Source organism: Arthrobacter sp. PGP41 (assembly GCF_002953935.1).
GTDB lineage: Bacteria > Actinomycetota > Actinomycetes > Actinomycetales > Micrococcaceae > Arthrobacter.
Genome location: NZ_CP026514.1, coordinates 1,937,515 through 2,860,260 on the forward strand (window position 1 = coordinate 1,937,515; position 922,746 = coordinate 2,860,260).

General features: G+C 64.7%; 833 protein-coding genes, 13 tRNA genes, 2 other RNA genes, 8 pseudogenes and 4 riboswitches (2 of these 860 cut by a window edge). Of the genes and pseudogenes, 355 read left to right on the forward strand and 501 right to left on the reverse strand.

Going from position 1 to position 922,746, the window contains the following annotated elements:
- The 5 genes from C3B78_RS08770 to trpB all read left to right on the forward strand — a co-directional run.
- Positions 1-687, forward strand: partial view of a hydantoinase B/oxoprolinase family protein gene (locus C3B78_RS08770; protein ID WP_104997728.1) — the final stretch only. The gene continues 1,074 nt to the left of window position 1, outside the view; 687 of the gene's 1,761 nt are visible here — the last part of the coding sequence; the start codon falls outside the window, past its left edge; it ends in the stop codon at positions 685-687.
- Positions 688-768: 81 nt separating this feature from the next.
- Positions 769-1,902 (forward strand): Gfo/Idh/MocA family protein, encoded by a 1,134-nt coding sequence (locus tag C3B78_RS08775; RefSeq protein WP_199775366.1) that lies wholly within the window; start codon positions 769-771, stop codon positions 1,900-1,902.
- 185 nt (positions 1,903-2,087) lie between these two features.
- Positions 2,088-4,037 carry a 3D-(3,5/4)-trihydroxycyclohexane-1,2-dione acylhydrolase (decyclizing) gene (gene iolD, locus C3B78_RS08780; protein WP_104997730.1) on the forward strand — a complete coding sequence of 650 codons (1,950 nt, stop codon included), beginning with the start codon at positions 2,088-2,090 and terminating at the stop codon, positions 4,035-4,037.
- A 94-nt stretch (positions 4,038-4,131) separates the two neighbouring features.
- Positions 4,132-5,487 (forward strand): aldehyde dehydrogenase family protein, encoded by a 1,356-nt coding sequence (locus tag C3B78_RS08785; RefSeq protein WP_104997731.1) that lies wholly within the window; start codon positions 4,132-4,134, stop codon positions 5,485-5,487.
- Positions 5,488-5,623: 136 nt separating this feature from the next.
- A complete protein-coding gene (gene trpB, locus C3B78_RS08790) occupies positions 5,624-6,904 on the forward strand; it encodes a tryptophan synthase subunit beta (protein WP_104997732.1) in 1,281 nt (426 codons plus the stop codon).
- Between the two features lie 91 nt (positions 6,905-6,995).
- Here the strand turns inward: trpB and C3B78_RS08795 are convergent, their stop codons facing one another.
- Together C3B78_RS08795 and C3B78_RS08800 are read right to left on the reverse strand one after the other, a co-directional pair.
- Positions 6,996-8,789: a flavin-containing monooxygenase gene (locus C3B78_RS08795; protein ID WP_158677223.1), complete on the reverse strand. Its 1,794-nt coding sequence runs from the start codon at positions 8,787-8,789 to the stop codon at positions 6,996-6,998.
- A gap of 70 nt (positions 8,790-8,859) precedes the next feature.
- Positions 8,860-9,648: an SDR family NAD(P)-dependent oxidoreductase gene (locus C3B78_RS08800; RefSeq protein ID WP_234005557.1), complete on the reverse strand. Its 789-nt coding sequence runs from the start codon at positions 9,646-9,648 to the stop codon at positions 8,860-8,862.
- Positions 9,649-9,774: 126 nt separating this feature from the next.
- Here C3B78_RS08800 and C3B78_RS08805 point away from each other — a divergent pair, with 126 nt between their 5' ends.
- The 4 genes from C3B78_RS08805 to C3B78_RS08820 all read left to right on the forward strand — a co-directional run bounded on the left by C3B78_RS08805 (position 9,775) and on the right by C3B78_RS08820 (position 15,688).
- Complete coding sequence (locus tag C3B78_RS08805) at positions 9,775-10,521, forward strand: SDR family NAD(P)-dependent oxidoreductase (protein ID WP_104997735.1); 747 nt, start codon at positions 9,775-9,777, stop codon at positions 10,519-10,521.
- A 106-nt stretch (positions 10,522-10,627) separates the two neighbouring features.
- On the forward strand, positions 10,628-12,157 hold the full coding sequence (locus C3B78_RS08810; protein WP_104997736.1) for an aldehyde dehydrogenase family protein: 1,530 nt from the start codon (positions 10,628-10,630) through the stop codon (positions 12,155-12,157).
- 38 nt (positions 12,158-12,195) lie between these two features.
- Entirely contained in the window at positions 12,196-14,028 is a 1,833-nt protein-coding gene (locus C3B78_RS08815; RefSeq protein ID WP_104997737.1) for a sigma-54-dependent Fis family transcriptional regulator, read from the forward strand.
- A 187-nt stretch (positions 14,029-14,215) separates the two neighbouring features.
- Complete coding sequence (locus C3B78_RS08820) at positions 14,216-15,688, forward strand: APC family permease (protein WP_104997738.1); 1,473 nt, start codon at positions 14,216-14,218, stop codon at positions 15,686-15,688.
- A 107-nt stretch (positions 15,689-15,795) separates the two neighbouring features.
- On the opposite strand, the gene C3B78_RS08825 is transcribed toward C3B78_RS08820, so the two are convergent.
- Positions 15,796-16,980 (reverse strand): Gfo/Idh/MocA family protein, encoded by a 1,185-nt coding sequence (locus tag C3B78_RS08825; protein WP_104997739.1) that lies wholly within the window; start codon positions 16,978-16,980, stop codon positions 15,796-15,798.
- Between the two features lie 184 nt (positions 16,981-17,164).
- Here C3B78_RS08825 and C3B78_RS08830 point away from each other — a divergent pair, with 184 nt between their 5' ends.
- The 13 genes from C3B78_RS08830 to C3B78_RS08895 all read left to right on the forward strand — a co-directional run bounded on the left by C3B78_RS08830 (position 17,165) and on the right by C3B78_RS08895 (position 34,464).
- Positions 17,165-17,929 (forward strand): SDR family NAD(P)-dependent oxidoreductase, encoded by a 765-nt coding sequence (locus C3B78_RS08830; RefSeq protein WP_104997740.1) that lies wholly within the window; start codon positions 17,165-17,167, stop codon positions 17,927-17,929.
- Positions 17,930-17,983: 54 nt separating this feature from the next.
- A complete protein-coding gene (locus tag C3B78_RS08835; protein ID WP_104997741.1) occupies positions 17,984-19,744 on the forward strand; it encodes an IlvD/Edd family dehydratase in 1,761 nt (586 codons plus the stop codon).
- Between the two features lie 63 nt (positions 19,745-19,807).
- A complete protein-coding gene (locus tag C3B78_RS08840; protein ID WP_234005558.1) occupies positions 19,808-20,791 on the forward strand; it encodes a D-2-hydroxyacid dehydrogenase in 984 nt (327 codons plus the stop codon).
- A gap of 145 nt (positions 20,792-20,936) precedes the next feature.
- On the forward strand, positions 20,937-22,400 hold the full coding sequence (locus tag C3B78_RS08845) for an APC family permease (RefSeq protein WP_104997743.1): 1,464 nt from the start codon (positions 20,937-20,939) through the stop codon (positions 22,398-22,400).
- Between the two features lie 37 nt (positions 22,401-22,437).
- The gene (gene iolG, locus C3B78_RS08850; RefSeq protein WP_104997744.1) at positions 22,438-23,445 is read left to right on the forward strand and encodes an inositol 2-dehydrogenase; all 1,008 of its coding nucleotides are present in this window, start codon (positions 22,438-22,440) and stop codon (positions 23,443-23,445) included.
- 641 nt (positions 23,446-24,086) lie between these two features.
- Entirely contained in the window at positions 24,087-24,974 is an 888-nt protein-coding gene (locus C3B78_RS08855; protein ID WP_234005559.1) for an ATP-binding cassette domain-containing protein, read from the forward strand.
- The gene (locus C3B78_RS08860) at positions 24,971-25,969 is read left to right on the forward strand and encodes an ABC transporter permease (RefSeq protein ID WP_234005560.1); all 999 of its coding nucleotides are present in this window, start codon (positions 24,971-24,973) and stop codon (positions 25,967-25,969) included. Before C3B78_RS08855 ends, C3B78_RS08860 begins: the two co-directional genes overlap by 4 nt.
- Positions 25,970-26,034: 65 nt before the next feature.
- Positions 26,035-27,003, forward strand: coding sequence for a sugar ABC transporter substrate-binding protein (locus C3B78_RS08865; protein WP_104997746.1), 969 nt, complete (start codon positions 26,035-26,037; stop codon positions 27,001-27,003).
- A 125-nt stretch (positions 27,004-27,128) separates the two neighbouring features.
- Positions 27,129-30,062, forward strand: coding sequence for an FAD-binding and (Fe-S)-binding domain-containing protein (locus C3B78_RS08870; protein WP_234005561.1), 2,934 nt, complete (start codon positions 27,129-27,131; stop codon positions 30,060-30,062).
- 480 nt (positions 30,063-30,542) lie between these two features.
- A complete protein-coding gene (locus C3B78_RS08880; RefSeq protein WP_104997749.1) occupies positions 30,543-31,208 on the forward strand; it encodes a TetR/AcrR family transcriptional regulator in 666 nt (221 codons plus the stop codon).
- Between the two features lie 209 nt (positions 31,209-31,417).
- Positions 31,418-32,902 carry an APC family permease gene (locus C3B78_RS08885; RefSeq protein WP_104997750.1) on the forward strand — a complete coding sequence of 495 codons (1,485 nt, stop codon included), beginning with the start codon at positions 31,418-31,420 and terminating at the stop codon, positions 32,900-32,902.
- 20 nt (positions 32,903-32,922) lie between these two features.
- Complete coding sequence (locus tag C3B78_RS08890; protein ID WP_234005563.1) at positions 32,923-33,693, forward strand: SDR family NAD(P)-dependent oxidoreductase; 771 nt, start codon at positions 32,923-32,925, stop codon at positions 33,691-33,693.
- Positions 33,694-33,720: 27 nt separating this feature from the next.
- Complete coding sequence (locus tag C3B78_RS08895) at positions 33,721-34,464, forward strand: SDR family oxidoreductase (protein WP_104997751.1); 744 nt, start codon at positions 33,721-33,723, stop codon at positions 34,462-34,464.
- Between the two features lie 264 nt (positions 34,465-34,728).
- On the opposite strand, the gene C3B78_RS08900 is transcribed toward C3B78_RS08895, so the two are convergent.
- The 18 genes from C3B78_RS08900 to C3B78_RS08985 all read right to left on the reverse strand — a co-directional run bounded on the left by C3B78_RS08900 (position 34,729) and on the right by C3B78_RS08985 (position 56,373).
- Positions 34,729-35,763 (reverse strand): DUF4192 domain-containing protein, encoded by a 1,035-nt coding sequence (locus C3B78_RS08900; RefSeq protein WP_104999711.1) that lies wholly within the window; start codon positions 35,761-35,763, stop codon positions 34,729-34,731.
- A gap of 1,385 nt (positions 35,764-37,148) precedes the next feature.
- Positions 37,149-37,394, reverse strand: coding sequence for a hypothetical protein (locus C3B78_RS19675; RefSeq protein ID WP_158677224.1), 246 nt, complete (start codon positions 37,392-37,394; stop codon positions 37,149-37,151).
- 85 nt (positions 37,395-37,479) lie between these two features.
- On the reverse strand, positions 37,480-38,982 hold the full coding sequence (locus tag C3B78_RS08910) for an NAD-dependent succinate-semialdehyde dehydrogenase (RefSeq protein ID WP_104997752.1): 1,503 nt from the start codon (positions 38,980-38,982) through the stop codon (positions 37,480-37,482).
- Positions 38,983-39,071: 89 nt separating this feature from the next.
- Positions 39,072-40,757: a thiamine pyrophosphate-dependent enzyme gene (locus tag C3B78_RS08915; RefSeq protein WP_104997753.1), complete on the reverse strand. Its 1,686-nt coding sequence runs from the start codon at positions 40,755-40,757 to the stop codon at positions 39,072-39,074.
- A gap of 127 nt (positions 40,758-40,884) precedes the next feature.
- Positions 40,885-41,844, reverse strand: a complete 960-nt coding sequence (gene lipA / locus C3B78_RS08920) for a lipoyl synthase (protein ID WP_104997754.1) — start codon at positions 41,842-41,844, stop codon at positions 40,885-40,887.
- Positions 41,845-41,896: 52 nt separating this feature from the next.
- A complete protein-coding gene (locus tag C3B78_RS08925) occupies positions 41,897-42,793 on the reverse strand; it encodes a serine hydrolase domain-containing protein (protein ID WP_104997755.1) in 897 nt (298 codons plus the stop codon).
- A gap of 106 nt (positions 42,794-42,899) precedes the next feature.
- Positions 42,900-43,196 (reverse strand): hypothetical protein, encoded by a 297-nt coding sequence (locus C3B78_RS08930; protein WP_104997756.1) that lies wholly within the window; start codon positions 43,194-43,196, stop codon positions 42,900-42,902.
- 144 nt (positions 43,197-43,340) lie between these two features.
- Positions 43,341-44,159, reverse strand: coding sequence for a pyruvate, water dikinase regulatory protein (locus C3B78_RS08935; protein WP_234005564.1), 819 nt, complete (start codon positions 44,157-44,159; stop codon positions 43,341-43,343).
- Between the two features lie 48 nt (positions 44,160-44,207).
- Positions 44,208-46,619, reverse strand: a complete 2,412-nt coding sequence (ppsA, locus tag C3B78_RS08940) for a phosphoenolpyruvate synthase (protein WP_104997758.1) — start codon at positions 46,617-46,619, stop codon at positions 44,208-44,210.
- Between the two features lie 226 nt (positions 46,620-46,845).
- Positions 46,846-48,111: a dihydrolipoamide acetyltransferase family protein gene (locus tag C3B78_RS08945; RefSeq protein ID WP_104997759.1), complete on the reverse strand. Its 1,266-nt coding sequence runs from the start codon at positions 48,109-48,111 to the stop codon at positions 46,846-46,848.
- Position 48,112: 1 nt separating this feature from the next.
- Entirely contained in the window at positions 48,113-49,132 is a 1,020-nt protein-coding gene (locus C3B78_RS08950) for an alpha-ketoacid dehydrogenase subunit beta (protein ID WP_199775367.1), read from the reverse strand.
- Between the two features lie 19 nt (positions 49,133-49,151).
- The gene (locus tag C3B78_RS08955) at positions 49,152-50,123 is read right to left on the reverse strand and encodes a thiamine pyrophosphate-dependent dehydrogenase E1 component subunit alpha (RefSeq protein WP_104997761.1); all 972 of its coding nucleotides are present in this window, start codon (positions 50,121-50,123) and stop codon (positions 49,152-49,154) included.
- Between the two features lie 49 nt (positions 50,124-50,172).
- Complete coding sequence (locus tag C3B78_RS08960) at positions 50,173-51,489, reverse strand: NAD(P)H-dependent oxidoreductase (protein WP_104999712.1); 1,317 nt, start codon at positions 51,487-51,489, stop codon at positions 50,173-50,175.
- A gap of 88 nt (positions 51,490-51,577) precedes the next feature.
- Positions 51,578-51,973, reverse strand: coding sequence for a transcriptional regulator GutM (locus tag C3B78_RS20385; protein ID WP_104997762.1), 396 nt, complete (start codon positions 51,971-51,973; stop codon positions 51,578-51,580).
- Entirely contained in the window at positions 51,970-52,380 is a 411-nt protein-coding gene (locus C3B78_RS08970) for a PTS glucitol/sorbitol transporter subunit IIA (protein WP_158677225.1), read from the reverse strand. The genes C3B78_RS20385 and C3B78_RS08970 overlap by 4 nt, the downstream gene beginning before the upstream one ends.
- 23 nt (positions 52,381-52,403) lie before the next feature.
- Positions 52,404-53,492 carry a PTS glucitol/sorbitol transporter subunit IIB gene (srlE, locus tag C3B78_RS08975; protein ID WP_104997764.1) on the reverse strand — a complete coding sequence of 363 codons (1,089 nt, stop codon included), beginning with the start codon at positions 53,490-53,492 and terminating at the stop codon, positions 52,404-52,406.
- 2 nt (positions 53,493-53,494) lie between these two features.
- The gene (gene srlA, locus C3B78_RS08980; RefSeq protein ID WP_234005566.1) at positions 53,495-54,295 is read right to left on the reverse strand and encodes a PTS glucitol/sorbitol transporter subunit IIC; all 801 of its coding nucleotides are present in this window, start codon (positions 54,293-54,295) and stop codon (positions 53,495-53,497) included.
- A 1,094-nt stretch (positions 54,296-55,389) separates the two neighbouring features.
- Positions 55,390-56,373, reverse strand: coding sequence for a sugar-binding transcriptional regulator (locus tag C3B78_RS08985; protein WP_104997765.1), 984 nt, complete (start codon positions 56,371-56,373; stop codon positions 55,390-55,392).
- Positions 56,374-56,652: 279 nt separating this feature from the next.
- Here C3B78_RS08985 and C3B78_RS08990 point away from each other — a divergent pair, with 279 nt between their 5' ends.
- The 5 genes from C3B78_RS08990 (at position 56,653) to C3B78_RS09015 (ending at position 62,066) form a co-directional block, all read left to right on the forward strand.
- Entirely contained in the window at positions 56,653-57,606 is a 954-nt protein-coding gene (locus C3B78_RS08990) for a metallophosphoesterase family protein (protein WP_104997766.1), read from the forward strand.
- Positions 57,603-58,397 (forward strand): HAD family hydrolase, encoded by a 795-nt coding sequence (locus C3B78_RS08995; protein ID WP_158677226.1) that lies wholly within the window; start codon positions 57,603-57,605, stop codon positions 58,395-58,397. The genes C3B78_RS08990 and C3B78_RS08995 overlap by 4 nt, the downstream gene beginning before the upstream one ends.
- Positions 58,398-58,593: 196 nt before the next feature.
- Complete coding sequence (locus C3B78_RS09000; protein ID WP_104997768.1) at positions 58,594-58,869, forward strand: HPr family phosphocarrier protein; 276 nt, start codon at positions 58,594-58,596, stop codon at positions 58,867-58,869.
- 972 nt (positions 58,870-59,841) lie between these two features.
- Complete coding sequence (locus C3B78_RS09005) at positions 59,842-60,288, forward strand: hypothetical protein (protein WP_104997769.1); 447 nt, start codon at positions 59,842-59,844, stop codon at positions 60,286-60,288.
- A gap of 1,466 nt (positions 60,289-61,754) precedes the next feature.
- Entirely contained in the window at positions 61,755-62,066 is a 312-nt protein-coding gene (locus tag C3B78_RS09015; protein ID WP_104997771.1) for a thioredoxin family protein, read from the forward strand.
- Between the two features lie 562 nt (positions 62,067-62,628).
- On the opposite strand, the gene C3B78_RS09025 is transcribed toward C3B78_RS09015, so the two are convergent.
- The 6 genes from C3B78_RS09025 to C3B78_RS09050 all read right to left on the reverse strand — a co-directional run bounded on the left by C3B78_RS09025 (position 62,629) and on the right by C3B78_RS09050 (position 68,095).
- Entirely contained in the window at positions 62,629-62,832 is a 204-nt protein-coding gene (locus C3B78_RS09025; protein ID WP_104997773.1) for a hypothetical protein, read from the reverse strand.
- A 239-nt stretch (positions 62,833-63,071) separates the two neighbouring features.
- Entirely contained in the window at positions 63,072-64,043 is a 972-nt protein-coding gene (locus C3B78_RS09030) for a glycoside hydrolase family 43 protein (protein WP_104997774.1), read from the reverse strand.
- Positions 64,040-64,858: a carbohydrate ABC transporter permease gene (locus C3B78_RS09035; protein ID WP_104997775.1), complete on the reverse strand. Its 819-nt coding sequence runs from the start codon at positions 64,856-64,858 to the stop codon at positions 64,040-64,042. The genes C3B78_RS09030 and C3B78_RS09035 overlap by 4 nt, the downstream gene beginning before the upstream one ends.
- A complete protein-coding gene (locus tag C3B78_RS09040) occupies positions 64,855-65,811 on the reverse strand; it encodes a carbohydrate ABC transporter permease (RefSeq protein WP_104997776.1) in 957 nt (318 codons plus the stop codon). Before C3B78_RS09040 ends, C3B78_RS09035 begins: the two co-directional genes overlap by 4 nt.
- Before the next feature lie 66 nt (positions 65,812-65,877).
- Positions 65,878-67,149, reverse strand: a complete 1,272-nt coding sequence (locus C3B78_RS09045) for an ABC transporter substrate-binding protein (protein WP_104997777.1) — start codon at positions 67,147-67,149, stop codon at positions 65,878-65,880.
- A 19-nt stretch (positions 67,150-67,168) separates the two neighbouring features.
- Positions 67,169-68,095 (reverse strand): family 43 glycosylhydrolase, encoded by a 927-nt coding sequence (locus C3B78_RS09050; RefSeq protein WP_104997778.1) that lies wholly within the window; start codon positions 68,093-68,095, stop codon positions 67,169-67,171.
- A 108-nt stretch (positions 68,096-68,203) separates the two neighbouring features.
- On the opposite strand from C3B78_RS09050, the gene C3B78_RS09055 reads away from it, so the two are divergent.
- Positions 68,204-69,214: a LacI family DNA-binding transcriptional regulator gene (locus C3B78_RS09055; RefSeq protein ID WP_104997779.1), complete on the forward strand. Its 1,011-nt coding sequence runs from the start codon at positions 68,204-68,206 to the stop codon at positions 69,212-69,214.
- Between the two features lie 1,003 nt (positions 69,215-70,217).
- Here C3B78_RS09055 and C3B78_RS09060 read toward each other — a convergent pair.
- The 7 genes and pseudogenes from C3B78_RS09060 to C3B78_RS09090 all read right to left on the reverse strand — a co-directional run.
- Positions 70,218-71,195 (reverse strand): carbohydrate kinase family protein, encoded by a 978-nt coding sequence (locus tag C3B78_RS09060; protein WP_104997780.1) that lies wholly within the window; start codon positions 71,193-71,195, stop codon positions 70,218-70,220.
- A 27-nt stretch (positions 71,196-71,222) separates the two neighbouring features.
- A complete protein-coding gene (locus tag C3B78_RS09065; protein ID WP_104997781.1) occupies positions 71,223-72,728 on the reverse strand; it encodes a glycoside hydrolase family 32 protein in 1,506 nt (501 codons plus the stop codon).
- A gap of 129 nt (positions 72,729-72,857) precedes the next feature.
- Positions 72,858-74,465 carry an ABC transporter substrate-binding protein gene (locus C3B78_RS09070; RefSeq protein WP_104999714.1) on the reverse strand — a complete coding sequence of 536 codons (1,608 nt, stop codon included), beginning with the start codon at positions 74,463-74,465 and terminating at the stop codon, positions 72,858-72,860.
- A gap of 74 nt (positions 74,466-74,539) precedes the next feature.
- On the reverse strand, positions 74,540-75,499 hold the full coding sequence (locus tag C3B78_RS09075; RefSeq protein ID WP_104997782.1) for a carbohydrate ABC transporter permease: 960 nt from the start codon (positions 75,497-75,499) through the stop codon (positions 74,540-74,542).
- Between the two features lie 7 nt (positions 75,500-75,506).
- Positions 75,507-76,481: an ABC transporter permease gene (locus C3B78_RS09080; protein WP_197432369.1), complete on the reverse strand. Its 975-nt coding sequence runs from the start codon at positions 76,479-76,481 to the stop codon at positions 75,507-75,509.
- Positions 76,478-77,521 (reverse strand): LacI family DNA-binding transcriptional regulator, encoded by a 1,044-nt coding sequence (locus tag C3B78_RS09085; RefSeq protein ID WP_234005567.1) that lies wholly within the window; start codon positions 77,519-77,521, stop codon positions 76,478-76,480. Before C3B78_RS09085 ends, C3B78_RS09080 begins: the two co-directional genes overlap by 4 nt.
- A gap of 224 nt (positions 77,522-77,745) precedes the next feature.
- Positions 77,746-77,922, reverse strand: a pseudogene (locus C3B78_RS09090) (IS3 family transposase); the annotation flags it as partial.
- Between the two features lie 177 nt (positions 77,923-78,099).
- Between C3B78_RS09090 and C3B78_RS09095 the strand changes: the two are divergent.
- The 3 genes from C3B78_RS09095 to C3B78_RS20225 all read left to right on the forward strand — a co-directional run bounded on the left by C3B78_RS09095 (position 78,100) and on the right by C3B78_RS20225 (position 80,285).
- A complete protein-coding gene (locus tag C3B78_RS09095) occupies positions 78,100-78,306 on the forward strand; it encodes a ribbon-helix-helix protein, CopG family (protein WP_229666519.1) in 207 nt (68 codons plus the stop codon).
- Complete coding sequence (locus C3B78_RS09100) at positions 78,303-78,671, forward strand: type II toxin-antitoxin system death-on-curing family toxin (RefSeq protein ID WP_104997784.1); 369 nt, start codon at positions 78,303-78,305, stop codon at positions 78,669-78,671. The genes C3B78_RS09095 and C3B78_RS09100 overlap by 4 nt, the downstream gene beginning before the upstream one ends.
- Before the next feature lie 972 nt (positions 78,672-79,643).
- Positions 79,644-80,285 (forward strand): GntR family transcriptional regulator, encoded by a 642-nt coding sequence (locus C3B78_RS20225; protein ID WP_104997786.1) that lies wholly within the window; start codon positions 79,644-79,646, stop codon positions 80,283-80,285.
- Between the two features lie 195 nt (positions 80,286-80,480).
- Here C3B78_RS20225 and C3B78_RS09115 read toward each other — a convergent pair whose 3' ends face one another.
- From C3B78_RS09115 to C3B78_RS09145, 7 genes are all read right to left on the reverse strand, one after another.
- Positions 80,481-81,005 (reverse strand): flavin reductase family protein, encoded by a 525-nt coding sequence (locus C3B78_RS09115; RefSeq protein WP_199775368.1) that lies wholly within the window; start codon positions 81,003-81,005, stop codon positions 80,481-80,483.
- Entirely contained in the window at positions 81,005-81,361 is a 357-nt protein-coding gene (locus C3B78_RS09120; RefSeq protein WP_104997787.1) for a cupin domain-containing protein, read from the reverse strand. Before C3B78_RS09120 ends, C3B78_RS09115 begins: the two co-directional genes overlap by 1 nt.
- 2 nt (positions 81,362-81,363) lie before the next feature.
- Positions 81,364-82,830 carry a 4-hydroxyphenylacetate 3-hydroxylase family protein gene (locus tag C3B78_RS09125; RefSeq protein WP_104997788.1) on the reverse strand — a complete coding sequence of 489 codons (1,467 nt, stop codon included), beginning with the start codon at positions 82,828-82,830 and terminating at the stop codon, positions 81,364-81,366.
- On the reverse strand, positions 82,827-83,510 hold the full coding sequence (locus C3B78_RS09130; protein WP_104997789.1) for a DUF2848 family protein: 684 nt from the start codon (positions 83,508-83,510) through the stop codon (positions 82,827-82,829). The genes C3B78_RS09125 and C3B78_RS09130 overlap by 4 nt, the downstream gene beginning before the upstream one ends.
- A 17-nt stretch (positions 83,511-83,527) precedes the next feature.
- A complete protein-coding gene (locus C3B78_RS09135; protein ID WP_104997790.1) occupies positions 83,528-84,322 on the reverse strand; it encodes a carbon-nitrogen family hydrolase in 795 nt (264 codons plus the stop codon).
- Between the two features lie 40 nt (positions 84,323-84,362).
- On the reverse strand, positions 84,363-85,022 hold the full coding sequence (locus tag C3B78_RS09140; RefSeq protein WP_104997791.1) for a GntR family transcriptional regulator: 660 nt from the start codon (positions 85,020-85,022) through the stop codon (positions 84,363-84,365).
- Positions 85,023-85,100: 78 nt separating this feature from the next.
- A complete protein-coding gene (locus C3B78_RS09145) occupies positions 85,101-86,465 on the reverse strand; it encodes an MFS transporter (protein ID WP_104997792.1) in 1,365 nt (454 codons plus the stop codon).
- 195 nt (positions 86,466-86,660) lie between these two features.
- On the opposite strand from C3B78_RS09145, the gene C3B78_RS09150 reads away from it, so the two are divergent.
- From C3B78_RS09150 to C3B78_RS09170, 5 genes are all read left to right on the forward strand, one after another.
- Complete coding sequence (locus C3B78_RS09150) at positions 86,661-88,133, forward strand: APC family permease (RefSeq protein ID WP_158677227.1); 1,473 nt, start codon at positions 86,661-86,663, stop codon at positions 88,131-88,133.
- 23 nt (positions 88,134-88,156) lie between these two features.
- The gene (locus C3B78_RS09155; RefSeq protein WP_104997794.1) at positions 88,157-88,798 is read left to right on the forward strand and encodes a TetR/AcrR family transcriptional regulator; all 642 of its coding nucleotides are present in this window, start codon (positions 88,157-88,159) and stop codon (positions 88,796-88,798) included.
- Positions 88,799-88,847: 49 nt separating this feature from the next.
- Positions 88,848-90,497 carry an amidohydrolase gene (locus tag C3B78_RS09160; RefSeq protein ID WP_104997795.1) on the forward strand — a complete coding sequence of 550 codons (1,650 nt, stop codon included), beginning with the start codon at positions 88,848-88,850 and terminating at the stop codon, positions 90,495-90,497.
- A 195-nt stretch (positions 90,498-90,692) separates the two neighbouring features.
- Positions 90,693-90,923, forward strand: a complete 231-nt coding sequence (locus C3B78_RS09165) for a hypothetical protein (RefSeq protein ID WP_158677228.1) — start codon at positions 90,693-90,695, stop codon at positions 90,921-90,923.
- A gap of 435 nt (positions 90,924-91,358) precedes the next feature.
- Positions 91,359-91,583, forward strand: coding sequence for a hypothetical protein (locus C3B78_RS09170; protein ID WP_158677229.1), 225 nt, complete (start codon positions 91,359-91,361; stop codon positions 91,581-91,583).
- A gap of 1,135 nt (positions 91,584-92,718) precedes the next feature.
- Here the strand turns inward: C3B78_RS09170 and C3B78_RS09175 are convergent.
- The 3 genes from C3B78_RS09175 to C3B78_RS09185 form a co-directional block, all read right to left on the reverse strand.
- Positions 92,719-94,140 (reverse strand): MFS transporter, encoded by a 1,422-nt coding sequence (locus C3B78_RS09175; RefSeq protein WP_104997798.1) that lies wholly within the window; start codon positions 94,138-94,140, stop codon positions 92,719-92,721.
- Positions 94,141-94,489: 349 nt separating this feature from the next.
- Complete coding sequence (locus tag C3B78_RS09180) at positions 94,490-95,035, reverse strand: AAA family ATPase (RefSeq protein WP_104997799.1); 546 nt, start codon at positions 95,033-95,035, stop codon at positions 94,490-94,492.
- Positions 95,032-95,679: a bifunctional 4-hydroxy-2-oxoglutarate aldolase/2-dehydro-3-deoxy-phosphogluconate aldolase gene (locus C3B78_RS09185; protein WP_104997800.1), complete on the reverse strand. Its 648-nt coding sequence runs from the start codon at positions 95,677-95,679 to the stop codon at positions 95,032-95,034. Before C3B78_RS09185 ends, C3B78_RS09180 begins: the two co-directional genes overlap by 4 nt.
- A 143-nt stretch (positions 95,680-95,822) precedes the next feature.
- On the opposite strand from C3B78_RS09185, the gene C3B78_RS09190 reads away from it, so the two are divergent.
- The 6 genes from C3B78_RS09190 (at position 95,823) to C3B78_RS09215 (ending at position 101,232) form a co-directional block, all read left to right on the forward strand.
- Positions 95,823-96,803 (forward strand): Gfo/Idh/MocA family protein, encoded by a 981-nt coding sequence (locus tag C3B78_RS09190; protein ID WP_104997801.1) that lies wholly within the window; start codon positions 95,823-95,825, stop codon positions 96,801-96,803.
- On the forward strand, positions 96,796-97,791 hold the full coding sequence (locus C3B78_RS09195; RefSeq protein ID WP_104997802.1) for a LacI family DNA-binding transcriptional regulator: 996 nt from the start codon (positions 96,796-96,798) through the stop codon (positions 97,789-97,791). The genes C3B78_RS09190 and C3B78_RS09195 overlap by 8 nt, the downstream gene beginning before the upstream one ends.
- Positions 97,788-98,372 carry a VOC family protein gene (locus tag C3B78_RS09200; protein ID WP_234005568.1) on the forward strand — a complete coding sequence of 195 codons (585 nt, stop codon included), beginning with the start codon at positions 97,788-97,790 and terminating at the stop codon, positions 98,370-98,372. Before C3B78_RS09195 ends, C3B78_RS09200 begins: the two co-directional genes overlap by 4 nt.
- Entirely contained in the window at positions 98,369-99,274 is a 906-nt protein-coding gene (locus C3B78_RS09205) for a sugar phosphate isomerase/epimerase family protein (RefSeq protein WP_234005569.1), read from the forward strand. Before C3B78_RS09200 ends, C3B78_RS09205 begins: the two co-directional genes overlap by 4 nt.
- Entirely contained in the window at positions 99,271-100,266 is a 996-nt protein-coding gene (locus tag C3B78_RS09210) for a Gfo/Idh/MocA family protein (protein WP_104997803.1), read from the forward strand. The genes C3B78_RS09205 and C3B78_RS09210 overlap by 4 nt, the downstream gene beginning before the upstream one ends.
- A gap of 216 nt (positions 100,267-100,482) precedes the next feature.
- Positions 100,483-101,232: an SDR family NAD(P)-dependent oxidoreductase gene (locus C3B78_RS09215; RefSeq protein WP_104997804.1), complete on the forward strand. Its 750-nt coding sequence runs from the start codon at positions 100,483-100,485 to the stop codon at positions 101,230-101,232.
- Between the two features lie 85 nt (positions 101,233-101,317).
- Here C3B78_RS09215 and C3B78_RS09220 read toward each other — a convergent pair whose 3' ends face one another.
- The 3 genes from C3B78_RS09220 to C3B78_RS09230 form a co-directional block, all read right to left on the reverse strand.
- A complete protein-coding gene (locus C3B78_RS09220; RefSeq protein WP_104997805.1) occupies positions 101,318-101,920 on the reverse strand; it encodes a TetR/AcrR family transcriptional regulator in 603 nt (200 codons plus the stop codon).
- 168 nt (positions 101,921-102,088) lie between these two features.
- Positions 102,089-102,955: an alpha/beta fold hydrolase gene (locus C3B78_RS09225; protein ID WP_104997806.1), complete on the reverse strand. Its 867-nt coding sequence runs from the start codon at positions 102,953-102,955 to the stop codon at positions 102,089-102,091.
- 45 nt (positions 102,956-103,000) lie between these two features.
- Positions 103,001-103,999 (reverse strand): NADP-dependent oxidoreductase, encoded by a 999-nt coding sequence (locus C3B78_RS09230; protein ID WP_104997807.1) that lies wholly within the window; start codon positions 103,997-103,999, stop codon positions 103,001-103,003.
- A gap of 5 nt (positions 104,000-104,004) precedes the next feature.
- Here C3B78_RS09230 and C3B78_RS20230 point away from each other — a divergent pair, with 5 nt between their 5' ends.
- From C3B78_RS20230 to C3B78_RS20030, 3 genes and pseudogenes are all read left to right on the forward strand, one after another.
- The gene (locus tag C3B78_RS20230; protein ID WP_267895224.1) at positions 104,005-104,133 is read left to right on the forward strand and encodes a hypothetical protein; all 129 of its coding nucleotides are present in this window, start codon (positions 104,005-104,007) and stop codon (positions 104,131-104,133) included.
- Between the two features lie 190 nt (positions 104,134-104,323).
- Positions 104,324-104,868, forward strand: a pseudogene (locus C3B78_RS09235) (IS256 family transposase); the annotation flags it as partial.
- A 1-nt stretch (position 104,869) separates the two neighbouring features.
- Positions 104,870-105,087: pseudogene (locus tag C3B78_RS20030) on the forward strand (nucleoside monophosphate kinase); the annotation flags it as partial.
- Positions 105,088-105,130: 43 nt separating this feature from the next.
- On the opposite strand, the gene C3B78_RS09245 reads toward C3B78_RS20030, so the two are convergent.
- Positions 105,131-105,781 (reverse strand): GntR family transcriptional regulator, encoded by a 651-nt coding sequence (locus tag C3B78_RS09245; protein WP_104997808.1) that lies wholly within the window; start codon positions 105,779-105,781, stop codon positions 105,131-105,133.
- Between the two features lie 47 nt (positions 105,782-105,828).
- Positions 105,829-106,020: a hypothetical protein gene (locus C3B78_RS20035; RefSeq protein ID WP_234005585.1), complete on the reverse strand. Its 192-nt coding sequence runs from the start codon at positions 106,018-106,020 to the stop codon at positions 105,829-105,831.
- Between the two features lie 619 nt (positions 106,021-106,639).
- Here C3B78_RS20035 and C3B78_RS20040 point away from each other — a divergent pair.
- Positions 106,640-106,963 carry an aminotransferase class III-fold pyridoxal phosphate-dependent enzyme gene (locus C3B78_RS20040; RefSeq protein ID WP_234005586.1) on the forward strand — a complete coding sequence of 108 codons (324 nt, stop codon included), beginning with the start codon at positions 106,640-106,642 and terminating at the stop codon, positions 106,961-106,963.
- A 235-nt stretch (positions 106,964-107,198) separates the two neighbouring features.
- Here the strand turns inward: C3B78_RS20040 and C3B78_RS09255 are convergent, their stop codons facing one another.
- From C3B78_RS09255 to C3B78_RS09290, 8 genes are all read right to left on the reverse strand, one after another.
- A complete protein-coding gene (locus tag C3B78_RS09255) occupies positions 107,199-108,332 on the reverse strand; it encodes an FAD-dependent oxidoreductase (RefSeq protein ID WP_104997809.1) in 1,134 nt (377 codons plus the stop codon).
- Positions 108,333-108,357: 25 nt separating this feature from the next.
- Positions 108,358-109,764, reverse strand: a complete 1,407-nt coding sequence (locus C3B78_RS09260; protein WP_234005570.1) for an NAD(P)/FAD-dependent oxidoreductase — start codon at positions 109,762-109,764, stop codon at positions 108,358-108,360.
- A gap of 13 nt (positions 109,765-109,777) precedes the next feature.
- Positions 109,778-110,512, reverse strand: coding sequence for an SDR family NAD(P)-dependent oxidoreductase (locus C3B78_RS09265; protein ID WP_104997810.1), 735 nt, complete (start codon positions 110,510-110,512; stop codon positions 109,778-109,780).
- Positions 110,513-110,569: 57 nt separating this feature from the next.
- On the reverse strand, positions 110,570-111,676 hold the full coding sequence (locus C3B78_RS09270) for an alanine racemase (RefSeq protein ID WP_104997811.1): 1,107 nt from the start codon (positions 111,674-111,676) through the stop codon (positions 110,570-110,572).
- 10 nt (positions 111,677-111,686) lie between these two features.
- A complete protein-coding gene (locus tag C3B78_RS09275) occupies positions 111,687-112,157 on the reverse strand; it encodes a RidA family protein (RefSeq protein ID WP_104997812.1) in 471 nt (156 codons plus the stop codon).
- 13 nt (positions 112,158-112,170) lie between these two features.
- Complete coding sequence (locus C3B78_RS09280; RefSeq protein WP_104997813.1) at positions 112,171-112,860, reverse strand: haloacid dehalogenase type II; 690 nt, start codon at positions 112,858-112,860, stop codon at positions 112,171-112,173.
- A 470-nt stretch (positions 112,861-113,330) separates the two neighbouring features.
- The gene (locus C3B78_RS09285; protein ID WP_104997814.1) at positions 113,331-115,484 is read right to left on the reverse strand and encodes an amylo-alpha-1,6-glucosidase; all 2,154 of its coding nucleotides are present in this window, start codon (positions 115,482-115,484) and stop codon (positions 113,331-113,333) included.
- 72 nt (positions 115,485-115,556) lie between these two features.
- A complete protein-coding gene (locus C3B78_RS09290) occupies positions 115,557-115,868 on the reverse strand; it encodes a hypothetical protein (RefSeq protein WP_199775369.1) in 312 nt (103 codons plus the stop codon).
- A gap of 167 nt (positions 115,869-116,035) precedes the next feature.
- On the opposite strand from C3B78_RS09290, the gene C3B78_RS09295 reads away from it, so the two are divergent.
- On the forward strand, positions 116,036-116,392 hold the full coding sequence (locus C3B78_RS09295; RefSeq protein WP_104997815.1) for a cupin domain-containing protein: 357 nt from the start codon (positions 116,036-116,038) through the stop codon (positions 116,390-116,392).
- Positions 116,393-116,458: 66 nt separating this feature from the next.
- Here the strand turns inward: C3B78_RS09295 and C3B78_RS09300 are convergent, their stop codons facing one another.
- The 7 genes from C3B78_RS09300 to C3B78_RS09330 all read right to left on the reverse strand — a co-directional run bounded on the left by C3B78_RS09300 (position 116,459) and on the right by C3B78_RS09330 (position 123,777).
- Complete coding sequence (locus tag C3B78_RS09300; protein WP_104999721.1) at positions 116,459-117,151, reverse strand: GntR family transcriptional regulator; 693 nt, start codon at positions 117,149-117,151, stop codon at positions 116,459-116,461.
- 40 nt (positions 117,152-117,191) lie between these two features.
- Positions 117,192-118,646: an NAD-dependent succinate-semialdehyde dehydrogenase gene (locus tag C3B78_RS09305; RefSeq protein WP_104997816.1), complete on the reverse strand. Its 1,455-nt coding sequence runs from the start codon at positions 118,644-118,646 to the stop codon at positions 117,192-117,194.
- Between the two features lie 24 nt (positions 118,647-118,670).
- Complete coding sequence (locus C3B78_RS09310; RefSeq protein ID WP_104997817.1) at positions 118,671-119,924, reverse strand: aspartate aminotransferase family protein; 1,254 nt, start codon at positions 119,922-119,924, stop codon at positions 118,671-118,673.
- Positions 119,925-120,001: 77 nt separating this feature from the next.
- Positions 120,002-121,135, reverse strand: a complete 1,134-nt coding sequence (gene solA, locus C3B78_RS09315) for an N-methyl-L-tryptophan oxidase (protein ID WP_104997818.1) — start codon at positions 121,133-121,135, stop codon at positions 120,002-120,004.
- Between the two features lie 3 nt (positions 121,136-121,138).
- Positions 121,139-121,906 (reverse strand): amino acid ABC transporter ATP-binding protein, encoded by a 768-nt coding sequence (locus C3B78_RS09320; protein ID WP_104997819.1) that lies wholly within the window; start codon positions 121,904-121,906, stop codon positions 121,139-121,141.
- Positions 121,903-122,799, reverse strand: coding sequence for an amino acid ABC transporter permease (locus C3B78_RS09325; protein ID WP_104997820.1), 897 nt, complete (start codon positions 122,797-122,799; stop codon positions 121,903-121,905). Before C3B78_RS09325 ends, C3B78_RS09320 begins: the two co-directional genes overlap by 4 nt.
- A gap of 48 nt (positions 122,800-122,847) precedes the next feature.
- The gene (locus C3B78_RS09330) at positions 122,848-123,777 is read right to left on the reverse strand and encodes an ABC transporter substrate-binding protein (RefSeq protein ID WP_104997821.1); all 930 of its coding nucleotides are present in this window, start codon (positions 123,775-123,777) and stop codon (positions 122,848-122,850) included.
- A gap of 409 nt (positions 123,778-124,186) precedes the next feature.
- On the opposite strand from C3B78_RS09330, the gene C3B78_RS09335 reads away from it, so the two are divergent.
- The 6 genes from C3B78_RS09335 (at position 124,187) to aspA (ending at position 131,357) form a co-directional block, all read left to right on the forward strand.
- Positions 124,187-124,861, forward strand: coding sequence for a haloacid dehalogenase type II (locus tag C3B78_RS09335; RefSeq protein ID WP_104997822.1), 675 nt, complete (start codon positions 124,187-124,189; stop codon positions 124,859-124,861).
- Positions 124,862-124,887: 26 nt separating this feature from the next.
- The gene (locus C3B78_RS09340) at positions 124,888-126,165 is read left to right on the forward strand and encodes an NAD(P)/FAD-dependent oxidoreductase (protein ID WP_104997823.1); all 1,278 of its coding nucleotides are present in this window, start codon (positions 124,888-124,890) and stop codon (positions 126,163-126,165) included.
- Between the two features lie 37 nt (positions 126,166-126,202).
- Positions 126,203-127,753 (forward strand): aldehyde dehydrogenase family protein, encoded by a 1,551-nt coding sequence (locus C3B78_RS09345; RefSeq protein WP_104997824.1) that lies wholly within the window; start codon positions 126,203-126,205, stop codon positions 127,751-127,753.
- Positions 127,750-128,859 (forward strand): tartrate dehydrogenase, encoded by a 1,110-nt coding sequence (locus tag C3B78_RS09350; protein WP_104997825.1) that lies wholly within the window; start codon positions 127,750-127,752, stop codon positions 128,857-128,859. Before C3B78_RS09345 ends, C3B78_RS09350 begins: the two co-directional genes overlap by 4 nt.
- Positions 128,856-129,848, forward strand: a complete 993-nt coding sequence (locus C3B78_RS09355) for a D-2-hydroxyacid dehydrogenase (RefSeq protein WP_104997826.1) — start codon at positions 128,856-128,858, stop codon at positions 129,846-129,848. The genes C3B78_RS09350 and C3B78_RS09355 overlap by 4 nt, the downstream gene beginning before the upstream one ends.
- 66 nt (positions 129,849-129,914) lie before the next feature.
- On the forward strand, positions 129,915-131,357 hold the full coding sequence (gene aspA / locus C3B78_RS09360) for an aspartate ammonia-lyase (protein WP_104997827.1): 1,443 nt from the start codon (positions 129,915-129,917) through the stop codon (positions 131,355-131,357).
- A gap of 167 nt (positions 131,358-131,524) precedes the next feature.
- Here aspA and C3B78_RS09365 read toward each other — a convergent pair whose 3' ends face one another.
- From C3B78_RS09365 to C3B78_RS09390, 6 genes are all read right to left on the reverse strand, one after another.
- The gene (locus C3B78_RS09365) at positions 131,525-133,186 is read right to left on the reverse strand and encodes an ATP-binding cassette domain-containing protein (protein WP_104997828.1); all 1,662 of its coding nucleotides are present in this window, start codon (positions 133,184-133,186) and stop codon (positions 131,525-131,527) included.
- A complete protein-coding gene (locus C3B78_RS09370) occupies positions 133,183-134,013 on the reverse strand; it encodes an ABC transporter permease (protein WP_104997829.1) in 831 nt (276 codons plus the stop codon). The genes C3B78_RS09365 and C3B78_RS09370 overlap by 4 nt, the downstream gene beginning before the upstream one ends.
- Positions 134,006-134,947, reverse strand: coding sequence for an ABC transporter permease (locus C3B78_RS09375; RefSeq protein WP_104997830.1), 942 nt, complete (start codon positions 134,945-134,947; stop codon positions 134,006-134,008). The genes C3B78_RS09370 and C3B78_RS09375 overlap by 8 nt, the downstream gene beginning before the upstream one ends.
- 25 nt (positions 134,948-134,972) lie before the next feature.
- Positions 134,973-136,532 (reverse strand): ABC transporter substrate-binding protein, encoded by a 1,560-nt coding sequence (locus tag C3B78_RS09380; RefSeq protein ID WP_104997831.1) that lies wholly within the window; start codon positions 136,530-136,532, stop codon positions 134,973-134,975.
- 411 nt (positions 136,533-136,943) lie between these two features.
- Complete coding sequence (locus tag C3B78_RS09385; protein WP_104997832.1) at positions 136,944-137,243, reverse strand: hypothetical protein; 300 nt, start codon at positions 137,241-137,243, stop codon at positions 136,944-136,946.
- Between the two features lie 22 nt (positions 137,244-137,265).
- A complete protein-coding gene (locus C3B78_RS09390; protein WP_104997833.1) occupies positions 137,266-137,574 on the reverse strand; it encodes an ArsR/SmtB family transcription factor in 309 nt (102 codons plus the stop codon).
- 110 nt (positions 137,575-137,684) lie between these two features.
- Between C3B78_RS09390 and C3B78_RS09395 the strand changes: the two genes are divergently transcribed.
- Both C3B78_RS09395 and ykgO read left to right on the forward strand, forming a co-directional pair.
- Positions 137,685-138,812, forward strand: coding sequence for a GTP-binding protein (locus C3B78_RS09395; RefSeq protein ID WP_104997834.1), 1,128 nt, complete (start codon positions 137,685-137,687; stop codon positions 138,810-138,812).
- Positions 138,809-138,931 (forward strand): type B 50S ribosomal protein L36, encoded by a 123-nt coding sequence (gene ykgO / locus C3B78_RS09400; RefSeq protein WP_011693081.1) that lies wholly within the window; start codon positions 138,809-138,811, stop codon positions 138,929-138,931. Before C3B78_RS09395 ends, ykgO begins: the two co-directional genes overlap by 4 nt.
- 85 nt (positions 138,932-139,016) lie before the next feature.
- Here the strand turns inward: ykgO and C3B78_RS20045 are convergent.
- The 7 genes and pseudogenes from C3B78_RS20045 to C3B78_RS20390 form a co-directional block, all read right to left on the reverse strand.
- Positions 139,017-139,485: pseudogene (locus C3B78_RS20045) on the reverse strand (hypothetical protein); the annotation flags it as partial.
- Between the two features lie 336 nt (positions 139,486-139,821).
- A complete protein-coding gene (locus C3B78_RS09410) occupies positions 139,822-141,261 on the reverse strand; it encodes an ABC transporter ATP-binding protein (protein ID WP_104997835.1) in 1,440 nt (479 codons plus the stop codon).
- A complete protein-coding gene (locus C3B78_RS09415; RefSeq protein WP_199775371.1) occupies positions 141,258-142,130 on the reverse strand; it encodes an ABC transporter permease in 873 nt (290 codons plus the stop codon). Before C3B78_RS09415 ends, C3B78_RS09410 begins: the two co-directional genes overlap by 4 nt.
- A complete protein-coding gene (locus tag C3B78_RS09420) occupies positions 142,127-143,116 on the reverse strand; it encodes an ABC transporter permease (protein ID WP_104997836.1) in 990 nt (329 codons plus the stop codon). Before C3B78_RS09420 ends, C3B78_RS09415 begins: the two co-directional genes overlap by 4 nt.
- Before the next feature lie 18 nt (positions 143,117-143,134).
- Complete coding sequence (locus C3B78_RS09425; RefSeq protein WP_199775372.1) at positions 143,135-144,667, reverse strand: ABC transporter substrate-binding protein; 1,533 nt, start codon at positions 144,665-144,667, stop codon at positions 143,135-143,137.
- Positions 144,668-145,242: 575 nt separating this feature from the next.
- The gene (locus C3B78_RS09430; protein WP_199775373.1) at positions 145,243-145,929 is read right to left on the reverse strand and encodes a Gfo/Idh/MocA family protein; all 687 of its coding nucleotides are present in this window, start codon (positions 145,927-145,929) and stop codon (positions 145,243-145,245) included.
- 9 nt (positions 145,930-145,938) lie between these two features.
- Positions 145,939-146,223 (reverse strand): Gfo/Idh/MocA family protein, encoded by a 285-nt coding sequence (locus C3B78_RS20390; RefSeq protein ID WP_442778266.1) that lies wholly within the window; start codon positions 146,221-146,223, stop codon positions 145,939-145,941.
- Positions 146,224-146,648: 425 nt separating this feature from the next.
- Between C3B78_RS20390 and C3B78_RS09435 the strand changes: the two genes are divergently transcribed.
- Together C3B78_RS09435 and C3B78_RS09440 are read left to right on the forward strand one after the other, a co-directional pair.
- Positions 146,649-147,533 (forward strand): NAD-dependent epimerase/dehydratase family protein, encoded by an 885-nt coding sequence (locus tag C3B78_RS09435; RefSeq protein WP_104997838.1) that lies wholly within the window; start codon positions 146,649-146,651, stop codon positions 147,531-147,533.
- A gap of 150 nt (positions 147,534-147,683) precedes the next feature.
- On the forward strand, positions 147,684-147,902 hold the full coding sequence (locus C3B78_RS09440) for a hypothetical protein (protein WP_158677230.1): 219 nt from the start codon (positions 147,684-147,686) through the stop codon (positions 147,900-147,902).
- A gap of 129 nt (positions 147,903-148,031) precedes the next feature.
- On the opposite strand, the gene C3B78_RS09445 is transcribed toward C3B78_RS09440, so the two are convergent.
- From C3B78_RS09445 to C3B78_RS09460, 4 genes are all read right to left on the reverse strand, one after another.
- The gene (locus C3B78_RS09445) at positions 148,032-148,487 is read right to left on the reverse strand and encodes a response regulator (RefSeq protein WP_158677231.1); all 456 of its coding nucleotides are present in this window, start codon (positions 148,485-148,487) and stop codon (positions 148,032-148,034) included.
- Between the two features lie 135 nt (positions 148,488-148,622).
- Positions 148,623-149,840, reverse strand: coding sequence for a beta-propeller fold lactonase family protein (locus C3B78_RS09450; protein ID WP_104997841.1), 1,218 nt, complete (start codon positions 149,838-149,840; stop codon positions 148,623-148,625).
- Between the two features lie 1,463 nt (positions 149,841-151,303).
- Entirely contained in the window at positions 151,304-152,404 is a 1,101-nt protein-coding gene (locus C3B78_RS09455; RefSeq protein ID WP_104997842.1) for a Gfo/Idh/MocA family oxidoreductase, read from the reverse strand.
- Between the two features lie 143 nt (positions 152,405-152,547).
- Entirely contained in the window at positions 152,548-153,366 is an 819-nt protein-coding gene (locus C3B78_RS09460) for a TIM barrel protein (RefSeq protein WP_104997843.1), read from the reverse strand.
- A 136-nt stretch (positions 153,367-153,502) separates the two neighbouring features.
- Between C3B78_RS09460 and C3B78_RS09465 the strand changes: the two genes are divergently transcribed.
- Both C3B78_RS09465 and C3B78_RS09470 read left to right on the forward strand, forming a co-directional pair.
- A complete protein-coding gene (locus tag C3B78_RS09465; RefSeq protein ID WP_324778436.1) occupies positions 153,503-154,966 on the forward strand; it encodes a sugar porter family MFS transporter in 1,464 nt (487 codons plus the stop codon).
- Positions 154,967-154,997: 31 nt separating this feature from the next.
- Positions 154,998-155,918, forward strand: coding sequence for a sugar phosphate isomerase/epimerase family protein (locus tag C3B78_RS09470; protein ID WP_104997844.1), 921 nt, complete (start codon positions 154,998-155,000; stop codon positions 155,916-155,918).
- Between the two features lie 162 nt (positions 155,919-156,080).
- Here C3B78_RS09470 and C3B78_RS09475 read toward each other — a convergent pair whose 3' ends face one another.
- Complete coding sequence (locus C3B78_RS09475) at positions 156,081-157,142, reverse strand: LacI family DNA-binding transcriptional regulator (RefSeq protein WP_104997845.1); 1,062 nt, start codon at positions 157,140-157,142, stop codon at positions 156,081-156,083.
- An 815-nt stretch (positions 157,143-157,957) separates the two neighbouring features.
- On the opposite strand from C3B78_RS09475, the gene C3B78_RS20395 reads away from it, so the two are divergent.
- Positions 157,958-158,221: a hypothetical protein gene (locus C3B78_RS20395; RefSeq protein WP_442778272.1), complete on the forward strand. Its 264-nt coding sequence runs from the start codon at positions 157,958-157,960 to the stop codon at positions 158,219-158,221.
- 121 nt (positions 158,222-158,342) lie between these two features.
- On the opposite strand, the gene C3B78_RS09490 is transcribed toward C3B78_RS20395, so the two are convergent.
- The 5 genes from C3B78_RS09490 to C3B78_RS09510 all read right to left on the reverse strand — a co-directional run bounded on the left by C3B78_RS09490 (position 158,343) and on the right by C3B78_RS09510 (position 163,632).
- Complete coding sequence (locus C3B78_RS09490) at positions 158,343-158,600, reverse strand: hypothetical protein (protein ID WP_104997847.1); 258 nt, start codon at positions 158,598-158,600, stop codon at positions 158,343-158,345.
- Positions 158,601-158,804: 204 nt separating this feature from the next.
- Entirely contained in the window at positions 158,805-159,185 is a 381-nt protein-coding gene (locus C3B78_RS09495) for a universal stress protein (protein WP_104997848.1), read from the reverse strand.
- 38 nt (positions 159,186-159,223) lie between these two features.
- Positions 159,224-161,251 carry a tripartite tricarboxylate transporter permease gene (locus C3B78_RS09500; protein ID WP_104997849.1) on the reverse strand — a complete coding sequence of 676 codons (2,028 nt, stop codon included), beginning with the start codon at positions 161,249-161,251 and terminating at the stop codon, positions 159,224-159,226.
- A gap of 8 nt (positions 161,252-161,259) precedes the next feature.
- The gene (locus tag C3B78_RS09505) at positions 161,260-162,471 is read right to left on the reverse strand and encodes a Bug family tripartite tricarboxylate transporter substrate binding protein (protein WP_104997850.1); all 1,212 of its coding nucleotides are present in this window, start codon (positions 162,469-162,471) and stop codon (positions 161,260-161,262) included.
- Positions 162,472-162,552: 81 nt separating this feature from the next.
- The gene (locus tag C3B78_RS09510; RefSeq protein ID WP_104997851.1) at positions 162,553-163,632 is read right to left on the reverse strand and encodes a PrpF domain-containing protein; all 1,080 of its coding nucleotides are present in this window, start codon (positions 163,630-163,632) and stop codon (positions 162,553-162,555) included.
- A 276-nt stretch (positions 163,633-163,908) separates the two neighbouring features.
- Here C3B78_RS09510 and C3B78_RS09515 point away from each other — a divergent pair, with 276 nt between their 5' ends.
- Complete coding sequence (locus C3B78_RS09515; RefSeq protein WP_104997852.1) at positions 163,909-164,823, forward strand: LysR family transcriptional regulator; 915 nt, start codon at positions 163,909-163,911, stop codon at positions 164,821-164,823.
- Between the two features lie 130 nt (positions 164,824-164,953).
- Positions 164,954-166,153 (forward strand): MFS transporter, encoded by a 1,200-nt coding sequence (locus tag C3B78_RS09520; RefSeq protein ID WP_104997853.1) that lies wholly within the window; start codon positions 164,954-164,956, stop codon positions 166,151-166,153.
- A 166-nt stretch (positions 166,154-166,319) separates the two neighbouring features.
- Here C3B78_RS09520 and C3B78_RS09525 read toward each other — a convergent pair whose 3' ends face one another.
- Positions 166,320-166,691 (reverse strand): hypothetical protein, encoded by a 372-nt coding sequence (locus tag C3B78_RS09525; RefSeq protein WP_104997854.1) that lies wholly within the window; start codon positions 166,689-166,691, stop codon positions 166,320-166,322.
- A gap of 147 nt (positions 166,692-166,838) precedes the next feature.
- On the opposite strand from C3B78_RS09525, the gene C3B78_RS09530 reads away from it, so the two are divergent.
- Both C3B78_RS09530 and C3B78_RS09535 read left to right on the forward strand, forming a co-directional pair.
- Positions 166,839-167,090 carry a hypothetical protein gene (locus tag C3B78_RS09530; RefSeq protein ID WP_104997855.1) on the forward strand — a complete coding sequence of 84 codons (252 nt, stop codon included), beginning with the start codon at positions 166,839-166,841 and terminating at the stop codon, positions 167,088-167,090.
- Between the two features lie 381 nt (positions 167,091-167,471).
- Positions 167,472-168,125: a hypothetical protein gene (locus C3B78_RS09535; protein WP_158677232.1), complete on the forward strand. Its 654-nt coding sequence runs from the start codon at positions 167,472-167,474 to the stop codon at positions 168,123-168,125.
- Between the two features lie 16 nt (positions 168,126-168,141).
- On the opposite strand, the gene C3B78_RS09540 is transcribed toward C3B78_RS09535, so the two are convergent.
- Positions 168,142-168,375 carry a hypothetical protein gene (locus C3B78_RS09540; RefSeq protein ID WP_234005571.1) on the reverse strand — a complete coding sequence of 78 codons (234 nt, stop codon included), beginning with the start codon at positions 168,373-168,375 and terminating at the stop codon, positions 168,142-168,144.
- A gap of 363 nt (positions 168,376-168,738) precedes the next feature.
- Here C3B78_RS09540 and C3B78_RS09545 point away from each other — a divergent pair, with 363 nt between their 5' ends.
- The 12 genes and pseudogenes from C3B78_RS09545 to C3B78_RS09600 all read left to right on the forward strand — a co-directional run bounded on the left by C3B78_RS09545 (position 168,739) and on the right by C3B78_RS09600 (position 180,841).
- The gene (locus C3B78_RS09545) at positions 168,739-169,614 is read left to right on the forward strand and encodes a MurR/RpiR family transcriptional regulator (protein WP_104997857.1); all 876 of its coding nucleotides are present in this window, start codon (positions 168,739-168,741) and stop codon (positions 169,612-169,614) included.
- A 39-nt stretch (positions 169,615-169,653) separates the two neighbouring features.
- Positions 169,654-171,807, forward strand: a complete 2,154-nt coding sequence (locus tag C3B78_RS09550; protein ID WP_104997858.1) for an outer membrane protein assembly factor BamB family protein — start codon at positions 169,654-169,656, stop codon at positions 171,805-171,807.
- Positions 171,804-172,754, forward strand: a complete 951-nt coding sequence (locus C3B78_RS09555) for a carbohydrate ABC transporter permease (protein WP_104997859.1) — start codon at positions 171,804-171,806, stop codon at positions 172,752-172,754. The genes C3B78_RS09550 and C3B78_RS09555 overlap by 4 nt, the downstream gene beginning before the upstream one ends.
- Positions 172,751-173,581, forward strand: coding sequence for a carbohydrate ABC transporter permease (locus C3B78_RS09560; RefSeq protein WP_104997860.1), 831 nt, complete (start codon positions 172,751-172,753; stop codon positions 173,579-173,581). The genes C3B78_RS09555 and C3B78_RS09560 overlap by 4 nt, the downstream gene beginning before the upstream one ends.
- Before the next feature lie 55 nt (positions 173,582-173,636).
- Positions 173,637-174,932, forward strand: a complete 1,296-nt coding sequence (locus C3B78_RS09565; RefSeq protein WP_158677233.1) for an extracellular solute-binding protein — start codon at positions 173,637-173,639, stop codon at positions 174,930-174,932.
- Between the two features lie 2 nt (positions 174,933-174,934).
- On the forward strand, positions 174,935-176,056 hold the full coding sequence (locus C3B78_RS09570) for an ABC transporter ATP-binding protein (protein WP_158677234.1): 1,122 nt from the start codon (positions 174,935-174,937) through the stop codon (positions 176,054-176,056).
- Positions 176,053-176,667, forward strand: a complete 615-nt coding sequence (locus C3B78_RS09575; protein ID WP_104997863.1) for an HAD family hydrolase — start codon at positions 176,053-176,055, stop codon at positions 176,665-176,667. The genes C3B78_RS09570 and C3B78_RS09575 overlap by 4 nt, the downstream gene beginning before the upstream one ends.
- Positions 176,668-176,802: 135 nt before the next feature.
- Positions 176,803-177,432 (forward strand): GNAT family N-acetyltransferase, encoded by a 630-nt coding sequence (locus C3B78_RS09580; protein WP_104997864.1) that lies wholly within the window; start codon positions 176,803-176,805, stop codon positions 177,430-177,432.
- A 126-nt stretch (positions 177,433-177,558) separates the two neighbouring features.
- Positions 177,559-178,012, forward strand: a pseudogene (locus tag C3B78_RS09585) (MmyB family transcriptional regulator); the annotation flags it as partial.
- A 171-nt stretch (positions 178,013-178,183) separates the two neighbouring features.
- Positions 178,184-178,561, forward strand: a complete 378-nt coding sequence (locus tag C3B78_RS09590; RefSeq protein WP_104999726.1) for a hypothetical protein — start codon at positions 178,184-178,186, stop codon at positions 178,559-178,561.
- Positions 178,562-178,901: 340 nt separating this feature from the next.
- Entirely contained in the window at positions 178,902-179,795 is an 894-nt protein-coding gene (locus tag C3B78_RS09595; RefSeq protein WP_104999727.1) for an SMP-30/gluconolactonase/LRE family protein, read from the forward strand.
- Between the two features lie 14 nt (positions 179,796-179,809).
- A complete protein-coding gene (locus C3B78_RS09600; protein WP_104997865.1) occupies positions 179,810-180,841 on the forward strand; it encodes an aldo/keto reductase in 1,032 nt (343 codons plus the stop codon).
- A 3-nt stretch (positions 180,842-180,844) separates the two neighbouring features.
- On the opposite strand, the gene C3B78_RS09605 is transcribed toward C3B78_RS09600, so the two are convergent.
- Both C3B78_RS09605 and C3B78_RS09610 read right to left on the reverse strand, forming a co-directional pair.
- Positions 180,845-181,441 (reverse strand): dihydrofolate reductase family protein, encoded by a 597-nt coding sequence (locus C3B78_RS09605; RefSeq protein WP_104997866.1) that lies wholly within the window; start codon positions 181,439-181,441, stop codon positions 180,845-180,847.
- Positions 181,442-181,473: 32 nt separating this feature from the next.
- Positions 181,474-181,875, reverse strand: a complete 402-nt coding sequence (locus C3B78_RS09610) for a RidA family protein (RefSeq protein ID WP_104997867.1) — start codon at positions 181,873-181,875, stop codon at positions 181,474-181,476.
- Positions 181,876-182,028: 153 nt separating this feature from the next.
- Here C3B78_RS09610 and C3B78_RS09615 point away from each other — a divergent pair, with 153 nt between their 5' ends.
- The 9 genes from C3B78_RS09615 to C3B78_RS19855 all read left to right on the forward strand — a co-directional run bounded on the left by C3B78_RS09615 (position 182,029) and on the right by C3B78_RS19855 (position 192,421).
- The gene (locus C3B78_RS09615) at positions 182,029-182,649 is read left to right on the forward strand and encodes a dihydrofolate reductase family protein (protein ID WP_104997868.1); all 621 of its coding nucleotides are present in this window, start codon (positions 182,029-182,031) and stop codon (positions 182,647-182,649) included.
- Positions 182,650-182,701: 52 nt separating this feature from the next.
- Complete coding sequence (locus C3B78_RS09620) at positions 182,702-183,361, forward strand: cyclodeaminase/cyclohydrolase family protein (protein ID WP_104997869.1); 660 nt, start codon at positions 182,702-182,704, stop codon at positions 183,359-183,361.
- A gap of 447 nt (positions 183,362-183,808) precedes the next feature.
- Entirely contained in the window at positions 183,809-185,197 is a 1,389-nt protein-coding gene (locus C3B78_RS09630; protein WP_104997870.1) for a sigma 54-interacting transcriptional regulator, read from the forward strand.
- 6 nt (positions 185,198-185,203) lie between these two features.
- Positions 185,204-187,210: a vWA domain-containing protein gene (locus C3B78_RS09635; protein ID WP_104997871.1), complete on the forward strand. Its 2,007-nt coding sequence runs from the start codon at positions 185,204-185,206 to the stop codon at positions 187,208-187,210.
- A gap of 105 nt (positions 187,211-187,315) precedes the next feature.
- Complete coding sequence (locus tag C3B78_RS09640; protein WP_104997872.1) at positions 187,316-188,254, forward strand: 5'-3' exonuclease; 939 nt, start codon at positions 187,316-187,318, stop codon at positions 188,252-188,254.
- A 205-nt stretch (positions 188,255-188,459) separates the two neighbouring features.
- Positions 188,460-188,822, forward strand: coding sequence for a hypothetical protein (locus C3B78_RS09645; RefSeq protein ID WP_104997873.1), 363 nt, complete (start codon positions 188,460-188,462; stop codon positions 188,820-188,822).
- A 166-nt stretch (positions 188,823-188,988) separates the two neighbouring features.
- Positions 188,989-189,393: a hypothetical protein gene (locus C3B78_RS09650; RefSeq protein WP_104997874.1), complete on the forward strand. Its 405-nt coding sequence runs from the start codon at positions 188,989-188,991 to the stop codon at positions 189,391-189,393.
- A gap of 60 nt (positions 189,394-189,453) precedes the next feature.
- Complete coding sequence (gene hrpB, locus C3B78_RS09655; protein WP_104997875.1) at positions 189,454-192,114, forward strand: ATP-dependent helicase HrpB; 2,661 nt, start codon at positions 189,454-189,456, stop codon at positions 192,112-192,114.
- Positions 192,115-192,268: 154 nt separating this feature from the next.
- On the forward strand, positions 192,269-192,421 hold the full coding sequence (locus tag C3B78_RS19855; protein ID WP_199775375.1) for a hypothetical protein: 153 nt from the start codon (positions 192,269-192,271) through the stop codon (positions 192,419-192,421).
- 61 nt (positions 192,422-192,482) lie between these two features.
- On the opposite strand, the gene C3B78_RS09660 is transcribed toward C3B78_RS19855, so the two are convergent.
- Entirely contained in the window at positions 192,483-193,160 is a 678-nt protein-coding gene (locus C3B78_RS09660) for an alpha/beta hydrolase family protein (protein WP_104997876.1), read from the reverse strand.
- Between the two features lie 68 nt (positions 193,161-193,228).
- Here C3B78_RS09660 and ligD point away from each other — a divergent pair, with 68 nt between their 5' ends.
- Positions 193,229-194,251: a non-homologous end-joining DNA ligase gene (ligD, locus tag C3B78_RS09665; protein ID WP_104999728.1), complete on the forward strand. Its 1,023-nt coding sequence runs from the start codon at positions 193,229-193,231 to the stop codon at positions 194,249-194,251.
- A gap of 63 nt (positions 194,252-194,314) precedes the next feature.
- Here the strand turns inward: ligD and C3B78_RS09670 are convergent, their stop codons facing one another.
- The gene (locus C3B78_RS09670; RefSeq protein WP_104997877.1) at positions 194,315-194,935 is read right to left on the reverse strand and encodes an L-threonylcarbamoyladenylate synthase; all 621 of its coding nucleotides are present in this window, start codon (positions 194,933-194,935) and stop codon (positions 194,315-194,317) included.
- Positions 194,936-195,063: 128 nt separating this feature from the next.
- Here C3B78_RS09670 and C3B78_RS09675 point away from each other — a divergent pair, with 128 nt between their 5' ends.
- From C3B78_RS09675 to C3B78_RS09695, 5 genes are all read left to right on the forward strand, one after another.
- Positions 195,064-195,498 carry a VOC family protein gene (locus C3B78_RS09675; protein WP_104997878.1) on the forward strand — a complete coding sequence of 145 codons (435 nt, stop codon included), beginning with the start codon at positions 195,064-195,066 and terminating at the stop codon, positions 195,496-195,498.
- 197 nt (positions 195,499-195,695) lie between these two features.
- The gene (locus C3B78_RS09680) at positions 195,696-196,208 is read left to right on the forward strand and encodes an HAD domain-containing protein (RefSeq protein WP_104997879.1); all 513 of its coding nucleotides are present in this window, start codon (positions 195,696-195,698) and stop codon (positions 196,206-196,208) included.
- A gap of 146 nt (positions 196,209-196,354) precedes the next feature.
- Entirely contained in the window at positions 196,355-197,674 is a 1,320-nt protein-coding gene (locus C3B78_RS09685) for an inorganic phosphate transporter (RefSeq protein ID WP_104997880.1), read from the forward strand.
- Complete coding sequence (locus C3B78_RS09690; RefSeq protein ID WP_104997881.1) at positions 197,671-197,892, forward strand: hypothetical protein; 222 nt, start codon at positions 197,671-197,673, stop codon at positions 197,890-197,892. The genes C3B78_RS09685 and C3B78_RS09690 overlap by 4 nt, the downstream gene beginning before the upstream one ends.
- Before the next feature lie 44 nt (positions 197,893-197,936).
- Positions 197,937-198,491, forward strand: a complete 555-nt coding sequence (locus tag C3B78_RS09695; RefSeq protein WP_104997882.1) for a dihydrofolate reductase family protein — start codon at positions 197,937-197,939, stop codon at positions 198,489-198,491.
- A gap of 19 nt (positions 198,492-198,510) precedes the next feature.
- Here the strand turns inward: C3B78_RS09695 and C3B78_RS09700 are convergent, their stop codons facing one another.
- Positions 198,511-199,983 (reverse strand): HNH endonuclease signature motif containing protein, encoded by a 1,473-nt coding sequence (locus tag C3B78_RS09700; RefSeq protein WP_104997883.1) that lies wholly within the window; start codon positions 199,981-199,983, stop codon positions 198,511-198,513.
- A 95-nt stretch (positions 199,984-200,078) separates the two neighbouring features.
- Positions 200,079-200,555 carry a PaaI family thioesterase gene (locus tag C3B78_RS09705; RefSeq protein WP_104997884.1) on the reverse strand — a complete coding sequence of 159 codons (477 nt, stop codon included), beginning with the start codon at positions 200,553-200,555 and terminating at the stop codon, positions 200,079-200,081.
- A 193-nt stretch (positions 200,556-200,748) separates the two neighbouring features.
- Here C3B78_RS09705 and polA point away from each other — a divergent pair, with 193 nt between their 5' ends.
- The 3 genes from polA (at position 200,749) to rpsA (ending at position 206,528) form a co-directional block, all read left to right on the forward strand.
- Positions 200,749-203,433, forward strand: a complete 2,685-nt coding sequence (polA, locus tag C3B78_RS09710; protein ID WP_104999729.1) for a DNA polymerase I — start codon at positions 200,749-200,751, stop codon at positions 203,431-203,433.
- 50 nt (positions 203,434-203,483) lie between these two features.
- A complete protein-coding gene (locus tag C3B78_RS09715; RefSeq protein ID WP_104997885.1) occupies positions 203,484-204,782 on the forward strand; it encodes a GNAT family N-acetyltransferase in 1,299 nt (432 codons plus the stop codon).
- 267 nt (positions 204,783-205,049) lie between these two features.
- Positions 205,050-206,528 (forward strand): 30S ribosomal protein S1, encoded by a 1,479-nt coding sequence (gene rpsA / locus C3B78_RS09720; RefSeq protein WP_104997886.1) that lies wholly within the window; start codon positions 205,050-205,052, stop codon positions 206,526-206,528.
- A 128-nt stretch (positions 206,529-206,656) separates the two neighbouring features.
- Here rpsA and C3B78_RS09725 read toward each other — a convergent pair whose 3' ends face one another.
- Positions 206,657-207,169, reverse strand: a complete 513-nt coding sequence (locus C3B78_RS09725) for a GNAT family N-acetyltransferase (protein ID WP_104997887.1) — start codon at positions 207,167-207,169, stop codon at positions 206,657-206,659.
- Complete coding sequence (locus C3B78_RS09730; protein ID WP_104997888.1) at positions 207,153-207,842, reverse strand: IMPACT family protein; 690 nt, start codon at positions 207,840-207,842, stop codon at positions 207,153-207,155. Before C3B78_RS09730 ends, C3B78_RS09725 begins: the two co-directional genes overlap by 17 nt.
- A 157-nt stretch (positions 207,843-207,999) precedes the next feature.
- Between C3B78_RS09730 and C3B78_RS19690 the strand changes: the two genes are divergently transcribed.
- The 5 genes from C3B78_RS19690 to C3B78_RS09750 all read left to right on the forward strand — a co-directional run bounded on the left by C3B78_RS19690 (position 208,000) and on the right by C3B78_RS09750 (position 214,531).
- On the forward strand, positions 208,000-208,266 hold the full coding sequence (locus tag C3B78_RS19690) for a hypothetical protein (RefSeq protein ID WP_158677235.1): 267 nt from the start codon (positions 208,000-208,002) through the stop codon (positions 208,264-208,266).
- Positions 208,267-208,412: 146 nt separating this feature from the next.
- The gene (coaE, locus tag C3B78_RS09735) at positions 208,413-209,627 is read left to right on the forward strand and encodes a dephospho-CoA kinase (protein ID WP_104997889.1); all 1,215 of its coding nucleotides are present in this window, start codon (positions 208,413-208,415) and stop codon (positions 209,625-209,627) included.
- Between the two features lie 78 nt (positions 209,628-209,705).
- Complete coding sequence (gene uvrB / locus C3B78_RS09740) at positions 209,706-211,802, forward strand: excinuclease ABC subunit UvrB (RefSeq protein ID WP_104997890.1); 2,097 nt, start codon at positions 209,706-209,708, stop codon at positions 211,800-211,802.
- A 203-nt stretch (positions 211,803-212,005) separates the two neighbouring features.
- Positions 212,006-213,034 carry a TerC family protein gene (locus C3B78_RS09745; RefSeq protein ID WP_104997891.1) on the forward strand — a complete coding sequence of 343 codons (1,029 nt, stop codon included), beginning with the start codon at positions 212,006-212,008 and terminating at the stop codon, positions 213,032-213,034.
- Between the two features lie 108 nt (positions 213,035-213,142).
- Positions 213,143-214,531, forward strand: a complete 1,389-nt coding sequence (locus C3B78_RS09750) for an MFS transporter (protein WP_104997892.1) — start codon at positions 213,143-213,145, stop codon at positions 214,529-214,531.
- Here C3B78_RS09750 and C3B78_RS09755 read toward each other — a convergent pair.
- The 3 genes from C3B78_RS09755 to C3B78_RS09765 all read right to left on the reverse strand — a co-directional run bounded on the left by C3B78_RS09755 (position 214,517) and on the right by C3B78_RS09765 (position 218,945).
- On the reverse strand, positions 214,517-215,782 hold the full coding sequence (locus C3B78_RS09755) for an alpha/beta fold hydrolase (RefSeq protein ID WP_104997893.1): 1,266 nt from the start codon (positions 215,780-215,782) through the stop codon (positions 214,517-214,519). The genes C3B78_RS09750 and C3B78_RS09755 overlap by 15 nt on opposite strands.
- 76 nt (positions 215,783-215,858) lie before the next feature.
- Positions 215,859-216,359: a GNAT family N-acetyltransferase gene (locus tag C3B78_RS09760; protein ID WP_104997894.1), complete on the reverse strand. Its 501-nt coding sequence runs from the start codon at positions 216,357-216,359 to the stop codon at positions 215,859-215,861.
- 42 nt (positions 216,360-216,401) lie between these two features.
- Positions 216,402-218,945: a DEAD/DEAH box helicase gene (locus C3B78_RS09765; RefSeq protein WP_104997895.1), complete on the reverse strand. Its 2,544-nt coding sequence runs from the start codon at positions 218,943-218,945 to the stop codon at positions 216,402-216,404.
- A gap of 96 nt (positions 218,946-219,041) precedes the next feature.
- Here C3B78_RS09765 and C3B78_RS09770 point away from each other — a divergent pair, with 96 nt between their 5' ends.
- The 16 genes and pseudogenes from C3B78_RS09770 (at position 219,042) to C3B78_RS09845 (ending at position 235,059) form a co-directional block, all read left to right on the forward strand.
- Positions 219,042-219,821 carry a trans-aconitate 2-methyltransferase gene (locus C3B78_RS09770; RefSeq protein WP_104999730.1) on the forward strand — a complete coding sequence of 260 codons (780 nt, stop codon included), beginning with the start codon at positions 219,042-219,044 and terminating at the stop codon, positions 219,819-219,821.
- A 137-nt stretch (positions 219,822-219,958) separates the two neighbouring features.
- Positions 219,959-220,159 (forward strand): annotated as a pseudogene (locus C3B78_RS20060) (ABC transporter ATP-binding protein); the annotation flags it as partial.
- Positions 220,159-220,536 carry a GntR family transcriptional regulator gene (locus C3B78_RS09780; protein ID WP_104997896.1) on the forward strand — a complete coding sequence of 126 codons (378 nt, stop codon included), beginning with the start codon at positions 220,159-220,161 and terminating at the stop codon, positions 220,534-220,536. The pseudogene C3B78_RS20060 and the gene C3B78_RS09780, both read left to right, overlap by 1 nt.
- A gap of 46 nt (positions 220,537-220,582) precedes the next feature.
- Positions 220,583-223,504: an excinuclease ABC subunit UvrA gene (uvrA, locus tag C3B78_RS09785; protein WP_104997897.1), complete on the forward strand. Its 2,922-nt coding sequence runs from the start codon at positions 220,583-220,585 to the stop codon at positions 223,502-223,504.
- Positions 223,505-223,596: 92 nt separating this feature from the next.
- Positions 223,597-224,313 (forward strand): HAD hydrolase-like protein, encoded by a 717-nt coding sequence (locus C3B78_RS09790; protein ID WP_104997898.1) that lies wholly within the window; start codon positions 223,597-223,599, stop codon positions 224,311-224,313.
- Complete coding sequence (locus tag C3B78_RS09795) at positions 224,300-224,968, forward strand: lysophospholipid acyltransferase family protein (protein ID WP_104997899.1); 669 nt, start codon at positions 224,300-224,302, stop codon at positions 224,966-224,968. The genes C3B78_RS09790 and C3B78_RS09795 overlap by 14 nt, the downstream gene beginning before the upstream one ends.
- Before the next feature lie 80 nt (positions 224,969-225,048).
- On the forward strand, positions 225,049-227,073 hold the full coding sequence (gene uvrC, locus C3B78_RS09800) for an excinuclease ABC subunit UvrC (protein WP_104997900.1): 2,025 nt from the start codon (positions 225,049-225,051) through the stop codon (positions 227,071-227,073).
- Between the two features lie 90 nt (positions 227,074-227,163).
- Positions 227,164-228,087 (forward strand): RNase adapter RapZ, encoded by a 924-nt coding sequence (gene rapZ, locus C3B78_RS09805; RefSeq protein WP_104997901.1) that lies wholly within the window; start codon positions 227,164-227,166, stop codon positions 228,085-228,087.
- On the forward strand, positions 228,087-229,103 hold the full coding sequence (locus C3B78_RS09810; protein WP_104997902.1) for a gluconeogenesis factor YvcK family protein: 1,017 nt from the start codon (positions 228,087-228,089) through the stop codon (positions 229,101-229,103). Before rapZ ends, C3B78_RS09810 begins: the two co-directional genes overlap by 1 nt.
- Positions 229,104-229,112: 9 nt before the next feature.
- The gene (gene whiA, locus C3B78_RS09815; RefSeq protein ID WP_050055346.1) at positions 229,113-230,093 is read left to right on the forward strand and encodes a DNA-binding protein WhiA; all 981 of its coding nucleotides are present in this window, start codon (positions 229,113-229,115) and stop codon (positions 230,091-230,093) included.
- Between the two features lie 100 nt (positions 230,094-230,193).
- Entirely contained in the window at positions 230,194-230,820 is a 627-nt protein-coding gene (locus C3B78_RS09820; RefSeq protein WP_104999731.1) for a superoxide dismutase, read from the forward strand.
- Between the two features lie 260 nt (positions 230,821-231,080).
- Entirely contained in the window at positions 231,081-232,091 is a 1,011-nt protein-coding gene (gene gap / locus C3B78_RS09825) for a type I glyceraldehyde-3-phosphate dehydrogenase (RefSeq protein ID WP_104997903.1), read from the forward strand.
- Positions 232,092-232,101: 10 nt separating this feature from the next.
- Positions 232,102-233,328, forward strand: coding sequence for a phosphoglycerate kinase (locus tag C3B78_RS09830; protein WP_104997904.1), 1,227 nt, complete (start codon positions 232,102-232,104; stop codon positions 233,326-233,328).
- Between the two features lie 106 nt (positions 233,329-233,434).
- Positions 233,435-234,250, forward strand: coding sequence for a triose-phosphate isomerase (gene tpiA / locus C3B78_RS09835; protein ID WP_104997905.1), 816 nt, complete (start codon positions 233,435-233,437; stop codon positions 234,248-234,250).
- A 46-nt stretch (positions 234,251-234,296) separates the two neighbouring features.
- Positions 234,297-234,554, forward strand: coding sequence for a preprotein translocase subunit SecG (gene secG, locus C3B78_RS09840; RefSeq protein ID WP_104997906.1), 258 nt, complete (start codon positions 234,297-234,299; stop codon positions 234,552-234,554).
- A gap of 115 nt (positions 234,555-234,669) precedes the next feature.
- Positions 234,670-235,059, forward strand: coding sequence for an RNA polymerase-binding protein RbpA (locus C3B78_RS09845; RefSeq protein WP_104997907.1), 390 nt, complete (start codon positions 234,670-234,672; stop codon positions 235,057-235,059).
- On the opposite strand, the gene pgl is transcribed toward C3B78_RS09845, so the two are convergent.
- From pgl to tkt, 6 genes are read right to left on the reverse strand one after another with little or no spacing between them, the layout of a single operon-like run.
- Positions 235,012-235,830: a 6-phosphogluconolactonase gene (gene pgl, locus C3B78_RS09850; protein ID WP_104997908.1), complete on the reverse strand. Its 819-nt coding sequence runs from the start codon at positions 235,828-235,830 to the stop codon at positions 235,012-235,014. The two genes, C3B78_RS09845 and pgl, sit on opposite strands and share 48 nt — an antisense overlap.
- Positions 235,820-236,761, reverse strand: a complete 942-nt coding sequence (locus C3B78_RS09855) for a glucose-6-phosphate dehydrogenase assembly protein OpcA (protein ID WP_104997909.1) — start codon at positions 236,759-236,761, stop codon at positions 235,820-235,822. The genes pgl and C3B78_RS09855 overlap by 11 nt, the downstream gene beginning before the upstream one ends.
- Positions 236,758-238,329 (reverse strand): glucose-6-phosphate dehydrogenase, encoded by a 1,572-nt coding sequence (gene zwf, locus C3B78_RS09860; RefSeq protein ID WP_104997910.1) that lies wholly within the window; start codon positions 238,327-238,329, stop codon positions 236,758-236,760. Before zwf ends, C3B78_RS09855 begins: the two co-directional genes overlap by 4 nt.
- Positions 238,330-238,343: 14 nt before the next feature.
- Positions 238,344-239,978: a glucose-6-phosphate isomerase gene (locus C3B78_RS09865; RefSeq protein ID WP_104997911.1), complete on the reverse strand. Its 1,635-nt coding sequence runs from the start codon at positions 239,976-239,978 to the stop codon at positions 238,344-238,346.
- A gap of 6 nt (positions 239,979-239,984) precedes the next feature.
- Complete coding sequence (gene tal, locus C3B78_RS09870; protein ID WP_104997912.1) at positions 239,985-241,100, reverse strand: transaldolase; 1,116 nt, start codon at positions 241,098-241,100, stop codon at positions 239,985-239,987.
- Positions 241,101-241,126: 26 nt separating this feature from the next.
- Complete coding sequence (tkt, locus tag C3B78_RS09875; RefSeq protein ID WP_104999732.1) at positions 241,127-243,244, reverse strand: transketolase; 2,118 nt, start codon at positions 243,242-243,244, stop codon at positions 241,127-241,129.
- 507 nt (positions 243,245-243,751) lie between these two features.
- Between tkt and C3B78_RS09880 the strand changes: the two genes are divergently transcribed.
- Entirely contained in the window at positions 243,752-244,711 is a 960-nt protein-coding gene (locus tag C3B78_RS09880) for a heme o synthase (RefSeq protein ID WP_104997913.1), read from the forward strand.
- A gap of 292 nt (positions 244,712-245,003) precedes the next feature.
- Here the strand turns inward: C3B78_RS09880 and C3B78_RS09885 are convergent, their stop codons facing one another.
- The 3 genes from C3B78_RS09885 to C3B78_RS09895 are packed head-to-tail and all read right to left on the reverse strand — an operon-like array spanning position 245,004 to position 247,727.
- Complete coding sequence (locus C3B78_RS09885) at positions 245,004-245,948, reverse strand: COX15/CtaA family protein (protein WP_104997914.1); 945 nt, start codon at positions 245,946-245,948, stop codon at positions 245,004-245,006.
- Between the two features lie 7 nt (positions 245,949-245,955).
- Positions 245,956-246,762, reverse strand: a complete 807-nt coding sequence (locus tag C3B78_RS09890; RefSeq protein ID WP_234005369.1) for an ABC transporter permease — start codon at positions 246,760-246,762, stop codon at positions 245,956-245,958.
- Positions 246,759-247,727, reverse strand: coding sequence for an ABC transporter ATP-binding protein (locus C3B78_RS09895; protein WP_104997915.1), 969 nt, complete (start codon positions 247,725-247,727; stop codon positions 246,759-246,761). Before C3B78_RS09895 ends, C3B78_RS09890 begins: the two co-directional genes overlap by 4 nt.
- A 103-nt stretch (positions 247,728-247,830) precedes the next feature.
- Between C3B78_RS09895 and C3B78_RS09900 the strand changes: the two genes are divergently transcribed.
- The 6 genes from C3B78_RS09900 to C3B78_RS09925 all read left to right on the forward strand — a co-directional run bounded on the left by C3B78_RS09900 (position 247,831) and on the right by C3B78_RS09925 (position 253,027).
- Positions 247,831-248,673, forward strand: coding sequence for a helix-turn-helix transcriptional regulator (locus tag C3B78_RS09900; RefSeq protein WP_396136717.1), 843 nt, complete (start codon positions 247,831-247,833; stop codon positions 248,671-248,673).
- A complete protein-coding gene (gene sufB / locus C3B78_RS09905; RefSeq protein ID WP_104997916.1) occupies positions 248,673-250,136 on the forward strand; it encodes a Fe-S cluster assembly protein SufB in 1,464 nt (487 codons plus the stop codon). The genes C3B78_RS09900 and sufB overlap by 1 nt, the downstream gene beginning before the upstream one ends.
- 2 nt (positions 250,137-250,138) lie before the next feature.
- Positions 250,139-251,422, forward strand: coding sequence for a Fe-S cluster assembly protein SufD (gene sufD / locus C3B78_RS09910; RefSeq protein WP_104997917.1), 1,284 nt, complete (start codon positions 250,139-250,141; stop codon positions 251,420-251,422).
- A gap of 23 nt (positions 251,423-251,445) precedes the next feature.
- Positions 251,446-251,805 carry a non-heme iron oxygenase ferredoxin subunit gene (locus C3B78_RS09915; RefSeq protein ID WP_104997918.1) on the forward strand — a complete coding sequence of 120 codons (360 nt, stop codon included), beginning with the start codon at positions 251,446-251,448 and terminating at the stop codon, positions 251,803-251,805.
- A 79-nt stretch (positions 251,806-251,884) separates the two neighbouring features.
- Positions 251,885-252,679, forward strand: coding sequence for a Fe-S cluster assembly ATPase SufC (gene sufC / locus C3B78_RS09920; RefSeq protein WP_104997919.1), 795 nt, complete (start codon positions 251,885-251,887; stop codon positions 252,677-252,679).
- Positions 252,680-252,694: 15 nt separating this feature from the next.
- On the forward strand, positions 252,695-253,027 hold the full coding sequence (locus C3B78_RS09925) for a metal-sulfur cluster assembly factor (protein ID WP_104997920.1): 333 nt from the start codon (positions 252,695-252,697) through the stop codon (positions 253,025-253,027).
- A gap of 139 nt (positions 253,028-253,166) precedes the next feature.
- On the opposite strand, the gene ypfJ is transcribed toward C3B78_RS09925, so the two are convergent.
- On the reverse strand, positions 253,167-254,045 hold the full coding sequence (gene ypfJ / locus C3B78_RS09930) for a KPN_02809 family neutral zinc metallopeptidase (RefSeq protein ID WP_104997921.1): 879 nt from the start codon (positions 254,043-254,045) through the stop codon (positions 253,167-253,169).
- Between the two features lie 59 nt (positions 254,046-254,104).
- Between ypfJ and C3B78_RS09935 the strand changes: the two genes are divergently transcribed.
- Both C3B78_RS09935 and C3B78_RS09940 read left to right on the forward strand, forming a co-directional pair.
- The gene (locus C3B78_RS09935; RefSeq protein WP_104997922.1) at positions 254,105-255,511 is read left to right on the forward strand and encodes a class I adenylate-forming enzyme family protein; all 1,407 of its coding nucleotides are present in this window, start codon (positions 254,105-254,107) and stop codon (positions 255,509-255,511) included.
- A complete protein-coding gene (locus C3B78_RS09940; protein ID WP_104997923.1) occupies positions 255,501-256,679 on the forward strand; it encodes a thiolase family protein in 1,179 nt (392 codons plus the stop codon). Before C3B78_RS09935 ends, C3B78_RS09940 begins: the two co-directional genes overlap by 11 nt.
- A 14-nt stretch (positions 256,680-256,693) precedes the next feature.
- On the opposite strand, the gene C3B78_RS09945 is transcribed toward C3B78_RS09940, so the two are convergent.
- The 4 genes from C3B78_RS09945 to C3B78_RS09960 all read right to left on the reverse strand — a co-directional run bounded on the left by C3B78_RS09945 (position 256,694) and on the right by C3B78_RS09960 (position 261,680).
- Positions 256,694-257,317 carry an energy-coupling factor transporter transmembrane component T family protein gene (locus C3B78_RS09945; protein ID WP_104997924.1) on the reverse strand — a complete coding sequence of 208 codons (624 nt, stop codon included), beginning with the start codon at positions 257,315-257,317 and terminating at the stop codon, positions 256,694-256,696.
- Complete coding sequence (locus C3B78_RS09950; protein ID WP_104997925.1) at positions 257,314-258,045, reverse strand: energy-coupling factor ABC transporter ATP-binding protein; 732 nt, start codon at positions 258,043-258,045, stop codon at positions 257,314-257,316. Before C3B78_RS09950 ends, C3B78_RS09945 begins: the two co-directional genes overlap by 4 nt.
- Positions 258,046-258,056: 11 nt before the next feature.
- Positions 258,057-258,701, reverse strand: coding sequence for a biotin transporter BioY (locus C3B78_RS09955; RefSeq protein WP_104997926.1), 645 nt, complete (start codon positions 258,699-258,701; stop codon positions 258,057-258,059).
- Between the two features lie 201 nt (positions 258,702-258,902).
- Positions 258,903-261,680: a phytase gene (locus tag C3B78_RS09960; RefSeq protein WP_104997927.1), complete on the reverse strand. Its 2,778-nt coding sequence runs from the start codon at positions 261,678-261,680 to the stop codon at positions 258,903-258,905.
- A 465-nt stretch (positions 261,681-262,145) separates the two neighbouring features.
- Here C3B78_RS09960 and C3B78_RS09965 point away from each other — a divergent pair, with 465 nt between their 5' ends.
- Together C3B78_RS09965 and C3B78_RS09970 are read left to right on the forward strand one after the other, a co-directional pair.
- Positions 262,146-263,315, forward strand: a complete 1,170-nt coding sequence (locus C3B78_RS09965; RefSeq protein WP_442778240.1) for a CBM96 family carbohydrate-binding protein — start codon at positions 262,146-262,148, stop codon at positions 263,313-263,315.
- Between the two features lie 239 nt (positions 263,316-263,554).
- On the forward strand, positions 263,555-265,153 hold the full coding sequence (locus C3B78_RS09970; protein ID WP_104997928.1) for an ABC-F family ATP-binding cassette domain-containing protein: 1,599 nt from the start codon (positions 263,555-263,557) through the stop codon (positions 265,151-265,153).
- Here C3B78_RS09970 and C3B78_RS20400 read toward each other — a convergent pair.
- From C3B78_RS20400 to C3B78_RS09995, 5 genes are read right to left on the reverse strand one after another with little or no spacing between them, the layout of a single operon-like run.
- The gene (locus C3B78_RS20400) at positions 265,150-265,245 is read right to left on the reverse strand and encodes a hypothetical protein (protein WP_396136716.1); all 96 of its coding nucleotides are present in this window, start codon (positions 265,243-265,245) and stop codon (positions 265,150-265,152) included. The two genes, C3B78_RS09970 and C3B78_RS20400, sit on opposite strands and share 4 nt — an antisense overlap.
- 35 nt (positions 265,246-265,280) lie before the next feature.
- Complete coding sequence (locus C3B78_RS09980) at positions 265,281-265,757, reverse strand: YbaK/EbsC family protein (protein ID WP_104997930.1); 477 nt, start codon at positions 265,755-265,757, stop codon at positions 265,281-265,283.
- Between the two features lie 3 nt (positions 265,758-265,760).
- A complete protein-coding gene (locus C3B78_RS09985; protein WP_104997931.1) occupies positions 265,761-266,636 on the reverse strand; it encodes an SURF1 family cytochrome oxidase biogenesis protein in 876 nt (291 codons plus the stop codon).
- Positions 266,637-266,900, reverse strand: a complete 264-nt coding sequence (locus tag C3B78_RS09990) for a hypothetical protein (protein WP_104997932.1) — start codon at positions 266,898-266,900, stop codon at positions 266,637-266,639.
- The gene (locus tag C3B78_RS09995) at positions 266,897-267,334 is read right to left on the reverse strand and encodes a DUF3099 domain-containing protein (protein WP_104997933.1); all 438 of its coding nucleotides are present in this window, start codon (positions 267,332-267,334) and stop codon (positions 266,897-266,899) included. Before C3B78_RS09995 ends, C3B78_RS09990 begins: the two co-directional genes overlap by 4 nt.
- A gap of 153 nt (positions 267,335-267,487) precedes the next feature.
- On the opposite strand from C3B78_RS09995, the gene C3B78_RS10000 reads away from it, so the two are divergent.
- Both C3B78_RS10000 and C3B78_RS10005 read left to right on the forward strand, forming a co-directional pair.
- On the forward strand, positions 267,488-268,213 hold the full coding sequence (locus C3B78_RS10000; RefSeq protein ID WP_104997934.1) for a beta-ketoacyl-ACP reductase: 726 nt from the start codon (positions 267,488-267,490) through the stop codon (positions 268,211-268,213).
- Positions 268,214-268,340: 127 nt separating this feature from the next.
- Positions 268,341-269,105, forward strand: a complete 765-nt coding sequence (locus C3B78_RS10005; protein WP_104997935.1) for an SDR family oxidoreductase — start codon at positions 268,341-268,343, stop codon at positions 269,103-269,105.
- A gap of 91 nt (positions 269,106-269,196) precedes the next feature.
- Here C3B78_RS10005 and serB read toward each other — a convergent pair whose 3' ends face one another.
- A complete protein-coding gene (gene serB / locus C3B78_RS10010) occupies positions 269,197-270,090 on the reverse strand; it encodes a phosphoserine phosphatase SerB (protein WP_104997936.1) in 894 nt (297 codons plus the stop codon).
- A 214-nt stretch (positions 270,091-270,304) separates the two neighbouring features.
- Here serB and C3B78_RS10015 point away from each other — a divergent pair, with 214 nt between their 5' ends.
- The 5 genes from C3B78_RS10015 to C3B78_RS10035 all read left to right on the forward strand — a co-directional run bounded on the left by C3B78_RS10015 (position 270,305) and on the right by C3B78_RS10035 (position 274,310).
- Positions 270,305-271,090, forward strand: coding sequence for an ABC transporter ATP-binding protein (locus tag C3B78_RS10015; protein ID WP_104997937.1), 786 nt, complete (start codon positions 270,305-270,307; stop codon positions 271,088-271,090).
- 17 nt (positions 271,091-271,107) lie between these two features.
- The gene (locus tag C3B78_RS10020) at positions 271,108-271,893 is read left to right on the forward strand and encodes a sulfite exporter TauE/SafE family protein (protein WP_104997938.1); all 786 of its coding nucleotides are present in this window, start codon (positions 271,108-271,110) and stop codon (positions 271,891-271,893) included.
- A 7-nt stretch (positions 271,894-271,900) separates the two neighbouring features.
- On the forward strand, positions 271,901-272,752 hold the full coding sequence (locus tag C3B78_RS10025; RefSeq protein WP_104997939.1) for a TrmH family RNA methyltransferase: 852 nt from the start codon (positions 271,901-271,903) through the stop codon (positions 272,750-272,752).
- 99 nt (positions 272,753-272,851) lie between these two features.
- A complete protein-coding gene (locus C3B78_RS10030; protein ID WP_066275740.1) occupies positions 272,852-273,109 on the forward strand; it encodes a type B 50S ribosomal protein L31 in 258 nt (85 codons plus the stop codon).
- 109 nt (positions 273,110-273,218) lie between these two features.
- Positions 273,219-274,310, forward strand: coding sequence for a lipoate--protein ligase family protein (locus C3B78_RS10035; protein WP_104997940.1), 1,092 nt, complete (start codon positions 273,219-273,221; stop codon positions 274,308-274,310).
- 47 nt (positions 274,311-274,357) lie between these two features.
- Here the strand turns inward: C3B78_RS10035 and pepN (C3B78_RS10040) are convergent, their stop codons facing one another.
- Together pepN (C3B78_RS10040) and C3B78_RS10045 are read right to left on the reverse strand one after the other, a co-directional pair.
- On the reverse strand, positions 274,358-277,051 hold the full coding sequence (gene pepN, locus C3B78_RS10040; RefSeq protein ID WP_104997941.1) for an aminopeptidase N: 2,694 nt from the start codon (positions 277,049-277,051) through the stop codon (positions 274,358-274,360).
- Positions 277,052-277,084: 33 nt separating this feature from the next.
- Positions 277,085-278,140, reverse strand: a complete 1,056-nt coding sequence (locus C3B78_RS10045) for a YeiH family protein (protein ID WP_104997942.1) — start codon at positions 278,138-278,140, stop codon at positions 277,085-277,087.
- Between the two features lie 113 nt (positions 278,141-278,253).
- Between C3B78_RS10045 and C3B78_RS10050 the strand changes: the two genes are divergently transcribed.
- Genes C3B78_RS10050 through C3B78_RS10060 form a run of 3 tightly spaced genes read left to right on the forward strand, consistent with a single transcriptional unit; the run spans position 278,254 to position 281,645 of the window.
- Positions 278,254-279,810, forward strand: a complete 1,557-nt coding sequence (locus tag C3B78_RS10050; protein ID WP_104997943.1) for a circularly permuted type 2 ATP-grasp protein — start codon at positions 278,254-278,256, stop codon at positions 279,808-279,810.
- Between the two features lie 60 nt (positions 279,811-279,870).
- Positions 279,871-280,797 carry an alpha-E domain-containing protein gene (locus C3B78_RS10055; protein WP_013600945.1) on the forward strand — a complete coding sequence of 309 codons (927 nt, stop codon included), beginning with the start codon at positions 279,871-279,873 and terminating at the stop codon, positions 280,795-280,797.
- A complete protein-coding gene (locus tag C3B78_RS10060) occupies positions 280,794-281,645 on the forward strand; it encodes a transglutaminase family protein (RefSeq protein WP_104997944.1) in 852 nt (283 codons plus the stop codon). The genes C3B78_RS10055 and C3B78_RS10060 overlap by 4 nt, the downstream gene beginning before the upstream one ends.
- Before the next feature lie 13 nt (positions 281,646-281,658).
- Here C3B78_RS10060 and C3B78_RS10065 read toward each other — a convergent pair whose 3' ends face one another.
- The 3 genes from C3B78_RS10065 to glgC form a co-directional block, all read right to left on the reverse strand.
- The gene (locus C3B78_RS10065) at positions 281,659-282,126 is read right to left on the reverse strand and encodes a pyridoxamine 5'-phosphate oxidase family protein (RefSeq protein ID WP_104997945.1); all 468 of its coding nucleotides are present in this window, start codon (positions 282,124-282,126) and stop codon (positions 281,659-281,661) included.
- A 15-nt stretch (positions 282,127-282,141) separates the two neighbouring features.
- The gene (locus C3B78_RS10070; RefSeq protein ID WP_104999736.1) at positions 282,142-283,593 is read right to left on the reverse strand and encodes an SDR family NAD(P)-dependent oxidoreductase; all 1,452 of its coding nucleotides are present in this window, start codon (positions 283,591-283,593) and stop codon (positions 282,142-282,144) included.
- Positions 283,594-283,664: 71 nt separating this feature from the next.
- Complete coding sequence (glgC, locus tag C3B78_RS10075; protein ID WP_104997946.1) at positions 283,665-285,074, reverse strand: glucose-1-phosphate adenylyltransferase; 1,410 nt, start codon at positions 285,072-285,074, stop codon at positions 283,665-283,667.
- Positions 285,075-285,177: 103 nt separating this feature from the next.
- Here glgC and glgA point away from each other — a divergent pair, with 103 nt between their 5' ends.
- Positions 285,178-286,383, forward strand: coding sequence for a glycogen synthase (glgA, locus tag C3B78_RS10080; protein ID WP_104997947.1), 1,206 nt, complete (start codon positions 285,178-285,180; stop codon positions 286,381-286,383).
- A 78-nt stretch (positions 286,384-286,461) separates the two neighbouring features.
- On the opposite strand, the gene C3B78_RS10085 is transcribed toward glgA, so the two are convergent.
- Positions 286,462-288,579 carry an acyl-CoA dehydrogenase family protein gene (locus tag C3B78_RS10085; protein ID WP_104997948.1) on the reverse strand — a complete coding sequence of 706 codons (2,118 nt, stop codon included), beginning with the start codon at positions 288,577-288,579 and terminating at the stop codon, positions 286,462-286,464.
- A 54-nt stretch (positions 288,580-288,633) separates the two neighbouring features.
- The gene (locus C3B78_RS10090; RefSeq protein ID WP_442778273.1) at positions 288,634-289,383 is read right to left on the reverse strand and encodes a TetR/AcrR family transcriptional regulator; all 750 of its coding nucleotides are present in this window, start codon (positions 289,381-289,383) and stop codon (positions 288,634-288,636) included.
- On the opposite strand from C3B78_RS10090, the gene C3B78_RS10095 reads away from it, so the two are divergent.
- The 3 genes from C3B78_RS10095 to C3B78_RS10105 are packed head-to-tail and all read left to right on the forward strand — an operon-like array spanning position 289,382 to position 293,001.
- Positions 289,382-290,743 carry an acetyl-CoA C-acetyltransferase gene (locus tag C3B78_RS10095; protein WP_199775229.1) on the forward strand — a complete coding sequence of 454 codons (1,362 nt, stop codon included), beginning with the start codon at positions 289,382-289,384 and terminating at the stop codon, positions 290,741-290,743. The two genes, C3B78_RS10090 and C3B78_RS10095, sit on opposite strands and share 2 nt — an antisense overlap.
- Before the next feature lie 9 nt (positions 290,744-290,752).
- Positions 290,753-292,093: a 3-oxoacyl-ACP reductase gene (locus C3B78_RS10100; protein ID WP_104997949.1), complete on the forward strand. Its 1,341-nt coding sequence runs from the start codon at positions 290,753-290,755 to the stop codon at positions 292,091-292,093.
- Entirely contained in the window at positions 292,090-293,001 is a 912-nt protein-coding gene (locus C3B78_RS10105) for a MaoC/PaaZ C-terminal domain-containing protein (RefSeq protein WP_104997950.1), read from the forward strand. Before C3B78_RS10100 ends, C3B78_RS10105 begins: the two co-directional genes overlap by 4 nt.
- On the opposite strand, the gene C3B78_RS10110 is transcribed toward C3B78_RS10105, so the two are convergent.
- From C3B78_RS10110 to C3B78_RS10130, 5 genes are all read right to left on the reverse strand, one after another.
- Complete coding sequence (locus C3B78_RS10110) at positions 292,998-294,116, reverse strand: FUSC family protein (RefSeq protein WP_234005370.1); 1,119 nt, start codon at positions 294,114-294,116, stop codon at positions 292,998-293,000. The genes C3B78_RS10105 and C3B78_RS10110 overlap by 4 nt on opposite strands.
- A gap of 78 nt (positions 294,117-294,194) precedes the next feature.
- Positions 294,195-295,304 carry a serine hydrolase domain-containing protein gene (locus C3B78_RS10115; RefSeq protein WP_104997951.1) on the reverse strand — a complete coding sequence of 370 codons (1,110 nt, stop codon included), beginning with the start codon at positions 295,302-295,304 and terminating at the stop codon, positions 294,195-294,197.
- A gap of 25 nt (positions 295,305-295,329) precedes the next feature.
- Entirely contained in the window at positions 295,330-296,442 is a 1,113-nt protein-coding gene (locus C3B78_RS10120) for a glutathione S-transferase family protein (RefSeq protein WP_104997952.1), read from the reverse strand.
- Positions 296,443-296,451: 9 nt separating this feature from the next.
- A complete protein-coding gene (locus tag C3B78_RS10125; RefSeq protein ID WP_104997953.1) occupies positions 296,452-297,192 on the reverse strand; it encodes a M50 family metallopeptidase in 741 nt (246 codons plus the stop codon).
- Between the two features lie 159 nt (positions 297,193-297,351).
- Positions 297,352-297,654, reverse strand: coding sequence for a DUF4193 domain-containing protein (locus C3B78_RS10130; protein WP_066275770.1), 303 nt, complete (start codon positions 297,652-297,654; stop codon positions 297,352-297,354).
- 206 nt (positions 297,655-297,860) lie between these two features.
- Between C3B78_RS10130 and C3B78_RS10135 the strand changes: the two genes are divergently transcribed.
- Complete coding sequence (locus tag C3B78_RS10135) at positions 297,861-299,003, forward strand: glycosyltransferase family 9 protein (protein ID WP_104999740.1); 1,143 nt, start codon at positions 297,861-297,863, stop codon at positions 299,001-299,003.
- Positions 299,000-299,971, forward strand: coding sequence for a glycosyltransferase family 9 protein (locus C3B78_RS10140; RefSeq protein WP_104997954.1), 972 nt, complete (start codon positions 299,000-299,002; stop codon positions 299,969-299,971). The genes C3B78_RS10135 and C3B78_RS10140 overlap by 4 nt, the downstream gene beginning before the upstream one ends.
- 337 nt (positions 299,972-300,308) lie before the next feature.
- On the opposite strand, the gene C3B78_RS10150 is transcribed toward C3B78_RS10140, so the two are convergent.
- Positions 300,309-300,965: an SGNH/GDSL hydrolase family protein gene (locus C3B78_RS10150; RefSeq protein ID WP_104997956.1), complete on the reverse strand. Its 657-nt coding sequence runs from the start codon at positions 300,963-300,965 to the stop codon at positions 300,309-300,311.
- Positions 300,966-301,144: 179 nt separating this feature from the next.
- On the opposite strand from C3B78_RS10150, the gene C3B78_RS10155 reads away from it, so the two are divergent.
- Entirely contained in the window at positions 301,145-301,840 is a 696-nt protein-coding gene (locus tag C3B78_RS10155; RefSeq protein ID WP_199775230.1) for an HNH endonuclease family protein, read from the forward strand.
- 418 nt (positions 301,841-302,258) lie between these two features.
- Here the strand turns inward: C3B78_RS10155 and C3B78_RS10160 are convergent.
- A tRNA-Leu gene (locus C3B78_RS10160) sits at positions 302,259-302,341 on the reverse strand.
- A gap of 170 nt (positions 302,342-302,511) precedes the next feature.
- Between C3B78_RS10160 and C3B78_RS10165 the strand changes: the two genes are divergently transcribed.
- Entirely contained in the window at positions 302,512-303,816 is a 1,305-nt protein-coding gene (locus tag C3B78_RS10165; RefSeq protein ID WP_104997957.1) for a M20/M25/M40 family metallo-hydrolase, read from the forward strand.
- Positions 303,817-303,827: 11 nt separating this feature from the next.
- Positions 303,828-304,988 (forward strand): acyl-CoA dehydrogenase family protein, encoded by a 1,161-nt coding sequence (locus C3B78_RS10170; RefSeq protein ID WP_104997958.1) that lies wholly within the window; start codon positions 303,828-303,830, stop codon positions 304,986-304,988.
- 1 nt (position 304,989) lies between these two features.
- Here C3B78_RS10170 and C3B78_RS10175 read toward each other — a convergent pair whose 3' ends face one another.
- Positions 304,990-305,223, reverse strand: coding sequence for a DUF5703 family protein (locus C3B78_RS10175; RefSeq protein ID WP_104997959.1), 234 nt, complete (start codon positions 305,221-305,223; stop codon positions 304,990-304,992).
- Positions 305,224-305,263: 40 nt separating this feature from the next.
- Here C3B78_RS10175 and C3B78_RS10180 point away from each other — a divergent pair, with 40 nt between their 5' ends.
- Positions 305,264-305,530, forward strand: coding sequence for a hypothetical protein (locus C3B78_RS10180; protein WP_104997960.1), 267 nt, complete (start codon positions 305,264-305,266; stop codon positions 305,528-305,530).
- Positions 305,531-305,540: 10 nt separating this feature from the next.
- On the opposite strand, the gene C3B78_RS10185 is transcribed toward C3B78_RS10180, so the two are convergent.
- Positions 305,541-306,476 (reverse strand): aldo/keto reductase, encoded by a 936-nt coding sequence (locus tag C3B78_RS10185; protein ID WP_104997961.1) that lies wholly within the window; start codon positions 306,474-306,476, stop codon positions 305,541-305,543.
- 52 nt (positions 306,477-306,528) lie between these two features.
- Between C3B78_RS10185 and C3B78_RS10190 the strand changes: the two genes are divergently transcribed.
- Both C3B78_RS10190 and mshC read left to right on the forward strand, forming a co-directional pair.
- On the forward strand, positions 306,529-307,362 hold the full coding sequence (locus tag C3B78_RS10190) for an undecaprenyl-diphosphate phosphatase (protein ID WP_104997962.1): 834 nt from the start codon (positions 306,529-306,531) through the stop codon (positions 307,360-307,362).
- 15 nt (positions 307,363-307,377) lie between these two features.
- Positions 307,378-308,655 (forward strand): cysteine--1-D-myo-inosityl 2-amino-2-deoxy-alpha-D-glucopyranoside ligase, encoded by a 1,278-nt coding sequence (gene mshC / locus C3B78_RS10195; RefSeq protein ID WP_104997963.1) that lies wholly within the window; start codon positions 307,378-307,380, stop codon positions 308,653-308,655.
- A 9-nt stretch (positions 308,656-308,664) separates the two neighbouring features.
- On the opposite strand, the gene C3B78_RS10200 is transcribed toward mshC, so the two are convergent.
- Positions 308,665-309,570, reverse strand: a complete 906-nt coding sequence (locus C3B78_RS10200) for a PAC2 family protein (protein ID WP_104997964.1) — start codon at positions 309,568-309,570, stop codon at positions 308,665-308,667.
- A 151-nt stretch (positions 309,571-309,721) separates the two neighbouring features.
- On the opposite strand from C3B78_RS10200, the gene C3B78_RS10205 reads away from it, so the two are divergent.
- The 18 genes from C3B78_RS10205 (at position 309,722) to C3B78_RS10290 (ending at position 330,218) form a co-directional block, all read left to right on the forward strand.
- Positions 309,722-310,465 carry an HAD family hydrolase gene (locus C3B78_RS10205; protein WP_104997965.1) on the forward strand — a complete coding sequence of 248 codons (744 nt, stop codon included), beginning with the start codon at positions 309,722-309,724 and terminating at the stop codon, positions 310,463-310,465.
- Positions 310,458-311,624, forward strand: coding sequence for a site-2 protease family protein (locus C3B78_RS10210; RefSeq protein WP_234005371.1), 1,167 nt, complete (start codon positions 310,458-310,460; stop codon positions 311,622-311,624). The genes C3B78_RS10205 and C3B78_RS10210 overlap by 8 nt, the downstream gene beginning before the upstream one ends.
- Before the next feature lie 92 nt (positions 311,625-311,716).
- Positions 311,717-312,784: a tRNA (adenine-N1)-methyltransferase gene (locus C3B78_RS10215; protein WP_104997966.1), complete on the forward strand. Its 1,068-nt coding sequence runs from the start codon at positions 311,717-311,719 to the stop codon at positions 312,782-312,784.
- An 82-nt stretch (positions 312,785-312,866) separates the two neighbouring features.
- Positions 312,867-314,618 (forward strand): proteasome ATPase, encoded by a 1,752-nt coding sequence (gene arc, locus C3B78_RS10220; RefSeq protein ID WP_104997967.1) that lies wholly within the window; start codon positions 312,867-312,869, stop codon positions 314,616-314,618.
- Positions 314,615-316,285 carry a depupylase/deamidase Dop gene (gene dop / locus C3B78_RS10225; protein ID WP_104997968.1) on the forward strand — a complete coding sequence of 557 codons (1,671 nt, stop codon included), beginning with the start codon at positions 314,615-314,617 and terminating at the stop codon, positions 316,283-316,285. The genes arc and dop overlap by 4 nt, the downstream gene beginning before the upstream one ends.
- Positions 316,286-316,370: 85 nt before the next feature.
- Positions 316,371-316,574, forward strand: a complete 204-nt coding sequence (locus tag C3B78_RS10230) for a ubiquitin-like protein Pup (protein ID WP_104997969.1) — start codon at positions 316,371-316,373, stop codon at positions 316,572-316,574.
- An 82-nt stretch (positions 316,575-316,656) separates the two neighbouring features.
- Complete coding sequence (prcB, locus tag C3B78_RS10235; RefSeq protein WP_104997970.1) at positions 316,657-317,475, forward strand: proteasome subunit beta; 819 nt, start codon at positions 316,657-316,659, stop codon at positions 317,473-317,475.
- Between the two features lies 1 nt (position 317,476).
- The gene (prcA, locus tag C3B78_RS10240; protein WP_104997971.1) at positions 317,477-318,187 is read left to right on the forward strand and encodes a proteasome subunit alpha; all 711 of its coding nucleotides are present in this window, start codon (positions 317,477-317,479) and stop codon (positions 318,185-318,187) included.
- Positions 318,188-318,200: 13 nt separating this feature from the next.
- Positions 318,201-319,565 (forward strand): Pup--protein ligase, encoded by a 1,365-nt coding sequence (gene pafA / locus C3B78_RS10245; RefSeq protein WP_104997972.1) that lies wholly within the window; start codon positions 318,201-318,203, stop codon positions 319,563-319,565.
- Between the two features lie 113 nt (positions 319,566-319,678).
- Positions 319,679-320,605, forward strand: coding sequence for an FKBP-type peptidyl-prolyl cis-trans isomerase (locus C3B78_RS10250; protein ID WP_104997973.1), 927 nt, complete (start codon positions 319,679-319,681; stop codon positions 320,603-320,605).
- A 106-nt stretch (positions 320,606-320,711) separates the two neighbouring features.
- On the forward strand, positions 320,712-321,107 hold the full coding sequence (locus tag C3B78_RS10255) for an FKBP-type peptidyl-prolyl cis-trans isomerase (RefSeq protein WP_104997974.1): 396 nt from the start codon (positions 320,712-320,714) through the stop codon (positions 321,105-321,107).
- 120 nt (positions 321,108-321,227) lie between these two features.
- The gene (locus C3B78_RS10260; RefSeq protein WP_104997975.1) at positions 321,228-323,207 is read left to right on the forward strand and encodes a helix-turn-helix transcriptional regulator; all 1,980 of its coding nucleotides are present in this window, start codon (positions 321,228-321,230) and stop codon (positions 323,205-323,207) included.
- Positions 323,208-323,217: 10 nt separating this feature from the next.
- Entirely contained in the window at positions 323,218-323,571 is a 354-nt protein-coding gene (locus tag C3B78_RS10265; RefSeq protein ID WP_104997976.1) for a hypothetical protein, read from the forward strand.
- Positions 323,572-323,598: 27 nt separating this feature from the next.
- A complete protein-coding gene (gene tatA, locus C3B78_RS10270; RefSeq protein WP_104997977.1) occupies positions 323,599-323,871 on the forward strand; it encodes a Sec-independent protein translocase subunit TatA in 273 nt (90 codons plus the stop codon).
- Between the two features lie 48 nt (positions 323,872-323,919).
- Positions 323,920-324,714 carry a twin-arginine translocase subunit TatC gene (gene tatC, locus C3B78_RS10275; RefSeq protein ID WP_104997978.1) on the forward strand — a complete coding sequence of 265 codons (795 nt, stop codon included), beginning with the start codon at positions 323,920-323,922 and terminating at the stop codon, positions 324,712-324,714.
- A 19-nt stretch (positions 324,715-324,733) separates the two neighbouring features.
- Positions 324,734-327,667, forward strand: coding sequence for a DEAD/DEAH box helicase (locus C3B78_RS10280; protein ID WP_104997979.1), 2,934 nt, complete (start codon positions 324,734-324,736; stop codon positions 327,665-327,667).
- 54 nt (positions 327,668-327,721) lie between these two features.
- A complete protein-coding gene (locus C3B78_RS10285) occupies positions 327,722-329,377 on the forward strand; it encodes an amidohydrolase (protein ID WP_104997980.1) in 1,656 nt (551 codons plus the stop codon).
- A 94-nt stretch (positions 329,378-329,471) separates the two neighbouring features.
- A complete protein-coding gene (locus C3B78_RS10290) occupies positions 329,472-330,218 on the forward strand; it encodes a polyprenol monophosphomannose synthase (RefSeq protein ID WP_104997981.1) in 747 nt (248 codons plus the stop codon).
- A 107-nt stretch (positions 330,219-330,325) separates the two neighbouring features.
- Here C3B78_RS10290 and C3B78_RS10295 read toward each other — a convergent pair whose 3' ends face one another.
- From C3B78_RS10295 to C3B78_RS10315, 5 genes are all read right to left on the reverse strand, one after another.
- Complete coding sequence (locus tag C3B78_RS10295; protein WP_013600997.1) at positions 330,326-330,673, reverse strand: RNA polymerase-binding protein RbpA; 348 nt, start codon at positions 330,671-330,673, stop codon at positions 330,326-330,328.
- A 265-nt stretch (positions 330,674-330,938) separates the two neighbouring features.
- On the reverse strand, positions 330,939-331,880 hold the full coding sequence (locus C3B78_RS10300) for an SPFH domain-containing protein (protein WP_104997982.1): 942 nt from the start codon (positions 331,878-331,880) through the stop codon (positions 330,939-330,941).
- 33 nt (positions 331,881-331,913) lie between these two features.
- Entirely contained in the window at positions 331,914-332,378 is a 465-nt protein-coding gene (locus C3B78_RS10305; RefSeq protein ID WP_104997983.1) for an NfeD family protein, read from the reverse strand.
- Positions 332,379-332,503: 125 nt separating this feature from the next.
- Positions 332,504-333,385, reverse strand: coding sequence for a putative RNA methyltransferase (locus tag C3B78_RS10310; RefSeq protein ID WP_104997984.1), 882 nt, complete (start codon positions 333,383-333,385; stop codon positions 332,504-332,506).
- A 94-nt stretch (positions 333,386-333,479) separates the two neighbouring features.
- Positions 333,480-334,160 (reverse strand): peptide deformylase, encoded by a 681-nt coding sequence (locus C3B78_RS10315; protein ID WP_104997985.1) that lies wholly within the window; start codon positions 334,158-334,160, stop codon positions 333,480-333,482.
- Positions 334,161-334,218: 58 nt separating this feature from the next.
- Between C3B78_RS10315 and C3B78_RS10320 the strand changes: the two genes are divergently transcribed.
- A complete protein-coding gene (locus C3B78_RS10320) occupies positions 334,219-334,632 on the forward strand; it encodes a nuclear transport factor 2 family protein (protein WP_104997986.1) in 414 nt (137 codons plus the stop codon).
- 35 nt (positions 334,633-334,667) lie between these two features.
- On the opposite strand, the gene C3B78_RS10325 is transcribed toward C3B78_RS10320, so the two are convergent.
- The 3 genes from C3B78_RS10325 to C3B78_RS10335 are packed head-to-tail and all read right to left on the reverse strand — an operon-like array spanning position 334,668 to position 337,730.
- Positions 334,668-335,816, reverse strand: coding sequence for an FAD-dependent oxidoreductase (locus tag C3B78_RS10325; protein ID WP_104997987.1), 1,149 nt, complete (start codon positions 335,814-335,816; stop codon positions 334,668-334,670).
- 1 nt (position 335,817) lies between these two features.
- A complete protein-coding gene (locus C3B78_RS10330) occupies positions 335,818-336,513 on the reverse strand; it encodes a class I SAM-dependent methyltransferase (protein ID WP_104997988.1) in 696 nt (231 codons plus the stop codon).
- A gap of 5 nt (positions 336,514-336,518) precedes the next feature.
- Positions 336,519-337,730, reverse strand: a complete 1,212-nt coding sequence (locus C3B78_RS10335; protein ID WP_104997989.1) for a type III polyketide synthase — start codon at positions 337,728-337,730, stop codon at positions 336,519-336,521.
- A 188-nt stretch (positions 337,731-337,918) separates the two neighbouring features.
- Between C3B78_RS10335 and C3B78_RS10340 the strand changes: the two genes are divergently transcribed.
- On the forward strand, positions 337,919-338,332 hold the full coding sequence (locus tag C3B78_RS10340) for a hypothetical protein (protein ID WP_199775231.1): 414 nt from the start codon (positions 337,919-337,921) through the stop codon (positions 338,330-338,332).
- Positions 338,333-338,514: 182 nt separating this feature from the next.
- Positions 338,515-338,928 (forward strand): hypothetical protein, encoded by a 414-nt coding sequence (locus C3B78_RS10345; protein WP_234005372.1) that lies wholly within the window; start codon positions 338,515-338,517, stop codon positions 338,926-338,928.
- A 638-nt stretch (positions 338,929-339,566) separates the two neighbouring features.
- Here the strand turns inward: C3B78_RS10345 and C3B78_RS10350 are convergent.
- Both C3B78_RS10350 and C3B78_RS10355 read right to left on the reverse strand, forming a co-directional pair.
- Positions 339,567-340,379, reverse strand: a complete 813-nt coding sequence (locus C3B78_RS10350; RefSeq protein ID WP_234005373.1) for an AfsR/SARP family transcriptional regulator — start codon at positions 340,377-340,379, stop codon at positions 339,567-339,569.
- 342 nt (positions 340,380-340,721) lie between these two features.
- The gene (locus tag C3B78_RS10355; protein WP_104997992.1) at positions 340,722-341,195 is read right to left on the reverse strand and encodes a VOC family protein; all 474 of its coding nucleotides are present in this window, start codon (positions 341,193-341,195) and stop codon (positions 340,722-340,724) included.
- 72 nt (positions 341,196-341,267) lie between these two features.
- On the opposite strand from C3B78_RS10355, the gene C3B78_RS10360 reads away from it, so the two are divergent.
- Positions 341,268-341,660, forward strand: a complete 393-nt coding sequence (locus C3B78_RS10360; RefSeq protein WP_104997993.1) for a DUF3054 domain-containing protein — start codon at positions 341,268-341,270, stop codon at positions 341,658-341,660.
- A gap of 103 nt (positions 341,661-341,763) precedes the next feature.
- Complete coding sequence (locus tag C3B78_RS10365) at positions 341,764-342,045, forward strand: Lrp/AsnC family transcriptional regulator (protein ID WP_013601017.1); 282 nt, start codon at positions 341,764-341,766, stop codon at positions 342,043-342,045.
- Positions 342,046-342,059: 14 nt separating this feature from the next.
- On the opposite strand, the gene trpD is transcribed toward C3B78_RS10365, so the two are convergent.
- Complete coding sequence (gene trpD / locus C3B78_RS10370) at positions 342,060-343,115, reverse strand: anthranilate phosphoribosyltransferase (RefSeq protein ID WP_104997994.1); 1,056 nt, start codon at positions 343,113-343,115, stop codon at positions 342,060-342,062.
- Between the two features lie 147 nt (positions 343,116-343,262).
- Here trpD and ctaE point away from each other — a divergent pair, with 147 nt between their 5' ends.
- The 4 genes from ctaE (at position 343,263) to qcrB (ending at position 347,596) form a co-directional block, all read left to right on the forward strand.
- Positions 343,263-343,901, forward strand: a complete 639-nt coding sequence (gene ctaE, locus C3B78_RS10375; protein WP_199775232.1) for an aa3-type cytochrome oxidase subunit III — start codon at positions 343,263-343,265, stop codon at positions 343,899-343,901.
- Positions 343,902-343,987: 86 nt separating this feature from the next.
- Positions 343,988-344,776 (forward strand): cytochrome bc1 complex diheme cytochrome c subunit, encoded by a 789-nt coding sequence (gene qcrC, locus C3B78_RS10380; protein WP_104997996.1) that lies wholly within the window; start codon positions 343,988-343,990, stop codon positions 344,774-344,776.
- Positions 344,777-344,874: 98 nt separating this feature from the next.
- A complete protein-coding gene (gene qcrA / locus C3B78_RS10385; protein WP_104997997.1) occupies positions 344,875-345,948 on the forward strand; it encodes a cytochrome bc1 complex Rieske iron-sulfur subunit in 1,074 nt (357 codons plus the stop codon).
- Positions 345,926-347,596: a cytochrome bc1 complex cytochrome b subunit gene (gene qcrB, locus C3B78_RS10390; RefSeq protein WP_104997998.1), complete on the forward strand. Its 1,671-nt coding sequence runs from the start codon at positions 345,926-345,928 to the stop codon at positions 347,594-347,596. The genes qcrA and qcrB overlap by 23 nt, the downstream gene beginning before the upstream one ends.
- A gap of 123 nt (positions 347,597-347,719) precedes the next feature.
- Here qcrB and C3B78_RS10395 read toward each other — a convergent pair whose 3' ends face one another.
- Positions 347,720-348,490: a GntR family transcriptional regulator gene (locus tag C3B78_RS10395; RefSeq protein WP_104997999.1), complete on the reverse strand. Its 771-nt coding sequence runs from the start codon at positions 348,488-348,490 to the stop codon at positions 347,720-347,722.
- Positions 348,491-348,654: 164 nt separating this feature from the next.
- On the opposite strand from C3B78_RS10395, the gene C3B78_RS10400 reads away from it, so the two are divergent.
- Positions 348,655-348,948 (forward strand): HPr family phosphocarrier protein, encoded by a 294-nt coding sequence (locus tag C3B78_RS10400; protein ID WP_104998000.1) that lies wholly within the window; start codon positions 348,655-348,657, stop codon positions 348,946-348,948.
- Positions 348,949-349,025: 77 nt separating this feature from the next.
- Here the strand turns inward: C3B78_RS10400 and C3B78_RS10405 are convergent, their stop codons facing one another.
- From C3B78_RS10405 to C3B78_RS10425, 5 genes are all read right to left on the reverse strand, one after another.
- Entirely contained in the window at positions 349,026-349,427 is a 402-nt protein-coding gene (locus C3B78_RS10405) for a cytochrome c oxidase subunit 4 (RefSeq protein WP_013601026.1), read from the reverse strand.
- Positions 349,428-349,429: 2 nt separating this feature from the next.
- On the reverse strand, positions 349,430-351,151 hold the full coding sequence (gene ctaD / locus C3B78_RS10410; RefSeq protein WP_104998001.1) for an aa3-type cytochrome oxidase subunit I: 1,722 nt from the start codon (positions 351,149-351,151) through the stop codon (positions 349,430-349,432).
- Between the two features lie 10 nt (positions 351,152-351,161).
- Positions 351,162-352,034 (reverse strand): aa3-type cytochrome oxidase subunit II, encoded by an 873-nt coding sequence (gene ctaC / locus C3B78_RS10415; RefSeq protein ID WP_104998002.1) that lies wholly within the window; start codon positions 352,032-352,034, stop codon positions 351,162-351,164.
- A gap of 186 nt (positions 352,035-352,220) precedes the next feature.
- Positions 352,221-352,610, reverse strand: coding sequence for a HesB/IscA family protein (locus C3B78_RS10420; protein ID WP_066275924.1), 390 nt, complete (start codon positions 352,608-352,610; stop codon positions 352,221-352,223).
- A 174-nt stretch (positions 352,611-352,784) separates the two neighbouring features.
- Positions 352,785-354,257: a dipeptidase gene (locus tag C3B78_RS10425; protein ID WP_104998003.1), complete on the reverse strand. Its 1,473-nt coding sequence runs from the start codon at positions 354,255-354,257 to the stop codon at positions 352,785-352,787.
- A 91-nt stretch (positions 354,258-354,348) separates the two neighbouring features.
- Between C3B78_RS10425 and C3B78_RS10430 the strand changes: the two genes are divergently transcribed.
- Complete coding sequence (locus tag C3B78_RS10430) at positions 354,349-354,948, forward strand: DUF3043 domain-containing protein (RefSeq protein ID WP_104998004.1); 600 nt, start codon at positions 354,349-354,351, stop codon at positions 354,946-354,948.
- A 76-nt stretch (positions 354,949-355,024) separates the two neighbouring features.
- On the opposite strand, the gene C3B78_RS10435 is transcribed toward C3B78_RS10430, so the two are convergent.
- On the reverse strand, positions 355,025-356,095 hold the full coding sequence (locus C3B78_RS10435; protein ID WP_104998005.1) for a quinone-dependent dihydroorotate dehydrogenase: 1,071 nt from the start codon (positions 356,093-356,095) through the stop codon (positions 355,025-355,027).
- A gap of 74 nt (positions 356,096-356,169) precedes the next feature.
- Between C3B78_RS10435 and C3B78_RS10440 the strand changes: the two genes are divergently transcribed.
- Entirely contained in the window at positions 356,170-357,171 is a 1,002-nt protein-coding gene (locus C3B78_RS10440) for an alpha/beta hydrolase (protein WP_104998006.1), read from the forward strand.
- An 85-nt stretch (positions 357,172-357,256) separates the two neighbouring features.
- On the opposite strand, the gene C3B78_RS10445 is transcribed toward C3B78_RS10440, so the two are convergent.
- The 3 genes from C3B78_RS10445 to leuA all read right to left on the reverse strand — a co-directional run bounded on the left by C3B78_RS10445 (position 357,257) and on the right by leuA (position 360,680).
- A complete protein-coding gene (locus tag C3B78_RS10445) occupies positions 357,257-358,084 on the reverse strand; it encodes an isoprenyl transferase (RefSeq protein ID WP_104998007.1) in 828 nt (275 codons plus the stop codon).
- Between the two features lie 2 nt (positions 358,085-358,086).
- On the reverse strand, positions 358,087-358,839 hold the full coding sequence (gene recO, locus C3B78_RS10450) for a DNA repair protein RecO (RefSeq protein ID WP_104998008.1): 753 nt from the start codon (positions 358,837-358,839) through the stop codon (positions 358,087-358,089).
- Between the two features lie 101 nt (positions 358,840-358,940).
- Positions 358,941-360,680: a 2-isopropylmalate synthase gene (gene leuA / locus C3B78_RS10455; RefSeq protein ID WP_104998009.1), complete on the reverse strand. Its 1,740-nt coding sequence runs from the start codon at positions 360,678-360,680 to the stop codon at positions 358,941-358,943.
- 252 nt (positions 360,681-360,932) lie between these two features.
- On the opposite strand from leuA, the gene C3B78_RS10460 reads away from it, so the two are divergent.
- A complete protein-coding gene (locus C3B78_RS10460) occupies positions 360,933-362,885 on the forward strand; it encodes a M13 family metallopeptidase (protein WP_104998010.1) in 1,953 nt (650 codons plus the stop codon).
- Between the two features lie 87 nt (positions 362,886-362,972).
- On the opposite strand, the gene C3B78_RS10465 is transcribed toward C3B78_RS10460, so the two are convergent.
- From C3B78_RS10465 to C3B78_RS10485, 5 genes are all read right to left on the reverse strand, one after another.
- Positions 362,973-364,421 (reverse strand): LCP family protein, encoded by a 1,449-nt coding sequence (locus C3B78_RS10465; protein WP_104998011.1) that lies wholly within the window; start codon positions 364,419-364,421, stop codon positions 362,973-362,975.
- A gap of 218 nt (positions 364,422-364,639) precedes the next feature.
- A complete protein-coding gene (gene era / locus C3B78_RS10470) occupies positions 364,640-365,599 on the reverse strand; it encodes a GTPase Era (RefSeq protein ID WP_104998012.1) in 960 nt (319 codons plus the stop codon).
- Entirely contained in the window at positions 365,583-366,914 is a 1,332-nt protein-coding gene (locus tag C3B78_RS10475) for a hemolysin family protein (protein ID WP_104998013.1), read from the reverse strand. Before C3B78_RS10475 ends, era begins: the two co-directional genes overlap by 17 nt.
- Positions 366,911-367,384, reverse strand: coding sequence for an rRNA maturation RNase YbeY (gene ybeY, locus C3B78_RS10480; protein WP_104998014.1), 474 nt, complete (start codon positions 367,382-367,384; stop codon positions 366,911-366,913). Before ybeY ends, C3B78_RS10475 begins: the two co-directional genes overlap by 4 nt.
- Positions 367,381-368,469, reverse strand: a complete 1,089-nt coding sequence (locus C3B78_RS10485; RefSeq protein ID WP_104999743.1) for a PhoH family protein — start codon at positions 368,467-368,469, stop codon at positions 367,381-367,383. Before C3B78_RS10485 ends, ybeY begins: the two co-directional genes overlap by 4 nt.
- A gap of 357 nt (positions 368,470-368,826) precedes the next feature.
- On the opposite strand from C3B78_RS10485, the gene C3B78_RS10490 reads away from it, so the two are divergent.
- Positions 368,827-369,774, forward strand: coding sequence for a GerMN domain-containing protein (locus C3B78_RS10490; protein WP_104999744.1), 948 nt, complete (start codon positions 368,827-368,829; stop codon positions 369,772-369,774).
- Between the two features lie 28 nt (positions 369,775-369,802).
- On the opposite strand, the gene C3B78_RS10495 is transcribed toward C3B78_RS10490, so the two are convergent.
- The 3 genes from C3B78_RS10495 to hrcA form a co-directional block, all read right to left on the reverse strand.
- Complete coding sequence (locus tag C3B78_RS10495) at positions 369,803-370,597, reverse strand: 16S rRNA (uracil(1498)-N(3))-methyltransferase (RefSeq protein ID WP_104998015.1); 795 nt, start codon at positions 370,595-370,597, stop codon at positions 369,803-369,805.
- Positions 370,598-370,599: 2 nt separating this feature from the next.
- Positions 370,600-371,727, reverse strand: coding sequence for a molecular chaperone DnaJ (gene dnaJ / locus C3B78_RS10500; protein WP_104998016.1), 1,128 nt, complete (start codon positions 371,725-371,727; stop codon positions 370,600-370,602).
- Positions 371,728-371,805: 78 nt separating this feature from the next.
- Positions 371,806-372,819: a heat-inducible transcriptional repressor HrcA gene (gene hrcA / locus C3B78_RS10505; RefSeq protein WP_104998017.1), complete on the reverse strand. Its 1,014-nt coding sequence runs from the start codon at positions 372,817-372,819 to the stop codon at positions 371,806-371,808.
- Positions 372,820-372,995: 176 nt separating this feature from the next.
- Here hrcA and C3B78_RS10510 point away from each other — a divergent pair, with 176 nt between their 5' ends.
- Together C3B78_RS10510 and C3B78_RS10515 are read left to right on the forward strand one after the other, a co-directional pair.
- Positions 372,996-373,850, forward strand: a complete 855-nt coding sequence (locus C3B78_RS10510) for a DUF3097 domain-containing protein (protein ID WP_104998018.1) — start codon at positions 372,996-372,998, stop codon at positions 373,848-373,850.
- Positions 373,851-374,000: 150 nt separating this feature from the next.
- On the forward strand, positions 374,001-374,423 hold the full coding sequence (locus C3B78_RS10515) for a DUF4870 domain-containing protein (RefSeq protein ID WP_104998019.1): 423 nt from the start codon (positions 374,001-374,003) through the stop codon (positions 374,421-374,423).
- 83 nt (positions 374,424-374,506) lie between these two features.
- On the opposite strand, the gene hemW is transcribed toward C3B78_RS10515, so the two are convergent.
- Positions 374,507-375,736: a radical SAM family heme chaperone HemW gene (gene hemW / locus C3B78_RS10520; protein ID WP_104998020.1), complete on the reverse strand. Its 1,230-nt coding sequence runs from the start codon at positions 375,734-375,736 to the stop codon at positions 374,507-374,509.
- Between the two features lie 36 nt (positions 375,737-375,772).
- Entirely contained in the window at positions 375,773-377,626 is a 1,854-nt protein-coding gene (gene lepA, locus C3B78_RS10525) for a translation elongation factor 4 (protein WP_199775233.1), read from the reverse strand.
- Between the two features lie 187 nt (positions 377,627-377,813).
- Here lepA and C3B78_RS10530 point away from each other — a divergent pair, with 187 nt between their 5' ends.
- Positions 377,814-378,344, forward strand: coding sequence for a type II toxin-antitoxin system PemK/MazF family toxin (locus tag C3B78_RS10530; RefSeq protein ID WP_104998022.1), 531 nt, complete (start codon positions 377,814-377,816; stop codon positions 378,342-378,344).
- A 169-nt stretch (positions 378,345-378,513) separates the two neighbouring features.
- Positions 378,514-378,774, forward strand: a complete 261-nt coding sequence (gene rpsT / locus C3B78_RS10535) for a 30S ribosomal protein S20 (protein WP_056739236.1) — start codon at positions 378,514-378,516, stop codon at positions 378,772-378,774.
- A 124-nt stretch (positions 378,775-378,898) separates the two neighbouring features.
- On the opposite strand, the gene holA is transcribed toward rpsT, so the two are convergent.
- From holA to leuS, 5 genes are all read right to left on the reverse strand, one after another.
- The gene (gene holA / locus C3B78_RS10540) at positions 378,899-379,915 is read right to left on the reverse strand and encodes a DNA polymerase III subunit delta (RefSeq protein ID WP_104998023.1); all 1,017 of its coding nucleotides are present in this window, start codon (positions 379,913-379,915) and stop codon (positions 378,899-378,901) included.
- Complete coding sequence (locus tag C3B78_RS10545; RefSeq protein ID WP_234005374.1) at positions 379,849-381,756, reverse strand: ComEC/Rec2 family competence protein; 1,908 nt, start codon at positions 381,754-381,756, stop codon at positions 379,849-379,851. The genes holA and C3B78_RS10545 overlap by 67 nt, the downstream gene beginning before the upstream one ends.
- Positions 381,757-381,974: 218 nt before the next feature.
- The gene (locus C3B78_RS10550; RefSeq protein ID WP_104998025.1) at positions 381,975-382,874 is read right to left on the reverse strand and encodes a ComEA family DNA-binding protein; all 900 of its coding nucleotides are present in this window, start codon (positions 382,872-382,874) and stop codon (positions 381,975-381,977) included.
- A 49-nt stretch (positions 382,875-382,923) separates the two neighbouring features.
- Complete coding sequence (locus C3B78_RS10555; protein WP_104998026.1) at positions 382,924-383,922, reverse strand: DegV family protein; 999 nt, start codon at positions 383,920-383,922, stop codon at positions 382,924-382,926.
- A 56-nt stretch (positions 383,923-383,978) separates the two neighbouring features.
- Positions 383,979-386,513, reverse strand: a complete 2,535-nt coding sequence (leuS, locus tag C3B78_RS10560) for a leucine--tRNA ligase (protein ID WP_104998027.1) — start codon at positions 386,511-386,513, stop codon at positions 383,979-383,981.
- A gap of 567 nt (positions 386,514-387,080) precedes the next feature.
- On the opposite strand from leuS, the gene C3B78_RS10565 reads away from it, so the two are divergent.
- The 4 genes from C3B78_RS10565 to C3B78_RS10580 are packed head-to-tail and all read left to right on the forward strand — an operon-like array spanning position 387,081 to position 394,746.
- Positions 387,081-390,224, forward strand: a complete 3,144-nt coding sequence (locus C3B78_RS10565) for an efflux RND transporter permease subunit (protein ID WP_234005375.1) — start codon at positions 387,081-387,083, stop codon at positions 390,222-390,224.
- Positions 390,221-390,676, forward strand: coding sequence for a hypothetical protein (locus tag C3B78_RS10570; protein WP_104998029.1), 456 nt, complete (start codon positions 390,221-390,223; stop codon positions 390,674-390,676). Before C3B78_RS10565 ends, C3B78_RS10570 begins: the two co-directional genes overlap by 4 nt.
- Position 390,677: 1 nt before the next feature.
- Positions 390,678-393,818 (forward strand): efflux RND transporter permease subunit, encoded by a 3,141-nt coding sequence (locus C3B78_RS10575; RefSeq protein ID WP_104998030.1) that lies wholly within the window; start codon positions 390,678-390,680, stop codon positions 393,816-393,818.
- A 31-nt stretch (positions 393,819-393,849) separates the two neighbouring features.
- Positions 393,850-394,746 carry a hypothetical protein gene (locus tag C3B78_RS10580; protein ID WP_104998031.1) on the forward strand — a complete coding sequence of 299 codons (897 nt, stop codon included), beginning with the start codon at positions 393,850-393,852 and terminating at the stop codon, positions 394,744-394,746.
- Positions 394,747-394,849: 103 nt separating this feature from the next.
- Here C3B78_RS10580 and glpK read toward each other — a convergent pair whose 3' ends face one another.
- The 3 genes from glpK to C3B78_RS10595 all read right to left on the reverse strand — a co-directional run bounded on the left by glpK (position 394,850) and on the right by C3B78_RS10595 (position 399,119).
- Positions 394,850-396,364: a glycerol kinase GlpK gene (gene glpK / locus C3B78_RS10585; protein WP_104998032.1), complete on the reverse strand. Its 1,515-nt coding sequence runs from the start codon at positions 396,362-396,364 to the stop codon at positions 394,850-394,852.
- Between the two features lie 49 nt (positions 396,365-396,413).
- The gene (locus C3B78_RS10590) at positions 396,414-397,163 is read right to left on the reverse strand and encodes an MIP/aquaporin family protein (protein ID WP_104998033.1); all 750 of its coding nucleotides are present in this window, start codon (positions 397,161-397,163) and stop codon (positions 396,414-396,416) included.
- A gap of 90 nt (positions 397,164-397,253) precedes the next feature.
- On the reverse strand, positions 397,254-399,119 hold the full coding sequence (locus tag C3B78_RS10595; protein ID WP_234005376.1) for a glycerol-3-phosphate dehydrogenase/oxidase: 1,866 nt from the start codon (positions 399,117-399,119) through the stop codon (positions 397,254-397,256).
- A gap of 86 nt (positions 399,120-399,205) precedes the next feature.
- Between C3B78_RS10595 and C3B78_RS10600 the strand changes: the two genes are divergently transcribed.
- Genes C3B78_RS10600 through C3B78_RS10615 form a run of 4 tightly spaced genes read left to right on the forward strand, consistent with a single transcriptional unit; the run spans position 399,206 to position 403,076 of the window.
- The gene (locus tag C3B78_RS10600) at positions 399,206-400,180 is read left to right on the forward strand and encodes a sugar-binding transcriptional regulator (protein WP_234005377.1); all 975 of its coding nucleotides are present in this window, start codon (positions 399,206-399,208) and stop codon (positions 400,178-400,180) included.
- 10 nt (positions 400,181-400,190) lie between these two features.
- The gene (locus C3B78_RS10605; RefSeq protein ID WP_104998035.1) at positions 400,191-401,060 is read left to right on the forward strand and encodes an aldo/keto reductase; all 870 of its coding nucleotides are present in this window, start codon (positions 400,191-400,193) and stop codon (positions 401,058-401,060) included.
- A 10-nt stretch (positions 401,061-401,070) separates the two neighbouring features.
- Positions 401,071-401,997: an alpha/beta fold hydrolase gene (locus C3B78_RS10610; RefSeq protein WP_104998036.1), complete on the forward strand. Its 927-nt coding sequence runs from the start codon at positions 401,071-401,073 to the stop codon at positions 401,995-401,997.
- A complete protein-coding gene (locus C3B78_RS10615) occupies positions 401,994-403,076 on the forward strand; it encodes a glycosyltransferase family 4 protein (RefSeq protein WP_104998037.1) in 1,083 nt (360 codons plus the stop codon). Before C3B78_RS10610 ends, C3B78_RS10615 begins: the two co-directional genes overlap by 4 nt.
- Before the next feature lie 11 nt (positions 403,077-403,087).
- On the opposite strand, the gene C3B78_RS10620 is transcribed toward C3B78_RS10615, so the two are convergent.
- From C3B78_RS10620 to pyrR, 13 genes are all read right to left on the reverse strand, one after another.
- Positions 403,088-405,151, reverse strand: a complete 2,064-nt coding sequence (locus C3B78_RS10620) for a primosomal protein N' (protein ID WP_234005378.1) — start codon at positions 405,149-405,151, stop codon at positions 403,088-403,090.
- A 230-nt stretch (positions 405,152-405,381) separates the two neighbouring features.
- Positions 405,382-406,617, reverse strand: a complete 1,236-nt coding sequence (gene metK / locus C3B78_RS10625) for a methionine adenosyltransferase (protein WP_104998039.1) — start codon at positions 406,615-406,617, stop codon at positions 405,382-405,384.
- An 86-nt stretch (positions 406,618-406,703) separates the two neighbouring features.
- Complete coding sequence (coaBC, locus tag C3B78_RS10630) at positions 406,704-407,945, reverse strand: bifunctional phosphopantothenoylcysteine decarboxylase/phosphopantothenate--cysteine ligase CoaBC (RefSeq protein ID WP_104998040.1); 1,242 nt, start codon at positions 407,943-407,945, stop codon at positions 406,704-406,706.
- Between the two features lie 34 nt (positions 407,946-407,979).
- Positions 407,980-408,240 carry a DNA-directed RNA polymerase subunit omega gene (rpoZ, locus tag C3B78_RS10635; protein WP_104998041.1) on the reverse strand — a complete coding sequence of 87 codons (261 nt, stop codon included), beginning with the start codon at positions 408,238-408,240 and terminating at the stop codon, positions 407,980-407,982.
- 15 nt (positions 408,241-408,255) lie between these two features.
- Complete coding sequence (gene gmk / locus C3B78_RS10640; RefSeq protein ID WP_104998042.1) at positions 408,256-408,852, reverse strand: guanylate kinase; 597 nt, start codon at positions 408,850-408,852, stop codon at positions 408,256-408,258.
- A 46-nt stretch (positions 408,853-408,898) separates the two neighbouring features.
- Positions 408,899-409,216, reverse strand: a complete 318-nt coding sequence (mihF, locus tag C3B78_RS10645; protein ID WP_104998043.1) for an integration host factor, actinobacterial type — start codon at positions 409,214-409,216, stop codon at positions 408,899-408,901.
- A 111-nt stretch (positions 409,217-409,327) separates the two neighbouring features.
- Positions 409,328-410,200: an orotidine-5'-phosphate decarboxylase gene (pyrF, locus tag C3B78_RS10650; protein ID WP_104998044.1), complete on the reverse strand. Its 873-nt coding sequence runs from the start codon at positions 410,198-410,200 to the stop codon at positions 409,328-409,330.
- Positions 410,193-413,507 (reverse strand): carbamoyl-phosphate synthase large subunit, encoded by a 3,315-nt coding sequence (carB, locus tag C3B78_RS10655; RefSeq protein WP_104998045.1) that lies wholly within the window; start codon positions 413,505-413,507, stop codon positions 410,193-410,195. The genes pyrF and carB overlap by 8 nt, the downstream gene beginning before the upstream one ends.
- Positions 413,507-414,814 carry a glutamine-hydrolyzing carbamoyl-phosphate synthase small subunit gene (gene carA / locus C3B78_RS10660; protein WP_104998046.1) on the reverse strand — a complete coding sequence of 436 codons (1,308 nt, stop codon included), beginning with the start codon at positions 414,812-414,814 and terminating at the stop codon, positions 413,507-413,509. Before carA ends, carB begins: the two co-directional genes overlap by 1 nt.
- Positions 414,795-415,316 carry a PH-like domain-containing protein gene (locus C3B78_RS10665; protein WP_104998047.1) on the reverse strand — a complete coding sequence of 174 codons (522 nt, stop codon included), beginning with the start codon at positions 415,314-415,316 and terminating at the stop codon, positions 414,795-414,797. The genes carA and C3B78_RS10665 overlap by 20 nt, the downstream gene beginning before the upstream one ends.
- Positions 415,316-416,668 carry a dihydroorotase gene (locus tag C3B78_RS10670; protein ID WP_104998048.1) on the reverse strand — a complete coding sequence of 451 codons (1,353 nt, stop codon included), beginning with the start codon at positions 416,666-416,668 and terminating at the stop codon, positions 415,316-415,318. The genes C3B78_RS10665 and C3B78_RS10670 overlap by 1 nt, the downstream gene beginning before the upstream one ends.
- Positions 416,668-417,693 carry an aspartate carbamoyltransferase catalytic subunit gene (locus C3B78_RS10675; protein WP_104998049.1) on the reverse strand — a complete coding sequence of 342 codons (1,026 nt, stop codon included), beginning with the start codon at positions 417,691-417,693 and terminating at the stop codon, positions 416,668-416,670. The genes C3B78_RS10670 and C3B78_RS10675 overlap by 1 nt, the downstream gene beginning before the upstream one ends.
- Positions 417,690-418,277, reverse strand: coding sequence for a bifunctional pyr operon transcriptional regulator/uracil phosphoribosyltransferase PyrR (gene pyrR / locus C3B78_RS10680; RefSeq protein ID WP_104998050.1), 588 nt, complete (start codon positions 418,275-418,277; stop codon positions 417,690-417,692). Before pyrR ends, C3B78_RS10675 begins: the two co-directional genes overlap by 4 nt.
- A gap of 189 nt (positions 418,278-418,466) precedes the next feature.
- On the opposite strand from pyrR, the gene C3B78_RS10685 reads away from it, so the two are divergent.
- Positions 418,467-419,744, forward strand: a complete 1,278-nt coding sequence (locus C3B78_RS10685) for a PrsW family intramembrane metalloprotease (protein WP_104998051.1) — start codon at positions 418,467-418,469, stop codon at positions 419,742-419,744.
- A 12-nt stretch (positions 419,745-419,756) separates the two neighbouring features.
- On the opposite strand, the gene C3B78_RS10690 is transcribed toward C3B78_RS10685, so the two are convergent.
- From C3B78_RS10690 to C3B78_RS10795, 22 genes are all read right to left on the reverse strand, one after another.
- The gene (locus C3B78_RS10690) at positions 419,757-420,593 is read right to left on the reverse strand and encodes a triose-phosphate isomerase family protein (RefSeq protein ID WP_104998052.1); all 837 of its coding nucleotides are present in this window, start codon (positions 420,591-420,593) and stop codon (positions 419,757-419,759) included.
- Positions 420,594-420,602: 9 nt separating this feature from the next.
- Positions 420,603-421,955: an MFS transporter gene (locus C3B78_RS10695; protein WP_104998053.1), complete on the reverse strand. Its 1,353-nt coding sequence runs from the start codon at positions 421,953-421,955 to the stop codon at positions 420,603-420,605.
- A gap of 156 nt (positions 421,956-422,111) precedes the next feature.
- Positions 422,112-422,879, reverse strand: coding sequence for an SDR family NAD(P)-dependent oxidoreductase (locus tag C3B78_RS10700; protein WP_104998054.1), 768 nt, complete (start codon positions 422,877-422,879; stop codon positions 422,112-422,114).
- A gap of 28 nt (positions 422,880-422,907) precedes the next feature.
- Positions 422,908-423,900 carry a 3-hydroxyacyl-CoA dehydrogenase family protein gene (locus C3B78_RS10705; RefSeq protein WP_104998055.1) on the reverse strand — a complete coding sequence of 331 codons (993 nt, stop codon included), beginning with the start codon at positions 423,898-423,900 and terminating at the stop codon, positions 422,908-422,910.
- A 2-nt stretch (positions 423,901-423,902) separates the two neighbouring features.
- On the reverse strand, positions 423,903-424,421 hold the full coding sequence (locus tag C3B78_RS10710; RefSeq protein ID WP_104998056.1) for a ribose-5-phosphate isomerase: 519 nt from the start codon (positions 424,419-424,421) through the stop codon (positions 423,903-423,905).
- Complete coding sequence (dhaL, locus tag C3B78_RS10715; protein ID WP_104998057.1) at positions 424,418-426,193, reverse strand: dihydroxyacetone kinase subunit DhaL; 1,776 nt, start codon at positions 426,191-426,193, stop codon at positions 424,418-424,420. Before dhaL ends, C3B78_RS10710 begins: the two co-directional genes overlap by 4 nt.
- Before the next feature lie 58 nt (positions 426,194-426,251).
- Positions 426,252-427,256: a sugar phosphate isomerase/epimerase family protein gene (locus C3B78_RS10720; RefSeq protein ID WP_104998058.1), complete on the reverse strand. Its 1,005-nt coding sequence runs from the start codon at positions 427,254-427,256 to the stop codon at positions 426,252-426,254.
- Between the two features lie 163 nt (positions 427,257-427,419).
- Positions 427,420-428,106: a GntR family transcriptional regulator gene (locus tag C3B78_RS10725; protein ID WP_104999746.1), complete on the reverse strand. Its 687-nt coding sequence runs from the start codon at positions 428,104-428,106 to the stop codon at positions 427,420-427,422.
- 158 nt (positions 428,107-428,264) lie between these two features.
- Positions 428,265-428,675: a transcription antitermination factor NusB gene (gene nusB / locus C3B78_RS10730; protein WP_104998059.1), complete on the reverse strand. Its 411-nt coding sequence runs from the start codon at positions 428,673-428,675 to the stop codon at positions 428,265-428,267.
- Positions 428,675-429,238 (reverse strand): elongation factor P, encoded by a 564-nt coding sequence (efp, locus tag C3B78_RS10735; protein ID WP_050054941.1) that lies wholly within the window; start codon positions 429,236-429,238, stop codon positions 428,675-428,677. The genes nusB and efp overlap by 1 nt, the downstream gene beginning before the upstream one ends.
- A gap of 202 nt (positions 429,239-429,440) precedes the next feature.
- Positions 429,441-429,959, reverse strand: a complete 519-nt coding sequence (locus C3B78_RS10740) for a tetratricopeptide repeat protein (RefSeq protein ID WP_104998060.1) — start codon at positions 429,957-429,959, stop codon at positions 429,441-429,443.
- Complete coding sequence (gene aroB, locus C3B78_RS10745) at positions 429,959-431,050, reverse strand: 3-dehydroquinate synthase (RefSeq protein WP_104998061.1); 1,092 nt, start codon at positions 431,048-431,050, stop codon at positions 429,959-429,961. The genes C3B78_RS10740 and aroB overlap by 1 nt, the downstream gene beginning before the upstream one ends.
- Entirely contained in the window at positions 431,047-431,613 is a 567-nt protein-coding gene (locus tag C3B78_RS10750) for a shikimate kinase (RefSeq protein ID WP_104998062.1), read from the reverse strand. The genes aroB and C3B78_RS10750 overlap by 4 nt, the downstream gene beginning before the upstream one ends.
- Positions 431,614-432,813, reverse strand: a complete 1,200-nt coding sequence (gene aroC, locus C3B78_RS10755; RefSeq protein WP_104998063.1) for a chorismate synthase — start codon at positions 432,811-432,813, stop codon at positions 431,614-431,616.
- A gap of 26 nt (positions 432,814-432,839) precedes the next feature.
- Complete coding sequence (locus C3B78_RS10760) at positions 432,840-433,700, reverse strand: shikimate dehydrogenase (protein WP_104999747.1); 861 nt, start codon at positions 433,698-433,700, stop codon at positions 432,840-432,842.
- Positions 433,697-435,415, reverse strand: coding sequence for an endolytic transglycosylase MltG (mltG, locus tag C3B78_RS10765; RefSeq protein ID WP_104998064.1), 1,719 nt, complete (start codon positions 435,413-435,415; stop codon positions 433,697-433,699). The genes C3B78_RS10760 and mltG overlap by 4 nt, the downstream gene beginning before the upstream one ends.
- Positions 435,412-436,011 carry a Holliday junction resolvase RuvX gene (ruvX, locus tag C3B78_RS10770; RefSeq protein ID WP_104998065.1) on the reverse strand — a complete coding sequence of 200 codons (600 nt, stop codon included), beginning with the start codon at positions 436,009-436,011 and terminating at the stop codon, positions 435,412-435,414. Before ruvX ends, mltG begins: the two co-directional genes overlap by 4 nt.
- A 7-nt stretch (positions 436,012-436,018) precedes the next feature.
- A complete protein-coding gene (gene alaS / locus C3B78_RS10775; RefSeq protein WP_104998066.1) occupies positions 436,019-438,697 on the reverse strand; it encodes an alanine--tRNA ligase in 2,679 nt (892 codons plus the stop codon).
- 170 nt (positions 438,698-438,867) lie between these two features.
- A complete protein-coding gene (locus tag C3B78_RS10780) occupies positions 438,868-439,110 on the reverse strand; it encodes a hypothetical protein (RefSeq protein ID WP_199775235.1) in 243 nt (80 codons plus the stop codon).
- Positions 439,111-439,127: 17 nt separating this feature from the next.
- The gene (locus C3B78_RS10785) at positions 439,128-439,502 is read right to left on the reverse strand and encodes a DUF948 domain-containing protein (RefSeq protein ID WP_104998067.1); all 375 of its coding nucleotides are present in this window, start codon (positions 439,500-439,502) and stop codon (positions 439,128-439,130) included.
- Between the two features lie 147 nt (positions 439,503-439,649).
- Positions 439,650-440,276, reverse strand: a complete 627-nt coding sequence (rpsD, locus tag C3B78_RS10790; protein WP_104185938.1) for a 30S ribosomal protein S4 — start codon at positions 440,274-440,276, stop codon at positions 439,650-439,652.
- 170 nt (positions 440,277-440,446) lie between these two features.
- Positions 440,447-441,868 (reverse strand): replication-associated recombination protein A, encoded by a 1,422-nt coding sequence (locus C3B78_RS10795; RefSeq protein ID WP_104998068.1) that lies wholly within the window; start codon positions 441,866-441,868, stop codon positions 440,447-440,449.
- Between the two features lie 69 nt (positions 441,869-441,937).
- On the opposite strand from C3B78_RS10795, the gene C3B78_RS10800 reads away from it, so the two are divergent.
- A complete protein-coding gene (locus C3B78_RS10800) occupies positions 441,938-442,606 on the forward strand; it encodes an acVLRF1 family peptidyl-tRNA hydrolase (protein ID WP_104998069.1) in 669 nt (222 codons plus the stop codon).
- Between the two features lies 1 nt (position 442,607).
- On the opposite strand, the gene C3B78_RS10805 is transcribed toward C3B78_RS10800, so the two are convergent.
- A complete protein-coding gene (locus C3B78_RS10805) occupies positions 442,608-443,348 on the reverse strand; it encodes a GNAT family N-acetyltransferase (protein WP_104999749.1) in 741 nt (246 codons plus the stop codon).
- A gap of 115 nt (positions 443,349-443,463) precedes the next feature.
- The gene (gene aspS / locus C3B78_RS10810) at positions 443,464-445,242 is read right to left on the reverse strand and encodes an aspartate--tRNA ligase (protein WP_104998070.1); all 1,779 of its coding nucleotides are present in this window, start codon (positions 445,240-445,242) and stop codon (positions 443,464-443,466) included.
- Positions 445,243-445,351: 109 nt separating this feature from the next.
- Between aspS and C3B78_RS10815 the strand changes: the two genes are divergently transcribed.
- Complete coding sequence (locus tag C3B78_RS10815) at positions 445,352-446,596, forward strand: APC family permease (RefSeq protein ID WP_104998071.1); 1,245 nt, start codon at positions 445,352-445,354, stop codon at positions 446,594-446,596.
- On the opposite strand, the gene hisS is transcribed toward C3B78_RS10815, so the two are convergent.
- Entirely contained in the window at positions 446,593-447,963 is a 1,371-nt protein-coding gene (hisS, locus tag C3B78_RS10820; protein ID WP_104998072.1) for a histidine--tRNA ligase, read from the reverse strand. The genes C3B78_RS10815 and hisS overlap by 4 nt on opposite strands.
- A gap of 233 nt (positions 447,964-448,196) precedes the next feature.
- Here hisS and C3B78_RS10825 point away from each other — a divergent pair, with 233 nt between their 5' ends.
- From C3B78_RS10825 to C3B78_RS10835, 3 genes are all read left to right on the forward strand, one after another.
- On the forward strand, positions 448,197-449,003 hold the full coding sequence (locus tag C3B78_RS10825; RefSeq protein WP_104998073.1) for a peptidylprolyl isomerase: 807 nt from the start codon (positions 448,197-448,199) through the stop codon (positions 449,001-449,003).
- A 67-nt stretch (positions 449,004-449,070) separates the two neighbouring features.
- Positions 449,071-450,618, forward strand: coding sequence for a DUF349 domain-containing protein (locus tag C3B78_RS10830; protein WP_104998074.1), 1,548 nt, complete (start codon positions 449,071-449,073; stop codon positions 450,616-450,618).
- A 95-nt stretch (positions 450,619-450,713) separates the two neighbouring features.
- On the forward strand, positions 450,714-451,442 hold the full coding sequence (locus C3B78_RS10835; protein ID WP_234005379.1) for a type IV toxin-antitoxin system AbiEi family antitoxin: 729 nt from the start codon (positions 450,714-450,716) through the stop codon (positions 451,440-451,442).
- On the opposite strand, the gene C3B78_RS10840 is transcribed toward C3B78_RS10835, so the two are convergent.
- From C3B78_RS10840 to pdxT, 9 genes are all read right to left on the reverse strand, one after another.
- Complete coding sequence (locus tag C3B78_RS10840) at positions 451,323-453,716, reverse strand: RelA/SpoT family protein (RefSeq protein ID WP_104998075.1); 2,394 nt, start codon at positions 453,714-453,716, stop codon at positions 451,323-451,325. The genes C3B78_RS10835 and C3B78_RS10840 overlap by 120 nt on opposite strands.
- 133 nt (positions 453,717-453,849) lie before the next feature.
- The gene (gene secF / locus C3B78_RS10845) at positions 453,850-454,863 is read right to left on the reverse strand and encodes a protein translocase subunit SecF (RefSeq protein ID WP_104998076.1); all 1,014 of its coding nucleotides are present in this window, start codon (positions 454,861-454,863) and stop codon (positions 453,850-453,852) included.
- The gene (secD, locus tag C3B78_RS10850) at positions 454,863-456,620 is read right to left on the reverse strand and encodes a protein translocase subunit SecD (RefSeq protein ID WP_104998077.1); all 1,758 of its coding nucleotides are present in this window, start codon (positions 456,618-456,620) and stop codon (positions 454,863-454,865) included. Before secD ends, secF begins: the two co-directional genes overlap by 1 nt.
- A gap of 99 nt (positions 456,621-456,719) precedes the next feature.
- Positions 456,720-457,121: a preprotein translocase subunit YajC gene (yajC, locus tag C3B78_RS10855; protein WP_104998078.1), complete on the reverse strand. Its 402-nt coding sequence runs from the start codon at positions 457,119-457,121 to the stop codon at positions 456,720-456,722.
- A 214-nt stretch (positions 457,122-457,335) separates the two neighbouring features.
- Positions 457,336-458,418, reverse strand: coding sequence for a Holliday junction branch migration DNA helicase RuvB (gene ruvB, locus C3B78_RS10860; protein WP_104998079.1), 1,083 nt, complete (start codon positions 458,416-458,418; stop codon positions 457,336-457,338).
- Entirely contained in the window at positions 458,411-459,055 is a 645-nt protein-coding gene (gene ruvA / locus C3B78_RS10865) for a Holliday junction branch migration protein RuvA (protein WP_104998080.1), read from the reverse strand. The genes ruvB and ruvA overlap by 8 nt, the downstream gene beginning before the upstream one ends.
- 90 nt (positions 459,056-459,145) lie before the next feature.
- Complete coding sequence (gene ruvC, locus C3B78_RS10870) at positions 459,146-459,724, reverse strand: crossover junction endodeoxyribonuclease RuvC (protein WP_104998081.1); 579 nt, start codon at positions 459,722-459,724, stop codon at positions 459,146-459,148.
- A gap of 31 nt (positions 459,725-459,755) precedes the next feature.
- Complete coding sequence (locus C3B78_RS10875; protein WP_104998082.1) at positions 459,756-460,511, reverse strand: YebC/PmpR family DNA-binding transcriptional regulator; 756 nt, start codon at positions 460,509-460,511, stop codon at positions 459,756-459,758.
- Positions 460,512-460,514: 3 nt separating this feature from the next.
- Positions 460,515-461,225: a pyridoxal 5'-phosphate synthase glutaminase subunit PdxT gene (gene pdxT / locus C3B78_RS10880; protein ID WP_104998083.1), complete on the reverse strand. Its 711-nt coding sequence runs from the start codon at positions 461,223-461,225 to the stop codon at positions 460,515-460,517.
- A gap of 89 nt (positions 461,226-461,314) precedes the next feature.
- Here pdxT and C3B78_RS10885 point away from each other — a divergent pair, with 89 nt between their 5' ends.
- Both C3B78_RS10885 and C3B78_RS10890 read left to right on the forward strand, forming a co-directional pair.
- Positions 461,315-462,607 (forward strand): Mur ligase family protein, encoded by a 1,293-nt coding sequence (locus C3B78_RS10885; RefSeq protein WP_199775236.1) that lies wholly within the window; start codon positions 461,315-461,317, stop codon positions 462,605-462,607.
- On the forward strand, positions 462,604-463,365 hold the full coding sequence (locus C3B78_RS10890; protein WP_104998085.1) for a type 1 glutamine amidotransferase: 762 nt from the start codon (positions 462,604-462,606) through the stop codon (positions 463,363-463,365). Before C3B78_RS10885 ends, C3B78_RS10890 begins: the two co-directional genes overlap by 4 nt.
- A gap of 151 nt (positions 463,366-463,516) precedes the next feature.
- On the opposite strand, the gene C3B78_RS10895 is transcribed toward C3B78_RS10890, so the two are convergent.
- Positions 463,517-463,759, reverse strand: a complete 243-nt coding sequence (locus C3B78_RS10895; protein WP_104998086.1) for a hypothetical protein — start codon at positions 463,757-463,759, stop codon at positions 463,517-463,519.
- Between the two features lie 37 nt (positions 463,760-463,796).
- Here C3B78_RS10895 and C3B78_RS10900 point away from each other — a divergent pair, with 37 nt between their 5' ends.
- Positions 463,797-465,809, forward strand: coding sequence for a M3 family metallopeptidase (locus C3B78_RS10900; RefSeq protein WP_104998087.1), 2,013 nt, complete (start codon positions 463,797-463,799; stop codon positions 465,807-465,809).
- Positions 465,810-465,948: 139 nt separating this feature from the next.
- Here the strand turns inward: C3B78_RS10900 and pdxS are convergent, their stop codons facing one another.
- The 6 genes from pdxS to C3B78_RS10930 form a co-directional block, all read right to left on the reverse strand.
- Positions 465,949-466,875 carry a pyridoxal 5'-phosphate synthase lyase subunit PdxS gene (gene pdxS / locus C3B78_RS10905; protein WP_104999750.1) on the reverse strand — a complete coding sequence of 309 codons (927 nt, stop codon included), beginning with the start codon at positions 466,873-466,875 and terminating at the stop codon, positions 465,949-465,951.
- 143 nt (positions 466,876-467,018) lie between these two features.
- Positions 467,019-467,642 (reverse strand): phosphatidylinositol phosphate synthase, encoded by a 624-nt coding sequence (gene pgsA, locus C3B78_RS10910; protein ID WP_104998088.1) that lies wholly within the window; start codon positions 467,640-467,642, stop codon positions 467,019-467,021.
- Entirely contained in the window at positions 467,632-468,219 is a 588-nt protein-coding gene (locus C3B78_RS10915; RefSeq protein ID WP_104998089.1) for an HIT family protein, read from the reverse strand. The genes pgsA and C3B78_RS10915 overlap by 11 nt, the downstream gene beginning before the upstream one ends.
- Before the next feature lie 18 nt (positions 468,220-468,237).
- Positions 468,238-470,247 carry a threonine--tRNA ligase gene (gene thrS / locus C3B78_RS10920; RefSeq protein WP_104998090.1) on the reverse strand — a complete coding sequence of 670 codons (2,010 nt, stop codon included), beginning with the start codon at positions 470,245-470,247 and terminating at the stop codon, positions 468,238-468,240.
- 116 nt (positions 470,248-470,363) lie between these two features.
- Positions 470,364-473,852: a DNA polymerase III subunit alpha gene (locus C3B78_RS10925; protein ID WP_104998091.1), complete on the reverse strand. Its 3,489-nt coding sequence runs from the start codon at positions 473,850-473,852 to the stop codon at positions 470,364-470,366.
- Positions 473,849-474,184, reverse strand: a complete 336-nt coding sequence (locus C3B78_RS10930) for a DUF6504 family protein (protein WP_104998092.1) — start codon at positions 474,182-474,184, stop codon at positions 473,849-473,851. Before C3B78_RS10930 ends, C3B78_RS10925 begins: the two co-directional genes overlap by 4 nt.
- A gap of 156 nt (positions 474,185-474,340) precedes the next feature.
- Here C3B78_RS10930 and C3B78_RS10935 point away from each other — a divergent pair, with 156 nt between their 5' ends.
- Complete coding sequence (locus C3B78_RS10935) at positions 474,341-474,730, forward strand: hypothetical protein (RefSeq protein WP_104998093.1); 390 nt, start codon at positions 474,341-474,343, stop codon at positions 474,728-474,730.
- A 19-nt stretch (positions 474,731-474,749) separates the two neighbouring features.
- On the opposite strand, the gene C3B78_RS10940 is transcribed toward C3B78_RS10935, so the two are convergent.
- A complete protein-coding gene (locus tag C3B78_RS10940) occupies positions 474,750-475,070 on the reverse strand; it encodes a chorismate mutase (RefSeq protein WP_104998094.1) in 321 nt (106 codons plus the stop codon).
- Positions 475,071-475,089: 19 nt separating this feature from the next.
- Here C3B78_RS10940 and C3B78_RS10945 point away from each other — a divergent pair, with 19 nt between their 5' ends.
- Positions 475,090-475,512 (forward strand): VOC family protein, encoded by a 423-nt coding sequence (locus tag C3B78_RS10945; protein WP_104998095.1) that lies wholly within the window; start codon positions 475,090-475,092, stop codon positions 475,510-475,512.
- A gap of 27 nt (positions 475,513-475,539) precedes the next feature.
- Here the strand turns inward: C3B78_RS10945 and C3B78_RS10950 are convergent, their stop codons facing one another.
- The gene (locus C3B78_RS10950; protein WP_104998096.1) at positions 475,540-476,301 is read right to left on the reverse strand and encodes an SOS response-associated peptidase; all 762 of its coding nucleotides are present in this window, start codon (positions 476,299-476,301) and stop codon (positions 475,540-475,542) included.
- Between the two features lie 266 nt (positions 476,302-476,567).
- Here C3B78_RS10950 and C3B78_RS10955 point away from each other — a divergent pair, with 266 nt between their 5' ends.
- The 4 genes from C3B78_RS10955 to C3B78_RS10970 all read left to right on the forward strand — a co-directional run bounded on the left by C3B78_RS10955 (position 476,568) and on the right by C3B78_RS10970 (position 478,918).
- Positions 476,568-477,191, forward strand: a complete 624-nt coding sequence (locus C3B78_RS10955) for a hypothetical protein (RefSeq protein WP_104998097.1) — start codon at positions 476,568-476,570, stop codon at positions 477,189-477,191.
- A 68-nt stretch (positions 477,192-477,259) separates the two neighbouring features.
- Complete coding sequence (locus C3B78_RS10960) at positions 477,260-477,928, forward strand: signal peptidase I (protein WP_104998098.1); 669 nt, start codon at positions 477,260-477,262, stop codon at positions 477,926-477,928.
- A 159-nt stretch (positions 477,929-478,087) separates the two neighbouring features.
- A complete protein-coding gene (locus C3B78_RS10965) occupies positions 478,088-478,549 on the forward strand; it encodes a hypothetical protein (protein ID WP_104998099.1) in 462 nt (153 codons plus the stop codon).
- 111 nt (positions 478,550-478,660) lie between these two features.
- Positions 478,661-478,918, forward strand: coding sequence for a mycoredoxin (locus C3B78_RS10970; protein ID WP_104998100.1), 258 nt, complete (start codon positions 478,661-478,663; stop codon positions 478,916-478,918).
- A 21-nt stretch (positions 478,919-478,939) separates the two neighbouring features.
- Here C3B78_RS10970 and C3B78_RS10975 read toward each other — a convergent pair whose 3' ends face one another.
- A complete protein-coding gene (locus C3B78_RS10975; RefSeq protein ID WP_442778241.1) occupies positions 478,940-479,713 on the reverse strand; it encodes a lipoate--protein ligase family protein in 774 nt (257 codons plus the stop codon).
- On the opposite strand from C3B78_RS10975, the gene C3B78_RS10980 reads away from it, so the two are divergent.
- Complete coding sequence (locus C3B78_RS10980) at positions 479,706-480,098, forward strand: DUF2177 family protein (protein WP_104998102.1); 393 nt, start codon at positions 479,706-479,708, stop codon at positions 480,096-480,098. The two genes, C3B78_RS10975 and C3B78_RS10980, sit on opposite strands and share 8 nt — an antisense overlap.
- Before the next feature lie 5 nt (positions 480,099-480,103).
- Here C3B78_RS10980 and C3B78_RS10985 read toward each other — a convergent pair whose 3' ends face one another.
- The 3 genes from C3B78_RS10985 to C3B78_RS10995 form a co-directional block, all read right to left on the reverse strand.
- Positions 480,104-481,816 carry an ABC1 kinase family protein gene (locus C3B78_RS10985; RefSeq protein ID WP_104998103.1) on the reverse strand — a complete coding sequence of 571 codons (1,713 nt, stop codon included), beginning with the start codon at positions 481,814-481,816 and terminating at the stop codon, positions 480,104-480,106.
- Positions 481,817-481,821: 5 nt separating this feature from the next.
- Positions 481,822-482,364: a PadR family transcriptional regulator gene (locus C3B78_RS10990; RefSeq protein WP_104998104.1), complete on the reverse strand. Its 543-nt coding sequence runs from the start codon at positions 482,362-482,364 to the stop codon at positions 481,822-481,824.
- A 127-nt stretch (positions 482,365-482,491) separates the two neighbouring features.
- Positions 482,492-483,295, reverse strand: a complete 804-nt coding sequence (locus C3B78_RS10995) for a thioesterase family protein (RefSeq protein WP_104998105.1) — start codon at positions 483,293-483,295, stop codon at positions 482,492-482,494.
- Positions 483,296-483,480: 185 nt separating this feature from the next.
- Between C3B78_RS10995 and C3B78_RS11000 the strand changes: the two genes are divergently transcribed.
- Complete coding sequence (locus C3B78_RS11000) at positions 483,481-484,158, forward strand: endonuclease/exonuclease/phosphatase family protein (protein WP_104998106.1); 678 nt, start codon at positions 483,481-483,483, stop codon at positions 484,156-484,158.
- Here C3B78_RS11000 and C3B78_RS11005 read toward each other — a convergent pair.
- Positions 484,130-484,657 carry an NUDIX domain-containing protein gene (locus C3B78_RS11005; RefSeq protein ID WP_104998107.1) on the reverse strand — a complete coding sequence of 176 codons (528 nt, stop codon included), beginning with the start codon at positions 484,655-484,657 and terminating at the stop codon, positions 484,130-484,132. The genes C3B78_RS11000 and C3B78_RS11005 overlap by 29 nt on opposite strands.
- Positions 484,658-484,712: 55 nt before the next feature.
- Positions 484,713-484,910 carry a DUF1918 domain-containing protein gene (locus C3B78_RS11010; RefSeq protein ID WP_104999751.1) on the reverse strand — a complete coding sequence of 66 codons (198 nt, stop codon included), beginning with the start codon at positions 484,908-484,910 and terminating at the stop codon, positions 484,713-484,715.
- Positions 484,911-485,040: 130 nt separating this feature from the next.
- On the opposite strand from C3B78_RS11010, the gene C3B78_RS11015 reads away from it, so the two are divergent.
- Positions 485,041-485,547 carry a metallophosphoesterase family protein gene (locus C3B78_RS11015; RefSeq protein WP_104998108.1) on the forward strand — a complete coding sequence of 169 codons (507 nt, stop codon included), beginning with the start codon at positions 485,041-485,043 and terminating at the stop codon, positions 485,545-485,547.
- Between the two features lie 75 nt (positions 485,548-485,622).
- Here the strand turns inward: C3B78_RS11015 and C3B78_RS11020 are convergent, their stop codons facing one another.
- Genes C3B78_RS11020 through C3B78_RS11035 form a run of 4 tightly spaced genes read right to left on the reverse strand, consistent with a single transcriptional unit; the run spans position 485,623 to position 488,348 of the window.
- Positions 485,623-486,078 (reverse strand): DUF1810 domain-containing protein, encoded by a 456-nt coding sequence (locus C3B78_RS11020; RefSeq protein ID WP_104998109.1) that lies wholly within the window; start codon positions 486,076-486,078, stop codon positions 485,623-485,625.
- Positions 486,062-486,631 carry a DNA alkylation repair protein gene (locus tag C3B78_RS11025; protein ID WP_104998110.1) on the reverse strand — a complete coding sequence of 190 codons (570 nt, stop codon included), beginning with the start codon at positions 486,629-486,631 and terminating at the stop codon, positions 486,062-486,064. Before C3B78_RS11025 ends, C3B78_RS11020 begins: the two co-directional genes overlap by 17 nt.
- Complete coding sequence (locus C3B78_RS11030) at positions 486,628-486,987, reverse strand: TraR/DksA family transcriptional regulator (protein ID WP_104998111.1); 360 nt, start codon at positions 486,985-486,987, stop codon at positions 486,628-486,630. The genes C3B78_RS11025 and C3B78_RS11030 overlap by 4 nt, the downstream gene beginning before the upstream one ends.
- A 20-nt stretch (positions 486,988-487,007) precedes the next feature.
- Positions 487,008-488,348, reverse strand: a complete 1,341-nt coding sequence (locus tag C3B78_RS11035; RefSeq protein ID WP_104998112.1) for a transglycosylase — start codon at positions 488,346-488,348, stop codon at positions 487,008-487,010.
- Between the two features lie 380 nt (positions 488,349-488,728).
- A riboswitch (cyclic di-AMP (ydaO/yuaA leader) is annotated at positions 488,729-488,899 on the forward strand.
- Positions 488,900-488,902: 3 nt separating this feature from the next.
- Here C3B78_RS11035 and C3B78_RS11040 point away from each other — a divergent pair.
- Complete coding sequence (locus C3B78_RS11040; protein WP_104998113.1) at positions 488,903-489,736, forward strand: C40 family peptidase; 834 nt, start codon at positions 488,903-488,905, stop codon at positions 489,734-489,736.
- Positions 489,737-489,880: 144 nt separating this feature from the next.
- Here C3B78_RS11040 and C3B78_RS11045 read toward each other — a convergent pair whose 3' ends face one another.
- The 6 genes from C3B78_RS11045 to C3B78_RS11065 all read right to left on the reverse strand — a co-directional run bounded on the left by C3B78_RS11045 (position 489,881) and on the right by C3B78_RS11065 (position 495,047).
- Positions 489,881-491,344, reverse strand: coding sequence for a protein adenylyltransferase SelO (locus C3B78_RS11045; RefSeq protein ID WP_104998114.1), 1,464 nt, complete (start codon positions 491,342-491,344; stop codon positions 489,881-489,883).
- Positions 491,341-492,372 (reverse strand): ribonuclease Z, encoded by a 1,032-nt coding sequence (locus C3B78_RS11050; RefSeq protein WP_104998115.1) that lies wholly within the window; start codon positions 492,370-492,372, stop codon positions 491,341-491,343. Before C3B78_RS11050 ends, C3B78_RS11045 begins: the two co-directional genes overlap by 4 nt.
- 67 nt (positions 492,373-492,439) lie before the next feature.
- Positions 492,440-492,622 carry a hypothetical protein gene (locus C3B78_RS19860; RefSeq protein ID WP_199775237.1) on the reverse strand — a complete coding sequence of 61 codons (183 nt, stop codon included), beginning with the start codon at positions 492,620-492,622 and terminating at the stop codon, positions 492,440-492,442.
- A 222-nt stretch (positions 492,623-492,844) separates the two neighbouring features.
- Positions 492,845-494,200: a phenylacetate--CoA ligase family protein gene (locus C3B78_RS11055; protein WP_104998116.1), complete on the reverse strand. Its 1,356-nt coding sequence runs from the start codon at positions 494,198-494,200 to the stop codon at positions 492,845-492,847.
- A 36-nt stretch (positions 494,201-494,236) separates the two neighbouring features.
- Entirely contained in the window at positions 494,237-494,494 is a 258-nt protein-coding gene (locus C3B78_RS11060) for an SHOCT domain-containing protein (RefSeq protein WP_104998117.1), read from the reverse strand.
- Between the two features lie 124 nt (positions 494,495-494,618).
- Positions 494,619-495,047 (reverse strand): hypothetical protein, encoded by a 429-nt coding sequence (locus tag C3B78_RS11065; RefSeq protein WP_104998118.1) that lies wholly within the window; start codon positions 495,045-495,047, stop codon positions 494,619-494,621.
- Between the two features lie 194 nt (positions 495,048-495,241).
- Between C3B78_RS11065 and C3B78_RS11070 the strand changes: the two genes are divergently transcribed.
- The 7 genes from C3B78_RS11070 (at position 495,242) to C3B78_RS11100 (ending at position 503,330) form a co-directional block, all read left to right on the forward strand.
- Positions 495,242-496,108: a universal stress protein gene (locus C3B78_RS11070; protein ID WP_104998119.1), complete on the forward strand. Its 867-nt coding sequence runs from the start codon at positions 495,242-495,244 to the stop codon at positions 496,106-496,108.
- A 63-nt stretch (positions 496,109-496,171) separates the two neighbouring features.
- On the forward strand, positions 496,172-497,755 hold the full coding sequence (locus C3B78_RS11075; RefSeq protein ID WP_104998120.1) for a DUF4389 domain-containing protein: 1,584 nt from the start codon (positions 496,172-496,174) through the stop codon (positions 497,753-497,755).
- Positions 497,756-497,866: 111 nt separating this feature from the next.
- A complete protein-coding gene (locus tag C3B78_RS11080) occupies positions 497,867-498,205 on the forward strand; it encodes a hypothetical protein (protein ID WP_104998121.1) in 339 nt (112 codons plus the stop codon).
- Positions 498,206-498,322: 117 nt separating this feature from the next.
- Positions 498,323-498,781, forward strand: a complete 459-nt coding sequence (locus C3B78_RS11085) for a universal stress protein (RefSeq protein ID WP_104998122.1) — start codon at positions 498,323-498,325, stop codon at positions 498,779-498,781.
- 48 nt (positions 498,782-498,829) lie between these two features.
- Positions 498,830-499,819: a polysaccharide deacetylase family protein gene (locus C3B78_RS11090; protein WP_234005595.1), complete on the forward strand. Its 990-nt coding sequence runs from the start codon at positions 498,830-498,832 to the stop codon at positions 499,817-499,819.
- 18 nt (positions 499,820-499,837) lie between these two features.
- On the forward strand, positions 499,838-502,630 hold the full coding sequence (locus C3B78_RS11095) for an HAD-IC family P-type ATPase (RefSeq protein ID WP_104998124.1): 2,793 nt from the start codon (positions 499,838-499,840) through the stop codon (positions 502,628-502,630).
- Positions 502,631-502,892: 262 nt separating this feature from the next.
- Complete coding sequence (locus C3B78_RS11100; protein ID WP_104998125.1) at positions 502,893-503,330, forward strand: VOC family protein; 438 nt, start codon at positions 502,893-502,895, stop codon at positions 503,328-503,330.
- 90 nt (positions 503,331-503,420) lie between these two features.
- Here C3B78_RS11100 and C3B78_RS11105 read toward each other — a convergent pair whose 3' ends face one another.
- Positions 503,421-503,903 carry a universal stress protein gene (locus C3B78_RS11105; RefSeq protein ID WP_104998126.1) on the reverse strand — a complete coding sequence of 161 codons (483 nt, stop codon included), beginning with the start codon at positions 503,901-503,903 and terminating at the stop codon, positions 503,421-503,423.
- 282 nt (positions 503,904-504,185) lie between these two features.
- Here C3B78_RS11105 and C3B78_RS11110 point away from each other — a divergent pair, with 282 nt between their 5' ends.
- Positions 504,186-504,860 carry a response regulator gene (locus C3B78_RS11110; RefSeq protein WP_104998127.1) on the forward strand — a complete coding sequence of 225 codons (675 nt, stop codon included), beginning with the start codon at positions 504,186-504,188 and terminating at the stop codon, positions 504,858-504,860.
- A 17-nt stretch (positions 504,861-504,877) separates the two neighbouring features.
- On the opposite strand, the gene C3B78_RS11115 is transcribed toward C3B78_RS11110, so the two are convergent.
- Complete coding sequence (locus C3B78_RS11115; RefSeq protein WP_199775408.1) at positions 504,878-506,533, reverse strand: GAF domain-containing sensor histidine kinase; 1,656 nt, start codon at positions 506,531-506,533, stop codon at positions 504,878-504,880.
- Positions 506,534-506,810: 277 nt separating this feature from the next.
- On the opposite strand from C3B78_RS11115, the gene C3B78_RS11120 reads away from it, so the two are divergent.
- The 4 genes from C3B78_RS11120 (at position 506,811) to C3B78_RS11135 (ending at position 509,806) form a co-directional block, all read left to right on the forward strand.
- Complete coding sequence (locus C3B78_RS11120; RefSeq protein WP_104998129.1) at positions 506,811-507,272, forward strand: pyridoxamine 5'-phosphate oxidase family protein; 462 nt, start codon at positions 506,811-506,813, stop codon at positions 507,270-507,272.
- Between the two features lie 45 nt (positions 507,273-507,317).
- On the forward strand, positions 507,318-508,190 hold the full coding sequence (locus C3B78_RS11125; RefSeq protein ID WP_104998130.1) for a universal stress protein: 873 nt from the start codon (positions 507,318-507,320) through the stop codon (positions 508,188-508,190).
- Between the two features lie 76 nt (positions 508,191-508,266).
- Positions 508,267-509,322 (forward strand): zinc-dependent alcohol dehydrogenase family protein, encoded by a 1,056-nt coding sequence (locus C3B78_RS11130; RefSeq protein WP_104998131.1) that lies wholly within the window; start codon positions 508,267-508,269, stop codon positions 509,320-509,322.
- A gap of 61 nt (positions 509,323-509,383) precedes the next feature.
- Positions 509,384-509,806, forward strand: a complete 423-nt coding sequence (locus C3B78_RS11135; RefSeq protein ID WP_104998132.1) for an Hsp20/alpha crystallin family protein — start codon at positions 509,384-509,386, stop codon at positions 509,804-509,806.
- Positions 509,807-509,876: 70 nt separating this feature from the next.
- On the opposite strand, the gene C3B78_RS11140 is transcribed toward C3B78_RS11135, so the two are convergent.
- From C3B78_RS11140 to C3B78_RS11170, 7 genes are all read right to left on the reverse strand, one after another.
- On the reverse strand, positions 509,877-510,902 hold the full coding sequence (locus C3B78_RS11140; RefSeq protein ID WP_104998133.1) for a 6-phosphofructokinase: 1,026 nt from the start codon (positions 510,900-510,902) through the stop codon (positions 509,877-509,879).
- On the reverse strand, positions 510,899-514,084 hold the full coding sequence (locus C3B78_RS11145) for an HAD-IA family hydrolase (RefSeq protein WP_104998134.1): 3,186 nt from the start codon (positions 514,082-514,084) through the stop codon (positions 510,899-510,901). Before C3B78_RS11145 ends, C3B78_RS11140 begins: the two co-directional genes overlap by 4 nt.
- A 42-nt stretch (positions 514,085-514,126) precedes the next feature.
- Positions 514,127-516,541: a phosphoenolpyruvate synthase gene (gene ppsA / locus C3B78_RS11150; protein ID WP_104998135.1), complete on the reverse strand. Its 2,415-nt coding sequence runs from the start codon at positions 516,539-516,541 to the stop codon at positions 514,127-514,129.
- A 108-nt stretch (positions 516,542-516,649) separates the two neighbouring features.
- Positions 516,650-519,205: a cation-translocating P-type ATPase gene (locus C3B78_RS11155; protein ID WP_104998136.1), complete on the reverse strand. Its 2,556-nt coding sequence runs from the start codon at positions 519,203-519,205 to the stop codon at positions 516,650-516,652.
- On the reverse strand, positions 519,205-519,666 hold the full coding sequence (locus tag C3B78_RS11160; RefSeq protein ID WP_104998137.1) for a universal stress protein: 462 nt from the start codon (positions 519,664-519,666) through the stop codon (positions 519,205-519,207). The genes C3B78_RS11155 and C3B78_RS11160 overlap by 1 nt, the downstream gene beginning before the upstream one ends.
- A gap of 46 nt (positions 519,667-519,712) precedes the next feature.
- Entirely contained in the window at positions 519,713-521,710 is a 1,998-nt protein-coding gene (locus C3B78_RS11165; protein ID WP_104998138.1) for a heavy metal translocating P-type ATPase, read from the reverse strand.
- Positions 521,682-522,158, reverse strand: a complete 477-nt coding sequence (locus C3B78_RS11170) for a pyridoxamine 5'-phosphate oxidase family protein (protein WP_104998139.1) — start codon at positions 522,156-522,158, stop codon at positions 521,682-521,684. The genes C3B78_RS11165 and C3B78_RS11170 overlap by 29 nt, the downstream gene beginning before the upstream one ends.
- 141 nt (positions 522,159-522,299) lie before the next feature.
- Here C3B78_RS11170 and C3B78_RS11175 point away from each other — a divergent pair, with 141 nt between their 5' ends.
- The 6 genes and pseudogenes from C3B78_RS11175 to C3B78_RS20070 all read left to right on the forward strand — a co-directional run bounded on the left by C3B78_RS11175 (position 522,300) and on the right by C3B78_RS20070 (position 524,831).
- Positions 522,300-522,764: a flavodoxin family protein gene (locus C3B78_RS11175; protein ID WP_104998140.1), complete on the forward strand. Its 465-nt coding sequence runs from the start codon at positions 522,300-522,302 to the stop codon at positions 522,762-522,764.
- Positions 522,765-522,831: 67 nt separating this feature from the next.
- Entirely contained in the window at positions 522,832-523,302 is a 471-nt protein-coding gene (locus C3B78_RS11180; RefSeq protein ID WP_104998141.1) for a pyridoxamine 5'-phosphate oxidase family protein, read from the forward strand.
- Positions 523,303-523,358: 56 nt separating this feature from the next.
- A pseudogene (locus C3B78_RS11185) lies at positions 523,359-523,688 on the forward strand (DUF5655 domain-containing protein); the annotation flags it as partial.
- Between the two features lie 74 nt (positions 523,689-523,762).
- Positions 523,763-524,233, forward strand: a complete 471-nt coding sequence (locus tag C3B78_RS11190; protein WP_104998143.1) for a GyrI-like domain-containing protein — start codon at positions 523,763-523,765, stop codon at positions 524,231-524,233.
- 33 nt (positions 524,234-524,266) lie between these two features.
- Complete coding sequence (locus tag C3B78_RS20065; RefSeq protein WP_234005380.1) at positions 524,267-524,548, forward strand: flavodoxin domain-containing protein; 282 nt, start codon at positions 524,267-524,269, stop codon at positions 524,546-524,548.
- A 19-nt stretch (positions 524,549-524,567) separates the two neighbouring features.
- A complete protein-coding gene (locus C3B78_RS20070) occupies positions 524,568-524,831 on the forward strand; it encodes a hypothetical protein (protein ID WP_234005381.1) in 264 nt (87 codons plus the stop codon).
- A gap of 49 nt (positions 524,832-524,880) precedes the next feature.
- Here C3B78_RS20070 and C3B78_RS11200 read toward each other — a convergent pair whose 3' ends face one another.
- Positions 524,881-525,390, reverse strand: a complete 510-nt coding sequence (locus C3B78_RS11200) for a DUF1003 domain-containing protein (protein ID WP_104998144.1) — start codon at positions 525,388-525,390, stop codon at positions 524,881-524,883.
- A 30-nt stretch (positions 525,391-525,420) separates the two neighbouring features.
- On the reverse strand, positions 525,421-526,191 hold the full coding sequence (locus C3B78_RS11205) for an SDR family NAD(P)-dependent oxidoreductase (protein ID WP_104998145.1): 771 nt from the start codon (positions 526,189-526,191) through the stop codon (positions 525,421-525,423).
- Between the two features lie 158 nt (positions 526,192-526,349).
- Here C3B78_RS11205 and C3B78_RS11210 point away from each other — a divergent pair, with 158 nt between their 5' ends.
- The 11 genes from C3B78_RS11210 to C3B78_RS11260 all read left to right on the forward strand — a co-directional run bounded on the left by C3B78_RS11210 (position 526,350) and on the right by C3B78_RS11260 (position 538,673).
- Complete coding sequence (locus C3B78_RS11210) at positions 526,350-527,213, forward strand: universal stress protein (RefSeq protein ID WP_104998146.1); 864 nt, start codon at positions 526,350-526,352, stop codon at positions 527,211-527,213.
- Between the two features lie 91 nt (positions 527,214-527,304).
- Positions 527,305-527,835, forward strand: coding sequence for a hypothetical protein (locus C3B78_RS11215; protein WP_104998147.1), 531 nt, complete (start codon positions 527,305-527,307; stop codon positions 527,833-527,835).
- Positions 527,832-528,026, forward strand: coding sequence for a hypothetical protein (locus C3B78_RS11220; RefSeq protein WP_104998148.1), 195 nt, complete (start codon positions 527,832-527,834; stop codon positions 528,024-528,026). Before C3B78_RS11215 ends, C3B78_RS11220 begins: the two co-directional genes overlap by 4 nt.
- 62 nt (positions 528,027-528,088) lie before the next feature.
- Positions 528,089-528,961, forward strand: coding sequence for an HNH endonuclease (locus C3B78_RS11225; protein WP_104998149.1), 873 nt, complete (start codon positions 528,089-528,091; stop codon positions 528,959-528,961).
- Positions 528,962-529,455: 494 nt separating this feature from the next.
- Entirely contained in the window at positions 529,456-530,478 is a 1,023-nt protein-coding gene (locus C3B78_RS11230; RefSeq protein ID WP_104998150.1) for a LacI family DNA-binding transcriptional regulator, read from the forward strand.
- A 143-nt stretch (positions 530,479-530,621) separates the two neighbouring features.
- The gene (locus tag C3B78_RS11235) at positions 530,622-531,914 is read left to right on the forward strand and encodes an ABC transporter substrate-binding protein (protein WP_104998151.1); all 1,293 of its coding nucleotides are present in this window, start codon (positions 530,622-530,624) and stop codon (positions 531,912-531,914) included.
- 71 nt (positions 531,915-531,985) lie between these two features.
- Positions 531,986-532,954, forward strand: a complete 969-nt coding sequence (locus tag C3B78_RS11240; protein ID WP_104998152.1) for a carbohydrate ABC transporter permease — start codon at positions 531,986-531,988, stop codon at positions 532,952-532,954.
- 1 nt (position 532,955) lies between these two features.
- Positions 532,956-533,834, forward strand: a complete 879-nt coding sequence (locus tag C3B78_RS11245; RefSeq protein WP_104998153.1) for a carbohydrate ABC transporter permease — start codon at positions 532,956-532,958, stop codon at positions 533,832-533,834.
- A gap of 2 nt (positions 533,835-533,836) precedes the next feature.
- Entirely contained in the window at positions 533,837-535,354 is a 1,518-nt protein-coding gene (locus C3B78_RS11250; protein ID WP_104998154.1) for a glycoside hydrolase family 32 protein, read from the forward strand.
- 135 nt (positions 535,355-535,489) lie between these two features.
- A complete protein-coding gene (locus tag C3B78_RS11255) occupies positions 535,490-536,569 on the forward strand; it encodes a glycerophosphodiester phosphodiesterase (RefSeq protein WP_104998155.1) in 1,080 nt (359 codons plus the stop codon).
- 235 nt (positions 536,570-536,804) lie between these two features.
- Positions 536,805-538,673: a vWA domain-containing protein gene (locus C3B78_RS11260; protein WP_104998156.1), complete on the forward strand. Its 1,869-nt coding sequence runs from the start codon at positions 536,805-536,807 to the stop codon at positions 538,671-538,673.
- Positions 538,674-538,763: 90 nt separating this feature from the next.
- Here the strand turns inward: C3B78_RS11260 and C3B78_RS11265 are convergent, their stop codons facing one another.
- The gene (locus tag C3B78_RS11265; protein ID WP_104998157.1) at positions 538,764-539,726 is read right to left on the reverse strand and encodes a metallophosphoesterase; all 963 of its coding nucleotides are present in this window, start codon (positions 539,724-539,726) and stop codon (positions 538,764-538,766) included.
- 362 nt (positions 539,727-540,088) lie between these two features.
- On the opposite strand from C3B78_RS11265, the gene C3B78_RS11270 reads away from it, so the two are divergent.
- From C3B78_RS11270 to C3B78_RS11285, 4 genes are all read left to right on the forward strand, one after another.
- Positions 540,089-540,781, forward strand: coding sequence for a histidine phosphatase family protein (locus tag C3B78_RS11270; RefSeq protein WP_104998158.1), 693 nt, complete (start codon positions 540,089-540,091; stop codon positions 540,779-540,781).
- A gap of 24 nt (positions 540,782-540,805) precedes the next feature.
- A complete protein-coding gene (locus C3B78_RS11275; RefSeq protein WP_104998159.1) occupies positions 540,806-541,360 on the forward strand; it encodes a DUF3090 domain-containing protein in 555 nt (184 codons plus the stop codon).
- Positions 541,360-542,127, forward strand: a complete 768-nt coding sequence (locus C3B78_RS11280; protein ID WP_104998160.1) for an SCO1664 family protein — start codon at positions 541,360-541,362, stop codon at positions 542,125-542,127. The genes C3B78_RS11275 and C3B78_RS11280 overlap by 1 nt, the downstream gene beginning before the upstream one ends.
- Positions 542,128-542,198: 71 nt before the next feature.
- A complete protein-coding gene (locus tag C3B78_RS11285; protein WP_104998161.1) occupies positions 542,199-543,737 on the forward strand; it encodes an HNH endonuclease signature motif containing protein in 1,539 nt (512 codons plus the stop codon).
- 59 nt (positions 543,738-543,796) lie between these two features.
- Here C3B78_RS11285 and C3B78_RS11290 read toward each other — a convergent pair whose 3' ends face one another.
- From C3B78_RS11290 to C3B78_RS11305, 4 genes are all read right to left on the reverse strand, one after another.
- Entirely contained in the window at positions 543,797-544,108 is a 312-nt protein-coding gene (locus tag C3B78_RS11290) for a hypothetical protein (RefSeq protein WP_104998162.1), read from the reverse strand.
- Positions 544,105-545,382 carry a hypothetical protein gene (locus C3B78_RS11295; protein ID WP_104998163.1) on the reverse strand — a complete coding sequence of 426 codons (1,278 nt, stop codon included), beginning with the start codon at positions 545,380-545,382 and terminating at the stop codon, positions 544,105-544,107. Before C3B78_RS11295 ends, C3B78_RS11290 begins: the two co-directional genes overlap by 4 nt.
- Before the next feature lie 188 nt (positions 545,383-545,570).
- Positions 545,571-546,242, reverse strand: a complete 672-nt coding sequence (locus C3B78_RS11300) for a DUF4352 domain-containing protein (protein ID WP_104998164.1) — start codon at positions 546,240-546,242, stop codon at positions 545,571-545,573.
- A gap of 42 nt (positions 546,243-546,284) precedes the next feature.
- The gene (locus C3B78_RS11305; protein ID WP_104998165.1) at positions 546,285-546,947 is read right to left on the reverse strand and encodes a hypothetical protein; all 663 of its coding nucleotides are present in this window, start codon (positions 546,945-546,947) and stop codon (positions 546,285-546,287) included.
- A 240-nt stretch (positions 546,948-547,187) separates the two neighbouring features.
- Between C3B78_RS11305 and C3B78_RS11310 the strand changes: the two genes are divergently transcribed.
- From C3B78_RS11310 to C3B78_RS11330, 5 genes are all read left to right on the forward strand, one after another.
- Positions 547,188-549,251, forward strand: a complete 2,064-nt coding sequence (locus C3B78_RS11310) for a hypothetical protein (RefSeq protein ID WP_199775238.1) — start codon at positions 547,188-547,190, stop codon at positions 549,249-549,251.
- Positions 549,251-550,879 (forward strand): class I SAM-dependent DNA methyltransferase, encoded by a 1,629-nt coding sequence (locus C3B78_RS11315; protein ID WP_104998166.1) that lies wholly within the window; start codon positions 549,251-549,253, stop codon positions 550,877-550,879. Before C3B78_RS11310 ends, C3B78_RS11315 begins: the two co-directional genes overlap by 1 nt.
- The gene (locus C3B78_RS11320) at positions 550,876-552,024 is read left to right on the forward strand and encodes a restriction endonuclease subunit S (RefSeq protein WP_158677236.1); all 1,149 of its coding nucleotides are present in this window, start codon (positions 550,876-550,878) and stop codon (positions 552,022-552,024) included. Before C3B78_RS11315 ends, C3B78_RS11320 begins: the two co-directional genes overlap by 4 nt.
- An 86-nt stretch (positions 552,025-552,110) precedes the next feature.
- Complete coding sequence (locus C3B78_RS11325; RefSeq protein ID WP_104998168.1) at positions 552,111-555,299, forward strand: type I restriction endonuclease subunit R; 3,189 nt, start codon at positions 552,111-552,113, stop codon at positions 555,297-555,299.
- Positions 555,300-555,352: 53 nt separating this feature from the next.
- Positions 555,353-555,826, forward strand: coding sequence for a hypothetical protein (locus tag C3B78_RS11330; protein WP_104998169.1), 474 nt, complete (start codon positions 555,353-555,355; stop codon positions 555,824-555,826).
- 24 nt (positions 555,827-555,850) lie between these two features.
- On the opposite strand, the gene C3B78_RS11335 is transcribed toward C3B78_RS11330, so the two are convergent.
- The 6 genes from C3B78_RS11335 to C3B78_RS20405 all read right to left on the reverse strand — a co-directional run bounded on the left by C3B78_RS11335 (position 555,851) and on the right by C3B78_RS20405 (position 561,711).
- Positions 555,851-556,111: a type II toxin-antitoxin system RelE family toxin gene (locus tag C3B78_RS11335; RefSeq protein ID WP_104998170.1), complete on the reverse strand. Its 261-nt coding sequence runs from the start codon at positions 556,109-556,111 to the stop codon at positions 555,851-555,853.
- The gene (locus tag C3B78_RS11340; RefSeq protein ID WP_104999753.1) at positions 556,108-556,356 is read right to left on the reverse strand and encodes a type II toxin-antitoxin system Phd/YefM family antitoxin; all 249 of its coding nucleotides are present in this window, start codon (positions 556,354-556,356) and stop codon (positions 556,108-556,110) included. The genes C3B78_RS11335 and C3B78_RS11340 overlap by 4 nt, the downstream gene beginning before the upstream one ends.
- Before the next feature lie 280 nt (positions 556,357-556,636).
- Positions 556,637-558,616 (reverse strand): DUF262 domain-containing protein, encoded by a 1,980-nt coding sequence (locus C3B78_RS11345; protein ID WP_104998171.1) that lies wholly within the window; start codon positions 558,614-558,616, stop codon positions 556,637-556,639.
- Complete coding sequence (locus C3B78_RS11350; protein ID WP_104998172.1) at positions 558,616-559,995, reverse strand: DUF262 domain-containing protein; 1,380 nt, start codon at positions 559,993-559,995, stop codon at positions 558,616-558,618. Before C3B78_RS11350 ends, C3B78_RS11345 begins: the two co-directional genes overlap by 1 nt.
- Positions 559,996-560,709: 714 nt before the next feature.
- On the reverse strand, positions 560,710-561,483 hold the full coding sequence (locus C3B78_RS19695) for a hypothetical protein (RefSeq protein WP_158677238.1): 774 nt from the start codon (positions 561,481-561,483) through the stop codon (positions 560,710-560,712).
- Between the two features lie 102 nt (positions 561,484-561,585).
- Positions 561,586-561,711, reverse strand: a complete 126-nt coding sequence (locus tag C3B78_RS20405; protein ID WP_158677239.1) for a nucleotide-binding domain-containing protein — start codon at positions 561,709-561,711, stop codon at positions 561,586-561,588.
- Between the two features lie 378 nt (positions 561,712-562,089).
- Here C3B78_RS20405 and C3B78_RS11365 point away from each other — a divergent pair, with 378 nt between their 5' ends.
- Entirely contained in the window at positions 562,090-562,512 is a 423-nt protein-coding gene (locus C3B78_RS11365; protein ID WP_104998175.1) for a GNAT family N-acetyltransferase, read from the forward strand.
- A 991-nt stretch (positions 562,513-563,503) separates the two neighbouring features.
- On the opposite strand, the gene C3B78_RS11370 is transcribed toward C3B78_RS11365, so the two are convergent.
- From C3B78_RS11370 to C3B78_RS20245, 8 genes and pseudogenes are all read right to left on the reverse strand, one after another.
- The gene (locus tag C3B78_RS11370; protein ID WP_234005382.1) at positions 563,504-564,415 is read right to left on the reverse strand and encodes an IS110 family transposase; all 912 of its coding nucleotides are present in this window, start codon (positions 564,413-564,415) and stop codon (positions 563,504-563,506) included.
- Between the two features lie 608 nt (positions 564,416-565,023).
- Positions 565,024-565,752, reverse strand: a complete 729-nt coding sequence (locus C3B78_RS11375; protein ID WP_158677240.1) for a hypothetical protein — start codon at positions 565,750-565,752, stop codon at positions 565,024-565,026.
- 75 nt (positions 565,753-565,827) lie between these two features.
- Positions 565,828-566,370: a hypothetical protein gene (locus C3B78_RS11380; protein WP_104998177.1), complete on the reverse strand. Its 543-nt coding sequence runs from the start codon at positions 566,368-566,370 to the stop codon at positions 565,828-565,830.
- 432 nt (positions 566,371-566,802) lie between these two features.
- Positions 566,803-567,078, reverse strand: coding sequence for a hypothetical protein (locus C3B78_RS20075; RefSeq protein WP_104998178.1), 276 nt, complete (start codon positions 567,076-567,078; stop codon positions 566,803-566,805).
- 19 nt (positions 567,079-567,097) lie between these two features.
- A complete protein-coding gene (locus tag C3B78_RS11390; RefSeq protein WP_104998179.1) occupies positions 567,098-567,430 on the reverse strand; it encodes a hypothetical protein in 333 nt (110 codons plus the stop codon).
- A 328-nt stretch (positions 567,431-567,758) separates the two neighbouring features.
- On the reverse strand, positions 567,759-567,974 hold the full coding sequence (locus C3B78_RS20235) for an N-6 DNA methylase (protein WP_324778102.1): 216 nt from the start codon (positions 567,972-567,974) through the stop codon (positions 567,759-567,761).
- 94 nt (positions 567,975-568,068) lie between these two features.
- A pseudogene (locus C3B78_RS20240) lies at positions 568,069-568,758 on the reverse strand (N-6 DNA methylase); the annotation flags it as partial.
- The gene (locus tag C3B78_RS20245; protein ID WP_267895211.1) at positions 568,710-568,901 is read right to left on the reverse strand and encodes a type I restriction-modification system subunit M N-terminal domain-containing protein; all 192 of its coding nucleotides are present in this window, start codon (positions 568,899-568,901) and stop codon (positions 568,710-568,712) included. The pseudogene C3B78_RS20240 and the gene C3B78_RS20245, both read right to left, overlap by 49 nt.
- A gap of 892 nt (positions 568,902-569,793) precedes the next feature.
- Between C3B78_RS20245 and C3B78_RS11400 the strand changes: the two genes are divergently transcribed.
- Both C3B78_RS11400 and C3B78_RS11405 read left to right on the forward strand, forming a co-directional pair.
- A complete protein-coding gene (locus C3B78_RS11400; protein ID WP_234005596.1) occupies positions 569,794-571,098 on the forward strand; it encodes a competence protein CoiA family protein in 1,305 nt (434 codons plus the stop codon).
- A 477-nt stretch (positions 571,099-571,575) separates the two neighbouring features.
- Complete coding sequence (locus C3B78_RS11405; protein WP_104998181.1) at positions 571,576-572,007, forward strand: helix-turn-helix domain-containing protein; 432 nt, start codon at positions 571,576-571,578, stop codon at positions 572,005-572,007.
- 101 nt (positions 572,008-572,108) lie between these two features.
- On the opposite strand, the gene C3B78_RS11410 is transcribed toward C3B78_RS11405, so the two are convergent.
- The 8 genes from C3B78_RS11410 to C3B78_RS11445 form a co-directional block, all read right to left on the reverse strand.
- A complete protein-coding gene (locus tag C3B78_RS11410) occupies positions 572,109-573,215 on the reverse strand; it encodes a DUF3039 domain-containing protein (protein WP_158677242.1) in 1,107 nt (368 codons plus the stop codon).
- A gap of 184 nt (positions 573,216-573,399) precedes the next feature.
- Complete coding sequence (gene nrdF / locus C3B78_RS11415) at positions 573,400-574,374, reverse strand: class 1b ribonucleoside-diphosphate reductase subunit beta (RefSeq protein WP_056079660.1); 975 nt, start codon at positions 574,372-574,374, stop codon at positions 573,400-573,402.
- Between the two features lie 92 nt (positions 574,375-574,466).
- Positions 574,467-576,587, reverse strand: coding sequence for a class 1b ribonucleoside-diphosphate reductase subunit alpha (gene nrdE / locus C3B78_RS11420; protein ID WP_104998183.1), 2,121 nt, complete (start codon positions 576,585-576,587; stop codon positions 574,467-574,469).
- Positions 576,588-576,607: 20 nt separating this feature from the next.
- On the reverse strand, positions 576,608-577,060 hold the full coding sequence (gene nrdI / locus C3B78_RS11425) for a class Ib ribonucleoside-diphosphate reductase assembly flavoprotein NrdI (protein WP_104998184.1): 453 nt from the start codon (positions 577,058-577,060) through the stop codon (positions 576,608-576,610).
- Between the two features lie 87 nt (positions 577,061-577,147).
- Complete coding sequence (nrdH, locus tag C3B78_RS11430) at positions 577,148-577,393, reverse strand: glutaredoxin-like protein NrdH (RefSeq protein WP_013601222.1); 246 nt, start codon at positions 577,391-577,393, stop codon at positions 577,148-577,150.
- 384 nt (positions 577,394-577,777) lie between these two features.
- A complete protein-coding gene (locus tag C3B78_RS11435; protein WP_199775239.1) occupies positions 577,778-579,202 on the reverse strand; it encodes a class I SAM-dependent methyltransferase in 1,425 nt (474 codons plus the stop codon).
- A complete protein-coding gene (locus C3B78_RS11440) occupies positions 579,199-579,930 on the reverse strand; it encodes a DUF1365 domain-containing protein (RefSeq protein ID WP_104998185.1) in 732 nt (243 codons plus the stop codon). The genes C3B78_RS11435 and C3B78_RS11440 overlap by 4 nt, the downstream gene beginning before the upstream one ends.
- Positions 579,927-581,324 carry an NAD(P)/FAD-dependent oxidoreductase gene (locus C3B78_RS11445; protein ID WP_104998186.1) on the reverse strand — a complete coding sequence of 466 codons (1,398 nt, stop codon included), beginning with the start codon at positions 581,322-581,324 and terminating at the stop codon, positions 579,927-579,929. Before C3B78_RS11445 ends, C3B78_RS11440 begins: the two co-directional genes overlap by 4 nt.
- Positions 581,325-581,454: 130 nt before the next feature.
- Here C3B78_RS11445 and C3B78_RS11450 point away from each other — a divergent pair, with 130 nt between their 5' ends.
- Together C3B78_RS11450 and C3B78_RS11455 are read left to right on the forward strand one after the other, a co-directional pair.
- A complete protein-coding gene (locus C3B78_RS11450; protein WP_104998187.1) occupies positions 581,455-582,372 on the forward strand; it encodes a LysR family transcriptional regulator in 918 nt (305 codons plus the stop codon).
- A gap of 45 nt (positions 582,373-582,417) precedes the next feature.
- The gene (locus C3B78_RS11455; RefSeq protein ID WP_104998188.1) at positions 582,418-582,924 is read left to right on the forward strand and encodes a DUF2004 domain-containing protein; all 507 of its coding nucleotides are present in this window, start codon (positions 582,418-582,420) and stop codon (positions 582,922-582,924) included.
- 83 nt (positions 582,925-583,007) lie between these two features.
- On the opposite strand, the gene metE is transcribed toward C3B78_RS11455, so the two are convergent.
- The 8 genes from metE to C3B78_RS11495 all read right to left on the reverse strand — a co-directional run bounded on the left by metE (position 583,008) and on the right by C3B78_RS11495 (position 592,037).
- A complete protein-coding gene (gene metE, locus C3B78_RS11460; RefSeq protein WP_104998189.1) occupies positions 583,008-585,347 on the reverse strand; it encodes a 5-methyltetrahydropteroyltriglutamate--homocysteine S-methyltransferase in 2,340 nt (779 codons plus the stop codon).
- A 111-nt stretch (positions 585,348-585,458) separates the two neighbouring features.
- A complete protein-coding gene (locus C3B78_RS11465; RefSeq protein WP_104998190.1) occupies positions 585,459-586,418 on the reverse strand; it encodes a methylenetetrahydrofolate reductase in 960 nt (319 codons plus the stop codon).
- 326 nt (positions 586,419-586,744) lie between these two features.
- On the reverse strand, positions 586,745-587,500 hold the full coding sequence (locus C3B78_RS11470) for a hypothetical protein (RefSeq protein ID WP_104998191.1): 756 nt from the start codon (positions 587,498-587,500) through the stop codon (positions 586,745-586,747).
- Positions 587,497-588,642 (reverse strand): vWA domain-containing protein, encoded by a 1,146-nt coding sequence (locus C3B78_RS11475; protein ID WP_104998192.1) that lies wholly within the window; start codon positions 588,640-588,642, stop codon positions 587,497-587,499. The genes C3B78_RS11470 and C3B78_RS11475 overlap by 4 nt, the downstream gene beginning before the upstream one ends.
- Positions 588,639-589,670, reverse strand: a complete 1,032-nt coding sequence (locus C3B78_RS11480) for a VWA domain-containing protein (protein WP_104998193.1) — start codon at positions 589,668-589,670, stop codon at positions 588,639-588,641. The genes C3B78_RS11475 and C3B78_RS11480 overlap by 4 nt, the downstream gene beginning before the upstream one ends.
- Positions 589,661-590,131, reverse strand: coding sequence for a hypothetical protein (locus C3B78_RS11485; RefSeq protein WP_104998194.1), 471 nt, complete (start codon positions 590,129-590,131; stop codon positions 589,661-589,663). Before C3B78_RS11485 ends, C3B78_RS11480 begins: the two co-directional genes overlap by 10 nt.
- Positions 590,121-591,023, reverse strand: a complete 903-nt coding sequence (locus C3B78_RS11490) for a DUF58 domain-containing protein (protein WP_104998195.1) — start codon at positions 591,021-591,023, stop codon at positions 590,121-590,123. Before C3B78_RS11490 ends, C3B78_RS11485 begins: the two co-directional genes overlap by 11 nt.
- 6 nt (positions 591,024-591,029) lie before the next feature.
- On the reverse strand, positions 591,030-592,037 hold the full coding sequence (locus tag C3B78_RS11495; protein ID WP_104998196.1) for an AAA family ATPase: 1,008 nt from the start codon (positions 592,035-592,037) through the stop codon (positions 591,030-591,032).
- A 140-nt stretch (positions 592,038-592,177) separates the two neighbouring features.
- Here C3B78_RS11495 and C3B78_RS11500 point away from each other — a divergent pair, with 140 nt between their 5' ends.
- A complete protein-coding gene (locus tag C3B78_RS11500) occupies positions 592,178-592,381 on the forward strand; it encodes a hypothetical protein (protein WP_104999755.1) in 204 nt (67 codons plus the stop codon).
- A gap of 106 nt (positions 592,382-592,487) precedes the next feature.
- On the opposite strand, the gene C3B78_RS11505 is transcribed toward C3B78_RS11500, so the two are convergent.
- The 5 genes from C3B78_RS11505 to C3B78_RS11525 all read right to left on the reverse strand — a co-directional run bounded on the left by C3B78_RS11505 (position 592,488) and on the right by C3B78_RS11525 (position 598,314).
- Positions 592,488-593,363, reverse strand: coding sequence for a carbohydrate ABC transporter permease (locus C3B78_RS11505; RefSeq protein WP_104998197.1), 876 nt, complete (start codon positions 593,361-593,363; stop codon positions 592,488-592,490).
- Positions 593,360-594,241, reverse strand: a complete 882-nt coding sequence (locus C3B78_RS11510) for a carbohydrate ABC transporter permease (RefSeq protein WP_104998198.1) — start codon at positions 594,239-594,241, stop codon at positions 593,360-593,362. The genes C3B78_RS11505 and C3B78_RS11510 overlap by 4 nt, the downstream gene beginning before the upstream one ends.
- Before the next feature lie 4 nt (positions 594,242-594,245).
- Complete coding sequence (locus C3B78_RS11515) at positions 594,246-595,598, reverse strand: extracellular solute-binding protein (protein WP_104998199.1); 1,353 nt, start codon at positions 595,596-595,598, stop codon at positions 594,246-594,248.
- Positions 595,599-595,716: 118 nt separating this feature from the next.
- Positions 595,717-596,919 carry an ROK family protein gene (locus C3B78_RS11520; protein ID WP_104998200.1) on the reverse strand — a complete coding sequence of 401 codons (1,203 nt, stop codon included), beginning with the start codon at positions 596,917-596,919 and terminating at the stop codon, positions 595,717-595,719.
- A gap of 201 nt (positions 596,920-597,120) precedes the next feature.
- Entirely contained in the window at positions 597,121-598,314 is a 1,194-nt protein-coding gene (locus C3B78_RS11525) for a class I SAM-dependent methyltransferase (protein ID WP_199775240.1), read from the reverse strand.
- Between the two features lie 294 nt (positions 598,315-598,608).
- Between C3B78_RS11525 and C3B78_RS11530 the strand changes: the two genes are divergently transcribed.
- Positions 598,609-599,931, forward strand: coding sequence for a class I SAM-dependent methyltransferase (locus C3B78_RS11530; protein ID WP_104998202.1), 1,323 nt, complete (start codon positions 598,609-598,611; stop codon positions 599,929-599,931).
- An 89-nt stretch (positions 599,932-600,020) separates the two neighbouring features.
- Here C3B78_RS11530 and C3B78_RS11535 read toward each other — a convergent pair.
- From C3B78_RS11535 to C3B78_RS11595, 13 genes are all read right to left on the reverse strand, one after another.
- Positions 600,021-600,093 (reverse strand) — tRNA-Ala (locus C3B78_RS11535).
- Between the two features lie 173 nt (positions 600,094-600,266).
- A tRNA-Ala gene (locus C3B78_RS11540) sits at positions 600,267-600,339 on the reverse strand.
- Positions 600,340-600,451: 112 nt separating this feature from the next.
- Entirely contained in the window at positions 600,452-600,853 is a 402-nt protein-coding gene (gene rsfS, locus C3B78_RS11545) for a ribosome silencing factor (protein ID WP_104998203.1), read from the reverse strand.
- A gap of 43 nt (positions 600,854-600,896) precedes the next feature.
- Positions 600,897-602,132 (reverse strand): hypothetical protein, encoded by a 1,236-nt coding sequence (locus C3B78_RS11550; protein ID WP_104998204.1) that lies wholly within the window; start codon positions 602,130-602,132, stop codon positions 600,897-600,899.
- Positions 602,133-602,139: 7 nt separating this feature from the next.
- Positions 602,140-602,754, reverse strand: coding sequence for a nicotinate-nucleotide adenylyltransferase (gene nadD, locus C3B78_RS11555; RefSeq protein ID WP_104998205.1), 615 nt, complete (start codon positions 602,752-602,754; stop codon positions 602,140-602,142).
- A 55-nt stretch (positions 602,755-602,809) separates the two neighbouring features.
- Positions 602,810-603,040, reverse strand: a complete 231-nt coding sequence (locus C3B78_RS11560; protein WP_104998206.1) for a hypothetical protein — start codon at positions 603,038-603,040, stop codon at positions 602,810-602,812.
- Between the two features lie 77 nt (positions 603,041-603,117).
- On the reverse strand, positions 603,118-604,497 hold the full coding sequence (locus C3B78_RS11565) for a glutamate-5-semialdehyde dehydrogenase (RefSeq protein WP_104998207.1): 1,380 nt from the start codon (positions 604,495-604,497) through the stop codon (positions 603,118-603,120).
- A 26-nt stretch (positions 604,498-604,523) separates the two neighbouring features.
- Positions 604,524-605,675: a glutamate 5-kinase gene (gene proB, locus C3B78_RS11570; protein WP_104998208.1), complete on the reverse strand. Its 1,152-nt coding sequence runs from the start codon at positions 605,673-605,675 to the stop codon at positions 604,524-604,526.
- Positions 605,665-607,254 (reverse strand): GTPase ObgE, encoded by a 1,590-nt coding sequence (obgE, locus tag C3B78_RS11575; RefSeq protein WP_104998209.1) that lies wholly within the window; start codon positions 607,252-607,254, stop codon positions 605,665-605,667. The genes proB and obgE overlap by 11 nt, the downstream gene beginning before the upstream one ends.
- Before the next feature lie 115 nt (positions 607,255-607,369).
- A complete protein-coding gene (gene rpmA / locus C3B78_RS11580) occupies positions 607,370-607,633 on the reverse strand; it encodes a 50S ribosomal protein L27 (protein WP_009372867.1) in 264 nt (87 codons plus the stop codon).
- Positions 607,634-607,694: 61 nt separating this feature from the next.
- Positions 607,695-608,003, reverse strand: coding sequence for a 50S ribosomal protein L21 (rplU, locus tag C3B78_RS11585; RefSeq protein WP_066276623.1), 309 nt, complete (start codon positions 608,001-608,003; stop codon positions 607,695-607,697).
- Positions 608,004-608,267: 264 nt separating this feature from the next.
- Positions 608,268-609,797 (reverse strand): bifunctional hydroxymethylpyrimidine kinase/phosphomethylpyrimidine kinase, encoded by a 1,530-nt coding sequence (gene thiD / locus C3B78_RS11590; RefSeq protein WP_104998210.1) that lies wholly within the window; start codon positions 609,795-609,797, stop codon positions 608,268-608,270.
- 7 nt (positions 609,798-609,804) lie between these two features.
- Positions 609,805-609,902, reverse strand: a riboswitch (TPP riboswitch).
- 130 nt (positions 609,903-610,032) lie between these two features.
- Positions 610,033-613,443, reverse strand: coding sequence for an Rne/Rng family ribonuclease (locus C3B78_RS11595; protein ID WP_104998211.1), 3,411 nt, complete (start codon positions 613,441-613,443; stop codon positions 610,033-610,035).
- A gap of 441 nt (positions 613,444-613,884) precedes the next feature.
- Here C3B78_RS11595 and C3B78_RS11600 point away from each other — a divergent pair, with 441 nt between their 5' ends.
- Together C3B78_RS11600 and C3B78_RS11605 are read left to right on the forward strand one after the other, a co-directional pair.
- Positions 613,885-614,556, forward strand: a complete 672-nt coding sequence (locus C3B78_RS11600) for a vitamin K epoxide reductase family protein (RefSeq protein WP_104998212.1) — start codon at positions 613,885-613,887, stop codon at positions 614,554-614,556.
- 141 nt (positions 614,557-614,697) lie between these two features.
- Positions 614,698-614,973, forward strand: a complete 276-nt coding sequence (locus tag C3B78_RS11605) for a hypothetical protein (protein ID WP_104998213.1) — start codon at positions 614,698-614,700, stop codon at positions 614,971-614,973.
- A 130-nt stretch (positions 614,974-615,103) separates the two neighbouring features.
- Here C3B78_RS11605 and ndk read toward each other — a convergent pair whose 3' ends face one another.
- The 4 genes from ndk to ileS all read right to left on the reverse strand — a co-directional run bounded on the left by ndk (position 615,104) and on the right by ileS (position 620,753).
- Positions 615,104-615,523 (reverse strand): nucleoside-diphosphate kinase, encoded by a 420-nt coding sequence (gene ndk / locus C3B78_RS11610; protein WP_104998214.1) that lies wholly within the window; start codon positions 615,521-615,523, stop codon positions 615,104-615,106.
- Between the two features lie 67 nt (positions 615,524-615,590).
- The gene (locus C3B78_RS11615) at positions 615,591-616,058 is read right to left on the reverse strand and encodes a DUF4233 domain-containing protein (protein ID WP_104998215.1); all 468 of its coding nucleotides are present in this window, start codon (positions 616,056-616,058) and stop codon (positions 615,591-615,593) included.
- Entirely contained in the window at positions 616,059-617,417 is a 1,359-nt protein-coding gene (locus C3B78_RS11620; RefSeq protein ID WP_104998216.1) for a bifunctional folylpolyglutamate synthase/dihydrofolate synthase, read from the reverse strand.
- 3 nt (positions 617,418-617,420) lie between these two features.
- Positions 617,421-620,753 carry an isoleucine--tRNA ligase gene (ileS, locus tag C3B78_RS11625; protein WP_104998217.1) on the reverse strand — a complete coding sequence of 1,111 codons (3,333 nt, stop codon included), beginning with the start codon at positions 620,751-620,753 and terminating at the stop codon, positions 617,421-617,423.
- Between the two features lie 378 nt (positions 620,754-621,131).
- Here ileS and C3B78_RS11630 point away from each other — a divergent pair, with 378 nt between their 5' ends.
- Positions 621,132-622,136, forward strand: a complete 1,005-nt coding sequence (locus C3B78_RS11630; protein ID WP_104998218.1) for an endonuclease/exonuclease/phosphatase family protein — start codon at positions 621,132-621,134, stop codon at positions 622,134-622,136.
- 46 nt (positions 622,137-622,182) lie between these two features.
- Here the strand turns inward: C3B78_RS11630 and C3B78_RS11635 are convergent, their stop codons facing one another.
- Positions 622,183-622,941 (reverse strand): SDR family oxidoreductase, encoded by a 759-nt coding sequence (locus C3B78_RS11635; RefSeq protein WP_104998219.1) that lies wholly within the window; start codon positions 622,939-622,941, stop codon positions 622,183-622,185.
- A gap of 126 nt (positions 622,942-623,067) precedes the next feature.
- Between C3B78_RS11635 and valS the strand changes: the two genes are divergently transcribed.
- Positions 623,068-625,689 carry a valine--tRNA ligase gene (gene valS, locus C3B78_RS11640; RefSeq protein ID WP_104998220.1) on the forward strand — a complete coding sequence of 874 codons (2,622 nt, stop codon included), beginning with the start codon at positions 623,068-623,070 and terminating at the stop codon, positions 625,687-625,689.
- Between the two features lie 346 nt (positions 625,690-626,035).
- Here the strand turns inward: valS and C3B78_RS11645 are convergent, their stop codons facing one another.
- The 6 genes from C3B78_RS11645 to C3B78_RS11670 form a co-directional block, all read right to left on the reverse strand.
- Positions 626,036-626,650: a mycothiol-dependent nitroreductase Rv2466c family protein gene (locus C3B78_RS11645; RefSeq protein ID WP_104998221.1), complete on the reverse strand. Its 615-nt coding sequence runs from the start codon at positions 626,648-626,650 to the stop codon at positions 626,036-626,038.
- Positions 626,651-626,733: 83 nt separating this feature from the next.
- Positions 626,734-628,014 carry an ATP-dependent Clp protease ATP-binding subunit ClpX gene (clpX, locus tag C3B78_RS11650; protein ID WP_104998222.1) on the reverse strand — a complete coding sequence of 427 codons (1,281 nt, stop codon included), beginning with the start codon at positions 628,012-628,014 and terminating at the stop codon, positions 626,734-626,736.
- A gap of 175 nt (positions 628,015-628,189) precedes the next feature.
- On the reverse strand, positions 628,190-628,849 hold the full coding sequence (locus C3B78_RS11655; RefSeq protein ID WP_104998223.1) for an ATP-dependent Clp protease proteolytic subunit: 660 nt from the start codon (positions 628,847-628,849) through the stop codon (positions 628,190-628,192).
- Between the two features lie 36 nt (positions 628,850-628,885).
- Complete coding sequence (locus C3B78_RS11660) at positions 628,886-629,509, reverse strand: ATP-dependent Clp protease proteolytic subunit (protein WP_104998224.1); 624 nt, start codon at positions 629,507-629,509, stop codon at positions 628,886-628,888.
- A 232-nt stretch (positions 629,510-629,741) separates the two neighbouring features.
- A complete protein-coding gene (tig, locus tag C3B78_RS11665) occupies positions 629,742-631,127 on the reverse strand; it encodes a trigger factor (protein ID WP_104998225.1) in 1,386 nt (461 codons plus the stop codon).
- A gap of 81 nt (positions 631,128-631,208) precedes the next feature.
- A tRNA-Pro gene (locus C3B78_RS11670) sits at positions 631,209-631,283 on the reverse strand.
- Between the two features lie 141 nt (positions 631,284-631,424).
- On the opposite strand from C3B78_RS11670, the gene C3B78_RS11675 reads away from it, so the two are divergent.
- A tRNA-Gly gene (locus C3B78_RS11675) sits at positions 631,425-631,498 on the forward strand.
- A 51-nt stretch (positions 631,499-631,549) separates the two neighbouring features.
- On the opposite strand, the gene C3B78_RS11680 is transcribed toward C3B78_RS11675, so the two are convergent.
- From C3B78_RS11680 to C3B78_RS11690, 3 genes are all read right to left on the reverse strand, one after another.
- A complete protein-coding gene (locus C3B78_RS11680; RefSeq protein WP_104998226.1) occupies positions 631,550-632,497 on the reverse strand; it encodes an Fpg/Nei family DNA glycosylase in 948 nt (315 codons plus the stop codon).
- The gene (locus C3B78_RS11685; RefSeq protein WP_104998227.1) at positions 632,497-632,991 is read right to left on the reverse strand and encodes a ribose-5-phosphate isomerase; all 495 of its coding nucleotides are present in this window, start codon (positions 632,989-632,991) and stop codon (positions 632,497-632,499) included. Before C3B78_RS11685 ends, C3B78_RS11680 begins: the two co-directional genes overlap by 1 nt.
- A gap of 81 nt (positions 632,992-633,072) precedes the next feature.
- Entirely contained in the window at positions 633,073-634,092 is a 1,020-nt protein-coding gene (locus C3B78_RS11690) for a hypothetical protein (protein WP_104998228.1), read from the reverse strand.
- Positions 634,093-634,256: 164 nt separating this feature from the next.
- Between C3B78_RS11690 and pepN (C3B78_RS11695) the strand changes: the two genes are divergently transcribed.
- Positions 634,257-636,836, forward strand: coding sequence for an aminopeptidase N (pepN, locus tag C3B78_RS11695; protein WP_104998229.1), 2,580 nt, complete (start codon positions 634,257-634,259; stop codon positions 636,834-636,836).
- Entirely contained in the window at positions 636,833-637,306 is a 474-nt protein-coding gene (locus tag C3B78_RS11700) for an OsmC family protein (protein WP_104998230.1), read from the forward strand. The genes pepN (C3B78_RS11695) and C3B78_RS11700 overlap by 4 nt, the downstream gene beginning before the upstream one ends.
- 78 nt (positions 637,307-637,384) lie before the next feature.
- Here C3B78_RS11700 and C3B78_RS11705 read toward each other — a convergent pair whose 3' ends face one another.
- On the reverse strand, positions 637,385-638,365 hold the full coding sequence (locus tag C3B78_RS11705; RefSeq protein WP_104998231.1) for an NAD-dependent epimerase/dehydratase family protein: 981 nt from the start codon (positions 638,363-638,365) through the stop codon (positions 637,385-637,387).
- A 117-nt stretch (positions 638,366-638,482) separates the two neighbouring features.
- Between C3B78_RS11705 and C3B78_RS11710 the strand changes: the two genes are divergently transcribed.
- The gene (locus C3B78_RS11710; protein WP_104998232.1) at positions 638,483-639,166 is read left to right on the forward strand and encodes a mechanosensitive ion channel family protein; all 684 of its coding nucleotides are present in this window, start codon (positions 638,483-638,485) and stop codon (positions 639,164-639,166) included.
- 2 nt (positions 639,167-639,168) lie between these two features.
- Positions 639,169-639,612, forward strand: a complete 444-nt coding sequence (locus C3B78_RS11715) for a globin (protein WP_104998233.1) — start codon at positions 639,169-639,171, stop codon at positions 639,610-639,612.
- 17 nt (positions 639,613-639,629) lie between these two features.
- Here C3B78_RS11715 and C3B78_RS11720 read toward each other — a convergent pair whose 3' ends face one another.
- Positions 639,630-640,289: a hypothetical protein gene (locus C3B78_RS11720; protein ID WP_104998234.1), complete on the reverse strand. Its 660-nt coding sequence runs from the start codon at positions 640,287-640,289 to the stop codon at positions 639,630-639,632.
- 63 nt (positions 640,290-640,352) lie between these two features.
- Here C3B78_RS11720 and C3B78_RS11725 point away from each other — a divergent pair, with 63 nt between their 5' ends.
- Positions 640,353-641,333 (forward strand): acyl-CoA thioesterase, encoded by a 981-nt coding sequence (locus C3B78_RS11725; protein ID WP_104998235.1) that lies wholly within the window; start codon positions 640,353-640,355, stop codon positions 641,331-641,333.
- An 86-nt stretch (positions 641,334-641,419) separates the two neighbouring features.
- On the opposite strand, the gene ettA is transcribed toward C3B78_RS11725, so the two are convergent.
- The 3 genes from ettA to C3B78_RS11740 form a co-directional block, all read right to left on the reverse strand.
- Entirely contained in the window at positions 641,420-643,102 is a 1,683-nt protein-coding gene (gene ettA, locus C3B78_RS11730) for an energy-dependent translational throttle protein EttA (RefSeq protein WP_104998236.1), read from the reverse strand.
- A 52-nt stretch (positions 643,103-643,154) separates the two neighbouring features.
- Positions 643,155-643,760, reverse strand: a complete 606-nt coding sequence (locus tag C3B78_RS11735) for a DUF6993 domain-containing protein (protein ID WP_104999756.1) — start codon at positions 643,758-643,760, stop codon at positions 643,155-643,157.
- A gap of 130 nt (positions 643,761-643,890) precedes the next feature.
- Complete coding sequence (locus tag C3B78_RS11740) at positions 643,891-644,451, reverse strand: single-stranded DNA-binding protein (RefSeq protein ID WP_104998237.1); 561 nt, start codon at positions 644,449-644,451, stop codon at positions 643,891-643,893.
- 214 nt (positions 644,452-644,665) lie between these two features.
- Between C3B78_RS11740 and C3B78_RS11745 the strand changes: the two genes are divergently transcribed.
- Positions 644,666-644,738, forward strand: a tRNA-Arg gene (locus C3B78_RS11745).
- Positions 644,739-644,829: 91 nt separating this feature from the next.
- Here the strand turns inward: C3B78_RS11745 and C3B78_RS11750 are convergent.
- Entirely contained in the window at positions 644,830-646,056 is a 1,227-nt protein-coding gene (locus C3B78_RS11750) for an ROK family protein (RefSeq protein WP_104998238.1), read from the reverse strand.
- A gap of 139 nt (positions 646,057-646,195) precedes the next feature.
- Here C3B78_RS11750 and xylA point away from each other — a divergent pair, with 139 nt between their 5' ends.
- Both xylA and xylB read left to right on the forward strand, forming a co-directional pair.
- The gene (xylA, locus tag C3B78_RS11755; protein ID WP_104998239.1) at positions 646,196-647,383 is read left to right on the forward strand and encodes a xylose isomerase; all 1,188 of its coding nucleotides are present in this window, start codon (positions 646,196-646,198) and stop codon (positions 647,381-647,383) included.
- Between the two features lie 3 nt (positions 647,384-647,386).
- Positions 647,387-648,805 carry a xylulokinase gene (xylB, locus tag C3B78_RS11760; RefSeq protein ID WP_104998240.1) on the forward strand — a complete coding sequence of 473 codons (1,419 nt, stop codon included), beginning with the start codon at positions 647,387-647,389 and terminating at the stop codon, positions 648,803-648,805.
- Between the two features lie 132 nt (positions 648,806-648,937).
- On the opposite strand, the gene C3B78_RS11765 is transcribed toward xylB, so the two are convergent.
- The 3 genes from C3B78_RS11765 to C3B78_RS11775 are packed head-to-tail and all read right to left on the reverse strand — an operon-like array spanning position 648,938 to position 652,175.
- Positions 648,938-649,795: a sugar phosphate isomerase/epimerase family protein gene (locus tag C3B78_RS11765; protein WP_104998241.1), complete on the reverse strand. Its 858-nt coding sequence runs from the start codon at positions 649,793-649,795 to the stop codon at positions 648,938-648,940.
- The gene (locus C3B78_RS11770; RefSeq protein ID WP_104998242.1) at positions 649,792-651,006 is read right to left on the reverse strand and encodes a dihydrodipicolinate synthase family protein; all 1,215 of its coding nucleotides are present in this window, start codon (positions 651,004-651,006) and stop codon (positions 649,792-649,794) included. Before C3B78_RS11770 ends, C3B78_RS11765 begins: the two co-directional genes overlap by 4 nt.
- A complete protein-coding gene (locus C3B78_RS11775; RefSeq protein WP_104998243.1) occupies positions 651,006-652,175 on the reverse strand; it encodes a Gfo/Idh/MocA family protein in 1,170 nt (389 codons plus the stop codon). Before C3B78_RS11775 ends, C3B78_RS11770 begins: the two co-directional genes overlap by 1 nt.
- Positions 652,176-652,364: 189 nt before the next feature.
- Here C3B78_RS11775 and C3B78_RS11780 point away from each other — a divergent pair, with 189 nt between their 5' ends.
- Together C3B78_RS11780 and C3B78_RS11785 are read left to right on the forward strand one after the other, a co-directional pair.
- Positions 652,365-653,456, forward strand: a complete 1,092-nt coding sequence (locus C3B78_RS11780; RefSeq protein ID WP_104998244.1) for a LacI family DNA-binding transcriptional regulator — start codon at positions 652,365-652,367, stop codon at positions 653,454-653,456.
- Between the two features lie 5 nt (positions 653,457-653,461).
- Positions 653,462-654,232, forward strand: coding sequence for an alpha/beta hydrolase (locus tag C3B78_RS11785; protein WP_442778242.1), 771 nt, complete (start codon positions 653,462-653,464; stop codon positions 654,230-654,232).
- Positions 654,233-654,234: 2 nt separating this feature from the next.
- On the opposite strand, the gene C3B78_RS11790 is transcribed toward C3B78_RS11785, so the two are convergent.
- Positions 654,235-655,137 (reverse strand): aldose 1-epimerase family protein, encoded by a 903-nt coding sequence (locus C3B78_RS11790; protein ID WP_104998246.1) that lies wholly within the window; start codon positions 655,135-655,137, stop codon positions 654,235-654,237.
- Positions 655,138-655,239: 102 nt separating this feature from the next.
- On the opposite strand from C3B78_RS11790, the gene C3B78_RS11795 reads away from it, so the two are divergent.
- Positions 655,240-655,953, forward strand: coding sequence for a DNA alkylation repair protein (locus C3B78_RS11795; protein ID WP_104998247.1), 714 nt, complete (start codon positions 655,240-655,242; stop codon positions 655,951-655,953).
- Positions 655,954-656,082: 129 nt separating this feature from the next.
- Here the strand turns inward: C3B78_RS11795 and mptB are convergent, their stop codons facing one another.
- Complete coding sequence (gene mptB, locus C3B78_RS11800; RefSeq protein ID WP_199775241.1) at positions 656,083-657,639, reverse strand: polyprenol phosphomannose-dependent alpha 1,6 mannosyltransferase MptB; 1,557 nt, start codon at positions 657,637-657,639, stop codon at positions 656,083-656,085.
- Between the two features lie 151 nt (positions 657,640-657,790).
- Here mptB and orn point away from each other — a divergent pair, with 151 nt between their 5' ends.
- From orn to def, 3 genes are all read left to right on the forward strand, one after another.
- Positions 657,791-658,420 (forward strand): oligoribonuclease, encoded by a 630-nt coding sequence (orn, locus tag C3B78_RS11805; RefSeq protein WP_104998249.1) that lies wholly within the window; start codon positions 657,791-657,793, stop codon positions 658,418-658,420.
- Between the two features lie 128 nt (positions 658,421-658,548).
- Positions 658,549-658,621 (forward strand) — tRNA-His (locus C3B78_RS11810).
- Between the two features lie 127 nt (positions 658,622-658,748).
- Positions 658,749-659,321 (forward strand): peptide deformylase, encoded by a 573-nt coding sequence (gene def, locus C3B78_RS11815; protein ID WP_158677243.1) that lies wholly within the window; start codon positions 658,749-658,751, stop codon positions 659,319-659,321.
- A gap of 10 nt (positions 659,322-659,331) precedes the next feature.
- Here the strand turns inward: def and C3B78_RS11820 are convergent, their stop codons facing one another.
- The 5 genes from C3B78_RS11820 to rnpB form a co-directional block, all read right to left on the reverse strand.
- The gene (locus tag C3B78_RS11820) at positions 659,332-660,129 is read right to left on the reverse strand and encodes an HNH endonuclease family protein (protein ID WP_104998251.1); all 798 of its coding nucleotides are present in this window, start codon (positions 660,127-660,129) and stop codon (positions 659,332-659,334) included.
- A 125-nt stretch (positions 660,130-660,254) separates the two neighbouring features.
- The gene (locus C3B78_RS11825) at positions 660,255-660,464 is read right to left on the reverse strand and encodes a hypothetical protein (protein WP_104998252.1); all 210 of its coding nucleotides are present in this window, start codon (positions 660,462-660,464) and stop codon (positions 660,255-660,257) included.
- Positions 660,465-660,539: 75 nt separating this feature from the next.
- Positions 660,540-662,018 (reverse strand): glyceraldehyde-3-phosphate dehydrogenase, encoded by a 1,479-nt coding sequence (locus tag C3B78_RS11830; RefSeq protein WP_104998253.1) that lies wholly within the window; start codon positions 662,016-662,018, stop codon positions 660,540-660,542.
- Positions 662,019-662,276: 258 nt separating this feature from the next.
- Complete coding sequence (locus tag C3B78_RS11835; RefSeq protein WP_104998254.1) at positions 662,277-662,819, reverse strand: TspO/MBR family protein; 543 nt, start codon at positions 662,817-662,819, stop codon at positions 662,277-662,279.
- A gap of 45 nt (positions 662,820-662,864) precedes the next feature.
- An RNA gene (gene rnpB / locus C3B78_RS11840) (RNase P RNA component class A) lies at positions 662,865-663,256 on the reverse strand.
- 56 nt (positions 663,257-663,312) lie between these two features.
- Between rnpB and C3B78_RS11845 the strand changes: the two genes are divergently transcribed.
- Positions 663,313-664,077 carry a YaaA family protein gene (locus C3B78_RS11845; protein ID WP_104998255.1) on the forward strand — a complete coding sequence of 255 codons (765 nt, stop codon included), beginning with the start codon at positions 663,313-663,315 and terminating at the stop codon, positions 664,075-664,077.
- A gap of 81 nt (positions 664,078-664,158) precedes the next feature.
- Here C3B78_RS11845 and C3B78_RS11850 read toward each other — a convergent pair whose 3' ends face one another.
- Both C3B78_RS11850 and C3B78_RS11855 read right to left on the reverse strand, forming a co-directional pair.
- Positions 664,159-664,896, reverse strand: coding sequence for a zinc ribbon domain-containing protein (locus C3B78_RS11850; protein WP_104998256.1), 738 nt, complete (start codon positions 664,894-664,896; stop codon positions 664,159-664,161).
- 120 nt (positions 664,897-665,016) lie between these two features.
- Positions 665,017-666,018 (reverse strand): Nif3-like dinuclear metal center hexameric protein, encoded by a 1,002-nt coding sequence (locus tag C3B78_RS11855; RefSeq protein ID WP_104998257.1) that lies wholly within the window; start codon positions 666,016-666,018, stop codon positions 665,017-665,019.
- Between the two features lie 102 nt (positions 666,019-666,120).
- On the opposite strand from C3B78_RS11855, the gene msrA reads away from it, so the two are divergent.
- The 3 genes from msrA (at position 666,121) to epsC (ending at position 668,269) form a co-directional block, all read left to right on the forward strand.
- Entirely contained in the window at positions 666,121-666,645 is a 525-nt protein-coding gene (msrA, locus tag C3B78_RS11860; RefSeq protein WP_104998258.1) for a peptide-methionine (S)-S-oxide reductase MsrA, read from the forward strand.
- 64 nt (positions 666,646-666,709) lie between these two features.
- Entirely contained in the window at positions 666,710-667,645 is a 936-nt protein-coding gene (gene cysK, locus C3B78_RS11865) for a cysteine synthase A (protein WP_104999757.1), read from the forward strand.
- 39 nt (positions 667,646-667,684) lie between these two features.
- Complete coding sequence (gene epsC / locus C3B78_RS11870) at positions 667,685-668,269, forward strand: serine O-acetyltransferase EpsC (RefSeq protein ID WP_104186112.1); 585 nt, start codon at positions 667,685-667,687, stop codon at positions 668,267-668,269.
- Positions 668,270-668,384: 115 nt separating this feature from the next.
- Here the strand turns inward: epsC and gndA are convergent, their stop codons facing one another.
- Entirely contained in the window at positions 668,385-669,821 is a 1,437-nt protein-coding gene (gndA, locus tag C3B78_RS11875) for an NADP-dependent phosphogluconate dehydrogenase (protein WP_104998259.1), read from the reverse strand.
- 200 nt (positions 669,822-670,021) lie between these two features.
- Between gndA and C3B78_RS11880 the strand changes: the two genes are divergently transcribed.
- Positions 670,022-670,747, forward strand: coding sequence for a FadR/GntR family transcriptional regulator (locus C3B78_RS11880; RefSeq protein ID WP_104998260.1), 726 nt, complete (start codon positions 670,022-670,024; stop codon positions 670,745-670,747).
- Positions 670,748-670,881: 134 nt separating this feature from the next.
- On the opposite strand, the gene C3B78_RS11885 is transcribed toward C3B78_RS11880, so the two are convergent.
- The 5 genes from C3B78_RS11885 to C3B78_RS11905 form a co-directional block, all read right to left on the reverse strand.
- Positions 670,882-671,172: a hypothetical protein gene (locus tag C3B78_RS11885; RefSeq protein ID WP_104998261.1), complete on the reverse strand. Its 291-nt coding sequence runs from the start codon at positions 671,170-671,172 to the stop codon at positions 670,882-670,884.
- A 117-nt stretch (positions 671,173-671,289) separates the two neighbouring features.
- Positions 671,290-671,362 (reverse strand) — tRNA-Val (locus C3B78_RS11890).
- 49 nt (positions 671,363-671,411) lie between these two features.
- Complete coding sequence (locus tag C3B78_RS11895) at positions 671,412-672,392, reverse strand: NAD-dependent protein deacetylase (RefSeq protein ID WP_104998262.1); 981 nt, start codon at positions 672,390-672,392, stop codon at positions 671,412-671,414.
- A 6-nt stretch (positions 672,393-672,398) separates the two neighbouring features.
- Positions 672,399-672,893 (reverse strand): peroxiredoxin, encoded by a 495-nt coding sequence (locus C3B78_RS11900; protein WP_104998263.1) that lies wholly within the window; start codon positions 672,891-672,893, stop codon positions 672,399-672,401.
- On the reverse strand, positions 672,890-673,309 hold the full coding sequence (locus C3B78_RS11905) for a DUF3052 domain-containing protein (protein ID WP_104998264.1): 420 nt from the start codon (positions 673,307-673,309) through the stop codon (positions 672,890-672,892). The genes C3B78_RS11900 and C3B78_RS11905 overlap by 4 nt, the downstream gene beginning before the upstream one ends.
- Before the next feature lie 426 nt (positions 673,310-673,735).
- Here C3B78_RS11905 and aceE point away from each other — a divergent pair, with 426 nt between their 5' ends.
- The 6 genes from aceE to fabF all read left to right on the forward strand — a co-directional run bounded on the left by aceE (position 673,736) and on the right by fabF (position 681,683).
- Positions 673,736-676,477 carry a pyruvate dehydrogenase (acetyl-transferring), homodimeric type gene (aceE, locus tag C3B78_RS11910; protein ID WP_104998265.1) on the forward strand — a complete coding sequence of 914 codons (2,742 nt, stop codon included), beginning with the start codon at positions 673,736-673,738 and terminating at the stop codon, positions 676,475-676,477.
- A 161-nt stretch (positions 676,478-676,638) separates the two neighbouring features.
- A complete protein-coding gene (locus C3B78_RS11915; RefSeq protein ID WP_104998266.1) occupies positions 676,639-677,883 on the forward strand; it encodes a PucR family transcriptional regulator in 1,245 nt (414 codons plus the stop codon).
- A gap of 88 nt (positions 677,884-677,971) precedes the next feature.
- Positions 677,972-678,901, forward strand: coding sequence for an ACP S-malonyltransferase (locus tag C3B78_RS11920; RefSeq protein ID WP_199775242.1), 930 nt, complete (start codon positions 677,972-677,974; stop codon positions 678,899-678,901).
- Positions 678,898-679,959, forward strand: coding sequence for a beta-ketoacyl-ACP synthase III (locus C3B78_RS11925; protein ID WP_104998268.1), 1,062 nt, complete (start codon positions 678,898-678,900; stop codon positions 679,957-679,959). The genes C3B78_RS11920 and C3B78_RS11925 overlap by 4 nt, the downstream gene beginning before the upstream one ends.
- A gap of 80 nt (positions 679,960-680,039) precedes the next feature.
- Positions 680,040-680,285, forward strand: coding sequence for an acyl carrier protein (locus tag C3B78_RS11930; protein WP_009359314.1), 246 nt, complete (start codon positions 680,040-680,042; stop codon positions 680,283-680,285).
- A 162-nt stretch (positions 680,286-680,447) separates the two neighbouring features.
- Positions 680,448-681,683 carry a beta-ketoacyl-ACP synthase II gene (gene fabF / locus C3B78_RS11935; RefSeq protein WP_104998269.1) on the forward strand — a complete coding sequence of 412 codons (1,236 nt, stop codon included), beginning with the start codon at positions 680,448-680,450 and terminating at the stop codon, positions 681,681-681,683.
- Positions 681,684-681,772: 89 nt separating this feature from the next.
- Here the strand turns inward: fabF and C3B78_RS11940 are convergent, their stop codons facing one another.
- From C3B78_RS11940 to C3B78_RS12020, 17 genes are all read right to left on the reverse strand, one after another.
- Positions 681,773-682,276, reverse strand: coding sequence for a DUF3145 domain-containing protein (locus tag C3B78_RS11940; RefSeq protein ID WP_041652118.1), 504 nt, complete (start codon positions 682,274-682,276; stop codon positions 681,773-681,775).
- 241 nt (positions 682,277-682,517) lie between these two features.
- The gene (locus C3B78_RS11945; RefSeq protein WP_104998270.1) at positions 682,518-683,444 is read right to left on the reverse strand and encodes a tyrosine recombinase XerC; all 927 of its coding nucleotides are present in this window, start codon (positions 683,442-683,444) and stop codon (positions 682,518-682,520) included.
- Positions 683,445-683,533: 89 nt separating this feature from the next.
- Positions 683,534-684,733 (reverse strand): DNA-processing protein DprA, encoded by a 1,200-nt coding sequence (gene dprA / locus C3B78_RS11950; RefSeq protein ID WP_104998271.1) that lies wholly within the window; start codon positions 684,731-684,733, stop codon positions 683,534-683,536.
- Entirely contained in the window at positions 684,730-686,274 is a 1,545-nt protein-coding gene (locus C3B78_RS11955) for a YifB family Mg chelatase-like AAA ATPase (RefSeq protein WP_104998272.1), read from the reverse strand. The genes dprA and C3B78_RS11955 overlap by 4 nt, the downstream gene beginning before the upstream one ends.
- Complete coding sequence (locus tag C3B78_RS11960; protein WP_104998273.1) at positions 686,275-686,631, reverse strand: YraN family protein; 357 nt, start codon at positions 686,629-686,631, stop codon at positions 686,275-686,277.
- Between the two features lie 137 nt (positions 686,632-686,768).
- On the reverse strand, positions 686,769-687,095 hold the full coding sequence (locus C3B78_RS11965) for a DUF2469 domain-containing protein (RefSeq protein WP_056335405.1): 327 nt from the start codon (positions 687,093-687,095) through the stop codon (positions 686,769-686,771).
- A 51-nt stretch (positions 687,096-687,146) separates the two neighbouring features.
- Positions 687,147-687,932 carry a ribonuclease HII gene (locus C3B78_RS11970; protein ID WP_104998274.1) on the reverse strand — a complete coding sequence of 262 codons (786 nt, stop codon included), beginning with the start codon at positions 687,930-687,932 and terminating at the stop codon, positions 687,147-687,149.
- Positions 687,933-687,934: 2 nt separating this feature from the next.
- Positions 687,935-688,762 (reverse strand): signal peptidase I, encoded by an 828-nt coding sequence (gene lepB, locus C3B78_RS11975; protein ID WP_104998275.1) that lies wholly within the window; start codon positions 688,760-688,762, stop codon positions 687,935-687,937.
- A complete protein-coding gene (lepB, locus tag C3B78_RS11980) occupies positions 688,763-689,440 on the reverse strand; it encodes a signal peptidase I (RefSeq protein ID WP_104998276.1) in 678 nt (225 codons plus the stop codon). It lies immediately after the preceding gene.
- Positions 689,441-689,525: 85 nt separating this feature from the next.
- Entirely contained in the window at positions 689,526-689,885 is a 360-nt protein-coding gene (rplS, locus tag C3B78_RS11985; protein WP_050054723.1) for a 50S ribosomal protein L19, read from the reverse strand.
- A 271-nt stretch (positions 689,886-690,156) separates the two neighbouring features.
- Complete coding sequence (gene trmD, locus C3B78_RS11990) at positions 690,157-690,981, reverse strand: tRNA (guanosine(37)-N1)-methyltransferase TrmD (protein ID WP_104998277.1); 825 nt, start codon at positions 690,979-690,981, stop codon at positions 690,157-690,159.
- The gene (rimM, locus tag C3B78_RS11995; RefSeq protein WP_104998278.1) at positions 690,982-691,530 is read right to left on the reverse strand and encodes a ribosome maturation factor RimM; all 549 of its coding nucleotides are present in this window, start codon (positions 691,528-691,530) and stop codon (positions 690,982-690,984) included.
- A gap of 110 nt (positions 691,531-691,640) precedes the next feature.
- Positions 691,641-691,883 (reverse strand): RNA-binding protein, encoded by a 243-nt coding sequence (locus C3B78_RS12000; RefSeq protein ID WP_018759999.1) that lies wholly within the window; start codon positions 691,881-691,883, stop codon positions 691,641-691,643.
- A 1-nt stretch (position 691,884) separates the two neighbouring features.
- Positions 691,885-692,307, reverse strand: coding sequence for a 30S ribosomal protein S16 (gene rpsP, locus C3B78_RS12005; protein WP_104998279.1), 423 nt, complete (start codon positions 692,305-692,307; stop codon positions 691,885-691,887).
- Positions 692,308-692,527: 220 nt separating this feature from the next.
- Positions 692,528-692,968 (reverse strand): hypothetical protein, encoded by a 441-nt coding sequence (locus C3B78_RS12010; protein ID WP_199775413.1) that lies wholly within the window; start codon positions 692,966-692,968, stop codon positions 692,528-692,530.
- A gap of 165 nt (positions 692,969-693,133) precedes the next feature.
- Positions 693,134-694,009: a VOC family protein gene (locus tag C3B78_RS12015; RefSeq protein ID WP_104998281.1), complete on the reverse strand. Its 876-nt coding sequence runs from the start codon at positions 694,007-694,009 to the stop codon at positions 693,134-693,136.
- A 113-nt stretch (positions 694,010-694,122) separates the two neighbouring features.
- Entirely contained in the window at positions 694,123-695,205 is a 1,083-nt protein-coding gene (locus C3B78_RS12020; RefSeq protein WP_104998282.1) for an amidohydrolase family protein, read from the reverse strand.
- A 77-nt stretch (positions 695,206-695,282) separates the two neighbouring features.
- Positions 695,283-695,390: riboswitch (TPP riboswitch) on the forward strand.
- On the opposite strand from C3B78_RS12020, the gene thiC reads away from it, so the two are divergent.
- On the forward strand, positions 695,385-697,208 hold the full coding sequence (gene thiC / locus C3B78_RS12025) for a phosphomethylpyrimidine synthase ThiC (protein ID WP_104999758.1): 1,824 nt from the start codon (positions 695,385-695,387) through the stop codon (positions 697,206-697,208). (Overlaps the previous riboswitch by 6 nt.)
- A gap of 4 nt (positions 697,209-697,212) precedes the next feature.
- Here thiC and C3B78_RS12030 read toward each other — a convergent pair whose 3' ends face one another.
- Together C3B78_RS12030 and ffh are read right to left on the reverse strand one after the other, a co-directional pair.
- On the reverse strand, positions 697,213-697,944 hold the full coding sequence (locus C3B78_RS12030) for an alpha/beta fold hydrolase (RefSeq protein ID WP_104998283.1): 732 nt from the start codon (positions 697,942-697,944) through the stop codon (positions 697,213-697,215).
- A gap of 107 nt (positions 697,945-698,051) precedes the next feature.
- Positions 698,052-699,635: a signal recognition particle protein gene (gene ffh, locus C3B78_RS12035; RefSeq protein WP_104998284.1), complete on the reverse strand. Its 1,584-nt coding sequence runs from the start codon at positions 699,633-699,635 to the stop codon at positions 698,052-698,054.
- 84 nt (positions 699,636-699,719) lie between these two features.
- On the opposite strand from ffh, the gene C3B78_RS12040 reads away from it, so the two are divergent.
- Positions 699,720-701,123, forward strand: a complete 1,404-nt coding sequence (locus C3B78_RS12040) for a glucose-6-phosphate dehydrogenase (protein ID WP_104998285.1) — start codon at positions 699,720-699,722, stop codon at positions 701,121-701,123.
- Between the two features lie 138 nt (positions 701,124-701,261).
- Here the strand turns inward: C3B78_RS12040 and C3B78_RS12045 are convergent, their stop codons facing one another.
- Positions 701,262-701,600, reverse strand: a complete 339-nt coding sequence (locus C3B78_RS12045) for a P-II family nitrogen regulator (RefSeq protein ID WP_013601408.1) — start codon at positions 701,598-701,600, stop codon at positions 701,262-701,264.
- Positions 701,597-702,946, reverse strand: a complete 1,350-nt coding sequence (locus tag C3B78_RS12050; protein WP_104998286.1) for an ammonium transporter — start codon at positions 702,944-702,946, stop codon at positions 701,597-701,599. Before C3B78_RS12050 ends, C3B78_RS12045 begins: the two co-directional genes overlap by 4 nt.
- A 233-nt stretch (positions 702,947-703,179) precedes the next feature.
- On the opposite strand from C3B78_RS12050, the gene C3B78_RS12055 reads away from it, so the two are divergent.
- On the forward strand, positions 703,180-704,421 hold the full coding sequence (locus tag C3B78_RS12055; RefSeq protein ID WP_104998287.1) for an MFS transporter: 1,242 nt from the start codon (positions 703,180-703,182) through the stop codon (positions 704,419-704,421).
- A gap of 9 nt (positions 704,422-704,430) precedes the next feature.
- On the opposite strand, the gene ftsY is transcribed toward C3B78_RS12055, so the two are convergent.
- The 7 genes from ftsY to coaD all read right to left on the reverse strand — a co-directional run bounded on the left by ftsY (position 704,431) and on the right by coaD (position 712,512).
- Positions 704,431-705,639 (reverse strand): signal recognition particle-docking protein FtsY, encoded by a 1,209-nt coding sequence (gene ftsY, locus C3B78_RS12060; protein ID WP_104998288.1) that lies wholly within the window; start codon positions 705,637-705,639, stop codon positions 704,431-704,433.
- Between the two features lie 76 nt (positions 705,640-705,715).
- Entirely contained in the window at positions 705,716-709,303 is a 3,588-nt protein-coding gene (gene smc, locus C3B78_RS12065; RefSeq protein ID WP_199775243.1) for a chromosome segregation protein SMC, read from the reverse strand.
- Between the two features lie 94 nt (positions 709,304-709,397).
- The gene (mutM, locus tag C3B78_RS12070) at positions 709,398-710,378 is read right to left on the reverse strand and encodes a bifunctional DNA-formamidopyrimidine glycosylase/DNA-(apurinic or apyrimidinic site) lyase (RefSeq protein ID WP_104998289.1); all 981 of its coding nucleotides are present in this window, start codon (positions 710,376-710,378) and stop codon (positions 709,398-709,400) included.
- 4 nt (positions 710,379-710,382) lie between these two features.
- Positions 710,383-711,102: a ribonuclease III gene (gene rnc, locus C3B78_RS12075; RefSeq protein ID WP_104998290.1), complete on the reverse strand. Its 720-nt coding sequence runs from the start codon at positions 711,100-711,102 to the stop codon at positions 710,383-710,385.
- Positions 711,103-711,123: 21 nt separating this feature from the next.
- Positions 711,124-711,327 carry a 50S ribosomal protein L32 gene (gene rpmF / locus C3B78_RS12080; RefSeq protein ID WP_009356569.1) on the reverse strand — a complete coding sequence of 68 codons (204 nt, stop codon included), beginning with the start codon at positions 711,325-711,327 and terminating at the stop codon, positions 711,124-711,126.
- A 36-nt stretch (positions 711,328-711,363) separates the two neighbouring features.
- On the reverse strand, positions 711,364-711,888 hold the full coding sequence (locus C3B78_RS12085; protein ID WP_104998291.1) for a YceD family protein: 525 nt from the start codon (positions 711,886-711,888) through the stop codon (positions 711,364-711,366).
- Positions 711,889-712,011: 123 nt separating this feature from the next.
- Positions 712,012-712,512, reverse strand: coding sequence for a pantetheine-phosphate adenylyltransferase (gene coaD / locus C3B78_RS12090; RefSeq protein ID WP_104998292.1), 501 nt, complete (start codon positions 712,510-712,512; stop codon positions 712,012-712,014).
- A gap of 43 nt (positions 712,513-712,555) precedes the next feature.
- Between coaD and C3B78_RS12095 the strand changes: the two genes are divergently transcribed.
- On the forward strand, positions 712,556-713,785 hold the full coding sequence (locus C3B78_RS12095) for an aminotransferase class I/II-fold pyridoxal phosphate-dependent enzyme (protein ID WP_199775244.1): 1,230 nt from the start codon (positions 712,556-712,558) through the stop codon (positions 713,783-713,785).
- A complete protein-coding gene (locus tag C3B78_RS12100) occupies positions 713,785-714,573 on the forward strand; it encodes a spermidine synthase (RefSeq protein ID WP_104998294.1) in 789 nt (262 codons plus the stop codon). Before C3B78_RS12095 ends, C3B78_RS12100 begins: the two co-directional genes overlap by 1 nt.
- A 30-nt stretch (positions 714,574-714,603) precedes the next feature.
- On the opposite strand, the gene rsmD is transcribed toward C3B78_RS12100, so the two are convergent.
- The 4 genes from rsmD to thiL are packed head-to-tail and all read right to left on the reverse strand — an operon-like array spanning position 714,604 to position 719,489.
- On the reverse strand, positions 714,604-715,227 hold the full coding sequence (rsmD, locus tag C3B78_RS12105; protein ID WP_104998295.1) for a 16S rRNA (guanine(966)-N(2))-methyltransferase RsmD: 624 nt from the start codon (positions 715,225-715,227) through the stop codon (positions 714,604-714,606).
- Between the two features lie 45 nt (positions 715,228-715,272).
- A complete protein-coding gene (locus C3B78_RS12110; RefSeq protein ID WP_104998296.1) occupies positions 715,273-717,540 on the reverse strand; it encodes an ATP-dependent DNA helicase RecG in 2,268 nt (755 codons plus the stop codon).
- Positions 717,530-718,516 carry a DAK2 domain-containing protein gene (locus C3B78_RS12115; protein ID WP_104998297.1) on the reverse strand — a complete coding sequence of 329 codons (987 nt, stop codon included), beginning with the start codon at positions 718,514-718,516 and terminating at the stop codon, positions 717,530-717,532. The genes C3B78_RS12110 and C3B78_RS12115 overlap by 11 nt, the downstream gene beginning before the upstream one ends.
- Before the next feature lie 22 nt (positions 718,517-718,538).
- On the reverse strand, positions 718,539-719,489 hold the full coding sequence (thiL, locus tag C3B78_RS12120) for a thiamine-phosphate kinase (protein WP_234005599.1): 951 nt from the start codon (positions 719,487-719,489) through the stop codon (positions 718,539-718,541).
- 230 nt (positions 719,490-719,719) lie between these two features.
- On the opposite strand from thiL, the gene C3B78_RS12125 reads away from it, so the two are divergent.
- Positions 719,720-720,223, forward strand: coding sequence for a DUF3515 family protein (locus tag C3B78_RS12125; RefSeq protein ID WP_104998298.1), 504 nt, complete (start codon positions 719,720-719,722; stop codon positions 720,221-720,223).
- A gap of 17 nt (positions 720,224-720,240) precedes the next feature.
- Here the strand turns inward: C3B78_RS12125 and C3B78_RS12130 are convergent, their stop codons facing one another.
- The 6 genes from C3B78_RS12130 to leuC form a co-directional block, all read right to left on the reverse strand.
- Positions 720,241-721,389 carry a D-alanine--D-alanine ligase family protein gene (locus tag C3B78_RS12130; RefSeq protein ID WP_104998299.1) on the reverse strand — a complete coding sequence of 383 codons (1,149 nt, stop codon included), beginning with the start codon at positions 721,387-721,389 and terminating at the stop codon, positions 720,241-720,243.
- A gap of 2 nt (positions 721,390-721,391) precedes the next feature.
- Positions 721,392-722,444, reverse strand: coding sequence for an NAD(P)H-dependent glycerol-3-phosphate dehydrogenase (locus C3B78_RS12135; RefSeq protein ID WP_104998300.1), 1,053 nt, complete (start codon positions 722,442-722,444; stop codon positions 721,392-721,394).
- Positions 722,441-723,214, reverse strand: a complete 774-nt coding sequence (locus C3B78_RS12140) for a lysophospholipid acyltransferase family protein (protein ID WP_104998301.1) — start codon at positions 723,212-723,214, stop codon at positions 722,441-722,443. The genes C3B78_RS12135 and C3B78_RS12140 overlap by 4 nt, the downstream gene beginning before the upstream one ends.
- Before the next feature lie 9 nt (positions 723,215-723,223).
- Positions 723,224-724,549, reverse strand: coding sequence for a UDP-N-acetylglucosamine 1-carboxyvinyltransferase (gene murA / locus C3B78_RS12145; RefSeq protein ID WP_104998302.1), 1,326 nt, complete (start codon positions 724,547-724,549; stop codon positions 723,224-723,226).
- A gap of 150 nt (positions 724,550-724,699) precedes the next feature.
- Positions 724,700-725,302 carry a 3-isopropylmalate dehydratase small subunit gene (gene leuD / locus C3B78_RS12150; RefSeq protein ID WP_104998303.1) on the reverse strand — a complete coding sequence of 201 codons (603 nt, stop codon included), beginning with the start codon at positions 725,300-725,302 and terminating at the stop codon, positions 724,700-724,702.
- A gap of 8 nt (positions 725,303-725,310) precedes the next feature.
- Positions 725,311-726,765, reverse strand: coding sequence for a 3-isopropylmalate dehydratase large subunit (gene leuC, locus C3B78_RS12155; RefSeq protein WP_104999761.1), 1,455 nt, complete (start codon positions 726,763-726,765; stop codon positions 725,311-725,313).
- Positions 726,766-726,878: 113 nt separating this feature from the next.
- Between leuC and C3B78_RS12160 the strand changes: the two genes are divergently transcribed.
- Together C3B78_RS12160 and C3B78_RS12165 are read left to right on the forward strand one after the other, a co-directional pair.
- Positions 726,879-727,598 carry an IclR family transcriptional regulator gene (locus C3B78_RS12160; RefSeq protein ID WP_009356552.1) on the forward strand — a complete coding sequence of 240 codons (720 nt, stop codon included), beginning with the start codon at positions 726,879-726,881 and terminating at the stop codon, positions 727,596-727,598.
- A 54-nt stretch (positions 727,599-727,652) separates the two neighbouring features.
- Positions 727,653-728,204, forward strand: a complete 552-nt coding sequence (locus tag C3B78_RS12165) for a DUF1697 domain-containing protein (protein ID WP_104998304.1) — start codon at positions 727,653-727,655, stop codon at positions 728,202-728,204.
- Between the two features lie 22 nt (positions 728,205-728,226).
- On the opposite strand, the gene C3B78_RS12170 is transcribed toward C3B78_RS12165, so the two are convergent.
- The 15 genes from C3B78_RS12170 to C3B78_RS12240 all read right to left on the reverse strand — a co-directional run bounded on the left by C3B78_RS12170 (position 728,227) and on the right by C3B78_RS12240 (position 745,728).
- Positions 728,227-729,843, reverse strand: a complete 1,617-nt coding sequence (locus C3B78_RS12170) for a GTPase (protein WP_104998305.1) — start codon at positions 729,841-729,843, stop codon at positions 728,227-728,229.
- The gene (locus tag C3B78_RS12175) at positions 729,840-731,564 is read right to left on the reverse strand and encodes a dynamin family protein (protein WP_234005600.1); all 1,725 of its coding nucleotides are present in this window, start codon (positions 731,562-731,564) and stop codon (positions 729,840-729,842) included. The genes C3B78_RS12170 and C3B78_RS12175 overlap by 4 nt, the downstream gene beginning before the upstream one ends.
- A gap of 225 nt (positions 731,565-731,789) precedes the next feature.
- Positions 731,790-731,865: transfer RNA gene (locus tag C3B78_RS12180), tRNA-Glu, on the reverse strand.
- 137 nt (positions 731,866-732,002) lie between these two features.
- Positions 732,003-732,074 (reverse strand) — tRNA-Gln (locus C3B78_RS12185).
- A 191-nt stretch (positions 732,075-732,265) separates the two neighbouring features.
- On the reverse strand, positions 732,266-733,003 hold the full coding sequence (locus C3B78_RS12190; RefSeq protein WP_104998306.1) for an HAD family hydrolase: 738 nt from the start codon (positions 733,001-733,003) through the stop codon (positions 732,266-732,268).
- On the reverse strand, positions 733,003-734,517 hold the full coding sequence (gltX, locus tag C3B78_RS12195) for a glutamate--tRNA ligase (protein ID WP_104998307.1): 1,515 nt from the start codon (positions 734,515-734,517) through the stop codon (positions 733,003-733,005). Before gltX ends, C3B78_RS12190 begins: the two co-directional genes overlap by 1 nt.
- Positions 734,518-734,566: 49 nt before the next feature.
- Entirely contained in the window at positions 734,567-735,343 is a 777-nt protein-coding gene (locus C3B78_RS12200) for a fumarylacetoacetate hydrolase family protein (protein WP_104998308.1), read from the reverse strand.
- Positions 735,344-735,385: 42 nt separating this feature from the next.
- On the reverse strand, positions 735,386-736,186 hold the full coding sequence (locus tag C3B78_RS12205) for an MBL fold metallo-hydrolase (protein WP_104998309.1): 801 nt from the start codon (positions 736,184-736,186) through the stop codon (positions 735,386-735,388).
- A gap of 80 nt (positions 736,187-736,266) precedes the next feature.
- Positions 736,267-737,379 carry a branched-chain amino acid aminotransferase gene (locus C3B78_RS12210; RefSeq protein WP_104998310.1) on the reverse strand — a complete coding sequence of 371 codons (1,113 nt, stop codon included), beginning with the start codon at positions 737,377-737,379 and terminating at the stop codon, positions 736,267-736,269.
- A 104-nt stretch (positions 737,380-737,483) separates the two neighbouring features.
- Complete coding sequence (locus tag C3B78_RS12215; RefSeq protein ID WP_104998311.1) at positions 737,484-738,536, reverse strand: 3-isopropylmalate dehydrogenase; 1,053 nt, start codon at positions 738,534-738,536, stop codon at positions 737,484-737,486.
- A gap of 104 nt (positions 738,537-738,640) precedes the next feature.
- On the reverse strand, positions 738,641-739,384 hold the full coding sequence (locus tag C3B78_RS12220) for a class F sortase (RefSeq protein WP_104998312.1): 744 nt from the start codon (positions 739,382-739,384) through the stop codon (positions 738,641-738,643).
- 132 nt (positions 739,385-739,516) lie between these two features.
- Positions 739,517-740,362: a hypothetical protein gene (locus C3B78_RS12225; protein ID WP_104998313.1), complete on the reverse strand. Its 846-nt coding sequence runs from the start codon at positions 740,360-740,362 to the stop codon at positions 739,517-739,519.
- Positions 740,363-740,583: 221 nt separating this feature from the next.
- Positions 740,584-742,146: a methionine--tRNA ligase gene (gene metG / locus C3B78_RS12230; protein WP_104998314.1), complete on the reverse strand. Its 1,563-nt coding sequence runs from the start codon at positions 742,144-742,146 to the stop codon at positions 740,584-740,586.
- 34 nt (positions 742,147-742,180) lie between these two features.
- Positions 742,181-742,936, reverse strand: a complete 756-nt coding sequence (locus C3B78_RS12235; RefSeq protein ID WP_104998315.1) for an ABC transporter ATP-binding protein — start codon at positions 742,934-742,936, stop codon at positions 742,181-742,183.
- Positions 742,933-745,728 carry an ABC transporter permease gene (locus C3B78_RS12240; RefSeq protein WP_104998316.1) on the reverse strand — a complete coding sequence of 932 codons (2,796 nt, stop codon included), beginning with the start codon at positions 745,726-745,728 and terminating at the stop codon, positions 742,933-742,935. Before C3B78_RS12240 ends, C3B78_RS12235 begins: the two co-directional genes overlap by 4 nt.
- Between C3B78_RS12240 and C3B78_RS19865 the strand changes: the two genes are divergently transcribed.
- Positions 745,658-745,816 (forward strand): hypothetical protein, encoded by a 159-nt coding sequence (locus tag C3B78_RS19865; RefSeq protein ID WP_199775432.1) that lies wholly within the window; start codon positions 745,658-745,660, stop codon positions 745,814-745,816. The genes C3B78_RS12240 and C3B78_RS19865 overlap by 71 nt on opposite strands.
- A 128-nt stretch (positions 745,817-745,944) precedes the next feature.
- On the opposite strand, the gene serA is transcribed toward C3B78_RS19865, so the two are convergent.
- The 5 genes from serA to ilvD form a co-directional block, all read right to left on the reverse strand.
- On the reverse strand, positions 745,945-747,534 hold the full coding sequence (serA, locus tag C3B78_RS12245) for a phosphoglycerate dehydrogenase (protein ID WP_104998317.1): 1,590 nt from the start codon (positions 747,532-747,534) through the stop codon (positions 745,945-745,947).
- 126 nt (positions 747,535-747,660) lie between these two features.
- Positions 747,661-748,686, reverse strand: a complete 1,026-nt coding sequence (ilvC, locus tag C3B78_RS12250) for a ketol-acid reductoisomerase (protein ID WP_104998318.1) — start codon at positions 748,684-748,686, stop codon at positions 747,661-747,663.
- Positions 748,687-748,773: 87 nt separating this feature from the next.
- Positions 748,774-749,286 (reverse strand): acetolactate synthase small subunit, encoded by a 513-nt coding sequence (gene ilvN, locus C3B78_RS12255; protein ID WP_009356538.1) that lies wholly within the window; start codon positions 749,284-749,286, stop codon positions 748,774-748,776.
- A 2-nt stretch (positions 749,287-749,288) separates the two neighbouring features.
- Positions 749,289-751,196, reverse strand: coding sequence for an acetolactate synthase large subunit (locus C3B78_RS12260; protein ID WP_104998319.1), 1,908 nt, complete (start codon positions 751,194-751,196; stop codon positions 749,289-749,291).
- A gap of 360 nt (positions 751,197-751,556) precedes the next feature.
- Positions 751,557-753,275, reverse strand: a complete 1,719-nt coding sequence (gene ilvD, locus C3B78_RS12265) for a dihydroxy-acid dehydratase (RefSeq protein WP_104998320.1) — start codon at positions 753,273-753,275, stop codon at positions 751,557-751,559.
- A gap of 265 nt (positions 753,276-753,540) precedes the next feature.
- Here ilvD and C3B78_RS12270 point away from each other — a divergent pair, with 265 nt between their 5' ends.
- Positions 753,541-754,632 carry a sunset domain-containing protein gene (locus C3B78_RS12270; RefSeq protein ID WP_104998321.1) on the forward strand — a complete coding sequence of 364 codons (1,092 nt, stop codon included), beginning with the start codon at positions 753,541-753,543 and terminating at the stop codon, positions 754,630-754,632.
- A 287-nt stretch (positions 754,633-754,919) separates the two neighbouring features.
- A tRNA-Lys gene (locus tag C3B78_RS12275) sits at positions 754,920-754,992 on the forward strand.
- A gap of 171 nt (positions 754,993-755,163) precedes the next feature.
- Here C3B78_RS12275 and C3B78_RS12280 read toward each other — a convergent pair.
- Entirely contained in the window at positions 755,164-755,622 is a 459-nt protein-coding gene (locus C3B78_RS12280; protein WP_104999763.1) for a MarR family winged helix-turn-helix transcriptional regulator, read from the reverse strand.
- 95 nt (positions 755,623-755,717) lie between these two features.
- Between C3B78_RS12280 and bcp the strand changes: the two genes are divergently transcribed.
- From bcp to C3B78_RS12320, 8 genes are all read left to right on the forward strand, one after another.
- Positions 755,718-756,191, forward strand: coding sequence for a thioredoxin-dependent thiol peroxidase (gene bcp / locus C3B78_RS12285; RefSeq protein WP_104998322.1), 474 nt, complete (start codon positions 755,718-755,720; stop codon positions 756,189-756,191).
- 101 nt (positions 756,192-756,292) lie between these two features.
- Positions 756,293-756,374, forward strand: a tRNA-Leu gene (locus C3B78_RS12290).
- A gap of 232 nt (positions 756,375-756,606) precedes the next feature.
- The gene (locus tag C3B78_RS12295) at positions 756,607-757,281 is read left to right on the forward strand and encodes a fasciclin domain-containing protein (RefSeq protein WP_104998323.1); all 675 of its coding nucleotides are present in this window, start codon (positions 756,607-756,609) and stop codon (positions 757,279-757,281) included.
- 213 nt (positions 757,282-757,494) lie between these two features.
- Positions 757,495-759,165, forward strand: a complete 1,671-nt coding sequence (locus tag C3B78_RS12300; RefSeq protein WP_199775245.1) for an ABC transporter substrate-binding protein — start codon at positions 757,495-757,497, stop codon at positions 759,163-759,165.
- 79 nt (positions 759,166-759,244) lie between these two features.
- Positions 759,245-760,747, forward strand: a complete 1,503-nt coding sequence (locus C3B78_RS12305) for a malate:quinone oxidoreductase (protein ID WP_104998324.1) — start codon at positions 759,245-759,247, stop codon at positions 760,745-760,747.
- A gap of 68 nt (positions 760,748-760,815) precedes the next feature.
- Positions 760,816-764,049, forward strand: a complete 3,234-nt coding sequence (locus C3B78_RS12310; RefSeq protein WP_104998325.1) for an efflux RND transporter permease subunit — start codon at positions 760,816-760,818, stop codon at positions 764,047-764,049.
- Positions 764,050-764,175: 126 nt separating this feature from the next.
- Complete coding sequence (locus tag C3B78_RS12315) at positions 764,176-765,285, forward strand: LLM class flavin-dependent oxidoreductase (protein ID WP_104998326.1); 1,110 nt, start codon at positions 764,176-764,178, stop codon at positions 765,283-765,285.
- Positions 765,285-765,767, forward strand: coding sequence for a MarR family winged helix-turn-helix transcriptional regulator (locus C3B78_RS12320; RefSeq protein ID WP_104998327.1), 483 nt, complete (start codon positions 765,285-765,287; stop codon positions 765,765-765,767). The genes C3B78_RS12315 and C3B78_RS12320 overlap by 1 nt, the downstream gene beginning before the upstream one ends.
- Here C3B78_RS12320 and C3B78_RS12325 read toward each other — a convergent pair.
- Together C3B78_RS12325 and C3B78_RS12330 are read right to left on the reverse strand one after the other, a co-directional pair.
- A complete protein-coding gene (locus C3B78_RS12325; RefSeq protein WP_104998328.1) occupies positions 765,764-766,570 on the reverse strand; it encodes a transglutaminase-like domain-containing protein in 807 nt (268 codons plus the stop codon). The two genes, C3B78_RS12320 and C3B78_RS12325, sit on opposite strands and share 4 nt — an antisense overlap.
- Before the next feature lie 73 nt (positions 766,571-766,643).
- The gene (locus C3B78_RS12330; RefSeq protein WP_396136684.1) at positions 766,644-767,444 is read right to left on the reverse strand and encodes a hypothetical protein; all 801 of its coding nucleotides are present in this window, start codon (positions 767,442-767,444) and stop codon (positions 766,644-766,646) included.
- 144 nt (positions 767,445-767,588) lie between these two features.
- On the opposite strand from C3B78_RS12330, the gene C3B78_RS12335 reads away from it, so the two are divergent.
- Positions 767,589-768,248, forward strand: coding sequence for a DUF1684 domain-containing protein (locus tag C3B78_RS12335; protein ID WP_104998329.1), 660 nt, complete (start codon positions 767,589-767,591; stop codon positions 768,246-768,248).
- Positions 768,249-768,276: 28 nt separating this feature from the next.
- On the opposite strand, the gene C3B78_RS12340 is transcribed toward C3B78_RS12335, so the two are convergent.
- Genes C3B78_RS12340 through C3B78_RS12360 form a run of 5 tightly spaced genes read right to left on the reverse strand, consistent with a single transcriptional unit; the run spans position 768,277 to position 774,153 of the window.
- The gene (locus C3B78_RS12340) at positions 768,277-769,431 is read right to left on the reverse strand and encodes a cysteine desulfurase family protein (RefSeq protein WP_104998330.1); all 1,155 of its coding nucleotides are present in this window, start codon (positions 769,429-769,431) and stop codon (positions 768,277-768,279) included.
- Between the two features lie 7 nt (positions 769,432-769,438).
- Complete coding sequence (nadC, locus tag C3B78_RS12345; RefSeq protein ID WP_104998331.1) at positions 769,439-770,326, reverse strand: carboxylating nicotinate-nucleotide diphosphorylase; 888 nt, start codon at positions 770,324-770,326, stop codon at positions 769,439-769,441.
- On the reverse strand, positions 770,319-772,142 hold the full coding sequence (nadB, locus tag C3B78_RS12350) for an L-aspartate oxidase (protein ID WP_104998332.1): 1,824 nt from the start codon (positions 772,140-772,142) through the stop codon (positions 770,319-770,321). The genes nadC and nadB overlap by 8 nt, the downstream gene beginning before the upstream one ends.
- Entirely contained in the window at positions 772,142-773,446 is a 1,305-nt protein-coding gene (gene nadA, locus C3B78_RS12355; protein WP_104998333.1) for a quinolinate synthase NadA, read from the reverse strand. Before nadA ends, nadB begins: the two co-directional genes overlap by 1 nt.
- Positions 773,443-774,153, reverse strand: a complete 711-nt coding sequence (locus tag C3B78_RS12360) for an NUDIX hydrolase (RefSeq protein WP_104998334.1) — start codon at positions 774,151-774,153, stop codon at positions 773,443-773,445. The genes nadA and C3B78_RS12360 overlap by 4 nt, the downstream gene beginning before the upstream one ends.
- 243 nt (positions 774,154-774,396) lie before the next feature.
- On the opposite strand from C3B78_RS12360, the gene C3B78_RS12365 reads away from it, so the two are divergent.
- The 3 genes from C3B78_RS12365 to C3B78_RS12375 all read left to right on the forward strand — a co-directional run bounded on the left by C3B78_RS12365 (position 774,397) and on the right by C3B78_RS12375 (position 777,458).
- On the forward strand, positions 774,397-775,815 hold the full coding sequence (locus C3B78_RS12365) for an amino acid permease (protein WP_104998335.1): 1,419 nt from the start codon (positions 774,397-774,399) through the stop codon (positions 775,813-775,815).
- A 147-nt stretch (positions 775,816-775,962) separates the two neighbouring features.
- Positions 775,963-776,790, forward strand: a complete 828-nt coding sequence (locus C3B78_RS12370) for an alpha/beta fold hydrolase (RefSeq protein WP_104998336.1) — start codon at positions 775,963-775,965, stop codon at positions 776,788-776,790.
- 20 nt (positions 776,791-776,810) lie between these two features.
- A complete protein-coding gene (locus tag C3B78_RS12375; protein ID WP_104998337.1) occupies positions 776,811-777,458 on the forward strand; it encodes a phosphoribosyltransferase in 648 nt (215 codons plus the stop codon).
- A 96-nt stretch (positions 777,459-777,554) separates the two neighbouring features.
- On the opposite strand, the gene C3B78_RS12380 is transcribed toward C3B78_RS12375, so the two are convergent.
- On the reverse strand, positions 777,555-778,886 hold the full coding sequence (locus C3B78_RS12380) for an MFS transporter (protein ID WP_104998338.1): 1,332 nt from the start codon (positions 778,884-778,886) through the stop codon (positions 777,555-777,557).
- 291 nt (positions 778,887-779,177) lie between these two features.
- On the opposite strand from C3B78_RS12380, the gene C3B78_RS12385 reads away from it, so the two are divergent.
- Positions 779,178-779,912, forward strand: a complete 735-nt coding sequence (locus tag C3B78_RS12385) for an IclR family transcriptional regulator (protein WP_104998339.1) — start codon at positions 779,178-779,180, stop codon at positions 779,910-779,912.
- Here C3B78_RS12385 and C3B78_RS12390 read toward each other — a convergent pair.
- The 4 genes from C3B78_RS12390 to C3B78_RS12405 form a co-directional block, all read right to left on the reverse strand.
- Positions 779,909-781,336, reverse strand: a complete 1,428-nt coding sequence (locus C3B78_RS12390; protein ID WP_104998340.1) for an MFS transporter — start codon at positions 781,334-781,336, stop codon at positions 779,909-779,911. The genes C3B78_RS12385 and C3B78_RS12390 overlap by 4 nt on opposite strands.
- A gap of 98 nt (positions 781,337-781,434) precedes the next feature.
- Positions 781,435-784,503, reverse strand: coding sequence for an AAA family ATPase (locus tag C3B78_RS12395; protein ID WP_104998341.1), 3,069 nt, complete (start codon positions 784,501-784,503; stop codon positions 781,435-781,437).
- Positions 784,500-785,684: an exonuclease SbcCD subunit D gene (locus tag C3B78_RS12400; RefSeq protein ID WP_104998342.1), complete on the reverse strand. Its 1,185-nt coding sequence runs from the start codon at positions 785,682-785,684 to the stop codon at positions 784,500-784,502. Before C3B78_RS12400 ends, C3B78_RS12395 begins: the two co-directional genes overlap by 4 nt.
- Before the next feature lie 56 nt (positions 785,685-785,740).
- Positions 785,741-786,679, reverse strand: coding sequence for an aquaporin (locus tag C3B78_RS12405; protein ID WP_104998343.1), 939 nt, complete (start codon positions 786,677-786,679; stop codon positions 785,741-785,743).
- Between the two features lie 159 nt (positions 786,680-786,838).
- On the opposite strand from C3B78_RS12405, the gene C3B78_RS12410 reads away from it, so the two are divergent.
- Entirely contained in the window at positions 786,839-787,960 is a 1,122-nt protein-coding gene (locus C3B78_RS12410) for an ADP-ribosylglycohydrolase family protein (protein ID WP_104998344.1), read from the forward strand.
- Here C3B78_RS12410 and C3B78_RS12415 read toward each other — a convergent pair.
- Positions 787,941-788,420 carry a DUF4395 domain-containing protein gene (locus C3B78_RS12415; RefSeq protein ID WP_104998345.1) on the reverse strand — a complete coding sequence of 160 codons (480 nt, stop codon included), beginning with the start codon at positions 788,418-788,420 and terminating at the stop codon, positions 787,941-787,943. The two genes, C3B78_RS12410 and C3B78_RS12415, sit on opposite strands and share 20 nt — an antisense overlap.
- Before the next feature lie 67 nt (positions 788,421-788,487).
- Complete coding sequence (locus tag C3B78_RS12420; RefSeq protein ID WP_104999766.1) at positions 788,488-789,498, reverse strand: exonuclease domain-containing protein; 1,011 nt, start codon at positions 789,496-789,498, stop codon at positions 788,488-788,490.
- A gap of 68 nt (positions 789,499-789,566) precedes the next feature.
- Here C3B78_RS12420 and C3B78_RS12425 point away from each other — a divergent pair, with 68 nt between their 5' ends.
- Complete coding sequence (locus tag C3B78_RS12425; RefSeq protein WP_104999767.1) at positions 789,567-790,343, forward strand: VTT domain-containing protein; 777 nt, start codon at positions 789,567-789,569, stop codon at positions 790,341-790,343.
- Between the two features lie 94 nt (positions 790,344-790,437).
- Here the strand turns inward: C3B78_RS12425 and rdgB are convergent, their stop codons facing one another.
- The 6 genes from rdgB to clpS all read right to left on the reverse strand — a co-directional run bounded on the left by rdgB (position 790,438) and on the right by clpS (position 794,777).
- Positions 790,438-791,109 carry an RdgB/HAM1 family non-canonical purine NTP pyrophosphatase gene (gene rdgB, locus C3B78_RS12430; protein WP_234005384.1) on the reverse strand — a complete coding sequence of 224 codons (672 nt, stop codon included), beginning with the start codon at positions 791,107-791,109 and terminating at the stop codon, positions 790,438-790,440.
- Entirely contained in the window at positions 791,106-791,864 is a 759-nt protein-coding gene (rph, locus tag C3B78_RS12435) for a ribonuclease PH (RefSeq protein ID WP_104998346.1), read from the reverse strand. Before rph ends, rdgB begins: the two co-directional genes overlap by 4 nt.
- A 54-nt stretch (positions 791,865-791,918) precedes the next feature.
- Positions 791,919-792,716: an MBL fold metallo-hydrolase gene (locus C3B78_RS12440; protein WP_104998347.1), complete on the reverse strand. Its 798-nt coding sequence runs from the start codon at positions 792,714-792,716 to the stop codon at positions 791,919-791,921.
- Positions 792,713-793,711 (reverse strand): glutamate racemase, encoded by a 999-nt coding sequence (gene murI / locus C3B78_RS12445; protein ID WP_104998348.1) that lies wholly within the window; start codon positions 793,709-793,711, stop codon positions 792,713-792,715. The genes C3B78_RS12440 and murI overlap by 4 nt, the downstream gene beginning before the upstream one ends.
- Before the next feature lie 123 nt (positions 793,712-793,834).
- Complete coding sequence (locus C3B78_RS12450; protein WP_104998349.1) at positions 793,835-794,401, reverse strand: DUF2017 domain-containing protein; 567 nt, start codon at positions 794,399-794,401, stop codon at positions 793,835-793,837.
- A complete protein-coding gene (gene clpS / locus C3B78_RS12455; RefSeq protein WP_104998350.1) occupies positions 794,394-794,777 on the reverse strand; it encodes an ATP-dependent Clp protease adapter ClpS in 384 nt (127 codons plus the stop codon). The genes C3B78_RS12450 and clpS overlap by 8 nt, the downstream gene beginning before the upstream one ends.
- Positions 794,778-795,109: 332 nt before the next feature.
- Between clpS and C3B78_RS12460 the strand changes: the two genes are divergently transcribed.
- Entirely contained in the window at positions 795,110-796,438 is a 1,329-nt protein-coding gene (locus C3B78_RS12460) for a nicotinate phosphoribosyltransferase (RefSeq protein ID WP_104999769.1), read from the forward strand.
- Between the two features lie 9 nt (positions 796,439-796,447).
- A complete protein-coding gene (locus C3B78_RS12465; RefSeq protein ID WP_104998351.1) occupies positions 796,448-797,086 on the forward strand; it encodes an isochorismatase family protein in 639 nt (212 codons plus the stop codon).
- 20 nt (positions 797,087-797,106) lie between these two features.
- On the opposite strand, the gene C3B78_RS12470 is transcribed toward C3B78_RS12465, so the two are convergent.
- The 8 genes from C3B78_RS12470 to C3B78_RS12505 all read right to left on the reverse strand — a co-directional run bounded on the left by C3B78_RS12470 (position 797,107) and on the right by C3B78_RS12505 (position 806,502).
- Complete coding sequence (locus C3B78_RS12470) at positions 797,107-798,888, reverse strand: DEAD/DEAH box helicase (RefSeq protein WP_104998352.1); 1,782 nt, start codon at positions 798,886-798,888, stop codon at positions 797,107-797,109.
- Positions 798,888-799,220 (reverse strand): DUF3039 domain-containing protein, encoded by a 333-nt coding sequence (locus tag C3B78_RS12475; protein ID WP_373461535.1) that lies wholly within the window; start codon positions 799,218-799,220, stop codon positions 798,888-798,890. The genes C3B78_RS12470 and C3B78_RS12475 overlap by 1 nt, the downstream gene beginning before the upstream one ends.
- Before the next feature lie 140 nt (positions 799,221-799,360).
- Complete coding sequence (nagB, locus tag C3B78_RS12480) at positions 799,361-800,143, reverse strand: glucosamine-6-phosphate deaminase (RefSeq protein WP_104998354.1); 783 nt, start codon at positions 800,141-800,143, stop codon at positions 799,361-799,363.
- Positions 800,144-800,164: 21 nt separating this feature from the next.
- Positions 800,165-801,736 carry a transporter gene (locus C3B78_RS12485; RefSeq protein ID WP_104998355.1) on the reverse strand — a complete coding sequence of 524 codons (1,572 nt, stop codon included), beginning with the start codon at positions 801,734-801,736 and terminating at the stop codon, positions 800,165-800,167.
- A complete protein-coding gene (locus C3B78_RS12490) occupies positions 801,718-802,539 on the reverse strand; it encodes an ABC transporter ATP-binding protein (RefSeq protein ID WP_104998356.1) in 822 nt (273 codons plus the stop codon). The genes C3B78_RS12485 and C3B78_RS12490 overlap by 19 nt, the downstream gene beginning before the upstream one ends.
- Positions 802,540-802,661: 122 nt before the next feature.
- A complete protein-coding gene (locus C3B78_RS12495; RefSeq protein WP_104998357.1) occupies positions 802,662-803,759 on the reverse strand; it encodes an NADH:flavin oxidoreductase/NADH oxidase in 1,098 nt (365 codons plus the stop codon).
- Entirely contained in the window at positions 803,759-804,760 is a 1,002-nt protein-coding gene (locus C3B78_RS12500) for a tetratricopeptide repeat protein (protein ID WP_104998358.1), read from the reverse strand. Before C3B78_RS12500 ends, C3B78_RS12495 begins: the two co-directional genes overlap by 1 nt.
- Positions 804,761-804,813: 53 nt before the next feature.
- Positions 804,814-806,502 carry a hypothetical protein gene (locus C3B78_RS12505; protein WP_199775246.1) on the reverse strand — a complete coding sequence of 563 codons (1,689 nt, stop codon included), beginning with the start codon at positions 806,500-806,502 and terminating at the stop codon, positions 804,814-804,816.
- A 191-nt stretch (positions 806,503-806,693) separates the two neighbouring features.
- On the opposite strand from C3B78_RS12505, the gene C3B78_RS12510 reads away from it, so the two are divergent.
- Complete coding sequence (locus C3B78_RS12510; RefSeq protein WP_104998359.1) at positions 806,694-808,004, forward strand: AI-2E family transporter; 1,311 nt, start codon at positions 806,694-806,696, stop codon at positions 808,002-808,004.
- Positions 808,005-808,036: 32 nt separating this feature from the next.
- Here C3B78_RS12510 and C3B78_RS12515 read toward each other — a convergent pair whose 3' ends face one another.
- Positions 808,037-808,837, reverse strand: coding sequence for an alpha/beta hydrolase (locus C3B78_RS12515; protein ID WP_104998360.1), 801 nt, complete (start codon positions 808,835-808,837; stop codon positions 808,037-808,039).
- A gap of 44 nt (positions 808,838-808,881) precedes the next feature.
- Positions 808,882-809,238: an ATP/GTP-binding protein gene (locus C3B78_RS12520; protein ID WP_104998361.1), complete on the reverse strand. Its 357-nt coding sequence runs from the start codon at positions 809,236-809,238 to the stop codon at positions 808,882-808,884.
- Positions 809,239-809,354: 116 nt separating this feature from the next.
- On the opposite strand from C3B78_RS12520, the gene nucS reads away from it, so the two are divergent.
- Both nucS and C3B78_RS12530 read left to right on the forward strand, forming a co-directional pair.
- Positions 809,355-810,050 carry an endonuclease NucS gene (gene nucS / locus C3B78_RS12525; protein ID WP_104998362.1) on the forward strand — a complete coding sequence of 232 codons (696 nt, stop codon included), beginning with the start codon at positions 809,355-809,357 and terminating at the stop codon, positions 810,048-810,050.
- Positions 810,051-810,350: 300 nt separating this feature from the next.
- A complete protein-coding gene (locus C3B78_RS12530; protein WP_011692441.1) occupies positions 810,351-810,554 on the forward strand; it encodes a cold-shock protein in 204 nt (67 codons plus the stop codon).
- A gap of 86 nt (positions 810,555-810,640) precedes the next feature.
- Here C3B78_RS12530 and C3B78_RS12535 read toward each other — a convergent pair whose 3' ends face one another.
- The 14 genes from C3B78_RS12535 to C3B78_RS12600 form a co-directional block, all read right to left on the reverse strand.
- Entirely contained in the window at positions 810,641-813,223 is a 2,583-nt protein-coding gene (locus C3B78_RS12535; protein WP_199775247.1) for a bifunctional lysylphosphatidylglycerol flippase/synthetase MprF, read from the reverse strand.
- A complete protein-coding gene (locus C3B78_RS12540) occupies positions 813,220-814,530 on the reverse strand; it encodes an alpha/beta hydrolase (RefSeq protein WP_104999772.1) in 1,311 nt (436 codons plus the stop codon). The genes C3B78_RS12535 and C3B78_RS12540 overlap by 4 nt, the downstream gene beginning before the upstream one ends.
- A 5-nt stretch (positions 814,531-814,535) precedes the next feature.
- A complete protein-coding gene (locus C3B78_RS12545; protein WP_104998363.1) occupies positions 814,536-814,964 on the reverse strand; it encodes a DUF2550 domain-containing protein in 429 nt (142 codons plus the stop codon).
- A gap of 10 nt (positions 814,965-814,974) precedes the next feature.
- Positions 814,975-815,259: a F0F1 ATP synthase subunit epsilon gene (locus tag C3B78_RS12550; RefSeq protein ID WP_104998364.1), complete on the reverse strand. Its 285-nt coding sequence runs from the start codon at positions 815,257-815,259 to the stop codon at positions 814,975-814,977.
- Position 815,260: 1 nt separating this feature from the next.
- Positions 815,261-816,715, reverse strand: coding sequence for a F0F1 ATP synthase subunit beta (atpD, locus tag C3B78_RS12555; RefSeq protein WP_104998365.1), 1,455 nt, complete (start codon positions 816,713-816,715; stop codon positions 815,261-815,263).
- Between the two features lie 83 nt (positions 816,716-816,798).
- The gene (locus C3B78_RS12560; RefSeq protein WP_104998366.1) at positions 816,799-817,689 is read right to left on the reverse strand and encodes a F0F1 ATP synthase subunit gamma; all 891 of its coding nucleotides are present in this window, start codon (positions 817,687-817,689) and stop codon (positions 816,799-816,801) included.
- Positions 817,690-817,761: 72 nt separating this feature from the next.
- Positions 817,762-819,399: a F0F1 ATP synthase subunit alpha gene (gene atpA, locus C3B78_RS12565; RefSeq protein ID WP_104998367.1), complete on the reverse strand. Its 1,638-nt coding sequence runs from the start codon at positions 819,397-819,399 to the stop codon at positions 817,762-817,764.
- A 79-nt stretch (positions 819,400-819,478) separates the two neighbouring features.
- A complete protein-coding gene (locus tag C3B78_RS12570; RefSeq protein ID WP_104998368.1) occupies positions 819,479-820,306 on the reverse strand; it encodes a F0F1 ATP synthase subunit delta in 828 nt (275 codons plus the stop codon).
- Positions 820,306-820,857 carry a F0F1 ATP synthase subunit B gene (locus C3B78_RS12575; protein WP_104998369.1) on the reverse strand — a complete coding sequence of 184 codons (552 nt, stop codon included), beginning with the start codon at positions 820,855-820,857 and terminating at the stop codon, positions 820,306-820,308. The genes C3B78_RS12570 and C3B78_RS12575 overlap by 1 nt, the downstream gene beginning before the upstream one ends.
- A 52-nt stretch (positions 820,858-820,909) precedes the next feature.
- Entirely contained in the window at positions 820,910-821,113 is a 204-nt protein-coding gene (gene atpE, locus C3B78_RS12580) for an ATP synthase F0 subunit C (protein ID WP_009356484.1), read from the reverse strand.
- 107 nt (positions 821,114-821,220) lie between these two features.
- A complete protein-coding gene (gene atpB, locus C3B78_RS12585; protein WP_104998370.1) occupies positions 821,221-822,021 on the reverse strand; it encodes a F0F1 ATP synthase subunit A in 801 nt (266 codons plus the stop codon).
- Between the two features lie 81 nt (positions 822,022-822,102).
- A complete protein-coding gene (locus C3B78_RS12590) occupies positions 822,103-822,441 on the reverse strand; it encodes an AtpZ/AtpI family protein (protein ID WP_104998371.1) in 339 nt (112 codons plus the stop codon).
- Entirely contained in the window at positions 822,434-822,916 is a 483-nt protein-coding gene (locus C3B78_RS12595; RefSeq protein WP_104998372.1) for a hypothetical protein, read from the reverse strand. The genes C3B78_RS12590 and C3B78_RS12595 overlap by 8 nt, the downstream gene beginning before the upstream one ends.
- Positions 822,917-823,025: 109 nt before the next feature.
- Positions 823,026-824,138, reverse strand: a complete 1,113-nt coding sequence (locus C3B78_RS12600; protein WP_104998373.1) for an MraY family glycosyltransferase — start codon at positions 824,136-824,138, stop codon at positions 823,026-823,028.
- Between the two features lie 285 nt (positions 824,139-824,423).
- Between C3B78_RS12600 and C3B78_RS12605 the strand changes: the two genes are divergently transcribed.
- Positions 824,424-825,320: a glycosyltransferase gene (locus C3B78_RS12605; RefSeq protein WP_104998374.1), complete on the forward strand. Its 897-nt coding sequence runs from the start codon at positions 824,424-824,426 to the stop codon at positions 825,318-825,320.
- A 10-nt stretch (positions 825,321-825,330) separates the two neighbouring features.
- On the opposite strand, the gene C3B78_RS12610 is transcribed toward C3B78_RS12605, so the two are convergent.
- The 10 genes from C3B78_RS12610 to argS form a co-directional block, all read right to left on the reverse strand.
- Positions 825,331-826,101 (reverse strand): WecB/TagA/CpsF family glycosyltransferase, encoded by a 771-nt coding sequence (locus C3B78_RS12610; protein WP_104998375.1) that lies wholly within the window; start codon positions 826,099-826,101, stop codon positions 825,331-825,333.
- On the reverse strand, positions 826,101-826,940 hold the full coding sequence (locus C3B78_RS12615) for an L-threonylcarbamoyladenylate synthase (RefSeq protein WP_104998376.1): 840 nt from the start codon (positions 826,938-826,940) through the stop codon (positions 826,101-826,103). Before C3B78_RS12615 ends, C3B78_RS12610 begins: the two co-directional genes overlap by 1 nt.
- 12 nt (positions 826,941-826,952) lie before the next feature.
- On the reverse strand, positions 826,953-827,825 hold the full coding sequence (gene prmC / locus C3B78_RS12620) for a peptide chain release factor N(5)-glutamine methyltransferase (protein ID WP_104998377.1): 873 nt from the start codon (positions 827,823-827,825) through the stop codon (positions 826,953-826,955).
- Between the two features lie 21 nt (positions 827,826-827,846).
- On the reverse strand, positions 827,847-828,920 hold the full coding sequence (gene prfA, locus C3B78_RS12625) for a peptide chain release factor 1 (RefSeq protein WP_104998378.1): 1,074 nt from the start codon (positions 828,918-828,920) through the stop codon (positions 827,847-827,849).
- Between the two features lie 263 nt (positions 828,921-829,183).
- Positions 829,184-831,370: a transcription termination factor Rho gene (rho, locus tag C3B78_RS12630; RefSeq protein WP_104998379.1), complete on the reverse strand. Its 2,187-nt coding sequence runs from the start codon at positions 831,368-831,370 to the stop codon at positions 829,184-829,186.
- 295 nt (positions 831,371-831,665) lie between these two features.
- Positions 831,666-832,652, reverse strand: coding sequence for a homoserine kinase (gene thrB, locus C3B78_RS12635; protein ID WP_199775248.1), 987 nt, complete (start codon positions 832,650-832,652; stop codon positions 831,666-831,668).
- A gap of 2 nt (positions 832,653-832,654) precedes the next feature.
- A complete protein-coding gene (thrC, locus tag C3B78_RS12640; RefSeq protein WP_104998380.1) occupies positions 832,655-833,761 on the reverse strand; it encodes a threonine synthase in 1,107 nt (368 codons plus the stop codon).
- On the reverse strand, positions 833,762-835,078 hold the full coding sequence (locus tag C3B78_RS12645) for a homoserine dehydrogenase (protein ID WP_104998381.1): 1,317 nt from the start codon (positions 835,076-835,078) through the stop codon (positions 833,762-833,764).
- Positions 835,079-836,554, reverse strand: a complete 1,476-nt coding sequence (gene lysA / locus C3B78_RS12650) for a diaminopimelate decarboxylase (protein WP_104998382.1) — start codon at positions 836,552-836,554, stop codon at positions 835,079-835,081. It abuts the gene before it with no gap.
- 4 nt (positions 836,555-836,558) lie between these two features.
- Positions 836,559-838,223 carry an arginine--tRNA ligase gene (gene argS / locus C3B78_RS12655; RefSeq protein WP_104998383.1) on the reverse strand — a complete coding sequence of 555 codons (1,665 nt, stop codon included), beginning with the start codon at positions 838,221-838,223 and terminating at the stop codon, positions 836,559-836,561.
- Between the two features lie 184 nt (positions 838,224-838,407).
- On the opposite strand from argS, the gene C3B78_RS12660 reads away from it, so the two are divergent.
- From C3B78_RS12660 to C3B78_RS12685, 6 genes are all read left to right on the forward strand, one after another.
- Positions 838,408-838,851 carry an FMN-binding protein gene (locus C3B78_RS12660; protein ID WP_104998384.1) on the forward strand — a complete coding sequence of 148 codons (444 nt, stop codon included), beginning with the start codon at positions 838,408-838,410 and terminating at the stop codon, positions 838,849-838,851.
- A gap of 3 nt (positions 838,852-838,854) precedes the next feature.
- Positions 838,855-839,727, forward strand: coding sequence for an FAD:protein FMN transferase (locus C3B78_RS12665; protein WP_104998385.1), 873 nt, complete (start codon positions 838,855-838,857; stop codon positions 839,725-839,727).
- Positions 839,724-841,265 (forward strand): ferredoxin--NADP reductase, encoded by a 1,542-nt coding sequence (locus C3B78_RS12670; protein WP_104998386.1) that lies wholly within the window; start codon positions 839,724-839,726, stop codon positions 841,263-841,265. The genes C3B78_RS12665 and C3B78_RS12670 overlap by 4 nt, the downstream gene beginning before the upstream one ends.
- A gap of 115 nt (positions 841,266-841,380) precedes the next feature.
- A tRNA-Arg gene (locus C3B78_RS12675) sits at positions 841,381-841,453 on the forward strand.
- A gap of 146 nt (positions 841,454-841,599) precedes the next feature.
- Positions 841,600-842,652 (forward strand): M4 family metallopeptidase, encoded by a 1,053-nt coding sequence (locus C3B78_RS12680; protein WP_104998387.1) that lies wholly within the window; start codon positions 841,600-841,602, stop codon positions 842,650-842,652.
- Positions 842,653-842,717: 65 nt separating this feature from the next.
- Positions 842,718-843,050: a protealysin inhibitor emfourin gene (locus C3B78_RS12685; RefSeq protein WP_104998388.1), complete on the forward strand. Its 333-nt coding sequence runs from the start codon at positions 842,718-842,720 to the stop codon at positions 843,048-843,050.
- Positions 843,051-843,063: 13 nt separating this feature from the next.
- On the opposite strand, the gene C3B78_RS12690 is transcribed toward C3B78_RS12685, so the two are convergent.
- Entirely contained in the window at positions 843,064-844,032 is a 969-nt protein-coding gene (locus C3B78_RS12690; protein ID WP_104998389.1) for a GlxA family transcriptional regulator, read from the reverse strand.
- Between the two features lie 81 nt (positions 844,033-844,113).
- Here C3B78_RS12690 and C3B78_RS19870 point away from each other — a divergent pair, with 81 nt between their 5' ends.
- The gene (locus C3B78_RS19870; RefSeq protein ID WP_197432488.1) at positions 844,114-844,281 is read left to right on the forward strand and encodes a hypothetical protein; all 168 of its coding nucleotides are present in this window, start codon (positions 844,114-844,116) and stop codon (positions 844,279-844,281) included.
- Between the two features lie 64 nt (positions 844,282-844,345).
- Positions 844,346-848,329, forward strand: a complete 3,984-nt coding sequence (gene hrpA / locus C3B78_RS12695; RefSeq protein ID WP_104998390.1) for an ATP-dependent RNA helicase HrpA — start codon at positions 844,346-844,348, stop codon at positions 848,327-848,329.
- 34 nt (positions 848,330-848,363) lie between these two features.
- Here the strand turns inward: hrpA and C3B78_RS12700 are convergent, their stop codons facing one another.
- Genes C3B78_RS12700 through C3B78_RS12715 form a run of 4 tightly spaced genes read right to left on the reverse strand, consistent with a single transcriptional unit; the run spans position 848,364 to position 851,495 of the window.
- The gene (locus tag C3B78_RS12700; RefSeq protein ID WP_104998391.1) at positions 848,364-848,789 is read right to left on the reverse strand and encodes an HIT family protein; all 426 of its coding nucleotides are present in this window, start codon (positions 848,787-848,789) and stop codon (positions 848,364-848,366) included.
- Positions 848,786-849,949, reverse strand: a complete 1,164-nt coding sequence (locus C3B78_RS12705; RefSeq protein WP_104998392.1) for an NAD(P)-dependent alcohol dehydrogenase — start codon at positions 849,947-849,949, stop codon at positions 848,786-848,788. Before C3B78_RS12705 ends, C3B78_RS12700 begins: the two co-directional genes overlap by 4 nt.
- A complete protein-coding gene (locus C3B78_RS12710) occupies positions 849,946-850,842 on the reverse strand; it encodes a sulfurtransferase (protein WP_104998393.1) in 897 nt (298 codons plus the stop codon). The genes C3B78_RS12705 and C3B78_RS12710 overlap by 4 nt, the downstream gene beginning before the upstream one ends.
- Entirely contained in the window at positions 850,839-851,495 is a 657-nt protein-coding gene (locus tag C3B78_RS12715) for an MBL fold metallo-hydrolase (protein ID WP_104998394.1), read from the reverse strand. The genes C3B78_RS12710 and C3B78_RS12715 overlap by 4 nt, the downstream gene beginning before the upstream one ends.
- 94 nt (positions 851,496-851,589) lie before the next feature.
- Between C3B78_RS12715 and C3B78_RS12720 the strand changes: the two genes are divergently transcribed.
- Positions 851,590-852,054 (forward strand): Fur family transcriptional regulator, encoded by a 465-nt coding sequence (locus C3B78_RS12720; protein ID WP_104998395.1) that lies wholly within the window; start codon positions 851,590-851,592, stop codon positions 852,052-852,054.
- Between the two features lie 50 nt (positions 852,055-852,104).
- On the opposite strand, the gene C3B78_RS12725 is transcribed toward C3B78_RS12720, so the two are convergent.
- The 5 genes from C3B78_RS12725 to C3B78_RS12745 form a co-directional block, all read right to left on the reverse strand.
- On the reverse strand, positions 852,105-852,980 hold the full coding sequence (locus C3B78_RS12725; protein WP_104998396.1) for a metal ABC transporter permease: 876 nt from the start codon (positions 852,978-852,980) through the stop codon (positions 852,105-852,107).
- The gene (locus C3B78_RS12730) at positions 852,980-853,792 is read right to left on the reverse strand and encodes a metal ABC transporter ATP-binding protein (RefSeq protein ID WP_104998397.1); all 813 of its coding nucleotides are present in this window, start codon (positions 853,790-853,792) and stop codon (positions 852,980-852,982) included. The genes C3B78_RS12725 and C3B78_RS12730 overlap by 1 nt, the downstream gene beginning before the upstream one ends.
- The gene (locus C3B78_RS12735; protein WP_199775417.1) at positions 853,789-854,778 is read right to left on the reverse strand and encodes a metal ABC transporter solute-binding protein, Zn/Mn family; all 990 of its coding nucleotides are present in this window, start codon (positions 854,776-854,778) and stop codon (positions 853,789-853,791) included. The genes C3B78_RS12730 and C3B78_RS12735 overlap by 4 nt, the downstream gene beginning before the upstream one ends.
- Before the next feature lie 126 nt (positions 854,779-854,904).
- On the reverse strand, positions 854,905-855,975 hold the full coding sequence (locus tag C3B78_RS12740; protein WP_104998399.1) for a hemolysin family protein: 1,071 nt from the start codon (positions 855,973-855,975) through the stop codon (positions 854,905-854,907).
- A complete protein-coding gene (locus C3B78_RS12745; RefSeq protein WP_104998400.1) occupies positions 855,972-857,342 on the reverse strand; it encodes a hemolysin family protein in 1,371 nt (456 codons plus the stop codon). The genes C3B78_RS12740 and C3B78_RS12745 overlap by 4 nt, the downstream gene beginning before the upstream one ends.
- Positions 857,343-857,888: 546 nt before the next feature.
- On the opposite strand from C3B78_RS12745, the gene C3B78_RS12750 reads away from it, so the two are divergent.
- From C3B78_RS12750 to C3B78_RS20410, 5 genes are all read left to right on the forward strand, one after another.
- The gene (locus C3B78_RS12750) at positions 857,889-861,689 is read left to right on the forward strand and encodes a multifunctional oxoglutarate decarboxylase/oxoglutarate dehydrogenase thiamine pyrophosphate-binding subunit/dihydrolipoyllysine-residue succinyltransferase subunit (RefSeq protein ID WP_104998401.1); all 3,801 of its coding nucleotides are present in this window, start codon (positions 857,889-857,891) and stop codon (positions 861,687-861,689) included.
- Between the two features lie 190 nt (positions 861,690-861,879).
- On the forward strand, positions 861,880-862,479 hold the full coding sequence (locus tag C3B78_RS12755; protein ID WP_104998402.1) for a GDSL-type esterase/lipase family protein: 600 nt from the start codon (positions 861,880-861,882) through the stop codon (positions 862,477-862,479).
- A gap of 87 nt (positions 862,480-862,566) precedes the next feature.
- Positions 862,567-863,394: a DUF4097 family beta strand repeat-containing protein gene (locus C3B78_RS12760; RefSeq protein WP_104998403.1), complete on the forward strand. Its 828-nt coding sequence runs from the start codon at positions 862,567-862,569 to the stop codon at positions 863,392-863,394.
- Positions 863,394-864,005 carry a PadR family transcriptional regulator gene (locus tag C3B78_RS12765; RefSeq protein WP_104998404.1) on the forward strand — a complete coding sequence of 204 codons (612 nt, stop codon included), beginning with the start codon at positions 863,394-863,396 and terminating at the stop codon, positions 864,003-864,005. Before C3B78_RS12760 ends, C3B78_RS12765 begins: the two co-directional genes overlap by 1 nt.
- Before the next feature lie 126 nt (positions 864,006-864,131).
- On the forward strand, positions 864,132-864,206 hold the full coding sequence (locus C3B78_RS20410; RefSeq protein ID WP_369299106.1) for a 50S ribosomal protein bL37: 75 nt from the start codon (positions 864,132-864,134) through the stop codon (positions 864,204-864,206).
- Between the two features lie 98 nt (positions 864,207-864,304).
- Here the strand turns inward: C3B78_RS20410 and rsrA are convergent, their stop codons facing one another.
- Together rsrA and C3B78_RS12775 are read right to left on the reverse strand one after the other, a co-directional pair.
- Positions 864,305-864,565: a mycothiol system anti-sigma-R factor gene (rsrA, locus tag C3B78_RS12770; protein ID WP_104998405.1), complete on the reverse strand. Its 261-nt coding sequence runs from the start codon at positions 864,563-864,565 to the stop codon at positions 864,305-864,307.
- Positions 864,562-865,335 carry a sigma-70 family RNA polymerase sigma factor gene (locus C3B78_RS12775; protein WP_234005385.1) on the reverse strand — a complete coding sequence of 258 codons (774 nt, stop codon included), beginning with the start codon at positions 865,333-865,335 and terminating at the stop codon, positions 864,562-864,564. Before C3B78_RS12775 ends, rsrA begins: the two co-directional genes overlap by 4 nt.
- Positions 865,336-865,671: 336 nt before the next feature.
- Here C3B78_RS12775 and C3B78_RS12780 point away from each other — a divergent pair, with 336 nt between their 5' ends.
- The 11 genes from C3B78_RS12780 (at position 865,672) to C3B78_RS20250 (ending at position 874,454) form a co-directional block, all read left to right on the forward strand.
- Positions 865,672-866,220 carry a DoxX family protein gene (locus C3B78_RS12780; RefSeq protein WP_104998406.1) on the forward strand — a complete coding sequence of 183 codons (549 nt, stop codon included), beginning with the start codon at positions 865,672-865,674 and terminating at the stop codon, positions 866,218-866,220.
- 6 nt (positions 866,221-866,226) lie between these two features.
- A complete protein-coding gene (gene aroA / locus C3B78_RS12785) occupies positions 866,227-867,615 on the forward strand; it encodes a 3-phosphoshikimate 1-carboxyvinyltransferase (protein WP_104998407.1) in 1,389 nt (462 codons plus the stop codon).
- Positions 867,599-868,714, forward strand: a complete 1,116-nt coding sequence (rsgA, locus tag C3B78_RS12790) for a ribosome small subunit-dependent GTPase A (protein ID WP_104998408.1) — start codon at positions 867,599-867,601, stop codon at positions 868,712-868,714. The genes aroA and rsgA overlap by 17 nt, the downstream gene beginning before the upstream one ends.
- 48 nt (positions 868,715-868,762) lie before the next feature.
- Complete coding sequence (gene hisN, locus C3B78_RS12795) at positions 868,763-869,575, forward strand: histidinol-phosphatase (protein WP_104998409.1); 813 nt, start codon at positions 868,763-868,765, stop codon at positions 869,573-869,575.
- A 159-nt stretch (positions 869,576-869,734) separates the two neighbouring features.
- A riboswitch (SAM riboswitch) is annotated at positions 869,735-869,848 on the forward strand.
- 35 nt (positions 869,849-869,883) lie between these two features.
- Positions 869,884-871,326 (forward strand): aminotransferase class V-fold PLP-dependent enzyme, encoded by a 1,443-nt coding sequence (locus tag C3B78_RS12800; RefSeq protein WP_104998410.1) that lies wholly within the window; start codon positions 869,884-869,886, stop codon positions 871,324-871,326.
- Between the two features lie 93 nt (positions 871,327-871,419).
- Complete coding sequence (locus C3B78_RS12805) at positions 871,420-872,178, forward strand: class I SAM-dependent methyltransferase (RefSeq protein WP_104998411.1); 759 nt, start codon at positions 871,420-871,422, stop codon at positions 872,176-872,178.
- Positions 872,179-872,242: 64 nt separating this feature from the next.
- Positions 872,243-872,971: a metal-dependent transcriptional regulator gene (locus C3B78_RS12810; RefSeq protein WP_104998412.1), complete on the forward strand. Its 729-nt coding sequence runs from the start codon at positions 872,243-872,245 to the stop codon at positions 872,969-872,971.
- A complete protein-coding gene (locus C3B78_RS12815; RefSeq protein WP_234005386.1) occupies positions 872,968-873,393 on the forward strand; it encodes a fluoride efflux transporter FluC in 426 nt (141 codons plus the stop codon). The genes C3B78_RS12810 and C3B78_RS12815 overlap by 4 nt, the downstream gene beginning before the upstream one ends.
- On the forward strand, positions 873,390-873,791 hold the full coding sequence (locus C3B78_RS12820; RefSeq protein WP_104998413.1) for a fluoride efflux transporter FluC: 402 nt from the start codon (positions 873,390-873,392) through the stop codon (positions 873,789-873,791). Before C3B78_RS12815 ends, C3B78_RS12820 begins: the two co-directional genes overlap by 4 nt.
- A 67-nt stretch (positions 873,792-873,858) precedes the next feature.
- Entirely contained in the window at positions 873,859-874,227 is a 369-nt protein-coding gene (locus C3B78_RS12825) for a hypothetical protein (RefSeq protein ID WP_104998414.1), read from the forward strand.
- 92 nt (positions 874,228-874,319) lie between these two features.
- Positions 874,320-874,454 (forward strand): hypothetical protein, encoded by a 135-nt coding sequence (locus tag C3B78_RS20250; RefSeq protein WP_255428760.1) that lies wholly within the window; start codon positions 874,320-874,322, stop codon positions 874,452-874,454.
- A 2-nt stretch (positions 874,455-874,456) separates the two neighbouring features.
- Here the strand turns inward: C3B78_RS20250 and C3B78_RS12830 are convergent, their stop codons facing one another.
- The 14 genes from C3B78_RS12830 to C3B78_RS12895 form a co-directional block, all read right to left on the reverse strand.
- Complete coding sequence (locus C3B78_RS12830) at positions 874,457-875,440, reverse strand: S1C family serine protease (RefSeq protein ID WP_104998415.1); 984 nt, start codon at positions 875,438-875,440, stop codon at positions 874,457-874,459.
- A gap of 206 nt (positions 875,441-875,646) precedes the next feature.
- Positions 875,647-876,015: a transfer-messenger RNA gene (ssrA, locus tag C3B78_RS12835) on the reverse strand.
- Positions 876,016-876,102: 87 nt separating this feature from the next.
- Positions 876,103-876,576, reverse strand: a complete 474-nt coding sequence (gene smpB / locus C3B78_RS12840) for an SsrA-binding protein SmpB (protein WP_009356865.1) — start codon at positions 876,574-876,576, stop codon at positions 876,103-876,105.
- 86 nt (positions 876,577-876,662) lie between these two features.
- Positions 876,663-878,087 carry a M23 family metallopeptidase gene (locus C3B78_RS12845; protein WP_104998416.1) on the reverse strand — a complete coding sequence of 475 codons (1,425 nt, stop codon included), beginning with the start codon at positions 878,085-878,087 and terminating at the stop codon, positions 876,663-876,665.
- Positions 878,088-878,113: 26 nt separating this feature from the next.
- On the reverse strand, positions 878,114-879,028 hold the full coding sequence (gene ftsX, locus C3B78_RS12850; RefSeq protein WP_104998417.1) for a permease-like cell division protein FtsX: 915 nt from the start codon (positions 879,026-879,028) through the stop codon (positions 878,114-878,116).
- Positions 879,025-879,804 carry a cell division ATP-binding protein FtsE gene (gene ftsE, locus C3B78_RS12855; protein WP_104998418.1) on the reverse strand — a complete coding sequence of 260 codons (780 nt, stop codon included), beginning with the start codon at positions 879,802-879,804 and terminating at the stop codon, positions 879,025-879,027. Before ftsE ends, ftsX begins: the two co-directional genes overlap by 4 nt.
- A gap of 185 nt (positions 879,805-879,989) precedes the next feature.
- Entirely contained in the window at positions 879,990-881,105 is a 1,116-nt protein-coding gene (gene prfB, locus C3B78_RS12860) for a peptide chain release factor 2 (RefSeq protein WP_104998419.1), read from the reverse strand.
- 88 nt (positions 881,106-881,193) lie between these two features.
- On the reverse strand, positions 881,194-881,607 hold the full coding sequence (locus C3B78_RS12865; RefSeq protein ID WP_104999776.1) for a pilus assembly protein TadG-related protein: 414 nt from the start codon (positions 881,605-881,607) through the stop codon (positions 881,194-881,196).
- Positions 881,608-881,684: 77 nt separating this feature from the next.
- Positions 881,685-882,077: a hypothetical protein gene (locus C3B78_RS12870; RefSeq protein ID WP_311217579.1), complete on the reverse strand. Its 393-nt coding sequence runs from the start codon at positions 882,075-882,077 to the stop codon at positions 881,685-881,687.
- Positions 882,078-882,186: 109 nt separating this feature from the next.
- Positions 882,187-882,564 carry a TadE family protein gene (locus tag C3B78_RS12875; protein ID WP_267895232.1) on the reverse strand — a complete coding sequence of 126 codons (378 nt, stop codon included), beginning with the start codon at positions 882,562-882,564 and terminating at the stop codon, positions 882,187-882,189.
- A 51-nt stretch (positions 882,565-882,615) separates the two neighbouring features.
- Entirely contained in the window at positions 882,616-882,846 is a 231-nt protein-coding gene (locus C3B78_RS12880; protein ID WP_104998422.1) for a hypothetical protein, read from the reverse strand.
- Positions 882,847-882,905: 59 nt separating this feature from the next.
- Positions 882,906-883,847 (reverse strand): type II secretion system F family protein, encoded by a 942-nt coding sequence (locus C3B78_RS12885; protein WP_104998423.1) that lies wholly within the window; start codon positions 883,845-883,847, stop codon positions 882,906-882,908.
- A complete protein-coding gene (locus C3B78_RS12890; protein WP_104998424.1) occupies positions 883,844-884,701 on the reverse strand; it encodes a type II secretion system F family protein in 858 nt (285 codons plus the stop codon). The genes C3B78_RS12885 and C3B78_RS12890 overlap by 4 nt, the downstream gene beginning before the upstream one ends.
- Positions 884,698-885,921: a CpaF family protein gene (locus C3B78_RS12895; protein WP_104998425.1), complete on the reverse strand. Its 1,224-nt coding sequence runs from the start codon at positions 885,919-885,921 to the stop codon at positions 884,698-884,700. Before C3B78_RS12895 ends, C3B78_RS12890 begins: the two co-directional genes overlap by 4 nt.
- A 667-nt stretch (positions 885,922-886,588) precedes the next feature.
- Between C3B78_RS12895 and C3B78_RS12900 the strand changes: the two genes are divergently transcribed.
- Positions 886,589-888,796, forward strand: coding sequence for a GH25 family lysozyme (locus C3B78_RS12900; RefSeq protein WP_442778274.1), 2,208 nt, complete (start codon positions 886,589-886,591; stop codon positions 888,794-888,796).
- A gap of 868 nt (positions 888,797-889,664) precedes the next feature.
- On the opposite strand, the gene C3B78_RS12905 is transcribed toward C3B78_RS12900, so the two are convergent.
- A complete protein-coding gene (locus C3B78_RS12905) occupies positions 889,665-890,111 on the reverse strand; it encodes a GtrA family protein (RefSeq protein WP_234005387.1) in 447 nt (148 codons plus the stop codon).
- 256 nt (positions 890,112-890,367) lie between these two features.
- Between C3B78_RS12905 and C3B78_RS19705 the strand changes: the two genes are divergently transcribed.
- The 3 genes from C3B78_RS19705 to C3B78_RS12915 all read left to right on the forward strand — a co-directional run bounded on the left by C3B78_RS19705 (position 890,368) and on the right by C3B78_RS12915 (position 895,882).
- Complete coding sequence (locus C3B78_RS19705) at positions 890,368-892,332, forward strand: DUF7657 domain-containing protein (protein WP_158677244.1); 1,965 nt, start codon at positions 890,368-890,370, stop codon at positions 892,330-892,332.
- Between the two features lie 72 nt (positions 892,333-892,404).
- Positions 892,405-894,429 carry a DUF7657 domain-containing protein gene (locus C3B78_RS12910; RefSeq protein WP_442778243.1) on the forward strand — a complete coding sequence of 675 codons (2,025 nt, stop codon included), beginning with the start codon at positions 892,405-892,407 and terminating at the stop codon, positions 894,427-894,429.
- A gap of 193 nt (positions 894,430-894,622) precedes the next feature.
- On the forward strand, positions 894,623-895,882 hold the full coding sequence (locus C3B78_RS12915; protein WP_158677246.1) for a lipopolysaccharide biosynthesis protein: 1,260 nt from the start codon (positions 894,623-894,625) through the stop codon (positions 895,880-895,882).
- A gap of 40 nt (positions 895,883-895,922) precedes the next feature.
- Here the strand turns inward: C3B78_RS12915 and C3B78_RS12920 are convergent, their stop codons facing one another.
- The 4 genes from C3B78_RS12920 to C3B78_RS12935 are packed head-to-tail and all read right to left on the reverse strand — an operon-like array spanning position 895,923 to position 900,153.
- The gene (locus C3B78_RS12920; protein WP_104998429.1) at positions 895,923-896,915 is read right to left on the reverse strand and encodes a glycosyltransferase; all 993 of its coding nucleotides are present in this window, start codon (positions 896,913-896,915) and stop codon (positions 895,923-895,925) included.
- A gap of 7 nt (positions 896,916-896,922) precedes the next feature.
- Complete coding sequence (locus tag C3B78_RS12925) at positions 896,923-898,347, reverse strand: sugar nucleotide-binding protein (RefSeq protein WP_104998430.1); 1,425 nt, start codon at positions 898,345-898,347, stop codon at positions 896,923-896,925.
- Positions 898,348-898,350: 3 nt separating this feature from the next.
- Complete coding sequence (rfbB, locus tag C3B78_RS12930) at positions 898,351-899,349, reverse strand: dTDP-glucose 4,6-dehydratase (protein WP_104998431.1); 999 nt, start codon at positions 899,347-899,349, stop codon at positions 898,351-898,353.
- Between the two features lie 33 nt (positions 899,350-899,382).
- Positions 899,383-900,153, reverse strand: a complete 771-nt coding sequence (locus C3B78_RS12935; RefSeq protein ID WP_104998432.1) for a glycosyltransferase — start codon at positions 900,151-900,153, stop codon at positions 899,383-899,385.
- Between the two features lie 246 nt (positions 900,154-900,399).
- Here C3B78_RS12935 and C3B78_RS12940 point away from each other — a divergent pair, with 246 nt between their 5' ends.
- The 6 genes from C3B78_RS12940 (at position 900,400) to C3B78_RS12965 (ending at position 906,335) form a co-directional block, all read left to right on the forward strand.
- Complete coding sequence (locus C3B78_RS12940) at positions 900,400-901,158, forward strand: glycosyltransferase family 2 protein (RefSeq protein ID WP_199775250.1); 759 nt, start codon at positions 900,400-900,402, stop codon at positions 901,156-901,158.
- Complete coding sequence (locus C3B78_RS12945) at positions 901,152-901,535, forward strand: DUF2304 domain-containing protein (RefSeq protein WP_104998433.1); 384 nt, start codon at positions 901,152-901,154, stop codon at positions 901,533-901,535. Before C3B78_RS12940 ends, C3B78_RS12945 begins: the two co-directional genes overlap by 7 nt.
- Before the next feature lie 14 nt (positions 901,536-901,549).
- Positions 901,550-902,437, forward strand: a complete 888-nt coding sequence (locus C3B78_RS12950; protein WP_104998434.1) for a glycosyltransferase — start codon at positions 901,550-901,552, stop codon at positions 902,435-902,437.
- Between the two features lie 37 nt (positions 902,438-902,474).
- Positions 902,475-903,362, forward strand: coding sequence for a glycosyltransferase (locus C3B78_RS12955; RefSeq protein ID WP_158677247.1), 888 nt, complete (start codon positions 902,475-902,477; stop codon positions 903,360-903,362).
- A 70-nt stretch (positions 903,363-903,432) separates the two neighbouring features.
- Positions 903,433-904,296, forward strand: coding sequence for a glucose-1-phosphate thymidylyltransferase RfbA (rfbA, locus tag C3B78_RS12960; RefSeq protein ID WP_104998436.1), 864 nt, complete (start codon positions 903,433-903,435; stop codon positions 904,294-904,296).
- Positions 904,297-904,352: 56 nt separating this feature from the next.
- Positions 904,353-906,335, forward strand: coding sequence for a DUF6541 family protein (locus C3B78_RS12965; RefSeq protein WP_104998437.1), 1,983 nt, complete (start codon positions 904,353-904,355; stop codon positions 906,333-906,335).
- A 513-nt stretch (positions 906,336-906,848) separates the two neighbouring features.
- Here the strand turns inward: C3B78_RS12965 and C3B78_RS12970 are convergent.
- Genes C3B78_RS12970 through glf form a run of 4 tightly spaced genes read right to left on the reverse strand, consistent with a single transcriptional unit; the run spans position 906,849 to position 911,661 of the window.
- Entirely contained in the window at positions 906,849-907,574 is a 726-nt protein-coding gene (locus tag C3B78_RS12970) for an ABC transporter ATP-binding protein (RefSeq protein WP_104998438.1), read from the reverse strand.
- Positions 907,575-908,456 (reverse strand): ABC transporter permease, encoded by an 882-nt coding sequence (locus tag C3B78_RS12975; protein WP_104998439.1) that lies wholly within the window; start codon positions 908,454-908,456, stop codon positions 907,575-907,577. It lies immediately after the preceding gene.
- Positions 908,453-910,477: a glycosyltransferase gene (locus C3B78_RS12980; protein WP_104998440.1), complete on the reverse strand. Its 2,025-nt coding sequence runs from the start codon at positions 910,475-910,477 to the stop codon at positions 908,453-908,455. Before C3B78_RS12980 ends, C3B78_RS12975 begins: the two co-directional genes overlap by 4 nt.
- Complete coding sequence (glf, locus tag C3B78_RS12985) at positions 910,474-911,661, reverse strand: UDP-galactopyranose mutase (RefSeq protein ID WP_104998441.1); 1,188 nt, start codon at positions 911,659-911,661, stop codon at positions 910,474-910,476. Before glf ends, C3B78_RS12980 begins: the two co-directional genes overlap by 4 nt.
- Before the next feature lie 188 nt (positions 911,662-911,849).
- On the opposite strand from glf, the gene C3B78_RS12990 reads away from it, so the two are divergent.
- Positions 911,850-915,911 (forward strand): FtsK/SpoIIIE domain-containing protein, encoded by a 4,062-nt coding sequence (locus C3B78_RS12990; RefSeq protein WP_104998442.1) that lies wholly within the window; start codon positions 911,850-911,852, stop codon positions 915,909-915,911.
- Between the two features lie 21 nt (positions 915,912-915,932).
- Here C3B78_RS12990 and C3B78_RS12995 read toward each other — a convergent pair whose 3' ends face one another.
- Positions 915,933-916,310: a hypothetical protein gene (locus C3B78_RS12995; RefSeq protein ID WP_396136724.1), complete on the reverse strand. Its 378-nt coding sequence runs from the start codon at positions 916,308-916,310 to the stop codon at positions 915,933-915,935.
- 341 nt (positions 916,311-916,651) lie between these two features.
- Between C3B78_RS12995 and C3B78_RS13000 the strand changes: the two genes are divergently transcribed.
- Positions 916,652-916,900: a WhiB family transcriptional regulator gene (locus C3B78_RS13000; RefSeq protein WP_015937605.1), complete on the forward strand. Its 249-nt coding sequence runs from the start codon at positions 916,652-916,654 to the stop codon at positions 916,898-916,900.
- Positions 916,901-917,023: 123 nt separating this feature from the next.
- On the opposite strand, the gene C3B78_RS13005 is transcribed toward C3B78_RS13000, so the two are convergent.
- Positions 917,024-918,490, reverse strand: a complete 1,467-nt coding sequence (locus C3B78_RS13005; protein ID WP_104998443.1) for a sensor histidine kinase — start codon at positions 918,488-918,490, stop codon at positions 917,024-917,026.
- Positions 918,491-918,517: 27 nt separating this feature from the next.
- Positions 918,518-922,746 carry the 3' portion of an NAD-glutamate dehydrogenase gene (locus C3B78_RS13010; RefSeq protein ID WP_104998444.1) on the reverse strand. 625 nt of this gene lie beyond the right edge of the window, so 4,229 of the gene's 4,854 nt are visible here — the last part of the coding sequence; its start codon lies off the right edge, out of view; it ends in the stop codon at positions 918,518-918,520.

Below are 922,746 nucleotides of genomic sequence, written 5' to 3' on the forward strand. Positions count from 1 at the left end.
GATGACGGATACGGAACCGCTGAGGGTGCAGCCGGGCAGGCGCCCGCCAAGTCGGTTATCTCCGGCATCGACGAACGCAACGGCAACGCCTACGTGAACCAAATCCTGGTGGGCGGCGTCGGCGGTCCTGCCACCCCGTATGTTGATGGGTGGCCCACCTATCAGCGTCCGGTGTGCGGCGCCCTCCTCTACCACGACAGCGTGGAAGTGGACGAGCAGCGCTATCCCATCCTGGTCCACGAACGTACCCTGGTCGCCGACTCCGGCGGAGCAGGCCGCCAACGCGGCGGACTCGCCACACGCGTCACCATGGAACCCCGGGCAGAGAGCGTCACCCTCACCTACGGTATCGAGGGCAAGATCAACCCGCCGAAGGGTGTCCGGGGCGGTCACGATGGCGCCGAGCCTTCCACCTGGGTAGAAGACCTCACCACCGGTGAACGCCGCGAAATCCCCGTGGTGGGCCGATACGACCTGCAGGCGGGCGAGAAAGTCGTGTCCATCACCCCGGGAGGAGGCGGATACGGCGATCCACTGGAACGCGACGTGCTTGCCGTGCTCGACGACTACCGCGAGTCCCGGGTCACGCTGGAAGCGGCGGCTGCCCACTATGGCGTGATCATCGCCGACGGCACCGTAGACGAGCAGGCTACGGCCAAGGCTCGCCACGACCGCCTGGCCATTTAGCGCCAGCTATCGCAACTGCTTCCGGGGCGGGGTATATTTCCTCGCCCCGGAAGGTTTCACCAACTAATGACGGAGATTCACATGGAACCCATTCGAGTCGGCATCATCGGCGTCGGAAACGTTCTCAACCAATACCTGGACAAGATCGGCGTCCACCCGGATGTAGAGATCGTGGCGCTCGCCGACGTTAACCCTGAAGCGGTGAAAGCGCGGGCCGCGGAGTACTCGGTCCCTAAAGCACTCACACCGGACGAGCTGCTGGCCGATAACGAGGTAGAGCTGGTTCTCAACCTCACCCCGCCAAAGCTCCATGCGCCGGTGACCCTCCAAGCCATCGCCGCAGGTAAGCACGTCCTTTCGGAAAAGCCGTTTGCCACTTCCCTGGATGAAGCACGCCAGATCCTGGACGCCGCCCGCGAGGCTGGGGTGAAAGTGGGCTCAGCACCCACCACCTTCCTCGGCTCCGGCATGCAAACCAGCCGAAAGCTCATCGATGACGGTTGGATCGGGGAACCCGTGGCCGCCTTCGCGTCCTTCGCTTGCCGCGGCTATGAGCACTGGCACCCGAACGTCGACCCCTTCTACAGTCCGGGAGCCGGTCCCATGCTGGACATCGGGCCGTACCTGATCACCAACCTTGTGAACTTCTTCGGCCCGGTCAAGCGGGTCTCTGCAACAACACCACGCTCATCGGAGACCCGGCCCCGTCCCGGCAAGGAGGGCGGAGTCATTCAGATCAAGACCCCGACGCACGTCACGGGCACCATTGATTTCGAGTCGGGTGCGTCAGCAACGGTGATCGTCAGCTGGGACATTTGGAACCACAACCTGCCGCATTTGGAGATCTACGGAACAGGTGGCTCGCTGGCGGCGCCAAACCCTGACCACTTCTCCGGGGCACCTGTGCTGCGCCGAGGCGAGCCCGGTGACCTGGCGCTGGATATGACCCCTCCAGGCGGTGGTGACTGGCGGGAAACTCCAATCACACACCGCGACGATGCCTACCGGGGCATCGGCCTGGCCGAGTTCGGCTTCGCCATCCGCAAGGGCCTGGAGCCCCGCACCGGCGGCGACTTTGCCTACCACGTGTTGGAGGTCCTCCTCGCCTTTGAAGCATCCTCGGAGCAGGGCCGTCACATCGAGATTGAAAGCACCTGCGAGCGGCCTCGACCGCTGCCTTCGGTGGGACCGCAGGAGCCCTACCGTTTCGACTAGGGGAACGTAGGCAACAACAGCAGCCGACGGCGGTACTTGCGTGCCGCCGTCGGCTGCTGTTTTTCGTACCCCATAGCAAGCGTGCGTATCAAACTGGGACACAACATTGCTTCCCCACAGTGAAAACCTGAAGTTCGGGCGAATCGGTTGCAAATGCCGACGCACCTACGAATTTAGGAGATCGCATGACTAGCACAGCCGCTGCTGACATCGGCACAGAGGTCGACGTCAAGGCCGTCCGTCGCCGCACTGTCGCACAAGCAATCGTTGAATACCTTCAGGTCCAGTACAGCGAATTAGACGGTGAACGGAGGCGCTTGGTTGCCGGAATGTACGGCATCTTCGGACACGGCAACTCCGTTGGACTGGCGCAGGGAATCGACGAGTATGGCGTGGACTTCCCGCACTACCAGGGCAAGAACGAGCAATCGATGGTCCACGCCGCCATTGGCTTCGCGAAAGCCTCAAACCGCGCCGCGACCCTCGCCTGTACCGCCTCCGCCGGCCCGGGATCGACGAACATGGTCTCAGGTGCCGCCACGGCAACTACCAACCGCCTTCCGGTGCTTCTGTTTCCCGCGGACATCATCAATAACCGTTTTGGTGACCCCGTGCTGCAGCAGATCGAGCACCCGGTAGAACGGGATGTATCCGCCAACGACTGCTTCCGCCCTGTCAGCCGCTACTTCGACCGGATCACCCACCCGGCCCAGCTGCTGTCCACACTCCCTGAAGCGATGCGGGTCCTCACCGATCCCGTCGAAACCGGCGCCGTAGTAGTTTGCCTTCCCCAGGACATTCAGGGCGCGGAATTCGACTTCCCGGAATCCTTCTTCACACCGCGTGTGTGGCACATCCGTCGTCGTCCTGCTGTGGAGGACGAGTATCGCGATGCTGCTGCAATCATTGCGAACGCCGAACGCCCCCTGCTGATTGCAGGTGGTGGCGTCCGTTACTCGAAGGCACAGGAGGAACTGGCACGCTTCAGCGCCGAGTTCGGCATTCCGGTGGCCGAGACGTATGCCGGCAAGGGAAGCGGCCCCATCAGTGAACTTAATCTGGGCGCCCTCGGCGTGACCGGCACTGTGGGGGCAAACGAAATCGCCGACGCCGCGGATGTTGTCATTACTGTAGGCTCACGCCTCCAGGACTTCATCACTGCATCACACTCACTGTTCCAGAACCCCAACGTGAAGTTCGTGAACCTCAACGTTGGCTCATTCGACGCCCACAAGATGGGCTCATTCCCCGTCATTGGCGATGCCAAACTGTCCCTTGCCGCGCTGCGTGAACGCCTCGGAGCCCGTCAGTACGGCACATCCGAGGACTTCCGCAGCGACATCGCGGACGCCCGGAAGGCCACCTTCGAGGTACGCAAGCACGACCTCCAGGCATTCCCCGGTGAGAACATGAGCCAGGCCCAGGTAATTGACGTGCTGAATCGCACGGCCACCAGCCAGGACGCCCTGATCCTGGGATCCGGCGGGGTGGTTGAAGGCATCCACAAGGCCTGGGATCCGTCCAACGGCACCGAGATCCACTTCGAGTACGCCAACTCCTGCATGGGCCATGAAATCCCGGCAGGCCTGGGCTATCGGATCGCCCGCGGGGACGCCCCCGGCGAGGTGTACGTGCTGATCGGTGACGGCACCTACTTCATGCAGCCCACCGAGCTGGTCACTGCGGTGCAGGAACACAAGAAGATCATCACCATCGTGATCGACAACCGCGGGCACCAGTGCATCTGGCCGCTTCAGGTGTCGAAGGGCGGCCCTGGCCGCGAGTTTGGTACCCAGTACCGGGAACGCAGCAATGAGTCCGGTCGCCTCGACGGAGCAATCCTGGACTTCGACATTGCGGCCAACGCTGCCAGCATGGGCTGTGCAGCCTGGTCCACGACCACCATCGAGGAATTCGAGGCGGCGCTCACCGAGGCCAGGGAAGTGAACGGCCCCGCAGTGATTGTGGCCCGTGTGGAGCGCGCGCGCTACCTGTCCGGCAACGGTGCTTTCTGGGATGTCGGAGTTCCCATGACGTCGGAGCGCCCGGGCAGCCAGGAAGGGACTGCGAAGCACTTGGAGGGCCGTGCCCGCCAGCGCTTCTACGCAGCCACCACCGCACCTGACGCCCGTTAAACGCGCCGGGCGGGACCGCGCTGCAGCGCGGTCCCGCCCGGCGTTTTACGGGGCAACCCCGTTCTTTCAATTTTCTGACAAAGGAGCATCCACCATGAGTGCATTCGCTGTTGTAGATCCGGCCACAGGAACCACCCACGCGCAATACCCTGCGGCTACCGACGCAGAGGTCGAGGCAGGCCTCAGCGCAGCGCAGAGCACCTACCAGGACTGGTCACGCACCACTACCGTGGCTGAGCGGGCAGCGTTGGCAAAGCGGCTGGCCGACCTGTTCGTAGAACGCAAGGACAAGCTCGCGGCCATCATCAACCGGGAGATGGGCAAGCCCCTTCCGCAGGCGGTGGGGGAAGCAGAGTTCTCCGGCGCCATCGCCGCAGCATTTGCCGAACACGCGGAAGAGTGGCTCGCAGATGAAGAACTTGACGTTGCCGACGGCTTGCGGACCTTCTTCCGCTACCAAGGCCTGGGCGTGGTCCTCGGCATCATGCCGTGGAACTACCCCTACTACCAGGTGGCACGCTTCGCGATTCCCAACATCATCCTGGGCAACACCGTGATTGTCCGCCATGCGAGCCAGTGCCCTGAGTCGGCCCTGGCCCTTGAGGAACTCTTCCGCGACGCCGGTTTCCCCGAGGGTGCCTACGTCAACCTCTTTGCCACGCACCAGCAGATCTCGGACATCATCGCCGACGACCGCCTTCAGGGAGTATCACTCACAGGTTCGGAGCAGGTAGGTGCGATTGTGGCAGAACAGGCCGGGCGTGCCCTGAAGAAGTGTGTGCTGGAACTCGGCGGCGCCGATGTCTTCATTGTGCTCGACACCGACGACGTTGACCTCGCAGTGAAGAAGGCTGTGATGGGCCGTATGGGCAACACCGGCCAGTCCTGCAACGGCTCCAAGAGGATCGTCGTGCTGGACAAGTACTTCGACGAGTTTTCGAAGAAGTTCAAAGCTGCCATTGCCGGGCAGTCTTACGAGAGGGGCGATTTCGGTCCACTCTCCTCAGCCTCCGCAACCAAGTTCCTGAAGGAGCAGGTGCAGGGCGCCCTCGATCAGGGCGCCGAAATCCTGGTGGGCAACAACCAGCCTCAGGGCAACGTGTTCACACCAACGGTAATTACAAACATCTCTCCCTCCATGGACGTCTACAGGGAGGAACTCTTCGGCCCCGTGGCGCAGCTTTACAAGGTCAGCAGCGACGAAGAAGCAATCAAGCTTGCGAACTCCTCGCCTTACGGCCTTGGTTCCGTGGTAATTTGCGACGACCTTGAGCGGGCTGAGCGCATCGGCAACCAGCTCGACGTCGGCATGGTCTTCATAGGCGCCTATGACCTCAGCGGTGCCGATGTTCCCTTCGGCGGCGTCAAGAAATCAGGCTACGGACGCGAACTTGGCAAAGTTGGAATGCTGGAGTTCGCGAACAAGAAGCTATTCCGCTTCGCAAAGTAGCGCACCCGCGCATTATGCAAGGGGAGGTCCCGTCGGACGGACCTCCCCTTGACCTTTTGCTAGGCACAGAATGGCCGGATGCCGCACGGACAGATCGTGCCAGATATCAACTGGAAGGATCAGGATGGTAGGACTTATGACTGAACCAGCAGCCGGCTCCGGCGAGGGTTCGGTGGATGAAGGAGGCTCGCTCCGCTACGCCCCGGGACCCTACTTCGGCACCTACGGTGGCCGCTGGATGCCTGAGGCGCTGATCCCCGCCCTTGACGAGCTGGAGGCGACCTTCGAAAAGGCCAAGGCCGATCCTGAGTTCCGCGCCCAGATAGATAACCTGAACAAGAACTATTCAGGCCGGCCCTCGCTGCTGACCGAAGCCAAGCGGTTTTCTGTACACGCCGGGGGCGTGCGGGTGTTCCTCAAACGCGAGGACCTCAACCACACCGGCTCGCATAAGATCAATAACGTGCTGGGCCAGGCGCTTCTTGCCAAACGCATGGGCAAGACACGTGTTATCGCTGAGACTGGCGCAGGGCAACACGGTGTGGCGAGTGCAACGGCGGCGGCCCTGCTAGGCCTCGAATGCGTCGTCTATATGGGTGCCGAGGACTGCCGCCGTCAGGCGTTGAATGTGGCCAGGATGGAACTCCTGGGAGCGACTGTCGTCCCGGTCGCAACGGGTTCCCAGACGCTTAAAGACGCCATCAACGAAGCCCTCCGGGATTGGGTGGCCAACACAGATAACACTCATTACGTGTTGGGCACGGCAGCGGGTGCCCACCCGTTTCCGGCTATGGTCCGGTATTTTCACGAGGTTATCGGTGACGAAGCCCGCAGACAGATATTGGAGCGGACCGGCCGCCTGCCCGACGCGGTTTGCGCCTGCATTGGCGGCGGGTCAAACGCCATCGGCCTCTTCCATGCCTTCCTGGACGACCCTTCCGTGAAGATTTACGGATTTGAGGCCGGCGGAGCCGGCATAGAGAGCGGGCGCCACGCGGCGCCGATCACGCTCGGCCTGCCGGGCGTACTGCACGGTGCCCGGTCCTACCTGATGCAGGACGACGACGGACAGACCATCGAATCGCATTCAATTTCCGCAGGGCTGGATTACCCCAGTGTCGGGCCGGAGCACTCGCACCTCGCTGACATCGGGCGGGTCAGCTACGAAGCGATCACCGACACCGAGGCCATGGAAGCCTTTCGGCTGCTATGCCGCACTGAGGGCATTATTCCTGCTATCGAGTCGGCACATGCACTTGCCGGTGCCATAAAAGTGGGCCATCGGCTGTCCGCCGGAACCGGCGCCACGAGTGATGCCGCCGACAAAGTGGTGATAGTAAACCTGTCCGGCAGGGGCGACAAGGATGTGGGAACTGCCGCCGAGTGGTTCGACCTCCTGCAACAGGGGCCTCGCTGAGGCGGCCCTGCCATGGAAGGCCGATGGCTGTGAAGGTAGGCCGGTCCGGGCGATCCGGCCTACCTTTGCCTATGTTTTCTACGAGACAGGCTCAGCCATTCGGCTCGGCGACCGGCATTATGCCGGCCTCCATGGCGGCCAGCTGCAGCGCGAGCAGTTTTGAGTAAAACCTGCCATCACCGATGCCGAGTGAAACCATGAACCACAGCTGGTCCACTCCGGTGCGTCGCCACAGGCGGCCGTATTCACGGTCTGGCCCCACCATGGCGAATTCACCCACTCGATCTGCGATGTCATCACCGAGGACCTCACGGACCACCGACGGCGCACCCTGGTAGCCAGTGGCGAATACAACGAGGTCAGCATTCAGGGAGCGGGCCCCATCCAGCATGACTCCGCTGGGGCTGAGGCCCTCCACACTGCCATGGAGCAGCTTGATGGTTCCATCGATAATTAGTTCGGAAGCACCAGCATTGTAGTAATAGCCGGTCCCGTTGAGGCCAAAAATCAGCCCGAGAACGCCTTGGCCATCCGGGCCGTCGCTCAGCTCGAAACCTGCCTCGACCAAACCTTCCAACAGTTCCCGGTCCATCGCCTTGACCAACTCCACATGTTTCGGGCCGTGGGCAGGAAGTGCACCAAAGGGAGTTGAAGCGTTGACCAGGTCGGCTTCCTCGATGCTGTATCTCCCGCTGACGTGGTTGGCGTGCATCACTTTATGGAAGGTGGAGGTGTTCATGACAAACGTTCCGGACCGCTGGATCATCGTGACGTCGACGCCATGCTCGGCCAGGTCCTGCGCAATGTCGTGCCCACTGACGCCGGAGCCCACAACCACCGCACGCTTACCACGCCATTCTGCGTGGCCCTTGTAATCCACGGCATGCATGACGGTTCCTGGGAAGACCGACCGTCCGGGTACATCCGGGATGTTCGGTGCAGCGTTCATTCCGGTGGCAAAGATCAGATGTTTCGGGTTGATCCTGCGATGTTGTCCCTGCCGGCTGACATCGACGGTCCACCGTCGGGACGGTTGGTCGAAGTCCGCGGCAATTACTGTCGTTCCGGTCCATACGGCCAGATCCAGGAGTGTCGCGTAGCTCTCGAGGAAATCGCCCAACTTGTCCTTGGGAGTGAAACGAGGCCACGTTGATGGGAACGGAAGATAAGGCAAGTGATCGGACGCAAGTGGGGTGTGGAGTGCCAGCGAACTGTACCGCTTGCGCCAGTTATCGCCAACGCGCTCGTTGCGTTCTAGGACAAGGGCAGGAATGCCCAGGGCACGAAGGCGGGCAGCGAGCATGAGTCCGTTGTGTCCGGCACCGAGGATGACAACGTCCGGCTCCTGCTGCGTGAACTCGGGATCGAGTCCCTCTTGCCAACCAAGACGGTTCCGCACCGGGCCGTGGGTCTTTCCACTCGGGCGGCCGTCGAGATGGCGCTCTGGGTGGCTGTCCACGGCGTCGAGGGCCAGGACCAGGCTCTCTGCCAGCCAGGTTCCGTCGCCTTCCTGCACTAAGCGGACGTGGCCAAGACCCCTTCCCGTGCTGTTCCTGAACTGAAGGAAAGCGGAGACGGTACCGGGAGTTCCGTCTTCGACGATGATGGACTGACTGCCGGGCTTTACATCGATCGACATGAGCCGGTGCGCCGGCGGAATCGCGAACAGCTCGAAGATCTCCTCGTATCCGATCGCGTTGCGGAAATCCCAAGACAGCGCCAGAAGGTCGCGGACAACGCCATCCGGTCGGAAAAGGCCAGCAGCGGCGACCGCGTCCGTGGAGGCCAGGGCCCTGGCCAACCGTCGTGCCCACTCATGCACGACCAATCCGTACGTGTCGATCGAATCCGGCTTCACTGCCGGGGGTACGGCTACATCAGTCATGTGCACCGGTTCCTTTGTGTGTGTCATGTGTGTGGTTTCCTTCGTTCTTGAGTCGGCTGGCTGTCCACCCTTATTGCGCGGTGTATCCGCCGTCGATCAGGAGGTCCGCGCCGGTGACGTAGCTAGCTTCGTCACTGGCCAGGTACAGGACGCCGTAGCTCACTTCGATGGGCTGGGCCGCGCGTTTCATGGGCGTTGCATTGCTGAACTCGCGGTTGGACTTTTCGCCCTCTTCCACTGCCATCGGAGTCATGACCAATCCCGGGGAAACGGAGTTGACCCTCACGCTACGGTCTGCATATTCCATCGCCGCGGCGCGCGTCATCATCTTTACGGCCCCTTTCGAAGCCTGGTAGGAGAAGCCGCCGGGGTTGCCGACGGTGCCGTTGATGGAGCACGTGTTGACGATTGCGCCGCCGCCGCTTCGCTCGATCGCGGGTGCACCATGCTTGAGGCCAAGAAAGACGCCTTGCTGGTTGATGGCGGTGGTGAGGGACCAACCCTCAAGGCCCTCTTCTTCAACGGGCTTCATTGTGCCGACGATTCCCGCGTTGTTGACTAGGATGTCGATGCGCCCCCAGCGTTCTTCTGCCGCTGCGATGACGGTTTTCCATTCGTCTTCGGAGGCAACGTTCAGATGCATGTAGTGCACATCGTGCCCGGAATCCCTGAGTTCGCTGGCAACTGCCTCGCCGGTTTCATCCAACATGTCGGTGACAAGCACCGATGCACCCTCTTGCGCGAAAAGGCGCGCGTGGGATTCGCCCTGCCCTCTAGCGCCGCCGGTGATGATGGTTACTTTGCCTTGAACACGGCCCATGAGTGTCTCCTTCGTGATGGATGGGGTGAAGTGCTTCACGCTGTGGAAGACGCTACTGCCGCCTCTTGACGGGATTTGTGTCAGAAAGAGACATTTTTCGACTCATGGTCGGGGCAAACATTAGTCAGGAGCGCGGCACCTGCCACGCCGGATTAGGGGTCAACAGTGGGTGTGCGACTCGAAGGCAAGACGGCAGTTGTGACCGGTGCAGCTTCTGGGCAGGGTTTAGCGACCGTACGGGCGCTGGTAGGGGAAGGGGCCAGTGTCATCGCGGCGGACATTGATGAAGCCGCGCTGGAGCGGCTCTCAACCGAGAGCGGGCAGATTACGATACGACGCTGTGACGTGAGCAAGGCAGCAGAGGTGGAACGGCTGGTTGCCACGGCCGAACAGACCTACGGGGCCCTCCATGCCCTGCTGAACTGCGCCGGATATTTGCGAGCGGCATCCGTGCTTGAGACCGATGACGATGTGCTCGACCGGATCATCGATATCAACCTGAAGGGCGTGTTTTACGGCTGCAAATATGCCATCCCCGCCCTGCAGCGGGCCGGCGGCGGATCAATCGTCAATTGGGGCTCGGTCAACTCGTTGGTGGCTGAACCGGATATCGCGGCTTATTCCGCCTCAAAAGGAGCGGTCCTGATGCTCACCAAATCCGTGGCCGTCGAATATGCCAAGGACAATAACAGGGCCAACTGCCTGTGCCCAGGCGGTGTCCTTACGCCGATGGTGGCCGGCTTTTTCGATGAGGGGTTTCTCACGGATGAACAAGCCCAGCGGGCATACCAGCCGCTCGGCCTGATCAGCCCGGAGGAAGTAGCTGACGTTGCGGTGTTCCTGGTTTCGGACGAATCACGAAAGGTGACCGGTTCCGCCGTAATGGTCGATGCGGGATACACGGCGGTTTGAACAGATGTCCCACCTTGGGACAGTAGTCCCCTTCCCTGCTGCGTAATCTCGACAGAACCATCGCGCCACCTCCGGCGCAAACAATTCACAGAGGAGTTACTTGGCGATGACCATTGACGAACAGCAGGCCTTCGCAGCCCGGGTGGCGGAACAACGGCGCACCCGCCATACAACTGTTCCCCACGTCATCGCGGGCCAGGAATATTTCGAAGGCGCGCTCCTGCAACGGGAAGACCCCAGCAATCCCAGTGCGGTGGTCAGTGCCTGTCACGACGCGCCCGCTGAACTCGTGGAGCGGGCCGTCCAGGCGAGCCGTGCGGCCCAGCGTGACTGGTCCCGGTTTCCACCTTCGGAGCGCATTGAACGGGTGCGCCGGGCAATTCCCTTCATTGAGGAGCGTCTCGAGGAGTGGGCGGTCCGTGTGGCCCTCGAGATAGGCAAACCCTATGCCGGTGCCCGGGCTGAAGGGGCGGAAGTTCTTGAAATTGTCCGCCAGTACACCGAATACGCGTCGGCTCCAGGAGCTTTTGAGGATCAACGAACGGACGACCCGACGGGTCTATCGAATGATTCCGTGCTTCGGCCCTACGGTGTTTTCGGCGTGATCACACCGTTCAACTACCCGATTGTCCAGGCCGCAGGTCCTGCCATCGCCGCACTCATCGCGGGCAACGGAGTGGTCGTCAAGACATCGCATGATGGTCCATGGTCCGGGCATGCCGTTTATGAACTCTGCGAGGCAATGGGGCTTCCGGAGGGACTGGTGAACGTGGTCCACGGAGGCGACGGTCCAGGCCGGGTTTTGGTCGCCTCGGACATCGATGGCATCTGCTTCACTGGTTCCGTCGCTGTGGGCAGGTCCATCCTGGGCGATTTCGCTTCCGGGCCGTATCCCCGCCCGGTAATCGCTGAAATGGGCGGCAAGAATCCGGTGATCGTCACTGATACGGCTGATCTCGAACAGGCAGCCGACGGCATTGTCTTCTCGGCCTTTGACCTCAGTGGACAAAAGTGCAGCGCATTGTCCCGGGTGTTGGTTACGCCCGCCGCCCACGACAGGCTGGCGAAACTCGTCGCGGAGAGGGTCAGGGACCTGAAGGCCGGGGACCCCATTGACGCAGATGTATTCGCGGGTCCCGTTGTTTCTGCCGAAGCAGTGGAACGGTATGACGAACTGCTGACATCCGCCCGCAGAGAGGAGTTCCATATAGAAACCGGCAAGGCCCACGACGGTGGCTACTTTGTTCCGGCCACCGTGGTCTCCGGAGTGCCGGCCACACACCGGTTAGCCACTGTGGAGCATTTTCTGCCCTTCCTGACCATCAGCAAGCTGCCAACTTTCGAAGCGGCCCTGACTGCCGCTAATGACACAGAGATGGGTCTGACCGCCGGGCTCTATACCGGGGACGAGAGCGAAGCAAGGGAGTTTCTTGACCGTATCGAGGCTGGCTGCGTGGACGTGAACGTCCCTGGCCACGCCACCACCGGGTGGTGGCCGGGACCACAGACCTTTGGCGGATGGAAGGCGAGCGGTACGACCGGTAAACAAACCCTCGGGAAGTGGTACTTCCAGCTGTTCGGACGCCAGCAAGCGCGGAAACTTCCGGCGCACCTGGAGCACCTACTGCGGCACTGACATCAGTCCAGTACACCATTGAGAAAGCAGGCACTGGCATGGCTTCTAAAGACGTTTCATGGCTCCATGCGACTTCTTCATTGCGCGTGGGCTGGAGCTCCAATGCGGAGATCCAGTCGCTCAGGGATCGCTTCCTGGCCGCGCCCGAGGCTACGGACCTGAGCAGTCTGCGACCCGTTATTGCCCGATCATGGCAGCGGAGCCTGGCCTGCAATGTGACCGCCGCCTCACCCTTTCTGCAGACGGCGACCCACCAGGCTGACGAGCAGCTGCTCGCTGCCGCGGAACCCGTCTTGACCGAACTCGAACGTCTGTGCAGCGACTCCGGGGGACTGGTAGTGCTCACTGACGCCGAAGGCACATTGGCTGTCTTCCGCGGCGATGCCACCGAACGTCGGAAAGCGGAGCGGTTGTTCCCGAGCCTGGGAGCGCGGATGGCGGAGGACCTGGTTGGAACCAACTCCGACGGAACTGCTCTTGAGGAGGGCGAAGCAGTACAGGTCTGGGGCGCCGAACACTTCCATGAGGCGCTCCAGAACAGTTACTGCACGTCCGCTCCAATCCGTGACCCGATACGTCGATCCGTTCGGGGTGTCCTGGGCCTGATGTTGCCCGAGAATCTGGCCCGCAGCACGGATCCCGGTTCCGTTCTGTTGACCGTCCACGGAGCGGCCGCAGACATCACCAGGAGGTTGGCAGAAAGGCTGGCGGCACGGGAGCAGGCGCTGATGTCCGAATACCTCAAGGAGATCCGGAAGCGAGGGGCCGATGCGGTGGTAGCCATGGACGAGCGCACCACGATCGCCAGTAGGAGTGCCCTAAGCATGCTGGACCCAAGCGATTTCGCTGTACTCGCGTCCCTGGCACGGGAAGCAGAGCAGCGGAACGGCCTATCACAGCATCGCTTGAATGTCAGCACTGGCAGCGAGGTGCAGCTTCACATCCGTCCCATGGAATTCCGCGAGCCAGGTTCCGGCGGAGCGTCCGTAGTGCGTGTCCAGCTGCCCTCCGCCAACCCGAGTACGCGGGCGGCGTCAGCTGTACGTGAACCCCAAGCACAGTTTGACGGGATGATTGGAACCAGCCGTGCATTCAAGAGGTCCCTTGGCGCCGCGGCCGCAGCCGTGAGCCGGCGGATGCCTGCCTACATAATCGGCGAGCAAGGCAGCGGCAAGCGCACGTTGGCGGAAGCCATGGCCAAGCGCCTGTCACGGGAGACCCGCCTATTCGACTTCGCTCAGCGGCAGCGCGGGGCGGTCACCATTGACGACGTCGATTCGGCCTTGGAACAGGGGGCGGCGGTCATCCTCCACCGCGTGGACAAGTGTCCCTTGCATGTTCTGGAGGACGTGGCCGCCTTGCTCAAGGTCCTGGAGCAACCTCAACTTATCTTGACCGCCGGCGCCGTCAGCGATGATCTCTTGCCGTTACTTTCTGCGCTTAGGGGCATTGAGGTAGGTATGCCACCTCTTCGTGACAGGCGCGAGGACGTCGTAGGTCTGGCGTCGCACTTGCTCAGGAAGGCACTGGGAAGGGAAGTCCGGATGTCACCGAAGCTGCGGGATGCGCTGGTAGCCGCGGACTGGCCGGGCAACGTGCGGCAGCTCCGCGACCTGGTTGAATCTGCTGCCACGCGTTCCCTGCGCGGCGAACTGCACCTGTCGGATCTCAACGCGGTTCAGCTGCGCGGACTGGGCACCGTGCCGCTCACCCGCTTGGAAGAGGCGGAACTCCAGCAGATCAGGGCCGCACTCGCTGAGGCTTCCGGTAACCGGGTGCGGGCCGCTGTGCTGCTGGGGATCGGCAGATCCACGCTTTACCGCAAGATCGAAGCATACGAAGCCAAAGGGTTCGATCTGGCGCTCGGCTGAGGTTTTGTCTGCCCAGGATGCATCATCCTGACACAGTTCAGGTGGAGTTCGTCGATCAGAATCTAGAAACTGACGGGGAACCCGCTTGACGCCACCCGCCAGTTCACAACAGCAGGACCAGCCGGCTGGCCTTTCACCCGACACAGTGCGAGTCAACGACGACTCCACTCCTCCGAGGAGAACACACGTGAAACAAGAACTCCCCGTCCAACGCGCAGCAGCGGACAATTCAGAAGACCATGAAACCCGATCGTCCATGTACCAACTGAGGGGCCGGATGGGAACCACCGGGCTGCTCTTCACGGTGCTGGCCTTCACGGCTCCCTTGGGCGTCGTCTTCGGCTTTGTCTCAGTTAATATCTCCTTCGGGATAGGGGTGCCGGTCGCTTTCGTCGCGGTTGCTGTCCTGATGGCACTCTTTGCCATGGGGTTCACGGGAATGACCAAGGCCATACCGCGGCCAGGTGCGTTCTACACCTACATCCGTGAGGGTTTGGGCCGTCCCCTCGGCCTGGGCGGATCCTTCCTTGCGTTGGCTACTTACGGATTCAATGTGACCTCCTGCATTGTCGTTTCAGGCATCGCAGTGAACAACCTGCTCGGCGCTTTCATGGATGTTGTGACCACACCCTGGTGGTTATGGAGCATGGTGATGTTCGGCATTGCGTGGGTGCTGAGCTACTTCAACGTGGAGCTCTCCGCCAAGGTCCTCTCCGTCATCCTGGCAGTCGAGGTCCTTTCGGTAGCGATTTTTGACGCGGTCATCATCGCCAACGGAGGCCCGGAGGGTCCGTCCTTCGAGCCTTGGGATCCGACCAACCTGTTCACCCCGACCATCGGTGTCCTCCTGTTGTTCAGCATCGGAGTGTTCAACGGATTTGAAGCGACGGCCATCTACAGGGACGAGGTCAAGGAACCGGCCATCACTATTCCCCGGGCCACCTTCCTGGCGGTTGCGTTCCTGGGCATTTTCTACGCCATCTCGGCGTTTGCCCTGATCCTGTCAACGGGAACATCACAGGCAGTGGCCGCAGCCCAGACGGACCCTACGGCGATGATGCCTGACGCGCTGCTGCGCTACTTTGGAGCCTTCGCGAACCAGGTCATCGGCATCCTGCTGGTCACAAGCTTTTTTGCCTCAGGTCTGTCCCTGCAGAACATCCTGTCCCGCTACACTCATTCCCTCGCCGTTGATGGCATTTTTCCGCAGTCGATCGCGGCGGTCCACCCCAAACATGGCTCTCCCCACCGCGCCGCAGTGTCAGTTGGTGCCGTTCTCCTGCTTGTCCTGCTTGTCCTGGTACTGTCGGGCGGCGATGAGAACTCCCTGTACGCGGCGGCCGCAGGCGTTGCTTTTTATGGAATGCTGCTCCTGCTCTGCCTGACTGCCGTTGCCGTCATTGTTTATTTCCGCAGGAACAGGTCGTCGATGTCGTTCTGGCGGACGCTGATCGCTCCGATCGTCGCCCTAGTAGGGATTGGGTTCGCTTTGTTGACAGCGTCCTTCAACATGGAGCTGCTGGTGGCAGGAGATCCACTCCTGCTGACAGTCTCGCTTCTAATTCCATACGTGTCGATCGCGGTCGGCGTCTTCGTGGCGCTGGCCCTCCGAAGCCGGAAGCCGGACACCTACATTCGGATCGGACGCGCCCTGGACTAGGACAGGATGCGGAGCAGCACCCATAGTGTGCAAGCACGACAAAAGGAGGCCGGATCGTGGTGATCCGGCCTCCTTTCATCGTCCGAAGCCATCAGGAGCCCGGAAACTCAGGCCCCGTACGTCGTGTGCCCTGAAACTTCGGGAATTTCCACCCAGTTTCCGGAACTGGCGCTGCGCAAGGAAGCATCCACCAGTTCGGAAGCTGACCAGCCGTCAGCTAGCGAGGGGCCGAGTTGCTTGCCTTCGGCCACCGACCGCAGGAACAGTGCAGCCTCGATTGTCTTCAGGTCGTTGAATCCGATTCCCGGGCCCGGGCCGGGCTGGAAGCGACCAAACTCTCCAAAGGAAGGCGGGGTCATGATCGTGCGGTAGCCGCTGCGGTCAGTCGCCAGCTCCAACTGGTTCATCCGTTCGAAATTCCAGCGCAGGGATCCTTCCGTGCCGTACACCTCGATGGTGTATTCGGCGTGCGGACCGATCGCGACGCGGGTGGATTCGAACATGCCGATCGCGCCGCCATCGAAGCGGGCAAGCATGGCGGTGTAGTCCTCGTTCTCAACCTCGCGGGTGACGTCCGAGGCCTGGCCCATGTCGAAGGAATTGGAGGAGTTGCCGGCAGGCAGCGGCCGGTCCTTGATGAACGTCTCGGTGACGGCATTCAGCGACGTTATGCGGCCCACCAGGAACTGGGCGAGGTCGAATCCGTGGCTGAGGACATCGCCCAGCACACCGGATCCCGCACGAGCCTGCTCGTACCGCCAGGTGAACACCTGGGTGGGATCCGAGGCGTAGCCGGTGAGGAGGCGGATCTGCACGTTGGTGATGCGGCCCAGCGCGCCGGACCGGATGAGGCGCCTGGCTTCCGCCACGGCGGGTGCATGCCGATAGTTGAAGCCTACGGACGTGATGAGGCCGGCCGCCTCAGCTCCCTGGGCTATCTCGCGGGATTCCTGCGCGCTGCGCCCCATGGGCTTCTCGATCCAGAAGTGCTTGCCGGCCTCGATGGTGGCCAGTGCGATTTCATGGTGGAGAAAGTTCGGGGAGCAAATGGACACAACGTCCACGTCCGGGTTCTCGAGTACCTTGCGGTAATCCGTGGCCGTTTCCCTGTAACCAAGCGCGTCCTCGGCATGATGGCGGCCCGCATCATCGGGGTCCGCTGCGATCACCAACTCGGGATGCCGGGGCAGTTCCGGAAAGAACTGTTTGGTGGCCAGGTACGCGCGCGAATGCAACCTACCCATCCATCCGACCGAAATCAGGCCAACCCCAATGCGGTTCTGCTGTTCCAAAAGGACTCCTTAGTTTGTCGCTCTCGGCGGTGCTGTGCCGCAGATTGACGGCGGCATCTGATGATCAGCCTAGGAACGTTGGCGGTGTGTGCTGTGTCTCAATCTGAGACACCCGGAGGCAGGGGAGCGCTGTTTTAGTGGAACGTACTAGTCCGCTACTGCCAAGCAAGAGGAGCCGTCGCCGATGGACCGAGATCAACAACTTCGAACGGAATCCCTTCGGGTCCTCATCACCGGTGCCACGTCGGGTGTTGGGGAAGCGACCGCAAAGCTTTTCGCGAAACGGGGAGCCCGGGTGGCGCTGCTGGGCCGGCGTTCTACGGAACTGCAGCGCGTGGCTGAGGAGATCGACTTCGGTGCACACACCGTCGTTGCCGATGTCTCCGATGCCGCCGCAGTCAAGAACGCCGTCCGGGGTGCGATCTACGCGTTGGGCGGCTTGGACGTCGTGATCAATGCTGCGGGTGTGGCCGGGCACGTTGCTCTGGAAGACCTCAACGACGAGCGCTGGCACGAAGTGCTGGAGACAAACTTGTCCGGCACTTTCTTCGTTGCGCGGGAAGCCGCGCTCCACATGCGGCGGTCAGGAGGAGGCTCGATCGTCAACGTGGCATCCGACCTCGCTGCCATGGGCATGCCGGGGCTTGTTCATTACTGCGCGGCCAAAGCTGGTGTTGTGGGACTGACTCGCGCCCTGGCGCTGGAACTCGCACCCCTTGTCCGCGTGAACGCCGTTTGTCCAGGGCCGATTGATACACCCATGGTGCGTGAGGGCCTGGCAGCGGCGCCGAACCCAACGGAAGCCCGGAGCTTGAAAGAAAGCACGGTGCCGCTAAACCGGCTCGCGGATCCGGACGAGGTGGCAGCGGCTATCTATTTCCTGGCTGTGGAAGGAACTTTTGCTACCGGAACCAGCATGGCGTTCGACGGCGGCACAACAGCTGCGTAGGAACGCCCCAATTTACCTGTCAAGAGCGAACAAGCCCAAGGAGTTTTAAAAGACATGGAAGAGTCGAACTACAAGGACCTCCGGAGCGCGCGATGGTTCGCACCGCACGACCTCACCGGATTCGTTCACCGAACAGCGATCCAGGCAGAGGGCTTCTCGCGCTTTGCCCTCAAGGACAAGCCCGTCATCGGCATCGCCAACTCCTGGTCGGAGCTGGTCAACTGCAACATCCATTTCAAGCTGCTGGCAGACGCCGTCAAGCGCGGCGTTCTCATGGCCGGTGGTCTACCGCTGGAGTTCCCCACCATTTCCTTGGGTGAAAGTCTCATGAAGCCGTCGGCCATGCAGTTCCGAAACCTCATGGCCATGGACGTTGAAGAGTCCATCCGCGCCTACCCGCTGGACGCCATCGTCCTCCTGGGCGGTTGCGACAAGACAGTCCCGGCTCAGCTCATGGGGGCCGCCAGTGCAGATGTTCCAACCATCATGCTGACCGGCGGGCCCCAAGAGCCCGCACACTTCCGGGGGAAGCAACTTGGCGTCGGCACGGACACCTGGAAATACGCAGATGAGCTCCGCGCGGGGAAGATCACCGAGGCGGACTTCGACGAGCTTGAATCGGCTGCGAAACCTTCTGCCGGACACTGCAGCGAGATGGGCACAGCCTCCACCATGACGTCCCTCGTCGAAGCGCTCGGCATGTGTTTGCCGGGCACTGCGTCGATCCCTGCGGTAGATGCGCGTCGCGCCCAAGCAGCGGAAGCCACCGGCCGCCGGGCAGTGGAAATGGCCCTGTCACAGGGGCCAAAGCCCACCGAAATATTGACAAAAGAGGCCTTCGATAACGCAATCACCCTCCTGATGGCTGTGGGTGGTTCCACCAACGCCGTGGTGCACCTTCTGGCACTCGCAAGGCGCGTCGGCTATGAGCTGCCATTGGACCGCTTCCATGAAATCTCCCAGCGGACCCCTCGCATTGTTAACGTCCGTCCGTCCGGCGAGTACTTGGTGCAGCAACTGTTCCAGGTTGGCGGCATCTCCACCGTACTCAAGGAACTGGCGCCTCTGCTGAACAGGGACGCACTCACGGTCACCGGGGAGTCCCTTGAGAAAGGCTACAGTTCGGCCCCCGAACCTGACGGAGTCGTGGTCAGTACTCTCGAGGCCCCCTTCGATGCCTCCGGAGGCATCGCCGTCGTCCGTGGCTCTCTGGCACCCAACGGAGCGGTCATCAAAAGGAGTGCTGCGTCCAAGGATCTGCTGCAGCACAAGGGCTCAGCCGTGGTCTTCGAGGACATTTACGACCTGGGACGCAGGATTGACGATCCAGACTTGGACATTACCGAAGAATCCGTTTTGGTCCTGCGCAACAGCGGGCCTGTAGGAGCTCCCGGCATGCCCGAATGGGGCATGCTTCCCATTCCCGAGAGGCTTCTGCGCCGCGGGATCCGCGACATCGTCCGCATATCCGACGCCCGGATGAGCGGCACCGCCTTTGGCACCACCGTGCTGCACGTGTCTCCGGAGGCCGCCGTAGGGGGACCGCTGGCGATTGTTCGGGACGGGGACCCCATCGTGCTCGATGTTGAGAACCAGCGGCTGGACTTGGACATCCCTGCAGAAGAGATCGAGAGCCGGCTGGCAGAACTCAAGCTTCCGGAACCGAAGTACCGGCGCGGCTACGGACGGCTCTTCATCGATCACGTGAACCAGGCCGACGAAGGTTGCGACTTCGACTTCCTCAAGGGCCTGCCGGACGAGGAGCCACAACGCTTGCCATACGGCCTGATGAGCGGTTGGCAGGGCGGCTGGTAAACGGCTGCAAACACAAGAACAAGCAGGGGCTGCTCCTAGGCGCGGACCCGGGAAGGGGAAAGTGTGTCAAGACCAAAAGTGATGGTAATTGTCCAGGAGGGCCGCCCCCGCCCTCCTGTTGAACGGTTGGAAGCCGAGGCAGACGTCGTGGTGGTGCGCACCGCGGACGAGTTCCGGGCCGCCCAGCCCGGCGCCGAGATCCTGTTCCTGAACGACTTCAGGACCAATCTCCTGCGTGAGGTGGGGCCGGGGGAGCTGCGGTGGATCCACACGTCAAGCATCGGCGTTGACAGCCTCATGACCGATGAAATCATCAACAGCAACATCGTTGTCAGCAACTCCCGCGGCGTGTGCGAGCGGCCCATCGCAGAGTGGGTCCTGGGCGTCCTGCTGATGTTCACCAAAGACCTGCGCCGCACCATAGAGCTGCAGCAGGCGCGCACCTGGCAGCACCGCGAAACCGAGCCTCTGCTGGGACGTAAAGTCGTGGTGGTGGGGCCGGGACCGGTTGGCCGCGAAACCGTCCTCCTCCTGCGAGCTGCAGGAATGGACGTTAGCGTTGTGGGACGGTCTGCCAGGAATGATCCGCAGCTGGGGTCCATCTCCGGCTTTGATGAGCTTGACCAGCTTCTTGGTCAGGCCGATGATGTAGTGCTGACCCTGCCGCTCACATCAGAAACCCGTGGGCTGTTCAACTCGTCGCGGTTCCGCAAGATGCGGCCCGGGGCGCGCCTGGTCAACGTAGGCCGCGGGGCGGTGGTGGTGGAGCAGGACCTCCTTGACGCCCTTGACGCCAAGCACCTGGGCGGGGCGGCACTGGATGTGTTTGAACATGAGCCCTTGGATGCGGGGAATCCGCTGTGGAGCCGTCGGAACATCCTCGTCTCCCCGCATGCCTCCGGCGACCTGATTGGCTGGCGCGGAAGAGTAGTGGATTGTTTTGCACGTAATCTCAGACTGTGGAAGGCCCATGAGCCCCTGCAGGACGTGGTGGACCTGAAGAAACTTGGTCCGACTACTCCTGCTTTGGCGTCTGACGCGCCCTAAATGAAGGCATTCCATGGGGTATTCCGAAGTTCTGGAAACAGGACCGGAATGCCCCATGGGATCGCGTGTCCCAAGCTGGTACAGTGCTCCCACGATCCGCGTCGGTAGTGTGATTCAGCACTCAAAATTTCGTGACGAGGATTACATGTCAAGCACAACAAGAGGTACGACGAAAACGCCGACCCAGACCCAGGACCACAAGCTCAGCGGCAACATGGGCGTGGGTGAGCTCGTGATGAACGTGCTCGCCTTTTCCTCTCCGCTGACAACAGTTGCAGGCACCTTGCCTGTGATGCTTCTTTTCAGCGGGCACACGGCACCGGGCATCTACCTGCTAGTGACGCTCATGCTGCTGATCTTCTCTGTGGGCTTCGTGAAAATGAGCCGCAGCGTTGACGCGCCGGGCGGCTTCTACTCGTTTGTCACGGCCGGTCTGGGTAAGCCGGCAGGTCTTGGAGGTGCGCTGCTGGCCCTCTTCGGATACGTTTTCATTGGTTTCTTTGCACCCTCGCTTTTTGCTTTGACTCTCCAAAGCTTCGTGGTGAACACGTTGAACGGGCCCGATATTCCTTGGTACTGGTATGGGCTTGGCATCATCGGTATCACCACACTCCTGGCTTATCACCGCATTGATCTCTCCGCGAAGGTCCTCACGGTCGTCATGCTGCTGGAATCGGCAGTTGTGGTCATCTTCGACGTCGCCGCTTTCGCCGCAGGATCCGGAGAGGTGGTACAGGGCATCGGCTTCTCTATGCCGTGGATTACGGATGCCGGGTTGGGGCTGGCACTGCTGTTCGCCGTCGGAAACTTCTTCGGGTTTGAAGCGACAGTGATCTACCGGGACGAAGTCAAGAATCCGGACCGCACCATCCCCCGGGCCACCTACATTGCGGTAGTGGGAATCGGGCTGTTCTACGCCGTGGCGGCCTGGGCCTACACCACATTCATTGGGGCAGAGAAAGTTCAGGGTGAAGCTGCCGCCAACACCGTGAACCTCTTCAATGACGGCGCCACGGTCCTCGTGGGCAAGATCTTCGCGGACATTGCAGTGGTCCTTCTCATCACCTCGATCCTGGCTTCGATGCTTTCGATCCAGAACATCGCCGCCCGGTACAGCTTCTCGCTGGCGGCCGATGGGGCGCTGCCCTCCGCGCTCGGCCGGGTCCACCCCCGCCATAAGTCGCCCTACGTTTCGGCAGCGGCAGTTGGCATCCTGTGGGCCGCGGCTACACTGATTTTCACCGTGGTGGGAGTTGCTCCCGAGATGCTGTATCCCATTGCCAGCGGCAGTGGAACCTTTGCAGTGCTGCTCTTGATGTTCATCACGAGCTTTGCTGTTCTCGTCTACTTCGTCCGCCGTCGCAGCTTCGCTCCAGAGCCGGTCTGGAAGACCATAGTTGCTCCCATGATCAGCGTGGTGTTCCTGGGCCTGATCACCTACCTGGCAATCACCAATTATCCCGAGCTCATCGGTGGCTCGGCCATCATGACCGCGATCTTTATGACATTCACCTTTGCCCTGTTCTTTGGCGGCATTGTTTATGCATTCCTGCTGCGGTCCAAGCGCCCGGACATTTATGCCCGCCTGGGCCGCCAAAAGACTGATTGAAATTCCCTTTCAAGATACACACGTTCGGAGATCTGCAATGACGCAACAGCTCAGAATTGGCTTGTTCGGGACCGGACGCATCGGTCAGGTCCACGCGCTGAGTTTGGCCAGCTTGGAGGAAGCAACACTCGCCTGGGTCTGTGACCCGTTCGTAGAGGGCGCCAAAAAGACAGCCGCCGAATTCGGTGGTCGCGTAAGCGATGACCCGGAGGAAGTCTTTGCCTCAGGAGAAGTCGATGCCGTCATTGTTGCCTCACCAACAGCGACCCACGTGGACCTGGTGGAGAGAGCCATTGATGCCGGTGTGCCCGTGTTGTGCGAGAAACCCATCGACCTGGAAATTTCCCGCGTTGACGCGATCCGGGCTAAGGCTGCTGCCGCGGATGTCCCCATTGCCTTGGGTTTCAACAAGCGCTTCGACAGGCACTTCGTGGAACTGAAGCGCCGTGTGGGAGCTGGCGAGATCGGTGCGCTGGAACAGCTTGTCATCACCAGCCGAGATCCGGGAGAACCGCCGGCAGCCTATGTCAGGCAGTCGGGCGGCATTTTTCGGGACATGACCATCCACGACCTGGACATGGCGCGGTACTTCATACCCGACATTGTCGAGGTGTCGGCGCGCGGCGCGAACGCCTTCAGCGAGGACATTCGCAATGCTGGCGACTTCGACTCGGCAGTGGTTACCCTACGCGGGTCTAAGGAAGAGCTCGTGACCATCGTGAACTCACGCCACGCAGCCTACGGCTACGATCAGCGCATTGAGGCCTTCGGTCCAGCGGGCTTGCTCCAGGTGGGCAATAAGAATGACGCTCTCGTTCGGCACTGGGGAGCCAGAGCGGTCGAAGCGATCGGCCCTTACCAAAACTTTTTTCTCGAGCGGTACGCGGAAGCCTACCGCCTGGAGGTGGCCGAATTCCTGCGGGCGGTACGCGGTCTGCCTTCGCGGAGCCCCGGCTTCGAGGACGGCCGCGCAGCGCTGATCCTGGCCGACGCTGCAGAGAAATCCGCCCGGACTGGGGTCGCGATAGAAGTGGTCCTTACCTAGAGGAGCCAACAATGCCGCTTGCCCTGGGCCGCGGTGTTTCGCAACAGCATCTCCGGCCCAGGGCAAGCTCTTCCCCGCTGATCACCCAGAACCAACCGAATCAGCGGCGGGGCGGTGAGCCGGTGTCGGCACGGCTCTGGAGACCTGGGCGTTACGGCTGAATGCACGTCGACGATACGGTTGTCAGAAGGCAGGGACAAGGGCCGCGGTCTGCTCGCGAAAGCCGGGCGGGGTACCGCTCGTCGGACACGTAGAGGACAGGTCCCAGGGACGTCATGTGGATTGTCCCGGGGGTGTGCGTCGACTCCTCCACACGAGCTCGGCTACAGCCTGAAATAGGAAGTGTGCCGGCGTCCCCGCCGAATCCCGGGTCAGCGTGGCTGCTTGAAACCGCTCTGAATTGAAACGATCCACGCTGATTCTCCGGCGCTTCATTTCGCTGTTCCAAATTGGCACACATGCCGCATTCTTGAATCCGTCAAAGTTCAAGTAAGTGAAACAGTGTGGTGGGGGTCACGCAATAAAGGGATTCTTTTCAACTACCCCTGAACTGCAGGATCAAACTAAGACAATTTGATCGACCGCCGCCGCTTAAGTTGTTTCACCGGTTCATTTGCATAGCCCAATCGAACGAGGATGAGATGACCGACGCACCACCGGCGACCCCTCCACTGGTCGCCCTTAAGGACATACATAAGACATTCGGGGCGGTGTCCGCTTTGCGCGGCGTCAGCATCGATGTCCAGCCCGGCGAAACTTTCGCGTTGCTTGGCGACAACGCTGCCGGCAAATCAACGCTTATGAAGGTACTCACGGGCGTTTACCAACCCGATCGGGGTTCCATCGAGCTCGACGGAAAAAAGACGGAGTTTCCCACCCCCTCAGCTTCCCGTGACCAGGGGGTCGAGATGGTGTACCAAGACTTTGCCTTGGCAGACAACCTGGATGTCCGTACCAACATCTTCTTGGGACGGGAACCGCAAAAGAACATCCTCGGTCCCTTCCTGCGGATCATCGACCGCAAGAAAATGGAAGTCGAGACCAAACGGGTGCTTGAACGCCTGGACATCCCCATCAACCCCCGGCTCAAGGTCAAGCGGCTCTCCGGGGGCCAGCGACAAGCGGTCGCGATCGGGCGGGCACTGGCCTTCGATGCCCGGCTGATCATCATGGATGAGCCCACCGCCAACCTTTCAGTCGCGAAAGTGGACAAGCTCATCGAGGTGACCCAGCGCCTCAAAGACCTGGGAATAGCCGTCATCATCATCACGCACCGGCTGGACGAAGCCTTTGCCGTGGCCGACCGGTTCGCCGTCATGCGCCAGGGGCAAGTGGTGGGCCGCTTCCGGGTGGGAGACGTCACCGAGTCCCAGGTGGCACACCTCATTTCCCACGGCACGTTGGACGACTACGTTGACGACGGTGGCGGCATACCCGAGGAGCGACGCAAGATTGGCTCCACCTCATCCCTGCCCGTTGTCAACGCAATGGCAGCACCCGGAACGACGATCAACGGGAGCGACTCGTGACCCTGACATTGGATAACCTCAAGACAAAGCTGGGGCCCGCGGACCTGAAGAGCGGGTCGACCGCCACCAAGGTCAAGCGCTTCGTCGGGGACTACGGCATCCTCGTGTTCTTCGTACTGATTATTGCCTTCCTGACTTTTGCTGCTCCCAACTTCCTCACCCTGAACAACGTGGTCAACGTGGTCAGGCAGTCGTCCATCATTGGACTGATCGCCTTGGGAATGACGTTCATCATGATTACCGCGGGCATCGACCTCTCAGTCGGCTCCATCGTGGGCCTGGCGGGCATGACGTTTGCGTTGCTCGCCCCCGCCAGCGGTGGGGCGTTCTGGTTGCCGTTGATAGCGGGTCTGGGCGTTGGCCTGCTCGTGGGATTCCTGAGCGCGGCGATGGTGGTGTGGGGCGCCATCTTGCCCTTCCTGGCAACGCTTGCCACGATGGCCATAGCCCGCACAGCGGCCCTGGTCATCACGGATGGTCAAGTGGTTTCCGGCCTGAGCGGCCCTGCGGAATGGCTGGGGTCTGGCTTCGTCGGTCCCATTCCCGTCCCGGTGATCATCTTTCTGCTGGCCGCAATGATCTGTGAGTTTGTTCTGAGCCGTACCAAGTTCGGTTCACACGTCTATGCAGTCGGGGGAAACGAAGAGTCGGCCAAGAAAGTGGGAATCTCCACCAGCCGAGTACTTTTCACTGTTTATCTCATCGGCGGTGTCACCGCCGCACTGGGTGGCCTTGTCCTGACTGCCCGTCTGGATGGTGCAGCGCCGGTGGCCGGTACCGGCTACGAGCTTCAGGTGATCGCCGCCGTCGTGATCGGTGGGACGAGCCTCTTCGGCGGCGTCGGCACCATCCGTGGAACCGTCATCGGGGTCCTCCTGTTGGGCGTCGTGATGAACGGCATGAACCTGCTGGGCGTCTCCTCCTACTACCAGCAAGGCGTGCAGGGCATCATTTTGGTGCTCGCAGTCCTCCTGAACCGGTGGAAGTCGGACTGACCGAACCACCCCAAAACAAGGAAAAAACTCCTTGCGTACAGTCAAAACCCCCGAAAGGAACAACCATGCGAATGGAACGTAAAATCGCCGCAGCGCTAGCCATGATGGCAGCAGGTGCCCTCACCCTGACAGGATGTGCCGGCAGCAGCAATGCAGGCAACAGCAGCGGGACGGACAAGACCTACAACATTGGCGTTGTAGTGCTTGACCTGCAGGACCCGGACCTGGCCCACATGACCGACGCGATGAAGAAGACGGCCGACGGAAAGGGCGTCAAGCTGAACATCACCGACTCCAAGAAAGATGTCGGAAGTGAACTAAACCAGGTAGAGGACCTCCTCACCCGCCAGGTCGACGCCATCATCATGCAGCCCCTGGACGGCGAAGCCAGCCAAAATGCGGCAAAGCGGGTCCTCGCCGCCGACATCCCGCTGTTCATCCTGTCCACAGAATTCGCAGAGGGTGCGGACGTTGGATACAAGAGCTACATCGGTGTAGATGACACCGTGGCCGGTGAAATGCAGGCCGAGTACTTGAACAAGACGCTTCCTGAAGGCGGCAACATTGTGTTCGCCGCCGGAATTTACGGTGCGTCGTGGACGGATCGCCGCAAGAGTGGCTTTGACAGCAAGATCAACGACAACTTCAAAGTGGTTGCGGAGTTCCAGGCCAAGGGCAGCCGCGACGACGCCAAGCGGAACATGGAGGATACTCTTCAGCGCTTTGGTGCCGGCCAAATCGATGCCGTGGTTGCCAACAACGACGAGATGGCCATTGGCGCGGCCTCGGCCATTGCTGACGCTGGCCGCACTGCCGAGTTCAAGGCGGTAGTTGGTGTCGACGGCACGGAACCGGCACTGCAGGAAATCAAGGCAGGAACTATGTCGGCAACGGTCCGCCAAGACTCTGCTGGCCAGGGTGCCAAGGCAGTTGAGGTTGTCACTGACTTCCTTAATGGCGGAAACGTGGAGAACCGATACACGCTGCCGTTCACGCTCATCTCCAAGGACAACCTTTCCGAGTTCTTGAAGTAGGCAGTTCCATCAATCCAACGGGCACAGCGGATGCATCCGCTGTGCCCGTTCTGTTTTGGCACACCCCCGATTACGCCGCACCTGCCTACACTTCCTGCGGACCACTACGAATGGAGAATTCGACCATGCCCAACGACGACGGTGACACGAAACTGAGGCAGCTGCTCGCCAGGTTGAAGGATCACGGCATCGAAGTGGACGACTCTTCCCGAAGGCGCTCTGAGTACTCCTATGACGCATCGAACTACCGCGTACGGCCAGCCGCCGTCGCCTTCCCAAAGAACGTCGACGACGTGCGAAACGTTTTGCGGGCATGCTCGGCCGCAGGTGTACCGACCACCGCTCGTGGCGGGGGAACCTCGATGGCGGGAAACGCAGTAGGCGACGGTTTGGTGATCGACCTTTCCCGCCACATGACCACTGTGGAAACCCTCGATGCCAGCCAGGCGACGGTCTGGACAGACGCGGGGGTTGTCCTTGGTGAGCTGCGCGCGCAGGTTGAAAAGACCACCATAGGCAAGCTGACATTTGCCCCGGACCCTTCTTCTCTGACGCGCGCCACGGTAGGGGGCTCCATCGGTAACGACGCCTGCGGAAACCACTCAGTAGCATATGGCCGCATGACCCATCACGTGCAGGAGGTGGAGCTGGTCACGGCCGACGGCGCGTATCTCAGGGCAGGGCGGGATTTCCTTCGCGCCGTCGACGAAAACGACGTCCATTCTGTTGCCCGGGCGAAGGAACTGCTGGAAGGCCTCCAAGCGCTGGCGAAAGCACATCTGGCGGTCCTCCGGAAGGAGCTGCAAACCATTCCCCGGCAGGTCTCCGGGTACCATGTGGGCCACCTGCTGCCGGAACAGGGTTTCAACGTGGCCAGTGCACTGGCAGGCAGCGAAGGTACGTGCGCCATCGTTGTGCGGGCCAAGTTGGGCCTTGTGCAAACGCCCTTGGCCACCGCGCTGCTGTGCCTTGGCTACGCGAACACTATCGATTCCGCGCGTGACGTGATGACCATCCTGGCCGCAAAGCCGAGTGCGATCGAGGGCCTTGACGTATCGATCGTGGACATCATGCGGCACCGCAGGGGAGCGGCCAGCGTGGAGTCATTGCCGGACGGCAAGGCCTTTCTCCTGGTCGAGTTTTCGGATGACACCCTTCAACAGGCGGCCGCCTCCTGTGAAGACCTGGTTGATAAGCTCAGCGTCGACGGCCGGGTGATTGACCATTCGATCGTCACGGAACCCCTGGAGCGGGCCGCGCTGTGGAGGGTGCGCGAAGACGGCGCAGGGCTCTCGTCGAGACGGATCGATGGAGTGCAAACGTGGCCCGGCTGGGAAGATTCTGCGGTTGCACCGGAGCGGCTTGCTGACTACTTGGCTGACTTGCTCCCACTGGTAAAGAAGTACGGCTATACGGCCTTTATGTACGGCCACTTTGGTGCAGGGTGCGTCCATATGCGGTTGGATTACGATCTGCGCAGTGACTCCGGGCGCAGGGTATTCAACGACTTCACCCGCGAAGCGGCCAAGCTGGTTGTGGCCCATGGCGGCTCGCTGTCCGGGGAACACGGTGACGGTCGCGCGCGTAGCGAATTACTTGAGGTGATGTACTCCCAGGAAATGATGGGCATCTTCAAGGCCTTCAAACGCCTCTGGGATCCGGCAGGGGTCCTCAACCCCGGAATCATCGTCGACCCGGAACCTTTCTCCGCCTCGCTGGCCTTGGAAGGAGTAGTTGCACCCGGCCCCACCCACGATCAGCTGACCGTAACCCCGGCTGCCGCTACTGTCACCTCCGGAGACCGTACTCTCCTCCCGGTGGCGAGTCCGTTCGTCGGGAACACCCACGCATGCATCGGTGTAGGACGGTGCCGGTCCGCCACTGGCGGCTTCATGTGTCCCAGTTACCGGGCCACGAAGGATGAAAAGGATTCAACCCGCGGCCGGGCCCGGGTGTTGCAGGAACTGACCCGGACCCAAGGCAGCAGCCAGGACGGCTGGTCAAGCCCGGAAGTTCGGGAAGCACTTGACCTCTGCCTTTCCTGCAAAGCCTGTTCCGCCGACTGCCCCACCGGCGTGGACATCGCCGAGGCCAAGTCGGAACTGATCGATGAGCATTACCGCGGGCGCATCCGGCCCTTCACTCACTACTCCATCGGCTGGCTGCCGCAGTGGCTCCCGCTGCTGACCTGGGTGGCACCCCTGGCCAACGCGGGGACAGCATTTCGCCCCTTCCGGCTTGCGGGGGAATGGTTGGGCATCAGTGCGCGACGGCGGCTTCCGGCTTTTGCAACGACCGGCAGAATCCGGCGACAGGTGCGGGAAGCCGGGTTCACGGCCAACGCCGACGTCCTTCTGTTCATCGACAGTTTTACGCGCGCCTTCCGGCCCGAGGTCGTCCCGGCTGCAGCCCGGGTGCTCCGCGACGTCGGCAACTCCGTTGGGTGTACTCCCGATGCTTGCTGCGGGCTAACGTGGATCTCCACCGGGCAACGCGATGGCGCCCGAAAGCGGCTGACCAGGCTGATAGGCAAATTCGACGACGGCACGGACCGGGATATCGTTGTCCTCGAGCCCAGCTGCGCCGCGACCATCCGTGATGAAGGTCCAAAGCTGGTAGGCGGCGCGGCCGCCGCCAGGGTCGCGGCAAGAGTCCGCTCGTTCTCCGTCGCTGTTGACGAAGCCGTCGAACACGGGTGGAAGCCCACGGCGCTGGCCCCCGAGACAGCTGTGCTGCAAACCCACTGCCACGAGCACGCCGTATTCGGTTCAGGTGCCCAAAAACGCGTCCTGAAAGCCTGGGGAGTTCCGAACCTCGTGGAATCCTCCTCTTGCTGCGGCGTCGCCGGCAACTTTGGCTTCGAGGCGGAGCACTTTGACATGTCCATGAAAGTCGCCGAGCACTCCGTCATCTCGGCTCTCGCAAAAGGCGACTCTGATGCCCTTGTACTCACCGACGGCTTCAGTTGCGCCATGCAGGTCTCGCAGATAGACCCCGGGCGCTCGAGCCAGCACCTCGCCGTGGCATTGGACCCTGACAATGCCAGCGGGGGACAGTAGGTGGAATACTTCGGAATTTTCCTCATTTTGGTAGCGGCCGGGTTGGGCTTGATTGGCCCACACTTGAGCAGGCCCGCCCGTCGACCGCAAAACTTGGCCAACATCCGGGGCATCCTTTTTGTGCCGTCGGGCCCAGCAGCCTTTCTAATCGCCGTGTCCGGGTTCTTTATCTTCGTCATGAACATCGGCTCACGATGAGCCGGCCTCATAAGCAGGACGTGTGGGCATGCCAAAAACCGAAACGATTGATTGAGCGCCGAGACGGATGCTCGCGGAGTACCCATAGCGCGATATTTGAAAGTGATCCGACATCGGGGGATTCCTCTCTGGTCAAGATTCCTTGTGCCGCGCATAGCGGCGCCTTCTTAACACCCGCCGAGATTTCGATTGGGCAGTAGGTGTGCCTGCGCCCGGGGGAGTACTGCCGACCTAACTATCGTTAGTTATGATGGAGGCATCAACCAGCCCTGTGAGGATGAAGTGAACAATTCGCCCCGCGAGCAGGCCAACGCTGCTGTCAGAGATTTCCTGTCCAGCCGCGATTGGTCATCTCAGACACCCGCCCGGCAACGGATCCTTGGGGCGTTCCTCCGCCTCGCTACTGCCAATGGCTTCAATTCAGTGACCATGAGGACGTTGGGCCGGGAACTCGATATGAAGGCGCCCAGCCTGTACTCAAGCTTCCCGCACGGCAAGGACGAAATTGTTGCCGAGTCGCTCCGTTGGTTTACCCACCGGTTCGCCCGCGACCTCCTGATAGCAGTCGAAGCCACCACGACGCCGGAGGAGTACTGGGCGGCCCTTGTCCGTTTCCACCTCGCCCAGCAGTTGCAACGGCCCGAGGCGGATCTCTGGGACCTCCTGGTTGCAACTGACCGGGTGGCCCGCTTCCTCAGCGACGAGGTGTGCGAGGAAGTGGCGTCTTGGATGACGCTGCACGAGGACATGTATGCGGCTGCCGCCGGTGAGATGGGCTTCCCGCTCTCCAGGCAGACCACCCGGGTGATTTTTACACTCCTTGACGGTGCAGGACGCTGGGCTGCATGGAGCGGCAGCGACGCGGAACTTGAAATCCTCCTGCAGCACGCCGTGGCCCTGAGCCGCTCCATTCTTGAAGTTGGCACCAGAACCCAAGCCTTGACCTAACCGTTAGGCCCACACAATTGCGCTCTGTGCAGGAGCGCCGCTTTGGCGTGCCCCGGAATCAGCGAGGGGCTGCTGGAGCCGCTAAATATTGTGAAAATCTCTTGCCTAACTAACGCTCGTTAGCCTACAGTCATCGCAAGGTCCGAAGATGTACCTGCAGGAGTCTCGACCTCACGATTACCTGAAGTAATTCGACAAGGGGATCCACTATGAGTAATTTCACCAGTGCCGAACGCGACGAGTCGGCCCTGCGCAATACTACTGAACCTTCAAGCCAGCTTCGCGGCCATCTTGGCGTTGGAAGCATCCTGTTCTCCGTCGTAGCATGGGCCGCGCCGCTGTTGGTGGTTGTGGGACTGATGCCGTCCATGATTGCCTTCGGGGGCAACGGGATTATCGCTGCACTGGCGGTCGCCACAGTCATCCTGCTCTTGTTCTCCGTGGGATATACGGCTGTCACCAGATATGTGGAACGCCCAGGCGCTTTCTACGCCTACATCACTGCCGGCTTGGGCAGAGAGACCGGGCTGGGTGGCGCCTTCCTCGCCATGTCGGGCTACCTGGTCCTCCTTCTCTCCACGTGGGCCGCGTTTGGCGTGTACGGACGCGCGCTGGTAGTGGATACATTCCATGGGCCCGATCTGCCGTGGTACCTCTACGGGTTGCTCGGCGCCCTCCTGGCGGGAGTAGCTGCGTACCGCAAAATCGAGCTCTCGGCCAAGACACTTGGCGTGGCCCTGATCCTGGAAGTCGTCCTCGTCCTGGTGTTCAATCTGCGGGTATTTTTCGACGGAGGCCCTGCTGGTCCACCGCTGGGTGCCTTGACATGGGACGGTGCCAGCACTGGCAACTTTGGTCTTGTGCTGTTGTTCGCGATGCTGTGCTTTGGGGGTTTTGAGTCCTCGGCGATCTACCGTGAGGAAGCTAAAGACCCCAACAAGACAATTCCCAGGGCGACCTACATTGCCGTCATCCTTATCGGGCTGTTCTACCTCGTGGCGGCTTGGGTAATGCTGACTGCCTTGGGGCCGCAAGGGGTGGCTGATGCCCGGGCGGGCGGAGCAGTTGCCTCCATGTTCGGCGACCTCGCCGCTTCTTACGTGGGCAGTGTGGTGCCTGGCATCATCAACGTCCTAGTGGTTTCCTCGACGTTTGCCTGCCTCCTGGCCCAACACAACGCTGTAGCCCGGTACGCCTACTCTCTTGGCAAAGACGGCGTCCTACCACGGACGCTGGGCGTGGCACACGCCCGGCATCATTCCCCATTTGTAGCCTCGCTTATTGTCACCGCGCTCGAAGTCGCGGCAGTTGTAGCCATCGCCGCCGGCACTGCCTTCGACCCCGCCGGCACGGAGGCCTTCACGGTCTACATCCGCCTGAACGGCCTGGGTGCGATCGTCGTCGTCGCGCTCCTGGTCCTGGTCTCCGGAGCAGTCCTCGTTTACTTCCATCAGCACAAGGTGCCAGGTCGCGGGGTATGGAAGACGACGATTGCCCCGGCCTTGGCCTTGGGCAGCCTCGCCATCGTGCTGGTGCTCAGCTTCCTCAACGTTGATTCGCTAATCGGGGCGGGACCCATCGCTTCCTTGGCCTTCACCATCCTTATTCCCTTGGTGTGGGTGGGCGGCATTGTGTACTGCCGCTGGTTGCAGAAGGCCAAGCCTGCTGTCTACCAAAAAATCGGCCGCCAGTAGGCGGTCACCGGCTTACGGACATGACTACCAAGAAGGACACCACCATGACACAACGTCTCACCGGCAAGATCGCTGTCATCAGCGGAGGAGCCAGCGGCATGGGCGTCAGCCACACCCGCAGGATGATCCAGGAGGGGGCGAAGGTCATCTCTTTCGACCTGCATGAGGGCGCGGGACCCCTACTCGTGCATGAATTTGGCGAAGACAAACTGATCTTCCTCCGAGGAGACGTTAGGGATGCCCAGGACTGGGCCAGGGTGGTATCGGCAGGGCGGCAGCATTTTGGCACGCCGAATGTACTGGTCAACAATGCAGGTATCTCTCCACTGCAAACACTGGAAAAGGTATCCGAGGAAGACTACCGCCGCGTGATCGATATCAACCAGGTTGGCACCTTCCTGGGAATGCAGGCCTTGATTCCATCGCTGCAGGAAGGCGGCGGATCCATTATCAACATCGCATCCACCGCAGCGCTCGTCGGGTTTGCCGATTTATTCCCCTACGTCGCATCAAAGTGGGCGGTGCGCGGAATGACAAAAGCGGCAGCACTGGAACTGGCGAGAGCTGGCATCAGGGTTAATGCCGTATGTCCGGGAGACACGGACACCCCGATGATTCGCGCCATAGCTGACACCCCCTCAGGAGCGCTTCCGCCAGCTACTGACCTGCCATTCAAAAGGTGGGCGCAACCTGAAGAAATCAGCGCCGCCGTCGCCTTCCTCGCCTCGGACGACTCGTCATACATGAGCGGAAGCGAACTTGTCATCGACGGCGCCTTCACCGCGCAGTAGCACCCAGCAAACAGAAAGAGAAGAACATTGGACCGAGTCAAGGGCAAGATCGCGATCGTGAGCGGAGCAGCCAGCGGCATGGGCGTGGAACATGTCCGCGCCCTGGTACGGGAGGGAGCAAAGGTGGTGGGTTTTGACCTTGTTGAGGGGGAGGGGCGTGTGCTCGTGAACGAGCTGGGCTCCGACAATTTCCACTTCCTGCCCAACCACAGCGTTACCTCTGCGTCCGATTGGGCAGAGGTTGTCCGGCACTGCGAAATCAATTTCGGAGCGCCGACAGTCATGGTGAATAACGCAGGAGTTTTCCGATCGACGCGAGTCGAAAGCGTTACGGAGCAAACATACCGGTCCGTTATCGATGTGAACCAAATCGGCTCGTTCCTTGGCATGCAAAGTGTTATTGCAGCAATGCGATACGCCGGAGGCGGGTCAATAGTGAATATCTGTTCCACCTCCGGCCTGGTGGCCTTCGAAGACAATTTTGCCTACGTGGCGTCCAAGTGGGCAGTCCGAGGGATGACAAAAGCCGCAGCCCTTGAGCTGGCCGCAGACGGCATTCGCGTAAATGCTGTCTGTCCCGGAGAGACGGAGACACCCATGCTGCTCAACAGCACGGAACCCGGCACCTCCTTGCCGCCGGAGAGCTTTCCATTCGGCCGGTGGGCCAGGCCTGACGAGATTGCCTCAGCCGTGCTGTTCCTCGCCTCAGACGAATCGTCGTACATGAGCGGCAGCGAAGTTGTCGTGGACGGGGCGTATACGGCGGGCTAAACGTGCTCGGGGGGGTAGCTGCAATGGCAATGACCGTTCGGCACTTTCGTGGATTTATTGGTCAGTTATCGCGGTAAACAGAGCCAAGGCCGTTGGTCGCAACAAGGGCGCCTTCCTGGCGGAGCCTTGAGGCATTACGCGCCAGCTCTCTGACTGGGAAAGCCCGGACATCGTGGAAACGAGAGCTCTCACGCCCACGTCCGCTAGCCGGGTAGAGAGCAGATAATGGATATTCCGTCACCTCCTGGCTTCGATACATGTGCTTCACGGCAGGCCGTAGGGCAGTGCCTTGTAGGCGGTGTCTTTGTTCATGTTCCAGCCGGCGACGATGCCGGAGCCGATCATTTGGTCGCTGAGGCGCGCGAGGCGGTAGGCGGGGTCGCTGTCGAGGGCGAGTTGGAGGAATTGGTGTGCTTTGCTGCCTCTGCCTTCCCACCAGTTGATGTAGCCGATGGCCGTAAGGACCGGTGCTGCGTGTTCTGCGCTGGTGAGGGTGTAGGCGTGCAGGAGCAGTTGTTGTGCCCATTCGATGCGTGACCACTTCGGGGCCTGGTCGGTTTGGGCGAACAGGATCTGCTGCATCGGTTCGTCCACGCCGGGAATGTCTGCGATGAGCCGATCGCGGATCGCAGGGAACTGCAGGTTGGCGACCAGGGCGTGGCAGTCGTCGTCGCTGGGGAAGGTTTTGGAGTCGAGCATGTCGGCCCAGAGTTTCCGGCCTTGCTGGAGCGCGGTGTCAGTTGGTTGAGAGGCGATGGTGTTCATGTGGTGTTCGACGGCGGCCGCTTTGGCTGCTTCCTGGCTGGTGGGTGGGAGGGTGATGCGGTTGGTGGGTTCGATGTAGCTGCCGCGGTAGATGAATTCGGCGTTGATTGCGCTGGTCTGGGTGGAGTTGACGGGCAGGGCGAGTCTGGTGCCGGGTTCGCCGTCGTAGGGGGAGAAGGTTTTGTCTCCGACGAAGAGCCCGTCGCGGATGGTGATGCCCTGTTCGGCGAGGACCCCGGTGAGCGCGGCGATCGTGCCGGCATACGGCCTGGCCTGTCCGTGCTGGGCTGTTTCGGTGGTGTAGACGGCGAAGAGGATCGACGTGGCGGTGGTGTCGCTGGTCAGGTAGTGCGCGACGGTGCGTGCATAGGGGAGTTCCTGGCCGGGTTCGCGGGGGAGGTCGATGCGCAGGGTAGCGCCGATGCTGTTGTCATTCAGAGTGATGCAGACCAGGCTTTCCTGCGGCCAGAAGCCCAGGGTGTGCCCGATGAAGCTGAGGACATCCGATGGTGTTGTGATCGTGAGTTTTTCCATGATCTGTTTGGTTCCCTTCACCCTTTGTGATGCCGTGGTTTCTGCGGTTGTTTCTTGTGGGCGTCGTTCTGGTAGGGGACCAGCCGCTGGGTTGAGGGGCCGGAGTGCAACTTGGGGGACCGGCGCCGGGGCGAAAACTTCATCCGCGGGGACTGCTTCCAGGATGTGCGTGGAGAAGTTTTCGTTTCGGGGTCGGCGCGGTAGCGCCCTGGTTGCGCGGAGGACCTGCCCAGCGATCATGGGTCATATCAGAATGACAAGCACCGGTTACAGCTTTTACTTGTTCATCGGGTTATCGGGATCAGGCAGCATGACTTCTGCGGTGGGATGAGCTACTCGGCCATAAGGAGTCGGTGCCGCGATTCACGGCGTAGGAGGGGAATCGGCGCCGGGCTCAGCCCCTGTCAACGGTGGGGCTTTGGGGTGGTTTGATTAGTCGGTGCTCGGTGAAGTTCCGTAATGAGCGGCCTTGAAAATCATGACCACGCGCTTGTTTGTCAACCTCGCTTGATGAGGACCTTAGTCTCAGACGCCTCGTGGTCTTTGTCCTGTTGGCGGTTTGTGTCTCCACTGCTTCCTTGGGCGCTTGGGCAACCCGGCGTCGATGCCCGGCGCGCCTTTTCTTCACCGCCGCGAGCGGAGGCTGAGCTCGAAATGCTGTCTAGTCGCCATGACCACAGCCGTGAACGTCTCCATGTGCCCGGATTCCGATTGGGTTATCCGGGCTGCAGGGCAGACCGGAATTCCTGAACGCGCGCTGCGGGCGTATGTTGCCGCGGCAGCGACCGTGAATGCTACTGCCCCGACGTGTGGGATTGGTTGGAACACGGTGGCTGTCGTTGGTTTCGTCGAAACTGCGCGCGGGACGTACGGCGGCGGCAGCCTCACGGCGGAGGGGCAGGTGGGCCACCGCATTGTGGACCCGGTGCTTGACAGGCTCCTTCCGCCGTTTATTCCGATCCACCCCCGCGGTGCGGGTTCTCAGGGCGAGGGGAGTTCCATAGACAGGACCAGCCGGCAGTCGGCCAGACTGGAGCGTCACATTCTTGGAACACCAAACGCTTGGTGTGGCGTGCGACCGGTCAGCTTGCAAACGGGGGAGCGGAGGGCATAGCGGTGACTCCAGGATAGTTGAGCAAAGAATTAACGCCCAGCCGGGCCTTGGCAGCCCGATGGAATTCGATGTGCCTTGACCTTGCGGGCAAACCCGCCCATAAGGGCCAGCCCGGGCGACGATCTGTTAGTTGGGATCTAAGTGCAGAAACGCCTTCTGGACTCTACTCTGACGGCATTTGAGCGAAAGCCTGACGTCAGACTGGCGCGTGGCCCAACCAAACTCATCGCAGAAGTGAAAACTGCTTCATCAACAAAAGCCCGCGACACGATCAGCAGCTGGCCTTATAGGCGGCCTGACATCTTGCGATTTGTCTGCTCTCCCAGGCGTTGAAGGTCAAGTTCGACTGCGAGCCGGGACTCAATTCTGCCTTCACGAGTGCCGAAGCTTGTTCGTCGTCGGTTATTGGAAGAGCTGGCACCTGCAGGAACTGCAGTTCGACTCTGGTTGGAGGTTTTTTCGGCCAGTGGGTCATGAAATAGGGATGACAGATCCAGAGCAGCGCCGGGGCGATCAATCATGGCTGCCTCCTTTATTGGCCTTGTATCTCGGTGCCGCGGGCGCTAGCTGGCGGGAGACATGTCCGCAGTAGGCAAGCATTCTTAGCCGCCGTAGGGGTCTGCGATGCCGATGTATTGGGTGGTGGTGTACTCGGCGATGCCTTCTGATCCGCCTTCGCGGCCCAGGCCGGATTGTTTGACCCCGCCGAAGGGTGCTGCGGCGTTGGAGATGACGCCGGCGTTAAAGCCGACCATGCCGAACTCTATCTGCTCGGCCACCCGCAGCAGCTTGTTGAAATCCTTGCTGTAGAGGTAGGACGCGAGTCCGTACTCGGATGCGTTCGCCAGCCGGATGGCTTCTTCCTCGGTGCTGAAGGTAGTGACTGGGGCAACGGGGCCGAAGATTTCCTGGCCCAGGATCGCTGCGTTGTTGGGCACGTTGGCGAGGACGGTGGGCTGGTAGAAGTAGCCGGGCCCGTCCAACGGTGCGCCGCCGGTTACGGCTACTGCTCCGGCGTCGACGGCGGCACTGACCAGGGCGTGCACGTCGTCGCGTGCCCCGGCGTCGATGAGTGGGCCGACTTTGGTGGTGGGGTCGGTGCCGCGGCCGGTGGCAAGGGCGCCCATCGCTTTGGCGAACTTGGCGGTGAACTCGGCGGCTATGGTTTCGTGAACGAGGAAGCGGTTGGCGGCGGTGCAGGCTTCGCCCATGTTCCGCATCTTCGCTGCCATCGCGCCTTCGACGGCGGCGTCGAGATCGGCGTCCTCGAATACGATGAACGGCGCGTTCCCGCCCAGCTCCATGGAAGTCCGGAGCACGTTTTGTGCGGCGTCGGCCATGAGTCGTTTGCCGACCGGGGTGGAGCCGGTGAAGCTCACCTTCCGGAGGCGGGAGTCCTTCAGCAGCGGGCCGGAGATCCCGGATGCGGAGGAGGAGGCGACGACGTTGAGGACGCCGGCGGGCAGGCCGGCGTCGAGCATGGTCTGGGCGAAGTACTGGGCGGTCAGCGGGGTGAGTTTGGCGGGTTTGAGGACCATGGTGCAGCCGGCGGCGATGGCGGGGGCGACTTTGCGGGTGGCCATCGCGAGGGGGAAGTTCCAGGGGGTGATGAGCAGGCAGGGGCCGACTGGTTTGTGCTGGACGAGGATCTTGTTTTTGCCCTCGGGGGTGGTGAGGTAGCGCCCGTAGTCGCGGACGGTTTCTTCGGAGAACCAGCGCAGGAACTCGGCGCCGTAGGTGACTTCGCCGCGGGCTTCGGCCAGGGGCTTGCCCATTTCCAGGGTCATCAGCAACGCGAAGTCCTCGGCCCGTTCGGTCACGAGGTCGAAGGCCCGGCGGAGGGTTTCGGCACGGGTCCGGGGTGCGGTGCGGGCCCAGGACGCTTGGGCGGCGTCAGCGGCGTCAAGCGCGGCGATCGCATCCTCGCTCGTGGCTGAGGCGAGGGTGGCGAGGACCTGCCCGGTGGCGGGGTCGTGCACGTCGAACGTGCCGCCGTCGGACGCGTCCCGCCACTCCCCGTTGATGAGCAGGCCCGTGGGCACCGAGGCGAGCAGGGACGCCTCACGCGCCTGGGTGATGGCAGCGGAGATCTCGGAGACAGTCATGGAAAAATCCTTCGGAGGTGTCAGTTGCTTGCATGGCGTGCGGGTAAACCGCGGTGTTTAGGCGCTGGCGCTGCACTTGAGGGGTGCGCCTAGTAGGCTCTGACCCTCTGCTCGACCACGAGGTGGACAAGTGCGAACACTTTGTCATGGTCGATTGCCTGAAGTGCAGCGTCTATAGCAGCGGGAATCTCGGAATCATGTTCGACTTTTATGCCAAAACCTCCGAAGGCCTGGGCCATGAGCGCAAATTCAGGGTTTTTGAGCTGGGTGCCTGAGACCCGGTGCGGGTAGTGCTTTTCCTGGTGGCTGCGGATGGTTCCGTATTCTTGGTTGTCCATCACAATCACGAGCGGTGTTGCCCCATATTGGGCAGCTGTGGCAAGTTCTTGTCCATTCATGAGGAACTCGCCGTCTCCAGCGATGGTGACGACCCGTCTGCCGGGGTATTCCAGGGAGGCTGCGATCGCGGAGGGAACGGAATACCCCATGGAGCCGTTCCGGGCGCTGATCATGGACGCGTAGCGCTGCGTGGGAAAGTAGCGGTGTGCCCAGTTGGTGTGCTCGCCCGCCCCTAACGTGATCATGGCGTCCCGAGGCAGCGTGGGCACAAGGTTCGCCATTAATGTATCCATCCGTGCCTGGCCGGAAGAGGGTGTGGCCGGGGGCAGCGCTGCGAAGGATTCCTGTTCAGCGCGCATTTTGGCCGTCCACTTCGTCCATTCGTCTCTGACGGGAAGGTTGATCTTGGCCAAGTCCCGGATGAAGACCTCCGGTTTGGCGACGATTTGGTAGGAAACTGGACCGGAACGGCCGCGGAGCGAGGGGTCGATGGTGACGAGGAAGTTCTTCTTGTTCCAATCCTGCCGACAGACGAAGCCGTCCGTTATAACGTCCCCGGGGACCGTGCCCACAAAAACCAGCAAGTCCGTTTCTTCGAGTAGGTCATATGTGGGGCGGGGCCGCCCGTAACCTATGGGCCCAACGTAGGACGGTGAGTCGAACGGGACCGTGCCCTCGGTGCGCCACTCAGCTGCCGCGGGAATGTGGTGCTTTTCCAGCCACCCTGTGAGGCGGTCGGCGCATTCCTGGGTCCAGTCGTTCCCGCCTGTGACGAAGAGCGGCTTTTTGGACGCTGCAAGGGCGTCAGACAGTGCAGCCGCGTCCGTTGTTGTCATCCCCCCAGCAGCTACCGGAATGGGAGGGTGCAGTTCGGAGGAGATCTGCTCACGGATGACGTCTTCGGGGAGACCGACCACCACTGGACCTGGCCGACCGCTCATGGCCGCGAAGATGGCTTCAGCGACGATTTCAGAGGCACGTTCTGCGTGGTCAAGGACCATGACGCGCTTGGCGCCGCTATCGAACCACGCCTTGATGTCGAACTCTTGGAAGGCTTCGCGGTCTCGGTGTGCGAATGGGATTAGACCCACGAAAAGCACCATTGGGGTGGAATCCTGCCAAGACGTATGCAAGCCCACGTGTGCATTTGCTGCCCCCGGCCCACGGGTAACCATAGCGATGCCCGGAAGTTGGTGCATCTTGCCGTCGGCTTCCGCCATGTAGCTTGCCCCGCCTTCGTGACGGCAAACAACCGTCTCGATTTCAGAGTCGTAAAGCCCATCGAGGACATCAAGGAAACTTTCGCCGGGCACCACATGGGCACGTTTGACTCCATGGGCGACCAGCGTGTCCACGATAACGTGCCCTGCCGATTTCAGGGTCGGCGCCTGTTCATGGGTTGTGAGCGCGGTTTGGTCCGCTGTGGTCTGCGTCATTGCTAAGTGCCTTTTTGTGGTTGATTTCGGATGAAGGTGGCGTGGGACCCTCCGGAGTCATTCGGCGTGGGGGAGACGACTCTGTTCCGGAAGGCGGCGACAATACCAAGCGGTCGGTGCGCCGGTGTTATCCCTGGAGATTTGCAGGTTGGTTAGGAAGTTTGTGGCCTTTTTTGCTCGAGGCTTCTGCCCACAACCGACCGGCCCGGTATGAGGAACGAACTAAGGGTCCGCTCATGACCCCTAGGAATCCGATTTCCTCTGCCTCTCTACGAAGGTCGACGAATTCCTCGGGTTTGACCCAGCGGGCAACAGGATGGTGCCTGGGGCTTGGGCGGAGGTACTGATTTATGGTGATCAGATCGCATCCCGCCTCATGCAGTTCCTGTAGCGTCTCGGATATCTCCTGACGCGTCTCGCCCATGCCGAGTATGAGGTTGGACTTTGTGACCATGTTGTTCTCTTGGCCTTGCCGGATGACATCCAGGGATCGCTCATAGCGGAAGGCGGGACGAATCGACTTGAAAATCCGTGGGACTGTCTCCACGTTGTGAGCGAAAACTTCGGGGCGGGCGTCGATGACCTGTTGGATGAGCGGGCGGTGCCCGGTGAAGTCAGGAATGAGTATTTCCACACCGGTTCCCGGGTTTAGAGAATGGATCTGGCGGATGGTTTCGGCGTATAGCCAGGCTCCCTCGTCGGCCTGATCGTCCCGGGCGACTCCAGTGACTGTGGCGTATTTTAGGCCCATGGTCCGCACGGACTCCGCGACTTTAACCGGTTCCGTCAGATCAAGCGGGTCCGGCTTTCCCGTATCGATTTGGCAGAAGTCGCAGCGTCTCGTGCATTGCGAGCCGCCGATCAGGAACGTTGCTTCTTTGTCTTCCCAGCACTCGAAAATGTTGGGGCACCCCGCCTCCTCGCAAACCGTGTGGAGGCCTTCCCGCTGCACCAGTTTCTTTAGTCCAACGAAACTCGGCCCGGTCTTGACCCTACTTCTCATCCACTCGGGTTTGCGTTCGAGAGGTGTAGCGGCGTTGCGCGCTTCCACGCGCAGCAAACGCCGGCCTTCTGGCACCACACTCACGTTCGTACTCCTTATTGCTTCTTTGGTTTATGCCTGGCCGTCATTGCGGCGATCAAGTCGTGGGCTGAGGCATGCCTGCAGATACAGCTGCCGGAATCCTACGTTTCGGGAGGGCGTACGAGCGCAGTACGGCCGTCGAGGTCTCAGGCCATGAGCGGGCTGCCCAAGTATCAAAATCCACAGTCGAGAGTGCAGCGCAAGCCAGTCCTGCATCGCGGTCCACCCACAGGAAGCTGCCGCTGACGCCGAAATGTCCGAAGGCTGTGGGCGAGTTATCCGGGCTGGTCCAGTGGGGAGACTTGGTCCCTCGGATTTCAGCTCCTGCACCCCAGTCATTGTCGGCATGGTGTCCAAAGCCTGGAAGGAAGCCGGACAAGCCAGGGAAGGCGAGGGATGAGAGCCTCTCTACAGAGCCAGGAAACAACATCGGCTGCAGCAGCTCCTGAGCCAGCAGCGCCACATCAGCAATTGTCCCTTCAGCGCCTTTGGACGGTGCGCCGCGCAGTGTGGTGTGCCGCATGCCCAAAGGCTCCAGTACTCGGTCCCACATTTCGTCCTTGAAATCTTTGCCGCTCGTGGCAGTAAGGTGCTCCGCGGCAATGTCGATCCCTGCATTGGAGTAGATTCTTCGGGATCCGGCGGGAGCTTTAACCCTGCCGTCTTCAAAGTTCACACCTGAGGCGTGTGCCAACAGATGCAGAACAGTGGAACCTTTAGGTCCGGCTGGATCAGTGAGCGCGATGACACCGCTCTCTGCCGCGTCGAGCACGGTCAGAGCAGTTAGTAGCTTCGTGACAGACGCGAACCGATAAACTCGGCCGGAATCGTGACCACCGAGAATCCCATTCTCTCCGACTACGGCCAGAGAAGGATCTCCGGGCCAGTTTTGCAGTTGTTTCAGGACTGTGCCCGCCAGGGGAGGACAGTCATTGGCGTTTAGTGCGGTCATTGGGTACCTTTCCGATGTTGGCTGCGGATGTGAAATGGGTTGTGAGCAGGAAGCCCGCCAGGCCGCGCCCGCTGGATCTCGCATCCCTTACGCTGACGACTCGTCGTCAAGGTTTAGGGAACGGAAGGCCGCTACACGGCTTCCCTTGCAGCCGGACCGCTGTGATGCCGTCCACCTTGAGGAAGAACCTGCGTTCGCCGTCATCCTTTTGGATCAGCCAGAGCCCGCTGCCGTCCGGCATCACGTCATCAACCCAGCCAGATGCTATTCGTTGGCAATCCTGGATGAGAGCGATCTGCGTTCCCCTTTGAATCCTTCCCCAATTCATGACGGATTGCTTTTCATGAAAGCTACCGCCGGACCGCCGTGTTGTTATCGGCGACATCGGCCTGTCGATATCCATGTCTTCTTCCTTCGGGAACGTCAGGTGGCTAGTGCCGCCTCTGTGATGCTGGGGCTTGAAAGGGGTAATGCATACGGAATGTGTTGCCTTGCTTTGCGCCCCAGTGGACCTTGGCCGCCGACAAGCGTGTGCAGGAGATTGCGATCAATGATGAAGGTGCATTCGCTGGAGGATGGTGGCCGCAATTTCCTCCACCGACATGCTTGCTGAGTTGACGTAGGGGATATTCTTCGCAAGATACATTTCCTCCGCCTCGCGCACTTCGTATCGGCACTGCCGCAAGGAGGCATACTTTGATTCGCGGCGGCGTTCGCTGCGGATTTGGCTCAGGCGTACCGGGTCAGAAGTTAGCCCAAAGCACTTGCTGAGATGTGGAAGCAACAGGGGTGGAAGCATGCCCCTTTCGAAGTCTTCTTCTACGAGCGGGAAGTTGGCCGCGAGGAGGCCATGCTGCAGCGCGAGATACATGGTGGTAGGAGTTTTCCCGCAGCGGGACGGTGCGAGAAGAATTAATTCAGCGTGCTCCAGCGCGCGGATCGACTGACCGTCATCGTGCTCGAGAGCATATTCGACCGCAGCCATCCTGGATTGGTATCTAGCGACATTCCCAAGACCATGTGCTTGCCCGGGTTCACCGCTAGCGGGGCTGTTTAGGGTTGCTTCAAGTCCTCCGATGTGGGTCCCGAAGAAATCGATAAGCAGCCCCCCGCTGCGGCTGAGGATTGCCCGTATTTCGCTGTTGACGGCTGTGGAGAAGATGATTGGGCGGGGCCCGGTGTCAGCCAGGCGGTCAATCATGGCAACCGCTTCAATTGCTTGTTCCTGTGAGGTGACGAAGGGAATGGTGTCCCTGTCAAATCGTTCCTGAGGGAATTGGGTGAGAAGCGTGTTGCCGAGGGTCTCCGCAGTGATCCCCGTACTGTCCGAGAGAAAGAACACTGGTCGTGCGAGTGGATGGTTCACATGGTTTCCTTGGGGAGGAGGAGCCCAACTCAGCGGACGGGCAATCAGCTAGACAGTTGTGAGTGGTTTGATCTTGATGGCAGCAATCCGCGCCCTCGTTTCCACAACGCTGTCAGGGTTCAGGGAGAGAGAATCTATCCCCTGGGCCACGAGCCATTCAGCGAAGTCGGGGTGATCGCTGGGCCCTTGGCCGCATATCCCGACGTATTTGCCCTGGGCTTTGCAACTTTGGATGGCAAGGCTGATCAAGTGTTTTACGGCCTGGTTTCTTTCGTCGAAGCTTTCGGCAACCAGCGCTGAATCCCGGTCGAGTCCAAGCGTGAGCTGGGTCAGGTCGTTGGATCCGATGGAGAATCCGTCGAAGTGTTCGAGGAATTCGTCGGCCATCAATGCGTTGACCGGGAGCTCGCACATCATGATCACTTCCAGGCCGTTTGCCCCACGGTTCAGCCCGTTGGCCGCAAGCAAGTCAACAACGGCGCGCGCCTCAGGCACCGTGCGGACGAAGGGGACCATGAGTTTGATGTTGGTTAGCCCCATGATGTCGCGCACGTACTTCACTGCCTCGCATTCAAGCTCGAAGGCGGCCTGGAAGTCGGAAGAGACATAGCGCGCGGCTCCACGGAATCCGATCATCGGGTTTTCCTCTTCGGGCTCGTACTGATTCCCGCCCAGAAGGTTCGCATATTCGTTGGACTTGAAATCTGAGAGCCGGATGATCACCGGGTGTGGGGCGAATGCTGCCCCGAGTGTGGCGATGCCCTCGGCCAAGCGCTGAATGTAGTAGTCGCGTGGGCCAGCGTAGGCTGCCATCCTGCGTCGGATTTCGGCCATGGCGGTTTCCGGAATGCCCGGCTGTTGCCCCGGGCCGCTTTCTTCCATCGCAAGCAATACCTTGGGATGGATGCCGATTTGGCGATTGATGATGAATTCCAGCCGTGCCAGCCCTACACCGGCGTGGGGTAACCGGGCGAAGCTGAATGCCTGCTCGGGGGTGCCGACGTTCATCATGATCTTTGTGGGCAGCTCGCCAGTTTCTTCTGCGGTATTTTCTTCGATCTCGAAGTCGAGCTTTCCTTCAAAAACGAGTCCCGTTTCTCCACTGGCGCAGGAGACTGTCACTTCCGTGCCCTCGGAGAGTGCAGTGGTGGCGTTGCCGGTGCCTACGATTGCAGGGATGCCCAGTTCACGGGCGATGATTGCCGCATGGCAGGTGCGCCCGCCCCTGTTGGTGACGATGGCTGACGCCCGCTTCATGATCGGTTCCCAGTCAGGGTCGGTCATGTCGGCGACAAGGACCTCTCCTGGCTGAAACTGGGACATGTTCTCCAGCGAGCCAAGGACTCGGACTGTTCCGGCGCCGATGCGCTGTCCGATCGCGCGTCCTTCCAGGAGCACTTCACCCTGTTCCAACAGGCGGTACCTTGTCAGCAGTCCTGCCGGTTGCCGGGACTGGACCGTTTCAGGGCGTGCCTGGAGGATGTAAAGGCGTCCATCGGATCCATCCTTGCCCCATTCGATGTCCATGGGGCGTCCGTAGTGCTGTTCGATTTTGAGCGCTTGCCGGGCGAGTTCATGGATTTCGTCATCGCTGATGCTGAACTGGTCACGGAGTTCGGCTGGGACGTCCTTGAATTCGACGTTACGCCCCGATTCCGCTTCGGCGTAAACCATCTGCACAGCTTTCCCGCCGAGGCCTCGCTTCAGGATGGCGGGCCGGCCTTCCCGGAGGCCGGGTTTGTATATGTAAAACTCGTCAGGATTCACCGCACCCTGAACCACTGCTTCGCCCAGTCCATACGACGAGGTGATGAAGACGGCTTCCTGGAATCCCGTCTCGGTGTCCATGGTGAACATGACACCCGATGCCGCGAGATCTGAGCGCACCATGCGCTGCACACCAGCTGAAATGGCTACATCCGCGTGTGTGAAGCCGTGGTGGACACGGTAGGCGATGGCGCGATCGTTATAGAGGGAAGCAAAAACTTCCTTGACGGAAACCAGGATGTTGTCGATACCGGAAACGTTGAGAAACGTTTCTTGCTGCCCAGCGAACGAGGCATCAGGAAGGTCTTCGGCGGTCGCGCTCGAGCGTACGGCCCAGGAGACCTGGTTCTCCGAAGCTGCAGCTACAAGAGTCTGATACGCGTCCCTGATTTCTTTTTCAAAGGATTCGGGGAAGGGTGCTGCGACGATCGCGGCCCTTATGCGGGCGCCAGTTACAGCCAAGGCCTCAACGTCAGTAACGTCCAAATCCGTGAGCTCTCGCTCGATCAGGTCCGTCAGACCCGCGGAGGCAAGGAAATGCCGGAAGGCATCCGCCGAGGTTGCAAACCCGGGAGGTATGTTGACGCCGGCGGCGGTCAGGTTCTGGATCATCTCGCCAAGCGAGGCATTCTTGCCTCCGACGCGATGAACGTCGTCCATGCCTACTTCCGAAAACCACAAAATATTTCCCACTGAGTTCCCTTGCCGGTTGCGTGTCTGAGCCCGGCATGCCCCCACTGGGGTGCCGGAGCAGTTCGTTGTGTTTGTTTTGGAAGATGGTGTTCCTGTCGCGCCTGGACACGGAACACCATCTTCCTTTCCTCGGGGGACCGCCAGGAGGTCGTGGCGGGGCTCGGCCACTCAGAAGACAGCTGAGTGGAACGGGCTACCCGGGGGATCGGGGTCCTGAAGCTCGCCCCTACTTGATTGCGCCCAGTCGGGTTGGATCGGAAAGGATCTCCCTCAGGGTGTTGAGGTAACGTGCGGCGTCCGCCCCGTCGGCGATCCGGTGATCCACGGTCAGACCGACTGTGCAGCCTGTCCGCACCCCAAAAGTGTCCTCGCCCGTGGCCATGACTTTCGGACCGACGGCTCCGCACGAAATGGCCGTGGACTGACGGGGGGTCAGCAAGGCGTTGAAAGAATCGACGCCGTAGGATCCGAGGTTCGAAAACACCGCGGTCCCTCCCGACAGGGCTGCCAAGCTGGTTTTTCCCTCGCGCACTGCCTGGGCGGTTGAACGTACTTGCTCGTTCAACTCCAGGAGCGGGACCAGGTCCGGGTTGTGGAGCACTGGCGCCAAAAGGCCCCTTTCCGAATCAACGGCCAACCCGATGCCGATATGGGGATTCCGAACTACGTTCGAGTCCTCCCAGTAGTCATTCAGATGATGGTGCGTGCGCAGGGCGAGTGCCTGGGCCTTGATGAGAATGGTCGTCCAACTTGCCCCTCCAAGGAGAGTCTTGCGGACCTTGGCCAGTCTGCTGAGGTCCACATCCGCGTATGCGGTGAACTGGGGGATGATCGCGGACGCCGACATGACCTTCGCCACCTGGGTACGCATCCTCAGCCAGCCTTGGTCGACTCCTGTAACCGTCGCCGTCTGGGATGCCGGAACAACCTCCTGTGCTGGGCGCGCCGGCGTGGTGGGCTGGACCTGCTTGGGATGTACGGAGTTAGCAGAGAGTTGTTCGATGTCCTGGACGCGGACCGCGCCCCACGGACCGGTGCCTTTAACAGTTGCGAGATCGAGGTGGTCCTGCTCGGCCAGCCGGCGGGCGAGGGGGACGGCAGTTGGGCGGGAGACGGACGCCGGGGCGCTGTCCTGTGCGGGTTGAGCGGCCGGTGCCTCTGCGTTCTCGGGAACGGCCCCTCCGTCGGTTGCCTCAAGGGACGCCGTCGGTTCTGGCTGTCCGCCCAGGAGATCTCCAAACAGGTCTTCGGCCTCGGTGTTGATGAAAGCGATGGGGTCGCCGACTTTGATGACATCTTCGGGGGAGGCGACGATCCGGCTTAAGGTTCCGTCAACCGGGCTTTCAACCTCCATCTCCACCTTGTCCGTGGTGACCTCGCATACGGGCTCTCCGGCAGCGACGGCATCTCCGGCACCTTTGAACCAAGCGACCATGATGCCTTCTTCCATGGTCATGGACATCTTCGGCATGGTCAGTGGCATCTCGGCCATGTCACCACTCCTTTACCATCTGGAGCGCCGCCTTGACGATGTCGTCGGTTTGGGGCACCGACGCCTTCTCGAGTTGAGGGGCGTAAGGGATGGGGATGTCCAGTCCTGCGAGCCTCTTGATGGGCGCCCGCAGGTGAACGAACGCTTCCGACTCGGAGATGATGGCAGCGACTTCGGACATGAAACCCAGCGTCCGTACTGCTTCCTGAACCAGGAGGACACGTCCGGTCTCCATCACCGACTTCAGAATGGTCTCTTCATCCAGGGGTTTCAGGGTTCTGGGATCGATGACGGTTGCTTCGATGCCGGCGGCCGCCAGCTCTTCGGCTGCTTCAAGAGCGCGTGATACTTCGATGCCGGTTGCGAGGATTGTGATGTCCGACCCATGACGGCGTACCTTGGCGACGCCCAGGGGCGTGCGTTCGGCCGCTACCGGCACCGGGCCGCTGGTGCGGTACAGCAGTTTGTGCTCGATTACGATGACCGGGTTGGGGTCGTCAATGGCTGACAGGAGTAGGCCCTTCGCCTCAGCCGGTGTCGACGGCATGACGACTTTCAGGCCTGGGATGTGAGCAAACCACGCTTCAAGGCTCTGTGAGTGCTGTGCCGCAGCCCCCGTGCCCGATCCGCCCGGTGCCCGGATAACCAGGGGTACGTTGACCGCGCCGCCGAGCATGAAATGGATCTTGGCGGCCTGGTTGGCAATCTGGTCCATAGCCTGGGCCGTGAAATCAGAAAACTGGATTTCGACGATTGGTTTCATGCCGGTCATGGCAGCACCGACACCGGCGCCGACAGTGCCGAGTTCGCTGATGGTGGTGTCTCTCAGGCGCTCTTTGCCAACTTTCTTGATGAGCTCTCCAGTAACACCGAACGCACCGCCGTACACTCCAATGTCTTCACCCATCATGAAGACAGTGGGGTCTTCGTCCATGGCCTGTCCGAGCGCACTGCGGATTGCTTCGGAGTAGGTCATCGTCTGGACTTGTTGGTTGTGTTGTTCTACTGCTTCATTAGCCACTGCTATTCCATACTTTCTGTCAGCTCGCGTATACGGCGGAAAGGAGCTCGTCGGCGGATGCGTCCGGTGCTGCGTTTGCTTTTTGCACGGCGTCACGGAGTTCGTCGCGGGCTTCGTTGCGGACCTGCTCTATGTCCTGGCTGGTTAGGCTGCCGGCTGCCAGAGCTTTCTGCTCGAACGCCAGGATCGGGTCCCGTTCGCGCCATTCGGCGATTTCCTCCCGTGTGCGGTACAGGTTTTTGTCGCTTTTTGAGTGACCCTTCCAGCGGTAGGTCTTGGCTTCGATGAACGTGGGGCCGTTCCCGGCGCGGGCCCTCGTGACAGCTTCGTTCACGACTTCAAATACGGCCTGTACGTCGTTGCCGTCAACGGTGTAGCCGGGGATGCCGTAGCCCTTGGCCCGGTCTGAGAGCTGTTCGAGCCGGAAGGCCTCTTCTGAATTCATCGACATGCCGTACTTGTTGTTTTCACAGATGAAAATGACGGGGAGATCCCACATCGCGGCAAGAATGACGCCTTCATGCCATGCGCCTTCGCCCATGGCGCCGTCCCCGTGGAAGCAGACGGCCACCTGGGACGTGCCCCGCATCTGTGCTGAAAGTGCTGCACCTGCTGCGATGGGCACGCCTCCGGCGACGATGCCGTTCGCCCCGAGGTTGCCGGTTGTGGTGTCTGCGATATGCATTGATCCGCCACGTCCCCGGCAGTATCCGGTTTCCTTGGCCAAAAGCTCAGCCATCATCTTTTCCAGGTCTGCACCCTTGGCGATGCAGTGGCCGTGACCCCGGTGGGTGGAGGTGATGTAGTCGTCACGGTTAAGGGCAAGGCAGGCTGCTGTGGCCACGGCCTCCTGGCCTATGGACAGGTGCATCGTTCCGTGCATCAGTCCGCGGCCGAAAAGATCGTCCACGCCCTCCTCGAATTTGCGGATCTTCCACATCGTGCTGAGCACCTCGCGCGCCTGGGTGGGGTCGCTCGCTATTTCAGTCATTTTCCCTCATCTGGTGAAACGGTTAGCTGGGGTTGGCAGGCTGTGGTCATCACAGGGTTGCGAGGATCTCGCCGGCCAGGGTTCCTTCTGTGAGCAGGACATCCTGCATGCGGCGCAGGGCGACGATGGTTTTGCGCTCGTCCAGGACAACGTCTTCGTAGGTCAGGGCCGCACCCTTGGGAACGTCCCGGCGGAGCACTGCCCCGTACGCCAGCCCGATAGGCAATTCGCCATTCTTGGCAGCTGTATCAGCTGCCACCGCATCGCCGTAAACCGTGAAACCGCCGATGCCATCGATGGTTTCTCCGGCTTTCAGATCCTTCTTTGCCGTTGCCACGACGTCTGACTCCCAACAGACGGGAGCCAGCGAGGGCGTCCGGTCGATCACGGCCTCGCCGATGGACAATACAGCCTCGATGCTTGCCAGGTGGTACGGGCGGTAGAAGGAGTAGTAGGGTCCTTCACCGAACTTGAGGTACTCGAGTTCTTCCCTAACAACCGGGTCGTCGGTCTTTCCAACAACGAACACGCCGGGGGCGACAGGGCCGGTCGCGTAGTCAACGACGCCTTCCTTGGGCAGAACGCCACCTGCAGACTCGGGGCGGAAGGTGTCATGCAGTTCAGGAACCGTGCTCGGCGCGCCGATCATGGACCGCTGCGACAGCGGCAACCCGGTGGCATTAGACAATGCTGCCATCTCGATCATGGTCTTTGTCCCGTCCACAAAGCTGCAGAGCATGCGGGGGTTCATTCCCTTGGATGCGGCCTCTTCGGTCAGGGTATCCGGGGTGGCGTCGTGGTTCAGGGGGTTGTTCTTGCCCTTGCCCGCGCAGACTACCTCCAGTCCGATGTCCTGGACATATTCGACAAGCTTGAGGCATTCGACGGGCTCATCGCCGCGGCAGACCGTGTAGATTCGACCTGTCTGGGCGGCGATTTTGGCGAGAAGCAGGCCGACAGTGACGTCCGCTTCAACAGTCATCAGTGCCACGTCCTTTCCGCCGAGCAGCGACGCCAACGCGACCTTTGCCGCGACCTCCGGAACACCCGAACATTCGATAACCAGGTCGATCGGCAATTTCGGCAGGATGAGTGCGTCGTTCACGGCTGCACGCCCACCGGAATTGATGACAGCTGCAAGCTTGGCCACGTCGTCTGCCTGGCTTACCTCTTCGATGCCGGCATTCTTGAATGCCTTCACGGCCCGCTCAAGCTGGACGTCAGCAATGACGGTGATATCGACGCCCTTCTGACGGGCGATCTGGGCCACGAAGCCGGTTCCCATTTGTCCTGCACCCACCAAACCGACACGAACAGGCCGCCCTGCCGTGAGTTCGCGGTCCTGCAGTTTCTTGACGTATCCCATCTGGAACACCAACCTTTCAATGATTTTCTTCGATCCAATGGTATGCACCTTGGTGCAAACATGAATCACATTTGTGTTTAAGTATCGCCTAAGCCGTCTTTTGTGACAAGGGCTTTGAGCTGAGCTGTTTGTATTGCTTCTGCGCTTCCTGCAATGCCTTGTTCATCAGGGCAGAGTGGGCACGGGCAGTTGCGCTTGAGAGGGGGCCCAAAAGGTCGGCGTGAGGCCGGAACCGGGCAAAGACGGTTGAACCCTTCATGGCCTGGGCTGCCACGACGCGCCTGGATCGTTCATCAACGGCGAGTACAACAATGGCGCCCCGAACGAAGCCCTTGCCTCGGCCTGATACGAGGGCAACTGGCTGTCCACTGTATTGGTCAGCCATCCGACGAACTGTCCTTGCATATGCGCGTTGCTGTGCCCAGCTCAACAGCGCTCCCAGCACCAAGGCTCCACCGAGAAGGAGTGCGAATTCGGTGTTCACCGTGAACCGCCATCAGCGGCGCGGAGTAGTTCGATGACGTCGCCGGGGGCGGGGGCCGTCAAAGCTGCTGCCACATGGAGGGCGCCAGGCAGGATCTTGTCGCCGGGAGCCTTATTGAAGTAGACAACGACGTGACCGAGTTCTTTGAGATTGTTGCCGGCGATTTCTCCAACAGAGATGAGTTCGGCCGATTCGGCCCCGACCTTCAGTACGTCGCCTACCTGCGGCGTCTGCTCAAGTGGTTGAAGGGGTTCGTGGAGAACGCTGATGTCCCCCAGCGCAGGGGGGCATGGGGGCGAGAAGAGGATCATCACGCCACCTTCAATCATGTCCCTGGCTTCGTCGGCCACGGCAGTGACCTGAGTGCGGAAATAGGACTGGGTCTGGGTATTCAACGTTGAAGTCACCTTTTGTAGTTCTTTCTGTCAGATCAAACGAGGAGGAAGCTGGCCAACCAGGCAATTACCACTGCCAAGGGCGAGGTGATGAGTCTCGAGAAGAGGACCGCCGGAGTTCCAACGGCGACCGTTTCCGGTTTTGCCTCTCCCAGCGAGAGCCCGACGGGAATGAAGTCGCAGCCCACCTGACCGTCGATAGCGAAGAGCGTGGGAAGTGCGTACTGGACGGGCAAGGCACCGGTAGCGATTTGGGTTCCCATGAGCACCCCTACAACCTGGGCGATTGCGGCCCCTGGCCCGAGTATCGGCGAAAGGACGGGTATGCCCGTGATGACTCCCAGCAGGATCAGCCCGAGCGGGTTTGAGGCAAGCGGCTGGACACCGGCTGCGATCCACTCAGAGATGCCGGTGTAAGTCACGAAACCAACCAAGAGGCTGACGTAGGCCATGAACGGCAGGATGGTCGAGATGGTCAGGTTGACGGCCTGGCGGCCGGACGACAAAAGGGTAGATATCAGATGCCCGATGATGGTCCCGAATTTGACCACGAAGTTAGAGAATGCACCGAGGATGCCCGTCCGGCGCTCTTTGTTAGCACCCTCCTCCGCTGCAGTAGCCGAGCTCGACCCCGACAGGGGCCTGTCCTGATTCCGGGATTCGCGGGTGTCTGCGGCACCCGCTGTTGTTGTCGCTCCAGCCGCCCCTTCTGCAGCGGCGGAGCCGGCTTGCACCGATGCTGCCTCACCAACAAGTTCTATGTTTCGCACACCCACGGCAGAAACGAAGAGGTCTTCCGTGATGAATTGCGCCAGCGGCCCCCCGGGCTCCCCTGGAAAAACATCGACAGTACTGATCTTCTTGCGCGGATAGACTCCGATGCGGGCGGTCCCGCCGCAGTTGATAACGGCCGCAAGAACACGGCTGTCATCCATATGGTTCACGAATCCGTCTACCGCTTCTCCCCCTGTAAGCTCTGCAATCCGTGCAGCCACAGGATGGATTCCGCCACCCGTCACCGAGAGGACGACATTTTTCTCTTCAGTAGGAGTGAGCACGAAGCCCGGGCCCCATCCTCCGTTGCCTGCGCTGACACGTACGGCGTTGTATTGTTTCTCGCTCATGGTTATGCGACACCTCCTGCAACAGCTTTGCCTGCCTTGTGCCGGCGAGTTCCGGCTTCCTTGAACGCCCTGTCGTACTCGTTAAAGACAGCGTCCTGACCGGTGCGCTTGATCATGATGTTCGTGATCCATTCGGTCGTGATACCGCGCAGGAAGATCACGACGATCCCGACTAGGAAGTAGAGGAGCGCCAAGAGCGCGTACTTCTCCGGAGCTGCTTTCAGAACACCTGCCGATACACCCATCCAGACGAAGAGTTCGCCCGCATTTGCTTGCGGAAAAAATGAGGTGACGGGGTGCACGAACGATACTGCGGAGTCGTAAAAGGCTGGTTTTTGGCGCTCGGGGAGGAACTTTCCAAACGAATAACACATGGGATTGGTCAGCATGATCACTGCCAACACAGGCATGAGGGTGTACCGGGTAATCGCGTATCTTCCGGACCATTGGACTGCACGGGTAACGCGCTCTTCACCGATCCAGGTAGTGATCGCGTACATGGCGGTCAGGAGGACGATCAGTGTCGGGAGAATTCCGGTGACGAGGCCGCTGAAGTTCTTGCCGGCCTCCTCGAAGAATCCGATGAAGCCTGAAGCGGCCCACTCAAGTCCTTGAACGACAGGGCTGTCTGAGGCCGGCGGCGGAGGTGTTGGCTCATTGGCTAATTGGAGCGCCAGTAGTTGAATCCCCACAATGTTCCTTTCGTAAGTGACGTCTTCGTCTACAGATGGAGGTTCAGGCAGCGGGTCGATCATCAAGATCCGCCCACCGACGGTCTGCACAAATGTGAAAACCGAAATCACAAAATCTGCATGTGATTCATATAACACCAAAAAGTCCCTCCCTTCAAGTGATACTCAGCGTCAGTTCTCACTGTTGCCCTGCGCGCGGAGTGCCCGAAGGGCGAATTCGTCTCCGGTCGGTAACCATGGCGATCTTTTCCATTGGGCGTGCCGCCCGACGCACCCTCAATTTCGAGGCTGACCGTCGCGATCCGCGTAGATGGCAGTCGATGAATGAGCCGCGTGACGGTTGTAAATAGAGCCGCCATCCTGACACGATGCCGTGTGACCAGCGGGCCGCTGTGGGTGCTTATTCCGCGGTTGCACTTCGCGGCGGGTGATCCGATCTCGGACAGGCGGTGGCGGCGCTGGGTGTCTCCGGGCACCTTGTTGCGAACTTGCACGGCTGATGACGCGGCCGTGCACGCGCCGCAGGACGGGACTCCTCGATGAAGACCGCGAGCCAGCAACTCGGCAAGTTGCTGAAGGAGAGGACTGGGGTGTTTGGGCTGGGGTGGTTGGGCGGGCGACCTGGTGGAAGTCCCGGCTTGGCCCCCAGAAGGAGGTTCCAGCAAAAAGTTGGTAGGGAGGGCAGACGCCAGCTTATTTCACGGAGCGAATTAGTCAGGATCCTGACAGTGAGGCGCATGCGGTCCGCAGTTGCCCCACGTGCAAGGACGGGAAGGTGGGCTCGAGTCGTCGCCACAGCAAGGAGCGGCGGGTCTCGTCCAGACGCCAAGGTCATCGCACTCGCTACAGTAACCGCCTCAAACACGATTCACGTCGGCTCTCGACAAGGCGCGGCGTTACAGCAGAATAGCCAGCGACAAAGCGGCTAACTGTTTCTGGACAGGTGATGGCTCACATTTGACCCATCGCCGAGAATCTGAGCCGCAATCAGCGCTGCTGGCCGCGGAGGAAAGTCGGAGCCGAGTTAGGACAACAATTGCCGAGAAGCGGGTTCGATTTAGGCACCCAAATATGTCGGGCTTAAGCGAACGTGCCGGAGGCGTGTGGCGGCCGAAGCTGCACGAAGGACCTACCACCCGCCGGCTTGTGCAGGGTGTGGGACAGGGGTGATATGAGAATTCGCTGTTGCAGCTAGCTGCTCGCGGTCACTCAGCTCTTGACGGGACCGGGAGGGACCCCTGCCCAGACGACAGGAGGGCCGTTGCAAGGGCAGTGTCGGTGATGAGCACGTCGATATAGCCTCCCAACAATGCCCCCCGCACCCCTTTGGCCTTGTTCGCCCCGGTTGCGACGCCGACAACTTTCTTGATTCTGCGCAATGCATCCAGATCTATACTGACGACCCGGCCATCGGCCGGAGAATCGACGGGCCTGCCCCTTTCATCGAAAAACCGCGTGCAACAGTCGCCCACAGCCCCTGATTGCTGGAACTGCCGTAGTTCATCGGGGGTAAATTGCATCGCTTCGATGATGGCCGCGGACGCGCCGCTTCCCACCCCACCAATGCCCACGAGGGCGAATTCGGCGGCTCCGGCGGCGTCAAGGACGCTGCTGATGGAGGGCTCCCGCAGAAAAGTATCCCGGCTCTCCTGGGAGCCGACAACGGCGGGGGCGTTCAGGCGTGCTTCACGGGCGCCAAGCTTCAGCGCGAGCGAACGTACCAGGACGTTACCGTCAGCGGCGGCGTTGACTATTGAGAGGCCACCAATCAGCGGCAGGACTTGCAGGCCTGTGTGAATTGGCTCCGCCTCAAAGGCGTCAACAACAGCCTGAACCGTAGATCCCCATGACACCGCAATGGCCCCCGTGTCGGGCAAGTTCTCCTTCACCCAGGCGGCACCCAGGCCGCCGATTTGCAGTAGCGGCGACTGGAAGTCGTTCCGTGAAGCGACGCGGCATTCACTTAGGCCATAGGCCCTCTGCAGTTGCTGTTCGAGAGGAAGATCCCTTTCGAAAGAGTCGTTAATGCGGATTTCTACTATCCCCTGCTCGCGGGCGGCGGCAAGAACGCGGGAAACGTTGGAGCGGGAAACGCCGATGGCGGCCGCAACTTCAGCCTGGGATCGGCCCTCGACGTAGTAGAGGCGTGCGGCGCGGGCAAGGAGGGCGGGTTCGCGGGCAGAGGGCATTAGAGCATCCTAAGCAGTCGTGCGTCCATCTTTGACGTCGCCGCGGCCAAGAGTGCTGGAGCAGGCGTGCGATCAGTAGACAGATCCATCGTTTCCCTCTGTTCGCGAACTTCCTGACTTCAGCCACAATATCAATCCCAAGGGGTTGTGTATGTGGTCGGCGTCAGCTTCAATTAGTTTACACGTGTTTGATCATGGTTTGCACAAATATGCATACGCCAAAGGTTCGTGGAACCGCTCCAGTGTATGCCCGGTATGACGGATGAGGGATGATGCTGCATGGGCGATAGGGTCCGTTTCCTTCAAATCACCGACCTTCACACGATGAACCGAAGCGCGCTTCTGCACAAGACGGGAGACATCAGTCTCCGTCTGGCGACCGTTATGGACATGATGATGACCGTGGACCCGGCGCCGGACATCGTTCTTCTGACTGGAGATTTAGTGGACAGGTCCTCCGGGTGGGACTACGACGAGGTCTTGCAGTTTAGTGAGCTGCTTGAAGGTGCACTGCGCCGCCCCGTAGTCGCCCTGATGGGTAATCATGACAACCGGGAAAAATTCGATGCACTGTTTGGAGTCATCCCTTCAGACGCTGTTCGGCGCCCGGGGGACAGCCACGACCATATGAGAATGGTTGGGGGTGTCAGACTCCTGGCAGTCGATTCTTCCGTCCCAGGACGTTCCTACGGGGAGCTCAGCGATGAACAGCTTGAATGGATTGAGGCAATGGCGCAAGAGCCAGCGCCATTAGGAACATTGCTTAGCATGCATCATCCACCGATTTCCTCGCCCATGCCGCAGCTGCGCTTCGCCGGTCTTCGTAACTCCGCCGATCTATCAACGGCTCTGAAAGGCAGCGACGTAAAGGGCATCGTGACAGGTCACTATCACCACCCCTGCTCGGCGATGTGGCATGGAATGCTGGTTTGGTGCGGCCCTGCCCTCGCATACAGTCAGGATGTCCTAGCTGAAAATTCACACATCCGCGGCTGGAACCACGGGGCCTTCTCCCTAATTGATGTCAGTTCCGGGGAAATAACGGCATCCGTGGTGGACATCCCAGGGGAGTTGGAGTCCCCGCTCCTTGACTACGAGCTGGACGTGGGGGCAAAGGAACTTCAATGGCGAGAAGGTGTGCACAAGAAGCGTCGTACTCCATGCCTGGAGGTCGCTGCTGAGGAACGGACGCAGAGCCCTGGCAGGAGGAGCCCGTGGGGAGAGGCAGGATGACGGCGATAGCGACAGTTATTTTTGATTACGGAGGAGTTCTGGCAGATGTACAGAAACCTGCCCACGGGTTTGAGGCCATGGGTCATTTCGTTCATAGGCTTATTCCACACTCTCGGTTGAGCCCCGCCATTATCAGCGAAGATATCGAAGGTGCGTGGGGTGCGTACGACGGATGGAAGCGCCTGCAAAACCGTCGGAGGATTCCGTTGGAGATGTCACAAGACACATTCTGGGATCTCGTCACGTACGGCTGGCAGGACGTGGAAAGGGACGTGATCCTTGCCAATACCGCTCGCCTCACGCAGGAACTTGAGCTGCAAGTGATCTCCAGACCCGCAAACCCCGGCGTGGCACAAGTCTTGAAGACTCTCCGGCATGGCGGGAAGAAACTTGTGTTGGCAAGTAATTGTCTTTCTGGTGCAGCAGCACGGGTGCAGCTGCGCCATGACGGTCTGCTGGAGCTGTTTGACGCCACCTTGTTCTCTGACGAAGTTGGGTACAGGAAGCCCGGGCCCCAACTCCTGGAAGAGGCGCTTGCCGCAGTCCAGACACCGGCCCACGAAGCATGCTTCGTGGGGGACCGGTTAGATCGCGATATTCTCGCAGGTCGCAGAGCTGGTCTTGCCTTGTGCATATTGAGGCAAGCCCCGTCGGGTCCAGGTCGCCCGGTCCGGGGAGTCGAACCGGATCACAGGATCAAAGATCTGGAGGAACTCCTGCTGCTACCCGAATTGGGCCGCGTTGGGACGCCCACCCCTGACTCACCTCTTGACCGTAGCGCCTTCAATTAGTGGTCTGCCGACCTCCGGATTGCTTCGAGATGGACTGCGCTTACGAAGCACTCGCGCCCGCCACCCCTGTACGGCTGAAGAACGATTGGGCGAAGAAAATTGCTTCGCCGCAGCCAGGCCGGTCCCTATGCCCTCTTTTTTACTAACCCAAACAACTTGGCCCCTACCCGGGCCAGAACAGAAGGAGAAAGAAACAATGACTGAACGAACCGCCACCATAGCCAGCCGTGTCGGCCTCCACGCGCGACCGGCTGCCATCTTCGCCGCAGCTGTATCGGAACTGGACTTGGACGTAACGATTGGGCGTGACGGGGAGCCGGCCAGCGACGCAATGGATGCTGCCAGCATCCTTTCTCTCATGAGCCTTGGCGCCTCACACGGCGATGTGGTGGTACTGCGCGCTGAGGGCGATGGAGCAGGGGAAGCGCTTGACGGACTCGTGCGGATCCTGGAGACAAACCACGACGAATAGGGCTTGCCCGTTCTGTGACAGGCGGAACGCCGAAAGGCGGGGCTCGGTGGGAAGGGCTTTCGCAACTCCCACCGACCTAGTCTTCCTGTTTGGGTACCCGGCAAGCCCCCGCTGGACTTCTCCACGTCGTAGGCCTCTTGTCCGGTCTAAATGGGGCGGGCAGGCAAACCGCAAGGTTTACAGGCCTTCGGACTCGCGATGCTGCGTCCGCGGGAGTAGCATTCCGCATAACAAAACTATGCTCAGTAGGGCTGTGAGTTGACATGACTTACATTGCAGAAACTTCCACACCTGAAGAAGCAGCAGCGCTCCTGGTGGCACTGATAGATACCGCCTTGATGAATGGAGAGATCACCCAGGGTCCCGAACGCAATTTGGCTCTTCAGTGCCTTGAGGAGCTGAGAAGTGTCGACGCGTCGACAGCTTTGGAAAGCAGATCTGCCATTGTGAGCAAGCTACGTACTTTATGCTTTCACCTGGCCGTCCGAACGGAAGACACCGCTTTTCAGACCCTCTCTCCCCACCGAATGGCGGCCCTTACCGCTCTCCTAGTTTCCTGAACAGTCGAACCTTAGCTGGCAAGGACGCTGCCTGGAGCCCGAACGCGTAGTCGACCTCGGTGGCGCCTACTGAATGGAATGCTCCGGCCGCCGTTAGGCGAAGAGCAACAGGCAGTTACCCTCCGCCGCATGGCCCGGCCGAGAACCACAATTTTCGAAGCATGCACGGGAACGAAACCCTGCCGCGGCGTGCTTGGACTCCCTGCGCTTGGGCGCGAGAACGGTGCGGCGTACCCACAGTCAGCCCGAATCCTTAGACGCGCCACCAGCCAAGTCTTGACTCTCAAAAAGGGTGGGGGTAAAACCAAAAGTCCACGCAGGTGTGGACTGATTTATCGCCGCCCTAGCCGGTCCGGGAGAGCGCAAGAGAGAGGCCTTCAAGGCTCCAAGTCAGCCAAAGGATGGAACGAAAATGCGATTTGCTGATATGGGCACTTCCCACACAGCGCTTCAGATGAAACGCCGCGTCAGGACCGTTACGCAGAATTGTGCCGGCTGGATCAACAAAGGGACTTTTCGCTTATCAGAACCCCCCCAGTCGAAGCTTGCAGTAATCAATCAATCAGCAGAGACATCCACTCCCGGCGAAGCCGCCGCCCTCCTGGCCGCGCTCATCCGCATCGCCTTGATAAACGGTGAGATAACAGAGGCGGACGAACGCCGCTTAGCTTTCCACTGCCACAACGAACTCCTAAAGGTGGTGCAGGGGACGACGGACCTGGTAACCAGACAGGCGATCCTTAGCAAGTTGAGCGAGCTCATCCTGCAGTTGACGATCCGAACCGAAGACACAGTGTTTCAAACCCTTTCACCGCGAAGGCTGGTAGCACTCAGGGCCGTCTTAGTGTCTGAAGTATGACTGTTTTCAATGGCTAGACACGCCCCCGATGAGTGAATCTGTCCCTGATTCGGCACGCCGCGGAGGGGCCTGCGATCGCTGGCCAGTGGCTTGTTCATCGACGGTCATGTTGAGTTCCGAGATCGGCTGCCGCCGACTCAAGGTTTCTGCCGCGGACGCCGACCTTTGGGCAAAGTCGCAGCCTGCCCGACCACATGACCGGTCCTAAATGTTGTGTGCTGGAGCGGGAATGGCCGTGGAAGCGGAGCTGTGCCCACTCGGTGGGTGAAAATTTCGGGGGTCGTGATTTTTCGGTTGTTGGTTGCGGGCATCGTTCTAGCAAGGGTCCATTTGCTGGGGTTGAGGGTTGGGGACTGGCGCCGGGCGCGAACTTCGGTGTGGAGAGTTGGGTCCTCGTTCTGGAAAGTTTTCGTTTCCCGGGCCGGCGGCAGCGCCCTGGCTGCGCGGAGGACCCGCCCAGCGACCATGAAGACATACCAGATTGACGTGCAGAGTTCATGCTTCTGCTTGTCTATCGGCGACATGGAATGCAACAGCATGGGGGGAAGATCTGCGGTTGCGGAGTACTTGGGGCGATAGCGGCTCGGCGTGCGCATCGTGGAGTATATGGATCGCTGACCGTGGCCGGTCTTGGTTCCGGACCGGCGTTCCAATTGTAAGGGAGAGGAACGCCGCCCGGGGTGAGCGCTGAATGTGTTAGGACAAACAAGAACCGCCCACTGTCGTTGAGGTGTGCGGTCGTGGGTTTGAGCTCTTTGAGGGGCCGAAATTGGGGTGTGCACATTGTCCACACTTTCCGGCCCGGATCGGGTGGTACAGGGTGCGGACCGCCTCCAATTCCGCATGTTCTCGCGGGTTCCCAGCGTTTGCAGGGGCTGGAATACAGTTCGAGTCCCACCTCGGGCACGACGTTTTCCCTCGTCAGAGGCGATTTTGCTTTGACGTGTGTACAAAGCTTGTGGTCGCGTCGCTCTGACGGCTGGTTCGCGGGCTGTGGCCTGGCTGCCGCGGTGGCCTATTCAGGTGTGTGGGGTGGCGGGTTCAAGGCCCTGGCTGGTGGGCCTTCCGCCCGCTGTGGCTGCGGTTATGCGGTACCTCGTCCTGGTTGTCTCGGGTTGGTCGTGGGTGGCCAACACCTGTTCATGGTCCAGGGCTGCTGGCACAACATGACGTGACCGACTTTGGTATGAAATTCTTCATCAGGGGCTTCTCAGAGACCTCATGGAGTCTCGGTGTGGATCGGTTTGTCCTACCAAAGGGGGTGTGGACAGTGTCCACACTTATGTCTGCTTTATACGGGGGCTGGGTTCGTAGGTGGTGCACCCGAGCGCTCCTGAGCTGCATGTGGCAACGAATCTCCTTGCTCCTGCAGACTTTGAGCCCCCGGCCGCAGCAGCTCGCGGTCGAGGAGCACACTTCAACTGACCGGAGCCGGGGACGTCGTGGTGACGGTTCACAATGGATGTATGAGGATAGAACTGCTGCACATCGACCAGTGCCCCAATACCGTTAGAGCTTTGGAACGTCTTGAGTCCGCCTTGGCTGTGCTGGGACGCAGTTACATTGCCGTGCGGCTGCGACAGCTGAGCACGGCCTCGGACATCCCGGACACGGGATTCGCGGGTTCCCCGACCATCACTGTCGATGGCTCCGACATTTTCCCGACCGGCGCACCAGCTGACGATCTGGCCTGCAGGTTATACGCCACTCCTGATGGGTTTGCGGGCTTGCCGACCCTCAACCAAATAGTCCAGGCCCTTGTAAACCGCGGATTCTGACACGAAGCCATGTGGCCGTAGGCGCCGGGCGCCTCGGAAACGGCGGCGGTCGCTAAGCACGGGATCACTGCCCGACTGCGGCACTTTGAGGACATTTTGAAGGAAGAGAAAGGTTTTAGGGAAGCAGCGCTAACGGCTACTCGGACACGGGCTGCGATCCTTGGATCTTCCAGCCTTCGGTACGCGTGTAAATGGCGAGGGCCTGCCCTTCACCGGAGGTTGGACGTGGGCGTGCGGTGTGGCGCAGGGCGGCACGAGTGCAATCCAAACCCTGCAGGGCTGCCCGGGCCTTTGTGAGCGCGTCACAAAGATTTGTGCCTTCAACCGCGAAGCGGCCGACTCCCTGGTCGGTTGCGTATTCAAGGAAGTACCGCATGGGCGGAAGTTTGCCAGAGCGGGCAAGGTCCGGGCAGGGCCGATGGGCCCGTCTGTGGAATGTTTCTCCGCGTTTCCCGCGGGGCGGTTTTGGGGCAGGCAGTTGCTGGGCGCCGGCAGGGGTAGGGCTTTGCGGGCAGGCGGCTGTAGGGGCGGGCAGCCCAAGGTTCGATCGGCCCTCGGAACCTCACTCGGTCGATAGTTCCTTTAGGGCGAGGGTTAGAAGTTCAACTTCCAGGCCCCTGAGGAGGGGAATGCCGTGGATGAATGCATCCAGTTCCATGACGTCGGCCGTCCCTCCCAGTGCCCAGTATTTAAGCCAGATTTGCGGAATGGTTGGGCCGCCTGATTCGATGAAGGCGCGGGCAGCCAGGCGAGGATCATCACTCATCGTGGCCTCCGGGTGCGGTGGGGCGTGCTGGTCCTCGGTTCGCCAGCCAGAACAGTTAATGTGCTCATTTTCTCATGCTGTTATCCCCGCCGTCAGCAAGCTTCTCCCGATAACGTCCGGGGTCACCGCAGCCTGAAGATGAAGATGAATTGCTGTTCAGGGCTTGACCGTGATGCTTGTGCAGGGACCCTGAGGTTGTGCATGTCCAGCACGGGTGGCCAACCAGACGTTGCTGTCCTTTAGTTGTCTGCGAGGTGTTCGAGTTGCGTGTATTCCTCGGCGGTGAGGGCGAGGATTGAGCCGTGGCTGGCTCCTTGCGGCATGGCGGCCGTTATCGGGGTCCAAGTGTTCGATGCGAGCGAGTCGCTGGTGAAGGCGGTGTATCGGCGGTGGCCGAATTCGTCGATGAAGAGGAACCATGAGCCGGGTCCTGGCCCCCGGACGATGATGGGGCCCTCGCCGTGCACGAGTTCGTTCTTGCCGATGCCGGTTGCGATGACGGTGTAGTGCTCGCTGTCCAGGGTGTCGGAGCGTTCGGCGGTTATGAATTTGGCGTCGGGTGATGACGAATCAGCGGAAAGTTCGTCCTTGCTGAATCGGTAGAAGAATCCGTGAGCTTCGACGACGGTGGCGTCGATGACTGACCATCCGCGATCGATCCAGACGCGTGCGGGGGTGAATGTCCTGAAGTCGGTGGTGTTGGCGCAGAGCATCCGGTGGTAGGGGACGCGGGTCGGATCATTCGTGGGGGAGTGGAGCGTGGAGGCCCAGTAGACCAGGTAAGTCCCGCTTGCCTTGTCGAAGATTGCTTCCGGGGCCCAGGCGTTGCCGGCATTTGGCGGGGCGACTTCTACGAGACGCGGGTGAGTCCATGACATTAGGTCGTCGCTTTCCCAGACCACGATTGAGCGGCTTCCTGTTCTGACTGAGTCCTCCCAGGCGGTTGCCGGGTCCCTCCTGGCGATACAGAGGTCGGTGGCCAGGAGGTAGTAGCTGGCGCTCTCGCCTGGCAGGCCGGCCGCACGGAGCACGAAGGGGTCCCTTGCGCCCTGCTCACCGACCGTGGAGTCGAGGATCGGGCTGCCGTCATTGAGGATCGTCCAGTTGAGGGGGCTGGAGCCGGTGCTCAGTGCGAAACGTACTTGTTCCCCGTCGGCCTCGGTAGCGGAGGTGAAGTAGGCGAAGAGGTAGCCGGCCGGGTGTTCGGTCATCCCTTGACGCTTCCGCTGACGAGTCCACTGACGATGTGCCGCTGCATGAAGATAAAGAACACCACCATTGGGATCAGGACGATGACGGTCAGGGTCATGAAGGACGGCCAGTCGGTGGTGAACTGCCCCACAGCGGAGTAGACCTGCAGGACCAGGGTTTGTTTGTCTTCCGAACTGATGAACACGTTCGGGGTGATGAAGTCATTCCAGACCCACATGGTCTGGAACACCCCGACGGTGACCAGGATGGGCCGGATGAGGGGCAGGACAATCATCCAGTAGATGCGGAAGGGCCCGGCCCCGTCAATTCTGGCGGCCTCGAGGACCTCTGCCGGGATGGTCCGCATGTAACCGAGGATGAGGTAGTAGCAGAAAATGGACCCGCAGGTGTAGATCACGATCAGCCCTTCGAGGGAGTCCACCAGGCGTACCCCGACGAGCATCCGGTACAGCGGGACAAGGGTGGCCTGTCCAGGGATGATGAACGCGGCGATGAGGACTGCCCCGATGATTTGGGAGACGCGGCTCCGGCCGGTGATTTGGCCGAATGCGGCGAGTGACCCGATCGCGAGCATCAGGAAGATGGAGATGGCCGTGACATACACCGTGTTCATCAGGCTTTGGAGGATCTGGGTGCCTTCGAAGACCTTGATGTAGTTGTCCAGGACCCAGATTGTGGGAAGCGCGAGCGGGCTGTTGGTGGTTTCCTGCTGGGTTTTGAACGTGTTGACGACGATGTAGTAGAAGGGGACGCTCATGAGGCCGGCGAGCATGATCATGAGGACGGACGTCAGGGCGTGCCGGGTCTTGGTCATGAGTATTTCCTTTGAAGTGCGTTCGAGAGGGCCATCTGGCCCAGCACGACGAGGCCGACGACGATAAGGAAGAGGACGGCGAGGGCTGAGGCAGCCCCGACGCGTGACTGGGCGATGCCGTCCTCGATGAGGGACTGGGTGAGGGTTCTGGTGGAGAAGCCGGGGCCGCCACGGGTGAGGGTGAACGGCAGGTCGAAGACTTTGAGGCCATTGGTCATTAGCAGCAGCTGGCTGACCGCCATGGCCGGGATCAGCAGGGGAAGGGTGATGTAGCGGAAGCTCTGCCAGCTGCTCGCGCCGTCGATCTTGGAGACTTCGTAGTAGTCTGCGGGGATTGCCTGCAGGTAGGCGAGGTACAGCACCGCGTGCCAGCCCGTGAGCGCCCAGATGGTGACGGCCACCGTGGAGAGCTGGGCGAGCGTGCTGTCGGAGAGCCACGGGATGGGACCGAGTCCGGTGAGCGAGTGGATGATGCTGTTCAGGACGCCGGAGCCGAGGGGGTTGAGGATGAAGCCCCACACCAGGCCCAGGATGGCCACGCTGGGAACTGCCGGGAAGAAGAATGCCGAGCGGACGAGGTTGCGGCCGAAGAATTTCCGGTTCAGTGTCAGCGCCAGGGGGATGGCGGTCACCGTGACCAGGATGGTGGTGGAGACCGCGTAGAAGATGGTGTAGCCGAGCGCCGAGAGCATCGACGGGTCCTTGAAGAGCTCCGCATAGTTGTCGAAGCCGATGAATTTGGGGTTGCTGGTGTATCCGTTGAAGTCGGTGAAGCTGTAGTAGAGCGACTGGGACATCGGGATGACGTAGAGCACGACGAATACCACGGCGATGGGGGCCATGAAGACCCAGGATGTGACGGAGAGCCGGTGCGGCCGTTTCCTCGGCAGCGTCTTATTGCTGCTCTTTTGCGTCTGCAGTGGCTGCAGTTCGGGGGTTGTGGAGAGTGCCAAGGTGAAGCTGCCTTTCTGGGGGAGCGGGGCCGGCGGCGCTGCTGTCGCCGCCGGCCCTTCGGAGTGCTACTTGCCTTGGAGCGCCGCCAGCTTCGCGTCAAGTGCCGATGCGACCTTCTCAGGAGTGGTCTGGCCCTGGATGAGCTGCTGCAGCAGGGAGACGGTCTCACTGTTCAGGGCTGCAGAGTTCGTGGGCCAGGTGACCTGGGGAAGGTAGAAATTGCCTTCGCGCACTGCCGGGACCATGGCATCCAAGGCAGGATCGAGCTGCGGAGTGAAGTCCTTGGTCGTCGTGATGGCGGCATTCTGCTTCTGATAGATCTCTACTGCGGTCTTGCTCTGGAGGAACTCCACGAGCTTTTCGGCCCCGGTCGGGTTCTTAGCCTTGGCATTGATCGCGTATCCGGGTGAGACGGCCCCAGCCCAGTATGTGGCGGAGTCGCCGGGGACCGGCATGAACTCCAGCTTCATGTCCGGCGCGGCCTTCTGGATGCTTCCCAGTGCCCACGAGCCGGTGCTGATCATCGCCACAGAGCCCCGCTGGAACTCGGAAGTGATCTGGTCCCCTGTCAGTCCGGCGACACTGGGGGATACCAAGCCCTGGCTGAAGAGCCTGGACCAGTCTTCCAATGGCTCGGTCCAGGTTTTGGCGAAGGAGGTCTTTCCGGCCCAGATGTCGGCGTCCATGGTTCCTCCGCTGGCCTGGTTCTGGAGCCCGACGAGGGCGGCCAGGCTCACAGGAATGGTGTCAGCAGGTTCATAAAAGGGGGTGATGCCGGCGTCCTTGAGTTTCTTGCACAGTGCCAGGAAGTCGTCCCAGGTCTTTGGCGGGGTCGTGAACCCGACCTTGGCCAGGAGGTCTTTGTTGTAAAGGATCCCTCCGCCCCAGGAGGACGTTGCTGCCCCGTAAACTTTGCCGTCTTTGGTGTAGGTGGCTTTGGCAGCGTCGGCGATGTTGCTGATCCAGGGCTCGCCGCTGAGGTCCTTGGCGAACCCGCCTTCCATGATTTCAGTCTTGTTCTCGGCGGTGATGATGAAAACATCGGCCGCAGTTCCGCTGTTGATGCGGGTCTGGAGGGTGGAGATGTATCCCTGGACCGGGGTGCCGTAGGAGACCTTGAGGTCGATTGAGGGGTTCTGTTTCTTGAACTCCTCCAGGAGCGGCTTCATGCCCGCTTCGTTGTCCCAGGAGTAGAAGCTGACCGTGTTGTCCGAGCCGGAGCCCCCGGAGGAACCGCACCCCGTCAGTGCGGCCGCGGCTGCGACTACTGCGCCGAGGGCGGCCAGGCGCAGTGAGGTTTTCCGACGGCGCTGCGGGCTGTTTGTGTGGTGAAGCATGGCAGGTGCCTTTCTAGTGCTATTTTGATGCGTTTTCGGATTTTGTGCGATAGGCGGCCAGGTCCCTCACGAGCGGTTTGCGGGAGGGAATGACCTTTTGGAGCAGGCCGTCGACGGTGTGGACCAACGGATCGATAGCCAGTTCCCGGCGGTAGCCGGTCCCACCGGGGATGGCAAAGCGGTGGTAGGCGATGAGCCACTCGTCGCTGTGCGGGATCCTGACGATGGAGTGGTGTCCGGTTGCCTGGATGCCCCGGCGGGGAGCCCTCTCCAGGAGCACCCCTCGGTCTGTCCATGGTCCGAAGGGGCTGGTGGAAGTGGCGTAGCGGACCCGGTAGTTTTCGTCGCGGGTGTCGTTTTCCGACCAGGAGAGGTAGTAGACATTCCCCCGCCGGTGGATGTTGACCGCCTCGCGGAAGCCGGTGGGAATCCAGGAGATCACGTCAGAGGGATTGAAGGAGACCATGTCCTCCTTCAGGGGCACCGTGTGGGCGACGCTGTTGCCCCAGCAGAGGTAGGCCCTGCCGTCGTCGTCGATAAAAATGTTCGGATCGATGGCCCGGCCGGGGAAATCGCCCTCTGCAATCAGCGGCCTTCCCAGGTCCTCAAACGGTCCGGTCGGCGACGAGGCCACAGCCACACCAATGTTCTCCTGCTCCGCCGTGTAGTAAAGGAAGTAGCGGCCATCCCGTTCGGCGACGGCGGGAGCCCACGCATGTGCCTCCGCCCAACGTGTGTGGTCAGGCAACGAGAAAACGACCCCGTGATCGGTCCACTCGACCAGGTCCGGGGAGGAAAAGGCCCGGAAGGACGTGGCTCCCCATTCATTGCTGCCGTCGGTGGTGGGGTACAGAAAGTACTTGCCGTCGAAGACGCATAGGTGCGGGTCCGCGTAGTAGCCGTCAATTAGTGCGGGAACGGCAGGGTCGCCGTCGAAGTGGTCCAAAGGATTCTCCTTACAATTTTTATCGATACAAGTATTGTGGATCGATACAAGTCTTTGGCGTACGCTGATCGGAAGACAGGTCGAATTGCGATGGGAAGAAGGATGACGATGGCAACCATTCAGGATGTGGCAAAGGCTGCTGGAGTTTCGCCTATGACCGTCTCGAATGTCCTCAACGACCACCCGCACGTGAAAAGCAGTACCCGAGCCAAGGTAGTCAAGGCGATGGAGGAGCTGGACTACCGCGTAAACCATGCCGCGCGGAATCTGCGTGCCGGCCGGACCTTCACCATCGGACTCGCAGTCGCGGAATTTGACCGCCCCTACTGGGGGCAGTTCGCGACGCGGATTATTGAGGAGGCTGCGGCCTATAACCTCCGCGTCCTCGTCGAGCAGACCGGCCGTAGCAGGGAAAACGAAATCAATGCCCTGGCACTGTCCCGCAACCGCATGTACGACGGACTGATCCTCAGCACGGTCGGCCTGAGCGCCGGTGATGCCAACATGCTGCGCGTCGACTACCCGGTCGTAATCCTGGGCGAACGTATATTCTCCGGACCGGTCGACCACGTCGCCATGGACAACGTGGAAGGGGCGAAGGCCGCCACCGCTCATTTGACCGAACGCGGCTGCCGCCGCATTGCAGCCGTCATGGGTCCCATGGGTACCGACCCCGATGCCTCCTCGCTCCGCTACACCGGTTACCAGCAGGCGCTGGCGGCCGCAGGAATCAATGGCGACCCGTCGCTGCACGTCACGATCAATGAGTTCACCTTGAAGGGTGGGCACGAAGCCGTCGACCGCCTCATCGAATCCGGGATCGGTTTCGACGGGTTGTTCTGCGCCACCGACACCGTAGCCCTTGGTGCGCTCCGCGCCCTCCATGAGGCCAAACTCCGTGTTCCTGACGACGTCAAAGTCATCGGCTTCGACAATCTGGTGGAGGGCCAGTACAGCATGCCCACCCTCTCCACCGTTGACCCGGACAGCGCTGAGATGGCCCGAATGGCAGTCAAACTGCTGGTGCGGAGAATTGCCGGCGAAGCGCCCAGCCGGGAGCCTGCTGAATTCGTGAGCTCCGCCCGTGTCATAGCCCGTGAATCGACCGCCGCGAACTGATGACAGAGCTCTGGGATGAAAACCTTGCAAATCGCATGTCAGCTCTTTCATCCTTCACCTCCGTCCGCCCTGACGCCGCACCATTAGCCTTATGTTTGTATCGATAAAAATACTGCGTGATACACACCACGTCTGTCAAGGCGTGGTGAAGAATCGACCCTTCCGAGTTGCGTTGGAGCTTCGTCCTGTGGAGGGCCGGCAGTGGGTTTGAAGGGCTGGAGTGCAACGTGGGGGAACGGCATTGGGCTTGAGAACTTCGCTAGCTGCTCAGGGGGATCCACCTAGCGAGGAAAGTTGCAGGTTCCGGGGGCTGGCGCGAAAGTGCCCTGCTGCGTGGAGGGGTCGAAGGAGGATGCGGACATTGTCCACGCTTTTCGGTTCGGATTGGGTGGCACAGGCTCACGATCGGTCCGGATTCCGTATGTTTTCGCGGGTTGCCAGTGTTTTCAGGAAGGAGGATGCAGTTCGAGTCCCACCTCGGGCACGACGTTTTTCCTCGTCAGAGGCGATTTTGCTTTAACGTGTTGACATGGCTTGTGGTGGCGTCCCTCTGACGGCTCGTTCGCGGGCTGTGGCCTGGCCGCCGCGGTGGCCTGTGCAGGTGTGTGGGGTGACGGTTCAAGACCTTGGCTGGTGGGTTTTCCGCCTGCTGATGGGGGTTTTGCGGTTCCTCGTTCCGGTTCTGTCGGGTTGGTCGGGAGTGGCCAACACCAGTTCATGGTCCGGGGGAGCGGGGACCTCATGACCGGGCCGATTCTGGCGCAAAGCTTTCTTGGAAGGCTGCTCGCTGGCGCCACGCCGCGAGCTCGGGGTGCTCCATTTGTCCTGCCAAAGGGGGTGTGGACAGTGCCCACACCTACGTCTGCTTTAAGGAACATGTACCTGCCCGGCTCACACACCTGGCGCGCTCGGACGCGTGATGTCAGGTTGGGGTGTGCCCTATCTGCGAAACCCTTGGGCCCGTTCGAGGTGTCGGGACTTGAAGAACTCCTGGTTTGAATGCTTACGGCATGCTCAGTGGGTGTCCTACGGGTGAGTGCGGCTGGGACTGCGTTTCGAGTTGGGTGCGGAGTTCGTTTCCGGTGGGTGGCTTGGCGCCGGCCCGGGATACGGTGATTGCGGCCGCGGCGGCTGCCATGCGTCCCAGTTGGTTGAGGGCGGAAGGGGCGGGGCTGTTGGTTCCGTGGGTGAGGAGCCCGAGGATCAGGGCGGACATGTAGGAGTCGCCGGCGCCGATGGTGTCAACGACAGAGCACTTGACCGCCGGGATGCTGAGGGCAGCGGAAGGGGTTGCGAGAAGTGAGCCGGATGAGCCTCTGGTGATGATCACCAGTTCCGCTCCCAGGTTCAGGAGGTGTGTGGCGGTTTCTTCGGGGTCTTTACCCGGGTAGAGCCATTGGGCGTCTTCATCGCTGAGTTTGACGACGTTGGTGAGGTGTACGAGTTCTTCGAAGGTGTGCCGTGCTTCTGTGTGGGTTCCGAGCAGGGCGGGCCGGATGTTGGGGTCGTAGGTGGTGGTGCACTCGGTGCGGAGTTGCTGGAGAAGGGTTTTGATCTTTCCGGCGCCCGGTGACAGGAAGCTTGCGATTGACCCGGTGTGAAGGATCTTGGGCGGCGTGAGCGCATAGTCTTGTGGTTCGATATCCCAGGTGATGTCGAAGGCGTAGCTGGCTGAGCCGTCGTGGGCGATGGTGGCGGTCGCCGTCGAGGTTCTCTCCAGTGGGCGGGAGCCGGGCAGGAGCGTCACGCCGGCGCCGGCCAGGTGTGTTTCGAGTGCGTGCCCGCGGCGGTCCGCGCCGATTGAGGTGAGCAGTCCGGTGCTGACTCCCAGGCGGGCCAGGCCGTAGGCGACGTTGCCCGGTGACCCGCCGGGGTGTTCAGTGGTCCCCTCGGGGGTGGTGACGACGTCGGTGAGGGCTTCGCCGATGACGACGACGTCCAGCACCCGCTGTGGAGGGTTTGGCTTGCCGGTGTTGTGCATGTCTTGTTCCTTGCTTTGGGTGCTGCCTTACGCGAGCTGCGTGACCTGGAGGCTGGTGATGGTTGCCGCGCCGCCGACGGCGTAGACGGCGAGGTCGGTGCTTGTCTCGGCCGGGAAGATCAGTTCGGTCATGGTGACCTGGCCGTCCTGGGCGAAGACTTCAACGGAACAGCGGTCCACGAAGATCGTGAGGTCGTAGGAGGCCGCCGTTGTCTGGATGGGGGCGGTGTCGATGGAGGGGAAGGATGCGTGGAATCCTGTCTGTCCTGATTCGCGCCGATCGACGAACAGCTTGCCTTCAACGGGACGGATGCCGACGCGAGTTCCCTTCAGGCCGTCTCCGCGCAGGATGAGGCCGAATTCCTCTGCGCTTCCGGGGGTGAAGCTGACGTCGATGCGCTGGATGGTGCCGGCCGCGTCCGCCAGGACCTGCACGCCGTCGTGAATGGTGGTGTCGGCGAGGCGGAACTGCTCCGTGTCAGCCAGGGCAGTCCAATCGCCTGCGGGTTGCTGGATCAGTGACAGCTTTCCGTCGTTGGTCTGGAGGGTGATTTCGCGGGCGAGGCTCATGGGGCTGCGCCAGGGCGTGGTGGGGATGTGGTTGGCGTATTCCCAGTTGTTCATCCAGGCGATCATGAGGCGGCGGTCCTCCGGGGCGTCGCTGAAGGAGACGGCGGCGTAGTAGTCCCGGCCCCAGTCCAGCCACTGGTATTCGCCCAGCCGGCCGGGGTCCTGGGGGCCTTCGGTGACGGTGGTGGCGGAGGTGAAGGTGGTGCCGTCGAAGTCGCCGATGAAGTATTGGCCGGCTGAGCCGTTGTTGGGTCCGCCGGGGTTGAGGTTGACGGTGAGGACCCATTTGAGGTTGTCCGGGTCGCCGTCCACCGGGAGCGGGAAAAGGTCGGGGCATTCCCAGATGCCGCCGGTGGCGTTTGCGGGGCCGAAGGTGCTCAGGAGTTCCCAGTTCTTCAGGTCTCGGGATTTGTAGAGGACTACCTGGAAGTCTGTGGCTTCGACGGCGGCCATCACCCAGTAGCTGTCCGCGCCGCCGTCGTACCGGATGACTTTGGGGTCGCGGAACTCGGCGGATGCGCGGCTAAGTACGGGGTTGCCTGGGTGTTTTATCCAGGTGTAGCCGCCGTCGATGCTGTAGGCCAGGGATTGGGCCTGGATACCCTCATGCACGGAGCCGGGTTTGTAGGCGCTGGTGTAGATGGCCACGAGGGGGGCGACGGTCTCGGTGCCGAAGCCGGTGGTGTTGTCGCGGTCAAAGACGATGCTGCCGGAAAAGATGTCTTCGTATTCGTCGCAGGCGATGGCCACGGGGTGTTCGGTCCAGGTCAGCAAATCGGTGGAGGTTGCGTGTCCCCAGGACATGTTGCCCCAGACGTTTCCCAGCGGGTTGTTCTGGTAATAGAGGTGGTAGACGCCGTCGTGGAAAATCAGGCCGTTGGGGTCATTAAGCCAGGTGTTCCGGGCTGCGTAGTGCAGGGCGGGGCGGAAGGTCTCGGCTGTCGTGGCGGTCGCGGCAGTCATGAAGGTGGCGTCTCATTTCTTGGCAGGTCTGGTTCTCTGCGGGTCCTTTGTGGGAAGGCCTGCAGGTGGATGAGTGGGGCGGGTGGGGCCCGGCGCGGGCAGCGCCGGGCCCCAGCCGTTTGTCGGGAGCTAGGAGTTCTTCTTGTAGCGGTCGTAGGCCTGCTGGTAGACCTCGATCATTTTGTCGACGCCGACGTTCTTGAGCTGGGAGACGTAACCGTCCCATTCCTGCTCGATGCCTCCGGAGACGATCCACTTGGCCATGTTCTGCTTGACCAAAGACGAAACGTCGGTCTGGATGGTGCTGATCTGCTGGAGTTCCTCGTTGGAGAGGGCCACCGGGGGGTAGCCGTCGTTGCCGGCGAAGGGCTTGTAGATCTCCACAACGGTTTTCTGCCGTTCCGCTGCCCGCGGTTCAGGTGCGACGACGGTTTTGAAGTTCTCGGCAGTGTTGGCCTTCGGGCCGCCGGGAGCGACCTTCTGGCGGCGTTCGCCTTCGCTGGTTCCGGCCGGAGCAGGGATCTGGGTCAGCAGGCCGCTGGCATCTTTTTGCAGGGTCTCGCCGATGGGTCCCCAGTTGGCCTGGGCGGACTGGATGGGGTCGTAGAGGTTGTCGGCCCAGCGCATGGTTGCGGCCGGGTATTTGTTGTTCCGGGTGATGGCGAAGGCGCCGCGGGCGATTTCCTGGTTGTTGGACTGGCTGGCGGTCCGCTTGCCGTCCACGCCTTCGAGCACGGGGACCAGGGCGTAGTTGTTGGCGCGGTCTGCGCCGACCATTTCGGGGATTTCCCACCAGACGAAGGAGCCGAGGTTCTCCTGCGCGGCCTTGCCTTTTGCCAGGTAGGCCTTGTCGTCCTGGGAGAAGGACTCGGGGTCGATCAGGCCTTCCTGGTACCACTCATGCAGGGTCTGAATGGCCTTTTTGTAGCCGTCCTGGGTGGCGGTGAAGATGACTTTGTCGTCCTGGACGATGCGGTGGTCCATGTTGTCCGGGACGCCGCCGAGGGCTGCGATCAGGTCGACGATGTCCCCGCACCAGGATCCTGGCATGAAGCTCAGCGGGATGGTTTTGCCGGTCCCGGAGGCGTCCTGGTTCTTGAAGGCCAACAGAGCATCGTGGAACTCGTCCACAGTTTTTGGCATCGGGATGTTGAGTTTTTTCAGCCAGGAGGTGTTGATGGCCATTGCGTGGGGGAACTGGACCAGGCCAAGTTCTTCGACGGAGGGCAGGGAGTAGATGTGCCCGTCCGAGGAGGTGATGGCTGCCTTGATGTCGGGCCGTTCGGCGAGCAGCTTGGAGAGGTTGGGGGCGTTCTTTTCGATCAGGGACTCGAGCGGAATGAGGGTGCCGCTGGCGGAGTAGGTGGCGATTTCCGCGTCGGTGAGGCCTGTGTTGAAGAACGCATCCGGCAGGTCACCGCTTGCGAGGAGGAGGTTCTTCTTTTCCTGGAAGACCGTTTCGGGCAGGTTTTCCCAGTTGACGTGGATGTTGGTGGCTTTTTCCCATTCCTTCACCACAGTCATGGTGTTGTAGTCCGGGGCCAGGGCGGTTTTGGTGCCGGAGAATGTCAGGTCCAGTTGCTTGCTGACGATCGGGAAGCCTGTTTCCTGGAAACCGAAGTCAGCGGAGGCGTCTTTGATCTCCGTGGTGCCGGAGCCGCCGCCGGAGCAGGCGGTGAACGTCAATGTTCCGGCCAGGATGGCGCCGAGGGCGGCGTATTTGCGGCTGAATGCCATGGTCATTCCTTTTCTGAGGTGGTTGTGTGCTGACTGCCCGCGGCGGGTGCCTGGGCGGTGGTGCTGGGGAGGGGCTATTTGACGGCGCCGATCATGGCGCCTTTGGTGAAGTGCTTCTGCATGAATGGCAGTGCGATCATGAGGGGCAGGCTTGAGACGACGATCATGGCGTACTTGGTGAGCTCTGCGATCCGTTGCGCTGCGGCATAGGATGCGATGTCTCCGCCGGTGGTTCCGGTGGATGAGACGTCTGACTGGATAAGGATGTTGCGCAGGACGAGCTGCAGCGGGTATTTGGTGTCGTCATTGAGGAAGATCAGGGCGTCAAAGAACGAGTTCCAGTGCGCCACGACGTGGATCATGATCATGAGCATGATCAGGGGTTTGGAGAGGGGGAGCACCATTTTGAAGAAGAACTTGAAGTCGGTTGCTCCGTCCATCTGGGCCGCTTCGCGTAGTTCGTTGGGGATGGTGTGTTCGAAGAAGGATCTGGCGATGATCAGGTTCCAGACGCCGACGGCTCCTGGCAGAACAACTGCCCAGACGGTGTCGAGCATGCCGAGGTCCCGGACCACGAGGTACTTGGTGATGAGTCCGCCGTCGAAGAACATGGTGATGACGAACAGGAGCATCAGGATTTTTCGGCCGGGCATGTCTTTGCGGGACAGGGCGTAGGCGCCGCAGAGGATGGTGCTGACGCTGACGGCGGTGCCCAGCACGGTGTACACAAGGGTGTTGGCCAGGCCGTTCCAGATCCTGCTGTCGGCGAAAATCCGTTCGTACCCCTCGGTGGTGATGCCCGATGGCAGGAGCCACACTTTTCCTTCGTAGACGGCGTTCGGGTCGCTGATGGAGGCGATGACGATGAAGTACAGGGGGTATACCACCGCCAGGATGGACAGCAGGAGGACGACGGTGGCGGCGATGCTGAAGGCCCGGTCACCGTATCGATCCCGCAGCGGTCGTTTAGGCCGGACCCGGTTGACGGTTCGGGCCGGGGTGTCGGTAGGGCGGGGGTTGGTTGTCAGAGACATATCGGCATCACCACAGGGTCGCTTGGTTGGCCCGGCGCGCAATCGTGTTGAAGACAAGCAGCAGCGCCAGGTTGAGGAGGGAGTTGAACAGGCCGATGGCGGCCGAATAGCTGAACTGCGCCTGCTGCAGGCCCGCGTGGTAGACGTACGTCTGGATGATCTCCGAGGATGAGATGTTCAACGGCGTCTGCATCAGCAGCGCCTTCTCAAACCCGACGTTGAGCAGGTTGCCGATGGCCAGGATGAACAGGATGGTCACCACGGGCATGATGCCGGGAAGGTCGATGTGCCGGATGCGCTGGAGTTTGGACGCGCCATCCACCTTGGCCGCGTCATGCAGCGCAGGATCGATGGCTGCCAGGGCCGCAAGGTAAACGATCATCGAGAAGCCGGCGTTCTGCCAGACATCGGAGATCACGTAGACGGGACGGAACCATTCAGGGGAGCCCATAAAGAAGACGGGCTCCCCGCCGGCGAGCTGGATGGCGTTGTTCACCAGGCCGGACCGGGGGGAGAGGAGGACGAACATGATGCCCACCACCACGACTGTCGAGATGAACGCGGGCGAGTAGAGCACGGTCTGGGTGAACTTCTTGAACTTCTCGCTTTGCAGTTGGTTGACCAGCAGCGCGAGGATGATCGGGATGGGGAAAGCCACCAGCAGTCCGAGGATGGCGATCCACAGCGTGTTGCCGACCACCTGGCCGAACTGGTAGGAGTTTACGAACCTGACGAAGTGGGTCAGGCCCGCCCAGGGGCTGTCCGTGAACCCGTCCACCGGGTTGTAGTTTTTGAACGCTATCTGCACGCCGTACATCGGCCAGTATTTAAAGACCAGGATGTAGATGACAGCCGGGGCTAGTAATACGTATAACTGCCAGGCACGGGAAATTCTCTTGAGGCGGAGCGAAAGAGAATTTTTCCGCTGCGGCAACGGTGCCGCAGCTGGACCGCCGCGTCGGGCCGGGATAGTGCGGCTCATGGCATCTCCTTGGGATGGGTCACTGAGTTCCGTTCGATCAGGGGGCAGTCCATGAGCTCGACCCGGCCATCGGGTTCCGCATCCTGGAGGATCAGTTCGACCGCGCGCCGGCCCATGGCGACGAACGGCAATTCAAAGGTGGTCAGGCCCGGCCGGAGGAACGGTGCCAACGTCGCCTGGTTATCGAAGCCAACAATGGACACGTCCCCGGGAATCGAAAGGCGCAGGTCGGACACCGCCTGGTAGGCGCCCCAGGCACCGCGGTCGTTCGCGCAGAAAATCGCGGTGGGCGGTTTGCCGGAGGTCAACAGCTCCATCGCGTTCCTGTAGCCGTCTTCCTCGCCGCCTCCGCCGAAGCGGACAAGGTCCGGATCCAGTTCCAGCCCTGCTTCCTCAAGAGCTTTCCGGTAACCGTCGTAACGGCCGACGGCGGCCGGGAGCCCGCTTTCAAGACTCTCGATATTGATCAACGCGATTCGGGAATGCCCCGCCGCAAGCAACCGGCGAGTGGCCGCGTATCCGCCCTTGACTTCGTCGGGAGCGACACTGGCAACCCGTCCCGCCCGGTCCTGGGAATTCAGCACAACGGATCGGACATCCGTCAGGGCCTCCGGAACATCCAAGCGCCGGTGATACATGCCGGCGTAAACCACTCCTGCAACCTTGTAGGAGAGCATTGCGTCCAGGGACGCGGCCTCAAGCTCCTTGTCGCCGCCGGTATTGACGGTCAGCAGAAGGAGCCCGTCCTCCCACGCCCGCTGCTGCGCACCCTCGATAATGGCGCCGGCAAAAGGAGTGGTGGCAACGGTATCGCCGATGAACCCGATCATGCCTGCCACGCCTTCACGGAGGGTCTTGGCGTGGGCGTTGGTCCGATAGCCCAACCGGTTCACGGCATCCCGGACCTTCTTGCGGGTCTCCTCCGAGAACCGTGACCCGGAGGCCGAGTTCAGCACCAAGGAAACCGTAGCCTGCGACACGCCTGCGGCGGCAGCCACGTCGTGCATCGTCGGTCCGGACTTCGGCCGCGTTCCAGCCATGGGCGCCTCCTCGAGCCGGTAAGTTTGTTGGGTTATGCGTATAACTTCGGTAACTCTAGCGTGTGTCACACGGAGCGTCAATAGAAGGAATTTGACCTACGGAATCACATACACCTGATTGCCTGCGCAGAGCCCTTGCAAGAGTGGGCGACTGTGGAGCTGAGCGTTTTGCGGATAACTGCCACGACTAAGCGGTGCAGGCCTACTACGGGACCCGACCTGTCGAATGCAGGGCCGTCGGCGTGGATGTCCCGGGAGGCGTTGACCAGGTGCGCATCAGCCAGGTCCGGTCCGTCAACGGACCGGCCCTCCACCCGTATTAGCCTTGCTTGGCTGTTTCCCAACACCCTGCAGGTCACCGCCACGGGAACACCGTCGGCGGCAAGATCCGTGACCAGCGGACCCCGTCACCGCGTAGATCTGATCCAGAATCTCGCCTTCGCGGCTTTGGAAGCACGGCGGTATTCCGTGCTGACCTACTACCCGCCGGCGTCCGCCCCGCCTTTAAGCTCAGGACTCGAGTCGAAGGCGCGTGCAGACCGTTGAAGGTGACAGTACCGGTTTGGTACCATAAGGGGATGGCTATGAATCTCCGTGTCCCTGAAGACCTCGATCGGCGGCTGGAGAAGTTGGCTGCTGAGGAACATACGTCCAAGTCCGCGCTTCTGTTGCAGGGGGCAGAGTTGGTTCTGCAGCGCCACGCGCGCCGGCGTGAAATCAGCGCAGGTCTTGATTTTGTTATGAGTCATGACGCTGATCTGCTGAAGCGCCTTGAAGACGCGTGACAGCGTACCTGGACATTGAGGATGCCCTTCAGGTAGTTGATCGGTACGGCTTCCATATCCGTGATGTCGGGTTGTTGGCCTCAGCATTGGTCAGGCCGGCTACGACTGTCCTGGGCGCGGAAGCCTATCCGGAGCTCGCGGTGAAGGCGGCAGCCTTGTTGGAGTCGGTCGCCCGGTTCCATCCACTCATTGACGGCAACAAACGGACGGCTTGGACGCTCATGGTGCTGCTGCTGTGGATCAACGGTCACCGGCATGACTTCACCACGGATGAAGGCTTCGACCTCGTCGTCGGAGTCGCCGCGGGCGCTATCGACCTGCCGAACGCTGCCGCCGAGATTTCCAGGCATCTGGTGCCCCGATAGTCCCTCCAGCGCCCCCGGAAGGGGGTGTGGACATTGTCCACACTTTGGGCTTCGGACTGGGTAGTAGGTCGGTCGGACTGCCTCGGATTCCGCATGTTTCCGTGCGTTCCCAGTGTTTTCGAGGCCGGGAAGACAGTTCGAGTCCCACCTCGGGCACGCATTACCCTTCGTCAGAGGGGTTTTTGCTTTAACGTGTTGACATGGCTTGTGGTGGCGTCCCTCTGACGCTAGATGCGCGGGCTGTGGCCTGGCTGCCGCGGAGCCTATTCAGGTGTGTGGGGTGGCGGGCTCAAGTCCATGGCTAATGGGCCTTCCGCCTGCTGTCGTGGGGTTGCGTGCTTCCTCGTTCCGGTACTGTTTGGTGGGCCCGGGGTGGCCTACACCTATTCATGTGCCGGGGGAGCGGTGACTACATGACTGCGGGATTGCTGCCCGCGAGATATAAAAGCTGTATTGGGACGCCTTGCGAGAGCCCGGCGCCGGTGTTTGTCCTGCCAAAGTGGGTGTGGACAGTGTCCACACCTATATTTGCTTTTCTGCAATTGCCGGAACCGTGTTCGAGCAGCTGCTCCCAGATTTTGCGGTCCTCCGCGCTGAGCTGAGTCGAGGAGCAGATGTAACCGTACAGTGTCGTAAAGCTGTACATGGACATGCCAGCTGGATCGCTCGGCCCTCCGTTTGGAGAGCGGCGGAAGGCAAAGGGCTGCACGCAGCAGTTGGCTGAGGCCACTGGCCGGTCCTGGAAGTTCATAGGTGCAACACGTTCCCAGCAAAGGGTTCGACTCAGGCTGAGTTGTACTTCAAAGTCATCGGGCGTACTTGAGCAAGGTTTGCTCCAGGGCCCGGCATCTCAGCCTGACGTACCTAGCGCCGGAAGCTGTCGAAGCTAGGCGCAAAGAACGCCACGGACGGGTGAGAAGCTGTAGGTCGAAGACAACTCGTATACTGGCTATCTGCAAGGAAAGGCGTGATGTGTCCCAGTTGACTCCCTCCAGCCAGTCGGCGCCAGAGACTGCCTATAACTGGTTAAGAAGCTACATAGCATCGCTGCCGCGGGATGCGGAGACGTTCCTCAATGAAGCTGTCTTAACTAAAGAAACGGGAACATCGCGCACTCCAGTCCGTGAAGCGCTCCTTCGGCTTGAGGCAGAGGGATTTATCAAGAGGGTGCCTCATAAGGGAGCCTACGTCCCCCCGATATCTGACGCAGACGTCCGAGCGATCCTGCAGGCACGTTCGGTCGTGGAGAAGTGGGCCGTGTCGGGCTTGGACGACATGGTCGAAGGTCAGATCGATGCATTGCAGGGCCTGATTGATCAGCAACGGGATGCTCAGGGTGATCCTGCCCGTTTCATTGAGCTTGATACAGAGTTCCACACCCTAATGGTGAGGGCAGCAGGTAATCCGATCCTCGCAGATTTCTATTCTTCCCTTCGGCAACGCCAGCTTCGGATAGGGGTACTGGCCGTCACAAAGGGACGCGGCCGGGCAGATCAGGTGCTGGGCGAACATCAGTCGATCGTTGATGCCCTTCGGGCACGCAACATTGAGTCGACGCATCAGGCGATTGATTCCCATTTGAAGTCGACTCGAGCAGCCATTGTTGGCTACTAACTCTTCATAGGGGAGCGGATCGGGCTGCACGGCTAAATGGCGATCACAATCGGCGATCATCGTGCCCGGAGTACGCGTCACGTTTGGTCCGGCGCGTTCCCGGCTGGTGCCAAGTTCGCCCAGAGATTAGGTGCAAAAGGCCTCCCCTGCCCTTGGTGGGTCAGGGGAGGCTTTTGGGTTGCGAGGGATGCCAGGTTAGAACGTCCAGGGCATGGCGTCGTGGTTGAAGTCGTGGAAGGAGCCGAATTTTCCGGCGTTGAAGGCCAGGCCGTCGCCATCCCGATCACGGCATGATGTGACCTGTCCGAAGAACACCTGATGGTCGCCTATGTCGTACTGGTGGACCACGGTGCACTCTGCCTGGGACAGGGCGCCTCTGACTACGGACAGGCCGCCTCCGGTGGTGTCGAATTCGCCGGCGTCGAAGCGGGCTCCGCCGCGTTGGGCGAATTGCCGGGCCACGGCTTCCTGTTTGGCTCCGAGGATGGAGATCGCGAACTTTCCGCTTGCGAGGAGGGCGTCTCCGGTGCGGGTGTTGAAGTTCAGGGAGATCATCAGGATGGGTGGGTCCAGGCTGATGGACGTCAACGAGTTGATGGTCATGCCGTACTGTTCACCGGCGTTCTCCGTGGTGACCACGGCGACACCGGTGAGGAACCTGCCCATGGTGCGGCGCATTGCCAGCCCGTCGGGGACTGCGAAGGCTGTTGGAGCGCCCATCAGTTGTTTCCGTTCTGGTAGTAGCGCACCTCAAACATTTTCGCGCCGTTCTCCGAGATCCAGGGACCGTGTTCCATTCCCGGGGGACGGGTTGCCCAGTCACCTGCCTTGAAGGTTTTCCCAAGGCGCTGGTCAACAAAGGAGCCTTCGAAGATGAAGACCTCTTCCCAGAAGTCGTGGGTCAGCACACCGTTGGGGGAGGTGTCTGTTCCGGGCTCGAATTTGAGGATCCGGGTAACACTGTCGTTTTCGGTGTTCCTGGCCAGGATGGCTTCGGAGAGCCCTTCAATGGGTGGATTGCAGGGGGTGAATTCGACGGACGAGGTGGGCGTGAATTCAACTTCAGGTTTTGGCATGGCTAGTTTTCCTCCTTGCGGCCGTCAACGCCGTAGCCTGCCAGGAACTCGTTGAGTTCGGCGACCTGCGCTTCGTAGCCATAGTTGCGGTAGGTGTAGACGCCCTTGACGACGAACGGGGCGCCGGCGTAGAAGAGCTCGTACTGCTGGTGTCGGCCGGCGAATTCCGAGCCGATGATGTCCCAGGCGAGGCGGAAGAGTTTGATACGCTCTTCGCTGGGCACGCCAGGGGAGGCGATGTAGCGTTCGATGTCCGGTGCGGTGACTGGGCTCTTCATGTCCACGACGCCTGAGGGCAGCTGCAGGACGCCGCCGCCCACGAGGTCCCGCAGGATCGCGATGACGCGGGGGTAGGTCTCTGACTGAAGGCCCATGGCGCCGTAGAGGGAGCGTTTGCCGGGTACCAGCATGCCGGAGGAGTCTGCTTCGGCGGTGTATTCGGCAGCGATCAGTGCGGACTCCACGGATGAGACGACGGCTGCGAGTTCGCCGAGCTTTTCCTGAACGCCGGGAATCTTGTCGGTGCCGTTCACCTGGGTGACCTTGCGTGCGACGGCGGCGATGAACTGCAGTTTTGTGGTGAAGCGGGTCTGTGCCTGCCAGTTGCCTAGGGCGTGTGCGCCGGTTTCGAAGAACTGCCGGCGCAGGGTGTCGATGTTGCGGTTGATGAAGACCCGGTCCCAGGGGACGAGGACGTCTTCGAAGACCACGAGGGCGTCCGGCTCGTCGTAGTGGCTGGTCAGCGGGTAGTCGAATTCGCTGGTCGCGGCCGGTGCGAAGGGACGGCGGCAGAGGAACTTGAGGCCCTCGGTGGCCGCGGGCAGCGCGAAGCTGATGGCGAAGTCAACGTCGTCCGGGCCGAGGGGTTTGATGCAGGTGACGAAAACTTCGTCAGCGATGGCGCCGCCGGTGGCGAGCATTTGTGAGCCGCGGACGATTAGGCCCTCGTCGGTTTCCTTGACGACGCCGACCTGTAGGAAGTCGCCTTCCCATCCGGATGCTGTTGTGGCGCGGGAGACCTGCGGGGGGATGATGGCGTAGGAAACGTACAGGTTCTCGGCGAGAATGCGCTTGTAGTAGCGGGTGATGTTTCCTGCGTAGTCGTGTTCGGTGTCTTCAAAGACTTCAGGGTGGGCGCCGAAGGCGGCGAAGAAGGTGCCGACGTGGTCGGGGCTGCGTCCGACCCATCCGTGGGTGTGCTTGGCCCAGCGTTCGACCGCCTGGCGGCGCAGCTTCAGCTCCTCCGGGGTGCGGGGAATGCTGAAGACGAGGTTCGCGGGGCCGTCGATTTCTTCGCTGTGGTACTGCATCCCGTTCGCCGGCTCCGCGGCGATGTCGAAGAGTTCGGCGATGGTGCCAATGACGTTGCGGAAGGCAGGGTGCTGGGCGACGTTCTCAACGGCTTCCCCGTCGATCAGGACGGTGCGTCCGTCGTTGAGCGTCTTAATGTATTCGTCTCCGGTCCTCATGACTGGTGTCCTTTCGTGATGATGTAGGTGTGGTCGATGGTGGTGCCGTCCGGGAAGGTGAGTTCGATCTTCCACTCGCGGCCGTAGATGAAGTCGCCGCCGATGACGGGCAGGGTCCCGCCGAGGCAGACGAAGTCGCGGTCCCCGATGGGGTTGCGCTCAAGGAGCAGTTCGACGACGTTGCCCGGTGTCCGCAAGCCGTCGAGGGTTCCGTCCTGGTAGAGCCGGCCGTCAACCCAGCTGCGTGCCCGGCAGTCGTCCAGTGACAGGGCATGCAGGTCGGGGACAGGAATGACGGTGCCGGCTACCGGTTTGGGGCAGGCCCGTTTTGAATCGCCGATGTCCACTGTTTCCAAGTGGCGGTCGGTGTGGTCTGAAGCGATGCCGAAGTAGTAGCGGCCATCGTGCCTGATGTAGAGAGGTTCGATTTCACCGGAGGTCTGTTCTCCGGTGACGCCGAGTTCGGGGGACGAGGTGACGGATTCGCTGTCCACCCGGTAGAACATCGGCACGGATGGCGGCGGTGCGACACCGATGGCGGCGAGTTCATCGATGTGGTGCTGGACTGCGGCGGCGTCGCGGCCTGTGTATCCGGCCACAACAGCATAATAATCGGTGAGTTCGATCGTTGTATCTGTGCCGGCAACGGCAAAGGTAAGCGTTTCAGTACTGGTTTTCATAGGGTCTGCTTTCGTGGTCATCGGGTCAGGGCTGAGTAGTCGGTGAGTCGGTCAGCGATCACCGGGAATTCGCGGCGTGTAGTGTGCACCAGGTCCGGGTCGATGGTGGTGCGGAGGACTTCCTCACCGTCTCCTGCTTCGGCGAGGAGGCGGCCACCCGGGTCGACGATGCGGCTGGTGCCGCCGAGCTCGACGCCTTCCTGCCTACCGGCGGCGTTGCAGGCGAGGACGTAGACCTGGTGCTCGACCGCGCGTGCGGAGGTGAGCAGCCGCCAATGCTCTCGGCGGGCGGCGGGCCAGGCAGCGGGAACCACGACGATTTCCGCTCCACGCACGCTGAGCTCGGACCACAGGCCGGGGAAGCGGAGGTCATAGCAGGTGGTGCCTGCCATTTTCCCGTAAGGGGTGTCTGCCACCTGAAGGGAGTCACCCCGGGTAAGCAGGTCGGCTTCAAGTGATTTGTACCCAAAGACGTGCAGCTTCGAGTATTGGTGGGCGATATTTCCCCGGGGGTCCACCAGGACAGAAGTGTTGCGCAGGGCCCCTCCGGCGACGCGTTCGACGATGCTGCCGACATGTACATAGGTTCCGAGGTTCTTCGCCACGGACGCGCACATGCGAACCGTTGGTCCGTTCAGCGTTTCGGACAGTTCGGGGTACTGGCCGAAATGGAAGTAGCCTGCGCTCCACAGTTCGGGCAGGACGATGAGGTCTGCGCCCTCCTGCTCCCGCAAAAGCTTCTCGCTGCGTTCGATGCGTTGGGTCTGGCTCTCATCGTCCGGGCTGGACAACTGGACGAGGGCGATGTCCATTGGTGCTCCTTCATAAGTGGGGGCGGCAACCCCGTCGGTCTTAGCCGCGGTTTGAGTGGGCAGGGATGGCTTTGAGGACGGTGAGTGTTGATTCGAGATGGTTCAGGACGGCAGCGGCCGCCGTTGGTGCATCCCTTTGCCGGATTGCTTCGACGATTGCCCGGTGTTCGTCCAAGACGTGGTCACCGCGAAATTGGCTGTCCTGGACGGCCTTGACGCCCATGCGTTGCTGTTTGATGCGCTGGGAGTCGTAGACCTCTTCCAATGCCCGGTTGGCTGCGGCATGCACGATGTGCTTGTGGAAGCTGATGTCGAAGTCGATGAACGCGACCGGGTCGGTGAGGCTGTCCTGTTGGTCCTGGAGGAGCCGGTCAAGTTCGCTCCCCAGGCGGCCGGTAGAGCTGACTTTCCTAACGGCCCACTCTTCGATGACCCGCCGGACTTCCATCATGTTCTCGATGTCCTGTGCCGTCAGCGCGGGCACGTAGGCGCCCTTGTGTGGGACCCGCCGGACCAGACCTGCGGTCTCAAGACGGAGGAGCGCGTCCCGGACAGGGGTGCGGGACACTCCGGCGGCCTCGGCAATCGCGTTTTCGGTGAGGAAGGCTTCTTGGTCCCATGGCAGCAGTGAGATCTCCCGGCGCAGCCACAGATAGGCCGTTTCCGGTGCCGTCGGCGCGGGGTTCTCGAAAATAGTCATGGGTCCGTTCTGTCCTTCCGGGTGAGGTGTGCGCTGTCCGTGGCGGCCGTGTTCCCGCTGCCACGGACAGCGGTCACGTCAGAGCTGCTGCGCCGCTACGGGCGTGGGCTTCTCGTCGAGGTCGCTGAGCTTCATGTCCTTTGTTTCCTTTGCGAAGGACACGGCGACGATGGAGATGACGCCCATGAGGACGAGGTAGAGGGCAATGGCCTGGCCCGAACCGAAAGCCTGGTACAGGGCCAGGGCGATGATGGGGGAAAGTGAGCCGGCGATCAGGGACGCGACGTTGTAGGCCACCGATGTTCCGCTGTAGCGCACCTTGGTGGGAAACAGTTCGGAGAAGAACGCGCCGATCACGGAGCTGTAGGCGGCGAAAATCAGCAGGCCGCCAACAGCGGCGAGGATGATCATGCCCGGTTGCCGGGTGTCCAGGAGGGCGAAGAAGGCAAACCCCCACACCACCGTGGCGACGGAGGCTCCGATCATCATCGGTTTGCGGCCAATCCGGTCGGCAAAGATCGCCAGTACGGGGATGGCAACGACAGCTACGCCCTGGCCGACCATGACGGCGTTCAGGCCAGTCTGGCGATCCATCTTCAGGATCTCGGTGACGTAGGTGATGAGGAACAGGGAGTAGATGTAGAAGCCGGCGTTCTCGCCCATCCGGCTGCCTGCTGCGATCAGGATTTCTTTCCAGTTGCCTCGGAACAGTTCGGCCAGGGGCAGCTTTGCCTGCTTGGCATGCTCGGCATCGGCCTTGGCCTGTGAGGCCAGGAACAGCGGTGTTTCCTGCACGTAGAGACGCAGGACCAAACCGATAATGACCAGCAACGCGGAAAGGCCGAAGGCGATCCGCCAACCCCAGGCAAGGAATTGGTCCTGGGGCATCACAGCGGACAGCACAGCAAGGACACCGGCGGCCATGAGGTTGCCCAGGGGCGGACCAACGTTCGGCCACGAGGCCCAGAATGCCCGCTTGGTGCTGTTGTCGCTGTATTCGGAGACCAGCAGGACGGCCCCACCCCATTCGCCGCCGAGGGCAAAGCCCTGGACCAGCCGTAGGAACAACAGGATCAGCGGGGCGATGATTCCGATTGACGCGTAAGGGGGGATCAAAGCGATGAGGGCGGTAGCCACGCCCATCAGGAGCAGGCTAGCCACAAGCGTTGACTTACGGCCGTGTTTGTCGCCGAGATGGCCAAGAACAATCGCGCCCAGCGGACGGGCGACGAATCCCGCGGCGAAGGTTCCCAGGGCCAGCATGGTGCCGACCATGGGGTCTGCACTGGGGAAGAACAGTTTGTTGAAGACGAGGGCTGCTGCCGTGCCGTACAGGAAGAAGTCATACCATTCGACGGCGGTGCCGGCGAGGCTGGATGCAGCAACTGCGGGAAGGGAGGTGTGCTTACGCACGCCCCGCTCCTTGTGGGACACATTGCTCATGAAAATCCTTGTTGGGGTTTAGGGACGGTGCCTTCTGCGCACCGTTGCGAAGAAGGAAGGCGCCGGGATGGCGCCGGCTCGGTGATCTAATTCACGTCGATGCCCTGCCTCGACTGTAGATCACTCGTATACAACTTGTCCACTAAAAAAATACGACCCTTGACGCAGCCTGTGATCCACGTCAATAATAAGCGAATGACTTTCACTAATGAAGCGGCGGCGATGGTGCCGCCCGCAGGGGCCGATCCTAGGACCGAGCTGAAAAAGGATGCCATCGGCACCCGGGACATCGTCTTTATGCTGGTCTCAGCCGCCGCGCCGTTGACCATCGTTGTCGGGATCGCGCCGCTGGCCCTGGCCGTGGGCGGCGTTGGTGCCCCGGTCATTTACATTGCCGGCGCCCTGGGTCTTGCTCTTTTCGCCGTCGGTTTCATGGCCCTTACCCGCCACATCCAGTCCTACAGCGGCTTTTACGGCTACGTCGCCAAGTCTCTTGGCCGGGTTGTTGGGCTCGGTTCCGGGCTTACCGCATGGATGAGCTACAACGGCATTCAGATAGGTCTGTACGGCCTCCTTGGCATCCAGGCCGACCTCGCTGTCAGGTCGTTGACAGAAGTGGAACTGCCCTGGTGGCTTTACGCACTGGTGGCGATCGGTGCAGTTTGGTACCTGGGCTGGCGGGGGATCGACGTCGGCGCCAAGGTGTTGGCCGTCCTTCTCACCTTGGAAACGGCAATCGTCGCCGTCGTGGCAGCAGCAGTGCTCCTCCAGGGCGGTGCCGAGGGGATCGGATTTGATTCCTTTAGCCCTGACGCGATCTTCACCCCGCAGTTTGCTGCTGTGATCGCCCTGGGCTTCTCGGCATTCATGGGATTTGAATCCGGAGCACTTTACCGTGAGGAAGCACGGGACCCGGACAAGAGCGTTCCCCGGGCGACCTACATCTCCATCGCCTTCATTGGCGCCTTCTACGCCTTTGCAGTCTGGGTTATTGTTCAGGCCTTCGGCCCCGTAGTGGTGCAGGCATTCGCTGCCGGACACCTGGACACGGGAGATACCGCATACATCATGGCCGGAACCTTCGCCGGGGACTGGTACGTGAACCTGATGAGCGTGCTCATCGTTACCAGCATCTTTGCCTCCCAGCTCGCCTTCCACAACACCATCAACCGCTACACGCTCTCGCTGAGCCGCGAAGGCATCTTTCCGAAGCATTCCGGCCGGATCAGCCCCCGGCACGGCACGCCGTCAGTGGCGGGCATAGAACAAACCCTGCTTTCCGTGGCCTTGGTCGTTGGCGCCGCCTTGCTGCAACTGGACCCCTTCACGCAGTTCCTTATCTGGGCAAACAGTCCGGGCGTGATCGGCATTCTGCTGCTGCAGGCCTTCACCGGAGTCGGCGTCGTGGTCTTTTTCGTCCGGCACAGGGAGCACCGGCTCAAGTGGTATGTAATACCCTCGGCTGTCGCCTCGACCTTGATTATGTGCGTTGTGACGTACCTGATGGTGGACAACGTCGGGCTGCTCACTGGACTGCCCGACAATGACCCCGTCAACACCGCTCTCTTGCTCATCGCACCGGTGGTCTTCGGCGCGGGCGCCCTCCTTGCCGTGATCCTGCGACGGGTGAACCCCGCTGCGTACCAACGCATCGGCCATGCGGTCTAACACTTTGAGATTAGCCTTGGAAGATGCAGACGCCCGAAAAGACCAGCCGGATTGGCCGGCCGCGAACCCCGCGGCTCTCCCGCAAGCAAATCGGCCGGGAAGCGCTGGCGATGTTCGAGGAGGAATCAGGACTGTCGATTCCACGCCTCGCCGAGCGCCTCGGCGTACGACAGTCGTCCTTCTACAAGCACGTCACAGGCCGCGACGACATCATCGAACTCGCCCGCGGGTCCCTGGCCGATCGGGTCCATGTTCCCGACCTGACTGCTGCAAACCTCGAAGTCCTTATTCGCCAGATCTTCGATGCGCTCCGAACCGCCTACAGCCTCGCGCCGGCCCTCCTGCCGCTGCTGCTCGCCCAACCGGTCTCGCATCCGGCAGCGTTGGCCCTATACGACAAGTTCGCAGAAGCCTTCCTGCGCGTCGGAGTACCGGATCATCTCATCATTCCGACCCTGGAAACCCTCGACAGCGCCGCCATTGGCGCCAGCCTCGACGCCATCACAATGGAATCCGCCTGGGATATTCCCGAGCCCCACCGGGCGGACTTCCCCCACCTCTCCGCGGCCCAGCAGGCCGTGACAACCAGCCACATGGACCGCTTCGCCTTCTTGGCCGACGTGTTGTCGGTAGGTCTTAAGGCAGCCATCAGCGGCGGCACCTGACATAGTCCCGGGTGCCGGCAGTGGTTCCGCAACATCACAGGAGTACAGCTTGAGCACGCCCGCACCCACCGACATCCTCATCCTTTCCTCCAGCATCCTTCACGGTGAACACCTTGAAGAAACTGCCGGCTTCATCGCCATCAACGACGGCCACATCGTCGCCATAGGCCCAACGGAGGAAGCAGAACAATGGACCCCAGGCGCTGCCCGCGTCATTGACGTTGGGGACGCCACGGTGACCCCCGGGCTGATTGACGCGCACATCCACCCGATACTTGGAATCAGCATCGCCCGCGGCCTGGACCTGAACGGCATAACAGAGTTCAGCGAGGTACGGCTGGCACTTGCCGAATATGCCGCCCAAACACCCCACCGGATCGGCAGGGACTGGCTCTTCGCCTGGGGCCTTGACCCGGTGATCTTCGGCGAAGCGGAGTTCAGCAACGACATCTTCGAAGGCATCCTGGATGGAGAACTCGTCTACATCACCCTTTTTGACGGCCACGCCGCCCTGGTCTCCGACGCCGGCCTCAGCCTCGCAGGGGTAACAGGCCGGGAAAAGCTGGACAGCTCAGGATTCATTGGCACGACCGCCGACGGTAAACCCAACGGCATGCTGTACGAGATGGCCGCCATGGAACTGGTGCAACCCAAGCTCCCGCCACTGTCATTCGACGAAAGAGTAAACGAACTCGACCGGCTGCTGCGCTCGATGGCCGAAGCCGGGCTGGTGGGCGGCCAGATGCTTGACTTCGGCCAGGCCGACTCCCTGGAGGTCTTGGAAGCTCTCGAGGAACGGGGCGACCTGTCCATTCGTCTACGCATTTCCCCGTGGGTCATGCCCGGCGTATCGCAGGAGGATTTGGACAGACTCCTGGCCATGCAGGGCCGTCATGGGCGCCGCTGGCACGTCCGCGGAATAAAACTCATGATGGACGGCACCATCGACAACGGAACCGCATGGCTTTTTGCCCCTGATACGCACGGCGAATCAGTGGACCCGCTGTGGCCCGAGCCTGAAGGGCTCTCGGCTGCCATGAGATTCTTTCACGACAACAGCGTTCCAACCGCCACCCACGCCATCGGAGACAGGGCCGTCTCCCACGTCGCCCGGACCGTCGCCTCACTTCCCCCGAACGGGACAATCCACCGGATTGAACACATCGAATCCATTCCCGACGAGGTGCTGAACCAGGTCGTCGAGTCCGGCGCCACAACAAGTCTGCAGCCGACACACTGCACCTTGTACAGCCGCGCCGACCACACCGACAACTGGTCACGCCGCCTGGGGACCGAACGCGCCAACCACGCCTGGCGCACACGTGATCTGCGCGAGGCCGGAGCCGTCGTCGCTCTCGGGTCCGACTGGCCTATTGCCCCCTTCGACCCGCGCGGCGTCATCGCTGCAGCACAAACCCGCAGACCGGCAGGCAGGCCCGACATCACTCCGGTACAGCCCCAACAGGCGTTGTCCGCCCGTGCCGCACTGGAAGGGTACACCAGCCAGTACTGGCAATCCGTGGGAGAAGAAGGCGGCATCCTGCGCCCGGGAGGCAGGGCTGACCTGACGGTTTTCGCCCAGAATCCACTAAATGCCACTCCTGATGAATTTGCAGCGGCCCCGGTCATCCTCACGATGGTCGACGGCGACGTGGTTGCAGACAAAACGGCACGAATAGACGCCCCAACGCTGACCTAACCCCGGGCCTTGCCTTCAACGTCAGGCTGGCTGAGGAGTCGATCCGCGAAACAAGCCGGTCAACACAAATAGGGCAACTCAGGCCGGCGCCCTATAGACAAGACGTATACAAGTTGCCTACACGCAGGGTGTGACTTGGAGCACCGCAAAAATGCCTAAGACGCAGCCCCAGTAATTCACATAGAGGTGATTTTCATGGCCATGTTTCAGCGGTCCGAAACCACGCTTGAAGTCGACGGCGACGATGCCCTCGTGATCCAGGCAGGGCTCGATGCAGCGGTTGCACTTGCTTCGTCCGCATGCCGCAGCCGCAGAGGCGGCGTGCTTGTAACCCAGCACGACTACTGGTCTTTCACTGTTTCCGTGTCTCCGGACGTTCCGGCTGGACACCTGGTCAGGCGGCAGGCGTGGCGCGTCACATGCTAACCGACAACGCGCCCGTTCTGCTGGCATCGTCCAAAGGGCCGGGAAGCTCCGAAGCATTCGTGGAGGATCCCTGGCTGATGTACCGCGGGGAAGAAGAACACCCTGCCCAGGCGGAAGTGGGCGGCTGGTTGCCGGCCCCAGCCTCGGTCCGAACCTGACGGAAAGAATGTCAATGGAACACCTAGACGCAGGAAACAGCAGTGCCACCGCAGCACTCATTGCAACCATGGACTGTGAAGACGCATGCAACTACTGTGAAGGCCCCGAAACAGATTGAGCACTTTCGAATTCGTTAGACCGAAATGCGCCCGTGTGCGGTAGGCCCTCTGCGGCTGGGTTTCATTGCCTTAAAGCAGGCTGCCCTTTATAAGCGTTAGCCGGGGTGAGACCCGGGTTCACTTCGTTACCTCCAAGGCGACTACCAAGGAAAAAGAAATGCGACTCGTCCAAGCCAGCACGCCAATGAGCACTTTTTCCGGAGGTTCTTCGCTCCTCGGCAAAAAGGTCGAAATCCAGCATCGAGGCAAAGTGCTGCGGGTCGGCTACGTGGAATCAGCGACCCCTTCCGGGGAGGTCGTCTGGCTGGAAGCTTCCGGTATCAAGCAGCGAGCCATGTATGGCCCGGCCTTCGGCCGCAAGGTTATCCCTTTGCCGCATTAGCAACCTCAGGGGCCGGTGCCAAATGGCCTTTGACTTCCGATTGCTGGGCTGACGAATGACCAAGCGGGCCTGGCACCCCCAAAAAACGAGTGTGGACAGCGTCCACACATTTCGCTTCGGATCGGGACTTAAGGACGTCGGGTTGGGCGGGATTTCGTATGTTTTCGCGGGTTCCCAGTGTTTGCAACGGCTGGAGTCCGGTTCGAGTCCCACCTCGGGCACGACGTTTTCCCTCGTCAGAGGCGATTTTGCTTTGACGTGTGTACAAAGCTTGTGGTCGCGTCGCTCTGACGGCTGGTTCGCGGGCTGGGGCCTGGCTGCCGCGGAGCCTGTTCAGGTGTGTGGGGTGGCGGGTTAAAGACCCCGGCTGGTGGGCCTTCCGCCTGCTGTGGGCTGGATTTATGCGGTTCCTCGTTCCGGTTCTGTCGGGTTGGCCGGGGGTGGCCTACACCTGTTCATGGACCGGGGGAGCGGGCACAACATGACTTCGCCGATTGCGGTGCGAAACTTCCTTGGACGGCCCCGCTTTTTGGGCACGGGAACTGGGGGACCGCTGTTTTCTCCTGCCAAAGGGGGTGTGGACAGTGTCAACACTTACTTCTGCTTTAAGGGCCGCTGGGGCCGACTTGTGGGCGTTGCAGCAGACTCCAGATTGCCGGCCGAGCATACCGCCTCGATTCCGCAGGGGAGTGGCCCCATCCAGGTGCTGGAAATGACAGACAGCGACGCTGGATCTGGTTGTACAAAAAGTGCAGGGAGGGGCCTGGCCGCTCTGAGTTCTTGGGGCACTAGCTGGCGGCGCAGCAGCCCTGGCAGTGTGAATTTGTTTGCCTTCCTATGTGCCCATTGACCGGCTGCAGTACGTCCGGACGGGCATGAAACCGACGAATGACCTGGCCGTGTCCTTTTGAGTGGCGTGGCGGTTTGAGCGGAGTCAGAAGTGTCCGGTTTGGGTCTACGAGTTTCTTGGGCCATCGCCACAAAAATGGAGGTTGTGCCCTACTCTGACACCTGGCACACGCCAGCCTGACGTCAGGCTGGCGTGTGCCTCATCTTGGCGCCGGGCCCCAGCCGGGAAGGGGAAAGCCCTCGACCGGAGTCGGTCGAGGGCTTTCCTCATGTGCAGTGTTGAGGTCTACGCCTTGGATTCCTTCGTCTGGATCCCGCCGTGTGGAGCCTCGAGGAGCAGGTGCTCTCCTTCCAGTACTTCGGGGTCTGCCGGTGCGACGGTGGCACGCCCGCCCTTACTGCCGGTCTCGGGGAGCGTGAAGTAGACGATGAGGGAGAGGGTGACAATGGCGATCATGTAGTACGCAACGAACATGGGCTGTCCGGCGCCGACGAATGCAGCCGCAATCAGTGGTGCGGTGCCACCGAAGACGGCGATGACGATCTGGTGTGCGAAACCGATGCCTGCTACCCGGACTGAGGCCGGGAACAGCTCGGCCTGGATTGTCGGGTAAACGGCCTGCCAAATACCGAGAACTACCCACCCGGATGCCGAAACCAGAACGTATACCCAGAAGCCTGGCTGGTTCAGCAGCAGAAGCAGTGGGTAGAAGAGCACGATCATGCCGATGGCGCCGATGATGGGGAAGATCTTGCGTCGGCCGAGGCGGTCGGAAAGGTATCCGCAGACCGGCACGATGACCACGAGCAATACCAGCCCGATAACGCTCCCGGCCAGGGTGGAGGACAGGTCCCGTCCGGTGGTCAGCTTGGCATAGGTGGGGAGGAAGGTGGCCCAGGTGTAGTAGGCCACTGCCGGGGCAGAGAGTGCCGCTGCCTGGAGCAGAGCCTTCGGGTGTTCGCGGATCAGGTCCTTCAGGCGCGCCCAGGCGGACTTTTTATCGACGAGGGCAGCTGCCTCAAACTCAGGGGTCTCATCCGAGCGGGCCCGCAGGATGAGACCGGCGACGCCGAGAACGCCGCCGATGATGAACGGGATTCGCCAACCCCAGGCTGCGAGTTCGGCGGGAGCAAAGGATGATGTCACGATTGCGGCGGACCCGGTCGCTGCGAGGGTTGCGAGGCCGCTTGCCATGTTGGAGAACGAGCCGAACAGGCCCCTCCGGTTCGCGGGAGCGTGTTCGACCATGAACGCGATCGCGCTTTGCTGCTCGGTGCCGGCCGAGATTCCCTGGAGGATGCGTGCAACCAGGAAGAGAACAGGTGCTGCGTAGCCGATCGTCGCGAACGAGGGGGTGAGGCCGATGATGAGAGAGCCGAGCGCCATTCCGGAGATGGACAGCGTCAGGATGAGCCGGCGGCCGTAACGGTCGGCCAGCGGCGAGATGATGATTCCGCTGAGCGGGCGTATGACAAAACCGACGGCGTAGGTGAGCAGCGCTGCGACAAGGGACGCGAAGGGGTTCTCGCTTGGGAATATCTGTCCCGCGAACACCGCTGCCAGCAGCCCGTAGATGTACCAGTCGTACCACTCCACAAAGTGGCCGATCGTGCCTGCCACCATGTTGACGGAGCGCCGGGGCGGCTCCGGCGCTTCCGGAAATTCAGAAGGGCCCGAGCTGTCGAGCGCATCTTTTGAGGTCTTCATTGAACTCTCCATACTTTCACGTTTGCTGAGGAGGGGTTAGGGACTGAACCGGAAGCAATCGGTCCTCCGGCTGTTAACCGGAACAAATAAGATCGGTTGCTGAGATCGGTTGCAGAGATCGGTTGCAACAACAGTAAGGTCGATAAAAGAGACTTGTCAACGTTTTTTGTGAGCCACGTCGCAGGGTCTGGCGTTGAAGCCTCCAGGGGAGGGCAACCGCGTTGTGCGCTGGAGGCAGACGTGCTGCCTCGGTCGAACTAGGGGTGGTGTGGCCCATTTATGCCGCGGGCTGGAAGAGCGGCCCGCGTGGAACTGGCCGAAATGAGCGGCTCTGGCGGCTGAGCCATCACTACTCTGCCGGAAGGGGTGTCTCGTTGTTGAAGTCCAGGTACTGCACGCCTGACCACGTGCATTCCAAACTCCCGTAGACGGACCAGTACTCATCCCAATGGGAAAGTTTCCACTGGTCCCGTTCCAGGCCGCGGCGGGTCAGCCGGTCCCGCAGAAGGTCCTGGGGGACCCTTACCCGCACCACCGTGGTCTCAGAAGGTGGCCAATGGAACTTTTCTGCCGCGCGCGTCAGAAAATCCGGATCGTCAAAGTAGGCTCCGAAAGGGGCATCGAGCACGACGGACCGGCCCAGACGCAGGTTGGCTCCGGCCACGTCCATGAGTGTCTCGTACTCGAGGGGCAGCAGGTTGTCGCGATAGTAGTCGTTGGATTCCCGGTCGGTGGGGTCGTGTCCAGTTGCCTTCAGCGCGAACTCGACGAAGCGTCCGCATATCCGGTCTTTGTCCAGGTATGCCGCGTTGTTTTCTTGTGCTGTTCTCTGCGCGATCGTGGTTTTCCCGGAGCCCGCCGGGCCGATGACAATAAAGACGCTGGGGACTGTCATCGGCGGGCCTCTGCCACTGCGGAAAGGAACTCTTCGGCGGCTTTGGTGACGCGGCCAAAGTCGCCATCGGGCTGCCAAGCTTTGGTCACATAGCTGCCGACGCCGACACCTGCAACGCCCGCGGCAAACCATTCGCTGACGTTCTCCAGCGTTACGCCGCCTGCCGGCATGATCGGCAGGTGTGCCAGCGGAGCGAGCACGGACTTGGCGTAGGGGATGCCGCCAGCCTCGGTGGGGAAGAGCTTGAGGATGTCAGCGCCCGCCTCTGCGGAGTTGACAAGCTCAGTTGGTGTGTAGGCCCCGCTGATTGTTGGTACCTGGTACCGGTTCGCTGTCCGGATCATGGCCGGGTTCAGCTGGGGACTAACCAGGAATTCAGCGCCGGCGCGGATGCACTCGTAGGCCGAGTGTTCGTCCAGCACCGTTCCGGCGCCCACCGCTACACCACTGGACCCATGCCTGGCGGAGAGCCGGCGGATTACCTCGACGGCGCCGGGGATTGAAAGTGTGATTTCAAGGGCGCGGAAACCTCCGGCGATGGCAGCTTCGGCAACGCGTTCGGCAACGTCTGCGTTCTCAAGGCGGACGATGAGGACGGCGCCGGATGCATCGATTGTCTGCAGGGTGCGAAGTTTCTTGTACATGGTGGCCTTTCTTGGGCCCAAGCGGGTTTGGTTTTGCTTATCGCCTGGGCCGCTGTTGTGGTGTCGTTGACAAACTCTCCCACCATCCATAGTGTTATTGCAACCGATCTCAGCAACCGATCTCATACGAGGGGGTATCGCGGTTGACTCACGAACGAACAATCATTCTTGGTGCTTCCCACTGGCACGTTCCGCTGTACGCAGAGGCGATTGCCGAAATGCATCAGGTCGTCGGCGTCAGTGACGACGACGTGTCCCTCGTCCAAGGCCTGGCCGATGGCTGGGGAGCACCGGTGGAAGCTGACTGGCGGAAGCTGGTTGACCTTCCCGACATTGGGCTCGCCTACGTTTTTGGCCCCCATTCCGACATGGCGGAGAAGTGTCACGCCCTGATCGAACGCGGTATTCCCTTCGTGGTGGAGAAGCCGCTGGGAACTTCCCTTGCCGAACTCTCTGCTGTGCGCAAGGCCGCCGATGCAGCCGGCGTCCCTGCCACCGTCCCGCTGGTCCAGCGGGACGGTCCAACCGACCGATGGCTTGCTAAGGCAGGGCGGCCGACGTACCAGCGAACGTCATTCATTGCCGGACCGCCGTCCCGCTACCTCGACAACGCCAATCCCTGGATGCTCGATCCTGTCAGCGCAGGCGGGGGATGCCTGGCGAACCTGGGCCCCCACTTTGTCGACCTGTTCCTGCAGGGCTGCGCAGAACCGGCGGCACATGTCGACTCGCGGCTTTCGTCGGTTCTGTACGGCGGAGCTGTTGAGGACCACGCCAGCCTCATAATCTCCACGCCGGAGGGGCGGGAAGCCATCGTGGAGGTCGGTTACGCATTTCCCGGCTCCCCGCTTAAACGCTACTGCAGCTACACCTCGGTCGGTGAAGCAGGATTCGCCTCCGTTGACTCCGATGGCTCTGCTACCTTCACCGCCGTGGACGGGACCACGGAGTCCGCCAAAATCGACGTGGACAGCGACCCGCTGTACGGTCCGTTCGTACGGCGTGTGGCCCAGACACTGGAAGATGGATTCCGGGGCCTGCCGACGCTGGCCCAGCTCGAAAACGTTATGCGCCCCATTTGGCAGGCCTATGACGACCAGCACGGAGGAAAAGAACATGCCTGACCTGAGTATTGACGTTGTCGCGAAAGCCGCCGGTGTCCACCGGTCCACCGTCTCCCGGGCATTCTCCCGGCCGGAAGCGGTGAAAAGTGAGACCCGCGAGCACATCCTCCGGGTCGCCGAGGGCCTCGGCTACACAATGAGTCCACTCGCGCAGGCTCTCCGCCGAAAGACCAGCACTTTCGTCCCGCTGATCGTCCCTGACATCACCAACCCGTTCTTTGCAGAACTTGCCAAGACGATGACGCAGGCCGCGGACGAGCGCGGCTACCAGCTGCTGCTCTGCGTCACTAATGGGGACCCTGCCAAGACTGACGGATACTTCACCGCCATGCAGGCCATGTATGCCCCGTTCGGGATCGTCGCGCCCTCCACAAAGGTCGATACCGAGGCCTTGAAACGCTTCGACTTCGGACACAAGGTGGTCGTGATCGACCGGGTGGAAGGCGACGATGCGGTCCCAACGGTCACCGTCGACAGCCGCCGCGGAATCATGCTCGCCCTGGACCATCTGCATTCACTGGGGCACACCTCGATCGGCTACGTCTCCGGTATCGCCGGTACACACACCGCCCAGGACCGGATAGAGGCGTACCTGGAGCTGTCAGCGGAGAGCGGCAGCACGCCCGTCGTTTTGGACAGTGGATCGGACTTGGATGCTGGCACGCGTGGGGCAGAGCATTTCCTCGAAATGGACAACCCGCCGACGGCGATCATCGCGGCCAATGACATGGTGGCCTTTGCGGTCATCTCGGCCCTCGGCAAGAGCGGCGTGCGTGTTCCGGAGGACGTGTCGGTCATCGGTTTCGATGGTCTGGCCCTTGGAGCCCGGTTCAACCCTCCTCTGACAACGGTGCGGCAGCCGATCGCCGACATGGGCCACATCGCCATCGAACTGGCTGAGAAGCAGAATATCGACGGCTCCGTGGACCACATCGTCCTCGAGCCTGAGCTTCTGGTCCGTGGCTCCACCTCGGGACCGCGCGCATGACCGCGCAAATGGATGGCGCCCCAGCAGAAACACTGCGGCGGCTGCCGGGGCTCCAGCACACGGACCACGTCGGCCTGACCGTCCCCAACCTTGAGGAAGGTATCCGGTTCTTCGTCGACGTGCTCGGGGCCGAGGAACTGTACCGCTCAGAGCGGGGTCCCGACGAAGAATTCATGCCCACAAACTTTGACGTCCCGGCAGACGCGAAACTCACGCTGGCCATGCTGCGACTGCCCCCGAACCTCAATATTGAACTCTTCGAATGGAGCAGTGCTGAGCGGCGCGAAACCCCGCCGCGGCATTGTGATGCCGGCGGACACCACCTGTGCTTCGTCGTGGACGACGTCGATGAAGCGCTCGCCGTGCTCCGGGAAATACCTGGGGTACGGGTGCTCGGTGAGCGCAAAGAAGTCGCAGGCGATAGCCCGCGCGTAGCCGGCAACCGCTGGACTTACTTCCTTACCCCCTGGGGCCTGCTGATGGAGATCGTCGACCGGTCCCGCGTCGCAGCCCCACCGCGGCTGGTCGGTCCCGCGGACTGGGCAGCGGCTCCAAACACTTCCAGAAAGGACACTCAATGATGCGGCTTGCAGGTCACACACTCGGAACCCCGGACCACACGGTTCCCCAGGCACTGGCGCTCTTCAAAGCCGCCGGCCTCGACGCCGCGGAGGTTATCTACCAGGACGACTACCTGTCAGGGCTGCCTCTGGGAGATCGGCGCGCCGCGATGGAGGCGTTGAAGGCTTCCGACAGTGAAGGCGTGCCGATCGTAGGCCTGACGCCTTACACGACAGCCATCAACTCCCTTGAGGACGTGGAGTGGCGCGGCGCGGTCGATGAATTTCGGGGTGCCATTGAAACCGCGCATATGGTCGGGGCCGATCGGGTCCGTGTCTACGCCGGGTCCTGGCATGCCGGGGACTCCGACCATGCCCGGCGGTGGGCAAAGCTCGTGCATGCGTTGCAGACCCTTGCGCCTGAAGCTGAACAGGCAGGCGTACGGCTGTGCGTTGAGAACCACTTCGGCACAATGACCCAGTCCGCGGCCGAAACCGCAGCCCTGGTCCGCGAAGTCGCGCACCCGGCCATCCGCGTTCTGTACGATCAGGCGAACCTGACGTTCACCCACGACGAAAAGTTCGAACAGGCCCTCGCCGTCCAGGGCGACTTGATCGGCCACGTGCACGTGAAGGACCTTGTCTTCACCGATCCCAACGCAGCATTCCGCGCAACCGAAACAGCGCGTGTCAACGCTTCCGAGCGGGCCGTACGGTCCCGCGTCGTAGGAAGCGGCGTCGTTCCCTGGCCCCAAATTCTCGCCGGGCTGGTGCAGCACGGCTACAACGACGTGCTCAGCATCGAACTTGAATACCGCTGGCACCGGCAAGACCTTCCCAAGCCCGAGGACGGATTCAGGGAATCAGCCGACGTCCTGCGCGCCATGCTCTCCGATCCCGCCCATGTAAGGAACGCCCGATGAACACCAACCGCCTCCGCGTCGGCGTCATCGGCGCCGGAAACATCGCCACCATTGCCCAATTGCCCACACTCGTACAGCGGCATGACGTTGAGCTTGCCGCCCTGGTATCACGCCGTGAGGATCCGAGCAGCCTGGTCCGACGCTGGGGCTTCGGCTCCGCCTACAAGTCGGTCGAGGACATGCTGGACTCACAGGATCTGGACGCAGTGTTCGTCCTCACACCCCGGTCCGAACACGCACACGCGGTCCAACTGTGCCTGAACCGCGACGTCGACGTGTTCTGCGAAAAGCCTCTTGCCCCGGCAACCGAGGAGGCAGAACGTCTGGCAGACCTCGCCGACGAGCGCGGCCGCATCCTGATGGTCGACTTCAACCGCCGCTATGCCCCCGTTTACACCGCCGGCCGGGAGCTGTTTGGCACGAAGGGCGCTGCCTTCTGCGTGGCCCAGAAGAACCGCCCCGGATCGGAATACCGCGCAACCTTCGAGAACGCCATCCACATGGTCGATCTGCTCCGCTGGTACTGCGGTGGCGAACCTGTTGACGTGGCGGCGCACGCAGCGGGCGACGACCCGTGGGAGGAAGACGGCGTCGCGGCCATGATCCGCTTCAGCACCGGCAACACCGGAGTGCTCATGGCAGCCCGGACAGCCGGTGCCTGGAGCGAAAAACTCGATGCCTACGGCGACGGCAAGACCGTAGAAGTCAGGGCCCCGGAAACCGTCTCGACCACTGTCCAGGGAGTCACCACATCACGCGAGCTCAGCGCCGAGGCGTACGGCTGGGCAACGGCCACCGACACGCTCGGATTCTCCGCCGCCGTCCATCACTTCCTGGACCGCGTCGCCGACAGGGCCCAGCCACTGACCTCCGGCCGGGAAGCTGTCCATACCCAGAGGCTGCTTGACCAAGTCCTCGCCGCCTCGGGACTGCCCACAGAAGAACAAGCAGGCCGGGAATGGGCCAGCCACGCCACCAGCGGCGACAGCTAGGCAGCACGGGCACCTGCGCCATTCTGGATCGGGGTCGGCAGAGAACCTGGGCTTCAACGGTGCGGCAGCAAGTCAGGGCGCGGAGCGGCGCTCACTGAAGCAGCCGCGCCCGGAGCTGGGACACCCTTTGAAACACCTCAACTAAGGAGCTGGAAAGATGAAACGAGCAGCCCACCAGCCAGTCGCTGGGCAGCAACGGACAAGCGGAGTTATCAGATGAGCCTTAAAGACCAAGTCGTTCTGGTGACCGGATCAAGCGGCGGAATCGGCGACGCAGTCGTCGACGCCCTCACAGCCGAAGGGGCCATCGTCATAGGTGCCGATCGCGGCGCGAAGGAGGGCCAAGAACTAGCCGGCTTCTTCACGCTAGACATCACCTCCGAAGAACAATGCGCCACCGTCGTCCGTGATGTCACAACCAGGTACGGGCGCATCGACGCGCTTGTCCATGCAGCTGGAGTCCTGGGTGCCACGGCGGACATCATGAAAACAACGACCGAAGAATTCGACTCCATCATGCGGATCAATTGTTCGGGCACGTTCTCCATGGTCCGGGAAGCCGCGCAATCAATGATTGGGACCGGAACTGCCGGTGCGATCGTGATCCTCTCCTCCGTTGCAGCCAAAGAGGCACGACTCAACTATTTGCCGTACAACGCAAGCAAACTCGCGGTGCTCCACATCATGTGGTCCTTCGCCGAGCTGCTCGGCCCCAACGGCATCTCGGTCAACGCCATCGCGCCGGGCCCGGTAAACACTCCCATGTGGGCACAATTCGCGAAGGACTCGGGCCCGGATGCAGCCGCCAACCGGGCCAAGCGCGCCGCCCAGCTTCCCATGCGCCGGTTCGCCGAACCAGACGAAGTCGCCCGCGCCATCCTTTTCCTCGCCGACCCGGACAACCGCTACATCACCGGCGTATCCCTCGATGTGGCAGGCGGAGCACACTTGGGAATGGGAACCTAACCCGGAAACCCACCAACCGGCTCGGATAAACGTCAAGACATGAATTCCATCAGGCTGAGATGTAGGTCCGGCTGACCGGCGTGCGTCAGCGGGGCAGGAGCAGGCGGATTTGAGTCCTGATGTCCTGGACAACGTCGTCGACGCGAAGAGCGGGATCCGCACTCACTGCCATGCTGAGGAACATGATGGCCGAAGCGATGCGTGCGGTTGTTGCGGCATCATCAGCACTGACAAGTCCATCCCGGCCCAGGACGGCGGCGATAGCTTCCTCGGTCTGCGCGACGATGGAAAGGGCTTCATTGCGGCGGGGCTCCGTCGGGTCTCCGAAGACCATCTCGCGCAGGTAGGTGCGCCCATTGTCGACCTGGACGCGGTTGCACTCCACAATCGGCCGCACGAGGGCCATCACTGCATCCAGCGGATCCAGGATGGTTTCAGCATTAGCACGGCCCTGCTCCAGCGCTTTCGCGTAGTGCGCGTTCTGCACCAGCAGGAGGAGTTCCCCCTTGGTTTTTGCGTAAAGGAACAGGGTTCCGGTGCCGATATCGGCCTTGTCGGCGATTTGCTGGGTTGTGACATCCTCGACCCCAAGTTCGGCGAACAGTTCACTAGCCGCGGCAGTGATGCGGTCCAGTTTCTCCTGCTTATTCCGTTCGCGTCGTCCGAGCGGCTGAGATGCGATGGGCATGAGGGTTCCTCCGGACGTAACCTGACTAGACTCAGTTATGACTATAACGGCCCCGGAGATTCCAGGCACCCAACCTGTCTACGTCTAGCAGTGGGAAGGCTGGAAGGTGCTTCACGTAGGGAAGCGCGACGTCTGTGCCATGAGCGCGTGTTGCCGAAGCCAGCGGAATCAGCTGGCGAGGAATTCGACGGCGGCCGGGGCGAACTTGGCGTGGTACTGGAAGATGCCGCCGTGGCCCGAGTCGGGGTAGATGATCAGTTCAGACCCCTTGATGCGCCGGTGCAAGTCCGTTGAGAGGAGGGATGGCACCATGCGGTCGTTGTCGCCGTTGGCGATGAGAGTGGGGTGCGTGAGCGTGGACAGGTCCGAAGGGGCGGAGCGGCCGAACGCCTGGATTGCCTTCAGCTGAGTTTGGAATGCGCGGGTGCTGATCGGCTTGTCACGGTTGACGGTGCGCTCCTGGAGGCGGTCAATGAACGCCTTTGCGGCGGCATTGCCGGTGGTGTTGCGATTGAAGAAGAGGAATTCCTTGGGGTCGGACCTTCTCAGGGTTGCACGGAGGATGTCCCAGTAGGTAGTGCCGACGACCTTGTCGATGCCCTTTCCTCCCCGCGGGCCAGTCCCGGTGAGCACGAGCTTGCGGACAAGGTCGGGATGCTTAAGGGTCAGGTCCTGAGCGATCATTCCGCCCAGGGAGAAGGAGAAGACATCGATTTTGTCGAACCCGAGGGACTTGATGAAGGTGTAGGCGTCATCGGCCATTGCCTCGATGCTGTGGGGAACCTTCCCGGTGGAGGCGCCGACGCCTGGCTGGTCGAAGGTGATGACGTGGCGGTTTTCAGCAATGGGGTTGATGATGCGGGGATCCCAGTTATCCAATGTGGCGGCGAGATGCACGAAAAAGACGACCGGAATGCCGCCCTTCGGTCCCAGCTCGCGGTAGGCGTAGGTGGTGTCACCGGTGGTGAGGGCTTTGGTAGGTGCTTTGGCATATGGGTTGGCGAGGGATTCGGGCGGGGTGCCTGTGTTGTCCATTTCGGTTTTTCTCCTGGGTGGTTTGTGAGGTGGAAAGGGGGCGGTTCAGCGAGTCAGGGTGACCACGGCTTTTCCGCGGATGCCGCCCGCGGCCAGGGACTGCAGTGCCTCTGGGGTCTGGTCGAAGCTGAAGACTCTTCCTACGATGGGGCGCAGCACGCCGTCGTCGACCAGAGTGCTGATCTGGCGCAGTTGGTCCCCGCTGGCGCGCATGAAAAGGAATTCATAGCTGACGCCGAGCTTCCTGGCCTGCCGCCGAATTTTGCCGCTGAGCAAGGCGACTGCCAGCCGTAGCACAGGATTCAGTCCGGCTCCGCGTGCGAATGCAGGATCCGGCGGGCCAGAGATCCCGATGGCCTTACCGCCGGGCTTGAGGATGCGCAGCGACTTCTCGAGGTTCTCCCCGCCTAGGCTGTCGAGCACGAGGTCGTACCCGCTGAGGAGCTGCACAAAGTCCTGGGTGCGGTAGTCGATCACAATGTCCGCTCCGAGGTCGCGCACGAAGTCGGCGTTGGAGCCGCTGGCGGTAGTTGCAACGGTCGCGCCGAGGTGCTTGGCGAGTTGGATGGCGATCGAGCCGACCCCGCCGGCGCCGGCATGAATGAGAACCTTGTGCCCGGGTCGCACGTTGCCCTGCTCGACAAGGGCCTGCCATGCGGTCAGCGCCACAAGCGGCAGCGAGCCCGCTTCCTCCATGCTGGCCGATGCCGGTTTCGGCGCAAGGTCTTCCTCGGCTACGGCGATGCGCTCGGCGAAGGTGCCGATGCGGTCCTTGTCGGGGCGGCCGTAAACCTCATCGCCGGGGTTAAACCCGCTCACCTCTGCCCCGACCTGGAGCACGGTACCGGCGACGTCGTTGCCGAGGATCAGCTGGAGTTCGTAGGGCAGGATCTGCTTCAACTCGCCCATTCGGATCTTCTCGTCCAGCTGGTTCAGGCCCGCCGCCTTCACCTGCACGAGCACATCACGGTCCCCGACGATTGGATCGGGGACGTCCGCCTCCCGCAGCGGCTCCCCGTGCTTGGTGACTACGAACGCTCGCATGCGCGATGCTCCTTCTGGTGGTGGTGGTGGTGGTGGTGGTGGTGGTGGTGGTGCAGCGATATTTCGAAGCCGCCCTGGCGTGCTGGACAGTGGTCGGCACCGGCCTTCCCCGGATTGGTCGCGTCGAAAGATGACTACCATCAATTATGACTACACTCAGATATTTGTCAAAGAGGAATCCTGCTCGCGGTCGACGATAGGAACTGCCGGCGCAGCTCCTTCGCCATTAGCGGACCTCAAGTTGAAGGGCTATATGCGGTGATTCGCACTTGGCTCTGGCCGTGAGGACTCTCTGAGAAGCGAAGAAGTCAGCCATGGCACAAGCTGATCAAGGCGTCGCTGGAACGCGGACTGCAGGCAGAGCTGTCCGGGCACCTGGGATATGACAAGGATGACCCGATCGGTCGTTTCCTGCCGGATTCACGCAACGGGTCGTATTCGAAGACTCTGGGCACTTCGGCCGGTGACGTGGATCTGGCTGTTCCGCGGGCCGCGAGGGGTCGTTCACGCCGCGTCTGGTTCCCAAGGGCGCACGCCGGGCCGCCGGCCTGGACGACATGATCGTCAGTCTGTATGCCGGCGGGATGACGATCCGCGACACCGCCCATCATCTGGAATCAACGTTGGGCACGGAACTTTCCCACGAGACCATTTCAAAGATCACCGACGAGGTCCTCGAAGAGGTGCTGGAATGGCAGAAACGCCCGCTTGAGCCGCTGTATCCGATCCTGTATCTGGACGCGATCATCATCAAGGTCCGCGACGGCCATCAGGTCCAGAACCGTGCCGCGCACATCGCGGTGGGCATGGACATGGAAGGCATCAAGCACGTCCTGGGCATCTGGGTCGAAGCCACTGAGGGAGCGAAACTTCCGGGCCCATGTGAAGGGCCAGACCACTCTTGGCCTCGCAGCCAGGAACTACACGGACGCCGGCGACTTCGTTCCGGACCACGTCACCAACAGGATGCTGCAGGACCGGCTCAGCGGGTCCGACGTCGAGAACGGCTTCTTACTTGACGGGTACCCCCGGACCGTTGCCCATGTGGACTACCTGGACCGATCCTGGCCGCCGCCGACCAGAAGATGCCCTCCCTCCGCATCGCTGAGCTTCTATCGCGTCCAGCCTTAGTTACAGCCCGGCCCGTAATGCATTTTGGAACTGGGTGAGCAATTCCTGGCGGAAACCGTCCATATCGCCGTCCAACACCATTGCGGCTAATTTTTCATGCTCAACGGCAACATCATGCAGGTCGCTGTACGTGCGATGGTCAACCGCAAGGTAGAGGCGCAGCTTAGTTTCCCAGGCATTCCACATACTCTTCAGTGCGCCGTTTCCGGAGAAGTCATAAAACAGCCGGTGAAAGCGAAGGTGCGCGTCAATGCTGGCAGGAATATCGTTCGTTGTCGTGGCCCGGTGCAGTTCCTCGATGGTTTGCATCAGCCGGTGCCGCTCCGGACCCCGCAGCGACTCGGCTGAGAGTTCGGCGGCGAAGGGCTCGACAAGGACGCGGATTGACGCGATTTCTGCGACCTCGCGGTCACTCACCTCGACCACAAACGAGCCCCGGAAAGGAATTTTGACGACCAGGCCTTCCTCCTCCAGCCGGGTCAGCGCTTCCCGCAGCGGTGACCGGCTGATCCCAAGGTCCGTGGCGATCCTGGTCTCGCGCAACTGTCCGCCCGGGCGCACTGTTCCGTCAAGGATGGCGGTGCGCAGGACGCGGTAGACACCTTCCGGCGTGGTGGTGCGCTGCTCGTGCCACGCGAACGTGCCGTCCATTGCGCCGCCTCTCTTTTGTCGATTGTCGATTATAAACCCATACCTGTTCAGGCCGGAGGTATGGGGCCTTCTGCGTTCCTTAGACAGCCACGGCGGAGTACTTGGCCTCCAGGAATTCGTCGATGCCCACCTCGCCGCCGTGCGGCTAAGCACCACCCATCGTTGGCCAGGCGGAGGACTTCGTCTTCGCTGTCGAAGGCAGTGATGGATGCGACGCGCCCGAGGATTTTTCCGTTCATCAGCTCCGCGTTGACGGGTACGCCGGTCAAGACAGTTGGGGTAAAAGTAGCCCGGCCCTTCCAAAACTGTGCCGCCAGTCAGGGCGCGGGTGCACTTGGCGGCAGCGTCGCCAACGAGGGCGTGCACTTTGTCGACGATGCTCCTAGAGGCGTCAAATTGAGCCTGGCTCCTTGATTGAGGGACGGGCGTGATGGGTTGAACCAAGACCAATAGGGTGCAGCCGGTAGCGGTGAAGGACTACGTAAGGGGAGTGACCTGGGCTTCGTTTCCTAAGGGCTCCGGGTTGTCGTCGCCGGTGACCAGGAGCTGGTGGACACTTCGGTTCCGACTCTTCGAAGGTCGCAGAGCAGGAAGTGCGGGGCCGGGGGAGGAGCAATGGTTTGCAGCTCAGTGATATGACCTTCGTGGGAGAGAAGCAAAGAAATTGTTGACAATCTGCAGTCATGCATTTAGATTCATGGAGAATCAAAACCGGTCATCCTCAGCCCTTCTCCCCGTCCCTGGGCGCCGGCGTGCCCCTGGGCGCGAACGTGGGTCATCGATGCCCCGGACGCCCTGCGATACTCCTCGGAGCAAGGTTCTCTGGAGGATCACCTGCGGAACCAGGTACGTGCAGCCATCGCTGATCTTCACCGACACGGTATAGGACTGGCGGCCTTCATCGCCGACAGCATCTTCTCCTCCGATGGTATTTTCGCTGGCCCGGCCGGCTTCCTCCGCCCCATCATCGAAGAGGTACGTGCCGCCGGCGGCCTGTACATCGCGGATGAAGTCCAGCCGGGCTTCGGCCGTACCGGTCAGGAGTGGTGGGGCTTCCAACGCCACGAAATCGTCCCGGACATCGTGACCATCGGCAAACCCATGGGTAACGGCCTGCAGCGCGCAGGCGGCTGGCACAAAGCCTTCCCAGCGTCCCGGAGATCAGGGTCGTGCCCCAAGTGATCGGACTATCGGTGGCCCGGGGAGCGGCGCAGGCCGGACTGGCCCTGGCTCAGTCCCGGCTCCGTGAATCGATGCTCGAAGGCCCGTAGCGGGGTCAAAGCCTGTACCAGATGACATCTGTCCTTCAGCGCGCCACCCTCCACGCAGCGCCAAGACCAAAAGTCGAAACCGGTTGGGGGAGCAATCGCGGACCAAGCATGGCCGTACACCTGCTCGCCTGTCTACTCAGGGTGGGTTAGTTCGTCTTGAACCGTTCCGGACGCATGAAGTCCAGCCCGGTGAAGAGCTGCTTGCCGAGTGCTTCATGGGCGGCGATCTGGCCAAAGGCGGTGGCGTTCTTGAAGCCGCCACCGGAAAAGCCTGTGGCGCAATAGATCCTGCTGCCTTCGCTGAACCGGCCGAGGAGTGGGTTCCCGTCAGATGTAAACAGCTCCGGGAAGGCGTCCGTGCGGACGATGTTGGGGTGGAGGCCCGGAAGGAAGTCGGCGACGGTTTCCCTGCTTTCTTCAATTTCTCCGGGCGTGAGGTCCCTAGGGACCGTGTCCGGGTTCTGCGTGGGCCGGCCTCGTCCGTCGAGTGTCGCTTTCACCGTGACTCCGTCCACGGCCGGTGCTCCGTACATGGCGCGGTCCTGGTAAATGCGGCTAAAGACAGGGAACTTCGCGGGCAAAAACTGGGCACTGTCCTTCGCCACGAACCATGTCAGGAAGAGCCTTTTGGTTTGGGTTGCACCCTTCAGGTAGTCGGGCATGAGGCGTTGGGACCAGCCGCCGGAGGCGACGATAACGTTCCGGACAGTCCAGGATTTGTCGCCCGTGGTAACCAGCACGCCCTCCGTTGTTTCGCTGATGCTGTCAACAGGGGTGTTGGCGTGCACGGTTGCGCCGTTTGCGTCTGCGCCTGTGATGGCGGCGGTGACCGCACGGTCGGTGCGCAGGACACCGGCATTCGGGTCATGGACGGCAATGTCATCCGCGTGGAGGTTGTGCTGGGGATAGCGCTCCGCCATCTCCTGGCGGCTGAGGATGCGGTGCTCAGCTCCGGTGAGCCGGGTGGTTTCCAGGACGGACTTGATGTACGAGCCATTGCCGGAGCCTATCGATAGGCCCCCGCAGCGGGTGAGAATGTCCTGGCCGGTTTCTGCTTCGAGTTCGGCCCAAAGCGCGCGCGAACGTTCCAACACGGGGTAGTGTCCCGCGTTCCCCCGGAAGATCATGCGGAACAGGCGGGTGTCACCGCCCACGGCACTGCGGCCGTGGCCCGGGGAGGCGGCGTCAAACCCGACCACCGAGTCGGAGATATGGGAACCCTGCCAGAGCGCCATGCTGCCGATGCTGCCTAAGCCGATGACGGCAAGTTCTGCGTCCATTGAAGTGCCCTTTCCTATGTTTGGGCTATTCGTGAAGTCCGGCAAGCCTGCTCCCGAACCTGGCCAGGAGCGAGGTCTTATCGGAATGCATGCGCTCTTCCCACTGGTCAGCGAGCCCGAACAACCGGTACATGCCGTGGACACCCAGCCAGCGGAGGGGCTCCGGTTCCCATTTCCGGGCGCGGTAACCCACCCAGGGGAGCGTGGTCCGCTCCGTTTCCCGTTCGAAAGCCAACTCTGCAAGGGTCCTTCCGCCGACGTATGCCGCTGTGACGCCATGTCCTGCGTAGCCGGTGGAAGATCCGATTCCCGGGGCCGGGTTCCAGTGCACGCCGCCGTTCCAGTCCCGTGTGACGCCCAGGACCCCCGACCATGCATGCTCCACTTCGAAATGGAGCCCGGGGAAGAAAGTGGCGAGCTTTTCTGATATCAGGTCAATAGTGGACTGGGCAGTTGTACCGCGGCCCCCGGTTCCGGACGCATAGCGGTAGGGCCGGCCACGGCCGCCGATCGCGATCCGGCCGTCCGACGTGCGTTGGGCATAGATGAAGGTGTGGGCGGAGTCACTCAGGCACTGCAGCCCGTTCCAGCCGATCTGCCGCCACGCCTCGGCGGACAGCGGCTTGGTCACGATCATCGAGGAGTTAACGGGAATCAGGGTCCGGCTGCCAAGCAGTTGGCCGGAGTAGCCTTCGGTGCAGATGAAGGTCTTCGCGGCGTTGACCTGGCCGTTGGCCAGGACGAGCGTTCCGGCATCCACACTGTCCACGCGGCTGCGTTCGTAGATGTCCACACCCATTGCCGTGAGCCTGGCAGCGAGACCATAAACAAGTTTCGCCGGCTGGAGCCGTGCGCAATGCTTGTACAAGAGTCCGCCGTGGACGGTGGAAATATTCATCCTGGCCTGGAACTCGTTCCGGTCGAGGAACTGGACCTCGTCTTCCGCCAGGCCATACTTCAGGTCAGTGTCGCGGCGGCTGCCCAGCCGGCTTAGCCCTGCTTTGGTGTGTGCAGCCACAAGCGCGCCGCCCTTGTGCTGGTCGGCGTCAATGCCCTCGGCCTTGAGTATTTCCAGGACAGAATCGACGCCGGTGATGAACTCCTGCTGCAGCGCCCTGCTGGCATCCATCCCGCCTCCGGAAGCACGGGCAAAGGTGGCACGGTTTCCGGGAATCATTGCCGACAGCCAGCCGCCGTTCCGCCCGGACGCGCCGTAGCCCACCTGTTCTGCCTCGAAGACTGCGACGGAGAGGGACGGCTCGAGCTTTTTGGCGAAATACGCTGCCCACAGGCCCGTGTATCCACCGCCGACGATGGCCAGGTCTACCGTGAGCTGGCCTGTAAACCGCGGGTACGTTGGCTTTTTATCCGCGAGTCCGGCCATCCAAAAGCCGAGTTCACCGTTTTTTGGTGTTGCCGCCAGGGTTTGCATTGTTTGTCCCTCTCTAAAAGGCGGTGTATCCGCCGTCGACGGGAAGCGTTGCTCCGGTGATGTAGGAAGATTCCTTCGATGCGAGGAAGAGAACGGCGTCGGCGATCTCTTCGGGGGCGGCGAGACGTTTGAGCGGGATTTGGTCCTCCCGCTCGCGGCGGTAGGCCTCGGGGTCTGGCCTGCGCTGAAATGATGCCTCGATGACGGGGGTCACGGTAAGGCCCGGCGCGACGACGTTGACCCGGATATTGCGTTCGGCCCACTCGATCGCGGCGCCCTTGGCAAGCATGATGACGCCTCCCTTTGCGGCGGAGTACAGGACTTCATCGGGTTTGCCAACCATGCCCAGCCGGGAACTGACCAGGACGAACGAGCCCCCGGACGCAGGCATAAGCTGAGCGAAGTGCTTCATCACCAGGAAGGTGCTGAGCAGGTTGCTGTGGAGCACATTTCTTGCATCCTCATACGCCATCTCGGTGAGGGGGCCGCTGACCTGCAGGCCGTGGTTGAGGACAACGACGTCGACCGTGCCGAAGGATTCGGCGGCCTGACGGGCGAGGTTCTCCACAAACGCCTCGTCGTTGAGGTCCCCGGCGACGTATTTATCGTCAGGGCCGGCGCTGTTGAGTTGCCCCCTGCGGCCGGTGAGCAGCAACCGCGCACCTTCCCGCCGGAAGTGGGAGGCTATTGCCTCCCCGATTCCGCTGCTGGCACCGGTTACCAGGGCGGTGGTCTTATCAAGTCTCATGTCGGACACTCCATCGTGAATAGATTGTGGTGGTGCGGCGGAATTGCCATGGGGCGGTCAGTTGAGGAACCCGCGGGCATCCACTGCCCAACGTTCCAGTGACGCCCCCGTACTGTCGGTTACGGTGTATTCCTCAAAATTGACCACCACCGGGCACACATGGTTGGGGATGACGGGCAGCACGGTCCCGACGGCGGGGCGGAATCCGCCGGCTGGCACGGGGAGGAACCCGTGGTACTCGTTGAGCTTGGACAGGGTTGTCGTGGTGCCGGCGATTCGGCCGTAGCCGATCCCGGGGTTGCCTTCCCGGCCCAGGGCTTTGGTGCCAATGTCGAGGATGACCTGGCCTGGAACCCAATCGCTGACCACCGTGCCGGCGACGAACAACGCGATCTGATCCTCCGTGCAGGCCCCCAGCCTGGCGTTGTTCAAATCGTTGAACACGTACTCGCCGGGTCGGATTTCGGTAATTATGCTGCTGGTGGCGAATTCGACGGTAGGTGTGGAACCGGCGCTGACCACCTCCGGGGTGATCCCGAATGCGCTGAGGCTGCGCACCGCAGTGGTGAGTGCGGCTTCCTGGTCCTCCGCGGCACGTTTGCGGGCTTCCGGACTGGCGCTGCCATGGCCCGGATAGGTGAAGACACCCGCCGGAACCAGGCCGCGCTTTCGGGCAGCGAGGGCGAGGTCGCCAGCAACCGCCGGTGGTGCCCCGGAACGCCGCGCACCGCAGTCGACCTCTATCACAACCTGCAGCCGCTCCGGTTCTGCGCCCATCGCGTCGGCGAGGGCGTTGATCGCGGCGACGTTGTCGACGCCCACCCGCAGCCGGGTGGTTTCGGCCAGCCTGCGGATCCGCGGCATTTTTGTTCCGGCGGCCCAGACCGGGTAGGCGATGAAGATGTCGTCGAAGCCTGCCGCGGCGAAAACTTCGGCCTCACCGACATTGCCTGCGGTGATTCCGACTGCTCCCGCGTTGACCTGGCGGCGCCCGATTTCCACGCATTTGTGGGTCTTGACGTGTGGCCTGACGGCCAGGTTCTGCTGGGTCGCGAAGCGCTGCATGCGGTCGATGTTGTCCTGCATCACATCGGCCAGCACGATCGGTGCTGGGGTATCAGTACGTCCGGCCAAGGCGTCGAGTGCTCGTTCAATGCGGTTCACGGTGTGCTCCTTAGAGGGCCGCGCAGACCATCTGAATTTCCACGGGGGTGTTGAGCGGCAACCCGGCCACACCGACCGCGGTGCGGGCGTGCCGCCCGTTCTCACCCAACACTTCGATGAGCAACTCACTGGCAGCGTTGGCTACCTGTGACTGCAAGCCGAAGTCCGGTGTACTGGCCACGAAGACCAGCATCTGCACGATCCGGACCCGGTCCAGATCTCCCACCGCCTGGACAGCAGCTGCAAGGCAGTTCAGCGCAGCGTGGCGCGCGAGTTCCTTTGCCCTCGCCAGATCCACATCCCGTCCGACAACCCCCTGCCCCAGTAGCTCACCGTCCTGGAAAGGCAACTGGCCCGAGATATGGATGCTCGAGCCCACCGCCCGGTGGTCCACGTAGTACGCGTTACTGGCGAGGACCGGCAGTTCGAGGTTCAAGGCCCGGAGCCGGTCTAAAGCCGGGCCGGTCTTGGCCGCACTCATTTCAGGATCCCGGTCAGGAGGCGGCGGGCCGAGGCAGGCCGAAGAGGACCGGGAGTTCGGCGATGTCGGTGATCCGCTCGTAGCCGAGCCAGTGCTCATCGTGCTCGAAGCCGCGGTCCACGTAGACCTTGTTCTTGATGCCCATGATGGCTGCAGGCCGGTGGTCGTACATCGGACTTGCGGAGACATGAACGATCTCATCCGGTGTCACGCCAAGCTTGTCGAACATGTACTCAAACGCACCAAGACGCGGCTTGTAGACACCCATTTCTTCTGCACTGATCACTACATCGAAGGGGGCCCTCAGGCTCGCTGCAAGGCGTGCAGCATCCGCGGTGTCGCTGTTCGTGATGATGACCAGCGGGACTTCTTCAGCCAGGCGGTTCAGTGCCTCGGTGACACCCGGGTACGGGCCCCACGTGGGGACCATCTCGTAGACAGCCTGGGCATCGGCCTCACGGTACTCAATGCCCAGCCTGCGCGAGGCGCGTTCCATGGAGTTGGCGACGATCTGGCGGAACGGCTTGTAGTCGCCCATGCACTCGTCGATCCGGTACGACTTGCAAGCCTGCAGGTAGTCCTCGGCAATCCCGGCCGGGAGCCGATCGCCCAATACCTCACGCAGTGCGTCACTGATAGCGAACTTGATCAGCGTTCCGTTCATGTCGAAAGTGACGAATTTCGGCTTTGTTGTGAATACCACGGAATCCTCCTGTGAACTGGTGATTGGCCAACCGTCGATTGTCGACGATTCTTGTTGTCGATTGTCGACGATACGCCGGCAGATGTGAGATTGTCAACGATTGCGAGCGGGCAAATTCTTCACGTTTCCCCTATCGTAGATTGTTGACAATTGCTAAACTATTTCCTGTTAGTAAGTGTGTCCGTCCTGTGTGCCGGACTTCCCCAAGGAGCAACGAGTGAAGAAACGCCGCGCCGATTCTCCTGCTTTTGAGCTCGATGAAACGTCCCGCACCGGTCATCATTGCCCCAAGACCGGCTGGTGGTCGGCTGCGGGTGATCCGGCAGCGGCACGCTTCATCACTAAGGGGGAGGTCATGCCTGCTTCATGCGGTGAACCAGTGCTGTGGTTGTTGGGAAAGGCTGCCGGCAGCAGAAGCCTCCGGCCTGCGGCTGTGCTCGCTTCCACCCGGTAGGCGGTGCCGAGGGCCCTTACCCTTCCTTGCGCAGCTTGGCTTCAGCCACAAGTTCGGTCAGCCATGGCCGGTGGCCCCGATGGAACACCATCCCCTCGGGGAGTCCGCGCACGGTGGGCGCTGAATTGGCAATCTCGATGGTGACCCGTCCTCCTGCCATGGGCGCGTTGCTGATGTGCAAGTCACCGTATGACGCCGGCAGGTGGGGGTCCATCCAGAACCCGCCCCGGGAAACGTGGGCGTCGTATCTCATCAGGCTCGTCACCAGCTGGATTGGTGACGTCGCCGCCCACGCCTGCGGCGAGCACGCGGTCGGATAGGGCACGGGCTCGCCATACTGCTCCCTGCTGAATCCGCAGAACAACTCAGGCAAGCGGCCTTCGGAGTATTCCGCTGCGTCGAACAGGGCGGTTGAGATGCGCTGCGCCTCTTCAATGAAGCCGTAGCGCATCAGGCCTGCCGCGATCACGGCATTGTCGTGCGGCCAGACGGATCCGTTGTGGTAGCTGGCGGGATTGTAGGCGCCCATGTCAGTGGCGAGGGTCCGGACGCCCCAGCCGCTGAACATTTCCGGTGACATCAGCCGTTCAGCAACCAGGGGAGCCTTGTCTTCATCAACGAGTCCCACCCAAAGGCAATGGCCCATGTTGGAAGCGCACGCGTCCACCTGCCGCTTCTTGCCGTCCAGCGCGATGGCATAGTAGCCGCGGTCAGGCATCCAGAACTCTTCGTTGAACCGCGCTTTCAGTTCGGCGGCGCGCTCCGCGAGTTCGGCTGCCAGGGGCGTGTCGCCCATGTCGTAGGCAATCCAGGCGCGGGCCATATACGCGTCGTAGACGTACGCCTGCACCTCGCAGAGGGCGATGGGTGGCTCCGCGAGCGTTCCGTCGGCAAAGTTGATGCCGTCCCAGGAATCCTTCCAGCCCTGGTTGATGAGTCCTTGGTCATTGAGGCGCTGGTACTCCACGAAGCCGTCGCCATCCTTGTCGCCGTAGTCCCGTATCCAGTCCAGGGCCCGGTCGGCGTGTGGAAGCAGCGCCGCGATGGTGTCCCGGGCGAACCCCCAGCGGCTTACGGACCCCAGGATCACCACGAACAGGGGTGTGGCGTCGATGCTGCCGTAGTAGATGGATTTGCCTCCCAGTGCCAGGGAGCTGGAGACGTCGAGCCTCACCTCGTGCAGGATCTTCCCGGGTTCCTCCTCACTCACCGGATCCACCATCGCGCCTTGCCGGTCAGCCAGCGTTTGCAGGGTGCCCAGGGCCAAGGACGGATCGACGGGCATGGCCATCTCCGAGGCCCACAGTGAATCCCGTCCAAACAGTGTCATGAACCACGGGGCCCCGGCTGCCACCACAATCCTTTCCGGGTGGTTCGGGTCTTCAATGCGGAGGGCACCAAGATCGTCGTAACTGCGGCGAAGGGTCCTTTCGATGGACCTGTTGCCCATGTGCAGCTTGGGAATCTTGGCCACCCACTCCTGCCGGCGGCGGTCGCTGCTCGAAAGTTCGCCTTCGGCCGGTCGCACAATGGGCGCCGTGGGGGCCTCGGAGCCCGGGGCCACTTTGAGGACGGTGTTCCACTGGCCGCGCGGCGGCACGGCGATGCGGAAAATGAGGTCCTCACCCTTTGCGTTCCAGAGGGTATCGGAAGTGACGACGACGGACTTCCGGACCTCGTGCCAGCGGCCGCTGATGCTCAGGGTCTTTCCGTCGTACTGGCGGGACTCTTCCCACTTGCGCGGGGGCCGGGCTTCCTTAACCTCAAAGACGTCGGCGAAATCCGAGCCGACCGTAACCGAGATCATGCATTCCAGTGGTTTCGTGGAGTGGTTATGCACGGTGATGTGTTCAACGATGCCGATGCCGAGTTCGCGCATACGCTCCACGATCAGTGGGCTGTCGGCATAACCGTCCGATCTCGCAGCCCTGCCCGCGAATACCGCCCGGTATGGCTCCTTAGTCTGGGCTGCCAGCGGCTCCAGGGCCTGCCCGTTGATAGCCAGGTTCCACCTGGACAGGATGCGGGTGTCCTGGAAGAAGAGTCCGTGCGGATGTTCCGGATGGATGTCACCGTTCGGCAGGGAGATGCAGAAGGAGGTGCCTTCCACCAGGGTGACTGTGCCGGCGCCAAGTGGGCCCGCCGCCGTGTCCGCATTCCATCCAGCCATTGGTTGGCCCCCTTGGGAAACTGGGCTGGCGGGCAGCCGGTCCTGGTGTGGGGGCGCTGGCTGGCCGTCCTGCTAAGTGGTAAGCCTGAGGCTACTCTTGCCGCCCCTTGCAGGCCAGAGCCGCGTGCCGGCGTCGGACTGGATGCCCAGGGAGAGATCGTAGTCATCGTCGATGTGGAAGAGCCGCCGGTCCCCAATGCGGTCTATGACCCAGATTGTCCGCCCGTCGTCGGTCCGGTCGTCCACCCTGCCGCTGTAGTGCTCAAGTCCCTGCCGGCCCAGTGTCACCAGGTCCCCCGGCTCCAAGGATTTCCACGTGGATTCCCGGACGCCGCGGGCAACGCGGGAACCGGCAATGCTGGTGTTTGGCCGGTTGTCTTTCATGTTTGCTCCTTGCTGATCGGCAGCCGGCACCAGTGGCAGCGGGCGGTCATGGAAGTAAATGTAAGCCACAAGTTTATCGTCGATTGTTGACAATTGCTAGAGTGGTGGTGTGTCTTCCAACGACGGCGGGCACACAGTCGAGGGGCGTAGCCCCGGAAGGAGTTTCAATGGTTAAGGCCACTGTCATGAGCAACGCGAACACTGAGTACCCGGGGGTGCACATCCCCAAAGAGACCTCCTCCACCCCCGGGCAGACGGAGGTGTCCCTCCGGCTTTGGGCCCGGGAAGGTTTGAAGACCGGAATCTGGGAGGTGACGCCGGGTACCTTCACGAGCACCAGGCCCGGATATGACGAGATCTGCCAGATCCTGAGTGGCACTGCGACCATCACCGAAGCGGACGGAGCCAGCTTCGACATTGGTCCGGGATCCCTATTCGTCACCCCGGCAGGCTGGACGGGCACCTGGACCATCCACGAGACGCTCCGGAAGATGTGGGTAGTCACCGACGCTCCCAAGGGTTAGCGCATAAACGAAGGGCCCGGTTCGCGTGAACCGGGCCCTTCCCTGGTGCAGTACCAGGATGTCCTTCTACGCGCTGATGCCAGCCGCAACAGGGTCCGAAGTGAGGTCTTCGACCGCCTTCTGCATGTGGCGTTCGATGGCACGTTGGAGGCCCTCCCGGTCACCCGCCTCAAGGTGGTCGAGGATCTTCTGGTGTTCCTGCACCAGCACGTCGATGCGCGGATATGCCACCTCGAGCCCGAGGATACACATCCGGGATTCAGCGGCCAGCGTCTCATAGATCCGGATCAGGCGAGTGTTGCCGGTGCCGGAAACAAACGTGGTGTGAAACTGCATGTCCAGCCGGGCGAGCGATTGCCAGTCGGAGGCCTTCACCTGCTTGGCCATGTTCTTGATGATGCCCCTGAGTTCCCGGGCGGTGGCTGCGACCTTCTCCGTACCCGCGTTGAGGAGGGTGTTGGCGGCAGCGAGCTCCACAGCCTCGCGGACGGCGTATATCTCCTTCACGTCATTGGCTGTCAGTTCCAGCACGAAAACCCCGCGGTTGCGCTTGCTGACCAGGATGCCCTCCTGGCAGAGCCGCTGCAGCGCTTCCCGCAGCGGGCCCCGGGATGTATTGAGCTGGCTGGCCAGGGCAGACTCGTTGACCTGCTGCCCAGGCTTGAACGCCCCCTGGACGATAAGCTCCCGCAACTGGTCTGCGATCAGTTGCGCCGTGGGGCGACCCTCCAGTTCGAATGTTGCCTCCGGTGCCGCCATTGACATCCCCTCATTTCATGATTCGGCAGATTGCATTTTATTAGAACGCTATTGCTGTGTACTTGTACTCAAGGAATTCGTCGATTCCAACTTTCCCGCCCTCGCGGCCCAGGCCCGATTGCTTGACGCCACCGAAGGGTGCGGCCGGGTTGGAGACGATGCCCGTGTTGACCCCAACCATTCCAACTTCCAGTCCGGCTGAGAAACGTGCGGCCTTTTCCAGGCTCTCGGTGAACACGTAGCCCACCAGCCCCCATTCCGTATCGTTGGCCAGGCGAAGGACCTCGTCCTCGCTGTCGAAGGGTGTGATGGCTGCAACCGGGCCGAAGATCTCCGTGCTCATCAGCGCCGCATCCGTGGGAACATCGGTCAGGACCGTGGGAGTGAAGAAGTACCCTGGACCCTCCGGCCGGTTTCCGCCGGTCAGCAGCCGGGCACCCTTCGCCGTCGCATCAGCAACGAGGCTTTCAACCTTGTCGAGCCCCTTCTGTTCGATCAAGGGCCCGACGTCGGTTCCGGCCACAGCGCCGTTGCCTACCTTCAATTCTGACATCTTCTTGGCGAACTTCTCGCCGAACTCCTCCAGCACGGACCGGTGGACGAAGAAGCGGTTGGCGGCTGTGCACGCTTCGCCCATGTTCCGCATCTTCGCCTTCATGGCACCGTCCACGGCCTTCTCGATATCGGCGTCGGCCAGGACGATGAAGGGTGCGTTGCCGCCCAGTTCCATGGAGGACCGCATCACGTTGTCGGCAGCCTGCCGGAGGAGGACCTTGCCTACCTCGGTGGAGCCGGTGAAGCTGATCTTTCGGGCAATTCCGCTGTCAGTCCAGGTCCGTACCACGCTGGAAGCTGAGGACGTGGTGACCACGTTCAGGACGCCGTCGGGAAGCCCTGCCTCCTTGAAGATGGCCACCAGTGCCAGCGACGTGAGCGGTGTCAGCTCGGCCGGTTTGAACACCATGGTGCAGCCTGCTGCGACTGCCGGTGCTATTTTCCGGGCGCCCATGGCAAGGGGGAAGTTCCAGGGGGTCACCAGCACTGAGGGCCCCACAGGCTCCTTGGTGATTTGGATGCGGGTGGTTCCGTCCACGGATACGGTGCTGTCGCCGCCAATGCGCACGGCTTCTTCGGAGAACCAGCGGAGCATTTCAGCCCCGTAGGCCACCTCACCCTTGGCTTCGGCAAGGGGCTTCCCCATCTCGGCGGTCATGATGGCGGCGAGCCTGTCGGTATTGGCGATGACCATTTCGAAGGCGCGCCGGAGGATATCGGCCCGCTGGCGCGGGGTGGACTTGCCCCAGGCTGCCTGGGCCCGGCCGGCAGCCTCGATGGCCCGCGCGGCGTCGTCGGGACCGCCATCGGCCACATGGGCGATGACTTCATTGGTGGCAGGGTTTTCCACGGCAAAGGTGGCGCCGTCCGCGGCCTGCTGCCAGGCGCCATCGATGAACAGGTCAGTGTGGAGGCTGTTGGGATCAAAGGATGTGTTCATAATGATCTTTCTGATCAAGGGGGATTAGGAGGTGGCTGTCTTGAGGGCCTGGGTGAACTTCGCCAGGCCGGTCTGGATTTCATCGCTGGTGACGTTGAGGGCCGGGATAAGCCGGATGACGTTGCCGTGGGGGCCGCAGGTCAGGAGGAGCAGTTCTTCCTTGACGGCGGCCTGCTGGACAGCCAGCGCCGTCACCGGGTCCGGGGTATTGCCGTCGGCGGTGAACTCGACGCCCTGCATCAGGCCCCGTCCGCGGACGTTGCCGATGCCGGCAAATTCGGACTGCAGCCTGTCGAGCCCGGCGCGCAGTTCGTCGCCGCGAAGCAGGGCATTCTCCACCAGGTTCTCGCGCCGGATGACGCCGAGGGTGGCGACGCCGGCCGCAGCTGCCACAGCATTCCCGCCGTACGTTCCGCCCTGGGAGCCGGGCCATGCCTTGCCCATCAGTTCAGCCGAGGCGGCAATTGCCGATATGGGGAATCCGCTCGCAAGGCCCTTGGCCGTGATGACGACGTCGGGCAGGATGCCGGCCCAGTCGTGGCCCCAGAACCTGCCGGTGCGGCCGACTCCGGCCTGGACCTCGTCGAGGATCAGCACAATGCCGTGGCGGTCGGCCCGTTCGCGGAGGCCCTGGAGGAATCCGACGGGGGTGGGGATGTATCCGCCGTCGCCCAGGACGGGCTCAATGATGAACGCGGCTGTATCCGCCGGGTTGCTGGCGGTGAGGAGGAGGTGGTCGAGTTCCTTCAGCGCGAACTCCACCGCCGTTGCCTCGTCCCAGCCGTAGCGGTACCAGTGCGGGAAGGGTGCGACGTGCACGCCGCTCATAAGGGGCGAGAAACCTGACCTGAATTTTGATCCGGCGGTGGTCAGCGAAGCTGCCGCCACCGTCCGCCCGTGGAAACCGCCCTGGAAGGAGATGATGTTCGGCCGGCCGGTTGCCATCCGGGCCAGCCGGACGGACGCCTCCACCGCTTCAGACCCCGACGTTGCATAAAAGACGCTGTCCAGGCCCGGGGGAAGGACGTCGCCCAGCAGCTGCGTCAGTTCCAGGAGCGGCTGGTGCATCACGGTGGTGTACTGGGCGTGCACAATCTTGCCCACCTGCTCGCGGGCTGCGGCCACAACATCAGGGTGGCAGTGCCCGGTGCTGGTGACACCAATACCTGTGGTGAAGTCGAGGTACTTCTTGCCGTCGGTCGCGTGGATCCAGCTTCCGGACGCATGGTCGACGATCACAGGCGTCGCCTGCTTCAGGATGGGGCTGAGGGTTGCCATTGCTTCGTACTTTCTAGTAACTGTAGATTGTCAACAATAAGCGACGCCGAGTGGCGGCGCAAGTCTTCCTGCCGCACCTAGCGGCTGCGGAACCGCTGCGGCCTGATGAAATCGAGGCCGCCGTAGGACGTTTTGCCGAGGGCTTCACCGGCTGCGATCTCGCCGTAACCCGACGCCATCTTGAACCCGCCGCCGGAGAATCCCGTGGCGGCGTAGATCCTGCTTGACTGGCCCAGGAAGCCCAGGAGCGGCTGCGAGTCGCTGGTGAAGAGATCCGGGTAGGCGTCCGAACGAACGATGTTGGGGTAGAGGCCGGGAAGGAATTCGGTGACCGTTTCGGTGGTTTCCGCGATCTCCGCCGGGGTGAGTTCCCTTGGGACCGAGTCGGCGGCCGGAGTTGGTGTTCCGCGGCCGTCCAGGGTCGCTTTGACCGTAACACCGTCCACGGCGGGCGCGCCGTACATGGACCGGTCCTCGTGGATCCGGATGAAGATAGGGAACCTCTCCGGGGTGAACTGGGCCGGGTCGCGGGCTACGAACCAGGTCAGGAAGACGCGTTTGGTCTGGGTTGCTGCCTTCAGGTGGTCGGGCATGAGGCGTTGGGACCAGCCGCCGGAGGCGACGATGACGTTTTCGAACGTCCAGGACTTCGAGCCGGAGGTGAGGATGACGCCGTCGGTGGTTTCGGTGATGCTGTCGATGGGTGTGTTGGTGTGGATTGTTGCGCCGTTGGCTTGCGCGGCCGCGACGGCGGCAGTGACGGCGCGGTCGGTGCGCAGGGCGCCGGCGTGGGGATCGTAGAGGGCGATGCCGTCGGGGCGGAGGTTGTGCTGGGGGTAGCGTTCGGCCATCTCCTCGCGGGAGAGGATCTGGTGGTCTGCGCCGGTGGTCCGGGTGGTTTCGAGCAGGGCTGTGAGGTAAGAGCCGCCGGCGGTCCCGATGGACAGTCCGCCGCACCCGGTAAGGATGTCCTGTCCGGTTTCGGCTTCGAGTTCGGACCAGAGGCTGCGGGAACGTTTCAGGATGGGGTAGTAGCCGGGGTTGCCGCGGTAGATCATGCGGAACAGGCGGGTGTCCCCGCCGACGGCGCTGCGGCCGTGGGCGGGTGCGTGGGCTTCGAATCCGGTGACGGAGTCGGTCAAGCGGGAGGCCTGCCAGAGGGCCATGCTGCCGATGCTGCCGAGGCCGACGACGGCGAGTTTTCCGTCCATGCGCTACAGCACCTTTTCCAGGAAGGACCGGGTGCGCGGCTCTTGGGGGTTGCTGAGGACTTCGCGGGCGTCGCCGCGTTCAATGATGTAGCCGTCGTCCATGAAGATCAGGGAGTCGGCCACTTCACGGGCAAAGCCCATTTCGTGGGTGACCACGACCATGGTCATGCCTTTTTTGGCGAGGTCCTTCATGACGGCGAGGACTTCGCCGACTTTTTCAGGGTCCAGCGCGGAGGTGGGCTCGTCGAAGAGCATGATTTCCGGGTCCATGGCCAGGGAGCGGGCGATCGCAACGCGCTGCTGCTGTCCGCCGGAGAGCTGGGCGGGGTAGTAGTCCCCGAACCCGGCAAGGCCGACGCTGGCGAGCAGTTCGTGGGCCCTCTTGGCTGACTCCTTCTTGTCCGCGCGCTTGACCAGGACCGGTCCGGACATAACGTTCTCGAGGGCGGTCATGTTCGGGAAGAGGTTGAACTGCTGGAACACCATGCCAACCCTGGTGCGCTGTTCGGCCAGTTTCTTGGGCGGCAGGGCGTGGTAGGCGTGGGCCGTCTCGTAGTAGCCGAAGTCCTCGCCGTTGACTTTCAGCACGCCGGAGTCGACGGTTTCCAGGCCGTTGATGCAGCGCAGGATGGTGGACTTTCCGGAGCCGGACGGGCCGATGATGCAGCAGATTTCACCGCTGGCGATCTCCAGGTTGATGTCTTTCAGGACCGTCTTGGGTCCAAAGGACTTTCGGATTTTCTGGGCAAGAATCGTGCCGTCGTTACTCATCGGGCAGCACCTTCCGGGTCAGTCAGCACAACTGGCTTGGCCTTGCGGGGAAGCCGTGAGGTTGAGCGGGAGTATTTCTGTTCGAGCTTGGACTGCGGGTAGCTGAGCAGCAGGGTCATCACCAGGTACCAGAGGCTGGCGACGATCAGCAGCGGGATGGTTTCGTAGGTGCGGGCGTAGATCAGCTGGGCGCTTTGGAGCAGCTCGGCAACACCCAGGACGCTGACCAGGGAGGTTCCCTTGAACATGCCGATGACCTGGTTGCCGGTGGCCGGGATGATCGAGGGCATCGCCTGGGGGATGATGACCTTGCGCATCCTCATGCCGGCGCTCATCCCGAGAGAGTCGGCGGCCTCGATCTGGCCCTTGCCGACAGAGGAGAATCCGCCGCGGATGATCTCGGCCATGTAGGCGGCCTCGTTGAGCGTCAAGCCCACCAGGGCTGCGGTGATCGGGCCCATGATCGCGTTCGTGTCCACGGCCGTGCCGATGTCGGTGAACGGGATCCCGATTCTCAGGTCCGGGTACAGCGCGGAGATATTGAACCAGAAGATCAGCTGCACCAGCACCGGGGTGCCACGGAACAGGGTGATGTAGAGCCCGGCAGCGATGGAAACCGGCTTCACGTGCGAGGAACGCATGATGGCCAGGGCAAGACCGAGCAGGGTTCCCAGGGCCATGCTCGCGACCGTGAGGAAGATCGTGAGCATCAGCCCGCGCAGGATCGACTCCGCGAAGAAGTACTTCCCGACGATGTGCCATTTGAAGTTGGGGTTGGTCAGGACGGAGGAGAGGATCCCGATTCCGACGAGGATGCTGAAGATCCAGCCTGCGTACTCGGTGCGGGTCCGAAGCCGGATACGTGGCTTCAGGGCTGCATCAGTGCTAGCCATCGTTGCTTCCCTTCCTTTATTGATAGTTGCGGCCATTGGGGCGCCCCGCTAGTTCAGCTTGGCGTCGGTGATGGCTCCGGACTCCAGGCCCCAGGTCTCCAGGGACTTCTTGTATTCCGGAGTTTCGAGGACGGACTGGATGGCCTTCTGCATGGCCGGGGTCAGCGGCGAGCCCTTCTTCAGTCCGATGGCGGTCAGGTCGCTCGAGCCAACGTTGACCCGGCCAATGATGGTGAAGGAGTTGGGTTGCTGCTTCTCTGCCCACCCGAGGGAGGTGGTGTCATAGAGGACGCCGTCGATCCGCTTGGAGTGCAGCTGGGTCAGTGCCTCCTGGACGTTGGGCAGGGTCACAGCGTTGATGGACGGCTGCCCCTTGGAGGTGCATGTCTGTTCGTCGAGGGCCGGGAGGCGCTTGAGCTGTCCGGTGGAGCCTTGGGTGACGGCGATATTCTTCCCGCACAGGGTCTCGACGGTGAGGTTCAGCGGGTTTCCGGCGGCCACGGCCACGGAATTGCCGGCCCGGAAGTAGTCGATCATGTCCAGGACCTTCAGACGCTCTTCGGTCTTGGACATGGTGGTGGCGGTGAAGTCGTACCGGCCGCCGTCAAGGCCCGGGACGATCGTGTCGAATTTGGTGTCCACGAACTTCAGCTTCAGGTCGAGCTTCTTCGCAACCAGCCGGGCGACGTCCGGGTTCAGGCCGATCGGGGTCTGGTTGTCCTCGGCAAGGAAGGTGGTGGGCGGGTAGTGCAGGTCCATGGCAACCGTCAGCTCACCTTTGTCCTTGTAGGACTGCGGCAGCAGAGCCACGGCGGCCGCATCGGGCTGGACGCCTTCCGAGATATCGGTGGTGTTGTTGGTCAGCGACTTCGTCTCTTCGGTGGTGGAGCTGACTCCGGCTGCGCCACCACAGGCGCTCAGGGCCAGTACGGCGGCGAGCCCTACGGCTGCGGTCTGGAGTTTGTTAATGGTTTTCATGGGATGTCTTCCTTTGGGGATTGAGCCGGGGACTGCGGTGTCGCACGGGAATGTGGAAGTTGAATTAGCGCCTGGTGCGGGACCTTCAAGGGGGCTGGGGAGCGGCGTCTTTCGTATCGTTCAGGCCGTTTTGTGATCCGTATCTCTTCGGCCTCTACAGCAATGCAACCCCCTCAGCGGTAGATTGTCAACAATTCACAGGACCATTTTTCCAACCAGGCCCACCGACCGATGCGAGCGCGGCAGGGTGGAAAAGTTGTTGACAATTGACAATTTGGGACCCTACAGTCGATGTATCGGGCAGGAGATCTTCCGGCTTGCGCCAGTGCTTTCCCGGCCGCGTGAACGTCAAACTTCCCCCTCGTAAGGGGTGCCCGCTCCAACCTCCTGATCAAGAACGGAACAGAACATGCCAGAGACCAACTTCCGGCCGAAGTACATCTCGTTTGATGTCTACGGCACGCTTATCAACTTCGATATTGATCCCACCACCCGGCGCCTGCTGGACGGCCGCATCTCCGAAGAGCAGTGGCCTGCCTTCAAGAAGCAGTTCCGCGGATACCGGTTCGACGAGGTCCTCGGCGATTACAAGCCCTACGAGCAGATCCTCCAGAATTCCTTTGACCGGGTGTGCAGGCGGTGGGGCATTGGGCCGACCCCTGGTGCCGGCGCAGAGTTCGCCGAGGCTGTACGCGGCTGGGTTGCGCACGAGGATGTGCCGGCTCCGCTTAAGCTCATGGGCGACAACTACAAGCTGGTTGCTCTGTCCAATGCGGACACCAGCTTCCTGGATATCAGCATCCCCAAGCTCGGTGCTGACTTCCATGCCGTGTACACCGCTGAGCAGGCCCAGGCCTACAAGCCGCGATACCAGGCCTTCGAGTACATGCTCGATACCCTGAACGCCAAGCCGGAGGACTTCCTGCACATCTCCTCGCACACCCGGTACGACATGCATCCCATGCACGACATGGGCTTCCGCAACCTCTGGATGCTGGACCGTGGCTATGATCCCATTGGCCCGGGCTACGACCTCAACACCGTGAAGTCCCTGGACGAGCTGAACAAGCACCTCGGTCTCTAAACCGACGACGAGACGAAAGGTCACCCGTGAAACTCATTCCTTACTGGCTGGACACCGCCGAGGCGTCCGGAGACTACCGGCGCACGCCCGTACCGGAAAACGTTGATGTCGCCATCATCGGCGCCGGCTTCACCGGCCTCTCCGCGGCCCTGGAATTGGCAAAGCAGGGCGCGAGCGTTGCTGTCCTTGAACGCCACACTGTGGGGTGGGGCGCCTCCGGCCGTAATGGGGGAATGGCCACTACCGGCCTGGCCATCGGTTTCAGCACCGCGGTCAAGCGCTACGGGGGAGCCCGCGCCGTTGAGATGTTCAACGAGTACAACGACGCAATCGACAGCATTGAGAAGCTGGTGCAGGATAACGCGATCGACTGCGACTACAGGCGGTTCGGGAAGCTTTCTCTCGCCTTCCACAAGTCCCACTACGACGGGTTCCTGAAGTCCCAGGAGCTGCTGGCAAAGCTCGCCGACCACCACGTCACGGTCATCCCCAAGTCCGAGATCCACAGCGAAATCGGCACCGCCTTCTACCAGGGTGCGATGCTGGACCCGAAGGGCGCCGGCCTGCACGTGGGCAAGTTCGTCCATGGCTTGGCCGGGGTTGCCGTTGCCGCCGGCGCTAACATTTGTGAAAACGCCGGCGTCACCGAGCTGAAGAAAGTCTCCGGTACCGTCCACGACGTGCACACCACCCGCGGTATCACCCGGGCCAAGCAGGTCCTGGTGGCCACCAGCGGATACACCGGCAACATCACCCCGTGGATGCAGCGCCGCGTGATTCCGGTGGGCAGTTTCATCATCTGCACCGAGCCGCTTCCCGAAGACGTGGTCAACCGGATCCTGCCGAACCGGCGCCAGGCCTCTGACAGCAAGATGCTCACCTACTACTTCCGGATCACCCCGGACAACCGGCTTCTCTTCGGAGGCCGGGCCCGCTTCGCTCTGTCCAGCCCCGACTCGGACGTCAAGAGCGCTGGCATCCTCCGCAAGGCCATGCTCGACCTGTTCCCCTACCTCTCCAACGCCAAGGTGGACTATATCTGGGGCGGCCTGGTGGACCTGTCCATGGACCAGATGGTCCACGCCGGAGTCCACGACGGCCTCTACTATTCGCTGTGCTACAGCGGACACGGGGTCCAGATGGCAGCCCACATGGGCAAGAGGATGGCCCACTACATGGCCGGCGACAAGAGTGCCAACGTGTGGGAGGACCTGAAGAATCCGCCAGTGCCCGGCCACTTCGGCCCGCCGTGGTTCCTGCCGTTCATTGGCGCCGCGGCCAAGGTCATCGACCGGGTCAAATAGACCAACATCCACCAGTCCGCCAACCTAAAGGGTTCCCATGCCAACAACACCGGTCGCTGAAGCGCGCCCAAAAACCACCGAGGAAACCGCCTTCAAACGCGCCCAGTTCGCCAACCTTCCGGGTGGCGCCTTCTTCGAGGCGAAGTGGCACAGTACCGACATGAGCCTGGAAGTGCGGGACCCCGAGGACGGTGTCCTGCTTGGGCGGGTGTGCAGCTCCACGTCGCAGGATGTAGAGCGTGCCATCGTCCATATCCACCGGCATCTCCACACGGAGGAGTGGCCGTTGCGGGCCCGGCGGGAGGCGCTGGAGAAGGCTGTCGCGCTCCTGGGGGAGCATGCGGAGCGGTTCGCCAACATCATCGCGGCGGAAAGCAGCAAGACCATCACCGAGGCCGAGCGTGAGGTGCGCCGTTGCGCCGAGACCCTGCGGCTCTCCGCCGCCGCCTCCGGGGAACTGCTGGGGGAGACCCTCGGCTTCGAGGACAGTATGGCCGGTGCAGGCAAGATCGGCTGGTACAGCCGGAAACCGGTGGGCATCGTCGCGGCCATCACGCCCTTCAACGATCCGCTGAACCTGGTGGCACACAAGCTGGGCCCTGCCCTGATAGGGGGCAACGGCGTCGTACTCAAGCCCTCGCGCCGGACCCCGCTCACTGGCCTTGCCCTGGTCAAGCTGCTGCTGGAGGCAGGCGTCCCGTCAGGGCGGATTGCCGCGATCGTATCCGGCCCCGGCGTCTCCGAGGCGCTGGTGACGGATCCCCGGGTGGACCTGGTTTCGTTCACCGGAGGTCCCGCGACGGCGGAGCGGATTGCGGCAGCAGCGGGCGGGAAGAAGATCCTTTCCGAGCTGGGTGGAAACAACGCCACGATCGTGTGCGCCGGGGCGGATGCCGAGGCTGCGGCTGAGGCGATTGTGGCCGGTGCCTTCGGAGTGGCAGGCCAGAACTGCCTGTCGGTGCAGCGGGTGTACGTGCACACGTCACTGTTCGATGCCGTGCTGGAGCTCGTCACGGCGCGCACCCGTGCCCTGAAGACCGGTCCGAAGCTGGACCGCCGCACAGACGTTGGGCCGCTGATTTCCGAAACAGAGGCCCGGCGCGTTGAGGAATGGGTCGAGGAAGCCAAGGCGGCCGGCGCCACTGTCCATGCAGGCGGGCAGCGGCGCGGACCGTATTACGAACCCACGGTGCTGGCGGACGTACCGTCCGCATGCCGGGTGATCCGGGACGAAGTTTTCGGCCCCGTGGTGTCCATCCTGCCGTTCATTGAAGTGCAGGACGCGGTGTTCGCCGCGAACGCAACGGAATACGGGCTGCAGGCTGGCGTCTTCACCCCGTCGATCGATCTTGCGCTGCAGATCGCCGAGAAGTTGCACGTGGGTTCGGTGGTCATCAATGAAACGAGTGACGTACGGATCGATTCCATGCCGTTCGGTGGCTTCAAGAAATCCGGTGTCGGCCGGGAGGGTGTCCGGCACGCCGTGCGGGAAATGACCGAACCGAAGAACACCATCATCAACCTCGGCGGGCCAGCCATGCCGCGGCCGCATCTGGCGGCCACCCCAGAACGGAGCGCTTCATCATGACAGCACACAGCATTGCGGTGATCGCGGGCGACGGCATCGGCAAGGAAGTTGTCCCCGCTGCCATTGATTGCCTGGAACGGATCGCCGAACTGCATTTCCTGGACTTGGAGTTCACGTACTTCGACTGGGGATGTGACTACTACCTCCGGCACGGACGCATGATGCCCGCGGACGGGCTGGAACAGCTGGCACGGCATGACGCGATTTTCCTGGGCGCCGTGGGTTCCCCGGAGGTTCCGGACACCGAGTCGCTGTGGGGGCTGCTGATCCCCATCCGCCGGGAGTTCCAGCAGTACATCAACCTCCGCCCGGTCAAAACGCTCGACGGCGTGAGGTCGCCGCTGGCGTCCAGGGAACCGATTGACATCCTCATCGTGCGGGAAAACAACGAGGGCGAGTACTCCGAGGTGGGCGGCCGCGCCTACCGCGGGCAGCCGCACGAGACCGCTGTGCAGGAAACGATTTTCACCCGCCAGGGCGTGTCACGGGCAGCCCATTTTGCGGCAGCGCTCGCCTCGTCCCGCCGCGGCCTGCTGACCTCGGCAACCAAGAGCAACGGCATCATCCACACGATGCCGTTCTGGGACGAGATTGTCGAGGAGACGGTGCGTGAATATCCGGGAGTCACCCTGACGAGCGAGCTCGTTGACGCGTTGGCTGCGCACCTTGTCCTGAAGCCCTGGACCCTGGACGTCATTGTCGCCTCCAACCTGTTCGGCGACATCCTCTCGGACCTGGGAAGCTCCGTTACCGGCTCCATCGGCCTGGCGCCCAGTGCCAACCTGAACCCGGAAGGGGACTTCCCGTCCCTCTTTGAGCCGGTCCACGGATCGGCCCCGGACATCGCGGGCAAGGGGTTGGCAAATCCTGTGGGCCAGATCTGGTCCGGTGCAATGATGCTGGAGCACCTCGGCCACCCCGAAGCCGCCGCGCACCTCAAGGTGGCTTTCGAGTCGGCCCTCCGGGAGGGCCTCGGCACCCGCGACGTCGGAGGCACTTCATCGACGTCCGAATTCACTGCCGCAGTCCTGGCCGCGATCGACGTCATCGACGAGATTGGCGCAAGCACGGCAAGCAGGCCGGCGGCAGCATCGGCGTCGTTATGACTGTCCCTGAACGCAAGCGGCACGTCGTTGCAGTCCTCTATCGGGAGGCGCTGCCACCCCGGCTGGAAGAGATCGAACAGCTGGCCGAAGTACGCCTGGCCAAAGCTGACGGACTGGCGGCGGCGATGGATGGCGCCGACGTGCTCTACCAGTGGCATTCGTTCTCATCTGCCTTGAGGGAAAACTGGGCTGCCGCATCTTCCCTGCAGTGGGTGCATGTCTCGGCGGCGGGTGTGAGCCAGTTGCTTTTCGATGAGCTGATCGAGAGCGAGATCGTCTACACGAACTCGCGCGGGGTGCTCAGCCGTGCCATTGCAGAATTTGCACTCGGCTTTGTCCTGGATATGGCCAAGGACACGCAGGGATCGTTCCGGTTACAGCAACAACAGCGCTGGCAACACCGGGTCACGCGTAAGATCCAGGGCCAACGGGCACTCGTGGTGGGCACAGGCTCCGTTGGACGGGAGACCGCGCGTCTGTTCCGAGCCGTGGGTATGGAGGTGAGCGGGGCCGGTCGCACAGGTCGATCTCGCGACGAGGACTTTGATGTGGTCTATTCCTCCGCGAACCTGGTCAAAGTGGTGCAGGACTTCGACTATCTTGTGCTCGCGGCTCCATTGACGGCCGCGACCCAGGGCCTGGTGAACGCGGACGTCCTTTCGGCGATGAAACCGTCAGCCCGCCTGATCAATGTGGGGCGCGGGGAGCTTGTGTCCACAGATGCCTTGACCGAAGCATTGGCCTCCGGCTCCATCGCCGGCGCTGCCCTCGATGTTGTGCACCCGGAGCCACTGCCAGAAGGGCACGCGCTCTGGAACATGGATAAGGTGATAGTCACGCCTCACATGAGCGGTGACACCGAAGAGTATCTTGACGACCTGGGCAAGCTGTTCGTGGACAACCTTCGTCTGTTCATCGAGGGCCAACCACTCCAAAACGTTGTGGACAAGACCCTTGGGTTCGTCTCAGTTCCTGATTTCCATCCTTAAGAGACCCCCTTGTGCCCATGTCTGGCCGCGTTCAACGACCGGACGGGCCTAACCGAACTGAGAGCAATGGAAAACAACAGGTCAGAGACTGACTTCATGGGGACCCGAGTGATCCCTGCAGACGCCTATTGGGGGATCCATACCCTGCGGGCGGCGGAGAACTTCCCAATCACGGGGACCCCGATTTCGGCGTATCCAGCACTCGTGAAGGCGCTGGCCCAAGTCAAGCATGCAGCAGTGCTGGCGAACTTCGACCTCGGCCTGATCGACGGGGTGAAGAAGGATGCCATTGTCCGTGCCTGTGAGGACATCGAACAGGGCGGGTTACTGGAGCAGTTCGTGGTGGATGTGATTCAGGGCGGGGCCGGCACCTCGACGAATATGAATGCCAACGAGGTCATCGCCAACCGCGCGCTCGAACACCTGAACCTCGCCAAGGGCGAATACTCGATGATTCACCCCAACGGCGACGTGAACCTGGGACAATCAACCAATGACGTATATCCCACGGCGCTCAAGATCGCTTGCATTCTAGGTGCCCATGAACTGTTGACTGCAATGGCGCATCTCCGCCAAGCATTCGAACGCAAGGCGGTGGCGTTCGATGACGTTGTCAAGGTCGGCCGGACCCAGCTTCAGGATGCAGTCCCCATGACCTTGGGCCAGGAGTTCAGCACCTACGCGGTGATGGTTGACGAGGATGAACAGCGGATCCGGGAAGCCATGGTCCACTTGCATGAGATCAACCTTGGCGCGACTGCCATCGGGACAGGCATCAACACCCATCCTCACTATGCCGCCCAGGCACGCGGGCACCTGCGGCGAATTTCTGGCCTGCCACTCGTGACTGCAGGCAACCTGGTGGAAGCGACCCAGGATTGCGGCGCCTTCGTGCTGTTCTCAGGGACGCTGAAACGAGTCGCGGTGAAGTTGTCCAAGATCTGTAACGACCTACGGCTGCTGTCCTCCGGCCCCCGTGCCGGCTTCGCTGAAATCAACCTTCCCCCACGGCAGGCAGGATCCAGCATCATGCCCGGGAAGGTCAATCCCGTGATTCCCGAAGTAGTCAATCAGATTGCCTTCGAAGTCATCGGCAACGATCTGACCGTGACCCTGGCGGCCGAGGCCGGTCAACTGCAGCTGAACGCCTTCGAACCGATTATCGCCCGTTCCCTGTTCGCCAGCCTGGCCCATCTCACGGCAGCGTGCACGACGCTGGCCGATCATTGTATTGGTGGCATCACTGCCAACAAGGAGTTCCTGCGGTCCCAGGTTGAAGCGAGTATCGGAGTCGTGACCATCCTCAACCCGCTCATAGGCTATGAAACGGCGACGTCGATCGCCAGGCAGGCGCTTGCAACCGGCCGCAGCGTCACCTCCCTCGTTCTCGAACGGGGGCTGCTGACCGACTTCGAACTCGACGAGATTCTGCGACCGGAGCACATGGCAAACCCGCAAGGCCATGACGGTGAGCTGGATTCCATCAGCTCAACCATCGGTTTTGACTGAGGAACAAGCTGCGCATGCTCGCCAATCCGGTCGTTGTAGGTGTTTGCAGCGTGCCCAAGGCCAGTGATGGATCCACCAGCATGTCAATCTCCGATTCCCACAGCGGGTCACGGCGAACAATGTCTTGAACCAGGGAGCTCCGGCAGCCGTCGCAGCGAAAATGCCAATCAGTTTCTTGGCATCGGTGCTGGAGACCGGCCGCTCGTAGGTTGCGCCAGGTCTCCAGTGTCCAGCACAGTCCACAGTCCTTTTGCCCGGCAGGGGATCGAGGCCTCAACCAGTGCCCGGCTGTGTTGGTGCCGTGGCGCCGCGAAGAAGTCCTTGGTTTCCGCCACCTCGATCACGCGTCCCTCCAGCAGGACGGCCACACGGTCGCACATGTACCGCACTACATCCATATCGTGCGAGATGACGATCAGGGACAGGTTGCGTTCACGCTGCAGCCGCAGCAGGAGATTCAGGATGGTGCGCTGGGTGAGGGCGTCCAGTGCCGAGGTGGCTTCGTCGCAGATCAGGACCTGCGGTTCCAGCAGCAGGGCGCGGGCGATGGTGGCACGCTGCAGCTGGCCCCCGGAGCACTGGCCGGGGCGCTTGTCCAGCAACGCTGCATCCAGCTCAACCTCATGCATGGCGCCCACTATGTGCTCGTCCCGCTGGCGTTGTGTCAGCCCGCGGTCCGGCCGGAGCGGAGCGTGCAGACTGGCCCGGAGCGTCATCCGCGGGTCAAAGGCGCCGTGCGGTTCCTGGAACACCAGCTGCACGGCCGTCGGCTGGTGGGCTCCAGCGCCGTCCAGCTGCCGGGTAATAGTGCCCGTACTGGCCGTTTCCAGGCCCACGATGGCCTTGGCCAGCGTGCTCTTGCCCGAGCCAGATTGGCCCAGTATTCCAAGGATTTCCCCTCGCTTGAGGGTCAGCGAGACATCCTGCAACGCCGCATGGCCCAGTTTCCGCCGAGCTCCGAAGTGCTTGCCCACACCGTCCAGCACCAGGACTTCGCGCTCCTTGGAGGGCGGACGGCGGCTGGACTCCGGCGCAAGGCGTGCGGCTGCCAGCAGCTCCCGGGCGTACTCCGTTTTCGGCAGGGTGAGCAGCTCGTGGGCAGGACCTGCCTCCACGATACGGCCGGCATTCATGACCAGGACCCGGGTGGCATACGCGGCAACGGAGGCGAGGTTATGGGTGATGTACAGGATGCCCAGCCCGCGTTCCCGGCGTTCACGGTCCAGCAGCTGCAGCACCTGGCGTTCCAGGACCTTATCCAGGGCCGAGGTGGGCTCGTCGGCCAGCAGCATCTCCGGCTGCCCGGCCAGCGCCAGGGCCGTCATGGCGCGCTGTGCCATGCCGCCGGAGAGCTGGTGAGGATAAGCCCTGATCCCCTTGGCAGGATCGGCAAAGCCCACTTCCTTGAGCAGGTTCAGCGCTTTAATGCCCGCCTTTGAGCCCCGAAGGCCGGCATGGAGGCGCAGCGGCTCCTTGAGGTGCTGCCCTATGGTCCGGTTCGGGTTGAACATGCGCTGGGGCTGCTGGAACAGCATCCCCAGCCGGCCGCCGCGCACGGAGTTGAGTTCCTGTTCGGACGCGCGGGTCAGGTCCAGGTCCCCGAGACGGATGGAACCGCCGGTGATCTCCAGCTGTGGAGGCAACAGCCGCAGGCAGGACATTGCGGTCAGGGTCTTGCCGGAGCCCGAACTGCCCACCAGCGCCACGAACTCACCCCGATCCACGGACAGTGAGACGCCGGACAGCAGGGGCCTGCCGTGCGTCCCGCTGTCGGCCTTATGGCCCACCTTCAGGCCGTCCAGGACCAGGCCTGTGGCCACAGCGGTCATTTTTCCGCCGCCTGCGGCATGAGCAGCGGTGCCGCGGCCATGTGGGCTGCCCGCTGGCCGATCAGGGTCACGCAGAGGGCTACGGTGAAGATGACCAGGCCGGGGGCGAGGATACCCATCGGGGCGCGGTCCGCGAAGGGCTGGGCGGCAGCCAGCATGGAGCCCCAGTCCGACTGCGGAGGCTGGACGCCCAGGCCGAGGTAGGAGAGGGCACCCACGCTGATGAGCAGGTGCCCGAACCGCAGCGTCGCCTGTCCGAGGATGGGAGCGGCGAGGTGGGGCAGGACGTGCCGGAAGACAACAAACGACGGCGTGCAGCCCACCACGCGGGCAGCGTCCACAAAACCCCGGGCTGATACGTCGTACGCCAGCGTGCGGGCAAGCCGGGCAAAGGGCGTCCAGCCGGTGACCACGAGCGCGAGCAGCAACGGGCCGAAGCCGGTGCCCAGCGCCGCCACTATGAACAGTGCCACCACCATTTCCGGCAGCGCCAGCAGGACGTCATTGGTGCGGGTCAGGAATTCGTCCACCCATCCGCGCCGCCTGGCACTGAGGATGCCGATGGCCACACCGAGAAGGCACGTCAGCAGGGTGGCCAGCGCGGCCACGGACATGGAGAACTGGCCGCCTTCGAGGATCCGGCTGAGGGTGTCCCGGCCCAGGTTGTCTGTTCCCAGCCAATGTTCGGCGGAGGGCGGTGCCAGGCGTTCGGCCAGGTTCTGCTCCGCGGGCGGGTGCGGCGAGATCCAGGGCGCCAGAAGCAGCGCCAGGACAATCAGGGCAAGGACAACCGCGGCCAGGGCGGTCACTGTGAAGCGGTTACGCAAGGTTTCCTCCCATTGTCCTGCTGAGGAAACGGTGGACGAAGTCCGCCAGGGTGGTCACGCCGACGGCGAGTGCCACCACAACCACCACTCCGCCCTGCGCGAGCGGGATGTCGCTGTTGACGACGGCATCGAAGAGGAGCCTGCCCATGCCGGGGACGGCGAAGATCACCTCCACAATGACGGATCCGCCCAGCAGGCCCGCGAACCACACGGCGAACAGGGTGGACAGCGGCACCAGGCCGTTCGGCACCACGTGCCGGAGGATGGCCTGGCCCTGGCTCAGCCCCCTCGCCCGGGCCGCCGGCACGTGCTCCGCAGCCGCGGCGTCAATGATCCCGGCCCGGACGGCCGAGGTGAAGAAGCTGATGGGCCGCAGGGCCAGGGTCAGGGCCGGCAGGACGGCGGAGGAGAGATCGTTCCAGCCCGCCGTGGGCAGTACGGAAAGCTTCAGTGCGAAGACCAGCACCAGCACGGGAGCCACCCAGTATTCCGGCATGGCAATCAGGGCCTGGGTCACGGCGGTGATGGCCTTGTCGGCGGTGCTTCCGGGCCGGAGTCCGGAAATGATTCCCAGGGGGAGCGACACCGCGGCCGCCAGGACCAGCGCCATGGCGACCAGGCTGAGCGTGACGGACAGCGCGGGGAGCACCTGCTCAGCGACAGGCGTGCGGCTGACGAAGGACAGGCCCATGTCTCCGCTGAAGAAGTCCGTGAGCCACCGGAAGTACTGGACGCCCAGGGGATCGTTCAGGCCGAGGCTTTCGCTGAGGCCCTGCACCGCGGACTCGTCGACGGCGTCCCCCGCCACCCGTGACCGGATGATCTTCCGCACCGGGTCACCCGGGGTGAAGTACGGGATCAGGAAGATCGCAAAAGAGGACACAACAACGGCGGCCACCAGGGTGGTCGTCCGTTTGATGATGAACTGCAGCATTTGCGGCGGGTTTCTGGGAGCTGGACTAGGACGCGGCCTTGCCCGTCTTCGCGGTCAGGACGTAGCGGGACAGCGGGTCCTGGACGTAGGAGAGGACGTTGGTGCGGATCGCGTCGGTTGCCTGTTCGTTCACGAGCCAGGCGTTGACCGCCTTGTCCTGCAGGATCTGGCCGGCCTCGGCATACAGCTTGTAGCGCTTGTTCGTGTCAACCGTTGTGGCGGCGTCGGCGATGATCCGGTCGTACTCCGGGTCGCAGAAGTGGCTGAGGTTGTAGGTGCCTTTGCAGGTGTAGTCGGCAGTGAGGAACCCGATTGGGTCGGCGATGTCGATCAGCCGGTTCCGCTGGCTAAGCAGCATGTCGTAGTTCCCGGCCAGGACGTCCGGTTCCGCCGACGCGTATTCCTTGGACTGGATGGTGACGGGGATGCCGATCTTCTTGAGGTTTTCCTGCACGACGGCGGCAACGTCGGCGAATTCGGCGCGCTCCACGATGGCGATGATTTCCAAGGGGCGGTCAGCAGTGTAGCCGGCGCTGGCGAGCAGCCTGCGGGCTTCCTCAAGGTTCTGCTGCTGCTTTTCGTGCTTTTCACCCGCCCAGGGCTCGGAGGGCGCGAACGGTCCGGTGGCGGGCAGGGCGGCGCCTTCGTAGACGCTGGCAGCGAGGGCGTCGAGGTCAAGGGCTTCCCGGACCGCCTTGCGGACATCAACGTTGTCGAGCGGCGCGCGGCTGTTGTTCATGTAGAGCGTGGCAGTGCGGGGGGAATCGGCACCCAGCACGGTAACGCCGTCGTCCGCCTTCAAAGCCGCGAGGCTGGCGACGGGGATGGACAGGGAGATGTCTGCTTCGCCGGTCTGCACCTGTGCGGCGCGGGTGGCGCCGTTCGTGATGAAGCGGATCTCGGCGCCGGCGAGCTGCACGTAGCCGCCCCAGTAGTCCTCGTTGCGGTCCAGGGTGAGGGACTGCTTTGCCTTCTCCGAGACGGGAGTGAACGGCCCGGTGCAGTGGCCGAACGGGTCCAGGCCCTCAGGCTTATAAGCTGCGGGCGCCAGGATGCCGGTGTTGACGCTGGCCAGCCGGTACGGAACCAGCGGGTTCTCTGTCGGTGTGCTGACCCGGACGGTCTGCGCGTCCACGGCGGTGACACTGCTGATCATGGTGCGGTTGAAGGCCCGGGCGGGGACCTTTGCGTCCAGGACGTGGTTGAGCGCCGCCACCACGGACTCGGCCGTAAGGGCGGTGCCGTCCTGGAATTTGACGCCCTGCCGAAGGCTGAAGTCCCACTCCAGCGGGGAGGCCTGCTTCCACTCAGCGGCCAGGAAGGGCACAACCTTGCCCTCGGCCTGGTCGTACCTGGTGAGGGTTTCGAGGCAGCCGGAGAGGGAAAGGATGTACGCGGCGTCGGATTCGACGGCCCAGTTGGCCACGGGCGCCCGGAAGTTGTCGACGACGATCCGCTGGCTGGAATCGGACGGGGCCGCGGGCTGGGAGGCCTGGGTTTGGGTGCCGCTGAAACCGCACCCGGTAAGGTACAGTGCAGCAGCCGCAACAGCCGCGAGGACGCGGGCACGGAGGAACGAACGCACAAAAACCGCCTTGCAGGACTGCCTTTGGGGCAGGAACGAAAGAATGGGACTACTTAGGGTAGCCTTCCCTTCCCGTAAAGCAGCAATTTGATGACAAGCGTGCTCAGCAAGGAGAAAAGGAGAATGGCGTGCCTCCTTCTGCGCGCCTCATCCTGGGGGGCGCCGGACTGGAACGGCCCGGCAATGCAGTTTGCCCACCAACTCCAGGAGGGTCTTCGATCACTGTTCTGTTGTGGTCGGCAGAGGCCACCATGCCGAAACAAGGGAAGTCATCCAGCCGGCGGATGGTGATGCCGCACAGGCAAAAGGGGCATGGCAAGAGCAAGACGGGTGCGGGGTTTCATGACACTGATTCCCATCTTAATGGGAATCAGTGTCAATTTTGCTGGGAGTGTGAACTAACGAGAGGCCTCAGTGTTCGTCATAGTGGTCGCCGTGTTCGGCGTGGCGGTGGCCGTCGTGGACGTAGTCCGTATGGTCCCCGTGCTGGACTGTTTCGTGCGTGCAGTCATCGCCGCCGTGGCGGTGGTCCTGGAGGGTGTGTTCGGCGGGATCGTCGTGTTCGTCATAGTGGTCGTCGTGGGCCGCGTGGCGGTGGCCGTCGTGAAGATAGTCCACATGGTCCCCGTGCTGCACTGTTTGGTGGGTGCAGTCGCTTCCGCCGTGCGTATGCTCGGTGAGGGTGTGTTCTGCTTTGACTTCCTCGGTCATGATGACTCCTTTGAAGCGGCAGTCAGTCGCTCTGGCTGCCGTGGTGTGGTTCCCGGCTGTGGGCGATGGTGTCACGAATGACGTGGGCCACATGGTCATCGGCCAGGGCATAGAGGGCTTCTCTGCCTGTCCTCGTGACGGTGACGAGATTGTTTCCCCGCAGCGTTTTCAGGTGCTGGGAAACCAGCGGCTGGGAAAGGCGCGTCGCCTCCACCAGGGTGCTGACCGATGACGGCCGGTTCGAGAGGAGACAGAGAATGCGCAGGCGAGAGGGCGTGGAAAGCGCCTTGAACAACTCCGCTGTCCGGATCAGCGTCTGCTCATCAGTCATCATCAATACATAAATATACGTTGATACGACGCGGGGATAAAGGCCTCCGCCCCCTCGCTACCGTGGCCTCAATTTGCAAATGAGAACCATTCGCAGATAGTCTTCCGGGCATGTCTGTGACCCTTGTCAGTTCCCTGGATGTCTTCAGCCGCCAAGCGGCGTGCGCCGCATTGGCTGCCGAGTCCCCGGGTGCTCTTGTCGTTTTTCATGACCTGCTCGAGGACGGGCTGGTGGTCCGACGCGTTTTTCAGGAGGGACGGCGGGTTGAGCACGGGGAAGCGACGCTGGAACACCCTTGCCTGAGCTGCACGGTCCGCCTCGACGTTGTACCCGCGGTGCGGCGGCTGCTGCCATCCGGTTCCCGCATTATTGTGGCGCTGCCTCCGGCAGCGGCATCGGAGACGGCTGTGCATGCCCTGCTGCGGGGCTTGGGGGACGGGGTGACGATCGATTCAGTTGTGTTCGCTTGCGCGCCGGACGCGGTCGAGGACCAGATCTGGGACCACCACACCCTGTTCGAGTCCGGCTTCACGCCGGTACCGGCAGATGATCGGACGGCCGGTGAATTCCTGATACGGGAATTGTGCTTCGCTGACACGGTCCTGCTGGCGGACCCCGTGCTGGTGCCGGTGGATCCGGCTGCACGTTTTCGAGGGGCCCAGCTAATCCGTGAATTGGCTCCGCATGCGGTGCTCACCGACAGCGTGGGCGATGTCCGCACCGGCAGTCACGGTCTGGCCGACGCTACGGCACGGACCGTGCCCGGTGTGGTGTGGACAGCAGGGGAATCCTCGGGGCCGTTCACCACCGTTGTCCAGCGGATTGAACGTCCCCTGCACCCGGAGCGGTTCCGCCATGCCCTGGCGACCCTGGCCCAGGCCTGCTGCTGGCTCCGCGGAAGGCTGTGGGTGGCATCAGCGCCAGGCTGCAGGATCACCGTGCAGGGCATCGGTCCCCGGGTCTGGCTGGAAAACACAGGTCCCTGGCAGGCCGAACGGAAATCGCTGCCCTTTGTCTCCCAATTGACCGGTCAGGACATGGGCGAATGGCACCCTGAGTACGGAGACCGCGGCACGGTCCTGGCCTTCACCGGCGATGACATCGATGCCGCCGAGATCGCCGAGCTGCTTGGTGCCTGCGAACTGTCCGAGGCGGAGATGGTGGCCGCCGCTGACTCATTTCCCGACCCTTTTCACCTCAACGAAACAACCGACACCTCACAAAGGAGCAACTCATGAAAGTACGGAACTCGCTGCGGGCCCTGAAGAAAATACCGGGCGCACAGATCGTCCGCCGCCGCGGGCGGACCTTCGTCATCAACAAGAAAAACCCCCGAATGAAAGCCCGCCAGGGCTAATCCTGGCGCGTGCTCACGAAGGGCAGAGGCTGCTGACAGAGTGTGGCCCTGTACCTGGTGCCTGTTCCGGCACTGAGGCAGCGCCTTACATCCCCGCAGGCCTTAGTCGCCGGCAGCCATGGGCGTTGCCGTCATGGTCAGCACGAATGCTGCTGACCGGCGCGGTTGGTCCGGGCCGGGGACTGCCCTTCGACGCCGCCGGCCGGAGTGCTGCAGCTTCTTCCCTGCCACTTGCCTGGGGGAGGGGCTCACACGCCACCAGGGCGGGCGGGCAGCAGCTTTCGCCTTTCCATGCGTCCCGGCCCTCCTTGGGTGCTGCCGCGGCAATGATGAGCGCAGCCACCGGACCAGCCCAGCGTGCTGTTCAGGACCAGCCCGAGCAGCAGGACCCCTGATAGGTAGGTGCACAACGGGGTCTGGCGCGAATCGGCAACAGCTGACCGGCAGCCCAGCTCCCGGCCCGCCCGGCGCTGCGCCAGCGACAGGAACGGTATCACCGCCAGGCTCGCGGCCGCAAGGACAATGCCCACAGCAGAGTGCTCCGCTTCGGCGGCAATACATCAAGCACTGTATTCAAAAAGCGCTGTATCGTTTGGTGCGGGGCCACCGCCTGTTAAGAATGAGGAGTCAGCACCTTGCCTAAGAGCAAAGTCCGCAAGAAAGCCAAAGTGAAGATCAGCCTGGAACGCCAGGGGTCTTCTGCAAAGACCAGCTCCTGCGCGGACAGCTGCTGCCCGCCCCCGCCCAAGGCCTAGGAAGGACGCGCTCCTGCGCCTCACAGTAGCGCGTCCAACCGGAATCGCCTACGGTACGCTGTCCGTTTTTCTGCTGCTTCAGAATCTTCCCGGTAGGCAGGATGCAGGCGTTGACCTGCGGTGTGCTTTTTAGGCTTAGGCGAAGGCTTTGAGCCTTTCGGCGTCTTTTTTATTTGTGCCCAGCGGAATGCTGCGGTGGGTCACAGCCCTGGCGAGGCCGCTGTCGTGAGTGACGAGGACCAGCGCGCAGTCCTGGCGTTCCACTTGTTCCATGAGGCAGGTCATGGTTTCACACTGGGTGATGAGGTCAAGGCGTGAGGTGGGTTCGTCGGCGAAGACCAGGGCCGGTTCCAAAAGCATTGCGCGGATAATGGCCAGGCGTTGGAGTTCCCCGCCGGAGACCTGCCCGGGTGCGCGGGTCAGCAGCGCCGGTGCAAGGCGCAATGAGGCCATGAGTTCTTCCAGGCGTTCCGGGTCCAGGCGGTGGCGTCGGATCAGGTCGCCAAAGGAATTTTTGAGGGACACCCTGGCTGGGAAGGCCAGGGCGGGGTCCTGGTATAGCTTTTGCAGCCGGCCGCCTTGCAGTACGTCGGAGTGCTGGATCTTTCCGGCATCCGGGGGCAGCAGGCGTAGCAGCACGTTGCCCAACGTTGTTTTGCCGCTGCCGCTCGGTCCGCTCAGCGATACTCTTTCCCGTGCGTGGACGCTCACGTCCAGTCCGGAGAAGAGCTGCTGTTTTCCGAAGGCTTTTGACAGCCCATCGCCGCGGATAAGAGCCGGACTTGTTGATCCCTCGGGTGCTGGTGCTGCGACCCAGGAGTGGCGCCAGTTGGAGGGTTCAGCCGCGAGCAGCCGCCGGGTGTAGGGGTGGGAAGGATCATTGAGGACTTCCCGGGCCGGTCCCTGTTCTATGACGAGGGCGTTCTGCATGACCAGGACATCCCCGCCAAGTTTGCGGGCGAGTTCCAGATCGTGGGTAATGGTCAGCAGGATCCCGCCGCCGCTGACGTGCCGCTGTAGCAGCGCCGCCAGCTCATTCCGCGCACCCTCGTCCAGCCCTTTGGAGGGCTCATCCGCTATCAGGAGTTGAGCCCCGCCGATGGTGGCGGCAGCGAAGGCCACCCGCTGGGCCATCCCGCCGGAGAGTGTGTGCGGGAAGGCGCTGGCCGCTCGGGCCAGGCCCAAAGCGCCCAGCAGTTTTCCGGCGGCGGCGCGGCCGCTTCTTTTATCTGTCCTGAAACCGGTGGCCGCTTCGGCGACCTGTTCTCCGGCCCGCATTGTCGGGTCAAGTGCGAGCATGGGTTCCTGTGGCAGCAGGGACATGACCGGGCCCCAGAGCCTGCGCCTGTTCCTGGGGTCGGCCAGGTCGTAGGTGTGGCCGTCCAGGGTGAGGTTTCCCCGTGCTGCGAGGTTTGGCGGGAGCGTACCCATGATCGCGTGGGCGAGCAGCGATTTACCCGAGCCGCTCTCACCCACGATTGTGACGGGGTGCCCCGGCACAAAGTCCAGGTCGGCGGCTTCCACCAGCGTCGTTTGGCCGTGGGTTACCACGAGGTTTTTCAGGCGAAGTGTCACGGGCGGGACTCCTTGTTTCGCAGGCCCAGGAGCCCGGTGAGGATGGTGACGAGGACCAGGACGGGTGCGAGGGACATCCAGGGCGCCTCATGGTAGTAGGGGAAGGCTTCGGTGACCATCTGCCCCAGTTCCGGTGTGGGTGGCCGGACGCCGACACCAACAAAGCCGAGGGTGGACAGGGCCAGGATTGAGGAGCCGAGCCCGAATGTTGCCATGGTGGCCAGCAGGGGCCGCAGTTCGGGCCAGAGGTGCCGGCGCACGATGTGCACGGATCCGAGTTTGAGTAGCCCGGCTGCCTCGACGGCAGGACCGGCAAGTAACAGTCCGCTGCGCGAGCGGATCATCCGGAAGTATTCCACCCATTGGGCAAGGGCGAGCCCAACATACAGTGACCACAGTTCACCGTTGGCAAGCGCTGAGAAGATCAGGACCACCAGGAGCGCCGGAAGTGCGATGAAAGCTTCGGAGAGCCCGTGGAGGATAGTGTCTGTCCATCCTCCCCGCCAAGCGGCGGTGATGCCCGCGAGTGTTCCGAGCAGCAGCGCGGTTCCGACGCACAGCAGGGCCATCAGCAGGGACAGCTGGGTGGCGTGGGCCAGTCGGGCGATGACGCTGCGGCCCAGGTGGTCCCTGCCCAGGGGTTCTTGGAGGCTGGGAGCCTCCAAGAACCGGGACAGGTCCTGGGCTGCGTGATCGGGCCAGGCCAACGGGCCGGCCAGTGCAAAGAGCACCAGCGCGGCCAGCAGCACCGCCGAGGCGCGCTGTGCCCAGGTCAGGGACGGAAACCAGCCCCTCGGAGCAGGTGTCAGCACCTCTTGCCGCTCCTGATTCCTGTCCGTGCTGAACTGGTTGGCGATGGGGGCTGTCACAGGACCACCTCCCGGCGGCGGGGACGGGGGTCGATGGCGGCAGAGCCCAGGTCAACGGCCGTGTTCAGTACAACGACGAGGAGGGCCAACGCCACGGCGGTGGCCTGGATCATGGGAATGTCCCGCCAAAAAATGGCGTGCACGAGCGCGTGTCCCAGGCCCGGCCAGGCAAAGAGGCTTTCAACAATGACGACCCCTTCGATGAGGATCAGCACCTGGACACCGACGTAGGCGATCAGAGTCACTCCCGTATTGCGCAGGATGTGCCGGAAGAAGACCACACGTCCGCTGAGGCCTTTGGTCTGGGCGAAGTGGACGTATCCGGATTCTCTTACCTGAACGACGGTGTCGCGGGTGACCCGGGCAAAGAGCCCGGAAAGCCCCACCGCAAGGGTCACAGCCGGAAGCACGATGTTGGTCGCTTCGCCGTGGCCCGCAGCCGGCAGCACCCCGAGGTGGACGGAGAAGAGCAGGATCAGGACCAGCCCGAGGAGGAACGGGGGCAGTGCGCGTGCGCCGGTGACCCAGAGGTTGGTGATCCGGTCCAAGGCTCCGCCGGGTCTGCCGGCGGCCAGGGCTCCGGCAGTTGCGCCTGTCACGAAGGCGATGGCCAGGGCCACTACGGCGAGCTGGATGCTGCTGGAAAGATAGAACGCCAGCTCGCCCGCGACATCTCCTCCCGTTACCAGGGAGGTGCCGAGGTTGAAGGTGAATAGGTCTGTCAGCCAGTCGAAGAGCTGCTGCCAGAGTGGCCGGTCCAGTCCCAGTTCAGCGCGGACGCTGTCCGCCGAGACTGCGGTGACCTGGTCGTAACCGTAGCGGCCAGCGGCGATGCGGAAAGCGATGTCTCCAGGCAGGTTCTGCACAATGACGAAGCACGCGGTGGAGACCATCAGTACAACGGCGACCGCTTGTACTGTGCGCCGGCGAAGGATGCGGGCGGCAGGGCCGGAAGGAATACGCAGCCCCGCGGTGGGTGGTTCCATGGACGTTTTCCCCCGTCTCTACTTGGACCAGGCGAGGTCGCTCAGCCGCCAGGAACGCTCGAGAGGATCCAGGACGAGGCCCTCGACCCTGTCGCTCACCACGGCGCTCTGCCGGTACCAGGCCACAGGGATCACGGGCAATTCGTTGTGCAGGATGTCGGTGACCGTGCGCCGGTTTTCCTCGCTGCTGCCGGCATCGGTGCCGGTGGACATGGCGTTCAGTGTCGAGGTCAGATCTGCATTGTTCCAGCCCATGGCGCCGTAGTCGGCGCCGCCGGGCCTGAAGTCCTCGGTGAGGGTCACCAGCGCGTCGGGCACAAGTGCGTAATTGCGCGAGTACAGTGCCAGTTCCAGCGAACCGTCCTTGTGTCCGGCGGGAATGTCGCTCGAATTCCCGACCTTAACGTCCAGGGTGATTCCCACCTCTTTCAGCTTCGCCTGGATGGCGGTTGCAAGCAGCGGCAGTTCCGGGCGGTCAGGGAAGGTGCGCAGGCTGACCGAGAACTTTTTCCCCTCGCGCTCAAGGATTCCGTCGGCTCCGGGGGCCCAGCCGGCCTCGGCCAGCAGCTTCTTCGCTTCGTCGGCGTCATGGGCCAGCGGCGTGACATCATCCTGGTGCCACTCCGGCAGCGAGGGCGGGAACAGCTGGCTGGCGGCCATTTCAGGGTCTCGAAGCAGCGCAGTTGCCATCGCTTCGCGGTCCAGGGCCAGGCTCAGGGCTTGACGCACGCGGGAATCACCCAGGAATTCGTGTGCGGCGTTTACCTTCATCAGGATGGTCCTGGGAAGAGTTACCGCCGCGATATCCAGTTTGCCGGCCTGCTTGATCCGCTGCAGGCTGGTCGGGTCCATCCCGAACGTGACGTCGGCCTGTCCGCTTTCGGCTAGCAGCGCACGGCTCTCGGCCCTTCCCACCGCCTGGTAGTGGACCTCCGCAATCTCCGACTTTTCGTCCTGCCACTGCTCAGAGGCAGCCAGTTCGATGGTGGCCGGCTGCTCCAGCCGCGTCACCTTGTAGGGACCGGAGCCCACTACCTCGGTGACTGACCGGTCGGCAGCGTACGAGCTGGGGGCAAGAATCTGTGTGCTGGTGTGGCCAAAGACGGCGGGCAGCGGGGCGTACGGCTCCATCAGGTCTACCCGGACTGCCCCGTCCTCGGCCGTGATGGACTTGACCGGAACCGTTGCAAGGGGGCTTGCCGCCTTGGTCCGCGCGGTCTCCAACGCGCCGACAACGGAATCAGCCGTGACCGCGGTCCCGTCATGGAAAGTGGCACCCTCGCGTAGCGTGAATCGCCAGGAAAGATTATCCGGAGAGGCCTCCCAAGCCGTGGCCAGCCCAGGCTGCAGCGCCCCATGATTGTCTGCATCCACCAGGGTCTCAGCCACCTGCAGGCGGGTGAAGAATCCTCCGCTGGTGGAGGGGTCAAGGCTGTGAAGCTCAAACTGCCCAACTACCTTCAGCGGCTGCTGAGCAGCCTGGTTCTTTGCCGGGTTTTCCCCGGCGCATCCGGCCATCATCAATACGGTGGCAGCTGACGCCCCGGCCATTCTTATCCTGCGCCCAAGCATGGGTCTGCTCCTTTTTAGTTACCAAGTGTTAGTTCCCATGCGTCATTCTAGTTGCGATTGATTATCATTACCAAAACTGGTGCTACTTGTTTAGGTCTGCCAGGGGCAGCGGGTGAAGAAATCTCCGGGGGGCGCTACCAACCAAGACGAGCCCTGGTTGGCTGTGACTTCCTGAACGTGCTCATGGATGGCGAGCCTCATAGATACCTTGGCGCCTCCGAACCGCAGTCTTTCGACCGCGTCGAACAACCTTCGATGACGTCCGAAACCTTCTGTGCTGCATAATTGCAGCCCAACTAGGGCGCTGATTGGAGTGGTCAGCGCTTGTCGTCCCGCGCTTCGCCGGCCCACGGGCCCGACGCGATAACTGCTTCACCCTGACGGATCAGTCTCATCTCTGACCGCGAGGACGGGCTGGGGGTGATGCCCGGCGGGGTCTGTCAGTACACGCCAACCCCTAATCTCCGGCATTTCCCTCGGTGGGCAACAGGGAGGGGAAGTTCGGCCTCTCTGGCGGTTCACTCCAGGATGCCGCTGCCGGGAAAGCTGCATGTTTATTGCACAATGCCGAAACCTGCGGCAGCGTAGATTCCGTCGATGACCTTCATGTTGGAAAGGTTGTCGGAGCCCTCAGGGAGCAGCTCCTGGCCCGACTCAAGACCATGGACTACGGCCTCCAGTTGATGGTCGTAGGTCTCAAGACCACGTACAGTCCACGTACGGTCCAGCCCGTTATGGCTCAGGGTGACGGAGTGTCCTTTGGAAGGAAAGACCAGATTCTTGACGACGAGTTTCCCTTCTGTACCGACCACTTCGAGGGATGAGTTCAGGTGGCCGGGCTCTTCCAGCATTGCTGATGTGATGAGCGCTTTTGCTCCTGAGGGAAACTGGAGGTCGGCCGTTACGCTCAGGTCCGCGCCAAGGGGATTGAGCGTCCCGCTGGCTCGGACTACCTTTGGTTCTTCGCCCATAAATGCCCGCACCCAGTGAACCGGGTAGCAGCCGAGGTCCATCAGCGATCCGCCTCCCAGTCTCGGGTCGTGTCGCAGCGACGCGGGATCGAAAGGATTCGAGCTGGAAAAGTCTGCGCTCAGTGTCAAAACCTCGCCGAGCCCGCCGGAGGCCTTGACGGCATCGAGTTCCGCGCTGAGGGGGTGGTAGCGGTCATGAAAGGCTTCGATGAGGCGGCAACCTGTCGATTGCGCAGCCTCCAGCATTTTTGCAGCCTCATCCGCATTCATTGCGAAGGGCTACTCGCAGAGCACGTGCTTTCCTGCCTCCAAGGCGGCGATCGACCACTTGGCGTGCTCGGAGGGTGGCAGCGCGTTATAGACCAAATCAATGCCGGGGTCGGACATCAAAGAGGAGTAATCGCCGTAAAAACGGTCAATCCGGTGGTGGTTTGCAAACTGGTGTGCAGACTCTGCACGGCGGGAGGCTACAGCGACGACCTCTACGTCAGTTCGCCGCCTGGCTGGCCGGATGACCGCCGCAGGCGCTATACCCGATGCGCCCAAAATTCCGATTCTTAACATTGCATGTCTCCTTGCTGGGGCGCCAGAACGGCAGTCTATTCGCGTCAAGTTGTACGAGCATCCCCATCATGCGAGCCGGTGCCAACCGGACACGGTGAAGCTGCATCTGCCACCCGCCCCGAGTTAGAGCAGCGGAAGGTCGAGGGGAACAACGGCGGCACTCGCGGCAGCAGCGGGCGTTGACCTCGATGCATTCAGCTTATATAGTTCAGGCCATAAACTAAAGCTGGTAGGGCGTTGCAGAAGGTTATCGGCCAGACGGCCTCGCGGGTGCCAGTGCCGTATCGGTGGGCGGCGAGAACGACACCCGGAGCTCGAGGCGTCCTGAAACCCATCAGCGAGGCCGGCGAGGACAATCCAGCTGAGGGTGCCGGAGAAATACTCATCCATGTGCCGACCCCGTACCCCCCCATCTAGGAGACATCATGAAGGTCCTCATCACTGGCGCTCATGGAAAGGTCGGTCGTGCCGCTACTCGGGCGATGATCGTCGCCGGACACGAAGTACTCACCACCGATCTCACTCGTCCCGGCTTCGAGCGTAAGCCTGAAGGCACCCCGAAGTACACGATGGCCGACCTCACCGATGCAGGGGAAGCCTACGCCGTCGTCCGCGGAGCGGATGCCGTCGTACACGTCGCTGCAATCCCCGAACCGACGGGTAACCCGCCTCACGTCGTATTCCAGACCAATCTCATGGCGACCTTTAATGTCCTTGAGGCGGCCATACAATTTGGCGTGAAACGCTTCGTTTTCATCTCCAGTGAGACGGTCCCGGGGTTCTTCTTTCCCGAGCGCGGATTCCTCCCTGACTACGCACCCGTGGACGAGGAGCACCCGATCCGCCCGCAGGACCCCTACGCGCTCTCCAAGCACTTCGGCGAGCAGCTGATGGACGCCGCAATCGCCCGGTCCGACATCCAGTGCATCTCCATCAGGCCCAGCTGGGTCCAGTTCGAAGGCAACTACGAGAATAACCTCGGACCGCAGATCCGTGATGCATCGGTCCTCAGCCCCAACCTATGGAGCTACGTCGACGCCTACGACCTCGCCGATGCCATCGTCCTGGCCGCCGAGTCAGACCTGCCCGGACATGAGGTCTTCTACATCGCTTCCCCCGAGAATGTAGGCGGGCACGACTTCGCTGAGGTCCTGAACAAGTACTACGGTGACACCATCGAACTGCGCGAACTACGCCGTACCGATGCTTCGGGGATCTCAAGCGCCAAAGCCCAACGGATGCTGGGCTGGACGCCGAAGCGATCCTGGCGTGACTACCTCGACGCCGAAGGACATAAGCTCAACCAGTAACGAGAGGGACGGGGCGGGAGCCTCTCCCGCCCTTTCCCTCTCGCAATGCGCTCATCAGCCCTCGGACTTTCTGATGGCCGGTGTGGGCCCCTGCCGGGACTTTCTGAATAACGGCGGGTGGGGTCCGGTCTGTTCCGAAAGGAGACGGCCGTGCCAGAGTCCACGACCGAGATGACAGGGGCGATGATCGATCCTGTGACGGGAGAGATCATCGATCAGAAGGAGCTTGCGGAACGGTTGCTCGCGCAGGCCGGGGAACAGGGCGTGAGCCTGGTGGGCCCAAGTTTCATGGCCCGTCCTGACCATCCAAATGGCGGGGACTTACCCGGTGCAGTGTATGCCCGCCCGCGGGAAAGCAGGAGGGGGTAAACGGCCAGGGTGCGCCACTGACCACCGCACGCACGTCACCCGAACACACAGGAGAACGATGCAGCACTGGCGGCACCCATTTACGCGCAGTCGCGCAGCACGTGCGCTCGCCAGGATCCCATCCTGGGCCTATTCGTGGGCGAGTGCTTTCGTGGCCAGCACATCGTTCATGCGCTGGGTCAGATTCCGGACGCTGCAGGGCTTGCCGAGCAGGTCGTCTATCCCGGCGGTACGGTATTGGTCTATGACTATCTGGGGTTGGGCGGTGAGCATGAAAATGTGGGCGGTGCTGGTTTCCTTGATACGCCGGGCTCCTTCCAGTCCGTCAATATCCGGCAGTTCGTAATCCAAAATGATCACGTCGGGATGATACTCGCCCACGGACGTGATGCCCGACAATCCGTCCTCGGCCAGATGAACGGCGGTACCTGCCCATGGGCAGACACGCAGGAGCAGGTTCCGGATGTCTTGGTCGTCTTCTATGAGCGAAACGGGACTACATCGCTGCTGGCGCCGTTGAGGTAACCGCAGGATGAAGAAGGCCCTCCGGTGGGGGACCGATGGGCCTTCCTCAACTGAGGCCACCCGCCCCGGATGCAGTCATCGACCGGAACCTTGGCGAAACCTCGACACACTTCTGCAAGAGGGCTGGAACCTCATAGCCCCATGCAGTAGCAAGTTCTGATGCACGTCAGGAAAACACAGCTGGAGGTCAACTGCTCAGCGGACCTTCGCCTTAGTCACGGTGATCGTGATGGCGTCCGTGACGGCGTCGGGGCTGACACCGTTGGTGGCGGTCACCCTGAACGTGAACTTGCCGGCCTTGGTTGGGGTTCCGGACAGGACTCCGGTGGTGGGGTTCAGGGTTAGGCCTGCAGGCAGTGCACCGGAAACCTGGAAGGTTGGGGCCGGGGTACCCGTAGCGGCGAACGTGTAGCTGTAGGCGGTCCGCGTGTTCGCCTTGGTCGGTGGCGTGGCGGCGGTGAACACCGGTGGTGCTGCGTTCACGGTGATGACGGACACCGTGTTGGAGAAGGTGTTGACGACATAAACTCTCGACCCGTCCGGGGCGACTGCAGCACTGCCCGAGCCCCGCTCGACCGGCACCGTGGAGGTCACCGTGCCGGATGCCACGTCGATGACTGACACCGTCTCATCAGAGTTGGCGACGTAGACAGCCGACCCGTCCGGGGTGACCGCAACACCGACCGGGCTCAACCCAACCTGGATCGTGGAGGTCTCCGCACCGGATGCCACGTCGATGACCGACACCGTGGAGCTCTCGTTGTTGCTGACGTAGGCTGTGGACCCATCCGGGGTGAACGCAATACCGGCCGGAGACGGCCCCACGTTGATCGTGTCGGTCATCGTTCCCGAGACGACATCAATGACCGATACCGTGTTGTAGTCCTGCCCGTTGGTGACGTAGGCCGTCGACCCGTCCGGGGTGAACGCAACGGCGCCTGGATACGGCCCTGCCGCGATTGCGGTCGTCATCGTGCCCGACGCCACATCAATGACCGACACCGTGTTGGTGTCGCCGCTGGTGACATAAGTGATCGATCCATCCGGGGCGAATGCAAGGGTGAGCGGCAGGGACCCGACAGGGATGCTGGACGTCATTGTCCCTGACGCCACATCAATGACGGACACCGTGTCGGACCCGGTGCTGGTGACGTATGCCGTTGACCCGTCCGGGGTGAACGCAACATCGATGGGGAACGGCCCTACCGCGATTGAAGAGGTTATCGTTCCCGAGGCGACATCAATGACGGACACTGTGTCGGAATCGGTGTTGGTGACGTACGCTATGGACCCGTCCGGGGTAAACGCAACGTTACTGGGGTTTGGGCCGACCTGGATCGTGGAGGTCGCCGTGGCGGCAGCAATTGCCGGGACATCCGCCAGCATGAGGGCCGCCAGGAAGGTGCCGATCATGGCCGCACGCCGGCCGCGAAGGCGGGCAGCGCACGATCGCCGCGCGGAAAGGCGTTTTCCGGAGTGCTGTGTTTTGTTGGCTTGGGACGAAGGCCGATCCAGGTATGGCCGGGACAATGTATTTGATAGCTGCATTCTGGTTCCCCCTACGAATGGAAAGCGAATTCTGTTGTGGCGCGTTTTTTGCGGCCTTCGGAAGATCACCTGCCGTCGTTGACGGACGGAAATCGTCTCGGCGCAGCACTGCGCCAAGAACAACGGGTGCCGGCAGGCCCCCTCATAACGACTCGCCGAAACAACGGCTCAAGCCGGAGCTTATCGACCCGGTGAACCTGCCGTCACCATTAGCCGGTACCTGTCTTTTGCGTTGGAGCTACCTGTTTATTGCGCACGAGAAATTGGGCGGCCTGCCACTAATGGAAATTCTCAACCACGGTGCATGACGATCACGAATCGAGTTCCTTACCCGTTCCTTTCTCATACGTATTCAGCGTGTTCACCTTTTTATATACAGCCCGGCGGTCAGGTCTTGGTCAGCATCTGGATTTGGGGGTGCACCATTCGAAAGCACATTGGCCGCATGCTCAAGCGGGGCGACAATTAGCGATACCCGCGATCGGACGAGCAGTCTCAGCCGCGGTGCTGGTCGTCGTTGGGGCAGGACTGGCGCTGCTCGCTGTGCTGGCTCTGGGGCAGCGGCCTCAGGCGCAATTCCAGTCGACTCCGCAGTGGATGATCGAGGGCACGGTCGAGCCCATGGCCAGCGCAGATCGTGAGTCCCAGCAGGTGTAATTTCAGGGGTGGCGGCGGCTGTACCCGCTGGTTTGTCCTCTCGGCAGACGCCGTTGTGTTGCAGCACTATCGGGCAGTCCTGCCAGCCGCCGGCTGGGAAGTGGTCGAGGATGACGGGCGCCGCCTGGGGGCCCAGCGTGATGGCCTGGCGTTAGAGGCGATGCCCTGCCTTGGAGGCGGTCTGTTCGGGCCGGAAGCGAGGAAAACCGCGCGTTCGGACAGGGAACGGTTATCCCTCCGGGTTCAGACACATGTGCTGCACACCACTGAAAACGACGACAACCAACTGAAACTCCCCACCAGCTCCGACACTCCTGCTCGGCACATAGCAAGGCAGGGGAGCGAACGCGCATGAGCGTGCCTGGGACAACGCTCAGTCCCGTTATGCCATACTCTTTGCGGCCCCGGGCCTCGATCGTCGGCCCTGCGAGCTTCACACCTCCGCGGCAGGAACATCGGGAAACCCGTTCCATACCTTGCGGACTCAGCTTGGCCTTCGGGCCCGTGGGGCCGGGTGGCCCCGCGGCGTCTGTCTCGCCGTCGCGGATCGCTGTAGGCACCACGCGTCCTTAAACCCAGGGGCCCTGGCGGCACGGTCACGTGGTGCCGTGCCGCCAGGCAGGGCCGGTGTTACTGAGCCCGTTTAGCCCTTTGGGACTCCCGGCTGAATGTCAGGCGTGGAGTGCTGCCTGAGTTGTTGCGCCCGCGACGGCCACCGTTGAGCCGCTTTGGGCGGACTCGATGCATGCAAGTGCGATGGCAAGGGCGCGGCGGGCGTCCGGGAGCCCTGGCGTGAGCGGAATGCCGGAGTCCGGGGCGGCTTCGCCGTCACGGCGGCTGCGGACGTGCTCTGCGAAGTCAGCCAATTCGTCACGGTAAGCGTCAGCGAACAGTTCGATGTTCAGACGGGGGGTCTGAGCGGAGAGGCCGTCCGCTCCGTAGCGCACGGCGGCCGTTTCGGTGGCGCGGCCGGCTTGGACCATTCCGAGGGAGCCGTAAACCTCGCCGCGTACGTCGTAGCCGTAGAGAGCGGAGAAGTTCGCCTCGGCGACAGCGATCGCGCCGTTGCTGTAACGGATCGTGACGACAGCCGTGTCGAGGAACCCTGCGTCTTTGAAGGAGGGTTCGACGAGAGCGTCTGCGGTGACATGGACGCTCACGGGCTCTGCTGTGGGGTTGTACCAGTTGAGCGCATCAAAGTCGTGGATCAGGGTTTCGAGGAAGATGGTCCACTGGGGGATCCGTGCCGCGTGCGGGATGCTTCCGTTGCCGGGGTCACGGGTGACCGAGCGCAGCAACTGCGGGATACCCACGGTCCCGGCTTCGATGTCACGGCGGCTAGCCAGGAAGTCGGCGGCGTAGCGGCGGTTGAAGCCGATTTGCCAGTGGACGCCCGCTGCGGCGACGGCTTCCTCTACCTGGGCCAGTTCCTCTAGGGTGAGCGCTCCGGGCTTTTCGCAGAAAACGTGCTTGCCGGCGCGGGCAGCGTCGATTGACAGCTGGGCGTGGAAGCGCGCCGGTCCCGCGATGACGACGGCGTCGATGTCGGGATCTGCCAGCAGGTCGGCTGGGTCCGTGGTCACGTTGGAAACGCCGAGCTCGGCGGCGAGTTTTGTAGCGGGTTCAACCGCGGGGTCCGCGATCGCCGCCAAGGCTGCTCCGGGGATCTTCTCGGCCAAGCTGCGGGCATGGTAGGCGCCCATCCAGCCGGCGCCGATGAGGCCAACCTGGACCGGCCGTGGCCGCGCTGATTCGACAGTGAAGTAGGTCATTGGGGTGTCCTTTCAAGAGTGTTGGCTGGTTGATCCAGCCTTTTCTGGTCTGTGGTGCCAGGGGCAGTGCCGGGCGCCCAACGGAGTAGGCACGGAAGGCGGAGTAGGCACGGAAGGCGGCCGATGAGCAGCCGCCCGCGTGGTCAGAGGGAGAGTTCCACGCCGGAGCCGGCAAAGGCCTGACGGAAGGCTTCCAGGGCGACGAGGGAGTCAGCTTTCGCCCAGCCCTCCAGCGCGACGACTCCGGTGTAGCCGAGGGCTCCGAGCGCACGGGAAATTGCCGGGTAGGCGATCTCGCCCGTGCCTGGCTCGAAACGGCCGGGCACATCCGCGACTTGAATCTCTCCTATCAGAGGCAGTGCGCGGGTAACGAGGTCGATCAGGTTACCTTCACCGATCTGGGCGTGATACAGGTCCAGATTCAACCGCAGGTAGGGGCTATTCACGGCTTCGACAAGCGCAATGGTTTCCGCTGCCTTGGCAAACGGCGTTCCAGGGTGATCCACGGCCGTGTTCAGGTTTTCGAGGGTGAAAACGCGGTTTTGCTTTTCGCCGAGCTCCGCGATCCGCTTGAGCGTATCGGCTGCGCGGATCCAGTCCGGTCCGCTGGTCGATTCGACCGGCTTAACGGGAAGGCCTTTGCCGTCGAGTCCGGTACCGTGCAGATTTAGACGGGGACTGTCCAGGACCTCCGCCGCCTGCAGCGACTGCTCTGCCGTCCGGACCAACTCATCGGCCCCCTCTTTGTCGACAAGGTCGCCGCTGATGTAACCGGTCATCGACGAAAAAGTCGCACCAGAGGCGGCTAACGCTTTCAGGTCCTTCGCGGTCCAGTCCCAGATTTCCACTTGGAAACCCAGGGAGTCGATCTTCCGTACCCTTTCCAGGAAGGGCAGATCAGTGAACAACATTTCCGCCGAAGCGGCCAGCGTGATCCCGTTGGGGTTGAGCGCCACGCTCATGCGATACCTCCATTGCTACCGGCCGCCAGAGGTCATTTTTTGACCGCGGACCTGCCTCGTCAACAAACACTAGCACGTGCTAATTGTCACGTGCTAGTGTGGTGCAAAACTCATTGTCAGGACAAAGGAGTCTGTTGTGCCCACTATCGACCACACCTCGACAACCAGCGGATTGCGCTCGGCGCTCCCGCCCCTCACGCCCGGCCCGTACCGTAAGCGGCTGGGCCTAGTAGCCCTTATCGCGACGTTCGGGGGCTTGCTCTTCGGTTACGACACGAGCGTACTCAACGGGGCCCTCCACCCGATGAGCATTGAGCTCAACCTCAACGCCTTCACTGAGGGAGTCGTAACGAGTTCACTGTTGTTCGCCGCCGCGGCCGGAGCCGTCAGCGGCGGTCGGCTTTCCGATGCCTGGGGCCGGCGCAGGGCGATCCTGCTGCTTTCATCCCTGTTCTTCGTCGGCGGCCTGGTCTGTGTCTTTGCACCGGACTTCACGGTCATGGTGATCGGCCGCGCCATCCTGGGCTTGGCCGTGGGCGGCGCGTCGACCGTCGTGCCCGTCTACCTGGCCGAACTCGCACCCTACGAGATCCGCGGCTCACTTGCCGGACGCAACGAGCTGATGATCGTAACCGCCCAGCTTGCCGCCTTCATCATCAACGCCATCATCGGCAATACCTGGGGAGAGGTCCCCGGTATCTGGCGCGTCATGTTGTCCATCGAAGTCATTCCCGCCACGGCGCTGTTTATTGGCATGCTGCGCGTGCCCGAGTCACCGCGCTGGCTGGTGGAAAAGGGGCGCAACCGGGAAGCACTTAAGGTCCTCCAGGCGCTGCGTCCCGCCGGCCGTGCCGAAGCTGAAATCGCAGAAATTGAATTCCTTGCCAAAAAGGAAAGCGAGCAGTTTCAGTTCAACTGGCGTGGCATCCTGTCCAACAAATGGCTCCTTCGGATTCTGCTCATCGGCATCGGCCTGGGCGTATTCCAACAGCTGACGGGCATCAATTCCATCCTGTACTACGGGCAGACCGTACTCATCGACGCCGGGTTCTCGGCGAACGCAGCCCTTGTCGCGAACGTCGCCCCGGGCGTAATCGCAGTGGTCACCGCAGTCATTGCCCTTCGCATGATCGACCGTTTCAGCCGCCGCAAGACGTTCATCCTTGGCTATGCCCTCACGGCACTCTGCCACGTCCTCATCGGCACCGCCTCCCTGCTGCTGCCCGCAGGTAACCCTGCCCGTCCGTTCGTCCTCCTCTTCCTGATCGTCGCCTTCGTGGGCTCGATGTCGCTGTTCCTGAACGTCGCCACGTGGGTGACTCTGTCTGAGATCTTCCCGCTGCGGATGCGCGCCTTCGGGATGGGCGCATCTGTGTTCATGCTCTGGATCACAAACGCATTCCTGGGCCTGTACTTCCCGACGATTATCGGCGCCATAGGCATCTCCGGTTCCTTCTACTTTTTTGCAGCCCTCAACGCGGTCGCCCTCGTGTTCGTGTACAGGCAGGTACCTGAGACCCGTGGCCGCAGCCTCGAGAAGCTCGAAGAAGACGTTATGACCGGCGCAATCTACAAAGTCGACGCCAAGAACGCACGTTGACACGCAAGCATCAAGACATCAGGAGGCTCCCATGAGCGACACCAAAAGCACCGTACACATCGGAACAGCTCCCGATTCCTGGGGCGTCTGGTACCCAAACGACCCGCAGCAGCCTCCATGGGAAAGATTCCTCAACGAAGCACGCGATGCCGGCTACGAGTGGATTGAACTCGGTCCCTACGGCTATTTGCCCACCGATCCGAACCAGCTTGCCGACGAACTTGGTTCCAGGGGGCTCCATCTGTCTGCCGGAACGATGTTCACATCCTTCCACCGTGGCACCGGGGAAGCCTGGAAGACGGCGTGGGAAGAGGCCCAGCAGATCGGCAAGCTCATCTCGGCGCTGGGGGCAGAACATGTAGTGGTGCTGCCAGAGATGTGGGGTGAACCCGAGTTCCAGAACCCCGTTCTCCGGACGCCAGGAGTAGAACAATGGGACCACCTTCGCGAACTTCACAACCAGCTGGGACGTGCCCTCCGCGAGGAATTCGGGCTCAGCCAGCAGTTCCACTCGCACGCCGAGAGCCAGATCGGCACCACCCGCGAGCTGGAGCGGTTCATCGCAGAAACCGATCCCGAATTCGTGGGCATCTGCCTGGACACCGGCCACTATGCCTACTACGGCGGCGACAGCGTTCGGCTGATCCGAAACCACCCTGAACGGATCGGATACCTGCACCTAAAGCAGGTGGACCAAAACCTGATCTTCGACGTGCTGAAGAACGGAACTACCTTCGCCGACGCCGTCCCGCAGGGAATCATGACCGAGCCTCCAAACGGCATTCCGGACTTCGGGCCGGTCCTTGAAGCTGCCGCGGAGCTGGGCAGGGACATCTTTGCCGTGGTCGAGCAGGACATGTACCCGCTGCCCTCGCTGGAAACACCCCTGCCCATTGCCGAGCGAACCCGGAAGCACATCATCTCCTGCTCCAACCTGGCACTCCGTCGATAGATGACGTTTTCGGCAAGGTGCAGCCAAAGCCGCCGGCCCCGTGTACGCAACAGCTGCGGGCAGCAGGTCCACTCTGTCAGGGCCCTTCCAATGAGCCGGAAAAGTTCCCGCAGGGACCAGTTTCGAAGCCCCCGCTCTTTCGACCCCCGGTCGGATTTGGGTCTAAAGGGCCCTCCCACGGGGAGGGCCACTGCTGGTACGCACAACAAGGTGTGGCGTTTCTTTGTGTTCCAGCCAAGGGGCCGAGGGGTCTTCGAGCCGCCGAACCATAGCCGCTGTGGCACGGTCGGTGAGGTCACGAGGTTTGAATCCAACCGTGGTGAGCTGCACGTACGGCAGGCTTGAGAGGGTGCTGTCATCAAAGCCAACCACCGAGATGTCCTCCGGAACCCGGAGCCCGCGTCGCACAAGGGTTCCCAGGACTCCCATGGCACTGCGGTCATTTGCGGCCATAATCGCCGTCGGGAGAGGTTTTCGGTTGAGTATTTCAACCGCCGCCCTGGAGCCGCCCTCCTCCGAGTAGTCGCCTCCAACCACATCCATGTGATGTCCAAGGCCGGCACCAGCCATCGCTTGCTCATAGGCGCTGCGGCGAACGGCGCTCCCCGGCCCCTCACCTCCGCTCACGTAAGCAATCCTGGTGTGCCCCAGCCCGATGAGGTGCTCCACCAGCATCCTCGTACCTGCGGCATCATCAACCCGCAGATCGTCATGGGATTCCACGCTCCGGGGACCACCAACCATGATGACCGGAATGTTCGCCGGAAGATCCGACACATGGCTGCCACCTCCTTCGGCTGCCAGGACAAAAAGTGCCTCGATTCGTTGACCCAGCAGCTCGGCAACGACTTTCGACGCGCTCCGTTCCTTCGACAAGGGACCCAAAATAAGCGAGAAACCGTGCTTCTCCGCCGACCCAAAGAGAGCTTCAACCAAATCAACCTCGAACGGCTGGTGCATGGTGAAGAGTACGCCTAAGCGGAAAGTCCGCCGACCGCGCAGAGCCCGGGCGGAGGCATCGGGATAATAGCCGATCTCCTTCGCGGCAGCGAGAACTTTCGCGCGGGTCTCTTCACTTGCCCCCGGAAGGTCACGAAGGACGAGTGAGACCAGCTGCCGGGATACCCCTACATGCTCGGCGAGGGTCTTCATTGTGGGCCGCTCAACGACCCCGGCGTTCCGCGCCCTGGAGGTACCCTCAGGTTGCTCTGTCTGGACGTTCACTTTCACTCCGTGACTCGATCGATTGCTTCCCGCTCCGACTACCTTAGTGAAAATCACGCCCCCGATTCCGGTATTGGTGTCCCCGGCGATCCCATCTGCTGCGCTGCCTCCGCCCACGCCACCGGCGCCCGTGCCGAGCAAACTCAAAAAACTGCAAAAACGCCATCAAGGGCTGCTGGAGCTCCGTCGAGGGCAGGCCCGGGCGTTGCCGTTCCCGGCAGCAACTTAATCTTGACACTAGCACGTGCCAATTTTTTGGAACCAACCCTAGTCAGCCGGTTCTAGCCCGTGCTGGTCGCGGCATGATTCCCGGAACGGTTCATGAAGGTCTTCATGCCGGACGTTCTCGAAAGACGCATTTGCCCTTTCCCTGCCAAGTGGGTGTGGACGGTGTCCACACTTATGTCTGCTTTATCGGAGGGACAAAGCATCCCCATCAAGGTTCCCCAGAGCTTCTGCTGGCTTCAGTTGGGCTGGCCGCGTACTGGCCAGTACCAGAAAGTGATGACTTGAAATCAAGGCGTGAAGCGCCGCAGTGTCTCATAGCGGCGGAGGCAGGAACTCCTTTGCAGGCCTTGCGGAACTGATCTCTTCTGGGTGAAACTCATGAGGCGGTGATGTATTGAGTCATTTCTGATCGCAAAGACAAATCAGTGGGAGGGGACGCAATGGTGCGTCCCCGTGTCAGCAGGGGCAACGACGCCTCGCCGAGGATCCCGCAGACCGGGAGGAGCGCTTTGGCCGGAATGTTTGAACTATTTATTGATTCAGAGGCCTCGTTCAGATTTCGTTTAACAGCACCGGATGGCACTGTCATGGCCGTGTCCAAGGCCTTTGATAACAAGAGCGCCGCCGTTGCCGGTATCGCCGCCGTTCGGGAGTATGCAGGCATGGGATTAGTCAGTGACCTCTCTACGGCGGACACAAGGCAGGCGCCGTCAGAGACAAATGATCTCTCAGCTGTTCACGCCACCAGGTTCGGGCGCATTCCAGTAACCGACCTTCATCTGAACGCCAAACCAAGACCGCGCGCCGGTTTCAGTCCAGCCCGCCGGGCCCCTTGGACCCGCATCACATAGCTTCCAGGAATCTGAGTCGGTCTGTGCATACTTGTGCAGGCACGGAGTGCTGGACCCTATTCCGACGGCGTTCGCGTGGTTTCCTGACGTCCGGTTGGGTTGTACCCCGGCTGTCGTCAGTTCAGCCTTGCTTGACTGGTCGCCGGTACACACGCAGTCCGTCGTTGTGCAGGAACAGTGCCCGGCCCTGTCCGCCGTCCTGCTGAAGCCAGAGCATGCTGCCGTCGATGGCGAGCATGTCTATGCGTCCTGTCGCTATGACTCGTCCGTGATTGTGGATCTCTACTTCGTCGGTCCGCGCAAGTGTTGACCAATTGGCAATGGGTCCGGGCGTCAGGAAGCCGGTGTGGGGTTTGAGCGTGCGGGAGCTGGCGTTCATCTCGGTTGTCCTTGATCTCTAGGCGGGCGGTTCGTTGTTCCGAGGCGGATATGGGAGGAGGCAGGGCAACCATTTGGTCACCCTGCCTCCGTTTGCATGCCGCCCTGTCCTCGCGCCCGTCCGTCGGGCTACCTGTTGCGATGGAGTGCGGGAACGGCAGCATGCTTGCCGGACAATGTGTTCCGGCAGTCAAGTAGCGCCGGGTCAGAGTTTGTCGGCCCGAACTGCGAGTACCGGGCAGGTCGCGTCGAGCAGGATACGTTGGACGGTGCTTCCCAGGATGAGTTTGCCCACCATGGACCGGTGTCTCAGTCCAACGACGATCACTTCGACGTTGCGGTCCTGTGCGATCTGGATGACCGCGTCCCCTGGATCGGCCAGGATTGAGGATTCGATGATCAAGCCGAGACCGGATTCGGTCAGTTGGCTCTCCAATGCCTGCAGTTCCTGCTCGTCCAGGTCGTGGTGGCCCCGGCCGATGTTCACGATGAGCAGGTTTGACTTCCGCCGGTGGGCTTCGTTGATCCCCTCAGTTAGCGCCTCCCTGCCTTCGGGGGCGGATGCGTAGGCTACGAGTACCGTCATTTATTCATTTCTCCAATGGCTGTCGGGGTGTTCCGGTGCTAGACGAGGCTGTTAAGCCAGCCCTGCGGGAGGTCAATAGGCAGCAGCGAGGGCAGAGCCACTAGAACGATGTACAGGACGCCGGTGTAGATGATGGTCACCTTAAGCCGGGCCCTTGCGACTATCAGGAGGAAGGCCGGGATGAAGATCGTGACTGCAATCAGGTATCCGAACGCGGCCGTGAGAGCCAGGAAGCCCGTCATCCACAGGAAGGTCTTCAACGCGAACTTTGCGTCAAGAGTCCAGCCTGCCTTCGCGGGCTGTGTTTCACGGATGCCCTCTATCTCCTCGGCCAGGATCTCATCTGCCTTCGGGGTTCTGCCGCGAAGCCTTCTCCGGATCTCAACGAAGAGCAGGATGCCGGAGAAGATCAGGCCTCCGGTGCTCACCAGCTGGGGGACCAGCCTGGCCTCCGGTGAGAATGAAGCGGACGAGATTAGGGCGGCGGCGAAGGCGACGAAGAAGATGCCTGATGCTGCGAGGGACCAGGTTGAATTCTTCAGCGGTGCTTCGTCGTCCTCGGGCTGTTCGTCCCGGTGACCATCGTCAAGGTTGGTGTGTCGGCGGGCGCGGATGAATTTGATGAAGGCCCAGATCATCGGCAGGATCAGGATCGCCAGGAAGACCATGACGCCGGGGCGGGCCATCCAGTCGAATCCTTCGTAGAGGCTGTCGGTGAGGAAGTAGTAGCGTTCCAGCGGGATGGCCAGGACGAAACCTATCAGGAATGGTGCCCTGGGGAATCCTGTCGATTTCAGCAGCCAGCCGAAGACGCCAAGGATGATCATGATCCAGAGGTCGCCGAGCTGGCCGCCTTCCTGGAAGGAGCCCAGGAGCATGATGGCTACAAGGCCTGCTGCCAGGACGGCGAAGGGGACCTTGGTCAGTTTTGCGAGCTGTTTGACGCTGAGGAAGCAGAGCAGCGCGCCAAGGATCGAGGCAATCGCGAAGGACCAGACGATCAGGTACATCAGGTCGAGGTGTTCTGTGATGATCGAGGGGCCGGGCTGGATGCCGTATGTGAGGAGCATGCCCAGGAGCATCGCTGAGGGCACGCCGCCGGGGATGCCGAAGAGGAGGGTGGGGATCAGGTCGCCGGCTTCCACGGAGTTGTTGGCGCTTTCGGGGCCGACGATGCCGCGGGGGTCTCCCTTGCCGAACTGGCGCTTGTCTTTGGCGGTTGCGACGGCCTGGCCGTAGGCCATCCAGGTTCCGGCGGTGGCGCCGACGCCGGGCAGGACGCCTGCCCAGATACCGATGAGCGCTCCGCGGATGACCTGCGTCCAGTGAGTGAGCCATTCCCGGATGCCCTGGCCCCATCCGCCGCCGAGGCTGATGGTTTGCTTTTCGCCGCGACGCTGGCTGGCGCGGGATGCGATTTCGGCCAGACCGAAGATGCCCAGGGCAACAGCGACGAGGGAAAGGCCGTCCCCGAGGAAGAGGCTGCCGAAGGTGAAGCGTTCTTCTGCTGTGGTCGGTGAGGTTCCAACCATGCCCAGGATCAGGCCGAGGAGGCCGGCCGAGATGCCCTTGATGATGTTTCCCCGTGACAAGACTGCCGCTAAAGATACGCCGAGGACGGTCAGCATGAAGAGCTCGGGGCTGGCGAAGGACAGGACGAGGGGCCTGGCCAGCGGGATCGCCAGGGTCAGGCCGACTGCGCCGATGATGCCTCCGGCCATGGAGGAGAGGAACGCAAGGGTCAGGGCGCGTGCTGCCTGCCCTTTTTTGGCCATGGAGTAGCCGTCGAGCATGGTGACGCTGGCGGATGCTGAGCCTGGGGCGCCGAGCAGTACCGCAGAGACGGTGTCTGAGGTGTGGACGACGGCGAGGGCGCCGATGAGGAGCGCCAGAGCCTGGGGCGGTTCCATGCCGAAGGTGATGGGCAGCAGGATTGCGACGGCGCCGGTGCCGCCAAGTCCCGGGATGAGGCCCATGATCAGGCCGGCGACGGTGCCGATCAGGAGCATGATGAGCAGGGAGGGATCAGCGAGGGATGCCAGCGCTGCCATTGCGGAGTCAAGCATGATGGTCCTTATTCAACGTGGATGTTGTATTTGTCCGCGAGCAGCCCTGTGACATAGGACCGGACGGAACTGCTGACTTTGTAGGCGTCCCGGACGCGGTCGGCTACTCCGGGGTCCGCGACGAGGGGGTAACCGCCGAGTACCTTGGCTGCCTTTTCTTGGAAACCTGGGTCGGTGCCGAGCTTCTCGCTGGACTGGCGCAGCAGCTCGTAGGCGTTTTCCGGGGTCTCCTGGGGAACCCAGAGTCCCTTTTGGTAGGTATAGGTCAGCCCGAGCAGGGTCTTGTAGGCCTCGTACTTTTCACCTGACGGCTTCTTTCCGTGGAGCGTTTCGTAGGCTTCAGCAACCGTGGGCACGTCCGGGAAGTTGGGGTCGCGGATGACGTCTCCGGCCTCGTTCAGCTGGCCGAAAGACATCAGGACGACCGCTTTGCCTTCCTTGGCGATGCCGGCGACGGCTGAGCCGTAGGCTGAGGTCGTCTGGTAGTCCAGGTCGATTTCGCCGCGCTGTAGGGCAAGGTTGACCGGGCCTCGGCCTTCGAACCCGAAGGTGCTGGTGACATCCGCTTCGAGCAGGTCGAAGGCCACCAGGGTGGTGATGTCCAGGCCTGTGGCGCTGATCCCGCCGAATTCCAGCGGGGTGTCCCGGTTGACCAGATCCTGCAGGCCGGCGACGCCGGCTTCTGCGCGGGCGTAGATAACCCCGCCGGTGCCGTTGACGACGACGGGCTTGAGGTCTTCAAAGGAGTACTTCACGGCCGAGCGTCCCAAGACCCAGGGCACCACGGTAGAGGCTGTGCCGACCAGGATCTCGGTGCCGTCAGTCTTGGCGGAGCGGGCGAACCGGTTGGTGCCCAGAATGCCTTCGCCGCCGGCTTCGTTTACCGGTGCAAAACCAGGGCGGCCCGGAACGTAGTTGGTCAGCTCGGTTCCGATGAACCGGGCCCAAGTATCTGTTCCACCGCCTGAAGCCAAGGGAATCAGGAATTCGAGGGTTTCGCCGCTGAAATCGCCGTCTTCGGTGCTGGACGGCGGGTTGAGCAGGCTTCCACCCAGGACGGTGGTTGCCGTTCCCAGCAGTGCGAATGCGCCCACGGCTGCGAGGATAGTGCGCCGGGAATGCTTGGGCGGATCGGCCTGCTCGGTCTGTTCGGTCTGCACGATGGGGGTGTCCTCCGGGAGAAGTCCTGGTGGCTCCAAGGATGACTTATTGCTCGTCATTGAGGGTCCTTTTGTTGGTGCCTACCTCAATGCAACACCACGTGGGCACTGGTTGAGGGGGGCGGGTGTGGTTTGGTGCGCTTACCAGGTTTCTGGCAGCAGAAGTTCGGCGTCGGCGATGCGGCGGGCGCTTCGGAGGGTGCCGACGACGGGGGTGCCCAGGCGGCTTTCGGCCCATGTCTGGACGATGCCGGCGGGGGTTCGCATGGTGAGGCCGGATGTGGCGTCCTGGGAGATCAGGCCCCAGACCACAGTGCCTTCGTGCTGGGCCGCCATAGTCAGCGCGACGCTTCCGGTGACGGCCAGTGCGGGATGAAGCCGGCCCATGGAGAGCATCATCACGACGAGGTCAGCCTCTTCGCCCGCTGTTGCCTTGGCCACGAGCGCCAGCTTGGGTATGGCCCGCCGGGCCTCAGCGGGGGCGGATGCGAGTCCCATGCGGACAGCGGCGTCCCTGCGGACATCGTCCAGGTGCATGAGCAGTCCGGCCCGGGCGTCGATGTCAGCAGCGGTTTCGGTTCCGGTCAAGCCGACGGACTCGGCCTCGAGGATGATCAGGGGAGCGCCGGCGTCGATGAGCGTGGCTTCCACCTGCCGTCCGTCGAAGGTCACTTTGTCCAGCGGGTTCCCGGTTGGGAACAGCTTCCCGGTGGTTCTGCCGGCCGGATCAAGGAATCCCATTCCCACGGGCAACCCGGGGAACGGGACACCGGGAATGTCCTGTGTGCCGGCCTGCTGCAGCCTGCCCCCGGGTGTGGGAACCTTCTGCAGGATGAGCTGGTTGGTGTTCGTATTCAGGGCCCGGACGGACGTGCTTTCAGCACCGGCGGACACCCAGCCCCGTTCAATGGCGTACGGGGCGACAACGGCTGAGCAGTTGCCGCAGTTGCTGCCCCAGTCGACCTTCTGCTCGTCGATGCCTACCTGGGCGAAAGTGTAATCCACGTCCGCTTCATCGCTAAGCGACCGGGAGAGGATCACTGCCTTGCTCGTGGTGGAGGTTCCGCCGCCGACGCCATCGATCTGGCGGTTGTCGGGGCTGCCGAACAGACGCAGGAGCACCTCATCCACGCTTTTACCCGGAACCTGCAGGTTGTCCCATTCGAACACCCAGCACTTGCTGGTACCGCCTCGCATCCACGTCGCTGGGATCTTATACATCGTCGTCTCGCACCTTCCTCGGGGCTCTTCTCGACCCTTCCACGCCTCACTGGCCTACCTCAGTGTGAGGCGTACCGTAGATGAATTACAATCAACAGATTTTGCAGATCCAGGCAGTTTTACTTCAATCACTGGCCCTCTATTCCTGTTTGGATTGCAGTCCCAGCGCCGAAGGCTGGTGGCGCAGGCTTGGACCACCCTTGATCGAGCGTCAAAGATGAAGCGGTAGTATGGGATTGTGAGAGGGGTTGAAGGATTACTTCAAAGGAGGCCAGTGTGTTGAACGTCAGGAGACTGGAGTTGCTGCTGGACGTCGTGGAACTTGGTTCCATAACAGCTGCCGCGGAAAAGCACGTCTACTCACCGTCCGGTGTTTCCCAGCAGCTCCGACGTCTGGAAGCCGAAATTGGCCAGCCGCTGCTGCAGCGCCAAACCCGGGGAATGGTACCAACGGACGCCGGGCACGTTCTGGCGTCGCACACCCGCCGCATTCTTCGCCAGATGGCTGCGGCAGAGGCCGACCTGGCGGAGATCGCAGGGCTTAATCGCGGCAGCCTGACCATGGGCACCTTCCCTACGCTGGGTGGGTCGTTCCTTCCCCTGGTCATCAGCCGCTTCAAGAAGCAATACCCCGCGATTGAACTCCACGTCCGCAGCACACGGTTTGAAGAGCTGCTTGAAATGCTCGAAAACGGGCAGGTGGGAGTGTCCCTCTTATGGGACTACGAGTGGAACCGGATCAGTCCTGAAGACTTCGCGCTGACCACCGTCTTCGAAGACGCCACCGCGCTCATCGTAGGCAAGGACCATCGGCTGGCACGTCGGAAACAAGTGGACATGACCGATCTGGCCAACGAGGAATGGATTGTCCGGGGCGAGGAACACCCCGTCGTCGAAGTCCTCCAAAGGAGTTCCCGGGCCGCCGGGTTCACCCCGCGGATATCCTTCTACGCCAACGATTACCAGGAAGCCCAAGCCATGGTCAGCGTCGGACTGGGAATAGCCCTTGCGCCCCGGACCGCGGTAGTCAACAAGCACCCCGGGGTCAGCATCATTTCGCTGGGAACGAGCGCGCCCTCGCGCCGGATACTGCTGGCCCACCGGCACGACAGAGTGCGCGCTCCCGCGGAAATAGCCTTCCAATCCACACTGCTGGAGGTCGCCAAGGACGCAACGGCCGATTTTAGGTGAGAGTCGTTCGACCCCGGGGGTGGCCTGGCCTCGCCACTGCAAGTTGCCGCAACGATACGTTGCGACCCCAGCCCGCCAGTAGCAGATGCCCGGTGCTGATGACGGCCGGAATGGGGGAGAGGATACGTTGATGATCAGCAGGCAAGAGTCCCGCAGATGGTTATGGATGCTGATCGCATCCGCAGTCCTCTGCCAGATTGCCTTGAATCTGGCCCGGCCGCTGATTTCCTACAAGGTGCTGGCCCTAGGGGGAGACGCCGCAACTGTCGGCCTCATAGCAGCTGCCTATGCCCTGCTTCCTGTCGTGATCGCGCTTTGGCTTGGAAGAATGTCGGACAAAAGCCCATCGCTGCGAGGCATCATCGTCGCAGGAACGGCTCTGCTTGCAGCCGGACCTTTCCTGCTGTCCGGCGCCCCATCCCTGCTTTTGATAGCTGTGGCCAGCGCTGTTCTGGGCCTTGGCCACCTGTGCTTCACCATCGCAGGACAGTCCGCTATCGCCAGATTCCTTCCCTACAACCAAATGGACGCCGCCTTCGGCTGGTTCACCGCAGCCTTCGCCTTAGGCCAACTCGTGGGGCCGCTCCTGGCAGGCCTGCTGATGGGGGCGGCGCAAGGAGTGCCGGCCGCCGTCCGGCTCGCCGACGCCAACACGGCGCTCATGTTCGCAGGTGCAATCTGCATACTCGGCGTTCCCGCCGCCTTCGCAACGTCCGTAAAGCAGCCAAAGAAGAAACCTACGGCAAAAGCGACGTCCCCGGACGCGGCCCCGGCTTCAGTGGCGTCCCTCCTGGCCACTCCGACCGTAAAAGCGAACATGGCGGCAAGCCTGGCGTTGCTCGCAACCACCGACATCCTCGTCGCCTTCCTCCCGTTGCTTGGCGAGGAAAGTGGGGTGCCCCCTCTGATGGTCGGGGTGCTCTTGGCCGTCCGTGCCGGAGCCTCCATCTCATCGCGCCTCCTGCTCCCCGTTCTGCTCTCCCGTTGGAGCAGGCCAGCGCTCGTAACCTCCAGCCTCGCCGGTGCAGCCATCCCGCTGGCACTCCTCCCTTCGGTATTTGAGACCCCGATCCTGGCCGGCGTCCTGCTCGCCATCGCCGGGTTCTTTCTGGGATTGGGACAGCCCTTGACCATGACACTGATCAGCCAGGCTGTTCCACCAGCCGCCCGGGGTGCCGCTCTGGCGCTCCGGCTGCTCGGCAACAGACTCGGCCAAGTCACCCTGCCCCTGGCAGCCGGGCTGCTCGTAGCACCGGCAGGACCTGGCGGATCCGTTTGGATGTCCTCAGCAATTCTGATGGCCGCGTGCATCAGGAGACCGCGTAAGTAGCAGGCTTTTGGAATCACCGACGGCCTAACCGCAAACCAATCGCTGCCCTTGGCTGTGCTGCCGGAGCTCATGATGCGGACCTGAGCTGCTGCGTCCTGGATGGCACCGTCAGCGGCATCGGGGAGCAGTTCCATGTTCTCTGTAGCGACGGTCACAAGGACGCACGTCAAGGGCAAGCCCGAGCCCAATCGGCGTTTTCCGGGAGGTTAATCGGAATGGTGTGCAGAAGTCCCCTCACGCAGGGATCCACGTATCCGCAGAGCTCCGGGTATCCGGTGGACTGCGGGTGAGGGATGTTCGCCGTTGATGAGGCCAAGCAGGGGTTCGGCTGCTTGGGCTCCCACGTCGGCCAGTGGTCGCCGTATCCGGCCAAAGCCAAGTCGCCGGGAATGCTGATGCCAACTTCCCGTGCTGTCTTTAGGACGCCCATGACGAGTCGGCTGCTCAGGGGCAGCCGTGTAAGTTCTTTGGCGCCGTTGTAGCCGTCGCTGACTACGGCGGGGACGTGGACGACGCCGTCGACGCGGCGGGCGGCCATTTCCTGCAGGGCTTCCTGCTCGCCTCCGGCTTGCCGACAAAGCGCTCCGGAAAGCGTCAGCGACAAGACATCCGGCAGACACCTGGAGGCAACCTTCAGCCCGAAAGATATTGAGTCGGGGAGGTCTCGCAGTCGAAAGGACCAATCATGGCAAGCAATGAGCGCACAAAGGTCAGCTCCTGTCAGGAACTCATGGCGGGCGACGCCATCGAAGCGTTCTGTAAGAACACGCTGGTGCACCGCGGCCCGGTCACGGATACCGCCCCCGAGCATGGTTTGTTCTGGATCCTTGACATCGTCACTGGAGGACGACGTCTCCTGGATGTGTCGGAGTTTGAAATAGTGCGCCTGCCCCAGCACTATCACGAAGTCCTGGTGGGCTCCGCGCAAAGCGGTTAGAAACGGCTGAACCGCATGGCTCACGGTTTACACGTTTCTATCAGTGCCGGCCCCGATAACTGCGCAGCCATGACTCAGGCCACCTAACCCCGGATCTCACTCATCGGGGTACTGAGATCAGGCAGCATGACCTCGGGGATGGCGGCGGGTACCAGGCCACGAGGATTCTGTGGCGGGAGTCACCGGTAGGCTTTCCGGCATGTCTAGCATCCTGGTGGAACTTGGCGCCCCGGTCCGGACAGACTGATGCGGTCCCGGCTGGCAACTTGCGCGAAATGGACGCAAGCTGAGTAGGGGGTCATAAGGGGTGTGCCTGTAGGCACCCCCGTTGCAGAGGAAGGACCTGGAATTCCAAAACCAAAACGGCAACGCAGTCCGTTGTTGCGCAAATACCTCAACGCTGGCCGCCCCGCCGATGCGAAAGCCAGTGACCTCGGCATGCTCAAGCCGATCGAGCCGGCCGCACGACAGGAGGGGATGCCCCTCCTCGGCGATGGTCAGGTCTACGTGATGAAGTACGGGAACGAGTACCACACGGCGTGGTGCCACATTGTGGCCGACAAGTGGGCCCACGCACCCAGAGGCCTGCTGGTGACCATGGTGGCCGACGTCGGGATGCGGAGCCGTTGCCTGGAATGCGACCGGGTCCTGACGGCAGCCAGAACGTCGTCTGCCCGGCACGACCAGGTGCAGGCTCCGCCCTCTCCCGCACGCCCGCCGCGTGACATGGTGATCCCGCTGCGCGTCGTTGGGGCCGCCCATGGCATCCTCTTCCTGGCGGCTGAGGCGGAATTTCAGAACCGCTTGAGGGAGACCGCGGTAGAGCCGGCCACCCCGCTGCTCGTCGACGGCCGGCGGGAGGGGATGGTGTTGCGGGTGGACGCCGCCCGCGAGGAGCCCCTCCTGGTTGTCCAGTTGGATCCGCGCGCCACGTTCCGCGATGGTTTGTACCAGGTCCGCCTTCGTCGTCCCCTGCAGCGCTCGGCGGCCAAACCTTATGCAGTTGACTCCGTTGAATCGGTCCCGTGGGCGTAGCACGCGCACGCCCGTGTCAGGTCTCTCTCTGTCCGAGTTCTCGGCGTTCGTGTGTTTGGCCGAAGGGCACGTCGGGGCTGACGGCGACCGTGTAGCGGGTATAGCCGTGCTGGGTGACCAGGATGCCGTGGCGGCCCTCCTGCATGGCGTGCTGGCGGACGGTCTCCACTGCGGCATTGAGGTCGCTTTCAACCATGTGCGCGTCGTACGCGGTGATTTCCAGGACGAGGTCTGAGTGGCGCTTGATCATGGTGGTTTCTTTCTTTGGGCCGGGCAGCACGTTCGGCAGGGGTGCTCCACAATGGCTGGGCACGTCCGGCGAGGCTGAAAGGCTGTGATTCGAGAGGGAGTGCCCGGCATCCTCTTAATGGCTCGGGGCGCAAGATATGGACCGTGAATGTTTAGTGCTGGCGGCGGACCACGACCCGCACTGCGGACGAAATCCGATCCCTGACTCAGGGCACCGGGTGCGTGGGCCTTCCTCGGCGCTGGCCCGTCGAAGCCTCCGCCCCCGCGTGAACGCGAATTTCACAGCCGCCCACTTTGTGAAAAGTTTTTTCTTCGTTTACCTCCGGTGTTCCCGTCCGTTCACTCACACACCTAGCTTGAACTTGTGAGCACGCAACAACTCAAAGCCCCCGCCAGGCACCAAGCCGGATTCCTTGAATCCGTCCGGGAAAGCCTGGCCTCTTTCTCCGCGGTGGAACTGCGCATCGCCCGTGCGATCCTGGGAGATCCGCAGGACATCATCGATCGGTCGATCGGCCAGTTCGCGGCTGAGGCAGGAGTTTCGTCCGCGTCCGTAGTACGGTTCTGCCAAAGCATGGGACTGGCCGGGTTCCAGGCCCTAAAACTGGTCCTGACCCGTGAGTCGCCGTCCGATAATGTGCAGCTTGCCGATATCGAGGCCGATGACGATGAACGGACCGTCAGCCGGAAGGTAGTTCTCAGTTCGGCCGAGGCCTTACAGTCTGCGGCGGGGAACATCGACCACGGCAGCGTGGCTGAAGTTGCGGCACGTATCGGCAGGGCACGCAGAACCCTGGTTTTGGGCATCGGGACGTCGGCTCCGTTGGCCGCGGATGTGGCCTATCGCCTGGCCTTGGTGGGAGTCGATGCTGTGTTTGCCGCCGATGCCCATGTCCAGAACATCATGGCCAGCCGCCTGACCCGGGAGGACGCCTGCCTTATCGTCAGCCATACGGGTTCCACAACGGAAACACTGGCAGCATCACGGGCAGCGAAGGAAACAGGGGCAGCGACTGTAGCAGTCACCAGTTTTACCGGAACACCGCTGACTGACCTGGTGGATCTGTCAGTGGTGGCTGGCAGCCAGGAAACGGCCTACCGGGTTGATGCCATGACCAGCCGGGTGGTGCATCTGGCCGTTCTGGACGCCATTGTGGTCTTGCTGACTCACGGATCCCACCAGCGTATGGCTGCCCTGTCCGCCAGCAACGACATTCTCTCCCAACTTCACCGCAGTTAGCCCACTTCCCCCAATATTCCGCTCAATCCTGGAGACTTCATGCCCAAAATCGTCACCGGCCGTGTCATCACGGCAGAAGGAATTCCCGTTCCCGGCATCGCCGTCACCAATGGCCGGGACGTCGTGGCCACCGGCGGAGACGGCAGTTTCAGCGTCGAACCCTTCGGTCCCTTCATCGCCGTGACCCGGCCAACGGGCTGGCACACGGACCACTGGTTCACACGGCTTCCCGCCGGTGCCGGCGACAGCACGGAGATAACCTTCGAACTGCACGCCACCGAGCAGAGCCTCCCGTACCAGTTCATGCACATCACTGACACGCACATCGACATGGCGGCGCCGGACCGGTGGGCTTTCGACAAGGGACGCCTGACCACACCGGACCAGCTGAAGGAATTCCTCCTGGACCTTCCACAACTCTCGCCTGCAAGCCGCTCCGTGATCGTCACCGGCGACCTGGTGGACAATGGATCACCGGAGGAGTTCGCCGGCTTGCTGGACGCCGTGGCTGATGCCCCCGTTCCCGTGAACCTGGTGCCCGGGAACCACGACCACATGCATCTGGGGCGGTCGGGCCGCATTTCCCGCAACAACTACATCGTCAACGACGGCAACCCGGAGCTTTACGAGGAGCTCGTGGGCCCGCGGTGGTTCTCCTACGACATTGCGGGCCTGCACGTCGTGGTGATGGACTGGCACACCCACGAGCTCGGGCTGGACCACACAGTCCAGGAGCAATGGCTGCGCAATGACCTCGCGGCAGCCGGCGACGACACGCCCTACATCCTGTGCATGCACGACCAGCCAGGGCACCCGGTCATGGACCGGCTGCCGCGGAAGCCGCTGGCCACGTTCTCCGGCCACTGGCACACGTCCCGGGTCGTGGACATCGACGGCGTCCTGCACGTCAACAGCCCCACCCCATTTTTCGCCGGCCTGGACTACTCACCGCCGATGTTCCGTGAAGTGACCTGGGACGGCACCGGCCTGCAGCTGAACTCCCGCACCATGCCGGCGCACTACCTGCACAATCCGGATCACGCTTTCGACGTCGATAAGGCCACCGTCGCCGGTTACGACGCCAAATCGCGCAGCTCCCTGGTCCGCTGGCGCCACCAGCTGGCCGGTGCGGGCCACCGCGCCGGGCTCACCCTGGCGGGGGACCGGATCTTTGCCGGCTCCCAGATTGAGGACCGCCCTGCCGGCACGGTGGAAGCGCTCGACGCCGAAAGCGGACGGCTGCTGTGGTCGGCGGCCACCGGGTCCGCCGTCAAGACGCGCCCGGTCCTGGCGGGCGGCATCGTGGTGGTGGCCGAAGTAAGCGGCGCGGTCGCCGGGCTGGCTGCCGCTACCGGTGAGCGGCTGTGGACCACGCCCTCCACGGATCCGTACCGGCGCTTCGCCTGGCAGTCGCCGGTGGAATCGGAAGGCATCGTGGTGCTCGGCGACCAAAGCGACCTTCGTGCCCTGGACGCCGCCACCGGGAAGGTTCTGTGGCGGCGCACCGACCTGTCCCCCCACCACAACATCGTCACGCACTCCAGCCCCGCCATCGTCGGCTCCATGGTCATGGTGGGGTTCTGGCCAACGCCGAACTCGCCCATCGCCGTCGACCTTCACACCGGCGAGTCCATCTGGCCCATGCCGGAACTGCAGGATGATCCGTGGGACACCGCCCGGAACCTCCGGGTCACCGGGACCGCGGCCTACGACGATGGCCAGGACAGTTTCCTGGTCCCGGCGATCAGCAGCACCGCCAAGCTGGACCGGAAGACCGGCTCGGTGCAATGGACGGTGCAGCATGAAGGCGGCTACAGCCCTTCCACCCCGGTCATCACCCCGGCCGGTTACGTCGTCACCGTGACCGGCCATGGCCTGCGCATGCTGGCCAAGGACACCGGCGGGCAGCTGTGGGACGCAACGGTCGACGGGCTTGCTCCTTTCCCCATGACCGCGTACCGGATGAAGGCAAACCCTGTCATGGCCGCGCCTGTCTTTGAAGAATCCACCGAAACGCTGCTGCTGCCAGGGCTCGACGGCGTCATCCGCCGGTTTGACCTCGACGGTGCACCGGAAGGGACGTACGACGTCGGGGTCCCCCTCGCAGCGCCGCTAGTGGCCGCCGGGGGCAGCTACCTCACGGTGGGAGTCGACGGCGGCCTGCTCGCCCTTGACCTGGGAGCCGGCTCATGAGCCTGCTTACGCGTCAGGGGAAGACCGCCGCCTCCCCGCCTGCTCCGGCAGACAGGCCTGCAGGGCAGACCTCCACGGCGAAGAATCCGCGGCCATCCCTAACGCCGTACTTGTTGCTGCTCCCCGCACTCACTGCCCTGCTCCTGTTCGTCTACGGGCCCGCCCTGTTGTCGCTGATCGGCAGCTTCTTTGTCATCCCGCTGTCCGGAGGGTCCTGGAAGTATGCCGGCTTCAACAACTACCTCAAGGTTTTTGCCGATCCGCTGATCCATCAGGCCGCGTGGAACACGCTGGTGTATTCCCTGGCCACGATCATCCCCTCCATCGTGCTGGGGCTGCTGCTGGCCTTGCTCATGGAAAAGATGGGCCGCGGAAGCTGGCTCGCCAAGACCGCCCTGATCCTGCCCATGACCGCAAACATGGTGGCCATGGCCGTGGTATTCAAATGGATCTTTGCCTTCCAGGGCGGTTTTGCCAACCAGATCCTTGGGATCGCCGGCCTCGCCCCCGTCAACTGGCTGGACGAAGCCGATACGTCATTGTTCACCGTGATCCTGCTTGGCCTGTGGCGCGCAACGTCCCTGTGCATGCTGCTTTTCATGGCGGGACTGACCACCATTCCCTCCTCCATCCACGAGGCTGCGGCCGTCGAAGGCATCAGGGGCCTCACCAAGCTCCGGACCATCATTCTGCCGATGCTTCGGCCCACGGTGGTGTTCGTCACCGTCCTGTCCATCACCGGCGCCGTCCAGGTCTTCGAAATCGTCAACGTCATGACCAAGGGCGGCCCGCTGGGAAGCTCGGAAACCGCGATGACCGCGGCCCACAAGGTGGGCTTCGAGTACTTCCGGATCGGCGAAGCATCCGCCATCTCCTTCATCCTGATCGCCCTGCTGCTTGTCGTCGGCATCATCGGACGCCAGCGGCGTACCAAGGAATCATCATGACCAAACTGAACAAAGTCAACGCCGCGCTGGCAACAGTCCTCGGCATCCTGGCGGCTGCCCTGGCGCTGTTTCCCTTCTACTGGATGCTCCGCACGGCTGTGGCCCCTGCCGAAGGGCTGACCGCCACCGGACTGAGCCTCATCCCGGTCGAATTCGACTTTTCCAACCTCGGACGGGCGTGGGAAAAGGCGAACCTGGGCCAGGCCATGCTCAACGGCATCGCCGTGACGCTCGGCATTCTGGTCCTGCAACTGCTGACGTGCATTCCGGCCGCCTACGCGTTGTCCAAGTTCCGGTTCCGGGGCGCAGGCTTCATCCTTGGCCTGGTACTGGCCTGCCTTCTTATCCCGCACCAGGCCACGATGATCCCCACCTTCGTCGGGCTGAACCTGCTCGGCCTCGGCGACACGCGGCTGGGACTGGTGCTGCCGTTCGTCACCAGCGCCATCGGCATCTTCATGCTGCGCCAGCAGATGATGGCCGTGCCGGACGCCATCATGGAGGCGGCCAAGACCGACGGTCTGGGCCCGCTCCGGACCCTTGTTTCGGTCGTCGTGCCCATCTCCGCCCCGTCCATTGCCGCGTTCTCAATGCTGTCCATCTTCACCCACTGGAACGACTACCTATGGCCGCTCCTGGTGGCGCGCAGCCCGGATATCATGACACCCCCGCTCAGCCTCGCGATCTTCCAGAATGCCGATACCGGCTTCGACTATCCCGCCCTCGCGGCGGCCGCTGCGATCGTGACCGCGCCCGTGATCATTCTCTTCCTCCTCGCCCAGCGCCACTTTGTCCGCGGCATGGCCGGTACCGAAGTCGCCGGCTGACTCCCCTCCACTTTCCAACCCCACCAGCACTCCCCACTACATGAAGGTATCCCCAATGCGCCGCAAAGTTCTTGCCACGGCAGTCCTTGCCACTGTGACAGCCCTCAGCCTCTCCGCCTGCGGAGGTGCGCAATCCGGCTCCGGCGGTGCTGTCGCCACTGCTGCCGCCATTGACCAGTGCAAGCCGGAAGAAAGCACCATCAAAATGGCGTTTGCTCCCCAGGGGACTCCCGCCGTCGAGCACGCAAAGAAGGTCATGGAACAAAAGTTCCCGGGCCTCAAGATCGACGCAGTAGCTGCCCAAAGCGGCAACTACTCGGACCTCACCAAGCAGATCGTCGCGGACTCAGCGGTGGGGAAGCGGCCGGACCTGATCATGACGGGACTGGGCCAACTCCGGTTCTGGACCGACAGTTACAACCCTGCGCCGCTTGACCCCGCCACGCTTCCAGAGGGTTACCAGAAGCAGTTCCTCACCGCAGGTGAAGTCAACGGCACCACGTACCTGGCACCGTTCCAGATCTCCACCCCCACCATGCTGGTTAACAAGAAGCTGCTGGCCGAAGCCGGCATCACCGACCCGGCATCCATCAAGGACTTCGCAGCGCTGGAGGACGCGGCCCGCAAGGTCACCGAGAAGACCGGCAAGCCCAGCATCAACATCTCCTCGGATGACCTGCCGGACTGGTTCTCGCAGGCACTGGTCCAGTCCTCCGGCGAAAAGTACGTGGCAGACGACGGGTCGTTCGGTTTCGATACGGCCAAGGGCCGCGAGGCTATCGGGATCCTCTCCCGCCTGGCGCAGGACAAAGTGTCCCTGAACGTGCGGATGGATGACGGCCAGGCACAGTTTGTCGCCGGGAACCTGGCCTTCCACATGGCCACGACGTCCCGCATTGTCAAGGTCGCCAAGGAAGCGCCGAAGGACCTCGATTGGACCCCCATCGACCTTCCCGGACTCAACGGAGCAGAGGGTGACCTGCCCGCGGGCGGCAACGGCTGGGTGGTCATCTCCGAGGACTCCTGCAAGGCCGCCTTCTCACAGGCAATGGTCACCGAAATGCTCACCAAGGAAGCATCACTGCTGAGCAGCGGCAAGGACTACAGCTACATCCCGGTCAACAAGCTCGCCACCGAGGAACTGCTCAAGGGAGAAAACATCGCGCCCCAGATGCGGTACGCCTGGACCTATGACAAGCCGCTGACGGTATGGGGCGGTTTCGAAGGCGCCCAGACAGCCCAGATCATCAACACTGTGCGCACCATGATGGAACAGCTTGCCACCGGCAAGCCGGCCGACGAGGTTGTACCCGCCACCGCGAAGTCCATCAACGCCATGCTGGGGAAGTAAGCATGGCAGCCATCGAACTGACCAATATCACCAAGCGCTTCGCCGACGTAACGGCGCTCGACGGCGTCACCCTCTCCATCCGGGACGGCGAGAACCTCTCCATCCTGGGGCCCTCGGGATCCGGCAAGTCTTCCCTGCTGCGGATCATCGCCGGGCTTGAGGCACCGGACGCCGGCACCGTGGAGCTGGGCGGGAAGGACCAGGCAGGAGTACCCGCCCACCAGCGCGATGTCTCGATCGTCTTCCAGAACTTCGCGCTGTATCCGCACCTGACATCGCTGGGCAACATCACGCTGGGGCTGCGCCACGGCCTTGGCCTGTCCAGGCAGGAGGCGGAGAAGCGGGCACGGGAGGTTGCCGCCCGGATGCGGGTGGAGGAACTGCTGGACCGGCGCCCGAAAGCGATGTCCGGCGGCCAGCGCCAGCGCATCGCCCTGGCGCGGGCACTGGCCCGGCATGCCGGCGTCGTGCTCCTCGACGAGCCCATGTCCGGACTCGATGCCCAGCTCCACATCTCGCTGCGCGCCGAGATCCACCAGCTCATCAGCCAGGAGGGCGCCACCGGCGTGACCGTGACCCATGACCAGCAGGACGCCATGTCCATGGCCGACCGGATCGCCGTGATGGATAAGGGGCGCATCGTCCAGCTGGGAACTCCGGACGAGCTCTACGACTCGCCGGTCTCGGCTTTCGTGGCCGGGTTCATCGGTGCGCCGCCGATGAACCTCCTGTCCTCAGTTCAACGGGAACGGGGGGAGCTGGAGACAGCCTACGGACTGGTTTCCACGGCTGCCAGCAGCGTGGGCCTGACCGGCGACGTCGTCCTCGGAGTCCGGCCCGAGGACGTCCGCCTCGGACGCCCTGGGCACAGCAATGCCTGGACGACCGAAGGCGAGGTGATCCTCGTGGAGCCCAACGGTCCGCTCAGGACCGTCCACGTGGATCTCGGCGGTTCGGTGCTGCTGCTGTCCTGCCGCTCCGCAGAACGTCCCGCCCTGAATTCCCGGGTTGCTGTCTGGTCCGATCCGGAGAAGATCCACGTTTTCCACGGCCCTGCCGGCCTTCGGGCCGGCATGGCCTCCGGCCTGGGGCTCACGGCCGCTGCATTGTCGGCCGCCGTATGAAATTCCTGTTCGACTGGAACGGCACGATTGCCGATGACGCGGCCCGTGCCTGCGCCGCGACCAATGCCGCGTTGAGGCTGGTGGGAGCCCGGGAGATCATCCCGGATCAGTTCGACAGCAAGTTCATGCTGCCGATGGACGAGATGTTCCTGAAGCTGGGCGTTGGCGCCGGCGACGTGCCGGCGGCCATTGCGGAGTGGAATGCGGCCATGGCTTCGCAGCCGGCGCCGCTCCGGACCGGGGCGGCAGGCTTCCTGGCCGAACTTAATGCTGCCGCCGGGATGTGTGCCGTCATCTCGGCGGCGGGACCCGGATACCTGCTGGCCGAACTGCGTTCGTTTGCCCTCGAGGACCGGTTCGGCGTGGTTGTCGCCGAGGCCGCGGACAAAGCCCAGGTGCTGGCGGAGCTCCGGGACGGCGGCGAAGCCCTGTACTTCGGCGACACGGAGTATGACATGCGGTGCGCCGCGGAGGCCGGCTGCGTCCCGGTGGGCGTGCTCAGCGGGTACTGCCCGGAAGGGCGGCTTGTCGAGGCAGGGGCCACGCTGGTGGTGCGCGATTTCGACGAGTTCAGGGCAACCGGCCTGGGCCGCCGGGTGATGGCTGCCTAAGAGCTGCGAAGCGGCGGGCCAGTGGAGGGGCCGGCGCGGTTCCCGGACTTGCTCACCGAAAGATCGCCCCGCGTTCATCCGGCGTTCGCCCCCGCCCCGGATGCTGTCCCGACGATCCCTCATGGAAAGGCCACAATGACGCTTCGCCTGCCCCGCGCCCTGCCGACGTTACGCACTGTCACGGGCCGCTTCGTTCTGTCCCCGTTCGGCGCCGGCGACATTCAGGCCCTGGCCCATATCCTCGCCAATGACGATATCTGGGCCACGGGGTTCGGCGACGGGCACCGCCGTCCGCTCTCGCACGACGAGACGGTCCGCTTCATCAGCCGGCGCCATGAGGGGCTTCGGATCTTTGCGGTGCATTACATGGGCCTGCCCGGCGGCCCGCTCTTTATCGGCACCACCGGCGTTACCGAAACCCATGCCCCGACGGAACGGGTGAAGATCGGCAGGACAATCATCAGCCCGGCTTTCTGGGGTATGAAAGCCAACCTTGAGGTGAAGCTCGCGCTGCTCGACTGGGTGTTTTCCCACGGCGCAGGGCGAGTCGAATGCGATGTGGATCCTCGAAACCACAGGTCCATTTCGTCCCTCAGGAGGTTCGGATTCACTGTCGAGGGCACCCGCAGGCGTTCCTCGCAAAGGATTGATGGATCCTGGCGGGACATTGTCGTGCTGTCGTTGCTTACGGAAGAGTGGGCCACCACCCGGACCAGGGCCCTCCTCTCCTTGGGCGAACTGACCGGTTCCCCTATCAGCCGCTGAGCCCAGGGACGCTCGGTGCCCCTGAGGCGGGCGACGTTCGTTGCATGCGAATTCGCCACCCAGACCGCCGCGGGGCCGGCAGGCGCCACAGGGTGGGCGGTGGGTGCGGACGCAGGTTTCATGATCCTGCAATTGGACGACGCCGAGTTGGCCCACCTGTTCGACCTCGCCGCCACAGCCGCCCCCAGGGTGCGCCGCAAAAGCAGCCCGCAGACAGTGCGTCGGTGTGCAGCGCGTCATTGAATCGATTACGACGGCGCCCGCCTGGGTCCGCAACGACCGCGGCGATGTCCTGGCCGCCAATGAGCCGGGCCGGGCCCTTTACCTGGAGATGATGACCGACGGCGGCACCCCGCCCAACAGCGCACGGTTCACGTTCCTGAGCCCGAGGGCGCGGGAGTTCTTTGCAGACTGGGAACGCGCGGCGGACGACATTGTTGCCGTGTTGCGATCCACGGCCGGGAAGAACCCGTACGACCAAGACCTGTCCGACCTGCTTGGTGAACTCTCCACCCGCAGCGAGGAGTTCCGCACCCGCTGGGCCCGGCACGACGTCAAGTACCACCGCACCGGCCGCAAAACCCCAACACCCCTTCCGACGACGCCCTCAAAGTCCTGGCCAGCTGACGCCACCCAGCGCGAAACCACAGCGGCCCCGGTCAAGGAGAAACAATGAAGCGTGCCGGCCTGTACGAGGCAATCCGGAACGACGATACTTTAGCGGGGTGTGGGGTCACACTATGCTCTGAACATGGCGGTTCGAGATCCGGAAAGTACAACCAGGAACATCAATGAGGAACTCAGTCAACGGCGGGGGTGGATTCTGACCATTGCCGTGGGGTTCGCGCTGCAGCTGCTGAGTATTGTGATCGGACTGAAGGCAGTGGGGCCGCTGTGCGGGAGCCCGCTGCTCCCGAATAGCCGTGCGGCTGAAATCTCCGACGCGCAGGGACAGACTGCCGGGCTGGCGACAGAATGCTACCGGAGCATCGATACGGCTTCAGCGACTGTCTGGATCGTGATGGCGCTGGGGATCGGCCTGGTCCTGACGGGAGTCGCGGTCAGGATCGTCGGAATCCGCCGGTCCGTTGCCCGGGCCGGGAACCTTGCGGAGCCTGTGCACGACTAGCGGCACGGCCCCGGGGGTGGGAACCCGAGGCTGGGGAACCCGCTTCATGGGCCGGCAATTCGACTGGAAGGTCGAGGTCACGGAATTCGAGCCGCCCCTGCGGAGGGCCGCGTATTGCTTGCGGTACATCCTGCGGCCGCTGAGCCGGTAGTCGACTACACGGGGACAGGCATCGCCGGCGTCACAACGGCCACGTTCAGGACAACGATGTGGAGGCACGGGGTGGATGCTCCCCTCAGCCTGGGACGCGCCGCGCTATCGTTTCCGGTAATGCCTGACGGCCCGCAGGCCGGGTGCCGCGGACGCGGAAGTGTGAATGCTGGAATGCGAAGGGGCTTGGATGGTTGAGGGACTGACACTAGGCCAGTTGGAATGCCTGTTTACCGGCTCGGTGTGGGCCGAGGGGCCGGTATGGGTGCCCGGCTCACGCACTGTGCGCTGGAGCGATATCCCCAACAACCGCATCCTCGAATTCAACGCAGCCACGGGAACCACCAGTGAGTACGCGGTGGGGGTCGAGTTCACCAACGGACGGACGCTTGATGCCGACGGCAGCGTTGTACAGTGCAGCCATGGCCGCCGCCGTGTCGAGCGGGACCGGGAGGGCACCGTGACTGGACTAGTGGATTCCTTTCGCGGCCGTCGACTGAACTCACCCAACGACGTCGTGGTTTCGCGTGACTCCAGCATCTGGTTCACCGACCCGCCCTACGGAATTCTTCCGGGCACCACGGAGGGGCACGAGGGCGAGCAGGAGTACGGTGGCTGCCACGTGTTCCGCTTCGAGCCTGTTGCCGGCACCCTCACTGCCGTGGTCACGGACCTCGTATACCCGAACGGCCTGGCCTTCTCGCCGGACGAGTCGGTCCTCTACGTTGCCGACACCGCAGGGCCACGCCATGGAGTGCCGCTGAGGATCGTCGCCTATGACGTGAGCGGCAGCGTATGCAGGCGCCGGAAGACCGCCGTCGAGCTTGAAGACGGCCACGCGGCTGACGGCCTGCGCGTTGACGTCCACGGGAGGATCTGGACCTCCGCCGGACCCGCAGTCCGGGTCTATTCGCCGGGCTTCGAACTCCTGGGGACCATTTCCGTGCCCGAGACGGTATCAAACCTATGCTTCGGAGGCCCGGACGGCCGGGACCTTTACATCACCGCGACCACAAGCCTCTACCGGATCCGCACCACCACCCGGGATGCGGCTGCCTTCACGTTTGATCCCACCGCCAACTGAACACGAGGAAAACCATGCAATACAGAACCCTGGGCCGCAGCGGCACCGTCGTTTCCACCTACGCGCTGGGAACCATGACATTCGGTGCCGAGGCCACCGAGGAGTCGTCACACGCAATCCTCGACAGCTACTTCGCTGCGGGCGGCAATTTCATCGACACCGCCGATGTCTACAGCAAAGGCGTTTCCGAGGAGATCATCGGCCGCTGGCTTGCCAACCGGCCCGAGGAGAGGGACAGCGCGGTGGTGGCCACAAAGGGCCGCTTTCCAATGGGCACGTCACCGAACGACGTCGGAACGTCCCGCCGGCGTCTGACCCGCGCCCTGGACGATTCCCTCCGCCGCCTGGGCGTGGACCAGATCGACCTGTACCAGCTGCACGCCTGGGACCCGATCACACCGCTGGAGGAGACGCTGCGCTTCCTGGAAGACTCTGTCAGCCGCGGCAAGATTGCCTACTACGGTTTCTCCAACTTCCTGGGGTGGCAGCTGACCAAGGCCGTCCACGTTGCCAGCGCCCACGGCTGGAACCTGCCGGTGACCCTGCAGCCCCAGTACAGCCTCCTGGTCCGTGAGATCGAATCCGAGATAGTTCCGGCTGCGCTCGACGCGGGGATTGGCCTGCTGCCGTGGTCTCCGCTCGGCGGCGGGTGGTTGTCCGGCAAGTACAAGAGGGACCAGGCCCCCCAAGGTGCCACGCGCCTTGGCGAGAACCCCGAACGCGGCATGGAGGCCTGGAAGGCGCGCAATGACAATCCCCGTACCTGGGCAGTCATCGATGCCGTGGAAGGCATCGCCGCCGCCCGCGGCATCAGCCCTTCCCAGGTGGCGCTGGCCTGGCTGGCGGACAGGCCGGCGGTCACGTCGGTGATCCTGGGGGCGAGGACAACCGAACAGCTCGCGGACAACCTTGCTGCCGCCGACGTGCAGCTCACCCCTGACGAAACCAGCCGGCTTACCCAGGCCAGCGAACCACAGGCCGGCGTCTATCCCTACGGCCCCCTGGCGCAGGAGCAGCGGAGCCGCAGGATTGAAGGGGGAAGGTAGCGCCTAGCGGATCATGCGGTAACGCACATGCGTGACCAGGCGCGTTCCCAGCACTTCCGTCGGTTCCAGCCGCAGGTTCCCGACGCCGTCCAGGAGCCGCTCGCCCGCGCCGAGGGTCAGCGGGGCGATGTGCAGCCGCAACTCGTCGATCAGGCCGGCTGAAAGGTATTGGCGGGCAGTCTCTGCGCCGCCGGCAACGGCGACGTCCTTGCCGCCCGCAGCCTCGCGCGCCTGCGCCAGCGCCGATTCGATGCCGTCACTGACGAAATTGAAGGTGGTGCCACCCTCCATCTCCAAGGGTGCGCGCGGGTGGTGCGTGAGGACAAAGACGGGAGCATGGTAGGGCGGCTCCTCGCCCCACCAGCCGCGCCAGTCCTTATCCCACGGCCCCGCTCCGGGACCGGCGAACATGTTGCGGCCCATGATGTAGGCACCCGCGGAGAGGATGCCCTTCAGCGCTTCGGCGTTGGCCTCGGCTTCTTCGAACTGCCACCGGTGCAGGTCCTCGCCACCCTCGCCCAACGGGTTGTCCGGGGTCTGGTTGGGGCCGGCGAGGAATCCGTCGAGGGATACGGTCAGATCGCACGTGACGCTGCTCATGGTTTCCTTAAGGGCACTTGGGGCGGGCGGGGTTAGCGCATGATGGCGGCAACTGCACTGATTTCGATCAACGCGCCGGGCACGCCCAGCCCGGCCACGCGGGCGCCGGTCACCAAGGCCGGTTCATCGGACGCCAGCGCCGGCGCGATCGCGCCATAGGCCGCCGCAAGATCGACGCCGTCCACGAAGAGCACTGTCCACTGCACGACGTCGTTGACCGTCGCTCCGGCGGCTGCGAGGGCAATCTTCGCGTTGTCCACGGCGCGGGAAGACTGCAGTGCCACATCGCCCTCGCCAATCAACGTCCCGCCGGCGTCGACGGCGTTCTGGCCGCCAATGTAGATGGTGGTGGCGCCCGGCGGGACGACGGCGACGTGGCTGAAGGCCGGGCTCGGGATGAGCCCTTCGGGACGGATCCGCTGAATGCGTTCCATCCGCACATGATCTCACGCCAGCCGGCGGAGGGGGAGTCCGCCCGGAAGGGGGTGGCCGGCAAACCGCCCTGGTCACCTGCCCCGGGCAGACCCTTGAAGGCCCGGCCGCAGCAGGGATAGCATGGCCCGCACCTGCCGGCAAAGGAGAAGGCCATGGGCGAGGCAACCCCGAAGGCGCCATCAGCAGAGCTGATGGTTGACTTCATCATTTCCCTGGATGGGTATGCCTCTGCTGAGGGATGGCCCGGGTGGTGGGGACTGGAGGGGCCGGAATACCTGGCCTGGCTGGACCAGGAAGGAACGAAAGACCGTACGTACCTCCTCGGCGCCAATACCTACCGGCTCATGTCCGGCATGTCCGAGGCCGCAGCCGGCGGCTCAGCGTTCTCGGAGGAAGAGGGGGCCAGCCTCACCGGACTCGCCGCAGTGCCGAAGGTTGTCTTCTCCTCCACGCTCCAGGGGCCGCTGGGCTGGCCGAACTCGGAGTTGGTCAACGCTGACGCCGTTGCGGCAGTGGCGGACATGAAACGGACCAGTACCCGGCCCCTGAGCACGCTCGGCAGCCTGCGCCTCTGCCGGTCGCTGCTGGCTGCGGGCCTGGTGGACAGGTTCCGGCTGGTGGTTTTCCCGGTGATTACAGGGCGGACCGGCCGGGAGCGGATCTACGACGGCTATCCCGACATCGCACTGGAGCTGGTGGACAGCCGGACGTTTGACGGAAGGCTGCAGCTGCTCGAGTACGTTCCCACCGTCCTGGAGGGGCCGCCGCAGTAGATTACGACGGCGGCGGCGACGTACCTGCCTGGGACGGGGCACACTTGATGGCATGACTGATTCGGCTGCTGTGACCACCCGGCATTCAACCGTTGAACAGTGGACGCGCGCCCTGGCGGAGTCTAAAGGCTCGCCCGGCGGAGGGGCAGGGACGGGAGTGATGCTGGCCATTGCAGCGTCGCTGGCGTCAATGGTCGCCGGCTATACGGAACCCAAAGAGCACCAGGGGGCGGAACTCGCCGCCCTCCACGAGCGGGCCGGCGCCCTTCGGGCGGATGCCCTCAAGTTGGCCGACGACGATGCTGCCGCCTCCGAAGCGTTCGGCGCCGCCTTCCGGCTCGAAAGGGGCCCGGAACGGGACCGGGCGATACACCGGGCCTCCGTGGACGCCGCCAAGGCCTCGGCCGTGCTGGGCGAAAGGGCCGTTGCTGCCATCGATGACCTTGGCTGGCTGGCCTCCAACGGGAACCCGGCGCTCATCGCCGATGTCGTCGTCGGATTCGGCGCTTTAAGGGCAGCGGTTGCGGGGGCACGTACGAACGTCAGTTTCGACCTCGCCACACTGAGGTCTGCCGGTGCCACGCTGGACCAGGTCAGGGAACAGCACCCGGCGCTGTGGTCGGCAGTGGAACAGCTTACCTCGGCGCTCGAACGTATCGACCAGCTCACGGCTGCGGTGGATCACCGTGCCGCCCCCACCGACGCCGGCTGAACCGCCGCACTTACCGCCGCCGTCGTAGGCTGGAAGCGGCACTGTCCTGGCTGCTCCGGGAACACCTTCCCGACGGCGGGTGGAACTGCCAGCCAAGGAGGACAGGCACCAGCCGCACGACCACCCTGCGGTGCCTCCGCGCGCTCCGCTTGTGGGACAGTACCTGCGTGCCCGGGTAAAACGCGGGGCCCAAACCAGCGGCCACGGGAGCGCCGCGCCGGTCCACTCGCCGAAATCGCACTCGACCAGCCCGTCCTCGTGGATCACGGAAAGGCCCGGGCGTGATGCGGTGGGTTCCGCCGTCTCCCTGGCTCCAAAGGGCTCCGCAGGGCGTTCCGACACCAGGCGGGCCCGCGCCACGCCCCGCTCGGACAGGGCAGCCGCCGTGGAACGGGTGTTTGGCGAAAGTCCTCGATTCACGGCACGGGAGGGGGCTACCGTGGAGGGGTGACTGATCGTCCCGATATCTTCACAGTTGGCGAGCTGCGTGCCGCCGGCCACGCCCGCAAGGACCTCCGCCAGGAAATCCGAGACAACCTCCTCGCCGCGCTCGCCGCCGGGAGGGATCCCTGGCCGGGTTTGTACGGGTTCAGCCGGACCGTCATTCCCCAGCTGGAGCGCGCCCTGATTGCCGGGCATGACGTGGTGCTGCTCGGCGAGCGCGGGCAGGGCAAGACCCGCCTCCTCCGCACCTTGGCCGGGCTGCTGGATGAATGGTCGCCAGTCATCGAGGGCTCGGAACTGAACGAACACCCCTTCGAGCCCATCACCGAGCACTACCGCGCCCTCGCCCTCACCGAGGGTGACCGGCTGCGGGTGGCGTGGCGCCACCGCTCCGAGCGGTATGTGGAGAAGCTGGCCACGCCGGACACGTCCGTCGCTGACCTGATCGGCGACGTGGACCCGATGCGCGTGGCCGAGGGCCGCCGCCTGGGGGATCCGGAGACCATCCATTACGGCCTGGTTCCGCGTTCCAACCGGGGCATCATCGCCATTAACGAACTGCCGGACCTTGCGGAGCGGATCCAGGTGTCCATGCTGAACGTGATGGAGGAGCGCGACATCCAGATCCGGGGCTACGTGCTCCGCCTGCCGCTGGACGTGCTGGTGGTGGCGTCCGCCAATCCGGAGGACTACACCAACCGGGGCCGGATCATCACGCCGCTGAAGGACCGCTTCGGCGCCGAGATCCGGACGCACTACCCGATAGAGCTCGACGACGAGGTGGCCGTCATCCGGCAGGAGGGGCAGCTGGTGGCCAACGTCCCGCCGGTCATCCTGGAGATCCTGGCCCGCTACACCCGCGCCTTGCGGCAGTCCCCGGCGATCAACCAGACTTCAGGGGTTTCGGCGCGGTTCGCCATCGCGGGCGCCGAAACAGTGGCTGCTGCAGCGCTCCGCCGGGCCAGTGTCCGGGGCGAGGCCGAGGCCGTGGCCCGGATAGTGGATCTGGGGACAGCGGTGGAAGTCCTTACCGGCAAGATCGAGTTCGAATCGGGGGAGGAAGGCCGCGAGCAAGCCGTCCTTGACCACCTCCTGCGCACAGCCACTGCCGAGGCGGTGCGCGCCCACTTCCAGGGCCTCGATCTCGGCCCGCTCGTGGCAGCGCTCGACGGGCACACTACCGTCACCACCGGAGAGCACGTCACCGCGCAGGAGTTCCTCGGGAACCTGCCGTCCCTGAATGGATCAGGCCTTTACGACGAAATCGGCACCCGCCTCGGCGCAAAGACAAAGGGCGAGCGCGCCGCAGCGATTGAACTCGCCCTGGAAGGCCTCTACCTTGCCCGCCGGATCTCCAAGGAGTCGGACGACGAGGAAACGGTCTACGGCTAGGGCACCATGGACATCCATCACCACTCCGCCCGGTACGGCCGGTACACCGGCGGGCCCGACCCGCTTGCTCCGCCCGTTGACCTTGCGGAGGCGCTGGACGCCGTCGCCGAAGACGTGATGGCAGGCTACTCACCCCGCCACGCCCTGCAGGAGTTCCTCAGGCGCGGCGGCCGGAGCCGGGAAGGCCTGGACGACCTCGGCCGGCGCGTCCAGCAACGCCGCAGTGAACTGCTCGGCCGGCACCGGCTGGACGGAACCCTCAGCGAGGTCAGGAAGCTCCTGGATAGCGCCGTACTGGAGGAACGCAAGCAGCTCGCCCGCGACGCGATGATGGACAACACGGACCGCGTCTTCCGGGAGATGCAGCTCCGGAACCTGCCCCAATCCACCGCAGCGGCGGTCAACGAGCTCGCTTCCTATGACTGGCAGTCCGGCGCCGCCAGGGAAGCCTACGAGCGCATCAAGGACCTGCTGGGCCGGGAGGTGCTGGACCAGCGCTTCGCGGGCATGAAGCAGGCGCTTGAGAACGCCACGGAAGAGGACCGGGCAGCCGTCAGCGGCATGCTCCGGGACCTGAACGAACTGCTGGACAAGCACCGCCGCGGGCAGGACACGGAGGATGACTTCCAGCAGTTCATGGCGCAGCACGGCCACCACTTCCCGGAAAACCCGCAGTCCGTCGAGGAACTGATTGACGCACTGGCCAAGCGTGCAGCGGCGGCCCAGCGTCTTTTGCAGTCCATGTCGCCCGAGCAGCGGGAGGAGCTGATGCGCCTGTCCGCGCAGGCTTTCGGATCGCCGGAACTGAGGGCCCAGCTCGACCAGCTCGACGACACCCTGCGGGCACTGCGTCCCGGAGAGGACTGGACCGGGTCGGAGCGGTTTGACGGGCAGGAGGGGCTGGGCCTCGGCGACGGCACCGGGGTCCTGCAGGACATCGCGGAACTGGACGAACTTGCCGAGCAGCTTTCACAGTCCTATAACGGATCAACCCTCGGCGACCTGGACCTGGATGCCCTGGCCCGCCAGCTTGGGCACAATGCCGCCGTTACCGCCCGTACCCTGGCGGCGATCGAGCGGGCCATGCAGGACGGCGGATACCTGCGGCGGGGCGCGGACGGGGACCTCCGGCTTTCGCCGCAGGCCATGCGACGGCTCGGGAAGTCCCTCCTGCGGGACACCGCGAAACAGCTGTCCGGCAGGCAGGGGCGCAGGGACACCCGCATGGCGGGAGCTGCAGGCGAGCAGACCGGCTCCAGCCGCCAATGGGAGTTCGGGGACGCCGAGCCCTGGGATGTCACGCGAACGCTGACCAACGCGATCAGCCGAACCGCGGCCGACGGCGGAACCCCGGGCGCCGGACTCCGCCTCACCCCCGCGGACATCGAGGTGAGCGAGACAGAGGCCCGCACCCAGGCCGCCGTCGTCCTCCTTGTGGACGTTTCATTCTCAATGGCCGCCGAGGGGCGGTGGGTGCCCATGAAGCGTGCTGCCCTGGCGCTGCACCACCTCGTGTCTACGCGCTTCCGCGGGGACAGGCTGGAGCTGATCACGTTCGGCCGCCATGCCCAGGCAATGGACATCGGCGAGCTCACCGCCATGCCGCCCCGGCGTGAACAAGGAACAAACCTGCACCACGGACTGCTGCTGGCCGGCCGATTCTTCCGCAAGCACCCCTCCATGCAGCCCGTCCTCCTGGTGGTGACCGACGGCGAGCCCACCGCCCACCTGCTTGCGGAAGGCGAGCCGTGGTTTTGCTGGCCGCCGGACCCGGAAACCATCCGGGTGACGGTGGCGGAACTGGACCGGCTGGGCCGCGCCGGCACCCAGGCCACGTTTTTCAGGTTGGGCAACGACCCCAGCCTGGAACGGTTCGTGCAGCGCCTGGTGCGCCGGGTGGACGGCCGCGTGGTGGCACCGGAGGCCGGGGACCTTGGAGCCGCGGTGGTGGGGGAGTACCTGCGTGCGCACTTCCGGGGGCGCGCGTTCGGCGACTCCGACTGGGCTTCCTAGCGGGACGCGGCGGGTGCCCGGTCCTGGACGCCGGACATGGAGAACCGCGGAATCATGGGCCGGAGTTGATGGCCCCGCAGGGCTGATCCATGTGAGGATCGGGGTATGCCTGACCGCCTGATGCTGCTGGACACTGCCTCGCTGTACTTCCGCGCCTTCTACGGAATGCCGGATACGATCCGGCGGGGGGACGGCACGCCAGTCAACGCCGTCCGGGGACTGCTGGACATGATTGCGCGGCTGACCACTGATTATCAGGCAACGCACCTGATCGCCTGCTGGGACGATGACTGGCGCCCGCAATGGAGGGTAGACCTTCTCCCCACGTACAAGGCCCACCGGGTGGCGGAGGCCGTCGCCGGCGCACCGGACGTCGAGGTGGTTCCGGATGCGCTTGAGGCACAGCTTCCGATGATCCGCCGGGTGCTTGAGCTTGCCGGCATCGCCATTGTAGGCGCGCCTGACCACGAGGCCGACGACGTCGTGGGCACCTACGCGAGCCACGCGGACCTGCCAGTGGATGTGGTGACCGGAGACCGCGACCTCTTCCAGGTCTGCGACGACGAACGGCAGGTCCGGGTGATCTACACTGCCCGCGGCATGAAGAACCTCGAAGTCATCACCGAAGAAGTGGTGGTGGCCAAGTACCGTGTGCTGCCCCAGCAGTATGCCGACTACGCCACATTGCGCGGCGACGCCTCGGACGGGTTGCCGGGCGTCGCAGGTATCGGCGAAAAGACGGCAGCGTCGCTGCTGCTCAAGCACGGCACCCTGGAGGGGCTGCTGGAAGCGGCCGGACATTCCGGCAGCGGACTGTCCGCCCCGGTGCGGGCCAGGTTGGCCGCCGCCGCGGGCTACCTCTCGGTTGCCCCCGCTGTCGTCAGGCTCGTGCGGGACCTGGACCTGCCGAGCCCCGAACAGGCTGGCGCCAAGCTAAGCCCCGTTTCGGGGGAGCCGCGCACCGAACTGGAACGCCTTGCCACCGAGTGGAACCTGGGCGGCTCGGTCCGGCGGCTTTTGGCGGCCCTCGACCTGCGGCAGTAGGGACTGCAGCAAAGGAAGGCTGCGACAGCGCGTTGTGGCGAAGCGGCAGCCTTCCCTGCAGTTCCTTTTCCGGCGCTCCCTCAACGCACCAAACCGCACACTGCCCCTTGCGTCCCGCTTGCGTAGTCCAAAACAGGTAGTAAGCTTGCTGACCAATACTAGTAAGCTTGCTGATTAGTCGGAGAAGCGGGAGCAGGTCGAAAACATGAGTGCAGTTATTGGTGGTGCCATCTGGTCCCTGGTGGCCGCTGCCGGAGCGGCGCTGGCCGCCAGCGCGCCTTTCGGTGCTGCAGGCCATGGCGGCCAGCACCTCGCAGGTCATCTGCTCCTGGGCCTGGGACTGGGCCAGTTGCTCGCCGCGCTGCTTCGCGCGGCCGCGCGCCGGGTTCTCCTGAAGGCCCCGCGGACAACGCCGGTATTCGTGGCAGCGGTTCCGGGAGAGGCACCTGCCGCGGCCCGGCCAGTAAAAGCGGCTGTCCCTGCAGCAAACATCGAAACCACTGCCGTGACGGTCCTGCGTCCCAGGCCGGCCGCCGTCGTGCCGCTGCGGGGCAGGCATGCCGCCTGAGGTTCCAGGGCCCCGACACACGGGCGGGGCTATCCCGGTGCCCCGATGGCGGAGGGTTTGGGGCGCACTCGCCGCAACTATTGCAGCCGCCGCCCTGGCGGCCGGAGCATTCTTTGTTTCCTCTGGTCTTCGCGGGTCCGGCTCGGAGGAGGCGACCCTTCAGGGCTTGCAGATCCGCGTGCTCAACGTGAGCCAGGCCGCCGCAGAGAACAGGCTGGACGGCGCCCTTGCTGCGTTGGATGCGCTCGAAAAGGACCTGGAATCTGCCGCCGGAGGGGGCTTGGTGTCAGCGTCCAGGTACCGCGATATCGAAGCTGCGCTGACGGCGGTCCGGGCCGAGATCAGCCGCCACATTGAAGCCCAGGCCGCCGCGGCTTCCACAGCCAAGGCGGCTGCAGTGGCAGCCGAGCCCCCCACGGCGGACGCCTCCGGTGCGCAGTCACAGCCCGTCCCGCCCCAACCGGAAGAGCCCGCCGCCGCCCCTGCGCCCGAATCGGCACCCCAGGGACCGGAACTGCCTGATGCCGCCAAGGATTCCAAGGGCAAGGCAAAGGGGACGGGAAAGCCTTAATCCCGGTGTCCGGCCACGCTTCCGTCCCGGCAGTAGCGAAATTCCGGGCAAAATGGAGTGATGACTTCTCCGAGAGGCCGGAAGGCGCCGCCAGCCGGCAAAGCCTTCGACCTGGCGGCCATCGGCGCCGGTCTACCCTTTGCTGACTCGCTTGCGGCCTTGGCTGAAGCCCTGGGCGACGGCGTTGCCGGAGGAAGAGCGGGTGCCGGAGGAGCAGCAGTAGTGCAGGCACCGCCGGGAACAGGCAAGACCACACTGGTGCCGCCGCTCCTCGCCAACCTACTTGCAGCCGCCACCAGCCAGCCGGGCCGGGTGGTGGTCACCCAGCCGCGCCGCGTCGCCGCCCGTGCCGCCGCCCGCAGGCTTTCAGCCCTGGACGGCAGCCGGTTGGGAACCCGCATCGGGTACACCGTCCGGGGCGAACGCCAGGCAGGACCCGAAACCCTCATCGAGTTCGTCACGCCCGGCATCCTGCTGCGCCGCCTGCTGGCCGCTCCGGACCTCCCCACGGCGGGCGCGGTGGTCCTGGACGAGGTCCACGAACGCGGGCTGGAAACGGATCTGCTCGTCGGCATGCTCGCTGAGGTCCGCCAGCTGCGCGGCGACCTGGCCGTCGTCGCAATGTCCGCCACCCTCGACGCACCCCGTTTTGCCGCCCTGCTGGGTGATCACGACGGCGGCGGGCCGGCTCCCGTCGTCGACTGCCCCTCCGTGCTCCATCCCTTGGACCTAGAGTGGCGGCCGGCCCCTGCCGCCAGGCTGGACGGGAGGGGAGTGGCGCCCGCGTTCCTGGAATTCGTGGCAGGGACGGCCGCGGAAGCCCACCGGCGTGTGCTGGCACAAGACGGCGGCACCGACGCACTGGTCTTCCTGCCCGGGGCGAGGGAGGTTTCCCAGGTGGCGGCGAGGCTCCGCGGCCTGGTTGGCCCAGGGATCGACGTGCTGGAACTCCACGGCCAGGCAGGGGCCGCCGAGCAGGACCGCGCAGTCTCCGGCCGCGGGCCGGGCGACACCGCCAGGATCATCGTCTCGACAGACCTAGCCGAGTCTTCGCTGACCGTCCCCGGCGTCCGGCTGGTTGTTGATTCAGGGCTTGCCCGTGAGCCGCGGCGTGACGCCGGGCGGGGGATGAACGGACTGGTCACGGTGTCCTGCTCCCGAGCCTCTGCGGAACAGCGTGCCGGGCGGGCTGCCCGCCAGGGGCCGGGGACCGTTGTCCGCTGCTACAGCCAGCAAGCCTTTGGCGCCGCACCGGCCCATGTGACCCCCGAAATCAACGTGGCGGACCTGACGGGCGCCGCCCTGTTGCTGGCGTGCTGGGGGTCCCCCCGGGGGAAGGGCCTTCCGCTGCCTGACGTGCCGCCGCAGCAGGCCATGGATGATGCGATGGAAGTCCTGGCGGAGCTCGGGGCAGTGTCCGGCAGCGGCCAGGCCACGGGCGCGGGCAGGATACTTGCCGGCATTCCCGCCGATCCGCGGCTGGGCCGTGCCCTGCTCGACGGCGCGGCTGCCGCCGGCCCCAAGGCGGCGGCGGAGGTGGTGGCCGCCGTGGCGGGTGATGGCCGCGCTCCGGGCGCTGACCTGGTGCGGCTCATGTCCCGGCTGCGCAGTGACGGCGGGCCGGCCGGGCGGCGTTGGGCGGAGGAGAGCCGCCGCCTCGAGGCGCTGGCCGGCCAGGCGGGCCCGCTGTCCGAAGCTCCCGCGCTTCCTGCCCTCGCTGGCGGTGCTGAGGTGGTGGGCGCCGTCGTCGCCCTTGCTTTTCCCGACCGTGTGGCACGCAGGGTCCCTGGCGGCGGGCCGGAGCGCTACCTGCTGTCATCCGGGAGCCGGGCCGGGTTGCCGGCCGGAAGCAGCCTGGCAGGGCACGAATGGCTGGCCGTTGCTGAGGTGTCCCGCGCCGAAGGCAGGGACTCCGCCGGCACCGGAGCCGTGATCCGCGCCGCGGCTCCGCTCTCGGCCAGCCTTGCCGAGGCTGCTGCGTCACACCTTCTGGCTGAAATCGTTGAGGCCGCCTTCACGCAGGGCCGGGTTACCGCCCGGAGGGTCCGGCGATTGGGCGCTATTGGGCTCGCCTCCACTCCGGTGCGTCCCTCGCCCGCGGAGGGCAGGGCCGCGGTAGCAGCAGTGCTGGAGAAGGAAGGGCTTTCCGCCCTCAAATGGTCGACGCCGGCAGTATCCTTGCGCAGCAGGCTCGCCTTCCTGCACCGCGAGCTGGGCGGCCCGTGGCCGGACGTGTCGGAGGCGGGGCTCCTTGCCCGGCTGCAGGACTGGCTGGGATCCGAGCTCGAGGCGCTTGCAGGGGGCGCGGACGCCAGCACCATAGACCTCGCCGGGCCGCTCCGGCGGCTGCTTCCCTGGCCGGAGGCGGCCGGGATGGACGAGCTCGCCCCGGAATGGCTGGAAGTCCCCAGCGGCTCCAGGGTGCGGATTGAGTATCCGGAATCCACAGCGGGGACGGAACGGCCCGTGGTTGCCGTCAAACTCCAGGAGTGCTTCGGGCTGGCGGCGACGCCCCGCCTGGTCCATGGCCGGGTACCGGTCCTGTTCCATCTGTTGTCACCGGCCCGGCGGCCACTCGCCGTCACCGACGACCTGACATCTTTCTGGTCCGGACCCTACGCACAGGTCCGCGCCGAGATGAGGGGGCGCTATCCCAGGCATCCCTGGCCGGAAGATCCCTGGACCGCACCGGCCACCGCACGGACCAAGCAGCGGAAATAGCAGGCTGCCGCGTTCGCCTACCCGGGCGCACGGCCCCGCGTGAGATCTCCGATACACGCCTGTTACTTACAGTCGACGCCCTGAAACATGCACCGCATAGGCTCGTTTCCACTTGGACAGTGTTGTCCTCAACAGGAAACGGAAGGACGTAAAGATGTTTCTCTTCAACAGCCTCAACCTCTTGCTCGACGGCCGGCGCAGTGATGACAGCCGGTCACACGGCGGCGGCAGCGGACAAACCGAATTCCCTGAAGGCCAGCTCAGTTCTGCAGCCTGGGAAGGCTGGTGGCACGAGGAAGCCGCCTGACAGCCGGACACCCTGGCCGCCTGGTTCCGTGCAGCGGCCCCGATCAAAACGGCGCTTCCGATCAGCCGGGCGCGCGGATGAAGCCAGCCACCTGCTCCGCAAGGGACGCGCCCACTTCCGTGGCTGACCGCTTCACGCCGGCCACCGCAAACGAATGGTCGCCGCCTTCCACCCACTGCAGGACAGCTGAGGGTCCTATCCGGCGCACCACGTCCTCGAGGATGCCGGGAGTGGCGAACGTGTCCCGGCTGCCCTGCAGGAACAGCATGGGTGAAGTGATGCCGTAGAGGTGTTCATCCCGGACTTTCTCGGGCTTTCCCGGCGGATGCAGGGGATATCCCAGGTAGACCAGTCCTGCAGCCTCCATCCCGTCCGCCACGGCCATCGAGGCCATCCGTCCGCCGAAGGACTTGCCTGCCGCCCACATCGGGCCGGCGCCGCCGTGTTCCGCCGCCTGGCCTGCCGCTGCCGCCATGGCTGCCCGCCAGGCTGCGATCGCCGTGGGCGGGCGGTCCGGGAACTTCCTGCCGGCCTCCCGGTAGGGGAAGTTGAAACGTAGGGTGGCGAGGCCAAGGGCGTTCAGGGCGTCGGTGAACCCGCACAGGAAGGGATGCTCCATGCCCGCACCGGCACCGTGCGCCACCACCACGGTCGCGGACGGGCTGTCAGGGCGCGCGTAGGCGCCGGAGACCGTGACGTCACCCACCGGGATGCTGAGGGTGGTTTCAGAAGCTGGCATGTGTCCATCATGCCGGACCGGCCGCCCAAATCTGCCGGGCTCCTGTTGCCGGGGTGTACGTTGTCCCCATGGCGAGCGAACAGACCACCCTCACAGTCCAGGGTCCGAACGGCGAGCGGGAGATGCGCATTTCCAGCCCCGGCAGGGTCATCTGGCCTGAGCCTGGAATCACCAAACTCGACCTCGCGCAGTACATCTGCGACGTTGGGGATGCGTTCATCGCTGCCAACGGCGGCAGGCCCGTGGCCCTGCAAAGGTTCTCGGGCAACATCGAGGGCGAGATGTTCTTCTCCAAGAACCCGCCGAAGGGCGCACCGGCGTTCGTCCGGTCCACCAACGTGGTTTTTCCGAGCGCGCGCTCCCATCCCATGCTGATCCTCGACGAACCAGCAGCAGCTGTATGGGCGGTGCAGATGAACACCATCGTTTTCCACCCCTGGCCCTCCCGCGCGGAAAACACGGACAATCCCGACCAGCTGCGCATCGACCTCGACCCGCAGCCGGGAACCGATTTCGACGACGCCATCCCTGCCGCGCTGGCGTTGAAGGAGGTCCTGGCTGAGGCGGGCCTTGACTGCTTCATCAAGACCTCAGGGAACCGCGGGCTGCATGTTTATGCGCCCGTTGAGCCCACCAGGGAATTCCTGGACGTCCGGCATGGAGTCATCGCCGCGGCGCGGGAACTCGAGCGCCGGATGCCGGAAAAGGTCACCACCGCCTGGTGGAAGGAAGAACGCGGCGAGCGGGTATTCGTGGACTTCAACCAAGCCAACCGGGACCGCACCATCGCCGGCGCCTACAGCCCACGGCCGCTGCCCCACGCCCCGGTGTCCTGCCCGATCACTTGGGACGAACTGGAAAGCGTGGATCCGAAGAACTTCACCATCCTCACAGTCCCGGACCGGCTCAAGACGCTCGGCGACCCCTGGGCGGACATGGGCAGGAACCCCGGAACCATCGACAGGCTCCTCGAGTGGTGGGAGCGTGACCTCAAGGCCGGCCTGGGCGAGCTTCCCTTCCCGCCCGACTACCCCAAGATGCCGGGCGAGCCGCCCAGGGTGCAGCCAAGCCGGGCGCGCAAGCAGGAGTAGCCGGAAGGGGAAGGCGACACCCGTCGTCGCCCACGTCCTTACCCAAGCGCGCTTTCGCAGCAGCTATTCGAAGCGGGACGGATCCCCGGTGCCGCGCCGGACAACCTCTGCCACGCCGCTGGAAAAGTCCACCACCGTGGTGGGTTCCGATCCGCAGTCGCCCGCGTCGATCACGGCGTCCACCTGGTGGTCCAGGCGCTCCTTGATCTCCCACCCCTGAGTCAGTGGATCCTCCTCGTCGGGGAGCAGCAGGGTGCTCGAAAGCAACGGCTCACCGAGCTCCGCGAGCAGTGCCTGTACCACCCGGTTGTCCGGAATCCTGACGCCAACCGTCTTCTTCTTCGGATGCAGCAGGCGCTTCGGAACCTCCTTGGTGGCCGGCAGGATGAAGGTGTAGCCGCCCGGGGTGACGGCCTTGATGCTGCGGAAGACATCGTTGCCGATGTGCACGAACTGGCCCAACTGGGCGAAGTCACGGCAGACCAGCGTGAAGTGGTGCTTGTCGTCCAGCCGGCGGATGCTCTTAATCCGGTCCAGGGCGTCCCTGTTGCCTATCTGCGCGCCCAGCGCGTAGCAGGAGTCCGTGGGATAGGCGATCAGCCCGCCGTCGAGCACTATCTTGACTGCCTGGGTGATGGCGCGGGGCTGGGGGTCCTGGGGGTGCACGTCAAAGTATCTGGCCATGCCCCTGAGCCTACGGCCCGGCACGGCCTTGCGCACCACCGTCCGGCATCCCCTACCACCCGCCCTTCGTTTGAGGCAGGATGTTGTCTGGTTCCACCATGTTCCGTCCCCACTCAAGGAGATCCGCCATGCCGACCACCCTCAACCCCTACATCAGCTTCCGCGACAACGCGCGCGAGGCGATGACCTTCTACCAGGCCGTCTTCGGCGGTGAGCTGTCCCTCAGCACTTTCGGGGAATTCCAGGCCAGCGACGATCCGGCCGAATCGGACAAGATCATGCACGGCATGCTGACCACAACCCAGGGGATGGTGCTGATGGGGGCGGACACACCGAACAGCATGGGGTACACGCCGGGAGCATCCATCTCGATCTCCCTCAGCGGTGACGATGAAGCGGAACTGCGCGGCTACTACGAGAAGCTCAGCGGCGACGGCGGAACGGTGACCGTTCCAATGGAGCAGGCGCCCTGGGGTGACATCTTCGGGATGTGCACCGACCGGTTCGGCGTGGCCTGGCTGGTCAACGTCAACAACCCCGCGGGTGCAGCGGGAGCACACTAGGCGGCTCTTCCTTACCTGGCGCTGCCGCGTGGCCGGGAATGCCATCAGGGAGCGCGGGCTCCTTGAGGACAACGGAGGCCGGTGCGAGGATGTAGGCGTGCAGTCAGTCGTCAGATTCAGCGGCCCGGACCATGGGCGGCTCGCCACCGCCCCGCAACCGGGCTTCCGGCAGCGCTAGGTTCGCGGTTCGGCCCGGCATGACCCGCACGCTCTATCTCGACGTCGACGGCGTCGTCTGTCCGTTCGGGCCAGACGGAGCCAGCTCTTGGCGATCCGGCTGGAAGTACGCCGATGCGGGCCTCCTGCCCGTGGCCTATGCGCCGGAACTCGTGGACGGGCTGAACGGCATTGCCGCGATGCCGGGGGTGCGCTGCGTCTGGCTCACCAGCTGGGAAGAACTTGCCCCGCAGTACCTCTGCCCGGCCATCGGCCTGGACGGGGCACGGTGGCCCTACCTGACTTCAGCCGGGACAGGCTCGGGGAAAGGCTGGTGGAAGCTTCGTGCAATCCAGGATGACGTGGAAGCCGCCAGCCCTGGGGGCGTCGCTTGGATCGATGACCAGCTGGCCTTCGAGGCGGATGCCCAGTCCTGGATCAGGCTCCTCGGCCGGCGCATCCTGGCCGTTTCCCCCGACCCGAGACGCGGCATCTCGCCCCCAGAACTTGAGCGGATACGGTCGTTCCTCGGACAGCCGTTGTTTTTGACCTGATGTTGGGTACGCGTACGATCGATAAGGTTTCACGCCGGCCTGGTTAACGCCGCAAGTCATTCCAAGCGAACAGCTGGTGAATAACCTGGGTAACGCAGCCGGGGAAAAGAAACTGCTGGACGTCGACTCTGCAGATTGGGCAACAGGTGGATATCACCTTCATGGTGGCGCTGGTCATCGCACTGGCACTATTTTTCGATTTCACTAACGGCTTCCACGACACCGCGAATGCCATGGCCACGCCCATCGCAACCGGCGCCATCAAGCCAAAAACCGCGGTGACGCTCGCAGCCATCCTGAACCTCGTGGGTGCATTCCTTTCCACGGAGGTGGCCAAAACGGTCTCCGGCGGAATCATCCGTGAGGGATCGGACGGCGTCCAGATCACGCCGGACATCATCTTTGCCGGCCTGATGGGTGCAATCCTTTGGAACATGATCACCTGGCTCAAGGGCCTTCCCTCGAGTTCTTCACATGCCTTGTTCGGCGGGCTCATCGGTGCCGCCATTGCCGGCATCGGCTTTAACTCCATCAACCTTGAAGGCCTCCTCCAGAAGGTCATCCTCCCGGCGATCTTCGCACCGCTTATTGCCGGCGTCGTTGCCTACATCTGCACGCGCCTCGCCTACGCGCTGACCTCGCGCCACGACCCCGAAACCGGGAGCAAGCTCACCCAGAAGCGCGGCGGCTTCCGGACCGGCCAGATCTTCACGTCCAGCCTGGTTGCACTGGCCCACGGCACCAACGACGCCCAAAAGACCATGGGCATCATCACGCTGGTCCTGATTGCCGCCGGAACCCAGGACGCCGGTTCAGGCCCCCAGTTCTGGGTCATCGCGGCCTGCGCCCTGGCCATCGCCGTCGGCACGTACGCTGGCGGGTGGCGCATCATCCGCACTATGGGGGCCGGTCTCACCGAGGTTAAGCCCGCCCAGGGCTTCGCAGCCGAGACCAGCACGGCGTCCGCCATCCTTGCGTCCTCACACCTCGGCTTTGCGCTCTCCACCACCCAGGTTGCGTCCGGTTCCGTCATCGGCTCCGGCATGGGCCGCAAGGGAACCAGCGTGCGCTGGAGCATGGTGGGTAAGATCGCACTGGGCTGGCTCTTCACCCTCCCCGCCGCCGGTATTGTGGGGGCGTTGACCGCCCTGCTCGTCAAGACGGGCGTGGTTGGCGTTTTGATCGCCGCCGTTGCCGGCACCGCAGCCGTGCTGCTGATGTTCTTCTACTCACGCAAATCCGCCGTCGGCCATCACAATGCCATCGAGGTGGAAGAGGCCGGACAGGCCGTGCGTTTTGCCAAGAAGAAGGCCCTGGCACGTGCCCACGCGCGCGCCAGGGCCAAGGCAAACACCCAGCCCATGGCGAACATCCAGACCAGGCCAACCGCCCAGCCCGATAACGAAGCCCAAGCCGGCACCCAGGCGGAAGCCGAAGCCGTCGACACGAAGGATGCCCAACGATGAAGTGGTTGGAACTGCTGACCGTAGCCGGTGCCACGCTGGCGGCTGCTGTGACTGTGGTGGTCCTCTATTCCCTGGGCGTCAGGCTGACGGCCATCGCCGGTGACCCGCAGCAGGTGTCACCGGGCACCAAGCGGGCCTTCGCGTACGTCTGCTTCGGCCTGTGCGGCCTGGCAGTGCTCTTCGGGCTGTACCTCATCATTCCGTACTTTTCCGGCTGACCCCGCCTCTGGCAGGCGCTGATGCCGTTGGCTAGGCTTGCTCCATGCCACGCTTCCAGTACTTCGTTGCCGCGTCCCTGGACGGTTTTATTGCCACGCCCACTGATGACCTTGGCTGGCTCCTGCAGTTCGACGGTTTTGAGGGCGGCAAGGAAAGCTACGAGACGTTCATGGCGGATGTTGGCTGCGTCGTCATGGGCGGCGCAACCTACGCCTGGCTCCTGGAGCACGAGCCGGGGAAGTGGCCTTACCCGGACACACCCTCTTATGTCTTCACCCGGCATGAGTACTCAGCTCCGGCAGGGTCCAACATCACCTTCGTCCGCGGCGAAGTCACCGAGTTCCTCGCGGACTTCGAACGGGCCGCAGGCGGCAAGAACATCTGGGTGGTGGGCGGCGGGAACCTCGCCGCCCAGTTCGCCTCGGCCGGATTGCTCGACGAACTTATCCTCTCCGTCATTCCGGTGGTGCTGGGTGACGGCAAGCGGCTGCTTCCGCTGGCGGGCCCGACGCCGCCGCTCAAGTTGGTGGCCTCCCGCACCATGGGCAGGGGAATCGTGGAGCTGCGCTACCGGCTGAACGGAAGTGCCGGCTCCTGAGCGGAAGCCCAACCAACGTTTATCCCCCGCGGGCGTGCAGGAACCGCTCCATGGCTTCTTCTCCGGGGGACAGCCCTGCGTAGGCATAGTCCGGCGGTCTGCCGGTCACGGCTTCTGATTCGCTAGTCACGGACCCTGATTGTTGGGGCCAGCGTGGTGGTTCCCAGTCCTGGTGTTCGCTTTTGTAGTGCCGGCCGGTGGGTGAGGTCCAGCCGGGTGGTTCGGTTTTCGTTGCCGGGGTGGGTTTCCAGCCGCTGGTGTGCCGGAGTTTGTGGTGTTTCGGGCAGGGCTGGCCGAGGTTCGATACCCCGGTGGTGCCGCCGTTGTGCCAGGCGAGGAGGTGGTCGGCCTCGTTGTCGAGGGAGTTGTTGCTGCAGCCCGGGAAGGGGCATTTGCCGTCCCTTAGCCTGAGCCAGTTCCGCATCGCCTTGCTCACCCGGTAGCTGGTACGGCCGATTTCCAGCGGCGCCCCGTCCCGCGGGTCCACCAGCACCCGGTAGAAGGAGTTCGCACCGCCGGCGACGAGGTCCCGGGCCATGGACGCCGGGATGGGCCCGTACCCGTCCAGCATGGCCGGTTCCCCGGTGAGGCCCAGCAGGGAGAACACGGGCACGGTGACCAGGACCTCGGCCCGGGGCGAGGCGGTCCCGCTGCCTCCGCTGGTGTTGCCGCTGGTGAGGAGCCCTGCGTTGAGGACCGCTTCGGTGAAGGTGTCGGCCCGGAGCTGGGTGAGGGTGCGGGCCTCGTCCGGTCCCTGCATCCCCCGGGAGATGGCGGTGAGCCGGTTCCAGACCGCGGACGCCTGGTCCGCGGGCAGGTAGGCGGCGAGCCAGGCCATGCCGTCCTGGTCGGGCCGGTATTCGACCCGCCGGTCAGCCATACCCCTGGCGTGGCGTTTTTCGATGGAGTCGGCGTGGTGGCGTTCCCGCCAGGTCCGTGCCCTGGCCTTGAACCGGTAGGCGGGCATCTCGCCGATCGGGGCGGCCGTGGCTGGTCTTGGTGTGTCCGGGTCCAGGAAGTGGGCTTCCAGGGCGGCTGCCCCGGCGGGGTCAAGGGTGGCGGCCTCGTCCACCATGACTGTGGCGTGCTGCCACGAGATCGTCCCGGCCTGCAGCGCCGAGAGTGTCAGCGGCAACTCCTTGGTCAGGGCGTGGGCTGCCGCCAGGAATGAACCCGCAGCCCGGGAACCGATGGCCATGACACAGCTGATCTCCGCGGCGATAGACATTTCGAGCGCCTGGGCGGGCATGCCCGGAGGAGCGGCCGCCCGTCCAGTATTGGCGTATGTCCCTGCAGCGTTGGCCACCAATCCAGCGATTCGGGCCTGGACGCTGGCGGCCCCGGCAAGGATGTCCAAGCAGCCATCGGCCAGCCCGGCCAAGGGATCAGCAGCCGAGAACGGTTCGGAACCGCACCCATCCGCCTCCGCATTGAGCACGGCAAGAGCGGCAGTGATGTCCTCAAACGCCTTCACCACCGCCGCTTTCCCCATACCAATAGCATCGCGGGAGGGTGTGACATTTAACCGCGGGCTAGAGCGCGGGGTATGAGCACCAGTTGAGTACCGGGGTAAGGAAGGGACCCGCGCTACGCCGGCCGGGCCGGGGCGTTGTCCCGGATCATGTTCGTGATGCGGGCGGTGGACAGCCGGCGGCCCTGCCCGTCCGTAATCACAATTTCGTGGGTAGCCAGGGTCCTGCCCAGATGGATGGCGGTGCACGTTCCAGTTACGGTACCCGCCGCGATGGAGCGGTGATGCGTGGCATTCACCTCGATGCCGACGGCGTGGCGTTCCGGTCCCGCGTGCATCCCCGCGGCGAACGAACCAAGGGTTTCCGCCAGCACCACGTGGGCGCCGCCATGCAGGATGCCCGCAACCTGGGTGTTGCCTTCCACGGGCATGGTGGCAACGCTCCGCTCGGGAGTCATTTCCAGGAAGTGAATACCCATTTTCACCACCAGGGCGCCGATCCCGAACCGGCCCAGCCAACCGTGCAGGTGCTCAGGGATTCCGGCGGCGGCAAGCTCCCCGGCGAAAGGGCCGGGCGTGAAATTGTCCATCATGGCAACTAGGCTGGCACCTGTGAGTGAAACAACCAAACCGGCCCCTTTCCCGTCCCAAACCCTGCAGGAGGACAAAGCGCCGCAGGGTTCCACCTCCCTTGAGGACGCAGCAGGTGGGGAAGGCACAGGCCTGGACAAGGCCCGGGCACAGGCCGGTGGCTCTGTTTCAGCGACGGCAGCCCCGGTGGTGGCCATGACGGGACAGCCGCGCCTTTTGGTGCTGGATGGACACTCCATGGCCTTCCGCGCGTTTTTTGCGCTGCCTGCGGACAAGTTCTCAACGACGAACGGGCAGCACACCAACGCGATTCACGGATTCACCTCCATGCTGATCAACCTCATCAAGGAGCAGCAGCCCACCCACATAGCCGTGGCGTTCGACGTGTCGGACGAATCCACCCACCGCAAGATGGAGTACAGCGAATACAAGGGTGGCCGGAACGAGACCCCGCGGGAGATGAACAACCAGATCGACCTCATCGCGCAGGTCATGAAGGCCTGGGGCATCAAGACCATCACAATGCCCGGCTACGAGGCAGATGACATTCTTGCCACCCTCGCCGCCATGGGAGAAAAAGCAGGGTACGAAGTGCTGCTGGTCTCGGGGGACCGCGACGCGTTCCAGCTCATCACCGATAACGTTTTTGTGCTGTACCCCAGGAAAGGCGTCAGCGACATTCCGCGGATGGATGCCGCCGCCATCGAGGCGAAGTACTTCGTCAGCCCCGGCCGGTATTCGGATCTGGCTGCGCTGGTAGGCGAAACAGCGGACAACCTCCCGGGCGTGCCCGGCGTCGGGCCCAAGACAGCCGCGAAATGGATCAACCTTTACGGCGGGCTCGACGGCGTCCTGGAGCACCTCGATGCGATTGGCGGGAAGGTGGGCGATGCGCTGCGGGAAAACGTCGACGCCGTCAAGCGGAACCGCCGCCTGAACCAGCTGCACACGGACCTCGAGCTTCCCGTCACGCTGGACGACCTGTACCAGCCGCGGCCCGACCAGGCAGCCCTGGAGGACCTGTTCGACAAGCTTGAGTTCAAGACCATCCGCAGCCGTCTCTTTGCGCTCTACGGCGACGAGGACAAGCCTGCTGCGGAACGGGAAAGCATCGACACGCCGGAGTACGTCGTGCCGGCAAATGCCGCCGAGCTGTCAGCGTTCCTGGACGCCGGCGCCGGGCAGCGCTCCGCCGTCGCCGTCGACCTTGTCCCCGGCCGCATCGGTGAGGACGCCGCGGCGCTGGCCGTTGTCCGGGAAGGCGCTGCCGCCTATATCGACCTCGCAAACCAGGACGCGGAGTCGGAGAACGTCCTGGCCGGCTGGCTGCGCGATCCGGAATCGCCGAAGGTCCTGCACGGCTTCAAGGCCGCGCTGAAGGCCCTGACGTCCCGTGGACTGGAGCTGGAAGGCGTGGTGGATGACACCTCCATCTCCGGCTACCTCATCCAGCCGGACCGGCGCACCTACGAACTCGCGGAGCTTGCCCAGCACCACCTCAACGTGGGGATCCCTGCCGCGACGGCCAAGGCAGGCCAGCTGGAGCTCTCCTTCGACGGCGAGGACGACGCCGCAGCCGACGCACTGGTCCAGGCGGCCGCCGTCGTCCTTGCCCTCAGCAGCTACTTCGAGTCTGAACTGAAGGAACGCCGGGCCGAGCAGCTCCTGTCCACGCTGGAGCTGCCGGTCAGCCGGGTCCTGGCGGACATGGAACTGGCCGGCATTGCCATTGATATGGCGCGCATGGATGACCAGATCGCCGATCTGGCCCGGGTAATCGACCAGGCGCAGGAGCAAGCTTTCGCGGCGATCGGGCACGAGGTCAACCTGGGCTCTCCCAAGCAGCTCCAGGCTGTCCTGTTCGACGAACTCCAGCTGCCCAAGACCAAGAAGATCAAGTCGGGCTACACGACGGACGCCGCATCTTTGAAGAACCTGCTGGAAAAGACGGGGCACGAGTTCCTGGTGCAGCTGATGGCGCACCGGGAGGCCGCCAAGCTGAGCCAGATGCTTGAATCCCTGAAGAAGTCCGTGGCCGAGGACGGCCGCATCCACACCACGTACGCACAGAATGTGGCAGCCACGGGCCGGATCTCCTCCAACAACCCGAACCTGCAGAACATCCCCATCCGCAGCGAGGAAGGCCGGCGGGTCCGCGGGATCTTCGTGGTGGGGGAGGGCTACGAGTGCTTGTTGTCCGCCGATTACTCGCAGATCGAAATGCGTATCATGGCCCACCTGTCCGGTGACCAGGGCCTGATCCAGGCCTACAGGGACGGCGAGGACCTGCACCGGTTCGTCGGCTCGAACATCTTCCATGTGCCCACCGAAGAGGTCACCAGCGCCATGCGCTCCAAGGTTAAGGCGATGTCCTACGGCCTGGCCTATGGCCTCACGTCGTTCGGGCTGTCCAAGCAGCTGGAAATCTCCGTCGATGAGGCCCGGACCCTCATGAAAGACTATTTCGACCGGTTCGGCGCTGTCCGTGACTACCTCCGCGGCGTGGTGGACCAGGCCCGCGTTGACGGCTACACGGCAACCATCGAGGGACGCCGGCGCTACCTGCCGGACCTCACCAGCACGGACAGGCAACTCCGGGAGAACGCCGAACGCATCGCCCTGAACAGTCCCATCCAGGGCTCGGCCGCGGACATCATCAAGCGCGCCATGCTGGGAGTTCATGCCGAGCTGAAAGCCCAAGGGCTGAAATCGCGGATGCTGCTCCAGGTCCATGACGAACTGGTCCTGGAAGTGGCAGCCGGTGAGCGCGGGGCCGTGGAGAAGCTGGTTACCGAGCAGATGGCTGCCGCCGCGGACCTGAGCGTACCGCTGGAGGTCCAGATCGGCGTCGGCCCCAGCTGGTACGACGCCGGCCACTAGCTTGTGTCGATGCTGGCCAGGCGCCGGGGACCTTGGCTAGGCTCAGGTGCGTGGCTGATCTGAGTGGAAACTATGAAATCCGGCGCTTTGATGCTGTGTCCAAGGGCAAGGACGGTTACGCCGAGGCGGAAACCTGGAGCCGCGCCGTATCGTTCGGCTTCCACGAATCGACCCGGACGCCGGAACACGTCGCCAGAACGCTGGAAACGTATGAGGCCGACCGGCGGGTGCTCACCGGCGCCTACCAAACGGGCCCGGTAGCGCCGTCGTCGTTGCCCGCGGACGTGCCGGTGGCCACCTTCGGAACCATGCGCAATACCCTCAATGTGGGCTTCGGACGCCTGGTGGAAGCCCACCTGGTCACCGCTGTCACCGTCCGCACCTCGCACCGGCGGCGCGGGCTGCTGCGGCGGATGATGAGCGAGGACCTGCAGCTCGCGAAGGACGCCGGGGTGGCGGTGGCGGCGCTTACCGCGTCAGAGGGAACCATTTATGGCCGGTTCGGCTACGGTGTGGCCAGCTTTGAACGCAAAGCCAAGGTGGACACCACGGCGCGGTTCAGCCTCCGGCATGAGGCAACCGGCACCGTGGAGGTCGCCGATCCCAAGGCATTGCTGCAGCTGGCTCCGGAAGTCTTCGACCGGGTGCACCGGCTGACCCCGGGGTCCGTAGGGCGGCAGGACTGGTACCGGCAGCTTGCGTCGGGCTCGCTCGGCCGCGACGGCAAGGAGGACCCCGCCATCAAGGTGGCGCTCCATTACGGGCCCGCCGGGACCGTCGACGGCTACGTCTCCTACAAGTTCCTCGGCTGGGACAGCGAGCCCTACACCGTGGAAGTGGTGGACCTGGTGGCCGGCAGCAACGATGCGTACCTGGAACTCTGGCAGTTCCTCGGCGCCATTGATCTGGTGGAACGCGTGTCCTGGACGGAAGCCCCGTTGGACGACCCCCTGGCCTGGGCCCTGGACGATCCCCGCTGCATCGAGTCCTCGGACAGCCGGGACATGCTCTGGCTGCGCATCCTCGATGTCCCCAAGGCGCTGGCCGGGCGGCACTACCCAACAGAAGGCCGCCTGGCGCTGAAAGTCCTGGACCCGCTCGGCCTCACGGCCGGTACCTACGCTCTTTACGCCGATGGCGGCCAGGCCGCCGTCGAGCGCATGCCGGAGACCGCGGAGGCGGACCTGACCCTGGACGTCTCCGCCCTGTCCTCCATCTACGTCGGCGGGGTCAGTCCGGTCACACTGGCAGCAGCGGGCAAAGTCCGGGAGCATACGGCAGGCTCCGCGCTGAAGGCCGGGCAGATGTTCGCCGTCGAGCGGGCTACGCATTGCCTTACCCACTTCTAAGGTCACTGCCGGCACGAGGTCGTGTCCGGGCGAACGCGCCACGGGAGTGCCCTGCCTCGGCGCTTTTGACCCGTGTTGCGGGCAGCGACTAGAATAAACGGGCGTGTACTACGTGCACGTATTTGCAGTTCAATATTCTCAGCAATCCACAAAATCAGGATGACCCGGAGGATCCGTCGGATTCACCGCAAATCGCGCCTGCGTTCCATAACGCGGGCGCGGTGGTTTGCCTGACCGACTAACTATCCACAACGGAGCCCCTACTACATGACCATCACCTCCACCGAGAAGCCCGGTACCCCCGTAGTCGCCATTAACGACATCGGTACCGCTGAGGACTTCCTCGCAGCAGTCGACGCGACCATCAAGTACTTCAACGACGGAGACCTCGTCGAAGGTACCGTCGTCAAGGTCGACCGCGATGAAGTCCTGCTCGACATCGGTTACAAGACCGAAGGTGTCATCCCCTCCCGCGAGCTGTCCATCAAGCACGACGTTGATCCCGGAGACGTTGTCTCCGTTGGCGATCAGGTCGAAGCCCTGGTGCTCACCAAGGAAGACAAAGAAGGCCGCCTGATCCTCTCCAAGAAGCGCGCTCAGTACGAGCGTGCCTGGGGCGACATCGAGAAGGTCAAGGAAGAAGACGGTGTTGTCACCGGTACCGTCATCGAGGTCGTCAAGGGTGGTCTTATCCTCGACATCGGCCTGCGCGGCTTCCTGCCCGCATCCCTCGTCGAGATGCGCCGTGTGCGCGACCTGGCTCCGTACATCGGCCAGCAGATCGAAGCCAAGATCATCGAGCTGGACAAGAACCGCAACAACGTTGTGCTGTCCCGCCGTGCATGGCTCGAGCAGACCCAGTCCGAGGTCCGCTCCACGTTCCTCAACAAGCTGGAAAAGGGCCAGGTCCGTCCCGGCGTCGTTTCCTCCATCGTCAACTTCGGTGCCTTCGTGGACCTGGGCGGCGTAGACGGCCTGGTTCACGTTTCCGAGCTGTCCTGGAAGCACATCGACCACCCGTCCGAGGTTGTCGAGGTTGGCCAGGAAGTCACCGTCGAGGTTCTCGAGGTGGACCTGGACCGCGAGCGCGTTTCCCTGTCGCTCAAGGCTACGCAGGAAGACCCGTGGCAGACCTTCGCCCGCACCCACGCCCTCGGCCAGGTTGTTCCGGGTAAGGTCACCAAGCTGGTTCCGTTCGGTGCGTTCGTCCGCGTCGAAGACGGCATCGAAGGCCTGGTCCACATCTCCGAGCTGGCCGTGCGCCACGTGGAGCTGGCCGAGCAGGTTGTTTCCGTTGGGGACGAGCTGTTCGTCAAGGTCATCGACATCGACCTGGAACGCCGCCGCATCTCGCTGTCCCTCAAGCAGGCCAACGAGGGCGTTGACGCCGACAGCACCGAATTCGATCCGGCTCTGTACGGCATGGCCGCAGAGTACGACGAAGAGGGCAACTACAAGTACCCGGAGGGCTTCGATCCCGAGTCCAACGAGTGGCTTGAAGGCTACGAGACCCAGCGCGCCGCCTGGGAGCAGCAGTACGCTGACGCCCAGACCCGCTGGGAAGCACACAAGAAGCAGGTTGCCCAGCACGCTGCCGATGACGCTGCAGCTGCAACGTCCGGTGAGAGCGACTCCGGCACCACCAGCTACTCCTCGGAGCCGGCTGCTGAGTCCAACGCCGGTGCAGGCACGCTTGCATCCGACGAGGCTCTCGCCGCCCTGCGCGAGAAGCTGACCGGCAACTAATTGCCACTGGCCCGGACTTTTCCGGGCTGACACAACGGGCCCCCGCAAACGCGGGGGCCCGTTGGCGTTAAAAGCAGCGACTGTCTGGCACTTAACGCTGCCATACCCGATTTTCGGTGCGTTTGCTGCTAGTCAGTTGGGAGTGCGACGACGGCGCGCACCGTTCCGTCGTCGTCGGGCGTAAGGATGGCCCCGGCGCCGGCGAGGATTCGCTGGGCGGCGGGGTTTCCGGCCAGGGTGCGGGCGGTCACCGCAGCGATTCCGGCGGTGCGGGCCTCCGCCAGGAGCAGGCGAAGCGCCGCGCTTCCGATGCCGCAGCCCCGAAAGCTCCTGCCGAGCCAGATCCCCGTCTCTGCGGTGTCCGGTCCATTGCCGACGTGGACGCGCTTGAGCCGGATGGAGCCGGCAAGGGCGCCACCGGCAAGGATCCCCCAGGACTTCTCTCCCGCCTTCCCATCCAGGCCTTCCGCGGCGGCACGGTGGTAACTGAAGAACCAGGCTGTACGTTCCAGGTTCCAGCCCGGTCCGCCGACCGGGGGAGCGACCTCATCCGGCGAGGCGTCCCGCTTGGCGAGGTCCAGGAGCTGTTCCAGCACCCTTTCGTCGACATCCACCAGGGACACCTCAGGTAAGCGGGACATCCACCCACTCCGTTCCTTCCGGCACCAGGACAGTGCCGCCGGCGGTCAGGACCTGGAGGCGTTCGGCAGCAGCTGTGATGGCGGCGGCCTCGTCCGGCACGGCAATGCGAAGAACCGTGTGCCCGGGACCGTAGCTGGTTCCAGCCATCACGAAGCCCGCGGCGCGCAGGTCGTTCTCCAGCCTGCCTGCCGCCGTATGCGCGACTTCCGCCGAACAGATCCGCAGCCGGCTGCGGCGCACCATCGGCGCCAGGGCCAGCGCCGAGGAGACGGACTCCGAGTAGGCCCGCACCAGGCCGCCGGCGCCCAGCAGGACGCCACCGAAGTAACGCACGACGACGGCACTGACGTCGCTGAGGTCGGCCACCCCGGGGAGTGTCTCCCTTTTGGCCAGGGCCTCAAGCATCGGAAGGCCTGCCGTGCCAGAGGGCTCGCCGTCGTCATTGGAACGCTGGATGTCCCGGTCCGGGCCAATGATGAACGCCGAGCAGTGATGCCGGGCGTCGTGGAACTCGCGGCGGAGGCCTGCCACCAGGTCCCGTGCCGATTCTTCGGTGCCGGCGCGGCGCAGGACGGTGATGAATCGGGAGCGCTTGATCTCGAGCTCGTGGCGGAAATCGGGTCCGGCCGCCAAGGTGGTGTACCCCGTGGCCCTGCTGTCTTCCTCTTGCACCCGGCCCAGTCTAGGCCCAAGTTCCCCTGGCCGGGCAAGGGCTGGAGTAGAGGTTTGGGCTCTGCGATTAAGGATCGATTAAGGCGCCGGCGGGAATCTTGGAACACCAAGACACGGGACCAGCAATAGTATTCCGAACAGCAAAGGGAGCGCGGCCATGAAGCGGGTCGAAGCGTCAAACCGCAGCACGCATCAAACAGGTATACAAAGGAAATCACCGGATTTCTGCCCACGTGGCCGGACTGCGCCGGTGGAAAGCAAGCAGTCTGATGGAGCCAAAAAGAGGAAGCTGTTCCTTTCCACCGCAGCTGTTGCCGCAGCTGGTTTCTCAGGAGTGATGGCCGCGCCGGCAAATGCTTCTTCGACGACGGCGGAGGGCGGGACGGATGTGCAGGCACATTCGATAGCCGCGCCTTACCAGTGAAGAGGAAATCCGCACTCTGCAGCAGCTCGGCGACTTTTTAGGCCCCGGGTGCGGTTGTCCGGATGATTGCCGGCCGGGTCCAGTGCATGGCGCTTCAGGAGACGCACCGTGGACCTGGACCGGGGCCGGGGGATTAGGGTGGTGTGATGCTCAAGATCGGGTTGACGGGCGGCATCGCCTCCGGAAAGTCAGTGGTTGCCTTGCGCCTGAAAGAACGCGGGGCGGTGCTCGTGGATGCTGATGCACTGGCCCGTGAAGTGGTGGAGCCGGGCACCGAAGGCCTGAACCGCGTCGTGGCAGAGTTTGGCCGGGATGTCCTTGGCGCCGACGGCCGGCTTGACCGTCCCAAGCTCGGCGCCCTTGTCTTTGGAGATCCGGCACGGCTCTCAGTGCTGAACCGAATCGTCCACCCCCTGGTCCGGTCGCGGGCGGCGGCTATCGCGGAAGCGGCGGCAGGAGATGCCGTGGTGGTGCAGGACATCCCTCTGCTGGTGGAAACCGGGCAGGGGACCGATTTCCACCTGGTGTTGGTGGTGGACGCGCCGGATGACGTACGGCTGCAGCGGATGCTGGAGCACCGCGGGATGACGCGAGAGGATGCACTGTCGCGGATGGCTGCGCAGGCAACACGGGACGAACGGCTGGCCGCGGCTGACGTCGTCCTGGACAATTCCGGCAGCGTGCAGCACCTGCTGGACCAGGTGGACCGGCTCTGGGACGGCCGGCTGGTGCCCTTCGCCCGCAACCTCGCCGCGGGCAAGCGTGCGCCGAGGAACTGCGGTCCTGTCCTGGAGCCGTATCGGGAGGAATGGGCCAAGGAGGCAGCCAGGATCTCCGCGAGGCTGAAGACCGCGGCCCCCGGGCTCATCCTGGCGGTGGACCACATCGGCTCCACGTCCGTCCCCGGGCTCGCTGCCAAGGACGTCATAGACCTGCAGGTTGCGGTACCCGGCCTGGCCGCTGCAGACAGTGCTGCACCCCTGCTGGCGGCAGCCGGGTTCCCCTTGGTGCCCGGTGCCGGGTCCGATACGCCCAAGCCGACGGCGCCGGATCCCGGGCAGTGGCAGAAACGGTTCCATGCCAACGCGGACCCGGGGCGTCCGGTGAACATCCACGTCCGCGTCGCCGGCTCGCCCGGATGGCGCTATGCGCTGATGTTCCGGGACTGGCTGATGGATAACCCGTCCGCACGCACGCTGTACGCACGGCATAAGGCGGATCTTGCGGGACGCTTTGCCGGCTCGGCGGGCACCAGGGCGTACGCCGAGGCCAAGGAGCCGTGGTTCACGGACGTTGCCTGGCCCCTCATGTCCGCGTGGGCCGAGGAAACCGGGTGGGCGCCGCCGTCGTACGCGCCCTGATGCCGTCCGCGGGCCCCGCGCTGTTCGCCCGTAATGGACGGCCCTCTTAGTGTCGGTGCCCGGTTGTAGATTAGATCCATGAGCCTTGCGCAGGATATCAACCGTGTTGTGGCGCCTTTCGAGGTCATCAGCGAATTCAAGCCCGCGGGCGACCAGCCCGCCGCCATCGCCGAACTGACGGAGCGCATCAAGAACGGTGAAAAGGACGTGGTACTGCTAGGTGCCACGGGTACCGGCAAGAGCGCCACCACCGCCTGGCTGATCGAGCAAGTGCAGCGGCCCACCCTGGTGATGGTCCAGAACAAGACCCTGGCGGCGCAGCTGGCCAACGAATTCCGCGAGCTGCTGCCCAACAACGCGGTGGAGTACTTCGTTTCCTACTACGACTACTACCAGCCCGAGGCCTATGTCGCCCAGACTGACACCTTCATCGAGAAGGACTCCTCCATCAACGAGGAAGTGGAGAGGCTCCGCCACTCCGCCACCAACGCCCTGCTGACCCGCCGGGACGTGATCGTCGTCGCCACTGTGTCCTGCATCTACGGCCTGGGCACTCCCGAGGAATACATCGCAGGAATGGTCACGCTCCGCAAGGGGGCGGAGATGAACCGTGACGACCTCCTCCGGAAATTCGTGTCCATGCAGTACGCCCGCAACGACATGGACTTTCATCGGGGTACTTTCCGCGTCCGCGGGGACACTGTGGAGATCATCCCGATGTACGAGGAACTGGCCATCCGGATTGAGTTCTTCGGGGATGAAATTGAGAATATCCAGACGCTCCACCCCCTGACCGGTGAAGTGATCCGCGACGAAGAGGAAATGTACGTCTTCCCCGCCTCGCACTACGTGGCCGGGCCCGAGCGGATGTCCCGGGCCATCAAGCGGATCGAGGATGAGCTTGCCGATCGGCTGAAGGTACTGGAAAGCCAGAACAAGCTGGTGGAAGCGCAGCGGCTCCGGATGCGGACCATGTACGACCTCGAAATGATGCAGCAGATGGGCTTCTGCAATGGCATCGAGAACTACTCGGCGCACATCGACGGCCGCGCTCCGGGAACTGCTCCGCACTGCCTCCTGGACTACTTCCCGGACGACTTCCTCTTGGTGGTGGACGAGTCCCACGTGACTATCCCGCAGATCGGCGCCATGTACGAAGGCGACATGTCCCGCAAACGGAACCTGGTGGACTTCGGCTTCCGCCTGCCCTCGGCAATGGACAACAGGCCGCTGAAATGGGACGAATTCCTGCAACGCGTTGGCCAGACTGTCTACCTCTCCGCCACTCCGGGCAAGTATGAACTAGGCAAGGCCGACGGCTTCGTGCAGCAGATCATCCGCCCCACGGGCCTCATCGATCCCGAGGTGGTGGTCAAGCCCACCAAGGGCCAGATCGACGACCTGCTGGGGGAGATCAAGGCCCGTACGGACAAGAACGAGCGCATCCTGGTCACTACCCTGACCAAGCGGATGGCCGAGGACCTCACGGACTACCTCCTCGGGCATGGCATCAAGGTGGAGTACCTGCACTCCGACGTTGACACCCTGCGGCGCGTGGAGCTGCTGCGCGAACTCCGGATGGGCCGGTTCGACGTCCTGGTGGGCATCAACCTGCTCAGGGAGGGCCTGGACCTTCCCGAGGTGTCCCTTGTCAGCATCCTCGACGCCGACAAGGAAGGCTTCCTGCGGTCGTCCACGTCCCTGATCCAGACGATCGGCCGCGCTGCCCGCAACGTCTCCGGCCAGGTGCACATGTACGCCGACCGCATCACGGACTCCATGGCGCAGGCCATCGACGAGACAAACCGGCGCCGCGCCATCCAGGTTGCCTACAACACCGAACATGGCGTGGATCCGCAGCCGCTGCGGAAGAAGATCGCCGACATCACGGACCAGCTGGCCAAGGAAGACGCCGACACCCAGGAGCTGCTGAACAACAACCGGCTGGCCAAGGGCGGGAAGCGGAAGTCGGCGGCGAAGGGTGCCGCCCAGGTCCGCAAAGACGGCCTGGCCGCGGCGCCGGCCGAGGACCTGGTGGGCCTGATCGAACAGCTGACGGAGCAGATGCACGGCGCTGCCGCCGAACTGCAGTTCGAAGTGGCGGCCAGGATCAGGGACGAGGTCAGCGAGCTGAAGAAGGAACTGCGCCAGATGCAGGCTGCCGGGCACGCCTGACACAAACATCAATGGGGGACAGGCGGACGGCCCGCCTAGGGTAGAGTTAACGTCACGTAGGGGAGTATCCCGAGCGCTACGATCGTCAACACGCAGGGCATGGTTGCCCCGCCGGGCGTAGCGGGCCGCCGTTTCAGCACCAAGTGCGCAGGCAGGCCGGAGAGACTTACACCGCATCTCTGTACCCTGCGAAAGGCTACCCTGTGCTCGAATTGCCCGTCTGGTTCGAGGTCGGCTCTCTTGTCGCCCTCGGCCTGATTCTCCTGATCGACCTTCTCCTGGTGGTCCGCCGGCCCCATGAACCTTCCATGAAGGAAGCCGGCCTGTGGGTGGCGTTCTACGTCAGCCTCGCCCTCGTGTTCGCCGGCGCCATGTTTGCTTTCACCGGCCCTGAATACGGCGGCCAGTTCGTTGCCGGCTGGGTCACCGAGTACAGCCTCAGCATCGACAACCTGTTTGTCTTCATCATCATCATGGCCCGCTTCTCGGTGCCCCGGAAGTACCAGCAGGAAGTCCTGATGGTGGGCATCATCATCGCCCTGATCCTGCGCGGGATCTTCATCCTGCTCGGCGCCATCGTGATCGAGCAGTTCAGCTGGGTGTTCTACATCTTCGGTGCGTTCCTGCTGTGGACCGCCTGGAAGCAGGCCCAGGATGAAGGCGAAGACGAAGAAGACCGGGAGAACCCGCTGATCGCCAAGATCCGCAAGGTCATCCCCATGGCGGAGAAGTTCGACGGCGGCAAGCTGCGCACCACAGTGAACGGCAAGAAGGTCTTCACCCCCATGCTGATCGTGTTCATCACCATCGGCCTCACGGACCTGCTCTTCGCCGTCGACTCCATTCCCGCCATCTTCGGCCTCACCCAGAGCCCCTTCATCGTATTTACGGCCAACCTGTTCGCCCTGATGGGCCTGCGCCAGCTGTACTTCCTCCTCGGCGGCCTCATGAACCGGCTGATCTACCTGAAGCACGCGCTATCCTTCATCCTCGCGTTCATCGGCGTCAAGCTGGTCCTGCACGCCATGCACGTCAACGAGCTACCGTTCATCAACGGCGGGCAGCACATTGAATGGGCTCCCGAAATCCCCACGTTCGTTTCCCTGGGCGTCATCGTTGGCACTATCGTCATTGCGGTGATCGCCAGCCTTGTCAGCTCCAAGGCCAAGGAAGCGCACCTGGACCCCCGGCTCGAGGAAGATGCCCGGAGGAGCCACAGCGACGCCGAGTAGGCGTCCCTGGTCCTCCTGAACCGGACAATCCCGGCCGTGTCCGCGGCCGGGATTGTCGCCTTAAATCCCCTCTGTAGGAAGCGCCAAGGGGAGGACTATGCTCGGACCATGGCCCCCACCCTGATATCGGACCAACGGGTGCGCCTCGTGCAGCGGCGCACGGTGGTGCTGCTGAGCGCGGCCCAGATTTTTGGCGGAATCGGCACCGGTGCCACGGTTTCCATCGGGTCCATCCTCGCTGTCGAACTGTCCGGGTCGAGCGCCTGGGCCGGCGCAGTCGCCACAGTCATGACCCTCGGCGCCGCGCTGGCGGCCCTGCCGCTTGCCTCGCTGGCGGACCGCCGGGGACGCCGGATCGGCCAGGTGGCCGGGCTGTCCGTGGCCCTCGCAGGCACAGTCCTGATGGTGCTCGCGGTGGTGTCAGGCCTTTTCATCCTGCTGGTGCTCGGCGCTGCCGGCATCGGAGTGGGTACCGCCGCGAGCCTGCAGGCACGGTTCGCCGCCGTCGACCTTGCGGATCCGGAACACCGCGGCAGGGCCCTGTCCGCCGTGGTCTGGGCCGTCACCGTTGGCGCCGTCGCCGGGCCCAACCTCATCCAGCCCGGCACCGTGGTGGGACAGGCGCTGGGCCTTCCACCCGTTGCAGGGCCCTTCGTGATTGCGGCCGCGGGCCTCCTCCTGGCGAACGTCCTGCTTTTTGCCGGGCTGCGGCCGGATCCGCTGCTGCTGGCCCGGGAACTTGCCCTGCAGCAGGCGGGCACCGGAGCCGCCGCCACACCACAGCAAACGCCGGCAGCATCGGGGGGCGGCGGCACGGGGGCGCGCACCAACGGGCAGGCAAATCGCGTCGGCGGCTCGCTGGTCCGCGGACTGCGGGCCATACGCGGCTCCCGGACCGCTCTCCTGGCAGTGGCCGCCGTCGTCGGCGCCCACGCCGTGATGGTGGGCGTGATGTCCATGACCCCGCTTCACCTGCAGGAACTGGTGGAAGGGCCGGGAGCGAGCCACGCCGGCCACGCAGCGTCCGGTGACGTCCTGGTGATCATCGGTTTCACCATTTCGCTGCACATAGCCGGGATGTTCGCATTGTCTCCGGTGATGGGCTGGCTGACGGACAGGGCCGGCAGGGCGCAGACCATCATGATTGGCTTCACCCTGCTGATTACTGCCGTGGCTGTTGCCGGATTCGGCCAGGCATCCACGGGGGCGGTGGCGGCAGGACTGGTTTTGCTGGGCCTGGGCTGGTCCGCCGCCACGGTGTCCGGCTCCACCCTGCTCGCAGAGAGCGTCGGCCAGGACGCCCGGGTAGTGGTGCAGGGGGTTTCGGACATGCTCATGGGTGCAGCCGGGGCCGTGGGCGGGGCGGTGTCCGGCCTGGTCCTCAGCTGGATCGGCTACCTGGGCCTGAACCTGCTGGGCGGCGTGGTGGGCGCAGCCGTCCTGGCCGCGGCGTTCGTGACCGTGGCGGCCGGCCGGCGCGGGTCAGCGCCCGCCTGACCGTGCCATACCCAGCAGCCTGGCGAAGATCGCCTCGCCGTCGTCGGCGATGCCATCGTGGTGGAAGTCTCCGGTCTCCCAGACCTGCAGCCCGCGCACCGCGGACGCCGTTTCAAGGGAGAGTTTCCGGTCCACATAGATGTCGTCCGAGTAGACGGCGGCAGCCACCGGAACGGTGTTCGCCCCCAGCTGGGCAACATCGTAGAGCGGCTTCCAGTCCGCTTTGGCTGCAAGCAGGTCCGCCACGTCCCGGAGGGGCTCAAGCGCAGGGTCCTGTTCGAAGTACCACGGATAAACCATTTCCCCCGTCAACAGCAGCGGCTCGGCATCCGGCCGGAATTCCGGATAGTCCGCCAGGACCCGCCAGGCGGCCCAGCCGGTCGCCTGCCCCTGGCCGTAGATGGATTCGTGCATCAGGGCGTAGAGGGGATTCGACCGGCGCGAGACGATGGCCTGCACCTGGTCCAGGAAGGCATCCGAGAGCCGGGCGCCTTCCGCTGTTTCGGTGAAGGCGTCCTCCAGCAGGTGATGCAGGCTGTCCACGCGCGTATTCCCGCCGAGGAAGGAACCCACCATCTGGAAGCGCTCCACGGTGAGCGGGCCGCCGTCGGGCAGGAATTCCGGAGTGCTCCGGAGGTGGCGGGCTATCCGGTCTACGATGTCCCGGTCCTCCGGGTACCAGCCGAAGTACTCGGCGTTGCGGGCCGCTACGCGCTGGAACGTGGCCCGATACACGGCGTCGGCCGGGCCGGCCAGCGGCGCAAGGCCGCCAGTCACCAGGACCTCCCTCAGGCCCTCCGGAGCAAAGGACAGGTACGTCAGTGCGCAGAATCCTCCGTAGCTCTGGCCGTACACCGTCCACGGGCCGGCCCCCAAGGCATCCCGGATCAGCTCGGCGTCGGCCACGATGGAATCGGCACGGAAATGCTCCAGGTACGCGGCCTGGTCCGCGGCGGATCCCCGCAGCGGCAGGGTGTTCCGGTCCGCGGGCGTGGACAGCCCCGTTCCGCGCTGGTCCAGCATCAGGATCCGGAAGTCCTTGGCGGCCGCTTTGCTCCAGCCGCCCAGCGAGCCAAACCTGTTGCCGCGCCCGCCGGGACCGCCCTGGAGGAACAGGAGCCAAGGGAGATCCGCGGCCTGGTCCTCGCTGTGTGCGGCCGAAACGTACTCCCGGGCAAAAACGGAAATTGTTTCGCCCGAGGGCGAAGCGTGGTCCAGCGGCACTGTGAAGACGTGCTCCGTGGTCCGCATCCCGCGGAACTGGTGCTTCGCCCTTACCTCGTGCCTTGCCCCGACCGCCGGGCCTGCCGGCGGTGGCATCCCTGCACTAGCCATTGGCGGCGGCGGGGACGGCATTGCCGAACTGTTCGAGGGCCTGGCCGGTAAGCCGGAAGGTGGACCACCCGTCCATTGGCTTCGCGCCGAGGCGCCGGTAGAAGTTGATGGACGGCTCATTCCAGTCAAGGACGCTCCACTCCACCCTGGCGTAGCCGTTCTCCACGGCGATGGCGGCGAGGTGCTGGAGCAGGGCCTTTCCGTGTCCTTCGCCGCGGGCCTCCGGGCTAACGTAAAGGTCCTCCAGGTAGATGCCGTGCACGCCTTCCCAGGTGGAATAGTTCAGGAACCACAAAGCGAACCCCTCGACTTCGCCGGCCCCGTTCTCTGCCATGGCAGCGAACACGCGCGGGTTCTCTCCGAACAGCACCTGCTGCAGCATCGCGGGAGTGTTCCGGACGGCGTCAGGTTCCTTTTCGTAGTTCGCCAATTCGCGGATCATCCTGAGGATTGCGGGTACGTCTTGCGGGGTTGCGGGGCGGATTACACTCATTGTTCGAGCTTACCGTCGGCACCCGGCAGGCGCTGGCAGCGTTCAGAGCCGGTTGACCTCAGTCACCCTGATCACGGCCGTTCCGGTTTCGTCCGAGGCAGCCAGGTCCACCTCGGCGGAAATCCCCCAGTCATGGTTCCCGGCGGGATCGTCGAAGATCTGCCGGACCTTCCACCGGTCCTTTTCCTCCGTGATGATGAGCAGGGCCGGTCCCCGGGCGTCCGGCCCGGTCCCGATGTCGTCGTGTTCGTCAAAGTAGTCGTCAAGGGCGTCTTCCCAGCGCTCGGCGCCCCAGCCGGCTGCGCCGTCGAGTTCCCCCAGCGCGGCCGCATCCTCGTCGGCGAACAGCTCCACACGGCGGAACAGCTCGTTGCGCACCATTACCCGGAAGGCCCGGATGTTGGACGTGAGCGAGGGCGGGGGCGGCGGAGGCGCGTCGTGCGGGGTGGGGGCGGCGCCCGAGGCCAGTTCCTCCCATTCGTCCAGGAGGCTGGAGTCCACCTGTCGGACCAACTCGCCCAGCCAGGCAACCAGGTCCTCCAAATCGTCGCGCAGCATGTCCTGGGGAACAGTCTGCCGCAGGGCCTTGAAGGCATCGGCGAGGTAGCGCAGGACTATCCCCTCGGATCGGGCCAGTCCGTAGAACTGCACGAACTCGCCAAAGTTCATGGCACGCTCGTACATGTCCCGGACCACGGACTTGGGGGCGAGCTCGAAGTCGCCCACCCAGGGTGCGGCCTTCCGGTACACCTCGAAGGCTTCCCCGAGAATCTCCGCCAATGGCTGGGGATAAGACACTTCCTCGAGCATGGCCATCCGCTGGTCGTACTCGATGCCGTCGGCCTTCATGGCGGCCACCGCCTCGCCGCGGGCCTTCTTCTGCTGGGCTGAAAGAATCTGCCGCGGCTTCTCCAGGGTCGCCTCGATCACGGACACCACGTCCAGGGCGTACGACGGCGAGTCCGGGTCCAGGAGTTCAAGTGCGGCCAGTGCGAAGGGGGACAGCGGTTGGTTGAGTGCGAAGTTCGGCTGAAGGTGGACAGTCAGCCGGACAGTACGGCCGTCGGGTCCCTGCTCTTGTGCAGGAATCCGCTCCACTACCTCGGCCGCGAGCAGCTCGCGGTAGATGCCCAGTGCCTTCTTCATGAGCTGCAGCTGGGAGGACCGGGTCTCGTGGTTTTCCGTCAGGAGGCGGCGGGCGGCCGTAAACGGGTCCCCCGGCCGCTCCATCAGGTTCATCAGCATCGCGTGCGTAACCGTGAAGCTGGAGGTCAGCGGGTCCGGCACCGACTCGACGAGCCGCTTGAACGTAGGCTCGCCCCAGCTCACGAACCCCTCCGGCGGCTTCTTCTTCACCACCTGCCGCAGCTTCTTCTGGTCATCGCCGAATTTGGCCACGGCCTTGGCCATTGCCTTGACGTTCTCCGTCACGTGTTCGGGCGCCTGGACCACCACTGTCCCGGCGGTGTCGTAACCTGCCCGGCCGGCTCGGCCCGCAATCTGGTGGAACTCACGGGAGTTAAGCAGCCGGGTGCGGACGCCGTCGTACTTGCTCAGTGCCGTGAGCAGGACAGTGCGGATGGGCACGTTGATTCCCACGCCCAGGGTGTCGGTGCCGCAGATGACCTTCAGCAGCCCCGCCTGGGCCAGCTGCTCCACGAGCCGGCGGTACTTCGGCAGCATGCCCGCATGGTGCACGCCTATGCCGTGGCGGACCAGCCGGTTCAGGGTCTTGCCGAAACCTGCGGCGAACCGGAAGTTGGCGATCAGCTCTGCGATCTTGTCCTTCTCCTCGCGGGTGCAGACGTTGATGCTCATCAGGGTCTGGGCGCGGTCGATTGCCTCAATCTGGCTGAAATGCACCACGTAGACCGGCACCTGTCTGGTGGAGAGCAGCTCCTCCAGCGTCTCGTGCACGGGGGTCTCGTGGTAGTAGTAATGCAGCGGAATGGGCCGTTCCGCGGAGCTCACCGTGGTGGTGGCGCGGCCCGTCAGCGTTGACAGGCCTTCCTCGAACCGGCTGACGTCGCCCAGCGTGGCGGACATCAGGAGGAATTGCGCCCGGGGGAGCTCCAGCAGGGGAACCTGCCACGCCCAGCCGCGCTGCGGGTCCGAATAGAAATGGAACTCGTCCATGATCACCGTGCCGAGTTCCGCGGCTGCGCCTTCACGGAGGGCGGTGTTGGCCAGGATCTCGGCCGTGCAGCAGATGATCGGCGCATCCTGGTTGACGCCGGAGTCGCCCGTGATCATTCCCACGTTCTCGGCGCCGAAAATATCGCACAGGGCAAAGAACTTTTCGGAGACCAGTGCCTTGATCGGCGCGGTGTAGTAGCTCCGCTGGCCCTGGGCCATGGCCTGGAAGTGGGCGGCGATGGCCACGAGGGATTTTCCGGACCCGGTGGGGGTGGCCAGGATGACGTTGGACCCCGTGGCCAGCTCCATAATGGCTTCGTCCTGTGCGGGATAAAGGGCCAATCCCCGGCTTTCCGTCCACTCAACGAACCGCGTGTAGAGGTCGTCGGGATCCACGCCCACAGTACGGACGGAGGCGGGCAGATGGGGCAGCTGGTCAACGAGTTTCATTGATTGCCAGCTTAGTGCCCTGCCGTGCCCGGGATTCCGCCCCGCCCCGGTTAAGCTTCGCGGTACAGAAGACGGCACCAGAATGCGGAGATGGATATGAAGTGGGATCCGGCGAAATATGTCCAGTTCGGGGACTACCGGGACCGGCCCTTTTTCGACCTGACCGGCAGGGTCCGGGCGGACCGGCCCGTCCAGGTGGTGGACCTGGGCTGCGGGCCAGGGAACCTGACGGCCACGCTCGCGGACCGCTGGCCCGGTTCCGACGTGGTTGGCCTTGATTCATCGGAGGAGATGCTCGCCAAAGCCGCCGGGCAGTCGGAAGAAAACCCGTCCCTGCGCTTCGAGCTGGCGGACATTTCGGAGTGGAAGCCCTCGGGGCAGACCGATGTGGTGGTCAGCAATGCTGCCCTGCAGTGGCTGCCGGGCCACCAGGACATGATGCGGACGTGGCTGGATGCCCTGCGCCCCGGTGCCTGGTTCGCGCTCCAGGTCCCGGGGAACTTCAACGCCCCGTCCCATGCGTTGTTGCGCGGGCTGGCGGGCGCACAACGGTGGGCGCCGAAGCTCGGCGGGGTGCTGCGGGGCGGCGAGTCGGTGGGCGAGCCTGCGGAGTACCTCCGTCTCATGCTCGACGCCGGGTTCTCGGCTGATGCCTGGGAGACAACCTACCTTCAGGTGCTGCCCGGCAGGGATGCCGTCCTGGAGTGGGTCCGCGGCACGGCGCTCCGCCCCGTCCTTGCCGCCCTTTCCCCGGCGGAGGGCGCGGAATTCGAGGCGGAGTACGCAGCCGCGCTGCGGGAAGCCTATCCACAAACGGAGCATGGAACCGTCTTTCCGTTTCGAAGGATCTTTGCCGTGGGGTGCAAGAACCAGTGACGAATCGAACGGCTGGACGATCTTCACACTCCAGTCGCAGCAATGAGGATAGGTCCGGCGATTCCCCGGGACCGCCTCGGGGAGCAGTTCGGGGTGGTGCACCAGGACGGGTGGCTCTTCGCCGGAACCATCAGGGAGGACGGACGAGCTGTGTGATAGCCCACCGTTTGTCCACAGGCCGTAACGCTGATCTAATCTTGGTCATGGATCACGGCCGCATAGTCGAGCAGGGCACGCACCAAAGCCTTCTACCCGCCAACAGCTACTACGCCCGGCTTCACAACGCACAATTCTCCGCCCGGCCCGGACGTGCCGACGCACTTGAGGCCGGCCTTTGATGCCCGCATCCGGCTTCCCCGGAACATGGAAACCCAACACCGCCAGCTCGGTGGCGCTGTTTGAACAGCTGCGGCTCCAGGTCATCCACCTGGTAGACAACGGAGCCCTCCCGCCAGGGACCCGGCTGCCCGCCGTCAGGGCCCTGGCCGAGCGCTTGGATGTGGCTCCGCACACGGTGGCCCGTGCCTACAAGGAGCTCGAAGCCGCCGGAATCGTTGCCACCCACGGCAGGAACGGTACAACGGTGTGCGCACGTGACGAACGTCTCGGCGGGCTCTCAGCCGCCGCGGCAGCCTACGCCGCCGCGGCCAAAGCGCAGGGCGCCACGTTCGCCGAGGCGGTGAAGCTGCTGGCCGCCGCATACGACGCCGGCTGACCGCCCTGCGTGGATGTTCGAAGAAGTTTTCGATTAGCATAGGGGGGTGCCTAAAGCCGTAGCCGAAGAAACAGCCGTCCACCCCGTTTCCGTCGCAGCAGCACCCGCCGCCGCACCACGCCGCCCGGACCTCTCCCGCCTCGTCGTCAAAGGGGCGCGGGAGCATAACCTGCGGAACGTGGACCTCGACCTGCCCCGGGACGCGATGATCGTCTTTACCGGGCTGTCAGGATCCGGGAAGTCCTCCCTGGCTTTCGACACCATTTTCGCAGAGGGCCAACGGCGCTACGTCGAATCGCTGTCCGCCTATGCGCGCCAGTTCCTGGGCCAGGTGGACAAGCCGGACGTCGACTTCATTGAGGGCCTGTCGCCGGCGGTCTCCATCGACCAGAAGTCCACCAGCAAGAACCCGCGTTCCACGGTGGGCACCATCACCGAAATCTACGACTACATGCGCCTGCTCTGGGCCCGTGTGGGCCGGCCCCACTGCCCAGTGTGCGGCGAGCCTGTGGCCAAACAGACGCCCCAGCAGATCGTTGACCAGCTGCTGGAGCTTGACCAGGGTACCCGTTTCCAGGTCCTGGCCCCGGTGGTGCGTGGCCGCAAGGGCGAATTCGTTGACCTCTTCAAGGAACTGACCGCAAAGGGCTACTCCCGTGCACGCGTTGACGGGAACCTGGTCCAGCTAAGCGACCCGCCCAAGCTGGGCAAGCAGTTCAAGCACACCATCGAGGTGGTGGTGGACAGGCTGGTGGTCAAGGAAGGCATCAGCCAGCGGCTCACCGACTCCATTGAGACCGCGCTTGGCCTGGCCGAGGGCCGCGTCCTTGCAGAGTTCGTGGACCTCGAAGCGGACGATCCCAGCCGGCTGCGGGCCTTCTCCGAAAACCTGGCCTGCCCCAACGAGCACCCCCTTGCCATCGACGAGATCGAGCCCAGGTCCTTTTCGTTCAACAACCCCTTCGGCGCCTGCGCGGCCTGCAGCGGCATCGGCACCAAGCTGGAGGTGGACGAGGAACTCATCGTCCCCAACCCGGAACTCTCACTGGCCGAGGGAGCCATCGCTCCGTGGTCGCTTGGCACAGCCACCACTGAATACTGGAACAGGCTCCTGGAAGGCCTCGCGAAGGAACTCGGTTTCTCCATGGACACGCCGTGGGAGAAGCTTGGCAAGGACGTGCGCCAGACCGTCCTGCACGGCAAGGACCACAAGGTTGTGGTGCAGTACCGCAACCGCTTCGGCCGGGAGCGGAAGTACAGTACCGGATTCGAAGGCGCCATCCAGTACGTCCACCGCAAGCACGGCGAAACGGACTCCGACTGGGCCCGCGACCGCTACGAAGAGTACATGCGGCAGATCCCCTGCCCGGCCTGCAACGGGGCGCGCCTCAACCCGGCCTCCCTGTCGGTGCTGATCAACGGCAAGTCCATTGCAGACGTCGCCGCCCTGCCCATGCGCGACTGCGCAGAGTTCCTGAACAACCTGGTCCTGACGGGCCGGGAAGCACAGATTGCCCACCAGGTCCTGAAGGAGATCCAGGCCCGGCTGACCTTCCTGCTCGACGTCGGGCTGGAATACCTGAACCTCGAGCGTCCGTCCGCCACCCTTTCCGGTGGCGAGGCCCAGCGCATCCGCCTTGCCACCCAGATCGGCTCCGGCCTGGTAGGCGTCCTGTATGTGCTGGACGAACCATCGATCGGGCTGCACCAGCGGGACAACCGGCGGCTGATCGACACCCTTACCAGGCTCCGCGACATGGGAAATACGCTCATCGTGGTTGAGCACGACGAAGACACCATCCACGTGGCCGACTGGATCGTGGACATCGGACCCGGCGCTGGCGAGCACGGTGGCCAGGTGGTCCATTCCGGCTCCTACAAGGACCTGCTGGCCAACACCGCCTCCCTCACCGGCGACTACCTGTCCGGGCGCAAGAAGATCGAGGTCCCGAAGAAACGCCGCAAGTACGACAAAAAGCGTGAGCTGAAGGTGGTGGGCGCGAGGGAGAACAACCTCCTCAACGTCGACGCCGCGTTCCCGCTGGGGCTTTTCACCGCGGTCACGGGGGTGAGCGGCTCCGGTAAGTCCACGTTGGTCAATGAGATCCTCTACAAGGTGCTGGCCAACAAGCTCAACGGCGCCAAACAGGTAGCGGGCCGGCACAAGACCGTCCAGGGCCTGGAACACCTCGACAAGGTGGTCCACGTGGACCAAAGCCCCATCGGGCGCACCCCCCGCTCCAACCCCGCCACCTACACGGGCGTGTTCGACAACATCCGCAAGCTGTTCGCGGAAACCACCGAAGCGAAAGTACGCGGGTACCTGCCCGGCCGGTTCTCGTTCAACGTCAAGGGAGGCCGCTGCGAAGCCTGCTCGGGTGACGGCACGCTGAAGATCGAGATGAACTTCCTGCCCGACGTCTACGTCCCCTGCGAGGTGTGCCATGGTGCGCGGTACAACCGGGAGACACTCGAAGTGCATTACAAGGGCAAGACCATCGCGGACGTCCTGAACATGCCCATCGAGGAAGGCGCCGAGTTTTTCGCTGCCTTCTCGCCCATCGCCCGGCACCTCAACACCCTCGTGGACGTCGGCCTGGGCTACGTCCGCCTGGGCCAGCCCGCCACCACGCTGTCCGGCGGTGAGGCCCAGCGCGTGAAACTCGCCGCTGAACTCCAGAAGCGGTCCAACGGGCGCAGCGTCTACGTGCTGGACGAGCCCACCACCGGACTGCACTTCGAGGACATCCGCAAGCTGCTGATGGTCCTCCAGGGGCTGGTGGACAAGGGCAACACCGTGATAACCATCGAACACAACCTGGACGTCATTAAGAGTGCGGACTGGATCGTGGACCTCGGGCCGGACGGCGGCTCCGGCGGCGGCCAGATTGTGGCGTCAGGAACGCCGGAGGAGCTGGCCAAGTCCACTGCCAGCCACACAGCCGCGTTCCTCGCGGAAATCCTGTAGGAGCAGGGCGATTTTTTCGGAAGTATTCAAAACGTATGCCGTTGCGCGTATGCGAGTTTCAGGCACGAGTGGTGTCGTGAGAAACTAACCCGGTGACTCAAACAACAGTGCCCGTGATCTTTGACCTGGACGGCACTCTTGTCGATCCGGCCGGTGGAATAACAGACGGAATCTCTTTTGCCCTGAACGCCGTGGGGCTTCCCGTTCCCGGCCAGGACCTGCTCCACGCGATGATCGGCCCGAAACTCAGCGATTCCCTGCTGAATGTGGCAAATGTGCCGGCGGACCTGCTGGACGAGGTCATCCGCCTGTACCGCGAGTACTACGTGGCCACCGGGATCGCGCAAAGCCGGATCTACCCGGGCGTCCGTGAAGTCCTGGAGTCCTATGCGGAAGCCGGGCTCCCGGTGGCTGTTGCCACCCAGAAACCGCAGGGCCTTGCCCGCACGGTGCTGGCACACCATGGAATCGACGTTCTGTTCCACGGCATCCATGGCTCCGCGGATGACGAAAGCGCGGTGCAGGGGGTTCCGCTCGGCAAGACAGAGATCATCGCCGCTGCCTTGAAGGACCTGAACACACGGCATGCGGTGATGGTGGGGGACCGGGCGCAGGATGTTTCGGGTGCCACCGCCAACGGCCTGGACTGCATCGGCGTGGCCTGGGGCTTTGCCCCCGACGGCGAACTCGAAGAGGCCGGTGCGGTGGCCGTCGTGGAAACCGCCGAGGGCCTGGCGGAGCTTATCCGGCGGATGCAGGCCATCCACTCCGCGGCGATGGGGGAGGTGACCAACGATGGCAATGTTTGATGCTGTCCGCTGGACCACCCGCAGCCTGATCTCGGGCACCTGCCGGCCCACCGTCGTCGGCCTTGAAAACGTTCCTGCCGACGGGCCGTTCATTGTGGCCCCGAACCATCTGTCATTCTTCGACAGCGTGATTGTGCAGGCCCTGATGCCCCGCCCCGTTGCCTTTTTCGCGAAGGCCGAATACTTCACAACCGGGGGCGTCAAGGGCAAGGTCATGAAGGCCTTTTTCGAATCCGTGGGTTCCATTCCCGTGGAACGGGGCGAGCAGGCCGCCAGTGTCCAGGCACTCAAGACCCTGCTGGACATCCTGGAATCCGGCAAGGGAATCGGCATCTACCCGGAAGGCACCCGCTCCCGTGACGGCATCCTCTACCGGGGACGCACCGGGGTGGGATGGCTGGCGCTGACCACCGGGGCCCCGGTGATTCCGGTTGGACTTATCGGCACGGAAAACCTCCAGCGCGCCGGTGAGAGCGGGGTACGCCCGCAGCATTTCACCATGAAAGTGGGGGAGCCGCTGTACTTCGACAAGACGGGGCCGGACCATTCGCTGCCGGCCCGGCGGGCAGTGACTGACCGCATCATGGACGCCATTGCCGAGCTCAGCGGCCAGGAACGCTCCACCAGCTACAACCAGAGCAAGGCCACGGAATAACGTCGGATTCCAGCGGGATTTAAGGGCTGCAGGTGCCCCGGGTGGCAAAGGCACCCGGCGCACCTCAGTAGACTGGATAGGTGGCAAATCCAGCAAGTTACCGGCCCAAGACGGGAGAGATTCCCACCAACCCGGGGGTGTACCGCTTCCGTGATGCGCACGGCCGCGTCATCTATGTAGGCAAGGCGAAGAGCCTCCGTTCCCGGCTGAACTCCTACTTTGCCAACCCTGCCGGCCTGCTGCCCAAGACCTATGCCATGGTCCACGCGGCCAGCAGCGTTGAGTGGACGGTGGTGGGCAGCGAACTGGAGTCGCTGCAGCTGGAATACACCTGGATCAAGGAATTCAAGCCGCGGTTCAACGTGGTGTTCCGTGACGATAAGACCTACCCCTACCTGGCCGTCACGATAGGCGAGAAGTATCCCCGAGTCCAAGTGATGCGCGGCGACAAGAGGAAAGGCACCCGCTACTTCGGCCCCTACACGGCAGGCGCCATCCGGGAGACCATGGATACCCTGCTGCGCGTCTTTCCGGTACGCAGCTGCAGCGCCGGAGTGTTCAAGCGCGCCGAGGCCAGCGGCCGGCCCTGCCTCCTGGGCTATATCGATAAATGCTCCGCCCCATGCGTGGGAAGGATCTCCCCGGAAGACCACCAGGCACTGGCAGAGGACTTCTGCGCCTTCATGGGAGGCGAGGCCAAGCGCTTCATCGCGAAGCTGGAAAAGCAGATGGCGGAAGCAGTAGCCGAGCTTGACTACGAGCGCGCTGCCCGGGTCCGCGATGACATCACCGCCCTGCGGAAAGTGTTTGAGCGCAACGCCGTGGTCCTCGCGGAGGACACCGACGCCGATATCTTCGCCCTGCACGAAGACGAACTGGAAGCCGCGGTCCAGGTGTTCCATGTCCGCGGCGGGCGCATCCGCGGCCAGCGTGGCTGGGTGGTTGAAAAGGTGGAGGATTCCACCACCCCGGACCTCGTGGAGCATCTCCTGCAGCAGGTGTACGGCGAGGACGGCGACAGCCATGGCAGGCTGCCGCGGGAGGTCCTGGTCCCCGTGGCCCCCAGCAATACCGAGGAATTGGCGCTGTGGCTGGGCGGGCTGCGGGGGGCAAAGGTTGATATCCGGGTCCCGCAGCGCGGGGACAAGGCCGCGTTGATGTCCACGGTGCGCGAGAATGCCGAGCACGCCCTGAAGCTGCACAAGACCCGGCGCGCCGGGGACCTCACCGTCAGGTCGCAGGCATTGCAGGAACTCCAGGAGGCGCTGGACCTGCCCGTGCCGCTGCTGCGGATCGAGTGCTTCGACGTCTCGCACGTCCAAGGCACCAACGTGGTGGCCTCCATGGTGGTGGTGGAGGACGGGCTGCCCAAGAAATCGGATTACCGGAAGTTTTCCGTCACCGGACCGGCAGCGGCGGACGACACCGCCGCGATGCATGACGTCCTCACCCGCCGGTTCCGCCACTACCTGCAGGACAAGTCTGCGCAGGTGGGTGAGGCTGCCCTGGCCGGCGCCCCAGTGGGGCTCGAAGAGGGGCCTGAACAGGAACAGGAAGCGCAGGCCGGCCTGCTGGATACCACCACGCCTGCACCGCGGGCCAAGTTCGCCTACCCGCCCAACCTGGTGGTGGTGGACGGCGGCAAGCCCCAGGTCAACGCCGCAGCGCGTGCCCTCGCCGATCTCGGCATTGACGATGTCTATGTGGTGGGCCTGGCCAAGCGGCTCGAGGAAGTGTGGCTGCCGGACAGCGACTTCCCGGTCATCCTTCCCAGGACATCCCAGGGGCTGTACCTGCTGCAGCGGATCCGTGACGAAGCCCACCGCTTCGCCATTTCGTTCCACCGGCAAAAGCGGGGGAAGGCCATGACCGTCTCCGCCCTGGACGGTGTGCCGGGGCTGGGTGCCTCCAAGCGGAAAGCCCTGCTGGCCCACTTTGGTTCCGTGAAGGGCGTCAAGGCCGCCTCGGCCGCCGAGCTGTCCCAGGCGAAGGGTATCGGCCCTGCCCTTGCCGTTGCCATCGTGAACCACTTCGCGCCGGACGGACCGGAAGCTGCAGCGGTCCCTGCCATCAACATGACCACCGGCGAAATCATCGAAACTTAGCGGAGTCCCCTGAAACTTGGCTAGGGTAATGAACGGGGTTTCCGCCAACGCGGCAGCCTGCTGGACAACAACAGGAACGGGGCGGACTTAATGGCAGAGACGACGGCGGAATCCGGGGCCGGGGAGGGCGGGCTGCAGCCCGTCAAGCCCCTCGAAGCGGAGCTGCTGGTGGTCACCGGAATGTCCGGAGCCGGGCGGAGCACAGCCGCCGACGCGCTGGAGGACCATGGCTGGTACGTCGTGGAAAACCTTCCGCCGCAGATGCTCGGAACGTTGGCCGACCTTGTGTCCCATGCACCGCAGTCCATTCCCCGGCTGGCGGTGGTCATCGACGTCCGCAGCAAGGGACTGTTCGCCGATATCCGGGCCGCGCTGGGAGCATTGGCCTCCAGCGGGGTGGCTTTCCGGGTGCTCTTCCTGGACGCCAGCGACAACGTCCTGGTCCGGCGGTTCGAACAAGGGCGCCGGCCGCACCCGCTGCAGGCCGGCGGCCGCATCCTCGACGGCATCGCCGCCGAACGGGAGCTGCTCCAGGAACTGCGCGACAGCTCCGACGTCGTCCTGGACACCTCCGGCTATAACGTCCACGGCCTTGCCACCGCCATTACCGAACTCTTCAGTGAAACGGGGCCGGTGGCCCTGCGGCTGAACATCATGAGCTTCGGCTTCAAGTACGGCCTGCCCGTGGACGCCAACTACGTTGCGGACGTCCGGTTCATCCCCAACCCGCACTGGGTGCCCCAGCTGCGCCCGCACACCGGGCTGGACAAGGATGTCAGCGACTACGTGCTGGAGGCGGAAGGAGTCAAGAACTTCGTGGACCGCTATGTCATGGCCTTGGAGCCCGTCCTGGACGGTTACCGCCGCGAGAACAAGCACTACGCCACCATCGCCGTGGGCTGCACGGGCGGAAAGCACCGCTCGGTGGCCGTCGCCGTCGAGCTTTCCAAGAAACTGGCACAGTTCCCCAGAGTCACGGTGACCACCACGCACCGGGATCTGGGCCGGGAGTAATGTCGCTTTTCACCGGGGCCCTGCCGCTGGTTCCGCCCGCCGGGGCAGCGGGCGGCCAGCAGAACAAAGGCCCCAAGGTAGTTGCCCTGGGCGGCGGCCACGGCCTGTCGGCGTCGCTGTCCGCCCTGCGCCTCCTCACCTCTGACCTGACGGCGGTGGTGACGGTAGCGGACGACGGCGGCTCCTCCGGGCGCCTGCGCGAGGAGTACGGGGTCCTGCCGCCGGGCGACCTGCGCATGGCGTTGGCCGCGCTGTGTGACGACACCGACTGGGGACGCACCTGGCGGGACGTCATGCAGCACCGGTTCCGTCCCGGCAAGGGCCCGGGCGGTTCCCTGGACGAACATGCCATGGGCAACCTGCTGATCGTGACCCTCTGGGAACTGCTGGGCGACGCCGTCGCCGGGCTCAAGTGGGCAGGCGCGCTCCTTGGAGCACGCGGCCAGGTCCTGCCCATGTCCACCGTGCCGCTCACTATCGAAGGTGACGTCCGGATCACCGCCCCTGACGGCGGTTCCGCCCTGCGCACCATCCGGGGCCAGGCGCGCTGCGCGGTAGCGGGTTCCCTGGAAGAGGTGCGGCTCCAGCCCGAAGCCGCCCCCGCCTGCGTTGAAGCACTTACTGCGATCGAGCTCGCGGACTGGGTCATCCTGGGCCCGGGCTCCTGGTACACCTCCGTGCTGCCGCACCTCCTCCTGCCCGAGATGCGGGATGCACTGTGCCGGACGCCGGCGAAGCGCTGCCTCACCATGAACCTGGCCACGGACACCAAGGAAACCTCCGGCATGACCGCCGCGGACCACCTTGACGTGCTGCGAAGATACGCCCCCGGGTTCAGCGTGGACGTTGTCCTGGCAGATCCCGCATCCGTCCCTGACCGGCAGGAGTTCGAGAAAGCCGCCGGGATGATCGGCGCCGAGGTGGTCTTGGGTAAAGTAAGGGCGTCGGGCCGCCGTCCCGTCCACGACCCCCTGCGTCTGGCGACGGCGTACCACGACGTTTTTGGGAACAGTTAGGAAGGTGCCATGGCACTGACAGCATCGGTCAAAGAAGAACTGTCCCGTCTGGACATCAAGAAGTCATCAGTACGCAAGGCCGAGGTATCCGCCATGCTCCGCTTCGCGGGCGGGCTGCATATCATCTCCGGCCGGATCGTCATCGAGGCCGAGGTGGATCTCGCGTCCACCGCGCGGCGCCTCCGGGCAGCAATCGCCGAAGTCTATGGCCACCAGAGCGAGATCATCGTCGTTTCTGCCGGGGGACTGCGGCGCGCCAGCCGCTACGTGGTCCGGGTGGTGCGCGACGGCGAGGCGCTGGCCCGCCAGACAGGCCTCCTCGATGGCCGCGGCCGCCCCGTGCGCGGGCTGCCGTCCGCCGTCGTCAACGGCTCAGCCGCCGACGCCGAAGCGGTGTGGCGAGGGGCTTTCCTGGCGCACGGCTCGCTGACCGAGCCGGGGCGCTCATCGTCGCTTGAGGTTACGTGCCCCGGCCCGGAATCGGCGCTGGCCCTCGTGGGCGCGGCGCGCCGGCTGGACATCCAGGCGAAAGCCCGCGAAGTCCGCGGCGTGGACCGGGTGGTCATCCGGGACGGTGACACCATTGCGGCGCTGCTGACCCGCATGGGCGCCCACGACGCCCTGATGGTCTGGGAGGAACGGCGGATGCGCAAGGAGGTGCGTGCCACCGCCAACCGGCTGGCCAACTTCGACGACGCTAACCTCCGGCGCTCTGCCCAGGCAGCCGTAGCAGCAGGGGCGCGCGTGGACCGGGCCCTGGAAATCCTCGGCGACGACGTGCCGGAGCACCTGAAGTACGCCGGGGAACTGCGGGTGGCGCACAAACAGGCCAGCCTGGACGAGCTCGGCCGCCTCGCGGACCCGGTAATGACCAAGGACGCGATTGCCGGGAGGATCCGCCGATTGCTGGCTATGGCGGACAAACGTGCGCTGGACCTGGGCATCCCGGGGACGGACGCCAATGTGACGCCTGAAATGCTGGACGAGTGACAGCCCCATAGAATCAAAAATGATTCCGGGCGCGCGCCGCCCGGATGCACAATCCGAGAGTTACCAACCGGACCGAATGTCCACGATTTTGGAGGATTTTGTGACCGAGTACGTATTGCCCGAACTCAGCTACGACTACGCCGCCCTGGAGCCGCACATTTCCGCGCGGATCATGGAGCTGCACCACAGCAAGCACCATGCGGCCTACGTGGCCGGCGCCAACAACGCACTGGCCCAGCTGGCCGAAGCACGGGAGAAGGGCGACTTCGCCAACATCAACCGGCTCTCCAAGGACCTCGCCTTCCACACCGGCGGCCACATCAACCACTCGGTGTTCTGGAACAACCTCTCCCCGGACGGCGGCGACAAGCCCGAAGGTGAACTCGCGGCGGCCATCGATGACGCGTTCGGCTCGTTCGACGCGTTCCGCGCCCAGTTCTCCGCGGCGGCACTGGGACTGCAGGGGTCCGGCTGGGGTTTCCTCGCCTACGAGCCCATCGGCGGGAACCTGGTCATCGAGCAGCTGTACGACCAGCAGGGCAACGTTGCGCTCGGCACCACCCCGCTGCTGATGCTGGACATGTGGGAGCACGCCTTCTACCTGGACTACGTCAACGTGAAGGCCGACTACGTCAAGGCGTTCTGGAACATCGTGAACTGGGCCGACGTCGCCAAGCGGTTCGAGGCAGCGCGCACCAGCGCCACGGGACTCATCACCGTCCCGTAGAGCGTTCATGCACCACGGTGTAACAAAGTTCACATTTCGGACATATAACGGCCGGGATGTGGACGGTCCGCCCCCGCAGTTGCGGGGGCGGACCCAGTTAAACGTAAGATAGGTCACGGAAGGCGGTTAGCCTTCAGCAATGAGGCTGGTCGCCCTCCGTATGTAAATCATCTCTGCCCAATGGCGTGCGGGATCTGTTAGTTGGCTTGATAGCCCGCTCAACTAGTTGTGCTTCTGAAAGCACCAAGGAGACTGAAAAAGTGACGACCCGTATTGGTATCAACGGCTTTGGCCGTATTGGCCGCAACTACTTCCGTGCAGCACTTGCGCAGGGCGCAGACCTGGAGATCGTTGCAGTCAACGACCTCACCAGCCCCGAGGCACTCGCACACCTCTTCAAGTACGACTCCGTCGGCGGCCGCCTGAAGGAAACCATCGAGGTCAAGGACGGCAACATCGTCGTCAACGGCAACGTCGTCAAGGTCCTCGCCGAGCGCGATCCCGCTAACCTCCCGTGGGGGGAACTGGGCGTTGACATCGTCATCGAGTCCACCGGCTTCTTCACCAAGGCCGCCGCTGCACAGAAGCACATTGATGCAGGCGCCAAGAAGGTCCTGATCTCCGCCCCGGCGTCCGACGAGGACATCACCATTGTGATGGGCGTAAACCACGGCCTGTACGACAATGCGACGCACCACATCATCTCCAACGCTTCATGCACCACCAACTGCCTCGGCCCGCTGGCGAAGGTCATCAACGACGAGTTCGGCATCGAGCGCGGCCTCATGACCACCGTGCACGCCTACACCGCGGACCAGAACCTCCAGGACGGCCCGCACAGCGACCTGCGCCGTGCGCGCGCCGCGGCCATCAACATGGTGCCGACGTCCACCGGTGCAGCCAAGGCCATCGGCCTGGTGCTGCCCGAGCTCAAGGGCAAGCTGGACGGCTACGCCATCCGCGTCCCGGTCCCCACCGGTTCAGCCACCGACCTCACGGTCACGGTCTCCCGCGAGACCACCGTGGAGGAAGTCAACGCCGCCCTCAAGCGGGCCGCCGAGTCCGAGGAACTGCAGGGCTTCCTCACCTACACGGATGAGCCGATCGTTTCTTCCGACATCGTTGGCGACCCCGCCTCCTCCATCTTCGACTCCGGCCTGACCAAGGTAATTGGCAACCAGGTCAAGGTTGTTTCCTGGTATGACAACGAATGGGGCTACTCAAACCGCCTCGTAGACCTCACGGAGCTTGTGGCAGCCAAGCTGGGCTAGGGTTAGACACATGACATCTCACACCCTCAACGAACTTCTCGCTGAAGGTGTCCGCGGGCGGTACATTCTGGTTCGAAGTGACCTGAATGTGCCGCTCGACGGCTCTACAGTCACTGACGACGGCCGCATCAAGGCCTCCCTGCCAGTGCTGTCAAAGCTCACGGACGCCGGTGCCCGCGTGCTGGTAACAGCCCACCTCGGACGCCCCAAGGGCGCACCTGAGGAAAAGTACTCCCTTCGGCCCGCAGTAGCCCGCCTGGCTGAGCTGGCCGGGTTCAAGGCCACCCTTGCCGCCGACATTGTCGGCAGTGCCGCCAAGGAAGCAGCAGCATCCCTGCAGGACGGCGAAGTGCTCGTCCTGGAGAACGTGCGCTTCGATGCCCGCGAAACCAGCAAGGACGACGCCGAGCGCGGCGCCTTCGCGGATGAACTGGTCGCCCTGACGGGCGGCAACGGCGCCTACGTGGACGATGCCTTCGGAGCGGTCCACCGCAAGCACGCCAGTGTTTACGACGTCGCCACCCGCCTTCCGTCCTACCTTGGCGACCTCGTGCACACCGAGGTGGAGGTCCTGCGCAAGCTGACGGCGGACACCCAGCGCCCCTATGTGGTGGTCCTCGGCGGCTCCAAGGTCTCCGACAAGCTGGCAGTCATCGACAACCTGCTGGGCAAGGCCGACACCATCCTGGTGGGCGGCGGGATGCTGTTCACCTTCCTCGCCGCGGCCGGGCACAAGGTCGCCTCCAGCCTGCTCGAGGAAGACCAGATCCCGGTGGTCCAGGACTACCTCAAGCGCGCTGCCGGTGCCGGCACTGAATTCGTGGTGCCCACGGACGTCGTGGTGGCGGAGAAGTTCGCTGCCGATGCCGCACACGAGACCGTCCCTGCGGACAACATCGAAGGCAGCAGCTTCGGGGCCCAGGGCATCGGCCTGGACATCGGGCCGGAGTCCGCGGCAGCATTCGCCGAGCGGATCAAGGGTGCAAAGACGGTCTTCTGGAACGGTCCGATGGGGGTCTTTGAATTCGAAGCCTTCTCCGCCGGGACACGCGCCATCGCACAGGCCCTGACCGAGACCGAAGCGTTCACCGTGGTGGGCGGCGGGGACTCTGCTGCGGCCGTACGCACGCTTGGCTTCGCTGACGACCAGTTCGGACACATCTCCACTGGTGGAGGCGCAAGCCTGGAATACCTCGAAGGCAAGGAACTCCCGGGACTCAGCGTCCTCGACCGCTAACGCCTTTCCGGCAGCAGTACCTGACCCTTCAAGTCCCTCCGGCCGGCAGGTTGCCCCGCGGCAACCTGCCGGCCGTACACATATCAAGAACTTTTTTGGAGAATACGTGACTACGTCAACGAACGGCGCTTTCGACCGCAAGCCCTTCATCGCGGGCAACTGGAAAATGAATATGGACCACGTGCAGGGCATCACCCTCCTGCAGAAGCTCGCATGGACCCTCTCGGACGCCAAGCACGACTACAGCCGGGTTGAAGTTGCTGTTTTTCCCCCCTTCACGGATCTCCGTGGCGTCCAGACCCTAGTCCAGGGCGACGACCTGGACATTGCCTACGGCGGACAGGACCTCTCCCAGTTCGACTCGGGAGCGTACACCGGTGACATCTCGGGCCAGTTCCTCAACAAGCTGGGCTGCAAGTACGTCCTGGTGGGCCACAGTGAGCGCCGCACCATCCACAACGAATCCGACGACGTCCTCAACGCCAAGGTCAAGGCAGCCTTCAAGCACGCCATCACGCCCGTGCTCTGCGTCGGTGAAGGCCTCGAGATCCGCCAGGCCGGTACCCACGTCAGCCACACCCTGGCGCAGCTTCGGGCCGGCGTGGACGGACTTAGCGGCGAACAGGCGGCCGAACTGGTCGTCGCCTACGAACCTGTGTGGGCTATCGGTACCGGCGAAGTAGCCGGACCTGAAGACGCGCAGGAGATGTGCGCCGCCATCCGCGCTGAGCTCGAGACGCTGTTCGGCGCCGATGTTGCAGCCAGGACACGGCTCCTTTACGGCGGTTCGGTGAAGGCCAACAATGCCGCCGCAATCCTCAAGGAACGCGACGTGGACGGCCTGCTGGTCGGCGGGGCAAGCTTGGATCCTGCCGAGTTTGCTAATATTGTCAGGTTCGAGAGTCACTTGGTGACGGACTAGTCCGTCCGCTCAACTCCCGCAATCCCCAACTTCCCGAAAGGCCGTCGTGGACGTTCTTCATGTCATTCTGCAGATCCTCCTGGGCATCACCAGCCTCCTGCTGACGCTGCTCATCCTCCTCCACAAGGGCAGGGGCGGCGGGATGTCGGACATGTTCGGAGGCGGCATGAGCTCAGGCCTCAGCTCGTCGGGTGTCGCCGAACGCAACCTGAACAGGTTCACGGTGGTGCTTGGGGTGACGTGGGGCATCGTCATCATCGCGCTGGGACTGATCATGCGGTTCAGCGGCGGCGGAGACTCCTGATTACCTGATTCGCGGAAAGTGCCGTGGCGGAGACTGCCGCCGCACAGGTCTGCCAACTAAACTGTGGCTGTCGGTTCCCGACAGCCACAGTTCTGTTTAACAGGCAGGAGTCCCGATGATTCATCCGTCGTCAGGCTTCCGAGGCACCCGCGCGGGCGTCACGGAAGGAACGGGTTTCAGCTTCGAGTCAGAGGACCATGGGAAGCCGCTGCCGCGCGTCCGGGTCTCATACTGGTGCGCGAAGGGCCACGAAACTACCCCGGTATTCCTTAAACTCCCCGAGGACCAGATCCCGCTGGCCTGGGATTGCCGGACGTGCGGCGGCCCGGCATCGCGGGATGGCCAGGCAGCAGCCGCCGACGCCTTGGACGACGGCTATAAAAGCCACCTTGAGTACGTTAAAGAGCGGCGCTCCGACCAGGACGCCGAAGATGTCCTGGCCGGAGCGCTGGAAAGACTACGCGCCCGCGGCGTCCTTCCGGACCAGCTGCTGGGGGACACGTGAGGCCGCGTTTTCGTCGATAAGCCACAGGGTCCGGGACGTGCCCCGTGGTCCTGCGGCCGGGACCTGGACGGGATTGGCGCCTGCCAGTGCCAGACCCACAGCGCCGGCCTTGTCCTCGCCTGCCACCACCATCCACACCTCGGAGGCGGTATTGATGGCCGGCAGCGTCAGGGATACCCGCAGGGGCGGCGGTTTTGGCGAGTTCCTGACCCCCACCACAGTGCGTTCCTTCTCACGGATGCCGGCTTGCTCCGGGAACAGCGACGCGACGTGCGCATCCGGTCCGACTCCCAGCAGGACGACGTCCAGGCGCGGCAGCGCGGACGGCTCCTCCGGCCGGTCGTCGGACATGTCGGCAGCGTGCTCGGCGGCTGCTGCTTCCCGTAACCGCCGGGCATAATCCTCGGCGGCTTCTTCCGGAGTGCCGAAGTCATCCGCGGAACCCGGTTCGTGGATCCGTTCAGGGTCCACGGGGATGTGCGACAGCAGGGCCTCGGACGCCTGCTTCGTATTCCGGTCCGGGTCCCCGGCGGGGAGGAACCGCTCGTCGCCCCACCAGAAATTCACCTTTGACCAATCGACCGCCGGCGCGGCCGGGGAGTCCGCAACTGCCTTTAGCGTGCCGATACCCACGGTTCCCCCGGTCAGCACCACGGTGGCCTCGCCGAACTTGTCCTGCACATCAACAAGCTTGGTGATCAGGCGGGCCGCGATGGCGGCCATCAGGACGGACGAATCAGGATGGATGCTTACTCTTGGGTCAACGCTCACTGGGTCGGACGCTCCTTAGATTGGTACGTGGCAGTCCCATAGTAATCACTTCCCCAAACACCTCGTCCGGGTCCAAACGCCGCAGTTCCTCGGCAAGGCAGTCCCGCAGGCTGCGCCGGGGCAGCGAAATGCGCTGGGCGGGCTGGCCGGGCTGCGTCAGTTCGGCGACGGACAGGCCAGGCCGGAAGAGCTGGATGTCACCACCGGGCCGGGAGAGCCGGACCCGGCGGATGCCCGTACCTGCCGGGTCAGCGACGATGGTCACGGGCGCGTCCAGGGTAAGGGTCAGCCAGGCTGCCAGCAGGATGGTGCTCGGGGAGTCCGAGGCCCCTTCGACCGCGACGGCCGTGACAGGGGAGGAGTCCACCTGGTCCAGGACGGCCGCGAGCTGGATCCGCCAGTTGGTCAGGCGCGTCCAGGCGAGGTCCGTATCTCCTGCCTTGTAGGTGGACCGGATGTTCTCCAGCGCACGCTGTGGATCCGGCTCATTCGCGGAGTCGGTGATCCGGCGGTGGGCGATTCTCCCGATGGAGGTTTCGCACGCGTTTTTCGGCGCGCCGTGCGGCCACCAGGCCACGATCGGTGCGTCCGGGAGCAGCAGCGCGGCTACCAGGGATTCGCTTTCGTGCGCGAGCTCGCCGTAGCCGCGCAGCACGATCACCTCGGATGCGCCGGCGTCACCGCCGACCCGGATCTGGGCGTCCAGGCGGTCCGGTGCCGAAGCACCGGCGTCGGCCAGGACGATGATCCGGCAAGGGTGCTCGCGGCTGGCCTCGTTGGCGGCCTCGATTGCTTCTTCCTCAAGCCCGGACTTGGTGACCACCACGAGGGTGAGCACCCGGCCAAGGGCAATCACGCCGCCCTGCTCGCGCAGGGACATGATCTTCTTGGACACAGCGGAGGTTGTGGTGTCCGGCAGGTCTACGATCATGGCCTTCTCCAGGTTCGTCCGTCGCGGGCCAGCAGCTCGTCAGCTGAGGCGGGGCCCCAGCTGCCCGGGGCGTAGGGTTGGGGCTGTTCGTCCAGGGTGGCCCAGTATTCCTCGAACGGGTCGAGGATCTTCCAGGACAGCTCCACTTCCTCATGCCGCGGGAAGAGCGGCGGCTCGCCCAGGAGCACGTCCAGGATCAGCCGCTCGTAGGCCTCCGGGCTGGATTCGGTGAAGGAGTGGCCGTAGCCGAAGTCCATGGTCACGTCCCGGACTTCCATCTGGGTGCCGGGGACCTTGGAGCCGAACCGGATGGTCACGCCTTCGTCGGGCTGGACGCGGATCACCACGGCGTTCTGGCCGAAGTCGTCCTCGGCGTGGTCGCGGAACAGCAGGTTGGGCGCACGCTTGAACACAACGGCGATTTCGGTGACGCGGCGGCCAAGGCGCTTTCCGGCGCGGAGGTAGAACGGGACGCCGGACCACCGGCGGGTGTGGATGTCCACCCGGATCGCGGCGAAGGTCTCCGTGGTGGAGTCCGCGGGGATGCCCTCTTCCTCCAGGTAGCCCTGGACTTGTTCGCCGCCCTGCCAGCCGCCGGTGAACTGGCCGCGCGCTGAATGCGTGGACAGGTCCTCCGGGAGCTTGACGGCGGCGAGGACCTTTTCCTTCTCGGCGCGCAGGTCATCGGCGTTGAAGGAGATGGGCTCCTCCATCGCGGTCAGCGCCAGCAGCTGCAGCAGGTGGTTCTGGATCACATCGCGGGCCGCGCCCACGCCGTCGTAATATCCCGCCCGGCCCCCGGTGCCGATGTCCTCGGCCATGGTGATCTGGACGTGGTCCACATAGTTCGCGTTCCACAACGGCTCAAACAGCTGGTTCGCGAAGCGAAGCGCCAGGATGTTCTGGACCGTCTCCTTGCCCAGGTAGTGGTCGATCCGGAACACCGCGTCCGGCGGGAACACCGATTCCACGATGTCGTTCAGCTGCCGGGCCGACTCGAGGTCGTGCCCGAACGGCTTCTCAATCACCACACGGCGCCACTTGTCACCGTCAGCCTGCGCCAGGCCGTGCTTGGACAGCTGCCGGCATACCTGCTCGAAGGCCTTGGGCGGGATCGAGAGGTAGAAAGCGTGGTTGCCGCGGGTACCGCGCAGCTCATCAAGCTCATCGATGACTTCACCCAGCCGCTCGAAGGCGTCGTCGTCGTCGAACTCTCCCTGGACAAAGCGGATGCCCTCGGAAAGCTGGTTCCAGACGGCCTCGTCGAAGGGGGTGCGCGCATAAGACTGCACGGAAGCCTTGACCTGACCGGCGAAATCCTCATCAGTCCATTCCCGGCGTCCGAAACCCACCAACGCGAAGCTGGGCGGCAACAGCCCGCGGTTGGCGAGGTCGTACACGGCCGGCATGAGCTTTTTGCGGGCGAGGTCACCGGTCACTCCGAAGAGCACCAGTGATGACGGACCGGCGATCCGGTTCAGGCGGCGGTCACGCGGGTCGCGGAGCGGGTTCCGCAGCGTTCTCCCGGAACGCGTCCCCGGCGTCCTGCCGTATTCAGTTTCTGGCATGTTGCTTCTGTGCCTTAGCTTTCGGTAACGGAGGCTGACCTGGCGGACAGCGCAGCAATGATGTCCTGCAACTGTGCCACACCGGCGGCACGGTCGGTCAGGTGCAGGCGCAGCACGGGCCGGCCGTGCCCTTCGAGGACCTGCGCGTCGCCCGCGGCCTGGGCGGCGATGAGTTCCCCGAAGGTGAAGGGGCGCTCCGGGATGGCGACGTCTTCCGCCGAAGCAGCTGTGACCTGGAGGAACACCCCGATGGCCGGTCCGCCCTTGTGGAACTGCCCGGTGGAGTGCAGGAAGCGCGGTCCCCAGCCGAATGTCACGGGCCGGCCGGTGACGGCTGCAAGCTCGTCGCGGACACCTTCGAGCTGCGAGAACGCAAGGCGGTCGAAGTAGGCCTGGACGCTGAGGTAGCTGTCCGGCCGGAGGGTATCCAGCAGTGCGCGCACTGCCTCTTCGGCCGTTGCCGCGCTGCCGAGCCAGTCTCCGCCGCGGACCTCGATGGCGCCGTCAACGAAAGCCGCCGGCGTGGGCTCGGGCTGTGCGTCCAGCAGGCCGCGCGCTGCCACCTTGGCGGCCTCGACGTCAGGCTGGTCGAACGGGTTGATGCCCAGCAGGCGGCCGGCCACGGCAGTGGCGAACTCCCACACCATCATCTGGGTGGGAAGTCCGCCGGCGATGGCCACTTCATTCTCCCCGAGTTCGACATCGGCATCGGCGGCCACCAGCCGTACCACCAGAACGTCGTCGGCGCCGGAGGTCACCTCGGGCGAGTCAGGGCCGGCCACTACCGGCAGGACGCCTGTGCCGAGCTTGCCTGTGGACTCGGCGATGAGCTGCTCGGCCCAGTCCGCGAAGCCAACAATCCCGGAGCCGTCCTCGGCGATGACAACCTTGTTGCGCAGCGGGCTGGTTCCGCCCAGCGCGGTTCCGAGAGCCAGCCCGATGTTCTCAGGAGCATCCTCGTTCAGGATTTCCGCTGCTTCCTCGGCCTCGTCCAGGAACGCCTGGATGTCCACTCCGGCCAGGCCCGAAGGCACCAGTCCGAAGGCGGTCAGGGCGGAGAAACGGCCGCCGACATTGGGGTCGGCGTTGAAGACGGCGCGGTACCCGGCTTCGCGGGATGCCTTGTCCAGCGGCGAGCCCGGGTCCGTGACGATGATGATCCGGCTGGCGGCATCGATGCCGGCGTCGTTAAACGCCTTTTCGAAGACCCTCCGCTGGGAGTCGGTTTCAACGGTCGAGCCGGACTTGGAGGAAACCACAATGGCGGTTTCCGCCAGCCGGTCCGCCAGGGCAGCACGGACCTGGTCCGGGTCCGTGCTGTCCAGCACAGTCAGCCCGACGCCGGCGGTACCGGCGATGACCTCCGGAGCCAGCGAGGATCCGCCCATGCCGCAAAGCACGATGCGGGTCACGCCCTCGGCCCGGAGGGCGTCCCGGAGTTCGAGGATCTCCTTGACCAGCGGCTGCGAGACGGTGGCCGCCTCCACCCAGCCGAGGCGGATGGCGGACTCTGCCTCGGCGTCGGGACCCCACAGTGTGTGGTCCTTCGCGAAGATCCGGGTGGCGATCCGGTCCTCCACGAGGGCGGGAAGGTGCTGTTCGAGTGCCTGCTGCGCGGCACCGCTGGCTTCGTAGCTGAGTGTGCTCATGGTGGGTTAGGAAGCCTTCCGTGCAGAGGCGAGGGCGCCCTCGACGTCGCCGAGCAGTTCCTTCCAGCTGGCCACGAACTTGTCCAGGCCTTCGGATTCAAGGATTGCGACGACGTCGTTGTAGGAGATGCCGAGCTTTTCGAGGGCATCGAGGGTGGCGTTAGCCTCGCCGTAGGTGCCGGTCACGGTGTCCCCGGTGACCACACCGTGGTCGAAAGTGGCGTCCAGCGTCTTCTCGGGCATGGTGTTCACGACGCCCGGGGCCACGAGTTCGGTGACGTACAGGGTGTCCGGGTAGGCCGGATCCTTGACGCCGGTGGAGGCCCACAGGGGGCGCTGGGGGAGTGCGCCGGCTTCGGCCAGCAGGGCCCAGCGTTCGGTGGCGAAGAGTTCCTCGTAGACCTGGTAGGCCAGGCGGGCGTTGGCCAGGCCGGCCTTGCCCTTGAGCGCTTTGGCTTCGTCGGTGCCCAGGGCGTCGAGGCGCTTGTCGATCTCGGAGTCCACGCGGGAAACGAAGAACGAAGCGACGGAGTGGATCTTGGAGAGGTCGTGGCCGTTTTCCTTTGCCTGCTCCAGGCCGGACTGGAAGGCGTTGATGACTGCGCGGTAGCGCTCGAGCGAGAAGATCAGGGTCACGTTGACGCTGATGCCCTCGGCCAGGGTGGCGGTGATCGCTTCCAGGCCCTCGAGGGTGGCCGGGATCTTGATGAGGACGTTGTCCTTGTTAACGCGCTTGTACAGGTGCTTGGCTTCCGCGATGGTGCCTGCCGTGTCCCAGGCCAGCCGCGGGTCAACCTCGATGGACACCCGTCCGTCGACTCCCTTGGTGGCTGCCGCGACCGGTGCGAACAGGTCGCAGGCGTCGGCGACGTCGGTGGTGGTGATCTCGAAAATGGTGTCCTCGACGCTGGCGCCGGCTGCTGCCTGCTTCGCGATGGTGGCGTCGTAGTCCGTGCCGGCGGTGATGGCTGCGTGGAAGATTGACGGGTTGGTGGTTACGCCAACCACGTTCTTCTCTTCGATGAGCTTGGCCAGGGTGCCGGTTTCCAGGCGCCCGCGGGAAAGGTCGTCAAGCCAGATGGAGACTCCGGCGTCGGAGAGCTGCTGGGTGGGAGTGGTCATGGTGTTTATCTCCTCGAAAATTGGGGTTATGCCTGGAGGCTGGCGAGGGAGTCCTTGGCGGCCGCGGCAACTGCTGCCGCGGTGATGCCGAACTCCTGGAAGAGGCGCTTGTAGTCTGCGGAAGCGCCGTAGTGCTCGAGGCTGATGGAACGGCCGGCGTCGCCGACGAATTCTTTCCAGCCCAGGGCCAGTCCTGCTTCAACGGACACGCGTGCCTTCACGGCGGCGGGCAGGACGGATTCGCGGTAGGCGGCGTCCTGTTTGTTGAACCATTCAACGCAGGGCATGGAGACGACGCGCGCGGCGATGCCCTCGGCCTGCAGGGCTTCGCGGGCCTGTACGGCCAGCTGGACCTCGGAGCCGGTGGCGATGAGGATGACGTCGGCCGGAACGGTTACGCCGTCCTTGGCAGCCTCGGCCAGGACGTAACCGCCCTTCGCGACCCCCGCAACGGAACCGAACGTGTCGCCGTCGGCCTCGGCCTCGCCGCGCTCCCAGGTGGGGATGTTCTGGCGGGTCAACACGATGCCGGCAGGGTTGCTGTGGTTCTCCAGCATGGTCTTCCACGCAACCGCGACTTCATTGGCGTCACCGGGACGGACAACATCCAGCCCAACGATGGCGCGCAGCGAGGCCAGCTGCTCCACCGGCTGGTGCGTGGGTCCGTCTTCGCCCAGTCCGATGGAGTCGTGCGTCCAGACGTACAGGGACGGGACACCCATCAGTGCGCCGAGGCGGATGGCCGGACGCTGGTAGTCGCTGAAGATCAGGAACGTTCCGGAGAACGCACGCGTGCGGCCGTGCAGGCTGATGCCGTTCACGATCGATGCGGCGGCGTGCTCGCGGATGCCGAAGTGCAGGACCCGGCCGTACGGGTTGCCGGACCACGCGTCAGTCTGCTTGGAGGCGGGAACGAACGACGGCGAGCCCTCAATGGTGGTGTTGTTCGACTCCGCGAGGTCGGCCGAGCCGCCCCACAGTTCCGGCAGGACCGGGCCCAGGGCATTCAGGACCTTGCCCGAGGCGGCGCGGGTGGAGACGTCCTTGCCGGCAGGGAACACCGGAAGCGCTGAGTCAAGGCCTTCGGGAAGTTCCTTGGCTTCGATGCGCTGCAGCAGGGCGGCGCCTTCGGGGTTGGCGGCCTGCCAGGCGTTGAAGGACTCCTCCCACTCCTTGCGGGCAGCGGCGCCGCGGTCGACGACGGCGCGGGCGTGGGCAAGGACGTCCTGGTCGACGTCGAAGGACTTGGCCGGGTCAAAGCCCAGGACTTCCTTCAGGGCCGCGACTTCTTCGGACCCCAGGGCGGAACCGTGGATCTTTCCGGTGTTCTGCTTCTTGGGTGCGGGGTAGCCGATGATGGTGCGCAGGGAGACGATCGAGGGCTTGGACGTCTCGGCCTTGGCAGCGAGGAGTGCGGAGTACAGCTCCTGCACGTCCTCCTTGTATTCGCCGGTCTTGGTCCAGTCCACGCGCTGGACATGCCAGCCGTAGGCCTCGTAGCGCTTCAGGACATCCTCGGTGAAGGCGATGTCGGTATCGTCCTCGATGGAGATGTGGTTCTCATCGTAGACAACAACGAGGTTGCCGAGCTCCTGGTGGCCGGCCAGCGAGGAAGCCTCGGCCGTGACGCCTTCCTGCAGGTCGCCGTCGGAGGCGATGACCCAGATGGTGTGGTCGAACGGGCTCTCGCCGGCGGGAGCGTCGGCGTCGAACAGTCCGCGCTGGCGGCGCTGGGAGTAGGCGAACCCGACGGAGGACGCCAGGCCCTGGCCCAGCGGGCCGGTGGTGATCTCGACGCCTGCGGTGTGCTTGTACTCAGGGTGGCCGGGGGTCAGTGAGCCCCAGGTGCGCAGTGCCTGCAGGTCCTTCAGTTCCAGGCCGTAGCCGGAAAGGAACAACTGGATGTAGAGGGTGAGCGAGGTGTGGCCGGGGGAGAGGATGAAGCGGTCACGGCCCAGCCAGTCAGGGTTGCGGGGATCATGGCGCATCAGCTTCTGGAAAAGAAGGTATGCGGCCGGCGCGAGGCTCATGGCCGTTCCGGGGTGGCCGTTGCCCACCTTCTCCACCGCGTCGGCGGCCAGCACGCGGATGGTGTCCACCGCGCGCTGGTCCAGGCTGGTCCAAGACAGTTCTTGCTCTTCCAAATGTGGCACGAAAACCGGGCCCCTCTCTGTGCTGATGGCAGGCGGCACACGGGATCCGTACAAAGGCACGCTGTGTGGCGCCCGCTCGGTGTGTACCAGCCGTTCACCATCGAAACGTTGATCTTTTCACTCAGCCACTGGCCAGTCGGGGAATGCGTTTTCCACTGCTTCCTCGCTGCGTGCTGATCTTGTGACAGCTTAGCTCTATTCCACCCTTTGGGCGGCGTAAATCTCACGTTGTGGACGCAATTTCCGCTTATATGAATGCGTCTGAAGTGAGGTTGAGTTAATCTGCTCGAATCGGTGCGCGAGCAATCACCAGCACCAAATGGAGGGCCGTTGGGAGCGGGCCGGCGCGGTATGATATTCGGAGGCCAGCGCCGGGTCGGGGAATAATTCCAGCCGCCCGCACTCCCGGCTGTTGCGTGGATCACTGTTCCGCGGGCGCCCGGTTGGACCGGGCCGCATGACTAGCTGGACAGCCAGACAGAACTGCCAACAGAACGGGTGACCGCCACCGTGAGCACAACAGATACGCCGCTGAACGCATCCCGGGCCTCACGGGCCGGGATCGCCCGTAAGGCAAAGGCGTATCTCGCCCTCACCAAGCCCCGCGTCATTGAACTGCTCCTGGTCAGCACGTTGCCCACCATGATTTATGCGGAACGCGGCTTTCCGGCCATCGGGCTCATCCTTGCCACGCTGGTCGGCGGGGCCTTTGCTGCCGGCAGCGCCGGAGCCTTCAACTGCTACATCGACCGCGACATCGACAAGCTCATGCACCGGACAGAGAACCGGCCGCTGGTCACCGGCGAGGTCACGCCGCGCGAGGCACTGGTCTTCTCCTGGCTCCTCGGCGCCGCGGCCATCGCCATCCTCTGGTTCGGCGCCAACCCGCTGTCCGCGTGGCTTGGCCTTGGGGCGATCTTCTTCTACGTGGTGGTCTACACGATGATCCTCAAGCGCCGCACCGCGCAGAACATCGTGTGGGGCGGAGCGGCGGGCTGCTTCCCGGTGCTGATTGCCTGGGCCGCGGTCACCAACTCGGTGGACTGGCCCGCCGTCATCCTCTTCATGGTGATCTTCCTCTGGACGCCGCCGCACTACTGGCCGCTGTCCATGCGCTACGGCGAGGACTACCGCAACGCCAAAGTCCCCATGCTGGGCGCCATCGCCGGCGCCAAAGTGGTCTCCGTGCAGGTGGTCCTCTACGCCTGGGCCATGGTGGCGTGCTCGCTCCTGATGGTTCCCGCCGGCGGTGCCGGCTGGGTCTACACCGTCACCGCCGTCCTGGCCGGCGCCTGGTTCCTTTACGAGTCACACGCCCTGTACAGCAGGGCACAGCGTGAGGACATCTCCGACAAGCGGGCCATGAAGGTCTTCCACGGCTCCATCAGCTACCTCACCCTGCTCTTCATCGCCCTGGCAGTCGACCCGTTCATCGGGCCCGCCATCGTGGCCGGCTGACCCACGACGCTCTATCACTTACTGCTGGTTCTGCTCCCACGCCCTATCAGTTCCCGGGTATTCCGGATCACCATCTCTCACCTGCCAAGCCCTTCCTGACCTCATGACCAGCTCGTGAGGTGAGAAAGGGCTTGTTTTTCCTCCCCATCGACTGCAGGAGGGCTTGGGCAAAAAGACTGCCGCATGTGAGAGAGCATGTGCCACTTTCCTGCGGGAAGTGAGAGAGCGTCGTGAACGCACGAGCGCCCCGGATCGTAACGAACCGGGGCGCTCCGCGTCTGGCAGTGTGGACCTACTCCACCGGGCTCGACCTGGCCACGTCCCAGGCATTGGTGGCAGCCCCCATGAGCAGCGCGGCCCCCAGCATGTGGGCGGCCACCAGCAGTACCGGGATGCCGTTGTAGTACTGGGTGAAACCGATGACCGCCTGCAGCACCGTGACGCCCAGGAGCGCCAGCACGGCAGTCCGGAACGGTCCCCGGATCCGGCGCATCAGCACCACGGCGAGGGCCACTAGGGTCCCGGCGGTGATCATGTACGCAGGGATGGCATGGATGTGGGAGAACAGATCCCAGTCGAGGCCGTTGCGGGGAGCGTCGGCATCACCTGCGTGCGGACCGGCTCCGGTTACCACGACGCCCAGCATGACGGCGAGGGCAGAAAAAAGCGCGACGGCGGCCGTCACGGGGCGCAGGGCTCCCGGCAGGGCGGGGTGGCGTACGGCCAGGAACCGCCCGGTGCGCCCGTAGGCGCGGTTCACGAGCAGCGTGGCGAACACCACCAGTGCCATGGATACCAGGAAGTGAAGTCCGACTACCCAGGGGTTTAGGTTGGTGAGGACGGTGATGCCGCCGATTACGGCCTGGGCGGGGATGCTGGCCAGGAGGCCCAGTGCAAGCAGGAAGAGGTCGCGCCGCTCCTTGCGGAGGTTCCACAGATACACCAGCATCAAAGCGGCGACGGCGGCCAGGGCGAAAGTGAGGAGGCGGTTGCCGAATTCGATGAAGCCGTGGATGCCCATCTCGGGGGTGTTCACCAGGGAGTTGTCCGTGCAGCGGGGCCAGGTGGGACAGCCCAGGCCGGACGAAGTCAGCCGTACGGCGCCACCGGTGACCACCAGCAGGGTCTGCCCGATCAGGGAAGCTACAGCCAGGCGGCGGACGCTGGTGTCCACCGTGCGGGGCAGCCGTGACGCCAGGCGGCCGGCAAACTCGGGGAGGCGGAAGGCGGTACTCACGAATATCTCAATTCCACTTGAACCAACGGATTGCTGCTGCGCCGGCAATGACTGTCCAGAGCACCAGTATGAGGGCGGCAGCGCCATTCACCGCACCGTGCAGGAAGGCGTCCCGCAAGGCCTCGCCGAGTGCGCCCGAGGGCAGGTACCCAACGATCTGCTGGGCCCCGGCGGGGAGCCTTTCCGCCGGAATCACGATTCCGCCGAGGGCCCCCAGGAGGATCCACAGCAGGTTGGTGATGGCCAGGGTGGCTTCCGGACGGACGGTTCCGGCCACCAGGAGGCCCAGGGCAGTAAAAGCCGCCGCCCCCAGCGCAAGGAGCAGGAGCCCGGGGATCCAGCCGGCCGCCGTCGGCTGCCATCCCAGCGACAGCCCGGCACCCGCCACCACGGCAACCTGCAGGCACAGCACCACCAGGACCGAAAGAACCTTGCCCGCGATGAGCCCGCCCCGGCCCAGCGGGGTGGTGGAGAGGAAGCGGAGCACGCCGTAACGCCGGTCGAATCCGGTGGCGATGCCCTGCCCGGTAAAGGCCGTGGACATGGCACAGAGGGCAAGGATGCCGGGAACCGCCGCATCGATGCGGGTGGATCCGAGCCCGTCCAGGAAGGGTGTCACCGTCAGGCCAACCAGCGCCAGCAGCGGCAGCACCACGGCAAGGATCAGCTGCTCGCCATTGCGCAGCATTGCCAGCGCTTCGTACCTGCCCTGCAGCAGTATGCGGCGCAGCAGGGGTGCGGGCGACTGGCGTGCGGGGGCTCCGGCGCCGGTGCCGGGAGCGGTGCCTGCGGCGCCCGCGGGAGTCCCGTTCATCGGAGGTCCTTTCCCGAAATGTCCAGAAAGACGTCTTCAAGGCTACGCGCCTGCAGGGTCATGAAAGCGGGCATGATGTCGTGGACGGCCCACCACTCCGCCAGGGCCGCAAGGTGGCGGGGCGTCAGCGTGCCGGTGGCGGTGTAGCTGCCGGCCCGTTCCTCGGAGATGACGACGTCGGCGGGCAGCACCCCGGACAGGTCCAGTCCCGGCCTTGCCTCGAAGGTGAGGGTCCGCACGTGGTCCCCGCCCGCCTCCACGGCGGGTCCGCGCTGGAGGAGTTCCTGGACTGTCCCTTCGGCGACGTTCCGGCCGCCGTCGATGATGTAGACATAGTCGGCCAGCCGCTGGGCGTCGTCCATCAGGTGCGTCGTGAGGATGATCCCCATGCCTGAATCCCGCAGTTCGCCGATCAGCTCGAACACCAGCTGGCGGGACTGGGGATCCAGCCCGGCGCTCGGCTCGTCGAGGAACAGGACTTCCGGCCGGCCGATCAATGCTGCCGCAAGGGCAAGGCGCTGTTTCTGGCCGCCTGAGAGCCGCCGGACAGTGGTCCGGCCGAACGCGTCGATCCCCAGCCGCTCAACCAGGTCCTCCACGGGCCAGGGGTGCGCGTAAAGTCCGGCAATGTGCCGCAGCAGCGGCAGGGGCCTGGCCGACGGCGGGAGGCCGCCGTCCTGGAGCATGACACCTACGCGGGAACGCAGGTCAGCCCCTGCCGACGCCGGGTCCTGGCCCAGCAGGGTGATGCTGCCGCCGCTGCGCTTCTGCAGGCCCTGGGCGCATTCGAGGGTGGTGGTTTTGCCTGCACCGTTGGCGCCCAGCAGTGCCGTGACCTGCCCGCGCTCGGCGACGAGTGAGATGCCGCCCACCACCCGGAGCATTTTCCCGTCCAGGCTGGAAAGCGGACCTACATCCTTAATGAGCCCATTAATGGACAGGACAGGGGATTGGGGCGATCGCACCACAGTATTCTACGGGAAGTAGTATTGCCGGCAGTCCGCTTCAGCGGGTGAGGTCAGCCTCGCCTTACTGGAACCCGGGACTAAATTACGACACTATTGTGTTGTGTATTCCATGACCAACGCTACTGCTGTGCCTGTTGTCCGGCACGGAGCTTCCGCTGTTTCCGCGGAAGGCGGCGTCATGCCTGCAGGACCGGTGGCTGACGCCGATGAGCGTACCCGCGACCGCGTCCTTGCTGCCGTCCTGGAACACGGACCAGTCAGTGCCGCCGAGCTGGGCGACCTGCTGGGATTCACACCTGCGGCAGTCCGCCGGCACCTGGACCATTTGTCCCGTGCAGGCGTCATCGAAGTCAAGCGGGTGGCTAAGTCGGGTGCGGGGGCAGGCCGCCCCGCCCGGCGTTATGTCCTTAGCTCCCAGGGTCAATCGAGCCTTGGCAACGACTACCTTGATATTGCCGCCCTCGCCCTCCAGCAGCTCCAGGAAATGGCAGGGCCGGACGCGGTGCGCGCCTTCGCCGTCGAGCGTTTTGCCGACATGGAGCGCCGGTACGCGCCCGAGATCGAGAAGGCCGGCCCGGACATCACCGACCGCGCCAAAGCGCTTGCGGACGCCCTGAGCCGGGACAACTTCGTGGCCTCGGCAGCCTCCATCGAGGCCAAGGCTCCGTTGCCGGCCGCCCTTTCCAGTGTCCAGCTGTGCCAGGGGCATTGCCCCATCCAGCAGCTCGCCGCCCGCTTCCCCGTGTTTTGCGATGTGGAGACCGAAGTGTTCGCAAGGCTGGTGGGCGTAGACGTGCGCCGGCTCTCCACACTTGCCCGCGGCGGCCACGTCTGCACCACCCACATTCCCACAGGAAGGCTGTCTGCCGGAGGCCCTAAACCGCTCCCGGCAGCCCCCGCCCGCCTGAATGAAGTAACCAACCATCAGCAAGAAAGGCCGTGATGACGGACCAACTATCAGAGAAAGCAGTCGCCGAAAACACTGTGATCTCGGAGATTCTTGAGAAGAATCCCGAGCTTCACGGCATCGGCAACTACGAGTACGGCTGGGCTGACAAGAACGACGTCGGCGCCAACGCCCGCCGTGGGCTGGATGAAGAGGTAGTCCGGGACATTTCGGCCAAGAAGAGCGAGCCGGAATGGATGCTCGACCTTCGCCTCAAGGGCCTGAAGTACTTCGACCGGAAGCCCATGCCCACGTGGGGTGCGGACCTCTCCGGCATCGACTTTGACAACATCAAGTACTTCGTCCGCTCCACGGAGAAGCAGGCTGCCACCTGGGAAGACCTGCCCGAGGACATCCGCAACACCTACGAGAAGCTGGGCATCCCGGAAGCCGAGCGCAGCCGCCTCGTCTCCGGCGTGGCCGCACAGTACGAGTCGGAGGTTGTCTACCACCAGATCCGGGAGGACCTCGAAGCCCAGGGCGTCATCTTCCTGGACACCGACACCGCCCTCAAGGAACACCCGGAGATCTTCCAGGAGTACTTCGGCACGGTCATCCCCGTGGGCGACAACAAGTTCGCGTCGCTGAACACCTCAGTGTGGTCAGGCGGTTCCTTCGTCTATGTGCCCAAGGGCGTCCACGTGGACATCCCGCTGCAGGCATACTTCCGCATCAACACGGAAAACATGGGCCAGTTCGAGCGCACCCTGATCATTGCCGACGAGGACTCCTACGTCCACTACATCGAAGGCTGCACAGCGCCCATCTACACCTCGGACTCGCTACACTCGGCCGTCGTGGAGATCATCGTGAAGAAGGGCGCCCGCGTCCGGTACACCACCATCCAGAACTGGTCCAACAACGTGTACAACCTGGTGACCAAGCGTGCCATCTGCGAAGAGGGCGCCACCATGGAATGGGTCGACGGCAACATCGGCTCCAAGGTCACCATGAAGTACCCGGCCGTTTACCTCGTGGGCGAGCATGCCAAGGGCGAGACCCTGTCCATCGCGTTCGCCGGCGAAGGCCAGCACCAGGACACCGGCTCCAAGATGGTCCACATCGCGCCGAACACCAAGAGCTCCATCATCTCCAAGTCCGTGGCCCGCGGCGGCGGACGTGCAGCCTACCGCGGCCTGGTCCAGGTCCGCGAAGGCGCCAAGCACTCAGCCAATACCGTCCGCTGCGATGCGCTGCTGGTGGACACCATCAGCCGTTCGGACACCTACCCCTACATCGACATCCGCGAAGACGATGTTGTGATGGGCCACGAGGCAACTGTTTCCCGGGTCAGCGAAGAGCAGCTCTTCTACCTCATGTCCCGCGGCATGCGCGAGGACGAAGCCATGGCGATGATCGTCCGCGGCTTCATCGAGCCGATTGCCCGCGAGCTCCCCATGGAGTACGCACTTGAGCTGAACCGCCTGATTGAACTGCAGATGGAAGGGTCCGTCGGATAACGATGACTGAAATCACTACTGAAAAGGCGCGCATCGGCGCGCCCTCAGCCCAGCCGTTCATTGACGGCTTCACGGAGGAAGGCGAGAGCCTTTCTCCCATCAATGCGGGCAACAAGGCGCCGCTTGCCGGTGCTCCGGCCAAGCGCCACTCCCACGGCGGCGGCGTCGGTGTCCCGGACAGCTCACGCGCCGGCCGCCTGACGTCCTACAGGCTTGCCGACTTCAAGCCGCTGACCGGCATGGAGGAAGACTGGCGCTTCACCCCGCTCAAGCGCCTCCGCGGGCTCCACTCCGAGGTCCTTTCCGGCGCGGCGCCCGCCGTGGTTGTCAACGGTCCTGAGCAGGTCACCGTTGAGAGCGTCGGCCGCGACGACCAGCGCATCGGTACGGCCGGCATCCCCGAGGACCGCGTGTCCGCCAACGCCTGGGAGAACTTCGCCGGCGCCACCGTGGTAACCATCCCGTCCGAGTTCGAAGCCACGTCGGAGATCAACGTAGACATCGAGGGCACGTCCCTCGAAGCCGCCGCCCAGCACCTCGTGATCGTTGCGGAGAAGTTCTCCAAGGCAGTGGTGGTCCTGAACCACAGGGGCTCCGCCGTTGTTTCGGAAAACGTCGAGATCATCGTTGAAGACGGCGCCGACCTGACCGTTATCACGCTTCAGGAATGGAACGACGACGCCGTCCACGCCTCCTCCCAGCAGGCGAAGATCGGCCGCGACGCCAAGCTCAAGCACGTCATGGTGAGCCTCGGCGGCGACCTCGTGCGTGTTACGCCGTCGGCCCGCTTCACCGCCCCCGGCGGCGAAGCCGAGATGTTCGGCCTGTACTTCGCCGACGCCGGCCAGCACCTGGAGCAACGCCTCTTCGTTGACCACGCCGTGGCCAACTGCAAGTCCAACGTGCTGTACAAGGGCGCGCTGCAGGGCCGGAACGCCCACGCAGTCTGGGTTGGCGACGTCCTGATCCGCAAGGAAGCAGAAGGCACCGATACCTACGAGGCCAACCGCAACCTGCTGCTGACGGACGGTGCCCGCGCCGACTCCGTGCCCAACCTCGAAATCGAGACCGGCCTGATCGAGGGTGCCGGCCACGCCAGCGCCACCGGCCGCATGGATGACGAGCACCTGTTCTACCTGATGGCACGCGGCATCCCCGAGGACGTTGCCCGCCGACTGGTGGTCCGCGGCTTCCTGAACGAGATCATCCAGCAGATCAAGGTCCCCTCCATCGAGGAGCGGCTGACCGAGGCTGTTGAGCACGAGCTCGCCCTCACGGACAACTAGGAAGCACGGAGCACGGTTTACAGATGACTGACCAGCCAAAGGGCGAGCTTGTCTGCAAGGTGGATGAAATCCAGCTGAAGCAGGCGCTGCGGATCCTGATCGACGACTACCCTGTGGCCATCGTCAAGGACTCCATGGGGGAGATCCACGCCATCGGCGACACCTGCTCGCACGCGGACATTTCGCTGTCCGAGGGCGAGGTGGAGGGCTGCGCCATCGAGTGCTGGGGCCACGGGTCCCAGTTCGATCTGCGCAGCGGCCAGCCGCTGCAGCTGCCGGCCTACGATCCCGTCCCGGTGTTCGCCGTCGACATCCACGGGGACGAGGTCTACGTGGACGTCAGCAATGTCCTCAACGGCGCCGAAGCTCCGAACTTCAGCTAGCACCACAGAATTACGAACCAACTTCCAGACAGAGAACGCACCGCGGCCGGCAGGCACGGTGCAGAGGAGAACAAGACACATGTCTACTCTTGAGATCAAGGACCTGCACGTCAGCATTGAGACGGAGCAGGGAACCAAGGAAATCCTGAAGGGCGTCAGCCTGACCATCCGGACCGGCGAGACCCACGCCATCATGGGCCCCAACGGCTCCGGCAAGTCCACGCTGGCGTCCACCATCGCGGGCCACCCGCGCTACAACGTCACCAGCGGCTCCATCACCCTTGACGGCGAAGACGTCCTGGCGATGAGTGTCGACGAGCGCGCCCGTGCAGGCGTCTTCCTTGCCATGCAGTACCCGGTGGAGGTCCCCGGTGTCAGCATGACCAACTTCCTGCGCACCGCAAAGACCGCCATCGACGGCGAAGCGCCCAAGCTCCGCACCTGGACCAAGGACGTCAAGGCTGCCATGGAGAAGCTGCGGATCGACGCCGACTTCGCCCAGCGCAACGTGAACGAGGGCTTCTCCGGCGGTGAGAAGAAGCGCGTGGAAATCCTGCAGCTGGAACTCTTCAAGCCGAAGTTCGCCGTCCTGGACGAGACCGACTCCGGCCTGGACGTCGACGCGCTGAAGGTCGTTTCCGAGGGCGTCAACCGCGCCCACGCCGAGGGCAAGATGGGCACGCTGCTCATCACGCACTACACGCGCATCCTGCGCTACATCAAGCCTGACTTCGTGCACGTGTTCGTGGACGGCCAGGTTGTCGAGGAAGGCGGCCCGGAGCTGGCCGACCGCCTGGAAGAAGAAGGCTACGACCGCTACGCCAAGGGCGCCGGCGCAGCCACCATCGCGGCCTCCGCCGCAGCACAGGCCTAGTAAAGGACACCTGCCATGACCGAAATCAACACGGCACGCACGAGCCTTGAGGACGTCGAGGAGGCCCTCAAGGACGTCATCGACCCCGAACTCGGCGTCAACATCGTTGACCTGGGCCTGCTGTACGGCTTGAAGTACTCCGATGACGACGGCGCACTGCTGATCGACATGACCCTGACCACGGCGGCCTGCCCGCTCACCGATGTTCTGGAGGAGCAGGTGGGCAAGGCCCTGGACGGCGTTGTCGATGAGTGGCGCTTGAACTGGGTTTGGATGCCGCCATGGGGTCCCGAGCGGATCACTGACGACGGCAAGGACCAGATGCGGGCCCTCGGCTTCAACATCTGAGCGCCTCACAAGTACGACGACGGCGGGTCATCTTTCCCGGGAAAGGTGACCCGCCGTCGTTCCTCCACCTCCCACATCCATTGCTCCATACTTGTCGTTTTCAGACCTCAAAACGACAGGTGCGGAGCAATCGATGGGGTTATAGGGTGGCGGCGCTGAAGGTGTCGCACTGGTTGATGTCCCCGGTCTCGTAGCCGCGGTAGAACCAGCGCTGGCGCTGCTCGCTGGATCCGTGGGTCCAGGCCTCGGGAGTGACGCGGCCGGTGGCCGCCTCCTGGATCCGGTCGTCGCCAACCGCAGATGCGGCGGACAGTGCGTCATTCAGGTCCTGCTGGGTGAGTGCCTCCAGGAAGGGCTGGCCGTCCGGGCCCGGCTGGGTGGATGCGTGTTTGGCCCAGAGGCCTGCGTAGCAGTCAGCCTGCAGTTCAACCCGGACCGCACCGGACTCCGGCCCCTGCGGATCCTGCTGGGCCTGGTCGAGGTTGCCCAGGACGTTCTGGATGTGGTGCCCGAACTCATGGGCCACCACATACTCCTGCGCCAGCGGGCCGCCGGAAGAACCGAAGCGGTCCACGAGTTCCTGGAAGAAGCCGGGATCAAAGTAGGCGGTGGTATCGGTGGGGCAATAGAACGGTCCCACCGCGCTGGAGGCCGTGCCGCAGCCGGTGCTGACCGCCTGGTCGAAGATCACGGTCTCCGGCTGCGGGTACTGCACGTTGTACTGCCGCAGGTAGGCAGGCCAGAAAGCGTTCAGGCTGTTGACCGTGCCGGTGATGCGGCAGTCCACGCGGGCGTCCGCATCCGCCCCGGTCTGGCAGGCAGGAGCCGTGCCCTGGCTCTGCGGCGCCTGGCCCGCACCGGCCAGGCCCTCCAACAGCTGGGGATTGACGCCCAGCAGCGCGGCAATGAGCAGGATGAGCCCGCCGCCGATGCCGCCGCCCACTTTGACTCCGCGGCCCATGCCGCGCCGGTCCTGGACCTGCGAGGGGTCCAGCTGCACATTGTCATTGAAACTCATAAAGTCACAATACCCGCGGGCCCGCGGCTCAATCCGTGCCGGCCGGTAAAGTTGATGCGATGCCTTTCCTCAACCGAATCCAGCGCTGGGCCGATGAACGGCCGCACGACACCGCAGTCGTGATTGCGGGACGGCGCCTTTCCTGGTTGGAGTTCCGGGATTCCGCCGCCGCGCTGGTAGCCCACGCCAAATCCGTCACGGCCCTCTGTGAGGCCAATTCGGTTGACTTCGCCAGCAAATTCGCCGCGGCGGTGGCGGGCGGGCGCCAGTGCGCCGTCCTCGACCCGGCGTGGCCCGCCCAGCTGCAGGAGGACATCAGGCGGCGCGTCGAAGCGTCGGCGCTGCCGGCGGCGGTGTCCCCGGACGATGAGCTGGCGGACGGTGTGCCGGAGGGCACCTTCCTTATCGGGCTGACGTCCGGCACCACGTCGGTTCCCAAAGCCTTCACGCGGTCCCGGCGATCCTGGCAGTCATCCTTCGACGCCTCGATCGGGTTCTTTGGGCTTCGCCAGGACGACGTCACGCTGGCGCCGGGGCCGCTCGCCGCAAGCCTCAACCTCTACGCCCTGGCAGAGTGCCTTTACGCCGGGTCCGAATTCCAGACCCTCGAATCCTTCGACGTCGGGGACGTCCATGCCGCCATCACGCACGACCGCGTCACCAGGCTGGTGCTGGTGCCCACCATGCTGAGGATGCTCAGCGAGCGCGGCCTGACCGGATGCGTGGACGCTTCCGGGGTCCGCACCATCATCTGTGCCGGCTCGAAGCTGGACGCGCGGACGCTGGAGGCCGCACGCCGCTGGGCCCCGAACGCCACCATCTTCGAGTACTACGGCGCCTCGGAGCTGAGCTTTGTGTCCGGGGCCGGGCTTCCCGCCCGCCAGCTTGCCGTGCACGGCGGCACCGGCATCGGCCGGCCCTTCCCGGGAGTGGACGTCCGGATCCTCGACGACGCAGGCCTGCCCCTCCCGGACGGTGCCGCCGGGAACATCTGTGTCCGGAGCCCTATGGTCAGCAACGGCTACCTCTGGGGCGACGACGGCCAGGCCCTGAAGTCCATTGCCGGCTGGTACACGGTGGGGGACCAGGGGTACCTCGCCGACGGGGAACTGCACATCCTGGGCCGCCGCGCGGACATGATCCTCACGGCCGGCAGGAATGTCTACCCGCACGAGGTTGAACTGGCACTGTCAGCGGTGCCCGGGGTCTCCGCCGCCGTGGCTGCCGGGATGCCGGACGACCTGCGCGGCCAAAGGGTGGTGGCCGGCGTCGTCCCCTCCCATGGCGCAGTCACGGCAACGCAGCTCCGGGCGGGACTCGAAGAGCTGCTGGCACGGGACAAGCGGCCGCTCCAGTACTACCTGCTGGCCGAATTACCGGTCACGGACCGCGGCAAGGTCAGCAGGAGCCTGCTGCTGGACTGGATAAAGTCCCGGGACCCGAGGGTACGCGGCCTTGGCGGCTGACCAGCTCCCTCCGGACCGGCAGCCCGTCATCATCGCGGCACGGCGGACGCCGGTTTGCCGCACCAGCGGTGCCCTCCGGAAAATGCGCGCGCACGGGCTGCTGGCGCCGGTCCTGCGCGGTCTTCTGGCCGACGCCGGGGTTCAGCCCGGTGCCGTCGCCGACGTGGTGATCGGCAACGCCGTGGGCGGCGGCGGAAATGTGGCGCGCCTTTCCCTGCTTGAGGCCGGACTGCCGGTCAGTGTTCCCGGCATCACGGTGGACCGCCAATGCGGTTCGGGGCTGGACGCGATCGTCCTCGCGTCACGGCTGGTGGCCGCAGGCGGTGGCCCGTTGTTCCTTGCCGGAGGAGTGGAAAGCACCAGTACGGCGCCATTGCGCGCGTATAGGAAAGACGACGGCGGCCCGGAGTTTTACCGGCGGGCCCAGTTTGTGCCGGCGGCCTTCGGGGACCCGGACATGGGCGTAGCCGCGGAGACCGTGGCGCAGAAGTTTGGCATCAGCCGGGAGCGGCAGGATGCCTTCGCCCTGCGGAGCCACCGGCTGGCGCGTGGCGCTTCTGACGCCGGATATTTCGACGGCGAGCTGGTTCCGCTGGACACCGAGGCCGGGGCTGTTGCTGCTGACGACGGTCCACGCCGGGGGCTGAACGCCGCGGTGATGTCCCGGTTCCCGGCTGCGTTCGTGGACGGCGGAACTGTCACTGCGGGGAACTCCTGCTTCGATGCGGACGCGGCCTCCGCCGTCGTCATGACATCCCTTCAGCGGGCGCGGGAACTGGGCGCGGCGGACGCGCTGCTGGTGCTGGGCGCGGGGACGGCAGGAGTGGACCCCGAGGTGCTGGGCGTCGGTGCTGCCGCCGCGGCGAAGAACGTGCTCGGTGCCGCGCAGGTGGGCGCCGGGGAGCTGGACCTGGTGGAGTTCAACGAAGCCTTCGCCTCACAGACGCTTGCCTGCCTGGACCTGCTGGGGATTGACAGTGAGCGGGTAAACCTCGACGGCGGGGCGCTGGCCTTGGGCCACGCGTACGGCGCGTCCGGGGCTGTCCTGGTGACGCGGCTTCTCGCCCAGGCGCGCAGGAACGCGGCGCCGGGAAGCCTGGCACTGGCCATGATCAGCAGCGCCGGAGGCATGGGTACGGCAGCGTTGCTGCAGTACGAGCGCCTCTAGGAAGTTCCCGGGCTTCAGTCTTCCGCTTCGCCCAGGCCGCGGGCGGCAAGCGCCTCGCCCGTCTGGCGGGCAAAAGCCACCGAGGTGATGAAGACGGGCAGGATCAGGGCCCTCGGATTTCGTTCCAGGCCCCGGGCGCGGGCGGAATCCCGGACGTCGGCAAAGGTGCCGGCGATGTAGGGGATGCTGCGCAGCATGATGCCGATGGTGAGGGCGAACCGCTCCGGATCGGCACCAAACCTCCTGAAGGGCGTGGCTGCCCTGACTACTCCATCCAGGAGCTGCTGCACCGGGGTGGTGGCCGTGAGCAGCGAGGCCGCTACGACGCAAATGACGATGTTCAGGACGATCCGGGCCGCGGCCGGGGCTCCCAGCTGCCACCACTGGAACAGCCCGATGACCAGCAGGACGGCGGCGAGCGGGCGGATGGCTCCCCAGAGCCGTTTCAGGCCCGCGCCGGTGAGCAGGAAGAGGCCGCAGAGTCCGCCCAGTACCGCCGCCGAGATGAGCCAGTCCTGGATGATGAACGAGGCCAGGCCGCAGCCGAACACCAGGAGGAACTTCAGCGCAAGCGGTGACCGGTGGAGCAGTGAATTTCCAGGCACGTAGTTGGCCAGGAGGAAGCCGTGCCCCCTCATCGGACGCCCGGCTCCGTGGCACGGAGGCCTTCCATGCACAGGGCGCGGTACGCTGCCACCGCTTCCCCCGGGGCACCGTCAAACTCAACCTTTCCCTGTTCGATGACCAGCACGCGGTCCATCTCCAGTGCAAGGTCAAGGTCGTGGGTGGACATGATGACCTGCTGGTCCAGCCCCGCCAGGGTCCTGCGGAGAAGCTCCCGGTTGCGAAGGTCCAGGAGGGTGGAGGGTTCGTCGAGCACAAGGACTTGGGGGTTCACCGCCAGGACGGCAGCAAGGGCCATCAGCTGCCGCTCGCCGCCGGAGAGTTCATAGATGCTCTGGTCCGCCAGGTGCAGCAGTCCCATCCGCTCGAGGGCCGCTTCGGCCTGGCTGCGCCGCTCGGTGCCGTTCTTCACCGAGCGGCGCAGCGAAAGCTCCACGTCCTCCCGGCCGGTGGGCATCACCAGCTGGGAGAGGGGATCGGTGAAGACAAAGCCGACGTTCCGCCGGACTTTCCGGACGGCACGTACTGTGTCGTCGCCGTCGACCGCAACGCTGCCCGCTGTTGGCTGGATGAGGCCGTTGACCAGCCTCAGCAGCGTGGACTTCCCGGAGCCGTTGGCACCGATGACGCCCACGCGCCCCTCCGTGAGTTCGAGGGTGACGTCGTCAAGGAGGACCTTGGGCTCGGGGGAGTGGTCCGTTTCGACGGCGACTGTTGCCTTGTCAAAGGTCACGGAAGGCATGGCGGTTGTTCCTAGGCTTTGGTGGTCTGGACGGTGCCGCGGCGGACGCGGCGGACCAGGATGTCCGGGAATGCGCGGTGGAGGGCGACGGCGATGATGGCGGCGAGGATGTTCTTGATGATGTCTCCGGGATAGAAGACCAGGTCGCTCACGAATGCCTGCGCCAGGGTTGCTTTGGTGTTGAGGGCGATGCCTGCGACGCCGAGCGAGTGCACCACCACCACGCTGGTGGCCATGGCGGCCAGGAAGAGCCAGAGGGCACGGACCTTGGCGGTACGGCGGATCACCAAGGTGGCGAGCCAGCCCACCACCAGGGCTGCGATGGGGAAGGCGATGATGTAGCCGGCGGAAGGACCGGCGAGGATCCCCAGTCCGCTGCGGCCCTGGCTGAAGATCGGAAGGCCGGCAAGGCCCAGCAGGGCGTACAGGCCGACGGCGGCGAAGCCCCTGCCGGGGCCGAGTATCAGGCCGGTGAGCATCACGGCAAGGGTCTGGAAGGTGATGGGGACGCCGAAGCCGTTCACGGCCAGCCCGGGGACCAGGGCCGCGACGGCGACGAGGGCGGCGAAGACGGCGATCAGGCCCAGGTCGGTGGCGTTCCAGCGGTGGCGCTTGGTCTTGACGGTATTGCTGACGGCAGTGTCGGTGTTGCTCATGGTGGTCCTGTCGGGGTAGTACAAGCGGGATCTGGTGTAGTCCCGACGTTACCGGGGCAGGGCAGGGGGTATTTTGTAGGGGCCCTACTAAAGCAGGGCCCGGCGGATGAGGGCTGGGCACAACTGGCCGACGCTTCATGCCAGTAACGGTCCTGGCTCCTGGCGGCCGCGATGGCTTCTGCGAGCTGTGAGCTCCTATGGTTATTGCAGCTGAAGCACCAGCTTTGGCGGGGTGGTTGTCTCCCTTGAGCCGAAATCGGCCCCGTCGCTGCTGGTGGCATTCATGCCAAGCGAGAGGATGCCGCCGAGCTCGCCCTGCAGAGCAGACGCAGTCAGTGGCACTTCATAACTGGTGTTCGACGAGACGGGTCCGAGGCTGCCCAGGACGCTGGTGCCCAGGGCCGGCCGTGTGCTGTACGTGAGGCCGCTCTCAGTCCAGGTGTCGTCCGCAACCAGCCTGACGTTCTGCGTACCCACTGAGCCGCTGGTCGTCGCCCGCAGCTGGAGCTTCGCGCTCACGATCGTCTTTCCTGCGAGTGCCGACAAATCGAACTTCAGGTACGCATTCTCCACCGGGCTGTTGTCCACCGCGAGCTTCGCGGCCGTGCCGTAAGTCGTCGTCGCCGCCCCGCTGGAAACATAAGCGTCCGCTGTTGCTGTTAACGTGACCGTCTCCGGGGGAGTACTGGCCGCGGCCGTTGTGAAGGTCCACGTCTTAGCCACCACGCTGTTGCCGGCGGAATCTTTCGCTCCGGTGACCCTCGCGGTGTACTGCGCACCAGGTTTGAGATTGGCGCTGGGATCCAACGTGGCGGTGTTGTTGCTGAGGTTGACCACCGCATCCACGGGAGTGCTTGAAGTTCCCTCGGCCAGCGTGAACGTCGTGTTGTTTACGGTCGTCGAGTCCATGGCCTCCGAAAACGTAGCCGTGACATTTCCGGTGACCGCTGCGTCTGCTGCATTTTCTGCAGGAGTCACCGAGGTCACCGTGGGTGCGGTGGTATCTTCGGGCGGCGTCCCCGTGCCCGATCCCAGCTGGAGGACCAGCTTTGGCGGGGTGGTTGTCTCCCTTGAGCCGAAGTCGGCCCCGTCGTTGCTGGTGGTGTTGATGCCAAGCGAGAGGATGCCGCCAAGTTCGCCCTGCAGAGCTGACGGAGTCAGTGGCACTTCATAACTGGTGTTCGACGAGACGGGTCCGAGGCTGCCCAGGACGCTGGTGCCCAGGGCCGGCCGTGTGCTGTACGTGAGGCCGCTCTCAGTCCAGGTGTCGTCCGTAACCAGCCTGACGTTCTGCGTACCCACTGAGCCGCTGGTCGTCGCCCGCAGCTGGAGCTTCGCGCTCACGATCGTCTTTCCTGCGAGTGCCGACAAATCGAACTTCAGGTAGGCATTCTCCACCGGGCTGTTGTCCACCGCGAGCTTCGCCGCCGTGCCGTAAGTCGTCGTCGACCCCCCGCTGGAAACATAAGCGTCCGCTGTGGTGGTCAAGATCTGCGTTTGCGGCGCCGAGGTGTCGATCAGCCAAGTACGCTCCGCGGGAGTCGGGTCCGCGTTGCCGGCCGCGTCGGTGGCCCGCACCGTGAAGACGTGCGAGCCAGCTGCGAGATCAGCGTACCTCTTCGGCGAGGCACATCCTTCGAAGGCACCCCCATCCAAGGCACACTCGAAAGTCCCGGGCTCCGTGGCAGTGAAGGTGAACTCGGCCGAGGTGCTGGCGCTGGTCCCTGATGGACCATCTGTAATCGAGGTATCTGGCGGCGTGGTGTCGGGTCCGGGGTCTCCCCCTCCGCCCTCTGCTCCTATTTGACGCGGGTCAAAAGTGGTGTCCACTAGCAGCCGGGGGCTGAAAGCATCGGCAATGCGCTGCCAGGAAACAAGCTTGTGATTCTGGTTACCGCTGTTGCCGTTGCCTGCATTGGTGTTGTTGTGGTCTTGGCTGGTGAAAAGGCCGGCGGGATAGGAAGGTCCGAGGGGGAAATTGTTGACATCAATCCCGTCTTGACCATTCACACCGTCGACGCCGCCGCCATCGGTGATCTTGAAGGAGCCAACGAAGGCGTTGTCTCCCCGGTTGTAGATGACGAAGTTGGATCCACCCTGGCTCGACACAATCAGGTAACCGGTCCCCTGGCGCCCATAGTAAATGGCGGAGTTCTTGACGTTCTCCACTATTCGTCCACCGGTTGCCACGGTGCGGTCCACGAGTGACCGGGTTGAACCGTCTCCCGGCTCAGCTCCGTACCGCCACAGGCCGACTTTCTCCTCGGACACATATAGACGTTGCAGCTCATCATCCGCCGAAATGCCCTCGGAGCTGTCGCCGTTGTCGAAAGAACGCACGGCTGTCCCGCGAACCGAGCCGTTGGAACCGTCCAACTCGAACTGGGTAATCACATTCGTATTGAAATCATGCACAAAGGCGTAATACTTCCCCGACACCGGGGAGTGATACATTCCGAAGCCGCGGGGCCTGCCTGGGGTGCTGATGCGCCCCACCTCTGCCAGGGACCGATCAGCGACGTTCACCCTGTAGAAGCGAACGCCGGTCGACTCCACATTCCTCTCCGTCACACCGACGAGGGCGATGCGCTCGCTGCCCAGCGGAAAGTTGTACCGGAGATCAACGTTGTTCATACTGCCGTGCAGGTAGAAATGCAGCTGGCGCCCGGACAGGTCGTAGACCCCCACTCCTCCGGTACTTAATTTGTCTGTACCGATCACCACGCTCTGCGACGGATCCGTGGGGTGTATCCAGATCGCGGTGTCGTCTGCCGCGTCACTGGAGCTTGGAACGGGTGTTGTCTCTGCCGACGGAGTCACGAGGACGTCCGCCGCTTGCGCTTGCGGGGCGTTGAGTATGTTGAGGCCTGCGAGGGCGGCAGCTAAAACCGCGACAAGCAGGATCCGGAGCAGCGTGGGAGCGTGGCGCAAGGATCCGCCAGCGGCCAGCGTGCGTCGAGCAGCAACCGAGTGAGCCATGGAATTCCTATCCGTTGGCCGGTGCGCTGCACAAATGCACCGACCGGATCTCCGACACGGACGCCCCAGGCCCCAGCAACATTCAGCGTCGTAGAGGAATCCTAACCGCGGCCAAACCAGCCCAGAATAAAGTCAGGTACCCGAACGTCGGCTGGAACTACCTAATTTTTGCCGCCGATCATCCATTCACTCATTAGGTATAGGTTATTCGCCGGCCGCCAAAACTTGGGTATAGGGGATCGATTGCCCGCTTATTGCTCCAGGCTTACGCTTTGAGCTAGCTCGCATTTAGCCGTCGTTGTTTCTGGGCCGACACTGGCGCGGGCAGCCGGTACATCAAAATCCCTAGTAGAAACAGCGATGACCATGAAGGCTACGAGCGTTCAAGCGGTGCAAACTCAGCGGAACCGACGTGGCATTGAGTTCCGGCGTAAATGCGCAGCGGTTGCATCGTCCATTCTGATTATGTTCGCAATTATCACTCCGACAACCGCAGGCGCCGCAGCGACAACCACGTTGGTCATGGACTCTTACGTGCGGGCGGACAGAGCGACTTCGAATTTTGGGACCAGCACCCGTTTATCCACAGACGGCCGTGCGTATATCTGGCGGAACTCGCTCCTACGTTTCTCAGTGCAGGTTCCCGCTGGCGAGCACGTTGTTTCAGCAAAACTTCGGGCGTATTCCGAGACATCCACAACTTCCACTGAATTCGTGGATGTCTTTACTACGTCTGGCGGCTGGACCGAGAGAGGCGTCACGTGGAATAACGCACCGGCCCGAGGGACATGGCTCGGGAAAACCGGCGGATTCGCGAGCGGCTCCTGGGTTGAATGGGACGTGACGAAGAGCGTCAATCCGAAAGGCGGCGAGCAAAACTTCAAGCTGGAAAGCAACGCACGCAAGTGGATTGGATTCAAGTCAAGGGAATCGTCGAACTCTGCCCTGCGGCCAAGACTTGTGGTGACAACCGCGCCTGACACGGTGACTTCCACCGAGGCGGCCGTAGTACACGGATGGGGCGCGAGTGTGGCCGGGGACGAGTTCAATTATTCCGGCGCGCCCGATGCCGCGAAGTGGAATGTCTACAACAGTGCCGGCCACGCGGGCAACGGTATCCGGAGCCCTCAGCAGGTGACCGTGAACGGGTCCGCAATGGTCATGACTGGAACTCCGGATGGCACGACTGCCGGTATGGGCGCCAAGTTTGCAAACCAAAAGTACGGCCGGTGGGAAGTCCGGGCGGCCGGGTCCGGTGATAACGAATACCATTTGGTGTCCATCCTGTGGCCCGACAGTGAAAATTGGCCGTGTGACGGCGAGATTGACTATGCGGAGACCACCGGCGACTGGAACGTCATCCAGTTCTTCCACCACTACGGGTGCTCGAACTCACAGACCACGGCGTCCAAGCCACTGGACGTAACGCAGTTTCACAACTACGCGGTCGACTGGTCGCCGCGCGGGATCGTCGGCTATATCGATGGCTTAAAGTGGTTCGAAGACACCGACCCCGCCCATCAGCCTCCCGGACCGATGCACCAGACACTACAACTGGATTGGTTCCCTGACAGCAGTGCCAACGGAGCCGGCGAGATGCGGGTGGATTGGGTCCGCGTGTACGCGGCAGGGTGAACATCCAAGCGTAAGCAACGCCGAACAATTCCCGGCTGGACATACCGGTCCCCGTCGTGCCTTCGAAAGTGGCAACCAAGGTCCGGTTATTCCAGTTGCGTGAGACCCGTCTCGAAGTAACCGTCCTCAGCGCGTTGAACGGTAGACTTGGGTGGGCCGTTCTCCGGCCCTTGCCGCCCACGCCCATCACAGATACCCGGGGCTGCGGCTTATCCCTGCTGTGAAAGGCTCTACCTGCTGTGATTACTGTCCAGGACCTCGAACTGCGTGCCGGCGCCCGGCTCCTCATGGATCAGGTGAGCTTCCGCATCGACAAGGGAGACAAAATCGGGCTGGTGGGCCGAAACGGCGCCGGGAAGACGACGCTCACCCGGGTGCTCGCGGGTGAAGGCCTTCCCGCAGCGGGCAAAGTTACCCGTACCGGCGAAATCGGCTACCTTCCCCAGGATCCGCGCACGCCGGACATGGAGCAGCTCGCCCGGGACCGGATCCTGTCCGTCCGGGGCCTGGACATCGCCGTCGGCAAGCTCCGCGTAGCCCACGAAGAGATGGCCAGCGAGGACGCTGCCGTGCAGCGCAAGGCAATGAATCGCTACGACCGGCTCGAGTCCGAGTTCCTGGCCGCCGGCGGTTACGCCGCCGAAGCCGAGGCTGCAGCGATCTGCTCCAACCTCGCCCTGCCGGACCGGCTGCTGAACCAGCCTCTTAAGACGCTTTCCGGTGGCCAGCGGCGCCGCGTGGAACTGGCGCGCATCCTGTACTCGGACGCTGAGACCATGCTCCTCGACGAGCCCACGAACCACCTCGATGCGGACTCCATCGCATGGCTCCGTGACTTCCTGAAAAACCACCAGGGTGGGCTCATAGTGATCAGCCACGACACCGAACTCCTTGAAGCCACCGTTAATAAGGTGTTCCTGCTGGATGCCAACCGTGCGCAGATCGACTTCTACAACATGGACTGGAAGCGCTACCTGACGCAGCGCGAAACCGACGAACGTGCCCGCAAGCGCGAGCGGGCCAATGCTGAGAAGAAGGCCCAGGTCCTGTTCGACCAGGCCAACAAGATGAGGGCGAAGGCCACCAAGGCTGTCGCGGCCCAGAACATGGCCAAGCGCGCCGAACGCCTGTTGAGCGGCCTGGAGGCTGTCCGCGAGCAGGACCGGGTGGCAGCCCTGCGCTTCCCGGATCCCTCACCGTGCGGCCGGACCCCGCTTACCGCCGAGGGACTCAGCAAGTCCTACGGTTCGCTGGAGATCTTCACTGACGTGGACCTGGCCATCGACCGCGGCTCCAAGGTGGTCATCCTGGGCCTCAACGGCGCCGGTAAAACCACGCTGCTGCGGATGCTCGCCGGTGTGGACAAGCCCGATACCGGTGACGTGATTGCCGGGCACGGACTGAAGGTGGGCTACTACGCGCAGGAGCATGAAACCCTCGACGTCGAGCGCACCGTCCTGGAAAACATGCGTTCCGCTGCACCTGACATGAAGGACGCAGAGGTGCGCGGCATCCTGGGCTCGTTCCTGTTCTCCGGCGACGATGTCGACAAGCCCGCCGGCGTCCTCTCCGGCGGCGAAAAGACGCGCCTCGCCCTGGCCACCATCGTGGCCTCCAGCGCCAACGTGCTACTCCTCGACGAGCCGACCAACAACCTGGACCCCGCCAGCCGCGCCGAAATCCTCGGCGCCCTCAAGAACTACAGCGGAGCCGTGGTCCTGGTCAGCCACGACGAGGGGGCTGTCGAGGCCCTCAACCCAGAGCGCGTCGTCCTGCTGCCGGACGGTATCGAGGATCACTGGAACGAAGACTATTTGGACCTGATTACGCTGGCTTAGGCTGTCGGTTTTGTTTGCGTTCGCTGCGCGACGCCGGTGATTTCCCGCGTGCTGGCTCCTTCGTCGCCTTTGACGCACGCTACATAAATCACCGACGCCGCTGCGCTTGTGGGCCTGTCACCTTGGGTCAGCGGACGTTAAGCTCCAAGGCTCCGGTAATTCTCTGCAACTGCCCGTAGGTGATGCTGAACATTGAGTTGTGGTCTCCTGCTCCGGCCCAGAGGAGTTCCTGTTTCTTGAGGGAGCTGTCCAGGAGGGCCCTGATCTTTTCCGGGTGGCCCACCGGGGCCACTCCGCCTACCGCCTGGCCGGTATGCTGCAGAACGAACTCGGGGGAGGCGCGGCGGATTCTGCCTTCACCCAGCTGCCCGGCCACCAGCCTTGTGTCCACCCGTGCGGCCCCGCTGGCAAGGATCAGCAGGGGCTCCTCATTGAGCTCGAAGATCAGGCTGTTCGTGATCGCCGCGAGGTCGCAGCCGAGCGCCTCAGCTGCCGCGGACGCCGTCGGAACGCCCGCCGGAAAAGTCCGCACGGTGTCCCCAACTCCGGCAGCCACCAGGGCCGCGCGCACCAGGACCACCGGGCCGCCGTCGTGCTCCGTCATCCGTCAGTACCCCTGGGCGTCGAGGAGTGCGTCTTCCTCTTCCTCGGATGTCGCCTTCTTCCGCTTCCTGGGAGGTGACGGACGACGGCGTGGTGCCCCGGCCGCCGCGCGGGGCGCGCCGTCCGCAAACGCGTCGTCGTCCTCGGCGTCAATGGCAGCGTTGCGCGCCTGCTGGCGGGCCGCGTAACCGAAACCGACAAACATCAGGACGCCGAACGCGAACCACTGCAGCGAGTAGGAAAGGTGTGTGCCTTCCTCTGTGGAAGGCTTGGGGAACGCCATGGGCATCTCGGCGGCCGGGGGAGTCTCGGAGGCGAGCTGCCCGTAGGCTCCGGTCAGCAGCGGGTACCCAAGCTGGGCGGAGTAGGCGGGAAGGTCGATGGACGCCAGCTGGCCGTCGGGGGCGCCGCGCTTGAGTTCAGGCTCGGGATGCTTCAAGCGGACGACGGCGGTCACCTCACCTGGAGGGGGCGCCGGTACGGAGTCGGGGCTGCCGGGATTCCTGTTGCCGATGGGCAGCCACCCACGGTCGATCACGACGGTTTCACCCGTGGCCAGCCGGAACGGGACCACCACTTCGTAGCCAGGCTGGCCATTGAGCGGACGGTTCCGGACCACGCGCTGGCCGTCAACAAGATAGGTGCCCCGCAGCTCCACCTGCGTCCACTCCATGGCAGGATCCAGCCGGCTGAATTGTTCCTTGGCGTCCTTGAACGGAATGGGCGCCGCAGAGTAATTGGCCACCACCCGGTTGATCTCAGCGAGGGTCTCGGCGCGGCGGTCCATCTGCCAACGGCCCAGGAACACACAGGCGGTGGCGAAGATTGCGGCCAGCAGGAGATAACCCAGCCATTTGCTGGAAAAGAGGAAGCGGTACATTCAGCTGTCCTGCTCCGGCGCACCAAAGTAACCCTCAAGCGGCAGGGTTTCCTTCCACAGCCCCCTCGTCTGGAGGTAGTCTTCCAGCCATTCCCGGTGGTCCCCACAGGCGAGCCAGGTCTTGCGGCGCTCGGGGGTGTGGATTTTAGGGTTGTTCCACAGGAGCTGCCAGGAGGCCTCGGAGCGGCAGGCCTTGCGGGAGCAGATGGCAGCGGATTCGGTGAGCGCGGGATCGGTTCCCGCCGCGAAGTCGAAAATACTCATGATGCCCTCCGCTCCTGCCCGGTTGTTGTTGTTTCGTCGTCATCATTGATGAGTTCGCCCTGCAGGACCTCGGTGCCGTGTTCGTCATCGGCGGATGGTGCCGGGGGACTCTCGAGTTCCGCCAGCGGGGCGGAGTCCAGCAGCAGGTCACTGTGCCCCTCCGCCTTGTCGCTGCCGTTCGCTATGACCACCGCAATCCACGGCAGGAACACGGCTCCGGCCACCGCGATAATCTTGAACCAGCCGTCCACCACGAAGATCAGGATCAGGCACACCATGCGGATACCCATGGCCAGCGCGTACTTGATCATGCGCTGGCGCATATCCTCGGAATGGGCCGCCGCAGCATCCGTGATGCTATGGACTTCCGCATCGCCGGAGAACCGGCCGGGTTCTCCAGTCGCGGATTGTCCCGCATGGTTTTCAAGGGTCACGGTGATTGATCACGCTCCAAAGGCTTAGCTCAATTCTCTCACCATCGGCAGTGGCACCCAAACCCGGGCCGGGCCGGACGCTAAGATCGAAGTCAGCCAAATTGCCCCTACCTACCGCGGCCCCTGCGCGCCGCAGAATACCGGAGCCCCTCCATGACTGAAGCAGCCACCGCCCCCCGCAGCGTCCTGATAACCGGCGGCAACCGCGGCATCGGACTTGCCATCGCCGAGGCGTTCCTGGCCAACGGTGACAAGGTTGCCGTCACCTACCGCAGCGAATCGAAACTCCCGGAGGGGATCCTTGGGGTCAAGGCCGACGTCACGGACGAAGCCTCCGTGGACGCCGCCTTCAAGGAAGTGGAAGCGGCGCACGGTCCAGTGGAGGTCCTGGTGGCCAATGCTGGCATCACCAAGGACACCCTGCTGCTGCGCATGAGCGAGGACGACTTTACGTCCGTCATCGACACCAACCTCACCGGTGCCTTCCGCGTCATCAAACGCGCCTCCAAGGGCATGATCCGGCTGCGCAAGGGCCGGGTTGTCCTGATCTCCTCCGTGTCCGGCCTGTACGGGGCTCCCGGCCAGATCAACTACTCGGCGTCGAAGGCAGGCCTTGTGGGCGTCGCCCGTTCCCTGACGCGTGAGCTTGGATCGCGGGGGATCACGGCCAACGTCGTGGCCCCGGGCTTCATCAACACGGACATGACTGCCGAACTCCCCGAAGCCACCCAGAAGGACTACCTTTCCAGCATCCCGGCCGGCCGCTTTGCCGAGGCCGCCGAAGTAGCCAACGTGGTCCGCTGGATTGCCAGCGACGAGGCAGCATACATCTCCGGAGCCGTCATCCCCGTGGACGGCGGCCTGGGCATGGGGCACTGACCGGCGCAGACAAACTAGCAGCGCGGCGCTTCTTTGTGTAGGTCACACAAGGGAATTGGCCGGGGCCGCTGGCATGATGGACTGCAGGCCATCAGCAATTTAGACGTTTCAGACAAAAGGAGCCCGCATGGGACTGCTGGATAACAAGACTGCCATCGTGACCGGATCCTCCCGCGGCATCGGCGCGGAAGTGGCGAAGAACCTGGCCAAGGAGGGCGCCGCCGTCGTGGTCAACTACCGCCAGAAGGCTCCGCGCGCCAACAAGGTGGTCCAGGGCATCGAGGCCGAAGGCGGCCGTGCCGTGGCGGTGGGTGCCGACCTCACCAGCCAGGAGGGCGTGCAGGCCCTGGCCAGCGCCGCCATGGAGAACTTCGGGTCCCTGGACATCCTGGTGCTGAACGCTTCGGGCGGCATGGAGACCGGCATGGGCGAGGACTACGCGCTCAAGCTGAACCGCGACGCCCAGATCAACATGCTGAACGCCGCCGTGCCCCTGATGCAGGAAGGCTCCCGGGTGGTGTTCGTGACCAGCCACCAGGCCCACTTCATCAACACTGTGCCCACGATGGAAGCCTACGAGCCCGTCGCCCGCAGCAAGCGCGCCGGGGAGGACGCCCTGCGTGAACTCATTCCCAGCCTTGCCGAGAAGGGCATCACCCTGGTGGTTGTGTCCGGCGACATGATCGAGGGCACGGTCACCGCAACGCTCCTGGACCGCTCCACGCCTGGTGCCATCGAGGCCCGCCGCGCTGAAGCCGGAAAGCTGTACTCCGTGGAGGAGTTTGCCGAGGTGGTGGCCGGCATGGTCACAGCCGACGTCGAATCCGGCCACACCGAATACGCCGGCGGGGCAGACTACTTCGGCAAGGGCACCGGCCAGGCCACAAGCTAGGTTCCCGACCCCCGACACGAAATGGCAGTTCGCGGCAGTGCTCCTTCTTCCGGACACTGCCGCGAACTGCCATTTCGCACTTAAGAAGTGGTCAGACGCCGGCGACGTACCGGACGGCGTCGAGGTATGGCATGTTGACGGCGGCATCAGCGACGGCGCGCACGGCGGGTTTGGCGTTGAAGGCGATGCCAATGCCTGCCGCGCCGAGCATGTCCAGGTCGTTGGCGCCGTCGCCTACGGCCACGGTGTACTCCAGCGCGATGCCCTCGGCTGCTGCCCATTCACGCAGGTACTTTTCCTTGGCTGCCCGGTCCACCACGGCGCCGAGGACTTTGCCCGTCAGCGCGCCGTCGACAATCTCCAGCTCGTTCGCCTGCCAGTAGTCCAGGCCCAGCTCACCGGCGATCGGCCCCAGGATCTGGTTGAAGCCGCCCGACACCACTGCCACCACGTGGCCCGCAGCCTTGAACGCGGAAACCAGTTCCCCGGCTCCCGGGCTCAGCTTCACTTCCTGGCGGACGGCATGGACGACGTCGGCGGGAAGTCCCGCGAGGACTGCCACCCGTGCGTGGAGGCTTTGGGCGAAATCCAGTTCCCCGCGCATCGCGGCTTCGGTGACAGCGGCCACTTCTTCGCGTTTCCCGGCGTAGGCGGCCAGGAGTTCGATGACCTCCTGCTGGATCAGGGTGGAGTCCACGTCCATGATCAGGAGTTTGCGTTCGGCTGACCGCAGGCCGGCAGGGACCAGGGCGGTGTCCAACCCGCCGATGGAGGCCCCGGCCACGGCATGGCGAAGGGCGGCAAGTCCGGCGGCCGTCGCATCCGGGAGCGCAAGGTCCGCGACGTGGACCTGGTACCGCTCATCGCCAAGGCTTGCCTCGGACAGCACGGCGGCGCCGTGCGCGGTGAAGATGGAACGGAGCTGCTCCAGCCCGGTTGGGGTTACATTCAGGCCGTAGCTGACCGCAGTCACGTTCGAAGTCATGCCTGCAATCTTAGCCAGCGGGCGAGGGGTCCCTTGAATTCATTTCACGGCTGCTGAAAGGTGGCAGGCGGGCGGCCCTGTTGGTGGCAGAACCATGGCTCCGGTTCTCACCCAACTGGCCTGACGGGCCTACGGGGAAGCTGCTCAGCCAGGGTTTCGCTGTTACTTGCGCCGGTTATCAGTCGGCCTCTTTTTTGTCCTAGTGTCTACTCCTATGAGTGATGTTCTGGAATTGGCTTCCGTCAGCGTTGTCCGAGGCAAAAAAACCCTGCTGGACAAAGTCGACTGGGAGGTCAATGAGGGCGAGCGCTGGGTGATCCTCGGCCCCAACGGCGCCGGCAAGACGACGCTCCTGCAGATCGCTGCAGCCCGGCTCCACCCCAGCAGCGGGAAAGCCGGCATCCTTGACGAAATCCTCGGGCGCACGGACGTCTTCGAGCTCCGCCCCCGAATCGGACTTTCCTCCGCCGCGCTGGCTACCCAGATTCCTGAACAGGAGAACGTCCTCAACGTCGTGGTCACCGCCGCTTACGGCGTCACCGGCCGCTGGCGCGAGGGCTACGAGCGCGATGACGAGCGGCGTGCTTTCCGGCTGCTCAACGACTGGGGGATGGGCCCGCTCCTCAACAGGACCTTCGCCACCCTGTCCGAGGGGGAGCGCAAGCGTGTCCAGATCGCCCGTGCCCTTATGACCGACCCCGAGCTGTTGCTACTTGATGAACCGGCGGCCGGCCTGGACCTTGGTGGCCGCGAGGAACTCGTCCACAAGCTTGGGGAACTCGCACAGGACGAGGCCGCGCCGGCCATGGTCCTGGTGACGCACCACCTTGAGGAAGTCCCGCCGGGCTTCACGCACGCCATGCTGTTGCGCGACGGCGGCGTGGTAGCCGCGGGTGCGATCACCGACGTCCTGACGGCCGAAAACCTCAGCAAGACCTTCGGGCTGGACCTGGACGTGAGCGTCAACGCCGGCCGGTACACCGCCATCGCCCGCCGCTAAGGCGGCACTGCAGCACCTTGGATCTCCTCAGCAGCATCTTTGTGTCCATCGCCGGCCTCTGGGCCGGCACCATCAACGCCGTGGTGGGTTCCGGCACCCTTGTGACGTTCCCCGTGCTCATTGCACTGGGAATCACTCCCGTGGTGGCCTCGATGAGCAATGCCATGGGACTGGTGGCCGGCGGTGCTGCCGGAGCCTTCGGCTACCGCAGGGAACTGAAGGGCCGCGGCCGGCAGTTGATGAGGCTCCTGCCGGCGTCGCTCCTTGGCGGCATCTCCGGCGCCTGGCTGCTCCTTCACCTCCCCGAAGAGGTGTTCCACTACGTTGCGCCCGTCCTCATCGTCCTGGCCCTCCTGATGGTGGTCTTCCAGCCCCGCCTGCAAGTCTGGGTGCGCACCCGGGAGGAGAACCCGGAACACGCGGTGCGGGACAAAGGGCATGGCATCCTCCTGGTGGTGCTGGTCTACCTCGCCGGCGTATACGGCGGCTACTTCGTCGCGGCGCAGGGGATCCTGCTGGTGGGCATCCTGGGGGTCTTCCTGACGGGCACCATCCAGAACGCCAACGCTATGAAGAACATCCTGGTTTTGGGCGTGAACCTGGTGGCCGCGGTGTCCTACGTGCTCTTGGCGTTCGACCGGATCAACTGGCTTGTGGTGCTGCTGATTGCCCTGAGCTCCAGCATCGGCGGTCTTATCGGGGCCAAGGTGGGCCGCCGGCTCCCGCCCGCCGTGCTGCGGGCCGTGATCCTGGTCCTGGGCCTGGTGGCACTGGGATTCATGATCGCGAATCTGCTGAAATAATCACCCGGTGACAATCCACTATCTCGAATCCGCCGCGGACCCCCGTGTCTCCGACTACACGCAGCTCACGGACGTGCACCTGCGCAAGCTCAGGGAACCGGCTGAAGGCATGTACATTGCCGAGTCCTCCCGCGTGCTGCGCCGGGCGCTGGCAGCCGGACACCAGCCGCGGTCCTTTTTCCTTGCGGAGAAGTGGCTGGACGACCTCCAGGACGTCCTGGCCGCGCATCCGCAGGTCCCCGCCTTCATCGGCAGCGCCGCCCTACTGGAGGAGATCACCGGTTTTCACCTTCACCGCGGTGCCATGGCGGCGATGCAGCGCCCGGAGCCGGTGCCGCTGCCGGAGCTGCTGGCCGGAGCGCGGAGGGTGGCCGTCCTTGAGGACATTGTGGACCACACCAACGTGGGCGCCATCTTCCGGTCGGCAGCCGCCTTGGACATCGACGCCGTCCTGGTTTCGCCGCGCTGCGGTGATCCGCTCTACCGCCGCAGCGTCCGGGTGAGCATGGGCACTGTCTTCCAGGTTCCGTGGGCCCGGCTCACCAGCTGGCCGCAGGACCTGTACCTGCTCAAGGAACACGGCTTCACGGTTGCGGCGCTGGAGCTCACCAGGGACGCGGAGGACGTGGACGCGGTGGCTGCCCGGAATCCGGAAAAGCTCGCCCTGGTGCTTGGCACCGAAGGTGCCGGAATGAGCGCCGGGACGCTCGCCGCCGTCGACCTCGCCGTCAAGATACCCATGCGCAACGGCGTGGATTCCCTGAATGTTGCGGCCGCATCGGCGGTGGCGTTCTGGGAGCTGCGCCCCCGGCACCAGGCCGTGCCCGCCGTTCGCGGGCACCATGGTTATCCGCTATGATTGATAGCTGGCTGCCCTGAGCTTCACGGCACAGGACACGGCCATCCCATTCATACCTGGCAGCTGGCAAAATCCAGTTGTGCGAACAAAGGTCCCATTATGAAGTCTGATATCCACCCGAAGTACGAAGCTGTTGTTTTCAACGACCTGGCTTCCGGCACGAAGTTCCTGACCAAGTCCACCGTTTCTTCCTCGAAGACCATCGAGTGGGAAGACGGCAACACCTACCCGGTCATCGACGTCGAAATCTCCTCCGAGTCCCACCCGTTCTACACGGGCAAGCAGCGCATCATGGACTCCGCAGGCCGCGTCGAGCGCTTCAACGCCCGCTTCAAGGGCTTCGGCGGCAAGAAGTAACATACTTCCGCAAGGTTCTTTGGGAAAGTCCGCACCGGCAACCGGTGCGGACTTTCTGCGTTCCGGCACCGTATTACTTGGTGCGCCGCTTCTGCGGCAGGATGGAAGCATGACCGGCACACCTGTTCCAGAGCATCCTTCCGCCGCCCGCCTGCATGGTGAATATAAGGTGCCCGGCGGCAAGCTCGTGGTGGTTGACCTGGACGTCATTGGCGGCAGGCTGGCCAATGTGAGCGTCAGCGGCGATTTCTTCCTTGAGCCGGACGAGGCACTCCTCGACATCAACCGCGGGTTGACCGGACTGCCTGACACGACGACGGCGGCCGAGCTTGCCGCCGTCGTCTCATCTTCGCTGCCGGCCGGGGCAGCCCTGTTCGGCTTCTCCGCGGACGCCGTCGCCGTCACCGTCCGCCGCGCCCTGGCCAAGGCGACCTCGTGGGCGGACCACCAGTGGAACGTCATCGCACCCACCGTCCTGCCCACGCAAATCAATGTTGCCCTCGACGAGGTCCTCACGGAGGAGGTCGGCGCGGGCCGCCGCAACCCCACGCTCCGTTTCTGGGACTGGCAGGAGCCGTCAGTGGTCATCGGCAGCTTCCAGTCGGTCCGCAACGAGGTGGACCCCGCCGGCGTGGAGAAACACGGCATCACAGTGGTCCGGCGCATCAGCGGCGGGGGAGCAATGTTTATGGAGGCAGGCAACTGCATCACCTACTCCCTCTACCTGCCGCAGACCCTGGTTGACGGCATCAGCTTTGCCGACTCCTATCCGTTCCTGGATGCGTGGGTCATGGCGGCACTGGAAAAACTCGGCATCAACGCTTTCTATGTACCGCTGAACGACATCGCCACGGACCAGGGAAAGATCGGCGGGGCCGCGCAGAAACGCCTCGCCAACGGCGGCATGCTGCACCACGTGACCATGAGCTACGACATCGACGCCGACAAGATGGTCGACGTGCTGCGGATCGGCAAGGAGAAGCTCTCGGACAAGGGCACCCGCAGCGCCAAGAAGCGGGTGGACCCGCTCCGGCGCCAGACCGGCCTGGCCCGTACCGCCATCATCGCCGCCATGGCGGACGTTTTCGCGGACCGGTACGGCGCAACGCCTTCAGAGCTGACCGAGGCCGAACTTGGCACGGCCCGGGAACGCGTAGGCAGCAAGTTCGGCACGGCAGACTGGCTGCACCGCGTCCCGTGAGCCCATCCATTGCTCCGTACCTGCCGTTTTCACCGGCGAAACGACAGTTACGTGGGCCCACACCCATGGGGTTCCCTGGCCGAGCTTGCGAGGCGAGGGCACGGGTGGGGAGCAGCCGATGGTGAATTCACGACGGCGGCCTGTGCGTTGAGCGCCCGCAGCAGGTGGCTGCGCTGCTCCACGATGATGCGCCGCAGGGCGCGGGGAGCGTCTCCGTTGTCCGCCAGCCACTTGTCAGTGCGCAGGATGACCGGATGCTCCGCCGGCGCCGAACCCTCCGCCAGGTCCTGTGCCAGGGGATACAGCCCCCGGACGATCCGGCCGGCGATCTCTATGCTGCGGCTCTCCCACACGCCGCGCAGGCACTCGAAATACGGCTCGACGTAAGCCTCCAGCAGCCCCGCGGGCGACGTGATGAACCCGCTGATGGTGGCGCTCAGGAGCTGGTTGGAAAGCTCATGCCCGTGCACCGCCGCCGTCCAGGCCGCTGCCTTCACGTCCTTGCCAGGACGGGCGGCGATCGCTGTGGCATGCCCGGCGCGTCCGGAGGCCGTGGTGTCCCGGGCGAGTTCGGCGTCAAGTTCTTCCACCGTTGCCCGGCCGTGTGCTGCCAGGGCGTGCCAGAAGTGCCAGCGCAGTTCGGCGTCCACTGCCAGTCCGGCCACCTCGGCGGTGCCGTCCAGGAGGGCGCGCAGCCGGGACGCCATGGCGTCATCGTGCCGGCTGAGGGTGGCCACCGTCCTCGCCCAGGCCAGCTGATGGTCCGAGCCGGGCCGGGCTGCATCCAGTTCGGAAACTGCGGCCGCCAGGAAGGATGACCGTACGGCGTTCCGGACGGGTGCCGGCGTGTAGCGTTCGACGGCGGTGCAGGCGTTCTCGAGGACATTCAGCAGTACGCCGATGCCGGTTTCGGCAGGTGCGAACGCGGCGACCGCCTCGACGTAACGTGATGCCGGGCTTTCGCCGTCGCGGGCTGAATTCCAGAGCGCCGTCCAGCACAGCGCCCGGGCCATCGGGTCGGCGAGCCGGTCCAGGGCGGAAAGGACCGTGGCTTCGGACGACCGATCAAGCCGGACCTTGGCGTACGTGAGGTCCTCGTCATTAACGAGCAGGAGCGCAGGCCGGGGCTTGCCGGCCAGCTGGGGAAGTTCGGTCCGCCCGCCGGTCACGTCCGTCTCGAACATCCCGGTCCGCACCAGGGCCCCGTCGGCGTCGAAGTTGTAGGAGCCGACGCGGAGCCGGTGCGGCCGCAGCTCCTCCCGTCCCGTGACCGGGTCCGTGGCTGCCTGGACGATGGCCGCCCTGTCCAGCACACCGTCGTCGTCCGCCGCCGGGACAATCTCCAGCGACAGCGTGGAGATGCCCGAAGTCTGCAGCCACTGCTGCGCCCAGCCGGCCAGATCCCGTCCGGAGGAGGCGCTAAGTGCGGCCAGCAGGTCGTCAAGCGTTGTGTTGCCGTAGGCGTGTTCGCGGAAGTACCCGCGGGAACCCCTGATGAACGCCTCGAACCCGACGTAGGCCACCAGCTGCTTCAGCACCGAGGCGCCCTTGGCGTAGGTGATGCCGTCGAAGTTCTGCTTGGCGGCCTCGAGGTCCGGGATGTCCGCCACGATCGGGTGCGTGGTGGGCAGCTGGTCCTGGAGGTAGGCCCACGCCTTGCGCTTGTTGGCGAAGTTCACCCAGGCGGTGTCCCAGTCCGTGGCCTGGTCCACGCCCAGGGTTCCCATGTAGTCGGCAAAGGATTCCTTGAGCCACAGGTCATCCCACCACTGCATGGTCACCAGGTCGCCGAACCACATGTGCGCCATCTCGTGCATCAGCGTGTTGGCCCGCCCCTGGTACTGGGCATCGGTGGCGCGCGAGGTGAAGACGTAGCTTTCGGTGAACGTGACCAGGCCCGGGTTCTCCATGGCGCCGAGGTTGTACTCCGGCACGAAGGCCTGGTCGTACTTGCCCCACGGGTAGGGGTAGTCGAAGAGCCGGTTGAAGAAGTCCAGGCCGTTCCTGGTGAGCCTGAAGAGTTCGTCGGTGTCGAAGGAGTGCGCCATGGAGGCGCGGCAGTAGAGGGCGAGCGGCACATCCAGGGAGGTCCCGTCGTCGAGGGTTCCCTGCCAGCGGTCCTGCGCCTTGAAGTAGGGGCCGGCCAGCACGGTGGTGACGTACGTGGACATCGGCTCTGTGGCCGCGAAGTCCCAGCGCGCCGAGGCGGGGTCGTCGGGAAGGATGGTCCGGTCAACCTCGGCGCCGTTGGATGCGACGTGCCAGCCGGCGGGGGCCGTCACGTGGAAGGTGTAGGTGGCTTTGAGGTCGGGCTGCTCGAAGTTGGCGAAGACCCGGCGTGCGTCTGCGGGCTCGTACTGGGTGTAGAGGTAGCACTGCCCGTCGGCGGGATCAACGAACCGGTGCATGCCTTCACCGGAGCGGCTGTACAGGGCAGTCCCGGTCACTGCCACCTGGTTGCGGGGCTGCAGGTTGTCCAGCCTGATCCTGGCGCCGTCCGCCACGTCCTCAACGGCGAGTTCCCTGCCGTTCAGGACAACGCTGTGGACCTCCCCGATGAAGTCCAGGAACGTTGCTGCCCCGGACTCGGCGGCGGTGAAGGTGATGATGCTGCGGGTTGGATAGCCGGCGGCGTCCGGATCCGCAGCCTGCCGCACGTCCAGCGAAACGTCGTAGCTGGTAGTGCTGATCAGGACTGAGCGTTCGGCGGCTTCGTCGCGCTGCAGATTCTCATGTGACACCCAGCTATCTAATCACGGGATGAGTGACCAGAATCAGGAGGCGATCAGCAGGGCTGCCGCCAGTCCCAGGACGGCAATCAGGAACCATGAGGCGAGGGCCGCCAGAAGTGCCCGCCCGCCGGTGTGCAGGAGGGTCCGCATCCGGACAGCGGACCCCAGCCCGAACAGCGCGGCGCCGAGCAGGATGTCCTGCAGAGCGCCCGCTGCCTCCAGCCATCCCGGCGCCAGCCAGCCGGTGGAACGGAGCCCCACCATGCCCATGAAACCCAGGACGAAAAGCGGCACCACCGGCGGCAGTTTGGCGTTCCCGCCGTCCCCGGGAGCAGCCGGCCGGGGCGCAAAACGGTGGTGCGCGCCGGCTATTGCTGAGACCGGCGCCAGCAGGAGCACCCGGGTGAGCTTAACCACGACGGCGATGCCGAGTGCCGCCGTCCCGGCCGTTTGCGCCGTGGCCACCACCTGGCCGACGTCGTGCACCGATGCGCCTGTCCAGGCGCCGAAGACGGGCGCGCTGAGCCGAAGGGGATGAACCAGCAGGGGAAGGACGCCGATGGCAAGGGTTCCGCAGAGCGTCACGAGGGCCACCGGCAGGACGGTGTCCACGTGCCGGATCCGGCGGACGGCGGCGATGGCGCCGATGGCCGAAGCACCGCAGATCGAGAACCCGGTGGCCACCAGGAGTGAGGTCACCGGCGGTAGCCGGAAGAGCCGGGAGATGGCATATGTCCCGCCGAAGCTCGCCGCCACGACGCCGACGATCAGGACCAGGGACAGCCAGCCCAGTCCCAGCACGTCGGTGATGCTGACCTTTAGGCCCAGCAGGACGATTCCGCCGCGCATAAGATGTTTCCCGGCGAAGTCCAGTCCGGGCCGGGCCCTGCCGGCTGTCCAGGCTCCGGCCGCCGGCAGGTTCGCGGTGAGGACGCCCAGGGCCACTGCCAGCGTCATGGCCGGCAGCACGGGCACCAGCCAATGGACCAGGAACGCGGCGGCCAGCGCGACTGCCGCTGTAGCCAGGCCGGGGAGCAGCCTCTCCGGCCGGCCGGGCAGTCCCGGCCCCGGGTTGCGGAAGGATCTACGGACGGGCACTCACCTACTGTGCCGGAAGAGGGGCGGAATGCACGAATAGGGGGACCTGCGCCAACACGCCACAATGGATGGCAGTAATGAATTCGAAACAAAAAGATGGTTGGCTATTGGACATGTCAGACCTATTCCAGGATTACTCCGTGGCCGCCGGCCGGTCCGGGGCCTACGACGAGATGTTCGCCCCCGGGCAACAGGCCCGTGACTCGTACGGGCAGGTGGCGGACGCCCTTCGCAAGCTCTCCCTGGCCGATGTCAGCGCGCGCGCCGACTCGATGGCGCGCACCTTCCTGGACCGCGGCGTGACATTTGACTTCGCGGGGGAGGAGCGCCCGTTCCCGCTGGACATCGTTCCTCGGGTCATTCCTGCCGGGGAGTGGGATGTGCTGGAGCGCGGGGTAGCCCAGCGCGTACGCGCCCTGGAGGCGTTCCTCAACGACGTGTACGACAAGATGACCGTCGTGGCTGACGGGGTGATCCCGCGGCAGCTGGTCACCACCAGCGCGCACTTCCACCGGCAGGTCCATGGCTTCGAACCGGCCGGCGGCGTCCGGGTCCACATCTCGGGCATCGACGTTGTCCGTGATGCCGCCGGAACCTTCCGCGTGCTGGAGGACAACGTCCGCGTTCCCTCCGGCGTAAGCTACGTCCTGGAGAACCGCCGGGCCATGGCGAAGGGCTTGCCGGAGGCTTTCGGCCAGCAGCTCATCCGGCCTGTCGAGGAGTACCCGCGGCGCCTGCTCTCTGCCCTGCGGAAGACCGCTCCGTCCGGCGTGGACGATCCCACCGTCGTCGTCCTGACCCCCGGCGTGTTCAACAGCGCCTACTTTGAGCACACCCTGCTTGCCGGCCTGATGGGCGTTGAGCTGGTGGAGGGGCGAGACCTCATCTGCCGCGGCAACCGCGTATACATGCGCACCACGGCGGGCGAGCAGCGAGTGGATGTCATCTACAAGCGGATCGACGACGATTTCCTTGACCCCCTGCAGTTCCGGGCCGACTCCATGCTCGGCTGCCCCGGCCTGGTCAACGCAGCCAGGGCCGGCGGGGTCACCATTGCCAACGCCGTGGGCAACGGCGTCGCGGACGACAAACTGGTCTACAGTTACGTCCCTGACCTCATCCGTTACTACCTCAGCGAGGAACCCGTCATCGCCAACGTGGACACATACCGCCTGGAGGAGAAGGAATCCCGGGAGTACACCCTGGACAACCTGGCCGAACTGGTGGTCAAGCCCGTGGACGGTTCCGGCGGCAAGGGGCTGGTCATCGGCCCGGATGCCTCCAAGGACGAACTGGACGCGCTCCGCCAGCGGATCCTCGCTGATCCCCGCGGCTGGATCGCCCAGCCGGTGCTGCAGCTTTCCACGGTTCCCACCTTGAGCGGTGACAAGTTCGGCCCCCGCCACGTGGACCTTCGGCCGTTTGCCGTCAACGACGGCGACAACGTCTGGGTGCTCCCGGGCGGCCTGACCCGCGTGGCTCTCAAGGAGGGCTCCCTGATTGTGAATTCCAGCCAGGGCGGCGGGTCCAAGGACACCTGGGTCCTGGCCGATTCCCCCCAGGTGCCGGTGGAAACAGTGCCGCGGCCGTCCATCTCCGTCCGGGAGCGCGTATCCGTGTGGCCTGTGGAGAGCAACTGGCGGGACCGCCAGTCGGAGCAGCAGCAGTGAGCCGGGCCGCAGCCCGGGCAGTTCCTTTTCCAGTTTCGGGCACGCAGGAGGTAGCCGCGAATGCTTAGCCGTATTGCCGAGTCCCTTTTCTGGATCGGCCGCTATGTGGAGCGGGCGGACGGCACCGCCCGGATCCTTGACGTCCACCTGGAGCGCCTCAACCACCTCCCCATGGAGGAACGCAAGAGTGTGGCACAGGAACTCCTGGCTGTTATGGGAGCCAGGCCGCAGAGCGAGGACTTCGGGCTGCCCGAACTGCTCCACGCACTTGCCTATGACAAAACCAGCGCCACCTCCATCGCCGGTTCCCTCGGGGCGGCACGGGAGAACGCCCGGCGCGCCAGGGAGACTGTCTCCTCAGGGCTCTGGGAGAGCCTGAACACCACGTATTACGGGCTGAGCCAGCACCGCAAGGACGTTGTGGGAACCTACCGGTTCTGCAACTGGACCCTGGAACGGACTGCCATGGTCAGCGGCCTGGCGGACACCACCGTCAGCCACGACGAAAGCTGGCTCTTCCTTGTGCTGGGCCGCTCCCTGGAACGGGCGGACATGACGGCCCGCATGCTCTCCACCCGGGACGTGCTGTCCGCCGGCATGTCATGGGTCAACATGCTCCGGTGCGCCGGGGCGTACGAGTCCTTCCTGCGGACCCGCCGGGCCGCTTTCGGGGACCAGCACGCTGCCGAGTTCCTGCTGCTGGACCGCCTCTTCCCGCGGTCCATCGTGTATGCCCTGCGGGACGCCGACGAGTGCCTGGCAAAACTCGATCCTTCCGCCCAGCGGGTGGGGTTCATCAATGACGCGCGGCGCATTGTGGGGCAGGCGCGGACGTTCCTCGAGTTCCACCGGACGGATGACCTCATGTCCGAGCTGCCCGAGCACATGGAGCGCGTGCAGAAAGCCGTGTCCCAGGCCTCGGACGCCATTTCCCGTAAGTACTTCAATCAGGCGGATGAACTGGCCTGGGTGGGAGAAGTTTCATGACCCGGCTGAGCATCGTCCACAAGACGGCCTACAAGTACAACAAGCGGGTCACTCTGTCCTACAACGAGGCCCGCATGACGCCGCTGACGGATTCCCAGCAGGTGGTGCTGGAGTCCGTGGTCAAGGTTTCGCCGTCGCAGGCTGCCGTGAGCACCTACCGGGACTACTGGGGCACCAGGGTTACTGCCTTCGACATGCAGATGCCGCACGAGCACCTTGAAGTGGTTTCCAACATCACGGTGGAGGTCCACCGGGCCGAAAAGATCCCCTCGGAGTCGGACATTGCCGGCTGGGATGTCCTGGCCTCACCCGAGACGCTCAACACCTTCAGTGACTGGCTTCCCCAGTCCAGGCTGAGCGGGCCCGGAGACGAAGTCCTGGGCATCATCCCGGGAGTCGTGGCCGGGAAGAACCCGCACGAGGCCGCCATGGCAGTGTTCGAGTGGATGCGCGGCGAAATGACCTATATGTCCGGTTCCACCGCGGTCACCACCAATGCGGAAGAGGCCTGGGGCCAGCGGCAGGGCGTGTGCCAGGACCTGGCCCACCTGGCCATCGGTGCGCTGCGCAGCTGCGGCATCCCTGCGCGGTACGTCTCCGGTTACCTGCACCCCCGCTCAAGCGCCGGCATCGGCGAGACCGTGGCCGGGCAATCCCATGCGTGGCTGGAGTGGTGGGACGGCGACTGGCGCAGCTGGGACCCCACCAACCACAAGCCGGCCGGCGACTTCCACGTGACGGTAGCCCGGGGCAGGGACTACCGCGATGTGCCGCCGCTGAAGGGCATTCTCTCCGGCGGGGGCGGTTCGGCCCTGAGCGTCAGCGTGGAGATCACCCAGCTCGCCTGACCGGCCGGGGCCTTTACTCCTGGGCGGTCCTCACAGCGCCGCTGAGCTGGGTCCACCAGGTCACGGGCTCCGTCACCTTGAAGCGGCGGCCGGTGATGGAGTCCGGCGTGATCCGGACGAAGATGTCCTTTTTGCCTGCCTGCCAGGGGAAGAGGAAGAGCTGGGTGGTTTCCAAAACCTGCTCCGTGCCGGTGACGACGGCGGCCGTGCCCTTCACCACCACGCTCCACGCCAGCCCCGTATTGGGATCCACGCCGTCCGCCTCCAGCGCCACCGGTGCGTCCTCCGACGCGCCGGAAAGCTTGGTGCCTTCGCTGGTCCGGAACACCAGGGTGCCCCGGTCAACCGTGTAGTTGACGGGGAAGATGTCCGGGCGTCCCGCCACCAGCACCGCCAGCCGGCCGACAGACACTGTCCGGAGCGCGGCCCAGCACTCATGGTGTTCAAGATCCTGGACGTCAGATACGGGTTCGGCACTCATGCCGCGAGCTTACCCTCACCAGGGGCTGGGTTTGTAGTCCTTGAGGAACACGCCGTACTGGTCCTCCCCGTTCTCCCCCATGACGATCGGATCGTAGACGCGGGCGGCACCATCCACCAGGTCCAGGGGCGCGTGGAAGCCTTCTTCCATGAGCCTGACCTTGGTGAAGTGGGGACGCTCGTCGGTAATCCAGCCGGTGTCCACGGCGGTCATCAGGATGCCGTCGCTGTCCAGCATCTCCTGGGCGCTGGTGCGCGTCATCATGTTCAATGCCGCCTTGGCCATGTTGGTATGCGGGTGGCCCGGACCCTTGTAGGCGCGGGAGAACTGGCCTTCCATGGCGGACACGTTGACGATGTATTTGCGGCGGGCGGTGGATCGCTTCATGGCTCCCCGCAGCCGGCTCACCAGCAGGAAGGGCGCGGTTACGTTGCAGAGCTGCACCTCGAGCATCTCCAGCGGATCCACCTCGTCCACCACCTGGGTCCAGCTGTTGATGGTGGCCAGGTCCGGTACCAGCCCGCCGGCGTCGATGGCAGTTCCTGACGCGATGCGCTCCAGCGAGGCCGATCCCGTGGACAGCGCCAGCGACGTGATGGCGTCCCCGGCGAGGACCGGGTGTTCCGTCACGCTGCTGGCCAGCGCCAGGGGGTGCTTGTCATGGGCGTGGCCGAACGTCACCAGTTCCGGACCGCCGTTGGCCTGCTCCAGCGCCGCCGGAAGCGGTTCGTCCTCGGCGTCCACCAACGGTTTGTAGGCATTGCCGGAACGGCGGACCGTCTGCGCCGCGTTGTTGATGATGATGTCCAGCGGGCCTGCCTCATTGAGCGAGTCCGTGAGGGCCATGACCTGGGCGGGGTCGCGGAGGTCGATGCCCACGATCCGGAGCCGGTGCAGCCATTCGCCGCTGTCCTCCATGGCGGCGAACCTGCGGGCGGCATCCTTGGGGAAGCGGGTGGTGATGGTGGTGTGGGCGCCGTCGCGGAGCAGTCGAAGCGCGATATACATACCGATTTTGGCCCGCCCTCCGGTCAGGAGCGCGCGGCGGCCGGTCAGGTCGGTCCGGGCATCCCGCTTGGTGTGGCTGAAGGCAGCGCACTCCGGGCATAGCTGATGGTAGAAGGCGTCAACCTGGGTGTAATGCTGCTTGCAGATGTAGCACGGGCGGGAGCGGATCAGGTGCCCGGCAACCTTGCCGGTGGCTGAGGTGGCGAGCTTGTTCCCGCGGGTCTCGTCGTCGATCCGGTCCGGCGCGGCGGTTGCCGTCCGGGCGATCACTGCCCGGTCCGCCTCGGAGATCAGGTCGCGCTTGGCTACCCTGCGGTGCCGTTTGACGGCTTTGAACATTTTCCCGGTGGCGCGCCGCACCGAAACATAGTCCGGGTGCTCCTCGTCATAGGCATGGATGGTATTCAGGACCTTGAGGCAGGCCTGGATTTCCTCAGGGGTCAGATCGGGGGAGCTCACCATATCGATTTTACAGCCTGGGATCCAGCCGGCCGCACCCCCTTCGGGATGGGCCGGCCCATTGAACGACGTCAGGAAATCCGCGCCCCCTGCACAGCGTCGGCAGCAGCAGCTGCGTGGGTTTGGGCAACCCTGTCCACGGACTCCCGCACTTCGGGGTGGAGGTCTGCAGCCGCCTTCACTGCGTTCGGGACGAGCGGGAGGTTCCTGGCAGCGAGCTTCCGTTCCTCCTCGCCGGGCTCGGGAACGTCCTGTCCCTTGGCGAGCACCGTGATGCCCGAGTCGGTGACCTTGAAGCCGCGGGCGCGGTCCAGGTCCGCGTCCAGGCCAATTGCCGCGCCTGCCGGAACCTTGACGTTCTTGTCGATGATGGCCCGGTTGATCACTGCACCCTCGCCCACCTGCACCTTGTCCATCAGGACTGAGTCGATGACCCGGCTGCCGGTGGCCACGTAGACGTCGTTGGACAGGACAGAGCCCTCCACGATGCCGCCGGAGATCACAACGCCGCTGGAGACGATCGAGTCCAGGGCCGTGCCCACCGTATTGTTCTGGCCGCGGACGAACTTGGCCGGCGGCGAGATGCTCTGCCGCGTGTAGATGGGCCATTCCGAGTTGTAGAGGTTGAAGACCGGGAGCGGGGAGATCAGGTCCATGTGGGCGTCGTAGAAGGAGTCGATAGTGCCGACGTCGCGCCAGTATGTCCGGTCACGTTCGGTGGAGCCCGGGATGTCGTTGAGGGTGAAGTCGTACACGCCGGCCTCGCCCTGGTTCACGAAGTAGGGGATGATGTCCCCGCCCATGTCGTGCTTGGTGTCCAGCCGCTCGGCGTCCACGTGCAGCGCTGCAACCAGGGCGTCGGCGTCGAAGACGTAGTTGCCCATGGAGGCCAGGAACTGCGACGGGTCCGCGGCCAATCCAGGGGTGGTGGCAGGCTTTTCCACGAAGGCGGCAATTTTTTGGGGATCATTCCGGTCCACTTCGATCACGCCGAACTGGTTGGCCATATGCAGTGGCTGCCGGACAGCGGCCACTGTTGCCTTGGCGCCGCTGTGGACGTGCTGCGCCACCATCTGGGCGAAGTCCATGCGGTAAACGTGGTCGGCGCCGACCACCACAACAATGTCCGGGTTGGCGTCGTGGATGAGGTTCAGGGACTGATAGATGGCGTTGGCGCTGCCCAGGAACCAGCTCTTTCCCACGCGCTGCTGGGCCGGAACCGAGGCTACGTAGTTACCCAACTGGGTGGACATGCGCCAGGTCTCGGAGATGTGGCGGTCCAGGCTGTGCGACTTGTACTGGGTGAGCACAACGATCTGCAGGTAGCGGGAATTCACCAGGTTGGACAGCGCGAAGTCGATCAGGCGGTAACTCCCGGCAAAGGGGACCGCGGGTTTCGCCCGGTCCGCCGTCAGCGGCATCAGTCTGTTTCCCTCGCCGCCTGCTAGGACAATGGCCAGGACTCTTTTGTTCAACGGCATAATGGTCGCTCCTGTACGCCTTCGTAACTCCCCAAGACAGTCCGGCATGCCCGGACTCCTTCACACTAGAACAGTTAAGGCCTGAAGGACTACCTTGGGTCTTGTGCGAATAGACATTGTGACTAAAGAGTTCCCGCCGGAGATCTACGGTGGCGCCGGAGTCCACGTAGCCGAATTGAGCAGGGTGCTTAGTAAGCATGTTGACCTGCAGGTTCGTGCTTTTGGCGCTCCCCGCGATACCGACTACCATGGCTCCGCCGTGACGTCCTACCAGGTGCCTGAGGACCTTGCCGGGGCCAACGCCGCAGTGCAGACCCTTGGCGTGGACCTCCGGATCGTCCCGGACGTGGAAGGCGCGGACCTGGTCCATTCGCACACCTGGTACGCCAACATGGCAGGACACCTCGCATCCCTGCTGCACGGCATCCCGCACGTCCTTAGCGCCCACAGCCTGGAGCCGCTGCGCCCCTGGAAGGCGGAGCAGCTCGGCGGCGGGTACGCGCTCTCTTCCTGGGTGGAAAAGACGGCTTATGAGGCTGCGGCAGCCATCATCGCTGTTTCCGAGGGCATGCGCCAGGACATCCTGCGCAGCTACCCGGACGTGGATCCCGCGAAGGTCAAGGTGGTCCACAACGGCATCGACGTCGAGCTGTGGCAACGCGACGAGAATGACGACGCCGTCCGCGCCCTTGGCATTGATCCGGCCAAGCCCAGCGTGGTTTTTGTGGGCAGGAACACTCGCCAGAAAGGCGTTCCGTACCTGCTGCGGGCCGCGGCGAAGCTGCCTGCCGACGTCCAGCTGGTCCTGTGCCTGGGGGCGGCGGACACCCCGGAACTCGCCGCCGAGACGGCCCGCCTGATCGAGGACCTGCAGAGCCAGCGAACCGGCGTGGTGCTCATCGAGCGCATGCTGCCCCGGCACGAACTTATCCAGGTCCTCAGCCACGCCACCGCCTTTGCCTGCCCCTCTATCTATGAGCCCCTCGGCATCGTGAACCTGGAAGCAATGGCGTGCGGCGCGGCAGTAGTGGCCAGCGCCACCGGCGGCATCCCGGAGGTGGTGGAGCACGGCCGGACGGGCCTCCTCGTGGACCTTGAGCAGGTCACCGACGGCACCGGGACGCCCCTCGATCCGGAAAAGTTCGTCACCGAGTTCGCGGCAGCCCTCACCGAGGTTGTCTCCGATCCGGAGCGGGCACGCGCCATGGGCCAGGCCGGGCGGGTGCGAGCCGAGAAGCACTTCTCCTGGGAGTCCATCACCGGGACCACCCTTGAGGTGTACCGCTCGGTGCTGCCGTCCCACGGCTAACGATTCCTCGCTATAAAGAACGACGGCGCCGCTCCCCTCACAGGGGAGCGGCGCCGTCGCTCTTTATGCCGCCAGCCGTCAGTTCCGTTTCGCCGCGGCGGTCCTGGCCAGCAGCACTTTCTCGTCAACCGGGGACCGGCCGCTGGCCCGCTGGCTGCGGAAGTAGGCCCGTGCCCCGTCCTGCCGCTCCTTTTCGGCGCCGGTGGCGATCGCGGCGCGCACATGGTCGCCGCTGTAGCCAAAGGCGTCCACGAGGTCCAGCGCGTGCGGGCGGATCTTCACCAGCAGCCTGTTGATGTATTCACCCACAGTCCTGGCCCGCTGCATGGAAAGGCGGCCGTTCATGAGGTACCAGGACAGGTTCTTTTCGATCAGCGACAGGCCGAAGAGGTCACGCAGCCACGTCAGCACTGTCTTGGTGCCCGGGTCCTCCACTTCCCGAAGCGCGTCAGTGAAGGCCTCCCATTGCAGCAGTTCGGCGTGCGCCTGGGCGGCATCGATGAGTTCGTTCTGGTGGCGGTTGAACAGTGCCGCGCCCTTTTCCTGGGAGAGCCGGTTGCTCCCTTTAAGGGCTGCTGCCGCTTCCGCAACCATGGTCTGCACCCTGTCCGTGAGGAGGGCACGCTGTCCCTCCTCGTCCCGGAGCGCGATGGCGGCTTTCTGCACCGAGCCGGTGTCCGCCATGAACTGGGCAACCTGCCGCAGCCCCGTCCGGTGGATGGCAGCACCGGTTGCCTGGCCCACCACGTAGCGGGCCAGCACTCCAAAGTCCACGTTCCGGAACTCCTTGGCGTAGTCAGCCAGGAGGCGCTTGGCCACCAACTGCAGCAGCACGGTGTTGTCGCCCTCGAACGTGGCGTACACGTCCAGGTCGGCCCGCAGCGACGCAAAGCGGTTCTCGATCAGGAAACCGGCACCGCCGCACGCTTCGCGGCACTCCTGCAGCGTGTCCAGGGCATGCCACGTGCTTAGGGCCTTTAGCGCGGCGGCGAGCGTTTCCAGGTCCTGGCGGTCCGCGTCGGTGTCGTGGGCGCCGGAAAAGACGTCGTCGAACTTCGCCAGGAGCTGCTCATGGGCGAACCCCGCTGCGTAGGTAGTGGCGAGCCGGGTGAACAGCCGGCGCTGGTGGCGCTGGTAGTCAAGCAGGACTTCCTCGTCCGTATGGGAGGAGGCGTTGAACTGGCGGCGCTCGGTTGCGTACCGGATGGCCGCCGTCAGGGCCACCCTGGACGCAGCCACGGCGGCGCCGTCCAGCGACACCCGGCCCTGGACAAGGGTTCCCAGCATGGTGAAGAACCGCCGGCCCGGGCTGGCGATGGGGGAGGTGTATGTGCCGTCCGGGGCTACGTCGCCGTAGCGGTTCAGGAGGTTCATCCGGGGGATCCGGACGTTGCTGAAGTGCAGCCGCCCGTTGTCGATGCCGTTGAGTCCGCCCTTGATGCCGTCGTCCTCGCCGCCGATGCCGGGCAGGAACTCCTTGGTTTCCGGGTCCCGCAGGTCCACGTAGAAGGCATGTACGCCGTGGTTGACGCCGCGGGTGACAAGCTGGGCGAACACCACGGCGCCCAGTCCGTCGTTGGCCGCGTTCCCGATGTAGTCCTTCCAGGCGGCGCGGAACGGCGTGTGCACCTCGAATTCTTCAGTGGACGGATCGTACGTGGCCGTGGTCGCGATGCTGGCCACGTCGGAGCCGTGTCCCGTCTCGGTCATGGCGAAGCAGCCCGGGATATCCAGGTTCATGATGCCGGGAAGCCATTTCGCATGGTGTTCGGCGGTGCCCAGGTGCATGACGGCGGAGCCGAACAGGCCCCACTGCACGCCGGCCTTGATCTGCAGCGAGGGATCGGCCACCACAAGTTCCTCGAAGCCGGCGATGTTTCCGCCGTGGTCGTCGGCGCCGCCCAAGGCTGCCGGGAAGGCGCGGTGCACCGCCCCATTGTCCACAAGGTACCTCAGCTGTCCGAACACCCTGGTCCGGTGCTCGGTGTGGGTCAGGCCTTCAATCTTGTGAAGCTCGGGGCGTGCGGCAAGGTCCCGGGCCTGGAGCCGGACGGCCGCCCACTTGCCGAGCAGCTGCCTGCCCAGCGTTTCGACGTCGACGGCGGGCTGGGGCCGGGCGGCGGTGCCGGGGACCGCTTTTTGCGGTGCTTCCGGGCGCTTCCCCTTGCCGGCGGGACGGTCCACTACTTCAGTCATGTCGATGTCCTTCGTTGGTGCTGACAGTGTTTGGTGGTTTGCATTGGAGTTAGGTCATTCCCGCGCGGCCGGGGTGAGCTCGGGAGCTATGCCGACGCAGAGCCAGGCCGTGATCTGGCGTGCCATTGCTTCCTGGTCAGGTTTGGCGGGGGAGTCCGGCGTGCTGAGCCATTGCTCGCCGGCATTCCGTACCAGTCCAATCGCGGCCTTCGGCCAGTAGCCGATCACGGCGTGCTTGCCGTCCCCCAGGTGGGACCTCATGGGCGTGGCGATCATCTCCGCGATGGCATCGAAGAAGTGCCCCAGCGCCCCGGAGACAGCTCCCGATGAACCCTCCGGGTCGCCGCTGCCATGCCGGGTGACAAACGTATAGACGTTGGGGCTGGTCTCCGCCATTTGCAGATAGGCCGAGACCATGGCCAGGAGCCCTTCGCGGGGGGTATGGGCGCTCTGCGCGGCTTCCTTGATCCTGCGCTGCATCTGGCTTAAGACCACTTCACCCACTGCCTGCTGGAGCCCGGCCTTATCGCCAAAGTAGCGGTAGAACACGGACTTTGAGGTTCCTGCAGCAGCGGCAATCTCCTCCATGGAGGCGTCACTTCCCAGCAGGTGCACCGCCCGCCGTGCCGATTTGATCAGCTCCCTCCGGCGCTCCTCCCGGTGGCTCTGCCAGCGCGAGGAGCGCCCGTCGGGGCTGCCTGGCGCAGGGGCCCCCTGGGAGTCCGCTTGGGTGATGTTCACGATACCCAGCGTATCAGGTACGCTGGGTATCGGTAACCGAATGTGACCCGAGGAGACACCCATGTCCATTGACGGACAGTCCAGCACCGGACTCGAAGAACCAGGCAACCGCAACGCAGGCACCCCTGCCACGCGCCGGGCCGTGATCGTCGGCGGGAACCGGATCCCGTTTGCCCGCGCGGGCGGATCCTACGCAAAATCCTCCAATCTGGACATGCTGACCGCAGCCTTGGACGGCCTCATCGCCCGCTTCGGCCTGCAGGACGAGCGCATCGGCGAAGTGGCCGCGGGCGCCGTCCTCAAGCACTCCCGGGACTTCAACCTCACCCGCGAAGCCGTCCTGGGTTCCGCCCTCTCCGCCGAGACCCCTGCCTATGACCTGCAGCAGGCGTGCGCCACCGGCTTGGAGGCCGTGGTGGGCCTGGCCAACAAGATCAAGCTGGGCCAGATCGATTCCGCCATCGCCGGCGGGGTTGATTCGGCGTCCGATGCTCCGATCGTGGTCAGCGAGGGCCTCCGCGAGGTGATCCTGGACCTGAACCGGGCCAAGACCCTTACGCAGCGCCTGCAGGTACTCGGGCGGCTGCGGCCGAAGGATCTCGCCCCGCTGGCCCCCGGCACTGCCGAGCCCCGGACCGGACTTTCGATGGGCGAGCACCAGGCCCTGACCACGGCGCAGTGGAAGATCGCCCGCGAGTCCCAGGACGAACTGGCCTACAACAGCCACAGGAACCTCGCCGCCGCCTACGAGTCAGGGTTCTTCGATGACCTTGTCACGCCCTACCGGGGACTGGTGCGGGACGGCAACCTCCGTGCAGACACCTCGCTCGAAAAGCTCTCTACCCTGAAGCCGGTCTTCGGCAGGAACCTCGGTGCTGCGGCCACCATGACTGCCGGCAACTCCACCCCCCTCACCGACGGGGCGTCCACGGTCCTGCTGGCTTCCGAGGCCTGGGCAGATGCCCGCGACCTGCCCAAGCTCGCTGCCGTGGTGGATGCGGAAGCCGCGGCCGTGGACTTTGTCCATGGCAAGGACGGCCTGCTGATGGCCCCCGTGTTCGCCGTGCCCCGGCTGCTGGCCCGCCAGGGCCTCACGCTGGAAGACATTGACTACTTCGAGATCCATGAGGCGTTCGCAGCCACGGTCCTCAGCACCCTGGCCGCCTGGGAGGACGAAGACTTCGGCCGCACACGCCTTGGCTTGCAGGGCGCCTTCGGCAGCATTGACCGGTCGCGCCTGAACGTGAACGGGTCGTCGCTGGCCGCCGGCCATCCCTTCGCCGCCACCGGCGGCCGGATTGTGGCTTCATTGGCCAAGCAGCTGCACGCCACGGGCAGCACCGCCGGCCGGCCCGCGCGCGGACTGGTCTCTGTCTGCGCGGCCGGCGGCATGGGCGTCGTCGCTGTCCTCGAATCACTGTAGGGGGATCAGGTGACCGACAAATACGCACAACTGGTAAACCAGGGCCTGGGCAGGAATGTGGCCAGGAAGCTGGGCCTGCCCCAGCCCGCTGTCCTTCGCCGTTACGAGCCCGGGCAGCCCTTGATCAGCGGCCCCATCCTGGTCCAGGGAAGCACGGACGGTGCAGATGCCCTCTCCGCGGAACTGCTTTCCTGGGACCTTGATGTCAGGCGGCACGCCGTACCGCGCGAAAAACTGGGTGCCATCATCCTGGTGTTGGATGAAGTGGCACACCCCGACGACCTCGAAAAGCCGATTCTCCCGGCAGCGGCTTCGCTGCGGGACCTTGCCCCCGGGGGACGCGTTGTCACCGTCTCCCGGCCGGCGTCGGAGGCCGGTTCGCCTGCAGTTGCCGCTGCCAGGCAGGGGGTTGACGGGTTCCTCCGGTCGCTGGCCAAGGAACTTCGGGCCGGTGCCACGGGCAACGGCATCATCCTGCGCGACGGGGTCCAGGCAACCAGCCCCAGCGCCCTGGCAGCCCTCCAGTTCTTCCTCTCCGGACGTTCGGCATTCGTGGACGGGCAGTTCGTGACGGTGTCCAGCACGTCGGGAAAGCTCGCCGGGGACCCGGAAAAACCGCTGGCCGGCAAGGTCGCGGTGGTGACCGGAGCGGCACGCGGCATCGGGGCTGCCATCGCCCGCACCCTGCACCGCGACGGTGCAACGCTCGTCCTCGTGGATGTCCCCGCGGCCGGCGACCAGCTGGCGGCAGTTGCGAACGAGGTCAGGGGGACGGCGCTCCAGCTGGACATCAGCAGGGAGAATGCCGGACAAAGGATTGTTGAGCACGCCGCGCAGCGTCACGGACGCCTGGACATCATGGTCCACAACGCCGGCATCACCCGGGACAAACTGCTGGCCAACATGGACCAGCCCCGCTGGCACTCGGTCATCAGCATCAACATTGCCTCGCAGCTCCGGATCAACGAGGCGCTTTTCTCCTCAGGTCACTTCCGGGAATCCCCGCGCATCGTGTCGGTTGCCTCAACCAGCGGCATCGCCGGCAACCGGGGGCAAACCAACTATGCGGCATCCAAGGCCGGTGTCATGGGAATGGTCAGGGCCACCGCTCCGCACTTGGCCGCGCTCGGCGGCAGCATCAACGCTGTGGCCCCGGGGTTCATAGAAACCGAGATGACCGCCCGAATCCCGTTCGCCCTCCGCGAGATCGGCCGGCGGCTGAACTCGCTGCAGCAGGGCGGCCTGCCATCGGACGTTGCCGAAGCCGTGTCCTTCCTTGCCAGTGACGCAGCGGCCGGCATCAACGGCGAGGTGCTGCGGGTCTGCGGACAGAACATGGTGGGGGCATGATGCCCGCCCAGCCGGTCATCCTGGGGGAGATGCCCTCGCTGTCCAAGCTCTACGTCAACGCCGCCGCCCAGGCCGCGCGCCGCAGGCTGCTGGGCACCCACGACGGATCCGTCCTGCCAACCGAAAGCCATGAAGTACGGGGGGTCAGCGTGGACGTTGCCACGCTGACCGCGTACCAGCACCTGATCGGTGAGACCGCCAGCGACGTGCTGCCTGCCGGGTTCATCCACGCACTCGCCTTTCCGCTGGCCATGAGCGTGCTGAACAGGGATGACTTCCCGTTGCCCCTGCTCGGCATGATCCACCTTCGCAACAGCGTGCAGCAGCGCTCCCCGATACTTTTCTCCGACAGCCTGGACGTCTCCGCGAGGGTTGAAAACCTTCGCGGGCACCGTACAGGGACGCAGGTGGACGTCGTGGCGGACGTGCGGTTGGCAGGGGCCCGTGAGGCCTCCTGGCTGGGGGTATCCACGTACCTGGCCAAGGGGGTCTTCCTCCCCGGAATCGACAAACCGTCGCCGGCCTCCGCCCGGGCGGAATTCAAGGCGCCCAACCCAACGGCACTTTGGCAGCTTGGTGTTGACACCGGCCGTGCTTATGCGGCGGTATCGGGTGACTTCAATCCCATTCACCTGAGCGTGCTTTCCGCCAAGGCTTTGGGGATGCGGCGGTCCATTGCCCACGGCATGTACCTGGCGGCCAGGGCGCTCGCCGACGTCGGCCCGTCCCGTGGTGATTCCTTCACCTGGGATGTGGATTTCGACTCCCCGGTGTTCCTTCCCGGCCTGGTTGCCTTGGAGATCAATACCGGAGAAGGTGGTGCCGGCGCGCGGACGCGCTCCGACTTCGTGGCATGGAATCCCAGGTCGGGCCGCCGCCACTTCAGCGGCTCGGTCAGCGCCCTCTAGCCGGATGTCCGGACAGACCGCAGGATGCGGTGGAGGCTCAGCAGGACCGATTCGGACGCGGGGACCATTGCCTGCTCCGCCTGCCTTCCGGCGGTGGCAGCCATACAGGTTTCCACCGCCTCCCTTGCCGCTTCGAAATGCCCGTCCTGGGCCGACGTGTCGTCCTCGCTGAACGAGCGGAGAAGGTTGCCGGTTGCTGACAACGCATCAGCCAGCGGACCGGTGTCCTGCAGGGGAACGCTGTACGGTGCCTTGCTCTCCCAAATCACGTCCGAAAGCACATCAGTGATGTCCTGGATGTGGAAGGTCACCCTCTCCAGTTCGCGCAGGTTACGGTAATCAAGATCGACGTCGCGGGGGTGCAGTTTCCGCCTGGGATTGGCCCGCCGGCTTGCGTCAGCCTCCTTGACCAGGTGCCGGACCGAGCGGGCCGCAGCGGCCAGTTCGTCTGAACGGCTTGACCAGTCCTCGTGTTTGGGCGGCCACTCTTCCTTTAGGGCCGCCCCCATGTCGGTGAGTTGGCGGCCGAGGGCAAGGCGGAGCTCGTCCAGGCTGGCCGCGGCGGCATTCAGGTGCAGGGGTGGAAATATCAGGAAGTTGACGCCGATCCCAACGGCAACTCCAAAACCCATCTGCAGGAGGTAACCGAACGAAAAGTCGTCCGGATTACTGCCGCCCACGAGCAGAACCAGCAGCGCCGCCGTCGGAATCCAGTCACTGCCAGAGCCGATCCCCGGCAGGCCGCCAAGCAGTACGCCGATTCCCATAATGAGCGCGACGGCGAGCGGCGACGGATCCGTGACGGTAACCAACACGTACGCCAGGCCGATGCCCACTGCGAGTCCGGCAAGGGCCTCGAGGCCCTGCCGTACTGAGCCGGCAACATTGTGGTACATCGCCACCAGCGCACCCAGGGGGGCGTAGTAGGGATAGTTCGCAGCAGCTCCGGGCAGATGCGGGGCGATGGCAAAAGCCAGGCCGGCCGCAAAAGCCGCCTTGGCCGCCAGTTGCAGCCGCTGCGCGGCAAAGGCCGACGACAGGCCGGACGCCGCGTGTTTGAGGAAAAGGGTCCCCTTGGCCCACCTAGTGTCCGGGCGTGCTTGAGACTGGCGCATTCGTACCACCCTACGGCGCCCGTGCGGCTGCCTACAAAGGTGCTGGTCAGGGAGGCACAGTGTTCCCGGGGTGTGGGTTCAGGACAGTTCTGCCGCTGAACGGCGCACCTCTGCCGCCAGCCGGTGGGCACGGCCCGGCGTTCTTCCATCCTCCCGTCGCCGCGGAATGTAGCCGAAGCCCAAGCCGTAGGCCGGATCCGCAAAACCCAGCGCCGCGTTGGCGCCCTCATGCCCGAACGCGCGATGGCTGCCGAAGTTTCGCGTCGGGTGCGGCTTCATGAACACGATGGCGAACGCGTTGTCCAGGCCGGAGGAACGGTCAAGGCCCCACACCTGTTCCTGCGACATCTGCTCAATGGTGGCGGCTTCCAGGAACGGGTTGCCGTCCTGGATTCCGGTGGTGGCTGCCGCGTAGAGGCGCGCCAGGCCCGCGGCTGTTCCCACGCCGCCGGCCGCGGACATCCCCGCCGCCCGGACGATGCGGATGTTGGGGAGCTCCATGATGGTGCTGACCGGGGCGTTGCTGTTCAGGCCCTCGAGGCTGAGCGGATCGAGCCAGGGCTCCGCCGGCCCGGGCTCATAGAGGACGTCGCGATAACGGGACTCCTGTTCCACAGGGAGTCCAAGGAAAAAGTCGATACCGTACGGGCTCCTGATCCGACCTTCATAGAGCTCTTGCAGGGTTTCCCCTGCTGTACGCCGGCACAGCTCTTCCATGATGATCCCGATGGTGAGTGCGTGGTAACCGAACTGCCGGCCAGGCTGCCAGGTTGGAGGAGCCCCCGCGAGCCGGGCCGCGGCTCCAGGGGTGGTGAACTCGTCCAGTCCGAAGCCGCCTTCGATGCCCATGAGCCCGGCCTGGTGCGACAAGGCCTCCCGCACCAGGAGGCGGTCTTTGCCATGCGCGCCGAATTCCGGCCAGTAATGCGCTACGGTCTGGTCGAGGTCGAGCAGACCGTCCTGGACCAGTAGCGCAATGACCATGGCAGCCACTCCCTTCGAACAGGAGTACGCCCCCGTCAAGGTGCCGGGCGCCATGTCCGGCCCGCCCGTCAGGTCCACGACCGGGACCCCGTCCTTGTAAGCGGCCAGCTGTGCACTGTACTGCGGATCCTCGCGCAGTAGAGAATCGAACAGGTCCAGGACGTTGTTGAAACCGGGCGCTACGAAGCCGTGAGGTGTCTGCATGGCAACCAGCGTATCCAGAAAGCGCTTACTGCCAGTCGGTTTGAGCCCCGTGCCCGGGCATGACTTCTTCCCCTTCCCTGACGGGCCCGGGCGGTGTCCCGTCCCCGAAGGGGCGGCCTCCCAGCGATTCCCGGCCATGGGGTTCCAGCCAGCCCGTTAGATCCGGTCCTGCGGGGACTATGCCCGTGGGGTTAATGTCCTCATGGACGATGTAATAGTGCTGCTTGATCTGGACGAAATCGATGGTGTCGCCGAAACCGGGAGTCTGGAACAGGTCGCGTGCGTAGCCCCACAGGGCGGGCATCTCGCTGAGCTTTTGCCGGTTGCACTTGAAATGGCCGTGGTAGACAGGATCGAACCGGGCGAGCGTGGTGAACAGCCTCACGTCGGCCTCAGTGATGGTGTCACCCACCAGGTAGCGCTGCCGCGAGAGCCGGTCCTCGAGCCAGTCCAGGGCTGTCCACAGCCGGGCGTAGGCGGCGTCGTACGCTTCCTGGGATCCGGCGAAACCGCAGCGGTAAACACCGTTGTTGACCTCGGTGAAGACGCGCTTATTGACCTGGTCGATTTCTTCGCGAAGATGGTCCGGGTACAGGTCCGGCGCCCCTGCCCGGTGGAACGCGGACCACTCGGTGGAAAAGTCCAGGGTGATCTGCGGAAAGTTGTTGGTCACCACGGCGCCGCTGGCAACGTCCACTATCGCGGGGACCGTGATGCCGCGGGGATAGTCCGGGAACCTCTTGAAGTAGGCGTCCTGGATCCGCTCGATACCGAGGACGGGGTCCAGCCCGCCCGGATCGAGGTCAAACGTCCACGACCGGGCATCATGGGTGGGCCCCGGCTGTCCCAGTGAAATGGCGTCTTCGAGGCCAAGCAGGCGCCTGACGATGACGGTCCTGTTGGCCCAGGGGCAGGCACGTGCCGCAATCAGCCGGTAGCGTCCAGCTTCCACCGGCCAGCCTGGTTCGCCGTTCGGACCCGGGGTTGCGTCCCTCGTGATCCGGTCCTCAATGTAGTTGGTGTCGCGGTTGAACTCCGCTCCACCGGTGACGTAGGCGCCGCGGGTGCTGTGTTCTGCAGTTTTTCCCGGGGCCTGTGCCTTTGCCGCCTGATGGGTGGTGTCGGTTTCCTGGCTCATGGGACCACCCTATGCTCCCGCGGGCAGGACAGTGGAGATCGGCTGCCAGGCCCATAGCCACGAACCTGCCACCAGGGCCGCGAACAGAAGGATCCAGACGCCGGAGGGTACGGACGTGGCTCGCCAGAGGAGGTAAGCGTCGGAACTGGCCAGCCGGTCCCGGCGGCGCAGGTGCACATGGGTGAGCTTGACGAGGTCACGCACGGCGGCCACCAGCAGAGCCAGGCCGAGGATGACAGACACATGGCCAACGAAGGCAGCCGGCACAAAGAGGAGCAGAAGCAGGGTGATGGCAATTGCGGCGGAAGTGATAAGGACGCCGGCGAGGTTCCTGAGGAACACCAGCGAGGCAGCCAGGGCCACGGCGCCGCCTGCGACGGCGGCCGGTCCCCACCCGCTGAAGCCGCACCAGACAAACGCCGCGCCCACCATTGCCGGTACGGGATACCCCCAAAAGCAGGACCATGCGGTGGCAAGCCTGCTGCGGCTGTACGTGGTGGTGGTGCCGGAATGGTCAAGGAGGAGCCGGATCCCGGCCAGACGCTGGCCGCTCAGCACCGCAGCAACAGCGTGCCCCATCTCGTGCGTGGCCGTGGCCAGCAGGCCGAAGTATCGCCAGGAGCGGCGGGGCACCGACAAGGCGGCAGCTATCAGCACCGCCAGTGCCAGTTCGGCCAGTGTCACGCTGGGAGGGTCAGCACGGCTGAATGCTGCCAGCAATCTATCCCAGGGTTCTCCGGGCGTCGTCATCAGGGCCTCTCGCCGGCGGGATCATGGTGAGCCATAGCCGCTACGGTACCCGCGCTGGCTGGGTGCAGGCTTAAAGCCGAAAGGCACGCCAGCTGCCGGGCGTGCCTCAGGATCGGTGGGACTGCGGACGCTCCCGCAGCCCCACGTTGGCTGTCTTAACTAGCCTTCACACTCAGTGCAGTAGCTGTGGCCATCCTTCTGGCGCGCAATCTGGGACCGGTGACGGACCAGGAAGCAGGAGTAGCAGGTGAATTCGTCTTCAGCCTGCGGGATGACCTGTACCACGAGCTCTTCGGCCACGAACTCGCCTCCGGGCACGCCGGCGCCGTCGAGCCCGTCAGCCTCATCCAGCTCCAGCACAACGCTGCGTGCGTCGGGAGCATTTGCTGACTGGAGCTGCTCGAGTGAGTTGTCCTGCGACTCCTTGACGTCGGAGCGCAGTTCATCGTAATCGGTTGCCACTTTAGGTGCTTCTCTTTTCTTTGGTTCGCCTGTCGCGTATGAAACGTACAGCATCATGCGGCTATTCCCCAATAGCCGGAGTATATTGACCGTCCCCTGGGTAATGGTTCACAGGAGGCAGCATGCGGTTTACCGCCGCAATGGGGCTGCGTGGGCAGCGGACGGCGCGGCAAATGCGCGGTCCGCACTACTGGTAAGGGGTGCATGTGGAGCAGCTCACTGCGGAGTTTGGTGGTTCAGCGCGGGTTGGTACCGGAGTTGGTCCCGTCCTGGAGAAATTCGAGTCCGTATCCAGGATCGCCGTGTTGCGCGGCGGAGGCCTTGGCGACCTGATCTTCGCCATCCCTGCCATGACCGCGCTCAAGGCAGCCTACCCTGCCGCAACCCTTACCCTGCTGGGCACTCCCGTGCACCAAACGCTGCTTGCCGCAACCAAGAGCCCGGTGGATGAGGTGTGCGTGCTGCCATACGCTGAAGGCGTCCGCCCGGGAGAGGAGGACCCGGCGGAGATGGACGCGTTCTTTGATGACATGCGCCGACGCCGGTTCGACCTGGCCGTCCAGCTCCATGGCGGCGGCCGGTACTCAAATCCGTTCCTGCTCCGGCTGGGGGCCCGGCACACGGTAGGCACCCGGACGTCGGATGCTGCCAGCCTTGAGCGGACGGTCCCATATATCTATTACCAGCATGAGCCCCTGCGGGCGCTGGAGGTGGCTGGCTTGGCCGGCGCTTTCCCTGTTGACCTGGAGGCCCGCCTTGCGCCGGCGTTCAGCGGCGCATCCTCCGCCGTCGTAATGCCCGACGACGGCGCCGGCCCATGGGTGGTGCTGCATCCCGGCGCCACTGATCCCCGCCGCCGCTGGCCCGTCAGCCGGTTCGCTGAACTTGCGGCAGCGTGCGCCGCGGATGGCTTCCGTGTTGCGGTCATCGGAGATGCGGGCGAACGCGCCCTTGCCGAACAGGTAGTGGTGCAGGCAGCCTCCGCCCGTATCCATTCCTTCGCCGGGGACCTGGACATGGGCAGGCTTGTGGCGCTCCTGGTCCGCGCAGCGGTAGTGGTGGGGAATGACAGCGGACCGCGGCACCTCGCCCAGGCACTTGGAGTTCCGACGGTGGGTATCTTCTGGGCGGGCAATGTCATAAATGCCGGAGCGCTGGGCAGGAGCCTCCACCGCATCCACGCCTCCTGGCTGACCGCTTGCCCCACTTGCGGGATAGACATCACCCAGGTTGGCTGGACGGCGCCGCGGTGCCCGCACGATGACTCGGCGGTGGCCGGCGTTGCCGTGCGGGATGTGCACGAGGACGTACGCAGCCTGGCAGCTACCGAGTTGAAAGTGGACGCATGAGCGGCACGTACATTTCCACGGAAACGGGTCCGGACAACCGCCCGGACGGGAAGCCGGAGCTTCTTGTCCTGCGTGCCTTGAAGCTCGGGGACCTGCTGGTTGCGGTGCCTGCCCTGAAGGGCCTTCGCCGCACGTTCCCTGAACACCGGCTGCGGTACGCGGCCCAAGGGTGGCTCTCGGAGGCCCTGGGGCTGGTGGGCGGCTATGAGCTGCTGCCCACCCACGGCCTGGACGAGCCGCTGGCGCTGGAAGCGGGCGTCGTTGACGTAGCAGTGAACCTGCACGGCTGCGGCCCGGAAAGCCAAGGGCGCATCGAAGCCCTGAAGGCGCGGCAGACCATCGGCCACCGCAGCGGACACGGTGACGGGCCGCCGTGGCGTGAAGAACTGCATGAGCGGGAACGGTGGGTACGGCTCCTGGAATGGCACGGGATCGACGCCGACCCGCTGGACGTGGGTTTGAACACACCACACGTACCCAGCCCGGTTCCCCGTGCGACGGTCCTTCATGTCGGCGCCGCCTATGGCAGCCGGCTCTGGCCGGCTGATCGGTTCGCTGCCGTGGCCGCAGCCCTGGATAAGGCAGGACATAACGTTGTCTTCACGGGGGGAAGCGGTGAACGGGACAGGGCGGTTGATGTCTGTCGACGTGCGGGCCTCCCGGATGGAGCGGTGCTTGCCGGGCGGCTTGGACTGGGGGAGTTCGCTGCAACCATCGCTGCCGCACGCCTGGTGATCTCAGCTGACACCGGGGCTGCGCATCTCGCATCGGCATATGGCACGCCGTCGGTGGTGCTTTTTGGACCAGCCCCACCCGAGATCTGGGGACCCCCGCCAGGACCACACGTTGTCCTGACCCGGGCCGAACTGCGGCGGGGAGACACCTTCGCTGACCAGCCCGACCCTGCGCTTCTGGCAGTCACAGCGCCGGACGTCCTGGCCGCCATCCGCGAGCTGGGTGTGCTGTAGCGCTGCCGGGCAGGTGAACCGTCCGTCCTGGGGGCTCTCCGCCGGGCGGCAGGGCCTAAGATGGGTTATGGGCGCTGACATTGGGATTGCGTTGGTATTTGCAGTGGCGTTCCTCTGGATGGCGGGAACGTTCGCGATCCTGTCCAGAATAGACCGCCCTGAACGGAAAGCCCGGCGTCAGGAGCGCAGAGCCAGCCGGCCAGGGAAACGACGGGTCAGGTACCGCCCGGCGGCGCACGATTCCCGGCCGGAGGAACAGGCCAGGCGCCACAGGCCCCGCAGGCTACGCGTGCACTGACAGCCGACATCCAGGCGCAGGGCAGGGCGGCTGCCGCTCTCAGCGCACAATCACGATTGAGCCTGCCTCCCGATTCGCTGCCGCCGTGAAGGATGCGATGGCCCGGGCGATCTTCCGTCCGCCTTGTGCTGACGGTTCGATCGCATTTGCGTAGTCCGCGTCTTCGCTGCAAATAAGCCGAAGGTCGATGAGGGCAGCACCGCGGGAGAAGGCAGCCCTGGCGATGGCATCGTTGAAGAGGCACAGTGCTGCCTCGATGACATTCCTTCCGGGCGCTGACGGGGGAGTGTCATAGACAGTACATACCGCATACGGCAGGCCTGCCGCTTCGACCCTGTCCACCATTTCCTCATAGTCCGCTGCAAATCTTTCCCGGGCTTTACCAAGCAATGCGAGCGCATCGCCGACGGAGGGGGCACGCTCCTGCAGCAATGGCGCGTTGGCAAGGGCGTCGTTGCCGCCCGCACTTATCACCAGATGGGTTGCGTCGGACGGCAGCGAAGCGAGTTGCCTGGAGACGCCGGGGACCACGTCGCCGTCGACCGCCAGCAACGTGCACATCCATCCCGGGAGTTCCTGCCTCAGCTGCGCGATGACAGCAGGCCCGCCCCCGACATAGGCGCCGTTGTCAAAGATGGAATCACCCAGCAGGACGATGTGGCCATGGCCGGCGGCCGACGTCGGACGTTCCTCCATACGCTCATACTGCACCGTTACCGCCGGGCCTGCCACGGGTAAGGCGGTGTGACCGGCACAATGCCCACGCCTGCCGTGGGCCGGATACCGGCCCGGGTAGCGTGGAGGGGACCCCGCCTACTTGAAGGACGACAACGATCAACAGGACCACCACCACATTTGCCGTCCTCACCGGCCTCTTGCTGGCAGGCGCGCTCGCCGGCTGTGAGACGGCAGCACGGGCAGGAAGCGACATTGCCGAAGTCCTGGCAGGAGGTCCGGGGGGCGCTGTTGAACCGGGCCCTCAGGCCGGGCCGGCTTACGAGGGGGATGCAGCCGCAGCTGCCCTCTCGCAGCTGGAAAAGATTCCGGTGAAGGGCCGCGCACCGAGGACGGGATACACCCGGGAAGAGTTCGGTCCGGCGTGGGCCGACGTCGACCGAAACGGCTGCGACACCCGGAACGACATCCTCACCCGCGACCTTGAAGCTGAGACGTTCAAACCCGGAACGCACGACTGCGTGGTCACCTCAGGCGTTCTGGCCGATAAGTACACCGGAACCACCATAAACTTCGTCCGTGGCGACGGGACGAGCTCCGCCGTCCAGATCGACCACCTCGTTCCGCTGAGCGACGCCTGGCAAAAGGGGGCCCAGCAGCTCGGCACGGAACAGCGGAAGCAGTTCGCCAACGACCCCCTGAACCTGATGGCGTCGGATGGCGGCGCCAACGGTGCAAAGGGAGACAAGGATGCTGCCTCGTGGCTGCCGCAAAACAAGGCCTTCCGCTGCGAGTACGTGGTGCGCCAGACCGCCGTCAAGGCCAAGTATCAGCTGTGGGTCACCCAGGCCGAGCACGACGCCCTGGCCGGCATCCTGACCGGCTGCCGGCATTGAGCCGGCACTGAGCCAAACCTGAGCCTCGGGGCGGGTTGAAGGGGACGGGGAGGCGCCAGAGTTACTTCCTTGGCCGCGACCGCCCAGGGCTTCCCGTCGCGTCGGCGGATCGCTCCTACGGCGAAAACCTGGGAAGCCACCAGCAGCAAAAAGGAGAGCCCCGTCAGCGCAAGGCCCCAGTCGAAGGCGGTGCCCTGGGCGATGGTGCAGGTCCACAGGCAGAAGTTGGCCCAGAGTACCCAGACCCCGCCAGTGACTCCCGCCACTCCGATGAGCGCGCCTAAGAATGTGGCCCGGCCGGAAGATCCCTTCCCCATGCCGCCAATCATGAACGACGGAAATCGGTTCGTCGTGAAGGCATGGCGGGAGGCACAAAAAACCCCGGATTCCTGGTCTGGAATCCGGGGTTTTCCCTGTGTGCGCGGAGGGGGACTTGAACCCCCACCCCCTTTCGAGGACTAGCACCTCAAGCTAGCGCGTCTGCCATTCCGCCACCCGCGCAGGTGGTATTCGGGGAACGTTTCCGCCTTTCAGCGTTTCGCGTTTCTCCGAAGCAGCGAGAAAAACTCTAACACGAACTTTCGGGAAACATGGAATCGGCCCCAGTGGGTAGGCTGAGGGCAGCGATTTCAGCACCGTTCCAACGCACCAATCCAAGTGAGGAGCTTTCCATGCCTGACGTCCTGCCCGAGGATGAAGTTGTCCGGATCTGCCAGGAGCTCATCCGGATAGACACGTCAAACTACGGTGACGGTTCGGGGCCGGGCGAGCGGGCTGCGGCTGAGTACGCCGCGGGGCTGATTGAGGAAGTGGGCCTTGCGGCGGAAATCTTCGAGTCCGCACCGGGCCGCGCCAATGTGGTCACGCGCATGGCAGGTGAGGATCCCTCCGCCAGTGCCCTGGTGGTGCACGGCCATCTGGACGTCGTGCCCGCGCTGCGGGACCAGTGGTCCGTGGACCCGTTCGGAGCCGAACTGAAGGACGGGCTGATCTGGGGCCGCGGCGCCGTGGACATGAAGGACATGGACGCCATGATCCTCTCCGTCCTGCGCAGCTTCGCCAGGTCCGGCAAGAAGCCGAAACGCGACATTATTTTCGCCTTCTTCGCGGATGAGGAAGCCGGCGGCGCCTACGGAGCCCGCTACGCCGTGGACAAGCGACCGGAACTGTTCGAGGGCGCCACGGAGGCCATTTCGGAGGTGGGCGGTTTCTCGGCCACCATCGGCGGGCAGCGCACGTACCTGCTGCAGACAGCGGAGAAGGGCATCTCCTGGCTCCGCCTCGTGGCCCACGGCAGGGCGGGCCACGGCTCCCAGATCAGCACCGACAACGCCGTAACGCGGCTCGCGGCAGCCGTGACGCGCATCGGCGAGTACAAGTGGCCCATCGAACTCACCCCCACCACCCGGCAGTTCCTGGACGGCGTGACCGAACTCACCGGTGTTGAGTTCGACGCCGACAACCCGGACATCCTGCTGAGCCAGCTGGGGACGGTGGCCAGGTTCGTGGGAGCAACCCTGCAGAACACCACCAACCCCACCCTGCTCAAGGGCGGCTACAAGCACAACGTCATTCCCGAATCCGCCGAGGCCCTGATCGACTGCCGGACACTTCCGGGCCAGCAGGACCACGTCCTGGAGATCGTTCGCGACCTCGCGGGCGCCGGCGTCGACGTCAGTTACGTGCACAAGGACGTTTCCCTTGAGGTCCCCTTCGCCGGGAACCTGGTGGACTCCATGATCGATGCCCTGCACTCGGAAGACCCGGGTGCCAAGGTCCTGCCCTACACCCTCTCGGGCGGCACGGACAACAAGTCGCTGAGCAGGCTCGGCATCACAGGGTACGGCTTTGCACCCTTGATGCTGCCGGACGACCTGGACTTCACCGGCATGTTCCACGGCGTGGACGAGCGCGTACCCGCAGACTCACTCAAATTCGGCGCCAGGGTGCTCAACACCCTCCTCACCAACTACTAAGCCACACCGCCATGACGCCGGAAGAGATCCTGCCGGACGGGTTGCTGGAGCAGATCCGCGGCCGCGCCGCCGGCTACGACAGGGACAACGCCTTCTTTCACGAGGACCTCAGCGACCTCGCGGCGGCCGGTTACCTGAAGCTGTTCGTTCCAGGGTCCGACGGCGGAGCGGGGCTTGGCCTTGAGGCGGCGGCGCAGTGCCAGCGGAGGCTGGCAACGGCCGCCCCGGCCACCGCGCTGGCCGTCAACATGCACCTGGTGTGGACCGGCGTCGCGAATGTCCTAGGCGCCCGCGGCGACGGATCCCTGGACTTTGTGCTCAAGGAAGCGGCCAACGGCGAGGTCTTCGCGTTCGGCAACTCGGAAGCCGGCAACGACTCCGTCCTGTTCGACTCCCGGACCACGGCCGCGCCGCTGCCGGACGGCGGCTACTCCTTCACGGGGGCCAAGATCTTCACCAGCCTCTCACCCGCGTGGACGAGGCTGGGAATCTTCGGGAAGGACCCTTCCGGCCGGGACGGCGAGGGGGAACTGGTCCACGGCTTCATCACGCGTGAAACGCCCGGCTACCGCATCCTCGACGACTGGGACACGCTCGGGATGCGGGCCAGCCGGTCCTGCACCACCGTCCTGGACGGCGCCAGCGTTCCGCCGGAGCGCGTCTTCCGCAGGATCCCCGTCGGTCCCAGCAGGGACCCCCTGATTTTCGCGATCTTTGCATGCTTCGAGACGCTGCTCGCCGCCGTCTACACCGGACTGGGGGAGCGGGCCCTTGCCCTGGGGGTGGAGAACGTCCAGCGCCGCACCTCGTTCAAGAATGGCGGACGCAGCTACGCGCAGGACCCGGACATCCGCTGGAAGGTTGCCGAGGCCGCAATGGCCATGGATAACCTGTACCCGCAGCTGCGGGCCGTCGCAGCCGACGTGGATTCCCTGGTGGACCATGGACCGCAGTGGTTCCCCAAGCTGGTGGGGTTGAAAGTCAACGCTACAGAAACGGCGCGGCGCGTAGTGGACCTGGCCATCCGCGTCAGCGGGGGATCCAGCTATTTCCGGGGATCGGAACTGGAGCGGCTCTACCGGGACGTGCTGGCCGGCATGTTCCATCCGTCCGATGACGAATCTGCCCACAACACGGTGGCCAACGCCTGGCTGGGTCCGCTGGAGGATTGACCTAGACGGTCCTTTGGACCTGCAGCACCCGGCGGCGGAGCCAAAAGCGCCGTCCTCCGCCCACGTACAGCTTGCTGCGCTCCAGCTCCCACTTGCCGTACTCGGAGTGTTCCACCAGGCGGCGCCGTGCCTCATGCAGGGAATCGTCAGGGCTGACCGTCAGTACGAGGTACTCGTACTGCCTCAAATAGTCCCGTTGGCGCTGGACCGAGCTGGTGAGAAATTGTTCCTTCATTTGCTCTCCATTTTCGTCCTTTTCCGGCTAACGTGAAGTCATGAGCATCGATCCGCGTGTCGCGCTTCAGTCCTTGACCACCGCTTTGGAAGAACACCTTATAGCAGCATCCAACCGCCGCGGAGACGGTGACCCCTCCGTGGAGGCGGCATTCTTTGCAGTTGCAGACGCCTTCGAAGTTTACGAAGACGCACTCTATGAGGCCTATAACGAGGTCACGCCGCTCCAGGTCTTTGATGACGAGGACGAAGAGGACGACGAAAGCGACGTGGACGACGACGAAGACCTGGAAATCGTCCAGGAGTAGGACCGCGGACCTACTCCGGCGCTGACACGTCCTCCAGGGCCCGGGCAATCTCCGGCGGCAGCGGCGAGAGCTGGGCATCCACCAGCTCCTTCAGCTGGGCCGGCGTCCGCGGGCCCACAATTGCGGTGGCTACGCCGTGCTGGGACAGGAGCCAGCTGAGGGCAACGTCCTGCGGTGTCCGGCCAAGGCCTTTGGCGGCCATGCAGACAGCTTCCACGGTCCGGGACGGCTGCTCCTCCAGGTACGGCTCGACGTACCCGGCTTCGGTTGCGGAGGCAGCCCGTGATCCGGACGGGATGCTGCCGCGGTACTTGCCCGTGAGCACGCCGCGGCCAAGCGGCGCCCAGGCCATGAGTCCCATGCCGGCGTCCTCGACGGCAGGGATCAGTTCGGCTTCCGGCCTGCGCTGAAGGAACGAATACTCCGCCTGCGCGGCGACGAGGGGGAAGCCGGCGATTGCCGCGGCCTTCGCCGCCTGCCAGCCGTTGAAGTTGGACACACCCACATACCGCGCGCGGCCGGTGCGGACAGCAAATTCCAAAGCGGACAGTGTCTCGTCCAGCGGCACATTGCGGTCCCAGGCCTGCGCGAACCAGATGTCCACGTAGTCAGTGCCCAGCCTGGCGAGGCTTGCTTCCAGTCCGGTGAGCATCGCATTACGCGACGTGTCCACACCGCGCCGGCCATCCGGCGTCGTCATTCCCGCTTTGGTGGAGATGGAAACCTCCGTCCGGGCCACGACGTCGCCCAGCATGGAGCCGATCATCGCCTCCGACCGCCCGTCCGCGTACGAGGCGGCAGTATCGACGTGCCGGCCGCCGGCATTAAGGAAGGTGCGCAGCAGTTCCGAGGCGTCCTGTTCGTCCGTTTCGCCGGCCCAGGACATGGTGCCGAGGGAAAGGGCGGAAACTCGCAATCCACTGTTGCCGACGTAACGCTGCTGCATAGCAGCTAGCTTACGGGCAGAATCGGCGCTGCCCATGACGTAGGGTCTTAGCGTGAACTGGTTTGAGGCGGCCCTGCTGGGCCTTGTGCAGGGACTGACCGAATTCCTTCCGATTTCATCGAGCGCGCATCTGCGGATTGTGGGACAGTTCCTGCCCAATGCCGAGGATCCCGGCGCTGCTTTCACCGCCATCACCCAGCTGGGGACCGAGACGGCGGTACTCATCTATTTCTGGCGGGACATCGTCCGGATCGTCAAGGCGTGGGCCGGTTCACTCACCGGAAAAGTCTCGCGGCAGGACCCCGATGCCCGGATGGGCTGGCTTGTCATCCTGGGTAGCCTCCCCATCGTTATCCTGGGGCTGCTGTTCCAGGACCAGATCGAATCGGTGCTCCGCAGCATGTGGATCGTCGCCACCATGCTGATTGTCTTCGGCTTGATCCTGGCGGTCGCAGACGCAGTGGGCAGGCAGGAACGCGACCTGAGCCGCCTGACGTACAAGCACGGCATCCTCTACGGCTTCGCCCAGGCCATGGCGCTAATCCCCGGCGTGTCCCGTTCCGGCGGCACCATCACTGCGGGCCTCCTGATGGGGTACACCCGGGAAGCGGCCGCGCGGTACTCCTTCCTGCTGGCCATTCCGGCGGTTTTTGGCAGCGGTCTCTTCCAGCTGTACAAGACGGTGTCCAAGGAGGGCATCACCGGCCCCTACGGCCTGCCGGAAACCGCGCTTGCCACCGTCATCGCCCTGGTGGTGGGCTACATCATCATCGGCTGGTTCCTGAAGTTCGTTTCCACCCGCAGCTACCGTCTGTTCGTCTGGTACCGGATCTTCCTGGGCCTGGCCCTGTACCTCCTGCTCGGTTTCAATGTCATCAGCGCCTAGCACTAGGCTTGGCGTGTGAAATCCTGGAAATCCCGTCCCGTTCCCGACGTGCCCGGAAGCATGCCCGCTCTCCGGCTGTTCGACACCGCAGCAGGCCGTGAAGTTGCCCTGGAGAACGAGGGACGCCCCTCGATGTACGTCTGCGGCATCACGCCGTACGACGCCACCCACATGGGCCACGCCGCCAGCTACGTGGCCTTTGACCTCCTGAACAGGGCCTGGCGGGACGCCGGCCACGGGGTTGACTACGTACAGAACGTCACGGACGTGGACGATCCGCTCCTGGAGCGCGCCGCGGCCACGGGCGTTGACTGGCAGGAGCTCGCCGCCAGCCAGATTGAGCTCTTCCAGACGGACATGGAAGCACTCAACGTGCTCGCTCCGGACCGCTATGTGGGTGCTGTGGAATCCATCGGCCTGATAGTCCCGGAGGTGGAACGGCTGATGAGCCTGGGACTGGCCTACAAAGTGCACGGCGCCCACGGCGAGCCTGACGGAGACGTCTATTACGACGTCGAAGCGGCCGGAAAGCAGTCCGTGGCACCGGACGCGTGGACGCTGGGATGCATCTCAGGGTTGACGGAGAGCGAGATGCTTGAGCTGTTCGCGGAACGCGGCGGCGATCCCGGGCGGGCAGGAAAGCGGCAGGCCCTTGATCCACTGCTGTGGCGGGTGGCCCGCGAAGGAGAGCCAAGCTGGCCGGGCGGCAGCCTGGGAGCGGGCAGGCCCGGCTGGCACATTGAGTGCACCGTGATCGCGCAAAAGTACCTGCCCTCGCCCTTCACGGTTCAGGGCGGCGGCTCGGACCTGATCTTCCCGCACCACGAAATGGGTGCCGGCCACGCGTATTCACTTGCCGGTGTTCCGCTTGCCAGGCACTACGCCCACGCGGGCATGGTTGGCCTGGACGGCGAGAAGATGAGCAAGTCCAAAGGGAACCTGGTGCTCGTGTCGAAACTCCGGGCAGCGGGGGAGGACCCTGCCGCCATCCGCCTGGGCATCCTTGTCCACCACTACCGCTCCGACTGGTCCTGGACGGATGAAGGATTCCTGGACGCCAAGGCCGCCCTGGCCGCGTGGCGCCGGGCGCTGGGCCACGCTCCGAAGGGATCCGCGGTCCCGCTCGTTGCCGAGATGCGGGCAGCGCTGGCTGCCGACCTGAATGCCCCGGCTGCCGTCGCGGCCGTATCCCGCTGGGCGGAGCAGGCAAACAACGACGCCGGCCCGGCAAGTCCCCCGGACCAGGCCATGGTCAAGGACGCGGTGGACGCCCTGCTTGGCGTGGTTCTCTAGGCCGCCCGTTCAGGGCCGGTCCTGGCCGCGCCGCTTGAGATAGCGCTCAAACTCGCGGGCAATCGACTCCCCGGTGGCTTCGGGCAGGTCGGCCGTGTCCTTTGCCTCCTCAAGCTGCCGGACATAGGCGGCGATTTCGGGATCTTCCGTGGCGAGCTCATCCACACCCCGTTCCCAGGCGTCTGCTTCCTCGGCCAGCTCATGCGTGTCCAGCGGCACCTGGAGCAGCTCCTCGATGCGGTGCAGGAGCGCCAGCTGCGCCTTCGGAGACGGCGCCTGGGCAACGTAGTGGGGGACTGCGGCCCAAAGCGAGACGGTGGGGATTCCTGCCAGCAGGGCCACCTCCGAGAGCACGCCAACGATTCCCACCGGGCCTTCGTACTGCGAAGCTTCCAGGTTCATGCGCTCCCGCAGCGGGGCGTCGTCAGAAGAAGTGCTGACGGGAATAGGCCTGCTGTGCGGAACATCCGCCAGGAGCGCCCCGACCAGGACGACGTAGTCAACGTTCAGCGCTTCAGCGTGCACCAGGAGTTCGGCCGTGTAGGCACGCCACTTGTATGACGGTTCAGTCCCCTGGACAAAAATGACGTCCACATTCGAATCCGGCGCGCTGGCCTTGTAGATCCTCGTGGAGGGCCACTTGATCTTGCGTTCACCGGCAGCATTCCGGCGCACGGTGGGCCGCGTGAACTGGAAGTCGTAATACTCGTCCGCGTCGATGGACGCCACCTTCTTGCCGCCCCACAGTTTGTTCAGGTAGCGCAACGAATCGCTTGCCGCTTCTCCGGCGTCGTTCCAGCCTTCAAAGGCGGCAAGCATCACTGTCACGCGCTGTCCGTCAGCGACCGGCTGCAGGAACCGCTCCCGCTCGGGTCCGGCACCCGGTTCGGCGGTGTCTCCCTCGAAGCTATTCATTTCTTCACCCTACGTCCAAGGACCGCGGCTGTGCATGGAATGAAGCGCCGCAAAATCCGCCGCAAGCAGGGTGGGCGGCGCGAAGGAGCCTGATATTCGCCGAAGGCGTAGCCGTCAGCCCGTGCCCAGGCTGTCCCCGTAGACTGAAGGCATGCGATTGCCAGCCGACAGTTCCCCGCTCAAAGCCGTCCTGTGGGACATGGACGGGACAATTGTCGACACGGAGCCCTACTGGATTGCCGCCGAACACGCACTGGTGGAAGCCCACGGCGGAACCTGGTCCCATGAACAGGCCATGCAGCTGGTTGGCCAGTCCCTGACCTTTTCCGCCGGCATCCTGCAGGAGGCCGGCGTGGACCTTGGAATACGCGAGATCATCGACACCCTGACCGGGGCGGTTGTCAGCAGCGTGCAACGGCAGGTGCCGTGGCGGCCCGGTGCGCGCGAACTCCTTGAGGAGCTTCACCTCGCGGGGGTGCGCTGCGCCTTGGTCACCATGTCCGAGGGGCCGCTGGCCCGCCAGGTGGTTGCCAGCCTTCCGCGGCCGTACTTCGAAGTCCTGGTCACGGGGGACATTGTGGCGCAGGGCAAGCCGCATCCGGAGGCGTACCTCACCGCCGTCGAATGGCTGCAGGACTCTGACCCGGACCTGGCCATCCACCACTGCGTCGCGCTGGAGGACTCAGCGCCGGGTGTGGCGGCGGCTGTCGCGTCCGGCGTGGCAACCGTAGCTATTCCGCACATTGTGCCCCTTCCCGAGGATCATCGGTACACGCTCTGGGATTCACTGTCCGGCCGCTCCGTGACGGACCTTGAATCCCTGGTCCTGGCCGGCCCTGAGCTCCTGGCGTCCTCATCTGCGCCTGCCCGCTCGCCGGAGGTCTCCGGTGGCTGAAACCAGTGTGCCGGTGCGGCGCGAGGGCATCCCGCTGGGGAGGATCGCCGGAGTGCCAGTGGTGCTCGCGTATTCATGGTTCGTCATCGCCGCCTTCACCGTGATCGTGTATGGCCCGGTCCTGGGCGAAGAGAACCCCGCCCTTGGCGCCAGCGCCTACATTGTGGCGTTCGCCTACGCCGTCCTGCTCCTTATTTCGGTATTGGTCCACGAGCTCGCCCACGCCCTGACAGCGAGAATTTACGGCTGGCCGACGCAGAAGATCGTGCTCAACCTCTGGGGCGGGCATACCCAGTTCGAGAGTTTTACCGCGACGCCGGGCCGGTCAGTCCTGGTGGCACTCGCCGGACCCGCCGCGAATTTCGTGCTGGCTGCAGGCGCCTGGCTGGTGCTCGGCACAGCGGCCATGGGCAGCGTTGCCGAAATCCTCATCAACATCTTTATGTGGGCGAACTTCCTGATTGCCGTCTTCAACGTGCTCCCGGGGCTTCCCCTCGATGGCGGACGGCTGGTGGAATCCGCCGTATGGAAGGTGACCGGAAGCCAGGCAAAAGGCACTGTGGCCGCCGGGTGGGGCGGCCGGATCATCGTCGTCGCCATCTGCTATTGGTTCGTTGCCCGGCCGTTGCTGGCCGGAAAGTCGCCGGACTTCAGCCTGCTGATGATCACGGTCCTGGTGGCCAGCTTCCTCTGGATGGGTGCCTCGGCTTCCATCCAGCAGGGAACCCTCCGGGGACGGCTCCATCTGGTCAGCGCCGCAGCGCTTTCGACGCCGGCCACCGGGTTGCCCGCCACGGCAACGGTTGCGGAAGCCCTGCGGCACGATGGCGCACGTGCGTTGTCCCTGGTGGTCTGCGGGCCGGACGGTCGACCGGAGGGAGTGGTGGATGCCACCGCCCTGTCATCCGTCCCAGCGCACGCCGCCGCGTCAACCCCCATCACGGCTGTTTCCTTCGCCCTTGCACCGGGGGCTTATGTTCCCGAATGGTCGAAAGGACAGGAGCTGCTCCAGTTCCTGTCCCAGCTCGAAGGGCGGCACTATGCCGTGGTGGACCACAATGGCAAGGTGACCGGACTTCTTTCCCAGGACGCGGTCCTGGCCGCCATTACTGGAAAACCGCGGCGGCCCGATACACGCCGGCAGCGCCAAAACCGGTAGAGTTACCTGCCGGCCGGTGCATTGCCGCCGCAAAAGCCCGATTGTCTGCAACAGACATTCCGGCGCCATGTTGTACAGGAGCGAGGAAATTCATGAGCAGCGAAACCGCCGTCAACGAGGCCGCAGCAGCTTCCGGTCAAGCCAGTGCTTCTGCAGCCGGCCCGCAACCCGTGGGCGCTGCCCGCCGGCGCGGTCCCTTCCGCGAAGGCGAGCGTGTCCAGTTGACCGACGAGCGCGGCCGCATGAATACCATCACCCTTGAGAGCGGCGGGGCATTCCACACGCACAGGGGCTTCCTAAACCACGATGACATCATTGGCAAGGTTGACGGCTCGGTGGTTGTCAACAACGTTGGCCAGCAGTACCAGACCCTGCGCCCGCTGCTCTCCGACTTCGTCCTGTCCATGCCCCGCGGAGCCGCAGTGGTGTATCCCAAGGACGCCGGGCAGATCGTGACGATGGCTGATATCTTCCCCGGCGCGCGCGTCGTGGAAGCGGGCGTGGGCTCCGGAGCCCTGTCGATTTCCCTGCTCCGGGCAGTAGGGGACCAAGGCTACCTCCACTCTTTTGAGCGTCGCGAGGAGTTCGCGGACATCGCCCGCGGCAATGTCGAGACGATCTTCGGCGGCCCCCACCCGGCCTGGCAGATCTCCCTGGGCGATTTCCAGGACGAGGTGGTCCGGAGCGAAGCGCCTGGTTCCGTGGACCGCGTGGTCCTGGACATGCTGGCCCCGTGGGAATGCCTGGATGCCGTGGCCACCGTCCTGGCGCCCGGCGGCGTCTGGATCAATTACGTGGCCACCGTAACCCAGCTTTCCCGCACTGCCGAAGCCATTCGGGCGGACGGCCGCTTTACTGAACCGGATGCCTGGGAATCCCTGGTCCGGGGCTGGCACCTTGAAGGACTGGCCGTCCGGCCGGACCACAGGATGGTGGCGCATACCGGCTTCCTGCTGGTCACCCGGCGCCTGGCCGACGGCGTTACCGGCATCTCGGTAAAGCGCCGCCCCTCCAAAACCGACTTCAATGAAGAGGACGTCAACGCCTGGACCCCGGGCGCGGTCGGGGAACGGCAGGTCTCCGACAAGAAGCTCCGGCGCGCAGCGCGGGACGCCATCGCCGGAACGAATGTCAAGGACGAGCCCGAGGTCACGAAGTAGTCCACATTTCGGGAGTCGCCATCCCTACCTGCCGTGTTGGGGCTAATGTCTTAATAGAAGCGCAGGAAGGGGCTGATACATCATGGAGACTCCAGACCAGGACTCCGGACGTACACCGGCAGAGCAGTCTGCCGCCAATGACCTCTCGGTTGCCGACCGCCAGGTCAACATCCTCCGGGACAAGCTGAGGCACATTGACCGCCAGCTGGCTGCGGCGACGCAAAACAACACCAAGCTGGTCAGCATGCTTGAAACCGCGAAGGCCGAGATCCTTCGGCTGAAAAACGCGTTGGACCAGGAGGGGCAACCGCCCTACAGCTTCGGTACCATCCTGCAGTTGAATCCCAAGCGGCAGCCCTCGCCCGGCAACAGTGGACAGGCTGCAACCGAGGAATCGGTGGACATCTTCAACGCCGGACGGAAGATGCGCGTGGGCATCAGCCCCCTGGTGAACATCAACCAGCTGGCCGTTGGCCAGGAGGTCCTGCTCAACGAGGCACTCCTTGTGGTCGCCGGACTGGGATACGAGCGGGCCGGCGAGCTCGCCACGCTCAAGGAAATGCTCGGTGCCGACCGCGCCCTGGTGGTGGGGCGGGCCGATGAAGAGCGGGTTGTGCGGCTTTCCGGAGCGCTCCTCGCCGAAAAGCTGCGGGTGGGCGATGCACTGTCGGTTGACTCAAGGACCGGATACGCCCTCGAAAAGGTGCCCCGCTCCGAGGTGGAAAACCTTGTGCTGGAGGAAGTCCCTGACATCACCTACGAGGACATTGGCGGCCTTGGGCCCCAAATCGAACAGATCCGCGACGCCGTCGAACTGCCGTTCCTCCACCCTGACCTCTACCGGGAACACGGCCTGAAGGCTCCCAAGGGCATCCTGCTGTACGGCCCTCCCGGCTGCGGCAAGACCCTCATCGCCAAGGCCGTGGCCAATTCCCTTGCCGCCCGCGCCGCAGAGCGTTCTGGCAACGTGGACCTGAAAAGCTATTTCCTGAACATCAAGGGGCCCGAACTCCTGGACAAATACGTCGGTGAGACCGAGCGCCACATCCGGCTGATCTTCTCCAGGGCACGCGAAAAGGCCTCCGATGGCAGCCCGGTCGTGGTGTTTTTCGACGAGATGGACTCTCTCTTCCGCACGCGCGGCACCGGGATTTCGTCCGACGTCGAAACAACCATCGTGCCGCAGCTGCTCAGCGAGATTGACGGAGTGGAGCGGCTGGACAACGTGATCGTCATTGGCGCGTCCAACCGTGAGGACATGATCGATCCGGCAATCCTCCGGCCGGGCCGGCTTGACGTCAAGGTCAAGATCAACCGACCGGATGCGGAGGCTGCCGCGGACATTTTCAACAAGTACATCACCCCGGACCTGCCATTCCATGAATCTGACCTCGCTGAGCACGACGGCGATGTCCAGGCGACAGTGGATGCGATGGTCCAGCGCACTGTCGAGGCCATGTACTCCACTGACAAGTCCAATGAGTTCCTGGAGGTCACCTACGCCAACGGCGACACGGAAATGCTCTACTTCAAGGACTTCAACTCTGGTGCCGTGGTGCAAAACGTTGTGGACCGGGCCAAGAAGTATGCCATCAAGGACCTTCTCACCACGCACCAGAAGGGTCTTAGGATCGAGCACCTGCTGCGCGCCGTGGTGGACGAATTCCGCGAGCACGAGGACATGCCCAACACCACCAATCCGGATGACTGGGCACGCATCTCGGGTAAGAAGGGCGAACGGATCACGTACATCCGGACCATCGTCCAAGGCAAGGCAGGGCAGGAGCCCGGCAAGTCGATCGAAACCATGCCGACCACAGGGCAGTATCTATGACCGGTGCACGGGAACCCGCGGCCGGGGGAGCTCTGCCGGTCGGCGGGGCCATGCGGGTGATGGGGGCGGAAACGGAGTATGGCATCCATGCCCCCTCCGCCCCTACCGCCAACGCCACCATGATGAGTGCCAGGGTGGTCCAGGCCTATGCGCAGGTAACCCGGCAGCGTGCCGCCGGCGGAGCGGAAACACGCTGGGACTATACGGATGAGGAGCCGCTGCATGACGCCCGCGGCTGGACATTGGACCGAGGCTCAGCCCATCCGAGCCAGCTCACCGACCAGCCCCCGGTGCTTGACGCGGAAACGGTGGCACTGGCGTACGGGCGGGAGGAACTGGAGCTTGACGGGCAGGACGAGTCCGGAACGCTGCTGATGAACATGGTCCTCGGCAATGGCGCACGGCTGTACGTCGACCATGCCCATCCCGAGTACTCCAGCCCGGAGGTGACCAACCCGCGGGACGCGGTGAAGTGGGACGCCGCTGGAGACCTCGTTGCGTTGGCCACCGTGCGCCGGCTGGCAGCAGATCCGGACCTTCCGCCCGTCAACCTGTACAAAAACAACACGGACAATAAGTCGGTGTCCTACGGCTCGCATGAAAACTACCTCATGCCGCGTTCCGTCCCCTTCGGCGACATCGTGCGGGGCCTGACGCCCTTCTTCGTCAGCCGCCAGGTCCTGTGCGGATCCGGCCGCGTGGGCATCGGCCAGGACGCCTCCACCCCGGGTTACCAGATCAGCCAGCGGGCCGACTTCTTCGAAGCGGAAGTGGGATTGGAGACCACTATCCGCCGGCCCATCATCAACACCCGCGACGAACCGCACGCAACGGCGGACAAGTACCGGCGCCTGCACGTCATCATCGGTGACGCAAACCTCAGCCAGGTCTCCAATTACCTGAAATTCGGAACCACGTCCATGGTCCTCAGCCTCATTGAGGCGGGGCTGGCGCCCAAGATCGAAGTATACGAGCCGGTGTCTGCACTCCAGGCGGTCAGCCACGACACTTCGCTCACCGCAAAGCTGCGGCTGCTGGACGGCAGGCGGGTCACCGCCCTTGACCTCCAGTGGATATACCACGAGGCCGCAGCCAAGCTGGCTCAGGATACGGGGGTTGGAGACGCCGTGGACGGCGACGGCCACACGCACGACGTCCTCGAGCGTTGGGCCACAGTCCTGACCCAGCTCGACAATGACCGGGCCGCCGCAGCTTCCTCGGTGGAGTGGCTCGCCAAGCTGTCGCTGCTCAACGGATACCGTGAACGCGACGGACTCGAGTGGAACGACGCCAGGCTTGGCCTCGTCGACCTGCAGTGGGCTGATATCAGGCCCGAAAAGGGGCTTTATTACCGGTTCCTCGCCAGGGACCGGATGCAAAGAATCCTTGAAGACGATGCCATCGCCGCGGCCGTCACTGAACCGCCGGCCGATACCCGCGCATACTTCCGGGGCAAGTGCATCAGCAGCTTCGGCAAGGACGTCGTAGGTGCCAGTTGGGACTCCGTCATCTTCGATGTTCCGGGGTACGGCCGGCTGCAGCGCGTGCCCACCAGGGAACCGCTTCGGGGAACCAAAGCCCTGACCGGAGCGTTGTTCCAACGCTACCGGGACGCGGGCCCGTTCCTCGCGGAGCTTCTGGGACATAACGCTCCGCCTGCGGCGTAAACCGCCCCGGTTGGCCCACACCGTGGCAGGATGGGCATATCGGAGGATCCGCCGGATCCGAAGACAGATATAAGGAGGGGTAGCAATGGCAGGCCAGGAGCAACAGCAGCCGCAGTCACGCGACAGCCAGGTCGAAGAGGACATTCCCGAGTCGCCGCCCGCGCCGCCTGAGGCGCAGGCATCGGCATCAACGGAAGGCGTGGACGACCTCCTCGACGAAATCGATGGCGTCCTCGAATCCAACGCCGAGGAATTCGTCCGGGCATTCGTCCAAAAGGGCGGTCAGTAACCCCGGACCCCGGAGCTGGCGGAAGCCGCGGACGGCCCTAATCTGTACCGACGTTGAAGTACCACGTTCAAGGAGTGCATGAGTGCAGGAATCAACCGCCAACCAGGTAGCCGCCAACGCCACCTCATCGTTCACCGAACACCTGCAGCGGGACCGGCCCGAGCTTCTGCCCTACAACCGGTCCCTCCAGGGAGTTGTGCCCGCCGCCCCGTTACAGGTTCCGCACGCCACCACGATTGTTGCGATGAGCTACGATGGCGGCGTGCTGATGGCGGGGGACCGGCGGGCCACCATGGGCAACGTCATAGCGAGCCGGCACATCGAAAAAGTCTTTCCGGCCGACCGCTACTCCGTCCTGGGAATTGCGGGGACTGCCGGCATCGCGATTGACCTCACCAGGTTGTTCCAGGTGGAACTCGAGCACTACGAGAAGATTGAGGGCACGCTCCTCAGCCTTGAAGGCAAGGCAAACCGGCTTGGCGCCATGATCAGGGGAAACCTGCCCCTGGCACTGCAGGGACTCGCAGTAGTGCCGCTCTTTGCCGGGTTCGACACCAGCGCCGGTGTCGGCAGGCTGTTCTCCTACGATGTCACCGGTGGCCGGTACGAGGAACGTGAGCACCATACGGTGGGATCCGGATCCGTCTTCGCACGCGGCGCCCTGAAGAAGCTCTGGCGGCCAAACCTTACCCCTGCAGAAGCTACCGCCGTCGCGGTCGAAGCCCTCTACGATGCCGCCGACGACGACTCAGCCACCGGCGGTCCGGACACAGTGAGGCAACTCTGGCCCGTCATCTACACGGTGGACAGCACGGGCGTGCGGCGGATTCCGGACAGCGAACTGGCATCTGCTTCCAGGAACGTCATCGAGGCCCGCACCATCGCTGGACGGGAGGCCTGAGATGACGCAGCAGTTCTACGTATCGCCCGAGCAGCTAATGAAGGACCGTGCCGACTTTGCACGGAAGGGCATCGCACGCGGCAGGTCCGTCGTCGTCGTCAGCTGCCAGGACGGCATTGCGCTCGTTGCGGAAAACCCCTCACCCTCGCTCCACAAAGTCGGTGAGATCTACGACAAAATCGCGTTCGCCGCCGTCGGCAAGTACAACGAATTCGAAAGCCTCCGCCAGGCCGGGGTCCGCTACGCCGACGTGCGCGGGTACTCGTATGACCGGGAGGATGTGACGGCCAGGGGCCTGGCCAGCGTCTACGCACAGAGCCTTGGTGCGGTGTTCACTGCCGAACAGAAGCCCTTCGAGGTGGAGCTCGCCGTGGCAGAGGTTGGCCCCACCCAGGCGGAGGACCACCTCTACCGGCTAACCTTTGATGGTTCCATAGCCGACGAACACTCCTTTGTTGTGATGGGCGGCCAGGCAGACAAAGTCTCATCCGTGATTGGCCAGGGCTGGCGCAGCTCGCTGAGCTTTGCGGACGCTGTGCGGCTGGCAATGGCGGGGCTGGTTCCGCCGGTCGAGGGGGAAGAACCAGCTAAGGCACTGCCGGCTGGAGCGCTGGAGGTGGCGGTCTTGGACCGGCAGTCAGAAAGCAGCCGCGGATCGAGGCGTGCCTTCCGCCGGCTTACTGACGCAGAGATCACTGCAATGCTGGCCTAGGAGGACTGGACAGATGGACAAGAGAATCTTCGGCATCGAAACCGAATTCGGCATCTCGTATTCGAGCCCGGACTCGAGGCCCCTTGCTCCCGAGGAGGTGGCCCGGTACCTGTTCCGCAAAGTTGTCAGCTGGGGGCGGTCCTCCAACGTCTTCCTGACCAATGGCTCCCGGCTCTACCTTGACGTGGGGTCCCACCCGGAATACGCCACCGCCGAATGCGATGACCTTGCGCAGCTCATTGCCCATGACAGGGCAGGGGAACTGATCCTTGACGACCTCGTGGACGAGGCACAGGCCCGCCTTGCGGCCGAAGGGTTCAACGGAACGGTCTACCTGTTCAAAAACAACACTGACTCCGCCGGAAACTCCTACGGCAGCCACGAAAACTACCTCATTCCCCGGCGCGGCGAATTCTCGCGGCTGGCAGAAATCCTGATCCCGTTCCTGGTCACCCGCCAGCTGATCGCCGGCGCCGGCAAGATCCTCAAGACACCGCACGGGGCAACGTACGCCTTTTCCCAGCGGGCCGACCATATTTGGGAGGGCGTGTCCTCCGCCACCACCAGGTCCCGACCCATCATTAACACCCGCGACGAGCCGCACGCGGATGCGGAATTTTATCGGCGCCTGCATGTCATCGTGGGCGATTCAAACATGTCTGAAGCCACGGCCATGATGAAGATCGGCACCGTGGACCTCGTGCTGCGCATGATCGAGGCCGGGGTGATCATGCGGGATATGCGGATGGAAAACCCGATCCGCAGCATCCGTGAGATCTCCCACGACCTCAGTGGCCGCGCACTGGTCCGCCTGGCGAACGGACGCCAGCTGACGGCACTCGAAATCCAGCAGGAGTATCTGACGAAGGTCACCGCTTTCGTGAAAGAGCACGGCGCGCACAACCCCCACGTCCCGCTGATCCTGGACCTTTGGGAGCGCACGCTCAAGGCCATCGAAAGCGGCGACTTCCGCGGCATCGACACCGAAATCGACTGGGCCATCAAGAAGAAGCTCATGGACAACTACCGTGAACGCCATGGGCTGGGCCTGGACGCTCCGCGGATCGCCCAACTGGACCTTACTTACCATGACATCTCGCGCAGCCGCGGCCTCTACTACCTGCTTCAGTCCCGGGGTGCAGTCCGCCGTATTGTGGACGATACCGTGGTCAAAGACGCCGTTGACGTCCCGCCCCAAACAACCCGCGCAAAGCTGCGCGGCGACTTCGTCCGCCGCGCCCAGGAACTGGGCAGGGACTACACCGTTGACTGGGTGCACCTTAAGCTGAACGACCGGGCGCACCAGACCATCCTGTGCAAGGATCCCTTCCGCAGCGTCGACGAGCGTGTGGATGCGCTCCTTGACTCTATGGGCTGACACCCAGCTTCAGGGGCTATTCTGGATAGGGCCCTTTATAAGGGGCCCTGCGCGATGCCGGCCGTTGCCATGCGGAACATCGCATCCATCCTGCCCCGACGAAAGTTTTCTACGTGCGCCGACTACTAGCAATCCTTCTTCCCGGCCTGCTGTTGCTGACCGCCTGCGGCGGTTCAACCGCAGAGCCGGAACCCACCAGCGTTTCCGCCGGTGAGACTGCCAAGTTCGACTCCCTCAAACTGACCGACAACGGGGACAAGAAAGCCCCCGGTGTTGAATTCACCAAGCCGTTGGAAGTGGCAGAGCCCACCATCAAGGTGGTCACCGAGGGCAGCGGCGAAACGGTTAAGGCCAACCAGGTTGCCAACATCTCCATCCTCGCCCTGAACGGCACCGACGGCACTACGCTCGAGGACACATTCCCGGGTGAACCGGAACCGCTTGAGCTGAACGAGGAGCTGAAGACCGGCAGCGAGGTCATCTACAACGCGTTCGTCGGGTCGAAAGTAGGCTCCAGCCTGGCACTGGCCGTGCCCGGCCAGGCCGCGTCAGCCGGAGCCGAAGCCCAGCCCACCCAGCTGCTGGTCATCAAGGTCCTGTCCGCTGAGGATGTTGCACCCGTCCTGGAAAAGCCCGAGGGCGAGACCGTGACCCCACCGGCAGGACTGCCCACAGTTACCGAAAAAGACGGCATCCCCGAAATCAACGTCGAAGGCGTAGCCGCCCCCACGGCCCTGGTCTCCCAGGACCTCATCAAGGGCAAGGGCGCCACCGTCAAGGAATCGGACACCCTCACCGTCAACTACGTAGGCGTGACCCTCGTTGGCGGCACCAAGTTCGATTCGAGTTTCGAACGCGGCGAACCCGCAAGCTTCCCGCTCACCGGCGTCATCAAGGGCTGGACCCAGGGCCTTGCCGGCAAAACGGTTGGTTCCCGCGTCCTCCTGGTCATCCCGAAGGACCTTGCCTACGGCGACGCCGGACAGGGCGAGGCCAAGGGGGATCTCGTCTTCGTAGTGGACATCCTCGGGGCGAAGTAGCAACACTTACAGTCGGGCCGCTGCCTCGCCGCGGCACCGGACAGCAGCCCCAGACGCGAGCAGCAAGACACAAACAGCACAGATCTAACAGACCTAAGGAGTAACCATGTCATTTGGCCAGCGTGATTTCGACCGCCAGAAGCCCGAGATCGACTTTCCCGAAGGCGATGTCCCAACGGAACTGGTCATCACCGACCTCATTGAGGGCGACGGGCGGGAAGCCAAGGCGGGCGACACCGTATCCACCCACTACGTGGGCGTTGCCTGGTCAACAGGTGAAGAGTTCGACGCATCCTGGGGCCGCGGCGCACCGCTCGACTTCCGCGTAGGCGTCGGCCAGGTCATCCAGGGCTGGGACCAGGGCCTGCTTGGCATGAAGGTGGGCGGCCGCCGTCGCCTGGAGATCCCCTCCGAGCTGGCGTACGGCTCACGCGGCGCCGGCGGAGCCATCGCTCCGAATGAAGCCCTGATCTTCGTAGTGGACCTCGTTGGGGTGCGCTGACGGGGATCAGCCCTCAACGGTATCCATCACCGCCGGAAAGCGCGGCAGGCCCAAGACCTTAGACACCCGGGCCTGCCGCGCTTTCTGCGTTCCGGCCCGGACTTTAGTAACGTAACCAGAGTGTCCGTATCCCGTACTGAACGTCTCCTCAACCTGCTCATCGCGCTCCTGAACACCCGGTACGGCCTGCGCCGCAGTGAGCTGCGCGAAAAGGTCTACCACGACCAGTCAGGAAACGACGTTGCCTTCGGGCGCATGTTCGAACGGGACAAGAACGACCTCCGCCAATTCGGCTTCGAGGTGGAGACACTGACGGACATGGGATGGAGCGAGGACGATCCTGCCACCACCCGCTACCGGATCGGCAAGGAATCAAACCGCCTTCCTGATGTCCAGCTGGGTCCCGAGGAATGGACGGTGCTCCTCCTTGCCTCCCAGCTGTGGGAACGCGCCGCCCTGGGCACCTCTGCCCAAAGCGCCCTCCGGAAGCTCAAGGCCTCCGGCCGAATGGCCGACGTCGGCCTGCCCGCCGGCGTCCAGCCACGGATCAAACCTGCCGGTCAGGCCTTCGATGACCTGGTCGCCGCGATGCACTCCCGGCACCCCGTCACATTCGCATACCTTGCGGGTACCACCGGCAAGGAGGAACTGCGGACGGTGGAACCGTGGGGCCTGGGCAGCCGGTTTGGCCAGTGGTACCTGATGGGCCACGACCGGGCGCGGAATGCCACCCGGCACTTCCGGCTCTCCCGCATTACCAGTGCGGTGACAACCCTGGACAAAGAGCTCTACACTCCGCCCGCGGACTTCAATGTGCGGCAGGAACTGGCCCGCCTCCCGGAACTTCCGCTGCGCACCGCGATCGTGGACGTCAGGGAAGGACGCCTGCTGGCACTGCGCCGGAGGAGCTCTGAGGCAGGCAACGCCGACGGCGCGCCCGTGGCGGGCTATGAGCGGTTAGCCCTGCAATTCAGGGACCCCGAGAGCCTGGCCGAGGAACTCGCCTCCTACGGCCCGGATGCGCGGGCAGTGTCACCCGCCGGGCTCGCCAAAGCCGTCCGCCGGAGGCTGCGCGCCGCCGCGGATTTTAGCGCGGCACCTGCGCCCTCCTACCGCTTCAGCGAGGCTCGCGCCAGAAGTGTCCGTAAACGCACTTCCGAGGACCAGCTTAAGCGCATGCTCCAACTGGTGCCCTTCCTGGTGCACAACCAGGGCCTGCACATCCAGGACGTCGCCGATCACTTCGGCGTCAGCAGGAAGGAGCTGGAGGACGACCTGCAGATTCTGATCTGCTCCGGGCTTCCCGAGGGATACCCCGATGATCTTCTGGACATCCAGTGGGACGACGACCACGTGTACATCACCCAGGACCTGGACCTGACGAAACCGGTCCGTTTCACTGTGGAGGAGGCCTGCGCCCTCCTGACCGGATTGGAGACACTGAACGGGCTGCCGGAAGTAGCCGAGGGCGGCGCCCTGGAATCGGTGACGCTAAAACTCCTGGCGGCAGCCGGTGAAGAAGGGCTCAGGGCGGCTTCCCTTGCCGGGCCCGAGGTCGCACCGGCAGATGCCGCCACTCACGCCGCAGTGCGGCAGGCGATCGAGTCCCGCTCCCAGCTGCGGCTGGCGTACCTGTCGCCCCAGCGCGACGCCGTATCCGAACGCGATGTCGACCCGCTCCGGCTCTATTCCCTGGACAACACCTGGTACTTCGAGGCCTACTGCCACGCAGTCGGCGGGCTGCGGAATTTTCGCCTGGACAGGGTCCAGGAGCTGTACCCGAACGGTGCTCCCATTCCCGCCGGCATCACGCCGGCGGAAGGGGTGCCTGCAAAGCTTTTCACCGCCAACGACGACGACACCACCGTAACCGTCCAGCTCACCCGGCAGGGGAGGGGACTGGCAGACGACTATTACGCGGAACGTACGGCGGAACTGCCCGACGGCGGGCTGGTGGCGGACATCCGCTTCGGCAACACCGCATGGCTGCCTATGTTCGTGGCACAGCACGGCGGTTCTGCCCGGATTCTTGCTCCTGCGGAGCTGGCGGAGGCGGCCCGCAGCTGGCTGGCGGCATCCCTGGCCATGTACGGCGGCTAGACTTCGAAGCATGCCTTGGTGGTCCTGGATCCTGATATGGGTGGCGCTCATAGCGCTCTCGCTGCTCTTCTATGTCCTTTTGGGCATCCGGCTGTTCCGCCAGTTCATGGCAACCGTCAAGGACCTGGGGGCGGCCGGTGAAAAGCTGGGGCAGTTGGGCCCCCTTGAAACGTCCGGCGCCTCCACAGCGCCGGTGACGCCCCGCCCGGGGTCCGCGGTTTTTGCCTCGCCGACTGTCATGAGACATGATTACGAGGCATCCAAGTCGTCCCGACAGGAAGAACGCCGCCTTCGGCGGGTGCAGCGCAAGATAGACCGGGGCCAGCCGCAGGCACTCGGCGATCTGGACTTCACCCCGAAGTAAAATTGTATTGAGACGAAAGGATTTCCCGTGGGAAGACTCTTTGATGGCCCTTGGCCCATCGTAATTATCATCGTTGTTGCTTTGCTCCTTTTTGCCGCGCCCAAACTTCCGGCCATGGCCCGCAGCCTTGGCCAGTCCATGCGGATCATCAAGTCCGAAGTCAAGGAAATGAAGAACGACGGCAAGACCGATTCCACTGACGCTTCAGGCCCGGTGGAAGGCACCATCGTCAACCACCCCAAGGCGAAGCCCGGTGAGCCGACAGACGGCACTGACGTTCCGCCGTCGAACCGCGCCTGACCCCCAGTGGCACTGTCGCGGGCCCGTAAAGCCAACCCCGAGGGGCGGATGGCTCTTTGGGACCACCTCAAAGAGCTTAAAAACCGGCTGATAAAGTCGGCGATCGGCGTCGTCATTGGCGGCATCGGGGGCTGGATACTTTACGATCCGCTGCTGAAGGCCCTTGCCGAGCCGGTCAACCGCATCTCCGAGCAGACCGGCGGGCTCTCGGCCATTAACTTCGGAAGCATTGCGTCTCCGTTCGATTTCAAGCTGCAAATGTCACTCCTCATCGGCGTGGTCATTTCCAGCCCCATCTGGATCTACCAGCTCTGGGCCTTTATCACGCCCGGCCTGACCTCCAAGGAGCGCCGGTACACGCTGGGGTACATGGCGGCGGCCGTTCCGTTGTTCCTGGCCGGCATCTGGGCCGGCTGGCTGGTTGTGCCGCAGGTGGTGCACGCCCTGACGCAGTTCACCCCGGAGGGGTCCTCCAGCGTTATCGATGCCCGCACCTACATCGAGTTCGTGACCCGCATGGTCCTGGTCCTGGGCCTGGCTTTCCTGGTTCCCGTGGTGCTGGTGGGCATCAACATGGCGGGCATCATCTCCGGCGGTACTATCCTCAAGGCCTGGCGCATCACAGTGTTCCTCGTGTTCGTCCTCGCTGCCATCGCCGCTCCCGGAGCAGATGCCATCTCGATGTTCATGCTTGCAGGTCCGCTGCTGGTGCTTTTCTTTGCCGCGATCGGCATCTGCCTGATGAACGACAAGCGCCGCGAACGCAGGACAGCCAAGCGGGCAGCTGAAACCGAGGCCACAGCGGATATCGCCACCCCCGGCAGTGAGCTCAAGAACCTCTGAGCCCCGTTAGGCTTGGGGTATGTCCTCCAACACCGGGCCTTCTTCCATTGGACCGTTTCCTGCCGGGCCCACCGACACTGAAGAGCTCTCTCCTGCCGAGCGGTACCGTGCCAGCGCCGAGCGCAGGGCCGAAGCGGCAACGTACCTCGGAGCCTTCGTCCGGACCCTCGACTTCGAACTGGACGACTTCCAGCGGCAGTCATGCCGCTCCCTCCAGGAGGGCAGGGGAGTGCTGGTGGCGGCACCCACAGGCGCCGGCAAGACCATCGTCGGTGAATTCGCCATCTACCTGGCGCTTCAGCGCGGCCTGAAGGCTTTTTACACAACCCCCATCAAAGCTTTGAGCAACCAGAAGTTCACAGAACTCTCTGAGAAATACGGGGCTGCGAATGTTGGCCTGCTCACCGGCGACACCAGCATCAACGGTGATGCCCCCGTCGTCGTCATGACCACGGAAGTCCTGCGGAACATGCTGTACGCGGATTCGGCAACGCTGGACGACCTCGGCTACGTGGTGATGGACGAGGTGCATTACCTGGCCGACAGGTTCCGGGGCGCGGTCTGGGAGGAAGTGATCATCCACCTCCCCAGCGAGGTGCAGGTGGTCTCACTCAGCGCCACGGTCTCGAACGCCGAGGAGTTCGGAGCGTGGCTGGACACCGTCCGCGGTGATACCGACATCATCGTCTCCGAGCACCGGCCGGTACCTCTCTGGCAGCACGTGATGGTTGGCCGCCAGATCATGGACTTGTTCGCCGGCGAAACCACTTTCGACGAAATCGCTCCGCCGGTGGACGAGGGGGAGACGCAGCCGGTTTCGTCGAAGGACAGCGCGAAGGGCCGCGGCTTCGACGTCAATCCCGACCTCCTCAAGGTAGCGCGCAGCGAGATCCAGCAGGGTTTCCGCAGCCGCCAGGGGGGACCCGGCGGACGCGGCCAGCGCGGGCGGCGCGGCAACGACCGTCCTGGCCGGGGCGGGGACGAGCGTGGAGTGCGTCCCGCCAGCCGTCCCCAGGTCATCGCAAGCCTGGACCGGATGGACCTGCTCCCTGCCATTACCTTCATTTTCTCAAGGGCCGGCTGTGACGCCGCCGTAGCACAGTGCGTCGGCTCCGGGCTGTGGCTTACCACCGAGAAGGAACAGCGGATCATCGCCCAGCGCGTTGACGAAGCCGGCCAGGACATCCCGCCGGACGACCTCGACATCCTGGGCTTCTGGACTTGGCGTGACGGACTGATCCGGGGCTTCGCCGCCCACCATGCGGGCATGCTGCCCACTTTCAAGGAGGTGGTGGAGAAGCTTTTCGCGGACGGCCTGGTCAAAGCCGTTTTCGCCACGGAGACCCTGGCCCTGGGCGTCAACATGCCTGCCCGGTCCGTGGTGCTGGAAAAACTGGACAAGTTCAACGGTGAAGCCCATGTGGACATCACCGCCGGTGAGTACACCCAGCTGACCGGCCGTGCAGGCCGCCGAGGCATCGACGTCGAAGGCCATGCCGTGGTGCTGTGGCAGCCAGGAACGGATCCGACGGCGGTCGCCGGCCTGGCGTCCCGGCGCACGTACCCCTTGAACTCAAGCTTCCGGCCCACATACAACATGAGCATCAACCTCCTGGCCCAGTTCGGCCGCGCCAGGGCCCGCGAAATCCTTGAGTCTTCCTTTGCCCAGTTCCAGGCTGACCGTTCCGTGGTGGGGCTTGCCAAGCAGGTGCGCAGCCGGGAGGAGTCGCTGGCGGGTTATGCCAAGTCGATGACCTGCCACCTGGGCGATTTTACCGAGTATGCCCGGCTGCGGAGGGAACTCTCCGACGCCGAAAACGCCGGTTCGCGCACCAAGTCCCGCGTCAGGAAATCGCTGAGTGACGATTCCCTGGCCCGCCTGCTGCCGGGCGATGTGGTGAATGTTCCCGGGGGCAGGGCGCCCGGCCCGGCAATTGTGCTCAGTTCGGACCACACCAGCCGCGAGCCCCGGCCTGCGGTCCTGACGCTGGACAATCAACTGAGGAGAATCGGCACCGATGACTTGGAAGGCCCCATTGCGCCGGTGACGCGCATTCGCATTCCCAAGTCCTTCAACGCCAAAGTGCCCAAATCCCGCCGTGATCTCGCGTCCTCGGCCCGGAACGCGCTGCGGGAAAACCGTTCGCCCGCCCCGGGCACCAACCGCAACCATGATTTCGGCCTTGCAACGGCCCTGCCCAACCAGGAAAAACGCATCGCCGACCTCCGCCGCGCCCTCCGGGCCCACCCGTGCCACGGCTGCAGCGAACGGGAGGACCACGCCCGCTGGTCCGAACGCTGGTGGAAGCTGCGGCGGGAAACCGACGGGCTGGTGCGCCAGATCCAGGGCCGGACCAACACAATCGCCAAGACCTTCGACCGTGTGTGCGACGTCCTGACCGCCTACGGGTATCTGGAGCCGGCTGCCGACGGCCGGCTGGGCATCAGCCCCGATGGCCAGCGGCTGCGGCGGATCTACGGGGAGAAGGACCTCCTCATTTCCCAGTCCCTGCGGCTGGGCGCGTTCGATGACTTGGATGCCGTGGAAGTTGCCGCCCTGGCCAGCGTGCTGGTGTACCAGGCAAAGCGGGAAGACCGGGGACTCCGGCCGCGGATGCCCAGTATTTCCCTGGAGACGTCGGTTGATATCGTCATCCGCGAATGGTCTGCCCTGGAGGACGTGGAAGAGGAGAACAAGCTTCCGCTGACCGGCGAACCCGAACTGGGGCTCGTCTGGCCGATCTACAAGTGGGCCCGCGGCCGCCACCTGCAGGACGTCCTGAGCGGCACGGACCTGGCAGCGGGCGACTTTGTCCGGTGGGTGAAGCAGGTTGTCGACCTCCTCGACCAGCTCGCCAAGATTCCCGGCCTGGAACCCCGCCTTGCCCGGCTCTGCGCCGAAGCAATCTCGTTGATCCGCCGTGGCGTCGTGGCCTACTCTTCCGTACTCTGACAAGCTTCGCCGGCCACCCTCCGGCCCACACCAACCCCAGGAGCACTGCCCCGCATGTCCCAGCCTGAACCGCTGCCCGCTGCCCGAGCCAAGACTGTCCTCTACCGGAACGGGTCCGTCTACAGCGCGGCAGACCCTTTTGCCACGGCCATGGTGGTTGACGGCGGCACGGTTGCCTGGGTGGGATCCGAACAGGCGGCCTCGTCCATCGCTGACAGTTCAATGGAGATCATCGATCTTCGGGGTGCCCTGGTGGCGCCGGGTTTCGTGGACTCGCACCTCCACCTGACCGAGACCGGCATCGCGCTGGACTCACTGCAGCTGGGCGGAATCCGTTCAGCCAAGGAACTGCTGGACGCCGTAGCCTGCGTACCCGGCAAAGGACCTGTCCTGGGCCACGGCTGGGATGAGACCACCTGGACGGATGACACCCTGCCCACCGCCGATGAACTGGAACGGGCGTCCGCGGGGCGCCACGTGTACCTCTCCCGGGTGGACGTGCATTCCGCGCTGGTATCCGAGTCCCTGGCCCACGCGGCGGGCGTCCGGGAGCTGGATGGGTTCGACGGCGGGGCGAGGGTCCGCCGGGCAGCGCACACGGCCGCCCGCCAGGCTACCCGCCGGCTGCCGCACGACGAGTTGCGGCGCCATCAGGGCCGTGCATTGGCCGAAGCGGCGGCAAACGGTTACGTGGCAGTCGCGGAAATGGGCGCACCGCACATCGGCGGAGTGGAGGACCTCCGGCTTGCCGCCGGATGGAACAATGGTGGCCCGGAAAGTGCCGGAGTTCCTGAAGTCCTTCCCTACTGGGGGGAACTGGCGTCCTCCGAAGAACATGCCCGCAGGCTCCTGGACCAGTTTGGCTTTGGCGTGCGGGGGCTGGCCGGCGACCTCAACATCGACGGCTCCATCGGGTCACGGACGGCGGCACTAAGGTCCGGGTACGCGGACGCGCCGGGCGAGCACGGGAACCTGTACCTGAGTGTTGGTGAAGCTGCAGCCCACCTCGCTGCGTGCTCGCTTGCAGGGGTCCAGGGCGGGTTCCATGTCATTGGGGACGCCGGGCTGGACACTGCCTTGGCCGCCCTCGAGCTGGCAGCCCGTGAGGTGGGTGAGCAGCGGGTGCGCGCCGCCGGCCACCGCTTCGAACACGTGGAGATGGTGGATGCCGCCGCCGTCGGAACCTTGGCCCGGTACGCGGTAACGGTCAGCGCCCAGCCAGCGTTCGACGCTGCCTGGGGCGGCCCCGGAGGGCTGTACGAACAGAGGCTGGGGGAGCGGAGCCGGTCCATGAACCCCTTTGCCAGGCTCTACGCCGCCGGGGTTCCCGTGTGCTTCGGCAGCGACAGCCCCGTGACGGCCCTGCGGCCATGGTCCAGCGTCCGCGCCTGCCTGGAGCACCACAACCAGGATGAGCGGATCTCAGCCCGCGCAGCGTTCCTGGGCCACACCCGTGCAGGCTGGCGGGCGGCCAAATATTCCGACCCCATGGCAGGACAGCTTGTGCCGGGAGCTCCTGCGAGTTTCGCCGTTTGGGAGGTCGAGGAACTCATGGTCCAGGTGGCCGACGGCCGGGTCCAGTCCTGGAGCACCGACCCGAGGGCGCGGACACCGCTGCTGCCTGCCCTGGACACCGGCAGCGACCCCGTGTGCCTGCAGACGGTCCGGAACGGCGTCGAACTTTTCGCAAGTCCTGCGCTCCGGTCCTGACCGGGCGGCCACCACCCTATAATTGGTAGTTGCGCCTGCCGCGGCCCTGTTCGCGGCCGGGCGCTCTGACCGTTTCCCCCAGGAAAGGCCCTTTGTGCGCGTCCTCACGATCATTCCCACCTACAACGAGCTGGAATCGCTGCCCAAGACCCTGCAGCGGCTTCGCGCGGCGGTCCCTGCGTCGGACGTGTTGGTGGTGGATGACAACAGCCCGGACGGCACCGGCCAGCTCGCGGACCGTTTCGCTGCCGAGGACTCCCAGGTGCACGTCCTGCACCGAAAGGGCAAGGAAGGCTTGGGCGCCGCGTACATTGCCGGCTTCCGGTGGGGCCTGGACGCCGGATATGACGTCCTGGTTGAAATGGACGCTGACGGTTCCCATCAGCCCGAGCAGCTTCCCCAGCTGCTGGAAGCCGTTGAGCAGGGCGCGGACCTTGCCATGGGCTCCCGGTGGGTACCCGGCGGCAGCGTCGTCAACTGGCCCCTCTACCGGCAGGCGATTTCCAGGGTAGGCAGCACCTATGCCCGCCTCATGCTGGGGTTGAAGATCAAGGACGTCACGGGCGGCTACCGCGCGTTCCGCAGGACAACGCTGGAAAAGCTCAACCTGGACCAGGTGGACTCGGTTGGCTACGGCTTCCAGGTGGACCTCGCGTTCCGCGTGGCCCGCATGGGGCTCCGCATCGAGGAACGGCCCATCACTTTCGTCGAGCGGGAGCTCGGAGCCTCCAAGATGAGCGGCAACATCGTGCTCGAGGCCATGGTCAATGTCACCAAGTGGGGCCTGCAGGCCCGCTGGCACACCCTGACCGGCAAGAAGGCACCGGCGCAGCAGCCCTAACCGGTGCAACGCCGCGCGTAGAAGCCGGATTAAACAAGGAAGGGGGCTGTCCTGCACCAAGTGCAGGGACAGCCCCCTTCCTGTTAAAAGCCTCGGGCTTGGTTCCCCTAGGCGGAGCGCCGTTCTCCGCGGCGTTCGCGCAGGATGGTCAGCCGGTCTTCGAGGATCTGCTCCAGTTCGGGGAGTGAGCGGCGCTCCAGGAGCATGTCCCAGTGGGTACGCACCGCTTTGTCGTTGCTGGTGTCGGGGCGTTCGCCATCAACCAGGAGGGCTTCCTTGCCGGTCTTGGAAACCCACACCGGGGGAATTTCCGCTTCTGAGGAGAACGTAACGAAGACCTGCTCACCGTCTTCGCACCGGTACTCGACGCGCTGGCGCGGAGCCGGCTCGACTCCGGACTCGGTCTCCATGCTCTGCGCGCCAAGGCGCATGCCCCGCAGGCTGCGATCGCTCATGATTTCTCCCTTTGGTCGGTGCGCGGTGGACAACACCGCGCCGGCCGGCGGTAAACACGTACCGTCGGACTACTGTGTGCTCTGTGCTGCATCTTTAGATTCAACGCATCGCGAAGCTTTGTTGTTCCAGCGGATCTGCTCCAGCCGGACAAATACACAATTATACCGGCGTTAAGCATGAACAGCCAAAAGAGGGGCCCGCGGCCGCGCGAACCCCTCATCGAAACCGGCAAGGACTGTCAGCCGGTCCTTCCGCTGTTGGGCCTTAGGGCTCCGACGGTTTGGCTCCCGCTTCGTCGAATAGCCCTCCGGTGGACTCCAGGCTGGTTCCGCCCAGGGCGTTGCCGATCCCCTTGAGTGCCTCGCCTACTTCGCTGGGGATGATCCAGAGCTTGTTGGAGGAGCCCTCCGCCAGCTTGGGCAGTGTCTGCAGGTACTGGTACGCCAGCAGCTTCTGGTCCGGATTGCCGCGATGGATGGCGTCAAAGACCTTCTGGATGGCCTGCGCTTCACCGTCGGCGCGGAGGATGGCGGCCTTCGCATCACCCTCCGCCTTGAGAATGGCGGCCTGCCGCTGGCCCTCGGCGGTCAGGATGGCTGACTGCTTGGTTCCTTCGGCCGTCAGGATCGCGGCCCGGCGGTCCCTTTCTGCGCGCATCTGCTTCTCCATCGAGTCCTGGATGGAGTGGGGCGGATCAATGGCCTTCAGTTCCACGCGGGACACACGGATGCCCCAGCGCCCCGTAGCCTCGTCCAGGACGCCGCGCAGCTGTCCGTTGATCTGGTCCCGGGACGTGAGTGCCTCCTCGAGGTTCAGCCCGCCCACCACGTTGCGCAGAGTTGTGGTGGTCAACTGCTCCACGGCCTGGATGTAGTTGGCGATCTCATACGTGGCGGCGCGCGGGTCGGTGACCTGGAAGTACACCACGGTGTCGATGGAGACCACCAGGTTGTCCTCGGTGATGACAGGCTGCGGCGGGAAGGAGACCACCTGCTCGCGCAGGTCCAGCAGCGGCAGGAGCCGGTCAACGAAGGGAATAAGGATGGTCAGTCCCGGATTGAGCGTCCGCTGGTATTTGCCCAGCCTTTCAACAACGCCCGCCCGTGCCTGTGGGATGATCCGGACCGCCCGGACCAGGACAATAATCACAAACACGATCAGGACCACCAGCACGATGGCGAGTGCGGCTCCTCCTGCGTTATCCATACATTTCCTTCTTCCCCAATTGATCAGGCTGTGTCAGGACTTGGCGTCGGGTTCCAATGCTGCCGAAACCACGGCGGTGGCACCGTCTATGGCGGCCACCACAACTTTTTGGCCGGCGGGAAGGACTCCTGCCGCTGAGCGGGCGCTCCAGATGTCGCCGCCGATTTTCACCAGGCCGCCGGCTGAGGAGACAGATTCCATGACGACGGCTTGCTCACCGATCAGGCGGTCAACGTTGGTGCGCTGCTCGGATGGCCCCTTCTTCAAGTGGGACAGGGCCACCGGACGGACAAAGGCGATCATGAGCAGGGAGACGACGCAGAAAACCACTATCTGCAGCCAGAGGTCGGCGCCGGCGAAATCAGCCACCAGGGCGGCGAGGGTTCCTCCGCCGAGCATGATGAAAAACAGGTCAAGGGTGATCATCTCGATCACTGCAAAAGCGAGGAAAGCGGTGAGCCACAGTGCCCACCAGTTTTCGCCCAACCATTCGAACAACGTGCTCCCCCTTCGCTACGGGGAGCCGCTACCGCGGACCCTCCAGTAACTGTTCTTCCATCCTAATGCGGGTAGCCTTCCTGTGGGCGGGCCGCCGGGAGTTGCCGGGGATAGTGGCCAAGTCGTTACTGCTTCCGGGGCCAGGCGGGGCGGAAGACTGTGAGGCGGAACCGGGCCTCGGCCGCAACAGGCTCCGGCTGGCCCTCCAGCCTGGCGGCGATGGCGGTGCGGTCGCTGTGATGCCCCGCCGGGCCCATGAGCGCAAGGTCCGCTGCCTCCCGGCGGGTGAGCGCAAGGGGGAAGTCGACGTCCCGGGCGCTCTCGATCCTGAAGTGCGGCTGCATTGCCCCGGCCAAACGGTGCTCCTTGCCTTCTTCGATCCTCAGCATGCCAGCCGATTCCGCAATGGAAGCGAGGTGACCGGGCCGGGGTGTCACCACAGCCAGCAGGCCCGTCGGCCGCAGCACGCGTGCGAACTCCGCTGCGTTCCGGGGCGCGAAAATGACCGTGACCGCGTCCACAGAGTTGTCCCGTACCGGCAACGGCTGCCATACGTCCCAGGCGAGGTTCACCGCCTCCGGGTTGAGCCGCGCGGCGCGCCGCAGGGCGAACTTCGAGATGTCCAGGCCAAGGGCAGCCACATCAAGGCCATCGGCCTCCGCCGCGTCAAGCAGAACGCGCAGGTAGTGCCCGGTGCCGGTACCTGAGTCCAGGACGACAGCGGGATCCCTGGGCAGGGAAGGGACGACGGCGGCTGCCACCGCCTCCGCCAGCGGCAGGTAGTGCCCTTTCCCCATGAAGTTGAAGCGGGCCTCCACCATCTCTGCCGTGTCCGCCTCGAACGCGGTGCCTTTTCCCACCAGCAGGTTGAAATACCCCTGCCTGGCAGCGTCAAAGCTGTGGGAAGAGCCGCAAACAAGGCGGCCTTGGCCGCCGGGATGCGGTCCCGCCGGCTCCAGAGGCTGGAAGCACACCGGGCACAGCAAGGGAAGGTTGGGAGCGGGCATAGCCACCATCTTAGGCGGCAGGCCTGACTCTCCGCGTGGCTGCCCGCCAGGGCCGGTGGCGGCCGCGGGCAGGCGGCGACCCGGACGGGTCCAGCTAGGAGCCTGCGACGCTGACCGGGCCGGTGTCGAATCCAAGCCCTGCCCGGGCTTTGCTGATCCCGGGCTCCGCCCAGTGGGCGGCGTACTCCGCGTTGCTGCTGAGCGACCGCAGCTGGGCCCGGTCCACATACAGGACACCGTTCAGGTGGTCGGTTTCGTGCTGCACAATCCGGGCCTGCCAGCCTGCGAACTCCCGCCGGGCCGGCGAGCCATCCGGCGCCTGGAAGTCCAGCAGGACGTTCTCGGGACGGGCCACCACTGCCTGAAGCCCGTTCAGGGAAAGGCAGCCCTCGTAAAAGGACGCATACTCCGTGCCCAGCGGGGTGTATCGGGGGTTTAGGAGTGCGATGAACTCCAACGGACTGCGCTTGCGCAACGCAGCGGCCTCCGGATCGACGTCGAACCGGTCCTCGACGACCGCGATTTGGAGGGGGATGCCGAGCTGCGGTGCCGCCAGTCCCACGCCGGGGGCCTCGTGCATCACCTGCCGCATGAGCGCGATGAGGCGCTCCAGCTGGTCGGAGGACAGTTGACCGTCAAAAGCGGCGGCGCGCTGTCGGAGGGCGGGGTGGCCGGCCTGCACGATGGGCGGGATGGTTTCGGCCGAAAGGATCCGCTCCACGGCTTCCCGGATTTGTTCATCGCTGACGGTGGTCTCCGGCGGGATGGGGCTCATGGGGAAAGCCTACTGGCCTCCGTCGTCCTGCCGGCCACAGTGGGTTAGTGTCGTTTCCATGGCTGAACACCCTCCCCTGAGCATCTCTCCGTTGGAGCGGGTCCTCGGATTCATCCGGGCCCTGGAAGCAGGCGGAGGGGCCGCCGAGATCAGGCCTTTCCTGGCGGACACCTTCGTGCTGGTGGAAGCCCCGCACCTCCTGGCTCCGGAAGGCTCCACCCGCACGCTCGCTTCGGTCCTTGCCGGCGCGGACCAAAGCTCCGAGGTGGTGTCGGACCAGAAGTTCCACATCAGGCGCACAACCTGTGAGGGCGGAAGGGTGGCCGTGGAGGCAGACTGGTCCGCGACAGTCCGGATGGACCTCCGCTACTGGGACCGGGGGGAGACCATCCGGGCCCGGACGTCGTCGGTTTTTGAGGTTGCTGACGGAAAAATCGTGAGCCAGGACAGCTACGACTGCTACTTCCGCTGACTCCCGCCGGGCACCATGTCCGCGCTTTACCGGCCCTACTGCATGGTGAAGCGCCGGGCTGTCCACCTGTTCATGGCCGGGATTGAAGCGGCACCGCCGATGGCAAGGTTACGGAGCCTAAGGAGCGGCGGCGGCAGCGGGCGTCCCAACAGCATGTTCACTTCGGACTGGCGCCTGGCAACCGCAGCGGCACGCCGCCGGGCGGCGGCGAATTCCTTCAGCCGCCCGTCCACCGGCTTTCCCGCCACGGCCTCCCGGAGCACGGGAGCAAGGGCTTGGGCGTCCAGCCAGCCAAGGTTCATGCCCTGGCCGCCGATCGGGCTGATTTCGTGGGCGGCGTCGCCCACCAGCACTACCCGCCCGGCCACGGTCCGCCGGGCCATCGTGGAGCGGACGCTGAAGGCACTCAGCATGGTGTTGGTCCGAACGTCCGGCAGTATTCCCGTCCGCCGCAGGACCAGGCGTGCCAGCCGGCCGGCGTCGGCTCCTCCCGCGGGCTGGCCGAGCCGTACCACCCACCGCCGCAGGCCGCCCGGGAGCGGAAAGGACTCTACAATCCCTTCCGGCTCGAGGAAAAGGACAGCCATCTGCCCATGGCGTCCGGAGTCGGCGAAGTCGCCCATCAGGTAGTGGTCCGGATAGGCCTTGGTGCGGACGGGCATACCGAGGGCATCGCGCAGCAATGACCTTGCGCCGTCGGCGGCGACCACGAATGACGCTTCAAAGCTGCCATCGCCTGCCGTTGCATCGCTGGAAGGTTCGACGGCGACGGCGGCCGCAGCGCCGTCGTCGTTCACTCCTGTGACGCGCACGCCCCTGACGATGGCCCCGCTGTCGAGGGCATGGACGCGTTCCTCGAGGAGTTGTTCCGTCCGGTACTGGGGGAGGGCCAGCACGAACGGAAAGGCCTCCGAAACACCTGCGAACGACATGGTGCCCACGGTCCTCCCGCCGCTGAGGGCCAAACCCGCAGTTATCGGCATGCCCTCCCGCACCATGGCATCGGCCAGGTGGATGCCGTCCAGCGCCTTGAGGGCAGGAGGATGGATTCCGATGGCACGCGTGTGGATATTGCGTTCTGTCCGCTGCTCGAGGAGGCGTACGGAGACGCCCTCCTGGAGCAGGGAAGCCGCCAGGTAAAGGCCCACCGGGCCGCCGCCGACGATGACCACGTCTGTTGCCACGTCAGTCCCTCGAATAAGCGAGGACCTGGTGGAAAGGACTGCCTGGCCTGACCACCCAGCCGGGGGGAGCGATGGCCGCCAGTTCCGGGCGCGTGTAACTGCGCCGGATGGACGTGAGCCCGTCCGCGCGGATAAAGGAATGGCGGAAAGGCAGGGCAGCGGCACTGAAAAGGGCATAGGCAACCGGGCTGCGGCGGAGATCGTTGTGCAGCGCGGCCTTTCCGGCCAGCACTTGCGAATGCGCCAGCAGTTCCCGCAGTTGCGCCTCATCAAGGTGGTGCAGGACATGGTTGGAAATCACGAAGTCGTACTGCCGTCCCTCGCTGACCAGGTCGGCGCTGTGGGCCTGCCGGAAAGTGAGTCCCGGAACTTCAGGGCGCCGCTCGGCGAAGGCGGCGGCCCGGGGATCGGGATCGATGCCCGTGATGTGCAGGGCCAGGTGGTCGCGCGCGGCCCAGCGCGACAGCAGGGTGGCGAGATCGCCTCCGCCCGAGCCAATGTCCAGGAGCGTCCCGGGCCGGGGGCTGCCCGCCAGGAAAGGACGCAGCTCCCGCACGTAGAGCCGACGCCAGCCGGAGAGCATCCGGTTAATGACAGCGAACTGTCGGTACGTGTTGTCCAGGGCCTGCGGGTCGCAGTCGGGCAGGTCCATGATTTCCACCGCCCAGGCGGCGCGCCGCCGCAGCAGGAGATCCACGGGGATCAGGCCACTGGCGCTTCCGCCGGCAGCCGCTCCTGAGCCTGTTCCTCGGGGGAATTGTGCCCCGGCCGCGTTGTACGCGGCGCTTGCCGCAGTTTGGTGAAGACCGCCGTTTCCACGGTGAGCCCGGGGCCGAAGGCCATGGAGCAAATCCTTTCGTCACCCGGCTCCGGGTCCTGTTCCAGGATGTGCTTGATGACGAACAGGACGGTTGCGCTGCTCATGTTGCCGTAATTGCGGAGGACCTCGCGGGCCGGCACCAGCTGTTCCTGCGTCAGGCCGAGCCTGGACTCGACCTTGTCAAGGATGCTGCGGCCGCCCGGGTGGATGGCCCAGTGGCGGATGGAGGAGTAGGGGAGTGCTGCCAGTTCCGGTTCCCGCGCCAGGAGGGGCGCCAGCGCCCCGACGATGTGGTCGTCGATGATGTGCGGGACGTAGTTGCCCAGGACCATCTCGAAGCCGTGGTCACCAATGTTCCAGGCCATGGAATCCTCGCCGACGGGGGTGAGGACTGTTTCGAAATGGTCCAGCTGCATCAGGGCATGGTCTTCGGCGCCGTGCCGGGCGGTGACGACGGCGGCTGCCGCTCCATCGGCGAAAAGGGCTGACCCCATGATGGTGTCGGGGTCGTTGGAGGTACGGACGTGCAGCGAGCACAGTTCCGCGCAGACCACCAGGACTACGGCGTTGGGGTCCGCTTCACAGAACAGCTTTGCTGCGCGCAGCGCGGGAAAGGCCGCGTAGCAGCCCATGAAGCCGAGGTGGTAGCGCTGGACGGCCGGGTCCAGGCCAAGCTCGCGCACAATCTTGTAGTCGGGCCCCGGGTTGAAGAATCCCGTGCAGGAGACGGTCACCAGGTGAGTTATGTCAAGTAAATTGAGTTCCGGGCAGGCGTTGACGGCGGAGCGGGCAGCTTCGACGAAGAGCTTGGTGGCTTCGCGGCCGAAGATCTCATTCCGCGCCTTGGTGCCGGGGTTCAGGAGCAGGCCGGTGGCAGGGTCATAGAATTGCGGATCATCCGAGCGGAAGTCGTTGGTCAGTTCCTCGACGGCAGTAAAGCGTGTGTCAATGGCGGCCGAATCGAAGCACGTGTTCACCAGCCGGGCACCCAGCCTGGACAGGCCAGGCTGCGCCGCAAAGACATCCCGGGCTTCCGACTGGATCAGCTTCGTTTTCGGAACTGCAGTTTCAAGTGAACGCACGTAGACCGTCATTGGTTCATTCTTAGCGAGCCCTTGGATTAAGGCAACGGTAGGCCTGGGCGTTGACCTGCGGAGTTACCGGTCCCGGGCGGTAATACTGCGCTGGTGGACCAGTGGTCCCGACCCTCCCAGAAACGCCGATAATCTACATTATGTCAAGTAGAAGTGATCCAATTGCAGAATATGCAGAATAGGACCTGGTGATACCCGCTTCCCCGTTTTGGGATAAGGCCCTGCCCGAAGGGCTGCACCTGGGCTTGGGCAATGTCCCCGTCCTGGTTCCTGCGCAGATTGCCCCTATGTTCTGGGACTATTTGCACGACCGGCCCAACCAGCAGACCGGCAACGGCGGGAGCCAGTGGCTCTTCCCCGGCACCTTGCCGGGCCAGCACATCCACGCCGACGCGATGATGGGCCAACTACGTGCCTTGGGCATCCACACCGGCGGAGCCCGGAACACCGCTCTGCGCGGCCTCGTCCAAGAACTGCCACCCACCCTGGTCGCAAATGCCCTGGGCTACAGCTACCAAGTCATTCACAAACACGCCGCTGACGCCGGTGTCCCAATGGCCGGCTACGCAGGTGGTGCGCGTTTGACTCCTCTGGGATCCTGACGCGCCTGACCTCGCTGCAGCACGGTCGGTCCGCGAACAACTAAGGTCGGTCTCGTGACGGATGATCTGCGAGGCTTCTCCCTGGGGACGTGGCTGCTAGTGCGCGGGGACCTCATTGGAGTGCACTGCGATCCCCGTATCCATGATCGCAGTGCCCCGACGGCTAGCAGGAGGTGACCCAGATGGAACGGTTTCTGATACTGCTGGCCATAGTCCTTGCTTCAGTGGCAGTCTGCGTAGCCGGACGCTATCGATTCCCCATCAAGGAAGGATCCCGAGCGGATCACTTCTTCGAACGGCTCCAGTTGGCAGGGAACGTGGTAGCCATCGGAGTGGAACTCCTGCTTCCCGCCGTCACCGGTTTCCTCGGCCAGCCCTTGCTGGCCTACGCGGCCGCAATCCTCCAAGTTTTCGCTGTGAGCATCTTTCGAGTCCAGCTGCCTCCAATTCGGGCGGTCCGCCCCGGGACGGCCGCTCAGCACTCAGTAGGTGAACGGGAACTTCGCCGCACTCGATGGCCCTACCAAACGGCCTTCGCACTGGGATACGTCCTGCTCCTTGCTTACGTGGCGTCCATATTCGGTATGTATTTCTAATAGCCGACTGCAGCAAGGAACGAACGGGAAACCGACAGCTAAGCGGGAACTGCAGCGCCCGCATAGGACTCGGAGCGATATGTGCAGTTCCCGCTTCCAAAAACTGTCCGCTCCGGACTCACCCAACTCGGACCACACACGCTCGCGGTGGAACTGCGCCGCTCCCCCTCACCCGGAACGGTCACTTTCAGAACGTGAGCGGGCTTGCGGCTCACGGCACCGGTAACGGCACCACGTGCACTGGATGGGAGCCCCGCCGCCAATCTTGCGTCAATATTTCGGAAACGCGAGCCAACTCCTGATTTTCCTCCACCAAGATCAAAGGGACGAAGGGTAAGCCCTCCACTTCAACGGAGGGCACTTCTGGCAGCCAGGGGATCGGCGCGGCGGAAGCCTGTACCTTCCCACAAGCGTTTGAGCCAGGACGGGGCGGGGTGACCGGGATGATGCAAGAGCAGCATTGGTCCGAGCCAGCGGGCGACCAACGACCAGGGCAGGAGCCCCCCTCCGCCGGCTTCATGGTCATCCGAACCTGGCACGAGCCCGGCCACCCACAGGGTTTTCGGGCGAGGATAACCTTCGGACAGACTCCCAGCAGCACTCAAAGGACCGTGGCCACAGCCGACCCCGCGGAGGTCCTAAGCGTGGTCAAGCGCTGGCTGGCCGCTCAGCCAGGGGTGACGGGGAGGAACTGACTGTTCCGTCCCCAAACCCGGCCGCCGCTCAAGGGCCCCGGCAAGAAGCGCGCTCACCGAGTCCGAAGGCAGCAAACCCATTTCTTCCCCAAGCTGCTTCCGGTAGCCTTCGTAAGCCCTGAGCGCGGCGGCGGGATTGCCGTGCTGCAATTCAGCCTCAATAAGGAGCTTCACGGCAGTCTCATAGAGTGGCTCGATCTCCACCGCGGCCTCGGCGGCTGCCTCTGCCGTCCCGGTGTCACCCACGGCAAGTGAATACGAAGCGATGGCTACGTAAGCCCGTAAGCGGTCCTGCTGCAGCCGGCTCTGTTCAACGATCATCCAGTCCTCGTACCAGCCGGGAAGCAGTTGGGCATCACTTAGCCCGTCCAGCAAGGATGCAGGGTCTCCCTTCAGCCCTGCACCGCCCAGCGTCCTGGCCTGCAGCCGGACCCGCCTCAGGTCAACGTCCACGTTGTCGCTGAGGTACAGCATCCGGCCCTCGTTGACGATCAGCCCGGGCACTTGGCGTGAAACCAAGTGGACACTGACGCGCAGACTCTCCAACGCCTTGGAATCCGGATACTCGGGCCACAACAAGCCGACGAGATAGGTTCGGAGAAGCGGACCCTTGATGGCCAGCGCCGCGATCAGCCGCTGCTGGCGCGCAGCAACATGCACAACCACGCCGTCCCGGCAGAGACGCCAGGACCCGAGCAGTTCCAGTTTCAACTCTCCATAGCCGTCGGCGCCCATGGGAACCTGATTTCGGTTCAACAAAACATGTGGTGGATGGTACGAATGAGCATCCTCAGGACGGTGGGTCCTGTCAATGGGGCCATCCCCATACTTCCTAAGGGAGAGGTCCCTATCCGAAGCGGAGGCCACCCCGTACGGAATCTAACGCGTGGACCCGATCCCGGCGCCAACCACGGCCCCAATCCCAAGTCCCAGTGCAAAACCAAGGAACGGACTGTCAAAGACCGCGAGCCCAAGGGTAATTCCAACAGCGGCGCCAACGAGGCAACAGATCCACAGTGGCTTGTTCACCCGGCCTCCAACAGCAGATACTTCGGCAACACGGGTCCACCGGAGACTGCAGCGGGTTTCCCGGCAGGGTCAGCCGTCATACGCTTTCTGCAGTTCGGCGATGTCCAGCTTGCGCATCCCCAACATGGCCTGCATGGCACGCTGCGATCCGTGGGGGTCGGGGCCTGCGATCAAGGACGGGAGGACTGAGGGGACGATCTGCCAGGACAAGCCGAAACGGTCCTTCAGCCAACCGCACTGGCTCTCTGAGCCGCCGTCTGTCAGAGCTGCCCAGTACCGGTCCACCGAGGACTGGTCCTCGCAGTCCACCACGAACGAGACAGCTTCAGTGAAGGCGGATCCCCGGGCACCGTTCAGGGCGGTGAAGCCCCGCCCTTCGAGTTCAAAGTCGACGGCGATCGCTTCGCCCGCCGCGCCGGGTCCGCCATCACCAAAGCGCGAAATGTTGAGGATTCTTGAATCGTCGAAAACCGAAGTGTAGAACTGTGCCGCTTCTTCCGCCTGGTTGTCGAACCAGAGGCAGGTCCCGATTTTTCGAGGCATGGTGGCTCCCTTCCGGCTTGAGCCTAATGCCGCGGTCCACGGCACACAACGGCTGGCGTTAAGCTCGGATCCATGACTTCCCGCAATGTGAAACCGCATGCCGTCCGCCTGCCCCTGGCAGCGGCGGGAGCCGACGCCGTCATGATCCTGGTGTTCGCCGCCGTCGGACGCGACGCCCACCAGCGCGGCGACGTGGTGACCGGCGTGATGCTGACCGCCTGGCCGTTCCTGGCGGGTGCTGCGATGGGGTGGATCATCGCAAGGGCATGGCGGGATCCCCTCTCGGTACGGTCCGCCGGCATTGCCGTTTGGCTCGGCAGCGTGGCAGGAGGGATGGTGTTGCGCGCCCTGACAGGCCAGACCGTGGTGCTCCCGTTTGTCATGGTGGCCTTGCTTAGCCTGGGGCTCCTGCTGCTTGGCTACCGCCTGCTGCTGGCGATGTTCCGGCGCCGCCGCGGCGCCTGAACAGGCCAGGGGTGCCCGGCCGCAGGCTCCTGCCAATGTAATAGGCTGGCAGCAGAAACTTGCCGGGCACTGCTACGGCGCAACAGATCCGGAAGGGTTCAACGTGATCACTGCATTCGTTCTGATCAAGACCGACGCTGCCCGCATTCCTGAAACAGCCGAGGAAATCTCCGCGATCGAGGGAATCAGCGAGGTTTATTCCGTCACCGGAGAATGGGATCTCATTGCCGTGGCACGGGTCCACCGGCACGAGGACCTGGCCGACGTCATCGCCGACAGGCTCTCCAAGGTCCCTGCCGTGGTCCACACCACAACCCATATTGCCTTCCGCGCCTACTCCCAGCATGACCTGGACGCAGCGTTCTCGCTGGGCTTTGAGCAGTAGGCAACTGGCCGTGCTCACCGGGCGGTGAGCGCGACCCACTTCCCAAGGACGGCTGCGGCGGCCCCGGTATCAATGGATTCGGCGGCGCGGGCAAAAGCCGTCCGCATCCGGTCGAGGAACGGGCCCTCGGCCGATTGGTCGAAGGCCACCAGTCCGGCCGCTGCGTTGACCAGGACGGCGTCCCGGGCGGGTCCTTCCTTGCCGGCGAGGACCTGCCGGACAACGGCCGCGTTCACCTCTGCGTTTCCACCACGCAGCTGTTCCACGGTGGCAAGGCGGATGCCCAGGTCCTGCGGAGAGAACGTCAGCTCTGTCACCCGGCCATCACGGATCTCCCACACTGTGGACGGCCCCGTGGTGGTGAGCTCGTCCAGGCCGTCGTTGCCGCGGAAAACCAGGCCCCTGCTCCCCCGTTGCGCCAGCACGCCAGCTACCAGCGGCGCCATCCTGGCGTTTGCGACGCCGACCGCTGAGGCCTGCACGTTGGCAGGGTTAGTGAGGGGGCCGAGGAAGTTGAAAGCGGTGGGGATAGCCAGCTCCCGCCGGGGAACGGCGGTGTGGCGGAACGAGGGATGGAACACCTGCGCAAAGCAGAACGTGATTCCGGCCTCTTCGGCGTTGCGGGCCACTTCGTCGACGGTCAGGTCGAGCCGCACACCCAAGGCTTCAAGTACGTCGGCGGAGCCGGACGACGACGACGCGGCCCGGTTGCCGTGCTTGACCACTTTGGCGCCGGCCCCTGCGGCGACCAGGGCTGCCATCGTGGAGATGTTCACGGTGTTTAACTGGTCTCCCCCGGTGCCGACGATGTCCAGCTTCTCGCCGGAGATGGTCACAGGCCTCGCATGGGCAAGCATTGCAGCCACCAGGCCCGAGAGCTCCTCAACCGTCTCGCCTTTGGAGCTGAGCGCCACCAGGAATCCGGCAATCTGGGCGGGCGTGGCCTCTCCCGACATGATGGTGTCCATCGCCCAGGAGGTGTCGTCCGCTGTCAGGTCAGTACCGCCAATTAAGGCGGAGATCAGGCGGGGCCAAGAATTGCCGGACGGTGCGGAAGCCTGTGAAGTCACCTCCTGATGCTATCGAGCGTGCCGGGGCGTGACCAATGTGAACCCCTCCGGGAACTTTTCCGGGCGATTTCGCGTCTTTGTAGAAAAAGTCCCCCGAAAAGGCGGTTTGCGTTGGGCAGCACGGACTTTTACAGACATAATGTCTATGTGACATCTGCGACCCATGCCCCCAGTACCCCGGCGCACCCCACGCTGAACCGCCCCAATATGGTTTCCGTTGGAACCGTTGTGTGGCTGTCCAGCGAGTTGATGTTCTTCGCCGGTCTCTTCGCCATGTACTTCACGCTGCGCTCCACGAGTGCGCAGATGTGGGCCGATGAGACAGCCAAGCTCAACTTCCCCTTTGCGCTCGTCAACACCATCGTCCTCGTGGCCAGTTCCTTTACTTGCCAGATGGGCGTCTTTGCGGCTGAACGGCTTCAGCCGCGCCGGACCGGGGGCGCTTTCCAGTTCGCCCGCTGGGGAATGAACGAATGGTTCACCCTGACGTTCCTGATGGGCGCGTTCTTCGTAGCCGGACAGACCATGGAATACGCCATGCTGGTCTCTGAGCACGTCTCGCTGTCCTCCAACGCCTACGGCTCCGCTTTCTATATGACCACCGGCTTCCACGGCCTCCACGTCATCGGCGGCCTCATCGCCTTCCTGCTCATCATGGGCCGGTCCTTCGCCGCGAAGAAGTTCGGGCATTTTGAAGCGACGTCAGCGATTGTCACCTCTTACTACTGGCACTTCGTGGACGTCGTGTGGATCGGCCTCTTCCTGGTCATCTACGTACTCAAGTAGCCAGCTTTGATTCTTTTTCTACAAGAGGCAGAATTTCAGGTAGCGGCTCCCGGAGCCGGCGCAGGATCGAATAAAGGAACCACCACGTGAAGGCACTCTCACAAAAGCGGCGTCACCCACTAGCAGCACTAGCGCTGCTCCTGATGGGGCTCCTCATCACGGGTGGGCTGTACGCCGCGGCTACCACCGTCAACGAGGCCAAGGCCTCCAGCACTTCCTACAGCGCCAATGACGTGGAAGAGGGCGGCAAGCTGTTTGCGGCCAACTGCGCCACATGCCACGGCATGGGTGCCAGCGGAAGCCAGGACGGGCCTTCACTGGTTGGCGTTGGCGCAGCAGCTGTCGATTTCCAGGTGGGTACCGGCCGCATGCCGATGCAGATGAACGGTCCGCAGGCCATGAAGAAGCCCGTCCAGTTCAACGATGAGCAGACGCGGCAGCTTTCAGCCTATGTCGCTTCCCTGGGTGCCGGCCCGGCGGTTCCTGAAGAAAGCCTGCTTGACGAAGGCGGCGACGCAGCAGCAGGCGGCGAGCTGTTCCGCACCAACTGCGCCATGTGCCACAACGCGGCAGCAGCCGGCGGCGCCCTGACCCGCGGCAAGTTCGCCCCTGCACTCGCGGACGTGTCCGGCAAGCACATCTACGAAGCCATGGCCACCGGCCCCCAGAACATGCCGGTGTTCAGTGATTCGAACATCACCCCCGAAGGTAAGCGGGACATCATCACCTTCCTGAAGCAGATCGAAACCAGCGGCTCGCCGGGCGGAGCAGACCTCGGGTCCCTGGGCCCGGTGGCGGAAGGCCTGTTTGTTTGGGTTGCAGGCCTCGGTGTCATCATCGCCTTCACGATCTGGCTGACTTCCCGGACGTCCTGACCCCTGGGAACCACCACACACTTCTGCTGATCCGTCAGCAGCTTGATATTAGAAACTAACCCGGCACCCGCCGGGACGAGAGAAGGATGAGGCGAATTATGGGCAACCATAGTGACGGCAGTCCGAACCACTCGGGCACCGTAGCTACGGCTGGTCAGAATGAGGTGGAGAAATTCCAGGATCCTGGAATCCCTCCGCACCGTTTGCGCCTGGCTGACACGGACCCGAAGGCCGCAAAGCGGGCAGAACGGCAGGTCGCCTTACTATTTGGCATCTCTGTTGTTGGAACCCTGATCTTCCTGGTGGCGTACTTCGCCATTGACCTGGGAGGCGAAGAATCGAGCATCGGCACCATCCGGCTTCAGAACATGCTGCTGGGCCTTGGCACGGCGTTTGCCATGCTCGGCATCGGTACCGGCATTGTGCACTGGGCCAAGGCCCTCATGCCGGACCACGAAGTTTCCGAGGAACGCCACGCGATCCGTTACGAGGAGGACCGCCAGGCGGCAGTCCGCATCGTCGATGACATCGTCGAAGAGACGGGCATCAAGCGCCGTCCGCTGATCCGGAACACCCTCCTCGGTGCCGTCGCCCTTGCGCCGCTGCCCGCCGTCGCCATCTTCGGTGACCTCGGACCTCGCCCGGACGACAAACTGGCCCACACCATGTGGGCACCCCAGGAAGGCAAGCTCAAGCGGCTTGCCCGGGACCCTGACGGAACGCCCATCAAGGCCTCGGACGTCACCATCGGCTCCGCCTTCCACGTCATTCCGGAAGGGCTCAACGACCTCCACGAGGGCAAGCTCAACGAAAAGGCCAAGGCCGTTGTGCTGCTCATGCGCTTGGACCCGGCATCGCTTAACCCCTCCCAGGGCCGTGAGGACTGGGGCTACAACGGCATTGTCGCCTACTCCAAGATCTGCACCCACGTCGGTTGCCCTGTTGCCCTCTACGAGCAGCAGACGCACCACCTGCTGTGCCCGTGCCACCAGTCCACCTTCGACCTCACCCAAGAGTGCAAGGTGATCTTCGGCCCCGCCAGCCGTCCTCTCCCCCAGCTGCCCATCGCAGTTGACGACGAGGGCTACTTGGTCGCTACCAGCGACTTCAAAGAACCTGTAGGACCAAGTTATTGGGAGCGTGATATGCATGAGCGCAGCATCACCAGCTGAGCCGGCTTTCGTCGCCAAAACCAAGACGGGCCGGATTACCGACTTCGTCGATGCCCGTGTGGGCGGTTCCGGAATCCTCCGCGAATTCGGCCGCAAGGTCTTCCCGGACCACTGGTCCTTCATGTTCGGCGAAGTGGCCCTCTACTCGTTTGTCATCCTCCTGCTTTCGGGCACGTTCCTGACATTCTTTTTTGATCCGTCCATGGCCGAGACGCACTACGACGGCTCGTACGTTCCCCTGAAGGGCGTCGAGATGTCCGTGGCGTACAGCTCGTCGCTGGACATCTCGTTTGACATCCGCGGCGGCCTGTTCATGCGCCAGGTCCACCACTGGGCAGCACTGCTGTTCGTGGCTTCCATCGCAGTGCACATGCTGAGGGTCTTCTTCACCGGCGCCTTCCGCAAGCCCCGCGAAATGAACTGGGTAGTGGGCGGCGTCCTGCTCATCCTGGCCATGGCCGCCGGGTTCACCGGCTATTCGCTGCCTGATGACCTGCTTTCCGGAAACGGCCTGCGCATCATCGACGGTGTGATCAAGTCCATCCCTGTCATCGGTACCTACATCTCCTTCTTCCTCTTTGGTGGAGAATTCCCGGGCACCGCAATCATTGGGCGCCTGTACATGCTGCACATCCTGCTGGTGCCGGCACTCATCCTGCTGATGATCGTCCTTCACCTCTTCATGGTGGTCATTCACAAGCACACCCAGTACCCGGGCCCCGGCCGCAACGACAACAACGTTGTCGGCTACCCGTTGGGTCCTGTCTACGCAGCCAAGGCCGGTGGATTCTTCTTTATCGTCTTCGGTGTCCTGGCCCTCATGGCAGGCTTCTTCACGATCAACCCGATCTGGAACTACGGCCCGTATGACCCCTCCCCCGTGTCCGCCGGTACCCAACCCGACTGGTACATCGGGTTCGTCGACGGCGCCCTGCGTTTGATGCCGGGTGTGATTGGCGACTTCCACTTCGAGTACGTCATCTTCGGTTACACCCTCACGCTGAATGTCCTGCTCCCGGCGCTGGTCCCGGCAGGCATCCTGTTCACGGTCATGTTCATGTACCCGTGGATCGAGCGCTGGGTCACCAAGGACGAACGTGAGCACCACGTTTTGGACCGTCCCCGTAACGCTCCCACCCGTACGGCCATCGGTATGGCCGGCTTCGTCTGGTACTGCGTGATGTGGGCAGCTGCAGGGTCCGACCTCATCGCCACCCACTTCAGCGTCTCCCTGAACGACGTCACGTACTGGCTGCGGGCCCTGTTCTTTATTGGCCCGGTCATCGCCTTCATCGTCACCAAGCGCGTGGCCTTGGCCCTCCAGCGCAAGGACCGCGAGATCGCCCTGCATGGACGCGAGACGGGCCGCATTGTCCGCCTCCCGCACGGCGAGTTCATCGAGGTTCACGCGCCCCTGGACGAGTACAAGCGCTACAAGCTGGTGGGCTTCGAATCGCCAGAGGTTCTCCCCGCCGTACCGAATGAACACGGCGTCGTAACCCGCAAGGAAAAGCGACGCGCGTTCCTCTCCAAGTGGTTCTTCGAGGACCGGGTAGCACCTGCGACTCCTGCTGAGCTTGAAGCTGCGCACGGCCACGGCCACGCTGCGGTGGAAGCACCCGAGGAAGCAAAGAGCCTGTCCCACTAGGGTTTACACGGGAAACATGGAAGGCCCGGTCCATTTGGACCGGGCCTTCCTGTTTGCCTTTCCGTATGTCCGCAGCACACGGTCTGCACTCCGTGTGCTGCGGACAGCCCGCCAACGGGCGGCTCAGTGGTTACGTGCCCGGCGTGCCCCCGGGCGCTGCAGCGGCACCCACAGCTTGTACCTGTCTGCGCGGTAGTAGGAGACGGAATAGTCCACCATAGCCCTGGCTACGAAGGCGTGCCGCTGGATTTTCAGGAGCGGCGCTCCCACCTCCACGTTCAGCAACCGGGCGGTGGACGGCGAAGCCGCGGTGGCCTCGATCATGTCCTCGCCCCATTCCATCACCAGCCCAAATTGCTCACTGAGGACGTTGTACAGCGACGTGGGCGGTTCCCCGTCCAGCAGTCCCGGCACCCGGTGCGCAGGAATGAAGTTCTCGTCAACGCTCATGGGTTCACCGTCAGCCAGGAGCAGGCGCCGGAAACGGACCAACGGCGTTCCCTCATCCAACTGCAGTTCACGCGCAAGGAACGCACTGGCGGCAATCTGCTCAAAGCTCAGGACCTTCGCCGCAGGGACCATCCCCCGTCGCTGCATCTCCTCGCTGTAGGACGTCAGCTTGACTTGGAGATCGACCTTTGGCCGGCGGACGAATGTCCCCAGGCCCACCACTCTTTCGATGACTTCTTCGCCTACCAACGCATCAATCGCCTGGCGGACGGTCATGCGGGCAAGGCCGAACCGCTCGGCGAGATCCCGTTCGGAGGGCAGGGCCGAGCCGGGCGGGCAGGAGTCCGCAATGTAGGTACGCAGAATCTCGCGCAGCTGTACGTAGATGGCTGTGCCACTGGACCGGTCGATTTTGCCGGTGATGGCTGCCGCACTAGCCGGCATGGGTTGCTTCCCCTGCGTTAAAGTTCACCCTCCAATTTTAGGTCAGGTCTAGACCAGCTTCGTCCACCTTGTCCCGCCGTTTAGCGGCGCAACCTGACAGGCCCTATATTTGTCATGAAAACGCGATTTCGACGGAGGGGGGCCGTCATTATGAAGGAGTCCCTTTGCCAACACATAACGCCGTGGTCAAAGCCTCGGTGGGGCTGCACGCCCGGGCTGCCGCCGTCTTCGTACGGGCCGCTACGCAGACCGGCCTGCCGGTGACCATCTCGAAGGAGGGCAGCTCGAGCGTTGATGCGCGCTCTTTGCTGCAGGTGATGGCGGCGGATTTCCACCAGGGATGCATGGTGGAGCTGGGTATCAGCGACGCGGCCCTCAGCGGCCCGTTGGGGCGCCAGGAGGCCGAGGACGCGTTGCGGGCGCTGGGTGAACTGCTGGAGTCGCAGGGCGCCGCCTAGGACGTGCCGCGAGCAATACGAACGACGTCGGGCCCCACCAAATGGTGGGGCCCGACGTCGTAGTTGGTGAAGAAGCGCTAGTGCGCGTGGTCTCCGCGGCTGTATTCGTACACCCAGCCGATGAGTGCCACGACTGCCAGGCCGGCCGCGATGAACACAATCCAGAAACCGACCGCAAGGCCCAGGAAACCTGTTGCGCACGCGATGCCCAGGACCAGCGGCCACCAGCTCCAAGGGCTGAAGTGTCCCTGCTCGCCCGCGCCTTCGTGGATCTCAGCATCGCTGCGGTCCTCGGGGCGCATGCCGACGCGCTTGCCGGTGAATCCAAGGTAGCCGCCGATCATGCCGGCGAGGCCGCCCACCAGCAGGATGCCAAGGATGCCCACCCACTCGCCCCAGTTGGTCAGGAAGCCGTATACCAGGGACACCGGAACGAAGAAGAAGACTCCGGCACCAAAAATCCAAGATTCAATTTTCATTGTCAGTTGTCCCTCTGGTCGGCATTTCCGAGTACCTGGGCGGCCGGCGCCGGCGACTCAACGGTGTGGACCTGGCGGAGTTCCGGGTGGTGCAGGTCCAGGGCGGGCCGCTCGGAACGGATCCGGGGCAGCGAAGTGAAGTTGTGCCGCGGCGGCGGGCAGGACGTGGCCCATTCCAGTGAGGCGCCGAAGCCCCAGGGATCGTCCACCTGGACCTTTTCACCGCTGCGCCACGTGATGTAGACGTTCCAGAAGAACGGAATCAGGGAGGCGCCCAGCACGAACGAAGCCACGGTGGAGAACTGGTTCATCCAGGTGAAGTTGTCCTCCACCAGGTAGTCCGCGTAACGGCGGGGCATGCCTTCAACGCCCAGCCAGTGCTGGATGAGGAACGTGCCATGGAAGCCTAGGAACAGCAGCCAGAAGTGGATCTTGCCCAGGCGCTCGTTCAGCATCTTCCCGGTGAACTTGGGCCACCAGAAGTAGAACCCGGCGAACATCGCGAACACCACGGTGCCGAACACCACGTAGTGGAAGTGCGCCACCACGAAGTAGGAGTCCGAGACGTGGAAGTCCAGCGGCGGGGACGCCAGGATGATGCCGGTCAGGCCACCGAACAGGAAGGTGACCAGGAAGCCGATGCTCCAGAGCATCGGGGTTTCGAACGTCAGCGAACCGCGCCACATGGTGCCGATCCAGTTGAAGAACTTCACGCCGGTGGGGACCGCGATCAGCATGGTCATGAAGGCGAAGAACGGCAGCAGCACGGATCCGGTGACGTACATGTGGTGTGCCCACACCGTTACGGACAGGGCGGCGATGGCAATGGTGGCGTAGACCAGGCCCTTGTAGCCGAAGATCGGTTTGCGGCTGAAGACCGGGAAGATCTCCGAGACGATGCCGAAGAACGGCAGCGCGATGATGTACACCTCGGGGTGGCCAAAGAACCAGAACAGGTGCTGCCAGAGGACGGCACCGCCGTTTTCGGGATCGAAGATGTGGGCTCCGAAGCGGCGGTCCGCGCCGAGGGCGAAGAGTGCTGCTGCCAGCGGCGGGAACGCCATCAGGACCAGGATGGCCGTCACCAGGGTGTTCCAGGTGAAGATCGGCATCCGCCACATCGTCATGCCGGGGGCGCGCATGCAGATGATGGTGGTGATGAAGTTGACCGCACCCAGGATGGTGCCGAAGCCGGACAGCGCCAGGCCGAACACCCACAGGTCACCGCCGACGCCCGGACTGAAGGTGGTGTTGGACAGCGGCGCGTAGGCGAACCAGCCGAACGACGCCGCGCCCTGCGGGGTGATGAAGCCGGACACCGCAATGGTGGAACCGAAGAGGAAGAACCAGAAGGCCAGCGCGTTCAGCCGCGGGAACGCGACGTCCGGCGCGCCGATCTGCAGCGGCATGATCACGTTCGCGAACCCCGCGAAGAGCGGCGTTGCGAACATCAGCAGCATCACGGTGCCGTGCATGGTGAACAGCTGGTTGTACTGTTCCTTGGTCTGCAGGATCTGCATGCCGGGCTCGAACAGTTCGGCGCGGATCAGCAGCGCCATCACGCCGCCCAGGCAGAAGAATACGAAGGACGCAATCAGGTACATGTACCCGATGGTCTTGTGGTCGGTGGAGGTGATCCAGTTGACGACGACGCGTCCCTTGGACTTCGGAACCACGGGAGCTGCAAGGACTCCGGTGGGTGCGGATTGAGTGTACGTAGCCACGTCGCTCCCCTTACTTAATTTCGTTCACGTTCGGGTTGCGGTCGTACTCGACGCCGAGGAGACCCGTGTTGCCTGCTTCGCGCAGCTCGTTCATGTGGGCCTGGAATTCGGATTCCGACACCACCTTGACGCGGAACAGCATTTCGGAGTGGTACTCGCCGCAAAGTTCGGCACACTTGCCGTCGTAGGTGCCCTCTTTGGTGGGGGTGAACCTGATGTAGTTGGTCTTGCCCGGGATCATGTCGCGCTTCTGGAGGAAGGCGGGTACCCAGAAGGAGTGGATGACGTCGCGTGCGTTGAGCTCAAGGTCAACAGACTTGTTGACCGGCAGGTACAGCGTGGGCAGCTTTTCCTTATCGATGGTGTTGCCCGTAAGGTGCGCCTGCACCCCGGCCTCGTGGACATCCTCCTGGATGACGTCGCCGGCCTTGTAGTTGAAGTCCCACGCCCACTGCTTGCCACGGACGTCAACAACGACGTCGGCAGGCTGGGAGCGGTTGTCAATCGCCTGCTGGTCGCGGTCGGTGAAGTAGAAGAACACCACAACCATGAACAGGGGGATGGTCAGGTAAAAGACTTCGAGGGGCAGGTTGAAGCTGGTCTGCCGCGGAAACCCCACCGTGCCCTTGCGGCGGCGGTAAGCAACAAGGCACCAGACGATCAGGCCCCAGGTAATGATGCCCACAACCAGGGCGGCAATCCATGAGTTGACCCAGAGGTCCATGATGCGGTCGGTGTTGCTGGTGGTGCCACGTTCAGTGGGCAGCCACCCTTTCTCTACCTCTGGCGAACATCCGGTCAAAACCAACGCGCCGGCAATTGCCAAGCTTGTGATCGTTGTGATCGTTTTGCGTCGGCTGCCGGTTCGGTTCTGCGAACTCACAGACGGCCCTTCCTACTTGTTGCTGTTGACCGGGCAGCCTTGGCCGCCCCGGGCACACTAAAAGTTTTACTACTCGGTGTAGAGCTTACCGCTCCCCCGGGCGTTTCGCCCACATGTCGGCGCCGTGCCCCCAGACCGATATTTTCGGCAGGAGACCCGGCGCCGGCATCGGGCGAAACAACCGGCTTAGTGGAACGAATCCCCACACGCGCAAGAGCCGCCCGCGTTCGGGTTGTCGATGGTGAAGCCCTGCTTGGAGATGGTGTCCTCGAAGTCGATGCTGGCACCGCTGAGGTACGGAACGCTCATCTTGTCCACGACAACCTCGACGCCGTCATAGTCCCGGACTGCGTCACCGTCCAGGAGCCGCTCATCGAAGTAGAGCTGGTAAATCAGTCCGGAGCAGCCGCCGGGCTGCACTGCAACCCGGAGGCGCAGATCCGTACGGCCTTCCTGCTCGAGAAGACTGCGTACCTTGCCCGCTGCGACGTCGGTCAGCTTGACCTCGTGGACGGGCAGTTCGTCACTGGCCGTGCTGGTGGTACCTGTGCTGTTCTCATTGGTTGCGGTGCTCATTTGGCCTACCTTCTTAGGACGGTCTGGCGGCGCCGCGCTGGCGGTGCCTGCCCCTACGGTTTCGGTATGGGCTATAGCTACATGCTACGCGGGGCGGAGGTGTAGCTCTAACTCCTGAACGTAACCATGGAAGGCACCCCGTTGTTCCCGGGAACGGCCTGTACGGTGTTCCGATCAGGCCCTGGGGCCGCCATGGAAGCGGTCCTGCAGTCCCTGGTCATTAATCCGGGCCAGGAGCAGGGCCTCGGCGAGGATGGCCTTGCGGAAGTCGCCAAGGTGCAGGGATTCGTTCGCACTGTGCGCCCGGGAGTCCGGATCCTCCACACCGGTCACCAGGATCTGCACGTCCGGATACAGTTCCGTGAGGTCGGCGATAAAGGGAATGGATCCGCCGATCCCTGTTTCCACGGCCTTGACCCCCCAGGCCTCACCCAGGGCCCACATGGCCAGTGATGCTGCCGGCGACGACGTGTCAGTCAGGAAGGGGTTGCCGCTTTCCCCAGGCGTGAAGGTCACCTTCGCGCCGAAGGGCGCGTTGGCCTCGACATGCCGGCGCACAGCCTCCATGGCTTCGTCCGGGACCTGGCCGGGGGCAAGGCGCAGGCTGAACTTCGCCCGGGCGCGGGGCAACAGGGTGTTCGATGCCGCGTCCACTGAGGGTGCGTCGAATCCGATGATGGACAGGGCCGGTTTGGTCCACAACCGCGAGGCGATGCTGCCCGACCCTGCCAGCCGTACGCCGTCGAGCACTGAAGCATCTGCCCGGTAGTCTTCCTCGGAAAGGTCAACCGTGGCTGTATCCCTTGCCACCAGTCCCTCGATGGCGACATTTCCTTCCTCGTCATGCAGGGTGGCGATGAGGCGCGACAGGAGGGTGGGCGCATCCAGCACCGGTCCCCCGTACATGCCGGAGTGCACAGCGTGGTCGAGGACCTGGACTTCAATGGTTCCGTCCACCAGTCCCCGCAGGCTGGTGGTCAGCGCCGGGACCCCCACCTTCCAGTTGCTGGAATCAGCGACGACAATGACGTCGGCCCGGAGCAGTTCCCGGTTTGCCTCCAGGAATGAGCGGAACGTGGGCGAGCCGGCTTCTTCCTCGCCCTCAAAGAAGAACGTGACGCCGAGCCCCAGCGAGTTCCCGAGCACCTCCGTAACTGCTGCGTACGCCGCCAGGTGCGCCATGATGCCGGCTTTATCGTCCGCCGCGCCGCGGCCGTACAGGCGTCCGTCCTTCTCGACGGCGGTGAACGGTTCCGTCTCCCACAGACTCTGATCACCCGCGGGCTGGACATCGTGGTGGGCATAGAGCAGGATCGTCGGCTTGCCGTCGGCGGCAGGCCGTTGGGCGACGACGGCGGGCCCTCCCGGGGTGCCGTCAGGCTTGTCGCAGCCAAGGATCTGGACGTTTCCGAGTCCCACGCCGCGGAGCAGTTCCGCTACAACTTCGGCGCTGCGTTCCAGCGGGGCCCGGTCAAAGCTTGGCCAGGCGATGCCGGGGATGGCGACCAGCTCCTTGAGCCGGGCCAAGGTCTGGTTGAAGGACTGGTCAATGGACGAACGAAGGTCTTCCGTCCAGCTGTTTCGGTCAAGGCCCGGGGATGGAAGGCCATTGTGGTTTTGCGGCGTGCCCGTCGGCGATGAAGTCATGGCAAAACATTACCCGCGTCATATTGACTGCTTGGGGCCACGGTTGGCTTCGGCATGACTTCAGTTTCCCGCCGCAAGGTATTCTGTTCTGGTGTTCGGACGTAAAAAGGAAGCGCCCTCGGCGCAGCAAACAGTAGACCAACAGGCTGCAGAGCCGGGGCGGCCAGAGGGATTGGGCGGCAAGGGGGCCCCAACTCCCACGCGTAAGGCACAGGAGGCGGCCCGCCGGCGGCCACTGGTCCCGGAGGACCGTAAAGCCTCCAAGGCTGCCGAGCGCCAGGCAATCCAGGACCAGCGGCTTAAGATGCGCCAGGCCCTGGACACCGGTGACGAAAGGTTCCTGCCGCTGCGTGACAAGGGTCCCCAGAAACGGTTTGCCCGCGATTATGTTGACGCGCGTTTCAGCCTCGGTGAGTACTTGATGTTCGGCGCCCTCGTGTTCGTCCTGGTGTCGCTGGTGGTTCCGGCGTCCAGTGACTTGATGATCTACGTCCTTGGCGGTTTCTGGGTGATGTTCCTGGCCGTCTTCGTGGACGTGTTCATCCTGTCCCGCCAGCTTCGCAAGCGGCTGACCGCGAAGTTCGGCGAGGTGGAGCGCGGAACCGTGTGGTACGGCTCCATGCGTTCCCTGCAGTTCCGCAAGCTCCGTCTCCCCAAGCCCCAGGTCAAGCGCGGCCAGTACCCGGCCTGACCCCGCGGCTCCCTTCAACAATCAACAAAACCCCGGCGGATTTTCCGCCGGGGTTTTGTGTTGCACCGTTCGCGGCCTAGGTCCGGCGGCTCTTCGCCAGTTCGCGGTTGATCCGGGCAGCCCAGAACGGTCCTTCATAGAGGAAGGCCGTATAGCCCTGGACCAGGGTAGCCCCGGCGTCGAGCCTGTCCCGGACGTCCTGTGCCGTTTCAACGCCGCCCACGGCCACCAAGGTGAGGGCGTCACCGGTGACCTGCTTCAGCCGGCGAAGTACGTCGAGGGAGCGCTGCTTCAGCGGCGCGCCCGAGAGCCCTCCGGCGCCGCATCTTTCCACCTCTTCCGCTGGTGTGGACAGGCCGTCCCTGGCGATGGTGGTGTTGGTGGCGATAATGCCGTCCAGCTTGAGGTCCAGGGCCAGGCGCGCGACGTCGTCGATATCCTCGTCGCTGAGGTCCGGGGCGATCTTCACAAGCAGGGGGACGTGGCGGCCTGCCGACCTGTCCGCTTCCTGGCCCACAGCCGTCAGCAGCGGCCGGAGCGACTCCACGTCCTGCAGCAGCCGCAGGCCGGGAGTATTGGGCGAGCTTACGTTAACCACCAGGTAGTCCGCAGCAGGTGCAAGGCTGCGGGCACTGACGAGGTAATCCTCCACGGCATCGGTAAGCTCCACTGTTTTGGTCTTGCCGATATTGACGCCGATAACGGGGCGAACGCGCCGGTGCCGGCGCTGTAGGGCGGCTCGCGCGGCCTTGAGCCGCGGGGCCACGGCGGTTGCGCCGTCGTTATTGAATCCCATGCGGTTGATGACCGCCCGGTCCTCCACCAGGCGGAAGAGCCGCGGTTTCTCGTTGCCCGGCTGGGCCTGCCCGGTGATGGTACCCACCTCCACGTGGCCGAAGCCAAGCTCCGTCAGGGCCTCGATCCCATGGCCTTCCTTGTCGAAGCCGGCGGCAAGCCCGAAGGGCGACGGAAAGGTTATTCCAAAAGCCGTGGTCTGGAGTGACGGTGCGGGAGCCGTCAGCTTCGCCAGCAGCTTCCCGGCGCCGGAGCGATGCGCCAGCCTGATGCCCTTGAATCCGATCTTGTGGGCGCGCTCCGCGTCCATCCATGAAAAGGCCAGCCTGAAGAATGTGGGATAAACGCGCATGCCTCTAGTTTTCCGTCTATGAGGGCCCAGACCAAAATGAGCGGGGCAAACCTGCACCGGATTAGCATAAGCGCATGGAATGGCAGCAGGACATCCTGGGCGCTGACTTTGAGTCTCATGCCTTCCGCGCCACGGGGCCGGACGGGGTGGAGCGCGCGGCCACCCTGGTCCGGTTCCGCCCCGCACTGGAGAAGTTGCCTCCATTCCCGGGCCGGCGCAGGGCCGTCCTGTTCCTGCATGGCTGGAGCGACTATTTCTTCAACGCGGACCTTGCCCGCTTCTGGTCCACGGCGGGTTACGACTTTTACGCACTGGACATGCACAACCACGGCCGGAGCCTGCGTCCGGATCTCCCGGGCGGATACGTCGCCGACCTCATGGATTACGATGCCGAAATAGAAGCTGCGTTCCAGCTGATCTGCCAGGACGGCGCGGACCCCTTGCTCACCCTTATGGGCCATTCGACTGGAGGGCTGGTGGCGGCGCTGTGGGCCAGCCGGCATCCCGGCAGGGTCTCCCGGCTTGTCCTGAACAGCCCGTGGCTGGAAATGCACGGCAGCTCACTGGTGCGGCGTGCGGCGTCCAGGATGGTGGCACCTGTTGCGCGGTTCCGGCCCGAAGCCGTGCTCCGGCTTCCGGAGCGCGGGTTCTACTGGCGGACCATCAGCAGCTCGGCCGAAGGTGAGTGGACCCTGGATGACCGGTACCGTCCCCCGATGGCATTTCCCGTGCGGGCCGGCTGGCTCAATGCCGTGCTGTCCGGGCACTCCAAGGTGGCGCGGGGCCTCAACATAAACGTTCCCATCCTTGTCCTGTTGTCCGGCGGCAGCGCCAACGGCCTCTTCTGGTCTGAGGAGATGCGGCGGACGGATGCCGTACTTGACGTCAACATCATTGCCGCGCGTGCCCTGACGCTTGGCCGCACGGTGACGGTGGAACGGATAGACGGCGCCCTTCATGACGTGTTCCTCTCCCCTGCTGCAGTGCGGGCCGACGCCTACGCCCGGTTAGCACGCTGGCTCAGGGCATACGGGGACGATGACCCGGAGCCATCCGAGAGTTCGAAGAGCGGATGAGCGAAGGACACACGGGCTCAGGGGCTACCCCGCCTGAAGGCCGCCGCCTGCCGGACCCGGGTGCGCCGCCGGCCGGGCGTGGACCCTAGGAGCCCGCGGGTGTTGCGGCATCCACCGCCCCGCCGTACCGGCGGTCCCGCTGGGCGTACTCCTCCACTGCCGTCCACAGCGTCCGGCGGTCGACGTCGGGCCACAGCGTGTCCATGAAAACGAACTCGGCATAGGCCGACTGCCAAAGCATGAAATTGGACAGCCGCTGCTCGCCCGAACTGCGGAGGAACAGGTCAACGTCCGGCAGGTCCGGCTCGTCGAGGTACTTCTGGATTGTCCGCTCGGTGATGGCACCAGGTTTCAACCTGCCTGCGGCAACCTCGGTGGCGATGGCCGAGACAGCGTCGGTAATTTCAGCCCGGCCGCCGTAATTAACACACATGGTCAACGTGCAGGTGGTGTTGCCTGCCGTGAACTCCTCGGCCTCTTCCAGCTCCCGGATGACCGAGCCCCACAGCCGCGGCCGGCGTCCGGACCAGCGGACGCGCACGCCCCATTCATCGAGCTGGTTTCTTTGCCGGCGCAGCACATCCTTGTTAAATCCCATCAGGAAGCGCACTTCCTCCGGAGACCGGCGCCAGTTTTCCGTGGAAAAGGCGTACACGCTGACATACTCGATGCCGAGTTCTATCGCCCCCGCCATGACGTCCAGCAGCGCCGGCTCCCCTGCCTTGTGCCCTTCTATCCGCGGCAGTCCGCGCTGGTTGGCCCAGCGCCCGTTCCCGTCCATCACGATCGCCACATGGCGTGGAATGAACTCTGCGGGGATGGAGGGCGCCACGGCTCCGGACGGATGCGGGTACGGGGCAACCACCGGGTGGGTGCGCTTTCTGGACGAGGGGTTCTTTTTGCCGAGGGCCACTGTCAGCTTCGCTCCACATGTTTGAGGGACTTCAGGACTCGTTCAAGATGCCATTGCAGGTACGCCGCCACCAGGCCCGCGGCCTCTTTCCGGTGTGGCGGAAGGGAGCCGTCCGCCGTGGTCCAGTCGCCGGTCAGCAGTGCCGCCAGGAGGACCACGGTTTCCGGCGCCGGCGCCGGCGATCCTGGGGGCCTGCATCCGCTGCAGACCATACCTCCCAGTGGCGCCGAGAAAGCGTTATGGGGGCCGGGGACCCCGCAGCGGGCGCAGTCCGTAAAGCTTGGGGCCCAGCCGCCGGTGGCCAACGCCCGCAGCAGATAGGAGTCGAGGATCAGGCCGGCGGCGTGTTCATCCCTGCTCAGGGCGCCCAGCGCACCCACAAGCAGGTTGTACTGGGCAGTTCCTGCCTCCCCGTCGACGTCGGTCAGTTTCTCCGCCGTCTCGGTCATCGCCGCCGCCACCGTGTACCGGCCGTAATCGGCGGCAATGCTGCCGCCGTAAGCGCCCTTGGCCACCGCCTGGGTGACGATGTCCAGCGTCTTGCCGGAAACAAGCTGCAGGTCCGCCACCATAAAGGGCTCAAGGCGGGCTCCGAACCGGCTGCTGGTGCGCCGGACCCCCTTGGCAACAGCCCGCACCTGGCCGTGGTGCTTGGTCAGGAGGGTGATGATCCGGTCCGCCTCGCCCAGCTTATGGGTGCGCAGTACGACGGCGTCGTCCCGGTATGCGCGGGAGGCGAAAGAGTGTTGGGCCACGCCTTTATCTTCCCATCCTTTGCAGGCACCATTCCGCCGGCCGTCACCGGGCGGGGCTCCGTTGTGCGGCCGGCGGCACCCGGCGGCACAACGGTGCGGTCTCAGGCCCGGGCGTCCCGGATGGCGCGGTTCACGGCAGAAATGACGGCCTTCAGCGACGACATGCTGGTGTTGGCGTCAATGCCCACGCCCCACAGGACCCGTTCCCCCACGGCGCATTCGACGTAGGCGGCAGCCATGGCATTGCCGCCCTCCGAAAGGGCGTGTTCGCTGTAGTCGAGGACCCGGACATCCACGCCGTCTTCGCGCAGGATGCTCAGCAGGGCCGCAATGGGCCCGTTGCCGGTCCCGGTTCGCTGGACCTGCACGCCGTCCACGGTGAGGGAAGCGTGAAGCGTCATGCCGCCGTCGTCATCCGTTTCTGTTTTGACTGCACCCAGGGAGTAGCGTCCCCACTGCCCGTCTGCCTTCCCGGAGGGCAGGTACTCATCCTGGAAGACCTGCCACAGCTGGGCGCCGCTTACTTCCCCGCCAACGGTGTCCGTGCGCTTTTGGATCACGCCGGAGAACTCGATCTGGGCGCGGCGCGGCAGGTCCAGGCTGTGCTCGTTCTTGAGCAGGTAGGCCACACCGCCCTTGCCGGACTGCGAGTTGACCCTGATAACGGCCTCGTAGCTGCGGCCCAGGTCCTTGGGGTCCACGGGCAGGTACGGCACCTGCCACGTGAAGTCTTCCACTGCCTTGCCGGCGGCCGCGGCGTCCCGTTCCAACGCCTCGAATCCCTTCTTGATGGCGTCCTGGTGGGAGCCGGAGAACGCCGTAAAAACGAGGTCGCCGCCATAGGGTGAGCGCTCGGGGACGGGGAGCTGGTTGCAGTACTCCACGGTCCGGCGGACGTCGTCGATGTTGGAGAAGTCGATCATGGGGTCGATGCCCTGGACAAACAGGTTCAGTCCGAGGGTTACCAGGTCAACGTTGCCGGTCCGTTCGCCGTTGCCGAAAAGGCAGCCCTCGATCCGGTCGGCGCCCGCCATGTAACCCAGTTCCGCGGCCGCTACGCCGGTGCCGCGGTCGTTGTGGGGGTGCAGGGAGAGGATGATGCCTTCGCGGGGATGCAGGTGGCGGCTCATCCACTCGATGGAGTCGGCGTAAACGTTGGGGGTGGCCATTTCCACAGTGGCGGGCAGGTTGATGATGACCTGGCGGTCCGCGGAGGCTTCGAAAACATCGGCGACGGCGTTGCAGACCCGCACAGCGTATTCCAGCTCCGTGCCGGTAAAGGACTCCGGGGAGTACTCGTAGGTCACGTGCGTGTCCGCGAGGGTTTCCTCGTACTTCTTGCACAGGCGGGCGCCCTGGAGTGCGATGTCCAGGATGCCGTCCTCATCCTGGTTGAAGACCACCCGGCGCTGCAGGACCGAGGTGGAGTTGTATAGATGGACGATGGCCTGCTTGGCGCCCACCAGGGATTCGTAGGTCCGCTCGATCAGGTGCTCGCGGGCCTGGGTGAGGACCTGGATGGTGACGTCGTCCGGGATGTGGTTGCCTTCAATGAGCTGGCGGACAAAGTCGAAATCCGTCTGGGAAGCAGAGGGGAAACCTACCTCGATCTCCTTGTAGCCCATCCGCACCAGCAGATCGAACATCTTCATTTTGCGGGCAGGGCTCATCGGATCAATCAGGGCCTGGTTGCCGTCACGCAGGTCCACCGCACACCAGCGGGGAGCTTTGGTGATGATCTTGTCCGGCCACGTGCGGTCCGGCAGCTCCACCTTGATCTGGTCCTGGAACGGCGTGTAGCGGTGGGCGGGCATTCCTGAGGGCTTCTGTGCGTTTCGCATTACTATCGGGGCCTTTTCTGTGGTTCTTCGTTGAAAGGGTGGCCGGGCAACACAAACTCCGCAGCGAGGGTGGGCCTTGCGCTAGATCGCGTCTGAGGCCTCGCCGCGGCAGCTAAGAAGAAGGAGCTCTGCACGCACCTTTTGAGGGTAACACGCGTGCGTAAGATGAAAGGGCACTACCGTCCGTAAAGTCCACCATGCAGACGCCGCCGGGTTATCGACCGGGCGTGGCCCTTCATCAAAGGAGTTTCAGTGCCCATATCGGGGATCGACCTGTCCACCATCGACCACACCGTCCGGCCGCAGGATGACCTGTACCAGCACGTCAACGGTGCCTGGCTGAAGGCCGCGGAAATCCCTGACGACCGTCCGCTTGAAGGAGCCTTCACGGCGCTCCGGGACGGTTCAGAGATCGCTGTCCGGGAAATCATTGAAGAGGCAGCGGCCAAGGGTGAAGCCGCCAGCGGAATCGAGCGGAAGATCGGGGACCTCTACAACAGCTTCATGGACGAGGCCGTTGTTGAAGCGAAGGGCATCGAACCTATCCGGCAGAGGTTGGCGGCCGTGTTCGCCACAACCTCCGTGGCTGAGCTCGTGTCCCTGGCAGGGCGGCTCTTCCGGGCCGATGTTGGCGGGCTCTTCTATATCTACCCGGCCCCTGACGCGGGCAACCCCGACCGGATTCTGCTGTACACCGGGCAGGGCGGACTCGGCCTCCCCGACGAGTCGTACTACCGGGAAGAAAAGTTCGCACCGATGGTTACGGCGTACACAGCCCATGTGAAGACCATGCTTGAGCTGGCCGGGGTTGCGGACGCCGGTGCCGCCGCCGGGCGGGTGGTGGAGCTGGAGACCAAGCTCGCGTCCCACCACTGGGACAATGTCACGCTGAGGGACCCGCAAAAGACATACAACCTGAAGACCGCGGATGAAGCGTCCGCGCTGTTCCCGCTGCTCACCACATGGTTTGAAGCCGCCGGCATCGACGAGGCCAAACGCCAGGAAGTTGTGATGAGCACCCCGCCGTTCTTCGATGGCGCCGCGGCGCTCCTCGAGTCCGAGCCGCTGGCCCACTGGCAGGAATGGCTCGCCCTGCGGGTGGTAAGTGCCGCGGCCCCCTACCTTTCGTCGTCGTTCGTCGATGCCAATTTCGCCTTCTACGGAACCACGCTCAGCGGCACCCCGCGGAACAAGAACCGCTGGAAGCGCGGTGTCGCCGTCGTCGAAGCGGCGCTTGGCGAAGCTGTGGGACAGATCTACGTGGCCCGGCACTTCCCGGAGACCCACAAGGCCCGCATGCAGGCGCTCGTTGCCAACCTGATTGAGGCCTACCGGCAGAGCATCACGGCCGTGGGCTGGATGGGAGAGGCCACGAAGGCGGAAGCGCTGCGGAAACTGGAGGGGTTCCGGGCGAAAATAGGCTACCCGGAGGAATGGATTGATTACTCCGCCGTGGAGATCGACCCGGCTGACCTGCTGGGCAATGTGGAACGTGCACATAATGCCGACGTCGACCGGCACCTTGATGAGGTGGGCAAGCCGGTGGACCGCAACAAGTGGCTCATGACCCCGCAAACGGTCAACGCGTACTACCACCCGATGATGAACGAAATAGTGTTTCCGGCAGCGATCCTGCAGCCCCCGTTCTTCACAGCCGATGCTGACGACGCGGTGAACTACGGCGGCATCGGGGCTGTCATCGGGCACGAGATCGGCCATGGTTTTGATGACCAGGGTTCCCAGTTCGACGGCGGCGGGGCGCTGCGGAACTGGTGGACGGACGAGGACCGGCAGGCTTTCGAAAAGCTCACCGCCAAACTCGTGGCCCAATTCGATGCCCTGTCACCCTCCGCGGCGCCAGGACACAACGTCAACGGCCGGCTCACGCTTGGCGAAAACATTGGCGACCTGGCAGGACTGGCGATCGCGTACAAGGCCTACCGGATCGGCCTTGACGGCAAGGAACCGGATGTCCTTGACGGCCTGACCGGGGACCAGCGCTTCTTCGCCTCGTGGGCCGCCGGCTGGCGGCAGGTCATTCGGCAGGAGGAGGCCATCCGCCGCCTCGCGACGGACCCGCACTCCCCCAACGAGTTCCGCACCAATGCCATTGCCAGGAACCTCGACGCTTTCCACGAGTCATTCGAGGTTTCCGAACAGGACGGCATGTGGATGCCTCCCGCGGAACGCGTCAGTATCTGGTAATGGAGAGGGAACAGCGGGGCACGCCTTCCGGCGGGCCCCGCTGTTCCTTGTCAGTGACTGGTCCGCTGCACTGGCTGGTCGGGTCGGCTAGCGCTCGACGATGAGCATCGGATTGGCCTGCTGGCAGGATGCATCCTTGGCCGTCTGATTTACGATGTCTTCGGGCAATACCGCAGCCCCGTAGGTGGTGCCGGAGGTGAAGTCGGTACCGAGGTACACCTGGACCCCTGCGATGTTCGGGGCAGGGATCATTTGTTCGGCGGGAATACCCAGCATTGCTGCAACGTCCGCTGCCACATCCGCGAAGTCCAGGCCGTAGTAGACCACTGACTGCGCCACCGCCGTCGCCTCGAACTGACCGGCCTGCGCGAATCCGCCGGAAACCAGGGCCTGCACTATTTCCTGGGCACGGCCCGGGACGCCGCTGCCGTTGGCCACCGTGACAGGCTGCAGGGCTTTGTCGTAGGGCGGGAGCGCAGGTGCGGTTTCCGTGGGGGCCGGGGACGGGGGTGCTGACGTCTCCGTTGGCGCGGGCGACGGAGCGGTTGGATCGGTAAGGTCGACGTCCTGCCGCATTGCGGAGAAGAGCTGGGAACCAGCAGGCTCGGCAATCTGGAGCCTGTTCGGATCCAGCACCGCGGGAGCGGTGGGCACAGCCACGAACGCCACCTTGCTGACATCGATGTCCTTGAGCCGGGACCCTATGGTGAGCAGGCTGGGCACCGAGGCCAGTCCTTCATCGACGGTCAGGTTCTGGGTTACCACGTCGGCGATCTTCAGCATCTTCCCGGGATCCGCGAGCGTACCATCGTCCTTGATCTTGCGGGTCAGGGACGACAGGAACCCTTGCTGGGCCTTGATCCGGCCGAGGTCGCCGCCGTCGGCAAAGGCATGCCGGGTGCGCAGGAACGCGAGGGCCATTTCACCCTGGACAGCCGAGGTGCCGGCCGGCAGCCGCAGGCGTGAGTCAGGATCGTATACGGCGTCGCTGATGCACACCTCCACGCCCCCAACCGCATTCGACAGTTCCTTCACCGCATTGAAGTCAGCCATCATGAAGTGGTCCACCTCGAGGCCAGTGAGCTTGTTGACCGTGTCCACGGCGCAGCCAATGCCTGCTTCGGCCATGGCTTCATTGATCATCACACCGCTGCGGGCCGGATAGACCTTGTTGGTTTTCGGGTCCTTGCACTCCGGGATGTCAACCAGCAGGTCCCGCGGGAAGCTGATGACGCTGACGCGCTTGTTGTCCTCGGAGATGTCCATCAGCATCATGACATCCGACTTGCCGTATCCGTTGGAGTCATCGGCGGTGCCGTACTCGGAGTTCTTACCGTCACGGGTGTCCGAACCGAGAATGAGTATCTGCATTCGTCCGGTGGCATCGCTCACGGATTCGGTGCTGCCGCCGCCTGCATTCAAGGGCGCCTTGGAAATATTGCCCTGCAGGCGCAGGAACCAGAAACCGGCGAAGGCGAGTCCGCCCACAATAGCCACTGACAGGAGGGCCGTGACCACCTTCAGCCAGACCGGCATCCCGCTTGTCGGCCCCAGATGGCGGGCTGCGCCGACGATACCATCGTCCGCATGGCGGGATACGGGTACAGTCCCGGCGGGACCGTCAAATCCATTGTCGCGTCTGTCGCGGCCTAGCCCCACGTGGTGAACCTTCCTCTAAAAACCAAATCCGGTCCATTTTAGTGGCCAAGACTGGGAAAACGCCCGGCGGCCTCCGCCGGCGCAGCTGAAGCGGCTCAGAAGCCCAGCTTCACCAGCTGTTTCGGGTCCCGCTGCCAGTCCTTCGCCACCTTCACGTGAAGGTCGAGATAGACCCGCGTGCCCAGGAGCGCCTCGATGCCCTTGCGGGCATTAGTGCCCACTTCACGCAGCCGGCTGCCGCCCTTGCCGATGATGATCGCCTTCTGCGAGGGACGCTCAACGTACAGATTGACCCGCACGTCCAGCAACGGGCTGTCTTCGGGCCGGTCTTCGCGGGGCACGATTTCCTCCACCACCACAGCGAGCGAGTGGGGCAGTTCATCACGGACACCTTCCAGCGCCGCCTCCCGGATCAGTTCCGCGACCATGACCGCCTCGGGCTCGTCCGTCAGTTCACCGTCAGGGTAAAGCGGGGGCGATGGCGGCATGTGGCTGATCAGGACGTCAGCCACGGTGCCCACCTGGAAGCCGTCGGTGGCAGATACGGGAACCATGTCCTTCCAGCCATCCTCCCCCATCACTTCCCTGCCAAGGGCTGCGACAGCCAGGAGCTGTTCCGTCAGGGCCTGGCGGTCCACGAGGTCGGCTTTGGTAACGATGGCGATCACGGGCTTGCGGCCAACCGCGGCGAGCTGGGCGGCAATGAACTTGTCCCCGGGACCGATCTTTTCGTTGGCGGGCAGGCAGAACCCAATCGCATCAACTTCGGCGAGGGTGTCCGCCACGAGATCGTTGAGGCGCTTGCCAAGGAGCGTGCGGGGTCGGTGGAGTCCTGGCGTATCCACGAGGATGAGTTGGGCATCCTCGCGGTGAACGATGCCGCGGATGGTGTGGCGGGTAGTCTGCGGTTTGGCGGACGTAATGGCCACTTTCTTGCCCACCAGCGCGTTCGTCAACGTGGACTTGCCTGCGTTGGGCCGCCCCACCAGGATCGAAAATCCTGCGCGGAAACCGCCGAAATCGTCCTGGCCCTCGGCCTTATTTTTCTTGCTCACGTGAAACTCCCTGCTGGGTTGCTTCCGCCTCGTCGAAGAGATCTTCAAGGTCAGTGTCTTCTTTTGCCAACGGTGCCGCAATAATGTGGCTGACGCGGTTTCGGCGGCCTTCAAGCCGGTCGGCCCGCAGGGACACCCCGTGTACTTTCACGGAGCTCCCCACAATGGGAACGCGGCCCAGGGCCTTGGCGAGCAGGCCGCCGACGGTGTCCACTTCGTCATCGTCAAGCTCAATGCCGAAGAGCTCGCCAAGGTCGTCGATGCCCATGCGCGCGCTGACCCGGTATGAACCGTCACCCAGCTCCACGGCCTCCGCGCTTTCGGTGTCGTACTCGTCCACGATTTCGCCCACGATTTCCTCGATAAGGTCCTCGAGGGTGACCAGGCCTGCCGTTCCGCCGTATTCGTCGATCACGATGGCCACGTGCGTGGACTCTTTCTGCAGCTCACGGAGCAGGTCGCTGACGGGTTTCGACTCCGGTACGTACCGAACGTCGCGGGCGAGCGACTCCACCAGCGGCGGTTCCTCATTGGGCGCCAGCTCATGGATGACGGCGGCGACATCCTTTAGGTAGATGATGCCCAGGATTTGGTCGGTACTGTCGCCGATGACCGGAATCCTGGAATAGCCGGAGCGAAGGAAAAGGGACATGGCCTGGCGCAGGCTCGACCCCGCCTCGATGGTGAGGATGTCGGTCCGGGGCACCATGACGGCGCGGACAAGGGTGTCACCGAAGTCGAAGACGGACTGGATCATCTCAGCCTCCGTGTCCTCGATCATGTCCGATTCGCTGGCGCGCTCCACGAGCTCACGGAATTCCTGCTCGCTGAAGAACGCCTCGTCACCACCTGGGGCTCCGGGCGCCGCCGTGCTTCCAAGCCTCACCAGCCAGCCAGGGATGGGCCCCAGCACCCAGGTGAGGAAACGGATCATTGGAGCGGTGAAGCGGACAACAGCGGCTGCGTGGAGCCGGCCGAGCTGCCGCGGGGAGACACCAACAATGACGAAGCCCAGCAGCGCCATAATCCCGGTGGCCGCGACGCCCGCAAGCCATACGTTGCTGAGCAGGCTGTAGAGCAGGACGGACACGGCGACGGCGGATGCCATTTCGAACCAGATGCGCCAGAACCGCAGGGCGCGGATGTGCGCCACCGGCTGGCCGAGGATGCGACGCAGGGCGGTGCCGCGGCTCTTGACCAGGGCTTCTTCGGCGTCATGGCGCGGGATGAAGTTGAACGCGGCCTCCGCCGCGGTCAGCACCGCCGCAACGGCCAGGAAAACCAGGGCCATTGCCGCGAGGAGCAGGGGCGTCACTGGGTGGTCTCGGCAGGCGCTTCTTTGCCCGTGAAGCCGGACAGCAGCTCACGCTGGAGCCCGAACATCTCGGCTTTTTCCTCGGGTTCGGCGTGGTCGTATCCCAGCAGATGCAGGATGCCGTGGGTGGTCAGCAGCAACATCTCGTCCTGGAGGGGGTGGCCGGCGTTTTTGGCCTGCACCCGGGCCACCTGCGGGCAGATGGCAATGTCGCCCAGCATTCCCTGGGGCGTGGGCCGGCCGGGCGTACCCGGGGTCAGCTCGTCCATGGGCACGGACAAAACATCCGTGGAACCTGGCTCGTCCATCAGCTCAATGTGAAGCTTCTCCATAGCCGGCTCGTCCACCAGGAGGATGGACAGTTCAGCCTGCGGATGGATGTAGAGCTGTTCGAAGATATATCGGGACAACGCCACGAGTTCAGCTTCGTCCACCTGGACACCGGACTCGTTGTTGACCTCGATGCTCATGAGCGTTCTCCCCGCTTGCCGGCGCCGGCCGAATGCTTCACCCGGCTGCGCTGCGCCTCATCCCAGATGCTGTAGGCATTGACAATATCCCCCACCAGGCGGTGCCGCACGACGTCCGCGGCGTCCAGCACCGAGAAGCTGACGCCTTCGATGCCTTGCAGGATCTCCTCGACGATGCGGAGCCCGGAGCGGGTGCCGAAGGGCAGGTCAACCTGGGTGACGTCGCCGGTGACAACCATCTTGGAGCCGAAGCCCAGCCGGGTCAGGAACATCTTCATCTGCTCGGGCGTGGTGTTCTGCGCCTCGTCAAGGATGATGAAGGCGTCATTGAGCGTGCGTCCGCGCATGTAGGCCAGCGGAGCCACTTCGATGGTGCCCGCTGCCATCAGCCGGGGGATGGACTCCGGGTCCATCATGTCGTGCAGGGCGTCGTAGAGCGGGCGCAGGTAGGGATCGATCTTGTCGCTCAGGGTTCCAGGCAGGAATCCCAGCCGCTCCCCTGCTTCAACTGCAGGGCGCGTCAGGATGATCCGGCTGACCTCTTTCTGCTGAAGCGCCTGCACTGCCTTTGCCATGGCCAGGTAAGTTTTCCCTGTTCCGGCCGGACCGATGCCGAAGATCACGGTGTTGTCGTCAATGGCGTCGACGTAGGTCTTCTGGTTCAGCGTCTTGGGGCGGATTGTCCTCCCCCGGCTGGAAAGGATGTCGTGGGTCAGAACATCCACGGGGTTCTGCAGTGACTGGGTCCGCAGGAGCGCCACGAGCTGCTGAAGGACAGCCGGACTGATGACCGTGCCGCGGGCCACCAGGCCGCGGACCTCGTCGAGGAGCCGCATGATGCGGGGCACGTCGCTGGCAGGACCAGTGATGGAGAGTTCATTTCCGCGGACATGGAAATTGACGTGCGGGAACTGTTCCTCGATGAAGCGCAGCGCCTCATCGTGGCTGCCCAGGGACTGGACCATTTGGTCGGAGTTGTCGAAAAGGACAACCTCGGTACGGCTGCCGGGCAGGGAATGGGGAAATTCCCCCGCAGCGCCTTCGCCTGTGTTGAGCCGGCGCTTTCCATTCGCTGATTCAGTCATGGTGACGGCCCGCAGGCCCGTGTTCCCCTCAAAGTCCGAAATAATGTCCACCGCAGGGCCGGCCACCGCATCCGGCGCGCCTTGCCCAAGCGGTCCCTCCATCTTACGCCAGTACGGCGGCAACACCGGATGGGGCAAGCAGCCACGGACCGGCCCAAGGTGATCCTTTGGCGCGGGAGGGTGCGTCATTAGGTATCAACTTCATATCGGCCTCATATCGTTCCCGTTGCAGTTGGCCCCGGGGACCACGGCAGGGCCGTTCTGCCCCCAGCCCTGTGCCATGCTGGAAATCAAGCTTCATTGCTGGAATACCGCCGCCCGGAAGCGGCCCATTCGCGAAAGGACAGGCAACCGAACGTGCCGGAATCTGCTGCGCCCCTGAGGGCAGGACGACGCCGGGGCCGTGCGCGCCCTGCGGTCCTCGCGGTGGTCCTGGCAGTGGGCCCGCTCCTGGCTGGGTGCCTGGCCGAGCCGAATCCTGCACCCACCGGCCTCCTGAACTCCGGACCTGCCGCCACCGGCACCGCGCCATCCACCAGCGCCCCGCTTGAAACCACGCAGTCCTCCAACAAGGCGCCGGTGTACTGGATTGGCCGCACCGGCAGCAACGTATTCCTCTACCGGGAGTTCCGGGACGTGCCGGAGCAGGAAAACCCCGTGACGCGTGCCCTCCGGGCGATGATGAAGGATAAGCCGCTTGACCCGGACTTCTTCACCCCCTGGCAGAATCCCAGCAAGCTGGCCACCTCGATTTCCGGCAAAGACGTTATTACGGTGGACGTGTCCGAGGACGCGTTCAACAGCAACCTCGACGCCGACATGGCGGCCCGTGCCGTCCAGCAGCTTGTCTATACGGCCACGGCCGCTGCGGCCAGCTCCGGACTCATCGATTCCGGGCAGCAGATCCGGGTGCGGATCCTGGTGGATGGGCACACGGACTACGTTGCTTTCGACCACGTCCAGCTGGGTGACCTTATGACGAGGGGCGCGGGCATGGTGGCGCCCGTCTGGATCATCGATCCGCAGGAAAATGTGGAAATTGCCGACGGAAGCGTGAAGATCACTGGCCGCAGCACCCTGGCCGGCAGCAAGCTGCGCTGGCAGATCCAGCGGGCGGAGCAGGATGGCAGCAAGGCACCGTTCCTCACCGGTGAAACAACAGCGTCCGCCCAGCCCGGTCAGGGAGGGGTCTTTACGCTGGCCCTCACGCTGCCTGCCGGCGACTACGAGTTGCGCGTGGCCCAGGCCGGCGCGGACGGGCAGCCGGACCAGAACGAGGACTCGCGGGCTTTCAAAGTCCGCTAGCCTGCACCCTGCAGCGTTAGCGCCCTGCTCAACCCGCAGGTTCGGCACTATGCGCCGCCCAGCGGCCCAGGACGTCGCTGGCAAGCACGACGGCGGCGGGGCCGGCGGTGGATGAGCGCAGCACATGGTGCCCCAGCAGGGCCGTGACGGCACCTTTGCCGCACAGCCGGGTTACTTCCCGAGGACTGATTCCGCCTTCCGGCCCAACGATCAGGAGGACTTCGCGGGGCTCCGTTGAGGTTCCGCCGCGCTGCCATGCTTCCAGCACGGTCCGCAAGGGGCGAACCGCGTCTTCATGCAGGATCACGGCAAGCCCTGCAGCCTCCACGAGGGCGGCCAGCGCGGCGGTGTCGACGGCGGGCCGCACCTCGGGAACCCACGCGCGGCGCGCCTGCTTCGCTGCTGCCGTGACCACGGACTGCCATTTGGCGTGGGCTTTCGCGGCCCGGTCGCCTTTCCACCGGACGATGGACCGTTCGGACTGCCAGGGTATGACGGCGTCAATCCCGAGTTCAGTTGCCGTCTCGATGGCAAGTTCGTCGCGGTCGCCCTTCGCCAGTGCCTGTACCAGCACCAGCCTGGTCCCCGGTTGCGGCTCAACAGCAAGGGAAGCACACTCAACACCCAGCCCGGAGGAGGAGGCCGCAACCACCTTTCCGCTCATACGGGTCCCGGCGCCGTCCACGATGTCAACGGACTCGCCGGGGGCAAGCCGCTTCACTGTGACGGCGTGCCGCGCCTCCGGCCCATCCAGGACAAAGACGTCTCCCGCCACCAGTTGGTCAAGGGAACCGGGAGGGGTGAAAAAGACCGGATTGCTCACCGCTACAGGTTACCGAGCCGGTCCCGGAGCTTGGCGAACATGCCCCCGCTGGCTGCAAGCTTGCCCTCAGTGATCTGCTCGCCGCGCATCTTGGCAAGCTGACGCAGGAGGTCCTCCTGCGCGGCGTCGAGCTTGGCTGGAGTCTCGACTTGGAGGTGCACTTTCAGGTCGCCGCGCCCGTACCCGCGAAGGTGGGTCACGCCAAGTCCGCGAAGTGTGATGATCTCGCCGGACTGGGTGCCGGGCTTGACGTCGATTTCCTGCGGTCCGTCGAACGTTTCCAGGCTCACCTCGGTGCCCAGTGCGGCAGCGGTCATGGGAATGTGCAGGGTTGCGTGGAGGTCGTCGTTATCACGGACATAGGTGGCGTCGTTGTTCACGCGGATCTCGACGTAGAGGTCGCCGGCAGGGCCGCCGGCCGGACCTGCTTCGCCCTGGCCGGAGAGCTGGATGCGGGTTCCGGTGGCTACGCCGGCGGGAACCTTGATGGTCAGCGAACGGCGGCTGCGGACGCGTCCCTGGCCGCTGCATTCATTGCAGGGGTCCTTGATGACGGTGCCGAAGCCCTCGCAGGTACCGCACGGGGCGGCGGTCATGACCTGTCCCAGGATGGAGCGCACGGCCCGCTGGACCTGGCCGCTGCCGCCGCAGATGTCGCAGCGTTCCGGATGGGTTCCCGGCCGGCAGCAGGAACCTTCGCAGGTGGGGCACGTGACGGCCGTGTCCACTTCGAGTTTCTTGTTGACGCCGAAGACAGCGTCGCGGAGTTCGATGCGGACACTGATGAGCGCGTCCTGGCCGCGCCTGACGCGGGAAGCCGGGCCGGTTGTTCCGCCGGCGCCGAAGAACGTGTCGAAAATGTCCTGGAACGCGAATCCCTGGCCCGCGTAGCCGCCTCCGCCGAAGCCGTTGTCCGTGCCGTTCTCGTTGCCGGTGGTGTCGTAGACACGGCGCTTCTGCGGGTCCGACAGAACCTCGTAGGCGTGGGTCACGGCCTTGAAGCGGTCCGACGCGTCTTCACCGGGGTTGACGTCCGGGTGAAGGGTGCGCGCCAGTTTGCGGTAGGCCTTCTTGATCTCTTCTCCCGTGGCCTCCGGTGAGACTCCAAGGACGTCGTAGTGGCTGCTCAAAGTTTGTATCTCTTCCTTGTTGTACTGCCTGCAGTTGGACTGCGGAAAATGCTCTGCATGCCCGGGGACGGGAAAACGTCAGGGTCCCAGGATCCGCGAAAGGTAGCGGGCAACGGCCCTGACTGCGGCCATGGTGGTGGGATAATCCATCCTGGTTGGTCCCAGGACACCAATTTTCGCAACGTGGTCCGGTCCGTACCCTGTGGCAACGACGGAGGCCTCGGCCAGGCCGTCGTAGGGATTCTCGCGGCCGATGCTGACGGCCACCCCGCGATGGTCCTGCGCCATTTCGCTTAGCAGGCGCAGCATGACCACCTGTTCCTCAAGCGCTTCCAGGACCGGTCCGATGCTGAGCGGAAAGTCCACGTTGGACCGCGCAAGGTTGGCGGTGCCCGCCATGACCATGCGGTCCTCCCGGCTGCTCTGGGCCAGGCCCTCGAGGCCGACGGCGAGGGCCTGGGCCGCCTGCCCTTGCCCCGGGCCGGCGGTGGCCACCACTGCCGGCAGGGACTGCGCGAGCTGGCTCAGCGGAGTGCCGGCAAGGGAGCCAAGGAACCGTGCCCTCAGGGTGGCGAGGGCGTCGTCCCCCAGGTCCTGGCCGACGTCGATAACGCGCTGTTCCACTTTGCCGCTGTTCGCGATCAGCACCACCAGCACCTTACGCGGTGCGAGGAGGACGAACTCGATATGGCGGACCAGTGCCCGGCTCAGGTGCGGATACTGGACCACGGCAACCTGGTTGGTCAGCTGCGACAACAGGCGGACCGTGCGGTCAAGGACGTCGTCCAGGTCGTCAGACCCTTCCAGCAGCGACTGGATGGCCCTGCGCTCAGCCTGGGACAGGGGTTTGACGGCCGAGATCTGGTCCACGAAGAGCCGGTAACCCTTGTCAGTGGGGATACGCCCGGCGCTGGTGTGCGGAGCGGTGATCAGGCCCTCTTCCTCCAGGGCGGCCATATCGTTCCTGATCGTTGCGCTGGACACACCGAGATGGTGCCGCTCCACCAGGGCCTTGGAACCCACGGGTTCCCGGGAATGGACGTAGTCCTCCACGATTGCACGCAGCACTTCAAGTTTGCGTGGCTCGCTCATACTCCACCTCCATCCAGGGTTCGGGCGGACGCGCCGCCCGCGCTGTGCCACCTCAAGGGTTAGCACTCGACATGCCTCAGTGCTAACAGTCTATTATGACTCCCGCCGTTGCTAGCATTGGTACCGCTCCGGGCGAAAATCCGGACCTGTGACCGAACGCTAGGCGGAGTGAAACCATGCAGTACCAGAACTGGGGCCCACGCGACTTGTCCGCTCCCGCAAAAACTGAACTGCCCGAGGTTCCCGTTGAACGGGGAATGGTGCTTGAGGATGTCCAGTCCGGCTGGGTGGGCGCCGTGACCCGGGTGGAAAAATCCGGCGGCATGCACGTGGTCGCCCTGGAGGACAGGCGCGGAAAGTCCCGGTCCTTCCGGCTTGGTTTCGGGTTCCTCCTCGAAGGCCAGGCCATTAAGCTCCTGCCCCCGGCCCCGCGGCAGGCCGCCGGTGCCGTTGCCGGACCCGGCCGGACCGCCTCCGGGTCCGTCCGGGTGGCCGGCCACCGGGCACAGGTGGCCAAGGCCAGCCGCATCTGGGTGGAAGGAAAGCACGACGCCGAACTGGTGGAAAAGGTCTGGGGAGACGACCTGCGCGTGGAAGGCATCGTCGTCGAACCCCTGCACGGCATTGATGACCTGGCGGCGGCAGTTGCAGAGTTCAGGCCGGGACCGGGCAGGCGCCTGGGCGTCCTGGTGGACCACCTGGTGCCGGATTCCAAGGAATCCCGCATTGCGGACGCCGTCATGGCCTCGCCGGGTGCTGCGGGGAACGTCCTGATTGTGGGCCACCCTTACGTGGACGTGTGGCAGGCCATCCGGCCCGCCGTCCTGGGCATTGAGCAGTGGCCGGTAGTGCCGCGCGGGCAGGACTGGAAGACCGGGATCCTCGCAGCGTTCGGCTGGCCCCATGCCACAAAGGAAGACATCGGGCTTGGCTGGCAGAAACTGCTCGGCGCCGTCCGCTCGTACGCGGACCTGGAAGCTTCCCTGCTGGGCAGGGTCGAGGAAGTCATCGACTTCCTCACCGTGCCCTGAAGGACGGCTCTGCCCCGGCGTAAGCATTCCGGGCCGGATATGGGGCCGGTACCAAGTATTCTTGGTATTGCGGATCCTGCAACATTGCAGGCCCGGCACACCCAATAAGCTTTCTTAGCCGGCACCATTGCACTTCAGAAGGAACAGACTGTGGCAGAAAACGCACGCGATCACAGGGACAGCCCGGGCGGCCAGGGCCGTTCGGAGTACCACGGCGTTCCCGCGAATGCGCTGCCCCTGACGGCCAGCGAAGACCGGCAATGGGCCACCATGGCGCACTTCGGGGGCATCCTGGGCTGCGTTCCGTCGCTGCTGATCTACCTGATCTTCCGGGACCGCGGCCCCTTCACGGCGCAGGAATCCAAGGAAGCCCTGAACTTCAGCCTCCCGCCCACCATTGCTGCCCTGGTGGCGAACATCCTGGTGGTCTTCGTCCCCGTGATCGGCAACGTCTTCGCCGTTATTGCCACCCTCATCTGGATTGCGCTCACCTGCTTTTCGGTGGCGGCCGGCATCCATGTCAACCGTGGCCAGCCGCACCGCTATCAGTACAACCTGCGCTGGATCAAGTAACCGTCACGAACAACACGGGGTCACTTCCGTCCCAATCCGGCAAGGATATCGGGCGGGAAGTGGCCCCGCGTTGCTTGGTGCGGTCAGGCCGGCAGGACCCGGCGGACCACCGCGTCTGCCAGCAGCCTGCCTTTGAGGGTGAGGACCAGCCTGCCCCTGAAAGCGGCAGCAGGATCCACCAGGCCGTCCGCGATCAGCCCGGCAACCTCATGCCGTCCTTCCGGGCCCAGCGACGACACTTCGAGGCCGGACTGGAGGCGGGCCTCGAGCATCACACGCTCGACGCCCCGGGTCTCCTGGTCCAGGGTTTCCCTGCCGGCCGCCGGTGACACACCCTGCGCGAGGCGTCCGGCGTAGGCCGTGGGGTGTTTGACGTTCCACCACCGCACGCCGCCCACATGCGAGTGGGCGCCGGGCCCGATCCCCCACCAGTCGTCACCGCGCCAGTAAGCGAGGTTGTGGCGGCACGCCTGCTCCGGCGTGCGGGCCCAGTTGCTGACCTCGTACCAGCCCAGGCCTGCTTTGGTGATGAGGTCGTCGGCGAGCTCGTACTTGTCGGCGTGGTCGTCGTCGTCGATCCCTGGAACTTCGCCACGGCGGATCTGGGCGGCGAGCTTGGTGCCCTCCTCGATGATCAGCGCGTAGGCGCTGATGTGGTCCGGCTGATACGACAGCGCCGTCTCCAGGGAGTACCGCCAGTCGTCCAGGGACTCCCCCGGCGTGCCGTAGATGAGGTCCAGGCTCACAGCCAGTCCGGCGTCCCGGGCCCACTGCACAACCTGCGGGACACGGCTGGGGGTGTGGGTCCGGTCAAGCACTTTGAGGACGTGCGGCACTGCAGACTGCATGCCGAAGGAGACTCGGGTGAAGCCGGCTTCCTTCAGGATGGCAAGTGATTCAGGTGTGACGGAGTCCGGGTTCGCCTCCGTGGTGACCTCGGCGCCGTCCTCGATTCCCCACTCTCCTATGGCGCGCCGCAGGATCAGGGCGAGGTCCCCGGCGGGAAGCAGGGTTGGTGTGCCGCCGCCAAAAAACACCGTGCTGAGCGGGCGCGCAGGAAGCCCTGATTCCGCCAGAACCTTGGCTGCCAGGGACACTTCGGAGGCGGCGGTTGCGGCATAGGCGTCCTGCGAGGCGCCGCCGCCGAGCTCCGTGGCGGTATAGGTGTTGAAGTCGCAATAGCCGCAGCGGACGGCGCAGAACGGAATGTGGACGTAAAGTCCGAACGCCCGGCCCGCAGCACCGTCGGCTGCCTGCGAAGGCAGGAGACCGTCCGACGGCGCCGGGTCGCCGAGGGGAAGAGTGCTAGGCATTGCAGGGGCCTCCGGTGGCGCCGGCCGCTGTGACCACTACTTCTTGGCCTTGTCCTTGGACTCATCCGTGGTGAGCGCGGCGATAAAGGCTTCCTGGGGGACCTCAACGCGTCCCACCATCTTCATGCGCTTCTTGCCTTCCTTCTGCTTCTCGAGCAGTTTGCGCTTACGGGAGATGTCACCGCCGTAGCACTTGGCCAGGACGTCCTTGCGGATGGCGCGGATGCTTTCCCGGGCGATGATCCTGGAGCCGATGGCCGCCTGGATGGGCACCTCGAACTGCTGGCGCGGAATGAGTTCGCGCAGCTTGGTGGTCATCATCACGCCGTAGGCGTAGGCCTTGTCGCGGTGCGTGATGGCGGAGAAGGCATCCACCTGTTCGCCCTGGAGCATGATGTCCACCTTGACGAGGTCCGCCACCTGGTCGCCGTCTGCCTTCCAGTCGAGCGAGCCGTAGCCGCGGGTCTTGGACTTGAGGATGTCGAAGAAGTCGAACACAATCTCGGCGAGCGGCAGGCGGTACCGGATTTCCACCCTGTCCTCGGACAGGTAATCCATTCCTCCCATGACGCCGCGGCGGCTCTGGCACAGCTCCATGATGGCACCGACGAATTCGTTCGGCGCCAGGATGGTGGCCGCCACCATCGGCTCGCGGACCTCGGAGATCTTGCCGGACGGGTATTCGCTGGGGTTGGTCACGTGGACCACCTTCTTGTCCTCCAGCGTCACCTCGTATTCCACATTGGGGGCCGTGGAAATCAGGTCCAGGTTGTATTCGCGTTCGAGCCGCTCGCGGGTGATTTCCAGGTGGAGCAGGCCCAGGAAGCCCACCCGGAACCCGAAACCCAGCGCAGCGGAGGTCTCCGGCTCGTAAACCAGGGCGGCATCGTTGAGCATCAGCTTTTCCAGTGCATCGCGCAGCACCGGGTAGTCCGTCCCGTCCAGCGGGTACAGGCCGGAGAAGACCATCGGCTTGGCATCGGCGTAGCCGGGCAGGGATTCAGCAGCCGGCTTGGCGAGGTTGGTGACGGTATCGCCGACCTTGGACAGCCGGACATCCTTTACCCCGGTGATGAGATATCCCACCTCGCCGACGCCGAGGCCCTTCGAGGGCGTCGGCTCCGGGGAGCTCACGCCAATCTCAAGGAGTTCGTGCGTGGCACGCGTTGACATCATCTGGATGCGTTCGCGGGGGTGCAGCATGCCATCCACCACGCGGACATACGTGACCACGCCGCGGTAGGTGTCGTAGACGGAGTCGAAAATCATTGCGCGGGCCGGGGCATTGGCATCACCTTGGGGAGCCGGCAGGTCGCGGACGATTTTGTCCAGCAGCGCTTCCACGCCCATGCCGGTCTTTCCCGATACCCGCAGCACGTCCTCCGGTTCGCCGCCGATCAGGCTGGCAAGTTCAGCCGCGTACTTCTCAGGCTGCGCCGCCGGAAGGTCGATCTTGTTCAGGACCGGGATGATGGTCAGGTTGTTTTCCATCGCCAGGTAAAGGTTGGCAAGGGTCTGCGCCTCGATGCCCTGTGCCGCATCCACCAGGAGGATTGCTCCCTCGCAGGCCGCCAGGGAACGGGAGACCTCGTAGGTGAAGTCAACGTGTCCGGGGGTGTCGATCATGTTCAGCGCGTAGCTGACGCCATCCAGCTCCCAGGGCATGCGGACGGCCTGGGACTTGATGGTGATGCCACGCTCGCGTTCGATGTCCATCCGGTCCAGGTACTGGGCCTTCATGTCGCGGGACTGGACCACTCCGGTGAACTGCAGCATCCGGTCGGCCAGGGTGGATTTACCGTGGTCAATGTGCGCGATGATGCAGAAATTCCGAATAATGGCCGGATCTGTCGCGGCGGGCACCGGGGCGGTGCGGGCCATGGGAGACACGCAGGGTCCTTACTGTTGGCATTCACTGACGGCTTTGCGCAACCAGGCAGGGCGCGCCGAGGGCACGCTGCGGCCCGACCGCACATTTTCAACCTCCAGTGTCCCACGTCAGGGACCGCGCCGCCGCATCCTGAGCGGAGCTCCTGCCTTCACCCTCCTGCGCCGGGCGCGGCTATAGGCTTGCTGAATGGTTCTCAATCTCCGCTCACTGCAGGATGCCGTCAGGACAGGCCTCCGGGCACTGCGTGACGCCGCCAGGACTTCCGCTGCGCCTGGCCCCGGCTCCTCCCGCGGCCGCGCGGCGCCCGCGGCTGGCGACGTCTATCCAGGGGACTTCCAGGGCCGGTTCAGCGTCCGCTACGCACCGAGGCCCGATGGTGAACCGGATCCGGGTGAGGTGGTATGGGCGTGGGTGCCCTACGAAGAGGACCACAGCCGGGGCAAAGACCGCCCAGTGCTTCTAGTTGGACGCAGCGGCAGCTACCTGCTGGGGGTAATGCTCACCAGCAGGGACCGCGTCCCCGAAGCTGCCACCTCACAGGACTATGTCGACCTGGGCGCCGGCGCCTGGGACCGGCAGGGCAGGGCCAGCGAAGCCCGGCTGGACCGGATCGTGCAGCTTCGGCCGGACGGCATCCGGCGGGAGGGTGCTGTCCTGGACCGTGCGCGCTTCGATACCGTGGCGGCCGGACTGCGCAGGCGACACGGCTGGACGTAAACCCGGAAATGGCCAGCCCTGCCGCTGACCTGCTATTCTTTGTAGCTGTGTGTCCGTGCAGGTCGACGGCCACTGATGGTTGGCCGCCATAGGTATCCCCACGCCGCTCAGTCAATGGCCAATCTGAAAGCCCTCTAGACCATTTCCGCATTAAAAAGAGAGTTCACACGTGGCGAATATCAAGTCCCAGAAGAAGCGCATCCTCACCAACGAGAAGGCACGCCTGCGCAACAACGCAGTCAAGTCGGAGCTGAAGACGGCCATCCGCGCCGTCAACACCGCCGTTGAGTCCACGGACAAGGATGCAGCTGCTGCTGCCCTGGTTACTGCCAGCCGCAAGCTGGACAAGGCTGTCAGCAAGGGTGTTCTGCACAAGAACAACGCAGCGAACCGCAAGTCGGCGATCTCCAAGAAGGTCAACGCACTGTAAGGTTTCCAGTTCAACCGAACTGATGGTTGTGGCCGGTCCCGCTCGGGGACCGGCCACACATCTTTAAGCCGCAGACATACGGCCCCGGGGCCGGTGGATGGACCCCAAGACAAGGCAGGAACAGTCAGCGGCCCTGGACGGACATGGCGATCACCGTGACCGCATGCTCCACTGCATACACGGGATCCCGGGAAAGGCCCTTGACCTGCGCATCCGCCTCGGCCGTGGCCTGGATGGACCGGACCAGACCGTCCGGGGTCCACCGGCGGACGTCGCGCTGCGCCTGCTCCACCAGCCAGGGCTGCATGCCCAGTTCCGCGGCGATCTGGGCAGAGGAACCCGACGCCCCGGCAACGCGCGCCACGGTCCGGAGTTTTGCGGCCAGCGCGGCAACAAGCGGAACGGGGTCCGCTCCGGTGGCGAGGGCATGGCGGAGGGTGGACAGGGCCAAAGGAGCGTTGCCGGCCATTGCCGCGTCCGCCACCTTGAAGGCCGTCGCTTCGATGCGCCCACCGTAGTAGCGGTCCACGATGTCTGACGTCACGGTGGTCCCGGCATCGGCGATCAGCTGGCTGCACGCCGCCGCAAGTTCCGAAAGGTTTGCGCCGACAGCGTTGACCAGGGCCTGCACCGCCTCCTGCTCAATACGGCGGCCGCCGGCCTTGAACTCGGCCGTCACGAAAGCCACTTTGTCTGCGTCCTTCTTGAGGGGCTGGCAGTCAACTACGGGCCAGCCGCCCTTCTTGACGGCGTCCAGGAGTTTCTTCCCCCGGACTCCCCCGCCGTGCCGGAGGACCAGGACAGCGTCGGGTTCCGTGTGTTCTACATACCGAAGCGCGTCAGCAAGGAAGGCGTCATTCATGGCTTCGACGGCTTCGACCTCGATGAGCTTACTTTCACCGAAGAGCGACGGGCTGACCTGCATCAGCAGGGTGCCCGGCTCATAGGCAGCCGCATTGATGCGGCTGACCTCCACGTCCGGAGCCGCCGCCCGGACCTGGGCACGGATGCGGTCCATTGCCCTGATGCCCAGGTACTCCTCCGGGCCGCTGACCAGCACCACGGCAGCGGGCGTCACATCCCGCCAGGCGGCTGCATTCGATGCCGGGGAACGGGTTGCTCGCTTCTGCGCAGCGGCCATCGTGGGTTCCTTCCGGAAAGTCTTGTGGAGTATTCCAGCCTGCCACGTCCGGCCGCCCGGTCCAAGCCGGCTGGCGACAGTGGCACCATGGGCCGGCTGGAACCGGGCACTGACCTGAGGCCAGGGCGGCACACTGCACTGCCTTGTCCCGATTCAAGGGCTTCGATCAGGGCTACAACGCGCCGATGGGACGCCAGGACGCATTCGGCGACCCGGCGGGGACGGGACGCCGCCCACAGCGTTCCAAACGTGACGGCTGACAGGAAGAGCATGGTGAGCAGGCCGGCGACGCCCTCCGGCCAAGGAAGTGATGCACCCGGGAGCTGTGAGGTGAACCTTGCCGTAGCTGCAATGCCGGCGCTAAAGGTGCCAGCCACGGCGATCAGGGCTGTGGCGGGCCAGGGCGCCGGAATTACCAGGGGCACGGCTGCCGTCCCCAGAAGTATCACCGGAGCCACCAGGGGTGAAGCAATGACATTTGCCAGCAGCGAGTACGTTGCGAACTGCGGTTGCAGCAGCACTGTCACTGGCCCGCACATTAATTGCGCCGACAATGGGACTGCGACCCCGGCGGCCGCCCAACGCGGAATGGACACCGGCGTCCAGTCGATGATGCGGCGCCCAAGGATAATGATCCCCAGGGTGGCCAGGACGGACAGCAGGAACCCGAAGCTCGACCCCAGCCCCGGGTCGATCAGCAGCAGCGCGATTACGGCCACGCACAGGAAGCTCAGCCCGCGGCCGGACCGCCCGCCTGCCAGCGAGATCAGTCCAACAGCCCCCATCAGCGCCGCCCGCAGCACGCTGGCATCGGGGCCCACGAGCACCACGAACAGGCCCAGTCCGGTCCCGGCCAGCACAGCAGCCGGCACGCGTCGCAGGCGGAAGCTCCGGCAGGCCAGCAGCAATGCACCGAGGACGAGGCTGCAGTTGGCCCCGCTGACAGCTGTCAGGTGCGTCATGCCTACTCGTTTCATGGCGCTGTCCAGGCCCTCATCCAGCACGCTCGTGTCTCCCGTGACCATGCCGGGAAGCAGGCCCGCTGGATCGGGGGCGAGGAAAGAGGCTGCGGCAACAAACCGTTCCCGCAGTTCTTTGGCGGATCCCTGCAGTAGCGGCGATTCGGTGGGCCGCCCGGGCGGGGATGAAGCAGTGAGGATGCCTGCTTCCTCCCTGCCCGGGTCAGGAGGGCGAAGCTTTCCCGCGGTGCGGACCAGCTGGCCCGGCACAAGGGTTCCCCAGTCCCGGCCGCCCATAACAATAAGGTGGGCACGCGTCCTGAGAAGGACGCCGCCGGTGCTGATGTCCCGCGTCCAGACGGGCACCGACCAACGCTCGGTCGGTCCGGCCTGGCCGCGTACCGCCAGTGCGCGCGGGGCGCCTGCCACTTCGACCACGGCTACCACCGATTTTCCGGACGCAACCGCCCCCGCGAGCGGACCTTCAGACCTCTGGCTGGAAGCGACGGCCGAGTGCGCTGCCGCGGCGGCAGCCAGGAAGAGTGCTACCGCGCTGGTGGCCAGGAAGCTGCGCCGAACGGGAGTAGGCGCGACTCCCGGTGCCCGTCGGTCGCAGGGCCGGGCGGCGCGGAACAGCAGGAGCAGCCCCAGGGCCACCGCTCCGCAACACACCACTGCCAGGGCTGCGGGCGCCAGCCACAGCCCAGCGACGGACGCAGCCCACACCGTGGCTGCCGGCAGGGTGAGGCGAACGTCGGTGCGGCGGCGCGGGGCCTCAGCGGGAGTGCGGGGGGTCGTCGCTGCACCGCCCTTCACTGCCCGCTGCCAGGCGCCCTCCAGGATCCGGCTCCAATGCTCCAGGACACGGTGCCGGAAGGGCATTGCAGCCCCCGGCGACGGGGGCCGGCAAGGAGCACCGCCGGAGCGGACCGCCGGATTTTCACGGGTCCCGGGAAGGCGGGCGCCTGCGTGACGGACGCCCGCAGTGCCGGGTGAAGTAGACGGGCCTTGCACAGCGGACTCCACGTAACGGCTCCAGGGACTCGTTTGGGAGGTCTTCCTGCCACTACCCATCGGGATCACGGCTCAACCGGGCCTTCTCATACCGTCACCAGCGGCAGCAATGCTTCAAGCATCTTGGGTCCCACGCCGTCCACGGCATCCAACTCCTCGACGTTCTTGAAAGCCCCATGCTCCTTGCGCCAGTCCACGATCCGCCGGGCAAGGACGGGGCCCACTTTCGGCAGGGCATCCAACTCCTCCACCCCCGCCGTGTTGAGGTTGATTTTTCCTTCGGCCGCCGTTGCACTGCTGCCGCCATCCTGGCCTGCGCCATCCCGCCCGGCCGCAGGGACCGCCTCCCCTTCCCGCGGAACATGGATCTTCTGGCCGTCCTCCACGGCGAGGGCAAGGTTAAGGCGGTTCAGGTCAGCGCCCGGCGCCCCACCTCCTGCAGCTGCGACGGCCTCGTGCACCCGGCTTCCGGCAGGCAGTTGAACCACGCCCGGCCTTGCCACCGCCCCGGCTACATGGACCACCACCGATCCGGAGGATTCATCGCCGGTGGCGTCCGTGGCAGCTTCAGGACCACCTCCGCTCTCCCGGTCCCCTGCAGGGGCGCCTTCCGCCACCGGGCTGCCAGGGCTGATGCCGCTGAGGGGCAGGGTCTCCGGACGGCCTGATCCCGTCTGCCACCAGAACCATGCCCCCGCCGCAACAGAAAGGATGCCCAGCAGCAGAGCGAGGCGCGGCCCCAGCCGCCACCGGAGCGCCGGCCCCACCGCAGTGGTGGCGGCAGGATCCAAGTCCTGCCGGGAACCGGCGGGCGGGGAATGCGGGGAGGCGCCCGGCGGGTCCCCGGCCGGTCCCCGGTACTCAAAGGGCTCGGGCCCGTGACCGTTCAGGAGCAGGCCGGCGGGTGGCTGCCCGAGGGCGGCCCGCAGGCGTTTACTGGCATGGCGCGCCGAACCACCTGCTTCTCCAGCGTCCCGGCGTGACATAGCTCCACGCTAGGGAAACGTCCGGGCGCGGCAACAGGTCAGGCATGCGTTATGTGGAAAGGCCTGCCGAACGGCTGTCCGTTTCCGTCCGCGCTTCCCCCACGATCACGGCCAGGACCCCCAGGCCGGCGTGGGCTGCGAGGACAGCGGGAAGCGGGCTGGTCTGGGCCGGCGGGCAGCCCGGCAAGGCCAAGGCCAGGCGCGCGGCCAGGTTTTTCGCTTCGTCGGCGTTCCCAAAGTGGTGAACGGCGAGGCTGACGGCCGAAGCCGGACGGCCGGAAGCATCGGCAACAACGATCTCCTCGAGCCGCGCAACAGCCCTGGCAGCAGACCGCACCTTCTCAAGCGGCACAATCCTGCCGCCATCAACCGCCAGGATCGGCTTGATGGCCAGCATGGTCCCCAACAGAGAAGCGGCTGCACCAATCCGGCCCCCGCGGCGCAGCTGCTCCAGGCTCGGAACATAGAAATACACCTTCGTCCGCCCCGCCTGGCCAGTCGCGGCAGCGGCAACGGCCGAAGCGTCACCGCCGTCGGCCGCCGCTGCCACTGCCGCCTGGACGGACATGCCCAGAGCCATGCCGACGGTCCGGGAGTCCACAACCTCCACCGGGATGTCCACTCTGGCCGCAGCCAGCCTGGCCGCATCCGCCGTCCCGGACAGGTCGCCGGAGATATGGACAGAGACCACCGCCTCGAAGCCCTTGTGCCGGGCAGCACGGTAGGCCTGCTCGAACTGGCCGGGCGAGGGCCGGGAGGTCTTGACGGAGGTCCCGCTGGCCAACGCCAGGGCAATTTTTTCGGAGATCTCGTCTTCGCCCTCGCCATAGATCTCTTCCCCCACCATCACGGGCATGGCAATGACGGTCAGGACTCCAGTGCCTTTGAGCTCCGACACCCACTCCGGCGGCAAGGCAGCGGCGGAATCCGTGACCACGGCAGTACGCACGACGGCGTTAGGCCGGGTTCCAGCACCGTCACGCCTGGCGCGCATTCCCGCCAGGCGTGCGCGGATCCATGGCCAGGCTGCGGCGTCGCGGTCGGGCAAAGGGGCCTCCTGGGGTCACGGCAGGCCGCCGGGGCTGCTCCGGCGGCCTGGCCCGGCTAGGCCGGGACGATGTTGACCAGTTTAGGTGCGCGGACAATCACAGTACGGATGGCGCGGCCGTCCAATGCCCGCTGGACATTCTCCGACGCAAGCGCCAGTTCGCGCAGCTGGTCCTCGGAGACGTTTGGCGAGACTTCCAGCCTGTCCCGGACCTTGCCCTGGACCTGCACCACCGCCGTGACGGTGTCCTGGACCAGCAGGGATTGGTCATGGGCCGGCCATCCCGCATTCGCGACGGAGGCCGGGTGGCCCAGGACGTTCCACATGTCCTCAGCCGTATACGGCGCGAAAAGGCTCAGGATCACCGCGACGGCCTCAGCGGCCTCGCGCACGGCCGGGTCGGCGCCGCCGGCTCCGGAGGCTGCATCTATGGTCTTGCGGGTGGCGTTGACCAGCTCCATCAACTTGGCCACCACCACGTTGAACTTGTTGGCGTCCAGCAGCGCGGCGGCGTCGGCGATGGTCCGGTGCGTGACGGAGCGCAGTGCGCGGTCGCCGGTGGTGACGTCGACGCCGGTTTCGCTCGCCACATCCTGGGCCAGGCGCCACGCCCGCGCGAGGAACTTGGCGGAACCGGAGGGTGAAACGTCAGCCCAGTCCACGTCGTCCTCGGGCGGGGAGGCGAAGATCATGGTGAGGCGGACGGCGTCCACACCGTATTTGTCCAGCTGCTCGCCGAGGTCAACACCATTGCCAAGCGACTTGCTCATGGCTTTGCCGCCGTTAAGCACCTGGCCCTGGTTGAGCAGGGCGCTGAACGGCTCGTCGGCGTCGATCATTCCGAGGTCGTGGATGACCTTGGTGAAGAACCGGGCGTACAGCAGGTGCAGGATGGCGTGCTCAACGCCGCCGACGTACTGGCCCACCGGCATCCAGTCGTTGATTTTCTCCGGGTCGAAGGGTCCCTCCGTATAGTGCGGGGAGACGAAACGCAGGAAGTACCACGACGAGTCCACGAAGGTGTCCATAGTGTCGGTATCCCGCTTGGCCGGGCCATGGCAGGACGGGCAGTCGACGTTGACCCACGCTTCGGCGGCAGCCAGCGGAGAGGTGCCCTTCGGCGACAGGTCCTCGCCGCGCAGGTCGGAGGGCAGCGTGACAGGCAGCTGCTCATCGGGAACCGGGACCTCGCCGCAGGACGGGCAGTGGATGATCGGGATGGGTGTGCCCCAGAACCGCTGGCGGCTGAGCAGCCAGTCCCGCAGGCGGAAGTTCACGAACTTCTCGCCGGTGCCCTGGCGCTCCAGGATAGCGATCGCGGCGGGGATGGCCTCGGCCTTGGGCAGGCCGTCCAGCTCCCCGGAGTTGATCAGGGTGCCCTCGCCCGCGGTAGCCGTGCCGGAAACGGCAGGGTCTTCCTCGCCCGTGTCCAGGACTGCCCGGACGGGCAGGTTGAAGGTACGGGCGAAGTCAAGGTCGCGCTGGTCGTGGGCCGGCACGGCCATGATCGCGCCGGTGCCGTAGTCGGCCAGGACGTAGTCAGCGGCCCAGACGGGCAGCTTCTCCCCGTTCAGCGGGTTGACGGCGTAGCGGCCGGTGAAGACGCCGGTCTTCTCCCGCTCAGTGGACTGGCGTTCAATCTCGGAGAGGGCCTTGACTTGCTCGCGGTATTCGTCCAAGGCAGCGGCGTGTTCCCCGGTGACGAGTTCGACGGCGAGTGGTGCGTCCGCGGCCACCACAAAGAAGGTTGCCCCGTAAAGGGTGTCGGGGCGGGTGGTGAAGACCGTCACGTCCTTGGCGGGCTTGCCGCCGTCGGCCTCGATCACGAAGGTGACGTGGGCACCCTCGGAGCGCCCGATCCAGTTCTTCTGCATGGCCAGGACGCGCTCGGGCCAGTGGCCGCGGAGCTGCTCCATGTCGTCGAGCAGCCGGTCGGCGTATTCGGTGATCTTGAAGTACCACTGGTTGAGGGACTTTTTGGTGACGGTGGTGCCGCAGCGCTCGCAGGCACCGTTGACGACCTGTTCGTTGGCCAGCACCGTTTGGTCCGTGGGGCACCAGTTGACCGGGGAGTCCTTGCGGTATGCCAGCCCGCGCTCGTAGAAGCGCTTGAACAGCCACTGGGTCCAGCGGTAGTACTCGGGATCCGAGGTATGCAGCCGGCGCGACCAGTCGGCCGAGATGGCGTACCGCTTGAAGGATGCGGCCTGGGTGTCGATATTGGCGTAGGTCCACTCGCTGGGGTGGGCGTTGCGCTTGATTGCAGCGTTTTCCGCAGGCAGGCCGAATGAATCCCAGCCGATCGGGTGCAGGACGTCGTAGCCCTTCTGGCGCAGGTAGCGGGCCACCACGTCACCCATGGCGAACGCTTCCGCATGGCCCATGTGGAGGTCGCCCGAAGGGTACGGGAACATGTCCAGGACGTAGCGCCGCTCCCGCGACCCGTCGTCGACAGGCGTGAAGACCTTAAGGTCTTCCCATACCTGCGGCCACTTGGCCTCCATCGCCGTGAAGCTATAGGTGCCCTCCACGGGCGCCTCCGCCGACTCTGTTGCTGTTGTTCCGGTCTCTGTCTCCGGCTGAACGCCCACTGCTGCCCTCTTCTGTTCTGTTACGGCATCTGTGCTGCCATAACGGCCTGATCCTGCTGCTGCCACCGGAATGCTCCCGGACACACAAAAGCCCCTCACCATGGAGGGGCTGCCGCACGCTATCCGTTGGTCCGGATACCGGGCGGCTGGCTAAGCAGAAGGATCGCACGCATGAAACCACTTTAGCGCACCCGGGCAGCAACGCTGCCGGGTGCCTGCCGGAAATGACGGCCCCCGCCAGGACCCACAGGGTACGAGTCCCCCTACTGCAACGGCCCGCAGGATTACGTGTCCCCCTACTGCCGCCACCCGCGAAACCACGTGCACTCCCTAACCCCCTACAGGCGCGAACTTGCGTGCCTTTCCCTCTTGCCAACAACGGCAGCGCAGGTGCATTGTAATGACCAAGTCTGTGGGGAAACTGACTGGTCTCCGGCGTAGGAGCCTGAAATGTATTCTTGCCATTTACACCCGCAGCAACGTAGCCGCGGGCTGCACCTTTCGTTTTACCCCAGCCGAGAAACCAGCAGGTGACATACCATGTTTGGCTGGGTTACCCGGTTCAGCATGCAGTTTCGGATCCTGGTTCTCGCCATCGCAGCGGGCCTCATTACTTTTGGCGTAGTGAATGTTCCACACATGGCTGTGGACACCATGCCGGAGTTCGCCCCAGCACACGTCGAGATCCAAACCGAAGCCCTTGGGCTTTCCGCCGTTGAGGTCGAACAGCTCATCACCGCACCCATGGAGGCCGACCTCCTCAACGGTGTCGCCTGGCTGGACGAGATCCGTTCGAAATCCGTTGCCGGCCTGTCTTCCATCGAGCTCATCTTCGAGCCCGGAACCGACCTCCTGCGTGCGCGCCAGCTGGTCGCGGAACGCATGACCCAGGCGCACGCGCTGCCCAACGTCTCTTCCCCGCCCCTGATCATGCAGCCTATGTCCTCCACCAGCCGCGTCATGATGGTCAAGATGAACTCCAAGGAGCTCTCGGGCATCGACATGTCTGTCCTGGCCCGGTGGAAGATCAAGCCCCGGCTGATCGGTATCCCCGGCGTCGCGAACGTCTCCATCTGGGGCCAGCGCGAACAGCAGCTGCAGGTCGAAGTCAATCCTGCGCAGCTGCGGGACAAAGGCATCACCCTTGAGCAGCTGGTCAAGACCACGGGTAACGCAGTGTGGGTTTCGCCGCTGAGCTTCCTTGAGGCTTCAACGCCGGGAACCGGCGGCTTCGTGGAATCACCGAACCAGCGACTCGGCATCCAGCACGTCCTCCCCATCCGCACCCCGGCAGACCTGGCCAAGGTCAGCGTGGAGGAAGCGGACCCGCCGTTGCTGCTGGGCGACATCGCCCAGGTGAAGGAAGACCATCAACCACTGATCGGCGATGCCGTTGTGGGAGCTGATGCGGGCCTGATGCTGGTGATCGAAAAGTTCCCCAACACCAGCACCGTAGAGGTCACCCGAAATGTCGAAGCGGCTTTGAAAGACATGGAGCCCGGCCTCACGGGAGTCCAACTTGATACGTCCGTCTTCCGTCCCGCAACCGATGTCCAAGACTCGGTCAACAGTCTAGCTCTCGCGTTGCTGATCAGCCTGCTGGTCGCGGTCGCCCTTTTCTGGCTGTTCTTCCGCTCCTGGCGGGTCGCCGTGATAGCGCTTGTGGCCATCGTAACAACGGTCACAACGGCGGCGGTTGTGCTGATCGCCCGAGACGCCACACTCAACGTTGCCATCCTGGTGGGCGTACTGCTCGGCACGTCCGTCATTGTGGGTGACATCGTAGAAGAGCTCCAGGCCCACCGGCGAACGTCGACGGACCGGGGTGCCCTCGAGGGGCAGCCTGCCAGGTCGCTGGCAAACCGCGTCGTCAGGGGTGTGCGCACCCCGCTGTTCCATGCCTCATTGATCATGGTTGTTGTCCTCGCTCCAACGCTCTTCCTCACCAGCGTGGCCGGCGCGTTCTTCACGCCGCTTTTCTGGTCACTGGCCCTTACCCTTGGGGCCGCACTGCTCGTCGGACTGTCCGTGACACCTGTATTGGCTCATTTCCTGCTTCCGGCGAAGACTGCTCCGGCCAGGGAACTTCCCGCTGTCGGACGCGCGAAGGCATACTACGGCCGCACGCTGGACGGGATCGGTCCTCGGAGAGGCCTAGCCGTCGCGGCGATGGTGGTCGTGGGAATGCTTGGGATCGCAGCCGGTTCCCAGCTGACGCTCAACAGGCAACTCGTTCCCACGCTGCCAGACCGGACCCTCCTGGTCCAGTGGGACAGTGCAGCCGGAACATCGAATGACGAAGTCCGCCGCATCGCGGCCCGGGCTTCCGACGAACTGCGGGCCCTCCCGGGAGTTTCCGGGGTTGGCGGGCATGTGGGCAGAGCGATCTCCTCCGATCAGGTGGTGGGCAACAGCTCCGCTGAACTCTGGATCTCCATTGATCGGGAGGCAAACTTCGCCGAGACGGAGCGTGCCGTACGGGACGTGGTCCAGGGCTACCCCGGCATTGCGCATAACGTGATGAACTACTCGCAGCAGTCGATGGGCGATGTGCGAACCAGCATGGAGCCGGGTTTCGCGGTCCGGGTTTATGGAACGGAAATGCCGGTGCTGCGCGAAAAGGCGGAGGAGGTCCGCCAGGCCATTCGGAAGGTTGCCGGCGTGAACAACCCCACCGTTGTCACCGCCGACATGACCCCGATTGTCGAGGTAAAGGTCGATCTTGCGGCTGCGGAAAAGCACGGTGTAAAGCCGGGTGACGCAAGGCGCGCCGCCGCGACGCTTATGCAGGGCATCGTTGTAGGAAACCTCTTCGAACAGCAGAAGGTGTTCGAAGTGGTCGTCCGCGGAGCTGTGGGCGTCCGGGACGACCTGACCAGCATCCGGGAACTGCTCTTGGATACGCCTAGCGGCGGCCACGTCCAACTCGGCCAGATTGCCGATGTGCGCATGGTTCCCAACGAGGTTGTCATCCAACATGATGCCACTTCCAGGCGAATCGACGTGGTGGCCGATGTTAGCGGACGACCGCTTGCAGACATCCAGCGGGATATCGAGGCGGCCATCCAGCAGATTCAGTTCCCTGTCGAGTACCACGCCGAGATCCCCACAAAATATGGTGAGCTCCAGGCCGCGGATACCTTGGTGCACGGACTCGGAGCTGCTGCGGCCCTGGCTGTGCTGCTCCTGCTCCAGACAGCGGTGAGGAGCTGGAAACTGGCTGTCGCCACATTCCTGGCACTTCCCGCCGCGATGTCCGGAGCGGCGGTGGCGGCCTGGTTCGGATCGGCGTCGCTGTCCTGGCTGTCGCTGACAGCGTTTGCAGCTGTTCTGGCCATCGCCGCACGCAATGCGGCAATGCTGTCCGCACGCGTCGACGAGATCTGGCGCGGGACTGCCGGAGCGCAGCGCACGGACGTGGTCATGCAGGCAGCCCGGGATCGGGTATCGCCGGTCCTGAAGTCGGCGGTCATCACGCTCCTCGTGATGATGCCGCCCGCCATCCTGGGCGGCACAGTTGGCCAGGCCTTGATTGCTCCGATGCTGCTGATTATTGGCGGCGGCCTGGTGACCACAACGCTCGTGGGGCTCTTCATCCTCCCGTCGCTCGCCCTCTGGTTCGGTCCACGCACCGAGCCCGAAGAGTGGTCGGAAGTCTACGAATCAGAACATCCAGTCATGTCGATGCCGGAAAAGGTGAAAGTATCATGACCAGCAAAAGCCTCCTTCGGCGCCTGCCAGTCGCAGCTGCTGTCTGCGCCGCACTGTTGTCCTCACTGCCCGCCTGTGCCCAAACCACAGCGCAGGCGGAGTCTTCATCCGAAGCGCCGGCGAAAGTGGAGAAGAATGCCACCACTGGCATCGCACGGATAACACTCAGCCAGCGGGCCATTGATCGGCTTGAACTGCTCACGGATACCGTCAAGCCTGCCCCGGAGGGGGGAGGCATTGTCCTTCCCTACGCTGCCCTGCTTTACGACGCCCACGGGAAGACGTGGGTTTACGCGAACCCCGAGCCGAGGGTGTTTGAGCGCCAGGCTGTCACCGTCTCCAAAGTGGAGGCCGGTGTGGTCACGGCCAGCGCGGGTCCCGCGGTCGGGACTCCGGTGGTGACCGTGGCTGCCGCTGAGTTGTTCGGCGCCGAGTTCAACACAGGCAAATGACATGCGCCGGATCGTAGCGGCCAGCCTGAGGTTTAGATCGATCGTCATAGCGTTGGCGGCGGCTCTGATGATGGTTGGCGGGGCGCAGCTCAGCAGCGCATCGGTGGACGTATTCCCCGAATTCGCGCCGCCCAAAGTCGAGGTCCAGACAGCCTGCCTGGGACTGACAGCCGCTGAGGTGGAGGAGCTGGTGTCAGTTCCCCTGGAAGAGGCGTTCAACGGCATTGACGGCCTCGATCACATGCGGTCCAAGTCGGTACCCCAACTCTCATCCATTGTGATGGAGTTCAAGAACGACATGGATCTGCTCACCGCCCGCCAGCTGGTGTCCGAGCGGATGGCGACAGTTATTCCGACCCTGCCTACGTGGGCAGCGCCGCCGGTGATGCTGCAGCCGCTGTCTTCCACCAGCCGGGTGATGAAGATCGGGTTGTCCTCCGACACCCGGTCCCTGATCGAGATGTCGATGATCTCCTACTGGAACATCCGGGCCCATCTGCTCCGCGTCCCGGGAGTGGCGAATGTGGCAATCTGGGGTGAACGCCTCCAGATGCTCCAGGTCCAGGCTGATCCGGCCAGGTTGGCAGCACACAAGGTCAGCCTTGAATCCGTCATGACCACCACGGCCAACGCCCTCGACGCCGGCCTGCTGCAATATTCCCCAGGCGCCGTGATCGGCACCGGCGGATCGTTCGACACACCCAATCAGTCAATCGGAATCACCCATACACAGCCCATCACGTCACCCGCGGAGCTTGCGCAAGTGACACTCGAAGATCGGGAGGGACTGCCCCCGCTCCGGCTGAGTGACGTGGCAAACGTGGTGGAGGACCATCAACAGTTGATTGGGGACGCCGTCATCAACGGCGGCCCGGGGTTGATGCTGATCGTGGAGAAGCTGCCGTGGGGCAACACCCTCGAAGTCACGCGAGGGGTGGAAGAGGCAATGAAGCAGCTCGAACCCGGACTGACGGGAATCGCTGTGGACACGGCCATCTTCAGGCCGGCGACATTTATCGAGGAATCGCTCGGCAATCTCGGCGTAGCCCTCCTTCTCGGATGCCTGTTGGTCATTCTCGTGCTGAGTGTCTTCCTGTTCCAGTGGCGGACGGCTTTGGTCAGCGTGCTGGCCATCCCCTTGTCATTGATGGCTGCAGCCCTCGTGTTGTATTGGACCGGCGGAACAATCAACACAATGGTGTTGGCGGGGTTGGTGATCGCCGTCGGTGTGGTGGTGGACGACGCCATCATCGACGTCGAGAATATCGTCAGGCGCCTGCGGCACCACCGGGCAACCGGCGGCACCGAAAGCACCGCGAGGGTGGTGGTCAATGCATCCCTGGAAGTCCGCGGACCTATTGTCTACGCCACGCTGATCATTGTGGCGGCCACGGTCCCGATTTTCTTCCTGGACGGGCTGACGGGCGCGTTCTTCCGGCCGCTGGCCACCTCCTACACCCTCGCGGTCATGGCGTCCATGGTCGTGGCGCTCACAGTGACGCCGGCGATGGCATACATCTTCCTCCGAAACGCCAAGCTGGAGGACAAGGATCCGCCTGTTGTCAGGGTCCTGAAGCGCTGGTATGCCAATGCGCTGCGTCCCATCGTCCGACGCCCCGTTCCAGGGTATGTCTCCCTTGGCGTCCTGGGTGTGGTCGGTATCGTGGCGGCACCGCTGCTGGGCCAGTCGTTGCTCCCCTCCTTTAAGGAACGTGATTTCCTGATGCACTGGCTCACGCAGCCCGGCACGTCCAACGCGGAGGAGGTCCGTGTCAGCGAACTGGCCTGCAGGGAACTCATGACCATCCAAGGCGTGAACAACTGCGGGGCCCACACGGGGCAGGCGTTCAACGCTGATGAGGTGGTGGGCGTCTACTTCGGTGAGAACTGGATCAGCGTTGACCCCGGGGTGGATTATGACAAGACCCTTGCAAAGGTTCAGGAAGTCGTGGACGGCTACCCCGGAATCGTCCGGGATGTCCAGACCTACCTGAAGGAACGCATCCGCGAGGTTTTGACTGGTACTGGTTACGCTGTGGTGGTCCGCGTCTACGGCGACGACCTTGCTACCCTCCGCCAGGAAGCTGACAAGATCAAGGAAATACTGGGGGGCATCGATGGCGCCATCGGCGCGAAGGTTGCCCTGCAGGCCAACATCCCGCAGATCGATGTGGAAGTGAACCTGGAAGCGGCGAACCGCCACGGGCTGAAGCCGGGCGACGTGCGCCGTGCGGCTGCCACCATGGTGGCCGGCGAAGAAGTCGGCGACATCTACCGGGACGGCAAGGCCTACGACGTCCAGGTGTGGAGCCCCCCGGAGGTCCGGACGAGCGTTACGAGCATAGAGAACCTCATACTCGATACGCCCTCCGGGCAAAAGATCCGGCTGGCCGACGTGGCCGCAGTTTCGGTGAAGCCCACGCCCAACGTCATCGAGCGCTCAGAAGGGTCCAGGCGCATCGACGTCAGTGCCAACGTCAAGGAAGGAGACCTGGCGAAGGTAGTGGAGAAGCTCCAGTCTGAGATGGGTTCGGTTCAGTTCCCTGTCGGCTACAGCGCGGTTGTCCTTGGCGAGTATGCCGAGCGGCAGGCAGCATCCCAACGGTTGCTCTTCTACTCGTTTGGCGCTGTCATCGTTGTCTACCTTCTCCTGCAAGCAGCCTTCAAGAGCTGGCGGCTGGCAACCCTGGCCATCCTGACCCTGCCGGTGGCGCTCGTGGGCGGAATTATCGCAGCCCATCTTAGCGGTGGAATCCTGTCCCTGGGTTCCCTGGTTGGCTTCCTCACGCTCATGGGGATCGCGGCCCGCAACGGCATCCTGCTCATCAACCACTGCCAGCACCTCGAACAGTTCGAGGGCGTCCCCTTCGGCCCGGAACTGGTGCTTCGGGGGGCTGCCGAGAGGCTGTCGCCGATCCTGATGACGACGCTGGCCACCGCGCTGGCCCTGGTGCCGCTTGTGGTGATGGGCAACATCCCTGGCCACGAGATCGAGCATCCCATGGCAGTGGTGATCCTGGGCGGGCTGGTCACGTCGACGTTGGTCAACCTGTTCATCGTCCCCTCGCTGTACCTGCGTTTCGCCAAGGGCGGCCGCGGCCGGCGCAGCACCCCCGAACTGCAGCCGGCCCCTGCGGCGTAGTCCTTTTTCAACGAGCATGAAAGGCACTGAGATGACGCTCTTAGCACGCCGCCTCGCGGCATGCGGGTCTGTGCTGCTGCTGGCCTTCGGATCGCTGACGGCTATGTCGGCACCGACGGCGGCCGCGCCGGCGTCCGAGGAACTCTGCGGCCCCGGTTCCGCGATCAATTTCGACCGGTCCGCTTTCCCGGAATATCCACGGATCGACAACAAGTGGTTCCCGCTGAAGCCGGGCATGCAGTTCACCACGGTGGGCACCGTGACCTCGGCCGACGGCGTCCACGAACACAAGGTGGTCCACACGGTCACCGGACTGACGAAGGTGATCGACGGCGTCACAACGCGCGTGCTGTGGGACCGCGACTACTCTGACGGCGAACTGGTCGAATCCGAACTGGCCTTCTTCGCCCAGACCCGCGGCGGGGATGTGTGGCTGTTTGGCGAATACCCGGAGGAGTACGAGAACGGGGAGTTCGTAGGTGCCCCAAGCACCTTCATCAGCGGATTGGCCAAGGCTCAGGCCGGCATCGCCATGCAGGCTAAGCCGAAGACCGGCACGGCCTCTTACGTCCAGGCATACGCACCCAAGGTTGATTTCCTCGACTGCGGGACAGTGTTCAAGAAAAACCAGAAAGTCTGCGTCCCCACCGGGTGCTACGACGACGTCCTGGTGATCGACGAATACAACCCCCTGGAACCGCCTGAGGCCGGACACCAGCGGAAGTTCTACTCAGCCGGAACCGGGCTGATTAAGGTTACTGCCGTTGGAGGCCCGGACCAGGAATTCATGGATCTGGTGAAAGTGCGGAAGCTGAACGCCGAGCAGTTCGCGGGCGTCAACGCGCAGGCGCTGGAACTGGACGAACGGGGCTATACGGTCAGCCGGAGCGTCTATGCCAAGACGCCTCGCGCTGAACTCGACGACTGAGGCACCGCAAGTTCCCGGCCGGTGCCTGAAGCCCGGCACAAGGAAGGAGGGCGGCACCCGTGCCGCCCTCCTTCTACGTTGTCCGGTCCCGGGCAGGGGCGCCCTATCGCACGTCCTCGTCCACCCAGTCCATGGATTTGGTAACGGCCTTCTTCCACAGGCGCAGCTGGCGGTCCTGCTCGGCCTGGTCCAGCTGCGGTTCCCAGCGCTTGTCCTCGGACCAGTTGGCGGAGCACTCCCCCAGGTCCTTCCAGAAGCCGACGGCAAGGCCGGCCGCGTAGGCGGCACCCAGCGCGGTTGTCTCCACTACCTTTGGCCGGATGACGGGGACGCCCAGGATGTCCGCCTGGAACTGCATCAGCGCATCGTTGGCCACCATGCCGCCGTCGACCTTCAACTCGGTCAACGGAACCCCGGAGTCCGCGTTCACTGCGTCCAGGACCTCCCGCGTCTGGAAGGCGGTGGCCTCCAGCGCGGCCCGGGCGATGTGGTTCCTGTTGACGAACCTGGTCAGTCCCACGATGGCGCCGCGGGCATCGGACCGCCAGTACGGTGCGAAGAGGCCGGAGAAGGCCGGGACGATATACACGCCGCCGTTGTCCTTCACGGACGCTGCCAGGGTTTCCACCTCGGGTGCGCTGCTGATCATGCCCAGGTTGTCACGCAGCCACTGGATGAGCGAGCCGGTGACGGCGATCGAACCCTCCAGGGCGTAGTGCGGCGCAGCGTCACCGAGTTTGTAGCCGACCGTGGTCAGCAGCCCGTTCTTGGAGTGGACAATCTCCTCGCCGGTGTTGAAGATCAGGAAGCAGCCCGTGCCGTACGTGTTCTTGGCCTCGCCTGCCTCGAAGGCCGCCTGGCCGAACGTGGCGGCCTGCTGGTCACCGAGGATTCCGGCGACGGGAACCTCCCGCAGGAGCTGGGAGGTGTGCACGGTGCCGTACACCTCCGAGGACGACTTGATCTCCGGCATCATGGTCCGGGGAACACCGAAGATGCTGAGGATCTCCTCATCCCACTGCAGGGTTTCCAGGTCCATGAACAGCGTGCGGGAGGCGTTGGTGACGTCAGTGACGTGGACCCCGCCGTCCACTCCGCCGGTCAGGTTCCACAGGACCCACGAGTCGGTGTTGCCAAAGACCAGGTGGCCGGCTTCAGCCCTTGCCCTTGCGCCGTCAACGTTGTCCAGGATCCACTTGATCTTTGTTCCGGAGAAGTACGTGGCCAGCGGGAGCCCCACTTTTTGCTTGAAGCGGTCAGGCCCCCCATCCTTGGCCAGCGCGTCCACGATGTCCTGGGTGCGGGTATCCTGCCAGACGATGGCGTTGTACACGGCCTCGCCGGTTGTCTTGTCCCACACCACCGCAGTTTCACGCTGGTTGGTGATGCCGACGGCGGCGATATCGTGCCGCGTCAGGTTCGCCTTCGACAGCGCGGAGGCGATGACCTCCCTGGTGTTGTTCCAGATCTCGGCGGGGTTGTGCTCTACCCAGCCGGCCTGCGGGAAAATCTGTTCGTGTTCCATCTGCCCGGAGGATACGATGCTCCCGCTGTGGTCGAAGACAATGGCACGGGTGCTGGTGGTTCCCTGGTCGATGGCGATTACGTACTGGTTCATGGTTGACGTCCTTGTCTGTAATGGAGTTGAGCTGTGGTCGGATAGCGGGTCAGGAGGCGGCGGTGACGATGATGGGGGCAATCCTGGCGACGATGCCGCCCAGGGCGCCGCCAACCAGCGGGCCTACCACCGGAATCCAGGAATAGCCCCAGTCACTCGAGCCCTTGCCTTTGATGGGAAGCAGGGCATGGGCAATGCGTGGACCGAGGTCGCGGGCAGGGTTGATGGCGTAACCGGTGGGGCCGCCCAGGGAGACGCCGATGCCGACGACGAGGAGCGCGACGGCCAGCGGGCCCAGGCCGGAGGGAGTCCCGCCGAAGGTCAGGATGACGAACACCAGCACGAAGGTGCCGATGATCTCGGTCACCAGGTTCCAGGAAGTGGAGCGGATGGCCGGACCGGTGGAGAAGACGGCGAGCTTGCTGGCGACCTCTTCTTCGGCGTCAAAGTGCTGCTTGTAGGCGAGCCAGCAGACGACGGCTCCGAGGAAGGCGCCGAGCATTTCGCCGCCGAAGTACGTCAGGGTGGAGGCGAAATCCACCGGTACGTCCGGCGCGTATTCAGCCTTTCCATTGATGAGCAGGCCCAAGGTCACGGCAGGATTCAGGTGCGCCCCGGACTTTGCGGCCACGTAGACACCCGCGAAGACAGCGACGCCCCATCCCCAGGTGACCATCAGGAACCCTCCGCTGTTGCCCTTTGTCCCCCTCAGGGCGACGTTGGCGACGACGCCGCAACCCAGCAGGGTCAGCATCGCCGTTCCGAATACTTCGGAAAGGAAAACTATTCCAAGAGACATCTTTGACTCCTTATTTTCTAATGAAGGTCCCTCGCGGGTTGAGGGACCGTGGGGCCGGGGCGGGTTGCCGCCCCGGCCGGCAGCCGGGTCCTAGGCGACCAGGCTGTGGGTTTCTACGCGGTGAGACCGCTCCAGAATGTCTTGGGCGTGCTTGATCTCTGCCGCACGGGCTGCGGCATTCCACCCCAGTGGCGCCGACAGCACCTCTGCCACCTCGTTGAGCAGCTCGCCCGTCACCAGGCCCCGGAACGCCAGCGAGGTCCGGCGAATGAGGACGTCCACCAGGTGTCCCACCTGCTCGTGTGCCGCCATGAACTCAAGTTCACGGACGCTCAGTTCGCGGGTGGAGCGCAGAAGCCTGTCAGGTCCGGCGTCGAGGTACTCCATCACAGCTCCAGCACGGGTCCCGTACCTGGTCAGGAGCAGCGCCGTACGGTCGGCGTCACGGCCGGCGGCCATATGCGCCTTGATCCATTTCTGGACCCCTGCCTCATCGGCAGGGAACCCGGCGCCGCCGCCGATAGCCAACTGCGCGGTGGAGACTTTACGTTCCATCCCGATCTCGCCCAGGACGTCGTTGGTCATGTGTTCGGCGAGGGCACGGAAGGTTGTCCATTTGCCGCCTACCAGGCTCAAAACCACGGCGCCCTTTCCATTCCCGTCCTGTCCCGTTTCGCGGCGCTCGATGCGGTAGTCGCGCGAAACGAAGCCGGGCTGGGTGGCATCGTGGCGTGGCAGCGGCCGCACTCCGGAGAAGGTGTAGACGATCTGCTCACGGGTGACGGCGATGTCCGGGAACACGTGGCCTATCAGGTCGAAGAAATACTCGATTTCTTCGTCTGTGCAGATGGCGTCCTCCGACATGTCCGCATCCACATCCGTGGTACCCACCAGGACGCGGTCACCCATGGGGTAGATCAGGACGATCCGCCCGTCCGTGTGCTCGAAGAAGATTTCCCTGCCGCGGCAGGCTTCAAGGAGCGCAGGGTGGTCCAGGACGATGTGGGAGCCCTTGGTGCCGCCCATGAACGTGGATGCAGCGCCCATTGCCGCGTTGGTGAGGTCCACCCAGGCGCCCGTGGTGTTCACAATGACGTCTGCAGTGAAGTCGAACTCCTCCCCCGTCAGTTCGTCCCGCAGCCGCACGGTGCTCCCCCGGCCGGTGCCCGGATTGGGCTGTCCGGTGACGGACTGCAGCGAGACGTAGTTGCTGGCACGGGCGGTGCTGCCTTGCCCGTTGCCTTCACCTGTTGCCGCCCGCCCGGCCTTCTCCCCGTCCTGGAGTACGTCAAGCGTGAGCCGCTCCGGGTTGTGCACGGAAGCGTCGAAGTACGTCGCCGTGTATTTCACGTCGGGCCGGAGGCTCGGCAGCTCGGCAAGGGCTCGCTGGCCGCTGCGGAACTGGTGCCGCGGGACGGCGCCGCCATCCCGGGAAAAGGAGTCGTACAGGCTCAGGCCGAGCTTGATGAGGAAGGCACCCCGCTCCTTCGGTTTGCCGTGCTGCTTGTGCGTCAGGAAGCGAAGCGGTGCCGCCAGGACACCGGAGAAGGTGCTAAAGATTGGGATGGTGGTCTGCAGCGGTTTAACGTAATGCGGGGCGATGCGAAGCAACCGGTTGCGTTCCACCACCGATTCCCGGACCAGGCGGAACTCGCCGTTTTCCAGGTAGCGGATGCCGCCATGGATCATGTGGGAGGAGGCGCCGCTGGCCCCCTGGCAGTAGTCGCCGCGTTCCACGAGGGCGACGTCCACGCCCTGCAGCGCGAGGTCGCGGAAAGTTCCCACGCCGTTGATGCCGCCCCCCACCACCAGGACCTTGGCGTGTGGACGGCGCCTGAGGTGGTGCACTGAAGTGCGCTCAACTCCTGGCTTCGGCGCTGAAGCAATAGGTAGGACGTTAAAATCCTTGGGTCCCAAAACAACTCCCTTGGGGCTTTGTGTGGCGCGGCATCGCATGTTTGAGCCGCCGTTTCATGACTATTCTTTGAAGTAATGGAAAATGGAGTCAAGCACTATGCACAAACGTGCAGATGGGAGTACTGATGGCCACCTCGCGCCACTCTGACGCACTGCGGGCTGCACAAATGTATTACCTGCAGGACCTCACCATGGACGCCATAGCCCGGGAGCTGGGGACGTCGCGCTCCACGGTCTCCCGCCTCTTGTCCTCGGCCCGCGAATCCGGCCTGGTGCAGATCCAGATCCGCAATCCCCTGGATACGGGCCCAGAACTGGAGGGTAGGATCCGCCGCCGGTACGGCGTGGATGTCCACGTGGTTCCGGTCCTGGAGATACTCAACGAGGCGGAAACACTGGACCGGGTGGCAATGCAGGCAGCACGAACCATCGGACCGCTGGTGGATTCAAATGCGATCATCGGAGTGGCCTGGGGATCCACCCTGAGCGCCGTCAGCCGCCACCTCACGCGCAAGATCACCCATGACAGCGTCATCGTGCAATTGAACGGCGCCGGCAACATGCACACCACGGGCATCACGTATGCCAGCGACATCATGCGGCGGTTCGGAAGCGCCTACGGGGCCAGGGTTGAACAGTTTCCGGTGCCGGCCTTCTTTGACCACGCAGCCACCAAAATTGCCATGTGGAATGAACGCAGCGTGCAACGGATCCTCGAACTCCAGGCGAAGATGAGCATCGCGATTTTCGGCGTGGGCTCCGTGGACGCCGACTATCCCAGCCACGTCTATGCCGGCGGATACCTGGACGAGGCGGACCTCAACACCTTGGCAACTTCGGATGTTGTGGGAGACGTAGCGACCGTTTTCTTCCGTAGCGACGGCTCCTCCGACGGGATCGTCCTCAACGAACGGTCCACCGGACCCGCACTCTCGCAGTTGCGGCAAGTCCGACGGAGGATCTGTGTAGTGTCCGGCGCTTCCAAGATCAACGGGCTCCGCGGTGCCCTGGCGGCGGGCCTGGCCACGGACCTGATCCTCGACGAGGCCACCGCGCGCCGCCTGGTGGATTTTGAAGGCCTCGCCGCCGCTGGTGGGTAGAGTCGTGGCTATGAGAACTTCACCGCGGCTCAGCCTGAACAACGGCGTGCTGATCCACCAACTCGGATACGGACTCTACAAGGTCCCGGCCGCCGACGCGGAAGGCCTCGTCGCCACTGCGCTCGCAGCCGGATACCGCCACTTCGACACGGCGGCGATGTACGGGAACGAAACCGGAGTGGCCCGGGGCATCAGCTCCCAACTGGGCGGTGACGCGGGCAGCGGCGGCTCGGGCGAGCTGTTCCCGGCTCTGTCCCGGCAAGACATTTTCGTCACCACGAAGGTGTGGAACAGCGACCACGGCTACGACGCCACGCTGCGAGCCTTTGATGAGTCCATGGTCAATCTCGGGCTTGACTACGTGGACATGTACCTCATCCACTGGCCTTGTGCCGCCCGCGGCCTGTTTCCGGACACGTACCGTGCACTGGAAACGCTGTACCGGGAAGGAAAGGTCCGTGCCATCGGCGTCAGCAATTTCCAGCCCGCCCACCTTGACCGGCTGCTGCAGACAGCGGAAGTGATCCCTGCCGTCAACCAGATAGAACTGCATCCGTGGCTGCAGCAGGAAGAACTCCGGACACTGCATGATGGACTGGGTATCCGGACCGAAGCGTGGAGCCCCCTGGGGCGCGGCCAGGTCCTCGCCGACCCCGTTGTCCACGCCTGCGCCTCCGAACATGGCAAAACCCCCGCCCAGGTGATCCTCCGTTGGCATATCCAGCTGGGAAATATTGCCATCCCCAAGGCAAGCTCGGAGGGGCGGATCCGGGAAAACCTGGACATCTTCGACTTCGAGCTCTCCGCCCGGGACATGGCGGCGCTCGCCGGGCTGGACCGGGGTTACCGCACCGGTTCCCACCCGGACACCGTTAACTGAGGCAGGAGACATGACTACAGCCCAGCCCGGGTCCGCTGCGCCCGCCTACTTCAGCGCCGACCTGGCCGCACGCACGTCCGCCTCCACCCTGGAGCTCGACGGCGGCAAGGTTGCCTATTGGACCTACGAACCGCTGCTGGCCGGCCCGGAAACACGCACCATCCTGGTCATCCATGGCTTCCGCGGAGACCATCACGGACTGCTGCGGGTGGCAGACCAGCTTCCCGAGATGCGGATCATCATGCCGGACCTGCCCGCATTTGGTGATTCCGCGGCGTTCCGGTCCGGCGGGCATTCCGTGGAGCGCTACGGCCTGTTCATTACGGAATTCATGGCAGCACTGGGCCTGGGCCCGGACACGGTCCTGCTGGGCCACTCGTTCGGCTCCATCATTGCGGCGCACTTCGTGGCCGATCACCCCGGAGCCGTGGACCCGCTGATCCTGATCAACCCCATCGCGGCACCGGCGCTGGCGGGGCCAAAGGGTGTGATGACCAGGCTGGCCGTCCTGTACTACCGCCTTTCGGCCCGCCTCCCCCGGCCGGCGGGACTGGCCCTGCTGCGGAATCCGCTGATTGTCCGGGTGATGAGTGAAACCATGGCCAAGACCGGCGATAAGGACCTCCGCCGTTTCATCCACGGCCAGCACCACGCCTACTTCAGCGCTTTCGCCAGCCGGGAGAGCCTCCTCGAATCGTTCACGGCATCAGTCAGCAGCCATGTGGCGGAAGTAGCCGGCCGGCTGACCCTGCCAGTGCTGCTGATCGCGGGGGAAAAGGACGAGATCGCCGTCCTGGCCGACCAACACCGCCTGGCTGCGCTGCTGCCGGACGGAGAGCTCCAGGTGATTCCCGGCGTCGGGCATTTGATCCACTATGAAACACCTGGACCGGCAGCCACTTTCATCCGCAGCTTCCTTAAGGACCATCCCGCGTGAAGATTGTCATTGACGCACGATATACCCGGACAGACCACCACGACGGCATCAGCCGCTACGGCGCCAGCCTGATCGCCGCCACGGCCAAAATCGCCGACGTATCCATGCTGGTCTCCGACGTCCGGCAACTAGCCCTTCTCCCCGACGTTCCCTACACCCTCATCGGCAGCCCGCTCTCGCCGTCGGAACTGTTTGTTGCGCGAACCATCAACAAGCTCGGCGCCGACGTGGTGGTGTGCCCCATGCAGACGATGGGAACGTGGGGCCGCAAGTACGGACTGGTCCTGACCCTCCATGACCTCATCTACTATGAACACCCGGCCCCGCCAGGCTTCCTCCCCGCGCCGGTGCGGCTGCTGTGGCGGCTGTACCACAAGGCATTCTGGCCGCAGCGGCTTCTCCTCAACCGCGCCGATACCGTGGCCACCATCAGCAAAACCACTGCAGCGCTGATCGCAAAGTACCGGCTGACGCGCCGTCCGGTGCGGATCATCAGCAACGCCCCCCAGCCGGGCCAGGATCACATGCCCCCGCGCGCTGAGGCCGGGGCCGAACGCTCACTCGTCTACATGGGGTCCTTCATGCCCTACAAGAATGTGGAAACCATGGTGGCGGGGATGGCCTCACTTCCCGGCTACACGCTTCACCTGCTCAGCCGGATTACCCCCGAGCGCCGCGCCGAACTGGAGAAGCTCGTCCCGCCCGGAGCCCGGGTGGTGTTCCACAACGGCGTCAGCGACGAGGAATACCACGCGCTCCTTCGCACCGCCTCGGCGCTGGTAAGCCTGTCCAGGGCTGAAGGCTACGGGCTCCCCCTGGTGGAGGCGATGTCCCTGGGCACCCCCGTGATTGCCAGCGACATCCCTATTTTCCGGGAAGTTGGCGGAGACGCCGCACTGTATGTTGATCCTGCATCCCCGGAGCAGTTTGCCGCCGCGGTGCACACCCTCCAGGACAACGTCCGCTGGCAGGACATATCACGGCGTTCCGCAAGCCGTGCCCGTGAGTTCAGCTGGGATGAATCGGCGCGCCAACTGGTGGATGTCGCACACGAAATCATGGTGCGGCGCCGGCGCTAGCGAACTGCCTGCTAGAGCACGTCAACGCCGTCCAGCCGGAGCTGGAAAGGTTCAGCGGATCGCTTCGCCGCTGCAGCCGCCCGGGCGACCCGCAGCACGCGGGTCACGGTGGCTGCCTGGCCATACGGGAAAAAGAGCAGGGTGCGCACATCCTCCACCGAGCGGCGGGAGGAGGGCGGCCCGTGGAGCACCACGGGTGCCGGCCCGGCGGTCCGAAGGGCGATTCCCGCGGAGCCAAGCTCCGCCGCCACGGCGGCTGTGTACTGCTCGACAGCGGCCCTCGGCCCTGTAGCCGACGCGATGCGGACCGCCGGGGGAAGCTGCAGCTCCGACCGCAGGGAGAGTTCCCTGTGCGCATATCCGGCAGGATCCCAGCGAAGCAGGGCGCCGACTGCAGCCGTGTCCGCGGCCGTGACCACCACCACGCCGCCGTCCTGGGCAGGTCGGACCAGTACAGCGGCGTTGAACCACCGCCGGACAGTGTCCTCGCCGGCCCGCAAAGTTTCGCGCCGCAGCAAGGAATCGCCGTCCAGCAGCAACGCAGCAGCGTATCCGCCCGGGGCCACCGGTTCGGCTCCCACAGTCGCGACCACCAGTGCCTTGCCCGGACCGACTGCCGCTTTTACATGGTCGCCGGAAGATGTAATGACGGTTTTCCCCGGGAAGGCGCGGCCGAGTTCCTCGGCGGTCCTGATGGCCCCGGTGGCTCCCTTGCGCAGCCGCCGGCCTCCGCAGTGCCCGCAATGCCAGTCCGGCGCTGGCGTGGAGCACCACCGGCACTGGGGCATGGCTGAAGTACCGCTGGCGCCCGCAACCGCCAACGGTCCCTGGCAGGTGCCGCAGCGCGCCGGCTCACGGCAGGTTTCACAGGCCAACGACGGCGCATAACCCGCCCGGGCAACCTGGACAAGGACCGGTCCGCGTTCCAGCCCTTCCTTGGCTGCACGCCAGGCAGCGCCCGGAAGGCGGGCGATCCTCGCAAGCGGGTCCCGCTCCTGTTCAAAGCTGTCCGCCGTATTCACCACCCGCGGAACCGTCCGCCGAACCTCGGGGCGGTCCGCCTCTACGGCCAGCGCCCAGCCTGCTTCCACCAGCCGCTGGCTTTCGGTGCTGCGGGCATGCCCTGCAAGGAGGCAGGCGGTGCCTTCCTGCTCAGCGCGCAGGAGCAGGACCTCGCGGGCGTGCGCGTAAGGGGCGCGTTGCTCGATGTGGAGGTCGTCGCCGTCGTCCCAACAGGCCACCAGGCCCAGGTCCTTGACGGGCGCAAAGGCTGCTGACCTGGTACCGATGGCCACCCGCGCGGTCCCGGCCAAAAGATTCAGGAAGCTCCGGTACCGCGGGGTGGGACCGTCGTCGGCCGTCAACCGTGCTACCGCGTTCTCCGGCACCAGGGTCCGTAAGGCATCCTCAAGCCGGTCGAGGTCGCGGTAGTCCGGGACCACCACCACAGCGCCCCGGCCCGCGGCGTAGGCAGCGGCGACCGCCTCCGCCAGCAGGTCCGGCCACCCCCCTGCACCAAATCCCTTAAGCGGGTTCAGCACCGCACGGGGGGAGCCGCCGCCGGCAAGGTGGCGCAGGAACGGCAGTCCGTTGCGGTAGGAGGCCCAGGCACTCGCCGCAAACCGGTCCGTCCCGGACCCGGAAGGCTGATCCGAACCCGGGGCAGCTCCTGCGGTATCAACCGGCTGCGCAGCATCAACCGGGTCCGCGGCACCATTTTGCTCGGTGGCAGCAAACTCCTTTTCCAGCCGGGCCACGCGGGGCGGGACAGCGACGCGAAGAACGTCGCTGACTGTTCCCGCGTAGCGCGCCGCCACTGATGTGGCGAGTTCCCTGACAGCGGGCGTGAGGACAGGCACCGGGGAGACGATTTTCGCCAGCGGCACCAGGGTGTGTCCGGCGTCGGACTCCGCCACGCGCTCCATGATGAACCCGTTAAGGTCCTGGCCGTTGAATTTGACCTTGACCCGGACCCCCGGCTTGGCGGATTCGTCGAGGGCCTCCGGAACCCCATAGTCGAAAAGCCTGTCCAGGTGCGGAAGGGAGGATTCCACCAGCACCTTGGCCACGGGCATGTTCTTTGACAGCTGCGGTCCTGACGGCCGGGGCGCGGAAGGAAACCCCTGCAGGAGGGTAGGCTGAACGCCACCCGGGACGTCCAGGAAAGGCTTGAGGGTCCTGTCAGTAGCGATGGCAGTTACCTCCGTTCAGCTCCCGGGTGGACATGACCAGCCAACCACACGGCAGCGACATTCCGCCGAAGGCATGGTGCCCAGGCAAAAGGCCCGGGGCGGCCCACCGGGGCTTAGGCGTTGAAAAACGCCTTCAAATCATCAACTCGGTCCAGCCGCTCCCAAGTAAAGTCCGGCTCATCGCGGCCAAAATGGCCGTGTGCCGCCGTCTTGGCATAGATGGGGCGCTTCAGGTCCAGCGCATCGATGATGGCGCGGGGGCGCAGGTCGAAAATCTCCGCGATGGCGGCACTGATCCGGGCAGGATCAACGGTTTCGGTACCGAAGGTTTCCACGTAGGTGCCAACCGGACGGGCCTGGCCAATGGCGTACGCAATCTGGATCTCGGCGCGTTTGGCGAGTCCTGCCGCCACCACGTTCTTGGCAACCCACCGCATGGCGTAAGCAGCCGAACGGTCCACCTTGGACGGGTCCTTGCCGGAGAAGGCGCCGCCGCCGTGCCGGGCCATGCCGCCATACGTGTCAACGATGATCTTGCGGCCGGTGAGGCCGGCGTCGCCCACGGGTCCGCCAATGACGAACTCACCGGCCGGGTTGAGGATATTTCGCACCCGGGACAGGTCCAGGTTGGCGCCTGCGAGGACCGGTTCGATGACGATCGACGCGAGGTCGGCCCGGAGCTGGTTCAGGCTTGCACCTTCGGCGTGCTGGCTTGAGATAACCACGGTTTCCACCGAGACCGGAACGTCTTTGTCGTATCCGACAGTCACCTGGGTCTTGCCGTCCGGACGCAGGTAGGCCAACTGGCCCGACTTGCGCACTTCGGTGAGGCGCTCGGACAACCGGTGTGCCAGCCAGATGGGCAGGGGCATGTAGGAGGGGGTTTCGTCGCTGGCGTAGCCGAACATGAGGCCCTGGTCGCCGGCGCCCTGAAGGTCGTAATCGTCTTCCTGGCGCCCTTCACGGGCCTCCAGCGAGTTGAACACGCCGCCGGCGATGTCGTTGGACTGCTGGCCGATGGACACGGACACGCCGCAGCGGGCGCCGTCGAATCCGTTGGCCGAGGAGTCATAGCCGATGCCCAGGATGGTTTCACGCACGATCTGGGGAATCTCCACGTAGGCATCGGTGGTGACTTCGCCAGCAACGTGGACCAGGCCTGTGGTGGCCATCGTCTCCACCGCCACCCGGGATTCGGGGTCGGCGGCCAGCAGTGCGTCCAGGATGGCGTCACTGATCTGGTCGCAGATCTTGTCCGGGTGTCCCTCGGTAACCGACTCGGAAGTGAAGAGCCTGAGCGCGGGAGGCATGGCCCCGGAAGTCTGGGGAAGGTGCAGCGGTAAAGTCACTCAACTACCTTACTGGTTGGAATACGCCCGCCCCGCAGGAGACGCCGGGAGATGTCTCCGTGCTAAGCGAACGTGGGCTGAAACACTCAGGCGCGGGGCGAAACGGCATTCAGTTCAAAGGCTATCCGGCTGATGATGGCCGCCGATACCTCGGTCTTGGTTCCGGACGCCTCCTGTGGTTCGGAGCCGGAGCGGGCCAGGATGACAACCGAATTGGTGTCCTGGCCAAACACTTTGTCCGTCCCCACATGGTTGACCACCAGCAGGTCGCAGCCCTTGCGCTGCAGCTTCGCTTCGGCGTGCGCCAGGACATCGCCGTCGCTGTCTCCGGTTTCCGCGGCGAAGCCGACAATCAGCTGGTGTCCCTCCCCCCGGGCGGTGCTGTTGCGCAGTTCCACGAGCTCCTGCAGGATGTCCGGGTTGCGGACCAGCGCGATGACCGGATCGGCATGGCCGTCACGCTTCTTGATCTTGGTGTCCGAGACCTCCGCGGGGCGGAAGTCCGCCACTGCCGCGGACATGATAACGACGTCGGAAACAGCTGCCGCTGCCAGCGCCGCCTCCCGCAATTGCAGGGCGGTCTCCACCTGGACAACCTCGACGCCTGCCGGCGGCGGGACTTCCATATGGGCTGCGAGCAGCCGGACGGTTGCTCCTGCATTCCGGGCGGCTACGGCCAGGGCGACGCCCTGCTTGCCCGAGGACCTGTTGCCGAGGAACCGCACCGGGTCCAGCGGCTCGCGGGTGCCGCCCGCGCTGATGGTGACGGTGCGGCCGGCCAGCGGGAGCTGGAAGTCCTGCTGCCCCTCCACCAGGGCCATGGCTGCGGCAAAAATGGCTTCCGGCTCGGGGAGCCGGCCGGGCCCTGAATCTGCGCCCGTGAGCCGTCCGGTGGCCGGCTCCAGGACCGCGGCCCCGCGCCCGCGGAGGGTTTCGACGTTGGCGCGGGTTGCCGCGTGCTGCCACATTTCGGTGTGCATTGCGGGGGCGAACAGCACCGGTCCGTGAGCCATCAGCAGTGTGTTGGTCAGGAGGTCTCCGGCCTGTCCGGTGGCAGCCTTCGCCAGGAGGTCTGCCGTGGCCGGAGCGACGACCACGAGGTCCGCCTCGTGGCCGAGGCGCACGTGGTTGACCTGGTGGACGTCGTCGAAGACGCTGTTGCTGACCGGATTCCCGGACAGTGCCTCCCAGGTGGCGGTGCCCACAAACCGTGTGGATGCCTCCGTGGGAATCACGGTCACGTTGTGCCCGGCTTCAGTAAAAAGCCGGAGGAGCGACGCCACCTTGTAGGCGGCAATCCCTCCCCCGACTCCGAGGACTATGCGCACGTGACCTCCGTCAACAGCACGTCAGGCGGCAGTTTTAGTCTGCAGGCTGGATCGGCGTGGAGACCAGCTTGCCTTCGTTGATCTCGCGGAGCGCGATCGAGAGGGACTTCTCGTTCAGCTTGGTGTCAACCAGCGGGCCGACGTACTCGAAAAGGCCCTCGTGCAGCTGGGCGTAGTAAGCGTTGATCTGACGAGCACGCTTGGCACCGAAGATCACCAGGCCGTACTTGGAATCTGCCGCTTCGAGCAGCGAGTCGATCGGCGGGTTGATGATGCCTTCAAGGTTCGTGGACACGAATTCTCCAAAGTTCTAGCGGGTTGACGGTTCCGGCAAACCGTGCGGATGCGGGGTCAGCCCCATGAGTGAAACTAGCTCGTCCGCTGCCCGGCGAACGTCGTCATTGATGACGGTATGGTCGAACTCCGGTTCAGCAGCAAGTTCCAGTTTAGCGGTTTCCAGGCGCCGCTGCTGTTCCTCGGGGGTTTCGGTGCCCCGGCCCACCAGGCGGCGGACCATTTCGTCCCAGCTGGGCGGGGCAAGGAACACGAACTGGGCGTCCGGGACAGCGGCCTTCACCTGCCGCGCACCCTGCAGGTCGATTTCCAGGAGCACGGACCGGCCCTCGGCGATGGCCTGGTTCACCGTGCTCTTCAGGGTCCCATAGGTGTTTTGGCCGTGGACCACTGCCCATTCCAGGAGTTCGCCCTCGACGATGAGTTTTTCGAACTCTTCCTTGGACTTGAAAAAGTAGTGGACCCCGTCCTGCTCGCCGGGGCGGGGTGCACGGGTGGTGGCGGATACCGACAGCCAGACCTCGGGATAGTTGTCCCGGATATAGGTGGACACGGTGCCTTTGCCAACAGCCGTCGGACCAGCGAGGACTGTCAGTCCGGGTTTCTTGCTCACGTATTCCTTTGCCGGGGTTTGGGGTAAAGCGGGCTTACGGCCCGCCCTAATTCTCGTCTATAAAATCTACCAGCGCCCGGCGCTGGTGAACGCCCAGGCCACGGACCCTGCGGGAAGCGGCGATTCCCAACTGGCCCATGATCGCCGCGGCGCGGACCTTTCCGATGCCCGGAAGTGCCTCCAGCAGTTCGGAAACCCTCATCCGCGCCAGTGCATCGTCCTGCTGCGCGGAGTCGATGATGTCCGCGCAGGACCTCTTGCCGTTCTTCAGGCTTTCCTTGGCCGCCGCGCGGGTGGCCCTGGCTGCTGCTGCCTTGTTCAGGGCGTCAGCCCGTTCCGACGCGGATAACGGTCGCAGGACCATGTGGGCACCCCCGGATTCGGCGGACTGTGTCCAAGGGCGGCCGCCCTTGGACCTGTCCTGAAACTACCCTTTGGTGCTGCCCGAATCAATGCATCCGGTGAAAACACGCCGCTATTCGCTGCGTAGGCCGTCCAGTGTCCGCTGCGCGGCGTCCCGCAGGCTGCCCAGGTCCGGCCCGGCGGACAGGATGTCCCGGCTCGATGTTCCGAGGACCTGCGGATAGGCGGTACCGAAGGTGGCGCGGAGGTCGGCAGGCGTGGCTCCCTGCGCCCCGAGGCCCGGCGCCAAGAGCGGGCCTCGAACCGCAGCCAGGTCCAGCTCCAGTTCGGCGAGAGCCGAGCCCACGGTTGCACCCACCACCAGGCCCACAGAACCCAGGCTCCCGGGGTAGCGCCGGTTTTCCGCCGCGGCAGCTTCCACAATCCGGCGTGCTACCGAATCCGCTCCCCCGACATGCTGAACGGAGGGGCCTTCGGGGTTGGACGTCAGTGCAAGGACAAAGACGCCGCGGCCGGTCTCTGCAGCTAGGTCCAGGGCTGGCCGCAGCGACTCAAAGCCGAGGTACGGGCTCAGTGTCACAGAATCAGCCGCCAGCGGGGATCCGTCCCGGAGCCAGGCGTCGGCATAGGCCGCCATGGTGGAACCGATGTCTCCGCGCTTGGCATCCGCGATGGTGAGCACCGACTCATCGCGCGCTTCGGCAAGGAGTTCCTCCAGCACGGCCATCCCGGCGGAGCCGTGGCGCTCGTACAGCGCCACCTGCGGCTTGATGGCGGCAGCGAGCGAACCCACGGCCTCCAAAACCGTCAGCGAAAACCGCCTCAGCCCGTCGGCGTCGTCGTCCAGCCCCCAGGCCTTCAAGAGCACTGGGTGCGGATCGATGCCGACGCAGAGCGGACCCCGGGCGGCCATGGCTGCGCCAAGCCGGGAGCCGAAGGGCTCCCGGCCCTGCACTTCAGCGGACGCTGGTGCCTGCTCAGGCACGCTGAAGCGCCGCCTTCTGGGACTCCGCCAGGGCAGCAGCGTGCTCCTGCAGGCTGGTGACGGACCATTCGTAGGTCCGCATGGCCTCGATGGCCTGCACCGCGGCGTTGAATTCGGCCACCGTGGTGATGCAGGGGATGCCGATGGATGTGGCCGCCGCACGGAGTTCGTAGCCGTCGCTGCGGGCCTCGCCGCCGGACGGTGTGTTGAAGACCATGTCGATCTCACCCGCGATCACGAGGTCGGCGATGGTGCCTTCGCCCTCGGCGCTGCTGCCTTCTGCGACCTTGCGGACCGGCGTGGCCTGGATGCCGTTGCGGCGCAGGACGTCGGCAGTGCCGCCAGTGGAGACGATCTCGAAACCGAGGTCGGAAAGCCGCTTGACGCCCATGATCACCGAGCGCTTGTCCCGGTTGGCCACGGAGACAAAGATCTTGCCTTCGGTGGGCAGCGCGTTGTTGGCGGCGGCCTGGCTCTTCGCGAAGGCGGTGTCAAAGTGCTTGTCGATGCCCATCACCTCGCCGGTGGAGCGCATTTCCGGGCCGAGCAGCGAGTCCACAACCTTGCCTTCCAGCGTACGGAAGCGGCTGAACGGCAGGACTGCCTCCTTGACGGAGACGGGGGCATCCAGGGGCAGGGTGGATCCGTCACCGGTCTCGGGCAGCATCTTATAGGCGCTGCGGAGCTGGTTGATGGTCACGCCGGTGCCTATCAGGGCGGCGGCCTTGGCCATCTGCACTCCGGTGGCCTTGGAGACGAACGGCACGGTGCGGGAAGCACGAGGGTTGGCTTCCAGGACGTACAGGACATCCGAGGCGAGGGCGAACTGGATGTTGATCAGGCCGCGGACGCCTACGCCTTCGGCGATGGCGCGGGTTGCCGTGCGGACCCGTTCAAGGACATTGGTGCCCAGGGTGATGGGCGGCAGGACGCACGCGGAGTCGCCGGAGTGGATACCGGCTTCCTCGATGTGCTCCATGATGCCGCCCACATAGATGTCCGTGCCGTCGAAGAGTGCGTCGACGTCGATTTCGACGGCGTCCTCCAGGAAGCGGTCGATCAGCACCGGGTGGTCCGGGGTGATTTCGGTGGCGTTGGCGATGTAGCGGGACAGGTTGGCTTCGTCGTAGACGATCTCCATGCCCCGGCCGCCCAGCACGTAGGACGGGCGGACCAGGACCGGGTAGCCGATCTCATCGGCGATCTTCTTGGCGTCCTCGAAGGAGACGGCCGTGCCGTTCTTCGGGGAAATCAGGCCCGCCTTGTCCAGGACCCGGGAGAAGGCGCCGCGGTGCTCGGCGAGGTCGATGGCCTCCGGGGAGGTGCCAAGGATGGGGACGCCGGCGTCGGCCAGCTGCTGCGCCAGCTTGAGGGGGGTCTGGCCCCCGAGCTGGACGAAGACGCCCATCACGCCGCCGGTACGTTCCTCGGCAGCGATGACCTCCAGCACGTCCTCGAGCGTGAGCGGCTCGAAGTACAGGCGGGTGGAGATGTCGTAGTCGGTGGAGACGGTTTCCGGGTTGCAGTTGACCATGACGGTCTCGTAGCCGGCCTTGCGCAGCGCCATGGAGGCGTGGACGCAGGAGTAGTCGAACTCGATGCCCTGGCCGATGCGGTTGGGCCCGGAGCCGAGGATCAGGATGGACGGCTTGGAGTGCAGCGCAACCTCGTCCTCCTCGTCGTAGGCAGAGTAGTGGTAGGGCGTGTATGCGGCGAACTCGGCGGCGCAGGTGTCCACGGTCTTGTAGACGGGGCGGATACCCAGGGCCTGGCGCACTCCGCGGACCACGGCCTCCGAATTGTGGGTGAGGGAGCCGATCTGCTCGTCGGAGAAGCCGTGGCGCTTAGCCCGCTTGAGCATGTCAGCCGTCAGCGCACCGGCCTGGCCGATCTCGCGGGAGATCTCGTTGAGGAGCTGGAGCTGGTCGAGGAACCAGGGGTCGATCTTGGTGGCCTCGAAGAGCTGCTCCACGGTGGCACCGCCCAGGAGGGCGCGCTGCACCTGGTGCAGCCGCTCCGTCGTCGGGCGCTTTGCCTTTTCGATGAGCTCGGCGACTTCCCATTCCGGGACCGAGCTGAAGTCCAGCTGCGAGCCCTTCTGCTCCAGGGAGCGGAGCGCCTTCTGCAGGGCTTCGGTGAAGTTGCGGCCCATGGCCATGGCCTCGCCCACGGACTTCATGGTGGTGGTGAGGGTGTTGTCCGCCGCCGGGAACTTCTCGAACGCGAACCGCGGGACCTTGACCACTACGTAGTCGAGCGTGGGCTCGAAGGACGCCGGGGTCTTCTGGGTGATGTCGTTGGGGATCTCATCCAGCGTGTAGCCCAGGGAAAGCTTGGTGGCGATCTTGGCAATCGCAAACCCCGTGGCCTTGGACGCCAGCGCCGAGGACCGGGACACCCGGGGGTTCATCTCGATGACCACCACGCGGCCGGTGGCGGGGTCGATGGCGAACTGGATGTTGCAGCCGCCTGTGTCCACGCCCACTTCGCGGATGACGGCGATGGAGATGTCGCGCAGCCGCTGGTATTCACGGTCCGTGAGGGTGAGGGCCGGCGCCACCGTGATGGAGTCGCCGGTGTGGACTCCTACGGGGTCGAAGTTTTCAATGGAGCAGACCACCACGACGTTGTCGTTCTTGTCGCGCATCATCTCGAGCTCGTATTCCTTCCAGCCGAGGATGCTCTCTTCGAGCAGCACCTCGCTGGTGGGGCTGTACTGCAGGCCCTGGCCCACGATGCGGCGGAGGTCTTCCTCGTTGTAGGCAAGGCCCGAGCCCAGGCCGCCCATGGTGAAGGACGGTCGGACCACCATCGGGTAACCGAGGTCGTCCGCGGCCTTCAGGGCCTCATCCATGCTGTGGATGATGTGGCTGCGGGCGGACTCGGCGCCGCAGCGCTCCACGACGCCCTTGAACTTCTCGCGGTCCTCGCCAAGCTCGATGGCGGCGATGTTCGCGCCGATCAGTTCCACGTTGTACTTCTCCAGCACACCGTTCTTGTCCAGCGCGATGGCGGTGTTCAGCGCGGTCTGCCCGCCGAGCGTGGGCAGCACGGCGTCGGGGCGTTCCTTGGCGATGATCTTCTCCACCACCTCGGGGGTGATGGGCTCGATGTAGGTGGCATCGGCGAACTCGGGGTCCGTCATGATGGTGGCCGGGTTGGAGTTGACCAGGATGACCCGCAGGCCTTCCTCCTTCAGGACGCGCAGCGCCTGCGTGCCGGAGTAGTCGAACTCGGCGGCCTGGCCGATGACGATCGGGCCGGAACCAATGACGAGGACGCTCTTGAGATCTGTACGTTTCGGCATTACTTCTTGTCCTCAGTCTTGTTGTCGTCGTTGTGGCCGGTACCGGCAGCGGGGTGGGCGGAGTCCACCGGTTCCTTCGACAGGTTGGCGGTCCTGCCGTCCCGGGTGCCCTCCATCAGTTCAATGAAGCGGTCAAAGAGGTAGGCGGCGTCGTGGGGTCCAGCGGCTGCTTCCGGGTGGTACTGGACGGAGAAGGCGGGGATGTCCAGGCAGGCGAGGCCTTCCACCACATCGTCGTTCAGGCTGACGTGGCTGACCTCAACGCGGCCGTAACGTGCCTCCGGCGCCTGCGTGGCGCCGTCGAGCGGTGCATCAACGGCAAAGCCGTGGTTCTGGGAGGTGATCTCCACCTTGCCGGTGCGGCGGTCCAGGACGGGCTGGTTGATACCGCGGTGGCCGTACTTGAGCTTGTAGGTGCCGAAGCCGAGCGCGCGGCCCAGGATCTGGTTCCCGAAGCAGATGCCGAAGTAGGGCAGCTTTTCGTCCAGGACGGAGCGGAGGAGCTTGACCTGGGCGTCGGCCGTGGCGGGGTCGCCGGGGCCGTTGGACATAAAGAAACCGTCGGGGTTGACGGCCTTGACGTCTGCCAGGGTGGCGGTGGCCGGAAGCACGTGCACGCGGACGCCGCGCTCGGCGAACCGGACCGGGGTCATGGCCTTGATGCCAAGGTCGATGGCGGCGATGCTGAAGCGGGGTTCGCCGTCCCAGCCGTGGTCCCTGGGTTCCACCACGTAGGCTTCGTCGATACTGACTTCCTCGGCCAGCCGGGCGCCTTCCATCGGGGCGCTGGCCAGTACGGCGTCGAGCAGTTCCTTGTCCGTGGCCTCGGCGGCCTCGCCGGAGAAGATGCCGGCGCGCATGGTCTTGTGTTCGCGCAGGTGGCGGGTGATGGCGCGGGTGTCCACGCCCTGGATGCCGACGATGCCCTGCGCCACCAGCTCCTCGTCCAGCGAACGCTCGGAGCGCCAGTTGGAGGGACGGCGGGCGGCATCCCGGACGACATAGCCGGCCACCCAGATGCGGCGGGACTCGGCGTCCTCATTGTTCACGCCGGTGTTGCCGATGTGCGGTGCGGTCTGCACCACGAGCTGGCGGGCGTAGGAGGGGTCCGTAATGGTCTCCTGGTAGCCGGTCATGCCGGTGGCGAAGACTGCTTCGCCCAGCGCGGTTCCGGTGGCGCCGTAGCTGCTTCCGCGGAAGATGCGGCCGTCTTCGAGCACCAGCGCAGCGGGAGCTGATACGGGAGCGGAAACTGGGGCGGTTACTGCGGTGTTTGTTGTCACTGTCTTACTTTCCACTATTGGCATCAGCCGCGGGGGCCGAAGAGATCAATTCCTGAAGTGCTGCGATGAGCACGATCCTGTCCTCTGCGCGCCTGGTCCGGAAGCCGGTGTCCAGCACGTGGCTGCCGTGCTCCCATGCAAGGACCAGGAGGCCGTCCTTCTCCACGAACTTTCCGGCCATCCCGCTGTCCAGCCGGACGCCGGCCAGGGACGCCGCCGGGATGTAGAGCGCCGGAGCGCCGGAACGGTCAAAGAGGACGCCGTGCCTGTAGACCTCCAGCGTGGCATTGGTGCGGATGCCCAGCGCATGCACTGCGATCCGGTCCAGCCAGTCACCGGCGGTGGTGGACGCTACGTACTGGCCCTCGGCGGCGGCGAACGGCTCCCCCGGCGCCTCCGGCACCACAGGCAACTGTTCGACGTCGGACTGGCGTCGGAGGCGGTTCCGCCAGCCCATCCAGATGAGGGCGAATGCTATGGCGATCAGGCCCAGCGTAATGAGCAGCGACAGTAGCTTGGTGTCCATCAGGCTGCGCCTGCTGTTGTGGCCGACCCGTACGGGTATGGCGTGTTGAGCTCGCCATTGAGGACGGTGGGGTGGCCCTTGAAGAACGTCGCCACCACCTTGCCGGGCAGTTCCATGCCCTTGAACGGTGAGTTCCGTCCCATGGTGGCCATCTTGGCAGGCTCCACGGTCCAGCGCGCGGCCGGGTCCACCAGCGTGATGTTGGCGGGCTCCCCTGCTTCCAGCGGCCGGCCCTGATCCTCGAGGCGACCGATCGCCGCAGCCGCCGTGGAGGTCACCCTGGCGAAATCCGCCCAGGTGATCAGGCCGGTTTCGATCATGGTGTGCTGGACCACGGACAGGGCAGTTTCCAGTCCGGTCATTCCCATGGCCGCCTGCGCCCACTCGCATTCCTTGTGCTCACTGGGGTGGGGCGCGTGGTCCGTGCCGACGACGTCGATGGTGCCGTCGGCGAGGCCGGCGCGCAGGGCCTGGACGTCGGCGTCGGTCCGCAGCGGCGGGTTCACCTTGTAGACGGGGTCGTAGCTGCGGACCAGGTCGTCGGTCAGGAGCAGGTGGTGTGGGGTGACCTCGGCAGTGACGTTGATGCCGCGTTCTTTGGCCCAGCGGATGATTTCCACCGAACCGGCGGTGGAGACGTGGCACACGTGGAGCCGGGACCCAACGTGCCGGGCCAGCAGGACGTCGCGGGCAATGATGCTCTCCTCCGCCACCGCGGGCCAGCCTGCCAGCCCCAGCACGGCGGACACTTCGCCCTCGTTCATCTGGGCGCCGGCGGTCAGGCGGGGTTCCTGCGCGTGCTGGGCCACCACGCCGTCGAACGCCTTGACGTATTCCAGCGCACGGCGCATGAGGACGGGATCGTGGACGCAGATGCCGTCGTCGGAGAACATCCGGACCCTGGCGCGGGAATCGGCCATGGCGCCCAGCTCGGCAAGCTGTTCCCCGGCCAGGCCCACGGTGACGGCGCCGACGGGCCGGACGTCCACCCAGCCGGCCGTTTGGCCGAGGGTGTAGACCTGTTCCACCACGCCGGCAGTATCTGCCACGGGAGTACTGTTAGCCATCGCATGGACCGCGGTGTAGCCGCCCAGCGCGGCGGCCCGGGTTCCGGTCTCCACGGTTTCGGCGTCCTCGCGGCCGGGTTCGCGGAGGTGGGTGTGGACGTCCACCATGCCGGGCAGGGCCACCAGGCCGGCGGCGTCGATCACCGTGGCGCCCGTGGCCCGGTCATCGGCGGCAAGGCCGGTGCCGGTTTCGGCGATGAGCCCGTCGCGGATCAGCAGGTCCGTCGCTTCGCCGCCCAGGATCGAGGCGCCGCGGATCAGGTAGGTTCCGGTGTTGGCTGCCATCAGTTGCTCTCCTTGGTGGAATGGGTGCCGGCATACGCCAGGGCGGGGGTGGCGGCTGGTCCGCGGGTGTCCCCGGAGAGCAGCAGGTAGAGTGCGGCCATGCGCACCGAGACGCCGTTGCGGACCTGGGCCAGCACGGTGGAACGCGGTGAATCAGCGGCTGCCGCCGAAATTTCCAGGCCCCGGTTCATGGGGCCGGGGTGCATGATGATGGTGTCCTTCATGCCCAGGGTGTCCAGCGCCCGCAGGCGGTTGTCATCAAAACCCCAGCGGCGGGAGTACTCGCGGGTGCTGGGGAAGAAGGATGCGTTCATGCGTTCACCCTGGACGCGGAGCATCATGACGGCGTCAACGCCCTGTTCGAGGGTTTCGTCCAGGTTGTAGCTGACTTTGCAGGGCCACTTTTCGACGCCGATGGGCAGCAGGGTGGGCGGCGCCACGAGGGTGACGTCGGCACCGAGGGTGCGCAGGAGCCAGACGTTGGAGCGCGCCACCCGCGAGTGCAGGACGTCGCCGGCGATGGCCACCCTCATGCCCTTGAGGTCAGCCCCTTCGGAGCCGGTGCCGGCCAGGCGGGCCCAGTGCCGGCGCATGGTGAAAGCATCCAGCAGTGCCTGGGTGGGGTGTTCGTGGGTGCCGTCCCCGGCGTTGATGACGGCGGCGTCGATCCAGTCAGTTGCGGCCAGGCGGTGCGGCGCACCGGAGGCCCAGTGGCGGATCACGACGGCGTCCGCGCCCATGGCGGAGAGCGTCTGGGCGGTGTCCTTCAGGGACTCCCCCTTTGACACCGAGGATCCTTTGGCGGCGAAGTTGATGACGTCCGCCGAGAGCCGCTTGGCGGCGGCCTCGAAGGAGATCCTGGTGCGGGTGGAATCTTCGAAGAAGAGGTTCACTACGGTACGGCCGCGAAGGGCCGGGAGCTTTTTGACCTCGCGGTCGCCCACGGCAGCCATTTCCTCGGCGGTATCGAGGATACGGATGGCATTGGCGAGGCTGAGGTCCCCGGTGGAGAGCAGGTGCTTCATGAGCGGCCCTCGATAACTACTTCGTTGACGGGCGCGCCGCCGGGGGCGGTGTCGGTTTCCTCAAGCCGGACCCTGACCTTTTCCGCAGATGACGTGGGCAGGTTCTTGCCGACGTGGTCCGCCCGGATGGGAAGCTCCCGGTGGCCCCGGTCGATCAGGACGGCGAGCCGGACGATGCGGGGGCGGCCGAGGTCCACGAGGGCGTCCAGGGCGGCGCGGATGGTGCGGCCGGAGTAGAGGACGTCGTCGATCAGGACCACCACCTTGTTGTCGATGCCGGTGCGCGGCAGCTTGGTGGGGTACGGCGGCCGGGTGCCCTGGTGGGAGAGGTCGTCACGGAACATGGTGACGTCCAGCTGGCCGACGATGGCCGCTGCGTCCACGGTGGGATCCGCGGCGGCGATTTTCCCGGCGAGCCGGACAGCGAGCGGGTAACCGCGGCGCGGGATGCCCAGCAGGACGAGGTCCTGGGATCCCTTGTTGGCCTCAAGGATCTCATGGGCGATACGAGTGAGGGCCCGGTCAATGTCCGCCTGGCTGAGGACAACCCTGGCTGGAACCGGTGCGCTGGTGACGTAAGTCAACGCTCGTCTCCCCTTTCCCCGCCTCACGGGACGGAATTAAAAAAGGATCATGTGCGCCTCAAAATTACCACAGCGGCCTCCCTGGACGTGCGTCGGGAGGACGCGGTGATGGTCACACTTAGGCTGCCTATTGCGGCCGGCCCGCCTTGATCTTAGGTGTCCCGGCGACTCGCACCTAGGCTTTTCGGTATGTCGATGCATCCGAGCACCCCTGCGTCCGGCCGGCCCGAAGATCCATGGGAACGGGGAACCGCGCCGCTGCCCGCCGAGGCCAACCCCAGCTGGATGGGGCACGTGCAGCCGGGGAACTACCGTCCGGCGCCCGGGCACCAGGGGGCGCCGGTTGGAACTGTGGTGCCGCCGCAGGTCCAGGGAACCATGGTGAAGGCGGGCAGGTCCCGCAGCGGACTGCTGGGTCTGACCGTGGGCGTCAGTGCCCTGGCCCTCCTGAGTCTTTTCCTGGTGGTGCCGTTCCTGCTGTCCAGCACGGGGCCGGCCGGGTTCGTGGTGGGGTTCCTGGCATCATTGATCCCCTTGTCCGTGGTGCTCCTGGCCGTGCACATCATCGACAAGTGGGAGCCCGAGCCAAAGCGGCTGCTGTACTTCGCCTTCACGTGGGGCGCCGCGGTATCCATTGCCGTAACGCTGCTCATCCAGCCGTTCTTTGTCCTGACGTACGAGTTTTCGGACGCGGCGGACCTCCGGACCTACATGGCCACCGTGCAGGCTCCGATTGTGGAGGAGTTCGCTAAATCCCTGGGGCTGCTGATGCTGCTCCTGCTGGCGAGGAAACACTTTGACGGGCCGGTGGACGGCGTGGTCTTCGCGTTCACCATCGCCGGAGGTTTCGCCTTCACGGAGAACATCCTGTACTTCGGCAGGGCCATCGCGGAGTCGGCCGATCCCGCGGGCGAGTTCGCCCAGGTCTTCTTCCTCCGCGGGGTCATGTCGCCCTTTGCGCACGCGATCTTCACGGGCACCACCGGGCTGGTCATGGGGTTCGCCGCCCGGCGCTGGCATACCGGCGCCTCGGTGGCCGCTTTCCTGGTGGGGCTGCTGCCTGCCATGTTCCTGCACAACCGCTGGAACAGCATGGGCCAGGGCTTCCTGGTGGACTACGTCCTGGTCCAGGTGCCCATCTTCTTCCTTGCCCTGGGCGGCATCATCCTGCTGCGCGTCGCGGAGAAAAGGCTGACCCGGCAGCGGCTGCTCGAGTACTCAGCGGCAGGCTGGTTTACTCCGGCCGAGGTGGAGCTCCTGGCCACCGCGGGCGGACGGCGGACGGCATTGAACTGGGCCGGCAGCTATGGCAGGAAACGGCAGATGAAGGAGTTCCTGAAGGCCGCCACGCATCTGGCAAACACCCGGCAGCGCATCCTGAGCGGCCGCGATGTCCAGCTGCACCAGGCTGAGGAGCGGCAGCAGCTGCAGCGCATCCTGGCCCTGCGGGCCGCCGTCGCCGGCTGACGCCCCGCCCGCTCACCTGACCGGGTACGCGGACGCCTTCGGTATCAGTGCCAGCGCCTCGTCCAGTACCTTCCCGAAGTTGCCGGGATCGTGGGCAAAGCGGCCCAGGAAGAGTCCCGATGCCCCGTGGAGCAGGGGAAGGAGTCCCGGCTTCGCCGAGCCGCCATAGATGATTGGCACGCTTCCCGGCGTCCCGCCCTGTCCGGAGGCTTCCCCTTCCAGCAGCATGCGCAATGAACGCAGAACTGCGGAGATGTATCCTGCCCCGGCCGGTTCTGCCGCCCCGATGGCCCAGACAGGTTCGTAAGCGACGATGAGCCGCGAGGCCAGGGCCCAGTCTCCGCCCACGGCATCGTGGATCTGTCGGTGGACAAAGGTGGCGGCAGCCGTTGGCCCGGTTGTCCCGTCCTGTGCTTCCTCCCCCACGCACAGCAGGGGTGTGATGCCGGCGTCGTCTGCCGCCCGGACCTTGCGTGCGATCATCGCGTTGTCCTCGCCGAAATGGCGCCGCCGTTCGGCGTGCCCGATTTCCACCAGGCCGACCCCCAGCTCCCCCAACAGGGACGGAGCCACTTCCCCCGTCCAGGGCCCGTCCTCCCAGCCGCAGTTCTGCGCGCCGAGGCGGACCGGCGATCCTTCAAGGATCCGGTTGGCGGCGGGCAGTACCGGGAAGGTGGGGACCACAAACGGGACCACCCGTCCGGCCGCCAGGGCCGGACGGATGTCCACTTCATGCCGGATGCCGGCGAGCCACTCAAGGGAGTCGGCGTACCCCAGGTACATTTTGGTGCTGACGCCGACGTACACCGGTTCAGTGTCCTGGCGGTCATTTGTGCTGCAGTCAGGCATGGGCGGCAATCACTTGTGGTCGAGCAGATCGTCCGCCTTGTTGCGGAACCGCTTGGTGGCGTACATCATGACGGCGGCAACGAACGGCAGGACGCCCAGGGCGTAGACCCCCATGGTGCCGGTTTCCGATGCCGTGACCTGGTTGACCGTGGTGCGCAGGATCGGGGCCACAAAGCCGCCCAGGTTTCCCAGCGAGTTGATCAGGCCGATGCCCGCCGCGGCTGCCGTTCCGGTGAGGAAGGCCGTGGGGTAGGACCAGGCGATGGGGCCGATGGACAGGAAGCTGCACACTGCCAGGGTGATGAAAATGATGCCCAGGGCCGGAACATGGTTGGCGCCTGCCCAGGCAGAGCCGAAGATGCACAGGCCGGTGGAGAGGAACAGGCCGGTGCCCCAGACCCGGCGGCGGACTATGGTGTTGGCGGCTCTGCCGATGAGGTAGCACGCGAAGATGCCGAAGAACCAGGGGATCGCTGCCAGCAGGCCCACCATCAGGCCGACCTTCTGGCCGGTCAGCTGGGACACCTGCTGCGGCAGGTAGAACGTCACGCCATACACAGCCACCTGGAGGCAGAAGTAGATGGCCGTAAAGTACCAGACCTTGCGGTTCTTCATGGCGGCGACAACGCCGCGGGGGCCGGTTTCTTCCTTGACGGTGTCCTCCAGCGCCATGACATCCAGCAGGGCCTGCTTTTCGCCTGGGTTCAGGAATTTGGCGTCCTGCGGGCTGTTGATCAGGAAGAAGTAGGCGGCGATGCCGGCCACAACGGCGAGCATGCCTTCCACGAAGAACATGACCTGCCAGCCGGCAACGCCGGGAACCTGGTCGCCGATGTTGATCAGCCAGCCGGACAGCGGGGCACCCATCATCTGCGAAAACGGCTGCGCCAGGTAGAAGATGGCGAACATCTTCACGCGCACCTTGTTGGGGAACCAGGCCGCGAGGAACATGATGACGCCCGGGAACAGGCCCGCTTCGGTCACACCCAGCAGGAAGCGCAGGATGATGAAGGATGTCTCGCCCTGAACGAAGGCGAAGCAGGCGGACACGATGCCCCAGGTGATGGCGATGCGGGCCAGCCATACCTTTGCGCCGAACTTTGTCAGGAGCAGGTTGCTGGGAATTTCGAACAGAGCGTAGCCGATAAAGAAGATACCGGCGCCAAGGGCGTAGGCACCTGCGGTGACCCCGCGGTCCACCCCGAGCGCTGCCTCGGCGAAGCCCACGTTGGTCCGGTCGAGGAACGCAACAATGTACAGGATGACGAGCATCGGCATGAGCCGGAAGGAGGCCTTGGAGATCGCCGATTTAAGGACCGGCGAATCCAGGAGCTCCTTGGTGGATGCTGCTGTTAGGGACATCGAAAACTCCTGTTTGAGTATGTAAGAAATCGGTGCGCTGTGATGCTCGGGTTACAGCGGGAAGGCGATGAGAACCACGCCCACCAGGCAGGCGAGCACGCCGATTGCCAGATAGATCCGTCGTTCCTTGGTCCAGGCGCCCATGGGGGTCCTTTCCTAGTGCATGTAGAGCCCGCCGTCCACATTCAGCGTCTGGCCGGAGATGTACCCGGCGTCCTCGCTGATGAGGAAGGCGATGGCGGCCGCGACGTCGCGGGTGGATCCCACCCGGTTGACCACCAGGTCGCGGGTGAGTTCTTCCTTGCGTTCCTCGCTGAGGGTGCCGCCCATGATGTCGGTGTCGATCGGGCCCGGGGAGACGGCGTTGACGGTGATGTCGTACTCCCCCAGTTCGCGGGCGGTGGAGCGGGTCAGGCCGATCACACCGGCCTTGGCCACCGAGTAGGGCGTTTTGGAGAACGTTCCGCCGCCCCGCTGGGCGGACACCGAAGAGATGTTGACGATCCGCCCGATCCGGTTCTTGGCCATGGACTCCGCCACGCGGCGGGTGGCGTAGTGGACGCCGTTCAGGTTGATGTTCAGCACGCGGTCCCACTCGGCCGCGTCAAGGTCCAGGTACGGTACCGGGGAGCTGACGCCGGCAATGTTGGCCAGGGCCACCACCTGCGGCAGCTCGGCTTCGATCGAGTCTATGGCGGCGCGGACGGAGCCTTCGTCAGCCACGTTGGCACCGGCGCCGTGGGCCTGCACGCCGTACCGGGACGCTAATTCCTTGGCCGTCGCCTTGCATAGCGCGTCGTCGAGGTCAATGATGCCGATGTTCCAGCCCTGGGCCGCAAGGTAGTTGGCGGTGGCCCGGCCGATGCCGCGCTCGGAGACGGCCCCGGTGACGATGGCCGTGCGTTGTGAGGGAAAAGTACCCATGCTTGCTCCTGTGAGTAGGAAGGGATGGTCAGCTGATGGGTGCCGGGCCGAGCTCATCAAGCAGTTTCTGCATGGCCACGTACGCTTTGTTGCGGTATGCGATGAGTTCGGGCGTGCGCTCGGCAGGGACATTGAGGAAGCCGGCGCCGGTCTTGGTGCCGAGCTTCCCGGCCTCCACCAGGTCACTAAGGATTTTCGGCGTGGCAAACCTCTCCGGGAAGTCGGTCTGCAGGGACTTGTAGCAGAAGTTGTAGACATCCAGCCCGGCCATGTCCGCAATGGCGAAGGGCCCAAAGAACGGCAGCCGGAAACCAAAGGTGGTGCGGACCAGTGTGTCAACGTCGTCCGCCGTCGCAATCCCCTGCTCGACCAGCTGGGCAGCCTCGTGGAACAGCGCATACTGCAGGCGGTTGAGCACGAAGCCGGTGACGTCCTTGACCACGGCTGTCTGCTTGCCGGCGGCGTGGACCAGGTCGCGTGCAGCACCAACGGTGGAGGCGGCGGTGCCTGCATGGGGAATGATTTCCACACCGGGGATGAACGGCGACGGGTTGGAGAAGTGCACGCCGAGGAAGCGTTCCGGGTTGATGACCGGCCCGGACAGTTCGGCGATGGAAATCGTGGAGGTGTTGGAACCGATGATGGCGTCCGGCCTTGCCGCTGCGCTGATGCGTGCCAGCGTCTGGTGCTTGATGGCGATGACCTCGGGGACGGCCTCTTCGATGAAGTCAGCGCCCGCTACGGCTTCCTCGATGTCCTTCGCGGCCCAGAGGTTCTGCTTTAGGATCTCGGTGCTGCCGGCGGGGAAAAGGCCATCGGCCACGAACTGGTCCGATTCGGCCAGCAGGCGGTCGTAGTTGCCCTGCGCCACTTCGGCGGACACGTCCGCCAGTGCAACACGCGCTCCTCCCAGCGCCAGGACCTGGGCGATGCCGCCGCCCATGTAGCCGGAGCCGACGACGGCGATCTTCCGTGCGCTGCTGGCATTAGTTGCAGTTGGGGTGCTTGCTGGTTCGGTCATGGTCAGATTGCCTTCGTGTAGTCGGGCTCGTAGGAGCAGATGGCGTCCACCTTGGCGGCGGAGGCTGAAGTCTCATCGAAGCGGTAGTCGAGCCATTCGCCCACCAGCTTCTTGGCCAGTTCGAGGCCGATGACGCGCTGGCCCATGGTGAGGACCTGGGCGTTGTTGCTCAGGACCGAGCGTTCCACCGAATAGCCGTCGTGGGCCGTAACCGCACGTATGCCCGGGACTTTGTTGGCCGCGATGGCCACCCCCAGGCCGGTACCGCAGATCAGCAGGGCGCGGTCTGCCTCACCCTCTGCCACTTTCCGGGCGGCGTCCACGGCAACGTGCGGGTACGCGGTCGAGTCATTCGCGCCTACGCCAATGTCGACGACGGACGCCACTCGGCTGTCTGCCTCGAGCAGCGCCTTCAGGGCATTCTTGTATTCGACGCCGGCTTCATCGTTGCCAACGACAATGCGCCATCCTGCTGCCGCGCCCTGTCCTGGATTCGGTCCTGTGTTCTGTCCTGCGCTCATTCTTTTGCTCCATTTCCGGCCGCGGAAGCGGCCAGGGAATCAGTCAGCGTGCTATCGGCCGTGCCGGATTCGGCATAGCGTGAGATCCGGGCTGCGATGAGCCCGAAGGAAACGGCGCCCGGATCGGGATGCCCCAGGCTCTTCTCCGCAAGGGGCCGGGCACGGCCCTTGAGCGGCCGGAGGGAAGCAGTGGCGTCCGCCGCCTCCTGTGCAGCAGCAGCCGCCGCTGCAAGCGCCCCCTTCACCTGCGTGCCGCCGTCGAACGCTGCCCGGAAAGCCTCCTCGTAGGGAAGCAGCGCGTCCACCATGGTCTTGTCCCCCGGTTCAGCCCTGCCCAGTTCGGTGACGGCATCGACGAACGCGGTCACGGCGGCGGCGGCGTCGTCACCGCCGTACGAATCCTTGTTGCCTAGCGCCAGCCCGGCAGCAATCACGGCCGACCCCCACAACGCACCGGAGGTGCCGCCGGCGCGTTCACTCCAGGCCTCCCCCGCCGCCGCCAGCACGCGCTCGACGGAAGCTCCGGCGGCCGCTGATTCAGTGGCAGCCGCCGCTGCCGCGTCCACGCCGCGGCGCATGCCGATGCCGTGGTCGCCGTCGCCGGCAATGGCGTCCAGCCTGCCAAGTTCCTCTTCATGTTCGACGACGACGGCCTGCACTTGGGCGAGCAGGTCGGCTGCCAGCCGGCCCACGGCCGCCGCAGCGGCCGTCGCCTCTTCCACGTCGCCGGCTGCCTCATCCTCGGCTCCGGCGAAGTGCCGGCGGGCACGCGGTGCGAGGTTTCCCTTCCGGAAAGCGGGGGTGTCGGCAGGCGCGGCCCAGTACCGCTCCAGCTCGTCGTCCAGCCAGAGCAGGGTGAGGGAGAGCCCGGACATGTCCAGGCTCGTGACCAGTTCGCCGCACTCGGGCTCCACAACGGTGAGGCCGGCGGCAGTGAGGAGTTTCTCGATCTTGCCGTAGAGCAGGAACAGTTCCTCGTATTTCACGGTGCCCAGGCCGTTGACGATGGCAACTACGCGGTTTCCCGCGTCGTCGGGTCTGTCGACGAGCAGCCTGGAGACAAGGAGTTCCGCGAGCTCGGACGCCGTGGGCATGGGGTGCTCAGAGATGCCCGGTTCGCCGTGGATCCCCAGGCCCAGCGACATCTGGCCCGGGGGAACGTGGAACAGCGGCTCTCCTGCGCCCGGAAGCGTGCAGCCCTCAAAGGCCACGCCGAGGGACCGGGTGCGGTGGTTGGTCCGGAGGGCAAGCCGTTCGACGGCGTCAAGGTCCAGGCCCGCTTCGGCTGCGGCGCCGGCGATCTTGAAGACCGTGAGGTCGCCGGCTATGCCGCGGCGTTTGCCGATCTGGTCCAGCGGCGCACTGGCGATGTCGTCGGTGACGAGGACGGTGCGGGTCTCGATGCCCTCGGCGTTAAGGCGGAGCTGGGCCTGCCCGAAGTGGAGCACGTCCCCCGCGTAGTTGCCGTAGCTCAGCAGGACTCCGCCGCCGGCGCTGGCAGCCTTGGCCACCCGGTAAACCTGTCCCGCGGCAGGAGACGCGAACATGTTGCCGCACGCGGCGCCGGCGGCGAGGCCCGGTCCCACCAGTCCGGCGAAGGCCGGGTAGTGGCCGGAGCCGCCACCTACCACCAGGGCGACCTGGCCGGCGGGCATCTCGGTGGAACGGACCACACCGCCGTCCACCCGGGCCACGTACGCGCGGTTGGCTGCGGCAAAGCCGTCCAGTGCCTCATCCGCGAAGTCTGCGGGGTTGTCGAAGATCTGGGTCATGGTTTCCTCATTGAAATCCGTAGGAGAGTGTTGCCGTGGGCATGAAAGCCGGATGCGATCAGGCGCTGGTGAGCGCCACTGCGGACGGCTGCTGGCGTCCTTGGGCCACCTGGCTCGTGCCCAGCGCGTATCCGTGGGTCTTGGGGAGGACGTGGCGGCGAAGGTAAGCCTGGTTGCTGGCGGTTACGCTCAGTCCGTCGCCGCCGTAGTGCTCGGTGCAAAGGATGCCCTGGAAGCCCACGGACAGGGCGACCTTGAACGCCTCGCGGTAGTTGATGAGACCGCTCTCCATGGGTGCCGGCATGGTGACGTACATGTCGCGGGCCTCGTCTTCGTCCCGGATGTAGTTCTTCATGTGCCAGTAGTTGGAGTACGGCAGGGTCTTGGCCACCATCTCGCGCCAGTCCTCGATGGGCCGGTGCAACCGGATAAGGTTGCCGAGGTCAGGGTTGAGGCCAACGTTGTCGAGGCCGATGTCCTGGACCAGCTTCACGGAGGAGTCGGCGGTGCCCAGGTATGTGTCCTCGTACATTTCCAGGGACAGCAGCACGCCCACCTCGGCGGCGTGGCGGCCCAGTTCACGGAGGCGGGTCACCGCGTTGTTCCACGCTTCCTTGTTGCCTTCAGGGTCCTTGTAGCCTTCCACCGTCCAGAACCACAGGTGCTTCTGCTGCTCCGCCGTGATGGCCTGGTGGAGGCCGAAGGAGACAACCTCGCAGCCCAGCTCTGCTGCGGCGTCAATGGTGCGGTGGCTGTAGGCCAGGTTTTCTTCCCACTTGCCTTCTTCGATGACGCTGCGGCGGATGGCCGAGATCACCGGCACGCCGATCCCCACCGTGTCCGCGGTCTGCTTAAACTCGGCCAGGCGCCCCTGGCTCAGATCGCCCGGGCGAACCCAGCTGTCCGTGAGGTCCGCGTTGGCGAAGCCGGCCTCCTTTACCTCGGACAGGACGTCGGCCCAGACGGAGGCCTCGGCGTCGTTCACGTGGACACCCTCGGTGTCCGTTCCCGGAAATTGCAGCAGTGCCGCGGTGATGGGCCAGTTGTCGGCTGTGTACGCCATGGTGTAGCTCCCTTGCTAGATCCTCTTTCCTATAGGATTTATTATTGCAGCGGTGTTGTCAAGGTCACACCGACGCGGGGGCAACCCAACTAAGTAGCGCCAAGTGTCGTTTTGGGGGTTCAAAACGACACTTGGCGCTACCCAGTTGGGTCGGGGGGCTGGTTCAGCCTGCCGGGGCGTCAGCCATGGCCCGCGCACGGACCTGCCTGATGTGCGCGGCCATTGCAGCCTCGGCCTTGCCGGGATCGCCCGATAACAGGGCCTTCAGCACCGCCTGGTGTTCGGCTATTGCGCTGTCGGCGTCGGTAATTCCCACTCCCCCGAAGAGCCTGAACCGCTGGATCTGGCCGCCGAGGGACGCATAGGCGGCTTCCATGAACTGGTTTCCGGTGTGCTGGGCGATGAGCTGGTGAAAACGCTCGTCCGCTTCCAGGTAGTCCTTGAACTCGGCGAAGGACGGGCCCCGTGGAGCGGCCTTCAGGTCCTCCACCGCCGTTTCCAGTTCGGCCAGGCCCTTCCGGCCGATCCGTTCACAGGCCAGCTTGGCGTTCACGGGTTCGATAGCCAGCCGCGCCTCCATGAGCTCGGCGAAGTCCTCCCTTGTGAAGACCGGAGCCACCCGGTACCCCTTGAGGGCCACCCTCCGGACCATGCCCGTGTGCTCCAGCCTCGCCAACGCCTCGCGGACAGGCGTGGGCGAAACGTCCAGGTCCCGGGCGGTGCCGTCAATGCTGACCACGGCTCCCGGCGCCAGGCGGCCGTCCATAAGGGACGCCAGGAGTTCCGCGTAGACGTGGTCGGCGAGCACCTGGCGGTTGACAGCGCGGCCCGGCCGGCGGGCCGTCGCCATGTCCTCCGGCCGGGGCCCGTTGTCCTTGGGGGCTTTCTGCATGTTCAGATCCTATAGGTTCCAACGATCCGGGACCTGCCACCCGAGCGCGGCCCCGCGGGCAGGCGGGCACCGAAAAGCCCCGTCCAGGCTTGCCGGGACGGGGCTTGTCAGTTTGGTTATGCGAGCAGGGAAGGCTTCAGCTGCTGAAGGCGGCCCAGGAGTCCGTTGATGAACTGGGGCGACTCGTCAGTGGAAAGCGTCTTGGCCAGCGCCACCGCTTCGCTCACCGCCACCCCGTCCGGAATATCGTCGTTGTACAGGAGTTCCCAGGTGCCGATGCGCAAGATGATGCGGTCCACCGAGGGCATCCGCTCGAGGCTCCAGCCCTGGGAGTACGTCTCCAGGAACTCGTCGATGGCGGTTTTCTGGGACAGCACACCCTCAACGATTTCGATGGTGTACGGGTTGATTACCTGGTCAGTCTTTTCCCGCCGGGAGCGGATCACGTCAAAAGCGGAAACCGAGCGCTGCTCAGCTTCAAAAAGAACGTCCAGTGCCCTGTTACGGGCTTTACCGCGTGCGCTCACTACTCAGTGACCCGGCCCAGGTAGCTGCCATCGCGGGTGTCCACCTTGACCTTGGTGTTGTTTTCGATGAACAGCGGAACCTGGATCTCGTACCCGGTTTCCAGGGTTGCGGGCTTGGTGCCTGCGGAGGAGCGGTCACCCTGCAGGCCCGGCTCGGTGTAGGTGATTTCCAGCACGACGCTCGGCGGCAGTTCGATGTACAGCGGGGTGCCCTCGTGGATGGCGATGTTGACCATCTGGTTCTCGAGCATGAAGTTGGTGGCGTCGCCCACCGTGGCGCCGGAGACAGTGATCTGGTCGTAGTCCGAGGTGTCCATGAACACGAAATCGGCGCCGTCCTGGTACAGGTACTGGTAGTCACGGCGGTCAACCGTTGCGGTCTCGATCTTGAGCCCGGCGTTGAACGTCTTGTCCACGACCTTGCCGGACATCACGTTGCGCATCTTGGTGCGAACGAACGCACCGCCCTTGCCCGGCTTGACGTGCTGGAATTCGATAATGTTCCAGAGCTGGCCCTCAAGCTTCAGGACCGTTCCGTTCTTGATGTCGTTAGTGGTTGCCACTGTTTCCTCTGGTTTCTCTGTCTGGTCGCGTTGTCAGACGTTGTATGCCGGGCAGGCAGCCTCAACGGACTGCCGGCGCGTGTTTGTCAAAAATCGGGTGGTTAAAAATTCAAGAACCATTCTACCGGGTAAATCGATGGCGCTTTCCGGCCGGGGCTTCGGGCAGCTGCTGGAGGGCAACAACACAGGAAGCGTGCCGGTGTCAGCAGGCCAGGTCCAGGACATCCCGGGCACGCTGCAACGCCACGGTGGACGAGTAGATCTGGGCCGCGTCGGCGGACTGCGCCACCCGCAGGTCGAGTGCGCGAGCGAACGATTCAACAGCTGCGGACATCTGGCCGGCACTGTACTGGGTCTTTCCCAGGAACTGCCACACGAGGGCCTCCCGCGGCGACCCCTGTACTTCGGCCAGGAGCTGGCGGAAGAGCTCCACGGCACGGTCCAGGCGGTTTGAAACCCGCAGCACCTCAGCCTCGAAGGTGCGCAGCCGGAAGGATTCGGGGTCCTTGAACCGGGCTTCGGCCAGCAGTTCGGCGGCCTCGGAGGCGTGTCCTTCCACCAGGAGGACGAAAATGTGGTCTGCCGGATCGGTGGATACCGTCAGCGCCTCCCGGCAGGCGTCCTCGTTCACAATCTCCGGCAGCAGCGATTCCGGGTTGATCCGGATACCCGGGAAACCGGCCTCGGGCCAGTCTGCTGTTCCTTGCATGTCCCCCTGCATCAGGAAGCAATTTCCTGGTACGCGGCGAACAGCAGGGAGGTGTCGGGAACATCGAGGATTCCTGGTTTTGCCACGCCGTCCAAAACAACAAAGCGCAGCAGGTCGCCGCGGGACTTCTTGTCGCGCCGCATCCCGTCAAGGAGGGCTTGCCACCGGTCCCGCCGGTAAGTAACCGGAAGCCCCAGGCTCTCAAGGACGTTCCGGTGCCGGTCGGCGTCGGCATCGCTGAGGCGGCCCACGCTGCGGGCCAGCTCGGCGGCAAACATCATGCCAACGGAAACAGCGGCGCCGTGACGCCACGAGTAGCGTTCGACGAGCTCGATGGCATGCCCGAGGGTGTGCCCGTAGTTCAGGATTTCCCGCAAACCGGATTCCTTGAGGTCCTCGGAAACCACCCTGGCCTTGACGGCGATGGCCCGTTCGATCAGCTCCCGGAGGACCTCCGACTGCGGATCCACCACAGCGGCCGGGTCCTTTTCCACGAGGTCGAGGATGGCGGGATCGGCGATGAAACCGCACTTGATGACTTCCGCCATCCCGGAAACCATCTCGTTGCGGGGCAGCGTGTTGAGGGTGTCCAGATCCGCCAGCACGCCCGCCGGAGGATGAAAGGCGCCCACGAGGTTCTTGCCTTCGGCCGTGTTGATGCCGGTCTTCCCGCCCACCGAGGCGTCCACCATGGCGAGCAGGCTGGTAGGCATGTGGATGACCTTGACGCCGCGCAGCCAGGTGGCGGCAACGAATCCGGCGACATCCGTGACTGCGCCTCCGCCGACGGCGACGATGGCGTCGGACCGGGTGAAGTCGTTCTGCCCCAGGACCTGCCAGCAGAAGGCAGCCACCTGGATGTGCTTGCCCTCTTCGGCGTCCGGGATTTCCGCGGTCAGGGAGGTGAAACCTGCCGCGGCCAGCTCGTCGCGGACCGTGTCACCGGTGAGCCGCAAGGCACGCGGATGGATGACCAGCACACGCCGCACCCGCTCCCCCAGCAGGCCCGGAAGGTCACCCAGCAGCCCCCGCCCCACGACAACGTCGTAATTCTCGGCGGCGGAACTGCCTGTGACACTGATGACTGTTGATTCGGTGTTCACTTTTCAACTTCCTGTTTGGCAGCTGCGTAGTCCCGCAGTGCTGCTTCGAGCCGCGCGCCCAGCTCGGAAACCGAGCCGTGGCGCACGTCCAGGGTGATGTCAGCCAGCCGCTCATAGACTGGCCTGCGGGTGGCGAACATTGCGGTCCAGCGGCCCATGGCGTCCCCGGCAAGCAGCGGGCGCCCGGAGTTCCGGGCGATGCGGCCGGCCACCGTTTGCGCGTCGCATTCGAGGTACACCACGGTGCAGCGGCTGATCAGCTGCTGAGTGCCGGAGTCCAGCACCGCGCCGCCGCCGAGGGAGATCACTGCGACGGTTCCGTCCGCCGCTTCCACGACGTCGGCTACCGTCCGTGCTTCGATCTCACGGAACGCATGTTCACCGCGCCCGGCAAATATATCCGAAATGGATCCATGGCCGGCCACGATCACGGCGTCGGTGTCCACGAAAGGGACGCCGAGCTGATGGGCAAGCTGCTGCCCGATGGCCGACTTGCCGACCGCCATGGGTCCGATCAGGACAATGGGCCGGCCTGAAGGTCCGGTTTTGCTGCGGTGGGGCACTTATTGGCCGATCGAGTCCAGGGACGCCGGAATGCTGTCCAGGTACCCCTTGATGTTGCGTGCGGTCTCCGCGACGGAGTCGCCGCCGAACTTTTCGGTGACGGCCTCGGCGAGGACCAGGGCCACCATTGCCTCTGCCACCACGCCGGCAGCCGGAACCGCGCAGACGTCCGAACGCTGGTGGTGTGCCTTTGCAGGCTCCCCCGTGCTGACGTCGATGGTCTTGAGGGCGCGCGGCACCGTGGCAATGGGCTTCATGGCGGCCCGGACGCGCAGGACGTCTCCGATGCTCATGCCGCCTTCGATGCCCCCGGCACGGTTGCTGGCGCGGACAATGCGGCCGTCAGCGTCCCGCACGATTTCGTCATGGGCGGCGGAGCCGCGGCGCGCCGCTGTCTGGAAGCCGTCGCCGACCTCCACGCCCTTGATGGCCTGGATACCCATCAGGGCGGCGGCAAGGCGGGAATCGAGGCGCCGGTCCCAGTGCACGTAGCTGCCCAGTCCTGGCGGGAGGCCGTAGGCGAGGACTTCCACCACGCCGCCAAGGGTTTCGCCCTCCTTGTGGGCGGCGTCCACCTCGGCGACCATCGCATCCGAGGTTTCGCGGTCGAAGCAGCGGAGCGGGTCGGCGTCGAGCGCAATGACGTCTGCGGGCACCGGAAGGGGACGCCCCTCCGGGACTGCGACAGTGGCGATGCTGACTGTGTGGCTGACCAGCTCGATGCCGAGGTGCTTGAGGAACTGTGCCGCAACGGTGCCCATGGCAACGCGGGTTGCGGTCTCGCGCGCGCTGGCCCGTTCCAGGACGGGGCGTGCCTCGGCGAAGCCGTACTTCTGCATTCCGGTGAAATCCGCATGGCCGGGACGGGGGCGGGTCAGCGGCGCGTTGCGTGCCTGGTCAGCGAGCAGTTCCGGGTCCACGGGATCCGCCGACATGATCTGTTCCCACTTGGGCCACTCAGTGTTGCCCACCTGGACGGCCACCGGGCCGCCCTGCGTGAGGCCATGGCGGACACCGCCAAGGATGGTCACTACGTCCTGCTCGAACTTCATGCGTGCGCCGCGGCCGTAGCCCAGGCGGCGGCGGGCCAGTGAATCAGCGATGTGCCCGCTGGTGATCTCCACACCGGCGGGGACGCCCTCAATAATTCCCATCAGGGCCGGACCATGGGATTCACCGGCAGTCAACCAACGCAACATATATTCCATCCTGCCACGTATGGCGGTCACAACGCCCGTCGGGGAAGGCCGACTGCGTCACACATCACATCTATGACAGATGCGTTAACTTCCTTATCCAGGCGGCTGAACAGGCGCACCTGTTCGACTGCCTGGTACAGGAGCATTTCCAGGCCGGGCACCACGGTTCCGCCGCCTGCCTGCCACACCGAAGCGATCAGGCTGGGCCAAGGATCGTACGCGACGTCCAGCAAGACGCCGGGCATGGCCGTCTTCAGGGCGGCCATTTCCGCTGCGATTCCGTCCGCCGCACGCGGCGGGAGGGTGGAAATTACGACGTCGGCCTCCGCTGCCGGGCGGGCAGCCCCGGCAAGGCTCCGGATCACCAGGGCAACGTCCAGGCTCTCAGCTGCGGCGCAAACCTCTGCAGTCCGGGACGTGTCCCGGACGAAGACCTCGGCCCGGTTGGCTCCCAGCTCCTTGAGCGCGGCGACGGCTGACGCTGCAGTCCCCCCGCCGCCCAGCACAACAGCCGACGGCGCGGTTCCCGTGCCTGCGTGCCGCAGCGCGTTCACGATCCCGGCCACATCCGTATTGGAGCCGATGGCGCGGATACTGCTGCCGTGTTCCTCGAAGGAAACGGTGTTCACTACCCCCAGGATCCCGGCGACGCCGCGGACCTCGTCCACCTGTCCGAGCATCGCCGTCTTCAAGGGCATCGTGACGGACAGGCCGCGCCAGCCCGGCTGGTCGCGGATCTGCCGCATCAGCGGCGGCAGCAACTGCTCAGTGACGTCAATCGCCGTGTAGCTGATGCCGACGCCCAGCCGGCCGTAGGCAGCGAGATGCAGTGCCGGCGACTTCGAGTGGCTGATCGGGTGGCCCAGGACGGCTGCCCGAAGGCTCATGTGCAGCGTCCGGCGTTCGCCGCGCACCAGGCGTTGTACTGCTCGACGTATCCGTTGTGCTCGGCCAGCGTCTTGGAGAACTTGGTCTCTTTGGTGTCCAGGTTGATGGTGACCCAATACAGGTAGTCGTTGGTCTTGGGCCTGGCCGCAGCATCAATGGCTGTCTTTCCCGGAGAACCGATGGGTCCCGGGGGAAGTCCGGGATTCGCGTAGGTGTTATACGGGTTGGACTTGTCCTGGCGCTGTTCGTCCGTGAAGTTGTAGCTCTTGGTGCCCAGGCCGTAGGTCACCGCCGAGTCCACCTGGAGGAAACCGTTGGTCTGGTCATTGGGCTTGAGCCGGTTGTAGATGGCCCCGGCGACGTCGCCATACTCCGCCTGGCCGCCTTCAGCCTGCACGATGCTGGCCACGATCACGGCCTCGTACTGCTTGGCCGGGTCCGTGATGCCCTGCGACACAAGTTCGTCGGTTGTGATCTTGACCAGGGCCTTGAGGATGTCCTTTGCCGGTGTACCAAGGGGGAAACGGTGTTCACCCGGAGCCAGGTAACCCTCAAGGTTTTTTGCGGTGGCCGGCAGCCCGAACTGGGCCGGCTGGTTGCTGAGCGCCTGCAGGTCCTGGATGGATATTCCAGAGCCTTGCGAGATCGCCTGCAGGGACTCCCCCACGCGCAGGCCTGCACTGAGGGCGAAGTAGATGACCTTGGTTTGGTCCTTGCCCAGCAGGACGTTCACGGCATCCGAGTTCTTCATCTCGGTCTTGAACGTATACTCCCCTGGGGAAAGTGTTCCCCCGGATGCGCTGAAGCTCTGGAGGAACGTGTCGGCGTTCGCAACCACCCGTTCGCTTTCCAGCTTTGAGGCAACGGAGCGCGTGCCTTCCCCGTTCTCGACTGTCACTACGACTTCGCCCGTCCCCGGACCGGGATAGTCCGCGGGCTTGTCGTTGCCAAGCAGCGGCTTCAGGAACTGTGCGCCCACTGCCACGGCCGTGACGAAAACTGCAAGGGTCAGGAACAGCGCCAGCAGCCGCCGGCGGCGGCGCACCTTCTTGGACGGTTTGGCCACTACGGTTGCCGCCGACGGGGCGGGAAGGAATTCGTGATGGCGCGCACCGTCGTCGTGCCCCTCCGCATAGGGTGCTTCAGCGTAGTGCTCGTGGTCGTAGTGGCCATCGGCATAGTGCTCTCCGTGGGACGCTGCACGGTAGTCGGCCCCATCCGCGTAGTGGGGCTCGTCGTAATATGTTCCCGCTGTGTGCTGGTGCGCTCCGGCACCCGAAACTCCCGAGTAGGCGGGCGTATCGTAGGCATGCAGCCCATCGGGCTGGCCGGATTCTGTGGGGTAGGCATCCCCGTGACGGTGCACCTGAGGCTGCACATCTTCCTGGTGTGTGTCCTGGATCGACGGCGGAGTGAGGGGGGCAGCCGGAACGGGGTGTTCCTCCGGTGTCTCCCGCGGTGCAGTTTCTTCGCGCAATGCCTCGTCCTGACGCAGGGGGTGTGGTTCCGGGGCCACGGGAGGGTCCTGGGCCATGGGAGGTTCCGATGGCTGCGGCGGAATGTCGTGACCGGTCTCGTACGCCTGCTCAGGAACCGCGTCCTGGCCTCCGGTGTTAAAGGTCTTTTCCCGTGCCCGGAGTTCCTTGCGGGTGAGCGGTCTTGCTGCTCCGACGTCCAGGGGGCTGGAAGCGTCGTCAATGTTGGCAGGGCTCACTGTTGCCTTCCATTATCTGAAGATCGGGCCGTATCGCCGGGGGTGGTGGGCACAGTGTCATCCTGCCCGCTGCCTCCCAGGTCCACGGAAGGGGGTGGCGGAGTCACGCGTGAGCCGACGTCCGCTCCCCTGGCTTTCTGCATGTCGATGGCGTGCTGAAGGATACCTGCCGCCGCGACCTGATCAACTACTTTACGGTGATTCCTGCTGCTCATGCCAGCTTCATGGAGGTTGCGGTGCGCAGTCACGCTGCTCAAACGTTCGTCCACGAGGTTCACCGGCACCGCCACAGCACGGGCTGCAAGCTCGCCGGCCAGCAGTTGGGCATAGTCCACGGCCATCTTGGCTGATGCCCGTTCCTCACCCTTCAGGGTGCGGGGCAGACCGACGATCACCTGGACGGCGCCGAGTTCCTCCACCAGGTTCGCGATGACCCTGACGTCGGAGTTTTTCCTGGTGTTGCGGTCCAATGTCTTGAAGGGCGTGGCCAGGATCGAGTCGCGGTCGCAGATGGCAACCCCCACCCGGACCGTGCCGACGTCTACCCCCAGTTTGATGCCCTGGGGGTAGGCGCCGGCAGCTGCAGGACTGGTCATTGGAGTGTTAGCGCCGCGTAATGGCGTCAACAACCGCGGCCAGGGCCTGGCCGACCTTGCCGGCGTCGGTGCCGCCGCCCTGGGCGACGTCGTCCTTGCCGCCGCCGCCGCCGCCGAGGACACCTGCGGCAAGGCGGACCAGCGCACCGGCCTTGACCCCGGCCTCCCTGGCGGCCTCATTGGTGGCCACCAGGATCATGGGACGGTCGTTGGCAACGCCGGCAACTGCCACGGTTGCCGGCGCCGAGCCGAGACGGTTGCGCAGGTCCAGCGCCAGGCCGCGAAGATCGTCGGCCCCACTGACCTGGCCGGCGTCATGGGCGATGACGCTCACGCCTGCCGCGTCCTTGGCGCTGCCGGCCAGCTGTGCAGCCGAGGCGGCCAACTGCTCCTTGCGGAGGCGGTCCAGCTCCTTCTCCGTGGCCTTGAGCTTGGCCAGGGTGGCGGAAATCCGGTCGGCCAGCTGGCCAGAGGGCACTTTGAGGAGCTCGGTCAGCTCGGTCACCAGCGCGCGTTCGGCGGCAAGGTGCCGGAAGGCGTCCATACCCACGAAGGCCTCCACGCGGCGGTTTCCGGACCCCACGGACTGCTCACCCAGCAGCGAAAGGCTTCCGATCAGGGAGGTGTTGGGCACGTGGGTGCCGCCGCACAGCTCGCGGGACCATGCGCCGTCGATCTCCACCACGCGCACTTCGCTGCCATAGTTTTCACCGAACAGCGCCATGGCGCCGAGGGCCTTGGCCTCCGCCAGGCCCATCACCTTGGTCTCCACCCGGAAGTTGTTCCGGATGGCCAGGTTGGAGACTTCCTCGATCTCGGACCGGGTTGCCGTGCTCAGCCCCTCGCCCCAGGCGAAGTCGAAGCGCAGGTAGCCGGCCTTGTTGAAGGAACCGCGCTGCGTGGCTTCAGGGCCGAGGATCTGGTGGAGTGCGGCGTGCACGATGTGCGTGCCGGTGTGGGCCTGTTCGGCGGCGTGCCGGCGTTCACGGTCGACGGCGGCGCGGACCAGCGAGTCCGACCCGATTTCGCCCTCGCGGACGATCGCCTTGTGCACGCTCAGGCCTTTAAGGGGCCGCTGGACGTCGAGGACCTCGACGACGAAGCCGTCACCGGTGATGAGGCCGGTGTCTGCGGCCTGGCCGCCTGCTTCCGCGTAGAACGGGGTCTCGGAGAGCACCAGCTCGATTTCGTCACCCGTGGAGGCCTGCTGGACCGGGCGGCCTCCCGTGAGGATGCCGCGGACCCGGGATTCGCCGTCGAGCTCCGTGTAGCCGGTGAAGACCGTCTCACCCTGGGCCAGGATGTCCTGGAACGCGCTGAGGTCTGCGTGGCCGCCCTTCTTGCCCTTGGCATCCGCCTGGGCGCGCTTGCGCTGTTCCTGCATGAGGCTGCGGAACGCCGCCTCATCCACTTTGAGCCCGGCTTCTTCTGCCATTTCCAGGGTCAGGTCGATAGGGAACCCGTAGGTGTCGTGCAGGGTGAAGGCGTCCTCGCCGGACAGCGGCTTGTCGGCGGCCTTGGACACCTTCACTGCATCCTCGAGCCGGGCAGTGCCGGAAGCGATGGTGCGCAGGAAGGCCTTCTCCTCCGCGTAGGCGATGCGGCTGATCCTGGCGAAGTCGGTCTCAACCACGGGGTAGACGCCCTTCATGGCGTCGCGGGAGGCGGGCAGCAGTTCGGGCAGGCAGGCCTGTTCCACGCCGAGGAGGCGCATGGATCGGACGGCACGGCGGATGAGCCGGCGCAGGACGTAGCCGCGGCCCTCGTTGGAGGGGGTCACGCCGTCGGAGATGAGCATCAGCGCCGAGCGGATGTGGTCTGCGACCACGCGCATGCGCACGTCGTCCGTGTGGTGCGGGTCGTCGTCGGACTCGGCGGACGTGTACTCCCTGCCGGAGAGTTCGGCGGCCTTGTCGATCACGGGGCGGACCTGGTCCGTCTCGTACATGTTCTCGACGCCCTGCAGGATCATGGCCAGGCGCTCCATGCCCAGGCCGGTGTCGATATTGCGCTTGGGCAGCTCGCCCACGACGTCGAAGTCTTCCTTCGAACGCACATTTTCGATCTGGTACTGCATGAACACGAGGTTCCAGATCTCGATGTAGCGGGTTTCGTCCGCCAGTGGCCCGCCCTCGACGCCGTATGCGGGGCCGCGGTCGTAGTAGATTTCGGAGCAGGGGCCGGCAGGGCCGGGCTGGCCGGTGTGCCAGTAGTTGTCCGCCTTGCCCATTTTCTGGATGCGCTCGGCGGGGACGCCGGTGTTCTTCAGCCATAGTTCCTTGGCTTCGTCGTCCTCCTCGTAGACCGTCACCCACAGGCGCTCAGGCGCCAGGCCATAGCCGCCGTCGTCAACGCTCTTGGTGAGCAGTTCCCAGGCGAACTTGATGGCGTCTTCCTTGAAGTAATCCCCGAAGGAGAAGTTGCCGCACATCTGGAAGAAGGTTCCGTGGCGGGCAGTCTTGCCCACTTCCTCGATATCACCGGTGCGGATGCACTTCTGCACGCTGACGGCGCGTGAGTAGGGTGCTTCCTCCCTGGCCGTCAGGTAGGGAATGAACGGCACCATGCCGGCAACCGTGAACAGCAGCGAGGGGTCGCTCGAAACCAACGATGCGGAGGGAACCGCGGTGTGGCCCTTGCTGACAAAAAAGTCCACCCAGCGCTTTGTGATCTCCTGCGACTTCATGAGCTGTTACGTACCCTTCTTGCTCCGCGCGCTGTCCGGCGCGGAGGTTCTTTCGCGTGGCGGTTCCCGTAGGTATACGGTTCCCGCCGGTGTTGTTATAACGTTTGGCGCCGCCGCATCGTGCGGTCGGCAGGCAGCAGGCCAGCGTGGTGCAGGCCCGCCAGGTGTGGTCAGCGGCGGACCAGGTCTTCCGATTCGACGCCGAGCGCGGCCCGGAGGTCGGTCTCGCGCTCACGCATCCCGGCGCGGACGGCGTCGGCGAAGTCGTAGACGCCGTCTGCGAGCCGGTTTACCGCGCGGTTGAGGCCCTCCGGGCCAAGCGTGGACTGCATGCTGGCCTGCACTTCGGTCACCTTGCGGAAGGCGATCACTCCGATGGCTACGCCAATTCCCATCCAGACAAGTCGTTTCATTTTTAGTTCTCCGGAATTCAGCGGCTGCGGCGGCCGGCAGCGGGTTTCTTGCGGTTGGCGAACGCGGTGCGGACACCGTAGCTGAAAGCTGCCACCTTGATGAGCGGGGATCCGACGGTGGCGGCCACAAGCGAGGACAGCGCCGACAGGTTGGCGGAGGCGTCCGAAACGTTGGACGAGATGCCGTCCACTTTCTTCAGCTGCTGGTTGGTGGTGGACACGGTGGCCGTGACTTCGTCCATCAGGGGCGTGGCGCCGTCGCTCAGGGACCGGATGGCCGTGCGCACTTCGTCAAGTACTTTGCCCAGCTTCACGATGGGCACCGCGAGCAGCAGCACCAGGAGCGCAAACACCCCGGCAGCGATCAGGCCGGCAATATCGCCACCAGACATAGACGTTTCATCTCCTCGAAATTCCGTGGTTCATGTCATCAGCGGATGCGTCAGCAAAACGTGTTTCCGCGGATGTCCCCCAAGTACCTTACATACAAAGAAGCCCGCGGCGCTTGCCACGGGCTTCTTTGGATACGCTGCTGGGATTTAGCGTGCGTAGAATTCGACGACGAGCTGCTCTTCGCAGGTCACGGGGACCTCGGAGCGCTTGGGGCGGCGGACCAGGCGGGCCTGCAGGGCCTCCAGCTTGACGTCCAGGTAGGCCGGGACGGCGGGCAGGACGTCGCGGTGGGCACCGGCTGCTGCAACCTGGAGCGGAACCATGGTTTCGCTGCGGGTGTGGACGTGGACCAGCTGGCCCTCGCCGACGCGGAACGACGGGCGGTCAACGCGGACGCCGTCAACCATGATGTGGCGGTGCACAACAAGCTGGCGGGCCTGGGCGATGGTGCGGGCGAAACCGGCACGCAGGACCAGGGCGTCAAGGCGCATTTCGAGCAGTTCGATGAGGTTTTCACCGGTCAGGCCCTTGGTGCGGCGGGCTTCTTCGAAGGCACGGGTCATCTGTGCTTCGCGGATGCCGTACTGGGCGCGCAGGCGCTGCTTTTCGCGGAGGCGTACGGCGTAGTCGGAGTCCTGCTTCTTGCGGGCACGGCCATGCTCACCGGGGCCGTACGGGCGGCGCTCCATGTACTTGGCGGCCTTGGGGGTCAGAGCGATGCCGAGGGACCGCGAGAGGCGGGCCTGACGGCGAGCACGAGTGTTGTTAGCCACTTGTGTCCTTCCAATATCTGCGGTGTGTCAGTGTTACTGGCCTCCACGATGGAGAGCATCGGCCAACCGCTGCCTTTTGCTACTGGGCACAGGGCATAACCAACTCGAAGTAATTCGGGGGGATTGTGCGTCCGTGCCTTGCCAGACAAACATCTATCCTACCACGGCGGTTACTTGCCCCGGACGATCTTCCGCAGCCGCTCCAGGCGCACCGCAATGTCCCGCTCCGCTCCGTTGGCCGTGGGCTGGTAGTAGTCCCTCCCCACGAGGTCGTCCGGGGGATACTGCTGGGTGGCTACTCCGTGCGGGGCGTCGTGGGCGTACTTGTACCCCAGGCCATGGCCAAGCTGCTTGGAACCCGGGTAGTGCGCGTCCCGCAGGTGCGCGGGGATGCCGTTTCCCAGGCCTGCCCGGACGTCGGCGATGGCCTTGTTGACGCCCATGTAGGCGGCATTGGACTTGGGGGCGGTTGCCAGGTGCACCACGGCCTCGGCAAGGATGATGCGGCCCTCCGGCATTCCGATCAGCTGCACGGCCTGGGCCGCTGCCACGGCTGTCTGCAGGGCAGTGGGATCGGCCATTCCCACATCCTCGGCCGCGGAAATCACGATCCTCCGGGCAATGAAGCGCGGGTCCTCCCCCGCCTCCAGCATGCGTGCCAGGTAGTGGAGGGCGGCGTCCACGTCAGAACCGCGGATGGACTTGATGAAGGCGCTGATGACGTCGTAGTGCTGGTCGCCGGCACGGTCATACCGGACGGCGGCAACGTCCAGGGCACGCTCGGTATGTTTGAGTTCGACGGCGGCAGGCCCCTCCCCCGCATCGTCCGCATCCCCGAACGCAACGCCGGCTGCCGCTTCCAGTGCCGTCAAGGCACGGCGGGCATCACCCCCGGACAGCCTTACGAGGTGGTCCAGTGCTTCCTCAGTGAGGTCCACTTTCCCGTTCAGGCCGCGAGGATCTGCAACGGCGCGCTGGATCAGTCCTTCGATGTCCGCGTCGGTGAGTGGCTTCAGGGTCAGCAGCAGGGAACGGGACAAGAGCGGCGAAACCACCGAAAACGAGGGGTTCTCGGTGGTGGCCGCCACCAGGACCACCCAGCGGTTTTCCACCCCGGGTAGCAGGGCATCCTGCTGGGCTTTGTTGAAGCGGTGGATCTCGTCGAGGAAGAGCACGGTGGTGGTCTTGTACAGGTCCCGGGCGGTGAGGGCATCGTCCATCACCCGCCGCACGTCCTTGACGCCTGCGGTGATGGCGGAAAGTTCAACGAACTTCCGGCCCGGTCCCCTGGCAATCACATGGGCAAGGGTGGTCTTGCCGGTTCCGGGAGGGCCCCAGAGAATGAGCGACGTGGGTCCTGCCGGGCCGGCTGTATCGGCTCCCGCACCGGCAGCGAGCTGGCGCAGGGGTGACCCCTGACCCAGCAGGTGTTGCTGGCCCACCACCTCATCAAGGGTGCGGGGACGCATCCGGACGGCAAGCGGGCCGCGCGGGGAAGCGCCTCCTCCCCCGGCAGCCCGCCCGGCGGCAGGAGCAGCACTGCCGCCGTCGTCGTCATCATTGCCGGGCCCATGCCCGAAGAGATCTTCCACATAGATAGGCTACTTCCAGTTCACCTCCCGGTTTCGCCGGAAGTTACGCCAGCTAGCGAAGGGTTGCCCATGTCCGTGCACTCCACCGGCGCAGCCACGCCGCCGTCCGTGCGGACCGCTTTTGTCCCCGGCGACCGGCTGGCCGGATGGGCAGGGCGGTTCGGTGCGGCGCACGGCGGATATGTGCTGAGCGATGACGACGACGGGTTGCGGCTGATTGCCGCGGACGGCGCCGAAGCATTACTGCAGCCGCCGTGGCCGGTTGACGGCCGGCCCGGCCGTGGGACGGATGCCCTTGAGCGGCTCGCCTCCCTCGCGTCACAGCCGCGCAGGCTTGGCCTCCTGCTGGTCCGCCGTGGAGGATACGGCGTAGCGGTGGTGGGTGAGGGCGTGGTCCTGGCCTCCAAAGTGGGCAGCACCTATGTGCAGTCCCGGACCGCCGCGGGCGGCCAGTCGCAGCAGCGGTTCGCACGCCGGCGGGGCAACCAGGCGGACGCACTGGTGGGTGTTGTGGCCGAGCATGCCGGACGGGTGTTCAGCAGCGCGTCCTTTGAATACGTGGTTCCCGGGGGCGACAGGGCGTTGGCGGGCCTCGTCCTTGAGCACCCTGCCCTGAAGGACTATGCAAAGTTGCCGCGGCTGGCCGCCCTTGATGTTCCGGATCCCAAGGCTGCGGTGCTTCAGAAGGCGGCGGCGGACGCGTGCGCGGTCCGGATCCAGGTGACAGACCCTTCCTGAGTCAGCAGCCCGTAAGTGCGCGCCGTGGCCGCTGCTGGCGGTAAAGATAGCGGCCGGTTTCCTCGAATCCGGCCTGCTGGTAGAGCTGGCGGGCGGCGGAGTTGGCCGCCGTGACCAGCAACCAGAAGTTTTCCAGGTTGCGGGCAGTTCCTTCGGCAAGAAGCGCCCGGAGCACCATCGTCGCATAGCCGCGGCGGCGTGCCGATGGGGAGGTGGCCATGCAATAGATTCCTCCGGTGCCGTGCACCATGGCGAGGCGGCCGACGGCGGCGGGGACGCCGTCGTCGTCCCTCACGAGGGCATACAGCGACAGGCAGCCTGTGAGGATGGTGCGCGCCGTCTCCCGCTCGGCCGCCCCGCCGCGGCCGTCCACGCTCCACCAGAGGTGCAGCCACTCCTCGTCCGGACCGTCCGAAACCTCTACCGGAGCGGTCCCGGAAATTTGGAGGCCGTTCCCGGAATTCCGGGACATGATCAGGGTTTCCGACTGCCGGGTGAACCCTTCGGCGTCCAGGACGTGGTGCAGCCGGGCGCTGGCGGGGGTGTCCGTCATCTGGAAAATGAGCGGCAACCGCCGCTCCCGGTACCACTGCGCCGCCTCGCGCAAAGCCGCCAAGGGCTCCACGGCAGTGTTCCTGGGCCACACCGAGTTCGCCCGCTGGATGACGCCGGCCGCAGCACGGAGCACCCACTCCCCCGTGTCCCGGCGATCAACGGCAGGCCAGGCAGCATCCATGAGCATTTCGAAAGCGCCGGCCTGCTGACCGGGGAGGCTGTGCACCACTGGGATTCCTTTTCGGATAAGCCTGAAGGCCCTCCCGTCCGGGAGAGCCTTCAGGTCAAACGGGCTAAAAGACTTACTTGCCCCCTGCCGGCTTGGACTCCGGCTTGAAGTCCACACCGGCTTCCTTGCGCTGCTGGGGCGTGATCGGGGCGGGGGCCGCGGTCAGGGGATCGTAACCGTTGCCGGTCTTGGGGAAGGCAATAACGTCGCGGATGGACTCAACCCCTGCCAGCAGTGCAACCACGCGGTCCCAGCCAAACGCGATGCCGCCGTGCGGAGGGGCACCGTACTTGAAGCCTTCCAGGAGGAAGCCAAACTTGGTCTGGGCATCTTCCCTGTCGAGGCCCATCAGCTCGAATACCCGTTCCTGGACGTCGCGCTCGTGGATACGGATGGATCCGCCGCCGATTTCGTGGCCGTTGCAGACGATGTCGTAGGCGTAGGACAGCGCTGATTCCGGGTCCTTGTCAAAGGTTTCCAGGAACTCGGGCTTGGGCGATGTGAAGGCGTGGTGGACGGCAGTCCACTTGCCGGCGCCGACGGCCACGTCACCGGAAGCCACGGCCGCTGCTGCGGGTTCGAACATGGGTGCGTCAACCACCCAGCAGAAGGCCCAGGCGCTGGGGTCGATCAGGCCGGTACGGTGTCCGATTTCCACGCGTGCTGCGCCGAGCAGTGCCCGTGCCGCAGGCTTCTCGCCGGCGGCGAAGAAGATGCAGTCGCCGGGCTTGGCGCCTACTGCATCCGCCAGGCCGGCGCGCTCGGTGTCGGTCAGGTTCTTGGCCACCGGACCGGCGAGTTCACCGTCTTCCTTGAACAGGACATAGGCAAGGCCCTTGTGGCCGCGCTGCTTGGCGAATTCCTGCCAGCCGTCCAAGGTCCGGCGCGGCTGGGAGGCGCCGCCGGGCATCACGACGGCACCAACGTAAGGCGCCTTGAACACACCAAAGTTGGTGTCCTTGAAGAATTCCGTGAGCTCGGTGAGCTCCACCCCGAAGCGGAGGTCGGGCTTATCCGAGCCGTACCGGGCCATGGCGTCCGCGTAGGTGATCCGCTGGATCGGAGTGGGGATCTCGACGTCGATCAGCTTCCAGAGCGCCTTGAGGATGTTTTCGCCGAGGGCAATGATGTCGTCCTGGTCCACGAAGCTCGCTTCGATGTCCAGCTGGGTGAACTCCGGCTGCCGGTCGGCGCGGAAGTCCTCATCGCGGTAGCAGCGGGCAATCTGGTAGTACTTCTCAAAGCCGCCCACCTGCAGGAGCTGCTTGAACAGCTGCGGGGACTGCGGAAGGGCGTACCAGGAACCCGGTGCCAGGCGCGCCGGGACCACGAAGTCGCGGGCGCCCTCGGGGGTTGACCGGGTGAGGGTGGGGGTTTCAACCTCCACGAAGCCGTCCTTGTGCAGCAAGTCGCGGGCCACCCGGTTCGCCTCGGAACGCAGCCGGAGGTTTCGGGCGGGACCGGGCCGGCGCAGGTCCAGGTAGCGGTGCTTCAGGCGCGCTTCCTCGCCCACTTCAACGTGCTCATCGATCTGGAACGGCAGCGGCTCGGAGGTGTTGAGGATAACCACCTTGTCCGCCATGACCTCGATCTCGCCGGTGGCCAGGGCGGGGTTCTCGTTGCCCTCGGGGCGCTTGGAGACGGTGCCGGTGACCTGCAGGACATACTCGTTGCGCAGGCCGTGGAAGACTTCTTCCTCGCGGACCACGACCTGGGCCACGCCGGAAGCATCGCGCAGGTCCACGAAGGCCACACCACCGTGATCACGACGGCGGCCCACCCAGCCGGCCAGGGTTACGGTTTGTCCAATGTGCTCGGAACGAAGGGATCCGAGGTCATGTGTGCGCAGCACAGCACGCCTTTCTGCGGGGTTACAGCGGGAAGTCGATCGGGAAGTTCAATAGGATCGTTGCAGGAACGATTCCGTTCGAGTTTACCCGCTGCCAAGGGACTGTCACCGCATGAGCGCACACCAGCAACTTCAACGCAGGCTCGGCACATTCGACGCAACTGCCATCGGGCTCGGCTCGATGCTGGGCGCCGGAGTGTTCGTGGTCTTCGCGCCGGCGGCGGCGCTGGCCGGCCAGCTGCTGGCCTTGTCGGTGGTCATCGCCGGGGCCGTTGCGTACTGCAACGCCGTGGCGTCAGCCGCCCTCGCCGCCAAGCACCCCACCAGCGGCGGGACGTATGTCTATGGGCGCAAGCAGCTGGGTGAGTGGCCGGGATTCCTGGCCGGCTGGGGCTTTGTGACCGGCAAGACTGCGTCCTGCGCCGCCATGGCCCTGACCTTCGGCAGCTACATCTCACCGCAGTACGCCGTGCCGGTGGCCGTGGCCGCCGTTGTTGCCCTGACCGGCGTGAACCTGCTGGGCATCACAAGGACGGCGCTGCTCACCAGGATCCTGCTGTGCGTGGTTTTGGCCACCCTCAGCTTCGTGGCTGTAGCAGCAGCCGTCGGGCCGCACCCCGATGCGGGACCGGCCGGGTCCGCGGACCTGGCCTCCCCGGCAGGGGTGCTGCCCGCGGCGGGCCTGATGTTTTTCGCCTTTGCGGGCTACGCCCGGATTGCCACCCTCGGCGAGGAGGTCAAGGATCCCGCCCGCGCCATACCGCGTGCCATCCTCGCGGCCCTCGCGGGTGCCTTCGCCATCTACCTCACCCTGTCCCTGCTCCTGCTGAACCACCTTCCCGGCGGGCAGCTCGCTGCCACCACGACGCCGCTGCTCGACGCCGTGCTGCAGTCCGGGCTGGCGGCGGGGGCTCCCGCCGTCCAGGCAGGAGCCGCGGCGGCCTGCCTGGGCGCGCTCCTGGCACTCATTACCGGCGTCGGGCGCACCACGCTGGCCATGGCCAGGGAACGCGACCTGCCGGTGCTTCTTGCTCGGGTGGGGGGAAAGCACACCGTGCCGTACGCCGCAGAACTCGCCGTCGCCGCCGTCGTCATCCTGCTGCTTGTCACCACGGACGTTATGACGGTGGTGGGCTTCTCCAGCTTTGGCGTACTGATCTACTACGCTGTGGCGAACGCATCGGCGTACACATTGCCGGCGCACCCGGCATATGCGCCGAAGTGGCTGAACGCTGTCGGCTTCCTTGCCTGCCTGTTGCTGGCCTTTACCCTGCCGCCGGTCCCGGTACTGACCATGGCCGGGGTACTGGCGCTTGGCGTGGCCGGGCGTTGGCTGGTGCTTCGGCTGCGCCGCTAAACTGCCGCGGCGGCCTCTGCCGCCGTCAGCACCTGTACTGCCAGGTCTTCCGACGGCGGCGTCCAGGTCTCCGGGGCGGCCACCACCTGTTCGCCGGTGCGGATGTCCTTGACCTGGTGCGTGCCGTCGTCGTCCGTGAACCAGACAAAGGGGATGCCGCGGCGGTCCGCGAACTTGATCTGCTTGCCGAACTTTTCCGCTTTGGCTGCCACTTCGGTTGGAATGCCCCGGCTGCGCAGCTGGGCGGCCACGTCCTGGGCGGCATCCCAGCTGTCATCGTGGGTGAGGGCCACCAGCACCGCGGTGGGAACCGAACGTGACGCCCTCGCCAGGTCCTGGCTCAAGATGCGGGACACCAGGCGGGTGACTCCGATCGAGAGTCCCACGCCCGGGAACTTCCGGTTCCCCTTCGAGGCCAGGGCGTCATAGCGGCCACCGGAGCAAATGGAGCCGAGCTGTTCATGGCCCACCAGGACGGTCTCCACAACCGTGCCCGTGTAGTAGTCCAGGCCGCGGGCGATGCTGAGGTCAGCCACCACCTTGCCGGGGGCACGCTGGACAGCCGCCTCGATCACCTGTTCGAGCTCACTCAGCCCTTCGGTGAGGAGTTCGTTGCTGACTCCCAGCGCCTGGACCTGCGCCACGAACGAGGTGTCCTCGGTGCGGATCCCAGCCAACTGCAGGGCCTTCTGCGCCTGGTCGTCGGTGGCGCCCAGTTCAGTCTTCAGCAGTTCGGCAACCTTCGCGGCGCCGATCTTTTCGAGTTTGTCGATGCTCCGCAGCACCCCTGCGGTGTCATCCAGGCCGATTCCACGGTAAAAGCCCTCGGCGAGCTTCCTGTTGTTGATGCGGAGCCGGAAGTCAGGGATGGGGAGGGCGCTGAGCGCCTCGGCGATCACCAGCGCGATCTCGACGTCGTAGCGGAACGGCAGGTCGCCGTCGCCCACCACGTCAATGTCCGCCTGGGTGAATTCGCGGGCGCGACCCTCCTGGGGGCGCTCGCCGCGCCACACCTTCTGGATCTGGTACCGGCGGAAGGGGAAGGCAAGGTAGCCGGCGTTTTCGACGACGTAACGGGCAAACGGAACGGTGAGGTCGAAGTGCAGGGCAAGGGCGTGCGGATCGGCCTTGCCCTCCTTAACGGGGCTGGCGCTCTCATCATCCTGGAGCCGGCTGAGCCCGTAGACTTCCTTGTCGATTTCCCCCTTGCGCAGCAACTGGCCCACCGTCTCCACAGCCCTGGTCTCAATGGATGAAAACCCGTGCAGTTCAAAAACCCGGCGCAGCGTATCCAGCACATGGAGCTCCACCAGCCGCTCCTCGGGAAGCCACTCGGGGAATCCGGACAGGGAGGCGGTGCGTGCCATGGTGGAGTTTCTCCTCTTGGTGAACGGTTGCCGGGACCTGCGCGGCAATCGGCCCGAAACGGGCTTGCGACGGCGGCAGTCCAGCCAGTCATGCATAAACTATGTGCGGCAGTCAGTTTATGCGTCATCCGCCGGCATCTCTAATGCAGCGGAGCGGCAGTGCCTGGCCGCCCTACAACTGCTGACGCGGCCCCAAAGCCGCGCCTGCAGCAGCCCGACTAAAAGGAGGACCCTTGGCGGCCAATTCACGCAGTGCCCGCGAAACCAAACGGCGCATTCAGCAGATGGAAGCCAAGCGTGCCCTGCGGCGGGACCAGGAGGGCCGGCGCAAGCGTGACAACGTGATCGCCGCCGGTGCCGCAGCAGCCGCAGTGGTCCTCGCCGTCGTACTCCAACTCACTGCCTTCGCCGGCAACCCGACCGAAGATGAATTTGCCGCCGCGCAGGCGGAACTCACCAACCCGCCGGCCACCGCAAGCGCATCGGCCCAGGCGACAAATGGTCCAAACATCCCCGCTGCCGGCACAGCCGCAGGCAAGACCTTCACCGGCGAACTCGTGCTCAACGGAAGCCCGCTCGGCGTGGAACTGGATGGAACCAACGCGCCGCAGGCCGCCGCCGTTTTCAAGTCCCTCAGCGACGAGGGCTACTACAACGGAAAGAACTGCCACCGGCTGACCACCGGTGAGGCATTCGGCGTCCTGCAATGCGGCTCGTCCACGGGGGACGGGCAGGGAGACCCGAGTTACACATGGGGGCCGCTCGAAAACACGCCGGCGGACAACAGCTATCCGGCAGGAACCATCGCCGTGGCACGGACTGGCAACAACGCCTACGGAAACGGAACCCAGTTCTTCATTGTCTACAAGGACACCGTGATCCCGGCAGACAGTGCAGGGGGTTACACGGTGGTCGGAAAAGTGACATCGGGACTGGACGTTGTGTCCAGGGTGGCTGCTGCGGGGATCACCCCGGGCGCCAGCGTCACAGACGGCGCACCCGTTGAACCAGTCACGATAGACTCGTTTTCTCTGAAGTAGGAAGCCCGGCCGGCGCGGCCGCGGTGCAGTACGTGAGTATTTCCCTCCAAGCGAAAGACTTTTAGCGGTGACAGACAGTCAGAAATCCGACGAAACAGCAACAGACCTGACCGAAGCGGCGGCCCCCGCGGCTGACGGTGAGGCCACTGAAGCAGCCGGCACCCCCTCTGCGGAGGCAACCGAAACCGCTGCCGCTGCAGAAGAACCAGCAGCCGAGGCTCCGGCGGCTGAAGCTGCTTCCGCCCCCGCACCTGCGCCTTCGCCGAGGTCAGTAGCGCCGTCTCCGGCCGCGTTCGCTTCCCGTCCCAAGCCTGCTGCCGCGGCACCGGCCGCAGCAGCGGTACCGGCGGTACCGGCCACCTCCCTGGCGGAAGCCTCAAAGTGGGGTCGGGTTGAAGGCGACGGGCACGTCTTCCTGACGATTGACGGCAGCGAGCACGCCGTTGGGCAGTACCCGGGCGTGAGCGACGACGAAGCCCTCGCCTATTTCGCGCGGAAATACGACGACGTCGTGGCCCAGATCGTGCTGCTGGAACAGCGCGTCAGCTCCAAGGCCCCCAGCACTGACATGCAGAAGACCGTGACGCACCTGCGGGAGCAGCTCGCGGAGCGAAACATGGTGGGCGACCTGCGTTCCGCGGAAGCCCGGCTGGACAAGCTCTCCGAACAGATAGTGGAGCTGGAGAAGGCCGAGAAGGCAGAGCACGACGCCGTCCGCGCTTCTGAGCTGGCGGCCCGCGAGGCTATCGTTGCGGAGGCCGAGCAGATCTCCGGCCAGGACCCGGCACAGACACAGTGGAAGACCTCCAGCGCCAGGATGAACGAACTCTTTGAGAGCTGGAAAGCGGCCCAGAAGAGCGGTGTACGCCTGGGCCGCAGCAACGAGGATGCCCTGTGGAAGAGGTTCCGCGCCGCCCGCACGGTTTTCGACCGGCACCGCCGCGCCTACTTCTCCCAGCTGGACAGCAACAATTCCGCTGCCAAGTCGGCGAAGGAAAAGCTGATCGCTGAAGCTGAAGCGCTGTCCAGCTCCACCGACTGGGGTTTCGCCGCCGGCGAGTACCGCAGGCTGATGGATCAGTGGAAGGCGTCACCGCGCGCCAGCCGCAAGGACGATGACGCGCTGTGGGCCCGGTTCCGTGCGGCGCAGGATGTGTTCTTCACGAACCGCCAGGCTGCCAATGACGAAATCGACCAGGAATACGCCGCCAACCTCACCGTCAAGGAAGCGCTCCTGGCAGAGGCCAATGCCATCCTTCCGGTGAAGGACCTCGCCGCGGCGAAGAAGGCACTCCAGTCCGTCCGTGACCGGTGGGAAGAAGCGGGCAAGGTTCCGCGGGCCGATATGGGTCGCATCGAGGCTGGCCTGCGCAAGGTTGAAGACGCCGTCCGCAACGCCGAGGACGAACAATGGCAGCGCTCCAACCCGGAGCGTAAGGCGCGGACCAACAGCGCCCTCTCCCAGCTGGAATCCGCCATCGCCGGCCTGCAGGACGATCTCGCCAAGGCGGAGAAGACCGGCGACCAGCGCAAGATCAAGACGGCCCGGGAAGCCCTCGAAGCACGCCAGGCATGGCTGGACCAGATCCAGCGCTCGGCCAGCGAGCTTTCCTGATGCATCTGCCCTAGGCCAGCAGGCCCGGTTCCGGTTATCCACATAGCCGGAACCGGGCCTGTGCCGGTTAACGGCTCCCCGTGCAGGATGGACGAATGGTGATTCCACCGGCTCCTCCGGGCCCCGAACATGCAGCTGCGGCGGACGCTGCGGCGCCCCGTTTTCCGGAACTCTATTGCCCGGACATGCCCTTCGCCTGGCCCGAGCTGCAGTCCCTCGCGGCGGACGGCCTCCTGAGCAGGATCCACCACCGCGGCTATACCCTTCCAGGGCTCCCGGCGTCTCCGCAGCTGCGTGCACGGGCGGCGGCCGGGGCAGTACCCGCCTCGGTCCGCCAGAGGGTGGTTGCGGGCCGCATGACGGCCGCCTGGATCTACGGCTGCGCCAGTGAGCCGGACAGGCTGGCCCTCCTTGTGGATGCAAAGCGGAGGGTCTCCAGCCTCCGGACCACAAGGGGGTGCACCCTGCATGAGGTGAGGCTCGGGCCCTTTGATGTTGTCAGCCTCGGTGGCCTGATGGTCTCAAGCCCGTTGCGGACCGCCCTGGACGTTGCCCTGCACGTGGACGCCGAACGCGCCGTCCCCACCCTGGAAAGACTGCTGGCGCGTCCCCAGAACGACGTCCGCCTGCGCCTGCTGGTCCTTGCAATAGAAGCCACGCCGCGGGTGCCGCACAAAAAGGCTGCCTTGGAAAAACTCGCTGCACTAGCTCCGGCGCTTGTTCCCGGTGGTCCGGTAAACGTCAAACACCCCGTCGATCCTGCGGACTGCACTGAGGACGTGGCTCAGGTACTTGGGGTCCCCCATCTCGAAGGCAAACTTTGAGATGGCCACCCTGTCCGTGGAGGTGTGCACACTGGCTGCCAGGATGTTCACGTGGTTCTCGGACAGGACACGCGTGACATCGGACAGCAGGGATTTACGGTCCAGTGCCTCCACCTGGATCTCCACCAGGAACACGCTGGACTGCGTCGGGGCCCAGTCCACGTCCACAATCCTGTCCGGCTGGTCCTTCAGGTCGGAGATGTTAGTGCAGTCGGTCCTGTGTACAGAGACTCCCGAGCCCCGGGTCACGAAACCGAGAATGGGATCCGGCGGGACCGGCGTGCAGCAGCGGGCCAGCTTCACCCAGACGTCGCCTACGCCACGGACCACCACGCCCGAGTCGGAGAAGCGGGCCTTGGTGACCTGGGTGGGAATGCTGACTTCGGCGATGTCGTCGTCGGTGCTTTCATTGCCGCCGAGGCTCTCGACCAGCTTCTCCATGACCGACTGCGCGGACGTGTGGCCGTCACCGACGCCGGCGTAAAGGCCGGAGATGTCAACGTACTTGAATTCCTCCGCCACCGCTGCGAGGGCCTCGTGGGTCATCAGCCGCTGCAGGGGAAGGTTCTGCTTACGCATTGCACGGGTGAGCAGTTCCTTGCCGCGATCAATGGCTTCTTCGCGGCGTTCCTTGCTGAACCACTGCCGGATCTTGTTCCGGGCCCTGGCGCTCTTGACGAAATGCTGCCAGTCCTGGCTCGGCCCTGCCCCCTCAGCCTTCGAGGTGAAGATCTCAACCCAGTCACCGTGGTTCAGTTCACTGTTGAGCGGAACCAGCTTGCCGTTGACCCTGGCACCGATGGTCCGGTGGCCCACCTCAGTGTGCACGGCGTAGGCAAAGTCCACGGGAGTGGATCCCGCAGGCAAGGCCATGACCTCGCCCTTGGGCGTGAAGACAAAGACCTCCCGGGCGTTGATTTCGAAGCGAAGCGAGTCAAGGAACTCGCCGGGATCGGACGTTTCCTGCTGCCAGTCAACCAGGGAACGCAGCCAACCCATGTCCCCGTCGCGGGGGCTGCCCGGGCCAACGGCCGTGCGGTTGGGCTGGTCCTTGTACTTCCAGTGCGCAGCAACGCCGTATTCAGCCCGGCGGTGCATTTCGTGGGTGCGGATCTGGATTTCCACCGGTTTGCCGCCGGGCCCGATCACCGTGGTGTGCAGTGACTGGTACATGTTGAACTTGGGCATCGCGATGTAGTCCTTGAACCTGCCGGGCAGCGGGTTCCAGCGCGAATGCATGGTGCCCAGCGCGGCGTAACAGTCCCTGACCGAGTCCACCAGCACCCGGACACCCATGAGGTCGTTGATGTCGTCGAAGTCCTTATCGCGGACGATCATCTTCTGGTAGATGGAGTAGTAGTGCTTCGGACGTCCCGTAATGGTCGCCTTGATCTTCGCGGCGCGCAGGTCTTCGGTGATCTGGTCCCGGATGACGCTCAGGCTCTTCTCACGCTCGGGGGTCCGGTCCCCCACCATGCGGACAATTTCTTCGTACACCTTGGGATACAGCGCCGCGAAGGAAAGATCCTCCAGTTCCCACTTGATGGTGTTCATGCCCAGCCGGTGCGCCAGCGGGGCAAAGATCTCGAGGGTTTCGCGGGCCTTGCGGGCTGAGGATTCGGCCGACACGAAGCGCCAGGTCCGCGCGTTGTGCAGCCGGTCGGCGAGTTTGATCATCAGCACGCGGATGTCCTTGGCCATCGCCACAACCATCTTGCGGACGGTTTCAGACTGCGCTGCCTCACCGAAGCTGACTTTGTCCAGCTTGGTCACGCCGTCCACCAGCATGGCCACCTCCGGCCCGAAGTCCCGCTTGAGGTCGGCGAGGGTATAGGGCGTGTCCTCCACCGTGTCATGCAGCAGGGCGGCGGCAAGCGTTGTGCCGCCCAGGCCCAGTTCGGCGAGGATGGTGGCCACGGCCACCGGATGCGTGATGTAAGGATCGCCGCTCTTGCGCTTCTGCCCGCGGTGGCTCTGCTCAGCGACGTCGAAGGCCCGCTGGATGAGATCGAAGTCCTCTTTGGGGTTGTTGGCCCGGACGGTCCTCAACAGCGGTTCAAGAATGGGTGAGTACGTGGCCGTGCTGCGTCCCGTCAGCCGGGCGAGCCTGGAGCGGGTGCGCTCCCTGCGGCCGGGGAATGTGGGACGGGACCCGGAGTTGTCGACCGGAACGAGCGGCCCGGGGCGCGCGGAGGCGGCCACCCCGGTCTGCATGCCGGGGGCAGGACTTTTGTCTCCTTGTGCCGTTGGCGCCGACGCCGAACGTTCTTCCAATGAAGTACCCCTCACCACCGTTTTAATTACTTCAGTCTATTCCCCGCGGCGGTGACTTTTATAACCGGCCCCTTAAACGCCGACGGGCCGGACAACGCCAGGTTCCTGGCGCGGTCCGGCCCCCGGTAAATAGTCAGGCCTGGGCGGGCTCCGCAGTGGCGCTCCGCCCTGCGGCGGCACGCCTCTGCTCAACGCGCTTTGCCTGCCTGACGAGCTCAGGCTCATTTTGGCGCAGCCAGGCGTACATGGGGGCCGCCACGAAGATCGTGGCCGCCGTGCCGATGAGGATTCCGACGAACAGCGCGAGGGAAAGGTCGCGCAGGGTACCGGCGCCCAACAGTCCCGCACCGATGAAGAGAATGGCCCCCACGGGGAGGATTGCCACCATCATGGTGTTGATTGAGCGGACCAGGGTCTGGTTGACGGCAAGGTTGACCTCCTCGGCGAACGTCCGGCGGGTCGAGGCGTCCAGGTCCGCGGTGTTCTCGCGGATCTTGTCGAACACCACCACCGTGTCGTAGAGGGAGTAGCTGAGGACGGTCAGGAAACCGATGATGGCCGAAGGCGTAACCTCGAAGTCGCTGAGGGCGTAGACGCCGGCGGTGATGAACATCGTCACCGCCATGCCGGCAATCGCCGAGAGCGACATCTTCCACGTGCGGAAGTACAGGGCCATCAGCACGGCCGCAAGGAGCACAAAGATCACAAGGCCGATCAGCGCCTGCTTGGTGACATCGGCGCCCCAGGTGGGACCGACGAACGTGGACGTCACCTCGTTCTCGGTGACACCGTACGCGCTGGTAAGTCCTTCCTTGATGCGAAGCGTCTCATCATCGGTGAGTTTGTCCGTCTGGATCCGCATGGTGGTGCCGGCCACGTTCGCCACGCGGGGGACGCTGCCGGGCACCACATCGGTGACGGCCTTCTCCCCTACGGCCGCATCCGTGGTCTGCACGTTGGAGACCGTGAACTCCGATCCGCCGCGGAACTCGATGCCAAGGTTGAAGCCGCCCTTCGCCACCGGAATGATGATGGACAGGGCAACAGCCACCGCCGCAATAATGAACCAGAGTTTCTTGGCGCCGACGAAGTTGTAGGAGCGTTTCCCGGTGTACAGCTCGTTGCCGAAGTTGGCGAAGCCTGACATTACTTGTTCTCCTTCGCTGCGGACTTCGAGGAGCCCGCGAGCTGCTCCTGCTTCTCCGCCAGTCGGCGTTCCGCAATGGTCATCCTGCGTTCGGCTTCCGCTGCCGCGCCCGCGTTCTTGGCGCGGACCACGGCGGGCTTGTCGTCCGGCGTACGGACGCGTCCGGCACCGCGGTAGAGCGGGACGGCACCAAGGCGCTTGGGATCGAGGCCGGACAGCGGGTGGCCCTCGCCGAAGAACCTGGTGCGGGCCAGGAGCTGCAGCGTGGGGTGGGTGAACATGAACACCACGATGAGGTCGGCGATGGCCGTCAGTCCGAGGGTGAACGCGAACCCGCGCACGTTGCCCACGGCCACGAAGTACAGGACCAGGGCCGCCAGCAGGTTGACCGCCTTGGAGGCCAAGACTGTCCGCTTGGCCCGCTTCCAGCCGTTTTCGACGGCGGAAACCAGGCCGCGGCCTTCACGGAGCTCATCCCTGATCCGCTCGAAGTAGACGATGAACGAGTCAGCCGTTTGGCCGATGGCCACGATGATGCCCGCCACGCCCGCCAGGGACAGTCGGTAGTTCTCCGTCCAGCCCAGGATGGCGATGGCGAGGTACGTCAGGACGCCGGCCACCACCAGTGACGCGATGGTCACGAAGCCCAGCGCCCGGTACTGGAACAGGGAATAGACCACCACGAGCAGAAGGCCGATAATGCCCGCGAGGAGGCCCATCCGCAACTGTTCCCCGCCCAGGGTGGCGGAAATCTGCTGCTCGCTTTGGATTTCGAAACTGATGGGCAGGGCGCCGAACCGGAGTTGGTCGGACAGGGCCTTGGCGCTTTGTTCGGTGAACCCGCCGGTGATCTGGGGGCGTCCGTCGGTGATGACAGCAAGGGACCGGGGCGCGGAAATGACCTGGTCATCGAGCACAATGGCGAACTGGGCTTTGGGATCGTTGCCGGCATCACCACCGGCGGCCACGTAGAACTGGTTCAGGCGTTCGGTGACCTCTTTGAACTTGGCTGTTCCCTCGTCGTCGAACTGGATGTTGACTGCCCAGTCGTTCGTGACGGCACCCTGCGCACCCTGCTGGAGCTGGAAGGAGGACGTGACGATGTTGCTGCCCTTAACCTCCACCGGGCCGAGGATGTACTTGATGGCAGGGGTGGCGTCGGTGGCAGGCTCGCACGTCACCAGCGGCTTGGCCGGGTCCGAGCGTTCCTGCTTGTCCTGGGCAGGGTTGTCGCAGTCCAGCGTCTCGAACTGGCGGTAGACCTCGGGGGTGATCCAGTTGGTGTCACTGCTGTTGGCAGGTTCCGCCGTCGGCTTTGGCAACTGGTCCTCAGGCGCCCTCTGCTCCTCCGGGACCGGCGCACCTGCACCGGCGAGCAGGACCGGGCGGAAGTTCATGTCCGCGGAGGCCTGGATCAGGTCACGGGTCTGGCTTGAGGGGGTGCCGGGAAGGCTGACCACCACGTTGCGCCCGGACTGGGTGCTGATCTCAGCCTCGGCAACACCTGAACCGTCAACGCGCTGGCGGATGATCGCCACGGCCTGGTTGAGCTGTTCCTCGTTGATGTCCGAGCCGCCCTCGACCTTCGGCGCCAGGATCATCTGGGTACCGCCTTCGAGGTCCAAGGCCAGTTTGGGTGCCCAGCTTGCCTGTCCGGCAAGGGTGCCTCCAGCCAGGATGGCAGTGAGGGCGGCGAGGATTACACCAAGCCAGACCAGGACCCGGAGGCCTGGTTTCTTGGGGCCGGTTCGTGCCATTGTCGATCTTTCTCTTATTCACGGAGGAACCGCCGGTGCCTGCCATGCTTGCACCGGCGGTGGTCCGCAGCGGTAGAGGTTGTAAGGAAGCGGCGGGGACTAGCTGTCCTTCTTGCCCTCATCGTTGAGGCGTTTCGGGGTTTCGTCGAGTGTTTCCGCCGTCGCAGCGGTGCTGCCGCCCTCGGACGCCGTCAGGGAGGAGGCATCGTCCGGCACGGCCGGGGAAGCAACCTCGGGCTCGGCTGCCACTGCGGGTTCCACGATCTTGGTGACGGCCTGGCGGTGCACGGTGGCGAGGTTGCCCGGCGACAGTTCCAGGGTGACCTTGTTGTCCTCGTCATCGATGGCCACGATGCGGCCGAACAGGCCGAAGCTGGTCATGACGTCCACGCCCGGGCCGAATTTCGACTGGAGCTCCGCCTGCTGCTGCTGCGTCTTCTTGTTGCGGCGGAACATCATGAAGATGAAGACGCCGAGCATGACGAACAGGAGAATTGACATTGGATCCAAGGGGAATTCCGTCCTTTATTTACATAGCTGATTTTCCAGCAACGTCGGCTTCGCTCCGGCCGGGGCAGGACAGTAAGGCAGGCAAAAGCCTGTCGGGTTCCCTTCCCCGGCGGCGCAGGAGGCCGGCGGCCGCCCACGAAACAAAGACCCGAACGTGCCGGGCGTCATCCCAGTCTAAAGGGAAAAGCTGAACGCAGCCTGCCTATTAGGCTTCCGGGGCCCAACCGCCCGCGGGTTCGGCGTCCCCGGCCGGTTCGAACAGGTCCAGCTGCTCCTGCGCGAAGACTCCTGACGGAACGGCATAGCCGAGGTGCGTCCAGGCAGGAGCCATGGCTATCCTGCCGCGGGGGGTCCGGCCCAGGAGTCCTTCCCGTACCAGGAAGGGCTCTGCCACCGTTTCGACGGTTTCGGTCTCTTCACCGACGGCGATCGCCAGCGTGGACAGCCCAACCGGCCCGCCGCCGAACTTGGTGATGAGTGCTTCAAGGACGGCGCGGTCAAGCCGGTCCAGGCCCTTCTTGTCCACCTCGTACATGTCCAGGGCAGCGGACGCGGACCGCGCGTCGATCTGCTCAATGCCGTGGACCAGGGCCCAGTCGCGCACCCGCCGCAGCAGCCTGTTGGCAATGCGGGGGGTGCCGCGGGAGCGTCCTGCAATTTCGCTGAAACCGGCGGAATTGACTTTGAGGTCCAGCAGGCCGGCAGAGCGGCGCAGCACGAGTTCGAGTTCCGGGACGGAGTAGAACTCCAGGTGGCCGGTGAACCCGAACCGGTCGCGCAGGGGCCCGGGCAGCAGGCCGGCGCGGGTGGTGGCACCCACCAGGGTGAAGGGCGGCAGTTCAAGCGGAATCGCGGTTGCGCCCGCCCCCTTGCCCACCACGATGTCCACCCGGAAATCCTCCATGGCCATGTACAGCATCTCTTCCGCCGGCCGGGACATGCGGTGGATCTCGTCCAGGAACAGGACCTCGCCCTCGGAGAGGGAGGACAGAATGGCGGCGAGGTCTCCAGCGTGCTGGATGGCGGGACCGCTGCTGATCCGCAGCGGGGCGTTCATTTCGGAAGCAACAATCATGGCGAGGGTCGTTTTGCCCAGGCCCGGCGGGCCGGAAAACAGCACGTGGTCCGCGCTGCGGCCACGCATCCGTGAGGCCTGCAGCACCAGGGAGAGCTGTTTCCGTACCCGGTGCTGGCCCACGAAATCATCGAGGTTCTTGGGCCTGAGCGCTGCCTCAATGGCCCGCTCCTCGGGTTCCTCGCCCGCGGCCACGAGGGACGGTTCAGCCACGGCTGCCTACCCGGTTGCCGGCGCGCGCACCGTCCTGGCCCAGCCACCGGAGGGTAGTGCGCAGGATCTCCGGCACGTTGCCGCGGAAGGAGACCTCGGGCTCGTCAGCCAGGGCTTTGTCGATGCTTGCCGACGCGTCCTTTTCGGACCATCCCAGGCTTGTCATCGCCGCTACCACCTGCGGTTTCCAGGCGGCCTCGGCTGCCGTGGATCCCGCGGCGGTACCCGCGGTGCCGTGCGGCACCAGTTTTCCGGCCAGCTCCAGCACGATCCGGCCGGCCACCTTGGGACCGATGCCGGGCACCTTGGTGAAGGTCTTGCTGTCCCCCGTGTGTGCGGCCACCCGGATGGCCTCGGGTTCGTGCACGGCCAGGACAGCCAGCGCCAGCCGGGGGCCAACCCCGCTCACGCTGAGGAGGACATCGAAGACCTCACGCTCGTCGTCGGACGCGAAACCGAAGAGGGTGAGCGAATCCTCCCGCACAATCAGCGAGGTGAAGAGCCGGCCCTCTTCCCCGGTGCGCAGCCGGCTTAGGGTTTGCGGGGTGGCGTTGACGCTCATGCCCGCACCGTTGAGGTCAATGACAGCCGTGGAAAGACCCACGTGCGCTACCGTCCCGCGTAGGAAACTGATCAAGGCCGGGCTCCTGGTGTATTGCCGGGCTCCAGGGAGCAGGACCGGCTATCCGAACATATCTACGAATACCCTAGCAAGCCGCCAGGACAATCAGCGTGCGCGGCGCGCCTTTGCTTCCGCCTCGGCCCATGCCCGCTGGGCGGGAGTCAGGGATGAACTGCCGGGACCGGTTGTGGCAACGGCCGCGCCGCTGCCCGCCCGCCAGGCATGGGTGATGGCCAGTGCCAAGGCGTCGGCAGCATCCGCAGGCCGCGGCGGTGCGTCGAGGCGGAGGATTTTGGTGACGAGCTTGGTCACCGCATCCTTGTTGGAGGAACCACTGCCGGTAACGGCTGCCTTGACCTCCGACGGCGTATGCAGGGCCACCGGAATCCCCCGCCGGGCGGCGGCCGCGATGACCACCCCGGACGCCTGGGCCACGCCCATCACAGTGCTGACGTTCAGCTGGGAGAAGACGCGCTCGACGGCGAGCACCTGCGGTTCGTACCGGTCCAGCCACTCGTCGATCGAGGAGGCGATGACCAGGAGCCGCTGGTCGAGGGTTTCGTCGGGCGAGGTGCCCACGACACCCACCGCAACCATGGTGGCCCGCCGGTTCCGTTCCACGTCCACCACGCCGATCCCGCATCGGGTCAGGCCCGGGTCCACCCCGAGGACGCGGAGCGTCACGGGCGGGCGGGCGCGGCTGGCGGGAGCGGCGTCACTCTGATTCCAGGGCGGCCTGGACGTCGTCGCTGAGGTCGGCGTTGCTGTAGACGTTCTGGACGTCGTCGAGGTCTTCCAGTGCGTCAACGAGCTTCATGAACTTTTTGGCTGCTTCCAGGTCCAGCGGGACTTCCATGGACGGAACGAACTCGGCCTCATCGGTGTCGTACTCGATGCCGGCGTCCTTGAGGGCGTCGCGGACGGCCTGGAGGTCCTTGGGGTCCGAGTGGATCTCGAAGGTCTCGCCGTTGTCCTTGACTTCCTCGGCACCGGCATCAAGGACCGCCATGAGGACGTCGTCCTCGGTGAGGTCCTTCTTTGGCAGGGTGACCACGCCCTTGCGGCTGAAGAGGTAGCTGACCGAGCCCGGATCGGCAATGGTGCCGCCGTTGCGGGAGATGGCAAGGCGAACCTCGGAAGCGGCGCGGTTCTTGTTGTCCGTGAGGCACTCGATCAGCAGGGCGGAACCCTGCGGGCCGCGGCATTCGTACATGATCTCGGTGTAATCGACCACTTCACCGGTGAGCCCGGCGCCGCGCTTGATGGCGCGGTCGATGTTGTCGGCCGGAACAGAGGTCTTCTTGGCTTTGGTGACGGCGAGTTCCAGGCCGGGGTTGCCGGAGAGGTCGGGCCCGCCCATGCGGGCAGCAACCTCAATGTTCTTGATCAGCTTGGCAAAGGACTTGGCGCGCCGGCTATCGAGGATGGCCTTCTTGTGCTTGGTCGTTGCCCATTTGGAGTGGCCTGACATGCTTTACGCTTCTCCTCTGATCATGCGGATAAAAAGTTCGTGTACGCGTTTCTCCCCAGTCACTTCCGGGTGGAAGGAGGTGGCCAGCAGGTGGCCGGAACGCACTGCAACAATTCTAGCCGTCCCGGGCAGCGGGACCGCGTGGGACGCGTGCTCCGGGTCGGCCGGCTCAACCTGGGCAAGGATTTCGACGCCGGCGCCCACCCTCTCCACCCAGGGCCCCCGGATGAACACGGCGTGAACGGGCGGGACGCCGTCTTCCGTTGCGCTGAACTCAAGGCCCTTGAAATCCAGGTCCGTCTCGAAGGACTCGCGCTGCCGTCCGAAGGCGTTGCGGCGGACCGTGATGTCCAGGCCACCAAAGGTCTGCTGGGGAGCCCCGGCCAGGTCCGTCGCGGGATCGGCAATGTCAGAGGCCAGCAGGATCATGCCGGCACAGGAGCCGTAGACAGGCAGGCCTTCGCGGATGCGTTCGCGCAGCGGCCCGGCAAGGTCGAAGGCGCGCGCCAGCTTGTCAATGGCAGTGGACTCGCCGCCCGGAATCACCAGCCCGTCCAACCCGTCCAGTTCCATTGGACGGCGGACGCCCACAGCCTGGGCACCCGTCAGTTCGATCGCGCGGAGGTGCTCGCGGAAGTCGCCCTGGAGCGCCAGCACACCGATCCGAAGGCCGGCGCCCGGGCGCGCAGAATCAGCTGAAAGGGAATTTGCCATCCATCCAGCATAAGCGCCCGCGCCATGCCGCCTGGCGCACAGCAGGCCCGGGCGGAGGTTGCATGCCGTTGCTGGGATATATTCAAAACATGCTCTACTTCAGTGTTCCGCTCGGCAAGCTGGTCCGCAGGGTGTCCCGGCTCCGGGGCGGCGGGTCCGCCCTGCCCGGGCTGGTGGTTGAAAAAATCGACCCCGGCTTCATGCGGCGGACGCTCACCACGCTCCCCCACGGCGTCGCCGTTGTCAGCGGCACCAACGGCAAGACAACCACCACCAAAATGGTGGTGGAGCTGCTGGAAAGCCAGGGCCTGAAGGTCTTCACCAACCGCACCGGCAGCAACTTCACCCGCGGCGTGGCTGCAGCACTCCTGGGCGAGGTGGACTGGCGCGGCCGGCTCGACGCCGACGTCGCGGTCCTGGAACTTGATGAAGCCCACGCCGTGCACTTCGTGAACAGCGTGCCGCCCCGCTACTGCCTGCTGCTGAACGTCCTCCGGGACCAGCTGGACCGGTTTGGCGAGATCGACAAGACTGCCCAGCTGCTTCAGCACATCGCGGCCAAGACCACCGGAACCGTGGTGCTCAACCGCGAGGATCCCAGGGTTGCCCGGATCGCCGAAACGCTGACCGGCCAGGACGTCAGATACTTTGGCTTGGACGATTCCCTGCTCAGCACCTTCCCCAACGACGACGACATGCGGGCCGCTCCCGGAAGTCCCGCCCCGGCGGGCCTGCCGGAGAAGCCCGCTGCCGACGTCGTACTTCGCAAGGTGGGCGCAGACACGGCTGAATTCGAGTACGACGGCGTTACGGTCACCACAGGCATGAAGCTTCGGGGCGTCTACAACATCTTTAACGCGGCCGCGGCGCTGACGCTCGCGCGGAGCATCTGCGGCAGCGGCGCCGCCACGGCCAACCACGAAACCTTGCTGGAGGCGCTGTCCCACGTGGCACCGGCGTTCGGACGCGGGGAAAGCCTCACCGTGGACGGCCAGCCCTTGGACCTGGTCCTGGTCAAGAACCCGAGCGGCTTCCGGCTCGGCCTGAAGTCCTTCCCGGCAGGCGGCTACGCCACCATGATCGCCATCAATGACAACTATGCGGACGGCCGGGATATGTCCTGGTTGTGGGACGTTGAGTTCGATTCCCTGCGGGAAGGCGGGGTGGACCAGCTGACGGGATCCCGCGCCTACGACATGGCCCTCCGGCTGCAATACGACGATGTCCCCGTCGGCAGTGTGCAGACGGACATTGCGCCGGCCCTTGCCGCCTTCATCCGGGAAGCCCAGGGGAAGCCGAAGCGCATCTTCTGCACCTACACCGCCATGCTTGCCATCCGGCGTGAACTGTCCAAAATCACCACCGTGGAGGTCGTCTCTTGAGCCAGGCAGGTGCGGACGCCGCACAGGAGAACTCCGGAAGCAAAGGCACCATCTGCGTGGTGCAGCTCTACCCGCGGGACATGAACATCTACGGCGACTGGGGCAATGCCCTGGTCCTCCAGCAGCGGATCAGGTGGCACGGCTACACCCCGGAGCTGGTCGAGTACAACGTGGGGGATCCCTTCCCCGACGTTGTGGACATCATCGTGGGCGGCGGCGGGCAGGACAGCGGCCAGCTGGTCATCCAGGACGACCTGCAGTCGCGGGCCGGAGTCCTGGGGGACCTCGCTGAGGACGGCGCACCGATGCTGGTGATTTGCGGGCTGTACCAGCTCTTCGGACGCTTCTTCAAGACGCGCACGGGGGCTGTCATCCCCGGCATCGGGATCCTGGACGTGGAAACCCACGGCACGGACGAGCGCCTGATTGGCAACGTCAAGGTCTCCACCCCGGAGTTCGGCGAGGTCCTGGGTTATGAGAACCACAGCGGGCAGACCACGCTGGGCAGCGGAGTCCGCCCGCTGGGCACCGTAGCCAAGGGCACCGGAAACAACAGCAGCGACGGCCACGAGGGTGCCCGCTACCGCAACATTGTGGCCAGCTACCTCCATGGGTCACTGCTGCCCAAGAACCCCGCCATCGCGGACTTCCTGATCCGAACTGCCGCTGAGCGCAAGTTCGGCACATTCGTTCCGGGCCATCCGGACGACCACTTCGCGGAACTGGCCAGGGAACACGCGGCGCGGCGCCCGCGCTAAGCATGCCCGGCATTAATAAGCACGCCCGGCATTAAAGGGACGACGGCGGCACTCCCCGTGGGGAACCGCCTCACGGCTCCCGGGTGACCAGGAGCTCGCGGGCACCGGCGGCCGCAGGGCCCCTGGCCAGCAGGCCCTCATTGTTCACCACCTACCACGGGGAAAGTTCCGTGATTCCGTTGCCCAGCCCGTACACGGGCGCATCGAGCATGTCCACCTGCCGGGGGTCGGGGTGGGCGTTGGTGCGGGCAACGGGGCAGGAGGGGTGGCCGTCACGGGACGGGAGCTGCCGGACCCGCTCGTAGCCAGAGCCGCCCCGGCGGAAGCGGAGATTCCCTACCGGACGTGGTCCCCATAACTGCCATTCCGGGGAGGCCGGCGTGGCGTGGCGCACATTGAGAAGCCTGGCCTGCTGTGAAAGGTTTTAGTCCATGACCAACCCCCTCCTGGCGCCCAGTCCCCTGCCGTACGGACTTCCTCCCTTCGCCGATATTGAACCCGCACATTACGAGGAAGCCATTGAGGCGGGCCTCGCCGAACACCTGGCAGAGATCCAGGCCATCGTGGACACACCGGCACCGGCCACCTTCGACAACACGGCGCTTGCAATCGAGCGCTCCGGCCGCCTGCTGGACCGGGCCGCCGCTTCCTTCTTCACACTGGTGTCAGCGGACGCGTCGGACCGGATCCGCGACCTTGAAACAAAGCTTTCCCCGCTCTTCTCAGCCCACCAGGACGAGATCTTCCTGAACCGGGGACTTTTCGAGCGCTTTGCCGCCATAGATACGGCCGAATGTGATGCCGAGTCCACCCGGCTGGTGGAGGAATACCTCAGGGAATTCCGGCAGTCCGGCATCCAGCTCGACGGCCCTGGCCAGGAAAGGCTCCGCGCCATCAACGCCGAACTCTCACGGCTGGGCACGGAGTTCGGACAGCGGGTCAAGGAAGGAATGAAGTCGGCCGCCCTCCTGCTGGACCATGCCGGGGATCTGGCCGGCCTGCCGGCGGATGACATTGCCAGCGCCGCGGAGGCTGCCCGGGCGGCCGGTCATGCCGGGAAGTTCCTGCTGACGCTCATCCAGCCCAGCAACCAGCCTGCCCTGGCCGCACTCGAAAACCGCGACGTCCGCCGTCGGCTCTTCGAAGCGTCCGTAGCCCGGGGCAGCGGCGGCGGCAGCCTCGACGTGCTGGACCTGGCAACGTCAATGGCGCGGCTCCGCGCCGAGAAGGCGGCGCTGCTCGGCTTTGCCAACTACGCCGAGCTGGTAGTGGACCGCCAAACTGCTCCGGACTTCGAATCGGTCCAGGCCATGCTTGGCCGCATGGCGCCGGCAGCCGTGCGGAACGCAGACGCCGAAGCGGCGGCGCTGGCCGAGGCTGCAGGCCATCCGCTGGAAGCCTGGGACTGGGCCTTCTATTCCGCCAGGGTCCGCCGCGAGAAGTATTCGGTGGACGAACAGGCGCTGCGTCCCTATTTCGAACTTGACCGGGTCCTGGCCGACGGCGTCTTCTTCGCCGCCACTTCCCTGTACGGCATCACGTTCCACGAACGGGACGATCTCTCCGGCTACCACCCCGATGTACGCGTCTGGGAGGTCAGGGACGAAGACGGGGAGGGACTGGGGCTGTTCCTGGGCGACTACTACACCCGCGAGTCCAAGCGCGGCGGGGCATGGATGAATTCCCTGGTTGAACAGTCGGCGCTGCTGGGGACAAAGCCTGTTGTCATCAACAACCTGAACATCTCGAAGCCGCCGGCGGGCGAACCGGCCCTTTTGACCCTGGATGAGCTGCGGACCACGTTCCACGAATTTGGCCACGCCCTGCACGGGCTCTTCTCCAACGTTACGTACGCCCGGTTTTCCGGCACGTCGGTTCCCCGCGACTTCGTTGAGTACCCGTCCCAAGTCAATGAGATGTGGATCATGTGGCCCGAAGTCCTGGAAAATTATGCGCGCCACCACGCCACCGGGGAGCCGTTGCCGGCCGCCGTCGTGGAGAAGCTCAACGAATCCCGGCTGTGGGGCGAGGGTTTTGCCACCACCGAGTACCTGGGCGCGGCGCTACTGGACCTCGCCTGGCATGTCCTCGGGGCCGGCGATGTTCCCGAAGACGCCATAGCCTTCGAAGACAAGGCCCTCGCTGCCGCCGGCATCGCCCACGCCCTGATTCCGCCGCGCTACCGCACCGGCTACTTCCAGCACGTCTTCGCGGGCGCAGGGTACGCGGCGGGCTACTACTCCTATATCTGGAGCGAGGTTTTGGACGCGGAAACAGTGGACTGGTTCACCGAAAACGGCGGCCTGACACGCGCCAACGGCCAACGCTTCCGCCAGGAGCTGCTGTCCCGGGGCAACAGCCGGGACCCGCTGGAATCCTTCCGCACCCTCCGCGGCCGCGACGCCCGGCTGGAACCGCTGCTGAAGCGCCGCGGCCTGGAGTAAGGGTTTCCAAGTAGGTAGCGCTAAGTGTCGTTTTGAACCTCCAAAACGACACTTAGCGCTACCTACTTGGGATAAACGAACGACGGCGGCGGGTCACCTTCCCAGGTGACCCGCCGCCGTCGTACTGCTTTTGAAGCTGTTACCAGCCGCGCTCGGCAAGGCGGTGTGGCTGGGGGATCTCGTCGACGTTGATGCCCACCATGGCTTCGCCCAGGCCGCGGGAGGCCTTGGCGATGACGTCGGGGTCATCGAAGAAGGTGGTGGCCTTCACGACCGCCGCGGCGCGCTGGGCGGGGTTGCCGGACTTGAAGATGCCGGAGCCGACGAACACGCCGTCAGCGCCGAGCTGCATCATCATGGCCGCGTCGGCCGGGGTGGCGATGCCGCCGGCGGTGAACAGCACCACGGGGAGCTTGCCGGCGGCGGCAACTTCCTTGACCAGTTCGTACGGTGCCTGCAGTTCCTTGGCCGCAACGTACAGCTCGTCCTCGGGCAGGGCCGCAAGCTTGGCGATCTCGGAACGGATCTGGCGCATGTGACCGGTGGCGTTGGAGACGTCGCCGGTGCCGGCCTCGCCCTTGGAACGGATCATCGCGGCGCCCTCGTTGATGCGGCGCAGCGCCTCACCAAGGTTGGTGGCACCGCAAACGAAGGGAACCTTGAAGTTCCACTTGTCGATGTGGTTGACATAGTCGGCCGGGGTCAGGACCTCGGACTCGTCGATGTAGTCCACGCCCAGGGACTGCAGGACCTGGGCCTCCACGAAGTGGCCGATCCGGGCCTTGGCCATGACGGGGATGGACACGGCATCGATGATCTGGTCGATCATGTCCGGATCCGACATGCGGGACACGCCGCCCTGGGCGCGGATATCGGCCGGAACGCGTTCCAGCGCCATCACAGCAACGGCACCGGCGTCCTCGGCGATGCGGGCCTGTTCGACGTTGACGACGTCCATGATGACGCCGCCCTTGAGCATCTCAGCCATACCGCGCTTGACGCGGTTGCTGCCCGTGACAGTGTTCGCGGACGAACCGGCTTCGCTGCTTACATCAGGTGTAGACACAAAAACCCCTATGGGTAGATAGATGACCTTCGCCGGGGTGCAGGGCGGCACGGAGATGCCGATGTACACTCACCGGGTTGCCGGATCCATTGACCGGGCAGTCCTAATACTAGTCTCACCGCAGCCAGCAGGCTTAATTCGCCTTAATCAGCAGGCGACGGCTCGGCGAGGGACTGGCGCCGGACGGATAGTACTCGCTGCACCACCGTGATGAAACTCGCGATGGCCAGCAGAAGGAGCGTCACCAGCAGCACCACCTCCGGAAGCCCCAGGCCCGTGAAGCCGGTGACAACCAGCACCGATACCAGGCGCTCGGCCCGCTCCGCGATCCCGGTGTTGGCCGTGAAGCCCAGCGATTCGGCTTTCGCCCTGGCATACGAAACCACCATGCCAAGAACCAGGCAGACCGTGGCTGCCACTGCAATGGGAATGTTCGCCCCGCCGGTGAAAAACCACACGGCCAGGCCGGCGAACAGGGCGCCGTCGGCTATCCGGTCGAGCGTGGAGTCGAGGAAGTTGCCCCACCGGCTGCCCACCTCCCGCATCCTGGCCATGATGCCGTCCAGGACATCGGAGAAGATAAACGCGGTGATGAACAAGGTCCCCCACCAAAGCTGGCCGAGCGGATAAAAGACCAGGGCACCCACCACGACACCGGCGGTGCCGATGACGGTTACGGCGTCCGGCGAAACACCGATCTTGAGGAGCCAGCGGGCAAGCGGGGTGAACAGCGCGGTGAAGAAACCGCGGGCGTGCCTATTCAGCATCCGTCTCCCCGGGCCAGGCGTCGGCCACCTGCTGGCGGACCTCGTCGAGGGTCTGCGTGATGGCCTTGGTCTGGGCGATGATCGGGAAGAAATTCCCGTCACCGCCCCAGCGGGGAACGATGTGCTGGTGGAGGTGCGCCGCGATTCCGGCGCCGCCCACGACGCCCTGGTTCATGCCGAGGTTGAATCCTCCCGGGTTGGCCACTTTCCGCAGGACTTTCATGGCGGTCTGGGTGAGCTCCGCGAACTCGGCGGTCTCGTCGAGGGTCAGGTCGGTGTAGTCCGGAATGTGGCGGTAGGGGCACACCAGGAGATGGCCGGGGTTATAGGGAAAAAGGTTCAGCACCACGTAGCACGTCTTTCCGCGGTGGACGATGAGGGCTTCCTCGTCTGTCCGGCCGGGGCCAATGCAGAACGGGCAGTCGTTCTCATTCTTGAACTGGTGCTGCCCGCCTTTGATGTAGGCCATGCGGTGCGGAGTCCACAGGCGCTGGAAGGCGTCCGGGACACCGGCGAGGTCAAAGTCGTCGGTAACGCCGGCATCGCCTGGATACCCTGCTCCTGTGTTCTCCTGCACCGTGCTGTTCCGTTTCCGCTAGCTGGTCCGGTTACGGACGGCTTCCGTGATCCGCTTGACTGCCTCTGCCACGGGCACGCCGTTGTCCTGGCTTCCGTCCCGGAAGCGGAACGAGACTGCGCCTGCCTCGGCGTCATCCCCGCCGGCGATCAGCACGAACGGGATCTTGTCCTTGCTGGCGGTGCGGATCTTCTTCGGGAACCGGTCCGAGGAGGTGTCCACCTCGGCACGGATGCCTGCGGCCTTGAGCTGGTCGACGACGTCGAACATGTATTCATTGAACGTTTCCGCCACGGGGATGCCCACCACCTGCACCGGGGCCAGCCAGGCGGGGAAGGCGCCGGCGTAATGCTCGGTGAGCACTCCCATGAACCGCTCAATCGATCCGAACAGGGCGCGGTGGATCATAACGGGCCGCTGGCGCGTGCCGTCTGCCGCCTGGAATTCCAGTTCGAACCGTTCCGGCAGGTTGAAGTCCAGCTGGATGGTGGACATCTGCCAGGTCCGGCCCAGGGCGTCCTTCGCCTGCACGGAGATCTTGGGGCCGTAGAACGCGGCCCCGCCCGGATCAGCGACAAGTTCCAGGCCTGATTCCTCGGCCACTTCGGCGAGGGTCCGGGTGGCTTCCTCCCAGGCGGCGTCGTCACCGACGAACTTCTCCGGATCCTTGGTGGAAAGCTCCAGGTAGAAGTCGTTCAGGCCGTAGTCCTTGAGCAGGTCGAGCACGAACGTCAGGGTCTTGGTGAGCTCACCCTTCATCTGCTCGCGGGTGCAGTAGATGTGGGCGTCGTCCTGTGTCATGCCGCGGACCCGGGTCAGCCCGTGCACCACGCCGGACTTCTCGTACCGGTACACGGACCCGAATTCGAACAGCCGCAGGGGCAGCTCACGGTAGGAGCGGCCGCGGGACCGGAAGACCAGGTTGTGCATGGGGCAGTTCATCGGCTTGAGGTAGTAGTCCTGGCCGGGTTTGCGGACGGTGCCGTCTTCATTGAGTTCGGCGTCCACATGCATGGCCGGGAACATGCCGTCCTTGTACCAGTCCAGGTGGCCCGAGACCTCGTACAGGTGGCCCTTGGTGATATGCGGCGTGTACACGAACTCATAGCCGGCCTCAACATGGCGCTGCCGGGAGTAGTCCTCCATCTCCTTGCGGATGATGCCGCCCTTGGGGTGGAAGACCGGAAGGCCCGAGCCGAGTTCGTCCGGGAAGGAGAACAGGTCCAGTTCAGAGCCGAGCTTGCGGTGGTCCCGGCGTTCGGCCTCGGCGATGCGCTCCTGGTAGGCCTTGAGCGCGTCCTTGGTGGGCCACGCAGTGCCGTAGATCCGCTGCAGCTGCTGGTTCTTCTGGTTGCCCAGCCAGTAGGCGGAGGACGAACGGGTGAGGGCGAAGGCATTGGAGATCAGCTTGGTGTTGGGCAGGTGCGGCCCGCGGCAAAGGTCGCACCAGACGGTGGTCCCGTCCTTGCGCTCCACGTTGTCGTAGATGGTGATGTCGCCGGCGCCGACCTCAACGTTGACGCCCTCGCCGGCCTCTGCGGCTTCATTCTTCTTGCCAAGGAGTTCAAGCTTGTAGGGCTCGTCCTTCATCGCTTCGCGGGCCTCGTCCTCGTTGACCACGCGGCGGACGAACTTCTGGTTCTGGTTGATGATCTTCTGCATCATCTTTTCGAGGGTCTTGAGGTCCTCGGGAGTGAACGGCTCGGCAACATCGAAATCGAAGTAGAAGCCGTCGGTGATGTACGGGCCGATGCCCAGTTTGGCGTCCGGCCGCAACTGCTGGACGGCCTGTGCCATGACGTGGGCGGTGGAGTGGCGGAGGACGTTGAGCCCGTCCGGGGAATCGATGGTTACGCCCTCGACGTCAGCGCCTTCAGGCAGCTCCTGGTCCAGGTCCTTAAGCTCGCCATTGACGCGGGCAACAACAACATCACGGCGCTCAAAGAAGAGTTCCGCACCGGTTGTCCCGGTAGTCACCTTGGTCTCTTCGCCATCGACGAGAAGGGTGATCTGCTGGGCATCTGACACGGGTGTCTCCTATTCAAAGTTAAGGCTTCATAGCTTGTGGCATACGGGGACCACAGCCAGCCATCGTCAATGCTATCGGTTCCGCTCAGGCCCGACCAACGCGGCGCACCCGAGGATCAGCCGCTGAATCCCGTGATGGCGAGGGTGCGGGTGATTCCGTCCAGGGGGTGCCGGGCCTCCGGTTCCTGCGCCTGGGAACCCTGGAACGGCAAGGTTTCGGTGCGGCTCAGGTCCCAGGCCATGCTCGCGCTCAGGCTTATTCCCCGCGGGCCGGTCCGCCTGGTGGTGCCACGGATCAGGAGCAGCCGGGTTCCAAAGAGGAGCATTCCTGCCTTTTCCTGGGCTTCATGGAAGAAGACCGAATCTATGCAGCCGGTGCCGTCGTCGATGCTGATGAAAACTACCCGCCGGCCGCCCCGCATGGGCGGCGTCTGGGTTGCCACGCGAACCCCGGCCACCAGCACTTCCGTCCCGTTCCGCAGTCCGAGGAGCTTATCCGCCGTGGTGACTCCCAGCCTGTTGAGCATCGGCCGGTGGCTGTCCATCAGGTGGCTGCTGACATCAACAGCCATAAGGTCGAGTTCGGCCCGCACATTCTCCACCAAGGTTGGCGCCGGCAGCCCCGGCTTGACGTTGCGCAGCTCAACATCCCCCAAAGGCAGGGAGAGCTGCCCCTCGATAACCTCCACTCCTTTCCGTCCACTGCCGGAACCTTGGAGTTTTTGCAGATGTTGGACAAGGTCCGCACGGTTTGCATTGCCGCCTGCCTCCCGGTGAAGGGAATCAAAAGCGCCCAGCTGGGCCAGCCTTTTGATGCCGGGCTTGCTGATCCTTGACCGTGCCCTCAGGTCAGCGAGGGAGTCGAAGGGCTGGCCGGCGACGATCCGCTTAAGTTCTGTTGCGGACAATCCGTAAATGCCGTTCAGGCTTAGCCTGATTCCCAGTTTTCCTTCATCCGGGCCTTGCCCTACCCGTTCCACCCGGTACTCCGCCTTGCTTCGGTTGATGTCCAACGGGAGGATCGTGATCCCCAGGCGCCGGGCTTCCGCTACCAGCAGCCTTTTGGGGTACATCCCGGGATCGTGTTCCCACAGCCCGGCAAGGAATGCTTCGGGATGGTGAGCTTTCAGCCAGGCAGACTGGTATGTGGGGACGGCAAAGGCAGCACCATGCGCCTTGCAGAATCCGAAGCTTCCGAAGGCTTTCAAGGTCCCCCAGACGTTGTCCACCACAGCGGGTGCGTAGCCCCTTTCCCTAGCCGCTTTGCGGAAGAACTCCTCCACGCCCGGCTCAAGGGCGTCGTTGCCCAATGCACGGCGGAACTCGTCCGCCCGTGCAAGTCCGCAGCCTGTCATGACGTCGAAGGTCTTCAGGATCTGTTCGTGGAAAACGGTGACGCCGTGGGTCTCCGCGAGGACCGGTTTCAGGTCCGGATGGGGGTACACCTCGGGGGCGAAACCATGCCGGTGCTCAAGGAAGGGCCGAACCATGTCCGATTTCATGGGGCCGGGGCGGAACAGTGAGATATCGATGATGAGGTCGTTGAATTCCCGGGGTGCCATCTTGCCGATGAGCTCACGCTGCCCGGGCGATTCAATCTGGAAGCAGCCCAGGGTGTGGGTGCTCCTGATCAGTTCAAAGGTGGCTTCATCATCCAGCGGGACGGCATTGAGGTCGATGCGTCCGTTGTCCGCAATGTAGTCGGGACCGGCACCGTCCGGACCAGGTGAATGCTTTCCGGCTGCCACCACTTCTTCCTTGGAGGGGTGGATACGGATGACTTCCCGCACGGCAAAAGCCATGGCGCTTTGCATCCGGACCCCAAGGACATCAAGCTTGAGCATGCCCATGGGATCCATGTCGTGTTTATCGAACTGGCTCATGGGGAGGCCAAGTCCACTGGGCTGCACAGGAGTGCGGTCAAGCAGGGTTGCGTCGCCAAGGATCACGCCGCAGGGATGCATGGAGATATGCCGGGGCAGCCTGTCAAGGCGTTCCGTCAGGTCCACCAACAGATCAAGTTGCTGGTTTCCATCCAGGTCCCGCTGTTCCACCCGGCCGGCGAACTCCCGAAGTTCAGGTTTTTCCTGGAGTGCTTCACGGAAGTTGCGGGCAGAAAAGCGCCACAGCTGCTTTGCAATCTCCCCCACCTCGTCGTCGTCCATGCCCAGCGCCATGCCGGCGTCCCGCACTGCACCCCTGGCCCGGTAGCCATTCTGCATGCTCATCAGGGTGACCCGCTCGGTACCAAAGCGCTGAAAAATCCGGTGGTAGACGTTGTGCCGCTCCGCGCTTTCAACGTCGATATCAATATCCGGAAGTGTTGCCCGGTCCTGCGACAGGAAGCGTTCGAAAATCAGGTCATGCTGCAGGGGGTTCACCTGGCTGACGTCGATCAGGTAATTGACCAGGCTTGAGGCGCCGGATCCACGGGCTGCTGCCCGCACTCCCATTTCCTGGATCATGCGGGACACCTCGGCAACCGTCAGGAAATAGGAGGAGAAGCCAAGGTTGCGGATGATGCCCAGTTCGTGATCGAGCCGGGAGCGCATCCTTTGTCCGGCAGTACCAGTAATTCCCGGGAACCGCCTGGTGATTCCAGCCTGGCACCGCTGGACGAGTTCAAGATGCGGATCCTGGCTGATCCCGATCACTGAAGCTTCCGGCACCACGGGCTGCTTCCACCCCATGTCCGTGACCGGATCAATCCTGCAAAGGTCCGCCAGCGCCTCGGTCTGCTTCATCAGTTGCTTGAGGTCCGCTGCGCCATAGCCTGCCGCAGAAATGATCTCCTTGCCCAGGCGGAGCATCTCCGCGGAGGATTTAAGCCAGCCTTGGCCTGTTGGCTGCAGCAGGGGCTCTTCCGCGAGTTCCGGCAGGGATTTCAGGGTGCGTGCTGAGTCGAGCACATCCGCGGTGGGTGCTCCGTCTGCAGCGCAGTACCGGACGGCGTTTGTCAGGATTGCAGGAACATGATGCTCTTCTGCCAGCTTGAGCATGCGGACAGCATGGGCTGTACTCAAGGGCTTTCCGGGTGCGCTGAGCTGGGAGACTATCTCGGCAACCAAAGTGCCTGCGGGCATTGCGTCCAGCCATTGCATGAACAAGGTGCGCGGGCGAAGGTAGCGCCGCCCGCCCATGGCCCGGCCGACGTCGGAATCTGGCCCGATCAGGACAGTCAACACCGGTTTCAGGGTTTGGGGATCGAGGGTTCGGGAAGCAAGTTCCGCCCTGGTCACGGCAACTGGAACCGTTCCCCCGGATTTCCCGGAGGTACGGGCATGGGCATCTGATATCAGCCTGCAGAGCGCGCGGTAGCCCGCCCCGTTGTTGTTGCCCCGAGCCAGCACCACCACCCTGCCGGCAAGCTGGGTGCGGTGATCGTCGTCGTCGTCAAATACCGCAAGGTCAACACCCACAATGGGATCAATGCCCGCTCCCATGCATGCCTTGAGGTGTTTGATGGTTCCGTACAAACCGTCACGGTCAGTGCAGGCAAGTGCTGTTGCACCGTCAGCGGCGGCGGCCTGTGCCAGTTCCTCAGGCCAGGAGACGCCGTAGTGCGCACTGAAGGCAGTGGAGACGTGAAGATGGGTGAAGCTCATGCTGTCCTTGGCCGGAGTGCGTCATGGATGCGCAGCAGCCGCCAGCGGCCGCTTTGGATATGCCTGGTGAGGTCAAGCGTCAAAGTTTCTTCCGGCTCAAGGGCTCCAAGGACAGGGGGGTCAGGCCGCACCTGGACCCGCCAGATTTCGTGGTCCACCAGTCCGGGTCCACTGCCAAGCGGAGCGCGGCTTTCTTCCGCCCACCATTGCCGGCGTTCGTACCAGCGCACCGGTTCAGCACAAACAGCATAGGAACGTCCTGCCCACAGCAGGCGCAGGGGTTCGCCGTAAGCGCCGCACTCGACGTCCACGGATTGGCTGAACATGCCCATGGCGCCTCCCGGATCCAAACTGGTTTATTCGAATACTTGTTCGAATACATCCAGTCTACCCCTGCCCTGAACGTGCGCAAAGAAGGGTACGGGGAAGGACAAGGAGAATGGCGCGCAAGGGTGGACGGACCGATCGACAGGGAGCAGGATGGTGCCATGAGCACCCAAGACGCACTTCTAAAGCAGGCAAGCATTTCAACCCAGGACTCCACCGTGGTGGCCACGTTCAATATAGACGGCACCATCCCGTCGTCCGGTGCTTACGTGGTTGGGCTGGTAGGTGCTACGCCGGACTATTCAACACAACGGCGGTTATGCATTGAGTTCATGAACGGGGAGGCGATTGCCTTTTACTCATTCAACCGTGAACAGGGAGTCGAAGAAGACTACGACCTGTCCGGCGTGACCCACTCCGATAGCACCATTACGGGCAGCTTCCCCATGGCGGCCTTGAACGGCCTTGGCAAGGGGCATGTCATGTCAGCCTTCAGCGAGGCCGAAGGCAGGGAATTCCAGCACGGCGTCCCCGTGGAGGAACACCTCTGAACAAGGGCTTGCGGGCAGCTCAGCTGTTCCCTTTGTGGACCCGCATTTCCAGTTCGATGAAGCCGGAGATCATTGCCCGGTACGTGGACTCCACGATGTCCGGGTCGATGTCTTTTTTCTCCGCTGCCGAGCGGACATGCTCAATGATTCGCTCCACGCGCCCGGGCGCTCGGACTTCGGCGTCATCGCCCTTGAGGGTTCCGGCAATCCGGATCAGCCGTTCCCGGCGGGCGATGAGGGTGACAATCTGGTCATCAACCTCGTCAACAGCAATGCGGACCGCAGCGAGCTGTTCCTTGTCGGCCAAAGCATCTCGATCATTTCCTTGAATTGTCGCCATCGTCTGACAGTATCGAAGCATGCAGCCCAGAGTCGACTTCATCTCACTAGGTGTCCGCAGCGTTTCCGCCTCCCGCGCGTTCTATGTGGACGGCCTTGGCTGGCCGGTCCACCGTGAACTTGCGGAGGATGTTGTGTTCATCCAGGTGAACCACGGTTTGGTGCTGTCCCTGTGGGACGTGCGCCAGATGCAGGCTGACGCCGGCGTCAGTCCGCCCGGCCCGGTTCCCTGCATCACGCTTAGCCACAACCTTCCGTCCACTGAGGACGTGGACCGTGTCATGGAAGAAGCGGCCGCTGCGGGGGCCGTCATTATCGCGGAACCCATCACCCAGCCGTGGGGCGGGTACAGCGGATACTTCGCCGATCCGGACGGCTTCCGGTGGGAGGTTGCCTACAATCCCACCTGGAGAGTGGACGACGACGGCGCGGTCACCGTTTAGCGCTTGCCGCGGGTCCGCGCCGGACTGCTAGAAGAGTGCTTCAACGGGCCGGATGAGTTCCGGCCCGTTGTTCCGGACGTTGCCGACTTCTTTCCCGACTGAGTCCACGCGCCAGTCCGCCGCCACGTCCTTGACCCCCGCCCGCACCAGGTCAACCAGGCCTGCGGCGTCGTCCGCGGCCGGGTCGAGCCATGCCCGCATCGTGGCTTTGTCCATGGGCAGCGGCACGCGGTCATGCAAGGCGGTGAGTTTTCCGAACACCGTCGACTCACTGCCCGGCGGCGGCGTGTCAGTGGTCAGGATGGACGTGGAGAGCATCCAGCCGCCGGGCTCCCCTGCCGGCCACGCGGGATCCTTCCACCACTCATAGAGCCCTGCGAAGACCAGGCCCGTCCCCCCGCCCGGGTGCACATAGTACGGCTGCTTGGATTTTCCCGGACCCTGCTTCCATTCGTAGTATCCATCTGCCGGGACTGCACAGCGGCGCGACTGCGCGGCCTTGCGGAACGCCGGCTTCTCAAGCACGGACTCACTGCGCGCGTTGATCATCCTTGAGCCGATGCCCGGGTCCTTGGCCCAGGACGGGACCAGCCCCCACCGGGCAACATGGAGCTGGCGCACCTGCCTGGCAGCCCTCCCGTCATCCACCAGGCGTTCCAGGACAATGGGAACGTCATCCGTCGGCGCCACATTCCACGACGGCGGAATGCTCACCTCGCCCTCAAGCTCGGCGTCGAACTCGGCCAAAAGGTCCCCCACGGCACGGGCCATCACGTAGCGTCCACACATGGCTCCAGCATGCCACCGGCGCCAGGTGGTGTCATCCGGATTGATGCCAGGGATTCTGTCAAGGGAGTGGATGTGGCCAAGGGGCTGGCTACGCTGGCCTTGATTCAATCTTGAGCGTTAGGTCTTGTTTTTGATGGGACTTTGACTATCACCGACCAGGTTTCTTGATACGGGGCGGGCATTGTTGGCGTTGTCGGAAGGGGAAGCCGGCAGCCAATCGGACCGCAGAAGGCGGGCCGTCCTCAAAGAAATGGAAGTTTGTCATCATGGGTCTCAGCCTCAACACCACCACAGGTAAAGTCGTCGCCTCCCTGGCCCTGGTCGGCACCGCCGCCGGCGTCGCAGGCCTGGGCACGTACGGTGCATTCACCTCCAGCACCTCCGCCTCCGCCGAGGTCTCCTCGGGCACCGTTGCAATCACACTGGGCGCCTCAGGCGCAGCCAACCGCCTCAGCGTCGCCGCCACCGGCCTGGTCCCGGGCGACACCGTGCAGCGCGCCGTGACGCTCACCAATGCCACCGGCAACCAGGCACTGGCCGGCATCACACTGACAACGCTGGCCACCACCACCTCCAAGCTGGACACCGACCCGGCCCTTGGCCTGCAGCTCGCGATCGACAATTGCTCCGTTCCGTGGACCGAAGCCGGCACCGCCCCCGCCTACACCTACACCTGCGCGGGCGGGACCATCACCCAGGTCCTGGCCCCCCGCGCGGTCATCGGTGCCAACCTCCCGCTGACCGGTCTCACCTCCACTGCGGCCGGCAACACCGATAACCTGCGCGTAACCCTGTCCCTGCCCGGCGCAGCGGACAACACCTTCCAGGCCAAGAGCAGCGCCATCGACCTGTCCTTCACCGGAACGCAGCGCTCCGGCGCCAGCAACTAACCAACCTGGTCCTCCGCCGCCTGCTGAGACGTGGGCGGCGGAGGGCACCACCTGGAACGGACACCGCCATGACGGCAGCTTTCACCCAAGACCCCCCTTGTGCCACCACGGCGGCATCCTCCGCCGCTGCACCGGCCGTAGGCCGCTGGGCCAAAGCGCTCCGGCCCACGGCCAGGGCTGCATCGACGCTGATGATGCTCGGCGCCGTGGCAGCGTTCCTGTTCCTGGCCGTCGGGCCCAGGGTCCTGGGGTACCAGACCAGCACCATGCTCACCGGATCCATGGCCCCGCTGATCAACGCCGGTGACGTCGTGGTATCAGTACCGAAACCGGTCAGCAGCCTCAAAACCGGGGACATCATCACCTATGGGATACCGGTCGAGGACCACCGCGTAGAAACCCACCGCATCATCGAAATTGTCAGGAAAGGCGACGGGACCACGACCGTCCGCACCAAGGGCGACGCAAACAACGGTGCCGATCCGTGGACCGCCGCCCTGCAGGGCGGCACGGTCCATGTCCACGCCGCCACCATCCCGTACCTCGGGTCGGCCATCCGGGCCCTCCGGGAACCGGTGCTCCTGCAAAGCCTGGTGTACGGCGCACCGGCGGTCCTGGTCGCCATGGTCCTGCTCTCGATCTGGAAGACGGAACCCAGTGCCAACAGCTCCTCCCCGTCGCAGAGCACGGCTGATGGACATCTTGCCGCCGGGGATCCGGCCCACGGTGCTCGATGACCGTCGGCTGCGGAAAAATGGCAGAGGGCACGGCAGCCTGGACCAACAGGGCGGTTACGCACATCCTGCTCTTGCCTGTGGCTGCTCCACATCCTTCCGGAGCGGCGGCGAATACAAACAGGAATAGACCATCCCGGACACTGAAAAGGAGATTAGGCCGTGCGCACCATCCGAGACACCGAGGCGGCCAGGCCCTCCGGTGTCGCCCGGTCCGCGGCGGTCCTGACAGCGGCCGCGGTACTGCTCTTCGCGCCAGGAATCGCCCAGGCGGCGTTTACTTCCGAGGCAGCGGGGAAGATGAGCGCAGCAACTGTCTACCTGGCGCAGCCGGTCGGCACGGCGGCCACGTCGAGTTGCACCGGCAGGGACCTGACGCTCACCTTCACGAACTATGGCTACGTTCCCCGCGCCAATGCATTCCGGATCGAAATCTTCCAGGATGCCAACGGCATGACGCCGCTGCTCGTGGTGGACAGGGCCCAAAACGACCTCACTCCGGTCACCGTCAGGCTGTCAGGCGTAAGGTTCGCAAGGCCCTATAACATCCGGGGACTCTACACCACCGGGGGAGGGAACACCTGGACCGGGCAACCCCTTCCAGGCGCCACCGTCTCCTGCTGAACCGCCATTGGCGACATATGAAGGGCCTGCGGCCGGGGTTTGCCTGGGAATAGAGGCCGCCACGTTACCGTTGTCAGGAACGAAACCGTCATCGACACAGAGGAGAGCTCCGTGGACTTCACTCCCGACTCCGGCACCATCACCATGTTTTCCACTACCTGGTGCGGCTACTGCAACCGGCTGAAGAAGCAGCTGGATGCCCAGGGCATCGGCTACACCGAGATCAACATCGAGGAAGTGGAAGGCACTGCCGAACTCGTGGAGCAGCTTAACGGCGGCAACCGCACGGTACCCACCGTCCTCTTCCCGGACGGCACCGCAGCCACGAACCCTTCCGCAGCCGAGGTCAAGACCCGTCTCGCAGCCTAGGTTTTAACGCCACCGCGCGGGTCATGCCCCCAGGCTGCTGAAGGAAGCGGCCTCCAGGACGGCATGGCCCGCGTAGGTGGCAAGCAAGGCATTTTCCACCGCGGCTACGTCCACGCCAGGGACCAGATCGTCCACCGCACCTGCCGTGGCGGGATTCCAGTCCAGCCCCAGGGCGGCATAGCTGTCGGTCAGCACTTTGCGGATGGGCGCAGAGTTTTCCACCACAATGACGGAACTGAAAAGCCAACCGCCGGCCACAACGCGTTGCGCCGTGCCCACCAGCTTCACCCGGCGGCCGCCGTCAGCCGGATCGGTTCCGTGCACGCTGAACTCACCGGGGCAGTATTCGCCCGGAATCTCGCCCACGGCCGCCTGCACGCCGACGCTGCGCAGTACCTCGGCAAACAGCTCCCCAAAGAAACCGAACCTGGTTTTGGACCCTGCGATCGCATCGGCATCCGGTTGAAGGTGGTCCACCACCAGGGCCCCCTCGTGGTAGGCGGCCGCCCGCCCCCCTGCCCGGCGGACCAGGGGCTCGAAGCCGTTGGCCCTGCACGCCCGGGCAGCCGCCTCAAAGCCCGGCAAGCGGGTGTCACGCTGGCCGAAGGCCACGGTGGGCGCAGGCCGGTAAAGCCGGAGCGTGGGGCCAATGTCCCCCGTCTTCACCCGCGCCAGGAGTTCCAGGCCGAGCTCCAGGTCACGGCCCGCACCCAGCGACCGTTCCTGCCGCACAACGGTTAGCGTGCGGGGTCCGGGGCCGTCGTCGTACATGTTGCTAAGCTCCCCTATGGTCATACTGCAGTTCCTGGTTGTCGCCGCCGCCTTCGCCGCGATTGACGCCGCCTGGCTCAAACTGATGAACCCCTTTTACCGCAGCCATATCGGCGAGCTGCTGGCGGATAAACCACACCTAGGTTACGCCGTCGCCTTCTATGTCATTTACATCGCCGGGATTGTGTTTTTCGCCCTTCGGCCTGCCCTCGACGGCGGCAGCTGGCTCACTGCCCTGGGTTACGGCGCGGCGGTGGGCGCCTTCGCCTACGCTACGTATGACCTCACCAACGCCGCCACCCTGAAGGTGTGGCCGCTGCAGCTGGTCGTGGTGGACATGCTGTGGGGCGCCTTACTCACGGGGCTGTCCACGCTTGCCGGCTGGCTTGTATTCCAGGGACGCGCCTGACGCGGTCACGGGCCGCGGCGGCCCGCCCACAGCCCGTGCAGCAGCGGGACCACGGAACCGGCCATGAGGACGCTGCCCAGGACAACGTCGTCTGCCCGCACCACGGCTCCGGCGATGAGCAGGGCCGCAAAAACAAGGGCCGACGCCGACCGCCGGGCCCTGCGGTCCAGCCGGGCGAGCTGGCGCTCAATGCGGGGATTGGCCACCGCAAGCGACCCCTCCTCGAGGCGGCTGGCCAGTGCTTCCAGGCGTTTCGGCAGCCGCAGGGCGATCGCCGCGGCGTCGAGGGCCTGCTGGGCCACGTCCTGCAGGAGGTTGCCGCGCTCGTCGCGCAACAGCCGGGCAGCATACGGTTCCACCGAGTCCCACAGGTTGAAGCGTTCATCAAGCGAGCTGCAGACGCCGGACGTCAGAGACATCGCCCGGATGATCAGCAGGAAGTTCTCCGGGAACTGGAACGGCAAAGAGCGGATAACGTCACCGAACTCCACGGCGAAATCGCGGAATTCCTTGGGATCCACTTCACGGAGCTCGGCAAACCCCATCCCCCCGAAGCGGGCGAAAAGGTGCGTCATGGCCCTTTCCAGCTCCACGATGTCCGCCGACGGCGCCAGCACGCCGACGTCGTTGATCGCCGCCACCAGCCCCTTGCCGTCACGCGCCGCGGCCGCAATCAGCAGCTTCCTTAGACCGCTGCGCGTGGAGTCGGTGACCTCGCCCATCATGCCGAAGTCGATGAACGTCAGTTTCCACGGATGTCCCCCTGGGCCGGCGGAATCAGGAGTGACGAAAATGTTCCCCGGGTGCGGATCCGCGTGGAAAAAGCCGGTGGTGAACAACTGGTCGAACATAACGGACGCGAACACCGGGGCCACTTCGGCCGGATCGATGCCGGCGGCGCGAAGGGCTGCGGCCTCCGTGATCTTGACGGCCGTGACATCTTCAAGGGCAAGGAGGCGCCGGGTGGTCCGCTCCCACGCGACGCGGGGCACGCTGACCCTGTCATCATGTGCAAACCCGGCCTCGAAGCGCTCGGCATTTGCCGCCTCGTGCAGGTAGTCGATCTCCTCGAAACTCGTCTGCGCGAACTCCTCGACCAGGGCCGGGACGTCCGCACGGCTGGAAACCAGGCGGATGCGGCTGAGCCATCCTCCCACCTTGCGCAGGGCCGCCAGGTCGACGTCGACAATCCTGTCAATGCCCGGGCGCTGCACCTTCAGCACAACATTGGCGAGCCCGGTGTCGGCCGCGTCGGCGGGCAGAAGGCGGGCACGGTGCGCCTGCCCCAGCGAGGCGGCGGCGACCGGTACCTCCTCGACGAAGGCGAACACCTGCTCAAGCCGGGCGCCCAGTTCCTCCTCCGCAAGGGCGCGGATCGCGGGAAACGGAACCGGGGGGACTTCGTCCTGCAGCCCCTCCAGCTCCCTGGTGATCTCGGGCGGAAGGACGTCGAGCCTGGAGGACAGGAACTGCCCCACCTTGATCATCAGGCCGCCCAGTTCCACTGCCATCAGGTGGAAGTTCCGGGCGAAGCCCTGCATCCTCTTCGAACGTGTCCGCCTGGCGATGCGGGCAAGTCCGATCCGCGGGAGGAACAGCTCAAACCACCACGTCACGGCCAGGTTCCACGCGGCAAAGCGAAGGATGCGGCGGTAGCGGGCACGGGTGTCTCCGGCGCCGGGTACCGGGGCGGGGCGGTCCCGGCGGACGAACGCCACCCGCGTCAGTCCTGGGCGAGGATCGAGTAGATCCGGCGCCGCGCCTCGTCGAGCACTGCCACGGCCTGCCGCACCTGCTCCGGTGAACCCGTGCGGCCAACCTGGGCCGCAGCCTGCGCTAGTTCCACACCGGCCTTGGGCAGGGCCGTAAACCCGCCGGCCTGGGAACCTGCTGATTCCCAGGGGGCCGCCGCGGCATGGTCGTTCGCCACTTCCTCACGGCCTGCCTCTGTCAGCGAATAGATCTTGCGGCTGTTGGACTCCTCCGCACGGATGGTGCCCTCGTCCGCGAGCAGCTGCAGTGTGGGGTAGACGGAGCCGGCGCTTGGCTTCCAGCTGCCGTTGCTGCGCTCCTCGATCTCGCGGATGATCTGGTAGCCGTGCATTGGCCGCTCCGCCAAGAGGGCCAGCACGGCTGCACGGACCTCGCCCTTGCCGGCGCGGGTTCCTGCGCGCTTTTCAAACCGGGACCGCAGCTCCTCGACGGCCTGCCACATGCCATCGATGTTGGTCCCGCCGAATCCGCCGGACGGATATGAACCACGCATGATGTTCTCCCTTGTGAATCTTGAACGATATACAACGATACTCAACGACACAGGGCGGGATCTAGGGGCAGGGCAGATTTCAACCACGCGAGGCTTCGCTTCCCGCGGCCGAAATCTGAGGGCAATGTCAGGTTCTGCGGATAGTGAGGATCTGCTCGGCACGCCCGAACGGACCCTGGAGGTCGTGCAGCACGGTGGATGTCAGGCCAATCCCGTCTCCGCCGAACGACACAGCATTGTCCAGGCCCAGCCACTCCCCCTCGGGGCTGCGGTACATGTGGACCTGCAGGTCCAGGTTGGGAAAGGCATAACTGTCCTTGCCCGGGGGGACCCTGGCCGCAATACCGTTGGCGGTGTCCACCAGCCCCATGAGCCGGGCAAGGTCGCCGCTGTCGCCACGGTCCGTCAAGGGGTGGCCTGTCCGGAGCCAGACCTTTCCGGCGCCCGGCCGGTGCCCTTCCGCCACCCTCATTTCAAGGGAGCGGATGTAGCCGCCCGGCCAGACGGATGCGCCATCGTACGGCTTGCAGTCCTCCGGTCCGGGAATCGGGCTGTCCTCGATGGCGGCCACTTCGGTGGTATCGCTGGTGACCAGCCGCCAGGCAGTGGCGCGAATGGCAGTCCGCCCGCCGGCCACCAGTTCCGCCTGCAGGAGTTCGATGGTCTTCCCGGGCCGGAGGGTAGTGGTTTCGATATGGAAGGCGCCGCCCGGAATAAGGCCCAGGATCTCGTAGCTGATCCGCGCCATCCGCATGTCCGCCCGCGGCTCATGCCGTTCCAGGCTGTCCGCCATCAGGCCCGACGCGGGCGCCATGTGTTGCTCGTGCACGTTCCAGGCGCCCTGGGCATGGATGGTGGAACGGAAACGTCCCCCGCCCAGGTTCAGGTAGTAGAAGCTTCCCTCGGCCAGTTCAGGCAAATCTGCGGTCAAAGCGGGCCCCTCCGGTGATACTCAGTGAATTGGCCTTAACCCTATCTGCCATCCGCCAGGTGGCTGGCAGAGGCGGTCAGCCGAGGGGGACTTGGCCGGACGCGGCGAAATGTTGGAGCCTGACAGGAGTCATCCGACTAGACTCAGGAACTGGTCCTGTCAGCAACCCTCGGAAGAGGTGTTCCATGCGTGTCATCAGCTACAACCTCCGCAAGCACAAGGCTAGCGGTGAACTCCTCGCCCTGGCGCGGAACCATGATATTGATGCGCTCTGCCTCCAGGAGGTGGATTCCAGCGACCTCCCCGAAACGCTTGGGCCGCTGCACCTCGCGGATGCCACCAAGGGCAACCGGCTGGGGCTGGCCATCTATTACCGGATGAGCCGCTTCACCGCTTTGGACACCCAGTCCTTCGCACTCAAGAAATCAATGCATGACCGGGTCCTGGCCCCGGCCCATGAGCGGCTGATCGGCACCCGGGTGATGGACAATGAGACCCAGCATGAGCTGGTCATCGGCTCCTTCCACGCCGCGCCCCTCACGGCGTCGAACTCGCTGCGGCGGAAGCAGATCCATGCCGCCCACGCCGAGCTGCTCAGCATGGGCAAAGGCCTGATGACCTTGATGGTGGGCGACTTCAACTATCCGTTCTTCACCAAGAACCTGGACATGCACATGAAGAATTCCGGCTATGCCCTGTCGCTCAGCAACAGGCGCACCTACACCCGGTACAAGGTGTTTAAGGGCCATTTCGATTTTGCAACGTCACTGGGCCTGGACATCGAAAGCGTCGAAACGCTTCCACGCGGGAACTCGGACCACCTCCCGATCCTGGTCACCGCCGAGTACGGTCCGGACTACTAGGCCCAAGCCGTTCACGCAGGGCGGGCCACGATGCCGCGAATCCCGGGTGCAGTTCCAGGCAGGCCACATCGGCCATCGGCACCCACCGCAGTTCGAGGCTTTCGGGATCACTGATCACCGGATCAAAGGGCTCCCTGACCAGGACCACCACCGTGGTGTAGGACCAGTAGCCCACGTCAAACAGGGACGTGAAGAGCAGCTCCACGTTGCCGGCGGGGACGGCCGCTTCCTCGAAGGCTTCCCGGAGCGCGCCCGTGATGGGCTCCTCGCCATGATGGAGGGCCCCGCCGGGCAGGCCCCATGTCCCCCCGTTATGGCTCCAGACAGCCCGGTGCTGCAGCAGCACGCCTTTTTCCGGATCGTAGGCCAGCACTCCGGCTGCACCGAACCGCCCCCAGTAGCGGCCCCGGTCCCCTTCGACCCAGGCGTCGCCGGGGTCCCGGGGACCGGTGCGGACGGGTGGGGCTGTGGACGCGGTGGAAGCCGACAAGTGATCCATCGCTCCAGTCTGGCAGGTGCCATGGATCGGTGCACCTGCCTGGCCGTTCCGTCAGTCAGGCCTGGTTCGCGTGGCCGCGTTCGACGGCGAAATCACCGCCGGGATACATGATGGTTTCGTGTCCGTCATCAAAGCGGACCAGGTAGGGCGGCGTCCCGCCCTGGCCCCGCACCTCCAGGATCACTCCATGCCGGTCTGTGGCCCCAACGGTCCTTCCATGGACGATGATGCGGTCGCCTTGCGTTGCCTCCATGGCAATCACCTCCAAGCCCAAGAGTACGACTGCCTCCGCAGCGGGGAAAGGGCGAAGGAGAAAGTGCGGAGGGAAATGGGGGCATGGAAGCGAGGTGGGGAAAAGGCCGTGCCATGGCAGGATTTTGGCCATGCCTTTGAATCTGGTGCTGGTCGCCGATACCCATGTCCCGAAGCGCGCCAGGGCGCTCCCCGCACAGGTGTGGTCCGCCGTCGAAAACGCCGACCTGGTCTTTCACGCCGGGGACTGGGTGGAGGCGTCCCTCTTGGCGGAATTCGAAGAGCGGAGCCGCTCGCTGCTGGGCGTCTACGGAAACAACGACGGGCCGGAGCTGCGCCGGCGGTTGCCGGAAATTGCCACGGCCACCCTTGAGGGCGTCCGCTTTGCGATGGTCCACGAAACCGGCCAGGCAAAGGGACGCGAGGCACGCTGCGAAGCGCTGTATCCGGAGGCGGACGTCCTGGTCTTCGGCCATAGCCACATTCCGTGGGACACCACCACCCCGCGCGGGCTGCGGCTGCTCAACCCGGGTTCACCCACCGACCGCCGCCGCCAGCCTGTGTGCACCTACATGACCGCCGTCGTGGACGCCGGCCGGCTGGCCGACGTCCGCCTGGTGGAGGTTCCCCGCGGCTGACGGGAGGCTGGAAGGGACGGGGTTGACGGCGCCCGCATAACTGCCTGTGTTGGAACAGCAAAGATGCTTAGCTTTTCAGTCCTGGTCCTGCTCCGCGAGCAGCGCGTCGGTGGCCTCGTCCGGCTGGCCGTCAAAGAACTGGGCAAGGACTGTCTTGAACACCGTTTCGCCGGGCGCGGCGCGGAGGAACAGGGTCATGGACGAGTGCAGCTTCCGGGCATCGATGCCGCCCAGGATGTCCTCTGCAGTGCGCCCGGCGTGGTTGGTGAGCGCCTGGGCGCACTGCAGGAGCCGCGGGCCGAGGACCCCGTGCTCGAGGTACGCCCGGGCTTCGGCAAGCGAAGTGATGGCGTATTTCCGGGAGGTGGGGCTTTGCCCCAGGCCGGCGAGCTGCGGGAAGATGAACCACATCCAGTGGCCGGTCTTGTTGCCGAGCTGCAGCTCAGCCAAGGCCTGTCCGAAGGTCCCGCCCTCCCCTGCGCCGCTGTCCTGGGCTGACACGAAGCGGTCCAGGTCATAGGGATCGTTCATAGCTGTCTCCTTTGTGCGGGGTCTCAGGGCCGGACTGCTGCTCGATGAAGGCCGCAGCCCTGCGCAGCCGCCCGTCCGGGTCCTGGCTCCACCTGGCAAGGACAACACCTGCGCGCTGCCGGTCGCGTCCTGCCAGTCCAGCCAGTAGCGGCAACACTACGTCGGACAGCAGGGGCTCCACCAACTCGCGGCTTCCCGCGGAACGAAGGAAGCCCTCGATCCGGGTCAGGTCCGAGTGCAGCAGGAGACTGGCCCTTGACTGAAGCAGCACCACGGCGGCCTGTCGGCGCTCAAAAACCGGCCTGCCACCGGGTTTCGGTTGGGCCCACAGCCCGGACGCCAGCAGGACCACGGCATCGTGGTCCAGGTCCTTGAACTTCCTCAGGGCGTCCCGGACCGTTCCACGGACGGCACCCACCGAGGAGCCGTAGGAGGCAAGCACCCCGCCCAGCCGGGACTCGACGTCGTCCGCGCGGTACCAGGCGCCCTCATTCTGCAGGGTGCGGTCGATGAACGCAGCGGCCGCTGCCACATAGTCGGGCCCGCCGTTCATCGGCCACGTCCAGCGGACGCGTGCCGGATGCAGAACGGCGTCCAGGGCCTGGCCTCCAGCCTTCCCTCCGCTATGGATTCCCCGCAGACCGCGCAGATGCCGTACGTGCCGGCAGCGATCCGGGCCAGTGCGGCATCCACCTGGTCAAGGCCGGCGGTGCTTTGCTTGAGCAGGGCAGCTGCCTGGGACAGCTCGAACGCAATGGTGGAACCCTCCGGATCGTGTTCGTCGTCGACGTTCGAATCCTGGCGCGCGGAGTTTGCCGAGGCAATGTCGGCGCGGAGCGCGGGGAGCAGTGCCAGCTTCCGCTTCCGCTCCTCCTCGAGGAGGATGCGGAACCTTTCCACATCAGGCATGGGAAAAGCCTAACGCGGTGTCAGTACCAATTCCTGGCCACGGAGTGGTTCCATGCCGAGCATGGTGAGCCATACCGCTCACGGATGTAGCCAAGGCCCCACTCGATCTGCGTCCGGTAGTTGGTCAGCCAGTCGCTGCCCGCGCTGGAATACTTGCCCGGCGGAAGTGCCTGCGGAATGCCGTAGGCACCGGAATACGGGTTGGTGGCCGTGGTCAGCCAGTTCGATTCCTTGGTCCAAAGCTGGGCGAGGCAGAGGAACTGGTCCGATCCCCACCCGTAGGCCCCCAGCCTGCCCGAGGCGTAGCTCTTGGCACCGGCAGGATCGTTGACCGCACCCGCAGGAGCAGAGGGAACGACGACGGCGGGCGGGCTGGGCGGTGCGGCAGGCGCCGGGGCGGGGACAGGCGGAGCAGGATTTGCCGGCACAGGGTTGCCGGCTGGAGGATTCTCAGGTGCCGGATCGGCGGGAGCCGGACGCATGGGGGCGGGAACAGCAGGGGGCTGCACCTTTGCCGCCGCTGCCGCTGCGGCCGCACGTCGTCGGGCTTCCTCCCCGGCCGCGGCCCGTTTCGCCTCCTGCGCTGCTTCATAAGCGGCCAGTGCCGCCTGTCCACGCCGGAATTCGCCCTCAACCGCCGCCGTCGTGCCCTTCAGGGACGCCAACTGCCCGGTCAGCTCCCGGTTGCGCTGCCGTTCTTCCGTAAGCTGGCGCGCCATGGCTTCCTGGGCCGATCGGGCCGCTGCAAGCTTTTCCGCCGCCTCGCGGGACAGCCGTTCGCGCTCGGTCCGGGCGGATTTCTCCTGATCAGCCAGTGAAGCCGTGATTTTCCCCGCGGCGGCGGCTTTGTCCACAAGGCCCGCCGTTTTGCCGCCCACCAGGTGCACCACGTTGAGCCCGTGGACGTTGTTGTTCTCGATCGCGTCCAACGCCACGAAGAACCCCATGTTCGTACCGCCCGTTTTGTAGGACTGGGCGGCCAGCGCTCCGATGTCCTTCCTGTGGCGGATGAGTTCGGCCTTGGCCGTCCCGGCTCGTTCCGCCAGCGACTCTACCTTTGCAGTGGATGCTGCCAACGCGGCATCTGCCGCTGCAGACTCAGCGGCGGACGCCACCGCGGCGTTGCCCAAGGCCTCCGACTGCGATTGCAGCCCGTCCAAAAGGCCTGCGATCAACGTGATCTCTTTGGCCGTGCCGGCCTCGGTCAGCTTGGCCCGCTCCACGTCCTCCCACGAAGGGTAGCCGCCAGGCGGAACGCTTTCGGCCGCCCCGGCCGGAGGCAGCCACACACTGCCGGCGAGGGCAGCGGTCAGCAGTATCCCGGGCAGGCGGTGGCGGACATTTGCAGCGAAACGGGCCATAGCTCGGAAGCTTACCGGCTTCAACCTTCACTTTAAGGATGAGGGGCCTGCATCGTTATACAGCAGAAACAGGCCCTCGAATTTCAACACGGAAAGCCTGATTGTCGGCGGAATGGTCAAGGCCGAATCGAGGCCGTGCACACCCGCACAAACCTCGCCGTTTATGACTTCGTGACGCTTCCCACCTTCAACCGTCCCGACGGAGGTATCTTCCGAGGTCAGCACCCCGGCGAAAAAGAGTCGAATCGTTTGCGTAAAGCGAGAGGAGAACCTCGCATGTTACCCAAATGTGACAATTGGTGCCGGAGCGGGTTATGGTCTTCAGGTGTCCCTCCCAGACGGGACATTCCCCTCAGCTTGCCGAGCCCTGCCGCTGATCCGGGAACCAATCGCTTCCAGCTGGCAGGGACGGGGGAACCAAGTTTCCACGGCCTCTCAAGAGGCCTTGGGGTTAAGTCGCTAGCGCCTCCGTTCCGTTCGGAGTTGCTTCCGGCCGGGCATCTCCAGCCCGAACCCGACAGCTCACCCCGCAGGCATGGGAGAGGCGATCAACCGTGTCAAAAAATTCCACCACCGCCCGTCACCGCGCAACTCCGGCCCGTTCCATCATCCTGGATGGGCTGGCTGTTTCGGCCAAGTCCCAGGCCAGGACCCTGGGCCGTCCGGCACTCGCCGTCGCAGCCGCATCCGGCATTGCCTTCGGCGTCGGAGCCCCGGCGCACGCCGGTGTGACAGGGCCGGACACCACCGAGACCGCTAACGTCCAGGCCTCCGCCGCCCCGGCCGCAGCAGTTGCAGCCCCCGCCGCGGCCGCGGGCACCGTCCATACGGTTGTATCCGGCGACACGCTGGGCGCCATCTCGGCCGCCCACGGCGTAGCCCTGAACGATGTCCTGGCTGCCAACGGCCTGGCGATCTCCGCGGTCATCTACCCGGGCGACCAGATTCAGATCCCGGCTGCAGGCTACGCCCCGGCAGTTCCCTCCGCCGCGCCGGCACCGGCACCTGTCCAGACCGCTGCCGCCACCGCACCGGCCAACACCGGGATGAACCTGTCCTACGCCTCCGCCGGCACCGGCACGGGTACGGGGGCAGCCATCCTGGCTAACGCCTATGGCCAGGTGGGCCAGATCCAGGACTGCACCGCCATGGTGGAAAAGGCCTTGCGGTCTGTTGGCATGTCCGTGGGCGACCTGGCTCCCACCCAGTTCTACCAGTACGGCTCCACCGTGAGCTCCCCTGCTCCCGGTGACCTCGTGATCACCGCCGGCCACGTGGGCGTTTACGCCGGTGACGGCCAGGTTGTCAGCGGCGGCGTGAACGGCAACCAGACTGCCGTGCACTCCATCAGCTGGCTGAGCGGCGCTTCCTTCGTCCGCGTGGCCTAGCCAGCGGCAACGGGATAGGCCGCTCTTAGCGGGCGGGCCCACCCCGCGGAAGGGGCGGCAGCCGGTTTTTTCCGGCTGCCGCCCCTTCCACGTTCCCAACGGTCCTGGTCCTCCGGGCTTCCCCTGTTCCCGCTGGAATGACAGCTATGTGCCGCAGAAGGTCCGGTATTTGCCGAAGTCCTCCGGCGGTCCCTCCGTGTAGCGTTCCAGCCCCTGGCGCTCCTGGCACGGGGACCTGACAACCTCGAGGAGCCGGTGAAACGGGTCAAGATCACCCGCGGTAGCCGCAGCCAGTGCTTCCTCCACAAGGTGGTTCCTGGGAATGTACGCGGGGTTCACGCTGTCCATGAGTTCAGCGTCGGGCTTCAGCGCGGCCCAGCGTTCAGCCCAGGCATCGAAAGCCCGGAGGTCCAGCACCATACCGCGGGCAGGCCCGGAGTTGCCCCGGGCGGCCTGGCCAAGGCTCCGGAAGAATTGCGTGTAGTCAACGGGTCCGTCCTTCAGCAGGCCGATCACGCCATCCACGAGGTCCGACGCTTCGTCATGTTCCGGGCTGGCCGCCACACCGAGCTTGGCCTTCATGCCCCCGAACCAGGCGTCACTGTACCGGCCGCGGAATGTGCCGAGTGCCTCCACGGCGGGGCCGACAGCCTGCTCCTGGTCTTCGTTGAAGAGCGGCAGCATGGCCTCAGCGAGCCGGGCCAGGTTCCACTCGGCAACCACGGGCTGGTTCGCGTAGGCGTAGCGGCCGCCTACATCGATGGAGCTATACACGGCGGCGGGATCAAACGCGTCCATGAATGCGCAGGGCCCGTAGTCGATGGTTTCCCCGGAGATGGTCATATTGTCCGTGTTCATGACCCCGTGCACGAAGCCCACCAGCATCCATTTGGCCACGAGCTCTGCCTGGGCAGCCACGACTGCTTCAAACAACGCCAGGTAGGGGTGTTCGGACCGGGCTGCCGCCGGGTGGTGCCTGCTGATGGCGTGGTCCGCCAAGCGGCGCAGCAGGTCCATATTCTCCGTCGCCCGGGCGTACTGGAAGCTGCCCACGCGAAGGTGGCTGCTGGCCACCCGGGCCAGGACGGCACCCGGCAGCATCGCATCCCGGCGCACCGGCCGCCCGGTAGCTACGACGGCGAGGGCCCGCGTGGTGGGAATACCCAGGGCGTGCATGGCCTCACTCACCAGGTACTCCCGCAGCATGGGGCCGATGACGGCCCGGCCGTCGCCCGCACGGGCGAAAGGTGTTCGGCCGGAACCCTTCAGGTGCACATCCCGCAAGCGTCCGCCCTCGGCAACAATCTCGCCCAGCAGCAGCGCCCGGCCGTCGCCCAGCAGCGGTGAGTAGCCGCCGAACTGGTGCCCGGCGTATGCCTGGGCAACGGGGGTTGCGCCCGGCGGGATGTGGTTACCCAGTAGGACGCGCACGCCTTCCGGCGTCCGCAGGTAGTCGGGTGCCAGGCCCAGCTCGTTCGCCAGTGCGTCGTTAAGTACCAAAAGCTCAGGATCCGGCGCTTCCTCCGCCTGCCACGGAACGGCCAGCTCCGCTAGTTCACGGGCAAAGCGGCCCTCGAAGACGACAGTTGATTCTGCTGCAGCAGTCATGGGTTAACCCTATCGCCGTCGCTTGTCCGGCCGTTGATGAGCTCATCGGTGGCCTCCATGGCGCGATGAATGGCATGGCCCGGCATCGCGGACCGTTCAGGTGCAGTGGACCGTTCAGGTGCCGTGACGCCGTGCCCCGGCCACCGGCGCCGCTGAGGCATGGGGACGCGTTGCAGGTCCTGCGCGGCAATGACGACAGTGTCCGCCGCGCGGGCCCTGGCCTGGACCGCCAGCGGCGCGGCGTCCTCGCCGTACCGTGCGGAGAAGTGCGTCAGCACGAGGGTTCGGGCGGCTGCCCCCGCAGCCAGTTCCCCTGCCTGCCCGGCGGTGAGGTGGCGGTACTGGCGCGCCAGCCCGCCGTCGTCATCGCTGAAGGTGGACTCCGCAACGAGGAGGTCGACGCCGTCGGCCAGCTCTTCAGCGCCCTCGCAGGGCGCCGTATCCATCACGAAAGCGAAGCGCTGGCCCGGCCGCGGAATGCTGACATCATCGAGGCGGACGCCAGCAAAGCTGCCTTCATGTTGCAGGCGTCCGATCGCGGGGCCCGAAATTCCTGCTGCGGCAAGGCGTTCAGGCAGCAGGGTGCGGCCGTCCGGTTCCACCAGTCGGTAGCCGTAGGTCTCAATGCGGTGCTTCAGTGGCCGGACGTCCAGGCCTTCGGCCACCGTCCCGCTTCCGCCGTGAGGGCGAAGCCTGAGGTCGATTCCCGGTGAACTGACAGATACGAGGGCGCGCACCACGTCCTCCCCGGATGCCGGGTAGTGAAGGTGCACCGGGTGCGCCACGGCGTCGAGTGCCATCCGCGACAACACCCCCGGCAACCCGAAACAATGGTCTCCATGGACGTGGGTGAGGCAGATACGGGTGATCTGGCTCGCCGGGACCCCCGCGTGGATCATTTGGCGCTGCGTTCCCTCGCCCGGATCAAAGAGGAAACCTTCCCCGTCCCAGCGCAGCAGGTAGCCGTTGTGGTTCCTGGTCCGGCTGGGGACCTGGGAGGCCGTGCCGAGGATGGTGAGGTCGCGCATGGCGGTGGGTGCCAAAAAGCAGGCTCCGGAGGAGTCCGGGACCTGCTTTTGTGGTTGCTGGGACGGCCTAGCGCCGCCGGAGCATTCCCATGATTTTGCCGGCCACGCCACCGGTCCGGGCTCCTGCGGCGCCCGTCGTGCCGGGTGTCCGGCCTGTGGAATTCAGTCCGGTCCGGCGCGTTGTTCCGGCGGTCCCGGTCCTGCCGGAGACTCGTCCAGCGGCATTCCTGATCATGCTTCCCAAGTTCATGTGAAACTCCTTCAGTATTGATCCTGCCAACCGATATTCATCAGCCTGCTTATCATTTTAGCGTAGTTTGGCGGCATTCAGGGGAAACAGCGGAAGTTCCCCGGAATCTGGCGTGATCAGCGCAGGAGCCACAATCCATCCTGCTGGCTGGCTGCCTTCCGGTAAGGAAGGGAAGCCAGCACGGAACAGCTCGCCGGAAACGGCCAGGTCCGTTCCGGCGGCTCACGGCTTGAGCCGGCGGACGAAGGGCGCCTTACCCGAGGGTGTCCGCTGAAGCTGGTCCACCACGGACACGGAGACCGGGGTTCGCGCGACGCCGGCAGCTGCGAGGGCTTCGGCCACCGAGGCCTGTATTCCGGAGGTTGTGCTTCCCGGCGCCAGTCCTGCGACGAGGACCCGCAGTCCCATGGGTTCCTGGACCACCTGCCAGCCGGCGGCGGCAGCCTGGTCCAGGACGTGGTGGAACACGATGGGGTGGACGCTCACAAGGCCTGCCTTGCCTGGCAGCTCAAGCACATCCTCCAACCTGCCTTCGATATCCTCCATGCGGATGAACGAGCGGCCACAGGGGCAACCGCGCTGCCCCAACGTCACGCTGTCCGACAGTTCGTAGCGGATCAGCGGCAACGTCCGCGAGAACAGGACCGTGACCAAAAGCTTCGCGCCCATTGACCCGGGCGGTACCGGAACCCCCTCCTTGTCCACTGGTTCGACGATGAGCAGGTCCTCGTAGACATGCCGGTTCCGGTAGACGCACGGTGAAGCGATGCCGGCCGTCTCAGTGGCGGCGTAGACATCGAACGGCGCGCTCCCCCAGGCCCTTTCCAATTCCCGGGCAGCGGGCGGGGTGAGCACCTCCGAGGCCGACATCACTGCCTGCGGCGAGATTTTCAGGCGCCCGGCCAGCTGTTCGGCCGCCAGGGGCAAAAGCGCGGAAGCGTAACCCACCAGGACCCGGGGCTGGAACCCGTCCAGCGCCGCCACCGTTTCCTGCATGGGTGCGGTCACGTCCAGCCGGAGCGTGGGAACAAGCCCCGAACGCAGCGAAGAGCCAACCACGGCGGACTGGTGGGTGGGGACGCGCGAGCTTACCAGCGCCATTTTAAGCGGCCGGCTGAGGCCGGCCGCTATTCCAGCCCAGTCGTTGGCGCGGGCATACGAGGCCAGCACATGTGCCCATTCCGGCCGGCTCCACACGAAGGTTCCGCGCGGACCGGCGGTCCCGGCTGTCGCCGCAGCCCACCAACGCCCCCTCCACGGCAAGCCGGGATCACCGTCCTCGGCCGCGAGGGTCCGGAGACGTTGTTCCAGGTCGGCCAGGCTCAGGTCGCGCGTAGTAAGGACCTCGTCGAAGTGGCCCATGAGATGTGCCTTGGTCACGGGCGGCAACTGGGCAAGGGGAGCATCGTGGAGCCCTGAATGGTGGCGCCGGTAGAACTCGGACCCGGTGTAGGCCGCCGTCCGGAGTCTTTGCAGGGCACGTTGCTGGTGAGCGGCAATCCGGGCAGGGCCCCACTGGTCCCGTCGCTTTAAGGCAGCCCGAAGAACGAGCACCCGGACTATGAGCCGCGCATCCATGCGATCCGGCCTTGGAAGAGCCGGCTCGGCGGCGGGTCAGGCCCCGCGGGCGCGGCGGAGGGCGGTGAGGCGGGCCGAGTATTCCGTCTCGTCTATTTCACCGCGGGCAAACCGCTCGGCCAGCATCTGCTCCGCACTGCCAGTACTGTGGCCTCCGCCGTCCCTGCGGTTGCTGCCTGACATCGAGCGGGCAAAAACCACGATGGCGGCGATGATGGCACCCCAGAAGAGGATGAAACTCACCACCATCAGGATGTAGCCCCAGGCTCCCATGTTCCCGTCCCACCACATCATCCCTGCATCCTCCCCTCGTGGGGCCCCGCCACTGCTCCCTTTTCGATGATCCATCCGGCCCATGTGCGGTGCCAGAGTCTTTCGTCCCCAGGATGACTGGTCGGGTCAGGACAGCCGCAGCCCCTCAGCGCTCCAGATCGTCAGGCTCGAACTCGCTGAGCGGGGACCCGCCAAAGTTTTCCGTGTCGTCACTGCCCTCGGCCTCTGGCCCGTCCGGATGCTCGCCGAAGTCGACATCGGCCACGGCTTCACCCAAAGTGGGCGCGATGGGAGCCTCCTGGGATTCATCGGCTGCGTTACGTGCCTGGGCTGATCCGTCGCGGAAAGCCTGGTCGCTGATGAAGTCCTCTTCCTCCCCGGAGACCTCTTCATCCTGGAGTAGCGGGTCCTCCTGCCAGCGATCCGGATTGTTTTCGGCTGCTCCCGGATAGCTGTCCGGTTCGCCTCTCACAGGGTCAAGTTCAAATGAGGCAGCCGCACCGGGGGTCTCATCAAGGAGCACGTCGTCATCCTGGACAACCTCAAGGTCGTCGGGGAGGTTCTGTTCCGTCATGGTGATGCCTTTCTCTCGAACAGCCAATGTCACTTGGACAGGTAAAGCGAACAATAGTAAGCGTACTGATGAAACAGGGGCCGCGCTAACTTCCCCCGGCACGATGTGCCATGACCTTTGGCCCTATACCTCCTGCAGGCACCGGGCAAGTCTTGAACTGGACCCCGCCCCAGAAGAAAACAGGAAGCCCGGCCATGACAACCCGTAAACCCATCGCAGTGGCCACCAACGACTCCCCGCAGAGCCAGGCGGCTGTGCTCTGGGCTGCCCGGCGGGCTGAACGCTCGGGCCTGCCGCTGGTGATCCTCCACGTCGTGGACGACCGGTGGATGGCTGAACCGTATCCGTGGATCGGCGTTCTCGAGGAGGCGGGCGACAAGCTCCTGCAGACTGCCGCCGGACGTATCCGGGGAACCTTCCCCATCAGCGTTACCACCCGGCTCCTCACCGGAAGCGTGGGCGGCTCGCTGGCGAAGTACTCCGGCAAAGCATCCATGGTGGTTGTAGGCTCGGGCACCGGGCTCGACGGCGGATCCCTTGCAGACCGGGCGCTGCAGGTTGCGGCTTCTTCAAAGGTTCCCGTTGCCGTGGTGGGTACCCGGGAGCTCGGGGGCCGGTCCGGCGTGGTGGTGGGCGTCGACGGCTCCAAGGAAGCCACCCAGGCTGTGGCCTTCGCCGCCGCCGAGGCTGACCGGGAGGGGGACGACCTCACTGTGGTCTATGCCATCAATGCGCCGGACCGTGTTACCGATGCGGGCCTGCTGACCACCAGCCTGGCCGACCTTTTCACCGAGGAAGAACGCATCGTCCTGTCCGAAACAGTGGCAGGGCTCAATGAGGACTATCCAAGCCTGCGCGTGAACCGGGTGCTGGAGACCGAGAGGGGACCGGTGGAATCGTTGGTTGATGCTGCTTCCGGGGCCAGAATGCTCGTAGTGGGCAGCCGTGGGAGGAGCGGAATCAAACGGCTTCTTCTCGGTTCCACAGCCCATGGCGTCCTCAAGCACCTGCCGTGTCCCACCGTGATTACCCGGATCCAGGCACTCAAGAACAAAACCTAGGCGGTGCCGGCTTCCCGCGCCCCCGCACAATCTGTCCCATTCCCTACGTTCCGGGTTGGCATCATGAAAAAGACCGCTGCAGTAGCCATGCTCATCCTCGGGATCCTCATCTCCATCGTTGGGGCCGCCGTCCTGGCCGCAGGAGCCGTGGCATCAGTGGTTGGATCCGCCCAGGGCGACGGATACCTCACCACACGCACGGAACGCCTTTCCGTTGGATCCCATGCACTGACCTCGCCCAGGCTCGATGCGGTAGGAGAGGGCGTTCCGCCACGTCTTCCTTTCGACGTCGGTACGCTCAGGCTGCGTGCCTCTTCCCTGGACCCCGCCAAGGAAATCTTCATAGGCGTCGCCCCGCAGGCCGACGTCGAGCAATACCTCTCGGGCGTCCATCGCTCGGAGCTGCTCAAAGTCGACAGCCGACCCTTCCGGGCCGAATTCCGCGACATTCCCGGCACCAGCACCCCCGCACCCCCGGGAGAACAAACATTCTGGAGCGCCTCCGCCTCCGGGCCCGGCCAACAGGATCTCACGTGGGAACTTGCCGCCGGCAATTGGGCCATCGTCATCATGAACGCCGATGCCAGCCCCGGGATCAATGCCGAAGTGCAGGCCGGCTTTCGCTCCGACCTGATCCGGCCGGCGGCAACCGGGCTGCTGGTGGGAGGTGCCGTTGCGCTGGCAATCGGGATTCCCTTGCTAATCCTGGGAGCCGTCGGGCTTGGCCGGCACACAGGACCGCATTCCGGCGGTTCTCCCGCGCCGCCATCCGGGCCATCCCCCGGATATGCGCCGCCCCCCGGATATGCGCCACCACCCGGATATGCGGGCGGAGCGCCCGGCACGGCGGGAGACCCCGGAAATCCCGGCTCACCGGTAACCCCGCCCCTGCAACAGCCCGGTCAAGGCGACCGGGCCGACCGTGCACCCTACCCGGCCCGGCTCTTCGGCGACCTTGACCCGGCCTTGTCGCGGGCAATGTGGCTGGTCAAGTGGTTCCTTGCCATCCCGCATTTCGTCGTGCTGTTTTTCCTGTGGTTTGCGTTGGTCGTGACCACGATCGTGGCCTGGTTCGCGATCCTGTTTACCGGCCGCTATCCCCGGTCCCTGTTTGACTTCAACGTGGGCGTCCTGCGCTGGAACTGGAGGGTGGCTTTTTATGCTTATGCCGCTGCAGGAACGGACCTCTACCCGCCGTTCACCCTGGCACGCACCAATTATCCGGCCGACTTCGAGGTGGACTACCCGGAACGCCTCTCCCGCGGGCTGGTCCTGGTCAAGTCGTGGCTCCTCGCCATCCCGCATCTGCTCATCGTTGCAGCCTTCTCCGGCCCCACCTGGACCTGGCAGGCGGAGACCGATGATGTGGGAACCACCTATCAACGGAGCGTAGGCCTGTCGCTGCTGGGCCTGCTGGTCCTGGTTGCAGTAGTGGCCCTGCTCTTTACCGGCCGCTACCAGCCTCCGCTGTTCGACCTGATACTCGGCATCAACCGATGGATCTACCGCGTCGTGGCCTACGCGGCCCTGATGCGGGACGAATACCCTCCGTTCCGGTTGGACCAGGGAGCCCGTGAAGTACCGCCGCCCTTGGCGGGACCGCCGTACCACGCAGCAGCCCGCCCCTCGGGTGATGGCCTGCATTGATTTGATGCTGCGGGAGCGTCGTACCGCCTACAAGTTCGCCTCTATGACTGGCTACAGGCCCGTCCTAAACTGGTTCTGCAATCAGCGGTTGCGGACAAGAGGGAGAAGGCCATGGCGGTCATCGAGCAGGTACGCGAAGGAATGCACGTCGTAGCGTCGGACGGGAAGAAGGTCGGCAAGGTCAAGGACCTGAAAATGGGTGATCCGGAGGCTGTGACCTCTGACGGCCAGACCGACCCTGAAACGGGGGGCCTCGTCAATACGTCGGTGGATGGGTTTGCCGCGGAGTCAAGGCTGCCCCACCACGCCGCAGAGAGGCTGCTGCGGATCGGCTATGTGAAAGTAGACAGGTCCGGCTTGTTGGCGGGTCACGCCTACTTCGCATCGGATGAGCTGGACCGGGTCGAGGGCGATACGTTGTGGCTGAAAGAGGGCCGGCACACTGATTAGCATGGGCCTTCCCACTCCTCGGCGCCGCCGCCTGCAGTGACTTTCGGCCCTACCTTTGCGGGAACCCGCCGGGACACGATTGCCAGTGTGGCAGCACTGGCCGCGTGAGGAGCTGAGATGAACACTTCCGGAGCACCGTTCGCACGGATACTTGTTGGGGTCGACGGATCGGAGGCTTCCATTGAAGCCCTGCGGCAGGCCCAGCGGCTGGCGGTACCCCTCGGGGCGAAGGTCCTGGCCAACGCCTACTGGGATTATCCGCAGGTCTACACGGGCTACGTGATGATGGGCATTGAGGGCTTCGAAGAACGCGCCGGGGAAATCCTGGCTGAGGCCGTCAAAACCGCCTTCGGTGACGAAACGCCGTCGAACGTCATTTCCACCCTGGTCCGCGGCCATCCGCGGGAATCACTGATCGACGCCAGCCGCGACGCGGACATGGTCGTGGTGGGGAGGCGCGGCCACGGCGGTTTTGGCGGGCTGCTGCTGGGCTCAGTCAGTTCCGCCCTGGTGGCCCATGCCCATTGTCCCGTGCTGGTGGTCCACACACCGGAAAACCGCACGGCGTCGTCCTAGGCAGGGCGGCTTGGGCTGGCGCGCAGCAGGTACGGACCGTTGACAACAGTGCTGCAGGGCGGACGACGGCGGGTGGCGGCCGTGGCAGCCGCCCTCGCCCTGCTGGCCCTCGCCATAGTCCTGGCCCTCTTGCTGACGGCGCCGGCGGGTGGCCCGCCGGCGGCAGGGCCCTCAGGCTCTGCGGGCCCCTCCGCAAGCCCGGAAGCGTCAAGCCCCACCCCCAGCCCCGACGCATCGAGCGGGTCTCCCCCGGCGGCACAGCCTGCGGACGCCTCGACGGAGACACCCGAGGCCGGCCAAAATCCCGTCCAGCCGCCGGTAACCGTACCGCCCGTCCCTGCTGCCCCGCCGTCCGAACCAGTTGCCAGCCCTGGTCCGGTTCCGCCCGCAGCGCCGTTCCCGGCCTCGCTCCGCAAACAGGACCTCACGGTCATCCCTGGCGCCGGGCAGGTCGTGGCGCTGACTTTCGACGCGGGAGCCAACGCTGCGGGGCTGCCGAAAATCCTCTCCACCCTGTCCGCAAAAGGGGTTGCCGCCACGTTCTTCCTGACCGGGAACTGGGCGGATGCCAACCCCGGCGGGGCGGGGCAGATCGTTTCCGCCGGGCACCGGGTAGCCAACCACTCCATGACCCATCCCGGTTTCATCGGCCTCTCCGGCACTGAGATTACCCAGCAGGTGCGCGGGGCGGAACAGGCCATCCTGGCCGCCGGCGCCGACCCGACGCCGCTGTTCCGCTTTCCCTTCGGGGAACGCGATGCCCGGACCATTGCGGCTGTCAACGACCTGGGCTATGTTGCAGTCCGGTGGACTGTGGACACCCTCGGCTGGAAAGGCACCAGCGGCGGGATTAATACGCAGATTGTTGCCGACCGCACACTGGCGGGGCTGCAGCCGGGCGAAATCGTCCTGATGCACATCGGCTCCAACCCCAACGACGGCACTACCCTGGACGCCGATGCCCTGCCGCAGATCATCGACCGGATCAGAGCCGCGGGGTATGGCTTCGTCACCCTCGACGCGCTGCTGGCCCCGTAGGCAAGGAAGGCCAGACCCATGGCTAAGGCCCGGCAGCCAGGATCCGGCGGCAGAAAGTCCGGTCCGGCCGCGAACGGTACGCTTGACCGGGCCCACCACGGCCTTCCCTTGCACGAGGTGGTCCTCCTGCTTGAAACAGACCACGTGCGGGGGCTCGCTTCCGCGGAGGTGGCCCGCCGGCAGGAACAGTTCGGAGCCAATGTCCTGCCGCGCTCACGGGGAGCGGGAATTCTCCGGAAACTGGCGCGGCAGTTCAACAACCCGCTGGTTTACGTCCTGCTGGCTGCGGCCGCCGTCACTCTCGCCCTGGGCGAGTACCTGGACTCGGGCGTCATCCTCGCCGTCGTCCTGGTGAACACGGCGATCGGCTTCGTCCAGGAAGTGCGGGCCGAGGCAGCCTTGGACGCGCTCCACTCCCTCGTCCGTACGCGCGCGGTGGTGACCAGGGGCGGGCAGAGGCAGGAGGTGCCCTCAGAGGACCTCGTCCCCGGCGACCTCGTCCTGCTCGAAGCCGGCGACAAAGTGCCGGCGGACCTCCGGCTGGTCAGGTTGTCCGGCCTGCGCGCGGATGAGTCAGCACTGACGGGAGAATCCGACGCCGTCGCCAAGGACGAGGTAGTACTGCCCCCGACCACCCCCGTCGCGGACCGCCGGAACATGGTCTACAGCGGCACCCTGGTGACCGCGGGCAGCGGGGCAGGCGTCGTCGTCGCAATCGGCGGCGAAACAGAACTCGGCGAGATCCATCGGCTCATGGGTGCGGTGCAGCCGGTGGCCACACCGCTGACCCAAAAACTGGCACGCTTCAGCATGACCCTGACGGTGGCCATCCTTGCCCTGGCCGCCGTGGCTTTCCTCGCCGGCGTGGCACGCGGCCAGGAGCCCGCGCAGATGTTCACCGCCGCCGTCGCACTGGCTGTGGGGGCGATTCCCGAAGGCCTGCCGGCAGCGGTCACTGTAACCCTTGCCATCGGTGTCCGCCGCATGGCCCGGCGCCGCGCCGTGGTACGGCGTTTGCCGGTGGTTGAGACATTAGGCAGCACCACCGTCATCTGCTCGGACAAGACCGGCACCTTCACGGAAAACCAGATGACGGTGCGTGCGCTTTGGACACCGTCCGCGCGGTACGAGGTGACAGGCTCCGGTTACGGCCCGGAGGGGCATGTCCTTCGCACCGGGGCCGCCATCCGGGAGGCCGGAGCCGCCGGCCGGACGACGGCCGCGGCGCAGGACGAGGGCCTGTACTGGTCCCTCCTGGCGGGAGGCGCCTGCAATGACGCCAGGATCATCCGGGAGGGACAGCACTGGCAGGCCCGGGGGGACCCCACGGAGGCGGCCATGGTGGTGGCGGCGGTGAAGGGCGGCGTGGACGCCGGCGAGTTCCTTTCCTCGCATCCGCGGACCGGCACGCTGCCCTTCGCCTCCGAGCACCAATACATGGCAACCCTCCACACCTCCGCCGTGCCGGACGGCAGCGGCAAGGACTCGGGCATCGTGCTGGTCAAGGGCGCGGTGGAACGCGTGCTGGAGCTGTGCGCGGCGCAGATGGACCACCAGGGCCGCGCCATTCCGCTGGCCCGGCAGCCGGTGCTCGATGAGGCCCACCGGTTCGCCGCCACCGGCCTGAGGGTTCTTGCCACGGCGATGATGCGCCTTCCTGCCGGGGACGCCCTGGCCGAGTCAAGCCTGCACGGGCAGCTGACACTGACCGGGCTGCAGGCCATGTTCGATCCGCCGCGGGAGGGCGCGGCGGCATCGGTGCGGGCCTGCCGCCAGGCGGGCGTGGCAGTGAAAATGATCACCGGAGACCATGTGGGAACAGCCTCCACCATTGCCAGGGCAGTGGGCCTGACCGCGGACGGGGCGGACGGAAAGGCATTGACCGGGACTGAACTTGACGCGATACCCGCGGACGGACTGCCCGAGGCCGTCGAGCGGGCTACGGTCTTCGCGCGGGTGTCCCCCGAACAGAAGCTTCGCCTGGTCGGCGCCCTGCAGTCCCGGGGAAACGTCGTCGCCATGACAGGTGACGGGGTCAACGACGCACCGGCCCTGAGGCAGGCGAACGTGGGCATAGCCATGGGCCGCTCCGGGACGGAAGTGGCCAAGGAGGCCTCGGACATCGTCCTCACCGACGACGACTTTGCCACCATTGAGGCTGCCGTCGAGGAGGGCCGGAACGTCTTCGACAACCTGACCAAGTTCATCGTCTGGACCCTGCCCACGAACATGGGGGAAGGCCTGGTGATCCTGGTGGCAATTTTGATCGGGGCAACGCTCCCCGTCCTGCCCACCCAGATCCTGTGGATCAACATGACCACCGCTGTGGCCCTGGGGCTGATGCTTGCCTTCGAGCCGAAGGAACCCGGCCTTATGTCCCGCCCGCCCCGGGCCCCCGGCCGTCCGCTCCTGACCTGGACACTCATCCTTCGGATCCTGCTGGTCTCCACCCTCCTCGTGGCGGGCACCTGGTGGATCTTCGAACTCGAGCTCGCAGGCGGCGCGTCCCTCGCAGAGGCCCGAACGGCGGCCGTCAACCTTTTTGTTGCCGTGGAACTGTTCTACCTGTTCAGCTGCCGTTCCCTCACCCGGTCAGTCTGGCGGATCGGCTTCTTCAGCAACCGCTGGGTCATCCTTGGTGTCCTGGTCCAAGCGGCCGGCCAACTGGCCATCACGTACCTGCCGCTGATGAACGAGCTTTTCCATACGGCCCCGATCACGGCAGAAGCCTGGCTGCGCATCCTGGGCATCGCACTGCTCGCGTCCCTGGTTGTGGCAGTGGAAAAGCGCTTCCGGCGCAGTGAGTTCTAGGTGCCGTTTCGACGATGCGGACAACGCCGGGCCCGCTGTGCCTGGCGGCAACCAGCCACACAACCTGGCCGGGCTGCCACAGGGGCGTGGCCACCGCCATGAAGACGTCCAGTCCTACCGTCCACAACAGGTCCCTCAGCCACCGGTCACAGTCCTCCTTCTGGTGTCTTCCCCAGAGTGGGCCCGGCAGCGGCGGAACACCAGTTCCAATGGCCCTGCGGTGGCACTGGAGCTGGCCGGTCCGCCTTGGTAGCTTCAACGCATGGCCATCAAACTTGAGAACGTCGGTATTGCGGTCCGCGACCTCGAAGCGACAATCGCCTTTTTCACCGACCTTGGGCTAATGCTCGTCGGCCGTGACACTGTCAGCGGCGAGTGGGCGGACACTGCCGTGGGGCTTGATGGCAACCATGCCAGGATTGCGCTCCTCCAGACCCCGGACGGCCAGGGTCAACTTGAGCTCTTCGAATACATCCACCCCGAAGCGATCGAATCGAACCCGACCCGTCCCAACGATATCGGGATGCACCGTGTGGCCTTCTCGGTGGACGACATCGACAAAACCCTCGAAATAGCCGCGAGGCACGGATGCCATCCGCTCCGCGGCGTGGCGACCTACCGCGAAGCCTACAAACTCACTTACCTCCGCGGTCCCAGCGGAATCCTCGTGATGCTCGCCGAGAAACTGAAGAAAGGCTGACGCCCTTACCGGGTCCAATCACCGGGGAAGGCAGGGCACCACCGGAAACGCACGACGGCGGCGCGCACCAGCGGTGACCTGCCCGCGTAGCTACTTACCGCCGTCGCCGACTTTCCCGCCGCGGTCTTTCGCGCGGGCACGTTCTTCGTCCGGGGCATGGACCACCAGGACGGGGCAGTGAGCGTGACTGATGCACGCAGAACTGACCGAGCCCAGTACAAAACCGCTATGCCCGCGGCGTCCAACAATGAGGAGCGAGGCGTTGCGGCTCCCCTCAACCAGGAGCTCGCCGGGTTTTCCACGCATCAGGCGGGTATGGACATCTGGCGGCCGCTCCGGGCCGAACGCGGCTGTGAGCGCCCGCTCCAGCGACTGCTCCGCAGCGGACTTGAAACCTTCAATTCCCACTACCAGGTAAAGCCCGAAGCCGGCCGGGACATCCCAGCATGCCCACGCCTCCACCGTTGCTTCGAGCGGCCCGGCCAGGGTTGCGGCCGTCCGGAGGGCCGCAACAGAGGCGTCGGAACCGTCTACGCCCACAATTATTTTGGGGTGCCGATTGAGGGCATCCATGATGCGGGCTCCATTCTCTTTGGCATGCTCCAAGACTGGACAAGGTGCGGGCCTGCGGGATAGGGCCCAAAGTCACCCTCCGGGCAGCGGGTCCGACTGCGGGACCGGCCGGAGGAAGTACTGCCGGAGGACAACAGGGTGTACGGAATGACCATGACTCCAGACTTTGGTCCCTTCCGGATGATCTGCGCGGAAGGAAGAATGGGCCTAGGCCCTTCGCAGGGGCTGCCTCACACGGTGGTGAAGGTCTGGTCCTTATGAAAACGGGAGCATTTGGTGCAGATGAGTGAATCAGGCTCGGGGGAAGCTACAGATCCGCGGGAGCCGCTGCGCGTCTTCATCCTCGATGACCATGAACTTGTAAGGCAGGGACTGAAGGACCTGCTTGAGGGCGAGGGGTTTGCTGTGGTCGGGGAAAGCGGGTCCGCGGCGGAAGCCACCCGGCGTATTCCGGCACTGCGGCCGGACATTTCCATCTTGGACGGACGGCTCCCGGACGGCACCGGAATCGAGGTCTGCCGCGACGTGCGTTCGTTCGACCCCCGCCTGCACTGCCTGATCCTGACCAGCTACGACGACGAGCAGGCGATCCGCGGGGCAGTCCTGGCCGGAGCGTCGGGGTACATCCTGAAGCAGATCAGGAGTGACGACCTGCTTCAGGGCATCCGCAAGGCTGCCAAGGGCGAATCGCTGTTCGAGCCCGGAGTCAAGGAGCGGATTATCGCCGGCCTTTCCAAAGCCCCGACAGACCCGCGGATGGAGGCGCTCAGTGCGCAGGAGAAGAAGGTCCTGGCGCTTATCGGGCAGGGACTGACGAACCGCCAAATCGGAGAGGAGCTCTTCCTTGCCGAGAAAACTGTGAAGAACTATGTCTCTTCCATCCTGGCGAAGCTGGGATTCGAAAGACGGACACAGGCTGCCGTGTATGTCACCCGCAACGCCCAGGACGCGCACTAGCTTGCGTCCCGTCGCCATCACTTACGATGAACGGACCACGTAATCCGGGTCCCTTGCCCCGGCGGGCTCTGGATGGTGCACGTGCCGTCCAGCAGCTCTGCCCGATGCCGCATGTTTGCCAGGCCGCTCACCTTCGCCGGTTCGTCAAAACCGCAGCCGTTGTCCTCGATGACCAGCTCGACCCGGCTTTGGGTAACTGAGACGGTAACCCGGATCTCCTCCGCCCCGGAATGCCGTGCCGCATTGCTCAGCCCTTCGGAGAGGACGGAGAGCAGGTGGCCGGCAATGTTCTCCCTGACTGAATCGTCCACCGGCCCGGCAAAAGCGACTTTTGGCGCCACGGCATAGCTGCGCGACGTTTCCTGGACCACCCTCAGGATGCGGCCTGTGAGTGGCTCATGCTCCTGCTCGCCCGTCCGCAGGGAGTAGATCGTGTCCCTCAACTTCCGGATGGTGTCGTCAAGTTCGGACGTGACGGCGGCAATTCGGTCGTGCGCCACGGGGTCCAGGGTGTAACGGCGCAGGCTCTGGATACTCAGCCCCGAAGCGAAGAGCCTCTGGATGACGAGGTCGTGCAGGTCACGGGCGATCCGTTCCCGGTCCGTGAACAGAAGATTCTGTTCACGCAAGGCATGGACGCGGGCCAGGTCCAGTGCCAGGCCAATCCTGCTGCCGAAAAGGGAGCTGGACTCCACTTCGGCCTGGCTGTAGGCAGCCGAGCCGTGCGGACGGGCCAGCATCAGTACACCGTTTTCACTGTTGCCGTGGCCAAGGGCACATACGAGCACCGGACCCAGTTTCTCCGCTATCCCGTCCTCGAACACCTGGCGGGGATCCCGCGCCACCAGGGACTCGCCTGTTTCGATGACCCGGAAAACCACGTCCGACGCGTTGATTTCCTGCCCCGCCTGCAGGCCCTGCACCCCAAGGCAGGCCCTGCACCTCAGGACGCCGTCCCCGGCGGGAACAGCAATCACGGCCAGCGCTGAATCTGACACCCTCAATGCCGTTTCGGCAACGAGGTCGAGGTTCTCCACATTCCCCGGGTGGGGCGTCATGATCAGCCGGCTGCTCAGCTCCATGCCTGCCTCCAGCCATTTCTGGCGCCGCTTGCTGTCTTCGAAGAGGCGGGCATTCTGGATGGCCACGCCGGCAGCAGCGGCCAAAGCGACGGCGAGGTCCTCATCCTCCGGTGTGAAGTCCTGCCCGCCGTCCTTTTCCGTCAGATAGAGATTCCCGAACACCTCGTCCCGGACGCGGACCGGTACGCCCAGGAAAGTTTTCATGGGGGGATGGTTCCGTGGAAAACCTGAAGCAATGGGATGCTGGCCGAGGTCGTGCAGCCGCAACGGCCGCGGCTCGCGGATCAGAAGTCCCAGGACGCCGTGTCCTGTCGGCAGGTTCCCGATTGACCGGATTCCGTCGCCGTCTATTCCTACGGTGATGAAGTGGCTGAGGCTGCGGTCCTCGGCGATAACCCCGAGTGCACCATATTTCGCACCGACGAGTCCACAGGCTGACCGCACCAGGCGGTCCAGAACGGCTTCAAGGCTAAGATCCTCGGCGAGGGCGACGACTGCGGCGAGCAGTCCGTTCATCCGCTCCTGGGTTTGCAGCAATTCATCCGCACGGGCAACAAAATCCTGCAGGAGGTCTTCTGCCCTTTCCTCCATGGGAGGGCGCCAAGGTTCAGTGCTCACGTCCGACCTCCTGTGGCAGTGGCCCGCGACTCTGCGGGCCTACCGGCATTCCGTTCCTCCGGGCCGGTTTGTTCCCCCGGAAACATCGCCTTTGCCTGGCACGAAGACATGCCTTGGGACCAGTCTAGAAGACAAAGTCAAGGCCTGAAATGCCCGATTTGCAGCACTTATTAATGCCCGCGGCATTCCGGAAAATGCCGCGGGACCTTCTTCCCTAGCCCGATGGAATTCTCGGCCTTAGGCTACGGCCATGGACACAGCTGCTGCAGAACCGGAAGCCCAACGCCTCGGTGTACACGAGTGCTGGAGATACCTGCGGTCGACGTCCGTGTGCAGGATGGCCTTTACCCGGGGGAACACAGTGGAGATTTTCCCGCTTAATTACGTGCCCAGCAACGGCACCCTGCTGGTGCGTACGGGCGAGGGAACGAAGACCGATGCGCTGGCCGAAGGGAAGGTGGTGGCGCTGGAGGCCGACGGATTGAACCAGTACGGCACCATCGCCTGGAGCGTGGTGGTGAAAGGCCGCGCTGCCGTCGTTACCGACGCCGAGGAATTCGAGGACGCCGCCGACGCGGGGCTCTCCCCCTGGCAGGCGGGACCAAAGAACAGCCTAATCCGCGTAACACCGGAGGAGATCACCGGGCGGCGGTTCGTGATTGCTCCGCCTACCCGGTGGTGGGCCCCGCAGGAACCGGCGGACACAGCCTGAGGCGCATCTGCACCGCCGGACTGACAAAACCAAGGAAGGTACCCCATGGATGCAAACAAGCCCATCGCCGTCGGCATCGTCGACTCCTCCCCCTCGAACGCCGCCATGCTATGGGCGGCCTCCCGTGCCCGCCGGCTCAGGCTGCCGCTGGCCATCCTTCATGTCCTGGATGACCGCTGGATGGGAGGCGAGGCGCTGGATGCGCTCCCCTATATCGACGCATTGCGGAATTCCGCGCTGGGCATGCTGAAGGAGGCCGGAGAACGCGTCCGCGCAGCAGAACCGGACCTTCAGGTAACAACCGAACTGTTGGAAGGAAGCGTCGGGGGATCTCTTGGCGACTATTCAACGAAGGCGTCCATGCTGGTCCTCGGCAGCAGCGGCCACTCACGTGCTGCACTGACGGACCGGGCGCTCCAGGCGGCTGCCCACGCAGAATGCCCGGTGGCGGTCGTCGGCGCAGGCCAGGGCGGCGGGCAAGGCGTCGTGGTGGGCGTGGACGGATCCAGGGAGTCCACCCAAGCCGTGGCCTTCGCGGCATCCGAGGCGGACGCTCTGGGCGAAGAACTTACCGTCATCTACGCCTTCGCTGGCCCCAACCGCTGGATCAAGGCTGGACTGCCGTCCAGCAGTTTCGCGGAGCACGTGGTGCAGGAGGAACAGATCGTCCTGTCGGAGACAGTAGCGGGGCTCCGCCAGGACTACCCCGGCCTTGTGGTGCACGGAGTCCTCGAAACAGTGCTGGAACCTGCCGATGCCCTGGTCCAGGCAGCCGCCAACGCACGGATGCTGGTTCTGGGCAGCCGGGGCAGGGGCGGCTTTGGAAGGCTGCTCCTCGGATCGACGGCGCATGGCGTCCTGACCCAGCCGCCCTGCCCCACTGTGATCACACGCCTGAAGAAGGCCCGGCGCGAGTAATGACGGGCGGAACCTGCTGACGGCGTGAAGTATGAAGCCATGCATGTCTTAGGCCGGACGGCAAGAGGAGGAACCGGTGCTCGCTTGGTGGGTGGGCCGGCCCGGCCCCGTCTCTACCCGTCCCCTGGTCAAGGGCACCCGCGAAAACCCGAAGCCCGGGACCAATGAACTCCTGGTGGATGTGAGTGTGTGCGGCATCTGCCGCACTGACCTGCATCTCGCCGAAGGGGACCTCCAGCCGCGCCGTCCCGGAATTGTCCCGGGGCATGAGGCAGTGGGCGTTGTGGTGGGGAGCGGGCCGGGCAATTCCCTGTTCGCGCGGGGTGACAGGGTTGGCATCGCCTGGCTTGGCGGGGTCTGCGGTACCTGTGCCTACTGCCTCCGCGGGGACGAAAACCTGTGCACGGCTCCCGTCTTCACCGGCTGGGACAAGGACGGCGGCTACGCCCAGCAGCTCACGGTCTCCCAGGACTTCGCCTACACCATTCCGGACGTGTTTAAGGATGAAGAGGCCGCACCCCTGCTGTGCTCGGGCATCATCGGCTACCGCGCGCTGAAGCGGGCCCGTGTGCCGGCTGGCGGGCGCCTTGGCATCTACGGGTTCGGCAGTTCCGCCCACCTGACGGCGCAGCTGGCCATGCACCAAGGCGCCTCCGTCTTCGTCATGACCCGCTCCGCGAAGGCGCGCGCACTTGCCCGGGACCTCGGCGCCGAGTATGTCGGCGATGCCTACGACGACCCGCCGGTGCCGCTTGATTCCGCCATCCTCTTTGCTCCCGTGGGCGACCTCGTGCCCGTGGCCCTCCGGGCCCTTGACCGCGGAGGAACACTTGCGATTGCGGGCATCTACGTCAGTGAAATACCGGCCCTGAATTACCACGACCATCTGTTCTTCGAGCGCCAAGTGTGCAGCGTGACCGCCAATACCCGCGCAGACGGGCTGGAATTCCTGGCGCTCGCAGCCGAAATTCCGCTCGTGCCGGCCACCACCGTCTACCCGTTTGATGCAGCCGGCACCGCGCTGGATGATCTCGCTGCGGACAGGATCACCGGTTCCGCCGTTCTCCGGGTCCGCCCGCAAACCCCAGCACGCCAGGGTGGGACCTTGGACTCTGGAACCTTCCCGGCATAAAGCGGATGGTGGTAGTGCCGGGTAACCAGATGCCCCGGACCAGTATGAGCAGGAGACAAGCATGAGCGAGCTAATGAAGTGGTTTGAGTCGCGCCGCTCCCCCATTGACGTGATCGAGAGACTGTTCGAAGGGGATGCGGGCGCTTCCGCCATCCGGGTGGAAGAGATGGTGGACGGCAACACCTTGGTGGTGCGGGCGGAGTTGCCCGGGATCGACCCGGAGAAGGACGTGGATGTAACGGTTGCCGACGGCGTGCTGTCCATCAAGGCGGAGCGGCAGGAAAAGAAGGAGCAGAAGGACAAGGACAGCTACAGGTCCGAATTCCGCTACGGTTCCTTCGTCCGGCGGCTCCCGTTGCCCCGGGATGTGCACCAGGGCGACGTCACTGCTTCCTACAAGGACGGCGTCCTGGAAGTCCGCGCCCCCATCCCTGACCAGGGGCAGGTGTCCTCTGCCAAGAAGATTCCGATCACCAGGGCCTGACTGCTTGGTGCCTGGCCCCGGGCAGGGCCAGGCACAGGCTCTCGAGCCGGCGGCCGAAGCTTCGAGCCGGTCAGCCGAAAAGGACTGCCGCCTCCCGGTACCGTTGTTCGGGAACCACCTTCAGGGTTCCAAGCGCGAGCTCGAGGCCCACGGTGACAATGTCAGTGCCGCGCAGGGACACCATGGTCCCCCAGCTACCGTTCGCTGTTGCTTCGACGGCGGCCATCCCCAGCCGCGTGGCCAGTACCCGGTCATAGGCGGTCGGTTCGCCGCCGCGCTGGATGTGGCCCAGAACGGTAGCCCTTGTTTCTATGCCGGTTGCTTGCTGCAACTGTTCTTCCAGCAGGCGGCCGATGCCGCCAAGCCGGGGCCGCCCGAAAGTATCAAGTCCGCGGGGTGCGTAAGGCGCTTCATGGCCTTCCGGTGTGAACGCTTCAGCCACTACCACCAGCGGCGCCCTACCCCGGTCCCGTGCCGACAGGACCCAGGCGGCGATTTGCTCCAGGGAGACCTGATGCTCGGGAATCAGGATCGCGTGGGCACCTGATGCCATCCCTGCATGCAGCGCGATCCATCCCGCGTTCCTGCCCATGACCTCCGCGATCATGCAGCGGTGGTGGGACTCCCCCGTGGTCCGCAGCCTGTCGATGGCCTGTGTTGCTGTTTGGACGGCTGAATCAAACCCGAAGGTATAGTCCGTTGCGCCGAGATCGTTGTCGATCGTTTTGGGTACACCCACCACGTTGATGCCCTGATCGGACAGTGCCCTTGCCGCCGCCAGGGTTCCCTCGCCCCCGATGGCGATCAGGCCCTGCAGATTGTTGCGCCGCAAGCTCTCACGCACTGCATCGCTTCCCTCGCCATTCAGCGGATTTGTGCGTGAAGTTCCCAGGATGGTCCCGCCCAGCCGCGAAATCCCCCGGACGCTGCGCCGCGGCAAAGGAACCACGTCCTGTTCCAGGACACCCCGCCAGCCGTCCCGGAAACCCAGGAACCCATAACCGTGGACAATCTCCCCTGCCAGTACGGCGCCGCGGATCACGGCGTTCACCCCAGGGCAGTCGCCGCCACTTGTCAGGATCCCGATCCGCTTCATGATGCGGCTGAACCGTGCACCGGAAGGGGAAGCCGAAAGGTCCTGGCCTGGCCTGGCATGAGTGCCGCTTTCCTGCCGTTCACCCGCACGCTGATGGGCTCGGCGTCTCCGGCCGCCGACGCAATGCGCATGCGCCCGTCCTTGAGTTCGATGTTCAACTGATGACCCCTGTAGTGGACCCTGAAGGCGACGGACCGCAGGCCAGTGGGCAGGTTGGGGGCGAAAACGATGGTGTCGCCACTCAGCCGCAGGCCGGCGAAACTGCGCTGGATGACATCGATGCTGCCGGCCATGGCGCCCAAGTGGATGCCCGCCCGCGTGGTGCCATGCTGGGTGTCGTCGAGGTCGGCGTCGAGCGCTTCGCGGAAGCTGTCCCATGCACGGTCGGCGTCCAGCGCTGCAAGGACGGAAGCGTGGGCAACCCGGCTCAGCGTGGATCCATGGGCAGTGCGGGCGAGGTAGTACTCGATGGTCCGGTTCAGCTGGTCCGCGGTGAAGGCGTATCCAAGTTCGGAAAGAAGGCTGATGAGTCCTTCCTGGCCCAGCAGGTAGGGCAGCATCAGGACATCAGCCTGCTTGGCAAGCTTGTACCGATTGATATTGTCCGCTTCTGCTTCCAGGATCAGGTCGAGCCGCTCGATGCTTTCATAGGTTTCGCGGTATCTTTCCCAATCGAGTTCTTCGAGCTTTTCATATCCGGCAAACTGGCTGATGACGCCGTCAGAGTGGAAAGGGATGAACATGGCCCGGCCCACCTGTTCCCATCCAGCCGCTTCCCCGCCGGTGATGCCCAGTCTTTCCGTAAGGTCGGCGAGTTCGTTTGGGTGGAAGGTGCCGATAATCTCCGCAGCCCGAAGGCAGACCCAGGCAGCCATTGCGTTGGTGTAGGCATTGTCGTCTACCCCGGGTTCATCGTTGCCCGGATACCCCGTGTGGTACTCATCCGGTCCGACGACGCCACGGACGTGGTACCGGCCGGTGTCCTGGCTGTACTCTGCCCGCGAGGTGAAGAACCGGGCTATGTCGATCACGAGTTCGGCGCCCTTCCGCAGAAGCCAGGCTTTGTCGCTGGTGGCCTGGAAGTACTGCCAGACGTTGAAGGCCACGGCGAGTCCTGCATGCAGCTGCATATGTGAATGGTCCTTAACCCATCTGCCGGATCTGTCGTTGTACAGCCACTTAGGCGTTTCTTCCGTACCGTCACTCCCGCTTTGCCAAGGGAACTTCGCGCCGGCCAGGCCCAGGACGGCAGCTGAGTGGCGGGCGGCAGGAAGTCTCCTCCAACGGTATTCGATGAGGGCGCGGGCAACATCCGGGGTCCTGGTTGTCAGGAGGGGCAGCACAAACAACTCGTCCCAAAAGACATGGCCCCGGTATCCCTCGCCATGGAGCCCCCGGGCGGTGACACCCGCATCGAGTTCTGCTGTATGGCGGGTGAGGGTCTGCAGCAGATGGAAAATGTGCAGGTTGAGGACCAGCCGCACCTGCACCGGAGCCTCTATGTCCACCAGGAACGGACGGAGTTCGTGCCTCCATGCTTGCTCGTGGGCGGTTAGAAGGGAGTCAAGGTTTCCGCCGCTGCGGACCAGCACCGCCTCTGCTGCGGAGGCCGTGGAGGAAATCGCGCGGTCCCGCGAGGTCACCACGGCCACGGTCTTGCTGATCCTTGTTGGAACTCCGTCCGAAAGGTTTACCGGGAACATGTGGAAGTGAAAGGCGCCCATGCTGCCCCGTTGTCCGGCGACCGGTTCCCCGGACACGCTGGTGCGGTAGGCCGCTGCGATCCGGATCAGGCTCTGGGTTGTTTCAGCCTCGACAACGGATATATCGTCCGGCCGATGCTGCAGGCCTCTGCCGGCCGGGGTCCGGTCAACAAGGTGGATGCCGGGGCTGGACGCCGGTTCCGGGATATTTGCGTTCCTGACACCGGCATCAACCCCGCTGCGCACTTCCATGGCGCCGCTCCAGCCCAAAGGCGTGATCTTCGTTTCGAGGGCCAGCAGGTGGGGCTCGGCCATGGACACGAACCTGGTCTGGACGACTTCCATGCGCCGCTTGTCCCCCGTTTCCAGCAGGAGCCGCCGCTCCAAAACCGCCCGTTGAAGATCCAGGCTGCGGCGTTCGCGGAGAACAACCATGCCTCCCGCCGACCACCATTGTCCGTCCGCCGGCCGCAGGTCCAGGGGAAGGCAATCGGGGGCGTTAACCATGTGTTCTTCCACGAGGACTTCGTCGGCGACTTTGGCCGCAACACGGTTGAAGACGCCCGCCAGGTACATACCGGCATACCGGGCGCTGCCGCCGCCCTCCGGAGCGGCACCCCTGACGGCCAGGTAGCCGTTGCCCAGGGTGGTCAGCGCTTCGCGATGCCCCTCGTGCCCGGCATCGAAGCCCTCGTAGACGAGTTGCCAGGGATCGCCCAGGACGAGGCCCAGGTCCAGTTCGCCGACGTCGTTGAGGACCGTGCCTGCACCGGCAGCTTCGAGTTCCCGCCTGGTGCCGCTCCGGTCAATGCCCACCACAAGGCCGAACCCGCCCCGTCGTGCGGCGAGGACCCCTGCCACCGAGTCCTCTATGACCACGGCGTGCGACGGCGAGACACCGAGGCGGAACGCAGCGGCCAGGAAGACGTCAGGAGCGGGCTTTCCCCGCAATCCAAGGCTAGCTGCAGCAGACCCGTCCAGGATGACGCCGAAGGAACCCGGGATGCCCGCTGCCTCCAGCACGGAACTGGCATTGCGGCTGGATGTGACCACGCCCATGAGGATGCCGGCGTCGGACAATGTCCGGAGTAATTGCATGGTTCCGGGGTAAGCCTGGACCCCGTCGTGCCTCAGGTGCTCCAGGAAAAGGCGGTTCTTCAGGGCCCCCAGGCCGAAGGCTGTCCAGGCCCCTGGTTCGTCCCGCTCGGAGCCGCGTTCAACCCGCACGCCCCTGGACGCAAGGAATTTCAGCACGCCTTCCTCCCGGGGAAGGCCGTCAATGTAGGTGCGGTAGTCGGCTTTGGTGAGGGGGGACCGGTCCGCAGCAGCGGGCACCCGGGGATCCAGCAGGATCTGGTCGAAGGCCTCTTTCCAGGCGGACTGATGGACCAGCGCCGTGTTGGTGACCACGCCGTCCAGGTCGAAGATGACGGCGTCAAAGGGCGGCTTGGCGGCAGCTGCGGTGGGCGACGCGGTCATATGACAGTGCTATCAGCCGGCCGTCCCCCCGGGACAGTGCCGTTAGGCCTGTCTGCCCAGCCGCTGCTCGGCTGCGGCGATGACGGGCAGGGCCTTCAGGAACGTGTCCGGGTTCAGCGAGATGGAATCAATGCCGCGGCCTATCAGGAACTCGGCCAGGTCCGGGTGGTTGCTGGGGCCCTGGCCGCAGATACCTATCTTGATGCCGGCGGCATGTGCCTTCTCGATGGCCTGGGCAATCATGGAGCTGACGGCGGGGTCCCTTTCGTCGAACAGTCCGGCCAGCTGTTCCGAGTCGCGGTCTACGCCCAGGACCAGCTGGGTGAGGTCGTTGGAGCCGATGGAGAAGCCGTCGAACCGCTGGGCGAACTGATCCGCGAGGACCACATTTGAAGGGATCTCGCACATCATGTAAAGCTGCAGGCCGGCACTGCCCCGCACCAGGCCGTGCTCCGCCATCGCAGCGATGACCAGGTCCGCTTCCCCCACGGTGCGGCAGAAGGGGACCATGACGATGACATTGGAGAAGCCCACCTCTTCCCGCACGCGCTTGAGTGCCTTGCATTCCAGGGCAAAGCCTTCGCGATAGTGCTCGCTGTAGTAGCGCGAAGCACCCCGGAAACCCAGCATCGGGTTTTCTTCCGGAAGCTCAAAGGAGCTGCCGCCAATCAGGTGGCTGTATTCGTTGCTCTTGAAATCACTGAGCCGGACTATCACCGGTTTGGGGTGGAAGGGCGCTGCTATCTTGGCGATGCCGGTGGCCAGCACGTCAATGAAGTAATCCTTGGGGTCAGCGTAGCCGCTGGTCAGTTTCCGGATGAGCCCAGCTTCCTCCGGGTCTGCCACCCGCTCAGGATGCACCAGCGCCATGGGATGGATGCGGATGAGGTTGTTGATGATGAATTCCATCCTGGCCAGCCCCACTCCCGCGGCCGGCAGGCGCCACCATTTGAAGGCTGCGGCAGGACTGCCGATATTGACCATGACGTCCGTGCCGGTGGCGGGAAGCGCTTCCATGTCCACGTCCTCCACGGCATACGCCAGGAGTCCTTCGTACACGCGGCCTTCTTCGCCTTCCGCGCAGGACAGGGTGATCGGGTCACCGTCAGGCAGGGTTTCGGTTGCGTTGCGTGTTCCGACGACGGCGGGCACGCCCAGTTCCCGGCTCACGATCGCCGCGTGGCTGGTGGGTCCGCCGTGGTCCGTGACGATGCCCGCTGCGCGCTGCATCACCGGAACCCAGTCCGGATCCGTCATCCGGGTCACCAGCACCGAGCCGTCAACGAACGATTCGATGTCCTTCGCGTCCTGGATGACGCAGGCCTGCCCGTTGGCGATGGCATCACCGATGGCTGCCCCTGACGCCAGCACGCGCCCCGGCTGCCGAAGGTGGTACATGCGGAACGTCGAGCTGCTGCGCTGGGCCTGGACTGTCTCCGGCCTGGCCTGCACCATGAACAGTTCGCCCGTTACCCCGTCTTTGGCCCATTCCATGTCCATGGGCCGCCCGTAGTGTTCCTCCACGGCAACGGCCCAACGCGCCAGCAGGACAACGTCCTGGTCGTTCAGTACCAGGGTCTCCTGCTCCCGTTGGCTCGTTTCCACCATCCGGGTCCTGGCGTTTCCCCCGAGGCTGTAGACCATCTTGCGTTCCTTTGCGCCACGTTCCCTGTCAATCACGGGGCTGAAGCGGGCATCGGCAAGCAGCGGTTTGAACACCTGGTATTTGTCCGGGTTGATAGTGCCCTGCACTACCGTCTCACCGAGCCCCCAGGCGGCGCTGATAAGCACGGCCTGCGGAAAGCCGGACTCCGTGTCGATCGAGAACATGACCCCCGAAGCGCCGACATCCGAGCGGACCATGCGCTGGACACCCACGGACAATGCCACCTCGAGGTGATCGTAGCCCTTCATTTCCCGGTAGCTGATGGCGCGATCGGTGAACAGCGAGGCGTAGCAGTTCCGGCAGGCTTCGAGGACGGCGCGCTCCCCCGCCACATTGAGGAACGTCTCCTGCTGGCCCGCGAAACTGGCGTCCGGCAGGTCCTCCGCCGTGGCACTGCTGCGGACCGCAACCGCAACCTTGGGCTGGCCGGCGCGGCGGCAAAGGAGGCGGTAGTGTTCGTCGATTGCCTGCCCGGTGTTCTCCGGAAAAGTAGCTGACAGGAAAAGTTCCCTGATGGCCGCCCCGGCCTGGCGCAGGGTGGCCCGCCCCGCGCGGTACTCCCCGATGTAGGCCCGGATGCGCGGCCCCAGGGCGTTGGCTTCCAGGAAAGCGCGGTAGGCAGCAGCGGTGGTGGCGAACCCTTCCGGGACCCTCACGCCGGCCGAGCGAAGGGCCCGGCTCAACTCGCCGAGGGAGGCGTTCTTTCCCCCCACGGACGCTATGTCCCCCATCCCGGTGTCTTCGATCCATATGACGTGGACATCGGCAAGGGGGTTTGCGGGAGGAGCCATGCCTTGATTCTGGGCCGTGGCGGAAGATACCGGGCAGAGTCTTTGGTCCCGAGCCCCTCCCCTGCCCCTGGAAAAGCCCATGCCGGCCAGCACCAGGGCATGTCCCTGTCACCTGTGGCTTGAGCGGCCCCTGATGCGCTTGTAGGCCCAGTCCGCGGCCAGGACGGCAGGCACTGCCAGCACGGCAACGAGCAGCCCATCAGGCGTCGGCGGGGCCTGCCCCAGCACGGCGGCGAGCTGTGGAATGAACAGGCAGGCCGCAAGCACAGCCAGTTCAGCCAGGACTGCCCATGCCAGGAGCCTGTTTGTGCCCCAGCCCAGCCGCCAGGGCGGCAGGGTTGCACTTCGGCACGCAAAGGCGTTAGCCAGCTGGCCCAGCACCACAGCTGTGAAAGCGGCACCTGATGCAGCCATGAGCAGCCCGGGCTCCGGAGTTTCGCCACGCGCCCAGCCGCCGCCGAAGAGCACTGCGGAGAACGCGGCCATTTCGAAGGCCGCCTCCACCGGTCCCAGTACACAGAAGACCCGCACCATCAGTTTCCGGTCCATGAGGTGCCTGCGTTCCGGCGGCCCGGCCAGCACGCGTTTGCCCGGCTGTTCAGCGCCCAGGGCGAGGGCCGGCAGCAGGTCGGTTCCGATGTCCAGGGCAAGGATCTGCAGCACGCCGAGGGCCAGGGGAAACTGGCCGCCGGAGAGCGCCCAGACAACAAACGGGGTCAGCTCCGCCACGTTGTCCGTGAGGTGGTAGGTAAGGAATCTGTGGATGTTGGCGTAGGTGGCCCTGCCCTGTTCGATGGCGGCCACGATGGTTCCGAAGTGGTCATCGAGGAGGACCAGGTCGGCCGCTTCGCGTGCAACATCGGTGCCGCTTAGGCCCATGGCCACCCCGATGTCCGCTTCGCGCAGGGCCGGGCCGTCGTTCACACCGTCTCCGGTCATGGCCACCACGTGTCCCCGGGACTGCAGCGCCCTGGCAACTCGCAGCTTCTGCTCCGGGGAAACCCTGCTCACCACCACCCCGTCGCGGTCCAGGAGCGCGCCCAGCAACTGCTCATCGTCCGGGAGCTCCGAGCCTTCCAGCACGCGCTCCGGGACCCCCATCAACCCGATCTCACGCGCGATCGCCGCAGCCGTACCCGGATGGTCACCGGTGATCATGGCGAGTTTGAGCCCTGCATTGCGGGCGGTACGGATGACCTCGCCCACGTCCGGCCTGGGCGGATCATGAAGGCCGATCAGTCCGAGCAGTTCCAGGCCGTCTTCGATCTCCTCCGCCGGGAGGGATTCCCAGCGGGCCGGGGCGCCTTCCAGCCTGCGCCGCGCCACTGCGATGACACGCAGCCCCCGGGAGGCCATCAGCTGGACCTGTTCCCCTACCGGTTCGGGCACGGCGCCGCAGAGCGGAAGAACCGCCTCCGGGGCGCCCTTGCAGAACAGGTCCTGTCCGACGATCGCCGATTCCCGCCGTCGTACGGGATCGAAGGGGAGCCTGCGTGAAGGCACCCTTCCGTCACCTGCTGCCCCTGTCAGCCGCCGTGCCAGCACGTCGATGGCCGCTTCCATCGGGTCGCCGGAGGCCCGCCACTGTCCTTCGTGCAGTTCGGCGCGGCCTTGTGAGGCGGCCAGGGCCGCGAGCGCAGTTTCGGCGGCTTTGTCCTTTCCCTCCCCCTGGACTGTGCCCTCGGGGCTGTAGCCGTCGCCCGCTATGTGGACGTGTCCGTGGGAGGTGAAGACCTCGACGGCGTTCATCCTGTTCTGTGTGAGGGTCCCGGTCTTGTCGGTGCAGATGAACGTGGTGGACCCGAGGGTCTCAACGGCTTCGAGGTTGCGGACCAGCGCATTGCGGGCGGCCATGCGCTGGGCGCCCATTGCGAGGGACAGCGTCACCGTGGGCAGCAGGCCCTCCGGAACAAGGGCGACGGCAACGCCGATGGCGAAGAGGAAGGAATCACGCCATTGGATGCCCACCAGCAGCGATACCAGGAAGAAGAGGGCGGCGATAGCCAGGGCAACGGACGCCACCACCCGGACAATCCGGCGCAGTTCCAGGGACAGCGGAGTGGGTGGGGAGACGGCTCCGCTGGTCAGGAGCGCGATCCCTGCCAGGCGGGTTCCGAGGCCCGTGGCGGCAACGGCGGCCTCCGCATTGCCGTTGACCAGGAACGTTCCTCCCCAGGCAGGATCGCCGCCGGCTTTCGGCACCGGCTCGCTTTCCCCCGTCAGCATCGATTCGTCCACGGTGCAGGACGCTGCTGTGACCAGCACGACGTCGGCGGGAACGCGGTCTCCGGCGGCCAGCAGCACGACGTCGTTGACCACCAGTTCACTGGCATGGACTTTCCGGACACGTCCGTCCCGCCGCACCAGTACGTCGGCCGGGAGCAGCGCCCGCAGTTTTGCCGCCGCGTGCTGGGCGCGTTCCTGCTGGATGTGGGCGAAAACGCCGTTGACAATCACGACGACGATAATCGCCACGCCCAGTTGCGGCATGTCCGCGAAGAAGGCCAGGGCCGCCGCGCACCACAGCATGATGGCGAAGAAGTGGGTCAGCTCCCCCCAGAGTTTCCGCCACTGCGGTACGGGTTTTTCGGTCGGAAGGAGGTTGGGTCCTGCCTGCTTCAGGAGGTCCGCGGCCTGGACCGAGGTCAGGCCAGCCGCGGTCATCACACGACGTCCGCCTCCTGGCCCACCAGGACCACCGGGCACACGGAGCGCGCGGCGCACGCCTTACTGACCGAGCCCATGGCGGTTCCGAGGAATCCTCCCTCCCCGTGCCGGCCGATCACCAGCAGTTGTGCCCGCCGGCTCTCCTCCACGAGGACCTTGCCCGGCGGCCCAAACTTCACTGTTACCTCGATATCTTCGGGCCGGTCGCCGGAGAATGCCCGTCCAAGGGCTTCCTCCACCAGGCGGCGGGCAGCATCCTCCAGCCTCGCCGTAAACTGGCGGTCGGCGCCTTCAAGATGGGGCAGCACCAGGTAGTCCGGCATGCCGATGCAGGTGATGACCTCCAGCCGGGCGCCCAGGCGTGCCGCGAGGGTACCCGCGTATCTCAGGGCAGCCGAAGAGAATTCCGATCCGTCGACACCCACAATCACGGGCTTGGACACTGTTTCTGCTTTCATATCCACCACGTTCCCTACTGGTGCAGGCCGTGGGAAGGGCCGAAGGTCACGCCGCCCTTTGCGCTATCAGCCTCGGCCATGGGCTTTTCGGTTTAGGTCCGTGCAGCGCCCTTAGCCCGTTCAAGATCGTGGCCAGGTCCACGAGTTCCTGCAGCAGGGCTCCGGTGACGGCCGGGATGTACCCGGTCATGGCAACAGCCATGAGCCCGATGCTGAGGCCGATTCCTGTCCAGATACTCACCAAGGCAACAGCTACGGTGCGCTTCCCGATGTCGACTGCCGCTGCAACTTTGGACAGGTCGTCCAGCATGATCACGACATCCGCCGACTCACTCGCGGCTGTAGCGCCTTTGGCTCCCATGGCTATCCCGACGTCCGCCGCCGCGAGCACAGGGGCGTCATTGACGCCGTCGCCCACCATCAGCACCGGACGCTCGCGCACGCGGGCCACCGCGTTGACCTTGTCCTCGGGGAGGCAGTCGGCCTGCACGTGCCGGATGCCTGCCTCCTCGGCAATGTGCGCCGCGGTCCCCCGGGCATCACCGGTCAGCAGCATGGTGTGCCGGATTCCCAGGCGGTGCAGCCGGGCAAGCGTCTCACCCGCGTCGGCGCGCAGCGGGTCCTTCATGATGAGGGCGCCTGCGTAGGTGCCATTGACACCCACGTAGACCGCCAGTTGGCCGCTGCGCAGGACGGCTTCCCGGAAGCCCGTGGATGAACTCCTGACCAATCCCGCTTTTCCCACCACCACCTTGTCCCCGCCGCAGAGGGCTTCCACGCCCTGGGTGGCATGTTCCGTGGCCTGGGAAACCGGCAGAAGGTCAAGGCCGCGCAGGGCGGCAGCCTCTATGACGGAGGCCGCCAGGACATGGGAAGAGTATTGCTCAGCCGAAGCGGCGAGCTGCAGGATCCGGGCAGGATTCATCGGCCCGCCCTCCTCCCCTCCCGGTGCAGCCTGGACCGTGTCCAGGACGGGGCGTCCGGATGTCAGCGTCCCTGTCTTGTCGAACACCGCGGTCCTGGCCTTGGCCAGCTGCTCGAGGGTCCCGCTGTTCTTGATGATGATGCCCTTGTGGGCGGCCTGGCTGGTACCGGCCAGGAAGGCCACCGGCGCGGCGATCAGGAGCGGGCACGGAGTTGCCACCACCAGGACCTGGGCGATCCGCACGGGATCCCCTGAAAGGAGCCACGCGGTTGCGGCCATGAGGACCGCGAGCGCGGTAAACGGTACGGCGTAGCGGTCCGCCAGGCGGACCACCGGGGCACGGCTGGACGCCGCCTCCTCCACCAGGGCGATGATGCGGCTGTACTGTGAATCGCCTGCGGTGGCGGAGGCCCGCATCCTGATGGCCGACTCGCCGTTGACGGAGCCGCTGAGCAGGAGGTCGCCCCGGACCCGCTCCACCGGCAGGCTCTCGCCCGTCAGTGAGGACTCATCCATGCTGGCAGCAGTGGACAGGAGCTCCCCGTCCACGGGGACCAGCTCGGAGGGGCGCACCACCAGCACGTCCCCCGGTACCACCTCGCCAACCGGAATGTCCTCGAGAACCGATCCGGTGGCCTCCCGGTGCGCGGATTGGGGAGCCCTGTCCAGCAGGGACCTCAGTTCGCGCACAGCGCGCCCCTGGGCGAAGCTTTCCAGTGCTTCCCCGCCCGAAAGCATGAGGATAACAACCAGCGCGGCGAGATACTCGCCAACCCACACGGTGCTGGCGATGGCCATCAGCGCAAGAACGTCGATTCCCCAGCGGCCCTCCCGCAGGGACCGGAACATTGACACTGCACGGCCTGCGGCGACGACGGCGGCATAGGCTGACGCACCGAGCCGGGCCGGCTGCTCCAGGCCGGACTGCAGCAGCACCGCCGTCACAGCGAGCATCAAGCACGTCAGTGCCACAAGCGGGTACAGCCGGATAAACCCGATGCCCCTGCCCGCCGGGGACGTGCGGGGCTCCTCGGGGTCCGTCGCCTGCCGAAACCGCAGCGACATGCCGGGCGCGGCGGCCGGCGTTCCCTCAGGCAAGACCCGCCCGCGCCGGGTCATCCAGGTGGCTCCACCACGTCAGCGGTGAGGTGATCTTGAAGCGCCGGCCGGTCACCGCCGTCGGAGTAATCCGCACGAAGTAGTCCTTGTGCCCGGCCTGCCAGGGAAAAAGGGTGAGGCCAACGCCAGTCATCAGGTCCGGGGACGGTTCAAGGACCTCCGCGTGACCCTTCACCTCGACGCTCCACGCGGTCCGCGTTCCCTGGCCGGTGCCGTCGGCTTCCAGGGCGACGGCGGCGGGCCCGGCGGCCGCGTGAAGTTTCGTTCCTTCTCCGGTGCGGAAGACCACCGATTCATGGTCCACCTTATAGTTCACGGGGAAGATTTCCGGATGGCCGTCCACCAGCACGGCGAGGTGGCCAACCGAAACCGTACGCAGGAGGTCCCAGCAGGCACTGGCACCAAGGTCCTCGACTGATGCGGCATCCCGTTCCGAGTTGTTGCGCATACTGCTGAAAGTAATGCCTCCGGGCCGGCTGCACTAGGGCATTTAGGCTCTAAGGGCCTGTGGGTCCCCGGCAGGTGCCTCCAGCCCGGTCATGACTTTCGGCCCTGTCCGGCGGGCTCTGCTTCCCCCACGCTGGAAGGCATGAAAACTCTTGTCGTCTATGACTCCGCCTACGGCAACACCAAGACAATCGCCGAAGCCCTGGCATCGGGCCTGGGCCGCAAGGCTGCTGCTGTTCCCGTGGACCGTTTCGACGCCGGCTCGCTCAAGTCCGGAGATCTCCTGGTGGTTGGCAGTCCCATCAATGGCTGGCGCCCGACGCCCAAAATCACCCAGGCGCTCGCCGACCTTGCGGCCCGCGGACTTGCAGGGGTAAGGGCGGCAGCTTTCGACACCCGGCTCAAGCTGTTCATCCACGGGGACGCGGCCAAGAAGATGAGCCGGGCGCTGAAGGACGCCGGCGCCAGCATTGTCGCCAGCCCCATGGCCTTTTACGTCAAAGGCAGTGAGGGGCCCCTCCTTAAAGGGGAGGTTGACCGGGCAGTTGCATGGGCCGAAAAGCTTCGCGCCGGCCTGAAGGACAGGGGCAGCCTGGGGGACGCCTGAACTCCCGGACAGGTCAAAGGTCTTTGGGCCCTGTCAGGGGCTTTGGCCAGCGCCGTAGGATCTGGGCATGACCGAAAAGAACATGGTGCCTGAGGCAGAAATCCTCGACTCCGGCGAATGCTGGAAATTGCTGGGACACACGAGTGTGGGAAGGCTTGGCGTCATCGTTGACGGCCAGCCCGACGTCTTCCCGGTGAGCTTCAAAGTTGACGGCGAGGGCCTTGTTTTCCGGACGGGCAGCGGAACAAAGCTGCAGGCCATTGAAGCCAACTCTATGGTTGCCCTGGAAGCGGACAGCGTGAGCGCCGAGTTTGGCCTGGCCTGGAGCGTTGTGGTCAAGGGCAGGGCGGTCGAGGACGATGCTGCAGGGCCGGCCCTGAACGAGACGCGACGGGGGCTTTTTCCCTGGCAGGGTGTAGGCCAGGACCACCTGATCCGTATTGTTCCCCAGTCGGTGACGGGCAGGAGGTTCACCCTGTCCGCCTCGGGTACCTGGCGCACCCCGCTGGACGAAGCCACCCGCGCGGGCTTTGAGTAGCCACGGTCTCTTCCCCCGGCGACGGCGAACCATGGACCCTCGACCGCTTCTTTGAAGGTTCCGCCACGGCGTACGACATCTACCGTGCGGCAGAGCACATGGCGTCCGGCCTGGGACCCCTGGAGGTCCGGGTTTCCAAGAGCCAGGTTTCGTTCCGCCGCCGGCGCAGCTTCGCGTTTGTTTGGCGTCCCGGCTCCTACGTCAAGTCCTCCGTTCCCGCCGTCTTGTCGCTGGCGCTCCCGTACCAGTCGGCGTCGCCGCGGTTCAAGCAAATCGCCCATCCCTCCGCGGGAATCTGGATGCACCACCTCGAGCTTCCGGACAGCACCCAACTGGACGCCGAGGTGCAGGAATGGATGCGTGAAGCCTATGAAGCTGCCGGGTAGGGCCGGCACGGCCTGCACCTTTTAGAGTCCTTGGGCCCTGTGAGGCCGGCAGCCCCCGGCGCAGGCTGAATGCCATGAACAACTCTGCCCAGCACCCCGGGAAAGTTCACCTCACCGAGCAGGCTGTCGCTGTCGTCCGCGAACGGGTCCCCATGGCCTCGCTCACTGAATTCTTCGGCCGTGCCTTCGGTACGGTCATGGCCGCGGTCCGGAATCAGGGTGCCAGCCCTGCAGGACCGCCTTTTGCGCTCTACCGGGGAATGCCAGCCGAGACGGTTGACGTGGAAGCCGGCTTCCCCATCGCAGGCAACTTCACGGAGGCCGACGGGGTGGCGACCGGGACGTTGCCTGAGACGGATGCCCTTGAAGCCCTCCACATCGGTCCGTACGACACCCTGGAAAACACCTACGGCGCGATCCTGGGGCGAATGGAAGCTGAAGGCTTCACCCCGTCGGACACCATGTGGGAGTACTACCTGAGCGACCCGGAAGCGGAACCCGACCCCGCGAAGTGGCAGACAAGGGTTGTCTGGCCCATCGCGTAAGTAGTGCACAGCAACCATCACAGGAGGTTCGCCATGAAGGTTCTGGTTGCGTACGCCAGCAGGCACGGCTCCACCGCCGGAATAGCCGAACGTATCGCTGCCCGCATCACTGAAGACGGGATCGAGGCCGAGGCCCGGCCCGTGGCAGAAGTGGATGACGTGGGCCAGTATGAAGCCGTGGTGCTGGGCAGCGCCGCCTACTTGGTCCACTGGCTTAAGGAGGCCACAACTTTCGCCAAGCGGCACCGGCGGGAGCTCCAGGACAAAAAAAGTATGGCTTTTCAGCAGCGGCCCCCTTGGAAACGAGACCGTTGACAAGGACGGTGAGGACATCTTGAACAGCGCCAGGCCCAAGCAGTTCACCGAACTGCAGGAACTGCTCCGGCCCAGCGGAGAACAGGTCTTCTTCGGCGCGTGGGACCCGGATTCCCCGCCCATCGGCATCGGTGAGCGCCTCATCCGGCTCGCGCCGGCAGCGAAGGAAGCCCTGCCGGCAGGCGATTTCCGGGATTGGGACGCCATCGACGCCTGGGCAGACGGGATCGCCGCCGACCTGAAATCCTGTGGCGGCCCGAACCCGGACGGCCGGTCAGGGTAAGCGGCCACGCCTGATGTACAGTCCGCGGTTCCGCCCGGGCGACCCCTGCCTATCCGCCGGCCGGGCGGCCGGCCGTGCTCCCGCCGTCGTCCGTGCCTGCATCTTCCCCCAGCAGGGGCGCGCCGGGCGGCAATAGACCGGGTTGAAGCACGCCGGGCCTGGAGAGCATGGCCCGGAGTTCCTCCAGCAACTCAAGCTGCCGGCTGTTGATTGCCATCAGCCGGTCGATCTCTGACTTCGACTGCACGTCCGTCTCGTAGTCATGGCGGGCCATGGCCGCCGCAATTGCGTCCTGGCGCTTGGCGGCAATCAACAGGATGGCGCCCTGGAGCCCGGCCAGCATGGAAAGGAAGAGGTTGAGGAGGATGTAGGGATAGGGGTCCCACGCGTCCGATGCCAGGACATAGGAATTGTACGCGGCCCATGCCGCCATGAAGGCGACGAACAGCCCCACGAAAGTCCAGCTGCCCATGCCGTTGCGGAGGACGTCGGCCGCCCGCTCGCCCCGGCTTAGGCCCTCCTTGTGCCGCGCGTGCCACGTACTTCTTCGCTCGCTCATGTGCCTGGGGTCTGTGCCGGCCGGCGTGGCTCAGATGGCGTTCCAGCCGTTGTCAGAGGCAAGCACCACGCCGTTGATGTTCGATCCGTCCCGGCTGAGCAGGAAAGTGATTCCGGCGGCGACCTCCCCCGCTTCAGCGATGGGCGGTACGTTCACCTGCATGAACGGACCGAGGACTCCAGCTGCGAGGTCGGACTTGAATTCGGCATGGATGTTGGTCCTGGTGCCGCCGGGGGCGACCGCATTGACGCGGATGCCCCGGCGCCCGTACATGACGGCAGAGCTGCGGGTCAGGCCAATGACGGCGTGCTTTGAAACGGTGTACGCAGCACCGGCTGCGGACCCCCGCAGGCCCGCCTCGGATGAAACATTCACGATCGAGCCGGACCCCGCAGCCAGCATGACGGGCACTGCCGCCCTCATAAGGCGCATCATTGACGTCAGATTGACATTGAGGACGCGGTCCCAGGTAGCGTCGTCGACCTCATGCACAGGCTGGAAGCTGTCCATGATCCCGGCCACGTTGGCCAGTGCGTCGATGCGCCCGCCGGCAGCAGCCACCACGCCCTGCACCACGTCCTCTTTGCTGACGTCGCCGGCCACGGGTACGAAGCCCAGTTCCGCGTAGTCCGCTACGAGCTTGTCCAGGCCCTCCGCGCTGAGGTCGCTGGCAATGACCCGCCCGCCTTCCCGGGCAACACGCAGCGCGGTGGCAAGCCCAATGCCGGAAGCGGCGCCTGTGACGATGACGGTCTGGCCCTCGAACCGGTTTGGACTGATGATTTCCTGCCAGACGGCCATGCCATGCTCCTCATCTCAGATAACATTCTTGCTTCCGCCAACTGGGGGTGCTCTGCTGGAATAGGCAGATATACATACAGCGGCCCACCCCCTCAGCATGGAGTCTCACAAGGAGCCACCACAGGGCCGAAAGTCCCCTGGGCAGGAGCTAAGGAGCAATGGAGGAACCGCGGTCCATCGTCGCCGGTTACGACGGCTCGGCAGAAGCCGCAGCCGCCATCCATTGGGCAGCGCAGCAGGCGGACCTGCGCGATCGTCCCCTCCACGTTGTCCATGTCTCGATTTGGCCGCTGCTGACACACAAGCTGGGCCCCGTACCAGGTGTAGCGGACAGCGGCCTGGAGCGGTCAGCCCAGGCGATCCTTGAGGAGGGCGTCAGTCGCGCTCAAGCCGCGGCACCGGGGCTGGACGTCCAGGCCACCCTGTTGCATGGGCTGCCCGCCTCGTACCTGGCTGAGATCTCCGCCGGCCAGGAGATGGTTGTTGTAGGCAGCCGGGGGCTGGGCGGATTCCTGGGGCTGCTGGTGGGTTCGGTGAGCCTTGAGCTCGCCGCCACTGCCTCCTGCCCCGTAGCAGTGATCCGGCCGGACCTCCATCCTGGCGGACCGGTCGTCGTCGCCGTTGACGCCTCCGGTTCTCCCACGGCCCTGGCGGACGCTTGCGCCCTGGCCTCGGCATGGCAGGTGAAGCTCACTATTGTCCACGTCCACCATGTGCCTGCAGGGTACGCGCAGCAGAACGGGCTCGACGCCGAGGCTGCCGCCGGCGAAGTGCTCCATGCAGCCCTTCACCGCGCCCGCACTCTCGCACCCTACGTTCAGATGGAGGGCAGGGTCCTCACCGATGCGTCGGTCCCGCACGCCATCCTCAAAGCCTCGGACGACGCGCGGATGCTGGTCGTGGGGACCCAAGGACACGGCTTTTTGCGGCAGACCATCGGTTCCACCGCCCATGCGGTTCTTCACCACGCGCGAGGCCCGGTCCTGATCTCCCGGCGCGGCTCCGGCGCCCACGCCCCCTGACCGCCTGACTGCCGGTTGCGGGGTGTCCGCCTGACTGCCGGTTGCGGGGTGTCCGCCGGCTGGAACCACCTCCCCGGCCTATGCTGGCAAGGTGACCCCTGCCCCGTCCCCCGCGCCGCTGGATGTCGTCGTCCACTCGGGACCGGCCGACTGGTGGGTGATCCTCGCCGGGCTCGGCCCCCTGGCCGTCCTCATTGCCGCCCTGCTGGCCTTCTACATCAACTGGCGCACCCTCAAGCAGCGCACCGCCGCGGACAAGACTGCCCTGGAGCAGAAGCGGGAAGCGGACGCCCGGGCCCTGATGCAGAAAACCGAGGCGGACAGCCGCGCCGAATGGTGGCGGCGGACCCAGTGGGCCCTGGACCGGGCGCTGGACCAGGACGAGGGAACCAAGGCCCTGGGGCTGGCTACCCTGGAAGTGCTGGCCCGCAGCGAACTCGCGCGCACAGAAGAACTCGAGCTGTTCGACATCGCGTGGAAAAGCGTCTCCGGTGACGAGAACGGGGACGACCTTGGGGAGGAAGGCAACACCGGCCCGGAGGTGCCGTTCGTGGACGCCGGCCTCAACATGGGCGAGAATGGAACCACGGATGAAGACACAACCAAGGAGGCTGGACCATGAGCGCAGCGTCGCCTGAACGCCGGTTTGTCCATACTCCGCGGAACACTTCCGCCAAGCCCGTCCCGAAGAAGGCCACCCCGGCTGAGCACCGTGTCCAGGTGGCGGCCGCCAGGCTGCGCGTCACCCTCGACGAACGTTTGGGCCGCGAGACACCGGCCAAGACCAAGGCGCTGGCCAAGGAACCCATCTAGCCCGAGTGCCGGCCGTGAAGGCGGGCACCCGGTGAGCGCTGGATAACTGGACAAGGTGGGCAGTGGCTGCAGTAATTCTTGGCTGGAACCCCGGTGAACGGAACCGCTGGGACTACCGCGCCGCCGTCGAGCACGTGGCCCGGTCAGGCTGGTTCCTGCAGCGCTGGAGCGTAGGCCGCGCATGGGATATCGGGCCGGGCACTGAAACCTGGCTCCTGGTACAGGGCAGGACTGACGCGGGAACCGGGCTCATCGGACACGGGGTTGTGATGTCCGAACCATACGCGGCCGTGCCGCCGGGGGAACGTGAAGACGCCGCCTGGCACGTCAGCGTTGCTTTCGACGCCCTGCTCCCCCTCGGCGAGCAGATACGGCCCGGGGCCATCAGCCACGCCCTCCCCGGGATGGATTGGCGAGACCTCACCCTTCGTTCAGGCATGGGCCTGCCGCCTGGGGCGGAGCCGGGCCTTCGTCGGCTGTGGCGGGAGCAGGGACCGACGGCGGTTGTCCCCGCGCAGGTGGTTTCCGGAACCTACCCGCCGGACGCAGTCACCAGCATCGACGTGAACCGCTATGAGCGGGACTCCGAGGCACGCCGGATCTGCCTGGCTTTCCACGGAACGTCCTGCGCGGCCTGCGGCTTTTCATTCGAGGCCTCGTACGGCGACGCCGGCACAGGCTACATCGACGTCCACCACGTAGTGCCGCCGGCACTGCTCGGTGACGGGTACCAGCTGGATCCCATTGTCGACCTTGTTCCGTTGTGCCCAAACTGCCACGCCCTGGCGCACCACGGCGTCAAAGAGCCACGCACAGTTTCGGAGCTCCGGAACATCATCGCTGCTGCCGGCCATCTCCGCGGCGACATTGTCAGCAATAAGGCCCTCGACGCTGAGCTCGACGCCCGGCGCATCCTCGAAGGGCCGCCAGGCTAACGGAGCGGTCTGCCTGGCTGGCATCGGGACATTTTCGCCTTCGCGGGTGCAGCGGTCCGAGCAGGCATATCCACTTCCTCCTCCTCCGGCGCTTCTCCCAACCCCAGCTCCGCGAGAACCCAGGGGTTGCCGAAAGTATTCGCGACGCAGCTGATCAGCGCTTCTCAGCCTCCGGGGCCTGATCAGCCGCGGCGAGGACACGTTCCAGCGACGGTGGCTCCCGGGTGCAGGCCGCCAACAGGATTGAGGACTCCAGCGCGGCGACTTCGTGCGCGCACTGTGTGCCGGAGAGATGCGGGCCCTCACCTTGCCCGAACGACGACGCTACGCATCCTGCTGGCGGAACGCCACTGCGCCCCAAGCCCGCCCCACGCCAATTCCCGGCCTGAAGAAAGAAAATGGCGGAAAGCCACGCTGCCGCCCTTGACGGCTGCAAAACGTTTTGCATATAGTGATGCAAGCAACATACAAAACGTTTTGCAAAGGAACGGTCGATGGCGACGAAGGTAAACATCCGGGACGTAGCGAAAGCTGCAGGCGTGTCCGTGACCACTGTGTCCCACGCCCTGAGCGAAGCGCACAGCTCCCGGGTGAATGCCCAAACTGTCGAGCACATCAAAGCCGTCGCCGGCGACCTCGGCTACGCACCGAACCGTTTGGCGAGCGGACTGCGGAACCAGCGCTCCCAGATCCTGGGCCTTGTCAGCGACGAGATCACCACCACCCCCTTCGCCGGCGCCATGATCCAGGGCGCACAGGACGCCGCCTCAGAGCACGGACACCTGCTGATGGTGGTCAACTCCGGCCTGGACAATGAACTGGAGCGCCAGGAGATCCGGGCACTGCAGCAGCACCAGGTTGACGGAATCATCTTCGCCCGGATGTTCAACCAGCTGGTGTCCGTACCCGATGAACTCAGCGCGGTTCCCACCATCGTGCTGGACGCCACCACGGACAACCCCGGGCTGTCCTCGGTAGTGCCGGACGAATTCGGGGCCGGCGAGTCCGCTGCCGAACTCCTGGTGGCGGCAGGCCACCGCAGGATTGCCATGATCAACAATGAGGACGACATTCCTGCCGCCCACGAACGGCTCGCGGGTTTTCGTTCAGCCCTGGCCCGCCATGGACTGAAGCTGCCGGCGGACCGCCTGGTGGCTGGGCATCCGAGCACTGCCGGCGGGCGTGCGGCTGCACTGGATCTGCTGTCCGGAACGGAACGGCCCACCGCGTTGTTCTGTTTCAACGACCAGATGGCCATGGGCGCCTACCAGGCAGCCGGCTATCTTGGCCTGGACATCCCGGCGGACCTCTCGATTGTGGGGGTGGACAACCTGGAACTGATTGCCGACGCCCTCTGGCCGGGGCTATCCACCATGGCCCTCCCCCACTATGAAATGGGCCGGTGGGTGGTCCATAAGCTGCTCAACGAACTTGAGAACCCCGGCGCACCCCGGGTGCATGAAAAGATCGCCTGCCCGCTGGTCGAGCGGGACTCCGTGGCCCCGCCCAGGAACTGACCTGCAGAGCCCCCGGGCCAGGTGCTGTTATCCGCTTTCCCTAATTCCCCCAAAAAAGATCGGGAACGCAGCCGTTGCAGCGGCCGCGTTCCCAGCAGGACCCCGTCACACCCCTCCACCCTGTCTAAGCAGAAAGACTGATCATGAACAAGAAGCTCACCAAGGTCCTGGCGACCAGCATAGCCGCCGTCGCCCTCACCGCCACCCTCGCCGGCTGCGGCAAGGGCAGCGCGTCCTCCTCCAGCGAAGGTTCCGGGGAGATTGCCCTTTGGACCCACAACGCCGGTAACCCGGACGAGCTGGCTGCGGTCCAGAAGATCGTGGACTCCTACAACGGCAGCCAGGACAAAGTGAAGATCAAGGTCCAGGCCTTCCCGCAGGACTCCTACAACGACTCTGTCGTTTCCGCCGCCGCCGCGGGGAACCTCCCCTGCATCGTGGACATCGACGGCCCCAACGTGCCGAACTGGGCGTGGGCCGGATACCTGAAGCCCCTGGAACTGGATGCCGACCTTTCCAAGCAGCTCCCCAGCACAGTGGCTGAATGGGACGGAAAGCCCTACGCGGTGGGCTACTACGACGTCGCGCTGGCCATGATGGCACGCACCTCAGACCTGGAGGCCGCCGGGGTGCGGGCTGCCACCATCGAGCAGCCCTGGACCAAAGAGGAGTTCCAGGACGCCCTGACAAAGCTCAAGGCCCTCGGCAAGTGGGAGCACCCGCTGGACCTGGGCACCGCCGGCACCGGCGAATGGCTTCCGTACGCCTACTCCCCCTTCCTGCAGTCCTTCGGCGGAGACCTGGTCAACCGCGACGGCTTCCAGAGCGCCGAGGGCGAGCTCAACGGGGACAAGGCTGTGGCGTGGGCCGAGTGGTTCCGCGGCCTGGCCGACCAGGGATTCATGGCCAAGAAGAGCGGCAAGGATTCCACCCAGGACTTCCTAAACAACAAGAGCGCCATCGTCTACACCGGTTCATGGGCTGCGGACAAGGCCAAGGCCGCGCTCGGTGACGACCTGGTGGTTATGCCCCCTGTTGACCTGGGTGAAGGCCCCAAGATCGGCGGCGCCTCCTGGCAGTGGGGCGTCACCAGCGGCTGCAGCAATTCCGAGGCCGCTATGGACTACCTCTCCTACTCCCTGAAGCCGGAGAACATCGCCGCCGTCGCCAAAGCCACCGGAGCCATCCCCGCCAGCAATGAGGCGGCAGCCCTGATCCCGGCCTTCGCCGAGGGCGGCGCCAACCGGATCTTCATGGACTTCTCGCGTGAATACGCCGTCATGCGCCCCGAGACACCCGCCTACCCGTTCATCGCCACTGAATACGGCAAGGCCGTCCAGGACATCCTGAACGGTGCAGACCCGAAGTCCACCCTGGACAGCGCCGTGAAGGCGATAGACGCCAACATCAAGTCCAACGGCGGCTACAAGAAATAGCCGGAGCACGCCGGAGGGATGCGCCGCAGCGCGCCGCATCCCTCCGGCCGCCCGACCTACGGAGACCCCTCATGGCAACTTCACACCTTCCCACCCGCCCACGTCCGGCCACCCTCGCAACTGCCGTGCCGCCGTCGAACGCTAAACCCGCCGCGCACCGCCGGCCCGGCTTCCGCCGGGACCAGCTCAGCGGCTGGGGCATGATCGCCCCCGCGGCGGTGCTCCTGCTGGCCTTCATCTTCATTCCGGCCATCCTGGGCTTCGGCCTGGCCTTCACCAACGCCCGGCTCATCTCGCCGCGGCCGGTGGAATTCGTGGGCGTGGACAACTTCGCCCGGCTCTTCACCGACCCCACGTTCTACCGCGCCCTGCTCAACGTCGCCTACTTCACCGTGGTCATCGTTCCGGTGCAGTCCGGCCTTGCCCTGGTCATGGCGCTGCTGATCAACAAGAAATTCCGCGGAGTGAACTTCTTCCGCACCGTGTACTTCCTGCCTGTGGTCACCTCCATGGTGGTGGTCTCGCTGCTGTGGCTGTTTATGTACCGCAAGGACGGCCTGATCAACGAGATCCTCGCCGCCGTCAGCTTCGGCCTGATCGACGGGCCGGACTGGCTGGGCGATCCCAACACCGCAATGCCGGCCATCATCATCCTGTCCATCTGGCAGGCCGCCGGCTTCCACATGATCATCTGGCTGGCCGGACTGCAGGGCATCTCCGGCGAGCTCTACGAGGCGGCGCAGCTGGACGGCACCAGCCGGTGGCAGCAGTTCCGCTACGTCACCTGGCCCGGCCTCTTCCACACCCGGAGCCTGGTGCTCGTGACCATCACCATCCAGGCCCTTGGCCTCTTCGACCAGATCAGCGTAATGACCCAGGGCGGGCCCATGGATTCCACCACAACCATCATTTACGAGGCTGTCCAGTCCGGCTACCGGCAGCAGGAAACCTCCTACGCCTCCGCCATCTCGCTGGTGTTCTTCGTCCTCGTCCTGATCGTCTCCGTGGTGCAGCGCCACCTCACGCGGGAGAAAGACTGACATGAAAAACCAACTGCTCCTCAGAAGCGCCGGCACCATGCTGGTGCGCATCCTCTTCGCGGTCGTCGCTGCGTTCCCCATCGTCTTCATGCTGGTGTCCTCGCTGAAGCCGGACCAGCAGATCTTCGGCGACATGTCCTCGCTGGCCGCGTTCCTGCCCATCGGCAACATCTCCTTCGACAACTACGCAGCCGTGTTCGACCGCGTCCCGGCAGCCCGCTTCCTGCTCAACTCGGTGGGCGTCTCCGCCGTCACCGTTGTCCTGGGCATCTTCGTCAACAGCCTCTGCGCCTTCGCACTGTCCCGGATGCAGGTCCGCGGCAAGAAGATCGTGTTCACCGCCATCCTGGCCACGCTGATCGTGCCCTTCCAGACCCTCGCCCTGCCGCTGGTGTGGTGGGTCAACCAGCTCCCCTACTTTGAACTGAACGGCTTCAGCCTTGAATTCTCCAAGGGCTGGCTGGACACCTACCAGGTGCAGATCATCCCGTTCATCGCCAACGCCTTCTCCATCTACCTGTTCCACCAGTACTTCGAGTCCATCCCCAAGGAACTGGACGAGGCCGCCCGCATTGACGGTGCCGGCTGGTTCAAGATCTACCGCCAGGTGGTCATGCCGCTGTCCGGCCCGGCGACCGCAACGGTGGCGATCCTGACCTTCCTGCCGGCCTGGAACTCCTACCTCTGGCCGTTGATGGTGGTCCAGTCGGAGGAGCTGCGCCCTGTGATGATCGGCATCCAGTACTTCTTCCAGCTGAACGTTTCGTGGGGCGAGGTGATGGCATACGCTTCCCTGATCACCGTTCCGGTGGTGGTGCTTTTCATCGCCTTCCAGCGTTCGTTCGTCAACAGCATCGCCTCCAGCGGCGTAAAGGGCTAACCATGAATTCATTGACGACGGCGGCGGGCGCCACGTTGGCTGCCACCGACCAGTACCGGCCCGCGTTCCACTACACCGCCGAACGGAACTGGTTGAACGATCCGAACGGGCTGGTGTACCTCAACGGCACCTACCACCTCTTCTACCAGCACAACCCGTTCGGCCCGGACTGGGGCAACATGTCCTGGGGGCACGCCACCTCCCGGGACCTGCTGCACTGGGACGAGCAGCCGGTGGCCATTCCGTGCGACGAGCGCGAGGCCATCTTCTCCGGCTCGGCGGTGTTCGATCAGTACAACACCAGTGGCCTGGGCACACAGGCCAATCCCCCGCTGGTCGCCATCTACACCAGTGCCTACAGCGAGGCCTCCCCACTGGCGGGCCGGCAGGCGCAGTCCCTCGCCTACAGCCTCGACGAAGGCCGGACCTGGACCAAGTACCACGGCAATCCCGTGCTGGACCGCGCGTCCGCTGACTTCCGCGATCCAAAGGTTTTTTGGTACGACGGCGGCGCCGGCAGTTACTGGGTGATGGTCGCCGTTGAGGCGGTGGAGCGCCAGGTGGTGCTGTACAAGTCCGCCGACCTCAAGGCGTGGGAACACCTGAGCACCTTTGGACCTGCCAACGCAACCGGCGGCGTATGGGAGTGCCCGGACCTGTTCGAGTTGCCCGTGGACGGGAATCCGGAGGACAGCCGATGGGTCCTCATTGTGAACATCAACCCGGGCGGGATTGCCGGCGGCTCCGCGGGACAGTACTTCCTGGGAGAGTTCGACGGCGTGGCGTTCCATTCCGGGACGACCGTTACCGAGGGCCTCCAGCCGGACAGCAGCCGGATGCGCGAGTACGGCTGGCTGGACTGGGGGCGGGACTACTACGCCGCCGTCTCGTTCAGCAACGTCCCGGGCGGGCGCCGGATCATGATGGGCTGGATGAACAACTGGGACTATGCCGCGTCCACCCCCACCGGCGGCTGGCGCAGCGCCATGTCCCTGCCGCGGGAGGTGTCGCTGACCCGGGTGGACGGGAAGGTGGTACTTCGGCAGGAGGCCATTGATCCTTTTCCGGAGCTGGAAACAGGGCACGTCCGGCTGGGGCCGCAGCCCTTGGCTTCCGGCGTTCTGGACGTCCCGGCCGCCGATTCCGTGGCGCGGATCGACGTTGAGTTGGAACCGGGCGCCGCGGCGGGCGTGGGACTGGCGCTGCGGGCCGGGTCCGGTGAGCGGACGGTCATCCGCTACGACACGGCGGACGGAACGCTGCGGCTGGACCGGCGCGAATCGGGGCAGGTTGCCTTCCACGAAACGTTCCCTTCGATTGAAGCCGTGGCCGTGCGCCTGCAGGAAGGCCGGCTCCGACTGCGGATCTACCTGGACCGCTGCTCCGTGGAGGTCTTCGCCCAGGACGGGCTCGCCACCGTCACGGACCTGGTGTTCCCCGCGGAGGCGGCCACGGCTCTGTCTGTATTCGCGGAAGGTGAGGGCGCGCGCCTCGTGGCGCTGGCCGTCGTCGGCCGTTGAACCTTCCGGGAGTACGGTCTTAGTTCATGTCTGCGTAACGTCCCCGCCACCTGCTCGCTGTTGTTGGTTTCCCCTGGATCCCGAGACTTGGTGTGCCCTTTTACGGGCACACCACCCCAACTTGGAGATTGACAGATGAACTATGCAAAGCTGCTGACCGCGGCGGCCATATGCACAGGCCTGGCGCTGGGAACATCCCTGCCGGCGCAGGCCGCCGACACCAATCCGAACGGCGCCGACAACCACTTCGACCTCCAGGCGCACCGCGGCGGCCTGGGACTGACGGTGGAGTCCACCCTCCCCGCATTCGCCAAGGCGCTCGAGACGGGCGTGACCACCCTTGAACTTGACCTCCAGATCACCAAGGACGGCCGCGAAGTCGTCACGCATGACCGGAAGATCAGCAACAAGAAGTGCGCCGACACGGCTCCCGTCACGCCGGGGGATCCCCAGTTCCCGTACGTTGGCAAATACATCAAAGACCTCACCTTCGAGCAGGTCCGGAGCCTCGATTGCGGCAGCCTGACCCTGTCCCAGTACCCGGGCCAGCAGTCCGCCCCCGGCGAGAAGATGCCTACCCTTGCCGAAGTTTTTGCTCTGGTGGATTCCTACCGGGCAAGCCAGGTCAAGTTCAACATCGAGACCAAGGTGGAAGCCGGCGCGCCGGAACAGACTGCTCCCCGGGAACAGTTCGTGAACGTGGCACTCAAGGAAATCAAGGCCGCCAACATGCAGCCCCGCGTGTCCATCCAAAGCTTCGACTGGGGTGCACTCCGGCTCGTCCAGGAACTGGACCCGCAGATCCGCACCGTTGCCCTGACCAACAAGGACTTCCTGCAGGCCGGCAAGCCCGGCAGCTCACCCTGGCTGGGCGGCATCGACGCCGACGACTTCGGCGGCGACCTGGTGGCGGCAGCATCCCACCTGGGCTTCGACGCTATTTCCCCGGTGCACGGAGCTCCCCAGAACGGGACGGTGGAGGACGCCGGGTACACCCCCTATGTCACCACTGACATGGTCGACCGTGCCCACGAAGCAGGCATGCAGGTGATCCCCTGGACCGTCAATGACAAGCCCACCATGCGCGCGCTCATCGCCAACGGGGTGGACGGCATCATCACCGACTATCCGGACCGCCTTCGCGACGTCATGGCCGAAAACTCCATGAAGCTTCCGAAGAAATTTTCGCTGGAACCCGGAGCTGCCCAGCTGTAAGGCCGGTACCGGCACCATGCGGGCCCTGCACGGTTTTCCGTGCAGGGCCCGCTTCTTGGCAAAAATATGAATCACAACGCTCACTTCGCGCCTGCCGGGGTTATCCTCAAAGTGCGTCTCCGGTTGCGGGGGCATTCGGGCGGGGGCGAGGCGCAATCGCGGTTTAACTACCGCGGGTCGGTTTCATATTTGTATTCACACCGGGGAAACCCGGCGGAAGCCAAAGGAAACATGCATGGGCCGCCGACGCGCAGCAACTGACCCGATTTATCCACGCTGGATCTGGACTGCCGCAGCGGCAGCCGTGGCACTCCTGATCGTGGGCGCCGCATTCGTGCTGCGGGCGGTGATTTTTCCCGCCGATTCAGGGGAGGACGGCGCTTCAGCGGGGAACGGCGGCACGCCTCCAGTAAGTGCATCCCTGGCGCAGGACAGTCCTGCCGCTGCCGCCGGGAGCGCTCCCTGCATTCCCGTCAATATCCTCACTTCGCTGGAAAACGCGGACATGATCCGTGCCCTGGCCGGCGAGTACACGGCGAAACACCGGAGCGTGGACGGCAAATGCGTGGCTCCTGCAGTGATGCAGGAAAAATCGGGCGTCGCGGCCGGCAAGGTTACTGCACAATTCCCCGGCGTGCCGGCAGGTGACAGGCCCGCCATCTGGCTGCCGGACTCCTCCGCGTGGTTAAGAATCGCACGGCAAGGTGCCGGTGGAAGCCTTGTTCCTCAGGAAGGAACCAGCCTTGCCCGGAGCGCCATTGTGGTGGCTATGCCGGAGACCATGACCACCGTGCTCGGCTGGGACAGCAAACCGCCGTCGTGGTCTGAGGTCCTTCGGCTGGCCGGGGAGCAGGACGTCTGGGAGCGCCTGGGCCATGGGGACTGGGGGAAGTTCAAGTTCGGCAAGGCCAGCCCGCTCGTGTCGACGTCGGGCTTGATGGCCCTGGCAGCTTCATACGGTGCCGCCGGCGGCAGCGTGGGAGGTTTGGAGGGCATGGATCTAAAGGCACCGTCTCTGGTGGAGAAGGTGCGCGACGTGGAACTCGGCACCAGCCACTACATGGCCACTCCCGAGCATTTCCTGTGGCACGCCAGGCAGGCTGATGACGCGGGGAAGGTCTCGGAGTTCCTTTCCGCCGTGATCGTGGATGAAAAGTCAGTCTGGGACTACAACCGGGGAGTCGTCAGCGAGGACGGCAAAACAAAGCAATCCGGTCCCGCGCCCAAGGAACCCCTCCGCGCCATCTATCCGGACGACGGCGTGCACGTAGCGGACAACCCCGCGGTGATCCTTAACGGTGATTGGGTGGGGAGCCAGCAGCGCATGGCGGCCGAGGACTTCCTCGCGTTCGCAGTAACGGAACAGGGCCAACAGGTTGTGAAGGCGTCCGGGTACCGCAGCATCCAGGGGAAGCTGGACCCCGGGGTGGCCGCGACCGGACGGTACGCCGAGACGCTCCAGCCGCTGCCGCTTCCCAAGGGCGAGGTGCTTACCGGCATTAAGGACAGCTTCGCCGATGTCCGGAAGCGGGCCAGGGCCCTGTTCCTGCTGGACGTCTCGGAGTCCATGGTGCAGGAAACCGGAGTGACCAAGCTGCAACGGGCCAAGGACGCCGTGCTCAAGGCGCTGGACCATTTCGTGGGGGAAGATGAGATTGGGCTGGCTGCCTTCTCCCAAGTGGGTGACGGTCCCCTGACACCGGGCATCGTAAGCCCTGTAGCTCCGTATGAGACCAACAAGGATGACATCAGGGCCAAGCTCGCTGAACTTAAGGCCGTAGACGCTACGCCTCTTTTTGAAGCAGTGAGCCGCTTCGCGGGCGAACAGGCGAAGGAATACAAGGACAGCTTCATCAACACCATCGTGCTTTTGAGCGACGGAAAAAACGACACCACGCATCCGGGAGACCTGACGAGTCTCTCCGAACAGTTGAGCCATCAGAACCACTCCACGCCGGTACTGGTTTTTACCCTCGCTTACGGTCCCGACGCCGACGTCCCCACCCTCCGGGAAATCGCCAAGGCCAGCGGGGCCCACTACTATGACGCCACCGATCCAAACAGGCTCGAAGAGGTGCTCAGCGAACTGGTGACCAGTTTCTAGGCACCACGTCGCCGACGGCGAAGTGACGGCCCGGGACGGAGCGCCCACACGGTAACCGCGGATGCTGGGCTAACCGCACCACCTGTTTCGTCAGACCTCGTATGCAGGCGCGCCAATGGGGACGATCCGGTTGGGCTCGCGGCCGAATCCCTCAACCACGAGGCGGTCATCGAACGCCTGGACAGTGGCGTAGGAATTCACCATCGTGTCGAGCATGCCCTTGAAAGTGATGAAGTGGGTTCCGCCGGCGAAGCCGTAGTTGCCTGCGTGGTTGTGGCCATTGAACCAGGCGACAACATTGTCGTAGGAGGTCACCAGGTCCACCAGTGTGGTGTCGTTGTAGGCATTGTGCTGGTCAAGGGGGAAGACAGGGTGGTGCGCGTTGAGCACAACCTTTTCGCCGTTGCGGCGCGCCAACTCAAGGGTCTGCTCGATCCAGGCGAGCTGCTCCGGACCAACACCGCCGTTCCAGGCCTGGCCGTTCGGCTTGCCCGCTGCCTGCAGTTCGGCCCGCATCTTTTCGGCCAGTACGTAGTTGACGGAACCTTCGGGGTTGCCGTAGGTGCTGACGTCGTTTGTGTCCACGATGATGAATCGCCAGCCGTTGCGGCGGAACTGGTGGTACGACGCCGGCATGTTCATGGTGCGCAGCACGTCCTCGCGGGGCATCTGGAAGTCATGGTTGCCAAGAACGTGGTATTTCGACATTCTCAGCTGCTCCCAGATCGGCATCACGGCATCAAAGCTCTCCGGGAACTCATCAATGAAGTCGCCGAGGTGCAGCGCGAACCGGAGGTCCTCCCCGTTGAGGGTGGCCACCGCCTCCTGCAGCTTGCTTATGGACTGCCGGTAGAGCCGGACGCCGCGGTCAGGCTTGTCAGCGTACTGGCAGTCGGCGATGACACCGAATCGCAGCAGCGGCTCGGCGCCGCGGGTAGTCGCGGCTGCTGCTGGTGCCCCGGCGACCGCGAAAGCGGCGGCCGCACTCATGCCCAGGAAGCTGCGGCGGCTCTGGCCATGGCTGGTGTGGGATGCGGGGAACTGGATCGGCATCGTGAGCTCCTGGGTGATAGGGAAAGGAACAGCACGAGCCAAACAGCGCCAGGTGACACCGCGGCAACGCAGCAGGGGCTACACCGTAAACTTCGGCCAAAGTCCCGAGGGACAACAAAAGTGGTGCCGCGGCAGTTCGGTGGGCCGCGATGCTGTGTCTTGACCAATTGAAAGGTGCCCGACGGCGGCAGCGAGTGCCCATCCACCCAGCGACTCCACCCGCACCGTCATGGTGCGGGCTATTGCCTGCCTTGACCCCGACGGGCACACCTACAACCTTCCGGAGAGCCGATGCCAGCACCGGACCAAATCTTCATGGATCTGGTGGACACTGCCATCGAGCGGGTAGATAGGCTGGGTGGATGGCGACAGTTATTCTCGTGCGGCACGGCCGCACCACAGCCAATGCCACCGGACTGCTGGCCGGGCGGGCCGCCGGGGTCAGCCTGGACCATATTGGGCGCGAGCGAGCGGCCTTGACCGGAGAACGGCTCGCGGCAGTCCCCTTAGTTGGGGTTGTATCGAGCCCTCTCGAGCGTTGCCAGCAAACTGCCCAGTTCATCCTCGACCGCCAGGCCGGCAATCCGTACGCGCCGGTGGAACCCGATCTCACCGAGTGCGATTATGGCCAGTGGCAGGGCCGCTCGCTCAGTGATCTCGCAACCGAAGACCTGTGGTCCGCGGTGCAATCGCAGCCGTCCGCCGTCGTCTTTCCCGGCGGTGAATCCATGGCCGGGATGCAGGCTCGGGCGGTAGCAGCAATTCGGCGCCACGATGCAGCCTTCGAAGCCGAGTACGGACCGGGAGCCGTATGGGTGGCGGTGAGCCACGGTGACATCATCAAATCGATTGTTGCCGACGCGCTTGGCATGCACCTCGACCTGTTCCAGCGCATTAACGTGGCGCCTGCCTCGGTATCGATCGTGCGCTACAGCGCCATACGGCCAAGCGTCTACGCGACCAACACGGATGCCGGGGATCTGTCCTGGTTGTCGAACGGCATCCAGTCCGTTGACGCGACGGTGGGCGGCGGTGCAGGGCAAGGGGCGCCATGAAGCGCCTGTGCCTAGAATGTTCATATGCCAACACGTGTTCATGAGTTCGACTGGCCTGATCGGGTCGTCGTTGGCACCATTGGCCTTCCGGGGGCACGGACGTTCTACCTGCAGGTGCGGGCAGGGACTCAGCTCGTAAGTATCGCCATGGAAAAGCAGCAGTCGGCCCTGCTCGCGGAGAAGATCGACGAAATCCTCGACCAGCTTCTCAACGTCGAGGGCAACCCCCACAGCGTTCCCACCAGTACTCCCATTGAGCTGGTTGACAATGACCAGCTCGAGGCCGTTCAGGAGCAGTTCCGGACGGGCGCCATGAGTTTGGGGTGGGACCCGACGACGGCGCAGGTCGTGATAGAGGCCTACCCGCGCACCGATGTCAGCGCTGATGACGACGACGAATCGCTTGATGAGGATGACGCCGATGTGCCCGAAATGCTACTGGTGCGCATGCCCGTTGGCGCCGCCCGCGCATTCGCTAAGCGCACCCGGGAGGTTGTGGGCGCCGGGCGTCCCGTGTGCCCGCTCTGCGGTTACCCCGTAGACGCCGACGGGCACGTCTGCACCCTGCCCGAGGCCTGATGCCGGCGCCTGACCTGGTGACGGCCGAGCTGACGCTCACCGGGCGCATTACGACGGCGTCGAATGCCACCTTCGTGGGCAGCATCGGCGACACGACGGTTGTCTACAAGCCGATAGCCGGAGAGAAACCGCTGTGGGATTTTCCCGACGGCGTCCTTGCCCACCGGGAGGTTGCCGCCTACCTGGTCTCGGAGGTCCTCGGCTGGAACGTGGTGCCTCGCACCTGGCTGCGCGATGGTCCGCTCGGCGAAGGGATGGTGCAGCTGTGGCAGGAGACAGACCCTGGCCAGAACGCCGTGGACCTCATTGCGTCGGACGACGTACCGGAGGTCGGTTGGAAACACGTCCTCGAGGGTCAGGATGAGAACGGACGGATGGTCGCCCTCATACATGAGGACACTCCGGCGCTCAGACGCATGGCGGTGTTCGACGTCGTCGTAAACAATGCCGACCGCAAAGGCGACCACATCCTGGCCATGCCGAACGGACACCGGCACGGCGTGGACCACGGGCTCACCTTTCACCGTGACCACAAGCTGCGCACGGTGCTGTGGGGTTGGCTGGGGGACGCACTGACTGTCGAGGAACTTGAGGGCATCGACCGTGTCAGCGAAAGACTGGACGGTGAGCTGGGCCGGAACCTGGCGGACCTGCTCAGCGCAGAAGAAGTCGCCTCGCTCGCCGTGCGCTGCGCCCGGTTGCGCTCGGCGGGTCGGTTCCCGGCTCCGAGCGGTGAGATGTCGGCGGTGCCCTGGCCGCTGTTCTGAGGGAAGCATGGTTACGGGCTTCGCAAAACTGGTGCACAAAAAATGTCACACCCCCCTTCAATAATGGGCACATGGCAAACCAAGCGGTGGAAGAGGCTTTTGGGGCGATCGACGCCGCAATCGCCATGCTTCGCGCCGAGGTGGCTGGGTCCGGATGCGGGTTAACCTCGGACACCGACCCGCTGGCCGCCGTCGCTGATGAGTGTTTGGACATCCTTGCGGGGATAGCACGCGCTGAGGCTCGGATCGCTGCATTGAAGGCGGAGGCAGCCGCTACGTATGCGGATTCGGCCCGGTCGGCGGCGCCTCCTTATGTGCCGGCCATTGCCCAGGAAATGGCAATAACGGCCGAGGTGGGCTGCGTACTGGCTATCGGAGATAGGGCCGCAGGCATGCTACTGGAGCAATCCCATGCCTTGTCTACGTCTCTCCCACTCACCCTGTCAGCCCTCCAGGCGGGAACCGTTTCGTGGCAACACGCCAAGGTAATGGTGGACGAAACCGCCACCCTCGACCGCGAAGCAGCGCGGGCACTTGAAGCTCACTTCCTCGACGCTGACGCGGCCAATCCTGCCCGCGGTTGTCCGGCCGGCGAGATGCCCGCCTTTAGGTTCCGGCGGAAGGCCAGGACCTGGCGGGAACGCCATCACCCGGACAGCATTGAAAGACGCCATGCTAAAGGAGTGCAAGACAGGTACCTGGAATACACCCCGGAGCAGGACGGCATGGCACGGGTGTCCGCCTACCTGCCCGCGGACCAGGCGGCTGCGATCTGGAACCGCATCACGGCCATCGCCCGCGGCCTGCAGGGTCCTCACGAGGCCCGGACGCTCACCCAGTTACGGGCAGACGTGTTCGCGGCCGCAGCCCTGCGCAGCAACAACGGCTGCGCCCGCTGCAGCAACGGCATCAGCGGCGAGACCGGGGCCGGGCTGGATGCAGGGGCCAGCGGTCTTGCCGATGTGCCTACGCCCCGGGCCGAAATCCTGGTTACCGTTCCTGTCTTCTCCCTGCTCGGTATGACTGAAGAGTCGGCGATGCTCGACGGGTTCGGACCTATCCCTGCCTCCATGGCACGGGAGCTGGTGGCCAACGGGGCGGACTCGTTCCACCGGGTGCTCGTGGACCCACGGGACGGGGCACCCCTGGAAATCGGCCGCACCAGTTACCGGCTCACGAAGGCCATGCGGAACTGGCTACGGATGCGTGACGGCAAATGCCCGTTCCCAGGGTGCAGCAACCATTCCCTGGACAACGAGGCAGACCACCTCCTGGCCTGGCACCACGGCGGCACCACCGGAATCAGCAACCTGGGCCAGCCGTGCCCCAAGCATCACCGGCTCAAACACACCAGCGGCTGGAAACCGGCGCCGGCAACAAAGAACGAGCCGCCCGGCTGGATCTCACCATCAGGACGGAAATACAAAAGCGAACACCAGGACTGGGAACCACCCCACTGGCCGCGTTCCCTCGCGCCGGAAGCCGGAGAATTGCAACGACAACTGCCGTACCCGCCAATGCCCACCGCCCTGGGCGGGACCGTGGACTACCTAAAGGTACCGCCATCTGCCGCAGAACAGTTCCTGCGCGCCTACCTCGATGCCAGATAACTCCCGGACAAAGCCCAAGGGACCCCGCACAAAGCGTGCGGAGCCCCTCGGTGTGTTGCTCAAAGGAACGCGTGCTGGCCCACATCTCCGCGCCTCTGGGCTACCTTCATGGCCACCCGAACCGCTTTAACCCGGATGTAGTTAAACGTCCTCACGACTTCTCCCGGCGACACGTCTCTCTTCTCCAGGGACCACGTGACCAGGCGGTCGTACTCCTCGCGCTCCTCTACGTCCTCAGGTAGGGAACTCTCGGCCAGAGAAGCCATATACGCATCGGCAAGGCTGTGGCAGTGCTCGCCCGTATTGCGGTTTCTTATAAAGCCAGCCTCCATGGCAGCGGCCAGTTCTGCGCTGTAGGCGTCTGATTTCATTCCTCAGGCGCCTTCTCCGGCGCATCAGCCGTGTCTCGCTTCCGGGACTTGAACAAACCAGCAACCCTTCCGCTCGCTGCGCCGGTGGCACCGGCCAGGGCACCGCCGAGGCCCTTTACCGCGGTGAGGGCCTGCGGCTGATCTGGGATACCGTCGCCGTCAACGTCCACAGCGCGGAACGGGCGGGACACCGCAGCGGCGGCGCTTGCTACCCCTGAGCCCACGGCGGTGGCACCGGTTGCAACTCCTTCTCCAACCGTGCTTGCCGTCCCGGAAATCCACGTCCCCGTGGACTTCGCAGCATCCTCCAGAGCGGCGAGTGCACGGTTCTGCTCCACCTCCCCGTCATCGGCATCAGCCTTCGACTTCTCCTGAAGAGCCAGATGTGCCGGGAACTCCTCCGGAGCCTCAGGGAATGCAGCCCGGGCCGCTTCCACCACATCGCGGCCGAAAACGAACCGGCTGACTCCTCCCGTCAGCGCGCCAACCCCGTATTCGATCGCGGACTGCTGCTTTCCGCTCAGGGTTTCCCGCACGGAATCCAGCTGGCCCGTCTGCATGGTCCTGACGAGACTTTGCGCGGCTCCGCTCGGCAGCGTGTCTGCCAGCGTCGTTGCCCAGTGCGACCAGTCACCGCTGGCGGCGGCGAATTTGTGACCAACGCCCACCACTCCATCGGGAGACGTTTCCGCGACGTCCTTGGCCATGGTCGCGATTTGCTGCTGGCTAACGGAGTCATTGGTGAGCCCGTAAACCAGAGCATGAGCCTGGTCTTGGTCGAGGTTCATCCCATGTACGTCGGCGAGGGCTAGCCCAAAAACTGCCGTAATCTCGAATTGAAGCTGCTGGTCACCGGCAGGGAGAAACGCGGCCACCCGCTGGGCCCCGTTTTTCGCAGCACCCATGGCCATGTTCTTCGCGGCTACCTTGGCCGCCTCCTTCGCCGTTACCTGAACAGTCTTCTTCGCGGCCTGCTTGCCGGCGGTCTTGAGACCGGCGGCCGCGACTCCGCCACCCGGAATCAAGGAAATTCCCACCTCAGCGGCGATGGACCCAGCAGCGATAGCAGCCCCTGCAGCGGTGATCGATGTGCTGTAGTGGCGCTCCAACAACTTGATAACTTCCGCTGGCGTCGCCTCCGGACGCCGGCGCCGAATCCTCATGACGTACTTGCGGGCGATCGAGTGACGGGCACTGACCGCCTTCGCGATGTCTGCGTTGGCCTCACCATCATCGAGCTGCGTCTCCAGTGTCACGTCTTCAATCTCGGCCATTGTGCTGTCCCCTCCTACCCACAGGCTGGGCCTGGGGCACTTCTTCTGCTGTTCGATCTGCCGCGCAGACCGAAGGAAAGCTCCCCCGCCGCGACGTCATCAGTGTTCCGCATGATGCGGTGGGACTCCGTGCGCCACGCTGCACAGACTGCGCGCGGCACACGGCCCTCGGTTTTCTACCTCGGCTTCTACGGAATCTGGATCCGCGCCGCCTCCTGCAGCAGCGGATCCGAGATCATCACAGTGGCGGCGCCGGGAGCGATATCAAACGCGATGAAGCCGCGTGACTTGTCCCCCGGCAGTACCTCTCCGGAACCAAGCTGGTTGTCGGCAAACATACTGAGGTCGGCCTTGCGCCCGTTGGCATCCTTCGCGGAGAAGTACAGCGGGTTGGACGAGGTCGCGCCCTTCTCGGTCTCCCAGAGGACGTCCAGGAGCAGGTAGGTGCCGTTCTTCGGCGGCGTGGCAAACGCCGTCGTGCTGACGGTGTCAGTCCTCACCGCGGAGACAATCGTGATCCGGGCAACGTTGCCGTTGCGCATCTCCACTGTGAAAGGCGTCCCCACCGTCGGTGCGGCAGGCGCCGCGGGTGCGGCAGGTGCCGCAGGAGCGGCAGGTGCCGCAGGTGCAGGAACCGCCGCGGCCGACGCCGGTGCTGCCGCCGGCTGGGCGGCCTCGGCGGAAGCAGCCGGAACACTGCCATCGCCGGCAGTGCCCGCTCCCCCGCCGGAGCAGGAGCCAAGCATGATGCCAAGGAGCAGCACGCCGGCGGGGATGACGAAGCGCTTCTTCTTGAAGAACGGCCGCGGCGCAGGCGCCTGGGCGGCGGGCGGAAAAGGGGCAAAGTTAGGGTGGGTCATGGTGGTGCCTTTCGGTGATGCGGTGGATGCTCCGGAAAACGGCTACTGCTTTTCCCATTTGCCGCAGCGGGTGGATTTGAAATCCTGGCCGGCGGAGAGTGCCACGGAGGGCCGTCCGCCGCCGGGGAGGTCGTTGTCGATGATGTTGCTGCCGTTGCTGCCGGTGGCATAGATGCCCCAGTAGCAGGAGGAGCCGACGTCGGCGGCCGTCCGGTAGGTGCCTGGCTCGATGTCGGTGCCCACGGTCCAGGTGCCGTCACCGATGGTGTTGGCCGCCTTGGTCTTCTCCGCCCCGGTGACGGCCTCTTCGCGGACCTTCACCGCCGCTTCAGCGGACTTGACCGCGGCATCGGCTTTTCCAACCTCGGCCTCCCGCGCCGCAACCTTGGACTCGCGGGACGCCATACCCCTTTCGAGGGTGTCGAACTTGCCTTTCAGCGTGGCGTAGCTGGACAGCGCGGCGTCGCGCTCAATCTCCACCGTCGACTTCTCGTCTGCGAGGGACGCATACGCCTCGCTTGTTTTCGGATCCGGCAGGACAGTTCCGAACGCGATTCCGCCGGCAAAAAGTACGATGGCGGCACTCGCCAGGAGAATGGGCTTCTTCCGGCTTCGTTTGGTCACGTGGGCGGGCTGACCGGACTCGGTTTCAACTACGGTCTCGCTCTCCGGCATGTCTGCCGGGCCGATGTCGCTGTTCAACATCTTCTCTTCCTCTGTTCGTGGATAACCGCTGAACGGCGGCGGGATACCGATCCCCCAATGCACGGTTTCCCGCCGCCGCCGCAGCTCCGGAAGATTCCCTCTTGGCTGCAGGACGAACTTACGAGCGGACGTCGGCACATCCGCCGCAGGCACCTGATAACCCGGGTTATCAGTGCGCAGGCGTCAGTGTCACAGCATCCCGTTAGGCTGATGGGACGATTCCGACTGAAGGGGGCAGCCATGGACACAGCTACCGGCTCACTGCACATGAGCCTCTCCGATGTAGCTTCCCTTGCGCAGGTCCAGCGGCCGGTGGTCTCCATGTGGCGCAGGCGAAGCAGCGGAGGACCGCTGCCGTTCCCTGCGGCCGCCGCCACCGCCAACGGAATCGAGCTGTTCGACGCCGACGAGGTCACCGCCTGGCTCCAGGCCACCGGGCGCGGGAACAACGCGGAAGCTACGAACGACGCCGCCGTGTTCGCGAGGTTGGCCACCCCGGCAGCTGGAGCGCCCCGGGACAGTCGGCAGACCTTCGATGGCCTCACCTCGCTCCTCGCCCTAAAGGTCATCACCGGGCATATCCTCAGCCGAACCAGCACCGCCGAGCTGCTGGACTCCGCCGATGAGGCTGACCCGGACGACGTCTTCCTCTACTCCGAGCTGGAGGCCCTGGGTACTGCACTGCCGGGCCTGGCGAACTTCGCCGACCGGCTTGCAGACAGTGCGTTCAGCGCGCCGGCAGCGTTCGAGAAACTGCTCGCCCACCGCTTCAAGGCAGGGCTGCGGGAGCAATCAGACACTGCCCTGACGGACGCTGCGCTCAAGCTTGTCAGCACCACAGCACTGGAGCTCGCCGCAACCCTGGACCGGAAGCCGCTGTTCGTGGACTCAACGCCGGGTGGCAGCGACGTGATGCTCAGCATCGTGCAGCAGTCCGGCGAATCAGGCACGGTCACCTTTCTTGCAGCAGATCACGACGGCGGCGCCTCACGGTTTGCCCGCCGCCGCCTGGCAGTGCACGGCGCGGACAGCGCACCGGTCAAGGTTGACGCCAAAGGCGCCTTCACCGTCAGTGGTCCCGCCGTGCATGTGGCCCAATATCCGGCTCCCGGCGATCCTGCACTGGACACCACCGGTATCCTGCTGGGCATCGAGAACATCGTCCTGCAGATGGACGACTCCCAGCGGGCGGTGGTCATTGCCCCCGCCCGAGTGCTGTGCGACCCCCTGCAGGGCGAGGCCGGGAACCTGCGCGCGGGTCTCCTGCGTTCCGGCCGGGTGCGTGCAATCGTCCGGCTCCAGCCGGGTCTTCTTCGCGCCAAGCCGCGCGAACCGCAGGCCCTGTGGGTGCTGGGTCCGTCCTTCGCGGAAGTGCCCATCGCCGACCGCTGGACCATGGTGGCGGACCTGAGCACCACCCCGCTCACCCTCGATGTGAGCCAGGACCTGATCAGCGACGCCGTCGCCTCCATGGGCAGCCGCGCCACCACCCGTGCTCACTCCTTCCGGTTCGCCCGTCTGGTGCAGACGCGCATCCTGCTGGCCAGCCACGGATCGCTTGTCGGCGTCCCGCCGGCCAGGAGTACGACGGCGGCGCGCGGAATCGAGACAGCGCTGCGGATCGAGGAACTCGTCCGGGTCCTTTCCGCCGGGGCGGCCGAGCCGCCTGCACTCCCGGCGGTCCAGCCCGCGGCGGCAGGCGATCCGCTCCCGTCCGCAACGGTCCAGGAGCTGATGAATACCGGCAACCTCAGGTACGTGAAGGGTGTCCGCCTTGAGGAGGCCGACCTCAACGGCCGGGCCGGGAGCAGGATCCTGGGCCGCGAGGAACTGCTGGATCCGCACAATGCCCAGCCGCGCTTCATCACTCTTCTCGATTTCGCCGCCAAATACCCGGCAGGGCGCCTCACCGAGCCCGGTGACGTGGTCTTCTGTACCAGCCCGCGGCCCGCCGCGGTGGTGGACGCGGAGGGCGGCGCCGTCGTCGTCTTCCCTGCTCGGATCCTGAGGGTAGACCGCGGTGACCCGGGCGGCCTGGCGCCCGACGTCGTCGCCCGTGACATCAACAGCCTCAACCCTGCGGACAAAACCTGGCGCAACTGGCGGCTGCGCCGCACAGCGGAAGCCCAGCGCCAGCCGCTAATCAACACCCTGGAGACCCTGCAACACGAGCAGGCCCAAGCCCGCGAACGCCTCAAGCAACTGGAAGAACTCGCTACCCTGATTACGGACGGCGTAGCGGGCGGAAGCCTCACCCTGACAGACCCTATTACCCACGCCGTACCAGAAGAAGGAACTGCATAATGCCCCCGAAAGTGAAGGCGGACCTCGCCCCGTCCACCATGAAGGAACTCAAGGACACGCTCTGGAAGGCGGCGGACAAGCTCCGCGGCTCGATGGATGCCTCGCAGTACAAGGACGTGATCCTGGGGCTGGTGTTCCTGAAGTATGTGTCGGACGCGTTCGAGGAGCGGCGCGGACAGATCCAGGCTGAGCTGGAAGCGGACGGGCTCAACGAGGAGCAGATCGCCCAGCTGATCGACGACGTGGACGAGTACACCGGCCGCGGCGTGTTCTGGGTGTCGCCCCGGGCCCGCTGGACCTACCTTGCGGAGCACGCGAAGGGGTTGGATGCGGTGGACGGTGCGACGCCGAAGTCCATCGGGCTGCTGATTGATGAGGCGATGGAGCTCATCATGGCCGATAACAAGTCCCTGGCCGCCACGCTTCCCAAGATTTACAACCGGGACAACGTGGACCAGCGCCGGCTGGGTGAGCTGCTGGACCTGTTCAACTCGGCTCGCTTCACCGGGCAGGGCGCCAGCAAGGCGCGCGACCTGCTCGGCGAGGTGTATGAGTACTTCCTGGAGAAGTTCGCCAAGGCCGAGGGCAAGCGCGGCGGCGAGTTCTACACGCCCGCCGGCGTGGTCCGGGTGCTGGTGGAGGTGCTGGAGCCGCACAGGGGCCGGGTGTACGATCCCTGCTGCGGTTCGGGCGGCATGTTCGTCCAGGCCGAGAAGTTCCTGGCTGCCCACAACATGGAGGGCTCGGACATCTCCGTTTACGGCCAGGAGCTCAATGAGCGCACCTGGCGGATGGCCAAGATGAACCTGGCCATCCATGGGCTGAACGCCAACCTCGCCTCGCGCTGGGGCGACACGTTCGCCCGTGACCAGCACCCGGAGCTGACCGGGAACAACGGCGCGGACTTCATCATGGCCAACCCGCCGTTCAACATCAAGGACTGGGCACGTTCCGAATCGGACCCGCGCTGGAAGTACGGCGTGCCGCCGGCCGGCAACGCCAACTATGCGTGGATCCAGCACATCATCTCCAAGCTGGCGCCCGGCGGCAGCGCAGGCGTGGTCATGGCCAACGGATCCATGTCCTCCAACTCGGGCGGCGAGGGCGAGATCCGCGCCCAGCTGGTGGAGGCCGACCTCGTCTCCTGCATGGTGGCGCTGCCCACCCAGCTGTTCCGCAGCACGGGCATCCCGGTGTGCACCTGGTTCTTCGCGAAGGACAAGACCGCAGGCCCGCGCGGGTCAGTGGACCGTACCGGTCAGGTGCTTTTCATCGACGCCCGGAACCTGGGCTACATGGTGGACCGCGCCGAGCGTGCCCTGTCGGACGAGGACATCGCCAAGATCGCCAACACCTACCACTCCTGGCGCGGGACTTCGTCGGCGGTTGAGGCCGGGCTGACGTACGACGACGAGGCGGGCTTCTGCTATTCGGCCAGCCTCGCGGAGGTCAAGGCAGCGGACTACGCACTGACGCCCGGGCGGTACGTCGGAGCTGCCGACGTGGAGGAAGACGGCGAGCCGCTCGAGGAGAAAATCGCCCGGTTGTCTAAGGAGCTGCTTGAGCAGTTCGAGGAGTCCGAGCGGCTGGCGGCAGTTGTGCGCCAGCAATTGGGGCGGGTTTTGTGAGTAGCTTTCCAGACGGTTGGCAACCAACGCAGCTCAGGGACTCCGGTAAGTGGCTGTCCGGTGGCACTCCATCAACAACTACTCCTGAGTACTGGAACGGCGACATCCCGTGGATCTCGTCCGGAAGTCTCACGAACTTCAGGTTGTGGGATTCTGACCGCCGCATAACCGACCTTGGCGCCGAGCATGGAACTCGTATTGTTAAGGCCGGCACCATCCTTATGGTCGTAAGAGGCATGTCGCTGAAGACCGAGTTTCGACTCGGGATTGCTCAGCGAGACATGGCTTTCGGCCAAGACTGCAAGGCTTTGGTAGCCGGGCCCGGCATCGAACCGGAGTTTCTTGCGTACTCAATCGCAGCTCGAAGCCAGCACATCCTCGGAATCGTGGACGAAGCAGGACACGGAACCGGGCGCCTCAATTCCGATCAGCTCTACGCAGTAGAGATCGGTGTACCGACCATGGCTGAGCAACAGGCGATTGCACAGTTGCTGAGCGCCCTTGACGACAAGATCGCCGCAAATACCAAACTCGCCGTCACGGCGGTATCACTAGGTCGAGCGCTGTACCGCAGCGCAATAAATCGCCCGGACGCCGTCAGCGTCCAACTGCGTAATGTGGCCAATAATGTCGCAGGAAGGTATCTGGCCAAGGAAGACTATGTCAGCGACGGTCCTTACTTTGTTTTCGGCTCCAATAGCGTCATGGGCCGCCATGACCGCGCGCTCCAGCAGGGGGGCTTTGCTGTCCTAGCCAAAATAGGCTCGTACTGCGGCAACCTGCGTTGGTCCCAACGTCCTGCCTGGGTCAATAATAATGCGTCAGCCATCGTTCCTATGACTGGAACGGAACCGTCAGTTCTCCGGCATGGCCTGGATCTAATTGACATGACCCCACACAGGGCAGGCACTGGGCAGCCATACATTCGCATGGAGTCACTTTTCTCTGCGGAGCTGAAAGTTCCAGCGTCTGACGTTTCCTCTAAAGTCGCTCCGATCCTAGAAAGCTTGTCGGAACTCGAAGTGCGTCTGGGCGAGGAGAACCTGACCCTTGCTTCTACCCGCAATGCACTCCTACCACAGCTCATGTCCGGAAAGCTACGAGTCAAGGATGCGGAGAAGGTGTTGGAGAACGCCGGAGTCTAGGCGCCCAGAGCGGTTGTAGCGGGCACCGGGGATAGTCCCCGAAGCCTGAGTAAGCTGAACAACAAATCGATTGTGGGGGAATCACCGTGACAACACCAGCAGTAGCCTTTTCCGAAGCCGACTGGGAGGGCGCCGCGAAGGAGCGGCTCGGCGAACTGGACTGGAAGCCGCTGGAGGGGCAGGCCATCGCACCCGGCACGGGGGAACGCGAGTCCTGGGCCGAACTCCTCATCCGGCCGCGCCTGCTTGCCGCCCTCCAGCGCCTCAACCCGGCAGTCCCCGCACAGTACCTGCAGCAGGCTCTGGCGGAAATCGCATCACCAAAGTCGAACGACGCGATGGCCGAGAACCACCACATCCACAACTGCCTCGTCGACGGCTACCGGCTGACATACATCGACTCCGACGGCAACGAAGCCAACCCGACCATCCGGCTGCTCAGCCAGGCGCCGGACCAGAACGACTGGCTCGCCGTCAACCAGGTCACCCTGGTGCAGGGCGACTACAAACGGCGCTTCGACGTCGTGCTCTACTGCAACGGCATGCCCGTCAGCATCATCGAACTCAAGAAGGCCGGCAACGCCCACGCCGACCTCCCCGGCGCCCACGCCCAGCTCCAGACCTACCTCCGCGAATTCCCCATGGCGTTCCGCTTCTGCGTCTTCACCCTCGCCACCGACGGGATCCAGGCCAAGTACGGAACGCCGTTTACCCCCTTCAACCACTTCTCACCGTGGAATGTGGACGACGACGGCGTACCCGTCCCGCAGGGCTACATGGTCGACGGCGACGCCGTTACTGCCCTGGACACTGCGCTGGATGGCCTCTATAACCAGGAACGTTTCCTGCAGCTCGTCCGGAACTTCACCGCGTTCGACCAGGGCTCCGGCGGTTTGGCAAAACGCATTGCCAAGCCGCATCAGTACTACGCCGTGACCAAGGCCGTGGCCAACACCATCCAAGCGGTGGAAAGCAACGGCAAGGCGGGCGTGGTCTGGCATACGCAGGGGTCGGGCAAGTCCATGGAAATGGAACTGTATGCGAACATGGTGGCGCGCCAGCCAAAGCTGAAGAACCCGACCGTCGTGGTGATTACCGATCGGAACGAGCTCGACGGGCAGCTGTTTGAAGGCTTTGACCGCAGCCTCCTCCTCGCCGAGTCGCCAAAGCAGATCAGGAAACGCTCCGAGCTGCGCGATGAGTTGAGCAACCGGACCACCGGTGGCATCTATTTCACCACCCTGCAGAAATTCGGGCGCAGCAAGTCAGAGAAGGACGCCGGCGCCGATCACCCGCTGCTGTCCGACCGGCGCAACATCATTGTGGTGGTGGACGAGGCGCACCGCTCGCACTACGACGATCTGGACGGCTACGCCCGGCACCTGCGCGACGCACTCCCCCACGCCACGCTGATCGCGTTCACCGGGACCCCGATCTCCTTCGATGACCGCAACACCAAGGATGTCTTCGGCGACTACATTGACATCTACGACCTGTCCCGGGCGGTGGAAGACGGCGCGACAGTGCCGGTGTACTTCGAGCCGCGGCTGATCAAGGTGGGGCTTTCCGAAGGTGTCACGGAGGAGGACCTGGACAAGTCCGCTGACGAACTGACACTGGGGCTCGACGATACGGAACGTGCGCGCATCGAGGCGAGTGTCGCCGTCGTCAACGCTGTCTATGGTGCGCCGCAGCGCATTGCTGCGCTGGCCGAGGACCTGGTGGCGCACTGGGAGAACCGGCGCGAGCGGATGGGCAAGTTCATCGAGGCGCCGGGCAAGGCGATGATTGTAGGCGGCACGCGGGAGATCTGCGCGAAGCTGTACGCCGCGATCGTGGAGTTGCGGCCGGACTGGCATTCGGACGACCTGTCGAAGGGCAGGATCAAGGTGGTGTACTCGGGCGACGCGACCGATGTGCCGCCGGTGGCCGATCACGTGCGCCGGGATTCGCTGAATGCCCAGGTCAAGGAGCGGCTTAAGAACGTCGACGACGAGCTGGAGCTGGTGATCGTCAAGGACATGATGCTCACCGGCTACGACTCTCCCCCTCTGCACACGCTGTACCTGGACCGGCCGCTCAAGGGCGCGCTGCTGATGCAGACGCTGGCGCGGGTGAACCGCACGTTCCGCGGCAAGGAGGACGGGCTGCTGGTGGCGTACGCGCCGCTGGCGGAGAACCTCGCGAAGGCGCTGGGCGAGTACACGCAGTCGGACCGGGCGAACAAGCCGGTGGGCAAGAACATTGACGAGGCTGTTGGGCTGACGGTTTCCCTGGTGGAAACTTTGCGTTCCTTGCTGGCCGGCTACGACTGGAAAGCCGTGTGGATAAAGGGCGGACCGAAGTCGTTCCTCAACGCCGTGACCGGCGCGGTCAGCTACCTGCGCAATCCTGCGACGCCGGGCAACCAGCCTGCCGACGGCGACGAGTCGCTGGCCGCGAAGTACCGCAAGTTCTCGAGCCAGTTGTCCCGCGCGTGGGCGCTGTGCTCTGGATCCGAGACGTTGGTTGAGCTGCGGCCGGAGATTCAGGTGTACGAGGAAATCCGCGTCTGGATGGCGAAGTACGACGCCGCGGACCGGCAGGCCAGCGGCGAGCCGGTTCCCGAGGACATCCAGCGGCTGCTGGGGAACCTGATTGCCTCTGCCACTTCCTCGGGTGAAGTGCTGGACATCTACGACGCTGCCGGCATGCCCAAGCCGTCCCTGGATGACCTGACGCCGGAGTTTATTGCCAAGACGCAGAAGGCACGGAACCCGCAGCTGGCCATCGAGGCGCTGCGGAAGCTGATTGCCGATGAGTCTGCTTCATCTACGCGGAACAACGTGATCCGGCAGCGGGCGTTTTCGGAGCGCATCACCGAGCTGATGAAGAAGTACACCAACCAGCAGCTGACATCTGCCGAGGTGATTGCGGAGTTGGTGGAACTGGCGCGTGAGGTTGCTGCCGAAGGTAAGCGTGGTTCACAGTTCACTCCCCCGCTGAACTCGGATGAGCTGGCGTTCTATGACGCGGTGGCGCAGAACGAGTCGGCGGTGGACGTCCAGGGCGAAGGCGTACTCGCAGACATTGCCCGCGAGCTTGTCTCGGTGATGCGCCGCGACGTCCGGACAGACTGGACGGTGCGCGATGACGTCCGGGCGAAGCTTCGGTCCTCAATCAAGCGGCTCCTGGTGCGGTTCGGCTATCCGCCGGACAAGCAGCCGGAGGCCATCAAACTCGTCATGGAGCAGATGGAATCCATGGCGCCAAGGTTTGCCGAAGCACGGGCGTAGCCCACGAAATTTCCGCCAACAGGTGGTTGGAACAGCACGATGAAAATGGGGATATGACTACTTACGAAGCATCCAATGGGAACGCGGTTCCGGACGTGCCGCCGGCGCCGGACCATGCACCGCAACTGAGGGCCAAGCGTCTGAAGTTATCGAAACTCCGGTCGGCCAACGGGGCCAGGATCGTTTTGGGCTCAGTGCTGGGTCTGCTGCTGATCATCACGTGGATCGTCAACAACCCTGCGATTCATAGCGGCAGCAATCCGTCAGACTGGAGAGCGGACCTTACCGAGGCTGCCGTCACGAATGAACTAAACGCGGGCGAGACCAAGGGAGCACCGCAGCAGAGTGTTGTCAACGGGTGGTACTTGAACGATATTGCGGTGGTTCAAGCAGCCCAGAATAGCTACATCGCTGGAAGTTCCATGCGGAATGGAAACCTGTTGGCCCTGATTGGGTTAGGAGTAGCCGGGGAACTCATCATCCGGGGCGTCGAACGGGTAAACCGACAGCGGTCAATTGTGTCTTGACCCGCGGGAGATTGGACGGGTTCCCTACTTGTTGTAGACGTCGCGGCGGTGCCCTACGGTCACAACCACAACGAGCAAAACGTCATCCTCGATCGTATAGATGATCCGGTAGTCACCAACACGGACCCGATAACCCGGACGGCCGCTCAAGGCAATTGCTTTGGGCGGCCGCGGGTCTTGGCCGAGGAGCGCGATGGCACCTTGAATGCGTTCTTTGTCCTCGGGATGAATTTTCTTTAGTGCGCGGATGGCCGCAGGTCTTAGCTCAATCCGGTAGGGGCTCATGCCCAGCCCAGATCCGCCTTCACTTGTATCCAGGGAATGTTCTCGCCTTCTTCCGCCATCGCTGCATCGAATGCCGCAATGTCCTCGACTTCTTCCAAGGCATCAAGCATCTGCTCATAGCGCTCTGGCGATACCAAAACTGCTGCCCGATGTCCGCGACGCTCAATGAACACCGGCTCCGACTCGGCCTTTTCGATGAGCTCGGGCAAGTGTGATCGCGCGTCAGTGATATTGATGGTCGACATAAAACAAATGTACATCCGCTAGCACCAGATGTACATCTGCTCCATGCGAAACGAGCGAGACTAAATGTGAGACCCACGCCTATTTGGCGGAAAGCGCCAAATGCGGACCCCCATGGTTCCGCGGTTTTAGTGGACTACTGCCGATGCTGGCCTACTACCCCAGTTGGCGAAATCGAGAGGTGATGTGGGGTCACAACCTGGCAGCCCAGAGGAACATGTCTTCGTCCCGCCGCTGTCATTGAGCCTTCTGCGACTGCGAGACCCGAAACGGGTCAATCCGCTAGGACGGCCTCGTCAAGGATTCCGCAGAGTGGATGTCAACATCGTAGCCAGCCTCTCGCAGATCCTCGCGGAGCACGTTCACCATTGCCCGGTCGTGCTGGCGAATCGCCGTTCTGTCCCATGTGATTCCGCTCTTGACCAAGTCCGACATTAGTTGAAGTTTGGTGCTCTGCCTGACGATCTCTGTCTTGTTCGCCTTGTAGGGGGGCAGGTTGTTGCTGAATTTGGAGTTCGTGCTGACACTGACTAGCGCGAGGTTTCCGAACATATGGAGCTCCTTATCATCAGGCGTCACCAATTCCCAGCCGTCATCGTCCCGGTTGGCGTACTGAGGGAAGAAGTGCTCTACGGAGTTCCGGTACACGAAAGTGAAGTTGGGGTCGGCCGGGGAGTCGGGACCGGCACCCTCCGTTGCCAAGAGGTAGTCAAGGTAGGTGAACACGATCCGCTCAATATTGAACCCGGCTGGCTGGGACCCGACAAAGAATGCTTGCTGCACCTTCTGGCGCGCGTGTGTCTTTAAGACGGCGAGGATCGATTGAGCCGCGTCCTGCTGCGTCAGGCCGATGATCGGTTCGCGTAGGATTCTCGTGATCCAGTGCATTGTCCGCGGAGAGGTGTAGGTGACTCGGAACATCGATTGGAGCAGCAGCACGTCGCGTGTTGCATCGTCAACGGGGGCGTCTTCCCATTCCGCTCTGTCGGGCGAGAAGGCGTTGGGAAAGCGCGCATTGACCGTAGTGCGTTTGCCTCGCTGAGAGGCTGACTCTCCCCGCGTCAGGCGTTTAAGAGACCAGGCGCCGTCGTCAGCGTTGGTTGCCGTGAACTCACGCTTGAGAACGTAATTGTCCAGCACGAACTTGCATCGCAGAAGAACCTCGATGAACCGCTTGACCCGGCCCGACCGCTGAGTCTCGGAGAGAGGTTTGAAATCGCTTTCGAAAAGCTTGATCAACTTGCCGTCGTCGAGGTGGCCATCGACGTCGTCCTCGCCGTCCGTCTCCCTCAGAACTTTTAGCGCGTGAAGGAGCAGAGTTGGGAACTTGATGGGCGACTCGAACCGGCGACTTTCGGAGTCTTCCTCGGTTGGCTCCGCAGGGGTTCTGGCGTAGAGCCGGAGCGCTTCGCCCAAGCTCACGCCCGCACTCCGGCTCACGCCGCTCCGGGCGTGAACCTGCGGCCTTTTGAGGATCAGGTCATCGAATGTCGAAACCGTAAGGCGGTCCCATCTCGGACCAAACATTTCGTCTCGCAAGTCCGTGTTGCTTGGAGTCAGCGCCATTTGGATGTACGAGTTCATCTCAGCGCAGGCGTCCCAGACCCAGGCAAGGCAAGCCCTATCGTCCTCGACCTCCCCCGCCTCGTTGCGCAGGTAACTCATCAGTCGCGCCTTGATAATGTCGACCTGCTCCAGCTGCTGGCCACGGGTGTTCATAATCTCGAAGTACTTATTCAAGTCCGTCTGTACAGGGAGAATCGCTCGCACGAGCTGCACGTTATCCTCTAAGAATCTCTGAAAAGTGTCTCGTTCTTCGGGGGTCCTGAACTTCGCCATGCGCGACTTGATCACATGGAAGCCCAGGTGGATGCCGGCACCTTCGTCATCGGCCGAAGTCGTGAGGCGCGTCAGCGCTTGGGTCGCGTTCCTTCGAGATTGATACGTGAGTTGCGCCTTCGGAGCGACTCCGAGGTGCGTCAATAGCATCAACAGGGTTGTCAGTCGTTGCTGACCATCCACGACCTCGAAGGTCACGCCATCCCTCCTGAGGCCGGGAGGCTTCCGGGCCACTATCAAATTACCTAAGAAGTAATCGTCAGCTTCCGCCTGTGCTGCCGCCCACACGTCATCAATGAGTTGCTCGATCTGCTCAACGCCCCAGGCGTAGTTGCGCTGATAAATTGGAATTTCGTAGTGCGTTTTCACCTCATCAAAGAGCTCGCCGACCGTAAACAAATTCGCTGCTAAGTTTTCGATCATCAACCGGCCAACCTATCCAAGAGGCGCATTAAATCCTGCTCATGCTTTGGTATGTCGTCTCGTCCTTTGACCTCGACGCGTAACCGCCGAAGTTCGGTCGAGGTCTCAGCACTCCGAAGAAGAACGAAAGCCGATGCACTGTAGTCTAAAGAACTGGCGTGGTTGTTCACGGTGACTAGCTGAAGCCGCTGGTAACTCGTCCGGAGGGTGTAGGCCCACGTGAACAACCGGCTCTTTGCCTCGCGAATCTCGACGTCGCCGAATTTGTTTGTGTAGTAGAGCAGTGCTGCCAGATAAAGCTCGGAAACGTATCGATACCTCGCTCGCGATGGGAGCTCGCGAAAGTCGTCGTCCGTGGAGGCGAAGTGGCCCCAAGACTTTTCCTTGCCCTCGTTCCCGTTCTGTTCATCGAAGCCCTCTTCGCGGAGTCTTCGTAATTCTGCCAACATGAACGTAACCATCTCGAAGAAGGACCGTCCTGCGACCACGGGTGCGTCGATTTGGAAGCGCGTTCGGTTGGTCATCCGGTTCGCTTCATCGGAGTGCTCAACCCAGGCCGCGAGCATAGGCACGGCGGTTTGAGCAGCGAGGTGGTAGCGCGCGGCGGGCGTGCTTGCCGATTTGGGTGTCAAGCCTTTGAAGGAGTCGATGTATCGCGTTGAGAAAGTTGGTGCCGAAAGTCCACGCGCCCACCGCTTGATACGCCAAAGGTACGTTGAGAAGAGCCGGTCGAGCTCTGCATCGGGGACATTCTGCCAACCCTCGACGAGGGCTTCTCGCATAGCGTCAGACTCGTCGCTCATCTCGCGCAGATGGTATGCCTTCAGCAAATCGTGTGGCAGCAGGGACTTGCCCCGATAGTTCTGTGAGTCGAAAACCCGAAAAGCCTCGTCCGCGTCATCCGTCTCCACTCGAATGATTTCGCAGTTGCTACGGATGAAGTCAGCAAAAGCTTTAGCTGGCTCCTCCATGTGTCTGACACGACGGGCCAACTCCGTACGGACCCGAACTACACGAGCGGCTGGGTCCTCCTGCTCGATCGGCAGGACCTCGATATGGCCTTCGCTCGCCTCATCAAGTAGATCCAGCAATATTGTCAGGGTCAAGAGACGCTGCTGGCCGTCGACAACGTGGATCTGAACATTCTCGTTGTCCCTATGGAGGATAACGGCGCCGAGCACATACGAAGGCCATTGGACCTGGTCCGCATTTGGCAAAGCCTCTTCTGCCCTGAATGCCTCACGGATGTCGTCGAAAAGTTGGAGCGCAGTGGCAGGCTCCCAGCTGTAGGGCCTTTGATAGGACGGGATCGTCAGTCCTTCATCTAACAACTCACCAACGGTGACAACTCTGACGCCCTTCTCGCGATCAATAGCCACACGAAACCCCTCTCGCAAATTGGGCAACCAACCAGCAGCCCGTCATTGAGACTCTAAGGGACTAGCTGCCCTACACAGTGCTTCGCGCGTCGAACTACAGCGTGTGTCCTATGGGACCTACGAATACGTTGGCATTGTTGGAACAATAGGATCTGGAGCACGCCGGCTCCCCCGTGGCAACGCGGAGAACAGGGATGAACCTCACCTAGCCCCCTGGCTCTCGGAGCGTCGGCGCGAAGCAGCTGAAGGGGCCCGTGACCCGGCCTGCCGGAACGGACGCGCGCGTTCTGGAGTGGGACGGAAACTACAGGACAGCCGCAGGGACGACGCTCGATGGCAGGACCGCGTGGCCGTTCGTCGTCTTCCGGCGGGGGGACTTCCCCCGGTTTTGTTTGACTCCTCGACCTAGCGAGCTTGTGCTCGTGGAAGGATGTTGATCATGCCCACGCCTGATGGGGGCGGAGTTCCGCCAGGATGTTATTGATGTAGCCCGGAAGGAAGGATTTCGCCAAGCCCCGCGCTTCCCAAGCGCCAGCAAGGCGAAACGCTGCTGCATGAAACGCACAAAACCCTTAGAAGAAGGCATGACCAGGAGGTACCAGCGCTTCCTAGGCGACTAGAAGGCCGCTAAGCGCTTGGGAGAATTGGCCACCCATATGTTCAACCTCAAGCCGCCCCAGATGTTCAACCTCAAAATGAGCGACCGGCGCGACATCACTGCACCAATTCCGTCATACCAAGGTCACGAGAGGGCTTTGACTGCCCACTGAAGACTCTTCTCAACTCAGCTGAAGTCTCTTCGTCAAGCAACGAAGGATTGGCCTCAAGCATCAGCTTGATCCGATCGGCAAACTGCTGAGGCGTCAGCTGCTCCATGGTGCCCTGCGTTTCCAAGAGGGCGTCGTCATCCTCGATTCGAGCACTGGAGAGAATTCGCAACTGCTCGTCTTTGAAGGCACCAGCTGCAAGCATTGCCCGAAACCGCTCCTTCCACTCGGCACTCCGCATACTGATCCTGGATTCCGCAACCGGAACCTCCACTGCCGTTGTGGTGGCTACGAAGGTAGCCCGGCTCACTGAGGAAGAGGTGGCAGCAGTGGCCTCGTTGGTCGCCTTGCGGGGGGCGGTAACACGCTGCCACGCAGATTTCACTGGTGGAACGGCCTTCTCGTTCCACCAGCGCTTGACGTGCGGCGTCGCCGCTTCGACAGCCCGAACAGTGCCTACCACGACCAGTGCAATTATTTGGTTGGCCAGCTCCCGCTCTTCTGGCGTCAGTTCACGCGGCTTTTCCGACGGTGGTTCACTCCACGGTTCGTATTCGTAGCTCGGACCGTAGCCTGGCTCAGGCTCGTCGACCCATCGCCAGGCGGCGTGTCCCTTGAGGCCGTTCGTGCCGTCTTCGAAAAGGTGGCCAGTCACAGCACCATCAACTTTGCGTGAAGTTCCGAGGTGGTGTCCCTCGGGAACGATGGGCTCATAGGGCATGTCTCGATAGTACTGGCTGTTTGGCCACCGCGCCGTCGTTATTTAGTTGTCTCACATCCCATCCTCGACCGGACACCAGTTGAATGAACCGTTGTTTGTGCCTCAATCGACAGAGATCGGAACCGAAATGCCGTCTCTAGCAACTACCACACGGTTCTTCAGGATGTAGCACTCGACGCGATGATGTCCCCGGAAGCTGGTAACCTCGTGGCGATCATGGCCTCGCATTGCCAGGGGCCTGACGTACCTGAAGGATGGCAAACGAGCCCTGGCGCGCAAAGACTTCGAAAAGCTCCTCTCCGAAAACAGCGCCTGATCAGCGTAGCTGAGAGCCAGAAGCGGGTGAACGGCGGATGAAGGCGAAGCCCAAAAGTCTGGGTATGCCCGGGTGGCCTATAGGGAGGCCGCCGCCCTGGGGGAACTGAAGCTGATAGAACAGCGCAGTAGCGCGTGGACGATCCCCGGTTCTTCAGGAGGGTCAGCTCTACGTCACAAAGGCAGGGATGCTTCTATATACGTCAAGCCCATCTTGTCTGATTCGGGCCCGGCTTACGGGCACGCGGTCGAAGCCGCCTCCAGAGAAACTACTGCGTGTTTGTATAGAGCATGACCACCATCAACGTAGTGAAGGCCCAAGACCTGCCACTCAGTGAAGTCCTGGAGTTATACCGTGCGGTGGACTGGCTTGCCTACACGGAGGACCCTGACAATCTCGTACGAGCGCTGAAAGGATCTTCCACACTTGTGGCCGCTCATGACGGCCAGACGCTGGTTGGACTAGTGCGTGTCATTTCCGATGGTGCTTCAATTTGCTACCTCCAGGACATCCTGGTTCGGCCGTCGCATCACAGAAGAGGTATAGGGCGAGCCCTTGCCGAACGGGCACTCGGAGAGTACCCGAATGTGCGCCAGAAAGTACTGATCACCGACAACGAGCCGAAGCAGAAAGCGTTCTACGAAGCCCTCGGCTATACCCAGGCCGAGGAATTCCAAGGAGGATTGGTCAGAGCCTTCATCAGATTCGACTGACGGCTTCCGTCCGCTCAAGGATCGGCGTGCTCGACAGCGGCGTTTCGTGGCTCTTAGCCGTAGCCGTAGATTCGGCTCGGACCATGTCGCGCGGGGTCCACCTGATCTGGTCTACAACGATATAGCGACGGATATGCATCTTTGGCAAAAGAGGGTTGGGTCTTCCTCATAATGAGGAAATGAAGCCCCAGTTCCCGAGGCCACGCCTCGGACTCAGTCGGCGGCCGGCAGCGTTTCTTACCGTGTGTGCGCTCGGAGGAGCTGTCGTACTTGCTGGCTGCAGTCCATCCACTATTGGGGAACCTCCCTGCATGCCACCTCCTTACTCTGTGATTCCATCGAGCGCCGCAATCGGCGAGACCGTGACAGTCGAAGCTCAGGACTCCGAGTGCGATCCCCGATACGGCGAAAACGCTGAGATCAATGTGACTGTCACAGACGCGGGAGGCAAGCGGATCATCAGTACAACCGCGCCGATGAATGATGCTGGCGGTTTCACCTACTCTTTTCAACTGCCGACCAACGCCACCCCCGGGAAGCGGCCGTAGAGGCGTATCCCCACGACGTTGACTGGTGCGATGACACAGGAAAGAACAACCGCGTCTCTGCCGCGGAGAAGCCCTTCACTCGGGCATCATGCGCAGCTCGCATCGAGCCTCTGCTAATCACGGATCCGGGATAGTTCGAGTTGTCCCATGAGGGACCCATACTAGAGGCTAGCTCTCTCTGGCGGGCGGCATGCCCTGCTGTCATACACCCCGCTGGTGTTAGCCGCGCAGACTCCCCGCGGGCTGACACATCTCGAATCGCAAAAGCTAGCAACCCTGCCTTGAAGGAGCGTGACCACTGAAAACCACGCCGGCCGTACTGAGAGTTCGAAAGATCTGCCGCGTGATGTAGCGCTTCAAGCTCCGGATGATTTCCTTCTTGTTCCGCCCTTCACGCGTCCGGCGGGCCACATATTCCCTCGTCTCCTGATGCCAGCGCATTCTTACGACAGCAATCGTGTGGATCGCCTTGTCAGTTGACGATCCCCACCGCGATTGAGCCTGTACCTAATCGTTCCGCCTGATGAAGCTGGGATTGGGCATGTGCCAGCAAGTGCTGCCAACGCTGCCTCCGAGCGAACGCGGCCTGGATGCGACCATGCGGTAAGAATCGCTGCGGCGCTAATTGGGCCCACACCTGGCATATCCAGGAGTGCGTGGCTGCTCTGCTGAACCAACAGAGCCATATCAGCCCGGTTCTGCTCAAGCTGGTCGTCAAGGGCGAGGATTTGTTTGGCCAAGCGAGTGGCTTCGGAACGACTTACCCGAGTGCCGACACCTTCGTCCCGTGTCCTCCAGGCTGCAATGGTTTCGATTGTTTTGGGAGTCAACGACTTGCGTAAATCAATTCCTAGGTCGACGACGCGCAGCAGTGCGATCAACGAATTGATAGCCGCGGTTCGTTCGCGGACCATTGCAGTCCTGGCAACGGTGAGAACCCGTAATGCCGTGTGGTACTGGCCGGCGCGCGGTTCCCGAAGCTCATCCGTCTCGGTTCCTAGGACAGCCCTCGCCGCGCGTACTGCATCAATGCTGTCGGACTTGCCCCTTTTTCGACCAATACGACGTTCCGGAAACGGTGCCTCGATAACTCGGAAGCCCGACTCCGTTGCCAGCCGCCGAAGCTTGGCACCGTATGATCCGGTTCCTTCCATGGAGAGTAGTACCCGTGATTTGTCGCCGGTGCTGCGACGGGAAATCCAGCCCAGTGCCCGCTTCATCCCACTGCTTGTTGAAGGGAACGTTTCGTTGGCAATCTCGGCTCCGGTTACCGCGGAGGTGATGGCCAAGGTATGCGTTCTTGAGTGCGTATCGATGCCAACAACAAAGTCATAAGACTGCGCCACTACGGCCATTTGTACCTCCTGAAGTTCCTTCGAGTCATTACGGGTATCAGCGGAATACAGCGAGGCAAGTCTGGGATGAGCCACAACCTCTGAGGCTGGGCAGGCTTCTAATCAAGCCATCACAGTAGACAGAACCGATGCTGGTCTCCAGATGAACGGGCAGATCCCTGCAAGCGCACCTCGCGATCAAACCAAAGGGCAAAACGACACAAGGGCCACGTTCGTCCGAAGTCACAGCACCAGCCTGCCAGCCAGTCTCGGACCGGCCGGTAATAACACTCCCAGACGAAATATCACTCCTACTTGTGCGAGATCATCGCAGCGAAGTGGGACAACGAGGGAAAAGGCATCCTGGTCACTAAGGTGGAAGACGTTGGCGGCCTTGGCCTGCCGCAGCTGCACCACCGTCTGATGCAACGAGCCTGGGCACCAGGGCGTCATCCTCTGGTGCCGCCCTGGACCGGCCTTGGACCTGCAACGACCAGGGACTTCGCTGAATTGTGCAGACACTGCCTGTCAAAATTCTGCATCCCGCGCTCCGACCCCCTCGTCTGCAGTCCAGATGAAGCCTGCACCTGCACGCGTAGGCTATCTGAAAGCTCAAACTGATCGACCGGCTAAAGTAGCTGGACCGGCACGTTCATCGGACTGCTCGCAAAAGCGATAGGCCTCTCCGTGCTGACACTGAACAGCGGCTGACCGTCTTCGAAAGGGCCGGGGCCTGCCAGCGAGAGCAAACGCGGGTCGAAGTTTATTTTGTTCCCCGCGGAATCCTTCAGGTCAATAATCATCGCACCAAGGTTGTGTGTCATTGTGCTGGCGTAAACGCATGACTTATGTTTGTCGACAATATCGAACTCATGCAATGCCAGGACCACCGCATCTCTCGGGTCAGGATGACGGAGCGGTTGCAGTTCGTACAAACCTGCCCGGAATTGCTCAGGGACGGTAGCCAGCGGGCCGGCGAGCTTTGCCTCCCAGACTGCTTGGGTAGTGCACAGGGGGAAATAAATTTGCTTTCGAACACGTGCGTCAGGTGCAGCACCGTCCATATGTGCCAGCTCCCAGGCCAACGAGTCCAGCGCTGAGCGCAAGTTGTGGACCATATCACCAAACAGCAGTGCCCACTCGTTTACCGGCAGTGGTGAATCCAGGGAAAGTTTGAATGTTGCGGTGCGGCGGTCGGCGCTGAGCGAACCAACGACTTTTCTGTTGCTGGCGGTTGCGTTGATGTCCATCAGAGTGCGTAGCTCGTTCCTAATGCCCACTGCACGAAGAAACTTCATGTACGGCCACGGCGAAGTGTTGATGCCCGGGCGTAGCCAGAGTGAAGGATTCGTCGTCATACGGCCAGAATAACTACACCGTCCACAACCTCCGAATCTCTCGATTCCTGAGTCCGACGTTGTGGTGTACGACCATTAAGGCCGTGTCTCGCTTTGGGGTGAGGTCGTTGCTGTGTCCCGCCACGTCGGAAGCTGCGTTTCGTCCAGTTCGAGATCGCGTTGAACGAGCTTTCTGTACTCGGTGAATGCGTCCTCAGCATGCATCGCCGCCCCAACACTGCCATCCCTCAGCCCCGTTGTAGCCGCGAGAAGACGGCGGGCTGCGATTGCGGCCTCAGCGCTAGCAAGCAGTTCGACTTCGATGAGTTTCGCTAGAAGGTCTTTGGTCCAATCAATTCCTGGAACCTCTGTTCCTGGAACGCCAACGTTCGTGTAGATGGAAATCCACTGACGGAGGCGTTGGTGCTCCGCCATGAAGCTCACATGTGCCTTGAATCTGTGGTCTTTTGCCCAGAGTCGGCGCTGGCGTTCGTGCTCCGCGGCCGACTCAGCCTGATCCCGGGCCCACTTCTCAGCTTCTCTTGCAGCGGCTTGTCTCTGAGTGTAAACCACACCCCCCAGTGCAATCAGGCCAGTAACTAGGCCAGTGATCAAGGCGGGAACAAGAATTAACTCCATCTCTGTATGTTCACATACCCTCTTGATTTCGTGAGCTGCGTGTCTAAGCCGACTGTTTTTGAAGCGCTGTGGGACTAGAACGATCCCCCTCCTTGTGACTTTCGCCGACAAATGGCGGTGTTTTACAGCGCTATTTGGGACCGCAACAGGGATAGCCCGCTACATCCTCACTTGCCACCGGCCCTTTCTCGGACGCGTGGTCTGCCTTCACATAGGACCCGTGGGGTGAAGTGCACCGTGAAGGATCTTTCTCCGACACGGAGTGTGCCGTAAGTCGACCATGACATCGCGACCCTGGAACGCCAAACACGGTTACTTACCTTCGAAACGAGTCCGTTGCGACCTTGGTGAGAAACGGCCGGGTATATCGTACGTCAGCCGTTGCGAAAGGCCCTAGTCGTCAAGACAGGCTCATTCGCTCGGGCGCCGAACTCAATCGCCGGCTATCGACTCCAGCAACCATTGCTCTGAAAGCGGATTTCTGCGGAGCTGGAACGTGCGCAGCGCCGAGGTAGAGGCTCCTAGACGGACTTGCACCCGCCAGTTCTCGATGTCTACCACATTGCCCAGCCCTACCGGCACCGTCGGGTGCGTCTCCCACCAAGAATCCCTACTGAACCAGTGCAGCGGTTCTGCCGCAACAGCCCGTACCCGCCCGTCATAGCGGACGGCCAACGGCGTGCCGGTCGCGGTGAACCTCACGTCCACGGGAGCCTCGGGGCTCTTCTCACCTAGTGTTGCTGTCACGATTGGTCCGCTCTCCCAAATTCCTGTTCATAATTTCTTCCCGCCGCGTGACCGCCGAGCTCCAGACCCAGGTCCTGTACGTTATTGGGCCGTCCCTCCAAGTCACTTCGGCTGCTTTCGCTGTCCAGGCGAACACTTCACCGTCCACCAACTCCGCACAGTTAGGGAACCGGATCCAGGCCTTAACAGGAATACCGGGGTAGCCGTTCTTGACCGGGAAGTGCTCGAAATCCAGTTCTTCGACGGTCAGCCCTATCGGGCCGGCGCGGCGCGCGTACTGCGCCTGCAACCTACTGGCCTGTTCGGGGTTCATACCACAATCCTAGAATATATATTCGAATAGGCGCGCCGAGAAGAAGCGATAAATCATGCGCTACTGCCGGAAGTTTGCTCCAGCCCAACGTCACCTACGGCACTGGAACTAATCGCTGCCTCTGACATTGCTGACTCTCCACCAAGACGCCGCGAAGTCCGGGGGTACCGGACACCCCGGCGCGGGCTGGAACTTCAATAACCACGCGTAACGGGTAGGAATGAGAAACGGTCAGCGGTTAAGGAGATCGCTACCCGGGGCTGCGCGATGCAGGACCGGACTTAACGACAGTGGTTTCATGTATGGGCGGCGGCCCGCCAGGTGAGGGTTACGGTGAAATTTGCCTTGCTGCCGGCAGCGGCGACAGGCCGATGACGGCTTCGAGCAGGTCCTTGCGGATCAGGCATTCCCGAATTGCACCTTCCTTGCCACCACGGAATAGGACACCGTGGGGCATCACCACACCCACCCGGCCGGTGTCGTCCTTCATGGAGGCGACCATGTGCTGGATCCAGGCATAGTCGCCGTTCTTGACCGGCGGCACCCCGCAGACGACGCGGCCGTAAGGATCGTTGGCCCAACCTTCGGCCCCCCCAGTTCTGCAGCGAAAACGGCGGGTTGGCGATGACGACGTCAAACTTCTGCAGGCCGTCCCCGTCCAGCAGTTTCGGTTCGCGGAACGTGTCGCCGCGGACGACCCTGAACTCCTTGAGCCCGTGCAAATACAGGTTCATCTTCGCGATGGCACTGGTGGTCAGGTTGACCTCTTGGCCATGAAGGCGCAGCGTCCGCGGGTCCGCGCCACTGTCTTTCACGGCCGTGACGGTCTCGACAAGCATGCCGCCGGAGCCACACGCCGGGTCGGCAATCGTGTCACCCGGTTTCGGGTCCAGGATCTTCACCAGCAGGTGAACCACATGGCGGGGCGTGAAAAATTCACCGGCTTTCTTGCCTGATGCTTCAGCGAACTCCCGCAGCAGATACTCATACGCGGAACCGAGCATGTCGCCGTTGACGCTGTCCGGGTCCAGCCGGACGGAGTGGAAAGAGTTCAGTAGCGCGGCCAAGGCCGACTGCGGGAGCCGTTCCTGGTTGGCCCACTGGACGTCCCCAAAAACGCCGGCCAGCGCGTCCGGGTTGGCCTGCTGGATCCGCTGCAGGGCGACGTCCAGCTTGGCACCCGTTTGCTGGGCGGTTTCGATGACGTTGGACCAGTGGCAGCCGTCCGGGATAACGAACGTGTGGTAGTCGGCCTCAATCTCATCAGTAAGGGCATCGCCTAAGTCCTCGAGCGCCTGAGCGTGCTCGTGATCCCAGCTGTCGCTGATCCACTCAAAAACATCACCGGAAAAACGTAGGCCTTGAAGTCACCGGGGTCGACCGGGCCTCGCAAGGCGTTGGCAGCCGCCCAAAGAGTCGACTCGAGTTGCCGCTGCGACAGGTGTCCGGGCTCAGTGGTTGAGAGCGTCAAAGGTGCTCCGTTCGTTCAGTTCCTCGCCGGGGGCTTACATCCGGCGGGCTTATGCTGCCTCTGCCAGAGATCATGCGTAGTTTCTCGGCCGGCCACGAGCAGGTCTATGAGCAAGCTCTAGGGTGATCCGTGGATGACATGCCTTCATCTCGTGAAAGAAGCATCCGAACGCGACCGCGGTGTCTATGTAGTCCGTGCGCCGACAACGGGACCCGTCTTCTTGTTGATCCAAGCGGTACGAAATTAACAATTGTTAAGGTAAGGAAAGTTTAGAAGCGGAATTGTTAATCTTCGTGTGTTCTGGACATGGACAACAAGCGGTCCGAACAACGGTGAAAGGCAAGGGCGAAGTAGCTAGGTAAGCGATGCGGGCAAGAACAGCAACATTAGGGCAACGGCCATAACCAAGCGCCGTCCGGTGACACCCCCTCCACGGCCCTTGGCGCCCCAACCGCCCCCGATGATGGTTCTAAGAAGCGGCATCGGCGCAAGCTACGCCCAGCAGGCTGGACGTTTACGCGGCCCAGCTCCGCTATGGCGACCGGCCCACCCCCAACGCAGCCTTCGGAAATCTCATCGCAAGTCCCCGCCGTGTAGTCGTAAGTCCAAAAAGTCAGGCCGACCACGCCCGATGATCCAATTCGTGGCGCTAGCGCTATGAATATGGAATGGCGGGGGTCGGCACCCCCGAATCGTGCCGCTGCCTCTTGACGTACAGCCATAGGCATGTGGTGAAATCTCCACCAAGGCGGCGGGTTAACCATCGCCGGCAACACCTGGGGGAAGCATGCCGCTGATAGCCAATCTTGATGGACAACGAGTCGATGCCTCAAAGCATTCGCCCGAGACCTGGACAGAGTTAAAGCAGTCAGACCAAGTTAAACGCATGGTCATGCCCTTGTGCGGGATCAGGGCGATAGCCAAATCCCGCGGCACGACCCACTTTTTCGCGCATTATCGAATCGCCGAGTGCAACGTAGATCATGGCGGCGAATCGCCACAACACCTGGCCATGAAGACTGCACTGCGCGACCAGATTGACTCCCTGGACGGCTGGCACGCCTTCCTCGAGTACCCGCATCCTTCTCGGGAATGGATTATCGATGTCCTGGCCGAGTCGGACGACAAGCGCCACCGAGTAGCCTTTGAGGTCCAACTTTCTTCGCAGACTCCGGAAAAGTACCAGATCAGGAGCCAGCGGTACTTCAATGATGGTGTGTTCCCCGTCTGGGTTATCCCCCGCCCCTTGGACAACTCCCCCATCAAGATTCCCGTTGTCGTAACGGGTTTCGGGAAGAGTTCAGAGGTCCCGGAAAATCCGGCCGAACTGATGGACCTGAACGCTGGTGCAGACTTCTCAACCGCAGACCGGCTCGGGCTGTTTGTCGACTCGATACTCAGACGCGGGCCACGGTGGCGTTTTGGTAGTCCGGACGAGCAGGTTGCTGCGCATCGGCGGGAGGTCGAGCGCGAGGCGCGGGTAAGGGAAGAGGAACGACGGCGTCTCGAAGACATTGAAGCACGAATCGAGGAGATGAACAGCAACAGCGCTCCGCCCCAGACAGCGTACGGGGCCCATACAGTGCATACTGAAGACGGACCGTTCGTCTGGGCGACATTGACCCAATGTTGGAGCTGCGAACACCCGATGCTGCTCTGGAACGCCCAGTCAGCCCGGCCCGGCGTCCAGCACATGTCAGCTCCTCCGCTGGCGTTGAAACGTGAAGTCGGAGTAAAGCGTTACGAGAACCACCCCGACGTCCATAGGGTCCTAAATGACTGGATGAGGGCCACTCATGCTGACGTGGAGAAGGCGCTAATCAAGACCCGGCGCAGCAAAACGAAAGCCGCGGAATACAGCGCTTTCGTCTGCCCTGAGTGCGACGCCCTGATCGGTCAGATGTTCATCTCATGCATCCGAGTAGAGAAATGGTCACTGGTCAGCGCCCCACTGATGAAAAGGACGAGAAAGGACACCAAACAACCAACGCACCCAGACCCCCGAAAGGGAAAGCCTCAAAAGCAACGACCACCCATCCTTGCGCCGATCGTAATAAACTACGAAGACAGGCCCGCGGTGCCGGACGAACTGCAAACAGACCGCAAAAAGACATGGGCCGAGCTCCATTCGCCCGAAGGGGTCGCCGAAGCCAGGCGAAGATTCATGGGCACAGCTCACCCCTACCGAGGCGACTGATGGTGCCCGTGGTTCACTCGTCGGCATCAAGATCTAGACACGTCCCAGGACTACGTGTCCGCAGAGTAGTCACTTTGCAACAAATCTGATGTGTGGCGCCTCCTCCGAGCGCCTGACCGGAAGGATCTGAAGTAGCATCGGGTTCCCCACAGTTTGCTGTCAACCTCTGGACCATCGGAGGGGGGCCACCCGGACTGCTCTCCAGACCTCTCGTTACGGTCGCTAAACGGAGGCTCCTCCAGGTCGGCGATATTGACCCAGCCGCCGCCGTGGAGTTCCACTACAGGCAACCCGCCAGCCCACGCCATCCGGTCATGGCTCACCATGGCACCAAACCCACGAGAACAACTGCCACCTCGACAAGAGTCGGAAAGCATGCCCTTAGCTTGCTCGCGCGGGCTTTCACTTGCTACATTTACGACACCTGCTACACATGACATAGCCAAGGCGAGCAGAGAAGAAGTAGGCGATTAAGCAATGAAAACCATCCCGGCCAACACGGTCCCAACTGCCGAAATAAACGCAGTTGAAGCGGCAGTTAAAAATCTCGACCCGGAGTCGAAGATAACTGAGGCGTTTCAGGAAGTCCTCGGCCTTGTGCGCCGCGGTCTCACCGTTCAAGTTCTGTCCCAATGCGAGGAACTCACCCCCAATGAAGCGGCTCAAGTCCTAAACGTAAGCCGCCCTACGATTCTAAAAATGATCGCGGAAGGCGAGCTCTGTTCCCGTGTGGTGGGAGCGCGTGACCAGCGAATCTCAGCAGAATCGGTTTTTGCTCTAAAAGAGCGCCAGGCGCAGGCATCGCGCGATGTTGCTGCTGCATTCGCGAACCGATCACAGGCGATTGGTCAGTTGATACCGGGCGTCGCTGGCGTGGATCCAGACACAGCCCGGAAGCTCGGCTACTAGCTCCATAAATCCCCAATGATTCAGAAACCGGTCGGATCCCTTCAGTTGGGACCGACCGGTTCTGTTTGGTCGTCATGGTGAGGGCTACATCCAAGTTCCCCTCAACGTTGCAGCGGACCTGCCCCCATCTGCTCAAGGAACCGAATGACTAGACCCTGCTTCGAACAGTCATCGCACACAGGAAGGCCATCGGGAAACCTTGCTGGAACGAACCAATAACCACAAGCAGCCCGTAGCGGCTTTTGCTCAGCAATGGCGGCTTTCAGTGCTTCCCCTGTAACAAAATGATGGACATCGGCTCGAGTTGCCTGCCCTGAAGCTTCAGCAGAAATTCCCTCATTCTCTGCAGCAAAAACAACTTGTAGGGCGCGCATCCTCGACATCTCGATGCTGAACCTCAAGCTTCCATCCAAGCCGTAGTAGGCCGCGGGTTCCTTCGTCCATGTTTCCTCGCGACTGTCCAGAATGGGCAGGATTGTAGTCAAGAGAATAGTCTTGACACCCCGCGCGTACGCCGAAGATCCGCCCTGAGCATCCACAAACTTCCACGAATCGAACTTGAGGTTGACCTCGGCAAGTGTCTCCCCACTTTCATAGCCTTCTTCAGTCCCCTGAGCTTCCTCAGCGATCACCGAAATGGTGAGCTCCATGTCCACTGCAGGTATTCCGGGCTGCAACAAGGCCGAAGGGGGGCAGGGAAGCATCCTCTTAACCTCCCGACCGTCCGGATGCTCCTTGAAAGCCGTGCGGAACGCCGTGAGCGTCACAAGAATGATCTGTTCCTGCCACTCCTGCACCGACCTCAACACTTCGGCCTCGGCCAGCTTGAGCTTCCTCAAAGCGAAATCCAGCTCGCTAGGCTCAGTTGCCTCCCGAAGCTGACTACCGAAACGGCTAGAGACCCCAGCGTGAAATCGATCGTGGGTATCGGCGTGGACGATCCAAGAAACACCATCCTGGACAATCACGGCTGCACGCCATCCTGGTCCGGTCTTCAGGTCTCTTGCCTCCACAACAGGGTATCCGGCAGCCTGCGTAGCCTCCTTGTGCCGTTCGTACTTTGGACTTGCCGGGTTCGTGTCAAAGTCCTGACACACTTGAATGGCGGGGTGAGAGAGTTCTGATAGCACCGGAAGGCTTTTCCAGTCGCCCCCGGCAATGAGGGAACGCTGACGAATGTCCTCCCAGCCACGGGTCAGTTCTTTCAAGACGCGCATAGTTGGCCACGCCACAGGCGAGCTACCTCCATATTCCCTGCTGGCTCCGAATGCTGAAACTAGCTTCGAGATTTCGCGCAAAACCGCCAGATAGGCCGGTTTTTCGCCAAGTCTCCGGTCCCAAATCGCCAACTAGTCGCCAAATCGCCAACTAGCTTCCGATCTCACACGGGTCCTAGAAGTCCCAATCCTCGTCTTCGGTGTTAACAGCCTTCCCGATCACGTACGAAGAACCTGACCCCGAGAAGAAGTCGTGGTTCTCATCAGCGTTCGGGGACAGGGCCGAAAGGATTGCCGGGTTCACGTCGGTGACGGACGCCGGGAACATCGCCTCGTAGCCCAGGTTCATCAGGGCCTTGTTGGCGTTGTAGTGCAGGAACTTCTTGACGTCCTCGGCCAGGCCGACGCCGTCGTAGAGGTCGTGCGTGTACTGGACTTCGTTCTCGTACAGCTCGAACAGCAGCTCGAACGTGTAGTCCTTGATTTCCTGGCGCTTCTCCTCGGAAACCCTCTCCAGGCCCTTCTGGAACTTGTAGCCGATGTAGTAGCCGTGCACGGCCTCGTCACGGATGATCAGGCGGATCAGGTCAGCCGTGTTCGTCAGCTTGGCGCGTGAGGACCAGTACATGGGCAGGTAGAAGCCCGAGTAGAACAGGAAGCTCTCCAGCAGCGTGGAGGCAACCTTGCGCTTCAGGGGATCATCGCCCTGGTAGTAGTCCATGACGATCTGCGCCTTCTTCTGAAGGTTCTCGTTCTCGGTGGACCAGCGGAAAGCCTCGTCGATCTCCTTGGTGGAGGCCAGCGTGGAGAAGATGGAGGAGTAGCTCTTGGCGTGCACGGACTCCATGAACGCGATGTTGGTGTACACGGCCTCCTCGTGCGGGGTCAGCGCATCCGGAATCAGGGAAACGGCGCCAACCGTGCCCTGGATGGTGTCCAGCAGGGTCAGTCCGGTGAAGACGCGCATGGTGAGCTGCTGCTCGGCAGGCGTCAGCGTGTTCCAGGACTGGACGTCGTTGGACAGCGGCACCTTCTCCGGCAGCCAGAAGTTGTTGACCAGGCGGTTCCAGACGTCGACGTCCTTGTCGTCCTGGATGCGGTTCCAGTTGATGGCCTCGACGTGGCTAAGCAGCTTGACCTTCTCGGTCATGTCATCCCCTATGCGTTGGGTGGTTTTCTCTAAGTTAAAGCGTACGACGGCGGGCGGGCACCCGCCGTCGTACTGGCACGTTTAGTTGAAGATTAAAGCATGCAGCTGACGCAGCCCTCAACCTCCGTCCCTTCCAGCGCGAGCTGGCGGAGACGGATGTAGTAGATGGTCTTGATGCCCTTTTTCCAGGCGTAGATCTGGGCCTTGTTGATATCGCGCGTGGTGGCGGTGTCCTTGAAGAACAGCGTCAGGGACAGGCCCTGGTCCACGTGCTGGGTGGCGGCGGCGTAGGTGTCGATGACCTTCTCGTAGCCGATCTCGTACGCGTCCTGGTAGTACTCCAGGTTGTCGTTCGTCAGGTACGGCGCCGGGTAGTACACGCGGCCCAGCTTGCCTTCCTTGCGGATCTCGATCTTGGACGCCACCGGGTGGATCGAGGAGGTGGAGTTGTTGATGTAGGAGATCGAGCCGGTGGGCGGAACAGCCTGCAGGTTCTGGTTGTAGATGCCGTGCTCCATGACCGAAGCCTTCAGCGCCAGCCAGTCAGCCTGGGTGGGGATGTGGACGTTCTTGAACAGCTCCGCCACCTTCTCGGTCTGCGGCACCCATTCCTGATCCGTGTACTTGTCGAAGAACTCGCCGGAGGCGTACTTGGACTTCTCGAAGCCGCCGAACGTCTGGCCGGTCTCAATGGCCAGCAGGTTGGAGGCGCGGATGGCGTGGTACACCACCGAGTAGAAGTAAATGTTAGTGAAGTCCAGGCCCTCTTCGGAACCGTAGTGGACCCGCTCACGCGCCAGGTAGCCGTGCAGGTTCATCTGGCCCAGGCCGATGGCGTGGCTCTGGTCGTTGCCCTTGGCGATGGACGGCACCGAGGTGATGTTGGACATGTCGGACACGGCCGAGAGCGAGCGGATGGCCGTCTCGATGGTCAGGCCGAAGTCCGGCGAGTCCATGGTCTTGGCAATGTTCAGCGAGCCCAGGTTGCAGGAAATGTCCTTGCCGGTGTCCGCGTAGGACAGGTCATCGTTGTACGTGGTGGGCTGGGAAACCTGGAGGATCTCAGAGCACAGGTTGGACATGATGATCTTGCCGTCAATCGGGTTCTCCCGGTTCACGGTGTCCTCGAACATGATGTACGGGTAGCCGGACTCGAACTGGATCTCGGCGAGGGTCTGGAAGAACTCGCGGGCCTTGATCTTGGTCTTCTTGATCCGGGAGTCGTCCACCATCTCGTAGTACTTCTCGGTGACCGAGACGTCGGAGAACGGCATGCCGTAGACGCGCTCCACGTCGTACGGGGAGAACAGGTACATGTCCTCGTCCCGCTTGGCCAGCTCGAACGTGATGTCCGGGATGACGACGCCGAGGGAGAGGGTCTTGATGCGGATCTTCTCGTCCGCGTTCTCGCGCTTGGTGTCCAGGAAGCGGTAGATGTCCGGGTGGTGCGCGTGCAGGTACACAGCTCCCGCACCCTGGCGGGCACCGAGCTGGTTGGCGTAGGAGAAGCTGTCTTCGAGGAGCTTCATCACGGGGATGACGCCGGAGGACTGGTTCTCGATCTGCTTGATCGGGGCGCCGACTTCGCGGATGTTGGTCAGCGCGAAGGCCACGCCGCCGCCGCGCTTGGACAGCTGCAGCGCGGAGTTGATGGACCGCCCGATCGACTCCATGTTGTCTTCGATGCGGAGCAGGAAGCAGGAGACCAGCTCGCCGCGCTGTTTCTTGCCGGCGTTCAGGAACGTGGGGGTGGCCGGCTGGAAGCGGCCCTCGATGATCTCGTCCACCATCTGGAGGGCAAGCTGCTCGTTGCCGCGGGCCAGGTGCAGGGCGACCATGCAGACGCGGTCCTCGTAGCGCTCCAGGAAGCGCTTGCCGTCAAACGTCTTCAGCGTGTAGGACGTGTAGAACTTGAAGGCGCCCAGGAACGTCTCGAAGCGGAACTTCTTCTTGTAGGCACGGTTGAACAGCTCACGGATGAAGTTCATCGTGTACTGGTCCAGCGTTTCGCGCTCGTAGTACTGGTTCTTCACCAGGTAGTCGAGCTTCTCTTCCAGGTCGTGGAAGAACACGGTGTTGTTGTTTACGTGCTGCAGGAAGTACTGGTGGGCGGCCTCGCGGTCAGCCTCGAACTGGATCTCGCCGCTGGGACCGTACAGGTTCAGCATGGCGTTCAGCTCGTGGTAGCCCAGGCCCTTGTAGGCGGCGGGCATCTCGGGCTTCTGGGCCCTGGTTACTTCTGTGTCTGCGACAGTCGTGTCCAAAACGTATCCAATCCTTGGTTGACCCGGGTGACGTCTTCCGGCGTTCCCATAAGTTCGAATCTATAGAGGTGGGGTACCTGGCATTTGGCGGCGATGATGTCCCCCGCCATGCAGTAGTTGTCCCCGAAGTTTGTGTTGCCGGCACCGATGACCCCGCGCAGCAGTTGCCTGTTCTGCGGGTGGTTCAGGAACCGGATGACCTGCTTGGGAACGGAGCCTTCTCCCCCGGTGCCGCCGTAGGTGGGCACCACCAGCACGTACGGCCGGGTGGCGAGCAGGGGTGCATCCTTCGCAAGGAGCGGAATCCGGGCCGCATCGCGGCCAAGCTTCGAGACAAAGCGGCTGGTGTTCTCCGACGCCGAGGAGAAATAGATAAGCTGGCTCTCCGTAATAACGGACGGGACCGGCCCGGGCGATTCCACGCGCTGAGCCGCGTGGAAATCCTGGACTGCTGGTGCTGCCGTAAGAGTCACCTCGGCTGGTTGTTGGTTGCCGGCAGGGACGGGCCCTTAGGCCACGGAGGAAACGGCGGAGAGAGCCAGTTCCTCGATCTTGTCCGGGCGGAAGCCTGACCAGTGGTCCTGGTCCGTGACCACAACGGGTGCCTGCATGTAGCCCAGCGCCTTCAGGCGCTCGAGGGCCTCCGCGTCCTGGGAGATGTCAACGCTCTGGTAGGTGATGCCCTTTTTGTCGAGAGCCCGGTAGGTGGCGTTGCACTGAACACAAGCAGGCTTGGTGTAAACCGTTACGGTCATGATTCCTGTCCCCTTTTCTGGAAAAACTTGCTCGTCCGGTGTTCCCGCCCAAGCTGTATGTAGATACTACATCTAGTGCAGACGCCTCTTCGGAACCCCAAGATGATGTATTACAAGTATGTCATTTAATGCACCGTTAATCCACAGGCAAGGTCCTTCAAAATGTCCGGAATCCCGCCAAATTCGTGGACTGAATCCACACCCTGTGGAGTACTTAGCCACATTTAACCCTCAGCGTGTCGCTGAAAAGACGGCGTGTCGCGGCTGCCGCCGTAGGGTCTCAGGAAGGGTCCGGGGGTACAGGAGAGGGGTCCCGAAGTGACCTTCGGAACCCCTCCTGGTGATGAAACGCACGACGACGGCCGCCGCCTTTTGAATGAAGCGCTAGAGCAGCGCCTCCCGGCGGTCCAGCACGATCTGCTGCACGTCCAGGTAGCCGGACTGGAATCCCGCCCGCGAGTAGCAGAGGTAGAACAGCCACATCCGCTGGAACACGGCGTCGAAGCCCAGCTCGCCCACCTCGCGGGACCGCTCCAGGAACCGTTCCTCCCACAACCGCAGGGTAGCGGCGTAGTGGTCCCCCATGCCCATCCGCTCCCGCACGCGCAGCGAGGTGTGCAGCTGCGTCACGCCCTCGATGGCACGCACGGAGGGCAGGAACCCGCCCGGGAAGATGTACTTGTGCACCCACGTGTACGCGTTCCGGGTTGCCAACATGCGCCCGTGCGGCATGGTGATCGCCTGGATGGCCACCTTGCCGCCGGGGGCCAGCACCCGGTCGATGGTCTGGAAATAGATTGGCCAGTACTCGAAGCCCACCGCTTCGATCATTTCCACGGACACAACGGCGTCGTACTCGCCCTCCACAGCCCGGTAATCCTGGAGGGCCACGGTCACGCTGTCCGCGTAGCCGGCCGCCGCGATCCGCTCCTGCGCCAGCGCCTGCTGCTCGCTGGACAGGGTGACGCTGTAGACGGTGGCGCCGCGGGCCGCTGCCCGGAGCGCCAGTTCACCCCAGCCGGTGCCGATTTCCAGGAGCCTGGTCCCGGCTCCGACGCCGGCCTTGTCCAGCAGCCTGTCGATCTTTGCCTGCTGGGCCTCGGCCAGCGCCTCCCAGCCAACCGAGGCGAGCGGCCCGGCGTCGGACGGAAACAGTGCCGCCGAGTAGCTCATGGTGGTGTCCAGGAAGTTGGAGAACAGGTCGTTGGACAGGTCGTAGTGCCGCGAGATGTTGCTGCGCGTATTCTGCTCGGCGTTCCGCTCCTGGCGGGGCGTGCGCGGCAGGTACAGCGAACGCAGCTTCTGCAGCGGAGCGGGAATGAGCGTGTCCACCGACGCCGCGAACACCTCGAGCACGCCCGCCAGGTCGCTGGCTTCCCAGTCCCCGGCCATAAAGGATTCACCCAGCCCGATCAGGCCGTTGTCGCCGATCCTCGCTTCGAACGCCACCGGCCGCACCACGGTCATGACCGGCGCGTCCGGACCGCCGGTGCCCAGCACGGTGCCGTCCGGGTACTCCACCCGCAGCGGCAGCCGCTTTACGGCTCCCTTGAACAGCAGTCCGGCGGCTTTGCCGGCCACGGCAGCCTTGGCGCCCGACGGCGGCTGGGCCACTTCCGGCCACAGGTCCGGATCGATGGTGGCGGGCGACGCCGGCACGCCGGCCGCGGTCCAGGCTGCGGGAGAGTGCGCGGGGGCCTTGCCGGCAGCGTCGCCTGCTGCCATGAGTCCAGCCCTATCGGTGGCTGTGCCTGCTGCCTTGCCTCCGACATAGGCCGCAGTTGCTTGGTTGTCGTCCGTCATTGTCATTGAACTGCCTCCTGTGAGGGGTGGTGTGGCCGGGCGACGACAGGCAGGCGTCTTGCCCAGAGTGTAATGCCCTGCACCCTGATGAGCGCGGAAACCAGCAGCGGCGCCGCGGGCACCGCAAGGGCGGCGGCAAGGATGTTCCGGAGGGTGGCGGGCCGGCGGGTGCCGTCCATGCTGGCCACGAAGGGCCGGTGCCCCTCCCGTTCCAGCACGATGGACACCGCCAGCCGCTCCCCCGGCGCGGGCAGCTTCATCCGGTACTGCCCGCTTACGTCGTTGAAGGGTGAGACATAAAACGCCTTGGGCACGGCTGCCCGCCCGGCCGCGTCCGTCCGCAGCAGGTAGCAGTGGCGCTCCCCGTAGGTGTTGTGGACCTCGGCCACCACGCACTGAAGCTCACCGCTGGTCCGGTAGCACCAGAACAGCGTCAGGGGGTTGAAAACGTAGCCGAAAACCCTGGCGCTGGTCAGCATGTGGATGGTGCCGCCGTCGGGCTCTATGCCCTGGGTGCGCAGGTAGCGCTCCACGTTGCTGCGGATGCTGGCATGCGGATCCCCGAGATGGTCACCGGCGTTGAACACGGCCAGCGGCCGGAGCAGGAACGGTAGCCGCGGGAGCTGGTCCACATCCACGAACCAGCTGTAGTTGCGGTACGTGAACGCGTTCTTCAGCGGTGTGCGCCGCACGTGCGAGATGGACGTGCGGTAGAGGGCTGGGGCTGCGGTCATGCGGATTCCGCCGCGGACAGCAGCTCCCGTTCCCCGCCGTCCCGGGAGCCGGGCGGAGCGGCAGCCTGGGCAACGGGCCAGGTCCGGCCCAGGGCTTCGGCTGCCCGCACGCCGGAAAGCGCACCGTCCTCATGGAAGCCCCAGCCGAGGTAGGCACCGGCGTACGCGATGCGGTTGTCACTGAGGCCCGCGATTGCCTGCTGGGCCTGCAGCGACTCGGGGGTGTACTGCGGGTGCTCGTACACCATCCGCTCAAGGACCCGGTCATCCGCTATCAGCTCCGACTCCCCCAGGCTTACCAGGTAGGGCATGCCGTCAGCCGGGCTGAGCCGCTGCAGCCGGGTGAGGTCGTAGCTGACCAGGACCTTGTCCGGCCGGGCTTCGCAGGAGGGAAGGCGGTAGTTCCAGGAGGCCTTGGCATTGTCCGAGGCGGGCAGGACGGCCGGGTCCCGGTGGAACACTGTCTGGTTCACGGAGTACGGCATCCCGCCCAGCGCCTCCTTTTCGGCGGGCGTGGCATCGGCCAGGAATCCCAGTGCCTGCGCAGGGTGGGTGGCAACGACAACCGCCTCGAAGTCCTCCACGCCATGCTCCGTCACCAGCTCGACGCCGAGTGCATGGCGCCGGACGGCAATCACCGGCGTGTTGAGCCGGACATCCGCGAGGGCGGCAGCGAGTTTCTCGACGTACCTGGCCGAGCCGCCGCTGACGGTCCGCCACTGCGGCGAGCCTTTGACGCCCAGCATCCCGTGATGGCCCAGGAACGTGAAGAGGTACCGTGCCGGGTAGGCAAGCGCGGTGGTGGGATCGCAGGACCACACCGCACTGACCACCGGGGTCATGAAGTGGGAGATGAAGTAGGGACTGAAGTTTTCGCGTTCCAGGAACTCGCCAAGGGTCGGCTCTGCTGCCAGGTCCGCGTTGGCCGCGGAAACGGGTGCAGTCTCCAGCAGGGCCCGGGCCTTCCGGTAGAAGCGGGTGACCTCGAACAGCATCCGCAGGTACCGGCCCCGCAGGAGGCTGGAGGGGCGGGCGATGATGCCGCGTCCGCCCTCGCGGGCTCCGGCGTACTCCAGGCCGCAGCCGTCGCACCGGATGGACATGCTCATCTCGGAATCCTGCGTCTCCACCCCCAGTTCCGCGAACAGCCGCAGCAGAGTGGGGTACGTCCGTTCATTGTGCACAATGAAGCCGGTATCGACGCCGATGGAGGACCCGTCCGGCTGCGGCAGGTCATGCGTGTGCGCGTGCCCTCCCAGCCGTGAATCCGCTTCGAACAGCGTGACGTCGTCCTCCCTGTTGAGGACGTAGGCGGCGGTCAGGCCGGCCACGCCGCTGCCAATGACGGCCACCCGCCGTCGCCCGCCTCCGCTTACTGCTGGGTTAGGTGACAATGCATGCTCCTCTGCTGAACATTTGCCGCTGGGCTGGGTATCCAGATGGCAATTCGGCACCACGTGCCCGGCGGATGGGTGGGATGGGCGGCAGTTTTTTCGGCGGCGGCCGGCGGAGTACTGTGGGCGGGTGGTAAACCCGGTACACCTGAAGACCCTCCTGGAGGTCACCCGGCTCGGTTCATTCGCAGCCGCAGCGGCAACACTTGGCTACACGGCCTCGGCCGTCTCCCAGCAGATGTCCGCCCTGGAACGCGACACCGGCGTCGTCCTGTTCCAGCGTTCGGCACGGCGCGTGGTGCCCACGGAAGCCGCCGTCGTCATGACCCGGCACGCCGCCAAGGTCCTCACGGACATCGAAGCCCTGATGGCCGCTGCCTCAAGGACGCAGGATTCGGCCAGCCAGGAACTCAGGCTGGGGATCTTTCCCAGCCTCGCCACGTACGTCCTGCCACGCATCCTTAAGAATCCGTCCTGGAAGAACCTGGGCATCGACCTGAAAGTGTCCGTGGCTGAACCCGGGCAGACCATCCAGGGTCTGCGCACCGGCGGCGACCTGGACCTCGCCGTTGTGTTCCAGGTGGGCCAGACCGGTTTTGCGTGGCCGAACACCATCAACCGGCAATGGATCGGCGACGACGACTTCCGGGTGGTGCTGCCCGCCGGCTGGGGCTTCCGGTCCGATGCCAAGGTAGCCGCTGACCATCTCTCCGAGATGCCGTGGATCATGCACCACCCGGGCACCAGCGACGCCATGGTGATTGAGCGCCTGTTCGCCGGCTGCAATTTGCATCCGCGGGTGGTGGCGCACAGTGACGATTTCCACGCGAGCCTGGAGATGGCGGCCGCGGGGCTGGGCGCGGCTTTGGTGCCGGAGCTTGCCCTGCGCAACAAGCCGGCGGGCGTGGTGGTCCTGGACGTCCCTGAAATCCGGCTGGCCCGGAACGTCTTTGCGCTCCTGATCAACGAGCGGAAGACTGCCCGGGTCCAGCTGTTCGTCGACCTGCTGGCCGAGACGCTCGCCGGGATGCGCACCGCGGTGAATTAGGCCCGAACGCTGGAATGCACCGCTGTTCGGGTCTATGTTGAAACTATGAGCAAGGTAGCGAGCCGGCACTTTGGAGAGATTGAGCTCAACCACGGCAGGGATCACTTCATCGCCGCGAAGCACGAACTTCGCGGCCATCCGCTGGAGCTCGACCTGAACGTGACCGCCCACGACCACTTCGACGAGGCCGCACTGCACAAGGTGGACTACCGCCTGCGGTTCCTGCCCGAGCTCGTGGACGAGGTCCGGGACATGATCGCGGAAGAACTGGAACAGGAAGGCACCAGCCCGCAGGAGTACCTGCACTTCCACTGCAACGCCCTCAAGGATGAGCACCTGCAGAAGGTCTTCGGCATATCGGACCGCAGCCAGCTCACCAACGAGGTGTTCCTGAAGGCCCTGAAGCTCGGCCACGTGGGCATCTACCCCGGACAGCCCGAGCGCTACTTTGTCCTGGACTTCACCCTGGGTGAGCATTTCACCGACGAGGTGCTGGTGGCCTCCGCGGACGAAGACGGCGTCGTGGACGACGAAATCGTGTGGGAATCCTAGGTTTCGGCGGGCTCGGCCATCAAGCAAAAGAACGACGTCGGCAGGTCACCTGAAGTGACCAGCCGACGTCGTTCTTTATGTACTTACTTCGCTGACTCCAGCAGGCCGGCGCGGACTGCCTGGGTTGCCTTGACCAGGTTGCGCAGGGACTCTTCGGTCTCGGCGTAGCCCCGGGTCTTCAGTCCGCAGTCCGGGTTGACCCAGAGCTGGCGGGACGGAACGTGCTTGACGGCGGTGGCCAGCAGTTCGGTGACTTCACCCTCACCCGGCACGCGCGGCGAGTGGATGTCATAGACGCCCGGGCCAACGCCGCGGCCGAAGCCGTGGGACTCGAGGTCGTGGACAACCTCCATGCGTGAGCGGGCTGCCTCGATGGACGTCACGTCCGCATCGAGGCCGTCGATCGCGTCGATGATCACGCCGAACTCCGAGTAGCAGAGGTGGGTGTGGATCTGGGTGGCGTCGGCGGCACCGGCCGTTGCCAGGCGGAAGGAGTCCACGGACCACTTCAGGTAGTCCTCGTGGTCAGCTTTGCGCAGCGGCAGGAGCTCGCGCAGCGCGGGCTCGTCCACCTGGATGACCTTGATGCCGGCGGCTTCGAGGTCGGCGATTTCGTCGCGCAGGGCCAGGCCAACCTGGTTGGCGGTTTCGCGCAGCGGCTGGTCGTCGCGGACGAAGGACCAGGCCAGGATGGTGACCGGGCCGGTGAGCATGCCCTTCATCGGCTTGCTGGTCAGGGACTGTGCGTACTTGGCCCACTCGACCGTGATGGGCGCGCTGCGGGTGACGTCGCCCCAAAGGATGGACGGCCGGGTGCAGCGGGAGCCGTAGGACTGGACCCAGCCGTGGACCGTGACGTCGAAGCCCTCAAGGTTCTCGGCGAAGTACTGCACCATGTCGTTGCGCTCCGGCTCGCCGTGCACCAGGACGTCATAGCCCAGCTCTTCCTGGAGTTCAACGACCCGCTTGATCTCATCTTTCATGAGCTGTTCGTACTGCTCGTTGGTGAGGTCGCCCTTGTTGTTGCGGGCCCGGGCCGAACGGATCTCCGAGGTCTGCGGGAAGGAGCCGATGGTGGTGGTGGGCAGCGGCGGCAGGTGCAGCGCCTGTTCCTGGGCGGCCTCGCGGACCGGGTACTCCGAGCGGCTGAAGTCAGCGGCGGTGAGCGCCTCGGTGCGGGCACGGACGTCCGTGCGGCGGACGCCTGCGGCGGTGGCGCGGGAAGCAATCACTGCTGTGGCTTCGTCAATGGCGGCCTTCGCGGAAGCGGGGTCGGCCAGGTAGGACGCGAGGGTCCTGACCTCAACCGCCTTCTGGTCGGAGAACGCCAGCCAGCTGCGCAGCTGTTCGGAGAGCTGCGCCTCCTCGGCAACGTCATGCGGCACGTGCTGCGTGGACGTGGAGGTGGAGACGGTGACCCTGCCTGCAGCTGCCTTCAGTGCGTCCAGCTTGGCGGCCGAAGCGGCGAGGTCGTTGCGCCAGATGTTGTGGCCGTCCACGACGCCGGCAACCAGGGTCTTGCTGCCCAGCCCGGCGAGTGCCGCGGCGGAAGGAACGGCGCCCTTGAAGACGTCAATGTGCAGGGCCTCGATGTTGGTGGCGGCGAGGGTGCCAAGCTGGCCGTCGAGTGAACCGTACGGGGTGGAGACGAGGATCTGCGGGCGGTCGGCTGCAGCGGTGAGGACCTCGTAGGCGCGGGCCACGGCTGCTTCGACTTCGACGGCCGGGGTGTCCTGGTCAACCACGAGTGCGGGTTCGTCCAGCTGGACCCAGCTGGCGCCGGCGGCGGCGAGCTTCTCGAGCAGCTGGACGTAGACGGGCAGGATGTCCTCGAGGCGGGACAGCGGCGCGAAACCGGCCGGGGCGCCGTCGGAAGCCTTGGACAGCAGCAGGTACGTGACCGGGCCAACGATGTACGGGCGGGTTTCGAGGCCGTTGGCGAGGGCGAAGGCGAACTCGTCAACCTTCGCGGTGGAGGCCAGGCTGAACCCGGTCTCCGGGCCGATTTCCGGCACCAGGTAGTGGTAGTTGGTGTCGAACCACTTGGTCATTTCCAGCGGCTGCTGATCCTTGTTGCCGCGGGCCAGGGTGAAGTAGCCGTCGATGTCCAGCTGTCCCTCGGCGTTGAGGAGCTTGCCGAAGCGGGCAGGCACGGCGCCGAGGTGGGCGGTGGCGTCCAGGACCTGGTCGTAGTAGGAGAAGGTGCCCGGCACGGCTGCCGCTTCCGTCAGGCCGAGTTCCTGCAGGCGCTTGGCGATGGCCAGTTGGATGTCCTTGGCGGCGTTGTCCAGGGCGGCGGCGTCGATCTTGCCGGCCCAGTAGGCCTCGATGGCTTTCTTGAGCTCGCGGCGGCGGCCGATGCGGGGGTATCCCAGCAGGGAAGCAGCGGGAAAGGGCGTGGTGGCGTTGTTGATGTCAGTCATGGGAATCTCCTGGGGAGTTGGAATGTGTGCGGAAGGCCCGTTGGAGGGCGCACAGCTGAAGGGTGTTCAGCTAAAAAGCGTTCAGCTAACAGCCGTTGGGCTTTGGCGGGCTCAGCTGGCGAGCTGGCCGGCCACGGCATCGCGGCGGCTGGAACGGGTGCGCCGCGGGAGGGCCAGCTTGTCCAGCACGTCCAGGGCGCTTTGGTGTTCATTGAAGGTGTAGAGATGGATGCCCGGCGCTCCGGCATCCAGTGCCGCGTTGGCAAGGTCAACGGTGGCACTGACACCAATCCGCATGCGCTCCAGGTCGCTGTCCGCCGCGGCCATCCGGTCCAGCAGTTCGGGAGCCGGCTCCACGCCTGTCAGCTCGCCGAGCCGCTTCAGGCGCCGAAGGCTGGTGAGCGGCATGACACCGGGAATGATCGGGATGGTGACCCCTGCCCGGCGTGCCCGCGTCAGGAGGTCGGCGTACTGCTCCGTGTGGAAGAAGACCTGCGTGATGGCGAAGTCCGCGCCGGACCGCTGCTTGGCGAGCAGCACCTCGACGTCGTGCGCTTCGCTCGGTGACTCCGGGTGCCGGGTGGGGTAGGCAGCGACACCCACGGCGATCTTCCCGGCACAGAGCAGGGCGGACCGGCGCTGTTCAACCCGGCGGATGAGCTCGATCAGGTCCTGTGCATAGCGCAGCGATCCCTCGGCCGGTGCGCCGCCGTCCTTGGGCAGGTCGCCGCGGAGGGCAAGGATGCCACGCACGCCCGTGTCCAGCAGTTCGCCGATGATTCCCGCAAGTTCCTGGGGCGTGTTGCCCACGCAGGTCAGGTGGGCCAGGGGCCGGAGCGTGGTTTCCAGGAGCAGGCGGTTGATGAGCTCGACGGCGGTGTCCCGGTTGGAGCCGCTGGCGCCGTAAGTGACGGAAACGTAGTCCGGTGCGGTGGTTTCCAGTTCCCGGATGGTGGTCCAGAGGGTTTCCGCGGCTGCCGGCGAACGTGGCGGGAACAGCTCGTAGGAAAGCGCCACAGGTGCGGCGTCTGAAAGATTCGGGTGCGTTTCAATAAGGCTTGGTGGCGACATTTGCGTCCTTGGCTTTGGGCCATTGACGGCTGCTGTCGGAAAAAGCGACGACGGCCGGCAATGAATTTGAGTTTGGGGAACACGGAAGGACTCCACGAGGACGCAGCCGCGGCTGGTACGCCCTGAAATGAAGTTGTCCGTGAGCAAATGTCAGGCCCACATGGGGGCACCCACACCCTCCACACGGAGGATCGCTGACACGTTACCGGGGTAACTTGTATAAGACTCTATGAGCGGCAGGGGACGCATTCAAGTTGGCCTCCGAATTAAGACGCAGTTTTACGCCTTCTTCTGGTTCTCTACGGAATTTTCTTCGTGCGCAGCCGCTACCAGGGGCGCTCCGGGCCGGGAGCATACCCGGTGTCCTCCAGGTATTCCTCCCGTTCGCGGCCGCTGTTGCGTTCCCGCTGGCCCTGCCGGGCGCTGTCCTCCAACTGCTGCAGCTGGCCCTGCAGCGGCAAATCCCGGCCGTGCTCACCGGGCGCGTCCTCCGCCGGCCCTGCTTCCGGGCCCGGGCTGCTGCCGGGTGCCGAGAGTTTTTCCTGCAGGCGTGCTTCAGCTCCGGCCAGCCGGCCCCCCGTCCCGCCGGGCAGTCCCCCGGAAAAGCACCCGTCCGGCGCTGCTTCCGCGGCTGCGAGTGCCTCCTCGAACAAACCGGCAGCCGGCACCGGTTCTCCTGCCTGCAGCTTTTCGTCACCGAGGCGCTCGATGGCCAGGACCAGGTTCACCCTGATGACGCAGGCATCGGGGGATTCGGACCGGGCCGGCGGGACAGCGCCCAGCGCCTCCTCGAAGCGGAGGCGCGCCGCGGCGAAATTGCCGTCCAGGACATGGGCATCCCCGGCGGCGAAGTGCGCCTTGTGGGGTTCGATGAGGTTTGCCGGCTGCAGGGCGTCCGCGGCGGCCCGGACGGATGCCGCGTCGGCGGCGTCGAAGGCGCCGGCCGCCCGGCCTCCCAGCACTCCAAGGCTGAGCAGCTTGGCGGCGATGCACAGGACCAGGACCACCGGTAAGGCAGACCACGCGAGGAGGCGCCGCCGCCGTGCCGGGCTGCTGCCCGCGTTCCGCTCGAGGGGAGTCACCGGGCCTCCGCCCTTCTATCCTGCGAGCGCCTGCCAGCCATGGACGGTGCAAGCGGCCGCAGTTCACGCAGCCGGCGAATAATCACGATGGCTTCCGCCAACCCCAGCACGAAGGCACCGGCCGCGAGGATCCAGTACAGCTCGGTCCGCCCCGCCAGGGATCCGTCACTGGCCGGGTGTTCGAGCGTTCCCCTGGATTCGAGCACCGCGGGGCGGGCATCCTGCATCATCGGCGCAACGGGGTCGCCGGACGACCGGTGGACATACGGAACGCCCAACTGCCCGGCGATCTGCCGCAGCCGGGCTTCATCAATCCTGGACACCGCATCCCCAGGCTGCGCCTCCCCGCCGGCTCTGCCGGTACTGTCCTGGACGTAGGGGGCGGCCTCCCCTCCCGTGGAATTTCCGGGGTGGTCCTGCCCGGTGCTTTCCCGCCCGGTGTTTTCCCGCATCCTTCCGCCACCGGCTGTGCCGTAGCCCAGCACTGCTCCCCCGGCCACCAGGCCATCCTCCAGGTCCAGGGCTTCCGGCTCCTTCGCGCTGGTGTGCTCGCCGTCGCCCAGGTAGTAGACAAGCCGGGGACGCTCAGGGTGGCTCTGCCGGGCTGCGGCGAGGCGTTCGGCCAGCACCTTCCGGGCGGCGGTGATGCTGGTTCCCTTGGCATAGGCGGTGACCTGCGGCTCCAGCACGGAGATGATGGTTTCCAGCGCCAGGGTGTCGGTGGTCAGCGGCATCCGGACATGCGCTTTGGTGTCGAAGGTGATGACGGAGAAGCGGGCTCCGGGCAGTTCTTCGGCGATGGCCGCGATGTCCCGCCGCACTCCCCCCATCCTGGGTCCGGCGTTGCCGTAGTCTTCCGCGACCATGCTGGTGGTGGTGTCCACCACAAAAAACACGTTGAGGTCGGCGGCGGCTGCTTGGACCGTGCCGCCCGGCAGCCCGGGACGCAGCGCCGCGCCGAGGAGGAGCAGCACCAGTGCGCTTCGGCGCATCCAGGCGCGGACATTGACTCCCGCCCTTGGCTGCGCACCCGTCCGCTCGGCAGTCCCCGCTGCCCGGTAAAGCCGCCATCCCAGGAACGCGAGGGCCGCCACGATGACGGGAAGCATCAGCCACCAGGAAAGGACCGGTTGCAGGGTCATGGCCGCAACCGCCAGGTGGCGACGGCGAGGACCAGCCCGGAGAGGAGGGCCGCGGCGAGCGGCAGGCCCGGTTCTTCCGAAACCACTGCCCGCGGGGCGCCCTGAAGAGCCGACTTTTCTGTTTCCTCGACGCCCCGCACGACGCCCGGCACTGCCTCGGGGTTGTCCAGGGAGTAATAAGCGCCGCCCGTGGATTCCGCCGCAGCCCGCAGCTGCTCCCCCGGCTGGTCCGGCCCCGGGCCGTAGTCAAGGTCGCCCGGGTTCAGTGCATATACCCTGACAGCCCTGTCTTTGGCGAGGGCGGCCGCTTCCCCAAGGGTCATGATGGGGTCCCCGGAGAGGAAATTGTCCGTAGCCAGGACCACTGACCGCGAGCGCGGCTGTTGGCCAAGGTTCTGGCCCGTGCCCGGATTCCGGCTTGCTGCCTGCTCCGTCCCGCGCGGGAAGCTGGTGAGGCAGGAGGCCAGGCCGTCGCCGATCAGGGAGGAGCCCCGGCCGCTCCACGTCCCGTCCAGGAAGCCGGAACTGCCGGGCTTCCCGTTGAAGGCGTCCCGAGCAAGCTGCAGCTGTTCGCGGGCGTAGCCGTAGTCGTCGGTCAGGGGAAAAACCTGGACGGCCGTGCTGTCGAAAACCGTCAGGCCGATGCGTTCACCGTCGAATTGAGCGGCCAGTTCGGAGAAAACGTCCACCACGGCGGCGTCTGCGCTGCTCATGGAACCCGAAACGTCAAGGCACAGCATGATGTCCCGGTTGTGCTGTTCCGGCCGGACGGTGGCCACCTCGACGGGCCGTGCCGCCGCCACAGCCGTGGAAGCCAGCAGGGACGCGCATGCGAGCGCGGCCACGGCCAGCCAGCGGCGGTGCCGACGCAGCGCCGCCTGGTACTCCGGCAGCGCGGTGAGGCGGTCCGCATGGGCCACCGGACGGCGTCGTGCGTTGGCGTTCCTGTCCGGCCGGAGGGCCGCCCATCCGGCAGCGCCGGCTGTCACCGCGGCCAGCGGAAGCAGCCACCACCACATCAGTTCCATGCCTGCACCGCCTTGCGTGCCGCGGCCGCGGAGCCTGAGACGGAGGGAAGGGGTTCGGGACCGAACTCGGCCGGGTACAGCTGCCCGACGGCGGACGCGGCCGCCGGCAGCGGATGTTCGGCGAGGTCCGCCCGGGTCATGCGGGGCGCATCCACTCCGGTGGCATCGCGGACGAATTTCCGCAGCAGGAGGCTGATTTCCTGGTGGGAGTCCCGGGCGCTCCGTTTTCCCGCGGCGGCGTCACGTTCCACGTCATTGATCCTCTGCAGGTATGCCGCCTTGAGTCCCGCCAGGTCCGTGAGCCGGGCAGGGCGCTGGCGGGCCTCCACCCTGCGTGGCGTGCGGGTGGCCGCAAACACGAACGTATACCAGGCGGCAACCATCACGAGCAGCCCCACTCCAGCCCACCCCCACACCGGGGCATACTCCAGCGGTCCGTAAAACTCCGGTTCAGCCCGCACGTCGGTGCCTTTCGAGGAGGGCGAACAGGGCCGTCATCACGCCCCCGGTTCCGTCCACTTCGCCTTCCGTGATTCCGGCCTGGCGCAGCATGGCCTTGCGCCCGGCGTCCCGTTCTGCCACGGCGGTGGCATAGGCCGCGGCGACTGCCGGGTCCCGGGCAAGGTGCGCAAGCAGGGGGTGCGAGCCGCTGACGCTGTAGGAATCAGGCAGGGCCTGCTCCGGCTGAAGGAGCGGTTCCCCAGGGGCCAGTCCTGCGTCGCGGACCGTGAGCCAGAGGACCTCGTGCTGGGCCCGCAGCCGGCGCAGCAACTGCCCGAAGGCCGGGTTGGCTGCGACTTCGTCGGCGACGACGAACAGCAGGTTGCGCCCCCTCACGTTGCGCGCCACATGGTGGAGCTGGTCCTCGATCCTGCTGGGCGCGGCGTCCAGCGTTGCCGTGGAGTCCACCTGCCGCAGGAGGCGTTCCAGGTGGGCCTCACCGCCTTTGGCGGGCAGTGACGTTGTGCCGCCGGAATCGCCGCACACCAGTCCCGCCATGTCACCGTGCCGGTGGGCCAGGTACCCCATGACCCCCAACGCCATCACAGCGATGTCCTTCTTGGTTTCCCCGCTGTAGGCGGCCGCGGCCATGTTGCGGCCTGTGTCCGTGACAAGGATGACGGTCTGCCGGCGGACCGCCATGTACCGCTTGACCAGCGGCGAGCCGTGCCGCGCCGATGCCTTCCAGTCGATGTCGCGGACCTCGTCGCCGGGAACGTAGGCACGGAGGTCATCGAAGTCCAGGCTGCGGCCGCGGAACACCGAGCAGTACTCGCCGTCGAGCATGCCGCGGGCCTTGCGGTGCGCGAAGATGGCCATGTTGGACTTCACCCGCTGGAGGAGGCTGGTCACGCCGGCCTAGGGGGTTTGGACGGCAGCGACGACAGCGTCAATCACAGTTTCCACCCGCACTTCTTCCGCCACAGCGTCAAAGTTCAGGATCAGCCGGTGGCGGAGGACCCGGTGCGCCAGCGTCTTAACGTCCTCGGGAATGACATGGTCCCTGCCGTTCAGCAGGGCAACGGCCCGTGCAGCCTGGCTGAAGGCGATGCTGGCCCTGGGGCTGGCACCGAACTCGATGAACCCGGCCAGCCGCTGGTCGATGTACTGCCCGGCGTTCCGGGTGACGAAGACCAGCCCCACGATGTAGTTGATGATGGCGGGGTCCATGTAGACGCGCCGGACGAGTTTTTGGACCTCCGTGACGGCATCCAGGGAGGCTGCGGCCGGAGGCGCCTGCTCCGCCGTGTACACCCCGGCATCAATGCGACGGATGATTTCGGCTTCCTCCGCCGGGGAGGGATAGTCCAGCACGTCCTTGAGCATGAAGCGGTCCATCTGCGCTTCCGGCAACTGGTACGTGCCCTCCTGCTCGATGGGGTTCTGGGTGGCCAGGACAAGGAAAGGCGAGGGCAGACGGTATTCCTGGCCGCCGATGGAGGTCTGGCGTTCCTGCATTGCCTCGAGCATGGCACTCTGCGTTTTGGCGCTGGAACGGTTGATCTCGTCCAGGAGGACAATGTTGGCGTGCACCGGTCCCAGCTGGGTGATGAAGGTTCCTTTGGCGGCGTCGTAGATTTGGGTTCCCACGATGTCACTGGGCAGCAGGTCCGGGGTGCACTGGATCCGGCGGAACTCTGCGCTGACGGCTTCCGCCACCGTCTGCGCAGCCGTGGTCTTGGCAAGCCCGGGGACGCTTTCCAGGAGGATGTGGCCGCCGGTCAGCAGGCCAACCAGCAGCGATTCCCGCAGCCTGGCCTGCCCCACCACTTTGGCCTCAAAGCTCCCGGCGATGTTCGCCACAACCTGCTGCGCCCTCGCCAGTTCCGCAGGTTCGATTCTTGCGGACGCGCTAGTTGAAAGCACTCGAACTCCCCCTGTTGGCTGAACTGGGCATGGCTGCCGGACAGGCAGCATTCCGCCCGCCATCCTATCCAAGGACGGGGCTGCGGTTTGGGCAATGGGGACCCCTCCCCATCAGGTGCGCCCAGGTCTATCCTTTTGACATGAGCGAGCTTCCAGCCAGTTACAAGGAGTTTCTCGCCGACAAAAGCGAGATGTTCATCAGTACCGTCAGGCCTGTCCTGCTGCAGTCTGCAGCGGACAAGCTGCATGGGGTACGGGTGACGTACAACCCCGGGTCCACCGGCCACCAGGCCCACCTCGATGAGAGCCTGCCGTACGGCGTGGTTTTCGAAGACATCGACTGATTTCGCCGGCGCGGCGAGATCGTGCCAGGAGCCGCTTTGGCCCGTGGCAGAGTTGAACCCGTGGCCGCCGCGGCTGCCAACGGTGATCCGGAACCGCGCTGCCCGGCTACCCCCGGACGGCCCCGGACAGGGCAAAGGAACCACCGGCACCCCTGGCCACAATCACGTAGAGGGCCAGCACGGGCAGGGAATACAGGATGGAGAACGCGGCCAGCTGGCCGTACGCCACGGCCCCGTGCTGCCCGAAGAAACTGAAGATGGACACCGCGGCGGGCTGCCGTGCCTCGGACAGGAGCAGCACGAACGGCACGAAGAAGTTTCCCCACGCCTGGATGAACACGAAGATGAACACGACGCCCAGCCCCTGCCTCATCAGCGGCAGCACAATGGTTCGGAGCGCAGCCATGCGCGTCGCACCGTCCACCCAGGCGGCTTCTTCCAGCGATGCCGGCACGCCGTCCATGAAGTTCTTGGTCATCCAGATGGCCATGGGCAGCGTGGTAGTGGCCATAAAGAAGATGGTGGCGGGCATCGAGTCCAGCAGCTCGAACTGGACGAAGAGGCCGTACACCGGAACCATGATGGCGGTGATAGGGAGGCATGTTCCGAAGAGGACGGTGTACATGAACGGCCGGTTGAACCGGGACTGGTAGCGGGAGAGCGGATAGGCGGCCAGGACGGCTGCAACCAGGGTCACGGCAGCCGTCCCCCCGGATAACACCACGCTGTTCCACAGAGGCCGGAGCAGCAGTTCCGGCGTCAGGACTGCGGCGAAATTGTCCGCACCGGCCTCGGCCGGAATCCTTAGTTCGTGTCCGGCTTCGGCATCGAGGGACGCCAGGATGAGCCAAAGCAGGGGCAGCAGGAAGCCGGCGCCGATCAGGAGCAGCACCAGGTCAGCCGGGGTGCTGCCGGCGCGCCGCCGCTGCCGCCTTCCAGTGGTGGCCGGAAGCGCGCGGGCCGTCTTGGCGGGAGCGCTCATGGAGTCCGTTCCCGGAGCAGCCGGATGTACACCAGGCCAAAGGCGGCGCCGATGAGGATGAGCACCGAGGCCACCGCTGTCCCGTAGCCAATGTCCCCGAATTTGAAGGCCTCCTGGTACGCCAGGACAGGGAGCGTGGTGCTTGCGTTGGCCGGTCCGCCCGCAGTCATCACCCACACCAGCGTGAATACCGCCAGTGTCTGCAGCGTGATGAGCATCAGGTTCGTGGTGATGCTCCCGCGGATCATCGGCAGCGTGATGAAGGCGAGCCGCTGCCAGCCGTGCGCGCCATCCATCTGGGCCGCCTCTGTCACCTCGGCCGGAACATCGTTCAGGGCCGCCCTGTACACCAGCATGGAAAACGCGGTCCCCCGCCACACGTTGGCCAGCGTTACGGCCACCATGGGAAAGGCGTAGAGCCAGTCCGGCCGGCCAAGCCCCAGGCTCCCCAACAGCTGGTTCAGCGTCCCGTCGCCACTGAAAAAGGCATAGGCGGCAAAGGCAGCCACGATCTCGGGAAGGACCCAGGCAGCCACCACCGTGGTGCCAACGGCCGTGGACACCACCGGCCGGGCCCGGCGCATCAGCACCGCCAGTGCGAGGCCCAGCAGGTTCTGGCCCAGTACCGCAGAACCGCCGACAAACACCACCGTGAGGAAAAGGGAGAGGGGAAACACCGGGTCCGCCAGCAGCCGGCCATAGTTCTCCAACCCCACCCATGAGGGGTTGCGGGCGCTGCGCCCGGTCAGGCCGGCGTTGGTGAGGGACGCATGGAACGCCCAAAGCACGGGTCCGGCAAGAAAGACGAGGAGGAGCAGCACAGCAGGCAGGACCGGCAGGTACCGAAACAGTTGCCGTCCGGTGGAGGGGAGCTGCAACGGGCTACTTCCGGACGGTCTTGTCGCCGCCCACGATCCCGGCCACCGCGGCGTCATACTCCGCGGCCGCCTCCTGGGGTGATTTGCTGCCGGTGATGACGGCTTCCGTGGCCTCCTGTACGGCCGCCGAAATCCGGGGGTAGTCAGCGGTTGCCGGCCGGTATCGGGTCACCGCGACAAGCTCGGACACATCCCTGACGAACGGGTTGGCATCCAGGTACTCCTGCTCGGCAGCCACGTCCTGCCGGACGGCAATCTGCGAGCTTTCCACGGTGAAGGCCAGTGAATTCTTCTTGTTGAGCGCCGTTGAGAGGAAGTTGAATGCCAGTTCCGGTTCCTTGGTCCCCGCCCCCAGCGCCAGCGTCCAGCCGCCGGACATGCTCACGGCACCGGGCGCCTGGCCGTTTTGGGTGGGGAAAGGGGCCACTCCGATCTCCTGCTCGTAGCCGGGCCACTCGTAGGGTCCGCCATCCTGCCAGAACGACGGCGAGTAGGAGCCTTCCACCGTGGCGCCCAGTTTGGCCTTCGGGAACCATTCACCGAAGACTTTTTTCCAGACATTCGCATCCAGGGCCTCAGCCGGGGAAACCGCCAGTTGCTCCTCATACAGAGTTTCAAGGAAGGCCAGCGAATCCTTGAATCCGGCGGAACCAACCACCCATTTCCCTGCCTCTTCGTCGTACAGGGAGGATCCCGTCCCGTACAGCAGTTCGTAGAAGCTTTGCATGACGGTGCCCTCGCCCGTGCCCTTGCCGGCGTACATGTTGAACGGGATCACGGCGGGGTCGTTGGCCTTGATCTTCCGGGCGGTGTCCAGGATGTCCTGCCAGCTCCGCGGCTTCCAGGGAAGGCTGATCCCGGCGTTTTCCAGGACCTTCCGGTTGTACCAGATGGCGCGCGTGTCCGTGCCCAGCGGCACCGCGTACGTCCCGCCGTCGTCCGCGCGCCCTGCCGCCTTGGCGCCGTCGTCGAACGTATCCCAGTCCGCCCAGCCCTCAAGGTGGCTGTCCAGCTTCAGGAGGTAGCCGGCGTCCACGTCGGAGCGGACCTTGAAGGTGTCCTCGTAAAAAACGTCCGGTGCCGTGGACGGCGACCGGAGGGCAAGCGCCAGTTTGGTGCCGTAGTCGTCGTCGTTTGCCTGGATGGGCTGAAGCTCAACCTTGACACCCTGGTTCGCCGCCTCGAACTCCTGTTTGGCGGCCTGGAGCATGCTATCCAGGGCGGTAAAGGAATCCGTCTTCTGGTAAGCCACCTTCAGGGTCTTGGACGCGCCCGCCGGATCACCCGGGTTGCACGCCGTCAGGACAATCATTGCCGAAGCGATGAGGGACATGGTCTTCAACGACTGGCGACGCATGGTGCTCCATTCGGTCAATGGCTGCGTTCCCCGTTGTCAGCGGGCCCCCAGCCGCGGCAATAAGCAAATGCTAGATGGACGCCCTGACCCAGGCAAGGCGCCGCTTGCGGCGTACCGGTCAACTCTCCAGGAGGAGCCGCTGGGCCCGGGGCGCCAGCGCATGTTCCAGGACCAGGGAGGCCGCCCCAATGGCTCCGACGTCCTCCCCTACCCCGGTGCCCACCACCTCGATGGGATGGATGAGCCGCGTGTCACTGTTGGCATCGAGCAGGGCCGGAATCTTCTCAAGGTAGCGCCCGGCCAGGCGGCTCCAGAACGGCCCTCCGAACACCACGCGCTCAACATCGAGCGTGTTGGTGACCACCGACGCTGCACGCGCCACCCGGGCTGCGGATTTGTCGATGATGGCAAGGGCCTGTTCGTTTCCCTCATCCGCGAGGTCGCACAGCCGGGAAAAACTCTGCTGGATCTCCGCGCCGCTGTTCCCCGGGCGCGTGCCGTCCAGGATGCCGGCGGCCTCCGCTTCGGCCACCAATACCTGCGGGATGCAGGTGGACTTCACGCAGCCGCGCAGGCCGCAGTCACAAGGCGGTCCGTCCGGGTCCACCACGATGTGTCCGATCTCGCCGGCGTTTCCGGAGGTTCCCCGGACAACCTCGTCATTGAGCACAATGCCGCAGCCGATGCCGGTGCCCATGTACATGAAGACGAAGCTGCCGGAGCCGCTGGGGCCGCCGGCCCACGTTTCCGCGACGGCGGCGCTGGTGACGTCCTTGTCCATCAGGACGGAGTAGCCCGTGGCTTCGGAAAGGGCGCTGCGCAGTTCCACCCGGTCCCAGCCCGGGAGCAGGGGCGGATCCACCACGGTTCCGTGCTCAACGTCAATGGGGCCCGGTGCAGCGACACCGAGTCCGGCGATCCTCTCCCGGTCCACGCCGGAGTCCTCCACCAACTGGGCGATTTCCTCGGCGATGGTGGAAATGACCGCCGACGGATCGTTGCCGCCGGGGGTTTTGATCCTGGAGTGCCGCACCACCGCGCCCACCAGGTCCAGGACCACGAAGGTCGTGACGGCGGGGTCGAGATGGACACCCAGCGCGAACACACCGCCGGGGTTGAGCCGCAGGATGGTGCGCGGTTTGCCAGGGCCGCTGCCTTCCTTGCCCGCCTCCACGATGAGGTTCTGGTCAAGGAGGCGCCGGGAGATGTTGGAAATGGTCTGCGGCGATAGGCCCACAATCTGGGCCAGCTCCACCCGGCTCAGCCCGGCGGAAGCCCTTCTAATGGCGTCCAGGATCACCGTGAGGTTGAAATCCCCCATTTTGGGCAGGTTGGTTCCGCGCCTCGGTGAGGATTGGCGGATCTCAGTCACGGCGTCCCCTAAACGTCTTTGGCCACGTACTTGTGGTGATGCTTGAATGGTACGTTACGCGTGGTCACAGACCCATAGGGCGGGCGCGACGGCGCGGCGTGGCAGGTGCGGTCCTCCCCCTGTGCGGGGGTGTGGGCCCGCCGGTCCCGCTTATCCATCGCCGCGGCGGGTACTCAACGTCACCGTGAACTTGGGGTTCCTGCCTTTGACGGCGGTAGGCCCAACGTGCCGCTCCAGCGCGGGCAGGTAGGGCAGGTGGCGGTTGAAGACCGTCCACAGCTCGCCCCCGGGCGCGAGGACCCGTCCCGCTGCCTCAATCATCTTCAGGCCTGCGCCGGCATGGACCCCGGTGCCGACGTGGAACGGCGGGTTGAGCAGGACCAGGTCCACGCTGCCTGCGGCCAGGGTGCTGAGGGCGTCATCCTGCAGGACGGTGATTCGGCCTTCCAGCCCGTTGGCCTGTGCCGTTGCCTGCGCGGAGGCCACTGCCGCGGCGGACTGGTCCGTGGCGGTCACTCTTGCCCCGGGGTGCTGCCGGGCGTACATGGCGGCAAGGATACCCGTGCCGCAGCCCAGGTCGACGGCGTGCCGGGCTTCCTTCATGGCCGGAAGGAACGTCAGCAGGAACCTGGTACCGATGTCCAGTTTGGAGCCCGCGAACACTGCCCCGTGGGCGGCGACGTCGAGGTCCAGCTCGGCCAGGTGTTCAACGACGGGATAGCTTCCCTGCTCCCCGCCCCCCTGCGCACCGCTGGCCAGGATAACGCGGGACTTCTGCCTGGCGAGCTGCGGCCGGACGGAAGAGAAGTGGCGTTCAAGAACGGCGTTCATGCCGAGCGACATGTGCTTGACCCGCCCGCCTGCCAGGAGCGTAACGTCCGGTGCCGCGTAGCGGGCCGCCGCGGCGGCGATCTCGTCCAGCTCGGCCAGCGTCTTGGGCAGCTGCAGGAGTACTGCCTGCACTCCGGCCAGGAGTTCCGGGCCAAGCGGCAGCTGGGTGAATCCGGGCTCCCCGTCCGTGGAACCGCCGGGCATCCCCGCCGCGGTGTCCGGCAGCAGGCCGGCGCCACGGAGCCCGGCTGCGTTGAGTTGCAGGGCGCGCTCCCCGGTGATCAGGTCCTGGTGCACCCGGACGGTGCCTGGGTTGAGCGCGGCGAGTGCCCCCAGTGTCAGGGCACCGTACCGGTCCCCGATGACAGCCACTGTGCTTCCGGCTGCCACCAGTCCTTCGGCTGCCTCCAGCAGGAGCCGGTCCGTGGCGTCCCACGCCTGAAGGTTGGGTGCTTCCACATCCGGCCTGCGCCGCAGTGCCGCAAAGAGGTCCCCAAGACTGTTTGATGCCACTTGTTCCTGCTGCTTTCCGTTGTGCCTGGTTGCGTCCTGCCGCTGCCCGGACCTGCGGCCGCCCATTCCAAAGCCGTCCGCAGGCTTCGCGGCGGTGCCGCCACGCGCCTCCCTGGCTGTCCTCGGCGTCGAGCGCTAGCCAGTGCCGCGGCGCTGAAGGTGATAGGCAGCGGAGAACCGGCCTGGCCCGCACCAATGATGACGACTTCGGTTCGGGCAGAATTCACCTCCCCAATGATAGTCGCGCGGGGTGCTCCGGCCTTAGTGTTGGCCCATGGAGACGGGAGGAGCACCATGACCACAGCTACCGGGAATGCATCGCGGCTCGCCAGGGCCCTGGCAGTAGTGCTTGGCACTGAAGAAATACCCCTGCGCCTGCGCGCCTGGGACGGCTCCGAGGCGGGGCCGGCGGGAGCGCCAGTCCTTGAGTTCCGATCCCGCCGCGCCCTGCGGCGGATCCTGTGGTCTCCGGGCCAGCTCGGCTTGAGCCGGGCCTACGTGGCTGGCGAGATCGACTCTCCCGGGGACATTTTCGCAGCGTTCGCGGCCCTGAGCTCGGCGGGCAAGTTCGCGGAGCCGGGTCCGTTCCGGCCGCTCACCGCCGGTGAAGTCTTGACGCTGCTGCGCATCGCGGTCCGGCTCGGCGCCTTTGGCCCCAACCCGGCCCCGCCGCCGGAGGAGGCTAAGGTGGCCCGGAAAGGACGCCTGCACTCGCGCCGCCGTGACTCCGCGGCCATCTCGCATCACTATGACGTAGGCAACGACTTTTACTCTTTGGTGCTGGGGCCGTCCATGGTCTACTCCTGCGCAGTGTGGCCCGAAGACAGCAGCCACCCGGAGCGTCCGGATGCCGGCAGCCGGCTCGCCGACGGCCTCGACGCCGCGCAGGAGGCCAAGCTGGACCTCGTGTGCCGCAAGCTGGGCCTCCGGCCGGGCATGCGGGTGCTGGACGTTGGCTGCGGCTGGGGCAGTTTTGCCCTGCATGCAGCCGGAAAGTACGGCGCAACCGTTGTGGGCGTAACGCTCTCCAGGGAGCAGGCCATCCTGGCACGGAAACGGGCCGCAGACGCCGGGCTGACGGAACGCGTGGACATTCGGGTCCAGGATTACCGGGACGTCGCGGATGGTCCGTTCGATGCCATCAGTTCCATCGGAATGTCCGAGCATGTGGGGCGGGAACAGACCCCCGGGTACGCCGCTGCCTTGTTCGGCCTCCTTCGGCCGGGCGGGCGGCTGCTGAACCACGCGATCTCATGGAATGCCGGCCCCACCAAACCCGATCCGAATTCCTTCATCCCCCGTTACGTGTTTCCGGACGGGGAGATGATCAGCCTCGGCGAGATGGTTTCCGCCCTGGAGGCAGCCGGCTTCGAGATCCTGGATGTGGAGGCACTGCGGCGCCACTATGCGTTGACCCTGCGCGCGTGGGTCCACCGGCTGGAGGCAAACTGGAACCAGGCTGCGAAGCTCAGCGGCCTCGGAAGGGCCCGGGTCTGGAGGCTTTACATGGCTTCAAGCGCGCTGGGCTTCGAAGGCGGGCTAACCGGCGTGAACCAGGTCCTGGTCCGGCGGCCGGGCGGCGACGAACCGCCGCTGCGCCGTACAGCGTGGCTTTGACTGCCTGACCCGCGGTGATGCCGGGTCCTGCACCCGTGGGCGGAAAAGCAAAAGGGACGATCCCGTGGGGATCGTCCCTTTTGTTCCGGTGGAGCTGAGGGGACTCGAACCCCTGACCCCCTGCATGCCATGCAGGTGCGCTACCAGCTGCGCCACAGCCCCGGACTTTGCCGCTTCCGGTTCACCACCTCGAAGCAACCTGTTCAGCTTAATGCACTTTCGCCGCTCACGCCAATCGGGCTGGTGCCCATTGGCGGGCGCATCGGCTTCAGGCTTGGGCACATGGAGCACAAAAAAATCCGCCGGAATCACAATGATTCCGGCGGATCGTCCGGTGGAGCTGAGGGGACTCGAACCCCTGACCCCCTGCATGCCATGCAGGTGCGCTACCAGCTGCGCCACAGCCCCGAACTATTGCTGCTCCTTCAAGCTTTTCGGCTTTCCCCGAAGCAACTCAAATATCTTAGAACAGCAATTCCGAAAATTCCAAATCGGGCATATTCCGCGTGGTTCCGCGGATTTACTCGCTCTCGGACGCGGCGACAGCCTTTGCGGAGGTGTCGTCACCGAGCTGCAGGTCAACGACGGGGCAGTCCTTCCAGAGGCGCTCCAGGGCGTAGAAAACGCGGTCTTCCTCGTGCTGGACATGGATCACTACGTCCGAGTAGTCGAGCAGTACCCAGCGTCCGCCGGACCGGCCTTCACGGCGGACGGGGCGCAGGTCCTGCTTGGCGAGCTCTTCCTCGATCCCGTCCACGATTGCGTTGACCTGCCGTTCGCTGGGTGCGGAGGCAATGAGGAAGACGTCGGCCAGGGCGAGCCGCTCGCTGACGTCCAGGGCAACGAGGTCCTGCGCGATCTTGTCCGCGGCTGCCTTGGCGGCGGCGCGGGCTATGGTGATGGATGATTCTGATGCAGTCACGTGACTCCTTGTTGGGTGGAAACTCTAAGTTGCGGAACGCGGCTCAGCGGGACATGCCGCTGATGATGAGGATGATGCCCGAAACCAGGGCCACGATTCCGAATGCCAGGATGCAGAACTGCAGGACCCTGTTCCGCTGGGCCCGGGCAAGTCCGGCTGTGGCGGCGTCCAGGGGTTCCAGGCCGTAGGCCGACTTGGCGGGGATCCGCGGCAGGTCCTCAAAGAGGTCCTCGGCCTGGTTCGCGTCGGTCATCACCGGCCGCGGGCGCGCGGCCGCCCGGGCTGCCGCTTCCGCCCTGGCGATGACATGGGAGCGGCCCGAACCGGCATCGGGCGCGGACGGACGCTGGGGACCCGCGGGGTGCCGTTTCTTTTTTCCGGGCGCCGTAACCTTCGACCCCGGACGGGTGGTGACCGGGACGTGCGAGGTTGCCGGCGGCTTCATGACGGGCCGGTCCATGCCGGGAACCTGCACGAACTCCAGCGGAGTGACCATGGCAAGGTTGCTGGCCGTCGACGGCGCCGGCCGCTGGCTCGCCGTGCCGGCCTGGTCGCCGTTGCCGGGTTCCCGTGCCGGGCCGTGGGCAGGATCTTTCGATGGCGCAACCGGAGCTCCGGCCTGCTCAGCCAGCTTCTGCTTGGCGATGGCACGGCGGTTCAGGATGGCAGCACGTTCCGCCAGGGCGATCTGCTCCGCAAGGATCTCCGGGTCAACCGCTTCCGGGTCCAGGGAGGCGATGTGCTCCATCTTGGCGATCTGGTTCTTGGCCTGCTCGGCGAGCAGCGCCCGTGCCGCCAGGGCCTGTTCCACCGTCATGCCCGCGGGGGCTGCAGAACCTGGCTCAGTCGCGGAGGGCTTGCTGCTGCCCTGGGCAGCCCGCTCCCCTGTCCCCCGGTCCTTCGGCGCCGGAGCAGCCGCATCCGTTTGGACGGACGACGGCGGCACAATGGGGTTGGCCGCGGTCAGCGCCTGTTCCTTGAGCTGCTGCAGGCGGAGCTGCCGCCGGGTGGGCGGCCCTCCGGCGGAAAGCTGGCCCTCTTTCTCCTCCAGCTCCTTGATGGTGCGCAGGGCTGCGCGGTCGCGCGCCCGGATCTGGGACGACCGCTGAGTGGAGGTTTGCGCGGGCACAGCAGCAGCGGGCCCGGGGGCCGAAGGGCTGGCAGCAGGCGGGTTCACGGCAGGGGAAAGCTGCTCCGTGCCGGCGGGCGCAGGCTGTTGGGCATCCCTTGCTTTCCGGAGTTCCCGGCGGCTGCGGATGGGGGGCTGTTCCTGACTCATTGAGAACTCATTCAGTACTGGCTGGTTCGCGTGCTTGGGATGTTGGGACATCGCCGGTTTCCACGGCCTCGGCATACAGGCCGTACTTGGCGATGTACTGGACAACGCCATCCGGCACCAGGTACCAGACCGGGTTGTTCGCCGCCACGCGGGTACGGCAGTCCGTGGAGGAGATGGCCATGGCCGGAACTTCGAGGAGGCTCACGTCATCGCGTCCCATGCCGTCGAGGACATGCCCCGGCCTGGTGACTCCCACAAAATGGGCGAGCGACCACAGTTCGTCGATGTCCTTCCAGGAAAGGATTTGTGCCAGTGCGTCCGCTCCGGTGATGAAGAAGAGATCAGCGTCGGGACGCTGGGCGCGCAGGTCCCGGAGGGTGTCGATGGTGTAGGTGGGGCCTGGCCGTTCAATGTCTACCCTGCTGACAGTGAAGCGCGGATTGGAGGCCGTCGCGATGACTGTCATGAGGTAGCGGTGCTCGGGCTCGCTGACGTGTTTGTGGGACTTCTGCCACGGCTGGCCGGTGGGGACGAAAACCACCTCGTCCAGGTCGAATTCCGCAGCCACCTCGCTGGCTGCGACCAAGTGGCCGTGATGGATGGGATCAAACGTCCCGCCCATCACGCCAAGCCGCAGCCTGCCGGTGGCACCCGAGCGGTGCAAAGCGCGGGAAATGTTAGTGGCCCTGCCCGTGATCGTGCTTGTTGGGGTGCTGGCGGTGCGGGTCCGCGTGCTCCTCGGTTGCTGCGTGGCGGTTGCCCAGGTTGGAGTAGGACAGTGTGATAAACATCAGCACCAGCAGGAGGGCGAACATAACCACCCCGAAGACCCACGGCTCAGCCCACAGCGGCGCGAGTTCGTGTTCTCCGCCTTCGGCGGCGGTCGTGGCAATCTGCTGGAACAGCATTTTCTCCCCTTGGGCTCAAACGATTGTGGCAGCGGAAAGCTCCGCCGTTTCTGACTTCTGGTCTATGTTACCGTGCGCTACCCGCGCACCTGGCCCTCGCCCTGCACTATCCACTTCGTGGTGGTCAGTTCGGTCAGCCCCATGGGCCCCCGCGCGTGCAGCTTTTGGGTTGAAATGCCCACCTCCGCGCCCAGGCCAAGCTCCCCGCCGTCGGTAAACCGGGTGGAGGCATTCACAATGACGGCAGCAGAATCCACCTCGGCAATGAAGCGTTCGGCATTCCGCAGATCGTTGGTGAGGATCGCTTCCGTGTGGCCCGTGGACCAGGTACGGATGTGCTGCACGGCCTCGTCAAGGCTGTCCACCATGGCCACCGCGAGGTCCAGGTCCATGTACTCCGTGCCCCAGTCCTCCTCAGTGGCAGGTTCGGACTCAATGGAGGCGGGCAGGGCCGCGCGGACCCGCTCGTCCGCATGCAGCCGGACCCCTGCCTGGCGGAGCGCAGCTGCCACGGCGGGAAGAACGGGGGATCCCGAGTGGACCAGGAGCGTCTCCACTGTGTTGCAGACGCTGGGCCGCTGGGTCTTGGCGTTGAGGAGGATCTCCACTGCCATGTCCTCGCCGGCCGATTCATCGATGAAGATGTGCACGTTTCCTTCACCGGTCTCGATCACAGGCACGGCGGAGTTGAGGACAACGGTCTGGATGAGCTCCCGGCCGCCGCGGGGAATCAGCACGTCCACCCTGCCGCGCGCCTTCATGAGGACGTTGGCACCTGCCCGGCCGTACTGGTCGACGGTCTGGACGGCGTCGGCAGGCAGGCCCACTGACTCCAGCGCTTCCCGCAGTACCCGCACCAACACCTCATTGGTGGCTTGGGCGGCAGTGCCGCCGCGCAGGATCACGGCGTTGCCGCTCTTGAGTGCCAGTCCGGCAATGTCCACGGTGACGTTCGGCCGTGCTTCGTAGATGGCCGCCACCACGCCCATGGGAACGTTGACCTGCCGGAGGCGCAGGCCGTTGGGAAGCGTCTGCCCGCGGACCACGTTTCCCACGGGATCGGGGAGGTTGGCCAGGTTTTCCAAAGCCGCCACAAGTCCCGAGATGCGGGTTTCCGTCAAGGTAAGGCGGTCCAGCAGGGCAGCGGAGGTGCCATTGGCCTTTCCTGCTGCCACGTCCATGGCGTTGGCCGTAAGAATGGCCTCGGTGTTCTCCAGCAGGGCTGTGCCGACGGTGCGGAGGGCGCGGTCCTTCCAGGCCCGGTTTGCCATGGCCATCCGGCGTGCGGCGTCACGGGAGCGGTCCGCAATGGCATGGACTGCTGCCTCAATATCGCCGGAAGACAGCGGGGAATCAGCCGGCACCTGCGCCACGGATGAAGTAGCCGGCTGCGCCTCGGTGGCGGCAGTATCTCCGGGATTCTCAGCAGTCTTGTTGTGGATCAGGGCCTCAGTCATGTTCCAAGTTTAGGCGAGCGGGAAGCTCAGACCAGCACCAGGTCGTCAACGTGAACAACTTCGCGGTCGTAGCCGCTGCCCAGCGCCTCACCCAGGTCCCTGGTGGACCGGCCCAGCATCTGTGGCAGCTCGGCGGACGAATAGTTCACCAGTCCCCGCGCAACCACGGTGCCGTCGGCAGCTGCTATTTCGACGGCGTCGCCCGCTTCAAAATCACCGAAAACGGCGGAGATGCCTGCCGGCAGCAGCGAAGTGCGGTGGTGCCGCACAGCCTTGACTGCACCCTCGTCCAGCACCAGCCGCCCCTGGACGGAGGCGATATGCGCCAGCCACAGGAGGCGGACGGGCTTGCGGGCACCGTTGACCGTGAACCAGGTGCCCACGTCCTCGCCGTTTAGGGCAGCCGCAGCGTTGGGGGTGGAAGTGACAAGGGCATGGATGCCGGAACCGGCTGCCATGGTGGCCGCTTCCACCTTGGTCAGCATCCCGCCGGTGCCCACGCCGGCCTTGCCTGGTTTCCCGATGGAAACACCCTCCAGGTCATGAGCCCCTTCCACAAGCGGGATCCGCTTCGCGCCAAGCGACGGCGGGCCGTCGTAGAGGGAGTCGACGTCGGACAGCAGCACGAGGGCGTCAGCCCGGACCAAGTGGGCCACCAGGGCAGCGAGCCTGTCATTGTCCCCGAAGCGGATTTCGTGCGTGGCCACGGTGTCGTTTTCATTGACCACCGGCACCACGCCAAGGTTGAGCAGCCTGTCCAGGGCGCGGAACGCGTTGGTGTGCTGGCTGCGCCGCATGAGGTCTTCGGCGGTGAGCAGCACCTGGCTGACCGTCACGCCGTGCGCCCCGAAGGCATGGGTGTAGCGGGCCATGAGGAGGCCCTGCCCCACGCTGGCCGCTGCCTGCTGCGTCGCAAGGTCGCGCGGCCGCTTGGAGAGGCCCAGCGGGGCCAGGCCCGCGGCGATGGCACCGGAGGACACCAGGATGATTTCGGTGCCGGTGTTGCGTTTGGCCGCCAACGCGTCGGCCAAGGCAGTCAGCGCCTCTTCGGAGATGCCGCCCTTGATGCTGGTCAGCGACGACGAGCCAACCTTCACCACGATCCGGCGCGCGTTGGCCAGCACGCTTCTGTCCACGGGCCGCGCCAGCGGCTCCGCTGCTGCAGCGCTAGAAGTCATTGTCTGCGTCCAGTCCACTCTCCTTGAGCGGCTTGGCAACCCGGCGGCTGCTCACGGACTCGGTCCAGATGCCGGCCTTGCGCTCGGCTTCAAGCTCGGCGCGGGCGGCGGCCCTGGCGTCCTTGCGTTCCTGCTGCTCTTCACGTTTCTGTCCGCGCGTGGGGCGGTCGCCGATGTCGGCGAACCGGACGTCGGTGCCGCGAGGCGAGGCCAGCAGTTCGGCACCGGCCATCATGGTGGGCTCCCAGTCAAAGACGACGCCGTCATCCTCGCCAATAACGACTGTGTCGCCCGGCTTGGCGCCCTGCTTGAACAGCTCCGTTTCCACGCCGAGCTTTGCCAGGCGGTCAGCGAGGTAGCCGATGGCTTCCTCGTTAGTGAAGTCCGTCTGCTTGACCCAGCGCACCGGCTTTTCGCCCAGTACTCGGAACAGCGGCTCAAGGCCCTTTTCTTCCCGGCGGATCCGGAAGCCTGCCTCATTAACCGCGCGGGGCTTGATGACAACGGGCTGTACCTTGGGCGGCGCAGCGGCAACAGCATCACGGGCGGCCTTGACGATTTCGGCCATGGCGAAGCCCAGCTGGCGCAGGCCCTCATGGCTGGTGGCGGAGATTTCGAAGACACGGTAGCCGCGGGACTCGAGTTCCGGGCGGACGAACTCCGCCATGTCCTTGCCGTCGGGCAGGTCAACCTTGTTCAGTGCCACCAGGCGGGGGCGGTGGTTGAGCGGAACAACATCGCCGTCCTGGCCCGCATAGCTCATGTCCACCGCGTACTTTTCCAGCTCTGCCTCGATGACGGCCAGGTCCGAAAGGGGGTCGCGGTCAGCCTCAAGGGTGCCGCAGTCCAGGACGTGCACCAGCGCAGCGCAGCGCTCCACGTGGCGGAGGAAGTGGTGGCCGAGGCCCTTGCCCTCACTGGCGCCTTCAATCAGCCCGGGCACGTCGGCGATGGTGAAGCGGACGTCGCCGGCCTGCACCACACCCAGGTTGGGAACCAGCGTGGTGAACGGGTAGTCGGCGATCTTGGGCCGCGCCGCGGACATGGCGGCGATGAGGCTGGACTTGCCGGCGGACGGGAACCCCACAAGGGCGATGTCCGCGATGGACTTCAGTTCCAGGACGATATCGCTGGATTCGCCTTCGATGCCGAGCAGGGCGAAGCCGGGGGCGCGGCGCTTCTGTGAGGAGAGCGCGGCGTTGCCCAGGCCGCCGATGCCGCCGGCTGCCGCCACATATTCGGTGCCTTCACCCACGAGGTCGGCGAGGACGGTACCGTCCTTGGACTTGACCACCGTGCCGTCCGGGACGGGAAGGATGAGCGTTTCGCCGTTCTTGCCGCCGCGCCAGTCACCCATGCCCGGACCGCCGTTGGTGGCGTGCCGGTGGGGCGCGTGGTGGTAGTCAAGGAGGGTGGTGGTCTGGTGGTCCACGCGAAGGATCACGTCGCCGCCATTGCCGCCGTTGCCGCCGTCGGGACCGCCCAGCGGCTTGAACTTTTCGCGGTGGACGGAGACGCACCCGTGGCCGCCGCTACCGCCGGATACGTGCAGTACTACCCGGTCTACAAAGCTGGCCACGTGGATCTCCTCAAAGCTGTTCCTCGGCACCCTCAGGCGCCAAGACGATTGTAATGCGGTTAAAAGAACAGTGGAGCGGACCATATGGCCCGCTCCACCGCTTCAGAACTGGTTGTTACTCTGCAGCTGCAGCAGCAACGATGTTGACGACGCGGCGACCGCGGCGGGTGCCGAATTCAACGGCGCCCGGGGTCAGGGCGAACAGGGTGTCGTCGCCGCCGCGGCCAACACCGGCGCCCGGGTGGAAGTGGGTGCCGCGCTGGCGGACGATGATCTCGCCGGCGGAAACTACCTGGCCGCCGAAGCGCTTGACGCCGAGGTACTGTGCGTTGGAGTCACGACCGTTGCGAGTGGAGCTCGCGCCCTTTTTATGTGCCATCTGAAATGCCTGCCTCTAAATTCTGGGGAATCTGCTGAAAAACCTGAACAGTAACGGAAGGTTACTTGATACCAGTGATCTTGACCTTGGTCAGTTCCTGGCGGTGACCCTGGCGCTTCTTGTAACCGGTCTTGTTCTTGAACTTCTGGATCACAATCTTAGGACCACGGAGGTCCTGGAGGATCTCAGCCGTAACAGTTACCTTGGCCAGGTCAGCAGCGGCGGAGGTGACCTTGTCACCGTCAACCAGGAGCAGTGCGGGCAGCTGAATGGTGCTGCCAGCTCCACCGGCGACGCGGTTCAGGGTAACGAAGTCTCCAACGGAAACCTTCTCTTGGCGGCCGCCTGCGCGGACAATCGCGTACACCACTTGGGAACTCACTTCTCTCGACGTTTATTACAAATTTGCGTGCGGAACCCGGTGCCTGAATTGGTTGGGCTCTCGCTGTGCCTCAACGCCGTGGGGTCATAACCCAAGTGTTGGCGTAAGCACCGAAGATCTAGAATACGCTAATTTTGCCTTCGGCCGCAAATGAGGCTGGTTCCGGCGGGTTGTCTGTGATAGGTACCACAACACATTTCCCTGGCCGGGGGGGTGCCCCACCATAGTACCGGTGCTGTGGCCGTGCGGCCGTCAGGAATGAAGGCGCGGCGCGTCGAAAAATTCAACTTCCAGCCGGCACGACTGCCTGAACGCCGCGGCCATGGCTGTCCGGTCCCCTGCGGAAGCTGCGCGGCCGGCCCCGTCCACAATGGCAACCGCCCTGCGGGTGGCCGCAGCGAAGTCCTCATCCGCGTACGTGCGCAGCCACTCCGCGTAGGGGTGGCCTGCTGGTTCCCCGGCAGCAACGAACTGGGCGTGAAGCGTCTTGCCCACCTCGGCGTACAGCCAGAAGCACGGCAGGACTGCTGCCGCCAGCACGGCGTAACTGCCCGACGCCGATGCCGCCACCAGATGGTCCACGTAGGACTTGGTCACGGGCCCCAGCCGCGGCTCAACGGTCCGTGTACTGAGCCAGGAGCGGTGCAGTTCAGATTCGACTTCGAGGCACTGCTGGGCGGAGCGCGCCCAGAAGAGCTGTTCGGCTTCCGTTGGGGCGAGGGCGCTGGCACGCGCGAGCACCCGTGAGTAGCCGTTAAGGTAGATGGCGTCCTGGGCCAGGTAGTAGCCAAAGTGCTTCTCGGCCAGGTCGCCGGAGGCCAGTCCCTGGATAAACCCCAGGGAATAGATGGCCTCCAGGTGCTTCTCCGCTTCAGCCCACAGCTGCGCTGCGAAGCTGCCCTCAGCAGGCTGCGGCTGAAGGTGGTGGAAGTGGTGGACGGGCCCGTTGCCTGTTCCCACCTGCAACGCCTGCGAAGCCTCCAGCGCGCCGGACAACCAGGGCTTGACCTCCCGGAGGGCTGCCTCCCAGTCCCCCAGCCGCACCTGGACTGTGGCCATGGCTGATGACAGCGAACAACCGGTGCCGTGGCTGTTCCGCGTGGCCACGCGCTTGCCCGGGACCACCACCACGTCCTGGCCAAGCGTGCCCGCAGTGCTGACAAGGGCGTCGGGGCATTCTTCCCCCGCCAAGTGCCCGCCCTTCACAAGCACCGTCGCCCCCGTGGCGGAGGAGAGCTCGCGGCCCTGTTCCAGGGCGCCTTCCCAGCTCTCCTGCACGTCCCCGCCCACCAGCATGGCAAGTTCAGTCAGGTTGGGCGTGATGAGGTGCGCCAGCGGCAGCAGCCCGCGTAGCGCGGCTTCGGCGGATTCCTGCAGGAGCCGGTCACCGCTGGTGGCCACCATGACAGGGTCCAAAACCACGACGCCGGGACGCACTTTTTCGAGCCACGCCCGGACAGCTTCGATCACCCCGCTGTCACCCAGCATCCCGATTTTCACGGCGTCGATGCTGATGTCCTCACTGAGCGCGTCAAGTTGCTGGGTAAGGAAGGCCGCGGGGGGAACGTGGACGCCGCGCACGCCGCGGGTGTTCTGCACGGTGAGGGCAGTGATGGCAGCCATTCCGAAGCCGCCGTGGGCCGCGATGCTTTTCAGGTCCGCCTGGACGCCGGCTCCGCCGGAAGGATCGGAGCCCGCAATGGAGAGGACCCGGGGCACGTCCCGCCGCTGGCCGGACTGTGTTGCAGGAGCAGGCGCTCCCTCAACGCTGGCAGCGGGCATTTCGAGAGTTGAAGACAAGAGACATCCCTTCGCCGGTGCTAGCCGGACAGGTTCAACGGGTGTGGATCTCAGCCGGCCCTCTGCGCGGCACCCCGTGTCGGTTCACCAGCCTAGCTTTTTTGCTGGGCTCAGGGCGAAGGTGACGCCGTGCGACTGTTGCGGCCTTAAATGCCGGATGCCCGGCCGCCCACGCGTGGTGGGCGGCCGGGCATCCTGGCGTGTCGCGTGCGGTGGCCTACAGCTCCGAAGCCGGAACCCCGACGCCCAGGATGATGGGTTCCGCGGCAGGCTTGGCGTTGCCTGCGGCGGGGGCACCTGCCTGGCCAGCTTCCGGCGCCTTTGCTGAGTGTGAGTGCCCTGCCGCCTCGGCGGGGACATTCTCGTGCTGCTGGACGGAGGTCTGGTTGGCCGCCCCCTGGGCGCGGCTGGCGCTGCGGTTGCGGCGTGCCCGGCGCGGGCGGGACTGTTCCACGGTGTGGTCGGAATAGTCCTTCTCCGGCGCGGCAGGGGCAGCCTGCAGCTGCTCGGACCGGACCCGCGGAGACTCCGCCCGCGGCGCCCGGACCTGTTCCGGTTCCCGCTGCGCCTGTTCCGGCGCCGGCAGTCCCGGCTGCCCGGCCGTGGCTTCGGCGGCCGGGGCGGGTTCACCGAGGTGGGCGAAGGCCTCAGCGAGGCGGTCCAGCGTCAGGGCGGGCTTCGGCTGCTGCTCCTCCGCGTGCTCCACGAACGGCAGTGCAACTTCCTCCCCGCCGAAGGTGAGGACGGCGGCGGGCCTGGAGGCGTCGCCGTCGTGCTTCCCTGTTTCCGCCGGCGCCGCGGGCTGGGCCTGCGGAGCCTGCCTGGCCGCGGCCACCTCGTCGTCGTGCAGATGGGCGGCGTGCGCTGCCGCAGCAATGTTGGCAAGGGCAAGCCGGGTGGCTTCGGCCTTGGCGTGCCGCTCGGCGTCCGTGGGGTCGGGGTGGACCGTGTGCACGTGGAGGGCAGCTGCGGGAGCAGCATCCACCTGCTGGCCGCCGCGGCCGCGGCGGCGCTTCCGGTCGGGACGGACGCCGGGCTGGCTGCTGTCCCCACGCTGCGCCTCAGTACGGTGGCTTTCGTTCCGGACGTCCGGGCGGGCGTCCGAGCGCTGAACATGGTGTTCAGCCGCCACGATGTTGGCCCGGCGGTGCTCCACGGGGTCATCGTGGGTCACCACGCCGCGGCCGGCGCAGGCCTCGCACTGCTCGCCAAACACTTCAAGGAGCCCGGTGCCCATCCGCTTGCGCGTCATCTGCACCAGGCCAAGCGACGTTACTTCGGCAACCTGGTGTTTGGTGCGGTCCCGTCCCAGGCACTCCACCATCCTGCGGAGGACGAGGTCGCGGTTCGATTCCAGGACCATGTCGATGAAGTCGATGACGATGATGCCGCCGATATCGCGCAGGCGGAGCTGGCGGACCACTTCCTCCGCAGCTTCCAGGTTGTTCTTGGTGACGGTCTCTTCAAGGTTGCCGCCGCTGCCGGTGAATTTGCCGGTGTTGACGTCCACCACGGTCATGGCCTCGGTGCGGTCGATCACCAGCGAGCCGCCGGAGGGCAGGAAGACCTTCCGTTCCAGTGCCTTGTGGATCTGTTCGTCGATCCGCCATGCGCTGAAGATGTCCTGGTCCTTGGTCCATTTCTCGAGGCGCCCCACGAGATCGGGAGCAACGTAGGTGACGTACGCCTCGATGGTGTCCCAGGCTTCCTCGCCGGAGACGATCAGCTTGGAGAAGTCCTCGTTGAAGACGTCGCGGACCACCTTGATGGTCAGGTCCGGTTCGCCGTACAGCAGCTCCGGAGCAAGGATCTTGGTGGACTTCGACTGGCTTTCGATACCTTCCCACTGTGCCCGCAGCCGGTTGATGTCGTGGGTCAGCTCTTCCTCGGAGGCGCCTTCCGCAGCGGTCCGGACAATCACGCCGGCCTGCTCGGGGAGGCGGTCCTTGAGGATCCGCTTGAGGCGGTTGCGTTCGACGTCGGGCAGCTTGCGGGAGATGCCGGTCATGGAACCGCCGGGAACGAAGACCAGGTAGCGGCCCGGCAGCGAGATCTGGCTGGTCAGGCGCGCGCCCTTGTGGCCCACGGGGTCCTTGGTGACCTGGACCAGCACGGTGTCGCCGGACTTGAGCGCGTTTTCAATGCGGCGCTGCTTGCCCTCGAGGTTCACGGCGTCCCAGTTGACTTCGCCGGCGTACAGGACGGCGTTGCGGCCGCGTCCGATGTCCACGAAGGCAGCTTCCATGGACGGCAGCACGTTCTGGACCTTGCCCAGGTAGACGTTGCCGATCAGGGAATCCTGCTGGGTCTTGGAGACAAAGTGCTCGGCCAGGACGCCGTCTTCCAGGACGGCAATCTGGATTCTGTCATCGCGCTGGCGCACGATCATCTGCCGGTCCACAGACTCCCGGCGGGCCAGGAACTCGGCTTCGGTAATGACGGTGCGGCGGCGGCCGGTGTCGCGTGATTCGCGGCGGCGCTGCTTCTTGGCCTCCAGGCGGGTGGAACCCTTGACGCTGGTGACCCGGTTGCTGACCGCGGGTTCGCTCACGGCGCGCGGTGCGCGGACGCGGGTCACCGTGTTGGGCGGATCCTCGTCTCCGCCGCCCGTCAGTTCAAGGTCCTGGTCGCCACGGCGGCGGCGGCGCCGACGGCGGGACGTCACGCCCTCGTCGGCCTGCGCACCGGATTCCTCATCGGCGTCATCGGCAGCATCGGTCTCTGCATCAGAGTTCTCGGCGTCTTCGCCGTCACGCTCACCGGTCCTGCTGCGTCCGCGGCGGCCGCGGCCGCGGCGCCTCCGGCGGTTACCGGCGTCGTCTGAATCGTCCTCGGTGTCCTCTTCTTCAGCTTCTTCCATGGCGGCCGGTGCGGGCCGGACTACGGCGCTGAGATCCGGGGCCTGGAACAGGACGGAGGTGGCGGAGCCGGGCTCCAAAAAGAGGGAGCCGAAAGGGCTTGCCGCGGCGGAGGCGGCTTCAGGTTTTGCAGCAGGGGCGGCTGCCGGTTCAGCTGCGGCAGCCGCCGGGCCGGCAACGGGTGCAGCTTCAGGGGCGGGTGCAGCTTCAGCGCGTGCAGCTTCAGGGGCGGGCGCAGCTTCAGCGGGTGCGGCTTCGGGGGCGGGTGCAGCTTCAGCGCGTGCGGCTTCAGCGGGTGCGGCTTCTGCCGCCGGCGTCTCTGCCTGCTCCGCCGCGGCCGCCACCGCGGGGGCGGAGGTCTTGCGGGTGGCAACCCGCCGGCGTCGGACGGGTTTTGCGTCCTCCCCGGCGGCTTCCGAAGGCGCGCCGGCTGACGCAGCCTGCGTGCCGGCGTCGTTACCGGCAGCGGCGGCTGCCTCCTCGGCGAAAGCCGGAAGCGGCTCGGCGGGGTCAACCTTCTTCCTGGAACGGCTCCTGCGGACGGGGGCCTTCGCCTCAGCGGCGTCAGGATCCGGCACTGCGTTCGTGCCGGGCTCTGCGGCCCTGGCCTCTGCCTGCACGGAATCTGCGCCCGCGACGTCTGTTTCGGCGAGGGCGTCACTGGCCTTGGGAGCGGCTTTCCGCCTGGTCCTCGTGGCCTTCTTCGGCTCGGCCGCGGCACCCGTGGCCGCTGCTTCATCGTTAACGGCTAAAACTTGTTCATTATCCATATGTGGCAACACTCCTGCCCCTGACGTACCGCCACATCCGGCACCCATTGGGGCACATATTGTCAAAACCCGCAGGCGTTGACAGAAGTCAAGTGGATACCCCCAGGTTCGCACCGGCAGTGGGGTGCGGCAGCCCGTGGGGGCCGGCAGGATGTTCAAAAACCCGTTGTTTCCAAATGCCACAACCAGGTGCCGCCCAATGGAGTTGCGGGAGGCCGGATCAACAAACCCAAAGCCCGCGCTGCTCGTCACTGGCGGTCTTGCGAACAAGCCACCGGACCGGAGTCCGAATGTGGATCGGGTTCCAGCCACGTTCATTCTCTCATACCCGGACTATTCCACGGCGGAAGGGGCGCTGCCTGTTCCCTTCCCTGAAGGGTCTTTCCAGCCGCCGGCGTTACAATCGGGCAAGGAGCACCCGATGAAAAGGACGCCTTGCCAATGCCCAGCATTTCCCCCGTCAGCGGCACCCACACGCCGGAGCGGACTGTTGATCCGGACACCAGCGAGGCCGGAGCCCGCCCGCCCATGACCCGCGACCGGCCCCTCGGCTGGCTGCTGGTGGTCACCGGGGTGGTTGGCTGGCTTGCCTCCGGAACACTGGTCCTGGAGAAACTGGAGGTCCTCAAGGATCCTAACCACACCACGGTGTGCGATGTGAACCCCTGGATCTCCTGCGGCCAGGTGATGCAGACCTGGCAAAGCTCGCTGTTCGGCTTCCCCAATATGTTCATCGGAATCGTGGCCTTCGCCATCACCATCACGGTGGGAATGGCGCTGCTCGCCGGCGCCAACTTTGCCCGGTGGTACTGGCTTGGCCTGCAGGCCGGCGTCACACTCGGCTTCGCGTTTGTGGTGTGGCTGTGGTCGCAGGCGCTGTACGTCATCCACATCCTGTGCCCGTTCTGCATGATTGTATGGGCGGCAATGATACCGCTCTTCGTGTGGGTGACCATCCGGAACATCAGCGCCGGCGTGATCCCGGTGCCGGCCAAGGCCGCACGCATTCTGGGTGACTCCGGCTGGATCATCACGGCCCTGCTCTACGTCGCCGCTATCGCCACCATCTTCTTCGCCTTTATCCAGGTTTTCGCCGGAACGTCAGGGTTCTAGGGCTGCGCTTCCTCGTCGGCAAAGATGAGTACCCTGTACTCGTGCGCCAGCAGCCCGGCCGCGCTCTAATTGAGGCAGGACTGCCGGAAACCCGGATCCGGGGCCAGCGGCAGTTCCTTCAACGAGAGAGGATCAGCTGCAATGAAAATCTTCCTTACGAGGGCAGCCTTGCCACTGGCACTGGGGGTCTGCCTTGTCGGAATGGCCGGAATCCCCGCCCTCGCTGCAGATCCGCCCGCGGCAGAACAATCACCGGTGGGCGGAGACCACGCCCATCCGCACTTTGTCATGACCGGCAACGGCTGCGTGGACATCAACCAGGTGCTGTTTGAGCCCGATGTGAGGGGCATGCATCGTGCCGCCGCCGTAACGGGAACGGACAAGGGGCCTTGGCACGGCGCCTGCCCAACTTCCTGACGGCGCAGTTCCACACCGGCACGCCCGCCTGAGGCACCTTGGGCTCACCACATTCCAAGAGACACCTGAGGCCCCGGTTTCCCGGGGCCCCAGGTGTCTGTTCACGCAGCGAATCCGGCAGTCTCCGGACCTATGCCTGGAACCAGATCTTGATCTCGCGCTCCGCGGAATCGGTGGAGTCTGAGCCGTGCACCAGGTTCTGCTGGACCTTCAGGCCCCAGTCACGGCCGAAATCGCCGCGGATGGTACCGGGGGCCGCCGTGGTGGGATCGGTGGTGCCGGCCAGGGAGCGGAATCCCTCGATGACCCGGTGGCCCTCGAAGATGGCTGCAACAACAGGGCCGCTGAGCATGAATTCCACCAGGGGCTCGTAGAAGGGCTTGCCCACGTGCTCCTCATAGTGCTGTTCCAGGAGTTCGCGCGAGGCGTCTACCTTCTTGAGTTCGGCCAGGGTGTAGCCCTTGGCTTCGATCCGGGCCAGGATGGCGCCGGTCAGGTTACGGGCGACGCCGTCGGGCTTGATCAGGACGAGGGTGCGCTCAGTGGTCACGACTGCTCCAATGCGTTGGGATGGGTTTCGGGGACAAGTCTACGGGGACTTGCCTACAGGAACTTGCTTACGGGGACTGCGGCTGCTCTCCCGGTCCGGCCGCCTGGTCCGGGTGCGCGGCCTCCCACTCCGCCTGCTCGCGGGCGCGCTCCCCGGCCTCGCGGTCCAGCCGGATTCCGGTGCGGATGCCGTACCACCATGCGGCTGCGAACAGGGCGCCCACCAGGAACATGGCGGGCTCGAAGATGCCGGTGAGGACCAGGACGAGCTGCAGGATCCAGCCCAGCCCGATGCCCCAAGGCCTCGTGAGGAAGGCGCAGGCCACGATCATCACAACACTGAGCCCGATCCCCACACCCAGGATGAGGGCCGGCGGGAACTCCCCGCGGCGCAGTCCGAACACCGCCAGGGTAGCGAAGAACATGACGAAGGCTTCCAGCAGCAGCACGGTGGACGCGAACATCACCTTGGTGGAGCGGCGCTTCCTGGGCATGCCCGGGCGCCATTCACGCTGGGCTTTGGTCAGCCTGGCCACTCAGGCCTCCGTCTTTCCGAGCAGGATCCGGGCCTCGGCAACCAGGGTGATGGAGCCAGTCACCAGGACTCCCCCTGACAGGTCGTCGTTGGCTTCGGCGCGTTCCACTGCCCACTCCAGGGCGTCGTCAAGCTTCTCCGCGATGTGCACGTTGTCCTCGCCGAAGCCAAGCTCAACCGCGAGTTCGGCCAGTTCCGCGGCAGGCACTGCCCGCGGGGAGTTCGACTGGGTGAAGCAGAATTCCTCCGCAATCCCGCCGAGCGATTCCTTGAGCTGCCGGAGGATCTCCTCAGCATCCTTTTCCTTCAGCACCCCCACAACCGGAACCAGCCTGGTGAAGTTGAAGGCTTCCTGCAGGGCGGCAGCGGATGCCTTGATGCCGTCCGGGTTATGGGCAGCATCCACAATGATGGTGGGCGCGGTCCGCACCACCTCAAGCCGGCCCGGCGACGTCACGTTGGCGAAGCCTTCCTGCAGCACGTCGAAGTCGAGTTCCTTTTCGCCCCCGAAGAATGCCTCAATCGCGGCCACGGCCACCGCGGCGTTCTGTGCCTGGTGGGCGCCGTGCAGCGGGACCAGCAGCTCCGGGTACCGGCCGGCGAGGCCCTGGATGCTCACCATCTGCCCGCCCACCGCCACAGTCCGGGACTCAACGCCGAATTCCACGCCTTCGAAACGGAACGGCACGCCCACGTCCTTTGCCTTCTCCAGCAGGACCTGTGCCGCGTCCAGGGGCTGGGCGGCGCTGATAAGGTAGCCGCCCGGCTTGATGATGCCGGCCTTCTCATGGGCGATGTCCTCGGTGGTGTCGCCCAGCAGGTCCGTGTGGTCGAGGGAAATGGGCGTGATGACGGAGACCTGGCCGTCGCCCACGTTGGTGGCATCGGTGATCCCGCCCAGGCCAACCTCGATGACGGCCACGTTGACCGGCTGGTCCGCGAAGATCGCGAAGCCCAGGATGGTGAGGCATTCGAAGTACGTGAGCCGGGGCTGGCCCGCGGCCTCAAGCTCGGAATCCACGATCTGCAGGTAGGGACGGATTTCGTCCCAGATCCGGACGAAGGTCTCGTCCGGAACCGGGTGGCCGTCGATGCTGATCCGCTCAGTGACCTTGGACAGGTGCGGGCTGGTGTACCGTCCGGTGCTGAGGCCATGGGCCCTCAGCACCGATTCGATCATGCGGGCGGTGGAGGTCTTGCCGTTGGTGCCGGTCACGTGGATGATCGGGAACGCCTTGTTGGGCTCTCCCAGCACGTCCATGGCGCGGAACAGCGGCTCGAGGCGCGGCTCCATCTTATTTTCCGGCGCCCGGCCCAGCAGTTCGGCGTAAACGCTCTCCACGGAGAATTCGTCAGTCATGGATCAGGCCTCTATTTTTTCGACGGCGACAGCCGGCTCGGCGGCGTCCGAAGGTTCTGCCATCAGGTCAACGGTGAGGGTCTCGCCCTTGACCAGGTCGGCGTTGGCGAGCAGGGCGTCGACGACGTTCTGCCGGGCAGTTACCGTGGTCCGGATCCGGTCGCTGACGTTCAGCCCGGCATCCTTGCGGGCCTGCTGGATGGCGCGGACCATGTCCCGGGCCAGTCCCTCGGCTTCCAGTTCCGGGGTGACCTCGGTGTTCAGGACAACGAAGCCGCCACCGGGAAGGACAGCGGCTGCACGTGAGCCGGCACCTTCTGCGGCTTCAGCCACGACGGTCTCAAGGATGTATTCCTGCGGCTCAAGCTCAAGGCCGCCCGCGGTGACCACGCCTGCTTCGCTGACGGACCAGTCCCCGGACTTGGAGCCCTTGATGGCCTGCTGTACGTTCTTGCCCAGCCGCGGTCCTGCAGCCCGGGCGTTAACCACAAGCTTCTGCTCGATGCCGAACTCCTCCGGGGAGGCGGCCTCTGCGTCGAGCAGGCGGACCGAACGCAGGTTCAGTTCATCGGCGACGACGGCGGCAAAGCCTTCCAGGGCGCCTGCACCGGGTGCCACTACCGTGAGTTCCTGCAGCGGGAGGCGCACGCGCAGGTTGGCTGCCTTGCGGAGCGAGGACCCGGTGGAGCAGATCTGCTGGACCTTGTCCATCGCCTCGACCAGTCCCGGGTTGGCCGGGAACAGCCCGGCGTCCGGCCAGTCGGCCAGGTGCACGGAGCGGCCGCCCGTGAGGCCGCGCCAGATCTCCTCGGAAACGAGCGGCAGCAGGGACGCAGCCACGCGCGCAACGGTTTCCAGCGCGGTGTAGAGAGCGTCGAAGGCGTCGACGCTCTCGTCGAAGAACCGCTGCCGGCTCCGGCGCACGTACCAGTTGGTGAGCATATCCAGGTAACTGCGCAGTTCGTCGCAGGCGCCGGAGATGTCATAGCTGTCGAGCTGGGCGGTCATATTGCGGACCAGGTCGCCGGTGTTGGCCAGCAGGTACTGGTCCAGGGTGTCGTCGTAACCGTCATAGCGCAGCTTCGCGTCGTAGCCTGAGCCGCCATTGGAGGCATTGGTGTAGAGCGTGAAGAAGCTGTACACGTTCCACAGCGGCAGGATGACCTGGCGGACGCCGTCGCGGATTCCCTGCTCGGTGACCACCAGGTTGCCGCCGCGCAGGATCGGGCTGGACATCAGGAACCAGCGCATGGCGTCGGAGCCGTCGCGGTCCAGGACCTCGGAGACGTCCGGGTAGTTGCGCAGGCTCTTGGACATCTTCTGCCCGTCCGAGCCCAGCACGATGCCGTGGCTGATGACGTTGCGGAAGGCCGGCCTGTCGAAGAGCGCGGTGGACAGGATGTGCAGCATGTAGAACCAGCCGCGGGTCTGGCCGATGTATTCCACGATGAAGTCGGCGGGGTTGTGGGTGTCGAACCAGGCCTCGTTCTGGAACGGGTAGTGCACCTGGCCGTAGGGCATGGAACCCGAATCGAACCAGACGTCCAGGACATCCTCCACGCGGCGCATGACGGACTGGCCCTCTTCGGGGGTTCGGGGATCGTCCGGGTTGGGCCTGGTCAGTTCGTCGATGAACGGGCGGTGCAGGTCCACCTGGCCGTCCTTGTTCAGCGGCAGCCGGCCGAAGTCCGCTTCGATCTCGGCCAGCGAGCCGTAGACGTCGGTGCGGGGGTATTCGGGGTCGGAGGACTGCCACACGGGGATGGGGCTGCCCCAGTAGCGGTTGCGGCTGATGGACCAGTCGCGGGCGTTCTCCAGCCACTTGCCGAACTGGCCGTCTTTGACGTTGCCCGGGATCCAGTTGATCTCCTGGTTCAACTCGGACATGCGGTCCTTGAACTTGGTGACTTCCACGTACCAGGAGGACACAGCACGGTAGATCAGGGGGTTGCGGCACCGCCAGCAGTGCGGGTAGCTGTGCTCATAGCTTGCCTGGCGGACCAGGCGTCCCTGGGCGCGCAGCACCTGCGTGATGGGCTTGTTGGCCTCGAACACCTGCAGGCCCGCGATGTCGTGCAGGTCCCCGTGCTTGAAAAGGGGCAGGAAATTTGCGCCCTCGTCCACGGAGAGGATCACCGGAATGCCGGCCTCCTCGCACACCTTCTGGTCATCCTCGCCGTAGGCAGGGGACTGGTGGACGATGCCGGTGCCGTCAGTGGTGGTGACGTAATCGGCAACCAGGAACCGCCACGCGTTCTCCATGCCGTATTTTTCGTTGTCTGCGAAGTCCCGCCACAGCGGCTGGTACTTAAGCCCCTCCAATTCCGCGCCGGTGTGGGTAGACACCACCGCGGCCTGGGCAGCCTCGAAATCCTCATAGCCCAGGTCCTTGGCGTAGTTGCCCACCAGGTCGGCCGCAAGCAGGAAGCTTCCCGTGACAGGCGCCTCCGAGGAGGCAGCCTTGATCCCGTTCGGGCCGGCGGGCAGCACCGCGTAGGTGATGGAAGGGCCGACGGCGAGCGCGGCGTTGGTGGGCAGCGTCCAGGGCGTGGTGGTCCAGGCGAGCGCCTGCACGCCGGCCAACTGCCGGGACAGCTCCGATTCCCCCGCGATGATCGGGAAGGTCACGGTGACCGTCTGGTCCTGGCGGTTCTTGTAGACGTCGTCATCCATCCTCAGCTCATGGTTGGACAGCGGTGTTTCGTCCTTCCAGCAGTACGGAAGGACCCGGTAGCCGTTGTAGGTGAGGCCTTTTTCGTGCAGCTGTTTGAACGCCCAGAGGACGGACTCCATGTACTCCACGTTGAGGGTCTTGTAGTCGTTGTCGAAGTCCACCCAGCGTGCCTGGCGGGTCACGTAATCGCGCCACTCGTCGGCGTACTTCATTACGGAGGCGCGGCAGGCGTCATTGAATTTGTCGATGCCCATGGCTTCGATCTGGGTCTTGTCCGTCATGCCCAGCTGCTTCATGGCTTCAAGTTCGGCGGGCAGGCCGTGGGTGTCCCAACCGAAACGGCGCTCCACGCGCTTGCCGCGCTGGGTCTGGTAGCGGCCTACCAGGTCCTTGGCGTAGCCGGTCAGCAGGTGCCCGTAGTGCGGCAGTCCGTTGGCGAAGGGAGGTCCATCGTAGAAGACAAACTCGTTGCTGCCGGGCTCGCCGCCGGGGGCATCCGCGCTGCGCTGGTCGATGCTGGCCTGGAAGGTGCCGTCCTGGTCCCAGTACTTCAGGATGCGCTCTTCGATCTCCGGAAACTTCACGGAGGCGGAAACAGCGGCACCGCCGCTGGACGACGCGCTGGCAGAAGTGGAGGCTGAGGCCTTGGGGTAATACGTCATGTCGACATCCTGGGTTGAGCTTGGCGAACTGCCGGCCTGCGCCGTCTTGTTCCGTTCAGGATGCGAGGACGGTTTGCCGTGTTGTCCGCCGGACCCCACGCTTGCCGCGGTACCACCTCACTTACCGGCGTTGCGTGTTCCCCGAAAGGAACAGGCGCCACGCCGGCCGCTCATTGACTGCTGTGACGGGCTTACCCGTCCGGTTCTACTGGCGCGGACCCCGTGACGGCAGTTCGCGTGTTCTTCCGGAAGCTCACCGGTGATTGCCGGGTCATAGCCATCTCTGAGTCTACTATCGCCGCCGGTCCATCGCCATTCCGGCACCGGGGCGTGCAAACCCTGCTGCGCAACAGCGGCCAGATGCCTAGACTCAAGCACATGGCCAACTCTGCACGGCTTCGGGAAGCATTGCGCCCGGGCAGGGCATACGCATGGCTTTGGTTCCTCCTGATGGTGCCGCTGGTGGGCTTGTCCATCCTTCGCGCAATCCCTGCCGCGTGGCCGGTGGGCATAATCCAGCTGCTGGCCTTCACTCCGTGGCTGGCGGCGCCGGCCGGAGCGGCCCTCCTGCTGGCCGTGCTGGGCCGGAACCGCTGGCATGCTGCCGTCAGCTCGGCGCTGCTGGCCTGCCTGGCCTTCTGGCTCTTCCCGCTCCAGGCAGGCAAGCGGGTTACCGGCGACGGGCCGACCGTGGAGTTACGGGTCATGAGTTTCAACTCGAAGCTGGGCCAGGCCGATGCCCGCACGGTTGTCCGCCTGGTGCAGGAGAACCGGATCGATGTGCTGGCCGTCCAGGAGCATTCCCAGGCGTTCCAGGAGCGCCTGGCTGCCGAAGGCCTGGACACGCTGCTGCCGGAAAGCGCGACCGAACCTGCCAAAAACGCCGGTGGCAGCGCCCTGTACTCGCGGTTTCCCCTTGAGGAGGCCGGACGGGTTCCCGGCACTGCGTTCCCGATGCCGATCGTCCGGGTTACCGTCACGTCACAGGGCAGGGCAGGGGTGCTGGAAGTGATCAATGTCCACGCCAGGGCGCCCGTGGAGCACATGGCACGGCAGTGGCGCAGCGACCTGGCCGCAATCGGAAGGGTGGCCGCCGGCGGCGGGAGCAGGCTCCTCATCGGAGACTTCAACGCCACCTACGACCACGCCGAGTTCCGCAGCCTCCTGCGCGGCGGGGAGGGTCCGGGACTTGTGGACGCGGGCGTGGCGGCCGGCGCACGGCTGGTGCCCACCTGGCCCATGGACGGACAGCTGCTGCCCGGCATCACCATCGACCACGTGGTGACCAGCCCGGATGTGGGGAGCTCCGGCTACGCGGTGCACCGGGTAGCCGGCAGCGACCATGCGGCGGTCACGGCGGTCCTTGGCGTCCCCGCGGGCTGATCCCTGGAGCCCCGCGGCCATGGGGTTCCCGGCAGCGTTCCAGCGGTCAGTTCTTGCGGATCAGCTTGTGGTTGGCTGCCTGGGCCACCGGCCGGATGACGATCTGGTCGAGGTTGACGTGGTGCGGAACGCTCACGGCGTACCGCACCACTCCGGCCACGTCACCTGCAGTGAGCGGTTTCTCCACCCCTTGGTAGACCTTGTCCGCAGCCTGCCGGTCACCGAGCCGGTTCAAAGCAAACTCCTCGGTCTGGACCAGCCCGGGTGCCACCTCGATGACCCGGACGTTGTGCTCGGCCTCCTCCAGGCGGAGGGCACCCGTCAGTGCGTGCTGGGCGAATTTCGCCGCGTTGTAGCCGCCACCGCCTTCATAGGCTGCGAGCCCGGCCGTGGAGGTCAGGTTGAGTACGGTCCCTTCGCCGTTGGCGCGCAGCATCGGCAGGAAGGCCCGGGTGAGTTTCATGGTGCCCAGCACGTTGACCCGGTACATCCACTCCCAGTCCCCAGTGTCGGCCGAACCGATGGTGTCGGCGCCCCGGGCACCGCCGGCGATGTTGATCAGCGTGTCGATGCCGCCCGCTTCGGCGACCTGCGCCACAAGCCGGGACACGTCGTCGTCCTCCGAAATGTCGGCAGGGACGGCGACTGCACCCGTTTCCTCCGCCAGGGCGGCGAGGCGGTCCGCGCGGCGCGCCACGGCAAACACGGTCCACCCGTCCGCCGCGAGGGCACGGACAGTGGCCTCCCCGATTCCGCTGCTTGCGCCGGTCACCACTGCTGCTTTTTTCTGTGAAACGTCAGTCATGGCACCACCCTAGCGGGGGCCACCGGACGGCCGCCTCCTGATGAGTCGCCGGATGAACCAACGCGCCGGCCGGCGCCTCGTGGACGCGAGGCGGGCGGACGGGGCGGGACATGAAACAATTGGCAGATGGCTGAAGACAAACAGGGTACAGACACGCCCACCACCGCCCCCATCAACGTTCCGGACAAGCCGGCCCTCGAGGGCCTCGAGGCTGCCCTTACGCAGCGCTGGCTGGCCGAGGGAACCTACAAGTTCAACCGGGAGACAACCCGGGACCAGGTCTACTCGATCGACACTCCCCCGCCCACCGCTTCCGGTTCACTGCACGTGGGGCACATGTTCTCCTACACGCAGACTGACGTGCTGGCGCGCTACCAGCGCATGACCGGCAAAAACGTCTTTTACCCCATGGGCTGGGACGACAACGGCCTGCCCACCGAACGCCGTGTCCAGAACTTCTACGGCGTCCGCTGCGACCCCTCCATCCCGTACAACCCTGGCTACCGGCCGCCGGCGCAGCCTGCGAAGAACCAGCGGGACTTCGACGTCGTCTCCCGCCGCAACTTCATCGAGCTCTGCGAGGAGCTGGCGGTTGAGGACGAGAAGGTCTTCGAAAACCTCTTCCAGACACTGGGCCTGTCCGTGGACTGGGAGCTGACATACCGCACCATCGACGACAACTCGCGGGCAGTCTCGCAGCGCGCGTTCCTGGCCAACCTGGCGGCGGGCGACGCCTACATGGCCGAGGCGCCCACCCTCTGGGACGTAACGTTCCGTACAGCCGTGGCCCAGGCCGAACTTGAGGACCGCGAGGTCCCCGGCGCCTACTACCGCTACCCGTTCTTCACCGAGGACGGACAGAAGATCCATATCGAGACCACCCGTCCCGAACTGCTGGCTGCCTGCGCCGCGCTGGTGGCGAATCCCGACGACGAACGGTACCAGCCGCTGTTCGGCAAGAAGGTCACGTCACCCGTCTTCGGCGTCGAGGTTGAGGTGAAGGCGCACCCGCTCGCCAAGGCGGACAAGGGCTCCGGCATTGCCATGGTGTGTACGTTCGGTGACCTGACCGACGTCACCTGGTGGCGCGAACTTCAGCTGCCCACCCGCGCCATCGTTGGCCGGGACGGCCGGATCATCAGCGAGGCTCCCGAGTGGATCACCACCGATGCCGGCCGTGAGGCCTTCGCCGCAATTGCCGGCAAGACGGTCTTCAGCGCCAAGGAAGAGGTGGTGAAGCTCCTCGCCGCGGCGGACCTGCTCGAGGGCGAGCCCAAGAAGATCATGCATCCCGTGAACTTCTACGAAAAAGGCGACAAGCCCCTGGAAGTGGTCACGTCCCGCCAGTGGTACATCCGCAACGGCGGCCGCGATGAGGACCGCCGGGAGCGGCTTATTGCCCGTGGCCAGGAGATCGACTTCCATCCTGCCTTCATGCGTTCCCGCTACGAGAACTGGATTTCAGGCCTGAACGGTGACTGGCTGGTTTCCCGCCAGCGCTTCTTCGGCGTGCCCATCCCCGTCTGGTACCCCCTGGACGCCGACGGCAACCCGGACTACGACTCCCCCATCGTGCCCTCCGACGAGCAGCTGCCCGTGGACCCGGCAGCGGACGCCGCCCCCGGCTTCACCGAAAGCCAGCGCGACGTTCCCGGCGGCTTCACTGGTGACGCGGACATCCTGGACACCTGGGCCACTTCCTCCCTGACTCCAAAGATCGTGGGCGGCTGGAAGCGCGACGAGGACCTCTTCGCCAAGGTCTTCCCGTTTGACGTCCGGCCCCAGGGCCACGACATCATCCGGACCTGGCTGTTCTCCTCTGTGGTGCGCGCGGACGCGTTGGAAAACAGCGCGCCGTGGAAGCACGCCGCCATCTCCGGTTGGATCCTGGACCCGGACCGCAAGAAGATGTCCAAGTCCAAGGGCAACGTGGTGGTGCCCACCGACGTGCTGGAGGAATACGGCTCGGACGCTGTCCGGTACTGGGCCGCTTCTGCCAAGCTCGGCGCGGACACCGCCTACGAGATCGCCCAGATGAAGATCGGCCGCCGCCTGGCCATCAAGCTGCTCAATGCCTCCAAGTTCGTCCTGAACCTGGGCGCCACAGAGGACTCGGTGCTGTCGGCGGACCTTTCCGTCCTCACCAATCCGTTGGACCGTGCGGTCCTGGCGCAGCTCGCCGAGGTTGTGGCCCAGTCCACGAAGGCCTTCGAGAACTACGACTACGCACGGGCGCTGCAGATCACGGAGAGCTTCTTCTGGCAGTTCACCGACGACTACGTGGAGCTCATCAAGGACAGGGCTTACGGCGCAGCGGGCGCCGCGGAGCAGGCCTCGGTGCTGGCAGCGCTGGCCACCACGCTGGACGCCCTGCTGCGGCTCTTCGCGCCGTTCCTGCCGTTCGCCACCGAAGAGGTGTGGAGCTGGTGGCGCAAGGGCTCGGTCCACCGTGCCGCGTGGCCGGCCGCCCTGGCGGTGCCGGGTGGCGACACCACCATGCTCGCAACGGTTGGTGTTGCCCTCAGCGGTGTCCGGAAGGCCAAATCCGAGGCGAAGGTGAAGCAGCGCACAGAGGTCCTGACTGCCACCATCACGGCTCCGGCTGGACTCGCCGGGCAACTGAATGCCGGCCTGGCCGACCTGAAGGCCGCCTCCAATGCCCGCGAAATTTCAATAGTGGTGGGCGAGGGCGAACTGAGCGTCACCGATGTAGAGCTGGCCCCCACTGAGGAGCCCGCGAAAGCATAGCTACCGTGGCCCTGTTTTTGGGCAAAGGGGAAGCCCCATCAGCGTTTTGCCGTTGGTGGGGCTTCGACTTTTCGGCCATCCGGTGACGTCTTGATGGTCTGGCAGAATCCGCTGATCTTCAGGTCTTCCTACGTTCGTCACTAGTAGCTTGCATCCTGACTTTGCCGATGGCTGCGTCGAATGCATATCACTGAATCTTTGGTTTCTGCGTCCCGCTTCTTTCGAAGTGGGTAAGAACTATTGTTGTCCCGGCCACCGCTATGCGCAAGAGCCCCCGCAGAACTACAACCGAGTAGTTCTGCGGGGGCTCTTGCCGCTCCCTCCGGGGCTTCCGGAAGGGCCGTGCCTAGTTGAATTCGGGGCGTTCGGTCCTGCTCCGCTTCAGTTCGAAGAAGTGCGGGTAGGAAGCAATCACAGTGGTGGCGTCCCACAGCTTGCCGGCTTCCTCGCCCCGCGGGATCCGGGTGAGCACGGGACCGAAAAAAGCCGTCCCGTTGAAGGCCACCACGGGCGTTCCAACGTCCTGGCCCACCAGCGAGATGCCTTCCTCGTGGCTGGCCCGGAGCTGGCGGTCGTAGGCGTCCGTGGTCGCGGCGCCGGCCAGTGTTGCGGGAAGGCCGCACTCCGCAAGCGCTTTGCTGATCACAGTGTCGCGGTCCTTTTCGCCCTGTTCATGGATCAACGTGCCCATGGCGTCGTAGAGTGCCTTGACCGTGTCCTTGCCGTGTTCCTCCTGGGCAGCGATGATGACGCGGACTATGCCCCAGGCGTTATCCATGGATTCGCGGTAGGAAGGTTCAAGGTCGCGGCCTTCGTTGAGGACGGCCAGGCTCATGACGTGCCACTCTGTCGCAATGTCGCGGATGGCCTCCACTTCACCGATCCAACGCGAGGTGATCCACGCGAACGGGCACAGCGGATCGAACCAGAAGTCGGCCTTGTTCTTAGCAGGCTCAGTCATGGGGAATTCCTTCGCTGGTTGCGGTGGCGCGGGGCAGCCACGGCGTTTACGGGGTACTGCTGGTAACCAGGCCCGGCCGGGAGTCAGGCAGACTTACGGCGCTTGGCGACGTGGGGAATGATGGTTGGCTCGACGCCCTTCAGCACAACGTCCTCGGTGATGACCACGCTGGCAACGTCTTCGCGGCTGGGGAGGTCGAACATCACGGGAAGCAGCACTTCCTCCATGATGGCCCGCAGTCCGCGGGCACCGGTGCCGCGTTCCAGGGCCTGCTCGGCGATCGCGTTGAGGGCGGTTTCATCGAAAACCAGCTCCACGCCGTCGATCTGGAACATTTTCTGGTACTGCTTCACCAGGGCGTTCTTAGGGGTGGACAGGATCTGGATCAGGGCGTCGCGGTCCAGGTTGGAGACGGTGGTGATCACCGGAAGACGGCCGATGAACTCGGGGATCAGGCCGAATTTCAGCAGGTCCTCGGGCATCACTTCACCGTAGGAATCCACCTTCTTGCTGGCATCATTGAGCGGCGCGCCAAAACCGATGCCCTTCCGGCCGGACCTTGAGCCAATGATGTCCTCCAGGCCCGCAAAAGCACCTGCCACGATGAAGAGGACATTGGTGGTGTCGATCTGGATGAATTCCTGGTGCGGGTGCTTCCGGCCGCCCTGCGGCGGGACGGACGCCACCGTGCCTTCCAGGATTTTCAGGAGCGCCTGCTGGACGCCTTCGCCGGAAACGTCGCGGGTGATGGAGGGGTTCTCGCTCTTGCGGGAAATTTTGTCGATCTCATCAATGTAGATGATGCCCTGCTCAGCCTTCTTGACGTCGTAGTCGGCGGCCTGGATGAGCTTGAGGAGGATGTTCTCCACGTCTTCGCCAACGTAGCCGGCCTCGGTCAGGGCCGTGGCATCGGCTACCGCAAAGGGCACGTTCAGGCGGCGGGCGAGGGTCTGGGCGAGGTAGGTCTTGCCACAGCCCGTGGGGCCGATCAGGAGGATGTTGGACTTGGCGATCTCGACGTCGTCGTGGTGGCCGCCGTCAGCGAGGCTCCCCGACTTGGGCGCATGGCCGGCCTGGATCCGCTTGTAATGGTTGTAGACAGCGACGGCGAGGGAACGCTTCGCGGGCTCCTGGCCGATGACGTATTCCTGCAGGAAATCGAAGATCTCACGGGGTTTGGGCAGTTCGAAGCTGCCCAGATCGGCGACTTCCGCCAGTTCCTCTTCGATAATCTCGTTGCAAAGCTCAATGCACTCATCGCAGATGTAGACACCGGGCCCGGCTATGAGCTTGCGCACCTGCTTCTGGCTCTTTCCGCAGAAAGAGCACTTCAGCAGATCCGTGCTCTCGCCAATCCGAGCCATATGTGAACCCCTTAGTATCTTGCTGCCTGGCAGCCTTGCACCGTTGCTGGAATCTCCACCAGCCTGCGTGGACCGGTTGTGACAACATCCACTCTAGGTCACATTCGCGTCCGAGGGTGGAAGGAAAAGGCCGGTGGTGCCAAATGATTGGCGCCACCGGCGCTTTGCTTTCCCGCTACCTTGTGATTGCCTGCGGTTTGATCTTGCGTGAGTCCAGGACCTGGTCGATCAGGCCGTACGCCTGTGCTTCTTCGGCGGTCAGGATCTTGTCGCGCTCGATGTCGTTGTTGACCTGCTCCGAGGTCCGTCCCGAATGGTGGGCCAGGGTGTCCTCGAGCCAGGAGCGCATGCGCATGACTTCGGCTGCCTGGATCTCCAGGTCTGAAGCCTGTCCGCCCTGGCCGCCGGACAGTGCCGGCTGGTGGATCAGGACCCGGGCATTGGGCAGGGCAAGGCGCTTGCCGGGAGTACCCGCCGCCAGCAGGACCGCCGCGGCGCTTGCAGCCTGGCCCAGGCACACCGTCTGGATCTCCGGACGGATGTACTGCATGGTGTCGTAGATCGCCGTCATGGCCGTGAACGAACCGCCGGGCGAGTTGATGTACAGGGTGATGTCGCGGTCCGGGTCGGTGGATTCAAGGACCAGCAGCTGTGCCATGACGTCATCGGCAGAGGCGTCATCCACCTGGACGCCGAGGAAGATGATGCGGTCCTCGAAGAGCTTGGTGTAGGGGTCCTGGCGCTTGAAGCCGTACGGCGTGCGCTCTTCGAACTGGGGCAGGACGTAGCGGCTGGTCGGGAGGTTACCGGCAGTCGATCCGAAGTTGTAGGTCATTTTTGGTGCTCCTGATCTAGTGTTCTAAATGCCGGGTTACTTCTCGGATGCCGGTTCGCCGGACGAACCATTTGCGGTTCCGCCACCGCCGGAAACGGAACCGGCGTGGGCCGCAATCTTGTCGAAGAAGCCGTATTCCAAGGCCTCGGTGGCTGTGAACCACTTGTCACGGTCGTTGTCCTTGAGGATGGTTTCAACGGTCTGCCCGGTCTGCTCGGCAGTCAGCTCGGCCATGACCTTCTTCATGTGCAGGATGAGCTCGGCCTGGATCTTGATGTCCGAAGCCGTGCCGCCGATGCCGCCCGACGGCTGGTGCATCAGGACGCGGGCGTTCGGAGTGGCGTACCGCTTGCCCTTGGTGCCGGAGGACAACAGGAACTGTCCCATCGAGGCGGCCAGGCCGGTGGCTACCGTGACGACGTCGTTGGGGATGAACTGCATGGTGTCGTAGATGGCCATGCCTGCCGTCACCGAGCCGCCCGGGGAGTTGATGTAGAGGTAGATGTCCTTGTCCGGGTTCTCGGCGGACAGGAGCAGCAGCTGCGAGCAGATGGCATTGGCGTTGTCGTCACGCACCTCTGAGCCCAGCCAGATGATCCGCTCTTTCAGGAGCCGGTTGTAGATGTAGTTGTCCTGGGCTGCGGGATCGACAGTCGCCATCCGGGGGGACTCAGGGTGCTGTGACATGTGTACTTACCTCTCGCTGGTGACGGTGACATCACTGAAAATCACTACTTGGACACTAACCGGTTTCAGGGCTGTTTTGTTCGCGCATCCACGGCTGTTCGCTGACGGCGCACGATCGGCGGGGCCTGTTCGGAGCATCAGGATCCAAGGCAAACGGCCCCCGGATCCAATGATCCGGGGGCCGTTCACACAGTGGCTCTCAGGCCTAGGCCTTGGCCTCTGCCTTGTCTTCCTCAGCGGCTGCCTCTACGGCCTCAGCCTCCGCCTCGGCAGCTTCGGCTGCGGGAGCTTCCTCTTCGCCGCCGGGACGGACGAAGTCGCTCAGGTCCACGGCCTTGCCCTCGGTGTCGGTGACCTCAGCCTGGCCCAGCACGACGGCCAGGGCCTTGCGGCGGCGGACCTCGGAAACCATCATGGGAACCTGGCCGCTCTGGTCGATGATCTGGGCGAACTGGTTCGGGTCCATGCCGTACTGGCTGGCGGTGGTGACGATGTAGTCGATCAGCTCGTTCTGGCTGACATTGACTTCTTCCTTCTCGGCAATGGCGTCGAGGATGATTTCGTTCTGGAAGGCGCGGGCCGTGTTGGCGCGGACCTCTTCGCGGTGCTCCTCGGTGTCGTGCTCGCCTTCACCGTGTCCGCTGCCCTCCTTGAAGTGGGCTTCGAGCTGCTCTTCAACGACGGAGTCCGGAACGGGGACCTCAACGAGCTCAACGAGCTTGTCCAGGACCTTGTCGCGGGCCTCGACGCCCTGCTCCACAACCTTGGAGTCCGCGGCCTGCTTGGCCAGGTCTTCGCGCAGTTCGGCGAGGGTGTCGAACTCGGAAGCGAGCTGGGCGAAGTCGTCGTTTGCCTCGGGGAGTTCGCGCTCCTTGACGGCTTTGACGACGACCTTGACCTGGGCGGCTTCGCCGGCGTGGTCGCCGCCCACCAGGGTGGTGTCGAAGATGGCATCCTCATCGGCGCTGAGCCCGGTGACGGCTTCGTCGAGCCCGTCGAGCATGGTGCCGGCACCCACCTGGTAGGACAGGCCGGAAGCGGAATCAACCTCTTCGCCGTCGATGCTGGCAGTGATGTCGATGGTGAGGAAATCGCCGTCCGCGGCGGGGCGGTCCACGGACTTGAGCGTGCCGAAGCGGCCGCGCAGTTCGTCGAGGGCCTTGTCCACGTCCTCGTCGGAGGAGGTGGCCGCCGCAACCTCAACCTTGATTCCGGCGTAGTCCGGGAGTTCGATTTCGGGGCGGACGTCCACCTCGGCAGCGAACTTCAGTCCGCCGTCCGTTGCGGTGGGGTCCGGGACCTCGGTGATCTCAACCTCGGGGCGGCTCAGGGGGCGGATGCCGGATTCCTGCACAGCGGCCTGGTACCAGCCGTTGAGGCCTTCGTTGATGGCGGTCTCCAGGACGTAGCCGCGGCCGACGCGCTGGTCGATGAGCTTGGCGGGGACTTTGCCCTTACGGAAGCCCGGGACCTGGATCTGCGAAGCAACGGTCTTGTAGGCCGAGTCGATGCTGGGCTTCAATTCCTCAAAGGGGACCTCAACATTGAGCTTGACCCGCGTAGGGGTGAGGTTCTCGACAGCGCTCTTCACGGTCTAAGTACTCCTGGGATTGTGGGATGGGTTTCTGCAAACGCAATGTTTTGTCCAGGCCGAGTGGTCCGGGCCGCAGAGTCGGGGTGACAGGATTTGAACCTGCGACTTCCTGCTCCCAAAGCAGGCGCTCTAGCCAAGCTGAGCTACACCCCGTTAGTGCACAGGCAAGTCTACGGTGATCCGCGCCCTGTTTGCACATTTGACACGTAGCCCATGGATTAGGTTTAGTTGTATCCGGCTTGAACAGCCAGCCCGGAGTTGCAGTCCTGCTAATATTGCAGATGCAGTTCTTCCGGGGACGTAGCTTAATGGTAAAGCCTCAGTCTTCCAAACTGATTACGCGGGTTCGATTCCCGTCGTCCCCTCCATAAACAAAGGCCCCTCGTCAGAGGGGCCTTTGTTGTTCTGTGCCCGTTGTCCTAGGACTGCTGGCAGTACGGGCACCAGTAGAGTTTTCGGCCCGCCATCTCGGCAAGCAGCACCGTGGTGCCGCAGACCCGGCACGGCATCCCGTCCCGCTTGTAGACGTAATGGGCGTTGTCGCGTGCGGGGAAAGTCCCGCTTTTCACAGCGGCCGCGGCTGGTTTACCGCTGCCGGACCAGTACCTGGGCGTCGTGGTGATGATGCGGCCGTCGGCAACGCCGTCGTTCATGACGGTCACGACGTCGCGCCACAGCCTGCGTGCCTCGGCGTCGGGCAGTGCGGTTCCCGGCAGCCAGGGATCGATACGCCGGCGGAAAAGGACCTCGGCGCGGTAGACGTTGCCAACCCCGGCGATGATCTTTTGGTCCATCAGGAGCGCAGCAACCGGGGTTTTCCGGCCCTGTACATTGGCCGCAAACCGTCCGGCGTCGCCCCGCAGGTTCCGCAGCGGGTCCGGCCCCAGCCGGGCGAGGACGGCGTCAGCCTCGGCCGCGGTAATTGCCTCGCAGGTGGTGGCACCCCTTAGGTCAGCCCATCCGTTGCTGCTGGCCAGCCTGACCCGCACGGCGCCCACGGGGTCCGGCGGACCGGCATAGGCGCTGTCCCCGTTGTTACCGCCGCCGTCGCCGTCGTTCGCGTCCGGGAACGTCTCCCGCTCCCCCACCCGGCGCGGGGCACCGATGCTGGAGGAGCCGGCGAACGTGCTGTCGCCGCCGAAACTCCAGGCGCCGTACAGGCCCAGGTGCACATGCAGCACCAGGGTGTTGTCAAAGTGCAGGAACAGGTGCTTGCCGTGCGCCTCGGCCGCGAGCAGGGTGTGCCCGTCCAGGAGCGCGGCGCCTCCGCTGAACCGGCCCTGCGGGCTGGACACAGTGAGCCGCTGGCCGCCGAATACGTCCCCGAACTGCCGCGCCAGGCGGCGGACGGAATGCCCTTCGGGCACTACTCGATGACCTCGCCGGTTGCTTCGTAGGCGGCGATCTTGCCGATGCGGCGGACGTGGCGCTCGTCATTGCTGAAGGGCTCGGTCAGGAAGGCCTCGACCAGCCGGGTCGCTTCCTCCACCGTGTGCTGGCGGCCGCCGACAGCAACAACATTGGCGTCATTGTGCTCGCGGGCGAGTGTGGCGGTCGAGTGGTTCCAGGCAAGGGCGGCCCTGACGCCCTTGACCTTGTTGGCGGCGATCTGCTCCCCGTTGCCTGAGCCGCCCAGCACGATGCCCAGGGCGTGGATGCCTGCCTGCTGGTCGGCAACCACGGCAAGGGCGGCATTGATGCAGAAAGAAGGGTAATCGTCCTGGGCGTCGTAGGTCTTGGGACCGTGGTCCACCACCTCGTAGCCCTTGGCTGTCAGGTGGGACACCAGGTGGGCGCTCAGTTCCATGCCCGCATGGTCGGTGGCGATGTGGACCCGCGGGAAGGCAGGGGATGATGTCACGAGCAGAATCCGTTCGGTTGAGGGCGCCGGCAGCCGGCCGGGACGGCGCAGGCCAGGGTCAGGACAACAGGGTCAAGAATACTAGGACTCCGGCTGGCCGGGCGTCGGCGCGGCCCCGCCGCCGGGCCGGGCCCTTTCAGCAACCCGCGTCAGTACCTCGGCCAGCCTCGCCGCCGAGGCAGGACTGCCCCCGCTCACCGCGAGGCGCTGGCCGTCGGTTTTGCTGACGACGACGGCGGGACCGCTGCTGACGAGCATGGCGGCAGTACCGCCGTGGTGCCGGTAGCCCCACCCGCCATAGTCTGCGGCCTTCACCTCGGCGGCGGTGGCCACTGAGATGGCTCCGGCCGGGACGTTCATGACCGGCACGATGCCGGCCAGCAGGACTTTGAGGCCGCGGCGGTCGGCTTTGATGCGCGCGAACAGGAACGCCGCGCCCACCACCGCGAGGAGCACGAGGAGCGCACCGAGCCAAGGCACTGCAACGGCGATGAGGGCAGCCGGAAACAGCGATGCGATGGCGATCATGACGAACACCGAACTGCGGGCATGGACCCAGAGCCGGATGTCGTCCCGCGTCAGGTCGGGGTCCGCCTCCCTCGCGATGGCCAGCTGGAGGGCCCGGTCGTCATCCGGTGACCACTGCTGGTCAGCTTTGAAGGCAAAGGCCACGATCACGCCGAGCGACAGGGCCGCCCCGCTTCCGAGTGCCAGGACGGTCATGTCCACATGGGATTCACGGGCGTCCGCAAGCCCTGCCTGTCCCACAATCCCGGCAGCGAGGGCGCTGGTGACGAAGAGCGTGAAGAACAGCCCGGCGCCCATCATGATCCGGCGCATCAGCACGGGCCTGTTGATGGGCACGGCCTGGAAGAGGACCAGCCAGCCGCCGGCCAGGATCATCAAGGCTCCTGCCGTGACGTAGGCGCCGAAGGGCGCGAAGGAGGCCCCGCCGTCGTCCGTCCATCGGATGGCGAGCGGCTCCGGAAGGTCCGGCCGGAGCAGGAAGGCGCACACCACGAAGGCCGCCGCCACCAGCACCGGGAACCCCACCACAAACCGAAGGGCTTTCGTGTCCACCGACTCCATGAACTTTCCCATGATTTAACGCTACTCCCACCGCCCGCCGGCGGCTTCCCGCCTCCCGCAGCGGCACCTGCGTGCCGGGCTACTGGCCAAGGCCGGGGGATGCAAGAATGATCAATGCCGCCGCTGGGCACGCCAGCAGGCGGCGCAACCTTTCTGGAGGCCCCACTTTGCCAGGTATGAATCTGACGCGAGCTGAAGCCAGCGAACGTGCCGCCCTGATCGCCGTTGACTCCTATGACGTCAGCCTGGACCTGACCCGGGGCGGAGAGGTCTTTAGCAGCACCACCACGGTGAAGTTCAGCGCCACGCCGGGGTCCTCAACGTTCATCGACGCAGTCACACGCGCGGTGCACAGCGTCACCCTGAACGGCAGGAGCCTTGATCCGGCCACGGTGGCGGACGGCGTCAGGATCCAGCTCCCGGAGCTCGGGGAACACAACGAACTCACGGTGGTGGCCGACGCGCCATACATGAACACCGGCGAGGGACTCCACCGCTTCGTGGACCCGGTGGACAACGAGGTCTACCTCTACACGCAGTTCGAGGTCCCTGATGCGCGGAGGATGTTTGCCGTCTTCGAGCAGCCGGACCTGAAGGCAACCTTCACGTTCACCGTCACCGCCCCCTCCCACTGGGACGTCATCTCGAACTCGCCCACGCCGGCGCCCGTGGAAGCCGCGGCAGGGGACGACGGCGCTGCCCGCTCTGTGTGGGCCTTCTCCCCCACTCCCCGGCTCTCCTCCTACGTCACGGCCCTGATCGCAGGCCCCTACCAGTCGGTGCGCAGCGAGGTGACCAGCTCGGACGGCCGCGTCATCCCGCTCGGCGTCTTCGCCCGGAAGTCGCTGATGCAGTACCTGGACGCTGACAACATCTTCGAACTCACCCGGCAGGGCTTTGAATTCTTCGAGTCGCAGTTCGGCTGCCCCTACCCGTTCGAGAAGTACGACCAGCTCTTTGTGCCCGAGTTCAACGCCGGCGCCATGGAAAACGCCGGCGCGGTGACCATCCTGGAGGGCTACGTCTTCCGGAGCAAGGTCACCGACGCGCAGGTGGAGCGCCGGGCCATCACCGTCCTCCACGAACTTGCACATATGTGGTTCGGCGACCTGGTAACCATGCGCTGGTGGAACGACCTGTGGCTCAACGAGTCCTTCGCCGAGTACATGTCCCACCTCGCAGCCGTCGAGGCGACGGAGTTCACCAGCGCCTGGACCACGTTCGCGTCCGTTGAGAAGTCCTGGGCCTACCGCCAGGACCAGCTGCCCACCACGCACCCCATCTTCGCCGAGATCAATGACCTGCAGGACGTGGAGGTCAACTTCGACGGCATCACCTACGCCAAGGGCGCGTCGGTGCTCCGCCAGCTGGTGGCGTGGGTGGGCCCGGACCAGTTCATGGCCGGCGTGCGCGAGTACTTCGCCAAGCATTCATGGCAGAACACCGAACTGGGCGACCTGCTGCTGGAGCTGGAGAAAGCCAGCGGCCGCGACCTGGACGGTTGGGGACGCCAGTGGCTGGAGACCGCCGGCGTCAATACCCTGAAGCCGGAGCTTGAGGTGGACGGCGAGGGCAGGCTCACGTCCTTCGCCATCGTCCAGTCCGCCGTGGACGAGTGGCCCACCATCCGCCCGCACCGGCTGGCCGTGGGGTTCTACAACCTCAACGGCGCCGGCAAGCTTGAGCGGGTGCACCGCGAGGAACTGGATGTCGACGGCGGACGCACAGAGGTTCCGTCGCTGGTGGGGCTGGCCCGGCCGGACCTGGTCCTGGTCAATGACGACGACCTCGCCTACGCCAAGGTGCGGCTGGACGAAAAGTCGCTCGCGACGGCGACCGCCCACCTGAAGGACTTCAGCCACAGCCTGCCACGGACGCTCGTGTGGAACTCCGCGTGGGACGCTGCCCGCGACGGCGAAACCCCGGCACGGCGGTACGTGGAGCTGGTCCTGGCCAACGTGGCCGCCGAATCCGATTCCTCGGTGATCCTGGTCCAGCTCCGCCAGCTTGCCACCACCCTGAACTTCTACGTGGCCGAGGAACACCGCGAGCGGACGGCGGTGGCTGCGGCGGACCGGCTGTGGGAACTGGCGTCCCAGGTGCCGGGCGGGTCGGACGCGCAGCTGCAGTTCGTGAAGTCGTTTGCGCTGCTGGCGGGCAGCGACGCCCAGCTGGAGAAGGTGACGGGACTCCTGGACGGCGCCCTGGTCCTGGACGGGCTGACTGTTGACCAGGACCTGCGCTGGGAGCTGGTCACGTCACTTGTGGTGGGCGGACGCCTCGGCCAGGACGGAATCGACGCGGAACTTGCGCGGGACAACACCTCCAGCGGCCAGAATGCCGCTGCCCTTGCAAAGGCCGCCATCCCCACGCCGGAGGCGAAGGCAGCCGCCTGGGAATCCATTGTGGTCAAGGGCGAGCTCTCCAATGCACTGCAGGGCTCAGCGGTCACCGGCTTCATGCGCGTGCTGGACCGGTCCCTGCTGGAGCCCTACGCCGAAAAGTACTTCGAGGCAGTGCCGGGAATCGTCGAAACCCGCACCCACGCACTGGCCCAGCAGATCGTCGTCGGACTCTATCCTGCGCTGCTGACCACCCAGGCAACCGTGGACCGGACCGACGGCTTCCTGGCGGCGCTTCCGCCCGCAAGCGCCGCTCTGCGGCGAATGATGCTGGAAAACCGCGATGGCGTCGCCCGGGCGCTGCGTGCTCGCGCTGCGGATGTCCTTCCCGGCGAAACGGTGCCTGCGTCATGAGCCTGCACGAGCACCGCTACGGGCTGACGGTCCAGTGGACGGGCAACTCGGGCAGCGGGACGGCGTCCTATCGCGGCTACTCGCGCGACCACGACATCCTTATTCTGGGGCTCCCTGTCCTCAAGGGCTCCGCGGACCCCGCCTTCCACGGAGACCGGGAACGGTACAACCCGGAGCAGCTGCTCCTGGCGGCCCTTGCCCAGTGCCATATGCTCTCTTTCCTGCACGTGGCCGTGAAGCATGGCGTGGTGGTCACGGCTTACCGGGACGAGGCTTTCGGGCTGATGAGGCTGAACCGGGACGGCAGCGGCCAGTTCGAGCGAGTGACGCTCCGGCCGCAGGTGACCGTGGCAGACGCTGCGCAGGTGGAGCTGGCCGGCCGGCTCCACCATGAGGCGAACCAGGTGTGCTTCATCGCCCGCAGCGTGAACTTCCCGGTGGAGCATGAACCGGTGACGCTAGCGCCCTGATGCCCAAGTAAGTAGCGCTAAGTGTCGTTTTGGAGCTCCAAAACGACACTTAGCGCTACCTAGTTGGGGCAGCGGGACTCAGAGCTTCTTGGCGAGGCGCGCCTCGGTTCCGGGGGACAGTCCCGCCTTCCGCGGCCTGTCCAGCCCGAGCCGGCGTTCGTCCGCCAGGGTGTCCTGCAGGGTCTCCTGCCAAGGCCGCAGCTGAAGCCCGGCAGCGACGGCTGCCCGGTTGCTCCGCGCCATGAAGCCCTCATGCCCGGGCGGGAGCCAGAGCGGCAGCGAGTCCGGGCCTGCCCAGTAGTTGACGCCCTGGTTCGCAAGCCACTCTTCTTCCGCCGGAAGAACCTCGCCGTCGTGGCCGGCGGTTTCCCTGGCGGCGGCAAGGTACGTTCCGAAAGCCACCTGCCCGCCCAGGGCGTTCAACGCTCCGGCGACACCCTTCCCGGCCGCCTTGAGGACCCAGGCAGCAAGGTCGCGGACGTCGATGACCTGGGTTGGATGATGACCGGCCGCGGGAACCACCACCGGATTCTTGTCCCTGGCGAAGCGGGCGGGCCAGTAGCCGTAGCGGTCCGAGCTGTCCCCCGGGCCGCCGATCAGGCCGGCACGGCACAAGTGGGCTTTCCCGCCTGCCGCTTCGAGGGTGGCGGCCTCGATGGCCGCCTTCGATTCGCCGTAATTCTCCGGAGTGGAGGGAATTCCCGGCGCCAGGGGCTGCAGGAGCGCGGCGTCCTCAGTTTCGTTCGCAAGCGAGGCGTCGGCGTAGACGGAGCAACTGGAAACGAACGTCCAGTGCGCTGCCCGGTGCGCGAGGGCGTCGAGGGCTTCGGTGGCGGGGACGGGGTCCCGGGCCACCTCAACCACCTCGTCCCACTCCCCCTTGGCGCCCGCGTAGGCGTTCGCGCCCAGTGAACGGTCCTCCCTCAGCCACGTGGTTCCCGCTGGCGGGGCCGCCGCGGAACCACGGGCAAGGCAGGTGACGTCGTGTCCCGCCGCCACCGCCTGGCGGGCAATTTCTGCGGACAGGAAGGCCGTTCCGCCGAGGACAAGAATGCGCATGTTCAGACGCTACGGCGATAGTGTTGAAGAAGAACAGAGCCTTCCGCGCCGGGCGTAACCGGCGCTGCGGCATCCCTTCCCGGCGCAGCCGAAGAACAGCAGGAGCACTTCCCCCTTATGGTCAGCACGTTGTCGATCCTTCCGAACTCCGCCAGCCAGCCGGACGGCATCAGCGTCACGGGCATCGTGATCAGCCTCGGCGTTGGCGTCGCCATCTGGCTGGTAGCCACGTTCGTGATTTCCCGGATCACCAGGCGCGTGGCGGCAGGCAGCAACTTCTTCAAGAAGCCAACCTTCAAATGGGCTGCCCCTGCCTTTAGGGCCCTGGACCATGAACGGCGCGTCCAGCGTGCGGAAACCATCGGCTCGCTGTTGAACAGCGTGGTCGGCGTGCTCGTGGTGATCATCACCGGCATGTACGTCCTGCAGAACCTGGACATTAACATCGCACCCCTGCTGACGAGCGTCGGCATCCTGGGTGTGGCCATCGGCTTCGGTGCCCAGCAGCTGATCCGCGACTTCCTGGCCGGGATCTTCATTACCATTGAAGACCAGTACGGAATCGGCGACGTGATCGAGACCAGCGAGGTTGTTGGCGTGGTGGAGTCAATGGGTTTGCGCATCACCCGCGTACGTTCGGACGACGGCGCTATCTGGTACCTGCGCAACGGCGAGATCCTGCGCGTCGGCAACCGTTCGCAAGGCAACTACGTGCCGCTGCACGAGTCGGAGGACGGCACCACGGACCAGGGCACGGATCAGGCCGAACCCAAGAAGACTGACCAGAAGGCCGGAGACTAGGAATGACAATCCCCATCGAACCCCAACGGCCGCAGCTGATGCAGAATGATCCGTTCAGCAAGCCCGGCTACACCGACAACTTCTACGATGCCGTGGGCGGGCATGAAACGTTCGTGAAGCTGATCGACGTCTTCTACGACGGAGTGGCAACCGATCCGCTCCTCCGCCCCATGTATCCCGAAGAGGACCTGGCGCCTGCGAAGCGCCGTTTCCTGATGTTCCTGGAACAGTACTGGGGCGGGCCCACCACCTATGGCGAGGAGCGCGGCCACCCCCGGCTCCGCATGCGGCACATGCCCTTCAAGGTGACGCCGGAGGCCAAGGACCGCTGGCTCTTCCACATGCGGAGGGCTGTGGACTCCCTGGAACTGCCGCCGCTCTACGAGGGAACGTTGTGGGACTACATGGAGCGGGCTGCGCTGTCCATGGTGAACAGCCCCGGCTGATGTTGCCCTAACCGCCGTTAGAGCAGTGCGCTTCCGGTCCGCGCGAGCACGTGGCCGCGCGTGCCTGTAAGCCGGAACCAGCGCCCTGCCCGGTAGAGCTTCTGGTCGCCGTCGGCCAGGAATCCCAGGGCCAGGGCCGCGAAAGCGGCTCCGGCCGGCAGGCCCGATCCGTCCAGTTCCCTGCCCCACACGGCGGCACGGGCGTTGTTGACGATCAGCGCCCCCGGCTTGTCAGGCACGATTCCCGCCACTTCCGCAATACCTGCTTCGGCGGCTTTCCGCAGCGCTGCATCGCTCCGTGAACCCATCAGCTCCCACCCGCTCCGGGGGGCACCCACCCCCGTCCACGACTCGGTGACGGTGGACGGCGGAACCGGCAGCTCGACGTCGTCCGCCCCTGCCCGCGCGAGGCGGTCCAGGACGGCGGACAAAGACACTGTCACGTCCGTCGCCGAAGGTTCCGCGAGGGCCATGGTCCGCAGCCCCAAAATGGTGGGAGTCGATTCACCCAGGAGCCTCGGCCGCAGCACGCAGACGTACGCGGCGAGAACGGAACCCGCAGCCTGGAGCCTGATGGCGCCGTCGTCAATGGACTTTGCGCGCGTGGCGAAGGTCTTCAGGTCGGCGAGATCCTGGGGATCGGCGAAGCGGAAGGACGAGGTGAGGAGATCAGACACACCAAGAACACTACCCGGTGGTCCTTTGTTGAGCAGTGCCCGGGGGCCGTCTAGAGTCAAACCATGACTGAAGCCGACGCCGAAATCCTGGCGCTCCCCAGCGGGGACCCCACCTCATCGCTCATCTCCCTCCTTGACCTTGGTGAGCTGGAGGGTGCACGGACGGACGAAGACATCTTCCTGGGCCCGTCCCAGCAGCAGCCCCACCACAGGGTTTTCGGCGGCCAGGTGCTGGCACAGTCGCTCATCGCGTCCATCAGGACTGTGGACCCCGAACGATTTGTCCATTCCATGCACGGCTACTTCCTGCGCCCGGGCGACGCGAACAAGCCCATCACCTTCGGCGTCCAGCGCCTGCGGGACGGCCGGTCCTTCTCCGCCCGGCGGGTCCATGCCTACCAGGAGGGTGTGCCCATCCTGTCGATGATCGCGTCCTTCCAGGGCGAGGACGAAGGAGTGGAGCACGAGTCCACGATGCCCGGCGGCATCCCGGACCCGGAGTCGCTGCCCAGCACGGCAGACCTGCTCGGCAAGTTCGACCATCCGGTAGCGCGGCACTGGGCCTACGAGCGCCCGTTCGACATCCGGCACGTCGATCCCCCCTTGTATGTGTCGGCGAAGGGCAAGAGGGAAGCACGGAATGCGGTGTGGATGAAGACCTTCGGGCCGATGCCGGACAACCCCAACCTGCACCGGGCAGCCCTGGCGTACGCCAGCGACTACACCCTCCTTGAGTCCATCCTGCGGCGCCACGGGCTGAGCTGGATCACGCCGGGAATGAACGTGGCAAGCCTGGACCATGCCATGTGGTGGCACCGGCCTGCCCGCGTGGACGAATGGCTCCTGTATGTCCAGGAGTCACCCAGCGCCCAGGGGGCCCGTGGACTCGCGACCGGCAAGATCTTTAACCAGGCCGGGCAGCACGTTGCCTCCGTCGCGCAGGAGGGAATGGTCCGCGTCCCCACCGACCTGAAGAACAAAGTGGTGGGCGCTTTCCAGTCGAAGCTGATGGAGCACCAGATCCGCAGGGCCGGACGGGACTAGCACCGCTCCCCGCCCGGACACCAAGGAGGCCGGCACCCTTGATGGGTGCCGGCCTCTGGTGTGGTTTGCCCTGGGGCGTTACGCGTTTAGTCGCGGGTGAGGCGGCGGTGCGTGACGCGGTGCGGCTTGGCGGCATCCGGGCCGAGGCGCTCCACCTTGTTCTCCTCGTAAGATTCGAAGTTGCCCTCGAACCAGTACCACTTGGAGGGGTTTTCCTCGTCGCCTTCGTAGGCCAGGATGTGCGTGGCCACCCGGTCCAGGAACCAGCGGTCGTGGGAGACGACCACGGCGCAGCCCGGGAACTCAAGCAGTGCGTTTTCCAGGCTGCTGAGGGTTTCGACGTCGAGGTCGTTGGTGGGCTCATCGAGGAGCAGCAGGTTGCCGCCCTGCTTGAGGGTCAGCGCCAGGTTCAGCCGGTTGCGCTCACCGCCGGAAAGCACACCGGCCTTCTTCTGCTGGTCCGGGCCCTTGAAGCCGAAGGCAGCCACGTAGGCGCGGGACGGCATTTCGACGTGGCCCACCTGGATGAAGTCCAGGCCGTCAGAGACAACTTCCCACAGGGTCTTGTTGGGGTCGATGCCGCCGCGGCTCTGGTCCGCGTAGGAGATCTTGACGGAGTCGCCGATTTTCAGGTCACCGCCGTCGAGCGGTTCCAGCCCCACGATGGTCTTGAACAGCGTGGTCTTGCCGACGCCGTTGGGGCCGATGACGCCGACGATGCCGTTGCGGGGAAGGCTGAAGGACAGGCCGTCGATGAGGGTGCGGTCCTCGAAGCCCTTCTGGAGGTCCTTCGCTTCCAGCACCAGGCCGCCCAGGCGGGGTCCCGGCGGGATCTGGATCTCTTCGAAGTCCAGCTTGCGGGTGCGGTCCGCCTCTGCGGCCATCTCCTCGTAGCGGGCCAGGCGGGCCTTGGACTTGGTCTGGCGGCCCTTGGCGTTGGAACGGACCCACTCGAGTTCCTCGCTGAGGCGCTTGGCCTGCTTGGCGTCCTTCTTGCCCTGGATCTCCAGGCGGGCGCGCTTCTTCTCCAGGTAAGTGGAGTAGTTGCCCTCATAGGGGTACAGGTGGCCGCGGTCCACTTCGGCGATCCATTCCGCGACGTGGTCCAGGAAGTACCGGTCGTGGGTTACGGCGAGGACGGCGCCCGCATAGCTGGACAGGTGCTGTTCGAGCCACAGCACGCTTTCGGCGTCCAGGTGGTTGGTGGGCTCGTCCAGGAGCAGCAGGTCCGGCTTCTGCAGCAGGAGTTTGCACAGGGCTACGCGGCGGCGCTCACCACCGGAGAGGTTGGTGACGTCGGCGTCCGCGGGCGGGCAGCGGAGGGCGTCCATGGCCTGCTCCAGCTGGGAGTCCAGGTCCCAGGCGTCCGCGGCATCGATGGCTTCCTGCAGGTGGCCCATTTCCTCGAGGAGGGTGTCGTAGTCAGCATCGGGGCTGGCCATTTCTTCGGAAATCTCGTTGAACCGCTGGATTTTTCCGTAGATCTCGCCCACACCTTCCTGGACGTTGCCCAGGACGGTCTTTTCCTCGTTGAGCGGGGGCTCCTGGAGCAGGATGCCCACGGTGTAGCCGGGGCTTAACCGGGCCTCACCGTTGGAGGGAGTATCCAGTCCGGCCATGATCTTGAGGATGGTGGACTTACCGGCACCGTTCGGGCCCACAACACCGATCTTGGCGCCGGGGAAGAAGGACATGCTTACGTCATCAAGAATGAGTTTTTCGCCAACGGCTTTGCGGGCCTTGGTCATTGTGTAGATAAATTCCGCCATGGTTCCAAATCTAGTGGGTGGGCAGGCATATCTCACATTCCGCGCACCGGGCTTACGAGCCTACAAAGCACTTTCCGCTGGCCAGCACGGGCAACACCGTCACTGTCACTGCGCCGTCGCGGACCTGGCCGATCACGCAGTCACCGCCCTGGAGCACTGCCGCCTCGATGGCATCCGCTTCAAGGCCGGTGGGGGTGCGGCTCTGTGAAACCTCCAATGCCGCGGGTGCGATTCCCGCGCCCGTGAGGGCTTCCGAGACCTGTGCGGTAGCGGGTTTTGGCGATCCCGCAGCCAACCTGCCCAGCGCCTCCGTCACGGTCTTTTTGGTTCTTTCAGTGGCAGCCGCCGCTGCCGCGGCCGATGCCGTCCCGGATGTATCCGCCAGCGGTCCGGCGGCATTCGTCTCTGGTGCTGCAGACCGCGCTTCTGTTGCTGCGGGGCCGGCGGAGGCTGCAGGGGATGGTGCAGCCGACAATGTTCCGCTGACGCAGGCCGATAAACCTGCCGCCAGCGCTGTGGCAGCTACGGCCGCCCACAACCGGCGCGCGGCGCTGGGCGGGGCAACTCCGGGAGCCCCCGCTCCGGGAATGCTGGCTGGGGGGCTGTCCGGTGAGGCACCGGCTGTGGGGCTCTGCCGGTGGTCAGGGGTATGCCGCATGGTGTCATTCTGCCACGCGGCCTGGTCCGGCTCCGCAACCTGGGCGGGCAGTGCACGGCCCGGGGGGTGCCGCGCCACTGCCCGCCAAGGAACCGTGGGAACCGTTGAGGGGGACGCTGATAGGGAAATACTAGACTCCGGATTCGGCGAGTTCCCCCGTCTCCAGATCCAGTGACACGAGGTCGCCGTTGCTGTCCTCAATGAACGCCGCGGCAGGATCGCCACCGTCGAGATCGTCATCGCCGTCCTCCGGCTCGTCGAACGTTCCCTCCGTACCGCCCCGCTGCCCGGCGTCGAGGGGAGGCACTTCCTCCACGAGCGAGAGAAGCGGTTTTGTGGAGGACCGGATGAAGTTGGCCGTACCCCACGTCAGGTCGTGACCCACGGCGTCGGCGTCAATGGTGTGTGAGTAGTAGACCCTGCCGTCCCTTTCCCAACTGCGGATTTTCAGCTTGCCAACCACGATGACCGGCTGGCCTTTCCTGATGCTGCAGCCCATGCTTCCCGCGAGGTGGCGATAGCCCTGGACCAGGAACCAGTTCGTGTGGCCGTCTGTCCAGGTGCCGGATTCCTTGTTGAACCGGCGCGAGGTGGAACCGATACGGAAAGAGGCTGTGGCAACTCCCCCTGGGGTTGTGGCGCTTTTGATCTCGGTGGCAACGAAGCCCCGAATGGTGATTGTGTCGCTCATCTTCACGTCCTGTCGTCAATGGTGGTGCCCTAGCAGGCAAGACCAGCATGGCGCCGGCGCCGGCCCCCGGGGAGGCCGGGGTTGCCCTATGTGCATAACCCGCGGCAGCACACTGCCTGTGGAGGATTAGTAAGGGCCTCAGTTCAGTGACTACGCCGGGACTTCGGGCAATGTAAACTTTTTGAGGCGCCGGACTTCAGGTCCGGAATCAAATGCCTCAGTAGCTCAGGGGATAGAGCAGCGGCCTTCTAATCCGCCGGTCGGGGGTTCGATTCCCTCCTGGGGCACCCATGGGCAAACGCCCCGGTTCACGGACCGGGGCGTTTTGCTTTTTAGCAGCAGCGACAGCTGACGGGGCCCCCGGGCGCCGGCACGGTTTCAGGAATGCAGCCGGTGCGGCGCGTCCACCAGGGAACGGACCACGCTGCCGGCAGCGCCCAGCAAGGCCCCCGCATCCCCTACCTCGGAGGTGGTGACCCGACCGGGAGCAACCGCCCCCGGCGCGTACTTGGCAAGGCTTTCCAGGAGAGGCGCGCGGAGCCACTGGTCAAGCACGGCGAAGTGTCCACCAAGCACCACGGCCCTGATGTCCACCACGCGGGACGTCGACGCCACCGCCACGCCCAACGCCCTCCCCGCCTGTTGGACGGCGAGCAGGGCAGCGGGCTCCCCGGCGCCGAGCGCGCCCAGCAGGCGGGACATGCTTTCAGACCGTGACCACCCCTTCGCTGTGATGCCGGCAGCAGAAAATATTGCGTCCTGCCCGGCTATCGTCTCCAGACACCCCGTTCCGCCGCAGGAACAGAGGACCCCCTCCGGTTGGACCACGATGTGGCCCACCTCCCCGGCATTGCCTTGCGGCCCGGTGAAAAGCTCCGAATTGATCACCAGGCCTCCGCCGACGCCCACCTCGCCGGAGACGAACAGGAAGTTCCGCCTTCCGTGGGGGCCGTGGGCCAGTTCCGCGAGCGCGGCAGCATTGGCCTCGTTGAAGAGGGAGACACCCAACGGCACGTCGGGAAGCAGCCGCTCCATGTCCAGCTTTGTGTCCAGCCAGCCCAGGTTCGGGGCGGCGGTCACGGTTGAACTGCCGGCGTCAACGAGGCCCGGTACGGCGAGTCCTCCGCCCAGGACCTCAACACCCGACGCCGCGGCCGCTTTCCGCACGTCGGCAGCGAGCGCGGCGAGTGCGGACAGCACGGGAGCGCTGGCGCTGTCGCGGTTGTCCCGTTCCCGGATTTCCTGCACCACCAGGCTTCCCGAAAGGTCTGTCACTCCGGCAGCAATGTAGTCGACGTTGATTTCCATGCCCATGACACCCCGGGCCGGATTCAGTTCCAGCCCGACCCCCGGCCGGCCCCGCTCCCCCTGCCGGCTCAGGCCGACCTCCCGCAGCAGTCCGGCTCCCAAAAGGTCCAGGACGATGCTCGAAACAGAGGCTTTGGTCAGCCCGGTGGCTGCGGCAACCTGTGCCCGGGTCAGATGTATGCCGGCCGGCGCCTGCGCCACCCGGGCAAGGACCAGGGCGAGGTTATTCCGCCGCACATGGGCCATGTTTCCCGGGCTGGCTGCGTCGGGTGCAGTGGCAGCTGCGGTACTGGCCATGGCCGTTCTCCTCGGAGTGGAAGCGGACCCGTCCCTCACGGACCCTTTGGCTATTGACCTTAGCGTAAACACTCTTATATAGTTCAAGCGATAAACTAATCATGCCGTAACCGGCGACATCCGAGTGCAAGGACGCAACATGGCTATCTCCCCCTCCCCCGCTGACAAGTTCACCTTCGGTCTTTGGACCGTGGGCTGGACGGGCGCCGACCCGTTCGGTGTCGCCACCCGGGCCGCCTTGGACCCGGTGGAGGCGGTCCACCGGCTCAGTGAGCTTGGCGCCTACGGCATCACGTTCCACGACAACGACCTGGTGCCCTTCGACGCCAGCGCGTCGGAGCGGGACCTGATCCTGAAGAACTTCAAGGCAGCCCTGGCCGAGACCGGCCTGAAGGTCCCGATGGTGACCACCAACCTGTTCAGCCACCCGGTGTTCAAGGACGGCGGCTTCACCTCCAACGACCGCTCGATCCGCCGCTTCGCCCTGTCCAAGGTGCTGCGCAACATCGATTCCGCCGCCGAGTTCGGCGCCGAAACGTTCGTCATGTGGGGCGGGCGCGAGGGCAGCGAATACGACGGCTCGAAGGACCTCTCGGCCGCCCTGGACCGGATGAAGGAAGGCGTGGACACCGCCGCGGCCTACATCAAGGACAAGGGCTACAACCTGCGCATCGCCCTGGAGCCCAAGCCCAACGAACCCCGCGGCGACATCTTCCTGCCCACCGTCGGGCACGGCCTGGCGTTCATCGCCCAGCTCGAGCACGGCGACATCGTGGGCCTCAACCCCGAAACCGGGCACGAGCAGATGGCCGGCCTCAACTTCACCCACGGCATCGCCCAGGCCCTGTGGGCCGGCAAGCTCTTCCACATCGACCTCAACGGCCAGCGCGGCATCAAGTACGACCAGGACCTCGTCTTCGGCCACGGCGACCTCACCAGCGCGTTCTTCACCGTTGACCTGCTCGAAAACGGCTTCCCCGGCGGCGGCCCCCGCTACGAGGGACCCCGCCACTTCGACTACAAGCCCTCCCGCACCGACGGCTACGACGGCGTCTGGGACTCGGCCAAAGCCAACATGGCCACCTACCTGCTCCTCAAGGAACGCGCCCTCGCGTTCCGCGCAGACCCCGAGGTCCAGGAAGCCCTCCGCACCTCAGGCGTCTTCGAACTCGGCGAGTCCACCCTCGCCGCCGGCGAAACCACCGCGGACCTGCTCGCAGACACCACCGCCTTCGAGGACTTCGACGCCGACAAGGCCGGCGAACGCTCCTTCGCATTCGTCCGCCTCAACCAGCTCGCCATCGAACACCTCCTGGGCGCCCGCTAAACCATGGCACTCGTAGCAGGGATCGACAGCTCCACCCAGTCCTGCAAAGTGGTGATTCGCGATTCGGACACGGGAGCATTGGTCCGGCAGGGCAGGGCAGGCCACCCGGACGGGACCGAGATCCACCCGGACCACTGGTGGGCCGCCCTCCAGGACGCACTGCACCAGGCCGGCGGCCTGGAGGATGTGGCAGCCGTCTCGGTGGGAGGGCAGCAGCACGGCATGGTCTGCCTGGACAGCGAGGGCCAGGTTGTCCGGCCGGCGCTGCTGTGGAATGACACCCGCAGTGCCGGCGCGGCACTGGACCTGATCAGCACCGCCGGTGACGGCGACACCGCCGCCGGCGCCCGCTACTGGGCCCGTGCAACCGGCACCGTCCCGGTCGCTTCGCTGACCCTGACCAAACTGCACTGGCTCGCCGCCAACGAGCCGGAGAACGCGGCCAAAGTTGCGGCAGTCTGCCTGCCCCATGACTGGCTGACCTGGCGGCTGACGGGCCATGGGCCGGGCAGCGGTCCGGGAAACCTCGAGGCCCTCGCCACTGACCGTTCCGACGCCTCCGGCACGGGCTACTACTCGACGGCGACGGGCGAGTACCTGCCAGGGCTCCTGGAGTCCTCGCTGGGGCACGTTCCGCTGCTGCCCGGAGTCATGGGCCCGCTGGAGGTCGCCGGCAAGACTCCGGACGGCGCCCTCCTGGCCGCCGGCGCCGGGGACAACGCGGCGGCGGCACTGGGGGTGGGCGCCGGCGTGGGTGATGTGGTGATGTCGCTGGGCACCTCGGGAACGGTCTTTGCCGTGTCAGATACTCCCGCCGCCGATCCGTCCGGGCTGGTGGCAGGGTTCGCCGATGCTTCCGGGAACTACCTGCCGCTGGTGTGCACCCTGAACGCCACCCGCGTTTTTAACGCCACTGCAGCCCTGCTGGACGTCAGCCTTGCGGAGTTCAACGAGCTGGCGCTGACCGCCGAACCAGGCGCCGGGGGCCTCACCCTCGTTCCCTATTTCGACGGCGAGCGCACGCCGAACCTGCCCGACGCCACCGGTTCGCTGCACGGCATCACCCGCGGGAACTACACGCCGGTGAACCTGGCGCGGGCCGCCGTCGAAGGCGTTGTGTGCTCCCTGGCGGACGGGCTGGCCGCCCTGCAGGAACAGGGCGTGGAGGCGCGGCGCATCATCCTGGTGGGCGGCGGAGCGCAGTCCCCGGCAGTCCAGGAAGCGGCGGCGCAGCTGCTGGGAATCAGCATCACCGTGCCGCGCCCGGGTGAGTACGTGGCCGACGGCGCCGCCCGCCAGGCCGCCGCGGCACTCACCGGGGAATTTCCGCAGTGGGTGCTGGACGCCGTCGACCTCCCTGCAGGGCAGGACGACGCCGGCGTGCTGGCACGCTACCGCCGCTGCGCCTCGACGTACGCCTGACATTCCACAAGAAAAGGACCCGGACCGCACTGTGGCGAATTCACGGCGCGTTCCGGGTCCCCTTTTAGGGTGGGGCGCAGGCTCCTGCCAGTTGTGTTGGGAACGTGGCAGGAGCCCGCGGTCTGGATCAGGTCAGGCGTACGGGAGGACAAGCTCCGCGTAGCGCTCCTTCACCGTGGCCAGGACGGCGTTGCCGTCCGTGTCCCAGATGTCCTGATTGAAGATTTCCACTTCGATGTCACCGGTGTACCCGGCATCGCGCACCCAGGTTCCGATGGCGGCGAAGTCCACCACGCCGTCACCCATGTACCCGCGGGACAGCAGTGGATCGGCTGCAATGGGCATGTTGAAGTCGCACACCTGGTAGGACGCAATGCGTCCCTCCCGGCCGGCGCGCTCGATCTGCGCCTTCAGTTCCGGATCCCACCAGACGTGGAAAGTGTCGACGGCGACGCCCACCGCTGAGGCGGCGAAGGGCGCCGCGAGGTCCAGGGCCTGCCCCAGGGTGGAGATCAGGGCACGGTCGGCGGCGTACATCGGGTGCAGCGGCTCCAGCACCAGCCGGACGCCGTTCTCCTCGGCGAAGGGGACCAGGTCGGCGAGACGGTCCGCCACGCGCCGGCGCGCAGCCACCACGTCCTTCTCCCCCGGGGCCAGCCCGCCGACCACCAGGAACAGTTCCCGGGTGCCGAGCGCAACGGCTTCCAGGATGGCGGCGCGGTTGTCAGCCAGGGCTGCGGCCTGCCCTTCGGCATCGGGTGCGGTAAGGAACCCGCCCCGGCACAGGGATGAGACGCGGAGCCCGGCATCCTTGATGAGGCGTGCCGCCTTATCCAGGCCTGCCTCCTCCACGCGGTCCCGCCAGGGACCGATGGCGGGGATACCGGCGTTGACGCAGCCGTCAATCACCTGGGCCAGGGTCCACTTCTTGGTGGTGGCGCTGTTGAGGGAAAGGCGCGCGAAGTCTGCCGTTCCCGATGTGCTGGTCATACGCCCACCCCGTTGATGCGCAGGTAGTCGGACATCCGGAAAGCTGCCAGTGCCGGGTCCCGCAGCAGGCCCGCCTTGTCCGCCAGTTCGAAGGTCCTTGCCAGGTGGCATACCGAGCGGCCCGAGTGGAGGCCCCCCACCATCTGGAAGCCGGGCTGCCTGCCGTTGAGCCAGGACATAAACGCGATCCCGGTCTTGTAGTAGAACGTGGGGGCGCTGAAGATGTGCTTGCCCAGTTCCCGCGTGGAGTCGAGGATTTCGCGCGCCTTCGCGGCGTTGCCGGCGTCGTAGTTCTGCAGCGCCACCGAGGCGGCGGGGTAGATCGCCGCGAAGATGCCCAGCAGGGCGTCCGAATGGTGGCTGCCGTCGCCGTCGATCAGCTCGGGGTAGTTGAAGTCGTCGCCGGTGTAGAGGCGGACGCCGTCGGGCAGGGCCGCCCGCAGGGCAACCTCGTGGCTGGCGTCGAGCAGTGAGACCTTGACGCCGTCCACCTTGGCCGCGTTGTCCTTGATGAGGCCAAGGAAGGTTTCGGTTGCCGTTGCGACATCGTCCGAACCCCAGTAGCCGGCGAGGGCGGGATCGAACATGGTGCCAAGCCAGTGGAGGATGACGGGCTGGTCCACTTCCTGCAGCAGGGTGGAGTAGACCTTCAGGTAGTCCTCGGGACCGCGGGCAACCTTGGCCAGGGCGCGGGAGGCCATGAGGATCACCTTCGGCCCGGCTTCACTGACCACGGCGATCTGCTCGCGGTAGGCCTCAAGGACGGCCTTGATGCCGGCCTCCCCGGTTGGCAGGGAGGCGCTGTCCAGCTGGTCGGTGCCGGCACCGCAGGAAACGAGGTCCCGCACCGATTTGCCGGCCGTTGCCGCGTTGCCGGCCGAAACCACCGAGGCTGCCTCGACGCCGGTGCGCTTGATGAGCTGCTGGGTGGCCGCCCAGTCAAGGCCCATGCCGCGCTGGGCGGTGTCCATGGCGTCGGCCACACCCAGGCCGTAGGACCACAGCTCGTGGCGGTAGGCCATGGTGGCGTCCCAGTCGAGCCGGGCGGGCGCGCCGGGAGTGTTGTCGGCCAGGACTTCGGGGATCACATGCGCTGCGGCATAGGCGCGGCGGGCGATGAGCGGCGCGGTGGGCCGGGCCCAGGACGTGCCGCCCTGGAGGCGGTATTCCCGGGTGCCGCCGTCGTGTGAGGGCAGGATGAGTGAGGTCATTAGAGGGTGATCTCCGGGATGTCGAGGGTGCGGCGTTCGTCGTTGGACTGCAGGCCGAGCTCGGCGAGCTGGACACCGCGGGCGGCGGACAGGAGACCGAAGCGGTGTTCGCGGCCGGCGACGACGTCGCGGAGGAATTCTTCCCACTGCAGCTTGAAGCCGTTGTCCAGGTCAGCATTGGCCGGGACTTCCTGCCACTGGTCACGGAAGGATTCCGTGACGGGAAGGTCCGGGTTCCAGACGGGCTTCGGCGTGTGCGCGCGCTGCTGCGCGACGCACTTGTTCAGGCCTGCGACGGCGGAGCCGTGCGTGCCGTCCACCTGGAACTCCACCAGTTCGTCGCGATAGACGCGGACCGCCCACGACGAGTTGATCTGGCCGATGACTTCGTCGCCGCCCGGGGTTTCCAGCTCGAAAATGCCGTAGGAGGCGTCGTCTGCGGTGGCTTTGTACTCCTTGCCTGCCTCGTCCCACCGGGTGGGGATGTGGGTGGCGGTCCTGGCGCTGACGCTCTTGACCTTGCCGATGATGCCTTCGAGGACATAGTTCCAGTGGCAGAACATGTCCGTGGTCATGCCGCCGCCGTCTTCCTTGCGGTAATTCCAGGACGGACGCTGGGCGGCCTGGATGTCACCTTCGAAGACCCAGTAGCCGAACTCACCGCGGATGGAGAGGATGCGGCCGAAGAAGCCCTCGTCCACCAGGCGGCGGAGCTTGACCAGGCCGGGCAGGTACAGCTTGTCGTGGACCACGCCCGCGGTGACGCCGGCTTCCTTGCCGATCCGGGCCAGGTCAATGGCCTCTTCAAGTGTCTCGGCAGTGGGCTTCTCGGTGAAGATGTGCTTGCCGGCCTGCATGGCCTTCTTCAGGGTGGCCGAGCGGAGGCTGGTCATGGACGCATCGAAAACGACGTCGACAGTGGGGTCGTTGATGACGGCGTCCAGGTCGGTGCTCCACTCGGAGACCTTGTGCTTTTCGGCGAGTTCCCGGATCTTCGCTTCGTTGCGGCCCACCAGAATGGGCTCAACCTGGATGCGGGTGCCGTCCTCCAGCGTGAATCCACCGGCGTCCCGGATGGGAAGGATGGAGCGCAGCAGATGCTGGCGGTACCCCATCCGTCCGGTAATGCCGTTCATGGCAATGCGGATTGTTTTTGTCTCGACGCCCATAAGTCCTCCACGGTGAGTGAGCAGTCCTACTGAAGTTGTAGTTCTACTGCAGCTGAATTGGGAAAGCGCATTCCCACTACGTCAATGATGCACGTCGGCACACTTGTTGGCAAGCGCTTTCCGGCGCGGCTAAAAACTGCCATAATGTGGTAACGCCCATTGACCCAACAAAGCCGACCAGGAGACGCTGTGGCTGCAAGTACCCTTACCGAGGTGGCGCGGCTGGCTGGGGTATCTCCCGCCACCGCCAGCCGGGTCCTCAACGGTTCCGCGCGCAAGCCGGGGCAGGACATTGCGGACCGTGTCCGGCAGGCCGCCGACTCGCTTGGCTACATTCCCAACGCCCAGGCCCAGGGGCTGGCAAAGTCCAGTTCGGGCCTTATCGGCTTGATCGTGCACGACATCGCGGACCCCTATTTCGCCGCCATCGCCCGGGGAGTCCAGGCAGCGGCCCGGGAACAGCGCAAGATGGTGCTTCTGGCGACCACCGGCGGGGCGCCGGCGGAGGAGCGGGAAGCGGTGGCCGCCTTCGCCGCACGGCGTGCCGATTCGATCGTGATTGCGGGATCCCGCTCGTCCAGGGAGGAGGACCGGGACGACAACGCGGACCTTGCAGCGGAGCTTGACCGGTACTGCCGCAACGGCGGCCGGGTGGCCGTGGTGGGACATCCGGTAGTGGGTGCCACCGCCCCTGAGGGGTACCACGTTGTTGCCGTGCCGAACCAGGAACTCGCCGGCGACCTGGCAGCCGAGCTTGCTGCCGGCTGGGTTGGCAATTTCGTCATCATCGGAGGTCCCGAGGGCCTCTTTACGTCGGACGACCGCATCCGCGGCTTCCAGGAAGGCCTGGCCAAGGCCGGCCGGGGCCCTGCGGAGATCCTGCGCACCTCGTTCAACCGCGCCGGAGGCTACGACGCGGGCATCAAGCTGGCTGCCAGGATCAAGGCTGAGCGGACACCGGAGGGCGATGGTCCTGGCACGGCGAAGATGTGCATCTTCGCCGTCAACGACGTCATGGCCATCGGGGCCTCGGCAGCACTGCGGGCTGAAGGGCTCCGGGTTCCGCGGGACGCCAGGATTGCCGGATTCGACGATATCGAGACGCTGCGGGATTTCCGCCCTGCCCTCTCCACGGTCCGCCTGCCGCTGGAAGACATCGGCCGGCTTGCTACCCGGGCGACGGCCGCCGGTTCCGGCAGCAGCGATGGCCAGGAGGACGAAGATCCACAGCCCGTGAGGGGCGAAGTCACGCTTCGCCGCAGCACGGAGGCAGTGGCCTGAGCATCGTGTCCGGGCTGACCGCTGTCCCTGCACGTGCCGGAGCGGGCAGCGCCGGAGGTGCCAGGCCCGCCGCGCTGGTCCTGCCCGGCGGCGGCTACGGCCGCCAGGCGGACCACGAAGCGGAGCCCGTGGCCGAATGGCTCGCCGCGCTAGGCATCCACGCCTTCGTGCTGAGATACCGCGTGGCCCCGGACCGGCATCCAGCCCCGCTGCAGGACGCCAAGGAAGCCATGCTGCATATCCGTGGCGGGTCCCATGGTTTGGCCGTCGATCCGCAGCGGGTCGGCGTCCTCGGATTTTCGGCCGGTGGGCACCTTGCCGCCACGCTCTCTACCGCCGTGGCAACAGGCCGCGAGCGCTTCGACGTTCCCGGTGCGGTCCCGGACCTGACCGTCCTGTGCTATCCCGTGGTGTCCTACACCACGTCGGTGCACCAGGGTTCGATGGACAACCTCCTCGGCGACGCGCCGTCGTCGGACATCCTTGCGGAACTCTCCGCAGAACGGCGGGTGACTGCCGCTACCCCTCCCGCGTTTATCTGGCACACCGCGGACGACGACGCCGTCCACGTCAGCCACAGCCTGGGCTACGCTGGGGCGCTTATGGGCACGGGCGTGCCTGCCGAGCTGCATGTCTTTCCCCATGGCCGCCACGGGCTGGGCCTCGCCGCAGGGGAACCGGGGCCGGACCAGTGGACGCGGCTGTGTGCAGCCTGGCTGGCGCGGGCAGGCTGGACCTCCCCGTGGATACCGGCCGGCAGGCGGGACCAGGTGTAAAACTAGGCGAGGGCCCGGATGGTCCAGGACGCTGAGTGCGACTCCCCCGGCTTGAGGTGCACGACGTCCGTCCCCGAGTTGAAGGCGTCAGGCGGGCAGGTCATGGGTTCAACGGCCAGCCCCAGCCTGTCCGGGCCAACCGGCTTGTCGGCAGTGTGGACCTGGACCCAGGGCCACTCCGTGCCCCATTCCAGTTCCACGCCCGTTCCCGCGGGATCCTGCACGCGGACCCGGGCCAGCCCGGCGGCGTCGCGGGAAATCCCTGTGAAGGCATGGTCAATCTTCACCGGCCCCAGCGGCCGGGGACTGCGGAAATCGAAGTTGTTCTCCTCCACGCCCTTCATGCCCATGGGGAGCAGCCGGTCCGGCGTCACCTCGAGGAATTGGCACGCCGGCAATTCCAGCGTCCATTGGTCCAGCCGTCCCGGGCCGGCCACCAGGTAGGGGTGGGGACACACGCCGTAAGGGGCGCTGGCGGACCCGGTATTCACAGTCCTCACCATACTCCGCAACCCACCGGGATCCAGCGAGTAGGAAACGGAGACCTCAAGATCCGATGGGTAGTGCGGGCCCGCGCCGATCGTGCACGCCAGGACCACGCGGTCCTCAGCCGCCTCCCGCACCTGCCACATCTGCTCCGTGGCCAGGCCGTGCAACGCCGAACCGCGCTCAGGCTCGTTGACGGCGGCCCGGTAGGCAGTTCCGGCGTAGGTATACCTGCCGTCCGCCAGGCGGTTCGGCCACGGGGCGCAGACAACCCCGCGGTAGTCAGGAACCGGGCCATCCGGACCAAAGCCCACCACCAGGTGCCGGCCGTTGTGCCGCAGTTCCCGAAGGGCGCCTCCGCGGGCTGTAACCACGGCGGTGTAGGGGCCACTTGCAATGCTGTGTTCCGTGGATGGCATGAAAATCCCCTTCGAGGCCGAGACTCTTGTGAGCGCTAACCAGCCTAGCGCATGTATCTCGGCTCGGCACTGGGAAAGCCCTCCGCTGGATAAAGTTGCCCCATGGCCAGACCGGACCCGGTGAACAGCGAAGTGCTCTCTGCCGTCCGCCGCGCACTGCGTGAACGGGCAGATCCAGTACGGGGTGCCGGAGCGCAGGCCTACATGAAGTCCACCATGCCTTGCCTCGGTGTGCGCGTCCCTGAAGTCCGCCGTATCGCCGCCGCCGCGGTTGCCGGCACTCCCTTCGCCTCGGCCGGCCAACTGCGCGCCACCGTCCTTGGGCTCTGGCGGAACGCTGCGGCCCGCGAGGAACGCTATGCGGCCATCGACCTGACCGGGGCGCCGCTGGCAGCGGGTGACATTCTGATGCTGCCCGTTTATGAGGAAATGATTCGCAGCGGCGCGTGGTGGGACTTCGTGGACCCGGTAGCAATGCGCCTGTGCGGCCTGCTGCAAGCCAACCGTGAGGAGATGTCAGCAGTCCTGGTCCGTTGGAGCAGCGATCCGGACTTCTGGATAAGGAGGGCTGCCATCCTCGCGCAGCTTAAGGCGAAGGCCGCCACTGACACCGTGCTCCTGTCCCAGGTCCTGGAAACAAACATGGCAGACCCGGAGTTCTTCATCCGGAAAGCGATCGGGTGGGCCCTGCGCGAGTATTCCAAGACGGCACCGGAGTGGGTGGCCGCCTTCGTGGCGGAACATGCGGCCACCCTCAGCTCCTTGTCCCGGAGGGAGGCTGTCCGGCGCCTCCCTGCCGCCGCGTCCGACGTATAACGGCGGTGGCAGGCATCCTGGAGTCAGGGAAGTCCGGGATGCTTCGACCGTACGGGCAGCGCATCCCCTAACCCCGGAAAGAAAGCGCCACGTGCCGTTTTGAACCGCCAAACCGACGCACAGCGCTACCTAGATGACGGGGCGTTCGACGACGACCTCGTGCGTCTTGCGGAACAGCCGGCGGGTGCGGGGGTCCCAGAAAACCAGGTACAGGCCAAAGAGCAGGCCGGTCACCGCCGCGGCCACCCGGGCCAGCGCCAGTGCAAAGCCGAGGTCCTCGGTCTGGAGGTACGGGAAGACTTCCAGCTGGTCCGAAATGGCATAGATCATGAAGAAAGAGACAACGAAGTAGAGCGCCTTGACCTGCCAGTCATTCCTGATCCCGGTGACGGCAAAGAGCGGTATCAGCCATACGACGTACCAGGCTTGGATGATCGGAGCCAGGAGGACAATCGCAGCAAGAGCGAGTGTGAGGCGGCGCATCAGACGGTCATAGTCCCCGCGGAAGATCTGCCAGGCGACAATACCCACGGCAACAAGCTTGCCCACGTTATACACAAAGCCGGCCAAGGTGGGCCCGTCGAGTCCAAACGCATTGGCCAAGGAGGCAACCACCATTCCGATGAGCCCCACGGGCGCATACCAGATGGAGATGCTTCCGGGGGCAGAGAGCCCATTGACCCAGCCGAAGCCGAAACCATTCACCAGGCTCATCAAGGCCAGGATTCCGAGGCTCAATCCAGCAGTCAGGCCCCAGAACGCGAACTTGCGGAGCCAGCCTGCGTCCTTGCCCGCCCAGAGGAGCCCGATGAAGGGCAGGAAGACGATGGTGATGGGCTTCACCGCAATGGAAAGTGTTACCAGCACAATGCCGCGGACCACCCGGTGCGTCGCGGAGTAGTACAGTCCGGCCAGCGCCAGGCCGATCATCAGTGCGTCATTGTGGACGCTGGCGATGAAGTTCGTCAGGAACAGCGGGTTCGCCGCGGTGAGCCACAGGGCCCGGTGCGGATTGACGCCGTGCAGCTCGGCGAGCCGCGGAACATAGATCACGCAGAGGATGACTCCGGCCATGGCCACCAGCCGGAACAGCATCACGCTTGCCTCTGGCTGGACATTCGTGGACCACACAACGAACTGTTCAATCCACAGGAACAGCTGGCCGTAGGGAACGGGGGCTTCCGTCCACATTTTGTCCGCGCCCAGCTGGAAGTAGTTGGACAGGGCCGAGATGCCGTTCTCGTAGGGGTTGAATCCTTCAACCATCAGCCGTCCCTGCCCGATGTAGGCGTAGACGTCACGGCTGAAGAGCGGCACGCTGAACATCATGGGCAGGCCCCACGCCACAACCGCCATCAGGGTAGCTTTACGGGCCTGCTCGCCCCACACCCTGACCCGCTGCCCCAGCCTGAGCCAGGCGCGGACCAGGAGCATCCCTCCTATGGCCAGCAGGACAATCGAGAGGGCAACGCCAACCGCTTCGGCACGCATCCAAATGAACAGCGGCATCCGGCGGAGTTCCGAGACGGGGGCCAGCCAGCCAACGCCCAAGGATCCGATGAGCATGAACATGGAGCCCACGAAGCCGGCAAGCAGCGGGGACCGGGGATTATCCACTTCCGCGCCGCCCGCTGCGACAGTGGCGGCGGGCGCCATCTCCCCCGCCGCGGGCACAGGCGCCGTCATTTCAGGATCGTCCAATCTATCTCGTCTGCGATTCTGCCCGGCGGGCCAACGGCCGGCCGTGGCGCATCCTCACGGGAGCGGGATGACCCGCCGCGTCTTCGAAATCCTAGCATCGGCCGGTGCCCTGGAGGGGTAACGGTAGGCTTGTCCGGTGCCTATATCTAACGAACGCATCGTCTGGATCGACTGCGAAATGACCGGCCTGGACATTAAGAACGACGCCCTGATCGAGGTGGCCGCCCTGGTCACCGACTCCGAGCTGAACATCCTCGGCGACGGCGTCGACGTGGTCATTAAGCCGGATGATGCAGCGGTGGCCCAGATGAACGATTTCGTCCGCGACATGCACACCAAATCGGGACTCCTGAAGGAACTGCCGCACGGCAAGACGATGGCCGAGGCGGAAGCCGCCGTCATGGAATACATCTCAAAATGGGTGCCGGACCCCCGCAAGGCGCCGCTGGGCGGCAATTCCGTGGGGACCGACCGTGTGTTCCTGTCCCGGGACATGCCCGCAGTGGTTGAACACCTGCACTACCGGGTGATCGACGTCAGCACCATCAAGGAACTCTCGCGCCGCTGGTTCGCGAGGGCATACTTCCAGTCGCCGGCCAAAAAGGGCGGACACCGTGCGCTGGGGGACATCAAGGACTCCATCGACGAGCTCCGTTATTACCGGGAGGCCGTTTTCGTGCCTGCACCGGGACCGGACAGTGCCACCGCCCTTCAGATTGCCCGCCGCATCACATCCGCCGGGAATGCGGGGCAGCAGGGAGGGTAATCTGCGCCACCTTCGACGGAATTTTCCGCGAAAACCCCAAAAGTGGACGAAGCACCCCTGAAGAGCAGGTAAGCTATATGAGTTGCCTTTCCAGAGGGCCGGTACGCCGGTAAATCTGCAGGCACATGGTGGGCTTAGCTCAGTTGGCAGAGCGCCTGGTTGTGGTCCAGGAGGTCGCGGGTTCAACCCCCGTAGCTCACCCTCACGGGACGGTATGTGCAGCCGTCCAAGAAGGAGGCCGCACCGGATATCCGGTGCGGCCTTCTTCTTTTTTCACCGTTTTGCACACTTGCCCCTGGCACGAGACACCGCTGAAGGACCGCTGAAGATGACCGTTCTGCCAATCACCATCTGGGGAGAACCCGTACTGCACCGCCGGGCTTCCGAAGTGGAAGTGTTCGACGACGAGCTGCGGACGTTGATAGCGGACATGTTTGAAACGAATGACGCCGCCAACGGCGTGGGCCTCGCGGCGCCGCAGATAGGCGTGGGCAAGAGGATCTTTGTCTACAAGTACGCCAACGACGACGGCGCTCCGCCTACCGGCGTGCTGGTCAACCCGGTACTGACCCTGTCAAAGGTTTCCGGCGCGGTACCGGACCCGGACGAGGAAGAAGAGGGCTGCCTGTCCTTCCCCGGCGGGCAGTATCCCCTGAAGCGCGCCGAGTGGGCGCGTGTTGAAGGGTTTGACGGCTTTGGACAGCCGGTCAGGTTCGAAGCCACCGGCTGGTTTGCCAGGGTCATCCAGCACGAATATGACCACTTGGACGGAAAACTGTACGTCAACCGGCTGATTGACCGCTATGCACGCAAAGCCATGAGGCAGGCCAAGAAGAGCGGCTGGGGCGTTCCCGGACTGACCTGGATGCCGGGCGTCGACCCGGATCCGTTCGGACACTAGGACAACCGGGTCATTTCGCCGCAATGGTGGGCTGGTCCGGGCAGGACCCCAGCACGCGCTTCATGGCGTCCTTTTCCGCCTCGGTGACCCATAGTCCGTAGGCTGCCTTGACCGATATTTGGCGGGCCACGTAGTGGCAGCGGAAGGACTTGTTCCTGGGAAGCCAGGTTGCGGCATCGCCGGCACCCTTCTGCTCGTTTGCCGGGCCGTCAGCCGCGATGAGGTTCAGCGGATCGTTGGCCAGGCTCTGGCGCTGCTTGGCTGTCAGTCCCTGGGCACCCTTCTGCCAAGCGTCACCCAAGGCCACGACGTGGTCTATTTGGACTGCCCGGCTGCTTTCGGAGCCCCGCCGGAAGTCCACGGGCTGCCCGGTATAGGGCTCGCGGAAGGAGCCCGCTGCCACCCGGCACCTGGAGCCTTCCACGAACACCACTGCGGTAAGGTCACGCCTGAGCATGTCGTTGCGGGTGTCGCACCCGTTCCGGTCCACGTCAAGCCACGCCTGGCCGAACGCTTCGCGGTCATAGTTGTCCTTCGCGGCCCGGCCCTTGACGGAAAGCCGTTCCAGCGCGGTGATGGCAGTACCGGAGGGCACGGGATGCACCGGCACAACAGGCTTCATCCAGTCGGGGTCGAACACCGGAGCTTCGGTGGGGCCGGAAGCGGCGGGCTCCGTCAACGCAAACTGGCCGGCAGTAAAGAACCAGGACAGTGCCGCCAGTGCAACGACGGCAGCCGCTGCCAGGACGCCCCAGGCCTGCCGTGAGCGACGGCGGGCACGGCGGTAGGCGGACCAGCTCACAGTCATGGGGATCCGCCGCCTCCGCCGACATCATGCACCAGAAGAGCCTAGAACACCCCCTGGGTCTCCCCGGTGTTTTCCACAGTGTGGAGGGCAGGTGGGCAGCTTTGGTGGAAGTGTTCGCGCGGGGGTTACTGCTCCCGCATCACCCTCCGCAGGTCCTCCTCGGCGATTGCCAGCAGTCCTTCCAGCTGGCGCACCCGGTCCTCGCCGACGTCGCCCGTTTTGTAAGCGGCGCGGGCGCCCTCAAGCAGCCGGACAGCCTCTTTATGGTTGGCTTTGGCGACGTCGAGGGCGTGCTCAAGGGTTGTTTCGTGCTGAAGTGTCGAATCTTTGTCCATGCCACCAGTGTGGTCCCGTTTCCCGGCCGATTCCAGCGGAATCAGCCGGGAAATCGCGGGACCGGCGGCCGGGGCCTAAACAGCGATCGCTGCGAGGGCCGCCGCCGATTCCTTTGCGGGGAAGGATGGCGGGTTTACCCCTGCCATTTCCTCCATCACACGGACCACCTGGCAGCTGTAGCCGAACTCGTTGTCATACCAGACGTAGAGGACAACGTTTTTATCCGTGGACACAGTGGCCAGGCCGTCCACGATGCCTGCGCGGCGGGAACCGACGAAGTCAGTGGAGACAACTTCGGGTGAGTCGATGTAGTCGATCTGCTTGCGCATGTCCGAGTGCAGGGACATCTCGCGGAGGTAGTTGTTGATCTCGTCCTTGGTGGTCCCGTTTTCCAGGCTCAGGTTCAGGATGGCGAGGGAAACATCCGGGGTGGGGACCCGGATGGAGCTGCCCGTCAGCTTGCCCAGGAGTTCGGGAAGGGCCTTGGCCACGGCCTTCGCGGCACCGGTCTCCGTGATCACCATGTTCAGGGCCGCCGAGCGGCCGCGTCGGTCACCCTTGTGGAAGTTGTCGATCAGGTTCTGGTCGTTGGTGAAGGAGTGCACGGTCTCCACATGGCCGTGCACGACGCCGAACTTGTCGTTGATGGCCTTCAGGACCGGCGTGATGGCGTTGGTGGTGCAGGACGCGGCGGACACGATCTGGTCAGTGTCCTCGATGGTGCCGTGGTTGATGCCGTGGACGATGTTCTTCAGGTCGCCCTTGCCCGGGGCTGTCAGGAGAACCCGTGCCACGCCCTTGCTCTGCAGGTGCTGGGACAGTCCTTCCCGGTCACGCCAGCGGCCGGTGTTGTCCACCACGAGGGCATTGTTGATGCCGAAGGCGGTGTAGTCGATGGTGGCGGGGTTGTCCGAGTAGATGACCTGGACCTGCACGCCGTTGGCCGTGATGGTGTTGGCTTCCTCGTCGATCCTGATGGTCCCTTCGAAGGACCCGTGGACGGAGTCGCGGCGCAGGAGGCTGGCGCGCTTCGAAAGATCGTTGTCGGCGCCCTTGCGGACCACGATGGCGCGCAGGCGGAGGCCGTGGCCGCCACCGGCCTTTTCGATGAGGAGGCGGGCAAGGAGCCGGCCGATCCGGCCAAAGCCGTAGAGCACCACGTCGGTGCTGGTGCGGTCATCGCCGCCACGCTTGCCCACAACGTCGGCAAGTTCCGCGCGGAGGAATTCTTCCAGCGTGGCGCCGCTGCCCTCCTCCTTGAACTTCTGGTTCAGCCGGGCGATGTCGATCGCAGCAGCACCGAGCTCCAGTCCGGCAAGGGTGTTCAGCAGCGGCGCGGTCTCCTCCAGGAGCAGCTCGTCCTTGCTCATCCGGCGCGCAAAACGGTGCGCCTTGAGGATGTTCATGGTGGACTTGTTGATCAAACTCCGGCCATGGATGCTGGTGACCACGTTGTTTTCGCGGTACAGCCGGCCGATCACCGGAATCATGGCCTCGGCGAGGGCCTCCCGGCCCATCCACGTATCAAGACAAGAATCTGACGTCTGGCTCACAGAAATACCTTCCTCGGTTCAGCCGTGTACGTCCTCGTACACGGATGTCGGCCACCACATGCTGTGCAGGGGCACCCGCGCCTGCAGGGGTCGGCCCCCAGGCGCCTGGATCGCGTGCAAAGAAAAACCGCCGGCTGCGAACACAACCCGGGCGGAAGAACTCCTGCGTCCGGTCTCCATTCTAAGTTGGCCGGTCTCCCCGAACAGGCCGGAACCACGTGAAATCACTCACAGGGAAGGGGCCTTGCGTCCGGGACCTCAGTTGTGGATGGCCGAATAGAGATTGAGGCTGGCCGAGAATACCACCCACGAAAAATAGGGCAGCAGCAGGAGGCCGGCAGCCGGGCTCACCGGACCGAACCGCACGACGAGGTAGGCAAGTGAGGCCGCCAGTCCGGCAATCACCAGGAAAGCAGCCCAGAGTGCGGCTGCTCCAAACACCGGGAAAAGCCCGAAGAAGGCCAGCGGCCACGCGGCGTTGAGCACCAGCTGGAGAAGGTACCCGGCCAGGGCGCCTCCCCTCAGCTCGCCTTTGCGCCAGACGAGCCAGGCGGCAACCGCAACCCCGACGTAGAGCAGCGTCCACATGCTCCTGAACATCCACCCCGGCGGCATCCAGGGAGCCTTGACCGACCCCGCGAACCAGCCGCCGGAATTCAGGATAATGGGGACCGAGGCCAGGGCCCAGGCGGCAGCGGAGAGCGCAAGGAACCCGGCCAGGGCAACGGCCTGACGTCCACGGGCGGAACCTCGCGGTTGGGCGGCTCCATATCCGGAGGGCGGGTCAGTATTTGCAGGCACGGTTCAGGATCCCCAACACAACTCTCAAGGTCAAACCGGAATGGGTGGATGGGTTGACCGATACGCCGGGTTCTGTGCTCCCGCCCCGTTGCCGGTGCGGGAGTAGCGGCCATCCATCTACGAGCGCCGTTGCCGGCGCCCTCCAGCGGCCTACCCGGACACTCGGGCGGGCAGCCCTCAAACGTGTCCTGTCTGGCCTTGCTCCGGGTGGGGTTTACCTAGCCTTCCCGGTCACCCGGGAAGCTGGTGGTCTCTTACACCACCGTTTCACCCTTACCTGGTTCGTGCCGCTTTCAAACCGGCGCGACCCAGGCGGTCTGTTCTCTGTGGCACTGGCCTGCGGGTTACCCCGAGTGGGCGTTACCCACCACCCTGCCCTGCGGAGCCCGGACGTTCCTCGAGCCACTTGCGTGACGCGCGGCCGCCTGGTCAACCCATCCATGTCCAGTCTACCGGCGCGGCGCCGCTTTCCCTGCGCCGGTAGGATCGGACGGTGCTGATTCTGCTCCCCCCTTCCGAAGGCAAGACACCTGCGGTCCGTGGTTCCGCCGTCGACTGGCCTTCCCTTAGCTTCCCGGACCTGAATTCCTGCCGCGCCAAGGTCCTCGACGCGCTGGGGACGGTGAGCGCGCACGAGGACGCCCTCGCGTTGCTGGGGGTCGGGGCCTCGCTGAAGGACGACGTCGACCGCAACACCAGGCTCCACGCTGAACCGGCGGCTCCTGCCCACCAGATCTATTCCGGCGTGCTGTACGACGCGCTGGGCTACACGACGCTCACCCCTGCGCAGCGGCGCAAGGCAGACGGGTCGGTGCTGGTGATCTCCGCCCTCTGGGGCGCCATCCGCTTCGGCGACGCCGTGCCCGCATACCGGCTGTCGATGGGGACGGCACTGCCCGACGTCGGCCGCCTTGCCTCGTTCTGGAAGCCGCACCTGTCCAGTGCGCTGGCGCCGCTCACCGGGGGGCAGCTGCTGGTTGACTGCCGGTCCAGCACCTACGCCGCGGCGTGGGCGCCGCCGCCGGCGCAGACCGTGACGGTCAACGTGTTCACCGAGGTGCAAGGCGTGCGGAAAGTGGTCAGCCATTTCGCCAAGCACACCCGCGGCGAACTGGCACGGCACCTGCTGGCCCGGCGGGGCAAGGCTCCAGCGACGCCGTCGGACCTCGCAAAGGCCGCCCGGGAAGTGTGGGACGCAGAGCTCGTGGAAGGTTCCCCGCGGAAACCCCACGCGCTGAACATCATCCTGCCGGGCTGACCTCGCCCGCCCTCCCCCAACTAGGTAGCGCTAAGTGTCGTTATGAGCCGCCAAAACGACACTTAGCGCTACTTAGTTGGGTCAGGCCCACTCCTCCGAGCGCACCAGGATGGCGCCGGAATCCGGGCAGAAGACGATGTCGTCGGCGGCGGCTGCCTTGATCTCGGCCAGGTCGCCGGGGCTGAGCTTCATGCCTGAGGCTTCGGACGTGCCGTGGAACAGCCGGGCGGCGCCCACTCCCCGCTTGGCGAGCGTTTTTTCGTAGACCGCGAGCAGGCCGGCGTCGAGCCCTGCAGCGAATTCGGCGCGCTGGGCGCGGAGCCCGCGCGCTTCCGCCTCCACCTCGGCCAGTTCCGCATCCAGCCCGGCACGGATGGTGCCGAAGGATCCCTGGATATCGTCCACGATCCCCTGCTGCGCCGCCTGCCTGGCCCGAAGGGAGTCGAGCCGCTCCATGACCTCAAGTTCAATGTCCTCAAGGTCCGAGCGACGCTTGTTGAGCGAGGCGATGTCCTTCTGGAGGGCCACCAGGTCCTTGGACAATCCGGTGCCGCTGTTCAGCCGCGCCTCGTCCCGCTGGATCCGCGAGGCGACCTGTTCCACGTCCGCTTCGGCCCGCTTCAGTTCAGCCTCGGCGTCATGGACAGCCACCTTCGCCGCGCCAAGCTCACCGTTGGCAACAGACAGGGCCGCCTCCAAGTCCTTGATGCGGGGATCGGTTTCCAGGGAGCGGCGGCGGTTGGCGAGCGACTTAAGCTTGGCGTCCAGCCCCTGCAGCTCGAGCAACTTCAACTGTTCCGCCGGTGCTGCCTTCGCCACATTTACCTCCGCTTGATCCCTACCGGCCGGGGCCGGGCACCTGGTCGGCGCTTCCTAGACTCTAGCGCCTGGCCCGCTCCCCTGCCTCGCTGCGTCACCGCCGGACCCCGCACACGAGGCTTAGCCGGGAGTCAGGATGAAGTCCCAGGGATCGCTGTTGGTGGTGCTGACCTGGATTTCAACGTCATGGCCCTGGTCGGCGAGGACATTGCCCAGCGCCGCCGCAGCGGCAGGCAGCCACAGCCACTCGCTGGCGAAATGGGATACATCCACCAGGTAGGGCCGGCCATTCAAGGCGGCCTCCCGGGCTTCCGACGCCGGGTGGTGACGGAGGTCGGCGGTCACATAGACGTCCGCGTTGCTGGCCCTGACCTCATTAAAGAGGGAGTCACCGGCACCACCGCACACGGCGACACGCCGGACCAGGCCGTCCTTGTCGCCGGAAACCCGCACTCCCCCGGCGACGGACGGGAGGATCCCGAACACGCGGGCAGCAAAATCGCCCAAGGTCATGGCCGCCGCCAGGTCCCCCACCCGCCCGATGCCCTCTTCCGGAAGGCCGTTTGCCGCCACGGTGAGCGGGGCGGCGTCCTGGAGGCCGAGTGCGTCGGCGAGGACGTCGGAAACGCCGCCGACGGCGGAATCACCGTTGGTGTGGACGGTCAGCAATGCGGTGCCGGACTCGATCAACCGGTGCACGGCCCGGCCCTTGGGGGTGGTGGCGGCGACGCTGGTGACGCCCTTCAGGAGGAGGGGATGGTGGGTGATCAGGAGTTCCGCGCCCCACTCCACCGCCTCTTCAATGACTTCCAGGGTTGGGTCGACGGCGAACATCACCTTGGTGACGGGCGCAGACGGATGGCCTGCCACCAATCCCACTTCGTCCCAGTTCTCTGCCAGGGATTCGGGCCACAGCTCTTCCACGGCCAGGAGCAGTTCACCCAGTGTGGGAGCCTCCGCCGGCTCCGCCGCCCCCTGCCCGCCGGAGGGTGCGCCGCCGTTGCCAGTGCCGCCGTCGTTCTTGTCGCCGTCGTTCTTGTCGCCGTCATGATCGACGCCGCCGCCGTTGACGCCGCCGCCGATGTTGTCTGGGCCGGTAACGTCGGTGTCCGCTGGTTCCATAGTCTTAGTTTTACCCCATCGGGCCCCCCGGACCGCACGTTTACAGCCCCCTCCCCAAGACGGCCGGGGAATCTTCCCGGGCCCCCAACCATTGAAGAGGTCATGAAAACTTTTGTTTTAGGCGGAGGCTGCTTCTGGTGCCTCGACGCCGTTTACCAGAAGACCAAGGGCGTCAGTTCGGTGGTGTCCGGCTATACCGGGGGCCACGATCCGCAACCGGACTACTATTCCGTCTGCAACGGCACCACCGGCCATGCCGAGGTGGTGGCCGTGACGTTTGACGAGGAGATTATCCCGGCGGAAGTCATCCTGGACATGTTCTTCGCCCTGCACGATCCAACCACGCCGAACCGCCAGGGCTACGACGTCGGCACGCAGTACCGTTCGTCGATGTTCTATGAGACCACCGAAGAGAAAATCCTCTTTGAGGAAGCGATCGACCGGAACCAGGCACTGTGGGCCCATCCGATTGTCACGGAGGTCAGCCGGCTGCCCCGATTCCATGTGGCGGAGGAGTTCCACCAGAACTACTACGCGAAGCATCCCGAGCAGGGGTACTGCCAGGTGATCATCAACCCCAAGCTCGCCAAGGCCAGGAAATATTACTCTGCATGGCTTAACGCTTAGCCACGGTTACGCGGCCTCGTTAGGCTGACCTCAGTATTCACCCCTTAGAGATAGGCGTATGTACATGGCACGGATCTATGACGATGTGACACAGCTGGTCGGCGGAACCCCGCTGGTCAAGCTCAACCGGCTCAGCGAGGGCCTGGATGCCACCGTCGCCGTCAAGCTTGAGTTCTACAACCCGGCCAACAGCGTCAAAGACCGTATCGGTGTGGCCATTGTCGATGCCGCCGAGAAGTCCGGTGCGCTGAAGCCCGGCGGAACCATTGTTGAGGGCACGTCCGGAAACACCGGCATTGCCCTGGCCATGGTGGGTGCTGCCCGCGGCTACAAGGTCATCCTCACCATGCCGGAGACCATGTCCACGGAACGCCGCGTCATGCTGCGGGCGTTTGGCGCCGAGATCGTCCTGACCCCGGGTTCCGAGGGTATGCGCGGAGCTGTGGAGAAGGCCCAGGAAATCGTGGCCAACACCGAGAATTCCATCTGGGCACAGCAGTTTGCCAACGAAGCCAATCCTGAAATCCACCGCACCACCACGGCGGAGGAAATCTGGGCGGACACCGACGGCGCAGTGGACATCTTCGTTGCGGGCGTAGGCACCGGCGGAACCGTCACCGGCGTCGGCCAGGTCCTGAAGGAGCGCAAGCCCGGCGTCCAGATCGTCGCGGTCGAGCCCAAGGACTCCGCCATTCTCAATGGCGGCGCACCCGGTCCCCACAAGATCCAGGGCATCGGGGCCAACTTCGTCCCGGAAATCCTGGACACCAACGTCTATGACGAGGTCCTCGACGCCACGCTTGAGGATTCCGTCCGGGTGGCCCGGGAGCTCGGCGTCCAGGAAGGCATCCTGGGCGGGATCTCCTCCGGCGCCATTGTCTGGGGTGCCCTGGAGCTGGCGAAGCGTCCGGAAAACGCGGGAAAGCTGATCGTGGCTGTTGTCTGTGACTTCGGTGAGCGTTACATCTCCACCGTGCTCTATGACGACATCCGCGGCTGATCCAGCCGCTGTTCGCCCGTTTCCTGTAGAAAGAACTTTGTGGGCTTTTTCGCAAGACTAAAGGAAGACCTCGACGCCGCCCGGTCACACGACCCGGCGGCTCGAGGTTCTTTTGAGAACTTTTTCGCATACTCCGGCCTGCATGCCATCTGGATCCACCGGCTGACGCACCGGCTGTGGCAGAATCCGGCCCTGCGTTTCCCGGCGCGGCTGCTCTCACAACTGGGGCGCTTCCTCACCGGCATAGAGATCCATCCGGGGGCCACCATCGGCCGCCGCTTCTTCATCGACCACGGCATGGGCGTAGTCATTGGAGAGACTGCCGAGATCGGCGAGGACGTGATGATCTATCACGGAGTCACCCTGGGCGGCCGCTCCCTGGCCCGAATCAAACGCCACCCCACCATCGGTGACCGGGTGACCATTGGGGCCGGGGCCAAGATCCTGGGGCCAATCACCATTGGCCGGGACAGCGCCGTGGGCGCCAACGCGGTGGTGGTCAAGGACGCTCCGCCTGAATCGATTGTCACCGGCGTCCCCGCCAAGTGGCGCCACCGGGATGCCCAGCGTGAAACCAAACCTGCGGTGGACCCGGCAGAGTACGACATCGAATACCGGATCTGACCCTTTACTGCAGCCTTACCGCGGCGCCGCCGCCCGGTCCGCTGCAGGAAGATATGGCAACGGCCGGCAGTTCCCGGAGGAGTCCGGGAACTGCCGGCCGTTTGCCGTGCGGAAGCTAGTGCGTGTCCACGGCTTCGATCTCGGACTTGTCCTCGCCCCAGAGGGTATGGAACGTACCCTCGGAGTCGACGCGGCCATAGGTGTGGGCGCCGAACAGGTCACGCTGGCCCTGGATCAGGGCGGCGGCAACGCGCTTGCGGCGCAGCCCGTCGTAGTAGGCCAGCGAGGAGGAGAACACCGGAACGGGGATCCCCAGCTGGACGGCCGTGGCAACGACCCGGCGCCATGCCGGCAGTGCGTCGGCGATGGCCTGGGTGAACGCCGGAGCGAAGAGCAGGTTGGCCGGCTTCTCCTCAGCGGCATAGGCCTTGGTGATGTCCTTGAGGAGTTCTGCACGGATGATGCAGCCTGCGCGCCACAGGGAGGCGATCTCGTCCAGCTTGAGGTCCCAGCCGTACTCCTTCGCCGCAGACGTCAGCATGTCCAGTCCCTGGGCGTAGGAGACCAGCTTGGAAGCGTACAGTGCCTGGCGGACGTCCTCGACGAAAGTCTCGGGGATCTCCACGGATGCCTCGTTGCCTGCCAGCAGCTCCTGGCCCAGCTTGCGCTGCTCCGTCTGGGAGGACAGCGCGCGTGCGAAGACGGATTCGGCGATGCCGGAAACCGGGGAGCCGAGTTCCAGTGCGGAGATGACGGTCCAGCGGCCGGTGCCCTTCTGGCCGGCCGCGTCCACCACGACGTCGACGAACGGCTTGCCGGTCTTGGCGTCCACATGGCCCAAAACCTCGGCCGAGATCTCGATCAGGAAGGAGGAAAGCTCGCCGTTGTTCCAGTCCGCAAAGATCTTGGCCTGCTCGGCAGGCTCAATGCCGGCACCGGAACGCAGGAGGTCGAAGGCTTCGCCGATGACCTGCATGTCGGCATATTCGATGCCGTTGTGGACCATCTTGACGAAGTGGCCGGCGCCATCGGTTCCCACCCAGGCGCAGCACGGTTCGCCGTCCACCTTGGCGGAGATCTTTTCCAGCAGCGGGCCCAGGGCCTTGTAGGACTCCTTGGAACCGCCGGGCATGATGGAGGGGCCGTTGAGCGCGCCTTCCTCGCCGCCGGAGACACCGACGCCCACAAAGTGCAGGTCCTTCTTGGCAAGGGCAGCTTCGCGGCGTCGGGTGTCCTCGTAGTGGGAGTTGCCGGCGTCGATGATGATGTCGCCCGGCTCCAGAAGCGGTTCCAGCTGTTCGATGACTGAGTCAACGGGCTTGCCGGCCTTGACCATGATCAGCACGCGGCGCGGCTTCTCCAGGGAATCGACCAGTTCCTGCAACGTCTCCGTCCGGACAAAGTCCCCTTCGGAGCCGTACCTTTCCAGCAGGGCGTCGGTCTTCTCGACCGAACGGTTGTGCAGGGCAACCGTGAAGCCGTTCCTGGCCAGGTTGCGGGCGAGGTTGGCGCCCATCACCGCGAGGCCGGTGACACCGATGTGTGCAGACATCAAAACTCCAATTCGTACGTTGCGCGGATGTGCAGGGGCTCCCTTTGCGTCGGGAGCACGATTGCAGACCAAGGGTCTGAATAAAGCATATATATTCGCGAGGTAACAAGAAAGTAACGCCCACCTTGTGGAACCGTTTGTGTCGCTGCAGTCCCGGCCGGCCGCCGTCAGGCCAACCCGTTCACACTAGGCTTAGCTGCATGACCAGCAGCCTGCACCACCGTGCCATTGAGAATCTTGGCACCCGCATTGTCTCAGGGGAGCTGCCTGCCGGCCATATCATGCTCGCCGAAAAGCTTGAGGATGAACTCAGGGTGTCCAGGTCGGTGATCCGTGAGGCTGTCCGCGTGCTGCAGTCCCTCGGCCTGGTGGAGACCACCAAGCGGGTGGGTATCCGGGTACTGCCTCCGAGCCGCTGGAACCCCTTCGATCCCCAGGTCATCCGGTGGCGCCTGGCCAGCGGTGCCAGGGGCGCGCAGCTTCGGTCTCTTGCTGAGCTGCGGTCCGCCGTGGAGCCGGCCGCGGCCGAGCTGGCCGCCCAGAACGCGCCGGCGCCGCTGCGGCTGGAACTGGTGGACGTTGCCCGCGCAATGCTCGACGCCGGCCGCAAGGGTGACGTGCCGCGCTTCCTTGAGCTGGACATCCAGTTCCACTCGCTGCTGCTGTCCGGGTCGGGCAACGAGATGTTTGCGAACCTCATGGGCCAGGTGGCGGAGACCCTGACGGGCCGGACAGTGCATGGCCTGATGCCGGACCATCCGCACGAGGCCGCGCTCCAGTGGCACGTGGACGTGGCGGAGGCAATCGCCCGGGGCGATGCCGCCACAGCACGGGAGTCCTCAGACAAGATCATGAGGCGGACCATGTCCCAGATGTCCGACACGTGGACCGAGCAGCCCCGCGTCTTCATTCCGGTGCAGCGCTGACACCTTTACGGCGACTTTTTGTTTCCAGGGGGTTCACGGTATATTCAACTCAGGCCCTCCACCGCGGCATCCCCCAATAGTCGCGGTGGAGGGTTTTCCAATGCCCGGAGTCCGTTGCCGGGCGGCGCATGCGCCTACGCAGCGTCGGCCAGGGATTCCCTGAGCCGCCAGCCCCCACCCAGCCCGTCCCGCTCGAGGAGCATGGTGGTCAGGGCGGAACCGGTGTTCCTTCCCAGCCTCACCTGGAGCTGCAGGACCTCGACGTCCACCCGGCTGAGGCCCTTAGGCATCCTGCGGCGTGTCTCCCACCATTTGACCCGCTCAAACCAGCGGACCGGTTCCGCACCCACAGCCCATTCCCTGCCACTGCAGAGCACCGCAGTGGGCCTGCCGTCCGCCCCCGTCCGCACAATCACGTGTTCCATTCCCGCAAGCTACGGCAGGGGTCGGACATTCGGGGAAGGGCCCGGATTCCATACGGGGCCGGGCAACGCAAAAGCCCCGCATCTTCCTCCTGGCGGCGGAACCTGCGGGGCTGCTCGTGGGTCCTACCGGGATCGAACCGATGACATCCACGGTGTAAACGTGGCGCTCTACCAGCTGAGCTAAAGACCCAAAGCGGCCGGACCGGGCACTGCTGCGCCCTGACCAACGAACATAGACTCTACCCGACACCGGCCTCCAAATGCGAATCCACTCCCTTAGGGCCGGGTGGGGCCTGCCTCTGGACGGGCGGGAGCTCCGACGCCAGCCAGGCCAGCGATTCACTCACGCCCGCCTCAAGCTTGATGGTTGCTTTGTCATCCCCGCGGGTGGCTCCCCTGTTGATAATGACCACAGGTTTGCCCTCCTTTGCGGCGTGCCTGACGAAGCGCAGGCCGCTCATTACCGTCAATGACGATCCCGCAACAACAAGGGCTGCGGCATCATCGACCATCCGGTAGGAGATTTCGACCCGGTCCTTCGGCACGTTCTCACCGAAGTACACGAAATCAGGCTTCAGCATTCCTCCGCAGGCGGGGCAGGCCGCCACCACAAAACTGCTGATCAACGCCTGGTCTTCCATCGTGGAGTCGGCGTCCGGCGCCATCTCCACCAAGCCCGTTTGTGCCGCCCGGTCCAGGAAGCCGGGGTTGAGCTCCCCAAGGATCCCTGCCAGCAGATGCCGCGTATAGGTCCGGCGACAGTCCAGGCAGACCACCTGGTCATACCTGCCATGGAGGTCGACGACGTTGACGCTGCCGGCGTCCTGGTGCAGGCGGTCCACATTCTGGGTGATGAGGCCGGTGAGGTGTCCCCTGCGTTCAAGCTCCGCCGCGGCAAGGTGGCCTTGGTTTGGATCGGCGCGCCGCAGGTGGGACCAGCCGATGTGGTTCCTCGCCCAGTAGCGCTGGCGGTTGGCGGCCGCCTTGACGAACTCCTGGTACGTCATGGGCGAACGAGGAGGCGAACCGGGTCCCCGGTAGTCCGGGATTCCCGAGTCCGTACTGAGTCCGGCCCCGGTGAGCAGTGCGAAACGGCCCCCTGCCAGCACCTCCCTGATCCGGACCAGGACGTCGAGTTCTTCTTCGGACGGGGGTGCGGCAGGCACCGGCGGCATGCTCGCGAAGCCTGTGAGGCCCACACCATGCCGCTGCCCGCCCACGTGAAGTCAGGCCTTTCCGAGCCCGGCGAGTGCCGTGCGGTATTCCCCGAGGTCCCGGGCCTGGCCCCGCGGATTCACCACGCTGTACCGGATGGTACCGCCGGCATCGATGATGAAGGTGCCCCTCCGTGCCATGCCGCTGTCGGCGTCGAACACTCCGTACAGCCTGGCGACCTCGCCGTGCGGCCAGAAGTCCGCGAGCAGGTCGAAGCTGTACTGTTCCTGGGCGGCATAGGCCCTGAGGCTGAACTTGCTGTCCACCGAGACGGCCAGGACGGTGGCGTTCGCATCCTGGAACTGTGCGAGGTTATCCCGTAGTTCGCAGAGCTCTCCGGTGCAGATACCGGAGAATGCAAAGGGGTAGAACACAAGGACCACGTTCTGGCCCCGGAAGGAGGACAACCTGACCGGCTCGCCGTATTGGTTGACGAGTTCAAAATCGGGTGCCGTCCCGCCGACCGCGGGGACAGCGACGGAGGCAGCGGCAAGCGCTGCCGTCACTTGTTCTTCCTGCTCACCAGCCGCGTTGCGCTCCAGTCCTTGGACACGCCCGCGGAGGTAGTGACGTGCAGCCCGGCCGTCGGCGCCGCCTCCTGGATGTCCGCCGGGGAGACATATCCATCCCTGCCCGACTTGGGCGTCAGCACCCACACCACACCGTTCTCGGTCAGCGTGGTCAGCGAATCCATCAGGCTGTCAACCAGGTCTCCGTCGCCGTCGCGCCACCAGAAGATGACAGCGTCCGCCACTTCATGGTCGTCCTCGTCCAGCAGCTCGGAACCGGTGAGGTCCTCAATATCGTCACGCAAGTCGAAATCGACGTCATCGTCGTAACCGAACTCCTGAATCAGATCCCCATTCTTGAAACCCAATTTTTCCGCCACATTTACCGAAGTGGCGGCGTCGGCCTCGCTCACGTGTACCTCCAATGCCTCATATATGCAGTGCGCATAGTGATTTCCATTACTCCCAAGCCAACACCCTTTGTGCCTGAGCTTCAAGCTGCCGCCCCCGTGATGCGGCATATTCTGCGTCACATCAGGTTCGTCCAGCCCGCAGTCCAGCGGCTTTTCGTCACACAACCAGTATGACGGCGAAATACAACTGGGCCGCCCAAGCCGCGGCTACGCATCGCGTAAGGGTCAGAGTTAGAGTGGCAGGTGAAACTATGCCTGCGGGGCAACAACCCTGTAACTCCAATGCAGACGTAGGAAAACTAGGACCCTGCCCGGCACACATGACCGGGCTGTTGTAACCGATACGTCGCACACGGCGTACGTTCGCCGGGCGGTCACCCTGCCCGGCCTGAGTGCGCCATCAATGCGCGCAAAGAGAGGTTGGACGTGGCTGCAGGAGAAGATACCTCCCATATCCTCAGCGGGTTGACTAACCAGCTGCCTGATCGTGATCCGGAAGAGACCGCCGAGTGGGTTGAGTCCCTGGATTCATTGATCAAGGAACAGGGCACCGAACGTGCCCAATTCATCATGCGGAGCCTGCTGCAGCGCGCCGGCGCGCAGAGCGTCGGGGTGCCGATGGTGACCACCACCGATTACGTGAACACCATCCCGGCGGACCAGGAAGCAGAATTCCCGGGCAACGAGGAGTTCGAGCGCCGCTACCGGGCATACATGCGCTGGAATGCAGCGGTGATGGTCCACCGGGCCCAGCGGGCGAACATCGGAGTGGGCGGACACATCTCCACCTACGCCGGAGCCGCCACCCTGTACGAGGTCGGGTTCAACCACTTCTTCCGGGGCAAGGACCACCCCGGCGGCGGGGACCAGGTCTTCTTCCAGGGCCACGCCTCCCCCGGCATGTACGCCCGCGCCTTTATGGAAGGCCGGCTCTCCGAGGAGGACCTGGACGGGTTCCGGCAGGAGAAGTCCCGCGAGGGCCACGCCCTGTCCTCCTATCCGCACCCGCGCCTGATGCCGCACTTCTGGGAGTTCCCCACCGTGTCCATGGGCATCGGGCCGATGAATGCGATCTACCAGGCCCAGTCCAACCGGTACCTGCACAACCGCGGCCTGAAGGACACCTCGGACCAGCAGGTCTGGGCGTTCCTCGGCGACGGCGAAATGGACGAGCCCGAGTCCCGCGGCCTGCTCCAGCTCGCCGCGAACGAGAACCTGGACAACCTCAACTTCGTGATCAACTGCAACCTGCAGCGCCTGGACGGGCCGGTACGCGGCAACGGCAAGATCATGCAGGAACTGGAAGCGTTCTTCCGCGGTGCGGGCTGGAACGTGATCAAGGTCGTCTGGGGCCGCGAGTGGGACGACCTTCTTGCCCGCGACACCGACGGGTCGCTGGTGAAGATCATGAACGAAACCCCCGACGGCGACTACCAGACCTACAAGGCCGAATCCGGCGGGTTCGTCCGCGAGCACTTCTTCGGCAAGACTCCGCAGACCAAGGACATGGTCGCGGACCTCACCGATGACCAGATCTGGAACCTGAAGCGCGGCGGCCACGACTACCGCAAAATGTACGCCGCCTATAAGGCAGCCACGGAATTCAAGGGCAAGCCCACGGTCATCCTGGCCAAGACCGTCAAGGGCTACGGGCTCGGACCGCACTTCGAGGGCCGCAACGCGACCCACCAGATGAAGAAACTCACCCTGGATGACCTGAAGAAGTTCCGCGACCACCTGCGGATCCCCATTACGGACGAACAGCTCGAAAAAGACCTGTACCAGCCTCCGTACTACCACCCCGGCAACGACGCTCCCGAAATCAAATACATGATGGAGCGCCGCGCAGCCCTGGGCGGGTCCGTCCCGGAACGCCGGTCAAAGCACCAGGCGATCGACCTCCCGGACGAGAAGTCCTACGAGGTCGCCAAGCGGGGTTCGGGCAAGCAGCAGGCCGCCACCACCATGGCCTTTGTGCGCCTCCTGAAGGACCTGATGCGGGACAAGAACTTCGGCAAGCACATTGCCCCGATCATCCCCGACGAGGCCCGGACCTTCGGCATGGATGCGTTCTTCCCCACGGCGAAGATCTACAACCCCAAGGGCCAGAACTACCTTTCCGTGGACCGGGACCTCGTCCTGGCCTACAAGGAGTCCCCGGCCGGGCAGCTGATCCACCCCGGAATCAACGAAGCCGGCGCCGTGGCAGCGTTCACCGCCGCCGGCACCGCGTACGCCACCCATGGCGTGCCCCTGGTCCCGGTGTACGTGTTCTACTCCATGTTCGGTTTCCAGCGCACCGGCGACGCATTCTGGGCGGCAGCCGACCAGATGACCCGCGGCTTCATCATCGGCGCCACGGCAGGACGGACCACGCTCACCGGCGAAGGCCTCCAGCACGCCGACGGCCACTCCCCCCTGCTCGCATCGACCAACCCGGCCGTGGTCACCTACGACCCCGCCTACGGCTACGAAATGGGCCACATCATCCGGGACGGCCTCGAACGCATGTACGGGCCTGAGTCGGAAGACCGGAACCTCATGTACTACCTCACGGTCTACAACGAGCCGATCACCCAGCCTGCAGAACCCGAAGAGCTGGACGTCGAAGGCGTCATCAAGGGCATCTACCTGCTTGCCCCGGCAAAGATCGACGGTCCCCGGACCCAGATCCTCGCCTCGGGCGTGTCGGTGCCGTGGGCCATCGAAGCCCAGCGGATCCTGGCCGAAGACTGGTCCGTATCCGCAGACGTCTGGTCCGTCACGTCCTGGAACGAACTGCGCCGTGACGGCCTCGCCGCGGAAGAGGAAGCCTTCCTCAACCCCGGCGAACCGGCCCGCGTCCCCTTCGTGACCCGGCAGCTCGAAGGAGCCACCGGCCCTGTCGTCGCCGTCAGCGACTACATGAAGGCCGTCCCCGACCAGATCCGGCAGTTCGTGCCCAACGAATTTGCCACCCTCGGCGCCGACGGCTTCGGCTTCTCCGACACCCGCGCCGCCGCCCGCCGCTTCTTCAAGAACGACACGCATTCCATCGTGGTGCGTTCACTGGAGATGCTTGCGCGCCGCGGTGAGGTGGATTCCCAGGCTCCGATCAAGGCGATTGAGAAGTACAGGCTCCACAACGTCAATGCCGGGACCACCGGCAACGCCGGCGGCGAGGCTTAGCACTCCCCCCAGCAAGACACGACGGCGGCTCCCTCCGAAAGGCGGGGGCCGCCGTCGTCCGTTTGGGCAGGTTGGACAGGAGTGTCCTGTGACGCAGGCCAAGGCGGATTGTAGCCTTTGCACAAATGGAGGTTGCGGGGCGCGGCCCGTATGCTCAAAGAATGCCAGCACCTGCCACCCCGTCCGCCAAGCGCAAACCGTCCACGCCCAAGGTCACGCCGGAGAAGTCCGAGACCCTGAAGAAGCTGCGGGCAAACGTGGGCCAGCTTTCCACCACCACCATGCGCGAGCTGGAAAAGTCGCTGCCTTGGTACAGCCGGCTCAGCTCGGACGAACGCTCGGCACTGGGCATGGTGGCCCAGAACGGCATCGCCGCTTTTGTCACCTGGTATGAGCGGCCAAGCTCGCCGTCGTGGATCCTTACGGACGTCTTTGGAACCGCGCCCACCGAACTGACCCGGTCCATCAGCCTGCAGAAAGCGCTGCAGCTGATCCGGATCGTCGTCGAAGTGGTGGAGGACCAGGTTCCCGTGATTGCGCCGGAAGCCGACCAGCCGTCATTGCGGGAAGCAGTGTTGAGGTACTCGCGGGAAGTCGCTTTCGCTGCGGCCGACGTCTATGCCCGCGCCGCCGAATCCCGCGGTTCCTGGGACACCCGGCTCGAAGCCCTGATCGTGGACGCCATCCTGCGCGGCGAGAACACGGACGCCCTGCGCTCCAGGATCGCGGCACTGGGCTGGAAGGCGCAGGAACGCTTCACCGTTATGGTGGGCAATTCTCCCTCCGAGCCCAGCGCCAGCTACGTCAGCGAGCTGCGCCGGATGGCCGGCCGGTATGCGGAGGACGCCCTCGTGGGCATCCAGGGTGACCGGCTCATCCTTATCCTGGGCGGCGTCCAGGACAGGGAAACCGCGTATGTGAAGCTCAGCGAGATGTTTGCGCCCGGACCGGTGGTGTACGGCCCTGAGGCCGGTTCCCTGCTGGAAGCCAGCGGATCGGCGCAGTCGGCTTTCGCCGGGCTGACCGCGGCCAGGGCATGGCCCGCCGCCCCGCGCCCGGTGGCTGCCGACGACCTGCTCCCGGAACGGGTCATCTCCGGGGACGACGCCGCGCGCCGTTCCCTGGTCAAGAACATCTACCGCCCGTTACTGGCGGCGTCCAACGGCCTCGTGGAGACCCTGGGCACCTACCTGGAACTGGGCCATTCGCTGGAAGCAACAGCGCGGGAACTCTTCGTCCATGCCAACACCGTCCGGTACCGGCTCAAGCGTGTCTGTGACGTCACGGGCTGGGATCCGCTCCTGCCTCGGGAAGCCTTTGTCCTGCAGGCTGCCTTGGTGGTGGGGCGTCTTTCCGCGCCGCCGAAAGCTGCCGCGGAGCGCCTGCCGTCCCGGAATCAGCCCTAAGGCGTTGTAGACTTCCTACAACCTGACCCCGTGAGCTTGGTGCGGACAAACACCGCTGGATCACACAGTAATTTGGAAAGCTGGATACGTGCTTGCAATAGTCTGCCCTGGACAGGGCTCACAGACCCCGGGTTTTCTGGCCCCTTGGCTGGAACTGCCCTCGGTGGCAGGCCAACTGGCCTCCTTGAGCGAGATCGCAGGCATTGACCTGATCGCCCACGGGACCACCTCGGATGAGGACACCATCAAGGACACTGCGGTCGCGCAGCCCCTGATTGTCGCGGCCGGCCTTGTTGCCGCCGGTTCACTGTTCGATGTTGACCTCAGTTCCCTTCCGGTAATCCTCGCAGGCCACTCCGTGGGTGAAATCACGGCGTCCGCCCTTGCCGGAGTGCTCACGGAGCAGGAAGCCATGACGTTCGTGCGCGAACGTGCCAACAGCATGGCAGCGGCCGCATCCGTCACTCCCACGGGCATGAGCGCCGTTGTGGGCGGCGACCCCGCCGAGGTCCTTGCGGCCATTACGGCCACAGGCGCCACCCCCGCCAACGTCAACGGGGCGGGCCAGACCGTTGCAGCCGGCACCTTTGACCAGCTGAAGGCCCTAGCCGAGAACCCGCCCGCGAAGGCCCGGGTCATTCCCCTGAAAGTGGCAGGCGCGTTCCACACCAGCCACATGGCCCCCGCTGTCAGCGCCCTCAAGGCGCTGCAGCCGCAGCTGAAGCCGCAGGCACCGAAGGTGCCGCTGCTGTCCAACTACGACGGCGGCCAAGTTACTGAGGGCGGCGCCGCCGTCGACAGCCTTATTGCCCAGGTGTCACGTCCCGTCCGCTGGGACCGCTGCATGGAGGCGATGGTTGCCCGGGGCGTCACCGGCGTCATCGAGCTTGCCCCCGCCGGCACCCTGGCCGGCCTCGCCAAGCGGGGCATGCCCGGCGTCAAGACCGTGGCCGTCAAGACCCCCGACGACCTTTCCGCCGCCCTGGCGCTCTTCGCAGAACTGGAGGGAGACGCATGAGCGTTCCCACGCTGAAGCAGGCTCCCATCCAGGAGCACACCCGCATCCTTGGACTGGGTGCCTACCGTCCCGACGTCATCGTCACCAACGAGGACGTCTGCCAGTGGATCGATTCCTCCGATGAGTGGATCCGCCAGCGGACCGGCATCGTGACCCGCCACCGTGCCCCCGCGGACGTCAGTGTCATCGACATGGCCGAGGGTGCCGCACGCGAGGCCATGGAAAAGGCCGGCATCGAACCGTCCCAGCTCGGTGCCGTCATCGTTTCCACGGTGACCCACCCGTATGCCACCCCCTCCGCCGCGGCCAGCCTGGCTGACCGCCTCGGGGCAACCCCGGCTCCCGCCTTCGACATTTCAGCCGCCTGTGCGGGCTACTGCTACGGCATCGCCCAGGGTGACGCCCTGGTCCGCGCCGGGGCCGCCAAGTATGTCCTGGTGGTGGGCGCCGAAAAGCTGTCCGACGTCATCGACAACAGGGAACGCACCATCTCCTTCCTGCTCGGGGACGGAGCGGGCGCCGTTGTCATCGGTCCGTCCGACACCCCCGGAATCGCCCCCTCTGTGTGGGGATCGGACGGCAGCAAATGGGATGCGATCGGCATGACCCGCTCCATCCTGGATGTCCGCGACCTCGGCATGGCCGCCCGGCAGTCTGATTCCACAGGCGACCTCGCCCTCCTGGAAGAGGCACAGGAGCTGTACCCCACGCTTCGCCAGGACGGGCAGACCGTCTTCCGCTGGGCCGTCTGGGAGATGGCCAAGGTTGCCCAGCAGGCCCTCGATGCCGCGGGCATCCAGGCGGAGGACCTGGTGGCCTTCATCCCCCACCAGGCGAACATGCGCATCATCGACGAGATGGTGAAGAAGCTGAAGCTGCCGGAGGGCGTTACAGTGGCACGGGACATCGCTGACGCAGGCAACACCTCGGCAGCATCCATCCCGCTCGCCACGCACCGCCTGCTGCAGGAAAACCCGGAGCTCAGCGGCGGACTGGCCCTTCAGATCGGTTTCGGCGCGGGGCTGGTCTTCGGCGCCCAGGTAGTTGTCCTTCCCTAGGAACGCCCCCAACGGGCCGCATCCGCGGCCTGGACCATTTCCGGCAGCACCTGCCGGCAATACAAGAAAAGGAGCCATCAATGGCTAGCAACGAAGAGATCCTGGCCGGCTTGGCTGAAATCGTGAACGAGGAAACCGGCCTGGCCCCCGAGGCCGTGGAGCTGGACAAGTCCTTCACCGAGGACCTTGACATCGACTCCATCTCCATGATGACCATCGTGGTCAACGCCGAGGAAAAGTTTGGCGTCCGCATTCCCGACGAAGAGGTCAAGAACCTCAAGACCGTCGGCGACGCCGTCAGCTTCATCGCCGGAGCGCAGGCCTAGCCAAGGCTTCCGCCGTTACGGCATGGCAGGGCTGCCGGTCCGGATGACCGGACCGGCAGCCCGCCGCATTTTTCCGGCACCTTCCGCCCGTAGGCACGGTGCCGATCATCAAAACGCGGGACCTCCGGAAGACGGATTCCCCACCGACGAAAGAGTGATCCCATGACACGCAAAGTAGTCATTACCGGTCTGGGTGCCACCACGCCCATTGGCGGCGATGTACCCACGATGTGGAACAACGCGCTCAAGGGGGTCTCCGGTGCCCGCACCCTGGAGGACGACTGGGTGGCCAAGTACGAGCTGCCCGTCCACTTCGCTGCGCGCTGCAGCACCCCAGCCCTGGACGTGCTCAGCCGCGTAGAAGCCAAGCGCATGGACCCCTCCACCCAGTTCGGCGTTATTGCTGCCCGTGAAGCCTGGGCCGATTCCGGCATCACCGAGTTCGACAAGGACCGCCTCGCGGTTGCCTTCGCCACCGGCATCGGCGGTGTCTGGACACTGCTGGACGCATGGGACACGCTCAAGGAGAAGGGCCCCCGCCGTGTCCTGCCCATGACCGTTCCCATGCTGATGCCCAACGGTGTCGCCGCTGCGGTCAGCCTGGACCTCGGTGCCCGCGCCGGCGCCCACACCCCTGTGTCGGCCTGCGCCTCGGGTACTGAAGCGCTGCACCTGGGCCTGGATTTGATCCGCTCGGGCAAGGCAGACGTGGTCATGTGCGGCGGTGCCGAGGCTGCCATCCACCCCATGCCCCTGGCGGCATTTGCATCCATGCAGGCACTTTCCCGCCGGAACGACGATCCCCAGGGGGCTTCCCGCCCCTACGACACCGCACGTGACGGGTTTGTCATGGGCGAGGGTGCCGGCGCGCTGGTCCTTGAAGCAGAGGAACACGCGCTGGCGCGCGGTGCGCGTATCTACGGCGAACTGGCCGGAACGTCGGTCACTGCCGACGCGTACCACATCACCGCTCCCGACCCCCAGGGCCTGGGCGCAACGCGTGCGCTGAAGGCCGCCATGTTCGACGGCAGGATCCAGCCCGAGGATGTAGTGCACGTCAACGCGCACGCCACGTCGACGCCGGTGGGCGACAAGCCTGAATACACCGCCCTCCGCTCCGCCCTGGGAAACCACGTGGACAACGTGGCCGTCTCCGCGACGAAGTCGCAGATGGGGCACCTCCTGGGCGCCTCCGGTGCTGTCGAGGCCGTACTCACGGTACTCGCTGTTTACGACCGCAAGGCACCGGTCACCATCAACCTGGAAAACCAGGACCCGGAAATCCCGCTCGACGTCGTCACGTCCGCCCGGGACCTGCCCGCCGGCAGCATCGTTGCGCTGAGCAACTCGTTCGGCTTTGGCGGCCACAATGCCGTGATTGCGGTCCGCAGCGTCTAACGCGCAGCATGTGATCCGTTTACGAGAGGAGGCCCCGCCGGTTGGCGGGGCCTCCTCTTTGCTATGGAAAAACGTCAGCTCGACGGCGGTCAGCCCACCTGGTGGAGCCAGCGCACGGGGGCGCCTTCAGCAGCGTGCCGGAACGGTTCGAGTTCTTCGTCCCAGGCTTCGCCCAGGGCGAGGGAGAGTTCGTGGTAGACGGCGGCGGGGTCACCGGCGCCCGACTCGTAGGCGTAGCGGATCCTGTCCTCGGACACCATGATGTTGCCGTGGACGTCGGTGACGGCGTGGAAGATGCCAAGCTCAGGGGTGTGCGACCACCGCCCGCCGTCAACGCCCTGGCTTGGCTCCTCCGTGACCTCATACCGAAGGTGTGCCCACCCGCGCAGGGAAGACGCAAGCTTGGATCCTGTCCCGGGGGCGCCGGTCCAGGACAGCTCGGCCCGGAACATTCCGGGCGCGGCAGGCTGAGGGGTCCACTCAAGATCCGTCCGCTTGTCCACGACGGATCCGATGGCCCACTCAACATGAGGGCACAGGGCCGTAGGGGCCGAGTGAACGAACAGCACACCGCGGGTCATTGCAACAGACATTCCATCCTCCATAGCTCTAGGTACGTCTTCCCCAACGACCTCTGCCTGGATGGAACTGCTGGTGCCTGCACTGCGGCGGCGTTCCTGCCTGCCTATTCAGATGTATCAGATAAAGCTGTGTCCGGACTTGCTGTGACGCGAAAAGCCGCAAGCTTCACGCAGGACTTGAAAGTTACCGGACGTGACTCTCATTGTGCCGTACCCCACGAAATTACGCCAGTGCGATTCATGGCGATGAGGCTTATGCCCTCGGATGGGCCTTCTGGTAGCTCTGCCGGAGCCGGTCCACCGAAACATGGGTATAGATCTGGGTAGTGGCCAGGCTGCTGTGGCCAAGGATTTCCTGCACGGCGCGGAGATCGGCCCCTCCGTCCAGCAGATGCGTGGCCGCCGAGTGCCGCAGGGCATGCGGCCCCGAGGCCGAGGTATCGCCAAGCCCTGCGAAGAGGTCGTGGACCATGGCGCGGACCTGGCGCTGGTCCACCCGGCCGCCGCGGGTGCCCAGGAAGAGCGCCGGCCCGCTGCTGCCCTTGGCGAGCAGGGGCCTGCCGCGCCGCAGCCAGTCGTCCACGGCAAGGGCAGCGGGAACACCGTAGGGAACAGTGCGTTCCTTGTTGCCCTTGCCGATGACGCGCAGCGTGCGGCGGTCGGGGTCCAAATCATCGATGTCCAGCCCCGCCAGTTCGCCCACACGGACACCGGTGGCGTAGAGCAGTTCCACGATGGCCCGGTTCCGCAGGGCAAGCGGCGCGCCCTCGGCGGCCGCGTCGTCCAAGGTGGCCAGCAGCCGGGTTACCTGTGCAGCCTGCAGGACGCCGGGCAAAGCCTGCTCCCGTTTGGGGGCCTTGAGGCGCAGGGCGGGATCCGCAACGATGAGTTCCTCCGCCAGGGCCCATGCCGTGAAGACCCTTACGGAGGCGGACCGACGGGCGAGGGTTGCCCGGGCTGCCCCGGCCTGGCTCTGGTCCCCCAGCCAGCGCCGGAGCGTTCCAAGATCCAGGTCCCCAAGGCGGAGGGCGCCTTCGGCCGTGGCATGGGTCAGGAGGCTCCGGACGTCACCCAGGTACCCTCGGAGCGTGTGTGGAGAAACGGCGCGCTCGGCGGACAGGTACCGCGCGAAGGCCTCAAGCGCCCCGTGAAGCTCCGCGGGCAGTTCCTCATTTTCCACCCCCCTACTGTCTCAGCTCCGGTCCCGAAAGCAGCGGTGACACGCACCCTGCATCCCGGGCCGCGCGCCGGCAGTGGCGGTCTGGCGCATCAACTGGTTGCCTTGCCGCGTTTCCAGCCGCCCCGCTCCGAGACCGCCAGCCCCAGTAGACCCAACCGGCCCAAGCCTGCCCGGACGGATTCCTGGCCCAGGCCCGCGACCACGGAGAGCTTTTCGACGGACGTCGTGGAGCGCAACGGCAGGGCGTCCAGGAGAATCAAATCCTCCAGGGTCAATCCGTCCTGCACGGCGGCCTGGCCCTGGCGCACTTCCGGAAGGGAAGAACCACTGGGTCCCGCCAGTTCGGCAACCTCGGCGGCGTCCGTCACGCAAACGGCCCCTCCATCCCGAAGAAGGCGGTGGCAGCCAGCTGAGTTGGCGCTGTGTACGGATCCAGGAACAGCACCGACAGCACGGCCAAGGGTCTCGGCATGGTGGGCGGTGTTCAGCGCCCCGGACCGCCACCTTGCCTCGACGACGACGGTCACGGCTGACAGCGCGGCAATGATGCGGTTGCGCTGGAGGAACCTGTAGCGGGTGGGCGCGGACCCCGGGGGAACCTCGGCGAGGACTGCGCCCTGGTTGCACACGGCCCGCAGGAGGTCCTCGTTTCCCGAGGGGTAGAACCGGTCCACTCCCCCGGCCATCACCGCTATGGTCGGAAGGGCATCCGACGCCCCGGCAAGGGCCGCCCGGTGGGCATGGGCATCTATGCCGTAGGCACCGCCGGACACTACGGTGAATCCTCGCTGGGCCAGGGAGTAGGCGATATCGCCCGTGACCGAGGCTCCATAGCTTGTGCTGTCCCTGGACCCCACGAGGGCAACGGCGGTGGCCGCACCGGGAAGGTTCTGTTCCTGGCCCCGCCACCAGAGGCAGATGGGCTCCTGGATTCCGAGGTCTGCCAGCTGGGCAGGCCACAGGTCGTCTGACGGAATGATCAGGCGCCCGCCGAGCCGCGCCATGGTTGCAAGGTCGCGTTCAGGAGCGAGGTCGGGGATGCGGGGCTTCCAGCGCTTGAGTGCGTTGGCCATCCCGGCCCAACCCGCAGCCGGCCCGCCGTCCGTGAGGAGTGCGGTAATCTCCTGCTCCACATCCGGACCCGCCGCCACCTGGCCGGTAGCGATCCGCAGTGCGTCCACGGCCCCGGCAACCTGCACAAGGGCCAGTCCTGCGGCGTCCTGCGGCTCCATCAACCGCGAGAGGGCGGCACGGGAACGCCGTTCGATGTCCCTGGCTACTTCAGTCATGCCGCGGCCGCCGCTGCCTGCCGAAGGCCCAGGGCCTGCCCGATATCGTTGGTGTCCGGCTGATCCCGGTGCCCGAGGTCTGCCAGGGTCCACGCCAGCCGGAGCACACGATCGTAGCCGCGGGCGGTGAGGACGCCCCGTTCCAGCGAATGGTCCAGGATGCGGGTGACGGCCGCCGGCAACCTAAGCTCACCCCGCAGAACGCGGCCCGGGACCTGCGCATTGGTCTCCAGCCCATAGGGCGCCAGCCGCTCGAGCTGCCGCCCCCGTGCGCCGCGCACCCGGCACGCCACGGTGGCCGTATCTTCCTCCGCTCCCGCCTGCCCGAAGTCGGCCAGCGAAACCCGTTCCACCTGCAGCTGGATGTCCACGCGGTCCAGGAGCGGCCCGGACATCCTGGCGAGGTACCGCCGCCGCATCATGGGTGTGCAGGTGCAGTCGAGTCCCTTTCCGGAAGCTTTGCCGCAGGGGCAGGGATTTGCCGCGAGGACCAGCTGGAAGCGGGCTGGATAGGCTGCGGTTCCGGCTGACCGGTGGATCACCAGCTCGCCGCTTTCCAGCGGTTGGCGCAGCGCGTCCAGCACCCGGCGCTCGTATTCCGGGGCCTCGTCAAGGAACAGGACCCCCCGATGTGCCCGGGAGGCCGCCCCAGGCCTGGGAAGCCCTGAACCGCCGCCAATGATGGCAGCCGCGGTTGCCGAGTGGTGCGGGCTTTCGAACGGCGGCCGCCGGAGCAGCTGGACTGAAGAGGAAGGCAGCCCGCACAGCGAATGGATGGCTGTAACCTCCATGGACTCATGGTCGCCAAGATCGGGCAGGAGCCCGGGCAGGCGTTCCGCCAGCATGGTTTTCCCCGCGCCCGGCGGACCTGTCAGGAGAAGATGGTGCGCTCCCGCTGCCGCCACCTCCAAGGCACGCCGCGCATCGCCCTGGCCGGAGACATCGGCCATATCGGGGTACACCCCCGATTCGCCGGTTGCCCCGCCGGTGGCGTCCGCGTCCTCGGGATCGAAATCCAGCGCGAGCCCCTGGGGGTCCGCGCCGAAGTCCAGCGCCAGCCTGGCCAATGTGCTGTACCCCCGCACCCTGGCATCAGGAACCAGGGCCGCCTCCGCGAAGTTCGCCTGCGCCACGACGATGTCCGGATACCCGGCCTGCACCGAGGCCATCACGGCCGGAAGGATGCCCCTGACCGGGCGCAGCCTCCCGTCCAGCCCAAGCTCTGCAATGAACACAGTCCGCCCGGTGGGTTTGATGTCATTGGCGGCGCGGAGCACTGCCATGGTGACGGCAAGATCGAAACCCGAACCGCGTTTGGGCAACGAAGCGGGGATAAGGTTCGCGGTGATTTTCCTCCGGCTCAGGGGAATCCCGGAGTTCTTCGCGGCGGACCGGATGCGCTCCTTCGCCTCGTTGAGGGAAGCGTCCGGCAGGCCGAGGAGGACGAACGCCGGAAGGGTCTGGCCGATGTCGGCCTCAACCTCCACCATGTACCCGTTCAGCCCCACCAGGGCAATGGAGTAGGTGCGGCCCAGGGGCACTTATCCCACCCCCTTGAGGTGTTCCACCAAGGGTGTCCCGCGGCCGTCGTCAATTACCGCGATGACGTCCACTCGCCGCAGCGGCATGCGCAGCTCCCTGTCCCGGCACCAGGCAGCTCCAAGCCGGTGGAGCCGCGCAAGTTTTTCCGGGCCCACGGCTTCGAAGGGATGGCCGTAGTCGAGGGTGCGGCGGGTCTTTACTTCGGCGATGACCAGGGCGTCGCCGTCGAGGGCAACTATGTCTATTTCGCCTTCGGTGCAGCGCCAGTTACGCTCAACCACCAGCATGCCCAGGGTTTCAAGGTAGCCGGCGGCGAGGTCCTCGCCGTGCCGGCCCAACAGGTCTTTCGATTTCATTTCTACCTCCGCAACCAGCCTGTGATGGCTGCAGCACGGAGGATAGGACGATGACCGCCTAAGTGGATTAAGTGCGGTCAGGTGCCCCTGTGCAGGAGGAGTCCGCCGTACAGCAGCCCAGTCCGGAGGGACGGGAGCTAGTTACCCAGGTCGACGTCCTTGGGCAGGGCGAGTTCCTCGTTGCGGGGCAGCTCTTCGACGTTGACGTCCTTGAACGTGAGGACCCGGACGCTCTTGACGAACCTGGCCGAGCGGTAGACGTCCCACACCCACGCGTCCTGCAGGGTGAGGTCGAAGTAGACCTCGCCGTCGGCGCTGCGCGCCTGCAGGTCAACATGGTTGGCCAGGTAGAAGCGGCGTTCGGTCTCGACAACATAGCTGAACAATCCGACCACGTCCCGGTATTCACGGTAGAGCTGGAGCTCCATGTCGGTTTCGTAGTTTTCAAGATCCTCAGCACTCATGCTTCCATCTTGCCACCATCCGCGGGGCGGCTGGCGCCCGCGCCGGAGGACTCAGGCGTCGCCGGCGGAATCTTCACCATCCGGATCCTGCCCGTCCGGCAGCCCGCCGTCGAGCAGGTCCCCGCCGAGCAGGCGCCAGCTGACCCGGTGGTAGGGCGTCGGCCCGGCAGCGCGTAGCACGTCGCGGTGCAGGGCCGTAGCGTAGCCCTTGTTGATGTCCCAGCCAAAGTCCGGGAACTGGGCGTGCAGTTCCCGCATCATCCGGTCCCGTTCAACTTTGGCGATAACGCTTGCCGCTGCGACGCTCAAGCACTGCATGTCGGCTTTGATCTTGGTGTGCACGGGGGCGTCACAGCTGGCCTCGAAAACCGGTTCGTCGAACAGTGACAGCTGCTCGGCGGGGGAAAGCCAGTTGTGGCTACCGTCCAGGAGCACCGCCTCCGGACGGATGCCTGCCTCGAGAACCTCCCGCCAGGCCCGTGTTCCGGCAAGGCGCAGGGCGGCAATGATGCCGATGGAGTCGATTTCCTGGGCGGAGGCATGGCCCACTGCCGATGCCACGCTCCAGCGGCGCACAAGCGGTTCGATCCGTTCCCGTTCGGCGGGGCTTAGGAGCTTGCTGTCCCGCACGCCGGCCAGCGGCTTCTGGCGTTCCAGGTCCACAACCGCAATGCCCACACTCACCGGCCCGGCAAGGGCACCCCGCCCCACTTCGTCCACCCCTGCGAGGTACCGTATCCCCTGCGCTTTGAAGGTCCGCTCGTGCCTCAACGTAGGGGCCTTTGAGCGCGCGGGCACCCTGGTGGAACCCGTCCCGGGCCTGACTGCCGTGGACATGGTCAGGGCGCCGCCGGCACGTTCCGGAACACGTCCGGGTAGTTGCCAAGGGTGGTGATGCGGTTCAGCGGCCAGGCAATGACCGCCGCCTTGCCTTCAAGGTCGTCAAGGTCGACGAACCCGCCGTCGGAATCCATGTGGGCGCGGGAGTCGGCGGAGTGGTTCCGGTTGTCGCCCATCACCCATACCTTCCCTTCAGGGACAACTACATCGAAGCTGCGGATCTGCGGGACCTCGGCGGGGTTGACGTAGCTTTCGTTGATTGCGGTCCCGTTAATCGTCAGTTTACCGCCGGCATCGCAGCAGACCACGTGGTCCCCCGGCAGTCCGATGACCCTTTTGACCAGGTGCTGTTCAGAGTTGTCCGGCAGCAGGCCAACGAATGTCAGGCCGTCCTGGATCCAGGTGAAGGGCCCCTGCTCCTTTTCCGGCGCAGCAGGCAGCCAGCCCTTGGTGTCCCGGAAAACCACCACGTCGCCGCGGGTAAGCGAGAACGGTTCAGGCACCAGGAGGTTGACGAATATGCGGTCGTCGACGTCCAGCGTCTTGACCATGGACTCGGACGGGATAAAGAACGCCCGGAACAGGAATGTCTTGATAAGGAAGGACAGCACGACGGCGATCACCACCACAGTGGCGACTTCCTTCAGCCAGGCAAGGACGGGGCTGCCATTAGGTTTCCCGGCCGCCCTGGCGGCGGAGCGGCTGTCCGCTGCGGCGGGAGCAGGCGCCTCGGGATCCTGGGCGGCCGTCACGGGGACTGCCTCGGAGGGCGTGCCCGAAGCCCCGTCCTGACGTGGTTCAGGAATCCGCGCGTGGTTCTCGGGCATCTACTGTCCGTTCTCTGTTGTTGGTCCTGCCGCAGGCGGACGTGGTACTGAAGCAAATCTATCAAGCGGCCAGATGATCTGGACCGGCCTGCCGATAACCCTGTCCAGCGGAACCATGCCGCCACCGGGGGCACCGAGCAGGCTTCGGGAATCGGCGGACAGTGACCGGTGGTCACCCATCAGCCAGAGGCGCCCCTCGGGGACCACGACGCTGAACTTCTGGGCGCTGGGTGCGTCGCCGCTGAAAATGTACGGCTCTTGCAATGGCCGGCCGTTCACCGTCACGTTGCCCCCGGCGTCGCAGCAGGCAACCGAATCACCCGGCACACCGATGACCCTTTTGATGTAGGTTGTGTCGCTGCCCGCGAGGCCGGCCCATTGGGTAATGGCAGCCGCCGCATCCATGAAGGGGCCGTTGCCGCTTTTGAGCGGAGCAAAAGTACCGCGGCCGTCAAAGACGACGATATCCCCGCGCCGGACCGGTTCATCCCGGAAGTCGGTCCGGGAAACCAGGATGCGGTCCCCGCCTTCCAGCCCGGGCTCCATGGACGCTGACGGGATGAAGTAGATATCGAACCACAGGGACCGGACCAGTCCGCTGACGGCAACAGCCAGGAAGACGGCGAGGAACGCAAAACGCCAGCCCATTTTTCGGGGCTGGCGTTTTGTCTGGTCCATGGTCCGTATCCTGGGCGCTGGTGCTGGATGGCTCCGGCGCTGGCCGGATACGGCTGCGGCCCAGCCTCTGTAGGTCCGAAGGGACTTACTTGGCGGTGCTGAAGTCGCGCTTTTCCTTGATCTTTGCAGCCTTACCGCGCAGTGCACGCATGTAGTAAAGCTTGGCGCGGCGGACGTCACCCTTGGTGACGACCTCGATCTTTTCGATGATCGGGGAGTGAACCGGGAAGGTACGCTCCACGCCGACACCGAAGGACACCTTGCGGACGGTGAAGGTTTCGCGAACACCCTCGCCCTGGCGGCCCAGGACGAAGCCCTGGAATACCTGGACACGGGTGTTCTTGCCTTCGATGATGTTCACGTGAACCTTGAGGGTGTCACCGGCGCGGAACGCGGGAACATCGGTACGCAGCGAGGCTGCATCGACGGAATCGAGAATATGCATGATGTGCACTCCTGGTGAACGCCACAGGTCATTCACTTTGGGTCACGGCAGGCAAGCCCGGACGCTGGTGGCGTACCGGAGATTGCTGCCGAAAGTTAAGTGGTCCGGCCGCTTCACTGGTTGACGGGGCCGGTTGTCTTAGCTGTTGGTTGCGCTCCCCCTGTGGCAGGTGCGGACCCAGCAGACACAAGGACTAATTTTGCCACATTGCGGAGGTTACAGCCAATCCCCGGGGCCGCCGCCGAAAGAATGGCCGCCCCGCCCCCCCGTCCTAGGACGTGGATGAGTCCGTTCGGGCGCCATCGGCACCGGAGCGGCGGCGCAGGCGTCCGTCGACGACGTCGTATCCCAGCTCCTGCAGTTCGGCGCGGTCCGCGCGTGGCAGCTTTCCGGCGTCGAACGTTTCGAGGAGGTCCGGCCGGCGCTCCGCCGTCCGGCGGAACTGCTCGTGCCGGCGCCACTGCGCGATCTTGCCATGGTTGCCGCTCAACAGGACGGCCGGCACTTCACGTTCACGCCACACGGACGGCTTGGTATAGACGGGATACTCCAGGAGCCCGTCGGAGTGGGATTCCTCCACCAGCGATTCGGGATTGCCCACCACGCCCGGCAGGAGGCGGCCGATGGCCTCCACCATGGCCAGGACTGCCACCTCGCCGCCGTTCAGGACGTAGTCTCCCAGGCTGACGGGGCGGACGTCGAAGTACTCCCGGGACCACTCGATCACGCGTTCGTCAATGCCTTCGTAGCGTCCGCAGGCGAACGCCAAGTGCTCCTGTTCCGCCAGTTCGTAGGCCAGTGCCTGGGTGAAGCGTTCCCCGGCGGGCGAGGGAACAATCAATACCGGCCTGGCCGCCCCTTCCGGGCGGTCCTCGGCAATGGAGCCCAGGGCCTGCGCCCACGGTTCGGGCTTCATGACCATGCCGGCACCACCGCCGTAGGGGGTGTCATCCACCGTCCGGTGACGGTCCGTGGTGAAGGAGCGGAGATCGTGGACACGCAGGTCCAGGATCCCGTCCTGCCTGGCCTTGCCGATCAGCGACAGCTCCAGGGGTGCCAGGTACTCCGGGAAGATGCTGACGACGTCGATCCGCATCTACGCTTTGCCTTCCGGTTCCGAAGGGGCTGCTTCGGCATCCGCGTTCAGCTCGAAAAGACCCTCAGGCGGCGTGAGGAGGATGTAGCCCTCCTCGATATTGACTTCGGGAACAATCTGCTCGACGAACGGAACCAGGATCTCGCCGCCTTCCGGCGTGGTGACCATCAGCAGGTCCTGCGCGGCCCCGGTGTTGAGGGCGGCAACCTTGCCTACAACGGTTGAGCCCACCCGGGCCTCCAGGCCAACGAGCTCGTGCTCGTACCAGCCCTCGTCGTCGTCCTCGTCCAGCTCCTCGGTTTCGATGAAGAGCTTGGCGCCGCGGAGGGTTTCCGCTTCATTGCGGGTTTCGATCCCGTCGAAGCCCAGCAGCAGGATGTCCTTGTTCCAGCGGGCACTGTTCACAGTGAGCGGGCCCGCGGCCGCCGGTTCAACCATGAACTCGGTGCCCGGGACGAACCGGTCCTCAGGGGCATCGGTCAGGACCTGGACCGTTACTTCCCCGCGGATGCCATGGGGTTTGCCGATTCGTGCCACCTGAAGCTGCATGTGTTCCTCTGTTCGGATTGTGGTTAGTCCACGGTGTTCTGGTGAAAGCACTCCGGCCCCTCCACCGCGTTGGTGGAGGGGCCGGAGCTAGAACTGGTATTGCCGAGCGCTCAGCGGCGGCGGTCGGTATCGACGACGTCGACCCGCACCGGCTCCCCGCCGGCCAGGGCTGCCACCACGGTGCGCAGTGCACGCGCCGTGCGGCCCTGGCGGCCAATCACCCGTCCGAGGTCGTCCTGGTGAACACGCACTTCGAGGGTGTCCCCGCGGCGGTTGTTCTTGGAGCTGACCTTGACGTCATCCGGGGAATCAACGATTCCGCGGACCAGGTGTTCCAGCGCTTCTGCCAGCAATCTACTCAGCCTCGGTGGTCTCTGCTTCGGCCTCGGCAGGTGCTTCGGCTGCATCAGACTTGGATGCCTTCTTGGTGATGGCTTCCGGGATGATCACGGAACCCTTTTCCGGGGCAACGAAGGCTGCCTTCTCGGACTTGGTCTTCAGGGTGCCTTCCTGGCCCGGCAGGCCCTTGAACTTCTGCCAGTCACCGGTGATCTTGAGGATCGCGGCGACCTGCTCGGACGGCTGGGCGCCGACGGACAGCCAGTACTGGGCACGCTCGGAGTTGACCTCGATGTATGAGGGCTCTTCGGTGGGGTGGTACTTGCCGATTTCTTCGATGGCACGGCCGTCACGCTTGGTGCGTGAGTCCGCGACGACGATGCGGTAGTACGGTGCGCGCATCTTGCCAAAGCGCTTAAGGCGAATCTTTACGGCCACTGTTGTGGTCACTCCTGTTTCAGAAAAAGGGGGTGAACCCGGCTTTCTGCACCCGTGGGGCGGGCCATACTTGCAGGTTCGAAGGACAGGATCCTGACGCGGAGAGAGGGGCCACGCAGATCGAGTACCTGTTTATTGTGCCAGATCAGCGTCCGGATTTCGACTTGACACGTCCCGGCGCGGCCCCGCCCTGTCCGGACAGCAGATGGGCGGCAACGGCTCAGGCGGACCAGACGTAGAGGCCAGTGCGCTCCGAGTCAGCGAGTCCGCTGGCCATTTCAGCGAGCTGCCGCACGTAGGTGCGCGCCTGGGCGGCATCGAAGGGCATGTCATCCAGCGCCGCCCACTGCTCAGCCACGTCGTCGAGGACGTCACCCTCCCCTTCGGTTTCATAGGAGAGCAGGTCGGCCAAGGCGCGCACCATGGCGGGCGGAACGGCGAGGAGCGAATCGCTCGCCACGTCCACCATGGTCAGCTCATAGTCCGCCCCGCCGGCGTGGACGGCGGTGCCGGCGAGGTCACCGAGCTGCTCCACTTCAAAGTCGCTGATTTCCGGGATCCGGACCGCGTCGCCGGCAGGGGCGCTGCCGCCCTTGTCCAGGATGCCGCCGCGCTTCAGTGCGGCGTCGTGGGTGGCAACAAAGATTTCGGTGAAGCCCATGGGAAGTGCCCTCATTCCGTTGACGGTGCGGCCCGCCGGGATTCAGCGCGCGCTGCCCGGCAGTTCGGTTTCAGCCTAGTACAGGTACCGCCGGACTTTCCCGGCGCTGCCAGCCGGCGGCCCCACCCTTGAGGATGCACCAAACCCTGCCCGGGACGGCGCCGGTCAGCGAACTGCCACCCGGATCCGGTTGCGCCACGGATCCTCGAACCGGAGTTCGGCTCCGGTGTGGTGGGCGGCAACACCGGCAACCTTCAGGCGGTCGGCGAGGGCACCGACGTCGTCCCCCGACGGCACTTCAATGAGGACCTCACCCAGGCCCAGGGTGTCCTTCCGCGGCCCGGCGCCACGGCTGTTCCACACGTTCATGGCCATGTGGTGGTGGTAGCGGCCCGCTGAGACGAACAGGGCCTGACCGTGCCAGCCGGCGGTCTTTTCGAAGCCGAGGGTCCCCACGTAGAAGTCGCGGGCGGTCTGGACGTCGCCCACCTGGAGATGCACGTGGCCCACACCCGCAGCGGCGCCGCGCTGGTGTTCCAGGGACTCCTCGCTGAGGTGCTGCTCCAGGTAGCGCTGCGGCGGAAGGGCCAGGCTGTCCATTACCACGTCAGCGCCGTTCCAGGACCAGCTGCTGCGCGGCCGGTCCCAGTAGAGTTCGACCCCGTTACCCTCGGGGTCGGTGAAGTAGAAGGCCTCGCTGACCAGGTGGTCTGCGCTGCCGGTGAAGGAACGGGGTTCAAACCGGGCGGCCGAGGCGATGGTCGCGGCCAGGTCTGCCTGGTTCTCAAACAGCAGCGCAGTGTGGAAGAGGCCGGCCTCTCCCCTGCCCGGAAGGTCCAGGCCCGGAGCGGGCGCCAAGTGCACCAGCGGTTTCTGCAGCCGGCCGAGGTAGAGCCCGCCGTCCTGCTCCGCGACGACCTCCAGGCCGAGGGCCCGCTGGTAGTAATCGGTCATGACCTTCATGTCGCCCACCTTGAGCATCACTGTGCCCATGGCGAGGTCGGCAGGAAGGAGATCCTGGCTGGCGGCTTCTGCAGTCATTGATAACTCCCGGTGCTGTGGGGCCTTCCGATCCGGAGGCCTTTCACTGTTAAAATTACTTGAAGCTTCAATTTATTCCAAGTCCTAACTTGTGGCACCTCCCCGCCGGCTGCTTAGCGGACCACCTTCCCGCCCAGGACCACATGCGCCAGGTCACGGATCGTGTCCGGCACCTTTCGCGGGTCCTCCCTGCAGAGCACAACGTCAGCCCGTGCCCCTTCCGCAATCCCCTCCGCGCCCAGCCACGTCCGTGCACTCCAGCACGCCGCGTCCAGGGCGGCGGCCATCGGCAGTCCTGCCGCATGCAGGGCGAGGATTTCGTCGGCAATCCTGCCGTGCCTGATGACGCTGCCCGCGTCGGTTCCGGCGTAAATCCGCACCCCGGCCTCATAGGCCTCAAGCACCCGCTCCTCCCGCCGTTCCCACAGCGCACGCATATGCGCCGCATATTTGGGGAACTTGGGATCGGCCTGTGCCGCAATGTCCGGGAAGGTGGCGACGTTGACGAGGGTGGGCACGATGGGTACCCGCTGCTCCACAAAGCGGGGAAGGTGGCGGGGCAGAAGACCAGTGGCATGCTCCACGCAGTCGATGCCGGCGTCCAGCATGTCGTCCAGCGTCTCTTCGGCGAAACAGTGCGCCGTAACGCGCGCGCCCTCGTCGTGCGCGGCCAGGACGGCATCCCGGACGACGGCGGCAGGAAAGGACGGCGCCAGGTCACCGGCGCCGCGGTCAATCCAGTCCCCCACGAGTTTGACCCAGCCGTCACCGTCCCGGGCCTGCTTCCGGACGGCTTCCACCAGGCCGTCCGGCTCAACCTCTTCCGCGAATCCACGCAAATACCGCCGTGTCCGGGCAACGTGGCGGCCCGCGCGGATCAGCACCGGGACGTCGCGCCCGCCCTGCAGCCAGCGGGTGTCAACAGGGGAACCTGCGTCCCGGACCAGAAGCGTGCCGGCCATCAGGTCCGTCCGGGCCTGGTCCTCGGCGACGGACGCATCCACTGCGCCTCCCACGCCTAAACCGATATGGCAGTGTGCATCCACGAAGCCCGGCAGCACCCAGCCTGCAAGGATCCTGTCCGGCGCCTTCGCCGGTTGGCGGAACGTGAGCCTGCCGTCCACGGACCACAGCCCGCGGGCCTCGCTGTCCGGCCCGGTAAGGACGGTTCCCGTGAACTGGATGGTTTCTGCCATGGACTTTCCTCTCCTCGCCCGGACAGGCTAGCACCGCGAATGTGACAGGGGTGATTCGGTGTCTGTGGTAGCTTTCATCTTGACCACACGGGTGCCCCTGCAGGGGCTGAGATCGGGCTGATGCAGCCTGCGACCGTCGAACCTGTCCGGGTAATGCCGGCGAAGGAAGTGAGTATTCCTTGAGTACACAAAATGCACAGCTGAACCCTGCCCAAAACCGTCCTGCCCCGGGAGCGGCCGGCCACCAGCCACCGGAGACGCAGTCCCTGAAATCCCATTCATTGGCCTACCTTGAGGATGCCGGCACGGGGATCAGGGTCCCGGTGACGGAAATTGCGCTGGAAGCTTCCCCGAACGGAAAGCCGAACGGGCCGTTCCAGACCTACCGGACGGCAGGACCCGGCAGCGACCCCGTCCGCGGCCTCCGTCCCTTCCGGTCTGACTGGATCGAAGCACGCGGAGACACCGAGGCGTACAGCGGCAGGGAAAGGAACCTGCTCGACGACGGCCGCTCAGCTGTCCGCCGCGGCGCCGCCAGCGCCGAGTGGAAGGGAGCGCGCCCCGTGCCCCGCCGCGCCGTCGGCGGCCGGACCGTAACGCAGATGCACTACGCACGGCAGGGCATGATCACCCCGGAGATGCGCTTCGTGGCCCTGCGCGAGAACTGCGATGTTGAACTGGTCCGCAGCGAGCTGGCCGCGGGCCGCGCCATCATCCCCAGCAACATCAACCACCCCGAGTCCGAGCCAATGATCATCGGCAAGGCCTTCCTGGTGAAAATCAACGCCAACATCGGCAACTCGGCCGTCACCAGCTCCATCGCCGAGGAGGTGGACAAACTGCAGTGGGCAACGCAGTGGGGCGCCGACACGGTCATGGACCTTTCCACCGGCGAAGACATCCACACCACCCGCGAATGGATCATCCGCAACTCGCCCGTGCCTATCGGCACCGTCCCCATTTACCAGGCGCTCGAGAAGGTCAACGGGGAAGCCAATGCCCTTACCTGGGAGATCTTCCGCGACACCGTCATCGAACAGTGCGAACAGGGTGTGGACTACATGACCATCCATGCCGGCGTCCTGCTGCGTTACGTGCCCCTGACGGCCAACCGGGTGACAGGCATCGTGTCCCGCGGCGGTTCGATCATGGCAGGCTGGTGCCTGGCGCACCACCGGGAGAACTTCCTCTACACGCACTTTGACGAGCTCTGTGAAATCTTTGCCAAGTACGACGTCGCGTTTTCCCTGGGTGACGGGCTGCGGCCGGGGGCGACAGCGGATGCCAACGATGCTGCGCAGTTCGCCGAACTGGACACGCTGGCTGAGCTGACGGCGCGCGCCTGGGAATTCGACGTGCAGGTGATGGTGGAGGGACCGGGCCACATCCCGTTCCACCTGGTCCGGGAGAACGTAGAGCGCCAGCAGGAGCTGTGCAAGGGTGCGCCGTTCTACACACTCGGGCCGCTGGTCACCGACGTTGCGCCGGGCTACGACCACATCACCTCGGCCATCGGTGCCACCGAGATCGCACGCTACGGCACCGCCATGCTCTGCTACGTCACCCCGAAGGAACACTTGGGGCTGCCCAACAAGGACGACGTCAAGACCGGGGTGATCACGTACAAGATCGCCGCACACGCGGCAGACCTTGCAAAGGGCCACCCGGGCGCGCACGAGCGCGATGACGCGCTGTCCAAGGCGCGCTTCGAATTCCGCTGGCGCGACCAGTTCGCGCTGTCCCTGGACCCGGTCACGGCGGAAGCCTTCCATGATGAGACCCTGCCCGCGGAACCTGCCAAGACGGCGCATTTCTGTTCCATGTGCGGCCCCAAGTTCTGTTCCATGAGGATCAGCCAGGACATCCGGGACGAATTTGGCTCGGCAGAGTCGCAGGCAGCCCTGGCGGAGGCTGCTGCGGGGATGAAGGGCAAGAGCGAGGAATTCCGGGCGGCCGGCGGCAAGGTGTACCTGCCGGAGCCCCGTGTTGCCGCCGGAAGCTAGGGCGTCAGGAGGCCCGTGCCTGGACCCGGCTGGCATCGCCGATGAACGAGCGGATGATGCGGTCCCCCTCTATTGAATCCTGGGGCCGGTGTCCTCCCGCCGCAGTGCGGTGGAGGGCGCCGGTCTCCCGTAGGTAGCCCGCGATCTCTTCGTAGAGCGGCTCCCAGCCGCCCGTCAGGACGAGCGTCGGCACGCCCGGCACGATGTGCAGCGGCGCTTCCCACGGCGGCACCTGCAGCCGCAGCCGCCGGGCGGACCGCTTCTCTTCCACGGTGGCCGGGTGCTGCAGGTCCGTGGCGTAGACCCGGCGCACGAATTCCCGCTGGAAGTCGTCGTCGCTGAGTTGGTGCCGGACGTCCAGGAGCGGCTTCATCAACGCAATGTGCGCCGCCGTCGCCGGCAGTTCCGCGGTCAGGGAGAGGCATGCAGGTTCCACCAGCGTCAGCGAGTAGACAAGGTCGGGGCGTTCGACGGCGGCCATCATCGCTGCGACGGCACCTTGGGCGTGTGCCACGACGTGCCCGCCGACGGCGCCCCTCCCGTCGTCGGCAAGTGACCGCAGCAGGATCCCGGCGTCCTCTTCGAAGGAGGACTCCACCGGCTCTGCCACGGGGTCGTAGCCGTGGCGGCGCAGGAAGAGCGCGTCATAGGACAGTGCGAGGCCATGCTGGCGGGGCCAGGCCGCGGCGCCGAAGCTGCCCGCGCCGTGCACGAACACTACCCTCTGCTTGAACATGACCCAACCCTATTCCACGGCCCCGACATCCCAACTAAGTAGCGCCAAGTGTCGTTATGAACCGTCAAAACGACACTTGGCGCTACCTAGTTGGGAGGGGGGGATGGCTACTTGCCCAGGAACTTGTCGAAGCCCTTGGGCAGGTTCAGCTGGGACGGATCGAAGTCGCCCGGCTGCTGGCCGAACGCTGCGCCTGTCGGCAGAGCCTTGGCCGCGTTGGCCCGGCGGGCCTCGGCGTCCTTCCGCTCCTGGGCAGCCTTGGCCGGGTTGCCGGACTTCGCCTTCTTCTTGGGTGCGTTCTTTGCGTTTTTCCGCGCCCCGCCGCCGGCACCCGGCATGCCTGGCATCCCGGGCATGCCAGGCATTCCGCCCTGGGCCATCTTCTTCATCATCTTCTGGGCCTGGGCGAAGCGCTCCAGGAGGCCGTTGACCTCGGAGACGTGGACACCGGAACCGCGGGCAATACGGGCGCGGCGGGAGCCGTTGATGATCTTGGGCGCAAGGCGCTCATGCGGGGTCATGGACCGGACGATGGCCTCGACGCGGTCAATCTCGCGTTCGTCGAACTGCTCCAGCTGCTGGCGGATGTTCTGCGCCCCCGGCATCATCATGAGCATTTTCTTCATCGAGCCCATGTTGCGGATCTGCTGCATCTGGGCCAGGAAGTCCTCGAGGGTGAAGTCTTCCTGGTCGGCGAACTTCTTCGCCATCCGTGCGGCTTCGTCCTTGTCCCAGGATTTCTCCGCCTGCTCAATCAGCGTCAGGACGTCACCCATGTCCAGGATGCGCGAGGCCATCCGGTCCGGGTGGAACAGCTCGAAGTCATCCAGGCCTTCGCCTGTGGAGGCGAACATGACGGGCTTGCCGGTGACGGACGCCACCGAGAGCGCGGCACCGCCGCGGGCGTCGCCGTCGAGCTTGGACAGCACGATGCCCGTGAAGTTGACGCCCTCATCGAAGGCGAGCGCCGTGTTCACGGCGTCCTGGCCGATCATGGAGTCGATGACGAAGAGGACTTCGTTGGGCACAATGGCGCGGCGGATCTGGCGCGCCTGCTCCATCATGTCGGCGTCGACACCGAGGCGGCCGGCGGTATCCACGATGACGACGTCGTGGAGCTTCTGGCGGGCTTCCTCCACACCGGCGCGGGCAACGGCCACGGGGTCGCCGGCCGGGTGCTCGAGTTCGGAGGACGTGGCTCCCGGGTGCGGCGCGAACACCGGCACCTTGGCGCGCTGGCCCACCACCTGGAGCTGGGTGACCGCGTTGGGGCGCTGCAGGTCGCACGCCACCAGAATGGGGCTGTGGCCCTGGGCCTTCAGCCACTTGGACAGCTTGCCGGCGAGGGTGGTCTTACCGGCACCCTGGAGCCCGGCCAGCATGATGATGGTGGGGCCGTTCTTGGCCAGGCGGATCCGGCGGGTTTCACCGCCGAGGATCTCCACCAGTTCCTCGTTGACGATCTTAACGATCTGCTGGCTCGGGTTCAGCGCACCGGACACCTCGGAACCCAGTGCGCGTTCCCGCACCCGGCCGGTGAATTCACGGACAACTGGAACGGCAACGTCGGCGTCCAGGAGGGCACGGCGGATCTCGCGGACTGTGGCATCGACGTCGGCCTCGGAGAGCCTGCCTTTGCCCCGCAGATTCTTGAAGGTTGCTGTCAACCGGTCAGAGAGTGAATTGAACACGCGACGTGCACTTCTTTCAGTGGATGATCGGGACTCGACTATCTAGGGTACCAAGCCGGACCCCCAAGGTGGCATGCTGGCAAAATGACGAGCCAACCAACTGTGAAAACCCTCCTCATCCTCGGCGCTTCCGGCGACCTGACGGGCCGGCTGCTCCTGCCGGGCCTGGCGCGCCTGGCGGCTAAGGGCCACGCCACGGATCTGCGGCTCGTCGGTGCCGGGTCAGATCCCTGGACCCCTGAACAGTGGCGGGAAAGGGTTCACACCTCCTTCGAAGCGGCGGCCGGACCCGCAGCCCCCGAGGGAAAGGGCACCCTGCAGGCCCTTGAAAACGAGACGGTCTACCACCAGCTGGATGTCACCGCCGATGGCGCCTTGGCCTCGCTCCTTGCCGCGCTGGAAGGGCCCACCGCCGTCTATTTTGCCCTCCCGCCCAAAATCAGCCAGCTCGCCTGTGAAACGCTCAGGCCCGACCAGGTGCCGGCCGGCACGCGATTGGTGATGGAAAAGCCCTTCGGCTCAAGCGAGGAGTCTGCCCGGTCGCTCAACCAGACACTGGTCCGGCTGGTTCCGGAAGACCACATCCACCGGGTGGACCATTTCCTGGGCAAGGCCACCGTCCTGAACATCCTGGGGCTGCGGTTCGCCAACAACTTCCTGGAACCCGTCTGGGACCGCCACCACGTGGAAAAAGTGGAAATCATCTTTGACGAGGACCTCGCGCTGGAGGGACGCGCCCGCTATTACGACGGCGCCGGCGCGCTCCGGGACATGATCCAGAGCCACCTCCTGCAGATCATGGCGCTGATGGCCATCGAACCGCCGGCCAGCATCGGCGAACGGGACCTGCGCGACGCCATTTCAACAGTCCTGCGCGCCAGCAGGGTCCCGGAGCCCTACGCCGGTTCCACCCGCAGGGCACGCTACACGGCCGGTGAACTTGCTGGAAAAGAGGTCCCCGACTATGCCCGGGAGGAAGGTGTGGACGCGGCACGCGGCACTGAGACCCTGGCCGAGATCCAGGTGAACATCGACAACTGGCGCTGGAAGGGCGTCCCCTTTATTCTCCGTTCCGGCAAGGCTCTGGGCGCCAAGCGCAAGGAAGCCGTGGTCACGTTCCGCCCGGTGCCCCACCTTCCCCAGGGCTTCACCGGCGTTGACTCGCCGAACAAGCTGAGGATCGGCTTCGGACCGGACACCCTGGCATTCGACGTCGATGTCAATGGCCCCGGCAATATCTTCAGCCTGGGCCGCATCACCCTCGACGCAGAGCTGAGCGCTTCGGACCTCCTCCCCTACGGTGAAGTCCTGGAAGGCGTGCTCGCGGGCGATCCGTTGCTTTCCGTCCGCGGCGACACAGCTGAAGAATGCTGGCGCATTGTTGAGCCTGTGCTCACGGCCTGGCGGCAGGATTCCGTCCCGCTGGAAGAGTACGACGCCGGATCGGCCGGGCCCGCGGGCTGGCCGGGCACGGTGCCTGGAGACTAAGACCGGCTTCCGCCGCCGCAGCCAATCCACGCTTGCGGCAGAGTCTTGCGGCGGGGTATCGGCAGCACAGCGGAGCGGGCAGGAAAACCTTCCGGTTTCCTGCCCGCTCCGTGTTCTCCGTTGTAGTGCTTTGCCGCCCTAGATGGCCGCAACGCCCCGTTCACCGGTGCGGACCCGCACCGCCTCCGAGACATCCACGGTCCATACCTTGCCGTCACCCGCCCGGCCGGTGTTTGAGCTGGCGATGATGACATCCAGGATGTCGTCTGCCTGCTCGTCGGTGGCGAGGACCTCTACCCGGATCTTCGGCAGCAGGTCCACGTTGTACTCCGCGCCGCGGTAGACCTCGGTGTAGCCGCGCTGCCGGCCGTAGCCGCTCGCCGCGCTGACCGTCAGGCCCTGTACGCCGTAGGCCTCCAGCCCCTCACGGATGGCCTCGAGCTTTTCCGGCCGGACGATCGCAGTAATCAGTTTCATGCCCCCACGCTTTCCTTACCTGTTGCTGATTCGGTCTTCGCGGCTCCTGAAGTCTGTGCCGCGTCCGGTTGGGTCTTGCCGGTGATCATGTCGTGCAGGGGCTGGAAGCTTCCGCCGTGTCCCCCGACGCCGAACTCGTAGGCGGTCTCGGCGTGCAGGCTGAGGTCCACGCCCACGGTTTCCTGTTCCTGCGAGACACGGAAGCCCATGGTCTTGTGGATGGCCAGGGCGATGATCGCCGTCAGGATGGCGGAGTAGGCGATGGCGATGCCGGCCGCTGCGAGCTGCGCCCACATCTGGGTCATGCCGCCGCCGTAGAAGAGGCCGCCGCCAACGCCATCGGCGGGCAGTGCGATGAAGCCCAGGGCCACGGTGCCGATGATGCCCGAGACAAGGTGGACGCCGACGACGTCAAGTGAGTCATCGAAGCCCCAGCGGAACTTCAGTCCCACGGCGAGGGCCGAAGCCACACCAGCCACGATGCCGAGGCCGAGGGCGCCGACAGGGCTCACGTTGGCGCAGGCCGGGGTGATGGCGACGAGGCCGGCAACAACACCGGAGGCGGCACCCAGGGAAGTGGGGTGGCCGTCGCGGATACGCTCGGTGACCAGCCAGCCGAGCATCGCGGCAGCCGGGGCGGCAAGGGTGTTCACCCAGATGAGGCCGCCCTGCTCGGCGGTGGTGGCGGCACCGCCATTGAAGCCGAACCAGCCGAACCAGAGGATGGCTGCGCCGAGCATGACGAACGGGATGTTGTGCGGGCGGTGGTTCGGGTCCTTGCCGAAGCCCTTGCGGTTGCCGATGATGAGGACCAGGACCAGCGCTGCAACACCAGCGTTGATGTGGACCACGGTGCCGCCGGCGAAGTCGATGGCCGGGCCGAGGGCCTGGCCCACTGCACCTTCAGGACCGAACAGTCCGCCGCCCCACACCATGAAGGCCAGCGGGCAGTAGACAAGCGTGACCCAGACGGGCACGAAGACAGACCAGGCGCCGAACTTGGCGCGGTCAGCAATGGCGCCGCTGATGAGAGCGACGGTGATGATAGCGAAGGTGGCAGCGTAGCCGACCTTGATCAGTCCGTCCGGGGTGTCGATGCCCTCAAGGCCGAACGTGGCAAACGGGTTGCCCACGATCTGAAGGAAACCCTCGCCGGAGCTCATGGAGGCGCCCCAGAGGACCCAGACAACGCCAACCATGCCGATGGAGATGAAGCTCATCATCATCATGTTCAGCGCGGCCTTGGCCCGGGTCATGCCGCCGTAGAAAAATGCCAGACCGGGTGTCATGAACAGCACAAGCGCCGCCGACACCATGATCCATACGTGACCTGCGGTAAGTTCCATGGTGCACGCCTCTCTTATCGATTTGGTCGAATTTGCGGAGATGATCCGCCTGCCAACGCCTTTTGCGTCCTGTAACGAGTTTGTAGGCGCTGTGTTTCGGCCGCGGAGGATTTGTATTGCGGGGTTGTTACAACAACCTCTAGGAAGTAAATGGTGCATATCTGGCTTGTTACGGTTATGTTTCACCCCTCCCGCCGATGCACCCCGGACAAGTACCCAAGGACCCCTCAACCATGACGGCCGAACCCCGCGTGAGCCGCGCCACAGCGCGGATTCTCTCCCTGTTGCGTCCGGGCAGGCAAAAGCTGCCGCGCGACATCAAGGTGATGCTGGCCGCGGCCTTCCTTATTGCCCTTGGATTCGGTCTTGTTGCGCCCGTGTTGCCACAGTTCGCCACAACCTTCGGCGTGGGAAATACCGAGGCCTCGGTGATCGTGGCGATCTTCGCGTTCATGCGGCTGGTCTTCGCGCCGGCGGGCGGTGCACTGATCGGCCGGGTCGGCGAACGGCCCGTCTATGTCATGGGCCTGCTGATCGTGGCCGCCTCCACGGCTGCCTGCGCCTTCGCCCAGGACTATTGGCAGCTCCTGCTCTTCCGCGGGCTTGGCGGGGCCGGATCGGTGATGTTCACGGTCGCTTCGATGGCGCTGGTGGTGCGGCTTGCGCCGCCCGAGAGCAGGGGCCGCGTTTCCGGCGCCTATGCGTCGGCCTTCCTCATCGGCAATGTGTGCGGGCCGATCGTCGGCGGGCTGCTGGCCGGCTTTGGCCTGCGCGTGCCCTTCCTGGCGTACGCGGCCGCGCTGGTGATGGCCGCCGTCGTGGTTCAGACACAGCTAAGCCACCAGCGCCGGGGCGGCGGGGACGGGCAGGAGCGCGCACCGGACATGTCCCTGGGCGAAGCGCTTGCCATGGGCACCTACCGGACCGCCCTGCTGTCCAGCTTCGTGAACGGCTGGGCCACTTTTGGCGTCCGGATGGCCACTGTTCCGCTGTTCGCGGTTGCGGCCCTCGGAGCGGGACCCGAGGCAGCCGGGTTTGCACTGGCGGTGTTTGCCGCCGGGAACGCCGCAGCCCTCACCTTCTCAGGCCGGCTGGCTGACACCTTGGGCCGCAAGCCCATGATGATTGCCGGACTGATTGTTGCCGGGGCCGCCACCGCTGCCATCGGTTTTACGTCCGGGCTGGGCTGGTTCCTTGCCGCATCCGCCCTGGCGGGGGCCGGTTCCGGTCTTTTCGGCCCTGCCCAGCAGGCCGCCGTCGCCGACGTGATCGGCAACGGCCGCTCCGGCGGGAAAGTCCTGGCCGCCTACCAGATGACGTCCGACGTCGGCGCGATCGTTGGGCCCGTGCTGGCAGGTGTGCTGGCCGACCGGCTGGGCTACGGCTGGGCTTTCGGAGTCACCGGCGGCATCATGCTCGTGACCGCCGCGGGCTGGGCCGCCACCCGTGAGACCCTGCGCACGGCCCGGCCCTGAGCCCCCGGGCTAGTTCAGCAGCGCGTCTACAAAGGCCTCTGCATCGAAGGGGGCGAGGTCGTCCGCACCCTCGCCCAGGCCAATCAGCTTGACCGGGACTCCAAGGGTCTTTTGGATGGCGACGACGATGCCGCCCTTGGCGGTTCCGTCCAGCTTGGTCAGGACTATGCCCGTGATGTTCACGACCTCCGAGAAGACGCGGGCCTGGTTCAGGCCGTTCTGGCCGGTGGTGGCATCCAGCACCAGGAGGACCTCGTCCACGTCGGCCAGTTTCTCAATGACGCGCTTGACCTTGCCCAGTTCGTCCATGAGGCCCACTTTGTTCTGCAGCCTGCCGGCAGTGTCGATCATGACCACGTCCACTTCCTGGTCGATGCCGGCCTTGACTGCTTCATAGGCAACGGAGGCAGGATCGGCGCCGTCGATGTCCGACTTCACGGTGGGCACGCCAACCCGCTGGCCCCAGGTGGCCAGCTGTTCGGCGGCCGCTGCACGGAAGGTGTCCGCAGCTCCGAGGAGGACATCCTTGTCCTCGGCAACCAGGACGCGGGCGAGCTTGCCCACGGTGGTGGTCTTTCCCACGCCGTTGACGCCCACCACCATCATGACGGCCGGCTTGTCGGCGTGGCGCTGGACGTTGAGGGAGCGGTCCATGGTGGGGTCCACGAGCTTGATGAGCTCTTCGCGGAGCAGCTCTTTGACCTGCTCGGGGGTGCGGGTGCCCAGGACCTTGACCCGCTCGCGGAGTGCGTCCACGAGCTGCATGGTGGGTTCGGTGCCCAGGTCCGCCAGAAGGAGGGTCTCCTCCACTTCGTCCCACACGTTCTCGTCGATCTTGTCGCTTGAGAGCAGCGCCAGGAGTCCCTTGCCCATGATGTTGTTGGAGCGGACCAGACGCTGGCGCAGGCGGACCAGCCGGCCCGCCACGGGAAGCGGAGTCTCAACCGGAATGACCTCCAGCCCCGCGGCGTTGTCCGGGACCTCGGCGGTTTCCAGCCCCTCCACGTCCACCGCGTCCGGGGCTGTACGGTCCGCAACCGCGCCGGGCCTGTCCTCCACGGCAGTGCTTCCGCCCCGCGGCAGCACGGGGTCATTGGCATCGCGTGTGCCAGGGTACCGGGTGATGTTCTTCCGGGTCTTCATGAGAACCGGAATCAGCCCGCCGATAACCACCAGGGCAGCAAGAATGGACAGAATTATGGGAAGGATGTCATTCACTCCCCTAGCTTCTCATACGCGCGGGGGCGCCCTTCCGGGGCAGGCGTGCAGTTGACCTGCCGTTACACCCGGCCGGTCATACGTCGGCTCCGAGCCGCTGGCTGATCACCGTCGAGACGCCGTCGCCCCGCATCGTGACGCCGTAGAGCGCGTCCGCCACTTCCATGGTCCGCTTCTGGTGGGTGATGACGATGAGCTGGCTGGATTCCCGGAGTTCCTCGAAGACGGTGATGAGCCGGCCCAGGTTGGTGTCGTCCAGGGCAGCTTCCACCTCGTCCATGACGTAGAAGGGCGAGGGCCGTGCCTTGAAGATTGCCACCAGCAGCGCCACCGCGGTGAGCGAGCGTTCCCCGCCGGACAGGAGCGAGAGCCGCTTGATCTTCTTCCCGGCGGGACGGGCCTCCACCTCGATACCGGTGGTGAGCATGTCGGCGGGGTCTGTGAGCACCAGCCGCCCCTCGCCGCCCGGGAAGAGCCGGGCAAAGACCCTGACGAACTGGGCCTGGGTGTCTTCGAAGGCCTCGGTGAAGACGCGCTGGACGCGGTCATCCACCTCCTTGATGATGGCCAGCAGGTCCTTCCGGCTGGCCTTCAGGTCCTCGAGTTGGGTGCTCAGGAACTGGTGGCGCTCCTCAAGTGCGGCGAATTCCTCCAGTGCCAGGGGGTTCACCCGGCCCAGGCTGGCGAGGTCTCGTTCAGCCTTCCGCAGGCGCTTCTCCTGTTCTTCGCGGACGTAAGGCTTTTCCTCGACGATTTCCGCCCCGGCGCCGTCCACCGGAGCACGAAGGGCAGCCCATTTGTCGCCGCTTTCTTCGGCCGGAACCGGAACGGGAACGTCCGGTCCGTACTCGGCTGCCAGGGCGTCCGGGGTAATGCCCAGTTCGTCGATGGAGCGGGTTTCCAGTGCGTCGATTTGCGCCCTTTGCCGGGCCCGGGCGAGTTCGTCGCGGTGGACGTTGTCCGTGAGGTCGGCCAGTTCCCTCGCCAGGAGTTCATTGGCGGTCCGGATCTCCCCAAGGGCCTGGTCCCGCTGCTCACGGTTGTCTTCGGCAAGGTCACGTTCATACCGTGCCAGGTCCACGGACACGTCAACGTGGCGGAGCGCCACGTCGACGGCGGCGGACACGGCGGCTGCGCGCCGCGCCTGGATGCGGCGGACACGGGCGCGCTCCGCGGCTTCCTCCCGGGCCCGGCGCTCAGTGGCGGCGGCCCGCTCCAGTGAGGCCACGCGGTTCCTGGTGGCTGAGAGCTGCTCTTCGGCGCTGCGAAGCGCCAGCCGAGCCTCAACCTCTGCAGCGCGCGCGCGGGCCGCCGCCTGGGCCAGGGCGTCGCGGTGTTCAGTTGACGGCTCCTGCTCCGCGGGCGCTTCCTGTGCCGCCGCCAGGCGTGCGGCCACAGCTGCGAGCGCTTCCTCCTCTGCCGCCACGTTCTCCTCCGCCCTGGCCAGCGATGACGCCAGGCGGTCGCTTTCGCCGACGGCGCTGCGGAGCACGGAGTTCAGGTGGCCGAGGCGTTCAGCCACGGCTGCCAGCTTCGCGTCGGATTCGTGCAGCCTTTCCAGGGCGGCGTCGGCCCGATCCTGCGCCTCCGCGCGCTTTGCCTCGGCGGCCGCGAGGGCGAACCTGTTCCGCTCCAGGGCTGCCGTGACCGCCGCAAGCCGGCTCTCGGCGTCGTCCACTGCCGCCTGCACCTCGAGAAGCGACGGTGCCTTGGCCGAACCGCCGATGACCGACACTGCAGTGAAGACGTCTCCCCCGGTGGTGACGGCAGTCAGCCCGGGATGTCCCGCCACCAGGGCGGACGCTGCGTGGATGTCCGGGACAACTGCGGTACTGGCCAGCAGGTCGGCAACCAGGCCGGCGCAGGACGCGTCGCAGGTGGTGAGGTCCGCGGCCCAGCGCGCGCCCGGGGGAAGGGACATGCCTGTGCCGGCTGCGGGTCCAGCCGCAGCCCCTGCCGATCCGAGGAGCAGTGACGCCCGCCCGGCGTCGTCATCCTTGAGGAGCTGGAGCACCGCCGTTGCCGTCTCCGCGTCCCGGACCACGATTGCCTCCGAGGCCTCCCCCAATGCCGCGGCGATCGCAGTCTCGAACCCGGCTTCCACCGTAAGTCCGGCCGCGAGGGTTCCGACGATTCCATCGAGGCCCGCGTGCAGCGCGTGCCTTGCCCCGTCCTTCCGTTCCAGGCCCAGCTTCAACGCGTCACGGCGCGCCGCCAGGGCGTCGCGCTGCCGGACCCCCTCACTGACGGCTGATTTCAGGGCGGCGATTTCCTGGACCACGGTGTCGAGGGCCTCATTGGCGGCTTCGTAATCGGCGTCAAGGGATTCCTCTCCCTCCTCCACACCGGCCACTTGGTTTTCCAGGGCCGTGAATTCGGCCTGCGCACGCGCCCGGCGTTCGGTTCCTGCCGCAAGGGATTCCCGGAGCCTGCCCAGTTCCGCCTGGGCGGACTCAACGCGGGACCTCGCCGCCGCAACCTGGCCGGCCAGCCGGGCCAGGCCTTCGCGCCGGTCAGCCGCGGCCCTCAGCTCTGCTGTGAGCCGTTTGTCCTCTTCGAGCGCGGCACGCTCGGCCTCGGCCTTTGCGGCGCTTGCTGTGTCCAGGGCGCTGCGCCGGTCAAGGATGCTCCGCTCGAGCTCAGCCAGCTCCTCACGGACCTTGGCTGCCTGGCGTTCCAGTTGTTCCGGATCCCGGCCCGACGGCGGTGCCTCCACGGAGCCGAGGAGGCGGCTTCGTTCCTGTGCCAGGGAGCCCAGTGAACGCAGCCGCTCCCTGGCAGCGGACAGACGGTACCAGGCGTCCCGTGCGGCATTCAGCTGGGGAGTCGCTTCAGCTGCGAGTTGCTCCAGCTCGGCTTGCTGGCGGCGGCCGGCCTCAAGCTGCCCGCCGGCGAGGGCCCGCCGTTCTTTCAGGGCTGCTTCGTCCGCCACGTCCTGTTCGAGTGCCAGCTGGAGCTGGACGAGATCGTCGGCCAGCAGGCGGGCGCGGGCGTCGCGGACATCGAACTGGACCCGCTGCGCCCGGCGCGCCACTTCCGCCTGTTTCCCCAGCGGTGTGAGCTGGCGCCGGATTTCTCCGGTGAGGTCGGTGAGGCGCTGAAGGTTGGCCTGCATGGCCTCCAGTTTGCGCACGGTCCGTTCCTTGCGGCGGCGGTGCTTCAGGATTCCGGCGGCTTCCTCGATGAAGCCGCGCCGGTCCTCCGGCGTGGCATGGAGGACGCGGTCCAGCTGGCCTTGGCCCACGATGACGTGCATCTCGCGGCCCAGGCCGGAATCGGAAAGAAGTTCCTGGATGTCCAGCAGGCGGCAGCCTGCGCCGTTGATGGCGTATTCCGATCCACCCGTACGGAAAAGCGTCCGCGAAATGGTCACTTCGGCGTACTCGATGGGAAGGGCGCCGTCAGTGTTGTCTATGGTCAGGGAGACGTGGGCCCGGCCAAGGGGCGGCCGGCCTGACGTCCCGGCGAAAATGACGTCCTCCATCTTCCCGCCGCGGAGGGTTTTGGCACCTTGTTCGCCCATGACCCAGGCCAGGGCGTCCACCACGTTGGACTTCCCGGATCCGTTGGGGCCAACCACCGCAGTGACCCCCGGCTCGAAATTGAAGGTGGTGGCGGACGCGAACGACTTGAACCCCCGGACGGTCAGGCTTTTGAGGTGCAAGGCTTTTCGGATCTCCTGAGTGGCTGAGGCGGCTGCTTCGCTGTCCTCAATCTACTGGGTGGGGGCCCGAATTCCGGGATTCCCGCGGGCATTCTCACCAGCGCCCGTTCCGGGGACGGGGCTGGCAGACGGGACAGGTGTGCGAGGACCGGTTCATGAACTGCTCGCGGCGGATGACGGCGTGGATACCAGCCGCGGCGCAGCGTTTGCAGGGCTGCCCTTCCCGGCCGTAGGCGTTGAGGGACCGGTCAAAGTACCCGGAAGCGCCGTTGACGTTCACATACAGCGAATCAAAGCTGGTTCCTCCGGCGGCGAGGGCATCCAGCATGACCTGCCGGGCGCTGGCGAGCACCCTCTCCGCATCGGCACGCCGCAGGGTGTCGGTGGGGCGGGCGTAGTGCAGCCGGGCGCTCCACAGCGCTTCGTCCGCGTAGATGTTTCCGATTCCGGAGACCAGACCCTGGTCCAGAAGGGCCCGCTTCAAGCCGGTTTTGCGCTTGCGGAGGCGTCGGTAGAAAAGGTCGAAGCAGAAGGCGGGGTCCAGGGGGTCGCGTGCGATGTGTGACGCTTCCTCAGCTATCAAGGGCAGGGGCGATTCGGCAAGGCCGCCCGGGCCGCCGTCGTCCGTGGGAACCATCGCCGTGACGAACAGCCCGCCAAAGATCCGCTGGTCCACGAACCTCAGTTCTTCCGGCTTGCCGTCGCCGGGGCTGAGCCGGAAACGGACCTTCAGGTGCTTTTCGTCCGGGACGTCCCGGTCCTGCACCAGGAGCTGGCCGCTCATCCCGAGGTGGGCCATCAGGGCAACGTGGGGGCGTTCCACGGCTGGCGCCGGCGCTGCTCCGGCGGCGCCGTCCCCGTGGCTGCCTTCCACCAGCGGCATCCACAAGAACTTGCCCCGTCGAACGACGTCTGCAACTGTGGCGCCTTCCAGGTTGCCGGTAAAGTCCGCCGCGCCCAGGGCGTGCCGGCGCACCGAGCGTGGATCAAGGACCTCCACGGAGGTGATGGTCCGGCCGCGGACCCAGCTCACCAGGCCGCGGCGCACCACCTCAACCTCGGGAAGTTCAGGCATGGCGCTACTTGGCGGGGATGGAACCGGCGGACTTTTTTGCTCCCGCCGACGCGGAGAGCACCCGCCATGCGTCGGCCGCCGCCTCCTGCTCGGCTTCCTTTTTCGAGTGGCCGGAACCCTTGCCATAGGCGGTTCCGCCCACATGGAGGACGGCGGTGAAAGTGCGGGCATGGTCCGGCCCCGAGCCGTCCACGGCGTAGTGGATGGTGCCGAGCTGGCGGCTGGCCGCGAGTTCCTGGATGCTGGTTTTCCAGTCCGTTCCGGCGCCCAGGGCGGCCGCGTCCTTCAGCAACGGACCGATCAGGCGCATCACCAGCTGGCGTGCGGTCTCGATGTCGTTGGACACGTAGGTGGCACCAATGAGCGCCTCCATGGTGTCAGCGAGGATGGAAGCCTTGTTGTTGCCGTGGGTGAGCTTTTCGCCCTGGCCAAGGTAGATGTACTCCCCGATGCCCAGGCTGCGTCCAATGCCGGCAAGCGCACGGGTGCTGACGACGGCGGAGCGCCGCTTTGCGAGCTCACCTTCGGGCAGTTCCGGGTTGTCCCGGTACAGGGCATCGGTGACGGAGAACCCGAGGATGGAATCACCCAGGAATTCGAGCCGCTCGTTAGTGGGGATGCCGCCGTTTTCGTAGGCGTAGGAACGGTGTGTGAGCGCAAGACGAAGCGTCCCGGCGTCAATAGAGACACCGAGACGCTTCAGAAGCTCTTCAGTTGAAGACATCATGTCAGCCTGAGCGGCCGATTAGACGTCCGCGACCTTGCGTCCCTTGTACTCAAGGAACAGCGCAGTGCCGGCCGAGTCGGTGACGACCTTTGCCTGGTGCGGCAGGCTGTAGGTGACCTGGCCGTTCTCGACGGTCTTCACCAGGTGGGGGGCGGTCGCCTTCCACTGGGAGCGGCGGGCGCGGGTATTCGAGCGAGACATTTTCCGCTTGGGAACAGCCACGGCTAACTCATTTCTCTCTAGACAAACACGTACAAATCAATTTTGCCGGTCAGGCTTAGCCATATCAGCTAGGGCAGCCCAGCGAGGATCCAAGACCTCGTGGTGGTGCCCCGGCTCGTCTTCCAGGCGAACTCCACATTCGGAGCAAAGGCCCTGGCAGTCTTCCCGGCACACCGGCTGGAACGGCAGCGCGGTCACCACTGCGTCCCGCAACACCGGTTCAAGATCGATTACATCGTGCTCGACTCGACGTTGCTCTTCATCATCTTCTCCGTCCGAGAGCTCCACGCCCCCATAGAAGAAAAGTTCTTGCACATTGACCTCGAGGTCATACGCAAGGGGATCCAGGCATCGGCCGCATTCACCTGTTACCTCGGTGAGCACGGTTCCTGATACCAAAATTCCTTCGTGTACGGCTTCAAGCCTCAGATCCAGCTCGATATCCGAGCCTTCCTGAACGCCAATGAGCGCCACGCCAAGATCACCTGGCGCGGGTACATGTTCCTTCAGTGTCCGCATGCTTCCCGGGCTGCGCCCGAGGTCCTTGACGTCGAACGCCAGGGGCGAACCAGCATCTCTTTTAATGAGAACTCCTGTTGAACATATGACCGACGTACTATCTTAGCCTGAAGAGCCACAGGGACTCAAACCGGCCGGCAGGGAGTGCCGAAGTACCGGTCAAGCCTACCCCCTCGGCTGCTGGCCGGGGCCCGACTCGCCCGCAAGCATCCGCCGCTGCACCGAGCGGGGCACGTAGTCGGACACATTTCCCCCCAGGCCGGCCACCTCTTTGATGAGGGTGGAAGAAAGGTGGAGGTAATGGGCCTCCGCAGGCAGGAAGACCGTTTCAACGCCGCTGAGCTGCCGGTTCATGGTGGCCATGGGCAGCTCGTAGTCGAAGTCCGAGGAAGACCTGAGTCCCTTGACGATGGCCGAAACACCCCGCTGCCGGCAATACTCTGCGAGCAGGCCCTCCCCGACCGGTTCCACCACGATGCCCTTGAGCGAGGCGAGGGTTTCCCGTGCCATGTCCAGGCGCTCCTGGAGGGCGAACCTGTACTGCTTGGCCTGGTTGGTGGACACAGCCACGATGACCTCGTCAAAGAGGCCGGCGGCACGCGCAATAACCTCGAGATGGCCGTTGTGGATGGGGTCAAAGGATCCGGGGCAGACAGCGCGTCTCATGCTCCGAACCTACCCCATGGGAACACCGGGATACCATGACTGGATGCATCCACCACGGGAACTTTCCACCCCCATGGCCCCTGCTCCATGGCAGCGCGCCGCCCTCGGAGCAAACCTCCTGGCCCCCGACGGAGGCCTGGGCGTCACCATCTTCGAAGAGATGACCACCCTGGCCGTGCAGACCGGCGCCATTAACCTCGGCCAGGGGTTCCCGGATGAGGACGGCCCGGCGGAAATCAGGGAAGCTGCCCGGTCTGCCATCCTGGCCGGCGCGAACCAGTATGCGCCCGGCAAGGGCATCCCGGAACTGCGGGAGGCGGTCTCGGCCCACCAGCAGCGGTTCTACGGCCTCTCCCCCGACCCGGCAACGGAAGTAATCGTCACCACCGGCGCCACCGAGGCCATCGCAGCCTCGCTCCTGGCCTTCGCCGGTCCGGGCGACGAGGTCCTGACCTTGGAGCCTTTCTACGACTCCTACGGCGCCGTGATCGGCCTGTCCGGTGCGACGCACGTGACTGCACCGCTCCTGGCCCCGGACTTCATGCCGGATATGGCCGCCCTCGAGGCTGCTTTCAGCGCGCGGACCAAGGTGGTGCTGCTGAACAACCCCCACAACCCCACCGGAGCGGTCTTCCCGCGGGACGTGCTCCAACGGGTCGTTGAACTGGCCCGCAGGCATGACAGCATCATCATCACGGACGAGGTCTATGAGCACCTCACGTTCGGCGTCCGGCACGTACCGGTGGCTTCCCTGCCCGGAGCGGCGGACCGGACCATCACCATTTCCTCTGCCGGCAAGACCTTTTCCCTGACTGGCTGGAAGGTCGGCTGGCTCACGGGACCCGAAGAGCTGGTGTCCGCCGCCCGGACGGTCAAGCAGTTCCTCACCTACAGTTCGGGCACGCCGTTCCAGTCGGCCATCGCCGCTGGCCTGGCCCTGCCCGACTCGTTCTATGCGGGCATCGCGGCGTCCCTTGAGCACAAGCGGGACATCCTGAGTGAAGGCTTGCGCGCCGCGGGGTTCGAGGTCTTCTCCCCGCAGGGCACGTACTTCGTCAATGTGGATACCGCCCCCTTGGGCATCAGCGACTCCGTAGACCTGGCCCGGAAGCTTCCGGCACTGGTGGGCGTGGCCGCGATCCCGGTCCCGGTCTTCTGCCACGCCGAGGGAGCGGAACGCACCCGGAGCCTGCTCCGTTTCGCCTTCTGCAAGAAGGCCGAGGTCCTGGAAGAAGCTGCCGAGCGGCTGGCCGCGCTCAGCGGCAGGCTCTGATGCCCGGCGGCCGGGAAGTCCGGGCGTCCCGGTTCCTGCGCACCACCGGGCAGCACGCGTCCATAGAACCCGATGCGTTCACGGCCGGCAGCTACGTCCTCAGCATCGGCGGCGCGGAACAGTCCCACGTGAACCTTCTGCACCCGGAGGAGATTTTCTACGAATACCTGCGCCGGATCGGACACCTGGTGGACCTGGCGGCACCCGCTGGCGAGCCGGTCAGCGCGCTGCACCTGGGCGCCGGAGCGCTGACCCTGGCCCGGTACGTCCAGGCCACAAGGCCCGGGTCGGTGCAGTACGCGGTGGAGCTGGAGCGTGAGCTGCTCGATTTCGTCCTGCGGGAGCTGCCCCTGCCCGAGGGGACGGACCTGCAGACGGTCATCGGCGATGCGCGGGAGTCGCTTGTCCGGATTGGCCCCGGCCTCCGGTTCGACGTCGTCATCCTGGACATCTTTTCCGGGCCGGACGCGCCCGCGCATCTGACCAGCGGCGCGTTCTACCGGGAGGTGAGGGAACGGCTCAGCCCTGCCGGAGTGCTGATCGTCAATGTCGGCGACGAGCCGGGCCTGACCCTGGTCCGAAGCCAGGTGTCCGCCATGCGGCAGGCCATGGCGGATGTGGCCGCCGTCGCGGAAACAGGCATGTTCGAAGGCCGCTATCCCGGCAACATCATCCTCGCCGGCACCCTCACCCCGTGGCCGCCGGAATGGACCACTGAACTGACCGCCCGCGGGCCGCATCCGGCAAAGGTGCTGGCCGGACTGGACCTCGACCCCTTTGCAGGATGACTCCGGGAAGCCATGGCTCCCGCACCCGGGCTAGCGTCCAGGCGGTTCCGGTGCCTCGGGAATATCGTCATCGTCGATTGCGTCGGGCACGAAGGGCTCCGCGAACCACAGCCTGGTCTCCCCGTATTTCTTCTCCGCGAACCGGGTGATGGTGTCCGGCCACTGGGGCTCGGGTGAGCGGGATGACCGTTCCACCACCACCACCGCCGCCGGCGAAAGGTGGGTGGAAAGCTTCAGGAGCACTGCCTGCAAGCCAACCTCGTCGAGCAGATACGGCGGGTCCAGGAACACAAGGTCCCAGACTGCCGTCTCCGATGCGCGCTCCAGGAAAGGTTCCACCTTTGAGCGGTGGACAGTCACGGCTTTCCGGCCCAGGACTCCGTTGATGAGGTCGGCATTGCGCTGGCAAACGGCGCTGGCCTTGCCATCGGACTCCACCAGGTCCACCGCCTGGGCACCCCTGCTGCCGCTTTCGACCCCGAGGGAGCCGGAACCCGCATAGAGGTCCAGCACGCGGGCGCCGGCAATGACATTGAAGGCATCAAGGCGGGAAAACAGCGCTTCCTTGACGCGGTCCGTGGTGGGCCTGGTGAGGGAACCCGGGACGGCGGTCAAGGGAGTGCCGCCGGCGGCGCCTGCAATAATCCGGCTCATTCAACGCTCCTGTCTTGGCCGCCAGGATATCCGGCACCCACCATGCTAACCGCGTTCAAGGAACGCCTCCTTCTCGGGATTGAGGTATTTGTCGATCGCCTCGGCAAGCTCCGGACGAGCGGACAGGGCGGGATCCTCGCGCACAATCTGCTGGGCATCTTCCCTGGCCCGGGCAATGACGTCGCCATGCTCCAGGACGCGGAGCAGCTTCAGGGCGGAGCGTCCGCCTGATTGTGAGGCTCCCAGGATGTCGCCCTCGCGCCGCAGCTTCAGGTCCTCCTCGGACAGGACGAAGCCGTCGGTGGTCGCCGCCACGGCATCCAGCCTGCGACGGCTGGGATGCCCGGGGTCAAGGGCGGTGACCAGCAGGCAGGTCCCTGGCAGCCCGCCCCGGCCCACCCGGCCGCGGAGCTGGTGCAGCTGGGAAATCCCGAACCGGTCCGCATCCAGGATGACCATCAGCGTTGCGTTGTGCACGTCCACGCCGACCTCGATCACCGTAGTGGAGACAAGCAGCTTGATGCGGTTGGCCGCAAAGTCCTCCATGACGCCGAACTTCACGTCCGGTTCCAGCCGTCCGTGGAGCGGCGCCAGGGGAATTCCGGACAGGGCGGTCTCTTCCCGCAGATGCTCGACGACGGCCGTCACCGAGGCGAGTTCCCGGCCGCCGTCTCCTTCCGCCTCCCCTGCCGGAGGCGCCGCCTCCCCGGGACTGAAGTCGCCGTCGTCGTCCGTTCCGATCCTGGGGCAGACGACGTACACCTGGTGGCCCCTGTCAATCTCTTCCCGGGCGCGGGCCCAGATGCGCCCTGCCCAGGCCGGATTCTCCGCAAGTCCCACCAGGTGGGTGGCGATAGGGGCACGGCCGGCCGGCAGTTCGTCCAGGACCGACGTTTCGAGGTCGCCGAAAACTGTCATCGCGACGGTCCGCGGGATGGGCGTGGCCGTCATGACCAGCAGATGCGGCGGCTTGCGTGCCTTGGCGCGCAGGGCGTCGCGCTGCTCCACCCCGAAGCGGTGCTGCTCGTCCACCACGATCAGGCCGAGATCGTAGAAGGACACGTTGTCGCTCAGCAGGGCATGGGTCCCAATGATGATCCCGGCCGTCCCTGACGCGGCGTCAAGCAGGGCCTGCCGCCGTGCCGCCGTTGGCATGGAGCCAGTGAGCAGCGAAACCTGGACGGAGGCGCCGTCCATCCCGCCCAGCAGTCCGTCGCCGGAGAGTGGGCCCAGTGTCCGGCGGATCGATTCGAAATGCTGGGCAGCGAGGACTTCCGTGGGGGCCAGCAGGGCCGCCTGCCCGCCGGCATCCACCACCTGCAGCATGGCACGGAGCGCCACTATGGTCTTGCCGGAGCCCACTTCTCCCTGCAGCAGCCGATTCATGGGGACGTCCCGGGAGAGTTCGGCCGCCAGCGTTTCCCCGACGGCGGCCTGCCCGGCCGTGAGCGTGAACGGAAGGCTGCGGTCGAAACTGGCCAGCAGGCCCTCCGGAGCGGGCCGGCGGGCAGTGGCTTCCTCCGAGGCCAGCTGGGCCCGGCGGCGGGCCAGGGCGGACTGCAGCACCAGCGCCTCCTGGTAACGGAAGCGGCGCCGCGCCTGCTGCCAGTCCGTGGCCGATTCCGGTTCATGGACCAGCCGGTAGGCTTCGGCGATCGGGAGGAACTTCTCCCTGGCCGCAATGGCGGGTGGCACGGGATCCGGCAGGGAGCCAAGGTCAGCGGTTTCGAGCAGGGTTGAGACGGCCTTCTGGATCTTCCAGCTGGGAAGCTTGGCGGTGGCCGGATAAATGGGAATGGGCATGGCGGCCAGCTTTTCCGGATCCCGGCCGCCCTCGCTGAACGGATCGTCGTCCAGCACCTGGTAGTCGGGGTTGGTGAGGCCAAGGGATCCCTTGAAGGACGTGACCTTGCCGGAAAACAGCGCCCGGCGGCCGGGGAGCAGCTCTGCCTGGGCCTTGAAGCCGTTGAAGAAGCTGATTTTGAGCGTACCCGGCGCTTTGCCGCGGTACTCCGTGCCGCCTACCAGCCGGAGACCCTGCCTCCCGTCGTCGTCGGAAACCACGACATCGGTGATGGTGCCGCGGCGCGCCTGCATCCGGCGGGTATTGCTGGAGAGCACGCGGGCGATCAAGGTGACTTCTTCGTCCCGGGGAATCTCGCTGATAGGCGTCAGCTCGCCGCGGTTCATGTAGCGGCGCGGGTAGTAGTTCAGCAGCCCCTCGACTGTGGTGATGCCCAGATGCTTTTCAATGACCGCTGCGGAACGCTTGCCAATCCGCCGTTCCAGCGCCAGGTCCAGTTCAGCGCTCATGCCCGCTGGAGTTCACTGCATCCGTGGCCGGGTCCCGCGGCAGCGCGAGTTCACTGATGCTGATGTTGGCCGGCTCCCCCAGGGACCGGATGATGCCGACGGCGGGATCTGCCTCGGGGACGTGGACGTGGACGCGCCACCGGTAGTTGCCGTCGGAGTCCGGCCCGCTGCCAACCTGGCTCATGATCACCGACTCGCCCACCTCGTCCAGCCGCTGGCGGAGGGTTGCCGCATTGAGGGGCGACAGGCTGATGGTGCACATGACTTCCACGCCGTCGTCGTCCGGCATGGCCGTATGGATGTGCGGATCCGAGACGTCGTAGCCGTGCAGGCCGTCAAGGAGTTCGCTTTGGAGTTCTTCGCCCAGGATCGCTGAGCGAAGGCAATCAAGGATCAGCAGCATGCCCACTCCGCCCGCATCAACCACATGGGCGGTCGTCAGAACGTCCAACTGGTCTTCGGTGTGGATCACCGCGGCGAGGGCGCCCTCCACGGCGGCGTCCAGGGCAAGGCCCAGGGCGTGGTTGCTGTCGTTCCCGTTCTGTCCGGCGTCGACAGCGGCCGCGGCCCGGGCTGCCGCTTCCATGACGGAGAGCATGGTTCCCGGCACGGGATCGCTCAATGCCGACCAGGCACGGATCTGGGCACGGTTGAGGGCTGCCGCCAGCAGGGTGGAGGTCAGCCGGGTGTGGCCTGCCAGCGGCTCGGCGGCTGCGCACAGGAACACCGAAAAAAGGGTTCCCGAGTTTCCCCGTGCTTCCTCCATGGCTGCCTGGCCCGCGGTGGCCAGGACTGCGCCGACGTCCATCTGTGCGGGGTGGTCACCGGTGGCGGCGAGGGAACGGGCTGCCGCGCGCACGGTGACGTAGAGGTTTGTGCCGGTGTCGCCGTCGGCCACGGGAAAAATGTTGATGGCATTCAGGCGGTCGCTGTGGTTGCCAAGGGCGGTCTCAGCCTTGCCCAACCACCTCTTCATCGCTTGCGCGTTAGCGGCAACCTTAGTGTGCAAAGTGATCCCATCCCCCGGTGTCCGCGGACCGGCCCGCAATTTTGACGCCCGGGCCTTCGTTGTTTCCCAGTGCTTGTACTGAGCCTATCGCAGTGAATCCTTGGGGCAGCGGCGAACCAGGAGGGAATGTGGCAAGCAGTCCGTGGTCCTCCCCGCCGCCGAGCACCCACTCTCCAGCGTCCACGCCCAACAGTTCCGCGGCCGGCCGAAGGGCGTCCGCCAGCCGCTTCAGCGGGCCTGGATTGAGGTCGACGGCGACAAGGCTGGCTGTTGCCAGCCGCAGCCCATCGCGCAGCAGGCCGTCTGAGATGTCCAGCATGGCGGTGGCGCCGGCGGCTCGGGCGGCGGGCCCTGACGCCAGGGGAGGCCTGGGCCTGCACTGCACTTCGACTAAGGCGCGTTGACCGTCGCTGAGGGCCTCGACAGGCACGTCCGATTCCAACAGTGCGAGGCCGGCGGCGGCGCGGCCGGCGGTGCCCGCAAGGGCAAGGACGTCCCCCGGCCTGGCGCCGGACCGGAGGACGGGCGCGCCGGCGTCGAGCGTTCCCAGCACGGCCACCGTGACGGAAATTTCGCGCCCGCGCCCCAGGTCCCCGCCCGCTACCGAGCAGTGGGCCGCGCCCAGCTCCCTGATCCCCGCGGTGAGGCCGTCCGCCAGGTCCTCCACCCAGCCCACAGCCGTTTCAGGCGGAAGCGTAAGGCTTACCACCATCGACGTGGCGCTCGCCCCCATGGCGTTGATGTCGCTCAGGTTCTGCGCCGCAGCTTTCCAGCCGACATCGAAGCCGGTGGTCCGGTAGCCGCTAGGCCATTGCAGCCTGAAGTCCTGGTCCTGGACCTGGGTGTCGATGCTGATGACGGTCCTGCCATCAGGAGACGCCACTATGGCGGCGTCATCCCCCGGGCCGAGCAGCGTAGCGGCGGTGTGCGCGCCGTCCATGGCCAGGCGCGGAAAAATCCGGGCCAGCAGCTCGGCCTCGGAGAGCGCAGAGACGGTCAGGGAGGAGACGTTCAGCGGCTCCCCGACGGCGGCCGGGCCCTCAGGGCGGGGCCGCCCGCGGTGGGTGATGGGATTTTCAGGCACGCCTCTACGCTATCGCGGTGCTCCGACATTGCCGGCCCCCCGGTGCCGCGTCAGGGCGGAGCCCGCCGCGGCGATAGGCTGGAGACATGCGCCGTCCCCAGCTTTCCCTGCCCGCCCGCGTTGCCAGGCTGGCACTGATTGGGAGCCTTGCGGCCGTTCCTTTAACCTCGTGCTCGCCTGCCGTGGATGTTCCGGCGGCCAGGGACGCGGCCAACCCCGCGTGCGCGCCCATGATGGTGGGCCTTCCTGACGCCATCGGCGAGCACGCGTTGCGAAAAACGAACAGCCAGGCCACCGCAGCCTGGGGCGACCCGTCCCTGGTGATCCTGCGCTGCGGTGTGAATGCGCCCGGCCCCACCACGGACCGCTGCGTGACGGTCAACGGCATTGACTGGGTCATCAAGGAAGGGGACCCGGTGTGGACCCTGACAACCTACGGCCGGGAACCGGCAACAGAGATCCTCATGGACCCCGACAAGATCAGTTCCGCCACGGTACTGGCTGACCTTGCGGCAGCAGCCGGCAAGGTGCCGGCCGCCAGGAACTGCGTGGGGCAGGAGGATCTGCAGAACCTGCCGCCGAGCCAGTAGGCCGCGGCGGTCGACTCTTAGCGCAGCCCGGTTTTGCGGTTCAGCGCCAAGTAAATCAGTTCGTCGATGAGGTCGGCATAACCCAGGCCGGAAGCCGCCCACATCTGCGGGTACATGCTCTTGGGCGTGAAGCCGGGCATGGTGTTGATCTCGTTGATGATGAGTTCCCCGGCAGGGCTGTAGAAGAAGTCCACCCGGCTCAGGCCCTCGGCCCCCACGGCGTCGAACGCGGCCGCGGCAAGCTCCCGGACCCGGGCGATGGCTTCCTCCGGGATATCGGCAGGGCAGCTGAGGGAGGCGGCCCCGTCCTCCACATATTTCGCGTTGAAATCGTAGAACTCGTGGGTTCCGCCTGCCACGGAGATTTCACCCGGCATGGAGGTGCGTGGTGCGTCGGTGCCCCTGCCTTCGAGGACCGCACATTCGATCTCCCGGCCGGTGATGCCGGCCTCGATCACCAGTTTCAGGTCGTGGCGCCGGGCTTCCTCGATGGCTGCATCGAGCTGTTCCAGGGAATCCACCTTGGAGATACCCATGGAGGATCCTGCCCGGGCCGGCTTGACGAACACGGGGAATCCCAGCCGGTCTACCTGTTTGCGCACCGATTCCGGGTCTTTGCGCCACTGCCTGTCCGTGACGGCAACATACGGACCGACGTGCAGCCCTGCAGCCTCGAACACCACCTTCATGAAGTGCTTGTCCATGCCCACGGCCGAAGCGAGGACGCCGGCGCCGACGTAGCGGGTATCCGAGAGTTCCAGGAGCCCCTGGATGGATCCGTCCTCCCCGAACGGGCCGTGCAGGAGCGGGAAAACCACGTCCACCGTGCCGAGTTCCCGGGGAACCTCGTTCGGGGCCGTGACGATCAGCTGGTGCTCGCCCCCGATCTCGGCAAGGGTCACGGTCTGCGGCGAAGGCGCCACCTCCGGCAGGGAGGTCCCCGCGAGGGACCACTGGGCCGTGTCGGCGGACGCCAGGACCCATTGCCCGGTTTTGGCGATTCCAATGGGAATTACCTCGTATTTGTCCTTGTTGATCGCGCCGAGGACCCCGGCAGCGGTCACGCAGCTCACAGCATGCTCGCTCGAGCGGCCGCCGAAAAGGACCGCCACCCGGGGTTTCGCCCGTGGCGCGGGCTCCCCTGCGGTCAGGTTTTCATGAGACATCGTCAGTAATCGCCTTCAGGTTTCAGTTCCCGGGACAGCAGGACAGGCCCCAGTTGGTCAACGGACAGCTTGCCGGCCAGCACGGCGACGACGGCAGCTGTAATGGGCATCTCCACGCCCAGCTTGCCGGCCAGTTCATGGACCGCCTGGCCCGACTTTATGCCTTCGGCGGTCTGGGTCATCTTCTGGCCCACCTCCTCAAGCGTGAGGCCTTGCCCCAGGAGCCGCCCGGCGGTGTGGTTGCGTGACAGCGGGGAGGAGCAGGTGGCCACAAGGTCGCCCAGGCCTGCGAGGCCGGCCATCGTTTTGGCTTCCCCGCCAAGGGCAAGGGCAAGGCGGGACGTTTCCGCGAGTCCGCGGGTGATGACGGACGCCTTGGTGTTGTCCCCCATCTGCCTGCCCTCGCAGATGCCGACGGCGAGGGCAATCACGTTCTTGACGATTCCGCCGATCTCCACCCCCACTACGTCAGTGGTGGTGTACGGCCGGAAGTAGGGGGCCGTGCAGCTCCTGGCGATCCAGCCTGCGGCGTCGGAGTCGGTGCAGGCAACCACAGAGGCAGTGGGTTCTTCGCGGGCGATTTCCATGGCCAGGTTGGGGCCGGACACAATGGCAATACGCTCGGTGGGCACGCCCAGCTCCTCGCTGATGACCTCGCTCATCCTGGCGTCCGTACCGAGCTCCAGGCCTTTCATCAGCGAGACAACCATGGCGTCCGGAGCGATCAGGCCTTTCCACTCCCGCAGCTGCGGCCGGAGTGACTGGGCAGGGACCGCGATGACCACGAGGTCGGCGCCCTCCAGTACGGTGGCGACGTCCGTTGAGGCGGTGATGCTTTCCGGCAGCGGGACCTCCTTCAGGTACTGCACATTGCGGTGGCTGGCGTTGATGCCCTCGACCACTTCAGCGCGCCTGCCCCACAGCCTGATGGTGCGGGGCTCACCGGCAGCAGCCGCGGCGTCGGCCAGAATTTTTGCAAAGGTTGTTCCCCAGGAGCCGGCGCCGAGAACAGCAACGGAACGGGCAGAGCCCGTCTGCCTTCCCCCAGGGATCACGGAGTTTCCGTTCCGGTACCGGCCTGCTGCTGCCCGCGCTCCACGAACCTGCCGTGCCGGGCCTGCTGCTGCTTGGCCGGATCCCACCGCTCAGCCGGCGGCTCTTCTCCCCTGATTTCCGCCAGGAGTCCGGTGATCGCATCCATGATCGCGTCGGTGGCCCCGGCGAGGGTTGCCTTGTCCAGCGGACGGCCGGCGAAGGCGCTGAGGTCAACGGGCTCGCCCACTACCACCGTTGACTTCTTGCGCGGGAACAGGTGGAACCGCTTGCCGTAGCGCGGGAACACTTCGTGGGCGCCCCAGTGGGCAATCGGAACCACCGGAATGCCGCCCTCCAGGGCAAGCCGTGCAGCACCCGTGTGGCCTTTCATGGGCCACAGCCCGGGATCGCGCGTCAGGGTGCCTTCGGGGTAGATGATGATGGCCCCGCCTTCGGCGACGATCTCCTGCGCAAGCTGCAAGGAGCGGTTCGCCCCCGCCGTCGAACGTTCCACCGGGATCTGCTTTGTTGCACGCAGGACCCAGCCCAGCACCGGAACCTTGAAGAGCCCCGACTTGGCAAGGAAGTGCGGGGCAATCCTGTGGTTATAGAGGAGGTGGCCGATGATCAGGGGATCGATCTCGGTGCAGTGGTTGGGTGCGGCGATAAAACCGCCCGCAGGCAGCTTTTCCGTGCCCTCCCACTTCTTGTCCATCATCAGGTTGAACAGGGGGCGGACTATGCCGGCGACCACAGCGAGGGTGGCGCGGCTCTTGGCCGGTTCCTTCACGGCTGCCTGCTACTTCTCTGTGGTGATGTCGAAGTCGGCGCCAAGGCCGGCCAGCTTTTCAGTGAAGCGCTCGTAGCCGCGGTTGATGATGTCGATCCCCGTGACGCGGGATGTGCCAGTGGCTGCCAGGGCGGCAATCAGGTGGCTGAAGCCCCCGCGCAGGTCCGGAACGTCAATGTCGGTGCCTTTGAGCTGGGTGGGTCCGGAGATCACGGCCGAGTGGAGGAAGTTCCGCTGGCCGAACCTGCACGGCACGCTGCCCAGGCACTCACGGTGCACCTGGATGCTGGCGCCCATCCGGATGAGCGCATCAGTGAACCCGAAACGGTTCTCGTAGACCGTCTCGTGGACGATGGACACGCCTTCGGCCTGGGTCAGGGCCACCACCAGCGGCTGCTGCCAGTCCGTCATGAAGCCGGGGTGCACGTCGGTCTCCAGCACCAGCGGATTGAGCTTTCCGCCGCGGTGGTAGAAACGGATGCCGTCCTCGCCGATGTCCATGCCGCCGCCCACCTTGCGGTAGGTGTTCAGGAAGGTCATCATGTCCCGCTGCGAGGCGCCTTCAACGAAAATGTCGCCCTTGGTCACCAGTGCCGCAGAAGCCCACGACGCGGATTCGTTGCGGTCCGAGAGCGCCCGGTGGTTGTAGCCGCCGAGGTCGCGGACGCCTTCGATGCGGATGGTGCGGTCAGTCTGGACGCTGATGATGGCGCCCATCTTCTGAAGCACGGCGATGAGGTCGATGATCTCCGGCTCTGTTGCAGCACCGGACAGCTCGGTGATGCCCTCGGCGCGCGTGGCGCTGAGCAGCACCTGCTCGGTGGCGCCCACGGAAGGGTAGGGCAGGGAGATCTTGGCGCCCTGGAGGCCCTTGGGGGCCGAGATGTGGATGCCGCCGGGCCGTTTCTCCACCACGGCACCGAATTGGCGCAGGACGTCCAGGTGGTAATCAATGGGCCGGTCGCCGATCTTGCAGCCGCCGAGGTCGGGGATGAACGCCTCCCCGATCGCGTGGATCAGCGGCCCGCAAAGCAGGATGGGGATCCGGGAATCGCCCGCGTGGGCGTCGATGGCGGTGCTGGATGCCGTCTTGGCGGCCTTGGGATCCAGCGTGAGGTCGCCGCTCACCGGGTCCTTCGCCACGGTCACGCCGTGGAGCTGCAGGAGGGAGGTGACCACCTCCACATCCTTGATCTCCGGCACGTTCCGCAACACCGACGGTTCGTTGCCCAGCAACGCTGCCACCATCGCCTTGGGAACAAGGTTCTTTGCTCCCCGGACGCTGACGCGGCCTGTAAGCGGGACTCCGCCGCGGATTGTCAGAACACTACTCATATACCGGTTTCCTTACGATCACTCGCCCCCAAATCCTTGCAAAGGCTCCAACCAAGCATAGGAGGTTGCGTTACCGAACCGAAATACGCGGGCGACGGCGGCAGGGCGTGGCGTGCCGTCGTCGCCCGGTTTCGAAGGCAGTCCGCGGCCTCAGGAAAGGCGCGCAGGCAGGGTTTTCGGCTTGAACGAAGGACGGGTGGCCTCGTAGGCGGTGATATCCGCCTCATGCTGGAGGGTCAGCCCGATGTCGTCCAGGCCTTCGAGCAGCCGCCAGCGGGTGTAGTCGTCGATCTCGAAGGGCGCAACGATGTTTCCGCACACCACGGTCTTGGACACGAGGTCAACCGTGACTTCGGTCCCCGGAGCGTTCTCCAGTTCCTTCCAGATCAGCTCGATGTCATCCTGGGAGAGCTCGGCTGCCAGCAGGCCCTGCTTGCCGGAATTCCCGCGGAAAATGTCGGCGAAGCGGGAAGAGAGGACGGCCTTGAAGCCGTAGTCCTTCAGCGCCCAGACGGCGTGCTCGCGGGACGATCCCGTCCCGAAGTCCGGGCCTGCCACCAGGACGGACCCGGCGTTGAACGGCTCCTTGTTCAGGATGAAGGACGGGTCCTTGCGCCACGCCGAGAACAGCGCGTCCTCAAAGCCGGTCCGGGTAATCCGCTTGAGGTAGACGGCGGGGATGATCTGGTCCGTGTCCACGTTGCTCTGCCGCAGCGGGACGCCGATTCCGGTGTGGGTGGTGAACTTTTCCATGGCGTGTCCTAGGCTGCGTCGGTGCGGATGGCGGCGGATTCGGGAGCCGGATCGAGGTCCGACGGCGAACTCAGCGTGCCGCGGATGGCCGTGGCTGCGGCAACCACCGGGGAGACCAGGTGGGTGCGGCCGCCCTTGCCCTGGCGCCCTTCGAAGTTGCGGTTGGAGGTGGACGCGCAGCGCTCCCCCACCTCCAACTGGTCCGGGTTCATGCCGAGGCACATGGAGCAGCCGGCAAAGCGCCATTCGGCGCCGAAATCCTTGAACACGCGGTCCAGGCCCTCGGCCTCTGCTTCCAGCCGCACGCGCGCCGATCCCGGCACCACGAGCATGCGGATATTGGGATCCTTCCGGCGCCCGCGGATGATGTCCGCCGCTGCGCGCAGGTCCTCCATCCGGGAGTTGGTGCATGAGCCCAGGAAAACGGTGTCCACCCGGATGTCCTTCATCGGCGTGCCGGCCTTGAGGCCCATGTACTGCAGTGCCCGCTCGGCCGCTGCCTTGGCGTTCTCGTCACCGAAATCCTCCGGTGACGGCACGGACTCGGACAGGGAGACCCCCTGGCCCGGGTTGGTGCCCCAGGTGACGAACGGCTCCAGGGTGTCGGCATCCAGGTCCACCTGGGCGTCGAAGACGGCGTCGTCGTCGGTGCGCAGGGTGTTCCAGTATTCGACGGCGGCGTCCCAGTCGGCACCCTGCGGGGCGTGCGGGCGGCCATACATGTAGTCGTAGGTGGTCTGGTCCGGCGCAACAAGGCCGGCCCTGGCACCCGCTTCGATGGACATGTTGCAGATGGTCATGCGGGCGTCCATGGACAGTGAGCGGATGGCGGAGCCGCGGTATTCCAGGACGTAGCCCTGGCCGCCGCCGGTGCCGATCTTGGCGATCACGGCCAGGATGATGTCCTTCGCCGTCACCCCGGGACGCAGCGTTCCCTCGACGTTGATGGCCATGGTCTTGAACGGCTTCAGGGACAGGGTCTGGGTGGCCATGACGTGCTCCACCTCGGAGGTGCCGATGCCCATGGCCAGCGCACCGAAGGCACCGTGGGTGGAGGTGTGCGAGTCGCCGCAGACAACGGTCATTCCCGGCTGGGTGAGGCCCAGCTGCGGGCCCACGACGTGGACGATGCCCTGCTCGGCGTCACCGAGGCTGTGCAGCCGCACGCCGAACTCCGCGCAGTTGTTGCGCAGCGTCTGGATCTGGGTGCGGCTGGTCAGGTCGGCGATAGGCTTGTCGATGTCCAGCGTGGGAGTGTTGTGGTCCTCCGTCGCGATGGTCAGGTCCGGCCGCCGCAGCTTGCGGCCGGCCAGGCGCAGGCCTTCGAATGCCTGCGGAGACGTGACCTCGTGGACCAGGTGGAGGTCGATGAAGAGAAGGTCGGGCTGGGCGTTGGCTCCATCACCATCACCTTTGCGCACCACGTGTGCGTCCCAGACTTTCTCGGCCAATGTCTTTGCCATGGCCATCTCCCTTCACTGCTGTTTGACTAATGGGTTCAACTGAATCAGGATGGCTCCGCACTGCGCCAGCCGAAAGATTTGCATCTCAGATATTGAGACGGCAATATCATTACATGGACAATTCTAGTGGAGTCGGTGTCATTGATAAAGCGGCCCAGGTGCTTGATGCACTGGAAGCCGGCCCCACCACCCTGGCGCAGCTCGTGGCTGCCACTGGCCTGGCCCGCCCCACCGTGCACCGGCTTGCCCTCGCCCTTGTGCACCACCGGCTGGTTAGCCGTGATATCCAGGGCCGGTTCGTCCTTGGAAGCCGGCTGGTTGAACTGGCGTCGGCCGCGGGCGAGGACCGCCTGATCGCCTCCGCCGGCCCGGTGCTGATGCAGCTGAGGGATGCCACCGGCGAGAGCGCCCAGATCTTCCGCCGCCAAGGCGACTGGCGTGTATGCGTCGCTTCCGCCGAGCGTCCCATCGGCCTGCGGGACACCATCCCCGTGGGCACCCAGCTGTCCATGAAGGCAGGATCTGCCGCCCAGGTGCTGCTCGCCTGGGAGGACCATGACCGGCTGCTCGAGGGGCTGCAGTCGGCCCGCTTCACGCCTACCGTCCTGGCTGGAGTACGACGGCGGGGCTGGGGCCAGAGCCTCGGCGAACGCGAGCCTGGGGTTGCCTCAGTTTCGGCGCCTGTGCGCGGGCCGTCCGGCCGGGTGATCGCGGCAGTTTCCATTTCCGGTCCGATTGAGCGGCTCACCCGCCAGCCCGGCAGGCTGCATGCCGAAGTGGTCTGCAATGCCGGCCGCATCCTCACTGAGGCCCTGCGCAAGAACAACGACTAGCAGTGACACGGGCCAGCGGCCCGGACCCAGCGCCGCCGGGCTAGGATTCTCGGCATGGGCAGCTACGCAGTGTTTCTTCGCGGCATCAACGTGGGCGGCATCAACATCAAGATGGCCGATCTGCGGGAGGCGCTCAAGGCCGCGGGCTTTGCTGACGCCCGCACCCTGCTTGCCAGCGGAAATGTGGTCCTCACCAGCCCCCTGGACGCGAAGGCCGTCAAACGCGAATGCGAAAAATGCCTCCGGGACACGTTCGGCTATGACGCCTGGGTGGTGGTTCTCAAATCGGCCCGGCTGTCAGAGCTGGTGGCCGCCTGCCCCTACCCCGAGGACGACAAAGCCACCCACAGCTACATCACCCTTGCCTCGGACACCGGGGTCCTCGATGAACTCGATGCGGCAGGGGCGGCGCTGGAGGGAAACGAACAGGAGAGGCTGGGTCCGGAGGCCCTCGCGTGGCTGGCACCGGCCGGCGGAACGTTGGACAGCCCCTTCAGCAAGATTTCTTCGAAAGCCAAATTCAAGGCCGCAACCACTACGCGCAACCTGCGCACCCTGATCAAGGTAAGGGACGTTGCCGCCGAACTCGCGGCCACCGGGGGTTAGCTCTCCTGCCCGCCGCGCAGGCCTATCCGGCCGCAGCCGTCCGGAGCGCGGAGTTAAAGCCGGCCAGCCGGCTGACCTCCACCTCAACGGGTTCCACGACGAGTTCCTGCGCCACAGCGGCCACGGCGGCATTCAACCGCTTCCGCGCCCTCGCTGCCCGTGCATTGGCCGCGGCGGCTGCAATAACGCGGCCCGTGATGGCAAGGAAGATCCCCAGGGCCACCCCAAGAGCGATCATCAGCGTGGGCACAGGCCATCCTTCGACCCGGGGCACCTCCGGCACGGGCATCTGGAAATATCCCAGTGCCGCCAGCACACCAAGCCAGCCCAAGCCACCCAGCACAGTCAGCAAGGCCAGCCACTGCACCACGTTGAAGACTCCCCACCACCAGGATTTGCGGTTCGCGGCAAGGTCCGTTCCGGCGATGGCCTGGTCCAGGGCATCAGGCAGCCGCTCCCTGCCTTCCCGGGCGGCCCCCCGGATGGCTGCACGCCAGGGGCCGGGGGCACCGGCACTGGCGGCATCGGCGAACTCGCGCACCGCGGCGTCCGTTCGCGCCCGTTCCGGCGCCCCTGCCGGCGGCAGCGATGTCCGGTTCAACTCCGACGGCGCGCCGCTGCGCAGGTTGAGCCGGCGCAGCGGATCCGCACGGAACCTGGACAGCCAGCGGGTAACCGGCCAGCCGGTGCGCTTTACTGACTCCAGCCGGTAGGACTGCGCCACCGCACGAACCACCACCGGCACGTTTGCTGCCACAGCCAGTTCCTCCGCGAGCCTGGTCCTGGTTGCAGGCCGCACACCGGCGGCCGTACCCTCCCCGGACACAGCCCCCAGATCTGCTGATGCCTTGGTGATGTCGGCGGAAAGCCGCTGGGACTGCGCATTACGCTTAGCGGCAACACCACGGATAGCCGCCCGGACCTGGTCCACCCCGGCCCCCGTCAAGGCGGAGGCCGCAAGCACCTGGACCTTGCCAAGTCCGTCCCGGGCAAGGATGGAGCGCAGGGATTCCAGGACGGGCTGCACATCGCGCTCCGGCAGCCGGTCCACCTGGTTGAGGACCACGAGGGTTACGGCACCGTGGGAGGCCAGACGGGACAGGAAGTCATTGTGCACGGCAGCGTCCGCGTACTTCTGGGGGTCAAGGACCCACACCAGCACGTCCACCAGCCCCACCATCCGCTGTACCACTTCGCGGTTGGACGCCTTGGTGGAGTCAAAGTCCGGCAGGTCCAGCAGGATCAGGCCGGTGCCTTCATCCGCGAATCCGTCCACGGCGGCGGCGTGATGGCGGTTGCGGACTTCCAGCCAGTCGAGCAGCGGCTCGCTGCCTTCCGCCCCCCACACCCCTGCCAAAGGTTCCGATGTGGTTGGACGTCGGGCTGCCGTCGTCGCAATTTCCGCGCCGCTGACTGCGTTGAAAAGGGAGGATTTTCCGCTTCCTGTGGCGCCGAAGAAGCCCACCACTGTGTGGTCGGCGGAAAGGGAGCGCCGTGAACTTGCACGTTCCAGGATGCTGAAGACCTCCTGCAGCGACTCATCCGGAAGGACGCCTTCGCCAAGTTCCCGGGCATCGTTGAGGGCTGAGAGCCGGCGGCTAAGCCGGGACGACTCGCGGGTATCGCTGTGGCGGCTCATGCCTTGCCCGCCAGCCGGAGCAGTGATGCGGCGTGTGCGGCCAGGGCTTCGGGCGCGCTCCCGTCGTATTCCGGCAGCCGGGCGAGGAACTTGCGCCTCTCCTCCTGCAGGAGCCCCTGGCAGCGGGCGTGGAGGTCCTGCCGCGCTTGTTCGGCCATCCGCCTGACGGCGTCCTCGCCGAAAACAGCCTCCAGCAACCGCTGGCCCACGACGGCGGTGCCTCCAGCTACGCCCACCTCCAGTCCGGTGAGTCCCGCCGTCATCGAAAACACCACGATCATCAACGCGGCGCCCAGGCCGTTGATGCCGAAGGACAGCCAGCGCGCCTGGGTCCGCTTGCCCTGGCCCTCGGTGCGGATCAGTTCCATCAGTGCTTCCTGCCACGCCCGGATCTCGGCGGCGGTGCGGTCCTCGAAGCCTGGCGTCGTTCCGGAGAGATCATCCGTCCCCAGCAGCTGCCGGCCGGCGGGGTCGTTGCGCCAGCGCTGGTCGGTGTCCTCGGCCGCGTTTGCGGCTTCGTCAACTATGACCGCCTGCAGGCCCGTCTCTATGGCAGCTTCGACCCGTACTGCAGGGGCCGGTTCACCCCGGAAGAAGGCACCTATCCGGTCACGGAAGCGGCCCACATTCTGTTCGAGGGCCCGGAAAAACTCCCCCGTGCCCACGAAGTCCTGCCAGCGGGCCAGCACTTCGCCCCTCAGCAGCGCGCCATCCCTTGTCGCATCCAGGATGCGGTCCGCAGCGTCTTCATAGGCAGCGACGGCGGCGCCCTCCAGGGTGGCGGCAGCATGCTGCTGCTCCCGTGCCGCCTGCGCAACGGCCGAGACACGGTCCGCCATCGCCCTGACGGTCCCGTTCAGCGTGCGGCGGGCAATGTCGGACCGGCCCGCGGCGTCAGCGGCCAGCCCCGCCAGCCAGGACCGCAGCGGCTGGACCGCCCCGGCGGGCAGCATGCCCAGGGGATCCAGGCTGGTTTCAAGTATGACGAACATCTGCGCCGCGCCCAGTCCTTCGCGGTCCAGGAGGCCGCGCAGGTCCTCGCTTACTTCCGCTTCCGCTCCCGGCGGCACCCTGTCCAGGACCACCCCCACCATGATGTCCCGCGAGGCTGCATTCAGGAGCAGTTTCCATGGAACGGCGTCGGCATAACGGTTGGCGGTGGTGACGAAGACCCACAGATCGGCAGCGGCCAGCAGCTGGGCTGCCAGCTTGCGGTTGTCATCCGAGATGGAATCCACATCGGGGGCGTCAAGGACAGCTATTCCTGCAGGCACCCCGGGGTCCGCCACGAGGACAAGGGATGACATCGCACCGGCGTCCGGAACAGCGCCTGCCCGGTTGGCGGGCACGGGACTGCTGACGATGGACCCTCGGATCCTGTTCAAGCTCGGCAGCACGCGCTGGCCCTCGAACCAGGCCGCCTCCGACGGGTGGTGCAGGAGGATGGGCTGGCGGGTTGTAGGGCGGATGGCGCCTGCACGGGTGACCGGGTGGCCCACGATCCCGTTCACGAGTGTCGATTTGCCGGCTCCGGTTGAACCTCCGACGACGGCCAGGAGCGGAGCGTCAAGGCTGCGGTACCGCGGGAGGATGTAGTCATCGAGCTGGGCCACGGCGCTGGCGGCCTCACGCCGCGCCTGCTCAGCATCCGGCAGGGCAAGAGGCAGCTCTGCCGCTGCAAGATCATCGCGGACCTCTTCCAGCAGCGCTACGGCCGCCAAGGCCGCGGTACTGCCGGAAGGTCTGCGCTGCGGATCCTGCGGGGCATCTTGGTCGTTCCGGGAGGTCACAGCAACATCATGCCAGTTCACATGGGGAGCGGCCGCAGTTCCGGCGAGCCACACGGTGACGCGTGCGCAGCTGACGGCGCTGGCAAGGCGTATTGCGCACCACCTGCGGCCAGGGCAAAAGAAAATGGCCCGGGCATTTGCCCGGGACCATTTCGGTGGTGACCCCAGCGGGATTCGAACCCGCGTTACCGCCGTGAGAGGGCGGCGTACTAGGCCGCTATACGATGGGGCCGTGTACATTTCCGTACTTTCGTCAGCGTTTCCGCTGATCAAGCTCAGTGATTGTTTCATACACTTTGCTTTTGTTTCAAATCGGCGAACCGGCTGAAACCGCCTGTTTCGAGCTGCAAACTGCTGCTCAAACCAGAGCTGGGATACCAGGACTCGAACCTAGAATGACGGTACCAGAAACCGTAGTGTTGCCAATTACACCATATCCCAATGATACTTTTGGGCCGGATTTCAGGGGCTTTACCCTGCTCCGTGCGCCTCAGCACGAGAAATTACTTTACCTGAGACTTTCGGCTCGCACAAATCGGCCCTGCTACGCCCTCGGTCCGCCTATGGCAGGCTGGACAACCTCGGACGGAACCACCCGGATCCTCTCCCGCATCCGGTGGTCGGAGCGCTTCCTAGCCGACCAGCTGCGCCAGCGAGGACACGGTGTTGCCTTCAAACTCCGCCACCGGCTCCCCTACCCTGTTGAGCCAAACGCCAACCAGCCCCGCCGCCGTCGAACCCTCCGCGTCCAGCAGCCGGTTGTCGCCCACATAGAGCGTTTCGGCCGGTGCGGTGCCCAGCAGCCGGACCCCTTCCAGGTAGATGGCGGGGTCGGGTTTGGCCACGCCCAGCGTATCCGTCCCCACCAGCCGCCGGACGCGCTCCAGTCCGGCCCCGTCCAGCTTGGCGCGCTGGTAATCATGCACGTTATTGCTGACCGCCCCGTAAGGGATGCCGGCCTGGTCCAGGACATCCAGCAGCGGCATGACATCAGGGAACGGCTTTACATAGGCCGGCTGTTTTTCAATGTAGGCCGCCAGCCACTGGTGGGACTGTTCGCCGTCGCCCAGCTCGACCCCGAAGTGGCCCAGGGCGGCGCGTCCGCGAAGCAGCCGCTGCTCATTGAACGTGAGCTCACCGGCCAGGTAACGGTCGTAATAGTGGGTGGTTTCGTGCGTAAAGATGCGGCCGAAGCGTTCCCACCCTGCCTGGTCCAGTCCGGGCAATAGGTGTTCGCTGACTTCCCGCAGTGCGGTGGTCATCGAGAACTCAAGGTCCACCAGCGTGTCGTCGATGTCGAACAGGATGCCCCGCACAGCCCCGAACGGGGTGTCCAGGAAACCGGTGGAGGCAGTACTGGGAGCTGTCATCAGCCGCGGAAGGCCCGGAGCCTGCGGAGGGAGGATTCCCGGCCAAGGATCACCATGGACTCGAACAGCGGCGGCGAGATGCGGCGGCCGGAAACAGCCGTGCGAACCGGTCCGAAGGCGAGGCGGGGCTTGAGGCCCAGCTCTTCAACAAGGGCCCGCTTCAGGGCAGCCTGGATTTCTTCCGCCGTCCACTCCTGCACACCGTCCAGGGCGCCGATCGCCGCATCGAGGACCTCCCCAAGGTTCTCGGGAAGACCCTTCCGGGCGTCGTCCGCTACATCGATGGCGGCGTCATCCTTGAACAGGAACCCGAGCATGTCAGGGGCCTCACCGAGCAGCGTGATGCGCTCCTGGATCAGCGGCGCGGCCTCGGCCAGGATTTCCTCCTGCCGTGCCGTAAGCTGCTCCCCCACGTAGCCTGCCGTGCGCAGGTACGGCACCAGCCGCTCGCGGAAGTCCTCCGGAGCGAGCATCCGGATGTGGGTGCCGTTGATGGCTTCGGCCTTCTTGATGTCAAAGCGCGCAGGGTTGGCCAAAACATCGTGGACATCGAAGTTTTCGATCAGCTGGTCCACGGTGAAGATGTCCTCGTCCGCGGACAGGCTCCAGCCCAGCAGGGAAAGGTAGTTCAGGAGGCCCTCGGGAATGAAGCCGCGGTCGCGCAGCAGGAAGAGGTTGGACTGCGGATCGCGCTTGGACAGCTTCTTGTTGCCTTCGCCCATCACGTACGGCAGGTGCCCGAACTCCGGCATGTAGCCGGCCACGCCGAGCTCCATCAGGGCGCGGATGAGGACAACCTGCCGCGGCGTGGAGGAGAGCAGGTCCTCGCCGCGCAGCACGTGGGTAATGCCCATCAGTGCGTCGTCAACCGGGTTCACCAGGGTGTACAGGGGGGACCCGTCCGCGCGCACGATGACGTAATCCGGGATGCTGCCGGCCTTGAAGGTGATCTCGCCGCGGACCAGGTCGGTGAACGTGACGTCCTCATCGGGCATGCGGACCCGGAGCACGGGCTGGCGGCCTTCGGACCTGAACGCGGCCACCTGTTCCTCGGTCAGCTCGCGGTCGAAGTTGTCGTAGCCAAGCTTGGGGTCACGGCCCGCTGCGCGATGGCGCGCCTCGACCTCCTCGGGGGACGAGTAGCACTCATAGGCATAGCCGGCCTCGATCAGCTTGGCCACCACATCCTTGTAGAGGTCCAGCCGCTGGGACTGCCGGTACGGCTCGTGGGGCCCGCCCACCTCCACGCCCTCTTCCCACGTGATGCCGAGCCACTTCAACGCTTCCAGCAGCTGCTGGTAGCTCTCCTCCGAGTCGCGTGCAGCGTCCGTGTCCTCGATGCGGAAGACGAAGGTGCCCTTGGTGTGCTTGGCATGGGCCCAGTTGAACAGTGCCGTGCGGATCAGCCCCACGTGCGGGGTGCCCGTGGGCGACGGGCAGAACCGGACCCGCACGGGAGTGTCGGCAGATACGGAGGGCAGGGAGGCAGCAGTCGACGCAGAAGCAGTAGTCATAGTGGCTTCAACTTTACCGCCTGCCGCCAAGGCTGGCGGCGGCCTCGCGTCAGCGGCGCACGATGGGGTTGGACAGGCGGCCGATGCCCTCGATCTCCACCTCGAAGCGGTCCCCCGCGGTGACGAGTCCCACGCCGGCGGGCGTGCCGGTCATGATGACGTCGCCCGGAAGGAGGGTGAAAGCCTGGGACACAACGGAGACCAGTTCGCGGACTCCCCTGATCATCTGGCTGGTGCTGCCGTCCTGGCGCAGCTCCCCGTTCAGCCGGCCCTGGATCTGGAGGTCCTCGGTATCCAGGTCGGTCTCGATCCACGGGCCAAGCGGTGCCGAGGTGTCAAAGCCCTTGGCCCGGGTCCACTGCAGGTCGGTTTTCTGGACATCCCGGGCAGTGAGGTCGTTGCCGCACGTATAACCGAAGATGACGTCGTCCACACGCTCCTCAGGGACGTCCTTGCAGATCCTGCCGATCACCACGCACAGTTCCGCCTCGAAGGAGACTTCCTCGGAGAACTCCGGCAGCACCACGGGATCGTTGGGGCCAACCACGGCGGTGTTGGGCTTCAGGAACAGGAGCGGCTGGGCCGGGACTTCGTTGCCGAGTTCCTGCGCGTGCTCCACGAAGTTGCGGCCCACTCCGATGACCTTGCTGCGGGGAATAATCGGGGCCAGCAGCCGGACATCCTCCAGCTTGTGGCGGACGGAGGTGCGCTCCACCCCGTTGAAGAACGGGTCTCCGTGAATGACAGTGATCTCCTCACTGCCGGTGTCACCTTCGACGACGCCGTAGAGGGGATCAGAATCAACGACAAACCTGGCAATACGCATGGCTCCTACCCTACCGTCTCGCCACCCTGCGCCCGCCAGCGCCTACGTCTGGGCCGCAGTGCCCCGGAGATAGTGGAGCTGGGCGGCAACGGACGTTTCAGCGGCCCGCCGCACGGAAGGGTCGACGTCGGAATACACGACGCCGGCCACGTCACCGGCTGTAGCGTCCCGGCCCAGGGTGTCCAGCGCAGCGCGGACCTGTTCAAGCCGCTCGAGCCGGTGGCTGCGGTAGGCGCGCACAATTTCCACCAGCGAAGGAAGGACGGGGCCATGGGCCGGAAGCACTGTGGCGGGGCCAAGCGCTTCCAGCCGGTCGAGGGAGGCAAGGTAGTCCGCGAGGGTCCCGTCAGGGTAGTCGAGCATGGTGGTGCCGCGGCCCAGGATGGTGTCCCCGGTCAGGACTGAGCCGCGGGAACCGTCGCCAGGGAGGTGGAAGCACATGGAATCGGTAGTGTGGCCGGGCGTGGCCACCACCCGGATTTCCATGCCAGCGGCGGAAAGGACTTCGCCATCCTGCAAAGGGGTGCCGCTGCCGTGGCAGTGGACGGCGTCGGCTGCACGCACGGGGGCGCCGGTCAACCCATGGAGCCGGGCGGAACCTGCTGTATGGTCCGCGTGGCGGTGGGTGACGAGGATGAGGTCCACGGGGCCGGCAGCGGCCAGGGCCTGCAGGTGGGCCTCATCGGGCGGACCGGGATCCACCACCACGGCGCCGGGGCAGCCGGGTGCCCGCAGCATGTAGGAGTTGGTCCCGTCCAGGCTCATCGGCCCTGGATTGGGCGCCAGGATGAACTGCGTCAGGGCCGAACTGCGCTGCAGTGCAGGGCCGAAAGCTGAAGTCACCACACCATCCTTGCAGACGCGAAAGGCGCCCGCCGGAGCAAAGTCCGGCAGGCGCCGTCGTACGTCTGGAAAGTGCAGGCCTACGCCAGTCGGGTGAGCCAGCCGTGGGTGTCCGGAACAGTTCCGGTCTGGATGCCGAGCAGCTGCTCGCGGATGGCCATGGTGGTCTCCCCCGCCTTGGCGTCCTCGGAGCCGATGAACTCAGTGGCATCCTTGAGGACCCCGATCGGCGTGATCACGGCTGCCGTGCCGCAAGCGAAGACCTCGGCAATCTCCCCGGAGGCAACGCCGTCGCGCCATTCATCCAGTGTGATCTTGCGCTCAGCGACTTCGCGGCCCATGTCCTTGGCCACCTGGATGACGGACATCCTGGTGATGCCTTCCAGGATGGTGCCGGTCAGCGCCGGGGTGGCCAGTGAGCCGTCCTTCATCACGAAGAACACGTTCATGCCGCCCAGTTCCTCGACGGCGTTGTCGTTGAAGTGGTCGAGGAAGAGGACCTGCTTGCAGCCGTTGGCTTCAGCTTCCTGCTGGGCAATCAGCGACGCGGCATAGTTGCCGCCGCATTTGGCATCGCCGGTTCCGCCGCGGCCGGCGCGGGCATATTCACGCGAGATCCAGATGGACACTGGCTTCAGCTCGCCGCCGAAGTAGTTGCCGGCCGGTGAGGCGATCACCCGGAAGGAAACTTCGCGCGCAGCGCGCACACCCAGGAAGGCCTCGGTGGCGATCATGAACGGCCTCAGGTACAGGGCTTCGCCGTCGCCGCTGGGAACCCATTCCCGGTCCGCGGCAACGAGCCCGCGGATCGCGCCCAGGAAGTATTCGGCCGGCAGCTCAGGCAGTGCGAGCCTGCGGGCGGACTTGTTCAGGCGGGCCGCGTTTGCCTCCGGGCGGAAGGACCAGATGGAGCCGTCCGCGTGGCGGTAGGCCTTCAGCCCTTCGAAAATCTCCTGGCCGTAGTGCAGCACGGCGGCCGACGGGTCAAGGACGATGGGTCCATAGGCTTCGATCCGGGCGTTGTGCCAGCCGCCGTGGCCGTTCTCGTCCACGCTGTAGTCCACTACGGCGGTGTGGTCGGTGAAGTAATTGCCGAACCCCGGGTTTGCCAGGATGGCTGCACGCTCTTCAGCAGACTTCGGGTTGGCCGAAAGCTGCTGGCTGAATTCGACGCCATGGGCGGTCTGAGTCATGGTTCCTCCACGATCGGCCGCCCCGGGTTCGTCACTGAACGGCGCGGCGGCATTTGGTGATTCGAGACAAGCTTACGCCCGATGCCGAAGGCCCTGGCGCAGTGTCAGAGCCCCGCGGCGATGGCGTCGCCCACGGCGCTCGTGGTGCGTGAACCGCCGTCGCGCTTCTCGACGTCGGCAACCACTGCCGCTTCGATCCTCCGGGAAGCGTCGTTGTAGCCGAGGTGGTCCAGCAGGAGCGCAGCAGAGAGGATGGCAGCCGTGGGATCGGCCTTCTGCTGCCCGGCGATGTCCGGGGCGGAACCGTGCACCGGCTCAAACATGGACGGCGCAGTGCGGTCCATGTTGATGTTGCCCGAAGCTGCCAGCCCGATGCCGCCCGTGACGGCCGCCGCGAGGTCGGTGATGATGTCCCCGAAAAGGTTGTCGGTGACGATCACGTCAAAGCGGGAGGGGTCAGTGACCATAAAGATGGTGGCAGCGTCCACGTGCAGGTAGTCGTGGGTGACCTCGGGGAACTCCTGCGCCACGGCTTCGACGGTGCGCTTCCACAGATGCCCCGCGAAGACCAGGACGTTGTGCTTGTGGACCAGCGTGACGTGCTTGCGCTCCCTGGCGCTGGCCCGGCGGAAAGCGTCCCGGACAACCCGCTCCACGCCATGGGCCGTGTTCAGTGAAACCTCGGTGGCCACTTCATGGGGAGTGCCTGCCCTCAGGGTGCCGCCGTTGCCCACATAGGGGCCTTCGGTGCCCTCGCGGACCACAATGAAGTCGATGGTGCCCGGGTTGGCCAGCGGGCTGCCCACCGTTCCATAGAGCCGGGATGGCCGCAGGTTGACGTAGTGGTCCAGGCTGAAACGCAGCTTGAGCAGCAGCTCGCGTTCAATGATGCCGGAGGGAATGCGGGTATCTCCCGGGGCGGCGCCCACCGCGCCGAACAGGATGGCATCCCGGGTCCGGAGGTCCGCCAGGACCTCGTCCGGCAGGGTCTCCCCGGTGGCCAGCCAGTGCTCTGCACCGAGCTTGTAGTGGGTCTGCTTGAGCTCCACGCCCTCCGCTGCCACGGCCTTTTCGAGGACCTTAAGGGCCTCGGCAATCACCTCGGGGCCAATGCCGTCGCCGGGAATCACTGCAAGATCAATGGAGGATGCGCTCATGTATTCAGGTTAGCCAAAACATCCATATGCTGGTCAAGCCGTCTCAATATTCGAGAAGGTCCGCGGGGGCGATGCGGCTCGGAGGCAGGTGCGAAGTGGCGCAATTAGTCAGGGACCGGCGAAGCACTTACAACGACGTTGGTGCCCCAGAGGTCGTCCGTGTAACACGAGATGAGGACCAGCCTGTTGGGCGCAACCTCCCAGATTGGGCTGTCCTTGAGTCCCGATTTTACATACGTGGTGACGGAGTCCACCTGGTATTCCAGCTCACCCGAGGAGGTGGCAACAGTGAGCCTGTCCCCCGCTGCCGCCCTTGAACTGAGCCGGTTGAAGGGCGCTTCAAGGTCCTGCCAGCTATGGCCCACAACGTAGGTGGTGTTGGTGGAGCCCGAGCCCGGCATTCCGTAGGGGGTCAGCCAGTATCCGTCCCTGGTGGCCGGCGGGATTATGGTTTCCGCGGCCACGTCCGAACTGCTCGGGTCGAGCGGATAAACAGGAACGTCGATGTCAGCCGCGGGATAGACCAGCCGCTGCGGAGGAGCAGCCGGTGGCCCGGCCGGGCCCGAGGGCTGTTCCGGGAGGACGGCCGGAGCAGGGACGACCGACGCGGTGCCCGTCGCGGACTGTGCCGGGACGGCGGACGTTGCCGCCGCTGTCGCGCCGCCGGCCGGCGCTGTCCGATCGCCGGACCCTGCAACGACGGGGAAAAGGGCTACGGCAAGGAAGCCCACCACTCCTGCCAAGGCCAGCAGGACAACTGTCCTCAGTGTTGAGAGCCCGTCGCGGTGTCCGGTTGTGCCGGATGTTGCGTCCGCGCCAGGTACTTCCTCCGGGTCATTTCCTGCCATCAATGGTCCTCATGCTTCGGCTCAGCTTGGGGAAAGGTGCCGGCGGGCGGGAACGCAAAGCGCCGTGCAACACCTGCACGGCGCTTTGCGTTCCCTGGTTGCCGGATGCCGACAGGGCGGCGGCCTTGGACGCTATCCGTGGTGCTGGCCGCGGACCACAGCCTTGGCCATCGTCTTCCGGACAGCAAGGGCAGCGCCTGCGACCATCACAGCGGCCAGTCCGCCAAGCCATGGAGCTGCACCCGGACCGGACGGAGCCGAGACAGCGGTCTGCACGTTGAAGCCCTGGTTTGGCGCGGCCACTGCGCCGGCTCCGCCTCCGGCGGCAACAGCGCCGCGCGGAGTCGTCCCGGGCACCACTTCACCGGCAGGAGGAGGTACATTTCCCGCGGGCGGTACCGTCGGCGGGGTAGTCGGCGGCGTCGTGGTAACTTCCACGGGAACGCAGTTGTTGTTGAAGGTTGCCTGCCCCTCGGCGGTCCAGTTCTGGCCGGCCGGAACCACCTTTCCGCTGTTCGGCGGGATGATGTCCTCGCTGTGCTGGTGGTGGGCGCCACCGTGGCCGTTCAGCCCCTGCAACGCAATGCTAAGGACCACATAGGGGTTCTTTTCCGATCCCGTGGCGTGGCAGATGGTGATCTTCTTGTCGTTGTCCTTGGGCGGCCCGGCGGGGCTTCCGCCGGGCATGGCGCAGCCGGCGTTCCACACATCGACCTTGTCCAGGTTCTGGCCACCGGGCAGGACCTTCCCGTTGTTGGCCGGGATGATGTCCTCGCTGTGCTGGTGGTGAGAACCGGCGTGGCCGTTCAGCGCATGGAGGTCAACCGTGATTGGCACGTAGGGGTTCGTTTCCGATCCCGTGGCGTGACAGATGGTGATCTTTTCACCGCCGCCCGATTCACCCGTGGCGAATGCCGTGGCTGTTGCGCCCAAGAGTGCGAGGCTTGTGACTCCAAAGGTGGCAAGGATCCGTTTCATTTCCGTCTCCGTCAATAGTCTGCTTCAGACTGTTCAGACGCGAGAGAGAACACACCGCCCCAACCTGACGGGTCAACCCAACGTGACGGGTCAAAGGCAAACAGACAGCATCGGGGCGACGGTTCTCCCAGATGCGAACTGTCAGTTTGCTAACTCGTTCAGGCTACGGATTTTCCCGGTCGGAATCCCCAGTAGGACGTACTTATCTTCGGAATTTGGAACTACTTGGCTTCCGCCGGCTCTTCGTACTTCGGGAACACCGGCGAAGGCGCCGGCAGTTCCGTCCCTGCAACGATCGGGGTGCCAATGGCGGCGAACTCCCGGGCTTCTCCTTCGGGCTGGCCCAGCGTTTGCAGAAGCGTCGCTGTTGCGGCGGGCATGACCGGCTGTGCAAGGATGGCCACGATCCGCAGCACCTCGAGCGTCACGTAGAGCACGGTATTCATGCGCTCAACGTCGGTTTTCCGCAGCACCCACGGCGCCTGCTCGGCGAAATAGGCGTTGGTGTCGCCGAGGACTCCCCAGACCGCTTCAAGGGCGCGGCTGAATTCCTGCTTATCAAACGCAGCCCGTGCTGCGGCGAGGAGGGCGCCGGCCTGCTCGAGGATGGCGTTGTCCTCAGCAGTGAACGCGCCGGGAACCGGTACCCTGCCCCCACAGTTCTTGGCGACCATGGACAGCGAACGCTGGGCGAGGTTGCCGAAGTTGTTGGCCAGGTCAGCGTTCATCCGTCCCACGATGGCGTCGTGGTTGTAGCTGCCGTCCGCGCCGAAAGGCACTTCGCGGAGGAAGAAGAACCTCACCTGGTCCACGCCGTACTGGTCCACGAAATCGGATGGAGCCACTACATTGCCCAGGGACTTGGACATCTTCACGCCATTGTTGTGCAGGAATCCGTGGATCATGACGCGCTTGGGCAGTTCAAGGCCGGCACTCATGAGGAAGGCGGGCCAGTAGATGGCGTGGAAGCGTGAGATGTCCTTGCCGATGATGTGCACGTCGGCGGGCCAGTACTTCCGGAACTTGTCAGACTCGACGTCGGGATACCCCACGCCCGTGAGGTAGTTCGTCAGGGCATCCACCCAGACGTACATGACGTGCTTGTCGTTGCCCGGGACCGGGACGCCCCAGTCGAACGTGGTGCGGCTGATGGACAGGTCCTCGAGGCCGCGCTTGACGAAGCTGATGACTTCGTTGAAGCGGTACTGCGGGGCACCGAACTCCGGATGTGCTTCGTAGAGCGCCAGGAGCTTGTCCTGGTAGGCGGACAGCCGGAAGAAGTAGCTCTCTTCCGCCGTCCAGGTCACCTCGGTGTCCGTCTCCTTGGAGTAGCGCACGCCGTCGTCCTTGACCACGGTGTCGTCCTCAACGTAGAACGCCTCATCCCGGACGGAGTACCAGCCCTCGTACTTGGACAGGTAGATGTCCCCGTTGGCCTCCATCTTTTTCCAGATGGCCTGCGAGGCGGCGTAGTGGTCCTCGTCAGTGGTCCGGATGAAACGGTCGTACGAGATTCCCAGCGCGGCATGCGCCGCCTTGAAGGCCTCGACATTCCGGTCCACCAGTTCCTTGGGCGTGATGCCTTCTTTCTCGGCCGTCTGGGCGATCTTCATCCCATGCTCGTCCGTGCCGGTCAGGAACATCACGTCGTAGCCGTCCAGCCGCTTGAAACGGGCCATCGCGTCGGTGGCAATGTACTCGTACGCGTGGCCGATGTGCGGCACCCCGTTGGGGTAGGTGATGGCCGTGGTGATGTAGAACGGCGTTTTCTCTGAAGCAGTCACGTAGAGGACGTTACCTTCGGTGCGGAGGGGCGGGCTAGATGAGTTCGGTCAGGGTATCGCTGAGCCGGACGAGTTCATGGTCGTGCGAGGCCACCAGGACGGCGATTCCGTCCGACGTGGTGTCCTTCAGGATGCTGATGATCCGGTTGGCAGAGGCACGGTCGAGGCTGGCAGTGGGCTCATCCACCACCAGGACGCGCGTGCCCAGGATCAGCGCCCGGGCAATGGCGACGCGCTGGCGTTCGCCACCGGAGAGCTGGGCAGGACGGTGCCGCATGCGGCGGCCCAGCCCCACGAGGTCCAGCAGGTCCTTGGCCATATCGCGGCGCTGGTCCACTTCGCCGTCCGGGACAGCCGGCAGGAGCACGTTCTCGAGGGCGCTCATCCCGTCAATCAGCGCACCGCCCTGGTCAACATAACCGATCAAGGCACGACGGCGGTCGGCGATTTCGTCGTCGCCCATGCTTTCGAGGGAATCGCCTTCCCAGAAGACGCGGCCCGACGTCGGCAGCGTGAGTCCGGCGCCGACGGTGAGGATGCTGGTCTTGCCGGAACCGCTGCGGCCGGCAACGCAGTGCATCTCGCCGGCGTGCAGGGTGAGGTCGAAGCCTTCCACCACGCTGACGGTTTCGGCACCGCCTTTGCCCCCGCCGTAGCGGATGGTGATGTCGTTCAGTTCCAGCGGGGTCGCGTGGTCGGCGGCCTTGACGATGGTGTTGGCGCGGGTCTGCAGGGGGACCTCCGCGGAGCCGGACCGGCGGCTCCGCTGGACATTCGTCGGGTTTGTCATTGGACCACTTTCGTTGCAATCGGTATCCAGCAAAGTACAGCCACAAGGCCTGCCACGCCCGCCCACAAAGCGGCGTACGGCGCCAGCAGCAGGCCTATCCCCAGGGCGCCCAGCACGCCCAGCGGCAGGGCCAGGGTTCCCACCAAGGCGTTTTCGAACAGCCGGACCTGGCGCAGCATGTCCGGATTCCAGCCCATCGCCTCGAGGATGCCGAGGTACTGGCGCTTGGCGTGGAGTTCAAACCGCCCGGTGACCAGCGTGAGGACCAGCCCCACAGCCACGCCCGAAAGAGCGAGGAGGATGCTGGGCAGGGCAACGCTGGCCGCGGCCAGGCCGCTCAGGGCACTGGCGCCGGCGGCGCGCGGAATGTCAATGAGCAGGGAGATGAGGCCGCCCACTGCCGCGCCGAACACGCCTACGGCCACGGCAAGGGAGATCGTGTTGAATTTGTTGGTGCTCAGCTGGCGGTTGGCGAAAGTCAGCGGCGAGTCCACCGGGATGAGCCGCTCGTCATGCTGCGGCTCCTGGTCCACGACGTGGCCGTGGCGCAGCTGCTGCGCGGCGAAGAAGGCCGCCGCGGCGTAGAGCACAAGGACGGACACCGATACGAGGGCCGTGGCCAGGCTCCAGCTCACCAGGCTCAACACGGTCCCCGCGATGGCCAGCAGGACGGCGCCCACACCGAACTCCTCCAGCACCCACCGGCGGACCCGGCGCTGGGTCCAGCCCATGGCCCGGAGCGTTCCCGCTTCGCTCCTCCGCTTACGGATGTAGCTGACGGTGGATGCCCCCGTTAGGAGGGTTGCACCGCAGAGCGTCAGGAAGAGCAGCGTGACGTTGGTGCCGGACAGCGATCCGGTGACAGCTTCGGCGGCGTTCTGGCGCACCCAGGACTGCCGGACGGTGCCCAGGGCGGATTCCTTCCCGGCGTCGTCCTTGGAGTAGCCCGGAACGAAGATGCTGGCATCCTCGCGTGCGGAACCGGCCACGACGGTGGCTTCCAGGCCCATGGTGCGGATTTCGCCTGCCAGCTTCTCGACGTCGGGCTGCGCCTGCTTCCAGCTGCCTGCCGTCTTCGCGCGGACCCGGACGGCGTCGATCACGCTGGCGTTGTCGGTGTAGCCGCGGGCAGCGGCAAGCCCGTAGTAGTCGGTGATGGCACCGGCGGACTGGCTGGCCAGGCCGGTGGCGCTCAGGGAAGGTTCCAGCTCGGTGGCAGGGACCTCGTTTCCGGCAGCGTCCTTGACCAGGGTGAACGGGGTGGGGTCGTAGCCGCCCAGCGGCAGCTTGTTGACGTCGCCGGCGGCGGCAGCAACGGCCGAGGGGTCGAACGTGCCGTAAACCATCGCCAGCGGAGCAGCAGCCTGCGACCCCGTTTCGAGGTTCTCCCGGTAGGAACGTTCGTCCACGGGTTCCCGCTGGGTCTGGTCAACAGGGGTGCCGTTGGCGCTCTTCTCGGGCAGCCGGTTGACCGTGACCCATTCGCCGGGAACTGCTGTCTTGTCCACGGCGCCGTTCGCAGCCGTTTCACCGTCCGTGTACTTGGGTGCGGCGGCAAAGTCGGTGCTCCACGTGGCCGGGGTGTAGAGGCCCTGGTTGAAGTTGCCGGTGCTGCCAAGCAGGGATGAGTGGTCCGTGGAACCCGGCCAGGACAGGGCAAAGGGGTCCTTGGAGACGAACGGCAGGTAATCCTTGTCCAGGGACCGGGAAACGGTGCCGACGTCCTTGACTACCTTGCCGGCGTTGTCGATCTCCTCGATCTTGACGTTGTATTTGAGGTCCAGGGAGGTGCCGGAGCGCACGATCAGCGGAATGGCCTGGGAATCGGCGGTCAGCTGCCCGGTCCGCTTGGCCTGCTGGTACTGGGTCATCAGCGGTGCCCAGTACTTGAACTTGACGCCGAGGAAGTCCGGTCCTTCCTTCAGCTTGTCCATGCTGATGCCGTTGGTGAAAAGTCCCTCGAAGTAGCGTCCAATTGCCCCGGCGTCACGGGCGTCGGCCGGCGGCGCCTTTTCCAGCGGCGCCAGGAAGTCACCGGCGGAACCCAGCAGTGCACGCTCGGCGGCCGGATCGACGGCAACCACGGATTCCGTTACCTCAGGGGCGAGGGGCAGGGATACGGAAAGGTTAAAGAGGTTGTGTTCGGAGCCTCCGGCCGGGGCGGGAAACTTGATGCCCGTTTCGTCCCCGGGCGCGGCGATCCGGATGCTGCTGCCTCCGGCGGCCTTTTCTTCAACAAGTTTGGCTTTGCCCAGGGTTCCTTCGGCAGAGGTCCTGAACAGCGTCTGCTCGGAGACGCCGTCGGAGCTGACGGCGCTGGCCGTCAGGCGGTACTTCTTGCTTTTGTCGCTCAGCACGGATTCAGCGGCAGGCCACTGTTCGGGGGCGGTTGCCCCGGCGGCCTGGTCGGCGGTTGCGGTGCCGGCCAGCCCGGCGTTGTAGCCCAGGTAGTCCATGGCGTCCAGGCGGGGCGACTCCAGGTTCTGCGTCACGCGGGAGACCAGGCTGATGGGGGCTGCCACGGAGGTTCCGGTCAGTTTCCTGATGGCTTCCAGCTGTTCAAAGCTGATGCCTCCGGTCCCGTTGGCGATGTCCGGCTGCATCAGCGCGCCGGAAGGTGCCTTGGCCTGGACCAGGATGTCATAGAGTCCCCGTGAATTTTCATCCACGGTCCTGTTGAGTGCAGCCTGTGACTGGTTTTGGACGAGGACCGACAAGCACATGGCTGCGATCAAGATGGCCGCGGTCAACAGCAGCACCCTGCTTCTGATGAACCTCTGGACGGCGTTCATGGAACTCCCTGAAACCTGGAATGCGTACGCACATTCGAGTCCGCCCGGGGCGGACATGGACGATTACGGACTGATGTGCAAAAGGTAATTGGCCGGCCTGCCGGCCACGGTCCTGAATCAGGACCAAGCCATTGTAAGCAGACCGGCCAATCATACGTGGCCTTGCGGGGACTCGCCCAAGCGGGTCCGGCGGGTACGGCGTTTCCCTGCCGTGGACTAGTCCTCCAGGTCCACTTCACGCACCATTTCGGCGCCGATGCCTGCCTTGATCGCGTCGAGGACCTGCTGCGGCACCGAGCTGTCGATGGTCAGGAGCGCAAGCACCTGGCCGCCCTCGTCAGAGCGTGCAACCTGCATGCCCGCGATGTTGATGTTGTTCATGCCCAGGATGTGGCCGATCGTTCCGATGACGCCCGGGCGGTCGGTGTAGGCCACGACCACCAGGTGTTCGCTGATGGGGATTTCCACCTCAAACCCGTTGATGCCCACCAGCTTCTGGATCTGCTTGGGCCCGGTCAGGGTACCGGCCACGGAGATCTGGCTGCCGTCGCTGAGGGCGCCCCGGAGGGTCAGGACGTTACGGTAGGACTCGGTCTCCGGGGTGGTGATCAGGCGGACGTTGATGCCCCGCTGTTCGGCGATGACCGGCGCGTTGACGTAGGAGACCTGCTCGGTCACGATGTCGGCGAAGATGCCCTTGAGGGCGGCCAGCTCGAGGACCTTGACGTCGAGGGAGGAAATCTCGCCGGCAACCTCAACATCGAACTGGGTCAGGGAGGCATGGGTCAGGGCTGTGAAGATCCGGCCCAGCTTCTCGATCAGCGGGATGCCCGGGCGGACGTCGGGGGCGATGACGCCGCCGGCAACGTTGACGGCGTCGGGAACCAGCTCACCGGCCAGGGCAAGGCGGACTGATTTCGCTACCGAGACGCCGGCCTTTTCCTGGGCTTCGTCGGTGGAGGCGCCGAGGTGCGGGGTGACCACCACGTTGTCCAGCTTGAAGAACGGCAGGTCGGTGCTCGGCTCCTTGGCGAAGACGTCCACCCCGGCGCCGGCGATTTCGCCGTCCTGCAGCGCTGTGAAGAGGGCTTCCTCGTCCACGAGGCCGCCGCGGGCCACGTTGACCACGTAGGCAGTGCTCTTCATCTTCCTGAACGCGTCCGCACCCAGCATGCCCACCGTCTCCGGTGTTTTGGGCATGTGGATTGTGATGAAGTCGGCCTGGGCCAGGAGCTCGTCCAGGGTTACCAGCTGGACGCCGAGCTGCGCGGCCCGGGCGGAGGTGATGTAGGGATCGTAGGCGAGGATCTTGGTGTCAAAGCCCTTCAGGCGGGCCGCGACGAGGGCGCCGATCCTGCCGAGGCCGATGATGCCGATCTTCTTCTCGAAGAGTTCGATGCCCGTGTACTTGGAGCGCTTCCACTCGCCGTCCTTGAGGGCGGCGCTGGCCTGCGGGATGTGGCGGGCCAGGCTGAGGATGTGGCCCACCGTGAGTTCAGCTGCCGAGACGATGTTGGAAGTGGGCGCGTTCACCACCATGACACCTGCCTGCGTGGCTGCTTTGATGTCGACATTGTCGAGGCCTACGCCGGCGCGGGCGATGACCTTCAGGTTCTTGGCCGCAGCTATGGCTTCGGCGTCAACCTGGGTGGCGGAGCGGACCAGGATGGCGTCTACGTCACTGATCGCAGAAAGCAGCTGGGAACGGTCGGCACCGTCGGTCTGGCGGATTTCAAAGTCCGGGCCAAGGGCCTCGACGGTGGCGGGGGAAAGTTCTTCGGCGAGCAGTACTACGGGTTTTGACACGGCTGATCCTCTGCGTTGCAGTCCTGGGGATGGAAACAAGTCTAGGCCGACGGAAAGGCCGGGCTCACATTGTTAAGTGTGAACCCGGCCTCACCGTTGCGGTATGTGTGGTTGGGGCTGGCAGCCTTAGCGGGCTGCGGAGCCTTCCACGTAATCGACGTCCTGCTGCTGCCAGGAGAACAGGGAGCGCAGTTCGCGGCCAACAGCCTCGATGGGGTGCTGTTCGGCCTTGGCACGCAGTTCCTTGAACTCCACGCCGCCGTTGTCCTGGTCCTCGATGAAGCGCTTGGCGAAGGCGCCCGACTGGATGTCGGCCAGGACAGCCTTCATGTTTTCCTTCACTTCCGGGGTGATGACGCGCGGGCCGGAGACGTAGTCGCCGTACTCTGCGGTGTCGGAAACGCTCCAGCGCTGCTTGGCGATGCCGCCTTCCCACATGAGGTCAACAATGAGCTTGAGCTCGTGCAGTACCTCGAAGTAGGCAATCTGCGGCTGGTAGCCGGCCTCGGTCAGGGTTTCGAAGCCGTACTGGATCAGCTGGGATACGCCGCCGCAGAGGACAGCCTGCTCGCCGAAGAGGTCCGTTTCGGTCTCTTCGGTGAAGGTGGTCTTGATGACGCCGGCGCGGGTGCCGCCGATGGCCTTGGCGTAGGACTTTGCGAGGTCCCAGGCGGAGCCGGTGGCGTCCTGTTCCACGGCGATGATGTCCGGGATGCCGCGGCCGGCTTCGAATTCGCGGCGGACGGTGTGGCCGGGAGCCTTCGGAGCAACGAGGATGACGTCGACGCCTTCGGGTGCCTGGATGTAGCCGAAGCGGATGTTGAAGCCGTGGGCGAAGGCGAGGGCCTTGCCGGGCTTCAGCTTGCCCTTGATGGAGTCGTTGTAGATCGCCCGCTGGTGCTGGTCCGGCGCAAGGATCATGATGACGTCGGCCCATTCGGCGGCGTCGGCTACGTTCTTGACCGTGAAGCCTGCGTCCTCGGCCTTGGGTGCGGACTTGGAGCCGTCCTTCAGTGCGATAACAACCTCGACGCCGGAATCGCGCAGGTTAAGCGCGTGGGCGTGGCCCTGGGAACCGTAGCCAACAATGGCAACCTTGCGGCCCTGGATAATCGACAGGTCGGCGTCGTCGTCGTAGAACATTTCAGTCACTTGCGTAACTCCTCTTGAGTGGATTGTAGATAGGTGTGCGTGGTGCGGTTACGGGCGCTGCGTACTGCCGGGCGGACCCTTGAGGTCCTACGCGGAGCGCAGCGCCCTGTCACTCATGGAGCGGGATCCCCGTCCAACGGCCAGGGTGCCGGACTGCACGATTTCGCGGATGCCGAAGGGCTCCAGCACTGAAAGCAGCGCTGCAAGCTTCTCCGGGGTACCGGTTGCCTCGATCACCAACGAGTCTGTGGACACGTCGACGACGGCGGCACGGAACAGGTCTGCGGCCTGGGTGACCTGCAGACGTGTTGCGGCATCCGCACGTACCTTGACCAGGATGTGGTCGCGCTGTACGGAAGATTCGGAAGTCAGCTCAACGATCTTGATGACGTTGATCAGCTTGTTGAGCTGCTTGGTGACCTGCTCGATGAGGTCGCCATCGGCGTCGACGACGACGGTCATCCGGGAAATGCCCGGAACCTCGGTGGGTCCGACGGCCAGTGAGTTGATGTTGAAGGCGCGCCGGGCAAAGAGGCTCGCAACCCGGGTCAGGACACCCGGCTTGTCTTCCACCAGGACGGAAAGTGTGTGGCGGCTCATGGTCAGTCCTCTTCTTCCCATTCCGGGGTCATGTTGCGGGCAACCTGGATCTGGTCGTTGCTCACGCCGGCGGGCACCATCGGCCACACCATGGAGTTGGGGCTCACCACGAAGTCGATGACCACGGGGCGGTCGTTGATTTCGAGGGCCTTCTGGATGGTGGCGTCGATGTCCTCGTCGCGTTCGCAGCGGAACGAAGCACAACCGTAAGCCTCGCCCAGCTTGACGAAGTCCGGGATGCGGACGGTGTCGTGGCCGGTATTCAGGTCGGTGTTCGAGTAGCGGCCTTCGTAGAAGAGGGTCTGCCACTGCCGCACCATGCCCAGGGACGAGTTGTTGATGACGGCAACCTTGATGGGGATGTTGTTGATGGCGCAGGTGGCCAGTTCCTGGTTGGTCATCTGGAAGCAGCCGTCGCCGTCGATGGCCCAGACCACCCGGTCCGGCTCTCCCACCTTGGCACCCATGGCAGCCGGCACGGCGTAACCCATGGTGCCGGCGCCGCCGGAGTTGAGCCAGGCATGCGGGCGCTCGTATTTGATGAACTGTGCTGCCCACATCTGGTGCTGGCCAACGCCTGCCACGTAAACGCCTTCGGGCCCGGTCAGGGCGCCGATCCGCTCGATGACCTTCTGCGGGGCTGTCAGGCCGTCGTCGGGCTCGGTCCAGCCCAGCGGATAGGTTTCCTTGAGGTTGTTGAGGAAGGCCCACCACGTGGTGAGGTCCGGGGTGCCCGAGGCCTCGAACTGGGTGCGGACGGCTTCGGTGAGCTCCGGAATGATTTCCTTGACCGAACCAACAATGGGCACATCCGCCGTGCGGTTCTTGGAGATTTCGGCGGGGTCGATGTCCGCGTGGATGACCTTGGCCATCGGCGCGAACGTCTTCAGCACGCCGGTGACGCGGTCATCAAACCGGGCACCGAGGGTGATCAGGAGGTCCGACTGCTGCAGGGCAGTTACGGCCGAAACGGTGCCGTGCATGCCTGGCATTCCCATGTGCTGCGGGTGTGAGTCCGGGAACGCGCCCTTGGCCATCAGCGTGGTGACAACCGGGGCTCCCGTGGCCTCGGCGAGTGCCAGCAGCTCAGCGGATGCGTGCGCCTTGATGACACCGCCGCCCACGTACAGCACAGGCTTGCTGGCCGCGGCAATCAGCTTGGCAGCCTCGCGTACCTGCTTGTTATGCCCGCGGGTGACCGGGCGGTACCCGGGCAGGTCGATGCGCGGCGGCCAGGAGAAGGTCATCTCGCCGACCTGGGCGTCCTTGGCCACGTCCACGAGGACAGGACCGGGGCGCCCGGTGGAAGCGAGGTGGAAGGCCTCCGCCATGACATGCGGGATGTCGTTGGGGTCGGTCACCAGGAAGGAATGCTTGGTGATGGGCATTGTGATGCCCACGATGTCGGCTTCCTGGAACGCGTCGGTGCCGATCACACCGCTGGACACCTGGCCGGTGATGGCCACCAGCGGAACGGAGTCCATGTGGGCATCCATGATGGCAGTAACGAGGTTGGTGGCGCCCGGGCCCGAGGTGGCGATGCACACGCCCACCCGCCCGGTCACCATGGCGTAGCCTTGCGCGGCGTGGCCGGCTCCCTGTTCGTGACGGACCAGCACGTGATTCATGTTGGAGGCCATCAAGGGGTCGTAGGTGGGCAGGATCGCGCCACCGGGCAAACCGAAAATATCCTCCACGCCGAGTTCTTCGAGCGAGCGGACAATTGCTTGCGAGCCGGTCATCACCGTCGGGGGTACAACGTTGTTCGGCCCAAGGACAGGAGAGACGGCGGCAAGGTCGGCGACGACGGCGGCGTTCTCAGCCGTCCGGTCGGCGCGGTCCGGAGCCTTGGCGGCTCCGGCGGACTTGGTGGCCATCAGCGAGGGGCTGATGGGCGATCCTTTGCTCATCGGACTCTTCCTTGTGGATCATCTGTGGTTCGTGGACACTGCGGGAAATAAAAAAACCCCTCAGCCTGGCGGCTCTTCGAGGGGTTCGCGCGTGACAGTTCGTTGCCGGGGCTAGTGGGCCACGCGCTTGGTAAGGACGACGACTGCATCTGCAACAGCGCAGCTGGTAACGAAAGTCATGCGTTCAGTTTTCCCTCTGGGCGAGATACGTGTCAACGAGGCGTGCCACGATCTCACCATGTGGACCTCATTGTCCACCCTTTGGCAGGCTCCCCCAACTAAGTAGCACTAAGTGTCGTTTTGAACGTCCAAAACGACACTTGGCGCTACCTAGTTGGGATGGCCGCCAACATACGGGCGCTACCCGCAGTATGCGCCCGTACTGGCACTGTGTACCAGCTTGGCGTATTTGGCGAGCACGCCCTTGGTGTACCGTGCCGGGAGCGGCTCCCAGCCCGCCTTGCGGGCTTCGAGCTCCGCCTCGTCCACCAGCAGGTCGAAGCTGCGGGCTGCGATGTCCACGCGGATCCGGTCACCATCCTTGACGAAGGCGATCGGGCCGCCGTCCACCGCTTCCGGCGCGACGTGGCCGATGCACAGGCCCGTGGTGCCGCCGGAGAACCGGCCGTCAGTGAGGAGCAGGACGTCCTTGCCCAGGCCCGCACCCTTGATGGCGCCCGTGATGGCGAGCATTTCGCGCATGCCCGGACCGCCCTTGGGGCCTTCGTAGCGGATAACGACGACGTCCCCGGCGTGGATCCGGCCGTTATCCAGCGCATCCAGGGCACCCTGCTCACGCTCGAAAACGCGGGCGGTGCCTTCAAAGACATCGGCATCGAAGCCTGCACTCTTCACCACTGCGCCTTCGGGCGCCATGGTGCCGTGCAGGATGGTGATGCCGCCGGTCTTGTGGATGGGGTTGTCCAGCGCGCGCAGGATCTTGCCGTCCACATCCGGCGGGTTGATGGCGTCGAGGTTTTCCGCCACGGTCTTGCCCGTGACGGTGAGGCAGTCGCCGTGCAGCAGGCCGGCGTCGAGCAGTGCCTTCATGATCACCGGCACGCCGCCGATCCTGTCCACGTCGGTCATGACGTAGCGGCCGAAGGGCTTCAGGTCGCCCAGGTGCGGGATCTTGTCGCCGATGCGGTTGAAGTCATCCAGCGTCAGCTCAACTTCCGCCTCGCGGGCGATCGCCAGGAGGTGGAGCACGGCGTTGGTGGAGCCGCCGAAGGCCATGGTGACGGCGATGGCGTTCTCGAACGCTTTTTTGGTCATGATGTCGCGCGCAGTGATGCCCTGGCGGAGCAGGTTGACCACTGCCTCGCCTGACTTGCGGGCGAATTCGTCACGACGGCGGTCTGCCGAGGGCGGGGCGGCCGAACCGGGCAGGGACATGCCCAGCGCCTCCCCGATGCAGGCCATGGTGTTGGCGGTGTACATGCCGCCGCAGGCGCCTTCGCCGGGGCAGATGGCCTTTTCGATGCGGGTCAGGTCCTCCATGCTCATCTTGCCCGCGGCGCAGGCACCAACGGCCTCGAAAGCATCGATGAGGGTGACTTCCTTCTCGGAGCCGTCCTCAAGCTTGACCCAGCCCGGCATGATGGAACCGGCGTAAAGGAAGACGCTGGACAGGTCCAGGCGGGCAGCTGCCATCAGCATGCCGGGGAGGGACTTGTCGCAGCCGGCCAGCAGGACCGAACCGTCAATCCGCTCCGCCTGCATAACGGTCTCCACGGAGTCGGCGATGACTTCGCGTGACACGAGGGAGAAGTGCATGCCCTCATGGCCCATGGAGATGCCGTCGGAAACGGAAATGGTGCCGAACTGCATGGGGAACCCGCCGCCGGCGTGGACGCCTTCCTTGGCGCCCTGCGCAAGCCGGTTCAGGGAGAGGTTGCAGGGGGTGATTTCGTTCCAGGAACTGGCGACGCCGATCTGGGGCTTGGCAAAGTCGTCGTCTCCCATGCCTACCGCCCGGAACATGCCGCGTGCGGGAGCCGCGTGGATTCCATCCGTTACGACCCGGCTCCGGGGTTTGATGTCAGGCTTGTTCTCGGTTGCGATCTGGGCGTCACTCATAGGGGAAAGTCTAGGGCTCGGCTGTACACCGGCACGACAGGTCCACGCCCCCGGATACCAAAAGCCTGAAACTCAAGGCCGGACATGAACTGCCATCTCGCATAGTGAGACAACACGCTTGAGGCCCGTCCCGCCTGGCGCTGGCTCACGGGCGTCTCCCACACCCCGCGCCGCACAACAGCCACCGCCGTCGATCTGGACAGTCGTGGCCGCCGGACGTAGCGTCAGGAAAAGACACGTTGCCATCCGGACTGAAGGGCCTGCCATGGATTTCGTTTTCTGGATCATTCTGATCATTGTCATCATCGGCGTTGTGTGGTGGTTGCTGAACCGCAACAGTGCATCCAAGTCTCCCGGGTCGTCCGGAGCCGGGGGCACGCGCACCGACGGAGCACTCTCGGGCGGAAGCGCCGCAGCCTCTGCTGAAGCAGCCGGAACCACCGGCCTTCCCGGTGCAGCAGGTTTCGGGCGTCCGGCCGAACCTGCAGCGCCGACCACCGCCGAGGAACCCGCAGATACCGCGGCATCGGCTGCGGCCCCGCCGGTATCCGGCCAGGACGAGCGCCGCCGCCAGGACGAGGATGAGTGGGAAACCAAATGGTCCGAGGCCTCGGGCACCCCCGCCGTTGCAGCCGGCGGAACTTCGCACCGCGGACCGCAGGAAAGTCCTTTGCAGGAAGGCCCGGCCGGGACCGGTGCGGCGTCCGAGGAAGCCTCGTCGCCGGCACCGGCGGACCAGCCGGGAGCAGCGGCGCCGGCAGGCCAGCCGGCTGGAACGGCACCGGTTTCACGGCCGGTCCATCACCCTGAATACACAGAGCCGCACGCCCCCACCCTCCCGGGCGCTGAGACGGCGGCGGTGGAGGACATGGACGACGGCGGTGCGGGGGGCCGGGCTTCAACGCCGGCGGGTGCAGGTACTGAAAGCGGTACTGCAGGTGGTACTGCGAGTGCCGCTGCCGCCGGCGGTCAGCCTGGCCGTGGTGACGCGCCCACAACGCCCGCAGCCGCCGTCGTTCCCGACAGCGCGCCCGCGGCAGAAACGGCGGACCGCACCCAGTCCTCCGCCCTGACTGAAAACGGAGCAGACCACGCGCAACAGTCCCCGGCCGAAGCAGCACCGGAACCCGCGGGACACCTGGCGGCGGACGAACCCTACGGGGCGGGCTCAGCGGCCGCGGGAGCGGACGGCAGCGGACCGGCCGGCTACACGGTCAAGGGTGACGCCGGAACCATGGTCTATTACGAGGAGGGGCATCCCGAATATGAGCAGGCCCGGGCTGAGGTCTGGTTTGAGTCGGCCGCCCATGCCGAGGCCGCGGGCTTCCGGGTTCCCCGACGCACGCGGCTCCAGTAGGGGACGCTCCGGCGACCACGCCGCTACCACCTGGCCCCTGCTGCCCTGTGGCCCATTTCACACGCCGGCGCGGCAGTAGCCGCAACGTCGCCAGGACGCCGGAGGGCGGATTCCGGCTCCTGACCAACAACAAAAACCCTGAGTTCGTGCCGGTTCCGCACCCTCCCCCGCGATCCTGGTCCTGCCGTCCGCCCCGATTTCACATGCGCAAAAAGTTCGTGTAGAGTTTCATGTCGTTGCGGAGATCAACCGGGAAGGAAAAGCCCGGTGATCACAGCAAAAAAGATGCACCTCTAGCTCAATTGGCAGAGCAATTGACTCTTAATCAATGGGTTCCGGGTTCAAGTCCCGGGGGGTGCACGATTGGGAAAACAGCCTCCTGCTCGCGGAAACGCAAGCAGGAGGCTGTTTTGTTGTGTCCCCGCTTGTTTTCGGACCCTGGCCACCGCGCAGGCAACAAAAGAGCGTGACGGCGGCCCCGGGAGGCCGCAGTCACGCTTGCTCGCCGGCGATCATTCCGGCGCCACAGTTCTAGGGTGTGTTCTCCACCAGCGCGCCGGTGGCGGTGCTGGGGGTCGTGGCAAACTGGCTGGCGAGTTCGCGTACGACGGCCTGGAGTTCCTGGCGCAGCAGGTCCGGATCAATTGATGCTGACGCCAGCACCGACCGTTCCATCTCCACCGCAGCCTTGACAGCTTCTTTGCCCTGCTCGGTGAGGGACACCACGTGGCTCCTGCGGTCCGACGTGCTGCGGACGCGGACGATGTGGCCGTGGGACTCAAGGCGGCTGAGCGTCTTCCCCATGGTCTGCGCCTGGACACGAACGTATTGGGCAAGCTGCGCCTGGGTCATGGGGCCCTGCGCATCGAGAACCTCGATGGCAATGACGCCCGCATGGGTGAGTCCGATGGCACCAAGTTTTTCGTTCCAGGAGTGTTCAACGAGGCGCGCGGCAGTGGACAAGAGGCGCCCCGTGGGCCAGTGATCCATATCAGGCATGCAGCAAGTATAGCCAAGTGCCGATTAGCACTGGTTCCCTGCCCTTACTAGGCTGGTGTGTCCCGCCCGCGAAAAGGAGAAAAACATTGGCTGACAGACTCGTAACCGGAGACGACGCACCCGGTTTCACACTGAAGGACTCTTCCGGTGCGCACGTCAGTTTGTCCGGGCGCCCCGGCCGCCACACCATCGTGTACTTCTACCCGGCAGCCGCGACACCGGGGTGCACCAAGGAGGCGTGCGACTTCCGCGACAACCTTGCCTCCCTCCAGTCGGCCGGCTATGACGTGCTGGGCATCTCTCCCGATCCGGTGGAAAAACTGGCAAAGTTCGCGGCGAAGGAAGAGCTCACTTTTCCCTTGCTCTCGGACGCGGACCATGCGGTTGCGGAGGCCTACGGTGCCTGGGGCGAGAAGAAGAACTACGGCAAGACGTACGAGGGACTGATCCGTTCGACCATCGTGGTGGACCGGGAGGGCAAAGTTGCCCTGGCCCAGTACAACGTCCGGGCCACGGGCCATGTTGCCAAACTGCGGCGGGACCTGAACCTCGACGCCTGACCATGCGGCGCTGAGCCAGGACCGTGCCGTGGCGGCGCTACAATGGACACTGGCATCCGCCGCCGGGCCCTGCCAAAAGGGAAACGGCGGCAGGAAGCCCTGCGCGAGTGGTGAAATTGGCAGACACGCAGGATTTAGGTTCCTGTGCCTTCGGGCGTGGGGGTTCAAGTCCCCCCTTGCGCACTATGTGGTCCCCCGGCTGTGGCCGGGGGACCATTGCCGTTAAGCAGGCCCGGCACCTCGTTAGCCGGCCCGCCACAAAAAACTCCTTGGAACACACCCATCCGCGTGCCGTCCCCGGCCGAATACCCAGTGAGACACCAGCCAAGGGCAGGTGCCCACCAGCAAGATTCGAACGACGCCGTAGGCAGCATGTCCGCGGCGGGCAGACGCCACAATCCAAGGGAGAACCGAAATGCAGACCATCAAGCGCACAACCTTCACCGTCGCAGGCGTTGCAGCAGCAGCTCTGCTCAGCCTGACCGCCTGTGGCGGTTCAGCATCGACGTCCGGCTCCTCCGCTCCCGCGGAATCGCCGGCGGCAACGAGCATGGCGCCCTCACCGTCGGCCAGCTCCTCCGCTGCGGCCATGGATCCGGCGGCCAACCTGGTTGGCCCGGGCTGCGCGGGCTACGCCGAAAAGGTGCCGTCGGGCGCAGGTTCCGTTGAGGGCATGGCCCTCGATCCCGTGGCCGTGGCAGCGTCCAACAACCCGATCCTGACAACCCTCACCGCGTCCGTTTCCGGAAAGCTGAACCCCAAGGTTGACCTGGTGGACACGCTGAACGGCGGAGAGTTCACGGTCTTCGCGCCGGTGGATGACGCCTTCGCCAAGATCGATGCCGCCACCATCGAAACCCTGAAGATGGACGACGCCCTCCTGAGCAAGATCCTGACCTACCACGTGGTTCCGGGCCAGATCACTCCGGACAAGATCGCAGGCACCCACGCTACGGTCCAGGGCGGTTCAGTTACTGTCACGGGCAGCGGTGACCAGCTCAAGGTTGATGACGCCAACGTGATCTGCGGCGGCGTCCAGACCAAGAACGCAACGGTCTACCTGATCGACTCGGTGCTGATGCCCAAGTAGCCACCAGGTGCGGGCAGCCGAACGTGCCCGCGTCAACAGCGAAGCCGGGGGCACGTCCGAAAGGATGGCCCCCGGCTTCCCTTGTGTTGCGGCTCCCCGGGCGGATCCGCCGGCGGAACACCCGGCGGCGCCGGGGCCCTGCAGGTGGCGTCTATTAGACTGGGCTTCGGTCCGCACGCGGCGGCGCCGGCAAGATCCAGAGGTGATAAACGAGTGCCCAGCAGTACTTCGCGGCGGACAGTCATCAAGACGGGCGCTGTCCTCCTGGCGCTGGGCGTGACATCCTGCACTGCCGTCCCCGCCCCCTCGCCCTCGTCGGACTCCCCCAGCACATCCGCGGCCGCCGAGCCCGCCGCCACCTTCAATTTTGGAACTGCTGCCCAGCCCCTGGGCCTGGATCCCGCACTATCCAGCGATGTCGAGTCCCAGCGGATAACCCGCCAGATCCTCGAAGGGCTGGTGGGCGTGGACCAAATCACCGGCAAGCCCACGCCACTGCTCGCCACCGAGTGGACTGAATCGAACGAAGGCCGTTCCTATACCTTCAAGCTCCGGACCGACGTTGTTTTCCAGGACGGGACCCCGTTCAACGCGGAGGCCGTCTGCTTCAACTTCAACCGCTGGTTCGCCTTCTCCGCGGAGCTGAGGCGGCAGGCTCCGGGCGGAGCCTTCAAGGGTGTTTTCAAGGCGCATTCGGACGAGCCGGAGCTCTCCATCTTCAAAAGCTGCACCGCACTCTCAGCGGACACTGTGCGGATTGACCTTACCCAGCGGTTCACCGCCTTCCTCCAGGCCCTCACCCTCCCCGCCTTTGCCATGGCCTCCCCGGCCGCCCTCGCCGCGGGCAGTGCCGACGTCCTTGACCAAAGCCGCGGCGGGCAGCCCGTCTCCGTCTTTGGCACCAAGCCGGTGGGGACCGGGCCGTTCAGCCTTTCCTCCTGGGACGAGGGAAGCGTGACGCTGGCCACCAACAAGTCCTACTGGGGCGAACGCGGGCAAATTTCCACCATCAACTTCGTCTCCTACGACCACCCGCAGGCCAGGCTCCAGGCCCTCCTCGACGGCAGGATCGACGCTTACGACGCCGTGACGGTGGGCAACTTCGACCAACTGGTCAAGCGCGGAAAGCAGATCGTCCAGCGTGACCCCTTCTCCGTCATGTACGTGGGCATCAACCAGGACGTCCCCGTGCTCCAGAACCTGAAGGTTCGCCAGGCGATCGAAATGGCGATCGACAAGGAGACCCTGATCCGCCGGTTCTTCATCGACAACACGGCCAAGGCCACGCAGTTCGTGCCGCCCAAGATCAGCGGATTCAACAACGAGGCCCCGGAGTTGGGCCACGACCCCGCCAAGGCCAAGGAATACTTGAAGGCGGGCGGATACGCCGGCGAGGAACTCAAGTTCTACTACCCCCTGAACGTCACCCGCCCCTACCTGCCCACCCCCGAGAAGGTCTACGCAGAGATCAGCCGCCAGCTCACCGCCGTCGGATTCAACATCCAGCCGGTCCCGGTGGACTGGTCCGACGGCTACCTCCAGAAGGTGCAGTCCCCCGGGGACCACGCGCTCCATCTCCTTGGCTGGAACGGCTCCTACTCCGATGCCGATAACTTCGTGGGCCCCCTCTTCGGAGAGAAGAACGGCGAGTTTGGCTACCACGACCCCCAGGTGTTTTCGAAGATCAACAGGGCGCGCGGGTTGCCGGAAGGGAAGGAAAGGGATGGGCAATATCACACCATCAACGCGCAGATCGCGGCGACCGTCCCCGCTGTGCCCGTCGCCTTCCCCATCTCCGCCCTGGCCCTGTCCGACCGTGTCCTGAGCTATCCGGCGTCGCCGGTCTTAAATGAAGTTTTCACGAAGGTGCAACTAAAGCCTTGACGGAGCGGCCCAATTTCAGTATGCCCGCTGCCCGGGGATATTCTGTGACAGCCAGAGCCGCTGCAATCGGAGACTGATCGTGACCTTCATTTCCAAGACCCCACATGCCGACGTCGTCCTGATTGGCGGCGGCATCATGAGCGCCACGCTGGGGGCTTTCCTCAAGCAGCTGGAGCCGGACTGGACCATCTCCCTGTTCGAACGGCTGGACCAGCCCGGGCTGGAAAGCTCCGGCCCTTGGAACAACGCCGGCACCGGCCACGCAGCCCTCTGCGAGCTCAACTATTCCCCTGCAGCCAAAGACGGCTCAGTGGACCCCTCCAAGGCACTGCAGATCAATGAACAGTTCCAGCTGTCCCGCCAGTTCTGGTCCCACTTGGTGGACCGGAACCTGATCGGCTCGCCCAAGGGCTTCATCAACACCGTGCCGCACATGAGCTTCGTCATCGGCGAGGGCCACACCCGCTTCCTGCGGACCCGCTACGAGGCCCTCAAGCCCCATACCCTCTTCCGGAGCATGGAGTACTCCGAGGACCACGGCCAGATCGCCAAGTGGGCGCCGCTGATCGTGAAGGGGCGCGATCCCAAGCAGCGTATCGCCGCTACCCGCGCCGCCGAGGGCACCGACGTCGACTTCGGGGCACTCACCCGCGAACTGACCACCTACCTCGGGAACAACGGCGTCGAAATCAACTACGGCCATGACGTCACGGGAATCTCCAGGGCGTCCGACGGCGGCTGGAACCTTTCGCTGAAACACCCCAAGTCAGGCGAGCACGGCAAGATCCACGCCAAGTTCGTCTTTGTGGGCGCCGGCGGAGGCGCCCTGCACCTGCTCCAGGCTTCGGGCATCCCGGAAAGCAAGGGCTACGGCGGGTTCCCTGTCTCGGGACAGTTCTTCCGCTGCACGGACGAGGCCATCGCCGCCCAGCACAGTGCCAAGGTCTACGGCCAGGCATCGGTGGGCGCGCCGCCCATGTCGGTGCCTCACCTTGACACCCGGTACGTGGACGGAAAGCGTTCGCTGCTGTTCGGACCGTACGCCGGGTTCTCCACGAACTTCCTGAAGAACGGTTCCTACCTCGATCTTCCGCGGTCCATCAGGCCGGGCAACATCATTCCTATGCTGGCGGTGGCGAAGGACAACATGGACCTCACCGCGTACCTGGTCAAGGAAGTGGCCAAACGCCACGGCGACAAGGTCGAAGCGCTGCGTGAGTACTACCCGGAGGCAAAGGACGGTGACTGGGAACTGATCACCGCCGGCCAGCGTGTACAGATCATTAAGAAGGATCCGCAGAAGGGCGGCATCCTCCAGTTCGGAACTGAAGTGATCGCCGGCCGTGACGGTTCCATCGGTGCGCTCCTGGGCGCGTCCCCCGGAGCCTCCACCGCGGTCCCTATCATGATCGAACTGCTGAAGAAGACCTTCCCGCGGAACTTCAAGGGCTGGCAGTCCAAGCTCAAGGACATGATGCCCGGCTACGGGGTAAAGCTGGACGAGAACCCGGAGCTGGCCGTCGAGCTGGAAAAGGCAACAGCCAAGTCGCTTCAGCTGGAGAGCGTTAACGCCGGCCGCTGACCCTGCCGGGGCCTGCGGCCGGCACGTCCGGTCCGTATCAGTCAGTCAACCCCTCAGGAGACCATGCGATGTTCCGGCTGGCACAACTCTCACTTGCGAACCGGGCCCTGATTGCACTGGTCACAGTCTTCGCGTCCGTTTTCGGCGTGATCACCATGTCGTCGCTGAAGCAGGAACTCATCCCGTCGATCGAGTTCCCGCAGATCACGGTGCTGACCGCCATGCCGGGTGCCTCCCCTGAGGTGGTGGACAAGCAGGTGAGCAGGCCGCTGGAGACTGCCCTGAACGGCGTGGAGGGGCTGGAATCCACCTCCTCCACGTCCCGCAACGGTGTCTCCCAGATCACCATGGTGTTCACGTACGGTTCCAACCTGGACCGGGCGCGGAACCAGATCGACCGGGCCATCTCCAACGCCAAGCGGACCCTGCCCGAGGACGTCCAACCGCAGGCATTCGCCGGCAGCATCAATGATTTCCCCATCGTTTTCCTGGCGGTTTCCTCGGACAAGGGCCTCAGCGAGCTCAACGCCGACCTCCAGCGGCTGAGCGTGCCCCGCCTGCAGAAGATCGACGGCGTCCGGGGCGCCGACGTGACAGGCGGCGCTACCCAGCACATCGAGATCCTTCCCCGCCCCGACGCTATGGCGGCGTCCGGTGCCACCATCGCTTCCATCCGGGATGCCATGGCCAATAACGGCGCGCTGGTCCCGGCCGGAACGCTGGAGGAGCAGGGGAAGACGCTGTCACTGCAGATCGGCAGCCCGGTCGATTCATTGGACGCCATCAAGGCGCTTCCCCTTGCCGGGGCCAGGAACGCCGCCACGATCGGCGCCGTGGCGGACGTTGCCCTCAAGGATGACGAACGGACCTCCATCACCCGGACCAACGGTGCCGAAACGCTTGCCGTGTCCATCACCAAGAAGCCTGAAGGCGACACGGTCGGCATCTCGCACGCGGTCCGGGACACCCTTGACGACCTCGAAGCCGAACTCGGCTCGAACGCCAGGTTCACCCCTGTCTTCGACCAGGCACCGTTCATCGAGAAATCCATCAAGGACCTCACCACGGAGGGCATGCTGGGCCTGGGTTTCGCCGTAGCTGTAATCCTTGTCTTCCTGATGTCCACCCGCTCCACGCTGGTCACGGCGGTCTCCATCCCGCTCTCGCTGCTGATCACCTTTATCGGGCTGTCCGCAACCGGTTATTCCCTGAACATCCTGACGCTCGGCGCGCTCACCATCGCCATCGGCCGGGTGGTGGACGACTCCATTGTGGTCATTGAAAACATCAAGCGGCACCTGAGCTACGGCGAAGACAAGGTCACCGCCATCCTGACCGCCATCAGGGAGGTGGCGGGGGCCATTACCGCATCCACGCTCACCACCGTGGCAGTCTTCCTCCCCATTGCCTTCGTCGGTGAGCTCGCGGGCGAGCTGTTCAGGCCGTTTGCCCTCACGGTCACCATGGCGCTGCTCGCATCCCTGCTGGTTTCGCTGACCATCGTCCCGGTGCTGGCGTACTGGTTCCTGAAGAACACCGGCGCCGCGCCAGGTGCGGCCGCGGCAGGTTCAGCCGCTGCCCGCCGCAATGCGGACGAGGCGCGGAAAAAGGCGCTGGAGGCGGAACAGCGGAGCCGGCTCCAGCGCGGGTACCTCCCGATCCTCACCAAGACCCAGAAGCATCCGGTGGTCACGCTTGTTGCCGCCGTCCTGGTGCTGGGCGCAACGGCGGCCATGGCACCCCTGCTGGCCACGAACCTCCTGGGAAACTCGGGCCAGAACAGCCTCACGGTCCGCCAGGTGCTGCCCGCCGGAACCAGTTTGGCGGACACCAGCGCGGCGGCAATCCGGCTGGAAGAAGTCCTTCGTGGCATCGACGGCGTGAAGGACGTCCAGGTGACGTCCGGCAACGCGCAGGCCGGGTTTGCCGCGCTCACCTCCACCGGGTCCTCGAACTCCACGTTTACGGTGGTCACGGAAGAGACGGCGAACCAGGCGCGGCTGCAGGAGACGGTGCGGAACGAACTGGCGAAGGTCCCCGATTCCGGGAAGGTCTCGGTGGGCACCCAACAGGGCGGCTTCGGCACATCGTCCACGGTGGACATCACGCTCAAGGCCGCCACCACCGCCGACCTCCGCGAGGCCAGCGACACCATGGTTTCAGCGATGACCGGCGTACCGGGCACCAGCGAGGTGGCTACCAACCTCGCGGCAAGCCAGCCGGTTGTCCAGGTCAAGGTGGACAGGGCGAAAACCGTCGCCGCCGGGCTCAACGAGGAACAGGTGGCGGGCGTGCTCGCGTCCACCATCAGCCCCATCCCCGCCGGAACCGTCCGGATCGACACGGATGACTTCCCGGTCCGGATCGGCAAAGGCACCAGGTTCACCAGCATCGACGCCGTCCGGCAAATCCCCCTGCCGGCCGCCGGCGGCCCTGTCACGCTCGGCACCATCGCCGCGGTTGAGCAGGTGGAGGTGCCGGTATCCATTACCGCCAGCAACGGCCAGCGCACAGCGCGGATCTCGGTGACGCCGTCGGGCTCCAACCTGGGCGCTGTCAACGCGGAGGTCCAGAAACGGCTCGGAGAAGTCCAGCTGCCGGCGGGTGTCACTGCCGAAATCGGCGGTGCCACCACCCAACAGCAGGAGTCCTTCCAGCAGCTCGGGCTCGCCCTGCTGGCGGCAATTGCCATCGTCTACGTCATCATGGTGGCCACCTTCAAGTCGCTCATCCAGCCGCTGATCCTGCTGGTCTCGGTGCCGTTTGCGGCCACCGGTGCCGTTGCACTGCTGCTGGTGACGGGGGTGCCGCTGGGACTGCCTTCGTTGATCGGCATGCTCATGCTGGTGGGCATTGTGGTCACTAACGCGATCGTGCTCATCGACCTCATCAACCAGTACCGGCAACCGCGCGACGGACGGCCGGGCATGAACGTCGCGGACGCGATCACGCACGGGTCACGCCAGCGCCTGCGTCCCATCCTGATGACCGCACTCGCAACCGTGTTCGCCCTCACCCCCATGGCACTGGGCCTCACGGGCGGCGGCGGCTTTATCTCGCAGCCCCTGGCCGTGGTGGTCATCGGGGGACTCATCTCCTCCACGGCGCTGACCCTGGTCCTGGTGCCTGTCCTGTACAGGCTGGTGGAGGGCCGCCGCGAGAGGCAGGCGCTGCTCCGGGAGCTGCAGGCGCGGCCGGAATTCGGCCCCGGGGCTGACGTCGATGAGGAGTTCAGGGACTGGACCACCGGCATGGTGCCAAGAACCAGCGGCAGGCGCGCTGCGCCCGGCAGCCCCGAATAGGCAGCGCCGAAGGCACGCCCGGAATATTTTCCCGCCGGACGCGTTGTATCCGTCGATAGATGCAAATGCATCTACATCGGACTACACTGGGAGCAAGCCAGCAGTCCAGGAACGGAAAGGCACATCATGCAAATCGGTGTTTTCAGCGTCAGCGACATCACCACGGACCCCACCACAGGCCGGACCCCCACCGAGAACGAACGGATCAAAGCGTCCGTGGCCATCGCAAAAAAGGTGGAGGAAATCGGAATGGATGTCTACGCCCTGGGCGAGCACCATAACCGGCCGTTCTTCTCCTCATCCCCTACCACCACCCTTGCCTACATCGCCGCCCAGACGGAGCGGATCACGCTGTCCACGGCTACCACGCTGATCACCACGAATGATCCGGTCAAGATCGCCGAAGACTTCGCAATGCTCCAGCACCTGGCTGACGGCCGGGTGGACCTGGTCCTGGGCCGCGGCAACACGGCGCCGGTGTACCCGTGGTTCGGCAAGAACATCCAGGATGGCGTGGAGCTGGCCATCGAGAACTACAGCCTGCTTCGCAAGCTCTGGGACGAGGACACGGTGAACTGGTCCGGCAAGTTCCGGACCCCGCTGCAGAACTTCACGTCCACGCCACGGCCGCTCGACGGCGTCGCCCCCTTCGTGTGGCACGGTTCCATCCGTACTCCGCAGATCGCGGAAGTCGCGGCCTACTTCGGGGACGGCTTCTTCGCCAACAACATCTTCTGGCCCAAGGAGCACTACCAGCAGCTGATCGGCCTCTACCGGGAGCGCTACGAGCACTACGGTCACGGCAAAGCGGACCAGGCGATCGTGGGCCTGGGCGGACAGTTCTTCATGCGGAAGAACTCCCAGTACGCCGTCAAGGAGTTCCGCCCCTACTTCGACAATGCCCCCGTGTACGGGCACGGCCCGTCCCTGGAGGACTTCACCTCCCAGACGCCGCTGACCGTCGGCAGCCCGCAGGAGGTCATCGAAAAGACGCTGACTTTCCGGGAGTACTTCGGCGACTACCAGCGGCAACTGTTCCTGATCGACCACGCCGGCCTGCCACTGAAGACGGTGCTGGAGCAGCTGGACCTGTTCGGCGAGGAAGTCCTGCCCGTCCTGCGCAAGGAGTACGCCGCCCGCAAGCCCGCGCACGTCCCTGAGGCGCCCACGCACGCCGGCCGGGTTGCCGCGCTGCTGGCAGCGCAGGACGCCGAGAAGTCCGCTGCGGAGGCGTGATGGCCGGCAAGAGCCCTGAATCGCCGGTCCGCCTCGCAGCAGAGACCTGGGAGTCGCTCTTCCGGGCCCAGGTGGCGGTGATGCGCAAGCTGCAGTCCGGGCCTGCGTTCCGGAAGCTCGCGGTGAACGAGTACGACGTCCTGTTCACGCTGTCCCGGTGCCCGTCCGGCTGGCTGCGGCTCAACGAGCTCAACGACAACGTCCTGCTGAGCCAGTCCAGCCTGAGCCGGCTGGTGGAGCGGCTGGAGAAGCGCGGGCTCGTGGCCAGGATGCCGGCACCAGAGGATGGCCGCGGCGTGCTTTTGAAGCTGACTGACGAGGGGCGGGAGCTTCAGAAGGAGATCGGGCGCGAGCATGTGCGCGATATCTCCGCCGTCCTGGGTCCGGCCCTGACACCGGCTGAGCAGAAGGAACTGACCAGGCTCACCACCAAGCTCAGGAGCTCCCTGGGGCCGCGGCCGCCCCGGCAGGAACCCGGCTAGCCCAGCGCCACCAGGCGGGCGGGATCCTCAACCGGGAGGTCTCCGTTGACCACGGCTGTCACCTGCATCTGGTTCAGCGTCAGGCTTCCGCCCACCGTTGAGAGGAACGCCGTGTCGGCCGAGTCCCTGCCCGCAGTGATCCGAAGCATCGACTCCCGCGGGGCCAGCCCGGTGGGATCGATGACGTGCCACGCGCCTTCCACGTATGCTTCGGCCACGGCGTGGAAGTCCATGGGGCTCAGGCCGGGGGCGTACACCGCCGCCAGGCGGGCCGGGATGTCCTTGGACCTCAGCAGTGCAATGGCCAGGTGCGCGAAGTCGCGGCACACCCCACGGCGGCTGAGGAGTGTCTCCACCGCACCGTCCGTGCCGCGGGAAGAGCCGCTCATGTACCGGAGTTCCCCGTTCACCCAGTTCCGGACCGCGAGCAGCAGTTCGCCTCCGCAGAGTCCTTCGAACTCGGCGTACGCGGTGGGCAACAGGCGGTCGGACTCCGCGTAGCGGCTGGGCCGGACGTAGCGGATCCGGTCGGCCAGCCCGGCTTCCTCGGGCAGTGCCTTCCCCGCCACAGTCGCGGAGTATTCCACGGTCACCTCGGCAGGGTCAGTGAACTCCATGTAGTGCAGCCTGCCGCCGTGATGGTCCGGCACCTCGGATACGGGAACCTGCCGGCCGTCGGCTGTGATGGACAGGCTCTCCCCAAAGGAGGAATAGCCGTCGTTCCTCGCCGCGGCGACGGCCATGGCCACCTTGGTGTTGGCGGTGGTCCTGAAAACCAGGCGTGCGGAAACAATGCGTTCCATGACTCTCCGGGGGTGTCGGCAGTGGAAGGAAGTCGCCGGTTGTCGCGGCCGTTGATGTGGGCCGGGAACGGGACTAGTTCTTGATCTCCAGAGACATTAGCATCCGCTGGACGTTGGCGAAGTCGCTGCTTTCACCGACGTACTGTGCGGCCTGGCCAAGAGTGTCGAATGCCTTGGCGGGCGCCACTTTTTCATCAGGCGCGAACGCCCTGACGGCTACGATGTCACCGAAGGAGTAGTCCCCCTTGCCGGCCGGGCCCCGGATGACGTTGCGCAGCTCGCAGGCCTGGCCGTCCGCCCCGCCCACAAGGTTCGTGACCCCATAGGAGCCGAAGTACCGGTACCCCTGGATCACCCTGAACACAACCCTTGGCGGAATGGTCCCTTCCCCGCCTTCGGTTTTCAGTTCCGCAGGCACGCTGCTGATCACGGTGTAGGGTCGCCGGGCGTCTTGAGGACAGTCAGCGGACGACGGCGGGAGTCCCGTCCGCAGCGCTGCCATGAAGGTGCCGTCGGGCTTCTTCACCTCCACCTTCAAGGCGCCGGGCAGGGCACCCTCCTCCGGGGCCACCGACTGCGCTATCCACTCCTGCGGCAGCTCGAAACTCACGGTCTTTGCAGGGTCCGAGAAGGTTTTCCAGGCCGAAGCCGTGGCAACGGGCACGGCCGTAGCGGTCTCCGTGGCGCCGGGCGTGGCGCCTGCGGAGGCCGAAGCTGATGCCGGCGCAGTGGCGGCGGCCGTGGTGCCCGGCCCATCGGGCTGCGCTGTCCATCCCGGCCCGCTGTTCGACGGTGTGGAGCATCCTGCCAGGAGCGCCCCGGCCAGGAGCACGGATACGCCCGACAGGGCCCTCGATCTTGCCATGCCTTCCATGCAGCCAGCCTAACGGGACGCGGCACCGTCGGGTCCCTTCCCCCGACGGCGTTTCGGCCTGCGCCGTTGTGCGGAGGCCGCATGGCACGGAGGCGTGTCGCCGTCGGACGCGCAACTCCGGCGCCGGGGACTAGGCTGGTGCTTATGGAAGCCCACCACGGCACGGCCGAAGAAGATTTGGCGGACATTTCCGCCGTCGACATCGCCGACTGGCGGCTCCGGACCTTTGCCCTGTATGCCAATGTCCGCAAAGTCTCGGCCGAGAGTCCGGCGGAAGCGCACCTGTATTGGCGCCACCAGCGGGACCTCATGTTCGCCACCCACCCTGCCTCCCCCCTGACTGCGGAGGACAAGGCAAGCTTCGCGGGCCTGAAGACGGCCGACTATGATCCGATCTTCCGTTTCCACGTCCCGCTGACCAAGGAAGGTGCCGGGCGGGAAATGCGCGTGCAAACCGGGACCGACGGCGTGGTGAACTTCGTCAGGCTGGGCACGTTCGACCTTCCCGAGATGGGGCAGCTCGCTGTGTGGAAGCTGCGCGGCTATGGCGGCGGCATCTTCGTGCCCTTCCGCGACGCGACCGCAGGCCAGCCCGGCGGAAGCTACGGGGCAGGCCGCTACCTGCTGGACACCATCAAGGGAGCCTTCCACGGCGTCCATGGGACAGGGCCGGATGCCCCCTTTGTCCTGGACTTCAACTTTGCCTACAACCCGTCCTGCGCCTATAACGAGGCCTGGGCGTGCCCGCTGGCGGGCCCCTCAAACCGGCTGGCCGTGGATATCCCCGTCGGAGAGCTCTACTAGCAGGTTGTACCGGGGGTCTCCGTAGCGGCTAGGAGCCGAGGGCCCTAACGCTTGCCACTGCCTGCCGGACAGCTTTGGCAGCAACCGCCAGGTCTTCCCCCGCCACCGCTGCGCCGAAGCTGAACCGGACCGCCGTCTGGGCCACCTCGGCGTCGAATCCCATGGCCGCCAGGACCGGCGACGGCGCATCGGATCCGGCCGCGCAGGCGGATCCGCTCGAGCACACGATCCCTTGGCGCTCCAGTTCCAGGAGCACGGATTCGCCGCTGGTTCCGGGGAAGCAGAACGATGCCACCGAAGGCAGCCGCTCTGCGGGGTGTCCGGTCAGCACCGCCCCCGGGACCCCCGTGAGCACCGCGTCAATAAAGCTGTCCCGCAGGGCCTCCACCCGCCGTCGTTCTTCCTCCTGGCCTGCCTGGGCAAGTGCCAGTGCGGCGGCCAGCCCCACGGCCCCTGCCACGTTCTCCGTCCCCGAGCGGCGGCCGCGTTCCTGCCCGCCGCCGTGGATCAGCGGCTCGATCCTGGTGCGGCCGCGGACGAAGAGCACCCCGCAGCCCTTGGGTGCCCCCAGCTTGTGGCCCGAAAGGCTCATCGCGTCAACGCCCAGCGCCCGGATGTCCAGGGGCAGCCACCCCGCCGCCTGGACCGCATCCGTATGGAAGGGAACCCCGTGGCTGCGTGCTGCGGCGGCCAGTTCGGCGACCGGCTGGACCGTCCCCACTTCATTGTTGGCGTACATGATGCTGACCAGCGCCGTTTCCGGTCGCAGCACTGCGAGGAGCGCCTCCGGAGTGACCCGCCCGGTCCTGTCCACCGGCACCACGTCAACCTCGAAGGCGTGGAAACGTTCCAGGTACCGTGCGGACTCCTCCACGGCCGGATGTTCGACGCTGCTGATCACCACCCGGTTCAGCGTGGGGTCGGCTGCCTGCCGCGCGAGGGCAATGCCTTTGACAGCCAGGTTGTCGGCTTCGGTGCCGCCGGAGGTGAAGGTGACTTCACCGGGCCGGCAGCCCAGGACCGATGCCACTGAGGCCCTCGCATCCGCGAGCGCCCTGGCAGCGGACTCTCCCAGGGTGTGGTGGCTGGAGGGGTTTCCGAAGTCGCCGGTCAGGTAGGGCCACATGGCGTCCAGCACCTCGCGGCGGACCGGGGTGGTGGCGGCAGCATCGAGGAAAATCATGGCGTTTTCACCCGGCTGTCAGTTCCACGTCCAGGCCGAGGTCCAGTGCGGCCACCGTGTGGGTGAGCGCGCCCACGGAGATGACGTCCACCCCCGTGGCGGCGATTCCCGCGACGGTAGTGAGGTTGACGTTGCCGCTGGCCTCCACCCGTGCCCGCCCTGCAACCAGGGCAACGCCGGCGCGCAGCTCCTCCACGGTGAAGTTGTCCAGCATGATGGTGTCCACGCCCGCAGCCAGGACAGGTTCGATCTGGTCCATCCGGTCCACCTCGACCTCGAAGTGCGTGGTGTGCCCCAGCTGCGCCTTGGCGGCCAGGAGCAGTCCGGTAAGCCTGGCGGGGTCCCCTCCGGTCATGACGGCCAGGTGGTTGTCCTTGGCGAGAACCGCGTCCGACAGGCTGTACCGGTGGTTAGCGCCTCCCCCGCACCGTACGGCGAAGCGCTCCAGGATCCGCAGTCCGGGGGTGGTCTTGCGGGTGTCGGTAATGCGGGCCGGCGTCCCTTCGGTGCGCTCAACGAATTCCGCGGTCCGGGTGGCGATCGCGGACATCCGCTGGACCAGGTTGAGGGCCACGCGTTCGGCGAGCAGTACCGAGCGGGCCCGTCCGCTGACCCGTGCAAGGTGCGTGCCGGCGTCGAACCTGTCTCCGTCCCCCAGCAGCAGTTCCACGTCCGTGTCCGGGTCCACCAGCAGCATGGCGTCGCGGAACACGGTGGCGCCGCTGAAGACGCCGGCCACGCGGGCGTTCAGCACGGCGGTGGCGCGGGCTTCGGCGGGGATGAGCAGCTGGGAGGTGATGTCCCCCGCCGGAGCGTCTTCGGCGAAGGCGCGCTCCAGGATCTCCCGCACCGGCGCCGACGGCAGCGCCAGGTCAAGAAGGGTTGTTTCAGTCATGGAGGACGCTCACTTTCGGGCGGTTCGGGTACGTAGGGTCGAATTCTTCCCTGATGCCGGAGGCGTCCTCCGGGCAATCGCTGCGGTAATGGGCGCCCAGGGACTCTCGACGTTGTTGGGCCGCAGCCACCAGGAGCTGCGCCGCGAGCAGCAGGTTCCGGTCCTCGTGCAGGCATGCGTCGGCGCCAGGGGCAACAGTGCCGGGACGAACGACGGCGGCCCACCGCCCCAGCGTGTCCCCCGCCTCCCGCAGCAGTTCCCCGGAGCGAAGCACCCCCGCCTTGGCAGTCATCATCCGCCGAAGGGCATCGCGCGAGAACTGCGCACTCCCCCCACCTCCCCGACCGTCGCTGGCCAGCCGGCTCCCAACCGGAGCACCTGATGCGGCCGGCTCGCCCACTAAAGCAGCAGGGAAGGGGACGTCGCTCTCAGCGTCGCGGGGCAGCGGTGCGGAAGCGTGCGTCAAGGGGAGGCCGCCCGCGGCCGAGACAGCACGCGGAGCATCGGTGCCTCGCGGCGCATCCCAGCCACCGCCGTCGTCCCCAGAGAGGAAGTGCTCAACAGCGCGCCGGCCGAAGACCAGTCCTTCAAGGAGGGAGTTGCTGGCCAGCCGGTTTGCCCCGTGGACCCCGGTGCGCGCAACTTCCCCGGCGGCATACAGCCCGGGAACGGTTGTCCTGGCGTGGAGGTCGGTGAGGACTCCGCCCATCCAGTAGTGGGCCGCGGGCGCCACCGGAACCAGTTCGCGGGTCCAGTCGATGCCGGCGTCGAGGGTTCTCTGCGTGAGGGTGGGGAACCGCCTCGCCAGGAATCCGGGACCCTTGGTTTGCTCAATGATGCGTGCGTCGAGGTAGACGTGGCCGTTGGGGTCGCCGAGCTTGGCAAGGTGCAGGGCAATGCTGCGGGAGACCACGTCGCGGGGGGCGAGTTCTGCCCCGGGATGGTAGGCCCGCATGAACCGCTTCCCGTTACCATCGACGAGGATGGCTCCTTCGCCGCGGACGGCTTCGGAGATGAGGAGCGGATCCTGGTCCAGCCCGCGTGCGGTGCCCGGGTCCGGGGCGCCGGCGCCGGGCACCAGGCAGGTGGGGTGGAACTGGAAGAATTCCAGGTCGGCCACTGCTGCCCCGCTGCGGACGGCGAGCGCAAGGCCGTCGGCGGTGGCCACCGCGGGGTTGGTGGTCTGGGCAAACAACTGGCCTGCTCCGCCGGTGGCGAGCAGCACAGCGTCCCCGTGCAGTGTGAGTGTCCGGCCGTCCTGCAGGAACTCGACGCCGTTGACGCGACCGTCCGTCTGCCGGAGGGCTGTGGCGTTGGCGCCGGTATGAAGTGCCACGGAACCGTCTGCCTGCCGGGCCAGTGCTGCACGGATCAGGGCCGCGGCCACCTTCGCGCCTGTGGCGTCGCCGCCTGCGTGAAGGATCCGCGGGGCGGAATGGGCGGCTTCCAGCCCCAACGCCGGGCCGCCGTCTGCACCGGGATCAAAGACCACGCCGAACCGTTCCAGCCCGGCAATGTCCCTGCGGGCCTCCGTGCACATGAGCCGGACTGCCTCTTCGTTGCAGTGTCCCGCACCTGCCTGCAGGGTGTCGGCAATGTGGGCCGCAACGGTGTCCCCGGGGGCGGGCTCGTCCAGCACGGCTGAGATGCCGCCCTGGGCGTACCAGGTGTTGCTCTCGCAAAGCGGGCCCTTGCTCAGGAGCACCACGTCGGCCCCGGCGTCCGCCGCCAGGAGTGCGGCGTAAAGTCCGGCAATACCGCTGCCGACGACGATCAGCCGCCGGCGCGTGCCGGGCTCAGTGGACGGGGTGGACATTATGGCCTGGCGGCGAGCATGCGCTCGAGGGCGGTCCGTGCGCGGTCCTGGACGGAGTCCGCCACCGTGATCCGGTTGACGATCCGCCCGGCCACCAGTTCCTCCAGCACCCAGGCAAGGTAGCCCGGGTGGATGCGGTACATGGTGGAGCAGGGGCAGATCACGGGATCCAGGCAGAAGATGGTGTGCTGCGGGTATTCCGCGGCGAGGCGGTTCACCATGTTGATCTCGGTGCCGATGGCAAAGGTGGTGGGCTCCGTGGCCGCGGCGATTGCCTTCTTGATGAAGTCGGTGGAGCCGGCCGAATCGGCAGCATCCACCACCTCCATGGGGCATTCGGGGTGCACGATCACCTGGACGCCCGGGAAATCGGCGCGGGCTTTCTCGATCTGGGCCACGCTGAAGCGCTTGTGCACCGAGCAGAACCCGTGCCACAGGATGACGCGGGAATCGAGCAGCGCCTGCTCATCGTTGCCGCCCAGGTCCTTGCGCGGATTCCACATGGGCATCTGCTCCATTGGCACGCCCAGGGCCTTGGCGGTGTTGCGGCCCAGGTGCTGGTCCGGGAAGAACAGCACCCGCCGGGCGCGCTGGAACGCCCACTCAAGGACCGTCCTGGCGTTGGAGGAGGTGCAGACGATGCCGCCGTGCTCGCCGCAGAAAGCCTTAAGGGCAGCGGAGGAATTCATGTAGGTGACGGGGATGACCGGTACCCGGCCCTCGGCGTCGGGCTCCGTGCCGTAAATCTCCTCAAGCTGCTCCCAGCACTCAGCCACGGAGTCGGCGTCGGCCATGTCCGCCATGGAGCAGCCGGCCGCCAGGTTGGGCAGGATGACGGCCTGCTCGGGGGCTGAGAGGATGTCAGCGGTTTCGGCCATGAAGTGCACACCGCAGAAAACGATCGCCTCTGCATCAGGACGGGTGAGTGCGGCGTTGGCCAACTGGAAGGAGTCGCCCACGAAGTCGGCGTACTGGATCACTTCATCGCGCTGGTAGAAATGCCCCAGGATGACGGCCCTGTCCCCCAGCGCGGCCTTCGCAGCCAGGATCCTTTCGCCCAGCTCGGCGTCGCTGGCCAGTTTGTACTCCTCGGGCAGCTGGCCCTGGCGGGGAGTGGCGGCGGGAGCCACGTCCGCGCTGGAGGCACCCGGGCCGTAGGCGGGAACGCCGGCGAGCGCCTCGGCACGGTCGTAGTCCCAGGGGCCTTTGGCCAGGGCGGGGCTGCAGGTGCTGCCCTTTGCGGTGGCGCCGTTTTCGGCCTGTTCGCGCGAGATCAGCTGGATTGCCGTGTTGACGCTGCTCATGGTGTGCTCCTGTTGTCTGGGTCAAGGCCGGGCCGGCCGGTAAAGCGGTAGAGGCGCGGGGGGCGGTGCTTGCCGCCCTGGAGGTATTCGCCGGTTTCTTCTATTTCGGGGGTGGACTTGAGCTGCCTGCGGAAGTTCGCCGGATCCAACTCGCGGTCCAGGACGGCTTCATAAACCTCCCGCACCTGGGCCAGGGTGAAGTATTCCCCCAGCAGGTGGTAGGCCACGGAGCCGTAGGCCAACTTGTTGCGGAGCCGCCACAGCGCGTAGTCCACGATCGCGTTGTGGTCAAAGGCGAGCTCACCAAGCCTGTCCGCACGGAACCACCGGACATTCTCGGACTCATCCGCGAGGGCGGCTTCGGTCGGCTGGACCAGGGCCCAGTAGACGATCGAAACCACCCGCTGCGTGGGTGAGCGGTGCAGACCGCCGAACGCGTACAACTGCTCCAGGTAGCTGGGGGCAAGTCCCGTTGTCTCCCTCAGGTTCCTGGATGCCGCATCCTGGAGCGACTCCGCGTGGCTCAGCGGACCGCCCGGCAGCGCCCACAGCCCTTTGAAGGGTTCCCGGATCCTCCGCACCAGGGGCAGCCAGAGCGTAGGGCGCCCGGATTTTTCACTGGGGCGGAGCGCGAAGATGACCGTGGAGATGGCCAGCGACGGCGGCGCGGCCTGGCGTTCCGAGACATTGGCTGAGCTGGAGTACATGGTGCACCGCCTTCCGGTGGGCCAGGGGCTTGGCGCCGGAGAGGCACCCGCCTGAGTTATGGTCACTTTGACCAAAACTAATTCTACGGGTTGGCGCCCCCTAAATGCCAAATATTTCTGAGGGGGGCCGTCCCGGGGTCTCCTGCCGCCGGCGGGCACCAAATTCCGCTGCGGGACCGTAGACGGTAAATTCAAGGGGTCCCACAAGGCGCCACCATCCAAACCCCAAGAAGGTTCACGGCAATGACGACGAAGTCCACCACGGTCCGACCCACCGGAAAGCCCGTCCGTCCTCCCCACAGCATGAAGCCCCGGCAGCTGACCATGATGGGGCTCGGCAGCGCCATCGGCGCCGGCCTGTTCCTGGGCTCCGGCGCGGGAGTGCAGGCAGCCGGCCCTGCCGTCCTCATTTCCTACCTGGTGGCCGGCACCCTGATCATCCTGGTCATGTGGGCCCTGGGCGAAATGGCCGCCGCGAACCCCAACAGCGGCGCCTTCTCCGTTTACGCTGAGCGCGCCCTGGGGAAGACGGCCGGCGCCACCATCGGCTGGCTCTGGTGGCTCCAGCTGGTGGTGGTGATCGCCGCCGAAGCGCTGGGGGCCGCTGCACTCCTCTTCTCCGTGTGGCCGGTCATTCCGGTGTGGGCGCTGGCGCTGGTGTTCATGGTGGTTTTCACCGGCATCAACCTCGCGGGGGTCCGGAACTTCGGCGAGTTCGAGTTCTGGTTCGCCATCCTCAAAGTTGCCGCGATAGTGCTGTTCCTGGCGGTGGGCGCCGCCCTGCTCCTGGGCCTCCTGCCCGCCACGTCACCCGGGCTGTCCAATGTCACCGGCAACTTTGCGCCACAGGGCCTGGGCGGCATTGCGTCCGCACTCTTCGTGGTCATCTTCGCGTTCGGCGGAACGGAGATTGTGTCCGTTGCCGCGGCGGAGACGGAGGATCCGGAGCGGAGCGTGGCCAAGGCCATCCGCACTGTTGTCTGGCGCATCCTGGTGTTCTATATCGGCTCTGTGTTCGTCATCGCCGCCGTCCTTCCGGCCACCTCGGAAAGCCTCGCCTCACCGTTTGCCGGGGTGCTGGACGCGGCCCGCATCCCCGGCGCCGGAACGGCGATCACCCTGGTGGCCGTCGTCGCACTCCTCTCCGCACTGAATGCCAACCTCTACGGGGCGTCGCGGATGGCCTACTCCCTCGCCCAGCGCTCCGCAGCGCCCCGCGTCCTCACCCGCCTGGGCGGCGCCAACGTCCCCATGCTCGCGGTGGGGGTGTCGGTGGCCTTCGGATTCATCGCCACGGTCCTGGAACTGCTGTTCCCGGAACGGATCCTTCCGGCCCTGTTCCAGCTGGTGGGCTCCACCTGCCTGGTGGTCTGGGGAAGCGCCCTCGTCTCCCAGCTGATCCTGCGGCGGCGGGCGGACCGGGCAGGAATTCCGCTGCCCCTGCGGATGAAGGGTTTCCCCGGCCTGACCATCCTGGGACTTGTCCTGCTGGCCCTCATTTTCGCTGTGGGGTTCAGTGCGGAAGAGAGCCGCCTCCAGCTCTTCAGCACCTTTGCCCTTATCGCCGGGATTGCCCTGGCCTGTGCGGCGGGCGGCCGGCTCACTGCCCGGACCCGCCGGCCCAGGGTAGGTGGCGCCAACAGTCGTTTTGACGGCTTATAAGCACACATTGCGCTACCCGGATTGACGCCGGGGCTGGAGCTGGCCAAGGGAAATAGCCGGGCGGCCGGCAGGTAGAGTAAAAATAAAAGCACGAGGTTCCGAAGCGCCGGGTCCGCCTGGGCGCCGTACTTGATGAGGACTGACACCATGAGCGGCAGGCACACCGGCCAACAGCACACGCACACCGTGGAAGGCACGGACCCGCAGCTCTACGTGGCGGTGCATGATCCCGCGGTTGATGCCGGGTTCCGCCCGGTCCTGCTGGTGCACGGGTTCTCCTCCTCCAGCAAGCTCAACTGGGAGGACACCGGATGGGTGGCCGCGCTGCTGGACGCCGGCCGGCGGGTCATCACGGTGGACCTGCCCGGCCACGGCCGCAGCGGCGCCCCGGAGGACCGGGACTCCTACTCCCCCAGCAGGATCCGCGCGGACCTGCTGCAAACAGCGTTCGACGCCGGCGTGCGGCCATTGCAGGAAGGCGACCCTTCCAGCGGCCTTGACATCGTGGGCTACTCCCTGGGCTCCAGGCTCGCCTGGGAATTCGGCGCCACCCAGCCGGAAATCACCCACCGCCTTGTCCTTGGCGGCCCCAACATTTCCGATCCGCTGGCCGAGTTCGACCTTCGGGCCGCGCAGGACTACCTCGCCGACGGCACCCCCATCGCCGACGAATCCACGGCCCGGCTGCTCAAGATGGCACTCCTGCTGCCCAGCAACAACATCTTCGCGCTCCTCTCCCTGGTGGAGGCCATCAAAGCAGAGCCGTACGACCCCGCAGAGGCAGTTCCCCACATGCCGATGCTCCTGGTGGCGGGGGAAAAGGATGAACGGGTCGCCAGCCTGCCGCAGCTTGAAGAACTGGCGCGGAAGGCCGGTTCCATGGCGGAGCAGCTTATTCTGCCCGGCAGGAACCACACGAATGCCGTGACGAGCAGGGCCTTCAAGCAGGCTGCCATATCCTTCCTGGCCGTCTAGCCTTTCTCCCGGAGGGACTGATGCGCACGTTCTTCGAAGACCGTACGGACGCCGGTGAACGCCTTGCGGCCATCCTTCCGCAGTTCCGGGAGCGGCGCGACACCCTTGTGCTTGGCTTGGCCCGCGGGGGAATCCCCGTGGCAGCGGCGGTGGCAAAGGCCCTCCACCTTCCCCTCGGAACCGTCCTGGTCCGAAAGCTCGGAATTCCCGGCCATGAAGAAACCGCCTACGGCGCCCTGGCGTGGCTCCATGGCCGGACAGTCCGGCTGGTCAACAAGCCCCTGCTGGACCGCGTCCTTGAACACGGTGTCCGCCAGGAATGGCTCGACGCCGTAGAGCAGCGGGAGCGGTCTGAGCTGCTCCGCCGCGTGGAGCTCTATCCGGGTGCGGACCTCGACCTCGCCGGAAGGACCGTCCTCCTGGTGGACGACGGCCTGGCGACGGGAGCCACCATGCGTGCAGCAGTCGAGGCAGTGCGCGACGGCGGTGCGGCAGCCGTTGTGGCGGCCGCTCCGGTTGGCTCCGTCGAGGCAGAGGCCTCCGTGGAGCGCGCATGTGACGCCGTGCTGTGCCTGCACCTGCCCGGAAAGTTCCGCGCGGTGGGCAGTTTCTACCGGCGCTTTGAGCAACTCTCGGACGATGATGCGATCAGCCTGCTGCAGCGGTAGGAGCCCCGCAGCAATCTTTTGCGGGACGGCAAGGCGGGCCGGACCATGATTGTCCGGCCCGCCGTCGTTCCGGTTACCCCAGCCGCATTGCGCGGCTTAGTGGTGGCTGACCCCCAGCGGGCGGCCCTTGGTTTCCTTGGCGAGGACAACGCCGATGGCGGAGATGACGCACAGCACCATGATGTAGATGCCGATGGACCCGGTCCACTTGGTGGACTGCAGCAGCGTTTCAGCGATGGTCGCCGCGAATGCGCCGCCCAGGATGGCGCCGAAAGCATAGCCGATGGAAATCCCGGAGTACCGCACGTTCGCGGGGAACATCTCGGCGTACATTGCTGACATGGGCCCGTAGGAAAGCCCAAGCCCGATGGTGAGGACAAACAGCGCCAGGCCGTAGAACCAGATGTTCTTGGTGTCGATGAGGGCGAACATCGGGATCATCCAGGCAAAGATGATGGCGTAGCCCGTCAGGAACGTCTTGACCCGGCCAATGCGGTCCGAGAGCCAGCCGCCTGCAAGGGTGAAGATCAGCCAGCCGAAGGAGGCCAGCGTGGTGGCCAGCAGCACCTCCGGGGTAGGCATCTTCAAGGTCCTGGTGGCGTAGGCAATGAAGAAGGCAATCAGCAGGTAGCCGGCCGCATTGTTCGCGATGAAGATCATGGTGGAGTACAGGACCGGCTTCTTGTGGCTGCGGACCAGCTCGCCCAGCGGTGCCTTGCTTTCCTGCTTCCGGGCAGCCATTTCCCGGAAGACGGGGCTTTCGGCCACCGCCCGCCGGATCAAGTAGCCCACCACGATAAGGAGGATGGAGAGCAGGAACGGCACGCGCCAGCCCCAGGCCGCGAAGTCCTCCTTGGACATGCTGGTGTTGAGGAAGAAGAGCAGGCCGGTGGCCAGGATCATGCCGATGGGCACGCCGATTTGCGGGTAGGCGCCGAAGAGGCCGCGCTTGTTCAGGGGCGCATGTTCAACAGCCATCAGTGCCGCCCCGCCCCACTCGCCGCCCGCCGAGAAGCCCTGAACGATGCGGAGAATGATCAGCAGGACCGGCGCCCAGGCGCCGATCTGGGCGTAGGTGGGCAGCATGCCGATCAGGGCTGTGGCTGCCCCCATCATCACCAGGGTGAAGACAAGCATCGCCTTGCGGCCCAGGCGGTCGCCCAGGTGGCCTGCCACCACGGCGCCGAGGGGCCGGAAGAGGAAGCTGATGCCGATCAGGGCGAATGACAGGATCTGTGCCAGGCCGGGGTTGGACTGGTTCAGGGGCGCCAGGAACAGCGGTGACAGCAGCGTCGCGGTCAACTGGGCAAAAATGAAGAAGTCGTACCACTCGATGGTGGTTCCGACGAGGGTGCCGGCGAGGACCTTGCGTTCCTCCCGCCGGGAACTGGGACCGGCGAGTGTGTCCACCTTGGAAGGTGTGGTCATTGAAACTCCATTGTTCAAGGCAGCAGAGCTGCCGGGACGCCATCAGGATTACCGACAGAACGGTCAGTTAGTTAGTAGGGTACTACGAAAATGTGAGGCACAACACGGCCGGGGGAAACTTTTATGCACAGCCTGCTGAACTGCGGGAACCTCCGGAAAGCTGTCCTGACGTTTGGGCTGCGTCAAGGCCAGTTCTATATTTGAATTGCCGTTTCGAATTGAGGACACCGCACGTCTGGCCGGGAACCCCCAGGGCAGCTCCTGCGGCACGTGCCACCTAGGATGGTCACCATGAATCCCACCGCTGCAGCCGCGGCCGGAGCAGCGCCGGCACAGGCGTCCGCGTCGCAAACCCTGTCCCGGGGAATCCGCGCCCTGGAGATCCTGGCGGCAGCGCCCGGCCCACTGACCATTGCCGAACTGGCGGACGCGATGGGCGTGCACCGATCGGTCGCGTACCGCATCCTCCGGACCCTGGAGGACCACTCGCTGCTGGTGCGGGACGACGCCGGGCGGGTCCAGCCGGGGCCGGGGCTTGCGGTCCTGGCTCGCGGAGTTTCGCGCAACCTGCAGGCGGCCGCCCTTCCCGAGCTGACGCAACTGGCAAACACCCTGGACATGACGGCGTTCGTGGCAGTGTGGGACCACCACGACTGCATCACCCTGCTCACGGTGGAACCCAGGCACTCGGGCGCCACAGTGGCCCAGCATCCCGGCACCCGCCATCCCGTCAACGCCGGCGCCCCTGGCATCGCCATCCAGTCGGCGCTCACCGAGTCCGAATGGGACCGGCTGGCCACGGGAATCCCCTACCGCCCCGAAGCTGCCGAGGCCCGCCGCGCCGGATACTCGGCCAGCCACGACGAGGTCATCGCCGGCGTATCCTCCCTGGCTGCGCCCGTCCGGGTTCCCGGCAGCCGGCCGGCCGCCCTCGCCGTCGTCTATATCCGCTCATCCCATGACCCCGCGACGGTGGGCGCGGCGCTGGTGGAGAGCGCCGCCAGGATCGAGCGGCAACTGGCTTAGGGCCTGCGGCGAAGAACGACGGCGGACCCGGCACCGAGGAGTGCCAGCACCGCTGCGGCGCAGACCGGGACAACGAACGCCGCTGTGTAGCCGTGCAGTTCGGCCAGCTGGCCGCCAAGGGACGAACCAAGGGCAGTGCCGGCCACGATGCCGCTGGCCAGCGCCGTCATTACGGTGCCGAGTCGTCCCGCCGGCGCGACGACACCGCCCACGCCAAAGACCGTGACCATGACCGGCCCCACCGGGAGGCCCAGGACCAGCAGCGCTGCCACCATCCCATGCATCGAGGACGGCAGCAACAGGAGCAGGGCCAGCCCTGCCATCAGCCCGGCGCACAGCGCCCACCGCCCGGACAGGCTGAAGGCCTGCGGCCAGTAGGCAACGGACAATGCCGCCGCGGCTGAGCTCAGCCCCATGACGGCGTACAGCAGGCCGGCAACCTCCGAGCCTGCGAACATTCCCGAAAACGAGCTCAGGGCGGCCTGCGTCGAGCCGAAGAACGTTCCCATGCACACCATGGCAAGCACCGGCAGGGCCACCGCTGCCGGCAGGCGCCCGGACGCGTTTCTTGCACCCTGCAAACGCCGGTCCGCGGCGGTCCGGTCCGCCCAGCCCGCCGGAACTGCCTTGATGGCCGGAACGGCCTGATGGGTGCGGTGCACGGCGAAGGCCGGAACGAAGGTGATGGTCATGGCCGCCGCAAGGGCAAGGGGCAGCCAGGGCGCCAGCAGGCTGGCCAGGATTCCCACCAGTGCCGGCCCCAGGACAAAGGTCACCTCATCCGCGGTGCTTTCGTAGGAGAGGGCGGTGTGCAAGTCCTTCGCCTTGTCCGCATCCGTCCCCCGGGAGGCCAGGGCCATCCACCGCACCCTGGCCAGCGGTCCGACCTGCGGACAGCTTGCACCGGACACGAAGGCGGACGCCAACACTGCCGCGGTACCACCGCCAGGCTCCCCCATGACCCACACTGCAAGCATCAGGGCCACCACTGCCACGGTATTAAGGAGGGCAGCAATCAGCAGCACCGGGCGTTGTCCGTGCCGGTCGGCCAAGGATCCCAAGGCCGGAGCGCCCAACGCCGAACCGATTCCGACCGCACCGGCAGCCGTCCCGCCCAGAGCGTAGGAACCGCTGGCTGACGTAACCAGGGTGAGCGTGCCGACTGTCAGCATGGCCAGCGGAAGCCGCGCAAACAGCCCCAGCGGTATAAAGCCCGGGCCGGCAAGATGGGGCAGCCGGGCGAAGCGGCCGCGACTGGGAGCCGGGTTGGCGGCGACTTGGTTGGCGGCGGCTTGGTTGGCTGAGGCTTGGTTGGCGGCGGCAGGCGGCTCAGTTAACCGGGCCGGTGCGGGCGCCGGGGAAGGCAACGGTTGTCCGGCAGGGACGGCGGCTTGCGGGCTGGCAGGTGAGGTGGATGAGGTCAATTCCGGGCTCGTTCATGTTATGCACACCGTCCCTCCTCCCGATGCGCGCAACCCGGTAACTGTCCGATTATATCCGGCTGCCGCGGTGGCCGGAACGGTCACACGGGAGCATCCACCGCGTCGGAGATCCGCAGCGTCGATCCGTTCCGGCCTTTCAGGACCTGGAGCTGGGCGCCGATCCGCTGCTTCATCTCTGCCACGTGACTGACAAGCCCCACCACGCGGCCGCCGTCCCGGAGGCCCTCAAGGGCGTCCATCACCTGTTCAAGGGACTGCTCATCCAGGCTGCCGAACCCTTCGTCCACGAACAGGGTCTCGATCTCCACTCCACCGGCCTCCTGCTGGACCACGTCCGCCAACCCGAGCGCCAGGGACAGGGAGGCCATGAACGACTCGCCTCCGGACAGCGTGGAGGTGTCCCGGTGGAACCCGGTCCACTGGTCCACTACCTCCAGGCCAAGCCCCGACTTTGCACCGCGTGCAGCCTTGGCATCAGTGTGCTGGAGCAGGTACCGGCCATCGCTCATTGCCACCAGCCGCTCCGAGGCCGCCAGGGCCACCTGCTCCAGGCGGGCGGCCAGGACATAGCTGTTCAGGCTCATCCGGTAGGTGTTCTCGCCCCGGCCTGCTGCGGCATCCGCCAGGCCCGCGAGCATCTGTGCCCGCTCGGCAGGCTGCCGCGCCGATCCTGCCAGATCGCCATACTCGGCCCGGATACCCCGGAGCGAGGCCAGGCACCTGGACGCCATGCCGGCAGCAAGGTCCGCGTCCCTGGCTTCCTGCACGGCGGTGACCGCAGCTTCCCGGAGCGCCGCAAGCCGCGCCGGGTCCACTTCGTAACCGGCCGACTTTTCTTCCAGTGCCAGCACAACATCCCCGGAAACGAACAGTTCCGCCACCCTGGCCTGCTCGTCCTGGGCGGCCCGCACGCTGGCCTGGAGGGCAGTTGCCTCGGCGGCCTCAAGCAGCTGCTCCCGGGCCTCGCCGGCGGTTGCGAAGCCGGCGGCAGGAAGAGCCTGTTCCAGCTGCTCCCGTGCCTCGGCGGCCTGGGCCTCCGCCTGTTCCAGCTGGGCCTGTGCTTCAACCGCCTTATTGAGGACTGCCACCGCGTTTTCCAGCGCGCGCAACCGCTGGGCCAGGCTCCGGTGGCTTCCCCTGAGCCCGGCCAGTGCCTGGTCAAGGGCGGCGGACTGTTCGGTCACATCGGCCAGCGAGGCCACAGTCCGGGCAAGCTCGGCTTCTGCGTCTGTCCTCGATTTTTGTGCTGCTTCAACAGCGGCCCCAAGCTTCTCGAGCCGCAACCGGACAGCGCTGAGTTCCTTGACCGCGGCCTCTGCCTCGGCAGCAGCCAGGCGCGCGCGGACCGCGCCGTTTTCGGCCTCTTCCGCGGCCGTTTCCCCGCCTTGTCCAGCCAGGACGGCCACCAATTGGCTGGCTTCTGCCAGTTCATGGGCAACCACGGCACAGGCGGCCTCCGCCGCCTCGTGGATACGCCGCGCTTCTTCCTCCTCCTGCGCGAGCCCTGGACCACCCGGACCGCCTGCGGCGGGGGCGGGATGATCGGTGCTGCCACAGACGGCACAGTGCTCCCCAGGGACCAGCTTGGCTGCCAGCTCAGCAGCAGCGTTTGCGAGCCGCTCTTCCCTGAGGTCCAGCCAGTGGCGTTTTGCTTCCAGCTGGCTGTCCAGGAACTCGTCATACCGGACTTTGACCTGGTCCCGGACAGCAACGGCCCCGCCATAGCGCCTGACGACGTCGAGCAGCTCCTCCGCGGCCGCGGCTTCCTTCCGCCGCAGGGCCTCGGCACCCGCCCGCTGCTCGAGATCCTGCAGCCCGTCCTGGAGGCGGCGCCGCTCGGCCTGGAGTTCTTCGGAGCGGCTGCCCGCCTGCACGAGGACGGCGGCGAGTTCTTCCTGCTTTTTCACCAGCCCGCCATGGCGCTTCCGGAGGCCCAGCAGCCTGTCCTCGTCCGGCACGCGGGCCTCCACGACGGCAAGGAGCGAACGCAGGCGCCCCAGTTCGGCGGCGCAGCCGGCAGCGGCTCCTGCCCCGTCCGCAGGCGGGACCTCGCCAATTCCCAACTCCAGTTGGGCCAGCTCGGGGTCTTCCCCTGCGGCCATGCTGAGCAGCGTAAAGGCGGACTCCACGGCAGTAGCGGCCCGCCGGACCTTCGCGGCACCTGCATCAACGTTCAGCAGCTGCCCGTGCAGCACCTCCGCCTTCCGGTGCCGGGCCAGCCGGAGGAGCTGTTCCTCCAGCAACTGCGCCCCCTGGTCCACGGCCGCTTTCCGGGCCGCGGCGGAATCGAGTTTGCGGCGCCGCTCCCCGCGCGCTGCTTCCGCTTCCACGGCGTTCCTGCATTCGGTGCTTGCGGCTTCGGCCCGTTCCGCGCGGCCCGTGAGTTCCGCCAGGCGCCCGTTGACCGCGCTTTCAAGCCATTCGAGCCGGGCCACCGCATCATCCGGGGATGGAGCGCCGGCCACGTCCAATCCCAAGGGGGCCGTCTCCGACTCCGCCCGCGCCGCCAGGATTTCGAGCCGGCCGGCGAGGAGGGAGACTTCCTCCTTGGCTGCCTGCGCCTGGCGGGCCAGTTCCTGCTCCACCGATTCGAACCGTTCGGTACCAAAAAGCTTCTGCAGAAGGTCCAGCCGGTCGGTGGCCTTGGAACGGAGGAAAGCGGCGAAGTCGCCCTGGGGCAGCATCACCACCCGGGTGAACTGCTCCCGGTCCATGCCAAGCAGGGCCAGAATCTCCGCGCCGGCCTCATCATTGCGGGCGGACTTTTCCGTCCAGGTTCCGCTGACGCGTTCACGCAGCAGCGTCTTGGCCTGCTGCGTGGTGAAGCCGTTCTTCCCCCGGGCGCTCGGCTTGTCCCAGGCCGGGGACCGCGTCACTTCGAAGCGGCGGCCCTGGGCCGAGAACTCACAGGTGACGGCAGGCTCCTGCGCCGGTTCCGCGTGGTCGCTGCGGAGCCTTTTCCCGTCCTGGCGGGCCCCGGGAACGGAGCCGTACAGGGCGAAGCAGATGGCATCCAGGACGCTGGTCTTTCCTGCCCCTGTTGGGCCGTTGAGCAGGAAGAGGCCATGGGCGCTGAGCCTGTCGAAGTCGATCTCCTCGGTACCGGCAAACGGCCCGAACGCGGAGATCAGGACGCGGTGGATCCTCATCGGGAAGCCTCCAGGAGCCGGACATTCTCTAGCGCAACGGCAACCGCTGCTTTTTCGGCATCGTCGGGAACCCTGCCGAGCACATGTTCCAGGAAGCCGCAGCACACTGCGAGGTCGTCCGGCGCCTCGGCCAGCCTGCTGCTGTAGCTTGAGGCGGCGGCCTGGGTTCCACCCTCCGGATCAAAGCCAAGGACCAAAGTGTCCGGGAACCGGGAACGGAGCCGCTCCATGGCCCGGGCGGGCCGCTGGGCGTCGGTCAGGGTGACCTGGCAGTAGGCGGATTCGGCCCACTGGTGCGCGGGCGATTCCAGCAGCTCCGCCAAGGGCCCGCGCAGCACGGCCAGTGCGCGCGGCGCCGGCCACAGGACTTCCCGCACCGAGGTGACACCCTCGGCGCCGAGGTCCACGAGCCAGCCCCCTTTCTGGTGGGTGGCTTCCGAAAAGGAGTAAGCCAGCGGCGAGCCCGAGTACCTCACATGGGGCGACAGGGTTTGGCGTCCGTGCAGGTGCCCCAGCGCCGTGTAGCTGAAGCCCTCGAAGAGGTCCAGCGGCACGGCGCCGACGCCGCCGATGCTGAGGTCCCGCTCGCTGTCCGAGCTGATCCCCCCGCTGGCGAAGGTGTGGGCGAGGACCACGGAATGCACAGTGGCCGAGGCCGACCGCCGCTTGATGTCCTCGCGGATCATCCCTGTTGCGGCCCGGGTAACCTCAAAGTGGCTGGGGGTGTCCGCACCCAGTTGTTCGGCGACGAGCCGGGGTTCGAGCCACGGAATGCCGTAGATGGCCAGCACTGCCTCGCCACCTTCCCCGGCAGCTGTTTCCCCCAGCGGCAGTAGCAGCGGTTCGTCCAGGGCCTCGATCCTGGTCCGGAGGTGCACTCCCCCGCGTTCCAGGAGCCGGGACGCAAAGCCCAGTCGGATGGCGGAATCATGGTTGCCGCTTGTCAGCACCACCTGTGCGCCGGCCGCGGTAAGGCGCACCAGGGCCTCGTCAAGCAGGCGTACCACGTCCACGCCGGGAAGGGCGCGGTCGTAGACGTCCCCCGCCACCAGGACAACGTCCACGCGGTGCTGCTCTACAGCGCCGACCAGCTGGTCAACGAAGGCGCGCTGGGCGTCCAGCATCCCGACGCCGTGGAAGGACCGGCCCAGGTGCCAGTCCGAAGTGTGTAGTAACCGCATGTTCCTAAGCTATCGGCTGCCACTGACAGCGAAGGCAACCGCCGCGGCCACCGGGATCAGCCCCGCCTTCCTTCGAAGAAGTCCTGGGCTTCGCTGGTCCCCGGCTGGGGTTCGTCCGCGCGCGCATCCGGGCGTCCGCCCGCACTGGCAACGGCGGAATCTGCGGGCGCGGCGCCGTCTGCGTCCTGCTTTCCAAGGGCAGGGCCGGCGGCCGGCCGGCGGCCGCCAGCAGCCGCTCCGAAGCTACGGAACACCAGTCCCGCAAGGGCAGCGCCCACCAGCGGGGCAGCCAGGAAAACCCATAGCTGCGCCGCAGCCCAGTCCGAGCTGAACAGGGCGGACGAGACTGCCCGGGCAGGATTAAACGGCAGGTTGCCCACAGACTGGCCCAGCTGCAGGAGGACCGCAAAGGACAGTCCGACTGCCACGGCTGCGGCGGACCGGCCGCTGCCGTCCCGGGATTCGTCCCTGCCGGAGGTCCCCAGGAAGACTGCAACAACGATTGCGGCTCCGAGCATTTCAAGGAGCAGCACCGCAGCAAGCGGCGCCTGGATGATGGAGTGTTCGCCAAAGCCCGCCGTGACAGTGTCGAAAGCAGTGCGGCTGTCCGCGATCCCCGGCAGGGTGCGCAGGATTCCGAAGAGGGCGAGGGCGCCTGCCAGTCCACCGGCCAGCTGGGCACCGGCATAGGCGGCAGCGGCGCCGGCCCGGATCCGTCCGGCCAGGAGGTGCCCCACGGTGATGGCCGGGTTGAAGTGGCCGCCAGAAACGTGCGAGAAGGCGAGCATCGCGGCGGTCACGGCAAGGCCGGCGGCAAGTGCCGCAGGGAGGGGGCTGGAGTCCGGGATGGTGAACAGCGGAACACCGAGGCCGGCCACCACGATGAACAGCGTGCCGAATGCCTCGGCCCCGAGCCTGGGCAGCAGCCCGGGGCGGGAGGCCTCCGGACTGCGGGTCAGCAAAGCGTCGTGATGGTCAAGGGCGGGCGTACTCATGGTGGACCCTTTGGTAGGCAGAAGATGGCGGTGCGGCCGACGGGCAACCCCTCCATTATTCCAGCTGCTGTGGGCGTTTGCTGTGCGCTCGCGTCGACCCGGACGGCTAGGGCCGGGCACCCGTCCGGATGCCGGCCCCCGCCGCGGTAAATTTGCAGCATGAGCATTGAACCCGGCCTGTCCGCGCCCGCACTGAGATCACGCATCCACGGTTGCCTGCTGGGCGGCGCGTTGGGCGATGCCCTGGGCTACGCCGTCGGGATGGACTCGATGAAGGAGATCAGGCGCCGGTTCGGCGAGCGCGGCCTTACCGGTTTCCGTGAGCTGTCCGGGAGCTCCTTCTCGGACGAGACCCAGTTGACCCTTTACACGGTTGACGGACTGGTGGAGGCGCTTGAGTGGGCAAATTCCGGCGTGGGCGCGGACGTCAATGCCTGCCTGTGGCTCGCTTATCTCCGGTGGCTCGGCACGCAGGGAGAGCCTGCCCCTGCGTCTGCCCCCACTCCCCAGCCGCGGTGGATCGACCGCCAGGCGGTGCTCCACAAGCGCAGGCACCCGGATGAGACCTCCATCTCCGGGCTGGCCACGGGCGAGATGGGCACTGCCTTCCGGCCGGTAAATCCAGGATCGAAAGGCTACGGAACCGTGGTGCGTTCGGCGCCGTTCGGGCTGGTCCCGCATATCACGCCCGACGCCGTCTATAAGCTGAGTGCCGACGCCGCGTCCCTGACGCACGGGCACCCGTCGGCGCGCCAAAGTGCCGGAATCTTCAGTCTGCTGATCCACCGGCTCGTCACGGGCGAAGGGCTCCCCGAGGCGGCTGCCGCGGTGGCCGCCCACTCCCGTACGCTCAACGAGGTGGCGCCGGAACTGCCCGAACGCCTGGAATCCGCCCTCAGGCTCGCGGGCAAGGGCGTCGTCACCCCGGAGGAACTCACGGACGCGCTGGGTGAAGGCCGGACCGCGGAGGAAGCCCTCGCCGTCGCGCTTTACGCGGTGCTTGCCACTGCGCCCGGCACAGGCATGCCGGGCGCGGACAACGAGGGCAGGGACGACGCCGGCGCAGACACGCTGCCCGTCCGGCACTTCCGGGCGGCGCTGGCTTTGGCGGTGAACCACGGCGGGAACAGCGATTCCACCGGTTCACTGGCCGGGAATATCCTGGGGGCCTTCTACGGCGAGGAGTGCCTGCCCGCAGAGTGGCTCGGATCGCTGGAAGCGCCCGAGGCGGTCCGCGGCATGGCCAATCTGTTGGTGGGGGTTACGACCGCCGAAGGCTGATGTTATTGCATGCCTCGCAGACGTCTTCGGGGATCAGTCCACGCCGCTGCAGGAACCCGAAGATCACGCAGCCCAGGCAAAATCCTGCAAAAGCCTCAAGTGACGCCGCCACGACCAGGATGCCCAGCACTGCCCAGGCTGCGGGCGCTGCCCCTGCCACGAACAGGACCAGGGCCGTGGTGGACACTGCGGCCCCCATCCCCTGCGCGAAGCGCTTGGGCGGTCCGGGGACCAGCTTGACCCGTCCCAACCGCGGCGTGATGACCTTCACGGACAAAAGCGCCAGCGGCGAAACCCTCGGTCCGAACAGCACACGCAGCCAGAATCCCGCGGCGATGGCCGCCAGGCCCCACACTGAGCCGCTCACCGCCGTCACAACCGCGAGCAGCACAACCAGGCCCGCGGTCACGCGTGCGGCGTACTCATTGACGGGATTCGGGAAGGCGAACACAGAACTCATGAGCCAAGGGTAGGAGCGGCCGGTCCGGCAACCAAGGTTTGTTGCGCCGGATGAACCTTCGGGACCCTCAGGCCATGGCCGCGGCCGCGAAACCGCCCACCATCTGCAGGAACTCCCCCTCGGAGAGCACCTCGATGGCCTGCCCCCGCTCATGGAGCTCCAGGACCCGGCGGGCCTTGCCCGTCAGCCTGCCGGACCGAAGGTCCGAGGCGACAAAACCGTCGCCCACCACCAGGACCGTGGTGCGGCCGGTCACCCGGCTTTCGGGCCGGGCACCGACGTCGGCAGAGCGCCTTTTCGCCTCCGGGCGCCCCATGGACAGCTGCCCGGTGAAGACGACGGTCTGCCCGTACAGGGGATGGCCGGGCTCGGCGTCGGGGTTGGGCAGCGGGTTGGCGCCCTCCTCCGGCCAGCCCGCCTGGAAGGACTGGAGCGGCGCAGCCGTGCTGCCGGACCCAGCCGAGAGGGCGGCCAGGCTCTGCTTGGAGAGCGCATCCTTCGCCGGGTGGAAAGCCTGCTGCCGGGGCATCACCAGCCCCAGGGAAAGGTAGAGCTCGGCAATGCTGTTGGCCTGGTTCCTGCGGGCGATGTCGATCAGGATCCCCGCGCACGCCCGCGCGTCCTCGGCGGCGTCGTGATGGTTCACCAGGGGAACGCCGGCTTCCTCGGCGGCGAACGGCAGGGAGTTGGACACCAGGGAATAGCACCGCCGGGAGAGCATCACGGTGCAGACATAGTCGTAAGCCGGCCCCGGCAGGCCCGAGACCTCCAGGCCGGAACGGATCACGCCGAGGTCGAAGGCGGCATTGTGCGCCGCGAGGATGTCGTCGCCGATGAAGGCCCCGATTTCAGGGAAGAGGTCCCCGAAACGGGGTTTGCCGGCCACGTCCTCGGCCCGGATACCGTGGATCCGGACGTTGTGGTAGTCAAAGTGGTCGTGGTCCTGCGGCGGCCGCATGAGCCACGAAGCTTCCTCGACGATCCGCCCGCCCCTGACCTTGGTCAGGCCGACTGCGCAGGGCGAGCCCCGAAAGCCGTTTGCAGTCTCGAAGTCGATCGCCGTAAAGTCCAAACCCACGGCACCCACCTTACCGTCGGAAACCGTCCAAACCCGTCAAGTACCCTTGAGGGGTGAACTTTCCTGTGATGAACCACCTCGCCGTGTCCATGCTGGGCGGGGCAGGACCGGTCCAGCCCCAGCTGGCCTCCTTCCTGCCCGACTGGCTGAACCCCCAGGTCTTCCTGGCCGATCCCGCCCTGGCACCCTGGGTGGTCCTGCTGGTCTGCGGGATCGTCTTCGCGGAAACCGGCCTGCTGGTTGGCTTCTTCCTGCCGGGTGATTCCATGCTGTTCACCGCCGGACTGCTGGTGGCCACGGACACCATCAAGTTCAATGTGCTGCTGTTTGCGCTGCTGATCGTCATCTCGGCCATCGTGGGAAACCAGACCGGCTACTTCATCGGTTCAAAGGCCGGCCCCGCCATCTTCAACAAGCCAAACTCACGCCTCTTCAAGCGCGAGAACGTGGAAAACGCGCACGCGTTCTTCGAAAAGCACGGCGGCAAGGCGCTGATCCTGGCCCGCTTCGTCCCCATCATCAGGACTTTCGTTCCCGTCATCGTGGGCGTGGCCCAGATGAGCAAGAAGAAGTTCTTCCTTTTCAACGTCATCGGTGCAGTGCTGTGGGGCGGCGGCGTGACGCTCCTGGGCTACCTGCTCGGTGACCGCGTGCCGTGGGTCCGCGAGAACCTGGACATCATCTTCATCGCCATCGTCCTGGTTTCGGTCCTCCCCATCGGCGTGGAGGTCCTCCGCGGGATCTCCGCCAAGCGGCAGGCGAAGGCCTACGGCACCGATCCGGTGGACGAGTTCATCGAAGAGCACGCCCCCGAGGACGAGCAGAAGACGCCGCGCCTGCCTTAGGAAGTCGCCAGGGATCCGACGCAACAAGGTGTGCCCCCGTTCCGCCGGGGGCACACCTTTTTTGTTTGTCCAGCCAGCCGGCCACCGGCAGGCGTCAGGCCTTTGGCGCCCGAAGGGCCTCAACGATGGCAGGGAGCAGGGCGCGGAACGCCTTGCCCCGGTGGCTGATGGCGTTCTTCTCCTCGGCGGACAGCTCGGCACAGCTGCGGTCCTCCCCCGCGGGCTGGAGCACCGGATCGTAGCCGAAGCCGCCGTTCCCCCGCGGCTCGCGCAGCAGGATCCCCTCGAGTTGCCCGTATTCCACTACCTCGCGTCCGGGGGCGCCATCCATGTCCGGGACAGCGAGGGCCGCCGCGCAGACGAATGCGGCGCCCCGATGGTGGTCCGGAACGTCCGAGAGCTGGCTGAGCAGAAGCCGGAGGTTGGCGTCGTCGTCGCCGTGGCTGCCGGCCCACCGGGCTGAGAAAATCCCCGGCGCCCCACCCATGACGTCCACGGCAAGGCCGGAGTCGTCCGCGATGGCCACCAGGCCGGTGGCCTCGGCAACGGCCCGCGCCTTGAGCAGGGAATTCTCGGCGAACGTCACGCCTGTTTCGACGACGTCCGGGGCACCTGCAGCCGCCGCGTCCACCACCTGGGTGTCGACGTCGAGCCCGGGCACCTGTCCGCGCAGCAGTTCGCGCAGCTCCCGGAGCTTGCCCTTGTTGTGCGTGGCAAGGACCAGGCGGGGGGCTATGCCTTGCCACGGAGCGGGGGCCGTACTCACAGCGTGTCCGCCAAGGTTTCCCGCTGGATGGCCGCGAGCTGCGTAGTGCCCAGCAGGGCAAGGTCCAGAAGCTGGTCCAGTTCTGCCCTGTCAAAGGGTGCGCCCTCAGCCGTGCCCTGCACCTCCACGAATTTGCCGGAGCCGGTGACCACCACGTTCATGTCCGTTTCAGCCCGGACGTCCTCCACGTACGGCAGGTCCAGCATGGGAACGCCGTCGATGATGCCCACGGACACCGCGGCGATGGTGTCGATGAGGGGCTGGGCGTTCTTTGCGATCAGCTTGTTGTCCCGGGCGAACCGGATGGAATCAGCGAGGGCAACGTAGGCGCCGGTGATGGCTGCCGTGCGGGTCCCGCCGTCGGCCTGGAGGACGTCGCAGTCCAGCACGATGGTGTTCTCGCCCAGGGCCCTCGTGTCGATGATCGAGCGGAGCGAACGGCCGATCAGCCGCGAGATCTCGTGCGTGCGGCCGCCGATCTTCCCCTTGACGGATTCGCGGTCGGAGCGGGTGTTGGTTGCCCTCGGCAGCATGGCGTACTCGGCGGTGACCCAGCCGCGGCCTTCCCCCTTGAGCCAGCGCGGGACCCCCGCGGTCAGGGAGGCGGTGCACAGGACCCGGGTGTTGCCGAACTCGATCAGGGCCGATCCTTCGGCCTGGGAAGACCATCCGCGGGTGATGCTGATGGGCCGGAGCTGGTCGGGAGCGCGGCCGTCGGCACGCACGATGGGCACTGCAGTTGCTTCAGAAGTCATGCCTTTAGCTTATCCACTGCAGGTGCTGCCGACGCCTGGCCCTGTTTCGGAGGCCTAGATGGTGTAGTGGACCCCGGCAACCGCCACCGCAACGTCGCCGCCGAACACCGGCCGGGCCTCCGCCATCACGGTGGTCTGGGACGTCCATACCGGAATGTGCGTCAGCAGGAGCCGGCGCGCCCCCGCGGCCGCGGCGGCCTCCCCCGCACGCTTGCCAGTGAGGTGGACGTCCTTGATGCCGTCGTCGCGGCCTTCCTCGAATGCAGCTTCGCACAGGAAAAGGTCGGCGTCCTTCGCGGCTTCCTCAAGCCCGGCGCAGGAATCGGTATCACCGGAGTACGTCAGGGTCCGCGAGACGGTACCGCCCTCCTTGTCCGGTTCCACCACTTCCACCCGCAGGGCGTAGGCCTCCTCCACGGGGTGGTTCACTGCAAAGGGGGTAACAGTGAAGGGGCCCACGGTGACCGGCTGGCGCTCGGCCCAGTTGGTGAAGTCGAATTCCTCATGCATGCCCGGGTCCAGCGGCAGCCCGTAGGCGGTGGCCATCCGGTCTGCAGTGGCGGCCGGTCCCCAGACCGGAATCCGTCCCCGGCCCCAGCCGCCGGGCTTCCAGCGGACGGCCACGTGCAGGCCGCAGAGGTCCATGCAGTGGTCGGGGTGCAGATGGGTCAGGAAGATCGCGTCGATGTCCTCGAGGTCCGTGTACCGCTGGATGGCCCCCAGTGCGCCGCTGCCCAGGTCCATGACCACTTTCCAGGTCCGCTCGCCGTCGTTCGCGGTCAGGAGGTAGCAGGATGCAGGCGATCCGGGACCGGGAAACGAGCCGGTACAGCCGACGATGGTGAGCTTCACTGGCCCGGCCCCCCGGTGGCTGACGTGCCAACAAAGTTGGAGATCCGCGGACGGGCGGCGGCGTTCCGGGCGGCAGCGATCATCTCGGGGGTGATCCGGGCCAGGCTGCCGGTGGGGTACTGCGCGGACACATGGTCCACGTGCCGGACGGAGAGCACTTCCGGGCCAAGGAACCGCCTGGCCAGGGCCTCGAACTGGCCGGCGTCTCCGGTTGCCACAAAATGGTGTTCCGGGGGTGCGGCATCCGTGCGCTGGAGACCGTGCGTGGCAAGGGCGCGGTAGACGTCCTTGGCGGTCTCCTCGGCGCTGGATACGAGGGTCACGTCCGCTCCCATGACGTAGGAGATGACCCCGGTGAGCAGCGGGTAGTGCGTGCAGCCCAGGACCACCGTGTCCACGCCCGCCGCCTTGAGGGGAGCAAGATACTCCTCGGCAACAGCAAGCAGGGCCGGCCCGGTGGTGATGCCTGCCTCCACGTAGCTGACGAATTCAGGGCATGCCACCGAAGTGATCGCCAGGTCGGGAGCCGCGGCAAACGTGTCCTCGTAGGCCCGCGACCCCACCGTGGCGGAGGTACCGATCACGCCCACCCGTCCGCTGCGGGTTGCAGCCACGGCACGCCGCACCGCCGGCTGGATGACCTCGATGACGGGAATGCCGTACTTGGCCGTGTAGCGCTCGCGGGCGTCCCGCAGGACAGCGGCCGACGCCGAGTTGCAGGCAATGGTGAGCAGCTTGACCCCGGAGTCCACCAGTTCGTCCATCACGCCGAGGGCGTTTGCCCGCACCTCCGCGATGGGCAGGGGGCCATAGGGTCCGTGCGCCGTGTCCCCCACATAGAGGATGGACTCGTTGGGCAGCTGGTCGATGATGGACCGTGCCACCGTCAGGCCGCCCACGCCGGAATCAAAGACACCGATGGGCCGCGACTCCACGGCGGCGGCAGGGAAGTCGCTGGCGTCGGACCCGGCGGCAGCGCCTGCCGGCGGATCCATGCTCGAGGCTCTACTCATGATTATTCGAGGATAGGGCTTCCCTGCAGCCCCAGCCATGAACTTGTGGCCAGCAGCTCATGTCTGGTGTGTCACAGCACGGGGACGGAGAACGGCCTGCGCCGCTCATCGGCGGGCGTCCAGGGACTGCAGCATGGCCTGGACCAGTGACTCCTGGAGCCAGGTGGCAAAGTTGTAAACCAGCGCCAGGTAGCTTTCCACGTCCTCGGCCTGGGACCAGTCCTGCATGAGGTGGACGTGTTCGGCATCCTCCTCATCCTGGATGTCCAGCCGCTCAGCCAGGACAAGCCGGACATCGTTCAGCGCCATGGACCAGTGCTTCGCCCCTTCGGGCGTCAGCACGATCTCGTCCTTGTCCAGGTCCAGGGCGGCCGCCTGCAGGGCGCCGATCTTCGTCTCCCGCAGCGACCGTTCGGTGAGCTGGCGGAACTCAAGGGACGCACCGGCGTCGTCCTTCATGACATTGGGAAGGAGCCGCTTGACGGCGCGGTCCGACGGCTCGGCGACGTCCATGTCCAGTCCGATCAGTGCTGCCAGCGGATCCTGACCGGCCCGTTCCTCCGGCTGGAGCATGGAAATGACGTCACTGATGAGGCTGCGCAGCAGGTCCCGCTCCGCCGGTTCCAGGTAGCCGGCAATGCCCTTGAGTCCGTATTTGAATGCCTTAGCCACGTTTCCCCTTGCCCTGGCCCGGTCCGCCGGATTTCCGGGAGGGGCCGCCGTTCCCGCCGCTGGCCTTCTCCACTGTTGCCCACAGGCCAAAGCCGTGCATCGCCACCGCGTGACGCTCCACCTGTTCCTTGCTGCCGGAGGCAACAATGGAGCGGCCCTTTTTGTGGACCTCCATCATGAGCTTGTTCGCCTTGCTCTCCGAGTAGCCGAAGTAGCTCTGGAAAACGTAGCTCACGTAGCTCATGAGGTTGACGGGATCGTTCCAGATCACCAGGTTCCAGGGGATGTCCGGTGCGGTCAGGGAATCGGTGGATTCCGCTGTTCCGGTCCGGGTGCCCACCTGTGTATCAGGGCCGGGCGCAACGCTAATGGTCATCTGTCCATTCTATGGGGAGGACGGCCCCTCGCCGGCGAGGGGCCCGCGGCGAAACGAAGCGAGACGTGGGAGCCGGTGGGTGGGCCCACGCCGGCGAGGGGCCCGCGGCGAAACGAAGCGAGACGTGGGAGCCGGTGTGTGGGCCCACGCCGGCGAGGGGCCCGCGGCGAAACGAAGCGAGACGTGGGAGCCGGTGGGTGGGCCCACGCCGGCGAGGGGCCCGCGGCGAAGCGAAGCGAGACGTGGGAGCCGGTGGGTGGGCCCACGCCGGCGAGGGGCCCGCGGCGAAGCGAAGCGAGACGTGGGAGCCGGTGGGGACTAGAGTGATTTTCGTGAGTACCTCCACCGGCTGGGACCATCCCCGCACGTCCTTTTACACCGACCACTACGAGCTGACCATGCTGCAGGCGTCGCTCCATTCGGGGGCCGCGCACCGCAAGTCGGTGTTCGAGGCGTTCGCCCGCCGCCTGCCGGACGGCAGGCGCTACGGGATCGTGGCGGGCACCGGACGGCTGCTGGAGGGCATCGCCAACTTCCGCTTCGGGGACGCCGAGCTGGACTTCCTGGAGCGCACCAAGGTGGTCAATGCGCAGACCCTTGAATACCTGGCCTCCTACCGTTTTTCCGGGGATATCTGGGGCTATCCCGAGGGTGAAGCGTACTTTCCCAACTCCCCCATCCTGATCGTCGAAGCCACCTTCGCCGAAGCCTGCATGCTGGAGACCTACCTGCTGTCCGTGCTTAACCACGACAGCGCCATCGCCTCTGCCGCGTCCCGCATGGTCAGTGCCGCCGGAGGCCGCCCCTGCATCGAGATGGGCTCCCGGCGCACCCACGAGGAAGCGGCCACCGCCTCCGCCAGGGCGGCCATCATTGCCGGGTTCGACAGCACCTCCAACCTTGAGGCCGGCATCCGCTACGGGATCAGGACGGTGGGCACCGCCGCCCACTCCTTCACCCTCCTGCACGACACCGAACGCGACGCGTTCGAGGCACAGATTGCGTCCCTCGGGCACCATACGTCCCTGCTGGTGGACACGTACGACGTCGAAGCGGCCGTCCGCACGGCAGTGGACCTTGCGGGTCCCCACCTGGGAGCGGTCCGGCTGGATTCCGGAGACCTGGTTGCACAGGCCCAGTGGGTGCGCCGCCTCCTGGACGACCTCGGCAACGAGAACACCAAGATCGTGGTCACGTCCGACCTCGACGAGTACGCCATTGCTGCCCTGCAGTCCGCCCCGGTCGATTCCTACGGCGTGGGCACCTCCCTGGTCACCGGCTCGGGCGCACCCACCGCCAGCATGGTCTACAAACTGGTCAGCCGCACGGACGATGACGGAAACTTCGTCTCCGTCGCCAAGGCGGCCAAGAACAAGGCCAGCGTAGGCGGCCGGAAATACGCGCTGCGCAAGCTGGATGAACGCGGCATCGCCACTGCCGAAGTGGTGGGCGTGGGGCACCGGCCCGAGGATGACGGCAATGACCGCCCGCTGCTCCAGCAGTTCATGAAGAACGGGGAGGTGCTGCCGGGCTGGACCGGCCATGAAGGCGTGCTCCGCGCGCGCCAGCGCCATGCGGATTCCATGGCGGAACTCCCCCCTGTGGTCAACCGCCTGCAGCGCGGTGAAGCCGCCATCCCTACTCTCTATGAAGAAAACTGAGGAGGACTGATGTCCCGCGCACTGATCATCGTCGACGTCCAGAACGATTTCTGTGAGGGCGGTTCGCTCGCCGTTTCCGGCGGTGCGGACGTTGCCGGCGCCATCAGCGAATATGTGGACGCCCACCACGGCGAGTTCGACCACATTGTGGCCACCCAGGACTGGCACATCGACCCCGGCGCCCACTTCTCCGACACGCCGGACTTCAAGGACAGCTGGCCGCCGCACTGCGTGGCCGGGACCCGGGGCGCCGAACTCCATCCGGACCTCGACACCGAATACATCCAGGCGTACTTCCAGAAAGGCCAGTTCGCCGCGGCCTACTCCGGCTTCGAGGGCCTCCTGGCCCCTGAAGACGCAGTGCCTACGGGAGAACGCCAGCCGGGAGCCCTGCCAGGACCGGCCGGCGAGGAAAAGTTTGCCCCGGACGAGGACGCGATCGGGCTGGATGACTGGCTGCAAAGCCACGACGTCGAAGACGTTGTGGTGGTGGGAATCGCCACCGACTACTGCGTCATGGCCACGGCCCTGGACGCCGTCCAGGCGGGCTACTCCGTCACCGTGCTCCGGTCCCTGACTGCGGGGATCGCGGAGGACCTGGAGGACGCAGTGGCCGAAATGGAACTCGGCGGGGTAGAAGTCGCCTGATTCCCTGGCAGCTTCGGCCGCTACTTGCGGCCGATGAACCAGTCCTGGAGCTTCCGCAGCCGGGACTGCAGCTGTTCCTCGTTCGCCTGGGCAACCGGCGGGCCGCCGCACACCGTCCGCAGCTTGGTATGCACCACGCCGTGGGGGGTCCCCGTCCGGGCTGACCAGGCGGCCACGTTCTTGGCGAGCTCGTTCCGGAGGTCCATCAGCATCCGGTGGTCCGGGACGGCGGGCGCAGGGGCTTCCGCCGCGGCGGGCGCCTTCCGGTTTTTCCGGTTCAGCTGCTCGTGCTGGCGCTGCCGGAGGAGCGTGCCCACCTGTTCGGCGTCCAGCAGCCCGGGAATGCCCAGGAAGTCCATTTCGTCGTCGGACCCCACCTCGCCGCCGGTGCCGAACTCGCCGCCGTCAAACAGCACCCGGTCAAAGGAAGCCTGCGAGTCCAGGGCCTCGAACTTGCCCTTCGTCAGGCTGTCCGACGCCTTGTCCTCCCGGTTGGCCTCCGCCATCAGCGAGTCTTCCGGGTTGAACAGGCCGTCGGCGTCTTCCTTCTCCGGGCGGTCCAGGGCGTGGTCCCGTTCCGCCTCCATGGAGTTGGCCAGGGCCATCAGCTGCGGCACCGAGGGCAGGAAGACCGACGCCGTTTCCCCGCGCTTGCGGGCACGCACGAAGCGCCCCACAGCCTGGGCAAAAAACAGCGGCGTTGACGTTGACGTGGCGTACACGCCCACGGAAAGCCGGGGTACGTCAACGCCTTCGGACACCATCCGGACCGCCACCATCCAGCGTTTCTCGCTGGCGGTGAATTCCTCGATCTTGCTGGATGCCTTGGCGTCGTCGGAAAGGATGACCGTGGGCGATTCCCCGGTGATCCTCTTCAGCTGCCCGGCGTAGGCCCGCGCGTCCTCGTGGTCCGTGGCAATCACCAGCCCGCCGGCGTCGGGGACGGTCCGCCGGACCTCGCTGAGGCGCTTGTCAGCACCTGCCAGGACAGCGGGGATCCACTCACCGGCGGGATTCAGGGCAGTCCGCCACGCGTGGGAAGTGATGTCCTTGGTGACGGCGGCTTCGCCGAGCGAGGCCGCCATCTCTTCACCGGCGCTGGTCCGCCAGCGCATCTGTCCCGAATAGGCCATGAACATCACGGGACGGACAACGTGGTCCCGCAGGGCGTTGCCGTAACCATAGGTGTAGTCAGCCTTGGAGCGGCGGATCCCGTCCCGGTCCTCGGCGTACTCCACGAACGGGATGGGCGAGGTGTCCGAGCGGAACGGCGTACCGGTCAGCGAGAGGCGCCGCACTGCGGGGTCGAACGCCTCGCGCAGGCCGTCACCCCAGGACAGGGCCTCGCCGCCGTGGTGGATCTCGTCCAGGATCACCAGGGTGCGGGCAGCCTCGGTCTTGGCACGGTGCAGCAGCGGTTTGCTGGCCACCTGGGCATACGTGACGGCCACGCCGATGAAGCCGCGGCCGTGCTGGCCGTCCGAGTTCTTGAAGTTGGGGTCGATGGCGATCCCCACCCTGGCCGCCGCATCCGCCCACTGCCGCTTGAGGTGGTCAGTGGGCGCCACGATGGTCACCCGATTCACGGCGCCGGAGTCAATAAGCGTGGAGGCCACGCGGAGGGCAAAGGTGGTCTTGCCGGCGCCGGGGGTTGCTACCGCGAGGAAATCACGGGGGCTGTTGCGCAGGTATTGGTCAAGCGCTTCCTGCTGCCAGGCACGGAGTTTCGGGGCGGTTCCCCAGGCTGCGCGTTCCGGATAAGCCGGAGGCAGGGTGGGGCCGCCAAAGAGCGTCTCCGTCACTATTTGTTGTTGCCCGAGTCCCCTCCGGGACCCTTGCCGCCGTCGTTGCCCGGGCGGAGGCCGTCATAGACCTCTTTGCACATCGGGCACACCGGGAATTTCTGCGGGTCCCGGCCCGGCGTCCAGACCTTGCCGCACAGGGCGATGACGGGCTCCCCCGTCAGCGCGGACTCCATGATTTTTTCCTTGCGCACATAGTGCGAAAAGCGCTCCCGGTCCCCGGGTTCCACTTCCTGGCGCAGTTCCTCGCGCTCAATGGTGGCTGTGGACGATCCAGCCCCGGAAAGCTCGCGCATCGGGTCGTTCTCGAGAGGGTCCGTCATGCTAGTCATGCGACCCATCTTAGCCGTTCCGGCGGTGCGACGTTCGACGCCGGAGGCTGCCGCCGCGCCGCCCGGAACCGGCCGCCGTCGTACTTTTCCGCTGGGTACCGTGGCGGCCGGCCCACGGTCAGCCAGCGGCCAGCCGGTGGTCAGAGGCCCTGCCAGGCGGGCTTGTTGTCATAGGTGTGGCGATAGAAATCCGCCAGCTTCAGCGCCGAGGCGGCGGCCTGGTCCAGCAGGACGGTGGCGTGCGGATGGAACTGGAGGATCGACGCCGGGCAGATGGCCGAGACGGGACCCTCCACGAAGTCGCGGACCGCCTGGGCCTTGCGCGCGCCCGTTGCCACCAGGATGACATGCCGCGCCTCCATGATGGTTCCGAGGCCCTGGGTCAGGACGTGGTGCGGGACCTCGGCCAGGCTGCTGAAGAACCGGGCGTTGTCCCGCCGTGTCTGCTCGACGAGGCTTTTGATGCGGGTCCTGGAGGCGAAGGAGGACCCTGGTTCGTTGAAGGCGATGTGGCCGTCCGTACCCACCCCCAGGAGCTGGAGGTCGATTCCGCCGGCGGCCGCGATGGCTTCCTCGTAGGCGCGGCAGGCGGCCGGGATATCCTCGGCTGTCCCGTCAGGTCCGTGCACATTCTCCGGGGAGATGTTCACCCGGTTGGTGAATTCACGCCGGATGACTTCGCGGTAGGACTCGGGATGGCCGGCAGGAAGGCCCACGTATTCGTCCAGGGCAAAGGCGTGCGCCCGGCCAAAGTCCAGGCCGTCCCGTTCGTGCCGGGCGGCAAGCTCATCGTAGACGGGCAGCGGGGACGAGCCCGTGGCCAGGCCCAGGACGGCATCCGGTTTGCGCCGCAGGAGTTCCTCGATGGCGTCCGCGGCGAGCTTGGCGATCTGTTTGCTGCCGTTGAGGATGACTACTTCCATGCTGTTCCTTTCCGAAGCGTTTCAGCGGTTAACGGTCACTTGGGCCAGGAGCTCGGGACCGCGGGCGTCCAGCCATTTTCCGCCCAGCCGCACGCCTGCCACGAACAGGATCAGGCCCAGGGCCGTCCCTGCGGCAAGGTTGATCCAGCCGAAGAGCCTGTCGCCGGTCACCAGCTGGGCGGTCAGGAGCCCGGCCTCCGGCAGGACCAGGACCATCAGGACCACCAGTCCGCCGAACTGCACCGCGAGGGTCTGCCCCACATTGCCCGGCGGTTTCTTGAAGGGGCTGTCGCCCGGCACCGGAACGGCAACGGTGTAGCGGGCGGAGACAACCGAGGACAGGCCCAGGCCGGTGAACAGGACGCCCATGCTCAGGCCCAGCTGGCCGGGCAGGGCACCCCAGTCCCCGGTGAAGGCGGAGTGCCCGACGGCGAACACCAGCACCACGGGCAGGGCGAACGCCAGGCAGGCCAGGGCCCGGCCCAGCCGGTCCGCCACGCCCTGGACGCCCGTGGCCAGGTGGAGGGCGAACGCGGTGTTGTCGTAGGACACGTCGGCGGAGATGGACCAGGCGAGGATGAATGCGCACAGCGGGGCGAGGAAAGCCAGGCTGGTGTAATCCCCGGTCTGGCTGCCCTGGAACAGCAGCACCACGGGAAGCAGCGGGATCACCACCAGGGAGCCGGAATACCGGGGATCCCGGAACCAGTAGGTGAGGCATCTTGCCATCACCGCGCCCGCCGGGACGGCGGGCAGGATCCCCAGGAGTCCCAGCCTGCCGCCTTTCCGTTTCCCGCTGCCTGCGTAGGGAGGAGTCACCAGCGCGCGCTCGAGCAAAAGCTTCCAGGCCCACGCAAGGGCGGCAAGGGTTGCCGCGGAGAGTATCACCTTCAGGGCTGCCGGGCCCGGCTCGCCGGCGGCGACATCACCGGCAATGGACCATGGGGCCCCGAGCGGTGTCCAGGACAGCATGCGGGCAAAGCCGGGGAGGAATCCGGCGGACGAGGAGATGCCCTGGGCTACTCCTGCCACGATCGGCCCCATCAGGACCAGTGGCACCATGAAGGCGATGGCACTGACGTCTTTAAAGCGCCGTGACGCCGCCAGGCTTGCCGTTGCCGTGGTGACCACCTTGGCGATCACGACGCAGGTCAGCACCCCCAGCACTGCTCCTGCGAAGGCAGCGAGCGCGGGAAGGAAGGCCCGGGACCACGTCACCACTGTTGCCAGTGCAACGAGGGACGTTGCCACCCCGGGAATTCCGACCAGGCCGCCCAGGGCCAGCCCCGCCAGCATCTGGTTCATAGGGATTGCAAAGGTCGTGAAGCGCGCAGGGTCCAGGGTCATATCCGTTGCTGACGCCACGACAGGCACGATCCCCCAGCCCAGGACGGCGGCGGACCCGCCCAGTACCACGGCGCCGTAGGCAAGATCGTGGGGCGCGTTGCGCAGCAGGACCAGGACCACCACCAGCATTCCCACCAGACCGAATGCATAGAGTCCGGCGAAGGCCAAGCCCACGAGCTGCCAGGGGCTGCGCCGCAGGCCGTTCCGCAGCAGGGTGAGCTTGAGCCTCAGAAGGTGCGCAACCATTCCAGTCCCTCCGTGTGGCTGCGGCCGCCAACCAGCTGGACGAACCGGTCCTCAAGTGTTGCCCCGTCGCGCACCTCGTCCACGGTTCCCGCGGCCAGCAGCCGGCCGCCGGCCACCACTGCCACGTGGTCGCACATCCGCTGGACCAGGTCCATGACGTGGCTGGACACCATGACCGTGCCGCCGGAGGCAACGTAACTGTCCAGGATCGAACGGATGTTAGCCGCGGAAATCGGGTCCACCGCCTCGAAGGGCTCGTCCAGGACCAGGAGCCTGGGCGCGTGGATGAGGGCGGAGGCCAGCGCAATCTTCTTGGTCATGCCCGCAGAGTAGTCCACCACCAGTGTCCCGGCGTCGTCCTGGAGGTCCATGGCCGCGAGCAGGTCCGCGACGCGCGTGGCCACGACCGCCTTGTCCATTCCCCGCAGCAACCCGGCATAGGTGATCAGCTGCTCCCCGGTCAGCCTGTCAAACAGCCGCACGCCGTCAGGCAGGATGCCCATTAACCGTTTGGCTTCCAGCGGTCTTTGCCATACGTCCACGCCATGGACCACCGCTGTTCCAAAGTCCGGGCGAAGCAGGCCGGTGGCCATGGACAGCGTGGTGGTCTTGCCGGCACCGTTGGGGCCCACTATGCCGTAGAAGGAACCAGCCGGCACGTCCAGGCTGATGCCGTCCACGGCGATTTTGCCGCCGAAGCGCTTGGCCAGTCCCCTGATGGACAAGGCAGGCAGGTGTGCCGCAGGGCCGGGAAGCGCGGCCGGGTCCGGTGGCAGCGCCGGGTCGGGTTGCGGAGCAGTCATGAAGCCAGCGTAGCCCTCAGTCCACCCCTTGGGGGTCCTCCCGCAGGACTAGTAGAAGAGGCGTGGCAACGCCGCTCCAGCTGTGCCCTTGTGCTGCCGGCGGGCCTCCAACGGGCCCGACGTCAGAACGAACGCCGGGGAACGGCCCGTTCGTATTGCGGCGGCCACGCAATATCGTGGCCCAGTTCGAAGGCGGCCCGCAGCCACCAGTGCGGGTCCCGCAGCGCTGCCCTGGCAATGAGGACGCCGTCAGCCTGTCCGGTGGCGATGGCATGTTCAGCCTGTCCCGCCGAGGTCAGCAGGCCAACGGTGCCGGTGGCAACTCCGGCTTCCTTGCGGATGGCGGCGGAAAAACCGGTCTGGTAGCCGGGGCCGGCCTTGATTTGCTGATGAGCCACGGCACCCCCGCTGGAAACGTCGATGAGGTCCACCCCGTGTTCGGCTGCCTGCCGGGCCAGGCGCACCGAAGCGGCAAGGTCCACCCCACCTTCCGCCCAGTCGCTGGCGGAGATCCTCAGGAGCAGCGGCATGGACTCCGGAATGACCGCCCGTACGGCGTCCACCACTGCGAGCATCAGGCGGTTCCTGCCGGCTTCGTCCCCGCCCCACTGGTCATCTCGGGTATTAATCAACGGGCTTTGGAACTGATGGAGCAGGTACCCGTGGGCGGCATGGATTTCCAGGGTGTCGAAGCCTGCGTCCACGGCACGTCCGGCAGCGGAGGCGAAATCGCCGATGACGCCGTGGATCTGTTCCCCGGTCATCGCGGCGGGAACGGCATAGCCGTCGAAAGCCGACGCCGAGGGGCCCACCGTGGTCCAGCCGCCGTCGGACTCCGGCACGCTGCCCTGCCTGCCGGAAAAGGGCCAGTAGGTGGAGGCCTTCCTGCCGGCATGGGCGAGCTGCACGCCGATCTTGGCCTCCGCCGGGCCGTGGCGGTGCACGAAGGACGTGATCCGCTGCCAGGCCTCGGCCTGTGCGTCATTGTAGAGGCCGGCGTCCCGGGGACTGATCCTGCCTTCGGCGTTGACGGCCGCTGCCTCGGTGAGGATCAGCGCTGCGCCGCCGGCGGCGAAGGACCCCAGGTGCATCAGGTGCCAGTCGTTCGGCACCCCGGGGGCGTCGTCGGGATCGCAGCTGTACTGGCACATCGGTGAGACCCAGCCCCGATGCCGGAGCTCCAGTCCTCGGAGTTTCAGCGGCTGGAACAGTGCCGGCACTAGAAGAGGACTCTCGCCAGTGCCTGGCGCGCCTTGCCCACCCGCTCGTCCGCGGCCCCCACTACGTCGAACAGCTCCAGCAGGCGGACGCGGGCAGTTTCACGCTCCGGGCCAAAGTTCCTCCCGATGAAGGAGACCAGCCGGTTCAGCGCATCCTCCACGTGGCCGCCCACCACATCCAGGTCCGCCACGCCCAGCTGGGCCTGAAGGTTGTCCGGTTCGTTGGCGGCCAGGATCCGAAGGGCTTCGCTGTCCTGCGCGGAGAGCGGCTGCAGCCTCGCCATCAGCTCCACCTGGGCCAGGCCGGCCTTTGCCTCGTGGTCCGAGGGCATTTCGGCCAGCGCCTGGCGGTAGGCCTCGGCTGCTGCGGCGTAGTCCCCCGCCTCAATGGCGTCAAAGGCCGCCTGGTGCAGCGGTGGCAGGGGCGCCGGACTGTCGTCTCCACCGGCACCGGCACCGGCGCCCAGGCTTCCGGTCACTCCGTTGGCCGCTGCCACCTTGAGCAGTTCGTCAAAGAGGCTGCGGACCTGCTGTTCGTCTGCGCCGCCCTGGAAGAGCGGTACTGGCTGGCCCTTGAGGACGGCCACCGCGGTGGGCACGGCCTGAACCTGGAAGGCCTGGGCCAACTGCGGGAACGCCTCGATGTCCGCGGCGCCGAGGACCAGGCGGCCGCCGTAGCTAGCCACCACCCGCTCCAGGACGTCCAGCATGGTTGCGGACTCCGGCGAGTAGGAAGCCCAGAGCGCAAAAACAACCGGAACCTGCGCGGAAAGCTCCACGAGCTGCTGGAAATTGCCTTCCGTGACGTTGACTTTCAGTTCCGGCGAACCGGGAGCATCGGGGGCCGCCCCTGCAGCGGCACCGGGAGATCCGCCCTGCGGCGTTCCGGTCCCGGCAGGGGACGCGGGGCGCTGCTTCAGCGTGGAAAGGTCGACGGCGCCGCGCAGGTTAAGCAGGTTGGCAGCGGCAGGAGGGACTGGGCGGGAAGCTGGCGAACTCATGCTTTCCACTCTAGCCACTCCGGCCGCTGCCGGGGCTACTGCGGGAACCGGGGTTACTTGAAGCTGGCCCCCGTCAGCCCGCGGGTCGCAGCGACGAGCTTCATCGGATCGGTTGACCCTGCGGGCGGCACGTACACGGCCACGGACTCCGCGAAGCTCAGGACCATGCCGGTGGTGGTTTCCTTGCCGCCGGCCAGGGCTGCGGCGTCGTCACCAATGGTGAGCTTGTCACCCGCGGCCTTGGGGGTTCCCTCGAAGCCGAAGTTGATCCGGCCCACGACCAGGGCGCCGCCGTCTGCCGTCCGGAAGACAACCGTATTTTCCGGAGCCACCTTATGGGTGAAGGAGAAGGTGCCGTTCTCGCCGGCCTTCACCACCTCGGCCTGGTAGGACAGGGTGTCGGCAATGTACGGCGAGGACTCCCCTTCCACGAGCTTGTCCTTGTAGGCGGACTCAGCGGAGGTAAGGCGGTCGGCAAGGCCTGACATGGCTTCCTCACCGCTGTAGAGCAGGCCGGTCTTGTCGCCGGCAGGCAATGTATCCGTACCGTCCCGGTTGATGGTGGGGAAGGTGGTGCCAGGCTGCAGCGGGTTGGTTTCCACGAGCTTGTAGTTTTCGCGCGGAGAGGGCTGGACCAAGGTCAGCAGCTGCGGCACCACGTTGCCATCACCCTGGGTTACGGCCATGACGGACCGCGGCCACTCGCGGTCGCTGGTCACCACGGTCGTGAGCAGCTTGGTGGAGCGGACCGGCATGCGGGCCTCGTAGGAGCCCACCTGGGAACGGATCTTGTAGTTCTGGGTGCGGACTTCGAGCTCGGTGCCACCCACGCGGTCCGCGAGCTTGGCCGCATCCTTTGCAGCATCGCCGGCGTCAACGGCGCTGGAGACCTGTTCCAGGATCCTGCGGAACTGGGCATCCAGCAGGACCGGTCGACCGGACTGCTCCTGCGCGGCGGACGAATCCGGGGAAGGCGCCGGCGACGTGGCGCTGGCGGCGGCACCGGTTCCGGCCACTACAGCAACAGCCATTACTCCGGCGGCCGCCATGGTAACCCGCGAGGACCGCGCCTCGTTGCGGGCCCGGGCGCGCTGCGCAAAGCCGCTGCCCTTGCCGTCGCCTTCGCCGTTGCGCTTGCGGGCGGAGAGCAGGGCCAGCGCGATTCCACCCAGGATCAGCAGCGAGCCGAGAGTGATCAGCGGGATGGCCCAAGGGGTGGACGTGTCATTGGGGAACGTCATGGAAACCGTGGCCGGCGCCGGCTTGGTTCCGTCGGACGCAAGCAGGAGGGTCCAGTCGCCGTCGGCCGGTGCGTTCCACGAGTACTCAAGCTCGCCGCTCGCGTTCTCGGTGGAAACCCAAAGGTCCGAGCCGGCCGGGTTGGGTGCAGTGGCTTCGCCGTCGGCGTGTTCAACCTGCAGCGATTTCCCGTCCCCGGACACGCCGGTGATGGTGTTGTGCGCAGTCTGGCCCACCCAGGCATCCACGTCGTCCGGGCGGCCCGCTGCCAGGAGGAAGCTGCCGTCGCCCTCGATATTGATCTTGACGGTCCCGCCGTGAAGGGTGCGCAGGTTTTGGTCGATCACGGTCAGCGGGGCCTCGGCAGCATCAACCGGCGCGGTGGCCGTAAAAGTCTCGGAGGGGGCCCAGATGGTTTTCTGGCCGATGCCGGCCAGAAGTGTCAGGAGGCCGAGCAGCACGAGTGCGACTGCAGTCTTTAAACGCAAGGGAACACCTATCATCAGCGGGGGTTTCCTATCAATAGTATCCGTTTTGTTATCGAAGGCCCGGACCAGGGCTTCGGCGGGGACCTCCAGCGTGCCGGCGGCCGGGCCGTTCCGCTGCTGTTGACAAGGCTGCTGATAGTGTTTGCGATGATCATCACACCGGCCCGCCGACGCGGTGCCGCCAACGGAACAGGCCCTTAAAACCAGTGACTGACAAGACGGACGAATCCTCCGCGGCGCCAGAGAACCCGGTGGGTGGGCAGCCGCCGGCAGCCGCTCCGCAGGGTCCTGCAGCTGCCCGCAGGAAGAGGCCCGCCGCGGCCGCCCTCGGGTTGCTCCTTCACCGCCTGCGCCAGCCCCTCCCCGGCGCCCAGCCCCGGCTCCGGTTCGAAATGCCGCCGGAGTACTCCCGCCAGAACGGGGAAGGCGCCAGCCATGACAGCGCGGTACAGCCGCAGTTCGGCAGTCCCGGCCCCCGGATCTCGCCGCAGCATCCCCTGTACCTGGGCTTCATGGGCACGGTGGGCGTCGGACTTGCCCTGCTGGTCTACTGGATTGGCTCCAACACCACGCAGCTGCTGCTGTGGATTGTGGCTGCGCTGTTCATAGCGCTGGGGCTCGAACCTGTGGTCGGCTGGCTGGAAAGCCGGAAGATCCCCCGGCCCGCGGGAATCCTGGTGTCCGTCACGGTGCTGGTAAGCGCCGTCGTCGGCTTTTTTGCCACCCTCATTCCCACCATCGTGGAGCAGGTCACGCAGATCGTCGAGCAGGCACCGGTGTGGATCCGGGACTTCATCGACTCCGACTTTTTCCGCAGCCTGGATGACCAGTTCGGCGTGCGCGACCGGATCACAGAGGAACTGGAGAAGTTCGTCAACGACCCCGCCGCTATGGGCGGGATTTTCGGCGGCGTGGTGGGCTTTGGCTCCACCGTGGCCAACGGCCTCTTCGGCACCCTGATTGTCCTGGTGCTGAGCCTGTACTTCCTTGCCGCCCTGCCAGCAATGAAGAAGTGGGGCTACCGGCTTGCTCCGCGGTCGCGGCGGCACCGCGTTGAAGCGCTGTCCGAGGAAATCACCCGATCGGTGGGCAACTATGTGATCGGCCAGGCGGTGGTTGCCCTCCTGAACGCCACCTTCGCCTTCATAGTGATGTCCATCGTGGGCATCCCTTTCGCCCTGCTGCTGGCGTTCGTGGTGGCCCTGCTGGCGTTCATTCCGCTGGTGGGCGGCATGATTGCGGGGATCGTGGTGCTGCTGGTTTCGCTCACCGAGGGCTGGCAGGCGGCGGCGGTCTACGCGATCTGCTACTTCGCCTACCTGCAGTTCGAGGCCTACTTCATCTCCCCGCGCATCATGCAGAAGGCCGTGGCGGTCCCCGGCGCCGTGGCCGTCATTTCAGTCATTGCCGGCGGCAGCCTGCTGGGCGTGCTCGGCGCGCTGATCGCCATTCCGACGGCGGCCGCCGTCCTGCTGCTGGTCAGGGAGATCTACATCGTCAGGCAGGACCAGCACTAGGTGTGCGTCACCGGACCGGCCCCAGCCGTTCCCTAGGCTGAAGCTGTTGCCGCGGGCCCGTTCCATTCGTGCGGCAGTCCGGCAGCGCCCGATCCCGCCTCGGTGACGTCATCCACAATTTCGTTGAGCACCCGGGAGGCGTACTTCTCCCCCACCCACAGGTGCTTTGCGCCGTCCACGCCCACCACGCGGGCCTGCGGGACCAGGCTGAAGCGTTCGGCCGCCTCGGCAGGCTTGAGGAAGTCGTCATGCTCCGGCACCAGCACTGTGAGCGGCTTTCCTGATGCGGCCCACTGGAGCAGGTCCTTGTCCGTGGCGCGGTGCAGCGGGGGCGAGAGCAGGACGGCGCCCTCAATCAGGGACGCCACCGGCTCTACGGCTCCGTACATGAGTGCGAGTTCCGTGCCAAAGGACCATCCCACCAGCCAGCGGTTGGGCAGGCCCCGCTCGACGGCGAAGCGGACCGCGGCCTCCATGTCATGGCGTTCCCCGACGCCCTCGTCGAAGGCCCCGCTGCTGGTTCCGTGCGGGGAGGCGGTTCCGCGGGTATTGAACCGCAGCACGGCGACGCCCGCGAGCGCCGGCAGCCGGTAGGACGCCTTGCGGTAGACATGCGAGTCCATGAAACCGCCGTGCGTAGGAAGGGGATGCAGGGTGATCAACGTGGCATTCACGGGGCCGGATTCCGGCAGCGCCAGCTCGGCCACCAGGGTGTGTCCGTCTTCCGTATCCAGCTTCACCAGCTCACGTTTGGCGGGCAGCACGGTTGAGGCACGGATGGGGGCCGGCCCTGCGGCCTGGTGGAATTCGTACGACGCCGGATCAAAAGTCATGCCTGCCAGCTTAGCGACAGGGGGCGCGACTTTGTCCGCTGCCGCTAGCGGTAGCGGTAACTGCGCGACATCCAGCAGTTGGTGTGCCAGTGCCGCCGCTCGGCCAGGCCGGCAGCGGCCCCGAACAGGTGGTCGTCTTTCCAGACCACCAGATGGGCAACGCCGGGCAGCACCGCCGTGGAGCATTCCGGACATATGTAGGTCTTCTCGGCGTTCCGGGCGGTCATGGTGCGGACCATCCATTCGCCGTCGGGCGCACTCTCCCGCCGCGCGATGCCTGCACGTGCCCGTTCGAGGTCAAGCTCGGGGACGTCCTGGCCGCCCCTCTTTCCGGCGCCCGCTTTTCCGGACCCGGAACCCTTTCCGGATACGGGACGGCGGGGACGGTTGGAGCGCGGCATGCATCCATTCTGCCCCAGCGGCAGGTGGCTTGGCTCCCGATCCGGCCGGAGCCACCCGCCGCAGGGGGCCGAAGACCCGGCGGAGCCCGCACCGCGCAGACGGTAGTCTGTACGGCGTGCGACTTGTCATAGCCCGATGCTCCGTTGATTACGTTGGCCGGCTGAAAGCCCATCTCCCGCTGGCCACCAGGCTCCTGCTGGTGAAGGCCGACGGCTCCGTCCTGGTCCATTCCGACGGCGGTTCCTACAAACCGCTCAACTGGATGAGCCCGCCGGCGACGCTCCGGGTGACCTCCCCCGAGGACGTGGACCTCGAGCTCGGGGTGGTGGAGCAGTGGACCGTCCAGTCGGCCAAGACCGACGACCGGCTCATCATCAACATCCACGAAAAGCTCGACGAGTCCTCGCACGACCTCGGCGTGGACCCCGGGCTCATCAAGGACGGCGTGGAAGCGGACCTGCAGCGCCTGCTGGCGGAACAGATTGAAACACTGGGAACCGGCTACTCCCTCATCCGCCGGGAATACTTCACGGCCATCGGCCCGGTGGACATCCTTGCACGCGACGCCGAGGGCGCCACTGTGGCCATTGAGCTGAAGCGCCGCGGTGACATAGACGGCGTGGAACAGTTGACGCGGTACTTGGAACTGCTCAACCGCGACCCCCTTCTTGCCCCGGTCCGCGGGATCTTTGCGGCCCAGCAAATCAAGCCGCAGGCAAAGGTCCTCGCCAATGACCGCGGGATCGACTGCGTGACCCTCGATTACGACGCCATGCGTGGCGTTGACGACAGCGAGTCACGGCTTTTCTGACGGTCGGCCACGGTGTTCAAACCCCGGTTGAATAAGCTCCTGACATGCGCATTAACCTGTTTTTTGCCGAAAATTTGTCCGTTTCGCCGTGCAAACCGTTGACCTGCGGGAACGGGCATGAAATTCTTGTCTCAGTCTTTGTGTAGGTGTTTTTCATGCTCGCAAGACATGTTGCGAGCGCGAAGCTCCTGCAACTCCGATTCCCTTTCCGGGACGGTAATTCAGGATTCTTCTCGCGGAGTGACCAAGGCCGGCACGAGGTGTGCCGATCTTAAAAAGTTCCATAATGAGGAGAAATAAATGGCACAGGGAACCGTCAAGTGGTTCAACGCTGAAAAGGGCTTCGGCTTCATTACCCCGGATGACTCGGACGGGGACGTTTTTGTCCACTACTCCGAAATCCAGACCGGCGGCTTCAAGACCCTCGACGAGAACCAGCGGGTTCAGTTCGAAATCGGCCAGGGCGCCAAGGGTCCCCAGGCTACCGGCGTAACGCTGGTCTAGTCCCGCATGCCGGCCGCTGCTGCGGCCGGCAGCGAAACAATGGTCCCCGGCAAATATGCCGGGGACCATTGTTATTAGCTGGACAGCTATTTCACCAGTTTCCGTACCAGGCGGGCGCCCTGCGGCAGCGAAAGCCCGGGCAGGTAGGCGCGGGTCAGGGCGCGGCCAATGGCCGGCAGGTGCAGCGGGTCCTGGTAGTAGAGGTAGAGCGCGCGGTACTCGGGCTTGAACCTGGACTTGAATGCGGCCAGGGACCGGAAACCGTACACAGGCTCAAGGGCGTGCCCCACCAGGTCCAGGATGCGCACGAGGTTCTCCGGCTCCGCCTGGGCACCGGACTCTTCGCCGGCCTCGTCAGCGGAACCATAAGCAGAGCTTCCTCCCTGGTCCCCGGGACGGCTTGCCAGCGGAGACCCGGACAGCGAGATGACCTCCACGGATCCGCGCAGCTCCAGCACGGCGGAGGCGATGAGGAACTCCATCACGCCGGGAAAGCCCTCGCTGCCGCGCCGCATTACGTCCAGCGTCCGGCTGACCAGCCGCCCGCCGTCGTAGACGGGAAGCCAACTGGTCACCCCGTGAACGGTCCCGCCCGCATCCACGGCAAGGCAGCACAGCACCTCGTCATCCTCGAGTTCATCCACGCCGCCCAGGGTGAAGCCCATCTCGGGCACGGATTTCCCGGCTGCCCATTCCTCGGAAACCTCGCTCAGCCTGGACCGGAGTGCCGCCGGCAGCGAGTGGTAGGGTCCCCACACGGCATGCACGCCCAGCTTCGCAGCCCGGTTAAGGGCTGTCCGGACGTTCTGCCACTCTTTACCCTTGAACTCGAGCTGGCGGATCGGCAGGCGGGTCTCCTGGGCAACGGCAACCCGGGAAAACCCACGCTCCTTCAGGGCAGGCCACACGGAGTCATCGCACGAGTAGAGCGCGGGAATCAGGGCATGCCCCCGGCAGTACGCCAGGAACCCTTCGGTCACGGACTGCTGGGCGTCGGAGGGCCCGAAAGCGCCGCCGAGCGTCAGCGCAACGCTGCCATGCTGCTGGAAGGCCACCGCACCCTTGCCGTCAGGACTGAACCAATAACTGTTGGGTTCCCACAGGGCCATCCAGGAGAGCGGGCCGCCGCCCTGGCGCAGCAATGCCCGCGCCCTCTCCCTGTCCTCCGCACCGGAATCGGTACCGTGGGCCTTGCCCAGGAGCACCCACCACACGGCTGCCAGCGCGATGACCCAGAACACCGGTCCCGAATAGGCAAAGAGCATGGACTCCACGGTGTTGCGGTCAGCGAAAATGCGGTGGTAATACTGCGGGATGGGCACGGGGACATATTGCCTGGCCAGCTCGGCCAGGAGACCCAGCACGCCGCCGTCGCGGGTAAGTCCTCCCGCCCAGAACCAGGCAACGGCGTAGGACCCCGCCAGGGCGAGCCAGGACCCGCCCACCACTGCGCCAAGCACCCGCCGGGCTGACGGTGCTGTCTGCACCCGGAACTGCCGCCGGTTCAGCCACAGAACGAGCGCCAGCAGCAGCGGCACCACAACCAGCGGAAGGACGTGGGCAAAAGCCGACCCCATCGGCCCCGACTGCGGTCCTGGCCCGCGCGCGGGCAACAGCGCGAACAGGGCGAGATAGACGGCGGCCAGGGCTGTGACGGCAAGCTGGATGGCGAGGGCAATGTTCAGGGCCAGCCGCCGGCCGCGCCGCATGCCGTCAGCGCAAATCAGCAGCAGGACCACGGGAACCACTGCCAGCGCCAGGCCCAGCGGGCCCGCGAAACCGGCACGGCCGGCCTCAAGGCAGGATGCCTCCACGGTGCTGCCGCAGTTGAGCGCCAGCTGCCCCAGCGTCGGGATCGGGTTCAGCACCATGTCGCGGAGGAGCGCCAGGGGTCCTGTGGGTGCCCGCGCGATCCCCGTCAGGATGGGACCGACGGCGAAGACTGCCACCGTGAGGGCCAGGAGGTTCCTCGTTTCACGCCCGGTTGACCGGTGCCGGTGCAGCTGGCCCTGGTCCCCTTGGATCCACCAACCCGCAACCAGCCCCAGCAGTGCCCCCAGCAGGCCGAGGACGGTTTCAGCGTGTCCCACATAGAGGACCAGCAGGAGGGAAACCGAAAGGGCCGCGGTCCGCAGCCTGCGCTGCCACAGGACCGGGAGCCGGGCGCTGCCTGCAAGCCCTGCAGTGAGCAGCGGCGCATACGGACCGATCAGGATGTCGTCAGCCATCCTGTCCAGCCAGCCGTCCTCCGCGTAGCCGGCAAGCTGGGTTGCCAGCAGGAACAGCGTGACGGCGGCAAACTGTCCGCCCAGCAGGAGTGCGATGGAAGCACGGGTGCCGAGTTTGCGTTCAGCGAGTCCCAGCAGCAGCACGATCATCAGCGACGCGGCCAGGTAGGCCAGCGGATTCGTGGCGAAGAACAGGCTGGTGAACAGCGACCACCAGTTGCCGTCCCGGAGCCCCGGGCCGCTCACGCCCGCAAGCCAGAGCAGTCTTTCGGGCGGCCCGGCCGCGAAGCTCCCGGTTACTGCACCTGCCGCCAGGAAGATGCCGAGCACGGCAAGCGTGAAGGGCATTGACTTCAGCGCCGCCGTGGCCTGCTGCACGGCGGGCCGGCCCACCGTGGACCAGGCAAGGGCGGCAGTGCGGACCTGCCTGTCGGCACTCACCGGACTATCCCCCACCGCTCGGCCAGGAAGTCCAGGGCGTCGGCAATGCGCTTCGAGGAGGTGTCCCAGGAGTGCCCGGTTTGCTCAACTTCGTGGGCGCGTACCGTGAAGCCGGCCTCCGTGGCTGCTGCAGCCAAGGTGCGGAGATAGGCAACGAATTCCGGGTCGTCCTTGCCGGCCGTCAGGTACATGCCGCTGCCTTCGAACCGCTGTTGCTTCATGATGGCCAGGGGTGTCTGCCGGTTGAAGGCATCGGGGTCCCCGGGAAAGGAAGCGTCAATGGTCTTTTGGCGTTCCTTCGCGATGGCCGGCTCTGCTTCGCCGGAGAACGACAGGACTGCGGGAAACAGGTCCGGATGCCTGGTTCCGAGCTGCAGTGCGCAGGTTCCGCCGAAGGAGAAACCGCCGGCCGCCCACCTGCGGTGGTTAGTGTCCACGGCGAGGGTGGACTTTATCCAGTTCGGCACGTCCTCGGAAAGATACGTATCGGCATGGGCTATCCGGCTGTCCATGCACATGGTGTTGGCGGACTGCGAGCCGTTGGCGTCGGGAACCACCACCACGGGCGCCACTCCGCCATGCGAGGCGGCATAGGAGTCCAGATGGGACTGCAGGGCTCCGCCGGTCAGCCAGTCAGCGGGGCCCCCCGGCTGTCCGGCGATCAGGACCAGCACCGGCAGGGCTGGCCGGTTTTTGGCGAAATAGGCTGGCGGCAGGTAGATGTACGCGTCCCGGGCGTTCATCCCGGACTTTTCTCCGGGGATAAAGGCCTTTCGCAGCTCGCCTTCGGCAGGGACGTCCCCTTGCGGCTCCCACCCGCGGAGGGCGGCGCCGTCGGACTGTCCCGGCTGCCGCATCAGCTCCTGCTCCAACGTGGGAATCCTGGCGAGTGCCGCGCCAAGGAGGTCGCTGACCGTCTTGTTGAGGCCAAAGTAGGCGTTGATCTGCACTGCCGAAAGTGCCGCCACCAAGAGGGCTGCCACGAGGCCCGCCGTACGCCGGCGCCACGTGTTTCGGGGAATCCTCAGGAGGACGAGGATCAGGGCGGCGACGCCTGGCACCACCCACAGGAGGACGGCATCGGGAATGTTTTCCGGGAAGACCGAGAAGACGTTGATGAGGGCCCAGTGGATGGAAGCCACCAGGGCGAAAGCGGCAGCCGCGGCGGCGATGACTTTCAAGAGCCAGCTCCGCCTGGCGACGGCGGACGGGGGCAGCAGCAGGTAGGCGGCACCGGCCACCCCGAGGACGAGGGAAGCCCAATATACCGGCCCGTCGATGAGCCGGATGTCGAAGAACCAGTCCACGTTGGCTAGCGCCAAGTACCTACGCCGATGACCGGGCCGGCTTCCAGCCAGGAAGAAAGGCCCGTGTAGGCGTCGAAGTTCATGGCGAGGCGCATGTCCCGGCCCTCGTACCGCAGTTCAACAATGACGACGTCGGGCTGCACCTTGACGGCCTCGGCCTCCGTGGGCTTCCGCCGGCCGAGCAGTTCCAGGGAATGCCGCTTGAACTTGTGCTTGGGCCGCACGCTGAGGGAGAGCAGCCGGAACCATTCAAGGTCGTTGTCCTGATAACGACAAACCCCCATCTGCCAGCTGTTTCCAGCCATGCAAATGGAGGCGTCCACCGTGCCGAGGGCACGCCGCAGATTGAAGCGGCGTACCCCCGAAAGGCACAGTGCAAATATCAGCAATCCAAAAGCGACTGCCAAGGCGATGAACAGACCCGGTGCGTCCATCAAGGTGATGCTAGCGGATCCCAGCGGTAGCCGAGCCGCCCAGATGGGCGTTGTCAGCAACAATGACCACACGGTTGTTGTCAACGGAGAAGAACCCGCCGTCGACCTCTACCGAAATGCGGTCTCCCGAAACCGGCTGGATGGCCAGTTCACCCTCGGCCAGGATCGCCAGCAGGGGCGAGTGGCCGGGCAGGATTCCGATTTCACCATCGCTGGTGCGGGCCTTGACCATCTTGGCCGCTCCGGACCACACAAAGTGGTCTGCTGCGACAATCTCAACCTCAAGCTCAGCCATATTACTTGGTCTGTTCCTGGATCTTGGCCCACTGGCGCTCTACGTCATCCAGGCCGCCGACGTTGAAGAACGCCTGCTCTGCGATGTGGTCGAGCTCTCCGTCGCAGATGGCGGAGAAGCCTTCGACGGTGTCCTTGATGGAAACCGTGGAACCTTCGACGCCGGTGAACTGCTTGGCGGTGTAGGTGTTCTGCGAGAGGAACTGCTGGATGCGGCGTGCACGCGACACGACGATCTTGTCCTCTTCGGAGAGTTCGTCAACGCCGAGGATGGCGATGATGTCCTGGAGTTCCTTGTTCTTCTGCAGGATCTGCTTGACACGGACAGCCGTGTTGTAGTGGTCCTTGCCGATGTACTGGGGGTCCAGGATGCGGGAGGTGGACGTCAGCGGGTCAACTGCCGGGTACAGGCCGCGGGAGGCGATTTCACGGGAAAGTTCCGTGGTCGCATCCAGGTGCGCAAAGGTGGTTGCCGGAGCCGGGTCGGTGTAGTCATCCGCGGGGACGTAGATGGCCTGCATCGAGGTGATGGAGTGGCCCTTGGTGGAGGTGATGCGCTCCTGCAGGAGGCCCATCTCGTCAGCCAGGTTCGGCTGGTAGCCCACGGCGGAGGGCATGCGGCCGAGGAGGGTGGAGACCTCGGAACCTGCCTGCGTGAAGCGGAAGATGTTGTCGATGAAGAGCAGCACGTCCTGGTTCTGGACATCGCGGAAGTACTCCGCCATGGTCAGCGCGGACAGGGCCACGCGCAGGCGCGTTCCCGGCGGCTCGTCCATCTGGCCGAACACAAGGGCGGTGTCCTTGAGGACCCCTGCCTCTTCCATTTCAACCCAGAGGTCGTTACCTTCACGGGTGCGCTCGCCCACGCCGGCGAATACCGAGGTACCACCGAAGTTGCGGGCAACACGGGTGATCATTTCTTGGATCAGGACGGTCTTGCCCACGCCGGCGCCGCCGAACAGGCCGATCTTTCCACCCTTGATGTAGGGGGTAAGGAGGTCGATGACCTTGATGCCGGTTTCCAGCATCTCGGTGGAACCTTCGAGCGAGGCGAAGCTCGGTGCCTTGCGGTGGATGGGCCAGCGTTCGCTGATGTCCAGTTCCGACTCGGCTACGTCGAGGGGCTGGCCCAGGACGTTGAAGATGTGGCCCTTGACGCCGTCGCCGACGGGCACGGAGATCGGGGCGCCGCTGTCCACGACGGACGTGCCGCGGACAAGTCCGTCGGTGGCCTGCAGGGAGATGGCGCGGACGAGGTTGTCACCCAGGTGCTGGGAGGTCTCGAACGTGATGGTCTTGGTTACACCGTTGAGAGTAATCTCGGTGGTGAGGGCGTTGTAGATGGACGGGATTGCGTCAGCCGGGAATTCGACGTCGACAACCGGGCCGATTACGCGCGCAATGCGGCCGGTGGCACCGGACGTTGCGGCTACGTGTTCGGTAGCAGTGGCAGTCATCTCTCTCACTTCACTCAGTAGATGGCGTGGGTTTAAGTTTATCTGTGGTGGTGCAGGTCCAGCGGAATCCGGGCTGGTGCAGGCTAGGACGCGAGGGCGTCGGCGCCGGCAACTATCTCGGAAAGCTCCTGCGTAATTTCAGCCTGACGGGCCGTGTTGCGCAGACGCGTGTACTTCTTGATGAGGTCCGTCGCGTTGTCGCCCGCGGACTTCATGGCCCGCTGGCGCGCAGCAAGTTCCGAAGCCGCAGCCTGCAGCATGGCCGCGAAGATGCGGGACTCGATGTAGCGCGGAAGCAGGGCATCAAGAACCTGCTCGGTTTCCGGCTCGAACTCGTACAGCGGCAACAGGTCCGATTCGGAAGCGGCTTGCTCTTCCACTACTTCCAAGGGAAGCAGGCGGATGACCGTGGGCTCCTGGGTAACCATGGACTTGAAGCGGGTGTAGACCACGTGGATCTCGTCCACGCCGCCCTCTTCATAGTCGGTTGCGAAATCCGTCAGCAGCGCCTCGCCGATTTCCCGGGCGGTGGCAAACTCCGGTGCGTCGGTGCCTCCGGTCCAGACCCGTGCATACTCACGGTTCCGGAATTCGTAGTAGGCCTGCGCCTTGCGTCCGACGAGGTACGTCTTGACTTCCTTGCCTTCAGCGTGGAGCAGCTCGTTGAGACCCTCCACCTGCTTGAGCACGCTCGCCGAGTACGATCCGGCCAGGCCACGGTCCGAGGTGATTACCAGGACGGCGGCACGGCGGATCTGCTCCGGCTCAGTGGTCAGCGGGTGGTCGATTTCGCTTTGGCTTGCGACAGCAGAAACGGCGCGCGTGATCGCGTTCGCGTAAGGCAGTGAAGCTGCTACGCGCGCACGGGCCTTGCCGATGCGCGAGGTAGCGATCAGTTCCATCGCCTTGAAGATCTTGCGCATCGACGTGGTCGAGCTGATCTTCTGGCGGTAGACCCGAATCTGGGCTCCCATACTTATCCTTTCCTAACATTCCTAAGACCGGATGCGCCGGACCCTTGGGCCCGGCACATCCGGCCAGCGGAACTAGCGCTTCTGCTTGACGATTTTTTCCTGGTCGACTTCGCCCTCGGAGATGGCTTCATGCTCCTCGTGGCCGGCGCCTACCAAGTGGTTGTCGCCCTCGCCGAAGAAGCCCTTCTTGAAGTCCACGATGGCGGACTTCAGGGCTGCCGCGGTGTCGTCGTCCAGCACGTTGGTCTGGGCCAGCGTGGTGAGGATCGAGGACTTGTGCGTCAGGTGCTCCAGGAACTCGGATTCGAAGCGGCTGATGTCCTCAACCGGAACGTCGTCCAGGTAGCCGTTGGTGCCGGCCCAGATGGATACAACCTGGTTCTCCACCGGGAACGGCGAGTACTGGCCCTGCTTGAGCAGCTCCATCAGGCGGGCGCCGCGGGTCAGCTGCTGGCGGGATGCGGCGTCCAGGTCCGAGGCGAACATGGCGAAAGCCTGCATGTCGCGGTACTGGGCCAGGTCCAGCTTCAACGTACCGGAGACCTTCTTCATGGACTTCACCTGTGCGGCGCCGCCCACGCGGGACACCGACACACCAACGTCGACAGCAGGGCGCTGGTTGGCGTTGAAGAGGTCCGACTGGAGGAAGATCTGGCCGTCGGTGATGGAGATGACGTTGGTCGGGATGTAGGCGGAAACGTCGTTCGCCTTGGTCTCGATCAGCGGCAGGCCCGTCATGGAGCCGGCACCCAGTTCGTCGGACAGCTTTGCACAACGCTCAAGCAGGCGGGAGTGCAAGTAGAAGACGTCGCCCGGGTAGGCTTCGCGTCCTGGCGGGCGGCGCAGCAGCAGCGACACGGCACGGTAGGCCTCGGCCTGCTTGGACAGGTCATCGAACACGATGAGGACGTGCTTGCCGCCGTACATCCAGTGCTGGCCGATAGCGGAACCTGCATACGGCGCCAGGTACTTGAAGCCCGCGGGGTCGGAGGCAGGGGACGCCACGATGGTGGTGTACTCCAGCGCGCCGTTGTCCTCGAGGGTCTGGCGGATGGCGGCAATGGTTGACGCCTTCTGACCGATTGCCACGTAGATGCAGCGGACCTGCTTGGTCACATCGCCCGAAGCCCAGTTGGCCTTCTGGTTGATGATGGTGTCGATCGCGATTGCGGACTTGCCGGTCTGGCGGTCGCCAATGATGAGCTGGCGCTGGCCGCGGCCGATCGGGATCATGGCGTCGATGGCCTTGAGCCCGGTCTGCATCGGTTCGTGCACCGACTTGCGCTGGGTTACGCCGGGAGCCTGGAGCTCCAGGGCGCGGGTGGTCTCGGCCTTGATCTCGCCGAGGTCGTCGATGGGCACGCCCAGCGGGTCGACAACGCGGCCAAGGAATGCGTCACCCACGGGAACGGACAGAACCTGTCCGGTGCGGTGCACTTCCTGGCCTTCTTCGACGCCGGTGAAGTCGCCGAGGATGATGACGCCGATTTCGCGTACGTCAAGGTTCTGGGCCAGGCCCAGGGTGCCGTCCTCAAAGCGAAGCAGCTCGTTCGCCATGACCGAGGGAAGGCCCTCAACACGGGCGATGCCGTCACTAGCGGTGGTTACGCGGCCGACCTCTACGCGCTCTGCGTTTCCGGGTTCGTAGGACGCCGCGAACTCGTTCAGCGCAATACGGACGTCGTCGGCGTTGATGGTCAATTCGGCCATCTGCAGTCCCTGCTCTCCTGTTTTGTGATCACCGTTGCCGGTGACCGGGGTTTCTATCAGTTAGGTTGTGCTTGTCCGGCTAGCCGGCCAGCTGGCGCTGCAATTGGCCCAGCTTGGCGAGGACCGAAGCATCGAGCACTTCGTCACCAACCTGGACGCGGATGCCGCCAATAAGTGACGGGTCAACATTGAGGTTGACCTTCAGTTCCCGTCCGTACATGGCATTCAGGCCCGCCTGGAGGCGTTCAAGCTGCGTCTGCGTTAGGGGACGGGTCACGCTGACCGTTGCAATCCAGCGCTGCTGCCGCTTGGCCGCCAGCTCGGCGAACCGCTGAACCAGCCGCGTGGGCTTAATGCCGCGCGGCTGGCTGACGGCCTGCGAAATGAGGACTTTGGCTTCTTCACTTGCGGCTGGCACCAGCTTCGCGGCGAGTGCGGTCTTGGCCGCAGCACTGGCCTGTGGTTCGGACAGAGCACGTTGTACCTCATGGCTGGAGGCAACAGCCTGGTTGAAGGAAAACAGATCGTTTTCCAGTTCTTCCAGGCCAGTGATTCCGGAGGCAGAAACGGCCGACTTGTTTTCAGCAACAGAAATGACCACCGTTGCGGCAAGAGTCTCGAGTGCATCGCCAATGTCACGGGCCGTTGCCCAGCGCAAGCTGGCCAGTCCGCCCGCGATCTCTGCAGCATCAGCGGAGACTTTCCCGCCAACCAGCTGCTTGACCAGCGCCGACTTTTCGTCACCATTGCGGGACGGGTCAGTCAGGGCGCGGCGCAAGCCAGCCGAGCTGTCCACCATTCCCAGAATTCCGAAGAGTTCCTTTGCCAGCTGCAGCGACGCGGTGGGAAGTTTTGCTTCCAACTCTGCCAGCGCTGTTGCCAGCGATTCGCTCGATACGCCTGCCATTACTTAGCTGCACCTGCGTTCTGGGTCTCCAGATCTGCCAGGAAACGGTCCACGACCCGTGCTGCACGCTCGTCGTCGTTGAGCGCTTCGCCGACGATCCGGCCCGCCAGGGTGGTGGCCAGGGTGCCGACCTCAGAACGCAGGGACACAACGGCCGCCTGGCGCTCGGATTCGATCTGTGCGTGTGCCTGGGCCGTGATGCGGGCAGACTCTGCAGCTGCCTTCTCCTTGAGATCCGCGAGGATCTGGGCACCTTCGGCACGGGCTTCCTCACGGATGCGGTTGGCTTCGGTGCGGGCGTCGGTCAGCTGCTGCTTGTACTCTTCGAGTGCAGCAGACGCCTCAGCCTGGGCCTTTTCAGCCTTTGCAATGCCGCCTTCGATGGCCTCGGCACGCTCGGCGAAGGTCTTTTCGAACATCGGGACAACGAACTTGACCACGATGAAAAAGAGGATGGCAAAGCCCACGAAGACAACGCCCATTTCCCAGATGTTGGGCATCAGGGGGTTGACTTCACCCTCAGTGGCGGCTGAGATGATCAGCTGATTCATATTTCACCCGTCCTTATCTACTCGGTTCTGTAAGTTCGCTTCGTTCTAAGGACTAGAGAACGAAGGCGAAGACCAGGCCGAGGATGGCGAGGGCTTCGGTCAGCGCAAGGCCGAGGAATGCGATCGGCTGCAGGACGCGCTGTGCTTCAGGCTGGCGTGCAACGCCGTTGATGTAGGCGGCGAATACGAGGCCAACACCGATACCACCGCCGATTGCGGACAGACCGTAACCTACGAGGTTGAGATTGCCTTCCATTTTTATTCCTTTCAAGATGCCACCCATGTGGCAGGTTGTTTGGGTTGCTCTATCCCCGCGAGGGGAAGTCTTTGTGCCCGGCGGCGGTTTGCCGGCAGGCAGGGTGCCTAGTGGCTGTCGGCGTGAAGTGCGCCTTCAATGTAGATCGCAGTCAGCAGGGTAAAGACGTACGCCTGCAGGACCATGATCAGGGCTTCAAGCATGTACATGGCGATCGCCCCGGCCAGGACCAGCAGCGAGGTTCCCTTGAGCAGGAGGTTCTCCTGCATGACGAGGAACTCGATGCCGTAGCCGGCGATCATCACGATGAGGTGGCCTGCGAGCATGGTGGCGAACAGACGGAGGCTGTGCGTTACAGGCCGGACCAGGAAGTTGGAGATGATCTCGATCGGGATGACGATCGGAAGGATGAACCACGGAACACCGGAGGGCACGGTGGCCAGCTTGAAGTAACGGAGTCCGTTCTTCTTGACGCCGATGGCGATCCAGGTGACGTAGACAATGCCGGCCAGCACGTAGGCGCCGCCCACGTGCGAGAACGTGGGGAGCTGGAAGAACGGGATGGCCCCGTAGATGTTGTTGACCAGGATGAAGAAGAAGAGGCTGAACAGCAGCGGGACGTACTTGATGAAGTCCCTGCCGCCGATGATGTCCTTGGCGATTCCGTTGCGGACGAAGCCGTAGGCGGCCTCGCCGGCAAACTGGAGCTTGCCGGGTACCAGCTGCTGCTTGCGTGCGGCGAGCACGAAGAAGACGGCGATAAAGACGACAGAGAGGAGGACCAGCAGCATCTGCTTGGAGAATCCTTCTGCGGCACCCCACGGCAGGATTGCCGGCAAATGCATTTCGTTAATACCAGGAGGAGTAAACTCTCCTGAATCTTGGGCCGGGAGCGCAAGCGCGATCAACGCGTTTCCTCTCTGCAGTGTCCATCATTGGGCGTTGGGCGGGGACCGGCAGCCGGAAGGCCTGCTGTTCCCCCTGTGAAATTATTTGGCATTAGTGTCGCCGTCCTGGGACGGCCCGCTGGAAGCACGGCGCTCCCCAGCATTGTTTCGAGAACTGGTAAGGCCATGCATGTGGGAAAGGTAGAAACCTCCGACGGCTCCAAGCAGGGCGCCTGCGAGCACGATCCAGCGCGTTCCCCACACGTAATCCAGTCCCCACCCTATCAAACTCCAGACGATGATTCCGCCAATGATGTAGCTGAATACGGCCATGCCGGCGTTGTATCCGCCGCTGGTTCCGTTGCTCGATACACCGGGGGCAGAACCGCTCGATCCGCTGTCCCCGTTGCGGCCTTTGTTGGGCTTCTTCGGATCACGCATCATGGTTTTCCTTGTTTTCCGGCTCGTTATAGATCTGCAGGCGCGCCTTGCTGAAACCGTAGATTTCAGCAGTCTGCCACAGGACCACGGCGGTCACCGCTCCGGCCACAAACCAGCGGCCTTGCAGCCACTGCGGAGCCCCCACGACGAACAGCACGACGGCGAAGCCGACCACCTTGACGAAGTAGGTTGCCACGAACATGCCGATGGCCCCCGAAGGATTGCTGCGGCCCACGAAATGCCCTACCAGGAGGCTGATTCCGAAGAACAGCATGACCAGCAGGCCGCCCGCGGTGCTGGACAGGGCGGCGTTCACGCCCTGCAGAAGCACGGCAGCGACTGCGCAGAGGAGCAGGCCGGCGGCAGAAGCAATCGAACTCAGCTTGAGGAGGTGCAGCCAGAGCGACGGTGTGGGGCCCGATGCGCCAACAGTTCCGTTGCCGGACGGAGGTCCGGACTCGGCGTTGGAGGTCATTCGATCCCAATCGTCGGCGCCGGCAGGCAGGTCACCGGCAGGCAGGTTTGGAGGGGCAGCTTTGGCTGCCCCTAAATTCTACACGAGATAGAAATAATCGGCACCGCGGTTACGCCCGCGTCTCTTCGCCGCGCCGGGCAAGGTATGGCCAGGCGGTGACCAGGCCCATGACGAGGGTGGCGAAGATGTCCACAGCGAGCACCATCTGCCACGGGAAGACGGCGAAGGCCAGTCCTCCGAAGGAGAGGATGCCGGTCCAGAGGTACATCAGGATCACGGCGGTGCGGTGCGAGTAGCCGATGTCCAGCAATTTGTGGTGCAGGTGGCCCTTGTCCGCGGACCAGGGCGACCGGCCGCGGGCGGTGCGCCGCACCACTGCCAGGCCGAGGTCCAGCAGCGGCAGGAAGAGGACGGCGAACGGAAGCAGGATGGGAATCACGGTGGAGATACCGTTGGCCCTGTCATACAGCCCCGAGGTGATCTGTCCGGTGGACACGACGCCGGCAGAAGCCATCAGCAGCCCGATCAGCATCGCACCGGAGTCGCCCATGAAGATTTTGGACGGAAACCAGTTGTGCGGGAGGAAGCCCAGGCAGCTGCCCACCAGGACAGCGGTGATAAGCGTGGCGAGGTCCGAATAGTCCAGCAGCACGGCATTGCGGTGCACCCAGTATGCGGTGAAGAAGAACGCGGTCCCGCCGATGATGGCCACGCCCGCGGCAAGGCCATCCAGGCCGTCGATGAAGTTGAAGGCGTTCATCGTGGTGACGATCAGTCCCGCGGTCAAGAGCACCCGTACCGTCTCGTTTTCGAGGTAGATCGCTTCGGGCACCCACGGGACGATGGTCATCTGGACTCCCCAGATGGCCACGGTGAGGCCCGCTGCGCTTTGCCCGATAAGTTTCACCCACCAGCGGATGTCCAGAAGGTCGTCCGCCACGCCCACCAGCACGATGACGGCAGCACCCGCGAGGACTCCCCACGGGGAGAAGTTGTTACGGTAAATGTCCTTGACGAAGAATGACTGGCTCGCAACAATGAGCGCCACCATCACTCCGAGGAAAATCGCCACGCCGCCGAGCCGCGACACCGGGATTGAATGCATGTCACGGCTGCGGATGGGCAGGTGCAGTTCCAGCCGGTGGCCGATGACCCGCGCCGCCCAGGTGGCAGCATAGGACACGATGGCAGCCGTCAGCCCCATCAGCAGGTACATGATCATGGGGCGGGGGCCGTTTCAGGACGGATGCTTAAACAGGGCAACCGTGCCGGCAGCTGGTCCTTGGTCGAGGGGCTCACTGGCCGGGAATCTGTTCTTCGATAAATGAAACTTCTCCGTCGCCGAGCGCTCAGCAGGCAGTACGCATTTCCGTGGACGCAGTGCCTTACAGGGCTGTATTACAGTGGACTCTAGTCAAAGATACTAGCGCCAACAGCTTCATGGCTTCGCGCCACACGGCGCAGTGCGAGCGGGGAAATCCCTGTCAGCCATGCTGAAAGGACCCCAATGACCCCCCGCATAGCAGTCGCTGCCGTTACCTTCGACCGGCCTCATGAACTGGCTGTCCTGCTGGATGCGATTAACGCGCAGAGCGCACCGGTGGAGACGATCTGCCTTGTGGACAGCGGCACGACGCCGGCCGTGGACGTGGCCGGCAAGCATCCGAACGTCGACTACGTCCGCTCGGAAGCAAACCTCGGTGGAGCGGGCGGATTCGCCCTGGCGGCGCTGAAGGCCGTGGCCAGCGGTGCCACCTGGATTTGGATGATGGACGACGACGCCGAGCCGGCTGACCCGGAATGCCTTGCCACGCTGGTGCGTGAGGCTGAGGCACGGGACCTCGAAGCGGTGGTTCCGCTGGTGACGGCGCCGGGCCAGCCCGACAGGCTTTCTTTTTTCTTCCGCCTGGACGGCAAGGTCACGCACAGCCGCGCCGAGGTGGAGAAGCTGGGTTTCCTGCCCAATGACGGCCACTTCTTCAACGGAGCGCTGATCCGTTCGGACGTCTTCTTCAAGGTGGGCCTGCCGGACATGCGGCTTTTCATCCGCGGCGACGAGGTGGATTTCACCATCCGTCTTCGCAAGGCGGGGATCAGGTTCGGCACGGTGACCACTACCGCCATCACCCACCCGCACGCGTTTTCCGAGACCCAGCATGTCTTCGGTGCCGGCTGGCACGTCATTGTTCCGGAATCGGCCTTCAAGCGGTACTACTACTACCGGAACCGCGGATATCTGATCCGCCGGTACTTCCGCGTCAGGTCCTTCGTTGCGGACGTGGGCGGCTACCTGGGCTACTTCCTCCAGCGCCGGGACCTTCCCGGTTTCCTGGGCTGGGCCAGGTCCTTCACCACCGGCCTCCGGGGCAAGGGGTTTGCGCCGCTGGAAGACCAGAAGTTCTAGGCTGCGGTTCCTAGCTCCTGCGCGCCGACTGGCGCTTCAACCCACGGGCGGCCAGGAGCCACAGCAGCACCCAGGGCTCGCCAAGCACGCGGTACGCCACACGGCGGGGGTGAAGCAGCAGCCGCCAGGCCCACTCCAGCCCCAGCCTGCCCAGCCACCGGGGGGCGAGCTTCTGGATGCCGGCAAGCTGTTCGATCGCTCCGCCGACTGCGCAGTAGACCGCCGGCGGCATGTCTCCAAGGCGCCGCTGCAGGACATTTTCCTGCAACGGCATGCCAAGGCCGATGAGGACCAGCTGCGGCTGCTGGCGGTGGAGCCAGGCCACAGCATCATCCTCAAGCCCGTCATCCCAGCCCTCTCCCGGAAGGCCCGAGACTTTTGCGCCGGGGACGATTGACTGCAGCTTCCTCACGGCGCCCGCGTTGGCCTCCGCACCGGCGCCAAGCACGGCAATCCGCTCCAGTCCCCGCACCTGGTCCAGCGCCGGAAGCCAGTCTGTCGAGCCCAGCCTGTAGTCCATGACGGGGCCTTTCGCCTTGCCTGTCCTCCCCCACAACCAGAGCACGGGCGCCCCGTCCAGCAGGACCACGTCGCTCTGCTGGTAAAGGTCGCGAAAGCCCTCATCCGAGAGGGTCAGCGTGACGCTGTGGAGGTTGTGGCCCAGTACCGTCCGGGTGGAGCCTTCCTGGATGTAGCGGCTGAGTTCCTCCACCAGTTCCGGAACACGCAGCGGGGTTGCTTCAACCTCCAGGACCGGGACCTGCTGGCGGTCCGGTGCCATCAGGATTCGGTGTCCCGCGCCGGCGCCTGGATTGCCGCAGCGGAGGGTTCGACGGCGGAGGACCCGGGCGCCGGCGGATGGACCGGCGCGGCGGACGGATCCTCCGCCACGGGAGCTTCAACCGCAGGCGATGCGTCGGTGGGTACTGTGTCCACAGGTTCCTCTTCAGCCATGGGGATCTCTCCCAGGCCCAGGACACCCGGAACGTGCTCGCGGAGCTGTTCAAGGCTTACGGCACCGTTGCGGACCACGCGCAGGTGCGGCCCCGTGGCGTCAACAATGGTGGAGGGCACGGCGTTCTGGCCTTCCTGCGGCCGGAAGCCTCCTTCCAGGTAGACCTCCACGGAATCGGCAAGCTGCTCGCGCGCGGCGGCTGCCGTTTGCCCCGGGGCATGGCCCGTGCGGTTCGCGGAGGAAACGGCCAATGGCCCGGTGAGGGTCAGCAGTTCCTGGGCGATCTCGTCGTCAGGCATGCGCAGCGCCACCGTCCCCTTGGTCTCGCCCAGGTCCCACTCGAGGGACGGCTGGGCGTGCAGGATCAGGGTCAGGCCGCCCGGCCAGAACGCTTCCGCAAGTTTGCGGGCGTCCGGGGACACATCCGTGGCCAGCCCGTCAAGGGCGTTGATCCGCGGGATCAGCACGGGCGGCGGCATGGTGCGGCTGCGTCCCTTGGATACCAGGAGCATGGTCACGGCCTGGGGCGAAAAGGCGTCGGCGGCAATGCCGTAGACAGTGTCCGTGGGAAAGACCACGCACTTCTTCTCGCTGATGGCCCGCTGGGCGTGCTCCAGGCCCTTGGCGCGCTCGTCGTCACTGGTGCAGTCGTAGGTAGTGGTCACTCGCCTATTCTTTCATTCCGTGTAGTCCGGATCCGCAAGCAGGGCGCTGGTGGCGCGCTCCTTGCCATTGAGGTCCAGGTGCGTCCTGATTCCGGTCCAGTTCCCGGTCCTGGCCAGCATGGCCGGGATCCAGCCCGCCTGGACTTCGGCATGTTCCATCACGAAGTAGCCGCCGGGCCGCAGGAGGCGGGCCGCGGAGGCAGCGGCCGCCGTCGGAAGTTCCATGCCGTCCGCTCCCCCGCCGTACAGCGCTTCGGGCGGATCATGGAGGGCGACTTCGGGCTCGTTGGGGATAGCTTCGGCAGGGATGTACGGCGGGTTGGAAACCACGACGTCGAAGGTTCCGTTGAGCTCCGGCAGTGCGTCACGCAGGTCCCCCTGGACGAGGTTGACGCCCAGGGGCGCCAGGTTCCTGGCAGCCCAGGCGTGGGCGAAGGGGCTGGACTCCACCGCGTGGACTTCGGCGCCCGGCACTTCGTGGGCGAGGGAGCCCGCGATGGCGCCGGATCCGGTGCCAAGGTCCACAATGCGCGGGTGCGGCATGCCCCTGACGTGGTCGATCACCAACTGCACCACGGACTCGGTCTCCGGGCGGGGAATGAAGACCCCCGGGCCGACGGCCAGTTCGAGGTAGCGGAAATGCGCTACCCCGGTGATGTGCTGCAGCGGCGTCCTGCCGGCACGCTCCGCCACGAGGGCGGCGTAGCCTTCCGGCGCGGGAGTATCGCCAAGCATCATGGCACGGAGGCGGCCGAGCCCGACGTTGAGGAGGTGGTCGGCGAGCAGTTCGGCGTCCACGCGGGGGCTGGGCACGCCGGCGTCCCGGAGGATGGCTGTTGCCTCGGCAACGGCGTCCGCAAGCGACTGGCCTGGCTGAAGTGTCATGTCTGGGATGTGCAGGAAGGACTAATCGCCGATGGCGTCCAGGCGCGCCTGTTCGTCCATTTCAATTGCGGACTGGATGACGGGTTCCAGGTCGCCGTTCATCACCTGGTCCAGGTTGTACGCCTTGTAGCCGGTGCGGTGGTCCGCAATGCGGTTTTCCGGATAGTTGTACGTGCGGATGCGCTCCGAGCGGTCCATGGTGCGGATCTGCGACTTCCGCTGGGCCGAGTTTTCGGCGTCGATCTGCTCCTGCTGGTGAGCCAGGATGCGTGCCCGCAGCACGCGCATGCCGGCTTCACGGTTCTGCAGCTGCGACTTCTCGTTCTGCATGGCCACCACGATTCCGGTGGGAAGGTGGGTAATGCGCACGGCAGAGTCCGTGGTGTTAACAGACTGGCCGCCCGGGCCCGAGGACCGGTAGACATCGATCTTGAGGTCGTTCTGGTTGATCTCAAGCTCTTCGGGCTCGTCCACCTCGGGGAGGACCAGCACGCCGGCCGCGGAGGTGTGGATGCGGCCCTGGGATTCGGTGACGGGAACGCGCTGGACGCGGTGCACGCCGCCCTCGAACTTCAGGCGGGCGTAAACGCCCTCGGCAGGATCGTTCGAGTTGCCCTTCACGGCCACCTGGACGTCCTTGTAGCCGCCAAGGTCGGATTCGGTGGCGGAAATGATTTCGGTTTTCCAGCCGCGCGATTCCGCGTACCGGGTGTACATGCGCAGCAGGTCGCCGGCAAAGAGCGCAGCCTCGTCGCCGCCCTCACCGCCCTTGACTTCAAGGATGACGTTGCGGGCGTCATCAGGATCGCGCGGAATGAGCAGCCGACGCAGCTTGGCCGCGGCGGTTTCCAGCGCGGCCTCAAGCTCGGGAACCTCGGCAGCAAACTCGGGGTCCTCCCCCGCCATTTCCTTCGCGGCAGCAAGGTCATCCCGGATGGCCTCCCACTTGTGGTAGGCCTCAACAATGCCATTAAGCTGAGCCGACCGCCGCCCCAGCTTCCGGGCAAGCCGCTGGTCAGCATATACAGCAGGATCCCCCAGCTGCGCCTGGATGGAGTCATGCTCATCAAGCAGGCCCTGTACGGACTCAAACATTTAAACCTCTTTCGACTTGTACAAGTCTAGTTACTGCAACGCGGGGTCAGTTAACGCCCATTCCAGGGCTCCCGGAGGGCCAAAAGTGACCCCGCGTTGCGTCTCTTGGTACGGAACCGTTAACGACGAACCGCTCAAAATATGCCGGCCAGGGAGCGTTCGATGACTCCCAACCTTCGCAAGCTCAGGTCGGGGCCATGCAATCTCTCTTACGGGCCACCCGGCGTAGGGGCGGGACCGGCATATTTTGAGCGGTAACTCAGCTACTTGTCGTTATCCGACTTCGCACCAAGGGTCGTCTTCTGGACCTGCATGAGGAACTCAACGTTGCTCTGGGTTTCCCGGATCTTGTTGGTCAGCAGTTCAAGGCTCTGCTGGGTCTCGAGTCCGGAGAGGACGCGGCGCAGCTTCCACATGATCTTGACTTCCTCGGGCGAGAGCAGGTTCTCCTCGCGGCGGGTGCCGGACGCATTGACGTCCACGGCCGGGAAGATGCGCTTGTCAGCCAGCTGGCGGGACAGGCGGAGCTCCATGTTGCCGGTGCCCTTGAACTCCTCGAAAATGACCTCGTCCATCTTGGACCCGGTCTCCACGAGCGCGGTGGCCAGGATGGTGAGCGAGCCGCCGTTTTCGATGTTGCGGGCTGCACCGAAGAAACGCTTGGGCGGGTACAGTGCCGCGGAGTCGACACCACCGGACAGGATGCGGCCTGAAGCCGGTGCTGCCAGGTTGTAGGCGCGGCCCAGGCGGGTCATGGAGTCGAGGAGCACCACAACGTCCATGCCCATTTCCACGAGGCGCTTGGCACGTTCGATGGAAAGCTCGGCCACGGTGGTGTGGTCGTCGGCGGGACGGTCGAAGGTGGAGGCAATGACCTCGCCCTTGACGGTGCGCTGCATGTCCGTGACTTCTTCGGGGCGTTCGTCAACCAGCACCATCATGAGGTGGACCTCAGGGTTGTTGGTGGTGATCGCGTTGGCGATGGACTGCAGGATGAGCGTCTTTCCGGCCTTCGGCGGGGAGACGATCAGGCCGCGCTGGCCCTTGCCGATGGGCGCCACGAGGTCGATGACGCGGGGGCCGATCTTCTTGGGATCGGTCTCCAGGCGCAGGCGCTCGGACGGGTAGAGCGGAACCAGCTTGGCGAACTCGACCCGGTCCTTCAGTTCTTCGGCGGTCTTGCCGTTCACCGAGGTGACGCGGACCAGTGCATTGAACTTCTGGCGGGCGGACTGCTGGCTGCGGTCTTCGCCATCGCGGGGTGCCCGGATGGCGCCGACGACGGCGTCACCCTTGCGGAGGTTGTACTTCTTGACCTGGGCCAGGGAGACGTAGACGTCGTTGGGGCCCGGCAGGTATCCGGAAGTGCGGATGAACGCGTAGTTCTCCAGGACGTCCAAGATACCGGCTACCGGCAGGAGGACATCGTCTTCGGTGACCTCGACGTCGTCGACATCCGGTCCCTGGGAGCGGCCGCGGCGGCGGTCATTGCGGTCGCGGAAGCGGTCGTTGCGCGAGCTGTTGTCCCGGTCCTGGCCGCCCGAGCGGTCATTGCGGTCGTTCCGGTCGCGCCGGTTGCGGCGGTTGCGGCGGCTGCCGCCGTCGGAATCGTCACCGTCGCGGCTGTCCTCCCGGCGGGAGCCTTCGCGCTGGCCGGCCTCGCGGCTGCCTGCGTTGTCACGGCCGCCGTCTGTGCCCTCACGCGGGCCGCCGTCGCGGCCGCGGGTGCGGCCGCCGTCACGGCGGTCCGTGCGCTGGCCTGCGTCGCCCTCAACCGGAGCTTCGGTGCGCTGTTCTGAGGCGCGCTGTTCTGAGGCGCGCTGTTCCGCGGCCTGTCCTGCGGGGCGCTGTTCGACGTCGGCCTGTCCGGCTGGAGCCTCGGCGGCCTCCGTACCCTGGGGCGCTGCGGCGGCAGCTTCGCCGCGGCGGCGGTTGCGGGTGCGCGGCTGGCGGCGCTCGGTGGCGCCTTCAGTAGCCTCGGAAGCCTCCGCAGGAGCTTCGACCGGCCCGGCGGCGCCGGTTTCTGCAACGGCGGTTTCGGCGGCAGCAGCGGATTCGGCGGCGGCCGGAGCCACCACTCCGTCGCTCACTGCGCGGCGGCTGCGGCCACGGCGTGCACGGGTGCCTTCGGCGGGCGCTTCCGGAGCTTCAGCCGGAGCGGCGGCAACCGGGGCGGAGACGGCGGGGGCGGCAATGCTCTCGGCACGCTTCTCGGTTGCCTTGGCAGGAGCCTTGGCCAGTGGGGTGCCGGCACGATGGGCGGAGATGGCTGAGACCAGGTCCCCCTTGCGCATCCGGGAACCGCCGGAAATACCGAGCTGGCTGGCAAGTGCCTGCAGCTGGGCGAGCTTAAGGCCTGCGAGGCCGCTGCTCTTGGCGGGTGCGGCCGGCGATTCGGCAGCAGAAGATGATAGTTCCACAGCTGGCGACAGCTCAGTGGTTTCGGTCACGAAGGATCCTTCCCCCTCGACGGCGTCCAGACGAGGAGCTGAACGCGATGATTTGATCTGGGTTGCAGTTCAGATCTGCAGCCGGATTGTTCGGCCTTGCCGGTTGGAGTTCGGCCAGCAGGGCCGGATACTGATTCACCTTCCACTCCGCCCGTGGCGAAGGGATGGACTGACGCATCAGGGGCAGCTTAAGACTGCAGATTCCTGCGACAGACCAAGCAGGCGGCACCGGAATAGATTGCGCAGTAGGAGATCAAATCGCAAATGAATGCTGGAGGAGATCAGATAGGCGGAATTACCGCCGGTGCATCTCCACCTTAGCACCTTCAACGTCCACTGCCAGCTTCAGAACGCGCCATGCGATATCCGGCGTGTTGGCTTCGATGAAGTCCTGGATGAAAGCCACGACGGCGGCCGCCTTGGCTTCTCCGTCGGCAAGGACCAGCACGGTGGGACCGGCACCCGAAACGACGGCGGCATATCCTGCCGCGCGCAGCGCGCCGATCAGCGCTGCGCTGGGGCGCATTGCCTCCGCCCGGTAGCTCTGGTGCAGGTAGTCCTCGGTGCCGGCCAGCAGGAATTCGGGTTTAGCCGTCAGTGCGTGGATCAGCAGCGCGGCGCGGCCTGCATTCATCGCGGCGGCGTGGTGGCCCACCGATGCCGGCAAGAGGGCCCGGGCCGCCTCCGTGGAAAGTTCGAAGTCAGGCACCGCAACAACGGGGATGACCGATTCCGACACTGTTGCCCGCGTGCTCCTGTACTGGTCATTGTTCTGCCAGGACAGTGCCAGTCCGCCGAAAATGGCAGGTGCGACGTTGTCCGGGTGCCCCTCCATCTCGGATGTGAGCTGGAGAATCCAGTCCTTGCCGCGGCGGGCAGCCTCAGGGACCAGGGCATTGGCTGCGGTCACGGCGGCTACCACTGCCGACGCCGAGGACCCGAGCCCCCGCCCGTGCGGGTTGATGTTGTCCGCAGTGATCCGAAGCCCCTCGTGCCGGAAGCCCAGGCGGTGCAGGGCTTCCGTGAGGGCCCTGACCACCAAGTGGCTGGCATCTCGTGGAAGTGTTTCAGCCCCCTCGCCGCTGAGGTCGAAGTGAAGCTCGCCACTGCCCAGTGTTTCCACCGTCAGGGTGTCGTGCAAAGACAGGGCGAGCCCCAGGCTGTCATATCCCGGGCCCAGGTTCGCGCTGGTGGCGGGCACGCGGACGGTCACCAGCTGGCCGGCCGGAACTGCCGGCGCAGCGGCTGCGGACTCGGCAGGCACGGTGAGGGTGGTTTCCACGGTTACTTGTCTTCCAGTCCCAGTTCGGCTGCAACTGTCACGACGTCGTTGGGCACCTTGACCGGCTGCACATCGCTGCCGTCCTCGGTGCGCAGGGCCCACTGGGGGTCCTTGAGGCCATGGCCCGTAACGGTGATGACGATCGTCTTGCCTGACGGAACTTCACCAGCGGCGTGCTTCTTCAGCAGCCCGGCCACGCCGGCGGCAGATCCGGGCTCCACGAAAACGCCCTCGCGTGCGGAGAGCCAGCGGTGCGCGTTCAGGATTTCCTCATCCGTGACTGCCTCGATCAGTCCGCCGGATTCGTCACGGGCGCCGATGGCGCCGTCCCAGGAGGCGGGGTTGCCGATCCGGATGGCCGTGGCGATGGTGTCCGGTTCGGTTATGGGGTGGCCGGCAACAAAGGGGGCTGCGCCTGCCGCCTGGAAACCCCACATGGCGGGGGTCTTGGTGGAGACGGCGGGAAGGGTGCCGGCCGTTTCGGACTCGAAGGGCGCGGAGTACTCCTTGTAGCCCTTCCAGTAAGCGGTGATGTTTCCGGCGTTGCCGACCGGCAGGACGTGGATGTCCGGAGCGTCGCCCAGCGCATCGACGATTTCGAAGGCTCCGGTCTTTTGGCCCTGGATGCGGGCGGGGTTGACGGAGTTCACCAGGAACACCGGGTAGGACTCCCCCAGCTTGCGGGCGATGTCCAGGCAGTTGTCGAAGTTGCCGTCCACCTGCAGCAGCGTGGCGCCGTGGGCGATGGCCTGGCTGAGCTTCCCCATGGAAATCTTGCCTTCCGGCACCAGGACAGCGCACTTGAGGCCGGCAGCGGTGGCGTAGGCGGCAGCAGAGGCGGAGGTGTTTCCGGTGGAGGCGCAGACCACAGCCTTTGCCCCGGCGGCAACGGCGGCGGTCATGGCCATGGTCATGCCGCGGTCTTTGAAGGAACCGGTGGGGTTCATGCCCTCAACCTTCAGGTACACCTCGGAACCGGTGAGCTCAGAGAGCTTCTGCGCGTGCACCAGCGGTGTGCCGCCTTCACCCAGGGTGATGACCTTGGTGGATTCCGTCACGGGCAGACGGTCAGCGTATTCGCGGATGACGCCGCGCCATTGGTGAGCCACTTAGACTCCTTCTACCCGCAGAACGGATGTAACTGAGTTGATGACGTCCAGGCCTTTGACGGCCTCGACGGTGGCCGCAAGGGCAGCCTCTGACGCGCGGTGGGTAATGATCCGCAGTTCGGCCGATTCCGTGTTGGATTCGGCGTCCTTGTGGATGGTTTGCCGCATGATTTCGATGGATACGCCGTGCTCCGCGAAGAGCTGTGCGATGCGGGCCAGGACACCGGGCTGGTCAGCGACGTCGAGGCCGATGTAGTAGCTGGTGGTGGCTGCATCGATGGGCAGGGCCGGAACATGGCCGGTTGTGGTCTCGGTGCGCTGCGGTCCGCCCAGCATCAGGCGGCGGGCAGCGGAGACAAGGTCGCCGAGCACGGCAGATGCCGTGGGCGTGCCGCCGGCACCCTGGCCGTAGAACATGAGTTCGCCGGCGTTTTCCGCCTCAATGAACACAGCGTTGAAGGCACCCCGCACGGCGGCCAGCGGGTGCTCCCGCGGAAGCAGCGTGGGGTGCACGCGCACGGAGATACCTTCGGCGCCGTGGGCATCCGTCAGCTTCTCGGCGATGGCCAGCAGCTTGATGACGAAACCGGCATCCTTCGCTGCCGCGATGTCGGCAGCGCTGACGGAGGTGATGCCCTCGCAGTGGACGTTCTCCAGCGCGAACCGGGTGTGGAAGGAGAGGGTAGCCAGGATGGCCGCCTTGGCGGCGGCGTCGTGGCCTTCGACGTCGGCCGTTGGGTCCGCTTCGGCGTAGCCGAGGCGCTGGGCCTCTGCGAGGGCATCGGCGAACTGGGCGCCGGTGGAGTCCATCTGGTCCAGGATGAAGTTCGTGGTGCCGTTGACGATGCCCAGCACCCGGGTGATCCGGTCGCCGGAAAGGCTGTCGCGGATGGGCCGGAGGATGGGGATGGCGCCGGCCACGGCCGCTTCGTAGGAGAGTTGGACGCCCGCCTTGTCCGCCTCCTCGTAGAGGGTGGGCCCGTCCTGGGCCAGCAGGGCCTTGTTGCCGGTGACAACGCAGGCGCCGTTCTGCAGCGCCGAGAGGATCAGCGTCCTGGCAGGCTCAATGCCGCCCATGAGCTCGATGACCAGGTCAGCGTCCTTGACCAGTGTCTCGGCGTCGGTGGTGAAGAGCTCCTGCGGCAGGTCCACATCACGGGGTGCGTTGACGTTGCGCACGGCAATGCCGCTGAGCTCCAGGCGGGCGCCGGCGCGGGCGGCAAGGGCGTCGGCGTCCTCAATGAGGATCCGCGCAACCTGGGCCCCAACGTTGCCGCAGCCCAGCAGGGCTACTTTCAGGGTTCGCAATTCCGTCATTCAGGCTCCCATGTCGCGGTTCAGCAGATCTTCTTCGGTTTCCCCGCGGACAATCAGCCGGGCAGATCCGTCGCGCACCGCGACAACGCCCGGGCGGGCCAGATAGTTGTAGTTGCTTGAAAGGGCCCAGCAGTAGGCGCCGGTCCCCGGTACAGCAAGCAGATCACCGGCTGCCACGTCCTCGGGCAGATATACATCTCTAACAACTATGTCGCCGCTCTCGCAATGTTTGCCCACCACGCGGGACAGCTGTGGAGCCGCCGCGGACGCGCGCGAGGCCAGAATTGCGGAGTAATCGGCGTCGTAGAGCACGGGCCGGGCGTTGTCGCTCATGCCGCCGTCCACCGAAACATACCGGCGCGGATACGTAACGTTGTTGCCTCCGTCACTGGCTTTGGAGGGGGCCGGCGCGTCCACGCGCACGGTTTTGATCGTCCCTACTTCGTAAAGCGTGAAGGTGGTGCTGCCCACGATGGCGCGTCCCGGCTCGATGGAAATGCGGGGCGAGTCAATGCCCAGTTCTGCGCAGGTGGAACGGACGACGGCGGCCATCGCCTCCGCGATCTCGGCTGCAGGACGGGGGGTGTCCACCGGGGTGTAGGCGATGCCGTAGCCGCCGCCGAGGTCCAGCTCCGGAAGGACAATGGAGTACTTTTCCTGCATGGCGGCGAGGAAGCGAAGGAGCTTTTCGGCGGCCATCGCGAAGCCGTCCGGCTCGAAGATCTGGGATCCGATATGGCAGTGCAGTCCCAGCAGTTCAATGCCCGGGTGCGCGGCAGCGGCAGCCACTGCTTCTTCGGCGGCGGACAGCCCGGCCTGGTCGGTGGTGTCCGCGGCCATGGAGAGGCCGAACTTCTGGTCCTCGTGGGCCGTGGCAATGAATTCGTGCGTATGCGCATGGACCCCCGGCGTGAGCCGGAGCATGACCTTGGCCTTTTCCCCCCGGCGTTCAGCGATGGCGCCCACCCGGACCAGTTCGCTGAGGCTGTCCACCACAATCCGGCCCAGCTTCATGTCCAGCGCACGGTGGATCTCCCCGTCCGACTTGTTGTTGCCGTGCAGGGCCACGTCGGCGCCGGGAATCCCGGCCTTTGCCGCAACGGCCAGCTCGCCGCCGGACGCAGTGTCCAGCCGCAGCCCCTCCTCCTCGACCCACCGCACCACGGCGGTGCACAGGAACGATTTGCCGGCGTAGTAGACGTCCACTCCCCCGCAGATATCGGCGAACGCATTGTTGAACGCGTCGCTGAAGGCGCGTGCCCTGGCACGGAAGTCGGTCTCGCTCATGACGAAGAGCGGGGTTCCATACTGCCGCTGGAGCTCGCTGACCGGAATTCCGTCGATGGTGAGTTCACCGGAATCGCTCCTGGCCGCGTCCTGTGCCCACATCTTTGGCTCAAGGGCATTCAGGTCGGCAGGGACAGAAAGCCAGCCGGGGGCAAGCGGGGAACCGGCGGCGGGGTCCTGTGCAGCCATGGGATCACATCCGTTCCGGCGCGGAAACGCCAAGCAGGTCAAGGCCGTTGGCCAGCACCTGGCTCGTGGCGTCGTTGAGCCACAGCCGGGTGCGGTTGACATCGGTCACCGCTTCGTCGCCCATGGGCGCAATGCGGCAGGCGTCATACCAGCGGTGGTAGGCGCCGGCGATGACCTCCAGATGGCGCGCCACACGGTGCGGCTCACGCAGCTCGGCAGCCTTGGCCACGATCGAGGGGTAGCTGCCCAGGTAGGAAAGCAGCTCGTTCTCGGTGGCGTGGTCCAGCAGCGAGGCGTCAAAGCTGTCTTTGCCGTCCACCTGGCGCTCCACCCCCGCCGCCACGGCGTTCCGGGCAGCGCCGCGGGAGCGGGCGTGGGCGTACTGGACGTAGAACACCGGGTTTTCGTTGCTGTGCTTCTTAAGCAGTTCCGGATCAAGGGTCAGGGGGGAGTCGGCGGGGAAGCGTGCCAGCGAGTAGCGGACGGCGTCCTTCCCCAGCCAGTCGATCAGGTCCTTGAGCTCAATGATGTTTCCGGCACGCTTGGACAGCTTCGCTCCGTTGACGGACACCAGCTGCCCGATCAGCACCTCGATGTGGACCTCGGGGTCGTCGCCGGCGCACGCGGCAATCGCCTTGAGCCGGTTGATGTAGCCGTGGTGGTCGGCGCCGAGGAGGTAGATCTTCTCGGTGAAGCCGCGGTCCTTCTTGGACAGGTAGTAGGCGGCGTCGGCTGCGAAGTACGTCGGCTCGCCGTTGGCCCGGATCATCACCCGGTCCTTGTCGTCGCCAAAGTCGGTGGTCCGCAGCCAGACCGCGCCGCCGTCGTCGAACACGTGGCCCTGCTCCCGCAGGCGCGCCACGGCACTCTCGATCGCACCGGCGTCGTGCAGCTCCTGCTCGGAGAAGAACACATCGAACTCCACGCCGAAGTCCGCAAGGGTGGACTTGATGTCCTTCATCTGCGCCTTGTAGGCGGCGGCGCGGATCACCGGAAGGGCCGCAACTTCAGTCAGTTCGCGGATGTCCGGGTGCTCTGTCAGCACCTCGTGCCCAAGGTCCGCAATGTATTGTCCGGGGTAACCGCCGTCGGGCACGGGGAGGCCGTGCAGCCGGTTGTAGACGGAGTGCGCGAAGACGTTCATCTGCGTTCCGGCGTCATTGATGTAGTACTCGGCGGTCACATCCGCCCCGGACGCGCGCAGCACGCGCGCGATCGAATCCCCCAACGCTGCCCAGCGGGTGTGCCCGATATGCAGGGGCCCGGTGGGATTGGCCGAGACAAACTCCATGTTCACCGTGTGGCCGGCGAGCGCGGAGTTGGTGCCGTACTGCTTTCCGGCCTCGACAATCACCTTGGCCAGGGCGCCGGCGGCAGCCGCATCCACGGTGATGTTCAGGAACCCCGGCCCCGCGATGTCCACGGCGGCAACGCCGTCGATGGACTTCAGCCGGGCACTGAGGATGGTGGCGAATTCACGCGGGTTGGTGCCGGCCTGCTTGGCAAGCTGCAGGGCAATGTTGGTGGCCCAGTCGCCGTGGTCCCGGTTCTTGGGTCGCTCCACGCGCACCTCATCAGGGACAGCTGATGCTGCAAGGGCGATGTCACCGGCGGCAACAGCGTCCTTCAGGCAGGCGGATATGGCGAGGGAGAGTTCTTCGGGAGTCACCCTTCTAGACTACCGGGGGCCGGTCACAGCAAAGGAATCCAGGGAGCTTCGCGCACCCTGTCGATCCACAGGAAGTCAGAAACCCCCACACAGCTTGAACCAATAGGCTGGCTTCTGCGTTGACAACACCGTAACCACTGGGCAGTTCCCTTCCTGCGTCCCCTCCCGATGAAACGAGAACCTGATGAGACCCTCAGTCCGTAAAAGTGTTTACGCCGGAATCGCCGGCCTGTCCCTGGCGGGAACGGTGGCAGGCTGCGCACCGTCACCCGGCAGCGCCCCCGCGGCAACCGTCCCTTCCACGGGAGCATCAGCACCGGGGGCCGGCGGGGCGGAATACAAGGACGGCACGTACAGCGCTGATGGCACCTATGTCTCGCCCAACGGTACGGAGACAGTTGGCGTCCAGCTCACCCTTGCCGCCGGGACCGTCACGGACGTCCAGATCACCCAGCACCCGTCCAACCCGAATACCCGCAAGTTCCAGGGCGAGTTTGCCGGCGGCATCGCGGCCCAGGTGGTTGGCAAGGACATTGACGAGCTCAATGTGTCCAAGGTCGCGGGCTCTTCCCTCACCAGCGGCGGTTTCAACAAGGCCCTGGAGCAGATCAAGTCGGAGGCAAAGTAGGCCGTGCCGGACGGAGCCCTGGAGGACTTTGCGTTCGAGGGGATCGGCACGCACTGGCAGGTCTCTACGCCCCGGCTGCTCGATCCCGCCCTGCGGGCCCGCCTCCTTGGCGTGGTGGAACGGTTCGACGCCGACTGGTCCCGGTTCCGGGACGATTCCCGCGTCACTGCGATGGCCAGGGAACCCGGACGGTATGAATTTCCCGCCGAGGCCGGGCCACTCGGGCTGGTCTACCGCACCCTCTACCAGCTCACCGGCGGGGCAATGACCCCGCTCATCGGCACCAGCCTGGAGCGCCTGGGCTATGACGCCGGCTACTCGCTTCGGCCCTCCGGCTCCCCGCTGCCGGCACCGGTCTGGGACGACGTGCTGGACTGGGCGGGCACTACCCTCACCACTCGGGCCCCGGCTGTCCTGGACATCGGGGCCGCCGGCAAGGGCTTGCTGGTGGATCTGCTGGCGGCTGAGCTTGAGGCGGGTGGTGTGAAGGCGTTCATCATCGATGCCAGCGGGGACCTCCTGGTGCGTGGCCAGGATCCGGTACCGGTGGCCCTGGAACACCCGTACAACGCAGCCCAGGCCATCGGAGTGGTGCAGCTAACCGGCCGGGCACTCTGCGCCTCTGCCGCAAACCGGCGCGTCTGGGGCGACGGCCTGCACCACGTCCTGGACGGCAGGACCGGCCGGCCGGTCAGGACAGCTGTGGCCACCTGGGCGCTGGCGGAAACCGCCATGCTGGCCGACGCCCTGGCAACGGCGCTCTTCTTCCTCCCCGGTGGCGAACTCCAGCAGTCTTTTGATTTTTCCTGGTTGACGGTCTTCTCGGACGGAAGCGCAGCCCATTCCGCAGGATTTGAAGGGACACTGTTTTCATGAGCCCTGTTGAAGCGCCCGGAGCCCGCCCGGCCCTGTCCGTCGGCCGGCTGGATACCGTGCTGGGCCGGTTCACCATGTACCGGCTGATCCTTGTGGTCCTGGCGGTCCTGGCCGGATACAGCCTTGTGCTGAACGCCCTGGGCTGGCTGACTTTCGGCATTCCGGAGATGCTGGCGCACCTGGTCCTCTGCCTTGGGCTGACGTACGCATCGAACAGGGCGCTGGCAGCGCTGTTCCGGGTACGGCCGCACTCCGAGTCGTCTCTGATCACCGGGCTGCTGCTCTATTTCCTGTTCTGGCCCTCCTTCGCCCCTATGGATGTGGCTGGGGTGGCTTTGGCGTGCGTGCTGGCATCGGCGTCGAAATATGCCCTCGCCTGGCGCGGCCGGCACGTGTTCAACCCTGCCGCAGCCGGCGCGTTCGTCACGGGCCTCACCGGCCTGAACATCGCAACGTGGTGGGCTGCCACGCCGGCCATGCTGTGGCTGCTGGTTCCGGGGGTCCTGCTGGTCCTCTACCGCACCCGGAAGTTCCTCATGGCTTCGGTGTTCACCGTTGTTGCCGCCGCGATCATCACTTCCGAACTGCTCCAGGCCGGGCTGTCAGCGGGCATGGCCCTGTGGCAGTCCTTTGCCCAGCGGCCGCTGCTGTTCTTTGTTGGATTCATGCTTACCGAACCGCTGACGCTCCCGCCGCGGCGCTGGCAGCAGCTGGCGTTGGCTGCGGTGGTGGGCGTCGTTTTCGCGGTTCCCTACAACGTCGGTTTCCTGGCGAACTCTCCGGAAGCGGCGCTGCTGCTGGGCAACCTGCTGGCTTTCCTCGCGGGGCAGCGCGGGACCGTGACCCTTCGTTTTGCCGGGGCCAGGGCGTTGACACCAAGTACTACGGAGTTCTCTTTCGAACCGTCCCGGCCGGTCCGGTTTGCGCCCGGGCAGTATATGGAACTGGACCTGCCGCAGGTGAAGTCGGACAGGAAGGGCCGGCGCCGTGTGTTCAGCCTGACAAGTGCACCGGATGAACGCATGGTGAAGTTTGGCGTGCGGACAGCTGAGCCCGTGTCCCCGGCGAAGCGGGTCCTCCTTGCGCTGGAGCCCGGAGACGAAGTGACCGCCACCTCCGTGGGGGGCGACTTTGTCCTCCCCCGGGATCCCCGGAAGCCGGTCCTGCTGATTGCCGCCGGGATCGGCATCACGCCCTATCTTTCACACTTGTCTTCAGGAGGATTGCGGGAACGGGACGCTGTCCTCCTCCTCCTGGCCAGGAGCGCCGACGAGGTAGCCTATGCGCAGGAACTGCGGGCGGCGGGCATCCGCGTCCTGGTGCGCACTGCGGATGGTTCCGCACCGCCGCCGGACCTGGCCGCCGCCTCCTGGGACGGCACACGCCTGGACGGCGAAGCCCTCCGGGCACTGGTCCCGGACATAGCGGACCGGGACGTCTACGTCTCGGGATCACCTGCAAGCGTCGCGTCACTGCGCAAGGCAGCGAAGCAGGCAGGGGCCCGCAGGCTTCACGTGGACTCATTCTCCGGCTACTGATTTCCGGCCCGGGACCGCGCCCCGGGGTGACGGGGCGGTGGCGATTTTCCCTTGCGGGCCACCTTCCTGCTAAGCTCTAGGACGTCCCGCCCGCAACGGCAGGAAACCCCGGATTGCCCTCGTAGCTCAGGGGATAGAGCGTCTGCCTCCGGAGCAGAAGGTCGTAGGTTCGAATCCTATCGAGGGCACAGACGAAAACCCCGTTACTTCAAGGAAGTGACGGGGTTTTCTGCTTCCCTGTCCCCGTGCAGTCTGCCTGCTCCCGTACGTGAGCCTGCGGAGGATTGTCGGTGCGCCCTCGTAGTCTGAAGTCACCAAGTCGAGGGGGTACGCAATGCACGTTCCGTTCTGTTCTATCGTTCCGCCTTACCTGTTGAGGAGGCTGGCCAAACAGGGTGCGCCGGAGTTTTTGTCCGCGGCCAGGGCAGCCAGGGAAGCTTTGGGCCATGTGGAGTCGTTCCATTCGGCACGGTCCCAGCCCGTGCCGGGCGTGCCGGAAGGCGTCCGCCAGGCCAAACCCGGACCGTCAAACCGGGGCATCTACGACGCCGGCGGTTCAGAGATCCTCCCCGGCCGGCTGGTCCGCAAGGAGGGTGAAGCCGCCACGGATGACCCGGCGGTTGATGAGGCCTATGACGGGCTTGGCCACACGCACCGCCTCTACGCGGACGTGTTCGGACGCAACTCCATCGACGGACGGGGGCTGCCGCTGGACGCAACGGTCCACTTCGGCAAGCTGTACGACAACGCCTTTTGGAACGGCAGGCAGATGGTCTTCGGCGACGGCGACGGTGAGGTCTTCGAACGGTTCACCATGTCCCTGAGCGTCATCGGCCACGAACTGGCCCACGGCGTCACCCAGTATTCCGCCGCGCTCGCCTACCGTAACCAGGCGGGCGCCCTCAACGAATCCATGTCCGACGTCTTTGGCGCACTGGTCGAGCAGTATGTCAACAACCAGTCCGCTGCCGAGGCCAGCTGGCTGATCGGCGAGGGCCTCTTCACCGCCCAAGTGGAGGGCAGCGCCTTGCGTTCCATGAAGGCTCCCGGCACGGCGTACGACGACGACGTGCTGGGCAAGGATCCCCAGCCGGACTCTATGGACACGTACGTCAAGACGAGCGCCGACAACGGCGGGGTCCACATCAACTCCGGCATCCCCAACCGCGCCTTCTACCTCGTGGCGGAGACGCTCGGGGGAAACGCCTGGGACTCCCCCGGGCGCATCTGGTACGAGGCACTCACGGGCGGAACGCTGCCTCCCACGGCGACCTTCAGGGTCTTTGCGCGTGCCACGGCCGCATCGGCCGTGGAGCTCTTCGGTTCCGGATCCGCCGAGCATGACGCCGTCCTTAAGGCGTGGGAAACTGTGAAGGTCAAGCTTTAACGGACTCCTGGCTGCCGTACTTCGGGGCGGCAGCCAGGCTGCAGGGCAAGCCCAAGGACCAGGCCATGAAGATCAGTGTTGAGCGCACCGGAGGAATCGCCGCGATACCACGGGTGTGGACTGTGGAAGCCCAATCCAAGAGCGCCATCAGCCAGTGGCAGCCCATCGTGGAGGCATGCCCCTGGGATTCAGTACCCAGGACTCCGAAGGCAGCTGCCGAGCAGTTTGCGGAAGCCCAACCGGACAGGTTCATCTATTCGATCCGGGCAGGGCAGCGCAGGGCAGCCCTGCCTGAGCAGGCCGTCACCGGACCTTGGCGGATTCTCGTGGACAGTACGCGGGAAGCGGCCGAGGAAATCCGCGCCAAACAACGCCGCAACGGACCGGCGCCCGGTTAGCGTGCAAGGGGCGCTATCCCGCCACAGCCAGTTGGCCGCGGAAAGCGCGGCGGTATGACTGCGGGCTGGTGTCCAGGACCTTGGCGAAGTGGTGCCGCAGCAGGACAGGGTGCCCGAAGCCGGATTCCCTGGCGATTTCTTCGATGTTCAGGTCGGTGGACTCAAGGAGTTCCTGGGCCCGGAGCACCCGCTGTGAATTGAGCCAGGCGGCAGGCGTCGCTCCGGTCTCGGACCGGAAGCGCCGGGCGAATGTCCTGGCGGACATGTGTACGCGCGCCGCCAGTTCGTTCACCGTGTGCTCGCGGTCCAGGTTCTCCACCATCCAGCGCAGCAGTTCCTCCATGGGAGCGGAACCGCAGGCTGGCATTGGCCGGTCGATGAACTGCGCCTGGCCGCCGTCACGGTGCGGGGGAACCACCATGTCCCTGGCGATCGCGGCAGCCACCTGCGCCCCCAGTTCGACGCGCACAAGGTGGAGGCACGCATCGATCCCGGCGGCGGTGCCTGCGGAAGTGATGATGTTGCCGTCCTGCACGTAGAGGACGTTTTCGTCCACCTGCACGCGCGGATACTCTGCAGCCAGTTGGCCTGAGTAGTGCCAGTGCGTGGTGCAGCGGCGCCCGTCGAGCAAGCCGGCGCGGGCCAAGGCAAAAGCGCCCGAGCAGATGGACATTACCCAAGCTCCCCTCGCATCGGCAGCCCGGAGCGCCTCGAGGACGGATTCGGGCAACTCGTCGTCCCTGCCGTAGGGGGCCATGATGACCAGGTCCGCATCGTCGGTTGCCTCGAGTCCCAGGCCGACGTTCAGGGACAGGCCGGACTTGAGCCGGACGTTACCAGGCTGCGGCGTGCAGACGCGGAAGTCGAAGGCCGGGACGCCGCTCCCCCGACCGGATCTGTCGATACCGAAGACCTCGCAGGCAGTACCGAACTCGAATATCGAGAAGTTGGGAACCACGATGACAGCCACTGATTTGAGCATGCTTCCATTGTGGCAGGAATTATAGCTTTTTGGGCATTTCTGCCACTTTTTCTTGGCTGCCGAGAGGAGAAGCATGGAGTCATGGAAATCCTCATAACCCTCCTCGTCCTCCTGATCCTCCTCGTAGCCGCCGCCACCGTTTCAGCGCTTTTGCGTGACGGCCGGGGGCATACGCCTCCTGTCGAATCCCACGAAGCCTGGTCCGCCCTGGACCTCCCCAGCATCAACTACACGCTCCGCGTCTTCTAGGCAGGCGCCACTGCAGACAGCCGAAACGGGAAGCCCGGGCACCCGCAGTAGACTGTCAGCAGACATGACACTTCACATCTCCTACCCCGCCGAGCTGCCGGTCTCCGAACGGCGCGAAGACCTGATGGCAGCCATAGCGGCGAACCAGGTCACCATCATCGCCGGCGAGACCGGTTCCGGTAAGACCACCCAGATACCCAAGATGTGCCTCGAACTTGGCCTGGGTGAAAACGGGCTGATCGGCCACACCCAGCCGCGCCGGCTCGCAGCCCGCACGGTGGCCGAGCGCATCGCCGAGGAACTGGGCGTGGACATCGGCCAGGAGGTGGGCTTCCAGGTCCGCTTCACAGGTGAGGTCAGCCGCGCCACGAAGGTCAAGCTGATGACCGACGGCATCCTGCTTGCAGAAATCCAGCGGGACAAACTGCTGCGCAAGTACAACGCGATCATCATCGACGAGGCCCACGAACGAAGCCTCAATATCGACTTCATCCTGGGCTACCTCAAGCGGATCCTGCCGCAGCGGCCGGACCTCAAGGTGATCATCACCTCCGCCACCATCGACCCCCAGCGCTTTGCCGACCATTTCGGCACACCGGAAGAACCCGCACCCATTGTCGAGGTCTCCGGGCGGACCTACCCGGTGGAAATCCGGTACCGCCCGATCTCCCAGCCACCGGGCGGAGCCGGGCCTGACGACGAGAACGGTTCCGATGACGAACTCGAGGAAGACCGCGATCCGCTTGACGCCGTGTGTGACGCCGTCGACGAACTTGCCCTCGAAGCGCCGGGCGACATCCTGGTGTTCTTCTCCGGCGAGCGCGAAATCCGCGACGCTGCCGAAGCGCTGCAGGCCCGCATCCAGTCCAACCGCCGGCTGGCCGGAACCGAAGTCCTTCCGCTCTTCGCACGGCTGAGCCTGCAGGAACAGCACAAGGTCTTCCACCCCGGCAGCAAGCGCAGGATTGTCCTTGCCACCAACGTCGCCGAAACCTCGCTCACGGTTCCAGGCATCAAGTACGTCATCGACACCGGCACCGCCCGCATCTCCCGGTACTCGCACCGCACCAAGGTCCAGCGGCTGCCGATCGAGCGGGTCTCCCAGGCTTCGGCCAACCAGCGGTCCGGCCGCTGCGGCCGCGTCTCGGACGGCATCGCCATCCGCCTGTACTCCGAGGAAGACTTCGAGTCCCGCCCCCTCTACACGGACCCGGAGATCCTGCGGACCAACCTCGCTGCCGTTATCCTGCAGATGACCGCCATGGGAGTGGCGCGCGGCCCCAAGGACGTCGAAAACTTCCCCTTCGTGGAGCCGCCTGAAACGCGGGCAATCAACGACGGCGTCACGCTGCTCCGCGAACTCGGCGCCCTCGCTGCCGCCCGGCCGCAGAACGGCACGGACGGGGCGAAAAGCGGCGGCGGGCTCACCGCCGTCGGGCAGAAGCTCGCCCAGCTGCCGGTGGACCCCCGCCTGGGCCGGATGATCGTGGAGGCGGGCAAACGCGGCTGCGTCCGCGAGGTGATGGTCCTGGCCGCGGCCCTCACCATCCAGGACCCGCGCGAGCGTCCAACAGACAAGCAGCAACTCGCGGCGGAAAAGCACAACCGGTTCAAGGACGAGAACTCGGACTTCACCGGCTTCCTTAACCTCTGGAACTACCTACAGGAGAAGCAGCAGGAGCTCTCGTCGTCCGCCTTCCGCCGGATGTGCCGGGCCGAGTTCATCAATTACCTCCGGGTCCGGGAGTGGCAGGACCTGTTTGCCCAGCTGCGCCAGCTGGCCCGGCCCCTGGGCATCAGCCTCGACAACAAGCGGCTTGCCGACCCCGTGGGCAACCACGAGGGCATCCACATCAGCCTTCTTTCCGGGCTCCTGAGCCACATCGGCATCCTTGACGAACGCAAGCGCGAGTATGCAGGTGCCCGGGGCAGCCGGTTTGCGATCTTCCCCGGCTCGGCCCTCTTCAAGAGGTCACCCACGTTCGTGATGGCGGCGGAACTCGTGGAGACCAGCCGCCTCTGGGCGAGGGTGGCGGCGAAGTTCGATCCTGTGTGGGCCGAACAGGTAGCCCCGGACCTGGTGAAGCGCAGCTACAGCGAACCGCACTGGTCCACCCGCCAGGGCGCCGTGATGGCGTACGAGAAGGTCACCCTGTACGGCGTGCCCATCATCGCCCAGCGCAGGATCAACTACGGAAGGGTTGACCCCGTCGTCGCCCGGGAACTCTTCATCAGGCACGCCCTGGTGGAGGGTGACTGGAAAACCCACCACAAGTTCTTCCACCGCAATCGCGCGCTCCTCAATGAAGTTGAGGAACTGGAGGCCAGGATGCGCCGTCGCGACCTCTTGGTGGATGACGAGACGCTGTTTGAGTTCTACGACGCGCGGGTGGGACCGGACGTTGTGTCCGAACGGCACTTCGACAGATGGTGGAAGGAGGCCCGGCAGAAGAACCCCGACCTCCTTGACTACGACAAGTCCCTCCTCCTCAGCGACGACGCGGACGACCTCGACGAAGCCGCCTATCCCAAGACCTGGCTGCATAAGGGCTTTGAGCTGCCGTTGAGCTACGAGTTCCACCCGGTGGCTCCCGGCTCGCCGCCCAACCCGTCCGACGGCGTCACGGCCGAGGTGCCGGTGCTGTTCCTGAACCAACTGGATGACAAGGCTTTCCGCTGGCTCATACCGGGGCAGCGCGTTGAGCTGGTGACGGCCCTGATCAAGTCCTTGCCGAAGCAGATCCGCAAGAATTTCGTTCCCGCCCCGGACGTTGCCCGGCAGGCAGTGGCAGTCCTGGAATCCGATTTCGATCCCGCCGTGGACGAGCTCGAACCTTCCCTTGAGCTTGCCCTGCGCCGGATCCGCGGACACGTCATCCCGCCGGGATCCTGGAACTGGGACGCGGTGCCCCCGCACCTGCGGGTGAGCTTCAAGGTGGTGGACAGCAGGGGCAAAGTCCTGGACGAGGGCAAGGACCTCGCCGCACTCCAGGAGAAGCTGGCTCCGGCAACGCGGCGGGCCATCGCAGAGTCGCTGGGGGCCACGCCCGCCTCCACCGCGCCCGGCGCCGGCAACGGCAGGAATCCTGCGCGGGGGTCAGGGAAAACGCACGACGCCGGATCCTCCGCAGCGCTGCAGCCAGCCGAAGTGCCGGGGGCCGCAGGCCCAACCGGCTTCCGGGAACAGGACGGGCTCACCGAATGGACGGTCGGAACGATCCAGCGCCAGGTCAGCAGCACGGTCAACGGCCACACGGTGACGGGTTACCCGGCGCTGGTGGACCAGGGCACGTCGGTGTCACTGCGTGTCTTCCAGACTGCCGAGGAACAGCAGGAGGCAATGCGCGGCGGGGTGGTCAGGCTGCTGGCCCTGCGCGTTCCGGCACCTGACCGGTATGTGCTGGAGCACCTGAGCAACACGGAGAAACTCACGTTCAGCCAAAACCCGCACGGCTCGGTCGCAAGCCTGATCGCTGACTGCGCCCTGGCCGCCATCGACAAGCTCACGCCCGCGGAACTGCCCTGGGACCAGGAGTCCTTTGACCGGCTGTACGAGGTGGTCCGGGCCGAACTGATCGACACGGTGTTCAGCGTCACCGCAGTGGTGGAACGAATCCTGGCCAGCACCCGGCGGATCGAAAAACAGCTGAAGGGCACCACCAGCCTGGCGCTGATCAGTGCCCTCAACGACATCAAGAGCCAGCTGGAACAGTTGGTCTACCCCGGCTTTGTGGCACGGACGGGCTACGCCCAGCTGAGCCAGCTCCCCCGGTACCTTTCGGCCATTGAAAAGAGGCTGGAACGCCTTCCGGGCAACGTCCAGCGCGACGCCCTGAACATGGCCGTGGTACAGCGGCTCGAGGACGACTACGACGACGCCGTGTCGGCCCTGCTCCCCGGACGCAAGGCAGGCCCTGAGTTAACCCAGGTGCGCTGGATGCTTGAGGAGCTCCGGGTGAGCCTCTTCGCCGTCGAACTCGGGACAGCGTATTCGGTGTCGGAGAAGAGGATCCGCGCCGTGCTCAACAAGGCTCTGGCGCCGGCCTAGGCCGGGAGCACGGAGCGGGACCTGGACGGGCCGCCTAGGACGGCACGTACTCGCCGTACCCGGCGGCCCGCAAGCCTTGGCGGAGCTTCTCGGCGTTGGCGTCGAGGACATCCGGATCAGGGTTCTGGTCCGCCGTCGCGAAATTGAACTCGGCCATGCTCCTCGAGGGCCAGACGTGCACGTGGAGGTGGTTGATTTCATAACCCGCCACGATCAGCCCGGCCCGCGCCGCATTGAAGGTCTCCACCTGCACGGCACCGATCCGCCGGGCCACCTCCATGACCTTCGCCAGCGTTTCCGGCGAAGCGTCCGTCCACCGGTCCACTTCCTCAGTCGGTACCACCAGGGTGTGGCCGTCAGCCAGCGGCCCGGTGGTGAGGAAAGCGGCGACATCCGGTTCCCGCCACACGAAGCGGCCCGGGATTTCGCCGTTCAGGATCCTGGTGAAGAGCGTGCTCATGCGTCTGCCTCCTTGGCGGGTGCCTGCAAGGTGCTGGTGTCCAGCACAAACCGGTATTTCACATCGCCTGCCACCATCCGGTCGTAGGCCTCATTCAGCTGGTCTGCCCGCACCACCTCGATGTCCGCAGCAACACCGTGCTCGGCGCAAAAGTCGAGCATCTCCTGGGTTTCGGCGATGCCGCCAATCAACGAGCCGGCGTAGGCGATCCGACGCCGGATGAGCGCGCCCGGGTTCACCGGCGGCATCGCCTCCGACGGCAGGCCCAGCTGGAAGAGGGCACCGTCCACCCGCAGGGTCCGGAAGAAGGGGTTCAGGTCGTGCGGGGCCGCCACGGTGTCAATGATGAGGTCGATGCTGCGGTTGGCCGCCGCCATCGCCGCTTCGTCGCGCGACAGGACTACCTCATCGGCTCCCAGCTCCAGGGCCGCCGCCACCTTTGCCTCCGACGTCGTGAATACCACCACCTTCGCTCCCATTGCCTTGGCGAGCTTCACGGCCATATGGCCGAGCCCGCCCAGCCCCACCACGCCCACAACGTCGCCTTCTTCGACGTCGAAGTGCCGCAGCGGCGAGAACGTGGTGACGCCGGCGCACAGCAGTGGTGCAGCGGCGGCGGGATCGAGGGCTGCCGGCACCCGGAGGACGTAGCGGCGGTCCACCACCACGGAGGAGGAATAGCCGCCCTGCGTCACGGCGCCGCCGTTCCGCCGGTCAACGGCCCCGTACGTGCCGGTCATGCCGTTTTCGCAGTACTGCTCCAGGCCGTCCAGGCAGCTTTCGCATTCGCGGCACGAATCCACGATGCAGCCCACACCCACGCGGTCACCAGCGGCGAAATCCGTCACGGCGGAACCCACCTGGCTGACGGTGCCCACAATCTCGTGCCCCGGAACCAGCGGCCAGATCCTGCCGCCCCACTCGCCCCGGGTGGCATGCACATCCGAGTGGCACAGCCCGCAGAACTCGATGGCGATTTCGACGTCGTCCGGCCCGGGAGCGCGCCGGGCGAGGGTCAGCGGGACCAGCCCGCTGTCCGGTGCCGTCGCGCCGCACGCGGCAGCAAGGCGGCGGCCGTCCACAGCAGTTGACTCAGGACCGGCGGGTTCCGGGGTGACTGGTTTGGCAAGGGGCGGCGGTACGGGGCGTCCTGGGGTCATAGTGTGACGCTACCCTTGCCGGCAGCCGGGTTTCCACTCGGCAGTCCGCTTGGGCGGCCGGGCTCTGCGCCGGTTGCCACCGGCAGGTCCGGGTTGTTGGACCACTCCGAGAACGATCCAGGATACAGCGCAGCCCGGAAGCCGGCGAGTTCCAGGGCTGCCACCTCGTGGGCCGCTGTGACCCCGGAGCCGCAGTACACCGCGACGTGCACTCCTTCGCGTACGCCCAGGGACTCAAACCGGCGGCGGAGGGTATCGGACGGCAGGAACCGCCCGCTGCTGTCCACGTTTTCCGACGTCGGCACGTTGACCGCGCCCGGGATATGCCCGGCCCGGGGGTCAACAGGCTCGAACTCACCGCGGTAGCGCTCTCCTGCACGGGCGTCCAGCAGGAGGCCGTCGTGCGGCCAGCCGGCGGCAGCGGCGGCGTCGACCACCGGCATGTTCCCGTCCGCGAGCGTCACGTCTCCGGCATCCGGGATAACCGGCCCTGCTGCCACCGGATGGCCTGCGGCACGCCAGGCGGCAAGGCCGCCGTCGAGCAGGTAGGCGTCCGCGAAGCCGGCGTTCCGAAGCATCCACCACACCCGTGCCGCGGCCATGTTGCCGCTGTCATCGTAGGCAACCACAACGTCGCCGTCATTGATGCCCCAGCGCCTGGCGCTTTCCTGGAAGTCCTCGGCCCGTGGCAGCGGGTGCCTCCCGCGCTCCGGAGCTGCCGGGGCGGCAAGTTCAGCGGCAAGGTCCACGAACACGGCACCCGGCAGGTGCCCCTGCAGATAGTGGCGGTAACCGTGCGGATCGCCCAGGACCCAGCGGACATCAAGGAGCACGGTGCGCCGGTGTTCCGCAAGGCGGGCCTGCAGGCCCGCCACGTCTATCAAGGGGTTCAAACTTCCACCGACTCCCGGGCAGCCAGATGGGCGTAGTCGGTGCCGTACTTGGCGCCGATCCTCTGCACATGCCCTTCAACGATCTTCAGGCCGTTCTCGTTGAGCAGTCCGTCATGGATCTGGAACGCCTTCGGCGCCCGGACACCGATCACAAAGTCCAGCACCTCGGCGGATTTGCTCCACGGCGCGTGGAGGGGAACCAGCAGGGTCTGGACGCTGATCCCGTCCGGAATGATGAAGGAGTCCCCCGGGTGGTAGACGTTGTCGTCGATGAGGTATCCGATGTTGGCGACGAGGGGGATCTGCGGGTGGATCAGGGCATGCTGGCCGCCGAAGCTGCGGACGGTAAAGCCGGCAGCCTGGAACGTTGAGCCGGGGTTAACGGCGTGGACGCGGGCGGCTTCGCCGGAGGCTTTGTCCTGCAGCTGGCCGGCAACCCGCGCCGGAGCGAACACCGCCAGCTTCCCGTTTGCGCGCAACGCCTCCACCACCACCGGAACGTCCACGTGGTCAGCATGCTCATGCGTGACCAGGACCGCCTCCGCATCCTCCAGGGCCTCCGCCGACTCGGAGAAGTTGCCCGGATCCAGCACCAGGACACGGCCGTCCTTTTCCAGGCGGACACAGGAATGGGTGTATTTGGTCAGCTTCATAGCGCCAGCCTAGGGTCCGCCTCCGGACCATGTCCACGAAGCTCCGGCTGGTAATCTGGATCTTTGCCACCATCCTGAGGAAGCGAGTCCACCCATGCCCTTCGGCGCCAAGGCTGATTCCACCACCCCGTCCCCCGTGCAGGGCGGCGGCAAGGAACAGCGCGTTACGAAGCAGCGCCGGGCAGTAAGTGCCGCCCTCGATGAACTCGACGATTTCGTCAGCACGCAGGAGCTGTACCGGATTCTGCAGAACCAGGGCGCCCCGGTCTCCCTGGCAACCGCCTACCGGATCCTGCAGTCGCTCGCCGACGAGGGGCTGGTGGACGTACTGCGGAACGGCGACGGTGAAGCGGTGTACAGGCGCTGCGCCGTCACCGGGCACCACCACCACCTGCTGTGCCGGAACTGCGGAAAGGCCGTGGAAGTGGAGGCCCCCGCCGTCGAGACGTGGGCCGCGCGCATTGCGGCAGAGCACGGATACACCGACGTGGCCCACACGGTGGAGATTTTCGGGCTGTGCCCTGACTGCACGGCACGCAAGGCCAACGGCGCCCTTTAGGCAGCGGACCATTAGGTAGTCGACCAGGCAGGCCGGCCGGCAGGCAACTTTCAGGATGCGGCCAGGATCCGCCCGTTGATGCCTCTTCCGGCCCGCACCGACCCGATCACCCGGCACACCACGTAGATCAGGAACGACAGTGTGGTGACGTAGGGGCTGATGGGGATGCGTCCACCGAGGGCCAGCAGGATCCCGCCCACTGTGGCCGTCATGGCAAATGCAACGCTGAGCACCACCACCGCAACCGGAGAGGACGTCACCCGCAGGGCCGCCGCAGCCGGGGTAATCAGCAGGGCAAGGACCAGGAGCGCGCCCACCACCTGGATGGAGAGCGCTACGCTGACCCCCAGGAGGACCATGAATACGATGGCAAGCGTCCGGACGGGAACACCCCGGGCCTCCGCCAGTTCCGGATCCACGCTGGCGAAATTGAGCGGCCGCCAGATGGCCACCAAGGCCACCATCACCACCACCGCGGTGCCGGCAAGCGCCTGGAGCTGCACCGTGTCCACGGACACGATCTGCCCGGTCAACAGGCCGAACTTGTTCGCAGCCCGTCCTTCATAGAGGGACAGGAACAGGATTCCCAGTCCCAGTCCGAACGGCATGATCACGCCGATGATTGAGTTCTTGTCCCTCGCCCGGACGCCCATCAGGCCCAGGAGCAGGGCGGCGGCAACCGATCCGATGAGCGATCCAAAGACGATGTCCGCGCCGATCAGCAACGCAAAGGCCGCACCGGCGAAGGAGAGCTCGGATATGCCGTGCACCGCGAATGCCAGGTCCCGCTTCATGACAAAGGTGCCAACCAGCCCGCCCAGCAGGCCCAGGACGGCACCTGCCCAAATCGAGTTCTGGACCAGTACCAGCAGTTCGCCATAATTCTCGAAGCTGAAGATCGCGCCAAGGATGCTGTCCGCGTCCATCAGGCAGCCTCTCCCGCCGCGTGCATCTCCGCATGGTGATGGGTTGTGGCATCAGGCAGGCCCACCACCACGATGCGGCCGTTCGCGTGGATAACCTCAACGTGGCTGCCGTAGAGCTCGGAGAGGACTTCGGTGGTCATGACTTCTTCCGGGGTTCCCACCCTGAAGCGTCCGCCGGCCAAGTACAGGACGCGGTCCACGTAGTCGATGATGGGGTTGATTTCGTGCGTCACGAACACAACGGCGCTGTTCTGGTCGCGGCACTGCTTGTTGATCAGGGCACTGACCGCCTGCTGATGGTGCAGGTCCAGGGAGAGCAGGGGCTCATCGCAGAGCAGGACCCGGGGATCCGTGGCAAGTGCCTGCGCCACGCGGAGCCGCTGTTGTTCGCCGCCGGACAGCTGGCCCACCGGGACTTTTGCGTATTCTGTGGCACCAACCAGTGCAAGGAGTTCGTCGATCCTGCGGTTTGCTTTGGCGGAGTTCAGGCGCAGGCCCCAGCGGTGGCCGTCCACGCCGAGGCCCACGAGGTCCCTGGCACGCATGGGGGTGTCCGGCGCGAACGATTTCTGTTGCGGGATGTAGCCGATCAGGCTGCTTCCGCGCTCCACCGGGCGGCCGCCCAAAAAGGCCTCCCCGCAGTGCAGTTCCTGGAGCCCCAGCAGGACCTTCAGGAAACTGGTCTTGCCGCTACCGTTGGGACCCAGCACGGCAAAAAACTCGCCGGGCCTGATGTCCAGGTCCAGGTCCTCCCAGAGCGCCCGCTTGCCGAACTTCAGGGACGCTCCGGTGAGGCTGACCAGGGGTTTCAACTATTTGTCTCCAGAACTTTGCTGATGTTGTCCACATTGTCCGTCATCCACTGCAGGTACGTCTTGCCCTCAGGCAGTGTTTCGTTGAAGTCCACCACCGGAACCCCGGCAGTTTCCGCGGCCTTTTTCAGCGATTCCGTCTGCGGGCCTTCGGTTTGGCTGTTGTATGCGAGGAGCCGCACCGACTTCGTGGCCACCAGGTCGGTTACCGCCTTGAGGACTGCAGGCGGCACGTCGGAGCCTTCTTCAATCGCAGCAGTGTAGTCCGCAGGGGTGGCGTTCACCAGCCCGGCATCCTCAAGGAGGTAGAGCGGCACGGGTTCAGTGACGGCAACCCGGGCCCCGGCCGAGGCAGGCTTGAGGGCATCGAGCTTTCCATGCAGTTCTTCAACGCTGGACTTGAAAGCCGAAGCGTTGGACTCGAAGGTCGATGCAGAGGCGGGGTCCAGCTCGCCGAGCTTGGCGGCGATACCGTCGGCGATCTGCTCCATGGCGTGCAGGCTGTACCAGACGTGCTCGTTCATTTCTCCGTGGTCGTGCGCGGAGCCATCCCCCGCTGCCGGTTCCGAAGTGGTCGCCCCTGCGGAGGCCTTCTCCTCCTCCGGGTGTGCAAGGCCGGAAAGCTCGACGGCGTTCAGCACCTTCGCGTCGTCGATGCCGCTGTCCTGCGCCAGGGTGTGGAGGAAGCCGTCGTAGCCGCCGCCGTTTTCCAGGACAAGATCGGCTTTGGAAACTGCCAGCCGGTCCTGGGCAGTGGCTTCGTAGGAATGCGGATCCTGGCTGGTCTTGGTGATCAGGGCCGTAACACTGACCTTGTCCCCGCCGATTGTCTTGGCGATGTCCCCGTAGACGTTCGTTGACGCCACCACGTTGATCCCGTCGGCAGCCTGCGTGGACGGTTCCGCCTGCGGGCTGCATGCGGTGAGCAAGAGGCCTAGCCCGGCAAGGGCGGCCAAGGACGATCGGGCAGCGGCGAAACGGCGCACGGGAACCTCATTCATGAAGACGATGAAAACAACCAGTCCAGCTTATACGTAAATGGGAATGATTCCTATTTAGAAAAGAAGACCGGAAGGCGCCCTCCCCACGCTGGCCGGAAGGGCGCCGTCGCGTCAGCTGCCGTTCGGCTGTCCCAGCCGGCGGATGCCGGTGGCCTGCGTGGCGTCCCGGATCTCGCCCACCAGCTGCTCAATCACGTCCTCAAGGAACAGGACGCCCTGGGTGTTGCCATCCGGGCCGATCACCCGGGCAAGGTGCGAGCCAGTGCGCTGCATGACGGACATCGCCTTTTCAATCTCGTCGTCCAGTGCCAGGTTGGCCAATGACCGGATGCGGCTTTCGGCAATCGGCAGCCCATAGGCCTGCTCGGGGATGGAGAGCACGTCCTTGACATGGAGGTAGCCGTAGAGCATGTCGTCCTCGTCAAGCATGGGGAAGCGGGAAAACCCGGTGCGGCTAACTGCCTTTTCGAACTCCACCGGCGTGGTGGACGCCTTCAGCATGACCAGCTTGTCCAGCGGCACCATGATGTCCGCGGCAGTGTATTCGGAGAACTCCAACGCACCGGTGATGAGCCCGGCGTCGTCATCCACCAGTCCGTGGCGCGTGGACTCCTGCACGATCGACTGCACTTCCTCAAGGGTGAAAGAGGAATTCACCTCATCCTTGGGCTCAATGCGGAGGAGCTTGAGGACGTGGTTCGCAGACCAGTTCAGGACTGAGATCACGGGGTGGACCAGCCGGGCAACAAACATCAGCGGCGGGGAAAGCAGTAGCGCCGCCTTGTCCGCCACGCTTACCGAAATATTCTTCGGCACCATCTCGCCGAAGGTCACGTGCAGGAACGTCACCAGCATGAGGGCTACGGCGAAGGCCGCCACGTCGGCGATCTCCATCGGCAGGCCCAGCGTCTCCAGGGGGACGGCCAGCAGGTGGTGGATAGCAGGTTCTGCCACCAGCAGGATCAGCAGCGAACAGACGGTGATGCCAAGCTGCGCGCATGCCAGCATCAGCGACACGTTTTCCATGGCGCGGAGGGTGGTCTGCGCCCGCTTGGACCCGGCCTCGGCCAGCGGCTCGATCTGGCTTCGCCGCGCGGACATGACCGCGAACTCAGCGGCAACGAAGAACGCATTACCGAGCAGCAGGATCCCCAGCCAGACGATTCCGGCCCAGTCGCTCATTGTTCTGTCCTGTCGTCGCGCTTGGACCTGCCGTTGCGCTTAGTCTTGTCAGCAATGTCCGCGCGCTCGGGTTCAGCGGCCGGATGGAAGCAGATCCGGTCAATCCGGCGGCCGTCCATCCTGGTGACACTCAGTGCTCCCCCGCCGACGGGGACGGTGTCCCCCACGGTGGCAATCCTGCCCAGCTTGCTCATTACGTACCCGCCCACGGTTTCGTAAGCCGCTTCGTCCGGGACGGTCAGCCGGGGAATCTGCTCGGACAACTCGTCCGGGCGCAGCAGGCCGGGGAAGTACCAATCGCCGGAGGCGCTCTGCAGCAGTCCAGGGCGGACCTTATCGTGCTCATCCGCCACCTCTCCCACGATCTCCTCCACCAGGTCTTCGAGGGTGGCGATGCCGGCGGTTCCGCCGTACTCGTCCAGTACCACTGCGAGCTGCAGGTTGCCGTCCCTGAGTTCTGCCAGCAGGGCGTCAAGGTGGATGGTCTCGGGGACCCTCAGGACCTCGGTCATGATGGCCCCGGCTTCCAGGTTCGGGCGGCGGTCCCAGGGAACAGCCACCGCCTTCTTCACGTGAACCAGCCCCCGGATGTCGTCCGCGGAGTCCCCGATGACCGGGAAACGTGAGTATCCGGTCCGGCGGGCGGCATCCACCACGTCGGACACAGGCTGGTCGGCGTCGATCGTCTCCACCCGGATGCGCGGCGTCATCACGTCCGCCGCCGTCCTGGTGGAGAAGTTCAAGGTGCGCGCCACGAAGTTGGCAGTGCCGGCGTCGAGCGTTCCCATCGCCGCCGAACGGCGTACCAGGGATGCAAGTTCAGCGGGCGTCCGGGCGCCGGAGATTTCCTCCTTTGCTTCCAGTCCAAAGACGTTCAGCACCTTGTTGGAGAATCCGTTGAGCACCACGATGGCGGGCTTGAAGACGGCGGTGAACATCAACTGCGGCCGAGCCAGGGCCCGGCCTACTGGGAAGGACAGCGCAATGGCCATGTTCTTAGGCACCAGTTCGCCCAGGAGCATGGAGAGCAGGGTGGCGATCACCATGGCCAGGACCAGGGAGATGGAGGCGACTGCCACGCCGGGAAGTCCGACGGCGGCCAGGGGTGCTTCCAGGAGGCGGCCCACGGAGGGCTCCATCACGTAGCCGGTCAGGAGGGTGGTCAGGGTAATACCCAGCTGGCAGCTGGAGAGCTGCGTCGACAGTGACTTCAGGCAGGTGAGCAATGGCACGGCGGCCGTATCGCCGTCGTCAATGGCGCGCTGGACCGTTGCCTGGTCCAAGGCGATGAGGGAGAACTCGACGGCGACAAAGAAACCCGTGCCGGCGATGAGCAGCAGTCCTGCTGCAAGGAGAAGCCACTCCATTCAGCACCCCGCCCGGGAGGCGGTTGCCGACGGCGTGGCAATAGGAAGGAAAAGCTGGAGACCCGAAGATCTTCCCGGCGGAGGATGGTCGGCAGAGGCCGACGCTCTTTCCGCGCGGGCTACGGCCGGCTGGCCTGCCGGCGGGTGATGGGCGCGTGTTCGGGGTTTGCCGGCTCTGCGGGTGGACTGCGCGGAGCTGGTCTTCATGCTCCGCTGACAGCCCCCAGGCCGGCACCTAGATTTACTGTCCATAAGGTTTTCAGTCTACAGGAGCAGCACCCCTGCCTTGCCGCCGCCGGCCCGCCAGCGGCTCCCGCAGCCCGTTTTTCGCCGTGGCGGGGGCTGCCTGGCCATGGTGCTTAACGCCACATTCGGCGATCCCGGCGTCACTTCATGATTTGGGTCACCCTTATTGGCAGTTAACACAAGATGCTCACTAGACTTGCAAAGGTCTGGGTTCAGAGGACGCAGAGATCGGTCCGAACGTGTTGCTGAAGCACCGTGGGGCCGGAGAGAAATCAAACTCATGGAAGAGGCGTATTTCAAGTGCCAGAGCAGCCTAGCCACCGTCTACCAGAGGAATTTGGCGGAAACGAGTGGCTCGTTGACGAACTGTACGAGCAGTACCAGCAGGACAAGAACGCCGTGGATGCCAAGTGGTGGCCGCTGTTTGAATCGTTCGAGTCGGGCAACAGTTCTTCTTCCAACGGAAATTCGGGGCGCGCCGCAGCCCACGCCGCTACCAGGGAAATGCCTGTCGTAAACCCGGTTCCAGCAGCCCCGGCACCGTCGCCGGCCGCTGCACCCCCGGCGCCGCCCGCCGCACCGCCGGCTTCCGCCGCAGCCCCGGCAAAGAAGGCTCCCGCCACTGAAGCCCGCGACGGCAGCAAGAAGACCGGGACCGGAACCGGCTCGCAGCCCATCCCCGCGCAGCTGCCCAAGAACGTCAAGGCGCCCACCGCCCCCGAAGAGGACGTTGTCTCCGTCCTTCGCGGCCCGGCAAAGGCGATCGCCACCAACATGGTCACCAGCCTCCAGGTGCCAACCGCCACCAGCGTCCGCGCCATTCCGGCCAAGCTGCTGATCGACAACCGCGTGGTCATCAACTCGAACCTCGCCCGCGCCCGCGGCGGCAAGGTTTCCTTCACTCACCTCATTGGCTACGCCGTGATCCGCGCCCTTTCCCAGTTCCCGTCGATGAACGTGTATTACGACGAAGTGGACGGCAAGCCCGTTGCCGTCCAGCCGGCCCACGTCAACTTCGGCATCGCCATCGACATGCCGAAGCCTGACGGCACCCGCCTGCTCATGGTGCCAAACATCAAGAAGGCCGAGACCCTCAACTTCTCCGAGTTCTGGCACACCTACGAGGACCTCATCAAGCGTGCCCGCAACGGCAAGCTGACCGCAGAGGACCACCAGGGCACCACGGTGTCACTGACCAACCCCGGAGGCATCGGCACCGTCCACTCGGTGCCCCGCCTGTCAAAAGGCCAGGCCGCCATCATCGGCGTCGGCGCCCTCGACTACCCTGCGGAATTCCAGGGTGCCAGCGAAAAGATCATCGCCCATAACGCGATCAGCAAGGTCCTCACGCTGACATCCACTTACGACCACCGGGTAATCCAGGGTGCCGGCAGCGGCGAGTTCCTGAAGCTGGTCCACCAGCTGCTGCTGGGTGCGCAGGACTTCTACGACGAAATCTTCGAATCCCTCCGCATCCCCTACGAGCCGGTGCGCTGGAGCGCCGACAAGCAGGTGGACCCGGCTGACGAAATCAACAAGGTGGCCCGGATCCAGCAGCTGATCCACTCCTACCGCGTCCGCGGACACCTGATGGCGGACACCGATCCGCTGGAGTACGTCCAGCGCAAGCACCCCGACCTCGACGTCCTCACCTATGGCCTGACACTCTGGGACCTGGACCGCGAATGGCCCACAGGCGGCTTCGGCGGCAAGCCCATGCTCAAGTTCCGCGACATCCTGGGTGTCCTGCGCGATGCATACTGCCGCACCACGGGCATCGAGTACATGCACATCCAGGAGCCTGCCGAGCGCAAGTGGTTCCAGGACCAGCTGGAGCACCCGTACTCGAAGCCAAGCCGCGAAGAGCAGCTGCGAATCGTTTCCAAGCTGAACGCGGCCGAAGCCTTCGAAACCTTCCTCCAGACCAAGTTCGTTGGCCAGAAGCGCTTCTCCCTCGAGGGCGGCGAATCCCTGATCCCGCTGCTTGACGCCATCATGTCCGACGCAGCCGACGACGGCCTGGACGAGGTTGCCATCGGCATGGCCCACCGCGGCCGCCTCAACGTGCTCACCAACATCGCCGGCAAGACCTACGCCCAGGTCTTCCGGGAGTTCGAAGGCACCCAGGACCCTCGCTCCGTGCAGGGATCCGGCGACGTAAAGTACCACCTGGGCACCGAGGGGACGTTCACCTCGGACAACGGCAAGGAAACCAAGGTCTACCTGGCCGCCAACCCCTCCCACCTTGAAGCCGTGGACCCCGTCCTCGAAGGCATCGTCCGCGCCAAGCAGGACCGGCTGGACCAGGGCGAGTCCTTCCCGGTCCTGCCCATCATGGTCCACGGCGACGCCGCCTTCGCCGGCCAGGGAGTGGTGGCCGAAACACTCAACCTGTCCCAGCTCCGTGGCTACCGCACCGGCGGCACCATCCACGTTGTGGTCAACAACCAGGTGGGTTTCACCACGGCCCCCTCGTCATCCCGCTCGTCCACGTACTCCACGGACGTTGCCAAGATGATCCAGGCACCGGTGTTCCACGTGAACGGCGACGACCCCGAAGCCGTGGTCCGCATCGGACAGCTCGCCTACGAGTTCCGCCAGCGGTTCCACAAGGACGTTGTCATCGACATGGTCTGCTACCGCCGCCGCGGGCACAACGAGGGCGATGACCCCTCGATGACGCAGCCGCTGATGTACAACCTGATCGAAGCCAAGCGCTCAGTCCGCAAGCTGTACACCGAGTCCCTCATCGGCCGTGGCGACATCACCGAGGAAGAGGCCGAACAGCTGCTCCGCGACTACCAGGAGCGCCTGGAACGCGTCTTTGCCGAAACCCACGCGGCACAGACCTCCCCCATCCCGATCGTGACGGCAGATACCGCCGCCGTCTCGGACATCGAGCGTCCCATCTCCCAGCAGTCGGACTCCGGCGTCAATGCCCCTGCCTCCACGGCAATCTCCGCCGAGACCCTGGCCCGGATCGGCAAGGCCCATGTGGAAGTCCCCGAGGGCTTTACCGTCCACGCCAAGCTCAAGCAGCTGCTCGAGAAGCGTGAACAGATGTCCCGTGAAGGCGGCATCGACTGGGGCTTCGGCGAAATCGCTGCCTTCGGCTCACTGATCATGGAAGGCGTCCCCGTACGCCTTGCCGGCCAGGACTCCCGCCGCGGCACGTTCGTGCAGCGCCACGCCGTCTTCCACGACCGCGCCAACGGCAAGGAATGGCTGCCCCTGGGCCACCTCTCCGATGACCAGGCGAAGCTGTGGATCTACGACTCCCTGCTCTCCGAATACGCGGCCATGGGATTTGAATACGGCTACTCCGTCGAGCGGCCCGACGCACTGGTCCTTTGGGAAGCGCAGTTCGGTGACTTCGTCAACGGCGCCCAGACCATCATCGACGAGTTCATTTCCTCCGCTGAGCAGAAGTGGGGCCAGCGCTCCTCGCTGGTCCTGATGCTGCCCCATGGCTATGAAGGCCAGGGACCGGACCATTCCTCCGCACGGATCGAGCGGTTCCTGCAGCTGTGCGCCGAAGAAAACATGATCGTGGCCAACCCCACCACGGCGGCCTCGCATTTCCACCTGCTGCGCCGCCAGGCCTACAGCCGTCCGCGGAAGCCGCTCATCATCTTCACGCCCAAGCAGCTGCTGCGCCTCAAGGCGGCGGCATCCTCGGTGGAGGACTTCACCACCGGCAGCTTCCGCCCTGTGATCGGGGAGCACGAGCAGCTGGCGGGAGACGCCGTCGAACGCGTACTCCTGGTCTCCGGCCGCCTGTACTACGACCTCCTGTCCACGCGGCAGAAGACCGGTGACAAGACCACCGCGATTGTCCGCGTGGAGCAGCTCTACCCGCTGCCGCACGAGGAGATCGCAAAGGAACTGGCCAAGTATCCGAACGCCGAGGTTGTCTGGGCCCAGGATGAGCCCGCCAACCAGGGGCCGTGGCCGTTCATCGGCCTGAACCTGCCGGACGCCCTCGATCGCCGCATCCGGCTGGTCTCCCGCCCGGCTTCGGCGTCCACCGCTGCAGGGTCCATGAAGCGGCACGCAGCCGAGCAGGATGTACTCCTGAAGCAGGCATTTGCACGGAAGTAAGCAGTAAGGCTGCCCGGCCGGACGTCGAAATCCCAGACTCCGGCCGGGCAGTTCTGTTTAATGGAGTGCACAGCGCCGATGAAACGCACGGCGCGTGATGGACAGCCCCAACGAATGCACAGGCGCCGCTCCGTGGCCGGCAGTTGAATCCACGGTTGCAGCGGCAAGGCACTGACGTAAAGAGGAACGTGTGGAAGACAGGAAGCTGCGCATTGCAGCTGTAGGAGATGAACTGCTGGCCGGACTGGGTGATCCCCGGGCACTCGGCTGGCTGGGACGCGTCCTCGCCCGCACACCCCGGGACAGCATGCTCCTGGAAAGCTATGCCCTCCCCTGCCCGCAGGAAGGCACGGAAGGCCTGGCCGCGCGGTGGCTCGAGGAAGCAGGCCGCCGGTTCAGCGACCACGCCGAAAACAGGCTGGTCATCGGACTCTCCGGGCGTGACATCGAGTTTGGGCTCTCGACCGCACGCAGCAGGCTCAACCTGGCCAACATCCTTGACTCGGCATCGCAGAACCGCATCGAGGTCTTCGTCGTGGGCCCGCCCCCCACACTGGACCCGAACCGGAACAGGCGCCTGGATGAACTGAACACGGCCTTCGCCGACGTCACCACACGGCGCAAGCACCTGTACGTTGACACCTTCTCCCCTCTCCTGAACCACGAACAGTGGCGCCAGGACCTGGCAGCCAACGGGGGAACTCCGGGGCAGGCCGGTTACGGACTGATGGCGTGGCTGGTGCTTCACCGGGGCTGGTTCCAGTGGCTCGGCATGGACATCCCGGAGTAGGCCCGACTCGCGATATATCTTGACGCTGCTTCTTTGGGCGGGTAGCTTGGAAGGGTCAACACGATATATCGCCTTTGGGAGGACCCCGTGCCTGATCAAGAATGGACTGTCACAAGCCCGCAGACCATCGACGTCGACGGCGTGGCGTCCCTGAAGCTGGGTATGGTCCAGGGCCGCTTCGACGTGGTTACGCACGAGGAGCCAGTTGCCCGGATCGAGATTGCGGACGTCCAGGGAGACCCGGTGGCGGTCTCCCTGAGCGATGGCCGGCTGGAGGTCCGCCACCAGTTGCACGGCCCCCAAGGCTGGTTCAAGAACCTGATGGGGACGGTCAGCCACAACAGCGAAAATTCAGCCATCATCAGCATCGCCGTTCCTGCCCACGTCCGCGTGGAGGCGGGAACAGTCAGCGGTGACGGGCTGGTGTCCGGCATCAAAGGGCAGACCCGCCTGAACACGGTTTCCGGCTCAGTCATGGCGGACGGTACCGAGGGCGAACTGCACATCAACACCATCAGCGGAGAAGTCTCCGCCCGGAACCACACCGGTGTCCTCACCGCCAAGAGCGTCTCCGGCGAAGTGACCGCGTCCGGGCGCCTCAGCAATATCCGCGCCAACACCGTCAGCGGAGACATGAGCTTTGATCTCCTGGGCTTTACGCACGATTTCGGGGCCAACTCGGTGTCCGGCGACCTCACCATCCGCCTGCCCCATGACGTCGGCGTGGACATCGTGGCCAAGTCTGCCAGCGGTGCGGTGGTGATCGGAGACCAGCGGTACGCAGTGGTCGGCGGCAAGGTGGAAACCATTGCGGGGCCGGACGGACAGCTCATGCTGGTGCGGACAAACACGGTGTCAGGCAAGACCTCCATTTTCCACGGCCCGGCGGCGGAAAATGCAGAAGCTGGCTCCTAATGGCCCCGGTATTCGCCCACGGCGCGCTTCGCCTTTACTTGCTGGCACTGCTTGAGTCAGGTCCCAAACACGGCTACGAGCTCATCAAGGAACTCAAGGAGCGGTTTGGCGGCACCTACTCCCCCAGCGCCGGAACCATCTACCCGCGGCTGGGGAAACTTGAGGAGGAAGGGCTGGTAGCCACACAATCCGCCGGGCGCCGGACCAACTACCACATCACAGCATCCGGGCTGGCTGAGCTGAACCGGCGCCGCGACGAACTGGCAGGGGTTGAGAGCGAAATCTCGGCCTCCGTCCGGCGCCTGGCCGACAACCTCCGCGAGGACATCCGCAGCAACATGCGGGGCCTGCGCGCCGATCTTGCGGCCACGGCGGAGGCGGCGCGGGCCACCGCCCTGTCGACGGATTTCAGGGTCCCCGGCCGGTTGCCTCCGGAAAGCCAGCGCTCCCTGAAGGAAGCGGAAATGATGCTCCAGCGGTTCCGGGACGATCTCAGGGCGGAGCTGCGGCTGCACGCAGGCAGGCAGCCGCTCAGCCCCCTGGCACTGGAAACAGTCAGGACGGTCCTGGAACAGGCCGGCATCTCGATCCGCAACTCGCTCAAGCCCTAGGCCTGCATTCCTTCACAGCTGACAAGGCGCAGGTCACGCTGCTGTTCCTGGTTCGCGGGCAGCTACTTGATGTGCGAGACTTGAGGGCAGCTCTTTTGAGTACCAACAGTAAGAAGGAGGCCAGCTATGAGCAAGCGTGCACGCAAGCGTCGTGACCGTAAGCGTGGCGGCGCGAACCACGGGAAGCGCCCCAACACCTAGGCAAATGCCAGGGACTACGGTTCAAGCGAAGGACCCCGGAAGCCACACGGCTTCCGGGGTCCTTTGCTGTTCAGCGGCGGCTGTGCGGGCCTGCCGCCCTACGCGTCTACCGGCCGGATTGTATGGATCCGGTCAAGAATGGCGTTCTTCAGGTTTTCCGGAGCAGCCTCGGTGCAGGAGCGCTTCACCATGTTGCGGATCACGCATTCGAGGTCGTACTGCTCCGTGCATTCCGGGCAGTCATCAAGGTGGTTCTTGATGTCAGTGATGTCCTCGCGGGTCAAAGCACCGTCGAGGTACTCGTAAATCCGTTGCATCCGGGTGTCATCGCAATCGCCCAATCCCTGGCAGTCGCTCATTTCCTGCTCTCCTGTTGTGTGCTTCCTGCCGCGTCCTGTGATTCGGCGGCTGTCTTGAATCCGCGCTCTGCGGCGTACTCCCCCAGCATGTCCCGCAACATTCTCCGGCCGCGGTGGAGCCGGGACATCACTGTGCCGATGGGCGTGTTCATGATGTCTGAAATTTCCTTGTAGGCGAACCCTTCGACATCGGCGAAGTAGACCGCGAGGCGGAATTCCTCGGGAATGTCCTGGAGCGCCCTCTTTACATCGGAATCCGGAAGGTGGTCCAGCGCTTCGGCCTCGGCTGACCGGAGCCCGCTGGAGGTGTGGGACTCAGCCCTCGCCAGCTGCCAGTCCTCGATGGTGTCCGAGTTGGACTGGAGCGGTTCCCGCTGCCGTTTGCGGTACAAATTGATGTACGTGTTGGTCAGGATGCGGTAGAGCCAGGCCTTGAGGTTGGTTCCGGGCTTGTACTGGTGGAACGCGGAGAAAGCCTTGGTGTAGGCCTCCTGGACGAGGTCCTCGGCGTCGGACGGGTTCCGGGCCATGCGCATCGCCGCCGAATAGAGCTGATCGACATACTGCATCGCATCGCGCTCGAACCTCAGCCTGCGTTCTTCCGCAGATTCAGTGGAAACGTCCACCAGGGCCCCGTCCGTGTCCGGGGCAGGCCCGTCCACCGGGACAACTGCGGAATCCGCAGCCTCTGTTCCGGCGGCTACGCTGCTCTTCGCTTCGTTAGGGGAAGCTTCGTACATGGCCGAGACGGCCGGATCCAAGGTGCTCATTGCCCTCAAGTCTACTGTCAGGCTCCGCGCACGCCGCGGGCCGTACCCTGGTGGTTCGGACTTAAACGAGTCCAGTGCCACCGGGCCTGCTGCTTCAATTCCGTCCAACACGCGCGCCAAGGGCCCAACTCCGCTCTGCTTGTCCGGCCGGGGACCTGCCTCTGGCGATCCGTGCCGGCCATCTGTTGCATGGTTTCACCCATGATTTACCTGCGGACCGGTGTTCCCGGATCCGACATCCATAACCTCCTGCGCTCGGCAAATATTCCCCAAAAGTGCAAGACTAGGACGGACTCCGCCGCATTCGACGCGGTTCGTCCACCCGGGAGGAAATCCATGTCCTTTGTCCGCACGCTCGCCCGCCCCATGCTGGCCTCCAGCTTTGTCCTTGCTGGAATGGATAAGCTCAAGAACGCTGACGACACCGCCCAGCAGCTCTCGCCGCTGCTCCGCAAGGCAGCCGCCTCGCTACCCTTCAAGACGGACGAGAAGACCCTCGCCCGCGTCATCGGCGGAACCCAGGTTGGTGCCGGCGTGCTGTTCGGGCTGGGCAAGTTCTCCAGGCTTTCGGCCACTGTGCTCACCGTGATTTCCCTGCTCAACACGTTCGTCGAATGGCGCAGCGCAGACATCAGCAGCAAGGAAGGCCGGGACACCCGGCGTAACCAGCTGCTCAAGAACCTGTCGCTGAGCGGAGGCGCCCTGCTGGCGTCCGTGGATACAGCCGGCAAGCCGGGCCTTGCCTGGCGGGCAGAGCACCTGGCCGCGGATGCACGCAAAGGCGCCTCGCACCTCGCCGCGGATGCCAGGAAGACCACCAACAAGAAACTCCACAAAGCGGACAAAGCCGTGCGCCGCGCGGTGGAGCAGGCCACGGGGGCATAACAACGAATGACCGCAGCAGCCGCCGTCCGGGATGATTCCGGCACGCCTGTCCCACACTGGCCCGCACCCTTCGCGTCCCGGCCCGTCAATGCCACCGTGACGGTGCCCGGTTCCAAGTCTCTAACCAACAGGTACCTGGTCCTTGCCGCCCTGGCTGACGGACCGTCCCGCCTGCGCGCGCCCCTGCACTCCAGGGACTCCGCGCTCATGATCGAAGCACTACGCCAGCTGGGGGCCACCATTACGGAGGTGCCCGGGGACGGAGCCTTCGGACCCGACCTGGAAGTTGTTCCGCTGAACCCGGACGCCGCCCCGTCCCTGGCCAGGATTGACTGCGGCCTCGCCGGCACTGTCATGCGGTTCGTCCCGCCCCTCGCGGCACTGCGCAGGGGTGCCAGCGAGTTCGACGGCGACCCCCACGCCCGCAAGCGGCCGATGGGAACCATCATCGAAGGACTCAAGTCGCTGGGAGTCGCAGTGTCCTCGACGGAGGGCGGCACGCCGTCGTCATTGCCGTTTGTGGTGGATGGCACCGGTGAGGTCCGCGGCGGCCACCTCGTTATCGACGCCAGCGCCTCCTCCCAGTTCGTTTCGGCGCTGCTCCTGGTGGGGGCACGGTTCACCGAGGGCCTGCACCTGGAACACGTGGGCAAACCGGTGCCCAGCCTCGACCACATCAACATGACCGTGGCCGTCCTGCGTGGAGCCGGTGTAGCCGTGGACGACTCGCGTCCCAACCACTGGGTTGTCAGCCCGGGACCCATCCGGGCATTTGACCAGAGGATCGAGCAGGACCTGTCAAACGCCGGGCCGTTCCTCGCCGCGGCCTTGGCCTCGCGCGGCACCGTGCGGATCCCCAACTGGCCCGAAGAGACGCAGCAGGTAGGTGATCTCTGGCGGAGCATCCTCACCCGGATGGGCGCCGAGGTCACCTTGCACGACGGCGTCCTGACAGTGACGGGCGGACCGGCCATCAAAGGCGCGGACTTCGCCGACACCAGCGAGCTGGCCCCCACCGTCGCCGCCCTGTGTGCACTGGCGGACGGGCCCTCGCGGCTGAGCGGCATTGCCCACCTGCGGGGACATGAAACGGACCGGCTTGCCGCTCTGGTGGCTGAAATCAACCGGCTCGGCGGTGACGCCGAGGAAACCAGCGACGGCCTGGTGATCCGGCCTGCCAGGCTGCACGCCGGCGTCGTCCACAGCTACGCGGACCACCGCATGGCTACCGCCGGAGCCATCCTCGGCCTGGCCGTGGAGGGCGTCGAGGTGGAGGACATCGCCACCACCGCCAAGACCATGCCGGATTTCCCCCGGTTGTGGGCGGACATGCTTGCGCAGGACGGCACCCCCGAGGCGGGGGCGGAAGGTTCCAGCGGTGGCGCGGAGCACTGACTCCTGGGACGAATCCGATGTCCGGATCCGGCCCAGCAAGAAGGGCTCCAGGCCCCGCACCAAGGACAGGCCCAGCCACGACGACGCCGTCACCGGCCGGATCATCACGGTTGACCGTGGCCGTTACACAGCCGTGGTGGGTGAGGACTCGGGCAACGAGCGTGTGGTTATTGCCGCCAGGGCAAGGGAACTGCGAAGGAACCCGGTGGTCGCGGGCGATTTTGTATCACTCGTGGGTGATGTCTCCGGCGAGCCGGACACTTTGGCACGGCTGGTGAAAATCCAAAACCGCAAGACGCTCCTGCGGCGCAGCGCTGACGATACGGATCCGGTGGAACGTGCCGTGGTGGCCAATGCTGACCAGCTTGTCATTGTGGTGGCGGCTGCCAACCCCGAGCCGCGGACGGGCTTCATCGACCGCGCCCTGGTGGCCGCCTACGACGCCGGTATCGAGCCGATCCTGCTGGTCACCAAGGCGGACATCAAGGATCCCGCGGAGCTGCTGGCCAACTACACCCACCTGGACTTCCCGGTGATCATCAGCCGGACTGCGGATGCGCAGGCCTCGGGCGTGGACGCCCGTTCCGACGACGGCCTGTCCGCCCGCCTGGACAGGACCGCCGTCGCGGAGCTCCGGACCTACCTCGACGGGAAAGTAACAGTCATGCTGGGGCATTCCGGCGTAGGCAAGTCAACGATGGTGAATGCGCTGACCGGAGCCGAACGGGCCACCGGCGGGGTGAACGCCGTAACCGGCCGGGGAAGGCATACATCGTCGTCCGCCCTCGCCCTGCGCCTCGCGGACGCGCCTTCGGGCAGCTGGATCATCGACACCCCCGGCATCCGCTCCTTCGGCCTGGCCCACGTGGACCCGGACCGGATCCTGCGTTCGTTCCCGGACCTCTCCCCCGGCACGGATGACTGCGAGCGCGGCTGCAAGCACACAGCCATCGCAGTGGACTGCGGGCTGGATGCATGGGTAGCGGGGGGCCATGCCGGGCCCACCGGTGCAGCAAGGCTGGCCTCCCTGCGGCGGCTGCTGGGGACGGACCCACGAATGGAAGCCCAGGAGGCCAAGGAGCTGGGCAGCGTCAACTGACAGGGCCGGGTTCCCGGCAGAACGGCGCGCAGACGGTAGTTTGGAACCATGATCCAACCCGCTTCGAGCTACAACGATGACCTGCGCCTGGCCCACGTCCTGGCCGACTCTGTGGACGACCAGACAATGAGCCGCTTCAAGGCGCTGGACCTCCACATCGAGACCAAGCCGGACCTGACGCCGGTCACCGATGCGGACAAGGCGGCCGAGGAAGCCATCCGCGGCCAGCTCTCCCGCTCCCGTCCGCGCGATGCCGTACTCGGCGAGGAGTTCGGCAGCACCGGCCATGGCGCGCGGCGGTGGATCATCGATCCCATCGACGGCACCAAGAATTTTGTCCGCGGCGTTCCGGTCTGGGCCACCCTGATCGCCCTCGTGGACGAAGGCGAGCCGGTGGTGGGCGTAGTGAGTGCCCCCGCACTGGGCAAGCGCTGGTGGGCGGCCAAGGGCATGGGCGCCTATATGGGACGTTCCCTGGCAGCCGCAACCCGGCTCCGGGTATCCAACGTCTCCAGACTGTCCGACGCTTCCCTTTCGTACTCGAGCCTTGGCGGCTGGAAGGAGCGCGGGAACCTCAACGAATTCCTGGGCCTCACGGAGGACGTGTGGCGTACCAGGGCGTTCGGGGACTTCTGGTCGTACTGCATGGTGGCGGAGGGCTCGGTGGATATCGCCTGCGAGCCCGAACTCAACCTCTACGACATGGCCGCCCTGGTGCCCATCGTGGTTGAAGCGGGCGGCCGATTCACATCGCTGGAAGGCGAGGACGGCCCGTTCGGCGGCAACGCACTGGCCACGAATTCCATCCTGCACTCGGAGGTGCTGCGCCGGTTGAACCCGGACCTGGACGACCTCCTCTGACCCTCCTCTTCCGAACAATCAACGGCGGGCACCTCCGAAAGGAGGCGTCCGCCGTCGTTATCTTCGGCTAATGCAGCCCTTTTCAAGTGCACGTAACAAAGCCCTTAACATTCCGGCGGGCTTTTAGCCTGCACAGGCTATGTTCTACGCTCTTAAGCAGGTCACGAGTGCCAGCGCTAAACCCCGGTTTGCTGGCCGGCAACCCTCCATTCGCGGTGGGGTGCCCCGGGTGACGACCAGGCCGGTCCGGAACGGATGCGGCAAGCGCGGATTCCCCCAGCGGAGTCCTGTTTCAAAGTGAGGTCTCTGTGACAACAGCCACCGTCTCCCCCAACGCCGCAATCCAGCCTGAAGCCGCAGCACAGCCCGGACCGGAAGCCCGCTTCGACCAGCACCATGCCGCAGCCGGCCGTCCCCTGGCGGCAGTCACCGGCGCGGAAATCCAGGCTCCCCTGATCCATGGCGGGCACGTGCGGTACGCGAACCTGGACTACGGCGCGTCCGCGCCGGCGCTGTCCGTAGTGTCCGCCTACCTCAACGAAATCCTGCCGTTCTACGCGAGCGTGCACCGCGGAGCGGGCTACGCCTCCCAGATCAGCACCTCGGTCTACGAGAATTCCCGTGCGATCGTCCGGGAGTTCGTGGGCGGCCGCCCGGACGATTCTGTGATCTTCACCCGGAACACCACCGACTCCCTCAACCTGCTGGCCGGCTGCCTGCCCGGCACGGACGGCCAGGCCGACGGCGACGTCCTGTACCTCGACATTGAGCACCACGCCAACCTGCTGCCATGGCAGGGTGTCCCCCACCGCAGCATCGTGGCGGCCGATACCATCGCAGGGACCGTTGAGGCCGTGCGTGCCGAACTGCAGCACGGCGGCGTAAGCCTGCTCGCCGTCACCGGCGCGTCCAACGTCACGGGCGAAATCCTTCCCATCCGTGCCCTCGCCGCACTCGCCCACGAGCACGGCGCGCGCATCGTCGTGGACGCGGCGCAGCTGGCGCCGCACCGCCGTATTGACATCACCGCTGACGACGTCGACTACATCGCCTTCTCGGGGCATAAGCTCTACGCGCCTTTTGGGGCCGGCGTGCTGGTGGGGCGGCCGGACTGGCTCGACGCCGGAACACCGCACCTGGCCGGCGGCGGCGCCGTCAAGGAGGCAAGGCTCGACGGCGTCAGCTGGGCAACGGGTCCGGCCCGCCACGAGGGCGGATCACCGAACGTACTGGGAGCGGCTACCCTGGCCCGTGCGACGCAGGTCATCGCTGCGCTGGACCAGGACCGCTGGCACGCACACGAATCAGCCATCCGTTCCTACCTGGTGGAAGGCCTGCAGGGAATCGACGGCGTGACTGTCCACCAGATTTTCAAGGACACGAACCCGGATACCGACACCATCGGGGTGGTCAACTTCTCGGTGGAAGGATACGACGCCGGACTCGTGGCGGCGTACCTGTCAGCAGAGCATGGCGTGGGCCTGCGCGACGGCCGCTTCTGCGCCCACCCGCTGCTGAAGCGGCTGGGCCTGCCGTCCGGTTCCCTCCGTGCCAGCTTCGGCGTGGGATCCCGGCTTGACGATGCCCAGCGGCTCCTGGCAGGAATCCGTGAGCTGCGGAGCAAGGGGCTCGGCTGGGACTATGTGGTGGATGCGGGCCGCTGGGTTCCCGCCAACGACAACCGCACATACCCGCATTGGGCTCCCAACACGCCGGGAACGGCCGGCGCCGCCCCCTGCATCGACGACTGACGTGCGGCACGACTGAAGGCGGCCATCCGCGACACCGGCGCGGGTGCGGTAAATTCGGAAGGTAGCAACGAGACCTGACGAAGGAGGCCACGCGTGGCACGGGGTGGCCCCAAGCTGGATCATGGCCGACGCCGGGAACTGGGCCAAAGCTTCCAGGATGGCGGCAAGCATTACCAGCAGGTGCGGCCCGGATATCCCCCGGAGACCGCCCAGTGGCTGGTCCCGCAGGGCGCCCGCGATGCGCTCGATGTCGGTGCCGGCACCGGCAAGTTCACTGAACTGCTGCTGGACCTTGGTCTCTCTGTCACCGCGGTGGACCCCTCAGCCGACATGCTCGGGCAACTGGCGGAACACTATCCCGGCGCCGCGGCTGTCCTGGGCGCCGCGGAGGCCACCGGCCTGCCTGATTCAGCGTTCGACGTCGTCACCGTGGCCCAGGCCTGGCACTGGTGCGATGCGCTGCGGGCCAGCACGGAACTGGCCCGCGTCCTCCGCCCGCAGGGAACTCTTGGCCTGGTCTGGAACCAGCTGGACACGTCCGTCCCCTGGGTCCACCGGCTCTCGAGGATCATGCACGCAGGGGATGTCTACAAACCCGGTTTCCGGCCGCTGGTGGGCCCTGAGTTCGAGGGGCTCGAAGGCCACCTTACGCACTGGCGGGACTCCGTCACCACCACGGACCTGATGGAGCTGACAAAGTCGCGCAGCTACTACCTCCGTGCGGCCGAGGCCACCCGGGCGAAAGTACTGGCGAACCTCGACTGGTACCTGCATGAGCACCTGGGACATGCGCCGGGCGAGGAACTGGAGTTGCCATACCTGACACTGGCCTGGCGGGCGGTGAGGGCATGAATGCCCGCCACTCCCTGCCCCGCTACTCCCCGCATGGCGGCGGCGAGCCGGTAGGCTTGGTCCCGTGAAGACCAGCGCGCCCTCCTCCTCCATCGAGGACTACGTCAAGGTCATCTACTCATTCACCGAATGGCAGGACAAGCCCATCACGTCCTCCCAGCTCGCGCAGCGCCTTGGCGTGGCCAATTCCTCCGTATCGGAAATGGTCCGCAAGCTGAAGGACCAAGGCCTGGTGGATCACAAACCGTACAGTGCCATCAGGCTCACCGACGCCGGGCTCCGGCTTGCCCTTTCCATGGTGCGGCGCCACCGGCTGATCGAGACCTACCTCGTCCAGCAGTTGGGGTACAGCTGGGACGAAGTGCACGACGAAGCCGAACTGCTGGAGCATGCCGTCTCGGACATCTTCATAGAACGGGTGGCAGCCAAGCTGGGCAACCCGCAGCGGGATCCGCACGGCGATCCGATTCCCACTGCGGATGGCAAAGTGTTTATGCCCCGAGCGCACCTTATGGGTGAACTCGATGAGGGCCACACCGGGCGGATTACCCGGATCAGCGACGACAACCCGGAACTGCTGCGCTACCTCGCCGCCGAAGAGATAGACCTCGACGCCGAAGTTGAGGTGGTGGGCCGCCGGCCCTTCGGCGGCGCCCTGGTGGTGCGGATCAGCAATTCGGGCCGCGAACGGAACTACGACCTCGCTGACGAGGTTACGTCGGCGCTGTGGGTGCACAGCGATCATCCCCACCCCGGCTGCCTCCTCGGGGACGCTGACTTGCCCAGGGTGTGAGCCGGCTGAAGACTCCCGGCGTAGGGCTGCGCGCCTGGCTTGCGGTGGCGGCCGGCGCCCTGATCGGCACCGAGCTGCGGTACGGCCTGGCTGTTGCGTTTCCTGAACTGCCCGGTGCCTTTCCCTGGGCCACCCTGGGCATCAACGTGGCCGGCAGCTTTGTCCTGGCCGCCCTCACCACCGTGTGGATGGCCCGGCCGCAGACTGCCTTCTGGCTGCGGGCCGGACTGGGGCCTGGCCTGCTGGGCTCCTTCACCACATTCTCGGCCGTGGTCTTTTCCGTGGACCAGCTGGCCCGGGCCGGGCAGCATGCTGTGTGGGCCGCCTACCTCGCACTGTCGCTGCTCCTTGGACTTGCGGCCGCCGGCGCGGGGTGGCGGGCCGGGAAATTTGTTGGCCGGCGCCCCGGGGTCCGCCGATGATCGCGGCGGTCATGGTAGGAATATTCGGCGTGGCAGGCGCCCTTCTCCGCTTCGGCGTGGACAGCTGGTTTGCGCACCATAGCTCCACCCGCAGTACACGCACCGCAGGCAGCGCAGGGAGGCTGCACTGGCCCTGGGCCACACTGCTGGTAAACGTGGCGGGCTGCTTCATCATCGGTGCAACGCACGGCATCACTGCGGGGCTGGGGCTTGGTGCCGAATGGCAGGCCATCCTGGCGGCGGGCCTGGCCGGCGGGCTGACCACCTTCAGTTCGTGGACCACGGCCACGGTGCGGCTGCTCAGCGAGGAACGATTCGGCGCTGCCGCAGCGAATCTCGCGGCCAACCTGGTCCTGGGTTTTGGTGCCGCAGCTGCCGGGATTGCCATGATGTCCTAGCGTTGGCTGTCTTTTCAGCTGTGGTGGCAAGGCGCTGATTTGGCGGGCTCCCGTATCGTGGATGGTGATGATTAGCAGACGCGACGCGGCCATTGCCCTTGATGTACCGATGGAGATGGCACAGCGCCATGGCCTTCCGAAGTGGATGACGGAGGCCGAGCTGGGTGAAATCCTGGACAGCCCGCCGCCTTGGTTGGTCCAGTCCCGCGCAAACCGCACCGGCAAACGCCCTGTGTGGGTCCACCTGGAATGCGCAGTCTGCGGTTACGAGGAAGCCGCCCGCCCCAAGAAATGGTGGCCGGACTTCACCTACGTGGTGTGCGGGCACCATACTCCAGAAGAGGTTCCCCGCGTGCGCGAAGGCTACGTCCGCAGCGAGTTCGACGGCGTTGGGACACGTTTTGTGGGCATCGCCGACGTACCTGTTCCCGACTGATTCGGGCCATTCCGGGCCATTACATTCGGGGCTGATTAGGCGTAACTTACGAAGTGGGACGCAGCCCGTCCCACTGCTGTAAGGAGCACGCCATGCCTGACAAAACACCCCACCAGAACCTGGCAAAGAAGCCGGTCAAGACCATCAAGGAAAAACGCGCCGAAAAGAAGGCGAAGAACCCTGAGGGCGCCCAGGACCCGGTGGCCCACTTGAAGAAGCGCCGGTAGCTTTACTGACCGTTTGCCTGCATCTCTTCGGGTACGGCGACGACGTCCTCTTCCCTGCCGTGCCTCAGCACCCTGATCTGCAGCGGCTGGCCGATTGCATCGGCAAACAGCAGTTTCTGCAGGCTCTCAGCGTTGCTGACGGCGCGGCTTCCGGCTGTGAGGATGATGTCGCCCGCCTGCAGTCCCGCGCGGCCTGCGGGTGATCCGGCCAGCACCTCCACCACCCTTAGCCCCTCCCGCTGGCCTGTCCTGATCACTGCGCTGGCGTTCAGCCGGATGGGGGTGCTGACCACTCCAAGGTAGGCGCGCCTGACCCGCCCGTCGTTCAGCAGGGCTGCGATGATTCGCCGTGTTGTGGTGTTGATGGGCACGGCAAGGCCCAGCCCGGCGCCGGCCACCGCCGTGTTGATGCCCACGATCCTGCCGTGCGCGTCTGCCAGGGCGCCGCCGGAACTGCCTGGGTTAAGGGCCGCGTCGGTCTGGATGACGTCCTCGATCACCCGCCGGTTGCCGCCCGCCCAGACCGGAATGGAACGGCCCAGGCCGCTGACCACTCCGGCCGTGACCGATCCTGCCAGCCCGAGCGGATTCCCGACTGCGATAACCAGCTGGCCAACACGCAGTGTCTCGGCATCGCCGAACCGGGCGGAGGCCACCCTCGGTGCTTTGCCGCGGACCACGGCGAGATCCGACAAGGGATCAACGCCCACGAGTTCGAGATCGGTCCGGCTGCCGTCGGCAAATGCGGCATGGCCCTTACTGGTGCCGGCCACCACGTGGGAATTGGTCAGGAGATAGCCGTCCTCGGTAAAGAGGACCGCGGAACCTGCTCCCATGCGGAACCGGCCGTTCCGGCGGGTGCTGGTCATTTCTATGGCCGCAACGTGCGGCGTAACGGTCTCAGCCACCCGCATGACCGTCTCCGAATATGAGTCCAGCAGGCCGTCGTCGAACACTTCTGGACTCGGCTCGCGCATCTGGTTCATGGGGCACCTCCTGGCTGCTCCGGCTGGCCCGGGCCAGCCGGGTCCGCGACGCCGGATCTTATAGGGGACAACCCAAGGCCAGCGGCGGCTAGTCCCGGACGGGCTACGCCGTCGGTGAACAGCCGTTCCTTCTGGCCAAGCGCTTAAACACGGAAAGACCCGGACGGGATGTGCGGGTCTTTCCGTGTGCCTTGCGGCTTTTCAAAATGTGGAGATGGGGGGAATTGAACCCCCGTCCGATGTCGTGTTGTCAGGGCTTCTCCGGGCGCAGTTTGCGTCGGATTTTCTCGGCCCCAGCCATGCTGCAAACAGCTGGCTGATCCGGGCCCAGTCATCTAAGAGTCCCGCTCACCCCGATGACGGGGGTAAGCAGCAGTGGCTATCTAAATGACGCCAGGATCCGGGGCGATAGCAACCTCGGGCTGACGGACTGTCTTACTGCTTAGGCAGCAAGAGCGAAGTCAGTGCGCTTAGATTCGGCACTTATTGGTTTGCAGACAGCGTTTACGAGATAATTCTGCATCCTCGGCCCGCTTCACCTGTCGCGACTAACATCGTCGAAACCGATCATCCCCGTATTTTGTTACCAAACCGGCGGGCTTCCCCTCCGGACTACCAATAGTAACGCATGATCCGCGGGATTCATTCCCCGCGGCGGCTTCCTAGCGGCGGCGGTTGCGTTCCCGCATCTCACGCTGCGCCTCACGGTTGTCCTGCTGCTCGCGGAGGGTCTGGCGCTTGTCGTACTCGCGTTTACCGCGGGCCACGCCGATCTCCACCTTGGCCTTACCGTCAACGAAGTACAGCTGCAGCGGCACGATGGTGTAGCCCGATTCCCGCACCTTGTGGGAAATCTTGATGAGCTCCTCGCGATGCAGCAGCAGCTTGCGGCGGCGGCGGGCGGCGTGGTTCGTCCAGCTCCCCTGGTTGTACTCGGGGATGTGGATGGCCTCCATCCACAGCTCGTCGTTGTAGAAGGTGCAGAACCCGTCCACCATGGAGGCGTGGCCTTCCCGCAGGGACTTCACTTCGGTGCCCATGAGCGCGATTCCAGCCTCGTAAGTATCCAGCACGTGGTAGTCATGCCGGGCCTTACGGTTGGTGGCCACCACTTTACGGCCACTTTCTTTAGGCAAGGGAAAGCTCCTCAGTTCAAGAATCGGATGTCCGCCGGCCCAGCCGGCGCGGAGTCATACCAGTCTACGGCAGGCCGCGCGCCTCGCTACAGCAGGCGCATCGGGTCCACGGCGGTGCCGTTCAGCCAGGTTTCAAAGTGGGCGTGGCAGCCAGTGGAGTTCCCTGTATTGCCCGAGTAGGCAATAAGCTGCCCCTGCGAGACCCGCTGCCCGTTCGACACCACGATGCTGGCGTTGTGGTAGTAGATGGTGTTCAGGGTGTTGCCCTCGACCAGGCCGTGGGAGATTTTGACCCGCCAGCCGCCGCCGTCGGCGGAACTCCAGCCCGAACTGAAGACCTCTCCCGCCGCTGCCGCATAGACGGGCGTGCCGCAGGCGGCGCCGAAGTCGATGCCGGTGTGCAAGTACCCGCCCTGGCCGTAGAAGTCGATGGTGCCCGGCGGCGTCGCCCGCCAGCCGAAGCCGGACGTGATGGGAACGCTGCCATCAAAAGGGTGCCGGAGACCAAAGGCCGACGGCGATCCAATAGGCGGCACAAACGGCTGCACCGGGGGCGGCGGCTGGTTCCTCGCTGCCGCGGCGGCCGCGGCAGCTGCGGCAGCTTCCGCCGCCAGCCGGCGCTGCTCGGCTTCCCAGGCTTCGCGGAGTTTCCTGTCGCGTTCCTGGATTTCCGCGGCCACAGCGTTCTGGCTGGCCTGCACACCTGCGAGCTGGGACTGGATGCCGGGCTTGGCCGCCTGGAGTTCGGCGTCGAGGCGGGTAGTGTCGGCGATCAGGCGGTCTACTTCTTCCTTCCGGGCGGCTGCTTCATCACGTGCCGCCTTCTCCCGCTCGAGGGCTGCGTCAGCCTTGGCTTTGAGGTCCTTGATCTCGGCTTCCACGGCCTGGAGCCGGGCTTCGGAGTTCACGTTGGTAGCGTTCTGCTGCGACAGCTTGTCCATGGCGGCGTTTTGGCTCCGCATGGCCTGGTCCGCCAGGTCCATGGTTTCGGTGAGGCTGCCGCCGTTGTTGGCCCCGAAGAAAAGTGACAGGTTGGACGGTACGCCGCCGGATTTGTAGGCCTGCGTGGCGATCTGGCCGATCAGCTTCTTGGTGTCTGCAATCTTTTGCTTGTCCGTCTCAAGCTGCTGGGTGATCTTGGCCTTGTTCTGCTGCGCCATGTCCACGCGGGCGGAGAGCGCCTCCACCTCTTTGACGGCACCGGCCACGCGCCCTTGGGCCTCAAGCAGTGCCTGCTGCGCGCCAGGCAACTGGCCCTGGTAGATCACCAGGTCGCTGGCCGCCTTGGCAATGCGCGAATCGACGAATTCCAGGGACTGCTGGACGCGGGCCGCCTCCGCTTCCAGCGCCCGCTGCCTGTCTTCCAGCTCGTCAGCGAAGGCCGGGGCTGTGGAGGAGGCCAGGCCCGCGGCAAGGACGACTGCCAGCAGGCCGCTGAGAATGCTTTTGCGGTGCGCCATGCGGCGGCTGTTCAGCCGGTGTCGCGGCGACGTTTGGTCCGTTAAGTTCATGGGCATTCCTTGTTCGGTTTGCATACCTAGACGCGAAGGTATCTGCGCAAGGTCAAGAGAGACGAAATTCCAGCCAAGGATCCACCAAGGATTATCAGCGCCGGCGCGAGGATCAGCGTCTGGCCGGCGGAGATGAAGGCTGTGTCCGGGTACTGCTGGGCCATGTAGTCACCCAGGAAGAAGTGGGCCACGGCCCAGAGCGTGGCGGAGGCCAACGCCGCCCCAATGACGGCGGCAATGACACCTTCCAGGATGAAGGGAAGCTGGATCACTGTCTTGGAGGCGCCCACCAGGCGCATGATGCCCGTTTCGCGGCGGCGGCTGAAGGCGGAGAGCCTGATGGTGGTGGCGATCAGGAGGATGGCGCACACAATCATCACGCCTGCGATGCTGACGGCCACCAAAGAGGCGCCATTCATGACCGAGAACAGGCGCTCAAGGAGCTGGCGCTGATCAATCACCGTTTCCACTCCGGGCTGCGAAGAGAAGGTCTCGCTGATGATCTGGTACTTTTCCGGATCCTTCATGTTGATGCGGAAGGATGCCGGGAGCTGGTCCGGCGTGACCGAATCTACGATGGGCGAATTCGAGAACTGGTCCTTGAAGTGCTTGTAGGCCTCTTCCTTGGACTCGAACTGGAAGTCGTTGATGTACTGCGCCACCGCCGGCGATTCCAGCAAGGCGTTAAGGCTCTCCTGCTGCTCGGGGGTGACTGGCCCGCTGGCGCAACCCGCCGCCGTCGACCCTTCACTACACAGGAAGATGGCCACCTGGACTTTGTCGTACCAGTAGCCCTTCATCTGGTTGATCTGCATTTGCAGCATGCCGGCCGCGCCCACGAAGGTGAGCGAGACGAACGTGACCAGGATGACGGAGACCACCATGGAGAGGTTGCGGCGGAGTCCGCTGCCGATCTCACCGAGAATAAACGCGAGCCTCATCGCTGTCCCTCGGCTTCGCCCGGCGTGCCCGCTTCGGGATTTTCCCGGCCGCTGGCGTCCTTGAGCCTGCGCGACTTGCCGACGACCGGAATCATGGAGGTGTAGAGGGCCCTTGCTTCGTCACGGATGACGATGCCGTTCTTGAGCTCAACGACGCGTTTGCGCATCTCATTGACGATGTCGTCGTCGTGCGTGGCCATCACCACGGTGGTGCCGTTTTGGTTGATCTTGTCCAGGATTCCCATGATGCCCATCGACGTGGTGGGGTCCAGGTTTCCGGTGGGCTCGTCGGCCAGGAGGATTCCGGGCCTGTTGACCACTGCGCGGGCAATGGCCACGCGCTGCTGTTCACCGCCGGAGAGCTCGTGTGGCATGCGGTGCTCTTTGCCCTCGAGGCCAACGGTCTTCAGGACCTCGGGGACTGTGTCCCTGATGACGCTGCGGCTCTTGCCAATGACCTGCATGGCGAAAGCTACGTTGGCGAAGACGTTTTTCTGGGGCAGGAGCCGGAAGTCCTGGAAGACAACGCCGATTCCGCGGCGGAGCCTGGGCACGCGCCAGCTTGAGATCTTGGCAACGTTCTGTCCGGCGACGTAAACAGCGCCGGATGTTGCCCTGTCTTCCTTGAGCACCAGCCGGAGGAAGGTGGACTTGCCGGAGCCGGATGCGCCCACCAGGAACGCAAATTCGCCGCGGTCAATCTCAAGGTTGACGGAGTCCAGCGCAGGCCGGGCTTTCTGGTCGTAGACCTTGGTGACATTTTCGAATCGGATCATGGCCCTAAGTACCCTGCAGGGCATGGCTGATTCTGATGCAGCCCAGTTCTGCAGCCGGTGCGCGGGTTTTCGTTTGGGGGAAGTAGGGCCCCGGCCCCTCGACTATACGCAGGAGTATCCGCGTATCACGCTGTTATTCGGGGGCGTGTCGGCTAATTGGGCCCCGGAGCCTGCGGCCGGAGGGCCTATTTTGCCGCGTTCCGGTTGTCGGTGCGCCAGCGGATCCCGGCGTCGATGAAGTCGTCGATCTCGCCGTCGAACACCGCAGAGGTGTTGCCCACCTCGTGCTCGGTCCGCAGGTCCTTGACCATCTGGTACGGATTCAGGACGTAGGACCGCATCTGGTCACCCCAGGACGCCTTGACGTCGCCGGCCAGCGCCTTCTTTTCGGCGTCTTCCTGTTCCTTCTTGAGGAGCAGGAGCCGGGACTGCAGGACGCGCATGGCGGCGGCGCGGTTCTGCAGCTGGGACTTTTCGTTCTGCATGGAAACCACGGTGCCGGTGGGGATGTGGGTGAGGCGGACGGCGGAGTCGGTGGTGTTGACCGACTGGCCACCCGGGCCGGATGAGCGGAACACGTCAACACGGATCTCGTTGTCCGGGATTTCGATGGAGTCTGTCTGCTCGATGAGCGGAATCACTTCGACGGCGGCGAAGGACGTCTGGCGCCGGCCCTGGTTGTCGAAGGGGCTGATGCGGACCAGCCGGTGGGTGCCCGCCTCGACGCTGAGCGTGCCGAAGGCGTAGGGGGCCTTGACTTCGAAGGTTGCCGACTTCAGACCGGCTTCCTCCGCGTAGGAGGTGTCCATGACCGTGGTGGGGTAGCCGTGGCGTTCAGCCCAACGGAGGTACATGCGCATCAGCATCTCGGCGAAGTCGGCAGCATCCACGCCGCCGGCACCCGCACGAATGGATACGACGGCCTCACGCTCGTCATACTCACCGGAAAGCAGGGTGACCACTTCGAGTTCCTTCAGGGCCTTCTTGATGGACTCCAGCTCAGTGGCGGCCTCCCCCATCGAAGCAGCGTCGTCCTCGTCCTGCCCCAGCTCCACCAGGACCTCAAGGTCGTCGATCCGTGACACCAGGTTGTTGAGGCGTTCCAGTTCCGACTGACGGTGTGAGAGCCGGGAAGTGATTTTCTGGGCCGCTGCGGGATCGTCCCAGAGGTCCGGTTCGCCCGCCCGCTCGCTCAATTCAGCGATGTCTTCCTTGAGCGCCTCTACGTCAGAGACCCGCTCAATGGACTCGTAGGTGGCGCGAAGAGCGCGGATTTCAGCGGAAAAATCAATATTGGCCATGGTTGTTTAAGCCTACGCTATCCGGGGCAGGGCGCCGGCGTGCATGAGTGGGCGGCCCGGCAGCGTACCTTCCTGCGCGTCCGGGCACTCAGCGCGTCAGCCTTGAGCGGGCCGTTGACGTCGCCTCGATCCTGATGCCGTCGGGCACCAGGAAGTTCACCACCGGCGGATGGACTGCAGCGGTCAACACAACGACGGCGGTGGCATCGTCGGGACTGCCTGTTGCCCCGGCGACTGCGAGGCCGTGGAAACGTTGGGAGGCGGGGCTCCTTGCGAGGAAGTCGGCTGCGACGCTCCGGACCCGGGCGGGATTGAGCGTGGCCGACGGGCTGCCGCCCTGCGTTTCCACCTCACCCAGGGTGTAGCTGTCCGCAGCAGCCAGGGAGGCGCCGTCGGCCAGGGACAGCAGCCGCTTGTGCTCCAGGTAAACGGAGGAAATGCCAATCACCACCGTGGCCACCAGCAGCGCCAAGGTTATATAGCCGAGGATCATCACCATCATTTGGCCGCCTTCGCCTCCTGCGGTCCTGGTGGTTACCGTCCTGGCGGTCACATTCTTGACGGTCACCGTCCTGGCGGTCACCGGAACCGGCCCACCAGTTGTGTGGCGGACGCTTCCACCTCGCTCGCGGCCAGGCGGAAACCTTCGTTGAAGGGCACGAACGGCAGGGGCACGGCCAGGGTTACTGTAACGGTGACCGCGGTGCCTGCGGCCTGGCAGTCTGCGGGATTGCAGGATGTGGCAACGCTGGCCTCCTCAGGCCGGTGGCCAAAGTCGGAAAGTGCGACGGCGACAGCCTGTTCTGCTGCGGCCTGTGCTGTTGCCCCGTCAGGCTGGGCCACATAGACCTTCGCGGCCTGGTCGGCAGCGCCCACCACGGCAAAGGAGCCGCCCTGGATCTGCCCCACGGTGATGACGAAGTAGACCAGCGGCACCATCAGCAGGAGGGCCAGGAACGTGAATTCGACCACCGCACTCCCCTGTTCGTGCTGGCGGGCAGGTTCCTGTGATGCACCACTTTCCCGCGGTATCCGGCAAAGTGCCGCGGCCAGCCTGGCACTGAACGGGAACCAGAGGGATTTATGGCTGGACCGCCGCATGCCCCTTCACCTCCAGCATCTCCCGGGGACCAATAAGACCGATCACGGGCATGGGAGCCCGTACCGTCACTTCGAGGGTGCGAAACCCCTGGATGGTCGCTTCGCTCGTGCTGACGTGTTCGGCGAATCCGGGATTCAGCGCCGCGCCAATCAACCCGCGGGTCCGCTCCTCTGCGTCAGGGGCTCCCCGGTCCGCGAGGGTTCCGTAACGGGCCCCTGAGGCCGCAGCATCGATCAACGTATTGCGAACGTGAATGATCAAGGTCAGCTGGATAATCGCCAGGAAGAACATGGTGAGGAGTCCTCCCACCAGGACAAAATCCACCACTGCCGAGCCCTGCTCCGGCGCCCCGGGCAGCCCGCACTTGTTGCTGGCCTGGCCGGCGCGACGGGAAGACCGCGTCACCGTTTAGCTTCCGACCGTATCCATCGCCTGGTTGAACATCGCTTCGAGTGCCGGTCCGGCAAGTGCCAGGAGCGCGGCCACCAGGACTGCTGACATCAAGGTGATCATGACCCACCCCGGGACGTCTCCCCTCTCGTGGTTGTCAACGGGGCGTCCTCCTGGGCGAAGGCCGGCGCCCAGCAGGGTGCCTAAGGCCAGGAGCATGGATGCCCAGCGGTTACCCATGGTTTTCATTTCTCGTCCTCTTCCTGATTCGATTCTTTGAGCTTGTTGCATTCCGGTCCCTTGCCTTCCTAAAAACCCAGGTTGATGGCTGCAAGCCCGGGAAAAACGGCAAAGACCACGGTCAGGGGCAGCACGCCGAAAACAAGCGGCACCATCATCGCGATCTCCTTTTTGCCGGCAGCTTCCATGAGGTCCCGCTTGGCTGTATCCCGCACGTCCTGGGCCTGGGCACGAAGCACATCCGCGAGCGGTGTGCCTCGCTCAACTGCCACGATGACGCCGTCAACGAACCTGACCAGTGGCGCCAGATCCGTCCTGCCGGAAAATTCCTGCAGTGCCGTCACCAACGGCTTGCCGGCCCGGGTTTCGGCAAGAATGTTGGAGAACTCCTTGGACAGTTCCCCCTTGGCACTGCGGCAGACCCTCTCGAGCGCTCCGGTTGCGCTCTCCCCTGCGCTGACGGCGAGCGCCATCAGTTCGGCGAGACTCGGGAACTCCGCCATCATTCGTGCTTCCCGCCGACGGACCTGGGCGCCCAGCCAATAGTCACGGAGCATGAAGCCGCCCACGGCGCTGCCCAGGATTGCCACAGCCGCGAACAAGGGGCTGAACCTCCCTGCTGCTGCTCCTATGAGGATGATGCCAAGGGAGGCCACGAAGCCGGCAACAGCCCACAGGAGCTGCTCTGCACGGAAGTCGATGGAAGACTTGTTGATTCCTGCCTGTGCCAAGCGTCGGGCGGTGGCTCCCGGTGAGGGGTTCAGCCTTCCCAGCGCGGCCATGCCGTCACGGAAGACCGGGCGGAGTATCCTTTCGAGCGGCCCGAAGGGCGTCAGGTTATGCTCTGCGGAGTTCAGGAGCCGTGATTCGAGGTTCTGGGACTTCAGCTGCGGCTCGATGCGTTCCGTCAGGGTGGTGGCACGCATGAGCGGGGATCTGAAGACGACGAGCCATAGGCCGATGCCCAGTACAGCCCCACATACAACTGCCGCTGGCGAAATTTCGATCATCTCAACACCCGCTCATCCTGCGGCAGGGCGCCGATCCTTAGCATGATGGAATAGCAGACCAGCGAAACCACGAGTCCTCCGAGCAGGACTGCCGCGCCTATAGCCGTGTTGTACGCCTGTACTGCTTCCGGCCGTGTTGCCAGGAGGATCATGACGATCCACGGGGCGGCGACAGCAAGGCGCGCAGCATTGACGGTCCAGGACTGCCTCGCCTCCAATTCGCTGCGGGTGCGGGCGCTTTCACGAAGGAATTCAGCCAGCGTACCGAGCAGCTTCCCCAGATCGGAGCCGCCGACCTCCCGGGTGAGGCGCAGGGCCTCGACAATGCGATCAGCGACAGGGTCCGCGAGCCGGTGCTTGAGCTTGTTGAGCGACGCATCGAACTGGCCTCCCGCGCGATAGTCGGCGCCGAATTCCCGAAAGACGTGCCGCAGCTCTTCGGGGCCCTTGTCTCCCAGCTGAATCAGCGCCTCTGGCAGTGGCAGACCGGCGCGTATCGCGGAGCGGAGGTGATCGACGACGTCGGGCCACAGCTGGCGCAAGAGTGCGCTTCTCTTTTTCGCCCTCCAGCGCAGGACGCTGACGGGGAGCCATGCTGCGAACAGCGCGAAGCAGCCGGCAATGGGCCAGGAACGGCTGACGGCGTAGAACACCAAGGCCGTGAAGAGCCCCACGCCCATGCACGTACCCAACAACCCACCTGGAGATACTTTGTCCACGCCTGCAGAGGCGAGAAGATCGGCCAGGCGGCTGGCCTTCCGCACCCGCGGACCTTGTTCCGGAGACTCCCAGCAGGACCACCAGATGAGAAAGAGACCCGTCCCTGCCGTTACCCCCAGCAATGCTGACGTCATCGCGGATCCAGCAACGCCGCGACGTCGTAGCCTGCCCGGTTGAACTTTTCAACGGCAGGCATCGAGTTGGCCCTGGCCTGCAGGGCGCCGTCCACCATGGAGAACACCGGGGAGGATTCGATGATGCCGTTTTCCACCCGGCGGCCCAAGGACAGGATCTCGGTGACCTCCCTCCGTCCGTTGGCGTGCCGGCTGCAGTGCACCACCAGGTCGATGCAGGATGCGACTGTGGGGACAACGAAGGCGCTTGAGATATTTTCACCCGCGAGCAGGGGCAGGGTGCAGATCTTGGTGACTGCGTCGTGTGCTGAATTTGCATGGACGGTGCACATGCCCGGAAGGCCACTGTTCAAGGCAATGAGCATATCCAGGCTCTCCGCCTCACGGACCTCGCCCACCACCAGCCGGTCGGGCCGCATGCGAAGTGCTTCCTTCACCAACCGGCGAAGCGGAATCTCACCTTCGCCCTCAAGGTTCGGCTGCCTGCATTGGAGGCCGACGACGTCGCGCAGGGGAAACTGCAGCTCGAAGATCTCTTCAACGGTGATCACGCGTTCCCGGCTGCCGATGCTCGCTGCCAGGCAGTTCAGCATCGTGGTCTTGCCGGCTTGGGTAGCGCCCGAGACCAGGATGTTGAGGCCGCTTGATACTGCCGCGCCAAGAAAACGGGCTGACTGCGGCGTCAGTGTGCCAAGCTCAACGAGATGCTCAAGGCGGCTGGCCTTCACCACGAACTTCCTGATGTTGACTGCCCAGTGCTTGCGGGTCACATCCGGAATGACAACGTGGAGCCTGGAGCCATCGGGAAGTGCTGCATCCACAAACGGCGACGACATGTCCAGGCGGCGGCCTGAGCTCTTGAGCATCCTCTCAACCAGGTCCCGAACCTGCTGCTCGGTGAGGCTCAGGGAGGTAAGTTCCGATTCGCCGTTGCGGGCCACAAAGATTTCATTGGGCGCGTTGAGCCAAATCTCCTCAATTGAGGGATCGTCGAGCAGTGGTTGAAGCACGCCGAAGCCCGCAACGGCATCGAAGAGGAACCTGCGCGCTGCGTCCAGCGGACCTATGGGAGGAAGGGGTCCCATGAGCGCTCGTTCGTCGTAGTCCGTGACCGCTGCTTCAACAAGCCGGCGCACCTCACCAGCCTGGTGCAGCGGATCCAGCCCTCGACGACGGATCAGCTCGCGGACCTCGTCCTCGACAATTCCCAGAGCGTCCATATGTTCCCCAATACAACTGCCGCCCCCGGCGGAGGCAGTGCAACTGGGATAAAGACTAGGCACCGTACAACACGCTGCCAAGTCATAAGTATTGTCTGTGGATAAGCGCAAGATAGCCACAGGATCCACACATGCACCATCAGCACCACTGTTTCCACCAGCAACACGGTGCTATGGTGAGCGCGTTAAGTGTCAAAATCCCTGTCCGTCCGGTTCCTGGGGAACCGGCCGGAACAGCAACCCAGATGAGGGCTCGTGGGAGCGCCTCATTGTCTCCGGAGCCAATATGAAACGGAACCTGTCTCAGTCCCGTCGCCCCGTCAGGAAGTCCCTTGGGATAATTTTCCTGGCCGCTTCCCTGGTGGCCGGCCCAGGCCTGGCGAGTATTGCCTCCGCCGTTGAGCCTGCTCCGACGCCGACAAGTGATCCGTCGCAACCTGTGTCACCTTCTCCGTCGGTCTCGACGCCGACCCCTTCTCCGGAAGAATCAGCACCCGCGGCCACCCCCTCCGCTCCGCCAACTGCAGAGGCTACGCAGACAATGGCCGAAGCGGTCGGCGTCGGCGGAGCTGAGATGGGACAGCGGTCCGCCCGCGTCACAGCCTCGGCTCCCTCGGACTCCTTCAGGCGGCTGAGCACGGAGCCGCTGTCCACCCAAGGCACCTGGATGCCCACTTTTGGCATCCAGGGACTGGACGTGAGCGGCCACCAACCGAGCGTGGACTGGCAGCAGCAATGGAATATGGGCGCTCGTTTTGCCTACGTAAAGGCCACTGAAGGCAACTACTACACGAACCCGTCCTACGGCTCCCAGTACCAAGGGTCCCGCAACGTTGGAATGATCCGGGGGGCCTACCACTTCGCCATACCCAACTGGTCTTCCGGAGCGGACCAGGCGCGCTACTTCGTGCAAAACGGCGGGGGCTGGTCCGCCGACGGGTACACCATGCCGCCCGTCCTGGACTTCGAATTCAACCCCTACGAGGGCCGCACCATCAACGGGTTCTACTTCGGCAACACCTGCTACAACATGGCGCCAGCCCAGCTGCAGTCCTGGGTTCGGGATTTTGGCAACACTATGCAGGCACTGACCGGCAGGCTCCCGGTCATCTACACCAATACAAGTTGGTGGAACCAGTGCCTTGGCAATCCCGCCGGCTTCGGTGATTACCCGCTTTGGGTTGCGGCCTACCCGAGCTCCCCCACCAATAATGCTGGTCCGGTACCGACCGCGAGCTGGAGCACTTACAGCATGTGGCAGTACAGCAGCACCGGCCCCTTCGCCGGCGACTCCAATGTCTGGAACGGGGACTACTCCCAGCTGAAGACCTTTGCCTCAAGCGGGGCTGTTCGGTCGATTCTAAAAATCTCGGCCGTTGGGGATGCCAACAGCGATGGTAGGTCGGACCTGGTCGTTCGCCGGCCTGACGGATCCTTTTTGCTTCACCGTGGAACAGGCAATGGCAGCTACCTGGCGGGCCAGCTCATCGGCACCGGATGGAACATCTACGACGCAACTGTTGGGGTGGGTGACTCAAACACAGACGGTAAGCCTGATCTCATCGCCCGCCGGCCCGATGGAACCCTTTGGTTCTATGCGGGCGACGGGGCCGGTAACTACAAACCTGCCCGTCAGATAGGTACCGGATGGCAAATTTTCGACACCATTCAGGGCGCAGGCGATACAACCGGCGACGGCATTTCTGACATCATTGCCCGACAGCCGGACGGCGCTCTCTGGGCCTATGCCGGTGACGGCACCGGAGGATACCGAATAGGACAGAAGATCGGCACCGGCTGGCAAATCTATGACCAGCTCAGCAAAGGCGACGACCTGAATCGCGACGGAAAGCCCGACCTCGTGGCCCGCCGCCCAGACGGAACACTCTGGTTCTACGCCGGCAACGGCACCACCACGTATCAAAACGCCCGGCAAATAGGCTCCGGGTGGGAGATATACGATCACATACTCGGCGCTGGCGACAACAATAACGACGGCAAATCTGACATCGTAGCCCACCGCCCCGACGGAAGCATCTGGTTCTACGCCGGCGACGGCATGAGCAAGCCAACCGACGGATACCAGCCTGCCGCGAACGTCGGATCAGGGTGGGACAACCGTGAGCGCCTCTCGGCCGTTGGGGATGCCAACAGCGATGGTAGGTCGGACCTGGTCGCTCGCCGGCCTGACGGATCCTTTTTGCTTCACCGTGGAACAGGCAATGGCAGCTACCTGGCGGGCCAGCTCATCGGCACCGGATGGAACATCTACGACGCAACTGTTGGGGTGGGTGACTCAAACACAGACGGTAAGCCTGATCTCATCGCCCGCCGGCCCGATGGAACCCTTTGGTTCTATGCGGGCGACGGGGCCGGTAACTACAAACCTGCCCGTCAGATAGGTACCGGATGGCAAATTTTCGACACCATTCAGGGCGCAGGCGATACAACCGGCGACGGCATTTCTGACATCATTGCCCGACAGCCGGACGGCGCTCTCTGGGCCTATGCCGGTGACGGCACCGGAGGATACCGAATAGGACAGAAGATCGGCACCGGCTGGCAAATCTATGACCAGCTCAGCAAAGGCGACGACCTGAATCGCGACGGAAAGCCCGACCTCGTGGCCCGCCGCCCAGACGGAACACTCTGGTTCTACGCCGGCAACGGCACCACCACGTATCAAAACGCCCGGCAAATAGGCTCCGGGTGGGAGATATACGATCACATACTCGGCGCTGGCGACAACAATAACGACGGCAAATCTGACATCGTAGCCCACCGCCCCGACGGAAGCATCTGGTTCTACGCCGGCGACGGCATGAGCAAGCCAACCGACGGATACCTACTGGCTGTCCCCGTAGGGAGCCTCTAGCGGGACGGCCAGCACCTCCCAACGGAACGGACTTTCGTTGGGAGGTGCTGCGCTTATTACTCCACAGATTGGACCCCACCCAAGTAGTCAAACTGTCGCAGTACTGCTGAACCAGGGTTCAGCCGAATCCGCCAGAGGCATTGCGATTTCCAAGTGACTTATCGCCCCTACTGCGGCCAGGAACTCTCCAAATTCGGGTTGTGGCAGGCCGTCACGGCGAACAACTTTCAACCAGGGCGCTCACGGTTCCAATTAGCAGCTGGCCATGACCAATCTCACTGCGCCGGTGAAAAGAAAAAGCCCCACAGATAAGCATTTTCTGGTTTCACGACAGCGGACCCGGGGTGGAATGGATAGCCTGAGATTCACATCGTGGCCAGCACGTCACGGCGGCTTGAGAATGCAGCGACACGTGATCCCGAGGGCACATCCAGACCCCATTGAGCCAGCTTGGCAATAAGCTTGTCCGTAGTTGCCTGCACTGCCTGGCCGGTCCACCATGCTTTGATCTTTTATCAAGTCAGGATCTACGAGCCTTGATCTGGCCAAGCGGAAATTCTTGTGCGATGGGTGCCCCTGCCCGCGCAAGACCTTCACCGAGGAAACAGCCCAAGTCCCTCACCGGGCACGGACCACCCGCCGCCTCAGGCTCTGGATTCCGCGGCCTGACGCTGCCCGATCTCGCTGCCATGGCACCGCGGATGCCCGGCTCGATGAACAAGGCTCCCGGTCCGTGCTGTTCTTCCGCGACCCACCACTAACGTTTGGACGCGCTACGGACCGTGGATTATCGCCATTATGGACGTGGACTCCGGCCAGATTCCGGGGATAGCGGACGGCCGTACAGCGAGAATGTCAGGGCATTGGATTACTGCAGCGGGGCTACGACTCCTTCATCATCCTGCTCGCAGTCTGATGCGTTAGGTTTGAATATCCAATGCTTGTATAACAAAAAGTTCCACGCCGTCGTCATTATCGTAGAAACAACCTTGCCTACCTGGTAGCCCGCACCGAGCCAGTCGAAAACGTTGACTATGACATCAATTGCTAACGTATTGAACACGACAAGAAGGCAATATTTGATGAAACTGACGCTCTTGCCGTTATCGGCACGGAAAGTAAAGATCCGCTGCAGGGCATAATTAAAGCCAAGGCTAACGAGGAAGGCAATAGGAGTCGCGAATACAAGATCAACGGAAAATGCCTCGTGCAGAAGCATAAGCAGTCCGAGGTCGATGGCGAACGAAACTCCGCCGACCATAATGAATCGCGCGATCTCGTTATCGAGCACAATCTTGGAATGCCGTTTCAGCACTTATCCTCTTATTTCAAGTTGGACGGCGCCGGTTTGGCACACGTTGGGCGTAAGGAACCATCACAGTCAAAGGTCGGCGGCCCCCGGCAAATGCTCTGCTACTTCGGGGACCGATCAACTGGTGGGCCGTTCGCGCCACTATGGCTTCGCTATAGGCTAGCATACTAGGGTTGTCGGAAGGCTAGGCCGCTTCTCGTGGCTACATCGCGACAGCGTGAGCCACTGACGCCCAGTCTCGACTCCCTAGGACCAACCTTTGACAGCCACAGCGTTACCAGTACCAGAGCTTGCCGTTCGAAGAAAGTCGTTCTTTTCCCAATTAGGGAAGAAGGACAACCCGCTTCGAATCGCGGTCATAATTCTCTATATCACTGTTGTAGTTTTGGGCGCTACCACTTCATCTATCGGGATGCCGACGCTCAGGGAGAATCCAGCTGAGCCATTGGGGCTTCAACTAGGTGATGCGTCTCCAATTCGGTCAGATGAGTACAACGCCTTTTCGCCCATTGTGCTTTCTATTATGGCGACAGGGGCTGCACCGACGACAAGCGTCTTGGCGGCTCCAGCAGACTTAACTCACCGCTATTCTTCGGGTGGATTTTTCGAGACGTTTGTATTTTTCGATTCGTCTTTGCTTTATACCGCCTCTTTTTTGCCAGACGCAATGGTTTTTGCGGCCCACTGGTGGCTGCCGGCGTTACTTCTGTTCCTTTTCCTGCCAACATGGTTTGAGCAAGTCGGCTCCAGCCGTCGCTGGGGATGGATGGCAGCTTTCCTGATAGCGCTATCGCCGGCCGCCTCGTGGTGGACCATGATGCCGATCCAGTTGATCGCCTACACGATTGCTGGATCCAGCCTCGTTCTGTCTGCGTATCGGAGATTCACAGCAAATCAACGAGTTGTACCTGTCATGCAATCTCTCGCAGCTGGAATATTGATCGCAGGACTGCCGAGCTTCTACATCCCTTGGTCGCTCGTTCTAGGCCTGCCCATCCTGGTCGCGTCAGTCGCTTGGATTCTTGCTCACCAGGGACAGTGGAAGCCGAAGCTGCTGGCTTTGGGCTGCGCAGGCTTTACCGCGATGCTTTTTGCAGCCGGGATGCTGTGGGAGAACCGCCAGGGCATCAACGCCTTGCTGCAGACGGTCTACCCAGGCTCCAGGAGGTCGACAGGAACAGCCCAGTCTCTTGCCTTGCTGTTCGGGGCGCCTGGTTTGGCTCCGATGCAAGACATGCTTCCCGTTGGCATTAATCAGAGCGAGCTATCTACGGCCTTCACCATAACTTTTGTATGGGCGCTGTTATTGGTATTGAATCTAAATTGGGTCGGACAGCTTCGTGAAAACGTCGCTATTATCGTCATTGGGTGTTTTGGCCTTCTTTGGCTCCTCTGGTGCACCGTAAATTTCGGTGAAAGAGGTTCTTCCATACCGCTTCTGAATTATGTACAGCCTGCGCGAGCCGCCCAAGTATGCGGCATCTTAGGTTCCATACTTGTATGTCTTCTGTTGGCTCGGTTGCCATCACGCAAAGTAGCTTGGAAGCTTCCCCTGATAGCTGCTGGAACCTGCACCCTTGTCACGGCATATGCCGTCTCTTCGCTTCAGTTGTCCTACCTCCCCGAGATGGCAAGGTCGTCGATTGCCGCCGCGGCCTTTGCCGTCGGCTTATGCGTTTTCTGCGCCACTAAATTTGCTTCCAGGGTGTGGCCCATAGTACTGATAGCTGGACTGGCCGCAATTCCGGTATTTAGCGCCAATCCCTTGCTTTTCGGACTTGGTGATTTGAGGAGTTCAGAAACTGCCAAGTATCTTTCAGTCGAGGGCAAACGGGCAGCTGAAACCAATGGTGTGTGGGCCTCGGACTTCGGCGCGTTCGACACCGTAATGCTGGCTAACGGGGTCCCCTCGCTGAGTGGACTGCAGCGTTCAGGCCCCGACACCGACCAATGGAAGAAGTTGGATCCTGGCACCGGCCACGCAAATGAGTGGAACCGTGGAGGCGGATTTATCCATTTCCAGTGGACAGCAGGGGAACCTTTGACCTTTGAAGCTCCTGTGCCTGATACCACTGTTGTTCGCATCGACCCTTGTGACCTGAAACTCCGCTGGCCAAGCCTTCACGCAATATCTTCCTCGCAAAGTCTCGATGCAGGATGCCTTATTCCCGAGCGGACGTTGACATGGTCCGGCAAGGAATTCTTCGTATACAAATTCCGCTAGGTCGGTGGCAGCAACCCCTTACATTTGCTGCAGTTCCGGCAGCCCTTCTAGAATGGCGGCCGTGCTGGCGCCATGAAAGCTAGCCCACAACCTGCCAGCGCGTTGCCAGCCCGACCCAAGGAAGCAAGCTTGATTTCAGTAGAAGCACCCCCACCCGAGGCAACCCGAAGGACAGCAACGCTTCTCGCTTATGCGGGCCGGAACGATAACGCACTACGCATAGCGGTCGTTATCCTCTACGTGATCGTTGTACTCCTGGGGGCTACTACGTCCTCCATTGGAATCCCAACCCTTCGTCAGGATCCTGCCCACCCGCTCGGCCTGCAGATAGGAGCTTCTTCCCCTATCCGATCTGACGAGTACAACGCCTTCTCGGCCATAGTCCTGTCGATCATGGCTACGGGAGGAGCGCCAACGACGAGTGTCCTGGCTGCGCCCGCGGGCCTTGCCCACCGCTACCCTTCCGGTGGGTTTTTCGAGACTTTTGTGTACTTCGACTCGACTCTACTGCGCACCGCCACCTTCTTGCCCGACACGATGGTTTTTGCAGCACACTGGTGGCTTCCCGCGCTCCTTCTCTTCCTGTTTCTGCCGAAATGGTTTTCACAGGTCGGTTCTGCGCGTCGATGGGGCTGGATGGCAGCCTTCCTTATTGCATTATCACCGGCCGCTTCCTGGTGGACCATGATGCCGATCCAGCTGATTGCTTACACAATTGCCGGCTCGAGCCTGATCTTGTCCGCCCACAAGAGATTCGCTGAGGGTCAACGCGCTGTGCCTGCCCTGCAATGCCTGGTGGCTGGCATCTTGATAGCAGGACTCCCAAGTTTTTACATCCCTTGGTCTCTGGTCCTCGGCTTGCCCATCCTAACGGCGACTGTGGGCTGGATCATAGCCTTCCGAGGGCGCTGGAGACCGAAGCTATTGTCGGTGGGCTCCGCGGGGCTCGTAGCCTTGGTCTTCGGGCTGGGAACCTTATGGGAGAACCGGGCGGGGATCTCAGCTCTGTTGGACACCGTCTACCCAGGGTCGCGGAGATCCTCGGGAGCCGCACAACCATTGGCGATGCTCTTCGGCGCACCAGCTTTGGGTCCGATGCAAGACATGACGCCGGTGGGTATAAACGAGAGTGAACTTTCCACCGCTTTCACCATAACGTTTGTATGGGCTGCCCTACTTATCGTGTTCATCAGGAATCTGGGCTCACCTCGTGACAACGTGGTCATCCTCACTGTGGGCACTTTCGCTGTTCTATGGCTCACGTGGTGCACCGTCAACTTCGGCGAACGGGGATCCTCGATCCCGCTCCTGAACTATGTCCAACCCATCAGGGCGGCCCAAGTCTGTGGCATCTTGGCCTCAGTATTGGTCTGCCTTCTCTTGGATCGGTTGCCCAAGAAAGTAGGCTGGAGGGCGCCAACTGTCGCAGCAGCCTGCTGCGCTTTGGTGACGGCGTACGCGGCGTCCTTGCTCCAACAGTCTTATCTGCCCTTCATGACCCGTCCGTTGATTTTCGCCGCTGCCTTCACTGTCGGGGTGTGCGTATTCGTCACCACAAAATATGCGTCCAAAGTATGGCCGATAGTTCTTACATCGGCGGTAGCAGTGGTTCCTATTATTGGTGCCAATCCGCTGATATTTGGTCTCGGTGACCTCAGGGATTCGGAAACGGCCACGTACTTGCGGAATGAAGGCCGGAAAGCCGCCGCATCGAACGGTGTCTGGGCATCAGACTTCAGCCCTTTCGACACCGTCATGACTGCAAACGGAGTGCCAGCCCTCAGCGGTTTGCAGCGCTCAGGACCTAACTCCGAGGCGTGGAAGAACCTGGATCCGGAAGCCAAGTACACGAATGCATGGAACCGCGGCGGCGGATTCATCTTTTTTGAATGGACGGTAGGGCAGCCACTGGACATCGGAACACTTTCGTATACGGCTGATGTAACGATGGTGCGCGTGGACCCATGTGTGCTCAAGGATCGCTGGCCAAGTCTTCAGGGAATATCGTCATCGCGAAGCCTCGATGCCCCATGCTTGGTGCCCGAGCGCACACTCGCATGGGCCGGCAGGGAATTCTTTGTCTACAAGTTCCGGTAGAACGCTCTGGCCTGCCGTGCACTGGTACCAAGTGCAAGGCAGGCCACCATAAAAGAGAGAAAGAGTTGCTCTCGTTTCCACAGCGAACAGGCTGCAATCAGCTAGGACACGCGGACTCAACCACGAAGGATAGAATGCAGGTCCTCGCATCGCTCTCCCACAAGCAATCGATTTCTAGATCGGAGAACTGAATTTGGCTTCCAAAGCCGTTCCTGCTTTGGTGCGACGTTTTGGCGGCTTCGCAACATCCTTGGTCTTCTCAACCGGAATCAACCTACTCGCCATCCCGTTTGTCATTTCGACCCTGGGTAAAGAGACTTGGGGCGAGCTGGCCTTGGCACAGGCAACAGCTGCAATCTTCGGGATTGTAGTCGCATTCGGCTGGGGCACCGTGGGGGCTGCATTGGTTGCCTCACTTCCACCGCACGAACGTGCCCAGATGTTCCTCGACTCCTTGGTCAGCCGGACGTACCTCTTCTTCCTTGCTGCACCCCTAATGTTTGTTACGGTGCTGCTGCTGGCGAAAGTTGAACCTCTAGTCGCCGCGCTGGCGTCTGTAGGCTATGTACTTCCATTCGCGGGTGCCTCATGGTTCTTCATCGGCCAGGCGAAACCGTGGAAACTGTTCCTCCTGGACGTCCTCCCTCAGGGTATGGGACTTGTGATAGGCGTCGTAATGATCCAGTTCTTTCCCCAGCCCCTCGTCTTTGTCCTGTCCTTGCTGGTTTTCAACCTAGTGGCGGTCGTCTTGGGCGGGATCGGGGCATTGACAGGAGCCGCGCAACCGCCGAAGGCCGACTTCCGTTTCTTCCCCGCCATGAAGCGTCTCAGGGATCAGAAACATGGCGTCATTGCTGCCGGAACGGGCAGCCTGAACAGCAATCTGCCCATGCTTGTTGTCAACCAGATCGTTACGGCTGCACTTCCCCAATATGCGTTGGCCGATAAACTCTTCCGTTTTGCGGTCGCAGGATTCGGCCCCATCCTCCAAGTCATCCAAGGGTGGATTCCGGAAGCCGGGCCAAGTCACAGCGCCGTTCGCATACGGAAAGTGGCAAGGCTTACACCCGCCGTTGGACTGCTCGCCGGGATTTTCCTTGCCGTCCTTACGCCCTGGGCCAGCGCGCTTTTTTCAGGCGGCGCCATCAGTATCGATTATTCTCTCAGCATCCCCTTCGGGCTTATTCTTGGCGGGGTGTTGGTCGCCCAAGTCGTTGGCCTCGCCTGTCTCATCCCGCTGGGGAAGGGTGCCGCTTTGGCCAGGTCCACAGCCATCGGGGCAGCTTTTAACATTCCCTTGATGTTCGTTCTTGGTTCCCTTTTCCAAGCTCCCGGCGTTGCTTGGGCCGTCGGCATCGCTGAACTAGTCGTGGCCGGCTATCAACTCGCGGTTGTGCACAGCAGCCTCAAGCACCTTGCGCATGAGAAAGGAGCGGCGCCGCTCGCAGACTGAGCGTTGGTTTCCGGGCCGAGGGAACTGGCCCTTCAATGAGCTACCTCCTGCGGCCCTTGAGGAACATTTCAAACGGCGCCCCGGCTACGAACTCCAAGAAACATGACAAGGCAACGTCTCCGCGCCTCAGTGCCAACACCAGCGCCCTGATGGTTGCTGTCCAGGTATGTCCGCTCTCGAACGGTGCTATGCCTTCATCGAATCCGGGAGCAGCCACCTCAACGCGGGTCCGAAGGGCATCTGCCATTACCTTCCGCCAACCGAAACTTAGCTCGTGTGCCGTCTTCAGCATAGCGAGCGGACCTAAGCTTCCCTGATACTTCCCGGCAAGCTGCCGCAGGTGCTTGAACGATCCAAAGAGGCTTTTCCGTCCACCGACTTCCCCTAAGACGTTTCCTCCGTGTTGCACATAGTCCTGCACGACATTCTCAAGCACCCTCACTCCCCCCGTGGACTTGGCGCACACAGCCAGCCAATGGTCATGCACCTGCGAGATTGTGTTCAGGCGAGGGAAGGGCAGAGCCAGGTCCAGCAGCTCCCGACGGAATAGGCAGAGACTGCCAGTTACCTGATTCTGGGCCAGCAATGCATCCAACGCGACGTTTTTCCGGCGGGTGGAGGATGAAACCACCTCGTTATCGGGAAGACGAACCACGCGTGCTTGCCCCGCGACCAAGCTGGCACCCGCAAGGTACGGGATCATCAGCTCCAGCTTCGAGGGATACCAGGAATCGTCCTGATCAGACAGCGCCACCCATGCGGCCCGTTCCGGAACTTGTTGGACTGCCCTTTCGAAGTTTCCGTAGAAACCCAGCCGGTCATCAAAGCCAACCACGCGGAACCGCTCGTCCCCACCCAGTTCCCTCGAAACGAAGTCGCGGATCTCATGGAACCCGCCGTCTGCAGAGATCAGACATTCAAAGTTAGCGTGTGTTTGGTTTTGGATGGATCGCAGCTGAGCCGCAAACAGTGTCCAGTCCGGCTTGTAGGCAGCAAGGGCGATGATGCCGAATGAACTCTTGTCGTAAGACATGGACCGGTTATTCCGCCATCACACGCTGGCCAAGGTACTCTTCCAGTGCCTCCCGGGCGGGTCTGGGCGCAAATCCCGACTGTTTAATCTTCGTCAGGTCCAGGATGCTGTGCGGCGGCCGGGGTGCAACGTCCTTGCCTTTGAAGTATTCCTCAGTGCTGACGCCGGTGACAGCGGACCGCGGCTCCCCCACGAGTTCGTAGACGTCTCCGGCGATGTCCGCCCAAGACTGGGCGTCGCCGTCGTTGCTGAGGTTGTATGTGCCGTAGTCCACTCCGGATTCCAGCAGGTGCCGGATACCTGCTGCGATGTCCGCGGTGAAGCTCAGCCTGCCAATCTGGTCGTTCACCACCGACGGCTTGATGCCCCGAACTGCGAGGGAACCCATGGTGCGGACAAAATTGTTGCCGTCGCCGATAACCCAACTGGTCCTGACAATGTAATGCTTGGGAACAACGCTGACGACGGCGTCTCCCGCTGCCTTTGTCTGGCCGTAAACTCCCAGCGGAGAGAACCCCTCAGACTCGTCATGGGTGTGACGGGCTCCGTCAAAGACGTAGTCTGATGAAATGTGCACCAGTGTCAGGTCGTGCTCGACGGCGGTCCTCGCCAGGAACGACACGGCCTTCACGTTGTTGGCCCAGGCGGCGGCGCGTCCTTCCCGGGTTTCTGCTGCATCGACAGCGGTGTAGGCAGCAGCGTTGATGATCGCCGAGTAATTCTTCCAGTTGTAGGCCGCGAAGGCCTCCCGCCTGGTGATGTCGAACTCGCCGCGGCCGACGAATTCGACGGATGCCTCGCCGTCGTACTCTGCTCGCAGCGCCTTGCCAAGCTGGCCGTCCGCACCCACCACGAGGATCTTCCTCGGTGGCATGGGCACCACATCCGCCAGCCGGGGGTGGGCCCGGTCCTTGTCGGAAAGTTCGGCGCGCTCCAAAGGGATGGGCCACCGGACTGCGGCCGACTCATCAGCAAGGTTCAGGAACGTGTATTGGCTCTGCGCATCGGCAGACCAATGGTCATTTACCAGGTACGTGTACGCGGTGTTGTCTTCCAGCGTCTGGAATGCGTTGCCAACACCCCGGGGAATAAAGATTGCCTGGCTGGGATCCAGTTCGGTGGTGAACACCGCACCGAACGTTGGCCCCTCGCGAAGATCAACCCATGCGCCAAAAATTCGTCCCGTTGCAACCGAAACGAACTTATCCCAAGGCTCCGCATGGATTCCGCGCGTGGTTCCTGCCTTCTCATTGAAGGAGATGTTGTTTTGGACAGGTCGGAAATCCGGCAGTCCAAGGGCCACCATCTTTTCCCGCTGCCAATTTTCCTTGAACCAGCCGCGGTTATCACCGTGAACCGGGAGGTCGTAGACGACGACGCCGGGGATGGCCGTTTCGTGCGCCGCCAACTTCTTGGAGAACTCGATGGACATCGTCTATTGGCCCTGTTCCTTGTACTTGGCTTCCGTGGCGGCCTTTTGCGGGCGCCACCAATTTTCGTTGTCCCGGTACCACGCGATGGTGTCCTCGATGCCTTCGTCGAAGTTGGGGAACTGCGGTTCCCAGCCGAGCTCGTTACGGAGTTTGGAGGAATCGATGGCATAGCGGAGGTCGTGGCCCGGCCGGTCCACGACGTGGTCGTAGGCGTCCGGGGACTGTCCCATGTGCTTGAGAATGAGTTCGACAACGTCCTTGTTGTTCTTCTCGCCGTCGGCGCCGATCAGGTAAGTTTCACCGATCTTACCCTTGGCGATGATGGCCAGCACGGCCGAGGAGTGGTCATTGGCATGGATCCAGTCACGGACGTTCTCGCCCTTGCCGTAGAGCTTGGGCCGGATCCCATCGAGCACGTTGGTGATCTGTCGCGGGATGAACTTCTCCACATGCTGGTACGGGCCATAGTTGTTCGAGCAGTTGCTGATGGTGGCCTGCAGCCCAAAGGAACGCACCCAGGCGCGGACCAGCAGGTCCGAGCCGGCTTTCGTGGAGGAGTAAGGGCTGGAGGGGTTGTACGGGGTCTGCTCGGTGAATCGTTCCGGGTCATCGAGTTCCAGGTCGCCGTAGACCTCGTCGGTGGAGATGTGGTGGAAGCGCTTGTTGTGCTTCCGGGCCGCCTCGATCAGCGTGTACGTGCCGATGATGTTCGTGTCCAGGAACGGGCGGGGGTCGTGCAAGGAGTTGTCATTGTGTGACTCGGCAGCGTAGTGGACCACCACGTCGGCGTCGGCCACGAGGCCGTCCACCAGGCCGGCGTCGGCTATGTCACCCTGGACAAACTTGAAGCGGTCCTGCGGCAGGCCCTGCAGGGACTCCAGGTTGCCGGCATAAGTCAGCTTGTCCAGAACAGTGACTTTGTCATCCGTGTTCTCAAGAACGTAGTGGACAAAGTTGGAACCGATGAACCCGGCCCCGCCGGTGACAAGGAAATTTTGCATTATGCCAGCTTACCTAACCTTCTTTGGCGGCCTCTAACCCGCGTCACTACTGACAGCCCTGCGACTCCTCCGGAACGCTTCAAACATAAGCCTCAAAAGCATGATGCGTGCAGCGGCGATCTTCCGCAGGGACCTCCACCCTGCCGGTGTCTGGTTCTCGCCATGGAGCCTCCGGAAGACAGTCGCCCCGTCCAGGTGGGCAACAGAGCGCGCCATATTGCCGCAAATGGCCAACCAGAGGTCATGCGACTCTCGAACAAAGGATGGGATCGGCACCACCAGCCCCATGGCATCCCGTCTAAATCCCATAGCGCAGCCGTAATAAGCCCTGTAGCCGATCAGAATTCCCCAAAGGTTGGCCAGGTTCCTTCCCGAATCCGATGAACGCAGCTTGGGAATCCAGGGGCGGGGGCCGCCGCCCAAAATTTCGAAATTGCTGGCAACTACTTGTGCGGACTCCAAGGCCCCCATCATCACCGCCAGGCGGCCCTCTATCCAGACGTCATCTTGGTCTGACAGAAAGATGAACTGACCACGGCTGAGCTTAATGGCTTCCTCGAAAGTGCGGACGTAACCCCGATTATGCGGTGCCACTACGAGTCGAACCCGCGCGTCCTTCACCCGTCCCACAATGGCGGCAGTTTCGTCAGGTGACGCATCGTCAACAACGATCAGTTCGTCGTCGGGCCCCAGCTCACGGAGAATGGACGCCAACTGCTCCTCAACATATTGGCTTCCGCGGTAGGTTGCCATGCAGACACTGGCCCGGATTTGCAGAGGGCGCCCGGGTGTTGCATCGTTCATATTCTTGGCTCCATTTGAGGTGATGATTGAGTCTGCGTGACGAACCGTGCATCATCCTACGATGTCGATGTCGGACGAAGGACGCTGCCTCCGTGTCGGGCGGTTTGCCTTCGCCTCTGATCCCGTCGCCGCCAGCTCAGACCACCTGCCGTGAAGTGACCCCGTTACTGCACGGATCAGGCCTCCAACCGACTCCACGCGCCCAATGGCCTATGTGGCCCCAGCCCATTGATATATTGGAGCCCTATGAAAACTGATACCTCTGCGCGGGTCCTAGTCATCATGCCTGCTTGGAATGAGGCTGAATCTGTAGGAAATACCGTCCGTGAAGTCCTGTCCGTGGGGATGCCGTACGACGTTTTGGTCGTAAACGATGGCTCAAGTGACGACACCGCCATCCTAGCGGCAGCCGCAGGTGCAACAGTGCTGAACCTCCCCTTCAACCTTGGTGTAGGTGGGGCTATGCGCGCGGGATTCAAGTACGCACAGCGCAGGGGGTACCGGCGAGTTATCCAAGTCGACGCAGACGGGCAACACGACCCTCGGAACATTGAGGAGGTCCTGTCCGGCCTTGACTACGCCGACATATCCATCGGAGCTCGCTTTGCTGACCGGGGTGATTACGAAGTGAAAGGGCCCCGCAAGTGGGCAATGCAGTTTCTTGCGCGAGTGATCTCGGGGCTGGCAAAAACGCGGCTTACGGACGTGACATCAGGTTTCAGGGCGGCCAACGAGCGCGCGATCAGCCAATACCTTGACCACTATCCTGCCGAGTACTTGGGCGACACTATCGACTCGTTGGTCGTCGCCGTCCGGTCTGGTTGCAAGGTAACTCAGATACCGGTGGCAATGCGACCCCGCCAGGGCGGAACGCCAAGCCATGACCCCGTGAAGGCAGCCATCTATCTAGGACGTTCGGTGTTTGCTTTGCTCTTTGCGCTGACACGCAAGCGCTCACTGCTCCAGACATCAGACCAAACCAGTCAGGAGCCGGCAACATGCTGAATGTCGCTGCTTTTTTTCTTGCCCTTGCCATAGTGGGCGTTGTGTTCGAAATGCTTCGACGGAAGAAACTCCGTGAGAAGTATGCAGCGCTCTGGCTCTTCGTCGGCATAGGCACTTTGGTCCTGGCTGCCTTCCCCCGGCTCCTGACGATCGTAACCGAGTTCTCCGGCGTGCAACTCCCCTCCAATCTCTTGTTCATCATCAGTATTCTCTTGCTCCTGGGGGTCTGCCTCCACTTGTCATGGGAGATTTCTGTTGTAGAAGACGAGACCAGAACGCTCGCTGAGGAGGTGGCGATCCTTCGTGCGTTGATCGAAGCGCTGCCGGCACCCGAGAAGCAAGAAGGCACTCACACCAATTCTCCCGGCGCACAGTAGAGACGCGTCACCGAATGGCACTGGATATTTTCATCCCCTACTGGGGTGACCCGAATTATATGAAGCAGGCCGTCGACAGCGTATTAGCCCAGGATAACGACGACTGGTTGCTAACAGTGGTAGACGATGCTTATCCAAATCCTGAAGTGCGACAGTACGTTGAGTCTCTGGGGGACGAACGTATCAGCTATGTGCGGAAGGAAACGAACGAGGGCATCACGGCGAATTTCCGGACATGCATCTCCCTGTCAACCCAAGACATTCTCGTCGTTATGGGCTGTGACGATGTCCTTCTCCCCAACTTCGTAACGGTCATACAGAAAGCCGCGGCCAATCACCCCGAGGCGGCGATCATACAACCGGGCGTCCAGATTATCGACGAAGCCGGACGCCATACCAGGCCCCTTACTGACTTAGTGAAGCAGTACTTAGTGAAGCCTCGAGGACGAGGCGCTCGCCTCGTTGACGGCGAGGACTTGGCCGCAAGCCTCCTTCACGGTGACTGGCTGTATTGGCCTTCCTTGGCTTTCAGGCGGGACAGCATCAGCAGGTTTGATTTCCGCGACGGATTTCCCGTCATCCAGGACCTGGCACTCGTAATGGATATGGTCCTGGATGGCGCGATGCTGCTCATCGAACCTGAGGTGTGTTTCGCGTACAGGCGGCACACCCGAAGCGCCTCCGGGGCGAAACTTCTTGACGGATCGCGGTTTGCGGGCGAGCGCGACTATTTCGCTCTGGCAGCCCGGCTCTGCGACACCAAAGGCTGGCGCAGGGCGGGCAGGGCGGCGAGGCTACGCCTGACGTCCCGGGCTCACGCCCTGCTCTTTATGCCCTATGCCCTCCGTCGGAGGAGAAGCGACACGGTCAAAGGATTGGTAAATCATGCCTTCGGAAAGTGAGGTGCAGTCCGCGGAGCACCGTACTTATCCTGCGTCGTTGTCCCGCGTAGCCTGCGTGGTGACGGCCTTCCACCCCTCACCAGGCCTCATAGGCAACGTCAAAGCCCTGGTGGCCCAGTCCGGAAGGGTCATTGTTGTCGACGACGGAAGCGGTCCAGGTTACGACCACATCTTTGGGCAGGTTGCTGAGACCGGCGCCGAGATTGAACGGTTGGCGACAAATTCTGGCATTGGGGCAGCGCTCAACAGAGGGGTAGAACGGGCACGCCAAACACCGGGCATTGACTATATCGTCACTGTCGACCAAGATTCCACGCTACCGCCAGGCTATGTCCAAGCGCTCCTCGAGGGCGAAGCTGCCGCTCGTTCGCGCGGACTCATCCCTGGACTCATAGGGCCGGCGCGTATACGCGGTAATCCAGTGATGTCCGCAGGAACGCGGAACGGGGTTGTTCTGGGAAAGGAGCCCATCCAGTCGGGGCTGATGATTACCGTGGACGCCTTGGAGCACGTTGGGGCTTTTCAGGAAACACTTTTCATCGACTTAGTGGACACAGAGTTCTACCTTCGTGCAACCGACGCTGGCTGGCCAACCATCCTTGCCGATGCCGAGTTCGATCACTCTCTGGGAACGTTCGTTGACGCACGAGTGCTTGGTAAGCCTGTCAACCTTCCTGCCGGCCCCCTCCGAGTGCGTACAGCCGCAACCTGGCGCTACTACTACATATTCAGAAACAGGATCCTGGTCTCGCGGCAATATGCGAAGCGCCACCCCGTTTGGGTCGCCACTGGTTTGTGGGCAGACGTTCGACATCTTGCTTGGGTCACAGTATTCGCACCCGGACGGATATCGCGACTCTTAGCAGCTTCGGCTGGCGTCCGAGACGGCCTTCTCGGGCGAAGCGGCAAGAAGCCAGGGGTCTGAGCAGATGGAGGCTGCTCGCTTGCGGCACCGGGTTTTGCTGACGAGTGAGCAGTAAGAGAGGATGTAGTCCATGCGTGGAATAATTTTGGCTGGCGGAACCGGATCGCGGCTTCACCCAATCACCCTTGGTATCAGCAAGCAGCTCGTTCCCGTCTACGACAAGCCGATGATTTATTACCCCCTCTCCACACTGATCCTTGCCGGCATCAGGGACATCCTAATCATCACGACACCTCACGACGCAGATCAGTTTCAGCGACTGCTGGGCGATGGCTCCCAGTTCGGCATTAATCTGACCTACGTCCAGCAGCCCTCCCCCGATGGTCTGGCGCAGGCATTCATCCTGGGCGCCGACCACATAGGGGATGACACGGTGGCCCTTGTCCTCGGCGACAACATTTTCTATGGCCAGGGTATGGGCACCCAGCTGCGGCGTCACGCAACGATCGACGGCGGAGCAGTCTTTGGCTACTGGGTAAAGGATCCCAAGGCCTACGGAGTTGTGGAATTCGACGACGACGGAAAAGCGCTTTCACTGGAAGAGAAGCCCGAAAAGCCGCGGAGTCACTACGCGGTTCCCGGACTGTACTTTTACGACAACGATGTCATTGAGATTGCAAAGAACCTTGAACCCTCTGCCCGCGGCGAGCTCGAGATCACAGACGTCAACCGTACATATCTTGAACGGGGCAAGCTCCAGGTAGAGATCCTGCCCCGCGGTACGGCTTGGCTGGACACCGGGACCTTCAACGACCTCAGCGACGCATCGAACTTCATTCGCACTGTAGAGAACCGCCAAGGACTCAAAATCGGTGCTCCCGAAGAAATCGCCTGGCGCCAGGGCTTTCTGACCGATGACGAACTTCGGGACCGTGCCGAGCCCCTCGTCAAGAGCGGTTATGGCAGCTATCTCCTGGAACTTTTGGAGGGCTAGGGCCCACGGCGTGAGCCGCACCCACCGCCTATCTGCTGTCTTTCCGTGGAGTACTAATGAGTTGGTTTTCCGTCATTCCCATGGCTGCCGTATGTATAGCCCTGCTGTTTCTGCCCGGAACTCTCATCGTCCTGGCCCTGGGGCTTCGTAACCCAGCTTTTGTTGCTGTTGCTCCACTTTTGACAGTAAGCATTGTGGCTGTCTCCGCAATGGTGGCACCATACGCGGGGGTGAACTGGTCCCTCCTCCCAGTACTGGTCGCATCATTTTCCATAGCCGCTGTCCTTTTCGCCGCAAGGAAAATCTTCAAACTACGGCAACCACGCCTGCCATGGCGGGCGGTCGCCGGAACGTCAAGACAGATGCCGGTCCTGGCAGGAGCGGGCTTTGTTATCGGCGCAGCGTCCATAGCTCTGCAATTGCGTGCGGCCTTCGGCCGTCCAGAAAACATCTCCCAGACCTTCGACAACGTTTTCCACCTGAATGCGATCCGGTATGTGCTGGAGACTGGAAACGCCTCATCGATGACGATTACGGGGATGACTAACGGCGACAATCCACCATACTTTTATCCCGCTGCCTGGCATGGGTTGGCATCGCTCCTTATCCAGGTATCCGGGCTCCCCTTGCCCGTCGCGGTCAACGTCCTCAACCTTTGTGTCGCAGCGACCGTTTGGACCTTGGGCTGCATGTTCCTGGTTCGATCGATCGTGGGCTCAAACCCCTATGCCATCGGTGCGGCAGGTGTTCTGGCCGCAGGATTCGGGTCCTTTCCCATCCTGCTGCTGGATTTCGGAGTCCTTTACCCAAATTTCCTGTCTGTGAGTATGCTCCCGGGGGCGCTGGCTTGCGTGAGCCTGTTTTTCGGTATGAGTACCTTTGCGCACGTTGGCCCCCTAGCCAGATTCACGCTGGCTCCTGTTTTAGCGCTGGGAGTTGCCATCGCCCACCCGAATGGTGTGGTGTCATTGGCAGCCATGTCCGTTCCAGTCCTTATCGCCGCATTTACAGCCTTTGCAGTCAGGCGACGCCGGGCGGGTAAGCCAGCGGCCGCATCATTTCTCGCAGGAGCCGGACTGCTTATCGTCCTGGCCGTAGTTGCTGTCCTTTGGAAGTACGTGCGTCCACCGGCAGCTGCCGCGACCTGGCTGCCTGTGCAGACTCCAGGGCAAGCGGTCGGCGAAGTATTGACCAACTCAGCAATGCAGCGTCCTCCGGCGTGGGCCGTCAGCATCCTGGTTATCGTCGGGTTGGTTTACGTCCTAAAGCGTCCCCTTTCTATGTGGATCTCCGCGTCCTTCCTGATCATCGCAGCGCTCTTTGTCATGGTTTCTGCCGGGCCCGCTGGCCGGATCCGCGACCTTCTGACCGGGGTTTGGTACAACGACAGCTACCGGTTAGCGGCCCTGCTGCCGGTGGCCGCGGTGGCCCTCGCCGCCATTGGTGCTGCCTGGACCATAGAGACGTTGCAGGACCGTATCCGTAGGGTTCCCGACCGGGGGGCGCTGACTTCCAAATTGGGTAAGCCGATGGTTCTGTACAGTGTCGGGCCTGTTGTCATCCTGGCTGTGCTCGGACTCCTTCAGGCGCCACCGATGATTACACCGGTTCGTTCCGCACAAGCGAATTACTCAACTTCGCCTGAGTCCCCACTGGTCAGTTCCGACGAGATGGCTTTGATAAAAGATCTGGATCATTATGTCCCGGCGGAAGCAACGATCGCGGTCAATCCTTGGACAGGGGGTGCGATGGCCTTTGCAATGGCCGACCGCAACACAACGTCCAAACACACACTCACCACGTACACAGAGGCTGCCGAACTTTTGAACGACAAGCTTCGGGAAGCAGCGAGCGACCCGGCCGTCTGCCCTGCCGCACGTGCCAACAATGTGCGTTACGTACTCGATTTTGGAACCCGTGAAGTTCACGGAGGCAACCACGGTTTCCAAGGGCTCCAGATTCCGGACTCAACGCCAGGTTTTGCGTTGCTCGCCCAGCGCGGCGAAGCGAAATTGTTTGAGGTTACCGCCTGCGGGTGAAGCGGTGCCCATCACTCGCCAGGCTGGTGAGGCACTCCCGTGAGTCGGCCCCACTGCGGCCGCCCGGATCGTCAACCCGCAGAAGTCATATCGTTCAAAGGCTCCAGATACCGGCTCAAACACGCCAATATCGCTGTCGCCCGCTTTTCACCCGCAAAGTGGCTCACTTTTCGACCAGCGCTGACACTCCGCCAGGCAGCGATAACCCCGTGGCTCGGATAATCCTGTAGCTCGTCAGACCCGATGATGAGCTGCCCGACTGCGGGCGACGATTTCCGTGGAAATGACGTGGCAGTAGAGAAAGTAAGGAGGATGGGCGGCAGCATCGGCTGCGACACCGGCAGGCTCGTTCAATGGCACGTTGAAGGATAACCCCGGTCATCCCGGCAGGCGACGGCCGACTAGTCTTAAGGAAAGGATGGCAACTACCAATATCCCCTGCCGGTCAGCACCTGCGGAGGAGGGGAAACCCGGTATGCAAATGGACCTGACCCAGAGGTGATCGCAGGCGGCCTACGCCCGAAGCATTGCGACGGCGTCGTGGATTGACCCGTCGAACTTAACGTTGCCGTGCTCCAACAGGATGCCGCGCTCACAAATCCTTGACACAAGATCGAGGTCATGGCTGACCACGACAAGCGTCTTGCCGTCGCGAGCCAGTTCCTGGATCTTGTCGATGCATTTCCGCTGGAACGGCTCGTCGCCGACTGCAAGGATCTCGTCGATCAGGAACACTTCAGGATCGGTGTGGACGGCAACGGAGAAGGCAAGCCGCAGGTACATGCCAGAGGAGTAGAACTTAACCTCTGTGTCGATGAATTGCCCGATCTCGGAGAACTCAACGATGTCATCGAACCGCTCCTTAACCTGCTGCTCAGTCATCCCCAGTATGGCTCCGTTTAGGAACACGTTGTCCCGGCCGGAGAGATCGGGATGGAAGCCGGCACCTACTTCAATTAGGCCAGCCACCCGTCCCCTGGTCCTGACCGATCCTGTATCGGGGAGCATAACGCCGGAAATGTGTTTCAGGAGAGTGGATTTCCCTGACCCGTTCAGGCCCAGAAGGGCCACTGTCTCGCCCGCCTTGACCTCTATCGTGACGTCCTTCAGGGCATGGAACTTCTCCGACAAATCGCCTTTGCGGCCTTTAGCCAGCCATACAACTGCTTCTTTGATGGACCTGGTGTGCCGTAGCACGAACTGCTTGCTGATATTTGAAACTTCTATTGCGTTGACCACTTAGAGCTCCTGCGCGAAGCGGCCCTCAAGCCGCCGAAAGGTGTATTGCCCCAGAACCAGGACCGCAAGGGCTACGCCCATCCCCAAGGGCAGCCACAGGCTGAACAGGTGTGGCGGCATGGCTGCGGTTCCATCAGTGGTGGGGAACCAGAAAGCGTAGTGGAACAATTCCACGCCTATGGTGATCGGGTTTGCCTGGTAGACGGCGTACGCCGTCGCGCCGAGCTTCTCTTCGACCATGGTCCATGCGTACATAACGGGTGACGCCCACGTGGCCACCATCAGCAGCATATCCACAAGGTTTTCTGAGTCCCGGAAGTACACGTTCGCGGCTCCGAACAGCAGGCCCAACCCTGTGGCGAGCAGTCCCACGATGAGGAAGCCTGCAACCGCAGCAAGCAGCTGTACCGGATTGGGATGCCAGCCAGCGAAGATACAGCCGACTACAAGAACTACCAGCTGAGGAAAGAAATGGACCGCCGAAACCCAAACAGAGGCAACCGGAAACAGCTCGCGCGGCAGGTAGATCTTCTTGATGAGGTTCCCGTTGTTGACAATCGACCTAGCCGCATTTCCTAATGCTTCGGAAAAGAAGTTTATGAGGACAATGCCCGAGAAGAGATAGACAGCATAGTTCGCCAGCCCTTCGGGATTCCTGGGACTCCGTTCCAGCCCCAGGAAAACGCCCAAGGCCACATAGAAAACTATGAACTGCACCCCGGGCTTGACGTAGGACCACAGCAACCCCAGGACGGAACCGCGGTAGCGGACCTTCAGCTCTTTTCGTACCAAGAGTTTGAGCAGGAAGCTGGATTGGCGAATGTCACGCAGTCCGCTCCCGAGCCCTGGCGTCGTCAGTTCACTCGGCGAAACAGCACTCACTTGATCTCGTTCTGCGTGTGCTGCTCGAACGTCTTCCTCCAGGACTCGATGGAGGTGAGTTCGTGCAGGGCAGCCTTGTACTTCTTGCTGAGCGCGGGCCACTCCTTGAGGAGGGCAGCATGAAGCCGAGCGCTATCCGCCAGCATTTTCCGGAGCTGTTTTGGATCACGCCGGTACCAGGATGCGCCCGTTCCCTCGGCGTTCGAGACCACGGCGCTATCATATTGGGCCATGCGCCACCAGCGGTTGTCCTGGTGGGCCACCGTTGCCTGGGGCCGCTCGGCGGTCGTGCCCTGGACGGGGCTCGCCAACTGCCGGACAACTGTTTTCGCTGCCCATGGCAGCAGGGTGATTTTTGAGGGCTGCGAGGGCCCATGGCCTCGGCGGGGCGGTTTGTCCATTTTCGGCGAGGGAAAGTCTTCCGGATCGGGCCGGAAAACGGAGTCCGAGTGTCCCGCCATCATTTCGCGGATCTTGGGCAGCTTCGTGGCAAGCAAGTCCGGCAGAGCCGACGGTCCCTTAAGTACGTCTTCCAGCGCCCATCGACGTCCCTCTGCTGTTGCGTACTGCATGGAAACCAGGTGCTTCACGTCGGCGTACTGGGATTCCTTGATTACGCGGCCACCAAACTCGTAGGGGCTGTGCAGGAGAGCCGCCACCACCCTGTTCCGGGCGTGGAAGTATGCCTGCCATCCGACGAGGTCGTCCTTGTCGATCCAGGAAACATGCCATACGGCAGAACCGGGCAGCGACACTGTGGGATAACCATGCGCCTTGGCGCGCAGGCCGTATTCAGAGTCGTCCCATTTGATGAACAGAGGCAGCGAAAGTCCGATGTCCCGGATGACCTTCGTGGGGATCAGGCACATCCACCAGCCGTTGTAGTCAACATCGCAGCGGCGGTGCAGCCAGGACGTTTGACGCAGATTGGATGACATGAAGTCGTGCCCAAGGATCATTTCATCATTGGGAAGCGCCGGCTGGAACCGGTAGGGGTTCACGATCTCGCCGAACGTGTGGAGGACAGTCCTGTTGTACAGATCAAACATGTGACCCCCGACGAGCGTTGGGGTCTTGCACCGGTCAGCGAAAGTCAAGAGCCGAATGATGCTTTCAGGTTCGACAACGACGTCATCATCCATGAGCAGCACGTAGTCACTGCCGTTTTCCACGGCTTCGAACATGCCCCGGGCGAACCCGCCGGACCCACCGAGGTTGGACTGGTTGATAATGCGCAGTTTCCCGTTCAGCGACTTCTTAACGTCGTCGAAGCCTTCCGCGTCCGACAGCTTCTGGGTGCCCTGATCGACGATGAGGATCTCTTGAACGTGTTCGAGCGCTTCCTCGCTCTCGGCAAGAAGCCGGAGGTTGTTCAGGCAAAAGTCGGTCTTGTTCAGAGTGGTGATCTGGAGGGTGACAGATCCCGGTGTGCTCTCTATCGCCGGCCCCTGCCACTCGGCGTCGAGCATGATGAGCGGCTCGGAGCCCGCTACCAAGTCGAACCAGTACCAGCCGCCGTCGCCGAAGGGCGCGAGCGAGAGCTCGAAGTAGTTATCTGCAATTCCTTCGACACGGCGCGTGTCCACGCGTTGCAGGGACCCCCGGGCGTTGGATTTATACACGATGACCGAACCAGCGCCTTGAGTTCGGACTTGCAGGCGGATCTTGTCCACCGTGGTCCAGCGCCGCCAGTAGCTGGCCGGAAATGCATTGAAGTAGCTGCCGAAAGAAACTCTTTCGCCTGAGCGGACTGACGTGGAATGCCGGGAAAGGAAGTCTTCGACATGGGCTTCCTTCGCCGGGCTGCTGAATGCCCTGGCCTTTGATGGCTTTCCATCCCGGTCACCCACAGTGGGCAGTTGAATGCCGGTAGCAGTCCCCATATCCATGTAGAGGGGTACAGTGTCCATCTGGCTGGCGCTCGGAAGAATCACCCGCTGCAGTGTCTGCCAATCGCTGCGCGCGTCATCCGATGAAGCCGTCGGAGTGTTCTTCTTCGGGCTTTGGGTTGAGATGCTCATGCGTCCACTCCTCCGCTTTCCAGCTTTACGCCGCTTTCGAAGTGCGGCCGGATCTTGTTGTCGAACATGCTCAGCGCAGAACCGATGGCCATGTGCATGTCCAGGTACTTGTACGTGCCGAGGCGCCCGCCGAAGAGTACGTCCTTCTCGGCCGCCGCCAGGTCGCGGTATTTCAGGAGCCGTTCCCGGTCAGCGGACGTGTTGACCGGGTAGTACGGCTCATCACCCTTCTCGGCGAAACGTGAGAACTCGCGCATGATGACGGTCTTTTCCGTCTGGTAGTCACGTTCGGGGTGGAAGTGGCGGGGCTCGATGACCCGGGTGTAGGGGACGTCGTCGTCGTTGTAGTTCACAACGGAGGTGCCCTGGAAGTCCTCCATGTCCAGCACTTCTTCCTCGAAGTCGATGGTGCGCCAGGACAGGTCACCTTCGGCGAAGTCGAAGTAGCGGTCCACGGGGCCCGTGTAGATCACCGGGATGGTCCCGACCACCTTGTTCTTGCTGTACTCATGCGACTCATCGAAGAAATCGGTGTTGAGCCGGACCTCGATGTTCGGGTGCTCGGCCATCTTTTCGATCCACGCCGTGTAGCCGTTCGTGGGCAGGCCCTCGTACTTGTCGTTGAAGTACCGGTTGTCGTAGTTGTACCGCACGGGCAGCCGCGAAATGATGCCGGCCGGCAGGTCCTTGGGATCCGTCTGCCACTGTTTGCCGGTGTAGTGCTTGATGAACGCCTCGTACAGGGGACGGCCGATCAGCTGGATGCCCTTGTCATTGAGGTTCTGCGGATCGGTCCCGGCAAGCTCGCCGGCTTGCTCCTGGATGAGTTCCCTCGCCTGGCCGGGTGTCAGGTTGGCACGGAAGAACTGGTTTATGGTCGCCAGGTTGATGGGGAGTGAGTAGACCTCGCCCTTGTGCACGCCATAGACCTTGTGGACGTAGTTCGTGAAGGTTGTGAACCGGTTGACGTACTCCCACACCCGCTCGTTGGAGGTGTGGAAGAGGTGGGCACCGTAGCGGTGCACCTCAATGCCGGTCTGCTCTTCTTTTTCGCTGTAGGCGTTGCCGCCGATGTGGTGGCGGCGGTCGATGACGACGACCTTCAAGCCCAGCTCAGTAGCGGCCTGTTCTGCGATTGTCAGGCCAAAAAAGCCGGACCCTACGATGACGAGGTCAGCGGTCACAAAATCTCCTGGATTGAATGCGGGCAGCGCAATTGTGCGCATTGTCTGCTGCTCTAGCCTACCCGAGGGACAGCGGGCCCCGTCGAATCGAATGCTCCAGCCAGTTGTCCACATAGGAGTTACAGCAGGGGCTCACATGTGCGCCGCCCGCCTAGCGTGGACCCAAAGGCACCAAAGGATTCACGCCCATGACACTCCACTGCACACTGGTCCGCGGCCCCCAGGCGCTGCATGCCCGGCCGCCCCTGGAACTTTCCATAACGGCATCTCCTGGCACTTCCGGCGCAACGATCCACGCCCGGCTGGTGGAGAGGTTCGGCACGGGGGCCGTCTCTATCGGCGGGGATGACCTGTGTTCCATGAGCCTCGGCACAGCACCCCTCGTGGATGGCGCCGTCCTGGTCGACGGCGGCAGCCAGCCCTCCAGCCGAAGAAGGCCGAGGAGCCCGGCCTCCGATCCCGCTGCTCCCATCGCGCTGGCTGTGCACACCGGGGCCGGCGCAGGCATCCTGGTCCCCCTGCGGCGTGGCACCTACACGATAGGCAGAAGCAATACCCGCATCGTGGTTCCCGATCCTGAGCTCTCCCGCGAGCATGCCCGCCTGGTGGTCACCGAAAAGGACATCATGATCGTCGATCTGGATAGTGCCAACGGCACCTATGTCGACGGCGGGAGGGTACGCCATGCGGGCGTTACCACGGACTCCACTATCCGCTGCGGCAATACGGCAATGTCGCTCGTCTTCCTGGACCTGCCTGACAAGGCACTGGCCGACGCCGGCACGTCAGTTAAGGAGCCCCTCACCGTCACGGGCCGCACCGACTCCGGCAGTCGCGGGATCCTTCTGCTCACCGCAGTTCTCCCACTGGCCATCGGCATAGGACTCGCGGTTCTTTCAGGAATGTGGATGTTCCTTGGTTTCGCGGCCGTCTCGGCAGTCTCCGTACTCATCCCGCTGGCGGCGGGCCGCCGCCAGGGGCGCGAGTTCGCGCGACGGATCCAGTCGGCAGTGGAGGAGGACCGGAAGCGGCGGCAGCGGGCAGGCCCCTCCCTCCCGCTGCTGGTGCTGGCTGCCCGCCATGGGCAGGTTGCGGCTTTCCGCGACGAGGGAAACGGCAGGGTGTGGCTTCGCCTTGGGCAAGCGCCCCAGGAAGCCAATCTGAAAGTCGAGCCGGGGGCCGCGCCCCGCGCTGTCCCGTCAGCCGGGGAAGTCCCCGTATTGCTGGATCCGGGTCCCCCCAACACCACGTTCCGTGGGCCCCGGACCGTTGCGGAGGCGATGATCAGGTCGCTGGTCATGCAGTTGACAGGCTACCCGCGTGGCAACAGGACCCGCATCATCATCTGCGGCCCGCTGGACACTCTGCCGCTCGCTGCCCGCTTTCTTCCCGCCGTGACCCTCGCAGCGTCCCCGGAAGCCGGACTGCGGGCACTGGCGGAGGGCTTTGGATCCACGTTTGCGCATGGCGTCCTCCTGTCCATCGACGCGTCACTCATGGACGGGGGCGGACTACGGGAAGAGGCAGCGCGGTTGGGGTGGCAAGTGATCCAGTTTTGCGTGCCTGACACAGTTCCGGGTATCCCCGACGTGGAACTCGCCGAGCGGCAGTCATTCCTGCGGGAAACGCGGCGCCGCATTGCCTTCGTCCCGGACCTGGCACCCGAGGACGTGTTCAGCAACTTCTGCCGGCAGGCGGCGGCCTTGCCGAGGCGAGTGGAAGGACAAGGACAAGGGGTTCCTCCCGCATGCACACTGGACGAACTGCTGCGGCTCTCTCCCGAGGACACAGCTGCCCGCTGGGATGCGAGCACCCGCACCCACGGTTTAGGCGTTCCGCTGGGAGTTGGAGCAACAGGGCCGCAAAACCTGGACCTGCTGGCTGACGGTCCGCACCTATTGGTGGCGGGAACCACAGGCTCGGGCAAATCGGAACTGCTCCGAAACCTGGCGCTGGCGCTGGCGCTCACCCATCCTCCGGACAGGGTCAATTTCCTCTTTGTCGATTTCAAAGGCGGATCAGGCCTTGGTCCGTTGGCGGGCCTGGTCCACTGCGTCGGCATCCTGACCGACCTGGCCACCCACGAACTCGAGCGGACCCTCGCATCACTCCGGGCGGAAATCAGGGTCCGGGAGGAAACCCTCGCCGCTGCCCAGGTTCCGGACCTCGCCGCCTACCGTTCCAAACGTGCAGGCCGAAGTCGTCCCCTCCCCCATCTGGTCATAGTCATCGACGAGTTTCGGATGCTCGTGGACGACGCTCCAGAGGTGCTCCGCGAACTCATGAGGATCGCTTCCATCGGGCGCTCGCTCGGCCTGCACCTCGTCATGGCTACCCAGCGTCCCCAGGGAGCGCTGACCGCCGATATCCGTGCCAACGTCACATCCAGCATCGCGCTTCGCGTCCAGTCCGAGATGGAGTCCCACGACATCATCAGGACAGCGGCGGCAGCCGGGATCCGGCTGGACACTCCGGGGCGTGCCTTTATTGCCCGCGGCATGGAAGAGCCGGAGGAATTCCAGGCGGCAGCAACGGGACAAGCGCGCCGTGCCACAGCATTGGAAGAAACAGAGGTACACCTCACCACGGAATATTTGAAGGCGATGCGCGAAAACACCACTGCACCCGCCGGCACCGCTGACCGGACGCCGGCAGAAGCAGCAGCCTCCCTCGTCTCGATGGTTCGAAGTCTATGGGCCTCACAGGGTGGGGCATCACCTCGGCCGCCGGTTGCCCCTCCGCTGCCCCGGAAGCTCGCCCGACCCGAACAGAAAATATCCCCTGGCGGCGTGACCGCCGAGGCAACGGCGAAGGACGGGACCAGCCAGTGGACCATTGAGCTGGGCTTGGTGGACTTGCCCGACCGCCAAGAGGTCGTGCCGCTGTTGTGGGACCCCGCAAAAGTCAGCCACCTCGCATTTGTCGGAGGCCCGGCGTCCGGCGCCGCGGAGGCCCTTGACCTGGCCGCCCGGGAAGTGGCTGGCCATGCAACCGAATCACACTGCTACTTCCTGGACGCCGGCGGAACCTTCCTCGGCCTGGCAGCACACACCCGGACGGGAGCACACGCAGGGCTGCACGAGCTGCGGCGTGCCGTCCGCATACTTGAACGGCTGGCCCAGGAACTGGCCAGCCGCCTGAGTCGGGCTGACCGCCACGTTCCGCTGGTCCTTGTCATCTCCGGCTGGGGGGCCTGGGTATCGGCTTTTCGGGCAGGACCGCTGGCCTGGGCCGAAGACCTTGTCCAGGATCTGGTCCGCGACGGCGCCCACGCCGGAATCACGGTGCTCATCTCCGGCGAGAGGGAACTCGTTACGGCCAGGTTCTGCGGATCACTTCCCAACCGCATCTACTTCCCCGCAGGCTCCAACGAGGACAGCCGAATCGCATGGCCAAAGATGCCCTCCACGGCCGCGGTCAAAGGCAGGGGCGTGGCACTCGGGCCGATCGTCGGCGGGACCGCGGCCGTCTGCCAGCTCTTCGAACCCGCTGCGGCCAGTGCCGCGCATGGCGGCACCAGCCCGGCCCACATCGTTACGGCGGGGACCCGGCCTTTCCGTGTTGAGCCGCTGCCCTCCATGGTGTCAATCTCGGAGGTTATGGCGTTGGCTGCCAGGATGGACGACGTCGGGGCGACTGTTAGCGAAGCGCCGCTTGCGAACGGGCAGGGATCACGCCGGAACGCCGCCCATGCCCAGCCGCGGGACCTGCTGCTGGGCGTCGGCGGGGACGAGCTGCAGCCTGTCACCATGCGGATTCCGGCTGGCGGCGTCTTCGCGGTGCTCGGGGGAACAGGTACCGGGAAGACGAACGTCCTGCGAATCCTGCAGGCACTTAACCCCGCGGGCCACTGGACCTGCCCCGACGGCGGCATGGACCCGGAGGAGTTCTGGAAGTGTTCGCTGGCCAGGGCCAAAGCGGGGGAACTGCCAAGGACAGCGGTGCTGTTGGCGGACGACATTGACCTCTTGCCTGCCGGCGCCTTACGCGACCTGTCCGAGTTGCACGCTCTCGGCCACCCAGTGGTCCTCACGGCAAATTACAGCCCGTTGCTGCTTCAGCGAGTTCCGCTGGTAATGGATTGCCGGGCCGCCGGAAAGGGACTCCTGCTGTCTCCGCGGTCCGCATCGGAGGGCGACCTGTTCGGGGTCCGCTTCGACATCGAGCCGAATCCGCCTGCGGGCAGGGGGATGTTGATATCCCGGGGGCGGACCGCCGCTGTCCAGGTGGCCTGGGCGGGGACCGAATAACAGGACCGGCAGCAGAACCGGCTAAAGCGCCGGCGTGCCTCCACCGGTGCGTGAGGCGTAGCTGATCACCTTGCTGTGGAACAGGAGCACGATGGCTGTGATGGCCGGAACCAGCATTGCCAGCCCAGCAAGCAGGAGGCCGCTGCCCAGAGTAGGAAATCCGATGGTCAGAACGAACAGCTGCGCTACAAGGGCCGCAGCCCGGGTCCAGCGGTAGCCGCGGTTCAGGAAGACGGCCACCGCATACAGCCAGGCGGAGAAAGCAAGCAGGAGCACAAGGGTGAATACTGCTCCCCAGAAGGACAGGACAGGACTCCCCGCCACCAATTGGTAGCCGTACCACCCCGCCGCGACCAGGAGGGCAGTAGCCTCCGCGGCCACCACCAGAGCCACCACAATCGCCGCGCCGGGCCGGGCGCTCGGGCCTCCACCATCCTGGCCGCTGCGGTCCTGACCGGGGTCCTCGGCGGGTGAAGGGGACTCTGCTGGATTTACCGGGGGTCTTGACACACTGGCACCCTACCGGACATAGTCGGACAGTGGTGAGGGCCAGCGGCGCCGGTGTGATGTATCGCTCAGCTTTCCGGGGATATCAAGCGTTATTACCCCTTGTTTACACAGCGTTAACATGACAGGCTTGATTCAGATGACCAAGGGGGCCCTGCCGGGCCCTTTTCCTTTGTAGCTACTAGTGAATAATTTCACAAGGGCTCTTCCCAGAAATGGAGCAACTGATCAGCATGGATTGGCGTAACCGCGCAGCGTGCCTCGAAAAGGACCCCGAACTCTTCTTCCCCGTCGGGAACACCGGGCCTGCCCTCCTGCAGATCGAGGAAGCAAAAAGCGTCTGCCGCCGGTGCCCCGTTGTGGACACCTGCCTGCAGTGGGCCCTCGAGTCCGGCCAGGACGCCGGCGTCTGGGGCGGCATGAGCGAAGACGAGCGCCGGGCGCTGAAGCGCCGCGCTGCCCGCGCCCGCCGCGCTTCCTGATCCCACCGAAAGTCCCCAAGTTCAAACAGCCCCGGCTGCAGCCTTCCAAGGCTGCAGCCGGGGCTGTTTCAGTTGTTCCTCCTGGGCAAGGCCGGCTCCCGCGAAGGCTGCCGTGCTCCGAACCTACTTCCCGGCAAGGCTGAGCCGGATCTCGACGGCGGTGCCGCCACCCTCCCGTGGCCGCCACTGGATGGTCCCGCCCAGTTCGCTCGTCACCAGGGTCCGCACGATCTGGAGCCCAAGCCCCTCAACGTGAGGTGTGTCCGGAAGGCCCACGCCGTCGTCGGCAATGGTGACGGTGAGCTCCTCTCCGTCATCTCCGTCCGACCGGTCAGCGATCAGCGAGACCGTCCCAGCCCGCCCCTCCAGTCCGTGCTCCACGGCATTGGTTACCAGTTCGTTGATGACCAGGGCCAGCGGGGTGGCGAGGTCGCTGGGCAGCTCGCCAAAGGTGCCGGAGCGTTCCGTCCTGACCTGCTGTGAAGGTGAGGCGACTTCCGCGGAAAGTCGGAACTGCCGTCCGATGAGCTCATCAAAATCCACGCTTTGGGTAAGGCCCTGGGACAGGGTCTCGTGGACCAGCGCGATGGTGGCCACCCGGCGCATCGCCTGCTCAAGCCCCTGTTTCGCTTCGTCGCTGACCATCCGCCGGGACTGCATGCGCAGCAGCGCCGCGACGGTCTGGAGATTGTTCTTGACCCGGTGGTGGATCTCCCGGATGGTCGCGTCCTTGGTAACAAGCTCCATTTCACGCCGGCGAAGCTCGGACACATCGCGGCACAGGACCAGCGCGCCGAAGCGCTGCTGCTCGTCGCGGAGCGGAATCGCGCGCAGGGACAGGCTCACGCCCCGGGACTCGATCTCACTGCGCCACGGCATCCGGCCGGTCACCACGAGGGGCAGCGTCTCATCCACCATGCGGCGGTCCTTCAGCAGGCTGGCGGTCACCTCCGCCAGGGACCGGCCCTCAAGTGACTCCCCGTCACCCAGCCGCCTGAAGGCAGAGACACCATTGGGACTGGCGTACTGCACAATGCCTTCTGCATCCAGCCTGATCAGCCCGTCCCCCACACGCGGCGCACCGCGCCGGGAGCCCGTAGGCGACGCGAAGTCCGGCCAGAGCCCCAGCGTGCCCATCCGCAGCAGGTCATACGCGCACTGGCGGTACGTCAGCTCAAGCCGCGACGGCATCCGCGAGCTGGAGAGGTCCATGTGCGTGGTGACCACGGCAAGGGTGCGCCCGTTGCGGACCATGGGGACCGCCTCCACCCGCAGGGCCATGTCGCTGCTCCAGTTGGTTTCGCTGGAGCGTTCGATGGAACGGCTGCTCCAGGCCTTGTCCACGAGCGGCTGCAGGTCGGACCGGATGCCCTCGCCCACGAAGTCGCCGTGGAACACCGTGTGCGTGGTGGAGGGCCGGACGTGCGCCAGCGCCACGTATCCGTGGTCCGGGTGTGGGAACCACAGTGCAAGGTCGGCGAACGCCAGGTCCGCGACCATCTGCCAGTCCCCCACCAGGAGGTGCAGCCACTCGGCATCGCCCGGCCCAAAATCAGCATGTTCCCTGATGGGGTCCGTAAAGATTGCCACTGCACCTCCATTTGCGACGCCGATTCGCTAGCGTCGAACGATTGACCTCAAGAGCCTCAATGCTACCGACAGTGACGCCATATCGTCGGCCTCGAGTGAATTGACCTCGTCGAACATGGACTTGGCCCTGCTTAGCTGCTCGGCATTCTGAGCCTCCCAGTCCTTCAGGCGGGCCTCCGGCGAGTCGCTGGCAGCGGTGGCGTCCAGCACCGCGGTCGTCATGTCCGAGATGGTGGAGTACAGGTCATCCCGCAGGGCCGCCCGGGCTAGCGCCTGCCACCTGTCCTGCCGGGGCAGGCTGCTGATCCGTTCCAGCAGCGAGTCCGCGTGGAACCGGTTGAAGACGGTGTAGTAGACGGCCGCGATTTCGTTCACGGGGTCCTTGCGCACATGCGCAATCTTGGCAATGTCCAGCAGTACGAAGCTCTCGAAAAGCTCCGCCCATCGCAGGGCGAGGCCCTCCGGCAGTTCCCATTCCCGCGCCGTCTCCAGCCAGCCTGCCACCCGTTCCCGGTCGTCACCCCGCAGGTAGTCCAGCAGGTGGGCCCGCATCGGCTCCATCACGGGCTTGAACTCCGATACGACGTCGGCTATCGGCCGGGATACCGTGCCCTGGCCCAGGAGCCAGCGGACTGCACGGTCAAGCAGCCGCCGGATGTCCAGGTGGACGGCACTCCAGTGCTCGGTGGGGAAGGACGCCGGCAGGCTGTTCAGCTCCCCCACCATGAGGTCCAGCTCGTAGATCTCCCGCAGGGCCACGAACGCCTTCGCCACCGCTGCTTCGCTCGCCGATGTTTCCTCCATCACCCGGAAAGCGAACGTGATGCCGCCGAGGTTAATCATGTCGTTGGCAACCACCGTGGCAATGATCTCGCGCCGCAGCGGGTGGGTGTCCAGTTCAGCGTCAAAACGCTCCCGCAGCTGCGCCGGGAAGTAGGCGCGCAGCGTCTGCCGGAACCAGGGGTCGTCCGCCAGGTCGCTTTCCCGCAGTGCGGTCGCCAGCTCGATCTTGGCATACGCGGCGAGCACCGACAGTTCCGGCGATGTCAGCCCCTGCCCCTGCTGCAGCCGCTCCCGGAGTGCTTCGGTAGAGGGAAGTGCCTCAAGGTCCCGTTTCAGGTCGGCCCTCTTTTCGAGCCAGTCCATCAGCCGTTCGTAGCTTGGGCTCCACTCGGCCACCCTGGTCCGGTCGTTCAGCAGCAGGATGTTCTGGTCGATGTTGTCTTCAAGAACCAGCCGGCCCACTTCGTCGGTCATCGATGCCAGGAAGCCGGCGCGTTCTTCCGCCGACAGTTTTCCGGCGGCCACCATCCGGTCCACGAAGATCTTGATGTTGACTTCGTGGTCGGAGCAGTCCACCCCGGCGGAGTTGTCGATGGCGTCCGTGTTGAGGATGACACCCTGCAGCGCTGCTTCAATGCGGCCGCGCTGCGTCATGCCGAGGTTTCCGCCTTCGCCCACCACCTTGACGCGCAGGTCCCGGCCGTCCACCCGGATCGCGTCGTTGGCCTTGTCCCCCACCGAGGCATTGGTCTCGGTGCTCGCTTTGACGTAGGTCCCGATGCCGCCGTTGTAGAGCAGGTCGGCGGGGGCCAGGAGGACTGCGCGGAGGAGCTCCGGCGGGCTGAGTTCGGTGGTTTCGGCCGGCAGTCCCAGCGCAGAGCGCACCTGGGGCGAAACCGGAATCGACTTGGCCTGCCGGGCGAAGACTCCGCCGCCTTCACTGATGAGCGACTTGTTGTAGTCATCCCACGAGGACCTCGGCAGCTCGAACAAACGCTGCCGCTCGACGAACGAGGCTTCCTCGTCCGGGTTGGGGTCGAGGAAGATGTGGCGGTGGTCGAAGGCAGCAAGGAGGCGGATGTGGCGGGACAACAGCATGCCGTTTCCGAAGACGTCCCCGGACATGTCCCCCACGCCCACCACGGTGAACGGCTGGGCCTGGGTGTCCAGGTCGAGTTCGCTGAAGTGGCGTTTCACCGACTCCCACGCGCCCCGCGCGGTAATGCCCATCGCCTTGTGGTCGTACCCCACGGACCCGCCGGACGCGAACGCGTCCCCGAGCCAGAAACCGTACTCGGCAGCGAGCCCGTTGGCGATGTCGGAGAACGTCGCGGTGCCCTTGTCGGCAGCCACCACGAGGTAGGAATCGTCGTCGTCGTGCCTTACAACGTCCGACGGCGGCACAAGCCTTTCGCTGTCGCCCTCGGTGAGGAGGTTGTCGGTGATGTCCAGCAGGCCCCTGATGAAGGTCTTGTAGCTTTCGATCCCTTCCGCCATCCAGGCAGCGCGGTCAAGGGTGGGATCCGGAAGCTGCTTGGCAAAGAAGCCGCCCTTCGCACCCGTAGGCACGATGACGGCATTCTTCACCGTCTGCGCTTTCACCAGCCCAAGGATCTCGGTGCGGAAATCCTCGCGGCGGTCGGACCAGCGAAGCCCGCCGCGTGCCACCTTGCCGAAGCGGAGGTGGACCCCCTCCACCCGCGGCGCATAGACCCAGATCTCGAACATGGGGCGCGGGAACGGCAGGCCTTCGAGCCGTGCCGGATCGAGTTTGAAACTCAGGTGAGGCTTCTTCTGGTAGTAGTTGGTCCGAAGGGTCGCCTCGATCAGGTTGACGAAGGTGCGAAGGACCCTGTCGGCGTCGAGCGTTTCCACCTTTTCAATGGACGCGTCCAGGTCCCTGCGCGCGGACGCCTGGGCCTCGGCGCGCTCTTCGTCGCTGAGGGAAGGATCGAAACGCGCGGCGAAGAGCGCCATCAACCCCTTGGTCACGCGGGGGTTGGCCAGCAGGGTGTCCGCCATGAAGCCGAAGGAGTTGGTGTTGCCCATCTGGCGCATGTACCGCGCGTAGGCCCGCAGCACGGTGATCTTCCGCCACTGCAGCCCCTCGCGCAGCACCAGCCGGTCGAAGCTGTCCGACTCCGCTGCACCCGTCACTGCAGCGCCGAAAGACTCTGCCAGGAGCTGACCGGTGGAGACCGGGTCCACCTTTGCCGGGTACTTCAGCCCAAGGTCATACAGGAAGAAGTCGCGGCGGTCCGAAGTTTCGATTTCGAAGGGCCGCTCGTCCAGGACCTCCAGTCCGAGGTTGTGGAAGTACGGCAGGATTTGGCTAAGGCTCTTGGGCTCCAGCATGTAGAGCTTGACCCGGGCGTCCTCCTCCAGCGTTGCCCCCGCGCCTTCCGGGAGATAGACGTGGACGCCGGGCCGCTCCTGGACAGTACCTTCAGCCCGTTCCGCGGCGGCACCATACTTTTCGAACCGGGCGATGTCCTCGAGGGCGTCCTCGACTTCATAATCCACCCGGTAGCTGGCGGGAAACGCTTCCGACCATATGGCGGCAAGCTCCTTCGCCTCCGCGACGTCCCGCCCCTCGCGCAGGACCTCCGCGATCCCCTCGCTCCAGGAGCGGGCAGCCCGCACAAGGCGCTTTTCCAGCTCTTCCGTATTGACGTTGCTGACGTCCGCGTTCTTGGGCAGCCGGATGCGGAAGAACAGGCGGGCCAGAGCCGACTCCGTCATGCGGGCTTCATAATCGATGGAGACGGCCTGGAACGTTTCGCGGAGTTCCTGCTCGATGCGGAGCCGGACGTTCGTGGTGTACCTGTCCCTTGGAAGATAGACGACGGCGGACATGAACCGGCCGTAGATGTCCGGCCGGAGGAACAGCCGGGTGCGCCGGCGCTCCTGCAGTTTCTGGATGCCGAGGGCGGTGGCAGCCAGGTCCGGGACCTCAATCTGGAAAAGTTCGTCCCTGGGATATGTTTCCAGGATGCCCAGCAGGTCCTTGCCGGAGTGGGAGTCCGGGGGAAAGCCGGCGCTTCGAAGCACCGCGTCAACCTTCTCGCGCACAATCGGAATATTCCGGACCGAGCCGGTGTAGGCGCTGGTTGCCAGGAGGCCAATAAAGCGGCGCTCGCCGTTGACATTCCCCGCGGCGTCAAAGCTCTTCACACCGATGTAGTCCAGGTAGGCCGAGCGGTGGACGGTGGAGCGGGAGTTTGCCTTCGTGATGACCAGTGCGCGTTTTTCCCGCGCCTTCTTCCGGCCGGTGTCCGTCAGGTGCTGGATGTGGGGCGAGTCGGTGGAAGGCCGCAAAAGCCCGAGGCCGCTGTCTTCACGGAGCTCCAGGACATCTTCCCCGTCAACGTTGACCAGGTCGTATTCCCGGTAGCCCAAAAACGTGAAGTTCCCGTCGTCGAGCCAGCGAAGGAGGTCCTGCGCCTGCCGCAGTTCGGCGATTTGGGAGGGGT

Bases quoted from the DNA above. Each gene is read 5' to 3' on its own strand.
- C3B78_RS08775 (WP_199775366.1), top strand. From the start codon at position 769: ATGGAACCCATTCGAGTCGGCATCATCGGCGTCGGAAACGTTCTCAAC.
- iolD (WP_104997730.1), top strand. From the start codon at position 2,088: ATGACTAGCACAGCCGCTGCTGACATCGGCACAGAGGTCGACGTCAAG.
- C3B78_RS08785 (WP_104997731.1), top strand. From the start codon at position 4,132: ATGAGTGCATTCGCTGTTGTAGATCCGGCCACAGGAACCACCCACGCG.
- trpB (WP_104997732.1), top strand. From the start codon at position 5,624: ATGACTGAACCAGCAGCCGGCTCCGGCGAGGGTTCGGTGGATGAAGGA.
- C3B78_RS08795 (WP_158677223.1), bottom strand. From the start codon at position 8,789: ATGACTGATGTAGCCGTACCCCCGGCAGTGAAGCCGGATTCGATCGAC.
- C3B78_RS08810 (WP_104997736.1), top strand. From the start codon at position 10,628: ATGACCATTGACGAACAGCAGGCCTTCGCAGCCCGGGTGGCGGAACAA.
- C3B78_RS08815 (WP_104997737.1), top strand. From the start codon at position 12,196: ATGGCTTCTAAAGACGTTTCATGGCTCCATGCGACTTCTTCATTGCGC.
- C3B78_RS08830 (WP_104997740.1), top strand. From the start codon at position 17,165: ATGGACCGAGATCAACAACTTCGAACGGAATCCCTTCGGGTCCTCATC.
- C3B78_RS08835 (WP_104997741.1), top strand. From the start codon at position 17,984: ATGGAAGAGTCGAACTACAAGGACCTCCGGAGCGCGCGATGGTTCGCA.
- C3B78_RS08845 (WP_104997743.1), top strand. From the start codon at position 20,937: ATGTCAAGCACAACAAGAGGTACGACGAAAACGCCGACCCAGACCCAG.
- iolG (WP_104997744.1), top strand. From the start codon at position 22,438: ATGACGCAACAGCTCAGAATTGGCTTGTTCGGGACCGGACGCATCGGT.
- C3B78_RS08855 (WP_234005559.1), top strand. From the start codon at position 24,087: ATGACCGACGCACCACCGGCGACCCCTCCACTGGTCGCCCTTAAGGAC.
- C3B78_RS08865 (WP_104997746.1), top strand. From the start codon at position 26,035: ATGCGAATGGAACGTAAAATCGCCGCAGCGCTAGCCATGATGGCAGCA.
- C3B78_RS08870 (WP_234005561.1), top strand. From the start codon at position 27,129: ATGCCCAACGACGACGGTGACACGAAACTGAGGCAGCTGCTCGCCAGG.
- C3B78_RS08885 (WP_104997750.1), top strand. From the start codon at position 31,418: ATGAGTAATTTCACCAGTGCCGAACGCGACGAGTCGGCCCTGCGCAAT.
- C3B78_RS08890 (WP_234005563.1), top strand. From the start codon at position 32,923: ATGACTACCAAGAAGGACACCACCATGACACAACGTCTCACCGGCAAG.
- C3B78_RS08900 (WP_104999711.1), bottom strand. From the start codon at position 35,763: ATGGAAAAACTCACGATCACAACACCATCGGATGTCCTCAGCTTCATC.
- C3B78_RS08910 (WP_104997752.1), bottom strand. From the start codon at position 38,982: ATGACTGTCTCCGAGATCTCCGCTGCCATCACCCAGGCGCGTGAGGCG.
- C3B78_RS08915 (WP_104997753.1), bottom strand. From the start codon at position 40,757: ATGACGCAGACCACAGCGGACCAAACCGCGCTCACAACCCATGAACAG.
- C3B78_RS08925 (WP_104997755.1), bottom strand. From the start codon at position 42,793: ATGACCGCACTAAACGCCAATGACTGTCCTCCCCTGGCGGGCACAGTC.
- C3B78_RS08930 (WP_104997756.1), bottom strand. From the start codon at position 43,196: ATGGATATCGACAGGCCGATGTCGCCGATAACAACACGGCGGTCCGGC.
- C3B78_RS08945 (WP_104997759.1), bottom strand. From the start codon at position 48,111: ATGGCCGAGATGCCACTGACCATGCCGAAGATGTCCATGACCATGGAA.
- C3B78_RS08955 (WP_104997761.1), bottom strand. From the start codon at position 50,123: ATGACTGAAATAGCGAGCGACCCCACCCAGGCGCGCGAGGTGCTCAGC.
- C3B78_RS08960 (WP_104999712.1), bottom strand. From the start codon at position 51,489: ATGGGATACGTCAAGAAACTGCAGGACCGCGAACTCACGGCAGGGCGG.
- srlE (WP_104997764.1), bottom strand. From the start codon at position 53,492: ATGAGCGAGAAACAATACAACGCCGTACGTGTCAGCGCAGGCAACGGA.
- C3B78_RS08985 (WP_104997765.1), bottom strand. From the start codon at position 56,373: ATGCCCTCTGCCCGCGAACCCGCCCTCCTTGCCCGCGCCGCACGCCTC.
- C3B78_RS08990 (WP_104997766.1), top strand. From the start codon at position 56,653: ATGGGCGATAGGGTCCGTTTCCTTCAAATCACCGACCTTCACACGATG.
- C3B78_RS08995 (WP_158677226.1), top strand. From the start codon at position 57,603: ATGACGGCGATAGCGACAGTTATTTTTGATTACGGAGGAGTTCTGGCA.
- C3B78_RS09000 (WP_104997768.1), top strand. From the start codon at position 58,594: ATGACTGAACGAACCGCCACCATAGCCAGCCGTGTCGGCCTCCACGCG.
- C3B78_RS09005 (WP_104997769.1), top strand. From the start codon at position 59,842: ATGCGATTTGCTGATATGGGCACTTCCCACACAGCGCTTCAGATGAAA.
- C3B78_RS09015 (WP_104997771.1), top strand. From the start codon at position 61,755: ATGAGGATAGAACTGCTGCACATCGACCAGTGCCCCAATACCGTTAGA.
- C3B78_RS09025 (WP_104997773.1), bottom strand. From the start codon at position 62,832: ATGAGTGATGATCCTCGCCTGGCTGCCCGCGCCTTCATCGAATCAGGC.
- C3B78_RS09030 (WP_104997774.1), bottom strand. From the start codon at position 64,043: ATGACCGAACACCCGGCCGGCTACCTCTTCGCCTACTTCACCTCCGCT.
- C3B78_RS09035 (WP_104997775.1), bottom strand. From the start codon at position 64,858: ATGACCAAGACCCGGCACGCCCTGACGTCCGTCCTCATGATCATGCTC.
- C3B78_RS09045 (WP_104997777.1), bottom strand. From the start codon at position 67,149: ATGCTTCACCACACAAACAGCCCGCAGCGCCGTCGGAAAACCTCACTG.
- C3B78_RS09055 (WP_104997779.1), top strand. From the start codon at position 68,204: ATGGCAACCATTCAGGATGTGGCAAAGGCTGCTGGAGTTTCGCCTATG.
- C3B78_RS09060 (WP_104997780.1), bottom strand. From the start codon at position 71,195: ATGCACAACACCGGCAAGCCAAACCCTCCACAGCGGGTGCTGGACGTC.
- C3B78_RS09065 (WP_104997781.1), bottom strand. From the start codon at position 72,728: ATGACTGCCGCGACCGCCACGACAGCCGAGACCTTCCGCCCCGCCCTG.
- C3B78_RS09070 (WP_104999714.1), bottom strand. From the start codon at position 74,465: ATGGCATTCAGCCGCAAATACGCCGCCCTCGGCGCCATCCTGGCCGGA.
- C3B78_RS09075 (WP_104997782.1), bottom strand. From the start codon at position 75,499: ATGTCTCTGACAACCAACCCCCGCCCTACCGACACCCCGGCCCGAACC.
- C3B78_RS09080 (WP_197432369.1), bottom strand. From the start codon at position 76,481: ATGAGCCGCACTATCCCGGCCCGACGCGGCGGTCCAGCTGCGGCACCG.
- C3B78_RS09085 (WP_234005567.1), bottom strand. From the start codon at position 77,521: ATGGCTGGAACGCGGCCGAAGTCCGGACCGACGATGCACGACGTGGCT.
- C3B78_RS09095 (WP_229666519.1), top strand. From the start codon at position 78,100: ATGGCTATGAATCTCCGTGTCCCTGAAGACCTCGATCGGCGGCTGGAG.
- C3B78_RS09115 (WP_199775368.1), bottom strand. From the start codon at position 81,005: ATGGGCGCTCCAACAGCCTTCGCAGTCCCCGACGGGCTGGCAATGCGC.
- C3B78_RS09120 (WP_104997787.1), bottom strand. From the start codon at position 81,361: ATGCCAAAACCTGAAGTTGAATTCACGCCCACCTCGTCCGTCGAATTC.
- C3B78_RS09125 (WP_104997788.1), bottom strand. From the start codon at position 82,830: ATGAGGACCGGAGACGAATACATTAAGACGCTCAACGACGGACGCACC.
- C3B78_RS09130 (WP_104997789.1), bottom strand. From the start codon at position 83,510: ATGAAAACCAGTACTGAAACGCTTACCTTTGCCGTTGCCGGCACAGAT.
- C3B78_RS09135 (WP_104997790.1), bottom strand. From the start codon at position 84,322: ATGGACATCGCCCTCGTCCAGTTGTCCAGCCCGGACGATGAGAGCCAG.
- C3B78_RS09140 (WP_104997791.1), bottom strand. From the start codon at position 85,022: ATGACTATTTTCGAGAACCCCGCGCCGACGGCACCGGAAACGGCCTAT.
- C3B78_RS09145 (WP_104997792.1), bottom strand. From the start codon at position 86,465: ATGAGCAATGTGTCCCACAAGGAGCGGGGCGTGCGTAAGCACACCTCC.
- C3B78_RS09150 (WP_158677227.1), top strand. From the start codon at position 86,661: ATGACTTTCACTAATGAAGCGGCGGCGATGGTGCCGCCCGCAGGGGCC.
- C3B78_RS09155 (WP_104997794.1), top strand. From the start codon at position 88,157: ATGCAGACGCCCGAAAAGACCAGCCGGATTGGCCGGCCGCGAACCCCG.
- C3B78_RS09165 (WP_158677228.1), top strand. From the start codon at position 90,693: ATGGCCATGTTTCAGCGGTCCGAAACCACGCTTGAAGTCGACGGCGAC.
- C3B78_RS09170 (WP_158677229.1), top strand. From the start codon at position 91,359: ATGCGACTCGTCCAAGCCAGCACGCCAATGAGCACTTTTTCCGGAGGT.
- C3B78_RS09175 (WP_104997798.1), bottom strand. From the start codon at position 94,140: ATGAAGACCTCAAAAGATGCGCTCGACAGCTCGGGCCCTTCTGAATTT.
- C3B78_RS09180 (WP_104997799.1), bottom strand. From the start codon at position 95,035: ATGACAGTCCCCAGCGTCTTTATTGTCATCGGCCCGGCGGGCTCCGGG.
- C3B78_RS09185 (WP_104997800.1), bottom strand. From the start codon at position 95,679: ATGTACAAGAAACTTCGCACCCTGCAGACAATCGATGCATCCGGCGCC.
- C3B78_RS09195 (WP_104997802.1), top strand. From the start codon at position 96,796: ATGCCTGACCTGAGTATTGACGTTGTCGCGAAAGCCGCCGGTGTCCAC.
- C3B78_RS09200 (WP_234005568.1), top strand. From the start codon at position 97,788: ATGACCGCGCAAATGGATGGCGCCCCAGCAGAAACACTGCGGCGGCTG.
- C3B78_RS09205 (WP_234005569.1), top strand. From the start codon at position 98,369: ATGATGCGGCTTGCAGGTCACACACTCGGAACCCCGGACCACACGGTT.
- C3B78_RS09210 (WP_104997803.1), top strand. From the start codon at position 99,271: ATGAACACCAACCGCCTCCGCGTCGGCGTCATCGGCGCCGGAAACATC.
- C3B78_RS09215 (WP_104997804.1), top strand. From the start codon at position 100,483: ATGAGCCTTAAAGACCAAGTCGTTCTGGTGACCGGATCAAGCGGCGGA.
- C3B78_RS09220 (WP_104997805.1), bottom strand. From the start codon at position 101,920: ATGCCCATCGCATCTCAGCCGCTCGGACGACGCGAACGGAATAAGCAG.
- C3B78_RS09225 (WP_104997806.1), bottom strand. From the start codon at position 102,955: ATGGACAACACAGGCACCCCGCCCGAATCCCTCGCCAACCCATATGCC.
- C3B78_RS09230 (WP_104997807.1), bottom strand. From the start codon at position 103,999: ATGCGAGCGTTCGTAGTCACCAAGCACGGGGAGCCGCTGCGGGAGGCG.
- C3B78_RS20230 (WP_267895224.1), top strand. From the start codon at position 104,005: ATGCTCCTTCTGGTGGTGGTGGTGGTGGTGGTGGTGGTGGTGGTGGTG.
- C3B78_RS09245 (WP_104997808.1), bottom strand. From the start codon at position 105,781: ATGGACGGCACGTTCGCGTGGCACGAGCAGCGCACCACCACGCCGGAA.
- C3B78_RS20035 (WP_234005585.1), bottom strand. From the start codon at position 106,020: ATGAACGGAAAAATCCTCGGGCGCGTCGCATCCATCACTGCCTTCGAC.
- C3B78_RS09255 (WP_104997809.1), bottom strand. From the start codon at position 108,332: ATGGACGCAGAACTTGCCGTCATCGGCTTAGGCAGCATCGGCAGCATG.
- C3B78_RS09260 (WP_234005570.1), bottom strand. From the start codon at position 109,764: ATGCAAACCCTGGCGGCAACACCAAAAAACGGTGAACTCGGCTTTTGG.
- C3B78_RS09265 (WP_104997810.1), bottom strand. From the start codon at position 110,512: ATGAGACTTGATAAGACCACCGCCCTGGTAACCGGTGCCAGCAGCGGA.
- C3B78_RS09275 (WP_104997812.1), bottom strand. From the start codon at position 112,157: ATGAGTGCGGCCAAGACCGGCCCGGCTTTAGACCGGCTCCGGGCCTTG.
- C3B78_RS09285 (WP_104997814.1), bottom strand. From the start codon at position 115,484: ATGGCTGGATGGAATGCGGACACGGCGGCGGGCCCACTTGGCGCCGGC.
- C3B78_RS09290 (WP_199775369.1), bottom strand. From the start codon at position 115,868: ATGAAAGACAACCGGCCAAACACCAGCATTGCCGGTTCCCGCGTTGCC.
- C3B78_RS09295 (WP_104997815.1), top strand. From the start codon at position 116,036: ATGGTTAAGGCCACTGTCATGAGCAACGCGAACACTGAGTACCCGGGG.
- C3B78_RS09300 (WP_104999721.1), bottom strand. From the start codon at position 117,151: ATGGCGGCACCGGAGGCAACATTCGAACTGGAGGGTCGCCCCACGGCG.
- C3B78_RS09305 (WP_104997816.1), bottom strand. From the start codon at position 118,646: ATGAACACATCCTTTGATCCCAACAGCCTCCACACTGACCTGTTCATC.
- C3B78_RS09310 (WP_104997817.1), bottom strand. From the start codon at position 119,924: ATGGCAACCCTCAGCCCCATCCTGAAGCAGGCGACGCCTGTGATCGTC.
- solA (WP_104997818.1), bottom strand. From the start codon at position 121,135: ATGGACGGAAAACTCGCCGTCGTCGGCCTCGGCAGCATCGGCAGCATG.
- C3B78_RS09320 (WP_104997819.1), bottom strand. From the start codon at position 121,906: ATGAGTAACGACGGCACGATTCTTGCCCAGAAAATCCGAAAGTCCTTT.
- C3B78_RS09325 (WP_104997820.1), bottom strand. From the start codon at position 122,799: ATGGCTAGCACTGATGCAGCCCTGAAGCCACGTATCCGGCTTCGGACC.
- C3B78_RS09330 (WP_104997821.1), bottom strand. From the start codon at position 123,777: ATGAAAACCATTAACAAACTCCAGACCGCAGCCGTAGGGCTCGCCGCC.
- C3B78_RS09335 (WP_104997822.1), top strand. From the start codon at position 124,187: ATGCCAGAGACCAACTTCCGGCCGAAGTACATCTCGTTTGATGTCTAC.
- C3B78_RS09345 (WP_104997824.1), top strand. From the start codon at position 126,203: ATGCCAACAACACCGGTCGCTGAAGCGCGCCCAAAAACCACCGAGGAA.
- C3B78_RS09350 (WP_104997825.1), top strand. From the start codon at position 127,750: ATGACAGCACACAGCATTGCGGTGATCGCGGGCGACGGCATCGGCAAG.
- C3B78_RS09355 (WP_104997826.1), top strand. From the start codon at position 128,856: ATGACTGTCCCTGAACGCAAGCGGCACGTCGTTGCAGTCCTCTATCGG.
- aspA (WP_104997827.1), top strand. From the start codon at position 129,915: ATGGAAAACAACAGGTCAGAGACTGACTTCATGGGGACCCGAGTGATC.
- C3B78_RS09365 (WP_104997828.1), bottom strand. From the start codon at position 133,186: ATGACCGCTGTGGCCACAGGCCTGGTCCTGGACGGCCTGAAGGTGGGC.
- C3B78_RS09375 (WP_104997830.1), bottom strand. From the start codon at position 134,947: ATGCTGCAGTTCATCATCAAACGGACGACCACCCTGGTGGCCGCCGTT.
- C3B78_RS09385 (WP_104997832.1), bottom strand. From the start codon at position 137,243: ATGACCGAGGAAGTCAAAGCAGAACACACCCTCACCGAGCATACGCAC.
- C3B78_RS09390 (WP_104997833.1), bottom strand. From the start codon at position 137,574: ATGACTGATGAGCAGACGCTGATCCGGACAGCGGAGTTGTTCAAGGCG.
- C3B78_RS09395 (WP_104997834.1), top strand. From the start codon at position 137,685: ATGTCTGTGACCCTTGTCAGTTCCCTGGATGTCTTCAGCCGCCAAGCG.
- ykgO (WP_011693081.1), top strand. From the start codon at position 138,809: ATGAAAGTACGGAACTCGCTGCGGGCCCTGAAGAAAATACCGGGCGCA.
- C3B78_RS09420 (WP_104997836.1), bottom strand. From the start codon at position 143,116: ATGGAACCACCCACCGCGGGGCTGCGTATTCCTTCCGGCCCTGCCGCC.
- C3B78_RS09425 (WP_199775372.1), bottom strand. From the start codon at position 144,667: ATGGCCGGGGCGTCAGCTGCCACCGTATTGATGATGGCCGGATGCGCC.
- C3B78_RS09430 (WP_199775373.1), bottom strand. From the start codon at position 145,929: ATGAATGCGGATGAGGCTGCAAAAATGCTGGAGGCTGCGCAATCGACA.
- C3B78_RS20390 (WP_442778266.1), bottom strand. From the start codon at position 146,223: ATGTTAAGAATCGGAATTTTGGGCGCATCGGGTATAGCGCCTGCGGCG.
- C3B78_RS09435 (WP_104997838.1), top strand. From the start codon at position 146,649: ATGAAGGTCCTCATCACTGGCGCTCATGGAAAGGTCGGTCGTGCCGCT.
- C3B78_RS09450 (WP_104997841.1), bottom strand. From the start codon at position 149,840: ATGATCGGCACCTTCCTGGCGGCCCTCATGCTGGCGGATGTCCCGGCA.
- C3B78_RS09455 (WP_104997842.1), bottom strand. From the start codon at position 152,404: ATGACCTACTTCACTGTCGAATCAGCGCGGCCACGGCCGGTCCAGGTT.
- C3B78_RS09460 (WP_104997843.1), bottom strand. From the start codon at position 153,366: ATGAGCGTGGCGCTCAACCCCAACGGGATCACGCTGGCCGCTTCGGCG.
- C3B78_RS09470 (WP_104997844.1), top strand. From the start codon at position 154,998: ATGAGCGACACCAAAAGCACCGTACACATCGGAACAGCTCCCGATTCC.
- C3B78_RS20395 (WP_442778272.1), top strand. From the start codon at position 157,958: ATGGCCGTGTCCAAGGCCTTTGATAACAAGAGCGCCGCCGTTGCCGGT.
- C3B78_RS09490 (WP_104997847.1), bottom strand. From the start codon at position 158,600: ATGAACGCCAGCTCCCGCACGCTCAAACCCCACACCGGCTTCCTGACG.
- C3B78_RS09495 (WP_104997848.1), bottom strand. From the start codon at position 159,185: ATGACGGTACTCGTAGCCTACGCATCCGCCCCCGAAGGCAGGGAGGCG.
- C3B78_RS09500 (WP_104997849.1), bottom strand. From the start codon at position 161,251: ATGCTTGACTCCGCAATGGCAGCGCTGGCATCCCTCGCTGATCCCTCC.
- C3B78_RS09505 (WP_104997850.1), bottom strand. From the start codon at position 162,471: ATGACGAGCAATAAGTCATCCTTGGAGCCACCAGGACTTCTCCCGGAG.
- C3B78_RS09510 (WP_104997851.1), bottom strand. From the start codon at position 163,632: ATGTATAAGATCCCAGCGACGTGGATGCGAGGCGGTACCAGCAAGTGC.
- C3B78_RS09520 (WP_104997853.1), top strand. From the start codon at position 164,954: ATGATCAGCAGGCAAGAGTCCCGCAGATGGTTATGGATGCTGATCGCA.
- C3B78_RS09525 (WP_104997854.1), bottom strand. From the start codon at position 166,691: ATGGCCGCCCGCCGCGTCGACGGCGTCGTCCACGTCCCCGCCGTAGTC.
- C3B78_RS09530 (WP_104997855.1), top strand. From the start codon at position 166,839: ATGGCAAGCAATGAGCGCACAAAGGTCAGCTCCTGTCAGGAACTCATG.
- C3B78_RS09540 (WP_234005571.1), bottom strand. From the start codon at position 168,375: ATGATCAAGCGCCACTCAGACCTCGTCCTGGAAATCACCGCGTACGAC.
- C3B78_RS09550 (WP_104997858.1), top strand. From the start codon at position 169,654: ATGCCCAAAATCGTCACCGGCCGTGTCATCACGGCAGAAGGAATTCCC.
- C3B78_RS09555 (WP_104997859.1), top strand. From the start codon at position 171,804: ATGAGCCTGCTTACGCGTCAGGGGAAGACCGCCGCCTCCCCGCCTGCT.
- C3B78_RS09560 (WP_104997860.1), top strand. From the start codon at position 172,751: ATGACCAAACTGAACAAAGTCAACGCCGCGCTGGCAACAGTCCTCGGC.
- C3B78_RS09565 (WP_158677233.1), top strand. From the start codon at position 173,637: ATGCGCCGCAAAGTTCTTGCCACGGCAGTCCTTGCCACTGTGACAGCC.
- C3B78_RS09570 (WP_158677234.1), top strand. From the start codon at position 174,935: ATGGCAGCCATCGAACTGACCAATATCACCAAGCGCTTCGCCGACGTA.
- C3B78_RS09575 (WP_104997863.1), top strand. From the start codon at position 176,053: ATGAAATTCCTGTTCGACTGGAACGGCACGATTGCCGATGACGCGGCC.
- C3B78_RS09580 (WP_104997864.1), top strand. From the start codon at position 176,803: ATGACGCTTCGCCTGCCCCGCGCCCTGCCGACGTTACGCACTGTCACG.
- C3B78_RS09590 (WP_104999726.1), top strand. From the start codon at position 178,184: ATGGCGGTTCGAGATCCGGAAAGTACAACCAGGAACATCAATGAGGAA.
- C3B78_RS09595 (WP_104999727.1), top strand. From the start codon at position 178,902: ATGGTTGAGGGACTGACACTAGGCCAGTTGGAATGCCTGTTTACCGGC.
- C3B78_RS09600 (WP_104997865.1), top strand. From the start codon at position 179,810: ATGCAATACAGAACCCTGGGCCGCAGCGGCACCGTCGTTTCCACCTAC.
- C3B78_RS09605 (WP_104997866.1), bottom strand. From the start codon at position 181,441: ATGAGCAGCGTCACGTGCGATCTGACCGTATCCCTCGACGGATTCCTC.
- C3B78_RS09610 (WP_104997867.1), bottom strand. From the start codon at position 181,875: ATGGAACGCATTCAGCGGATCCGTCCCGAAGGGCTCATCCCGAGCCCG.
- C3B78_RS09615 (WP_104997868.1), top strand. From the start codon at position 182,029: ATGGGCGAGGCAACCCCGAAGGCGCCATCAGCAGAGCTGATGGTTGAC.
- C3B78_RS09620 (WP_104997869.1), top strand. From the start codon at position 182,702: ATGACTGATTCGGCTGCTGTGACCACCCGGCATTCAACCGTTGAACAG.
- C3B78_RS09635 (WP_104997871.1), top strand. From the start codon at position 185,204: ATGGACATCCATCACCACTCCGCCCGGTACGGCCGGTACACCGGCGGG.
- C3B78_RS09640 (WP_104997872.1), top strand. From the start codon at position 187,316: ATGCCTGACCGCCTGATGCTGCTGGACACTGCCTCGCTGTACTTCCGC.
- C3B78_RS09645 (WP_104997873.1), top strand. From the start codon at position 188,460: ATGAGTGCAGTTATTGGTGGTGCCATCTGGTCCCTGGTGGCCGCTGCC.
- hrpB (WP_104997875.1), top strand. From the start codon at position 189,454: ATGACTTCTCCGAGAGGCCGGAAGGCGCCGCCAGCCGGCAAAGCCTTC.
- C3B78_RS19855 (WP_199775375.1), top strand. From the start codon at position 192,269: ATGTTTCTCTTCAACAGCCTCAACCTCTTGCTCGACGGCCGGCGCAGT.
- C3B78_RS09660 (WP_104997876.1), bottom strand. From the start codon at position 193,160: ATGCCAGCTTCTGAAACCACCCTCAGCATCCCGGTGGGTGACGTCACG.
- ligD (WP_104999728.1), top strand. From the start codon at position 193,229: ATGGCGAGCGAACAGACCACCCTCACAGTCCAGGGTCCGAACGGCGAG.
- C3B78_RS09670 (WP_104997877.1), bottom strand. From the start codon at position 194,935: ATGGCCAGATACTTTGACGTGCACCCCCAGGACCCCCAGCCCCGCGCC.
- C3B78_RS09675 (WP_104997878.1), top strand. From the start codon at position 195,064: ATGCCGACCACCCTCAACCCCTACATCAGCTTCCGCGACAACGCGCGC.
- C3B78_RS09680 (WP_104997879.1), top strand. From the start codon at position 195,696: ATGACCCGCACGCTCTATCTCGACGTCGACGGCGTCGTCTGTCCGTTC.
- C3B78_RS09690 (WP_104997881.1), top strand. From the start codon at position 197,671: ATGAAGTGGTTGGAACTGCTGACCGTAGCCGGTGCCACGCTGGCGGCT.
- C3B78_RS09695 (WP_104997882.1), top strand. From the start codon at position 197,937: ATGCCACGCTTCCAGTACTTCGTTGCCGCGTCCCTGGACGGTTTTATT.
- C3B78_RS09700 (WP_104997883.1), bottom strand. From the start codon at position 199,983: ATGGGGAAAGCGGCGGTGGTGAAGGCGTTTGAGGACATCACTGCCGCT.
- C3B78_RS09705 (WP_104997884.1), bottom strand. From the start codon at position 200,555: ATGATGGACAATTTCACGCCCGGCCCTTTCGCCGGGGAGCTTGCCGCC.
- polA (WP_104999729.1), top strand. From the start codon at position 200,749: ATGACGGGACAGCCGCGCCTTTTGGTGCTGGATGGACACTCCATGGCC.
- rpsA (WP_104997886.1), top strand. From the start codon at position 205,050: ATGACCATCACCTCCACCGAGAAGCCCGGTACCCCCGTAGTCGCCATT.
- C3B78_RS09725 (WP_104997887.1), bottom strand. From the start codon at position 207,169: ATGTCCCGCTTACCTGAGGTGTCCCTGGTGGATGTCGACGAAAGGGTG.
- C3B78_RS19690 (WP_158677235.1), top strand. From the start codon at position 208,000: ATGAAGCGGGTCGAAGCGTCAAACCGCAGCACGCATCAAACAGGTATA.
- coaE (WP_104997889.1), top strand. From the start codon at position 208,413: ATGCTCAAGATCGGGTTGACGGGCGGCATCGCCTCCGGAAAGTCAGTG.
- uvrB (WP_104997890.1), top strand. From the start codon at position 209,706: ATGAGCCTTGCGCAGGATATCAACCGTGTTGTGGCGCCTTTCGAGGTC.
- C3B78_RS09750 (WP_104997892.1), top strand. From the start codon at position 213,143: ATGGCCCCCACCCTGATATCGGACCAACGGGTGCGCCTCGTGCAGCGG.
- C3B78_RS09755 (WP_104997893.1), bottom strand. From the start codon at position 215,782: ATGCGGACCACGGAGCACGTCTTCACAGTGCCGCTGGACCACGCTTCG.
- C3B78_RS09760 (WP_104997894.1), bottom strand. From the start codon at position 216,359: ATGAGTGTAATCCGCCCCGCAACCCCGCAAGACGTACCCGCAATCCTC.
- C3B78_RS09765 (WP_104997895.1), bottom strand. From the start codon at position 218,945: ATGAAACTCGTTGACCAGCTGCCCCATCTGCCCGCCTCCGTCCGTACT.
- C3B78_RS09770 (WP_104999730.1), top strand. From the start codon at position 219,042: ATGAAGTGGGATCCGGCGAAATATGTCCAGTTCGGGGACTACCGGGAC.
- C3B78_RS09780 (WP_104997896.1), top strand. From the start codon at position 220,159: ATGCCCGCATCCGGCTTCCCCGGAACATGGAAACCCAACACCGCCAGC.
- C3B78_RS09795 (WP_104997899.1), top strand. From the start codon at position 224,300: ATGGCAATGTTTGATGCTGTCCGCTGGACCACCCGCAGCCTGATCTCG.
- rapZ (WP_104997901.1), top strand. From the start codon at position 227,164: ATGGCAGAGACGACGGCGGAATCCGGGGCCGGGGAGGGCGGGCTGCAG.
- C3B78_RS09810 (WP_104997902.1), top strand. From the start codon at position 228,087: ATGTCGCTTTTCACCGGGGCCCTGCCGCTGGTTCCGCCCGCCGGGGCA.
- whiA (WP_050055346.1), top strand. From the start codon at position 229,113: ATGGCACTGACAGCATCGGTCAAAGAAGAACTGTCCCGTCTGGACATC.
- C3B78_RS09830 (WP_104997904.1), top strand. From the start codon at position 232,102: ATGACATCTCACACCCTCAACGAACTTCTCGCTGAAGGTGTCCGCGGG.
- C3B78_RS09845 (WP_104997907.1), top strand. From the start codon at position 234,670: ATGATTCATCCGTCGTCAGGCTTCCGAGGCACCCGCGCGGGCGTCACG.
- C3B78_RS09855 (WP_104997909.1), bottom strand. From the start codon at position 236,761: ATGATCGTAGACCTGCCGGACACCACAACCTCCGCTGTGTCCAAGAAG.
- zwf (WP_104997910.1), bottom strand. From the start codon at position 238,329: ATGCCAGAAACTGAATACGGCAGGACGCCGGGGACGCGTTCCGGGAGA.
- C3B78_RS09865 (WP_104997911.1), bottom strand. From the start codon at position 239,978: ATGAGCACACTCAGCTACGAAGCCAGCGGTGCCGCGCAGCAGGCACTC.
- tal (WP_104997912.1), bottom strand. From the start codon at position 241,100: ATGACCACTCCCACCCAGCAGCTCTCCGACGCCGGAGTCTCCATCTGG.
- C3B78_RS09890 (WP_234005369.1), bottom strand. From the start codon at position 246,762: ATGAACGGGACTCCCGCGGGCGCCGCAGGCACCGCTCCCGGCACCGGC.
- sufB (WP_104997916.1), top strand. From the start codon at position 248,673: ATGACGGACCAACTATCAGAGAAAGCAGTCGCCGAAAACACTGTGATC.
- sufD (WP_104997917.1), top strand. From the start codon at position 250,139: ATGACTGAAATCACTACTGAAAAGGCGCGCATCGGCGCGCCCTCAGCC.
- C3B78_RS09915 (WP_104997918.1), top strand. From the start codon at position 251,446: ATGACTGACCAGCCAAAGGGCGAGCTTGTCTGCAAGGTGGATGAAATC.
- sufC (WP_104997919.1), top strand. From the start codon at position 251,885: ATGTCTACTCTTGAGATCAAGGACCTGCACGTCAGCATTGAGACGGAG.
- C3B78_RS09925 (WP_104997920.1), top strand. From the start codon at position 252,695: ATGACCGAAATCAACACGGCACGCACGAGCCTTGAGGACGTCGAGGAG.
- ypfJ (WP_104997921.1), bottom strand. From the start codon at position 254,045: ATGAGTTTCAATGACAATGTGCAGCTGGACCCCTCGCAGGTCCAGGAC.
- C3B78_RS09935 (WP_104997922.1), top strand. From the start codon at position 254,105: ATGCCTTTCCTCAACCGAATCCAGCGCTGGGCCGATGAACGGCCGCAC.
- C3B78_RS09945 (WP_104997924.1), bottom strand. From the start codon at position 257,317: ATGAGGGGGCACGGCTTCCTCCTGGCCAACTACGTGCCTGGAAATTCA.
- C3B78_RS09950 (WP_104997925.1), bottom strand. From the start codon at position 258,045: ATGCCTTCCGTGACCTTTGACAAGGCAACAGTCGCCGTCGAAACGGAC.
- C3B78_RS09955 (WP_104997926.1), bottom strand. From the start codon at position 258,701: ATGAGCAACACCGACACTGCCGTCAGCAATACCGTCAAGACCAAGCGC.
- C3B78_RS09960 (WP_104997927.1), bottom strand. From the start codon at position 261,680: ATGGCTCACTCGGTTGCTGCTCGACGCACGCTGGCCGCTGGCGGATCC.
- C3B78_RS09965 (WP_442778240.1), top strand. From the start codon at position 262,146: ATGTTCGCAATTATCACTCCGACAACCGCAGGCGCCGCAGCGACAACC.
- C3B78_RS09980 (WP_104997930.1), bottom strand. From the start codon at position 265,757: ATGACGGAGCACGACGGCGGCCCGGTGGTCCTGGTGCGCGCGGCCCTG.
- C3B78_RS09985 (WP_104997931.1), bottom strand. From the start codon at position 266,636: ATGTACCGCTTCCTCTTTTCCAGCAAATGGCTGGGTTATCTCCTGCTG.
- C3B78_RS09990 (WP_104997932.1), bottom strand. From the start codon at position 266,900: ATGAGTATTTTCGACTTCGCGGCGGGAACCGATCCCGCGCTCACCGAA.
- C3B78_RS10000 (WP_104997934.1), top strand. From the start codon at position 267,488: ATGACTGAAGCAGCCACCGCCCCCCGCAGCGTCCTGATAACCGGCGGC.
- C3B78_RS10005 (WP_104997935.1), top strand. From the start codon at position 268,341: ATGGGACTGCTGGATAACAAGACTGCCATCGTGACCGGATCCTCCCGC.
- serB (WP_104997936.1), bottom strand. From the start codon at position 270,090: ATGACTTCGAACGTGACTGCGGTCAGCTACGGCCTGAATGTAACCCCA.
- C3B78_RS10015 (WP_104997937.1), top strand. From the start codon at position 270,305: ATGAGTGATGTTCTGGAATTGGCTTCCGTCAGCGTTGTCCGAGGCAAA.
- C3B78_RS10030 (WP_066275740.1), top strand. From the start codon at position 272,852: ATGAAGTCTGATATCCACCCGAAGTACGAAGCTGTTGTTTTCAACGAC.
- C3B78_RS10035 (WP_104997940.1), top strand. From the start codon at position 273,219: ATGACCGGCACACCTGTTCCAGAGCATCCTTCCGCCGCCCGCCTGCAT.
- C3B78_RS10050 (WP_104997943.1), top strand. From the start codon at position 278,254: ATGTCAGACCTATTCCAGGATTACTCCGTGGCCGCCGGCCGGTCCGGG.
- C3B78_RS10055 (WP_013600945.1), top strand. From the start codon at position 279,871: ATGCTTAGCCGTATTGCCGAGTCCCTTTTCTGGATCGGCCGCTATGTG.
- C3B78_RS10060 (WP_104997944.1), top strand. From the start codon at position 280,794: ATGACCCGGCTGAGCATCGTCCACAAGACGGCCTACAAGTACAACAAG.
- C3B78_RS10065 (WP_104997945.1), bottom strand. From the start codon at position 282,126: ATGAGTGCCGAACCCGTATCTGACGTCCAGGATCTTGAACACCATGAG.
- glgC (WP_104997946.1), bottom strand. From the start codon at position 285,074: ATGCCGTTGAACAAAAGAGTCCTGGCCATTGTCCTAGCAGGCGGCGAG.
- C3B78_RS10085 (WP_104997948.1), bottom strand. From the start codon at position 288,579: ATGACTGAAGTAGTGGACCGTCCCGCCGGCAAGGGGAAGCGCCCGGAA.
- C3B78_RS10095 (WP_199775229.1), top strand. From the start codon at position 289,382: ATGTCCATTGACGGACAGTCCAGCACCGGACTCGAAGAACCAGGCAAC.
- C3B78_RS10090 (WP_442778273.1), bottom strand. From the start codon at position 289,383: ATGGGTGTCTCCTCGGGTCACATTCGGTTACCGATACCCAGCGTACCT.
- C3B78_RS10105 (WP_104997950.1), top strand. From the start codon at position 292,090: ATGATGCCCGCCCAGCCGGTCATCCTGGGGGAGATGCCCTCGCTGTCC.
- C3B78_RS10110 (WP_234005370.1), bottom strand. From the start codon at position 294,116: ATGCGCCAGTCTCAAGCACGCCCGGACACTAGGTGGGCCAAGGGGACC.
- C3B78_RS10115 (WP_104997951.1), bottom strand. From the start codon at position 295,304: ATGCAGACACCTCACGGCTTCGTAGCGCCCGGTTTCAACAACGTCCTG.
- C3B78_RS10120 (WP_104997952.1), bottom strand. From the start codon at position 296,442: ATGAGCCAGGAAACCGACACCACCCATCAGGCGGCAAAGGCACAGGCC.
- C3B78_RS10125 (WP_104997953.1), bottom strand. From the start codon at position 297,192: ATGACGACGCCCGGAGAACCCTGGGATAGATTGCTGGCAGCATTCAGC.
- C3B78_RS10140 (WP_104997954.1), top strand. From the start codon at position 299,000: ATGAGCGGCACGTACATTTCCACGGAAACGGGTCCGGACAACCGCCCG.
- C3B78_RS10150 (WP_104997956.1), bottom strand. From the start codon at position 300,965: ATGGAGGAACGTCCGACGTCGGCCGCCGGCCATGGCCACATCGTCCTG.
- C3B78_RS10165 (WP_104997957.1), top strand. From the start codon at position 302,512: ATGCCTGACGTCCTGCCCGAGGATGAAGTTGTCCGGATCTGCCAGGAG.
- C3B78_RS10170 (WP_104997958.1), top strand. From the start codon at position 303,828: ATGACGCCGGAAGAGATCCTGCCGGACGGGTTGCTGGAGCAGATCCGC.
- C3B78_RS10175 (WP_104997959.1), bottom strand. From the start codon at position 305,223: ATGAAGGAACAATTTCTCACCAGCTCGGTCCAGCGCCAACGGGACTAT.
- C3B78_RS10180 (WP_104997960.1), top strand. From the start codon at position 305,264: ATGAGCATCGATCCGCGTGTCGCGCTTCAGTCCTTGACCACCGCTTTG.
- C3B78_RS10185 (WP_104997961.1), bottom strand. From the start codon at position 306,476: ATGCAGCAGCGTTACGTCGGCAACAGTGGATTGCGAGTTTCCGCCCTT.
- C3B78_RS10200 (WP_104997964.1), bottom strand. From the start codon at position 309,570: ATGAATAGCTTCGAGGGAGACACCGCCGAACCGGGTGCCGGACCCGAG.
- C3B78_RS10205 (WP_104997965.1), top strand. From the start codon at position 309,722: ATGCGATTGCCAGCCGACAGTTCCCCGCTCAAAGCCGTCCTGTGGGAC.
- C3B78_RS10215 (WP_104997966.1), top strand. From the start codon at position 311,717: ATGAGCAGCGAAACCGCCGTCAACGAGGCCGCAGCAGCTTCCGGTCAA.
- arc (WP_104997967.1), top strand. From the start codon at position 312,867: ATGGAGACTCCAGACCAGGACTCCGGACGTACACCGGCAGAGCAGTCT.
- dop (WP_104997968.1), top strand. From the start codon at position 314,615: ATGACCGGTGCACGGGAACCCGCGGCCGGGGGAGCTCTGCCGGTCGGC.
- C3B78_RS10230 (WP_104997969.1), top strand. From the start codon at position 316,371: ATGGCAGGCCAGGAGCAACAGCAGCCGCAGTCACGCGACAGCCAGGTC.
- prcA (WP_104997971.1), top strand. From the start codon at position 317,477: ATGACGCAGCAGTTCTACGTATCGCCCGAGCAGCTAATGAAGGACCGT.
- pafA (WP_104997972.1), top strand. From the start codon at position 318,201: ATGGACAAGAGAATCTTCGGCATCGAAACCGAATTCGGCATCTCGTAT.
- C3B78_RS10255 (WP_104997974.1), top strand. From the start codon at position 320,712: ATGTCATTTGGCCAGCGTGATTTCGACCGCCAGAAGCCCGAGATCGAC.
- C3B78_RS10265 (WP_104997976.1), top strand. From the start codon at position 323,218: ATGCCTTGGTGGTCCTGGATCCTGATATGGGTGGCGCTCATAGCGCTC.
- tatC (WP_104997978.1), top strand. From the start codon at position 323,920: ATGGCTCTTTGGGACCACCTCAAAGAGCTTAAAAACCGGCTGATAAAG.
- C3B78_RS10280 (WP_104997979.1), top strand. From the start codon at position 324,734: ATGTCCTCCAACACCGGGCCTTCTTCCATTGGACCGTTTCCTGCCGGG.
- C3B78_RS10285 (WP_104997980.1), top strand. From the start codon at position 327,722: ATGTCCCAGCCTGAACCGCTGCCCGCTGCCCGAGCCAAGACTGTCCTC.
- C3B78_RS10295 (WP_013600997.1), bottom strand. From the start codon at position 330,673: ATGAGCGATCGCAGCCTGCGGGGCATGCGCCTTGGCGCGCAGAGCATG.
- C3B78_RS10300 (WP_104997982.1), bottom strand. From the start codon at position 331,880: ATGGATAACGCAGGAGGAGCCGCACTCGCCATCGTGCTGGTGGTCCTG.
- C3B78_RS10310 (WP_104997984.1), bottom strand. From the start codon at position 333,385: ATGCCCGCTCCCAACCTTCCCTTGCTGTGCCCGGTGTGCTTCCAGCCT.
- C3B78_RS10315 (WP_104997985.1), bottom strand. From the start codon at position 334,160: ATGAGCCCCATCCCGCCGGAGACCACCGTCAGCGATGAACAAATCCGG.
- C3B78_RS10320 (WP_104997986.1), top strand. From the start codon at position 334,219: ATGGCTGAACACCCTCCCCTGAGCATCTCTCCGTTGGAGCGGGTCCTC.
- C3B78_RS10335 (WP_104997989.1), bottom strand. From the start codon at position 337,730: ATGACGGTCTACGTGCGTTCACTTGAAACTGCAGTTCCGAAAACGAAG.
- C3B78_RS10345 (WP_234005372.1), top strand. From the start codon at position 338,515: ATGGAACGGTTTCTGATACTGCTGGCCATAGTCCTTGCTTCAGTGGCA.
- C3B78_RS10355 (WP_104997992.1), bottom strand. From the start codon at position 341,195: ATGCCTCGAAAAATCGGGACCTGCCTCTGGTTCGACAACCAGGCGGAA.
- C3B78_RS10360 (WP_104997993.1), top strand. From the start codon at position 341,268: ATGACTTCCCGCAATGTGAAACCGCATGCCGTCCGCCTGCCCCTGGCA.
- qcrA (WP_104997997.1), top strand. From the start codon at position 344,875: ATGGGCAACCATAGTGACGGCAGTCCGAACCACTCGGGCACCGTAGCT.
- qcrB (WP_104997998.1), top strand. From the start codon at position 345,926: ATGAGCGCAGCATCACCAGCTGAGCCGGCTTTCGTCGCCAAAACCAAG.
- C3B78_RS10395 (WP_104997999.1), bottom strand. From the start codon at position 348,490: ATGCCGGCTAGTGCGGCAGCCATCACCGGCAAAATCGACCGGTCCAGT.
- C3B78_RS10405 (WP_013601026.1), bottom strand. From the start codon at position 349,427: ATGAAAATTGAATCTTGGATTTTTGGTGCCGGAGTCTTCTTCTTCGTT.
- C3B78_RS10420 (WP_066275924.1), bottom strand. From the start codon at position 352,610: ATGAGCACCGCAACCAATGAGAACAGCACAGGTACCACCAGCACGGCC.
- C3B78_RS10425 (WP_104998003.1), bottom strand. From the start codon at position 354,257: ATGACTTCATCGCCGACGGGCACGCCGCAAAACCACAATGGCCTTCCA.
- C3B78_RS10435 (WP_104998005.1), bottom strand. From the start codon at position 356,095: ATGCGCGTTTATCCCACATTCTTCAGGCTGGCCTTTTCATGGATGGAC.
- C3B78_RS10440 (WP_104998006.1), top strand. From the start codon at position 356,170: ATGGAATGGCAGCAGGACATCCTGGGCGCTGACTTTGAGTCTCATGCC.
- leuA (WP_104998009.1), bottom strand. From the start codon at position 360,680: ATGCGAAACGCACAGAAGCCCTCAGGAATGCCCGCCCACCGCTACACG.
- C3B78_RS10465 (WP_104998011.1), bottom strand. From the start codon at position 364,421: ATGCCGGTCTGGCTGAAGGTGGTCACGGCCCTCCTGTCAGTGGCTATT.
- ybeY (WP_104998014.1), bottom strand. From the start codon at position 367,384: ATGAGCATCGAGGTCAACAACGAGTCCGGTGTCCAGGTGGACGAAGCT.
- C3B78_RS10485 (WP_104999743.1), bottom strand. From the start codon at position 368,469: ATGACTGAATCAGCGAATGGAAAGCGCCGGCTCAACACAGGCGAAGGC.
- hrcA (WP_104998017.1), bottom strand. From the start codon at position 372,819: ATGAGCGAGCCACGCAAACTTGAAGTGCTGCGTGCAATCGTGGAGGAC.
- C3B78_RS10510 (WP_104998018.1), top strand. From the start codon at position 372,996: ATGCAGTACCAGAACTGGGGCCCACGCGACTTGTCCGCTCCCGCAAAA.
- hemW (WP_104998020.1), bottom strand. From the start codon at position 375,736: ATGCCTAGCACTCTTCCCCTCGGCGACCCGGCGCCGTCGGACGGTCTC.
- C3B78_RS10530 (WP_104998022.1), top strand. From the start codon at position 377,814: ATGGTTCTCAATCTCCGCTCACTGCAGGATGCCGTCAGGACAGGCCTC.
- holA (WP_104998023.1), bottom strand. From the start codon at position 379,915: ATGGCCGCTGCGCAGAAGCGAGCAACCCGTTCCCCGGCATCGAATGCA.
- C3B78_RS10545 (WP_234005374.1), bottom strand. From the start codon at position 381,756: ATGCCCTTCCGGCACCGTGTCCTGGAGCATTGGAGCCGGATCCTGGAG.
- C3B78_RS10550 (WP_104998025.1), bottom strand. From the start codon at position 382,874: ATGTCACGCCGGGACGCTGGAGAAGCAGGTGGTTCGGCGCGCCATGCC.
- C3B78_RS10565 (WP_234005375.1), top strand. From the start codon at position 387,081: ATGCAGTTTCGGATCCTGGTTCTCGCCATCGCAGCGGGCCTCATTACT.
- C3B78_RS10570 (WP_104998029.1), top strand. From the start codon at position 390,221: ATGACCAGCAAAAGCCTCCTTCGGCGCCTGCCAGTCGCAGCTGCTGTC.
- C3B78_RS10575 (WP_104998030.1), top strand. From the start codon at position 390,678: ATGCGCCGGATCGTAGCGGCCAGCCTGAGGTTTAGATCGATCGTCATA.
- C3B78_RS10580 (WP_104998031.1), top strand. From the start codon at position 393,850: ATGACGCTCTTAGCACGCCGCCTCGCGGCATGCGGGTCTGTGCTGCTG.
- glpK (WP_104998032.1), bottom strand. From the start codon at position 396,364: ATGAACCAGTACGTAATCGCCATCGACCAGGGAACCACCAGCACCCGT.
- C3B78_RS10590 (WP_104998033.1), bottom strand. From the start codon at position 397,163: ATGTCTCTTGGAATAGTTTTCCTTTCCGAAGTATTCGGAACGGCGATG.
- C3B78_RS10595 (WP_234005376.1), bottom strand. From the start codon at position 399,119: ATGCGATGCCGCGCCACACAAAGCCCCAAGGGAGTTGTTTTGGGACCC.
- C3B78_RS10600 (WP_234005377.1), top strand. From the start codon at position 399,206: ATGGCCACCTCGCGCCACTCTGACGCACTGCGGGCTGCACAAATGTAT.
- C3B78_RS10605 (WP_104998035.1), top strand. From the start codon at position 400,191: ATGAGAACTTCACCGCGGCTCAGCCTGAACAACGGCGTGCTGATCCAC.
- C3B78_RS10610 (WP_104998036.1), top strand. From the start codon at position 401,071: ATGACTACAGCCCAGCCCGGGTCCGCTGCGCCCGCCTACTTCAGCGCC.
- C3B78_RS10620 (WP_234005378.1), bottom strand. From the start codon at position 405,151: ATGCCCGTGGCCAAGGTGCTGGTGGAATCCTCCCTTCCGCACCTGGAC.
- mihF (WP_104998043.1), bottom strand. From the start codon at position 409,216: ATGGTCCTGCGACCGTTATCCGCGTCGGAACGGGCTGACGCCCTGAAC.
- carB (WP_104998045.1), bottom strand. From the start codon at position 413,507: ATGCCGAAACGTACAGATCTCAAGAGCGTCCTCGTCATTGGTTCCGGC.
- carA (WP_104998046.1), bottom strand. From the start codon at position 414,814: ATGCCAATAGTGGAAAGTAAGACAGTGACAACAAACACCGCAGTAACC.
- C3B78_RS10665 (WP_104998047.1), bottom strand. From the start codon at position 415,316: ATGGACACCAAGCTACTGTCGCTGCTCATTACGCTGGGCCTGATCGCC.
- C3B78_RS10670 (WP_104998048.1), bottom strand. From the start codon at position 416,668: ATGGCAGCCAACACCGGAACCTACCTGATCCGCGGCGCCTCGATCCTG.
- C3B78_RS10675 (WP_104998049.1), bottom strand. From the start codon at position 417,693: ATGAAGCACCTGCTCTCCACCGGGGACCTCAGCCTCGCCAATGCCATC.
- C3B78_RS10685 (WP_104998051.1), top strand. From the start codon at position 418,467: ATGTCGATGCATCCGAGCACCCCTGCGTCCGGCCGGCCCGAAGATCCA.
- C3B78_RS10690 (WP_104998052.1), bottom strand. From the start codon at position 420,593: ATGCCTGACTGCAGCACAAATGACCGCCAGGACACTGAACCGGTGTAC.
- C3B78_RS10695 (WP_104998053.1), bottom strand. From the start codon at position 421,955: ATGTCCCTAACAGCAGCATCCACCAAGGAGCTCCTGGATTCGCCGGTC.
- C3B78_RS10700 (WP_104998054.1), bottom strand. From the start codon at position 422,879: ATGGGTACTTTTCCCTCACAACGCACGGCCATCGTCACCGGGGCCGTC.
- C3B78_RS10705 (WP_104998055.1), bottom strand. From the start codon at position 423,900: ATGACCGAACCAGCAAGCACCCCAACTGCAACTAATGCCAGCAGCGCA.
- C3B78_RS10710 (WP_104998056.1), bottom strand. From the start codon at position 424,421: ATGAGCGCAGGACAGAACACAGGACCGAATCCAGGACAGGGCGCGGCA.
- dhaL (WP_104998057.1), bottom strand. From the start codon at position 426,193: ATGACCCAGATCTTCGACAACCCCGCAGACTTCGCGGATGAGGCACTG.
- C3B78_RS10720 (WP_104998058.1), bottom strand. From the start codon at position 427,256: ATGGCGTACACAGCCGACAACTGGCCCATCACCGCGGCACTGCTGCAA.
- C3B78_RS10725 (WP_104999746.1), bottom strand. From the start codon at position 428,106: ATGGCGACGGCCCGCCGGCCGGGCCGCGCTGTCAACCGCCAGGTGCTC.
- C3B78_RS10740 (WP_104998060.1), bottom strand. From the start codon at position 429,959: ATGCAGGGGGACATGCAAGGAACAGCAGACTGGCCCGAGGCCGGTTTC.
- aroC (WP_104998063.1), bottom strand. From the start codon at position 432,813: ATGTTGCGTTGGTTGACTGCCGGTGAATCCCATGGTCCGGCCCTGATG.
- C3B78_RS10760 (WP_104999747.1), bottom strand. From the start codon at position 433,700: ATGAGCCTTCGGGCAGCCGTCCTGGGCCACCCGATCAGCCACTCGAAG.
- ruvX (WP_104998065.1), bottom strand. From the start codon at position 436,011: ATGACCAGTCCTGCAGCTGCCGGCGCCTACCCCCAGGGCATCAAACTG.
- alaS (WP_104998066.1), bottom strand. From the start codon at position 438,697: ATGAAGTCGCAGGAGATCACAAAGCGCTGGGTGGACTTTTTTGTCAGC.
- C3B78_RS10780 (WP_199775235.1), bottom strand. From the start codon at position 439,110: ATGAAACGACTTGTCTGGATGGGAATTGGCGTAGCCATCGGAGTGATC.
- C3B78_RS10785 (WP_104998067.1), bottom strand. From the start codon at position 439,502: ATGTCTGGTGGCGATATTGCCGGCCTGATCGCTGCCGGGGTGTTTGCG.
- C3B78_RS10800 (WP_104998069.1), top strand. From the start codon at position 441,938: ATGTCCGTGCACTCCACCGGCGCAGCCACGCCGCCGTCCGTGCGGACC.
- C3B78_RS10805 (WP_104999749.1), bottom strand. From the start codon at position 443,348: ATGCTCATGGATGCTGCCTGGCCTGCCGTTGATCGCCGGGACACGGGG.
- C3B78_RS10815 (WP_104998071.1), top strand. From the start codon at position 445,352: ATGAGCGCACACCAGCAACTTCAACGCAGGCTCGGCACATTCGACGCA.
- hisS (WP_104998072.1), bottom strand. From the start codon at position 447,963: ATGGCACGCACCGCCTCCCTGTCCGGATTCCCCGAGTGGCTTCCCGAG.
- C3B78_RS10835 (WP_234005379.1), top strand. From the start codon at position 450,714: ATGGTGATTCCACCGGCTCCTCCGGGCCCCGAACATGCAGCTGCGGCG.
- secF (WP_104998076.1), bottom strand. From the start codon at position 454,863: ATGTCAGGCTTCGCCAACTTCGGCAACGAGCTGTACACCGGGAAACGC.
- secD (WP_104998077.1), bottom strand. From the start codon at position 456,620: ATGGCACGAACCGGCCCCAAGAAACCAGGCCTCCGGGTCCTGGTCTGG.
- yajC (WP_104998078.1), bottom strand. From the start codon at position 457,121: ATGTCAATTCTCCTGTTCGTCATGCTCGGCGTCTTCATCTTCATGATG.
- C3B78_RS10875 (WP_104998082.1), bottom strand. From the start codon at position 460,511: ATGTCAGGCCACTCCAAATGGGCAACGACCAAGCACAAGAAGGCCATC.
- pdxT (WP_104998083.1), bottom strand. From the start codon at position 461,225: ATGGCAAATTCCCTTTCAGCTGATTCTGCGCGCCCGGGCGCCGGCCTT.
- C3B78_RS10885 (WP_199775236.1), top strand. From the start codon at position 461,315: ATGCTCTACTTCAGTGTTCCGCTCGGCAAGCTGGTCCGCAGGGTGTCC.
- C3B78_RS10900 (WP_104998087.1), top strand. From the start codon at position 463,797: ATGACCAACCCCCTCCTGGCGCCCAGTCCCCTGCCGTACGGACTTCCT.
- pgsA (WP_104998088.1), bottom strand. From the start codon at position 467,642: ATGCTGAATAGGCACGCCCGCGGTTTCTTCACCGCGCTGTTCACCCCG.
- C3B78_RS10925 (WP_104998091.1), bottom strand. From the start codon at position 473,852: ATGAGCTTCACCCATCTTCACGTCTCCACTGCCTTCAGTGCGCACTAC.
- C3B78_RS10930 (WP_104998092.1), bottom strand. From the start codon at position 474,184: ATGGGCATGTTCAGCCAATCCGTGGACGTCGAGTGCGGCGCTTACGGC.
- C3B78_RS10935 (WP_104998093.1), top strand. From the start codon at position 474,341: ATGAGCACCCAAGACGCACTTCTAAAGCAGGCAAGCATTTCAACCCAG.
- C3B78_RS10940 (WP_104998094.1), bottom strand. From the start codon at position 475,070: ATGGCGACAATTCAAGGAAATGATCGAGATGCTTTGGCCGACAAGGAA.
- C3B78_RS10945 (WP_104998095.1), top strand. From the start codon at position 475,090: ATGCAGCCCAGAGTCGACTTCATCTCACTAGGTGTCCGCAGCGTTTCC.
- C3B78_RS10950 (WP_104998096.1), bottom strand. From the start codon at position 476,301: ATGTGTGGACGCTACGTGATGGCCCGTGCCGTGGGGGACCTTTTGGCC.
- C3B78_RS10955 (WP_104998097.1), top strand. From the start codon at position 476,568: ATGGGTCTCAGCCTCAACACCACCACAGGTAAAGTCGTCGCCTCCCTG.
- C3B78_RS10960 (WP_104998098.1), top strand. From the start codon at position 477,260: ATGACGGCAGCTTTCACCCAAGACCCCCCTTGTGCCACCACGGCGGCA.
- C3B78_RS10980 (WP_104998102.1), top strand. From the start codon at position 479,706: ATGGTCATACTGCAGTTCCTGGTTGTCGCCGCCGCCTTCGCCGCGATT.
- C3B78_RS10975 (WP_442778241.1), bottom strand. From the start codon at position 479,713: ATGACCATAGGGGAGCTTAGCAACATGTACGACGACGGCCCCGGACCC.
- C3B78_RS10990 (WP_104998104.1), bottom strand. From the start codon at position 482,364: ATGCGTGGTTCATATCCGTCCGGCGGATTCGGCGGGACCAACATCGAT.
- C3B78_RS11000 (WP_104998106.1), top strand. From the start codon at position 483,481: ATGCGTGTCATCAGCTACAACCTCCGCAAGCACAAGGCTAGCGGTGAA.
- C3B78_RS11005 (WP_104998107.1), bottom strand. From the start codon at position 484,657: ATGGATCACTTGTCGGCTTCCACCGCGTCCACAGCCCCACCCGTCCGC.
- C3B78_RS11010 (WP_104999751.1), bottom strand. From the start codon at position 484,910: ATGGAGGCAACGCAAGGCGACCGCATCATCGTCCATGGAAGGACCGTT.
- C3B78_RS11015 (WP_104998108.1), top strand. From the start codon at position 485,041: ATGCCTTTGAATCTGGTGCTGGTCGCCGATACCCATGTCCCGAAGCGC.
- C3B78_RS11020 (WP_104998109.1), bottom strand. From the start codon at position 486,078: ATGAACGATCCCTATGACCTGGACCGCTTCGTGTCAGCCCAGGACAGC.
- C3B78_RS11025 (WP_104998110.1), bottom strand. From the start codon at position 486,631: ATGAACGGCGGGCCCGACTATGTGGCAGCGGCCGCTGCGTTCATCGAC.
- C3B78_RS11030 (WP_104998111.1), bottom strand. From the start codon at position 486,987: ATGCCTGATGTGGAAAGGTTCCGCATCCTCCTCGAGGAGGAGCGGAAG.
- C3B78_RS11035 (WP_104998112.1), bottom strand. From the start codon at position 488,348: ATGGCCCGTTTCGCTGCAAATGTCCGCCACCGCCTGCCCGGGATACTG.
- C3B78_RS11045 (WP_104998114.1), bottom strand. From the start codon at position 491,344: ATGACTGCTGCAGCAGAATCAACTGTCGTCTTCGAGGGCCGCTTTGCC.
- C3B78_RS11050 (WP_104998115.1), bottom strand. From the start codon at position 492,372: ATGCGCGACCTCACCATCCTCGGCACGGCCTCCCAGGTCCCCAGCCGG.
- C3B78_RS19860 (WP_199775237.1), bottom strand. From the start codon at position 492,622: ATGAACTTGGGAAGCATGATCAGGAATGCCGCTGGACGAGTCTCCGGC.
- C3B78_RS11055 (WP_104998116.1), bottom strand. From the start codon at position 494,200: ATGGATGCGCGGCTCATAGTCCGGGTGCTCGTTCTTCGGGCTGCCTTA.
- C3B78_RS11060 (WP_104998117.1), bottom strand. From the start codon at position 494,494: ATGATGTGGTGGGACGGGAACATGGGAGCCTGGGGCTACATCCTGATG.
- C3B78_RS11065 (WP_104998118.1), bottom strand. From the start codon at position 495,047: ATGACGGAACAGAACCTCCCCGACGACCTTGAGGTTGTCCAGGATGAC.
- C3B78_RS11070 (WP_104998119.1), top strand. From the start codon at position 495,242: ATGACAACCCGTAAACCCATCGCAGTGGCCACCAACGACTCCCCGCAG.
- C3B78_RS11075 (WP_104998120.1), top strand. From the start codon at position 496,172: ATGAAAAAGACCGCTGCAGTAGCCATGCTCATCCTCGGGATCCTCATC.
- C3B78_RS11080 (WP_104998121.1), top strand. From the start codon at position 497,867: ATGGCGGTCATCGAGCAGGTACGCGAAGGAATGCACGTCGTAGCGTCG.
- C3B78_RS11085 (WP_104998122.1), top strand. From the start codon at position 498,323: ATGAACACTTCCGGAGCACCGTTCGCACGGATACTTGTTGGGGTCGAC.
- C3B78_RS11095 (WP_104998124.1), top strand. From the start codon at position 499,838: ATGGCTAAGGCCCGGCAGCCAGGATCCGGCGGCAGAAAGTCCGGTCCG.
- C3B78_RS11100 (WP_104998125.1), top strand. From the start codon at position 502,893: ATGGCCATCAAACTTGAGAACGTCGGTATTGCGGTCCGCGACCTCGAA.
- C3B78_RS11105 (WP_104998126.1), bottom strand. From the start codon at position 503,903: ATGGATGCCCTCAATCGGCACCCCAAAATAATTGTGGGCGTAGACGGT.
- C3B78_RS11110 (WP_104998127.1), top strand. From the start codon at position 504,186: ATGAGTGAATCAGGCTCGGGGGAAGCTACAGATCCGCGGGAGCCGCTG.
- C3B78_RS11115 (WP_199775408.1), bottom strand. From the start codon at position 506,533: ATGGAGGAAAGGGCAGAAGACCTCCTGCAGGATTTTGTTGCCCGTGCG.
- C3B78_RS11120 (WP_104998129.1), top strand. From the start codon at position 506,811: ATGGACACAGCTGCTGCAGAACCGGAAGCCCAACGCCTCGGTGTACAC.
- C3B78_RS11125 (WP_104998130.1), top strand. From the start codon at position 507,318: ATGGATGCAAACAAGCCCATCGCCGTCGGCATCGTCGACTCCTCCCCC.
- C3B78_RS11135 (WP_104998132.1), top strand. From the start codon at position 509,384: ATGAGCGAGCTAATGAAGTGGTTTGAGTCGCGCCGCTCCCCCATTGAC.
- C3B78_RS11140 (WP_104998133.1), bottom strand. From the start codon at position 510,902: ATGAAGCGGATCGGGATCCTGACAAGTGGCGGCGACTGCCCTGGGGTG.
- C3B78_RS11145 (WP_104998134.1), bottom strand. From the start codon at position 514,084: ATGACCGCGTCGCCCACCGCAGCTGCCGCCAAGCCGCCCTTTGACGCC.
- ppsA (WP_104998135.1), bottom strand. From the start codon at position 516,541: ATGGCTCCTCCCGCAAACCCCCTTGCCGATGTCCACGTCATATGGATC.
- C3B78_RS11155 (WP_104998136.1), bottom strand. From the start codon at position 519,205: ATGACCGCGGCTGGCCTGACCTCGGTCCAGGCCGCGGACCTCCTGAAG.
- C3B78_RS11160 (WP_104998137.1), bottom strand. From the start codon at position 519,666: ATGAAAGCAGAAACAGTGTCCAAGCCCGTGATTGTGGGTGTCGACGGA.
- C3B78_RS11165 (WP_104998138.1), bottom strand. From the start codon at position 521,710: ATGACCCGGCGCGGGCGGGTCTTGCCTGAGGGAACGCCGGCCGCCGCG.
- C3B78_RS11170 (WP_104998139.1), bottom strand. From the start codon at position 522,158: ATGCGCAACAACTCGGAACGGGATGCCGCATCAGTCGAGGACCTTGGT.
- C3B78_RS11175 (WP_104998140.1), top strand. From the start codon at position 522,300: ATGAAAACTCTTGTCGTCTATGACTCCGCCTACGGCAACACCAAGACA.
- C3B78_RS11180 (WP_104998141.1), top strand. From the start codon at position 522,832: ATGACCGAAAAGAACATGGTGCCTGAGGCAGAAATCCTCGACTCCGGC.
- C3B78_RS11190 (WP_104998143.1), top strand. From the start codon at position 523,763: ATGAACAACTCTGCCCAGCACCCCGGGAAAGTTCACCTCACCGAGCAG.
- C3B78_RS20065 (WP_234005380.1), top strand. From the start codon at position 524,267: ATGAAGGTTCTGGTTGCGTACGCCAGCAGGCACGGCTCCACCGCCGGA.
- C3B78_RS11200 (WP_104998144.1), bottom strand. From the start codon at position 525,390: ATGAGCGAGCGAAGAAGTACGTGGCACGCGCGGCACAAGGAGGGCCTA.
- C3B78_RS11205 (WP_104998145.1), bottom strand. From the start codon at position 526,191: ATGGCCGTCTGGCAGGAAATCATCAGTCCAAACCGGTTCGAGGGCCAG.
- C3B78_RS11210 (WP_104998146.1), top strand. From the start codon at position 526,350: ATGGAGGAACCGCGGTCCATCGTCGCCGGTTACGACGGCTCGGCAGAA.
- C3B78_RS11220 (WP_104998148.1), top strand. From the start codon at position 527,832: ATGAGCGCAGCGTCGCCTGAACGCCGGTTTGTCCATACTCCGCGGAAC.
- C3B78_RS11230 (WP_104998150.1), top strand. From the start codon at position 529,456: ATGGCGACGAAGGTAAACATCCGGGACGTAGCGAAAGCTGCAGGCGTG.
- C3B78_RS11235 (WP_104998151.1), top strand. From the start codon at position 530,622: ATGAACAAGAAGCTCACCAAGGTCCTGGCGACCAGCATAGCCGCCGTC.
- C3B78_RS11240 (WP_104998152.1), top strand. From the start codon at position 531,986: ATGGCAACTTCACACCTTCCCACCCGCCCACGTCCGGCCACCCTCGCA.
- C3B78_RS11245 (WP_104998153.1), top strand. From the start codon at position 532,956: ATGAAAAACCAACTGCTCCTCAGAAGCGCCGGCACCATGCTGGTGCGC.
- C3B78_RS11250 (WP_104998154.1), top strand. From the start codon at position 533,837: ATGAATTCATTGACGACGGCGGCGGGCGCCACGTTGGCTGCCACCGAC.
- C3B78_RS11255 (WP_104998155.1), top strand. From the start codon at position 535,490: ATGAACTATGCAAAGCTGCTGACCGCGGCGGCCATATGCACAGGCCTG.
- C3B78_RS11260 (WP_104998156.1), top strand. From the start codon at position 536,805: ATGGGCCGCCGACGCGCAGCAACTGACCCGATTTATCCACGCTGGATC.
- C3B78_RS11265 (WP_104998157.1), bottom strand. From the start codon at position 539,726: ATGCCGATCCAGTTCCCCGCATCCCACACCAGCCATGGCCAGAGCCGC.
- C3B78_RS11270 (WP_104998158.1), top strand. From the start codon at position 540,089: ATGGCGACAGTTATTCTCGTGCGGCACGGCCGCACCACAGCCAATGCC.
- C3B78_RS11275 (WP_104998159.1), top strand. From the start codon at position 540,806: ATGCCAACACGTGTTCATGAGTTCGACTGGCCTGATCGGGTCGTCGTT.
- C3B78_RS11280 (WP_104998160.1), top strand. From the start codon at position 541,360: ATGCCGGCGCCTGACCTGGTGACGGCCGAGCTGACGCTCACCGGGCGC.
- C3B78_RS11285 (WP_104998161.1), top strand. From the start codon at position 542,199: ATGGCAAACCAAGCGGTGGAAGAGGCTTTTGGGGCGATCGACGCCGCA.
- C3B78_RS11290 (WP_104998162.1), bottom strand. From the start codon at position 544,108: ATGAAATCAGACGCCTACAGCGCAGAACTGGCCGCTGCCATGGAGGCT.
- C3B78_RS11295 (WP_104998163.1), bottom strand. From the start codon at position 545,382: ATGGCCGAGATTGAAGACGTGACACTGGAGACGCAGCTCGATGATGGT.
- C3B78_RS11300 (WP_104998164.1), bottom strand. From the start codon at position 546,242: ATGACCCACCCTAACTTTGCCCCTTTTCCGCCCGCCGCCCAGGCGCCT.
- C3B78_RS11305 (WP_104998165.1), bottom strand. From the start codon at position 546,947: ATGTTGAACAGCGACATCGGCCCGGCAGACATGCCGGAGAGCGAGACC.
- C3B78_RS11310 (WP_199775238.1), top strand. From the start codon at position 547,188: ATGGACACAGCTACCGGCTCACTGCACATGAGCCTCTCCGATGTAGCT.
- C3B78_RS11315 (WP_104998166.1), top strand. From the start codon at position 549,251: ATGCCCCCGAAAGTGAAGGCGGACCTCGCCCCGTCCACCATGAAGGAA.
- C3B78_RS11330 (WP_104998169.1), top strand. From the start codon at position 555,353: ATGACTACTTACGAAGCATCCAATGGGAACGCGGTTCCGGACGTGCCG.
- C3B78_RS11335 (WP_104998170.1), bottom strand. From the start codon at position 556,111: ATGAGCCCCTACCGGATTGAGCTAAGACCTGCGGCCATCCGCGCACTA.
- C3B78_RS11340 (WP_104999753.1), bottom strand. From the start codon at position 556,356: ATGTCGACCATCAATATCACTGACGCGCGATCACACTTGCCCGAGCTC.
- C3B78_RS11345 (WP_104998171.1), bottom strand. From the start codon at position 558,616: ATGATCGAAAACTTAGCAGCGAATTTGTTTACGGTCGGCGAGCTCTTT.
- C3B78_RS19695 (WP_158677238.1), bottom strand. From the start codon at position 561,483: ATGCCCTATGAGCCCATCGTTCCCGAGGGACACCACCTCGGAACTTCA.
- C3B78_RS20405 (WP_158677239.1), bottom strand. From the start codon at position 561,711: ATGCGAGGCCATGATCGCCACGAGGTTACCAGCTTCCGGGGACATCAT.
- C3B78_RS11365 (WP_104998175.1), top strand. From the start codon at position 562,090: ATGACCACCATCAACGTAGTGAAGGCCCAAGACCTGCCACTCAGTGAA.
- C3B78_RS11370 (WP_234005382.1), bottom strand. From the start codon at position 564,415: ATGGCCGTAGTGGCGCAGTCTTATGACTTTGTTGTTGGCATCGATACG.
- C3B78_RS11375 (WP_158677240.1), bottom strand. From the start codon at position 565,752: ATGACGACGAATCCTTCACTCTGGCTACGCCCGGGCATCAACACTTCG.
- C3B78_RS11380 (WP_104998177.1), bottom strand. From the start codon at position 566,370: ATGGAGTTAATTCTTGTTCCCGCCTTGATCACTGGCCTAGTTACTGGC.
- C3B78_RS11390 (WP_104998179.1), bottom strand. From the start codon at position 567,430: ATGAACCCCGAACAGGCCAGTAGGTTGCAGGCGCAGTACGCGCGCCGC.
- C3B78_RS11400 (WP_234005596.1), top strand. From the start codon at position 569,794: ATGCCCTTGTGCGGGATCAGGGCGATAGCCAAATCCCGCGGCACGACC.
- C3B78_RS11405 (WP_104998181.1), top strand. From the start codon at position 571,576: ATGAAAACCATCCCGGCCAACACGGTCCCAACTGCCGAAATAAACGCA.
- nrdF (WP_056079660.1), bottom strand. From the start codon at position 574,374: ATGACCGAGAAGGTCAAGCTGCTTAGCCACGTCGAGGCCATCAACTGG.
- nrdE (WP_104998183.1), bottom strand. From the start codon at position 576,587: ATGCCCGCCGCCTACAAGGGCCTGGGCTACCACGAGCTGAACGCCATG.
- nrdH (WP_013601222.1), bottom strand. From the start codon at position 577,393: ATGACCGTAACGGTTTACACCAAGCCTGCTTGTGTTCAGTGCAACGCC.
- C3B78_RS11435 (WP_199775239.1), bottom strand. From the start codon at position 579,202: ATGACAATGACGGACGACAACCAAGCAACTGCGGCCTATGTCGGAGGC.
- C3B78_RS11440 (WP_104998185.1), bottom strand. From the start codon at position 579,930: ATGACCGCAGCCCCAGCCCTCTACCGCACGTCCATCTCGCACGTGCGG.
- C3B78_RS11455 (WP_104998188.1), top strand. From the start codon at position 582,418: ATGAGCAAGGTAGCGAGCCGGCACTTTGGAGAGATTGAGCTCAACCAC.
- metE (WP_104998189.1), bottom strand. From the start codon at position 585,347: ATGACTGACATCAACAACGCCACCACGCCCTTTCCCGCTGCTTCCCTG.
- C3B78_RS11465 (WP_104998190.1), bottom strand. From the start codon at position 586,418: ATGTCGCCACCAAGCCTTATTGAAACGCACCCGAATCTTTCAGACGCC.
- C3B78_RS11475 (WP_104998192.1), bottom strand. From the start codon at position 588,642: ATGACCCTGCAACCGGTCCTTTCCTGGTGGCTGATGCTTCCCGTCATC.
- C3B78_RS11480 (WP_104998193.1), bottom strand. From the start codon at position 589,670: ATGGAACTGATGTGGTGGTGGCTGCTTCCGCTGGCCGCGGTGACAGCC.
- C3B78_RS11500 (WP_104999755.1), top strand. From the start codon at position 592,178: ATGAGCGAGCTTCCAGCCAGTTACAAGGAGTTTCTCGCCGACAAAAGC.
- C3B78_RS11505 (WP_104998197.1), bottom strand. From the start codon at position 593,363: ATGAGCGCTCCCGCCAAGACGGCCCGCGCGCTTCCGGCCACCACTGGA.
- C3B78_RS11515 (WP_104998199.1), bottom strand. From the start codon at position 595,598: ATGCGTCGCCAGTCGTTGAAGACCATGTCCCTCATCGCTTCGGCAATG.
- C3B78_RS11520 (WP_104998200.1), bottom strand. From the start codon at position 596,919: ATGGGGGATTTCAACCTCACGGTGATCCTGGACGCCATTAGAAGGGCT.
- C3B78_RS11530 (WP_104998202.1), top strand. From the start codon at position 598,609: ATGACCACAGCTACCGGGAATGCATCGCGGCTCGCCAGGGCCCTGGCA.
- C3B78_RS11550 (WP_104998204.1), bottom strand. From the start codon at position 602,132: ATGAGTCAGGAACAGCCCCCCATCCGCAGCCGCCGGGAACTCCGGAAA.
- nadD (WP_104998205.1), bottom strand. From the start codon at position 602,754: ATGGGCGGGACGTTTGATCCCATCCATCACGGCCACTTGGTCGCAGCC.
- C3B78_RS11560 (WP_104998206.1), bottom strand. From the start codon at position 603,040: ATGCTGTTCCAGCAGATTGCCACGACCGCCGCCGAAGGCGGAGAACAC.
- C3B78_RS11565 (WP_104998207.1), bottom strand. From the start codon at position 604,497: ATGACTGAGGCCCTGATCCACAACAAGACTGCTGAGAATCCCGGAGAT.
- proB (WP_104998208.1), bottom strand. From the start codon at position 605,675: ATGACTTCTAGCGCTGCAGCAGCGGAGCCGCTGGCGCGGCCCGTGGAC.
- rpmA (WP_009372867.1), bottom strand. From the start codon at position 607,633: ATGGCACATAAAAAGGGCGCGAGCTCCACTCGCAACGGTCGTGACTCC.
- thiD (WP_104998210.1), bottom strand. From the start codon at position 609,797: ATGCCCGCTGCCAGCGTTGAGGGAGCGCCTGCTCCTGCAACACAGTCC.
- C3B78_RS11595 (WP_104998211.1), bottom strand. From the start codon at position 613,443: ATGGATAATGAACAAGTTTTAGCCGTTAACGATGAAGCAGCGGCCACG.
- C3B78_RS11600 (WP_104998212.1), top strand. From the start codon at position 613,885: ATGCCCAGCATTTCCCCCGTCAGCGGCACCCACACGCCGGAGCGGACT.
- C3B78_RS11605 (WP_104998213.1), top strand. From the start codon at position 614,698: ATGAAAATCTTCCTTACGAGGGCAGCCTTGCCACTGGCACTGGGGGTC.
- C3B78_RS11620 (WP_104998216.1), bottom strand. From the start codon at position 617,417: ATGACTGACGAATTCTCCGTGGAGAGCGTTTACGCCGAACTGCTGGGC.
- ileS (WP_104998217.1), bottom strand. From the start codon at position 620,753: ATGACGTATTACCCCAAGGCCTCAGCCTCCACTTCTGCCAGCGCGTCG.
- C3B78_RS11630 (WP_104998218.1), top strand. From the start codon at position 621,132: ATGGCCAACTCTGCACGGCTTCGGGAAGCATTGCGCCCGGGCAGGGCA.
- C3B78_RS11635 (WP_104998219.1), bottom strand. From the start codon at position 622,941: ATGACTGACGTTTCACAGAAAAAAGCAGCAGTGGTGACCGGCGCAAGC.
- valS (WP_104998220.1), top strand. From the start codon at position 623,068: ATGGCTGAAGACAAACAGGGTACAGACACGCCCACCACCGCCCCCATC.
- C3B78_RS11645 (WP_104998221.1), bottom strand. From the start codon at position 626,650: ATGACTGAGCCTGCTAAGAACAAGGCCGACTTCTGGTTCGATCCGCTG.
- clpX (WP_104998222.1), bottom strand. From the start codon at position 628,014: ATGGCTCGGATTGGCGAGAGCACGGATCTGCTGAAGTGCTCTTTCTGC.
- C3B78_RS11655 (WP_104998223.1), bottom strand. From the start codon at position 628,849: ATGACCTACAACTTCGGATCGACTGCCGGTAACCTCCCGACCAGCCGC.
- C3B78_RS11660 (WP_104998224.1), bottom strand. From the start codon at position 629,509: ATGGCGACTGTCGATCCCGCAGCCCAGGACAACTACATCTACAACCGG.
- C3B78_RS11690 (WP_104998228.1), bottom strand. From the start codon at position 634,092: ATGGGAAAGTTCATGGAGTCGGTGGACACGAAAGCCCTTCGGTTTGTG.
- pepN (WP_104998229.1), top strand. From the start codon at position 634,257: ATGAATCTGACGCGAGCTGAAGCCAGCGAACGTGCCGCCCTGATCGCC.
- C3B78_RS11700 (WP_104998230.1), top strand. From the start codon at position 636,833: ATGAGCCTGCACGAGCACCGCTACGGGCTGACGGTCCAGTGGACGGGC.
- C3B78_RS11705 (WP_104998231.1), bottom strand. From the start codon at position 638,365: ATGCGCATTCTTGTCCTCGGCGGAACGGCCTTCCTGTCCGCAGAAATT.
- C3B78_RS11710 (WP_104998232.1), top strand. From the start codon at position 638,483: ATGGTCAGCACGTTGTCGATCCTTCCGAACTCCGCCAGCCAGCCGGAC.
- C3B78_RS11715 (WP_104998233.1), top strand. From the start codon at position 639,169: ATGACAATCCCCATCGAACCCCAACGGCCGCAGCTGATGCAGAATGAT.
- C3B78_RS11725 (WP_104998235.1), top strand. From the start codon at position 640,353: ATGACTGAAGCCGACGCCGAAATCCTGGCGCTCCCCAGCGGGGACCCC.
- ettA (WP_104998236.1), bottom strand. From the start codon at position 643,102: ATGGCGGAATTTATCTACACAATGACCAAGGCCCGCAAAGCCGTTGGC.
- C3B78_RS11735 (WP_104999756.1), bottom strand. From the start codon at position 643,760: ATGCGGCATACCCCTGACCACCGGCAGAGCCCCACAGCCGGTGCCTCA.
- C3B78_RS11740 (WP_104998237.1), bottom strand. From the start codon at position 644,451: ATGAGCGACACAATCACCATTCGGGGCTTCGTTGCCACCGAGATCAAA.
- C3B78_RS11750 (WP_104998238.1), bottom strand. From the start codon at position 646,056: ATGGCCAGTACCGCAGCTGCCACTGCACCCGACGCAGCCAGCCCGGGA.
- xylA (WP_104998239.1), top strand. From the start codon at position 646,196: ATGGCTATCTCCCCCTCCCCCGCTGACAAGTTCACCTTCGGTCTTTGG.
- xylB (WP_104998240.1), top strand. From the start codon at position 647,387: ATGGCACTCGTAGCAGGGATCGACAGCTCCACCCAGTCCTGCAAAGTG.
- C3B78_RS11765 (WP_104998241.1), bottom strand. From the start codon at position 649,795: ATGACCAGCACATCGGGAACGGCAGACTTCGCGCGCCTTTCCCTCAAC.
- C3B78_RS11770 (WP_104998242.1), bottom strand. From the start codon at position 651,006: ATGACCTCACTCATCCTGCCCTCACACGACGGCGGCACCCGGGAATAC.
- C3B78_RS11775 (WP_104998243.1), bottom strand. From the start codon at position 652,175: ATGGGCGTCGAGACAAAAACAATCCGCATTGCCATGAACGGCATTACC.
- C3B78_RS11790 (WP_104998246.1), bottom strand. From the start codon at position 655,137: ATGCCATCCACGGAACACAGCATTGCAAGTGGCCCCTACACCGCCGTG.
- C3B78_RS11795 (WP_104998247.1), top strand. From the start codon at position 655,240: ATGGCCAGACCGGACCCGGTGAACAGCGAAGTGCTCTCTGCCGTCCGC.
- mptB (WP_199775241.1), bottom strand. From the start codon at position 657,639: ATGACGGCGCCTGTGCCCGCGGCGGGGGAGATGGCGCCCGCCGCCACT.
- def (WP_158677243.1), top strand. From the start codon at position 658,749: ATGACCGTTCTGCCAATCACCATCTGGGGAGAACCCGTACTGCACCGC.
- C3B78_RS11820 (WP_104998251.1), bottom strand. From the start codon at position 660,129: ATGACTGTGAGCTGGTCCGCCTACCGCCGTGCCCGCCGTCGCTCACGG.
- C3B78_RS11825 (WP_104998252.1), bottom strand. From the start codon at position 660,464: ATGGACAAAGATTCGACACTTCAGCACGAAACAACCCTTGAGCACGCC.
- C3B78_RS11855 (WP_104998257.1), bottom strand. From the start codon at position 666,018: ATGGAACCAGCGGACACCGACGTTACCGGCCCAGACAACATCGGCGGC.
- msrA (WP_104998258.1), top strand. From the start codon at position 666,121: ATGAAAACTTTTGTTTTAGGCGGAGGCTGCTTCTGGTGCCTCGACGCC.
- cysK (WP_104999757.1), top strand. From the start codon at position 666,710: ATGGCACGGATCTATGACGATGTGACACAGCTGGTCGGCGGAACCCCG.
- gndA (WP_104998259.1), bottom strand. From the start codon at position 669,821: ATGTCTGCACACATCGGTGTCACCGGCCTCGCGGTGATGGGCGCCAAC.
- C3B78_RS11880 (WP_104998260.1), top strand. From the start codon at position 670,022: ATGACCAGCAGCCTGCACCACCGTGCCATTGAGAATCTTGGCACCCGC.
- C3B78_RS11885 (WP_104998261.1), bottom strand. From the start codon at position 671,172: ATGGAACACGTGATTGTGCGGACGGGGGCGGACGGCAGGCCCACTGCG.
- C3B78_RS11915 (WP_104998266.1), top strand. From the start codon at position 676,639: ATGCCAGCACCTGCCACCCCGTCCGCCAAGCGCAAACCGTCCACGCCC.
- C3B78_RS11925 (WP_104998268.1), top strand. From the start codon at position 678,898: ATGAGCGTTCCCACGCTGAAGCAGGCTCCCATCCAGGAGCACACCCGC.
- C3B78_RS11930 (WP_009359314.1), top strand. From the start codon at position 680,040: ATGGCTAGCAACGAAGAGATCCTGGCCGGCTTGGCTGAAATCGTGAAC.
- fabF (WP_104998269.1), top strand. From the start codon at position 680,448: ATGACACGCAAAGTAGTCATTACCGGTCTGGGTGCCACCACGCCCATT.
- C3B78_RS11940 (WP_041652118.1), bottom strand. From the start codon at position 682,276: ATGTCTGTTGCAATGACCCGCGGTGTGCTGTTCGTTCACTCGGCCCCT.
- dprA (WP_104998271.1), bottom strand. From the start codon at position 684,733: ATGACTGAAGTAGCCAGGGACATCGAACGGCGTTCCCGTGCCGCCCTC.
- C3B78_RS11960 (WP_104998273.1), bottom strand. From the start codon at position 686,631: ATGAAATCGAAAGACCTGTTGGGCCGGCACGGCGAGGACCTCGCCGCC.
- C3B78_RS11965 (WP_056335405.1), bottom strand. From the start codon at position 687,095: ATGAGTGCTGAGGATCTTGAAAACTACGAAACCGACATGGAGCTCCAG.
- C3B78_RS11970 (WP_104998274.1), bottom strand. From the start codon at position 687,932: ATGTCCACGGCAGTCAGGCCCGGGACGGGTTCCACCAGGGTGCCCGCG.
- lepB (WP_104998275.1), bottom strand. From the start codon at position 688,762: ATGCCCGAGAACCACGCGCGGATTCCTGAACCACGTCAGGACGGGGCT.
- lepB (WP_104998276.1), bottom strand. From the start codon at position 689,440: ATGGACCAGACAAAACGCCAGCCCCGAAAAATGGGCTGGCGTTTTGCG.
- rplS (WP_050054723.1), bottom strand. From the start codon at position 689,885: ATGCATATTCTCGATTCCGTCGATGCAGCCTCGCTGCGTACCGATGTT.
- trmD (WP_104998277.1), bottom strand. From the start codon at position 690,981: ATGCGGATCGACGTCGTCAGCATCTTCCCGGAGTACCTGGCACCCCTG.
- rimM (WP_104998278.1), bottom strand. From the start codon at position 691,530: ATGCAGCTTCAGGTGGCACGAATCGGCAAACCCCATGGCATCCGCGGG.
- C3B78_RS12010 (WP_199775413.1), bottom strand. From the start codon at position 692,968: ATGGGCTTCACCGAAATCTTTGTTGCCACCCACGACGCCGCACTGAAG.
- C3B78_RS12015 (WP_104998281.1), bottom strand. From the start codon at position 694,009: ATGACTGCAGAAGCCGCCAGCCAGGATCTCCTTCCTGCCGACCTCGCC.
- C3B78_RS12020 (WP_104998282.1), bottom strand. From the start codon at position 695,205: ATGGCAGAAACCATCCAGTTCACGGGAACCGTCCTTACCGGGCCGGAC.
- C3B78_RS12030 (WP_104998283.1), bottom strand. From the start codon at position 697,944: ATGTTCAAGCAGAGGGTAGTGTTCGTGCACGGCGCGGGCAGCTTCGGC.
- C3B78_RS12040 (WP_104998285.1), top strand. From the start codon at position 699,720: ATGACGAGCCAACCAACTGTGAAAACCCTCCTCATCCTCGGCGCTTCC.
- C3B78_RS12045 (WP_013601408.1), bottom strand. From the start codon at position 701,600: ATGAAACTGATTACTGCGATCGTCCGGCCGGAAAAGCTCGAGGCCATC.
- C3B78_RS12050 (WP_104998286.1), bottom strand. From the start codon at position 702,946: ATGGAACTTACCGCAGGTCACGTATGGATCATGGTGTCGGCGGCGCTT.
- C3B78_RS12055 (WP_104998287.1), top strand. From the start codon at position 703,180: ATGACGGCCGAACCCCGCGTGAGCCGCGCCACAGCGCGGATTCTCTCC.
- mutM (WP_104998289.1), bottom strand. From the start codon at position 710,378: ATGCCTGAACTTCCCGAGGTTGAGGTGGTGCGCCGCGGCCTGGTGAGC.
- rnc (WP_104998290.1), bottom strand. From the start codon at position 711,102: ATGTCTTCAACTGAAGAGCTTCTGAAGCGTCTCGGTGTCTCTATTGAC.
- coaD (WP_104998292.1), bottom strand. From the start codon at position 712,512: ATGAGACGCGCTGTCTGCCCCGGATCCTTTGACCCCATCCACAACGGC.
- C3B78_RS12095 (WP_199775244.1), top strand. From the start codon at position 712,556: ATGCATCCACCACGGGAACTTTCCACCCCCATGGCCCCTGCTCCATGG.
- C3B78_RS12100 (WP_104998294.1), top strand. From the start codon at position 713,785: ATGCCCGGCGGCCGGGAAGTCCGGGCGTCCCGGTTCCTGCGCACCACC.
- rsmD (WP_104998295.1), bottom strand. From the start codon at position 715,227: ATGAGCCGGATTATTGCAGGCGCCGCCGGCGGCACTCCCTTGACCGCC.
- C3B78_RS12110 (WP_104998296.1), bottom strand. From the start codon at position 717,540: ATGAGCGCTGAACTGGACCTGGCGCTGGAACGGCGGATTGGCAAGCGT.
- C3B78_RS12115 (WP_104998297.1), bottom strand. From the start codon at position 718,516: ATGAAGAGGTGGTTGGGCAAGGCTGAGACCGCCCTTGGCAACCACAGC.
- thiL (WP_234005599.1), bottom strand. From the start codon at position 719,489: ATGGACGGCGCGCACACCGCCGCTACGCTGCTCGGCCCGGGGGATGAC.
- C3B78_RS12125 (WP_104998298.1), top strand. From the start codon at position 719,720: ATGCGCCGTCCCCAGCTTTCCCTGCCCGCCCGCGTTGCCAGGCTGGCA.
- C3B78_RS12130 (WP_104998299.1), bottom strand. From the start codon at position 721,389: ATGTCTCATGAAAACCTGACCGCAGGGGAGCCCGCGCCACGGGCGAAA.
- murA (WP_104998302.1), bottom strand. From the start codon at position 724,549: ATGAGTAGTGTTCTGACAATCCGCGGCGGAGTCCCGCTTACAGGCCGC.
- leuD (WP_104998303.1), bottom strand. From the start codon at position 725,302: ATGGAAAAGTTCACCACCCACACCGGAATCGGCGTCCCGCTGCGGCAG.
- leuC (WP_104999761.1), bottom strand. From the start codon at position 726,765: ATGGCAAAGACATTGGCCGAGAAAGTCTGGGACGCACACGTGGTGCGC.
- C3B78_RS12160 (WP_009356552.1), top strand. From the start codon at position 726,879: ATGGACAATTCTAGTGGAGTCGGTGTCATTGATAAAGCGGCCCAGGTG.
- C3B78_RS12165 (WP_104998304.1), top strand. From the start codon at position 727,653: ATGGGCAGCTACGCAGTGTTTCTTCGCGGCATCAACGTGGGCGGCATC.
- C3B78_RS12170 (WP_104998305.1), bottom strand. From the start codon at position 729,843: ATGAGCCGCCACAGCGATACCCGCGAGTCGTCCCGGCTTAGCCGCCGG.
- C3B78_RS12190 (WP_104998306.1), bottom strand. From the start codon at position 733,003: ATGACAGCTCCCAGTACTGCCTCCACCGGTTTCCTGGACACCCCGTTC.
- gltX (WP_104998307.1), bottom strand. From the start codon at position 734,517: ATGACTACTGCTTCTGCGTCGACTGCTGCCTCCCTGCCCTCCGTATCT.
- C3B78_RS12200 (WP_104998308.1), bottom strand. From the start codon at position 735,343: ATGCGTATTGCCAGGTTTGTCGTTGATTCTGATCCCCTCTACGGCGTC.
- C3B78_RS12210 (WP_104998310.1), bottom strand. From the start codon at position 737,379: ATGACTCAGACCGCCCATGGCGTCGAATTCAGCCAGCAGCTTTCGGCC.
- C3B78_RS12215 (WP_104998311.1), bottom strand. From the start codon at position 738,536: ATGAGCGCATCCTCCATTGATCTTGCAGTGATTCCCGGCGACGGCATT.
- C3B78_RS12220 (WP_104998312.1), bottom strand. From the start codon at position 739,384: ATGGCAGGAAATGACCCGGAGGAAGTACCTGGCGCGGACGCAACATCC.
- C3B78_RS12225 (WP_104998313.1), bottom strand. From the start codon at position 740,362: ATGAAACGGATCCTTGCCACCTTTGGAGTCACAAGCCTCGCACTCTTG.
- C3B78_RS12235 (WP_104998315.1), bottom strand. From the start codon at position 742,936: ATGACAAACCCGACGAATGTCCAGCGGAGCCGCCGGTCCGGCTCCGCG.
- C3B78_RS19865 (WP_199775432.1), top strand. From the start codon at position 745,658: ATGGCTGCGATCAAGATGGCCGCGGTCAACAGCAGCACCCTGCTTCTG.
- C3B78_RS12240 (WP_104998316.1), bottom strand. From the start codon at position 745,728: ATGAACGCCGTCCAGAGGTTCATCAGAAGCAGGGTGCTGCTGTTGACC.
- ilvN (WP_009356538.1), bottom strand. From the start codon at position 749,286: ATGAGCCGCCACACACTTTCCGTCCTGGTGGAAGACAAGCCGGGTGTC.
- C3B78_RS12260 (WP_104998319.1), bottom strand. From the start codon at position 751,196: ATGAGCAAAGGATCGCCCATCAGCCCCTCGCTGATGGCCACCAAGTCC.
- ilvD (WP_104998320.1), bottom strand. From the start codon at position 753,275: ATGAGTGACGCCCAGATCGCAACCGAGAACAAGCCTGACATCAAACCC.
- C3B78_RS12270 (WP_104998321.1), top strand. From the start codon at position 753,541: ATGGATTTCGTTTTCTGGATCATTCTGATCATTGTCATCATCGGCGTT.
- C3B78_RS12280 (WP_104999763.1), bottom strand. From the start codon at position 755,622: ATGGATCACTGGCCCACGGGGCGCCTCTTGTCCACTGCCGCGCGCCTC.
- C3B78_RS12295 (WP_104998323.1), top strand. From the start codon at position 756,607: ATGCAGACCATCAAGCGCACAACCTTCACCGTCGCAGGCGTTGCAGCA.
- C3B78_RS12310 (WP_104998325.1), top strand. From the start codon at position 760,816: ATGTTCCGGCTGGCACAACTCTCACTTGCGAACCGGGCCCTGATTGCA.
- C3B78_RS12315 (WP_104998326.1), top strand. From the start codon at position 764,176: ATGCAAATCGGTGTTTTCAGCGTCAGCGACATCACCACGGACCCCACC.
- C3B78_RS12320 (WP_104998327.1), top strand. From the start codon at position 765,285: ATGGCCGGCAAGAGCCCTGAATCGCCGGTCCGCCTCGCAGCAGAGACC.
- C3B78_RS12325 (WP_104998328.1), bottom strand. From the start codon at position 766,570: ATGGAACGCATTGTTTCCGCACGCCTGGTTTTCAGGACCACCGCCAAC.
- C3B78_RS12330 (WP_396136684.1), bottom strand. From the start codon at position 767,444: ATGGAAGGCATGGCAAGATCGAGGGCCCTGTCGGGCGTATCCGTGCTC.
- C3B78_RS12335 (WP_104998329.1), top strand. From the start codon at position 767,589: ATGGAAGCCCACCACGGCACGGCCGAAGAAGATTTGGCGGACATTTCC.
- C3B78_RS12340 (WP_104998330.1), bottom strand. From the start codon at position 769,431: ATGATTTTCCTCGATGCTGCCGCCACCACCCCGGTCCGCCGCGAGGTG.
- nadC (WP_104998331.1), bottom strand. From the start codon at position 770,326: ATGACTGAAACAACCCTTCTTGACCTGGCGCTGCCGTCGGCGCCGGTG.
- nadB (WP_104998332.1), bottom strand. From the start codon at position 772,142: ATGTCCACCCCGTCCACTGAGCCCGGCACGCGCCGGCGGCTGATCGTC.
- nadA (WP_104998333.1), bottom strand. From the start codon at position 773,446: ATGAGCAGCGTCAACACGGCAATCCAGCTGATCTCGCGCGAACAGGCC.
- C3B78_RS12360 (WP_104998334.1), bottom strand. From the start codon at position 774,153: ATGTACTCCAGCTCAGCCAATGTCTCGGAACGCCAGGCCGCGCCGCCG.
- C3B78_RS12365 (WP_104998335.1), top strand. From the start codon at position 774,397: ATGACGACGAAGTCCACCACGGTCCGACCCACCGGAAAGCCCGTCCGT.
- C3B78_RS12370 (WP_104998336.1), top strand. From the start codon at position 775,963: ATGAGCGGCAGGCACACCGGCCAACAGCACACGCACACCGTGGAAGGC.
- C3B78_RS12375 (WP_104998337.1), top strand. From the start codon at position 776,811: ATGCGCACGTTCTTCGAAGACCGTACGGACGCCGGTGAACGCCTTGCG.
- C3B78_RS12380 (WP_104998338.1), bottom strand. From the start codon at position 778,886: ATGACCACACCTTCCAAGGTGGACACACTCGCCGGTCCCAGTTCCCGG.
- C3B78_RS12385 (WP_104998339.1), top strand. From the start codon at position 779,178: ATGAATCCCACCGCTGCAGCCGCGGCCGGAGCAGCGCCGGCACAGGCG.
- C3B78_RS12395 (WP_104998341.1), bottom strand. From the start codon at position 784,503: ATGAGGATCCACCGCGTCCTGATCTCCGCGTTCGGGCCGTTTGCCGGT.
- C3B78_RS12400 (WP_104998342.1), bottom strand. From the start codon at position 785,684: ATGCGGTTACTACACACTTCGGACTGGCACCTGGGCCGGTCCTTCCAC.
- C3B78_RS12405 (WP_104998343.1), bottom strand. From the start codon at position 786,679: ATGAGTACGCCCGCCCTTGACCATCACGACGCTTTGCTGACCCGCAGT.
- C3B78_RS12410 (WP_104998344.1), top strand. From the start codon at position 786,839: ATGAGCATTGAACCCGGCCTGTCCGCGCCCGCACTGAGATCACGCATC.
- C3B78_RS12415 (WP_104998345.1), bottom strand. From the start codon at position 788,420: ATGAGTTCTGTGTTCGCCTTCCCGAATCCCGTCAATGAGTACGCCGCA.
- C3B78_RS12425 (WP_104999767.1), top strand. From the start codon at position 789,567: ATGAACCACCTCGCCGTGTCCATGCTGGGCGGGGCAGGACCGGTCCAG.
- rph (WP_104998346.1), bottom strand. From the start codon at position 791,864: ATGACTTCTGAAGCAACTGCAGTGCCCATCGTGCGTGCCGACGGCCGC.
- murI (WP_104998348.1), bottom strand. From the start codon at position 793,711: ATGGATCCGCCGGCAGGCGCTGCCGCCGGGTCCGACGCCAGCGACTTC.
- clpS (WP_104998350.1), bottom strand. From the start codon at position 794,777: ATGACCATTAGCGTTGCGCCCGGCCCTGATACACAGGTGGGCACCCGG.
- C3B78_RS12465 (WP_104998351.1), top strand. From the start codon at position 796,448: ATGTCCCGCGCACTGATCATCGTCGACGTCCAGAACGATTTCTGTGAG.
- C3B78_RS12475 (WP_373461535.1), bottom strand. From the start codon at position 799,220: ATGACTAGCATGACGGACCCTCTCGAGAACGACCCGATGCGCGAGCTT.
- nagB (WP_104998354.1), bottom strand. From the start codon at position 800,143: ATGGAAGTAGTCATCCTCAACGGCAGCAAACAGATCGCCAAGCTCGCC.
- C3B78_RS12485 (WP_104998355.1), bottom strand. From the start codon at position 801,736: ATGGTTGCGCACCTTCTGAGGCTCAAGCTCACCCTGCTGCGGAACGGC.
- C3B78_RS12490 (WP_104998356.1), bottom strand. From the start codon at position 802,539: ATGACTGCTCCGCAACCCGACCCGGCGCTGCCACCGGACCCGGCCGCG.
- C3B78_RS12500 (WP_104998358.1), bottom strand. From the start codon at position 804,760: ATGAGTTCGCCAGCTTCCCGCCCAGTCCCTCCTGCCGCTGCCAACCTG.
- C3B78_RS12505 (WP_199775246.1), bottom strand. From the start codon at position 806,502: ATGATAGGTGTTCCCTTGCGTTTAAAGACTGCAGTCGCACTCGTGCTG.
- C3B78_RS12515 (WP_104998360.1), bottom strand. From the start codon at position 808,837: ATGACTTTTGATCCGGCGTCGTACGAATTCCACCAGGCCGCAGGGCCG.
- C3B78_RS12520 (WP_104998361.1), bottom strand. From the start codon at position 809,238: ATGCCGCGCTCCAACCGTCCCCGCCGTCCCGTATCCGGAAAGGGTTCC.
- C3B78_RS12530 (WP_011692441.1), top strand. From the start codon at position 810,351: ATGGCACAGGGAACCGTCAAGTGGTTCAACGCTGAAAAGGGCTTCGGC.
- C3B78_RS12545 (WP_104998363.1), bottom strand. From the start codon at position 814,964: ATGGACGCACCGGGTCTGTTCATCGCCTTGGCAGTCGCTTTTGGATTG.
- C3B78_RS12550 (WP_104998364.1), bottom strand. From the start codon at position 815,259: ATGGCTGAGCTTGAGGTTGAGATTGTCGCAGCAGACCACTTTGTGTGG.
- atpD (WP_104998365.1), bottom strand. From the start codon at position 816,715: ATGACTGCCACTGCTACCGAACACGTAGCCGCAACGTCCGGTGCCACC.
- C3B78_RS12560 (WP_104998366.1), bottom strand. From the start codon at position 817,689: ATGGGAGCCCAGATTCGGGTCTACCGCCAGAAGATCAGCTCGACCACG.
- atpA (WP_104998367.1), bottom strand. From the start codon at position 819,399: ATGGCCGAATTGACCATCAACGCCGACGACGTCCGTATTGCGCTGAAC.
- C3B78_RS12570 (WP_104998368.1), bottom strand. From the start codon at position 820,306: ATGGCAGGCGTATCGAGCGAATCGCTGGCAACAGCGCTGGCAGAGTTG.
- C3B78_RS12575 (WP_104998369.1), bottom strand. From the start codon at position 820,857: ATGAATCAGCTGATCATCTCAGCCGCCACTGAGGGTGAAGTCAACCCC.
- atpE (WP_009356484.1), bottom strand. From the start codon at position 821,113: ATGGAAGGCAATCTCAACCTCGTAGGTTACGGTCTGTCCGCAATCGGC.
- C3B78_RS12590 (WP_104998371.1), bottom strand. From the start codon at position 822,441: ATGCGTGATCCGAAGAAGCCCAACAAAGGCCGCAACGGGGACAGCGGA.
- C3B78_RS12595 (WP_104998372.1), bottom strand. From the start codon at position 822,916: ATGACCTCCAACGCCGAGTCCGGACCTCCGTCCGGCAACGGAACTGTT.
- C3B78_RS12600 (WP_104998373.1), bottom strand. From the start codon at position 824,138: ATGATCATGTACCTGCTGATGGGGCTGACGGCTGCCATCGTGTCCTAT.
- C3B78_RS12605 (WP_104998374.1), top strand. From the start codon at position 824,424: ATGACCCCCCGCATAGCAGTCGCTGCCGTTACCTTCGACCGGCCTCAT.
- C3B78_RS12610 (WP_104998375.1), bottom strand. From the start codon at position 826,101: ATGGCACCGGACCGCCAGCAGGTCCCGGTCCTGGAGGTTGAAGCAACC.
- prmC (WP_104998377.1), bottom strand. From the start codon at position 827,825: ATGACACTTCAGCCAGGCCAGTCGCTTGCGGACGCCGTTGCCGAGGCA.
- prfA (WP_104998378.1), bottom strand. From the start codon at position 828,920: ATGTTTGAGTCCGTACAGGGCCTGCTTGATGAGCATGACTCCATCCAG.
- C3B78_RS12645 (WP_104998381.1), bottom strand. From the start codon at position 835,078: ATGACGGAATTGCGAACCCTGAAAGTAGCCCTGCTGGGCTGCGGCAAC.
- lysA (WP_104998382.1), bottom strand. From the start codon at position 836,554: ATGGCTGCACAGGACCCCGCCGCCGGTTCCCCGCTTGCCCCCGGCTGG.
- C3B78_RS12660 (WP_104998384.1), top strand. From the start codon at position 838,408: ATGAGACCCTCAGTCCGTAAAAGTGTTTACGCCGGAATCGCCGGCCTG.
- C3B78_RS12670 (WP_104998386.1), top strand. From the start codon at position 839,724: ATGAGCCCTGTTGAAGCGCCCGGAGCCCGCCCGGCCCTGTCCGTCGGC.
- C3B78_RS12680 (WP_104998387.1), top strand. From the start codon at position 841,600: ATGCACGTTCCGTTCTGTTCTATCGTTCCGCCTTACCTGTTGAGGAGG.
- C3B78_RS12685 (WP_104998388.1), top strand. From the start codon at position 842,718: ATGAAGATCAGTGTTGAGCGCACCGGAGGAATCGCCGCGATACCACGG.
- C3B78_RS12690 (WP_104998389.1), bottom strand. From the start codon at position 844,032: ATGCTCAAATCAGTGGCTGTCATCGTGGTTCCCAACTTCTCGATATTC.
- C3B78_RS19870 (WP_197432488.1), top strand. From the start codon at position 844,114: ATGGAAATCCTCATAACCCTCCTCGTCCTCCTGATCCTCCTCGTAGCC.
- hrpA (WP_104998390.1), top strand. From the start codon at position 844,346: ATGACACTTCACATCTCCTACCCCGCCGAGCTGCCGGTCTCCGAACGG.
- C3B78_RS12700 (WP_104998391.1), bottom strand. From the start codon at position 848,789: ATGAGCACGCTCTTCACCAGGATCCTGAACGGCGAAATCCCGGGCCGC.
- C3B78_RS12705 (WP_104998392.1), bottom strand. From the start codon at position 849,949: ATGACCCCAGGACGCCCCGTACCGCCGCCCCTTGCCAAACCAGTCACC.
- C3B78_RS12715 (WP_104998394.1), bottom strand. From the start codon at position 851,495: ATGAAGCTGACCAAATACACCCATTCCTGTGTCCGCCTGGAAAAGGAC.
- C3B78_RS12720 (WP_104998395.1), top strand. From the start codon at position 851,590: ATGCCCTTCGGCGCCAAGGCTGATTCCACCACCCCGTCCCCCGTGCAG.
- C3B78_RS12725 (WP_104998396.1), bottom strand. From the start codon at position 852,980: ATGGACGCGGACAGCATCCTTGGCGCGATCTTCAGCTTCGAGAATTAT.
- C3B78_RS12740 (WP_104998399.1), bottom strand. From the start codon at position 855,975: ATGAGCGACTGGGCCGGAATCGTCTGGCTGGGGATCCTGCTGCTCGGT.
- C3B78_RS12745 (WP_104998400.1), bottom strand. From the start codon at position 857,342: ATGGAGTGGCTTCTCCTTGCAGCAGGACTGCTGCTCATCGCCGGCACG.
- C3B78_RS12765 (WP_104998404.1), top strand. From the start codon at position 863,394: ATGGCCCCGGTATTCGCCCACGGCGCGCTTCGCCTTTACTTGCTGGCA.
- rsrA (WP_104998405.1), bottom strand. From the start codon at position 864,565: ATGAGCGACTGCCAGGGATTGGGCGATTGCGATGACACCCGGATGCAA.
- C3B78_RS12775 (WP_234005385.1), bottom strand. From the start codon at position 865,335: ATGAGCACCTTGGATCCGGCCGTCTCGGCCATGTACGAAGCTTCCCCT.
- C3B78_RS12780 (WP_104998406.1), top strand. From the start codon at position 865,672: ATGTCCTTTGTCCGCACGCTCGCCCGCCCCATGCTGGCCTCCAGCTTT.
- aroA (WP_104998407.1), top strand. From the start codon at position 866,227: ATGACCGCAGCAGCCGCCGTCCGGGATGATTCCGGCACGCCTGTCCCA.
- hisN (WP_104998409.1), top strand. From the start codon at position 868,763: ATGATCCAACCCGCTTCGAGCTACAACGATGACCTGCGCCTGGCCCAC.
- C3B78_RS12820 (WP_104998413.1), top strand. From the start codon at position 873,390: ATGATCGCGGCGGTCATGGTAGGAATATTCGGCGTGGCAGGCGCCCTT.
- C3B78_RS12825 (WP_104998414.1), top strand. From the start codon at position 873,859: ATGATTAGCAGACGCGACGCGGCCATTGCCCTTGATGTACCGATGGAG.
- C3B78_RS20250 (WP_255428760.1), top strand. From the start codon at position 874,320: ATGCCTGACAAAACACCCCACCAGAACCTGGCAAAGAAGCCGGTCAAG.
- C3B78_RS12830 (WP_104998415.1), bottom strand. From the start codon at position 875,440: ATGAACCAGATGCGCGAGCCGAGTCCAGAAGTGTTCGACGACGGCCTG.
- C3B78_RS12845 (WP_104998416.1), bottom strand. From the start codon at position 878,087: ATGAACTTAACGGACCAAACGTCGCCGCGACACCGGCTGAACAGCCGC.
- ftsX (WP_104998417.1), bottom strand. From the start codon at position 879,028: ATGAGGCTCGCGTTTATTCTCGGTGAGATCGGCAGCGGACTCCGCCGC.
- ftsE (WP_104998418.1), bottom strand. From the start codon at position 879,804: ATGATCCGATTCGAAAATGTCACCAAGGTCTACGACCAGAAAGCCCGG.
- prfB (WP_104998419.1), bottom strand. From the start codon at position 881,105: ATGGCCAATATTGATTTTTCCGCTGAAATCCGCGCTCTTCGCGCCACC.
- C3B78_RS12865 (WP_104999776.1), bottom strand. From the start codon at position 881,607: ATGATGGTGATGATCCTCGGCTATATAACCTTGGCGCTGCTGGTGGCC.
- C3B78_RS12880 (WP_104998422.1), bottom strand. From the start codon at position 882,846: ATGAAAACCATGGGTAACCGCTGGGCATCCATGCTCCTGGCCTTAGGC.
- C3B78_RS12885 (WP_104998423.1), bottom strand. From the start codon at position 883,847: ATGATCGAAATTTCGCCAGCGGCAGTTGTATGTGGGGCTGTACTGGGC.
- C3B78_RS12890 (WP_104998424.1), bottom strand. From the start codon at position 884,701: ATGACGTCAGCATTGCTGGGGGTAACGGCAGGGACGGGTCTCTTTCTC.
- C3B78_RS12895 (WP_104998425.1), bottom strand. From the start codon at position 885,921: ATGGACGCTCTGGGAATTGTCGAGGACGAGGTCCGCGAGCTGATCCGT.
- C3B78_RS12900 (WP_442778274.1), top strand. From the start codon at position 886,589: ATGCCCACTTTTGGCATCCAGGGACTGGACGTGAGCGGCCACCAACCG.
- C3B78_RS12910 (WP_442778243.1), top strand. From the start codon at position 892,405: ATGAAAGCTAGCCCACAACCTGCCAGCGCGTTGCCAGCCCGACCCAAG.
- C3B78_RS12920 (WP_104998429.1), bottom strand. From the start codon at position 896,915: ATGTCTTACGACAAGAGTTCATTCGGCATCATCGCCCTTGCTGCCTAC.
- C3B78_RS12925 (WP_104998430.1), bottom strand. From the start codon at position 898,347: ATGTCCATCGAGTTCTCCAAGAAGTTGGCGGCGCACGAAACGGCCATC.
- rfbB (WP_104998431.1), bottom strand. From the start codon at position 899,349: ATGCAAAATTTCCTTGTCACCGGCGGGGCCGGGTTCATCGGTTCCAAC.
- C3B78_RS12935 (WP_104998432.1), bottom strand. From the start codon at position 900,153: ATGAACGATGCAACACCCGGGCGCCCTCTGCAAATCCGGGCCAGTGTC.
- C3B78_RS12940 (WP_199775250.1), top strand. From the start codon at position 900,400: ATGAAAACTGATACCTCTGCGCGGGTCCTAGTCATCATGCCTGCTTGG.
- C3B78_RS12945 (WP_104998433.1), top strand. From the start codon at position 901,152: ATGCTGAATGTCGCTGCTTTTTTTCTTGCCCTTGCCATAGTGGGCGTT.
- C3B78_RS12950 (WP_104998434.1), top strand. From the start codon at position 901,550: ATGGCACTGGATATTTTCATCCCCTACTGGGGTGACCCGAATTATATG.
- rfbA (WP_104998436.1), top strand. From the start codon at position 903,433: ATGCGTGGAATAATTTTGGCTGGCGGAACCGGATCGCGGCTTCACCCA.
- C3B78_RS12965 (WP_104998437.1), top strand. From the start codon at position 904,353: ATGAGTTGGTTTTCCGTCATTCCCATGGCTGCCGTATGTATAGCCCTG.
- C3B78_RS12980 (WP_104998440.1), bottom strand. From the start codon at position 910,477: ATGAGCATCTCAACCCAAAGCCCGAAGAAGAACACTCCGACGGCTTCA.
- C3B78_RS12990 (WP_104998442.1), top strand. From the start codon at position 911,850: ATGACACTCCACTGCACACTGGTCCGCGGCCCCCAGGCGCTGCATGCC.
- C3B78_RS13000 (WP_015937605.1), top strand. From the start codon at position 916,652: ATGGATTGGCGTAACCGCGCAGCGTGCCTCGAAAAGGACCCCGAACTC.